The following is a 922,746-nucleotide window of genomic DNA, read 5'->3' as shown; positions in this document are numbered from 1 at the left end:
GTAGGCTACCGCACTCCGGTTACATACAATGGGTGAGGGCTCAGCGCTGCGAGTGCAGTCTGGACAGCCTACATGCCGCCCACATATCAAGCAACGTGGAGCGCGTATCCAAGGAATGGATTCCGCACAATTCTTACAGATACCAGGCAGCTGTGAGGACTGTGGGCTGTGCTTCCCGCAGGTTAGACATTGAGGCACGGAGGGGGTAAGGAGGAAAGACAGGGATTTTCGGAACCTTGTAAGCTTGGTATTCATATAGCCCCACCTTTACGAATATATCCTTGGCGGCGAGCAATGATATTCATAGTACGAATCTGAGCAATCGCTCCACGCTGGGATCGGCTCCACTGAGGGGAGGCAAATACAACATGGCCATCAGGATCATCTTTAGAACGACCAGCACGGCCTGCCATCTGTACCAAAGAGGCTTCGTCAAAAAGACCACTGTCTGCATCCAAAATAAATACGTCACTGCGTGGCACGGTAACTCCCCGTTCCAGGATCGTAGTAGTCACTAACAAAGAGATGATACGGTTGCGAAAAGCAGTTACCTTTTCTGCCCGAAATGAATCCTTGGACGAGGTGCCTTCAATAACCACGCCGGGAAAGCTACGACGAAGTAGTATCAGCAATCCTTCGATATGAGCTATTCGAGACACAAATAGAAAAATTTGTGCTTTTCGCTCCAGTGACTTTTGAAGATTTTGTATAAGCGATCTTGGCAAACTTCCACGCTTTAGACAGGTCAGAACCGAGGGTATACTCAAATGCTGCGGGATAGGCAAGGGATGACCATGGAAGCGGACAGGCACTCTGGCATGTGGAAGCTTGCCTAACCGGACCAAACGCTGCATTTCTTGTGGTGGAGTAGCTGATAAATAGATGAAAGAGCCGTCCACTTTACAGGCTTGTTCAGCGGCATAGGCCAACATAGGATCATTGTGGTAAGGAAACGCATCCAGCTCGTCGATGATTACGAGATCAAAACCTTGATGGAAGCGCAGGAGCTGATGGGTGGTCGAGAGCGTTAAGCGACCGCTCACCCAGCGATCTGCGCTGCCGCCATAGAGTACGGCGATAACCTCCGCCGGAAAAGCCCGGGCGAGCCGCGGCACGAGCTCAAGTACGACGTCGCGTCGCGGCGTCGCTACCAGCGCCCGCCCTCCGGCGGCGAGCACTGCCTCTAGGAGCGGGAAGGTCATCTCCGTCTTCCCCGCTCCCGTTACCGCCCAGAGCAGAAACCGCTCTGGGCATGAAGTGGCGGAGCGCTTGCGCGGCTCCGCCAGAAAACCCAGCGCAGCGCCAGCGGCTCCCGCCTGCGCTGGGCTCAGCCCCCACCGGCCTGCGGCCGCGGCGGGGTCAAGGGCGGCCGTGCATCGCACGGCCGGAAGTGCTGCGCTGCACAGCAGCAGCGCACAAGCCCGGCTGCGCCCAAGCGCGAGGCAGGCCTCGCAATAGGCGCAGCCCATTAGCCCGCACGCGGCGCATGCCGTGCGGCCGGTGGGCACGCTGCCGCAACGCAGGCAGCGCGAAACCGCGCGGCGAGCGACAGCGCCGCGCCACAATAAGTGCGGCAGCCTAGCCGCCGCACGCATCATAACGCCAGCACCCGCAGGGAGCTGGCGGGCCCGCGCCCCGTGCGTAGCCAGGGTCGCACTGCCTACGGCGGCTGTAAGCAACAGCCGCCCCTGCAGATGTGCCAGTTGTGCCGCCTGGCGCCAGCAACCTCCTAGCTCTGGCAATTCTTCTACCAGCAGCGCTTCTACTTCCGGCTCCAATAAAGAGCGCCCGGCCACAGCCCGCAATAATTGTTCTGAATCCGATTCTAGTAATCCAGATTGAAAATCCTCTTTTTCACACCAATCGTATCTTTCATTCTTCTTATTGTCCTGATCTATTCCGAAACTTGATTCATTAGGCTTCCATATGAATATTCCATCATTCAACCACTGAGCCTCCCACAGTCCCCCTGCCTCTTTCTCCTCTCTCAACTCAGCCTCAAGCATACTATTAATATATTGCCCCCACTCCTTAATCCCCCAGGTGCCCATTGCGCTTCTTTGTTTAAAGTTGTCCCGGAGCTTCACAGCCCAACCTAGCGGCAACGCAGAAGAAAGCAGAACCAAACTATTCGCCGCTAAGGAACTCCCAGCTTTCTTCTCCGGTCTAGCTACAGACCACCACCATCTATCCACGCTAAGATCTAATGAAATTTCAACCCTCCAGCTCCCCCTGCATTCCACAGCATATACAGCGACTTGCATAATAATCCCTCCTACCTCTCGCTTGTACTTAGCAACTCCATATTTGATCCCAAATTCACGACTCCGTCTCCCCAAACGCAAAAAGCACACTCCCCCAGTTCTTGGAGAGTGTGCTTCACCCGTTACTTACATATTTACTTAAGATCTGTTGCGCTTTGATTCGCATCCCCTACTTCCTGCCATCCCCATAAAAGGCAGCGATACAGACTGCCCTGACAGCCGCAAGTCTACTACAATTCCTTCATGCTGCAATTCTTCACTCATCTGAAGAGAGTACATAGATGTTGCAAGATCGATAGAGCAGCCGCTAGCGGCCATTTTGGAAACTATCCCAAGTGTTCCATCGCTCGAACCATCATCCATGAACGTTACTCGCAATCGTTTTCCGGTTAGAAGAGCTTGAAATGTCAGTGCCCGAATGTACCATTCCACAACAGATTCATGATTGCGGGTAATAAAAATATAATGAATCCATTTTCCGGACTGCGGTGTTTTACGCACCTTCTGCCGGTTATGCAACATATGAATCATCACTGCAGCGGATACATAAACAACCGCAATCCATATCAACTGGGCTACCATGGAGATGCACCTCCTCTGTATACCAACACTATATGCCGGCATTAAAAGGTCGGTGACTGCCTAGAACACCCATCAGGGAAGCAAGCTGTGTCTACTTAATTTCTTTCCTATATGTAACGTATTACTGTGAAGCTTCTACAAGGTTACCCAGCCATATTTAATCGAATTAATAACAGCTTGAGTCCGATCATCCACTTCCATTTTTTGCAAAATACTGCTAACATGGTTTTTAACTGTTTTTTCACTAATGAATAAATATTCACCAATCATTTTGTTGCTCTTACCTTCAGCCATTAGACGCAGCACTTCTGCTTCACGACGGGTCAGAGGATTGTTGTCGCCAGCAATAAATTTAACACCAGCTTCCTTCACCACTGTATCTGTAGTTACACCAGTCTCGTTAAGGTAAGTCATACGCCGCAATTGATTGATAAGCTTTCCAGTAACCTTTGGATGGATAAAGGCATGTCCTTCACAGACCGAACGAATGGCATTAATAAGGGATTCAGCCTCCATATCCTTCAATAAATAACCATTGGCGCCCTTACGAAGGGTCTCAAATACATAACTCTCATCATCATGAATGGATAAAATAATTACCTTAACCTCCGGGAACATTTCCCGAAGTTTTTGAGTGGCTTCTACGCCGTTCTCAACAGGCATATTGATGTCCATCAATACGATGTCCGGTTTAGTCCCGTTACAAAACTCTAATACCTGAATACCGTCGCCGCACTCCCCTATGACCTCGATATCCTCCTCCATATTCAAAATGCGTTTCAGCCCTTCACGAAAAAGCTGATGATCATCCGCCAAAAGAACCTTAATGGGCGTTTTACTAGAGTTTAAGTTCTCCATCACACTACTCCTTCCCCTTCTCCACATTCGTCGGAATATGGATCACGATTGTTGTCCCCTGATTCTCGGCTGATACAATTTCCATTCTTCCTTCAAGCAGCTCTACACGTTCCCGCATACCTACTAGCCCGAAGCTTTCCCGATTACCTTGCTGATTTTTTAACTTTTGTACATTAAAGCCTAATCCGTTATCTTTAATCACAATCTTAATTAACTGCGCTTGGTATGTAATCTCCACCAATACGAAGCTTGGGTAGGCATGTTTTGCTGCATTAGACAATGCTTCCTGAACAAGACGATATACCGCCGCCTCCATCGCTGAGGATAGTCGGTGTTCCTGTCCCCGGGTTTCCAGAGTCGTCCGCAGTTTCGTCTTCTCTTCAAAATCATGCACATATTTCCGCAAAGTCGGAATCAAGCCCAAATCATCGAGAGCCATCGGTCGTAAATTAAAAATAACCTTACGCATTTCTTCCAGGCTGTTACGAACCTGCCCTTTTAAATCTACTACTTCGTCCTGCACCAGCCCAAATTCCTGCTTTACCAGCATTCTTTCTACAATTTCCGTCCTAAGGACTAGATTTGCCAGCATTTGAGCGGGACCATCATGAATTTCCCGGGCAATCCTCTTCCGTTCTTCTTCTTGAGCCAGGATAATTTTGAGTCCGATCATCTGTCTGTTCTTCGCAGATTCGACAATTCTCGTCACTTGGCCTAGTTCTCCCGACAAATATTCGAGCACTACGCTCATTTGCGAACCAATTGACTCTGCACGCTCTACAGAATTTTCGACACTGCGCACTCGCATTTGTAATTCATCACGTCTACTTCGAAGATAGACCTCTCGCTCACGCGTCATCATGAGTTCGAGCTGAAGCTCCGTAGCCTTCTCATAAGCAATACGGATATCCTTCTCTGAGTAGCGGACAAAGTCCCGGCTGACCTCTGTCAGCCGGATTCTGGAGCGGTGATACTGTAGCTCCAGCTTGTCTACCTTTTTCAACGTTTCATCCGTTTCGTCCATGACCCGCTGCAGTTCCTTGTTGAGTGCAGCAAGTTCATCACGTGCAACCTGCAATATTTCAAAAATCTGATACTTGCTGCTCTCCATCACGTCGATGGTATTTTTAATAACGCGATCAATCGCATCGGCTTGAAATTCCACGGATGCTTGCCCCTTTTCTATCGGATCGTATTAAGGTTTTCCTTATATATTAACATATCACGATTCGATAGTTACGGTCTTCGTTTTCTGTTCCCATTTTACAGTTAATCCTAACTGTTCAGAAACCAGTCTCAGAGGTACTAAAGTCCTACCCTGTAAAATAATAGGTGCTACTTCAGCACTTTGTCGCTTACCATTTAACAGGTATTCCTTTTTATTTACCGTCAGATCCAGTGCCTTGGCTCCGCGCAACACCATGATCTTCTTATTCACCTGATCCCAGGTAGCATTCCCTCCAAAAGCATCCAGCACATAACGGATCGGCACATAAGTACTGCCGTCTTTCACAATTGGAGCTACATCAATAGCCTTCTTATTTCCGTTTACGGTCATTGCTTTGGAGCCGATGCTCATCGAAGCCGTACCCTTTGGTAACCCTGCATCACTGGAAAGTGAAGGCATTGTGAAGGTGATATTATCAAAAGCAACGGTACCTGTCTTCGCCCGTTCATCCTGGCCTTCCTCTACGTTGACTACATAAAGTCTCTTCAGCGTAGCCGGGAATTTAATCCCTGATCCTGACAAGTCGATGTTTATGTTCTTCCAACCGTTCCAATCGATAATCTTCGCAAGATCTACATAGGCTGTAGCTCCACTATTGTCTACAAACTCAGCACGCAGCCAATTTAAGCTCATATCGCCCATCACATCAACTGACATCGAAGTTGCAAGCGCTGGAACGGCTTTTCCACTTGTGCCGTTAAGTTGAGCATAAGCGTACATTTTACCGCTGCCAGCCGTCATATCATAACTGAGTGACAGCACCTTGGAGCCTACTCTTTCAGCCGATCCGTCTACTATTGTTGCAGTCCCCTGTACCGCTGGCACATTGGTAGTAAAGTTGACTGGATAACTTACCTTCTCGAAATCTTCCCATGTTGTAGCTGCTGCTGTCGATAATACAACCGCTGTGCTAAATCCATCATAACGAGCAATAGCGTAACCTGTAGTAACCCCTGCATCCACAGAGTTTACAGTAAGCTTGCCATTTTGCACGACTCCCTTAAAGCCTACAAACTCCCACTTCAGCGCTGAATCTGGAACGCTTATGGTTGCTCCACTCTTCGTAGAGGCCTTTACAGGGACAGATACAGTTGTCCCAGCTGTCAGTGGCGCTGTAGCAGTGCCTACACTCATGCTGGATAGATCATCTCCACCCAAGACTGTAAGGGTTGTAGAAGCGCTTGCTACGCCGCTTTTAGCCGTTAAGGTAACGGTGCCTGGCTTCACTGCCGTTACTTCTCCTGCACTTACAGTTGCGCTTCCTCCGCTTGATGTCCAAGTAGGATTGCCTGCTGCTACATCTATAGGGTTATAGTAAGTGTCATAACCTTTTAACGAATAAGTAGCCTTTTGTCCAACTAATAGCGAAGTGCTTCCGCTAATTTTAATTCCTTTTACTTCACCTTGTGGTGCGTTAGTATAAACACCAAGCGCGTTAACAATGCTGCGCTGCTCTGTGCCATACTCTGTATTAAAGGTTAGTGTGGCTGAGCTTTCACCAAGAGGCCGGTCTACCATCGTTGTAGAGCCGCCTCCGTCTAAGTTAAGACCTTTCCAGACTCCAATATTGGTCATAAAAGATTGCAGCTCGGTCAATGACATTCCTGAGCTGTTGCCATTTTTTTCAGTAGCTATAATATAAACATAACGTCCATCCTGAGAGTATCCTAAAGCCGTACGTGCACGATAACCGCCAATACTGCTAGTCGAGCGAGAGAACGTTGCAGCTTTTCCGTTATTTACAAGAATCGTATGTCCACCAATCATTGTTTGCAGATTAGCAGGATCTAGCGATTGCTGCGTAGTCTTGGATTTCAGGGAGTACACACTTGTTACCGGTTGTCCTACAGTCAGATGGGCAGTAACATACCGTGCGGCTAAGCCATGGGCCCGCAAAATATAAGCTCCCTTTGGAACCGCTGTAGGAAGCGCAGCATTTTCAGATATTTGAGTAACTACGCCGTTCTCAACGAGCACCTCTGTCGGTGTGGTTGAGCTGTTTTTGGGACGATCGAGTGCGGTCCATACATCCGTATAGATGTACATTGCATTAGCATGGCTATAAGTAGAGCTTCCACCTTCAGGACTATAAGCACCTTTATTGATACCGGATATCTCAAACTGTGCGCCGTCAGGTGCGGTTACCATTCCTTCAAAGCTGAACTCATCAATAAGAGGCTTGCGGTCCTTAGTCACTGCAAAGGCATACATTCCATCCAATTGCGAAGGGGTGGATACCAATACTCCACTGGATACTTGTCCACCAATCGGAGCGCCTTCCCCGCCTGTATTAAAATAATCTCCGTTTACTGCAGCCACGGCTCCAGTTTCCTTAGCCATCCCGCCAGTACTTTGACGTGTTGTCAGGTTTCCACCTTTACCTGTCATAACATCTAATGAAACATATGGATTGTTGAGGTCAACGCGAATAACATCCGCCAAGCCAGAAGCACTCGCTCCTGAACGTGTAGCCGTATATTTGTATTTCATCATAATGGCGCCCGAAGTAATTACTTCTTCTCCCAGCTTGCTTACTTTAAAATTAGATGTGGCTGCGGCAGCAATTGGTGTGGAACTATGACCAAACATAGCTAAGCCTTCACTGCCAATTACCGGCATAATCCACAACACACCTGCTAATGAAGCGGCAACCCATTTTTTAGTAGATGATAATTTTATTCCCCGAACAACTTCTCTACTCTTCTTCTCCATGAAAACTTCATTCATTTCGACGTAACTCTCCCATCTCTTTTTTACTCTTCAAGTCCGTTATCAAAAGTCTGGAAACTGGTTCCTATTTTTCTAGTACTCTTTTAATAGACTGAAAATAAGCGAAAAAGTTGCGAAATTGAGAGATTTCAAGCTTTATAGAGTCTCGTAGCACAAACTATTAACATAAAAAAAAGCCCAGCAGAATGCCAGGCTTTACCAATCAATTTATTCTACAAATAATCTGTTTGCTTCAGCATCCGATGCAACATCACAGCAGCTTGTGCACGAGTGGCATTACCCTGAGGTTGGAACTCACTTGTGGTCATTCCCAAAATAATCCCCGATTGCACAGCTTTAGCTACGAATTCTGCACTTTGATTCTGAATTTTGGACTTATCCTTAAAGCGAGCCAGTGTTGAGGCAGAAGTGCCGCTTAATGTAATAGGATGTTTGGTGTATTCCATTGCCCGAATCATCATGATTGCCATCTGCTCACGAGTGATATTATCATTAGGCCGGAAGGAGCCATCTGTGTTCCCTGTAATAATACCAGCCTTAGCTGCTGCACCAATATAGTCTCCAGTTTGTGTAGAAGGCTGCACATCCCGGAAGCGCTGTGCGGTCTCGCGATCGCCTAGCAAACCGAGTCCCCGGCTAAGCATTACTGCAAACTCTGCACGGGTAATCTTTTTTTCTGGACTAAATGTAGTCCCATAACTGCTATCGATAATAGTTTTTGCACTAAGCTCTGCTACGATCGAACTACTCCAATGCTTACTCATATCTGAGAAGGCCCGGGTTGATATAAAAGTTCCTAACACCTGATTACCCTCCGTACGAGCACGAATAATCGTATAGCTACCTACCGTACTTACTTTTGTTGGCAGATAAGCTGCATCGTAATAGGAAAGATCCAGTCTAGCAGCAGATGTCTGCGCATTGTTCAATGAAGAAGTTGTACGCACAGTGTATTCTCCAGGTACCGATAATGCCTTAGCATTAGAATAATTGCTGCTTACTATCGCAGTCACCCGGACATCCATAAGACTAGTAACGCTCTGCATCCCCATAGTTTTTAGCTTTTGCTCAAATGGGGAGAACGTACCTGCCGGAACCTTTTCTAAGCGGAACACCAGCGAGATATTTTTACTGTCTGCAATCAAGCTAGTCGCTAGTCCGTTCATATCGATATCGTCTAGTCCTACGCTATATAAGTGATCGCCATAACGTATCATAAATTTTGTGGTTTTACTACGATTTACAGCATCAAGCAAAGGCTTTAAAGGAACAGTCACATAGGCCGATTGTTCTGTAGCAGGCACCTCAAAAGCTAATGTATCACTACTTGCCTTATACAGATATTCATAACTGGCCGTCAGGCGATCTGTGTTTAAGGTATATCTTTTTACAGATTGATTGTATAACGAACGGTCATCCACGATTTGTGAAGAGTCACTCTTCAGCAGTGCGTATTCTTTTCCAAACTCACTTGTTGCAAGCGTCCCTAGATAGGATGGACGATTTCCCGTTCCGGTGCTCACGCCGGTTAGGTTCTTAACAGAGAGAGAAGAGAATGAGGACAGTATATTACCGTTCAAATCCTTGATCGTACCTGAACCTGACATATAGGACAAATCGATAGTTTGCCCGGTCTTTACTACTGAGGATGTTGTTATTTTCAAAATATCCCCTGACAAAGTGTAGTTTTGTACACCCATACTGCTCCCATCTGCTCTAACTCCGAACTGATTAGCGTAGAGGGAACCAGATGCCTGCATGTTTTTACTGAATGTAACCGTAAGCTCGTCGCCATTGATGGTGGCAGAACTAATCTCAGGTATGCTAGTTCCGCTGTTTTCCGAGATGGACACAGGCTGCAGGTTAATATAAGCTGCACGGTTTCCATTTAAATCGCTTATTCCGGTAGTCCCCGGAACATAGGATACAGTAACATTCTGATTCACCGTCAAAGCACTCTGGAGCGTTAGCGTGACCTGTGAGCCACTGACCGATACATTCGTAACATAGTTAGGAGTGGTGCCAACAAGCACAGAGAACTGGCTGTTCATCGGGAGGTTTGTCGTTGACAAGCCTTCATTGTAATTCAGAAGGATTTTATTGCCACCTCCGGTTGCACTTTGGAACACGGGTGGAATTGTATCATTGCTGTTGCGAATGTAGAAATCTGTGAAATCCGCAATATTTTGTCCAAAAGAATTCTGCAAAGGATAAGAGCCTGCATAATAGGAGACACGAACGGTCTGGCCATTAGAAGCATCGCTATTTAACCCTAAATATACAGTGTTCCCGCTGGAGCTTATGGAGTTGACCCCTAGGGATCCCCCATCTGAAGTCACTAGAAACTGACTATGTGCGTAAGAGGAAACTGCCTTTAAGGAGTCATTGAAATTCAACGCTACCGTTCTACCCGTGATCCGTCCATCTTTGGGTGTAGGCATGGAGGACTCGATAGTGTTAGTAACCTGCTTTGAGCTAAAGGTGCTGGCTGCATTTCCGCTTGGATCTTGAATGGTCCGCAGACCCCCTGTATAGCTAACCTTCACGTTCTGTCCAACCGCTACCCCTGTACTGAGTACCACATAGGCGCTGTCTCCCTGGATATAGACACTTTCAATTGTACGACTCTCATCATTCACCGTAGCACTAAAACTGGAGATCAACAGTGCAATGGAAGAGTTGAGACTCTCATTGTATTTTAAACGAATGGTCCGATTGTTCTCGAGTGATGCAGATGTGAGCTGTGGAGCTGTTTTGTCCTGAGACAAGGTCCGGAAGCTCCATGAATTTTTGCCGCTTAGTCCATCATAGATAACATTAGCATCAATAGCGTCTACAAAAGCTCCTTTAGCAATATCAATATAATAGGTTGAGTCGCTATCTAAAGCTGTTTTAGGCGTAATTACATATTCGTTTGCAGCAGTTGTACTCCGGTTAACAGTAACCGGAACCTGTGCGCCACCACTTTTATAAAGTGCTACGCCATTTTCCACAGCACTGTTATAATTCACATTACGATTGAATGTGACAGAAAATGATCTGTTGTTAGCTATGGATTCACTCCGGTCAGCCGGGTTTAGCGCGCTTACGTTAAGTCCTGTCAAAGAAGCCGTTGTAAATGTCCAGGTATACGCACCCGAAGCCGGAAATACATTTCCGTCTTGATCGTAAAAAGCTCCCTGCGGTATCGTCACCGTATACTGCGTACTGTTTAGCAAGGGTGATGCTGCTGATGCTGGAAGCAATGTTATAGTTCTGCTGCTTCCTCCTGTAACGGCTGGGGAGTTTACATTAAGCCATCTCGTTCTAGCATCGTTAGCTGCACCTGGAGATACTGTTATGGTTCCAGCTGCAGGCATCATAGGACGATCAAATGTAAGCTGTAGGGCTCCAGTGGTAGATACCCCACCTGATCCGTTTGCCGGTGCAGGAGTCACTGGAATCTCTGCCACACCTTTAGTAGAGAAGCTCCACACATCACCGCTTGAAATCCCGGAATACGTTCGATTATCAACATCCTTAAAAGCATAAGAATCTATAAGAACATAATAGTTACTTCCGGAGGCCAATGTTTTATCCAATGTTAGTTTAACTGTAGTAGAGTTAGCATCAGTCTGAACGTTGACTCTAGTATCATCATCCCTAATTTTGAACTCTTGTACGGTTGCATTATCTGCAGACGACAAAATTCGAATGGAACCTCCACCTTTTATCAGGTTTTTATTTAAGGTTAGACTTAGCTCCTTAAGGGCTCCTGCATCCACTCTTGTATTATTAGCAGGTGAAAAGTTGCCTGCCGTAATCGCTGTATTACTCTCAGGCGCAGTAGTAAATGCCCATGAAGTAACACCTGACTCATTACCATCATTATCCTTGAACAACCCCTTAGGGATTGTCACTGTATAAGTCTTGTTTGAAGTAAACTGTTGATTTAGCTTAAGCTCGTAATCTTTTGAACTACCAATTAGACCATAACTACCAATAGGAATCGTTAAAAAAGGTGAGCTATCACCTTGACCCGTAATAGTAATTTCACCTGACTGCGGGTTTACTTGACGATCAAAGCTCAGTCTAAGGGATGATCCTATACTTACATAACTTGCTCCAGGCGCTGGTGAGACTGTTATACCAAACTCTGATGCAGCGTACACTGCTGAATTCCCTATTCCAATAGCAGGATAACCCGAACCAAGTACTAACTCTCCCGCTAGAATAAGTGCCGTCCATATTGAAATTTTTCTTTTCATTCCGTGATAGACTCCTCTCAAGCCATACTATCGTCTTTATGTATATTCTTATATTTCGGCTAAAAGGCTGGCAAAGTTTAGTAGTCTACTTCTCTATGGTTAGATTCACTAGCCTTGCTCGTTTTCGCACGCAAAATAACCCGCAGAGCTGACACCATGGCCAACTTGCGGGTTAACATATTATAAGACCGTATGATGAATTACAACCCTGCTTGATCTCTTAGCAATTCTGCTTTATCTACGCGTTCCCATGGAAGATCAACATCAGTACGTCCGAAATGACCGTAAGCTGCAGTTTGTCTATAAATCGGTTTACGCAAATCAAGCATAGAAATGATGCCCGCGGGGCGAAGATCAAAGTTGTTGCTGATCAGTTGAACCATTTTCTCTTCACTGATTTTACCTGTTCCGTATGTATCCACATTTATCGAGACAGGAGTAGCTACACCGATGGCATAGGCAAGTTGGATCTCACATTTGTCGGCCAAACCAGCAGCTACAAGATTCTTAGCTACATAACGAGCCGCGTAAGCCGCAGAACGGTCCACTTTAGTTGGATCCTTACCTGAGAATGCTCCGCCGCCATGACGAGCATATCCGCCGTATGTATCGACGATAATTTTACGGCCAGTTAGACCAGCATCCCCTTGAGGACCCCCAATAACAAAACGTCCGGTTGGGTTAATAAAGTATTTAGTTTCTGCATCAAGCAGTTCCGCAGGAACAACAGGCAAAATAACATGTTCTTTAATATCCGCCTGAATTTGTTCAAGAGAAATTTCCTCTGCATGTTGTGTAGATACTACGATAGCGTCTACGCGTACAGGTTTTTCATCTTGATACTCAATCGTAACTTGTGTTTTACCGTCTGGACGAAGATAGTCCAAGGTTCCGTTCTTACGAACTTCAGATAAACGACGTGCAATACGATGTGATAAAGCAATCGGCAGTGGCATCAGTTCAGGTGTCTCGTTCGTAGCAAACCCAAACATGAGTCCTTGATCGCCTGCACCAATATTAGCAGTTTCTTCAGCTACTTGAGCAGGATCACGGTGTTCTAAAGCAGAGTTAACACCTTGGGCAATATCAGCCGATTGCTCGTTAAGAGAACTCAACACAGCACAAGTATTATAGTCGAAACCATATTTCGCACGTGTGTATCCAATTTCTTTGATGGTATTGCGTACGATGGCAGGAATATCAACATACTCTGATTTGGTACTGATTTCCCCGATCACCAGTACAAGACCTGTTGCTACTGCTACTTCGCAGGCTACACGTGCATTAGGATCATTAACTAAAAATGCATCCAATACCGCGTCGGAAATCTGGTCACAGATTTTATCCGGATGCCCTTCCGTAACGGACTCAGAAGTAAACAAATGACGCCCTTTAATAGACAAGTAAAACAACCTCCCATATGGTTAGTCTGACACTGTATAAGGGATTCCTTAATGACAACAGGCCAAATAATAAAACTAAATAATATAAATAATTCAGGTTTGCCTGATTTCTTTTTATGAAGGATTTTTGCAAAATTTGATGCCTACATTCACTAAACTCTTCAAAAAATGAACCTTTTCCATATGGAAAAGGTTTAAGGCTTTCCTCAAAAGTCATATTATCTTATTTAGGGGGTGGTGTCAATTAAACACAGAACCCCCCGTGAGAGTATGAATATTGATTTCACGCTATAAAAAAGCAATATCAGATAAGGAATAAGGGCATCCTAACCCCTTATATTATTGAAAAAGAGACTGTTCAGCTTGCTTAATGAGTCTCTTCGTAATTTCTCCTCCAACAGACCCATTATCCCTTGAACTTAGATGCCCAAGGTACTGACTACGGCCAGAACTACTACCTCCGACTGCTCCTAACTCAGAAGCAAACTCCGTGTCTGCCCCGCCTCCATAATGAGCCCCATATAAACCAAATTCAGCTGCAATTTCATATTGCATTTGTTTCAGCATTGTCCGACTTTCAGGTACGACTGTACGATTATTACGTGCCATGTTACAGCACCTCCTGTGAATTTGTAAGATTACAGGAATATTGTGCGTCCATCACTTAATCTTCAATCGCGCCAATGATTTGTAACTTTGGAAAACAGTTTGAAGGTATGATTACGTCTGTTTACGGGCATTATGAATATATATCATTACACATTATTTCAAGGTATATCCACCACGAACCATCACAACAAGACCAAGCGTTTGACCCTCTTGAACAGCTATTCCACGACCATCACGAGGGAAAGACAATAAGTGGTTAGATGGTGCAGCTAGTCCGTTTGTAAGATCTTTACCGTCTGTTAAATCGGCCACTCCATTCGCATCTTGTGAAACGATTACTGCTTTACCGGCGCGAACGATAAATTCAGCGCCTGCAGAAGCAATTAAAGTTTGGCCGGGCTTCACATCAACAATCACAGATTCACTACTGCTATTTTGACCAGGTGTAGCTACTGGCGCTGTGGTTGCACTAGGCGCAGGTGTAGCACTCGCTACCGGAGTCGTCACTGTACCACCCGAAAGTGCTTTCTGAATTTGCTGATCTACGTAGCTTTTCGTAACTACAGGATCATCGGTTGTGCCAGGCTGAGAACCAACACCTGCACCTTCAGCAGTAATATTTAGCAAAGATCCAACCCATACACCACCAGCCAGCAATACAGCGGTGGTTGTTACTTTCCATACCGATTTCAAAGAAGTTCCTCCTCATTATTGGGGATAAAGACCTATAAAAAAAGAATAGCCTCCGAAGAGGCTATTCTGTGCTTCGGTAATCGGAGATTACTTAGCGGAGATTTCTGTTTCGCCTTTGATCTTGTTGCCATCAGCATCGAAGATTGCAGCGTCTTTCTTAACTTTAACAATGATTCTGTTAACACCGTTGGCGTTAAGATCAAGTTCATCTTTAGCACCAGCAGCGGAATCAATGATTTTCTTGGAGAATTTAACAGACCATTTTCCTTTATCAGATCCGTATTTAATCGGAGTGATAGAAAGAATGTTATCTGATGAAATTTTGTTGCTAGAATTAACATCAGTGTTGATGTAGAATTCCAGGTTCGCTTTCAAGTCAGCTTCAGTTGTAGCTTCATTCAGGTCTTTGGAGAATCCGAGAATCAGTTCAGTTGAACCTCCGCTGGATACTACAGCTGAATCAAACGCAGGGCTAATTCTGCTAGTCAGCTTACCTTTTTGTTGTGCAACTGTACCATCGATTACGTTACCAGCAGTATCAGTAACACCATTCACAGCAAAGACATAGTCTTTAGTTTCTGTGATGCTGGAGCTAGGGATATATACATATGCACGAGCACGGGTTGGGTTAGTAGCAGATGATACTTCTTCGCCTTTTTCGTTCAATGTTTTAATTGTAACGTAAGAAGTGCTTGGAAGACCAGCATTGTTCAATGTGTAGCTGTTTTTATCAAGAATTGTGGATGATTTCAAACCGCTAGCATCAAACAGATCAACAGTGATCAAAGCATCACCATAAGTGTCATCACCAACAGATTTGCTATCATAGAACTTGATAGGAGCAGCGCCATTAACAACCAACAACTCTGGAGCTTTATCGTCAGTTGAAGTAGATCCGATTGTTACAGGCAATACTGCAGCAGTCAGTTCATTTGCACTGTAGGATTTATCTACGAACAATCCTGCAGGAATGCGCAATGTGTAGCTACCAGCAGTTGGTACACTTACACCAGTGATAGTGAAAGTACTTCCGCTACCTTTAACAAGACTAGCGTTGTGAAGTACAGTTGTAGCTTCACCAGTAGTATCGTTAATCAGTTGCAGGGTGCCTTTGCCTTTGTATACAACATTTTCAGAGAATTTCAGAACAAGACCTTTATTAACAGCTGTAGTTGTGTAAGTAACACCAGTTACAGTAGGAGCTACAGTGTCTTTAGTAAAGGTAATTGCTTGGCTAGCAGCTGTTCCCAAAATGTTACCCAGAGTATCTTTTACAGAAGCTCCGAATACTACAGAACCAGTGAAAGTTCCAGTAGAAGGGAAGCTAGTCAGTGGACTTTGAAGGGTAAACTTCTTGCCATTGTCAGTTGTCAAAACTTGGAACGTACCTTGGCTTTCACCAACGGAGTTCAACAAGCGAACATTACCAACCAAAGAAGCACGATCAACTGTTTTGTCGAACTCAACTTCAACATACTTGTCGCTTACTGGAGTTACGCTCTTGATTACTGGAGCAGCAACGTCAGAAACTACAGTTACAGTAGTTTTGATTGGGTTAGGATTAGCTACATTACCTGCAAAGTCAGTAACGTTAAGCAATGATACATCGTAAGTTTTGCCGCTATCCAAAGTTCCTGCGGACAATTTGTACTCAGTGTAAGTATCATTTGTTACAGTTACAGTAGCAACTTGACCATTTACGTAAGCAACAATACCAGTAGTTTTAACTGGTTCGCTGAATTTCACGTATACATCTTTAGTAGTTGCTTTTGCAGTAGAGCTAGCAGAAGCAAGTGTTGGAGCAACTGTATCAGCAACAGTGATCAGTTGTGTGTAAGCTGGGATAGCCTCACCAGATGTTGTTGTTACAGCATCGTTAAGAACTACAGTGTAGTTACCTTTAAGGAATTTAACTCCTGGCAGGGTAATAACAGCTTCAGTGTTGTCAGCGTTGAAGGTAACATTAGCATTAGCTACTTCGTTAACATCACTACCCACTTTAGTTACTTTTACTACGCCGTCGATAACTTTGCTGGATTCAGCCAGTGTATCAACATCGATTGAACGGTTAAATTTGATTACTACTTGTTTAGCATTTGGAGCTTCTGCGGAAACAACCTTAGGAGCTGCCAAAGTTACTTTTGTAGTGTAATCATGATCATTGTGTTTGAAGTTGATTGTAGTTTCAACGCCTGCTACAAGAGCAGTTGTCAATTCAACAGTTGTAGTAGTTTTGTCAGAGAAAGTAACAACTACTTTAGTTGGGCTCAATGCTTCAGCAGAAACGATTGTAGCTGCTTGGCTCAATTGATCTACAGCATAAGCTGTTTCAACTACCAAAGAACGGCTAGCGTTAGCTTTGAAGTTAGTGTCTTTAGCAACCAAACCTGCATTGATTACTGCTTGAGCATAACCTTTAGCCCATGCGGATGCAGAGTTATCAGTTGTAGTTGGTTGTTCCAATTTCAAAGCGCGGAACAATACAGCCGCAACTTCTTCAACTGTTACTTTACCGTTGTAATCGAAGATACCTTTAACAGTATCTTTACCTTGCATGTAGTTTACTGCAGTAACAGCTTCGATGTAAGGCACAGCCCAGTTCGATGCGTTGTAACCTTTGTCTTTGTAAGACAATTTGTTACTTACTTCAGTAAGGTCGAACAATTTAGTAACGATCTTCGCGAACTCAGCACGAGTAAGATCTTTTTCAAGGTGAGCTTGACCATCTGGGTATCCGTTGAGAATACCTTTCGCTGCCAAAGCATCAAATTTTTGTTGCGGAGTTGTTGCTGCGTCACCAAACGCTACAGAGGCAAACATCGAGAATGCCATTGCTGTAGATAATGCTACGGATAAAATTTTCTTCATAACCTTTTTTTCTCCTCCTTGGACGTTCATAAACTGAGATTTTTCTTTAGTTGAGTAGCTCATGTCACTCATTAGCCGATGCACCCCCTTTCCCGAGTTGAGCAAATTAAGTATAAATAATGTCTGTGACGGGTATCACAGAAACTGGTAAACGATTTTAGGACATGACAATACTAGATTCCTAATTATACCTAAGTATTATACAATGTGCCTCAAGTCACGTAAAGCTAATTTTTCCATTTTGTTAAATTGGCTTTACCAGCGGTTAATTTCAGCCTCTGTGTAAATGACTCTACACCTTAAACGCAGAAGATTTGAAAAAGTTGCGGTTTCTCAAAAAAAATCTTCTTTTTTATATTTTCCGGTGTGATCCCATTAGAAGATACATATGTATGTTCTACTAACTATTGTTAATCATGGGTGCCTACGGAAAACAGTATATCATAGTCGCTTTCTAAACGTCATTATGCAATATTTACTAAGAATCATTAACACTTGTACTATTAATTTAAACATTCCTACAAAAAACAAAAAAAGCGCCGTTGCCGACGCTTGCTTCTATTACATTGTTTCTAACGAATCTTCATAGATAATTGGATCAATTCCTGACGCTTCTCAGGACTCGAGTTCACATTGTCATACATTGCATCAATAGCTGCGCGGTTCTCGCGGTAGCTCTTCTCATGCTTGATTGTAGTATGAGACCATTCGATCAGAGCATTCTCAGTAACAACAAGCTCGTTGTATGAATCGTGGAATCCTGTTGCTTGCACCAGTTCCTCCATGACCTCTTGAGTGATCTCCTGTAGTGCCCGTTTAGCTGCAATTTCCTTCTCCAACACTTTTGCTCTATTCTCAAACATATTCTTGGCTTTCATGTAATCCAACTGTGCTTTTGATAAAATCGGTTTCATCGATGGCTTTCACCTTTCAGAAAATAATATTTTCTACATTATTGTATCGTAAATCGGTGCAGATTACAAAATTTATGTCGCTGGTAATTGTTATCTTTACATCAAAACTCCGACCTACGAATACTTTTCGCAGGCCGGAGCACTTTTTTATTCTTTAGTTAAAGTTCTTAGGGAAGATGCTTGTACTCTTCTGTAAGAGTGCCACAGTAATCTTACCGGCCTCTGCTCTAGTCAACTTACCCTTCGGGTTAAAGTTATAGACGGGCTTCTTTTGGCCTGTAACGGTCACAGCACTTCCTTCCATAATCTTAGCTTTAGATATAGCTTCAATTGCAGGACGTGAGTAGAAATCCATGTTGCTTGTATCAACAAATGATTTGCTTAAGCTTGCCAACAGTTTACTGTCATTCAACGACATCTTGAGTTTCAACGCCCTAGCTATCATTACTGCGGCTTGTTCACGTGTTAAGGCTTGATCAGGCCCAAAGAAGCCATCACTGAGGCCTGTAACAATACCTGCCCTAGCAGCTGTCTCAATGTGTTTGAAATCCCATGTAGCCGCTACGGCTTCTGGCACAATATCAAAGAAGGTTTGTTTATTAGCATCATAGTTCAAAGGAATACTTAATGATTTCACCAACAATGTAGCGAATTCACCACGAGTGGTCAAATCGTCAGCTCCGAATGCATCTGCTCGAAGATTAGTCATAAATCCTTTGGAATACAATCCATTCATTATATTTCTGCCCCAAGGATGATTCGTAATATCAACAAAACCACGGCGCAGCTTCATAACAGTGTAATAACCAAATTCATCGAATGGAACGGTGATGGTATGTTTTTTCGTATCTACGACGCCGCCCAAATTCTCCCACTTACCTGAATCTGTATATCGGAATACTGTAATAGTCGATCCCACTTCATCCACAATGCTGGAGTTGAAAGTAAGCGTCAATTCACCACGTTGGGAAGGTACGATTTTTCTTGTTTGACTATACTGCGTAAAGTATCCAGTCTTTCCACTGGCATCCACGAAATGCGGGGTAACCCCGTTGGTCTCAAGATTAACGCCATCATTTCCTAGACCACCACTAAGCCAATAGATATCCGATACTCTCGAAAAGTTATTAGTAGAAACGGTTGATGTAAAGCGTAGAGCAAGATCCTGTGGAATCACAAGCTGCCCGCCCCCGCCTTCGGTTCTGTCGTCACTACCCGTTACGTTGATAATGTTCCCGTAATCATTCTTACGTTCAACAACGCCATCAGCGGGATCCGCGATACCAAACAACAGTTTTGTATTAGGATAATATTTTGCAGCACCAGAGCTAGTATATCCCTTCATAATCGTACCTTTAGGGAAGTTCAATTCCAAGGTTTTATTAAAGACACTATACTTCGTAGCTACCTTCTCCGCCATATATTGTGTATCAATCTGCACTGCACTAGCATAATACACATTTATAGTATCGCTTATTGTGGAGTTAGCACGAACCACTTGTATCTTAATGGGATTCGATTTGTCCGCTTTTAAACCCACATAATCATAGGTGAAGCGATCTTGATTTGGCAAATCCGTACGTTTAATTGCTTCTTCTTTGCCAATTATTACTTTTGTGGCACCTTCAGCCTCAATATCAAAACGAACAAAGTTTTTGTTAACAACAATTTGCTCACCTACCGTCGCTACAGGTGACAGAAGACGATATGGAGCAACTTCCCGCACTACTTCAAGACGTTGTGTAGTTCTTGCCCCTGTTTTGTTAATAAGCTCTAGGGTATAAACTTGACTTCCTGGGGCATCAAACTTAATGTCACGTAATCTTAAAATAAAGTTTTTAGCACTGCCAATGTAGTCATAATACAAACCATTTGCAGCCACTTCATCAGGGTAACGTTTAGGACCAATAGGTCCATCGGATTCCGTACCGTCAATTAGCAGCTTATCCTGCCCCGTCGAAGTAAACACCAGAGTAGAGCCCTGATAAAGATTCAGCGTTGTAGCACCACTACCTTGTAGTACCAAGTCGAATTTATCTTTGCTTGTTGTATATTTTTCATCCTTATATACAATCTCAGCTGGCAATGCCAGCATGGCATTACGCTCGACTTCATTAGAAAGGGTTGTAGTTGTAAAAGGTAAACGATTATCCCCTAAAGTAGGATGGAATTGTTTTACCCCAGAAATGTTGGTATCAATGATGTAAATTTTAAGTTCTTTTTTGATAATACGTTGGTTACCAGCATTATCTCTTGAGACTCCAGTAAACACGATTTTATTCTCACCGTATACCAGTGGTCCCGTCTGACTGATTGTCACAGTGAAATTAAAAGTTGTTTTATTTACTGTTGAGTTTTTTTCTACTTCAAGCTTAAAAGGATTGCTAGATAATGAGTTACTGTCTGTACCGTTAATTTGCACTTGTGCATTTTCTATATTTTCGAACCCGATATATTCCCCAGCGACATTAAGTTTTCTTTCTACACTGGAATCGAATTCGTAGGTCTGACCATCTTGCAGATTACTTACATATATATAGTTTTTCGATACATATGAAATATCAGCATTATAGAAGGATTCGGATCCTTTATAACGGAATTGTACCTTTTGTTGACCATTAGAGAACCCTGATATTTTATAAATATATTCATTTGTTCCTGTGCCTGCAGTTACATAATCTATGGATAGTGGTTTATTACTCAAAGGCAAATAGTTTGCAGTTATATCTGCTGGGGTTGTTGATCTATTTGTCTTCGCCATTATATAGAAACTATCCGTCTCTAACTGTTGGCCATTCAAAGGCAATTTAGAGATATTGGTAAGATCACCTGAGCCTGTATATCCAGGAAGGTAGTACATTTCTGTTATAACAGTCTCATTTTTCAAAAATTTATATGAATAAAGATGAGAACTGCTGTGGCTGCCATAATCTACAGACAATTTAAAGTCATTTACACCCGCCAAGATTTCTAAATCAGCTGCAGTCTTAAATTTAACCAATTTATACGTTGGCGTAACGCCATCCGGACCAGGAATTGTTAATTCTTCTGTCACAGCACTAATCGTTACAACTTTTTCGGAACTATTACCTTTATTAAGAGTTAGCACAGCATTTGTTGCAAACGGAGCCACGTTATATGGAACTAAGATCTGTCCAGTAAAACCTGCAACACTTGGAGTCAAATCAGCAGTCAACGTAGGCACATTATCATTTAAGATATTATAGTCCGCATTGTCGTGGTTGATGTTCAAAGAAGCGTACGGTTGATCCTTATCAAAGAAATATACGGATCTGTCTATTGTTATTGAATCCGAAGCATTTTGAATAACAATCTTAAGCGTACTTAATCCCGGACTCAAGTTCAGCGCGGGGGTGAAAAATGTTCCGTCTTCCAATAGGGAAGTTTGTAATGCAGTTCCTCCATTCACGGAGACACTGACTTTAGTGGCATTCGTTACTTTACCTTGAAGAGTAACTGTAGATACTGGTACGACAACTTGTGTTCCTTCATTTAAATTAAGCGCAGAAGGACCACCCAAAACTTTTAATTCTGTTACATAGGGAACTTTATCATAAAGAACATAAAATGATTCTGAACGCTGGAGATTCCCTTGCATACCAGAAAAGGTCACCTTATTAAACCCTGTATACAAAACAAGACCAGATGCTACAAAACGGTTATCCGGGCTATTGGTATCTGTTGTTACCGCTCCCGTAGTCAGGTGAGTAGCATCTGTTACCCATTTATTAGATTGACTATCTTTTGTAAGCTGCTCTACAGTAACCTTCATCGTGGAAGATGTTACCTGAGAGTAGGTTCCTGTAATTGAAAAGGTAGGGCTACTTACTTTGTAAACACTAGAACGGTCAATAAGTCCCTCAGGATTAGGATTAGCTGTTGTTGCTACAACATCCTGTTTCAACAGAACAGTATTACGTAATGTGAGATCATCCGGACTGAAGAAAGTCGTGGAGCTCGTGGTAGCCGCTGCCGCTATGGGCGTGTATTTACCTGGGAACATAGAAACGATCAAAGCCGCCAGCATCAGCCAAACGAACGGTCTCTTAAAGCGTTGCATGTGTTATATCTCTCCTTTGAGTATAAATTCTCGTAAACCTTCACTTTGTTCTTTATCGGTCATAGGAAGCGATATTTTTAGGGAAAACAACAAAAAACTCATCCGAAAAGGGATGAGTTTTGTTAGTTATAGAAAATATTAGAATAATACCATTAATAAATTAAGATTTGGAACCTCTTTCCGGATTAGCCTTCATACGAATTCTTAAAAAGAAATCAATCAGCGGACGTTTAGTCTTACCGATCAAACCTGTAACTTCCGCACCGATCTGCAAGAAGAAGAGCATGATGCAGATGACTACGAAGGTAACCCAGTTCGCCTCGTAAAGAGCGGCAGAGGATTGAATAACAGCTAAAACTCCAAAAAATGCAGCAATACCATAAATAATGAGCACAGTCTGACGATGACTAAAGCCTAGCTCGCGAAGGCAATGATGCAAGTGACCTTTGTCTGGTGCAAAGATTGGTTTCTTCTGCAGCTTACGGCGCACGATCGCAAAGAACGTGTCCGACAACGGTACACCAATAATAAGCAAAGGTGTAATAAACGAAACCACGGCAATCTGTTTAAACCCTAGCAAAGCAAGTAAAGCTAAGCAGAAGCCTAAGAACAGCGATCCCGTATCCCCCATAAAAATCTTGGCGGGATGGAAGTTGAAGAACAAGAATCCGATTATGCTACCCAGAAGCAACAGGCATAACATGGCAACCATCGTGTTACCCATCAAGAAAGCCATTACCGCAATCGTAGCAATCGCAATCCCTGATACACCAGCAGCAAGCCCGTCCAACCCGTCAATCAGGTTAACAGCATTGGTGACACCAACAATCCAGAAAATCGTAAGCGGGATAGCAATCCAGCTTTCCAATGAAGAATACGTATTGTTAAATGGAATATTCACAAAATCTACAGTAATACCAAAACCGAAAACTACAATACATGCTGCAACAATTTGGCCCAGCAGCTTCAACTTTGCTGATAATTCAAATCGGTCATCCAACCCTCCGATAAGTACAATCAGTCCGCCGCCACACAGCAGCGCTTTGATGAAGTTGGCCTCCCGCGGAGTGAACTCATATGGAATAATCGGCAATACGGCAAGCAGGCCTAACACAAACGCCAGAAAAATAGCTAATCCGCCAAGGCGGGGCATAATTTTCGTGTGCACTTTACGAGCATTCGGCACATCTGTCGCACCAATCTTAATGGCGAATTTCTTCACCAAAGGTGTGAGGCCAAGTGCGAGTCCCATGCATACGATAAATCCAGCGATGTATATGATTAACATTTGATCAGTCGACCCCCATTTCTCTACCGCATTGAATTATACGCTGTTACAAAAACAAATTCCAATCCCTTTTTTAGGCTATTCATCTGATTTTCTAGGTGAATATCGGCATTTGACTAGACTTTTGTTACTTTATCTTTCTCACGCACCACTTTTAATGCGAATTTCGGCAACACAAGCATTCTTTTGTACCGCGTAGGCTCTTTTAATAAACGGTACAACCATTCAATTCTCATTTTTTGGAAAACTTTTGGTGCTCTCTTGCTCTTGCCAGAAATTACATCAAAGCTGCCGCCGACCCCCATCATGATCGGAACACCTAACTTGGATTTGTGTTTTGCAATCCATGGTTCCTGACTATCCGCGCCTCTGGCCACAAATAATAAGTCAGGATTGGTTTTAACAATTCCAGCAATAATTTCATCGTCCGATTCCGGACCAAAATAACCGTCATGATATCCTGCAATAATAACACGCGGATATTGCAATTGTAACCTTTCAGCGGTTTCCTGAATCACTTCAGGTGTAGAACCAAGGAGATATACCTTCCAACCATATCTTTCACCCTGTTGCATCAATTCATGTAACAGGTCAAAACCAGCTACCCGTTCGGTTACAGGCTCCTTACAATAATTAGCAGCCCATACCACACCGGTTCCATCTGGGACAACCAATTCAGCTGACTTCATTATCTCCATATAAGCTGGATCTTCCAAAGCAGCCATAACCATAATCGGATTAGCTGTAATCACTTGATGCGGGATACGGGTATGAACCGCCTCTGTCAAATAAGCAACAGTTGCTGCCATATCAACCTTGGAGACTCTAATCCCAAAAATAGGAACTGTAGGTACCGCGCTTTCTGCTTTCACTTTAGATCATCCTTTATGGTGGAAATATTCTACGATTTGCCGTGCTGGAGCCCCTGCTTCTTGAATCAACGAGGAGAGGATCGTCTCCCGCTCATTTCTCCATCCCTCTGCTGTTTCCAAAAGATGGCCTATCTCAGCAGCAACTTGTCCAGCATCTAATGATTGGGTCGTGCCCACAGGCTGACACCGAACTCTGTCTAGAAAATGATCAATTTTCGGATCATAAGAGATACCAATCAGCGGAACTCGCCGCCCTGCGGCATAAATCAGGCTATGAAGACGCATTCCGATCAGCACTTCACATTGCCCTACTTCCCGCAGCATGTGTTGCGGATGACTGGCATCTTCACAAATACTGACCTGCCCCCCATGCTGGCTTATATTTTCTTCCAGCTTCTCCATCACATAACGTGAGGCTTCAATATCAGATGGAAGATGAAACGGAAGGAATCTTAAATGCAATGGTTTTTCAAGATTCGCCTTAATCAAGCCTTGAGCAAGAGCGTCCAGCTCCTTGCGATCTTGTTCCCAATAACGTACCGAAATACCTACTACCGGAAGTGAATCTGAAGACTCTGGTAATTCAACAGCATCAGTCTCTTCAGGTAAAGATAAGCCCATCACCGGGTCAGGAACAACCTCTATGTTCTTCTGTTCTAATCCCATAGAAAGTAAAAGCTCGCGGGATTGTTCATCCCGCACAGAGATATAAGTACATTTGCGAAACACTGATTTGATTAATGGGTGGAAAAGCTTACGATGCACAGGTCCGATACCTTGAGCATAAATAAAGGTCGGTTTACCCATCCACTGCGCAAGCTTAATAATACCTAAATAGTAAGGAATACTCTTGCTTCCTGTTACATCTTGCAGCAAGCTGCCTCCACCGCTGATCAGACCAGAACTCTCATAAATAGCTTGACGGACTTCAACCAGCTTCATCCGGTGCACAGATTTCACTCCATATGTGGCGCTAGTCCACTCAGGATCGATGGACAAGACAATGGGTTCTATCTCTATTCCTGCAGCTTGAGAATGTTGTTGCAGTGCAATCAATATAGATTGCAGTACCGCCTCATCCCCGCTGTTATGGAAACCGTAATAACCGGAAATAACTATCTTTTTAGGAGTGGCGACCATCGTTTCCAACACCCTTCTGCAATTTGCCATACGATTACGGCAATCACACCAATGATCAGTCCTAATCCAAGACCGAGCAAGCCACGAATGAGCGAGATCAGAACTGGCGAGTGAATATGAGCAAAGGTATCTACCATCGAGAGCTGACCGATTACAGCAATAATCATGATAAACGCTGCATTCCGATATCTAAAGGCCAAGAATGCGCCAAGAATTAATAACGGATGCGCTAGCAAAAACTCTTTATTACGCGGTCGAACACCAACCGTATTTTCCAAGAATGTACGTAAAACCATTTCCAGCGGACTCACACTGCCACCGTTACCTGTACGGGTCATGTAATAATAGCCAACAACCGCCAAAACAAAGGCAATGATAATCATCGCAAATGTGATTGGTGTCCGCAGCAGCTTACCTGTCTTGTTAAAGACAAAATCCCCGCGATACAAAAGCACGTAAAGTGCCACAAGACCGATAGGCGCCATATGAAGCAGACTGACACCACGGAACTGGTTGAGAACCAGGCTATAAGTTACATTATTAAGCAGTGCTATCATAAACGGCACAGCGCTCAAAGAGATCAGTGAAGTCTTAAAATAAAGCACTAAGCTATGTGTAAACCGGCGTTGCGGGCTCATAGCCTTATAGGTAAGGGGATTGCTCCGTAGAGGTGGCCCCATTTCATTAACCTTACGAATGGCAAGCACAACGGCAAGCGTTGGTGCACTTATCGCAGCGGCAAGCGCGAGCGCTTGTTCAAACATTTCAGGCTTCACTAGCATCAGGCCTGCACTTCCAATCAGACCTAACACCCAGGCAGCAAGCGTGAGCTGTGGAATGAAGTAAGAGACCAGCAGAGCCACTAAAGACACTGCTCCAACCACCGCAACTAGCTTAAAGTAACGTTGATAAGAGGAATCTACAACCTCAAATGCCGTAGCTTGTCCCAGTTTAAATCCATTGTCTTTAATCTGCTCAACTGCTCCGCCTGGTTCACTTAGGCTGGTAATAAGGTTATCTAATGTATCTGTAACCTGTGCCTTAGCAGTATTTCTTGCAGGAATCGTGTTTAAGTAGATCATGCGGATATTCCGATCCTTTGTTGCCAGAGCGAAACGGTCCGAAATTACTTTTGGATCTAAGGCAGAATCTCCCTCACTAAGGGAATATAAACGTGTCACATTATAATCCAGCAAATAAGCGAGCCTGTTAAAGCCCTTTTGCTGTTTCTTAATATTCTCAATTGCTGCAATCCCCATTCCACGTTCCTTAAGGAGATTAGCAAAGTCAGTGATACTGCCAGTATCGGCATCATCATTAAACCCTTTAACAGACTCACCTTCAAATAGAATCCGTTTAACACCCAATTCCTCATAACGATCCAACAGCTTCTTTACCGTGGCTTCATTATAAGTCAGAGAATCCACAAGACGAGGTACAATACTGAATCCCTTGTTATGCAGCATGTCCAGTGTAAATGGATCGGGCTGGAGCGGCTTCAATGTAGCGTCTTCTAGCGGAGTCTCAATGATAAGCCCCTGCTGTCCGCGGAAACTCCAGTCTCTTGAATTAATCCCAAGATTACTAAATGCTTCTTTAATTACAGGCGCTAAAGTATCGCTGTAATCAGCACTGGTAAAAAGAATATAGGTATAGTTCTCATTTTCAGGAATGATCGTGTCCGTAAGATTAGCTATATCAGCCGCACCCCATATCATTAGACGACGCGCCTTACGGTAATCTTCCAATGTGCTTTCGTAAATCGCCATGCTCTGTACACCAGCGTCTTTAAGGCGATCTAACTGTTCGGAAATATAATCTTGTGGATTTGCACGATAGCTGGCTACATCAACCAGATCACGATAATCAAATACAAATTCTACTGTCTTGGAAGACTTCTCCGTCTGCAGTCGATCATAGACCACAGGCAAGGCTGCTATAACGCCAACCACAACTATGATCCACAGCCACTTTCGGGAAGTAATATTCCAACGTTGCCATTTTTGCCGCACCAAAAGTACCTCCTCTTTCGCTTTAAAAACTCTTTTAACAAAAGTAGAAACGGATCGTCATCCTTTTAGAGACGGTACCCGTTTCTACATAAAATATAATTCACAATATAGAAGGCACTCTATATTTATTATTGTCCCCCGTCAACGCGAGCCATAACCTGTTTCGACAGTGCAGCAACCTTATCCTTAGCATTCTGCAGGGAGTCACCCACTACTGCAAAATAAACCTTAATCTTAGGTTCTGTGCCGGAAGGGCGCAGGCAGAACCAAGATCCGTCAGCCAGCAAATACTTCAGTACATTTTCCTTCGGCAGTCCATTTAAGCCCAGGGAGTAATCCTGAATTTCTGTTACGGCAGATCCAGCAATTTCTTGTGGGGCATTAGAACGCCAATCATTCATGATTCCTTGAATTTGCGCAACGCCATCTTTGCCTTTCAGCGTACGGGACTCCAAGCTTTCCAAGAAGTATCCGAACTGCTTGTACAATTCCTGAAGAACATCATATAATGTTTTGCCTTGAGCTTTATAATAAGCACCTGCTTCAGCGATAAGCATAGCAGCAAGAACAGCATCCTTATCACGAGCATAATTGCCTGCAAGATAACCATAGCTTTCTTCATATCCGAAAAGATATGTGTATTCTCCGGATTGTTCGAACTGGGTCATCTTTTCTCCAATATATTTGAAGCCAGTCAGCGTATTAAATACAGTTGCACCATAATGAGAAGCTACAGCAGCCCCCATTTCACTAGTAACGATAGTCTTTACAACCGCACCATTGCTAGGCAGCTTTCCTTGTTCCTGCAAACGACTCAAATAGTAATGAATCATCAGTGCTCCGGATTGATTACCGGACAGAACAACAAATTTACCTTCATTGTCGCGAACTACCGCACCCATACGGTCTGCATCAGGATCTGTACCAATCAAAAGGTCAGCATTCAACTCTTCGCCCAGCTTCATAGCCAGCGTAAAAGCTTCACGCTCCTCCGGGTTCGGCGATTTCACTGTAGAGAATTCAGAATCCGGCTGTTCTTGCTCAGGTACAACATGTACCTGGGTGAACCCGATTTTCTCAAGTACACGGCGGACTGGCAAATTACCTGTACCATGCAGCGGAGTGTATACGATTTTGAAGTCTTTTCCAAGCGTAGAGGCAATCTCTTCACTCGCAAGACTGACCGCAGCAACAGTATCGGTAAACGCTTCGTCATCCTTCTCTCCTAGCCAGTGCAACAGCCCTTGAGCTTCAGCTTCTTCTTGCGAAATCCGCTTTACACCATCAAAAGTGTCAACCTCTAGTATGTAAGAAATGACCTTTTCGGCTTCGTGTGGTACAAGCTGTCCGCCTTCCGAATTATAGACCTTATAACCATTGTATTCAGGAGGGTTATGGCTCGCGGTGATTACAATACCACCCGTTGCTTTCAAATAACGCACGCTGAATGACAGCTGTGGTGTTGAACGAAGGGAGGTAAACAAATGCGCCTCGATGCCATTAGCAGCCAGTACAAGAGCAGCCTCAAGTGTGAATTCAGGCGAGAAGCGACGAGAGTCATGCGCGATAACAACCGAAGGTCTGCCTTCTCCAGTATGCTTTTCTAGAATATAATTAGCGAAGCCTTGTGTAGCTCTGCCAACAGTATAACGATTGATACGATTGCTGCCCGCACCAATAACCCCACGCAAGCCGCCTGTACCAAACTCTAAGTCTCTGTAAAAACGCTCTTCAAGCTCCTGTGGCTCATTCTCCAGAGCGCGAAGCTCTGCCTTTGTAGCTTCGTCAACAGAAGGGTCCTGCAACCAGCGGGATAATGTGTCTGCCGCTTTCGCACTTAATTGAGTCATATGAATCTCTCCTTTAGATATATTTATAGAAAAATAAAATATTTAGCTCAGAGCAAACATAATTTCTCCAGAGGCTACAACCTTACCTTCAACGGAAGCAGTAGCTTGTCCTTTTCCGATGCTGCCCTTAAGGCGGGTGATCTCTACTTCAAGAGTAAGTGTATCGCCCGGTACCACTTGACCACGAAAACGGAATCCGTCCAGCCCAGCTAAAAAACCGATTCGGCCGCGATTAGCTTCTACTCCCAGGATAGCAACCGCACCCACTTGTGCAAGGGCTTCTGTAATCAGTACACCCGGCATTACCGGATAGCCCGGAAAGTGACCTACAAAGAACGGTTCATTGATCGTTACATTTTTGATTCCTACAGCTTTTTTGCCCATTTCAATCTCGATAATTTTGTCCACCAGCAGAAATGGAGGCCGATGGGGGATGATTTCTTGAATTTGGTTGATATCCAGCATTATGACAAAACTCCTTTCGGATGTTGCACATTTTCTTTTATTCTTTGCCGAAATGCATAAAATTAGGCAGGTTCGGTAAAAACTATATTTATCCTTCACCAACTGCAGAAGTGGAGGTTGAGATAAGGGGCTTTCTCCACCGGATGCGGCAGCATGGCGGAGAGGGCCCTTTTTGCTGCCCGAGGCCCCCCACCATTATACATTTTTCAGCATAAAAAAGAAAACTCCCTTATATAACAAGGGAGTGGTTAAATCATCTTCATTTATGGAGCAAAAACCAAATCATATACATGTCTCCACGTGCTCCACTGCAGAGCATCGCTTAACTCTTTCTTACCCAGGACAACGTAACCGACGGCCAGACCGCCTCCAAGTGCAGCTACGAGAAGCAAGGGAATAAGAACCCATTGTATCATGGTCCATTTGGAGATCCCTCGTGGAGAGGGTTCTTTCTTCTCTTCCGATTTAACTTTTTCCTGTCGATCCATTCCTTCACCTCTACGCGCGCATGTTATTGGCTAGACCAAACATCTGATCACTGGACGAAAGTGCCCGAGCTACGAGTTGATACGTGCGTTGAATCTGCATCATTTCTGTCATTTCTGAGGTCATATCGACATTCGACTGCTCCAGCCATCCTGAGCGCACTCCAATTCCAGATGCCTCGCCTGCCGCTCTTTGTACAAAAGCCTGCTGTGCTGTAACCCCATCTGCAAGCATATAGAAATTCCCGTCGACAGCCTTTAAGGCATTCTGTGTCTTAGGTTCTACTATCATTATAGTACCCGCTACCTGAACAGGTCCATTCTCTGTCTTTTTTGTTAACACACGACCAGATTCATCGATAGCAGCATTCACACCTACAGGAACCGTTAGAGGTTTGCCCTCTGTATTTAAAACGGAGTTTCCTGTGTTATCAACCAATACCATCTTTTTGGCATCAGTCGTGTCAGGAATAAAGTGAAAATCGCCCTGACGTGTATACGCCGTAGTACCATTGACCTGAACACCAAAAAGCCCGTTGCCCTGAATGGCTAAGTCGGTCGGACTCCCTGTTTCTTTAAGGGGTCCCTCTTCCCAATTCGTTGAGATCGAAGGCACATAAGTCCCAAAACCCATATTAAAGCCTAGGGGTGTAGAACGGCCCGGTTGGTCATAATCATCTGATTGCTGTTGTACACGAGTCAGCACGTCCTCAAAAGAGCCCTGCTTGCTCTTATAACCATTGGTATCCATGTTGGCTAGATTATCCGCTATAATATCAAGCCGCTGCTGAAGGCTCGACATGGAGACTGCTGCACTAATCGTTGAGTTGTTCATAGATCAAACCTCCTATAAGCTCTACCTGTAAAGCTCATTCCTAAGCACTGCCTATACCCTGCCAACTTCACTTACAGCCTTCTGCAAGCTGCCATCATAATATTGAACAATCTTCTGGTTCGCTTCATAAGCCCGATAGGCGGCATTCAAATCCACAGTAACCTGAGTAGGATCTACATTGGAGCTTTCCAGGTAACCTTGGCGTACTTGCATGTTATCTGTTCCGTTAGAGAAACGGATATCTGCCGCCTCTACATCATCAGCGTGAAATACACCATTACCGTCACGTACAAGCTCCTGTGGCTTTGTTACTACACTCACACCAAGCTTGGTCCCTGTCGGAAGTCCTGTTACCGGATTAAGCAAATTACCCTGCCCGTCCACTTTAAGGGTGTCCTGATTTCCTGTCAAGACAAGGGGCTTGCCTGTGGAATCAAGAACCTTGAAGCCACCACTGCTCAGTACCTCTCCTGTAGCCGCGTTTATTGAGAAGCTCCCATTTCGCGTATACAGATTATTCCCTTCAGCATCCTGTACAGTAAAGAAGGCCTGTGGACGATAAACAACCTCACCCTCAGGGCTTACATATTTGCCTGAACCATCAAAGGAGATATTTTGACCTGTCACTGGATCAGCTACTTGCAAATCCGTAGATAAAGCAAAATCCATGGTCTTGCCGCTCTCCCTTAAATCACCCTGTAAATATTGGGATATCGATTGTTCTGCAAAAACCCCAGTGTTAAGGCGCCCCACTGGCTTTGTATTGCCATTACTCATAGCAGAGATCAGTACATCCGGAAAAGCATGATTGACACTGTCAACCTGCTTGTACCCCGTTGTATTCAAGTTAGCGATGTTCTGTGTTGCCGTATCATGTCTACGCTGCTGTGTAACCATACCTGCAGCGGCTGTATATAATCCTCTTATCATGAAGGTAGTCCCCTTCCGAATCTTTTGCTACCTTTTATATCGGCTGCTTAGAACTTTTTCTTAACGACCTTGTCCAAATTATCTAGCATTATTCCGGTTCCCTTAACTACACAATGCATCGGGTCTTCCGCTATCCACACCGGAACATGTAATTCTTCTGAGAGGAGCTCGTCCAATCCATTAAGTAAAGCGCCACCACCAGTTAGAACAACACCCCGGTCAATAATATCTGCTGATAGCTCAGGCGGTGTACGTTCCAGAACGGACTTAGCAGCTGCCACAATAGAAGAAACCGGATCCCATAGTGCTTCTTTTACCTCGCCTGAAGTAATAGTGAGCGTCTGAGGGAGTCCACTTACCATATCACGACCACGAATATCCATTTCAGCCTGCATCAGGCCTGGACGCACGGTGCCAATTGTAACCTTAATATCCTCTGCCGTACGTTCACCGATTAACAGCTTATACTTTTGTTTAATATATCTTAAAATGGCCTCATCGAACTTGTCTCCTGCGACTTTAATCGAAGAAGCGGTAACGACGTCGCCCATAGAAAGTACGGCTACATCCGTCGTTCCGCCACCGATATCGACGACCATGTTCCCACTAGGCTGATAAATATCCATTCCCGCTCCGATTGCAGCGGCTTTTGGCTCTTCCTCCATAAAAACTTCCTTAGCCCCGCTCCGCTCTGCCGCTTCCCGTATGGACTTCTGTTCCACAGATGTAATATTTGTAGGGGCGCAAATCAGAATACGGGGCCGTGCGTACCAGGACCGGCCGCCAACGCGGTCGATAAAATACTTGAGCATCATTTCTGTGATTTCAAAATCTGCAATGACACCATCCCGGAGAGGACGGATTGTTATAATATTTCCAGGTGTACGTCCAACCATGCGACGTGCCTGTTCTCCCACCGCAAGGACTCTCTTCGTATCACTTTCAAGTGTGACCACGGAAGGTTCATCCAGAACGACTCCCCTTCCCTTAACATGTATGAGCACATTGGCCGTGCCGAGGTCGATTCCGATATCCTTGCTAAACATAATGAAAGAGCCCCCAAAGTGTTATTTTAATTGAAAAAACAGCAGTTAGTACTAAATTTAAAAATACCATACTTTAGGGGAAGTACACAATGTATTAAAGCTGAATATTTCCTTAAATTTCCGAAAATCTCATGGCTTTGATGCTACAGCAACCTCACGTTTTTTCCCCGTCGATTTTTTATATTTGATTTTTGTGGCTTCTCCCCCCCGAAGATGTCGGATGGACTTGTGATATTCGAGAATGTGCTTCACCTGATCGGCCAGATCAGGGTTGATCTCTGGCAGACGCTCAGTTAAATCTTTATGCACCGTGCTCTTTGAAACGCCAAATTCCTTGGCTATGGTCCGGACCGTATGCCTGGTTTCCACGATGCAGCGTCCGATTTTGATCGTACGTTCCTTGATGTAATCGTGCACGCTCCCGCCTCCCAACTGTGGATAGTTTGGTACATTATATGAGGGGCGGGCTTATATATTCGCGCTTTCAAGACATGACAAGCTATGGAGGGCTCATTTTATTTAATGGACAACCTAATAACCCGTGTTATTAGCATGATGAAAAGCCGTCGTTCTCCCTTTAGGTCAACAACCGTTTCCCGCGTAAACAAAAGGCTCATCACAAACACAACCTTAAAAATCCTTATATACACAAAAAAAATAGGGGGCTTTCGCCCCCTGCTATAGAAATTTTTATCGCTGTGGCAGTAAATCCGATGGATTGACTACTTTGCCATCTTCGTACACTTCAAAGTGTACATGATTTCCAAGGTCCTTTTCGATCTCACTGCGACCAGCTGTGGCAAGAGTATCTCCTTGCTTCACTACATCGCCTTGTTTAACTTTTGTTTCACCAAGACTTTGGTATACAGTCTTCAAATTACCTTGATGGGTAATTTCAATCACTTTACCTAATACCGCAACATCTTCCACTCTGGTCACTTCACCGCTGAGCGCTGCTTTAACATCGAACGTATTGTTGTCTTCACGGGCAATATCGATTCCGACATTAGGAATAAATTTGTCGTTATATTGCACCATAGCGGCAACGTGATTGTCCTCTGTACCATTCTCATCATAATACGGCTTAACTACTTCTACTTCACCTGGATTAGCTACTGGCCAAGTCATACTTTCCGTTGAAGCAACAACTTCAAGTGCATCTGGACCTCCGGTTGTCGTACCAGCTTCGTTAGCGGAAGTTCCTACTTGCTGCGAAGTGGCGGCGGTGTCCTGGTTGAGCGGCTTCTGGCCGGCATCCTGATAGACCCACACCAAGGTTAGTATAATTGCCGCTGCCGCCGTGTAGACTGCTGGGAATACCCAACGTTTAGATACCAGTCTGTTCCATGAAGAAGGTTTTGCACCAGGTAAATCTCCCTGAGTTTTTTTGAGAGATTCATCTTGGTTTGTTTTGTTTTTGTCTTGTTCATTCATATGGTTATCACCTCAGTAACCAGTGTTACCGGGGTTTTCTCTTTTATACGTATCTTTCAAGTTATTTTTTCAGAAGAGTTGAGATTTGTGTAAATGAGATACCACTATAATAGTGTTTGAGAATTTGGGTAGCAGTTCCACCCTCTTTAGCCATCCCATTTGCCCCCCACTGGCTCATCCCTACTCCATGCCCATTTCCGAAGGTCGTGATTAAGATCTTATTCCCCTTACGACTCCAACTGAATTGGCTGGATCGTAGGCCCAGCTTCTCTCTCACTTCACGTCCAGTAAATATAGAGCCTCCAATTGAGACCTCTTTAATCCGATGTCCAGTGGTAAGAGACAATACTTCCATAGGTAATCTTGAAGATGATGAAATCTTCGTTGTAGTTCCTGAATTGGTAGTTTCTTTGGAGGCTGGAATGACTTTATCGTTCAGACCCAATCTAGTAAGTATTTCAGCAACAGTAAAGGTGTTAGTCACTGCATAGTTTGGGGTAATCTCTTTCTCCCAAGGACTCGTCACGCTGCGCAGATAGGGAATCGCTGCATTCCAATACTCTTCTGAGTTCTCAGTATATCCTCCACTGGAGGCGAAAAAGGAGGCCGTTATCGGCTGCCCTTTATATGTCATGATCACTCCGCGCGTCTCAAGGACCGCGCGCTGCAGCTTTGCGAGGTCGGCGCTTCTTCCGCCGAGCTTCCATTGCCGTTCCAGCGTGTCCTTAGATATGTAAGCCTGATGGCTTACCGTATCGGTTACATCCGCCTCCGGAACGGGTACGCCGCTTCTGTCGCCAGCCACCAGGCGGCGCATGATAAAGGTGCGGGCAGCTACGGCCTGCGCTTTGAGCGCTTCAAGCTCAAAGTCGGCCGGCATCTCGGCCGCAAGCACGCCGCGGACGTAGTCCTCCAGCGGCAATGTCTCTATTTGTCCGCTGTGTGACAAATAGACAGAGACGTCCGGCTGCGGCGCTTCCTGCGCAGCCGTCTCCGGCGCCGCCGGAGGGGCCGTGACCGTCGGCACGGCCACAGGCGCCGGTTGTCCCCGGTGTAGTGGGACAACCGCCAGCGGAATCAGCAGCGCCGCCAGGAAAGGCGCTGCGAGCCAGGCGACGGGGATGAGTCGCCTGCGCCGGGGAGCAAGGGGACGCGAGTGCCAGCGCGTTGTCTTGTTTCTTCGCAAGTAGCGGAAATCTTTCATCTCTATGGCTCCTTCCGTGAATCACTGGTGATTCTTATAGATATGAATTTGCAGCAACTGCTAGAACACAATTTGAGAGAAAGAGAGTTCCTGTCCTCAATCTATTACTAGACCACAGGCTATTAAATTGCATACAAAAAAATCCCCATCAAATGAGGATTCCATAAAAAAAGACCAAGCTGCAAACTGCAGCCTGGTCTCTCCTAATGATTGATATTATACCCAAGTTGGTTGAACCTGAAAGCGTGGTTTAACCTCTTCGTTTTTAGTCGATTCACTCTTGGATACTTCCGGTTTAAGAACTTCATCCTTCACGGTTTGCGCTGAAGTATCTTCCATGGAGATGCGCCAAATTTCCGCACCCAATCCGGACAGTTTCTCAGCCAAATGAACATACCCGCGGTCAATATGATGAGTTCCGCTTACTTCAGTAGTGCCCTCAGCAACCAGACCTGCCAAAATAAGCGCAGCTCCCGCACGCAGATCCGTAGCACAAACCTTAGCTCCGACCAATTGTGCATTACCTGTAACGATCGCCGAGCGACCTTCGATCTTAATCTCAGCATTCATGTTGTGGAATTCATCCACATGCATAAACCGGTTCTCAAATACGGTTTCTGTAACGACACTAGTACCTTCAGAACGCAGCAATAATGCCATCATTTGCGACTGCATATCCGTAGGAAAACCTGGATACGGCAAAGTCTTCAAATCAACAGCTTTGAGAGGCTTGTCACTGATTACACGAATACCGTTCTCGTCGGGAATAATGGTTACACCCATTTCTTCCATCTTAGCAATAACAGGACCTAAGTGATCAGCAATTGCGCCTTCCACATATACATCGCCACCGGTAATTGCTGCAGCCGCCATGTACGTACCTGCTTCGATACGGTCAGGGATTACATGATGTTTGACCCCATGCAGACGTTCTACCCCTTCAATACGGATAACGCCTGTTCCCGCACCGCGTACGATTGCGCCCATACCATTCAAGTAATTGGCCAGGTCGACAATCTCAGGCTCCTTAGCCGCATTCTCGATAACGGTCACGCCTTCGGCTAATGTAGCTGCCATCATTATATTTTCGGTCGCACCTACGCTTGCTACATCCAAATACACTTTGGCACCGCGCAGGCGTCCGTTGCTTTTCGCTTCAATGTAGCCCTGGCCGAGACTAATCTCCGCACCCAGTGCTTCAAACCCTTTCAAATGCTGATCAATCGGTCGTGTACCAATGGCACAGCCGCCTGGCAGGGAAATTCTTGTCTGACCAAGTCTAGATAACAGTGGGCCCATGACTAAAAAAGACGCCCGCATTTTTCGAACCCATTCATAAGGTGCTTCACAGGATGTGATATTTGTAGCATCCACCTGGATAATATCGTTCTGATATGTAACCCCTGCACCCAGAGATTCCAGCATTTTTGATATCGTCATCACATCATCAAGCGGAGGTGCGTCTACAATGACGCTTACTCCTTCTTCTGCCAATAGAGAGGCGGCTATGATCGGTAATACGGAATTTTTTGCGCCGCTAACTTTCACGCTCCCGGTCAATCTGTTGCCACCGCGGACGATAAATTTGCTCATTTTCGGTTTCCCTCCGCGTCCATTATTTCTTAAATTATTTTTTTAGATTAAAGTAATTGCAAAAAAGTTCTCTACTCCATCAATACGCCCATTTACTCGGGCATGTTCCTTAAAGTTCAGTGTTGACATAATAAAACCTTATTATTCGACACCTTTTGACCACTGCGACCTAAGACACTTATAACCAAACTACATCCCCTTAAAACATATATCGGATCATCCCACTCCAGCTCAGGTAATCCAGGAAGAACCCCGCTACAAAACGACCAAGTACAATGGCCAACAGCAAGTGCAGCAGCCTTCCCTGAGGACTCTTGGGATATCTTATGACCAAATCGAGCTTAAGGTTCTGCAATGCCCACCAAGATAATACAACACTGAGCAAAGATACAATCATTGAGACCATACTGCTGGTTCCAACTGCGCTAGACAACCCACCCGACAATATATCCTCCATGCTAACCCTCCGTGTTCGTATTACTCGGAAATCGACTCTTATATCATACTTGTGAAGGGCAAAAGAATCCAGTACTTTTACAAATTTTTAAACAATTCAACGCCATTATCCAAAATAATGAAGAAATTTTAACCTTTTTTCAATAGATTACTATAATAAAAAGCAGTCAAACCCTAAGGCTTGACTGCTTTTATCCTACTGTTGTCCTTTTCCAGTGGACACTTTAATCCGTGTAACAGCGCGTTGCAGCGCCAATTCCGCACGGCGGTGATCGATATCATCTTGTTTGCTCCGAGTCTGGAGACGGCGTTGAGCCCGTTCTCTAGCCGCTTCGGCGCGCTCAACATCGATATCTGTTGGCAGCTCGGCACTTTCAGCCAGCACGGTTACTTTGTCCTTATGCACTTCTACGAACCCGCCATGAACAGCGATGGAGATCGTAACACCGTCCGATTTGACGGATAACGGAGCAACCTGAAGTGGAGTCACAAGCGGAATGTGTCCCGGCAAAATACCCAACTCGCCTTCGACCCCTCTTACAATCAAGCTATTCACTTGCTTGGAGTAAACGAGATGCTCCGGCGTGACAATTTCCAACAAAAAGGTATTCACTTCCATTCCTCCTTAAAGCTTTACATTGTAAAGCTCGCTTCGAAAGCATGCACTAAGCTTTACGAAGTAAAGCTTGCATCGAAAGCATTAGCTAAGCTCAGGTTACATCGATTTCGCTTTTTCTACTGCTTCTTCAATCGTACCTACAAATAGGAAAGCTGCTTCTGGAAGATCATCATGCTTACCATCCAGGATTTCCTTAAAGCTGCGTACAGTTTCTTTGATTGGTACATATTTACCCTTAAAGCCAGTGAACTGTTCAGCCACGTGGAATGGCTGCGACAGGAAGCGTTCAACTTTACGAGCACGAGCTACGATAACCTTATCATCCTCACTCAATTCATCCATACCCAAGATGGCAATGATGTCTTGAAGCTCGGTATAACGTTGCAGCAATTGTTTAACACCTTGTGCCACGTTGTAATGTTCTTCACCAACAATTTCTGGAGCGAGCAAACGCGAGCTGGAAGCCAGTGGGTCAACCGCTGGGAAAATCCCCTTCTCGGAAATTTTACGCTCAAGGTTAGTTGTTGCATCCAAGTGAGCAAACGCTGTAGCCGGAGCAGGGTCAGTGTAGTCATCCGCCGGTACGTAGATTGCTTGAATCGATGTAACTGAACCTTTTTTAGTCGATGTGATACGCTCTTGCAGCTGGCCCATTTCAGTAGCCAGAGTCGGCTGATAACCAACCGCAGATGGCATACGGCCGAGAAGAGCGGACACTTCGGAACCCGCTTGGGTAAAGCGGAATATATTATCGATAAAGAGCAGCGTATCGCGGCCTTCCACATCACGGAAATATTCCGCCATGGTCAAACCGGTCAAAGCTACACGAAGACGTGCACCTGGAGGCTCATTCATTTGTCCGAAGACCATTGCTGTCTTCTTAATAACGCCGGAATCCGTCATTTCGTGATAAAGGTCATTACCTTCACGAGTACGTTCACCGACACCTGCGAATACGGAAATACCACCGTGCTCTTGGGCAATGTTATTAATCAATTCTTGGATTGTTACTGTTTTACCTACGCCGGCACCGCCGAAGAGGCCGACTTTACCACCCTTAGCATAAGGTGCGAGCAAGTCGATAACTTTAATACCTGTTTCCAAGATTTCCGCTTGTGTTGACAATTCGTCAAATGTTGGTGCGAGACGGTGAATCGGGTTCTTTTTCTCAGCAAGAACTTCACCAGCGTTATCAATTGGATTGCCAAGTACGTTAAATACACGGCCTAATGTCGCTTCCCCTACAGGAACCGAAATTGGGCCTCCTTGATCGATTGCATCCAGTCCACGAACCAGACCATCAGTAGAAGACATCGCGATACAACGTACCAGATTGTCTCCCAAGTGATTGGAAACCTCAAGTGTTAGGTTAAGCTGACGACCATTGTCCAAGACGGTTTCAATTTTGATAGCGTTGAAAATCTCGGGCAACTGGCCGCGTTCAAATTCAATATCGACAACCGGACCCATAATGCTTACAACGCGTCCTTTGTTCATCTTCTTTTCCCTCCTCGAAAGCTGTTACATCAAGAAGAAACGACGTTGTCGTCATATAAAGATGACAACCGTTTCTCGTAGAAATATAAGCATTTTGTATAGTGTAAAACCATACTTTCTTATATTTTAAGAAGAACTTACAGTGCCGTTCTTAAGGAGCTATGCACCCTAAGCAAGCGACACTGTTTCTCGTAAAACACAAGACAAGTTAAGCACTTAGTTTAACTTTTCTTGTATTTTAAGACTGCGCGTTCGCTCCGGCCACGATCTCGGTAATTTCCTGCGTAATTGCCGCCTGACGGGCACGGTTGTACGTAAGGGTAAGTTCTCCGATCATTTTCGACGCGTTCTTCGTTGCACTGCCCATAGCTGTCATTTTCGCACCCAGCTCACTGGCCTTGCCATCCAGAATAGCGCTATAAATCAAAGTTTCAGCGTACTTTGGAAGCAATACTTCTAGCACGCCTTCCGGTGAAGGTTCATATTCGTAGTTTGCAGAAGCTTCATGATGCTCTTGATTCCCTACTCCATCCATAGGCAACAGTCTCTCAACGGTTGGGATCTGGGTGATAGCATTGACGAATTGATTGTAACAAACATACAACTCATCATACGTACCATCTACAAACTGCTGTACTGCCGAATTCGCGATAGACTTGATGTCAGCAAACTTCGGCGCATCCGACAGCTCAGTAACTTCCTGTACAATCGGATATTCACGGCGACGTAGAAAGTCACGGCCCTTACGACCAATAACAAACAATGCGTACTCATCTTTGGACTTATGCTTCTCCGCGATGAGCATCGTCACCTTACGCAAAATATTAGCGTTGTAACCACCTGCAAGCCCTCTATCAGAGGTAACGATTAGATAACCAGTCTTCTTCACAGGGCGGCTAACCAGCATAGGGTGTTGAACACCTTCTGTGCCAGCCGCAATGCTCGATACAACCTCTTTTAGCTTCTCAGCATAAGGACGGGCGGCAATTGCCTTCTCCTGAGCTTTTCTCAGCTTGGATGCGGCTACCATTTCCATCGCTTTTGTGATCTGTCTTGTGTTTTGAACACTCTTAATTTGACGTTTAATATCACGCATGCTTCTTGCCATGATTTCACCACCTTAGAGCTTTGACGGAGTCAAAGCTAACTTCGTAAGCATCATCTTAGCTTTGACGGAGTCAAAGCTACTTCATAAGCACAGCCTGAGCTTCGGCAGAGCCAAAGCTCACTTAGTAAAATCCGTTAAAGTCTATCTATATTAGCTAGTAGCGAAACCTCTTTTAAAGGTATCAATCGCTGCTTTAAGAGCGGCTTCGTTATCAGCTGTCAAATCTTTTGTATCCCTGATGGATTGAGCTACATCAGCAGCACTGCTATCCATGTAAGCAAGGAATTCCTTTTCAAAACGTTTTACGTCTTTAACTGGAATATCATCCAAATATCCTTTTACAGCTGTGTACAAGCTAAGTACTTGATGCTCAACAGACAACGGCTGATTCACACCTTGTTTCAGAACTTCCATCATACGTGCCCCGCGATTCAGACGGGCAAGTGTAGATTTATCAAGATCTGAGCCGAACTGTGAGAAGGCTTGAAGTTCGCGATATTGGGCAAGATCCAGACGGAGCGAGCCGGCTACCTTCTTCATCGCTTTGATTTGAGCGGAGCCCCCTACACGGGAAACGGAGATACCGACGTTGATCGCCGGACGTTGACCAGAGTAGAACAGATCGGATTCAAGGAAGATTTGACCATCTGTAATCGAGATTACGTTCGTAGGAATGTAAGCTGATACGTCAGATGCCTGTGTTTCGATAAATGGAAGTGCGGTTAATGAACCACCACCGAGCTCATCACTAAGCTTAGCTGCACGCTCCAAAAGACGGGAGTGCAAGTAGAATACGTCACCCGGGAATGCTTCACGACCCGGTGGACGACGAAGCAGCAAGGACAATTCGCGATAAGCCGAAGCTTGTTTCGAAAGGTCATCGTAAATGATCAGTACGTGCTCGCCCTTGTACATGAAGTATTCGCCCATTGCGCAACCTGCGTATGGAGCAATGTACAACAATGGGGACGGCTCGGAAGCCGATGCAGTTACAACGATTGTATATTCCAAAGCGCCATGACGGCGAAGAGTTTCTACAACCTGTGCTACTGTGGATTGCTTTTGACCAATGGCAACATAAATACATTTCATACCGTTGCCTTTTTGGTTGATAATCGCGTCAATTGCGATTGCAGTCTTACCTGTTTGACGGTCACCAATGATAAGTTCGCGTTGTCCACGACCGATTGGTACCATCGCATCAATGGCTTTAAGACCTGTTTGCATCGGTTCATGTACCGATTTACGATCGATAACACCTGGTGCATTATTTTCTACAGGACGGAATTCAGTTGTAGCAATTGGGCCTTTGCCGTCAAGCGGCATACCAAGTGCGTTAACTACACGACCGAGCAGAGCTTCACCAACAGGAACTTGCATAATTTGTCCTGTACGTTTTACTTGATCGCCTTCACGAATTTCCTTGTACTCACCCAGAATAACAACACCGACGTTGCTTTCTTCCAGATTGAGCGCCATGCCCACTACTCCGTTGGAGAACTCTAGCAATTCGCCAGCCATTGCGTTTTCCAGACCGTAGACACGGGCGATACCGTCGCCGACTTGAATGACGGTGCCGACTTCGGCAACTTCGATATCGGCTTTATATTCCTCAATTTGACTTTTGATCAAAGTGCTGATCTCTTCAGGTCTGATGCCCAATATCCTCACCCCTATCTTCTATGCTTATCATTAAAGGATTTCTCGAGACGCTCCAATTTGTTAGACAGACTGCCGTCATACAGCGTATCGCCGATATAAACTTTCAGTCCTCCCAACAGGCTTGGGTCCACCACATTCGTAATCCGGATTTTACGGTTTACGAGTTGGCCGAATTCTGCAGCTACAGCTGCTTTTTCTTCTTCACTTAAAGAATAAACAGAGTATACCTTAGCATCACCAATGCCAAGAGCGTCTCCTTCAATCTTGATATACGTATCCAGCAGATCGGCAAAAATATCGGTTCTGCCTCGCTCTACTAACAATTCTACAATGTTCATCACGATGGGAGAGAGCTTATCTTGAAGCGCTGTGCGCAGCACTTTCAGCTTGTCGGACTCCGAGATGCGCGGTGCAAGAATAAACCGCTTTATCTCTTGGTCGGAATGTAATAATCCAACCACTGCCTTGAGCTCTTCTTCTACTTCAAGGGTAATCCCTTTCTCTACCGCTGCACTGTACAATGCTCTAGCGTAGCGCTTGGCAACTACCGTATCGCGGCTCATGATTGGCCTCCTACCTCTTTGAGGTATTGGTTCACAAGTTGCTCCTGCTCGCCGTTAGCACTAACTTCTTTCTTAAGAAGTTTAGAAGCAATACGAACAGATGCCGTTCCAATTTCGCTGCGCAACTCTTCCACTGCTTTGTTCTTTTCGTTCTCGATATCGCGCACGGCCTCTTCTTTGACACGTGCTGCATCTGCTTTGGCTTGTGCCAAAGTTTGTTCTACCTGTAGATTGCTTGTGATTTGCGATTGTTGAATAATCTGTTGAGCTTCCTGGCGTGCACTGTTCAGCGCTTGCTTCTGCTCTTCCACATACGCGACCGCTTGTTCTCTAGTCTTCGCAGCTTCGTCCATTTGCTGCATTACCAGCTCACGGCGTTTCTCCATAACTGCAAAAAGTTTGCTGAACGCATACTTGCTAAGCAAGAAATATAAAATCCCAAAGGCGACAATTGAAAATACTATGTTTGTCCAAACAATATCCACTGAGGTCACTCCCTTCCGTTACCGCGTCATGCGGACGTATACAAAAGTAAGGCGCGGATGGCATCGGCCGTCCCCGCCAAACCGTAACTACGGTTTATTAAGTAAACATAATCAGGAATGCGATAACTGTTGCTGCCAACGGAATAACTTCGACGATACCTACACCAATAAACATTGTTGTTTGCAAAGCATTTTTCGCTTCTGGTTGACGAGCGATGGACTCAACTGTTCTACTAACGATCATACCGTTACCAAGACCTGCGCCAAGTGCACCCAATCCAACCGCTATTGCTGCTGCTAAAAATTCCATTTGTAAATATCCTCCTTTAATTTCGGTTCATATTTGTGTTTAATGATATAAGATATCTCCCACGAAGGAAAATCAGACGATAGCCGTTCTCTTCGCAGCAGTTCATTAATGTGCTTCTTCTTCGTGAATCGTCATCTGTGCGATATAAACCATCGTCAGAATCGTAAAGATAAACGCTTGTAGTGCCCCGACGAAAATACTGAAGCCCTGCCATACAGCCAGGAACGGAATACTGAGAATCCCCAGCTTCAAAATGACTGTAATCAGTACTTCTCCGGCGAAAATGTTAGCGAATAGACGAATAGCCAACGCTACAGGTTTTGCCAGGTTTTCGATAATGTTCAGTGGCAAAAAGATTGGAAACGGCTCGATGTAGTGTTTGAAATAATGTTTGCCGTTGAGCTTAATGCCCAGAAAGTTCATCAGTACAAATACTATGATTGCCAATCCTGCAGTGACGTTAATGTCAGCAGTTGGCGACTTGTACCATAAAATTTCTGCATGCTCACCATTCGCCAAGTTCTTAGTTGCTTCAATCACGTGGCCAAACACTGTTACAGGTCCATGCGCCTCAGTTACAACGGAGAAAGGCAATCCAAGTAGATTGGAAACAAAGATAAACAGAATCAATGTCAACCCTAAAGATATGTAAGGTTTTCCTTTCTTCAGATCCATGGCACTGCTTATGACACCCTCTACAAATTCCACAACCCATTCCATGAAGTTCTGAAGCTTGGATGGATTTTCAACGGAAAGCTTACGAACCGAAAGCATAACCAGAACAAACACCACTGTACAACTGATCAGAAGCATCAACACGGCGGATAAATCTATCGGTATTCCCCCGACAAATATTTTCGGCATGTCATGCATAGTATCATCCCCCTTTCTCTTTAATCTGGTTAAAGCTTATTCTTCACACTCAGATATATCCCCGCAGGAATGGCGAGAAGCTGAGGAATGAATACGCCCGAAACAGTTGCTACCAGGGAGAAATGCTCAATCTTGACCGAGAACATGGTGACCAAAATTGCGAAGCTAATCCGTGTAACAAAACCGAGGCTGAAGGCATTCCCTTCGTTGCTCGCAATCGACTGCGTAACCCGTCGAACCTTGACGGCCAGATAACGAAAGTTTACCAATCCCGCCACCAGACCCAGAGTCATGCCCAGTGTAATCGCCCGGGTCTCATGATGAAGCACCCAGCCCATTAAGAGTCCTGCCATAAGGACGAGCGTAACTCTAGTGACGGTATTGATCATGGGAGTCATATTATCCATTCTGCTCCCCCAAAAATTTTTTAATTAACAAGGCGACATTCACAATTCCCAGAATCATTCCAGTTATAGTGCCAATGGCGAGCCAATATTTCGGCCCCTCCATCAGGTCTTTCAGCCATCTTGCCGCAAAAAAACCAATAAGAATGTAAGCGGCAAGCAAAGTGCCTGCACTTCCAATGACAAGCGCGGTCTGTAACAAGCTGTCCTTGCTATTTTGTTCTTTCATGGGCTACAATCCCAACTAATTTTACTGAATTTCCTGAGTCTTTGTCAATTCATTGAACATTGCCTAAAAACCCTTGAAAACATGAAAATAATCACAGCAAAACGTTCCAAAACCATATAAACCGTACAGTTTCACTGTATGTTGATTTTAATCAGATCAGATATTAGTTTAATTGAAATTATTTATTTTTTGTGAACATTCTGTGAAACTCTTCAGGACGTTCCTTATTAACACCAAAATGGTGCAAAATCGCATTGACAATCCGTTGGGAAGCCTTGCCATCTCCATACGGGTTGGCGGCCCGACTCATCGACTGATAGAGCTCATTATCAGTCAAAAGAGCATGTGTCCGTTGATACACCTTCTCCTCGTCCGTGCCCACAAGTTCCAGCGTTCCAGCCTCTATCCCTTCGGGACGCTCCGTTGTATCACGAAGCACAAGAACAGGCACTCCATAAGAAGGAGCTTCCTCTTGCAGACCGCCGGAATCGGTCAATATCAAGTGGGTATGCGGATAAAAATTATGCAGGTCCACGACATCCAGCGGATCAATCAGCTTAATTCTCGGATGTCCTCCCAGTATCTCATGCGCAGGTTCCTTAACGGCAGGACTCGGATGCACAGGGTAAACAATGGCGACATCTTCGAATTCATCAGCGATTCTTTTAATAGCTCGGAAGATATTACGATGCGGTTCACCTTGAGATTCTCTGCGGTGAGCGGTCATCAAAATAAGTCTTTTTCCTGAAGCAAAATCCAAAACAGGATGCCGGTAATCCGGCTGTACGGTATATTGAAACACATCAGTTACGGTGTTGCCTGTGATATAAATACTTGATTCTTTTTTGTTCTCGTGTCTCAGATTGTTAGCTGACAAATCGGTTGGAGCGAAATGCAGATCAGCTAACACACCTGTGAGTTGACGGTTCATTTCTTCAGGATACGGAGACAATTTGTTCCATGTCCTAAGTCCTGCTTCTACGTGCCCAACCTGAATTTGCTGCAGGAAGGAAGCGTAACTAGCTAAAAACGTTGTTAAGGTGTCCCCATGCACCAGCACGAGGTCAGGTTTAACTTCTTTCAGTACAGGTTCCAAACCTTCAAGCACACGAATAGTAATCTCATTCAAGGTCTGACGGTCCTTCATCACGTCCAAATCGTAATCAGGGGTGATATTAAACACTTCCAACACTTGATCGAGCAGTTCTCTATGCTGTGCTGTTACACATACTATTGATTCGATATGCTCAGGATGCTTCTTCAGTTCAAGAACCAGAGGAGCCATCTTGATCGCCTCGGGGCGCACTCCGAAAATAGTCATTACTTTGATTTTGGACATAACCCCTACCCTCTCATCAAATATTCTCGCATTACTATACTTAATACTTAATTACTTATTACTTGGTTCCATAAAGACGGTCACCAGCATCACCAAGACCTGGCACGATGTAACCATGTTCATTCAAATGATCATCAAGCGCTGCAACATAAATATCAACATCCGGATGAGCTTCCTGAACTGCAGCAACACCTTCTGGCGCTGCAATCAAGTTCATCATTTTGATCTGTGTACAACCACGATTCTTCAGTGAGGTAATCGCAGCAATTGCGGATCCGCCTGTAGCAAGCATCGGGTCAATTACTATCAACTCACGTTCCTGTACATCCGTTGGAAGCTTGATATAATACTCCACTGGTTGAAGAGTGTCTGGATCACGGAAAAGCCCTACATGTCCTACTTTAGCCGCAGGTAGAAGCTTCAGTACACCTTCAAGCATACCTAAACCCGCACGAAGAATAGGAATAAGCCCCAGCATTCTTCCCGAAATCACTTTGCTTTCCGTCTCAGTGACCGGTGTTTGTACCGTAATGGTCTCTAGTGGAATATCACGTGTAATCTCATAAGCCATCAATGTGGCAACTTCGTCAACATGTTCTCTGAAATCCTTCGTGTTTGTTCTAACGTCGCGAATAAATGTTAGTTTGTGTTGAATTAAAGGATGATCGCAAATCACCAATTTTCCCATTTACTGTCCCTCCGGTAATTGTAAGTCTTGTCTATAGCCATAGAAAGCGCTTTGCTTCTCAGTGGCTAAATCCTGTCTATTATAGCACTCCCGCCGCTGCATTTCACCTCAGAATGGTACTTGAACTCACATTGAACATATTCCTTTGTATTTCCTTGTTTTTAAAGGTAATGATTGGCTTAATTAGGAAACCAATCACTTATAAAACCTAGATTATGTTGTGCAACTTTGGCTTTTTCATACTATTCACATTATTTTCACTAATTTTATTGAAAGTTCCATGAACTTTCATGATTAATTTCATTCAATTCCATCTATTACCTACAGTGATATTTGTGAACAATATGCAACAAAAAAGCCTCCATCAAACCCGGAAGAGGGTATGGATGGAGGCAGAATCATTTCTTATTAGAAGCAAAGATTTAGTATTTCAACTCTGGATAAAGAGGGTATTGGTCAGTCAACTCAGCCACTTGACGCGCAGATTCTGCCAAGTTTGCCTCATCCTTCGGATTCTTTAGAACATTAGCAATGATACGTCCAATAGTGACCATCGCCTGCTCGTCCATACCACGGGATGTGACTGCAGGTGTACCAATACGAATACCACTTGTTACGAAAGGACTTGTAGGATCAAATGGAATTGCGTTTTTATTCACAGTAATCCCGATGGAATCTAGTACTTTTTCCGCATCTTTTCCGGTAATGTTCAGATTACGGGTATCCAGCAGCATCAAGTGGTTATCTGTACCTCCGGATACAATGTTAACCCCTTCGCTGATCAACGTTTCTGCAAGAACATTAGCGTTCTTCACTACATTTTGAGCATAAGTCTTAAAGGATGGCTGCAATGCTTCACCAAATGCGACTGCTTTTGAAGCAATTACATGCATCAGAGGTCCACCTTGGGAACCAGGGAATACCGCTTTATCAATAGCAGCTGCCCAAGGCTGTCTGCACATAATCATACCTCCGCGGGGACCGCGCAAAGTCTTATGCGTAGTAGTTGTAACGAAATGAGCATGAGGAACCGGGCTCGGATGAAGACCAGCAGCAACCAATCCTGCGATATGGGCCATATCTACCATAAATAGCGCACCCACATCATTGGCGATAGCGCCAAGTTTTTCGAAATCAATAATACGCGGATAGGCACTAGCACCAGCTACAATCATTTTTGGACGGTGTTTGAAGGCTGCTTTACGTACTTCATCATAATCAATTAGGAAAGTATCTTCTTGTACTCCATAAGCAACGAAGTTATAAAGCAATCCAGAAGCATTAACTGGGCTACCATGTGTCAAATGACCACCGTGCGCCAAATTCATTCCAAGAACGGTGTCGCCAGGCTTAAGTGCAGCCAGATAAACTGCCATATTTGCTTGAGCGCCGGAATGTGGTTGTACGTTGACATGATCCGCGCCAAACAATTCTTTTGCACGATCACGAGCAAGGTTCTCAACGATATCTACATCTTCACAGCCACCATAATAACGTTTGCCTGGATAACCTTCTGCATATTTGTTCGTAAGCACGGAGCCCATAGCTTCCATTACGGCTTCGCTAACGATATTCTCTGAGGCAATAAGCTCAATGTTGGCACGCTGACGTTTCAGTTCCAGTTCCATCGCTTCCAGTACTGCCGGGTCACTCTTACGCAATTGTTCCATGTTCTTATTTCCTCCCTAGTGTGTGTAGATATGTTGTATTTAAGTAGAAACGATTTGCCCGCCATAAAGAGACTTAGGTCTACGTTTCTGCAAAAAATATAAAAACTAAAGTTCGTTAATCACAAAACTGTGAACCACTTTGTTCTGGAGCACGATATACCGCACGTTCCCCGCCAATTAGTGGGGGTCTGGTCCATGCCGCATTCACTCTGGCTGCTCCAATGTATCGTAGAGTCGGACGGAAAGGAACGGCTACCCGCCGTAAATGCATTCCTATCAGTGTCTCGCCAATATCTAAACCAGCATGAGCTTCTATCGTTTCCGCCAAAACAGGATCTTTCATAGCGTGATAAGCAGCCGTAGCCATCGAACCTCCAGCACCTCGTATAGGTACAGCTGATACTTCCTTCAGACCAAGTGACTCTAGCAGAGAGCGTTCCATGACAAGTGCACGATTTAAATGCTCGCAGCACTGATACACCGGATGAAATCCTTTTTCCGCTGCTACTAAACGAACACCTTCAAGCAGTTGTTCTGCAACTTCAAGTGCACCACCAGTTCCAATCCGGACACCAGCAACCTCACTTGTGCTCACTCCGACGACAACAATTTTGCCTGACCCAAGGTTACCAGCCTCCGCCAACTCCCTTAACACAGTGACGGTGGCTTCAGTTAATGATAGCTCCACAACTTCGTCCATCACTCTACCTCCTCAAACTTCAAACAAGCTTATTTTAAACAAAAAAGAGCAGTCCGCAGGTAGCTGCGGATTTGCTCTTTTGCCCAGGCGACCGGCCGTTTATTCCGATGCTCCATCGTGGTTTGATCCACATTTGTCGCCAGTTACATCGGAACCGATTATTTGTAACTTCATCTTAAAGCAAAGTGAACTGAAAATCAACCATTTACAAATGGCGGAAGGTTTCCAGCTTATCCAGCAAACTGAATAGCGCAGTGCGAATCTCAGCAGCAGTTAGCTCATAGTCCTCACGCGTGCCACCAAATGGATCAGAAATATCGAAGCTCGGAATACGCTGGCGAATCTCAATCATCCGCTGCAGATCCGTTGCATTCGGTTCACCACCAAGGGCTAAGCTCAACTCCGCATCTGCGTAAAGGCTGTCCAATTCCTTGATATCTTCCGTCACCGCATCTTCATCATGCACGTATTCCTTCAATGTATAGGTTTTCGTTACAGCATCTGGAAAATACTGCAGCAAATGCTGCTTATGCCCACCCGTCAAGGTCAGCACAAGGTCGGCCCAAGCGACAGCTTGACCTGTCAATTGTGACGACTCCATTGAATCATGAATTCCTTCTTCCTGCAGTATAGCTGCAGCATGTCTTGATATAGAAGTACCGGAAATGGCGGATACACCTGCAGACCGCACTTCCAGGTCGATTCCACGTTCCTTCGCGAGCTTTCGTAAAAGCCCCTCAGCCATAGGACTTCGGCATGTATTCCCGGTGCAGACGAATAAAATATGCAGCATGTTTTGCACCCCCATGAAATTAAATATTCTAATGCCGTTATTGTATCAAAAGATGAATAGCAAGCCAAACCCCAGAAGTATTGCACCGCCTAGCGCTTCTCCATAATCCCCGAGACCACGACTGACATGCCGTCCAATTAGCAACCCTAGAATCGACATTAGTCCCCCGCAAGCACCGAAGGCTAAGATGGTCAAAAGTACTCCATTCACAAACATCCCCAGTGATACCCCCACGGAGAAAGAGTCAATACTGACACTGAGCGAAAGAAGTATCATCCCCCACAAGGTTCGATGATCCATAGCTCGTGAGCTTCCTGTGTCCGGACGAAAGGAGTTGTACACCATATGCCCGCCCAAAAGAACTAGAAGACCTCCAGCAGCATAAGTCGTTACTTGACCTAACAGGTGTCCGACATAACTTCCTGTCAATAAACCCAGGAGAGGCATCAGCATATGAAAAACAGCAATGAGCAGACTCATTTGCAGAATATGCAGCAGACGAATACCTTTCATCCCGATCCCTACACCGAGCGAAAAAGCATCCATCCCTAATGCAACCGCCATTATAGTAATGGTAACAATCTGCCCCCATTCGGTATATACATCTCCTAAGCCCATGCTTAACCCCCCAAGTCCGAAATATCTTGTACAACAACGATATGCGGACAAGGGGGTAATCATGACTTCATATGGGAGTCATATACGAAAAAGCAATGCCGTGGTCATCCGGCGTCGATGACAGATCCGCCGGCGGCTTTCATAAGCCGGTTCATGATTGCAGCGCCGAGGCCGGTATACGGGCAAGCCTCGGCTAAGATGTAAGTCGCTCCCGCTTCATCGAAGCGCCGCAAGGCGGCATATAGGGAGCGAGCTCCTTCCTCCGGCGAGGATAACGAGCCGAGGGAAAGAACACAGGCGGCAGGGTCGGCGGGATAAAGGGCCTTATGCTCATCGAAGAGGAGCAAGCCCGTGACCTCGCCGTTTAGCTGCGCCGCCTGAAGTTGACTTGCGGCTTCGTCCGCCACGCGCTGCGGGGAAGAGCCGCGCACTACAGCAAGCCAGCCGCGCGGCGCGTAGTGCGTGTACTTCATGCCCGGCGCGCGCGGCGCAGAATTGTCGCTAGCAGCATCCGCACCATGCTGCTCAATAAATGCGGAAGCCTTTTCGAAAGGCTCACGATTGTTAACATTCAGGCAATCCGCTGAAGATTGCGCGGTAGTTGCTTTAGCTGTGATTGGCTCAGCAGTACTGAAATCAACAACAGGGTTTGTCGTCCCCGAATCAGCCAAGACAGTAGCGGCTGCGGTTGCTGAAACAGTTGCCTCAGCTTTACCGGGCTCTGAGCTTACTGCCTCTGCTCCCACCACTGCAGCCAATTGTTCCGAAGTAATCCCGCCGGGGCGCAGCACAGCAACTTTTCCGTCAGGCTGTACCTGCACGACTGTTGACTCTAGTCCAACTCCAGCAGCACCACCATCAAGGACGCCATCAATGTATCCAGCCAAATCTTCCATCACATGCGAAGCTAATGTCGGGCTCGGGCGACCCGAACGATTAGCACTGGGCGCCGCAACTGGACAACCTGCGGCACTTATCAGTGCTAGAGCTACCGGATGATCCGGCATCCGCACACCAACCGTATCCAAACCCGCCGTCACACAGGGCGACAGTACACCTTCACGAACAGGAAGCACAACTGTCAGCGGACCAGGCCAATAAGCTGCCATCAGCGCGGCCGCCTTAGGATGCACCTCTGCAACAAGCTCGTCCAAAGCTGCCGTATCCGCAATATGCACAATTAACGGATTGTCAGAGGGCCGTCCTTTTGCCGCAAAAACAGCCTCAACTGCCGCCGTATTTCGGGCATCCGCCCCTAGCCCGTAGACGGTTTCGGTTGTAAAAGCCACGGTTCCGCCTTCACGAAGCATTGTTGCTGCCTCCGCTATCGCCAGCTTGTCAGCTTCATTCGGCTGAAATACCTCAGAGTTCGTTCCCTCAGCGGAATTCAACTTCCAGTATACAGTCTCATCTCTATTTCCACTCCGCCGCTGAACGGCGAATAAAGGATTATTGTGTTCATTCATTCTCATCACAGGCTTTCTAGAAGATATAATTTAGCTTAGCAAAAAAACGGCCCCAGTAGGGAGCCGTGATAGATCTGCTTATAAAATAGTAACATATCTGGGGTCTTACGACCATAATCCACTGATCCAGTTCCAAAGGTTTTGCAGCAGCTCCCAGACGAAGAACCGTACCTCTGGCTCAGCAGCAGTTTCTCCTGATGAAGCACTTCCTGCCGAGGAATCAGCCTGCACTGTTTTTGCAGCTGCTGATTTCACCTTAGCACTGTTATCCGCACCAGCAGCGGACACTGTTTTTGTACCTTTGTCAGCAGCAGGTGCTGCCGCATCTCCAGAGCCTGCATCGATAAAGCAAAGCGGAGGAAACAGTACACACCACCAATTTTGCCCCTTGCCCGCACCAAGTGTGACCCGAACAGCTTCATACTCCCCAGCAGGATAGACGGTGCCACCGTATAATTTGGTTGGAAAAGGGACTACGCCCAGCTCCACTTTATAGGAATATTCAATGCCCCGTTTCTCCAGCTCTGATCCAACCAACGCGTTAAGCTCCGGCAGATGATTTCTAATCAGAGCACGTGCCTGCTCCAAGCTCTGTGGATCCTCAAGAGCGGATACCCACTGGTTCATTTGCTCCACAATTTTATCGCGAATTTGCCGTTTCACCAGCTGATCTTGCGCTCCGTCAGAATTAGCTAGAATACGTAACCGTATAGATTCTTGGGGAATAGATACTTCAGCTACTGCAGCATCGGTTTTTTGACCTTCCCAAGCCATCATGAGGACCATAAAAAAACAAATTAAAATGGCAGTATACTTAAAAGTCACACGTAAGGAATCTCTTTTATCCATATGATTATCATTCATTTGTTGCAGCCCCTCTCCTCTTAACTCTCATGCTAGTAGTATGCCCGGAGATAAGAGACTGCAAACCTATGAATCTATTAAAATTATAACTTCAATGCCAGCTCCTTATGCAGCTGCAAATCTTCCTCTACATCCTGCCCATAAAGATGCACGCTCATCACGACCCCCATGCTGGCCATATTAATCAGAAGAGACGTGCCTCCATAACTGATAAACGGAAGTGTTATTCCTGTCAACGGCATCAGGCCGATAAAAGCTCCAACATTCTCAAGAATTTGATACAACAGCATAGCCGTAATTCCAATGATTAGAAATGGTCCGCTACGCTCCTTACTCTCGAGAGCAATCAATATCATCCGATGCAGCAAAATAAAAAAGAGCAAGAGCAGCAGCGCAGACCCCACAAATCCAAACTCCTCGGCAATCTGCACGAATATCGCATCCGAATAGGTATATGGGACACGATTATTCTGCACAGAGCTGCCCTGCATATATCCCTCTCCACTCATTCCCCCGGAGGCTATAGCTATTTTGGCATTTTTCGTGTGATAGCTTGCCTTATCTGTCGCTAAATCAGGTACCAGCCAAGGGTCAAACCGCTCCACTAAATGATCCTTACCAATGCCTTCAAAAAAATCGACTGCTTCATCATGATAGTTTATATAGCTCAAAATCCCAGCAAGACCAATCCCACCCACTATAAGCAAACCGATGAGCGCATGCGACAATTTGATATTCCCGATCCATAAAAGTCCAATTAATATTACGATGTAGCTAAGGGCATTCCCCAAATCATTTTGCATAATCACTATACCAAATGGAATGAACGTAAGAATGGTGAGAGGAACAATCCCTTTCCAGAAGGTTAAGGTAGACCCTTGTTTTCGAATTAAGATCGATGATAAAAAAAGAATCAATACCAATTTAAACAGCTCGGCAGGCTGAAACCTAAGTCCACCGATCTCAAGTCCCAATTGAGCACCGTTCTCTACTTTACCAATAAAACTAACCGACACTAACAAGACTAAGCCCAAGAGATAAATATAAAGTGCATGTTTAACAAATATCTTAAAGTCCACAAAAGCGAGCACAATAAAAACTACAAAACCTAAAATATAGTATTTAAGCATTTGTAAATGAAAGCCATCCAATTTCATCGGAGGCGTTATTCTTCCATTGGTTACACTGTATATTGAAAAAATACTAATCACCATCAGCAAAATCAGAACAGTAACAATTACCTTATCAATCCTTTTGAACTTTTGAAGCATCTGCAAGCCCCTTACTCTGTTAAGGTTTCAACTCTCCTCTCTCAGGGAAAGTCGTTCCTTTCTATTGTAGAACATTCGTGAATATAATTCCAAATTTATGTAGCCAATCTATAAAATATCTTTCTATTAAAATTACACTCTGACGTGATTTTACTCTATGATCCAAACCTAACGGACTCCGTAGACTTTATTTATGGATTTATTGCTTCACGGGAACTTTTGCGGACTCCAGAGTCGTTATTACTTGCCATTTTGCAGTAAATCCAGTCTTTTTGATCAAATAACGTCTTTGCGGTCCGATACTATCCAATACGTAGTTAATATTCGAGTATAAGGGCATCTGAGTCCAAGTCAGGATACAAATACGAATACGATACAAATACAAATACGAATTGCTTCCAGCTTGCTTACCTGAAACGGCCCGTATTACGTATTACACCAATCCGACGAAGCCGTCCTCCATCAAAAAGAACCGCCAGCACCCCTATTAAACAATAAGGACCTGACGGTTCTACTTTATTTCGTGGTTACACCTGTTTGGCAGCTGCATAAGGAGTAGGTTTAGGAAAATCCTCTTCCACTTCTTGCCCGTGCAGGCGCACACTCATTACCAGCCCGATGCTGGCCATATTAATGAGCAGTGATGTACCCCCGAAGCTGATGAAAGGTAACGTAATACCAGTCAATGGCATCAAGCCGATAAATGCGCCGATATTCTCAAAAATCTGATACAACATCATCGCGACAACACCGACAATCAGGAAAGGGCCAGCTCTATCCCTAGACTCCAGCGCAATCAGAATCATCCGGTGAATCAAAATAAAGTACAGCAGCAACACAAACGCCGAACCTACAAACCCAAATTCTTCGGCAATCTGCACAAAGATAGAATCTGAATACGTATATGGCACCCGATCCGTCTGAACGGAGCTGCCGTTCATGTAGCCTTCGCCGCTCATTCCACCTGATGCAATCGCCAGCTTGGCGTTTTTAGTATGATAAAGGGCTTTGGCTGTCGCTTTGTCTGGAACAAGCCAAGGATCAAAACGTTCAATCCAGTGAGATCGTCCAATATCCGTAAGAAAGGTTTTAATTTCATCGTGATAGTGGATATAACTCATAATTCCTGCAATCGCAGAACTAGCCACGATGACCAGCCCGATTAATGCATGCGTGTATTTAATATTGCCAATCCACAACAGACCCGCAAGAATCACAACGTAAGACAAGGCATTCCCAAGGTCATTTTGGGTAAGGACAATAAGGAACGGAAACAAGGTCAGAAGGCCGAGCGGCACAACATCCCGCCAGAACAGAAGCTTACTCTTATTCTTGCGGACAAGCATGGCTGCCAGAAAAAGAATCAATATCAGCTTGAACAGCTCAGCAGGCTGCAGACTCAGACCCCCCGGCAGGGTCAACCAGCCTTGCGCGTTATTTTTGGTCTCGCCCAAAAAGCTGACAAGCACCAGCATCCCTATCCCAAACAAATAAATATATATCGCATATTTCACTAATATTCTGTAATCCAAAAAGGTCATTCCAATAAAAGCTACAAAACCAATAGCATAATACATCATCATACGAATATGATGTCCGTCCAGCTTCTCTCTTCCATGAGTAACACTATATATGGCGAAGATGCTGACCACCATGAGTAATAACAGAACGACTACAATAGCACCATCAATCTTTTTAATCTTCTGAAGCACGCTCTGCCTCCCTACTCTATATCTGGGCTTTCTTTATGTTCCCCTAAGAAATCCTGCTAAATTCTATTGTAAAGGAAGTCGGATTGAAAATACAATTTCTCTACCCCGGACAAAATGGACCCTCTGCATAGCAGGCAATATTATCTCGTTATGCCTAGCACATGACGCGGGATTCCAGCCAGATCATTAATGGTGATAATCTCAGTCCAATGGCCCGTTGCCGCAAGGAGTGCAGCGACTTGCTCAGCTTGACCGAAGCCAAGCTCAAAGCCGATCAGGCGCGGCGGTGCCGGGAGCAGCGTCAGCTGCTCCATCATGCGGCGGTACGGGTCCAGCCCGTCCGCTCCGCCATCCAGCGCAGTGCGCGGCTCATGGTCGCGCACCTCACGCTGCAGCCCGGCGATATCCTCGCCGGGGATGTATGGCGGGTTGGAGACGAGAATATCCGTCTCCATCCCCGCGAACGGCTCGAGCAGATCGCCGAGCCGAAAGTCCACAGCTGTGCCATTGCGCAAAGCGTTGCGCTCGGCCACAGCCAGAGCCGCCGGCGAAATATCGCCGGCGCAGACCCGCCACGCCGGCGCTTCCGCCGCCAACGTGACGGAGATCGCACCGCTGCCAGCGCCGATATCGACGGCGGCCAGCGGTCTTGCGGCGCGCACGTCCCCCGCGCCGCCTCCGTTGCGGGCCGCAGCGCCGCCCGCGCTATCCAGCGCCGCTTCGCCCGGCGTTACAACGCCGTCCGGCCAAAGCTCCGCGCCGTAACGTAAAATCGCCTCGACAAGCAGCTCCGTCTCCGGCCGCGGAATAAGCACGTCAGGCGTCACCTCAAAAGGCCGCCCGTAGAATTCTTGCTCACCGATGATATACTGCACCGGCTCACCAGCGCCCCGGCGGGTAACTCCCGCCTCAAATGCTTCCTTAACCGCAGCTGGAAAAGGATCTGCCAGCGCCATGTAATAAGCTGCACCAGACACTCCAAGCACATGCTCCAGCAGCAATTGTGCACTGCGCTGCGGTTCATTGCAGCCGCTCCGGATCAAAAAAGAAGAAGCCTCCGCAAAGGCTTCCCGGATGCTTTTGACTTCCGACATGACATATACGCCATCGTTCAAAGCATTATTCTCCATTATCCATATTATCCATCAAGTCAGCTTGTTCAGCGATTGAAAGGGCTGAGATAATTTCAGTGATTTCTCCGTTCATAACCTGCTCCAAACGGTGCAGTGTCAGGCCAATACGATGGTCTGTAACCCGGCTCTGCGGGAAGTTATACGTCCGAATGCGCTCACTACGGTCACCCGTACCTACTTTACTCTTCCGTTCACCGGCATACTTCGCTTCTTCTTCCTGCCGTTTCATATCAGAGATACGGGCACGAAGCACTTGCAGCGCTTTTTCTTTATTGGAGTTCTGTGATTTACCGTCCTGACAGGTAGCAACGATGCCTGTAGGTACATGGGTTACACGTACTGCAGACTTGGTCGTATTTACAGACTGTCCGCCTGCACCACTTGAACAGAAGGTATCCACGCGAATATCTTTATCATGGATCTCGATCTCAAAAGCCTCAGCTTCCGGCATCACAGACACCGTAGAAGTAGAGGTATGAATACGACCTCCGGATTCGGTCGCTGGGATACGTTGTACGCGATGCGCACCACTTTCGTATTTCAGCTTACTGTATGCACCACGGCCGTTAATAAGAAAGATTACCTCTTTGAATCCACCAAGATCACTCGCGTTAACATCCATTAACTCAACGCGCCATCCTTGTGCATCAGCATAACGAGTGTACATCCGGTAAAGGTCTGAAGCGAACAATGCTGCTTCATCTCCACCCGCTGCACCACGAATTTCAACGATTACGTTCTTATCATCATTCGGGTCTTTAGGCAGCAGCAATACGCGGATTCTCTCTTCCAGCTCCACTTGACGTTTGGAAAGGTCATCAATTTCCATCTTGACCATTTCTTTCATTTCATCATCAAGCTTTTCGCCTTGCATCTGCTTAGCAGCTTCAAGCTCTTCCATTACACTCTTATATTCAGTATACGCCTCAAATGCGGGCTGTAGGTCTGATTGTTCTTTGGAATAGTCCCTCAGTTTCTTACTGTCGTTTGCAACATCCGGATCACAAAGCAGTTCACTGAGCTTCTCATAGCGGTCCGCCAGGGATTGCAATCGGTCCAACAAGGGAATTCACCTCTCCTGATTCAATTTCAAATTCGCAAATATAACATCAAATTTGTACTGTCATAAAAATAGATATACGACTTTATATTATACCAAAGATATTGTGAAATGGCTACAGTTCCGTACGCACAATACCTTAATAAAAAGCTTATATTTTTAAAAAGGATCATCCCAGCAATAGAAACTCCCACTGCTCGAGATGACCCCTTTATCATTCGTACACTTAAAACTTCTTAAACGTTAAAACGGAAATGCATTACGTCGCCGTCTTGCACCAAATATTCTTTACCTTCAAGACGTAGTTGACCACGTTCCTTCGCACCGTTCATGGAACCAGCTGCCACAAGATCCGCGTAAGCCACTACTTCAGCTCGGATAAATCCGCGTTCGAAATCTGTATGAATCACACCGGCAGCTCCAGGTGCTTTGGTGCCGCGGCGAATCGTCCACGCCCGAACTTCCTGAACGCCTGCTGTGAAATACGTATACAAGCCAAGCAGTTTATAAGCCGCTTTAATCAACCGGTTAAGGCCGGATTCTTCCAGTCCCAGCTCTTCCAGGAACATAGCTTTATCTTCGCCTTCAAGCTCAGCAATTTCTGCTTCCACCTTAGCACTGATCGGAACCACTTCTGCACCTTCAGTAGCTGCAAAATCGCGAACTTGCTGTACATAAGGATTGTCCTCAGCACTTGCCACTTCATCTTCACTTACATTCGCCGCATACAGCACTGGCTTCAATGTTAACAGATGAAGATCGCGGATAATAAGCTTCTCGTCATCAGACAATTCTATACTGCGTGCAGGTTTATCTTCGTAGAGCACTTCTTTGACGCGTTCTAGCAGTTCAACTTCTTGAGCGTATTTCTTGTCGCCGCCTTTGATATTCTTACGGGAACGCTCAATCCGCTTCTCAATGCTCTCAATATCAGCAAGAATCAGCTCCAGATTAATGGTCTGGATGTCGCTGATCGGATTTACTTTTCCATCAACGTGGGTAACGTTCTCATCTTCAAAACAACGAACCACATGCACGATAGCATCTACTTCACGGATATGGGCCAGGAACTTGTTGCCTAGTCCTTCTCCTTTACTCGCACCACGCACGAGACCCGCAATATCAACAAATTCAAAAGCAGTAGGTACGGTCTTGTTCGGCTGTACCAGCTCAGTCAGTTTATCAAGACGTTCATCTGGAACTTCAACAACACCAACGTTAGGGTCAATGGTACAAAAAGGGTAGTTAGCGGATTCTGCTCCCGCTTGCGTTATCGCATTAAACAATGTGGATTTTCCTACGTTAGGAAGTCCGACGATTCCAGCTTTCAAAGCCATTTATATGACAACTCCTATTTTCAGCTAAATTGATCATCCGAATAAGCTATACGATCTAAACCATTATATATTAGAACATATTCGCCAGCAACACCGGATGTCAAGCAGATGTGTCCGAACGCGCAAGCTCTAATACCTTTTTTATCGCCGGCTGGTCCAGTAATGGCTTAGATTTATCTGGATCAACCTCCACATCAGGCACAGTCTTTACCTCTTCATTACAACTTCCATCAGAATTCAGACCCATTTCAAAGGAAAACCTGAATACATAACCGCTATTTGGCAATGCAACAACAAGCGGATCTATCCCTAGTCCATCCCCACCTGTCCTGCCGCCTACAACCGTTGCAAACCCGGTGCCTTTTGCAAAGGCTGCAAGACCTTCCGCTGATGAATACACAGAGCTATCTACCAGCAAATAGATTTTCCCTTTAAATCCAACAGATTTATTAGGAGTTACTACATCATTTATTTTTCTATATGTCTTGAACATCTTTAAAGCCTCAGATGGCAGATTAGGCAGTTGCTCATCTTTGATGCCGGAAATAGGTTGTTGCCCGGCTGTGATCTGACGTGCCTGCATAAAAGTCTCCGCATATTTGCCTCTTGTATAAAGGAAGTAAGTATTATATTCGATAGTTTTATTAATCAACAGAGGAACAATATGAATTCTCCAATAATTACTGTTTCCTCCGCCATTTCCGCGGATATCTAATATTAAGGTCTTATAGTCCTTTACCTCTATTAAAAAATCATGGATCTCGGAGCTGTCCATCTCCATGAGACTCCCGTCAAAGCTTTGCATGCCGAGATAAGCGATTCGATCGGGCTCTATAATGACTTTTTTTACATTCCCAGAAGTCTTTTTTGTTACATCTCCTACTCCATCTCCACCATTATGCATATCATTATTGAGTTCATTAGAGCTTTGCTGCTCCGCTAAAGGTTTCTGGTTGTAACGGGCCAATACGTTAGGCTGTTGAACCACGTCGATCCAAGGTTCATAACCAAAACCTGCTTGAACATAGGTATGTAGATACCAAGGATATTCCTCCTTGGATATAAAATTCGTATGCCCATTGTTTAATCTGCTAAGGACAAATCTCATTCGTCTCAAAAACTCATCATCCGATTTCACGGCTGCTATTTTATTGCGGTATTCCTCTTTTTTAGCAAGCCAATCCTCTCCATTGAGACGTTTATTCACCTCTAGGAAAGGATAGTTCTCCTCAATAATCTTCCACATATAATCAAAATCCTCTAGCCTTTTTTCTACTGTCAATGAAGGCAACGCTACTTTCGATTGTTCTTCAACTACAGCTGAAGAGGCTAGCGGTGCAACCGGACTTGCCTGGACTTGCTCAGACTCAGATTTCTTCTTTCCTGGTAAATCGCCACTGTTGCAGCTAACCAGTAATAGTAATACTACTGCGGAAACAACCACCCACGATACAGTCCTTGGCCTCACCTTAATCCCCCCTTTTCTCTCTTTATGACTTAATCCATTTTCAGGAAGTTATTTTTTAATCATATTTTCCTAATCATCCTAAATCAAATATATTTATCACAATTATTTACATAATAATTCAGTAGAACAACAAAAAAAAGACCTCTTTCGAGGTCCTCACACTTATGGACTATAGATCTTTAGACATCGTGATGTCAGTTACGATATACCCCATTTTTTTGTATAGCTCAAATGCGCGATTGTTCTGGCCGAAGACGTGCAACCCGATTTTGGTAACATTCATCTCCCGGGCTTCTTCATCGAGTGCGATCATAGCCTGCTTGCCATAACCCTTACTCTGGAACGGTTCAAAAACATAAAAATCATAAATGAAAGCCTCGCGGCCACCACGACCTTCACTTACGTTAAACCAGATATAACCCACCTGTTCATCACTGCTTATTTCTACTATGGAATATAGATAAGCACCATCTGTGTGCAGCCCTTTTGGCAAAGAGCGTGTTATAGCTTCCTCAGACAGCTTCATCGCGATCTCTGGATCCCAAGCACCGGCGCTGATCTTATCTTCCGCATAATCCCGGGTAGCTTGACCTAAGAAAAATTGAAAGGCCGACTCATCCATATGGATCAGTTTAATCATAATCTTACTCACTTCCTCGCTTCAATATTTACCATCCTATTTACGTATTAAACGGGAAGTTCCACGTAAAGTTGCTAAATCTGGAGCGCCAATACCAAACATTGCTATTTTCAGCTCCAGTTCTACCTGTGCTAATGCAGCATCCAGCGCCTCTTCAGAATCGACAGCCGGCCCTAACAGATTGCGGCCAAAGCCTGCCAGATCAGCTCCAAGTGCCAATGCTTTCGCTGCATCCACGCCATGTTTCAGTCCGCCGCTGCCAATCAAAGCGCCCTGCGGAGAAACTGCACGCACCTCTGTGATACAATCAGCTGTTGGAGTGCCCCAATCCGCGAAAGCCTCCGCAGCTGCCCGCCGTATAGGATCTACACTGCGGAACTTCTCCACCTGACTCCAGGATGTCCCGCCTGCACCCGCAACATCAATAAAAGCCGCTCCTGCATTATAAAGACGTGCAGCTGCATCTCCATCAATGCCCCAGCCTACTTCTTTCACACCTACAGGGACTTCAAGTGCCCGGCATACCTTCTCTATCTGCGATAGCAAAGAGGCAAAACCAGTGTTCCCTTCCGGTTGAAAGACCTCTTGCAGGCCATTCAGATGTAGTACAAGAAAATCAGCACCTGCGATATCCACAGCCCGGCGACATTCCTCAATCCCAAAACCATAGGACAGCTGTACAGCACCAATATTGGCGATAACCGGAATATCAGGCGCTTGATCCCGCACATAAAAGGTTGCCGTAAGCTCAGAACGCTCCACTGCCGCCCGAACCGAACCTACACCCAGCGCCCAACCCCGACGCTGCGCAGCTGCGGCTAACCGGGCATTAATCGCTCCTGTAGCTGCACTGCCACCTGTCATCGAGCTGATGAGCAGCGGCGTACGCAGCTTACGATCCAAAAACGTAGTCTGCAATGATATATCGTCGAAATTCAGCTCTGGCAGAGCATTATGCTGAAATCTGTAATGTTCAAACCCTGTAGTCACACCGACGCCACCTACTTCCTCATTTAGGCAAAGGCGTACATGTTCAATTTTGCGTTCGCCTGTCTTCGATGTAGGCAATAAAGATCTTTTGTCAGAAGCCTCTGCAGCCGGTAGGTCCTTGCCATGATCTGCGCCAGACTGCCTAGTCGCATCATATGGCACGGCCTCTTCTGGCGTATGATTCATGCTGCGTTCCTCCTATTTCCAAACTCGATTTATTATAACATATCCCTACAGATGAATTTACAATATGAGGTTAGCGATTACAATTCTCCGGTTTCGTAATCATTAATTTCATAAACATCGTACTAATTGCTCAAACTCATTATAGCTAGCCGAATGTTATTTCATTACTGTTAAGGATATTTGGGCTGCTTCATTTCGCTCCACTAGGTGTTAATAGGTTGGTAATACACCGGAGCATAACAATCACAAGGAAGTGCTCTGCAATAATTTCAGGAGGAACTTCCATGAATTCAGATCGTCAGCAACCCGTTCACCCCTATAAACCTAAAGAAATAAACTACGCTCCCGGTTTAACTACGAAGAAACGTTCCGGTTCACGCCGCCGTACAATGGTGTTATGGGCTGTCTTCATTCTAATTCTCTGGCTAATCGGCGTAATGACTTACCAGACCCACAAACCTTTACCCCGCGGCATTTCCTATGAAAGCCCTATATACAAAACCAATCATGTATCCTTCTGGCACGACCTGACCTATTCGGACGGTACAGCCACGGGCACTCAAGAGAGTCAGATTCTTTCGAGGATTCTACAAATTATCGAGGAGTCCAAAGAATTTTTGGTGATTGACCTCTTTCTTTTCAATGATTATACCCATAAAGATCAGTCATTTCCTCCGGTCAGCCGAATGTTGACGGACAAGCTTATTTTACAAAAAACAACTTATCCTGAGATGGAGATCGTCTTCATTACAGATGAGGTTAATACCAATTACAACTCTGCACCCAATCATCTTCTGGAAGAATTGAAGGCTGCGGGGATTAAAGTGATTTTGACCGATGTAAATGCTCTACGCGATTCTACGCCTGCTTATTCCGCTGTCTGGCGTACCTTTATTCAATGGTTCGGACAGTCGGGCGAAGGCCGGATTCCCAATCTTATGGCCAGCGGAGGACCGGATATTACCGCACGTTCTTATTTGAAGCTACTTAATGTGAAGGCTAACCACCGTAAGGTAGTTGTTAGTGAGAATACCGCTCTAGTCTCCTCAGGAAATATCCATGATGCCAGCGCCTATCATTCCAATATCGCTCTGGAAGTACAAGGCCCAATTATTGCTGATATTCTCCAGACGGAACAAGCCGCGGCCAATCTTTCGGATGCAGGGCCACTACTCACTTATGAGCCAGACTTCACCAAAGAGAAGGATCAGCACTCTGAAGAATCTATGGAGGTCCGCTATTTAACGGAAGGAAAGGTATATAAATATGCACGGCAAGCCCTCCAATCTGCGCAGAAGGGTGACACCATTTGGATGGGTATGTTCTACCTTGCCGATGATGCCATTCTCGATGAATTGGTAGAGGCTACCGAACGAGGGGCTACGGTAAAATTGATACTGGACCCCAATCAGAACGCCTTCGGCCGTGATAAAATCGGCATTCCTAACCGTCCAGTTGCCATGAACTTGAACAAGCGCACGAACGGAAAGATCTCTATTCGCTGGTACAATACGACCAAAGAGCAATATCATCCAAAGTTGCTCTTCATTGCCAAACAGACTGGAAGTTCCATCATTCTTGGCGGTTCCACCAATTTCACGACACGCAATCTGGATGACTACAACCTGGAGAATAATCTGTGGGTATCTGTAAAACAAGACCAGCCTCTTTATGCCGAGATGGAAGCCTACTTCAATCGACTGTGGAATAACGAGGACCATGAGTATACTCTGCCTCTTGAAGCTTATCAGGGGGAAGTAACTTGGTTCAAGTACATTCTGTTCCGGTTGCAGACCACCTTGGGTTTAACCACTTTTTAAAGCAAAAACCACCGCAGATGAGGGATCACACCCTCTGCGGTGGTTTTTGGGTTATAGTAACGGTGACATAAGCCGAGCAGCAGATTCCAGTATACGGATCACCATACGCTTATTCATAAATTCCTCATGCTCAATTAAGCTGGTAGATAATAAATCCCGTTCAAAATCAGCAACAATACGAGCAACGCTCTCCGTCTGAATCAGTAGTGCATTCACTTCAAAGTTAAGGTGGAAGCTGCGCATATCCATATTGGCCGTGCCAATGGTCGCTATTTCACCATCAACGATAAGCAGCTTCGAGTGGATAAATCCCTTTTCATATTCATAGATCTTCACGCCAGCTTCCAGCAACGCCGGAAAATAAGAGTGTGAAGCCAGAAACGGAATCCATTTATCCGGCTTAGCCGGGAATAACAATCGCACATCTAAACCAGAAACAGCAGCTACACGCAGTGCAGTTAAGATGTCCTCATCAGGAATAAAATATGGACTGGCAATCCACACCGATTTCTCGGCAGAAGTGATCATGGAGAAGAAAATGTTTTTGAGCGCACGACGTTCGTTATCCGGCCCACTAGCAATAATCTGTACGGCACCATCACCTGTCATAAAGCGAAGCTGCGGAGTGAGATAGTCTTGCTCCAGTATTTTTTCACCCGTAGTGTGCATCCAATCTTGCAGAAAAATAATTTGCATCGTCCGTACCGCTTCGCCTCTAACTAACATATGTGTGTCACGCCAAAACCCATAAGTCTTACTGCGGCTTAAATATTCATCGCCTACATTGAGACCCCCCATGAATCCGACATCGCCGTCGATCACAACAATCTTACGGTGATTCCGGTAATTCACACGACTGGAAAAAAAGGATGTTGAATTTCCGTACGAAGCCACCTGAACCCCGGCATCACTCATTTCCTTCAAAAAAGCTTTGGAAAGCTGAAAACTGCCAACGGCATCATACATAAATCTGACTGCAACACCGGCGCGAGCTTTATCGATCAGAATTTGTTTAATGCGTGTTCCAATGTGGTCCGCCCGGAAGATGTAATACTCCATATGAATGTGATGTTTAGCTTGACGGAGCTCCAACAATAACGTACCAAACGTCTCTTCACCATTAGTGAGGATACGTGTTTCTGATGCGAAGGAAATAGGAGTACGTGCTAAAGTTTTGGATAACAGCAGCAGTTTTTGGCGCGAGGGATCAAAGACTGACCAATCTTGGTGCGTACGTAAAGCGTCATTCTCAATTCTTTCGTAGGCCATAAGGTCTCTTTGTGCCTTTTTATCATATTTACGGCGTTTGAACACATTTTGCCCAAATAGAAAATAGAAGACCAGTCCCAGCACCGGGATCAACGCAAGCAATAAGATCCATGACATTGTTGTAGAAGGATTACGGTTCTCCATAAAAATAGCCAAGCTAATCGAAATGACTGTCAGAGTGGAGAAGATACTAATAATCGTTCCCGCAGTACTCCCAAAAATGCCGAAACCAAAATAATAAAATGCTATGAATGCCCCAATGATAATTATAGATTGAAGTCCTCTTCTCATACTCTACCTACCTTCTTATTCATACAAGCAACACGAAATTGACACATTTTATATATTACATGAAGAACACATTTCTTCCTAGCAAATTACTGTTTAAAGTCTATTTACGACAAAACTGTAACCCTTCTGTTCCGATATTTGTAATGCCTGGTTGTATAGAATATAATTATTCTGACCAACTAGTCAATTATAGAACCGGGTAGTCAGAAAGGAGGTTAATCCTTTAATGAATGATAAAACTGTTGATAAGCAGGAGCAGATTATTAAGATTGCTATGCAGTTATTCGCTGTAAAAGGCTCCTCGTCCACATCCATGCAAGAGATAGCTGAATTATGCGGGATTTCGAAGGGCAGTTTATATCTGGTATTTAAATCAAAAGAAGAGCTGGAGCGCAGTATCTTCCTTTATTGTTATCGGATGATTCGGGATCCCTTGTTACGTGAAGAACAGGAAACCCGACGAACACCACGTGAGAAGCTTAGGAATCAGATAGAAATTCTGCTAAGTCATGTGTACGAATTACGCGAGTTCTTGCAGCGTCAAATTCAGGAGGTTGCGGGCAAAGGATTTGATACTGAAGTCCCAGACTGGCTGCGTAGAAACAACGCTTCCTTCTTAAGATGGTTCCAGGTAAAAATGGAGTTGCTCTACGGAAAAGACGTCGTTCCCTATACCGGAGATTTATGTATGATCGGACATGGTCTCATCAAATCTTATATTGCGGTTATTTTTCGTAAGGATACGCAGGTACCTATTGCCGATATGGCAGATCATCTAATGAATTTAATGGATATGATCGTGTCTGGCTTGCTTACTAGTAAACAGGCTCCGCTAATCAACTCTGCTACTTTAGCAAACTGGATGGCGGAGAATGAGGAGAACAAACGAAAAAATCCATTACAGCTCATTAAAGAAATGAAGACTGCGATCAGTAAACTAGATAGTATAGCATCCGAAGAAGCAGCCGATCTGCTGGAATCGCTCAACATTCTGGAAGGTGAAGTGCTTATCCCTCACCCGCGAAAAGCAATCATTCAGGGGATGCTGTCCAACCTCCAATCCTGCTCTGAGCTCACAGCAGAATTGGAAGAGCTGAGGAAGCTAATTGCCTCAATTCCGCACAATTCATGTGTATTTCGTTAATTGACTCTAAGAAGAGTTCGGTAGAGAGAAAGTCATGGATAGTGAGTATTATGATTTTTTATAATGGCGCCCTATTTCGTAAAGAAGAGGGCCGAGAGGAGCAGAAACGAAACTTATGAAAAGCTTAATTAATTTCTCGCTCAGGAACAAATTTGCCATTTGGCTTCTGACGATAATTATTGTGTTTGCCGGTTTATATAGCGGACTGACGATGAAGCAAGAAACCTTGCCTAATATTAGTATACCCTATCTTAGCGTAACAACCATTTATCCGGGGGCCGCACCAGAAGGCGTCGTTAATGATGTCAGCAAACCGTTGGAGCAAAAGCTCCGCAATGTGGATGGTGTAAAGACGATCACCTCCACTTCTTTGGAGAATGCCTCCAGTATCCAAATTGAATTCGATTATGGAACAAATCTGGATAATGCTACAGCAGCAGTGCGCGAATCACTAAATGAAGTCTCATTGCCAGACAATGTGCAGAAGCCTTCCATTTCCCGCTTTAGTCTTAGCTCAATGCCTGTTGTCTCCCTCAGTCTTTCTAACGGGGATACCCAGGATCTTGAGGAACTGACCCGTATTGCTGAGAACGATATTCGCCCGGCCCTGGAGGATGTTGAGGGTGTCGCTTCTATCCAAATCTCTGGTCAATACGTCAAAGAAGTATCACTCAAATTCAATCAAGATAAGCTCAATCAATATGGACTGACCGAAGATACCGTTAAAGGTATCATTCAAGGCTCTTCCCTCCGTGTTCCACTCGGACTATTCGAGATGGACAAGGCTCAAAAGGCAGTTGTCGTGGATGGCAACATCACTACCGTTGAGGATCTTAAAAATGTGACCATTCCGGTAATGCCAACTGGCGCTAACGCTGCTGGTGCTGGAGCTACTGGAGCTGCCGGCGTTGATGCTGGTGCTGCTAACGGAGCTGCTGGTGCTGGAAATGCTGCTACTGGCGGAGCTGCAAGTATGGGACTTCCAACCGTGAAGCTCGGAGAGCTGGCCACGATTGAGGTTGTGGGCAATTCCGAATCCATCTCCCGTACAAATGGTAAAGAATCGATCGGTATTCAGATTGTCAAAGCCAATGATGCCAACACTGTTGATGTTGTAAATGGTGTTAAAGACAAAACTGAAGAATTAAAAGCACAATATAAAGGCATTGACCTTACTGTTCTACTTGACCAAGGTAAGCCCATTGAGGACTCCGTAAATACGATGTTGTCCAAAGCGGTATTTGGTGCCTTATTCGCAGTAATTATCATTTTGGTGTTCCTGCGGAATATTCGTTCGACGATTATTTCTATCATCTCTATTCCATTATCCCTGCTGATCGCAGTACTGTGTCTGCGGCAGATGGACATTACGCTTAATATGATGACACTGGGAGCGATGACGGTCGCGATTGGGCGGGTAGTCGATGACTCGATTGTAGTCATAGAGAACATATATCGACGGCTCTCCTTATCTGGTGAGAAACTGAAGGGCAGAGAATTAATCAGTGCGGCCACACGTGAAATGTTCGTGCCTATCATGTCCTCTACAATTGTAACCATCGCGGTGTTCTTACCACTTGCTTTGGTTAGTGGTATGGTTGGTGAGCTGTTCTTGCCTTTCGCTCTAACCATGGTCTTCGCCCTGCTCGCTTCATTAGTAGTTGCGATTACCCTAGTTCCTGCAATGGCTCACTCGTTGTTCCGTAATGGATTGAAAGGTAAAAAAACTCACAGCGAGAAACCAGACAAACTTTCTGCTGGTTATCAAAAGATTCTGAACTGGTGCCTTTCTCATAAGCTCGTTACGTTTGGAGTTGCCGTTCTTCTCCTTGCAGGCAGCTTGTTCTTAATCAAACCTATTGGTGTAAGCTTTATGCCATCCCAAGAGGATAAAACCGTAATGCTTACTTATTCACCAAAGGCTGGACAACGGATTGAGGAAGTTCAAGAGCAAGGTCTGAAAGCTGAAAAATACATTTTAGCGCAGAAGCATATAGACAAAATGCAATATTCCATTGGCGGCGGAAGCCCGATGGGTATGGGTGGATCCAGCAATTCAGGACTATTTTTCATTGTTTATGATAGTGACACTCCTGATTTTGAAGCTGTTAAAGAGAAGCTTATTGAAGGTTTGACCGCAGAAGTGCCAGATGGTGTATGGGGTGACATGTCCGCTCTGATGAGTGGAGGCATGGGTGGAAGCACTCTGACCGTGAATGTATTCGGAGATGAACTGGATCAGCTGAAGCCAGTCGCGGATGAGATTGCCTCAATCGTACAGGCTGACACCACTAATTTCAAAGACGCAGAAACAAGTCTCAAGGAAGCTTACGATCAATATACGATTGTAGCGGATCAACAGAAGCTTAGCTCCCTTGGACTTACAGCCGGACAAATTGCGATGAAGCTGAGTCCAGCAGGCACACGTCCAGTGCTCACAGAAGTAGAATTGGACGGCAAGAACTACAAAGTCTATATCGAAACAGATAAAGAAACGTACAAGAGTATTAAAGAAATGGAAGAGGCTACTTTGACTTCCCCACTAGGCATCTCCGTGCCAATCGGGCAAGTCGCTAAAATTGAAAATGGCTCCTCCCCTGACTCGATTACTCGTATGGACGGTAAAATGAAGGTAGATGTTACTGCCGAAATTATTTCGAGTGACGTGAATAGCGCTTCGAACAGCGTGAAAGAAAAAATAGACGCTATGGAATTGCCTGATGGTGTAACTGTTACCTTCGGCGGTGTAACCGAGCAGATCAATGATACGTTTGGTCAATTAGGAATTGCTATGGCGGCTGCTATTGCCATCGTATACTTCGTGCTTGTGGTTACATTTGGCGGTGGATTAGCACCATTCGCTATCCTGTTCTCACTTCCTTTCACAGTGATCGGGGTACTCGTTGCCCTTCTGATCGCTGGAGAAACCTTAAACGTGTCCTCGCTCATGGGTGCGCTGATGTTGATTGGTATCGTAGTAACGAATGCGATTGTCCTTATCGACCGCGTTATTCATAAGGAAAAAGAAGGACTCACTACGCGTCAAGCCTTGCTTGAAGCAGGTGGCACACGTTTACGTCCAATCCTGATGACTGCACTTGCAACGATCGGTGCATTGCTGCCATTGGTTACTGGACTTGAAAACAGTGCAGGAATTATCTCCAAGGGCCTCGGCGTGACCGTAATCGGTGGTTTGGTCAGTTCCACGCTTCTGACACTTGTAGTAGTGCCAGTCGTGTATGAATTCCTGATGAAATTCCGCAGCAAAAAGGTAATTGATTAGAACTATGATGTGAACAAGTAAATAGGCTCAAACGAGAGGCTGTCTCCAAAGTAGTGAATTCTACTTATGAGGCAGCTTCTTTTTTTAGTAAAAGGCTGCACAGCGGATTCTTGCTTTAGCCAATAGACTGTGTGCTGCGCCAATGTTCAACGCCATTAGGTTGGGTGGTGAGTAGGGAGAGTTGAGCGGTGAAAAATACGTGATGAGTGATAGCTGATGTACTGTGGGTGCTGTATAATATGCGATATGCAGTGGGCTATGAACGGTGGACGAAGTACCGTGGGCGATGTGCGGAGTGGATCTTAAACTAATTAGGGCGAAAATCCCTGAAAAAAGCCAATATTTGCTCTAAATGAACGAAATTAGGGAATTCCTTCCTGATAATAAGGGGGATTTCTTTAATTACCGCCGAATCAGCTATATTTTAGGGAGGTTTTCCCTAATTATTAGTCTAATGACCAGAAACTCTAGAATTTCAGGGAGAAATTGCCCAATTATTCTATCGGCGCTTGAGTTAGGCAACAATAAGGCGCTTCGGTTGGTACTTCAATTACTACTTCAGTTGGTGCTTCAGCCTCTACTTCTATCGGAGTTTAATTAGATCATCACTAGGATGCTTCCCACGGTACTTCTATTTGTGCTTCTACAGAGCTTCTATTAAAGCTTCATATCTACTTGACCAGCACGCAAAAGCCCGACCTATCAATTAGGCCGGGCTTTCTAATATTAAATGCTTGTAGCTGCACTGCTCTCCAATGAAGCTCTCCAGGAACGAAGCATTTGCAGATCAAGTGGCAGAAATTCCTCAAGCATATGTGAGAGGCCTAGATATAGCGGACTATCCGTTGCTGCATTCAGTTTCTGACAGAACTGCGGTGTCCATTGCAGTAGATGCTTTTCCAAAAAGGACTCCTGAATATCAAGCAGCTCCATAGCACTTCTTATTGAAAAGCTATTGTAAAGCATACGCTCATGCATGACTGCCATAAATTCGAGCTCAATAGCAATATGATCATCGGCTTCACCATTACACTTATTGAATACAATTCCAGCGGAGGTGTACACATCCGCAAGCACGTTACAGAAATCCTCCGAGCGTCCTAAAATCGCTGCTTCGCGCAATTTAAAAGAACTAACGGACTGTTCTTGCATAAGCCGTTTATATTCTTTGCTCTCTTTCTCGCATATCATTGGCAGCTTGTTCGGTTCCTGACTCAAATAGCGCTTCAGCTCCCGACCGCCTTCCGTCATCTCAGCCGCTACACTCATCTGGCGATTGCGGCTCCATTGAGCCACTAGAGAGAGTGATGGTTTTCTACCCAAAAAATCCACTAAAAGCTGATATATTAATCCCCGACTTTCCAACCAACGGCTAAAAGCCTCCGGAACGGTGAGCGATGGAACAGTATGTGTACTCATTTTGCAAATCCTCCTCAATGGTTTCCCGGTCACTCTCCGTCACATTACCGACGTGCGGTTTCCGGTATCCTATCTGTTTTCGCAAAAGTGAACGTTAAAACTAATCCGCACCTAGATTATATCGGATATTAAAAGCGCTTTCCGTGAGCATTCTATGTCTAAAAACTTTATTTGTCGTACTTTTGTCACACTTTCCGTTGTTCAATATGCGTTATCTTCTTATCTAGTTTGTCCAGTTTTATGTAATGAAACCCTGTCGTCCAGAACTTTGCTCATTGACGTGAATCCAAGCGATCTTTAAAATTCTAAACAAGTATAAACAACTTTGCGTTCTGTCCTATTAGGGACGTTATGCGTGTATACGAGAAAGTATAAGAGCAATTTATCAGCCAGATTTAAAGGAAGGGAGCAACGCCATGGAGCCGCTGACGGACCCTTTTGGACGTTTACACGATTACATCCGCATTTCGGTTACCGACCGCTGCAACCTGCGTTGCATCTATTGTATGCCAGCGGAAGGGATGCAATTCCAACCGCAGGACGAGATTCTGAGTTACGAGGAAATTACCGCAGTCGTTAAGTCGCTAGCCCCTCTTGGATTACGTAAAGTACGACTAACTGGTGGAGAACCTCTTGTCCGCAAAGATCTGGAAAAGCTTGTTGCTATGATATCTGCGATCCCAGGTATAGAAGATATTTCGCTGACTACAAATGGTTTAATGCTTCCAGCCAAAGCAGCACAGCTAAAAGAAGCCGGTCTGTCACGGGTAAACATCAGCCTAGACTCCCTACGGCAGGATCGATTTTCTATGATTACTCGTGGCGGCGAAGTCGCCAAGGTATTAAAGGGGATCGAGGCCGCACAAGCCGCCGGACTTCAACCGATAAAGCTTAACGTTGTATTGATGAAAGGAATTAATGACGACGAAATCAAAGACTTCATCTCCCTTACGCTGGAGAGTCCTCTAAATGTACGCTTTATAGAATACATGCCGATTGGCAGTGCTACTGATGCTTGGCGCCAAACTTATCTGCCTCTGGAAAGGGTTGTAGAAGCTTGTACTGAGGCTGGTTGGGAAACGGAAGCGGCAGAAATGCCCTCCGGGAATGGCCCTTCCCAGAATCGGCGGGTTGTCGGAGCCCCTGGTACATTCGGCCTGATTCATCCGGTGAGCGATCACTTCTGCGATAATTGCAACCGCCTGAGACTTACCGCAGATGGGCACATCAAAGCTTGCCTGTATTGGGCAGATGAATACAATGTCCGCCCTTTGATAAGCGATCCTGTTGCTGTGCAGGCCTTATTCCGGAAAGCGCTGGGCAACAAACCCCATAATCATGAAATGGCCTTAGCTCTGGAGAAAAAAGCACAGAGCCACACGCCGACAGCTCGGCGCATGTCTCAAATTGGTGGATAAACGTCCATCCCGGTATTATAGTTCCTCTTTTAATTGCATAAATACAAAAAACGCCGCTTTCCCACTGAACGATCTGGGAAAGCGGCGTTGTGCTTAAAGCTTAGCGATGAGCTATTCAATCACTATTAGAGAGATAGAGCTTCGAGCAGCTTAGAAATAGTCGCCGCCGCCTCGGCTCTTGTAGCCTTTTTCTCAGGACGGAAGGTATTGTCTTCGAATCCACCCAGAATACCGGCTTCAGCTGTTTTTCACATACAGCAAGTTTATTTCATTCGTACTGGCAAGCTCACCTTGAACGCTGTCCCATCCCCCGGGCGACTATTTGCAGTTACCTTACCTTCATGCAGCTCAACGATTTTTTTAACCAATGACAGACCTAGTCCACTGCCGCCACCACTTGCGGTTCTAGCTTTATCTGCCTTATAGAAACGCTCGAAGATCCGAGGCAGATCTTCCTCCGAGATGCCAATCCCACTATCTTGAATCTCCACCTCTACCTGCTCATCCACCATGCGAAGGCTAATATGGATGCAACCGTTCTGCGGAGTAAACTTGATACTGTTATGCAGCAGATTAGTCCAAACCTGACTCATTAAATCTTTTACAGCAGATACATTCACTTCTTCCAGTTCAGCCTCTACCTCTATTTTTTTCTCCAACCACTGTGGTTCAGAAGCCAGAATCGTATCTCTAAGCTGCTTATCCAGGCGGTAAATCTGATTTTCAAACGGAAAATTGCCCGATTCAAGCGCGGACAGCTTCAATAAATTATCACTGAGCCCAGATACGCGGGTACTCTCAGCCACTATAATATTAAGGTAGTGCCTCCTGCTCTTCACACTCAGAGTTTCATCCTGCAGCGCAAGAGCAAACCCCCGAATAGAGGTTAGCGGAGATTGAATTTCATGCGATACATTAGAGATAAAATCCTGACGCATGGTCTCCATCTGGCTCAGTTCGCTGGCCATTACGTTGATACTCTCTACAATCTCACCGAAATCACCGTAGTCCTTTGTATTATCAAGTACCACATTGAAATCACCCTTAGCAATCCGCCCTAAACCTTCGATAATTGATTTATAAAAAACACGTTCCCAGCCCCGGAATAACTTGGAGGTTACCAATGCCATCAAAAACAAAATCACAATTCCGACCATCACGCCGATTAACTGGGTCAAATACTCCGAAGAGGGGCGTCCAACCCTGCCATATATCCAGTTCATCAAGAAATAAGCTGCACTCCAGCTAATCCCAACACCACCGAAGTAAATAAAAGTCATCCCAATCCGCTTAAGAAGCTCCTTAAACCGGTTCATGCCTCTGCCTCCAGCCGATAGCCTAATCCGCGGATGGTACGAATAACAAACCCGTATTTATCAGGAGCGAACCGTTCGCGCAAACGGTTGATATGCACATCGAGCGTCCGCTCATTCCCTTCAAAATCATAACCCCATATCTCTTCGATTAGCCTGTCTCTAGTCAATGTCTGCCCCGGATAGCTGCCCAGCTTAAATAACAGCTCAAATTCCTTAAGTGGCAAGGTGACTTCTCCATACGCTGAGGATACCTCGTAGGTTTTACGATTCATTCGCAGCCGGCCAATCCCCACACTTTGTGCAGCAGAGATTTGGTAACGTTTGAGCAGCGCCTTTACTCGCGCAATAAGCACCACTGGCTCAAAGGGTTTGACGAGATAGTCATCACTTCCCAGCTCAAAGCCCTTCACAATTTGTGAGGTCTCTCCCTTAGCCGTCAGCATCAATATCGGAAAATCATAGGTTTGGCGCATCTTCCGGCACAGCTCCCAGCCATCCAAATTGGGCATCATCACATCAATAATGGCTAAGTCTATGTTATGGCTCTCCAGAATCTGAAGAGCCTCCAGTCCATCAGAAGCTCCATAGATGTCATCCATCCCCTCAGCTCTCAGAAATACTTCTACCAATTCGCGGATGTGCGGATCGTCGTCCGCTACTAGTATTTTTGTCATGTATCACTGGAGCCTCCTCTTTATTGTCTTGAATCTCAAGGTTATTCATCTGCAGCTGCTGGGTGGCAAATTCACGATATAGCTCATGGTTTTCCAGCAGTTCTTCATGTCTTCCCATCCCGGTAATCTGGCCCTTTTCCATAAAAATAATCTGCTCAGCATTTACAACAGTAGCCAAACGGTGCGCAATTACAATCGTAGTCCGGCCCTTCATCAAATTGGACAGTGCCTTCTGCACTACGGCCTCTGATTGGCTATCCAGACTGGAGGTCGCCTCATCAAGCATAAGAATCTTTGGATTCCGCAGCAGCGCTCTAGCAATAGCAATCCGTTGCCGCTGTCCACCCGAGAGCTTCACACCTCTCTCACCGACATCCGTATTATATCCTTCAGGAAGCTCATCGATAAAGCCATTTGCATAAGCCATTGCTGCTGCTGCGCGCACCTCCTCCATGCTAACGTCTCGATCCAATCCATAGGTTAAATTCTCAGCAATCGTACCTGCCAACAATGGGCTTTCCTGTGAGACGTACCCGATCAGTTTCCGCCATGAGCGTAATGAGAAGGTTGACACTGGTTTATCGCCTAGCTTAACCATACCTTTCTGAGGCTCATAGAATCGTTCGAGCAGTGAAAATAATGTAGTCTTGCCTCCCCCGCTCGGTCCAACAATAGCCGTCACCTGACCCGGAAGCATCCGGAAGCTTACATCGGTTAGCACATTCTCACCATTTTTATATCCAAAGCTTAGATCTTCTACCGAGATAGGACCCTCTGCACCGTTCGCCTCTTCCTGGCCCTCATATACCTCCTCTTCTGCTGCCAGGGTTTCAATAATGCGCTCTGATGCCCCTTTAGCTTTCTGAATCTGTGTAAAGAACGTGGTCAATTGAGTAAGCGGCATAATAATCTGAATAAGATACAGGATAAAGGCTACCAGCTCTCCAGCTGTCAAAGCCCCGGAAGATACCTGCATTCCGCCATAACCGATAATGACCACAAGTAACATCATAAAGACAAAAGAGACAAGTGGACTGATCATAGCGCTGATTTTGCCTTCACGAATGCCAAAGGAGAGCAGGTTCATAATTCCGGTTTTGCCTGCTTCGTACTCTTTTTTCTCTGCACCCGAGGATTTCACCAGACGGATCTCTGACAATACACCACTAAGTGTGGCGGTAAAAGAAGCTGTTTCGTCCTGCATGCCTTTGGAGATTTTGTACATCTGCCGTCCAAGCGGCACCAAAATCAACGCAGATAGTGGAAGAACGGTGAACAGAACAAGCGTCATCTTCCAGTTCAAAAATAAAAGCACAGCAATGGAGCCCACAATGGAAATCACTCCGGTAAATAAGCTGGCCAGATGTTCAGAGATCAGCGTTTTGATGATCCCTGTATCATTCGTCATCCGGCTGACGCTTTCTCCTGTCCGATTATCATTGTAATAAGCTACTGGCAACACTAAAAATTTACGCCATAACCGGTCACGAAGACCTGCAACCATCTTCTGGCCTACATAATTCAGCAGATAGATAGAGATTCCCCCGGCGATCGTCTGCGCGATAAAAGCACCCGCTATGCCCACAATTTGCAGCTTGCTGACAGAAGCCAAAGAAAAGCCATCCACCAGATTTTTGGTGAACATTGGGATCACCAGACTAACCAATGTCGAGATCATGCTTAGTGCAATGGCTATTGCCAATAAGCCGTATGAAGGCTTGGTTTCTTTTAATAATGTGAGGAATGGCTTCAGCGCCGTTTTCCCCTTAGCTTCGGATTTTTTCATGCAAAAACTCCCCTTTTCTTGGTGAATCTGCGAGAAGAATGTATCTTCTCTGTTTCGCCTAACCCCATCCTAGCCCTGAATTGTAAACTGAAGTTAAACCCATTGATTCTCTTTTATACAAACATAGATAGGATAATCCTCAGGTATATTCCTAGTAAGGAAGAGCAAACGCCTAACATTTCTGCCACCTGCAAACTTGTTATATGCGTTTTTTGTCACTTAGCGGATCAAATTTAAATAAACGTTAAAAAAATGTAAAAAAGTAAAAAAGGAAGTTTGTATCCCTTTTCAACACGTGTTACAGTGATAGAAGGGCCTAATATTGGTCAGTATATCCATGCAAGACATCTAGTGGGAAAGGAGTGACGCATTTGCGGAAAGGCGTTAACTATCCATCTTCTTTCACGTCTTTAAAATGGTTCAATTTTTTTGTATACGGAACCATGGTCCTCTTCTCCAGCTTCTTTCAACTATACCTGCTGGATGTAGGGATGAACAAATTAGAGATCGGTGCCGTATTTTCTATGGGTGCGCTAGTATCCATCTTTGCAAATCCATTCTGGGCAATCTGGACTGACCGATACCAGAATATCCGGAGAATCGTTTTGCTTATGTTAATCGGAACGTTAGTGTTATCCCAGCTTATGTTTCGGGCAAATACATATGAGATGATCTACATCTCCATTCTTTTGTTCTATTTCTTCCAAGGACCGTTATTTGCTCAGAGCAATACGATGATTCTCAGCTATATTGACGGAACTAACTATCGCTTCCGTTCTTTTCGGCTTTGGGGTTCATTGGGGTGGGCACTAATTGCAATTGCCGCCGGATTGGTCCTTGATTGGGCTGGTGTATCTATCTTGTCCTATCTGTTTGCAGGCTTACTATGTGCATCAATGTTATCCATTCTTGCATTACCGAAACTTAACCATACCATTGGCATGGCTCCTATGCCGTATAGAGGCTTCAGCAAACTAATTTATAATCCCTTTTTCTTGTGTTTCATATTGTTTGGTATCCTAGTTTCCATACCGAACACCATGAACACTACATTCATGTCTTTGTATATTACGGACCTAGGCGGCTCCAAGGGAATGATTGGTCTCGCAGTATTCCTCTCCTCTATTTTGGAAGTGGGTGTATTTGTTCTCTGCGACCGATTCCTTAAACGTAAAATATCTGTTCTGCTCGGCTGGCTTGCGCTGGTTAGCGCTTTATTCGTACTACGATGGTGGTTCATGGCGGACGCGACTACAGCCCTCCAAGTAGTGCTCATTCAAATTTTACACTGCATAACATTTGGTGGTTTCTTCTATGTAGGCACTCAACTGACCATGCTTCTTATTCCAAGACCTTACCGTGCTTCAGGACAAGCGCTCTACACACTGACTTGGAGCGGTATAGCCGGTATTGTTGGAGGAGTTCTCGGCGGGTGGATGTATCAAAATCTAGGGGCACAGAGCATGTATCAAGCGGGTGTCTTCTTGACACTGTTTGGAACGCTAGGCTTTACTTTCATGTGGCTCTTTGTAAACCGTGGAGGCTACCGGCCCCCTACAGAGGATGAGGAAGAACTCTCTCACATCGAAATATTATAAGCGAAAATATAAAAAACAGGCTCAAACGTACCTAAACGGGACGTTTGAGCCTGTTTTTTTATAAAGAACCTGAACGAATCAAGTGTTAGCCTTGTTTTGGAGGCTGAAATGAACTCTTCAGTGAAACGATAAGATTGAATACGAGATGCCCAGGCGCCGAATATTTGCTATCTACATTAAAATAGCCATGACGGAAGAACTGGAATTTATCCTGAGCCACACTGTCCTTAAGCTCGGGTTCCACAAAACCTTGTAAGATTTCAATGGATTTAGGATTAAGCTGATCCAAGAAGCTAGGCTCCGCTTTCTCTACCGTGGAATCCAGACCTTCAACTTCTGCAGCTTCATCTACTTCTTCAGCAGAAATCAGTGGCTCGTATAAACGGAATTCTGCAGGCACAGCTTGACTAGCTTCTACCCAGTGCAGAGTACCTTTTACCTTACGGCCTGTAAATCCACTGCCACTCTTTGTTTCCGGATCATACGTACAATGCAGTTCAACAACCTCGCCATTCTCATCTTTAATGACTTCATTACATTTGATGAAATAAGCATGCTTCAGGCGTACTTCATTGCCGGGGAACAAGCGGAAATATTTATTGGGCGGATTCTCCATAAAGTCGTCGCGCTCAACATAAATCTCACGAGAGAACGGAATTTGGCGTACACCCATTTCTTCATTCTCTGTATTATTCTCCGCTTCAAGCCATTCTGTTTGGCCTTCCGGATAATTGGTGATAACAACCTTAAGCGGACGAAGTATAGCCATGGTGCGAGGCACAGTTAACTTAAGGTCTTCCCGGATAAAGTGCTCCAGCATTTGCAGGTCCACTAGACCCTGACTCTTGGAGATCCCTGCTTCGTACACGAATTTACGAATCGCTTCCGGCGTATATCCTCTGCGGCGCAGGCCGGAGATCGTTGGCATCCGCGGATCGTCCCAGCCATCCACATGTTTTTCGTCTACCAGCAGCTTCAGCTTACGTTTACTAGTCATGGTTTGAGCGAGATTCAGACGGCCGAATTCATATTGATGCGGAACAGAAGGCATCTCACATTCCGCTACGACCCAATCATAAAATGGGCGTTGATCTTCAAACTCAAGCGAACAAAGGGAGTGAGTTACACCTTCAATGGCGTCCTCAAGTGGATGAGCGAACGTGTACATCGGGTAGATGCACCATTTATCCCCTGTATTATGGTGATGCGCATGAGTAATCCGATAGATGACAGGATCACGCAGATTAATATTTGGTGAAGCCATATCGATCTTGGCACGAAGAACCTTCTCACCATCTTTGAATTCCCCTGCCCGCATACGGCGGAACAGATCCAAATTCTCTTCGATGCTGCGCTCACGATGTGGGCTGTTCTGTCCTGGCTCCGTCAGCGTTCCCCGCAATTGGCGAATTTCATCCGCGCTGAGGTCATCTACATAAGCTTTACCTTTAGTAATTAATAATTCGGCACGTTTGTACATTTCCTCAAAATAATCCGATGCAAAACGCAGCTCTTCCCATTCATAGCCCAGCCACTTTACATCTTCCTGAATGGAGTTCACATATTCCGTATCTTCTTTGGCAGGATTCGTGTCGTCAAATCTTAGGTTAGTCTTGCCACCGAACTCGTCCGCCAGTGTAAAGTTAATCCAAATCGCCTTGGCATGTCCGATATGTAAGTAACCGTTCGGCTCCGGCGGAAAGCGTGTGACAACTTCTTTTACTTTACCCGTACGGAGGTCTTCGGTAATAACATTTTTAATAAAATTGGAGGGGGTAGTACGGTTCTCCACAGCTATCAACCTTTCGTTCTGTAGTGTTACACTACTTCTTGTATAAACATGTTTCCTACTAATATACCCGTTAACTGTAGATTGTTCAATAAAAGGGGGCACATGGCCTGGATCAATTTTTAGCATCTTTAGACCTTTTGACTTCTCTGCGGGCGATAGAGTAGCATGATAATCATAAGAAAAAATCCATAATCATACATAAGGCCTTGTGCCGAAAAGGAGGCAACCGCTTGTTTAATTATGTCATCGACGAAGAGCTTATCTTAAAGCCACTCATGCCTGAGCATGCTAGGCACATATTCGCGTTAGTGGAGCGCTCGCGGGAACGACTTAGGCAATGGCTTCCTTGGGTTGATGCCGTTACGGAACAGGATCACACCCTTAATTTCATTAAAAATGCTATAAAACAAGGCACCGACAATGGCGCCTTCACTGCTGGACTTTGGGTCCGCGGCGAGCTCGCTGGCGTCATTGGGTATCACCAGATTGACTGGCATAACCGTTCCGTAGGGATTGGTTATTGGCTTGGTGATGGATATGAAGGCAAAGGTTATATGACCAGTGCCTGCCGAGTTCTAGTAGACTACGCCCTGCTTGAAATGGAGCTGCAGCGGGTAGAAATTCGCTGCGCAACCGCCAACGTAACTAGCCGGGCAATTCCTGAACGGCTTGGTTTTGTGCTCGAAGGTGTGATCAGACAGGCAGAAAAGCTGCCCGATGGCTACGTGAATCACGCCGTATATGGTTTATTACGTAGTGAGTGGCAGCTGCTCGGCTAAGTTACTTAAGCAAAGCAAAGTTAAACAAACACGTAAGCAGAAATAAACCTGGCTGGCATACGCCCCCAGGTTTATTTTATTGTGCAGACCAAGATTAGATCTCTGGCATACCCAGCTGTTTTCGAAACTTGTTCCGTACTACGGCTGAGAGAGCTTCCAGCTCCACAAGCTCTGCCAGAGCAGCTTCCTCTTGCAGCCCAACCTGCATTAAATGCAGTACATGCGCCATGGAAGCAATGCTGTCTCCGTTTTCTTTTTTGACAATTGCATCGCCGGTTGAAATCATTCCTTCACGAAGTACACGTAAGTAAAATCCGCTATACCTTGTATCCAGAACTTGAGCCGGTAGATCTGCGGGTCCATGCTTTTGTGAGATTTTGAAGCAAGGGTATCGTGGTTGGCTAACCTGAAGCAAAGTGGTGCCTATTTCATATACATCGCCAATACACACCTCTGTCTCCAGTAGACCCGTTGTGGTGATATTTTCTCCAAAAGCCGAGTACTCCAGTTTCTTTCCCAGCTGCTGTTCCCAATACGGATAGTGCTCAATGGGATAGGCGCATACCGCCTTGTCAGGACCTCCATGATGTTTAAGATCTGCCTGGCCATCTCCAACAAATCCATTGGTATGTAGCTGAACTGATCCATCTACAGGCGTTTTATAAATTCCGGTCTCCAAAGGTTTTCCCCGATAATCCACCGTCACCGGCCGACCGACATTAAGCGAGACGATCTCCATATCCATTTCCTCCTGTCAGCATGCAGCTCATAAATATCTCATCCACATAACGACCGCCAAGATAAAACTCCTCCCGCAGACGCCCCTCTTCCACAAAACCGCATTCCCGGTAAAAAGAAATCGCTGATTCATTGCAGGATAATACACGCAGACGAAGCTTACGAATAGCATGCGCCGCAGCGTGTTCCTTAATGGCTTCCATGAGCTGCCGGCCGATGCCTAAACGTTGATAGTTCGGATGAACAGCAATATTAACCTCGCACACATGCCGGTTGCTCTCCATTCTACTAGGGCAGCCAAACCCGACATATCCACATAGCTTGTCATCTTGCAGCGCTACGAGCTGAGAGCCCGGGGGAGCATTCAGCAAGAAATCCTCTTGTGAGCGCCACAACATAGGTCCCGGGCTAGTGTCCTCTGTCCAAATCAGATGGTCCAGATCAATCAGTTCTCGCACGTCTTTAATCTCTGAGGGTCTAATAGTTAACCTTGCCTTGTTGATTTGTTTCATAAGATGTACACCCCTTGCCTTGCACCTCTATAGAATTCACAGCAGATGTTGGAATCCACTGTGTATAGTTATCCTGCGGACCGCTCTAACGAATGGCCTTTACGATTGACTAAAGCATGGATGACGAAAAACCCTACAGACAGCAGCGCCATCGCACAAGCCAGCCAGGCTGTTGGTGCCAAACCACCGCTATCATACAGTCTGCCCATGAAGTAAGGGCCAATGACTCTCCCGACTGCACCAATCCCTCCGCTTAGTCCCAAATAAAACGGTGCGCTGCGCCCCGCATGATCCGAGATAAAGGATGGCATCGCTGGAGAAATCAGCATTTCTCCCAGTGTAGCAAGCACCATTCCAAGCACTAATCCAGGATAATTAGGCATCCACAAAAGAAACGCATAGCCACCCAAATAAAACAGGGCACTTGCAGTCATTTGCGCCGTTGAGGTAGACGCGAACCAGCGCTTAATCATTGTTACCAATGGCTGAGCTGCAAAAATCAAAATACCGTTCAGTGTCCAGAGAAAACCATAAGTTTTCTTAGGCCAGCCCTCTGAAATAATGAACGGAGATACCCCTGTATTCCAGATAGAGTTACCGAGAAGCAGGAACAAAGAACCGATCCCCATATAAAGATAAATACGAGTATGCCCCATTAGCTTCCACGTGGATTGTTTCTCTGGTTCATTCTTCTGATGCCCCATTACCTCATGCGCAGGTTCTCCACCGATTTTCTTCAGATATATAAAAAAGAAACCCGCAAATACCGCCGAGGTTACACCATTCATTACAAAGCTTAGCATATAGGAAATATCGGCCAAAAAACCACTTAATGCCGTCCCCAGTGCTACACCAATATTATTGGCGACATAAATAACATTAAACAGCTCACCACGCTGCTTCGTGAAACGAAAGCCGATAAATGCCTGAATGGCAGGTAATGATAAGGAATTAAATAATCCCACTAGTCCCATTGCAACCATAAATAACGTCCAGTTGTTACTAGCTGCCGGCAAGGTGAACAGTGCCAAAGCATTCATGGCGAGCGCTCCGACAATCAGCCGGTTCACGCCTACCTTATGATAGAGTGAGCCCCCGAGTAGTTGACCCACGATCCCACCAACCGATTGAATAAGAATCACCAGTCCAGCATCTGACATGCTGCGTCCAAGCTCATCAAATACATACATCGTAACGAGCGGCCACATCAGCGCACTACCTGTTGCGTTAATTAGGCTGGCAATTAGAAATATTTTCACTTCTTTTGGATATGCCTGTAAAAACTTCATAAGTAGTGTACATCCCCTGTTATATATGTGTCATTAATTCATCCAGTATCATCCCAAAACAGGGCTATGAGCAAGCATACACATTGACGTTTTATCGTGATAAAGTACGCATGAAATCTAGAGGATAAGACGCACATATCGCATGAAATATCCCGTCTCCCTTGGGGTTCACGTCCGCAGTCCTCCCTAGTTCTAATATCTATTCTAATTTTAAAGCCGTGGCTGTCGTCCGTAAAGCAAACTAAACAAGAAGAAACTGATTCGCTTTTAGAAAGACGGGGTAATAGAGCCTAGAAACACTCCCCCTTCAAAATTCGCCGTGATCCGATTTCGTTCCCCCGAGCGCGGATATATCACGGCGGATTTTTTTGTGTCTACATAACAAAAAGCACCCCTAAAACATTAACGCCACCAATAAGGCAGACCTTGAATGTTCTATGGAGTGCTCTATAAGACGAGCTTAAGCGTGTTTTTTGACACTGCTGCCGGACATGCTATCTACGGATTGAATAGCCGTAGGTGCTTTACGCAAGTATGCCATCCAATAGGCAGCTGCGACAAATATTGCTCCACCCGTTAGATTGCCGAGCCAGACGGGAACAAAGTTAGTGAAGTATTGCCCCCATGAATAATAACCTTCAAAAATAGCTGCTGGAATTAGGAACATGTTAGCTACAACGTGCTGGAATCCTATCGCAACAAAGGCCATCGTCGGGAACCAAATACCAAGGATTTTGCCGCTGAAGTTATCTGCTCCATAGGAGAGCCATACGGCCAGCGCAACGAGCCAGTTACAGCCGATACCCGAAACAAATGCCGGAAAGAATTCTGCATCGATTTTATGACCAGCCATATCCACCAATTTTTCTAAATACACACCCTCTGAAGTTAAACCCACCACATGACCGAAGAAATAAGCTACAAATAATGCCCCTGCCAGATTACTAATCGTAATGAGCAAAAGATTCTTCACAACTTCCCAGAAAGAAATCTTCTTAGCCATAAAAGCGAGCGGCACGGCCATCATATTCCCTGTCAGCAGTTCTCCACCTGCAAGGAGTACCATGATCAGCCCAACGGGGAAGACTGCGGCTCCGATAAAGTTAGCAATGGAACCCCATTCCTGTGGTGCGCCAGCAATGACGCGAATATCTAATAAAAACCCGAGCGCAATAAACGCTCCTCCCAAAAAGCCCAGAATAAGTACGGTACTTAGCGGATTATGAGCTTTTTTTATGCCGTTCTCTACAGTTACTTCGGCAATTTGCTGCGGTTTGCTATAAGCCATGGTTCCTATCCCCTTCATCTATTTACTTCAAATTTGTTCCTTTATGACCATTGTAGCGTGTCGTAAAACACATTAACGTGATAATTATCACTTTGAGAAAACTAAGTGAAAGTTTTCACTGACATGTCAAATTTACTGCGACCTGTGCACAAATAGAAGTTTGTGTATGACCGGCTAAGCCAGCATATCTTGTTTCGTTGGATTACATTTGAGCGTACGCAGCAGCTATCGGACACCGTTGACCTTATACGTAGCTAGATCTCACAGTAGCTATACCTCACTGTAGTCATACCTCACTATAGTCATACTTCACTATCGGCATTCTATTGGACTCGGATGACTCTAATCGTAGCTTTTGAGCATATTTGGCCCACACCCGGACATCGGACTCAGATAACCTTATTCGTAACTTTCGAGCACATTTGACTCGCTATCGGACCCCATAGTCGCTATTAGCACCAAAAACACACTAGTTGTACCTCGTTCTATGTAATAGCTGCACTGGAGTCCGAAATCACGCTCAAACGGCGATTAATTGCTAAATAGCGGCTTCTGAGTCCGAAAGCTTCTGCAGGGGGCGATGACTCGGCACGATCGGACTCAGTTGACCCTATTCGTAGCTTTTGAGCACATTTGGCTCGATATCGGACCCCATAGTCGCTATTAGCACGAAAAACACACTTAATGCACCTCATTCTAAGTAATAGCTGCACTGGAGTCCGAAATCACGCTCAAAAGGCGATTAATTGCTAAATACCGGCTTCTGAGTCCGAAAGCTTCTGCGGGGGGCGATGACTCAGTTGACCTTATACAGAGCTTCTGAGTCCGGAAAATTCTGAGGAGGGCGGTGACTTACCACGATCGGACTCAGTTGACCTTATACGTAGCTTTTGAGCACATTTGGCTCGCTATCGGACCCCATAGTCGCTATTAGCACCAAAAACACACTAGTTGTACCTCATTCTATGTAATAGCTGCGTTGGAGTCCGAAACCACGCTCAAACGGCGATTATTTGCTAAATAGCGGCTTCTGAGTCCGAAAGCTTCTGCAGGGGGCGATGACTCGGCACGATCGGACTCAGTTGACCCTATTCGTAGCTTTTGAGCACATTTGGCTCGCTATCGGACCCCATAGTCGCTATTAGCACCAAAAACACACTAGTTGTACCTCATTCTATGTAATAGCTGCACTGGAGTCCGAAATCACACTCAAAAGGCGATTATTTGCTAAATAGCGGCTTCTGAGTCCGAAAAATTCTGCAGAGGGCGATGATTCAGCACGATCGGACTCAGTTGACCCTAATCGCAACTTTCGAGCACATTTGGCTTGCCATCGGACCCCATGGTCGCTATTAGCACGAAAAACACACTAGTTGTAACTCATTCTATGTAATAGCTGCATTGGAGTCCGAAACCACGCTCAAACGGCGATTATTTGCTAATTAGCGGCTTCTGAGTCCGAAAGCTTCTGCGGGGGGCGATGACTCAGCACGATCGGACTCAGATGACCTTATACGTAGCTTTTGAGCACATTTGGCTTGCTACCATCACCGAAGCCATTGGATTGCATCTACCCAAGCAGCTATTCAGCACCTAACAAAAAAAAGCAGTGATCCTCCCGTAACAGGAGGATCACTGCTTCTCTAGCTTTACAAGGCTGTCTTATTCTTCGATAAATCACTCAGGAACAACGTCCCTTTTTAAACCGTTACAGCCTCTTTGCTTGGTACTGTTGTCGGCAGCGCTTGAAGACCTACTGTATTCAGGAAGTTCCAAGGTTTGTTGTAATGCGGTTGGAAGAAGAAATCGATAAAGGCTAGTTGGTCGATTGTCATATGATTTTGAATACATACAGACACTGTGTTGATCGATTGCGTCAGATCCATCTTGGACATAATTTGAGCCCCGAGAATACGGCGTGTGGCGCGATCAAACACTACTTTTAACTGAACCTGCTCAAAGGTGGGCATAAATTCTGGACGGTAGTTATCAATAATCATGGCGGTTTCTACGTCCATTCCTTCAGCCTTAGCTCCTTCTTCAGTAAGCCCTGTTGCAGCGATATTGTCTTCATAAATCTTAATGCCCGAAGTTCCTTGTGTACCCATATAAGGAATGGTCTCTGTTACCAAGTTGCGCGCAACTAAGGTTCCCATCCGCACGGCATTGGTTGCCAGTGGGATATAGGCGTGTTTGCCTGTAGGGTTGTAGTGAATTGCACAGCTGTCGCCAGCGGCATATACATCCGGGCAGCTAGTCTGCATATAGTTATTGACTACAATGGCACCATTAGGCAGCATATCGACTTGACCTTTTAAGAGTTCAGTATTAGGACGGAAACCAATGCAGAGAATGACCAGATCTGTCTCATGCTCACCTTTGCTTGTAATAACCTTTGTTACCTTACCGTCTTTGCCTGCAAAAGAGCTAACCTTCTCATTCAGTGCCAATTTAATCCCATGATCCTGAAAAGATTGTTCGATCGGTGCAGTAAATTCTTGGTCCAGATATTTACTCAGAATGCGATCTTCACCATCAATTAGTGTAACTTGCTTGCCATTCATTTGAAAAGCTTCCACCAGTTCTACGCCGATATATCCAGCGCCAACGACGGTGATTTTATTTGCTTGTTTAGCTTTTTCTATAATAGTGTTGGAATGATCATAGTTCTTGGAAAGTAAAATCCCCTCGAGTTCAAATCCTTCAAGCTTCGGTACAATCGGCCATGAACCTGTAGTCATAATCAGCTTATCGTAGGTATCAGCGAACTCGTGGCCTGTCTCCAGATTGCGTACACGCAATGTTTTGGACTTCGTATCCACTCCAGTTACTTCATGACGCATATTGGTCTTTACGCCAAGCTCTGCAAGCTTTTCTGGTGAAGAATAGAATAGCCCCTCTGGGTCTTTAACCACTCCACCTACATACAAGGCAATCCCACAGGATAAGAAGGAAATATTATCATTACGCTCATATACAGTAATCTCGGCATCCGGGTAAAGTTGAGCAGTATTCACAATTGCGGCGGTTCCGGCATGGGTACATCCAATGACAGCTACTTTCATTATTTCTTCCTCCTTCAAATGGACAATCGGGTTATATATTTGACTTGCATGACCGATCAATGATGGAATCTGATCAACAATGGGTTAGTTGTGATTTATTTCACTTTATAAACTGATTATATTGTGATATTTATCACATTACAAGTCTTTTTTACCTATATCCTCATATTGTTCACAATTTTAAGTTTTTTTCCGCCACTGCTGCCGAATGCGACTCCGTTAGCTTTGCCACGTGGGAGGTACATTATGATCCGTATTTGCAGGAATCCAAAGGAAGCATAAAAAAAGGCCTCCCCTCTAATACCAACAAGGAGAAGCCTTTTATTAAAACACTTTTACACCAAACCGTGAATCTCTCCGTCCTCATCCATCCATAGTCCCTCAGCGGCTGGCTTAGCTGGCAGACCTGGCATCGTAACGATGTTGCCTGTAATAACTACCGCAAAACCTGCACCAAGCGAAAGGGTAATATCTCGGACACCAATCGTAAAGCCTTCCGGTGCTCCGAGGAGTCTAGGCTGGTCGGAGAAGGAATAAGGCGTCTTCGCCAAACATACTTGAAGATCATTTAGCCCAAGCCGCTCGATAACCGCCAGACTCCGCTTAGCCGCCGGAGAAAAGTTCACTTCTGCCCCGCGGTAGATCTCACGGACAATTTTGTTGATTTTGGATGAAATGTCGAGATCCTTCTCATACAGAGGAGCAAACTGGCTCGGGCCACTATTGTCCAAGAGCTTGTTCAGTTCAGAAGCCAATTCCTGTCCACCTGCACTACCTTCCGCCCATACTTTTGAGATCGCGGCTGGCACGTTTAAATTGCGGCAGGCCTCCAATACATCATTAATCTCGCCCTCACTGTCCCCTTCAAAATGATTTATGGCAACTAAAACAGGGACTCCAAATTTACCGAGATTCTCTACATGACGTTCTAAGTTCACCAATCCCGCGCGAAGCGCCGTCCGATTCTCGGTTAGAAGCTCACCTTTAGGCACACCACCGTTATATTTTAAGGACTTAACAGTTACGACAAGAACAGCAGCAGAAGGGGTTAACCCGGCCTGTTGGCATTTGATATCCATGAATTTCTCTGCACCAAGATCCGCTCCGAAGCCTGCTTCGGTGACCACCACATCTCCCAGCTTAAGGGCATAACGAGTGCCAATAACACTGCTGCAGCCATGAGCGATATTCGCAAACGGCCCCCCGTGTACAATAACAGGCGTACCTTCCAGAGTCTGTACCAAGTTTGGCTTAACTGCTTCCTTAAGCAGCGCTGTCATCGCTTCAACGGCCCCGATTTGCTCGGCTGTTACCGGTTGTCCCTCTTGGTCATATCCAATCAGAATACGGTTTAAACGCTTCTTGAGATCAATAAGGTTATCGCATAAGCATAACACAGCCATAATCTCAGAAGCCGTTGTAATCTGAAAGCCACTTTCCCGTACCGCTCCATTTCCGTCCCCGAGCCCAGTCACAATACTGCGCAGGCTGCGGTCGTTCATATCCATGACACGTTTCCAAACGATACGCTGCGGATCCAGTCCCAGCTCATTGCCTTGGAAGATATGATTGTCAATCATTGCGGACAATAAATTATGCGCAGAAGTTACCGCATGAATGTCACCGGTAAAGTGCAAATTAATCTCATCAGCCGGAACAATCTGCGACTTCCCGCCGCCTGTTGCACCGCCCTTCATCCCTAAGCAAGGCCCAAGCGAGGGCTCACGTAAAGCAGCCACAGTCTTCACACCTGCTGCATTCATTGCCTGCGCCAACCCGATGGTTGTTAAGGTCTTACCCTCTCCAGCAGGGGTCGGATTCACCGCAGTGACCAGAACCAGCTTGCCATCTGGCTTGTTTTTCATATCCTCCCATAAGGAAGGTGAGAGTTTGCTTTTATATTTGCCGTATAGTTCCAGATGCTGCTCGTCGATTCCTGCTTGTGCTGCTACCTCTGTAATTAACTTCATGCTTGTATAAAACCCTCCTGCCGTTATTATCCTGCTGTACTCCGCTTTTTTATGCATGTTCGCACAGTTGCTATATTCTCTTCAAAGGATACATCGTCTTTTTAAAGCGTCAAGTATAATTTATCACAATAAAAATTCAAGGCAATCTCCATTAATCCTTTAAAAAAAGAAAATCCCCGCGAGCATCGGTCGAAACCGAGTCGAGGGGATACTTGGAAGATCACTCTGCAACTGACCCCATAATGGATCTACAGTAGTGACTCAATATGTTGTTTCATCGTTTCCGGCGATTCTTTGGGCTCCACACGAGCCACTACATTGCCGCTGCGATCAATTAGAAATTTCGTGAAATTCCAGCTAATGTCACTGCTGTCCCCAGCACCAGGCTGCTGCTCCTTCAAATAATTGAAAAGCGGGCTGGCATCCGGTCCATTAACATCAACTTTGGCGAATACCGGAAAGGTAACTCCATAATTAATCTGACAGAATTCCTCAGCCTCTTCACTCGTACCTGGCTCTTGGCCCGCAAACTGGTTGCAGGGGAATCCTAATACTACAAGTCCTTGATCGCTATACTGTTCGTATAGTTTCTGAAGATCTCCATACTGTGGCGTAAGTCCGCACTTACTAGCCGTATTAGCAATCAGCAGCACCTTACCTTCATACTCCGCAAACGGCACTTCTTTACCCGAAGGTGTAACGCCGGCAAAATTGTAGATCGACATCTTTATTCCCCTTCTTTCCTTTTACTTAGACTACACTACGTATCTTACCCGAACTGTAAGGGAATGCAACTTCTGAACTCTTTTTATAGCCATAGAAAAAGCAGCCCTACAAATTTCATAGGACTGCTCTCTGCGTCTGTGTTATTTCGATACCGGAATTGCGTCATAATATTCTTCCAACGTAATATCCTTCTCATTGATATAGGCAGCAATGTCCTTACCTACATAACGGATATGCCAAGGCTCGTACTTATATCCGGTAATGTCTTGCTTACCTTCAGGATATCTGATGATAAAACCATATTCCCCTACATGCTTGGCCAACCACTCGGCTTCCTTCGTCCCACCAAAACAGCTCTCAGCGGCACACTTGCCGTCACTTCCCGAGACATCAATAGCCAGCCCGGTCTGATGCTCGCTATAGCCAGGGACTGCACTGTAAGTACGGGCTTTTTCTTCCCCATCTCTCTCCACATAACGGTTATACAAAGTCGTCTGGGTTGCCTGTGAGCGGTAGGCAGAAACGCCTGCTAAATAAATTCCGTCTTCCTCTGCACCTGCGAACATCTTCTCCAAGGCTTTAGCGGCTTCGCTGCGCATCATACGCTTTTCGATTTTCTCTTTGAAGGTAAACCGGACATCAGGATAGACAAGATCCGTTGGTTTATAATTATCAGGCAAACCATACTGCTTATTTACCATCACTGTAATACTATCAGGCTCTGCAGATATAGGATCTGGAACACTACCTGCATTATCACCGCCTGATTCAGGCGGACTAGAGGGTTCTGATGGATCTGGTGTATCCGATGGATCAGCTACTGCCGGGTCTGTAATCCCCCCTCCATCACTTTCCCCCGTCTCCCCAGGCTCACCTTGAAGATTATCCCCCACATTTATATTTGAACCGTTACTCTCCGAAGCAGAAGGAGACGTGTACTTTCCTATTCCCCAACCGACAGCAATAACGACAATTAACAAGATTATAATTTTAAATTTTTTTGACATCTGTAAGTTCTTCCTCCTCGAAGCCCAACATTCTATTTATCTATTAGACAGGCTTTCCTTCATAAATGTTTCACTAAGAACCTATTTTTAATATAAAAATCAATATGTTCCACGCTATAAAATAAAGGTTACCATAGGTCATTAGCTTCAGCGCTAACTACCCTATGGTAACAAGTTTCATCTATAAAACTCTACTAACTTTATCTGGAAGTGCCGCGACCGCCGCTTTTAAAGCCACCGGATCCATTGCTACGGCCACCGCGTGAAGATCCGCCGCCGCTGTTGCGGCCGCCTTTGCCAGCAGCGCCACCCTTGGCACCGGCGTATCCGCCTTTGCTGCCTTTACCACCTTTGCCGCCTCTAGACGGGCCTGCACCGTAGCCGCTGCCTAAGCCGCCACGTGGAGTGCCTCCAGTGTAGGCACCGCCGTCCGCACCTCTAGCTACGTTCTCACTGTAGCCAGTGCTTGGTCCGCCCTTCCGGTTCGCACCGCGCGAACCGGCGCTAGGCGTTGCCGCGTTACCGCTGGCAGACGCTTCGCCTCGGGAGGCGAAGGCGCCATAGCCGCCGCCTACTCGCACTACGCCGGCAGCCTTGCCGCCGCCCTTAGGAGCAGCAGCGTCATAGCCGCTGCCGCCACGCTTGCCCGCCGCCGCATCGGAACGACCGCGGCGACCTTCTGCAGGCGCGCCCCAGCCGCCTGCTTCTTTACCGCGGCCACGGCCACCTTGCCGCGCTCCGCCTTCGCCGCGCGGAGCTCCGCCGCGGCCAGAGCCGCCGGTCTTCGGCCCGCGGCCCGTGCGCGCTACCTCAGCGCCGCCGCTTTGGCGACCGCCGTGGCGTCCGCCGCCTTGCACAGGGATGAATTCGCCAACGCCGAATTCATCCTTCTCGTAACGGCGGCGATCCAGCCGCTGCGAGATGCCATGCTCGATCAAATCCAGACCCTCTTGATCACGTGGAGATACGAAAGTTATTGCAAGCCCTTTGCCTCCAGCACGGCCAGTCCGGCCGATCCGGTGAATATAGCTATCCACATCAAGCGGCATATCATAATTAAAGATGTGAGTAATACCTTCAACATCCAGACCCCGAGCTGCTACGTCTGTCGCTACAAGCAGCTGCAGCTTCGCATCACGGAATCTTTTCATCACGCCTTCACGTTTACCTTGGGACAAATCACCGTGCAGCTCGTCACATTCATAACCGGCTGCTTGCAGCGCTTCGTTCAAATTGGATACCCGTCGTTTCGTCCGGCAGAAAATAATAGCCAAGTAAGGACGATCCCGTTCAATGAGGGATTTGAGCGCTTCTTCTTTATTACGGTCCGAGCATTCCACTACTTGCTGTTTGATATTATCCAGCGGAATCGGCGAACCACTCTTAATGATGATATCCAGTGGCTCTTTCATGTAATTAGCAGCGAGACGTTTAATCGGATCAGGCATTGTCGCGGAGAACAACATAGTCTGACGGCGATAAGGCACAGCCGTAATGATAGTCTCAACATCCTCCAAAAAGCCCATGTGCAGCATTTGATCGGCTTCGTCCAGAACGAGCATTTTTACACCGCTAAGATCCAGCGTTTCCCGGCGCATATGATCCAAAAGTCTGCCCGGTGTACCGATGATAAGATGTCTGCCGCCTTCCAGCTTGCGCAGTTGCTTCTCTACATCTTGACCACCGTAAACCGCCAATATTTTGATATCCGTATGACGCGCCAGCTTGCGTGCCTCTTCTGTAATTTGCAAAGCCAGCTCACGTGTTGGAGCCATAATCAGCGCCTGAGGGTAAGCCCGCTCCGTATGGATCTTGTCCATAATTGGCAGCAAAAAGGCCAAGGTCTTCCCTGTACCTGTCTTCGCTCTAGCTATTACGTCCAAGCCCTGCACCAATGGCGGAATTGCTTCCTGTTGCACTGGCGTAGGCTTAACAATGCCTTGACTTTGAAGCAATGTACACAGTAATTCTGAAACTCCTAAATCTTTAAATCCCGGCAAATTCTCCACCTCACTATTTTCTCGGTTTAATTTGATTACATCTCTTTCTTAACTTCCGTCTTCAAAAGCCCTGTATGAGGCAGCCTGCATAGGCTGTCCTGTTCTGGGGCATATGCTTCAGATTCAGCTATATTCAAACAAAAGCGGAAGAACACCGTCACCGGCATCCTTCCGTCCCATGTATCCCTTGACCCGTTAAAAGAGTGCGGTCAAAGTTCGGTTTCTGGGCAGCAGCGATCCACCGGACGTTAAGACGGCACTCCATTTGCGTTCCATTCCACTTTATACAATAGAAGTAAAGTTAAGCTTAGAAAGTTATCTTTTATATTGTACTTGATAGAAAGGCATTTGTGTGAAACTGCTGAAGAATAATTATTCAAATCCCTTAAGCTAGAACCTTCCCGATTTAAAAATCGCATAGATCAGCCACAAGAACATCAGAAGTGCCACTACGCTGCCAACCTCCACTGTAGGGAAATTCCATAACACTGAAGGCTGTCCACGCATCGCAGTACCAATAATGAGTCCTGTCATGATGATGCTAAACGCGAGCATCACAATACTGAATGCTAAACGGTTACCTACCCGGTCCAGCTTACGCTCCAGATTCTGCATCTCAGGTGCCACAATCTCCACCTTTATCTTTCCCTTACTGATCAGCGCGGATAACTGCTTAGCCTGCCCAGGAAGCTCCAGCAGACTCTCTGTTAAGTCGGCTACGCCTCCCAGGAACTTACGCTGCAATCGACTGCCGCTAAAGCGCTGCTTCAGAAGTTCCCGCCCAAAGGGTTCCGCCATCTCCAAAATACTGATGGTTGGATCTAAGTTGCTGATGACTCCCTCCAGCGTGAGCATTGTCTTCCCTAACATCGTCAAATCCGGCGGCAGCACTAGACGGTGTTTTCGCGCTATGCCGAACAGATCATTCAGGGCTTTGCCTATACTCATTTTGCTAAATGGAACATCATAATATTCATCCCGCAGCCGATCCATATCATCATGCAGCGCACTTCGATCAGCATCCTCAGGAATGACTCCAAGACGCAAAATTGCCCGGACCATCGCATCCGTATTTTTGCGCATCAGAGCGATAATAAGTGCAGACAGCTGCTCCTTCATCTCCTCATTCAGCCGACCCATCATGCCAAAATCAATCAAAGCCAGCTTTCCATCACCCATCCGTATAACATTGCCCGGATGAGGATCAGCATGGAAAAAACCATGAATGAAGATTTGTCTAAGCATCATTTCCACAAGTTGCTGAGCAATGGCTTTAAGCTTAACGCCTTTACTCAGCAACTCATCGCGACGACTCAGCGTTGTCCCTACCACATATTCCATCGTCAGCACTCGTGTTGACGTATAGTCCCAATAGATATCCGGGATGTACACTCCCTCATAATCCATCTGCTGATCGATTTTCTCTGCATTACGCCCCTCTTGGCTGTAATCCAGCTCGCCAAGCAGCGATTTCGAGAACTCCTCTACCATACGGCACAGCTGATATTGCCTCGCCCAAGCGAGCCGCTTTTCAGCAAGCGTGCTTAAATCTTTGAGAATTTCCAAATCCCTGCTCATCGTTCGCAGAATACCAGGACGTTGAACTTTAACAGCTACGACTTGTCCACTGTGAAGCACAGCCCTATGCACCTGACCGATGGATGCCGCAGCAAGTGGCGTATCCTCAAAAGAATTAAAGATTTCATCCATATGCTGATCCAGTTCCTGCTCAATGATCGCGCGCACGCGGTCGACAGGAAAAGGAGGCACATTATCTTGTAGTTTTACCAATTCCTGAATAATAGAATCAGGCAGCAGATCTGAACGGGTACTGGCGAGTTGTCCCAGCTTAATAAAGGTTGGACCCAAATCCTCCAGCACCAGCCGAATCCGCTCCCCAAGCGTAAGGCTTGTGTGTGCTTCCTGCGTTACAAGACGACGTGGAAGGGATAGTAAGTGATAGAGCCCCAGCTCTTCCACCATATAGCCAAAACCATGGCGCATAAGCGCCATGGCGATTGCCCGGTAACGTCCGGCATGTCTAATGCGTACTGCCATTTAGTCCGAACGCGTTTCCGCCGATGTTCCCTCTAGATGGGAAATCCCCTCTAGCTCGGCCAACCGGCGCTCCAATACTGCAATTCGCCCTTCCAGCTCGGCAATATCGTTTTGTACAGGCACATTCATTTCCTTCAGCACGCGTTGTACTTGCTCTTGTACAGCAGATTTGAACATGCCTCGTTCTTCCTCACCACGTTCAATTAGCCGATCGACGAGAGCCCTAGATTCCGAAGGAGCAAGCTCCCCGCGTTTCACTAGTTCTTCAACAACCTTCTCTACTTTTTCCTTACTGACAATGGTGAGGCCCACTCCTAAAGAGATCGCTTTTTTAAACAAATCACTCATGGCACTTTCCTCCCAAAGATTCCGTTTCATTACATAACGGAGTTTATGATTAAAGTATACCCCACTGTGTACGTATTTCAAAAAAAACACAACATTGCTTAGTTAGTGACCGGAATACGGGCAGCCCAAGTAGCCGCCTGTAGAATTAGTTTACGTAGTGCCGGATGACGGAAGGAAGGTTCATGATGACCAGGCATAAGGAATACTACTCGTCCTAAACCATAGCTATGGCACCATGCAGCTGGAATCCATTGCCCCTCAGATTCATATTGAAGCAGAATAGTCCGTTCTGTGAACGGGTCAAATTCAAAATGATAGGGCTCCTCATCCAATTGGAAATCTTCCACACCTTCGGTGATGTCATGCTCTAGCACTTTGAAGTTCAGGGGTTCGTAAGCTGTGTGTCCGTTAAATCGACCCCCGATTAGCTGTGCAAGCTCGTTACGTTTCGTCAGCGAAGCTCCCGTATGAAGAACAATGAGTCCGCCTCCTCCACTTACATAGCTGAGCAAACCAGCTGTTTGTTGAGGGGAGACTGTTTCGTTCCACAATTCATTGTAAGCAATACATAGGTCATAACTTGCTAAATGCTCAATGCGCATTAATTTTTTATTTTCTGAACATTGCACGGTTAATAAATCATTTAAGATCTCACTAATTTGTTGGTCCACTCCTTGAAGTGGATGAAACCGGGGATGGGTGTAATCACCAAGTAATAGACATTTTCTCTTGTCCATGGGATCCTCCTCCTTATTCGTTGTTATTATTCGTCACATGTTGCCTATATTCTAAGGAAAACTGCCGCGAATGTCCATGCAGATGGCAGGTATATTGCTCTTTGGGCTTATTTTTTCGGGTAAAAAAGCATCCCCGGCCATGATAACAGGTGGGAATGCTTCTGTGTGATAACGTCATTCGTGTAAAGCTGACGCAACTTGTGACTTAGCGATTCGCCGCCACATATTTGCCTAGCTCTACAATCATGCTTCCCATCCGTTCATGCTCAGGCATAATGATACGCTGTACGCCCTCTTCTTTAAGCGCCTCAGAGGTAATCCGCCCTACAGAAACAGCAAGCACTTTATCCTCAAAAGACTTCAGCATTTCTTCCAGCTTTCCCTGTTCCCGGGCAAATTGACAGAGGAAACGAAACTGTGGTGCACTCGTAAAAGCCACGGCATCAATTTTGCCTGATATGATTTCTAGAAGCAATCTTTCCAGTTCGCCCGGCTCAGGTGGGGTATGGCGATACGGCAGCACTTGGCGGGTAGTAGCCCCAGCCTCCTGCAGCCATGCAAGCATATGAGGAGCTGGATCGCCGTGCAGCTGAAGAACGACTTCTTTCCCCTGCAAATTCAGGGATTGAAGCCCACGAATCAATCCGATTGTACTTCCGTCGTCGTCACGAACCTCCGGCGTAAGTCCTCTTTTTTTCAAAGCATTCACTGTCTTATAACCCCGTGCGGCAATAATAGAACCAGAAAGTACTTCTAAGAAACGTTCTTCGATCCCCATTCGCTCAGCCATATCGAAGAGAGCATCAAGTCCCATCCCTGTAGTCAGGATCGCCAAGTAAGGAGGCTGATTGATCCATGCATTCAAACCTTCCTGCAATGCCTCATCATCTAGAAATACAGTCCCTTGAGCAGGTCGGCATACTGCCGTTCCCCCCATATTCTGAACCAGCTTGGCCATTTCTTCCGATTTGCGTGGACCCGCCAAGGCGACAGTGAACCCTTTTAATTGCTCTGCCATTTCCTATTATCTCTCCTCTCTCCATTGCCTAACCCAACATTATTGCTTATCAGTATACTTGCAAAGGAGTTCAAAAGGGAAGATAAAAAGCACGGTTCTCCTATCAGAAATCATTCTTATTACCAGAAGCGTTTATCTTAAAGCGGCTCGCCAGCTTCTGCAGTTCTTCTGCAAGACGGCTAAGGTCGGTAGACGAGGATGCCATCTCCTCTACAGAAGCAAGCTGCTCTTGTGCGGCAGTTGCGATAGTTTCCGTATTCACAGCCGCCTCTTCCGATATGCCGCGAATTTCCCTAATAGCCTTCTCCATATCATTAGATTCCACCAATAAAGTCTGCACAACCCCACCCATGGCTTCAATCTTCTCCGCGGCACTCTTTACTGCTCTTCGGATACGAGAGAAAGAACGTCCGGAAGTATCCACAGCCTCAATACCTTCGGATACGCGCTGTCTGGTGTCTTCCATCGTATGAGTTACCAGCAGCATTTCACTATTAATAGCGGTAATCTGTTCGGCAATCAAATGTGCGGATCTCTCTGATTCCTCTGCCAGCTTACGCACCTCGGCAGCAACCACCGCAAATCCACGCCCTTGTTCCCCGGCTCTGGCTGCCTCAATGGAAGCATTGAGGGCCAGCAGGTTGGTCTGGCGGGCAATCCCGGTGATGACACCAACAATGCCCTCAATTTGACTGGTTCTTTCATTCAGCTTGTCAATTACACTGCCCAGCTCTCCGACCGTTTCATGGATACCATTGATTTTGTCCACCACGCTGATAACCGAATCATTACCTTCTGATGCTGAGAGTGAAGTCTTGTCCATCATTGTGGATACTTGCTCCATATATGTGGAAATCTGCTCGACCTCACTAGCTGTAGCGGCAGTGCTCTCCATTCCTTTTCGTACACTAACCACCTGTCGCTCCGTCCCTGCCGCTACGTCCTGAATCGCTATGGTCACCTGCTCAATCGTTTGGGCAGTCTGATCCGCACTAGCCGTCAGTTCTTCCGCTGAGGAGGATACATTGCTTGTCATCTCCTGCACGCCAATGATCATCTCGCGCAAGCTGATCACCATTAATTGAAAATTCTCTGCCAGCAGCCCTATTTCATCTTTACGGAAAACACCCATGTCTTCCGACAGATCACCTTTGGCTATCACCGCAGTTGCTTTCCGCAGCCGGAAAAGCGGTCTCAAAATCGATTGAATATTAAAATAGATCACAACCAGCGCAAGCAGAACGGAAACTACAATAACAAGCAGAGCTGTATCGCGAATTCCACTAGTTGCTGAGTTAACCTCATCAATGCTGATCGTACCTCCGATTCTCCAACCCGTCAGTTCATTGACCATAAAGGTCATCTTTTTGGACGTATCCTTGAAGACATAATCGAAGACCCCTTGTTCTTTCTCGAACATTTTCTTTACAAAATCATCTGACGATTCCTGCCCGATAGCCTCTGTAGGATGAACTAGAAACTTCTTGCTGTTATCAACGATTAGGATATAACCTTCCTTGCCTACCTTAATTGAGGTCAGCTCCCCTAAAGTAGACAGGTTGAGATTCATTGTGATCACCCCATCACCGCCCTTAAGAACCGTTGATATCGCAATCGCGGTTTCTTTATTTACGGTTTGAAAAGCCGGAGAAATCACTGCCCCTTTTCCTTGCTTCAGAGAATTAATATAGGCGCTTTCCTGCCTTGGATCATAACCCTCTGGCAGCTTAGCATCTAAAGCATGAATAGCCTTGCCATTGCTTGTACCCACATAAATGTCCAGTACATCCGGATGCAGCGCCACATATTCCTTCAGTCTGGCTTTTACAGCAGAGGAAGTCCCCCCAGATCCCTCACTGTTGATCCCCTCAGATGAAAACTCCGCGGCAAAATAAGAAATCGCATCTATTTTGGATTGAATATTAGAGTTAATGATTTCATTTACGGCCAACACACTTTCGGTAGCATTGTTCACCAGTTGATCTTCCACTTCCTGGCTGGCAGCTTGATAGGTTCGCCAGCCTATTATAATACTGGGCAGCAGCAGTATTATTAGGTATGTAAGAATTAACTTGGTACGGATAGTCATACCCGCATTTTTTTTCATAGACGTCATCATCTCTCTCTCATCTGAGTCTTAGGCAAGGATACATTTACCAGACTTAATATATAATTTAAAATCTGTTTTAGGAACCGATTTTCCTCCTATCTTTCTTTGTTTTTCTCATTTTTTTTGAGAATTGTCATATAAATGCAACAAAAAAGGCCGCCTCAATGAAAGCGGTCTCTCCGGATATACATATTATTACCGCAGCACAGGCTCCGGCACCTCTATCCTAATTATTCTTTTTGTTCTTACAGTTTGGGCAGACGCCCCCGAATACTACATGAGCATGACCAATGGTATAACCGGTATCCTTGGCCACTGTATTCATCCATTCACGCGGAACTTGATTCATAACCTCATCCACTGCTCCACAAACTTCACAAATGATATGCTGGTGATCATCCATACGTGCGTCATATCTGCTGGCAGCTTCACCAAGCTTAAGCTCACGAATCATTTGTTTATCTGAAAGATAACGCAGAGAGTTATATACCGTACCGTATGCTAAGCTATGTCCCTGCTCTACTAGCCGATTCATTACTTCCGCAGCAGTAGGATGGTCATGTGAATTAAGGACGATATCGTAAACGGCTTGACGTTGGGAGGTCAAATTTAGACTTTTCATTCCTATCATCCTCTAACTTATTTTTAGATCAAGTATAAATCTTGTGAATGGGAACGTCAATCCCATTTTTATCCACATGCTACTTTACAAGCTACCTAATCATTCCTGAATATTTAATGTTTACATCAGCCTTCACTTGGAAATCAAGTTTAGAATAGAGCTCCTTCCACACTTTCATTTCCGTATCGTTATTAAAATGCCTTGCTCCATAATGCAGCCCCCAACCCAAGGGATCTAAGCCACTGGCTTGTATTTTGGTCAGCAATGCTAAGATATCCGCTTCCAATTCCTTTTCCCCGGCTTCCTGGATCTTCTTCAACATGTGATGTGTCACCAGATCTGGGCTACTACTCTCTTCGAGAATACCTTTTATCTTAATATGATAACGAATAGTAGCTTTCCCATGCTCTGGTGTTACGATTTTATAGTGCGAGGATGACCTCTCTGTGTAATATTGAAACATAATTCCCTCGGAATGGGCGGGTAAGTTAGTCCGCAGATTCGGGCGTGACAGCAGATTATATAGCCGGGTCTCATTTGGCGTAAGAACCATTTTGATTTTCTCATTATTCAGCAGAGCAATTTTATCAATTAAAAACTCCTTATCCCCTTTGGCCTCAATAATCGGCAGGATTGGATCAATCCCCTCCTCAAAGATATTTCTCATCAGCTGAAAGGAATACACACTAGAAATAAATGGAGACTCTGTGCCTTGTCCACTCATAGCCAGAATAAGAGAATTCGATGGGATCCGCTCCGATTCGGGTCTTACCTTCAGCACTTGAAGTGCTTCCGGACGCCCTATTGCAAAATTGACAATAAGCTGGATATCTCTACGTCGCACAGCCCAATCCATAACATGGAGAATATCTTCACGGGCAACCCCTTCCCCCAAAACAATTGATTTACAATGGGAGTAATCAAGCTCCTTTTCCACTCTGGATTTCATTCTACGGAGGGCTTCCGAAATGCTTGGAGACTCCTCAGTCAAGATTTGCATCTTCTCATCAATCTTAGTAACATCCCCCTGAGGGATGGCAAGCTTCAAACTAATCTTAAAATTCCCTGCTTCTGTACCTTGGTCAACGCCGATCGCTAACACGAAAATCCGCAAATCAATCTCCTTGAAGTCACAACCGGGAAGAAGAAGGAGCAAGGTAATTCCAATTCCAGCAAGTACTCTTCTCATAGCTTCCCCCTCCTAGCTTTGCGATAACAATAAAACAACAGAGCGATGATGAACATCTCACCAAACCAGCGAATTTGCAGAAACCAGGCACCAAACATATTAAGTTGATACTGATCCTGCCCCATTAAGGACAGAACCATCGCGCTAAACAAGCCTAGGATCCCCCACTCTTTCCAGCGCTCTGCTTTTGGGGACTGTTTTTTTGCAGATGAAAGAGCACCTTTAAAAAGCTCTAAACCTCCATGCCAATGAACGATTACACTCACCAGAGATAAACTTAAATAGGCAAAATAAAAAATAAACAGCATCCGTTCAATAATAAAGGATTCCATCCGAATACTGTCGGCCGTCGAGAACCATGTATACACATGTCTATCAATAGCAACGGTTCCGAAATAGCCGATGGGAACTAAAAAAGTCAAGAGTAATACGAAAAGACCCTCCACCCCTAAAATCCAGACATGCTTCAGCTTCAGCCCATGAAATACCCGATTAAATATGGCCAGGTTTAAGTAACCGCTAAACGAAAAGGTAGCCGCCGCAAGGCTCATTAGGTCCGGCTTATGCCAGAAGTATGTAGTGACCTGCAGAACAGAATCCCAATTAAAGTCCGGATTGGTCAATGCTTTTACGAGGCCATAAATAATTAAAGGTAAGGATACGCTGAGAATGATTTCAAGCCCGTACAAGAGTGATAGAGAATCGAAGCGACAGCAGATGCAGACCAAGACTAAAAAACTGATCACAACCGTATAAGGACTCGAATCCGGACTGATAAACCGCAGCGTAATATCTACAAAAGAAAGCAATGTAACTCCCCCGGCCACACACCATAAGCCAGCAAAAAGGACCAGTAAGATTCTGGATAACTTCTTAGGAAGCAAAGAGTCAAATATTTCCGGGAACCCCTTGCCGGGGAATTTAGCAATCAGTACAGTAAATATATAGACAAACAAAGTGCCCAAAATCGTTCCGATTAGTATGGACATCAAAGCGCCACCAAAACGTCTGTCTATTAGTTCCCTTGGAACAAAATTAATGATGTTGATCAGGCTGTTCATCAGAAAAAGACAGTAGAAATAACGGCTTTTGGCCATCAATGCTCTCCACCCTTCTTCTTGCCGAGATTATCGAGAAAAAACAATCTGAAATAAGGTTGTCCGAAGGTACGCTGTTTGCATAAATACATTGCGAATCCCACGACACAGACTACTACCCCAACCAATCCTAAAAAAGCTGCGGCAATTAGAAAAATATACTTCAGCACTCGTATGGACAAGCTCATCATATTCAGCGGAATTAGAAAATTGGATATCGCAACAGCAGAAACCAATATGATCATGATATTTCCTACAAGTCCTGCTGCCGTCGCTGCCTGCCCCAAGATAAGCCCCCCTACCGTCGTGGCCGTTGGACCAATTGCCTTGGGGAGCCGTAAGCTCGCCTCAGTCAGAAACTCCATCATCATGAGCATTAAAAGCACTTCCACAAAAGATGGATAAGGCACAGTCGCACGACTGCCCGCAATAAGCAAGGCAATCTGCACACGAATAATCTCTGGGTTATACGAGGTGAGTGTTACATAGAGCGCAGGCAGCCACAACGTCATGCACACACCGATAATCCGAAGCAGCTTTAGGAATCGCCCCACGATAGGAAATTGTATTTTATCATCCATGGATGTGAAAAAATCATTAAAAATAGAAGGCAGCACTATCGCATAACCGGTTGTATCCAGCACTATCGCTACTTTTCCTTCAGACAAATTAAACACCACTCTATCCGGTCTTTCGGTGATGATGGACTTAGGGAGTATTCTTAATTTGTCACTGCTTATAAACTTCTCAAGCTCTCCTGTAGCCTGCAAAATATCAACCTTTAGCGTTCCCATCTTCTCCCTTAATTCTTTTAAAACGTTATGGTCAACACGACTGTCATCGTATAAAATAGCTATCTTTGTTTTAGAGACATCGCCGATGACCATGGTCTCCATTTTGAGATTAGTGGATTGATAACGCCGCCGAATCATGTTCAAATTAATCGCTATATCCTCTGTCAGTGCATCTGACGGCCCCTGTGAAATACTTTCGGCAGACGTTTCACTAACACCGCTGCTCTCCGTACTCATAGCATCGAAGAAATATATCACATCTTTTATACCCAGAAGCACATAACCACTGAGCAAAAGGTCGATCGCCTTCTCTCTCGTAGTCGCCTCTTCAGTGCCCGGATAAGTCATAATGTAATCCTGATAAGCGCTAATACTCTCCATTTCATAAAACGGCGCAATCACGTGGCGGCTGAGTGTCTGCGCATCTGTAACACTTTTGATATAGAGCAGGTTGATTTGCCCAAAAGGGGCAACGCTTGTTTTATCGATTAAATCCGCGAACCCGTTCAGCTGATCTTTGATCCATTCCAGAGAAATATTGTCCTTATCCTGTTGAACTGACATGGAACATCATCCCTCCTATTTATCCTTTACGTCCCAGTTTCCACCTTATTTTGGCACTGTTTCTCTGAATTCATGCACAGCACGATGGAATGGGAAGTTTCTTTTCACAGGACTGTGGTAATAAATGAGATGAAGATTGTAAAGATGGAGGGATAATAGATGGACCCAAACCGTAAAATAACGCAAAGTCTTCCACAATTTCCGGAATCATTATGGAGAGATACCACGGATTTACCGGCTTTTCCAAAGCTGGCTGAAGATATTTCTACAGATGTGGCAGTGGTAGGCGGTGGAATTACAGGCATTACAACAGCCTATCTCCTCAGCAACGCAGGCTACAAAGTCACGCTCTTAGAAGCCGGAGAAATTCTGAGTGGCACTACGGGTTTTACCAGTGCAAAAATCTCAGCACAGCACGGGTTAATCTATCATCATTTGATAAAGCATTTTGGGCAGGAGCAAGCCCGGCTCTATTATCGCTCGAACAGCGAGGCTATGAATTGGATCCAGAATACGGCTGAGGAACTTGAAGTATCCTGCGGCATGAAACATGAGGCGGCTTTTCTGTACGCGGATGCTGAAGATCATAAAACGCTTAAACAACTGGAGGAAGAGTATAAAGCCTATGAACAATTGGGTCTGCCCGGAGAATGGCTAGATAACGTCTCTATCCCTCTGATGGCCAGTGGTGCCATTAAATTACCAGGACAAGCCCGCTTTCACCCGCTGCAATATCTGAAGGGGCTACTGAAGGTCATTCAGGATAAAGGTGGCGTAATCTATGAGCATACGATGATGGCGGATAAGGTGGAGAAGAACGATAAGCTTACGCTTTTTACTGAAAAGGACGAGCATCGGATCACCTGCCGCTACGCCGTTTCAGCTTCTCATTTCCCATTCTACGATGGAGGAGCACTATATTTCTCGCGGCTGCATGCTGAACGTTCCTACTGTCTGGCGATCCAGCCTGAAACGGATTTTGAGGGTGGAATGTATCTAAGTGCAAGCGAACCCACCCGTTCTCTTCGTGCAGTAGAGTGGGAAGGCAGGAATCTGGTCATTGTCGGGGGAGACAACCATAAGACAGGCCAGGGCATCTGTACGATAGGACATTATGAGAATTTGGAGCTATTCGCAGGAAATCTGCTCGGCATCAAAACAATCCCTTACCGCTGGGCAGCACAGGATTTAATCACCCTAGACAGAGTGCCCTACATCGGCAAGATTTCGGACAACGAAGAGATTTATATCGCCACAGGTTTTGGAAAATGGGGCATGACAAGCGGTACGCTGGCCGCACAGATCATCTCGGATCAGATTCAGCGCAAAGATAATCCGTATACCGAATTGTACGATCCGTCCCGCTTCAAAGCTGGCACCAGTCTAAAAAACTTCATCGTGCAAAATGCCAATGTGGCAAAAGAGCTCGTGGCGGGCAAAGTGGAAATCGTCCATAAAAAGACAACTGATTTGGAAGCTGACGAAGGAGCCGTTGTGTTCCATGATGGCAAACGTGTGGGAGCTTATAAGGATCCAGAAGGTAAACTTCATCTGGTGGATAGAACCTGTACCCATATGGGCTGTGAATGCGAATGGAACAACGGGGATCGTTCTTGGGATTGCCCTTGCCATGGTTCCCGCTTCTCCTACGATGGCGAGGTTTTAGAGGGCCCAGCTTCGGTACCGCTGACGAAACTCCATGAATAATACCTTTCATGAAAAGGCAGTTCGGCTTCATGAAAATTTGCAGGCCATTTTCTAAGGGGCGATTGTAATTGCCCTACAGCATTCAGGTATAATAAGACTTGAATGAAGCAGCTGCTTCAAAAAAGTTTGAAGGAGAGTGACGATAGAGATGGATTTGAGAGGAAAGAGTGTTGTAATTACTGGTGCAGGCAAAGGGATCGGAAAAGCCTTGGCTATGGCACTGGCTAAGGAAGGTGCTAATTTAGGCCTGATCTCCAGAACTTCAGGTGATCTCGAAGCGTTAAAATCAGCCTTAACGGAAGTATATGACGTTAAAGTCAGCATTGCCGTGGCCGATATCGCCGTACGCGAAGAAGCTGAACGTGCTGTTGCTTCCCTGCAAAATGAGCTTGGAGCATTTGATGCATTAATCAACAATGCCGGGATCGCAAAATTCGGCACTTTAGTAGAAATGGATCCTGCAGACTGGGAGCGCCACATCCAAGTTAATCTTTACGGTACTTATTACGTAACTCGTGCTGCACTGCCTGCGATGATTGAGAAAAATGGCGGAAATATCATCAATATTTCATCCACAGCCGGAGAACGCGGCTTCGCGACAGGCTCTGCTTATTGCGCGTCCAAGTTCGCTCTCATGGGCATGACCGAAGCCCTCGCACAAGAAGTGCGCAAACACAATATTCGCGTCGTAGCCTTGACTCCAAGCACCGTCAACACTGGCCTAGCTTCCAATGCTGGACTTAAAATCGGTGACGAAGACCGCATGATGCAACCTGAAGATGTTGCTGAATTGGCACTGACAGCTTTGAAGCTGCCGGATCGCGTCTTCCTAAAAACAGCAGGACTATGGACCACCAATCCGCAATAAAATCGCGCTGGACGCGGGGGGAGCCGGGTGATCTGGGGGATTGCATTTTGTGCAATAGAATCGCTCTAGACGAGGGTGAGGCCTTGGGTGATTGCACGTTGTGCAATCAGTTTAGTGGCTCCCCTCCTTTTTAGGCGATTTGGGCTTGATTCTATTGTACAGAATGCAACAGACTGCCTTATTCAGATAACATTCAGGCTATTCTGTTGCACATTCTGCAATGTAACTTCATTTGGGGGCTTTATTAGGGAACTGGGACTGGAATTAGGTGCTAGCTGTAATGGTGGTTTTGAGTAAACAATATGGAGTTGGGTTGGCACTTTGGCTTAGAGTAACGTTATGGTTGAGGTGGCACTTTACTTGCGGTAGTTACTTTAACGTGCAGTAGTTACTTTAACTTGCTATAGCCACTTTTCTTGCAGTAGACACTTTGATTTTTGGCAGGTACCTGAGTTTGCACAATACTTAACGTTTAAATAGATAATAGTTGCACTTTGTACATCTATTCAGCGCAATTAGAGGAGAAATCATACTTTAGTTGCACTCTATACAGTTAAAAGAAGGCTATTCTCGTCGATTCACCAGATTCGCACAAATTAGTTGCAGAGAATACACTTATTCGATCGTTTCTGGTATGACGGATAATTTAAGTGTACAAAGTGCAATTAAACGCCCGCACTCTTGTGTCTTGTGGGATGGTCTTTTATTTTGTTAGTTGAAAATCACGATGTTACCTTGAGATATTGGCTAATTTTCGAGGTTCCCATGTTATATTATTTCGATTCACAATGTCCTGAAAAATATACTAACTTTCTAATCGGAGGTTTATCTATCATGCTGGTAGTAACTAATACTATTAAAGTAAAAGAAGGCCATGGCGAAGCTATTGCTCAACGTTTCGGAGGAAATAATGGTGTGCAGGATATGCCAGGGTTTGTACGTATGGAGGTTTGGCGTGGAAATGCCAAAGAAGGTGTCGAGGAATTAAAAATCTGCACCGTATGGGAGAATGAGGATGCATTCAAAGGCTGGACCTCCAGCGAGTCCTTCCGTCAGTCGCACCGTGGTGCTGGTGGTAATGACGCAATCCTGGGTGCTTCCATCGATAAATATGAACTAATGATCAGCCGCACGCCCAGTAACTAAGGATTTGGACCACCCAAACAGAGCAGTAGCTAGATTGAACCAGCAGTGTGTACGGAATGGTAGCCCGATAAGTACAGTTAACTAATTGTCTATTACTGCTAGGTAACCGGTGCTACGAGCTAATTGACTATTATTGATGCAGCCACCTAATTGTCTTTTACCACTGGGCTAGCCAATGCAGCACGCTAATTGTCTTCTACCACTGGGCTAAGACAATCAGCCGCTAATTAACACAGTTATCGCTTCTAAATGCTAATTGCTACAGTAAAAACTTAGAGTAATTATCGTCCAGCTGACTGATTGATTAGCCTAATAGATACTGTTCAGTTAGTTGGTACAAGCAGCGCTATTATCCAGCGATGTCCTGTGCCCAAGCCTAAAACAAACAGGGATGTCCGGAGCCAATATGGCTCTGAGACATCCCTGTTTGTTTATAAACTCATTATTTACTTACATCTGGCTGAGGGGTCTCCACCTCTTGATGTTTACCCGGCCAGAACGACCAACGGCCAAAGAGCGTTGTAATAGCTGGTACAAGGAACGGCCGAACCACGAAGGTATCCAGCAGAACACCAAGAGCGGTGATGATACCGAACTGCACAAGCACCTGAATCGGCAAGCTTGCCAATACAGCAAATGTACCTGCCAGAATGAGGCCGGCAGAGGTAATTACCGAGCTGGTCTCATTCACTCCTTCCGCGATAGCCTGCTTAAGCGGCATGGTTTTACGCTTTTTCCAGATATTCGAGATCATGAAGATGTTGTAGTCTTCTCCAAGTGCCACCAAGAAAACAAAGGAATACAGTGGGATCGCTCCCTGAATGGCATCTGCTCCCATCACATAGTGAATGATAATCCAACCTAAGCCAAGCGCTGAGAAAAAGGAGAGAATAACGGTGCCGACCAGATAGATGGTGGCCACTATTGAACGCAGATATATCAACAACAGTACGGTGATCATTCCGATCACCACGGGGATAATCAGATCGGTGTCCCGATCTCCAATCTCTTTAGTGTCATGCTGTGTCGCCGTCTGCCCGCTTACCCACACGTGATCCGCAGGGTTCGCAACGTCTACATCGATTAATGCCTGCTCTGCGGTAGCAAGAAGGGTAGGAATATGACCCATCGCTTCTAGTGAATATGGATTGCTTTTAAATTCAATATCAAAACCAACAATATCTTTGTTTACTGCCCCCTGCTGCGGATCGGAAACCGTGTCCACATAGGTGAGTCCGCCAAGAATGACCTTTAAATCCTCTCCGCTCGCTTTTCCTTGGGTATCAATAATCAGCTTCGCTGGAGCTAATTCTCCGGGAGAGAACTGTTTGCCAATAAGGTCGAAACCTTCGCGGGACTCCATATTTTTAGGAAAAGAGGATAGGATATCATACGTAAATTTGATGCCACTGGAGAATGAAGCCAAAATCCCCAGTCCGATAACGGTCACACCTACGATAGCCCAAGGCCGGGTTACTACCAAACCACCAATTCCTTTTTTACGGGAAACTTTGGGTTCCGGAATAGGTTTGCCTTTAGCCTTAGCCCGTTCTACCTCCATTTGCGGTGTGCGCGGAATGAATGGGAAGAACGAGGTCCGTCCGAAGATTGCCAGCAGTGCTGGTACGAGGGTTAGACTGGCAATTCCCATGATGAAGATAGATACGCTAAATGGAATGGCAAAACGATGATAAGCTCCATACTTAGCCAGCAATAACGCAAACAGCGCGAGCACGACGGTGAAGCCACTCATAGCAATGGCGCCTGAAGATTCGGTAATGGAGCGAAGAAGCGCACGACTCTTACTCTCTTCTACCTTCAACAACTGCCGGAACCGTGAGATCAGGAACAGGCAATAGTCCGTACCAGCTCCGAATAGCAAAACAGTCATAATCGAGACAGCCTGTGAATCCACTGTGATCCAGCCTTCTTGCGCCATTTTTCCAAGAATCGGACTAGTTACACCATAAGCGAATCCAACCGCAATAAGTGGAATAAAAGCCAAGATCGGTGAACGATAAATCACCAATAAGAACACCAGCACAAGCATAACCGTAGCAATTAACAAGGAAACGTCTGCGTTCTGAAACAGGCCTGAAGCATCTATGGAGATGCCCACTGGACCCGTAACACGTAAACTCAGGTCTTTTCCATCCACCTTAGCCGCGGAGGGGTCTCCACCCGTCTCTGTGTTTATGATCTTCTTCATTTCTGTCACAGCTTCGCCAAGCTGATCACTATCTGCTGTTTTATCAAAAAGCACCGGGGTTACCAGCGTACTAAGATCCTCAGATAACGAGGCTTGTAATGCCTGTGGCGGCAGTTGTCCTAATGGGGGAACAAAATTCTGATGGGGCAATGGTTGCTGCTCCAACTTCTTGTACACAGCAGTGATATGTACTAAATCATCTTGTGAAAGCCCACCTTCTCTATGCCATACGAGCAGCGCAGGCACTCCACTTCCACTAGGGAATTCTTGCTCTGCAATAGCTGCTGCCTGTACCGATTGTGAATCATCTGGGAGGTTAGGCGCATTATTAGCAACCTGAGAATTCACTGCAGGCCATAACAGGGTAAGTGCACCTACAAGCACTATCCATACGAGAAGAGTAATCCACTTCGTCTTTTTTCCTGCCACCCATTTTCCGTAGCCTGACATTCCCTTCATCCTCTCCTTTACCTTGCAGCCTTAAAAATGAGCCGCGGGTCATTTTTTATTCTATCATATATATGCTTTAATTTTTAATCAAACTTTTTTTATTTCTCAGAAAAATTAAAACACATCATCACATATAAAATACCCCTCTCTTCACATAAAAAATCAGCAACATGTGAAAAGAGGGGTTTATGGGTTATCTATACTTTTTTCTTCACTTCAATTTAGCCTACGTCCAAATCTCCTTCAGAGAACTGACTGTTATAGAGATCCGCATAGAATCCGCCTTGGGCCAGCAGTTCTTCGTGGTTGCCTTTCTCGATTACACTACCTTGATTCATGACAAGGATGAGATCCGCATCACGAATCGTCGAGAGACGATGGGCAATAACGAAGCTGGTTCTGTTTTGCATCAGCGCATTCATCGCTTTTTGAATCAGCAATTCAGTCCGTGTATCGACACTGCTCGTTGCTTCATCAAGAATAAGGATCGATGGATCGGCCAGAATAGCGCGAGCAATAGTAATCAACTGCTTCTGTCCTTGTGAAATATTAGAAGCTTCTTCATTTAACACCGTATTGTAGCCAAGCGGAAGTGTGCGGATAAAGTGATCGGCATGCGCAGCTTTGGCAGCCCGCACCACATCAGCTTCAGATGCACCTTCACGACCGTAAGCAATGTTGTCACGAATCGTACCGTTGAAGAGCCAGGTATCCTGAAGCACCATACCAAATTTACTGCGTAGGTCACTCCGTTTCATATCGGTAATGTTGACGCCATCAATGATAATTTCCCCATCGTTAAGCTCGTAGAAGCGCATCAACAGGTTAATCAAAGTGGTTTTACCAGCACCAGTAGGACCGACAATCGCTATAGTCTGACCTGGACTAACCTCAATATTCATGTCCTCAATCAGAATAGCATCCTCTTTATAGCCGAATTTCACATGACGGAACTCAACGGAACCTTCCGGAGCACCTTCATCAAGCTTCACCAGTGTAGTATTAACTTCCTTAACTTCCTCTTCTTCATCCAGAAGTTCAAATACACGTTCTGCGGAAGCAATGGTGGATTGAATAATGTTAGCAATATTAGCCGTTTGTGCAATCGGCTGGGTGAACTGACGTGAATATTGAATGAAGGCTTGGATATCCCCGACATCAATCATTTTTTTAGTAACAAAAATACCACCCACAACACAGATAAGCACATAACCCAAGTTACCGATAAACATCATAAGCGGCATAATCATACCTGACATAAATTGAGACCGCCAGCCAGAATCATAAAGCTTATCATTTATTTCATCAAAATCTTTAAGCGACTGCGGTTCGCGGCCGAAAGCTTTAATAATCCGGTGCCCCGTATACATTTCCTCTACATGACCATTCAACTGGCCAAGCGATTTCTGCTGTCTCACAAAATAAGTCTGCGAACGTTTAGAGATCGCCATAATCACAATAAAGCTGAGTGGCAACGTAGTAATCGTGATTAAAGTCAGCCATGGGCTGATGGTAAGCATCATCACAATAACACCAATAATAGTGACGATTGAAGTAATTAGCTGCGTTAAACTTTGCTGCAACGTGGTACTGATGTTATCCACGTCATTCGTAGCACGGCTAAGAATTTCCCCGTGTGTACGGGAGTCAAAATATTTTAAAGGTAAACGCTCCAGCTTGCTGTTGATCTGCTCACGCATGTCATAAACTACCTTCTGCGCTACACCCGCCATTACATATTGCTGAATGTAACTAAACAAAGCACTAAGCAGATACAATCCCGCGAGCAGGATCAGAATATCATTAATATATCCAAAATCAATGGAGGCACCTTCTACACCCATCAGTTTGCCGTAAGCACCTTCGAACAGTTTGGTTGTAGCTTTACCCATAACTTTTGGACTGAAGATACTGAACACCGTACTGGCAATCGCCATAATTAGTACAATAATCAATTGAACCATACGTGGGCGCAAGTATTTGATTAGGCGACGAAGTGTACCTTTAAAATCTTTAGCTTTTTCTGCCGGCATCCTCATTCCAGGACCACCCGGTCCACCCGGGCCTTTATGGCCGCGGGGAGCTGCAGGTTTATGTTCTCTGTTTTGTTCACTCATGCTATTTCCTCCTCTGACAGCTGCGAGGATACGATCTCGCGGTACACATCACTGCTCTCGAGCAGTTCACGGTGAGTGCCCATTCCAGCAATTTCACCCTCATCAATTACAATAATCCGGTCCGCATCCATAACGGTGCTAACCCGTTGAGCTACGATCAATACGGTGGATTCCGTAGTTTCAGATTTGAGAGCCGCGCGAAGTTTGGCATCTGTCTTGAAATCAAGAGCTGAGAAGCTATCGTCAAACAGATAAACCTCAGGTTTTCTCACAAGCGCCCGAGCAATGGACAACCGCTGTTTCTGACCACCTGAGACGTTATTCCCGCCCTGAGCAATTTCTGAGTCAAACCCATCCTTCATCGCGGATACGAAATCGTAGGCTTGAGCCACCTTAGATGCATGAATGATTTCTTCATCCGTAGCATCCTCTTTACCGTAGCGGATGTTCTCATTAATCGTACCCGAGAACAATACTGCTTTTTGTGGGATGTAACCGATTTTGCTCCGCAGCTCTTCCTGTGTCATCTCACGCACATCCACTCCGTCTACGCGTACAGCACCTTCATTAACATCATAGAATCTTGGAATCAGGCTAAGCAGTGTAGATTTACCCGATCCGGTACCCCCGATAATTGCGGTAACTTCACCCGGACGAGCACTAAAGCTAATTTTCGAAAGTGCAGGCTGTTCTGCCCCTGGATAGGAAAAAGATACATTCTCAAACTCAACAAAACCACGCAAAGAATCGCGTCCATCTTTTTTAGTAGCTTGAGCTGTTGTATGCAGTTCACTCTCAGTAGGATCTGTAAATTCAGGCTGCATATCCAGCACCTCATTGATACGCACGGCTGAAGCTGAAGCACGCGGAATTAACACGAACATCATCGATACCATAATCAGAGAGAACATAATTTGCATTGCATATTGGATAAATGCCATCAGGGACCCAACTTGCAAGTCGCCATCACCAATTCGTATTCCACCAAAATAAAGAATAGCAATCATAGAAAAGTTCATTACAATCATCATCAGCGGCATCAGGCCGGCCATGATTTTGTTGACCTTGATAGCTGTATCCGTAAGATCACGGTTAGCTTCGGTGAAACGTCTATTCTCATGATCAATCCGGTTAAAAGAACGAATAACACGAATACCTGTCAGATGCTCACGCAGCACCAGGTTTAATTTATCAAGCTTAATCTGAATGGCTTTAAACAGTGGCAGACCCTTCATCCCAATAAAGAAGATCGCCCCTACAAGTACAGGAATAACGACTACAAAAATCAATGATAATTTAGCATCTTCAGATACTGCCATGATGATACCACCAATCATCATCATCGGTGCTCCGATCATCATGCGCAACATCATAGTAAGTACCGTTTGAACTTGTGTAATATCATTTGTTGTACGTGTAATCAAGGAAGCTGTACCCAGCTTATCGAATTCATGCAGCGTAAAATTTTCTACATGGTTAAATACTCGTGCACGGGTAAGTTTACCAAACCCGGCTGCTACTTTTGCCGATAAGTAACTGGCAATTACCGAACATAAAGCACCGCCACCTGCAACCAGGAGCATGAAACTACCTATTTTCCAAATATAAGCGCGATCTCCTTGAACAATCCCTTTGTCGACGATGTCGGACATCAGAGTAGGAAGGTATAAATCGCCCATGGACTGCAAAAATACAAGGATTAATACAGCACCAATAGCTACCCTAAAAGGCTTCAGTTGTTTAAATAATTTAATCAAGCTTCTCATCTCCGTTCATTTGTAGCCTATCCCAATCAGGTGGTGGATTATCCTCAACGTATTCATGTACCTTAAGCAATAGCTCTGTGAGCTGTTTAGTGTCTTTTTCGCCTAAGTGTTGCACAAGCTTATCAAGCATCACATCACGATAATGTTCTGCTTTTCGTGTGAGTTCTTTTCCACTTTCCGTTAATTTCACGCGTACAACTCTTCGATCCGAAGGATCCGCGCGTCTTTCCACCATCTGTTTCGCTTCAAGACTGTTAATCAGCTGCGTGATGGTAGGAGGAGTGAATCCAAGTAGTCGGCTGATTTCAGACACCTTGAGACCCTCTTCATCAGAATGATTCCATTTTTCAATGCATATCATTAAAGTCATCTCACTTGGCTTGTGGCCCTCAACGCCCTTTTGCCATTGAGCTTTGTGCAGGCGTTTCATCGCCGCAAAAAGCCCGTGTGCGACTGAATTTTCAGTATTTTCTGTATTTCCTCCGTTTATCCCAATTTCCTTCACCTCTATTTTAGTTAGGTCAACTAATTATTAAACACTATATTATTTAGGCTACCTAATTATATTTTCGTCAGATTGCTTTGTCAAATTATGAATACGCTATCAATTATTACGAAAAAGAAAACTCCCCAGCACGAGTGCAAGGGAGTAGTTATCGGTTTATGTATTGCTCTGTATTTTAAGGATTGAATAGATGTTTTCACCCTTAGAACCAAGCTCCGTGCTCATAGGTTGTAATGCCTCCATTACTTCCAGAGCCCACAGGTCCAATGATAATGAAGCTAAACAATGCTAACACGCTTACCATCATCAACAGTGATTTTTTCATTTTTTCTCACCCCCTTTACTAGTTCTCTATATTTATCCTGTTGAGAAGCAGTAGCGTAATCCCTGCTCGTCTCAAATAAGGTTATACAATTAATGAAATCTTTTCCGTTGTTTTGCTTTATAGATAACTCCAAAGATTTCAGAAGATAATCTACACCTGTGCTATAACATTGCTTATTTATTTCATAGATTGCTACTTGATAGTACAAACGAAATACGCGATCTACATTATTAGGCTCCTGGAATCCTTCAAACCTCAACATTTCTCGTGAGAATCGTGTAAGTACACTGTCAGCAGAGAACCCGTAACGATTAGCAGCATCCATTATAGTTATAAGTCCAGCTAAGATTTCACCTGGGTGATCTGCTAAAAAGGCCGCGTAGGAAGATAGAACATCCACATTACCCATCAACAACTCAATTGTGAAACCATTGCCCATTGCGAATAACCGAAATTGTTCTACCGCCTGACGACCTTCTTCGTTCATCATTTCAAACCAGCCAAGATCTGCGTAGCCTGCAGTATACTTTTTGGCTTCTTCATATTTACCTTGCTTGGTCAGCGAAATCGCTTTAAGCAAATACCCATGACCGTAATAAACCACTAATGGACGTTCCGTATGAAGAACTTCCTTACGTTTATCCACATTACTTCGCAGTTGCTCGCGGTAAACAGCATTAGCCAGCGTTCTTAGCTCATCAGCGAAAGACTCCATTTTATTCCATCGACGAAGATCGAAACATAACTGTGTCAAAGTTAAGAGACCATCCAATTGCATATTTTCTGGTAGACGATTCCTGAAAGGTTCAAAAGTAATAACTGCATGTAACTTCTCGTCTGAATCGACGATGGATAAAATGGCTCTAAAAATACGATAATGACTTATTGCGAGCCGCTCCGAGTAACTGTCGGACTCATTCTCAGCTACAACTTTATAAAAAAATATCGATTCATCTATTTTACCTTTTTTAAACAATTTATCAGCTACCGAATAAACGATATCCAGAGACTTCGGATATTCCAGTAATCTGCTTAAAGTGTCCTCAATACAAGGCTGTTTGCCCAATTCAGCACAACGAATCAAAAAAGGCTCCACTCTACGGCGTGAGACCTTCTCATCATTGAAGCATTCATCAACATATAGAGGATATAACCAGCCTTCTGGAAAACCAAAGGCTTTTATAATTGCATCTACTTGTCCCAAGGACATAGGCTTCGGCGGATTTCCATGCAGAATTGCACTGAGGCTGCCTCGATTCAGGCCACAAATTTTTGAAAATGAGGCGAGATTATGGCCGGAGCGGGACAAATTTTTCTCAATTTCTGAGCGTATAGTTGTTAACTTTCCCTCCACTCGGCACCCCCAAAGTTTGACTTGAAAAGATTCTATTAATTGACATTATAGGTGAAAGTTATGGATTGTACAACAAATAGATTGTACGACAAATAGAGGAGCCTAATACGCTCCTCTAGATCAGTAACATCTTCATAGTATTATAATTCTATGTTGTTGGTAGTTTAGCTAACAGTGATGGCGGTTTTGGAACTTCTACTATAGGATGTAATGCCGGCTTTCCGGTTGCGCAAATTTTCCATCATCTTATTTTGTGCCAGCAAAATATAGCTGTCTAATCGCTCACTGAGCTCTAGAACAGCACGGTCACTAAGACTGCGTTGCTCTGCAACCTCCAGCAATTCACATCTAAGACTCTCTATAGTTACAAGTAGCTCATCTTCTTTATAATCTTTTCTATGATTATTCTTGGAGGAATTTGGATTTTGTGTCACATCTCTCTCCTTCTCTCTATCAACATCTTCTCCTATCATAAGTCATGATACCAAAAAACATATTTTCAAAAAAAAGAAAAATTGTAGAGCTTCTAACAAAAACGGAATTACTACTTATTCAGAGTCCTCCGCAAGTTCGTCAGGGAGCTCATTTGGATACTGTTCTCGCAAAAGTCCCTTTGCAAAAGCAATCCATTCGCGTGCCGCAAAAGATAAATAACGGTCTCTACGCCACGCCATAGCAAGCTGCCACGGAATTACCGGATCCGTCAAAGGCACAACGACCAATCGTGAACGATCCATATCCCGGCAAATGGTTTCTGGCAGCAATGCGATTCCCATTCCGGCAGCCACCATACGGCTAATTAAGTCCCATTGGGAGCTCTCATAGATAACCTTAGGCTGAAATCCCGCCTTCACACATTCCGTAATAATCCGATCATGCAGCGTAAAATCCTCCCGGAACAGCACAAACTCCTCTTCGGCTAGTTCACTTAACGGAACAAGGTCTGCCTCGGCCAATCTATGTCCAACAGGTAAAATAAGATTCAGCTTCTCTTCAACAAAGGTGAAGCAATGAAGTTTGGCTGTATTTACAGGCAGCACAACCATTCCGATATCCAACAAGCCCGTTTCTACATCTTCCTCCACTTTTTTCGCGCCATCCTCATGCAGACGAATAGTAACCTGCGGATAACGTTTATGAAATTGACCAATCACCGAAGGAAAAAAGCTCGCTCCTACCATTGGAGGCAGACCGATGCGGATGTGGCCCTGCTCCAAATTTCGTAAGCTATCCAGCTCAGAAGACAAGCTGGCGAACGACTCCACGATATTTTGCGCTTTGGTGAACAGAATTTCCCCCGCATCTGTAAGCCGGACACTTTTCCCTTCACGGTAAAACAAATCAGCCTCCAGCTCGATCTCCATATTCCGGATCATTTTACTGATCGTAGGTTGTGAAATATATAAGGATTCGGCAGCCCGAGTAAAGCTTTTCATTCGTGCTGCTTGGACGAAATATTCTAATTGTCGGATATCCATTTTCCAACCTCCGATCCATAGACAAAAGGAATGTCATTTATTCAATCTATTCATTTTACCTATGAAAACAATTGATGTAAACTTTCATTATCATGAAAGGAGCGAAGCCTTATGAAAAAGATTGTTATAGGCTTGCTGCAGGTAGCGGGACTCACCCTATTCTCATTACTAATCAATGCTGTAACCCCATTTTTGCATATCCCTATTCCCGGAAGCATACTCGGAATGATTATATTGTTTCTTCTGCTTGAGTTTGGTGTCATTCATCTGAATTGGGTTGAAGTTGGTGCTTCTTGGCTACTGGCTGAGCTCTTGCTGTTCTTTATTCCATCTGCTATCGGCGTAATGAAATACGCCAATATTCTGGAAACTGATGGTTTACGAATCCTCGCGGTGGTCATTTTGGGTACGATTGTTGTAATGGCCAGTTCCGGATTACTTACCAGTAGAATTTACAAAGCAAAGGAGCGGAAAGGATCATGTTAAACGCTCTATTATTCTTCGGTCTTACGGTTGCTGTATATCTACTGGCGAAACGCATTTATGCTTCTAGTGGCAAAGTGTACACCTCTCCATTGATCATTACACCCGTGCTTATGATTATCTTCTTACTCATCACAGGCATTACTTATGATTCTTACAATGCGGGAGGCAAATGGCTGACGGATTTGCTGCAACCGGCAACTATGGCCTTTGCAATCCCTCTGCATAAAAACTTCAAGGTGCTCAAAAAGCACGCCGCCGAAATTGCGGCAGGCGTGCTGTCAGGGACGATAACAGCGGTGATCTCTTCCATTCTGCTCGCCAAATGGCTGCATGTCAGCGGCGATCTGGCAGCCAGTCTGGTTCCACGTTCGGTGACTACACCGATCGCTATGAGCATCTCGCAAAGTATCGGCGGTGTACCGAGTATTACTGCAGTCTTCGTCATCATTACCGGGATACTCGGTACAATGATGGGCCCTACAGTACTCCGCATCTTCCGCATTGACAATGAAATCGCGCGTGGTGTATCGCTGGGAACCGCTGCGCATGGTACAGGAACATCCAAGGCCTTCGAGCTTAGTTCACTGACCGGAACCATCTCCAGTATTGCGATGATTCTGTCCGCGCTGTTATCCATAGGTGTGGCGCCAGCTTTACTCGCAATATTCCTCCACTAGGCTAACCCAGCTTGAGCCAAGGACATGTCTCTTTAGCACATCTAAGGCGGCATGTCCTTTTTTTAAGAATCCGAACTTAGAATTTAACCGGAAGTCCACTTTGTGCGGACTCGTAAGCCGCACAAGTTACTTTAAGCGTCTTGAATCCATCCTCATAGTCACTGAGAATACGCGAACGATCTCCTGTCCGTACAGCATACAGAAAAGCTTCACTTTCCACTAAATATGGATTTCCTGTGTTTTCAAATTCGGTGCTATTGCCACTTCGCACTTCCAAGAGACGATCCGGGTTCCAGTCCAGCAATCCCCGATCATTATAGAAACTAAGACCTACACTTCCTACCGGATCAGGCAGCACACATGTATTTGAAATATTAGCTATGATTCCATTCTCAAGCTTCAGAGATACGGTACCTACATCGGCTACACTCACACCTTCATGCTGCTCATGCATAATTCGATTTCCGAACATGCCGTATACTTCTTTTACCTCTCCTGCCAGATAACGCACCAAATCGACGATATGAGTGGTCTGCTCGGTGAACTGTCCTCCGGATTGCTCCTGATCACGCCACCAAGCTACGCCCGGCATGCCGCCCATCCACTGGCCCATGACCATACCGATCTTGTCACCACGTAGTGTTTCCTTGAGCCTATTAACATTCTCTTGATAGCGGAAATGGTAGCCTACCGAGGTCAATAAATTATGTTCTTTAATATCTTGCAGCAAGCTGGCAGGAATTTCAGTAGTCATACTAAGCGGCTTTTCTATAAAAAAGGGAAGATCCCTCTTGATTAATGAACGTTCAATCGCACCATGAGATTGTGGAGGCACACAGATATAAACAGCATCAAGCTTCTCCGCATCCAACATCTCTGTAATATCACCATATCCAGCAGCTCCATATGGACGTGCCATATCTTCGCCTTTGGCTTTACTGCTTCCACAGACTGCCTGCAACTGGACATCAGCCATCCCTGCCAGCAAATCAGCATGTACCTTAGAGAACCAACCTGTACCCACAATACCCACTTTTATTGTCATATTATTTCCTCCTGCCGATTGATTATGAATACCCTTTCGTAGATTATAACCTCTTATGAGCGTATAAGATAATCTCTCCATTCTTCGGGAAGCAAATGCATATATGGACTCTGCAAAAAACGGTCATCCGCCAACACGATAATGCCCGTATCCGTCTCGCTGCGAATCAACCTGCCTCCGGCTTGGAGTACCTTACACATTCCCGGATAGACATAGGCATAATCAAAGCCATTTTTTCCTCTGGCATTAAAATATTGACGCAGCAGATTGCGTTCAAGACCAAGCTGTGGCAGGCCAACGCCAACAACCATAACCCCATTGAGGCGATCCCCTGGCAGATCCACACCTTCTGAAAAAATCCCTCCAAGTACAGCAAATCCCAATAACGTCTCGTCATTATCTGGACTAAATGCGGCTAAAAAACTTTCTCTAGCTTGCTCGCTCATGCCAGTATCCTGCATCAATGTCCGGATTTCAGGGTAATACTCCGTAAAGGCCTGATATACGTTTTGCAAATAGAGGTACGAAGGAAAAAACACCAGATAGTTGCCCTTTTTAGAGACCATTTGGCTCAGTGCTTTAGTCAACGGAACTAGGGAGGCTTCCCGGTCATGATAACGTGTGGAGACAGGTAAGACGGTTACTTCCCACTGCTCTTTCTGAAAAGGGGAAGACACGGTTAAACTGTAATCTTCCTCCGCTGCACCAATCATATCCCGGTAGTAAGATAATGGAGAAAGTGTAGCTGAGAACAGGATCTGACTGCGAAAGCTCTTGGACATCTGCCGTAGCAGATGCGAGGGATCCAAATTGAATAGCTTGAGATAGACATCCCCTCTACGAACCTCCGCATAGGTAATGTAGCGTTCATCATAGGTCTTAAAGGTGCGGAGCATGCCCTGAACTGCAAAATAGGTATCCAAGAGGACATTTTCCCCTTCTCCTTCCCCATTCAGTGAGACAATACTGGAGCTCGGGTGAATAAGCTCCTGTTCCGCCTCCAAAGAAAATATCTCAAGCAAAGCCGGCAGCTCCTCCGGGAACGAGTCCCACTGCCCTTGCCCCTCTTCATTGCAAATTTTGCGAAGGGAGATGAAAAAAGCATTCACCGATTTAGCGGCTGTACTCAAATTCCGGTTCATTTCTTTATATTGGCGCTGGATTTCCAGGAAAGGGGCTTTCAGCAAAGAGGCGGAGAACATCTCCCGTCCCCGGTCTACCAGATTATGTGCTTCATCTACTAGAAGTACCGTTTCTCTCTTTCTTTCCTCTGTTAGCCGTTTCAGACTGATGCGAGGATCATATATATAATTGTAATCGCAGATCACAGCATCACAGGCATAGGCTGCATCCAACGAGAACTCAAATGGGCACACTTTGTGTTTGTGAGCATACAGTGCAAGGGTGTCTCTGCTCATCAGCGTCTCATGCTCTAACAGATCCATTAATGCCTCGTTGATCCGGTCATAATAACCATCCGTATAAGGACAGGAATCCTTACCACATATCCCCTCTTCGCGAAAACAGGCCTTCTCTTTAGCGGTAAGTGTGATGACATGCAGCTGAAGACCCTGCGTTAGCAACAGCGAGATCGCTTCCTGCGCGGCAAAACGGGTAACCGTCTTTGCCGTTAAATAGAACAATCCTTTAGCTTGTCCTTCGCCCATCGCTTTAAGGACAGGGAACAACGTCGACATTGTTTTCCCGATACCTGTGGGGGCTTGAGCGAACAGACTGACCTTTTCCACGACGGACTTGTATACAGCTCCTGCAAAATGACGTTGTCCCTTTCGATAAGAGGAGAACGGAAAGCTCAACTCCCGAAGACTCTGCTCCTTCTTAGCATCATGACGAACCATCATCTCAGCGTATGGAGCATATCTAGCCACTGTGTCATTCACAAATGAAATCAGTTCTTCAAAAGACAACGTTCGGTACAAGCTTTTTTGCTCATCAGTAGCCCGGTGGACATAGGTAAGCTTAACCTGAATAGAAGAAAGCTCTTGCTCCAGAGCCAACATATATGCGTACATCAGCGCCTGTGCCCAATGAACCTCATGTCCTTCATCCAGTAAATCAAGGAGTCCGGAGGTTGATTTGATTTCTTCGACCGTAAAGCTCCCATCCTCCGAGACAAGCAATCCATCACAACGCCCATCTACAACATAAAGCAGGTTTCCATAAGGAATCTCCGTTTTCAAATAAACCTCCTTGCGGTCACCTTCCTTATATTGCTTTTGGATCTTCTGATGAATTCTTGTGCCTTCGACCATAGCGCCCGTTCCATGAAAGCCAGGTTCAATGCTTCCGCTGCGAAAAACATATTCAACGAGAGTTCTAACTGATAAAGCTACTGTAGAGCTCATCCAGCATCACCTCCTTTTATTATCCATATATCCTTTTTGTTCCCAATTGCCATTTTAGTCCTGAATTCGTTGTATAACCCTGCATGAGAGCAGGAGCGTCAGCTTCAACCCTTTGTGTTCAACTTTACGCGCTCCACTAAGCTTATACTTAGGTTCTCGATTTTTGACATTCTATAGCCAGCCCTGCATAATAAATTTAATTACTATGGAATTATTTTGTCTGGGCGCTATTTCTTCCTAGCCGGGAAATGGCGTTTTATCATGTAGAAAGAAGGCGAAGCTGTGTCATCCTTTAACTTTAAACAGTGGATCGTTAAACCTTTTGTGTTTTTCACAATAATTTTTATTCTAAAAGCTTTCTTGGCATGGGGCGTAATCTTTGACGATATATTGCCCTGGAAATCATTATTAACTGAAATCCCCTTTGCTTGGGCGCTCTTCTGTATCATTGAACGTTTTGGTTCCAAGCGCAAGCTCGGATATTACATGACCGTAAATTTATTAGTGACAGCCATTTTCTTCGCAGCCATTATGTATTTTAAATATTACGGTGTTATTGTGACTTACCATGCAGCGGAGCAGGTGAATCAAGTCACTGCCGTCAGCAACAGCGTATTCTCACTAATGGATCCATACTACCTGCTGATTTTTACAGACATCATTATTCTTGGCGTCTATTTCTTCTTTAATAAAAAAGGCCGGGTCTATAAGAAAGAGAATATCAACCACCGCCGTGGCGGAAAACTTAAGTATAGTGTTCTGTTTGCAGTCTCACTTGCTTTATGTTTGTTCAACATCTTGCCTAATAAGGCCAGTATGAACGAAATTAAGAAAGCTCAAGAAATGGGAATTCTTAATTATGAAGCTTATACGATCTTCGCTAAAGAAGAGCCTGAGCTAGTCGATTCAAGTGACATTACACAGGATGCCATCAACAAATTGAAGGGGATTAATACTGCGGCTAGTTCTCCACTTCAAGGCATCGCTAAAGGCAAGAACCTTATTATTCTTCAAATGGAATCTTTCCAGAATTTCTTGCTGGGACTTAAATTAGACGGTCAAGAAATTACACCGAACCTGAACAAGGTAATGAAGGACAGTCTTTACTTCCCTAATTTCTATCAAATGGTTGGCCAAGGGAATACGTCGGATGCAGAGTTCGTAGTTAACACTTCCTTCTACATCCCTCCACGTGGAGCGGCAACGATGTCTTATGTGGATAAGGTACTTCCAAGTCTGCCACGCGTGCTTAAAGAAAATGGATATCAGACAGCAACCTTCCACACCAATGTCGTAGAATTCTGGAACCGCGGCGAGCTGTATGACTCCCTCGGCTTCGATCATTATTATGACCGCAAATTTTTTGGTGAAGATGATGTCTTCTTCTTTGGAGCTTCTGATGATACGCTCTACAGTAAGACAGCCGATAAACTAAAAGAAATGGACCAACAGGAGCAGCCTTTTTACGCTCAAGTCATTTCAATGTCAGCGCATCACCCTTTTACTATTCCGGAAGAAAAATACCGCATGAAGCTGCCGGAGCGTTATGAAGGTACTTTTGTTGGTGACTATATCCGTTCCCAGAACTATGCGGATGATGCTTTTGGACATTTTGTAGAAGAGCTAAAAGCAAATGGTGTCTGGGACAATAGTGTAATCATGATTTATGGAGATCATATGGGATTGCCGATTTATTCCCTCGATCATGATGATAAAGAATTGATGACTGAAATCTATGGTCATGAATACAGTTATGCGGATATGATGAACATCCCTCTGCTTATTCATGCAGGTGCTGGCGTAGCATCGCAGACCATTGACGAAGTAGGCGGAGAAGTAGATATCATGCCAACCGCAGCCAGTCTGCTTGGGATTTCATTAGAGAATAACGTATATTTTGGTCAAGATCTACTCAGTCAGACTTATAATTTGCTGCCAGAACGATATTATTTACCTTCTGGTTCATTCATTGCCAGCTCAGGATTGCTTATTCCTGGTAACAGCTTTGAAGACAACACTCAGTACTCTATTTATAACAATGGAACAACGCCGAGTGCCACTGAAGACGAATATAACCGTGCCTTGAGGCTTTTACAGCTTTCCCACAGCTATATCACTCAGTTGCCTGACAAACAACCTAAACAATAAATTACAGGGCGTAGGCAGCCAACGAACAAAAACAGCAGAGCAGCGATTCTCCAATAAGGAGAACCGCTGCTCTGCTGTTTTTATAAAGATATCCATTCCGAAGCTTAGCTGACTAACGCTCCTGGTCCTCGATCATACGGTAATACTCTGCAAAGTTGCGTAGTTCTTCGGGCTTCAGTATGGATAAATGCTCCGCCAGCAGTTCTTTGGACCGGAAATGTCCTTCTTCGAGCACCTGCTGACCTTTTTCGGTGATCGTCACTACAACCGCTCTCCGATCCTTCCCATCCGGCTCACGTTTGATATAACCCAGCACCTCCAAACGGTCCAGCATCACCGTCACCGCACTGGATTTGACCTCCATACATTCTGCCAGCTGTACCACCCGCGACTTCTTTTCTTTCGCTATCATATTTAACAGACCCATCTGTGGCACCGTAAGTCCGAGTTCTTTGTGCAAAGACATTTGAGACATAATCTTACGCTGTACTCTCCACATGGATAGTCCTAGACGATCTATTAACGGATCTATTTGATGTGGCATATTTGTTCAACCCCAATCCGTTTTTAATAACTCAAGCGTACCATTAGAACTGGTTATGATTCAATGGTTTTGTCTACTAAACCATTGAAAGCATGATGGAAAGCGCAAACTTCCACCATTCTCCAATTTCCGACACAGAAATACTATATTCCATGTAAGGTTATAAGCATATCAATACGATATAATCGTAGAGGTGAGAGCTATTATCACTGAGAACATAATTTGTCAAGGTTGGTGCGAAGAATGAAATTAGCAACTAAATTAACTTGGATGATGTTCGTCGTCTTACTTCTTGTAGGATCATCCATCGGGTTTTTCGGTTACCGTACAGCTTATAAGCAAGTAGACGAAGCCGCAGGTATCGAATTGGTAGGATGCGCTAATATTACAACCGGCCTGATTGACCCCGCAGACATTTCCGCATTGTTGGCAGGCGATCAAAGTAAACTGGAGGCTGTAGAGGATCGAATCGGTTGGATTGTAGCACATAAAGCTATTTTTAAAGAGGCATTCATCTTATCCTTAGACGGAAAAGTACTTGCCGCAGATTCAAGCTTCCAGGCTAGAGGTTATAAAGCAGGCGATACTTTTTATTTTTCAGATGAAGATAAGCAAATGATTACTGAGCATAAGCATTCCTCCTACTCCAAGGTTTATACATACGAAGGTACCTCACTTAAGACAGGGTACGGCCCCATCTATCAGGATCATGATCCGTCTAAACCTATAGTTGCGCTGATGGCTATTAATTTCGATGGCTCCATAATTCAAGAACGAACTCAAGATATCATTGTTCAGCCTTTTATTATCGGTGCTTCCATTCTGGTTATAGCTATTGTGGCAGCTTATCTGTTAATCCGCCGAATGATTAGTCCGTTAACGAAGCTGTCCAAAGGGGTCAATCTTGTTGCACAGGGCGACCTTACTCATAATCCTATTTTATTCAACAGCAAGGATGAGATTGGTACATTAGCCCGTGATTTCAATGACATGACCCAAAGCCTGCGCTTACTTATTACCGAGGTCAATGAGACCTCCATGCAGGTAGCCTCCTCTTCCGAAGAGCTCTCCGCCAGTGCGCAGGAAACCAACCGGGCCGGTGAGTATAGCGTCAATGTTACGATTGAGCTTGCCGATAGCGCGAATTCGCAGCTGCAGAATATGGAGGGTGAATATAAGTCTGTACAAGACCTGTCTCATTTCATCACAGAGATTGCAGGCAATGCAGATAACGCAATGAATAATGCGGTCAGCAACGCTAATAAAGCGCGTACAGGCCGTGAGGCAATGGATTCCACCACACAGCAGATGAGAGTCGTAAGTGACAGTATTACCGACCTAGCACTCATTATTGAAACCTTGGGTGGTTATTCCAAAGAAATTGAAAATATCGTGGGTACTATTGCCAGCATCGCAGAAGAAACCAATCTCCTGTCCCTGAATGCAGCGATTGAAGCCGCAAGAGCTGGAGAAGAGGGAAGAGGGTTTGCGGTCGTTGCCCATTCCGTACGTAAGCTTGCTGAGCGCTCAGCCCATTCCGCTGCGCAAATTGGCCAACTGGTCAACATCATCGTAAACCAGATGGATCAGGCAGGAGAAACTATGAAACGCTCTACAGAAGAGATGGAGCACGGCAGAGAAATGATTGCCACGGCAGGCCAGTCCTTCTCGGAGATTGAAATGTCTGTCTCGGGAATGGCCTCACAAAGCCAGCAGATCTCAGGAACGGTTCGCCAGCTTTCGCTGATCTCCGACCGTCTCGTTACAACCCTTCAGAATATCGTAAATGTCGCTAATCAGACGGCCAGCAGTGCAGAGACATTATCCGCTTCCTCAGAAGAACAGCTTGCCGCAATGGAGGAAGTTGAGTCCGCAGCAGCTTTCCTGTCCTCCCTAGCTGAGAAGCTGCAAATTCTGATTGAACGATTTAAGGTTTCTTAATAGCAAAGGGGCTAGCATCCAAGCAGAGATATTCTGCTTAGACGCTAGCCCCTTATTCTATGTATTGAGATCATCTGCTACGATACTGCTGTATTCGCTATAAACCACTGGCCCAGCTCATGCACCGGCATTGGCCGCCCATAATAATAACCCTGCATCACTCTGCAGCCTAAGGATTGCAGCAGCTCAATCTGCTCTGGCGTCTCCACACCTTCCGCCACGACCTCCATATTAAGATTGGTGGCAATCGCAATGATATTACTGATAATGGCTTTCTTGGAATGCATCTTGCTCTTACGAATAAACACTTGATCAATCTTGAGTGTGTTAACTGGAATCTCATCTAAATTACCAAGGGATGAAAAGCCTGTCCCAAAGTCATCCAGTGATACCCTTACCCCAAGTGCCCGAAGTCTGGAGAGCTGCGCAACCGTCTCTTCCATGTTATTCATCGCAATGGACTCTGTAATCTCCAGTTCAAGGAAATGCGGCTCTAGACCTGAACGTGTGAGTGCTTCTTCTACAACATCGTATAAGCCCCCGCCCTCAAACATCCGTGCTGACATATTAATAGAGACTGCGACATTTGCTATCTCTTCCTTATGCCAAAGCATGTTCTGGCTGCATACATCATGCAGCATCCAATAGGTAATCGGGACAATCAGTCCCGTTTCCTCTGCAATGGGAATGAATTCAGCCGGGGAGATTATCCCATGTTCAGGGTGCCGCCAACGCAGCAGTGCTTCAAGACCCACGGTAACGTTCATATACGAATCCCATTTTGGCTGGTACACAACCATAAACTCGGAGCGTGCCAGCGCTTTACGAAGATCCTTCTCCAGCGACATCCGTCGCAGCTGATGGCGGTTCATCTCCTGATCGAACACACTGAATTTATTCTTACCCGAATCCTTAGAGGTATAAAGAGCTGTATCGGCTGCCTTCATTAACGCTGAGCGGTCAGTTCCATGCATAGGGGTCATACTGATCCCCACGCTTGCAGTAACATATAGCTCATTACCTTGAATGCTGTAGTATTTCTTAAGCTCATATAAAATGTGCTCTGCTTCCTCTTGCGCATCCTCCACAGTACAATCTGGAAGAGCGATCAGGAATTCATCTCCGCCCAAACGAAAGACCTTGCCCTTACTTCCTACAGAGCGTCTTAATCTTATAGCGACCTCTCGCAGTAACAAGTCGCCTATATCATGTCCAAGCGTATCATTAATCGACTTAAACCGATCCAGATCCACAAAAAATACGGCGCCAGATCTACTCCCGAAAAATTCATCTTTAAAATAACGTACCAGGCCATGCCTGTTCGGAAGATCAGTTAGTGGATCATAATAAGCCATCCGTTCCAGCACATGCCGGTCCAGAAATACAGCACCACCAGAAATCGCAAGCATAAATAGCGTTACCAAGGACACTCCCATTAAAAGAATAACATCAGTCTCCATAAAAAAAGTTGTATTGCCTAGCAGACCGTTATATTCAAAATGAGTCGCCCTTACACTCGTATAATGCAATCCAGTCACCGAAAATCCGATAAAGAGAGCAGAGTATAACTTCCAGCGGTTAAAACCCACATAGTCTTTAAACTTGTGAAATAGAAATAATCCGATAAAAGACGAGAGCATAACGAGGATTACAGCACATGTCTGAGTCCATATCTCATAATGAATCTCCGCTGCGATCTTCATGGAGGACATTCCGATATAATGCATAGCCGAAATTCCGCTGCCTAGAAGAACACCACTAACTATTAAACAACTTTTTCTTAAACGTGGCACAAACGTAATCCGGAATGCCGAATAGCAGCACAACACACCAACCAATAACGATAATACAGCCCTGCCTGGATAATAATTCACGCTAAAAGGAAAACGGCTCGCCATAATCCCTACATAATGTATCGACCATATGCCACTGCCGAGTACACATGCCCCCGATATTAACCATAAGCGACGAACTTTCCCAAACGAACGAGGGACTTGCGAGATCAGATTCAGCGCGGAATAAGCTGCAGTCGCCGCTAGCGCAAATGATAGTAAAACAATCCAAACGTTATAGTGGATTCCCATTTTATCCATTAGTTAACCTCTTCACCGGTTTTGAATACCGTAATCGCTGCAGCGTATTTCTCAAGTAAAAAATCAGTACACGAATATCAGATAAATGGAAGAGTGCGTAAAGATTATAGGTTATCCCTGAAAAGCAACTTTAGATGTATTCTACCTTGTATTCAGCCGATTGTCTAAGAAAATACTGGAATTTATACCCTTTTTTTATGTCGGCAAAAAATGTCCATATTTGACGCATTCACTCACCCCGAAAAGTTGGATATGTGACCTGTGGTTGATGGGGTTTTGGGGAAGGTCTTTCGCCATAACCATTGATTCAAAACTACCAGAACTAACAGATAGATGTAAATTCCTCCGGTAAATAAAGTGAAGACATAATGAATACCCGCCATCCCCATCAGCAAAAACATAAGCATGAAGGCGACTCCAGTATAATCCTTTTGTTTGGCTGCCTCATAACGCTCTGAAAAAGGTAAGCTCCGGGGATAAACACGAAAGCAGATGACTGAGAAAATCAGCATGGCGAATAATACCACTACTAAATCAGGTACAATGTGCACACCGAACAACAGAATGAACAATACCGCATCTACAGCAAATAAAGGCAAGACTAGCCGTAGCAATGCCGCCTTAAGCATCCCACGGTAAATAGGCGTGCTATCGGGTAAAGGAATCAGCCTATAAATCCAAGCTCCTTTATAACTTGTAGAGTAGCGTAGCATCTGTATTACAGTCTGCATTAACATCGTGCAGAAATAGATTAACAAGTACACTTTTGAACCTTTAAGGGAACCATCATAACTATTCTGCAATATACCAAATATAAAAATAAACGGGAATGCGATAGAAAAGCCAAGTGCAGGATAGACCTTCAGCTTAAAATCGCGCTCATTCTTCATCATGGACCAAGTAAACCGAAAGAAAATCCCCTCTGCCGGTTCCTTGCATACTCTGCGGGAGAGCCACTCTGCGATCTGGCCCTTGTCTTTTCCACCGGAGCCTTGCTCCGCCAGCTTTTGCAAATTCCGTTCAAACTGCGGCATCAGCTTAATATAGGCTGCGATCAGTACAAGTGGGGTTATCAAAGCCAGCATTGAAAGAATGAAGTAATAGGGTTCTCTAGCTCCACCAAGCAACAGTTCAAACGGAGCCGCGAACCAAACCGGAAAAATAAAGTACTGCCACCAAGCAGGATGATAAGCAGCGCCAAGCTCAGTGAGGTTGAACAACCGGGAGATGAATTGATAGCCCACCATTATTCCGATCGTCAAAAGGATTTGCGTATAATTTATAATATCCTTGAGCTTCTCCCCATCAAAAAACCGCATGATCATCAGGTAGAGCAGTGCAGTTATTACGAGGATAAAACAGTCTAACAAGACAATTGTCACCGCATACATCAGAAAAAAAGCGATCCCCTGCTTAAATAGGCTAAATACCAAAGATGGACCAGTGATCGACAATGTAACTGTCCCTAAGTAGAGGAGAACGTGGATGGTTTTGGCCATATTTAAGGTGGTACGGTTGACGGGTTTGGAAAAAAGAATATTTTTATCACGTAAATCAAGCATTACTGAAGAAAAGTCAGAGATCAGGGTTGTGGAGACAAAAAACATAATGATCCCAAAGGTTAAGCTCATTTGCAGCATATAGTGATCGTTGGATAGCGTTAGCGGAATTAATATTAAACCAAACAGTAAATAAATCCACTGTAATCGCAAGGGTGAACCTTCTTTAGCGTTCTCCTTTTTCTGCATACCTGCAAGCGCTGTAGGCGTTCTTCTTCCGTCCATGGTCAGTTTGATCTGTAAAATACTCCGCATGGTGTCGTAATCGACTCCAAATCTTATAAAGGCACCCCGCAGCTTATCCAACAGCCTCAGCACGAAGAAATCAGTCATAAGAGGATACCTCTTGCTCCTGCATGACCGCAACAAATTCACCAGCGATATCACGGTATTTATCAAATCCGGTTAATTGATTGAAAATATCTTCAAGCGTCCCTTCACGGCCTTTCTCCTTCAGCTCTGCAAAACTTCCGTCCGCCACAATATCCCCGCCATCAATCAAAATGATCCGGCTGCTGATTTTCTCAACCACATCCATGATATGTGAGGAGTAAAAAATGGTCTTCCCCCGTGCCGCCAGCGATGCAAAAATCTCCTTCACTATCATCACGCTATTAGCATCCAAACCACTCAGCGGTTCATCCAGGAATAAAATATCAGGGTCATGCAGCATGCTGGAGATAAGCAGCACCTTTTGCTTCATCCCTTTTGAGAACGAAGAAATCCGCATATCGTAAGACTTCTCCAAACCTAACAGTGTAGTTAATTTTTTGGCCTTGTAGTCCGCCTCCGCACGACCTAACCCATACAGCTCGCCAACAAAGGTTAGATACTCTCTTGCAGTGAGGCTATCATATAATTCGGCTACCTCCGGCACATAACCTATACGTTTCTTGTAAGAAACATCTCCATCGGCAATATCCTTACCGAAAATCTCCACTTTACCGTTATATCCTTCTACCAGACCGAGCATAATCTTCACCGTTGTACTCTTGCCTGCCCCGTTAGGGCCGATATAACCAATAATTTGTCCTCTATATACCTTAAGATCAATTCCCTTTAGCACCATTCGGTCTGTATAGTTCATCCATAAACCTGAAATCGCTATGACCGGATCGTCAGCTAAACCCATATCTCAGTCCCCTTTCTAGTAACTAATCAATAATGTGAAATATTACTACTTTATGTAATTATAATAATTGTATCATTTAGTAGAATTCTCTTCCATGATTTAGTCTGCTAATCTTATGTCTAGTTAAAAAAAGTGTGGCCATTAGGCCACCCACTAGAGATTTATAGCGAAAGGCAGCACCACCGATGCCACGAAATGGCTGTTGGCACCCCCTTTATTTGAGCAAACCGGACTAAGATCAGTGTACGTTTGGTCGGGTAGCATTTATAAGTAAGAGAGCGAGCACGCTATCGGACACAGCTGACCTTATACGCGGCTTTTTACCACATTTGGAGTGCTAAAGGACCCCATAGTCGCTATCAGCATGAAAAACACCCTAAACGCACCTTTTTCTAAGCGATAGCGTCGCTGGAGTCCGAAACTATGCCCCAAAGGCTGGAAAGTGGGAAATAACGTCATCTGGGTCCGAAAGCCGCGTCGATAATGAATGAACTGCTGAATCAAGCGGGCATGAGGGCATGAGGGCAAGCGGACAGGGCAAGGGCAACCAGCCAGCCTGCTAACAAACAAAAAAGCAGAGCAGTGATACTCCAATAAAGGAGGAACCGCTGCTCTGCTGTCTTAGTCAAACCAAGTCGCCGCATTCATAGTTGAACGCTACTTACGTGACGTCCGCTATGTCTTAGTGGCTGATTATTTGGATAGCAAATTGTAAATAACCTGTGCTGCTTCTGCTCTTGTAGTGACTTCTTTTGGATTGAGTTTACCGTTCGCTCCGGTCACTACGCCTCTCTCTACCAGCGCTTGAAGGGCTTCTTGTGCATAACCAGCGATCTGTCCAGCATCACTAAAGCCGGCAAGCGTGGCCGCTGTCTTCTCAGATGGCAGTTCACCTAGCGCTACAAGCGAGCGGTACAAGAGTGTAAATAGCTCCTGCCTAGTGATCTGAATATCTGGCTGGAATTGATTATCTCCCGAACCCGTTGCTACCCCAAGACGTTTAGCTGTAGCAAGATAATTCGTATAATACGTATTGCCTGCATCTGCAAAATTATCAGCAGCAATGGCATCCGGTGTGATGTCATAAGCCTTGAGCAACAAGACGATGAACTGCCCTCTAGTGATTGCAGCATTCGGACTGTAATGTTCAGCATCCGTACCAGATGTGATACTGCGTGCTGCTAAGAAACCTACTGCATGGCTATACCACGATGCATCTGGAACATCTGCAAAGCTCACCTGATTATATCCAATAATATATTGGGAGAAATGTGTGGTTACGAAATCTACAGTTCTCTTGGCGGCATTGTAATTTCCACGTACATTGTCCAAACTTCCAGTGCTGTTAATGTGATACACAATAACCGCATCTGACCGTTCTCCCGCTTGCAGCACATACGGTACGCTGATACGAACACTCCCCCCACCGAAGGTGGAAATCGTACTTTCACCCGCTATAACCGACAAGTCATAAACCGGTCTGTCTCCGAGAACAGCCTTGCCTTCTGCCGTTAATGACACCTTCGCGATTCTAACAATGATGTCTCCGGCATCTGAAGCTGCACTAATGCTCGCCAATGATTTGGCATCAAACGTAATCGTACCCACATTCTCATAATCAATGGTAATCTCCGCCTTCGTTCCGGCGGCTAACTCATTAATTATGCTTCTTGGAAGTATAAGATCAGCTGTTTGAGTATCCGAAGTAGCTGCAACTTTAATTTCAAGAACAGCTTTCTTCCCATCAGCTTCTGCCTTCTTAGCGAGACTCACAAATTCAGCAGCCGTTTCTTTTGTGATCGTAGCAGTAGTAACTCCTGTGGTTTTATCCGTTTTAGTTGCCGCTGTTGCTGACAGGTTCACGGTATTCCCTGCTGTTGCCGTAGCAACCAGTTGCGGGCTTGCTGATGGTGTTGGTGTAGTCGTGCTCGGTGTAGAATTGCCACCCGATCCACTTGTTCCACCTGTTCCAGGATCTGAAATAGGCACATAGGCCGGAACCACAATGTCAGTCGCTGGACTTGCCTTATAACCTTCTTTGGCTGCGTATCTCACTTGATACGTGCCCGGTATTAATCCTGTGATTTCTTTATCTGGTGCATACACATAATTAGTTACACTCGACAGCTTATATTCTAAGGCTGTCGTGGTTCCCGTAATTCTTCCATCGTTGTTCGCTGCTGAGGTAGGAGCAACTCCCTGCAACCCAGTTGGAGCTGCTTGTTCCGCAGTGAATGCTGGAACGATTACATCTGCTGCTCTACCCGCGTTAAATCCCTCTTTAGCTGCGTATCTTACCTGATAGATACCCGGCACCAATCCAACGATCTCTACATCTGATGCGTAGACATAATCGGTAACGGTAGACAGCTTATATTCCAGCGCTTTCGTAGTTCCTATAATTTTACCGTCGTCATTAGCTGCACTGGTTGGTGCTACACCTACTAATCCTGTAGGTGCCGCTTGCTCACCATATGCCGGGACTTCAACTGTAGCGTCTTTACCAACGCTGTATCCCTCTTTTGCCGCATATCGCACATTATAGAAGCCCGGAGTAAGACCAGTGATAGCCGCACCTGTTACAGGCTTATAATCAGCTTCTCCAACGCCTTTATACTCCTGTCCTTCCGCTGAACCCGTAATTTGCCCATCATCATTAGCTTCAGAAGTAGGGGCTACGCCTACCAGTCCTATCGGAGCTGCTTGTTGATGGGTGTAAGCAGGAACTTCCACACTTACGTCTTCGCCAGCATTATAAGGAATGATTGTAGGTCCAGCTGCGGAGGTTGGCCCTTGATAGCCCGATGTTGCGGCATATCTTACCTTGTAAACACCAGGTGCAAGCCCTGTGATGGCTGATCCCGAAACTGGGGTGTAAGCCTCGTCTCCAGCAAGCTTAAATTCCAATGCTGAACTGGTGCCTACAATTTGCCCATCCTTATTGTCGGCCGCAGTTGGTGCTACACCCGTAAGTCCTGCCGGCACAGCTTCGAGTCTGGAGAATATTTTATCCAGCGCTGTTGTAGTGTTATTGTATCTGGCTCCGATTGGGTAATTAGCCTGCACGTAATCCGGTTGGATATTCGTCCAGCTGTACATAAGTTCAACATGCCCTAGAATCGGTGTGTTTTTGCCTCCTGCATCCTTGTTGTCCTTGTTATAAGTGAACAGATATGGAACCTGAAGTCTGTCTCCGCTCACAGTGTTTCCAAGTCCGTCTACATAACTAATTACAGTTGGTTTAGCAGCTGTATTGTTTTCGGTCTTGATATTGGTCAGATAAGTACGAACCAGATCAACATAAAGCTGCGCATACGGATGATTGGTGGTTCTAATCTGAAGCTCATTATTATTATGCGGATTCGCACTGCCCTTAGTGCCGCTGTTGTTATTAGGCTCAGCAACGGTCACACCAGCATCCAGCTTAGTGTCGAAGAAGTAGATCTTATGGATATTATGTTTTTTGGCATATTCGTTGATATATTTAATCACCGCTTGCGTGTTAGGGCACCACGAGCCGCCTAACAAAATCGCATAGTTTCCCTCACTCGCTAAAATTTGCTTCAGCTGATGATAGGTCACATGTTCATAAACAAGCGTGCCATCCGCTTCGTTGAAGATCGTAGGTTTGCCCTCATTTTCCCCTTCATAGTTCTTATTAAATGCAGCCTTGATATAAGCCGACTCGTCGATAGTGTCATATCGGGAAGCGGCACCCAGCACCTCACTTACTGATGTTTTATACGCATTGACCTTCGCCGCATCAAGTGTTCCGTTCGTCAGGAACTCATTCCACGAATAGCTCTTATCCAGATAGGATACGACAGGAGCACTATTTCCCTGTGCATCCTTGTGATCCTTGTTGTATACCAATAAGAATGGAGACTCGAGCTTGTTAGCAGTCACAACTTCCCCGTTTGTATTGGTATAGCTGACATTGCGTTCTGGATCATCTTTGGAAGACAGATTTAAATTCTTCAAATACTTGTTGACCAGATCAACATATTTATAGGCAAATTTATTATTGCTGTCTGCAATCTGAAGGGTGTCCCCGTCCAGCTTAGTATCAAAGTTATAAATCGTAGAGATGCCATATTCCTTAGCTGCCTCGTTGATAAAGCCGATATCGGCCTGTGTATTCTCGCTCCAAGCGCCGCCAACCAGAACAGCGTATGTGCCTTCACTCTCAAAAAGATGAACGATATCTTCATACGTCGCTGTTTTAAATACATGGTTAGCATCATTTAGACGGTCATAGACATGACTGAAATAGTCAAACTGGTTAACGCCGCCTTGGGAAGAGGTTATCGCCTCTGCGGTATCCGGATTAGCATAAGCTCTTCCTGCCTGAGTAGGCAGGATTAGCAGGGAGGCTGCCAGCAGCAGCGTTACAATTTTTTTGAAGGTTAATGGTCGTATCATTATGTGCACCTCGCCTTAAATAGGTTTATGGGAAGAATGGGCTGAAAGGAATCCTGAATGAGCCTGCTGCTCATCAAGGACAAACCTCTTCCTCAGCGGCTGGTGCCGGTGCGGGTGCCTGAACCGTTTCCGCTGGAGCAGGAGCTGGTGCGCTGACCGTGGATGCAGGTGCAGAAGACGATGTTTTCGGTTGAGAAGACTCAACTACCGGAGCCGGGGTCGCCTTAACTACCTCTGTGGTAGAGAAGGTTATAGCCTTTTTGGAAGGTGTCTCCGTTGCTTTTGCTACGGGAGCTGCGGTTTCCTTAGGCTGTTCAGATACAACAGGAGCGGTGGTCGGCTGAACGGCTTTAGCGGTTACGTTTGCTTTTGGAGCAGTCGTAGGCGCAGCAGTTGGCACAGGCGTTGCCGCGCTGGTTTGCGGTTTAACAGATGCAGATACCGTTGTTGCAGCTGTTGCCGTCTTAGCGGTGTCCGTAGCCGGGGATGCAGCTGCTTTAGGCTGAGCTGCACCCGCTTCTGGAGCTGCTGAAGCCACAACCTTCGCCGCAGAATCAACAGCTGCGGCTGGGGCCGTAGTCGCTTTTGCCGTGACTGTCTCAGCTGCTGGAGCCGAAGCTTCCGGCTGGACAGCTTCTGTTACAGGAGCTGCAGTAGCTTCTGCCTGAACAACAACTGCTGCCGCAGAAGTAGCTGCTGGTAAAGCTGCTGCGGTTACTGCTGTATTACTACTCTCTTGAATGGGTGCTGCCTCTGCTGTTTTTTTGTTAGCGGATACCGCGGCATACGTCAATGCGGAGAAGACGATAGCGGCGGCAACCAAAGAGATCGAAAGCTTTTTCATATGTGTACCATCCTTTTCAAATAAAATAAGAAACCCCTTCACTACATTCTTGTACCTTAAATCCGTAACTCTCCCTTCTCTAAAGTAAAAAAAAAGAGACTCAACGGGACGCAATTTACGCGTCTTTCGTTGAATCTCCGGCTGTCCAGTCGATTCCAATTGGCTTGTGATTAAGTTCCATATTATTCATGCCATAGTGCCTTGTCAATCAATTTTTATTTTTCACATGGTTTTTATCGGAATTAATTATTTTTAACATATAATTACATTGACTTTACTATAAATTCTATATAGATTGATCTCAATAGGATTAATCACATTAAAAAACTAGGTTTAAGGGGGTATTGGTAGTGAACATAGATAACAACTTATTATCCGCCATCGAAACGAACTGGTATGGATTTGTCGCTTCCATATTTGTGTTTGCAATTTTGTTTCTACTGGCACGTAAACGAATTGGATTTGGCACCCGGGTACTCATCGGACTTGGCATCGGACTTATTGCCGGTATATTCTTTCAATACTTCGATTTAGAGACCAAAGCTATTAGCACATTCGGCAGCATTTATGTCAGCTTGATCCGCATGCTCGTCATTCCTTTAGTATTCGTACTCGTATTAAACAGCATTTCTTCCTTAACCAATCTGGAGTATCTACGCAAAATCGGGATCAAAACCTTCGCCTGGTTCCTCGGAACAACGGGCATCGCTTCTATTATCGGCCTATCCGTTGCGCTGCTGTTCAATCCCGGCCAAGGTATACAACAAGATGTACCCGCAGATTTTGCAGCCCGGGAAATCCCGACCTTCTCCCAGGTTATCCTCGATCTTGTTCCATCTAACCCTGTTAATGAAGCAGCTACGGGTAAGGTTGTGCCTCTACTCATTTTCGCGATCTTCCTAGCAGTGGCTATAATCAAGATTGGCTCCAAGAAACCGGAAGCCGTCAAGCCTGTACGTGATCTTATTGAATCCCTGACACTGATACTGCATCAGGTTGTGAAATTCATTATTCGCCTGACGCCTTATGGCGTATTCGCACTGATTGCCGGAATCACCGCACGTTATGGCTGGGAGACATTGCAGGAACTAGGCAGTGTAATTATAACCTCGTACGTAGCAATGATTATACATTTTGTACTTATCTTTGGCGGATTGGTTCTATTAGTAGCGAAGGTGAATCCAATTCGTTTCTTCCGCAAAGTGTATCCAACCATTACCGTTGCCTTCACAACCAGAAGCAGCTACGCAACCCTTCCGGTCAATCTCGAAGTGATTACGAAGCGGCTTCATGTCTCCCCGCGGATCGCGAGCTTTATCGCACCGTTAGGGGCATCTGTGAACTTTAATGCGTGCGGTGGGATTTGGCCAGCTATTGTGGCTGTATTTACCGCCCAAGTATTCGGTATTGATCTGAACTGGACCGACTATATTACACTGGTATTAGTAAGTATTATTTCTTCCATTGGTGTAGCTGGCGTACCTGGACCAGCCGTAATCTCCACCACAGTAGTCTTAACTGCTCTCGGCCTGCCGCTTGAAGGAATCGCTATCGTTGCAGGTGTTGAAGCGCTCATCGATATGGGCCGTACCGCTGTAAACGCAACTGGAACAGCTGTAACAGCTCTGTTAGTAGCTAATTCCGAAGGTGAATTTGACCGCGAAGCGTTTAATAGCAATGATGACGATGATATTCTCTTGAGCACCGTTTAAAAGCTGAAACTGTAAAAACCTCCGGAATCTGCGTAAAGCAGAGCGCCCGGAGGTTTTTTTTGCATAGATTCCTATTGGATTCATCTTCTTATAGCATACTAATTCTTTCCCGCTTTTTAGCAGAAGCTAGACAAGTCTCGATCAATTGCATGCCCAGCACTGCATCCTCAGGTGCAAATAATTTTTTTCCTGTAAATACTGCGGCGGCAAAATCATCGACCTCCCGTGTATAGGGATTCGCCCCGGTGGCATCAACCCGTCTTACCCCTTCTCCCGTATGCACAAAAAATTCAGCATCCTCATCTCTAGCATTAAAAGGCATAGGCACTTCAATCATTCCATCGGTCCCCAGAATCTCTAACAGCTGGCGGTTATATGCCCACATCCCGCAATCAAAAATCAGGCTTAGCCCCTTCGGAAACTCTACCAGTCCTGAAGCCATCATATCTACGTTGTCATGCTCCGGAGAGAACATAGCATGAACTGTTACGGCTTCTGGCTCAGCTCCGAACAGCAGTCGTGCTGCACTTAGCGGATAACAGCCGATATCATAAAGCGAGCCGCCGCCCCAAGCGGATTTAAAGCGAATATTAGAGGTGTCTGTAGCGTCATTATAAGTAAAAGTGCCTCGAATGGAGCGTAATTGGCCAATTTCTCCGCTAGCGATAATCTCTTGCAATTCCGCAATCCGAGGATGATGCCGATACATATAAGCTTCTGCCAAATGGACTCCAGCATCATTACAAGCTTTTACCATCTCAGCCGCTTCTTCACTGTTCAGCGCGATCGGTTTCTCACATAAGATATGTTTGCCAGCTTCCGCCGCACGGATTACCCATTCCCGATGGAGGTGATTTGGCAGTGGAATATACACCGCATCAATATCCTTATCCGCCAGTAATTCCTCATAGCTGCCGTAAGCTTTATCTATTCCGAACTCTGCGGCTACAGCGCTGCTTTTTTCTAAACCGCGACTGGCTACCGCTGTAATCATTCCCGTCTCCGAATCCATTATAGCCGGCATCACTGAACCTGTCGCAATCTGCGCGCAGCCCATGATTCCCCAGCGAAGTTTTTGCACCATCGTTGCTAACCTTCTTCCTTATAGATTACTTACTATACTTAAAGCCACCTTATCATAGAATGAAACGTTTCTCTAACAGAAAGAAGCCTGCAAATTGCAAAAAAACAGTGCCAAAAGGAGCTCCAACCCCGATAGACACTGCTTTTTTATAAAATATGAATGTTTATATTAGTGCATTTAACAGCACAGCCGCACCCAGCACAACTATACGCGCAAGGTTCATCAATACGAAGTTTTTGACGGCAAGAATAAAGGTACTCGCCTTCTCCTGTTTCTCTGTGAACAAGGCAATATTTCGGCGAAGCGGGATCAGCGTAAGTAGAATCAACAGAACCAGAATAGGGTTAATCCCTAAGATCAGCAGCACTACAAGATCCAGATAAGAGACATAGTAGAGATATTTAAAAAGCACAAGCGCTTTGCGGCGGCCAATGTACACCGGAAGCGTGTACCTGCGATTCTCCACATCCTCATCAATATCACAAATATTATTAGCGAGCATAATCCCTGCGATCCCCAAAATAGCGGGCACGGAAAACCAGAAAAGGTACAGCACTTCCACGATGTTGATATTCAAGCTGACCCAGCCGTTCTGAAGCAGCAGTGAAACCACATGCTCATCCGTATGGATATAGGCAGAGATAAAAATAATAACAAAGCCCATAAACAAACCCGAAAACAGCTCACCTAACGGCATACGCGAGATGGGAATCGGCCCGAACGAATAAAGTATACCGATCAAGAACGACAGTCCACCCAGCAAAAAGACCAGCAAACCCGTCTGAGTGACAAGCGCAATCCCGCCCCCTGCTGCCAGCGCCAGCAAAATAACAATCGTCGCCACGACGGTGCGCTCTTTTAGCTTAAAATGAACAATCGGATTATGCGTTTCGTAGCCGTAGCCGTGGGTTTTGGAGGCTTTTTTGAAATCGTAATAGTTGTTAATCGCCGTCGTCGCCATATCGAAGCTAAGCAAAGACACGAACATCAATCCAAAACGCAATACGTAAAAATCCTCAAACCGGTACAGGGCATACAACGTTCCCATTAGAAACGGAATAATACTGGCTACCTTCGTCGGCAGCTCCACAAATCTTAGAAAGCTTTTAATATTCACACCATACACCCTTATCTGTCAAATGAGCCTGCAAGGCATTACTGTTCAGTTGTTGTAACCGTCACCGGGGACCATTCTGCAATAACTGTTTGTCCATGTACAGACACACTGCCTTCAGGACTCAGATCCTTCTCTGTCATAATTCCGAGCGCTACAGTGAAGTTATTGAATTTAAGCGGTATATTTTTCTCGCGGCGTACTTCCTTGCCGTTCAAATAGAATACAGCCTCATCATTGCCGCGGTGATAGGTAATACGGTACGTATTGAATTCCCGTGGTTTGAAATCCGTATCTTCTTTAAAGATACAGAAATATTTCGTTCCAGTGCTTTCTGGCACTTGTACACCCGGGAACGGCAAAATACCATATACACTAGCATATTTGTCATTTCCCGCGAAGAAATCGAGCGCAGCGCCTGTCGTGAAATCCAGCAGGTTCAGCGATACATATCCATCATACAGATCTCCAGGTGCAGTTCCTTGTGTACGGCAACGAATTTGCAGCTCAATGCTAATCTCTCCAGCTTCCGGAATCTCCACTGGCTTGGCTGAATAATACATGTGCTTGGCATTGTCCAGAATTTGCACTTGATGGTTCTCACGAGATAACTTCGCACGTACATACAAGGTATCATTACGAACGATAACTACAGCTTCCGGCTCACGGTAAGCCCAAAATGATCCGTCAGGCAGTGTAAATCCACCCGTCTTCCAGACCTTTCCTTCTTCTAAAATGGAGTGGAAATCCCCAAGAACCATGCGATTGCCTTTAACTTGTTGTTCTTCTGCCATCAATTCCTTGTCCTTCTTTTCCATGAAAGCTCACTCCTTCTGTAGTCCATCTATTAGTATCAGATCAAGCCTTGAATTAATAAAGTTATTGCCATTACTACTCCGCAGCGGACGGAGGCTTTTTGTGAAGCACCCATCAGCGGGATATAAGCCGGCGAAGCATTATGTTGCTTCAGACTACTGTAAATGCGCAGCGGCCAGAAAGCTGTAACCAGCGCCAGCAGTGCGTAAACAGGAAGTACACCCAACAGCACACAGACTATCACCGAAGCGTAGCCAGTGAAAAGAAGTACACGTGAGAATACAAGCGCCTTTTGTTCTCCCCATACTACAACAAGCGTAAGCTTACCCGCCTGCTCATCCGCTTTCCAATGAAGGAAATGGTGATTAAACAACAATAATGTAGTTAAAAATCCGACAGGTAGCGAGAGAATTACAGGCTTCATGCTGAACTGACCGGTTTGTACGAAATAGGAGCCTAATACAGGCATAATCCCAAAAGCAATAAAAATGGCCATCTCACTATAACCTTTGCCGCGATAGCCATAACGCAGTGGCGGAGCCACATAGAAATAAGCGATTAAAGCACCAACAAGTACAAACCAAAGGATATTCCAACCGCTATATATACTAAGCATCCCACCACAGATAAGGGCAATCGCCAGCATACTCCAGGTCATCCTTGCATAAAAAGACTCCGAGAGGATTCCACCTGTCAGTAGCCCGGAGTTTGTGCTGATTTCACCAGCGGAATTCTTTGCTTCTGTATCGGTTCCGTTGCGGAAGTCCCACAGATCATTCACCATATTGGAGAACAAATGCGCCGAAATCGCCCCTATTAAGGTAAGAATAAATAAAACCGGATGGAATGTCCCTTCCCATACATATGCCCCAACGGTCCCCAAAACAATCGGGATGAGCATAACAGAAAAACTCCAAAACCGGGTCGCCTTGGTAAATAATGTCCATTTGTTCACTTCAAGCTTACCGCCTTTTTCATATGATTTGATAATAATTATCACTGACTATTATACATCAATTTTCAATAGATTGTGAAGATTATCACTGCATATAATGTCTATTCTTGACATAATACTTCCGTTTGTTTGGTTAAGTATCTTGATAATGGAAGATAAAAATGTAAACAATTCCTTATTTCACGCAGGACCCCTATTTTACGACAAAAAATGAGTGTTGTTTTATAGGCAAGCACATACCGATATGATATGATAGGCAAGCCTATGAACAGCGCCCCTTACGGGCTGTTTTTAAGAGCGTAAAACTATATATAATAATGGAGGCTTTTACTGTCATGTCAGCGCAATCCCCTAACACCCAATCTGTCAAAATCGTCACTGCCGACCCTAGCGCCATCGGGCTATTCGGACTGGCTATTGTCACATTGGTCGCTTCTTCACAGAAGCTTGAATTTACAACAGGACTTAGCTACGTTATTCCTTGGGCTATCTTCCTGGGAGCATTCGCGCAGCTATTCGCCGCCATTCAGGATGCTAAGCACAACAATACCTTTGGTATGACCGCCTTTGGCGCCTACGCTTTCTTTTGGTTCGGCATGGCTAGCAGCTGGCTAATCAAGCTTGGCGTATTTGGTCCAACGCTTGCGGAGGCTGTAGATCCTAAGCAGCTCGGATTTGTATTTCTGGGTTACTTGATCTTCACACTCTTTATGACGATTGGTGCCGTTGAGGCAAATAGAGTTCTGCTTATCATTTTTGTATTGATAGATTTTCTCTTTATCGGACTAACCTTTGATTCCTTTGGGATCGCTCCAGAATTCTTCCATAAGCTAGCTGCTTGTGCTGAGCTTGGTATTGGTATCGTGTCCCTTTACGGATGTGGAGCATCCGTGCTAAACGCTCATTTCGGCCGCAGCTTCTTACCGATTGGAGCTCCGCTGGGCATCTTCAAAAAATAGAAATTGTTCTGATCTGAAACTAATACTTTTGCAAGCCGAAAGGATGCTGAGACTATGCATGTCCTGTCCTCTTCTGAATTAGCGGTAACTGCCATTTTCGCCCTTATTCTCGCAGTTATTGCCTACCTGATCATTCGGAATATCCCGAAGATGGTTGGCGATATTGCGGCTTTTCGCAAAAGAACACTGGTTTGGACCCAAGTTTCACTAGTACTTACGGTGCTTCAGTTGAATTTTAAAGCAGGCGATTGGCGCTTTTCTATCGTCCTTGGACTCATCGTGTTATTTACCGGAGCTATTTGGCTGTCCGCCCGTTATTACGACATCAGTCGCAATGCAGGCCCAGAATCTAAAGATCCTGAAGTACATTAGTAAATCTCAAGCTCCCGAAAGGGGGCTTTTTTTTATAATTTCAGAAAGCTTCTTCGCATAGTTCTCCCCACCACAACCATACTAATGACATTCTAATAAAAGTAACGGGAGGATTATCAGGGTGAGCAAAAAAATCAATCTGCTAATGTTCAGTGGGGAATACGACAAAGCGATGGCTGGACTGATCCTAGCAAATGCCGCAAGAGATATCGATGTCGAGGTTACTATGTTTTTTTCATTCTGGGGTCTATTTTTGGTGCGTGATCCGGAGAAGATGACTCTTGAGGACAAGAGTATCTACGAGAAGCTGATGGATGTTATTACACCGAAGGGCCCTGGGCAGCTGCCGCTCTCTCATCTGAACTTTAGCGGGCTGGGACGAATGATGCTGGAGGAAATGATGGAGGAACAAGGCGCACCGAAGCTGATTCATTTTCTGAAAGGGGCTCGTAAAAAAAACATCAAATTCTATGCCTGTAAGCTTTCTGTGGAGATCATGGGCTTTAAGCCCGAGGAACTGCTGCCAGAGGTCGAAATCATCGATGCTGCGGCATATTTAAAAGATGCTTTAGAAAGTGATGTACAGTTATTTATTTAAAGTCTGACTAGGCTTTAACCCAATCCCCCATGCAGGCATATACTGTTGCCATAGAAACTACTGGCACGCCGAAAATACACCCCATTAACTTAGCACTGACGGCGTACGGGCTGGAGGGAATATCCGTGCTAAACATCATCCACGCCTCTTCTGCAGAGACGCCCGCTTCATTACAAGACCATTTTGATACTTTTCGTGGTCACACCATCGGCATTCGGCATCAAATCAACACCCCTTATGGCAGACAGCCGCTTCTGTATGCCGATTGGACCGCAAGCGGGCGCTTATATGAACCGATCGAACGCAAGTTGCAGGAAGCCTTCGGTCCCTACGTCAGCAATCCACATACAGATTCCAACACCACCGGACTAATCATGACGCAGGCTTATAATGAAGCTCGCCAAATCATTAAGAACCATGTAAATGCTGGCCCTCAGGATGTACTGCTCTTCTGCGGCAATGGAACAACAGGAGCCGTGAACAAGCTGCAGCGTATCATGGGATTAAGGCTCCCGGAATGGCTACAGGAACATAATAACCGTGCACTGGAAGACCGCCCCGTTATCTTCACCAGCCATATGGAGCATCATTCCAATATTCTTCCTTGGCAGGAGGGACTTGGTGACGTCGTTACCATTCCCGCCGGAAAGGACGGAAATATTGACCCTCAACAGCTTGAAGACCAGCTGCGACTGTACCCCAATCGCCGTTTCAAGATTGGTTCATTTACAGCTTGTTCTAATGTGACTGGAATTCAGACGCCTTACGCAAAGCTAGCGGCTACTATGCATCGTCATGGGGGCGTATGCTTTGTGGATTTTGCCGCCAGTGCTCCCTACGAGCCTATCAATATGCACCCACCTTCCCCACTGGAGAAGCTTGATGCGATCTTTTTTTCTCCGCATAAATTTCTGGGTGGGCCGGGCACAAATGGCGTTCTAATCTTTGATGAAGCACTGAGCAATGGACGTATTCCTGACGAACCGGGTGGAGGTACAGTAGCCTGGGTCAACCCTTGGGGAGGACGCCGCTACACTAATGCGATTGAGATGCGGGAAGACGGGGGAACACCGGGGTTTTTACAGGCTTTTCGCACGGCACTTTGCGTGAAGCTGAAGGAGCAGATGAATGGAAACGGTCAATATATGGTGATTAGAGAACACGAGCTGTGTCAGGAATTAATGGCAGGACTCCGCAGCATCCCGGAGTGCGCGCTGCTGGCCGGAGATCATACAGAACGTCATGGAATCGTCTCTTTTACACTTCGTGATATCCATTACAACCTCGCTGTTCAGCTGTTGAATGACCGTTTCGGCATACAAGCTCGAGGCGGCTGCTCTTGTGCAGGTCCATACGGACATTACCTTCTTGGATTAGGGTGGACGCAATCCGCTCAGATCGCCGGAGCGATCATGAGCGGCGACCAATCCTTCAGACCAGGGTGGATTCGCATCTCCCTACATCCCATTATGACTAATCAGGAAGTAGAGAGAATTGTATCCGCTGTAAGGAGTATTGCGACCCATGTCCAGCAATGGAAGCAGGACTACCTTTACGATACTTCCACGAACAGCTGGAATCATATCTACGCGCAGCATTCACCCGAGATGAAGCTCCAAGAACTCTTCACCATGTAACAATCTAACTTATCACACGTTGCCCTTCACCATGTCCAAATCGGCAGCACTGGCATTGGAGATGACCTGTTCTACATTTTTGCAGCCCGGAATTACACTGGTTACTGCGGAATGCTGGAGACACCAAGCCAAAGCCCACTGCGCCATATCCAGACCTGACGGCACTTCAGTAGCAGCAATTTCTGCTACTGCGCGCAGCTGCTTTTGTCTTACATCCTCTTTATGGTTAGCTCGCACATCACCCTGAGCAAAAACCGCATCTGGCTTATACTTGCCGCTCAAATAACCACTGGCTAACGGAACGCGAGCTAACACACCTAATTGATGCTCGATGCACAGCGGAAGAATCTCTTCTTCAGGTTGACGATCCAGCCGATTATATACTACTTGTATGGCCTCTGCTTGCACATCCGCTGCCGCAGAGGTCTGGTGCACCCCCGAGCCCGATGCACTGATCGACACACCCAAATGACGGATTTTGCCGGCTTGCTTCTGTCTGTCGAGCATACTCCACAGCTTATCATTATCGAATTGCTCATCCGTTCCGGAATGGAATTGATAGAGGTCAATATACTCTGTTTGGAGTGCGCGGAGGGAGTCGTCTAGCTGCTTAAGCACATCCTCAGCACGCCATAGCTGTTCCCGCTGCAAATGCCCCTGAAAATGATGGCAAAATTTCGTAGCTACAACCCAGTCCTCGCGTTTGCGGCGCGCCAGATAATCCCCGATGAACTTCTCCGACAAGTGATCTCCGTAACATTCTGCCGTATCAATCAGATTAATACCCAGCTCTCCAGCCTTATCCAGCATGGCATCGACTTCAACCTGAGTGAAATCCTTGCCCCACTCTCCGCCAAACTGCCAAGTCCCTAGGCCAATCACCGAGACATTCATTCCTGTACTGCCAAGCTTACGATATTTCATCATCATTTCCTCCTTTATTCTATTTAAATTTAGGGATTCAAGTTAATTCTGACTCTATGCTAAGCTATCTTGTTCCCATCCTGTGCTGTTCTAGCAAAACGCGCTTCGATGGCTTTGACTCCCCATAACGACAGCCCGATAAACAACAGAACATAGATAATCTCCCACGGCTGGCGAATGAAACGTTCCAGATCGTTGCCAATGTATGAAACTGCGAATACCATAATCGCTTTGCCTACCGTGAGCGCAAGAAGATACGAACGGAACCTCATCCCGGCAAGCCCCGCTGCCATATTAATCACAACAAAAGGTCCTACCGGAAATATACTAAGCAGAAAAACATAGCTAAATCCGCTTTGCCGCACCCACGTCATGCTTTTGGCTACTTTGGGCCGCGCTGCCCATTTTCGTAAATAACGATGGGAGGCTACTTTGCGGATAATCCAAAAGGTAGTCACACAGCCTGCAACCAGACCGATCCAAGAATACAAAAAACCTAACCATAAACCATATACGGCCCCATTTAACCCTACGATCGCAATAGTTGGCAGTGGTGGTATAAATGATTTCATAAACGTTAACGCAATGCCCGGAAAGGGCCCAAACGAACGATATTGTTCAAGCAGATGCCGCAGATTATCCTCTGTCAGCCAAGACATAATATCAAGAAAATACATAACCAGCTGATCTCCTCATCCGATTGGAATTCTTAACACTTGGTCTCAATTATACACGAAGTTACGTTCATTCCTACAGTGCCGCCAATATAGAGTGAGCAACCGGGACTAATTAAATGACAGGGAGAAAATTCTTCGTTATTATAGACAAAAATACATATTAGACGGGGGCATAAGGTTATGATCATTCATTCAGAAACGTTGGATCTGCAAACTACCACTGAGCAGGATTTAGCGTTCGTTCTAGCCATTGAACAAAGTGAGCTTAATCGTGCCTATATCGGACAGTGGAGTAAAGAGGAGCACATTACGGCTATCCATGATCCAGATATCCTGCATCTTACAATTTGGGAGAGGTCCGGGAAAAGAGTCGGCTATATCATCGTAACAGGACTTCAAGATATTCATCTTACCGTTTGTATTAAACGAATCGTCATCCATTCCAAGGGCTTTGGGTATGGCAAACTGTCGCTTCGTCTCGTGAGCGACTGGATCTTCCAGCACACCGAGACGCATCGGCTATGGTTGGATGTTAGAGATCACAACCACAGGGCTCGCCATGTCTATGAAAGCTGTGGCTTTACACTGGAAGGGACTCTACGTGATTGTATGAAGGTTGAGGGACATTTTGAATCTCTGCATATCATGTCCATATTACGGTATGAGTATATAGAGCGTGAGCAGCAGCGACAGAAATAGATTAGGGAAATCCTCCCTGATCTTTGGTCTTTCAGGTGCCTATAACTGCAAATCAGGGAAAACTTCCCTAATATTCAGCGAATTTGAGCAAAATCGGCGTATTTCAGTAATTTTTAGGGAGGTTTTCCCTAAATCGTCTATTTGGGGACCCTAATCAGCCACTTTTTAGGGAGGTTTTCCCCAAAAAGTGTATGCCGCGATGATAATCGGCTATTTTCAGAGAATTTATTTCCTCGCCCCCTTTCAGGAGCACAATAAAAAGCCGAGCAGTAGGCCCCCTATCCTGCGCAGGCTCACTACTCAGCTTTCAATTCCATTTCCCTCAAACCTCTCCACTGTAACAACCCGCCTGCTCACCTTCCGCCCTCAGCCCCGCAACCACAAGGGTTGTCACGTACTTACGGGCATCCGCTGTCAGCAGTAACAGCTCTACCGAGCTTTTAGCCGGCTCCCCTCTGACAAACTTTATTCGGGCACCGTCCAAATCCTCTTGGATGCTGGCAATCATATATCCTTTAAAAAGCAGCCCATCAATCTCCTGCTGTTCTTTGGCATATTCCGCAAAAGCAGACATTAGACTACACCTCCGCTGATTTCTGCCTTAGAAGGAAGAGGAGCCTCCGCTGCAAAACGTTTGCGTTTCAAATATTTTCCCGAACCTGCTTTGCCGACAAATTGTTTGTCGCGAATAACAAATTCGCCTCGACTGAGAACAGAAATAGGCTCTCCCTTCACTTCAAAGCCCTCAAACGCACTATAATCTACGTTCATATGGTGCGTGTCCGCAGAAAGGGTTCTTTCTACAGAAGGATCAAAAATGACCAGGTCAGCGTCACTACCTACTGCGACCGTGCCTTTTTGCGGATATAAGCCAAACAGCTTGGCGCTAGAGGTAGCAATAATGTCTACGAATTTGTTCAATGAGATCCGGCCTTTCTGCACACCTTCCGAATATAGAATCGTAAACCGGTCCTCAATGGTCGGCCCACCGTTCGGGATTTTGGAGAAATCGCCCAGCCCCAGATCCTTTTGTCCTTTGAAATCAAACGAGCACTGGTCAGAGCCAATCGTCTGCAAGCTGCCGTTCCATAACGCATCCCACAAAACATCCTGATTCCACTGCTCACGCAGGGGCGGAGACCACACGTATTTAGCACCTTCGAAATTAGGCTTTTCCAGCGCTGTCTGATCCAGTACTAAATACTGTGGACAAGTCTCGCCGTAAACGCGCAGTCCCTTTTTACGCGCTTCAGCAATCTTCCAAGCGGCTTCCGCACAGGTCACGTGTACAACATACAGCTGAGAATCTGTCAGTTCGGTTAGATAAGCTGCGCGTCCCGTAGCTTCACCCTCCAGCTCCGGCGGGCGGGTCAGCGCATGAAAGATCGGATCAGTGTTGCCTGCGGCCAAGGCCTGCTCAACAAGATATTCAATGACATCTCCATTCTCCGCATGCACCATAACGAGTGCACCTTCTTTTTTCGCAGCTTGAAGAGTCTTAAAAAGTGTGCCGTCATCCGCCTGAAAAGTATTCTTATAAGCCATAAATACTTTGAGCGAGGTAATGCCTTCATTCTCAATTATCTCCGGAAGCTCACCCAGTACTTTATCGTTTAATTCTGAGACCATAAGGTGGAAGCTGTAATCAATCACCGCTTTATCCTGCGACTTATGATGCCATGTATCTACGGCTTGCTGTAGCGGTTGTCCTTTGGTGGTTAAGCAAAAATCAATGACTGTGGTCGTTCCGCCATATGCAGCCGCAATAGTTCCCGTCTCAAAATTATCAGCTGTAACCGTGCCGCCAAAAGGCATATCCAGATGGGTATGAGGATCAATGCCTCCAGGAAAAACATAACACCCCGAGGCATCTATAATTTCCGCACCAGGGACATCCAAATGAAGGCCAATCTCCGTAATAACCCCGTTTTCAATCGCCACATCGCCTGTATAAGTATCTGCTGCGGTAACGATGATGCCATTTTTAATAATCTTTTTCATCCTTAAACCACCTCCACTTCCGAATAGGTGCCATTCAAACTGCCGATCACTTTCTGCCGCTGATTCCAGGTCAGTGGAGCTGCCCCGGTATCCACTGGAACCATATCGATCGCGCCGTCTGCTGGACAGACAATAGAACAAAGATTACAACCTACACAATCTTCCTCGCGGACCTGTAGAATAGCTTTCCCATCTGCATTAGTTAACATATCAATACACTGATGTGAAGCATCTTCGCAGGCAATATGGCATTTATTACAGTTGATGCAGTTGTTCTCATTAATACGGGCAACAACCTTATAGTTGAGATCCAGATCACCCCAGTTCGAGTACCGGGATACCGATTTACCGATTAACTCTGTTACAGAAGCCAAGCCTTTGTCATCCAAATAGTTGTTCAGGCCATCGATCATTTCCTCCACAATCCGGAAGCCATGATGCATGACCGCTGTACATACTTGAATGCCCGTAGCACCCATCAGCATGAATTCAACAACATCCTGCCAGGTGGAAATCCCTCCAATACCGGAGATAGGAATGCCTACTCCCCGGTCACGGGCACACTCGGCCACCATACTAAGCGCAATTGGTTTCACAGCCGGCCCGCAGTAACCGCCATGTGCACCCTGACCCCCAACATTCGGAATTGTGTTCCAGCTATGAATATCTACACCAGCAAGACTGTTGATCGTGTTGATCATACTAATCGCGTCTGCTCCACCCTTAACCGCATGGCGGGCAACGACGGTGATATCCGTAATATTAGGCGTCAGCTTCACAATCACCGGGGTCGTTGCAACTTCTTTTACCCAGGTGGTCTGTGCCTGCACCAGATCAGGCTGCTGCCCCGAAGCAGCGCCCATTCCACGCTCAGCCATCCCGTGCGGACAGCCAAAATTAAGTTCCAGGCCGTCTACACCCACATCCTCTACCCGCTTAACAATCTCATGCCATTTATGCTGCGTTGGTTCTACCATCAGGGAGGCTATAATCGCATGATTAGGGAATCTTTTTTTCGTTTCATAGATTTCCTTCAGATTAACTTCAAGCGGACGGTCGGTGATCAGTTCAATATTGTTAAAGCCCGCAACCCGTTGCCCATTGAAATTTACTGCCGCAAAACGCGATGAGGTATTAATGATCGGATCGCCGAGCGTCTTCCACACCGCACCGCCCCAACCTGCTTCAAAGGCCCGCTGCACTTGATAACCTGTATTCGTAGGCGGCGCGGAGGCCAGCCAGAACGGATTCGGTGATTTGATTCCTGCGAGATTAATACTTAAATCTGCCATGATGTTCCCTCCCTGTCATGTAAAATCCAATTTGATTTCTACGCTCAGCCCGCTGATCTAACAACGACCTCCTGCTGGCCTGAGAATTGTTTAACAATCGCATGGGCTGCATCTTTTCCCTGCTGTGCCGCTGACACAACCATGGCCTCACCCTTACCTGAACCAAAAATAATGTCCCCAGCGGCATAAATCTGCGGATCGGAGGTTTGGCAGGTGACCTCATCCACCTTAACAACCCCACGGTCTTGCATAAGACCTAAGGAATCTATTAGATCCAGACGACGCTTTTGACCAATAGCTATTACAACCGCATCTACAGGAATCAAGAACTCAGAACCCTCGATCGGCATAGGTATTGGACGCCCATCTTTGCCCAGCTCCTCCGTCAGCTTCATCTGCACACATTCCAGTGCGGTTACATTCCCAAGCTCATCACCCACGATACGTTTCGGTAAGGTAAGCCAGCTGAACTCCACACCTTCCTGCTTCGCGAATTCATATTCAAAGTCATATGCCGTCATCTCTTCGCGGGTCCGGCGGTAGACCATTTTCACATTGGTGGCTCCCAGCCGCACTGAGCAAGTCGCTGCATCAATAGCCGTATTCCCTGCCCCAATGACAGCGACCCGCTGACCCATCAGCTCTAGCAGAGGAATGCCCGTCTTAGTAGATTCTACAAGCGCAATAGCGTCATAAACTCCAGCCATTTTTTCACCTTCAATCCCTATTGGAGGCACATATCCCATACCCGCTGCCAAAACGATAGCATCATAATTCGACTTCAGCTCATCTACAGAAACATCCACTCCGACTTTTACACCTGTACGTATTTCCACACCCAGCTTCTCTACCTGCTCTACTTCCCAAAGAGATACAGACTGCGGGAGCCGAAACGATACAATCCCATGTGTATCCAGCCCACCCGCTAACGCCTTTGCTTCGTAGATCACAACAGCAAAACCTTCACGGGCGAGCTCCCTAGCCGCAGACAATCCCGCAGGACCACCACCAATTACAGCTACCTTTTTCCCATTAGGGGTGCCAGCCTTAAATAATTGAACTCCGCTGTTCATCGCCCAATCTGTCGCATAACGCTGCAGCAGTCCGATTTGGATCGGCGCCGAGGCATCATTTAACACACAGGCTCCTTCACACAGCTCATCTGTAGGACAAACACGAGCACAACTGGCACCCACAGGATTGGAATCCATAATCGTCTGTGCCGAGCCTTTCAAATTGTCAGTAGCGATCCGTTTGATAAAGGAGGGAATATTAATGCTGGTCGGACATGCTTTTATACAGGGGGCATCGTAGCAATATAGACAGCGATTGGACTCATCCAGGGCACCCTTATGGGTCAGAGGCGGCTCAGCCTCGGCGAAATTGCGCATGAACATATCAGGTGTAAATGCTGTTAACGGAGATGAATGCTCCATCACTAGTCCCTCCTTATGGGTAATTTTTCATATTTGTGTTATATAATATAACATTATTTCAAGTTTTGTCTGAATATTTTGCTTCCATCTTTAATTTATTGTAGTAATATAAGCATTAACAGAAATTATCTCTCAACGTTCTTCCTAATTAGGTTATATATACTGACATCCGTTAATCAAACTATAGTCATTTCGAATTTTCGTTGCATTAGACACTTTGTCTAATTTCAAAACTGTATTTTTTACGTGTGAGAATAGGCTGAGAATAACAGGGCGTTAGCCGAAGGCCAGAGCGCAGAAGATCGAGGGGGAGTAACTATGGACTGGGAGCTTGTATTAACCATTCGTGACGCTTTAAAAAGACCACTATTCGCAGAAGCCGAGGTGCTCGGCGGGAAAAGCGGCCTAAGCCGTGCCATTCGCTGGGTGCATGTACTGGAAAGTGCCAACTTCGAGACTCTGATTCATGGCGAAGAAATGATTTTGACTACGGGGATTGGTGCAAGTGTCGATCTCCCTTCCTCCTTGGAGTTTATGCAGAACCTGATCGACAAAAATGCAGCTTGCCTATGTATTGAGTTAGGTACGTATTTCAGCACCATCCCGCAAGAGATGATCGACTTAGCCGACAGGCATGACTTTCCGCTAATCATCTTCACCCGCACGGTTCGTTTCGTAGATATCACGTTGGATCTTCACTCGATTATCATTAACCGGCATCACCGGATGCTCCAAGAACTTGAAAAAATCTCACGTGAATTCCACCGCCTGACCTTAACTTCACAAGGAACGCTGAAAGTGCTGCAATTATTGTGCAAAAGTACCCGCACACAAATAGTCTATATGCAGCTGCAAGGCAAACCCTTATTTTTCCCGGCACTTCCGCCGGAAGAGCAGGCTCCATTGCTGAATTTTTTCACCGCCTTCGGCGACGAGCTGGAAGGAATTCAACCTGACGTTGCCCCCTATATCCGGGAATATGGACAGAAGACCATCGCCCTCAAGCCTGTAGGTGCGCTGGATCAGACCTGGGCTTACATTCTGATGGTATGCAATCACAAACCACAGGAGTTCGACTGTCTGCTGCTGGATTCCGCCTCTTTGTCCATTGCACAAGAGCTGCTGCGGACGCGGTATATGGAGGAGCGTAAGCTTTTTTCAGAAAATCTATGGGTCGACGAGCTGATCAATGGCCGCATTGAAGATGATAACCGCTTAAAGGGCCTGATCGGCTCCAATTTCAACGTGGTCAACGAGCTCCCTTACCGTGTATGCCTTATAGAGATCAAGAACCCCAGAGATGTAAAATGGAACAGCTCGGAGAACGAACGGGAGTCCATTACCTTCCACCTTTCGCTCATCCTGCGTTCCATCTTTGAGAAATATTCTTTACGTCCGCTGATCACCCTTAAGAACAATCGCCTCACCGTCATCGCCCTCGATATCCAATCGAAAATGCCTGGAAAAATGCGACTTCAACAAGCACTTGAAGCCCTGCAGAACATCCGCTCCGATGAGAAGCTCAAGGATTTGCAGCTCGTCATTGGAGTCAGCAAATCGCATAAGCGCCTAAAACGAGCCTATTCCGGTTACCAGGAAGCCCTACAGGCATTGTCGTTATACTCCTGTTACCAGAAGTCACTACTCTTCTATGAAGAGCTGGGTGTATTCCAGCTGCTGTTGAGCTTAAATGACGGAAAAACGTTGCAGAACTTCATTCGCAGTTATCTCGGCCCGCTAATCGACCACGACCAAACCAAAGGCAGCGAGCTGCTGCTTACCCTTCGTGTTTATCTGGATCATGATGGTTCCAAACAAATTGCCGCTCGAAACCTATTCATTGTCAGACAGTCCCTTTATTATCGCCTGGACAAAATAACAGAGCTACTGGGTGAAGACTTCATGCAGCCAGAGAATCGGATCTCCATTCAAGTCGCCCTGCGCGCTTACCAATTTCTATATCCAGACAAAATCACTTTACCTAGCCCCCGTTCAGCACAGATTTAAAGGTATCGATAATAAATTCTATATCTTCATCCGTGGAGGATAACGGCGGGGCGAAGGTAAGCACGTTGTTGAACCCAGCTACGGTATCGCCATTTTTACCGATGATAAGCCCCTTGGACTTACATTCGGCAATAATCCCCTTCACAATATTCAGATCAACCGGTTTCTTGCTGACCTTGTCTTCAACCAGCTCAATCCCTGTCACCAAACCAAAGCTGCGGACATCACCTACAAGCTTGTGATCAAGCAGCTCAGTAAATTCTGTATTTATTCTTTTACCTAAAAGATCCGCACGTTCCACCAGCTTCTCCTGCTCGATAATTTCCAGATTACGCAGCGCCAGCGCACAGGAAGCAGGGTTACCACCAAAAGTATTCACATGGCGAAAATGCCCATAGTCATCGCTATTGTCCTTAAATACCTCATAGATATCCTTACGAACAGCAGTGGCAGATAGAGGAAGATAAGCGCTAGTCAGTCCTTTAGCCATCGTTACGATGTCAGGCTTCACATTAAAGTTGTGATGACCAAACTTACGTCCAGAACGTCCGAATCCACAAATCACCTCATCCATAATGAGCAACACACCGTGCTTACGGCAGATTTCCTGCACCCGATCCAAATAAACCTGATGCGGTACAATGACGCCACCACCCGTAATTACAGGCTCCATAATCACCGCAGCTACCGTCTCCACGCCTTCCCAGATGATCATATCCTCTATGGACTGTGCACACTGGAGGTTGAATTCTTCCACAGTCATCCCGACCGGGCGGCGATAGCTGTCCGGGGGAGCTACATGCAGAAAACCACCCGCCAACGGTTCATATTTATATTTGCGCTGGGCCTGGCCCGTTGCAGATAATGCCCCAAGTGAACTGCCATGGTACCCACGATAACGGGCAATGAATTTATGGCGATAATGCTGGCCGATTTGCTGCTGGTACTGGCGGGCCATTTTGAAAGCAGCCTCATTGGCTTCCGATCCACTATTGGAAAAAAAGATCACATAATCGTCTCCGAGCCACTCATTCAGCTTCTCCGCCAGCGCAATCGCCGGGAGATGACTTTGTGTCAGAGGAAAATATGGCAGGGTCAGCAATTGATTGTAAGCAGCTTCCGCCAGCTCCTTGCGCCCGTATCCCACATTTACACACCACAGGCCAGACATCCCGTCCAAAAATCGATTGCCCTGTATATCTGTAATCCACGACCCACTTGCCGAGGCGGCAATCATAGGCGGGTTCTTTTCACTATAAGGCGTAATGTTGTGCCATAAATATTCCTGATCCTTCTTCACCGCAAGCTCACTATCGTTCCCCAGAATCTGCATAACATTTTCTCCTCTCAGCAGTTCATTTTCTCTAATAACGGGCAGTGATCATCTTTTTACGCGTATAGAACTCCACCCCATCACGGCCATTGGCATGCAGGTCTCCATAGAACGATTTCTTATAACCCGAGAAGGGGAAAAATGCCATGGGGGCAGGCACACCCAGATTCACACCCAACATCCCTGCATCAATTTCTTCCCGAAATTCACGGATCGCCTTTGCGCTATCTGTATAAATGCACGCCCCATTCGCGAATGGGGACTGATTCGTTACCGCAATCGCTTCACTCAGACTTTTCACACGAATCACAGACAATACCGGCGCAAAAATTTCATCCTTCCAGATAGTCATTCCCGGCTGTACATGATCAAATATCGTCGGCCCGATAAAATAACCCGTACCACCTGTAGCCGCATCCTTCCGCCCATCTCTCACAAGCTTGGCTGCCTCAGCTTCACCAGTCTCAATGTAATAAAGCGTCTTCTCCTTATTCGACTGGCGAATTACCGGACCCAAAAACACCCCGTCATCGGCGCCATTACCAATCTTAAGCTCATCCGCAGCCGCAGCCAGACGACCCACTAGCTCGTCAGCGATATCCTCATGAACCACCACAACCGAGCACGCCATACAACGCTCACCTGCCGAACCAAAGGAAGCCGCAATGATATTTTTGACCGTATTGTCCAGCTCCGCATCAGGCAGCACAATCGAGTGATTCTTGGCTCCAGCTAGCGCCTGCACCCGTTTTCCCTGCGCCGTCCCTGTCTTATATACATATTCCGCAACCGGCTGCGAACCCACGAACGAAATCGCCTTCACTTCATCATGCTCCAGCATCCCATTCACAACCTCGTGCGCCCCATGTATCACATTCAGTACACCTGGAGGAAAGCCCGCTTCGGCAAATAACTCTGCCAATCGATTAACAAGCAGCGGCGTCCGTTCAGAAGGCTTCAGCACAAAGGTATTTCCACAAGCGATGGCAAGCGGAAACATCCAACAAGGAACCATCATCGGAAAATTAAACGGGGCAATCCCCCCGATAACCCCCAATGGATAACGGTACATCCCGGATTCAATTCCGGTAGCAATGTCCGGAAGCTGGCTGCCCATCATCAACGTGGGGATGCCTGCGGCAAATTCCACACACTCAATTCCACGCTGCACCTCACCTTGCGCCTCTTCCAGACTTTTTCCATTCTCCAGCGTAATCAGCTCGGCCAGCTCATGCCAATGCTTTACCAGCAGCTGTTGATATTGAAAAAAATAGCGGGCACGACGCGGCACAGCGACCCTTTTCCACGCTTGAAATGCCGCCGCAGCCGCTACTACCGCCGCACCCAGCTCTTCCTTACTGGAAATGGGCACATAAGCAATCACTTCACCCGTCGCCGGATTATAAACCTCTTCATCTCGCCCGGACGACGATTCTACCCAAGCTCCATTCACATAATTCTTAACTCTTTCAGCCTGCGTTACTAGGAGAGACATAGCTCGCACCTCTTTCTCTGTTTCAGATGCACTGATGGACTGCTGATTATAATAGATGACCGCCAGATCAGGCGGCCATCCACTATAACATTAAGCTCAATTGGTTATTTTGCCGCCATTTCTACGATTTCGTTCGTATAAGCCTCATCTACCTTAACCGGTTCTTTAATGACACCAAATTTAAGCGAAATATCAGCGGTTTGCTGGAACGCCGCCGCATCGGTATATCCCATCTTGGCACTGTCAAAGCCTTCAGGCAGAATCAGCTTGGCAACCTCAGTCATCATTGTCAGCTGATGTTCCTTCGTCGTACTGCCGTCTTCCGCTTGTTTCATCACACTGTCCACGGCAGCTGCAGGATCAGCAATTGCATCTTTCCAGCCCTTCAGGGAGGCACGTACAAACTTTGCTGCAGTCTCTTTATTCTCCGCAAGCCATTCCTTATTCGCGAACAAGTTATCCTCAAGCATCGCAACGCCTTCTGTATTCATGTCGATGACGTTCAGATCCTCAGCCTTAATACCTGACTCCAACACCACTTGGTACTCGTTATAAGTCATCGCTGAGGCCGCATCGATCTGATCGCCCAAGAACTGATCCATCGTGAACCCTTGCTTCGTAAAGCTTAGATCCTTATTCGGATCGAACTTATATTTATCGAATAACGCTAATAGTTCAAATTCGTTGCCACCCATCCAGTTGCCGACTTTTTTACCCTTAAGATCAGCGGCTGAATTAATGCCAGCAGTTTTTTTGGAGACCAGGACCAATCCGCTCTTTTGATAGATTTGCGCGATCTGCACCAGCGGCATTCCCTCTTCAAGACTCGGCAGCAAGCTGGCTACCCAACCCACACCGATATCTGCGGAGCCACCTGCCACTTGCTGTTCCGGAACGATATCAGGCCCACCCGGCAGAATTTCTACATCCAAGCCTTCTTCCTTGTAATATCCTTTATCCTGCGCCACAAAATACCCAGCGAATTGCGCCTGCGGCACCCATTTCAGCTGTAGCTTCACTGTAACTGGATCAGCAGCCGGTTCAGTAGCAGCACTTGCGTCAGGAGCTGCTGAAGCTTCAGGGGCAGTCGTAGCTTCAGCTGCCGAGTTATTATTGTTGCCACCGCAACCCGCCATTAAAGAAACACTCAACATCATCACGATTGCCAACAAACCACCACGAAATTTGCGTTTTTTCCCGTTCATCAATCGAACTCCCCCTATCGTAATTTAAGTTTGTAACAAGCACAGTATGGACAATCATCGTGGTGCGTTTATGCATACAGCCGTGGGCGGTTTCTCTTTTCCATTCCCACTATGGCCGGATGTAATGAGGGGAAGATTAAGTACGCTGCGAAGGATGCCACTTAATGAATACTTTCTCCAGCCGCTCAACCACTAAATAGAAGAGCACGCCTGCAATTGCAGCCAACACAATACAGGACCAACCCAGTGGCATTTTGGCAACTTTAATGGAATTGGAGAGCAGATATCCAAGCCCTTTTGAGGAGAAAAAGAATTCCCCAACAATGGCGCCAATCATACTGGCAGTAGCATTAATCTTGAGTGCTGTAAATACATAGGGCAGACTGCTCTGAATCCGCAGATAACGGAACACTGCCGGTTTACCTGCCGCATAGGAATGCATCAGATCCAGCGCCAATGGATCAATCGCCGCCATACCTTTATAGGCGTTGATCGCCATCGCTGCCATTGTAGTTGCTGTTACTATGGCAATTCGTGAGCCTATCCCATCTCCAAACCACAAATTCATGATGGGCGCGAGGGCGACGATAGGCACAGCATTTAGGGCGGCAACCAGCGTCAAGCTTCCACTCCCCCAGCGCGGCCAAGCTGTCGCGACTAAAGCGATCAGGAAGCCGATAGCAGAACCAACCAACATTCCCAGCACAGCTTCAGCAAGAGTGTATCCGGTATAGGACAGCAACAAGCTGAAATTATCTCGCATGGTTTCGGCGATGGCTGTAGGCAGCGGGAGTTGATATTTTTTCAGATCAAAGATCTTATGAAAAAATTGAAATTCCCATAGTGCAAGAAATAACAGACCTGCCAGTACAGGCAGCAGCACCCCTGCGCTAAATATCCTCTTCAGCATCCGTGAGCCGCCGCGACTCGCCGTAGCTTCCGCAGGTTTCGGAACGGCTACAGCATTCTTTGGTGTAGCCGTTAGCGCCGGCTGAGCCATTTCTTTACCAGTAGAGCCTATAAACGTGGTCTCCCGAACGGAGTTAGTTTCCATTAGCGGCTGCCTCCTTTCGGACGATATTCAGGCTGCCAAGGCGTTACCAGGCGTTCTATCAGACTGATTAACCAGTAGCTTACGATTCCCAGCAAGGCACCCACAATCACCGTAGACCAGAACATATAGGTGTGAGAGCTTCCATAATAGAGATTGCGCAGCATAATTACACCAATGCCATGCTGGGCACCCATAAGCTCCACCAGAATAGCTCCAGTCACAGCAAGTGGGGCAGCTATCTTAAGCCCACCGAACAAACCCGGCAAAGCCGCCGGGAATCTGAGTTTCCAATAGACCGCCCAAGGTTTCGCCGCGTAAGAATGCATCAATTCGAGCGCTGATGGATCTACACTCCGCAAGCCGCGCAGCATGTTCAGAGCCACGGGGAAAAAGGTGATATATCCCGAAATAATAATCCGCGAGGTCTGCTCATCGCGCACAATCCCGTAGATGATGGGCGCCAACCCCAGAATCGGAATCATCTGCGAGGCAATAGCATAAGGAAAAGTTAATTGCTCTATTGTCTTCGACAAGCTCATCAGCACCGCCAATGAGGCACCAGCTACCGCTCCAATCAGGAAGCCAACACCAGCATTACCGAAGGTCGCAGCCCCCTCCTTCAAGAGCGTGTCTCCATACTGCCATAAGGTAGCTAACACCTCATGAACATATGGCAGCTTGGACTGTGCCAACGGCGTCTCCACCACATGGAGCAGCATCCAGGAAGTCCCTTCCCAGACTAGCAGCAGGCCAAAAATCCAGACGAACAACGGCAGCAGACGGCCTCGCACAAAGATACTGCCCCCTTTCATCACTACACCCCTTCGAAGCTGTCGCGAATACGTGCGATCAGTTCGAAAAACTCTGGGCTATTTCTCATTTCCGCCGTTCGCGGACGTGGCAGAGGAATTTCGACCACAGCGGACAAGCGACCTGGATGCGGGGAAAGGACAAACACCCGGTCAGAGAGGAATATAGATTCAGGAATACTATGAGTTACAAAAACAATTGTGTTCTGCACTTTACTCCAGACAGACAATAACTCTTCATTCAATCGCTCACGCGTAAATTCATCCAGCGCAGAGAACGGCTCATCCATGAGCAGAATTTCCGGCTCCATCGATAGCGCTCTGGCAATCGCTACACGCTGCTGCATCCCGCCGCTGAGCTGCCACGGATATTTATCCGCAAAGCTCTGCAGCCCCACCAGATCAAGAAGCTCCATCGCCTTTTCCTCACGGATTGACTTCTTTACCCCCATCAGCTCCAGTGGCAATGTGATGTTATGCTTCACTTTTCGCCAGTCGTATAACACTGGACTTTGAAAAACAATGCCATATTTTTGCGCCAGCCTGGCTTCTCTGGCACTTTTCCCAGCTACCACAATGTTCCCGCCTGTTGGTGCTATGAGATCGGCCATCAGTCTAAGCAGCGTCGTTTTGCCACATCCGGAAGGTCCGAGCAGGGAGACGAACTCCCCTTTTGCAATATCAAGACTCACCTGATGCAGGGCAAGCACTTCCGCAGCTTCTGTCCGATAACGCATTTCAACATTCTCCAGCTGAATCTCAGGAATATTTGTCGCTAGTGATGACATCCTCAGTCCCCCCTTTTCAAAATAAGCCATGTTTATAATGTTATATAAACTGACGCTATTTAGATAAAATAAAGAAAACTTCTATTGCATGTAGTATTAACTAACATGTTACACGCTGCTCACTGGACTCTCACTAGACAATTAGTAAAATAGCTCCTGTTAAATTGCGTCATTTTGTCTAGGAGACATTTTTTTCACCACAAACCCGAAGTATTTTTTTTATATCCGCAGATATGTGGTAATATTTATCCATATCTTTCCTCGGTAGGTGACAATAGACCCATGGGATCTATAATCTCGAATTATATTGTAATTGTTGCTATATCAGGTGTGCTGAGTGTCTTACTAGCCCTTTTCGCCTATTATAAAAAAACTGATTTCTTAGGAATCAGGGCTTTTGTTATAAGCTCCTTTAACTCTGCTATTTACACCTTCGGTTTCGCATTAGAATTATCGGGGAAAACTCTGGAGGAAATCAGCTTCTGGATTAAGTTAGAATATCTGGGGATGCCCTTTATTGCGCCGGCTAGTCTAATCATGGTGATCCATTTCGTTGGGCTGGAGACGCTGTTTAAAAAAGGCATACGGGCGGCGTTATTTATCATTCCATTCATTACAACGCTGCTGGTCTGGACCAATGATTACCATCATCTCTTCTATAAATCCATTTATTTACGGGAAAATACGCCCACCCCACTCGTTGATGTTGTGATGGGACCTTGGTATATCGTTCACGGCAGCTTTACTTTCGGCTGTCTGCTGGCAGCCATTTGCCTCATGATATGGCAGTGGAACCGGATGAAAAGGGTATACCGCAGGCAGATCATCACAATAATAATCGGGTTAAGCCTTCCAACCCTCGGCGCTTTTTTGTATCTGATAGGCTTGACTCCTTACGGAATGGATCCCGTCCCGATCATTATGAGCCTAACCTCCTCCCTATATATTTGGGCTATTTTATCCCGGGGCATGTTAACGGCTGCACCTATTGCTCGTGAGAATCTGTTCGAGAGCATGCGGGAGGGAGTACTTGTCACCGACCGCTCGGACATGCTCGTCGATTACAATCGTGCAGCCGCGGATATGATAGAGGGGCTCAACTCCTCATCGATTGGCAAACCGCTAGCACAATTGTTTCTTAACGCAGGCAAAGATGCCTTGTCCTATGTGATGGATGCCGAGCCACTGTTGCGCGAAGAACGGGAAGTGGCTTGGAACAAAGCAGAGGAGATCTGCTATTATCAAATCCGCTCCTCTCCGGTACAGAAACAAGAAGGGCACATAGCAGGACAGATGATCATGCTGATTGACGTGACTGAACGAATACTGCTTCAGGAGAAGCTACGTCAATTGGCTACGATGGACAGCCTTACGGGTATCTATAACCGCTCCTATTTTTTGGAGCTTAGTCAAGCATTGCTTGCCCGGGCTGGCAGCCTGCGAAGCTCATTATCTATGATTTTGCTGGATGTGGACTTCTTCAAGAGCATTAATGACCGCTATGGGCATCAATATGGAGATCAAGCTCTACAGCATATTGTCCAAGTGTGCAGCAGACATCTGCGGGAGGGAGATCTCTTTGGCCGTTATGGTGGCGAGGAATTTGTGATCTGTCTGCCAGAGACGTCGCTGAAGCAAGCAGCATTGCTCTGCGAAACTATCCGCGCGGATATTGAACAAAGTACCTTATTTACCGTCATCGGGCCCATTAATGTGACCGCAAGTTTTGGAGTTGTGGAGGCCCTAAATCCAGAGGCCACTCTAGAAGAACTGCTATCTGAAGCCGACCATGCTCTGTATAGCTCTAAACGGAATGGACGCAACGCTGTGCATCTCTCCCAAAGGTCAGAAATCATTCTTTTCAAGCCTGTTTAATGACAATCATGTCCCTTCCTGCGCATTCAACAACTGGCCTTATTTTTCATAGTCTGTTTTTAAGTTTAATAAGAGTTATCTGAAAAACTAATCAGAGTGTTGAGAGTAAAATTTGCTTGATGGGATATGGAGGCGTAAGAAATAATGAGGAACCATACAATGATGCAGTTTTTTGAATGGCATGTTGCTGCGGACGGGAAACACTGGGATCGCTTAAAAGAAACTGCACCCGCGCTAAAAGCCGTAGGCATTGATTCTGTTTGGGTACCTCCTGTGACAAAGGCCGTCTCCGCTGAAGATACAGGCTATGGCGTGTATGATCTATACGATCTGGGCGAATATGACCAAAAAGGTACGGTACGCACCAAATATGGCACCAAACAAGCACTGATCAACGCAATTTCGGAATGTCAAAAGAATGGCATCGCCGTTTACGTTGATTTGGTGATGAATCATAAGGCTGGCGCGGATGAAAAGGAAGTATTCCAAGTCATCGAGGTCGACCCCAATGATCGGATGAAAGAAATTTCGAAACCTTTCGAGATTGAGGGCTGGACAAAATTCACCTTCCCTGGCCGCGGGAATGAACACTCTGCCTTTAAGTGGAATCACAATCATTTTAACGGCACTGACTTTGACGCCAAAGAAGAGCGAACCGGCGTATTCCGTATAGTAGGCGAGAATAAAGCGTGGAATCAGAATGTTGACGACGAGTTCGGAAACTATGATTATCTAATGTTCGCTAATATTGATTACAGCCATCCGGAAGTCAAAAAAGAAATGATCCAATGGGGAAAATGGCTGGTGGACACCCTCCACTGCAGCGGCTTCCGCTTGGACGCCATCAAACATATCAACCATGAGTTTGTTAAAGAATTCGCGGTAGAGATGTTTAATAAATGCGAGAAGGATTTCTATATCGTCGGTGAATTCTGGAATTCCGACTTAGAGTCCTGTCGACAATTTCTGAATACCGTCGATTATAAAATTGACCTCTTCGATGTATCCCTTCACTACAAGCTGCATTCGGCTTCTTTGGAGGGCAGAAACTATGATCTGACCAAAATTCTTGATGACACACTGGTGCAGACCCATCCCACCAATGCTGTAACCTTCGTTGACAATCATGATTCTCAGCCTCACGAAGCCCTGGAATCCTGGGTAGATGATTGGTTCAAGCAAAGTGCTTACGCGCTTATCCTGCTGCGACGGGATGGATATCCTGTGGTCTTTTACGGGGATTATTATGGGATCGAAGGACCAACACCTGTAGCAGGTAAAAAAGATGCGATTGACCCTCTGCTGTATACCCGCTATCACAAAGCTTATGGTGAACAGAAGGATTATTTCGATCATCCTAACACGATTGGCTGGACACGGCTCGGCGTGGAGGATATTGAACACTCCGGTTGTGCGGTTGTGATCAGTAATGGTGAGAATGGCCAGAAGAGAATGTTCGTAGGAGAACATCGCGCCGGTGAAGCATGGGTGGATTTCACCCATAACCATAAAGCCACCATAACCATTGAAAAAGATGGTTGGGCGACCTTCCCGGTCAATGGCGGCAGCGTCTCCGTCTGGGCTTTGCCAGATGCAGAAGCTGACAAGAAGTAAACCTGATTAAAAAGGTGCCCAACGCCGTTTGGCGTTGGGCACCTTTTTTTAGTTATTCGTTTTATGCTCCGGATGGCGGGATACAAGCCTCACCAGATCCAGCGTTAAGACGGGTAATGTTAGGGACGCTGGATAAGCTAAGTAACGCGGCTCCCACTCTGGATTGAACTTTTCCTTGTAACGACGCAATCTGGCAAAACCGTAACCATGCCCATGCCCACCTCTATTAAACACTTGATGAGCCAGCTTCTCCTCCTTCAGAGCTCCGGGGTCCTGACCCCCACTGGATGATAGAGGAGTGTTGCCTAGATTAAATCGCCGATACCCCTTGGACTTCGCCCATTCCAGCATACAAACCAATAAATAATCTACCGTCCCGTTTGGCACATTCTTCCGCTGGCGCAACAAATCTACGGACAGGGTCAATCCTTGATCATACCCTGGGGCAATAGAAGCAAATGCCAGTATTGTACCTTTGGTGTTCCGCAGCACCACAATGGGAGCCCGTTGCAGATACTCGACCTTAAACCACCCTAACGAATAACCCTTTTCCGCTCGGCCATTCAACCACTCGTCCGAAATCGTTCGCAGATCTCTCAGCAAACTATCAGCATGCGGCGCTTCTGTAATTTCAACAATCATGCCTTCCCGTTCAAAACGATCGCTTACCCTTTGCAGATCACCATTCTTCAGATCACTGAGTGCAAAGTTATCAAGGCTTATCACTGCCTCTTCACCCAGCTTAAAAAAGCGATAGCCCTGCTCCTGATAGACCGATAAAAAAGCAGGTGAAGCTTGATAGAAAACTACAACCAGACCATACTGATCTGCAGCTTGTCTAAATTCACTGATGGCTTCACTTATTAAGCTGCTCTCTCCCAGCGGATCACCCAGCACAACGAGTTTATCCCTAACTCTGGCGAAAGCGAGCAGCACTTTATCGTTCTGAGCCCAGAAGAAGCCCTTATCACCCAAAAACAACGTATGAGTTAAGGTATTGCCTCGAACTCCATCTAGAAAATGTTTCAGCTTAGCTACATCCAAGGTCCCGAACAGCTCGTTCTCCTTATGATGGGGCCTGAGGTTTACCCACATTATGAGCAGTACCCAAGACAAGACCAATCCTCCCACTGCCGTAAATGCAACATGACTATATCGCTGCAACCATTCAGGCTGTACACCCGGAGGCAGATGCTTCAGAAATCCACGATGTACATAACAGCCCATCAGATAGTAGCTTAGTGCAATTACTGAAGTGAGGGCAAACCACCGGATCGCGCTCTGTCTGCTGATTGGCGCACTAATCCGATAAAACCGCGATCTGGATATCCAAAGAATAAGCGCTACTATAAGTAGCAAAAGCGCCTCTTCATAATCAAAACCCTTAGTGACTGCAAACAATGATCCAATAAACAGAAGTATGCTAGTCCATACATATGCACTATGGACCCGCAATGTAATGCCCCGCGACAATAAAATCAGCATAAAACCAATAAGGACAGACAGATGATGAGAAAGCTGCATTACCGGAAACGGCAATATTTCCTCCGTAATCTTCAACCTATACAGCAATCCGGGTACTGCTGCAGATAGTAAGAGAATAAGCCCGCTAGCTAGTACCAGCTTACCAAGAGCCCACATCCCAAGATCGCTCAGAAAGGTATACTGACCCGGCCAGCCCCAGATCTTCTGCCATTTGTTAAGAGAGGGTTCGAACCCTGGAACTGAACGATCTTGATCCTTTTTTCCTTGCAGACCAATTTCCAGTGCAGCCAGCACCAATCCAATCAACCAAGGAATGACATAATAAAACAATCGAAAGATGACAAGCACCGCCATCGCCTTATCGGTCTGGTAGCCAAGCTGTGTCAGCCCGAGCAAGGCGATAAGGTCAAATGCACCGATACCGCCGGGTGCCATACTCAAGATTCCGGCAATAGCAGCAATCGTAAATATACCAAAGATAGCTATAAAATGGACCTCATCCAAGAGATGGCTGCTGATGGTCCAAAACGTCACGCCAGCAAAGCTCCATTCCAGAAAGGAAGCACCGACGGAGTTAACGACTGTAAGCCAGGATGTTCTGCCTTTTCCCCGGTTAATCCATTTCGCATAAAGCGATGAGCGCTGCACAAACACAAAAACCGGCAAATAAAGCGCCATACCCCATACTGCAAATACCAGCCAGCGATGTTCTTCCAGCAAAGCCGTTGCCGGGAGTAAACCAAAGATATTCGCCCATGAAAGTAGTGATAACCCGGTAATCATAAGCGGCGAAAGAAATACAATGGCGGGCGTTAGCACGGAGGTCGGCACTCCGCTTTTTTTATACAGCAGCGTCCTTAAACCAACTCCAGCCAGACCTGCAAACCCAATCAAGTTATTAAATGTATTAGCAATCCATGCATACCGAAAGGTACTCCACAGCCCTACTTTTAAACGAAAATGGGCCCGAATCAAATAATCATAAGCACTCATCACAGCTACGGAAAGAAGTGCAAAACCAATCATTTGCAAAATAGCAGACGTAGGTACTCGCCTTAGTTCACGCATTATAAGTCCTAAATGAACCTGCTTCAGCTCATGTTGCCCCTCCCAGTATACGAACGCTATGATAGCCACTGGAAAAAGAGCTCTGACCGCCCGGATCCGATAGATAGATAAGATCAGTCTTACAATTTTGAATCTTTCTAATGTCTGTTGCTTTGAATGCATGAGCCCACCTGCCTTTACCGCTGACACACGTTGTGCTAGACAATTTTTACAACTAGTCCATTATAGCAATTCTTGGAATAGAAGACCCGTGATAATCAACACCTACTCTATTAGACTGCCAGCAAATCCCTAACCCCTGCAACAGTTAAAGATTTTTTGGGAAATGAGGATAAGCATAGTTAATATATTACGAAGCTGGACAGATCAATATGACGGAACTTTATTTTAGGGGTATCTTTCTAGTATTGGCCAACAATGTGATAAAAGAACATTTAAATTGTAGTCTAAACTTAAAAATACATAACAAAAAGGACATCCCTCACGGCAAAGGATGCCCTTTTTGTTATGTAACACGACTTAGTATGGTTTATACACGAATATCAAATCTGCCTTGGCTATTCGTTGTTGCGGTAGCGATTTCTTGCGGGCTTGCCGCAGCAAGCGCGTTGTTTGCAGGTTTGGCAGGTGCTTCTGCACTACTGCTTGCAGCGGAAGCACTGCTCTGCGACTTCTGGGAAATTTGTGCCTCGATTTGCTTGATCTGCTGCTCAATTTGTTTCGTTTTCGTTTCTTTGGTCTTCGCGTCATCCGAGCTGGCATCAATCTTGTCCAATTCGGCTTCCAGCTTCGCTTTTTGTTTCTCGAGCGCGCTGGTATCTGTAGTACTAGACGTCGAGGCAGTATACGATGTAGAACCTGAGACTGCGGATATACTCATAATCATCCCTCCCTTCCTTACCTCCAATATAATCCTTTTGCAGATAAGGAACGTTAAAACCCGCTGAAAGTTTGCTGAAAGTATTGCTCTCTTTCAAGGTTATAAGGATAAGCTGTCAACAATTGGAATTCCCCCGTTTGACCAATAGAAGATAAGACAGAATAGAGAGAACACCCGTACAGGCAATCACAATCGCCATTGGAAGGGCTGAATCTACGCCTCCAAGACCCACAAGCGGTGCTACACAGCTACCAAGCAGCAACGGGATCAGCCCTATCAAAGCCGAAGCGCTGCCTGCGGCTTCTCCTTGGTCCTGCATTGCAAGTGAGAAGCTGGTTGCGCCGACAATCCCCACACTGGAGACAACAGCGAACAGACAGATTAGAATAGGAATCAGCCCTCCCCCTATCAGGATCGTAAGCAGCAGCAAGACGCCCCCCATTGTACAGAGCAGCAACCCGCTAAGCAGTAGCTTCGTCTCACTCACCTTACCAGCAAGTCTGCCGGCAATTTGACCTGTAATAATAATCCCAATCCCGTTCACAGCAAAGATCAAGCTATATACCTGCGGAGTAACCGCAAAAATATTTTGCAAAACAAAAGATGACCCAGAGATATAAGCGAACATAGACGCTGTAACAAAACCTTGGGACAAGGCATAACCCATAAACTTGCGGTTGCCAAGTAACACCTTAAAGGTAAGCAAAGTACCCTTCAACCCACTCTTGGAGCGCCGCTCCTTCGGCAATGTCTCAGGCAAGCGCAGGAGAATCGTCAAGCAAAAAATAATTCCGGCAGCAAATAATACGAGGAATATCCCCTGCCATGTAGTCACTCTTAAGAGCTGGCCTCCAATGACTGGAGCCAAAATCGGACCCAGACCATTAACAATCATCAATAAAGAGAAAAATTTCGTTAGTTCAGAGCCACTGTACAGATCACGCACAGCCGCCCTAGAGACAACTACACCCACTGAACCAGCAAGACCTTGAATAAACCGCAAAACAATTAAAAGTCCAATCGAAGGACTAAAAGCACATAGCACTGAGGAAACGGCATAGATGAACATCCCTATAAGCAGTGGACGGCGACGTCCATATACATCACTCAGTGGTCCAGCTACTAACTGACCCGAGGCCAGTCCCAATAAAAAGAAGGTGAGACTTAGCTGCACCAAAGCAGCTGTCGTACCGAAATCGTCGACAAGTGCAGGCAGTGCTGGCAAATACATGTCAATCGACAACGGCCCAATGGTTGTAATGGAGCCCAGAATAACAGCAAGTTGCAATCTCTGCTTCCTTGAGGGTCCATCTACAGCAAGTTTATTAGCATTTTGCATTCCAATCATGATCCTTACGTCAACCTTTCTAAAGCAACCCGGGGGCCTTTTTTGTATTCTTCATACTAACGTAAAGGAACTCAAATGATCAATCCTTTTATAAGGCCTCATTCGGGGCTAATAACTTAAAAATAACCGCCAAAAGGCGGTTATCCTAATTGTTTTATGCACTTTGAGATGTGCTAAACCCCTGTAGCCAATCTTTGGCGGCTTCGGCTTCCGCCCTACTCAAGCGGTGACCTTGATTGCCCCAATGGGTTGTAACCTCAGCGCCTGCTTTCTGCAGAATCCCCTCTAGCTCCTGAGTTTCCGTAGATGTTATTAGCGGATCATTCGTACCTGCCCCAATAAAGATAGACACCCCTTCTAGAGAAGGAAGCTCCACATTGCGTAATGGCACCATCGGATGCAACAGCACTGCCGCGCGGAAAATGTCCTTATAATGAAACAGAAGGCTACCAGCAATGTTTGCACCGTTAGAGTAACCAACCGCTACCAGATTGTTGGCATCAAACCCGTATTTCTCTGCCGCCTCATCCAGAAACTGCTTAATCTCATGGGTACGGAAAACTAAGTCCGCTTCATCGAACACTCCTTCTGCCAGCCGACGGAAGAATCGTGGCATGCCATTCTCCAGCACATTACCCCGTATACCTAGCACCGATGAATCTGGGGATAACATCTCAGCCAGCGGCAGCAAATCCTGCTCATTACCACCTGTGCCATGAAACAACACTAATGTAGGTTTAGTTATATCTTTACCTTTACGGAATACATGAATCATCCCTGCTTCACCTCAATTTCTCTTACTTGAATAGGCGTTAAGTTTTCTTCGATGGCCGCGCGATGCGGCTCAAACCAGGACGGCAGCATCAACTTTTCACCCAACGCATCTGGGGCTTCATCACGGGCAAAACCTGGAGGATCTGTAGCGATTTCGAACAGGATTCCTCCTCTTTCACGGAAATAGATCGCATTAAAATACTGACGGTCTTGAACGGGTGTAGGTCTATGCCCATGACTCTGTACATGGCGCGACCATTCCAGTTGCTCTGCATCATCCTTTGCCCGCCACGCGATGTGATGAACTGTCCCTGCACCTCCCGCTCCGAGCGGAACGGGTGATGTCTTCAAATCAATAATATTACCTAGCTCCCCATTGGTTCTATAGCGAGTATATCCATCTCCGTCAGCAATATGTTCCATACCCAGCGTATGAACAAGTGTCTCAGCTGTTTGCAACGGATTGCTGCTATACAGCACAGCCCCGCCAAAACCTTTGATCGCGTATTTAGTAGGAATCCCACCAAAGGACCACTTACTGAGCGGGCCTTCCTCACGTTCCACCAGTTCAATCCGCAGACCGTCGTAATCGGCAAAAGATAAATAGGGTTCCGAGATCCGACTTCCTTTTGTAACCGAAATTCCGTATTCAGCAAGGCGTTGTTCCCAGAATTGCAGAGCACCGACCGGCACTGCGTAGATCGTTACGCCAACTTGACCACTGCCTATTCTGCCTCTACGCCCTACAGGTGAAGGGAAAAATGTAATAATCGTTCCCGGCGAACCCTGCTCATTCCCAAAGTATAAATGATAGACCTCTGGAGCATCAAAATTAATCGTTTTTTTCACGAGCCGTAGGCCCAGAATCCCGGCGTAGAAATCAACATTGCGCTGAGCGTCTCCGACAAAAGCTGTAATATGATGTATTCCTGCAGTTTGAAGTGTCATTATTATAAACTCCCTTCTTAGTTAAAAAACAATGCATCTAGAGAAATCGAACCTGGTCCCGTAAGCGCCACACCTACCGCAAATACCAAAACCGTGAGCGGAAACTCAATCCCGTTCGAAGTGGACCAGAAACCATTTGGAGCATGAACCTTAACGATTGCCCCCAGCATCGTGGCAGCGATCAACACCGCTGCAACAGGCGTTAACAGTCCTGCCGCGAACATAAATCCGCCCACCAGCTCCATAATCCCTGCTAAAATCGCCATAGTCACACCCGGTTTGATTCCGATGGACTCCATCCAGCCTCCCGTACCCTTCGGACCGTAACCTCCGAACCATCCAAATAGCTTTTGTGCGCCATGTCCTATAAAAGCAAGCCCAATCACCAATCTCATTAATAACAGTCCTACACTTATCATTTTTTCCTTCCCCTATTCCTTTGATTTAATTATCTTAATGTTAAGATATTGGGTAAAAAAGAGCGCCCGGCGAACCGGAATAACCTATGGGCTGCTCTCCTCTTTCCTCTTCTATCTACAACTCGGAGGCGTTAAACGTATCGCCGCCCTTAATCGTACCCGAGTTAAAACCTTTGTAGAACCAGCGCTTTCTCTGCTCTGAGGTACCGTGAGTGAAACTATCCGGCACTGCATAGCCCTGAGCTTGCTTCTGAATCGTATCATCGCCGACGGCGCTTGCAGCTGCCAGAGCTTCCTCTAAGTCGCCTTCCTCCAGCAGATTCATACCCTGAGCATGATTGGCCCAGACACCGGCCAAATAATCAGCCTGCAGCTCAAAACGAACCTGATATTTGTTGTACTCCTTCTCACTCAACGTCTGGCGAAGGGAATCGAGCTGTTTCGAGGTGCCTAGTAATGTCTGTACATGATGTCCAACCTCATGGGCAATGACATAAGCCATGGCGAAGTCGCCCGGCGCGTGGAAGCGTTGCTGCAACTCATCATAAAAGCTCAGATCAATATATAGTTTGGCGTCACCCGGACAGTAGAAGGGACCAACTGCCGAGGTAGCTGTTCCGCAAGCAGAGTCTACACTCCCACTGTATAGCACTAAGGTGGGGTCCGTATAGGTCATTCCCTGCTGCTGGAAAATTTCACCCCAAACCTCCTCTGTGTCGGCAAGAACTACCGATACAAACTCCGCAAGCTCTTGCTCCTCTGCGGTCTGTTCATAAGGGGCCGTTGAACTGGAGCCTGTGGAAGTCAAACTTCCCAGGATATCCCCGGCATTGCCTCCACTGAGTAACGTGATGACCAGGACAAGGATAATTCCTCCGATCCCCCCACCAATCATCTTGCCGCCGCCGCTCATGCCTCTGCGGTCCTCCACGTTCGAACTCCCTCTTCTTCCCTGCCATTTCATGGCCAAGCCCCCAGTCGAAATATCAGGTAATCTTAAGTAAATGGCTACCTGGCTTCGTTAAGTTAAATATCTTATTAGTGATATACCCAAAAAAGCAGGGTTTCACTTATACTTACTGGAGTTGGGAGAATGAGGATGGAGCCGAACTACTTCCAACCTTATAGAAGCGCCTAGTTATTCGTCATGTTCGCAGCGCCTATACACCTTTGCCAAGCTTTTTCATTAATTCGATAGCCTGGACTTTCTCTTCCTTATCTAATCCACCCATCAAATCATGAATTGAGGCTACATGACGAGGGAAAATCTCATCAAACAGTTCACGGCCTGCATCCGTAATCTCCGCATAAGTAACGCGGCGATCCTCGCTACAGGGTACACGTTTCAGCAGTCCCTTTTTCTCCAACTTGTCGATATTATAGGTAATGCTTCCGCTCGTAACGAGAATTTTCTCCCCAATCTGTTGCAGCGGAATCCGCGTTCTATGGTAAAGTACCTCAAGCACCATGAATTCAGCCGAAGCCAAGCCATAACTCTTCATATCCTTCACCGCATGATCCATTAGGCTTTTATAAGCCTTAGATAAGACTACGAACAATTTCAGTGAGGCGGCTTGTTCTTCGTCAGGTGCACTCTCTGTATTACGCAGATTTATTTGATTATCACTCATCAATTCCACCTCCACTTCAATCAAACTTGTATTCAATCCATTTATTTGTCTTTACGTTAAGTATCTTTAATTTAAGATAACTATACGACTTCCCATCCTCCTTGTCAACCTCATCGCTAAAAAAGTCACTTCCGTCTAGAGACCGGTAAGTTTTCCTTTGACACTTTACAGGGAGTGATAAAAATCACCCCAAGTTTGACCTGACCTATAAAAGGGCGTATTCTTGTCTTTACGAATGACTCTTTAGTAAGCGATTTCAATACCCTAAAGGAGGCGACCTGATGAGTTCGTTCAATCCAACCCCTACCGAAGAAGCTATGGAGGGGCAGGCTGGAGCACGACGCGTGCTGATCGTGACAGCCGTAGACGCGGAGCGTGACGCGGTCCTGCGCGGCCTGCAAGGCAGCGACAGGTTCCATGTTATCGCTGCCGGCGCAGGGCCGGCAGCGGCGGCGGCGGGAACCGCCGCGGCACTCGCAGCCGGTTCTTACGGCTGCGTATTGAGCGTCGGGATCGGCGGCGGATTCCCGGGGCTGGCGCCTTTAGGCTCGCTGGTTGTAGCCAGCGAGATGATTGCCGCCGACCTCGGGGCCGAGACGCCGGAGGGCTTCCGCAGCGCTGCCGAGCTCGGCTTCGGCAGCGTGTCCGTGCCGGCTGACCGCGGCACGGTGCAAGCGGTTTCGGCCGCGCTGGCTGCGGCCGGGTTACCCGTAAGCACGGGCACCGTGCTTACGGTCTCGACGGCGACCGGCACCGCGGAGACGGCCGCCGCCCATCTCGCGCGGCATCCCCATGCCGTCGCGGAAGCGATGGAAGGCCACGGAGTTGCCGTGGCCGCTCAGGCGCTGGGGCTCCCGGTACTGGAGCTCCGCGCCATCTCGAACCCGGTCGGTCCCCGCGACCGGGCCGCTTGGAAGATCGGTGATGCAATGGAAGCATTAACGGCGGCAGCCGCTATATTACTGGAGGTGCTGTAATGACAACTGAGCTTAATATCGCTTTTTCCCCTTGCCCTAACGATACCTTTGTATTTCATGCCTGGGCGCACGGGCTTGTCCCGAATGCACCTAAGCTGAATGTAACCTATGCCGACATTGATATTACCAATACGCTGGCTGCTGACGGAGAAGGACCAGAAGTCCTCAAAATCTCCTACGCTGCTCTGCCTTGGGTTCTGGAGCGGTACAAACTGCTGCCATGCGGCGGTGCTTTAGGACGCGGCTGCGGCCCGCTGCTGCTTACAGCAAGTGGACCCCATGCGGTCAAACGCCCAGAAAAGCTAGCCGGACGCCGGATTGCTGTACCTAGCGAACGCTCTACGGCTTATTTGCTTTTCCGATTATGGGCAGCACAAAATGTAACTGGAGGCATCGGCGAAATAGTCGTAATGCCTTTCGATGAGATTATGCCTGCCGTGCGGGATGGCCATATCGATGCAGGGCTGGTAATTCACGAAGCCCGCTTCACTTACGCCTCTTATGGTCTTAATATGCTGACTGATCTAGGCAGCTGGTGGGAAAGCGATACCGGACTGCCCATTCCTCTCGGCGCTATCATTGCCCGCCGTGATTTAGATGCCGATGCTATCACCGGCTGGATTCGCAGCTCTCTTCAGTATGCGTGGGATCATCCAACGGATTCCAGAGACTATGTGCTTAGCCATGCTCAAGAGTTGGCTCCTGAAGTGGCTAAATCCCACATCGATCTCTACGTGAATGACTTCTCGATGAATCTGGGTGAGGACGGCTATGCCGCAATCTCTGCCCTGCTTAATCGTGCTGCGGCAGAAGGACTTGTGCCTGCAATCGATCCAGCACTGCTTCGTTAGCATTTACCAGATAGTTTAACAATCCCCGGCCACACCTATAAGGTGTTCTCCGGGGATTTTATTTATTCTACGTAGCCTTCCAGCCAGACATTATTTGGCTTATCGAACCAGTGATTATACAATAGACCTATAAACATGATCTATGAGGGAGGATCACATGATACCTGAAAAAAACAGCAAACAAAACATCGACCGCTTTTTGGGCTTTCAAAATGAATATGACCGCTACCGTCCCGAAGCCCCTGAGATGATTATCAAATTGCTAACAGATTACCTAGGTACCACCCCTTCACTCGTCGCAGATATAGGCTGCGGTACGGGTTTGTCTACTTTTCTCTGGAACGATGTCGCAGAACGCGTAATCGGTATCGAACCCAATCCAGATATGTTGGGAAAAGCAATCGATAAACTTAGCAGATTAGAAGCACCCCAATCAATTACTTTTGTGCAAGGCTACTCTAACCAGCTTCCGCTTGCATCAGATAGTGTAGACATAGTTACCTGCTCGCAATCATTCCACTGGATGGATCCTGAAAGTACACTGCAAGAAATCTCCCGGGTCTTAAAAAAAGGCGGAGTCTTTGCCGCCTACGATTGCGATTGGCCTTTATCTCTTCAGCAAAATGTAGAAGAACGATACAACCAGCTGATCTCCAAAACAGAAGAATTGCTGGCTTCGCTTTTACCTAATGAGGAGAGAGCACATAAATGGGACAAAGAAGGTCATTTGTCACGGATCAAAGCTAGTGGAGCCTTCTCTTTTGCCAGAGAAATCGTATTCCACAACCTAGAGTCCTGCGATGCCCAGCGATATATTGGTTTAACCCTAAGTCAAGGGGGAGTGCAAACCGTAATGAAACTAGACGCTACCTTGCTTGAGCAAGACATCGCCGATTACACCGCCGCAGTTGAACAGCATTTTAAAGGCAGAACATTAGAGGTTCTGATCAGCTACCGAATGAGAATCGGCATCAAATAATCTTCGATCACAACCAAAAAAACGCCCCGCCCCCTCATATGAGGAGTTCGGAGCGTTTTCTTCTTTTTATTTAACTTCCTCCATGAATACCCTTAGGTTCTCTACGATTTCTTTGGATTTTGAATGATGTAAGTAATGTCCGCCTTCAAATGTCATTACTTTTCCATGCACTGAATCCTTGACTTGCCCTTCATGTAGAGGAATCCAGTCTTTCACGGTAGTATTATTCGCTTGTATAAAGAAGATAATGGGAAGATTCTTGTCGAATGTTAAGCCTCTGGAGGCAACAAAGTTAGGATAAATATGTTCCATTTCATTTAAGGTAGTGGAATTGTTCATATTTTTAAGCGAAATCAATTTCATTTGTTTTTTGGTTTCATCATCAAATGGCAGTCCATCATAAGGGTCACCGCTTAATTGCAAGCCCAATCTTATAATCCCTGAATCTTTAAGCAGCTTTAATTTTTTAATTGGAAATTTAACATCCATACCGCCTTGTTCCGGAACACTACTATCAATACCCACAAAAGCACTCACTTCGTTTGGATATTTCTTCGCATATTCCAATCCGTAAATACCTCCAATCGAGTGGCCCATTAGAATGTATTGGTCAATGTTAAGATTCTGAACGGCTTCATGAATTTCACTAACGATATTCTCTGTAGTTCGTTCTTTTTTCGTTTCATCACTGAGTCCATACCCAAACGGTTCAACCGCCACCACTTTGTAGAATGGTGATAACTCATCAATCAACGGCTTGAAATCAAGCGCTGGCGCTCCTGTTCCAAAGCCTGGTATGAGCACGATCGTCTGTTTACCTTCTCCTTGAATCAAAACATTCATATTTTTCCCGTCAACAGGGACTAACTGACCATAGTGCTGTATTTTTTTCTGATCTGTTTTGTTGCTGATCACATTAACTGTATAGACAACGGCTAGAAAAAGTACGACCACGATCACTATTGCTCCTAATATTTTGAGCAACAGGTTACGCAGTTTATGTTTTTTCTGTCCATTCCCCGTTTTTTTGTCCTCTTGTTGTGTCACCCTCATCTTCTCCTGTCTTTAATCTGTTTATTAAGTTCCCTTAACGTTTCGCTAATGAGATCATAACTAACAAAGATGTACCCCTCATGACGACAATATGAACTGAAAATGAACAGGTAAAAAAAATGCTACGGCAGCACAAGACAAGAAAACTTGCCTGTACTGCTGTAGCATGAAAAATTCGGGATGCATTCAAGCCCTCGCAAGGCACCGCCTGGAAGCTAATTACTCTGTCGGCGCTATAATTGGGAGGGTGACAACGATGGTCGTTCCTTGGCCGGGTTCGCTTTCCACGCGGATATCCCCTTTATGAAGCGTTACGATCTGTTTAACAATGGCAAGTCCCATCCCGCTGCCACCATATTTACGGCTGTGGGATCGATCAGCCTTAAAGAACCGTTCAAATATACGTTGCTGATCCTCAAGTGAAATCCCGATGCCAGTGTCTGTTACCCGAACGGTCACGTTGTTGATATCTTGTTTGAGGCTGACGTTAATTACACTGTTATCCTTAGAAAACTTGATGCTGTTGCCAAGGAGATTGGTCCATACCTGACTTAACAGGTCATAATCAGCCAGTAGGATAATAGGCTTTAGATCAAGGTCGAAGCTGATGTTACGAGCTGACCATTGCGGCTGAATCGCTACGATTACTCTTCTTATCTGTTCGTCCAGATTGAATGTAGTTAGCCGTAGCTGTTGGGACTGCGATTCTAATAAACTCAGCTTCAGCAGGCTGTCACTCATTTTAGACATCCGTTCTGCTTCAGCGATAATAATATCCAGATAACGATTTCGCTCTTGTTCTGCAAGATCTACTCGCTTGAGCGCAATCGCATACCCAGATATTGAGGTGAGCGGAGACTGGACCTCATGCGACACATTGGATACAAACTCCTTACGCATCTGCTCAAGCTGCTGCAGATCGTGCATCATTTCTTCAAAGCTGCGAGCCAAGGTACCTAGCTCACCGGTTTGCTTAATATTCAGCTCGACGTTAAAATCACCAGCTGCTATTCTTCTGGTCGCTTTGGTTAGCTTCTTGATCGGTCTGACTAAGAACATTGCAGCTACCAGAATCAAGAGGCTTCCAGCTATCAATGAATAGAGCAAGAAATTTAATACCAAGTTCCTTCTGGCAGTGACGGAAGGGGGATTAAGCGTCTCCACAAACATCGCTTTGGTGCCGTCTTCCGTTCTCAGTTGTAAGCCTAGGAGAAGCGCAGAAATATTCCTGTTATGAGGTTGATATACTTCTCCTGCGAGAACTTTTTTTATTTCTTCCATAGTTACAGGGACCGGCTTGTGCCCATTAAGCGTTCCGTAAGATTGGAATTTACCCGCTTCGTCGAAAATTCGGATGTGGTAGGAATCAAGCTGCTTCATTCCACTTACGAAAGAGTTGGCTTCACGAAATGGGAAGGTCTCGTAAACCCTGACAATATCCTGCCCAAAATGCAATAAGGGAATTCGCGAGTTCTCGTTCAGTTTATCTTCGAATACCCAAGTTGCAACAAACAAAGCAATGATTGTGCCCCCGATTACGGAGGCTAAGAAGGTCAGTACAACGCGTGTATATATGGATCTAATCATTCGTACACCTCAAGCCTGTAGCCAAGTCCACGCACCGTCTCAATACGAAAATCAGGGGTAGTCGCAAACCGTTCACGCAGGCGTTTAATATGCACGTCAATCGTCCGATCATCTCCAGTATAATCAATTCCCCAAATTTGATCGATCAACTGCTCGCGCGTATAGACTTGTCCAGGGGTTCCAGCAAGCTTGTACAGCAACTCGAACTCCTTAAGGGGTAAGGCAAATGACTCCGTGCCTTTCATCACCTTATAGGTCTGTCGATCAAGGATGACATTGCCAATTTGGATCATCTGCGTGGAGCCAATCCGATATCGTTTCAGCAATGACCTAACACGAACCGTCAGCTCTAACGGATCGAAAGGTTTAGTTAAATAATCGTCCGTGCCTAATTCGAAGCCCTTCACTTTCTCCCAGGTTTCGCCTCTGGCAGTCACTATAAGTAATGGAAGATCAGGATTAGCTCTGCGGAGCTCCTTACAAAGCATCCAACCATCCATATTTGGCATCATAATATCCAGCACGACAAGATCGACATGTGTTCCAGCATATACGGCGAGCGCTTCCTTGCCATCCACAGCTTCAACTGTTTCGAATCCGTCGTTGCGGAGAAATAAACAGACAAGTTCGCGAATGTTCGCATCGTCGTCAGCAACCAGTATAGTAGGCATTCGTTTCCTCTTTTCCTGTTGTCCATTCTTACTATTATACTATATTATACTTTCGGCTAAACTGTCTGTTGTCTTGAGACTACACGATGATCAAACCGAAAAAGAGCGTCTAACACGGTTACCCGTATAGACGCTCTTAATGTCGTTTCGCTTTAGCTTTAGTCAGCTTACTTCTTATTCATCTTAAACATTAGGAACAGCTCATTATAATGAGCGAGCATCCGTTTGCCAAGGTTATCGTATACTTCAAGCCGGTCCGTAATTTCAGCAGGTGGATAGAACCGGGTATCCTCAGAAGTTTCCTCAGGAAGCAGCTCCAGCGCAGGAATGTTAGGCGTGGAATAACCTACATATTCTGCATTCTTAGCAGCAACGTCTGGGCGGAGCATGAAGTTGATGAACTGATGCGCTCCATCCACATTTTTCGCTGTCCGAGGGATGACCATGTTATCAAACCACTTGTTCGAGCCTTCTTCCGGCACTACATAATCCAGCTTATCATTCTCGTCCATGATCTCGGAAGCATCGCCGGACCAGACAATCCCAACCGCAGCTTCTTCATTTGCCAGCAGCATCTTGATCTCATCACCGACAATCGCCTTCACGTTAGGAGACAACTTGTTGAGCTTAGTCAGTGCTTCTTGCAGATGTGCCTCTTCCTTGTCATTAACGGAATAATGCAGGCTGTTCAAAGCCATGCCCATCACTTCACGGGCTCCGTCCACCAGGAAGATGTTATTATGCAGTCTGCTGTCCCAGAGAGAATCCCAGCTGGTGAAGTCCATGCCTTTAGTCATTTCCGGATTGAAAATAATCCCGACGGTCCCCCAGAAATAAGGCACAGAATATTTGTTACCCGGATCAAACGAAAGGTCCATAAAGCGTGAATCAATATTCTTTAGATTCGAAATCTTGCTATGATCCAGCGGGATGAGCAGATCTTCTTCTTTCATCTTGGCAATGGCATAATCCGAAGGGATTACAACATCAAAGGTAGTTCCGCCCTGCTCAACCTTGGTCAACATAGCTTCATTGGAATCGAAGGTTTGATAAATGACTGTTAAGCCGGTCTCTTTTTCAAATTCCTTCAATAGATCGGGATCAACATAGTCGCCCCAGTTATAGATAGTCAGTGTGTTTCCACCCGAATATCCCTCTCTCGAATTCATCCAAGAGCCCAAGTACATGAGCGCAAATGCCGTGATAAGGATCGCCAGAAAAGCATTTATCAGCTGTTTCATCTAGGCACCCCCGCTTCTGCAACAGGCTCCGCCACAGCTTCTGCTGTGTTATGGCGATTTTTCTTAAGGGTCAGGAAGTAATAACCCACCACGAGCAGAATGGTGAACAGGAAGATCAGCGTCGACAGCGCATTAATCGATAGCGACACCCCTTGCCGGGCTCTAGAGTATATCTCAACCGATAACGTCGAATAACCGTTGCCTGTTACGAAGAACGTAACCGCAAAGTCATCCAGTGAATACGTAAGCGCCATAAAAAATCCGCTGAATATCCCTGGTTTAATAATCGGCAAAATTACTTTAGTCAGCACATCCTTACGGCTTGCCCCAAGATCACGGGCTGCATCCGTTAATGTAGGGCTCATTTCCTGTAGATGCGGTAAAATCATCAATACGGCAATCGGTACGCTGAATGCAACGTGTGAAAGCAGAACAGACGCGAAACCCAGCTTGATGCCAGCTATGGTGAACAGGATAAGGAACGAAGCACCAATAATGACATCTGGACTGACGATCAGCACGTTATTCAGAGACAGCAAGGTGTTCTTGGCGCGGCGATTCTGCACACTTTTAATGGCCAGCGCACCAATAATAGCGATAAGGGTCGCAATAGCCGAGGATAGCAGTGCGATCACAAGCGTATTGATTACGATAATGATCAGGCGCTTATCTTGGACCACCTCACGGTAGTAATCCAGCGTGAAGCCCTCGAACTTATGCATCGTCCCCCCACTGTTGAACGAATAGTACATTAAATAGAAGATAGGTGCATACAGAACAATGAACACCAGAACTAGGTAGAGGTTAGAGAATCCATTTTTATTTCTCATTCCGCGCCCCTTTCCGCGATCCGCCTGTGATAATCATAAACAGCGCCATAATGGCAATCAGAAACACTGCAACTGTAGAACCCATGCCCCAGTCCTGAGTGACCAGGAAATGCTGCTCAATTGCGGTGCCCAGCGTAATGACCCTGTTGCCTGCAATCAGACGGGTGATCATAAACAGGGACAGCGCAGGTATGAATACTGCCATACAGCCTGAGCGTACTCCCGAAATGGTCAGCGGAAAAATAACACGTCTAAACGTGGTCCAGCCCGAAGCCCCCAAATCACGTGCCGCATCCAGCAAGGATAAATTCAAATCCTCCAAAGCGCTGTATATCGGCAGGATCATAAACGGAATAAAAATATAGACAGATACAAATACAAAACTGAAGCCCGTAAACAAAATTTGCTGTTCTCCGATTCCAAGCAGATCAAAGAAATTATTGATCGGACCAAATGTACCGAATATCCCTATAAAAGCGTAGGTTTTTAGCAGCAAATTAATCCATGTCGGCAAAATAATCAGCAATAACCACAGTTGCTTATGTTTGGTTCTCGTCAACAGATAAGCCGCCGGATAGGCAACCAGCAAAGAGAATGCTGTAATCAGAAACGCGTACCAGAACGAGGTCAGCGTCATTTTTAAATATACAGGGGTGAAGAAACTGACGTAATTATCCAGAGTAATATGACCATCCAAATCAAATAACGAATAATAGATGACAAGCACTACCGGTGCAATTACAAACAATGCGATCCAGAGGTAATAAGGGATGAGATAGTACGATTTGCCCTTATTCTTCATGACTCTCCACCTCGCCATAAGCTTCCAGACGTCTGTCGAATTCTTCCTCCGTTTCACCGAAACGCATAACATGAATCGCTTCCGGATCAAAATAAAGGCCAATTTCACTGCCTACCGTCGCCTTACGTGTAGAATGTACAAGCCATTCATGCCCGGATTCATCATAACAGCTGATTTCATAATGCACGCCCCGGAATAGCTGGGAATCAACCCGCACACGTAGTTTACCCTGTTCCAGCGTAGAAATTTCCAAATCCTCAGGACGAATAACAATCTCTACGGATTCATTCGGTTTGAGCCCGGCATCGAAACATTCGAAACGGCGGCCGTTAAACTCCACCAGATAATCCTCGATCATAACTCCCGGCACAATGTTCGATTCGCCAATAAAATCCGCCACAAAACGGTTAATCGGCTCATCATAAATATCGTTAGGGGTGCCGCTTTGCTCGATTTTTCCTTTATTCATGACAAAAATCCAGTCGGACATCGCGAGTGCCTCTTCCTGGTCATGCGTTACAAAAATAAAGGTAATGCCTAACCGCTGCTGCATTTCCCGCAGTATGTACTGCATCTCCGTGCGCAGCTTGAGATCTAGCGCCGATAGAGGCTCGTCCAGCAGTAGAACCTGTGGCTCATTCACAATCGCCCGGGCAATGGCAACCCGCTGGCGCTGACCGCCGGACATTTCATTAATCGCACGCTGCTCATAACCCACAAGGTTAACGAAGCTTAGCGCTTCCTGCACCTTCTTTGTGATAACATCCTTCTTAAGCTTCTTAATGCGCAGTCCGAAAGCCACATTCTCGAATACGTTCAGGTGTGGAAACAATGCGTAATCCTGAAATACCGTATTGACCTGCCGCTCATTGGCGGGAATGTGGTTAATTACTTTTCCATTTAAATAAATAGAACCGCTCGTTGGCTCAGCGAACCCGGCGATCAATCGAAGAATAGTCGTTTTACCACAGCCAGATGGACCAAGTAGTGTATAGAATTTGCCGCGCTCTATCTCAAAGCTGACTCCTTTTAACACCGGATCTTCGTCGTCATATTGCTTAGTAACTTCTTCAAATGAAATGATGGTACCTTCCTGAATAGCTATAGCTAACAACCTCCCTTACCTTAGTAATACAATACTATTTTACCCGCATCTTGCGGAGAACAATCGAAATGAGTATGCTCAGCGCTAATAAGCGACAATTTTCCCTCTTCTTCGACGCCCCAATAGATATAGCATATTAGATTGTACCATTATATGCGATAGCTTACATTGTTAAATGCTAAGCATAAACTTAACAAGTTTGTAAAAAGTCCAGTCTTCCCTGCCCTTTTTGAGGTGCTATAATGAAAACGAACTGAAAAGCCAGTGTGGTTTTCTTATTTTTGCGAAAGAAGATGAATGATAATGAACGAGGGGTTACTAGACCGCCTTGAAAAATATGGATTCTCGCTTTACATGATACGAATTACGCTTGCCGCATCACTATCCTGGGTAGCCGTACACAGTTTATATGGTGACCAATATTTATACTTTGCACCGCTTGCAGCCATTCTAATTACTCAAGCCAGTGTGAAGGCTTCACTTGAAAAAGGAATCTACCGCCTGATCGGCATTATTATCGGCGGAATTGTCAGCCTGATTGTAGGCCAATTCTTCGATGTAGGTGCATTTTCCATTCTGCTAATTCTGCTCATCGGGATTGGAATTGCCACAGCCTGTCGGATGAATATCCAAGCGGTTTCGCAGGTGGGGGTAACCTCGGTTCTGGCCCTTACCTTTTATCACAATGATTACGTGCTGTGGAGAGTCGCCGAAACCTTTATTGGTGTGCTCATTGCCTTGATCATCAATATGATTATCGTTCCACCGAACAGGTTCGTCAAGGTAAAAGCATTGGCACTCGATGGAAGCCTTCTACTTTCGGATGCTTTAAAAGGTCTCGTAGGCATAAGAAGAGATTCATCAAAGGATAATAATATGCTGGAGCAAGCAGGTAAACTGCTGTCTGCCAGCAATCAACAACAGAAGGAAATGTTCTATACCATTGCTCACTATCAGTGTCGTGGTGATCTAAAGGGACTTATACAAGCCACGGCACATCTAAAGACCATTCATTCCTATGTTAAAGAAATTGCCGACGATATTTGCTTGCTGCCAGCACATCATGCCAATTCTGACTGGATGCTGGAAGTGCTGGAGGCAACAGCCGATTGTATAGCTGTTTATGGTACCAAGACCTTATCCAAGGCTGAATGCCAACGTTCACTTACAGATTGTCTGCATCGTGCCCGCGACTTGCAGGCGGCCAGCTTCTCTGAACTGCAAGGACGGTGCTCACTGTCATCAGTTCGTGATCTAGGAGCGCTCTTCAGTCACTTAAACCGGGTACTCGAAGAAGTGGAACGCGCTAGTTCTGCTACTTACGTAGTTGCAGCTCGGCCTTCAACAGCTGAAATCACACGCGCTATACGCTTAATTAAAAAAGGACTCTCCCAGAAGCTCTAAGCTTGGGAGTGTCCTTTTTTTATGTTCAATCCCTATTAGACATAATGCCCTTTAGCACGATTGGTTACTACAACCATCCAACAAATTTAACTGACTGATTGTTTGGCAGCACGCCCTATCTTCACATTTACCAGTACAATACTGCTGACAATCAGCAATAATCCGATCACAAGGTTTATGGTAATCTGCTCTTTCAAAAAAACTACGCTGGTTGCTATCGAGATCAGGGGGATCAAGAAGGTGAATGAACCTACTTTTCCTGCTTCTCCTTCGTTAATCAGCTTGAAATAAATTAGCCAGCCCAGAGCAATAACAAAGATTGCGATAAACAAGGTATCCACAATAAAGGTTCCACTCCAGGTGATATCCGACCATTTCTCCGTAGCTGATCCCGAAAGTAGCAGAATGATGCCACCGATCGTGATTTGCATAGCCGTCATCCACAGCATATCCACACGTACAGCATTCCGTTTCATATATATTGTTCCTAATGCCCAGCTTAAGGCACTGGCTAAAGCCAACACAATTCCCCATATGGAGATACTCCCATTAATTCCGCCGATACTAAGAGAGGCTACCCCGAGAAAGCCAAGCAGCAAACCAGCCATTTTAAGCCCGTACATGCTCTCACCTAACCACAGCCAAGAAAAAATACCTAACAATACAGGCTGCAAAAATACAATCGATGAGAACAATCCCGCCGGAACATACTGCAAGCCAATTGTCTGAAATCCATAATAGAACACAATACTAAGTACCGCCGAGATCAGATAGATCGGCCAGAGCTGCTTGAAGCGAAGCTCCTTCACCTTGGGCAGTGCAATTAGAATCAGAATAATACCGCCTACGACGGTTCGAATACCTGCAAATAATAGAGGTGGAGCATAGTCTAAGGCGATTTTGGATATAGGCCAATTAATGCCCCATACAATCACCAAAAAAATAAGAAGGATCATACTTTTCTTCTGCTGATTCATTTGTTCACTTCCTTGGTGTAGATTCATCACAAATGATACAATAAACAAGAGCATAAATGAAATGAATAATAATCATAAGGGGCATATCATATTTGTTATGAACAATACTCAAATTCGTTTATTCGTCAAAATCGCCGAAAGCGGCAGCTTTACTAAAGCTGGTGTAGAACTGAATATGACACAGCCTGCGGTCAGCCGGGCGATCTCGTCCCTCGAAGCCGAATTAGACGTGAAGCTCTTGCTTCGAGACCGGCGTAATGGCCTGATGCTTACGGATATCGGCAAACGTATTCTTGTTATTTTCCGTGAAATTCTAATGGGCTTTGATAAGGTCAATCAGGAGATTTACGCGGAGAGAGGTCTTGAAAAAGGAAGTATCCGCATTGGAGCTTTCCCTGTGGCAGCGGCTCATTTTCTACCGAAGATTATTAGCTCTATCACTGAAAGATATCCAAATATTACAATTAGCTTACAGGAGGGTTCTATCGCTGAAGTCAGAGAATGGCTGGATTCAAAAGAAATTGATGTTGGCTTATTGCTCGCTCCCAGTGCAGAATTCGAAACCATTCCATTATATAGAGAGAAATTGTTTGCCGTTTTTAGAGATGACCATCCCCTGCAAAAGCGATCCATTGTATGTGTGCAGGAATTAGCGAACGAGCCCATGTTGATTTGCAAAGCAGGATATGAACCGCCTGTTGTAGAGCTATTCCGCAGAAGTAATAGCCATCTGAATGTAAAATATGTGGTTAATAACTTTGCAACAGCTCTTAATATGGTTCAGGAGGGACTGGCGATCGGCGTGATGTCTGAACTGTCCTTGTTATCTCTGCCTCCAAATGTGGTTACCCGTGAGCTGCAACCGGATGCTTATAGAGATATCCAAATTGCGGTCAGCTCGCTTGCCGACACTTCAATTGCTGTAAAGCTCTTCATTGAGACAGCGCTGGATCTTTTCACTCAAAAATAAAATGGATTAATTAATAGATGATAAGGAGTGCTGAAGATGGACTTTAAAAGACTTGGAAATAGCGGATTACAGGTATCCGCATTAGGACTGGGAACGAACGCTTTCGGCAAACGTGCGGATCAAGAGACCTCCATTCAGATTGTACATGCTGCGCTCGATCATGGAATTAATTTCATAGATACTGCTAATATTTACGCTGGCTCAGAATCCGAGCGAATCATCGGTCTGGCCTTGGAAGGTAGGAGACATGAGGCTGTTCTCGCAACTAAAGCAGGTTTAGTCAAAAATGAGGGTCCTAACGGTAGCGGCTCCTCCCGTCGCCATTTGCTGCAGGAGCTTGAAGATAGCCTTCGCCGCCTTAAGACGGACTATATCGATCTATACCAGATTCATACCTTTGATCCCTATACGCCGCTTGAAGAAACCTTACGAACCTTGGACGATATGGTATCCTCGGGGAAAGTCCGTTATATCGGGGCCTCCAACTATACAGCATGGCAATTAATGAAGGCGATTGGGATTAGTGAAGCACGCAACTTCACCAAGTACACTTCAATTCAGTGCAGCTACTCCTTAGCAGACCGGACACCGGAGAATGAGCTCCTTTCGCTCTGCCTGGATCAAGGTGTAGGGATCATTCCATACTTTCCACTAGCTGGCGGGATTCTCACAGGCAAATATAATACAAGCGACTCAGCGCCATCGGGGTCCAGAGCAGATACCGATCCTAATTTCAAAAGATTCCTTGATGCTGACCGGATCAAGCTCGGAAGCCAAGTGAGTCAAATTGCTGAGGAAATGGAAACCTCATCTACCGCGCTCTCCTTAGCTTGGCTTATGAATCGGCCTGCCGTCTCGACGGTTATTGTCGGGGCTACACGTGTGGAACAGCTGGAACAAAATTTGCTTAGTACCTCACTTGTACTTAATGAAGAAACTTCGGCCAAGCTGGATGAAGCCAGTGATTCCTTCCGTTATCGCGAGCCGTTCGCTTTTTACCGGCTCCCATAGTCGTATGCTCTAACTTCTTACAAGGATGGAGGAAAGATTAATGACAACCTATACAGCTGACAGCATTCAAGGAATGCTTGAAGAGCATAAGAATTTTTTTAATAGCGGCGTAACTAAGGAGGTTTCTTTTCGTCTCCAGCAGCTGCTCAAGCTTAAGAATATTATTAAACAATACGAAGGACGTATCATCACCGCACTACAACAGGATTTAGGAAAAGGTGAGTTCGAAGCCTATGCCACAGAAATCGGCTTTACGCTGGACAGTATCGGCTACATGATGAAACATCTTAAGCGTTGGGCGAAGCCTGTAAAGGTTCGATCGCCGCTGCACTTATTTCCTGCAAAAAGTTATATTTTAAGTGAGCCTTACGGCACAACGCTCATTATTGGCCCGTTTAATTATCCATTTCAGTTGCTGATTGAGCCTCTGATCGGCGCCATTGCCGCTGGTAACTGCGCTGTCCTCAAGCCATCTGAGAGCACACCTGCCATCTCGTCCGTGGTTGAACAGCTTATTCAAGAGACCTTCGAGCCGCAGTATATCCGCGTAATTCAAGGGGAAAAAGAGACCACTAATTTGCTGATCCACGCCAAGTTTGATTATATTTTCTTTACGGGCAGTGTGCCTGTCGGCAAAATCGTAATGGAAGCGGCAGCGAAAAATTTAGTGCCTGTAACCTTGGAGCTTGGCGGGAAAAGCCCGGTTATTGTTGATAAGACCGCTAATCTTGATGTTGCAGCGAAACGGATTGTCTGGGGCAAGCTGCTGAACGCGGGCCAAACCTGTATCGCACCGGATTATCTATGGGTCCACAAGGATATTGCCAAAGAATTGATCACCAAACTCAAACATCACATCACTGAGTTCTACGGTCAGGATGCACAGCCTAATACAGATTATGGCCGGATCGTGAATGATCGCCAGCTGCAAAGACTTGCTGACCTCATTGCGCGAGATCAGAGCAAGGTGATTATGGGCGGCACCATCGTGCCAGAAGAACGTTATATTGAGCCTACTTTAATCTATCCTGCCACTTGGACGGATGCTGCTATGGAAGATGAGATCTTCGGTCCGATCCTCCCAATATTGGAATATCATCAATTGGATGAGGCCATTCAGAGTATTAATGAACATCCAAAGCCACTGGCACTATACCTATTTACGGAGGATAAGAGTGTAGAACATGAGGTGCTGTCCCGGGTCTCATTCGGGGGAGGGTGTATCAATGATACGATCTCACATGTGGCGAGCACTTATCTTCCGTTTGGTGGAGTAGGAAACTCAGGAATCGGGGGTTATCACGGGAAGTATAGCTTTGAGGTCTTCTCCCATCGTAAAAGCATCGTCAAGCGAGGCACACGGATCGACCTCGGAATCGTATATCCACCTTATGGCAATAAAGTGAAGCTGGTTCGAAAAGTAATGAAATAAACAAAGCAGCAAACCTCCCATGATCGGGAGGTTTGCTGCTTATCAGGGTAACTACGCAAACAGCTCTAACAATTTCTCAACACTTATCTCTGCGGTGGAAGCCAGACATAGATCCGCGGTCCCGGTTACGAGCGCCACTCCAGCTCCCACTGACCTCATACCAGCAGCATTAATTGCGGCTATTCCTTCCTCGGTATCCTCAATCGCCACACAGCAGTCTGGGGATATGCCCAGCATCTCCGCAACCTGCAAGTGAATCTCTGGATCTGGCTTGCTTCTACGCAAGTTGCCAGGGTCAGCCACCGCCTGAAACCAATGCCCGATCTGCAAGCGTTCGAGAATCAGCAGCGCATTCTCATTCACTGAAGCCAGTCCGATAGCAATCCCTCTTTGCTGCAAATCGGACAACACGCTGTGGATACCCGGATACAGCTCAGCAGGCGTCATTTGCTGAACCAGCTGTCTATACTTCTCGTTCTTTTTGTTGCAGAGCATTCCCTTTACCGGTTGCGGCAAATTCAGTCCACTACTCTCCAGAATGACTTCTAAAGATTCCATTCGACTTAGGCCCTTAAGACTCTTATGCTTCTCTCGATCAAAAGAAAGCGCAAGCTCATCCGCCAGATCCTTCCAAGCCTCATAATGATACTCTCCAGTATCAGTAATTATCCCGTCCAGCTCGAAAATAACAGCTTCAAGCTGCTTCACATTCGAAAGCCTCAGCGGCTTCTGTGCAGACAACTGTATAAGGTTTCCCTTATGCATAATCTCAAGCTCTTCGCCCTCCAGCAGCGTATAGATCACTTCTGTATCACTCACAAAAATATCCAATAGCTGTCCAGCGCATGTTATTTTAAACCGATAGCTCTCCCACTGCGCTGGCACACTAGGATTAAATGATAACATCCCGCCGCATAAGCGCATGCCACCAAAACCATTCACAATCGACAGCCAGGAGCCTGCCATAGCAGCAGTGTGCAGTCCATCCTTTACGTTGCGGTTGATATCATCCAAGTCCATCCGTACCGTGCGGTCAAAATAGGAATAGGCTCCCGTCAAATCACCAATCTCAGCAGAGATTATACTGTGAATACACGGTGACAATGAAGAATCATGCGTCGTCAGCGGCTCATAATAATTATAATTCCGGATCTTATCCGCCAAGCTGAATTGGTCACCCAGTAGAAACATCGCCATTACCAAGTCCGCCTGTTTCAACACCTGATGACGGTAAATTACCAGCGGATGGTAGTTGAGCAGCAGCGGATATTTGTCAGCTGGTGTATGCTCGAAATCCCATTTTTTCTTGGAGAGAAACGTGTCGTCTTGAGCATAAATGCCAAGTCCCTCATCAAAGGGGATAAACATTTTGTCCGCCGCTTCCAGCCACACTAATGTCTCATGCTCAGTCAGACCGATTTTTTGTTTCAGGCGTTCAAAATGCTCAGGATATTGCTTAGACAATATCCCTGCCATCTCGTGTGCATAATAAAGCTGATCCTGTACCATAAAGTTGGTGTATGCATTATTGTTGACGATAGCTGTATATTCATCAGGACCGGTTACTGCATCAATACAAAAGACACCGCCCCTAGCCGGATTAAAGTACCCCAAGTCCAACCAAAAGCGGGAAGTTTCGAATAAAATTTCCGCTCCCTTCGTAACCAAAAAATCATAATCTCCGGTAGCCAGTACATACTGCTTGATGGCATACGCAATATCCGCATTAATATGCATTTGCGCCGTGCCTGCCGGGAAATACGCAGAGTTCTCTGCCCCGTCTATAGTCCGCCAAGGGAACAAGGCTCCCTTCTGCGACATTACCGCTGCACGCTCCCGTGCTTTGTCTAACGTGGCATAACGAAATTCGAGCAGCTTTCGGCTAATCTCCGGCTGTGTGAACGTAAAGAAGGGCAGCATATACATCTCGGTATCCCAGAAATAGTGCCCTTCGTATCCTTCACCCGTTAATCCCTTGGCTCCAATATTCGTAACCCCATCACGGCCTACGGATTGAAGCAGTTGAAAAGCATTAAAGCGAATGCCCTGCTGAAGCGCAAGATCACCATGAATCTCCACATCCGTATGTGCCCAGTATCGATCCAGATAAGCCTGCTGTTCCTGGGCAAGCGCTTCAAACCCGCTATGGTCTGCTAAGTGTAATATTTCAGTACTTCTACTAAGTAGTTCGTCTTCTGGATAATCTTTAGAGGTATGGTAAGAGATATATTTGGTTAGTGAGACGCTTTCCCCACGCTCCACCGGGACGACAAACTGCATGGATAATTTCTGCCCCTCATGCTGTACGGTCCTTTTACCCTCAGATCTTGAATCAAGCTTATGACTTACCCCTGTTAATAGGGCAAACCGGGTATGCCGCGTCCGCTGCTTCATCCATAAGAAGGACTGTCCCGGTTCATGACCGGTATCCTCCAGGAGCAGACTGGGCTCCTTGCCTCCCGAGCCCAATCTGGGATCATCCGTTACCTTAGGTTTTTGGATCTTGCCGTCGATGGATGAAGTGAAGGTAAGCACTCCGCTGAAATTCAGCGCTTTAACCTCATAATCTATCGCCGCCAGATGTTTGTGCTGCAAAGTCACCATCCGCCGGATATGAAGCTGTACCCGGTGACCAGCTGGAGATTCCCATTCTACCTGCCGATGCAGAACCCCGCTTCGCATATCCAGCTTTCGTTCATAATGGTGCACTTGCCCACTGTTTAACTGAAAGGTCTGCCCTTCAATACTCAGTTCAATAATCTTGGCATCTGTTACGTTCAGCATCGCTTGATTGCGGGATGGATATCCGTAGGCTCCTTCTGGATATACAATGGGCTCCGAATCAAAAAAACCATTCAAATAATTGCCGGTTACAGACGAGCCTGAGCTGCCGTGGTAACCTTCTTCGAAATTACCGCGCATGCCAATATATCCATTGCCAAGCGCAAAAATACTCTCGCTTCTTTGATTGTTCTCTTCACTATAAGCTTCCTCATCAAGACTCCACTCCCGGTAAGGATATACCGCCGCCGGATGTACGTATGGTTTCATCTTCATCTCTCTAAGCTCCCCCTGATCACAGTTTCATTCGGGTTCTAAATCATTAACCTTTCACCGACCCACCCATAAGCCCTCTGACGAAATACTTTTGCAGCAGGAAAAAAATAGCGAGCGGCATCAGCATAGAGATAAATGCAGCCGAAGTAAGTAAATGCCAATCGTTGCCTCGTGAGCCTACTAAATCGGCAATTTTCATCGACATGACTTGCACAGACGGTTGATTGCCGATAAAAATCAATGAGACTAAATAGTCATTCCACACCCACAGGAATTGGAAGATCCCGATAGAAGCCAGTGCTGGCACTGATAGAGGCAGAATTAGCCTACTGAATATAGTGAAATGACTTGCCCCATCCATGAAAGCCGATTCGAACAAATCCTTCGGCAATTGACTGATAAAGTTGTACATAAAGTACGTAACCAGCGGTAATCCAAAAGCCGTATGCGCCAGCCAAATTCCCAGATAACTTCCGTTTAGCCCAAGTGCGGTATAATCCTTAAGCACTGGAATAAGCGCAACCTGTATCGGAATGACGAGCATTGCAATAATGATCACAAAAAGGATTCTACGCCCAGGAAACCGCAGCCAGGCAAAAGCATATGCAGCAAAAGAAGCGATCAGCACCGGAATAACTGTTGCTGGAACAGCAATCGTTAGCGTATTCCAGAAGGCCTGTGACAATCCGGAGCCTTTTTGCACCGTTTCACTACCATCAGCCTGTTTCAGCTTGTATTCCTTACCGGAAAGCACATTATTATAGTTATCCAGCGTGAGATCCGGTGTCATCTTCCAACCTTGTATCTGTTCATTTACGGTACGTGCTCTACGATTCTCCCACATAAGCCGGCTGCCATCTGCCTTCACGCCAGCCTTCAGCTCATCATCTGTATAAGTTTTACCGTTCACCTCAATTGGCTCCCGAAGATCCACATCCTTGGATAGCTGAATCGTCTCTCCAGCCTTCCACTCCTGATGAGGAAAAGCTTTCCACCATCCGGTCTGCAGAATGTCAGCAGCCGGACGGAAGGAGGAAATAAATAGCCCAAGAGTCGGAAGCAGCCAAATAAAACAGATCACACCCAACACGATATTTACAACCGTTTTGCTGCCTTTTCTCTTCTTTTTGCCAGCCATTAGAATCCCCCCTGCTTACGGAACTGACGTAGATTGATTATGATTACAGGCAGCACCGCGATCAGTAGAACAATAGCCAGCGTGGAGCCGTAGCCGAAATTACGGTACATAAAGAATTGCCGGTAGAACTGTGTAGCAACAACCTCTGTATCGTATTGACCTCCTGTCATCACCATGACGACGTCAAATATTTTCAACGTAAAGACGATAATGGTCGTTGTCACTGTCAGAATGGTTGATGAAATATATGGAATCATGATTCCAAAGAAAATCTTCACCTCATTTGCTCCATCCACTCGTGCAGCTTCCAAAATGTCGTCAGGAACCCCTTTGATTGCTGCCGAGAAAATCACCATTGCAAATCCCGTCTGCATCCAGATCAAAATGATAATGAGGAAAAAGTTATTCCATGGCTGAAGCATACTCGTCCAGGCTTGGGGTTCTCCCCCAAAATAAGTAACGATTGCGTTCAACAGCCCGATTTGTTCGTCACCCGGTTGATAGTAATATACGAATTTCCAAATGACTCCTGCCGCTACAAAGGAAATAGCCATCGGCATAAAGATGATCGATTTGGCGATTTTCTCATAGCTGCTGCGATCGGCAAGAATAGCAATTAAGAGCCCGAATGCTACACAAGCAAGCGTGCCAACGAATACCCAAAGTAAATTGTTACGCAATGCCGTTGCCATCAGATGATCGCTAAAGATCGCTGCATAATTGCTCAGACCCACAAATTTTTCTGAAGAAGCATTAAAAAAGCTCAAATATAATGTTCGCAGTGCAGGCAGGACCAGTAACCAGCCCAGAATAATCACTGCCGGACCAATAAAGATATAAGGCAGCACCTTTCGCCGGATATGATCAGGGTACTGCTCAACCGCCCAAGTCAGCGTATAGTAAATCAGATAAACACCTAGAACTCCCCAGAGGACAGCCAGAACCGCTGTTAGCAGCGGATTTAATGTGGAATCCCGGAAGAATAAAAAGATTGCGCCGTTAACAACAATATTCGCTAACAACACAACTAGGGACAGCATTACCGCCTTCAGGCTGACGGTTGGCCTAGCTTGTGGTTGTGTTGGCATTTGTGGCTGTGGCTGTGATTGTGCACCCATATTAGCTCCAGCTCCTCCTATAAGTTTTGCGGAGCAAAACTCTTATCATAAGCATCGAACTCACTAGTTAGAAAACAAAAAGAGGGGCAGACAATCCTCTTTTCTCACTGCCCCTCTTTTTACTGTGCGCTTTAAATATTAGGTTAGTTGTTCCAGCCGGACTGGATTTGTTCCAAGGCTTGATCCAGTGTCGCTGTACCGCTCACATAGTCGGTCATCCCTTTCCAGAAGGTGCCTGCACCCACTTTACCTGGCATCAAATCAGAGCCATCAAAACGCAGTGTGGAAGCATCTTGAACCAACTTCGCCATCCGGCGATCGGATTCAGAGGTATACCAATCAAGGGAAGCATCATTCATAGGAGCAATTACGCCGCCAGATTGTACCCAGCTCTTAATCGACTCTCCAGTGGTGAAGAATTCCATGACTGCACGAACCTCTGGACGATCGTTGAACATAGCGTAAATATCACCTGCAACCAGCACTGGTTTACCATATTGTGCATCAATTGGCGGCAAGTAGAACCAATCATAATCCTGATCAACCTTTGCCGTTTCAGGGAAGAAGCTTGTAATAAAGTTACCGAGCATATTAAACCAGGCTTTAGGCGGATCAGTGAACATTGGCGCTGGGGCATCCCCGAAGGATGTTGTCACGATAGACTTAGCACCACCGTAAACATAATCCTTGTTAAGCCAAATTTTAGACATGATTTCAACAGCATTTTTTACTTCTGGTGAAGTAAATGGCAGTTCACCTTTTACCCACTTATCGTAGTTCTCAGGCGTAGTCGTACGAAGCATTATATTTTCGACCCAGTCTGTTGCTGGCCAACCCGTTGCAGCACCGCTCTCAATGCCAATAGCCCAGGCAGGATCGCCATCCTTGGCAATTTGTTCAGTGAGTGCCATCAGCTCATCCCAAGTTTCAGGAACCTTGTAACCTGCATCATCAAATTGTTTCTTTGGATACCATACCAAGCTCTTTACATTACTGCGGTTCCAAATCCCCGCCATGATCTTCCCGTCTTTTCCGTCCATCGTAGACATATCGAGCCAGCTCTTGTTGTAATTAGCCGTCAATTTGTCTTGATCCAGCACACTGGTCAAATCGATAACCTTGCCCGTCTTAGCAATCGATGCCAGCAATCCCGGCTGCGGGAAGTCAGCGATATCAGGAGCATTTCCGCCGTCCACCCGAATATTTATTGTTGCTTCGAACTCCTTGGAGCCCTCGTATTGAATATCGATCCCTGTCTTCTCTTCAAATTCTTTAATGCTGCTCTCAAATTTCACTTGGTCAGCATCTACGAAGGGTCCAAACATGGTTACTTTAGTCCCTTTATATTCACCTTTCATCGCTAAATCTAACGGGGAACCCGAAGGTTCAGCACTAGGTGCATTTGTCGCTTTCTCGGTGTTATCTGCTGTTGGGCTGACTGTTGCCGCCGGTGGATCTGTAGGCGCCGCATTATTGTTGCCTCCGCCGCATGCGCTCAGCGTCATTGTGAAGGATAAACACAGTACTAAAGCCAACGACTTTTTACGTCCTGAGATCTTCTTCATCTTTTGTACATCCCCTTTAATGGTTATAGAGATAACATCTTATTCAATCATCCGGGCACCCTGGCATGTATTAGCAGCTTGTAGCAGATCACCTCCTTGCAAAGCTTTTCAGAAGACAGGTAAATATCCTAAAATCAAACTCCATCACAAATGTAATTTAATAATAGCGCTTACATTTTTTATATTATCATAATTAGTAACCGTTTCCAATCGGAAAATGAGATGTTTTTCATAAGAATTCATACTATTTTCTATCCTAACATTTAAATTTTAATTAAGACCGATACATGGCTCTGAAAAGCTTTTCAGAAGAAGGTCACAAAAATAAAGAGCCTTTATTTTTCCCGCGTGGATTCCCGCACAATCAGCTTATGCTCCATCTTTTCATTCAATACCTGGACACCACCTGTTGTGAGCAATTCATGCAGCATCTCCGCCGCACGATACCCTAACTCATAAATCGGCTGTGCAATCGTGGTCAGCTTTGGAATGAACATACTCGACATCCGCAAATTATCAAATCCAATCACAGATACCTGCCCCGGAACTAGAATATTACGATCCTTCAGATAAGAAATCGTCCCCATTGCAAATTCGTCAGCAACACAGAAAACGGCGGTCAGCTCGGGATAATCAGTAAACAACTCATGCGCAGCTTGATAAGCGTGTTCGAATCTGTGATTGGCATATTTGCTCTTCACAATATTCTGCTGTAGTCCAAACTCTGTTAATGCTCTTACAAAACCCTCATAACGAGGCGGGCCGGATACGGAGTTATCATGGTTAAAACCAATCATGCCAATGTCCTTATGCCCTAAATCAATCAGAAACTTTACCGCATCGTAAGCCGCCTGTTCATCATCCACCTCCACAGATGGAATGTCGTACTCATCAGAATGCGAGGATACCAACACAAAAGGAATTCTACAACCGACTAATTTGTCATGTGTCTCAGGATAAAGGACATCACTGGCGAACACGATCCCATCCACCTGCTTCTCATGGAAGTTATCAATGTAAGACAGCATCCGTTCTTTGTCACGGTCCGTATTGCAGATCATTAAACTGTATCCGAGCTTGATGCATGCATCCTGCATTCCCCGAATAACCCCTGCGAAATACAGGTTCTCAATATCCGGAATCAGCAGGCCCAGTGTAAAAGACTTCTTGTAGATCAGGCCGCGTGCAAACGCATTTGGTTGATATTGCAAACGTTCTACAGCCTCCATCACTCGATTCCGTTTGCTCTCTACGACCGTATTCGGCGCATTCATAACACGCGATACGGTGCTGATCGACACCTCCGCCATTCTGGCAACATCTCTTATGGTTGGCTTCATAACGATAACTTCCTTTTTTTCAGGTAACTTTTCGAAGTGATTATAGCAAGCCCGTTAAGAAATAACAACAGATTTTTTAAAGCGCTTACATTTTATTTTAAAGACATACTTATTCCTTATCTAATCATTACAAAGTGCGTATAACTTACTTAAAGTGTGTATATAGTTTTATTACATGGTATACTAGGCGAGTAGCATTATTCGCAGCTACAAATACTGCTCTAGACTATCTGAGCGTTTATTATAGGAGGGATTACATTGAAGCAACAGCGCGATATTCGATTCTCCGTACTGGACTTAGCCTCTATTGTGGAGGGTGGCACAGCGGCAGACTCTTTTCATAACTCTTTAGCTTTAGCTCAACATGCTGAGGCATGGGGCTATCACCGGTATTGGTTTGCTGAGCATCACAACATGATTGGTGTTGCCAGTTCTGCTACCTCACTCTTAATTGGCCACATTGCTGGCGGCACAAAAAGCATACGCGTAGGCTCTGGAGGCATCATGTTGTCCAACCACGCACCACTTGTCATTGCGGAACAATTCGGGACCCTCGAATCCCTATATCCAGGACGGATTGATTTAGGACTGGGCAGAGCCCCAGGATCCGATCAACCTGCTTCCCGTGCGCTACGCCGTGGTCTCGGAAGCGACGGCAGTGACTTCCCCGAGCAGTTAAGTGAGCTCAGAGCCTACTTCGATCCTGCAGGTGCAGGATCACGACCGGCTGGGGTTCGTGCTGTTCCTGGTGAAGGCTTGAATATCCCCATCTGGCTGCTGGGCTCCAGCGGTTTTAGTGCTCAGCTGGCAGGGAAGCTAGGTTTACCTTTTGCTTTCGCCAGCCATTTCGCACCAGAATATTTACTACAGGCTTTACACATCTATCATAGTAATTTCCGTCCTTCAGCAGCACTCGACAAGCCTTATGTGATGGTCGGAGTTGGTATTACAGCAGCCGATACCGTGAATGAGGCAAGACGACTGGCTACCTCGCAGCAGCAGCAATTCCTTAATATCATCCGCGGACGTACGGGGAAGTTACAACCACCGGTTGATAGTATGGAGGGGCTATGGACGATGCAAGAAAAAGCAGCCATGCTTGAGAAACAGCGTTACTCTTTCGCTGGTGATAAAGCAGCAATTAAAGAACGGCTTCAAGAAATCCTGCAAGAGACACAGGCCGATGAATTGATTGTTTCTGGTGGAATTTATGATCCTAACGCTCGTCTACGCTCTTATGAGATTGTAGCCGACGCTATGAAGGAAATCTAATTTATCATCATAATTAAGGCAAGACGATAGGTCTGGTATCGGGGTTTGAGCCCTATTCCAGATGTATGTCTTGCCTTTTTATTTTGCATTCATAATCGTTCTCAATAAAACACAATAAAAACAATGAATTACATAAAAATAAAGAGTTAAATAGAGAGAACTGGTGTAAAACCATTAATATAATTGATATTTGATCAAATATGATGGATTTCCTTCTAATATCCCATTTTTGTTTAGATATTATTTTGATTATACTTTAGTTATTCGCTATAACGAACGAATTGGCGGTATATCTCTACCCTCTCCTTCCACTTTCACGGAGATTCCTATATACGCACAAGAAAGTGGTTCTGTGAGATACTACTTATTTCGACAATGTTTGATGGAAAATCCGATTAGAAGAGAAGAATTTGCCGGAAGCCCGCAAATGATGTCTACAAAATTTAATATGGGGTTCAGGAGAAAGGAGCGAGTAAAGTGAAGAAGAAATATCGCTCGGCTTTCATAGCTGCTTATATCCTGACTATTCTAGCAGGAGTCATCTGGCATGCTGGCGGAGTTAGTGCGCAAGATACCATTAAGCTTACGGTGAATTCGCATACGACAAGCACAGCCACCATGAACAATATGCAGCCTGGTGATGAAACGAACTCAGAATACACAATTATTAACGCAGGTAGTGAGGGCTTTAATTACTATGTGGACTTCAAATTCATCTCTGGAGACGCAGAATTATACGATATTCTCCAAATGACACTCGAAAAAGAGGGAGTAATCATCTATTCAGGGGTGATGAGTGAGGCTGCCGGAAGAGTTGCCATCGGTTCACTTGCCGGGGGAGAACAAAGTGTAATCCAAATGGATGTAATTTTCCCGTGGGAAGCAGGGAACGAATATCAAGGGAAAACCACCACTGTAGCCTTTGAGTTCTCCGCTTCTGGAGGACCGGAGCCTTCCGCTGAACCTAGTCCTTCACCGACAGCGACGGCCACAGCTCAGCCTACACCTGAGCCATCACCTACTGTAGTGCCAACTACGACACCTACTGCCACGGCTACAGCTACACCTGAAGCTTCGCCGACCGCAACAGCTTCACCAACCACGACACCTACAGATCCGCCGACGACTACCGCTTCACCAACTGCGGCACCTACGAATACACCGACGGCTACTTCGCCAACGGCAACAGCAGCTGCCACACCAGGGCAATCAACGACGCCAACACCATCGCCAATACCTACAGCTTCACCAGTAGTAGATGAAATTAGTGTCACTGAAGCGCCGATCCCACTGGGTGGAGGCGATAATGAGCCGACAGTATCACCAAGTGCTGGCAGCCAAACTACCAGTGCAACACCGCAGCCAAGCAATGAGATCTCCCTGCCTGATGATGAGCTTCCACTGGGAGCACCAGAGGTTGGCAACAAGCTTCCAAATACCGCTGAGCCTTGGTATAACTTGATTCTTGCCAGCTTAGCCATTGCGGTACTCAGCGTGATTATCATGCGCAGATTGAAATCGAAGAAATAACCACATTTTGCAGCATAAGTCTGGAGGTGAGAGAGTATGAAGAAGCGTAATGGTGTCTTGCTAGCCGTGAAGCTAATCTTCATACTCTCTTTAGTTGTGTTGATTTACTCGGTTGTACAAGTGGTCAAAGCACCGCTCGAAGCTAAACAGGCTTTAAATGATTGGGCAAAAAAGAGGGAGGAAGCTGTCGCCCGCCCCCTTTCTGCCGAAGAAATCCCTCTTCCCATGGGAATGATCAGTTCAGCCAAGGAACAGCCGCACCCCGCTCATTCCTATTCAGAAGGTGAAATCATAGGAGAGATTCGTTTCCCCAAATTAAACAAAAAGATCGCAGTGCTAGAAGGCACGGAAAGCCCCGAGCTAAAAAAGGGAGCCGGACATTATAAAGGCAGCGCAGCTATCGGTGCCACCGGCAACAGTGTACTCGCAGGCCACCGCGATACAGTGTTCCGTAATCTGGGAGAACTCGTCGCTGGAGATCTTATCGAGCTGGAAAGTACCGATGGGACTTTTACCTATGAAGTAACAGGCAGCACAATTGTTGACGGGGACGAACGTGGTGCTATAAAGCCAAGTGATAAGGCCATCCTCACATTGATTACCTGTTATCCCTTTTCATATGTGGGATCTGCACCGGACCGTTATTTACTTTCAGCGAAGTTAGTGAAACAAGAAATATTGCCGCATTAAACTTAAATATTACCTCAATCTTCTTCCTCAGGGATGAGACCTTATATGGAAAGTGATACTATATATATACAATAGTAAAGAGGAGATGACCCAAGGTGAAGAAAGAGGTTGTAGAACGGTTTATTTCGTATGCACAAATGGATACCCAATCGAATGAAGATAATGAGACTTGCCCATCCACTCCGGGACAGATGGTTCTGGCCCACAAGCTGGTTGAAGAGCTTAAGGAAATCGGCATGGAGGAAGTCCAGGTGGACGAGCATGGCTATGTTATGGCGACACTCCCTGCGAATACGGACAAGGATGTTCCGACCATTGGTTTTTTAGCCCATTTGGATACAGCGACTGATTTTACCGGAACGAATGTGAAGCCACAGATTATCGAGAACTATGATGGTCAAGATATTCTTTTGAATAAAGAGCTGAATGTTGTATTATCCACAGCGAGCTTTCCGGAGCTGGCGGAATACAAAGGCCACACCTTAATTACAACCGACGGCACGACCCTGCTTGGCGCAGATAATAAAGCCGGTATTGCTGAGATTATGACCGCCATGCATTACCTCATTCAACATCCAGAAATCAAACACGGCAAGATTAGAGTTGCCTTCACACCAGACGAAGAAATCGGCCGCGGGCCTCATAAATTTGACGTAGCCGCTTTTAATGCTTCCTATGCTTACACTGTAGACGGAGGTCCACTCGGAGAATTAGAGTATGAAAGCTTTAATGCTGCGTCTGCCAAAATCTCAGTCTACGGCGTTAATGTTCACCCTGGGACTGCAAAAGGAAAGATGATTCATTCCGCCAAAATCGCCATGGCACTTCATCTCAGACTCCCTGCTGAGGAAGCGCCCGAATATACAGACGGTTATGAAGGCTTTTATCACCTAAGCTCTATAGAAGGCACACCTGAATTCAGCAAGCTGCAATATATCATCCGCGACTTCGACCGTGAGAAATTCGAGGCACGTAAAGCATATCTCTCAGCTGTCGTAGAAGAATTCAAAAACATCCATGGTGAAGAGAACATCGTGCTTGAAATGAAGGACCAATATTACAATATGCGTGAAAAAATCGAGCCAGTGCGTCATATCGTCGATATTGCCCATGAGGCGATGGAGAACCTTAACATCACACCGATCATCCGCCCGATTCGCGGAGGTACAGATGGCTCGCAGCTTTCCTACATGGGCTTGCCGACACCTAATATTTTCACCGGAGGCGAGAATTTCCATGGCAAATTCGAATATGCGTCTGCGGACAATATGGTAAAAGCGGTAAATGTTATCGTGGAGATTGCTAAGCTATTCGAACAGAAAGCCTAAAGCATTATCCGCATCACTCCTTTAAAACACCAAAAAATCCCTGTAGAGGCCGATCCAGACCTCTCAGGGATTATTAATGTTCATAGGCTATTCGATTAGCATCTTTCTTCCGGCGGCGTGTCCTTCCAGATCACGTTTTCTCCGTAATTTTTACCCCAATCATACATCAATCGAAGGACGGGAAGCAGACTTTGGCCATATGATGTCAGGGAATACTCTACTTTTGGCGGAACCTCAGCGTACACTTTTCTTAGAACCAGCTGGTCCTCTTCGAGCTCGCGAAGCTGATTGGTCAACATTTTTTGCGTGATATGAGGAATTAGCTTCTTCAGCTCGCTGAACCGCTTTGTCCCTTCAAGCCCTAGATGCCAGAGGATAATCAGCTTCCATTTCCCTCCGATCACCGCAAGCGTCAATTCCTTCTCACAGTTAATTTCCTTCAAGTTTATGCGATCTTTAATCTCGGTTGCCATACCTAAAGCGCCTCCTCTCTCCTGTTATCATACTAACACAAAAACGAATAACCTCCTCATTGGAAGGTATTCGTTTCTGTACGTTCACTCTAAATTAGCATGCTTGCCGAACATTTGCTGATTCGTCTGCCCCGTCTTCTCCATCATTCGCAGAATAATAGCATCATAAAAGACCAACATCGTCTGTTCGAATAAAGAAGCCATCGGCTGGATCGTGCTGTAGCTTCCACTGGCCGGATCTTTTGGAGATCCCGGCAGCTTCACTGTGTAGCCCGCTAAACGTCCAACCGTCGAATCCGGCGCAATGGTAACGGCAACAACTTCTGCGCCTACCCCTTTGGCTTTCTCAGCCATAGAGATCAACCCTTTTGTCTCACCGGAACCGGAACCGAGGACTAACACATCCCCCTGTTCAATCCCCGGAGTCACCGTTTCGCCTACAACGTAAGCCTCTTTACCAACATGCATTAACCGCATAGCAAAGGCCCGTCCCATCAATCCAGATCTGCCCGCTCCAGCCACGAAGATCTTGTTGGACTGAAGCAGCAGCTCAGCCATTCGCTCAGTCTCTTCTTCATCAAGCTGAGATATGGAGCGCTGGAGCTCCTCTATAATTTGCTGCGCATATTTCATTGTATCCATTGTAATCTTAAGCCTGACTAACTAGACGTTTCATTTCTGCTGCGGCAGCCTTTTGATCCGCTTCACCTGTGATGCCTCCGCCAACGATGACAAGATCAGGGTTCGCGGCGATCACTTCTGGAAGTGTGCTTAGCTTGATCCCTCCAGCGATAGCTGTTTTGGCCTGCTTAACCACACTCTTAATCGCATTTAAATCTGCAAAAGAATTTTTACCTTCCGCTTGATGGTCATATCCAGAGTGTACACAGATATAGTCTACGCCAAGTGCGTCTACTTCAGCCGCTCTTGTTTGGATATCCTTCACATTAATCAGATCAACTAGAATCTCTTTATTGGTTTTCTTCGCTTCCTCCACTGCACCTCTAATGGTAGAATCATCAGAAACACCAAGTACAGTAACGATATCCGCGCCCGCTTCCACAGCCTTCATCACTTCATATCCACCTGCGTCCATGATTTTCAAATCCGCCAACACAGTCAAAGCTGGAAAAGCCTCTTTGATTGCCTTCACTGCATGTAACCCTTCATTTATAACGATAGGTGTTCCAATTTCAACGATATCTATAAATTCGGCAACTTTTGAGACAACCTCTTTCGCTCCCGCAATGTCCACTAAATCCAACGCTAATTGTAATTTCATATTTATTTGCACTCCTTATTAATATATTTTAGTAAGTCATGTACAAATTGTAGTTCCTTACATCCCTTTAGGGAAGTAGGCACTTTATTGTGATGTAGTTACCTGGAGGATACTAATGTGCGGTTAAAGGGCTCTTTTCGACTTAAATTAAAAACGTTTTGTCATTTTTCTGTAAAAATACTGCATTTCCATGAAAGCTGTGCTAATATTACAGTTTGTTTATGAAATTTTAGGAAGTACATCATAATATAAGAAGGTGCACAATGAAGCAAAATAATCACCAGGAATTCAACCTGGTCAAACTGACCTGGCCGATTTTCCTCGAGCTATTCCTCTTTATGCTCATGGGCAGTGTGGATACTTTTATGATCAGTTCAGTGTCGGACGATGCCGTGTCAGGTGTCGGCGCAGCGAATCAGATCATTGCGATAGCAATTTTAGTCCTCAGTGTAATTGGTAACGGCGCAGCTATTGTGGTCTCCCAATATCTCGGTTCCAAAAAACCTCTGGAAGCCGCTCAAGTGACCGGCAATGCCATTACCCTAAACCTGTTAGTCGGCATTCTCCTAAGTACGTTTTTGCTGATATTCGGAGGGTCGCTACTGACTGCGCTGAATGTAAAAGGGGATATCCTCATTTACGCCAAAGCCTATATGAATATTGTTGGGGGCGGTATTTTTCTGCAAGCATTAATTAATGCTCTGGCGACTACTATCCGTACTCACGGTTTCACCAAACAGACGATGGTCGTATCCTTGCTGATGAATATCATTCACGTGGTGGGCAACTACCTGCTCATTTATGGTCATTTCGGACTTCCGGCGTTAGGTGTGGAGGGTGCGGCTATCTCAACAGTGATGAGTCGCTTTATCTGCCTGATCCTATTCTTCCTGCTGCTCTACAGAGTGATGGAGGTACGGGTGAAAGTAACCTATTACATTCATCTTTCTAAAAAATACGTGCTGCAAATTCTCAAAATCGGCATCCCGTCCGCTTTTGAATCCATCACTTATCAGTCGTGCCAGCTTGTATTCACACTGTATATTACTTATTTAGGCGCTGAAGCTATGGCTACCCGCCAGTACGCGCTTAATATTTCCAATTATATTTATTTATTCAGTGTAGCTGTCTCTATGGGAACTTCCATCGTTGTAGGACATCTCGTGGGAGCTAGACGACCTGATGAAGCCTATAAGCGTGTATTCACCAGTGTAAAGTGGGCGTTGCTGGTTACCGTAATAATAGATGCTGTGGTGATTTTCTTCCGGGTACCGCTATTCGGGCTTTTCACAGACAATGAGAACATCATTAGGATGGGGGCGCAGGTCATATTGCTTAGCTTCTTCCTGGAAACCGGGCGCACAACCAATCTGGTTATCATTAACTCTTTACGCGCCTCGGGCGATGCCAAATTCCCTGTATATATGGGACTGATCTCCATGGTCTGCATGAGCTTACCTCTTGGTTATTTCCTGGTGTTCCAACTTGATCTCGGGTTAGCCGGCGTGTGGATTGCTACTGCGGTCGATGAGTGGGTGAGAGCCGTCATTATGTATTTCCGCTGGAAGAGCCGAGCTTGGGAGAAACATGGACTTATCGAACACGAAGCTCCAGAACACTGTACACCTTCCGCTACTCCTGCAGCTGTAAATTAATATGTATATACAGAGGGTTCTTTAAGGTCATATCAGATCTTAAGGGACCTTCTATTTATTTACGCCAACATTACATAAAATTTGAGAATGAATGAACCATTCTACGTTACAATAGATAGAACATAATTCACAAAGCTAAAGGAGAGAACTTCATGCCGGAGGAAACCGGAATCCATGAGTTACTGACGCTCAAAACGATTGCGGAGACTTTAAACAGTTCCAATGAGCTCAGACCCATGCTCGACACAGTCATGGGCAAGCTACTTGAGTTAACCGGAAACACTGCAGGCTGGATCTTCCTGAGCGAAGAATACATGGAATATGAGTGTGCCGCTGATCGAGGCCTGCCACCTGCACTACAGCGCGACAATAAACAACCAATGCAGTGCGGAAGCTGCTGGTGCCTAAGCCGCCTATGGGACGGTCGGCTCGAGCATGCCGTTAACATCCTAAGCTGCAAGCGGCTGAGTAACGCCAGGCAGTATAACTGGGGCGACACGCTGGGCATCACCCACCACGCCACCGTCCCGCTGCATTCAGGTGAGCGTTACTTGGGACTTATGAATGTGGCCGCACCAGGCAAAGCACATTACGCCGACAGCGAGCTGGCTTTGCTGCAATCCGTGGCTTTGCAAATTGGCAGTGCTATAGAACGGATGCAGTTATATAGCACCGAGCAGCGCCGCGCGAATCTGTACGCCAAATTAGGCGAATTCAGCGCAGCTTTAAATCTAACCGCCAACCAATGTATCTCGCCCAGTATTCTGATCGAGAAAAGCGCCGCCCTGATTGGCGACTATTTCGATTGGCCCTTTGCAGCGATTATCGGGCAGCATGAGGGACAATTCGAAGTCCATGCTGCCTATGCGGCTAATATAATGCCGGAAATAGCTCCCTTCGAGCTCTCGGATTCTTTTAAAGTACGTCTAGGAGATATCGCGAAAGGACAACGCTTTGCGACATTAACCCCTGATGAAGAGCAGGAAATTACGAAGTCCTGCTGTTCTGAACAACCTGTCGCGGAGCATGTTGTGATGCTCGCTGTGCCCTTTCGGCAGATTGCCGCACAAGGTGCAGGAATTCTACTGATCACCTCACCTAAAGCACTAGCCTCCGCAACTGCGGATGGAGAGGTGCTTGAGGCTGTCGCTGAGCATATTTCCGCTACATTGGAAAGTGCTCAGCTTGGAGAGAAACGCCGCGAAATTGCGCGTCTTGATGAGCGGAATCGTCTGGCCCGTGACCTGCACGACTCCGTGAACCAGATCCTCTTCTCCCTCTCAATGACCGCCAAAGGCGTGGAAAGTATGCTGAAGCAGGAGCATATCTCCCATCCTGCTACTGAGGCTGTCCGCGATATTCAAGCTTTATCCCAGTCAGCACTCAAAGAAATGCGTGTATTAATTATGCAGCTTCGGCCTGCCGGACTGGAAGCCGGTTTATTGACTGCGCTGCAGGCTCATGGCCAGCAGCTAGGGCTGCTGATACAGACGCAACGGAGCGGTGTTCACGAACTTCCCCGCAACGTGGAGGAAGGGCTGTGGCGCATTGGCCAAGAAGCACTCAATAATGTACGTAAGCATTCCGGAACCTCTAAAGCGGAGGTATCTCTACATCTGAATGCAGCCGAGGTGGTACTGAGCGTTGCCGACCAAGGTAAAGGCGGGGCCAAACGGCGTTCTAACACAGACACTAATGAATCTCTTGGTCTGCATATTATGAAGGAAAGAGCAGAGGCCCTCTTCGGTCGTATTCATATCCACAGTGTGGAAAATCAGGGCACAACGGTTGAGGCAACCATACCTCTGCCCATCCAATCTACATAAAGTCGGGTGATCATAAATGACGATAAACTTATTATTAGTAGACGACCATGCAATGGTACGCCGTGGGCTGCAAGTATTTCTCTCCACACAACCCGATATCAAGGTTATCGGGGAGGCCTCCAACGGCCGCGAGGCACTGGAAAGAACAGCCGAATTGAACCCGGATGTCATATTAATGGATTTGCATATGCCCATTATGGACGGCATTGAGACCGCTCAAGCGCTGAGGATCTCCCACCCGCAGGTCAAGGTCATTGTATTGACCTCCTTTTCGGATCAGGATCATGTACTCCCGGCTATCCGCGTAGGAATCAAAGGCTATTTGCTTAAAGATATAGAACCAGAAGCGCTGGTAGTTGCGATCCGTAAGGTACATAACGGGCAAGTGGAGCTACATTCCGAGGCTGCCAGCCAACTGATGAATCTAATGGCGACTTCTACACTAGAGCAAATGGAACTTAATACTTCCGATCCGAACGGGCCAAACACAACACCTGCTGCAATCACCGGATTAGAGCTTCTTACCCCACGCGAGCAAGAAGTATTAGACCTGATTGCGCTCGGTATGAGCAACAAAGAGATTGCCAGCAAGCTGGTCATCACCGAAAAAACCGTTAAGACCCATGTCAGCCACGTTCTCGGAAAGCTAAACTTAGCGGATCGGACTCAGGCTGCCATTTTCGCATTGAAAGGCGGCTATAACGCCTAGAATCAAAACTCCTCTACAACTTTAGTCTTAGATGCTCAGCACAATGGCTGAGCGTTTTTATTATATATGTTCATTCCATGTGCTGATGTTAACAGAGGCCGATTCAACTATCATTGGTTTATAGCAACTGACCTCACATAGGAGTGGATACAGATGAAAGTGATGATCCTGACAGGCAGTAATCGAAAAGAAGCAACCAGCACGAAGCTGGCAGAACATGCCGCCCATTTCATTAGTCAGCAAGGAGAAAAGGTTAACGTGTTTGATCTCTACAAACGCCCACTTCCCTTTTATTCACCAGACGAGGCTTACACAGAGCATGAACATTTAAACGAGCTTAAACAAGAGATGTTAGCAGCGGATGCAGTAATCTTGGTTACTCCGGAATATCACGGCTCGGTAAGTGGCGTATTAAAAAATGCGATTGATCATCTAGGCCAGGCGCATTTCAATGGTAAAGTTGTGTTATCCGCCAGTTCAGCCGGGGGAGCGGTAGGGATAAGCTCATTACTTCAATTGCAAGCCATCGTACGCAACCTGCACGGCATCAATACACCAGACTGGATCTCCATCGGTGGACTGCAACGCAAGCGGTTCGAGGTCGGGTACGACGGATACGAGGGTGGGCAAGAAATCGAAGATCGCATCCACCTAGTATTAGAAGCATTCCTGAACTTAGCCCGCAAAATCGGCAGACCGGCAGGTGCTATCCAATGATCAAAGGACTATATGAAGCACATTTACCAGTAAGCAATCTTGAAGTATCCATCGAATTTTATGAGAAATTAGGTCTGAAAATGGCTTGGCGGGATGAAGAAACTGTATTCTTCTGGATCGAGGAAGGTCGGAGCTGGATTGGTCTTTGGGAAGGCCAGGAGGTTCAAACCCCATACCATCCGTCCTTGCGGCATATTGCCTTCCGTATCACTTACGAGGATTTGAAGCAATCACTGCAATGGCTGGAATCGATTGGTGTAGAGGCTGTTCCGTTCCGCAACCGGACTTCTGTTGAGCCTTTTATCCGGGCTTATCAAGGAAATGCTTCTGTCTACTTCAACGACCCTGACGGCAACAGCTTGGAATTTATGTGCCACGTAGAGGTTCCTGAACATCTGAAGAATATCTCAGAGAACATAACCTTAACGGAATGGGAGAAATTACTGCACAGTAAATAAAATACTCAAACAAAAAAACAGCTGCTCCCGTCCAAGGGTCCAGCTGTTTGAGTATATTAGCTTCTTCGATTACTTAATCGAAATGCCCTTCTTCATGGCCTTCATGTCTGCATTCGTATTCACAAGCGTTGGCAGTATCTTCATACTTCTAGTCATGGGAGAGTTGCATTGCCAGCAGGTAGGTACATATTGAAAGGCGAAATTATCGCGCATCCAACCTGTGCAACCTTCCTTGGTACAGGACCAAATAGCTGTGTCTTCTTGCGGAAGTTCCTCCAGTGCTTTTTTACGAAAATACATAAGTACCCCTCCTTGGATCGAATCGAGACGATATCGCTACCCTATTAGGGGCAGATTCATACTATGAAAATAAAAAAAGCTGCCCTCAACTTGTGTTAAGGGCAGCCTGATTTTTAAACTACAGTTTTACAACGTTTTCGGCTTGTGGTCCACGAGCGCCTTGAGTTACGTTGAACTCAACGCGTTGGCCTTCGTCCAAAGATTTAAATCCGTCGCCTGTGATTGCGGAGAAGTGTACGAATACGTCGCTTCCACCTTCAACCTCGATAAAACCGAATCCTTTGTCTGCGTTAAACCATTTCACTGTACCTGTTTGCATGATATTACCTCCAATATTTTATTTAACACATGTCCTTTTATTCCTACGTAGTGTACGAACAAATAAAAATTCACACATTGGAAAAGGACTCATACGCACAAATGATAACCTTTTACAATATGTGAATTAAGGGTTAAATTTATGATTGATTTCATTGTACCACACTAAATCACTAAAAGCAATGCGTATGCCTATTTAATTTTCACTCCGGCTCTTATTGCCTATAAACAGCAGCAGCCGAGCCGGACGAACACCCATGTTAGTCGATATAACCTGCCAATCCTTTATCCATCAAGTAATCCATTTCTGCATCAAGAATGGTCTCTACTGTGATTTCATCCAGCTTCACATCACGTTGGGCAGTGACATAGTCGACCAGATCATCGCTGTCGATGTCTACCTCACCCTTGGCGTTCGCCTTGGCCTTATTGATAAAGGTCTGTTCATGCTTCAATACTAAGCGGATGATTTGCGGATCCACTTTGGTTTTGGCAGATAATACATTTACTAGCTCCTGCTCATTTACTTTGTCACTCATTTTTTAAATTTCATCTCCTTACAATTATTACACAATCATTGTAGCATATTTCGCGCTTTAACGCGTCATTACGCGAAGTATACCGCGGTTTATTCACACTTTTCTTATCATCCCAGCGTCTATAACGTTCCACTTGAAGTAAGTTATTTAATAAAAACAGTTGTGAGGAACATTGACTTGTGCCAAAATATAAAAAAAGTGTTGGACCAAATGAATACTAGAAAAGGCGGTTGAATTCATGAGCTCTGTATCTACCCAGCAATTAGACACAAACAGCAACAAGGCACATCGTTATATCGAAGACGTATACGCACAGGTTGTTGCGCGTAATCCTTTTGAGCCCGAATTTCATCAGGCCGTAAAGGAAATCCTTGAATCTTTGCTTCCAATCCTCGCTGCTGAACCTAAGTATCAGGAAAATGCCATTCTGGAAAGATTGGTTGAGCCAGAACGTTTGATTATGTTCCGTGTTCCTTGGACAGACGATCAAGGTAAGGTCAGAGTTAACCGTGGATATCGTGTACAGTTCAGCAGTGCAATTGGACCTTACAAAGGTGGACTTCGTTTTCACCCATCCGTTAATGCTAGTATTATCAAATTCCTTGGTTTCGAGCAAATCTTCAAAAATGCTCTTACCGGCCAACACATCGGCGGAGGTAAAGGCGGCTCCGACTTTGATCCTAAAGGTAAATCCGAAGGCGAAATCATGCGTTTTGCACAAAGCTTCATGACTGAATTGCAAAATTACATCGGTCCTGACCAAGACGTTCCTGCAGGAGATATCGGTGTAGGTGGTCGTGAGATCGGCTACATGTACGGACAATACAAGCGGATCCGCGGAGGATATCCGGCTGGCGTATTGACTGGTAAAGGTATTGGTTACGGCGGAAGTCAGGCTCGGACAGAGGCTACTGGTTACGGTACAGTTTATTTCGTAAACGAGATGCTGAAAGCAAAAGGCCTTTCTTTTGAAGGAAGCCGCGTTGTTGTTTCCGGTTCTGGTAACGTAGCGATCTATGCGATCGAAAAAGCTGTACAGCTAGGCGCTAAAGTCGTAGCTTGTAGTGATTCCGCCGGATATATCTATGACGAAAATGGGATTAACCTCGAAACTGTCCGCCGCCTGAAAGAAGTCGAAAGAAAACGGATTAGTGAATATGTGAATGAACATCCTAACGCTGTGTATACTGAAGATTCCACGCAAATTTGGACCATTCCTTGTGATATCGCCCTTCCGAGTGCTACTCAGAATGAGATTGATGAAGCCATGGCATTGAAACTGATTGAGAATGGTGTAAAAGCAGTAGGCGAAGGTGCCAATATGCCGTCCACCCTTGAAGCTATTCATCAGTTCCAACAAGCTGGCGTACTATTCGCACCTGCTAAAGCTGCTAATGCTGGCGGCGTAGCTGTCTCTGCGCTTGAAATGGCACAAAACAGCATGCGGTTGTCCTGGAGCTTTGAAGAAGTAGATACGAAGCTGCATGAAATCATGGTTTCCATCTACGAACAATCTGTAAATGCATCCGAGCAATATGGACAGTCCGGCAACCTTGTTGCAGGAGCGAACATCGCTGGATTCAAAAAAGTGGCCGACGCTATGCTGGCTGAAGGTGTAATCTAAATAAATTACCGGCGCTCTAGTCACGAACGCCCGACATACAAAAGTCCCCGTAACCGGTCAGCAAGAATCCGGTTACGGGGACTTTTTGTGTGTCTAAACGTTCCATCCGGGGATCTTCCGCAAATCCCCGTCCCAAATCGATTGAGTACTCTCCACAGTCGTATCGTGGGGTGAAGAAGCCGTACGAATGTAACAGGAATCTATTCCTATCGTTAGCGCCCCTGCAATATCGGTACGGGGATCATTCCCGATCATGATGGCCGAACGCAAATTCGCTCCATAATGTTCAACTAAATAACGATAAAATAGCGGATCCGGCTTACTCACTCCTGCTTCGGAGGAAATGGCAATGCCATCGAATAAAGGAAGAATACCCAGCATCATTAATTCTGCTTCTATAAAGGTTTTCTGGCCATTGGAGAGCAAAAACACCTTTTTGCCACGTTCTCTTAATGTTTGCAGAATTTCAACCACACCCTCATAAAGTGAGATATGGATCATCGATAATGTCCGCAGCCATCTAACCGTTTCATGTAACCACGCTTGATCCGGTTGCCCACCCAATTGACGGGCCACAGAACGAAACACATCCTCCATTACGAAATCTGGATACTGACAATTCCGTGCGGCTTCGGCGAGCTGTAAATCCCTCTCCCGCAGAAATTGTGCCTGTAGCTCACTTCCTGTTATGGACATCCCCTGATATCCGAAATGGAGCGATAATCGATCCCATACCTCCTGCTTCTCCTCATCTGTCTGAATATCGATTAATGTGCCATACAGGTCGAAAATATAAGTCTCGTACATCCACCGTCTTCCTTCCTATTATTCTCTCTGTGTCTTAGTACCATTGCCATTGTCGGTGGTTGTCTGGCCCTCCTCCATCCGGTTTGACACCTTTTGATAGAGATAGGAGATGCCGAGCAAGCAGATGCCAAAGCTGGCATAGGCTATGATTTTGCTGCCAGTATTCAGCAGACCCAAATCATAGAGCAGCAGCTTGCCCGTGGCCAGCAGCGTTAATCCAAGGCCGAAGCGCCGGATGTACACATACCTTTTGCGGAAGCCATACATGATAAATAGAACGGCTAACAGTAGATAAATGAGACTAAAAATTAACCCTGCATCACTCAGTTGCAATTGCACTCCTAGGAAAGCGGTGATAATGCCGAGTAGATAAATCGCCATGAAAACAGGATAGATCTCCATACTCTTAAACTGGCGATTCAGCGCTGCAATCAGCAGATCACGTCCGCTAAACCAAACAAAGATATTAAAGATAATCAGTACGGCCAGTGCGATATAATCAGCTGCTGTATTTTGCGCGAGATTATTTTGCAGACTTGGCAGCCCTACTGTAATCACTATACAAATGACGTAGCCAATCCCAAACAGAAGTCTCACAAAATATTTAACAATCGTGTCATACAGCACCTTAACCTTTGGCAGCACGTAAGCCAGAACCAAGGTCCATACCGCGGACAGCAGCAAGTTATAGAAGGTTCTATGCGCAAAATCCTCCGGTACAACCAGATGATACAATCTTCCCGATTCATACAAGCCGTAAATCCAGAAATTTAATAACGCCGCATATTTGAACCACAACGCTAAGGTGATTTCATAAGGTTCGCTGCGCTGAAGAGCATCCTTACGGTTATGCTGAACAGCATACAACACCGCGACAATCAGCATGCCTGCTGTGATAAAGACATATTTTAGCGGGAAGTAGACATCTCTAAAATTCGTCCATTGATAGTCTGCGACCCACTGCGTCGGTACATTTAGACAGAAGAATACTACAAGGCAGAGCATCATAATGCCCCAGCCCGCCCTTTCCATCCCCTTAAAGCGGTTCAGATTGCCATACAGCGTAAGAACGACGCCCTCAATCAGCCAACCGATGGACCACCAAGCCGCTCCAAATTGAAATGGAATCATCAATATGCCGAAGGTCAGTGAAGTGGCATAGAACAGCAGCATGCTTTCTTTTTCCTGTGGCATCAGCTTCTCAAGCCCTCGACCCAGACCGAGATACAGCAGGCAGAAAAGCAACGCCAGTGCACCATTGTAATCCTTCAGTCCTGCATCCATAAATAAAATATACAAGGTGAGACAGCTAATAAACGTATTACATCCTAAGAGAGAGAAATCCCACCAGGACAGCTTGGAACGATATTTGAACGGGTACCACAAGGTAATTCCCAGATACATCGCAAAAGTCAAAACAGCATAACACATATTAATTCCGTTGCTATCCGACAAAGCTATTAATATGAGCATGGAGGGTGTATTAAATAAGTAGCTGATATAATTGACAACGTTCCAGCGTTTGCGGAAAGAAATCAATAAGATGAATAAATTCAATAGAAACAAGTAACCCATAGCCACATAAACCGCGTTGCCCGAAAGGCCAAACGCCCCCAGATAAGAGTATAAGGGCAGATATCCTCCGATTAAGCCCAGCGCACAAATACTCCGTGATTCATACCTTAAAGACAGGAGTACCGCAGTTAAAGTAACGAGTACAGACAAGGATAACCCTACATATATACTAATAATATCAAGCAGAAAATAGCTATAAAAAATAGAGCCATACAGCACCGAAATCCCGCCGCCAAGCAGCCCTAAAGCGAAGGTGCCTTTTCCTTTGCGGTATAACCACTCCCCGCCTCCCAGCATCAATAATCCCAGTAGAAAAAAAGCGCTTCCCTTCATATAACCTGTGAACCAGTTGGAATAGGTATACCGGAAGCCTGCCCCCACCGCCAAAATCAACAGTAGAATACCCAGCTTGTTAATCCAGCTTAGTCCAATCTTCATTTCGATCTGATTTTGTTTTCTTCGGCGCTTAAGCACCTCTTCACTGATCTCTTCCGAAGCAAAATCATGTAATCCATTATCCATGCCCGAGTTGAGGCGAAGTTCCGCTTCCCTCAGCCTCTGCCGCTGTGCCAGCACATGCTCATTTAATTCTGCCGCCAACGCCCCGAGTCGACTGGATATCTCTGCTTGTTCCTCACCCAGCTGCCTGGAGGCTGTGTGGTACAGCTGCTGAATATGGCGTTTCGTCTCCACTTCAAAAGCCGTCAGCCGATCCGTATGAGCGTGGCTTCTAGAGGCAAAATAAGTTTGCAGCTTCTGCCTCGACACTTTAAGAATGCCCAGCTTTTCATCTAAAATTTGTTCCGTTAGCGCAACTCTTAGCTCAGTATTCTCTTCTTGAAGCTTACCTACCTGAATCTTTAGCTCGACCAAAGCGAGCTTATGCTTCTCATATTGCTTCTTCAAGTATTCATTCTCGTTGACCAGATCGTGACTTTCATATTCCGCGATCAGAGCCTCATATTCCTTAATCAGCCCGTCCTGCTGTACCTTCATGAATCTCAGTCGATCTTTGAATGACTCCATAGCGCCTCCTTATGTGAGCGATTGTTAATACTTACATATTACTACATATAGCTGGGGGGTCTTATGCTTTTTTTATATTTGCAGTGAATGAAGATTACAATCGGGATGCAAAAAAACTGCAACATTTTGGAGGGGTGTCCCGTCAGAATAATAACAACACTAACAAAAGATTTTAAAAGGAGCTCACAACCATGAACAACATTTTAAAAACAAGTACAGTTCTTTTAACTTTGTCCCTAGCACTTTCTACAGGAGCAGCTTATGCTGCACCCACCACAACTTCTGCTAAAAATGAGGCTAAACAAACCTCCGCTAGCGTTAATCAAAAGACGTTTGCGATTGAAATCAACGGATCGACTATTAAAGAAACAGGCTTCCAAAGCACAAGCGGTAAAGAGCCGATGGTACCACTACGTTCAATTACTGAAGCCCTTGGATTTGAATTAACCTGGAATGCACAGAATAAATCCGTTGAACTTATCAATGGCGCTGTATTCACTACAGTGAAAGCTGGAGAAGATCGTTATAGTATCAACAAAATGAATACAACACTTGGAACTGCACCACAATTGGTTGACTCCACTTTGTATGTCCCAGCTTCCTTTTTAAGCGAAGTAATTCATCAAAACATGACTGTGAAGGGAGATTCCATTGTGATCAACACAAATGCCGCCGAGCAGCACATGACTAAGACTGGTGTGATTACAGCAGTCTATGATGGTGGTAAATACCAATCCGTTCAAATCCAAGGTGTAGGTACGGATGGAATCGTATTAAATGTAGGGGAAGATACGGCTATTGAGATGGCTGACGGCACTAAAATTGCACTCAAAGATCTCCATATCGGGATGACAGTAAAAGCAGAACACTCCATGGTCATGACTATGAGTCTTCCGCCACAAACACCAACTTACAAAATCACCGTTCTGGATAAGCAAAAACAAGATGATCTTCTAGGTACTGCTGGTACTATTGAAGAAGTTCAAAAAGACGATAAGGGAAATATCAGTATCACCGTTAAAGGTAGTGGCCTGAGCGAATTGTCACAAAAAGAAGTAGTACTGCGCATTAGCGAAGACACAGTGCTCATTAACAAAGACGGCGAAGCTGTTAAAAGCAGCGAGCTTGTTAAAGGCACAAAAGTTATCGGATTCTACAGCCCAGTGCTGACCAGAAGCCTGCCACCCATCGGCACAGCTGTCAAAGTTGTAGTAGATTCTGCACAACAATAAGAGAGAGACTGGAATCTTATTAAAAAGATTCCAAAGAGACATTAAAACAGCGATCCTTCCGTTATGGGAGGATCGCTGTTTTGCGTTATAGACTATAGGTTGGCTGACTCGCTTCAGCCGATTTGTGAGGTAAACGAAAGCCGGCTGAACGCTTGGTCACACTTTTACTTGCCTTGCTGCAGAGTTTGGGATGATCATAATCGCGAGCCTTACGGACCCAGCTGACTTTATTTGCGAATTTTCTGCCTTCAGAGCAGCGTTTCGGACTCCAGCGCCACTATTCATTAAAAAGAGGGGCATATTCGATGTTTTTTATGCCAATAGCGTCAGTGGGGTCCGTTAGAATTACAAATGTGGTAAAAAGCTGCGTTAACGGTCAGCTGTGTCCGATAGCAGAGCAGATTATAGTTACTTCGTTCGCGCAACTTCACTCGAGTTATCCGAAGTTGGAGGTCTAGCTCATGAATCGCTAGCCAGTATCAATTGCATCAACGCTAATAAACGTTCCAGGTTAATCGGCTTGCTAAGATAATCTGTTGCCCCAGCCTGTAGGATTTTAGCCTTATCTTCCTTCATCGCTTTTGCAGTCAGTGCAATGATGGGAATATCCTTCTTTGCGGGCATTTGTCTGATCCGATTGATTGCCTCATACCCGTTCATCACTGGCATCATAATATCCATAAGAACGATATCTATAGAAGCCGCTTGCTCCAGTTCATACAGGCCGCTCTCTCCGTTAGTAGCTGTAGTTACATGCAGCCCGCGCTTTCTTAGGGTATTTGATAAAGCGAACAAATTCCGTTCATCATCATCCACGATAAGTACATGCTTTTGATTCAAAGAAGTGAAGTCAGTACGTGTATCCTCAGCCGTTGTAGCGGCAAGTACCACTCCACTCCCGATCTCTTGAATAACAGTCGCTTGATCAGCCACTTCCTCAAGGCTTGGAGCCTCAAGCTGCAAAGGCAAATACACTGTAAAGACACTGCCCACACCCTCTTGGCTCTCCAGCGTAATTCTACCACCAAGTAATGTTGCCAGCTCTCTGGATATGGATAAACCAAGCCCAGTTCCCCCATATTGACGTTCTGTATTTCCATTCGCCTGTTGAAATGCTTCGAAGATAATTGACTGTTTGTCTTCTGAAATCCCAATTCCAGTATCTTTGATGGCGAAGGCAATAAATTCCCCTGTATACGAACCTGCCAAATCCAGCAACTCGTCCTTAGTTGCTAAACGGATTTCCAGAGTGACTGCGCCTTCCGCTGTAAACTTAAACGCATTGGACAGCAAATTTATAATAATTTGCCGTACTCTTTGAGCATCCGAATAGAACAGGGGGGGTAAGTCCTCTCCGAGCTGTATTTGCAAAGGAATCTCTTTTTTGCGGGAAAGCTGACTGAAGTTCTGAGTCATCGCCTCCGGAATCTCCGATATATTTATCGCTTCAATTTCAATATTCAGCTTCCCCGCCTCAACCTTGGACAAATCCAGAATGTCATTAATCAACGCCAACAGATCTTGTCCCGAAGAATGAATAGCTTTTGAGAATTCAATATCCTCTTCACTTAAGGCTCCCGACTGGTTCTCCATAAGAAATTCCGAGAGCAGCAAAATGCCGTTCAGCGGAGTTCGCAGTTCATGAGACATATTAGCCAGAAACTCAGATTTATATTGTGAGCTTTGCTGCAATAACTCTGTGTATTCACTAAGCTCCATTTGAGCTCTTTCCGCCTCCAATGACTTTTGCTCCGCCAGCAGATTCTTATCCTCCAGCTTTCTATTTGTTGCATGCAGTGACTCCGTTTGGATCTGCAGCTCCTCAGACTGAGTCTGTAGTTCCTCGGTATATACCTGTAGTTCTTCGTTTAGACGCTGAGATTGTGCCAGAAGTTGGTCAATCTTCATACTGTTAATCGTGCTGTTAATTGCAGAGCCAAAGGCATTCGAAATAGACCCTAGGAACTTAACCTGCAATTCCGTAAGTGGAGCAAAGGCGGCGATTTCCACCACAGCAACTACCTCACCCGAAAAAGAAATCGGCATTAACAGAAGCGCCTTCGGCGCAGAAACACCCAGCCCAGACTGTATGCTAATATAATCCTCCGGCAGATCCTGTATTTGCATCAAACGCGCCTCTTTAGCACATTGTCCAACTAGACCTTCTCCGGTCTGGAATGCCCGCTGATCTGGAATGTTACTGCTTCCGCCAAAAATAGAGACTCTCTTAAAGAAATCCCGATCATGATCCTGTGTTCGAACATATAAGGATCCATATGGATAATTGATCACTTCTGCGGTTTTGCCAAGAAAAATATCGCCCAGTTGCGAGATATGTGTGATGCCCTGATACCTCGCCAACAGTTCGTTTGCGTTAGCCTGAATCCATATCCGTTCTTGTTGCGTGTCTATCAGATGATTCGTAGCTACGCTCAGATCCCTGATCTCATCATTCGTGGTGATCTCTATCCTTGTCTTCATATCTTCGTCAGATTTCAATTCTGCAATCGTATGGGTAACTTTACGAACCGTACTAACGATGGAGCGTGAATTGATCCACGAAGCGACCATCGCGGTAACCGCTATAATTGCCCAAGCAATATAAAGAAGCTCTAGCAATAATTTATTCTTGTCTGCTTGTCTAGCTATCAGACTGTTGGTGTTCTCTTTCATCGTCTCGCGGTAAGTGCTGATCTGATTACGAATCCGATCCATTTGATCTTTGCCATCGTCGGAATTAAAGTATCTTAGGAGCTCAACGTCCTGTCCCTCTTTTTTCAACTGGATCACATAATTTCCGGACTGTTCGATCCATTGCTTAATTTTACTTTCAATACCCAACAGACGCTGTAGCTGTAAAGAATCATTAGCAGTCAGCACGTAGAGCTTATCATAATTAGCCTCCCATTCAGCCTTACCCAAATTGTAGGGCTCCAGATACTTGTTATCGCCGGTGATGACATATCCGCGTTGTCCGGTTTCCATATCCAAAATATTCTTCTCAATTAGATTAGCTAAATTAGTAATCTCTCGATCCTGATGAGAGATGAAGCTGGTTTCCCGCTGTAGAGCATTGATTCTTCCATGCATGACAAAAACGAATCCTAATAGACAGATCACGATTAAAACTGTAATTGACAGTATTTTATACTGCAAAGTGAATCGGCGTTTGTTCACAACTAGCCTCCGTCCTGTCTTCTAACTATAAACCCCTTTCTATTCTACATCATTGTAAAAGATTACTTGAATAAGGCTTCATTAATTCTTCTATGTAAATTTTGACTGCTGCTAATTTAAACAATTTCCGCAGGGTTGAAACACTTGTTTTTCCCGGAATAAAAAAAACCCCACAAGTGCCTTTCACCTTGAAGGGTTACCTAAATATCTAACTTAGCAAATACAAGTTTTCTTCTTCACACCAAGCTTCCCAGCTTGTTCAATCTTAGCAATATAATCAACAGCCATAGGAACTTTACAAGCGGTTTGTCCCATGTTCACCTGGACCTTACCTATACCTGCTGCGATCTTTGCTGCCTCCTCATGCAGTTCTGTGATACTGCTGCCCACCATAATTAAGAAAGTATTCATCGTATAACGGACACGATTCCGCTCCCGATGAATAGTAGCGCCTACTTGTTGTAACAACTCCCTAATTTCAGCGATGTCCAGCTTATCATCCGGTGTAATTGAAATGTAATTGGCATAAGTGCTCCAGCCGCAAATGGCTATTAGTTCATCCGAGGAACGAATCCACTCTCTCGCAAGTTCCAATCCATATGGACTCTCTGCGGCGAGAGGGGATACTATATATTCCACTACCGCATGCCAACTGGCCGCCGAAGCCCAGCTTTGAAGCTCTTCCTTCGTCATACTCTTAGGATTGACCGTTAGTCCAGCCAAATACATTGCATCGTAATTGCCTGTCTGATACAAAGCCCTTGCCAGACTCTGATCTTTTTTCACATCCTTAACCAGCTTCTTCATATCCCCTACCTTTACTCCAAATAAAGGTTCCACTGCGCCATGTCGTAAGAAAGTACGTTTCGTCTGCTCTGTACCCATCTCCTCAAGCTTGCTCATCACTTCATCAACAGTCAGATTCATTAGGCCACTCCCTTATCTTCGATGTTCTTATCCCTTTACCGCTTCTCTTATGATCGGTTCACGACCTAACGTAACTCTGTTCTTCCCTGTATTCTTAGAGTGATATAACGCTTCATCCGCTTCCCGATATAAATCTTCGAAAGTCACCTCTCTACGCTCCGTAAAAGAGATTCCGATACTTGCGGTAAGATGAATGCTATCCTGTTCATTCAAGATTATCGTGTAATCACTCATCATTGTACGAAAATCCTCTGCTTCTTTTAAGGCTGCACGTTTATCTTCAGCGAAAAAGCATACAGCAAATTCCTCGCCACCTACTCTTCCAGCAATACCTTTATTCTGGTATACCTGAAGTATTTTATTCGAGAAATCAACTAACGCCTGATCGCCCGCTAAATGACCATAAGTATCATTAATTAATTTAAAATCATCGATGTCAAATAACAGCAGAGCCAACCCTAACCCATCCGGGATCGTTTGATTCTGAACCCTTTGCATGAAATGCCTGCGATTATAAAGCCCTGTCAGATCGTCAACCGTTGCCTGATAGACCAGTTCACGCTCATATCGCTTTTTCTCACTATGATCACTAAACACAATAAGCATACCCTTATTCTCTGTTGTCGCATGTTCCGTAGCAATTAAAGAAACCCCATAACAGAGCTCCCCTGCGCCAGAACAAACTACCTCAAACTGTCCTTCCGTCCTCTGACTGTAATGAGCTGCAATGTCTTTGTGAGACTTCGTAAAAAGATCAATGTTTTTTCCCATCCAATTATCGTTCGCTATTCCGGTAATGTCGTATAAAATAGCAGTCGCCGCATCGTTTATGCCAATGATATTATCATAACGGTCAGTCAGAACTACGCCGTCTTTCATGTGCTCTAGAATTTTGTTTTTGGTTAGAGGGAAGATGGTTAATTTGGAGCTAACAAAAAGTGCAAAATAAGCCGCTATAATCGCAGGCAAATAAGTAAACGCCGTAAAACCTGTAATGGTAATCTTCAAGAGGGGGAGTAAAAAGACGGAAATAACCGGAACCAGCAAACCCGCCAACAGCAGGACATTAGTCCGCAAATAAACTCTCGGGGTATTTAGTAGGGAAACTGCAAGCAAGCAGACTGCATATAGCCCAAAAAGCTGATCATACGCAATAAAAGCCATACTAAGGAGCGTAGGCTTTACAGCAATTCCACTAACACCCGCAACCGTCAGGACGGACACTTCACTGCGCATCAGATGATGATAGCTATCCGTAAAAATAAGAAGTACATCCATAACAATAGGGATAGAGAAGATGGCAAGCTTCACGGGCAGGCGCCCTGTGGAAGGAGATACGTATTCTTTTACCACAGCATAAGTAAAGAGCGCACTAAAAAAAAGCGGAGCCTGCTGTACATTCTTCCACCACAGCTTAGACTGAAAAGAGGGTGACATAATCTCTCCCGCCGTTGCAACAAATATAAGGCTGACTAACAGCATTAAGATCCACAAATAGCGTCTCCCTGCTAACTTACGGTGCCGATAGGAGCTGACGCCCATGTACAGACTTAGAACACTGCCCATTAATAAGTAATACGGATATCCCTGAATCCATGGCATGCCATATTTCTCCTATTTTTCAAGTCGCTCCTATCATTATAGCCTAATCCTTGGTACAAATGAATCAACAATAACAGCACATCTTATGCTTTAAATTTCACCCGATTGGAGAACATATATTTTCTGGCTAAATCCTTAAATGTTATTTTATCTTGTGCCGATTCAAAGAAACGTTTAGGGATAATCAGCGCTCTCTGTGTGGACACAAAAAACACAAACAAGTTCGTAGTTTCACCTATCTTATGTATCTCTTCCCACTTCACTTGCCCAGTGCCCGCTTCGGAAAGATAAGATATGCCTTCATCTGAAATCGTATAATTTTGCGGTTGCTGAATTAGGTTATCTGTTTTGAACGCCTTTTTCGATTTTTTGATCAAGCTTGCCTTGGTCATATACCATAAGACAGCGGCAAGAATTATAGCAGTCACAGCCAGGATTGAGATGCTTTGAGTACTGTAATCCTTAGTAATTAATAACAAAATCATAAAGTAAGCGACTACGCTAAAAGAGTTGAGTATAATCCGGCTATTCAAGCTGAACCATAAGTTAAACTCCTGAACGTCTTCACTCTTTAGGACTGTATCTACTTTTATTACATTTTCCATCACTGATCGCTCCCTCGACGCCATGTATATTTTTAAATTCATCTCATTTTAACATGCCTGAACACAAAAAAGGGACATCCCCGAAGCGATTGCTTCTACATGGGTTGTCCCTCTTCAATCCGTAAGGATTCTTATTTCTTTTGTGCAAGACGTTGTTTGAACTTATCAACACGGCCGCCTTGTTCTGTATCTCTTTGTTTACCAGTGTAAAATGGGTGGGATGCGGAACTTGCGTCCACACGGAGCACTGGGTAAGTGTTGCCGTCTTCCCATTCCATAGTTTCATTGGATGATTTAGTAGATGCACTCAAGAATTTGAAGCCTACGCTTGCATCCAAGAAAATCACTTGGTTGTACTTAGGATGTATGCCTTCTCTCATTCTGATCGTCCTCCTTCTGAATAAATTCGTGGAGCCTTTATGGTAAATTATCCAAATGATCTGTAGGTTTATATATAGAATAACCTAATAAACGTAGGAAAATTCGTAAATCTTACGATTTAGACCACCGCTCCATCATACGCTTATTTAGAGCACAAAGCAACTAATATTCAAATTACTAATTTTTCCATAACCTTTCAAAGCCTACCCATAACGCCGGAGGTTAGAGCGATTTCACCATTCCTCCATCGACTAAAAGAGATTGTCCCGTAACATAAGTATTCGCAAAAGAGCCTAGAAAAACAGCAGCCTTGCCGAATTCTTCGGGCGTGCCCAATCTTCCTAACGGGATTTGCAGCAGCGCTTCCTCTTGAATCTGCTCCATAGGGATCCCCTCTGCTTGCGCACGTTTGCCGTCTAGTTGAAGAATCCGGTCGGTTGCAATACGCCCTGGTGCGATCGTATTAATTAAAATGCGATCCGCAGCCAGCTCAGTAGCCAAGCTCTTGGTCAAGGCATACACGCCAGCGCGAAAAACATTGGAAAGAATTAACCCCTCAATAGGCTGCTTGATAGAAATCGAGCTTATATTAACGATTCGCCCTGCCCCAGAAGAGCGCAGATGCGGCAGTGATTCACGGATCAAACGAATGGTACTCATCAGTGTGAGCTCAAACCCCTGGTTCCAATCCGCGTCTTCCATATCAGCGAAACCTCCGCCATGAGGACCCCCCGCATTGGTCACTACAATATCAAGCCCACCGTTTAGGGCTACAGCCGTTTGAATAGCATGTACGATATCCTCTGGGACAGTCACATCCATCTGAACCATGTTCACCTGCTGTCCTGTGGCTGCCTGAATCTCTTTCTGTGCGTCTACAAGCTGCTCCATACTCCTGCTGGCGATCATTACCTTCGCTCCCTCACGGGCGTACTCCAGCGCAGTTGCGAGTCCTAATCCTTTACTTGCTGCGGCTACAAAAACTGATTTCCCACGAAGTCCCAAGTCCATCATTAATGCCTCCTTCTTAATTAAACTCCCAACAGCTAAGACTTAAATTACCATACTGATAACTTCGGTGCAGCAGCTTCGCTTCTTTCCCTTTATCGCCAGCTCCCATAGCTATTATCAGAGGGATAAAGTGCTCATTAGTCGGCACTGCATCAACGCCATAGGGAGCAAGCTCCTGATAGTTAAATAGCGACTCTGTATCCCAAGCTTCCACCTTGTGCTGCAGCCAGTCATCGAATGTCTCCGCCCATTTCTCGACGTTCTCCATTCCCCACTTCACGCTACGCAAATTATGGACGGTTCCACCGCTGCCAATAATCATAATATCCTGCTCACGCAGCTCAGATAAAGCCTTACCCATTAAATATTGCTGTTCATTGGACAGCTCTCGATTAACTGACAAAGACACGACAGGAATATCTGCATTCGGATAGATTAATTTAAGAATAGCCCAAGCTCCGTGATCTAGTCCACGCTCTGTATTAAATTTGCTGACAATCCCATTCTTGTGGAACAAAGACATAATTAGCTGTGCAACCTCATTGTCCCCTTTGGCAGGATAAGTCATTCGATACATCTCATCTGGGAAGCCATAGAAATCATAGATGGTGTCGAAAGCCTCCATAACTCCAACCGATTGTGTGTGTTCTTCGAAATGTGCAGAAAATACAACTATCGCTTTCGGTTTGACATTCCTCTCAGCGAGCTCCCCAAGAAATTTCGTATATGCATTGTTATCAAGTACCAGAGAAGGAGCACCATGGGCAATAAAGTAAGAAGGTATCATAGTTTATCACTCCCTAAGTTCTGCCGTAACCAAGCGATCAGGTCCTGCTGATTCTGCGGTAATACCCCATGATCCGAAGGATAAGTTTTAAAGGTTAATAATGGGGTTAGACCTTCGAAATAAGCGGCTGTTTCTGTCCCCACTGAAATTGGAAATACAGAATCATATTCACCATGCGAGATGAAGACCGATACCTCCTGCACACTCTTCAGCTCATAATCCGTCTTCACAAACCCCGGAACATAACCGTTCAGCGCTACAATTCCCCGAAGCAAATTCCCCATTGTAAGCGCGAGAGTCATGGACAAAATGGCTCCTTGACTGAAGCCAAGCAGATAACGGTGTTTAGCATCTATAGGGTATTTGTCGGTGGCGTATTCGATAAACTGCTGCAATTGCGATACAGCCTGATCAAACTGCTCGCGGATGGGATGACCTAGACTTTTGAGATCATAATATTGAAATCCTGCCCCTAAAATCATATTTCCCCGAATCCCGATAATAATAAACTCTTCAGACAAGGACTCAACAAGCCCGAACATATTCTTCTCATTGGAACCTTTGCCATGCAAGGTGAAGATAACCGGATAAACCCGATTCTCATCGTAACCGGAAGGTAGACTGACATCATATATATAAGGTGCCTTCATAACTAAACACTCCTTCAAAATATTTGTAATACAAAAATAATATTTGTAAAGATAATATTATAAACCTCTAGCTAGTATGTCAATTAATAATTTGTTAATATAAAAATATATTTGCTATTACTAATATCAAAAGGGGCTTTACTAATGAATATAGGTTCAAACATTCGTACAATCCGTAAAAGAAAACATATTACGATTGCCCAAATCTGTGAAACTACTGGCCTGTCACAAGGTTTTATGAGCCAGGTTGAGACTAATAAGACCTCTCCTTCGATTGCAACCCTTAGCCTGATTGCGGATGCGCTGAACGTTCCATTGGCTTATTTGCTGTTAAAAAAGGAAGAGCGGATGCAGGTGGTACGATCCAAGGAGCGGCAAATCACCAGTAGCGGAAGTGATAAACTGCAAGTTGAGCATTTAAGCTCGGCAGGTGGTGTACGAATGGTGCTTGTCCATTTCCCTCCGGGCACTTCTACGGGTGAAACTCCGCAGGCGCACGAAGGCAAAGAGGTCCATTTAGTAATAAAAGGTGAGGTTTATGCGGAGCAAGGTGAAGATTTCGGGATGTTCCAAGCGGGGGATTCCTTTAGCTGGAATGCCTGTGTGCCACATCTGGTCATAAATAAAGGCGATGAGCCGGCAAGCGTGCTCATCGCCATCCATACAGAGGCTGATAGTGAAACTGTTGATTTTTAAGCTGGTCTACACGTCGTACTCCAGCTGTTTTTTGGCCTGAACAATGAAATCCAGCGGATTCTCAATCGTGCCGGCTTGGTATTCGACCGCCCCAATCTTAAGACCCAGGCTGACCTTATATTTTCTGGAGAAATTATTGTCATTCAACTCCTGAAGCTTGAGCTTAATCCGCTCGATCACAATCTTCGCCCCATCGCTGTCCGTGAACAGCAGCAGGCCCCATGTTGCTTCATCCTTATCTAGCAGATAGAGTGCATCATTGGTACGAATACTCGCCTGACTAAGCTGAGACACGTCATAGATAGCTTCTGCCAGCTGATCTTCAGGAATGATCCGTCTGATCTCTTTCCAATACTTCACCTTCACCACTAGCAGGGTGAGCGGAATCTGATAGCGGGTCGAAATGCTTGTAAATAATGTAGCATCCGTCTGAAAAGAAATACTGTTCCGCAAATTTGTGTTTTCATCTACGATAGCCATATTGGCAGTCTTTTTGCGTAGCTGCTCATTCTCCACCTGCAAATCACGGCTGCTTAAAGTGAATACCCATAGAACGACCGTTAATAGCGGAGTCATAATTAGCCAGAAATAAGTATTCAGGCTAATCGTTTCCCCCAGCGTTATCGTCTGGTACATCGTGTAGAATCCGTAAGCAAAGATAAACACCAGATTCAAGACCAGACCCGCAGTGACCGTCGTAAAATACGTAACAATGGCCAGAATAAAAGCCACCGTTAAAATGATAATATTCTGGAGGTAATCATCCGGTGCACCCGCAATAAAGACGATACAGAGGAACGATAACACCAGGAATGATAAGAGAGCGATGTCCGACACTAAGCTGCGATTACGTCTCACGCTTATCACCACGTTTCTTCATGTGTTTGCGAAGCAGCAGGATCAGCGATAGAACCACCAGCGTCAGCACCAGTAAAATCACGATGATAAAACTGAGTACATCCGACCGTTCCATTATTTTCTGGGCCACAGAGTCCTCGGCTGCTCCAGTGATTGTTTTGAAGCGGTGTGCGCTGACATTACCGTCTTTATCAACGATTGCACCATCGCCAAACACCTTCCACTTGTCCCGTTCTGTAGCGAGCAGTTTAGATCCTAAGTAATACTCTTCCGAGCTGACCCCTGTAACCGCGAGCAATGCACGTCCCGCCTCAAATGGCGAATCAATCAGCTGCAGTGTTCCGATTCGTGCGCCGTATTGCTCTTCAATACTCATTTTCTCATTGGAGCGAATTGTGGTTCCATCTCCGTTATATTGAAAATAAAGCTTAGTATTCTGATCACGGATCACCTTATTATTCTTATAAGCACCAATAGCGATGATATTATTATTTTTCAAATGATCGGCGCTGACAGAATCGGTATAGAACTGGATATTCCCTATATTTCCGCTGGCATATTTACCAAGCAGATTAAAGATATTCGATACACTTAAATAGGCGTAATCATCCATTTGTTCGGGCAGTACAACCGCCACATGATTATAGATCCCATCGCGAATGAACGGATATGGATAGTTATTAAATAAGAGATCCGTGCGATCCTTCGTATTCAGCTGCATTACAGAATCTTTACTGATATAAGCCCACGGCATTTGGTCCCGATCGATAATACATCTGGCTCCTTCGATCTCCAAATCAAAAGCCACTGTCACCGAGAAATTTCCGGAGATATTCAAGTTCTGAGGCACCGAGAGATTAAGAATATCGCCATTCGCCAGTTCCTTGGTCAGCTTCTTACTGCCAATCGGAGTATTGTTGATGCTCACGGTAACCAATGAACGAGTAAAATCCAAATTCTGTGCATAACGGAAATCCAGGCTGATTTTACCGGAATCAGCAATCGAGCGGTTCGCTGGCAATGAAATAAAATACGTCTGCTCCTGATGATGTGCCCCGGTCAGTTTATCACCTGTCTCAGTGAACGTGATGTTAGAGCTAATCGAAAGCGCAGGTGCTGATACTTCTGTAGCATCCGTTACTGTTTTCAGATCACTAGTGATCTGCCCGATCAGCTCTGGATTAGCAATCAAACGACCCGCTTTAATCAGCAAGTTCTCATCCTTCGAGGTTACAACCAAGGTGGGCTGGGTATCCTTATTCACTAGCTGGAGCAGCGCGTGCGTACCCAAATCTTCAGTGGAGCTTAGCTGAGCTTTCAGCCCGCTTGGTACTCTGTCATACATAGCTACCAGTACAACTGCGGCCTTATTCTGCACAGTGTCTGCCCGGTAGGGAAGCAAGGGAATAGTCTTATCATTTAACGTAATCCCCTTAACAAGCCCGGAGAGAGCATAAGTGGCTGCTTCCATTTCTGCCGCTGTGCTTTTGTCCGGTACAGTCAGAATACTCTGATTCTTCGTTAAGGTATCTATCCCGGCGAATCGCTCGCTGAAGTCACTGATCCCTCCACTCAAGGGCTTTGCGGTATAAATCAGGTTAATACTGGACGTATTGAACAGATGCAGCCAATTATCCGACGTTTCATCGACCGAACAAAAGAGGTCATCTTGACGATCTGTCTTTAAATAGCCCTGAATGCCCAGCGTATTCGTCCCTTTTTTCAGAAACCCCTTGGGCGCCACAAGGGTCAACAGCTGTTCGCCGTTGTCTTGTAGTGACGGACGAAACGTATAGAACGGGCTGCCGTTTAGCGTTAAGGTAACACTAGAAATCTGCTCTTCGGTAATTTGTGAAATTTGAAAATGCAGTTTGATCTTTACTTGATCCACATTCCAATAATCCAGAACCTCAAAATATTGCTGCTGGGCACTCGAACCTGTTAAGGACGAGTCCGTTCCCGTAAATGAGGTTGTGTAAGTGGACTTATGATCCTGCGGCAACGTCTCTGCGGCAGCAGGATGGATTGGAATTAACAAAAGGGAGAGGCAGGTTAACAGTATAACCAGCTGTTTTTTTATCTTCATGTTCTGTTTCTCCTGTGATTACATTTTTCTCATATGACTTTTTGGTGCCTCGTTAGTAGCGCTCCGTCTTATACCATTTGGCTTCTCTTTTGAAGATGAGGTCTTTCAGATATAGATATAATCCGTTAGCCGCGACAACCATCCACAGCTGGCAATAAGACACATACATCAACATTACAATCCCTAGATTGGACAAGCTCATCTCGCCCTTTTCTGTCGTTAGCGTGATGAAGGTCCCCACAACGAAAAGAATAATAGCGAGCAGCCATAAGAAATTACTAAGACCTGCAATAGTAGTATGCACATAACCCAAAGCATGCAGGATCAGCAGCACATCCGAGGTGATTAACGACAGCAGCAGTAAGAAGTAAATGGATAGAAAATAAAGAATATCGAACCGCACCTTTGCGGCCGATTTATTGAACAGCAGCGGAATATTTTTGACAATGACATAAATATTGCCCTTCGCCCAGCGGGTTCGCTGCTTGAACCAGACCTTCAGGGTCTGTGGTTCCTGCTCCCACGTGACGGATTTCGGCTGGAACTTGATTTGGTAACCCATCATATAAATCCGGAAGCTGATTTCTGTATCCTCGGCTATCGCTTTAACATCCCAACCACCGATGCTTTCCACAATTGACCTGCGCATAATGAAATTGGTTCCCGGAATAGTGCAAAGCTTGAACAGCTTCCAGCGTCCCGCTTGAGCCATCCATTGAAAGGATAAGGTCTCAATATTAATGAACCGGGTCAGTAAACTTGCATCACGATTACGGGTCCGGAACTTCCCAATCACCGCACCGAGACTGGAATCATGCATGATCTCAGCAACCAGATAACGCAAAGCTGTTTTCTCCGGAGTATTGTCGGCATCATAAATGGCGATTAGCTCCCCTTTACAGCTGGTAAAGCCTATATTCAAGGCATTGGATTTGCCTTTGCCTCCTGTAACTGCATCCGTATTAATGACTACCAGCTGACGTCCCGGATTTCGGGATTGTATGCCCGCAAGCAGCTCGGCACTGTTATCAGAGGAGTTATCATTAATCACAATAATCTCATACCGATCTTGCGGATAATCCAGCGCCAGCAGAGATTCAACCGTCTTACAAATCACTACCCCCTCATTGTGAGCGGGAACCATAATTGAAACAAAAGGATATTCGCCCTCTATCTCTGGTATATCCTCATTTTCGGATTTAATGTAATATAGATAGCCCGCGATAATGAGGGTCACATTCACCAGCAGCAGAGACCAAATACAGATCACCGCAATCACCATCAGCACGTCTGAAATCGTCATAGGGTCCTCCAAATCACGATTAGTTGTCTCATTTCAAAAACTTTCTGCGATATAACCGGTATCCGATCATTAACAATCCGCCAAACAGCAGCAGAGAAATCATGATCACAACAATAAAAAATTGATTCTGAATATTAAAAAGTCGGGTGAAGCTCTTTTGCTGCTCCTCTGTGTAGCGATAATCGCTATCCACTGTTTCCGGTGTATAGTCCAGGCTTAGAGGTTGTCCATTAATAGAAATCATTCCATCTAATGAGGAGATTGTGTTCTGATCAGTAACGACCTGATGCTCTTCTTGCTTATAATCGGCAAAAGAAACCCAATTCCGTTCCAGACTTTGCAGCATTTCTTCAAGCTGACGCTCATCCTCGGGCATGTCGACGGTGATTACAGTATCCATCGGCAATTGCGGTATCACTTTATTGGATGTATGCAAAGCTTGAAGAAATTCCAGCGGAACGCTATATAAAGAGGATGGAAAGGATTTAGAGGTGTCGCTCTGCTCCATATAATCAATCTGTTCATCCGGATACAACACCACGGAATCAAAAAAGCTCATCCCCGCTTCTGAATACTCTTTGTCATACGACCAATGCATTTCTGCTCCGACTCCAAGCGGCCCAAGCCCGTTTTCGGCCAACAGATTGATGAAATCATTCATCTTTCCTTTAAGCGTATGGTCACTGGAGCTTATCGTTGGCATCACCACTGGGGCATTGACCAGAATGCTTCCATTGCTGGATTGCACACTTTTCATAGCCACTAAATAACGCTGCATGGCCGGATAGTCGGTATTGCTGAACACAGGCCGCACACTTGCAAGAAACGGAATCCCCAGTTGATACAGCCGCTCACCCGTTTCTGCCAGCAGTCGCAGATCGGAGAAAGGATAGATTTCTTTGATCGCAAGGTACATTTTAGGAGCAGCAGCAGTGATATGTAGCCAATCCTTCAGAACATACGCCATTCCTAGCGTACTGATATTCCCTTGTTCAAAATATGGGGCATATGTATCATTCCCCTTACTCACAGCGTACGGTGCTTGCAGACCCTCCTCCGCAAAAGAGAGTTTCCCAAAGGATTTGACCGCCTGACTCGCTACAATATAAGGCATATCCTGCACCTTAGCTTGAATTCCGGAGAACTGTCCAATTTCGAGCTCAGCACTCCCGTCATAGATCACATCAGTGGTTAGCTGTAACGCCTTCGTTAGACTAGCGGGTGGGTTGTACCCTATATGCAAATATTGCCCCTGATAATGCTCCCAATCCTCTATATAGGATTTATTCGTGATCGAAATATCCGCTTCGTTACGGACCATGATCACTCTGGAGTAATTTTTCAGCATCCCCTGCTCGTATTGATCTAGGCTTCGAAGTGTAACCTTTGTCGAGTAAGCTGCCAGCAGACGTTGAAGTTCAGTCACATTTCCATCCTTAAAGGTCCCCTTGGCAAGGCTGTCATAGAGTAGTAAGACTTGTTGTGGCGATGCAGCAGATTGAACAGGAGTGGCGGGCAGCAATAGGATGGTTAAGCTCAGCGTCAGCAGCAATATACAGTATAAGATCCCTCTGCGCTTCAAACACTCACATCCTTTTGAGGCTTTGTAAATGGACTAGACATGGTGGGGCTCTCGTTAACCGGCTTTTTGCGATTTTTGGAGAATCTGCGTCCGATCACACTAGATACTGTCAAAAAGGTCACCAAATCAAAAGATAAAGTGAACAAGAATTCATGCTTGGAAATGTCGGCATCACCGGCACCGATAATCGATACAAAAATGCCTGAAAGACCAATGCCTATCGTAGCGACAATCAATACCATCCGCTGCAATCCTCTAAAATTGCGTGCCTTAATGGCTGTTACAAAGGAAGGCATATACAGACCGATGACAAGCACTGTCCAAAGGAAGATAAAACCTATCGTTCGTGGTGCTAAAGCTTTTTTCAGCTGACTATATCCAGTAAAAAAATGACTCTGTGCTCGAAATTCCTTCCCAACGGATTGCTCGTAATTGCCCATCGCCGCTGGTTTGATCGAGAATGCACTTTGAGCAGCTACATTAAGAATCGAGTTAAGCTGATCCGGATTCGATATATAGTATTTAAGGATCGAAACAAATCCGTAACGACTGTAAAAGTTCTCTTGGAGGATCGGTGAATTCACATCAATAGTTCCGTATTTCTCGTAGTAAATGCTATTTTTCAAGATGGCATATTGTTCATCAATATCGAATGACTTCAATGCCTTCTCCGGATCGGAGGAATCCTTCAGCACCCCTCGGGTCATGGCATGGAACTGGTTAATATTCACGAACTCATCCGAGATATTCAAATAAGTGAACACACCTGCGAACAGGATCAAGGCAAGGGAAACCAGGGTCAGAATACGAAAGATCTTATCCCTGCGAATCCAAAGGATTGAACACCCCAGAACCGCAATGATTATACCCACTGGCGCATTTTGCTGTTTGGAAGTAGTCAGGATGATCGTACTGATCAAGAACAGGGCCAGCAGCACATAGTCATTGTATCTTTTTTGATATAACAACAACCAAGCTGCGAACATAGTAATCATCGTGATCATCACGACGCTCTCGCCGTAAAAGGAGTTGAAATAAGCGGTATACCCGGTATCTCCAAATATAAAAATAGCAATACCTGCAGTGACCCATCCCTGCTTGCGGGTCATCCCCCATGTAATAGCCTCTATTAATAAGTAGATCGCCGCAGCATATAAAATCGTGTAAATGACTGCTTGAAACCGGATATCGAAAACCTCGCTGCTAAAAAACAGCTTATTAAGTCCAATGGCCAGCTGAATAAATAGGGACTGTGAAGAAAATAATGTCGCGCCATTCTCATTAAAATAATGAAAGATTCCATATTGCTTTACAAAATAACCAAAGTATTGCTCGTCATAATCCGGCAGATTGAAATAAATTCCGTTACTATAGATGCTGCGAAAAAAATCACCATTATCCGCCATTCCGACATACGGGGCGGTAAATAAGGCGATGATGGTTATAAGCAACACTCCAAAAGCAGTGATAAAAGCCGGGGACAATGGCAACGGTAGGTTAGCGAGTGTCATCCCCTGCCTCAGAGGTGATTTCACCGTGTTGTTTATCATGCAGATTCACCTTCGTTACTATAGGTTTAAATTAATAGACATAGGCCAATGCTGCCATCAGATTGTCAAAGGAATAGGCTTGGCCACTAGCTACATCGCCGAAGCCTCCATACAGTGAGCTGCCGGCATCGGTTATTCTGAACTCGTTCATTCTTTCAATGCTTTTGCGATAGAGTGCATCGTCTCCGATCTCGGCACCAATCATAGCCGTAATGGCGTAAATGGCTGTTGAGCGAATATCGTTAAGCGGCTTTCCCTCACGCGAATATTGTCCATATAATGTGCCAGCCTCGACCTGCTGCTTGATAAAATTAATGCTGGAGGATTTCTGCTGGTCTACCTCTGCCAAAGCCAGAATAGACAGTAGCGATTCTACTGTATTGATATTCTCCGAACTATAGGTTCCACTCTCATAATTAAACCTTGTTTCATAGAAGGGAAACTCATCTGATAAATATCCATCTTTCAGAATAACGCTCATATTATTCAACAAAAAGTCACGAGATTCTCCAGAAACCGACAATTTTCGCATTGTACCTAAATCAATATAACATAAAGTAACGAATGTGTTGGCTTTTTTGTAATTTTCATCATAGAAGTCATACATATATCCATTTTTTACATTATAGTTATAAAACCTCTCACCATACTTAGCCGCTTCTTCTGTATATTGTTTATCTCTAAACGTATCCCCCGCTTCATAAAGCGCACGAATGATACGTAAGTCATCAACTGCAGCATTCACAGGATATAATTTCTGCTGTTTAGGGCTATACCGGTAGCTAAAACCACCCTTCATATCAAAGGTTTGCTTAGCCAGCGCCCATTCTTCTGCAAATCGCTCTTTCTCACCACTCCGTACGGCTGCCAGCATCCTCAGAGAGGCAGACTCACTTAGAATCTCATGGCCGCTTGCTGCTTCCCCGGATTGCTCTGTTTCAATTAAATTCGTATAAACACCGGACGAGCCGGTAAGCTTCGTAACAATAAATTGCTCTAAAGCATCCAATTCCTGTGAAGGGTCCCCCATATCATTATTAGCCGAACCCGTAGGATTCGGTGGCTCTGTTGTATGAACATTCGCGGAGGGCGAGGGTGTTGATGCCGGCATTGCTGTTTGCTCGCATGCTGTTAATGCTGTAAAACCTGTAAGTACCACTATAGCAACAGCTATCTCTTTCCTCAAAAAATCACCTCTCTAAGCATCTGCTTATATTGCCTAGTATTATCTATAACGGTAATATACATCACATCCTTAATCCAAATGTTAAATTTATGAAACCATTAGATGAAAAAAAGGAGGCATCCACACGCCTTCTGACGAGCAGATCCTCCTTTTTCTGTAATTTACTTACTTTATTCCATACGTTCCCAAAAACGATGGGCAGTAATGGCCGCAACGAAGCTAGCCGCAAAAACTTCCCCACCATCGCCTATTATGACTCCCGGACTGCTTCTATGTTCATCTGTTGCAAGCAGCTCAGCAAGTATTGTCGTCATCGCGATAGGTTTAAAATGTGCATAGGCTTGGTTGAGGAATAACGCTGCATCTTTATGGAATTTCTTGCGTTCCGCATTTCCACCCGCCGCATAAATCGCATCGAAGAGCACCGAATCTGTAGTGGACAAGGTATGGATGACTTCAAGCTCTGTGCCGCTTGAGCCTTTAATAAATCCAAGCTTATCACTGATTAGCTCCGGTTGTATCCCAGCTCCCATAAGCGTGTCCAACACAGGCATTACCGCAGCTTCATCAAAACCATCTCCGATAATCACGCCTACTTTCCGCGTGTTGGGATGTTTTTTCGTATTAGCCTGACTTAAGGCAGGGGAAGCTTGAGTAACCTCGGAACCGCCAACTTCTGGAGCCGCTACTCCAATGGCTTCTGCCACAGGTACAGCAAGCTCGGAGGTAATGTTAGCAAGCATATTTACGACCTGCTGTCGGACCGACTTACTCTTAACCTTTCCAAGCTCAAAAGAATAAGCTTCGATAATATGCAATTGTTCCGGAGGGCTCATACTATTCCAGAATAACTTGGCTTGTGAAAAATGATCCTCAAAGCTTTTACTCCGGCTCCGTACCTTACGGCCCTCAACCTTTTCTTGATAATGCACATAACCGCCTTCTGCCTCTGGGACAGGTCTCGGCGTATTTTGGGCCAGAGAATTATTATGATAACTCACAGTGCCCTGATTAATCATCTGCCGCCCATATCCGTCACGCTGGTTGTTGTGGAAAGGACACACCGGTCTATTAATCGGCAGTTCATGAAAGTTAGGACCCCCAAGCCGAATCAGCTGGGTATCCGTATAAGAGAACAATCTGCCCTGAAGTAGCGGGTCATTGGTGAAATCAATCCCTGGCACTACATGTCCAGGGTGGAAAGCCACCTGCTCCGTTTCGGCAAAAACATTATCCACGTTGCGGTTCAAGGTCATTTTCCCAACGATCTGCACGGGCACGTCTTCCTCTGGCCATAGCTTTGTAGGGTCCAGCACATCGAAATCAAACTTGAATTCGTCTTCTTCACTAAGAAGCTGAATGCCCAGCTCGTATTCCGGAAAGTTGCCGGCTTCAATCGATTCCCATAAATCACGGCGGTGAAAGTCAGGGTCCGCTCCGGATATTTTCTGTGCTTCGTCCCACACCAAAGAGTGTACACCAAGCACTGGTTTCCAATGGAATTTAACAAAATGCGCTTTCCCCTGTTCATTGATCAGACGGAAGGTGTGAACTCCAAACCCTTCCATCATCCGGAAGCTGCGCGGAATGGCGCGGTCGGACATCAGCCACATCGCCATATGGGCCGATTCCTGATTATTGGCGATGAAATCCCAGAAGGTATCATGGGCTGATGCTGCCTGAGGCATTTCATTATGCGGCTCCGGCTTAAGCGCATGCACTAGATCAGGGAATTTAATCGCATCCTGTATAAAAAAGACCGGCATATTATTGCCTACCAAATCATAGTTGCCTTCTTCGGTATAAAATTTGGTCGAGAAGCCCCGGGCATCCCGCACAGTTTCGGCTGAACCCCGTGATCCTGCTACCGTTGAGAACCGGACAAACACCGGGGTCTTCACGGACGGATCTTGAAGGAATTTCGCCTTCGTATATTCTTTCAACGATTTATATACTTCAAACTCCCCGTGGGCGGCAAATCCGCGTGCATGCACGATCCGCTCAGGAATCCGCTCGTGATCGAAATGGGTCATTTTTTCCCGAAAATGAAAATCCTCCAGCAAGGTTGGCCCCCGGTCACCGGCTTTTAGGGAGAACTCATCCTCGGACACTTTCAATCCCTGATTGGTTGTTAAAGCGTGACCTTCGTCCTTACTGCGAAACTGTTCCAGTTGCTCATTTTTGCTATTTCCGTTCACTTTTTGCTGTTCACTCATTAACAATGGCTCCTTCCGAAAGGTAGAGTAACGATAATATTCATCTCTTACCCTTAAGGAAGGAACAGCAAACAAAAAGAAGCGGAATTCCGAGAAGCCATTCTCCCGAAAATCCGCTTTACTCGCTTATCACTGACCTAACCTTTAATTCTCCGATACGTCTCTTCATCCGAAACAATATATAATCTAGCCTCTTTAGGAATAGGCTGGTCCAGCTTGCGATTGATGCTAAGGTCACTACGATCCGAGAGTAAAGTTGCACCTTGAAGGAGCAATTCCTGAAACGCCTGCCCATAGGTCTTCCATGCACTATTCACTGGAATCTCATAAATATCATCCCCATACTGGCGGCTCAGCAGCTGCGTAATCACCTCTGAATTCCCCTCTTGCAGAGCGGATCGGACAGCCAATCTAGAAATGGCATCATGCGACAGAACGAATTCATTGACCTGAACATGCCTGAAATTCTGTATATTCTTCTCCTGCATAATTTCTACGGTAGTATGTACTTGTGGCGCTATGCGCTCAATGCTGGAGGCGATAAGCAGAGACTTCCCGTCAATTAGCGATGCTTCATCAATCCGTGTGTCTCCGAACACAATGGCTGCCCTGGCTTCGTGTATGTTAGCTTTAAGGAGAATCTCATCGCTGGAAGCATCACCGCTTACAAAGTGGACCTGTTCCATATGCTCCAGCGGATGCCGTCCTATCTCATCAATGATGACGATATGACATTTAGGTGAATAACATAACACCTCATCTACCGCAGCTTGCGCTTTCTTACTCCAATTGATTAATATCACATGATCCTTTCCCCGGAAGCTCAATGTTCCTGCTCCTCTCCTTCTCTGCACCTCTGCAATAGAGTCAATAACCTTGCCAATAACCAAGCTGAGAAGACCAATCCCAAAAATATATAGAAACATGGTGAATAGCTTACCCACTACCGTCTCGGCAAAATAATCCCCATACCCAACGGTGGCCATCGTTGTCATGACCCAATAGAAGGCATTAAACCAGTTGTGGAATGTACTCGGTTCAAGCAGGTAAGCTATCGATGCGCTAAGAATTATAAAGATCAAAATAATCAGACCGATCGACCGTTTGCGTAAACGCATCATCCTGGTGGATATTCTCAGAAAAAAATGCATCTGCCATCCCTTCCTCACATTAATAAAGCTGCCTCTCGAGGTTATTACTGAGGGCAGCCTTATCCATGTCCATCTGCGATTTTTGAACTAAACAATCAAACTGCTGACTGCAAATGCTGTGCCGATAAACACCAAGCAGAGCATAGTGCCTACTGCCACATTGCCTTTTTCCAGATGTTCTGAAATTTTAAAGCTTGGGGTCGCCAATTCAAAAATCCAGTAAGCAGCGATGAGGCATACATAACCGACAGCAAACCAAATGATCATATGCAGAATAGAGGTATTCGTATACGCCGCTACTCCAATGATAATTGCTGTAGCGAGAAATTTGCCGCCAAGCGCTAGAGCTACAGCCACATTTCCTTTTTTCAGCTCTTCCATATCCTTGAACGGGGTCATCAAGCCAAAGATAACCATACCCAACAATTGCAGAAGAATAATCACAAATATACTGACTATTAAATTAACAACAATCGTCACTTTGCCCACCCCCGAAATTTCGCATATGCCGAGTCATAATCGGCGAAATCATGTACTTCCTCAAGGACTACGGAAGCGGTCTTTTCTTTCTCTAATGCTGCATAACGCTCATCGTCTATCGGCTGCTTGATCCGGTTGCCGGAAGGCAGCTCAAGGACGGCAAAGTTTCTTGTCTTCTCATTATATTTTGTCTTGTATACTCCTACAAGATCAACATCTGTAGTTACCGATACCTTAAGGTTGGTAAGATCCTCGACTGCTGTTTTTTCATCGGGATACGATTTAATGGTCGTCCAGGAAGAGAGGCGGACTTCATTGCGTTGGTCGGCATCTGTGATCAGCTCAGCGTCCATGAACTGCAGTGTCCATATTTTATCGCCAGTAGCATAATTCTCATCATTCGGCAGCAGCTCATTATCCGGCAACACCGTCATATCGCTACCAATTAGATCACCTACAGTACTCTCCACAACCCGGTAATCCCAAGGTACCCGTGCAACACTGTCAGAAGTTTCGGCAGTGCCTGAATCAAACACACTCCCCTGATTACTGGAACATGCACTAAGCAGCAATACCGTTAGAAGCATCATACATAAAGCCCCGATCCGGGCCTTTACTAATCTAGTAGACGACTTGTTTATAGCCTTACTTTTATCCAACTATCTCACTCCCAACGCGATAAAATGACTGGCATTGCCCGTAATCAGTCCGCCAGCCCGGCCGAGCAGCCCACACGGCTTCCCATTAATGACGAACATGCCTGTCAGTAGGTGGAATTCACCTTCGGCGGTGTGTATTCGGGCTAGTTCAGCTCTTTTTTGATATACAGAGGGAAAAAGCTGACTGCTATCATAACCCTCTTCGTCCTCAATTTCTAGAGTTCCACTATCGTCAAAGAGACGTACAGAACCGCCTTCGCGGCCAAATACAGATTTGGACACAAAGCTGCCAGAGAACACAGGCTTATTATAAGTAGGCAAAATATAACGTGAGATCGCCTCACGCTCTTCATTGTCAAATAATAAGCCAAGCTCATACATTCCCCACACAGCTGCAATCAATCCCTTAGACTGCAACAGGATACTGTGTGGTCCATTAAAAAGCTGAAGATTTCCCTGTTCAACAGCATAGGCAAGTGCATCTCCACCCTCATCGACGGCCATCCACTCTTTAGGATATAGGGCGAACATCCGCTTTATCACCCGGTCCTCCCCGTCCTTCAGAATGCCCTCATCGACCCACAGATCGAGACAGTCCACACACTGAATAGTAAGCCCGCTATGTCTGGCCAAGGCTTCAATCGTACCCGAATCTTCAAGATGAGAGCCATAAGCAACACAAGCTGCGGTATCTGGTCGTTCTATCTGCCAGGCTGCGGCAAGTTGTTCCTTCATCGCATGATTTGGACTAGTCACACCCGCCTGTTCACAGATCCAAGGTGTTGCTATGGAAGCCTCCACATAACCTGTAGGTGTATCGGCATTCAGTTCCAGAAGCTTGATGGTTCCATCATTAGCTATCGCAAAATCGAACCTTGCATACCGACTGATTAGACCTTCTTCTGGAATAGGAAACCCGTCAAGCATCTCCCAAAGAACAGGAGGAATGCCCAGCAGCTCATACAAATCGCGTTTTAGATGTATATACCGAACCGCTTTATCGAGGATAGCCCACAGCTTTGCGGAGGCTTCCTCAAGCTCTTTATAAATGTCGCTGCGCATCACAGCTATTGCATCCATCCAGTACTCTTCTTCCTCTAGATCTGCCCAAGTGAACCCAAGCTCATGCAGCGCTTGTACCCGTGGGCCCCGCTCCAGATCAGACAAATCTAGAATCTCAAACACGCTCTGCTGATCACTCATCCGCCGAAACCACTCTTACTGGAACCAGATCTCGATGAAGATTTCGAGCCTGAGCTTGATTTAGAGTTCTTCGAAGAGTTTAAGCCACTGGAAGTGCCACCGATTCCGTTCTTTGAAGAGGAACCTCTTCTCGTGATGGAACCCGTGGATGAGGTTGAGGTTTTAGGTTTCACTACAGAACCGGGCACCTTTTTATTCTGGAACTTTTCGCTGCTATAAGTAGGTGGTTTATAAGTGGTTCTCGTGCCTCCATAATAGGTAGGACGGTCCTTAGCCCATCCTCTGGAGGAGTAATTGGCACCGCTGTTAAACAACATGTGATACAGAAGCAAATCCGTCCAGCCAAAACCTGAATGATAACCGCCATAGTTATTCACTACCGTTGTTCCGTTTGAAGTTACTACGCCTTGGCCTTGCTCCTCTACCTCTTTCGTACCTTCTTCGGGGTAGGGAATATTCCAATCCACATTTTTATCAAAATAAGCTTTAACCTCTTCATTAGACCAAGAGACTAGCTGTGGTTCGCCCGCAGAAGTATTCGCGCTAGCTCCCGCTCCGCCAGGAATAAACATAGCATTCGCTAATAAGGCTATGCCTAGCGATGTTGATAATACACGGATGGGTTTGCCATCTGCGGTAAATAATTTTGATGCAGGCAATTCCTTATCCCTTTCTTCTTTAGCCATCGTAAGGTTCTCCTTCCCTGATGATCTTCTATCCCTCAGTGTGCATCGGAACAAGCAAAAGCTCCAGCTTGCCTTCATCCACATTCAGTCGTCCTTCAACCGCCTCATATTCCTTACTGCCCACCACTATATAATTGACATGTTCAAGTGCAGTTATCATATTCATGCTCCACGTACGCTCTTCAATCACTCGTAGATCACCTTCTGGCATTTTTTCGATTAAAACTACACTCATCCCGTTATCCATTATTACCATTCCTTCCTTATATCTGCTATAGCATCTGATACGTTTTTATCACCTTTTCGTTTCAGTTCTAAGCTTGTATAGATTGCCCAGTATTACTTTTGGAATAAGAACGTCTATATAAAAGGAGAACTCCTAACGAACACAAGCTGACAAGAAGCAACAGTCCGTATACATGCTCATAGGCTTTTGCCGGCGCAAGATCACGCTGAGCATGCAGCAACAGCCCACAGACCGCAACAGATACAGAACCTCCAAAGAACTGAATCAGTTGTAAAAGCCCCATACCTGAACCAATCCAAGTTCGCGGAAGAACCCGAGAAGCTTCATTATTTAAGGATGCCATTGTCGCCGAGAAGGCCGGAGAGAAGCAAAGATAACCAAGCAGAAGAACTACAGGAGATACAGAAAGGTTCAGCGCAAATGCAGCCATAACAGCGGCAAGAATACAATGCCCTATGATTAAGAAGCGCAAGTTGCCATACCGGTCAATAAAACGTCCAACAAAACGGGTAAGAAATGCGGATAATAACGCACCTGGTGCGATAAACAAACCAATCATCAACGCGGATTTACCAAACAGATTAGCGAGCACAAGCGGCATCAGGAACAAATTCCCCAAGTTCAGCACCAGAATACAAAAGCCTATGGTAACTAGCTTCAAGTATCCCGGCATTTTTAGCAGCTGCGGGTTAATAAAGGATTCCTTCGCCTTCTTCAAATACCAAGCGTGCACGATAATAGACACTACGCCCACTGCCAACCATACCAGAGATTGGGTGGTTACGGCTACCAGCAGACTTGCTGCATTTACAACGGTCAGCGCCGCCCCAATAACGTCAAAGCTTGCAGGCTGCGGCTGTTCCTTAGGTAATAACCGCAGTAGTACTGGCAATACAACAAGCACAAGGCAAGTAATTCCGAATAACCCGTTCCAGCCAAAATACTGACTGATGACACCACCAAAAATCGGGCCCAAACCAAAGGCCATTGCACTCCCTGCGGAGATCATGGCGATAGCCGCACCACGTCTTTCAATAGGCACATAACGGCTAGCCAGTACGAGACCCAATCCAGCCATCGCACCCGCGCCAGCAGATTGTACTATTCTCGTTATCAATAATGTATTAAAGTCATGCGCAAATAATCCAAACACTGAGGCCAACCCAAGAGTAATTAAGCCAACGGTCAAAAGTCTCCGAATCGGCACCACGTCTGATAAGCGGCTATAAATAACCGTCGATAAAGCATATCCAATCGAATAGCTCGAAATTACCCATGAACCTAGATCAGCAGAAATTTGGAGATCCTGAATAATGGTTGGAAGTGATACATTAAACATCGTTGTGTTCATCACTACGATAAAAAGGCACACGGTCCATAATGGCATGACTACTTTATCATTCATTACTACTTTCTCATTCATTCCTATCCATCCCTGTCCTAATTTATCTATACAAGCTTATCTAAGTTTATGCCTATAAAATCAGGATGGCAATTGGAATAGGGGGATTTAGACTATTTACGCCACATCAATCCGCACAACAATTCAAACAACTCCATGTAGTTGCGTGGATTTTTGCCCGTCAATGTATGAATGCGATTAAGCCGGTAGTTCAGTGTATTTCGGTGAATATTCAGCTTCTGTACAGTACGATTATGGTCCCCATTCTCAGCAATAAATACTTGCAGCGTTTCAATCAGGCCTGTCTTATCGCCCGACTGATCCAGCAGAGCATAAATCGTTCCAGGCCGTTCCGCCCCGTCATAGGAGAGATGAATTAAGAATTTTAGTTCCTCATAAGTGTACAGTTTCTTGAGCGGGTCGACTCTACTACCAACACTAATCGCCGCCTGGGCCTGTTCAAGTGAATAAGCAGCTAACTCCTCTGCTTCGCCAGAACCTATTCGCCCCACATTCGCACATGAATTTAGTTTTCCTATAAGCTCTTTATAAAGAAAAATATCCGTTATGAAAAAAACCGCCTTATCATTCTCCAAATTCCAGTAATGTGGATAAGACCTAAATACATTTTTGAATTCTTTTCCGTTCACATCGCCTTCCACAAGGATCGCCCAGCATTTTTTCTTAAGATCAAGCCCATAGCTGCCCGCCCGTTCCAGAAACTCAAGATCATATGCTTCTTTACGATAAGACAATTCATGATAAAATTTCACACGTTTTACTCGCTCATCCTGTTCCAGCTTGTTCCTTGCTTCCTGCTCAATAAGTAATATAGTAGTGACTCTGACCAGCTTACTAAACGGCCTAACCTCATCTGGATGTCCCGTAATACCTACCACACCCAAAACTTTATGATCTATAATAATGGGTTCATTCACCCCCGGCTTCATGCCGCTGCCATCCTCGTACACTTCAAAGACATGCCCACTTTGAATGGCTATTCTCGCTCCCTCATGTAAGGTTCCGACCCGTTTGAGATCTCCGCTTCCTACAATAAAGCCGCTCTCATCCATAACATTAATGTTATAAGGAACTACGCTCATCATTTCTTGTGCTATTTGTCCTGCAAGTGATTTCGATATCTTCATGTCTGTACCTCCTGTCCCTTTATATTCTACTCAGAAAGCTTCTACCTTAAAAAAGAAAAAGGGGCTGACTCCGTTCAGTCAGCCCCTCTATCACTTTGTATAATTCAATCAGCTTCCTTGGTTCAGCATGACTAACCTAGCCACATTCTCAGCCGTTCTTTCCAGATTCTCTTGGCCTTTATTCAAGGCATCCTCCAATGAAGCTGCACCTGGCATGATGCCAAAAATAGCATCGATCCCTTTATCATACAACACTTCCGTCTGATCGCCGATCCGTCCCGCAAAAGCCAGCACAGGTTTATTATATTTCTTAGCTACCTCAGCAACGCCAAGCGGAGTCTTGCCATATTGGGTCTGGAAATCGATGCTTCCTTCCCCGGTCCACACCATGTCCGCCTGCTGCACTTTTTCTTCAAGTCCAGTATAGTCGATCACAAGCTCAATGCCTTTTTTTAATATTCCGTTTAAGAACACCACCAGTCCTGCCCCAAGGCCACCCGCTGCACCAGCACCAGGCATATCTATAATATCGAAACCCAATTGCTCTTTGATGACACTCGCATAATGATGCAGATTGCTGTCCAGCTGTTTGATCATATCCGAAGTAGCCCCTTTTTGCGGACCAAATACATTGGAAGCCCCAGTCGGACCACATAATGGATTCGTAACGTCGCAGGCCACTTCAACCTGTACATCCTTAAGGCGAGGGTCAAATCCACTCAGATCAATACGGGCTAATCTGCCGAGCTCACCACCACCAAACAACAGCTCATTGCCTTCGGCATCCAGCAGCCTGCCGCCTAATGCCTGCACCATCCCGGCGCCTCCGTCATTGGTGGCACTGCCACCGATACCGATCAGCAGCTTGCTGACCCCACGATCAAGACATGCTTTGATTAATTGTCCTGTCCCGTAGGTGGTTGTAATCAACGGGTTACGTGTCTCAGGGGATACCAGCTGAATGCCACTCGCACTAGCCATTTCCAGCACCCCTGTCAGCCCGTCTCCTGTGATTCCGTAGGATGCGCTAACCTCATTGCCCAGTGGCCCTTTAACTTTTGTTATATATACTGTACCTTCCGTTGCATCGACCAAGGACTGCATCGTTCCTTCGCCGCCATCTGCCATGGGTACATGAATACAAGTAATATTAGAATTTACTTTGTGAATGCCTTTTTCCATGGCTTCACAAGCTTCTTTGGCTGTCATGCTTTCCTTGAAAGAATCCGGTGCCAATACGATGACAAAGTCTTTATTCATAGAATATCCGTCCCTTCTAGTTGCAAATATAAATTATAGGATGAAGCCGTATAATATAGTGGCGACGATAGCCATCGTCAGACCCACGAGACTTTCATAAGGAATCAGTGACATCCGGTCCTTAATGTTCATCTTAACGGAATCAGCGGTCACGTGGAAGAAGTTACCGTGTGGCAGATGGTCAATAACTGTAGCCCCGGTGTGCACCATAATTGCTGCATTTAGCGGCGCTGTGCCCATCGAAAGAATAGCGGGACCAAATGATCCGGCAGCCACGATAGAAGCCGTAGAGGTTGATGCTGTAGCAGCCGCCATCAGGATCCCTGCAATTGGCGCAAGGAACGTTCCGGAAATCCCCATAGCCGTTATTGCATCTACAACAGTAGCACTCAAATCCGATCTCGAGATAATACCAGCGATAGCACCAGCACCAATCAGGATAATGGCTGTACCTGTCATTTTATTTAACCCTGAGGTTGTAAAAGAAATGATGTTCTTCGTTTGTTTCATAGCAATCAATCCAATAATTCCGGCAAGAGGCAAGATGATCATAGAATCGACTTTAAATGATTTCAGCAATTCAATATTTAGAATATTTCCGATTGGGTTAATGGCTAGAAGTAAAATAGCGACAACTGGAGCGACGATGGCACGGCCAAAGCTAGGTTTAACCTTAGTACTGTCTTCCTCTTTAGTTACAACGTCGCCCTCTGCAATTTTCACACCTTTGTTGACCAGCAGATTAGCAATAATAACAGTGACAATCAGACCCGCAACGGCTGGGATGAATCCATGAATCATGACCTGAGCCAAATCTACATCAAAGCCTTTCGCTACGGCAATGGTGTTCGGGTTCGGTGAAATAATGTTACCGGCTTTACCGCCACCGACCAGTGCGAGCAGCAAAGCGGTTTTGGAAATGCCGATCTTCTTACCTACGGACAAAGCGATTGGAGCGACAATAATGATAGCGACTGTGATGAATACGCCTACCGCTGTAATAATCATAGTTGCCAGCGCTATAGATAATAACGCTTTCTTTTCGCCAAGCTTATCTACTATGGTCTCGGCCATTCGTTCGGCTGCCCCTGATTCAATCAATACCCCGGCCAGCACACCAGCTGCGAGAACACGTACAACTGCACCCATAACACTATTCGTTCCGTCGATGACATATTGTACTGTCTCTGCAATGGATGCCCCGCCTAATATTCCTCCGGCAATCGCGCCTAAAAAAAGTGCGTAGACCGGGTTAACCTTTTTGAAAATCAATACGACGGCCAGAATCAATCCCGCAATCGCGCCCATCCAGTTAATTACTGTGCCTTCCATCTCTAGTTGCCCCCTAGTATAAGAATTTGACACTATACAGTGTGTAATTTGATAACGCTTTCTAAACTGAGTATACTGCGCTTACAAACCCAATAATATTGACGGGACAACCTATTTTTTTGTGCATATGCACAAGCTCTGAGCATGAGAAAAAGACCAAGCTTAGGTTTCAGCACACCAGAGCTTGGTCTTTTAACATGAATTAGACGTATTAAGAAACTTGAGTTTCTTTCGTTAGAACAGGGGCAGCAGGATCTTCTGCCAGAACATTATCCTTTGTCTTGGAGAGGAAGATATTCAGCACAATCGCTGTAAGGGAACCGGATACGATACCGTTTTGCAGCAGCATCCGAGCGAATTCAGGCAATTGATCGAACATTGCAGGTACTGTTGCCGAACCCAATCCAACAGCGATACTACAAGCGGCAATCAGCAGATTACCATCCTTGCGCAGATCTACCTCTGACAGAATCGACATCCCGGAAACAGCAACCGATCCGAACATCACGATCATCGCTCCGCCCAGTACGGCATTGGGAATAACTGTTGTCAGAGCCGCCAATTTAGGCAGTAGTCCAAGCACAACCATAATCCCGCCGGCTGCAAAAATAACATTCCGAGTTTTGACCCGAGTCAGCGAGACCAGACCTACATTTTGCGAAAATGCTGTGTACGGAAATGCATTAAAGATCCCGCCCAGCATAATCGCCAAACCTTCCGAACGCAGCCCGTTTACGATCTGCTTTTGTTCCACTTTCTGATCCGTCACTTTACCAATCGCAAAGTAAACACCTGTGGACTCCACCATACTAACAATATTAACAATGATCATAGTGAAAATAGCCGTAAGATTGAACTGAGGCCATCCGAAGTAGAAAGGCTGTGCAACACTTACCCAAGAGGCTTCACCTACTGTAGAGAAACTAACAATGCCCATTCCATAAGCAATAATTGTACCCACTAAAAGACCTATCAAGACAGAGACCGAGCGAAGAAATCCTGTAGTAAAACGGTTAACCGCTAAAATGACCAGCAGCGTGATCAGTGCAAGCAACAAATTGCGGGGATTCCCAAAATCAGCGCTGCCTTCTCCGCCAGCTACGCTATTCATAGCTACAGGAATAAGAGATAACCCAATAATGGTCACGACTGAGCCCGTTACTATCGTTGGGAAAAACCTCAGTAGCTTCCCATAAAGGGGGGCCGCCAGTACCACGAATAAACCAGATAAAATAATTGCTCCGTACACCGTCGCCAAATTGTTGGCACTGCCGATAGCGATAATCGGCCCTACTGCCGTAAAGGTACATCCAAGAATAACCGGCAGCCTGCTGCCAAAATACTTAGTGCCCATAATCTGCAGCAAAGTAGCTAACCCGCAAGTAAACAAATCAGCTGCGATAAGATAGGCCATTTGGGTGGCATTCAGGTTCAGCGCGTTCCCTACGATCAGCGGAACAACAACTGCTCCGGCATACATCGCCAGTACATGCTGAAATCCTAACGCAAATACTTTTTTCTTGCTTAACATCTCGCACTCTCCTTGATTGGCTCTTTTGAACTTTCATTATCAATGAAGTGAATTTCACCTGGTGACATAGATGTAATCCGGGCTAAAGCATGGACTTCTATCCCTCTATCCTCGAGTAGACTCCGGCCTTCTTGGAAGCATTTTTCAATCACACAACCAACGCCAAGGAGTTCAGCGCCAGCCTCTTGCACGATATCAACCAGTCCAACAAGAGCAGCACCAGTAGCCAAAAAGTCATCTACAATAAGCACCTTATCGCTTGGTCCGATATATTTTTGCGAGACACTAACCATATAATCCTCTTTGCGTGTAAAAGAATGTACCGGCGCGGAATAGACCGCTTCAGATAAGGTCACTGCTTTCTTTTTCTTCGCATATACAAACGGTACGCCTAAGGCGATGGCCGTAGCCATGGCGAATTGAATGCCACTCGCTTCAATAGTGATGATCTTAGTGATAGGCAAATGTCCAAACAACCGCTTGAACTCCTGTCCAATTTGTAAGGCAAGCTCCGTATCCACCTGATGATTCAGAAATGAATCTACCTTTAGTACCGTTTCTGATAAAATAAGACCCTCTTGTCTGATGCGCTCTTGAAGTACCTTCATAGTAAACTTGATCTCTCCTTCTGAATTAAAAACAAAAAAAGGACAAATCCCTTGAGTCGTTTCTCTCAAGTGAATTTGTCCTTCTGGGTTTTTGTCCCTTAGTGGTGTAACACTGCATAGTGTCCGCATCGCTCGGTCCAGTCCTTCCATAGTCAGGAAGCGGAACCCTAGATGCGCTATTTCACTCATAGTCGGATAATTACATTGGTTATCCGGTAGAAACTTATGGGCCATATTCCCAAGATTATATGAGTTAACAAGCAAATATAAGGATAATGTATAATGTGAAACTTATATTTTTATAAATGTTCGATATGAATACCTTGTATATCTTACACGCTCTGTCTGGTGCTTACAAGCAAAATTTTAAGCAATTTGCATGCCATTTTCAGGTTATTTTCACGAAATTCAATTGTTTACATTTAGTAGTTGCTACTCCAATATCTTCTGCGCTGTTTCTTGGGTCGTTACAATTACATTCATATAGCCCCCATTTAGTGCCCCAAGGATCCCCGTTACCTTCTCAAGTGACTCCGCTACACCAATCGAATACCGTGCTTGCTTGATCTGCTCCAGCTCAATAGTCAGCGTTCGATCCGATATTCCGGTATGCACGGGAATCCCGTTGCCATCATAGAATCGTGAACAGATATCACCAGCGACCTTTCCATTCTCCAGCTCAGCAATCACTGCATCACCATAAAAACCGCGCCACGCCTCTTCCCCTTTCATTTCCGGCGATCCGATGCCGAACATAGCGATATCCAGATGGTCCCACGCCTTGGCAATGGTCTGATAATACTGCGAATTCATCAGTTGATCTCTAGTTTCCTTTTGCTCCGTGATCGCTGGAACATCAATCATTAACGAGCGCGCACCCCATTTTAGAGCAGCTTGATAACAGATGTTATTTACATGGTACCCGCTCTCCATCTTTCCTGATGGGCCGCCGACCGTAGGTACACAGGTTACAAATGGTCTCTGGGCTTGTGTTAGGCTTTCTACAACGCTAGCTAAGCTGCTTCCCCAAGAAAACCCAATCGTATCTTTCGGGAGAAGCACTTGCTCGAGCCATCTCGCACAGGCTTGTCCTATAGCTTTGCGTTTAATCGTGCTGGACTGTGCAGGATCTACCTCCACAACAATGGCTTCCCGTAGCCCGAACCGCTCCTTCAACTCCTGCTCCAATGTAAAATGATCGCCAGTATCGTAATTAATAGTTATTGTAACGATCCCTTCTTCACGTACCCTCTTTAGCATCCTGCTGATAGTGGTACGATATATACCAAGTTGGCTGGAGATTTCACTCTGCGTTAAATTCTGTTCATAATACATTTGTGCTATTTTAATAAGCAGCTTCTTATCTTCTTTTCGATCCATGTTACAACGCCCCCGCGTATTCAACAGTTTGACGGATTTAGACCCCCCCGCTATACTGTAGACGATTGTTTTGCACATTTATTATTATATTGCACAAATGTGCTTAATATCAAAACTTTTATGAAGATGAATGGTTCAGATGGAATCAAGGTATCTCTAAATAAAAACAAAAAATCAAACAAGTGAGGTGCTGGAAATGAACCCTTTAAAGTGGGCAATTGTCGGTCCAGGAAGTATAGCTGCCGAATTTGCGGCTGCGCTGAATGAAACGGGAGGAACGTTGTATGCGGTTGGGTCGCGAAGCTTGGAGAAAGCACAACAATTCGCTAATCAATATGGAGCCACGAAAGCTTATGGCAATTACAGTGAAATGCTGCAAGATCCTGCAATTGATGTAGTGTACATCTCTACGCCACATAGCAATCATTATGAATACATCATTGAAAGCTTACAGAATAACAAACATGTTCTCTGCGAAAAAGCAATCACGGTGAACAGCAAACAACTTCAAGAAGTCACCCGACTTGCCGCTGAAAAGGATCTGGTTGTGGCCGAAGCTATGACCATCTACCATATGCCACTGTATAAGAAACTGCGGCAGCTCATTGATGACGGCATCATCGGGCGCCTCAAAATGGTGCAGGTCTCCTTTGGCAGCCATAAAGAATATGATGTGAACAACCGTTTCTTCAGCAAAGATCTGGCGGGCGGAGCACTGCTGGATATTGGGACATATGCGCTGTCCTTCACAAGATTCTTCCTGTCCAAACAGCCCCATGAGATTCTTACTACGGTAAAACAATTCGAGACAGGAGTGGACGAGCAATCCGGTATTATTCTTAACAATGCGGCAGATGAAATGGCGGTAATCTCCCTTACAATGCGCTCCAAAATGCCTAAAAGGGGGGTGGTTGCAGGAGAACTCGGATTTATTACCGTAGACAATTTCCCGCGGGCCAGCAAAGCCACCATTCACTATTTGGATGGCACAGTAGAGACGATTGAAGCTGGAGATACAGCCAAAGCTTTGCAATACGAGATTGAAGATATGCAGCGGTATATTGCAGATAAAAGCCATAAAGAGACCCTCAACCTCTCCTTGGATGTCATGGACATTATGAGCAATGTCCGGGAGCAATGGGGGATCAAATATAGCTTTGAATAAATAAACCGTTTAGTAGGCAGCTAACTTAGGCAAATGATTGTTTTTCGAGATAGATCGCCCGTATTCATCACTTATTCCCCCCATCTGCATTAATGTTAATGAAGTCAAAGTATGGGAGAGTGAATATGGGTGGCCTATAAAAGAGACCGGATCGTTGTCATTATTCAAAAAGGAAAACGGCGCATAATTACAAGGACCCCACTCCACGGAGTGGACAGATTAGTCTTTGTCATCAACAATCAATATACGAACGCCCCCAACACTACACAAATTGCAAGCGGTGCAGGACGCAGCAGCGCAAGCGGCAATAATGCCGCCATTGCTTCTCCCTATACACGCCAACAACAAAGTGTCGGCGCAGGCGGCGATGCGACTAACCTAGGCAGTGGGGGCAACAAACGCGGCAAAGCTAAACCCCTCTTATTATATCCGTATCGCAAAGAAGTTGTGGTCGTTATCAATACCCAGACGGTTAAACTGCCTAAACGGAGCCAGAATGCCTCCGCAACTCAGGTAGCAAGCGGAGGCGGAACGTTCAGCACCGGTGGAACAAACTCCGCTATTGAAAGCCCAGGAACAAGACAGCAGCAGGCGGTTGGTGGAGGATCGGGTGGGCACGCCACTAACAAAGGCACAACTAAACGGCGCCACCTTAAACAACGGTCTCGTTAACCCTATTGGGACTATATAACAAGCATAGCAAAAAAGCATGGGCAAACCTGACGAGATCAGGGTGCCCATGCTTTTTGCGGTTTGGCGAGTTGCGCCATAGGTACTTTTTAGTACCTATAGCACTTTAAAGTACGTACTATACTTAATGGACAGATCTCTTCATAATAGCACTTACCGGCCGGTGATTAACACAGCGTAGGAGTGAAAGAAATGTCCTTAGATAAAAAAAGAAGCACCTTGGCGCTCTTAGCTCTAGCCATTAGTGCCTTTGCGATTGGTACCACTGAGTTTATCAGTGTGGGGCTACTGCCTTTAATCGCCACGGATCTGCATATACCGGTAACCACAGCCGGGTTGACCGTTACTTTATACGCTTTAGGAGTAACTTTTGGCGCACCCATCTTAACGTCGCTAACCACGTCGATATCGCGCAAAACCTTACTGCTAAGCATTATGATCGTCTTTATTATCGGCAATAGTCTTGCGGCGGCTGCGGACGGAATTACATTGCTGTTAATCGCGAGAGTAATTTCCGCTCTGGCCCATGGCTTGTTCATGTCGATTGCTTCGACTATTGCCGCCGATCTCGTGCCTGAGGATCGTAAGGCCAGTGCCATTGCCATCATGTTCACTGGACTTACAGTAGCTACTGTTACGGGCGTTCCACTAGGTACGTTCCTTGGCCAACAACTCGGCTGGCGTGCTGCATTTGTTGCTATTATTGCTATCGGGCTTATAGCACTCATCGGCAATCTGATCCTTGTTCCTTCATCCGGGCTGCGCAAAGGCACCCATACACCCCTTCGTGAGCAAGTTAAGCTGGTCACCAATGGGCGTTTACTGCTTGCCTTCGCAATTACGGCTTTGGGCTATGGGGGCACATTTGTAGTCTTTACTTATTTATCACCCCTTCTGCATGAGATCAGCGGCTTCAAAGAGAATACAGTCGCCGTAATCTTGCTTGTATACGGCATTGCGATTGCCATCGGGAACGTGATTGGAGGTAAAGCCGCCAACCGCAAACCGATGAATGCTCTATTCTATATGTTTGCAGTCCAAGCTGTCGTCTTATTTGTCTTAGCTTTTACCGCACCTTACAAGGTTGCCGCACTGATTACGATCTTCTTTATGGGACTGTTAGCTTTCATGAACGTGCCCGGCTTGCAAGTACATGTCGTTACGCTTGCAGATCGATATGCGCCAAGTGCACGAGATGTAGCTTCTGCATTAAATATTGCTGCTTTTAACGCTGGTATTGCCATTGGTGCGTACCTTGGCGGCATCGTCACAGATCATATGGGACTGATTCATACCACTTGGGTAGGTGCCATCATGGTTCTGTCCGCTGTATTACTAACGGCATGGAGCCGTGCTCTGGAGAAGAAAGATGAGGCTCCTCTCCAGACTAAAGCTGCTTAAAGAGCAGTCCATTAACAACCCAAACAAACTTTTAAATATCTTAGGAGGTTACTTTATTATGGCTCAACATCTACAGGATACAACTACATTACACAACGGTGTAAATATGCCTTGGCTAGGGCTTGGCGTATTTAAAGTGGAAGAAGGCGCAGAACTGATACAAGCGATCAAATCCGCTATTAGACACGGTTACCGCAGCATTGACACTGCCGCAATTTATGAGAATGAAACAGGCGTGGGACAAGCCATCCAAGAGGCTCTGCAAGAGAACAGCTTGTCCAGAGAAGAGCTTTTCGTAACCTCAAAGGTCTGGACCGCAGATATGGGCTACGAAGAAACCATTGCCGCCTACGAGACTAGCTTAGCTAAACTCGGACTTGAATACCTGGATCTGTACCTTATTCACTGGCCTGTAAAAGGAAAATATAAAGAGTCTTGGAGAGCGCTTGAAACGTTGTATAAAGAGGGCCGGGTAAAAGCCATTGGGGTCAGCAACTTCCAGATTCACCATCTTGAAGATGTACTGAAGGATGCTGAGATTAAGCCGATGGTCAATCAAGTTGAATTACATCCTTATTTGAATCAGCAAGAGCTGCTCGACTTCTGCAAAGAGCAAGGAATCCAATTAGAAGCTTGGTCTCCGTTAATGCAAGGTCAATTGTTCGATCAGCCTGTACTGAAACAAATTGCCGTCAAACATGACAAATCCGTCGCTCAGGTTATTGTCCGTTGGGACCTGCAACGGGGGATTATCACCATTCCTAAGTCTACTAAAGAACACCGGATCGTCGAAAATGTAGACGTGTTTGATTTCAAATTATCTGACGAGGATATGACTCTAATTAACTCTCTCAACCAAGATCAGCGGGTAGGTCCAGACCCAGATCATTTTGATTTCTAAGGGATTACGCACCTTGCACTAACACTATAAGCACCGGCAACACGAGAAACGAAGCAAGCGTCGTCCACAAAATACATTTGGATACCAGCTCCGGTGAGGCATTAAAACGCTCGGCTAGCACGACGGCGTTGACGGCAACTGGCATAGAAGCCAAAATCAGCAGCACAGAGAACAAGGTTCCGGTAATTTGCAGGATCGATAATCCGAGGTAAGCCACTAGCGGCGCTAAGATTAATCGAATCGAAAGCCCAGTCCAAAAAGTAGACTGACCCTTGCGTGCGGATGGCATGTTTCTCACTTTAACCATCTGTGCGCCAAGGATCGCCAGTACCACTGGTGAATATCCTCCAGCTACCAAGGCAACCCCTGTAGCCACCTCTGCAGGCAAATGCAGGCCAAAGATACGGAGAAGAAGGGCCAACAGAGCTGCGTAAATGGAAGGAAGTGAAAAGACCGATTTTACTGCATTTTTTACCGAGAACTGAGATCTTGCTGCAAAATAAACGCCTATCGTATTCACGATAATCATCTGTCCGATCACATATACAGAGGCCTTATCGAGACCAAGCTGTCCGAAAGCTAGCAACACCAGCGGAAGTCCATAATTCACGCTATTCGTAAACGTTGAAATCAAGGTCAGACCGGATACTTCGGATGGATCTAGCTTCAATAATTTGCCGACTATATTCGCAATCGCCCATAAGAAGATTAGATTTAGAAGCGAAAAGGCGAGCGTCTTATAAATATCATCCATGGATATCTCTGCAGTAGCCAATGTATTTAAAATAATTGCCGGCGTTAAAAAGTATAGATAAAGCGTCAATAACGGCTTCGTATCCAGATTCTTAAACCGCCCAAGTAGGGCACCCACGATCACAGGAATGGACAAAGGCATGATGACTTGGTATAACGTCGATAACACACTTTGGATCATGAATAGAACTCCTCTGCTGTAGGTTACTTCAAACTATAAGCGTAACAGCGCAGAACGTCTAAGATATGAAATCAATATATCTCATAGCCAAAACCTATCATACCAGCAAAAAAGCTCCCAACCCTTACAAAGGGTTGGGAGCTTTTCGGTATATTGTTACATCATTTTGATCTCAAGCAACTCATATTTAATGATGCCCATCGGTGCATTCACACTAACAATATCGCCGACCTTTTTACCCAGCAATTCCTTGCCTAGCGGGCTTTCATAGGAAATCTTGTTATTAAGAACATCTGCCTCAGCAGCTCCAACAATTCTATATTCGATCTTCTCCGAATATTCGATGTCATTCAGAATAACAATACAACCCATACTAACCTTTGACAGATCCATTTGGCTCTCATCCACGATCTTGGCTTTGGTCAACATTTTCTCCAGAATCATAATACGAGTCTCCATGAACGATTGATCGTCCTTGGCCGAATGGTACTCACTATTTTCCTTCAAGTCTCCATAGCTGATCGCCAATTTAAGCCGTGCGGCCAATTCCTTACGCCCTGCGCCTTTCAATTCCTTCAGCTCTTCCTCTAATTGAGCCAACCCTTCTTTGGTCAAGAACACTTCTTCATTAGACATGTATACAACTCCTATTTTGGATGCTTTATAATATTTTAACCGATATATCCCAAACTTGCGAAAGATCTTACAAGAAGAAACAACATTGTCGTCCTTAAAGGACGACAACCGTTTCTCATAGAAATATAAAGATACTTTAAAGTACAAATCATATAAATGCTTATATTTTAAAAAAATCCCTGCCACAATGGAACATTGGGCAAGGAGGTCAATGCTGCTTAATTATTCTGGCAAATGCTCTTTACAAAAAAGGAGTAACGCTTCTTCCTCGTCCTCTTCCATATCGAAATCGAGCAGTTGACCTGAAGTTGTCTCCTGTAGATCATAACTTACGATGCTGACTTGATCTTCATCCACCTTAATAATCGCTCTAGCGGATACTCCGTTCTCTACATACAGCTCATCATCCTCTGGAACGTCCAGTTGAACGACAAATTCATACCGTTTACCGGTTAGTATACCGAAAGGATCTTTTACATTCTCCACATTGTAGCCCGTAAATGTCAACATAACTCAATCAACCTCTTTTCCTAATACCTGCCACGTCATTGTATCACAAAAAGTAACATATTGTTGTCGAGGTAGTCCGTCAAGCCATGGCTTTGGATTTCTTGATTTGTTTGCTTCGCAGCTGTCCGCAGGCAGCATCAATATCCACACCATGCTCCAGACGAGTGCTTACGCTGACACCCTGCTTCTTCAAGGTATCAAAAAAGGCCCGCACCGTCTCCCGCTCGCTTCTTTGATATTGGCTGTGTTCATCCACCGGGTTATAAGGAATCAAATTCACATTGACGAGTGGGCGTCGATCGCCAATCAGCTCGGCCAGTTCAAGCGCATGCTCTCTGCCGTCGTTTACATCCTTCATCAGAATGTATTCCAGCGTAATTCTCCGCTTGGTTTTCTCCAAATAATAATCTATAGACTCCATTAGCTTCTCTATTGGAATGGCCTTGTTAATCTTCATGATCTGCGTCCGCAGTTCATTATTAGGGGCATGCAAAGAAACCGCCAGGTTCACCTGCGTATTCGCATCCGCAAATTCAACGATTTTGTTAGCCAATCCGCTCGTTGATACGGTAATCCCTCTACCTGCAATTGCTAGTCCCTTGTGATCTTTGACAATCGCCAGGAAATCGAGCAGGTTCTTGAAGTTATCGAATGGCTCGCCAATGCCCATCACTACGACGTGACTGACCTTTTGATCCAGGTTCGCCGCATCCAGATGCTGCTGGACCTTCATAATCTGCTCCACAATCTCTCCGCTGGAGAGATCCCGGCTCTTCGCCAATAGCCCACTTGCACAGAAGCTACAGCCGATATTGCAGCCCACTTGCGTGGTTACACATACAGACAAGCCGTATTTCTGTCTCATAAGCACGGTCTCGATCAGGTTGCCATCCTTTAGGCGGAACAGGAACTTAATCGTCCCATCCGCAGATTCCTGCTTCACATGTTCTTCCAAGGTATGAATGACAAAATTCTGCTCTAATAATTCTACACAATCTTTATTTACATCGAGCATTTCCGAAAAGTCTGTAATCCGCTTCCGATAAAGCCAATCCCAGACCTGCGTAGCCCGAAACTTTTTATGTCCACGTTCTAACAGCCATGCCGCCAGTTGATCAAAAGTTAATCCATAAATGGATTCTATATTCATTCGTTATCCTCTTTTCAAAACGTTAAAGTTCAGACCATCACTACTCATTGTCTCAAATTTTTTTTATTAAAACAAGGGGAGTTATTGGGTTGTGTCGAAGTTTACACCATTAAAGTCTGTTCTATGAACATGTATCTAAGGAGCGATGGAATCATATGGGTTCAACAAGAATAAAAGCAATCAGCCTCACCCTTCTAGCTGCCGTTCTAATCCTTGGCGGTTTTTTAGTGTATATTACTCTCACTGACTATAAACCACAGGAGATTACTACACTTACTGTAAACAATAATCCGCAGCAAGTAATGAAGCAGGGAGAGTCCTTTTCTGTAACCACCTTTAATATTGGCTACGCCGGGTTGGATAAAGGCCAAGATTTCTTTATGGATGGCGGAACAAAGTCACGCTCAAGCAGTAGGGAACAAACGAAGATAAACCTTGAGGCCGTAGCGTCCCTTATGACAGTTACAGACTCGGACCTGTTCATGCTGCAGGAGGTCGACATCGATTCTTCCCGTAGCAACGGTATAGATGAAGTCTCTTACTTGTCGAATAAGTTCGCTGATTACAGCAATGTTTTCGCGACCAACTACAAGGTACCTTGGGTACCGCTTCCTGTTCTTGATCCGATGGGCTCGGTGAACAGCGGTTTATTAACTTTATCCCGTTTTAACAGCACAAGTAATATTAGATATGATCTCCCGGGCAAAGAAACCTGGCCTCGCCAACAATTTGATCTCGACCGTGCTTTTGTGGAGAGCAGGTTCCCCGTTGATAATGGAAAAGAACTGATTCTAGTCAATCTTCATTTATCAGCCTTTGACCAAGGCGGAACGATTCGCAAACAGCAATTGGAGTATTTATCGGCTTATATCAAGAAGGAGAATGACAAAGGGAATTACCTCATCTTAGGGGGAGATTGGAACCATTCCCTTCCGGGTACAGCTCCTGATGCTTTCGAGACAACGCAGGATTGGCCGCAATGGCTGCAGGAATTCCCTGAACATTTTCAACAGGGCTTTCAGTGGGCTGTAGATGCCAAGGTACCCTCCGTCCGGACGCTCGATGTTGCCTATTCAGAAGGTGTGAATTTCCGCGCAGTGATTGATGGCTTCCTAGTCTCACCAAACGTCAGCATAAGCGGCGTACAGGGTCATGAGTTATCCTTCGAACACAGTGATCACAACCCTGTAACAGCCACTTTTATTCTGCAATAACATGGATTCTCTGATTCTATTTAAAAACAACAAATTTCAGGTTTTTCTCTTGGAAATACTTAATGATAGCAGGCAAAGCTTCTACAGTAATCTTCTTTTCGTGAAATAGATAGACTCCGCCGGACGGATCGGCATGATGAACATATTGAAGAATATCCTCTGGGTTCTTGACGTTCCAATCCTCGGGATCACGATTCCACAATAATACCTTCATCTGCTGTTCCGTCACCTTGGCGGTTAACTTGTCATTGATCGCCCCATATGGCGGCCGAAAAATAGTAATCGGTGATTGTGTAATTTCCTCCAGCGCCTGATTAGTCTTCGCCAAGTTAATCCGGTTCTCCTCAACGCCATTAGCAGTCATTTTGCTATGATCCCACGAATGACTCCCAACCGACATCTTATGCTCATTAGCATACCTAACGGCTTCCGCATTATGAGCTACCTTATTCCCAATGAATAAAAAGGTGGCAGCCACCTTATGTTCTACTAGAATATCTACGATCTCTTTCGTATACTTTGACGGTCCATCATCAAATGACAAGGCAACATAACCCTTCGGCAAACTATACAAAAATTCATTCTCAGGTAATTCATACTTTTCGTACGGTAATGTCTGTTCTTGAGGAGGGACTGAAGGTTCTGGTGTAGGCTCGGCTTGCTGGTTATGAACCGATATCGTCTGCGCAAGGGTAACGAACGGTACCGAAAGTAATGGCTCAGAGTCGGCCTCTAATACGGGTTCGTCCAGCGCTTCAGCACTATCTACGAGTTGTCCATCCATTCGCAGAGGTAACACAAATATCAAACAAGCGAACATGAGACACAGCAGTGCAACCAGTCCAATTCGTTTGGTCTTCATTCTGCTTATCCTATGCCCTGGTTCTGTAGAGGGAAGCATGGTCTGAACTACCCTCTCCTCTTCTACTTGAGGATAGTCCTGCTGCTTTAATTGAAGAAGTTGGGTTACATAATTTTCAGAACAGGCAAAATACAATGTTTCGCTGTAAGCTCTGTTCATTATAATCAGCGTGCTGTAGTAACTATTCCGAAACGGATCCCACTTCGGATACAGCGACAATCTCATTCTCCCTCCGGAAAAGGGACCTAGCGCCTTCAATTGTTCGTATGTAAATTCATCTATGGTGAGCTTGCTTCTTGCGTACCCAACATTACGGGTTAGACCTACCTCAATCTGATAACCGGCCTGTTCATGCTCAAGCGACAGTAACTCAATCATTAGAATGGTGTCCGGTTCCTTAGATGCCATGAATCCTATGTATCTCCGTTTCCATCGTTTCGCTCCGTCAGACTACTGCCACTCCCAAAAGGAACCGTCATCCGATTGGTGAAATCGCTGATCATACCCGAGAGATACGCCTTTTCTTGGCGAATCGTATCGTACTTTTGTTTTAGATGTGCATTCTCAATCTCAACCCGTCCGATTTTCTCTTCCAGATCATTCATCTTTTTGAGTTTCTCTGCATGGGCTTCGTTATGTTTTTGAATCAGATTTACATATTTTTGCTGCTCCAGCTCAATGGTACTCTTCAATTCCTCAATCTCAGCTGTGAGCGTAGTTTGAAGCTCCCGGTAATCCTCCAGCACTTGATCGACCTTCAAATTTCTCTCAATCAACTTATGCTCAAGCTCGCGGACATTCTTTTCTCTTTCCTCAATAACCTTATTGAGGTTCTTCATATCCCGGTTTAAGCGCTCCACATGACTGCTGGAATGGGTTAACCGATCCTGAAGCTCATTAATATTGGTCTCCGCATGTTGTCTGGCCTGAATAATCTGCTCCACGGAGAAGATCAAATCGAGTGATTTTTTATCAAGCTGAGCTTTGCCTGTAGTAACCAATCCAGCTAAAGTCTCGTCCGAGGTCTTTTCTTCTATTTCTTCGACCTGTTCATCTAATAATTGTACCTTTTGAACCATATCCGACTTGGATTGCTTATCCACTGAATCTTTCTTTTTAAAAAAGGGGGAAATCATCGATTTTATCACCTCAATTATAAAAAAATGTCAAAAAATGTCGAGTGCCCACGAGTCTATTATAGTTTACTTATCTTGTATGTAAGTGAGCCTTTATATCTAACTTTCTGAAATGCACCTAAAGACCTATTCTCTTCTGCAAAATAAAAAAAGCACCCCTTCGGGTGCTTTGATTTCAATTGAATTTATCGGGAAATTGTTTGATCAATCCCTCGGTTAAGATATCTGCGAACATGATCATATGCTCCAGCCCTTTATCAAATGCGGCAATTTCGGCATCCCAATCCTTTTTAACTCTAGCTGTCACGTCATCAGTAATCAATTCCAGATGTTCATGAAGCATTTCCTTTAATTGTTCATAAGAATATTTGGGGTTCTGGCTACTAAGAAACTTGGCAATGTCATCAGCGTTGGCATACCACTCTTTATTGTATTTTTCCACATCGGCCTGATTTCCAGCCTTTACAGCACCTAGAACTTTTCCGGCAATAAGAATATGCTCCCGCAATAATTGAGCCAGCTTATCTCCAACTGCCTCACCGTAATACGGTTTAAAGACATCCCCTATGTCCTGTTGATTCTGTAACAGCCTTGCCAGTACCTTATCCTTGTCCTCAGAATCTGCAAAGGCGCTAACAATGTAGTTCTTTGTCCATACCACATGATCGATCCATAACTTCCTAAGATTATCCTTAAGCTCAATTACGGAGGGGGTTAAGCATTGCTTGTGGGAGCTCTTTTTCTCTTTAGCTGCTGCAGCATCGGCAATTGTAGGTGTAACACTTACAACCAGAAACATACACAATAAGGTTAGCTTCAACATCAAATACTTATTTTTCAATATGACCTATCTCCTTGTGAACAGTGATGGATTTGAATATCTTGTATATTGTGCACCTTTACTTCCATTTCATTCGCAACTATTCTCAGAACACAAAAAAGCACCATCACGTGGACGGTGCCTGGGTCTTACTTTTATCTAAACATCACTTTATCTACGTTGTATTTAGATTTCAGTTCATTAATGATATAGGTTTCGTAGATCTCTCTATGAACTGGACTTTCGATCAAACACACATCAATTCTGGTGACCTCGTCCCGATGTTGCTTGATGTCAGATACGGTGTCTTCAAAATGTTTTTTAATTCTTGGTCTTAGCTTTCTCGCTTTACCTACAAACAACAACTCATCCTGATCATTGTAGAACATAAAGATACCGCCGTAATCTCTCGGAATCAGGTGAAAGTCCGTAAATCCGTAAATATTGCTTAACTGCGGGTTAATTTGTTTAGTAATACTAACATCCGCTTTTGGAATCGTTATGTTGATCATTAGCTCACGTCCTCTTTCTATATAGGAGTAAATAGTATCATAAATCGCTAAGTAAGACCATTCAATCTGGCGCAGTCAAATAAATACAATAAAAGCAAGTTCGATTGATCTAATGGAAATATTACTAAAAATTATGGCATTATTCAAAACCTTCCTGCCCAAGGGTTGCGGTCTTAGACAGTAGAGGATTATAAATAAAATAGAGGCGTTTGCATCATGATATATAGATATTTGTCATCTAGGAGGATTTGATTCATGGCAGTAACAGACCGGCAAAAAATAGTAGATAGCGTCCCGCAAAAGGGTTTCTTCGGACATCCTAAGGGACTTTTCACCCTTTTTTTCACAGAATTTTGGGAGCGTTTCTCTTATTATGGCATGCGAGCTATCCTTGTCTACTACATGTATTATGAAGTGAGCCAAGGCGGTCTCGGATTACCTGAAGATATGGCACTTTCTATTATGTCTATCTATGGATCGCTTGTATATATGTCAGGGATCATCGGAGGCTGGCTTGCGGATCGGCTTCTCGGGACTTCGAGGGCTGTTTTCTACGGCGGCGTTTTAATCATGTTCGGGCATATACTACTGGCTATTCCAGGCAATACCACATTGTTTTTTGCTTCGATGGTTTTAATCGTACTCGGAACGGGTCTACTGAAACCCAATGTTTCAAGTATTGTCGGCGAAATTTATAGCGAGCAGGATAACCGCCGTGACGCTGCCTTCAGCATTTTTTATATGGGTATTAACCTGGGAGGATTTCTCTCCCCACTAATTGTTGGCGCAGTAGGCATGAATAATTTCCATCTAGGTTTCTCGATTGCCGCAGTCGGAATGTTTGTTGGACTAGTCGTTTATATTATGACTCGCACAAAAAATCTGGGTTTGGCCGGTACGATTGTACACAACCCTATTCCTGCAGATCAGAAGAAAAAGATCTTTACTTGGATTGGTGTAGGATTAGTTGTACTTGCGATTTTGATTACGATCGGCATTCTTACCGGAGTGCTTACCTTTGAAACATTAATAAAAATAGTAGGGGTATTAGGCTTACTTATTCCTACGATGTATTTCATTATGATGTACCGCAGTCCCAAAACAACAGCCGTTGAACGGTCAAGAATTCTCGCATACATTCCTTTATTTATCGCATCGATTATGTTCTGGGCGATTCAAGAGCAGACTTCCACAGTTCTAGCTAGTTTTGCTGATAAACGGACCCAATTGGATTTTGCAGGCTTACACATTTCTCCTGCTTGGTTCCAATCGCTTAACCCGCTGTTTATTATCACTCTTGCACCTATATTTGCCTGGTTGTGGTTAAAGCTCGGTAACCGTCAACCCTCGATTCCGCAAAAGTTCTCGCTTGGTTTATTGTTTGCCGGTTTATCCTTCTTGGTGATTCTAGTACCTGCTTATTTCGGTGGAGCTAATTCACTTGTGAATCCATTATGGCTGGTACTCAGCTATTTTATCATCGTAATCGGGGAGTTATGCTTGTCCCCTGTGGGCTTATCAGCAACGACCAAACTGGCACCGGCGGCTTTTACCGCTCAAATGATGAGTATGTGGTTCTTATCGAATGCCGCTGCTCAAGCAATTAATGCTCAAATTGTGAAGTTCTATACCCCGGATACCGAAATGATGTACTTTGGAGTAATTGGTGGAGTGGCCCTTATCCTTGCGCTTATCCTCTTCCTATTCTCTTCCAAAATTCAGAATTTCATGAAAGGGATACATTAAAGACACCCAAAGGCTGCCCGAGATCTTCTCGGCAGCCTTTTTTTAGTTTCCTATAGTTATCCAACCTCTACACCAGAAACATGGCGACAATCGTCGTGACTACCAGCCCAATCAATACAGGCTTAACATTCCGTCTTGCCAGCTCAAAAGGGCTTACTCCGCAAATAGCAGCCGCCGGAATCAATGCCCACGGAATCAGCGTGCCTCCACCCACCCAAATGGCAGCTACCTGACCCAGCGCAGTTAAAGTCGCCGCATCGGAATGTGTGGCCACCGCAAACAATTTCCCAATAGACCCGGCAAGTGAAATGCCCGAGAACCCTGAACCATCTAGGCCTGTAATGGCTCCGGTTATAGTTGCGGTCACAGCACCCACTGCACCGTTCAGAGGAACGTTATGAGCTAGAGCGACCCCTAGATCATTTACAATCCCCTGAGATGCGGCGGGCAGCACTTTGCCGAATAATTCAGCAAACGCCGAATCCCCCAGATAGAAAAAAGCGGCAATCGGTATCACAGGACCAAATACTTTGAAGCCAAACGTAAGTCCATCAATCAGATAAGTAGTTACTTGCTCCAATCCTTTATTACGATGTGCCAACAAGGTTACTACAACCAGAATGAACACCGCAGTACCACCAACTAAGGCAGTTGCGTCTCCACCCTGCAAATCGAGCAGAAACATGCCTGCTACATCGGCTAAAAACAGGATGGGAATGGCGATGGCCAGCCATTGTTTCAATGCTGGATGAATCACCGCTGGATCTTCTGCCGTATCATTCTCTGCAGATAACGCACTCACGGCACTTTTCCCGGCAATAAGACCGTCTCGCCAAGTTCCCTTCTTCTGATCTCTGCGCATCATCCAATACGCCGTTATCGTAGTCACCACGCCCATAACAATTACAAGCGGAACACTCGCCTCCATGACACTGGTCACCGGAAGTCCGGCCGCATCTGCTGTTAGTTTAGGTGCACCTTGAATAATGTAATCACCTGAGAGCGCAATCCCGTGGCCAAATAAATTCATTGCCATCGCCGCTCCAAGAGCCGGCAGTCCCACTCGAATGGCAACCGGCAGCAGCACAACCCCGATCAAGGCCACTGCGGGTGAAGGCCAGAAGAACCATGAGGTGACCATCATAATCAGACCGATCCCCCAAAAGGCTATGAACGGTGTGCGCAAAAAGCGGGTAAGTGGAGCAACCATGATTTCGTTAATCCCCGTGCGTGTTAATACCCGGCTCATGGCTACTATGATCGAAATAATCATGATCGTACCCATTAGCTCCTTGGTTGCATATACAAAAGAGTTGAATACACCTGTGACCGAACCACTGACAGTTTCTGTGGCTAACCACCCAAGTACAAAGATGCCCGCAATACAGATCATCGTTGTGTCCCGTCTCTTGATCAGAAGTGCCATTATAAATACGATAAATGCCAGATATACATAATGGAGCGCTGTTAACTGGATGCCCATCTCTGCACCACACCCTTCTCCTACTATCCGAGTGCTATATGGTATGCAGGGGTGTAGGCTAATGTTCAGTAGAAATGGGCCTAAAACAGCAAAAGAAGCCGTCCCGCGCGTAGAGAAAATCTACGTATGGGACGGCTTCTTAATGTTTCTTAATTAGAGATTATTATTTAGCTACAACTCCGCCATCAACCGGCAGCTCAACACCTGTAATGTAAGAAGCTTCATCAGAAGCCAAGAACAATACAGCTTCAGCTACTTCAGAAGCACGTCCAACACGTGGCAGCGCAGTCTGAGACATAAAGAAGCTATGCATTTTTTCGTTATTTACAAATTCAGCACTCATTGGGGTTTCGATAAATCCTGGGTGAACAGAGTTCACACGAATGTTATCTTTACCAAAGTCTACAGCTGCTGCTTTACTAAGCATACGAACTGCACCTTTTGAAGCTGTATAAGCACCAGCACCGCTGCTGCCAGTCAAACCTGCGATGGATGAAATATTAACGATGGAACCACCTTTATTGTTCTTCATTTGAGGAACAACATGCTTCATGCCAAGGAATACGCTGCTCACGTTGATGTTCATTACCTTGTTCCATTGATCAACAGTGGATTCGAGCAATTGAACCGGGAATGAGATCCCTGCATTGTTTACCAAAATGTCGATTTTCCCGAACTTGCTAATCACATCTTCTACAACCTTGATCCAGTCTTCTTCGGAAGCCACATTATGTGCATAAGCTGCTGCTTGACCACCATTTGCTTCAATTTCCTTCACAACTGCTTGTACGGCAGCCTCGTTAATATCAGTGGCTACAACTGTAGCACCTTCTTTGGACAATAAAAGGGCTTCTTCACGGCCCATGCCGCTGCCTGCACCTGTAATAATTGCTACTTTATTAGTTAGACGATTCATAATTAGGTCTCCTCTATAATCATATTGTGATATAATATTTGAGTGATGATAGTCACACTATCACTGTGATATACATCATATCATTTTTACAAAAGAACTACAACCACTCCTTGCTTAATCCAATAAACGGTGGATATAATACTAATAATTGAAAATCCCAATCAAAAAATGGAAGGGTCTAGCCCTCATGAATCCTAAAACACGATACGAAAAAGAAAGATCCGATGGTAAGCAGCAACGATTAATTACGATCCTCGAATCCGCAGAACGAGTATTATCACAAAAAGGAATCGAAAAGTCGACGATGCAAGATGTCGCAAGCGAAGCCAATATCGGGATTGCGACGTTATTTCGCTATTTTCCCAGAAAAGAAAAACTCGTAGTGGCTGTAGCCACCCGAATGCTGGAGCCTATGCTCGATCATTTTAAATACGTAGCTGACTTGCCCCTTACTTGTCTTGAACAAATCGAGAAATTATTTGATTTCTTTATTCAGGATCAAAATCATCTAAGTATTATTTTTATGGTCAATTTCGAAAGCTACGCCTCACACTCAAATGAACCTGTTGAGGATGTTCTGAGCTTCAATGCACTCAACCGCAAAATTTGGCATGAATACTCCAGGATCATTCAAAATGGGGTAGAAGACGGCTCTATTCGTGCGGGTCTCCCCGTAAAAGAGACCTTAATTACGCTCATGAATAGCTTTGCCCTCTTTTCCAGAAAACTAACGATGAAAAAAAACATTCTCCTGCTGGAATCGGATCTAGACTCCGACGATCAGCTTGAGCTGCTTAAACAAATTTTTCTGGATCATTTAAAAGCCTAAAAAGCGCCAGTTTCCTTAGGAGGGGAACTTGGCGCTTTTTCTATAGTCAAAACAAAAAGAGACATTTCCAAGGAAATTGCCTCTATCCAGATTCAAGTTGCGACCTATATACTGCCTTCGTTAGCTAGTGAAATGGGCAGGTTGCGACGGGTGATTGTTGATAAAGAAAACGAGGGCTGAAATCATATTCTTTTAACGTACGATCATGCCAAATCGGTGTAGACGAGGGTGACATAGGCGGAATCAACCAGGACCAGCGCCCTGAGACTTGGCGCCCCTGCTCGTTCTCCTGTTGCTGGAATCGAACAAATTGATCTGCTGCTGTATGGTGATCCACGATGCTGACACCTGCTTGCTTGAAGGAATGCAGCACTGCGCGATTCAGCTCAAGAAGCGCCCGATCCTTCCAAAGCGTTGTGTTGCTGGAGCGATCCAGTCCTATCACATCAGCTATAGCTGGCAAAGTGTTGTATCGTCCGGTATCCCCCAAGTTACGCGAGCCGATTTCAGTCTCCATGTACCAACCGTTAAAAGGAGCAGCCGTGTACAGAATACCGCCAATTTCCAACTGCATGTCCGCGATAATGGGTACAGAATACCAACGAAGCTGAAGCTCAGCAAAACGTTCAATTTCAGGATGTGTTAACGGTACCTCCTGAATGAAGTGATCAGGAATAGGGAAAACGTAGGGATGCCCGTTGCCAATACTGATCACTAACGGCAACACATCATAATCGCCACCCGTTCCTTGCCAACCTAGTTGCTGGCACATTTTTGTGAATTCATCCGATGCCGGATCGCCTGCACGTCCGTGTTCTTCATCGCCAGGATAACCGGCATAACGAATCAATTGGTGGTTCCAGATCCGAATCCGCTGATTCGGATCTTCTCCGCTGCGGAAAACCGTGATGAGTGAACGAATACGTCCTCCGTTGTTCGCCTTTTCCAGATGTCGCAGCAACGCTTCAGCAACTTGTTCCTCAGTCTCTGCTTGGCGTTCATCGATTAGCTCAATGGATTGCCAAAAAAGACGCCCAATGCAGCGGCTATTATGGCGCCAGGCCATTCTTGCACCATGCGCTAATTCTTCCGTTGTATGTGTGTAACTGCCTGATTGGTTAATTTCCTCATGTACGGCTAGGATGCGATGATCCGTCTCGGCTTCAGACTTATCTAGTTCAGCGTAACATTGTCGAATGAAAGCTTCCGCCTGCCGGGTTAATTCTTCGATGTGCTTGCCATTCATATCCCTTATCCCCCATCTAAACCCTTGCTTAAACTCCAATCCAGTATAACATCCCTCTTCCTATGCCACATCTTTCAGGGAAAAGCGCATAAGAACAACCCGTGAAGCTTGGAGCTTCACAGGTTGTGGCAGGAACATTTAGCGCTCTGAACGTTTCCCTTGCTTATTCAATGAGGCAAGTCTGCTCTTATCCTCGGTCAACAGTTCTTCAGCCAACTCCACACCTTGAGGACCTAGCCAGTCCTGAGCTTGCTGAATCGCCTGCTCAGTATGTGCCAGGCGGTTCTCAGCCTGTGCCAAAGTCTGTTCTGTTGGATGACTAAGTGCCTGAGAGACAGAGAAATGAAGCTTGCCCAAAGAATTTTTGGCTTGAGTTACATTGTCATTCGCTTGCAGACTGGAATCGGGTTGTTTCATAAATGAAATACGCTCCCTTCTGAAATGCGCCTGTTCTCTTCTAGCATGGTTTGGGTGAAGTCATCTTATGCATTCACTATCTACTGGATAATGGATTGCATAAAGGACGTCATTTCATTACTCGCTTTATTCAGGCGCTCAATGACACCGCTGAATTCAGTGACCAATTCTGCTTGTGAGTGTGAAGAAGCAGAGATCGCTTCAATTTCTTGCTCCATTTGCTTAATGGACTTTTGAACATCACTCAGTGATTTTTCAATATTATGGGTTGCTTCTTTAGTGTTAACGGACAGTTTGCGTACTTCCGTAGCAACCACCCCAAAACCTGCCCCTTGCTCTCCTACACGCGCGGCTTCGATTGCCGCATTCAGCCCAAGCAGGTTCGTCTGCTCAGAAATCTCACGAATGAAGCCGGCAACCTTATTCACTTCTTGTGATTCTGTTACGGCTCTACGCGTATTATCTAATATTTGCTGCGAGGTTGCTGATAATTCCTGAGATTGGGCAGCTACGCTCTGCACCATCTCCATTAGATGACTGCTTATCTCATTAATCTCATCTGTGAATCCTTCAAGCTTATTCTCGTTCTCTAGTGTATAGGCAATGGCAAAAACCCCGATTACATCATCATCCGTTCCGTAGATAGGTACACATGTTGAGATTACAGGAGCTCCATAAATTTCTGCTGGGATTCGGTTAGAGCTTGCTATACCTTTCAGTCCATTTGAAAGCGACAGATCTTCAGGCGGGATAGGGTTACCCTTAACCAATCCGAGATCAATAACTTTACTCGGTGCGTAATAATGGAAGATCTCCCTGTCCGTGATTCCAATCATAATATCCTGCGAGTGAATCTTTTTGAAATAAGGTGCTGCGAGGACTAAGGCATCGATAATACTCATCTCTTCATCTCCCATATAAAAAAAATGTATATGTAGTTTTATCGTCACAATGGGTTATTAAATGAATATTGTCATAGTAGAGTAACAATCCCCGCGTAGGATTTGTTTATGAATACTATTAGCAGACGACAATTTCTACAGAAAAGCGCTCAAGTAACTCTAGGCCTTCTTGGAACAGCTGGTGCATCCGGCATCTATTCACATTGGATCGAACCCTACTGGCTGGAAATCAAATACGTAGATATTACACTCCCTAGACTTTCTCCAGCCTTCGATAAATTTCGTATCGTTCATTTTAGCGATTTACATCAGGGGGTATATTCCAAGCCGCAAGCTTTAACGGAGCTAGCGCAGCAAATTCAACAGGTAAAGCCAGATCTGATCTGCTTCACCGGCGATTTATTAGATCATTCAGCCGATTATATTTCAGAAGCCGTAGCCTTGTGCTCTCAGTTGCGGGCTCCTTTTGGACAATTTGCAGTATTAGGCAATCATGATGCTTTTGGGACCAGAAAGGTTGTAACGAAAGGGCTAACACAATCGGGCTTCCACGTGCTCCATAATGAACATATCGTCTTAACCCAAGGTACGGACAAGCTCTATATTGCCGGAATAGATGATCCTTGGGTCGGAAAAGCAGACATCGCCCAAGCGCTGCTTCATATCCCGGAAGAGGCTTGCACAATTCTCCTTGCCCATGAACCTGATTTCGCCGATGACTTTTGCAAGCTGCCTATAGATCTGCAATTGTCTGGTCATAGTCACGGAGGCCAAGTGCGGTTTCCAATTGTCGGAGCTTTATATACCCCGCCTCACGGAAATAAATATTCAAGTGGATTATATCAACTGCCCAACAGCCAACTTCAGGTCTATACCACTCGCGGGATAGGAGTAACTCGTATGCCTGTTCGTTTTAATTGTCGCCCCGAGCTCACCGTAATTACTTTACATTCTTAATGCTAGTGTCTTAATCGTACAAAATGGTTAAAAAGTATATACCTTTTGCATATCTATGCAACAACACTGTAACCGTCTTTGTAATCAAATCTATTTGGGACCTAGGTATAATTGTAGGAGTGATAGAGGAAAAAATATCATATTGCAACTACATAAGCCCATCCTTGGGAAGGAGAGATTAAGTTATGAATAAAAGTATGAAATGGACCTCAGCCATCTTGGCTGCTGGAGTATTGCTTGGAGGGTCGGGACTAGTAGGAGGAACTTCAGTTCAAGCCGCAACTACCGGAGGAAATACGGTAAAACAAGCCGCACAGCAACCCTCTGTAGTGCTTAAATATAAAGGCCAGACCTTATCGCAGCAAGCGAAAATAGTAAACGGCAACACCATGATCCCTTTAACTGTACTACGGGATGCTTTTGGCCTCTCCATTAACTATAATGCAAGCACCAAAACTTATAGTGTAGGCAGCGATTCCATGAAGCTGGACATGGAGGTCTCAGATTACGGTGTTAGTACAACCCTGAATGGCTATTACATTTATAGCATGACCGGCAGTCATGATGTGAAGGTCATCAACGACCGGATTTATGTTCCGTTCAAACTCTTGTCTGACTATTTAGGAGTGCAAGGCGTTTATAATCCTTCATTGAAATCACTTGATCTAAGTAAAAAAGTAATGAATGACATCAAAATCACCTCTGAAACCTTAGATAAGAGCAATAAAAATGCCAGTATCAAAGTACAGTATCCCAAAATCAGTGGCTTAACGGATGAAGTGCAGACTAAGATTAATGCGATCTTCAAAAAGCAAGCTGAACAATTCGTCGCAGAGAGTGAAGAACAGGCTAGCCGTAGAGATGGTACTATAGAGAATAAATATGACTTCTCTCAAACTTTTGTTGTCTCCTTTAACCGTGAAGGGGTTCTGAGCATCGTGACTGATCAATATGGCTATACTGGTGGAGCTCATGGTGGAGCCCTTCGTGAAGGATTTACCTTCTCGCTGAAAGACAGCAAACCAATTGAACTTAAGGACCTGCTGAAGGCAGAGCCAAACTACAAACAAAAATTAGATAAAATGTTGAAGGAAAGCACCAAGGAGCTAGCTTTTCCAGATACACCTGGCGGACTAACAGAAAAACCAAACTTCTACGTTTCCGAGAGTGGCCTTGCAATCTTCTACCAACAGTACGAAATTGCCCCTTATGCGGCTGGAATTCCTACGTACACCTTTAATTTCAGTTCAATATTACCAAAGGGAACTAACCCATTCGCTGCCTTCAAATAAACTTCTATTGTAAAAAAGAGCGTCACAGTCATTAGGACTGGGACGCTCTTTTGGTTTTACAGCTTAGGCTTCCAAACTTCCAGCCGGGCCGAAGAATTCATAATGAATTCTGTCTTCAGCCACCTTCCATTCCTTAAGAGCCTTATATATCGCCTTCATAAAAGGAGTCGGTCCGCAGAAATAGAATTCAGAGTTTACGTCTGTTACTTCTTGCAACCAAGCTAGATCAATATAACCTGTTTTATGGAACGTATCTCCTTCACTTGGAGTTTCATAACATACATAGGATCGTAGGGTAGGATGGGACTGCTCCAAATCCGCCACCATTTCTTTCATAGCATGCAAGCTTCCATTGATGGCTGCATGAATGTACGTTACCTCTCGTTCTGGCTGCGTAGCAATTAATGTCTCCAGCATACTTACCATAGGGGTTAGTCCAACCCCACCACTGATAAGAACCACTGGACGATCACTATCTTTATTTAGTACGAAATCACCTGCTGGCGAGCTTACTTCCAATATAGCTCCCACTTGTACGACATCATGAAGGAAAGTAGATACGACTCCAGCCGGTTTATCCGGCCCTTCACCTTCCCGTTTAACTGTGATGCGGTAATAATACGTCTGTCCCGGCGCACTGGACAAACTATAGTGGCGAACATGGGTGTATTCCTCGCCCTCAGGCTGAACACGAACCGTGATGTATTGACCCGGCAAGTAAGAAGCTATAGCCCCTCCATCCTCAGGAGAAAGGTAGAAGGAAGTAATAAGTTCACTTTCTTTAACCTTCTTAGTAACCACAAAGTTTCTAAATCCACTCCAACCCCCGGGAATTTCGGCAGCTTCACGATACTTCTCTGCTTCGACACCAATAAAGGCATCTGCGATCACGCCATACGCCTGTGCCCAAGCATCAATAATTTCCGGCGTCGCCGCATCGCCAAGTACTTGCCCAATAGCAGCTAACAAAGTCTCACCTACGATGGGATAATGTTCAGGTAATACGCCCAATGCCCGATGTTTCTCCGCAATCTGTTTTACCACAGGCAAAATATTTCCCAGCTGATCAATATTCATTGCCGCCGCGAGTACGGCGTTAGCAAGTGCAGTCTGCTGTTTACCTTCCCGTTGGTTGGCATGATTAAATATATTTAGTAACTCCGGATGATTTTCAAATAACATGCCATAGAAAGTAGTTGTGATGGTCTTCCCATGAACCTGCAATACGGGCACCGTTGATTTTATGATTTCAATGGTTTGTTGATCTAACATCTAAATACCCTCTTTCCTGCAATAAATTAATTCCTCTATAAAAAGCATATAGAAGCTGAACATCCCATAGTGTGCGTTCAATCACACGGGAAATTGAAAAAATGTGAACGATTCAATAATTGCAATGATATCCATCACAATAACGTACCCGAAATCAAAAAAACTATCCAAGCAGCCATTATAGCTTCCGGGATAGCTTTTTATCTTATTATTTTGACAACTCCACAAAACCTTCTCCGAATACATCTCGTACATCGTGGATGGTAATAAACGCCTCTTTATCAATGGATTTGACGATTTTCTTAAGCATAGTCACTTCCTGCTTGCTAATCACAATATACAGCAGCTCTTTAGGTGTCTTGGTATAGTACCCACGGCCATATATTACTGTGACGCCTCTATCCATAATTCCATTAACCTGTTCAGCAATTTTGTCCTGCTCTTGGGATACAATCGTAACAGCCTTCTTAGGGTTCACTCCCTCAATAATAAAGTCCATTATCTTAGTGGCTACATAGAGCATCACGATCGTAAACATCAGACTTTGTACTCCAATGATGAAATACGAAGCGAACACCACAATTAAATCGACGAGCAGTAGCGCGTAACTAACATTCCAGTCCAAATATTTATGTAGGATTCTGGCGATGATGGTTGACCCTGCAGTCGTTCCACCCACTCGTATAATTAGCCCGATACCCACACCTGAGAAGATACCCCCGAATATTGCATTAATTATCAACTCATCGCTGCCAATATTCCAATTTTTCGTAAGAATCAGGAATAACGAATTGAAAAACACCGCAATAATCGTGTATACCGTCGTAGTTTTGTCTAGAAATTTGTACCCCACAATTAATAATAAAGCGTTAAGAATCAAGCTAACAATACCGGGTGACCACTGATACAAATAGTAAGTAATCATAGTCAGTCCCGTGACCCCGCCTTCACCGAACTCGTTCGGAATCACAAACAAATTAACGGCCAAGGAGAATAACAAAGCTCCTACAATGATGGAAACAATATCCGAAATACGCTTTTTCATACCATGCCCCTTCTACCCTAGATCTATATCCACAAATACTAACACCGCTTTGATATAGATGCAATCCATCCGAAAGAAGTCAACAGTCTATAGATACAGTAACCAGCCACCCCGCCGCCAGTGTTCAAAATAAGATCATCCACATCAAAGGTGCCGATATACAATACTAATTGTGTGAATTCAAAACAGAAGCTCAGCGCCAGCGAGAGGAAGAAAACTCTTCGAAACAGCCTTACTTTTTGCGATAACAGCATGGGCACCAAGATCCCAAACGGAATAAAGGCTAACAAATTCCCTACTAAATTAATCGATGAAAAAGGATCTGAAAGCGACAGCTCGTCCATCCCCCGGGAGATCTCCTTAAAAGGGATATAGTTGCCTCGCCGATTAAAAATCCGGTCTGGATGTTCAAACATACGTCCACCTTGCTCCCAAAGCGATAATAAGTTCACCGGTGCACCTTTAAATAAAATAATTCGGATTAAAAAATACATATAGACGATAAATATCGCTGCCAGCAAAAGGTTTATAGCAGACTTTTTTTTCGGCTCTTTAGTCATTAATATGTAGTAACAATTATGCCATCCATGTTATCGCCTGACGTCATATATTGCCCTTCCTGTGGAATTTTGATCGTAGTGTATTTGGATACCGGAAAATAACTTACTGTATAAGCTTTGCCGTCTACTGTTGTTGAAATCTCTTTGTTCTCTTTCAAGAAATCCAAATATTGTTCTAGCACAAGCCCCTTCTCATGAATAATGGCGCTGTGCGGCAACCCTACATAACGGAAATGCCAGGGTTCATATTTTATCCCCGTAATCTCGGTTTTGTCTTTCGGATAGCGGAGAATAAAGCCGTATTTCCAGGCATTTTTTTGCAGCCATTTTCCTTCAGGCGCTTTACTCATTTCTGATTGGGACGACCCGATATCCAGAGATAATCCTAAATTATGTTCACTATATTGCGCCGGTAAAGCATAGTCCGAACCTTTTTCCTGATATAATTTCTCTTGCTCTTCAAAGTCCCTGTACCCGCTGCTAATTAAAAAATGATTCACACCCTCTTTTTCGGCAGCTTTGACCATCTTATTGAATTTATGCGCTACACTTTCAGACAAACGAATCGAGGTATCCAGCAGCCCATAACCCTGCACCAGATCCGCCTGCTCATATAAGGTCACGATATCAGACTTCACACTATCCTCATGTACCGGGTATTGTTTGTTCACCAGCAACAAATCCCCTTGATACACTTGATCTTGTGTTACTACCTCTAAGCTATTGTTATTTCTAATAGATTCTTTGCGAATCTTATCATCGTATCCTAAATTACCCGTATTCGGTAAATAACGAGCCGCTGCATACCCCAGCAACAACACAACCAACGCCAAAAAGCCCCACTTCTTCATCAGCAATGTCCTCCCATTTCCTTGATAGGAATAGAATAACGAAGACACTTTAAAGAAAAGGCGGGACAAATATAAAGTTTTTCTTAAAATAAATAAATTTCACTGGCTTTACCCATTAAAAGTATATCCAACGCCCCAGATCGTCTTAATGAATTTATTCTTATTGATGTCTTCACCGAGCTTTTTGCGCAAGGTACGGATATGCACCATGACCGTGTTCCCACTCTCATAATAAGCATCGCCCCACACCTGTTGAAAAATGTTCTCCGCACTAAACACCTGCTTAGGATGGCTGACCAATAAGTGCAAAATATCAAACTCTTTTGGAGTTAGCTCAATAACCTCACCATAAAGAGTAACCGTATGCTCATCCGGTGAAATCATCAATCCCCGAACCTCTAGCACCGATTTAGGTATGGCTGCGGGCTGACTGAATTGTATGGAGCGCCGCAACTGGGAATTGACCCGGGCGACCAGCTCCATTGGGTTAAACGGTTTGGTCATATAATCATCTGCGCCCATAACCAGTCCGGTGATTTTATCAAGATCGGAAGTTTTAGCACTCAGAAAAATAATCGGCAGATGATGATGCTCCCGAATATGGCGGGTGACCTCGTAACCATCCAGCCCCGGCATCATTATATCCAGTATCGCCAAATCTATCGTTTGCGACTCAATGGCTTGTACCGCTGCCCTTCCATCGGACACTTTGAGGATATGATACCCCTCTTTTTGCAAATGCAAGGCCACCAAGTCGGCAATTTCCGCCTCATCATCCGCAATTAAAATGGTGATGCGCTTCATCTATTTTTCACTCCTATAGGTTGTGCTGTACACTCTTCATCCATTATACCCTAAACTCAAAAACCACTCCTAGAAAGAAGTGGTTTCCGATTAAATCTATGATTTATATAGTCTATTTCCTTTTATTATAGCTGTCTAACAATAGCTCTAATGAAATCCCATTTACTGTGACGCCTGAAAGATTGCAGTCTCTTATATCTACATTCGAAAGATCACAATCTACAAAGGATGTCCCGTTCAGCTGGCATCGCTCAAACTTATTGCCTTTACCGTACAAATGAATATCGTGGAAATAAGCCTCCCCTAGTTCACTATTACTAACCTCTATTTCCCACAGCCCCACTTCATTAAACTTAACAGAATGCATATTGATGTCATTAAAGGTAGTACTGCTCATATTAATATTATCGAATCCGGTCCCCTCCATATTTACATTGGAGAAGTTTGTTTTATGCATATCAATATCATCAAATTCACTCTGGCCCATAGCCACACGACGAAAATTCGTTTCAGTCATTCTTTCATCCTGAAAGACTCTCTTCTTAAATTCGTCCTGTAATTTGTTTTCACTAAGATTATTATTCACTGTACTCAACATCTCCCTTTTTAAGATCGCTCTTGATCTGCGGAGTCTACTCTCAACAGCTTCGCTGGATAAATCAAGGAAATCGGCGATTTCCCTAACCTTGTAATTGTCGATATAGTAGAGAATTGTGACTATACGGTTAGCTTCTGATAGGGTGTTTAAGGCTTTCCACACATCTTGCTGGAGTTCTTTTCTGAGCAGCTGATCTTCGGTAGATTCTGGCTGCGGAACCTCCATTTTTTGCATGAATTCGTAAGCAGTTTTCTTTTTATTTGACCTAAACCAATCCATGCATTCCCGTGCAGTAACCGCATATAACCAACTGGCGAGTTTCTCAGGCTCCTTTAAGTCAGGTAATTTGCGATAGGTTTTAACAAAAACCTCTTGGGCAATGTCTTGTGCGGTATGAAAATCACCCAATTTACCATAAGCAACCCCGTATACTGCATTGGAATATTTGCCGATAAGTACACTGAATGCATCCATGTCACCTTTACACACCTTATCTACCAGTTCTGCGTCCGTACAAGTCACTATTTTCCTCCTTATCATCAAGCTCATAACATAGACGGAAAAGAGACTAAAAAACCGTCTTTATGCCTGCAAATAAATTTTAATGGAGAGGGGATTTCAACTTTTCTACACCGTGATAATTATAGCCTAATTATTACCTAGCTAAAACAATCTGCGAGCCGTGACCAAACGTTTCTTCCACTTGTCACTTAAGGCTTCATAATGAACGCCAAGCTCCTTGGAGTACGTATGTAGGATCTGATTATTTCCCGCGTAAATCGCTACATGCCCAATATCGAGTCCTCGTGCACTGAAGAATAACAGGTCCCCTTTGCGCAGCTCGTTAATTCCAACCTCTTTGCCCTCTTTGGCCTGATTGTAAGAGACACGTGGCAGGTCAATTGCCAACACATCCTTAAATACATGTCCTACAAAAGAAGAACAGTCAAAGGTAGACGTCTGGTTAGTAGCAGCACCAAATTCATAAGGTGTTCCCAGATATTTTTCTCCGTAAGCAAGCAACTCGCTTCCCTGCCGCTCTACAAGTGCAGCACTCGTATAATTGCTATATTTGGGTTTAGCAGATATATAGCCACTCTTGTTATCCTGTGTTCGTACTTCTAACCATAAAGCATCTACTTCTCTAACCACATGTACCTTATCTCCTGCTGACAACATTTGCTGCACCGTTGATTGGGCTGACGAGTCTGGCAAACTTCGCAGGTTAACCCCATACAGAATTGTCGTATCGTAATCCACTGCCGAGTAGATACGAACGGCGCGAGTAGTGGTATCCCACTTCACAGTGCTGCCCAAAGCTTCGCTGACAAAACGCAGTGGCATCATCGTATAACCGCCGGTAATCTGGCCGGGAACCGTTACACTTAAGGACTGGCCATTTTTATTCGCTGCCTGATCACCAATATGATAGGTCAGCACCAGGTCTCCCTTGGTTGCCTTAACGGTCTTGGTATCATTATTCCAAGTAATCTTTGCCCCCTGAGCTTCAAATAACTTGCGCATAGGGACTAGTACTGTATCGTTTACTAACAAGGGCTGAGCCCCCAATTGTAGCTGTTGATCATCCAGATAAACGGCTGTAACCGGAGTCTGAGGCGTTGTCGCCGCATAGGCCGGAGCAGTATAGAGCATAGATGTAAGTAGTAAAAGTAACATAGCTTTCTTTTGAAATTTCATGATGTCATCACCTCGTTGATTGATATGTACACCTATTGTTACTAAAAAAAGGGTGATTAGTTTTGTTACAAATTTTGGGGTAAGCATCTGCCTTCGGCATAAGCACCTAAAAAAAAGAGGACTACGATCACCTTTCGGTATCATAGTCCTCTTTTTAAATATGCCTCATGGAGCCGGCTAGACAGGTTCCTCAACTTCAAAAATGGAATCAATAATGATCGGAAGATTATCCCTTACAGAAACAGCACCCAATACAGAACGAGCATGAACACCCTTGTCTCCGAACACCTCAAGCATTAAATCTGAACAACCATTAAGCACTTTATGATGTTCTTCAAAAAGGGGATCTGCATTAACGAAGCCTTGAATTTTGACTACTCTTTTCACTTTGTCCAAAGAACCTAAAGCTGTCTTCAGGACGGCAAGGATTTCTATACCCGTTAAACGTGCAAAATGGTAGCCTTCCTTGGTAGTGTAATCTTGTCCCAGCTTCCCTTTGGGATGGCCCGCTGGTCCTTTTCCCGACACAAAACATAAACCATTAACAATTACGTAGTTAGCGTATTTTGCCGCCGGTTCACTAGCCTCGGGCAGGACAACCCCTAATGCTTCGAGTCTGCTCGCTATAGTGTGCTCTGTCATATCCATCTCCTCCTCCATTATCAACAGCTTCAATAATTAAGTAAGATCATAGTTACTACTTAGCTTCAACCTCTGCTTCCCATCTCGATATCTCAGCGCGAACAATGGGTGCTACTTGGGTACCCAATAGCTCAATGGCTCTCATTACATCCTTATGAGGCATTGTGCCAAGCGGCACATGCAGCATAAAACGTGTGATGCCTACTTGCTTGCGCAGGTGAATGATTTTCTCAGCAACGGTCTCTGGGTCACCTACATACAAGGCACCTTCAAATCTACGCGCCGCATCATAGCTTGCACGGGTGTATTGACCCCATCCGCGTTCCCGGCCAATAACATTCATACTAGCTTGTGTAGAAGGGAAGAACATATCGGCAGCCTGCTGATTGTCCTCTGCAATGAAGCCGTGCGAGTGCGAAGCAACGGGCAGCTTCGATACATCATGTCCCGCTTGCGCTGCAGCCTTCTTATAGAGCTTCACGAGCGGAGCAAACTGTAGCGGACTGCCGCCAATGATAGCCAGCACAAGCGGTAACCCTAGTAGACCTGCACGAATTACGGATTCTGTATTTCCTCCGCTGCCAATCCATACTGGCAATGGATTCTGCACGGGACGCGGATAAATCCCCAGATTATTAATGGCAGGACGGTGCACGCCGCTCCAGGTTATTTTTTCGGATTCCCGTATTTTGAGCAGCAAGTCCAGCTTCTCATCGAACAGCTCATCATAATGATTCAAATCATACCCAAACAGCGGGAACGATTCAATAAAAGAACCCCGGCCTGCCATGATCTCTGCGCGTCCATTCGAGATTCCATCCAGGGTAGCGAAATCCTGAAACACACGTACGGGGTCATCAGAGGAAAGTACTGTAACCGCACTGGTTAGCCGAATCTGTGTCGTCTGTGAGGCCGCCGCAGCCAGTAAAACTGCTGGAGAAGACGCCGCATAATCTTTGCGATGATGTTCGCCCACGCCAAATATATCTAAACCCACCTGATCTGCAAGCACAATCTCCTCTACAACCTCGCGCAATCGCTGCGCATGACTTATCACTTCACCCGTCTGAACATCCGGTGTTGTTTCTACGAACGTGCTTATTCCTATTTCCACTTACAAATCCCCCTTAACTATAATTTCCTCTTTAAATTGTTTGTTTGATTATAACACAAGTTAAGGTTAAAAAAGCTAGTCATTCTGTCCAACCCCAGTTTCCCGGGAAACTCATCCTTAAAATTTGCAAAACCACGCTTACAAATAGAGGATTTTGAAGGAATATGTTGAAAGACTCTTAAACAAATAGCGGTTGTCGTAGAACAAATAATCATATGGCAAACGAATAAAATTCAAGGTAACATGAAAGAACTGTTAACCGGGTGGGAGAAGGTGTCACTGAAATGAATATCATGACATGGATTGATTTGTTATTATTTTTTGTTTTGTTCGCTTTGTTCATCTACATATTTGCGTCTGTAACTATCACTAACCTACATAAAGCATACTTAGTTTTTCATTTTACTATGATGTTATGGCCCTTCTGCCAATTCGCTATCAAAACGACCGACGATCCCAAGTTTCAATTGTTTTATGTAAAGCTCGCTTTTATCGACTCGGTTCTGTTAACGATTGGCTGGCTTCTGTTCACGGTACTACTCACCGGGAATTCACATCTTCTTCGAAAAAAGAACACATTGATCCTATACATTCTCGCAGCTTTGATCTTAGTAGGGGTGATCGCCAATCCAAACGGAAGTTTTGTTCTCCCTATGAACGGCGGATATATCGAAAGATATTATGGTCCGATTTTTTGGCTGCTTATTATCTTCTTAACCACCAGCGTAATGATTTCTCTGTATATCATCTATTCAGCGCTAGTCTCAAACACTACACAGCGGATCAAAAAACAAGTTGCTCATGTGCTCAAAGGGGTGCTGGTGCTAACGGTATTTATTTTATTGGATGTTTTTCTTAATGTGGTATTGCTTAAATCTGATCCAGTTATTCCAGGGCTGACCTCTCTGGGGATCTTAATCTCGGCAATCTTTTTCGTAATTGCTATCCATCGGGATAAAATATTTGATCTCGTAACCATCGCCCATCAGGATATCATTGACACCATTACAGAAGGAATTCTTGTACTGGATGATAGTGAGACTGTAGTAGAAATCAATCGCTCGCTTTTTCCAAAAATCCATCTGCAAATCGGTGCTCACTTTGACGTGTCGACCATCGCACCCATAGAGCAAACTTCCGGAGCTTTCGATTTATTCCTTCATACATACTTGAACCAGCCCATGGAGAGGACTGAGGTTGAACTATTCTACACCTCACTCGATGCATACATTAACATTACTGCGGCGCCGATTGTGGTAGGTGGAATCAGGGTTGGACGCATTCTCACTTTTCAGGACAGAAGCGAGCTGCATCGCCTCATAGCCGAGACCAATCACCAGAACGAGACCCTGCAAGAGCGTAATGCTACATTAACTGAAATCCAGGATGAATTATCGCAGACTAACCAAAAACTTAAGCAGATGGCCATAACGGATAGCCTAACCGGTTGTTATAATCGTCATTACTTAACGTTGCACTTAGAGCATGAGATCATAGAAAATATGAAACTCAAGCAGCCTTTTGCTATCATCCTTCTGGATATCGACTTTTTCAAAACAGTGAATGATAATTACGGCCATTTAATCGGTGATGTCGTCATTTGCAGCACGGTAGAGGTAATTAAGAAAACGTTGAGGGAGACGGATGTTCTGGCGCGTTATGGCGGAGAAGAATTTATCATTTACTTACCAAATACAGATCAAACACAAGCAAACCACTTAGCAAAACATATCAAATCTATAATAGAAGCTAATAAAGTACATGTAGAGGATGTTGCTCATTCCCTCTCGATTACTGTTAGTATGGGACTGCTGTCCATTAGTAATTTTGCAGCACAATATACAGAAAGCCTGACCAATCAACTAAATGATTTATTCGAATCAGTGGACAAAGCCTTATATCAAGCAAAAAATGCCGGACGAAATCAGATTGTTGAGATTAATAGATAACGTTTAAAATAAAGAATCAGCCTACTTCTGTTGAAGTTAAGCTGATTCTTATTTTTTAGATCTTTTTAACAAACTCGGACTTTAATTTCATAGCTCCAAAACCATCGATTTTGCAATCAATATCATGATCTCCGTCCACTAAACGGATGTTTTTCACCTTTGTTCCTATCTTCAGAACGGATGAGCTTCCTTTTACTTTAAGGTCTTTAATAATAGTTATAGCATCTCCATCATTTAAAATATTTCCGTTGGCATCTCTGACAACCTTGTTCTCTTCACTGCTTTCAGCCTCTGTGTCGAGGCTCCACTCATGCGCACATTCCGGGCAGACGAGCAAACTACCATCTTCATAAGTGTATTCTGAATTACATTTCGGGCAATTTGGCAAAGTTGACATCAAAGTGTCCTCCATTCGTTAATGTAAATCTAGTTGTGGTTCCAGTGCATAGCCTCAAAAGTATATTTCATATTTGGTAAGGTTTCCACTAGATATCAGCAGTAAGTTTGTCTAGATTTCGACAGCGGACAGTAATTCTCAAATATTGTCTTGTATATTTTTCCCTAATTCAATAAGATGGAAATGTCGAATTTTTATGTAAATACATAGGAGAGTGAGTAATGATAAGTCGCAGAAGTGTTGCATTCGCCATTATTTTGTCATTAATTACATGTGGGCTCTATACAATATATTGGTTTATTGTTCTAACCAATGAGGTAGGCGAACTGAGTGGAGACTATACATTTACAGGAGGAAAACATTTTCTTTTAACGTTGGTTACGTGTGGGATCTGGAGCTTCATTTGGGCCTATCAGGTAGGTAAACATATTGCTGAAGCTCAAAGACAGCGCGGCCAATACCCGTCAGATAATTCAGTGCTTTATGTGATCCTGACACTCTTTGGTCTGGGTATTGTCACGTATGCCTTGGTACAATCCGATGTTAATAAACTGGTATAAGTTTACGATTTATAAAAGGACACATCCTAAACTATTTTGGGGTGTGTCCTTAAGTCTCGTCGGCGTAGTATATCTCAAAGCATGGATACCCTTAACCAATATTAGTATCCCTTGTCCATTTCATGAATGGACTGGATTGTATTGCCCCGGATGTGGAGTCACAAGAGTTATTCTTTCCTTGCTGAAGTTCGACGTTATTCAAGCGTTTAGATTTAACCCATTGCTGTTTATTTTAGCACCTCTGTATATGTTGTATTGGATTAATAATAAGAAGCAAATCCGGCCTCTTAGCCAGGCAATTATGGCTATAATGTTGATTCTGACCGTTACATTTGGAATACTGAGGAATCTCCCGCTGTTTGAATATTTGGCCCCGACAGTAATTCGTTAACAGCAACAACTATTACAAAATAGCTTGCAGTCGCACAATCGCTTGGGCCCGATCAACCACTTCTAATTTGCTGTAAAGATTGCTAATATAATTACGCGCCGTACCTTCGGCAATATGTAATGTATCGGCGATTTCACGGTTATTCAGTCCCCGGATAATGAGCTGTGCCAGCTCCTCTTCCCGTTCTGTCAGACTGATACGATCCAGACCCGATCTTTGCCAGTGTTCATAGTCCTCTGTTAACCTGTTCATCCTCGATGCCAGTTTGGCTGCTACCAGAGCTGGCAGAATAAATTGCCCGGATAACGTATCATGAATCGAAGCGATCATTTTATCTGCGTCCATGTCCTTCAGCATATAACCGCTTGCTCCGTAGGCCATCCCCTCTACAATATAATCAGTCTCTATAAAAGTAGTCAGAATCAGAATGAAGATGTTCGGGCGAATCTGCTTTATTCGTTTCAAGGCGCTAAGGCCATCCATAACTGGCATTTGAATATCAAGCAGCACCAGATCAGGCTGGAGTGCCTCAACCATCTCGCAAGCTTCTTCTCCATTCTTGGCAGCACCAACCACTTCCATATCATCTTCCAGATCCAAAATGGTGCGAAGTCCTTCCCGCGTCAACAATTGATCATCGGCAATTACAATTTTTATTTTACTCATGTTCTATCCACAACCCTTCGCATGGGCAGATCAATTTCCAGTAAACAGCCTTCATCCATTTCTGAATCGATGGATAAGCTGCCTCCCAGCTGCTCAACCCGTTCCTTCATCGTCCTAAGTCCAAATCCCATCACGATTGGACCCATCCCTAGCCCACAATCCTTGAGTCTAAACTGCAAGTTCGCTCCAACAGACTCCAGACTAAAATGGAACTCCACACTCTTCCCATGTCTGATCCCATTAGTTAAGCCCTCCTGCAAAGCATGATAGATTGCCTTTTTATAGGCTGTTGACATGGCTTCCGGCAGATCGTAAATAACTGCATGAACAACAACGCCTGCATTGCGTTCTGTATCTCGAATCAACTGCTTCAGCATCACGGTTAGATCAGAATACCTGTCCTCTTTCAGCATATGGACAGAGCCGCGGATTTCATTCAAGCTATGCCGCACAAGATCCTGGGCCTCAGCCAGACGCTGAAAGCCGCTGTCTATCTCCTTCTTCTGAAGCAGCCGCTTGCCAGCTTCAATCTGCAGAATCGTCGATGTAAGGGTATGCCCGACAATATCATGAATCTCTTGGGCAATACGATTGCGTTCCTCAAAAACAGTAGCTTCGGCCAAAGCCGCAGATGTTTCACGCATCGAACGCTCCAGGCTACGAGTTCTTTCTACCACCTGATCCTCCAGATTTTTTTTGAGATATTGGATTCCCGAATACAGCTTGGCATTAGCGATTGAGATTGCGCATTGTGAACCAAGCAGCTTGAGCACATCGAGTCTGCTTGGAGTAAATACACCCGGCGATAGATTATTCTCCAAATAGAGCAGGCAAACCAATTTATTCTGATTCATGATGGGGAGACATAGAACCGATTTCAGTCTATTATTCCTAACGTAAGTATTACGTGTAAATATTCCTTCACTGAGTGCATCATGTAATACAACCTGTTCTTGTGTTCTTGCCGCGTAAGCTATAATCGCTGCCGGGACCAACCCCGATTCTTCCCCAAGTGGAACAGATTCGATATGCTGGGCTTCTGAGGTCCCATAAGCTTCCACCATCCATTTGCCGTCATGATCAAAAATAACAGCCCCATATTCTGCCCCAGCATTGTGGAGCATGATTCGCATCAGCGTGGCCAATAATCGGCTCATCTCCATCTCGCCCGATAATGCTTGGGCAGACATTACCACAGAAAGGGAATCCACACGATCGAGCCCGGGCTCTCGTTTAATATGCAGCAAATGGCGGTGCTGCTGCTCCAGGTCAGCCGCTTTAGCCTTTGCGCCCCATTGCAGATAAGCCTCATAGGCCTCAGTCATATAGATTCTTGCCAGATGCATTTTGCCATGACGAAGCCCATATTTACCGTAACATTCCGCTGCCATCGCTAAATCGTGAATATGACCGTGGATCCGAGCGTTCTCAATGGATTGCTCATACAATGCTTCAGCTTGGCGGGGATCTCGCGATAGACGAGTTAACTCAGCCTTCATTAACAGATATTTATGCTGATAATTCCCCGGACAACGCCTGGCAAGCTTTTTCATTTTCTTCAAGCATTTACGCATTTTTGCCCGATATGTACGTTGCTCTTCAGCGTTATATTCCTCATGCAACTGAGCCCAGACTAAACATTCATACATGATCTGCATGGGACTGTCTAGGCCATCTTCGCGTGATTTTATAATGGCCGCTGATTTGGCTAATGCCTCACTGGCTTCTCGGTATTCCCCAAATAGATAGCCCGTCAAATATTGATAGATCCAGACCATTTCTTGTATAAAATCAAAGGTGTCCCCATGAACCGACTGTGCAAAAGCAGGCTCGCTAATCTCCGCGATGGGAAAGGGATCATCTATAGAGCGATAACCTGTCAGTCGAACAAGAATGGCCGCCGCTACAATAGCCTGCTTACAATGGAGACTGTTGTTATGGCGCAGCAAATCTCCGGAATGAGTAATTAATCGCTCATAGATATCGCCGAGAGGATAACCAAATTGCAAAAGGGAGGCACAGTTGATCAGCACATTCTGGTTGCCCTTCCATAAGTCACCTGATTCCAGTCCCACTTTACCAGCCTTCTCGGTAAATGTATGGAGCATAGCAGGATCATAATGCCGCCAGCTATCGTAGCACATGGCGAACGCGGCTAAGGTTGTCATGTGCTGTTTCGGATAGGGTTCGGATAAGCTGAACGCCAGCATGGCCCATTTGAATGTCTCTTCATCATTACGGAAGTAATAATATTGAAACATTGCATAACCTATGAATCCAATGGAAGCCTCCGGAGTCATCCCATAATCAAGCGTTAATTCAATCATGGTGAAGGAAGAAGCAAGCCACCCTTCTCGATTGACGTAGAAGCAAGCATTGCTTGAATGATCTAAAGTAGACATTGCGATTCTACGTGCTTCATCAGTCATTGGAGGTAAAAGAGTAAGCGATTCGAGTGAGACCTTCTTGAGTCTATGCCGCAATCGTAACCATTGAAGCGTCAATTGAGCATAACCAGGATCAAATTGATGCTTCACTTTCAGTAACGATAAGGTATGCTGGCCTAAGGAGATCACCTCTTCATGGTTATCATTACTTGCTTCCAACTGCACCTTCATTACGTAGACGTAAGCCTTATCCATATTTGTCGTAGCTTTATCAATCAACAGATGGAATAATTCATTAGCCGTATCAAAATGGGAACATAAATATTCGAGCTCCGCCCTCTCACGGAATACCCGGAAGGTCAGCCCATAATGCGCCTCCCAGCTCTGCTCCTCTAATAATGACGTTGCCTGAAGCATATATTGCAAGGCTGTCTCATGTGCGGTTGTTTGCTTCGCTTTTATCCCTGCCTGTAAGTTCAGCTCTACTAGTTGAAGCCTCTCTTCAGGGCGGTCTAACCATGTAAGTGCCTGATTCAAATGATGGACAGCTTCAAATAGGGTCGTTCCTTCACTTAGCGGGTTGCGGCCTAGCAATAAAAGACCAATCCTCCAATGCAGCTCGGAACGCTCCTCTTCGGAAATAAAAGTATATGCTGCCTGATGAATGCGGTTGTGCTGGAACTTATAATGCGGATATTCCTCCCCGTTAACGGGCTGCAACAAGCGCCCATGTACAGCAACCGCCAACGCATCGTTCAATGTCTCTATCGGTGTCTCCGTAATATCAGCAAGTGTACGTAAATCAAATAGGCTGCCTACAAATGCGGCTCTGCTAAGTGCATATACCGTCTGTTCAGGAAATTGCTGCAATTTACTTGAAAGGTATGAAGCTACGTTATCGGGTACATTCAATTCAGTAATACGCTGGAGATCCCATTTCCAGCTTCGAATATTCTCATCAAATTCCACTCGCTGATCATCTATCAAATCTTGAAGGAATTGCTTAATAAATAACGGGTTTCCATCTGTCTTATGAATCAGCACGCGCGCCAGCTCGTCCAAGTCAGCTGCCTCGTAACGCATAACATCAAGTAGCAGTTGTTTTAAATCGGTGAGTTCAAGCGCTTGTAAAGAAATTCTGCTCATCGCTACGTTGCGGTCAATCAGATGTTTTTCCAGCCTACTGAGCGGGTGCAGCCTTGTAATCTCCCGATTGCGATAGGAAAGCACGATTAGCAGATGAGTCGTTGCTGTATCCTCTATAAGCGAAGTGAGATATTGCAGCGACGTATCATCAGCCCATTGCAAATTATCCAATACCAAGATCAAAGGATGATCCTCATGAGGAAAGAGTTGAATAAATCGGCTCATGATTAATTGAAAGCGATGCTGAGCTTCCAGCGGTGGCAGTGGAGGCACGGAGGGTTGAAGGCCAATCAAGAGTTCAAGCTTAGGAACAAAATCGATCAGCAACTGACCGTAATTGTCCACTGCTTGTAGAATACGCAGCCTCCAAACCTCCACCTGCAACTTTGTTTCCATCAGCAGCTGACTAACCAACTCTTCTATGACTTGATGCCAGATGCCATAAGGGAGTGAGGTATGTCGGGATTCGAATTTGCCTCTGGCGAAGAAACCATCCAAAGAGACTGTATTTGTAAGGGTCTCCTTCAGAAAGGTTGTTTTGCCGATACCACTCTCCCCGCTAATCCAAACCGTCTCTACGGCACCTTGTGATGCTCGTTGCAGTGCTTCTCTTAAGCTTTGTTGCTCAAGATGTCTTCCATAGAAGCGTCCTGATACCATCCAGCGCTCTGGGATATCCCAGCTTCCTAGTGGAAAAGGCTCAATATGTCCGGATTCTTCTAGACGGGATAGACATTCCTCAAGATCCGATTTAATACCAAACGCGCTGGCATACCTCGCTTCAGGCATTTTCTCCATGCATTTACCAACAATATCAGAGACCGATAGAGGGATAGTGGGGAACCTGCGGTGCAGAGGCTCAGGTGTATCTGCAAGATGACGATATACAATATCAACAACATCATGCAGCTCAAAGGGGCGGCTGCCCGAGAGACATTCATACAGGATGATCCCCAGCGAATAAAAGTCAGAACGGTAATCCGGTTTGACTCCGGTTCGTCCCGTTTGTTCTGGAGCTATATAAGGAAGCAGAACATCGGGCCGGCCGCCTAACGGTGACAAAGGACTCGTGGTGTTTTCGGTAGAACACATTCTTATATCAATAAATTTCACTTCAAAAGTAATGGGATTGACGATTAGATGAGCGGGGGTTAGTTCATTTAGTGTTATTTTTTCACGATGAATTTGCATAAGACAATCAGCAATAGCTGTAGCGATTCGAATTAGCGCTGGAAGACCCAGTGAATTAACAGGCATACGCAGGATCTGCCCAAGGGTACTCCCCTCTATATCTTTTAAGAGAAGGACTGGTCGGTCCGCCATAATTTCCAAACTGTACGGCTCTATTGCACCACGACCGCAAAGTCGCTTAAGCATGTCATACTCATGACGAAAAGCATCGACCATGGCAGCTCCCGGATATTCTCCTATTGTTGTCTTAGCGATAACTCTTAGGCCGTCCTCTTGACGTAGGAGTCTGTATAACCTGATATCTGCGGTATTATCTATCAGATCTAAGGTTTGGTATCCTGGCAATTCAAACATCAACAGCACTCCCTAATTACAATTAGACAGAATACTCAATCTCACAAAGTAGTTAAAGCCATTATAACATCTGATCTTGCCGTTCTACTCATAAGACATTTCATATTTCGTTAATCCTATCGCGTTTGCGCACAATGCCGCCTGTGTCCGGTCAGTAACCTGCAGCTTCGCTAAAATCTGACTGACATGCTTCTTCACCGTAAATTCACTGATAAAAAGACGTGTGGCAATCACTCTATTGCAAGCACCTTGTCCAAGCTGAATCAGGACTTCCTTCTCTTTTGGTGTCAATTCATCTGTTGGACTGCTGGCGCTCATTCGCATCTTTTCTTCCATTAGACCAGGATCATAGTATTTTCTCCCTTTGTACACCAACTGGATAGCAAACAGTAATTCCTCCGGCAGTGCCTCTTTCAGAACATATCCGTCTACCAATACTTCTTCAGCCCTCAAAAAATCCTCTCTGCTCGCAGAGGAAGTCAACAGTATGAATTTACTAACAATGCCGCGGGTACGTGCTATCTTAATGACATCCAGTCCTGATTCATCAGCAAGTTTAAGATCAATGAGGACAATGTCTGGCTTTGTCTCTTCAATCACATCAAGTGCTTCCGGACCATTCGTAGCTTCACCGGCAAATTGCATATCCGATTGCATTGCAATGACAGATGCCAGCCCTCTTCTAACTAAAGGATGATCATCTACAATGATGATTTTCACAGAAACACCTCCCTCTAAACCGCATACATTATTTACTTCTTTGTATAAAAAGCTTCAATTGGAGTATTCATTTAAATTTGGCGCATTTCTGATTAAGTATAGTTAAAAGACTACACCGCTTATAGTGAGCGTTGTCATTTCTTTTGTCATATGACAAAATGGATAATTTTACATAAAAACCCCTCATTTAAAAACTGGCGAACCATGGTTATAGAGACCACAATCCGCCTGCTTTCTTGGGAATTTAATTATTATCAATAAAAGAAATGATTTGCACGAGATTACCTGCGACTTGGTAAGTTAACCCCAGCATGTAAGTTCCTTTCTCCTCGTTTGATAGGTCAATAGTGAACACATCCGGATTAGCAGCCCATTCCTTCATATCAAACACAATTTCTTTAGATGTTCTAGTGTTTCTTACTCCAGCCGAATTAGGGATCACTTTGCTGCCATCGAGCCCTTTCACCAGATTGGCCACTTCAACTACAGGTCCCTTAAATTCTCCTACCTCTACCATTTGTGGGTCGGCCAATAAGCTCGTTAGTTTAGTTAATCCTTGTAATGGGGAGAAATCTGTAATTTCATTTCCAGTAATATCAAGTGTCTCTAGGTTCTTCGCGTACTGCAAACCTTCCAAGGATCTGGCTCTTCTGGTTTCGCTAGTTAACGTTGTAAGGTTATACATATCACCTAATGTTAATTCTCCAGTTACGCCCAATGTAGTCTTGATCGAAGCACTTAAATACGGGTCCGCCACAGTAATTACTTGCGTAAGATCTATTTGGACCAAACCTTCGGTTGCTTGTTGCAACGCTGCTACAGCTTCGTCTACTTCACTTTGCGTAACAGAAGAGTTAGCCAACACTGTCTCTGCTATCGAGAGGCTGGACGTAAATGCCGCGATGCTCTCAGGTGTGAAGCCTTCTAGAGAAATTGCTTTAGCCGCTGCAATCGCCTGTTCGAGATCTCTAGTGAATAAGTGATCTCCATTCGCGAAATGTAGTTTGGCTCCACCCCATGCAGCATGGTCAGATCCGTTGCCATTTCCCCCGTCTGTGACGACTAATTTCAGTTCTTTTGCTTCATTAATATCCAATTCGATGAATTTCTGCGGATCTCTCGAACCCATGACCCCACTATCGAATTTCTTCTCTCCATCGACAAACACCTCAAAGCTCACCGAACCAACAGAACCGTACATTTGTCTATCTACACCTACATAGGAAGTGAAATAGTCCGCGTTTTTGTCGCTTAGATTGTATACAATCGTCGAGTTAGAGTGCGCTCCAATTCCTCTTTCATAGGACACTACCTGATTGTTCTCATCTGTTAATCTCAGCGTATTTGCACTAATAGATTTATCCTTCAAAGGTGCAGTATAGCTGTTCTGAGTAGAATTCCAGTCGTAATCCGTCAGGTACGTAAAGTCCGTCATGTCTACTACGGCTATAGTTCTAATCTTCGTGGTCTTATTTCCATCACTATCTGTTACTGTGTAAGTGATTGGATACTTTCCGGCCCGGTTGAATTTAACTTGCGCTTGGCCTGTGACCTTCACTTGAGCCGTCAAGTCACCGTCTTCCGAATCCATTGCCGAATAGCTTTCACTGATATCAATCGCTTGGCCCACTTTGGTTGAGACAGATTTAGGTATGGTAAGCTCTGGTGTATTGTTCAAGATCATAAACTTCGCATCAGCAAAATCACCGTGATCTGAAGCATTTCCGTTACCTGCATTATCTAACACCAGCTTCAATTCACTTACATCCTTAACAGGTAACCGCGCAAGCTTGGCCTCTGTACCAAATTTCATCAGTCCGCTGTTATAAACCTCTGCCCCATCGGCAAAAATTTTGAAAATTACACTGGAGTTGCTTTGCTCAGGGATATTTCTATCAACCCCTACATACGTTTCAAAATATTCATAGTTTGCACCCGCCAGATTATACACGATTTCAGAGCTGGCATGGGTTCCTAAGCCCTTAGCGAACTCTTTGACCTCGCCATTTACCAGCAGCTTAATCGGATTGTTAGAGCTAGCCTTATCTTTTCGAACCACATTATAATCCGTTTTTGCCGATTGCCAATCTATATCACTCAGGTATTTACTAGCGCTGTATACAACAATCTTTCTGGCCTGCACAGCGGAGTTCCCATCTGAGTCTGTAACTGAAAACTCGACGTTGTAAGTCCCTGTTTTGCTTGATGTGAATCCATTTGAATGCACTTCAACGGCTCCAATTAAGTTACCATCTTCCGTATCAAAAGCTGTTACATCGCTCAACACATCAAATTCGCTGTTCAGCTTAACGAAGGTTGTCTCTTCCGGTACTGTAATGGTAGGTTTGCTTGAATTATTTGAGAACTTCGCATCCGCCCATACCGTATGGTCTGAAGCATTGCCATCCTTAGCATCTGTTGTAACCAGCTTCACCTCTCTTGCGCCAGTCACAGGGATTTTCACAAATTGATGTTCTGTTCCTGCCCGGAAAACATCACTCTCAAATTTCTGTTCTCCATCCACATACACTGCAAAAGTAGCCGAGGAAGGTTTCCCTTTCATGGCTTGATCGATCCCAATGTAGCTTTCAAAGAAGTCGTAACCCTTACCTTCAATATCGTAAACTACCTCAGAGTTGGCATGAACACCAATCCCTTTCGCGTACGTCGCAGCCAATCCTTGGCGAACAAGGGTTATGATTCCCCCGGAAACGGCTTTATCTTTCTTTAATTCACCCCAGCCTACAACGACTGACTTGGCATTGAGATCGGAAATATAGGCGTAGTCGCTCGTTACCGTAACCTGTGTGGTTTTCGTTTCCGTAACCCCTTCGCTTTTCACTTCATATACAATTTCGTAGTTGCCTTTTTGCGTTACATCAACGTTATTGGCTTTCAGAGAGACATCTGCAGTAATATCGTTTCCTAGATAGTTAGCCGCTTTTACATAGCTCATCGGATCAAAGGTTTGATTAAGCTTTAAAGTGAGCTGATCTTCAACAGACAAGGCTGGCTTAAAGGCTTTAACCTGTACGGGCTGCAGTGGGTTCAGCTTTTTATCATAACCGACGATCTTGTACGTATAGTTGATACTCGCATCTACATTCTGATCCACAAATTGGTCAGTTCCTGTAAAACCAACTAACACATCATTTCTATACACTTCATATCCTAAAAAGTCTTGCTTAAGCTCTTTATCTATACTGAAACTTAACGTGTTCGTTCTAGCCGTGGTGTTAGGTGTGATATTAACCTTAATGGCCAGATTTTTATCCGCTATTCCAGTTCCCTCATAATTAATCACCGAGTTATTTAAATACCATAACTTTTGCGGTACCGGATACTTGGCTACTTTCGCTTTTGTCTCAGGATTCACAGTGAAGCCATGTCTGGCAAAATAGCTGCTTAAGTCTAATCCCAGTACTTCGGAGGAGAACTCCACCAAATACTGCTGCTTGGAATTGTCACCGTTGGTAAGGGTGACCTTCCGCTCCCGATATAGCTTGGTCAGCTCTGTCCAGTATCCCGGATGTGCCAGCTCCAGCTGCCAATAGGCTCCGAGTTGTGCAAATAAGCCCTGCTGATTCATAACCACTTTGTTTTCTTCGAGGACATATTTATAGATATCTGATTCATACGGTATACGATTATCTATCGAATTCGCTGCGACAGACATAAACATAGACACCATATTATTAGTTACTTCGCCATATTCCCGTTCACCCATAGCCAAGCGATGCCCAATTTCGTGATTCAGTCCCCAGCCCGGATAGGCTTTATTAAAATCACCTAACATGGTTCCTACTGTTCCAAGTTGGATCCCTGTATGATCTCCCGCTGCATACATCGCACCATAAGGCTGCATCAAGCGAATATTCTCACGAATTAGCTTGGCATCATGAATCTCGCTACTGCCATCCAAGCCATAGAAGGCAAAAATGCTCTTCATCCAGGTGTCATACCCAGTTACGGTGTCCAGCGGGTTATTTCCTTGCGTAATATATTTGTTGTACGCCTCCGTCGCCGTTCCTGTGAATATAACATGATCGCTGGCCATTTCTACCACATCTATGAGTTTACGATCTTGAACATTTGGATGAGCCGCTTTATCTTCGTCCAGTCTTTGTTTGTATGTGATTAAGAAGGTTTTGAATTGTTCTGGATCCGTGGTCTTGGTCATAAAAGGAATCTTTTCTAAACCTTCGAAGCGGATCAATGGCGCTTTCCCTTGTTCCTCAGCTGTATATGGATTGACGATATACACTGTTCCGCCCTTAGTCACTTCATGTACATAATAACTATTCGTAGCAAATTCAGGAACGGTTATAATGTTCTTACCTGGACGCAATTGCACACCTCTAGCCCAAACATTCCAAGCGGCCTCTTGTTGAGAAAAGACTAAAGAAGGTAGCTTATCGTTAGAAGCTGCGTCCACATAAACGTTGATCGTATCTCCAGGCATTGCAACGAGACCTGTAGGCTGGTTGTTCGTACCAAAACCAATTCTCAGGTTTTCCTGCGCATGCTTTTTCATATCTCCACGTTGTTCCGCCTCAATGATGGTGCCTTCGGTTTGAACTTCACCATTCACTAGCTTCTTAGCTAAATCCAAAGAATCTTTCAGGATTGGATAGAGCGGATGTACCTTTGCCGCTTCCTCTAGTGCATTGATTTTTGCAACGTTATTATAAGCAGGCACAACCGCACTCATCGTTCCATCTGTGAAAATACCATTTACAGCTTCGCTTACTTTATCTTCTGTATAAAATCTAAATTCAGCCGCAAAAGGTCTGTTGATATTAGCTTTTGTGAACTTAAATTTTAATCTTTTAAACTTCTTCGGTTCGAATTTAAATTCCAGAAAGTCATTGGTACTAATCGCGGTTCCGCTAGATACAAGTTGGAAGGTCTCTCCTTTACTCGTCTCTGATGCATAGATTTCAAAAGCCTCTGGGAATCCTTTGCGGTTATCTCTAGCCAAAAAAGCTACTCTGTCCAGCACTTCCGCTTGCGCTAGTTCAAACACAACTTCATTCGTGAAGCTTGCATCATTGTTTTTGTTCGTTTCCCAATGCGTAGTGGGCTGGTCATCCAGCATATATTCAGGCTTCGTACCTGAGTAGCTTCCACCGTTCACCGTTACTTTTGATACGTTTGCATTCGGCATTCTATAAGCTTGGCTATAGGCATTTTCATAGGCTGTTCCATACCCTTTTAGCTTCGAAACCTTGGCTGCCGTTGCCTCTACCTGATGGTTCTCCAAAAGGATCTTTGCATTCTCTATCTCTTCTTTAAACTGCGCATACAGTGGATGTGCCTGCACTTCATTCTCTAAAGCTGTTAATTTCTCTGCCGTATCAAAGGCAGCACTAACTTGGCTCAAGGTATCATCTGTAAATAAATTTTTCATTTTAGCAGAAACACTATCCTCTTTATAAAAAGAAAACTCAGCAGCACTCGCCCAATCTTGGTTCGCTTTTTTGAAGACAAATTTAAGTCTCTTAAAAGCCGTAGGTGCGAACTGAATCTCCACTACATCACCGGTTGAGCCTGTATATTCTCCAGAAGACACGAGCGTAAAATCACCCGCATCGGTAGTGGAGCCGTAGATATCAAATTCTTGAGCAAAACCTTTACCTTTAGCACCGGATTGCCTAGCCGCGTATACCATTCTATTTAATTCAGTGGACTCATTGAAAACAAACACAACCTCATTCGTAAACGTTGAACTATTCGGTTTGCCAGTCTCCCAATGCGTGCTCATATCCCCATCCATAGCCTTAGCTATAGGCGAGCCTGAGTAGTTGCCACCGTTATTTGTGATGGATTTAATATTTGCTGGATTCATTCTAAAAACCTCATTATAGGCATTTAGAGCATCCTTGCCGTACAGCTCAAACGGAATAACCGAGGCGTTGCTTAATAAGTTAACCTTACTTTGCGCCACTGTTTTTGTTACATTTACCTTGCTTGCCTCACTTGCTAAAGCATAACCTGCCTCACTCGAAAAACTGGCCAACATGGCCGCCGATGTAGCGATCGCAATCATTTTCTTCATCTCTTCTTACCCCCAGATGTCATATGAATCTCTCCAGTGCCCAAAAATGGGCACAAAAAAAACTACCCCAAAAGAGTAGCTTGATTGCGTATAAAGTCGCCTAAAAATTAAGACTTAATTTTTATTAAACCTTAACAAGCATAAACGCCTTCGGCGTCCTTATAAGGACGGTAAGCGTTTAAGCGAGAAATATAAGATATTAAGTATAGTTTTATAACTTATACTTTCTTATATTTTAACAAAAAGCGTTACACACTCTTTGGCAGCTGGCTGACAATAGTTATGATAACCTTAGTCCCTATAGCTTTGCGTCCCTACATTTCCATAGGTTTGCCTATGAAGTTTCGAATACATTCAAAGAGTAACATAAGCCTAGATCTGATCGCATGATTAATTGGTATGAAATGAGTATAGGTAATTGCAATTAGTTTTTCTTATGTGATAGATATTATTTATCGACTATCCCGGAAGAGAAGGGCATCCTTTAGGACTGTAGGTCTACTTAACTCCCCGATCCAAACAAACGCCGGAACCAATTCCACACATCGCCCGTGACGGGAATTAATCCGAAACCATGTTCGCCAACTGCGATTACACCATATGCCCATTGTCCGATAGCTATGGCACCCCCAGCGATCCTGCCTATCGCTATCGCACCAAATGCCGTATCCCCTATGGCGATGGCCCCCAACGCTTTTTCCGCGATTGCGATCGCTCCTACAGCCACGCCTGCAATCGCAATCGCTCCCACTGCGAAGCCAAGCCAGCTAAGTGCTATTGCTCCGATCGCTAACCACATTCCCAGTGATATTGCTCCTAAGGATAATACGCCCACGCTTATCGCACCTATGGAAATCAAGCCAACAGCTACATCTCCAATAGCGATTAATCCAACGGCTGTCTTCACACGGGGTTTACCTCCACGGCCATACGCCTGACCTGAGTATCGCCCTAGATTACTGCGAATACTGATGACCGGAAATGAGGGAGAAGGCCATTGATAATCAATCTCTCGTCCATCAAAGCCCCTAGAATCCGCCCAGCGCGTTACAAATTGATGCCATTTCATATCTATCCCGTCCCCCTTTTCAAATTACCTAAATTATACAACCCCGGGGGTTGGCTGTACTCAGACTCTGACCTGAAATTCATCTCATCCTCTGGACGGATATATACTCATTAGGATTACTGTTTGGGAATAGGATCAGGCTTTCCAAATAAATAGCCCTGAAACAACTGATAACCACTCTGCTTAAGCCATTCAAAGTCCTCTCTAAACTCCACACCTTCTGCTAAAGGAACGGATTGGATTTCTAAAGCTTTTTCTAAAAATTGCTTTGCTATTTTCTGTTTGTTCAGATCGCTGGACACACCCTGAACATATTTCATATCCAGCTTCATGTAATGGGGTTTAAGCTCCAATAACATCTCGATCGTGCTGAAGCCCTCACCAACATCATCTAAAGCGTATTCAAATCCCCGGTCCTTGTAATATGTCAAAATAGCTTTCAAATGAGCGAGATCATCCACTTTCTCCGTCTCAACAACTTCAAAGACAAAAAGAGAAGGATCGACGCCTAATTGATTGGCCAGTTCAACGGTTGATCTTAAGCAGAACTCTGGAGCGTAGATCGACGTTGGGATAAAATTAATAAACGTTTTTTTATTTAAGGGTGCAGCATATTTTACAGCCGTCATTCTACATAACCGGTCTAAAGCATATAAACGCCCACGATTCCGTGCCGCCGCAAAAATCTCATTAGGATAGATAAGAGATCCGTCTTCTTTTTTAAATCTGGATAGGAGCTCGTATGCAAAAATCTCTTCCCTTACGTTCACAATCGGTTGGAAGTAGCAAGTAACAAGACCCTTAGTGATAACCTCATCAATCCACTCCATATCAAGTACAGTGGGTAATTCGGATAGAGGTCTCCATGTTTGGTCATCTATACGGAATTCAAGCTGCTCCGACTCCATATGGTCAATACAGAAATCCAGAAAATCCCGCACCCCAGCCTCCTTAATTGTAATCACATTTTCTTCCACCTTATGTATCGTATTACTTCTACTCAAGTGATGAATAACCTCAGGTAAAACCCTAAGATTAAGCTCACCATGAGCCTTGATTTGAAAATTCAGCTCTCTTACTACACAATGATTACAAGCCACATTCATAACCCCTTTAATAATCGATTCTCTGAAAAAGATCCCGGAACGGCTCTTCTCAATCGAAATCCGTATACTCCAGTAAATACGCCGGGTCTAACACGGTGATCTGCTGATGTTGAATCTCAATAATCTTTTGCTCTTGCAGATCTTTAAGCACAAGGGTAGCCGTCTCCCTTAACGTTCCGATCATATCACGCGCTCTCGCATCATGAAATTTCATTTCATATAATAACCGATTCGATAAAAATAAACGGTCCATTTGCAGCAGCATCAATTGCTCCTTAATCAACGGGTAATCGGCAAGCATCTGCTTAAAAGGCTCATGTTTAATCTCAAATAATACAGTATCATTCATAGCCACCGCAGACAGCACTCTTATATTGGAGGGATGGATCACTTCCAGATCGCCATAATCCCCGAATAGATAATGTAGGCATGATCCACATTCCATAGTTTTGTATGCCAACATACTGATAATAAATCATCATCCTGTTATATTCTATCGTAACGTTGTCACATAGGCTTGATGCCAATACGATTTACAAAGGAGATCCATTCATGAAATTCCGAATTCCCTTTTACAGCTTGGACGATTAGAGAAACTGGATTTAAGATGGAATCACAGCATGAAGGGAACAGACATTTTAGAGCAATTAGAGCAAAGAGGATGTATCGTTTATAAATAACAAAAAAAGCCTCCAATTAAAGAAGCTTTTCACTCAAATCCATAATATGCGTAACGCGATTTCTCCCCTGTTCTTTAGAAACGTAAAGCGCTTGATCAGCTTTTTCCAGAAGAGTGATGTCTGTATCAGTTGCTTCAAAGGTAGCTATGCCAATGCTTACCGTAATGCTGCCAATCTCCCAAGTGGAGCTGGCTATGAATTGTCGTAGACTCTCAGCTATAGCCGTGGCATCCGATGAATCTGTATTAGGCAGCAGAAGGATAAACTCCTCACCACCATACCTAGCTACGATATCTTCTTTACGAGATTGGGACTTCAGGATACTCGCCAATTTCTCCAGGACATAATCACCCATCTGATGACCGTAGGTGTCATTCACCTTTTTAAAGTGATCAATATCTAGAATACATAATGAAAAAGGCGCCTGATCACGGTGATACGCTGCAATCTGTTCTTCCAGCTTTTCTTGCAGGAACCTTCTATTCTTTAATCCAGTAAGCTTGTCTGTAGTAGATAGCTCTACTAAAACGGCATTCATCTCCAGTAATTCAGCTTGCTTTTGCTCGATTTCCAGGTGGATTTGTTTGAGCTTTGCCAGCGCCTGATCTTTTTCCCAATATGCCTCTTCTATTTGCTTCTTCGCAGATCGTAACTCTAGCTCATAATCAATACGTTTGCCCATCTGTACGAGAATACAATCAATGACCTCTACACCTTCACACTCAAGGCGTCTGCCATTTAACAAGTAAGGCACGGCTTGCCCCTTGCTGTCCTTCAAATTGATAAATAGCTCTTCTACATGTCCATTCAGATTGATAAAAGGATAGAAGTATGAATGAAAAATAAGCTTGTTGGCTGTAGACATGATAGATTCAAAGTGTTTATTTACCAAATCAACCTGCTGATATCCCATCCCATCCAAAAAGGTTTGATTCACATCGAGGATCATTCCTTCATGGGTAATGGAAACATATCCGCATGGCGCATATTTTAACCGGTCATCCATTGTCTAAATATCCTTTCAACACCATAATCTTCTCCATCTCACCCAAGGTACTCATTAATCAAAGTAATGGTCTCCTGGGGATGGCTAATATGTGGATAATGGCCCTTGGCCTCCATTAACCGGAGCGTACTATTATTCATATGTCTATGTAAATATTCTCCTACTTCTATAGGAACGATACTATCATCCGAGCATTGCAATATGAGTGTAGGCACTGTCGCTTTAGGCAGATCTTCTCGATGATCCGAAAAAAATGTAACTTCCGCAAATTCTCTAGCGATAATAGGGTCGGCCGAAATAAAGCTTCGTTCCAGCTGTTTAGTCAACATCGGGTCAGGGTTATTCATCGCAAGTGGAGCCATAAAGCTAGCCCAGCCCGCGAAATTCATCTCCATCATATCCAGAAGCTCAGTAATATCACTTTTTTCAAAGCCCCCGAAATAAGCATCTCCCTCATTTAAATAACGTGGGGAAGGTCCGATCATAATCATTTTATCAAAATAATCCGGCCGCTCGATTGAAGCAAGCAAACCGATCATAGAGCTAATAGAATGACCTATAAAAATAAGATCCTTGAGTTCAAATGTTTCGATAACATCTAGTACATCCTGTACATAACCATGGAGAGTATGATATTTATCCGATGTATATGCGCTTAAATCTGAATGGCCTGAGCCTACATAATCAAATAGAACGATTCGATACTTTTTCTCAAATGATGGCGTGATAAACTGCCACATGCTTTGATCACACCCAAATCCATGCGCAAAAAGGATAGTTTTTTCTCCTGCTCCAATGACTTTTACATGATTCCGCACCATAACATCGTTCATTTCATATAACTCCTCTATAGTTAGCATTCTCTCTATTTTGCAGGGTTCCCCTGGAAATATCAAGCGTAGAAAAAACTCCGCTAGATTAATCTCTAGCGGAGTTTTATGTAGCCTCCCGTTTGGGTCATCATTTGGCAAAATGGTAGCGTGCTGGGGCACCCCTGCGTTCAATCCGATAACATTTTGCCCCAAAAAATTGGTTAGCGGACCCAGAAGACCTTAAATGCGCCATTATTCCACATTTGAATTGCTATCGGACTCCACTGCAGCTATTGGCGCGAAAACACAAAATATGGGCCGATTTATATGAAATAGCGTCTCTGGAGTCCGAATTCCTTCTCAAAAGGCTGAAAATTTGCGAATAACATCATCTGGGTCCGTAAGACTCCGTGGATAAACTGTTGAGGCAGAGGTAGACAACCAACATTTAGAATGCAGAAGTCCAACCCGCATCAGCAGCGATGATAGCTCCGTTTACAAAACTGGAATCATCCGAAGCCAGGAATAACGCAACTTGTGCGATTTCTTCAGGTGTACCTACACGAGGGATCACAGCCTGTGTTAATTGCGTACGGCTCACGCCGAATTCATTTATATTTTTCATTGAAGCACTGATGTTTGTGGCAGTAGCTCCTGGTGCGATAGCATTACAACGAATCCCTTTGTTGGCATACATAAAAGCTGTGTTTTTCGTCAAGCCTACTACAGCATGTTTAGAGGCAGTATAAGTTGCTCCCGCATGGGCACCACTTACCCCACCTGTAGAAGCAGTATTAACGATAACCCCTTTTCCTTTTTCCAAAAAAATAGGCAGTGCTTTACGAGTGGACCGCATTACACTTTTGGTATTGATATCAAAGATAAGATCCCATCGTTCATCTGTAATATCACCAACTGGCTCAAAGCCATCCATAATCCCTGCGTTATTCACTAAAATATCTAACGTGCCATATTCTTTTACAGCGGTATCAATCATGCTATCAATATCTCCAACCAGGGCAACATTTACTTTCAGTGCCTTAGCTACTCCACCGTTACTATTGATCCCTGCGGCTACTTGTTCAGCACCTTCTAGGTTCAGATCGGCTACAATCACTTTTGCCCCTTCTTTAGCGTACAACTCTGCGATAGATTTCCCCATACCCGATGCCGCCCCAGTAACCACTGCAACTCTGTCTTGAAGTTTCATGTTGGAAGTCTCCTTTACGTTTATCTATAATGTAAATATCAATATATAAAATCTCTTTAACGCTTAAAATTTATACTACTCAAGTTTAATCCTCTAAAATTTAACTATCAATATACAAATGGGACACCAAATGTTCATAAATATATATAACGTGGGATTCTGTTCAAATAGGATTAGAAAATAGACAGTTAGGTGGTCTTCTGTTGCTTAAAAATAATCGGAGAACTAGCAAATCGCGTAAAGAGCTTAAAAACGCATTGATATTACTCATGGAAAAAAAGAATTTCCGCACCATTACGATAACCGATATCGTTACTCTTGCCGATTTAAACCGCGGAACCTTCTATAAACATTATCAAACCAAAGAAGAACTTCTAAATGAGCTAATTGATGATGTGTTGGAGGATTTAATTAAGGCTTATAAAGAACCCTATCTTCATACCGATAAATTTATAGTTAGTGAGCTGACCACCTCGAGCATCAAGATTTTTGAACATGTGGTCTCTTACTCTAATTTTTATACCATCATTATAAATTCCAATGTTCTGCCAGGGTTCCAAAATAGGATTTGCGACCTCTTAAAGGAGCTCACCAAGCGGGACTTAGTCGCAGTTAATAACACTAATACCAATGTAAATATCGAATTGTTTTCCAGTTATACCGCCTATGCTCTATTTGGATTAATCATAGAGTGGGTAAAAGGCGGATTTAAATATACAGCTAACCATATGGCAGAGCAGCTGATTGAAATTCTGTCTTTTAATTCACATAATGTGATCATCAACACTTCAAATCAACCGATTAAACAGAATTCCATCCCTGTTAACGGCGACTAATTTATCTCAAACTAAAAAAAGCCACTCCAAAATGCTGGAGTGGCTTTTGAATGCAATTTATAACCTAAGGTCTTCTGTTTCCACCGCCACCTGGACCTTGATTAGTGTTTGCGGTTGTTACTCCGGATTCATTTAGCCAAGTTACGCTGCTTGTAATTTCGAACGCTACTACTTTTGTTCCTCCTGTATATTCACCATCCGTATACAGTCCGTTCGCTTCACTACCAGTCGAGGTACCTCCCGAGTAGAGGGTGTAAGAACCGCCGTCCTTCAGATCCGGTGAACTAATCACCACCGTTTGATAGCTCTTCGAAGGAGCAAAGGTCAGGATCGAGTTACCTTCGCTGTCCTCTAGATGAACCAATGTTCCAGCCTCCTGGGTCTGAGGGAAAGTCATGCTGACTGCATGTTGGCTAGAGGTGTCAGACGGTGCTTGTGCCATGCCCGAACTTCCCGCAGCCACCAAAGTTCCTCCACTCTGTTCAAAGCTACCGTCGAAATCAAGTGCACCGTTACCGCTATTGGTAGGTCCATTAACAATAACCGTGCCACCCGACATTGTGATGGAGCCGTTCGAATCCAGCCCGTCACCTGAAGCATCGACCGTTAGTGTTCCTCCACTAATCGTTAGCATATTGCTAGCAGAATCGCTGAATTGATCCTGCTCCTGAGGGCCGCCGCCTACAGTCGCCTCATCGTTACCTCCTGCTACATTCACTCCATCATCAGAAGCAACCACATGAGCTTCGCCACCGGAAATCTCGATGTTTGCTCCTTCAATCCCTTCGTAGCTCTTCGTAATATCAATTTTACCACCAGATATCGCCACCAAGGCATCCGCATGAATTCCATCGTCGCCAGTTTTGATGTTGAATTCTCCATCAGCTATAGCAATGTTACTGTTGCTGTGCACTGCATCATCAGCAGAATCGATGGTAAAGGTTCCGTTATTTAAGCTAATATCTCCTCCAGCCTTCAAGCCTTTAGTACTTGGTGTTTCCGATTCTGTAGTTGTTGCCGTTGTTGCCGTTGTTGATGCTTCCGTTGTTGGTATCTCCGGTTTTGTTTCTGGCATCGTCTCTGGTTTGGTTTCAGATGTTGAGGTTCCTGTTGTTCCTGTTGTTCCTGTTGTTCCTGTTGTTCCTGGTGTTCCTGTTGTTCCTGGTGCTTGATCCCCTGTTCCCTGACCTCGGCCACCTCTCATGCCCATACCTTGCCCTTGATCACCTGTTTTCACTTCACCCTTCTCGTTGCCCCCACCCGTAACTAAGGTGTATGTTCCGCCCTCTATTACAAGTGAAGTCTCAGCTTGAATTCCATCATTACCAGCCGTAATATCAAATGTTCCTGCTGCTATTGCTATGAAGCCTTTGTCCGTCTCAGTATCGTTGGTTGATTTCATTCCATCGCCTTCTGCCGTTATGCTGATATTTCCGTCTTGTACAGCGACAAGATCTTTACCTACAATCCCGTCATCGGCAGCCTTAATTTCAATAGTGCCACCCATAATTTTCAGATCGTCCTTGCTCGTAATTCCGTCATTATAGTTAGCGGAAACAGACAGCTTCCCGGTCCCATTAATCGTTAAATCCGCTTTACTGAAGATAGCCGCACTCGGTTCATCTGTAGTTTCATCGGCATACACGTAAGTTGCTCCATCAGATACGGAGTTCTCCGTCCCGTCTTCCAAGGTAATGATCACTTTCCCCGCTTCTTTAATATCAATTGCAGCACTATCGCTGTTCGTGATGTTCACACCGTTCAGTACCAAGTGCACAGTACCTTCATCCTGATTATTAACTACAATCTGTCCATCACTCAGTTTACCAGACAGCACATAAGTTCCTGCTGCAGTAATTGTCACTGAGCCATCCTTAGACTCAGCCCCGGTGCCGTCAACAAGCGCACTTGTTCCAGCCAAAGCAATTTCCGTCGATTGGTCAGCCGTCCAAGTTGTATTAGAATCCTCTTCATCGAACGTCACCAGATCGGATAGTTTGGCGCTTGCCAGTTGCACTCCCGTGACAGCCCCGTTCTGAGTTATCGTTGTTGCCGAGGCTGCTGCTGTACCCGCCGCTTCAGACTGTGTTGTTGTGGAATTGGTGCTGCAAGCCGACATAAGTAATGCACACAATAGCAAGATTCCTACTTTACTTCCGGTTATATATTTATCCATTTTTCATCCATCCTTTCGTTATCTTAATAGTCATTAGCAGTTGGAGTCATGGTCAGAGACAGGTCTAAATTACCGTTCCGGGTACGAATCGCATCCAAAAATTCCTTCTGGTTCACAGCCTCACCCAGCGTTACAGCGTAGACCAGTTCATATAAACTGCCAAGCTCAGTCGTTCTAATCTTTTTAAGCTCATACCCAACGTTATATTTATTGAACACTTCAGCGAAGGCTTCCTCATATCCCAGACTCTCCGGGATGGTTACCTTTAATGTTTTTTGCGACGTTGTTCTTACGCCAAAGTTAGTCCGGTTAAGGATAAACATAAGAGCGCATAGGATAAGGGTGAAAAAGACTGCATATCCAAAGGAACCCACTCCACAGGCAAGTCCAGAAGCCATGGTGAACAGAACAAATGTGATATCCTTCGGATCGCCCGGCGCACTTCTAAACCGAATGATGGAGAACGCCCCGGCAAGACTGAAAGCTCTGGCAACATTACTTCCGATAAGCAAAATGATGATGGCCACAATTACGGGCAGCAGTACCATTGTTAGTGTGAAGCTTTGCGAATAGCCGCTGGCATTGGTCTTCATATAGGTGTAGCTAATGATCCCGCCAAGAGCAATAGCTATAAAAATAGTAAGCAGTGCGTTGGTAAACGTTAACTCTGTACTAGTTGCTACGGTAAATAATGAATCAAGCATAGAGGGCACTCTCCCGTTCTGTTTTACTGTTCTTCAGCATTTTTTTATATTCGTTGCCGTACTTGGAGAAGCTTGTACGGTACATTTGATGCTCTGAGAGCATTTTGGCCAGCCAGACCGGAATCGTGTTCTCAGCCTTTACTTCCATAAGCCACTGCCCCGGCTCCAGCAAGGGTTCGCCATGAACACCGTGCTCCATCTTCAGATCGTACCGGCGGCTGCGAATATTTGTATCGAATGTAATTCTTAGATCGCGATTGTTTTTACAGAACAACGCTTTTCGGTCATAAGACAGATACACCTTGGGCTGCAAATCATAGCGTGTCAGAAAATATTTGATCTCTTCAATCACCTGTTTATTCATGTAATCCTTGAATTCCGGTTCCATACCGGTGGCGACAAAATCATAAGCCTCGTTTAATTTGAGCGACGTTCTTCTTTTATTAACAAGACCAAATACCTTCTTTTTGATTTCCAGATACACCTTCGTATCTTGATTTGGAACACCGTATGCTCTTAAACGAAGCTTCTCTTTGTACTTGGGCTTCGCAAGACTGTTACGAATCAGGGTGTTGTGCTCCGTGTCATAATATAAGTTGGTTATGGAGTAAAACTCATGTTGCTTGTTGAAATCGTCTAGTTCCATGTATTCAAGCAATTGGTTATAAAATTTATAGTAGGCTTCGTTGTCCAACAAATATTTGTTCTCATAACGGTTGAATACCTCAATCGCCATATGTGATCAATCCTTTCTGTTTATCGTTGTCTCGTGTGCTTATGAATGTATCTTAGATCCCAAACCTTTAATGAATCTTAAATGGTTTTACAAATTATTGATTATCTTTTACATTCCCTTAACACAGGTGTAAATCGTAACTGCGGTGAATGTTGTTCTTCCGGCCGCTGTTGTCTGCAGATTTCTTGATTTCAAACTGCTGTTCGCAGTCACTTCTATCTCAACCTTCATTAAGGTTCAATAAAGGTAATCCTGATATAATGACCTCAATAACAAATACTGGTTCTATGTAGGGGATGGCAAAACCATGAGAATATTAATAGTAGAAGACGAGCTTCATCTCGCTGAAGCCTTAACTCAAATATTAAAAAAACATAATTATTCGGTGGATGCAGTCCATGACGGCAGGTCGGGTCTGGATTACGCACTGAGTGGAATCTATGATTTGCTGCTGCTCGACATCATGCTGCCTGAGATGGATGGGGTCAGCGTCCTCAAGACGCTGCGGAAAAAGGGGATACCCACTCCCGTTATCCTGCTTACCGCAAAGGGTGAAATTACAGATATGGTCACTGGGCTGGACTATGGAGCTGACGATTATATCGCCAAACCTTTTTCCTCGGAGATCTTATTGGCAAGAATAAGGGCTGTACTAAGACGTAAAGGCGAGGTGATACCAGATGATGCTTTAAAGTTCGGGGATATTGAACTGAATACATCCAATCTGAAACTTACCGTGGGTGGCAAAGAGATCAAGCTCAATCTAAAGGAATGCGAGCTATTGGAGCTTCTGATCTTGAGGAAACAAGCTGTAACCTCCAAAGAACAAATTATTGAGAAGCTGTGGGGCTTTGATTCAGATGCTGAGCACAATAATGTAGAGGTGTATATTTCTTTTTTGAGAAAAAAACTGACCTTCTTAAATTCGACCGTACGCATTAGTACGATCAGAAACGTAGGGTATGTATTAGAGGTGACGACCTGATGTTCACAAAGCTCAGAAATCGGTTTCTTATTGTTAACTTAGTCACCATCTCGGTGATCATGCTTGTGGCCTTCATCTCCATATATGTAATTACGTACCGGGATGTCCAAAACGATATTCAGATGGATCTTCACAGAATCATGGAAAACTACAAGTCTCCCGGTGGTGACACAGGACGATTAGGCAATACCAAAGGGGGAGCCACGTTACCACGTGTGGATAATAAACGTACGGATAACGGAACACCTCCTCCAGAACGCTCAATCTCATTTATGCTGAAAATAGATACAGCGTCCAACCTTACGGGGAAAGATTCCAAATTTACTATGGACGATGAATTTTATAATACGGCTCTGCAAGAAGCACTAAGCGCCGGTAAAGATACCGGAAGGTTCACCTTGGATAGCAGCAAATGGATCTTCAACATCCAGCATACGAATGATGGGGCGATGCTTGTATTTCTGGACATCACTGCAGAGCAAAAAATCCTCACCAATCTAATCTATACCTTCTCTGTAGTTGGCTCAGTGATGCTGATTATCTTGTACTTCGCTAGCCGCTTTTTTGCTAATCGTTCAATTGCGCCGGTAAAGGAGGCTTTTGAGAAACAGAAACAATTTATTGCGGATGCTTCCCATGAGTTAAAGACGCCGTTGACTATTATTAACACCAATGCGGATGTTCTCCTGTCCAACAGTGATGACACCATTCACAATCAGTCCAAGTGGCTGCACTATATCAAGTCGGAAACAGAAAGAATGACCAGCCTGACCAATGATCTGTTGTACCTGACCGAGATGGACGATTCCAGATCGAGAATGATTTATTCGAAATTCAATCTGAGCGACGTGGTTGAAAATATCATTTTAACGATGGAAGCTGTAATCTTTGAGAAGCATATCTCCCTTGAATATGACATCGAGCCTGATCTGACAGTGCTAGGCAATAGTGAACAGATCAAACAAGTGATTATGATCCTCTTGGACAATGCTGTAAAATATTCGAACCCTAAAGGTTCAGTCACCTTATCCCTTAAAAAACAACATAATGACATGGTGTTAGCGGTCACCAATACGGGGGAGGGCATTGCGCCGGAGCACTTAGCGAGCATCTTTGACCGATTCTATCGTACAAATGCTTCCCGGGCGCGTAAACAAGGGGGATATGGCCTAGGGCTGGCGATTGCCAAATCGATTATTGAACAGCATAAGGGAAAAATTTATGCCAAAAGTTTTGTCGGCGAGTCCACCACGTTTTACGTACATCTTTCATAACTACAAGTAAAAAAGACTCAAACCCTGTTATCTCTAAGGTTTGAGTCTTTTTATTTACTTTACACTTCGCCCCAATAAATTTCGGTCTTATAATCAAAAAACACTTGCCCACCCTGGTTATTTCGTTCAAAAATATTCCGCAGCTCGGCCATCATATTCTCATAGCTTGGATCTCCGGGGACCGGAGTGTAGGAAGACGATCGAAGCCGCCCGCTTAAGCCCTCCAAATCAAATACCTGCTGATTGCTAAAATGCGCTACTTGCATCTGTCCTTTCTTGAAAAAGGAACTAAGGATCTCAGGGGTAATGTTCTTATGATTAACTTGAGTGTAGTTCGTCCCGAAGGTCTGCAGCAGCTGCTCATATTCCTCCAGAAATGGGGTACCGTAAGTAAGCCGGGAGTTCCATATCAGAATAACTTTTCCACCCGGTTTTAGAATCCGCTTGAATTCCAATTGCGTTGCGTCCCTATCAAACCAATGAAACGCTTGGGCGCATACGATAAAGTCCATGGACTGATCGGATAATTCTGTATGTTCAGCAGACCCCGGCGATACAGAGAAATGGTTATCCTTTGCGAAATTCTCTTCCGCAGCTCTACGCATTTCCGGATTGGGTTCAACGGCAGTCACACGACTCCCGCGCTCCAGAAGTAATGCTGAGAAGATTCCTGTTCCTGCACCAATATCAGCAATATCACAATTGGGTTGGAGCCCAATAGTATTGTACAAATAATCAATGGCTTCTCCAGGATAGCTCGGCCGATATTTTACATACGAATCCACCCGATTAGAAAATATTTCTTTGCTATTCATCCTTCGTCTCCTCCTAAGCGCTCAGGTTCATAATCACTTAATTTACCTTGGTAAACCAAACGCAGCCGATCACTTTGGCGAAAATCATCCGGAGTAACGAGTGCGGGCAGCTTATCCCATAACTTAATGCCCGACCGCTCTAGAATTTCCGCTACAAATTGCGAACAAAAATAAGAGTTGCTGAATTCGACAGGCTCCTTCAGGGCAATGCCAATTACGCCGAGAATATTATAGAGATACTTTTGACGGCTTCGGATAAAGACTTGCAAGACCCGCTCCATTTTCTCCACTTCGCGGGCTGTAACTTGAAGTTCATATAGGACACATGTTGTATTAGGGTATTTGCTGAACGTACCTGTCTTAATATCCTCCTTCACAAACCCTCCATTCAGGGGGTTGCTCGGATGCTTTCTGCCAAAGCTATACAGCTCGGAAAGCTCCCGATTAAAGGAGATCGAGGCATGATTATAGGGTGCTTTTGTATAGCCTTGAATGAGCTTCGTAAAAAGCGTCCCGGTATTCGTCAGTAATATAAAGACCGATGGATCTGCTGCCATTTACAATTTTCCCCTTATCAAGTTTGAGCGTTACCTTCATAATAACATATGAACCCATTAATGGAATCTACTCTAGGACAAGTTGGTGATCAATTATCGACCGCTCTTTATTAACTATAATTCTTATCTTTGCGGCCTTATCGGCCATTCACTTGATGTATGTAGTTATAGGGAAGCTACAGCCAAATAAGGATTATACGGGCATTGGCTTTCGTATCAAGACGTGGTGGGGAATGCTTTTTATCTTTTGCCTAGCTACCCTATTTAATCCCGTCGTCTCTCTGCTGTCTCTCATGGTGCTCTGCTTCTTTGCACTGAAAGAGTATTTCTCTATGATGAAATCACGAAAATCCGACCGCAGGCTATTTCTGTGGGCGTACTTATCCATTCCGTTGCAGTTCTACTGGATTTATATCGAGTGGTACGGAATGTTTATTGTCTTCATCCCGGTATATGTATTCTTGCTCCTACCGCTGCCCAGAATGATTAATAAAGGCACGGTTGGTTTTATGCGTAGTGTCAGCTCCACCCAATGGGGGCTTATGCTGATGGTATTCGGACTTAGTCACTTGGCCTACTTTCAATTTGCTACACCGGAGTATGGAGCGGGGCTTGTACTTTTTCTAGTAGTGCTAACGCAGCTCAATGATGTGGTCCACTATCTGGCGTCACTTTATGTAGGAAAGCGGAAAATAGTTCCCACCGCCAATCCGTATTTAACTTGGGAGGGTTTCGCTTTCGCATTTGTCATCACGACAGGAGTTTCCTATCTAATCTATCCCTACCTGACGCCGCTCAACCCAATCTTCGGGTTACTGTCAGGCATGTTGATCAGCTTGAGCGGCTTCTTTGGCAGTTTAACGGTTTCCGTGTTAAAGCGGGATCTGCTAATCGGCGATGGCGATAAATTCGTGGCATTGAAGCAAAGCCATTTAAGCCGGATCGATAGCTTGACCTACACTTCACCGGTCTTTTTTCATGTCATTCGTTATTTTTTCGACTTCATGTAGATCATCTGATGGGAAGCTTGAATCAGCCCCTCCATGAATGATTATGCAGTATCTTCACCATTTGTTCTTGCTGGTTGGCGAACTGCTTATATCGATGTCCGTTGGCGCCCGAGGGGTGGGGAAATCCCCATAAGCAGCGTTGTTTATCAAGCTCACCTGCGGACACAAGGAGTTGAAGTATACTTTCCACTGTTTTTCCTAAGGGAATAATTAAGGCCCGGCTCAGTATGTTCAGCTCCTCACGCAAGGAAGATAATGCCTGCGCCCTGAGGAATGAATTTGAAAGTAGCTTGGGCTGGGCCCCACTATAATTTTTCTTATCCACGAACACGGGAAAATGTAATAAAGAGCTGGTGTGCAGGATCGTCTGCTGCTGCTGAAATAGTTCTTCACAAGAGGTTAGGTTCAAGTGTTGATGCAGTTTAAGTGTATCTAACATATGAATTAACGTGTTCCGCATGGAGCCTGCGAATCTCGCCGCTTCCTTCGCTGTCCTACATACCTCTTCATCTGACAAACCAGCCTCCAGACCTATGATCGCTTCTTGTATCGCTACGCCCATTTGTGTGAACCCGGGCGTTAACCCTATAATGATCACCTTAGCAGAAGGATTAATGTACTCATTATGGGGGGCATAATACATTTCCACCTTGCCATTACGCTCCATTAGAAGCTTATCCACCTGCAGATCCTGTTTAGTTAGCACTGTACCCTTCGGGAGTGAGAGGATCGCCGATTTATACTGTTGCAGATAGGTAGAGAGGAGCATATCATCTGCCTCACAGGTCTCTATTTGTTATCGAACCACTCACCAGTCGGCCTTCGTACCAGACGGCTTGGCGCTGCGCTCTTCGGGCTACTGCTTCAGCCGAACAACTGGCATGCAGCAGCACAAAGCTAGCAGTGTCGCCAACCTTTGGCCATACCTGCTCGCCTTTTGGATCAAGGGGTGTTACTCCTCCTGTTATAAATCTGAGAGATTGAGATAATGCCAATTCATCATTGCAGCCGTACAACTCCGCGTAACGCCCTGCCTTCTCCAGTTGATCTCCATTTCCAAAAGGGGACCAGTGATCGGTAAGGCTATCTGTTGCCAGCTTCACTTTTACCCCTTGGCTGTGCAGCATCGGAAGTGGCATCATCATTCTTCCAATAGGCACTGTGGATGCAATAGTCATACCCAGTGATGCCATCCGTTTAGCTACCTCTTCTGCCTCTTGCTGCTGAGCTCCTGCGAACCAGAACGCATGACTGACCGTGACCTTTCCTTGCAAGCCAGCTTCTTCCGTCAGATCAGCTAACCGCGTCAGTGTTTTCTTTCCCGCTTCTTTTCCATCATGTAAATGAATATCAATGCCGGCATTACTCATCACTGCTAATTCCACCATCGTCTGAAGTGACTTCTCGATATCTCCATCCACCGTATAAGGATCTACTCCGCCTACAAAGGTTGCTCCCTCTGCGAGAGACTGTTTTACCAGCTGTACAGAATCCGAGCGCAGCAGGCCATGTTGCGGAAACGCCACAATTTCAGATGAAATTTTACCCGCGAATGCATTTAATGCTTGTACAGTCGCTTCTAATCGTTGCAAGCCGCTGACAGGCTCAATATTGCAATGGCTGCGCACATGTGTGGCACCAAACCCCTGAATAAGCGTCAGGATGCTCTCTGCTTGTTGTCTCGCCATGGGCAGCAGCTTAGGCAATAATACCTTCTCTTCCTCAATCCGTTCGAAAACACTGGACGCAGGCTTTACCGCTCTCCAAGGTCCATCGAAATATGTTTTATCTAAATGGATATGTGCTTCTTCGAAAGAAGGCAGCATCAACAACTCTTTACAGTCGTATTTCGGGAGCTGGCTCTGAAGCTCGATGTCTGCTCCAACAACTTCTGAAATCTTATCCCCGTCAATGCGGAGATGACAAACCTTCGTATTCGTACCCGCTACTTGCCCATCCTCAATAACATAACCTTGTTCTAATCTTATATTGGTTAACCAATAAGAAGCATTCAACATGCTACCCCATCCTTTTCTCAACAATTTATATAGGTACGGACCGCTTTACTCTAAATGTTACCATAGCCCTTGCCATATAAAAAATGATTGAGAAATTTCAATAGCTACAGATCAATCTGACCCCTATGTTTGACTCTGGATCTAGCTTCTCTACTATAACTAACTTCCTTGTTCAGCAGTTCATCCATCCGCAGACACTTCAGACCCTTTTTATCCATTTCTTTTAAGACTTCTTCTAATCCAGTGATCATATTCAAGGGCGCTTCTTCATCTGCCCACGGTGTATCTCCGCTGTCGTGTAGAACAATGATTGAGCCTGGTTTTATTTTTTTTATTAAGGCATCCTTTAATTGTTCTGCACTCAGTGACGCTTTCCAATCTCCGACCATGACAGACCACAATACGATTCGATAAGATTCTCTTAGCAAAAAGAAATCCCCTAGATTGAGAAGCCCCCAAGGTGGGCGGTAAAAGATAGGCCGCTCTCCTGTAATTCGCTCAACAATGTCTGCTGTGCGATCTACTTGCTTCCGTCTATTGGTCCAGGGTAACTGGATCCAGTTGGGTGTATGAGTATAATTATGAATGCCGATTTGGTGCCCTTCTCTGTGCATACGCTCGATCAGTTCCGGATATTTCTGCGCTTTTTTGCCCAATACGAAGAAGGTCGCCTTTATGCCATGCTCTTTTAATAGATCTAGAAGTTCAGGTGTATAACAAGGATCCGGACCGTCATCGAACGTAAACGCAATTTCTTTCTCTGCACCTACCTCCGAGTGAACCCCCCATCCCAATATTCGGGTAAGCGCAAAAGGAACGATCATATAAAGAACAATCACATCCACTGCTAAAATTATGAAGGCCCACATTAGGAAGCCGCCTCTGTCTTACGCGGGGCAAACCGCGCTTTCAAGGACTGCTTGCTAAGCACAAGCATCATGGGAGATAACTTCTCTGTGCTGTCCTCTACACGATGTTTCCCTTCCGGATGTAGCATGCGAAGTAAAAAACGAAGGTATATCCCGAACCAGTGCCGCTGCCATTTGGACTTGATGGGGCGCTGCTCAAAACCTATTCCATGAATAATCCCCCGGTGAAGCAGTGTAATCCCGGTTAGCGCGTTTACTTTGCTTAGTTCCGGATTGCTGTCTAGATCACGACTGATCTCCTTCATAGCCTCGCGAAGCATGCGTGCCGTACGAATTCCGGCCCGATCTGCGCCAAGCGTACGTGTCAGCTGCACAATCTGGCGATTGTCCAAATGAAGCTCACCCACCCAATCTCCCGGAAGTATCCGTTGCCCATCTTGGCAGACCAAACTTTCTCCGTGATATTTCAACACTACCAACTTACATATCCCATATCTACGCACGGACTGACTACGAAATTTGGTGATGACAGCAAATATGTTCTCCCACATCATCCAAAGGGATTGTGAGAATAATTTTATAAATGGAACTGAGGTTACCATCATTTTTCCTTCTTCCTGTTTAAGTTTATCTTCTAGCAAAATCCTTCACTAAACGCCGCGTATACCTGCCGATCATCTTTACCAGACTGTTTCCGAGATAAGCACCTATCCATAGAGACACTGCACCTAACAACATGAAGAAAAGTGAGATGTTGAATGTTTTATTTTCAATCCCAAATAGCGATATAGAGGACACATCTAATAAATACAGGACAGGTGACAACAAGAGAATAATAGGGGTCAAGTAAAAAAGAGTGGCACAAATGAGACTGACCATGCCGATTCCAAACTGCAACATCAACCCTAAAATCGCTCTCCAGTTATGTTCATCCAGAAACTCTGCCTTAACCCTTTCCCACAAGCTGCCTTCTTCTTGAGATCGGGTTGGGAGCGTGCGAACCGAGATATCCGTATAGACTTTAGTTCGAATTCGCTCATGCTGTAAAAAAGTCTCGGTAGAACGCAAAACATAATAAAGGATCGGGATCCCCACTAAGGTGAAGGACATCGAAACTCCAAAGGTAATGCCCACCAAATAAAAACAAAAGTAAAATAGCCCTGTGGCAAAAGTAATTAATAAGAAACAAAAATTTCTCACATGTTTCCGGATTATTTGATTCATGTTTTTCTCTCCCTCTCTGCAATAAAAAATTGTTCATAACTAAGTAACTCCTATGCTAGTGCTTTTGGTGTAAAATCGACCAGTGCCATAATGTCATATGACAAAAAAAACACCCTACTGCCTACTCCCACAAGGGAAAGCAAACAATAAGGTGCTTATCAATTTCAAATACTTCGGTCAGGATTAATCCGAAATGCTAAAAGCCTTCTCGACTGCCTCCTCACGGTTTCGTACCCCGAGCTTGGCATAGATGGTGGACGCGTAATTTCTCACCGTTCCATCGGACAGATATAGTTTAGCGGCAATAGATTTATAACGCATTCCCTTCGAGAGGCATTCTAGAATCTCCAGCTCACGCGGGGTCAGTCCATATTCATTACTCTTCTCTGTCGGTGGTGCCTCTGAAGCTGGATGCATCTCATAGTGATCAATTAATACATTCGTAATATCGGGTGTAATCATCTTTACGCCCCGATGTACAAGACGTATTCCTTCGAACAGCTCCTGCGGCTCGGTAGACTTTAGCAAGTAGCCATCTGCCCCGTTTTGCAGTGCTTCGACTGCCATATCTGCTTCTTGAAAAGTAGTCAGGATCAACACTCGTACCCCTGGCCACTTTTGCTTAATAAGCTTGGTCGCTTCCGCACCGTCCATGCCCGGCATATTTAAGTCCATCAGCACCACGTGAGGTTGTTCCTGCTCGCAGAAGCTTATCGCTTGTTCACCATTCTCAGCTAACCCATTGATCACAAAATCCGGCTCCTGCTCTAGAATAATTCGCAGACTATCCCGGATATAGGGTTGATCATCTACCAGCAATAAACGAATCGTTTCCTCCTGTATCTCTTCAAGCCTTGGTAAACTGCAGGTCACTAAGGTCCCTTCCCCTGGCTTAGAGTAGAAATACACTTGTCCTTGCAAGTTGGAGGCACGCTCCTTCATCGCATTCACACCAAATCCTGCTTTTAAATCTTCAGTGCCTAATCCATTATCCTGCACATCCAGCCGAATCAGCTTCTCTTCATAATGTAAGCTGATGACAATTTCACTGGCTTGACCATGACGTACAGCGTTGGTTATCGACTCCTGCAAACATCTGTATAATGTCATTTGGGCCTGCTTAGATACTGTATACGGCTCTCCGAATGTTCTTAAGCGAATCTTAACCTTGGAGAAGGTCTGGAAATCATCCACTAATTTCTGCAGGGACTGCATTAGCGTCAATGAATCCTCCGAAGCACCCACATGGTGCAAATATCGCCGAACATCATCCAAGCCATTGCGGGTTAACTTTAACAAGGCATCTATTTTGTGCTCCCCTTCAGAAGTATTCACCTCCGAACGTAAAGTCTCTAGCCCCATAATAATTGAAGTATAAGAATGCCCCACCGTATCATGCAGATCTTTGGATAAACGATCTCGTTCTTCCAGAAGTGTCATACGTTCAACTTGCGAGATGTACTGCTCTAAAACAGCATTTTGCTCCTTAATAATTCTGCCCTGCTTGTGATTCACCACCAGTAAATGAAAAGCGAACCCAAGCGTATACACCAAACCCATGTTAACAATCATCGATACAGCATCCATTTGTTGTGACAATCTAGATAACATAATTGGAATCAAAATGACCGTGATCGGAGCTGTCCAACGATAGGACTTCTGTGCACTATTGCTGGCGATCATAAAAGCGATAGGCAGAAAAGTTACGTACGATTCAGGAAACAAAGCAGCCAAATATAAACAAAGCCCACCCGAAAAAAGGATCTCCGCTATCAGATAATACTTGTAATGCAGCTGCAAACAAAACCAAGGCACAGAAAAAGAGACCACGCCCCAAACAAACGCGATCCAGAAAGGAATCGTAAAATCCTCCGAAAGATAACACATGGTGACCAAAAAAGAAGTAGAAAAACAAATCCGAAACAGGAGGACGAGCCAATCGTACCAGAACCACTGTTTGACCAGATTAAACAAGGCATTTCCCCCTATATACTCTGCTGACTTAATCTTTATTATAGTGTAACCCCTTAAGGGCTCACTAGTTACAAAAAGTCATGAGTTGAGATGACATTTTTACTAATGGTGTAATTAGTGAATAGGTACCCTTGTATACTTAGCATTAACGTAAAAAAGATGCCAACCCATTTAGGGAGGCATCCTTGATCAATCATATTCTTTAATACCAAGACTTAAAACTTAATTCTTGAAAATCCTTTGTCTGTCTTTACATATCCCACGCTATTCCCCACATAATTGAAATTAAAATCATCCTTCAGCCTGAAAGTATAATCTACTGCGAGCGTTTTAGGATTTAAAATATATGTTGCAGAACCAGGAAAGCTAAGCTCAATATTACCATCCTGTAATTGATACAACGAAACAAAAAATTCCGTCTCATCTTGTAGGGCTACTGACTTAACCAATCCTTTTACATTATATAAGGACAGCTTCCCATTGGCATAAATCCCATATACCTCTCCCAGGGATGATATGACAGCATTACCTGCGACATCTCTACCCCACAGCAATTTACCTTTAGAGTCAAAACCAAATAGTCGGTTCCCTGTTTTGGGAAGATTAGCCCGAATTAGTACGGTTCCATCGGTGAGCACCTCGTTGTAATCGACTTCTGTATACGAATCCGCAGGCAACTGGTATGTAAATACTGAATTTAGCGAAGAATCAAGAGCCTGGATTCGCGAGCCTTTCCCACTTCCGTAATTTGTTTGAATGAGGATACGATTCCCTTTCCCTGCTACCGTCCCTTTGTAAGTTACGTTTTTTATTTTAGTTCCATTTTTATTAATTAAGGTTAGGGACCCAGAATAATTACCGGAACCATCAAACTGTCCTCGGGATGCAAAGACTAAATTGCCGTTATCAAGTCTATACAAGTATCCCTCTGCTTGAGATAAATTCACCTTCCATTTCCGTTTCCCGTCAGCTCCCACCGCGTAGATTTGAGTTGCGTCAGGAGAAAGATTATCTGTAAAAGTTATGTATACCGTTCCATCTGGTGACACTAAATATTCTTTGGATTCACGAAACATCGATGTACCAGGGTCTGCAAAATTAACCGACCACTTCAGCTTTCCAGTCTGTGTGTCATATGATTTCAGCGTATCCACTAACCATATCTTAGTTTGAGTAGCATGCTCTTCTTTGGTGTGTAGATACACTGTGTTTAATTTAGTAACCTCCATAGGATTGCCTTCCACACTCTCCAGCTCTCCCACAACATTCAGCTGACTCCATTGGGCACTCGGTAATTTGGTTACTGCTGCTGCAGCTTCTACAGTGCCAGAGGTCACCGTACTTGTAGTCATCAACAAGAGAGCAACCAACCCTGTAAATATTCCTTTTTTCAAAAATATCAACCTTTCTTTCCATATATAGTATGCATTCTGTTACTTTACTACCTTTTCTAAGGGACAACAAGATTATATTAAGCAGCTTTTTAAATCAAAACACAGACTGTATGATAGTACATATTATTTGTCCATAAAATTGTAGTAGACCAATTAAACCAATAGGACAGCAAATTCTATAAAGTATGAACACTATCGGAGGAATAATAAACTATGTTAGCCGCACTACTTCATGGCATTGCACTGGCCTTTGGATTAATTCTTCCACTTGGCGCACAAAATGTCTTTGTATTTAACCAAGGGGCCTCGCAGCCACATTTTAAAAAAGCCATTCCCGTTATTGTTACAGCCGCTTTATGCGATACCCTGCTTATTCTATTAGCCGTATTAGGTGTTTCAGTCCTTGTGTTTGCCATCCCCGTTCTGCAGACCGCTTTATTTGCTGTAGGACTTTTATTTCTTTTGTATATGGGATGGTCTATCTGGAAAAGTACACCTACATCGTCAGCGCAAGACGCAACCCCTCTATCCTCTAAAAAACAAATCCTGTTCGCGCTGTCCGTTTCTTTATTAAATCCACATGCGATTTTGGATACTATTGGCGTCATCGGCACTAGCTCACTTAGTTACACAGGCGTAGACAAAGTTGTATTTGCTGGCGCGACTATCCTAGTGTCATGGATTTGGTTCTTTGGGCTGGCTGTAGCCGGAAAAACCGTAGGACAAATCGACTCCAGCGGCAAAATCATGCGGATCATTAATAAGATTTCGGCGATCATTATTTGGATCGTTGCTGCTTATATTGCCTTCAAGCTTTTTTAAATGGAGGAAAAAGAATGCTGTACACCAATTTGCCGTATAATTATGTCCAATTCACACCATAATGTACTAGAATTTTGACTTACGGCGCAGAATGAGGTACATTACAATTTGGACGAACAATTAACAAACCAAAATACTATAATGTTCGCATTTAGAGGTGTAAATTATGAAAGAAGTATTCGATTATGAAGATATTCAATTAATTCCTGCAAAATGTATCGTAAACAGCCGTTCGGAGTGTGATACATCAGTCACCCTCGGTGGGCATAAATTTAGATTGCCGGTGGTACCTGCCAACATGCAAACCATCATTGATGAGAAGATCGCTATCTCCTTGGCGCAAAATGGCTATTTCTACATTATGCATCGTTTTGAACCGGAGAAACGTACGTCTTTCATCAAAGACATGCACTCCCGTGAATTAATCGCATCCATCAGCGTCGGAGTTAAAGAAGAAGAGTATGATTTCGTCGAACAATTATCCAAAGAACAGCTGGTTCCGGAATTCATTACAATTGATATTGCACACGGCCACTCCGAAGCAGTTATTCGGATGATCAAACATATTAAACAATACCTGCCTGCCAGTTTTGTTATTGCAGGAAATGTAGGAACACCTGAAGGCGTTAGAGAATTAGAAAACGCTGGAGCTGATGCTACTAAAGTTGGGATTGGACCAGGGAAAGTATGTATCACTAAGATCAAAACTGGATTCGGTACAGGCGGCTGGCAGTTAGCTGCACTACGCTTGTGTGCCAAAGCTGCAAGCAAACCAATTATTGCCGATGGAGGTATTCGCACACACGGTGATATTGCTAAATCCGTACGATTTGGCGCTTCAATGGTCATGATTGGTTCACTATTTGCCGGTCATGAAGAATCTCCGGGTGAAACCATCGAAATCGCTGGGAAGCTCTATAAAGAATACTTTGGCTCCGCTTCAGAATACCAAAAAGGTGAAAAGAAGAACGTCGAAGGTAAAAAAATTGCGGTTGAGCATAAAGGGGCTTTAGCAGAAACCCTAAGAGAAATGGAGCAGGATCTTCAATCCTCCATCTCTTATGCAGGTGGCAATAAGTTAGAGGCTATCCGTAATGTGGATTACGTTATCGTTAAGAACTCCATTTTTAATGGAGATAAAGTCTATTAATTGAACAAACAGGTGAGCAGGATGACTTAGGTCAATCTTGCTCATCTTTTTTTATGAGAACGAGTTCTGCCGGTCTACTTTGGGGTAATGGTAAGAATAAACTCCTACTAGATCACAATAGAGAGGATTATCCTTATGCGGCAAGCTATGATTATTATTAACCCCTCCTCCGGCAAAGAAGAAGCCAGCCAATATGTCAGATATGCAACAAGAGTTCTAAGTGATAAAGACTACTCCGTTACGATCAAGGAGACGGCAAAAGAAGTAGACGCTACTCGTTATTCCATCGCAGCTTGTGAGGAAGGTTATGATCTGGTGATCTCCATCGGCGGGGATGGCACGCTTCACGAGACCATTAATGGTCTTATCGATCAGGAACACCACCCAAAGTTAGGTGTGGTTCCTTTAGGAACGGCTAATGATTTCGCCCGTGCATTACAAATCCCACTGAATCCCGAAATAGCCATTCAAACCCTTGCCTCCTCAAATTTAAAAACAGTAGATATCGGTCGCTTAAATGACCGCCTATTCGGCAACGTGGTTGCTGTAGGTTCAATTGCCGGAGCATTATCCTCTGTATCCTCCGAAGATAAAACCAAACTCGGCTCATTGGCATACTTAAAAGAAGGTCTTAAACAACTTACAAGCCCTACAGCCCACCCCCTTGTCATTCACCATGATGGACAAATGTGGAAAGGAGACTCCTTACTCTTTCTCGCCGTATTAACCAACTCAGTCGGCGGGTTCGAGAATCTAATACCGGATGCTGCGGTTGACGACGGTCTGCTTCATTGTTTTATTATTTTGGACCTCAGTATATTCAATACCATTACAGCCAGTATATCTTTACTGCTGGGTACCCTCAAGGATCATAAAGATGTTGTCTATTTCACAGCCCACAATGTAAGTGTAAGCTCTCCAGAAACCGTAAGAACCAATGTAGATGGCGAAGAAGGTCCAACTTTGCCTATTACGCTGAGTGTTCTCCCTCGTCATATCCAAGTCATTGTGCCAGAAGTGGACTAACAAACAAAAAGCAGTCCGGAACTCAAAAAGTTCCAGACTGCCCTTAATATGGATGCCCCGATCCATATCTTCCTACTAATCCAATGACTAAGAAGTTATTTCTATTCCACTACAATAAATTTTTTGCCTAATAACCACATTCCGCCGCTAATCCCTAAGAAATAAATAGGCATCGTCAGTAATGAACCATTATGGAGAGCGCTCATTCCCCACGTCGCCAAGCTAACAAGCAAATAATAGCCCAAGCTGAATATCGCACCTGCTGTTCCTACAACATCCTGAAATTGAACAAGAGCAAGACTTAGACAATTAGGTAAAGCAATCCCTGCACCCATTAATAGGACAAACAGCGTTATTAGAATACATACGATCACTATCATATCCGGCAGCGAGTCAAGACTGCTTGCGATTGTTAATAGCAAGGCTCCGCTCGCCATTACAAGGCAGCCGATATGGATTATTTTTTCTGGGGCATAGAGGGTTAATAATCTTTTGGAGATCATTGCGCCTACAATCGACGCCAAAGCCACAATAATGCCGAGAAAACCATAGACTCCTGGCGAAATCTGAAAGTGTTCAATAAATATAAAAGGAGCTTCAGCATAATAGCTGAACAAGATTCCGTTAATGCCTCCAATTAGTAATCCAAACACCAATACACGTGGCAATGCGAGCATTTTTTTGACTATAGGCAGAATAGCCACCTTTTTTCTCATGGAAACATCAGTGGTTTCTGGCAGCTTCCAAAAAGCATACATAAATAACAACACACTCATCATTACTAATGTAAAGAAAACCGCTCGAAAACCAAAAGCTTGATCCACCCATCCGCCAATTAACGGACCTACTGCGGGAGTAAAAGCAATGACCGCCGAGATTTGGGCAAACATAACATGCCGTTTATTCCCGGAGACACTCTCACGAAGAATGGTTTGGGTAATAATCGAACCTGTTGCTGCTCCAAACGCTTGTATAAACCTGCTGACTAACAGCAAATGAATGGATTCTGAGTAAAAACACATCAAGCTTCCCATACCGTATACAAGAAGTCCAGCCAGCATGGAAGATCTCCGCCCGATGAAGTCAGACAACCAACCCCAGCTAAAAACTCCTAAAGCAAATCCAATAAAATATATACTTAACGTTAACTGTACAGAACTATTGGTGGCCCCAAGTGCTACTGCGATATCCGGTAACGATGGAGTGTAAATCGTCTCACTAATTTGCGGAAAAGCCACAAGAACAATCATTAAAAGTAACGATGGTGCTGCATATTTTTTCATCTTATTTTCGCCCTCCTACAAGCTTATATCCTCGAACAACTACAAGAATATGAGCCTAGCTAGGGAAATGGGGGCATCATTATAGCAAGACGACTATAGATCATCATGTTAGAAAATCACCTTTCATTGTTATGCTTTCATGGTTTTATAGGAGGGCTTACCCGAAAGATATCGGGCAAAGATTTGAGTTTCAATTATTCAACCAAAACATCATTATACACGGTAATAGAAAAGCTCTCAAACGAATCGCTTCGCCTGAGAGCTTATTTAGGTTAGGAATTTTGTTCTGATAATCCATGTATAGTTACGCCAACAGCGCTGGATTTCTTTTTGTCCTGAGAAGCATGTAGCTTTACCATCACAAATCTTGCAAACGGCTGTATCAATATACTTTCAGCGAACAGTGCAATCAGGAAATTTCTTGGCCAATTGGCTAAGAAGTGATTAAACGTTTGAGAACTCAACCCATTTCCGATAATGTCTCCAATAAACGTCATACAAAATGACATTCCTAGTACGGTGAACAAGATACGGAATAGGATTTTGGCGTTGAAGCTATCTGTTGGTTGTGTGAATGTAGCTGTCAGCTTTTCGGCAATACGGCCAATAACAACAGGCTCAATAATCATGACAATTACCCAAATGATCGGAAACACTTTAAGAATCGTTAAGGCAACCTCACCATTAAATTCTCCAACCCCTAAAATGATATTTATTGAGGACATAAACAGTACCGTCAGTGTACAAATGATTGCACCATATAATGCCCCCTCCTTGCCGTTTCTTGGTAATCTTGCTTCTTGATTCATGATGTACTTCCTTTCAAAATTGTCGGTAATAGTTTGGCGATAGTTTTTAAGGGAGTTGTGGATTTTTGCGTTAGGCACAACATCATCGCGCCTTCGATCGAAGCCGTCATCCACAATGCCATCTCGGAGGCTGATTCCTGCGAATAACCTTCAGTTACAAGCTTATCGCAGTAAATTCGTTCCATGTTCTCATAGAGCAAGCTACATGCCTGGCGGACAGGTTCACTCACCGTAGCCATTTCACTGACAATACTGCTAAAGGTATATCCGGTAATCGTGCCCTCGGTTTCTAAGTTGTGAATCAACTTGTCGATCATGGATTGTATAGCTTCTAACGTCGATGGATGCTTTTTAAAAATATCCTCAATATCTATCGTAATTGCTTCATTTAAGCCCTTTAAACAAGCAATTAATAGTTCTTCTTTTCCATTTGGAAAATGATGATAAAGCGCTCCTTTGGTCACATTACAGGCTTTTAAAATTTCATTCACGCCTACATTTTTATATCCTTTTTGCTGAAAAAGAAGTGTCGCCGTCTCAATCATTAGCGATTTTGTATCCACAATAACGTACTCCCCCTAACATACCAACCGGTCTGTTTGTTATTATAACAATATAAAAATCATTAATGTAAGTCTTTTTTGCTTTTTTCAAAAAATATTTCATTATTTTCATTTATAACAGCAAAAAAAACTTAGAAAATTGTGTAGAAAGTGGAATTGTTGCAGTATCACTTGGATTAATGATATCATTCTGAGGAAACTTATCTTACTTTAAATATGAAGGAGGAATACCCGGTGAAAAAGAGATCGCTAAAATATTTATCTTTTGGTATTGGGTATTCTACTGCTGTTTTTTTCTAGAATTAATTATTGATAGGATAGGTCTGTCAAAAATTAAAAGAAACTAAAAAACAGCGGAGATATATAACTTAGATATCGTTATGTATCTTCTATTTAAAGGAGAATTCACAAAATGAACTTAAATAATAATGTTATTACAAGATATAATCCAGAAAATATTGCTAAACCGGTTGGTAACTATAGTCATGTAACAAAAATAAGTAGAAATGCTGAGATGTATGTATTTTCTGGCCAAATTGGAATCGATCAAAACAATCATATCCCTACAGATTTTAACCAACAGGTAACAAATACGATGAGTAATATTGTTGAAGTCCTGGCTTCTCAAAGGCTAACACCTGATAATGTAATCAAAATCAACATTTGGGCTACGGAAGAAATCGATTGGAACCATTTCTATGAAATTTGGAATAAAGTATTCGGTATGACACCTCCTTCAATGACAATTGCTTATATTAAAGGATTAGGGTTACCTGAATTAAAAATTGAGCTAGATGTATGGGCTGCTGGTTAAACCCTAAATCAAGAGGGACTAATTTAATATTCTGTACACCAAACGAGCCTAAGAAGAAATTCTAAAGGCTCGTTTTTCTAACCCCCCTCTATAACAGCAAAAAGGGCTCAGTTTCCTGAGCCCGCAAATACTTACCCTACTATGTTTTTATGTCTGAAGAATTGTCCCAACACTCCACGTTTTCCAGACCCTCTATGCTATCTTTATAAAAGACAGGGTCCTTCCCTGCCCGCTTCTGGCGCTTATAATCCTGCAGGGCGGCAAAGGCCACTTTAGATAACAAAAGGATAGCGATCAAATTCACGATGACCATGAAGCCCATAAATAAATCAGCCAAGTCCCATACCAATTGAACCTTAGCTACGGAGCCAAAAATAATCATCGCCAAGACGCTGTATCTATAGAATAGTAATACTTTTTTATTGGAGTTCAAGAATTCTATATTGGTCTCACCATAATAATAATTTCCGATTAACGTACTGAAAGCAAACAACAAAATCATGATCGCTAGGGATCCAGAAGCCCACGAACCAATATGTTCGCTTAATGCCGCTTGTGTCAGCTTAATTCCATCCAGCCCTGGCTGTTTATACGCATCGGATAACAAGATAATAAAAGCAGTACTCGAACAAATAAGTAACGTGTCTGTAAGTACACCCAGCGCTTGCATCAGCCCTTGTTTCACCGGATGACTAGTTGTTGCAGTTGCCGCAGCATTCGGAGCACTACCCATTCCCGCTTCATTGGAGAATAGTCCCCGTTTCACCCCTTGCAGAATAACTGCCCCAAAAGATCCCCCCGCGATTTGTTCAAATCCGAAAGCACTTTTCACAATAAGCGCCAGAATCGCTGGTATTTCCGTAATATTAATTAACATAATAATAACAGCAGCCCCAATATAGATCCCTGCCATAACCACTACAATATACTCGGACATTCTAGCAATACGTTTAACCCCACCAAAGATAACAGCCGCAAAAGCAGCAGCGACTAGAAGTCCAAGAATCACCCGATTAGTGCCAAATGAATTCTCAAAGGCCACTGTAATCGTATTGGATTGAACTGCATTAAATACAAGACCAAAGGATAACGTGATCAAAACCGCAAATACCGCGCCCATCCAGCGTTTTTTCAGGCCTTGCTCCATATAATAGGCGGGACCCCCACGAAATCCAGTCTTGTCCTTCACTTTATACACCTGTGCCAGAGTACTTTCAATAAATCCGGACGCTGATCCAATAATAGCTATGACCCACATCCAAAAAACAGCCCCTGGTCCACCTATTGCGATAGCAATTGCGATCCCTGTAATATTCCCTGTCCCAACCCTTGCTGCCATACTGATACAGAAAGCCTGAAACGACGAAATGGAATCTTTTGACCTTTCATTGGACTCTTTAAGGACCCTAAACATTTCTTTAAACATGCCAAACTGAACAAACTTCGATCGAATGGTGAAATAAATTCCACAAACAATAAGCAGAACCACCAAAATTTTCGACCAAAGAAAGTCATTTGTTGTACTAATCATACTGTCTAACATTTGTTGCATGTAAATCCGCCTCTCCATTGTGTCGATACCCAGTTGCTGAACCTTAAGTTACATAGTATTTTCAAATATAACAGCCCTTATTTCAAAAGCCAACAAAAAAAATTAGCCAGCAACACCATACCTTACACCGGTGTGAGAGCTATTTCCCCATCTTCATCTGAGCTCACAAGCTCCTTTAGATTAATCTAGGTATTATAAAAAAATGAAAAAGCATCCGGTGGAAGAAATGTATGACAACAATGTATGCGCGTATTTATATCGTGGAGAACATTTGGTTTGATTTGATTTCAGGACGAACGAGGAACGAAGCTATAACATCAGCAGCACAACTAGTGCCCTTATTAGCCGCAAAAGATATTGAAGAAATGGCTGTCCTCTATCATGAGCTAGCCAGCAAAAATAAAATCGTTCTGGCTAGTCAAAAAGATAAGGATCCCACCGTTGTTTTGGACCATCCAACTATGGGATCGCTTGAGACATCCATTTCCGGGGTTATCTCGAATAATCATAGAGCAGATATTTTCGAGGTATTAATTAGCCACAGCTTTAAAATATTGGTACACCTGATTTAACTTCTTATCATGTTTCCCTTTTGGACTCTCCATATTCCCAAATTCGAAAAACTTCACTTTCTTGATGCCACAATATTGAAATAGTGCTTTTCTCATCAGCACTTTATGGGAATTATTCAGCCAATATAAAGGATAAAGGGTCGGCCCCTTCATGCTGGAAATGCAAACCACAGACTTTCCTTTCAGCAGCCCTTCGGGGATGAGACCACCCTTTTCTCTGTAAGCGAAATTAGAAGCAAACATTTGGTCAATATAACCGAGCAACATCGCGGGAGGACGTCCCCACCAGATTGGATACACAAACACAATTTTATCGGCCTGACGAATCTGCTCCCGATACTTCTCGAGCTTGGGATCGATATGCATGTCTCTTCTACGTTTATTTTCATTAAAGACCAGCACAGGATCAAATTGCTCTTCGTAAAGATCAAGGACCTCTATCTTCGTGATCTTTTGATTCTCATTACTTCCCTGAATGACTTTATTGAAAAAAGCATAACTTAAACTTTTATGATTCGGATGTGTATAGATGACTAAAACGTTCATTGCTCCACCTCTTTAATTATCATTTGATAACAAAATGGTATCACAACCCTCATTTAGTTGTCAAATGATAATTGTATTATGATAATTATTTTGTTAAGGTTTACAATAAGAGGTGATCCTTATGGACAAACAAGCGTTTTTTCAGAAAATTGTTACCTTTACGACAGCAGTCCATGAAGTAACATTTGACTTTACCAAAGATGTTAGACCGGAAGGCATTACGCCCGTTCAATATAGTATTCTGGAATATATTGCGGTTAGCCAGCCTGTTACCCTCAGCCAAATCAGCGATTGTAAGAATATCTCTATGCCGAATACCAGCCGTGAGCTCAAGAAATTAACAGAAAAAAACCTGTGTGAGAAGCTTGATGTCGCCGAGGACCGTCGTAAGCAAATGATTCGGTTGTCTGATGCTGGACAAGCGATGATGAACGAGGCTTTTGAACGGATCGGTGAACGTTTTCTGAACCGGATTAAAGAGGTTCCCCCAGAGGAATTAGCCGAGATTAACCATGCCCTCGATATCCTGCAATCTAAGGTGTTTAATACCCAGCAATGATCCGAGAAAAAGACAGCAGAGCAGCAGCGGTTCCCCCATTAATGGGAGCACCGCTGCTCTGTGTTTTGGGTCGTTGGTTAGCTGACTCAAGACCGATTATTGGCTAGTTAAAACCTAACGAAATCGAATCAGCCTCACCTTCAGCTAAATCGCCGAATCGTATTCGTCCACTGAGGCTTTCGGACCCAGATGACGTTATTGGCATGTTTTTAGCCTTTTGTGCGTAGTTTCGGACTCCAGCGGCGCTATTCCTATGAATCGGGTTCATATTGGGTGTTTTTTATGCCAATAGCTGCTATGCGGTCCGTTGGCATTCCAAATATGCGAAAAAGCTGCATTTAAGGTCAGCTGAGTCCGAAAGACGCTTCCCTAATAATCACCTAATAGAAATAGGCACTCCTCTTAAGGAATGCCTTGATTGGATTATAAGTATTCTTAGCCAGCGAAATAGACTATTTCACCAGTCCGCTGATAAAGGTCTCAAAATTGTCAGCCAAACGTGTGATTTTGTATTTGTTATCCCGATCTACATGAATAACCTCAGGTTCGCCATCATTCCCGAATTCACGGTAATCCAGCATCACCACTTCATTCTCAGAAGGACAATCACAAATCACCACACCAACTTCAGGATAACGTCCATTTTCAATCACAGTCCGGCTGCCTGAAGCCCCACACAGCGACTTATTCTTATCTCGTCCAATTCCGAGGATACCAGAAATCGTAATAAATTCTCCTGTTCCCGGAATCGGATAACGATTGTTATGAGGAATTCCCCCATTATGTAACTTCATCATATCCACATAGGAAGCAGGCAGCTTGAAGACCAGCTCTTCTTGTACAGAAGTAATCAATGCATCTGAAGGCGGGTCAGAAATATATTCTGAGAACGCATACTCGCTGTCATCCCAGAAATTAGTGGTATCCAACGCTATTACAGGCTTCTTAGCAGGTTTGTTTACAGGCTTTTTCGCAGCTTTTTTAGCCAATTTACGTTTGATCCAGCCCAGAAACTCCAATGTGTCTTCATCATCAGGTTCCAGCTGATCGGCAATCGTAAACGCTTTTAAAGCTTCGTCATATCTTTTCAGATAATAATAAGAAACCCCGATACGGTAATGCCAGAGCGGGTCACCTTCACCCTCATCTTCAATGCTCAAATACTGCTCTAAAGCCTCTTCATATTGCCCGAGATTATTAAGCGCCCTGCCCAAATGACTAGTTAGAACATAATCTCTTTCCTCTTCAGGAATTTCCGTGATTGCATCCACGATTTCTTGAAATTCATCTTCCTCATGCCATTCATCCAATTTTGCCAATAACTCATCACTCATCATTAATACCTCCTATTAACGATCACTCAAAATACCTATTAGAAATTATACCATTTCTAACCTATGCCCAGCCAATAACACATGTCCTAGCCCTATCAATCAAAAAGCAACTTCCCTTTTTGCTGTGAAAAACAGACCGCAGCATTTATCTGCGGTCTGTTTTTCGTATACAGAAAACCATTTTAATTATGGTAACTATAATTGCTGCTTTCTATCCTGCCTTTACGACTGCATCCCGTTTTCGATCCTCTGCAGGAACTCTTCAGCGGCACTATAGCCAAGCTGCTTAAGGTACCAATTGTTCGCAGCCGCTTCGATCAGGCCAGCCACGTCGCGGCCAGGCTGAAGCTGAACTTCAATATGCGGAATTTGCACGCCAAGATAGTCTGTGAACTGGGGTTCGATTTCGAGCTCATTATTCAAGGAATTCTCCCGCCATGGTGACAACTCGATGTCGAGTACAATTCGTGTCTCTTCCTGAAAAGCTCTACGCCCGTACTGCCGTACAACATTGATCAGACCAATACTGCGCAGTGCTAGGAATTCACGGGTCGTTTCATTATGCGTGCCGAGAAGCGTCGCCGGTCCCAGCTTCTTAAGCACAACTATATCATCGGCCACAAACCGATGGCCTCTTCTAATGAGCGTGTGAGCGGTTTCGCTTTTTCCGATCCCGGACTTGCCTCTCAATAGGACACCTATGCCAGACACGTTCACACACACTCCATGAATTGAAAGTTCTGGCGCCAGCGCCTTCACCAGATAAGTATCAATCTTTGCGATGAACTCTGACGTCGTCTCTTCCGTCCGAAGTAGTGGTATACCTTCTTGGTCGCAGAATAAAGTCAAATAGGGAATCTCCTGCTGACCCGTCGTCACAATAAAGCATGGGGGATGATACTTAACGATATTGCCAATATGTAACTTGCGTTGCTCAACGCTTAGCTTTAGCAGATAATTGATTTCTTTACGACCCAACACTTGTACTCGCTTCATGGGGAAAAAGTCGAAGTAACCCACGAACTCCAGGCCAGGTCTATGTGTCTTAGAGCGAGTGATCTCGCGGTCCATGCAGCTAGCACCCGCAAGCACTTCCAGCTTAAACGTTTCCGTAAGGCTTTGAACGGTAATCGATTTCAATGTTGTTCTCCTCCTGTGGCTACGTATTTTGAATACGTAATACGGTTACCGGGATATATTCAACGACGAATAGAATGATTCCTGCAAAAGAAATAGACAGATCATGAGATATTAACAACTATGTTCCTTCAAGAAAATTAATGAGGTATATCTCCGGTTGCGTGAGAAAATCTGCAAAACTACATAAATCCGCGTACGTCTGATGTTCCACGTCGTAACAGCCTATCAGGCCTTTTTTCTTCGGATTCCACATAAGCAGCAGATCAGAGTAATTATCTATATCGGCTGACAGACGGAGCAGCTTTTGCCGGCCGATTTTTATTTCAATGGTATCAGTTAATGTGAAAAAGTCGATATATCTAATTTCATATTCATTTTGTGTTAGCTCAAGACGCAGTTTTGTTCCAGTAAGAAAGCTAACCAATTCATCAGACAATTTATATTTTCTCAGCTCAAACTTCTTATTCTCGATATCATGAAATTCAGCCGGCTCTAACGATTTCAAAAAGTCAGCCAAAGCTGTATTCTTATTGCTCACAGCAATGGTGTAAGGGCGATCGCCATCTTTTTCCGCCAAGGTAACGTCTGCGCCACGTTCAATCAAATATTGTACCATCGCTTGATTACCCATTCTTGTGGCAACTGTTAACGGAGTGGCTTGATAAGGATAGACCATATCGGAATTGTTGTAATTAATGTCCACCCCATGATCCAGTAAATAAGCAACGGTCTTAAGGTCGTGATCTGACACCGCTTTGCGTAATACAGCCCCACCATGCTGCTTAATATCTAATCCTAGCTCATGTATGAGCGGGATATTGTTTTTGTTGCCATAGTAGGCCTGCGAATATGCACCTGACTTGACCTGATTAAGCTTGTCCAGTTTGGCCCCTTGTGCTGCAATATAGCGGACGATATCTTCTTTGCAATAGCGAACCGCGAACAAAAAAGCCGGATTATTCTTCACATTCAGATTTACACCGTGCTGTACCAGCAGCTTTATGACATCCATTCTCTCTGATATAAGCACCAAAGCTAACGGGGTTAACGTAGTATATTGGCTAAGGACGATTCCCTCTTCAATATCCCAGCCTGCTCTAATGGCAGCCTCTAATTGCGGAATATTTCCATTGTAAATATGCATGGCCATTTGCGGCAGTTCCTCGAACTTCCCTATATCCTTCAGACGGATCATCCATTATCCACTCCTACTTCAAGTATTATGAAGAGTATAGAGAACCGTATAGTAAAAAACAATCCAAACTAAGGATGTTGTTCTAACAAATAGTCCTCATAATGTTCAGATCCGCAAGATTATTGCTGCTATTTCAAAAAATAAAAAGAAGCTCCGTGAATTCACGAAGCTCCTGTTTACAATTTATGATGGTAAGTAAAGTTGAAGCAGCCTGCTGTTGCCAGCGAGAAAGCTGGATATATCCCTCTTTACCCTTGGATGTCCCGTCTCGCCTCTTGCTCGGCAAGAATCTCGTTATCTTCCGCGTTATCCCGTGTCACTTTCTGAACGCCAATAGCGCTATAAGAAATCAAGAGAATAACAGCTATGTAATACCCCTTTACATTTAATTCAAATGGAGCATTGTAAAGGCCAATAAAAAACATCGCATACCCGATAATCAAACCCACAAAAGCCATAATTGTGAAGGCCCCTGTGTTTCTCATCCTGTGTTTAGGGTTATCCAAACGAAATTCTTTATCCTCTGTATTGTCCCTGACCACCTTTTGCACAACGATACAGGAAATCGTAATTAACACCATACAGAGCAAATAATACCCTTTTACGTTTAGCTCCCAAGTGTCGTTGTACACTCCCAAACAGAATAGAAAAAGTCCTGCCCCCAATGCAAAATACGATGCCCCCGTAAAAGCAGCCGTGTTGCGTTTGCGATATCTCTGATTCATCTGATAATTCCTCTCCCACTACAGACTTGAATGATGATATATCCTTCTCCACTATACCGTGGAACATCGGTAAAATTCTACCATGAATCAGGTTGTTTTAGGGAATTTCAGGAATTTTTTTACTATACAAATATAAAATAACGCAAACACCGAAAGGACGGCCTCAGTCCCATACAATATAGGACGAAAACCGCCTCCAGCGATCTCTGCAACATAAATTAGAAAAATGCTACTGCCTTTCCTGATCCACTAATTGTTGCTTTGCGAGACGAATCATTTCGCGGACCATCGATCCACCAATTTTACCGCCGATCTGGCCCACCGATTCTGTGCTCAAATGACCATTTTGACCGCGCTCCAAAGGGACACCCAGTTCTTTTGCAACTTCGTATTTCACATCATCAGGCCGCTCCGGATCTACATCATACCCCTCGCGCCGCATCACTTCCGCTTTAAAAATTTGCATTCCGCGGCTGGCTCCCGGCACTGCATATTTCCTGTTTCTTCTAGACATCCTTATCCCCTCCCAAACCTGTTTTAAATAACATGCCCGGAAAACGGAACCTCCACCCTTATGGACTTGCCCCGATTATTTCCAAGCAGGGCGCCGTTGCAACGCGGCATTCGTAGCACGCAAGGTTAAAGCCCAAAATAAAAAAGCCACAGCACTAACAGAAGCTCCAAGCCAACATACCCCGTTCCAGCCATAGTGAGAATAGATTTGAGTGGAAGCAATCGATCCGGTAGCACTTCCAATGGAGTAAAAAACCATATACCCTGCGGTGAGCCGACTACGTGCCTCCATGCGCAAGGTAAGTATTATACTTTGATTGGTGACATGCACCGCCTGCACCGCCAAATCAAGCAGAACAATACCAATGACCAATGCCAACAGCGACTGCTCGGTAAAACTGATAAACCACCATGAAATCAACAATAGAAGTAAGGCTATGCCTGTCGTTCTCTGTCCATGACCCTGATCCGCTAGCTTTCCCGCCCGTGCAGCAGCTAATGCTCCCACAATTCCCGCCAGACCAAATGCCCCAATTGCAGTATGTGAAAGTGATAACGGCGGAGCACTAAGAGGCAAGACCACAGAAGTCCACAGAATACTGAAAGCAGTAAAAATCAACAAAGCCAGAATAGCGCGGATACGCAATACTCTCTCTTGTACAAACAACATAAACACTGAGCTAAGCAGCTGAGCGTATGACAGTGTTTTTACCTCACGTTCCACATTTGGCAACACCCTAAATAATGTACACACCATACAAAGCATTAAAGCAGCAGAAAAAAGGTATACGGAACGCCAACCTGCAAGATCTGTAAGTATTCCTGAAATGGATCGCGCAAGAAGTATTCCAATCACAATTCCACTTGTGACCATGCCTACGACTCGCCCGCGTTCGGCAGGGGCAGCCATTGTCGCCGCGAACGCAACAAGCGTCTGCGTTACAACAGCGAGTAGTCCCACTGAGGCCATACCTACGAATAGTACCGTGCTGGAAGAGGCAGTACCCACGATAATCAAAGCTACCACAGATAATAACATCTGGCCGATAATCAGGCGGCGCTGATTCAGTAAATCTCCTAGTGGCACGAGCAGTAACAGCCCTACTGCATAAAAAATCTGCGTGATAGTAATAAGAATACCAATGGTTGAATAATCAATACCAAATTCTTTCGACAAATGATCAAGCAACGGTTGAGCAAAGTAGATGTTTGCAACCGACATCCCGCAGACAACGGCAAACAAAAGTGTCATATACCGAGGCATCGAGGAAGCATGAATAGAATCAGATGGCGTATGCGTCTCTTGTGACGAAAGCTTTTCTTTAGTCCCCTGCATTTTGGATACACCCTTTCTCTGTTAAATTTAAATCGCAAACATATTTCATACTGATCAGTATGTTATTGTGCTCAGTAAATTTATCTTACAAAATGGTGTGTGTCAACATAAATATTTGATTCTACCGATTTTGATTTGACAATATAGACGACTAGTTCTAGTATTATAAAATACTGTTCGGTAATAAATTATTGAAATCAAATATAACGAGGGGTGTTAATAATGGCTCGAACCCGCGAATTTGACGAGGAAAAAGTATTAGAATCAGCTATGGAGTTATTTTGGGAGAAGGGATATGAGGCTACTTCATTAAGCGATTTAACTTCCAGAATGGGCATTCAACGCCCCAGTATATACTCAGCTTTTGGAGACAAAAAAGAATTATTCGAAGCTGCGCTACGTAAATACACGATGTCCCATGCTTCCCGTGTCCGAGCCCAACTTCAAAGCAATCCATCCGCGAAAAAAGCCTTTCGTAGTTTTTTTGAAGATGTGGTGGCGGAGGAGTATGCAGGCAGTGTGAACCGAGGATGTTTTTGCATCAATACAATGGTCGAGCTGGCACCTCATGATGAGAAGTTCGAGATTCTTACAAGAGAACACCAAATGTATCTATCGGTTATATTTCAAGAAACTATTGAACGCGGTATACAATCAGGTGAGCTTAAGGGTGGTGTAAATGCGAAGGCCTTGGCACAAGCACTAATCGTATCGCTAATAGGGCTTACTGTACTCTTGAAATCCCGCCCGGAGCGATCCTTTGTTGATAACGCAATAACAGTGATACTTACTTCGCTTGATTAAATTCAGAGTCTTGATTTAAGTCAATGCCCGCCATAGTACTCCTAATTACAATGAAATAAAAGTCCTTTAGGAGGCTATCTTATGGCTATCTCAGAAAAAGACCTATCGAACCAGCGTAAGTCCGCTTTAACAGCTGGAATATCACTGATCATCATGACCCTCGCCTCATTTTTTTCATATGGCTTTGTCCATGGGACTCTTGTTGTGCAAGGCGATGCCAGTGCCACATTTATTAACATCGTATCTTCCAACAATCTTTTCAAAGGGGAAATCTTGGGCTGGATCATCATTATGATTACTGACATTCTGGTCGCCTGGGCGTTTTATGTGTTTCTAGAACCCGTCAACCAAAATCTTTCATTACTTGGCGCATGGCTCCGTCTAACCTATTCCGCTATATTGGCAATCTCTATATTAACTTTGATATTTGTGCTGCTGCTCACGGGAAACACAAATGGCTTTTCCTCATTAACAATCGAACAAACTCAAGCATTTATGATGTTATTTCTGGATGCATTTCAATTCATTTGGTCTATGGGGCTGGTCGTTTTTGGCGGGCATTTGTTAATAGTGGGCTATGTGGCTTTAAAATCCGATGTCATTCCTAAAGTAATCAGCATCTTGCTGCTGCTTGCTTCAATAGGCTATATTATCATTCATCTAAGCAAAATGTTTCTCCCACAATATGAGGCAGTCATTACAACACTTAATTTTATTTTTACTATTCCTATGATTGTAGGAGAACTAGGCTTTGGGATATGGCTACTGCTTAGAGGTGGAAAAATCCCCAAAAGTGTATAACGATTTTGCTATTCATCACCGGAATGAACCCGCTTCTTAATTCTACTTAATGACTCTGGCGTAATCCCCAAATAACTGGCTAATTGATGTTGGGGGACACGGGTAAGTAAATGAGGTCTTTTTTGTAACAAGGCTTTGTAACGTTCTTCAGGATTGGAAGCAATAAAGGAAGTCAACTCATCCTGAACCTCACCCAAGTTCTCCTCTACCATTTTGCGTATCATGGTTTCCAGCTGAGCGTGTTTATGGAGCATATCCTGTTCCGCATTAAGATCACCAACCACCAATATGCTGTCTTCTAGGCAGGTTAAGGTGTACGCTGAGGGTCTACTCTCCTGATGCCGATTAAAAATCGAAACCGCTTGCTCTTCCGTATAAAAATTAGATGTGACTTCTTTGCCCGATTCATCTACCGAGGACTGCCTCACACATCCCTTTAACACAAAAAAACATTTTGAGGGAACGTCTCCTTGTCTAAGGAGTACCGTTCCCTTCTTGTATTCCTCAATAGGAATACCTTCAACAATATCCTGCTGTTCCACTTCGTTAAGAGATGTAAATTTACTCATATACTTATACAATATGCTTTTCATTTATCTCTCCAATCTCATTGCACTACCTCATATAAAGATCCCTCTAACGGCTGAATAAAGTGTGACCAATCACCTGTTGTGTACAGCAGAAGCCGATGCATCGCACGCGTACAGGCTGTATAAAAAAGCTTGCGTTCGCTTTCCCGATCATACGTCTGTGTGGAAGCATCATAAATCAGTACGGCGTCGAATTCAACCCCTTTTGCGAGATAAGCGGGAATTACTAAAATGCCTTTCTCAAAAGTGAGCGTCTCCTTCGTAATGAGCCGCAGAGCTTCGCATCCTTGTGACTTTAATTCTTCATAGGCCGCACGGCTTTCAGCTGCAGTCTTGGTAATCACGGCAATAGAGTCAAGCCCTTCAGCCATCAGCGCCGCGAGATCTTCTTTAATTCTTTTCGCCCGCTCTACATCGCTACTAGCGTTCACTAGGAACGGCTTCTTACCCTCTCTTTCAAAAGGTACGATCTCCTCATTAGGCAGTAATGCCTTCGTAAACTCCACAATCTGACGAGTTGAACGATAACTTCGAATTAGACGGATCAGGCTCGTTTCATCTTCACCATAAAGCCGGATCAAAGGTGAATCCACCTCGTGCAAATTCGTTGCTTGAGGGAAAATCGCTTGGCCGAAATCGCCGAGCACAGTCATGCGCGCGCGGGGAAACAGCTGTTTGAGAAACGCGTATTGGAACGGCGAATAATCCTGGCCTTCATCGATAAACAGATGCCGCACCTCAGTGTTCACACGAGTACCCTCGACAAGTTCTTTTAAATACAGGAATGGAGTGGCATCCTCGCAAAAGAGTTCATCGCGGCTCAGCTTTTCCTTTGTTTGCTTACAAATTTCCTGCCACTGAGCAGGCACCTCAGTCTCGTTCGTCATTTGCCGATAACTGGCGTCGGCACTAAACAACTGATCGTATAACCCAATCGTATCTATGAACTTGAACCGTTTGACATCGCGTCTCAGCGGTTTAAAGTGCTCCTTCACAATCATGCGGCGCAGCAGTTCTTCTTCCTGCAGACCAAAGTCAAAAACATTCTCTTCCCCTTGATCCTGATTAGGAAAATCCCCATAGTTCTCAAGATACTGAGTCGTAAAATCAAAGACGGCTTCCTCCCGCCGATACTTCTTAAGTATCTCACTGTAGGCTTCGGCATACTGATCGGTATCGAGGTAATCGAGTTCATCTTGAACCCAGAATGCCTCCTGTTCCTGACGCTCCAGCGAAGCCAACTGACGCAGTAGCCATTCACGCAATAAAACGATGCGGTTAGCCAAACGGATGGAGCTATCATAGCTGTAAAATTGCGATTTCATCTGCTCCGCAGTAATCAACTCGCGGTCCCGAAAACGGATACTATGAAACAACATCCCTTCCTGCCCTAACCACAACGCATAGTTTTGCAAAGCATGCAGAAAAGCTTCTGAAGCTTTATACTGCATTCCAGTTAGCCGTGCTTCATACTCTGGAGAAGCTTTGGACGTCAGTACATATTCAATCTGCTCGAACGGGTCCTCTAGACGAAGCGTAGATCCAAGCCAATAATCAATATACTCCTGAAAGGTTGTTTGCTGCATATTCTCCTCGCCAAGCTCGGGAAGCACCGTAGATACATAACTGTTAAACATCGGATTAGGCGAAAAAAGAACAATCTGATCCGCTTTGAGCCTATCGCGGTGTTTATATAGCAAATAGGCTACCCGTTGCAGCGCTGCGGATGTTTTTCCGCTGCCCGCCGCTCCCTGCACAATGAGCATACGGCTACTATCGTTGCGGATAATAGCGTTCTGTTCCTTCTGAATAGTCGCCACGATGCTCTTCATTTGTGAATCCGCACCCTTACCAAGCACCTGCTGAAGTAATTCATCACCGATCGTTAAGCTCGTATCGAACACGTTCTGAAGCTGACCCTGACGGATCTGGTATTGCCGCTTCAGCATCATCGTTCCTGAGATTTGTCCTCCCGGTGTATCGTAAGTGGCGGGGCCTAGCGAATGGTCATAATACATACTTGCAATAGGTGTCCGCCAGTCATATACCAGAAAGTTTACACCTTCTGCATCGATGAAAGACGCCACCCCGATATAGATTTGCTCACTGGAGTTCAACCCATCTTCTTGAAAGTCCATTCGTCCAAAATAGGGTGACGGCAGCAGCCGTTTCATGTTTTTATAACGCAGCAGCCGTTGGCGGTGGCTACGTTCCCGTTCAGACAACAACGCTTCTTGCTGTTTTATACTGTAAAAGGTCTCCTCGAAATCCTCATGTGTGCTCGTATTAACCGTAACTTCCTCCCAAAACCGCTTGCGGATGTCCGTCACCTGTTCACGTAATCCTGTCACTTCCGGTTCCAGCTCGCCAATCTTTGATTGCAATTCTTCCGTGACCGAATCTAGCCGTTTCTGTTCTCCCTGCCAATCTTTTTCGTTTAACATTTTTACTAACACGCTCCTTTTCAAGGTTGTTATCAAGAAGCAAAAATACAAATTTGACAAACTGCCAATCCGCGTGGTATCATTAATGTATAAATAAGATGTAATAAATCTGTCTAAAATACGCAGATTAACAGTGGTCTTCTCATAATATCACGTTATTTCATTGCGCGCAAATTATATATTAAGAAGAACCGGCAGCTCATGCCGGTTCTTCTTTTTTATTCCTTTTCACAAAGAGTAGCCGTTCTCCCTAAGTATCCATTTCCCTAGCAAAAGGGTTGCTGCCTTTTGTTTCTGGTCTGCCTAACGGACCGAGGTGACTTTATTTACTTATTTTCAGCCTTTAAAGCAGACTTTCGGACTCCAGTGCAGCTATTCTTTATCTTGGGCTTCATTCTAGGCATGTTTTAGGCTAATAGCGACTATGAGGTCCGTTAGTATTCCAAAAGTGCGATAATGCTGCTATTAGGGTCAACTGTGTCCGATAGCGGCTTCACCCGCGGATGAGCCCAATTAAACAGGGAGACCTAACAGCCATTTGATGACTGTTAGGTCTCCCTTATTCTGTAGCTTATTTGTTTGCCAAGAAAGCATCGATTTGAGTTTGTAGTTCGGTTTGGATTTTATCAATGCCCGCGGATTTCAGTTGCTTGTTCAGATCTTCAAGACCTTTGTCGATATCTTTGATTACGCCGTATTCGAGCGGAATCGCATAACGGAGCATTACGTTACCAACGTTGGCAATTTCCGTTTTCACTTTGCTGTTATCGAATACGAAGGTTTCAAGCGCGTAGTGATAGACATTTGCTTCCCAGCCTTTAGCCAGATCGTTTGCTTCTTGCGGGAATGCTTCATTGTCACGGTTAAGTGGCGAGTTGAAGTTCCAGTTAGAGAAGCCAGTATAGTTCGGATTCTTTTCAAGGGCTTTATATTTGTCATCGCCAACCGCTTCGTAATGTACACCGCTAAGGCCGTACATCATCAGGTCGTGCAGTTCTTTATCATTTTGCATCAGATCGAGGAACATCAAGGAACGTTCCACATTTCTGGAAGTAGCGTGGATCGAAGTACCGTTTTGGGTGGAAATCGCCACTGATTTCTTCTTGCCTTGGTTGATGTCAGCCAATGCTACTTCATAAGGGGAATTCTCTTGGCGCATCAAAGCCATAAGTGCTCCAAGTGTTCCGTTGTTGTGCGTAATCGATGCTGTTTTGCCTGCTTTAAAATCGGCCTGATGATCATTTTTACTGTTTAGAACGTTTTTCGACCATGCATTGTTATCAGCGAGATCTTTGTAATATACGAGTAGATCTTTAAACTCTTGCGTTTCATATACGTTAAATACTTGCCCTTTTTCATCCGTCAATTTGAAAGCAAACGGAAGGTCGAGATCAAACATATTCCATTCGTTTTGTTGCTTCAGCAATACACGGTCCAAATTATGATATTTCCAGTCTCCTGTTTCCGGGGTGAACGGTGTAATTCCTTTTTCGTTTTGTGCTATAGTTTTCAAGTAAGTGGCATACGCTTCTGGGCTGTTGATCTCCGGAAGATTGTATTTCTTACGCAAATCCTCGCGGTACAAAATCAGTTTTTCAACGGATTCCCCTCTGTTTTGCGGAACCATATACAGTTTGCCGTTTACCTTAGCTTGATCCCAGCTCACATCAGACATAGCTGCTAAAGTCTGCGGCATATATTGGGTAAGCAGCTCATCGGTCAATTCCAGGAATCCGCCTTTCAGCGCCTGGTCATTGTAACCAGCCCAGTTTGCCGAATAGATGAGGTCAAAATCCTCATTAGCTGCCAGCTTCAGCGGATATTTTTGTGCCCAGTCCGACCAATCCAGAAACTCGCCCTCTACAGTAGCATTGATTTTTTCTTTCAGCTTTTTATTAATCTCAGCAAAAACGCTATCATAGTCTATCGGTTTAGGGCCAACAAAAATCATTTTCAGCTTCACTTCTTTAGAGGTATCAAGGGTGTCTGAGGTAGTTGCAGGTTCTGAGGTGTTCGTAGTGTCGCTTCCTCCCTCTGACGCATTATTTGTAGCCTGTGCAGACGTATTAGCATTGTTATTGCCACCACCACATGCACTTAGAATCATTACGAAGGTTAAAACGAGCGCTAGCATCATCAATCTATTTCTCTTCAGCATCTCAAGCCTTCCCCCTTGTGTTTAATTATATTGATAAACCGAGTTTCCCCGGGTTCATCCTTTCACAGCACCAATCGTCAAACCTTGGACAAAATACCTCTGCACGAATGGATAAGCCAGCAAAATCGGGCCAGTGGCCACAACTGTCATCGCCATTTTCAAGCTCTCGGTTGGGATCGATGTCGTTACGACTGCCCCTGCACCCATCATCGCTTTGCGCATGCCATCCATATTGCCTAGCATTTTATACAAATAATATTGGAGCGGCATCAAGTTTTCATTCGATACAAACAGCAATGCATTGTACCAGTCATTCCAGTAGGCCAGCGCTAGAAACAAGCCAATGGTAGCTAACGCCGGCTTGGACAGCGGCAGGATTAGACGAGCATAGATCTTAAAGTCGCCTGCGCCGTCAATTTTTGCTGATTCTACAATCGCTTCCGGAATGCTGCCCATAAAAGACTTCATAACAATGATATAAAAGACATTGAGCATCATTGGAACCACTAAGGCCATCAGCGTATCCTTCATATGAAGGTAGTTGACCATAAGCAGATACCACGGAACCAAACCGCCGCTAAACAAAGTTGTAAAGAAAAAGAAGAATGAAAATTTATTGCGCCACTTAAAATCTTTTCGGGATAGCGCATAAGCAGTCATCGAAGTCAGAAACAAGCCAAGCACCGTGCCGAGTATAGTAACTCCTATTGTCACTATATAGGCTTGAATCATCTGTTCGGGATACTTAAACAAAATGCTGTAGGCCTCAGTTGAGAAGGCAGTCGGTATAAATTGATAACCATCCGTTAGGATTTTGGATTCTTCCGTAAAGGATGAAGATACGACAAGTATAAAAGGAAAAATACATAAAACTGAGAGAAAAATCAGGGATACATAACCAATACCTGAAAATATTTTACGATCAAGTTGCTTCATATCGTTACCTCCATTATGAAAGACTTAACTCCTGATACGATTAGAACAGAGCGCGGTCTTTGTCGTATTTACGGACAGCATAGTTCACTGACATGATCGTCGCGAAGCCAAGAACGGACTGGAAAACACCAGCTGCAGCTGACATGCCGATATCATTCGAAGTAATCAGTGACCTAAATACGAAAGTGTCGATAACGTCTGTCGAGGAGAACAACAAGCCGTTGTTGCCGATCATGTTATAGAACATCCCGAAATCACCACGGAAAATGTTCCCGACTGCCAGCAGCACCAGAATAATAATCGTTGGATACAAATTCGGAATGGTTACTTTCATAATTCGCTGAAAAATATTAGCCCCATCGATTTCGGCTGCTTCATACATTTCTGTATCTATCCCCGTAATCGCGGCCAAGTACATCACCGTTCCGTATCCGAGACTTTTCCAGGCAGAAACTATAACCAGAATATACGGCCAATAGGAAGGTGTATTATAAATATCGACAGGCTGGAGTCCGATACCTCTGAGCAAAGCATTCACGGTGCCAATATCATAATTGAGCAGGTTATAAGCAATCGCTCCGACAACGACCCATGAGATAAAGTAAGGCAGGAACAACGCCGATTGTGTGATTTTGCGGAACCATTTACCACCGACCTCAAACAACATAATCGCTGCAAAAATTTGCAAACTGTTATTGACGACGATAAACGCAATGTTATATAGTGCTGTATTTCGTGTTACCCGCCAAGCATCACCTGATTCAAAGAAAAAGCGGAAGTTGTCGAGCCCGTTCCAGGCACTTCCAAAAATACCGCCCGCATAATCGTAATGCTTGAAGGCAATAATAATGCCCGCCATCGGGACATAGGCAAACAGAAGGAAAAAAGCAACCGCCGGAGCAAGCATCAGCAAGAGAACCCTATAATTCTTTAAATCGCTCCAAAATGTATGCCCTTTCATCTTTGCACCCCTCTCTTCTCTATATCTCTTATTATAAAAGGGCGAAGGCGCCTAGATAATTCAGCGAAACAACTAAACATAATACTAATTCAACGATTCGACAAAAAAAGGTTAGCCGGCAGACCAAAAACACCCGGCAGCGATTCTCCAATAACCGAAAAATCATCGCCGGGTTTTCATTTTCACCGCTTTTTTGTTAGATTTTATTTTTCTTCCGGTACTCTCCGGGCGACATGCCCATGCATTGCTTGAACTGTCTGTTGAAATAAATAATATTTTTATATCCGGCTTGTTCCGCAATCTCATACACTTTCTTAGTCGGATCTTCGAGCAGCTCACATACCCGTTTCATCCGTAATTCACTTAAAAAATCGCTGAATAAACTGTTGGTTTCAACCTTGAATAAATGACCGAGATAGTTAGGCGTAAAATCGAAATGGGCGGCCACTTCGTTCAGCGTTATTTTTTGATCTAATCTTTCTTTCACATATTCCGTGATTTCATCAATTAACTTCCGCTTTTGTCTTTGCCGTTTCAAATAAAGCAGCTCCGACAACTCAAAAAATCTTCTTCTCAGCCAAGAGAGAATATCATGCACCGTTTCAAACTGAAACAGCACAAAGGGATGATGTGAATCCCAATTCAAAATCTCGTATAGATGCTCGTTCATTTGCTGCAGATCGGCATGAAGCTTGGAGGTAATTCGAATAATGATATCGTAGATGTCATTTTTCTGGGAGAGCGGACTGTCCCCGGCAAACAGCTGCAGCAAACAATCATCAATGGTGGTAAGGTCGTAATCAAGCATCGCTTTAAGCATCCGGTCCACAATAACCTCTAAATCTGAGGCGATTTTTTCCTTCGGGCTCCATTCCGAGGCATCTTGGATGATTCTATTTTTCCCAACAATCCATTTAATACTTAAAGCAGCCTGAGCCTGCCGATAGGAATCATGCAGCTTACCCAGTTCTGTTGTGTACATCCCTCTTCCAATCGTAATTGAACAGGAAAACTCCTGATAGAATGACCGAATGAGCTCTTCCATCAAAGTGGTAAAATATTGTTCCTGAACCGCAGCAAGGATCACAAAATGATAGTCATAGGTTGTGATGACCATGCCTAAATTTTGATCTTGCGCGAACTTCCGGATAAACTGATTAGCTGTGCTGCTCCATAAACTCCGCTCTTCTTCCGTCCAAGTTTGGATTTTCCGTGCCATATCGTCGATCTCGACGATGGCAACCGCCGACGCGCCTTGTAAGTAAGACGTAAGAACGTTGTGAATATGCGTCTCTACCTGCCCCGGGGCAGTCTCATTAAACCAGCGCAGCAGCAGCTCCTGATTCACAAGCGTCAGTGTTTCCGATAAGGAAATATGCTGCTTCCTCTCCTTCTCAATCTTGGCGCAGAGTTCAGTCAGCGTCTTATTTAACTCGTCATCATCGACGGGTTTAAGCAAATAACCGGAGGCATTTAATTGAATGGCCTCTTTGGCATAGTTGAAATCCTGATGTCCGCTAATAAAAAGCAGATGGACCTCAGGGTTAATCTCCTTCGCTTTCCGGGCAAATTCCACGCCCGACATAATCGGCATGCGGATATCGGAGAGAATGATGTCAATGCGGTGCTGCTCCATCATTTTTAAAGCGGAAAAACCGCTAGTTGCCGTTCTCACGCTATGCAAAGGCAAATGATCACTGCCCGCCACCCGCCGTCTAAGCCATTCCAAATCGATCACTTCATCATCCACCAGCAGAACGTTGATCTCCATCGCCATACTATTTACTCCCCCATAACTTCCCGGATTTCCGCATTATCCACCGGTAAGATAATTTGAACGGTCGTTCCTGCCCCAAAGTAACTGCCGATATGAATGCCGAAATCATGGCCGTATCTCAGCTTGATTCGTTCCTCCACGTTTCTCAGTCCATAGCTGCTCGAATGGAATGAGCTCGAACGCATATTTCGCAGTGTATCCGCCCGCATACCAATTCCGTTATCGATGACCTTGAGCTCAATGCGTTCACCCAGCCGTTTTCCGGTAATCCGGATCGCAATCGTCTCCCCAAACCAAGCATGCTTGAATATATTTTCTACAAATGGCTGCAAAATCAGCTTGATGATGGGAACCTGTAAAATATCAGGATCAATATCATAATAAACCTCAAACGCATCGGCATACTTTACCCTCTGAATTTCAAGGTACATCCTTACCTGCTCCAGCTCTTTTTCAAGAGAGATATAGACATGTCCTTCATTCAAGGTGAGGCGATAGAATTTAGAAAGACCTTGTACCATCTGTGTAACCTTCTCAACTTCGCCCAAATTGGCTAAGCTGCCAATGGTCGACAATGTATTGTATAAAAAATGCGGACTGATCTGAGCTTGAAGCACATCCAGTTCTGCTTGCTTTTTCTGAATCCCTTGCTCATAGACGTTCTGGATCAGGTCCTGGATACTAGTCGCCATCTGATTAAAACTATTAGCAATGTAGACAAATTCATCATTCCCGGCAAACCCAATTCTTTTATAAAAATTCCCTTCCTGAAACGACCGGACCAAATATACGATCCGTTTAATTTTTTTGCCTGATATGCGGGCAACGAGGAAGCCGATCACCGCCATGACTAAAAAGCTGATCAAACAAACCGTGGTGATCACCTTCTGCATTCGGCTAGCATCTTTATTCAAGTAGGCATGCGGCACCCGTACCTCGATAGCATAGTCAGACAACGGAATATCTTCACTAATGATCAGATAAGCATCTTGCTTCGCATGTTCATCGACAATACCTTGTTCATAAAGCGTTAATCCACTAACCCGATCCACTAGACGAAGGTCTATACCCTGTTCAATCGGAAAGGTATCGAAATTGCCAAAAAGCTCGTCAATTCTCGCCGTGACGCGAATATAACCAATAATCGATGGGCCTCCCTTAGAAGAAACCAGCTTGCGGAAATACGAAATATTGCTTAGTTTACTGTCGCTGTCCGCCTGAAGCCACAAGCTGTCTTTGTTATTGGCAACAATCGACTTGAACCATTCCTTATCTTCAATAACCTGATCAGAAAGAATATAATAATCGCTTCTACCGATAGGTACAGACATATCATCACCGGGGATTTCAAGCATCGTCTCATTTGCGGTATAGAGCACAAGTCTCAGATTGTTCCCATACAATTGCAGAGGAGCTTTCATATAAGGAACGATATCATCCCTCATTTTGAGCATGTTTTCCAATGCATCTCCCCTAAACTGCAGAGCATTCTGAAAATTCGTATTGAGAAACAGCGAGTTAGTCATTCGTTTGATTTCATCTGTCTGATATTCGATATTGTTCCTCGTCTGCTTCAAAGCTGTCCGGACATTCGTTTCCGCCATTTCCGTTCTGGACTCTACGAGCATCGTATAAGCTATATAACCCACCAATACATCTGTCAGCAATACTAGAATGAGGTACGGTATCATCATCTTATAGGTGAACGGAATATACTTTTTACTGAATAAAAACCTCTCCATACCCATGCTCCCTTGTATCCGAGTTAATGCTAACGTTGTTTTCATCCATTCTACAATGGAATGAAAGCGGTTACCAGATATTGTGTTTGGAAAATGGGCTTTAGAGCAACACCCTGTTTTCCAATATATTTTTCAGACTGATATGAGATTTTGAAGGTCCAAACTTTATAAGGTTGTCTTGGAATTCAGCTAACTCCTCAATCGACGCGGTTTGCACCTTTATGAGGTAATTATATTCTCCACTAATCCGATATAAATCGGTAACTTCCTTAGCATTTTTGCAAAAATCCGTAATCTCTTGGCAATGTTCTGTTTTTAATAGAATAAACGTAGTTGTGCCCCGATCCAGATCTCGTAAATTAAAAGCTGTATGATACCCAGAAATGATATTCCTTTCCTCCAGCTTGATCATTCGTTCTTTAACAGAGGGTTGTGACATCGAAACCTCTTTACTGATTTGTGAAATGGACATTCGGGCATTGTACTGAAGTAATTGCATAATCTTTTTATCAATCTCATCCACAAGTTGTTCCATAGCAAGCGCCTCCTAAACTCATTTTATAAAATAAACTTATTCCACTAAAATACCTTAAATTTAATAACCATATTACTACAAAACACTTATCTTATATATATATCTCATATTTTAATACAACTATAATAAGTATATATTAAAGTTGGGAGCGATTATAAATGAGTGTAAAAGGCCTTGCACATGTAGCGATTCAAGCTAAAGACTATAAAGCAACTATTTCTTTCTATATTGACGTTTTAGGATTCAAGCTAGGTCATCATTGGAGTCTGCCATCTTTTCAGATCAAAGAAGCCTCCATGCTGATTTCGCCTGACCGCAGAACCTGTATTGAGATTTTTGATAATGATGCAGTCATCGCCGCTCAAGGAAAAAAAGCCTTGTCTGATGAAGATATAGCACACGGAGCGTTATTACACCTTGCCTTCTATGTAGATAATGTAGAGGAGATGTATCAAAAAGCCCTTGCACATGGGGCCAAGGCTTTTATAGCACCGGACTCTCTGTCTCTGGGCGAACCGCCTCTTCTAATAAAAAACGCGATCATTCATAGTCCCAATGGAGAAGTTATCGAATTTCTTGAAGAGGTTGATTTTGATATGTCCAGCAAAGTTCATGTAGAATAAACGCTAGGGAGGGTTATGAATTATAAAACATACCATTCTCAGTAAAAGGTCGCTTTTCCTCTTAATTTTTTTGATATTTCTTATAGGAACCTACTTTTTATTCTTTGGACTTCCGTGGAAGTCTCTGGCTTTAAAAAAGCAATTTGAAGTCTATTTAGAAGATAAATATCAAATCGATTTCCAGCTGGGTAAGATGGACTTTGATTTTATACATCGCACTTATCTTTCTTATGCCCATCCAGCAAATGATCCCACTCTGATTTTTTATGTAGGTCAAGATATTGAAAGCAAGGAAATTCAGGATCTTTATCCATATGAAGTTAATAAACGAAATGCTGGGAGAAAGTAAGAGAATTGAATCCTGCTTCTAGCAGATGAAGAAGGAATGATAGTATTGATCGTGATTCAAGTCATCGCTTGGCTCATCGCCTTCGCAGCCTTGTTATCCATGGTGTCGATTGTGCTGGTGAGCTGGAGGAACGGGATATCGCCGATGCCTACGTCAAAATCTGTACGCTCGGCTGTTGCCGTTGAGGTGAATCGGATTCCGGGATATAGCAGCATTGTGGAGGCGGGATCGGGTTGGGGAACACTTGGCATGGATGTTATTCGCCAATGTCCAGGCAAAAGGCTGACAGGCATTGAAAATTCCAGTATTCCCTTGTGGACATCCCAGCTGCTTGCTAGGTTCGGCACACGTATGCTGCGAGCAGACGAAGGCCAGAATCTGCTCCACGGAAGGCTTCGTTATGTACGTGGGGATATCTATAGCAGCTCTTACGAGCATGCGGATATAGTTCTTTGTTACTTATTTCCCGGAGCGATGAAACGGCTGGGGGACAAGTTCAAGCGTGAGCTACTGCCGGGCGCAGTGGTCATTAGCATTTGTTTTGCCCTTCCAGGCATGCAGCCTGTCCGTACCATAACATGCACGGACACACTGCGTACCAAGGTATATGTATACACTTTTTAATTCAGGATTACCCCACTACTTCTCTTCTGATAAGGTGGTAATTCCTGAATTTATTTCAGTTTATCCACTTGAAGTCCCCCCCTTTCTATTAACCTCTCCATCTTTGCCAAAAACAATGAATTGCATGGATTTTATACTACTACCGAGGTAAGTGATTTGTGTAGGAGAATGAATTTTATCCTAAATATAACTTTTTGGATGTCTTCTCCATCTAATTATACAGAGGGCCCTCAAGGAGGAAAAATCATTTGCTGGAAAACGAACTGGATATCAAAAAAGCGCAGAAAGGCGACCACGAGGCGTTTACCCGTCTTTTCAGGCAACTGGAATCCCAGTTGTACAGATTAGCCAAAACCATTCTGCTAAAAGATGAAGATTGCGCGGATGCTCTTCAGGAAACAACACTGAAGGTGTATAAAGGGTTGGCCAACCTTAAACAGCCTAAGTTTTTTAAAACCTGGGTTATACGCATCCTGATTAATGAATGCAATCAGTTACTTCGTATGCGAGAACGAACTATAGCTGTGGCGGAAATTCCCGAGGAACCGGTCGTTTCCTATGTGCATTTTGAAGATTCAGGCAACGTAGACCTGCAAAGCTTCATTAATCAGTTGGACGAATCCCTGCGGCTTGCTATCGTGCTTTTTTATTATGACGATTTATCCATTAAGCAGATTGCAGATGTGCTCGACATCTCCGAGGGAGCGGTCAGGGCACGACTTCATCGCGCACGGAGATTGTTGTCCAAACAGATACATCCTGTGCGGGAGGAGGGTCTTGCTAATGAATAATAACAATTTAGAAAAGCAGATCAGGGAGCTAGGGAAAGCTAATATACAGGAGCTTCCTCCTTTACTACGATCACGGCAGGATTCGATTTATGCATCGCTGGCCACCATTGTCCAGGATCCTGTGGAAAAGGAAAAGAAAAAGCGGATATATCCAAAAATCACAGCTGCTGTGACTGCGGCGATATTGTTAAGTGTTATGCTAACGGCTATCTATCCGCCTACGTTGGCCAATGCGCTCAAGCAGCTTCCCTTGATAGGCGGTATTTTTGAACGGGCAGATGATATAGGGTTACAAGCGGCCCAGCGTCTGGGACTGACTTCCCGTCTAAACAGCAGTGATACCCATGAAGGGATCACCTTGTCTGCCGAAGAGGCTGTATTTGATGGCAGCCGGTTGGCATTCTCGGTGAAGCGTGAGGGAGAAAAACTGGAAGGTAAGCTAGCCGGAGTAACGATTGGAGCGGATGGGAAGCCTTTTTTAGCGAAAGGTGCAATAACCTCTGCAGAAGTATTGATCGACGGCGCTTCCCTGGAGCAATTTTCTGATGGTCTCTGGAAAGCTATGCCGTTTCTAAGCTGGATAGAAGGTGCGGAAAGCAACACAGCTATTTTTAGACTAGTGGATTCCTCGAATTCCGGAATCTCCAACAAACCTTTTCCTGATCGATTTGTATTGACCGTAACTCTTGGCTTAAACGGTATGGATGAACCGTTTGTTCTCCAAATTCCTGCGCGGAAGGCTACGATTAATAAAATTTCCACACCTGACATACGCGCACAAGTTGGAGGATGGAGTTTGATCCTGAAAAAGCTGGAATATAGTCCATTAACGACACGCCTGTCGCTCATGCTGGAACAGGATACAGACGAAGATCATACAGCATTGAGTTTAGTGGGCTTTGAAGTAAAGGATCAACAAGGACAGGTGCTGAAAGATATTTCACAGAAAGTCCTCTCGACTTCCAATAGGTCACTTAATGTCGATTTGCTTACTGAGCCATTTGAGAAACACCCTAATATGCTCACAATCCGTGGCTATCTTTATGAGTTTGAGAACCCACAAAGTAAGAATGGAGCATTTAAAACAGACAGTTCTGGAAACCCAGTGAAGCATTATATTGACGGTCTAGAGATAAACGTGCTAGTTAAATAAAAATTAAGGAGCTTGATAATATCATGAAAAAAATGACTAAGAAGATGTCTGTAATTTTAAGTGCTGCTGTATGCCTAGGAGCGTTGGGAATGCCAGCTTTAACCCAAGCATCCAGTGCCCAACCCGCTGTTGAAGCTTCCCTGAATACAACAAAAGTGGCCGATTCACACGATCAGCTTACTTTAAAGGGCAATGCGCAGTTTGATGGTAACTATATTAAGATCGACCTGAGCCGTGAGGGATCGCTATTTTCAGGAATGCTCGCAGGAGTAACTTTAAATGATAAAGGTGAGCCCTATCTTGCAGAAGGTACTATTGTGGGAATAGACGCTAAGCTCACTCAACCAGGAGGCATTGATTTAAAAACACCACGCTGGATCAGTGACGGTGATGCCAACAAGGCGGTTGTTGTATTGCAGACCGGATGGTTAACTGAGCAACAAAAGGCAAACCTGGCTTCCTCTGAATTGAGTATCCATGTGAAGCTTAACGGAATCGATGAACCGTATGTACTTAAATTTTCTCTCAAGCAAGCAGGATTAGTGCATAACATTCAGCTGCCTGCTATAAAGAAAGACAACCAATTTGAAATCAAAACCACCCGTGTTGCTGCGGGAGAGACTTCTGTGCGTATCGCTTTAGCGGTTAAAGGGGTTGCCACCCAAGCACAGGCTTTAGGATATGACATTTATGATAATCTGGGAAATGAATTAGAATTTATTGCAAGGGATTCTGTTGCAGCAACTCAAAATACGGTTTCTGAAGATTTATTGTTCGAAGCACCTAGCTCAGCGGCAGAATATCTGATTATCAGACCGTATCAAGCCGTATTTGAAAAAGGCAACACCGGGGCTTATAAAGTAGATGCCAAAGGCAATGTAGTTAAAAATTACAACAAGCAATTGGAGATCAAAATCCCTCTAAAATAATCGTTAGCGCAGCAAACATAAACATATTTATCTAGGAAAAGGGGATTACCTCTCCGGCCGAAGGCTTGAGGTAATCCCCTTCTTTCAACGGAAAGAATGTTCCGTTTTACTGGTCATTTATAGCTAAAAAGCGGATAGTAGCTGTTGTCCCCTTACCTACAGAACTACTATAATAAATTTCGCCGCCGTACTTTTCTACGATATTAAAGCAAATCATTAATCCTAGACCTGTTCCATTACTTTTTAATGAATAAAAAGGAGTCCCTAGCGACTTAACCTCAGCTTCCGACATCCCGCTTCCTTCATCGATGATTGTTATCTCAATAAAATTATTGTTCCTATTCGCCATAATAGAGACAGATTTACCAACATCCGAAGCCTCTAAAGCATTTTTTATTATATTAATAAGCAGCTGCTTAAATTCAATTTTATTAATAGAGATCTTGCAGTCTTCTTCTACATAGGTAACAATTTGATTATCAGATAACATTGCGTAGGAATGGAGCAATCCTGTGACACTCTCAATAACATCCTTCACATCTACTTTTTCTAGTTTTTGTTCTCCATTTGGCTTTGAAAGGGTTAGAAATTGCGAGATAATCTGTTCTACTGTGTTCAATTCATCAATCATTAATTTAAATTTTCTTTTCATAGGATCATCAAATGAAGGATCCTCATCAAAAAACTGTAAAAAACCTCTAACCACTGTCACTGGATTTCTAATTTCATGCGCAACGGCAGCTGTCAATTGTCCAACCATCTTTAAGCGCTCAGATTGCTGTAATTGTTCATAATAAAGCTGCTGTTTTTTCATCCGTTTAAATGATATTTGAAAAATGAAAAATAATAACACTTGAACCGCTATTATATTAATGAAATTCCCTAGAATATCATAATGTAAATATGTATATAGATCCCCTCTATCAATCAAGAGGATATAGCCAAATGTAATTACCATCAGTATTCCATTTATAATGAAGGAAAAATAGAACAATTTTAAATCAAAAAATAGAATAGAGAGTGCAGGAATAAGACAAATGAGGATATAGGTAGTCCAAGTTTGAGGATATAAAAAGAATAGCGTATAAAAATACGCAAATCCAAATAGAATGATAATCTTTCTAAAAGTATGTGTCTCATGCTTAGGGTAAATCCATAAACAAACCGTTAGAAACGTCACACATAAAAAATGAATGATATAACCAAAATCAATTCCATCTAACTCTAGAGTAGATAGTATTAATCCAGACATCATAAGAACGATGATCATTAACATTAATATGTAATAGGTTTTTCGATTCACCCGACTGTAGAACTCTCTCATGAATTCACCACTTTTAAATTGATTGTCGAAATAAGAATTATATCAGCTGAAATAGTAATAAACAATAACTGAAAAAACCAGTAAACTCAATACCCCATTTAATTTCTGAAACTAGTAATTATTGCTATAATCATTGTATTCACTTTAGTTCTGATATCTAAAGCATTAGGATGGTGTTCCCTATGGTATTTGCATTTTTATTTATATTCGCTATGTACGCGGCAACTAACTATTACATTGCGAGAAAGATTTTTAAATGGTTACAACATATATTTTCACATATAAACGGGATCATATATGGAGTCATCTACAGCTTATGTGCGTTATCAATCATTATTAATTTACTATTGTCTTCTTCAGCTATGACGACCGATTCAAATATTGTTAATTTTATTGGTCAATTCGGGGACTATTGGATGGGTATCTACTTCTATTTGTTCTTGCTTTTGATCCTTTCAGATGTAATCTTACTAATTAGTAAATGGATCAAGGTCCTCCCTTCTCCTATACCAGCACGTGTTATTTTTCATACAAGGTCCATAGTATTAATTCTAGTCATAGGATTGGTGTCCTATGGGATTTATAATGCAAATCATTTAAAAGAAGTCACCTATCCGCTCCAAATACATAAAAACACTTCATTAGATCAGTTAAATATCGTCCTGATCAGCGACTTACATTTAGGCTACGTAAATGATGTAAAGTTTATTGAAGACGTTGTTGATCGTATTAATGGACTACAGCCGGATATAGTGTTGATGACAGGAGATATATTTAATGGTAACTACTATGCGCTCTCTAACCCTTCCAAAGGAATAGAGTTATTAAGTACTATTCAGTCAACCTATGGAGTTTATGCTTGTTTAGGTAACCATGATGCAGGACGCTCATACGATGAGATCGTGAACTTTATAGATAAGAGTAATATCAAACTTCTAAATGATGAGCATGTCGTTATTGATAATCAATTCGTTGTTGTTGGCAGAAGGGATTCATCACCGATTGGTAATCAAGGGAACCCTCGAGCAATTACTTCAGAAGTGATGAGTGACATTGATACAAATATGCCCGTTATCGTAATGGATCATCAACCAACCAATAGGATTGAATACGCAGATGACGTTGATTTGATACTTAGCGGACATACGCATCAAGGACAAGTATTCCCTGCAAATCTGATCACCAATGCTATGTTTACAGTAGATTATGGCCACTATCAGAAGAATTCTAACAGCCCTCACGTCATCGTTACATCTGGTGCAGGGACTTGGGGACCGCCATTACGAATTGGCACGAATAGTGAGATAGCACAAATCAAAGTTGATTTTAAATAGAGGATAATTTTAGACTGATTAAAAAACATGGAAGAATATCCCGATAGCATACATAAGTTCGAAAAAGAGCATCGACCACATTAATGAGAAAATCCACCACCGTATGCGGTGGTGGATTTCTATGTCTGCCTATCCAACTGTAATATCAGCAAGCACCCTCATCGACTAATCATGCCGGATCTCCGTGTTAGTCCGAATACCTTCGAGACGTGCTCTTGGATCAGGCGTTATTCTTTCCCTCTTTCTTCTATTTATCGAATACAAAACGAATAATAATATAAACCATAAAGGCGTCAACAATAAGGCCGGACGAGTTTCATCAGCAAATAGCATAATTATGAGTATGATTGCAAACAAAGCTAGAACAACATAATTCACAAAGGGTGTAAACGGTGCTTTGAATTTTGATTTGGCCTGCAATTCCGGCTTCGTCTTTTTATATCGCAAATGGCAAATTAGAACGACGCCCCAAACCCAGATGAAACAAATGGCACTAATTGTTGTCACGATGCCAAAAGCCGTCTCCGGAATCAGCTTACTCAACAAAGCGCCTACAGATAAGACAAGCGTGGATATGAATAAAGCATTACTTGGTACATGATTTTTATTAAGCTTTGCAAAGTTGGCTGGAGCCTGGTCATTTCTGCTTAGATTGTATAGAATCCGGCTTGTTGAGAACATCCCGCTATTACAAGCGGACGCAGCTGAAGTTAATACAACGAAGTTAATAACCCCCGCGGCAATCGGAATCCCCACTAAACTAAATGTTTTAACAAAAGGACTTTCTGCCGGGTTTAGTTCTGTCCACGCGTTGATGCATAATAAGGCAATAATAGCACCCACGTAGAAAAATAGAATTCGTAAAGGTATTTTATTAATCGCCGATGGGATAGTTTTTTCTGGATTGGAGGTCTCTGCTGCCGATACGCCAACCAATTCCACACCCACAAAAGCAAACACAACCATTTGAAATGAAAGTAGGAACCCTGAAATGCCGTTTGGAAATACTCCCCCATGTGCCCAAATATTACTGAGCGCAACGGTTCCGGTAGTTGTTTTGAATCCAATCACCAGTAAGACTACCCCGATAGCAATCAATGCGAGAATAGTGATTACCTTAATTAAAGCAAACCAAAATTCCAATTCGCCAAAGCTTTTTACCGTTAATAAATTGAGTCCTAATAAAATAATTAAACAAATGACTGCGGGTATCCATTGCGGGATATCAAACCAATATTGTACATAGACCCCAACAGCTATAATATCGGCCATAGCCGTCATGATCCAACAAAACCAATAGGTCCATCCAGTTACAAACGCCGCCCGCGGTCCAAGATAGTCTTCGGCAATGTCTGTAAAAGATTGATAACCTGCTTTAGACAACAGAAGTTCTCCTAATGCCCTCATCACAAAAAAAATAGCGATACCCACGATTAAATAAGCAAAAATGATGGATGGTCCTGCCAGCTGTATAGCTTTACCTGATCCTAAAAATAATCCGGTACCGATGGTTCCACCAATCGCAATGAGCTGAACATGCCGATTCTCTAAATCTCTCTTTAATTCTTGTGCTGCCATTTCAAACTCCCCCTTATGTGAAAAAATGTACAAGTAAAAATGATAACAAAAAAGAGATTGGATACGCTCCAATCTCTTAGGTCTAAGAATAATAAATAAAATACATCCTTTATTCTGACGATGATCAGAATAACAAATGAATTATCTAGTACTCTTCTGTCCTTTTGCCTGAGATTGTGAACCCTTCGGCGCCGGGGGAATCCCCCACAGTCTCTCCAGAAGCTGCTCCTGCTATAGTGTGATCCATAGCAATCATAGCTTGCGAATTATTTAATTGTTATGCCGCTAACTTCATTTTTAATATTTTTCAATACTAATCATTGTCAAATATTTTGTCAATAACATTAATTACCGCTGGATTTAAACACATAATACGGATTTTTAATAAAAATGCGAGAAATTAATAGCCTAAACGAGGGTAAAATGCTCGTTTTTAAAAGCTTCTCCTCTAATTGCGATTTACTTTAAGACCCAAAAGATTACTATTTGGAGTACGTATTTCATTTAGCTTTTGAAAGCGTTTTATTAGAGGAGTACAGGCAGCTTGTTATGCATGGCAACTAAGTGAGGGGGAATTTATTTGAGACAAAAAACAAGCAATAGGTTTATGAGCGCACTCAAAAAAGACGGGCTTCTTTATATGATGGCACTGCCCGGCATATTAGCGCTGTTGGCCTTTTCCTACTTGCCAATGGCAGGGTCGATTTTAGTGTTTAAGGAATATCGCTTTGACGGAGGTATTTTTAACAGCCCATGGGCAGATCCCATCTTTAAAAACTTTCAATTTTTCTTTAACAATTTTGATACTGCAATGCGGGCGACATTTAATACGATAATGTTCAATATTTTATTTTTTGTATTTGGCACCATCTTCGCGGTAGCGATTGCTATTATGCTCAATGAAATTTCTAGTCGCCGATTCGTCAAAGTTAATCAAAGCATTATGTTTTTTCCGTTTTTTATGTCTTGGATGGTTATTGGCTCCATTCTAAATGCAATTTTGAATAATGAAACAGGCTTTCTAAATCAGATTATTAAAAGCATCACCGGTTCAACTTATGATTTTTATGCTACGCCGTGGATTTGGATTCCGATTCTGGTCATTGTGGTGATTTGGCAAAGTACAGGTTATAACTCCATTATTTATTTTGGTGTGTTGACTGGCTTTGATTCCTCCATGTATGAAGCCGCCGAGGTAGATGGCGCCAGTAAACTTCAGCAAATTTTTAAAATTACAATTCCTATGCTTAAACCGACCATCATTATTTTGTTTCTATTATCGGTCGGCAATATGCTGCGCGGTAACCTAAATATGATTATCGGCTTGACGAATATGAACCCGATTTTGTTACCCTTCACGGATCTGATCGATGTATTTGTTTATCGCAGCGGCGTAAGAAATGGTGAGATGGCGTTTGCGTCGGCGATTTCGTTATATCAATCTGTTTTTGGCTTCTTCCTTGTTATTATCGCTAACAAGATTACAAGCTGGTACGACAAAGATTCCACATTATTTTAAGGGGGTGTCTATTTGAAACGATCAAATGCTGATAAGTTAACTAATATAGCCTTTTATGTCTGCTCAGCAATATTTGCACTATTCTGCTTGTTCCCGATTGTTTTAGCGATTTCCGGTTCACTGTCTGATGAAATGGCGATCACTATGCAAGGTTTTTCGATTATTCCACGTCATTTCTCATTGGATACTTACCGTTATGTATTTTCCAATCTTGATTTTATGATCTTAAAAGCCTACAAGATAACATTGTTTACGACAATATTTGGCACACTACTATCGGTGTCGATAACAGCATGCTTTGCCTACGTCATTTCCGTAAAAGATTTTAAGCACCGTAATAAACTGGCGTTCTTCGCTTACTTTACTCTGCTGTTTAACAGCGGTATGTTGCCGTGGTATTTAGTGACCACACAATTTTTCGGCCTGAAGGATTCGTTGGCAGCATTGATTTTGCCTTATTCAATAAATGTATTCAATATGTATCTGCTACGTAATTTCTTCAAGTCCATCCCACATGAATTGCTGGAAAGTGCACAAATTGACGGCGCTGGTCATGGGCGGATTTTTATGCAAATGATGCTGCCGTTAGCCAAACCGGGGCTTGTTACGATCTCATTATTTTATGCACTGCAATATTGGAATGACTTCTATTTACCATTAATGCTCAATAATAATCCCGAGCTATATACGATGCAATACATCTTGTACAAAATGATGGCCAATATTCAATACCTTGCAGCCAATCCAAGTGGCACCATGGCAGGCCATGTTATTCTGCCCTCGCAAACGATTAAGATGGCAATTACCTGTATTGCGATTGGTCCGATTATCTTGCTGTATCCCTTTGTACAAAAGTACTTTGTTAAGGGCGTTACTGTTGGCGCTGTAAAAGGATAATAAGAAAAAACAATAGTAGTTAGGCCTATTTGAATTTTAGTAGGCTAAATATAAATTTGGGAGAGTGTTCTTATGGGCAAATCGAGAAAAGGGTTCACCTTACTGCTTGCATCTTTACTGCTGGCGGGACTTTTAAGCGGATGCGGCGGCAAGTCGCAAGGGGACGAAGCTGGTAGCAACAATAGCAATAATGGCAGTGGCGATCAGCCGACCAAAGCAACGTTAGTGCTTTACGGGGAGCAGTCAAAACGTATGGCTGATTTTGCGAAAAATGAGTTTCATGACAAGGTTCTGCAAGCGATTAACGTCGATGTAAGTATTCAATATTTACCGTGGACCGAGTATGCAACTGGTAAAACCGAGCTAATGCTATCATCCGGCGAAAAATTCGCCACATATACCGATACTGCATTTATGGCAAAATCCGTTGCCAAGGGCTATTATGCTGATTTGACTGAAGCTGCTGAAAAATATGCTGGCGATTTAAAAAAGAATACGGGCGGCGATGAAGCGTTTGACATCTGGAAGGTCAACGGAAAGCAATATGCATTACCTTTCGGCAATAAACCAAATGCTGGAGAAAATTATGTGATTATTGCACGAGAGGATCTGCTGCAAGAAGTCGGTATGACCGATTTGAAAACCGTTGAGGATGTTGAGCAATTTTACAAATTGGCAAAGCAAAAATATCCTGATATGATTGGCTCAGGACGCGGCTGGAGCTTGAATATCTTCAATGGCTCGATTAATTCAAACATTAATATTTATCAGCCGTATAGCTTTATTATGACCGATGGCAACAAGCCGGAAGATCCGACTGTCTACAGCTTTTATGAATCGGACGAATACAAACAAATGGCGGATATCGCCCGCAGATGGAATAAAGAAGGTCTTATCCCAAGCTACGCCTTGTCAAATCCTGCACAAGCAGATTCATCGTTTTTTGCAGGCAAAGCATTATTCGGCATGGGTGCAAGCTATCGCGTATTTGAGTATATGGATGCCATACGCAAAGCTAACCCTAATGCGGTGTTCAAAAACTACTATTTAGGTGATCCTGCGAAAAAACCACTAATGTCACGCGGCACATATTCTACAGCGTTTGCAGTTGGGGCTAATGTAAAGGGTGCTGACCTCGAGGGTTACGTGAAGTTAATTAACTTACTGCAAAGCAGTCAAGAATGGACAGACTTTATTCTGTATGGCGTTGAAGGCAAAGATTATAACCTAACTGCTGATGGACAGATTGAGTTTATTAATCAAGATACATTGTTCGACACTTGGTTGCCTGATAACATTCATTTTACAAGATTTAGAGATTATATTACTGAAGAACAAATCAGTACGTATCAAAATTGGAACGAAGGCTCGATACTACAAAAAGATATTGGCTTCTCCTTCAACATGGAGCCCGTAAAAACGGAATACGCTCAAATGCAAGCCGTAGAACAAGAATATATACAACCCATATCACAAGGTTTTAAAGACTATGACTCCAATATTGACACTGCCTTGAAAAAGCTGCGTGATGCCGGTTTAGAAAAATTTATTGCTGAATATCAAAAACAATTTAGTGAGTTCATTTCCAGCAAAAAAGCAACTAATTAAGCTTATATGACTATCGGAATAGCCTGATTCATCAACTCACAATTAGGCTATTCCTTCATAATTTCATATAAGGAGGGAATGAAGCTATTGAAGCTGTTGAATCCAGGCAAACAATTTGTAAGTAAATATGCCAATAGATGGCGCAAAAGCTTTAAGTCCAAAGTCTATATGAACTTTTTATCCATTTCTATTATTACTGTAATTATTATCAATGTTGCGGCCTTCCAATATTTTAATGTTTATATGAAAAATCAAATTAATGACATGTTGCGAAATAAGCTGGAAAATATCAGTACCGTATACAACAGCAAACTAGATCAATACCGTCGCCTGACAGAGCTTATTAATAAAATGCCCAAATCTATTTCTTACATTTATGACTATGAAAACACCAGCGTATTGGACGCGATAGAGATAAGCAATAACTTACACCCGATTTTGAATGCGAACGAATCCGTCAACTCCATTTTCTTTTTTAATCAGGATGACATCATTTATGAACTGGATGACTACTATCTTAATCGAAATGAAAAACAAAATATTTTAAAGCAAGTACTGCAATCTAAGACGGATCGTTATCCTATTCCGATTACATTAGCAGATGGCAGCCAGCGACTCGTATTTTTTCAAACCTCGCGCACAGCCTTATACGGCACTAGTCAAAGTGGTATTATCATAGTCTCCAATACGGAAACATTACGTAAGAGCATTCTTTCCAGCTATGAAGATCAGTCTGACAGTATATTAATCGTAGATAATCAAACAAGCCAAATTATAACTGAACAAAACAATAATTATCCCATAGCACCAACTACACTAAATGAAATAGCGCATGCCACAGATGGCTATAACAGCTATTCATCGAAAAATAAGGGTAAAGATGAAGATATAGTAATTTCCTATGTAAATAATGGGCATGAAGGATACAGTATCGTTTCCGTCATGGACTATCAAAGCAGTATTGAACAATTACTTAAGGCTAGAAATGCGATTATTATCTTCTCCATCTTCATTATTTTCATTGCGCTATTATTAAGTTATGTGTTCACTAATAAAGTTTACAAACCAGTTAATCATATGCTGCTCAATATTTACACAGCCTTCAGAAACTCGGAGCAGGATGATGAAGAGGAGCAAGAACATGGAAATCATTATGATGAGATACAAACAGCATCACTGACAATCTCGAAAGCGCTTTCTAAAATGAGTGCCTTGGAATCACGGCACAGCAGCAATGAATTTATAGATTTTCTTCAAAAGCGTAACTATAGTCAACAAAATGCAGACCCGCAACTGCCGCGAGAACTGAAAAGCCTGCAAGAAAAGCTAGGAGATCAAGGACATTATCGCGTTATCAGTGTAGAAGTTACTGCACCTTCTGCTCTAGATCTCGATTATAATCTCTTACTTCTTTTGCAAAATGTCGGGCAACAAATATGGAGCCGGGAAATAGATTATAAAGCCTATCCGATAAGCAGCAATCAGTTCATTCTAATTGTCAGCGAAGGACGGTCGGGTATTTTACTAAACGATCTGCAAGTTATGGCGCAATACGCTGAACAAATGATTCATAAGCTTGCCGAGAACTATAAAGTTCATATCACTATAGGCATTTCACAAATAGCATATAACTTGCAGCAATTACCGGATTCCTATGAACAAGTCCAACATTTGATAAGAAATAAATTGTTTTGCTACAAGCAGTCGTACTTTATCTTTGACACCTTTACACCAAGTAGTCTATCCAAAGGGCAAGCGAATGAGTTGACACAGAAGATTTTGGAGCTAATTAAAAGCAACCAATTGCAAACAATCCCTCTTGAAAATATAGAAGCTTTACTTGAGCTTGTGAAGAATATTGAGTATGAAGCAGGTTTAAGTTATTTAGCCAATTTGCTTGCTGATGCTGCTATGCTAGCGCATAACTCCATAGTAGAAAATAAGGAATACCGTAGCATCTATCTGGATGTCTATGTGAAGCTGCAAAGCTGCAATAATATTGATGAGCTTAGTACCCTGCTAAAAACAATGCTCGACAGTGCTTGTTTAGAGTTAAAAACTTCCCGTTCATTAACGGTGCAAAACAACATTATGAAGGCGATCGAGTATATCCATGAGCATATTAACGATAATACGCTATCCATTGATGCCCTTGCTGAAAAATACAATATGAGCTCATCGTACTTTAGCAAACTGTTCAACAGCTATACGCAGAAGACCTTTCCAGATTATATAAATCAATTAAGACTGCAAAGAGCCGCAGCTCTACTGGTGGAAAAGAAAGATTTCAATATTAACGACATTGCCAGCGAAGTTGGCTTTAATAGTAGTTCTTATTTTGCTGCTGCCTTTAAGAAGAAATATGGGCTGTCACCGTCGCAATACAGGATCAATTATCTTGATGTTACTGCAGAATCAGCTGGAGAATGACACATAGAACATGGCGGCGAACCATCTCCAAAAAAACCTAAAAAGGCACCCGAAGGGGGCCTTTTAGGTTTGGAATACACGTTGTATTAGTGGCTTGTCAGCCAAGCCGCCAACTCTTCTGTCTGACTCAGAATAGCTATTGGGTCCCAGTAGCCGGAGCGATCGCTTGTCCAAAGAAATACGTGATCATTTTTGACTGCTGGCAGTGCGCCCCAGATCGGGTCGGCTTTAAGTTCATCCAGCTTTTTCGAGTCGGAGGTAAGAATAATATAGTCACCGGCATACTTTGGTAAGACCTCAGCAGAGAATGAAGCCCAGCCCGGATCGGCCATTTCGGCGGCGATATCCGCAGGAGGCTTAAATCCCAATCCATTATAGATTGATTGTCCACCTTTGCCGAAGTCTGTTCCGACGGCCATCAAGCTGTTTTCAGACCATTCAATAATGGAAAATGTGCTATCTGCAGGCACAACCTTCAATACGCTCTCCTTGGCATTGGCCATACGGCTGTCATAGTCTGCAAGCCAGGTTTTGGCCTTATCTTCTTCACTAAGCAGCTCACCGAAATAACCCACTTCCTCATGTACCGTTTTTAAGGAAGCGTATGGAATAACGACCGTAGGTGCGATTTTTGACATCTGCTCATTTAGCTCAGGATAGAAATCATCCATAATAATCAAATCGGGATTAAGCGACAGAATTTTCTCAACATTTCCATTTCCGTCCCCTATATTCTCAACGTCTTTCAAATACTCCTGAAAATATGGATTTTTAATATGATGTTCGGAGGTTCCGATAGGTGTAATGCCAAGCGCAATTAAGCTGCCGAGATATTCACCTGCAACAATTCTTTTGGGATGAAGGGGGATCTCCACCTCACCGTTAACCGTTTTAACGATTTTGGTCTTCGGCTGCTGTGAGGCAGCATTCTCCGTAGCACCGTTTGTACCACATGCGCTCAGTACCAAAATGAAACTTAACAGCAATACCGATGCCAGCGTAGGCCTTGAATGTTTAAACATGAATGAATCTCCCTCTTGATCAAAATGATACTGATAATCGTTATCAATATAATCAGTATAGTCAAATGATTCAAGGGCAACAATGGAGGATTCTATGCTTGTGGCAGGACTATCTTCTAGTTTGTTCTTTCTGGAATGCAATTCTCTATAGCTAATCGGGGAAACACCCTTATACTTTTTGAACAGCCTGCCCAAATAACTAGGATCTTGATAACCGACACCCACTGCAATTTCCTTCAGCGTAGCATCTGTTTCCAGCAGAAGTGCCACCGCTTTTTCGATGCGCACCTTAATTAAGTAATCAATCGGGCTAAGTCCAGTACGGATTTTGAAGTAGGAAGATAAATGGGTTACGCTATAGTTCAGGCTTTCCGATAATGATTCCAGCGTAATGTTATCCGTATAATGTTCATGGATAATGTCGGCAATCCGGGCGGCCAGATCACGCTTAGTCGTATTAACCCCTTGCACCGACATTTGATGAAATAGCTCATACACAAACTGATGGAGTAAAGTGCGAACATGCAACCGCGCAAGCGGCTGCGGCTTCTCCCACTCCTTAAACATCTCGCTCACTATGCGATACAGCGCTACCGAATTGTCAGGCGTCATGCTGTACGAATGATCAAAGGATTTAGCGCCCTCGTATAGCGTAGCAATCTCTAAGGGTAGTGAGGGATGCATACTCACTTTATAATAAATGCTATAGTAATCCAGCCCCTCGCTGCCTGCGTCAATGTTGAGCACAGTTCCTTTGCCTACATGAAGCACTGTAAAGCGCTGTAAACGGTGAACTTGGCTTCCCAGGTTAACTGTAGCATTACCGTGAATCGACATAAGAAACAGCCTTGAGGGGACGTAATAGGAAGGTATAGATTCGCCAGGTCTAAGGGTCATCCGACGAATATCAACTACTTTGCAATTCGCGTGATTCCATACAGCAATAAGGTCATTGATGTCCATGATTGACTAACACCTTACATGTTTTCGTTTGAAGCCGAGCTGCGATTTATCAACTGCCTTTTGAATATTAATTGAAGCATTCAAAATCTTGCTTTTTGCACTACCGGTATGGACTTCCACCGGGCCAACTTCCTTTGCAATCTCAACCGCTTTATCATGAAGCGGCAGATAGGATACGCCCACAGTGTAGATGAAATTGTTCATTGCGTATTTCGTTCGCTCAGGAGCATCATGAATCGTATTTTTAGCAAGCTCCAACATAGCGGCCAATTTTTCTGCGGAAAATTCACTGTCCGGGCGATTTCCGAGCAGCCAGCAGTAACAGTTCCAGCCCGCCGACATTTTCAGCTCTATCTCACTGGCAATCCATTTATCAGAAACCTCTTGCGCAATATCCGTCTCCGCCAACGTTACTGCCACCACAAAGTCCGATAGCATATAGAAATAAGCGCCAGCAATCCACCGCTCAAAATCCGACTCGGTCATTGCTTTAGGCTCCGCGATCACCCCGGCAAAATACATAGCGTCGTAATTTCCCGTAGCATAAAGCTGCTCGGCCAAGGGTTGATTATGTTTTATTTTTCTAAAGATAGGCTTCATCTGGCCTGTGGCCACACCAAAAAGCGGTTCGTGCGCGCCATTGGATAGATATATTTTCTTGGTGCGTTCCTTGCCGAGAGCTTCAAGCTCTTGCATGACCGTTTCTAAATCCATTGTTCGCACTTCCTTTTTAGATTATTGGCTAGGGACTCAAACTTTACTTGAATATATCATAAAAGCTCTTATAAATACCTTCTTTTATACATCAAGGTAATTTGCCCCGCTATGTATTCAGCGCTATATTGGTTGCCATCCTTAATCCACCACATAATAATCCCCAGTAGTGAGGCTGCAATAATATCAACGGAGACTACCTCCTTAGTAAGGTCAATGTTCCTCGCGTTTCTTCGTTTTTCGACAGTACTTTTTAACAGGTTGGTCAAGTGTTTTTTGAAGCCTTTATGCTCAATCAATACAGCAAAAACTTTCCGGTATTCAAAAAAATAATTTAAAAAGGTGACCAGCTGCTCCTGTTCGTTGTTGCTCTTCATTTGTAATAGCGGTTCAACCTTCATGGACAGGTCATCGAAGATTTCATGTACGATCTGGCGCAATAAATCGTTAATATCCTCATAATGCAAATAAAACGTTGCACGATTTAGTTCCGCGCGGTTGGCGATTTTTTGGACGGTCAATTGCGAAATCTCCACATTGTCGGCCAATAATGAAAAAACGGCGTTCTTAAGCATCTTTTTTGAGCGAATAGCTCGTGGGTCAACTCTTTTATGTTCAGTCATTTCATCCCTCTATTATCGTTTAAATGGCCTTTCATCAACTAATTTGCCTATTCTGTCGATTAGTCGACATTTTCAATAAAATTGCAAATAGGAATACTATTTAAATCCTGATATGATTTATTTTATTGACACTATGTCGAAAAAGCAATGAAGAGAGGACTGCAACATGCAAGAAGACATTAAGAAAATAAATAAAGGGATCTTACTAACCATCTTAATCTTTGGTTGTTTCTTATCCACACTCAATCAGACGCTTTTAAATGTCGCCTTAAGTAGTCTGATGGATGTATTTGATGTCACGGCAACAACCGTACAATGGATTTCAACAGGATTTATGCTGATCAACGGGATTTTGATTCCGATTACGGCCTATTTAATGAAACGTTTTACAACACGGCAATTATTTATAAGTGCCATGTCATTTTTATTAATCGGTTCTATAATTTGTGCAGCAGCGCCGAGCTTTAGTCTACTCTTAATCGGACGAATGATCCAAGCTGCCGGTGCTGGCATTATAATGCCGCTCATGATGAGTGTTGTGCTGGCGATCTTCCCCGTTGAAAAACGTGGCAGCGCTATGGGACTGCTTGGACTGGCGATGATATTCGCTCCTGCTATTGGGCCAACGCTCGCGGGTTTTGTTGTCGAATACCACTCTTGGCGCTGGTTATTTATCGGGCTTATTCCACTTGTCCTCATTGTTATAGCGTTGGCACTCAAGTATTTAGTGAATGTATCTGAGACGTCTAAGTCGAAGCTTGATGTCATAAGTGTTCTTTTATCAACCGTCGGATTTGGCTTAATTTTATACGGCTTCAGTAGTGCAGGCAGTAAAGGCTGGGATGATGTAATCGTGATCCTGACCTTAGGGATTGGGGTCGTGGTAACAGCCGTATTCTGTCTTCGACAAATCAAATCGGATGATCCGCTGCTAAACCTGTCGGTCTTCAAAAATAAGGTTTTTACGATGACATCTCTTATTAACGTATTAATCACGATGATGATGTACGCAGATATGATCTTATTGCCTATTTATCTGCAGAATGGCCGCGGGTTTACAGCATTTGATGCAGGACTACTATTGTTGCCGGGCGCACTCGTAAATGCGTTCATGTCACCCGTCACCGGTAAATTATACGACCGTTTCGGTGCGAAACCGCTGTTCATCATTGGTCTATTGTTTATTATTCCATCTATGTGGGCGGTAACAGATTTATCTGAATCAACTACGTATACGTATCTAATGATTCGTACTATTGGCCTGCGAATTGGATTAAGCTTCATTACTATGCCACTCAATACAGCCGGACTAAATGCGTTGCCCAAACAACTTGGCACTCATGGTACAGCTGTGAACAATACCGTTCGCCAAATTGCCGGGGCCATTGGTACTGCTGTCGTAATTACAATTTATACAGTGCAGGCAACAAGTCATGCAACTACAGTGATGCTGAACAATCCCTCCACTACTCCTGAGATTCTTAAATCCCTTACATCAATTCTTGGGGCAAGTGACGCCTACTACTTCATGATGATTTTATCCATTGCCGCATTTGTTATAACCTTATTTATGCCCACGAAAAACAAGCTCATGATTGAAAAGAAAGCAAACCTAGTTAGCAAGGAAGAACCTCAGTTGTAACTAGTAATTGCAGAGTAAATGAAGAAAAGCCATTCCTTAGCGGAGTGGCTTTTGTTATGAATGGCTTGCTTTGGATCATTGGAGCACGTATTCCTACGAGCATCAATATTTCCTTATCCATATCAGTATCCCCCTCTCCATATCAAATGTGTAGACTGTATTATAAAAACGAAAAAATATGTAAACTTTACACATAAGTTAATATACGGTATTTTAATAGTGTTATTAAAAGGAATATTAATCCATAATAAGGAGCTGATTCCATTCATGAAATTATCTTTAAAAAAGAGATTGATGCTTGTTGGAACCTTTGTTTCAGTCTTTCTTTTTTCTTTTGTTTCCCAAGCATATGCGACTAATTTAATTGGCTACCCTACAGCTACACAAGCTAAGAATAATTGGTGCTGGGCTGCGACTAGCGTTACCATACTTCAATATTACGGAATCTCTGTAAGCCAATGTTCTTTTTATAATCATGTGAAGGGAACCTCCGGCTGTACAACAGACGAGAGTGAATCTTATGGAACTGTTCAAGAAGGCATTCATGATTATGGTGTCTCCAGTTGGAATCATACAGGAGCACTATCTTACAGCGATGTAAAAAACCAGATTGATAATGTTGGCAGTCCTATATATGTAAGCTGGAAATGGAATAGTGCTACCGGTGGCGGGCACGCAGTAGTTATCTATGGGTACGACACATATAGTGGAAATGATTGGATTCAACACATGAACCCGAGTGGGGGCACAAAAACCTCCATGTTATACACCAACGTTAAAGGTGGCTCCAGCTACGATAGAACCTGGAGATGGGGACTTCATGGCTTCAACAAATATATTTAAGGAGGGCTTCCCATTAAGAAAACGCTGCTGTTAACTGTAACTTCATTCGTTTTATTTCTGACTTTTTTCTCACCTGTATGGGCTCAGACCGTAACTGAAGATGTTGTTTCTTTTGCAAATACAGAAGGATTAACATTGATTAAAGAAGGGCTATCTAAAGATCCTGAAGGGTATGGTTACAACAATGAAGCAGAGATTAGTGAAATTACCGTAGGTCAAGGAATGCAGATTCATTTTATTGATGGCGCTAAGCTTAGGGCGGCTTCCGATAGTCTGATTGAAACGGTCACACCCCAAGACAACTGGGAGTTTCTTATTTTATCGGGCGGAATACCCAAATCTAAAATGATCATTCAAAAGGATTCAAACGGGTCCTATCAAGTTACTGAGTTTGGAGGAAATCCTAATACTTTGGCCTATGCTATTCATTCACTAGAAGCTGAGGGTGAAGTGAGTGAGCCTACACTTATCCGTGAGCGGGACGAATATATAGCTGCCTTCAAGAAAGACAATCAGGAACTAATCATCGCCCCACAACAAGCCTCATCAGCAGAAACAAAAGGACTAAGCAATATTTCGGAGCCTCAAGCACCCGGGCATTTAATTGATGTGTTACAAACGATGCAGAACGATTCTTCCGATGACGAGCAGGATGGGTCGGGAACCATTGCTTCCGCATATTATGCGGACGATAATAATCATCTGACAAGGTCTATCACCATTAGCGCCATTATTGCTCTATTAGCGGTATTTGTGTTCTGGGCCTATCTCAGAAGACGTAAACAACCTAAATAAATGTAAAAATAAGTAGGCCGCCCTCCTTCATTGGATTGCGGCCTACTTTGATAGATAGTACCTCTAAAAAGCCTCCCTCTCCCCATATGATTAGGACATAAAGGCTGCCAAAGACCTCGTTAGCATAACACCATTTGTAATGGTATCTTGCGGCTAAACATCTCGTCCAGTACCCATGCCCCTTTTATACATTTTTTCTGCTTCAATAGGACTTTCTTTTGCCGTGATATGATACGGAATTACCCGATAAACTTGAACCGGACCGCCAAATACAGCCGATCTATACTTTTCCACATGCTGCTTGGACAAGGGGCGATTATAATAACCGGGTACGTATTTATTGATCAATTCCTGAAGTACGTGTGTGGCTTCATCCAAATCTGAAATCGGTTCTGCTTGTCCAAAAATCATTACGCTCATATAAGCTGTATCCGTTTTGGCTGGTACCGGATCTGTAATAGTTCCGTATTCCTCACATACCGTAAAACACACCTCCGGATTATCACGCATGACCTGATTACGTCTTCCATCTCCAGCCCCATGAATATACAGTTTCCCTTCAGTCCATACATAATTAAGTGGCACAACATAAGGGAGGTTCCCATCAACCAACCCCAGATAACCTAATCTCGTTTGGTGAAGGAACCTTTCAATCTTCTCTTGATCTAGGCATTCCCTGGTCTTGTAACGAACCGAATTCATATCGAATCTCTCCTTTTATTTAAATTGCGGATACCTGCGTTGTTACGGTAGTATATCAATGAATGGATTGCATTAAAATATCCATAATTCGCTGTTTAGAGCAATCCATAACCAGCTTTTTATGATTGGAGTTTCTATTTGGAGGTATGTACGATGATGAAAGTAATTCGTAATGATAAGAGACCGATCTGGCAGCAATTGCTTGATCAAGCGATCCATAATATTACTAGCGGAGTCTGGGCACCAGGAGAACTACTGATTCCTACCCGCGAACTTGCGCACATCGTAGGTGTCTCCCGCTCAACTATACAGATCGTCTATGAGGAATTGTTAAGTCGGGGTTATACAGTTACCTCCCGCCGGGGAGGGACGCGAGTTAGTACATGGAAGCAAGTCGCTATATCAACGAAGGAAATAGAAACAGAGGGCCCCACACCTCCTTCACTCTCCTTGCTAGACTCAGCTGTTGATCAATTACATGACTGGTTCAGAGGTAAAGAGCCGCTAGAAGTGGATATTGATTTCAGTCCCCATGAACCCTATTTGGACGAACAATTCCAAAAAAACTGGCGGCAATCGCTGCTCCAGGCATCCGCTGAAATGGATTTATCAAGCTGGGCTTACGGTAACTGCTACGGGTACACACCATTACGTGAGCAAATACAGCGTTATTTATCACTTGAACGGGGCATACATGTCCAAACCAATCAGATTCTGTTGACCTCAGGAGCTCAGCATAGTATTGACTTAATCGCACAGTCACTTTTAGCTGATGGGGACACTGTCTCAGTAGAAGATCCAGGTTTCCCAGCTGCTTGGATGGCAATGAAATACCGCCGTATGAATGTGGTACCCGTTCCTGTTGATGAGTATGGTCTAGTGGTTGAGCATATTCACCCGCAATCCAAACTGGTCTTTGCCACCCCTTCCCACCAGTGCGCAGTAGGGGTCGTTATGTCGGAGCCCCGCCGGCAACAATTGCTGCATAAGGCCGTTCAAGAACGATTTTGGATCATTGAAGACGATTATGATAGTGAATTTCGATATCGCGGGGAGCCGCTGCCAACGCTGTTTAGTCAGGCATCTAATAATACTTTGTATCTCATGAGTTTCTCTAAAATGATTGCACCAGGCATTCGTATTTCGGCTATTGTTGGATCAGTCGAGGCAATTGCTCAGCTAGCGAAGGTGCAGGAGCTGACTTACCGTCATCTTCCGATTATGGATCAGCTAACACTAACCCACTTCATTAAAAATGGTCATTTTATGCGCCATATGCGAAGAGTCAGAAATGTGTACCGGCGAAGACACGAGGTCATGGCAAAAGCTATTATGGCTAGCGGTTTAGGGGAGCACTTCACGCTCAGTGGAGTAGAAACTGGATTACATATGTTATTAGAAGCTGAGGAAACATTCGACGAAGAAGCTGTGACAAAGTTAGCCCTACAACATGGAATACGTGTGTACCCTCTTGGACCCTATTGTTTGGATAGCAAAAGAAAAGGATGGGTATTGGGGTTTGCAAAAGTAAATGAGGCAGCGATTGAGCAGGGCATTCATCGTCTTGCGGAGCTGATCCTATAAAATCATCTCCGCAGCACTCACAAAATTTGTTGAACAGTCCATAGACTATTTTAGATCTATGAAACCCTTGCTTCCGCGTATTATCCGGACGATAATAATCACCTAACAAGGTCTATTACCATTAGCGCCATTATTGCTCTAGCAGCGGTATTTATGATCTGGGCCTATCTCAGAAGACGTAAGCAACCTAAGTAAATGTAAAAAGAAATAGGCCGCTCTTTTCATGGAGTGCGGCCTATTTTTCTCTCATCTACGGCTCCCGAGAAATATTCAAACACTGCACTCTAATACTATTAAAAACTTACCAAGAAACTACTAAAAGGCATGTTGATTACTACTTCCGGAGACTATTTTTTATATGAAGGAATCAATCCTGGATTGGCTCAAACAGGCAATGTAGTATTTGAAATCCCAGAAGATATGACTGGCTTTCTTTTAAATGTCCAAACTGGGTTCTGGGGAACCGAACAAGGACAGATTGAATTGAAATAATACTATATGGATCGTAAACCACCAATGTAAGTTGGTGGTTTTTTGTTACTTCTTCGAAGTAAAAATTCTACTTTATGATCAAAATAACCGTCAACGAAGTAACTGGTGCTTTAAAACGTAGTGGTTAAGATACTTGGCAGTTAACAACTGAATATTTAAAAATCAATGAAAAAGGCACTACCTTGAGGCAGTACCTTTTTCATTGTTAAGTGAAGAGATCTCCAATTTAGGGGGGGTTAATACTCCACATCGACCCAATCAGGTCGTACATTACATAGCTTTTTCAGCCAGATCACTAACTAAATTTCTCATCCACTTACGGGAGTAAATCCGGGCGTAGCCGAAGCCAAAGCGGACAACCTCCTCCAGCGAGATGACGAGATACACAAGGTAGACAGGTTGCTTCCAAATGTATGACAGCAACAGCCCGGATGGAACACCTATCAGCCACGTTGCGGTAGACTCCATGCCGAATACGAACTTGCTGTCTCCTCCGCTGTTTAGAATACCGCCGGCTATAATCATATTGGATACTTTGACCCAAAGAAATCCAGCAAACACGATAACGATATACATGCTCATTTGTTTAGCGTCCTCGGAGATATTGAACGCAGAGACATACAGCTTCGAGCCTGCCGCAATGATAACCCCGACGATCAGAGAGATAATGATGCCTAGACGAATGAACCTTTTCGCATGATCGAGTGCGATATCAGATTCATTCGCACCCAAACGGTTGCCAACCATTACCCCTGCTGCACTAGCCAGACCCGATAATAAACCAATGCAAAGACCCTGAAGTGGGAAGGTAATGGTCATTGCAGTCATTTCCATCGTCCCCATACGGCTATAAATGACCGCATATGCCGTTTCACCCAATACCCAAATCAATTCAGTCAGTAGCAGCGGATAGGTCGTTCCAAAAAACTTGCGAATGAGCGGTTTAGGAACGCTGAATAAGTTCTTTAACCCGACAGCTCCCGGTAAACGATACCGGTACACGGCACCAATGATCAACAAGCATTCGAAGACCCTAGAGATAAGAGTAGCAATGGCAGCGCCCTTCAGACCAAGCGCAGGAGCACCGAAATGACCGTAAATAAGTACGTAATTCAGTATAATATTCAAGCCAACTGCAATTAGACTTACATACATCGGCCATTTGGCATGGCCAGTACTGCGTAAAATCGCGGAATACATCATCGTGAGCATGACAGGCACAAAACCGATCGACATTATCTGGAGAAAGATATAACCCTCATCTATTACATTCACGTCTGTAGTGAATAGGCTCAGAAAGAGCGGCGAGTCGATAAAGACAGCCGCAGAGAACAGGAACGAGAACGCAAAGCCGGTGATCAGTCCGAGACCCAGTACTTGAGAGACGCTTTTGGAATCTTTATTTCCCCAAAACTGGGCTGCATATATGGATACACCCGTCGATAAACCGGCCAAGACAACCGCGATGATCCCGTATATTTTGGTCGACATCCCCACCGAGGCAATTGCCACATCTCCCAGCTGCCCAACCATCAATTGATCCGTCAAATTAAGCAACGCCATCAGCAAGCTTTGAAGCGTAACGGGCACAGCGATTTTATACACACTTTTGTAGAAATCTTCTTTCTCTGCCATGTATCGTTCACAACCCCCATATTCTCGATTTTTCCAGAACTCATTGCCATTCGCAGTCTATGACTTAGTGTGAGGTTAGATCACCTTTTTGTAGCGCATGAGCGTGTAGTTATCTTTTGGTTGAATTTCTACAACCTTGAACTTTTTCGCAAAGTTCAATTGCTGATAACCGTCTCCATCCACTAAAGTAATGTTTGTGGAGCCGCCTATGATGATTGGAAGCTGCATTAGAATAATCTCATCGACGATATCCTGATTGAAAATATGCCAGTTTAAGAATCCGCCGCCTTCGACCAGCAGACTGGTAATCCCATAGTTCTCCTCCAACTGACGTTCAAGCTCCACAAAATCTACTTTATCCTCGCCGCAGATAAGGCACTCCTTCCCTCTTTGCCGGATCTGTTTGATTTTTTCTTCATCCCGTCCTTTCTCGGTCGTGACAATAATCGTCTTCCCTTGGTCCGAGAGTACATTGCAATCTAGCGGAATATCCAAGGTAGTTGTCGGAATGATACGAATTGGATTTTTATTTTCCTCATACCGATTAGTAAGGAAGGGATTGTCCGTCAAAATTGTATTTTTGCCGACCATAATTCCCTGCACCTTCCCCCGGAACAGATGAATAAATTCCATATCCTCACTGGAAAACAAAGAAAAAAGCTCTTTACTCGAATTACCAGCGCCCATAGTGAGCTTTCCATCAATAGAAATTTGGCTGAATATCGTTGTTTTCATTTGGCTCTCCCCATCTCTAATTAGCTTTTAAATGCGCCCCAAGAGGCTTGAATAGTCTGTTCTATTTTGTTCAATGCTTGTTCAGGATTGCTCAAGGGCAGCTCGATAAGACCCGCATTTAACGCCTCCCATACATGGATCATGAAGGGATAAGTCGGCATCGGCCGTGAGTGATCTAGAAGCGATAAAATCATCTTTTTGTTAGGCGCAGCAGAGGCAGCTAGACGGTTCAGTACCTCTTCATGAGCCGGAATCCGCTGTACACCCAGCGTCCACATCGTTTGGCATTCGTCACTCAGCATAAAGCGCGTGAATGATAAAATATCTTCCCGCTCCTCGGACGTTAATGAATGATTAGGGTAGATCAGGCCAATAGAAGAAGACATGGATAACGATTGCCGCCCTTCGATGCTCGGAAGCTGGCAAACCGCAAGCCTATTGTTCATATGCTTATCTAGATGGTTATAAATCCACTCGCCACAAATAATGGCGCCGATCTTACCGTCAATGAACTGCTCAAGCAGTCCTGTCGAGCCGTCGAGACTAACGAGCACGCCTTGATCCATCTTGTCGCTAATAAACTGAAGTGCCTGCTTCATTTCAGAGGTGACGATATTCGGCTTTCCATTCTGTACAGGCCAGCCGCCGAAAGCTGTAAGGAACGGAATAAACCAATAGCCTTGCTGTAAGTCTGCTCCAATCGGTACGATACCTTGGGCGGATAACCTTTCTGCTGCCTCTTCGAACACGTCCCATGTCGTCGGCGCACTAGGGTAAATCGACGGGTTGTAATACACAACCAGATGATTGCCCCGCAATACCGGGATACCATACTGAACACCATTCATTTGCATCGTTGAAAGAGCACCCTCAGTCAGCGTATCGCCAAATAGCCCGCCCGGCACTTCGGAGTAAAGACCGTTCTCAACATAGGAGGACATGTCGGCAGGAACCATCGCCAGATGTGGACCTTGCTGGGTGTCCTTAATTTGGTTCAGGCGCGCAGTCAGCTCCGTAATATTCATGACTTGTGGCGTAATTTGTACCCCAAAGCGCTCAGTATACAGCTTACAAATTCCCTCCAGCACCTCAATCGAGGTATCTCCCGGACCATCAAACTCATGCCATATCACGACTTCCTTATTGTTCTTTTCCATTGCAGCCTCTCTCCCTTACCTAAATTGTCTATGATTGTTTACGAGCACTAAAGCCTGATTAGGCGCAAGCAGCAAGCAGTCTAACGCCTGACCTACGCTGCTACCCGTTAAGGAACTATCCAGTGTTACCGTCATTGGGCATCGGCCAGGTACGGCTACCTTCAAATCAACTTGGCAGAAAGCATCAGCACTCAAGTTAAAGCAGCACAGCAGCGTTTCATCCCCTTGCATATACCCATACAGAACAATACCTTCCGGGGATTGAGCCACGAAAAAGTTTTCCGGCTTCACTAGGTGGCGCCAATCTCTCTTGAGTTCACTTAGCTCCGCCAACAGCGGCAGCATCGGTGTAGGATTGGTCCAATTAATTTGCATGACGTTAAAAAAAGCTCGGGAAATCTCCTCTCCGTTCGTGTTGTCTCCAAGACCACAGTTGAGCGGCTGCTCCTCATTCATTTCATAACCCGTCGTCACGTATGGAATTGCGTTCGGAAGAAATTGATTAAATACCGCAATCATCCGAGCAACCTCAACACCGCCACGGCTGGTGATCCGAGGAGTATCTGCTGTTTCTGCACAAGCAAATACATGAATATTCAACTCAGGCAGCTCTTCTAAGAATGAAACGAGATTGTCTTTAGTAATTTGTGTCATGACGTTCCACCCACTGCCAAGCATAATGTTATAGCCGGTGTTTGCCGCCTTCTTGTGGTTGCGATTGAACAAATCTTCGCTGATTAAGATCGCATTTGGATTCATCTCTTTAATCGTGTCAAAAATACGAGTCAACAACGGAATAGGAAGCACGTGTCCGATGTCGATGCGGAAGCCGTCAATCCCATATTTTTCGAGATTAACCCGTACTGCCTCCTCCAGAACATCCCACAGCTCCAGATTCGGCTCCTCTCCCGGGTAGTCATTACATTTAATCGTATCAAAAAGGACATATGGCGCCTGATCCGGACTTATAAGATGTCTCACTTGCGGAGAGAAATCCTCGTAGAGGCGTAAGAACGTAATGTCTGTCCAAATCGGCTGCACATCATTTATCCAATCCGAATGCGCTGGAGCAGTCGTTATCCCCATCTCTTGCTCCACCAAAGTTAATAGCTCATCTCCAGTTTTAGCAGCTTTCTCCTTTAAGTGCTGCCAAAGAATTGGATGGAGTTCATTGGGCGGTGGCGTGAACTTCCGCAGAAATACTGCTGTCTCCTGGCTGCGGTAGACCGTCTCCAATTTGTCCGGCGTACACTCCTCAAAAAATCCAAGCTGGGGAATCGCGGGCGGCGCAAAGCCTTCTAATTCGTCCATTTTGATCCAATATACCCATTCAGGATGCTCAGTAATGAACACACTGTTTTTCGCCGTCACACGGGGAATGAAATCAACAACAGTCTTAATATCAAGTAAATGACAAGCCTCTACCAGAGCGCTGAGCTCATCGTGGATCGTAAACTCCTCCATATCATCCAATAGGCTATCGTGCAGGTTCTCGTCCAAATGGAATAACGATTGCACTGCGTAAGGGGACCCAATATCCCCCTTCAGATTCAACTTGCTGTACTGGTTAACTGGAAGCATGTACAGAATATTGATGCCCATTTTCTTTAGCAGAGGCAGAAGAATAAAGAATCTTAAAAAAGTACCCGATTCAATTTTTCCGTCATGGTTGTAATCCCAAGCCGTAGAATAGCGAATAAGCGAAGAATAGATCGCGCTATCGTCCAGATTTATGCGTTCCTTAAGCAGATATCTCCACGAAAGCCTGTCCACATAATTCAAATGATCAGTCAAAAAATCATACGGGTGTACACAAATTTCACCCTCTTTTTCTAAGAGAACACGTTCATATTGGCACTCATTCCACACTGCGGGTATCCAAATTGGCTCTACCTCTTTGGCCTTTTGTGTAGACAAGTAATCTTGAATTAATCTGAATTTGCTATCATTGCTCATCAACAGTGCCACCTCTCATTGATTGTAGTCTTACGTTTAGGGAACAAAAACCGTCTTTACGGTTTCACTCCCAACCACCTTCAAAGAGTTCAATTCATAGCCGATTAACTCATCTATCGCTGCTTCATGCTGACTGAGCTTAACTTTTCTAGTTACTAGTTTCTCCATTTCAGGAGTTTCAGCGGCAAACCGCAAAGCTTCCTCGAACATGTAGCGGTATTCACCTGCTGCTATAATTTTTATTGCATGCTGCACGAATTTGGTAGGGGAAAAGGTGTAGCGATACTTCGCATTAATACCAAAAGGAACGATGCGGCCTCCACGTTCAATCCACTTCTCCGCCATTTCGAGTTGAGTGCCTACCGTATCGATAATCACATCAAACTTATGTCCCGCACAGATTTTGTCTACGGTAGCTTGATTTAATTGGGCAGGGGTTAGAGCAAAATCTGAGATCTCTCTGGCAAAAGCTAGCCGATAGGGATTGACTTCAGTCGCTACCGTGAGCGCAGATTTCGACTTGCTCACAATTTGGCTTAACAGTCCCATTGGACCCGATCCAAGAATAAGTACCTTGTCGTCTGCTGTGACATTGGCTTCTTTGAAATTGTGCAGTACACAGGCAAGCGGCTCAATCAAAACCCCCGTCTCCCAGCTCATATGATCGGGAAGACGGTGTGCAAACGTTTGTGCAGTTGAGTAAAAAAAAGTGAAAGTCCCATTTCGATTCAAACCCGCAATAGGCATCCCATTTCCATGGATGCCCGTACAGAGGTGCGGCTGTTTCTTCAGGCAAAAATAGCATTCATCACAGCTTTGATTCGGATCGATAACTACTCGGTCGCCTACCTTAACACGGTCAACGTTGCTGCCGATTTGGATTACAGTCCCTACTGCCTCATGACCCCGAATGACCCCTGGAACCCCCTCCTCTTTCCCAGTTATGACTGCTAAATCTGTTCCACATACACCTGTCATCTCAATCCGGATCTTGACTTCATCCGGTGCTGCAATCTGCGGCTCTTCCCATTCGCAGAGCTCCAGCTTATGATTGGATGTCCACACCAACGCTTCCATACTCATTCCCCTTTCTCTTTTTTGTTATCCATATTCGCCCAGAATATATCATAACTACCATGTAAAAGTAAGGTGAATGTTGTCGAAAAATGTTAATAATTACATTTTTATATAAACACTTCACGAGTAAGCGCTTTAATTTTCTTTCGCTTATTATGCGGATTGCACTGTCTGAAACGGCAAGTTTAAGGGCCATCCCTTGTGGGATGACCCTTGAATACTATCGTGATCAATCGAGCTCCGCACGGGAATAAATCCCGCATCAACGTCTCCTATTTTGCAGCTTCCGCTTCCAGCCGTGCAATGACCTCTGAGCGGGCTTGATCTGTGAAGCTAAGCACCCCGTTTTCCTGAACGATCAGTCCTTCCCGTATTCGGCCATCCAGCCAATCGCTGATCCAGCCGGGAGCATACCCGCCTTGGCCGAACTCGCCGCCAAAAGCAATCATTTCTTCATATACATCCAGATATTGTTGACGGCTCGTATTTGGATAAGAGCTTGTGTATAGCCAGAACTGCACATCATACATCAGAGTAGAAAGCTCATCCGCATGAAAGGAGAAGTGTCCCTTCTCTTCAACGATTCGGGTACATACTTTACGGATCTTCTGCTCAAGCTGATCTACTTCAGACACATGGCTGCACAGCTTCGCAAGCAATGGTGAGAATTGGCCTACGGCTACTTTGCGCAAATCCTCCTCTTTATCTTCTTCAGAGGTGTCGTATTCTTCATCACTCACCAGGCCGCGTATAAACGTCTCGAAGTCTGGGGCCAGAAATGTAATCTCATAATTATCTTCCTGATCCACATGAATCACCTCGGGTTCACCGTCCTTCCCGCAATTCCGGTAATCCAGCATCACGACATCATGACCTGCCGAAGGGCAATCGCAAATTACCACGCCAATGTCAGGGTATCCCCACTCCTCAATCATAAACGGACTGCCGAGATCGCCGCAGAGTGAATAGCTTTTCTCACGTCCGATGCCCATAATGCCCGTAATCGCAATATGATCCTCAGCCCATGAGGTCGCATCCTCCGTAGGAAAACAGGTATTATAAGGCACTCCCCCATTGTGCTGCTTCATCAGACTGATATAAGAGGCAGGAAGCTTGTAACCCAGTTCTTCTTCTACAGAAGCAATCAGCTCATCCGTAGGCGGGGCCGAAACATATTCTTTTAGCGCATAATCACTATCTTTCCAAAATTCGGAGAGGTCCATCCCTTCAAAAGGAGTTGCAGTCGTCCCCGAATCATTATATTGCTCTCTGATTGCCTGTCTGGCTGCGGCGTGTTGTTCTTTGCGTAGCTTACGCTGGCTGAATTTCAGAAACATGGCCGTATTCTCATCATCCGGATCGAGGTCATGGGCAATACCCAGCACTCTCACCGCTTCCTCATATCGATTCAAATAATAGTAGGAATATCCCACACGAAAATGCCACAGATAATCATTCTGCCCTTGTTCCGCAATCTTCGCGAAGTGTTCAAGGGCTTCTTCATAACGTTCCAAATTGTTATACGCTCTTGCCAGACTGCTGACCATCTCGTAATCTCTGTCCGCTGGAGGAATCTCCATCAGAGTGTCTACAATCTTCTGGTGTTCATCATCTTCATGCCACTGTGTCAGCTGTGCGATTAGTTCTTTGTCCATGGTCTACCTCCCAAGCTTATAATCAAGTTACTAGAATATAGAGAAATATGGTTTTCCCTATTCTACCAGATGGGATGTAGGTATTGAAAATCGATAATAGAGCCTCACAAAGATTCTTAATTATGGGTACAGCCATATCCCTGAAACCGTCATCACCGCTGGCAGTGCAGCCTCGTCAACCGCTACATTGTCATACCAGCCGCCCACTGCAAGGTTCAGCACCAGATAAAATGACTCGTTAAAGGGCATAACCCCTGGCTCCAAGCAGCGCTCGGCAAAGCAATGTCCGTCTACCACCCATCGAATCGAACTGGCGGTCCATTCCAGTGCATAATCATGAAATTCATTAATGGTTCCGCTTTCAAAATGGTGTGAGAACTCCTCGACGATTTGATGTTCCCAATCCTTTCCGTAGTGCAGTGTTCCGGATATTTGCTGAGGCAAGCGGCCTTTGGCTTCCATGATATCAATCTCGCCGGAAGCTGGCCAAGGTCCGTAAGCCTGTTCCTGCGGAAGCAACCAGATGGCAGGCCAAACCCCTTGCCCCACCGGCAGCTTTGCACGCACAACTAACTTCCCATAGCAAAAGGAAAAATGGTCCTTTGTATCCAAACGAGCCGAGGTATATGCAAAATTGCGCCCATCCTTTCCAATGGATTCACTGCGTGCGCACAGATTTAAGCCAAATTCATCGATATACAGATTGCTGGAATGATCCGTGTAATACTGCTGCTCTCCGTTGCCCCAACCTGGGTCTATGGGATTACCTTCATTATCTAATAAGTCGTTGCCAAGGCGGATATTCCATAGCTTCAAATCGGCATTTCTATCTAAGAAATTCTGTTCCCATATAGGTTTATTCATCCTTTGCACACTCCCTTCATTTAATCACAGCATACTTAATTTTTGCGGCTGGTCAAACAAATCTAAAAAAATGGGATAGGGTCGATAATCATGGGCTTTTTTTCCTATACGCTTTTTCATACGATGAAATAGAAAGGGGGCACGGAAAATGTTCCAATACAGAACGGAACAAATGAAAGCGCTTTTTAAGCAGTGGCAATTGCAAAGCATGGTTATCCCGGGAATCATCTGGATGTTTATCTTTTGTTATATCCCTATGTTTTGGCTCATTATTGCATTTATGGACTACAGCATCGCCAAACCCTTACTAGAATCACCGTTTGTCGGGCTGAAGCATTTTCAGGATTTTTTGACGGATGAGCGTTTTTGGCGTTCGATTCGCAATACTCTGGGGATGAGCAGCATCAAGCTGGTCCTGGGTTTTCCCATTCCTATCTTGTTTGCCTTGCTGCTGAATGAAATACGGAGCCTTCGATTTAAGCGAACGGTACAAACCATTTCGTACCTGCCGCACTTTATTGCCTGGACGATTTTTGGCGGCATTGCGCTCAATTGGCTGGGCGAGGGCGGTGTGATCAATCAGTTGATGATGGCGATCGGGCTCCAGGAACGCGAAATCCTGTTTAACAGCGACCCTAAGTACTTTTGGTGGATCACCTTTTTCACCGATACGTTAAAAGAAACCGGCTGGAGCGCCATTATCTACATAGCGGCAATATCCGGCATTGATCCGGGGCTGTACGAAGCGGCTGAGCTGGATGGCGCAAACCGGCGGCAGCGGATGTGGCATATCACCATTCAGAGCATACGCCCCACCATCGCTATTTTGTTCATCCTCGCTGTCAGCGGGATACTTGGCAGTAACTTTGAGCAGATCTTTATGTTGAAGAACAATATGAACATGAGGATGGCGGAAAGCCTAGACTTGTATATCTACAACATGGGGTTGGTCTCCGGGCGCCATTCCTTCTCAACAGCCGTCCTGTTCGCCCGCTCTATTGTGGCGCTAGGTTTGTTGTTTTTGGCCAATCACACATCCAAAAAACTAACCGGCGACAGCATTTTTTAGAAAGGAGAGGACAGAGGTATGGAAAGACGCAAAAGATTTCGGCAAATTGGAGTATTTGAGGTCTGCAACACCCTGCTGATGCTGGCGGTTTGCTTTTTAACACTGTACCCGATGTGGTTTGTATTCATTAACTCGCTTAACGCGCCGCAGCAGGCATCCCTGGGCACCGTCAACTGGTTTCCCAAAGAATTATCGCTGGCCAGCTATAGCGTTGTGTTCAATGATAAGACAATGATGAACGGTTTTTACATTACCACTCTGCGCACAGTGATCGGGACAGCAACGCATGTGTTGTTTACCGCCATTATTGCTTACGGAATGAGCAAGTCTAATCTAATCGGACGCAAGCTGTATCTTAAAATCGCATTGGTTACGATGCTGTTCTCAGGCGGGCTGATCCCTACATTTATTCTGATGACGAAGCTGGGATTATATGATAATTTTTGGATATTCATCATTCCCTCCATGTACACTTTTTTTAATATGGTCATTTTCATGAGCTTCTTCCGCACCATACCTGACAGCCTGGAGGAATCTGCGAAAGTAGACGGTGCTTCAGACTATGGTGTCCTGTTCAGAATCGTATTGCCCAATAGCATGGCTGTCATTGCGACTATATCGCTTTTTTCAGCCGTTTATCATTGGAATGATTATTACCAGGGGGTCATCTACATCCGTTCGCAGGAATTACTGCCACTGCAGACCATGCTGTACAAAATCATTGCGGAGAACTCTATGTCCTTCATGCAGCAGCAAGCTATGGCGCAATTCGGCGCAAGACTTCCCGGCAACTCTATTAAATTTGCATCCATGATGGTGGCCACACTGCCTATTCTGATAGTCTATCCTTTCATTCAACGCTATCTGGTCAAAGGCGTGATGATTGGCGCCATTAAGGGATAAGAGTGTGAGTGTCTAGAAACTGGTATACAAAATTCAGAAGCAGCAAAGAAAGGATGATAATGTCATGAAACGCAATCTGATTAAGCCGGGGTTGACCCTCGTTCTGGCCGCAAGCCTGATGCTAGGCATAGCCGCGTGTTCCAATTCAGCGAATAGTGAAAATAAGCCAATACCACAGCCTACAGATAGTACACAGCCGCCGCAGAGTGAAGCAAAGCTCAATTCCGATGATCCGGCATGGAAGCTGGATACCAGCCCTGTTGATTTGACCTGGTTCGTAGGTGCTAACTGGTATGCCCACACTTGGGGAGACAGCTTGACCTCCAAGTACGTAACGGAAAAAACAGGCGTAAACATCAAGCTTGAGGTACCTTCCGGTGAAGCGAATGAGCATATTACCCTAATGATGACCTCGGGCAAGCTGCCAGACTTGATATCAATGGGTTCGTGGGAAACCGCTGTCAAAAAGCTGTGGGAAGGCGATCATGTCTACGCCTTAAATGAATTAGCTGACAAGTATGACCCTTACTTCTTCAAGGTGGCCGGGGACGGTACACTGAAGTGGTATCGTCAAGAAAATGGCAATACCTATGGCGTTCCGAATGATTCATATAGCCCCAACCTGATGCATGAAACTGGCATGACGGCCGCCAACCAGACTTTCCTGGTGCGAAAAGATTTGTATGAAGAGATGGGCAGCCCGGACCTTAGCACTCCAGAGGGCTTTCTGAACGCACTGCAACTGGTAAAGGATAAGTACTCCCAATATAAAGGCCAGCCCATCAGTCCCTTTTTTGCACAAGGGAACGTCCCTTACGGGATGACCGAATATCTGCAGAACCTACTGGCCGTACCGCATGAGAAAGACGGAAAAGTATACGACCGCATTACCGATCCCGATTATATTGCCTGGCTAAAAACCTTCCGTACGGCTTACGAGCGCGGGTTGATTAATGTGGATTTCCTGGTGGATTCCGATACTCAGGTCGAGGAAAAAACAAACAACGCCCGCTATTTCATGATGGTCCGTGAGTGGACCGGTATGTCGGCTGTCAATCCTATGCTGGCTGCTAGCGGCAACCCGGACTCTTACTACATCGCAGTCGATGGGCCAAAGAACAGCAAGGGCGATAACCCTAAGTTATTCCCTGGCAACATGGACGGCTGGATGGTGACGATGATTAGCAAATCAACCGAAAACCCTGAACGAGCCATCCGCTTTTTGACCTATCTGGCCAGCGAAGAAGGCCAGCGAGATTTGTTCCTTGGCAAGGAAGGCGAAACATGGGAGATGGTAGATGGCAAGCCGCAACTGAAGCCTGAAATGGTAAAATTACTCGACACTGATATTGAGAAGCTGGAGAAAGAATACGGCATCATGGATACCTATTGGATGATGCGAAACCCTGTAATCGTCAACCAGTGGAGACCGGAGAAATCTCCTGTCATTAAGCAAATGGAAGACTTCGCCAATAAGCAGGCCGATATTGATAGCGGTATCTATAAGGGCTTAGATCCACAGGGCGATTCTGATGTGTCGGTAGCCTGGTCCCGTATTTCGCAAAATTGGGAGGAAGTACTCCCTGAGCTAATTACGGCCAAGAATGAGGCTGAATTTGATAAAATCTTCGACAATTTCCTTGACCGCCGCGAGAATTACAGCTTTGGCAAGGTGATGGAATACCGCCAGGCTGAACTGGATGTGCGAAAATCCAAAATGGCAGAGTAATAATGCCCGTATAAAGATTACTGCCGGCCACCGAAAGGTTGGCCGGTATTCCCTTTTTCGCTTCTTTTAACCATTTAACAAAACAGCCTAGTTACCTACCGGGCAGTTTGTAATATATGGTATATTACAAGGGTAGGAGGCTGCTTAAATGAAGTATCTGCTGACTAAAATGAAGAAGCTGTACCGTAATTCCCGCATCTCCCAAAAATTGTTTTTGGCCTTTAGCATGATGATTGCCATCCCTGCGATTGTGGTATCCTTTTTATTTATCCGCACACAGGAAAGTCAGCTGTACAAGGACGCTATGGCTACCGGCAGCAGCCATGTCTCAAGAATTAACGAACAGCTGCGCAGCAAAATGGGCATTATTGAGAACGCTTCCTCTACTGCGCTGAATCAAAAGGCATTTGTAGATTTTATTCACTCCAATATGCGCGGGGATGGCCTGCGTCTCGTAAAATTTAGACAAAATCAATTTGAGCAAATGCATAATATCATTCAAAGCTACGAGATGATCAGCGAGCTCAGTTTCTATGTCGATAATCCAAACCTATTTGAGATTTGGCCTGAAATCTACCATTATGAAAAGTTCTGGCCGAAGGACTACTGGGTGACACTTCGGGAGGAAGGCGGTGCGGCATACCGCTTATTTGCTTTTAAAGATGGAGAGCATACGCTATCCTATTACCGGTTGGTACGTCTTCAGGGGCAACAGCAGAAACTCCCTACCATTATGGAAATCCGCGCCCAGCATAGCGTCTTTTTCAGTGACTTGCTTGAGGATAGCGGGGGGGATTTCTTTTCTGTAGTGATGGATGGAGCCGACTCTTCCCGATCGGTATACAATCCTGAGCATATTTTTTCTCAAAATGCCGGTGAAGAATTGGATAAAATTCTAGGCAGCATTCACCAGCGGTTGGATGTGCTGCAGCAGAGTAGCCCCATTAAGGTAAAGGTAGGCGACCATACTTACTACGCGTTGTATCGCTACATCGCCCCACTGAACGCCTATGTAGTGGATATTGCCTCTCATCAAGCGCTGATGAAAGGCCCACGAAGCTGGTATTTGCTCGTAGTAGCGATCACATTGTGTATATTGCTGCTGATGTTACTGCTCGTTTCACATACCACTCGGCGCATTTTCCGCCGGCTCGACAGGGTGCTGGTTTCTATGCGCAAGGTGCGGCAAGGCCAACTGGATGCGAAAATTGATACCGGCCTGGATAAAAACGAAACCGGTGACGAAATCGACGAGGTGGCCGTCAGCTACAATAATATGTTGGACGAAATCAAACATCTGATGACCCAAGTGGTAGATAAACAGCTGATCGCCAAAAATGCACAACTGCACTCGCTGCATTCGCAGATCAATTCACACTTTTTATATAACGCGCTGGAATCCATCCGTATGCTCGCGGAGGTTCAGCGACAGCCGGCTATCGCTGAAGCGTTGGTGTCTTTAGGCTCACAACTGCGATACAGTATGCAATGGCGCAGCGATACGGTTGCGCTTACCGAAGAACTTGCCAACATACACAGCTATGTCCGATTCATAAACTTTATGGAGGGTGGCAGCATTGAGTTGACGGCGGATCTCCCGCAGGAGGTACTGCGTTATACAATCCCTAAAATGTGCATGCAGCCCATCGTCGAAAATGCCGTTCATCATGCAGCGCCCTCGGGCGGCAGCGTAAGTATCCAAATTACCGTATCGGTAGAAAATGACAGCCTTCTGCTAATTGAGATACGAGATGATGGCGCAGGTATTGACCCGGAAATGCTGTCCAGTCTGCAGGCTGTGCTGCGGGGCGACTCAGATTCACCGATTGTTACCAGCAAAAACGGACTGGGCTTGGAGAACGTGCATAAGCGCATACAGCTTCATTATGGTAAGGACTGCGGTCTTTGGATTGACAGTGTGCAGGGCGCCTATACTTGTGTAACCATACGTTTGCCTTGGGAAAATGTGAATCTTGGAGGATGGTAGGGCATGATCAATATTCTAATTGTGGACGATCAAAAGCACATTCGTGATGGGCTGCAGGCTATGCTGCGCCAATTTGCGCTCCAGCTGGACAATATTTACTGTGCCGTAAACGGAATTGAGGCCTTGGATATATTGAGTCAGCACAACATCCAACTGGTGATTACTGATATCAGGATGCCCGATATGGATGGACTGACGCTGATGGCGCAGAGTAAACAGAAGCACATCGAGGTAGATTATCTGATTATTAGCGGCTATAGTGATTTTGCCTATGCTCAAAAGGCCATCGAACTTGGAGCAAAGGGCTACCTGCTCAAACCTGTGAAACGTGAAGATCTGCAAACCGCAGTAGAACATGTAGCGAATGAGATAAAAACACGGCAGACGCTCTCGCGTAATATGGAGCATATCTCGCGCCGCGCCCGGGAGACAGACCGCAAGGAACTGAGTATGTTCATGCAGGGTGCAATGATTGATGAGGCGTGGGTTATCCAGACCCAGCAACAGAATCCAGAGTTGTGGAGTAATTACCGCCTGTGTCTGCTGCGGGAGGAATTATGGATTAACCAACCGGGGGCCGACAGTAGCCACAGCATGGAATCCCTTGCCTACCGTGTGTATGGCAGACGAGGGTGTATATGCCTGCAACACCGCCCGTACCTGATTCTCGCGGTTGATGCGGCCGTAGAAACGGGAGCCTTCCCGGCCGCCCTCAAAGCAGGACAGATAGATGCCATTACTGCCATGACCAGCCCGCAGCAAGGATTGAAGGAGTTGCCCCGTAGCTATACACAAGCGTTGGAGCTCTATCGCCACAGTTACCTGTTTCCAGAGAAGAGCTGCATCTTGCCAACACATATTGAGCGACTGGAGCAGCAGTGGGAGCTTCCCTATGAAGAGTTATATGCCCTGTTCCAGTTAATCGGCACCAAAAACAGCGGTACAATCACCCAAGGCATTTCTATGATATTTCACAAAGATACATTGCAACGCTATCACATCCAATACACACAGCAGCTATGCCGTGCCATTGTACAGATGCTGGAGGAATCTGTACGTGTGATCCGCCCGTACATGGGGGAAGAAGCGCTGGACATCGAATGTTTACGAAATCTATTCGATTATCCGGGTATTCGCGATTATATTCAGGCGCTGCAACAACAGCTGCTTCGGCTGAACCAATTTTATTATGAATATAAGTGCAGCTATCGCAACTCGCAAGATTTGAATGAAGCCATACGCTTTATACACGAAAGCTATCATAAACCCCTGGATCTCGCGATGGTATCGAACCACGTGTCGCTTAATTATGCCTATTTTTCTAACCTGTTCAAAAAAAATATCGGCAAAGGCTTTGCAGAATACTTGCGCGATGTGCGCCTGGATAAAGCCCGGCGGCTGCTGGCCGAAACCGATCATAAAATTGTAGAGGTAGCCACCATGGTAGGGTATGAAAGCTACAAAAGTTTTACACGATCCTTTCGGGATGTCATGGATATGCAGCCCACAGAATATCGGCAAATGATGCGCCGGAAGCACGACAGCGGGGAAAAGTACCGTGACACAGCGCTATAAATAATCAAAAGCCAAAAAATTGGGTTAGAACAAAAATAATTGTACCTTTTAGCTGATTATTATATTCGATAGAATAGAGATGTCCCTAAATGTAAGCGGTTTCGTTTCTTCATTATTTTATTAAAGGAGGGCAAGTATGAAACGACTTTACAATACGGAGAGTGGTTTTAAGCAGAAGGTATTTAGTTTGTTCTTAGCAGTAGTACTGTTAGCTGGGGTTGGCCTATTGCCGACTTCAAAGGTGCAGGCAGCAGGAACCACAGTTACCTCTATGTCTTACTTTTCAGCAGCAGACGGTCCTGTCATCTCAAAATCAGGGGTTGGGCCAGCTAGCTATGGTTTCGTCATGCCTACATTTAATGGGGGCTCTGCCACCTGGAATGATGTTTCCGATGACGTCGGTGTAAAAGTAAAAGTTGCTGGAAACTGGGTGGATATTGACAATGCAGGCGGCTATACCTACAACCAAAACTGGGGACACTGGAGCGACGGTGGCTTGAATGGCTATTGGTTCACTCTCTCCGCAACAACGGAGATTCAGCTATTCTCCAAGGCTAATGGAGTTACACTTGATTACACCCTGGTATTTCAAAACATAAACAAAACGACCATTACTGCTATGGCCCCTACACAAGGGCCGCAGATTACAGCAGGATTTACAGGAAGTGCAGGCTTTACTTATCCTACCTTCAACAATGATCCGGCTGTTACCTATGAAGCCGTAGCTGAAGATCTGAAGGTATATGTAAAACCTGTAAGCAGCAGTACATGGATTGATATTGACAATAATGCAGCCAGCGGCTGGATCTACGATAACAACTTCGGACAATTCACCGAAGGCGGCGGTGGCTACTGGTTCACCGTAACAGAGTCTATCAACGTCAAGTTAGAATCGAAAACCTCAACGGCTAACGTCGTTTATACCCTCACCTTTAATAAACCGGTAAGAAATTCATACGTCTTAACTCCTTATGAGGGAACGACCTTTACCGCAGATGCAAAAGGTGTAATAGGTGTCCCGCTACCCAAAATTGATGGGGGCGCTCCAATAGGCACTGAGCTAGGAAATTACGTTTACCAAATTAACATCAACGGACAATGGGTTGCTATGAGTGATTCCAGCCAAAGCGGATTTGTATACGCCGGCAATGGCTATAACAACATGTCCGATGCCAACCAGTGGGGCTATTGGGCTGACTATATCTATGGGCTTTGGTTCCAGCCCGTCCAAGAGGATGTGCAAATCCGTATTGGCTATCCATTAAATGGACAGGCGGGCGGAAGTGTCGGCAACAATTACGTCAACTATACCTTTATCGGTAATCCAGATGCCCCACGTCCGGATGTATCCGATCATGATGACATTGCCATCGGAACACCAAACGACACCACGATAGAGGGTATGAATCTCATTTGGCAGGATGAATTTAACGGAACAGCGCTCGATACGAGCAAATGGAGCTACGAACAAGGTTATTATATTACTGACGATCCGAATAGCTGGGGCTGGGGCAACGCGGAACTGCAGCACTATACAGACAGTACACAAAATGTATTTGTACAGGACGGAAAGCTGAATATCAGAGCTTTGAACGATTCAAAATCCTTTCCACAGGACCCAAGCCGGTATGCCCAGTACTCATCCGGCAAGATTAACACCAAAGATCACTTGTCCTTCCAGTACGGCAGAGTAGATATTCGTGCTAAGCTGCCTACAGGTAACGGCGTTTGGCCAGCACTTTGGATGCTTCCGGAAGATGCCGCTTATGGAGCGTGGGCCGCATCCGGAGAAATTGATATTATGGAAGCCAAAGGACGCTTGCCCGGCACGACCAGCGGGGCCATACACTTTGGCGGACAATGGCCTGTAAACAGATATATTGCTGGTGAATATCACTTCCCTGAAGGCCAGACCTTCGCCAATGATTATCATGTGTACTCCATGATCTGGGAAGAAGATAATATGAAATGGTATGTGGACGGCAAGTTCTTCTTTAAAGTCAGTAGAGATCAATGGTATTCCGTAGCTGCACCTAACAATCCGAACGCCCCATTCGATCAACCCTTCTACATCATTATGAATCTGGCGATCGGCGGGCACTTCGACAGCGGCCATACCCCAGATCCGTCCGATATTCCTGCAGCAATGCAAGTGGATTATGTTCGTGTCTATAAAGAAGGCAACAGCGAGAATCCGGTAAACGTACCGGTTACCGGTATTTCTCTGAATCAAACTACTGCGCAGGTGGAAGTCGGACAGACTGTGCAGTTGAACGCCAATATTGCCCCGTCTAATGCAACCAATAAGCAGGTCACTTGGAACGTATCAGGTACCAGCGTCGCTTCCGTGAATCCGAACGGTCTCGTGACGGGACTCACTCCAGGCACAACAACCGTAACGGCTACAACAGCCGACGGCAATAAAACAGCCCTCTCCACCATCACTGTTGTACCGGCATCATCATCCGGTGTTATCATCGTCGGCGATGAGGTGCGGGGTCTGAAGAAAATAGGCGACGACCTGCTGTTCTATGTGAACGGCGCAACCTTTGCCGACTTACACTATAAGCTAAATAACGGTGGGCAGCTAAACGTAGCCATGACCCCGGCAGGGAACGGTAACTATACCTACCCTGTAAATCACCTGCAACACGGGGATACCATCGAGTACTCCTTCACCTATAATCCGGGACAAGGGGCTGTCGATTCCCCAACGCTCTCGTATATCCATGGGGTAACCCAAGGAACACCAGAATAAAGTAGTTGAACCCTAAGCAACTGCATGAACACGAGTAGGCGAGGAGGAAGTGTTGAAGCTTCCCTCTCGCCTATTTTGTTGTTTCTACCGTGTTGCTGGTCTCCTCGGTGGAAGCTCAGCTAGCCTCATGATTATGGGCCGTCAGTTCATCACCTGACGCTTTCCGCACCTTAGCTCGCTTGCCTAAATTAACGCGTCGAAATGACCCTCCGCGTCCACCGTCGCCGTCCGGGGATCAGTCAGGCCGATGCCCTTGAGGCCTCCCTTTCCTTCAATTCCCCAAAGGGGGAGGTGATCCTGAAGCGGAGAAGCAGGCACAAAATTTACGGAGGTGCTGCTCCCGCTTTTCTGTACCAGTTGGGACTCCAGCAGCCGGATTTGCCGCTGCAGCTGCTCCCGGCGATAAGGCGTCTGCATCTCACTTCCTTGTGCCGCATTCACTTTATCCAGTTCCATCATCAGCCGGTTTCGCTGTTTCTCCAGAGAACTGACATCACTCTGTGTACCGCCGTAGGCCGCAATGGTCTGTACGGAGCTGATGCCTGATACTGTCTGTGCCGCCATGATCTTTCCCCCCGTTTCCTTGGCTCCTAATCCAAAATCAGCCAAATTTGAAAGTTCTAATCATCTTTATTACCCGGCAGGCCCCGTCATGACAACATCACAGCCTCAATTGGAAAATAATCGTCGTATAGTCTCAGTCGGCCGCTTGTTTCAACCCTACCAAAGACCCACCGAAGGCTGGCTAAAGTCCCTTCAGAGCTCCCTTACTCGTCCTTCAACCGCCGCTGATACAAAATGACAGACACTACTGTTAGCACAACCGTCCATACCAAATTAATGAGGAGTGGTTTCAATACATCGCCCGTCGTATAACCTGTATTGCTTAGACCCAGCAGATGCACAAGCTGACTGCTTGGCATGTAATCCAGCACTTTGAAGACCGGATAATCCTTCGCTAGTACTTCTCCCCACGGTGCCCCCATAAATATGAACGCCACAGGGAGTATAGATAATGAGGCTTCAAGCAACGTCTTGGAGAATAAGCCGCAGATCGTCCCGGCTGCAGTGTACAGAATAATCGAAAGAATGATTACTGCCACAAACGCCCATATATTAGCTGGCTCATAGCCAAATAATAATGTGGAAATAGCGAGAACAACAACAGACATGACAAAGACCAAACTGCTTTTACCGATTAGTACATCCATGGTCGTAGCCGGTGTCATCATTAATGACCGTAAAGTGTTACGCTCCTTCTCTTCCGCAATCAAGCAGGCTTGTGCGAAACATGTTAGCAATACAAACGAACTATTAAAAAGAAAACCGCTGGCTCCAGGTAAAGACGCACCTGCCCTCTTGAAAATCAGAGCGATAATAATAGGAAAAATCAGCATAATGGACAGCGCGTAGTTACGTGAAAACTCTTTGTAATCCTTCACAAATATCGCCCGGGCACGTTTGTATGAGATACTCATAGTAGCTCACTTCCTGTCATTTTAATAAAGATATCACCTAGACTTGGTTCTTTCGTCTCTAACCGGTCAATTAGCCCCCGCTTCATCCAATCCGCGATTTGATCAGCCGTCCCCTCATCGATCGGGAGCTCGTAGGTTTCCCCATTGATTAAATCCACACAAATTACGTTCTCCCGGTGCTGCCGCTTAAGTTCCTTTGGTGAGCCTATGGTTTGGATTTGTCCCTGATACAGAATCGCTACCCGGTTGCATATCAATTCTGCTTCAGACATATCATGCGTAGTCAGAAAAATCGTTGTTCCTTTCTCATTTAAGTAGCGTAAGCCTTTATAAATATGTGCTGTGTTTACCGGATCTAAAGCCGAAGTTGGTTCATCCAGAAATAATAATTCCGGCTCATGGATAATCGCGCATGCCAGCATGACACGCTGACGCATCCCTTTGGATAAGAGGTTGGCTTTCTTTTTGCGCTCTCCGCTTAAGTTTACAAACTGCAGCACCTTGTCGACCGCAGATTTGGGAAGATCATATAGCTTACGATACAGCTCCAGATTTTCCTCAATACTTAACCTCTCATATAGACCACTGTTATCCGTCAAAATGCCAAAACGCATCTTCTGAGCAGACTGCTGCATCATTTCCGCCGGCTGGTCAAATACACTTGCCTGTCCACTTGTCGGATTTAACTGTGCCGTTAGAATCTTGATTAATGTTGTTTTGCCTGAGCCACTCGGGCCAAGGAAACCAAAAATTTCACCCTTAGGAATTGAAAAAGAAACATCTGCTAACGCATCTTTTTCTCCAAATCTCTTACGGATACGTTCTACCCGGATAACATTCATTAACTCCACATCCTTAGTGTTGATGGCTTAAACATATACAGATTACATGCTTCCTGCCATCAAAACGCGCCGAAATGTAGCTGTAAGCGCCTGAATGGTACCCTTTAAATGTTAAGAAGAGCTTTTAATTCAGACAATTTTGAACGGGATAACGGAACCACGGCATCTTGACCTGTATTTAATCGCAAGCTGTAGCTATTTTTCGTCCATGTAATAATCTCTCTTACTTTTTGCAGATTAACAATATAGGATCGGTGACACCTAAAAAAACCGAAATTTAATAATCTCTGCTCGAGCTCGGTCAGCGTCAGCGCACAGTCATAATTTTCACCGCCCACATGAACAAGGATTGACCCCTCTACACTTTCTATAAAATCAATTTCAGGCGGATTAAATAAAATCACTTTGTCATTTCTTTTGGTAGAGATCTTCTGCAAGGTTATATTGGCCTCGTCTTGTTTCTGTACTTCCTGCTTATCCTCGTCGAAGTCCCGAATATCCAATGGATGAAATCCCGATTCGTTCAACCGATAAATGGCATCACAGGAAATAAGGGCATCCTCTAAATTCGAAGTTAAAATTAAAATCTGCTTTTCTTGTGAAAGATCATCAAGAATCCGTTTGAGTTGACGACAATCTTGCTCTTCCAAATAAAAATAGGGTTCCTCCAGTACAAGTGTAGGCTGATGCGCAAAAAATACACGCAGCAATGTCACATACATTCTTTTCGATGAGCTTAGATCCTTGATCTTTACCTTCCGTTCTTCCTTTAAAGCAAAATAATCTATCAACGAAGCGGCACGCTCATTCCTCTCCGTTATTCTGATTAGAAAAGTGATTAGTTCCTCCACCGATAAACGCATATACTCGTTTTGCCCAGCCCGAAATAAATAATATTGGGAATGATCACCTAATTGATTCATTAAAAGCTGCTTTCGCTTCAAGTCCGTTATGATGCCAACCGATTGATTCGGTGTCATATTTAATTCGATCTTCGGTAGAAATAATTCCCCATTATAATAAATTGGTTGAAATTGCATGCCATCCTCCCGGTCATTTAATGCAAATATTAGTCAAGGCATCTTCTAGTCATTTCTGCACATAAAAAAAGCCCAAGCAGCTTCTCCGCTCGGTGCAAGAGTACATTAATTAGTAATACGGTTCAGCGCAATTTCTGTAACAGCAAGTTTTGAATAAAGACCATCCCGATAAAAGGATAGTCTTTAGGGTCACTAATTTATTTTAATTGCCTCAATACAAAGCTCGATCCTCACTTCATTTCCGACTATAATTCCACCCGTTTCCAGAGGCGAGTTGAATTTCAATCCAAATTCATTACGATCAATACTGGCTGTTGAATGAAATCCTACACGTTCCCGTCCGCGGGGGTCCTTGTTTAGTCCTTCAAAAACAGTATGAAAAGTAACAGATTGGGTTACTCCATGCAGAGTTAGATTGCCTGTAAGTTCATATTGCCGCTCACCAGCAAAGACACAGTTGGTGCTTTGAAATGCAATGGTTGGATACTTGGCAGCATGAAGGAAATCGTCGCCCCTCAAATGTTCATCTCGTTGCGCTTGGCGAGTTGTGATGCTATTTGCGTCTATGGAAGCCTGAATACCCATGGTCGTTAACTCGTTGGGATCAAAACTTAAAATCGCCTGGAAACGCTCAAAGACTCCTTTGATTTTATTAATCATTAAATGCGTCACCGAAAACTCAACGGAGCTGTGGTCCGGATCCACTTCCCATTTGATATTACTCATGAATAAATTCCACCTCTATAATAAGATTATGAGCAAGGTCACCTATCTCCAAAACAATGCGCTACTCGCTATACACCTAATATACAAAAACGCTACTGACAACGTTGTGTCAGTAGCGTTTTAGCATTTTTGCGGCTTCCTCGTAAATCCGATTTCAGAATGGTTCCCCATTGAATCCGTAATTCCTTTTACCCGAATATCCACCATGGCAATAAACATCGAACTGTGTGTGAACAGTCATAATCTGCAACTAGTCGAATCTTTGCAGCGATTCAAATAAACGCCTTAAGTTATTCAATAAGCTGTTTTTTTCCTCCAGAGTCCAGTCATCCAAAGCTTCATGCAAAATTCGTTCACGGGTGAGGCTAATCATTGCATTGATTTTCTCCCCGCTTTTCGTCAATTCAGACACACGAATGCGGGAATCTGCACTTGATGGATACGTATGAACCAACCCCGCGTTTTCTAACTTATCGATTTGCCGGCTAACACTCGAATAGTTTTTTCCCATCATGGCGGCCAAATCACCAACACTAGTCGGTTGGAGATGCACGATGCCCACAAAGACACGAAAGGTTGCTGCCTCCAAATTTACGCCAGCATTAGCAATCATCTTCTTATCGCGGTCTGGCCTATTGATAATGGAAACTAAATCGATCAGCGCTTTAAAAATATCGTTTTCCATTTTATTTCACCCTTACAACAGGACGAGGCATTAGCGGGGCATTCCAGGCCTCTTCAATATCTTCTAGAGCGAACTCTTTTGTGGTAATTTTTATCTTCCCCTCGGCGGCCATTTCAAAGACACCTCTAACAGCGGATAGCATATCAGCTTTGGAAACACTCTTATCTCCGCTACCTACGAGTTCGATTGTTGATGAGCGTAAAAGAGATGAAGGTAAATGAATGCTTTCTTGGCCAGATGAAGTTCCAATGCTTACAAAACGGGTTGAACGATCCGTTTTTGCCTTAGCAAGAGCTGACATGATGGCGAGTGCGCTGTCGCCCCAAAGATAATCCAATATAACATCAACACCTTCAGCAATAACTGGCATTAGGGCGTTTTCAAACATTTTTTGACCGTTGTCGGCTGTCATATCAAATGCAATGGCCTCATCAGCTTCAAGTGCTTGCAACTTTGATTCGTTGCGTCCTGTTACAATGACCTTCTTGGCCCCCAGACCCTTAGCAATCTGAACTGCTAAACTACCGGATGCACCAGTAGCGCCATTAATCAATACAGTTTGACCGGATTTAAAACCAGCTCGAAATACCAATGCAGCCCATGACGACATAGCAGGGTTGGCGATAGCGGCAGCAGTGAGATCATCAATACCATCTGGTAAACGGACAGTCAGCTTTTCGTTGACGATTGTTTGCTCAGCGAAACTACCATATGGTGCAGTAGGCAGCGCAAAGTAAACACGAGACCCATCTTTTAAAGTTCCTACACCGTCGATACCGGCTACAATTGGAAAGTTATCTTCAGAAGAATAGTGCATACCCATTGAACGGAACTTGCTAACTCGACTCAAGGCTGTGGCCGTAACGTTAATTATAACTAGCCCCTCTGTCCCAACGGGGGAATCAAAATGACCCATTACGGGAATCGTCCCCTTAACCTTTACGATTGCTGCCTTCATATTTACACCCTTCTTCCACCCCATATTATGTGCATATTGCACATAATAAAGTATACCACGAATTATGTGCAATATGCACACTTTATTTGGAATCCATATCCAAACGCACGCCCATTAGCTTATTTCCAAAAGAAACGGCTGGTCAGGTTCCCCTGATCCAGCCGTTTTTTGATTACTTTAATATTACATTATCGATTAGTATTGCCGTATCGTAGATACTGTCTCCTTGATCCCAAACATGGAACCGAAGGACAATGGAGCCCTTGCCGGCAAATTGGCTTACATCAAATTGTACATGCTTCCAATTCGTCATGTATGTTGTATGATCCCCGCCGTAGAAATCAATCGCTACTTTGTTCTCTTCAATCCAATAGGCCGTGGATTCATTAATCGATTCAGCCCCGATAATAACAGAATCATTACCATAGACACTGGACGTCACTGTATTGCCGCCATTTATGTGAGAAGTAATGAGGGAAGCCGTATTAATGTATACACTGGAAGTTACCGTTGCGCGGAACGTGTCATTGAATTTGCTTCCAACGAATTCCTTAGGCTCCTCAGAAATGAAATTGTAATCGAACGATAGGGTTGTTGCACCCGCCGGAACAATGAAACTTTGCTCGATATAACTGTCTGAATTGTAGTCATATCCTCCTTGATCATTGTTTTCATACCCAAGGCCAGTGCTGATAATAGCCATGTAGTTCCCCTCTGTCGGTTTAAGCGGTCCCAGCTTGGAGATCACCCGAACATCGCCGTTTCCATTCCAGCCGGTCCAAGTTCCGTTTTCAAAGGTTCCGTTGATGACCCCTTCGGTCTTAGTGCCAATGCTGCTTCCTTTCATGAAGAATGCTGCCAACCCATCGTTTGCTCCATGGGCAGCCACTGCTGCTTGAAAGGCTTTTTCGGTTGTCATGTTGTCATCGTTTAAAGCGGTAAATACGGATTTAGCAATAGCTTGATCATATGCAAGCTTTACATAATCGGTATATCCATAATAAGTGCCAGCACCATTGTTGATGAAGGCATCTGCCATGGAATCGTTGTACGCGCTGCGGCAGCTGCCATTATATACGATGGTATCAGGTAGCATATCGTTGTACCGTGTAATAAAAGACGGTGTAATAGCATAATAACCGGATATAATAGCCAGTCGTCCCTTTTTCAAGTCCAACTCATAGGTCTTTTTGCTCTCTGTCGTTGCCTTTTCTCCTGTCAGGAACATAACTTGCGGTCCAGCGTATTTGAAATCAATGCCGTACTTATTATGGAGCTTTTGAAGCACTTTTTCATCATAGTAAGTATCTCCGTGGGTATCCAAGACCACGACGCCATACTGATTCAGCCCTTTAAAGAAATTAACGCCCGCTGAGGTGTCCTTTACTCTTTCTACAAGGAAAGGGTAACTCGACTGGTCAAAGCTGTGATATACAGCGTCATAAACAGTCGAAGATGGAAGTGTGCCGGAGAACGGAGAAATCACAGCAACCCGCTGGCTTCCTATGGTGGCCACGGTTTGTTCCACATTTTGCGTTAGCGCCTCAGCCGCCAATGTAGTACTGGACGCAGCCTCTTCTACGGTGCTGCTTAACCCTTTTGTATTCTCAGGAGCTGCGGATATCCCCCCTAGAATCCCGTTGTCCAGCAAATACCAGATGCTTCCTCCTTCACCCGAAATCCCAGCATGCTCTACTTCTGCTTGGGTTTGGAGCCAAGCCACAGTTTCTTCCTTTGCTTTTTGCAAATTACCATATGAAGTAGCCAGTTGATCAAGCTTACTCTGTGTATTATTTTCAATGATTTCCGTTTGTGCAAGCTGTTCATCCGTAAGATGCTTCATTACAGATAATTTAAAAACTGTGCTGCTTGGCACATCTCCCACAAACGCCTGCAGATTTATGTAACCCTCCGTACTTTCAGTCAATACTGCTTTGCCACTGTACAGTCCGTCTGCCTCAAGACTGTCTCCATGGGCTTCCAAACCGTCATCGTACAACGAAATGATTTGCGAAATGACTTTGCCGCTGTCATCTACTTGATAGACACTAGCGATTACCGTTCCTGGCGCATTAATCGATGAGCGGAATATAACTTCTGTTGGCTCTTCCACATAAATAGCATCTGAACTCTCCCCCTTCACCACAACCTGGAGAGCATTTGCCGGTGCCGGGGTTGCCGGTGTCGGTGTCGGTGTCGGTGTCGGTGCCGATGTTGGTGTTGGTGTCACTGGTGCTGGGGTTGCCGGTGCTGGGGTTGCCGATGCTGGCGTTCCCGGACCTGAAGCTCCCGGCGCCGGTGCTGTCACAGATGTCCCGCGGTCAGTTGTTGCCGGGGTGGCAGTCGGTGTTGCCTCAGGACTCTTGCCCTTATTAAGCTCTTCAGCAAGAAGCTGTTTGGATTTCTCGACATATACTGATTTATTGGTTTTGAACTCATAAGCCAGACGAGCCAGAGCCTGGCGCTCCGCATGCTCTTTCGGTTTGAATTTCAGAGTGCCGTCACTGCCTTGGACCCCGTTGATGAAACCATTTTTGAAGGCAAGGGATACTTGCGCTTTTGCCCATTCGGACACCTCTGAGATATCCGACAGCTTGCTATCAACCGGAAGCTTCTTCGCTGTTTCATCCAATTCGAAAGCTCGGATGAAAAACACAACCAGCTCCTCACGGGTGACATTTGCATTAGGACTGAAGGTGGTGGCCGATGTCCCCTCCGTAATGCCTGCCTTTACCAATGCACCTACATAACCGCGATACCAACTGTTCGCGGCAACGTCTTTAAACGGTGCGGCTTGATCAGCATTTGCTTCTAGCCCCAACGACAGGACTATGATTTTCGCCAGTTCGGCACGTGACATAGCCTTTTTCGGTTTAAAAGAGTTATCTTCATAACCTGAGATTATTCCTGTTTCAGTTAATGATTGAATCTCCTTTTGCGCATAAGAGCCTGTGATGTCTTTGAACTGCGCGGCCTCACCAAACACCATATGTGGCGTAAGAGTGCTTAATAATAGGGCAAACACAATCATCAGACTGAGTTTACGGCGTGCTGCTTGGAATAACATTGTTTCTTCCCCCTTCTTACTCTAAAAATATCAATGAGTCTGTCGTCCTAGTGAGTTCCAAGGATGGCATTTTACACCATTATTCGACAACTTCTTGATTCTACAATAGGACCAGGGTAATTTACAATGTCTATTACATAAAAAAAATAGATATATTTGTAGACTGGAGATTAAATGGCATAAAAAAAAGACCATCGAGTATAAGCTTGGATTGATGGCGATTTAATATTTTATCGTATTATTCTTCACATGCACTAAGATTTTACAATGATAAGCTTAATCATGTATGCCTTATGACACTTTAGGAGGTAATATAATGAGCAAGTACGACGAAGCCATGAAGCTGCTGGAAGAACAAGCGGGTAACAAGGACGGCCTGATCTCACTATCCACCATCGCACTGGAACCGGGGGCTAATGGCAAAAGCCGTCCCTCCGCCCGCATTGTAGACGCCTATTATGAGGACGGTGCGTTCTACACCGTTACTTACGCGACCTCAGGTAAGATGCAGCAGATCGCCCAAAACCCCGAAGTCGCTGTTTGTATCATCGTCGAAAACTTTACGGCCGATGGTATCGGTGAAAACCTGGGCTGGGTATGTGACGAGAAAAACGCGGAGATGATGACAAAGCTGCGCACAATATTCGCCGGGTGGTATAACGAAGCCAATAACGACGAAGATCCTAACACATGCCTGCTGCGCATTCGCCTGACAAAGGGCCTGTGGAATGACGCCCATAAAGGGATCAGAAATGAGATTGATTTTATCAATAAGACGGCAAATTAAGTGGTCTGTGTGATAGAACAGTCAGCAAAAAAGGTTCATCGCAGCAGTCAGCCGCGATGAACCTTTTCATAAGAACCAACTAAATGATAACAGCTACATTAGAACTTTATAAAACCCGTAAGGCCTGGGAATTGACTTCCCTGAAATCCCGGATTTTCACCTTCTCCACCTTCTCCACCTTCTCCACCTTCTCCACCTTCTCCGCTTCCTTCGTCAGGCAAGATAAGCTCATAAGTCACATTTTGTGCCGGCACTAAGTTCATAGCATACTCATCAATTTCCGGTGCCCCGTCTAACGCCTTCCATCCAATTCCAGTCACTCCTAATCCCCAGACAGATTTACTTGGAATCATGAATTGTACGCCGAAACGATAGGTTTCCTCATTGATTAGCTTTTCTTCTTGTGTAAATGGATCAATGTAGATAAATTTCACTTTATACACATTTCTATCATAATATAGCTGGAGCGTCCTACTGCCATCTTCACCCCGGCTAATCTTCTCTTTCTCAAAATACTCGGTAAGCTGCGCGCCAATTCGCGAAGTGAATCTGAGTACGACCTGTATGTCCCGCTGCGAATAGCTTTGCTTAATAACCTCGGCGATTTGGTCTTCCGGCAGCTCTCTTTTTGCAAAAGGCGGCCCCTGTCTCAGTTACCTAATCCGCACGAGCTTGAATCTGCGGTAGTCCTCTCTGACCCGGCAAAAGCCTATCACATACCAATGGCCGTGGCGAAAGTCAATCCAGCTTGGCTCTACCGTTCGCTCCAGCTTTTCCATATCCCTATTGATATAGTCGAACACCAGCAGCCTGTTATCCGTGATGGCCTTGCTTATGATCCCAATGTATTCTTTATTTTCCTGCTCCATGCTGAAATGGGACATATCCAGAGTCAGCTTGTGCTTATCGGACTCCCGCTTATAGGTATGCTCAACCTTTAACATGATGTCATTAAAAGCTTCGTTCCTGCCAAACAAGCCGTGAAAATTCTTCATTCGCAAGGATACCTCGAAATGCTCGGCAAGCTCCTTGCCCGTTACCGTACCTTTACCGGAGATGATCAGCAGCATGGAGAGCAATCGGTCGACTCGCATGATTGTGTGTGACGTCGGGTAACGTCTCCTCCTCTGGGTGAAGTAAGTGAATCATATATTCTCTTGCTTTAATGCATCAATAATATTCTCCTTTTTTACTTTAGCTCCGGAATAAACAACCGCAGAGCTGACAATGACAAATACACACACAATGACAGACAGAATGCTCATCCAGGGCAGGGTGAACCCATAGCTGAATTTGTTCGCAAATGCTTTATAGATCAGAAACATCACGGCGAAACTGACAGGAAGCCCATACAAGAGCGACTTGACCCCATAAAAAACACTCTCATAGTTCAGCATTTTTGCAAACCCCTTTGGCGTCGCGCCTACGGATTTCAGCATCGCGAATTCCCGTTTGCGAAGAGCCAGCCCTGTTGAGATCGTATTAAAGATGTTCGCAACAGAAATCGCAGAGATTAATACGATAAAACCGTAAGAAAAGACGTTCATCAGCAGAATCTGTTGTTCTTCTCTTATTCTGAATTGATATACATTGTAGACATTCAGATTGGTCTCATTCATCGCTTCAATTTCCTGCTGCGTTTTCACCGGTTCCGTGCTTTTCAAATGGAGGTACATCGAAGCGTTAGCCAGCTCCTCGCCGTCTGCCAGCCGATTCATGACGCGTTCCGACACGATCATATTTAACCCGCCTACGCCTACCGGGCTCATCCCCATCGGTGCCTTATCCGTCAATGCGGCAAATATCACTTTATTTGCCTTCGTTTCTTCCCCGCTCGCTTTAATAAAACTCGTTAGCTCGATATGTTGTCCGATATTCGCATATATGGACTTCGTCTGAATATATTTCCCCGTATCTATATCTTTGTAATGAATCGTATCCATCACGATTGCGGCGGGATGATCCAGATCCGTAAGCTGTTCGTAATCTGCGCCAACCGCTCTGGCATAGGCTTGCAGGCTCGAATCATTCATTGCATAGAGCTTAATTTCGTAAGGGTATTTCCCGTCTTGCAGCATACTCTTATCCTGCTTAACCTTCTCTTGCAACTCGTCGGCGATGCTTGCTGCATCGACCCAAGCGTTCCCGACTAACTCATGACTCACGTTGTATTCCGTGACGCCATCCAGAGATACAAGCGATTGCATCAACCGGTCATCTAGTCTTTCGCCATTACTGGACGACACTTCAATATCGTAATTGATGCCTTCCAGCGACAATGCCAGAGATTGTGTCAGGCCAGTCGTGAAAAACGATATAGTCAAAAACAAAACGATGCTGATGACAAGCGAAAAAAGAATAACATGATGTCTTCGTTTGTTCCTTTTTAAGTTTTTCAGCCCGATTTCTGCTTCGATTCCGAAGAGCTTACGAATGATCTTCGACGTCTTCACTGCTTTGGCCGTAAGCTTTACGTCAGTGGTTTGGCGAATCGCGTCCACGGGAGATACCCTAGATGCTTTAACCGCCGGGAGATACGCCGAAACGAAAATCGTCAGCATCGAAACAAGACAAGTAATCAAGAGCAATAACGGCGTGACGATAAGCCTCAGCTTTTCACTAGTCCATAATGCCCCTTCAATCATTGTGTTCATGAACGAAAAGGCGATTCCGATTCCGGCAAGACCGCATAAGATGCCAATGGGAATGCTGATCAAACCAATGACGATACCTTCAAAAAATACGGAATTTCGCTTCTGCCTTTTCGTCGCCCCCACGCTCGCGAGCATCCCTAAATGGCGGGAACGTTCCGAGACGGATATCGCAAAAGCGTTATAGATGAGTCCAACCGAGCCAATTATAATAGTCCCTATAATGATTGCCGATAATGAGAACATCATGCTGGATGAGGCCCCGCTGCTGGACAAGCCATAATAACGAAGCAAATCGTTATTATATTGGACAGTGTCAATTTGGTTTTTCTCAGCCAGCTTCTCCGCATGTGCGAACAAGAACGGATTGACCCGCTGCAAGACCACCGACGCATCGACCCGATCATCCCCCCCGATGATATGATCATCGACATAGCTAATGATCGTATAAGCCGGGGCCCAAGCCGTTTCCGACACCGGACGTTTAATGAAGCCTACCACCGTATAATCCCTAATTATGCTATGCTGTAATGTCTCGGTCAATGTGCCGTCTTTCCTGCGCAGCGGTTCCGTCTGATCCAGGGGATGATCGCCCCCTTGTTCGAATCGGTCGCCGACGCGAAGCGTTAGACGGTCGCCGATTTCGTACTTCACTTTGCCATTTGTTGCAACAGACTCGGAGATCACAACCTCCTTGTCCGTGTGCGGAAGACGTCCCTTGCTTATTTCAATCTGAAATTGTGTGAACCCTTGCACATCATATTCCTTAATGAACAAGTACGGCTTATTGGAATTTTGTCCCCCTTCTAATGGGGCATACCCAAGGTCTCTTGTGATTGCAACCGTTTTGGTTGAATCATCGCCCTGTATCGCCGCAAGCTGTTTCTTGGTTATATCTTGATACTGAATATGCCACTCCCCTGTATCTGTGATAGTTTGTCTGATCATTAAATCCGCAAAGGAAAAAACAAGCGTAATGACAGCGGTCATCATGGATACCGAAATAATTACGCCAAAAATAGTCACAAGTGTTCGTCTCTTGTTCTGCTTCAGATGCCGGATGGTTAATGTATTGACAATATTCATCGCCTTATCACCTCGTTTTTGGCAATCCTCCCATCTTCAATCGAAATGATTCTGTCGGCTTGCAGGGCGATCCGTTCTTCATGCGTGATTACGATCAGTGTCTGATGATAGGTCTTATTCAGTATTTTCAATAAAACGACGATCTCGCTGCTATTCCTGCTGTCCAGATTCCCGGTGGGTTCGTCGGCCAGCATGATCGCAGGATTGCCGATGATCGCCCTGCCAATCGAGACACGCTGCTGCTGTCCACCGGATAGCTGATTCGGCAGATGGTTTAATCGATGCTGCAAATTCAACGTATTCACAAGATCAGCCCGATTTGCCTGCGTCTGAAGATGGCCAGCTGCGTTTCGTCCAAGGTATACATATCCGTATCCTGAACATACACTTTCCCGCCAGTCGGTCGATCCACACCGCCCAGCATATGAAGGAGTGTCGATTTCCCCGATCCGGAAGGTCCGATAATTGCGACGAATTCACCTTTTTGGACCGAAAAGGAAACATCATCAAGCGCCTTCACCGCCGATTCGCCTGTGCCGTATATTTCGGACAAATTTTCAATTGTTAAAATCTCCATTGCCATCCCTCCTTCCCTAGATGCTCAATTCCAGGTATATACCATCTCTCTATATCCAACATCCCAAAGGGTTTCATTCCCCTCAATGGTTATCTTAAGCTCCTTAGCCCCGGTGAGATAAAGGATCCTCATATCCGGCTCATGGAGCTGATCTTCTGCAGATACAGACAGGAGCTCATGCCCGTCAACGGTAACCTTAATGCTGCCCTGAAAATCCTTATGATCAGGAATTCCATAATTCAAGCTAAGATACAGATCTCCCTTATTGCCTAATGAATACGTATATGTTTCCTTCTTTTTACCTTCGATGCCATACACATTATATTGGGGTGTCACGTCTTGACCGCCAATCTTAAGACTGTCCTGTTTGGTTCCCGTTAATCCATTTCCGGTACTATCTTCCCATTCGTTTATCGCTACAAAAGGGGCCAACTCTTTGGTGAACACTTGATCAACTACTCCTAAGACCCCCCACACGCCGAGCATTAAGACAGCACTGGCAATTCCCGTAGCAGTGATATTTCTCCAGTAGTTTTTTGTACGGAAGCCAATCTTGTAGGCCCCGAATCCAATAGCAGCGCCCAATGAGTTCTTTATGACGTCGTTCGTGTCAAAGCTGCCGAGGAATGTTAGTGCCTGGATGGTCTCCACCACAAGAATGGACAGGATAAACCCTGTCATGAAGCGAACAAAGCTGGTGCGGTATAACAACGGAAACAGTATGCCAAAAGGTATGAAGGCTGCAATGTTTCCAATACCCACCAAGTCCATCAGTGTCGGATGTAGAAGATCGGAAAGACCCGGCACCCTAAAAAAATCGTCCGGCAAAAAAATAAAGGTGTACTGACTGGTTAGATCTACCTTATCCGCTCTGCCGAAAGCAAAAAACATAAAATAAAGAATAATCAGGGTGTAGCCTATCGTGATAAAAAAAGTAATCTTGCGATGCTGCTTCATTTGCATGGTTGTACCTCCATCGTTCATCTGATGAATATCATTTTATCTGTCCAAAATGACTTTACAGTGACATTGGAGGTGACAGTTTAGTCACTTATGGAGTGCTGTTAAATCACATGCTTATAAAATTTGATCCGAAACTCTGTACCAGTCCCGCTGTCGCTCGTTACATCAATCACGCCGTTCTGGCTTGCAATGATGCTGTGAGCCATCGCAAGCCCTATACCGATGGTTCCTTCATTAGCATTCTTTCCTTTATAAAAACGTTTGAATATATAAGGCAAATCCTCTTTCGGAATGCCCTCTCCGTTGTCAGCAATAACGATTTCCGTAAATAGCACGTTGTCGGAAAATGTGATGGTAATCGCACCGCCCTCAGGTGTATGCTCCACTCCAATCTTCAAAATATTGATAACCGCTTCAGCAGTCCAATGGAAATCGCCGTCAAAAGAGACGTTGTCATCCCCTGTGATGGAAACGGTCTGTCCCTTAATATCCATCGGAATCATAACCGGCTCCAGTGCATTTAGGATTAGGGTTTTCATGTGTATTCGATCTTTTTTGAACGGGATAGTCCCCCATCCATTTTCGCTAGCTTTAATAAAGATGAAACAAGCCAATCGATCCGTTCAAGTTGAATGTGAATATGATGAGTGAACTCCGTTCTTTTGAGTGGAGGCAGATCAGGGGCGCTTAACAGATCTGCCATGACTGTCATAGAGGTGATCGGTGTTTTGAGTTGATGTGAAATATCGGAGATGGCATCGGTCAGTTGAAGCTTATCCTGCTGCAATAGAGAACGATGCTCGGAGAGCATGCGTGTCACCTTGTAAATATCATTCTTTAAGATGCTAAGCTCACCTTCTTGATTATCGCGAGGGTCAAGGGAGGCCTGGCCGCTGCTAATCTCCCGTAAATAGATGGACAGCTTCTCTAGCTCGTAATAGTGAACTGATCGATGTCTTCGGCGAGCACCTTTCGGGCTGAAGCGGCATTATGGCAGAGAACAGTCCAATAACCCTCTTGCTGCAGCGAATATTCCAGTCCCGACGCGATCGTCTTATCATCTTCAACTAATAATATTTTCATCTGAAGTTCATCCTTATGATTGGATTGAATTGCACCTGTCTCGGATTTACTTATAGTATTCCCCAAGATTTTAGAACATTTAATGAATTCCACGACTACACAATCTCTTTATTAAAATGTCCTCTTGTGTCTGTTTCCTGATTAAAGACAGCATTATTCATAGAGCCATTTAATTTGCCTGACGCCATATTAATGACTTTCACAACCTGCTCTTTTGATTCAACTGTGAAGTTTAATCTGAGCGCCTCGATTCCTTTGATGTTTTGTAGCTCATCTAAAAGATTAAGCGTCTTCCCATTAAGGAGAGTCGTTGTACAATCATTATGGGAAATGATAGGGAACGTTCCGTGCTCATCTTTTAACTCATAGCTCTTCGTTTTGCAAATTCTGCATTGATTCATTTTTTTCATCGGGCAATATTTTGTAAACATCAAAGGAACCTTGCCATATACAATCATTTCCAGTGCAGGATAGCCGTCATTTTCTTCATAATAGGCATTCCTTAAATCTTCAATTTGGCTCTTATTCAATTCATAAGATAAAGTGACTCGTTTTGCACCTAATTTATATAATTCATAGCAACTAGTAGCATTAACAACATTTAGAGAATAGTCCGTAACAAACGGATTCGTTTCTCTGTAGTGATAAATTCCGCCATATCCTCCGATTAGTAGCTGCCCTTCTTTTTCCTTATAACGATTCTGATTTCTTCTAACAACATTTTCATAATAGATTTCCTTAATTCCACAGCTCACGCAAGCATCATACTGCTCCTTAGTCGTTACAGAGGCCGTAAAGTATGGTTTTTCAGGGGCAAAGCTTATTTTTTCTTTTGCTTCCAAAGCCTTGGTTCTTTTCTTCTGGCTGTTAAGCTTTAAGTCATATAAGCCCAGTACAATATCTCTTCTTGCTGAATTTAACAGTTTAGCTGGAATAAAAGCATTGCATTCCTCAAAATCCACATGATTAAGTTCGAATATCGTATCATTTAATCTTGAAAATTGCTTGATTACCTGGTCTTTTGTTGTTGGATTATTAATGGCTTCGCCTAGTATTTCCTCGCTTTCATATGAATAATGACAGCCTAAGCCCTCCGCATCTATGACAAGCTTTGAATCTGGACGTGCATATACTCTAATATCGAGGTTAAACCGCTTAAATTCTTTTTCCAGTGATGATTCTAATTCTTTGTTATAGAAATAATCCTTCGTTTTATATACTAAATCTCCCGTAGACATCTTTTCTTTGATTTTGATATAGCAGACATCCTCTGCTTTGTTGATTAATTCGCCCTCTTTATCGTACAGTTTTGCAACCGTTAAATTAACATCTTCATTGTTGTGACTGATTCGAATGGTATCGTTCTGATTTAAAGGACGTGTAAGTGTTATTTCATACCTATCTTTAACAATCTTGCTGATTGTTCCAATTTCATAACCAAAGTGATTAGGTCTTAAAATGTTTGTAATATTTCTCCTATCTTCGTGAAACAAATATCCTTTAGTAAATGTTCGATTGAATGTTTTTTTCAGATTTTCTTTATCTTCTTCGGTTATTTTATGATCTAAGGCCATGCGATATTTGGATACAACATTAGCAACATACGTAGGCACTTTCATTCGGCCTTCTATTTTTAAAGAATCGATTTCTTTTAAATCCTCGATATAGTCGATTGTGTTTAAGTCCTTGGTAGATAGAATATGGTTTTTCCCTAAAGATGTACCTGTTGTCTTATCCATGAGTTCATACTCCTTACGGCATGAACCCACACATCTTCCGCGATTTGCGCTTCGATTACCCATTAATCCTGACATTAGACAGTTTCCCGAGTAAGATACACATAAAGCACCGTGAACGAAAATTTCTAAAGGTATCTCAGCTTTTCTTTTGATCTCTTTTACTTTTTCAATCTCAACCTCACGGGACAGAACAACTCTTTTGGCACCAAGTTCTTTTAATAATAAAGTTCCGTCTAAATCGTCTATTCCCATTTGAGTTGAACAATGTGCTTCCATATCAAGAAAGTTTTTAACGATATAATCGAACGCAGTCAGATCCTGGACGATAATGCCATCCACACCGATTTCATTTAATTCGTGGATCTGCTCTTTCATCTCTTCAACTTCATTTTCAAAAACGATGGTATTCATGGCAACATAGATTTTAACGTTCCTCAGGTGCGCATACGTAACAGCCTCTTTTAACGTTTCTAAATCAAAATTAGATGAGTATGCACGTGCACCAAATTTTTGCATTCCTAAGTATATGGCATCACAACCATTGGATATTGCAGCTTTCAAAGCTTCCATATTTCCTGCTGGAGCTAGTAATTCAGTCATTTTTTCCTCCTTATGATCCATAAATAACGGCAATGCTAGTTTGTCCAAAGGTGTTCTTAAAAGTACATCGTCAGGACTGCATGGTATTGAAGAACGGTTAAAGGTCGTTTTCACGCTTTTGTTATTGCTTTTCTTAACAGCAGGTTTCCGCTTGCCGTACTGCGTCCTCTCGTCTTCTTAGTCCCCTGCTTCATCCCAGTTAAGATGGATAATACGATAATAACTACTATAAATCCGATAAATGACGACATGGCCGCTCCCGTTTAAATTAATAAGATTATTAGAAAATCAAATTTCAGACTATTACCATTAATCATAAAATAAGAACTATACTTAAGCTGCAGCAAAACGCACAAGCCAATGGCTTGTGCGCTTGTTTTAAATGACCTCATTTGCTCTGAGGGACGTATCTCATAATAATTCTTTAAGTACATTTTTTGCCACGCGCATCTTCTCATCATTAGCGTCACGAAGCATACCTACAATATCCTGAATATCGCTCTCAGCTGAGGTAACCATAAACTCTTCACTCCTCATGTATAGAGAATTATTTGGCTCCTGGAGCCAAAATTGAGCAGGAATTATGGGTGCCTAGCATTGCCAAGTAGCAAACATTTAATTTTACATAAGTATGAGCGAGCATCTGGCGCATTGATTAGCAGCCTTAAAAGAGCCTCCACTAAAATCGAAGTGGAGGCTCTTTTTACATTTTTGTTATTTCAATTGTATTGGCTTTCAACCGTTATGCCGTGCAGTTCAAGTCATTTAAACTAATATTGAGTTCTGTTCTCCGCTTTACCATCATTTGTGATAAGGTTCCCCCCGATTGATCTTCACCGCGCGATACACCTGCTCCACCAGCACCAGGCGCATGAGCTGATGTGGCAGCGTCATGCGCCCGAAGCTCATGCGCTGCTGCGCGCGGCGCATGACCTCGTCGGAGAGCCCGTGGCTCCCTCCGATGACGAACACGACATGGCTCGTCCCGTAGGTGCCGAGCCGGTCAATTTCTGCGGCAAGCTCTTCCGAGCTCCACAGCTTGCCGTCGATCGCGAGCGCAATGACATGCGCCTCGCTCTTAATCTGCGCGAGGATGCGTTCGCCCTCGCGTCCCTTCACCTGCACGACCTCTGCTTCGCTTAGAGAATCCGGTGCTTTTTCATCTGCCACCTCAATGACCTGAAACTTCAGGTATGGTGTCAGCCGTTTTGCATACTCCGCGATGCCATCGATCAAGTACTTTTCCTTCAACTTTCCTACGCCAATAATTTGAATAAGCATAAGTGCCTCCTGTCATAATCCTCTATAGAAATAGCAAAAGGACGCGCACTGGGCGTCCCTTGTAGTTTTAGTAAGTACCTTCTGTTCTATCACATATTCGGTGGAAAAGAAACGACAATTAAAACGGCCTACTCTTACGCATTCTCTAAATGTCCTATTTTTTATGCAATCCCTGGATCTCCTGATCCCCGTATTCCTAGATTTCCTGAATCTACGATTTCCTATATTGCCTGTCCTCAGCAGGTTCAATCCATCCCTACTTACTTTCTTCCTGCTCCTCCATCACAAAATCCGGTTTCCCCCCAGCTTCATAAGCGCTCAATATAGAGTCCAGCAAGCCTGGGAAACGTGCATTAAGATCCTCAGTCCGCAGGGACAACATGCGCTGTGTTCCTTGAACTCGTGTAAAAACAACCCCTGACTCGCGCAAAGTACGGGCATGGTGAGACATGGTGGATTTTGCGATCGGGACGTTGAAGCAGTTGCAAGCCTGTTCTCCATTTAAGTGAATATCCGATACGATATGTAAGCGAATCGGATCGCTGAGTGCATACAATACGGAGGCAAGCTGAATGTCCTTGCGGTCCGGATGAAATAGTATTTTCACGGATGATTATCCCCTTTTGTCGTACGATGAATGCGAAAAAAATATTGGTGTTCCTAATTGCATTTTATATCAACGCATGCTATATTTCAAATGTTCGTAAGTAATCGAACTATTAAACAATAATAAAAGGAGTGCTTCGCACATGACTTCTGTAAATAACCTCTCCGCGAATGCGGATCATGAAGCCTCCGTTCCGGAAGCGCCTCTTCCACGAGAAGGCCTGCTGACCCTGCTGTTCAGTGTCGCTGTGGTTCTCGTCATCATGAATACGGCTATGTTCAATCTGGCGCTGCCTGATGTGACCGAAGCCTTCGGGATTACGGCTGCGTCTGCTTCTTGGATTGTCACTGGGTATTCCATTATGTTCTCGATTGCCTCAATCACGTACAGCCGGCTTTCTGATTTTCTGCCGATTCGCCGTCTGTTGGTTATAGGCTTGTTGACGCTGGGCCTCGCGGCTGTTGCCGGCTTTTTCAGCACCAACTTTATCTTCCTGCTTATCGTTCGTATTCTCCAGGCCTCAGGTGCGGGCGCAGTAATGTCCTTGTCGCTTGTCCTATTTACCCGCTATATCCCGCAAGCCCGCCGCGGCAAAGCAATGGCGACAATTATGTCAGCCGTCTCGCTGGGTCTAGGGCTTGGGCCGGTCGCGGGCGGAGCCATCGTCGAATATCTCGGTTGGATTTGGTTATTCTCTGTAACGGCAGCTATTCTGCTTCTAGTGCCGCTGTTCCTTATTCTGCTGCCCAAAGAAGTACCCACCCGTGGCTCCTTTGATGTGCTTGGCGGGCTGTTCTTGGGCGTCGGCACGACCGGGCTGCTGCTGTTCCTGACCAGCGGGCTGTGGATTGCCTTGATCGCCGGAATTGTCGCCATTGCTTTATTTGTTGGCCGTATCCGCAGCACACCTGATCCGTTCGTGATGCCGGAGCTTTTCCGTAACCGCTCATATCTCGTGTTGGCTCTGATCGGAGTTGCCTCCTACCTGTGCAGTTTTGCCACGTTATTCCTGCTGCCGCAGATTCTGACTCACCGTTTCGGCTTCAGCGCAAGCCATGCCGGGCTTGTGATCTTTCCGGGTTCGCTGCTCGCCATCTTTGTCTCCCGCTCTGTGGGGCGAATCATTGACCGTTATGGCAATGCGGGGATTTTACGTTTTGCACCATTGCTCGTATTGACCGCTACCATCCTATTCGCTTTCTTTGCTGGGCGGTCATGGATTGCCGTCATGTTCATCTATATGATTATGAGTCTGGCCTTCACGACACTGTCCAGTAGTGTATCCAATGAAATCTCTCGGATTCTGCCTTCTTCGCAAATCGGCTCTGGGATGGGCCTGTTCCAGCTGCTGCAATTCTTTAGCGGCGCCTTCAGCGTGGCTATGGCCGCAAGCGCTCTGGAATGGCAGCGCGGACTGCCGCTTTCTGCAGCCTACTCCAATATCTACTGGGGACTCTCTATTGCAGCATTGATCGCCATCATCTCAGCTATTCTCTATCGCCGAGGCAACCGAAGTAGCTCGCTGACCGACATAGTAGATGCAGCAGATGCATAAGACCTAATCGGCTAACACATATATTATTTCATGCAAAAAAACACCCTGCGGCCCATTTCCGGAACTGCAAGGTGTTTTTAATAAATTTTAACAGTCCTTTAGACCACTAAATATTCCGCATTCTTCTCACATTCCGCACATTTGGCCGGCGGGTCCCAGTCCGAGAACTCGGTCTCCTTCAAGTCCACAATATCAGGTGCATCCTCATACTCGTCCACAAATTTGTCGATGGCTAACTCTACATGTTCTTTACATACTACATACATTCAACCAAGCATCCCTTTCTGTGCCGCTGCGGCCTAATACTCCTTCTATTGTTCTACCATACTTCCCACGAAAATGGAACTCCTATCTATCCATTCCAGCAATCTGTTCATCCATTGTCTATATTCTTGCCCTACCGAAAAAAAAGATTCCTCCCACCCCAAACGGGCAAAAGGAATCTCTTCACTTATATCTCTCTAATTTCTATAAATGTTATCTGCAAACTCTCCATCCTACCCTAGAAACTCCACTGGACGATCCAGCTCATACAATCTGCGGTAACGTGGTTCTTTTTCCATCAGCTCCGCATGGGTTCCACGCATTTCTACCGAGCCATTTTCCATAAAAATCACTTCATCCATCTGCTCCGCACCAACCAAATGATGCGTTACCCAGATCAGAGATTTACCGTCCATAGCTTCAAACATCGTCTGCAAAAGATCACGCTCCGTGCTTGGGTCCAACCCTACGGTCGGTTCGTCAAGAATGACGACAGGTGTATTTTGCAGCAAAATACGAGCTAACGCTATCCGCTGGCGCTCTCCACCGGAGAAACGTTGCCCCGCTTCACGGACAAAGGTATTGTATCCATCTGGTAACGAGGAGATCAGCGTATCCATTTTGGCTAATGCTCCAGCTTCTTTAATCGCTTGTTCGGAAGCCTTCGGATCACCCATGCGAATATTGTTCGCTACCGTAGTATCAAATAAGTGTGGGCTTTGATTTAGCACCGCTATAATAGACGGAATGTTATCGCCATAGGCAGCAGCCGCGATTCCATTAATCATAGCCGAACCTGCAGAAGGTTGGATAACCCCTTGAATAGCCTTTAACAACGTCGATTTCCCTGCCCCGCTACGGCCGATGATGGCAATTTTTTTGCCTTGTGGGATGTCGAGGCTGAGATCACGAACCGACCAATTATCCTCTGATCCATAGCGGTAACCCACATTTTCGAGCTTGATATGAGCACTTTTTATGGCCTGAGGTAGAACATCGACTATAGATGCCTGTTCGGAAACTATATTCTGCTCTTCTCCGACCACTCCAGACAACCGCTCCAGCGAGTTACGGTACTGCGGGATTTTCTCCACTGCTTCGGATACTGGCAAAAAAGCATCTGCTACAGGAAAAACAACCAAGACAAACGCCGCAATCAAAGTACCTGCAATAGCACCATCCGCATACTCTCCGGCGGCCCAATATAACATCGAAAGTACACCAACCCCAACGACTGCTTGCCCGATAAACGCACGTAGACGCGCCCAGCTGCGCAGCGCTGCATCAGTTTTGGCCACTTTTTTCTCATCTGCTTCGTAGGTCTCCACGAACTGGCTTTGCCGTCCACTAATGACCCAATCGCCCATACCGAGAACGGCGTCCGTCAGCTTTTGATAGAGGTGATTACGCTCTACCTTCACTTCACGTTGACGTTTCTGGGTGAACAACAAAGATATAAGCGGCAATACCACGACCAACACCAAAATATACAAAGCCATTAATAACGCAAAACCGATATCAAAGGTGCCCAACGCAATCACTGCAACCCCGTAGATCAATAAAGCAATAACACTTGGAAATACGGTTCTCAGATATACATTTTGCAAATATTCGATGTCATCAGCTAACATCCCGAGAATATCCCCAGTACGAAAACGCGACGACAGGAACAAGGCCTGTGGCTCCAAAATATTGTACAGGCGCACACGCATTTTAGAAAGAATCCGTAAAATGGTGTCATGCCCAATCAGCCGTTCCACGTAGTGAATGACTGCCCGGCTTGTTCCAAACGTACGTACACCAACAATCGGCACGTAGATCATCAGGATATTTTCGACCGGTGTAGACGCTTTTGAGATCAGAAATCCTGAAGTATACATCAATGAAGAGGCAGTAAAAATCGTCAACGCCCCAAGCACAATAATTAGCACAAAACGCCAAAAATACGACGATACATAGGGAGCAAACCATCCTTCACGTTTCAATGGATTCCCTCCAATTGCGACCCAATCAACTCATAATACGCACCCTTGCGGGCAAGTAACTCCTGATGGGTACCGATTTCTGCCACTTGGCCTTGCTTCATTACTACAATAATGTCCATATCGAGCATCCAGTGCAGGCGATGGGTAGCCAGAAAGACCAGCTTTCCTTCAAAAAGGGGCACCATCGTCTCCTTCAGCTCATATTCCGTTTCAATATCCAGATGCGCCGTTGGCTCGTCTAGAAGCATAATCGGACGGCTGCTAAGCAGTGCCCGGGCTAATGCCACCCGTTGCTCCTGGCCACCGCTGAACGAACGGCCACCGCCACCAATCATCTCATCTAAGCCATGCGGAAGAGTATCCACCAAACCCGATAAACCAGTAGCTTTCACTGCCTCGGCAACAGCCTCCATAGAAGCCTCAGGGTAATAAAAACGTATATTATCAGCTAACGTACCGCTAAAAATATACGGACGCTGCGGGATATACGAGGTCTGTTTTCGCCAAGCCTCATCCGTTAATGCACTAACCGTAGTACCGTTAACCGTGATACTTCCTGAAGTAGGGTGTAAGAAACCCCCTAATATATCCACTAAAGTAGATTTACCGGCCCCGCTCTCTCCGATAATCCCAATTTTGCTAGCTCCTTTAAATTGCAGGTTCAGCGCTTCCAGCGAAGAAAGCCCTGCTTCCTCATACTTCACGCTAACGTCATTTAATGTGAGCACGCTATTCTCATGCCAAGTGAATATTTGTTCCGATGTTTTTGCTGCAGAACCGACAGATAGATCACCGTTAGGGACGATTACTTCAGCCTTCACCTCATCTTGATCTATAATGCTCTTCATTGCTTCAGCGGCTTCTTTCCCATCCAAAGTAGCATGGAAATCTGAACCTACCAATCTGACAGGCAGGAAATATTCCGGAGCCAAGATTAGAATCGTTAAGCCCGTAACCAATGTCATTTGTTCATTTACAAGCCGCAAACCAAGACTTACCGCTACAGAAGCTACAGACAGCATAGTGAAGAAATCCAGGGCGAACGATGACAAAAAGGCCACTCGCAGCGTACGCATGGTCGCCGAGCGATAACGATCGCTGACAGTAGCAATGCTGTCGCTATGACTACGACTGCGTCCTAGAAATTTTAATGTTTCTAGCCCACGTAATGAGTCTACGAAATGATTAGATAATGTACGATACGATTTCAATTGCCGATCCATTTGCTTACGGGCCGTCATCCCAATCAAAATCATAAAAACAATAATAATCGGCATAGTTACCGTAAGAATAATCCCGCTCGTAGTGTCCATCGTAAAGACGTAAATAAGCACCAAGATCGGTGTAACAGACATCCCTACCATTCTAGGAATGATCGCTTCAAGATACGTGCGGAATTTAGTTACGCCTTCCAGCACCAGTGTAACAAGATCCCCGGTTCCACGCCCGCCCACCATTCTAGGGCCAAGCTGGAAGAGCTTGTCCATCATTTCCCTCCGCATAGTGCTGCCCGTTGCTTCCGCGAAGCGGTAAGAGACACGGCTCATCAGCATAGCACAAGCATGGCGCACAAGAAATGCAAGAAGGAACAATAGCGCAGTGCCCCATTGTTCCTTCAGAGGTTCTCCCGCAAATAGCGCAGAGATGACTTCTGCCAGCGATTTAGCCAGCAGAAGTATGGACAAGCTTTGCACCAGGGTAAGGAAGCCTACAATCAGAAAGACTGGCTTAACTCCTTTATACCCAAGCAAGTTTTTATCCATTAGTATTCAAGATGCTCCTTCTCGTGAACCCGTTTATGAAAGACAAAGTAACTCCAAATTTGATATCCCAATACGAACGGAAGGATAGTCAGTGCCACAATCGTCATTACCTTCAAAGAGTAATGGCCCGAAGCCGCATTAGTGATCGTCAAATTAAAAGCTTGATCAATTGAACTAATCATAACACGCGGGAACAATCCTACAAAGATAGAAGTTACCGAAAGCGCCATTACCGCTCCTGTCATTCCAAAAGCGTAGCCATCCTTCTTCTTCGTCATGAAGTAACCGGACAGTACAAAGGCGATAACTCCCAGGGCGACAATAATCATAAGAATCGTTCCACGTTGCTCGAAAATATCCGTCATATTATAAGTCATAATCACAAAAGCAGTAAATAAAGCTGCGAGTGGGATTAGCAATCTTTGAGCCAACTTGCGAGCACGAGCCTGTAGATCACCCACTGTACGCAGCGTTGTGAACATGAGACCATGCACCAGGCACAGAAGGACAACAGTAAGCCCTGCTACTACAGTGTACACATTCACGATATCTGTGAACCCTGCATACATTTGCATATCCCCATCAATAGGCAACCCTTTGATAAAGCTTGCAAATACTACTGCCAAGAGGAATGGTGGAAGGAAGCTGCCGATAAAGATACAAGCATCCCAAGTTCTTTTCCAAGCCAATGAATCACGTTTACCTCTGAATTCAAAAGCGACACCACGCGCTATCAGAGCTAATAAGGCAAATACAAAAGGAATATAGAATCCACTAAACAGCGTTGCATACCACTCCGGGAAAGCCGCAAACATTGCACCCGCAGCTGTGATAAGCCATACCTCATTCCCATCCCAGAAGGGTCCGATCGAGTTAATCAGAACACGGCGCTCTGTATCATTTTTAGCGAGAATTTGTGTTTCCATCCCTACGCCGAAATCGAAACCCTCCAGGAAGAAGAACCCTATAAACAGAACTGCAATCAGCACAAACCACAATTCATTAAGAGATATCATGGGAACCCTCCTCGTTATATGGATCATTCGAATCGCCGTGATCGTTATCCATTGCATAAGGACCTTTTTTAATCACTTTAATAAACAATCCGACCAACACTAATCCTAGAATTAAATAAATCGTTGTAAAAGAAATCACGGAGAACAGAACTTGACCACATGTAATATTAGGCGACACACTGTCTTCCGTTGTCATCAGTCCGAATACCGTCCATGGCTGACGCCCGAATTCGGTCATAACCCAACCGGCTGTATTCGCAATCGGAGGAAGCAACAAGCCCCATAACATAAACCGCATAAACCAAGTGTTCGGACGGTCCATTTTTTTGCGCCACATTAAGTACATAGCGTACATTCCCAATACAATCATTAACGTTCCTGCTAGAACCATGATCCGGAAACTCCAGAATGTCGTACGTACAGGTGGAATATAGTCACCGGGGCCATAGGTTTGCTCATACTCCGCTTGCAGCTCAAGCATACCTTTAACTTCACCGGAAAATTTACTGTATGAAAGGAAACTCAGCATATAAGGAATTTGAAATTCTCCACTACTAATTTGATTCTTTGGATCAATGTTTGCCCATACGGTCCAAGGTGCCGGGTCACCACTCTTACCCCACAGTCCTTCGGAAGCTGCCATTTTCATTGGTTGAGTTTCAACCAAATATTGCGCTTGGGCGTGACCAGCAACAGCTACACCAATAGAAGAAATAATCCCTACGATGGCTGCAATCTGAAAAGACTTCTTAAAGAAAGAAACCTCTTGTTTCTTCAATATTTTATAAGCACTAATACCTGTTACAAGAAAAGCACCTGTTGCATAAGCAGCCAGTACGGTGTGTGGGAATTCAACCAGCAATTGTCCGTTCGTAATAAGCGCGAAGAAATCATTCATTTCTGCACGTCCATTATTTATCTCAAAACCCACAGGATGCTGCATAAAAGAGTTAGCCGCTAGAATCCAGAATGCAGATAACATCGTACCGAATGCTACCAGCCAGATGGACAGTAAATGTACTCGCTTGGACACCTTATCCCAGCCGAATATCCATATCCCAATAAAAGTAGACTCCAGAAAAAAGGCTGCCAATGCCTCAACTGCAAGCGGAGCCCCGAATACATCACCAACAAAACGTGAATAATCGGACCAGTTCATCCCGAACTGAAATTCCTGCAAGATTCCTGTAACTACCCCTACTGCAAAATTGATGAGGAATAGCTTTCCCCAGAACTGCGCCATTTTTTTGTACTCTTCATTACCTTTTCTAACGTACATTGTCTCCATGATTGCAATCAAGAGCGCTAGTCCGATTGATACCGGTACAAAGAAATAGTGGAATATTGTCGTCGACGCAAATTGTATACGCGACAGCATTACTGTATCCATATTTGTCCCTTCCTTCTCCCCTTTTCGTTAATTATATTCTGTCAAAAATTTAAACTTCTTTTTGTGATAAATGTCACATAAAGATAGTCATTTAACGGTGAAATTCAAATGATTTGTGACAAAGATCACAATTTAGCATAAAGAAAGCAAAAAAAATAAGACGGTTTACCCGTCTTGAGTGGTTCGTCGTTCTATTAAATGCTTGACTCATTTAGGTATTGGTTAGATGGAAATACCCTTCTTCAGCGATTTGAGATCGCCATTCGAATTAAGCAATTGGGGTAGCATCTTCGTGCTGCGAACCATTGGAGAGTCACATAGACGGCAAGAAGGCGCATGTTCAAATGCGAAATTATCCCTCATCCATCCGTTGCATCCCTCATTGGTACATGCCCAAATTGCGGTATTTTCTTCCGGTATTTCTTCCAAAGGTTTCTTCCGGTAGTTCATTGCCGTTCCTCCCATCCTGTAAGTCAAATAGTGAGTAACTAGATATAAAAAGACCGTCCCAACTTTCACAAGCTGGGACGGTTTCTTCTATTATTACAGTTTCACAACGTTTTCGGCTTGTGGTCCACGGTTGCCTTGAACAACGTTGAATTCAACGCGTTGGCCTTCGTCCAAAGTTTTGAAGCCGTCGCCAGTGATTGCGCTGAAGTGAACGAATACGTCGCTTCCGCCTTCAACTTCGATAAATCCGAATCCTTTTTCTGCGTTGAACCATTTAACTGTACCTGTTTGCATGTGTGTTACCTCCACAAATTTAAATTAATATGTTCTTTTTATCTTCAAACAAAGAAAAAATTCACACATTGAAAAAGGTTGTATTACCAAATATGACAGCCCTTTTCAATGCGAGAATTAGGGACTAAATGTATGATTGATATCATATTACCACACCTGATTAGCAAAGGCAAGCAAGCATCCGAATATATCCGTTTTTGCCCTAATAAGTATTACCTTCCAATGTAAGGGCTGCCACTTAGTGTTTATTCCCTAAATAGATCCTTTTTTTGGCATAATTATCATGGTTTTAGAAAAATAGCTTTCCCAAAAACGTTACTTTTATCCGCTTTTTCAAGAAGGTACCCCCTCGGAATCGAAGGGGTAGTCCGCTCTACTTGTCGTAACTGCTATATCATTATATACCGACTTCCAGCATATTATTCCTGTGGTTTTTCTAGAAGTTTAACTGTTGCCTGTTTGGCCTCGCCGTTTCGATAGTAAGTAATTTTCAGATCATCACCGATCTTCGTATGATTATATAAGTACTTGCGAAGAGAAAGGGTAGATATGATTGATTGATCATTAAATTTGGTAATGACATCATTGAATTGCAGTCCAGCTTCCTTCGCAGGGCCAACGGCTTCTAGAACAACTACTCCATCCTTAACACTGTTCGGCAGGTTCAATTCATTGCGTTGATCTTCTGCTAGTGGAACGTACGGATTGTTCAAATCAACTGAATATACACCCAAGTACGAACGGGCAATATGTCCTTTTTCAGCCAGCTCATTAGCGATATCTATCACATGATTCGCAGGAATTGCAAAACCCAGACCCTCTACACCCGTATCTGAAATCTTCATTGTGTTAATTCCAATGACCTTGCCATCCAGATCCACTAATGCGCCGCCACTGTTTCCTTCATTAATCGCCGCATCGGTCTGTATCACTTCTTGTTCCCAGTCATATACTCCATCCTGATTAAGGGATACGGGAACCATCCGTTCAGTATAGCTAACAATCCCCGAGGTCAATGTATCACCAAGTCCTAGCGGATTACCGATAGCAATGACCGTTTCACCTAGACGAAGCTTAGAGGAATCACCGAGCTGCGCGATGGTATCGATTCCTTTGGCATCAATAGAGAGTACCGCAATGTCGCTTACTTTATCCGTTCCAACGAGTGTTGCCTTACGAGTCTCTCCGTTCACTGTAACTACTTCGAGATTACCGGAGTCTTCGATGACATGATTATTGGTAATGATAAATGCTTTATTCCCTGTCTTTTTATAGATCACTCCTGAGCCTAGTGCAGACTCATCCAGAATGTTTAATTCTTCATTATCTTCTTTATGATTGATAATACTTACTACTGCAGGGCGAACCGTGGCAGCAGCTTGAATAATCCGGTCAAATGGATCACTACTGCTTGGGGCAACATTTCCAGTTGCTACAACCGGCTTCTGAGCAGTCTCATGACTCATCTGGCCTGTAAACATACTGAATAACAAAACTGCCACCACAGCGCTGACTAAGGAGCAAACGGCGGATATTTGCCAAGTAGATAAACCCTTACGCGATCTGCGTACAGAATGTCTACGATTAGCAAACGATCCCTTTGATGCTTCATCCCCTCTGGACCGCGAAACTTTAGTTGAATAGAAATCATCATCAAACAATCCCACCGAAAATCTCCCCCTTCTATTGCCAAGCGTTCACTGTTGGTAAGACCTGAACCTATAGCAACCACGTCCGAACCAAACCTCTGTAACCATTAGACTCCAAATATCACTAAAAAGTTTCACTTTATCCATTAACCCCACAAGAGTTTCGGTCAATCGTTAGATTATGATAATCTTTTAATATATCTTCTCTATTAGGAATATTTTGCAACTTAAAAGACTACAATAAAATAGAAGTGTCCCTAAAATTTTAGCATTGCTCATCACGCTTTTAATTGTATCACAGGCAACCTGCAATTCGGGATTTTCCTCAGCTAAAACACCTGCGAATTTTTTACAGTTTTCAGTTCTAATTACACTATATATTCACACTATTAAAGGAGGATTAATTATGAGTTCTTTTTCAACAAGTATGGATTTAGTCGAGTTTATCGGTAAGCTTGGTGACTTAAAGGATGAACACTACCACATGACCCTTGCCTTTAGCGCAATGATCGAATTGATGATTGAAAAAGGCCTAATCTCCCGTCAAGAATTAGATCGCAAGACCGCTGAACTTGATCAGCTTATGACTGGCTCAGCTTATCCCATGGCGTAGGTTGATCATAATACGTATCACACAGTCTGAACTCACTATCTTTGAAAAAACAGCCCCGATCCTCCATTGCGCCGCGTACTGACATTTTTGCCAAATCCATCATATTGTGATCCCGGCTTAAATGCGCCAAATAGGTCCGTTTAGTCCGCCCTGTAAGAATTTCGCTAAGCGCAGCTCCAGCTGCCTCATTGGAAAGGTGACCCATGTCGCCTAGGATGCGCCGTTTCGTATTCCACGGATAACGTCCCATTCTCAGCAATTCGATATCATGATTCGCCTCCAGCACCAATACATCTGCATCTGAAATTGCATCTCTTACCTTATCACTAACATAGCCCAGGTCTGTAGCTACACATAACTTCTCTTTTCCATCATAAAAATTGTAACCCACTGGCTCCGCTGCATCATGAGAAATCGCAAAGGATTCTACTCGCATACTGCCGAAATCCTTGTGCTGGCCAGACTCCATGATCATACGGTTATACTCCGGTATTTTACCAATTCCCTTCTCGATAGCTCCCCAGGTATTGGTGTTCGCATAAATCGGAAGATCGTATTTACGGGCCATGGCCCCGAGTCCCTTGATATGATCGGAATGTTCGTGTGTAACTAGAATCCCGTCTATATCATTACCCGTTAGTTCACGCATGGCCAACAGCTCATCGATCCGCTTGGCACTAAAACCTGCGTCAATCATAAGTGTTGTCTCCCCGTTTCGTACCACCGTTACATTGCCGGTAGAACCACTGGACAGTACTGTAAATGAAATCCCCATTTTCCTTACTCCTTCTACTCTGTTGTCTTAGGACTGATGATGTCCGCACTAATAGCATCCACATAATAGGCATTGCCGTTCTCCAGCATAAACCGCCACATCGGCGAAGCTACCTGACTTTCCGAGTTGAACAGCTCACCGTAATATCCCAGCTCAATCTCCTTCACTACGGAATCTGCCGGGAAATACTTCTCTATCAAACTACTAAGTGCTTGCGATGCTGGAAGCACCTTCTGTTCTTTATCGCTGCTGCTTGTCCCTATTTCAATCTTCGGCCAGCGGTAAGCTACGATTTTTTGATCACTGTTAATCAACTCTAGCCTAACACGGAACAACGACCACTGATTTTGAACCAGCGGATGAAGAACGAACTTCCCAACCTCACTTTCCTGTGAATCAAAGCGATAATTGGAAATGTCAGGAACCTTATCCTCAAGCGCCTTGCTAAGCTCTGAGAAGGAAGAATAGATCAGCTTGCTGTCTATAGGTACATCTAATTTAATTGGTGGTTCAGTCTGTTCTTCAGCAGAATAACGATAAGTAATGTTAGGAAGCTGCGGGGTAGAAGCCGGAATGGGACACAATACACGAATCCCTTTCTGCTCCATTACGGCTTGGGTCTCAGCAGACAGGGAAGTAAAATCAAGATTAGCACTAACCTGATCGCGTAAATCGACCCACAGCTGGTAACATAGCAGCAGATTCAGACCTAAAAAGGCGCAAATCAGTACATTTTTAGCTCTTCCCCAATCCATACCCGAACCTCCTAAATGTTATATGAACCACTTGCCCATTAATTCAAAGTAAGCACGCTGCCATCACTAAGTGTAACTTTCCAGACAGGTATCAGCTCCAGATGATCTTCCTTCACCTCAGGCACATAAGCAGGCGTTAAATCCTTCACTGCCGAAGTTTTACTGACCAGAGACAACCTATACTCCAGATCCGCACCTCCAGATAGCTCCACTACCTTTTTTACGGCCTTACTTTCATCTATATAGATTAGAGAACGTTCATAAGAGGATACTGTTCCCTGCTGCAGTTCCAGATTTATTACACCATACTGTAATGATGAATGGCTCATTATCGGATAGGAGCCGTACGGGTAGGAGCCATAATATTGTTGAAAAGAGACCTTTCTCTCCTGTCTGCCTTCCTCTGTAGCCTCCAAACGGTAAGTCCCATTCCATCCGCCATGCTGGTTCACAAATTCTACAGCTTCCAAAGCATCCTTGGCAGGGGTACTTTCTCCAGCTGGAAGAGCCGCAGGGTCGCTATAGCTCATCCAGTTCTTACCCTGGTCCACCTGAAGGCTTCGTTTGCTGTCCGTATAAATCTCCGAGCCGTTTTTCTCCCGGATATATCTAGTACTTCCAACATCGAAGAAAAGATTACTCTGCATTTGCTCTATGGTGTACATCCCGGAAGGCATGTCTACCTGAACCAGAGAAATCTTACTGTCTGGCACATAATAATCCCCGCTTACGGTCTTGTAAGGCGTCCAATTCTTACCGAAATCAACATGCTGCTGCACATCCTGAACCGTTAAATCCGCTTTTGCCGCTTCGTATATGATGTCGCCTCTCGTACTGAAGAAAATAGCATGGGCCTTGGAATCGTTCTTAATGTTATAGATCCAAATGCGATCGATGCTTTCTCCTTCAAAAAGGGAATCTGGCGATAACTGCATCACCCGCTGCAATAACGTTACCGGAATGCCCGCTCCGAACGAAAGCTCAATCCCAGGATTCTCATTGCGGATCTTATCCCAATCATAATCCTGTACCGAGTGCCGCTGAAAGCTTTCGAAGCCACGACCTTTTAAGCGATTCATGATCAAGCTATAGAACGTAGAGTCCGGATAAAAAAGCGTATGCTTGCCTTCCCCCATATGGATGATCATTTTGTCAGGGTATAACAGGTTCTCTACCTTCTCTTCCGGACCCATATTATCTGTCTTCACATACAGGTTCTCAGAAAGCACCGCAGAATCAGCACCAGGCAAGCGGTAGATCAAATAATAGCTTTCAACCAGGCTTCCGAGCACGAGCAAGGCTAGAATGCATGATTTGATTCGTTCCTTCACGCCTCACTCCCCCTTTGCTCGTTCAAAGGCAGGGTAAAGGTTACCTTTGAACCTTCATTTAGCTCGGATTGCAGGGAAATGGAGCCTCCATGTGCCTTCACAATTTCCCGGGCAATGGAAAGGCCAAGTCCAGTGCCTCCCATGTTCCGCGAACGTGCCTTATCCACGCGATAAAATCGTTCGAAGATCCGCTCGATATCTTTTTTCGGAATCCCTATCCCCGAATCACGTACAGAAATGGAGAGCATTCCATCCTCATTCTTCAACGCTTCCAATTCAATTGTACCGCCTTCTGGCGTATATTTCAGCGCATTGGAGACCAAATTCCCCAAGACCTGGTCAATTTGATCACGATCAAGCCACGCCGTAGTAACATCTTTGCGGACCCTTGTACTGATATCGATACGCTTTTGCCGAATTTGAAAAGAAAAACGATCCGCCACATCCTCCAGCATCTCGGTAATATCCGTCTGCTGAATTCGAAGAAGAGCTTCCTTGGAATCCAGACGGGAAAGATGCAGCAAATCCGTAACCAGACGAATCATCCGTTCCGTTTCGTTGCGAATCACCCCAACAAACCGAACCGCCAGCTGCGGATCTTCAAGTGCTCCATCATCCAGTGCTTCAACATAGCTTTTAATAGTGGTAAGTGGTGTTCTTAGCTCATGCGAAACGTTCGCCACGAACTCCCGGCGTGATTCCTCCAGATTCTCCTGTTCGGTGACATCCTGCAACACAGCAATTGTGCCGGCAATGCCCCCCTCACGACGATGAATGGGAGTAAACGTCACTCTTACGATATTAGAATCTTCTCCACCCATATGGGTCAGATGAAGCATTGCAGATTGGGCATTGCCTTTAGCCAGAGATCCGCTTTGTTCGTAATCTAAGCCCAACAGTTTATCTAGAGGAGCGCCTTCCGGCAACGGACCTTCATTTCCGAGCATCAACGCTGCCCGCCGATTCATCAGAATCACTACTCCGTTCTCATCTGTAGCCACAACACCATCACTCATGTTCGTCAGAATAGAGGTAAGCTTCTCCTTCTCCTCTTCATTCTGCGAGAGTGCTTCCCGCAATCTACCGGTCATATAATTGAACGCCTGACTGAGTTGTCCAATTTCATCATTGCCCAATACGGGCATTTTACGATTGAATCGGCCTTCAGCGACCGCCGTAGCATGCCTCGTCATTTCCTTAATAGGCTGCGTGATAGTGTGCGCCAGAATGACGCATAAAACAACCGTTAACGCTAGAGCTAACAGCAAACCTGAGATAAATACACTATTGATCCGGCCCATCGTGGCGTATAGATCCTTCATGTCAGCAGCAATATAGATTGCGCCCACTACCTTGTCCCCCGAGAGCACAGGCTTAGCCACAACCTTTTTCCGCACATTATCATCCGCAATAATATATTCCTCGTTATCACTGATGCCCTGCAAGGCCCGATTCACAACTGTCTGGGTGTTACGCTGCCCGACATAGTCATTCTGCGAGGGAACAGAAGTGGTGATGATTTTGCCGCTGGCATCCAGTACCTGAATTTCAGCCCCGTTAATGTACAGATTATTGACCATCCCGCGCAGACTTTCCACAGCCGTTTCCTCATCAGCCGTTCCAGCCTCACTACCAAATTTATCAGCAGTCAGGATAGACAACATCTCAGCACGTGCTTTAAGGTCCTTGGTGAAATTATCTGTTAACGAGTTCTTCATCGAGCTCACAAAATAAACCCCGATCAACTGCATAGCTATCAGAATCAGCAATACGTAAATAATAATAAGTTTTGCCTGAATTGTCCGGATAAAGGACCGCCACTTCATCACAGTCCTCCATTTTTAGGGCTATGCATCAAATAGCCAAGTCCACGCCGAGTATAAATATATTCGGGCTTGCTGGGGTTCTCCTCAATTTTCTCTCTTAGACGACGGATCGTCACATCAACGGTCCGCACATCACCGAAATACTCAAATCCCCACACTGCCTGCAGCAAATGCTCCCGAGTCATCACCTTACCGGCATGTTTGATCATATAGTAGAGCAGCTCATATTCACGATGGGTCAAGTCAAGCGGCTCCCCGCCCTTATAGACCATATACATATCTGTATCTATAAACAGATCAAAATGATAAATGCCCTGCTTATTCTCTGCTGGTTCACTCGCCATCCCCTGTGGTGACGGTTTATGCTGTCTCCGCATCTGGGCTTTAACTCTGGCCAGCAATTCACGTGTACTAAAAGGTTTGGTCACATAGTCATCAGCACCAAGCTCCAGGCCAAGTACCTTATCAATCTCTCCGTCCTTGGCTGTAAGCATAATGATAGGAATGTCCAAGTGCGCAGAACGCACCTCGCGGCAGACGTCCATGCCATCTTTGCCGGGCAGCATAAGATCAAGCAGCATAAGATCGGGCCTTTTGGACAATGCCAGCTCCACTGCGCTGTTACCATCAAAAGCACAAATAACCTCGTAGCCTTCTTTTTCTAAATTAAATTTCAATATATCAGCAATAGGCTGTTCATCATCTACTACCAGAATCGTTCCCATCTGCATGTCCCAGCTTCACCTTCCTATCCTTACTTAATGATCATTCCTTTATTTTAACATACCTGTCTAACCGTCACATCCTACGAAATAAGCAATCCCCCTGCCCAGCAAAAAGAAACGGCTTTGCCGTCACTCGTAGATTAAAAAAATAAAAACCGCCCGATTAAAATCGAGCAGTTAAAGGATTAAGTATGAATTATTGCAAATACTTCATTGGATTTACAGCAGTGCCATTCTTCCGAATCTCAAAATGCAGATGTGTACCCGTCGAACGTCCGGTGCTGCCCATTACGCCAATCTTGCCACCCTGCTCCAAGCGTTGGCCTGTAGAAACCGAGATGCTTTTTAAATGACCATAATAGGTCTGGTATCCGTTGCGATGATCCACAATAACTACATTCCCGTATCCATTCTGCACCCCTGCAAAGATTACGGTCCCGGCATCAGAAGCTTTTATATTTCGATTGCTAGATACCATATCAATACCCTTATGGGCACGGCTCCAACGCTCACCGAAGCTACTTGTCAGGGTTGCCCCGCTTACCGGCCAACTGAACATGCCTGTTCCTTCACCAACAACCTTCGTTCCCCGATAAACAACTTCTGGCAGCGAGGCTTTTATAACGGTCTGGCCTAACCATTCTTCTTGAACAACCATGCCATTTTCCTTTGTTACCCGATACTCCATTTCTTTAAGTCCAGTTTGTCCTGGACGAACCACTTTGCTTTTGCCTGCCGCTAGCTGATCGCTCGAACGCACAACCACTTCCGGCTCAGTCACTATCTGCTCAGTCACTTTTTCCACAGTTACTACTGTAACATCTGGTTGGGGTACCTTCAGCTTCAGTGTATCTCCAATCTTCAACGTCAGCTCTTTCACGTTAGGGTTGTTACTATAAATCTCTTTTTGGGTGATTTCAAACCGTTTGGCAATCCCCGAAATCGTATCACCCTCTTGAACGGTATAAAGAAGAGGCGCCTCTTTACCTTCAGTAAGTGTCTGGACCGCTGCCTCCACATCCAACACTTTATTAGGATCTGCTTTGATAGGAACGATAGAAATATCTTCACTAATCTCTACCGACTCTACTTGCTCTGGAGCCTTCGCTTTTGCAGCAGATGAGCTGGAAGCAGCCGTTCTTGTTAGCTTACTAGCCGTCGTTGCTACTTCTGCTTGTGGGACATAATGATTTTTTACCCCTTCGAGCACAGCATTAGCAGTTTCCTGATCCTTAACTATGCCAACGGCCTTGCCATCTACCATCAATTGGACGCCTACCGCATAAGCTTTCAGCATTCCATCTAGTTTAGTAAGTGTCGCCTCACTATCAACTTCTGGCTTGTATGCCTTCTGCTCTTCTATTGTTATGCCCTCTGTTTGCAGCACCATGGTTGAATTCGGATATTTCTCCTGATATTCTCGTTGTTTCTTATCGTATAGCTGGTTAAGCTGCGTCTGATCGGTAAGTCTTCCGACTTCTTCGCCCTTCACCAACACTTGATAATAGGTAACCGTGTTAGCGGCTACATACTTTTTCTCTGCTCCAACCAACACCGTAGCTAGAAGCACAAGGCCGACAGATCCCAAAATCCAAGCACGCCGAAATCTGCGAGTACCTTTCTCTTGTTGAAAGTGTTTGGAGTCGTGATCGAAATTGTGGCTCTGTTGAACATTCGCCTCGGATTCTGCTGGATGTCCATCCTGCAGCTTGCTCATCCGACGCATGAACTTAAATCCCTTCATGAAACTCTCCCTTTCAGTCCGCTTTTACTTCCGACAAAAGCGGCCAAGCTAATTGTACGACCTCGATTATATAGATTACGTCCATGTAAATTTCTGCGTATACTAGTGCTTAATTCCTGCTTCTAATGAACCTATAAAAAGGCTGTTAAGGAGGTTACAAAAATTTAACCTCTTGAGGTCCTTGTTTACTGTACCATAGCTTAGAGAAAAATTTCAACTTTAGACATGACAAAAAACCCGCCAAATACGCGGGTTTTTTGCGCAAATATGAAATTTTAACCTTTTTCTTGTGTCTATAAAGTGACAATTATAAAAGCTATTGCGTAGATTCTGTAGTTGGTGTAAGCATTTTCATTATGCTCTCATATTCGTCTGCATCAACATATTTTGCAATTACCTGTTGCAGCTCTTTAACCTCATCTTCTGTTAATCCATCCTCCATCGCTGTTGAAATTTTTGCCATCTCATCCTGGGGTAGTTTGGACATCAAAATATTGAATATATTTACCTTCTCTTCCGATGGAAGATTATCTTTGAAGTCACTGAGTGCCTCAGGTGTCATTACTAATTGTTGGTCACCAACACTTCCACTTCCGTTATCAGTTGAACTTTCGGTTGTAACTTGCCCCATAACTGGTAAGGCATCAGTCGGAGTATTATCATCTACGGGCTCGCCCTTGCCTTTAGCTGGCGAATCCGTGCTTTTGTCGGTCTCCTTGCTAACTGTACTCCCTGTGGTTACTTCTTTATTGGCTGTATCCGAGTCAGATTTGTTATCCATGCCAATGATGCTCCGAATCATTCCTCCAAATCCCGGACCGGGAGTATTCACTTTAATATCGAAGCTAGCCAGTACCGACTGAATATAAGCATTTACAACCACGCCCGTTGTTAGAATTGAAAGAGTGCTGGCAAGTACCACAATCAGACATACGCTAAGTGCACGCTTCACGATCTTCATCTTCATTTCTCCTCTCACCTATGTTCAAGTCTATCTGGTAGATCATGTACATGTTCTTCTATACATCCAGTATTGACTAGAACCGGCCTTGGGAAACGTCTAGGTATAAATCTAGGCCCCAAAAGAGAGAGAGAGATAGTCCTCAGAACAAAAAAAAGAGCCTCTAACGAGGCTCCTTAGTATAACTAGGTTTTAGATATAAATTGGCAATACTTGATTCGTCTGCTCACGGTTACGACCCACTGAGAAGATAGCAATCGGAATACCTGTAAGCTCAGATACACGTTCAACATATCTGCGTGTATTTGCTGGAAGATCATCCAACGTTTTTGCAGAAGTAATATCTTCGCTCCAGCCTGGAAGTTCCTCATATACCGCTTCACATTCTGCCAGCATTTTGAGGCTAGCAGGGTAATGAGTAATTACCTCACCACGGTATTTGTAGCCTGTGCAGATCTTCACAGTCTCAAGTCCGCTAAGTACATCCAGCGAGTTAAGAGATAGCCCTGTGATTCCACTTACCCGACGAGCGTGACTCACAACTACACTGTCGAACCAGCCTACACGGCGTGCACGTCCGGTAACTGTGCCATATTCATGACCTGTTTCACGGATATAATCACCTGTTGCATCATTCAGCTCTGTAGGGAACGGGCCATCTCCAACACGAGTGGTATAGGCCTTTGCAACCCCAATAACCTGTTTGATTTTGGACGGTCCAACACCAGAACCTATGCACACCCCACCAGCAGATGGGTTGGATGAAGTAACAAACGGATACGTGCCTTGATCGATATCAAGCATTACTCCTTGCGCACCTTCAAACAACACTTTGCGATCCGCATCAATGGCATCATTAAGAATAACAGAGGTGTCTGTTACATAATTACGCAGCACTTCTGCATATTCCAGGTATTGAGTCAGAATCTCTTCTACATTAAGAGCTTCAGCACCATAGACCTGCGTAATCACTTGGTTCTTCTCTTGCATCAAGGGGCGGAGTCTCAGTTCGAATTCCTCAGCGTCCATCAAGTCAGCAATACGGATACCGTTGCGTGCTGCCTTATCCATATAACAAGGACCGATACCTTTACGTGTAGTACCAATCTTGTTCGGACCCTTACGGTCTTCTTCGAGAGCATCCAGCACCATATGGTATGGCATAATGACATGAGCACGATCACTGATCACTAAGTTCTTAGTATCAAAACCGTTCTCATGAATATAATTAATTTCTTGGATCAAGGCAGCCGGATTAATAACCATTCCGTTACCAATTACACAAGTTTTCTCTTTATAAAATACACCCGAAGGGATCAAGCTGAGCTTAAACTTCTCACCGTCAATCAGAATCGTGTGACCGGCATTATTGCCCCCTTGATAACGGGCGACCACATCTGCACTTTCCGCTAGAAAGTCAGTGATTTTCCCTTTACCTTCGTCTCCCCATTGTGTTCCCACGACGACTACCGTTGACATGTTCATTCCTCCGTAGGTGCTACTTAGCACCATTATTTTTCATAATATGGACCCTATACGTCATTCTTATGTACGTGGCCCTCCGGACGCCAAGCAGATTTAACCCGCTAAAGGACAATTCTCAGTGTAACAGCGGTTTTTTTCAAAGTCAAATAAAACGAACGATTACACAAAGAAATGTGCAATCGTTCGGGAATTATACATGTCAGGTTTAACCAGCAAATGGTTCCGCATGTGCTCGCTCGTAGTTAACGAACTTGTTGAAATTTTTAAGAAAGACCAGTTCTACCGTGCCTACGGGACCATTACGCTGTTTAGCTATAATGATCTCAATAATATTCTTCTTCTCCGTATCCGCATTGTAATAATCATCACGATACAGAAACGCAACAATATCGGCATCCTGCTCGATAGAACCCGATTCACGCAAGTCACTCATCATTGGACGTTTATCCTGGCGCTGCTCTACACCCCGGCTTAACTGCGACAGGGCAATAACCGGCACATCCAGCTCACGGGCAATCTGCTTCAGTGTACGAGATATATCCGATACTTCCTGCTGACGGTTCTCTCCGCCTTTACCGCGGCCCTGAATGAGCTGCAAGTAGTCGATGACGATCATGCCAAGTCCTTTTTCCTTCTTCAGTCTCCGGCACTTTGCACGAATATCGGTTACCGTGATACCTGGTGTATCGTCGATATAAATCTCCGCTTCAGATAGAGACTGAATACCCATCGTCAGCTTGGACCAATCATCATCACTCTTGAAGTCACCGGTACGCATAATATTGGCATCTAAGTTGGCTTCAGCACAAATCATCCGCTGTACCAGCTGTGGCGCTGACATTTCCAGACTGAATATCGCAACAGTTTCTTTAGCGCGTACTGCCACGTTCTGTGCAATATTCAGGGCGAATGCAGTCTTACCAACAGATGGACGAGCCGCAACAATGATCAGATCGTTACGTTGGAATCCGTTAGTCATATGATCTAAATCCACAAATCCGGTTGGGATACCTGAGGTACCCCCCTTATTTTGATGAAGCAACTCAACCTTGTCGAACACTTCCATCAAGACATCGCGGATCGCAATAAATCCACTGCCGCTCCGCCGGTTGGAGATTTCAAGAATGCGCCGCTCTGCATCACTCAGCATATCGGCTACATCTTCACCGCCAGTATAACCTTCGCTCACAATTTGCGTGGCTGTGCGAATCAAACGGCGCAGCATGGCTTTCTCTTCGATAATCTGGGCGTAGTATTCTACGTTAGCAGCAGTAGGCACGGCATGCGCCAGCTTAGCTAAGTAGCTAACCCCACCAATATCTTCAAGCTCTCCTTTGTCCTGCAGTCTGGACGTAAGTGTAACAAGATCAATCGGCTGGCTCTCTTCTCCGAGCTGCACCATCGCCTCAAAAATCATTTGATGCGCTTTATCGTAGAAGTCTTCGGTATTCACCCGTTCCATTGCAGTAATGAGCGCTTCATCCTGCAACAGAACCGCACCAATTACCGCCTGCTCGGCTTCAAGATTCTGCGGGGGAACCCGATCGAAAAAGAGATCTCCACCCATGTTACTCCTCCGTTACCTCAACCTTAAGTGTGGCCTTTACTTCAGTATGCAATTTTACGCTTACTTGAAATACTCCTATATGGCGAATTGGCTCACCTAATTCAATCTTGCGCTTATCAATAGTAATTCCTTTGGTGGAAGCCAGTGTCTCAGCAATCTGTTTGCTTGTAATAGCACCGAATAAACGTCCGCCTTCACCTGATTTTGCTTTCATTGTCAGTGTTAGCTCGTCAAGCTTCTTACCCAATTGCTGTGCTTCTTCTTTTTCGTTATCTTTACGGCGTTGTTCAGCAGCCGCTTGATTCTCCAGCGTCTTCACGTTACCTTCCGTTGCCGGACGAACCAATCCACGTGGCAATAAGAAGTTAGAAGCATAACCTTCGGATACCTCTTTAACCTGACCTTTTTTACCTTGACCCTTAACATCTTTTATGAATATGACCTTCATTCGAATAACCCCTCTTTCGATTCGATTTCAGCCAGCACCTGCAGTAATCTGGCTTCTGCTTCTTTACATGTTCCTTCAAGCTGTACCGCGGCATTGGACAGATGCCCTCCGCCGCCTAATTTCTCCATCACGACCTGTACATTCATACGTCCTAGTGATCGGGCACTAATGCCAATCAGGCCGTCAGGCCGCTCGCTGATGACGAATGAAGCAACTACGTTGGTCATCCCAAGCAGCGTGTCCGCAGTCTGAGCAATAAGAAGCTGCGGAATTTTCATGCCTGGTGCCGTAACTACAAGCGCGATTTGGTCATACACCATCCGCGCATGTTTGATAATTTCGGCTTTGGAAATATACTCCTGTAAATCCTCCTTGAGCATGCGCTGAATAAGTACGGTATCGGCACCATTCCGGCGCAGGAAGCCTGCGGCCTCAAAGGTACGCGACCCCGTATGAAGCGCAAAATGCTTCGTATCCACCGTGATCCCCGCTAACAACATTGTAGCATCCAGCGGACTGATCTTTACCTTCTCATGAATATACTGAAGCAGCTCTGTCACCAGCTCACAAGTCGATGAAGCGTAAGGCTCCAAATACACCAATACAGCATCGTTAATGAACTCTTCACCTCTTCGGTGATGATCCACCACTACAATTCTGCTAGCATATTGCACTAACCGCGGCTCCATCGTCATAGACGCCTTATGTGTATCCACAACAATTAGCAGGGTATGCTCTGTCATGATCTGTAGGGATTGCTCCGTTGTGATGAATGACTTATACAATTCATCGTCCTTACGAATCTGCTCCATCATGTTAGTTATCGATGGATTAGGAGTCTCCATCACAATGCTAGCCTCTACATTATACATCTGCGCAGCCCTTAACAGGCCGATTGCAGCACCCACAGCGTCGATATCCGGTGTCCGATGACCGAGGATCAGCACACGATCGCTCTCCTGCATCAGATCCCGCAAAGCATGCGCAATGACCCGCGCCCGCACTCGGGTACGCTTCTCAGCAGCATTACTCTTGCCACCGTAGAAGGATAACCGTTGGCCTGCTTTTACAGCCGCCTGATCACCACCTCGGCCAAGCGCCATATCTAGACTGGATTGGGCCAATGCCCCTAATTCACTTGCAGAGTCTGCGCCAAAGGCCAGACCAATACTCAGTGTCATGGGTACCTTAAGATCAGCAGTCATTTCTCTGACTTCATCTAGAATCACGAAGCGGCTCTCTTCCAACGCTTGCAGGCTACGATGATTAAGCAGCATTAGATAACGTTCCGAGGACAACCGCCGCAGATAAACCTCAAACTGCTTACTCCATTCAGTGATTTCACTCGTCACCTTAGCAATCAGCGAGGTTCGCTGTTGATCATCCATCCCTTGAGCAGATTCATCCAGGTTATCCATCATCACTATGCCGATCGCCAGCTTCTCATCCTCATACCGCTCACGTAACACCACAAGCTCAGTGATATCATACAAGTAAAGAATACGCTCACTCGGAATAATGACAGCTTGATAAAATCGTTCATCCACGATGATCTCAAGACGGGTGTCATGGAGCACACCTTCTTTGGCGACCTCCCGCTTACCCGCTGCAGCACCTGTGAAAAAAGACTGCATATCAGGCAATAATTCTTGCAGTGATTCCCCGACTAAAGACTTGCGTGCGAAAATATCGCCGGCATAGCGGTTATTCCATTCCACCGTTCGATCCTCGCTAAACAGAATGATTCCAAGCGGCAGCATGCTGACTGCTTCGCCCTCTACCCGCTTAATGCGGAAAGATAGCCCATTAATATATTCCACCAGATTACGGCGGAACGAGATCTCCGCTTTCAACATATAGAAGCATAAAGTACCTGAGAGAAACAGGCCGGCGACCCCAAGCGCCCAGTTATAAACACTGACAATTATAATAAGGACCAACAGCAGCATGAACGCCCATACGGTATGATAGCCGTGCCAGCGTCTTTGCAGAAATTTAGGCATGAACTCTCACCCTATCGTTTCGATTTGGTCACATACTCCCGCAGTGGGAACGCAAGATCAATAATACCAATAATGCGCAGCGGCGGCAGTAAAATAACCGGTATCGCTAACAAAACGGCAGACATCTTGTTCCATTTGCGTTCATGCGCCAGGAAGAAGAAAAATCCGATGGCCTGAATCATAAAGCCAATTCGCAGCAGTGGCAGAAGATTGGCAGAAATCATGAGGATGAAATTGTTCTCCGACCCTGAGAAGAAGAGCTGTAGAACAACACCAATCAGATAGTACCAAATAAACGATCTTGAAAGTCTCCATTCACGTGCAGGCTTCATCTTAGGTACTGCATAATTCATACTGTTCAGAATCGGGCGGGCAATAGAATGCGTAATCACAGCAATCATGAAGGAGCTTACGATTAGAGTCATAGGGATCATTTGAACCGTCATATGACTTATCTTGTTTACATCCTCAGTTGAAAATCCAATATCAGTGAGCAGAGGATTGGTAGTTCCGAGCTCAGACAGAGGTGAATTAACCATTTGCAATACATCGTTCACATAGGTAGACAGGTCAAAATTAAATAATGCCGTACCCAGCAGCAAAAGCAGCAGGAACTGTGCAAGAATCGTAACCGTACCTGCGATCACGGTAGACATGGCCGGGGCATGTCTTTTATACCAGCGCCCCATAACCAGAGCCGGTATTAAGAAATACGCAGCTATCAACAGATAAATTGGTGTAATCAAGCCTACAATCAGCAACACCGGCAATACATGCAGCACAAATTGTCTCGTGTTCAGGGTAGTAAACAACACTACTGCCGGAACAATCATAAACAGGGTAGTGATGATGAGGAGTGGAGTCGTTAAACTAAGCAGCAAAAGTAAGTATGCTACGCTCCAAGCCACAGATGACCAGCGAAATTTCAACAGTATTCACCTCTTACGCATATGTTCTTCTAAAGCAGATATATCTTGGTACCAATCTTCCAGTTGATGCCCTTCCTGCTTGTGCTTTCTAAGCTTCTCCAGTAGCAAGTCATCTAAAGAACGATAAGGAATCCCTAGTCTGCGGCCCAAAATATAAGAGCTCATAATCAAGCTAGCCAGACTGTCACCGACACGGGTAGTACTGCCTTCCCATAACGCTTTAAATAACCTTGAAACTTGATCAATCACTTCGGTTTTCAGCCATTCAATTACCTTGGCGCGCTTGGCTACATCCAGATCCTTCGGCACATTGGACACGTCTCTCTACCTCCGGCAAAAAGCTTTATTCTCCATTATAGCATAAAAAATTCGGTGTCACACTGGACGCCCCGCGCCCCTTAAGTATGCTTCAATCCATGCTGTCTATGCCTCTTTTTGGAGAGGAGCTTTCTTTAAAAAAGACCCGCATTCCGTTATCGCCGGAAATACAGGCCTTGTTCCGATAGCTTCTATAACCGCGAATACACTGGGACTATAATGATTCCTGTGATTGTCTTGTTACAAATTTCTCGCAATATTCTATGACTTGACTCCGGCGAACAATTCCAATAAACCGGTTCATATCATCGACCACAGGTACAAAGTTCTGCACCTTAGCCAAATTAATTAGATCTTCCATATCCGCATCAATTGAGACCGGCTTGTTATTCATACGTAATGGAACGTCCTTCAGCAAAAATTTTGAAGCGTTCTCAAACGAAACCTTACCCTCCGACTCTTTCATGTACCAGAGCAGATCACCTTCCGTTACCGTGCCGGCATACTCTCCATTACGGTTAAGAATCGGGACTGCTGTATAGCGGTGAAACTCCATCCTCTCAAGCGTTTGGCGCAGCGTAGAATCGAGCGTTACGCAGGCCACCTCCTGTTTCGGAAGTAAAAAAAATGCAATATTCATCTCTTGATCCTCCTCAAAGAGTTCCGAAGGAATTACGGTTCTTTAACTTCCTTTTACTGCCATGCCAATGTGATTATACGTAGCAGCTAAATAATAGTTCCAACTCATTATAACATGAAGACAGTAAGCAGCAGCCATGAGAATGTTTATGGCTGCTGCAATTTATTTATATGAGTTTAGCTTTCCAATTAGAATTACTGTGTAACTGCTGTTGCTTTGGGCTCGAGTGCATTACTTGCTTTTCCCGGCTCAATCAGTTGATCTACAGGTGTTCCTGCATTCATCCAATTATCAATCAGCGCCTTAGCTTCGCGCAAGTCCTCTTCATCAACGATATCATAATAAAGTCCGTCAATACGTTTTCCTTCGCCCATTACCGTAAAGCTTGAGATATCCATATCTTTGCCGCCCATAAATTTCTTGGCCAGACTAATAATCATTGAAGGCTCAATATCGGTCTTAAAATTATCGCCCATAATATCCAGCAGCTTAGGAATATTGCCGATTTGGCTGATCGATAACATTTTATTAGCTACGACATCAATAAAAACCTGTTGGCGTTTGGTCCGGTTAAAGTCACTATCTTCACGGTAGCGTGTATAGTTGAGTGCTTCTTGACCGTTATAATTCGACTTTCCACCCTCGATCGTAAACTTTTCATGGTCCTTACCCTTGTTTACAATGTCCTTCTTGATTGGCAACGGAACGCCTCCAATAGCATCAACGGCATCCTTGAGCCCTTGAAAGTTAATGGTGGCATAATACTGAATATCATGCTCCAGCAGTGCTTCCAGAGTATCCTTAGCCATTTGCTGCCCACCAAAAGCATAAGCATGGGTAATCTTATCTTTTTTATTATCGTTATGCCCAATAATCTCGGTATACGTATCACGTGGAATAGAAATAAGCAGAATTTTGTAATCCTCAGGGCGAACAACAGCATACATCATAGTGTCTGAACGTGCGGTTTCATTGTCGCGTTGATCAGTCCCGAGCAGCATCAGCGAGAATGGATCGCTTTTGTATACAACCGGCTCTGGCTTAACCTTATTCTCATCCTTAAGTGGCTGGTAAGATTCTTCTTTCAGCTTGCTTTCTACCCGATCGGACAAAAAGAGGTCAAAGGCTAATACGGCCAAAGAATTCCGAAACAGAAAGCCTCCCGCTATAACAACGACGAGAACAATTAGCGCAATGTATCTTTTCTTTATTTTTTTCATCTTTGATTCCTTCTTTATTGTAGAATAATTACAAATACCATATATTTACAATGCCTCCTGATCGTTCTCAGGCAGTCATGGTTTTATTTCTCTCGGCGGCGAATTTACTGTCCCTTATTCCATTATCTTATTGTCCCCCCTTTCAGGAAATTCGGGTCATTCTAAATTATAGAAAAAAGTTTTTTTGCGTTTCTAAAATAATATGGGATAAAACAATATTTCTATTGTAATCACTAAATGGATAAAAAGAAACAACAAATACCGACATGAATAGGGAAAAAGCACCATACCAAGTAATAATTACTGGTATGATGCTCCAAATTTAACTTCGAATTCCAAGGGCATGTATAATATGTTTTACCCGTTCTCCATAATGTAAACCGCGGAAAAACCCATAATCGAACAATTTAGCAGCACCCTCAAATCGGCTGCCATAGGTCTCTGCCCCCATAACGACCGCAATAAGCCGGTGCCCCTCTCGCTGGGCTGATCCCGCAATACAATATCCCGTCTGGCTATCATATCCAGTCTTCAACCCATCTGCCCCATCGTATGCGTAAGCGCCGCCCATACCTGGAAGCATAAGGTTGCTATTACTAACATATAACCCTTTATCCTTTAATTGCATCTGAGTACGACCGGAAATATTCAGTACATCAGGATGATTATGGATTAGCGCAGCTGCCAATTTGGCTGTATCCCTCGCTGTCATCATCGTCTGGCCACCGATATGCGTAGGCTGACGAATGATACCAAGATCCTTGCTCGACAATCCAGAGGCGTTGGTAAATACCGTATTAGGAGATAAACCTAAACTACGTGCTCTATCATTCATCATAAGTACAAAAGAATCCTCTGATCCTGCCATATATTCTGCCAATGCAACTGCAGCATCATTAGCAGAATAGATGGTAATGCCTTCGAATAGCTCCCTTACTGTATAGAAATCTCCTCGTTTTAATGAGAGACTCATACCTCCCATTTGACTGGCGTAAGCACTAATAGGGACTCTATCCTCCCACCTAAGGGTTCCAGAGGTTATGTGATCCAGCACAATCATTTCAGTCATTAATTTAGACACACTGGCCGGTGGCATAGGCACATCGCCGTTTATATTGACCCATATGTCTCCACTATCCATATCTAGCAGCACTGCTGAACCCGCGTCAATATCCGGTTTAAAGCCCAGCTCGATAGGCCTCCACACCGTAATTAAGACAACGACTATCAAAGCTGCACCAGCCCATATCAATATCCGTCTCTTCATCGTTGTCATCCTCCATAATATATATGACGAATGAAACAGCAATTTGATTTCACTTTTTGCGTAATTTTTTTTATTTTTTTTAATTTAGTCCTTTATCCACCATTTATTAGGCTCAATTATGGAGCCCAAAGAATCAACACGCACACCTTGTAGACGTTTATTAACAGCAGTAATGCTTTCTCTTTCCGCAAAAAAGATCATTGGAACCTCTTCATTCACTAGCTTCTGCCATTCATAATAGATTTGTTGTCGATAATCTCTATCATATGCCTTCATACTTGTGCCATCGCGAATCAATTCTTCATTCCGCTCCGAGGACCAACGTGGGTAGTTCCACAAATCATTCTCCCTCCAGAGACCTGAAGGATCAGGATCATTAGCTAATCCCCATACCCCGTTAAACAACTCAATGGACGGATCATCAGCCTCTACTGCTTCATAGAAGGTGTTGAGCTCTTTTAACGCCCCACCATTAAGCTGCACATCGAGTCCCACATTTCGCCAATCCTCCAGAATAGCAGCAGTTCGTAACTCCGCTGAATGACTGCCTAGCATAGAATCATAATGAATAACTAACTTTTCTCCTTTTTGATCCTCACGCAGCCCATCTCCATCAACATCTACAAAACCAGCCTCATCAAGCAGCTGCTTCGCTTTTTCCGGATCATAGGGATACGTATTAATCTGACTGTCAGGGATCTTCGCCCAGCTTGCACTGGAAACCGGAGTTTCTATAGGCTTGCCTAACCCATGAGAAAATGATTGAATGATCCCCTCCCGATCAAGTGCATAATACATCGCCTGACGTAATCTTTTATCCGCAAATTTAGGGTTATCCATTACGATTTTTTCAGCTTCACTATCCCAATACCCAAATTTAAACCCTATATACTCATAAGCAAGCTCATTTGATTGTAAAATATTAATATTATCGAGTTCGCTCAGCTTTTCATAAGTATCTCGTGGGGCATTCTCTATATCAATTACGCCTTGTTCAAACAGGCTGATGATTTCCTTGTCATCAAATACCTTATACAACACACCATCCAATAAAGCCTTACCTTTATAGTATTGATCAAAGCGCTTCATCTCGACCCGCTGGCCAGGTTCAATAAGGCTCACCTCAAAGGGGCCAATCCCAATCGGATTTTTTCGCATCTGATCACTCTCAGGCATATCCTTAACAGCGACTCCAGTATAATATTTTTTATTCATCGGATACGGCCATAGATTATCAATCGTATTTACGCGGGCAGCTGTCATTGTTATTTTCAAAGTATAAGGATCTATAACCTTAAGACCTGTTATATTCTTCGCCTCACCTTTATGATAGGCTTCTGCACCTTGAATCATTTCCACACTATAATAACGCGATCCGGTGTAGTCTGGACTAGCAATAGTCTCCATCGCAAATTTCCAGTCCTCTACGGTCAGTTCATCTCCATTATGCCAACGGATTCCCGGTTTAATTTTAAAGGTAAATATTCTATGATCCTCGGACTCCTGCCAAGTGGCGATATTAGGAACCGTTGATAAATCATCATCTATCGTAAACATGGCCTCAGTAATAAACTCCAGCACATGAAAGTCATCTTCACCTTCATAAAAAGCAGGCTCAAAGAAGCCCATAAACGGCGATGAGTATCCATAAGTAACTACTCCGCCAGTCTGTGGCTTTTCGACCACCTCATTGTGATGTAAAGATAATGAATTACTGCTGGTACCTGCTCTGCTGCATGCTGACAATACAGTAGTCATCACGAGCATTGTTAACAAGAACCCGCATATCTTCTTATTCTTCATGTGTTCCTTCCCTTCTCTAGTTGAACGTATATCTACATATAAGCTATGGAATAAATATTTACTGTAACAAAGTTTTAGAATGGTTACAATAACTTCTAAGCTTTAGGCCTATACTCCTGCTTGAATTTACGCATATTTCATAGTATTTATAAAAAAAGAGGGACCTACCTCATAGGCAGATCCTTTTATTACATTATTCTTCATCCTTATGCGTAATTCTCAGGCCTTCGACATGCTTACGCTGCATCAATTTCCTCTTTTTACGGGTATCCTTGCTCTCAAAAATTATATCAAAGTCATATTCCTCAGGATACAGCTCATCTTTGGATAGATATGGTTTTAAACGTTTATGATTAATCCGCATTTTTTGCTTCTGGATCATCACTCCGACCATTCCTAAGTGATCTCTTTTCTCATAAACAATGCCTATCCGCCCCAGTGAAGTTACAAGAACAGCATCACCAATTTCATATTGGGTCTGCTTCTCCTTATCGCTCAGTGATTCCGCAGACTTTTCTTCTTTTTCAAAATCCTCTATAACAGGTGCAGTCTTCCCTTTCTCCCCCTCTTTGCTAAAAAGACTTGCCCATGCCGACCCATCACCTTTCTGCAGCCTTTGCTGCTGCGCCTCAACGATCTCCCACGATCGCTTGATAACGTTATCCTGGATACCCAGCTTTTTGGCAATTTGCAGAGCGTAACTCTCCCCCGCTTCTCCGATAGTCAGACGATACAACGGCTGCAGCGTTTCTTTATCGAATTCCATTCGTGCATTTTGAAAACCGGCTGTCGCAGCGGCAAAGGCTTTTAGCTCATTAAAATGGGTTGTGACGATAATATTGGCCCCTTTACGGCTCAGCTCTTCCAGAATGGCGATTGAGAGGGCGATTCCTTCACCAGGGTCTGTACCTGCCGCCAGCTCGTCAATGAGCAGCAGCACCCCTTTAGAGGCATCTCTCAGCATTCCCTCAATACTCTTCATTTGTGCCGAAAATGTACTCAGTGATTGGGCCAAACTTTGTCCGTCTCCAATTACACTGATCACATCCGTAAAGACCGTAAACTCACTCCCCTCCTCGACCGGAATCAACAACCCGGATTGAGCCATGAGGGTCAGCAGCCCGAGGGTCTTGAGCACCACCGTTTTCCCGCCTGTATTTGGACCTGTAATGATTAGGGATTTATATCCCTTCCCTATCTCCAGGCTAATTGGAATCATGCCCTGCAGCATGGGATGTCTGCCTCCGTTCATCCTTAGAAAACCCCTATCATTTAGAGTAACCTCAGATGCTCCCAGCGTTCGTGCATATTTTGCTTTGGCAAAAATAAAATCATAGGTGCCTGTAACCTCGATATTTAGGCGCAGTGCAGTTTGTTCCTGTTCTACCATGCTGGTCAGCATACTGAGGATCACAGCTTCTTCACGCGCCTCTTCTCCTAATAACAGATCCAGCTCAATCTGCATGGAGGCGATCTCCTCTGGTTCAATGAACACCGTCTGTCCACTTGTGGATTGATCAAGTACCGATCCCTTTATTTGCTTATGATACTCCCGCTTTACGGGGATAACATATCGTCCACCACGCTGGCTATAAATATTCTCTTGCAAAATCGATTGATGGCGCGTCATGATCCCGTCAATTTTTTTATGAAGACGTTCTTTAGCTACGCCAATCCGTTTACGAACCCGCTCTAACCCCTTACTAGCTCCATCATCAATCGCCCCAAAGCGGATACAACGATCAATTGCTTCCCGCACATGATTTAATTCCAGCAGCGAGGAAGCATAAGCAGCAATCCGGGGAGCACTTTGCTCTTTAGAAGCCATATATTTGCGCAATTGACTACAGCTCTTTAGAAATGTAGCCACTGCAGTGAAGTCTTGCTCACTGTACAAATATCCAGTCCCCATTAGTGACATGATCCACTCAATCCCCTCCAATGAAGGAATCGGTATACTGGACCCCCGCTCGAGCAGCTCTTTAGCTTCAGACGTTTCCTCCATCGCTCTTTGAATCGAAGGCAAATAGGTCATAGGCATAAGCTCTTCTACAGTTTTCTTTCCTACATAAGATACCGCATGACGGCTAAGCTCGGTTTTAATAATTTCGTATTCCAACGTGTTTAGACTTTGTAAATTCACAGCAAATCCTCCTTATTGATCTAACTTTTTTTGGAACTAAATCTCCCTAACGCAAAAAGGACAAAGAATGCCACTATGGCAGTCCTTGCCCTTCTTTTTATGCTATTGTTCTCTGGCGTCTTAAGGTCCCCATAAAAGCCAGGGTGGCCGAAAAACAAAAAAACCGTGCTCTAAGAGCACGGTTAATTACAAAGAGAACAACAGCCGTAAAGAGGCCATATGACGCTTCGTGTGTTCTTAACTAAATCATCCACCGTTAGGAACAACAGACCTCTGCGCGAAACGAACTCAAATAGAGCACGTAAACGCCAAAAGACGAGCCTGCTAAAGCCTTCCTAATCCAGTGTTATGAAATTGCTAGTTAAGAACGGTCACCAACATCAATATTTCCCCTTTTGTTATAGGATAGCTGTAATTTAACACATTCCAGATGGAACGTCAACGTAATCCACACGCTGGTTTTTCACAACAAAAAAGCAGCCGGTTTCCCGACTGCTTCTATAAAACGTCCTATTCCGTTGTGTAAGGAAGCAACGCGATTTGACGCGAGCGTTTTACAGCAATGGTAAGGGCGCGTTGGTATTTTGCACTTGTACCCGTTACACGACGTGGCAAAATCTTTCCACGTTCGCTGATGAACTTCTTAAGAAGTTCAGTATCTTTATAATCAATGTGAGTAATCTTGTTCACAGTGAAAAAGCAAACTTTTTTACGCTTGTTGCGTCCACCACGACGTGCTGGTCTTTTGTCGTTGTCAGCGCCTTCTCTTGGTTTAAAAGCCATATTCTTTTCAGTCCTTCCTAATTAAAATGGCAAATCATCATCCGATATATCAATCGGTTTACCATCGCCCGAAAAAGGATCTTGAGTATTGTTGTTACGCGAGAAATTATTGTTGTTATTTCCGCGTCCAGCGTTACCACCGCCACCATATGCTGGCTCTTCAGGCATACTACTTGCACCACTTGAAGTATTTCCACCTTCACGGCTTTGTGAAGATTCCAGGAAACGAACATTATCAGCAATAACTTCAGTTACGTATACACGTTTACCTTCGTTATTCTCATAGTTCCGCACTTGGATGCGTCCTTCCACTGCTGTCAGACGACCTTTGCGCAAATAATTGGCACAGGTTTCTGCTAGCTGTCTCCAGGTAACAACCGGGATGAAGTCTGCCTCACGTTCACCGTTCTGGCCCGTAAAGTTACGATCTACGGCAAGCGTAAATTGAGTTACGGCAACACCAGCGGGAGTATAACGAAGTTCCGGGTCACGGGTCAACCGTCCGATCAAAATGATACGGTTCAACAATTCTGGTCCCCTCCTTTAGAGCGATTCATTACAAAGCTTGTCAAGATCTTAAGCAACGTCGTTCGTAATGAGATAACGAATAACTTCGTCAGAAATCTTCATAAGACGTTCTAATTCAGTAACTACTGCAGGTTCTGCATTGAAGTTAACCAAAACATAAACGCCATCACGGAATTTCTTGATCTCATACGCAAGACGGCGTTTACCTTGCACTTCGTGCTTTGTAATTTCCCCGCCATTGGAGATGATGCCTTGGAATTTATCGACTGCTGCTTGAACAGCTTCTTGTTCAATGTCAGGACGAATAATGTACATCACTTCATATTTGCGCATAATTTTCACCTCCTTATGGTCTGAGGCCCCTAATCACGTCAGGAGCAAGGAACGAGCACAAACATAGACTCGCACCTGATTAATATACCAAAACGAGCAGCAGAGTGCAAGCAATATTAATACCGGACAACCTTCCACCCTCTTTTTACATGAAAAAAACCCTACCTGCGCACAATAATCGGTGAATTCATCTGCACTTAAGGAAGGAGCGATAATGATGGGCGAAAAGACAGAATATGAAAAAGGCGACAAGGCCCCCAATCCAGGCATGTATACAGAGGTAGGTGAAGCGCGAAGCTTCCATACCGAAATTCAGAATCCACAGCATATTAAAATGGAAAAAGGAGACACCTTCCCCGAGACCAGTAACAAAAATCGGAAGTGGAAAAAGGTTGAAAAAGCACGTGTACATTAAATAAAAATAAATGTGTATAAAAAAAACGACATTACACATACTATACTCAGGCAGTACAAAAGAGAGGTGTGGTTCCGTTGGCCGTCGTAGACGAACACAATCACAGGATATCTGATTCAGCATCTATTGTTAGCTGGGAATAGTAGTGGGTTATTGTCTAAAAAGCAGTAACCTCAGCAACGCCTAAATCACTTTAGTCGCTATATACAGAGAAATTCCAACATCATTGATGTACTGCCTCTTGAAGAAGGACCCGAAAGGGCCCTTCTTTTTGCATGTTATGATCTTTTGCAAACAGCTCAGTGGACACAAAAAAACCTCCGTTACAGGAACGAAGGATTCATTAAAATGTTATATTATGCTGAAGTGGCGGAGAGGGTGGGATTCGAACCCACGCACGCTGTGACACGCCTAACTGATTTCGAGTCAGCCCCCTTGGGCCTCTTGGGTACCTCTCCGCAGCAAAAATAATTGTATCATGCAGACATGCCATTTGCAAGCTTAATTATTGTCTGTATTTCCCTCTGCAGAACGCAGTACCTTCTTCATATTCTTCTCGAATTTCGCCCGGGGAATCAGAACACTATGCTGACATCCTGTACACTTAATGCGGATATCCATCCCCATACGAATGATCTCCATCTCATTAGAACCGCAAGGGTGCTGTTTCTTCATCTGTACAATATCTCCAAGCTGAAAAACTTTACGTTCCACTACCCTTCCCCCTTTTTCCCCTCTTGTGTAGCTGCGATTTGGCGTCTTGATCCAGTGTCAGGCGTATCCGATACTTCCTGCTCATTTTCTGTTTTTTCCAGTTCAATTTCAGCCTTTGCTTCTTCTTCTTCTGCCTTCAAACGCGCTTCCTCTTCGGCTTGAGCAGCTTGGGCCTGCTCTAGACTGCTTAGTTTCTCTAGTGCCTGCTTAATATCATTCTGAATCTGTCTCTCCGCAACCTCTTTTGCATTAGGTAAACAACTAGCCGCTATACGAATTACATATTCCGAAGTACTCATGGACTGTATACCGAGCACATTAGGATAAGCAAGAACATTAGAGTTACGCTCTTCTATTCCTTTTAGCGCTTCTCCAATCAAACCTAGCGTGGCCTCCAAGCTCCGCTCCATTTTTACAGGAACATCAACTACAGCCAATGCATTCGAGAGAGAATAATTGGTTACGTTCGTGATTAATCCATTCGGGATAATAAATACTTCTCCCGTTGTGCTTAACAGTCTGGTTGTTCGCAGTCCGATTAATTCTACCGTTCCTTTATAGGTCCCCGTTTGAATTACATCACCCACTGCAAATTGATCCTCTAAAATAATAAAGAAACCTGTAATAACATCCTTCACCAAACTTTGTGCCCCAAAACCCACTGCTAGACCAAGCACACCCGCTCCAGCCAACAATGGTGCCAAATCGAAGTGGAACTCAGAAAGCACGAGCATGATCATCACAAAATTACAGATAACTGTCACTACATTTTTCATCAATTCCCCAACCGTAGTAAACCTTCGTGTGTTGGACAGAAGTCTGCCACCGGTTTTACGCTCAAGCGAACGATCAATAATATTAGAAACAATTTTAATAATAACCCGGGTTAAGAGAAAAATAACAAGAATCCGTAGACCCGCAAATAATACATCCGCCCACATATCAGCATCGGTAAACCAATTCCACACCTTATCTTTAAAGCGAATGGCATCTTTTAATGTATCCGCACCGGGTGTATCAGCCTCCAGTATCCACATATTCATCGCATGTACTCCTCCCTACCCCTAAATCAGTATGTAGTTCTCGTTGTGTTTTCCGTAGATGCCGCGTATTTCTATTTCTTGCTCAACTATAATTCTTTTTACCTCTTCCAGCGCATTTTGAAAAAACTGAATTGAAATTGCACAGCCTGCGGTGATCTCCTTCGGAGTTGGAAATATATCAATTTCTATTTCAGCATACTCAAGCAGCATTTCAGCACGAAGCGCCTGCTGGGTGGAGTCAAACGCTATTAACATCTCATCCTGCATATACGTCAAGCCTCTCCATAGGTTTATCGTCCTATCTCTTGCTGCTGGAGTATAAAACCCCTCTTCTATCCATATACTAGATACCAACAAATAGAATCACCCTTAGAAAGGAAGATGGTATGAACTCCTCATCCAAGGCTACAGCAGCGCAAGAAACGTCCTGTTTAAAAATATCACATACAGATCCCGATATCTATTCCGCAATTACTCATCGGCTACTTTTTCACTTTTCACGCACGCGTCCAGAGACTCAAATTATCGTCATCTGTGTAGGCACTGATCGCTCCACCGGAGATTCTCTCGGTCCTCTTGTTGGTACTGCATTATCCCGTTTTCATAGTCCATTGTTTCATTTATACGGTACCCTTGAAGAACCGGTTCATGCCGTCAATCTTGAAGAGACTTTGTCTCTAATTAATGAAAAATATAATAACCCGTTTGTCATCGGAATAGATGCCTGCTTAGGTCACTCTACTAGTGTTGGCTGCATCCAAGTCGTTGAAGGTCCCCTCAGACCAGGGGCTGGCGTAAATAAACAATTGCCGCCGGTTGGAGATATCCATTTGACTGGAATCGTTAATGTCGGCGGCTTTATGGAGTATTTCGTATTGCAGAATACACGGCTAAGTCTAGTCATGCGATTATCTGATATTATCGCTACAAGTCTATATTCTGCTCTAAAACAATGGAACCTGCATGCTACTTCTGCTGCAACGCGAGAGTTATAACTTCTTTTTCTTCAGGCGATAAGGCATATTGTGATTCCCCATTTTGCATAGGCTTGGAGTAAATATATGAGTTCTCACGATTATGAAGGCTGGTTAATACAATGCCACTGCTATTGTCATCCAGAATAGCCACCGAGAAGCTCAAATCATTACCACGTTCACCGAAGGCATTATAACGCTTCAGAGCGATATTTGACTTCATGCCGCGGATTTTGACTTGGGTAGCTTCTATCAACGCTTTTTGCTCACGTTGTTCTTCTTCCAGCATGTCGCTTTGGTTCTTCAGATCAACCAGAAGGCCTTCCAGATCCTCCACACCGCTTCCTGCCATCATGGCCTCATATTTGCGCCGTATAGTCCGCAGCTTAGCTCCCTGGGCGATTACAGTCACTATCAATACTAGCATAATTACTACGAAACCAAACACAAACCACTGCAACTGTTCATTAATTAATTGATTCATTTCAGACATGAATGGACCATCCTTTTTATTTATCTGCTGCGGGCATCAGCCATATAACTCATCCATAGCAGCTAGCATTCTGCTTATATTATGCTCTGTTGTATCTACGCCTACACTCGCCCGAACAGCACCACTTTCTAGTGTATCAACAGCCTTATGTGCCAGTGGGGTACAATGCATACCCGCTCTGACAGCTATTTTATACTCACGATCTAGACGGTGGGCTATATTCGCCGATTCTTCCCCATCCACTACAAACGACACAATTCCAGTTCTCGGAGCCCCTAATGTGGGCCCTAACAGTTTAATGTTTGGAATATGGGACAAGCCCTCCATCAGTAGTTGAATCAGCTTCCACTCTCTTCCGTGGATAACGTTTGTCCCTATCGATTTTACCTTTTGAACACCGGCTAGTAAACCAGCAATTCCTACCGCATTTTGCGTTCCCGCTTCATACCGATCTGGGCGAACAGAGGGTTGTTCACTATTCTCAGATTGACTGCCTGTCCCTCCATGCACTAAGGGCTCGAGATCCAATTCAGGTGATATATATAGCCCACCAGTCCCTTGTGGTCCAAGCAATCCTTTATGCCCAGGAAAAGCTAATAAGTCAATATTCATCTTTTTCACATCAATATCAAGCGAGCCTGCACTTTGAGCAGCATCCACTAGAAATATAGCACCCTTTGCTTTAGCTAGATCCCCGATTTCACCAATGGGAAGTATACTACCTAATAAGTTGGAGCTATGATTACAAATTACCATTTTAGTGTTTGGTCGAAACGTTTTGCCCAATTCGTTCAAATCCAATTGACCCGCTCGATCCACCTTCAGATAATCAACACTTATCCCTAGTGACTTACGTAAATATTCCAAAGGTCTCCGCACAGAATTGTGTTCAGTCATTGTAGAGATTACATGATCCCCTGCTTTGAGCGTACCTCTAATCGCCATATTTAATGCCATCGTAGTGTTTTGGGTAAACGCTATGTCTTGTGCATTAGAAACCCCAAACAACTCCGCCAGCAAACTCCGGGCTCTCACCAACACCCGTCCGCTTCCCATGGCCAACGAATAATTTCCTCTGCCAGCATTTGCTCCCGACTGCAAAGCATTCATCATCGCAGCTGCCACCTCTGGAGGTTTAGGCCAGGACGTAGCCGCATGATCCAAATATACGAAGTCTTCCATAACCCCGCTCCTCGTCTCATACTCTTTTTCATTAAGAAGAAACAACGTTGTCGCCCTTTATTGATAATAACCTTATCTGTAGAAAATATAAGGATAATATTCAGCTGCACTTTATACATCCTTATATTTTGAAAAAACATACCCCTACTCATCCGATTACGGATAGCTCAGGATATGTTCTTGGCATAGATACCCATTTAGTTACCCAATAATTCTAACAATCTTTCTAAGTCCTGCGCACTGTAGTAATTCAGTTCAATCTTCCCTTTTTCCTTACCTTGTTTTATCTTAACCGTTGTTTTAAACCGTTCACGTAATACTTCCTCTACATTATCAATATAGGGATCACGTTTAACAACTTTAATCTTTGTACCGTTCGTTGGCTTTCGATCCAGATTTTTCACTGTTTCTTCAAGCTCTCTTACGCTCCATTGCTGTTCCACGCATTGTTCAGCCAATTGTTTAATAACTTCCGGATCTTTCAGGGCAACAATAGCTCGTGCATGTCCCATAGACATTGTTCCACGTGAAACATATTCTTTTACTTCTTCCGGTAAAGTAAGCAATCTTAGGAAGTTAGCGATGTGTGATCTGGACTTTCCAACTTTAAGTGATAGCTCTTCTTGTGTGAGTGAAAATTGATCCATCAAACCTTGATAAGCAACTGCGATTTCCATTGCATTTAAATTTTCACGTTGCAAGTTCTCAATCAGGGCGATCTCCATGACCTGTTGATCACTTAGATTTCTTACGACTGCTGGAATCGTAGGTTTACCACAATATTGCGATGCCCGGAATCTGCGTTCACCGGCAATGATTTCATACCCCTTCAAAACACTCCGTACAATGATCGGTTGAATCACGCCATGTTGTCTGATGGACTCAGCCAATTCCTGGATTGCTTCTTCATTGAAATCCTTGCGTGGTTGATAAGGGTTAGCCCGTAATTGAGCTAATGGGATTTCTACTACCTTATCATCTTCATTAATAGATAAAGAAGGAATCAGAGCATCCAGACCTTTTCCTAAACGTTTACTCATAAGAAATCACTTCCTTTGCCAACTCTAAATACACTTCTGCTCCCTTTGAGCGAGGATCATAAGTAATAATGGATTGTCCATGAGACGGTGCCTCACTTAAGCGGACATTCCGAGGAATGATAGTTCTGTAAACTTTTTCCTGAAAATACTTTTTAACCTCTTCGATGACTTGGATCCCTAGATTCGTACGGGCATCCAACATGGTTAATAGTACTCCCTCTATTTTTAAATGCGGATTAAGATTTTTTTGTACTAGACGCACGGTGTTTAAAAGCTGACTCAACCCTTCGAGCGCATAATATTCACATTGAATCGGAATGATTACCGAATCAGCAGCTGTAAGGGAATTGATCGTCAAAATCCCAAGGGATGGAGGACAATCAATGATGATGTAGTCATAATTATTTTTAACCGCATTTAGGGCTTTTTTCAATTTCAACTCTCTGGAAATCGTTGATACTAATTCGATCTCCGCCCCTGCTAATTGAATGGTCGCCGGGATGATGTGCAGTCCTTCATTTTGAGTTTCAAGTATCGTTTCTAGAGGATTTACTTCATTAATGAGAATGTCATATATACAATTCGCTACGTCCGCCTTGTTGATGCCAACGCCGCTGGTAGTGTTACCTTGAGGATCGATATCAACTAGAAGCACTCTTTTTCCTAATGTAGCCATACCGGCACCTAGGTTCACAGAGGATGTTGTTTTACCGACACCGCCTTTTTGATTTGCTATGGCAATAATCTTGGACACTAATTTCACCTCGAATAGTTAGGAAGAATCTTCTCGTAGATCGCAAGTACAAACGGCCAAACTATGTTACTTTATATGAGCTAAAACTCTAAAATGCAGGACTGAGCAATACATCCTGGTTTAAGTCACACAAAAGGCGGCCAATCACTTTAAGGCCGCCTTCAGCTTTTGAAACAATTTATCTTTTGGGGATCTGGATCACAATCTCGTAATGGTCACCACGGTCATTTTCTGACGTTTTGATTTCCATACCTGAGCCTGACACCATATCAATAGATTGACGAATTGTATTAAGAGCTAGACGAACATCCTTGGTATAGGAGACCCGTTTTGACTTTTTAGTTTGCGAAACTTGTTTATAGAAAGCAATACGAGCTTCCGTCTGTTTAACATTTAATCCTTTTGCAATAATCTCTGCCAAAACTTTTAATTGCATTTCCACACTATCCAGTGATAAGAGTGAACGCGCATGTCTTTCGGAAATCTGACGTTCCATCAACGCTGTCTTAACCTCTTCAGGTAAGTGGAGTAAACGAATCTTATTCGCAATAGTCGACTGACTCTTGCCTAAGCGTTGTGCTAAGCTTTCTTGTGTTAATTGATGAAGATCAATTAACTTCTGATAAGCGACAGCTTCTTCTATGGAGGTCAAACCTTCACGCTGTAGATTTTCTATGAGCGCAATAGATGCAGCCTGAGAATCATTGAACTCACGGACAATAGCAGGGATCGTCTCTAAACCAAGCTTTTTAACTGCCCGCCAGCGCCGTTCACCTGCGATGATCTCATATATGGAATCTCGCATACGTACAACAATAGGCTGAATGACACCATGAGTTTTAATTGTCTGACATAACTCATCAATTTTGTCATCATCGAATATAGTCCGTGGTTGGTAAGGACTGCTAACGACCTCATGAACTGGTATTTGTTTAATTTCTTCTCCGCTGCTCCGCTCGTTAAACCCAAATAGCTTGGTAAATTGTTCTTTCATTCCGTTCATAACCACCTAATTTCGTTATAGTACGATCTTCTTGACCTTCTTCACGGAAAGCATATCGTACAGCAATCTAAAACATTCTGATATTATGGAATTACCTGTAATGAACAGGCATCATAATCTCTCCTTCTTTCGAACAAGAGTACAGAGAAGGAGTTATATACAAAATTAAAGTCTACTATGCTATTCTATCACTTTTCTCCACATAATCATATTCTCCGTAAAGACCTATTTTTCCTGCATTTTTACAGGTGCAACAACCAAATCAGCTTATAAATCTAATTTTTATCTAATTTGATATTTATCGATTTTTGTTATCATCATCTTCATAAAAAAAGAGCATTCCCTTTGTTCAAAGAGAATGCTCCTAAAGGAACTTTGAGTATCGGCAATGTTTCACGTGAAACATTATTTTATCAATGGCATTTTGGCAGGAATTCCCGCTTTTCTTGGGTATTTAGCTGGTGTTGCTCCTGTCTTCCGGATCATAACAATATGTCGATCCGACTCCTCCACTGGTAAGCTGAACGACTCCACTTTGCTGAGTTCAGCACGAAGCTCTTTTAAGCTGTACTTAGCTTCGCTTAATTCCTCTGAGGGATCGCTGCCCTTCATTGCAGCGAACACCCCATCTTTGCGTGTGAAGGGAAGACAAAATTCATTCAATAAAGACAGTCTTGCTACCGCACGTGCTGTAACCAAATCATAGGCATCACGATGAGTGAACTTGCGCGCGACATCCTCTGCCCGCCCATGGATCAATTGTACATCAGTTAATCCCAATGTCGTACTTACATGCTGCAGAAATGAAATTCGTTTATTGAGCGAATCAACAATCGTTAGCTTCAAATGAGGAAAACATATTTTAAGTGGGATTCCTGGAAACCCAGCTCCTGAACCGATATCTGCGAGATTGGTGATCTCGTTAATATCAAGGAAAAAAGCTAATGAAATAGAATCATAGAAATGCTTCGTATATACCTGCTCTCGCTCAGTTATACCCGTGAGATTCATTTTTTCATTCCAGGTTACGAGTTCCTTATAATACAGATCAAATTGTGCTAACTGTTCTGCTGTAAGGGATATGCCTCGTTCCTGTAATAGTTGTGTGAATTGAACTTCCGTATTATCCATAGCTTATCCTTTCGCCGCGGTTACCCGGTTGTAATGCTCAAGATATACAAGAAGAATGGAAATATCAGCAGGTGTAACTCCCGCAATCCGAGAAGCCTGCCCGATAGAGATCGGGTGAATCTTAGTCAGCTTCTGCCGCGCTTCCATCGCTAATCCATGGATTTCATTATAATTAATGTCATCTGGAATTTTTTTCTTCTCCATCTTTTGCAGGCGCTCCACATGTTGAAGTTGTTTTTCTATATATCCGGCATATTTAATTTGGATTTCTACTTGCTCCTTCATTTCTGCATCCAGCATCTCTGGTGATGGTGATACTTGATCAACAAAACTATATACAAGCTCTGGGCGCCGCATCAGAACAAGCAAATTACTGCCATCTACAATAGGTGCCGATTCATATTGCGCTAGTACTTGGTTTACATCAACAGGTTTAACCTTTGTTTCTTGCAGACGAACAATTTCACGCTCCACCCGTTCTTTCTTATCTGTGAAGTTATCGAAACGCTCCTGTGTGATCAAACCAATGTCATAACCGATAGGTGTAAGTCTTAGATCTGCATTGTCATGGCGAAGCAACAAACGATATTCTGCACGTGAAGTAAGCAGACGGTAAGGTTCATTCGTTCCCTTAGTCACGAGATCATCAATGAGTACACCAATGTATCCCTGTGAACGATCTAGGATTACGGGTTCTTTGTCTTGCACTTTGCGTGCTGCATTAATTCCAGCCATAACCCCTTGGCCTGCTGCTTCCTCATAACCGGAAGTGCCATTGATTTGTCCAGCAGTGAACAGACCTGGAAGACGTTTGGTTTCAAGAGATGGCCATAGCTGTGTAGGAACCATTGCATCATATTCAATAGCATAGCCGTTACGCATCATCTCTACCTTTTCCATACCAGGAATGGAACGTAAGATAGCTAGCTGTACATCCTCAGGAAGACTAGTGGACAGACCTTGTACATAGTATTCCGATGTATTTTTTCCCTCTGGCTCTAAAAAGATCTGATGCTTAGATTTATCACTGAATCTTACGACCTTATCTTCTATAGAAGGGCAATAACGTGGGCCAGTTCCTTCGATAATACCTGTGAACATCGGCGCACGATGAAGGTTATCATTAATAATCTGATGAGTAACCTCAGAGGTATACGTTAACCAACAAGGAAGCTGTTCGTTATCGGATGATTTCGTTTCGAACGAAAAGAATTTCGGTTCATCGTCCCCTGGTTGAATTTCTGTCTTAGAGAAATCGATCGTATCACGATGTACACGTGGTGGAGTACCTGTTTTAAAACGAACCAATTCAAACCCAAGCTCCCGTAAGTTCTCAGAAAGCTTCACGGATGGCTGTTGATTGTTAGGTCCACTTTCATATGTTAGCTCACCCATAATCACTTTACCACGCAGGTAAGTACCTGTTGTCAGGATAACAGTCTTACTATGGTATTCGGTTCCGGTCTTCGTAACTACACCTACACAACGTCCATCCTCAACGATTAAACGCTCAACCATCCCTTGACGAAGTGTCAAATTAGGCGTTTTCTCCATAGTTTCCTTCATTGTATGTTGATAAAGGAATTTATCAGCTTGTGCACGTAAAGCATGTACAGCTGGTCCTTTACCTGTATTCAGCATACGCAGTTGAATGAATGTCTTATCTATATTGCGGCCCATTTCTCCGCCAAGCGCATCAATTTCACGCACTACATGTCCTTTGGCAGGTCCGCCTATGGACGGATTGCAGGGCATGAATGCAACCATATCCAGGTTAATTGTGATCATTAACGTACTGCAACCCATCCGGGCTGCAGCCAGTGCTGCTTCACAGCCAGCATGACCAGCGCCAATGACGATAACGTCATAGTTGCCTCCATCATAACTCATGTCCTGTTTCCCCCTTGAAATTATATTAAATCGTGAATCTTATTTTCCTAAACAAAATTGTGAGAATATTTGGTCTAACAAAGAGTCAGCTGCAGTATCGCCAATTATTTCCCCAAGCTGTTCCCATGCGAGCCGTACATCGATTTGAATCATATCAATCGGTATATACTGTTCTGCAGCATCGTATGCATCTTGAAGTGATTTATAGGCTTTTTTGAGCAGGGCTATATGTCTCACATTACTCACATATGTCAAGTCACCCGATTCCAGCTTTCCACCAAAAAAGAGTGTCGAAATGGCATCTTCAAGTTTGTCTAGACCTTCCTCTTCCAGAACGGACATCGGTACAATGTTAGACTCTTCAAAAAATGAGAGCAACTTATCCTTATCCAGTTTGGGCGGTAAGTCCATTTTATTCATGATTACTAGGCACTGTCTACCGTGGATTTGTTCCATCAATGCCAATTCATCCTCATGCAGCTCTTCATTAGCATTCAGCACAAGTAGAATCAGGTCGGCGTCACTAACTGCCGCTTTGGAGCGCTCCACCCCAATTTTCTCAACAACATCCATCGTTTCACGAATTCCCGCTGTATCGAGCAGCTTAAGCGGTATATTATTTATCGTTATAAATTCTTCTATTACATCACGTGTTGTTCCTGGAATATCTGTTACAATCGCTTTGTTATCACGCGCTAATGCGTTTAGCAATGATGATTTACCAACGTTCGGACGTCCGACAATAGCTGTCGTAATCCCTTCACGAAGTATTTTTCCTTCATTAGATGTCTTAAGCAGCTTTGTTATTCCCTCCATAACCTCACTGCTTTTATCTTTAATAAATTCAGCTGTCATGGATTCTACATCATGTTCTGGATAATCTATATTCACTTCAATATGAGCCAGCATCTCAATAAGTGTATGGCGTAAAGCATGAATTCGATCCGATAAGGATCCGCTAACCTGTTTTAAAGCTACAGAAAAAGCCCGGTCAGACTTAGAGCGAATCAGATCAATAACAGCCTCAGCCTGCGATAAATCGATACGTCCGCCCAAGAAAGCACGCTTGGTGAACTCCCCCGGCTCGGCTAACCTTATCTCCTGCTGCAGAAGTAAATCCATCACTCTTCTTACAGAAATTACACCGCCATGAGCACTGATCTCTACTACATCCTCTGTCGTAAAAGAACGTGGTCCTTTCATAACGGTTACCAACACTTCTTCCATCTTCTCTCCGTTATCAGGACTGACGATATGTCCGTAATGAACGGTATGCGATTCCGCTTCAGTTAATGGAACTCGGCTACGAAATAATGGTGCCACTTGGGAAATAGCCTGTGGGCCACTTACCCGAATAATAGCAATTCCTCCCTCGCCTAATGCCGTCGATACGGCAGCAATGGTGTCACTAAGCATGCTGTTTTTCACCCCAAAACTTATATTTTTTGAATAGAAACGTTCTTTTATTTTTAAAAAAACAATGACCCCTTACATTGGTCAAGGAGTCATTGCATCCATATAGTCTTTACTTCAAGGTTATAACGACGCGGCGATTTGGCTCTTCGCCTTTACTGAGGGTACTCACTTGCCGGTGATCCTGTAACCTGGAGTGGATAATCTTGCGCTCCTGAGGAGACATTGGCTCCAATACAACCTCTTTACGAGTGCGAATTACACGTCCGGCTAAACGATCAGCCAGCTCTTCAAGCGTTTTTTTACGGCGCTCACGGAAGTTCTCTGCATCTAACACAAGCCGTATAAAACTGTCGGAATAACGGTTAGCTACAATATTAGCCAAATACTGTAGAGCATCGAGAGTTTGTCCTCTTCTGCCAATTAACAGTCCCAAATCTGGACCGGAAATTTGCAGAATCGTGGATTCCTTGGTGTGGACGATTTCTACCTCCACTTCGAGCCCCATGCTCTTAGCGACATCCACAATGAAATGAACGGCTTCTTGGTAAGCTTCCTCCACCGGTTGTCCGGAATCTTGGCGTGGCACACCGCCGATGGCCTCCTGTTTGCTCTCTCTTGCTGACTGTTGAGGCAGTGACGGAGCACTCGCCGCTGATGCCGGTGCGGCTTCGGCTATCAAGGTTAGTTCAACCTTGGCACCTTTCGCACCGATCAATCCCAGGAATCCTCTTGATGGCTGCTCAAGTACGTTGACCGTTACCCGGTCCTTTTGAACTCCAAGCTGGGTTAGTCCCCGTTCTACAGCTTCTTCAATGGTTTTCCCTGTTGCGACGACTTTGCTCATTTTGACTTTTTGGCTCCCTTCGATGACTTGTTGCCGCCTTTGCTCTTCGGAGCAGGACTGGAGTCATCTGTACTTTTTACAGCACTTGCGATTGCCAATTTGTGTTTATCGTTGTTGCGGTATAAGAAGTAGTTCTGAATAATAGTGTAAAGGTTACTGTACACCCAGTATAGTGGCAAGGCTGCAGGGAAATTGTACGACATCACGAAGATCAGAACTGGATAGATCATCATCATGAACTGCATTGGCCCTTGTTGTTGCACTGGGTTCATTTTGGTCATCATTCTAGTTTGAATAAATGTTGTTAATGCTGCTAGCACTGGCAAGATAAACAGATGATCCGGTTTACCTAGCTCCAGCCACAAGAAGGTATGCTCCCGTAGATGTGGATTATAGTAGATCGAGTTGTAGAGAGCGATAAAGATAGGCATTTGTACGATCAGCGGTAAACAACCCGCCATTGGGTTAACCTTATTTTCTTGGAACAAACGCATTGTTTCTTGCTGCACCTTTTCAGGTGTGTCTTTATATTTTTTCTGGATCTTTTGGAGTTCCGGTTGAATGGCTTGCATTGCACGCGAGCTCTTCACCTGTTTAATAGTAAGCGGAAGAATCAACGTGCGGACAATAATAACCATCACAAGTACGGCTAAACCATATTCTCCGTTAAACCAATCTGCAAACTTGTCCAAGGCAATGGCGAAATAATACACTACATTACTTTGCCAGAAGCCTCCATTCTTCAAATCCTCCGTAGTGTGCGTGACAGCAGTCGACGGAGCGCATCCCGACAGAACAGCTAACGACAACACCATTACCGTGATGAGGAGAAACCATTTTCCTCGTCTAGTCTTCATTAGAGACACTTCAAAACCCCTCTCTTAAACATTCCATTCCACCGTAAATCATACCATAATTATGAATACAAATAAACAAGCCTCTTAAGCACCCTTTATTTGCGGGAAGCCTTGAGTAGCTTGGCTTTACGAAGCACATGCAGCACACTTTTTTCGAGCTCTGCATACTCCATGGAAAGCGCTCCTTTTCTTACGATAAACACCATGTCTAAGCCACCTGCAATCTCAGGTTCATGGTGACGGACGATTTCCTTAACTAATCTTCTCATACGGTTACGGACAACCGCGTTTCCGACCTTTTTGCTAACAGACACACCTACTCTAAATCGCTCTACCTCTTTTTTGCCAAACCAATACACTACAAATTGATGATTCGCAAATGACTTCCCATGGCGGTATACACGACTGAAGTCGGCACGGTTTCGTAAACGTAACTTTTTGTGCACGGGAATCTCCTTCATAAAAATCCGGTTTAAGTGTCCCTCCGAATTTTTTCTTCTAATAGTATAGGCATTTGCAAGCAGCCATAAACGACTACATTTGCTGTGCTGAAATTAAGCTTCTATATATAGTAGGAAAAATAATTTCAACTTCTCACAAAATATTTCTCAATATACGTTAAATAGCCCCGCAAAGTGTAGCTAGCGCATTAAGCGAGATCCTAGACTTTTGCAGAGCAATAATAATAAAAAGCAGTAAAAAAAGACCACCGCAGTGGTCCCTTAGTGGCCTAACTTACGCACTCAAAACTTTTCTGCCTTTCAAGCGGCGAGCTGCCAGCACTTTACGGCCGTTTTTCGTGCTCATTCTTTTACGGAAACCGTGAACCTTACTACGTTTGCTCACATTTGGTCTAAATGTCGGTCTCATAATTGCACCTCCCTTACAGGAACTTAATTACTGTCATATAAGCAGAAACGGACTAAGCCGTCCTTATAGTAGGGACAGTATCTACAAGAATTATCATTTTTATATATCGAGACATATCCTTACAGAAAACACCTTTATATATTTAAACATATTTTATGAGCAAAAGTCAACCTAGTAACCGGCTTGTTCCTCCCCCTCAAGCTCAGGTGTTTATCCACAACTCTCCCCAGGAAAAAAGTAATCCACAAGATATGACAGTTATCCACCTGTGATCAAAAAATAAAGTCGACTACTCACAGTTGAGCACAACCTGTGTATAAAATTATCGAACCTTTGGCGTAAAGTGTCGAACCGTAAACAAATTATCAACAATATGTAGTGGTGTTCCTAATAATTGTACACAAGTGCTTGAATTTGTGGATAAAATAGCCCTGCTCATTGAAAAACAAGGGACGTTTTGCTATGATGGTATTACTTTTGAATGTGAATAGATTTGTTTGTTCTCTTAATTATCAACAAGCTGTGGATAAAGTTGTGAACAAATCAAATTTATCCATATTTTTTTGTCTCTTCATATTGCCTACTGGGGATAAATATCAGCACCAACCTATTTTCTTCGACATTTCCACTTCATGGCTGATGCCACATTTGGAAGATTTAAAGGAGTGACAGTCTGTGGACAGCCATACTTCCGAATTATGGCAGCAAATTTTATCGATTATTCAAACCAAATTAAGCAAGCCGAGCTTTGATACCTGGTTTAAGGCTACTAAAGCGATAACCTTCAACTCCCAGGTTCTCATTATCTCGGCACCTACAACGTTTGCAGTAGAATGGCTGGAAAGTCGTTACACCAAACTGGTAGGAGCAACCGTCTACGAAGTCACAGGGAAACAAGTGGATGTAAAATTCGTGATTGAAGAAAGCAAGCCGCCTGAGCTTGTGGTTCAACAATCCGCTCCGACTCCCGTAGTATCAAGAGAAGAAGCACAAACGCATCTGCTCAATCCAAAGTACACTTTTGACACCTTTGTAATCGGCTCTGGGAACCGCTTTGCGCATGCAGCCTCACTGGCAGTGGCCGAAGCACCAGCCAAAGCATACAATCCCTTGTTTTTATACGGTGGTGTAGGTCTGGGCAAAACCCATTTGATGCACGCAATTGGGCACTATGTCCTGGAACATAACCCAAATAACAAGGTAATTTACATCTCGTCTGAGAAATTCACGAATGAATTTATCAATTCGATCCGTGATAACCGCGGTGAAAGCTTCCGTAACAAGTATCGTAATGTTGACATTTTGCTTATCGACGACATTCAATTCCTCGCTGGAAAAGAGTCTACACAGGAGGAGTTTTTCCATACTTTCAATGCGCTCCACGAAGAACGCAAGCAAATTATCATCTCCAGCGACCGACCACCAAAGGAAATTCCCACACTGGAAGAACGGCTGCGTTCCCGGTTCGAATGGGGCTTGATTACGGATATTCAACCACCAGATCTGGAGACCCGGATTGCGATTTTACGCAAAAAGGCTAAGGCAGAGAACCTTGATATCCCTAATGAGGCCATGATGTATATTGCCAACCAGATTGACACCAATATTCGTGAGCTTGAGGGTGCATTAATCCGGGTAGTTGCTTATTCTTCGCTTACCAACCAGGATGTAACCACTCATTTGGCAGCTGAAGCGCTCAAGGATATTATTCCTTCCAGTCGTCCCAAGATGATCACCATCGCTGATATTCAGCAAAAAGTCGGAGAATACTACAATTTGCGCCTTGAAGACTTCAAAGCACGCAAAAGAACCAAAGCCGTAGCGTTTCCACGTCAAATCGCAATGTATCTATCCCGTGAACTAACGGATTATTCGCTGCCTAAGATTGGTGAGGCTTTCGGAGGACGTGACCATACGACCGTAATTCATGCGCACGATAAAATTACACAGGCATTAAAGGTCGATCAGGAGTTGTACAAAGTGGTAAATAATCTTGCGGAGAAAATTAAAAATCCTTCCTAAGAGGAACAAAGAGCCTATACACAATCTATACACATGTGGGTAGGCTTAATTTTATGCTGTTTGGTGGGGTTATCCACATATTCGTCGCCCCTACTACTAATACTATTAAATAACTATAATAATTCATCATGTAAAGACGCGTAATTAACAAACTCAAATCCATCGAAATTCCCAATTTTTCAGCTAGGAGTGAAATCATGAAAATAAGCATTCTTAAAAATGAGCTTAACGAATCCATTCAACACGTATCCAAAGCTATATCCAGCAGAACAACAATCCCTATTTTGACCGGTATTAAACTGGAAGTTAGCCATCAAGGCGTCACATTAACTGCAAGTGATACCGATATTTCTATTCAATCGTTTATTCCAGCAGAGAATGACAGCCACACCATCGTGAAGATAGATCAGCCAGGAAGTGTTGTCCTTCCCGCTAAATTTTTCGTCGAGATTATTAAGAAGCTGCCCTCCAAAGAAATCCACATGGAAGTAAAAGAAGGATTCCAAACGTACATTTCTTCCGGATCCACTGAGATTCAGATGGTAGGTTTAGACCCTGAAGAATTCCCAGTGTTACCGAGCATTGAAGAGAATGACACGATCTCTCTACCAGGTGATTTGCTGAAAAATATGATTAAACAAACAGCCTTTTCTATTTCTACCCAAGAGACAACTCCGATATTAACGGGTATACTATGGAATCTGAGCGACAATGAGTTTAAGTTTACAGCGACTGACCGTCACCGCTTGGCAACAAGAGCTGCTAAACTTGAAGGCACGGAAAATGTCAATTTCGGAAATATTGTTATTGCCGGTAAAACCCTTAATGAGCTCAGCAAAATTATCCCTGACCAAAATATGCTGGTTGATATTGTCGTTGCGGATAATCAAGTTCTCTTCAAAATCGACAAAGTACTGTTTTATTCACGGATCCTAGATGGGATTTATCCTGATACTTCTAGAATTATTCCAACAACCTACAAAACAGAACTAACTTTAGATACAAAAAAATTAAGCGAATCGATTGATCGTGCTTATTTGCTGTCCCGGGAAGAAAAAACAAATATTGTTCGTATGCAGACGCTTGATCAAGGCGGTATTGAAATTTCTTCAAGCTCATCAGAGCTGGGTAAGGTTCGCGAGGAACTTGAAGTCATTGATTTCAAAGGTGAACCTCTCAAAATATCTTTCAACTCGAAATATATGCTTGATGTATTAAAGGTCATAGAGAGTGAGCAGCTCGTTATTGCATTTACAGGGATGATGAGTCCGATCATTTTGAAACCACTTGACCAAACCAATAGCTTGTATATCATTTTGCCTTACCGTACAACAAATTAATGCCAACATTCATGAACATGTGGATAAGTGGCTGAAAGGATAAAAACCATGAAAAAAATACTTATCCACAGTGGATACATTAAGCTGGACCAATTTCTGAAACTCGCAGATTGTGTATCCACAGGTGGAATGGCCAAAGCTTTATTGCAGGAAGGTCACGTATTGGTCAACGGAGAGGTAGAGGAACGGCGCGGCAGAAAACTTTATCCGGGTGACAAAATCGAAGTGCAGGATAACGGTACCTTTGAGGTTGAAGGCGGAGGAGTAAAAGAGTAGTACGCTAGGGGAGGAACCATTTCGTGTTTGTTAAAAATATCGGTCTGCAGCATTATCGGAATTACGGGCTGCTGCGTCTGGAGAGCCTGGGCGATGTGAATCTGATTCTGGGTCAGAACGCCCAAGGCAAAACAAACCTCATGGAGGCATTGTTCGTCCTGGCGATGACCAAAAGCCACCGCACCTCTAAGGACCGCGAACTTATCTCCTTCGATGCCCCCGGAGATGCAGCTCAGATCGTTGCCGAGGTGGAACGCAAGTATGGCGATCTCAAGCTGGAGCTCACCCTATCTGCCAAAGGTAAAAAAGCCAAGATCAATGGTTTGGAGCAGCGGCGCCTTAGTGAGTTTGTTGGATCTCTGAATGTGGTCATGTTTGCACCGGAAGATTTAGAGATTGTAAAAGGGACCCCTGGTATCAGACGGCGTTTTCTTGATATGGAGATCGGCCAAGTCCAGCCTAGTTATCTATTTCACCTACAGCAGTATCAAAAAATTCTCTTGCAAAGAGGTAATCTCTTAAAGCAATTATGGGGAAAAGAGGCTGCAGGGAAAGAGCTTCTGGAAATCTGGGATGCTCAACTTGTAGAGCATGGTGTTAAAATCGTCAAAAAAAGGAAACAATTCATAAAGAAGCTGCAAATATGGGCTGAAAGCATTCACCGGGGGATTACGAACGGCGGAGAAGAACTGAAATTGCTCTATGTCCCCTCTTTCGGCGATCGGGATGAGGAAGATGAAGCTGTCTTATTAGACAATTTTATGTTAAAGTTATCACAAACGAGAGAACAAGAAATCAGGCGCGGCATGACGCTGACGGGTCCCCATCGGGATGACCTGTCCTTTTTTATCAACGGAAGGGAAGCTCAGGTCTACGGTTCTCAAGGACAGCAGCGTACCACGGCTTTATCGCTTAAGCTGGCGGAAATCGAGCTGATCCATGAGGAAATCGGAGAATATCCTGTGCTGCTTCTTGATGATGTTTTATCCGAGCTTGATCCTTACCGCCAGACCCAGCTTATTGAAACCTTTCAAAGCAAGGTACAGACATTCATTACCGCTACCGGAATTGAGGGTCTGAATGCCGATAAATTAAAGGGCGCCAGCCTATTTCATGTTCATGATGGAAAAGTTGAGTTATAAAAGAGCGGAGGACGATCATGTATATTCATTTGGGCGGGGAGAAGATCATTAGGTCTTCGGAGTTAATTGCTATATTTGATATTTCGATTGAGAAATCTTCCAAGGTATCTAAGCAATTCGTTATTCACTCTGAGCAGGATAAGAAGCTTGAGCGGATTGGCGAAGAGGAAGCAAAATCTATTGTCGTAACTAAAAATATCGTGTATTACTCCCCCATCTCCTCCTCCACTCTTAAAAAAAGAGCCAAAATTTTGCTCGAAATATAACTTGCATTGGGTAACAAAGAGATAATCAGAAAGAAGTAGGTGAAGGCATGTCAATGAATCAACCGACATATGATGAGAGCCAGATTCAGGTACTGGAAGGGCTGGAAGCGGTTCGGAAACGTCCGGGCATGTATATTGGTTCGACTAGTTCTAAAGGTCTCCATCACTTGGTATGGGAGGTCGTCGATAATAGTATCGATGAGGCACTCGCAGGTTATTGTGACCGGATTCAAGTGATTATACATGAGGATAACGCGATCACTGTTATCGATAATGGACGTGGCATACCTGTAGGTGAGAATGTAAAGCTTAAGAAGTCGACGCTTGAAGTCGTAATGACCGTGCTGCATGCAGGCGGTAAATTCGGCGGTGGCGGATATAAAGTTTCCGGTGGTTTGCATGGTGTGGGTATCTCTGTAGTGAATGCCTTGTCTGAAAAGGTCCTTGTTAAGGTCAAACGTGACGGTCATATCTACCAACAGGAATATAGACGTGGTGCACCGCAGTATGATATCAAAATCGTTGGCGATTCAGATGAGACAGGAACGACTACAACCTTTCATCCGGATCCTGAAATATTTACGGAAACCACAGTTTTTGAATATTCGACACTGCTTACTCGTATTCGGGAGCTGGCTTTTCTTAACAAAGGAATCGAGCTTTCACTTCATGATGAGCGGACGGATGTCACCAACGTGTTCAAATACGAGGGTGGTATCGTTGAATATGTGAAATATTTGAATGAGAAAAAAGAAGCACTACATGAGGATCCGATCTACGTGGAAGGCTCACGCGATATGATCCAAGTTGAAGTGGCTCTCCAATATAACGATTCGTATACTGAGAACATCTACTCTTTTGCGAATAATATTAATACGCATGAGGGCGGAACGCATGAATCCGGCTTTAAAAGTGCGCTGACCCGTATCATCAACGATTATGCTCGTAAAGCGGGAGTACTGAAGGATAGCAATTCGAATCTGACTGGTGATGACGTACGTGAAGGATTGACAGCCATTATTTCTGTCAAAATTCCAGATCCACAATTCGAAGGTCAAACGAAAACTAAGCTCGGAAATAGTGAAGTGCGGGGTATCGTAGAATCACTGTTCGGAGAGAAATTACAAGAGTTCCTGGAAGAAAACCCAGCAGTGTCACGTCGCGTTCTTGAGAAATCACTTTCCGCTTCACGCGCGCGAGAAGCTGCTCGTAAGGCACGTGAGTTAACCCGTCGGAAGAGTGCGCTTGAAGTCAGTGCTCTGCCTGGTAAACTCGCCGACTGTTCATCCAAGGATGCCTCGATCAGCGAACTATACATCGTCGAAGGTGACTCAGCGGGTGGATCGGCTAAGCAAGGACGGGATCGCCATTTCCAAGCGATTCTACCGTTGCGTGGTAAGATCCTAAACGTTGAAAAAGCTCGCCTTGACCGTATTTTATCTAACGCGGAGATCCGCGCCATCATTACGGCTTTGGGCACAGGGATCAGCGATGACTTTGACTTATCGAAGGCTCGCTACCATAAAGTCGTTATTATGACCGATGCCGACGTCGATGGAGCCCATATTAGAACGCTATTATTAACGTTCTTCTATCGTTACATGCGGAAGCTAGTAGACGCGGGTTATATCTATATTGCACAGCCTCCTCTCTTTAAGATTGAGCGCAATAAGGTTATCCGCTACGCAGGCAGCGAGAAGGAACGCGATGATATTATCGCTTCTTTTGGAGAAAATGCTAAGGTTAACGTCCAACGTTACAAAGGTTTGGGAGAGATGAATGCAACCCAACTTTGGGACACAACGATGGACCCTGAGACCCGTATGATGCTCCAGGTTACGATTGAAGATGCGATGCTGGCAGATAGTATTTTTGATACACTTATGGGTGACAATGTTGAACCAAGACGTGACTTTATCCATGAGCATGCCAAGAACGTTAGATACCTTGATGTGTAAAAACAATATTTAATACAACCTCCGGCTTCTATTCCTAACGGAATGAGAACGCTGGAGGTTCTTTGATTTCAAGCTTCTTTTTAGGCTCTTGTAGATTGTTTATTGCGTGTCGAATAAGGGGATTTTCTTGCTTTTACACGTCCATAGGCTACGGCATAGCGATGTATTTTACGATAGATTGATTTATCAGGAAATAATTTGAATACAGCAATGGACGGAAGAGTGTTGACTTCCAGCAGCCACATATCCAGATGTTGATCCATGGCAATATCCAGACCAATCTCTTTGATTCCTGGATAGGCAGATTGAAGCTGTGTCGCGATTTGTATACCCAAAGCTTTTAAGTGATTGGTCGTAACTAGGACTTCAGAGGGCGGCATATAATTTTTTAGCAGAGTACTTACGGAAAGGATACTGCCTCCACTGTGATAATTGGTGACGATTTTTTGAGGGGCAGCTACTCTTCCAAGCATTCCTGTTGTTTCCCATACTCCTGATGGAGTCTTTTGGGTAAGAACCCGAAGATCAAAAGGGCGGTCTTGATGACGCAGAAGGTCAATCCCTTTTTGAATCAAATAGGTTCGATTCTGAATTCGTTTCTGTAAGTTCTCATACAGCTCTTCTGGTGAGAAAAACACTTCCGCAGTCTTCCCATATCTTAAAATATACAAGATCTGTTCTTCAGGCTCTTCTTTATTAACGTTATCGAGGTCGGTACCGTGTTCAGCTTTCTGTTTGCTAGTGCTAAGAGTTACAGTACGCTGCTCAGCTCTCATTACACCGATACCATAACTTCCTCGATCTGGCTTAATATAGACCATTGTATATAACGCAAGCATCTCCTTAAGAGCATTGACATCGAATTTACGGGTATCAGGCACATATTGCAATAGAGAGTGATTTTGAAGGATGACTTTCGTTTTAGCCCATTTGCTTGGGACGCGTTGAATCTTCATTATCTTCCTCCTTATGAGTTTTGTGCAGGAATAGGTCCTTTGGGTTCCTTGTTGTAAAAAATGCAGTGGCAGCATAATCTTTGACAGCTGAAAATCAGGACAAGCTACCTAAACAATGGTATAATATAAGGATATGGGGTTATGCCTTATCGAACGATATTAGGATAATAAAACCGTGTTTCTTGTCTTTACAGTCTATGTAGTAAAGATATTTGCGGAAAGGGCAAATACCCTGATAAGCGCAAAAAGAAATCAATATTAGAAGATAAAAGGCTATCATGTTTAATTGTGCTACTTTTGTGAAAGTAATATAATTAAGGGTAGCGGTTTTTTAACTGAAGGAGGTCCAGCAACTCATGGCTGAACAAAATAACCCACAAGTCAAAGATCGGGACATTGGCGTGGAAATGCGTGAATCCTTTATGGATTACGCAATGAGCATCATTGTTAGCCGGGCTTTGCCAGATGTGCGGGACGGACTCAAGCCGGTTCACCGACGCATTTTGTTTGCGATGTCGGAGCTTGGAATGTCTGCGGATAAGCCTCATAAGAAATCTGCAAGAATCGTCGGTGAGGTTATCGGTAAGTACCACCCTCACGGTGACTCAGCTGTCTATGAAACAATGGTACGGATGGCTCAGGATTTCTCGATGCGCTATATGCTTGTAGACGGTCACGGGAACTTTGGTTCGATTGATGGTGATATGGCCGCGGCGATGCGGTACACAGAAGCCCGTCTCTCCAAGATTGCAGGCGAAATGCTTCGTGATTTGAACAAAGAGACAGTTGACTTCGCACCCAACTATGATGGTGAAGAGAATGAGCCGGTTGTATTGCCAGCCCGTTATCCGAATCTGCTCGTAAATGGGGTATCTGGTATTGCTGTAGGTATGGCTACTAATATTCCACCGCATAACCTTGGTGAAGTTATCGATGGTGTGCAGGCGATGATTAAGAATCCTGATATCACGCCAATGGAATTGATGGAGTTTATCCAAGGTCCGGATTTCCCTACGGCTGGATATATTTTGGGTCGTGAGGGCATTCGTCAGGCTTATCGTACGGGGCGTGGTTCAGTAACCATGCGTGCGAAGGCAACGATCGAAGAGAACAACGGCAAGGCTCGCATCATTGTGCATGAGCTTCCATACCAGGTTAACAAAGCAAGATTGGTTGAAAAAATCGCAGAATTAGTACGTGAGAAACGGATCGAAGGTATAACGGATCTTCGAGATGAGTCTGACCGTAACGGTATGCGTGTAGTTGTTGAGATGAGACGCGATGTTAATCCAAATGTAGTATTAAACAATCTATATAAACATACTTCTATGCAATCCACATTTGGGATCAACATGCTTGCCATCGTAAATAACGAGCCGAAAATTCTTAATCTGCGTGATGTACTTTATCATTATTTGCAGCACCAGATTGAAGTTATTCGTCGTCGTACTATATTTGATCTTAAAAAAGCTGAAGCACGCGCTCATATTTTAGAAGGTCTGCGCATTGCGCTTGATCATCTGGACGAAGTGATTGCGTTAATCCGTGCTTCACGGACAACTGATATAGCCCGCGAAGGATTAATGAGCACCTTTAGCCTCAGTTTAGAGCAGGCTCAGGCTATCCTCGATATGCGGATGCAACGTCTGACCGGTCTGGAACGGGAAAAGATCGAGAATGAATATAACGAATTGATCGTTAAAATTGCAGAGTACCGTGAAATTCTGGCTAACGAGCATCTTGTACTGGAAATCATCAGCAACGAGCTGCAGGATATCCGCGATAGATATTCTGATGAACGCCGGACAGAGATTACGGTTGGTGAAGAAAGTATCCTGGATGAAGACCTTATTCCACGTGAAGAGGTTGTTATCACTATTACACATACAGGATATATCAAACGTCTACCTGTCAGCACCTACCGCAGTCAGAAGCGCGGAGGTCGCGGAGTCATGGGGATGGACACCAAGGACCAGGATTTCGTGGAGCATCTCTTCGTGAGTAACTCTCATAACTATCTGATGTTCTTTACCGATAAGGGTAAAGTTTACCGGATTAAAGCTTATGAGATCCCAGAATTGGGCCGTACAGCCCGGGGGACGCCAATCATCAACCTGATTCAAATCGAACAAGGTGAGAAGATTAGTGCGGTAATCCAAGTGGAAGATGGCGATAGCGACAAATATTTATTCTTTGCTACCCGCGAGGGTATCGTGAAGAAGACGCCTCTTGGGGATTATAACAACATCCGTAAAGGCGGTCTTATTGCTATTAATCTTCGTGAAGAAGATTCCCTAATCGAGGTTAAGCTGACTGATGGACAGCAAAATCTCATTATCGGTACAGCTCGCGGAATGTCGATCACGTTCTCAGAGAATGATGTGCGTTCTATGGGACGTAGCGCGACTGGCGTTAAGGGCATTACGCTTGACGGAAATGACCATGTCATTGGTATGGACTGTGTCGATAAGGAGCTTGAGGTTCTGATTGTTACTACCAAGGGCTATGGTAAACGGACACCAGCCGGTGATTATCGTTCCCAGACTCGTGGCGGTAAAGGGATCAAGACCATTAATCTCACCGATAAGAATGGTCCTGTAGTGGGTCTTAAGGTCGTTAAGAAGGATGAAGACTTAATGATTATTACGACTAGCGGTACCCTGATTCGTACCAGCATGGATGGAATTTCTACTATGGGCCGTTATGCTCAAGGGGTTAAGCTGATTAACATCCGTGAGGATGACGCAGTAGCTACCCTGTGTAGAGCTGACAAGAACGAAGAGGATGAATCTGAGGAAGTGGAAGGTCTGGAAGGCTTGGAAGGGCAAGAAGGCCTGGATGGGCAAGATACAGTCGAGGAATCTGGCGATATTGATCAGCCTGAGATCCTGACTGAGGACGAAGACACTGACTTAGAATAGGTTGAATTCAAAAAAGAGCAAGGGCTTCTATTACAGAAGTTCTTGCTCTTTTTGTTGCTTTTAGAATGACCGATGCTTCAAAAAATAAAATAAATATTTTGAAAGAATAGTTTTCACTGCACTAGTGTCTTCCATTTATCCGTACTATAATTAGCCAATAGAATCCTATAAAGTACTAATTTCTCAGAAATTATCTGTCTTATCAATGTGAGGTAATGCTGGGTGTACGGCTTATAGAAATTAAGGGGCTGAGTATATGCCAAATATATTGGTTGGAGAAGTTAAAGCAGGCTCAAAGATAATAAAGGATGTAATTACACCTTTAGGGGGGACTTTATTCACTAAGGGAAAAATATTGCTCCCTCGTGATCTAGATATTTTACAGGCTTTTTTGATTGGGCAAGTGGAAATCGAAGGTGACCAAGGTGAGGCGAGTTCGGATGGAGCCAAGACAACAGCTAAGCAAGCTTCCCCTAAAGCTGGAGCCATTATCAACGAATCGATGTTGGCCAAGACTAATTCTCCTCTACATGATGAATACGATAAAATGCTCACTCTTATTAAGAACAGCTATCGATCGGTAACGGCAGCTTCACTTCCTATTTTTGAGCTTCGCAGTCAGTTAGAGACACTAATAGGTTATTTGAAGGATTATCATGTCTTGAAGTTTACACCGCGCACTTTAAAGTATGAGGATTACAACTATCACAATGCTGTGTTGTCCGCGTTGACCTCCTATAAAATCGCTCAGTGGTGTGGGTACCCACAAAAGGATTGGATGCAGATTGCTTTTGCAGGATTATTACATGATATCGGCAATGCAAAAGTAGACAGCTCACTTTTACAGAAACCGGAGTCACTTAACAATAGTGAAATAGAAGAGGTTCGCCGACACACTACATATGGTTATCAATTATTACGCAATGTTACAGCGATTAATGAAGGGGTAAGACTTGCCGCCTTGCAGCATCATGAGAAGATTGATGGCTCTGGTTATCCATTGAAGCTGGACGGCAGTCAGATTCATTTCTACGCTAAAGTAGTCGCAGTAGCAGATATATTCCATGCTATGACCTTAGAAAGAGCCTACAGAAGAGCACAGTCTCCTTATTTGGTACTAGAGCAGATTCTGACAGAAAGCTTCGGTAAGCTTGACCCAGTGATTGTGCAGACGTTTATACAGAAGAGTACTGATCTCTTTAATGGCACTAGAATCAAATTAAGTGATGGCCGTCATGGGGAGATTATCTTCACAGATCGCGCAAACCCTACACGTCCGATGGTTAAGATAGAGGAAACAATAGTTAATTTGATGTTGGAACGTGAATTGTATATTCAAGAAATCATTGCTTAGGGCGTAGGTACAAAGGAATAAGGCTGTGCTAGCCATTATATATTGCAGTATTGAGGCTTTTGGCAGCACAGTCTCTCATTTATCTAGTATATTTCAAAAAAACTCTTGCAATGCAACTCCATACATGATATATTCTAAGTCCGGCCAAGAAGTACACATGCCGAGCTCGAAAAAGAAGTTAAAAAAAGAGCTTGACATTAAATGGCCGAACATGATATAGTATAAGAGTTGCTGCTGAGACATTAAACGGCGCCAACGAGAACTTGATCTTTGAAAACTGAACAACGAGTGAGTAGGAAATCACGCAAGTGAAATCCAAATTAGAGAATTAATTTTCTCGTCAGATGTTTCAAAATGAGCATATCGCTCTTTTCAATACTAATTGGAGAGTTTGATCCTGGCTCAGGACGAACGCTGGCGGCGTGCCTAATACATGCAAGTCGAGCGGAGTTATTTTGAAAGCTTGCTTTCAAAATAACTTAGCGGCGGACGGGTGAGTAACACGTAGGCAACCTGCCCTTCAGACTGGGATAACTACCGGAAACGGTAGCTAATACCGGATAATTTCTTTTTTCTCCTGAGAGAAGAATGAAAGACGGAGCAATCTGTCACTGAGGGATGGGCCTGCGGCGCATTAGCTAGTTGGTGGGGTAACGGCCCACCAAGGCGACGATGCGTAGCCGACCTGAGAGGGTGAACGGCCACACTGGGACTGAGACACGGCCCAGACTCCTACGGGAGGCAGCAGTAGGGAATCTTCCGCAATGGGCGAAAGCCTGACGGAGCAACGCCGCGTGAGTGATGAAGGTTTTCGGATCGTAAAGCTCTGTTGCCAGGGAAGAACGTCCGGTAGAGTAACTGCTACCGGAGTGACGGTACCTGAGAAGAAAGCCCCGGCTAACTACGTGCCAGCAGCCGCGGTAATACGTAGGGGGCAAGCGTTGTCCGGAATTATTGGGCGTAAAGCGCGCGCAGGCGGCTATTTAAGTCTGGTGTTTAAACCTTGGGCTCAACCTGAGGTCGCACTGGAAACTGGGTGGCTTGAGTACAGAAGAGGAAAGTGGAATTCCACGTGTAGCGGTGAAATGCGTAGATATGTGGAGGAACACCAGTGGCGAAGGCGACTTTCTGGGCTGTAACTGACGCTGAGGCGCGAAAGCGTGGGGAGCAAACAGGATTAGATACCCTGGTAGTCCACGCCGTAAACGATGAGTGCTAGGTGTTAGGGGTTTCGATACCCTTGGTGCCGAAGTTAACACAGTAAGCACTCCGCCTGGGGAGTACGGTCGCAAGACTGAAACTCAAAGGAATTGACGGGGACCCGCACAAGCAGTGGAGTATGTGGTTTAATTCGAAGCAACGCGAAGAACCTTACCAGGTCTTGACATCCCTCTGAATCCACTAGAGATAGTGGCGGCCTTCGGGACAGAGGAGACAGGTGGTGCATGGTTGTCGTCAGCTCGTGTCGTGAGATGTTGGGTTAAGTCCCGCAACGAGCGCAACCCTTAACTTTAGTTGCCAGCAGGTAATGCTGGGCACTCTAGAGTGACTGCCGGTGACAAACCGGAGGAAGGTGGGGATGACGTCAAATCATCATGCCCCTTATGACCTGGGCTACACACGTACTACAATGGCCGGTACAACGGGAAGCGAAGCCGCGAGGTGGAGCCAATCCCATCAAAGCCGGTCTCAGTTCGGATTGCAGGCTGCAACTCGCCTGCATGAAGTCGGAATTGCTAGTAATCGCGGATCAGCATGCCGCGGTGAATACGTTCCCGGGTCTTGTACACACCGCCCGTCACACCACGAGAGTTTACAACACCCGAAGTCGGTGGGGTAACCCGCAAGGGAGCCAGCCGCCGAAGGTGGGGTAGATGATTGGGGTGAAGTCGTAACAAGGTAGCCGTATCGGAAGGTGCGGCTGGATCACCTCCTTTCTATGGAGAATCGTTCTCTGCAATGAGAACATTCAAATCGGAAGCTCAGCTTCCAAAACTCAGGTTTAGGCCTGTTACTCACTCGTTGCTCAGTTTTGAGAGTTTAAGCTCTCAAGTAAGACTTGATCCTTGAAAACTGGATACCGAAACGAATTTGCGTTTTAGAACATCTTTTAGCAACTTGTGTAAACAAGTAAATGTTATTAGTGAGATTTTTCTTCGGAAGAATCAAGGTTAAGCTAATAAGAGCACACGGAGGATGCCTAGGCGCCAGGAGCCGACGAAGGACGTGGCGAACAACGAAACTGCCTCGGGGAGCTGTAAGCAAGCTTTGATCCGGGGGTGTCCGAATGGGGAAACCCAGCTGTGGTAATTCGCAGTTACTCATTTCTGAATACATAGGAAATGTAGAGGCAGACCAGGGGAACTGAAACATCTAAGTACCCTGAGGAAGAGAAAACAATAGTGATTCCGTCAGTAGCGGCGAGCGAACGCGGAACAGCCTAAACCTAAGAGCTTGCTCTTAGGGGTTGTGGGACGTCTCACATGGAGTTACAAAGGAATATGGTAGGTGAAGAGGTCTGGAAAGGCCCGCGATAGAGGTAAAAGCCCTGTAACCTAAACTGTATTCTCTCCGAGACGGATCCCGAGTAGTGCGGGGCACGTGAAACCCCGTATGAATCCAGCAGGACCATCTGCTAAGGCTAAATACTACCTGGCGACCGATAGTGAAACAGTACCGTGAGGGAAAGGTGAAAAGCACCCCGGAAGGGGAGTGAAATAGAACCTGAAACCGTGTGCTTACAAAAAGTCAGAGCCCTATTAATGGGTGATGGCGTGCCTTTTGTAGAATGAACCGGCGAGTTACGTTTAACATGCAAGGTTAAGCCGAGAAGGTGGAGCCGCAGCGAAAGCGAGTCTGAATAGGGCGAATTAGTATGTGGACGTAGACCCGAAACCGTGTGATCTACCCCTGTCCAGGGTGAAGGTGCGGTAACACGCACTGGAGGCCCGAACCCACGTACGTTGAAAAGTGCGGGGATGAGGTGGGGGTAGCGGAGAAATTCCAATCGAACTCGGAGATAGCTGGTTCTCCCCGAAATAGCTTTAGGGCTAGCCTCGGTATAAGAGTAGTGGAGGTAGAGCACTGATTGGGTGCGGGGTCCGCAAGGATTACCAAGCTCAGTCAAACTCCGAATGCCATATACTTATTGCCGGGAGTCAGACAGTGAGTGCTAAGATCCATTGTCAAAAGGGAAACAGCCCAGACCATCAGCTAAGGTCCCCAAGTGTGTGTTAAGTGGGAAAGGATGTGGAGTTGCACAGACAACCAGGATGTTGGCTTAGAAGCAGCCACCATTGAAAGAGTGCGTAATAGCTCACTGGTCGAGTGACTCTGCGCCGAAAATGTAACGGGGCTAAACACACCACCGAAGCTATGGCTAGATACGTATGTATCTGGGGTAGGGGAGCGTTGTGTAGGGGTTGAAGGTGTACTGAAAAGAGCGCTGGACACTACACAAGTGAGAATGCCGGTATGAGTAACGAAAAGATCAGTGAGAATCTGATCCGCCGAAAGCCCAAGGTTTCCTGAGGAAGGCTCGTCCGCTCAGGGTAAGTCGGGACCTAAGGCGAGGCCGAAAGGCGTAGTCGAAGGACAACAGTTTGAAATTACTGTACCACCGTAATCCGCTATGAGCGATGGGGTGACGCAGGAGGGTAGTGACGCGGACTGATGGATGTCCGTCTAAGCAGTGAGGCTGATGTGTAGGCAAATCCGCACATCATTAAGGCTGGGCTGTGATGGGGAGCGAAAATTATAGTAGCGAAGGTCATGATCTCACACTGCCAAGAAAAGCCTCTAGCCAGGAGAAGGTGCCCGTACCGCAAACCGACACAGGTAGGCGAGAAGAGAATTCTAAGGCGCGCGGAAGAACTCTCGTTAAGGAACTCGGCAAAATGACCCCGTAACTTCGGGAGAAGGGGTGCCCCGGTAGTGTGAATAGCACGAGGGGGCCGCAGTGAAAAGGCCCAAGCGACTGTTTAGCAAAAACACAGGTCTGTGCGAAGCCGCAAGGCGAAGTATACGGGCTGACGCCTGCCCGGTGCTGGAAGGTTAAGGGGAGTGGTTAGGGGTAACCCGAAGCTATGAACCGAAGCCCCAGTAAACGGCGGCCGTAACTATAACGGTCCTAAGGTAGCGAAATTCCTTGTCAGGTAAATTCTGACCCGCACGAATGGCGTAACGACTTGGGCGCTGTCTCAACGAGAGATCCGGTGAAATTTTAATACCTGTGAAGATGCAGGTTACCCGCGACAAGACGGAAAGACCCCATGGAGCTTTACTGCAGCTTGATATTGAATTTGGGTACGATCTGTACAGGATAGGTGGGAGCCGTAGAAATCGGAGCGCAAGCTTCGGTGGAGGCGCCGTTGGGATACCACCCTGATCGTATCTAGGTTCTAACCTAGTACCCTTACCGGGTACGGGGACCGTGTCAGGCGGGCAGTTTGACTGGGGCGGTCGCCTCCTAAAGAGTAACGGAGGCGTTCCAAGGTTCCCTCAGAATGGTTGGAAATCATTCGCAGAGTGCAAAGGCATAAGGGAGCTTGACTGCGAGACCTACAAGTCGAGCAGGGACGAAAGTCGGACTTAGTGATCCGGTGGTACCGCATGGAAGGGCCATCGCTCAACGGATAAAAGCTACCCTGGGGATAACAGGCTTATCTCCCCCAAGAGTCCACATCGACGGGGAGGTTTGGCACCTCGATGTCGGCTCATCGCATCCTGGGGCTGAAGTAGGTCCCAAGGGTTGGGCTGTTCGCCCATTAAAGCGGTACGCGAGCTGGGTTCAGAACGTCGTGAGACAGTTCGGTCCCTATCTGTCGTGGGCGCAGGAAATTTGAGAGGAGCTGTCCTTAGTACGAGAGGACCGGGATGGACGTACCGCTGGTGCACCAGTTGTTCCGCCAGGAGCATGGCTGGGTAGCTACGTACGGACGGGATAAGCGCTGAAAGCATCTAAGCGTGAAGCCCCCCTCAAGATGAGATTTCCCAATTAGTAAGACCCCTTGAAGACGACGAGGTAGATAGGTTGGAGGTGGAAGTGCAGCAATGCATGGAGCTGACCAATACTAATCGGTCGAGGGCTTATCCTATACGTAGAATGCAGATTCGTTTCGGATTCAGTTTTCAGGCGATCAAGCCTGTAACACGCTTAGAAATTCATTGTCACTTCTGTGATGAACCGAATTTCACGCGGCAGCGTCTGTTTCATAGACGCATGTTTGGTGGCGATAGCGGAGGGGTTCCACGCGTACCCATCCCGAACACGACCGTTAAGCCCTCCAGCGCCGATGGTACTTGGACCGAAGGGTCCTGGGAGAGTAGGACGTTGCCAAGCACGCAAGACCACTGTTGAGTAATCGACAGTGGTCTTTTTGTTATGTAAATAAAGAATTCATTAGGCTATATTTTGAGATACTAAGATGGAGATAAGCGTGGCTTAAAAGGTGAACAGAGATGCATTGTGAATTTTTTACACACTAAATTGTCCGCCCAGCACGGACTAACGTCCAATAATTCGCTTACTCGGCGGCCGTTTTTTGAATACCTACTCTGATGATGTAATGTTCTTGACAGTCCAAATGCCCTTTGCTAAGATGGCAATAATATATTTTTGGATAAGCATCTCAAACCTTAATTGAAGATCTACACTTGTTCAGCCCCCAGATGTACAGAATTGTCTGTCGTGAATGGACTGGAGTCAAAGGTTCTTCTTTCATAAAGTTTGTAGGCGGGTATAATTTAAAACAACCGAGGAGGAATGACCCAGGTGTGGAAAGATAAGTTTGGTAAAGAAGGTCTAACTTTTGATGATGTGCTGCTGGTTCCGCGTAAATCTGAGGTACTGCCTAAAGAAGTGGATTTGACCACAGTTCTAAGTAAGAATGTGAAGTTGAATATTCCACTTATGAGTGCAGGTATGGACACAGTCACAGAAGCAGCCATGGCCATTGCAATTGCTCGTGAGGGTGGCATCGGGATTATACACAAGAATATGCCTGTAGAGCAGCAAGCGGAAGAAGTAGATCGTGTGAAGCGTTCCGAGAGCGGAGTTATTACGAATCCATTCTCACTTACGGCAGAACACATGGTATCTGATGCAGAGCTTTTAATGGGTAAATATCGCATTTCCGGAGTGCCGATTGTAGACAGTGACAATAAACTTGTCGGTATTCTGACTAATAGAGACTTACGCTTTATTCATGATTTCAATATTCAAATTAAAGAAGTTATGACACATGAGAATCTTGTAACAGCTGCTGTGGGTACAACCCTTCAGGAAGCAGAAGGTATCCTGCAACGTCATAAGATCGAGAAGCTTCCCCTTGTGGACGAGAATAATATTCTTAAGGGTCTCATCACCATTAAGGATATTGAAAAAGCTATTCAATTCCCTAACGGAGCCAAAGATGCACATGGCCGTCTACTTGTTGGAGCAGCTGTTGGTATCTCTAAAGACACCTTCGAACGTACTGCAGCATTAGTAAAAGCTGGTGTGGATCTGATTGTAGTCGATTCTGCACATGGTCACCACATTAATATTATTGAAGCGGTTCGCCAAATTCGTGAGTTGTATCCTGATCTTACGATTGTTGCTGGTAACGTAGCTACAGGCGAAGCAACCCGTGAACTTATTGAAGCTGGTGCATCTGTAGTTAAAGTAGGTATTGGACCAGGATCGATCTGTACAACACGCGTTATCGCTGGTATCGGCGTACCACAGGTTACAGCCATTTATGATTGTGCGACAGTTGCTCGCGAGTACGGAATTCCTATTATCGCTGATGGCGGTATTAAGTATTCTGGGGAGATCACTAAGGCTATCGCAGCTGGTGCTCATGCTGTAATGATGGGAAGTATGTTTGCGGGTACAGAAGAAAGCCCAGGGGAATCTGAGCTTTATCAAGGCCGTAAATTTAAAGTATATCGTGGTATGGGCAGCATGAGTGCCATGAAACAAGGCAGTAAAGACCGTTATTTCCAAGATGATGATAAAAAGCTCGTTCCTGAAGGAATTGAGGGACGTATTGCTTTTAAAGGGCCTCTTTCTGACACTGTTCATCAATTGATCGGCGGATTGCGCTCAGGTATGGGCTATTGCGGTACGAAGTCATTGGAAGAACTGCGTAACGATACTTCTTTCATTCGCATCACAAGTGCTGGACTTCGTGAAAGCCACCCGCATGATGTGCAAATTACAAAAGAAGCACCAAACTATTCCGTATAATGGACTAACCGTATTATTTTTTGGACAGACAGGACTATTTCGTCCTGTCTGTCTTTTTTTGCGGGTACCCCTGTGTTAGAATAGAACAAGCTATTGATATGAGATTTAAAGGAGAGTCGTAATCATTGAAGCACAAACGAAAATTTAATGGTAAGCAAATTGTAATTAAGACAGCGACTGTAGGTCTGCTTTTAAATATGTTAATGAACCCTGTAATTCCAGCATTGGCTGAAGCGGGCAAAACTCCGGTTACAACCGAAGGTGCCGCAACTGCTACTGAAACTGCACCCAAGACCAACGCAGTTAAGATCCCTTCTGTGGAATCTCTTAACTTGGAATTGAGTTCTGCTATTCTAATAGAACCAACTACAGGCCAAGTACTTATGGCTCTAAATCCAGATACACCACTCCCACCTGCGAGTATGACCAAGATGATGACTGAATATCTTGTATCTGATGCCGTGAAAAAAGGAGACATCTCTTGGGATCAGAAAGTTATCATTCAAGAGAATGCTTCCAAACAGGTCGGATCACGAATTTTTCTGGCAGCTGGAGATGAACATACGGTTAAAGAGCTATACATAGCGATGGCCGTTGGATCGGCGAATGATGCCACAGTTGCTTTGGCAGAATTGGTATCGGGTTCAGAAGAACAATTTGTAGAACTAATGAATCAGACTGCACAGAAGATGGGCATGAAAAATACCTATTTTATTAACTCAACTGGACTTGATCGGGCAGACATGCCGAAGAAATTCCGTCCTGATCTTGATAAAGAGACTGTAATGTCAGCTAGAGATGCAGCTACTCTTGCTAAATTTATAGTTACTGACCACCCGGACTTCACTGAATTTACAACGATTCAGTCTTATAAATTCCGTGATCGGGATACAGCGCCGATCATTAACTACAACTGGATGCTGGAAGCTAACAAAAGTATTCCCAACTTTAAGGCATATGCTTATCCAGGTCTAGATGGACTGAAGACTGGCCATACCACAAATGCAGGTAACTGCTTTACCGGTACTGCTGTGCGTGATGGAATGCGTCTAATCAGTGTTGTTATGGGTGCTAATTCAGAGGCACATCGATTCACAGAAACAAAAAAAGTGCTCGACTACGGGTTTAACAACTTTGAAATCAAACAGGTTGTAGCTCCGAAGGCTGTTATTGCTGGCACGGAAACAGTTCCGGTACTGAAAGGCAAGAATAAAGATGTTTCTATAGTTACTGATGAAGGAGTTTCTTTCATTGTTCCTAAGGGAACGGTTTCTCCTGAAGTTACTACAACTGTTGTAACAAATGACCCTGCAACTTTGGTTGCTCCTATAGCTCAATCCTCTAAAGTAGGTAAAGTTACCTATTCCTACAAGGCTGAAGGCATGCAAGCAGCACAGGAGAAAACAGTTAATCTGATCACAGTAGAGGAAGCTGAGAAGGCTGGCTGGTTCAAGTTGTTCCTTAGAGCGATTGGCGATTTCTTCGGTGATTTATTTTCAGGGATCAAGAACTTGTTCTAATGCAGTTTGGTGTCGAAATCAGCAGTAAATCCGAGTAAATGGGTTGTAGATTTCCCTTCATTGGGGTAAAATTACAAGTTAGATTAAGATAGATCATTCGGGGGGTTAGGACATGGAAACAGGTACATCGCGAGTTAAAAGAGGCATGGCAGAAATGCAAAAAGGCGGCGTCATTATGGACGTCATGAATGCAGAGCAAGCAAAAATTGCTGAGGCTGCTGGTGCAGTTGCTGTTATGGCTCTGGAACGCGTACCTTCTGACATTCGTGCAGCTGGCGGTGTAGCACGGATGGCCGATCCTACAATTGTAGAAGAGGTTCTCAAGGTGGTAAGTATCCCTGTTATGGCTAAGGCTCGTATCGGCCATTATGTAGAAGCGAAAGTTCTAGAATCTTTGGGTGTTGATTACTTGGATGAGAGTGAAGTTCTTACTCCTGCTGATGAAGTATTCCATATTGATAAACATGAATTTACCGTTCCTTTTGTATGTGGAGCGAAGGATCTGGGAGAAGCACTGAGACGTATTAACGAAGGTGCCTCCATGATTCGTACAAAAGGTGAACCAGGAACAGGCAACATTGTTGAGGCCGTGCGTCACATGCGCTTTATCAACAGTCAAATCCGTAAAGTAACGAATTTGTCCAAGGACGAGCTATATAATGAAGCAAAGAACCTGGGAGTTTCCTACGAGCTGTTGCTCGAAGTACATGAGCTTGGCAAACTGCCGGTTGTTAACTTTGCCGCTGGGGGTGTAGCTACTCCTGCAGATGCTGCTCTTATGATGCATTTGGGTGCTGATGGTGTATTCGTAGGCTCGGGTATTTTTAAATCGGACAATCCTGAGAAATTTGCGCGTGCGATTGTTGAAGCCACTACACACTATACTGATTACAAACTGATTGCTGAAGTATCCAAGAACCTTGGTGCACCAATGAAGGGGATTGATATTGCAACTCTCACCCCGGCTGAACGTATGTCGGAGCGTGGCCGTTAATAGAGAGAAGGTTGTAGGATGAAGATAGGAGTATTGGCGCTGCAAGGCGCTGTTACGGAGCATATTGTTAGTATAGAGAAGACCGGTGCAGAAGGCGTGCCTATCAAGCGTGTGGAGCAGCTAGAAGAGGTTGAAGGCCTGATTATCCCCGGCGGAGAAAGTACAACGATTGGAAAGCTAATGCGGAAATATGGCTTCATAGAAGCCATCCGTGATTTTTCTGATCAGGGTAAGCCTATTTTTGGCACATGTGCGGGTATGATCGTGCTGGCCAAAAAAATTGCCGGTGGTGAACCGGGGCATTTGGAGCTAATGGATATTACCGTAGCCCGGAATGCATTCGGCCGCCAACGGGAAAGCTTTGAATGTGATCTGGAGGTTAAAGGCATTGATGAGCCGGTTCGTGCTGTGTTTATACGTGCACCGCTTATCAACGAGGTAGGACCGGGAGTTGATGTGCTTACAGTCTATAATGATGAGATTGTAACCGCGCGCGAAGGCAACTTGCTGGTGTCTTCTTTTCATCCAGAACTGACCGATGATTTCAGACTGCACCAATATTTTGCCGATATGGTAGAGGCGAATAGGGAAGTCCAACAACAAAATCGCATATAAAGAACATCCTGACTCTTTCAAAGCTGTAATCAGCATTTTGAAAGAGTTTAGGCTGTTTTCAGGAGGGAAACTTTGTGTTAGATGTGAAAATACTACGTAGTGATTACGCAAGAGTGGAAGAGGCTTTAGAAAAACGGGGCAAATCACTGGATTTAATTGCTGATTTTCCACAACTTGATTTGCGTCGACGTGAATTACTGCAAGAAACCGAAGGTCTTAAGAACCGTCGTAATACAGTTTCAGGTGAAGTAGCGAAAAAGAAAAAGAACGGCGAGCCAGCAGATGATCTAATTACAGAAATGCGTACAGTATCTGACCGAATTAAAGAGCTTGATGATGAAGTACGTGAACTGGAAGCTCAGATTGCTGATCTTACTATGAATATCCCTAATATTCCTCATGATTCAGTTCCAGTAGGGAAATCCGAGGATGATAACGTTGAATTACGCCGCTGGTCGGAGCCCAAAGAGTTCGGATTCACTCCGAAATCACATTGGGAGCTTGCGCAGCAGCTTGATATTATTGATTTTGAAGCTGCAGCAAAGGTTACAGGATCCCGGTTTGTTTTCTATAAAGGACTTGGAGCACGTCTAGAACGGGCGCTGATTAACTTTATGATGGATCTTCACAGTGGTGAGCATAACTATGAGGAAATGCTGCCGCCTTACATTGTAAACAAAGACAGCTTGTATGGTACAGGACAACTGCCTAAATTCGAAGAGGATCTGTTCAAGCTGCGGGATACCGAATACTATTTGATTCCTACAGCTGAAGTACCGGTAACGAACTACTATCGCGAAGAGATTTTGACGGCAGCTGACCTGCCTAAATACCATGTAGCTTACAGCTCTTGTTTCCGTTCTGAGGCGGGCTCGGCGGGCCGTGATACTCGCGGTTTGATTCGCCAGCATCAATTCAACAAGGTAGAGTTGGTGAAGCTCACCACCCCTGAATCCTCTTATGAGGAATTAGAAAAAATGACAGCAGACGCTGAAAGTGTGCTGCAGCTGTTAGGACTGCCTTATCGTGTACTTGGGTTATGTACGGCTGATATGGGCTTTACATCGGCTAAGACGTACGATTTGGAAGTGTGGTTGCCTGAGAGTGGGATGTACCGTGAGATCTCCTCTTGCTCAAATACAGAAGACTTCCAAGCACGCCGGGCAAATATTCGTTTCCGTAAGGATCCAAAATCGAAGCCTGAATTTGTTCATACGCTGAACGGCTCTGCTTTGGCTGTTGGACGTACGGTTGCTGCAATTCTTGAGAATTATCAGCAAGAGGATGGCAGTGTTCTGATTCCAGAATGCCTACAACCTTATATGCGCAATGTAAAATCGATACAACCAAAAACTATTTAAAGATATAGTTGCTTTTTCTTTGCATTGTATGGTACAATCCTAATGCATGTGAAATTTAAATGCATTTGGAGAGGTACCGAAGCGGTCATAACGGGGCGGTCTTGAAAACCGTTAGGGTGCAAGCCCACATGGGTTCGAATCCCATCCTCTCCGCCATTCCTTTATGAACTTAAAGAATAATTAGATAGAAACCGTTCCCTCTGGGGGACGGTTTTTTTGTTTTGTTTGGTAGACCCAGTTCTATTGAGAATAAAAAGCTTCATTTCTCCGCAATGTATTAGAGAAGGAGGATGATCATAATCATGGATAGATCATTAGAAGTTGATCAGCATAAGCTTGTCTCAGCCTGGCAGGAGCGTTTGCCGGCGTTGATGGATGATGGGGATAGTTTCAGTGTGCTGGCGGATAATGGGGATCCGAATAGCTTGCTGATTCATTTTAATGCGGCAGGTCATCAAGGCTATTCACTGGATTTTCGCTGCAAGTATGTAGATAGCAGAGAAGTGGCAGTGGATCTGCTGGATGTGGAACAGAGCGGTCTCCATATTGATGAGCGTAGCGATGCCGTACAGCAGCTGGCACAGCAATACTCACGGCAAATTCATGAATGTGCTCAGGCTCTTCAGAACTTGACCAATCCTTAGGAGGAATGAAAATGTCGAAACCAAAAAGTATCCCTGTTCCTGGGGCAGAGCCAACAAGTGGTGAGCGGAGAAAAGACCATGCTCCTTCAGGTCCAGAACCGCTTTCAGGTTCTAAAAAGGTGAAACAAGCGAACCATGTTGACCACCATAATCCACAAGGTTAACAAATAAAAACGTTAAGAATTTTAAAGAAGTGTTTCTTGATTTTTACAAATGGTTTATCATAGGAGGGGGAGAGATTTCTTTTACAATGGGAGAGGAGAACAATAATGAACAAAAAGTGGGGTTTGTCGGCCGCTGCATTGCTGCTTACAGCAGCAGTAATTCTGCCGGGATGTGCAAGTAAACAGGAGGCGCCAAAAGAGGCCTTAAAATCAGCCGCTACTAAAGCGACTACAATGTCATCTTATGAGATGAAGAGTAAATTCACGATCAACGATCTTACGATCGAGACCTCTGACGCTGAATCTGCTGCAATGACTACACAGGTACTTAGTATGCTTAAGAATGCTGATATTACCATTGATGGGGTATATCAAGCAGAGCCAATGCAGACAGAACTAACTATGGTTCTGAATCTGAAAGGCGATATGAGCATGAGCTTTAATGTTCCTATGGTAATGACTGCCGAGAAGTTGTATGTTAAGATTCCATCTATTCCTTTCGTACCGATTCCTGAGACGATCCTCAATAAGTTTGTAGAGGTTGATCTGAAGGCGTTGGCAGAGCAGGAGGGTGCAGAATTTAACCCAAGTACGATGGATACTCAAAAAATGCAGAAGCTGTCTAATGAAGTGGTGGACACTGTCCTAGCTGAATATGACGAAGAAAAATATTTTAACGAGATTGATCCCAAAGATGCTAATTTACCAGAAGGTGTGGAAGCTGAACAAGTCGTTCAGTTCCAAGTGACTAACGATAATGTTAAAGAAGCAATCACTATCTTGGTGAATAATGCCCTGCCTAAAATTATTGATATCGTAAGCAAGGAAGAATACAAGGATATGCTGCAGATTAAAGATGCAGATCTAGCTAAGGCTAAAGAAGAACTGACATCAGGTGAAGCTAGAACTGAATTGGATAAGGGCTTAGCTGATCTTGATAAGTACCTTACCATCAACCAGTTCCACTATAATACTGCGATCAATAAGGACGGATACGCTGTGTATCAGGATTTATTGATGGATGTTAAAGTAAATGATCCGGAAGATGGCACAAAAGTGGCCTTCTCAGTAAATGGAACGGGCCAATACAGCAAGATCAACGAAAAGCCGGTATTCAAGATTGGTATCCCTCAAGGTGATGATGTAATTACAATGGATCAACTTGGAGAAGAATTCGGTGGTTTGGGAACTTATTAATCCCAGTTCGCAAGATAAAGACCCGCATGAGGCGTATATTATACGCCCATGCGGGTCTTTTTTTAGGAAAAAAAGTAGCACTGATTCCTGCGACAATGCAGAATCCTATTTCTGTTCCTCTGTCAGCACATCTTCAGTTAAGATTGCGTAGGTTTGGTGATCCTGCCACTGTCCATTTATTTTAAGATACTGACGGGCAACCCCTTCAGGTTTAAACCCACTCTTCTCCAGGACTCTTCGTGAAGCTTCATTATGCAATAAAATAGCTGCCTGAACTCTATGTAGACCTAAGGCTCGGAAAGCATAGCCAAGGACTAATCCGACCGCTGCTGTCATATAACCTTGTCCTTGCATCCGATGATCCATTAAATATCCTAAATCAGCATATTGTGCTACACCTCGTGAGACGTTGGACAATGTGATCTGACCGATTAGCTGTCCATCCAGCAGATAAATGCCGAACATATAAGCTCTGTCCTGTAGGGCGTCCTCAATACGCTGATTGATGATCTGTTGCTGACTCTCCAGGGTAAAGAAGTGCTCATCACGTTTTGGCTCAAACGGTTCGTGGGTTACCCGGTTATTTAAACGAAGTTCTAGCAGGCTCTGTGCATCCTTAAGCTCAAGTGGAGAAATATAGATCCCTTGAGAGGTATGATATAGAGTAAGGGTCATTTAGGAGTCCTCCTTTTGTTTAATTGGCTTTTTACGTAAACGGCGAAAGAAGGAGGTGAGTAGATCTGCACATTCTTCTTGTAAAACATCCTGTATTACCTCAGTTCTATGATTAAATCGCGGCTCTTCAAGCAAGTTCATGAGGGTCCCAGCACATCCAGCTTTAGGGTCAGGCGTTCCATATACCGTGAGAGGCACTCTGGACTGCACTATTGCTCCTGCACACATCGGACAAGGTTCTAGGGTGACGTACAGCTGGCAATCCAGCAGACGCCAAGAATTCATGACATTGCTGGCCTCGCGAATGGCTACCATCTCTGCATGGGCTGTCGAATCCATTGTCGTTTCTCGTAAATTGTATCCACGTCCTATAATTTCACCATGTCGAACAATGACAGCGCCAATAGGAACCTCACCTAATGCCTCAGCTTTACGTGCTTCTGCGATCGCCTGCCTCATCCAATATTCATGAACCACTTGTATATCTTCTGGCGATTCATTGGCTTTAATATTCAAGATCATCTTCCCTTCTTCTGTAACCATTGTACAACGAACAAATATTCGTTCTTAACAAAATGTGCATAACTCTGTGGATAACAGCCTACTTATACACATTTTTGTACACATCGGACTTTAATAATTTGTTTATATGTGCATAAGATGTGGATGGTTTCTTATATATTGTAGAGAAACACCTTTTGAATTTCAATATTTCGTGAATTAATAGGCTTGTTTTAAATGTCCTTTTCAAATGAGGGGGCAAAAGGTATGATGTTTATTATAGGCTCCGCAAGGATTTACCAGTGGATAAGAGGTGAATAACAGTTTGTCCATAAAGACAAAACTATCTGCTATTATTTTTGGAGCGGTACTGCTAATTTTAGCATTGAACCTGACATTTAACCTTTATGCCGCTCAGAATAATCTAAGAAATGAAAACGTAAATAATATGCAGATCACCGCTATGCAAATGGCTGTTTCTGTAGAACAAAGTAACTATAGCTCTAACTATGTAGAATATCAAATTGCGCATAACTTAAGAATGGCTGCCATTTTTGCCTCTAAGGAATTGGGTCCGGATTATAAGAATATAACCAACGCTCAACTAAAGGCTCTAACTTCCAAGTTGGGCGTGTCTAATATTTCAATTCTGGTAAAGACTGATAATGATATCGTGGTGACAAGGGCATCAAATCCTATTGATATTGGAATGTCCACTCAAGGTTGGGGGTACTGGTACCTTGCCCTTTTGGAGTTATTTGATAATCAGGAAGTCACTGTGGGGCAAGGTCAGGCATTGGATCATTTTTGGTCAGGCCCATTTGAATATTCAACCTACAATCCCGATTTCATTGAGAAGTGGGGTTATTATCATGATGAAGCAAGCAACTACATCATTAATCCTGTTATTCTCAATACTGCGGCTAGTGAATATGTCAAAATCACCAATCCCGATCAAATTGTAGAGCGAACCAAAGAAGTTAATCCTGGGATTTTAGAGCTTACAGGATTTAATCCAACAACATTTGGTTTAGCGAGTATGGCGGGCGATGGAAGCGATGCATTTAAAAAGAAACTTGGCAACCGCCCAATTAAGTTCGGTACCTATACTTATGGTAATGTGGAGCAAGATAAAGCGGCCATTCTATTAGCTCAGCAGAAGCAGAAGCCAGTTACACTGGAGACGAGAGTACATGGGAAAAGAGTACTCAAAAGCTTCATTCCTATCCAGACTGCTAAAATGGAACCTTATGTAATCGGTGTAGTTTTGGATTATTCTGTGATTTCATCCGTAGTTCATGAACAATTAACCAATTATTTGACTACGTCTCTGTTGTTGCTGGCATTATTTTTGCTATGTAGTTACATACTTTCAGGTTTTGTTACCCGTCCAATTCAGGCTATACTTGCTAAAGTCAATGATGTAGCGCGAGGTAAGTTCGAACCTCCATTAAGCGTAACCTCTCGTGATGAGCTAGGTCAATTAGCCTTGCGGATTAACGCTATGACTTCTCATCTTATGCAACGCACCAATCGTCTTAAGCAGACGCTGGAAGAGAACCGGGCGGTTAAGGAGCATTTGGAATCCGTAATTAACGGTACGTCGGATGCGATTCATACGTTGGATATGGAGGGACGAATCACTAGCACTAACAGAGCCTTTGAGGAGCTGTACGGATGGAGTGCAACAGAAGTGATAGGCAATATGCCATATCTTGTACCCGCGACAGCGCTTAAGCAAGAGGAAGAGCGGCTTGACGCGTTAAGAAATGGTGCAGTTCTGCCGCCGATCGAGACAGTGAGACTTAAACGGGACGGATCATTAGTTGAAGTTAGCGTTAGTACCTCGATAATTCGAGATGAAGAGGGTTATCCCCATTCCTTTATTCACGTTTCTCGTGATATGACGGAACGCAATCGAATGGAGGAGCTGCTTAGACGCTCTGAGAAACTAACTACAGTCGGCCAATTGGCCGCAGGAGTAGCTCATGAGATTCGTAATCCTCTTACCACATTAAAAGGATTTCTACAGCTTCAACAGGAGAAGGAGCTCTTGGTTCCGCTTCATATAGAGCTGATGTTATCCGAGCTGGAGCGGATTAATCTTATCGTCAGTGAATTTTTAATTCTGGCTAAGCCACAAGCCGTTCATTTTCAGGAGAAAGATCTTCGCTACATATTAGGTGATGTAGTTTCTCTATTGGATAGTCTGGCTCATCTACATGATATTCAATTTAGTACGAAATTCTCTGAACAACCTGCTACTGTACATTGTGAAGAGAACCAGCTGAAGCAGGTATTTATTAATATTGTTAAAAATGCAATTGAGGCTATGCCCGAGGGTGGCGTCATTTCGATGGAACTTTGGAACTCTGTGGATTGCGTCTTTATTGTAATTAAAGATCAGGGTGAAGGGATTCCAGAGGACGTGCTGCCTAAGCTGGGTGAACCGTTCTTCACGAATAAGGAATCGGGGACTGGTCTTGGGTTAATGATTAGCCAGCGTATTATTCAGGCTCATAAGGGTCATTTGGAAATACAAAGTGAAGTTGGCCGGGGGACAACCGTTATGATTAAGCTGCCTGCAGCTGGAGGGGTTACACCTTGGCTCAACATTAAGGATGAACGGAGTGAAGAACAACGTGAGAATTAATAAATTCATCAGTGAGACAGGGTACTGTTCACGCCGAGAAGCAGACAAGCTTGTGGATGCCGGCAGAGTTACGATCAACGGAGAGCCTGCTGTGCTGGGCAGTCAGGCTGTTCCGGGCGATGATGTGCGAATAGATGGTATAGCGCTTGAAACCTCGAGCCAGACGGTCTACATTGCTCTAAACAAGCCGGTTGGGATTACATCAACCACAGAACAGCATATCAAGGGGAATATTGTCGATTTTGTAGGTCATCATGAGCGTATATTCCCGATTGGTCGTCTCGATAAGGATTCGGAAGGATTAATCTTGCTTACTAATGATGGTGATATCGTTAATAAAATTTTGCGGGCGGAAGGCCGGCATGAAAAAGAATATGTGGTTACCGTGGACAGACCCATTACGCCTTCATTTATTACCGGCATGTCGAGCGGTGTGAAAATATTAGGTGAGAAGACGCTGCCCTGTGAGGTCACGCGTATTACGGAGCGTGTCTTCCGTATTATTTTGACAGAGGGCAAAAATCGCCAGATTCGTCGTATGTGCAGCGCTTTTGGCTATGAGGTTCGAAAGCTGCAACGCATTCGGATTATGAATATTCGCCTGGGGGCATTGCAAACGGGAGAATGGCGGGAGCTGTCTGCTGATGAGAAGAAAGAGCTTGGAGCTACGCTGAACTACGAATTACTGTAGGAATGTTATTACAATGTTACAGGTCCATATAGAATGTAGTACTCGCAACAAAAAAGAGCTGTCCGGGGTCTAAGACCTTTGGACAGCTCTTTTTATTACCTTACGACATCACTTATTCAGCAGAGGGAACAATCCCTGTAAACTCTTTGGATTCTTGATATTTGCGAATAATGGAAACCTCTACCCGGCGATTCTTGCTTCGACCGGTAGCTGTGTCATTATCCGAAATAGGATGATACTCGCCGTATCCAATCGCACTAAATTTGCGCGGATTTAGATTCGTGTTCTGCAGCAAAATCTTCATAAACTGAAGTGCCCGATCCGCACTCAGATCCCAGTTGGATGAATAGTTGCTATTAGAAATTGGAATATCGTCGGTGTGCCCTTGCACTACTACATCATAATCCGGGAATTGCTGCAGCATCGTTGAGATGGATTTAGCTAATTGCCGCGAATCATCCTTAACAATGGCTTGGCCAGAGGCGAACAATGCGTTATCACTGATCGTAATCATTAGCTGAGATTGATTAAGCTTCGTACTGAGCAGATCAGTTAGACCGTTGCTCTTAATATATTGATCGAATTGTTTCTTAAGCTTCTCTAAATCCTCTTGTTCCTTTTGTCGTAGCTTTGCCATTTCTGCTTCTTCAGCTTTCTTGGAAGTAGAGCTACCCATCTTATCATTTTTCCCTAGATCTTCTTGAGTTTTACTAGGCATTGCTGCCCGCTCTTCAAGAATACCTGTACCGCCATTAAGTGCGGAACTGAAGGCTTGACTCATCTCTTCAAATTTCTTGGCATCCGTTGCGCTCATAGAATACATAACGATGAACAGAGCCACCAGAAGAGTCATGAGGTCGGAATAAGGTAACAGCCACGATTCATCGGCATGTTCTTCATGCTCTTCGTGTCTAGTCTTTTTGCTCACCTGATCCACCGTCCTTCTCATTTAACTTAACGCGTTGCGAAGGTGTTAGGAATACAGCAAGCTTCTGATTGATGGCAATAGTAGATACACCGGACTGTATGGACAAAAGACCTTCGACCATCATCATTCGAACTTCGATTTCTTGTTTGGAGAGACGTTTCAGTTTATTAGCAATAGGATGCCATAATACGTAACCTGTAAAGATACCAAGCAAAGTGGCGATGAAGGCAGCCCCGATTGCCGCAGCCAATTTGTTCATATCACTCATATCAGCCAGAGCGGCGATGAGGCCGATAACCGCCCCGAGCACCCCAAGGGTAGGAGCATACATACCTGCCTGTGAGAAAATGAGCGCTCCTGCTTTATGTCTATCCTCTGTGGCGTGGATATCCTCCATGAGGACATCGCGGACAAAATCCTGATCATTTCCATCAATGATCATCCGCATGCCATTCCTGAGGAAGTTATCTTCTATTTCATCGACCTTTGATTCTAGAGCCAACAGACCTTCACGCCGTGTGATAGAAGCCCATTCCATGAACATAGTGATTAATTCGGGTTTACTGATTAATTTCTTTTTGATAAAAATCATTTTGAACAGACTTGGAATCTTTTTGACCTCGTTGAAAGGAAAGGCCATGAAAATAGACGCTGCCGTACCCACCAAGATAATAACGTAAGCAGCAGGTGTGGCCAAAGCATGAAGTGGAGCGTGCTTGAGGATCATGCCCCAGATTACAGCAACCAAACCAAAAATTAAACCAATTATTGTTGAAATTTCCATTTTGCACCTCGTCCGTGAGATTTAAGATGTGTTCCGACAATGCCGCGTATATCATCCTTGAAACAGCGGCAGGGCACTCTGTGCGAAACCGAATTAACGTATATTCTTATTTATCGACATCATTCGGTTTTTTGTGAAGTCATTTTTTCGGCTATAATGGATAAGGTAAGTAATTATTCATCTGTGAAGAAAACGGAGTGATATACGTGGGTGTAAAGCATGGTAGAGATTACGGTGAAATTCTAACAGATTTGACCGAAGCCGTCGGACGAATTTCCGATGGATATTTATTTTTTGAGATGGATCCGGACGAGTGGCAGGAACTACCCCAAGAATCAAAGCTGGAGGTATGGGAAGCATTGGCTGAGGATCTTTTCTTCGCGCTGGGTAATGAACCTATGATTGAAGTGGGGAGCGGCGTAATTATTTACGATAAGGACACGCATCGCATTAATATTTTAGTTGGCGAAGAGGATTTGGCTTCAGTGGTTTTGATTTAGGCAGAGGAGACGTCTGGACGTAATTTGCCCGTAGTTAGTAGCCCGTGTTAAAATTGATAAAGCCGAGTTATAATCGCTGGGATTTGTGAATACATTAAATCGAAAATATCGCCTTTATCCTGGCACATCCCTTGGACCTCAGAAGCTAAGGGATGTTTTGTTTAACGCCTATGTCAAGTAAAGGGAACTGCGCACTTTACTGCAATTTTTTGTAAGGGAGGAAACGAATTGTTATTTACGGAAGAGGAACTGCGTGAGGAGATCACCAAGCTGGAGGGGTGGAAGCTGGATAATAATGTTATGGTGCGAAAATATATGTTCAGCCAATATATGAAGGGCATTGCGTTCGTTGATGAAGTAGCCACGATTTCAGAAGCCTTCGATCATCATCCACATATTACGATTGATTATAAAACAGTTACCCTGCGACTTGAATCTAATGAAGAAGATGGGATTACGGCTCTAGATCTTCGAGCGGCGCATGAATTTAATGAAGCCTTTGAAAAAAATCATTAGTTTAGCCAAAATCATAAAATAAACGCCCGTGCATAGATAGTCACCTATCTCATACACGGGCGTTTTTAGTTGCTTGATGGGTTACTTTTTCTCTGAGAGCCAGAGTGCGACGTTGGCGATCTCTTCAGGGGCTAGCTTCTCCTTAAAGGAAGGCATTTGACCACGTCCTTTGGTGACGATGCTGTAGATTTCCTCAGCGTCATGCTGGCCGCCTTCATTCTGAAGACTTGGTCCAACTCCACCTTGAAGCTGATCGCCGTGACAGGTGATACAGCTGGCTTTCACGGTTGCTTCTGCCTTTGCTGCGTCCAGTTGAACTACCGGCATCGTGGGCTTATTTTCTTCCGCTACCTCTTCTTTACCCGGAAGTGTAAACATGAGTACTACCGCAAAGGCACAGGCGGCAAAAAACAAACCGCTCATGATCCATTTCTGCATCCCAATTCGTCCCTTCTATGTAAGCTGCTCCCTACATTATAGCTTATGGTGAAGCGTTATCATAGGGTTTGTGACAAAAAAATGAACGAGAATACAATCATTCTTATGAAATATCTGGTATTTAATATCATTTATCATAGACCATGCAATAAAAAGGTTTGTCTCCTGTAGGTGTGCGGCGTTCATACGTATCTGTAATCGTAAATCCACATTTTTGATAAGTTCGAATGGCGCGTTGGTTCCAGGTCAGGACTTCTAGATCTATCTCTCGATCAGGATAACGACTCAAGGCTGTCTGGACGATGGCATCTACGAATAGTTTGCCTAAACCATGGCCGCATAGATCGGGGCGCATCCCAACTCCTAAACGGACGACTCCTTCCATCGGGAACAACTGTGCGAATCCGCACAAAACCTCTTGTTCATTTAATATGGAGATATATTGTTCCTCCCGGAGCTGCGGATCGCCAAACTCGATGCCAAGAGCCTGCATCTGCTCCCACGGCATCCAGCCATAAATATTATATGGGGGCGTATAGCTCCACTTACAAATAGCTTCTCCGTGAATTGCCTCCATAGGAACAACATGAAAAGTTACCGAGGGATTTATCATAAAGTCAACGATCTCCTTTCACGAGGACATTGCTATATTACTAATTATATACAAAATGGGGGAGGTTCGACTCAGAAACTTTATATGAGAGGAATGTTTTACAAATTATGAGAGGGGTAAATAAGTAATAAGACAAAAAAACAAGCTCTCCTCCAAGAGTTACCTTGGAAAAGAGCCTATGTACGTTACTTATTGAACATCATCATTGTCTTCCGATTCAGCAGCAACCGATTGGTAAGCGTCTGTGCTCATAATGCGCTTAGCACCAACGTAGCGTTTCACGTAGTAGCTATCACTCAGAGAGCTAATCGTAACACCGCGTGAGGTAGAAGCGTGTGCGAACTTACCTTCACCGACATAAATGCCGACATGGGAGACACCTTTGCCACTTGTATTGAAGAATACAAGATCTCCGGCTCTTATATCATCACGGGAGATTGCTGTGCCCATTTGATATTGGGAACCTGATTGGTGTGGAAGGTTAATGCCAATCTTATCAAACACATACATTGTAAATCCGGAGCAATCAAATCCGTTAGTGGATATACCGCCGGATACGTATTTAGTACCGATGGCCTTGTCAATCACTTTATCCATTTTGGAATCTGCGAAAGCGCTTCCTGCTCCGATGGTGAGGATGATGGAAAAGCTTAGTACTGCTGCTGCTAACTTCTTCTTCAAAAGTGTATACCCCTTCCAAATGCCTACGAGGTTAGCTTAAGGGTTCGGTTGAAGGTCCCCTATGACCCCTCTATATAATGGAGGTCAATTCACCCAAAGTTGGTTCCCCCGTTTTCCTAATAGTTAGGAAACTCGGCTCATACTGTTGATTAGGATTAGCTTGTAATCAATACATGACAAAACCTTTGTAAATAACAACTTAATGATTACAAAAATGTTACTAAAATCTCACTGCGCTAATTGTAACAAACAGAAAGCCGCTTGGCAATCGTTTTTAACATATTAATGCAGAAAAATTGGCATTTTTACGGTAGAAAGGCATATGTAAGCGTTAATAATGACCTAATTTTTAATATAATTGCAATTTTTATCAAATAAACGTGTTTCAATTGGGCTCTATTAGTGTAAAAATATATTATGGAAAAAAGAAAAACCCGAATTTGATTACGGGAATAATCAGATTCAGGTTCATATAGTTGTAATTATGAGGTTATAGTTGTGAGGAAGGTTTCAATCGAAGGCTACAGCTTGATAAGCTGAAGTACTCATTACTCTTTTAGCGCCAACATAACGATTGGCCCAGTAGGCCTGACTGAGTGAAGTGATGGTCACTCCACGCGAAGAGGACGATTGTGCGAATTTTCCGTTTCCAACATAAATGCCGACATGGGATACTCCATTGCCAAGTGTGTTAAAGAACACTAGATCACCAGAACGCAGATTGCTTTTGGATACAGCAGTTCCAACGCTATATTGAGCTTTTGATGTACGAGGTAAAGTAAGACCCACATTCTTGAATACATATTTTGTAAATCCAGAGCAATCAAATCCGGCAGTGCTTGTACCTCCGGTTTTATAGGCAACTCCAATAGTCTTTGAGATTACAGTGTCCATCTTAGAGTCGGCAAAGGCGCTTCCTCCACCAATAGATAATGCCATTACAAGTCCTAGCGCCGCAGCGACGCATTTTTTTCTTAAATTATGTCTTTTCAAAAGATGTACTCCTTCCAAGGCCTGCGAGGTTAGCTTAAGGGTTCGGTAGAAGATTCCCTATGATCCCTGTAAAGCGAGATCAATTCACCCAAAATATGGTTCCCCCACTTCCCGGTGCAAAGGAATTAGGCGTGTTAAGCACCAAGAGAATGACGTTTCGACAGTTACACTTACGATAAATACATTTAGTTATGTAGGAATCGTTTCAATTGATTACAAAATTGTTACTAATAGCACAGGACTTATTGTAACAGAGCTTTTATGATTTTGCAAATACTCTTAAGTTATCCGTAATGAGAAAAAGTCCCAGCTCCTGAATACAGGAATTGGGACCTTTTTATTATGTCAAATAAGGTTAATTTATTGTGGAAATGCTTTGCTACACCATAGATGATATTGTGCAGAGATTCCCCACATTTTTAAGAGCGTAGAAGGTAGTGGTGAGATTTGCCGTATTATAAGTGCCGGCAGGCCGGGACAGAACAGACCCGTCAGTCCGCACACTAGCAGTAAGAGCAAGCCTCCCGCACCAAGTACAATGGAAACACCTATAGCAGGAATCAGTGACCGCAAGCAGATGAACAGTGAGGAGAACATTCCTGTACCGCCGGTGTAACCAAACTGCATATATAGAAGAAACAGGCGCACGATAAAAATATATATAAGCCATGCCAATACGTATGGTACTAAATGAAGTAACAAAGTGTAGTTAAACAAAGAGGATAAGAACAGCCCGTACATTTTTGGAGCAAGCCAGTAAAGCGGCAGCAGGGTCAGCACCCATTCGATTAGGCTAAAGACTAAGACAGGTAGTCCATAGATCTTCATGCCGGGGAAAAAGAACAGCCCGCGCTCGCCCTTTCGCTCCTGGTGCAGCTCATGCAGCAATCCTGCCCTTATGAAAGGAGAAAGCAGAAGTCGCAAGACAACAAGTCCTAGAAGCATCCATAACCAAGTGCGTATCGTAGGGTCAGTATTCAAGCTGAACTGTCCCTCGATATAATACAACAGTCTGCCCATACCGCTGCCGCCGGCGTCTTTATCTGGATAGCGCAGTAGAATTGGAATAATGGCAGATCGGATGAAACCATACATAAAGTAGCCCCAGAGCAGTCGGTAGATGAAGAGCAGAATTAAAATATAAAATTGCTCCTTCATGCTTTGCCAGCCGCGGGTTATCGATGTTCTCACAATCATTCACCTCACCAGACAAGAGTTCCGAGCACGGTTTCAAGTAGTTTAGTTACACTTAACGTCCAGCGAGAGAGCGTCTTGGGCTCTATTTCCGCCAGCCTAAAGTTGTTTAAATGTTTGCTCTCCAATAAGATGGAATGCTCAGGGTCAATCTCAGCAGAGAGAAGAGGCTTATCGCTTAACAATTGAAACGTAGTCTCTGCTCCTTCACCGTTCCAGACCCGCTGCACCGAAGAGCTGTCGGCGAATGTGAATTTCACGGGAACATCAACGTAATGGCTCCCTTTATTTGAAATCTTCACTAATGATTCGTAGCTTTGAGCATCGCCGCTGTTATTTTTTTTAAAAGTAATCGTATCTACTGAGAAGTCAGGCGCACCATCACCATAAATGTAATCATCGAAATAGGCCTGCCATGATTTTTTGGTTACCTTCTCAACGACTTTCTGAAAATCTGACGTAGCGGGATGCTGGAAACGGAACTTACGAGCGTAGGAGGACATGATGTTGTTCATTGCTTTGGTACCTACCTGGCGTTCGATATCTTTAAGTACAAGCTTGCCGCGGATATAAACATTTCGGCTATAGGAATCCGCCCCTGCATATTTCCACGTTTCCAGATTTAACGGCTCAGGTATAGTTACCAGGCTGGCCTGTAAAGGCAAATTAGACTTGATACCGTATTCTTGTTCCATAAGTCTGTCTTCGGCATAGGAAGTAAAGCTTTCATCCAGCCAGGCCTCCTCGAATTCATTGCTGGCTACCATACCGTAGAAGTATTGATGGCCGATCTCATGAATGACGGTTCTTTCAAGTGAGGTATCTGGAGAAGAATCCGCGGCCCCAAAGGCTGTAATAAGGGTAGGATATTCCATTCCTCCCGCGCCGTTTCCCTCCTTAGGTGGGACGATAATAGACAGCGTAGAGTAGGGATAAGGGCCATACCATTTGCTGAAGTAGGTCAGGGCAGCCTTGGCAGCTTGAAGGTAACGCTCTTGTAAGTCTTTGTGCAGTGGGTCGAGATACACCTTAATTCGTACTCCAGGCACTTCCGGCGTAGAGAAAGCTTCCTCTGCTACTGTAAAATCAGGGGATGCAGCCCAAGCGAAGTCGTGGACATCATCGGCGTAGAACTGATATATTTTTTGATCTTGTTTGAGCTTGGCATTTTTTACAGGAAATCCGGTCGCAGCCACCGTATAGTTGGAAGGAACGGCAATCGTTACATTAAAGATGCCAAAATCACTGTAAAACTCAGAGGTCCCGTGATACTGATGCAGGTCCCAGCCTTCTTCTTTAACTCCGCGTGTGCCCTTAGGCTCGTATACACTAAGCTTAGGGAACCATTGCCCAGCCATAACGAAGTTACCTGAAGCACCCATGCGAGCAAAGATTTTGGGCAGCTGGACTTCATACTGAAGCTTAAGTGTTACACTTTCCCCACCATTAACAGGCTGAGGAAGATGTACCTTTAGAAGCGTCTTATCGTTGATATTGCCGTCATCAGGTTGAACATATTGCACTCTTTGCATTAGCGAAGTTCCCTCTGTCGTGCGCAGATCGGTCAGCGTCATATTTCCGAAGCCGTTCTCAGGCATGCTGTCGCCTCTGAGCGTCCCCCCGGATTCCTTCATAAAGGTGGTATCTGATGAGGCAAATGCATTTGGATACATGTGAAAATATAAATCACTTACTGGCTTTACTCCGGGGTGTGTCCAGGTTACTGTCTCAGAAGCTTTTAAGGTTTCTGTGTCAGGAACAAGCTGGACATCAATGTGATACTCGACTACCCGCTGGCTTAAAGCCTCCTCTGCCGGGACAGGCGCGCTCTCAGGCAATACCTGCTGTGGTACGGCTGCAGGCGCTGTGCCGCTGGAGGACTTGGCCTCTTTTGAAGCAAAGCTAGTAACAGAAGCTGTTGAGCTATCCCCTGAAAAGGCCCATATTCCTCCTCCCAGCAGCGCGAGGATGGCCAGGGTCGCAAAGATGATGTACTTTAATGACAGTGACTTCATAGTGTGATTCCTCCCGTGACAAGCATCTACGGGATGTATATGTTTGCAATCGCCGCATTATTAGCTAAAATTAAATTATTCGTAAGAGGAAGGGTGTGCACTCGTGGACAACATACAACCGGAGGGCAAGAAACAGATTGCCTTAAATATTGTGAACGCTAAAAGTAAACATAAAGGCTTTGGAGCAGGCTCTATAGATCTCAACAACGTTTCACCTGTCATTATTGATGGTGATGTGGCGGTTATTGATATCGGTGCCATGCATGCCAAGAGCAAGGTGGAAAAAGGAATTAAATTTTCCATGAATCGTGAAGATGTACCGAATGGAAGACAGGTTTGGGTGGTATGGGTAGCGGTAGACCGTACATTGGAAGCTCAATTTTATGGTGGAATCACAGCCTGTGAAATGTGGATTGATACAGAAGCGCGCCGCGGATGGAAAATTCTTGCCGAGCATGTCAATAAGCTGGATGCAGCTCTTAAACGCAAGATCGATGTGGCAGGGCTTGGAGCCATTGAGAAGTCGGCTCTCAAATCCCTTCTGATCTCTCATAATGAAGCATGGTGGAATGCATCCTCAGATGAGCTTAAAGCTGCACTGACTGAATAGTATAGGAGCCTCCAGAAGGGTTATCCGATATAAAAAAAGCTTCGACCTCCGGAAATAGGAGCGTCGAAGCTTTTTTAATTTATGATTTGCTTGTACTGCTAAGCTTGCGTTTGAGCTGACTCACTCTGGCTTGGCTAATCCCGAGGATTTCTGCAAGTTCTTTTTGGTTGGCATAGGGATGATCTTCAATAGCTTGTTCCAGACGTTGGCACATTTCCTCTGTCTTCGACTTTCGGATGCTGGTGTTGTGCTCTGGTGCCTCAACAACAAAATCCTCACGTGACTCTGGCAATTGAGACATGCGTTCAGGATCGACAATTTCTTTTAGACAGCTGCTACAAATAAACTGCTCTTTATAGTAGGTGACATGGTCGTGGCTTCTGCAAAATGTACACTCTGTCGAGGTGTACTTCCTAAGGACGATGATTTTTTCGTCTAAAACAAAAAATTCGATAGGATCACCAATGTCGATATTACGCGTCATACGGATTTCTGCGGGAACCACAATTCTCCCAAGACTGTCTAAACTCCGGATCATGCCTGTATCCTTCATCCCATGTCCCTCATTTACATCATTATATTTTGGTTTCTAATAACTATTATAGCAGTAATTGTGAGTTAAGAGAATGGGGTAAGCATAATAAATAAAACGGTTACATCCCTTATGCGACAAGTGATATTTGAATTTAGAAATCCTGTTGTTACTACAATATATGACTTATAAAAAAAGAAAAACCCCTTCAATATAAATGAAGAGGCTAATTCAACCACCAGCGTTTAATGTTCTTCCATAGGGAACGATTCTCTTCAGCAGGATCTACCTTGCTTTGTGTGTCATCGACAGCAGGAGCGGCGCCAGTTCCATGCAATTCGCAGTATTCGGTGGGCTCAGTTCCACTAATAAAGGTTTCCAGTTCTTTGTCGGGACATGCTGCTGTAGCAAGTTTACCGGATTGCGGATTGACGTATACGCTGACCACTCCATCTGGAATGGGGAAAATTTTTGGAGGGACATTTTCCAGCGCTTTTTCAGTAAATTGGGCGAAAATAGGAGCCGCACGCCGTCCGTCGGTAGTTGCGATGTCGCGCCCCTTGTCGTATCCAACCCAGACTGCCGTGGATAGCTCCGGGGTGAATCCTACCATCCAGCCATCTGTATCCGTAGTGCCGGTCTTGCCGGCTACCGGACGTTTGATTATGGAAGCCACACGATTGCCCGTCCCCCCAGTCTCGAATACCCCCTCCATTAAACGAGTCAGGACATAGGCAGCTGAAGGTTCTACGACGGTTACTCCTTTGGGTTGAGGTGCTTCATACAGGACCATGCCATTTGAATCGGTTATTTTTAGAATGGCTGTGGTCGGCATTTTCTGACCGCTGTTTCCAATTACAGCAAAAGCCGCAGCCATTTCAAGCGGACTGATCGGTGAAGTGCCTAGTGCCAGCGAAGGTACGCTTTGAAGTGGACTGTCAATGCCCATCTTCGCAGCCATTTCGCTCACTTTATCCGCGCCGATCTTCATAATTGTATTAACAGCATAGATATTGTCCGATGCTGCGATAGCTTGCCGCATATTAATTTCACCCAGATACTTATCCCCAAAGTTTCGGGGCTGATACGTTTTGCGGTTGTTATCATAATGAAACATCGTTGGCTGACTATTGAAGACCGAAAGTCCTGTCATCTCTTTGGAAGAGAGTGCGGCCAAATACATAATCGGCTTAAAGGAAGAACCCGGCTGGCGTGTGGTGGCCAAAGCATGATTGTACTGGTTGGTACGATAATTTTTTCCGCCGACCATTGCTTTGATGTAACCGGTGCGAGGATCGATGGATACAAGCGCAGTCTCCAGATCACTAGTTTGATCCATCTCTGTGTCAACAGCATTTTCTGCGGCATGCTGCATGTCAGGGTCAAGGGTGGTATAGACATTTAGTCCGCCTTGCTCCAGCTCATCATTACTGATGTGGAGCGATTCTGTAGCCAAATTGCGGATATAATCCCGGAAATAAGGCGCAGCTACAAGCGTATCCTTTTGCCCTTGCGGCTTGAAGTTTAAGTTCTCTTGGACAGCTTGTCCGGCTTCTTCCTGAGTGATATTACCTAAATTCGCCATGACGGTCAGGATGATTCTCTGGCGGTTTTTAGCATTGTCCATGTGGTTGTATGGTGAATAATAGGTAGGTCCCTTTGGAATTCCAGCCAGCATGGTACTCTCTGCCAGGTCTAAATCAGCTGCAGATTTACCAAAATACATCCGTGAGGCTGCTTCAATGCCGTAAGCACCGTGGCCATAATAGATATTATTTAAATACATGTTCAGGATTTCATCTTTGCTGTATTTCATCTCCAGCTGCATCGTATAGACAGCTTCTTTAGCCTTGCGCGTCCACGTTTTTTCATGGGATAGGTAGAGGTTACGTGCGAGCTGTTGAGTTAGCGTACTAGCACCCTGCGACCGGTTCCCCTCTTCCAGATTGACAAGAACAGCTCGTGCCATCCCTTTCAGATCAAATCCGGAATGCTCATAAAATTTACGATCCTCGACTGCTAGTGTAGCTTCAATGAGCAGGGGAGAAATTTGACTTAATTTGACGGGTTCACGGCTGCGGCCGTCTGAGGTAAAGGTGGCAAGAACATTGCCCCGGGAGTCAAACAGCTTGGAGCGCACATCATCGCTAATCGGTGGAAGATCTTTTTGATATAGATAACCGAGCAGAGCTCCGGTGGTTAATACAAATAATATGATCAAGGCTGCCAGCAGCCGAAATAAACGCCGGAAGCGGCTTTTTCGTTTCGGTGGATTCGTTGATTCGCGTGTCATGGCACCAGACTCCTTTCTTTCATATTATGGGGAAGGATCTGGAAGGATATTCATTAGGGATATGGAGGGTAACAAATTGTTTCTATTTTGTGATTGTTTAAGGTAGATAGGGTATCCTCTCTGGCGGTATAACAGAGTAGGGATTGTGAGTAAGGGTATATACATATTAGGAGGTGTCATCATGAAATGGACGAAAAGGATTCATAAGACGACAATAACCGCCCTCTCGGCGACGCTTATTATGGTTTCAGGCTGGAGTGCACCTGTAACTTCTGTACATGCTGCACCAGCACCAGCGACTTGCGGCACGGCAGATCACGGCTTGCTACAGGCCCTGCAAAACAAGCATTCAGGCGATGTATCCACACCGCTTAGCTTTTCTGATGTTCAGTTTTTGAATGGGAATATTGGACGGGCAGCAGGTAATGGATTTATGATTGGTACCTCTGACGGAGGTTGCCATTTTCAAGAGATCTATCAAGGCCAATGGAGCTTCAAACAATTCGATTTTCCCGATAATGTACATGGCTTTGCTCTTGCTTCTGTAGAGGAGGGGCAGGCTCAATATTTAATTGGTACCTCTAACGGTGGCTCGGAGTGGAAGAGACTTTCGAACAATGCCGTCAGCTTTGAAAGAATAAATTTTATCGATAGTAAGAAAGGTTTTGCTTATGAGAGAGCCGCCACGTTTTACACCAAAGACGGGGGGCTGAGCTGGAGTAAAATTTCCACCCCACCCAATACACGAGGCGCTTATTTTAGTGACCGGAATACCGGCTGGGCGGTTGTAATCGTGCCGGGAAGCGGATATCGGGTAATGAAGACCACAGATGGAGGGGGAACTTGGAGCCTTTCACTGAAGGCGGCTTTTGCCGAGCCCGAGTTTGGACAAATCTCCGCTAAGGGAGATCAGGTCGCTGTAGTGCTCTATGGCGGTACGGGGATGAGTCAGACCTCCTACTCGCTGTATGAAAGTGCGAACAGGGGGAAAAGTTGGAATCGTGTGATCGCTCAGGAAACTGCCGGCGGCGGGCCTGCGCCAGGCAGTGGCAAGGCTGAATTCAATAAAGGGCCAGCCGCTGGCAAACCCGGGAACCTGCAGCTTGTGGGAAACAGCACATCTTTTTTAGTGGGATTTTCTCCAGCAGCAGAGAAAGTGGCAGTTGGACGCTCTTATAACGGCGGTAAGCAATGGACTAATCTTCCGGAGCTCGCTGGTTATGACGGGGTAATCTCCTTCACTAGTAATAAAGAGGGCTGGCTCGCCATCCGTGAGCTTGATTACTCTTCCTTGTATGTGACCAAAGACGGCGGAGCTTCATGGGAAAGCAGGTTTTCTTTAAAAGTGACGACCCAATAATTCTCTTCAATAAAAAAATATAAGGGTCCGAAGTATTGTAAACATCGCAAATAGACAGCAGAGCAGCGATTCTCCGGATACTTGGAGAATCGCTGCTCTGTATTTTTTATCCTTGGTTGCTTGCTTGAATAGTACCCTTATCAGTGGCCTTATCAGATCCCTCATCCTCGGAGGGGTACGGACCCAGTTGACGTTATTTGCAAATTTTCGGCCTTTGGGATAGGGTTTCGGACTCCAGTAACACTATTGCCTAGAAAGAGGTTCAAATGGGTTGCTTTTTATGCCAATAGCGACTAAGGGGTCCGTTATCACACCGAATATGGAATCATACTGCGTTTAAGGTCATCTATGTCCGATAGGTGCTTGGTAGGTGCAAATATAATCGAAGTAAATGATATACATAGAGAATGGACGTTCAAAGTGTGCTTTTAATCATCAATATGGTAATATTTTATGTGCTTATGAAGATATGCTTGATTCTGTATTGAAATGCTTCTTTGAACTGGATTATAGTGTACAATGGGAAAGCGAAATAGGCCTTTGATTAATATAAAAATGTTTAAGCTTTGCCATTAGACGTTTTTCTTATGCAGAATGCAGAGGCTTGCAGAATGGAGGAACGTGTGATGCCTGAAATACAGTCTGACAAATATGATGTCTCTATTACGCTCGTGAGCCTTCAAGATGGTCAGCGAAATGTTATGGAAGCGAATGGAGAAGTAACATCCAAGGGACCGCATCTATATATTCAATATGAAGAATTAGAGCAGGGTCCTCGCGGAGAGGAAGTTTCTGTTCGTACAACGATAAAGATTGCAGGCAATCAACTGAAGCTAATCCGCCATGGCGGGATTCAGTCGGAGCAGAGCTTTGAAGCTGGACGGCGTCTGCCAGGATTCTACCGCTCGCCATATACGCAGTTCAATCTTTCTACGGAAACGAACAAGCTGGAAGTTGTGCGCGAAGGGCGTTCTTTAACGGTTGCCTGGGAATATGATTTGTACGTTTACGAGGAATTGACAGGAAAGTTCGCTATTAGTTTGCATATACAGGAGGAACCGAAATTATGACACATAGTAAGAATCCGTTAGAGCTTGTAAATGAACGGGTAAAAGAAGCCATCGCCGATGCGATTGTGAATGCTGGGCTGGTTGCACCGGAAGAGGTTCCGGATATTGTACTTGAAGTGCCAAGAGATAAGGCGCATGGTGATTTGGCTACGAACGCTGCCATGCAGTTGACCAAAATTGCTAAACGTAATCCACGCCAGATTGCTGAAGCTATTATTGAGCATTTGGATACGAGCCGAGCTTCTATTGAGAAAGCGGAGATTGCAGGACCAGGCTTTATTAACTTTACCCTGTCTAAGAATTACTTGTACCCAATCATCAGCCTTGTTGCTGAGCAGGGGGATGACTATGGCCGTATTAATCTGGGTCAAGGTCAGAAGGTTGAAATGGAGTTCGTCAGTGCCAATCCAACGGGTAGCCTACATTTAGGGCATGCCCGTGGTGCTGCTGTCGGTGATGCGCTGTGTAATGTGCTTGATTATGCAGGTTATGAGGTGACCCGGGAATATTATATTAATGATGCCGGTAACCAAGTGGCTAATCTGTGTAAATCGATTGAAACCAGATACCTGCAGGAGCTGGGTCAAGAGGCAGAAATGCCGGAAGATGGTTACCATGGTGAGGATATTAAAGGTTTTGCGAAGGAGCTTGTGGCAGAAAAGGGCGATACCTTGCTCGAGATGAGCCCTAGTGAGCGCGCTGCTTTTTTCCGGACCTATGGACTTAATAAAGAGTTGGATAAAATCAAACGTGATCTAGGTCTTTTCCGTGTAAACTTCGATATCTGGTTCAGTGAAACCTCGCTGTATGAGAACGGAGAAGTACTGCGCTCGCTGGACGAGCTCCGTGATCGTGGAGAAGTGTACGAGCAAGATGGGGCAACCTGGCTGCAAACTACAAAATACGGGGATGATAAAGACCGTGTCTTGATCAAAAATGATGGCACATATACCTACCTTACCCCGGATATTGCTTATCACAGCGATAAGTATGGCCGTGGTTACGATAAAATGATTAACATTTGGGGCGCTGATCACCATGGTTATATTCCGCGGATGAAGGCGGCAATGTCAGCCCTTGGCAATGATCCTGAGAAGCTAGTGGTTCTGATTGCTCAGATGGTCAGCCTGTTCCAGAATGGTGAAAAGGTCAAAATGTCCAAACGTACCGGCAAAGCGGTTACGATGGAAGATTTGATGGAGGAAGTAGGAATCGATGCGATTCGTTATTTCTTCACCATGCGCAGCATGGATTCTCATCTTGATTTCGATATGGATTTGGCGATCTCTACTTCTAATGAAAATCCTGTATTCTATGTTCAATATGCGCATGCGCGTATTTGCAGTATTTTCCGTCAGGCAGAGGAGCAAGGGATTTCTATCCCTGATTACGCGGAAATTGACTTCTCCAAGCTGACAGCAGTGCATGAATATGACCTGCTGCGCAAAATTGGTGAGCTCCCGGCAGAAATCGCTGTTGCGGCTGAAGGTTATGCTCCACATCGCCTCATCCGTTATGTATATGAGCTGGCTGCGATGTTCCACAGTTATTACAAAGCTGAACGTGTAATTACTGAGGATGCTGCTCAAACCGTGGCGCGTCTTGCACTGCTGGGCGCAACACGTACTACTATTGCCAATGTACTGCGTCTTGTCGGAGTTTCTGCACCGGATCGCATGTAAATCAACAGCAAACGACAAAAAATCCGCCTTCCGGTTTCCTGGGGGGCGGATTTTTCTTTGCTGCCGTTCTTCGCACCGGCATCAGCTGCGCTAACGTCAGAGTGACCCACCCGGTGCCCGGGCGGGGTCTACACGTTCGCGGAGACCGAACGCTTCGCCCTTACTCCTGCTCTCAGCAGGCGTAGGGCATCGGCAGAGCCGCCGCCTAGGGATGCGCGGCGCTGCCCCTTACGCAGCCGCACCGGGGACGCGGTGCGGCGCAAGAGCAGCTTCAGCTCCCTTGGCGTGAGGCCCGGTCGCAGTGCGAGCAGCAGTGCTGCGGCTCCCGTGACATGCGAGGTCGCCATGGAGGTGCCGCTCATTTCTTTGTAGCCCTCCTTCAGCCAGCAGGAGGGCACGCCTTCGCCGGGCGCGTATACATCGATATATGAACCGCGATTGCTGAAGCCGGCAACCCGGTGTCTTTTATCGATGGCGCCCACGGCTATCGTCTCGGGATAACGTGCGGGATAGTCCCCGCCACGTTTGCCGTCATTCCCAGAGGAGGCAATGACGGCGATTCCGGCCCGATACGCTTTTATAACCACATTGTGGAGCGCCTTGCTTCTAGTCTTCATTCCAAAGCTCATATTAATGACGTCGATTCGGTTCTGCACACACCAATCAATACCTAGCACAATATCGGATACATAGGCTGATCCACTATGATCAAAAGCCTTGACTGGATATAGCAGCGCTCGCGGCGCCACTCCCATCATTCCGCGATTCCCCCCTGCTGCCGCTAAGGTTCCGGCGATATGAGTTCCGTGCCCATTATCATCCAGCGGCAGCATTCCGCGGTGTAGTAGGTTGACTCCAGTGGCTAATGAATGCTTCAGATCGGGATGACGGTAATCCGCGCCGGTGTCAATGACGCCGATTTTGACGTGAACTCCGGTTGATTTAGACCATGCCTGAGGAGCATGAATCGCTTTCACCCCCCATGGGAGCGCTGCGATTCCGTTTTTTTCGTTAGCTATGGAATGGATTTGGATTTGCAGATCGTCTTCGACATTTAGAAGGTCTGCAAATCGGTTCATCAGCTTTCCGGCGGCAGCGGGCACGAAGAAGGCCCGAATCAGCGGAGATACCTGTACTTGCCGCAGCTCGGGCTGCTTTGCTTTTAGAGCCTTCCATTGGGAGAAAGCTCCGGCATACTGGCGGGGATCGTTGAAGGTAAGAATACGCCGCTCACCATTTTTGGGGGCAACCGATATTTCTTCAAGAAGCATGTTCCAAAATTTGTAATAGTCCATAGGTTTCGCTGTCCCTCCTCGGTGCCCTGCTGCCATATTGTATGAGCGGAGGGAGGGGTCCGAATGGGAACTTGCCCTTTTTTAAGGAAATGGGCTGCCCAGCGTGTCAAAAGACGGCGCTTTACATAAAATAAACAGAAGAGATTAAAACTCTCTTTGTAACATCCCGTAAGGAGCCGATCCTTGGCGTGGATACAGTCATGCGCGGAGGTCTTCCTCCGCCTTTTTAAATCCCATTTCTAAAAACTTTGGGTGCGGCGAACCTTGCTACAATTACATATCAACTCTTCTTGATGAAGACAGGTTTCCTGTATGGATAATAAGCAGGAGGCTTTTTCTGTTGGGCGGTTCTTGCATTTGACTTGCATTTTGTTGTTAAATAGGTTTTACTTAGTTTTGTTAATGGATATTATTGAAATAAACCGTAATGTGAACAATGCGTGAGAGGAAGTGTCCTTTAGTGAGTACGCCACTCAATTTAAAGCTAGACCCTGAGAAAGTTAAAGAAATGCCAATGGTGGATCTTGCCTTTCTGGTGCTTAAAGCAGCCAATACACCGTATTATTACCGTGATCTGATGGTCGAGGTAGCCAAGTTACGCGGCATGACCGATCAAGAAAGCCAAGATACTATTGCCCAGTTATATACCGAGATTAACATTGACGGGCGTTTTGCCTGTGTCGGAACCAACCTTTGGGGACTGAAACGCTGGTATCCTCTTGAGCGCTCCGATGATCCGGTTGGTAACACTAAACGGGTGCGCATCATCAACGATGAAGACGACGATTTGGAAGATGACGATTTTGCTGATGAAGAAGAAAACTACACAGCTGAAGAAGAGGATTTCGACGCTATCGATGAAGATCGCGACGACCTCTATTCTGACGACGACAGCGAAGAAGAAGTCGACGAAGATGTCGTGATCGATGAAGATGACATAGACGAAGACGATACGGACGAAGACGATGCAGAAGATGGCGACGATGAAGATTCCGAGGATGACAAGTAAGATCAATAATCAGAAGAGTCTTGTCTGTGGCATAATTCCTCCCTTGACAGTGGGGGATCGTCAGAGTAAACTATTGCATGGGCTTATCATGTAAGTTAATAAACGTGTTTTCTAAAATAAAAAGTGCCCCGGTTCTACGGGTGTCACTTTTTTGTTTTTTTAGATGCAAAGTAGCTGTAGATTAATGGAATTTGAGGGATGACGGTTTATGTTTTCCCCGGTGAATTAAACTTTTGATTTCCCCTGTTTTGATGATAGTAAAACGGGTTACGATAAACACCATGTGCCGCTTTTATGTTTGGACTTTATTTAGGAGGGTTTTACAGTGACAAAGTATATTTTTGTAACGGGTGGCGTTGTGTCTTCCCTGGGTAAAGGCATTACCGCCGCTTCGCTGGGCAGGCTGCTCAAGAACAGAGGTCTAAAGGTAACGATTCAGAAATTTGATCCGTATCTTAACGTAGACCCTGGAACAATGAGCCCTTACCAGCACGGAGAAGTCTTCGTAACGGATGACGGTGCAGAGACTGACCTTGACCTTGGGCACTATGAACGGTTTATTGATATCAATCTGTCGAAGAACAGCAATGTGACGACAGGTAAGATCTATTCATCCGTAATCAGCAAGGAACGTCGTGGAGAGTACTTGGGTGGAACTGTACAAGTTATCCCGCATATTACGAATGAGATCAAAGAACGCGTGTTCCGCGCGGGCCGCGAGACCAACTCTGATGTTGTTATCACAGAGATCGGCGGTACTGTAGGGGATATTGAAAGTCTTCCGTTCCTGGAAGCGATTCGTCAAATCAAGAGTGATATTGGCCGGGAAAATGTGATGTATATCCACGTAACCTTGATTCCTTATATCAAGGCTGCTGGAGAAGTGAAGACGAAGCCGACACAGCATAGCGTTAAAGAGCTGCGCAGTATCGGTATTCAACCGAATGTCATCGTGTGCCGTACGGAATATGAGCTTTCCGCAGATATGAAAGCCAAAATCGCACTCTTTTGCGATATTGATGCTAATGCTGTTGTGGAATGCCGCGATGCTTCGACGTTATATGAAGTTCCATTGAACCTTCGTGATGAAGGATTGGACGAGATTGTTGTTAATCATTTGAAGCTTACAACACCTGCGCCAGATATGCGCGAATGGGAAAGTATGCTTAGCCGGATTCAGAAATTAGAGAAGACAGTAGAAATCGCAATTGTAGGTAAGTACGTAGCACTGCATGACGCCTATTTGAGCGTTGTTGAATCACTTTCACACGCAGGTTTTGCTGCGAATGCAGAGGTTAAGATCCGCTGGGTGAATGCAGAGGAAATTACGGATGAGAACGTGGACGAAATGCTGCGTGGTATTGGCGGTATTCTTGTTCCTGGTGGTTTCGGTGATCGGGGAATCGAAGGTAAAATCTCCGCTATTCGTTATGCCCGTGAGCAATTGATACCTTTCTTTGGCATTTGCCTTGGAATGCAGGTTTCTGTAATTGAATATGGCCGTTCTGTTCTTGGACTACAAGGTGCAAACAGCTCCGAAATCGATCCAAATACACAATATCCATTGATTGATTTGCTTCCTGAGCAAAAAGATATTGAAGATATGGGCGGCACTATGCGTCTTGGGTTGTATCCTTGTAAGATTATTCCGGACTCTCTGGCAATGTCTTGCTATGATGATGAACTGGTATATGAGCGTCACCGTCACCGGTATGAGTTCAACAATGCTTACCGTGACGAAATTGAAAAAGCAGGACTGGTTATCTCCGGAACTTCTCCGGATGGCCGTCTAGTTGAGATCGTAGAGCTTCCAGAGCATCCGTGGTTCCTCTCGGTTCAATTCCACCCGGAATTCACTTCACGTCCGAACCGCCCGCAACCGCTATTCCGTGAATTTGTCAAAGCCTCTTTGACGCATTCCGAGCAGCAATAATTTATACACAGACAGAAAGAACCCTCGGTTCTTAAATAGTCGAAGAGAGCCTTCATCCGAAGGCTCTCTTTTTGTATTACCCTTTAATAGAAATATTGTAACTGACATTTATTTCATTTTAGACTCTTTATTTACCCATTTTATCCAATTAGCAGGATTTGGACAGTAAAGCACGAATAATAGGTTTCGTATGGAGTAGTTTCTAAAGGGGCCGGTCGCTGTGGAGAGCGCGGTATAGTCAATCTGCCTTAATTTCTGGGAGGGTATCGTATGGAAAAGAAGAAAGTATTAATTGTCGATGATCAGAATGGGATCCGGATTCTTCTTATGGAAGTGTTCAATAGTGAGGGATATACAACATTTCAAGCGGCTAACGGAAAATTGGCATTAGACATTGTTCGCAGCGAGTCACCCGATTTGGTCTTACTCGATATGAAAATACCGGGAATGGATGGACTCGAGATTCTGAAGCATCTAAAGGAGATCAATCCGTCCATTAAGGTCATTATGATGACGGCATATGGTGAACTGGACATGATTAAGGAGGCGACCAAGCTAGGGGCGTTAATGCATTTTACAAAGCCGTTCGACATAGACGAAATGCGCGTAGCGGTAAACATGCATCTTCATAACAAGTCTGTGGATCAATGCAGTTAGAACGGTGATTTCTGTATCGGTCCTATTTCGCGTGGTGACTCCGAAGAGGATGAGTGTAATTGTTATATGGGCTGGATAAAAATCGTCCCACCGGGACATTTTTTTGTTTACCCTATTTAGTATTTGACACAGGATGTGCTATAATAAGCCTGTATGTGATGTCGGTTTAAAAACATAGCCAACCAACATTCTTAGGAGGATGAAACCATGCCATTAGTATCTATGACAGACATGTTGAACAAAGCACTTGAAGGAAAATATGCAGTAGGTCAGTACAACATTAACAACTTGGAGTGGACTCAAGCTATTCTTGGTGCCGCTGAACAAGAAAAATCACCAGTAATCCTTGGTGTATCTGAAGGCGCAGCACGCCACATGGGCGGCTTCACTACTGTTGTTAAAATGGTTGAAGGTCTAATTATTGACATGAATATCACTGTTCCTGTAGCTATCCACCTTGACCATGGATCTAGCTTTGATAAATGTAAAGCAGCAATTGATGCTGGATTTACATCCGTAATGATCGACGGTTCCCATCACCCAATCGATGAGAACATCGATATGACTAAAAAAGTCGTTGAATATGCTCACGCTAAAGGCGTTTCTGTAGAAGCTGAAGTAGGTACTGTTGGTGGACAAGAAGACGACGTTATCGGCGGCATCATGTATGCTAAGCTTGATGAGTGCGTACGTATTGTGAAAGAAACAGGTATCGACACCCTGGCTCCTGCACTTGGTTCCGTTCATGGACCTTACCATGGCGAGCCTAACCTCGGATTCAAAGAAATGGAAGAAATCCGTGACGCTACTAACATCCCAATGGTTCTTCATGGTGGTACAGGTATTCCTGAACATGACATCAAGAAAGCCATCTCCCTGGGTACTTCCAAAATCAACGTGAACACTGAGAACCAAATCGTGTTCGCAAAAGTGGTTCGCGAAGTTCTAGCTGCTAAACCTGATGCTTACGATCCACGTACATTCATCGCACCAGGCCGTGATGCAATCAAAGAAACCGTTATTGGTAAAATTCGCGAATTTGGATCCAACAACAAAGCCTAATCATTGTAGCTTCCGCCTCAGGTGGACAAGCAATTTGTTAAAGGATAGGGCTATTACTCTGTCCAGTTGAATAGTTTGATGAGGAAAGCACACCGCTTAGCCGGTGTCTTTCCATTTTCATCACTAAAAGTCCACAGCACGTATTGCCCACCCAGCTGCAATACACGTAGGGGGAAATTGATAAATCTATGGAAAAATTAATGATTGGCGGTGGACGTCCGCTAGAGGGCGTTGTAACCATCAGTGGAGCAAAGAATAGTGCCATCGCGCTTATTCCTGCGGCAATTTTGGCCGAATCTGAAGTTGTTCTGGATAATTTACCGTCCCTTAGTGATGTAGCCGTTTACTCCGAAATCTTGCAAGAGCTTGGCGCTAATGTATCCTGGTCAGGCAATCAGATGAGAATTGACCCTTCACGTATTGTATCTATTCCAATGCCCAATGGGCCGGTTAAGAAACTTAGAGCTTCGTATTATATGATGGGAGCTCTGCTTGGAAGATTCAAAGAAGCGACAATAGGTCTTCCTGGTGGCTGTAATTTTGAACCTCGTCCAATTGATCAACATATCAAGGGATTCGAGGCTTTGGGAGCAACAGTTACCAACGAACATGGTTCTATCCACTTATATGCAAAAGAGCTACGCGGTGCGAAGATTTATCTGGACGTATCAAGCGTAGGTGCCACTATAAACATCATGCTGGCGGCTTCACGAGCCAAAGGCTCTACAATTATTGAAAATGCGGCTAAAGAGCCTGAGATTATAGATGTAGCTACCCTATTGAACTCTATGGGCGCTGTTATTAAAGGCGCTGGTACAGAAACCATCCGGATCGAAGGGGTCTCGGAAATGCACGGTTGCCGTCATTCCATTATTCCCGATCGGATTCAAGCAGGAACTTATATGATTGCCGCTGCGGCTACGCGCGGTAATGTGTTGATAGATAATGTTATTCCTAAGCACTTGGAAGCCTTAACAGCCAAGCTTTTAGAGATGGGCGTGGATATTGAAGAACTTGATGAAAGTATCCGAGTTATAGGTAGAGCTAATTATGAACATGCAGATGTTAAAGCACTGACCTATCCTGGATTTCCTACAGATTTACAATCTCCTATGACAAGTATGCTGACACAGGCAGAAGGGGTTAGTGTGCTTAGCGATTTCGTCTACAGCAACCGCTTCAAGCATGTGCCAGAGTTGGTAAGAATGGGCGCAAAGATTCGTGTTGAAGGCCGATCTGCAATTATTGAGGGCAGTAAACTTAATGCTGCTAAAGTAAAGGCAGCTGATCTGCGTGCGGGTGCAGCCCTTGTCATTGCCGGGTTAACAGTAGAAGATGGTATTACTGAAGTGACCGGCGTAGAGTATATTGATCGTGGTTATGATAATTTAGTGAGCAACCTTCGGCAACTTGGTGCTCATGTTTGGCGTGAGAATGAATAATATTAGGATATCCCGCTTGGAAGGAGTATTAATTTGCGGCCAAACCGCATATTTCCTTCCATTTGGGGTAATACTAACCTAATGAGCATTTTAATAGAATCATATTTTTGCCTAGTAGATAGACTAGGAAGAACTCATTTAAAAATTGAATAGGTGGTTATTACATGGATCTTCAAATTTCCGATCTGGAAGAAATGAAGCTGACCGAGTTATATAAGCTGGCCAAGAAATACCAGATTCCTTATTACGGACAGCTGAAGAAACGGGAACTGATCTTTGCGATCCTTCGGGCACAGGCAGAGCAGAGCGGTCTCATGTTTATGGAAGGCGTACTAGAAATTTTGCCTGAGGGCTATGGATTTCTTAGGCCGATTAACTATTTGCCCAGTGCTGAAGATATTTACATCTCAGCTTCACAAATTCGTAAGTTTGATCTCAGAAGCGGAGATCTTGTGTCTGGTAAATGTCGGACACCAAAAGAAAATGAACGATATTTTGGCCTGCTTCAAGTCAATGCCGTTAATGGCGAGAACCCTGCTAGTGCAGCGGAGCGTCTTCATTTTCCAGCATTAACACCACTTTATCCGCAAGACAAGCTACCGCTTGAAACATCCCCTACTCATTTGTCTACCCGAATAATGGATTTGCTCGCTCCTGTAGGTTTGGGGCAGCGGGGTTTGATTGTAGCACCTCCAAAAGCAGGAAAAACGCTCCTCTTAAAAGAAATTGCCAATAGTATTTCCACTAATAATCCTGAGATTGAGCTCTTTGTATTGCTGATTGATGAACGTCCTGAAGAAGTAACCGATATGCAGCGTTCTGTAAAAGGCGAAGTGGTTGCATCGACGTTTGATGAGCTTCCAGAGAATCATATTAAAGTGGCTGAGCTTGTGTTACAAAGGGCACTCCGTTTAGTTGAGCACAAGAAGGATGTAGTTATTCTTTTGGATAGCATTACGCGTCTGGCGCGTGCTTATAATCTGGTGGTTCCACCATCTGGACGTACACTTAGCGGGGGGATTGACCCGGCGGCTTTTCACCGGCCGAAGCGGTTTTTTGGTTCTGCACGGAATGTGGAAGAAGGCGGCTCATTAACTATTTTGGCAACAGCATTAATAGATACTGGCTCGCGTATGGATGATATTATATATGAAGAATTTAAGGGTACCGGTAATATGGAGCTTCATTTGGACCGCAAATTGGCGGAACGCCGGATATTCCCAGCTATCGATATTCGTCGTTCAGGTACACGTCGCGAAGAAGTGCTCTTGAGCAAAGAAGAACTGGATACGATTTGGGCGATTCGCAAAAATATGAACGAGTCCTACGATTTTGTGGAGGGATTCATCAAAAAGCTGCGTGATACGAAGACTAATGCTGAGTTCTTGGCATCCTTTGACGTTGCTGGGGCAAAAACAACACCAAACGGGACTGCAAGTAACGGAGGCACCTCCAACAGCGGTACAGCTGCTCGTCGTACCACACGGGCGAAGACACCTTCAGTACCTACAACTTGAGAATTGATAATAAGAGGAGACTAACATGTATTTGGTATATGCCGACGGGCAAGGAAACGTATATGATCATCCTGAACTGTACGGGCTAGCCCGTAGTGGGGATATGATTGTTGAAATGCTGGAGGAAGAATTAATTCGATTACCAGAAGGTGCTACGCTCGTGGGCTTGCCTAGTACACGTGCTGTGGGTATGAATCCTGAGACGGGTGAAATGATGTCTTTGCCGGAAGGTTCGCAGGCTGTCGGAGCGCTGCTGCCGCAAGGCTACACTCGTCTATGTCTTCCTGGTTATGTGAAGACAGATAAGTCTTATAAGCTTCCTCTGTTTGGGTATTCGGCTGTAGTGTGGAAGGATGGCGGGTTCTATGTTGCGGCAGACCCTACCGATAATCCAGAGAAATGGAATCCACTTAATTGTGACAAAGAAGATCTTGAAGTCAGTGTTGGTGAGATGACAGCCAAATATCCTGATAACCGCCTCTATGAGCATCTTTCTAACTGTGCGCTTGGCTATGAATGCCTGACTTCCTCCAATACCTTTTTAGGGCGTTGGGAGGGCGGTGTACCCGTCTCTTATTCATGTAATGCTGGATGTTTTGGTTGTATTTCTGAGCAACCTGATGATAGCGGCTTTGTATCTCCGCAGACTCGGATGAATTTCCGGCCTACGGTCAACGAAATTTCACAAGTTATGTTGGAGCATTTAAAGACGCCTGAATCGATTATCAGCTTTGGACAAGGCTGTGAAGGGGAACCTTCCACGCAGGCAAAACTTATTATAGAAGCTATTCGTGAAGTGCGCTCGATTACTGATATGGGCTATATCAATATCAACACCAATGCGGGATTAAGCGATCATATGCGAGGAATCGTTGATGCTGGGCTCGATTTGATGCGTGTCAGCACAATCAGTGCCCTTGATGACCATTATAATGCTTATTACAAACCACGCGGTTATACATTGGCCAATGTAGAAAAATCTTTGAAATACGCTGCTTCGCAGGGGGTTTACACATCGATCAATTATCTGATCTTCCCTGGAGTGACTGATCGCGAAGAAGAGATTGAAGCGATGCTGGAGTTTGTAAGACGTACTGATCTTAAGCTTATTCAGATGCGCAATCTAAACATTGACCCGGAGAGTTATTTAGAGTTGATTCCTCCTGCCCAGGGTGAAATCCTTGGGATGAAGACGATGCTTGATATTTTCCGCGATGAACTGCCGGATGTAGTTATAGGCTCTTATACACATGTGCCACCAGCAGATATGGCGCGGGCTAAGCGGCGGGGAATCAATATTTAAGCAGCTAAAATGTAAAAATGAAACATATTGCCCAATTTGATATTTCGTGCTAAAATACCACAGTGTAATCATATAACTCTGGGTCCGCATGAGGCTTAGGGCATGAGAGGTGAAATTCAAAATGCAAGAAGCAATTCAACCAAAGTATAATGTAACTAAGGTAACCTGCGCATGTGGCAACACTTTCGAAGCTGGCTCTGTTAAACAAGAGCTTCGTGTCGAAATTTGCTCCAACTGCCATCCGTTCTTCACTGGCAAGCAGAAGTTCTTGGATGCCGGCGGTCGCGTTGATAAATTTAAGAAGAAATATGGTATCTAATTTGAACAGTCGCTTTGCGGCTTAACGGTTAGATTGAGCCCCCAGTTGTATAGCTGAGGGGCTCATTTTATGTCTTGGAGTTGATTTTTGTCCGAGCGTGAGCTATACTTATCTTCGCCGTGCTAGACGGGGAGGTAGCGGTGCCCTGTAACTCGCAATCCGCTGTAGCGAGGTTGAATTCCTGTTAGAGGTGCTATCGATGTGAGGCCTTGGTTCCTACGGGCTGTGTTGACAGTTGGGTCCTCCGCAATGAGTGCTTATGAACCTGGTCAGGTCCGGAAGGAAGCAGCCATAAGTAAGATTACTCTTGTGCCGGAGGGTGGCCTAACTCGAGCAGTCATGTAGGGTTGCCGCTTGGATCGTAGCCATCAATAACAGGTGCACGGTTTATAATTCTGTTTATCATAGCATCTTTGCCACAAGCAAAGATGCTTTTTGTTTTTGGTCAATAGCCGATGAATATAGTATAATAAATTTGCGACAAATGCCGGGAAAGCGGCAGCTTAAGAGAGGGTAATGCATAGTGGAACATATCGCGCTGTACCGTGCTTGGCGGCCGCAGTCGTTTCAAGACATGGTTGGACAACAGCACATTATCCAAACGCTGCAGAACGCAATTCGTGAACAGCGGGTTTCGCATGCCTATCTGTTCAGCGGTCCGCGGGGAACTGGTAAGACAAGTGCTGCTAAAGTCTTAGCTAAAGCGGTTAACTGTGAACGTGGGCCAGGTCCGGAACCTTGTAACGAATGTCCATCCTGCCTGCGAATCGCTGCGGGTAATGTAATGGATGTGCAGGAAATAGATGCGGCATCAAACCGGGGCGTAGAGGAGATTCGTGATCTGCGTGAGAAGGTGAAGTATGCACCTACCGAGGTGCGCCGTAAAGTGTATATCATTGATGAAGTGCATATGCTGACGACAGAAGCTTTTAATGCTCTATTAAAGACTTTGGAGGAACCGCCGTCACATGCGATGTTTATTCTTGCGACAACGGAACCTCACAAATTGCCGGCGACAATAATTTCCCGTTGTCAGCGTTTTGACTTCCGTAGAGTGGCGTTAGAAGAACAGACCGCCCATCTGACTGCTATTTGTGAGAAGGAAGGGATTACAGCGGATAACAACGCATTGCAGTATATTGCCCGTCTATCTGATGGTGGTATGCGTGATGCATTGAGCTTGCTGGATCAGATTTCATCCTTTACAGATGGTAATGTTACGTACGAGCAAGTGTTAGGAATGACAGGAGGAATTCCCTCCGAGCAATTTGCACGTCTTGCCACTGCCATATTAGAAGGTGATATGGGTCTTCTTCTGGAGCTCGTTGAGCAGCTTATGCATGAAGGTAAAAGTGCAGATAAATGCCTAGAGAATCTCATGTATTATTTCCGTGATTTATTGATGATTAAGATGGTACCCGAGGCCGATCAATTAACAGAGCGGGTGCTGAATCCTGCTGAATTTAAAGATATGGCCACCGCATTTTCTCGGGAGCGTCTATTTCAGATTGTAGATACAATCAATAAATACCTAGGTGAAATGAAATACGCAACACATCCTCAGACACTGTTTGAAGTGGCGCTGATGAAGCTTTGCAGCTTGCAGCAAGAGGTAAGTCAGAGCGCCGCATTTGCTCCGTTAGGTGAAACAAATGCCGGAGTAAGCACGAATAATTCGAGCGTTGACTCTGGTGAACTGGATCTTCTCAAAAGACAGATCGCAGCACTGGAGAAGAAGCTGGAACAGGCAATGCAATCCGGTGGTATTTCCGGAGGAGGGCGTGATGGTGCTCCTGCACCGAAATCGCACGCGGTTCCAACACCACGGGTTTCCTCAGCCTCGAAAATGCCTCCTAACGTAGATAAGTTTATTGCTGGTAAGGATAGTCCCGATTTTGCAGCTATCTATAAACAGTGGAGCCTTGTCCTGCAGGGAGTAAAAGAGGAAAAGGTAACGGTTCATGCATGGTTTGTAGACGGTGAGCCAGTATCGATTATGGAGGATGCGGTACTTGTTGCATTCAAGAACACGATTCACCGCGATACTACTGAGAAGCCGGCAAACAGACAGGTTATTGAGAGTGTGCTTGCAGCGCGTCTAGGCAAACCTTATAGACTTGTAACCATGATGCTTCGTGACTGGAATGAAGCTGCCCAGAAGTCTGTGGGACAGACTGGCAAAGAAGAACTGCAATTGGAGCATGAACACGATACTGCAGAAGCTAAACCTGAACCTTGGATTGATGAGGCTATCCAGCTTTTTGGAGAAGACCTTGTTGTCATAAAAGAGTAATATAAACATACTAGCGCTAATTGCGCATTCCAAAGGAGAGACGATGTATGAATAATATGAACCAAATGATGAAGCAAGTTAAGAAAATGCAGGAGCAAATGCTTAAAGCTCAAGAGGAACTCGGAGGCAAGGTTATTGAGGGTTCATCAGGTGGCGGCGTAGTTACTGTTCAAGTAAACGGCCACAAAAAATTGCTGTCTATTCAAATTAAACCGGAAGCCGTTGATCCGGAAGATGTTGAAATGCTGCAAGATCTTGTAATCACTGCTGTAAATGATGCATTGACTCAAGCTGAAGAGCTTGCTAACAATGACATGGGTAAATTCACTGGTGGAATGAAGATCCCAGGCTTGTTCTAATAGCCCACTCCACTTCAGTCTAAAGGAGAATTATTAATTTGTATTATCCCGAACCGCTAGCTAAGCTGATCGATGCTTTTACGCGTTTGCCCGGGATTGGACCGAAGACAGCCGCCCGGTTAGCTTTTCATGTGCTTAACATGAAAGAGGATGAAGTCATTGATTTTGCAAAAGCGCTAGTAAGCGTCAAACGCAATCTTCACTATTGCTCGGTCTGCTGTAATATTACGGATACGGACCCATGTAAGATATGTCAGGACAAAACTAGAGATCCTTCAGTGATATGTGTGATTCAAGACTCTAAGGATTTGGTGGCTATAGAACGAACCAAGGAGTTTAATGGATATTACCATGTTCTTCAGGGTGCTATTTCACCTATGGAAGGTATCGGCCCTGATGATATTCGCCTGAAAGAATTATTGACCCGTCTGAGTGATGAGAGAGTAAGTGAGCTTATAATGGCGACTAACCCCAACATTGAGGGAGAAGCAACGGCGATGTACATTTCTCGTCTTGTTCGTCCGTTTGAGATTAAAATCACCAGGATAGCTCATGGCTTGCCTGTAGGTGGCGATCTTGAATACGCTGATGAAGTTACTTTGTCCAAAGCGTTGGAAGGCCGTCGCGAGCTATTCTAGCAGCTCTATAGTGGTATTTTTCAAAAAGGAAGCCCTCGGGTTTCCTTTTTTTTTTGTTCTAAGTTTGTCCCTATCCCGATATGAATGAGAATAACGAGATGTGTATTTTGCATCAGAATTATTCTGAGGAGGAATTGAAATGGGATGGTGGAGAGAGCTGTGGTGGGGAGTGGATAAGGAACAAGGCGCAAAGGAAAGTGAGGGATGGGAAACCCTCTTAGAGGTCCGTAAGGCGCATTCAGAGTGGGAGAGGGCGTACCTGATGTTCGACGAGGCGTTGGGACAGGATCAGATAGATTACGCGATATATATTTTGGAGGCTGCAGAACGTAAATATCAGATACATCTCAAACATGCAAAAAGCTTGGGGTTGAACAGCAGTCAAATATAAGGGCTTATAAATAAATGTATAAGGGGGATCTACATGCTTAGAATGATAGCTATGGGCGTATTGATATTATCCGTTATCTTATTAGGTTTAGTTGTATTTAGAAAAAAGCTGGGTTTTGGGTGGCTAAGTTTATTTGGGGTTCATTTGGTATTGGCTGCACTCGGGATATATGTAGTGAACTTCTCAGGTTTGCTCACGCAGGTGTATATCCCTTTGAACCCTGCAACTATAGGCGCAGTAACGGTTCTTGGGCTTCCTGGCGTGGTTATGTTACTCGGATTAAGAATAATTTTATTTTAATGCTTGACGTGGCTTTGAAAAATATGATACATTAAGTCTCGCCCGTTTGGACAAGCTGTTGATTAACAACTTGCTGAAATGGTCAAGCAAAAAAAGAAATTAAAAAAATGCTTGACGAAAACAAAGGCGCTGTGATATATTATAAAGGTCGCTGCTGACAAGCAACGACGACGAAAGATGAGACATTGATCTTTGAAAACTGAACAACGAGTGAGTGGGAAATCACGCAAGTGAAATCCAAATTAGAGAATTAATTTTCTCGTCAGATGTTTCAAAATGAGCATATCGCTCTTTTCAATACTAATTGGAGAGTTTGATCCTGGCTCAGGACGAACGCTGGCGGCGTGCCTAATACATGCAAGTCGAGCGGAGTTATTTTGAAAGCTTGCTTTCAAAATAACTTAGCGGCGGACGGGTGAGTAACACGTAGGCAACCTGCCCTTCAGACTGGGATAACTACCGGAAACGGTAGCTAATACCGGATAATTTCTTTTTTCTCCTGAGAGAAGAATGAAAGACGGAGCAATCTGTCACTGAGGGATGGGCCTGCGGCGCATTAGCTAGTTGGTGGGGTAACGGCCCACCAAGGCGACGATGCGTAGCCGACCTGAGAGGGTGAACGGCCACACTGGGACTGAGACACGGCCCAGACTCCTACGGGAGGCAGCAGTAGGGAATCTTCCGCAATGGGCGAAAGCCTGACGGAGCAACGCCGCGTGAGTGATGAAGGTTTTCGGATCGTAAAGCTCTGTTGCCAGGGAAGAACGTCCGGTAGAGTAACTGCTATCGGAGTGACGGTACCTGAGAAGAAAGCCCCGGCTAACTACGTGCCAGCAGCCGCGGTAATACGTAGGGGGCAAGCGTTGTCCGGAATTATTGGGCGTAAAGCGCGCGCAGGCGGCTATTTAAGTCTGGTGTTTAAACCTTGGGCTCAACCTGAGGTCGCACTGGAAACTGGGTGGCTTGAGTACAGAAGAGGAAAGTGGAATTCCACGTGTAGCGGTGAAATGCGTAGATATGTGGAGGAACACCAGTGGCGAAGGCGACTTTCTGGGCTGTAACTGACGCTGAGGCGCGAAAGCGTGGGGAGCAAACAGGATTAGATACCCTGGTAGTCCACGCCGTAAACGATGAGTGCTAGGTGTTAGGGGTTTCGATACCCTTGGTGCCGAAGTTAACACAGTAAGCACTCCGCCTGGGGAGTACGGTCGCAAGACTGAAACTCAAAGGAATTGACGGGGACCCGCACAAGCAGTGGAGTATGTGGTTTAATTCGAAGCAACGCGAAGAACCTTACCAGGTCTTGACATCCCTCTGAATCTGCTAGAGATAGCAGCGGCCTTCGGGACAGAGGAGACAGGTGGTGCATGGTTGTCGTCAGCTCGTGTCGTGAGATGTTGGGTTAAGTCCCGCAACGAGCGCAACCCTTAACTTTAGTTGCCAGCAGGTAATGCTGGGCACTCTAGAGTGACTGCCGGTGACAAACCGGAGGAAGGTGGGGATGACGTCAAATCATCATGCCCCTTATGACCTGGGCTACACACGTACTACAATGGCCGGTACAACGGGAAGCGAAGCCGCGAGGTGGAGCCAATCCCATCAAAGCCGGTCTCAGTTCGGATTGCAGGCTGCAACTCGCCTGCATGAAGTCGGAATTGCTAGTAATCGCGGATCAGCATGCCGCGGTGAATACGTTCCCGGGTCTTGTACACACCGCCCGTCACACCACGAGAGTTTACAACACCCGAAGTCGGTGGGGTAACCCGCAAGGGAGCCAGCCGCCGAAGGTGGGGTAGATGATTGGGGTGAAGTCGTAACAAGGTAGCCGTATCGGAAGGTGCGGCTGGATCACCTCCTTTCTATGGAGAATCGTTCTCTGCAATGAGAACATTCAAATCGGAAGCTCAGCTTCCAAAACTCAGGTTTAGGCCTGTTACTCACTCGTTGCTCAGTTTTGAGAGTTTAAGCTCTCAAGTAAGACTTGATCCTTGAAAACTGGATACCGAAACGAATTTGCGTTTTAGAACATCTTTTAGCAACTTGTGTAAACAAGTAAATGTTATTAGTGAGATTTTTCTTCGGAAGAATCAAGGTTAAGCTAATAAGAGCACACGGAGGATGCCTAGGCGCCAGGAGCCGACGAAGGACGTGGCGAACAACGAAACTGCCTCGGGGAGCTGTAAGCAAGCTTTGATCCGGGGGTGTCCGAATGGGGAAACCCAGCTGTGGTAATTCGCAGTTACTCATTTCTGAATACATAGGAAATGTAGAGGCAGACCAGGGGAACTGAAACATCTAAGTACCCTGAGGAAGAGAAAACAATAGTGATTCCGTCAGTAGCGGCGAGCGAACGCGGAACAGCCTAAACCTAAGAGCTTGCTCTTAGGGGTTGTGGGACGTCTCACATGGAGTTACAAAGGAATATGGTAGGTGAAGAGGTCTGGAAAGGCCCGCGATAGAGGTAAAAGCCCTGTAACCTAAACTGTATTCTCTCCGAGACGGATCCCGAGTAGTGCGGGGCACGTGAAACCCCGTATGAATCCAGCAGGACCATCTGCTAAGGCTAAATACTACCTGGCGACCGATAGTGAAACAGTACCGTGAGGGAAAGGTGAAAAGCACCCCGGAAGGGGAGTGAAATAGAACCTGAAACCGTGTGCTTACAAAAAGTCAGAGCCCTATTAATGGGTGATGGCGTGCCTTTTGTAGAATGAACCGGCGAGTTACGTTTAACATGCAAGGTTAAGCCGAGAAGGTGGAGCCGCAGCGAAAGCGAGTCTGAATAGGGCGAATTAGTATGTGGACGTAGACCCGAAACCGTGTGATCTACCCCTGTCCAGGGTGAAGGTGCGGTAACACGCACTGGAGGCCCGAACCCACGTACGTTGAAAAGTGCGGGGATGAGGTGGGGGTAGCGGAGAAATTCCAATCGAACTCGGAGATAGCTGGTTCTCCCCGAAATAGCTTTAGGGCTAGCCTCGGTATAAGAGTAGTGGAGGTAGAGCACTGATTGGGTGCGGGGTCCGCAAGGATTACCAAGCTCAGTCAAACTCCGAATGCCATATACTTATTGCCGGGAGTCAGACAGTGAGTGCTAAGATCCATTGTCAAAAGGGAAACAGCCCAGACCATCAGCTAAGGTCCCCAAGTGTGTGTTAAGTGGGAAAGGATGTGGAGTTGCACAGACAACCAGGATGTTGGCTTAGAAGCAGCCACCATTGAAAGAGTGCGTAATAGCTCACTGGTCGAGTGACTCTGCGCCGAAAATGTAACGGGGCTAAACACACCACCGAAGCTATGGCTAGATACGTATGTATCTGGGGTAGGGGAGCGTTGTGTAGGGGTTGAAGGTGTACTGAAAAGAGCGCTGGACACTACACAAGTGAGAATGCCGGTATGAGTAACGAAAAGATCAGTGAGAATCTGATCCGCCGAAAGCCCAAGGTTTCCTGAGGAAGGCTCGTCCGCTCAGGGTAAGTCGGGACCTAAGGCGAGGCCGAAAGGCGTAGTCGAAGGACAACAGTTTGAAATTACTGTACCACCGTAATCCGCTATGAGCGATGGGGTGACGCAGGAGGGTAGTGACGCGGACTGATGGATGTCCGTCTAAGCAGTGAGGCTGATGTGTAGGCAAATCCGCACATCGTTAAGGCTGGGCTGTGATGGGGAGCGAAAATTGTAGTAGCGAAGGTCATGATCTCACACTGCCAAGAAAAGCCTCTAGCCAGGAGAAGGTGCCCGTACCGCAAACCGACACAGGTAGGCGAGAAGAGAATTCTAAGGCGCGCGGAAGAACTCTCGTTAAGGAACTCGGCAAAATGACCCCGTAACTTCGGGAGAAGGGGTGCCCCGGTAGTGTGAATAGCACGAGGGGGCCGCAGTGAAAAGGCCCAAGCGACTGTTTAGCAAAAACACAGGTCTGTGCGAAGCCGCAAGGCGAAGTATACGGGCTGACGCCTGCCCGGTGCTGGAAGGTTAAGGGGAGTGGTTAGGGGTAACCCGAAGCTATGAACCGAAGCCCCAGTAAACGGCGGCCGTAACTATAACGGTCCTAAGGTAGCGAAATTCCTTGTCAGGTAAATTCTGACCCGCACGAATGGCGTAACGACTTGGGCGCTGTCTCAACGAGAGATCCGGTGAAATTTTAATACCTGTGAAGATGCAGGTTACCCGCGACAAGACGGAAAGACCCCATGGAGCTTTACTGCAGCTTGATATTGAATTTGGGTACGATCTGTACAGGATAGGTGGGAGCCGTAGAAATCGGAGCGCAAGCTTCGGTGGAGGCGCCGTTGGGATACCACCCTGATCGTATCTAGGTTCTAACCTAGTACCCTTACCGGGTACGGGGACCGTGTCAGGCGGGCAGTTTGACTGGGGCGGTCGCCTCCTAAAGAGTAACGGAGGCGTTCCAAGGTTCCCTCAGAATGGTTGGAAATCATTCGCAGAGTGCAAAGGCATAAGGGAGCTTGACTGCGAGACCTACAAGTCGAGCAGGGACGAAAGTCGGACTTAGTGATCCGGTGGTACCGCATGGAAGGGCCATCGCTCAACGGATAAAAGCTACCCTGGGGATAACAGGCTTATCTCCCCCAAGAGTCCACATCGACGGGGAGGTTTGGCACCTCGATGTCGGCTCATCGCATCCTGGGGCTGAAGTAGGTCCCAAGGGTTGGGCTGTTCGCCCATTAAAGCGGTACGCGAGCTGGGTTCAGAACGTCGTGAGACAGTTCGGTCCCTATCTGTCGTGGGCGCAGGAAATTTGAGAGGAGCTGTCCTTAGTACGAGAGGACCGGGATGGACGTACCGCTGGTGCACCAGTTGTTCCGCCAGGAGCATGGCTGGGTAGCTACGTACGGACGGGATAAGCGCTGAAAGCATCTAAGCGTGAAGCCCCCCTCAAGATGAGATTTCCCAATTAGTAAGACCCCTTGAAGACGACGAGGTAGATAGGTTGGAGGTGGAAGTGCAGCAATGCATGGAGCTGACCAATACTAATCGGTCGAGGGCTTATCCTATACTTAGAATGCAAATTCGTTTCGGATTCAGTTTTCAGGGAGTCAAATTCCTGTTTGGATTGCTGTGGTACTGATATCGTTTGGAGAGATACCCAAGTGGCTATAAGGGGACCCTCTGCTAAGGGGTTAGACTGCGTAAGCGGTGCGTGGGTTCGAATCCCACTCTCTCCGCCATTTTCAATCCATAGCAATACTAATTATTGTGGCGGTGTAGCTCAGCTGGCTAGAGCGTACGGTTCATACCCGTGAGGTCGGGGGTTCGATCCCCTTCGCCGCTACCATAATACCTGGAGGCTTAGCTCAGCTGGGAGAGCATCTGCCTTACAAGCAGAGGGTCGGGGGTTCGATCCCCTCAGCCTCCACCATTTTCATCTTTTAGAATTGCTTTTACACCGTGCCGGTGTAGCTCAACTGGTAGAGCAACTGACTTGTAATCAGTAGGTTGGGGGTTCAAGTCCTCTCGCCGGCACCATTTTTAATTAATGCGGAACCGTGGTGTAGTTGGCCTAACATGCCTGCCTGTCACGCAGGAGACCGCGGGTTCGAATCCCGTCGGTTCCGCCATTTTTTCCACAAAATGAGTGGGAAGTGTAAGACTTTTCCGCTTAATTGTCATGTAATCTTATGGCTCGGTAGCTCAGTCGGTAGAGCAGAGGACTGAAAATCCTCGTGTCGGCGGTTCGATTCCGTCCCGAGCCACCTTTTTTGGGGGATTAGCGAAGTGGCCAAACGCATCAGACTGTAAATCTGCTCACGTACGTGTTCGGTGGTTCGAATCCATCATCCCCCACCATTTATGAGCCATTAGCTCAGTTGGTAGAGCACCTGACTTTTAATCAGGGTGTCGAAGGTTCGAGTCCTTCATGGCTCATCCCAAACAGAAAGTCATCACCTTAGGGTGGTGGCTTTTTTTGTGTTTTTATGTCGTATTATAGTAGCGCGCTGCTGTAGTGATTAACATAATATTAGAGAATATGCTAAAATAGGCGAAAAGAGCAAAAGTGGTGGAGTATGGTGACTATGGATAGCGAAACATTGCGAAAAAAGTTAGAGCAGCTCACCGGAAAGAAAACCGGAATCAAGCAGTTAGGGAGGCAACATTCAGCTTCTCTTTTTAGCCTGGGATTGGAAGCACAAGAACAGCCGGTAATCCATGAAGGTCATCTTTGGGCACCATTATATGAGACTGATGGACGTGTAACCGCTGTCTGGGTGGAATTGGATGGACTTAACTCTTTGGAAATACAATTAGTGAATTATGCAGTTCGAAACTTTGCAATTGCACTAAAAGCTACTGGGGTTAGAGAAGAAGGGGAAGCGGAGGCTCGGCAGCTGGGTACCTGGTTGAACACCGAACTGGAGCAAGAGAAAAATGACTCTGAGATACCCGATGAGATGGCTCTAAAGGGACGTTTATTCGGAGATATGGTTCCATTCCTACTTAGCAGTGAGAATGCACATAGCCCGCAGATCACTTATCGTTCCTTAATGAAGCTGCTGCGCAGCTATTTTGAGAATGAAATTCTGCTTATACCTCTTCAAGAAAAAGAATGGTTAATATTGGCCCGGAAGGAACTACTCACGGGCGGAGATGATAAGGATGAGGAAGAAGAGAGTGTAGATGAAATTCTGGCTCAGACCAGTATGGGCTTGCACGAACTGATAGCTAGCGAATGGGTAGGTGTATTCCATTTGGCTGTAGCTCCGGCTATCGTTCCTGTTAAGGGATTGACGGGATCCGTGGCCTTGCTGAGGGAGACTATTGTACTCGGACGTATTTTCCAAGTGGGTGAATATATTCATTTACCTTGGGAGCTGCATTTGGAACGTTTGGTTAACAGCATTCCTGATGCACGGCGTAAACAGTTACTTGGACAGATTGGCGACTATTCTTCCGTATTATCGGATAAAGAGATGCTGATGACCCTGGAGACGTTTTTTGAGATGGATTGTAATGTAAGTGAAACAGCCAAGAAGTTATATATTCATCGCAACACGCTTTTATACCGTCTGGACAAGATAAAACAGGAGACGGGTGCCGATGTGCGTAGCTTTGGGGACGCTGCTATTGTGAAGCTTACTATGCTTTTGTATAAAGTGACGAAAAGGAAATAGGTTTTTTGTGAACGTTGCAAATAGCCACCGTGTCCCGTCTAGGGTAATATAAATGTACAAGGAAAAAAGAATTTTTCAATTAATCAATAATTAACTCGAGGGGGAAATACAATGGCAGGCGTACGTTTAGAGCATATTTTCAAAAAATACCCGGGTTCAGATAAAGCAACAGTAATGGATATCAATCTTGATATTAAAGATAAGGAATTTCTAGTATTGGTTGGACCATCCGGTTGCGGTAAATCCACAACTTTGCGTATGATCGCTGGTCTGGAAGAAATCTCCGAAGGTAAAATGTACATTGGCGATCGTGTAGTCAACGACGTTGCACCTAAAGACCGCGATATCGCGATGGTATTCCAATCCTACGCCCTGTATCCGCATATGAGCGTATACCAAAACATGGCTTTCGGTTTGAAACTTCGTAAAGTGAAAAAAGATGAAATCGACAAGAAAGTACGTGAAGCTGCTAGAATTCTCGATATCGAGCATTTGCTAGATCGTAAACCAAAAGCACTTTCCGGTGGTCAACGCCAACGTGTCGCTTTGGGACGCGCTATCGTACGTGATCCACAAGTCTTCTTGATGGATGAGCCTCTTTCCAACTTGGATGCTAAACTTCGTGGTCAAATGCGCGCTGAAATCACTAAACTGGTTAAACGCCTTGAAACCACTTGTATCTACGTAACGCATGACCAAACAGAAGCTATGACAATGGGTGACCGTATCGTAGTTATGTATGATGGTATCATTCAACAAGCTGCTTCCCCTGAAGAGTTGTACAATGAACCAACTAACCTGTTCGTAGCTGGATTTATCGGATCCCCTACAATGAACTTTATCAATGGTACTTTGTCCGAAGCAAACGGTTCTATCCGTTTCCGCGCTGAGAACCTTGATGTTGAAGTACCAGGCGGAAAAGCTCAAATCATCCGCAGCAAAGGCTACATTGGCAAAGAAGTAATTATGGGCGTTCGTCCAGAAGATATCCATGAAGAGCCAGTATTCTTGGAAGCTTCCCCGAACACAATCTTTACTTCATTGGTTGATGTAACTGAAAACCTTGGTCACGAAATGCTCCTTTACTTGAGCGGCCTTGGTAAATCTACTGTAATCGCTCGTGTAGATGGACGTTCCACTACTCGCGAAGGCAGCAAGCCAAAATTGGCTATCGATATGAACAAAGTTCACTTCTTCGATAAAGAATCCGAAGTTAACATTCTGTTGGGATAAGATCGCAGGATCTTTTCTCTCTTGATAAAGCCACCCGAAAGGGTGGCTTTATTGTTTAATTAGGGTCGTAATGGATAGGCGTTAAGATTGCATTCACAAGCGTTATCAATTAAGATAGCAGGAGAATTACCTCCGGAATTGTAATGAGATCGCTGTCAACCGGACGCAGTAAGCGGACATATACCGCAGGTGACGAAAGGACGAATTTACATGGCTAAGAAAGTAAAAGTATCTGAATTGGTACAACATTTTCAATTAGAGGTTATTTCCGGCCAGGAAGGTCTAAAACGACCTATTACGGTCGATGACCTGAATCGCCCTGGACTAGAGATTGCTGGTTATTTCGAATATTATCCGGAAGAACGTGTTCAATTATTAGGTAAGACAGAACTCGCATTCTTCTCCATGCTGCCTGAAGCTGAACGTAAAAGTAGGCTTCGTGGAATCTGTAATGACAATACCCCTTGTATCGTAATTACCCGTAGTTTGGATGTGCCACAGGAGTTAATTGATATAAGTAATGAAAAGGGACTTCCTGTGCTTCGTAGCTCGATGGCTACGACTATTTTCTCCAGCCGTTTGACGAGCTTCTTAGAAGGGAGATTAGCCCCTACAGCAACGATTCATGGTGTACTCTGTGATGTATATGGTGTAGGTATGCTGATTACTGGTAGTAGTGGTATTGGTAAGAGTGAGACAGCCCTTGAACTTGTAAAACGTGGACATAGACTGATCGCTGATGATGCCGTGGAAATCCGCCAGACTTCAGATAACCAGCTGCATGGTACAGCCCCTGAGTTGATCCGTCACTTGTTGGAAATTCGCGGAGTAGGTATCATTAACGTAATGACACTTTTTGGTGCGGGTGCTATCCGTAATCATAAACGGATTACACTTGTCGTTAGATTAGAGGCTTGGCAGCAAGACAAGCAGTATGACCGGCTTGGACTTGATGAGGAAACAACGCGGATTATTGATACCGATGTTCCACTTGTAACCATTCCTGTACGTCCAGGACGTAACCTTGCCGTTATTATTGAGGTTGCTGCGATGAACTATCGCCTGAAGCAAATGGGCTTTAATGCAGCCCTGCAGTTTACGAATAAGTTAACTGCGACCATATCTGAGGATATGGACGATCTCGATTAGGAGTGTGAGACAATGTTCCCATTAGCAATAGATCCTATTGTATTCTCAATTGGATCACTGCCTGTACACTGGTACGGGTTAATACTAGGGGTCGGTGCACTCGCGGGATTATTTCTTGCGATCCGCGAGGGCAAACGGTTCGGAATCCCGCAAGAATTCTTTATGGATATGCTGCTACTGGGTGTACCCTCGGCAATTATAGGGGCACGGATTTATTTTGTAGCTTTTAAATGGGACGATTATAAGCATAATCTGATAGACGTCTTTAAGATCTGGAATGGCGGCATCGCCATTTACGGCGCATTAATAGGAGCGATTATTTGCGGAATTATTTATTTCCGTTATAAGGGTTACCCTTTCTGGCGTATTGTTGATATTTGTGCACCTGGACTACTGGCGGGTCAAATGATTGGCCGCTGGGGAAACTTTGTCAACCAAGAGGCATACGGCAGCGTAGTTGAGGAATCTTTTTTACGGGATAAACTGCATTTACCTGACTTCATCGTTAATCAAATGTACATAGGAGATGCTTTTCATCATCCGACCTTCCTGTATGAATCTCTTTGGAGCTTACTAGGGATTGCGTTATTGATGGTTCTCCGTCGTCAGAAGTTTGTACGTGCTGGAGAAATCTTCATGTCTTACTTTATATGGTATTCCATCGGTCGGTTCTTCATCGAGGCTGTGCGTACTGACAGTTTAGCTTTTAACGGAAGTGCAGGACTGGCTTCGTTTATAAACGGCTTATGGAGTCCGATGGAATGGTTAGGTTTTGAACAAGGATATCTGGATCCTGCCTATGGTAATATTCGTATTTCTCAGCTGCTTTCTCTACTTATTATTGTGGCAGCTATATTGCTGATCGTTATTCGCAGAGTAACCGGAGAGCCTAAAGCACATTATTCTGACCCTATCGTATGTACTAAACCGATCCAAGCAGATACTGTAGTGCCAGAAAGCGCAGTAAATACACCGCAGAAAACTCGTCAAGGAACACAACCTGAGCAAGGACAGCCAGCGGATGGAGATAAGAAGGAGCAGTAAAACTTATGATAGAATGCGTTCTTTTTGATCTGGATGGAACGATTGTCGATACGAATGAGCTAATCATTAGTTCATTTATGTACGCGCTGAAGGACAATGGTCTGGCTCCACTGACCAGAGAAGAGATAATTCCGCATATGGGAACAACCCTTCAGCAACAGATGAGAGTATTCTCTGGACTAGAGGATGTAAATGGTACGTTAGAAAAGTCCTATCGTTCTTATAATAATGAGCATCATGATGAGTTAGTGCGTTCCTTTCCGCTTGTAAAGGAGACCATTGAGGAGCTCTCGCGTCGTGGGATCAAACTTGGGATTGTAACTACTAAGATCCGTCCAACAACGATCAAGACCCTGGAAAGGTTCGATTTACTTAAGTACATGGATACGATTGTGACTGTGAACGATGTTACTGAACCAAAGCCACATCCGGAGCCCGTACTGACAGCGGTCCACAACCTTGGTGTTGATCCTCGCAAAACCTTAATGATAGGTGACAGTGCAGTTGATATTCAATCAGCCAAAGCTGCCGGTGTATACGCTGCTGGAGTATCTTGGTCTTTGAAGGGCGAGGATACGCTCCGCAAGTATGATCCGGACTTTATCATCCATAACATGAAGGATATTATAGAAATTATGGAGCGAGGAACGAATGAATCGTGAGAAACGTAACCCGTTATCCAGTAGAAGGTCATAACTCACTTTGGTATATTTACCGTACGGTCAGCCCTTGGAAGGGTGTCCGCAACTTTATTTTTATTCAGATTGCCCGCTATTGTCCGATTCTACCGTTAAAGAATTGGATCTATCGACGGATGCTGGGGATGAAGGTTGGTAAACACACAGCTTTTGGTCTTATGGCAATGGTGGATGTGTTTTTTCCGGAGAAAATAACGGTAGGTGAGAATTCTATTATTGGTTATAACACGACGATTCTGGCGCATGAGTATCTGATCAAGGAATATCGTCTGGGCGAAGTGGTGATCGGTGAAAATGTATTGATCGGCGCGAATACAACGATTCTTCCCGGTGTAACCATTGGAGATTGGGCAGTTATAGCTGCTGGCTCCGTGGTGCACAAAAATGTGGCGGCTGGCTCTTTTGTCGGAGGCAATCCTCTGCGAGAGCTGCGCCCCTCTTCAACGGAAGAACATGCGGAACAAGTGTAAACGATGCTTTTTTAACCCTGCAGTTACATATTGCGTTTTTTTAGCGCAGGTTCTGCAGGGTTTCTTGCGTCTTAGAGAAGATTATTAAGGAAACTTTAAGTTCTTCTTAAGTTTTTAGAACAGATACATTCGATATAATTAGCGTTAGTGATAAGGATAAGGCGAATCCCACGCTAGGCATTCAGCTTCAAATATCAGAATGTAAAATCAGCAGGTGCAGGCTTCCTGGTATTTTCAGTTTCCACATTCCGCTTAGCGTCTCTATGAACAACCATCATAGTAGAGAAGAGGAATATAATATGAACACTGCGAGACAGGAAAGGCTGCCCCAGCTGGATATTTTCAGAGCATTAGCGATCTTAGGCGTATTGCATGTGCATTCCTCATCTTTTGCCGCTGGAGAGCAGGCACTGCATTCCCCTTATTATTACTGGCTGAATTGGATCAACATTTTCTTTAAATTCGGTACGCCCTCATTTATTTTTCTGAGCAGCTTTGTATTGTTTTATAATTATTATGGGCGTCCTGTGACACGCAGCTTGATTATTAATTTCTACCGTCGTCGATTAAAGTATATTTTATTACCTTATCTGCTAGCCTCTATGGGCTATTACGCACTAACCTTATATTGTGAACGGACGATTGACCCAGAACCTCGGTGGCAACCTGTACAGCTTTATTAGAGCGTTATTCTCAGGTTCCGCATATGCGCATTTGTATTTTGTATTTATCAGCATTCAGTTTTATTTGCTTTTTCCAGTACTGCTTAAGCTACTCCAGAGTTCCCGCTTTTTAATTAAATGGGCGGTTCCGCTCGGATTGGCACTTCAGTGGGGGTTTATTTTCTGGAATAAATACGAACTGCACATTGTTGAAAAAGGGAGCCTGGCGATCTCTTATCTGGCTTATTATATGATGGGTGCTTATATCGCAATTCACTTTGAGAAGGTGAAGACTTGGCTGATGAAGCCATGGAGGGAGCTAACTGCCAGGCAAAAAGGATGGACTGCCCTGTTAGTGAGCGGGTGGTTAATTGCAGCCTTTATCCATGTGCAGCTATGGTATGTGGCCCGCCATTTTGGGGTGTGGACGGATTCGCTGTGGTACGAGCTATTATGGAATGTCCATACGATGTTATCAGCATTGGTTCTGTTGTATGCTACATTCCTGATCTATCGTAAGGCCTCTCGCGGGATTGTTGCTTTTTTAACACGTTTGGGTGAACTCTCATTTGCGATATATTTGATTCATCCGCTATTGCTGGCGGTATATCGCAGGTTCCGATATCAGATTCCCCTAGAGTCGCTAACATATGTTTTGTTCATCTACGGAGGGCTTGTGGTCGCACTGGGAGGGAGCTGGCTTATTGTGCAGTTTGCTTTCCGGCGAGTTCTGGGTTCATGGATTATTTTTGGAAGCGTGCCTCGCTCTTTGGAATCCAGTCCGCAGGAAAAGTCAGGTTATATCCCTGAGGAACGGGCAAAGGGGTTCGTGCAGCAGGAGAAATAGCGTTAGAAGAAGGTCTGATACACGCACACGCTTAAACGTGGGGAAGTAGCCTTCATAATATTTGATTAAAAAGGCATCACTTCGATGCGGAGCTTAACAGGAGGAAAGATTATGAGACAAAAAGAAAGAATTCCGCAGCTGGATATTTTTCGGGCGATTGCTATTTTTGCAGTGCTGGCTATTCATGCTACTTCACGAACGTTGGCGGAGACACTAGGTACAAACATGTTTCATCCGTTCTTATTTATTAATAAATTCAGCCAGTTCGCCGTACCTTCATTCATATTTTTGAGTGGGTTCGTGCTCTTCTATAACTATATTGACCGTCCGCTGGGTGGCAAAACGCTAGGAAAGTTCTACACTAGAAGGCTGCTTTATATTATTGTGCCTTATGTAGTATTTTCACTGCTGTATTTTGCGTTAAAAATGAATGCCGGGAATACTTGGGGCTTACCTCCGGGGGAGATGGCTTCTAAGCTATGGAAGTATTTATGGACAGGAACGGCATATACGCATCTGTATTATATTATTATCATTATTCAGTTTTACGTGTTATTTCCGCTCATTTTGTGGTGTTTGCAAAAGGTTCGTCATCTGGCGGCTTGGGCGCCGCTGATCGGGTTATTACTACAGTGGGGTTTTGTGTTGCTGAATAAATACATGACCAATCACGGGTATTGGCAGTTATCCAAGGGGAGTCTGGCGATCACTTATTTCTCGTATTTCCTGCTGGGTGCTGGGATTGCAGTGTATTACTCTTCTTTGAAAAAATGGTTAGTGCCTTCACGTGAAGGCTGGCGCGCCGGTAAAGGTCCGGTTTGGATTACGTTGTGGTTGTTATGGATTGTAGCAGGGGTTGTTCATGTTGACCTATGGTTTAATAATTACACGAAAAAAACTGTCATCAACAGCTTATGGTATGAGGGTTTCTCTAATCTACATGCGCTGCTCTCTTGTGTGGTGCTGTTGCAAATCTCCTTCTTGCTCTATGGAGTGGGTCGTAGCTTGCTGACAAGACTTTTGGTATCCGTAGGAGCATGCTCCTTCGGGATTTATTTATTGCACCCTATGCTGCTGTATTTCTATAGAAAATTACCGTTTCACGGGGGTTCTCTTGCGTACATCGCAGCGATTGTAGGAGGATGGCTTGTTGCGCTGCTGGTTTCATGGCTGGCAGTGGCTCTCGTCTTCCGGTATGTGCCTGCGTCTTGGATTATTTTCGGATCAGGCGCACAAAAGAAAGCAAAAACAGGCTCCATAAGCGCATAGTCTACTGCTAGGTAATATAAAAGCGCCGGTCTCCCGTATATGCGGGTTGACCGGCGCTTTTATTTTTTGTCTATTCTCCAGCTTGTTCCCGCTGAAACTCCGCAATAGCTTGATACTGGCTTTCCAGACTACGGTAGACGGAAATATAAATCGGCAGCAGCTGCTTGTACACTTTGGTATGTTCATCAATCGGATCATGCTGGTAAGTTGAACCGATCATGTCGAATACAACATCGAAGGAGTCCACGCGGCCCGTTGCGTAAAGACCAAGCACTACTGCTCCGAGGCAGGAGCTTTCAATACTCTCCGGAATGATGACCTCTTGATCAAAAATATCAGACATCATCTGCCGCCAGACTGAGGAACGGGCGAAGCCGCCTGTAGCCAGAATTTTGCTAGGACGCCCGATTTGCTCTTCCATAGCCAGCAGAACCATATACATATTGAAGATTACGCCTTCTAGTACCGAGCGAATCATATGCTCCTTATGGTGATTCATCGAAAGGCCGAAGAAGGAGCCACGAGCATCAGGATTCCACAGCGGTGCCCGTTCACCAGTTAAGTAAGGATGGAATAGAAGACCACCGCTACCTGCCGGAACTTGTTCCGCGATGCGCGTTAGAACCTCGTAAGGGTCAATGCCAAGACGTTTGGCGGTTTCGACTTCAGAAGCAGCGAACTCATCCCGTACCCAGCGGAACAGCATACCGCCGTTATTAACGGGCCCTCCGATCACCCAATGTTTTGGGGTTAAGTTATAACAGAAGGTCCGTCCTTTAGGGTCGGTAAGCGGGTGATCCACTACGGTGCGAATCGCTCCGCTTGTTCCAATCGTTGCGGCCACTACACCGGGTTTAATCGCGCCTACGCCAAGGTTGGACAAGACGCCATCACTGGCTCCTACGACAAAAGGTGTAGTCGGGAGCAGTAACAGCTCCTCTGCTAGACCGGGAAGCAGGCCTTGCATGATCTCTGTGGTGGGAACAAGCCGTGAGAGTTGATCTGGTGAAATATGGGCTATCTCCAGGGCCTCTTTATCCCACTCCAAAAGTTCAAGGTTGAGCATGCCTGTAGAAGAGGCAATGGAATGATCGATGATGTATTCGCCGAACAGCCGAGCGAATATGTATTCTTTTATAGAAATGAATTTATAGGTTTGTTGAAACAACTGAGGCTGCTCTTCCCGAAGCCACATTAGCTTGGTAATCGGTGACATAGGATGAATAGGCGTTCCTGTGCGCAAATACAACTCATGTCCGTTGAACTCGTTCTTCAGGCGAAGTGCAGATCCGGCACTACGGTTGTCAGCCCAAGTGATGCAGGCAGTAAGTGGTTTACCCAGCTGATCAATTGCAATGACACTGTGCATGGCTGAACTGAAGGAGACGAATAGGATCTTATCTGGAGTTACGGCGCTTTGCCGCATGACATTAGAGAGGGTATGAAAGACTGCACGTAGGATTTGCTCTGGGTCCTGCTCCGCTATAGAAGGGGAGGGTTGATGCAAGGGATAACCCATATTCGCTTGTGCAACTATGGCTCCATTCTCCTCGAAGAGAACTGCCTTTGTACTTGTAGTACCAATATCAACGCCAATCATATAGGATTTAGTCAAGCGTTAGCCCTTCTTTCTAGGTGAAAGTATATTTTTAGAACACCAATTACAAAATTATGAAGTACAATCGTATTAGCTCATTATAGTATTCGATAAGCGGGGAGGCAAAAATAAAGAAAATGCCAAACGCTCGACTAAGGGTTTGATTGACGAAAAAGCAGTGAACATGATACGATATTGAAAATACTTTAATTTGCTACCACTTTACCATAGTAAAGTAAACATAAACAGTATCTAATGATAACTGACGAGGTGAACAATGAAGATGTCCAAACCAAAGGGATTTGAGAAGCCGTCTGGCGTTCGGGACTATCTGCCCCGGGCCGTAACGAAATTGCGCAAAATTGAGAATGATGTACTGCATTGCATGAGTCGCTGGGGATATCAGCAAATGATGACTCCAACGTTGGAATATTACGATACAGTTGGCGTGGCTAGCTCTACGTCGGACCAGAAGCTCTATAAATTACTTAACAATCGTGGTCAGGCTTTGGTGCTTCGATCAGAAATGACTGCCCCGGTTGCCCGTGTTGTTGCCTCTCTATTGAAGGATGAGCCACTGCCATTGCGTCTGTCATATCACGCGAATGTATTCCGTGCCATTGAGGAAGAAGCGGGGCGGGAAGCGGAGTTCTTCCAGACAGGTGTAGAGCTGGTAGGTGATGATTCACCTGAGGCCGATGCGGAGGTAGTGGCGCTTGCTATTTCTTCGCTGCAAGCCGCGGGTGTGAAGTCTTTTAAGATCGCTATGGGGCATGTAGGCTTTCTGAATGGGTTATTTCAAGAGGTACTTCCTGAACTGCCCGAGGCTCAAGAGGAGCTGAAAAGTCATTTGCTGGGCCGTGACTATGTTTCTTTCCGGGAGACTTTACAGCGGCTGGATCTTACAGAAGCGCAGAAGAACGAACTGGATGGGCTGCTGCGTCTGCGCGGAGGCAAGGAGATTTGTGGACAGGCGCTAGAGCTGAGCAATCATCCGCTCGCGCGTCATTCGATTGATCATTTGTGCAAGGTGTGGGAGGTGCTGGTCTCTTACGGCGTATCACAGCATGTACTGATTGATCTGACGATGATCGGGGACTTTTCCTATTATACAGGCATGACTTTTGAAGGTTATGCAGCGGAGTTAGGATTTCCGGTATGCAGTGGTGGTAGATACGACAATCTGCTGCAACAGTTTGGGCGTCCGATCCCATCCACAGGATTTTCCTTAAAAACGAATCGCATCCTGGATGGTGTAACTGGAGTGGTCGAAGAGGAAGAGCTGCCTATTTTGATCCAATATGATGCGATTCGCAGAAAAGAAGGCTTGGAAGAGGCAACACGCCTGCGGTCAGAGGGTCATGCAGTCGTTACTAGACTTGCTGCAGGTCCAGAAGAGCTTGAAACGGTGAAGCGTTTGGATACGGACACGGTTGAAGCAGAGGGTGTACGGTACGGTGAGATCTATACATTCGTATCTTTTGTAAGTGAGCATGGCTGAGGATATCGTTAGTACAAAAAGCGATTAACATAAATTTTGCATGGAGATGGAAAAGGAGGCAACTTAACAATGGCACAGATATTGAAGGTGGCTATGCCAAAAGGCCGGATTTACGAAAAGGCTGCTGAGCTGTTCCGCCAGGCAGGTCTTCCGATTCCACCGGACGGTGAGGCATCACGCAAGCTTGTTATTCCGCTGCCTGAGGCAGGGATGGAGTTTATATTGGCGAAACCAGTAGATGTACCTACATATGTAGAATATGGCGTGGCGGATATTGGGATCGTGGGCAAGGATGTTTTGCTGGAGGAAGATCGTGATGTATACGAGCTGCTTGATCTTGGCATTGCCCGCTGCCGGATGTCGATCATCGGATTGCCGAACTGGCAGCCGGGAATTCAGCAGCGTGTAGCGACGAAATATCCGAATGTAGCTTCAAGGTATTTTAGGGAGCAGGGCCAACAGGTCGAGGTAGTGAAGCTAAATGGATCCATCGAGCTTGCACCACTGATTGGTCTGGCCGATCGTATTGTGGATATGGTAGAGACCGGGCAAACGCTGCGGGACAACGGATTAATCGAAATGAAGAGTATATTCGAAATTACAAGCCGCCTGGTGGCAAATCGTGTGAGCTATCGGATGAAAAATGAAGAGATACAGCAACTGTGTGACCGACTACAGGCAGTTATAGGGCAACCTAATTTGCGGTAGGTGGCAACAGATGTTAGGGGTAAAGGGAGGAACCAGCGATGAAGGTTGTGTCGAGCAAGGACTTTAAGCTAGAGCGGGAAGTGGAGTATGGTACGCCAGAGCAAAATCAGGCGGTAAAGGAAATTGTGGCCGCCATTAAAAAAGAAGGAGACACAGCGCTTCTTCGCTATACGGAGCAATTTGACCGGGTTGCACTTACGCCGAATCAACTGCGGGTAACGCCGGAAGAGCTTCAGGCAGCGTATGGCCGAGTAGAGCAATCTTTCGTATCTGCTATTCAAGCAGCTGCAGCCAATATCCGGGCGTTCCATGCCAGACAGAAACGGAATTCATGGATGGATTTGCAGCCGGATGGCACGATTCTGGGGCAGATTATTCGTCCGCTGAAGCGGGTAGGGGTATATGTACCTGGTGGCAAAGCAGCTTATCCCTCCTCGGTGCTGATGAACGTGATCCCAGCACAGATCGCGGGTGTGCCGGAGATCGTCATGGTGACTCCGCCATCCACCGGCGGCAAGGAAGGGATTGACCCTTATATCCTGGTTGCTGCCGCAGAAGCAGGTGTGAATGAAATCTACCGTGTGGGCGGAGCACAGGCGGTAGCTGCTTTGGCTTTTGGTACGGAGAGCATAGCGCCGGTAGATAAAATATGTGGGCCCGGCAACATATACGTTGCGCTGGCTAAACGCGAGGTATATGGCGCCGTGGATATCGACAGTATCGCGGGTCCAAGCGAAATTGTCGTGCTGGCAGATGAGACCGCTGAGCCGGCTTATGTCGCAGCGGATCTGCTCTCGCAGGCCGAGCATGACGAGATGGCCTCGGCGATTCTGGTCACGCCATCGCAGAGCCTGGCGGATAACGTGGCGGCCGAAGTGGAGCGTCAGCTGCAAGAGCTGCCGCGTCAGGCGATCGCCCGTTCTTCGGTAGAGAATTACGGCGCGATCATTGTTGTGGAATCTATGGAGGAAGGGATCTCCGTAGTGAATAGACTGGCACCAGAGCATCTGGAGATTGTTGTCGAAGATCCTATGGGCCTCGTAGGCAGCATTGAGAATGCTGGAGCCATCTTCCTGGGAGCGTATAGCTCCGAGCCCGTGGGTGATTATTTTGCCGGGCCAAATCATATTATCCCAACCAATGGGACCGCACGTTTCTCGTCACCAGTGGATGTGGATGATTTTATTAAAAAATCAAGTCTGATCTATTACAGTAAGGAAGCACTCTTGCGTGATGGGAAGACCATTATAGAGCTGGCACGTCGCGAAGGCTTAGAAGGCCACGCACGAGCCATTGAGATTCGACTCAAGAACGAAGGAAAAGGTGGAGACGGATATGGAGAACAATAACGAACAGGCCCTGCGCCAAGCTGGATTAAGCCGTAAAACAAACGAGACGGATATAAAGTTGTCTCTTAACGTAGATGGAAGTGGAGTTTCAGAGCTGGAGACGGATGTTCCTTTTCTGAATCATATGTTGGATCTGTTCACGAAGCACGGACAATTTGACCTGTCTGTACAGGCGCGTGGAGACATCGAGATTGATGACCACCACACGGTTGAAGACATTGGGATCTGCCTAGGGCAGGCACTGCACGAAGCACTGGGTGATAAAAAAGGAATCAAACGTTATGCGAGTGTTTTTGTACCGATGGATGAGGCGTTGGCGCAGGTTGTGATCGATATCAGCAATCGCCCGCACTTTGAATATCGTGCAACCTATCCTTCACAGCAGGTGGGCAGCTTTTCGACGGAGCTTGTTCAGGAGTTCCTGTGGAAGTTCGCGCTCGAAGCACGGATTACGTTACATGTTATCGTACACTACGGTTCTAACACACACCACATGATTGAGGCTGTATTCAAAGCGCTTGGACGGGCGCTGGATGAGGCAACATTGATTGATCCCCGTGTGAAGGGTGTGCCTTCTACGAAGGGAGTGCTGTAGGATGACTGTTGCAATCGTCGATTATGGCATGGGCAACCTGCACAGTGTGAGTAAGGCGGTAGAACGTCTCGGTTATGAGTGTGTAGTGACGGGTGATGCCGAGCAAATTCTCGCTGCTGATAGTGTCATTCTGCCAGGTGTCGGTGCATTTGGCGATGCGATGGGGCATCTGCGGGAGAATGGTTTGGATCTTGTCGTCAAACAGGTAGCCGCTGGAGAGCAGCCTCTGCTTGGGATCTGTCTTGGTATGCAGCTGTTGTTTAGCACCGGTGAAGAGCATGGCAGCCATGAGGGGTTAGATATTCTCTCGGGTTCAGTGGTGCGGTTCGCTCCTAGAGATGGCTATAAGGTGCCGCATATGGGGTGGAACAAGCTTAGCTTTAGACAGCCGGAGAATCCGCTTTTTGTTGGCCTTGAGGAGGGGCATGTGTATTTTGTCCACTCTTATCACGCGCTTGTAGCAAAAGAGAGTGATCTGCTGGCTGTCACGGATTATGGTTACCCAGTCACGGCTATTGTCGGGCAAGATAATGTGTTCGGTATGCAGTTCCATCCGGAAAAAAGCGGAGAGCTGGGAATCAAGCTGTTGGGTAATTTTTTGAAGATTAAGAGAGAGCGGGCGTAAGTCACGCTATAAATATAATGGAACGAAAGTGGGGAGCGCCAAATGTCTTCTTTTATTGTATATCCGGCGATTGATATCCGGGATGGAAAATGCGTCAGGCTGCAGCAGGGGGATTACAATCAGGAAACGATATACAATGATAGTCCACTAAAGGTGGCAAAATCATGGGAAGAGCAAGGTGGAAAGTTCATTCATTTGGTGGACTTAGATGGTGCGAAAGCGGGTCATCCTGTGAACGATGCGATTATCGGTGCTATTGCTGCTAATGCTAACGTTCCTGTGCAGGTGGGTGGCGGTCTTCGCAATCTTGCGGACGTAGAGAAATTGCTCGGACTTGGCGTTAGCCGCGTTATTATCGGTACTGCTGCGATTAATGATCATGCTTTTACCGAAGAGGTATTGGCAAAATACGGCGATAAAGTCGCGATCGGCATTGATGCGCGCAACGGTTATGTTGCGACACACGGCTGGCTGAACACCTCTGAAGTACGTGCTGAAGCTCTTGCCAAGGAATTGGCGGCAAAAGGAGCCGAGACATTCATTTACACCGACATCTCCCGCGACGGGATGATGCAGGGACCGAACGTGGACGGTATCCTGTCCATGGCGCAGGCCAGCGGTAAAACTGTGATCGCGTCCGGCGGAGTCACCAGTCTTGATGATCTGTTGCGTCTGAACGTGCACAGCGGCAGCGGTGTAGGCGGAGCTATTGTTGGCAAGGCGTTATATACGGGCAATATTGATCTTTCTGGAGCTTTGCGAGCGCTTGGGCAGAAATAGCGTTGGGCGAGCGCGCTAATTGATGAGCGGATGAACAAAAAGACGACATGAGCTAGCCAAGGAATAGTGGATTAATGAAACAGAAAGAACCAACAGTGGGTTAAAGAAATAGACTTAACAGTAACGTAGTGAACACAAATCACTACATCACCAAACTAATTAATAAACGAGCGAATGAACAAAAAGACAATAGATGAACTAGTAAATGAGCAGTGGGTTAAAGAAATAGACGTAACAGTAAATGAGTAACTAATGATAATTAAATGAACGCCCAGAGAAGCAAACTAGCAAAAGTTAAACGAACAAACCAGCAAACCAGCAAACCAGCAAACCAGCAAACCAGCAAAAGGGCTTAATAACAAAGCAACAAAAGAGCTAAAACAAACCAGCGGACCAATAAAGCAACAAACCCAACTAGCTAATGTGTTTGCACTTTGTAAAAATCTCATTACGAATGGCGTAACGAATTGGGCGCTGTTTCAACGAGGGATCCGGTGAAATTTTAATACCTGTGAAGATGGAGGTTACCCGCTAGCTAAAACCCGCTGCACAATCTGCTACAATAGGCGTAATGAGGCGGCGGGAAGGGTATTTTTCCTCGGATGATGATTTAAGTGTACTTTATACAGCTATTTTTCACATTTAGAGCTGATTAGCTAATTTAGTTGTATTTCGTGCAGCTATAACTCAGAGATGAGTTGATTTATAAGCTCATCCCCAGATTTAGTTGTACGAAATGCAGTTAAAAGAGTAGCTTGCAAAAAGGCTGATAAAATAACTGCACGTTGTGCAATTAAATACTCGTGGGCTTGCAGGTGGCGTGAGCCCTTCCGACCACATAAGGGCCAAAACCGCGGAACATGAGGGTGTTATGGATCTAGAAAGCGGCCACGAAGGGGTTAGCGATCATAGCACATGTTCAGTAGTGTGGGCTATGGTTCAGCCGGATGGGCTATGATCCGCCATGCCAACAATCAAGGTTTCCAGAGGGGGCAGGGGCCCTTGGGCTCCCCCTGGGCTAAAAGGGCTTTAGGGGTACCGACACACTTTAGGTGCTTGAAACGCTTTTTAAAGAAAGGGGGATTTCATAATGTTAGCAAAACGTATCATCCCCTGTCTTGACGTTAAGGATGGACGGGTAGTCAAAGGCGTTAACTTTGTGAATCTGCGTGATGCTGGAGATCCGGTAGAGCTAGCGGCGCTGTATGACCGTGAGGGCGCAGACGAGCTTGTGTTTCTCGATATATCGGCTTCCGTAGAAGGTAGAGCAACGATGATCGAGGTTGTGCGGCAGACCGCTGGTGAGATTGCCATTCCTTTTACAGTGGGTGGAGGGATCTCTACAACTGATGATATGAAAAGGATTCTTCGTGCAGGCGCAGATAAAATCGGCATTAATACGGCAGCCATCACTAATCCTCAGTTAATTTTGGACGGTGCTCGCCGATTTGGCTCCCAGTGTATTGTAGTAGCGATAGATGCTAAATATAATGAGGCTTTTGGGGAATGGGAAGTGTACACTCATGGTGGGCGTAAGCCCACCGGCATCCGTGCTCTGGCTTGGGCTAAAGAAGCTGAGAAGCTGGGCGCAGGCGAGATTTTGCTCACTAGCATGGATGCAGATGGCACAAAAGACGGCTTCGACCTGAAGCTAACCTCGGCAGTATGCGATTTGCTCAGTATTCCTGTGATTGCTTCTGGCGGCGCTGGGAAGAAGGAGCATTTTTACGATGTATTTACGGAAGGGAAAGCCGATGCGGGACTTGCGGCGACCATTTTTCACTATAAAGAGATTGCAATTAATGATTTAAAGGCAGATTTGAAGCAAAAAGGGGTAGAAATCCGATGAGCGAAACACAAAACAATACCACATTAAGCCAAAAAGAAGCTCTGGCAGGCATTCGCTGGAATGAAGCGGGTCTGGTGCCTGCCGTTGTTCAGGATGCTAGCAGTTTAGAGGTACTGATGGTTGCTTATATGAACTCCGAATCGTTACAGCTCTCACTGGAGAGTGGCCAGACTTGGTTTTGGAGCCGCTCGCGCAGCGAACTTTGGCATAAAGGCGGAACCTCAGGCAACACACAAGCTATTACCTCCATATCCTATGATTGTGATAGCGACACACTACTCGTGAAGGTTGTGCCTGAAGGACCAGCTTGCCATACTGGAGCTACGTCATGCTTTTTCCGTGAGATTCCTTTGAATAACCCAACAACGGATGCTTCGAAATCAGTGTCTAGTCTGACGGATGGTGAGCGTTTTGCTGTTCTTGGTGAGCTGGAGCGTGTGATTGCTGAACGGGAAGTGGAACGCCCGGAAGGCGCGTATACCACTTATCTGTTTGATAAAGGCGTGGATAAGATCCTCAAAAAGGTAGGCGAGGAAGCTTCCGAGACCATAATTGCCGCCAAAAATAAAGATAACGCCGAGCTGCGTCTTGAGGTTAGTGATCTGATCTATCATCTGTTGGTATTGCTGCAAGAGCGCAAGCTTCCACTGGATGAGATTATGGAAGAGTTGAGTACCCGTCACGAACGCCCACGCCGGGATCAGTACTAAGGGAGGACTGAGTGATGCATATTGATTACCACACGCATCATGAACGCTGTGGCCATGCCGTGGGTAAGCTTGAGGAGTATGTACAGCGCGGGATAGAGCTTGGACTTCAGCAGCTGGGATTATCCGACCACTTGCCGCTCATCCACGTAGATCCCGCCAGCTATTATCCTGAAATGGCTATGCCAATGGCTGAGCTGCCTCGTTATGTGGAGGAATGTCTAACCCTAAAGGAGCGTTACCGTGGAGTCATAGATCTGCGGGTGGGGCTGGAAGCCGATTATATCGAAGGCTATGAAGAGCAAATTCGCGAGATTTTGTCGCCGTATCCATGGGATTATCTTATAGGTTCTGTACATTTTCTTGGGGAGTGGGATATTACGGATCACCGCCAGGTTCATGGTTGGGAAGGCAAAGATGCGCTACAGGTATATCGTCTTTATTACGATGCGGTAAAGAAGTCGGCGTTATCGGGATTATATGATATTATAGGACATATGGATGTTATTAAACGGTTCGGTTATGGCCCACAAACACCGGAGGGCACGGCTGAGGTAAGGGCGCTGGAGCTAGAGACCTTAAAGGTTATAGCGGATAGCGGAATCGCCATGGAGCTGAATGCATCCGGACTTACGAAGCCTTGCGCTGAGATGTTCCCGGCCGAGCATCTGCTACAGGAGGCCCTAAAGCTCGGCATACCGCTGACATTAGGCTCCGATGCACATGATCCTGCCAAGCTGGGGGACGGGCTGCAAGAGGCGCGTAGTATGCTTTGGCAGACTGGTTTTCGTGAGCTGGCTGTATTTGAGGGACGCCGCCGTACCACTGTTCAGTTCAAACTATAATAATTTATAATCCGCAGGAGGGTATTATGCATCATCAACAATTACGTATTTTTTCCGGTTCGTCGAATCCAAAGTTAGCGGCTGATATTGCGGAGCGACTTGGTGTTGAATTGGGGCAGATAAAGCTGACCCGCTTCATGAGCGGCGAGATTTACGTGCATTACGAAGAAAGCATCCGGAACTGCGACGTATTTTTGGTGCAATCCCTTTCGCATCCCATTAATGAGATGTTCGTGGAGCTGCTGGTGATGATAGATGCTGCCAAACGGGCTTCAGCTCGTACAGTGAACATTATTGTGCCGTATTATGGATATGCTCGGCAGGAGCGGAAGTCCGCACCTCGTGAGCCGATCTCGGCTAAGATGGTGGCTGATGTGCTGACGACCGCTGGAGCAACCCGCGTAATCACCATCGATTTGCACGCAGCGGCGATTCAAGGCTTTTTCAACATTCCGGTCGATCATCTGACTGCACTCGATTTGATCAGCAGCCATTTGAAAGCCAAGGCAATGTCTGATCTGGTCATTGTTTCCCCGGATGCAGGGCGTGCGTCTATGGCCGAGAAGCTGGCGAATAAGCTGGATTCACCTTTTGCCATTATGATCAAGAAGCGCCCAGCCCATAATGAATCGGTAATCACTCATGTCATTGGTGATGTCGAGGGACGGACACCTATCATTATTGAGGATCTGATCGATACTGGGACGACCATTGTGAATGTGGTAGAAGGCCTAAAGGAGAGAGGTGCGAAGGACAGTATTGTCTGCGCGACGCACGGATTATTCTCAGGGCCCGCGCTACAGCGGCTTGACCATCCTTCTATTCAGGAAGTGGTTACGACAGATTCTATTGCACTACCTGATGACCATTCAAGTCGGTTTACAGTATTATCTGTTGCACCGATGCTTGCCCAGGCTACGCACATCATCCTTGAGGGTGGTTCAATCGATAAGCTATTTAGAGACGCGGGAATTTAATTCCCCGTCTTTTTTATTTTTTGTCAAAAAAGATGTTGTAAGCAGAGTGGTAGAGTCTTTCTCAACTTGAGATTCTCGCAGTCACATGTGGTATACTGTGTGGAGATACCCGCGCCCAATAAGGGAACGGAATAGCGATTAAGGATGGAGCTCCGGCATACCCCATAGGGCGCCGCCCTCCTATTTTTCGTTAGTATAAGGAAGCTTCTTATAAGGGAGGTGCCTTGCTTCCATGATTGAGAGAACTTCAGAGTATGAACTGGGGAATGATAATGTGATTCCTGTAACTCTGAATGCCAATTTTTTCTTTGAAAGAGCCGTTCGGTCCTTGGATCGCTTTCAATATGATAAGGCATTAAAGAATTTTCGCAAAGCTGTAGAGTACGAGCCGGAGAATCCGGTCAATCATTGCAACGTGGCTGGCGTATTATCAGAAATGGGTAATTATGAAGCGTCCAACGACATTTTAACCCATGTACTGGAGAATATTGATCCGGCAATGACGGAATGTTATTTCTATATGGCTAACAACTTCGCCAATATGGAAAGCTATGAGGAGGCAGAACGCTCACTCGTCACTTATCTCGAAGAAGATGTGAACGGTGAATTTCTGGCCGAATCGGAAGAATTGATGGAGCTGCTGCAATATGAGCTGGACCGTCCTGCTCCACTTATCCGGATTAGAAGCCGGGAAGGTGTAATAGAGCATGAGCGAGCCCGAGCACTGTTGGAGGAGGGCAAGTTTACACAAGCCGTCACTTTGCTTGAAGAGATTGTGAGCAATACGCCTGACTTCCTGGCGGCACATAACAACCTAGCCCTAGCGTATTTTTACATGGGTCGTTTTACCAAAGCTAAGGAATGTATTATGCGGGTGCTGGAGCTGGATTCCGGGAATTTGCATGCACTCTGTAACTTAGCGATCTTCCTTCAGTATGAAGGTGACCGCGGGCAACTGGATGGATTGTTACGCCTTCTGGAGACCACCATTCCGTTTCATCAGGAGCATTTGTTCAAAATGGCCACCACCATGGGGATTCTGGGACGCCATAAAACCGCCTATGGCCATTTTAGACGTCTGTTGAAGGATGAAGAGGTCGGTGGCGACGCCAGTCTCTATCATTATTGTGCGGCAGCTGCCAGCAATAGTGGCCTGTATACAGAAGCCCAGCGCTGCTGGCAGAAGGCGGCTAAGCTCGATCCGGAATCAGCTGTGCCGAGATTTTTTCTGGCTCAGCTGCAGCAGGCACAAGGGGAAGGCAAAACGCTGTCGCTGGTCAGCTACAACTATCAGCTTCCTTTTCAGGAGCAGCTGAAGCTGTGGAAGGACAACAAGGGCAGCTTTACCGAAGAGGTACGGAACAATCCGCTGCTTCGCTCTTCCTTCTTCTGGGCGCTCCGCTACGGGGATGCCAATACGAAGCTTCAGGTTACAGAAGCTCTGCGGTGGATCGAAGATGAAGAGATGTCCGAAATTCTGCAAGGACTTCTGAAGCAGCAGCCCTTGCAAGAAGAAAAGCTGCAAGAAGCGGCACTTCTTAGTCTGCAGCGGCTGATTGGAAGTGTTCCTGAAGAGAATGTGCTTCAGGAAGTCAAAGAAACCTCTTCCCCGCGTCTGAAGGGACTGCCGGAATGGAGAGAGGATTGGCAGAAAGTTATCGACCAGACCCTTAGTATGATGGATCGAAGATATGATGCAATCCACAAAAAAGATGCTGAATTACTGTGGAAGCAATTTCTGAGCAGCCTTTATCCGGATGTTCCGTTTATCCGTCATGCGAATGGCTGGTGTGCTGCCTTAGAATATCTAATCGCTAAAACGCATAACCTGCCGGTCACCTACCGTGAAGTAGCCCAGCGTTACAATGTTTCCGTTTCTATGGTCAGTCGTTATGCTCGGCGCATAGATGAGGAATGTAGTTTCGAGGGAAGTGTGAGCGACAGCCTTCCGCCATTTACCGAGAATATCTAAATCGATCATGTAGTATTTCGTAGAAACGGAGCCCTTTATATATGTCTTGCGTAACGCTAATGTTCCTTATAGGGACACCGAAGGCGTCTATGCTTGCCAAAAAAGGGCCCGTTTCTTCTAAATAAACCCTATTGTGAGGAGGCCACTGTTATGTACAAAACGATTGTGATCGGAACAGGCCCAGCCGGGCTTACTGCTGCAATTTATTTGGCACGTGCTAACCTAAACCCACTTGTGATTGAAGGTATGCAACCAGGTGGACAACTGACAACGACAACAGAAGTCGAGAACTTCCCAGGCTTTCCTGAAGGAATTCTAGGCCCGGATTTAATGGACAACATGCGCAAGCAGGCTGAACGTTTTGGGGCTGAATTTAAGAATGGTTGGGTGGATTCAGTTGATTTTTCACAGCGTCCATTTAAAGTGACTGTAGATGGATTGGGAGTATTAGAGGCGGAGTCAGTGATCATCTCAACCGGCGCATCTGCCAGATATTTAGGAATCCCCGGGGAGCAGGAGAATGTGGGCCGTGGGGTCAGCACTTGTGCTACTTGTGACGGATTCTTTTTCCGTGGCAAAAAGATTATTGTCGTCGGTGGTGGAGATTCAGCGATGGAGGAAGCCAGCTTTTTAACCCGGTTCGCTTCCAATGTAACATTGGTTCACCGTCGTGATGAGCTTAGGGCTTCGAAGATTATGCAGGCTCGCGCACGGGATAACAGTAAGGTATCGTGGGCTCTTAACCGTACACCGCTTGAGGTTACAACCGACGAGTCTGGCGTTAAGGGGCTGACGGTTCGCAACAATGAGACGGGAATTGATGAACTCATCGAAGCGGACGGAGTGTTTGTCGCGATCGGGCACACGCCGAACACCGGATTTTTAGGGGGGCAAATTACGACCGATACCAACGGCTACATTGTGGTCAACCCTGGAACGACAGAAACGAACATCCCGGGCGTATTCGCTTGTGGCGACGTGCAGGATACCCGTTATCGTCAGGCAATTTCCGCAGCGGGATCTGGCTGTATGGCAGCAATGGATGCTGAGAAGTACCTAGAGGGCACGATGGTGCATGACTGGAGCGAAACACTGGATAGTTAATTTTGCGAGAAATCGTAGTCGATGACATATAAGCAGGTTATCCTTTTTCTAAAGGGTTGCCTGCTTTTTTCAATATTGGCGGGGCCGTGTCCAGATATTAAATATGTTGTTTATTTATTACCGCTCGGAAGTTAAAATAACTGTAACAATGTCTTTATAAAAAGACTTGCGCATTTTAAAAATACGTTTACAATGAAGATATAATGTTAACGTGAACAATTTATACAAACCCTATTATAATCAATAATTTTAAGTTTAAAATATTTATTAAGAAATTGACCGATTGAATAAATGTTCACGTTAAACTTTGTGTAACTCCCATTCGAACTTAAAGGAGAGCAGCAAACCTCATGAGTAAAAAATTCATGGATGAGAACTTCCTATTGTCGAGCGAGACCGCAATTAAGCTGTTTCATCATCATGCGAAAGACATGCCCATTATCGATTATCATTGCCACCTCAGTCCAAAAGAAATTTATGAGAACAAAACGTTCAACAATATCACCGAAGCTTGGCTGTATGGCGACCATTATAAATGGAGAGTGATGCGCGCTAACGGTATAGAAGAGAAATTCATTACTGGCGATGCCAGTGATTATGATAAATTTTTAGCTTGGGCTAGAACGGTTCCGATGATTATCGGGAATCCGCTATACCATTGGACGCATCTGGAGCTGCAACGTTTCTTCGGTGTATATGAGTTGCTGAATGAAGCTAACGCACCAAAAATTTGGGATGAAGTGAATAGACAGTTACAGGGTGAAGGATACGGAGCAAGAGATTTGATCATTAAATCGAAGGTGACTACGGTTTGTACTACCGATGATCCTGTAGATAATCTGGAATATCATGAGAAAATCAGTAATCTGAGTGGATTCAATGCTAGCGTTGTGCCGGGATTCCGGCCAGATAAAGCGCTTGAAATCAACCGTCCTACCTTCCAGCCTTGGGTAGCTCAGCTAAGCGAAGTTTCGGGAATGGCTGTTAAGAATTACGGACAGTTTCTTGCAGCATTGGAGAGCAGAGTGAGATTCTTCCACGCCAGAGCCGGCCGTGTATCTGACCATGCTTTGGATGCGGTAATGTTTGAGCCTACTACCTTGGAGGAAGCTACAGCTATATTCGCTAAAGCACTTTATGAAGGCACTGTAAGTGAGAGTGAAGAAAAGAAATATAAAGGATTCACGCTAGTATTCCTCGGCAAATTGTATAACGAGCTGGATTGGGCGATGCAATTCCATATTCATGCGCTACGGAATAACAACAGCGTAATGTTCGGACGTCTCGGACCTGACACGGGTTATGATTCTATCAATGACGGCGTGATTGCTAAGCCTTTGGCGGGTCTGCTCGATGCGCTGGATCGTGAGAATGCGTTGCCTAAGACCATTTTGTACTCATTGAACCCTAATGATAATCATGTTATTGCCAGTCTAATGGGCAGCTTCCAGGGCGGCGGTATTCCAGGGAAGATTCAATTCGGAACCGCATGGTGGTACAACGATAATAAAGACGGCATGCTGGAACAGATGAAGACACTTGCTAATCTAGGCGTACTTAGCCAATTTGTTGGGATGTTAACAGACTCCAGAAGCTTTTTATCGTATACCAGACATGAGTACTTTAGAAGAATCTTGTGTGATCTAGTAGGCTCTTGGGTAGAAGCTGGAGAAGCCCCGGATGATATGGAGTTACTGGGCAGTATGATTGAGAACATCTGTTACAATAACGCTGATCATTATTTTAATTTCTCGAAACAGGCATTGGTGACTAGGTAATCGTTATGATATCCTTACATGGAAGAGCCAAACCCGTTTAATAAGGAAGGTTGACCCATGGCACCTACAATCAAGGATATCGCCAAATTGGCGAATGTATCGCATACAACTGTATCGAGAGCACTTAACAATAGTCCTCTAATTAAAGAGGTCACACGTAAAAAAATTGCCGAGATCGCTGCGCAAGTGGGTTACGTCCCTAATTACAATGCCAAAAGCCTTGTGATGCAGCGATCCTATACCATTGGTCTGTTCTTCACGAGTATTGCCAACGGCACAACTTCTGGTTTCTTCTCTGATACGATTCGTGGTGTAAATAGGGTCATAGATGTAGAGTACAATCTGTTCATCCGTGGGATCGACGATTATGCGGATTACTCCTCTATTCATCGCAAACGTTTTGATGGAATTATTCTAATGAGCCAGAGTGAAGCAGATAATAAATTCATTTACCATGTTGTCCAGCAAGGCATTCCAATCGTTGTGCTGAACCGGGAAATTGATGACCGTTCCATTATCAACATCATCTCGAACGACCGGGAAGGTGCTTATAATGCAGGCAAATACCTGATCGAAAACGGGCATCAAGACATTGCAATTATTGAAGGTGTCGAGGGCTTTAAATCCACACAGGAACGCAGAGATGGCTTTATAAAAGCTTTGATTGACCATAATATCCCTGTTCGTAATGACTACATGATAAGCGGTAGTTATGATATGCAAAGTGGATATGAGGCGATGGGCAAGCTGCTGGATCTCGAGAAGCCACCGACTGCTGTATTTTGCTCCAATGATGATATGGCGATCGGGGCTATGAAAGGCGTGTTTGAGCGAGGGCTGCAGGTGCCAAATGATATCTCTGTTGTTGGTTTTGACGACATTGGGTTTTCACTTTTTGCCAATCCTTCACTCACCACGGTCAAACGTCCTATTGAGAAGATTAGTGAGCAAGGCGCTCGCCAGCTGTTAAGCTTGGTCAAGGAACCCTCAGAAAAAGACGGGCGGATCTCGATCGAAACAGAGCTTATTGCCAGAGAATCAGTCAGGAAGTTGCAGAAGTAGAGGCTGCGCATAGCAGCCTGATCCTTTACCTTCGTAAAGGGTTGCGATCTATAATTTTCACGTGTGCATATATTTAATTAATCAGTAATATAAATATGATTTTATATAGTTTATTTAATAAGTTTATCGTGTGCATTTACTATTAGGAGGCGTTAATATGAAAAGATTAAATAGTGATAATTGGACAGCTTACAAGCAGTATCCTGAGAAGGTTCTACAATTTGGCGAAGGCAATTTCATGCGCGCCTTTGTAGATTGGCAGATTCATACCATGAATCAAAAAACGGATTTCAATGGTGGAGTGGTTGTTGTACAGCCATTGGCTAACGGACTGGCAGAAATGCTGAATGATCAGGATGGGCTGTATACCCTTTATCTGCAAGGCATTAAAGACGGAGCGGCTGTAAAAGAACACGAGGTAATTAATTGTATTACGCGGACGCTTAATCCCTATTCACAGCATGAGGAGTATATGAAGCTGGCTGAGAACCCAGAGCTGCGCTTTATCGTGTCTAATACTACTGAAGCGGGAATTGCTTTTGAAGCTGGCGACAAGTTAACCGATACGCCGCAGAGTAGTTTCCCAGGCAAGCTGACGGCCTTATTGTACAAACGTTATCAAACTTTTAATGAGGATGCTTCTAAAGGTTTTATCATCATTCCATGCGAGCTGATTGACCGGAATGGTGATGAGCTCAAAAAGGTTATTTTGAAATATGCTGAGCTGTGGAATCTTGGAGAAGGTTTTGTGAACTGGTTGAATGAAGCTAATACCTTCTGCTGCAGTCTGGTGGACCGCATTGTTCCCGGTTATCCAAGAGACAGCATTGCCGAGATTACAGAAGAGCTGGGTTATGAGGATAAGCTGGTCGTTGTCGGCGAGCAATTCCATCTTTGGGTGATTGAAGGGCCACAGTGGATTAAAAAGGAGTTCCCGGCTGAACTAGCAGGTCTTAATGTGCTGGTGGTGGATGATATGGCCCCTTATCGCACTCGTAAAGTGAGAATTTTAAACGGAGCTCATACAGCTATGACACCCGTAGCGTATTTGTACGGTATTGATACGGTTGCTGAAGCCATTGAGCACGAAGAGGTTGGGGCGTACGTGAAGTCCTTAATCTATGATGAGATTATTCCAACGCTGGATCTGCCGGCAGAGGAATTGAATTCTTTTGCAGACGCGGTATTAGAAAGATTCCTGAACCCTTATGTGCAGCATTACTTGATGAGCATTTCCCTTAATTCTATATCGAAGTTTAAGACAAGAGATCTGCCTTCTTTACTGCAATATGTAGAGGCCAAAGGACAATTGCCTGAAAAGCTTGTCTTCTCATTGAGCGCATTAATTGCCTTCTATAGAGGACGCAGAGGGGAAGAAAACATTCAACTGGCTGATGATGCGGATATTTTGGAATGGTTCGCCTCCTTATGGGGAGGATGGGATGGCACAGACACCGGGCTGCGCGCACTGGCCGTCGAAGTACTTGCCGCAACCAATCGCTGGGGCTGTGATCTGAATGAAGTGGCTGGACTTACTGACAAGGTGACAGAAGGACTGATTGCGATTGAGAAAAATGGCATGAAGCAAGCCTTAAAAGCGTTCGTGAAGAGACCGGCACACAACTAATACCCTGGAGGTGACAATGATATGATCAAGACGATGAAAGAAGTATTGCAGATTAATGAGGCTGATAATGTCGCTGTTGCACTAAAAGACTATAAAGCAGGCGACACCATTGTGATTGGTTCAAAAGAGATTAAAATTACTGAAGATATCGCTAGAGGCCATAAAATTGCACTGTCCAGCATTAGCGAAGGTGAAAACGTATTGAAATATGGTTACCCCATTGGTCATGCTATAGCGTCTATCGCGCCGGGGCAGTGGGTGCATACCCATAACACTAAGACAAACCTAACAGGGGTAGAGGAATATACCTTTGAGCAGAAGCTGACGCCGAATCCTTTTGCAGCGGAGAATTTGACCTTTAAGGGGTATCGCCGCTTTGATGGATCTGTAGGTATCCGCAATGAGCTCTGGATCGTCCCTACTGTTGGTTGTGTGAATGGAGTGGCGGAGCAGATCATCAATATTTTCAAAGCAGAGGTTGGAGATATCGCACCTTTCGATAACGTGCTCGTGCTTAAGCATAACTACGGTTGCTCCCAGCTGGGCGATGATCATGACAATACACGTACGATTCTGGCTAACGCGGTTAAACACCCGAATGCGGGCGGCGTGCTTGTGCTCGGATTGGGCTGTGAGAATAACAATTTGCATATTTTTAAAGACATGCTGGGCAGCTATGATGAGGATCGTGTGCGTTTCCTTGTCTCCCAAGAGGTTGGGAATGAGATTGAAGAAGGCGTGAAGCTGCTGAAGGAAATCTATAATAATGTCCAAGGCGATCAACGGGAAGAGGTATCACTCTCTGAGCTGAAAATCGGTCTGAAATGTGGAGGCTCCGACGGGTTATCCGGTATTACTGCGAATCCGCTCCTTGGACGTCTGTCTGATTATATGGCTGCTCAAGGCGGGACCACTGTACTGACAGAAGTACCTGAAATGTTTGGTGCCGAAAAAATTCTAATGGAACGTGCTGCGGACGAAAATATTTTCAACAAAATTGTCGATCTCATTAATGACTTTAAGCAGTATTTTATGGACTATAAACAGCCGGTATATGAAAATCCTTCTCCAGGGAATAAAGCCGGAGGAATTACTACGCTTGAGGATAAATCATTGGGTTGTACTCAAAAATCCGGGAACGCTACAGTTATGGATGTCCTCAAGTACGGGGAGCTTATCACTAATAAAGGCTTAAATCTCCTTAACGCACCTGGCAATGATCTTGTGGCTTCCTCTGCACTGGCTGCTGCTGGCTGCCAATTGGTGATCTTTACGACCGGGCGGGGAACACCATTTGGTACATTCGTGCCTACGATGAAAGTATCTACCAATACCCCATTGTATGAAGGCAAACGTCATTGGATCGATTTTAATGCAGGTGTGTTGGTGGAAGATGGTTCTCCAGATGAGGTCCTGCGCAGCTTCATAAACTATATTATTGCGGTGGCCAGCGGTGAATGGGTTAATAATGAAAAGAATAATTTCCGTGAGATCTCCATATTCAAAACAGGAGTAACGCTATAATAAATCATTAATTAATGACAAATCAGGCTGTCTCTTATGCTTTTTAAGCGTAGGGGGCAGTTTTTTTAGGTTCACAGCATACATAATCCGTCTTAAAAAGAACGATAATTGCTTTCTTTTGAATTAGTGATTGCAATCACAATGGTCCTGTACGGCCTGTGCTAATCTTTTATTGAGAATAGTTCTCACATAAAGGAGAAGAGTCAGATGGAAAAAGTGCTGAGTTTGGATGAATCTATATTCGAGATGGTATCACGGCATCCGGAGGTCATCGAGATTATGGTAGAGCTGGGCTTTAAGGATATTGCCAAGCCTGGCATGCTGCAGACTGCTGGCCGTTTCATGACCTTATCCAAAGGAATTAAGCTGAAAAAAATGGATCTCGAGCACGTGAAGCAAACTTTTGAACGTCATGGTTTCGAGATTATTTAATAAAGGAGTGTTAATATGAGCGAACTGATTAACAACCGTGAAGTTGATGTGCCGGAACAGACTCGTCGCCAGGCTATGCTTAAGGAGATTATTAAAGAGCTGCATGCAGGGAAAAGTGTAGAAGAGGTTAAGGCGCGATTCGCCGAAGCTGTGGGTGATGTTACCGTAGCGGAGATTTCCGCGATGGAGCATTCATTAATGACCGAAGAAGGAATTCCGGTATCCGAGGTCCAACGTCTTTGTTCGGTGCATACAGCCATTTTTAAAGGCTCTATTGAGCAAATTCACCGCTCGTCCCAGCCCGAGGAGCAGCCAGGCCATCCAGTACACACCTTCAAATTGGAGAATCGTGAGATCGAAAAACTTGTTAACTTCCGCATGGATCTGCACGCAACAAAGTTTCAAAAGAATGATAGTGAGGAACTGATCTTCAAATTGTTGGAGGATCTTAGCTTGCTGCTGGATCTTGATAAACACTATAGCCGAAAAGAAAATCTGCTGTTCCCATACCTCGAAAAATACGGCATTTATGGCCCAACCAAGGTAATGTGGGGAGTGGATGATAATATCCGCCGTATGATTAAAGAGGCAAAAGCTGCGCTCAGCACTTATAGCGGAAACGCAGCAGAAATAGGCATTCAGCTTGAGGAGATCATCAAGGAAGTTAATGAAATGATCTTTAAGGAAGAAAATATTCTATTGCCCATGGCCCTGGACAAACTGACGGAAGATGAATGGGTCAAAATCGCCCGGGAGAGTGATGAGATCGGGTTCTGCCTAACCGCACCGGAGCAGGAGTGGATCCCTGAGCGGGCCGCTGAGCCGGACGGCACAGTGCTGGAAGAAACAGAAGGAGCTACGCCGCAAGGCGGGTTCATCCGTTTTGAGACAGGGTTGTTGTCACTGCATCAGCTGGAGACCGTACTCAACCATCTTCCTGTAGATCTAACCTTCATTGATGAGAATGATGTTGTCCGATATTTTTCACACGGGAAGGAACGTATCTTTGCCCGAACTAAAGCGGTTATCGGCCGTACAGTACAGAACTGTCATCCCCCGCAAAGTGTTCATGTGGTAGAGAAGCTTTTGGAAGACTTTAAGGCAGGCCGTAAGGATGCTGAAGACTTCTGGATCAATATCAAGGATAAGTTTATCTACATCCGTTACTTCGCTGTACGAGACGAGTCAGGCCAATATATGGGCACGCTAGAGTTCACACAGAATATCGCTCCAATCCGAGCATTAGAGGGCCAAAAGCGCATTTTATCAGAATAAATCGGTGCGGTGGGTTATTTTCCAAATAATAATATAGGTACAAGACTCTCTTACTTAGGCGTAAGGGGGTCTTTTTAGAATATAATAGAGTATACTCTTAAAATAAGGAATTCCCGGGTGTGTTGTCTTTCCTTGACCACAGAGAGGGCTTCTATTATAGTTGGTACTTAGGATTAACTATTTTAGTATAAAAAAAGGTGGCTTGTTACATGTCTGAGAATATCTACGTTGGCGTGGATTTGGGTGGAACTGCAATTAAGGTTGGAATCTGTAATGCTGAAGGTACCCTGCTACATACTTATGAGGGACCTACAGGAACTGCAGAGGGTGTCGATACTGTTATCGATAATATCGAGAAGTATGTACGCCAAATTGTGGAGGATTCCCCGTACTCTTGGGATCAGCTTGCAGGTGTAGGAGCGGGTGTAGCCGGGTTCACAAATATTCGTGAAGGAATCATCATCCTTGCGCCTAACATAGGATTTAGAGATGTGCCGATCCGTTCCATTTTGGAAGATCGTTGGAACAAGCCTGTCAAAATAGACAATGATGCGAATGTGGCTGCACTGGGCGAAGCTTGGAGTGGTGCGGGACGTGGCGTTGATAACTGTGTCTGCTATACGCTTGGAACAGGTGTCGGTGGCGGAATCATTATTAATGGAAAGATTTATCAAGGCTTTGCGGGATTAGCTGGTGAGCTTGGTCATATCACAGTAGTGCCGGATCTGGAAGCTATTCAATGCGGCTGTGGCAACATGGGCTGTCTGGAAACCGTTTCCTCCGCTACAGGTATTATCCGCATGGCTAATGATGCAGTAGCTCGTGGCGATCGTACTTCCCTCTCTATGGTAGAGAAGATTGCTGCGAAAGAAGTCTTTGATGCGGCTAAGGCTGGCGATGAAGTAGCTATCCGTATAGTGAATCGTGCAGCGTACTATCTGGGTAAATCCATGGCTTCTGTTGCGGCTGTGCTTAACCCTGAAGTATTTATCGTTGGCGGCGGTGTGTCTAAGGCTGGAGATATTCTATTTGACGAGGTTCGTCGTGTGTTTGCGAAATTGACACCGGCTCCGCTTCAAACTGGTGTTTCGATTATTCCAGCTGAGCTTGGCAATGACGCAGGTATTGTTGGGGCTGCCGGCCTTTTGCTGCGTTCTTAAAAGACGGGAAGTATTCATATACTAAATCTAGGGAGGGGACGCTTTTATGACCGAATTGGACAATACCCCAACGGCTGGAGCCACCCTGATTATTATTACGGGAATGTCAGGTGCGGGGAAGACAATTGCTGTACAGAGTCTGGAAGACCTAGGGTTCTTCTGTGTCGATAATTTACCACCGGTGCTGATTCCCAAGTTCGCAGAGCTAATTGAACAGTCGAAGGGTAAGATTGCCAAGGTAGCCCTTGTAATTGACCTGCGTGGTCGAGAATTCTTCACTGCTTTGTCTGAGTCTCTTGCCTATATCAAGGATGAGTCAACCATTGGCTGTGAGATCTTGTTTTTGGATGCTACAGATTCAGTACTTGTTCAGCGTTACAAGGAAAGTCGACGTCATCATCCATTAGCACCTAAGGGGCTGCCGCTTGATGGTATCAAGCTAGAACGTAAGATGCTTGAAGAATTGAAAAATTCAGCTACGTTATGTTTAGATACCAGCAGTATGAAGCCCGTACAGCTTAAGGAGAAGATCGTTTCACGGTTTTCGCATCTAGGAAAAAGTACGCTTTCCGTCAATATTACATCCTTCGGATTTAAGTACGGTATTCCTATTGATGCAGATCTTGTCTTCGATGTCCGCTTCTTGCCTAACCCACATTATGTGGACCATCTGCGGCCTAAAACCGGCCAGGACAGTGAAGTCTACGATTATGTAATGAAGTGGCCTGAAACACAGGTGTTCCTGACCAAACTGCTCGATATGCTTCATTTTCTAATTCCGCAATATCGTAAGGAAGGTAAGTCCCAGATTATCATTGGCATTGGCTGTACGGGAGGTAAACACCGTTCCGTAGCCATTTCCGAGTATTTGGGTAAAATGCTGGGCGTTAGCGAGACGGAATCCGTAACCGTTAGTCATCGGGATTCCGAGCGTGATCGGCACTAGAGAGAAGGGGTCATAGTGGCTGAAGAACAAAGACAGCGTCCACGTATCGTCGTTATGGGCGGTGGCACGGGGTTATCTGTTATGCTTCGTGGTTTAAAAGAGAAGCCATTAGATATTACTGCTATTGTTACCGTTGCCGATGATGGGGGAAGCTCTGGTATTTTACGCAGTGAACTGCAAATGCCTCCTCCTGGGGACATCCGCAACGTATTGACAGCTATGGCTGATGTTGAGCCGCTCATGGCAGAGATTATGAGATACCGTTTCAACACGGGTGAGGGACTAGCTGGTCATAGTCTCGGCAACTTGATTCTTGCTGCGCTCACGGATATATCCGGCGATTTCGTTACGGCTGTACGGGAGCTTAGTCGATTATTCGCTGTTCGCGGCCGGGTATTGCCTGCGGCCGGTGAAGCTGTAATCCTGCATGCAGAAATGTCGGACGGCACGATTATCACGGGGGAGTCTAAAATCCCTGAAGCTGGCGGGATCATCAGACGAGTGTCCTTGGAGCCGCCAGATGTAGAACCGTTGCCCGAAGCGCTTGAGGCGATTCGGAATGCAGATGCGATCCTGCTGGGTCCTGGCAGTCTGTATACGAGCATTCTTCCCAACCTGCTTGTTCCGAAACTGGCAGAAGCGGTTGTATCTTCGAATGCTATCAAAATTTTCGTCTGCAACGTAATGACTCAGCCGGGTGAAACGGATAACTATACCGTCAGCGACCATCTTCAAGCTGTATATGATCATATCGGGATCGATTTATTCGATTATGTTATTGTTAATGACGGTGAGATTCCGGAACAGGTCCAGACGAAGTACGCCGAGAAGGGCGCGCGCCCGGTGCAGCTTGATAAAGAAGCGCTGGATGGCAATGGATACAAGGTTATAGCCGATAAACTGGTTTTATTCCGAACTTATTTGAGACATGATACCGATAAGCTTAGTCATCACATTTATCAGCTTGTGCAGGATTGGATAAACAGAAACCCTAGGGTATAACTTATAGATGAGAACGAAGTACTTATCAAGAAAGAGGTGAGACCCTTGTCTTTTGCGGCCCTTACCAAAAAAGAGCTGACGATGGTGGAGAGTGAACCCTGCTGCGAGAAGGCGGAAATGTCAGCGCTTATCCGTATGAATGGATCTGTGCAGCTTTCAAGCAAAAAGGTTATTCTCGACATTTCGACGGAGAACGCCGCGATTGCAAGGCGGGTATATTCTTTACTTAAGAAATATTACCAGGTCCATATTGAGCTACTCGTGCGTAAAAAAATGCGTTTGAAGAAAAATAACGTCTATATCGTCAGAATCCCAAACCGTGTACAAGAGATCCTAAAGGATCTTAGAATTGTGTCGGAAGGATTTATTTTTACCGATGGTATTGATGATGAGATTGTTGGGAATAACTGCTGCAAGCGTGCTTATTTGCGCGGTGCCTTTCTGGCTGGCGGATCGGTTAATAATCCGGAAGGCTCCTCCTACCATTTGGAGATTTCCTCGATGTATGAGGAACATTGTAAAGCATTAGTGGATCTGGCTGGGGAATTCCACCTAAACGCACGCTGTATTGAACGTAAAAAAGGGTTCATTCTTTACATTAAAGAAGGCGAGAAGATTATTGAATTCTTAAGTTTGATTGGAGCGCATCAGGCGCTGTTCAAATTTGAGGATGTAAGAATTATGCGCGATATGCGTAATTCCGTGAATCGGATCGTGAACTGCGAGACCGCAAATCTCAACAAAACAATAAGTGCTGCGGTGCGGCAGATTGAGAATATCAAGCTGTTGCAGCGAGAAGTGGGACTGGAGAATTTGCCGGATAAACTGCGTGAAGTAGCAGAAATTCGAATGGCGCATCCAGATATCAACCTCAAGGAGGTTGGTGAAATGCTCAAAGGTACAGTCAGTAAGTCGGGAGTAAATCATCGGCTTCGTAAGATTGATGAGCTGGCGGACAAGGTTCGAGGCGGCTAATTACTTTTTTTCTAGTGTGGTTTACGTTATAATGATATAATAATATAAAATTAATGTGAAACTTTTGGGGAGAACTCAATTAGGGGGTAAGCGTTTCATGACAAAGCACCCGGTAGTTGTTCGGTTGAAGACAGGGCTTCATGCCCGACCGGCAGCATTGTTTGTGCAAGAAGCTAACAAGTTTTCGTCGGAGATTTTCGTGGAAAAAGATGATAAAAAAGTAAATGCTAAAAGTATTATGGGGATTATGAGCCTCGCTATCAGTTCCGGCACGGAGATTTACATTAGCGCGGACGGTGCGGATGCCGATCAAGCTGTAAACGCTTTGACAAGTCTGGTCAGCAAAGAAGAGCTTGAGAACCAATAATAGGAAGACAACATCGTTTCTGCTAGGAAGACTTTATTTATCGCATGACCAAAAGCCCTTCGGGGCTTTTTTTAATACCAAAAAATAGATGGAGAACGTGCAACATTTACCAAAATGACTCGTCTAGAGGATAATAACAAATCACAAGAAATGAAAGGGGCTGGCAAATATGAAAGGTTTATTGAAGAAAATTGGTTCAGTGATGATCGTAGGGAGTTTGTTAATTGGAGGGATCAGCATGAGTGGTGTTTTCCAAGGTCCTGCAAAGGCTTACGCAGATGAAGTGCAGAAAAATGTCGTTAGTGTAGTAGGTAAAGGCGAATTGTCCCTCAAGCCGGATATCGTATACTTGTCCATCGGTGTGGATACTACAGCCACAACTGCGCAAGAAGCGCAGAAGACCAATGCCGCTAAAATTCAGAAGATTATGACTTTACTGAAGAATACTTGGAAAATTGCAGATAAAGATATTCAAAGCACGCAGTTTTATGTGCAACCCAATTATAGTTACAGCGAAAAAGAAGGACAGCAAGTGAAGGGGTACAACGCCAATCATACGCTGTTAGTGTCTTATAGAGATCTGACCAAGGTTGGTGAATTGCTGGACGCTGCATCTGCGGCAGGGGCGAATAATATCGGAAATGCACGTTTTTCTGTGGAAGATACTTCTGCATTTGAAGCTCAGGTGATTGAAAAAGCGATGGCGAATGCAGATGTTAAAGCAGGGGCTATTGCTAAGGCAGCTAAACGCAGCTTGGGTCAAGTGATCACGGTCAGCCAAAATGATGGCGATATCACTCCGGTTTATTTTGAACAGAATCTAAAAATGAATATGGCTGCAGCAGATGCTGGTGCAAGCACATCCGTGCAACCCGGAGTAGTTAAAGTTACAACTCAGCTGAGCGTGATGTATGAATTGAAATAGTATCAGAACAAGGTGAATGCAGAGAGGAGAGGTGTCTTCCACTAGTAATAGTGGGGGGGCGCCTCTTTTTTTGTGTAAGTTCTCTACGATTCTGTTTAATAAATTGGAAAGGAGAGGAAAAATAAGATGATGAATATTATTTCAAAAGAATCAGCGCGCAAATGGGGCATAGGTCTGATGTCAGCAGGTTTATTGTTTGTTGGAGGCCTACTGCCCAGCGAAACGGGTTATGCAGCAGCTAGTAAAACGGAGAATAAAGCTATTGATTCGCGTATCGTTTTAAAGGCAAACGGGATAAATTCGTTGCAGGAAGGTATTTTGAAGGAAGGACTGGCCTGGATTCCCCTAACTTTTATGCGAGATGTGTTGGGATTACCGCTTGTGTATGATAAGAAGGAAAATGCGTACATGATTGGAAAAGGATCGACCAAGGCCAAGTTGATGTTATCCAGCTACGGTACTTCTGTGTGGGTGAACAACTATTTCATTCGAGAGTATGAAGGGAAGTTAATTAATAATCGCCTCTATGTTCCATCAGGATTGTTAAATGATTATATGGGTTATAAGGTAGATTGGAGTCGGGCCGCCAGTAGGCTGAATGTGGTGAACAGACCGCAGAACGCGCTAACGGTAACCACGGAAACTTATGCTAAAGATCGGGCAGAAGCTTTTATTCAGCTTGATTATCCGAAGATCAGTGGATTGGGCAACTCCAGTGCGCAACAAGCTATTAATAATACTTTGAAGGAAAGTGTTATGAAATTCGCGGCGGGTGCAGAACAGGATATCTCCGATCGAGATGGAGCAGAGCCCAAATACACCTATGATTCAGGTTATGTAGTGACCTACAATCAGAATGGTGTGATCAGCATAGTGATGCATCAGTATAGTGATACGGGCGGCGCCCATGGAATGACTAACCGTGAAGCCTTCACCTTCTCGCTTAAGGATGGTAAACGTCTACTGTTGGGCGACCTGTTTGGAGCTAATCCAAACTACAAAAAACAGCTGAATGCAAAGCTGAGCAAGCTGCTGAAGGCAGAGGATAGTTATTTGGGAGGATTCAACGGATTGAATACGGAGAAATATTTCTATCTGAAGGACGACAAGGTTGTTCTGTTCTTCCAATTATATGAGTACACAGCGTATGCTGCAGGCTTCCCTGAGTATACTTTTAGTTTCAAAGAGCTTTTGCCGGATGGCAGTAGCCCGTTTGCTGGCATAAAATAAATGGAAATGCTTCGTCTCCGCTAATGTCGGCACAAGACATCTCCCCCTTACCAGAGTTGTCTCTTGTTCATATGCTAAAGGGAGTAACTAGTTTATGAACGGGGGAGAGCTATGGGCTACCAATATACTGCAATTGGCGATTCCTTGACGACTGGATTTGGTGCTCTGCCAGGTAACGGTTTTGTACCGGTGTACCGTAGAATGGCAGAAGGGAGACTGCGGACTACTGTAGCCTCTACGAATTTAGGCGTGAACGGAATGACTACTTCAGAGCTGGAGCAGCGGCTGCGCGGAAATTCCATGATGCGTGAGGCCGTTCGAGTAGCCGATATCATCACTGTGTCTATCGGTGGTAATGATTTGATTCACGCGGCCAAATCAGCAGCAAGACAGCAAGGCAACTTATCCGCAGAACTGCGCAGATCGCTTCAGGAATGCAAACAAAATTTCTCTGCAATTATGAATATCCTTATACAATTGAAGGCGAGGACGCGTAGACCTTTTATCATTAGAATTGTGGGATTATATAACCCCTATCCTCAGGTGGTTGGTGCGACAGAGTGGGTCAGGCAGTTTAATCAATACGCAGCACAGTACAGCAGCCGAGTATGTGGATTTGCTTCGATTTACAGTGAGTTCGCAGGAAATGAGAGAGGGCTGTTATCCATTGATCATTTGCATCCGAATGGCCGGGGTTATCGCGTAATTGCCGAGAAGCTGGATGCGCTAGGTTATGGCGGGCTGGCTTAATTGGATTTAGGTCTTCTATAAAATATAAAGAGGCTGTGCTCTAACCATAACGGATAGAGCACAGCCTCTTTATATTTTTACTTTATAGCTTACACACCGCTAGGCAATGTCTTCTCGATTACTTTATCTACGATACCGTATTCAGCCGCGTCTGCAGCAGTCATGAAGTAGTCGCGATCTGTATCCTTCTCAATACGTTCTAGAGGTTGACCCGTACGTTCTGCTAGAATACGGTTCAGCTTATCGCGCAATTTAAGGATGCGGCGGGCACGGATTTCAATGTCCGTTGCTTGACCTTGAGCACCACCCAAAGGCTGGTGGATCATGATCTCGCTGTTAGGCAGTGCGAAGCGTTTGCCTTTGGCGCCAGCGTTTAGCAGGAAAGCTCCCATGGAAGCTGCCATACCCACACAGATGGTGGAAACGTCTGGTTTAATGTACTGCATTGTATCAAAAATAGCCATACCTGCAGTAATGGAACCGCCTGGGCTATTCACGTAAAGGTGAATGTCCTTGTCAGGATCTTCGGCAGCCAAGAACAGCATTTGTGCGATGATAGAATTGGCTACCACGTCATTAACCTCCGTTCCAAGGAAAATGATGCGGTCCTTCAGCAGGCGGGAATAGATGTCATAAGCGCGCTCGCCGCGGTTGCTCTGTTCTACTACCATAGGAATATAACTCACGTGGAAAACCTCCTTGATATTGGTTCTTCAAATGTATTCATTTTTACTCTTGCCGTATTACCCACATGATAAACAAATTCAAACAAAAAGTCAAAGAAAGTCAAACTTATATTCAAAAAAAAGAGCCGACAAGCGGCTCTTTGGTTAAGTAGTAGTATAGGCACTACTAAATTATGTGCAAAAATGAAATTAATGGCGCGCCCGCCAAGAATCGAACTTGGATCTCAGGCTTCGGAGGCCTACGTCATATCCATTGGACCACGGGCGCAACAAAAATGATTATAATACAATTTTTACACAATTGCAATGTAATATTAATACTGGACAAGCGCTCTAGGGACAGGCATCGGGCGCTATATCTTTTTCTGACCTTATTAATGTATAAGAAGACAAGCGCTTGAGAATTCTACTCTCGGAAGACTTGCGCTTCGAGCAATATTTGGTTAGAATATGGGTGGGACTTAAAAAGTTTACCCGGGACGTTTTGAGACCATGAACAAGGGAATAGAGGAAGACGAAGTTGCAGGAGTGAAAGTATGCGTAATTTATTAGATATCCAAAAGCAGCTTCTGCCTGATCTCATGGAAACCCTTAAGAGACGGTACACGATTCTTCATCAGATCATGCTGTCCGATATTATTGGGCGCAGAACGCTAGCCGCTTCGCTAGATATGACTGAGCGGGTACTGCGTGCCGAGACGGATCTTCTGAAATCGCAAGGGCTTATTGAGATCGAGAGTGTTGGCATGCGCATTAGCGCTGCTGGACGTAGACTGCTTGATTTGCTAGAGCCGGTTGTTAAGAGCCTATTTGGTCTGGATGAGCTGGAAGAGAAAATTCGAGCAACGTATGGTCTGGATAAAGTTATTGTAGTACCGGGTGATTGTGAGTCATCGCCGTTCACCAAACGAGAGCTTGGCCGAGCGGGTGCGAAAGCGCTGCTGAGTATACTTCGCGCAGATGATACAGTTGCCGTCACAGGTGGATCGACGCTTGCCGATATGGCTGATCAACTGGCACCGCCGTTGTCCCTTTCCTATAAGAACGCTTGGTTTGTTCCGGCGCGTGGAGGATTAGGAGAGAGTATGGAGATTCAAGCCAACACGATTGCCTCAACAATGGCAAAGCGGGTTGGAGCCAACTACCGGTTGTTGCATGTCCCTGATTTGCTTAGCGGGGATGCATACCAATCGCTGGCACTTGACTCTAATATTGGAGAGATTGTACAAACCATCCGTAGTTCGCGTATTATTGTACATGGGATTGGGGATGCCATTGAAATGACCCGCCGCCGCAAACTGGACGAGGCTACAGTCTCGGAAATACAGGGTGAAGGGGCAGTGGCCGAATCTTTTGGCTATTATTTCAATGAAGAGGGTCAGGTTGTCCATACCATGCTTACGATGGGTCTACGTCTAGAAGATATTATCCGGACAGAGAAAGTCATCGGTATTGCAGGAGGCAAACCCAAGGCCAAAGCCATTCATGCCATGCTGCGTTTCGGGCAGGAGAATATTCTCGTCACGGACGAGGCTGCTGCAGTAGAAATAGGCAAGGAAATTGACAATCAACTACAGCTATCTTCGTAGTTTTTAGATTGCAGGCAATAACATACTTCTTGCATCATACTTAACATTGTTGTCATGACAGACCTCACCGTCTGTTTTGAATAAATAAAACGAATTCTAGGAGGAACTATTCAATGAGTGTAAAAGTTGGAATTAACGGTTTTGGACGTATTGGACGCCTTGCTTTCCGCCGTATTCAAAATGTAGAAGGTATCGAAGTGGTAGCAATCAACGACTTGACTGACGCTAAGATGCTTGCTCATTTGCTTAAATATGATACAACTCAAGGTAAATTCCAAGGTGATGTTGAAGTGCATGATGGCTTCTTCAAAGTCAATGGTAAAGAAGTTAAGGTTCTTGCTAACCGCAACCCTGAAGAATTGCCATGGGGCGACCTAGGCGTTGATATCGTACTTGAGTGCACAGGTTTCTTCACAACTAAAGAAGCAGCTGAAAAACACTTGAAAGGTGGAGCTAAGAAAGTAGTTATCTCCGCTCCAGCTACTGGCGACATGAAAACTGTCGTTTACAACGTTAACGATGACATTCTTGATGGTACTGAAACTGTTATTTCCGGCGCATCTTGCACAACTAACTGCCTAGCTCCAATGGCAAAAGTACTGAACGACAAGTTCGGTATCGTTGAAGGCTTGATGACTACAATTCATGCTTACACTGGCGACCAAAACACTTTGGATGCTCCACATGCTAAAGGTGACTTCAGACGCGCTCGTGCAGCAGCTGAGAACATCATTCCTAACACTACTGGTGCTGCTAAAGCAATCGGTCTGGTTATTCCAGAACTTAAAGGTAAATTGGATGGTGCAGCTCAACGTGTTCCAGTTGCAACTGGTTCCCTGACTGAACTTGTAACTGTTCTTGATAAGAGCGTTACTGTTGAAGAAATCAACGCAGCAATGAAAGCAGCTTCCGATCCAGACACTTATGGTTACACTGAAGATGAAATCGTATCTTCCGACATCAAAGGTATGACTTTCGGATCCCTGTTCGATGCTACACAAACTAAAGTATTGACTGTTGGCGACAAACAACTGGTTAAAACTGTTGCTTGGTATGACAATGAAATGTCCTACACTGCACAATTGGTTCGTACTTTGGAGAAATTCGCTAAAATCGCTAAGTAATTGACTTGATATAAGCAACATCTATAGAGCGGAAACAGAAATTCCTTGTTTCCGCTCTTTCTAAATGTATTTCTTGTTTCCTGCTAGAAACAATTTTGGGTGTGGAGGAATTAATCATGAACAAAAAAAGCGTCCGTGATGTAGAAGTAAAGGGTAAGCGCGTATTTGTACGCGTGGATTTCAACGTACCTGTAGAAGACGGTAAAATTACTGATGATACTCGTATTCGCGAAACACTTCCAACCATTAAATATTTGATCGAGAACGGTGCAAAGATCATTCTTGCGAGTCATATGGGTCGTCCTAAAGGCGAATTCGTAGATTCCATGCGTTTGACTACTGCTGCTGAACGTCTGTCCGAGCTCCTTGGCAAACCCGTAGCTAAAGCTGACGAAGCAATTGGCGAAGCTGTAAAAGCAAAAATCGCTGAGCTAGGCGAAGGCGACGTACTTGTACTTGAGAATGTTCGCTTCTACCCAGGTGAAGAGAAAAACGATCCTGAACTGGCTAAACAATTCGCTGAATTGGCTGATTTGTTTGTTAATGATGCGTTTGGTGCGGCTCACCGTGCACATGCATCGACAGAAGGTATCGCTCATTTCTTACCAGCTGTATCCGGTCTTTTGATGGAGAAAGAATTGTCCGTTCTTGGTAAAGCTCTTTCTAACCCAGAACGTCCTTTCACTGCGATCATCGGTGGTTCGAAAGTTAAAGACAAGATTGATGTTATTGATAACTTGTTGTCTTTGGCTGATAACGTCCTGATCGGCGGTGGATTGTCTTATACATTCACTAAAGCACAAGGCTTTGAAATCGGTAAATCACTAGTAGACAACGACAAACTTGACGTTGCTCTTGGATTCATCGAAAAAGCAAAAGCACTTGGTAAAAACTTCATGCTTCCTGTTGATGTTGTTGTTGCTGATAAATTTGGTGCTGACGCTAACACTAAGATCGTTGATTACAATGAAATCCCAGAAGGTTGGGAAGGACTTGATATCGGACCTAAGACTCGTGAACTTTATGCCGATATTATCAAGAACTCCAAGCTGGTTGTCTGGAATGGACCTATGGGCGTATTCGAAATCGATAAATTCGCTGAAGGTACACTTGCAGTAGCAAAAGCTTGTGCAACTACTGAAGGTTACACTGTTATTGGTGGCGGAGATTCCGCAGCAGCAGCAGAGAAATTCCACCTGGCTGATCAAATGGATCATATCTCCACTGGTGGCGGTGCATCCCTTGAGTTCATGGAAGGCAAGGCGCTTCCTGGCGTAGAAGCACTGAACGATAAGTAAGACCTAAGAAGGAGGCAACATAAGTCATGAGAACACCTATTATTGCAGGTAACTGGAAAATGTTCAAAACAGTTCCTGAAGCAGAAAGCTTTATTGCTGAAATTAAAGGCAAAGCAGAAGTAGAAGGCGTTGAGACTGTAATCTGCGCTCCATTTACTAACCTGCCTGCACTTGTAGCAGCTGCAAAAGGTACTAACATCAAGATTGGTGCACAAAACCTACACTTTGAAGATAACGGTGCTTACACAGGCGAGATCAGTGGTGTAATGCTAAGTGATCTTGGTGTGGACTATGTTATCATTGGCCACTCTGAGCGTCGTGCTTATTTTGGCGAAACGGATGAAATCGTGAATAAGAAAATGCATGCTGCATTCCGTCACGGAATTACTCCTATCGTATGTGTTGGCGAAAAGCTCGAAGAGCGTGAAGCTGATCAAACTAAAGCAGTATGTAAAGTACAAACTGAAGCTGCATTCCAAGGTCTTAGTGCCGAGCAAGCAGCAAAAGTTGTTATTGCATACGAACCTATCTGGGCTATTGGCACAGGTAAATCTTCCACTTCCCAAGATGCTAATGAAGTTATTGCTTACATCCGCAGTCTTGTAAAAGATCTGTATGATGCAGCAACAGCTGAAGCTGTTCGTATTCAATACGGCGGCAGCGTGAAGCCTGAGAATGTAACTGAGTACATGGGCCAAAGCGACATCGATGGTGCGCTTGTTGGCGGTGCCAGCTTACAACCGGATTCCTTCGTTCAATTGGTTGAGGGGGCGAAGTAAGATGTCAGCTCCAAAACCCGTAGCTTTGATCATCATGGATGGTTTTGGTTTGCGTGGAACGACAGAAGGTAATGCCGTTGCTCAAGCCAACAAACCTAACTATGACCGTTACCTGAAACAATATCCTAACACTACACTCACTGCTTGCGGTGAAGCTGTAGGCCTTCCGGAAGGGCAAATGGGCAACTCCGAAGTAGGGCATTTGAATATTGGTGCAGGCCGGATCGTTTATCAGGATTTGACTCGTATCGATAAATCGATTCGCGAGGGTGAGTTCTTCGATAACGAAACCCTGGTTAGCGCAGTTAGAAATGCTAAGAACACTGGCAAAAAGCTTCACCTTTATGCGCTTGTATCCGACGGAGGGGTACATAGCCATATTAACCACCTGTTTGCTATGCTTGACCTGGCTAAAAAAGAAGATATGCATGAAGTGTATATCCATGCTTTTATGGACGGTCGTGACGTAGCTCCTGATAGTGGGAAGAAGTTTGTCCAAGATCTAGTAGCTAAAATCGAAGAGGTTGGCGTGGGTACAATTGCAACGGTGTCCGGACGTTATTACGCAATGGATCGTGATAAACGTTGGGAACGTGTAGAGAAAGCCTACCGTGCTATGGTTTATGGTGAAGGCCCTAAATACACGGATGCTGTGCAAGCCATCACTTCATCTTATGAAAACTCGGTATTTGATGAATTCGTTGAACCTAGTGTAATTGTAAACAGTGAAGGCAAACCTGTAACGGCAGTAGAGAGCGGCGATTCCGTCGTATTCCTCAACTTCCGTCCTGACCGTGCTATTCAATTGTCACAAGTGTTCACGAATCAAGATTTCCGCGGTTTCGATCGTGGTCCTTTGTTCCCGCAAAACCTGCACTTCGTATGCCTAACTACTTTCAGCGAAACGGTACAAGGTTATGTAGCCTATTCACCGAAGAACCTGGATAACACATTGGGTGAAGTGCTTGTTCAACAAAACAAGAAGCAACTGCGCATCGCGGAAACTGAGAAATATCCGCATGTAACCTTCTTCTTTAGCGGTGGACGTGACGAGGAGCTTCCTGGTGAAACTCGGATCTTAATCAACTCTCCTAAAGTGGCAACCTATGATCTTCAACCTGAGATGAGCGCATACGAAGTGGCTGCAGCCTGCGTAGCGGAAATCGAAGCGGAAAGACAGGATGCTATCATTCTTAACTTTGCCAATCCTGATATGGTTGGACACTCCGGCATGCTGGAACCAACAATCAAGGCTGTAGAAGTGACGGATGAGTGTGTAGGTAAAGTAGTGGATGCGGTTGTTGCCAAAGGTGGCGTTGCCATTATTATCGCTGACCATGGTAATGCAGATATGGTATTTGACGAGAACGGTCGCCCGTTCACAGCTCATACAACCAATCCTGTTCCGTTCATCGTGACTACTGAGAATGTTGTATTGCGTGAATCCGGTATTCTTGCAGACGTAGCACCAACAATCCTAGATTTGATGGGACTTCCGCAACCTGCGGAAATGACCGGACAATCCATGATTGCTAGCCGTAAGTAAGGTAAGGTATAACGCCTTTGATTTTAAGCTATACAAGTAAGACCAAAACAATGTTAAAAGGAGATTAACTTACATGACTATTATTTCTGATGTATATGCTCGCGAAGTCCTTGACTCCCGTGGTAACCCTACTGTAGAGGTTGACGTTTATCTGGAATCCGGTGCTAAAGGCCGCGCTATCGTTCCTTCCGGCGCTTCCACTGGTGCTCACGAAGCTGTAGAACTTCGTGATGGCGACAAATCCCGTTACATGGGTAAAGGCGTTCTGAAAGCTGTTGAGAACGTAAATGAAATCATCGCTCCAGAAGTTATCGGTATGGACGCTCTTGACCAAGTGGGCATCGACAAATTGATGATTACTTTGGACGGAACTCCTAACAAAGGTAAATTGGGCGCTAACGCAATCCTAGCTGTATCCATGGCAGTAGCTCGTGCAGCTGCAGCAGCTTTGGATATTCCTTTGTACGTATACCTGGGCGGATTCAACGCTAAAACTCTACCAGTACCAATGATGAACATCATCAATGGTGGTGAGCATGCGGACAACAACATCGACGTTCAAGAGTTCATGGTTCTTCCTGTAGGAGCTCCAAGCTTCAAAGAAGCTCTTCGCACAGGTGCTGAAATCTTCCACAACTTGAAATCCGTACTTCAATCCAAAGGCCTGAACACAGCTGTAGGTGACGAAGGTGGTTTCGCACCGAACCTTGGTTCGAATGAAGAAGCAATCACTACAATCATCGAAGCTATTGAAAAAGCTGGTTACAAACCAGGTGTTGACGTATTCTTGGGTATGGACGTTGCTTCCACTGAGTTCTACAAAGACGGTAAATACACCCTTGCTGGCGAAGGTAAATCTTACACTTCCGCTGAGTATGTTGACCTTCTTGCTTCATGGGTTGAAAAATATCCTATCATCACAATCGAAGACGGTATGTCCGAAGACGACTGGGATGGCTGGAAATTGCTTACTGAAAAATTGGGCGACAAAGTCCAATTGGTTGGTGACGACTTGTTCGTAACTAACACTGAGCGTCTTGCAACAGGTATCGAAAAAGGTATCGGTAACTCCATCTTGGTTAAGGTTAACCAAATTGGTACATTGACTGAAACTTTTGATGCTATCGAAATGGCTAAACGTGCTGGTTACACAGCAGTTATCTCCCACCGTTCCGGTGAATCCGAAGATAGCACAATCGCTGATATCGCTGTTGCGACTAATGCTGGTCAAATCAAAACAGGTGCTCCTTCCCGTACAGACCGTGTTGCTAAATACAACCAATTGCTTCGCATCGAAGATGAGTTGGGTGAATTGGCTCAATACAACGGCCTGAAATCCTTCTACAACCTTAAAAGATAATCTGCTTTTATAGCAGACTTCGAAGACCCGCCGTTATGGCGGGTCTTTTTTATGATTTGAAGAAGATAGACTTTAATAGGTTTATCCTTATCTTGCAAGAAAAGCTACGACTTAACAGTCTAAGCTGTTGTATTACCGACAGCGCTATGATAAAATAAGAATACTGTTTATGTATCGTGATAACCTAAATTACCATAGATAGTGATGCTTAGGCGTAGGAGGTGGAAGTGAATGGATATCTTTTTGAAAGTTGTGCTCCTGATTTTTTCCGTCGGTCTTATTGCGGTCGTTCTTCTGCAAAAGGGGAAAAGCGCGGGTCTTTCCGGTGCCATCTCTGGCGGTGCTGAGCATCTCTTTGGTAAAACAAAAGCTCGTGGTATGGAGCTTGTACTACAACGTGTAACTGTTGGACTTGCTGCTGGTTTCTTCATCATGGCGATTCTAGCTGCTATTCTAATCGACTAAAAGATCTACCGTAAGCCCTCGCTCTGTTCTAAATGGAATAGAGCGGAGGCTTTTTTGTTATATTAAAAGGAGTTAAAAAGCACCTAAGGGTGCTTTTCTTTTCATATTCGCAAAGAAAAAGGCTGGATCGATAGGAAGTAAATCTGAAATTGGCATGGATGTATTTCAGCAGTTAAAGGAAATTTTGTACTGTGTTAACCTTTGGATGACAGTAACAGGGATGCGCAGGATTGATTTCGTGTATACTAGGGTATGAAGTAGTAAAGGTAAAATTTACTTGGCATTACTGCAGGGCAGGACAAGATATACATATTTGCCAGCGGCTTGAAGCCGCGGAGGGCTGGGGTGACGAACATGATAACACAAGAAATATTACTCGATTTCATGCGGGAAACTGCATATAAACCAATGACTTATGAAGAGCTGGTGAGTCATTTTGCTCTAGAGGATAGTGAAGGGTTTAAAAAGTTCGAGGAGCTGCTGATTGAATTAGAGCAGGATGGAAGAATTGTATTAACCCGTACTGCACGTTATGGCGTGCCAGAACGGATGGATTTGCTGCGTGGACGTTTACAAGCACATGCGAAGGGTTTTGCTTTTTTAATCCCGGATGATCGTGATCATCCTGACGTATATATCCATGCAAATGATCTTAAGGGAGCTATGAATGGCGATATCGTTCTGATTCGTATTACCTCTAAAAGTCCGTCCGGCGGACGTATGGAAGGCGAAGTAGTACGTATTGTAAAACGTGGCGTGTTGCAGACGGTAGGTGTTTTCCAAAACCTGGAGACCTATGGCTTTGTGCTGCCTGATGACAAGCGGATTAATCGTGATATTTTTATTCCGAAGCAATCCTTTAAAGGTGCTGTAGATGGTCAAAAGGTCGTTGTGCGTATTGTGAGTTATCCGGAAGGCCGAGCAGCGGCAGAGGGTGAAATTATTGAAATTCTCGGACATAAGGATGATCCGGGTGTTGATATTCTTTCCATTATCCGCAAACATCAATTGCCTGAAGCATTTCCAGCTGAAGTGATGGATGAAGCCGATAGTGCTCCTGATTCAATTACAGAAGAGGAGATTGCGGAGCAAGGAAGACGCGACCTGCGCGGGCTGAACATTGTTACGATTGATGGCGAAGATGCTAAGGATTTGGATGATGCGGTAAACGTACAGCGCTTGGAGAATGGACATTACAAGCTGGGCGTCCATATAGCAGACGTAGGTTATTATGTGCGTGAAGGCTCTGAGCTGGATAAAGAAGCCTATGACCGCGGTTGTAGTGTGTATTTGGTAGACCGGGTTATTCCGATGTTGCCGCACCGTCTATCGAACGGGATTTGCAGCTTGAATCCACAGGTAGACCGGTTAACAATGTCCTGTGAAATGGAATTTAACGAGCAAATGAAGGTTGTGAAGCACGATGTCTTTACGAGCGTGATTCGCACCAAAGAGAGAATGACTTACTCCAATGTTCGTAAAATTCTCGAAGATGAAGATCCAGAGCTGCTGGAACGTTATAGTCCACTAATTGATGATTTCCGCCTCATGAAAGAATTGGCGATGAAGCTGCGCGATGCGCGGATGCGCCGGGGTGCGGTTGATTTTGATTTTGAAGAGAGCAAAATCATCGTCGACGAGAACGGCAAGGCTGTAGATATCGTGAAGCGTGAACGTTCTGTAGCGGAGCAGATTATCGAGGAGTTTATGCTGGCGGCAAATGAAACGGTTGCTGAGCATTTCCACTGGTTGAAGGTTCCGTTCCTTTACCGGATTCACGAAGATCCAGATCCAGAGAAGCTGCAGAATTTCATGGCTTTTGCGGCCAATTTCGGATATCACGTCAAGGGCCGTGGCAATTCGGTTCATCCACGTGCTTTGCAGGATCTGTTGGAGCAAATCCAAGGCACAAAGGAACAGACGGTCATCAGTACGATGATGCTGCGTTCCATGAAGCAGGCAAAGTATGATGCGGAGAGCACGGGCCATTTCGGACTGGCTGCGGAATACTATTCTCACTTTACTTCTCCAATTCGCCGGTACCCCGATCTGGTCATTCACCGCGTAATGCGTGAAGTGATTGAGAATGGAGGGGCACTGACCCAGAAACGGCATGATTATTTGTCTAGCCGGATGCCTGACATTGCTCAGCAGTCCTCGGAACGCGAGCGTGTGGCGGTAGAAGCTGAACGCGATACGGAGCAACTGAAGAAAGCAGAATACATGCAGGATAAAGTAGGCGAGGAATTCGAGGCTATGGTCAGCAGTGTGACCAGCTTCGGAATGTTCATCGAGCTGGATAATACCGTCGAAGGTCTTATTCGTCTCAGTGCAATGAGCGACGATTATTATCACTTCGACGAAGGTCATATGGCGCTCATTGGCGAGCGCACATCGCGTGTGTTCCGCATTGGTGACGAGGTGAAGATCCGAGTCGCCAAAGTAAATATGGATGACCACACGATCGATTTCGAGTTGGTCGACATGAAGCCACGCGCGCCAGGCGAGCACCGCGGCGGTGGTTTTGCAGGCGGCCGCGGAGGCAAGGGCGGCCGTTCGGGCGGCGGCTTCATTAAGCCGGCCGGGGGCAAAGGCGCCGCGGGCAAGGGACGCGGCGGTAAAGGCAAGCCCGGCGGCGCTGCTGCAGGCGCGGGCAAGGGCAAGCCGGGCGCAGCTGTGCGCGCCGGTGAAGGGCCGCGCGAAGCGGCCGGTGTTGGCGCAGCGGGCGGACGCGGTAAGCGGAAGCGCGGGCGCGAGGCCGGCGAGGATGCGAGCCGGGTAGTTGCTGCGCCGGGCGCAGAGCGCGGAGGCGAAGCCGGCGGCAACGCAGGCGCGCCGCGTGAGCGCAGCGGCGGGCGAGGCCGCGGCGGAGACACCGGCGGTGCCGGTGGTGGACGCGGCATCAGCTTCGGCTTTGGCTCCGGCAAAGGCGGATACGGCGCTCCTGCGTCCGACTCCTCCGGCGGCGAAGCGCGGGGCGTGGACGGCAGCACGAAGTTCCGCAGCCGCGAGGATCGCGGGGGTAACTTTGGCGGTGGAGAAGGCCGTAACGGCGCTCCTACAGGCAAAGGCCGCCGCAAAAAGAAAACCAAAGGCGGCGTGTTCATCGGCCAGTCCGTGACACCAGGCAACGTAGAGACTTCTGAGCAAGTCACTTCTAAACGGAGTGACAATAATGGCGGCGCTCCAGAAGGAGCACCACGTAAGCGTAAAAAGAAATAAATGACGGTTATGCGTTGCGTAACTCTATAACGATACTAAGCACCGTCCCTCTTGGGGCGGTGCTTTTTAACTAATCATCAACTTGGTTAATTGCACTATGTGCAGTTAAATTTGGGTTATGTAGTAAAAGTGGTAGTTAGTTGCATTTTGTACATCTAAATCTGATGAGTTACCTCTAATTGGTCTGATTTCGCTTTTTTAGCTGCAGAAAGTGCAACTAATTAGTTTTTTGGCGGTGATAAGGCTTAAATAGTTGCACGAAATACATTTATATATAGAAAAACGTAGGTGATAGCAAGTGAATAGGTAGAGGATAGGATAGGCACAGTATAGGTAAAAGCGGCACTATTTGAATAGGCGTCGAATAGATGTATATCCAAGTAGGGGGAAGCGGATAATTGAGAACAAATATGTAATAAGTAATTAGGGTAGATGGATATAGATATGTGGAAATTAGTGGATAACTATCTGTTAATTAAGGCGCACAAGTAAAAGGGTAACCTCGCTATTTTCCAAAAAAGTCCAGATCAACTCAAATTAATGTTTTTTGTAACAAATGCTAGATATTGGGTAATGTTACTGACAACTATATGACAAATTAGGTGAGGTATATTTGGTTGAAGGTTCCTTGCGCTCACTTGATTCCATTTGTTACAATATAGATCAGACGTTCGATGGCTGTGTCGTTTAAGATTAGACAGACATGGTTACTTTAACTTATGAATATGATTCAAGGAGTGATTCTCATGGGTAAAAAAGCAGACGGGAAAGTACTCGCCCAGAACAAGAAAGCTTCCCATGATTATTTTATCGAGGATACTTATGAAGCTGGCTTGGTGCTGACGGGTACAGAGATCAAGTCGCTGCGTAATGGCCGCGCTAATATTGGAGATGCTTTTGCTACGATCCGCAATGGTGAGATTCAGATTCACAACATGCATATCAGCCCTTTTGAACAAGGTAACCGTGCCAATCCTACCGATCCCACACGCACACGTAAATTGTTAATGCATAAGGAGCAAATTCATAAACTGCTGGGCTTGTCCAAGCGAGATGGATTTACGATTGTGCCACTCAAGATTTATGTGCGGAATGGCTATGCGAAGCTGTTGATTGGTCTTGGTAAAGGTAAAAAGGAGTATGACAAACGTGACTCGGCTGCCAAGCGAGATGCTCAACGTGATATCCAGCGTGTACTGCGTGATAAGCAAAAGATCGCCAGATAATCTGGGAGAACTAGACGATTCAAAGGAGTTCCAGTTTCAACCTTCAATTCCTTTAACCCACGTGTTAAAGTGTTGATAAATGTGCTATACTGAGTAAGTAAGTTAGTTATTGCTTCGTTACAGTTTTCTTGAATAAGAAGCTGTAGATTGGATCTCTCTTGCTTGGAAGATCCGCTTGATCCGAAGCGCCCTTTTTAATGAGGGGCCGTTCTTGGATTCGACGGGGATAGTTCGAGCATGAGTAGCGAGTAGTGGGGACGCGTCCGCTTCATCAACGCTAAAGCCTATTAAACGGCAAACAACAAAACAACTACGCTTTCGCAGCCTAAGAAACTGTGTGCGTGCTTCTACTCTGCATCGCCCATGTGACAGGGATAGGGGCTAACAAATAGTGGGATACGCTGTCTCATCTCCGCCTGCGGTGAGCTGAAGAAGACAATCAGGCTGACCCAACGTATAGCCGGTTACGGGGCGATACTCGGGTGACATCAAATCCGTGACTACACTCGTAGAAGCTTATGTGCCGTTATCTTCGGACAGGGGTTCGACTCCCCTCGGCTCCATATGGAGTTTTAGAAAAAGCGACCTTTAGGGGTCGCTTTTTTGTATCCTCATAATTAAAGTTAGGCAATGCTTTTTAATGATTTCAGCCAATTCCTCAAACGTGTATTTGTGGTTTATCATGTCTACTATGAGGTCTTCGGAATGTTTGATATGCATTTTAAACTGCAAAAAGATTTCTCTTCCACCACGAATACCGTCCGCATGAGGATGGTTCCCATACTATTGTTAACGATACCCTTTTGCAAAGTTTCTTTGTTATAATTATTATAATAATCTCTTCATTGGCTGGTGATTATGAATGAGTGAAAAATTTTGGTTAGTAGTACAGTATCCTCTAAAAAGTGAAAAAGGAAGCCAACGTGATAACTGGTTAAGAGATAAAGTAATGGAATACCTGGACATATCTCTAATAGATGCTAACTTAGGTTGTGTTGATGGCTTTGATATGGGCAAATGCATTTCCGACCCAAAAAAATATGCTCTTAATATATTTTGTATCATTACGGAAGAAGAACGTAGTATAGCCTTGGTAAAGAGAGTTTTAAGAGATAGCAGGCTTGATTATACTCGTATAAAAATTGCTACAATGCCCTATGGAAAAGAAGAAACATATAGTCTTAAATTTTCCTATAAAAAGGGTGTTACCGATTTTTCGCTATAGCACAGTTTTGAGTTTAGAATTACAACTACACCGTAAAACAATTTTCTGGCGGGAGTCATGAATTTTGTGACATCAAAGCTCTGACTACACTCGTAGAAGCTTATGTGCCGTTATCTTCGGACAGGGGTTTGACTTCCCTCGGCTCCATAAGAGGAACCCGCTGAGATAGCGGTTTTTTTGCTGTTTAGTGATTGAATTGTAGACCGAATGCAGACAAGGAATTATGGGGAACTAAAAGTATTTATTCTTGTAGACATGTTGTCTACATCTAAAATTAGATCATTCACTTTGAAGTTAATATTTAGTGGCACATTTTCCGAAACTACATCTATAAGAGCTCGAACTGATATAAGATTAGATTATGGCATTAAGCACTCAAAAGCAAAAATATTCGGGGGAATTACTATTATGAGTTTCACTATTGATTATGTTAAAAATAAAAACAGAATTATTGTAACATCGGACGGTATGGAAGTTGAGGATGCCTTTGCGTACGCAGAACAATTTCCGAAGATACTGAAGAAAACTAAGCGAGGGTTTACAGGTATGACTGTAATCACTGGTGGTCTGGTATTTAAGCAAGAGGTGATGGCAATTCTTGCTCCAACTGGTGAAGATGCTGTGAAAGCTGGAATGTCCACAAAACACAAATGGGTGTATGTTGCGCCTACGGCGTTCTACAAAACGCAAATGAATCGTATGTTTAAAGATATTGCAAACTTGTACGAATCGATAGAAGAAGCTGAAGCGTATCTTGATTCCGCAGGGAATTAGCAACTTCTAAAAATTAAAAGGATCCAGCCATCATCTGTAGCGCCAAAGGTACTTTCTGCGTATTGAAGAAGCACTGTGAAAAACCGATATATTCAGGATTAACTTATATAAATGGATCACTATACTAAGGAGTTATTCCTATGACCAGTCTCCTTAATCAGAATGACTTATCAAATATTGGTTAGAATGCTTCTAGGATGACATCAAAACTGTAAGTAGACTCGTAGAAGCTTATGTGTCATTATCTTCGAACAGGGGTTCGACTCCCCTCGGCTCCATTTGAAAGACCCGCTGATTGATATTATCCCCTTCAAGTAGACACTCAAAAAAACCTTCATGTTATCATGTAGGCTTGAGTGCCACTTGGAGGGGATATTTTTTATGGCTAAAAAAGGTCAAACATTTCAGAAGTATACAGAGGAATTCAAATTAAAGGCGGTCAGAGCGTATTAAGAGGGTTCATCGAGCTATAAGGAGGTAGCTGAACGAGAAGGGATACGTAACTGTTCTCAACTGATTGAACACACATGAGGCCAGTTTTTTCGTTCTCTAAAGTATACCTAAATAGGATGAATAATAACTGGTTAAATTTACAAATTTGTCATGTGACAATAGTGATGACAGCAGTAACTATTCTCTCAAATGCTGGAATTATATAATGGATAGATTACATAGACAAGATAGGCTTCGTAAGGCTATTGTCTATAAATTTTTATTTTGTATTATTTATTTATAATGTAATTATATTACATAAAGTATTATATTGATATTTATATGAAATGGGGAGAAACATTGAGAGAAAGAATTCTAACTCTATTCATGACGATTGCTATTCTATTCACGACAATCACACCCGGGTTGGTACCGAGTGCTGAAGCAGCAGGAGGCACAGTTACAAAGACCTATACAGCAACTGCTGATACGATGCAATTAAATGGTCAAGCGGAATATAACGGAATCTATGATAATGACGGAGATGGTTATCTATATGTCGGCATGAGCAATAATGACGGCTTCGTCAATGTGCGCAATAGAATGGCCGCATCTTTCAATTTAGGTGCTCCAGAAGGGACCATTGTATCAGCAGAGCTGGTTGTGACGGTTGCTACTGTATTAAGAGTCCCGAATCACACGCTGTACATGGAGGCAAGGGGCTCTGCTGCGAATAGTTTGGACCATAATTTTAATGGTACCTTCCCCTTCGTAGATGTGAATAGCCCTTTTTCAGATAAATTTACGGCGAAAAGCACTGCGGAAGTGCCGATGGGCACTTATCTTCAGGATCAATCGATTACTTTCAATGTTAAGAGTGCTGTCGATGCCTTTACGGGTGGTTCTGATCGCACAGTAACTTTTACACTTAACGGCAATGAAGCAGATGCAGACAGCGGGAGATTTTTATTGTATTCCTTAGAAGCTTCGAATGCTGCATTTCGCCCGAAGCTAGTCGTTACTTATGAGACCGGACCGACGAATACCCCGCCTACGGGCTCTTTCAAAATTGCGGAGGGAACAGCGACAAGCGCCAGCACAGTCAATCTATCCGTAACAGGTTCAGATCCTGATGCAGGTGATAGTGTTACCCATATGAGATTTGCGAATAGCGTTGCTAATTTATCGGCGGCATCTTGGTTGCCTTTCAGCAATACAGCAACATTCAGTCTAAGTGGAGGGGATGGGGCGAAGAACATCTATATGCAGGTGAGAGATTCCAACAATGCGATATCTGCCAGTTCTTCTCAGATCATTCTATTGGATCAGACAGCACCAACAGGTGCACTGATTATTAATGATGGTGCTGCATGGACGAAATCAGAGATGGTCACTTTAAAAGGAACCTATACGGATGGAAGCGGCTCAGGAGTTGAGCAGGTGCGTCTCTCCAATGTTAATGGGACTTGGCAGACCAGCTGGTTCAGTATCGCTGATCTGAACGGGAGGTCATGGGTCCTTCCGGCTGGACAGGGAGTCAAAAACGTATATGTACAATATAAAGATAGAGTTGGTAATTCGAGCAACTCAACTATTAGTAGTACAATTACAGTAGATACAATAGCTCCTGTTATTACAAATGTAGTGAATAACATAGTATATAATAGCAAAGTTAATCCTCTATTTTATGAAGGCAGCGGATTGCTTAATGGGAGTCCCTATACCAGTGGTACAGACATCACCCAGGATGGAACGTATACACTGATCGTCACCGATCAAGCAGGCAATAGTGCGACGGTGGTTTTCAAGGTTGATACGATAGCACCTACCGTAACGGGAATAGCGAATGGTGTAATATACAACACAATCAAAACGATTACCTTTAACAAAGGAACCGCGACTTTAAACGGAGCTGCTTTTGTTAGTGGTGCACAGGTTTCACAAGATGGTGTGTATACCCTGATTGTAACGGATACAGCAGGCAATGTAACAACGATTAACTTTGAGATAGACACAACAGCACCTAAAATTAAAGGGGTAAGCGAGGGCGGGGTTTATAAGTCGGTAACTCCCAGTTTTAATGAAGGAACAGCGCAGCTGAATGGAACTGCTTATATGAGCGGTACAAGGATTGATCAGGATGGTGTGTATACGCTGGTTGTAACCGATACAGTAGGTAATGTAACAACGGTTAACTTTGAGATCGAAAATGTGGCGCCAATTGTTACGGGAGTAATGGAGGGCGGAATTTATATATCGGTAGTTCCTAGTTTTAATGAAGGGACAGCGCAATTGAATGGAACTGCTTATACAAGCGGTACAAAGATTGATCAGGATGGTGTGTATACGCTGGTTGTAACCGATGCAGCAGGCAACGTCACGATGGTGAAATTCATCATTGACAGAACCGCTCCAACCGTCACCGGCGTTGTTTACGGGGTGAGCTACAACACCGACAGAACGATCACTTTTAACGAAGGTACGGCAACGTTGAACGGAGATCCATTCGCAAGTGGCGAGACCGTTTCCGCTGAAGGCGACTATACACTCATTGTGACCGATGCGGTGGGCAACGTTACGACAGTCAGCTTTACGATCCACAAAACCGGCCCAACCGTTACTGGGGTTGTTTACGGATCGAGTTATAATACCGACAGAATGATCACGTTTAACACGGGAATCGCAACCTTGAACGGAGATCCCTTTGCTAGCGGATCTGAAGTCAGTGCCGAGGGCGACTACACACTCATCGTAACGGACGCGATGGGCAACGTTACAACCATTGCATTCACGATCGATAAAACGGTCCCGATCATTAGCGGTGTGACCGACGGCTCTATCTATAACACGAATCAATCGATTACGTTCAATGAAGGTACGGCGACCTTGAACGGAGATCCATTCGCAAGTGGCGCAACGGTTTTTGCCGAAGGTGACTATACGCTTGTGGTGACGGATGAGGCGGGTAACGTCACAATGATTTCTTTCACAATTGATCGAACAAACCCGATTATAACCGGTCTAACTGTAGGAATAAGCAACTACACCAGTCCGTTGACGATTGGATTTAATGAAGGTACCGCTACATTAAACGGTCAGCCCTTCACAACCGGAACGAGAGTTATATCTTCTGGCAACTACACGCTAGTCGTCATCGATGAAGCAGGAAATCAGACGATTGCCACGTTTACGCTGAACATCTCGACTCCTGAATCCGGTTCAGGTTCAAGCTCAGACCCAAGTACAAGCTCAAGTACAAGCCCAATTCCAAGCTTAGGGCTAGAGATCGAGATCAATGGAGTTAAACAGAAGGATTTAGCCAAAGAAACAACTGCTGTTATGAACGGAAAGAAAGTGACAACGGTAACCATCGACGAGAAGAAATTATCGCGTTACCTCGATTCCTTACCCGATAAGCCAGTCATTAACATACCGGTCCATAATGATTCAGATCGTGTTCTTCTGCTCTTAAACGGTCAGCTTATCACAACACTGAATGACCGAAACGCAGTTATTCTAATTCAAACGGAGCTTGGTTCCTATCTTCTAGCTGCCAACCGGATCGATTGGAGTCTTGTCACGAAGCGTTTCGGTTCGGAGGATGCACTGCGAAACATGGTGATTCAAGTCGAGATTACCAATGTACCAGAAAGCGATATCGTGCAACTTGCTAATAGTATAGGGAAGGCAAGACTCTTGTCGCCGCCGATTGATTTCAACATCACAGCAGCACATGGCGGTAAGACGATTGAGCTCAACAAGTTTCTTAGCTATGTCGAGCGGACGATTGTCATTCCCAATTCAGCAGATGATCACAATAAAAATATAACGGGGATTACGATGACGAAGGATGGAAACATCGTGCCGGTACCTACCCGAATGATGAGGGAGAACGGCAAGACCTTTGCTGTCATTTATAGCCTGACAAATAGCGTCTATGCCGTTATAGAGAATGACAAAACCTTTGCGGATATTCAGAATCATTGGGCGAAGTATGATATCGAACAAGTAGCGTCCAAGCTGATCGTCCAAGGTGTCACTGAATCGAGCTTTCAACCGAACAAGCAAATTACCCGAGCTGAGTTCACGGCGATGTTGGTCCGGGCTCTCGGATTACACACGGTTGATCAGCCTACTAGCTTTACTGACGTCAACAGCGGGCAATGGTATTACGAAACGGTCTCCATTGCGGAAGGCTACGGGTTAGTTACGGCAAGTAACAACAGCCAGTACACTCCCAACGAGAAGCTAAGCCGAGAAGAAGCAATGGTGTTGCTGGGGAAAGCCATGAAGCTTGCTGGGATGGATACAGCGATTTCCGATAGCGAAGCCGCTCAACAGCTTAGCACATTCAAAGACCATCATTTGCTCGACTTGTCTGCAAGAGCGGCAGCTGCACTTAACGTTAAATACGGAATTATCATAGGCAATCAAGGACAGCTTACGCCGAACAATGTCATTACACGTGCCGAAGCTACCGTCATTTTACAACGCTTGCTCGAAGCGGCCAAACTGAGTTCGTAACAGCAAGAACCTTCAACCACAAGCTAAGTGGTTGAAGGTTCTTTTTTGTGTATATTTAGAGGAACTCGTCATGCATTACCTCGTGATCACCCATTACAAACTCCTGCTCAGCCGTTATTTGCCCCTTCTAGATTTGATCGTACTTGCGAAGTTTGTAATTAACCGCTTCGAACGCTTCGTCTAGGTCTTGTTGTCGTTGCAACTCTTTTTTATGCTACTCAAGGATCGCCTTTCTTTATAGGAGAGTTTGTTTTCCTTGAATGGCTAAATCAGTGTAATAAAGATGCTTCCAAAGGCAAAGTTACGGATATGTCTACCGCAAGCTCTTATGCAGTGAATCTAATTAAAGATGAAGCAGAAGCTAGTATTATCAATGGGAAGAAGAATGGCGTATTTGATCCGCTGGGCAATGCCACACGCGCATCGATACGCTGACCAAGGAATGATCTTAAACTATGCTACCTCGCCAAACATCCGAATCATCACACGGCGGCGAATTGTGGATTTGTACAGCCATGGCTCGGCTCCATATGGAGTACTATTGAAGACACCATGAAAGGTGTCTTTTTTCATATTTTCAGAATATGATCTGGACTATGCGTGGCGGTTCAAAAAAATGAGTATCTTGCTAGATCCAGTATCTTTCGTATGTGGAATTAAAGATTGCAGTGAAGAAGGTGTGAAGGAAAATTTAAGGTTCTATATAGGGATAAAAAAGGCAAACCTAGGATAGGAAGAGTTAATAGGGAGATATAAATGAAAACCAGTATACTTATGCTATAATTTAATAAAGTGACTCTGTGTTTTAGAAAAATTGGATAAAGGATGCATTGACCAACCATGTATGAGAATCAGACTTCTATGCACCACAAGCTGTTTATTATCGGCGCAGGTGCTGCCGGACTAATGGCCGCCGTTACTGCGCGTGATATGGGTATCGATACTGCCATTCTGGAGGGTAACGACCGGATTGGAAAGAAGATATTAATGACAGGTGATGGCCGCTGTAACATTACGAATGAATCCACTGCGACGGGTACGGATGAAGCAATTGCTTTATCGCACAAGTATCACAGTAATCAGGCCGGATTTCCACTTGCGGTATTGCAGCAATTTGGCATCCGTCAGACTATAGATTTTTTCTCCTTTCTCGGGCTTCCACTTACAAGATTGAAGGAGGGCTTGATGTATCCAATGTCGCTGCAGGCAGCAGCGGTGCTGGATATTTTCCAGCTTGCGCTGGAGGATCGGAATGTTCCGGTATACCTCAATAACAAAGTGTTGGATGTTACTGTTTCGAAGAATCATCCGCGCTTCAAGATAAAATGCCAAACGGAGACAGAGGAGGAGGTTGTTTATACTAGCGACTATCTACTTCTATCTGCGGGTGGCCTTGCCGGTCCAAATGCGGGAAAAGAACCTCCTGGGTATACACTTGCCGAACGTCTGGGGCACACCCTGATTGAGCCTTTGCCGGCCATTGTGCAATTGAAGCTGCAATATCCGAATATGAGGGCACTGTCCACTATCAAATCTCAGGGACAAGCCCATATCATTGTGAACGGTAAAGTCATCTGCAGTGAACAGGGTGAAATTGCCTTCACGGATTATGGTATTACCGGCCCGCCAATTCTTCAGCTAAGCAGGAAGGCTGCGTATCATCTTGCAAGAGGAGAACAGGTAACATTGTCGGTTGATCTGATGCCGGGCCGCACGGAGGAAGAGTTAGTTGAGTTTTTAGAAAGGCTCTGGGAGACCTTTGGACACCGGACGGTTGCGGATTCTCTCGTTGGCATCTTTAACAAGAAGCTTGTTACGGTCCTACTCAAGGAGACCGGCTTAGATCAGCAACCACAGCTGCTTTGCCAGGCTCTGTCGTTGAAAACTAAGGGGAAATTTTATCAAATCTTGAAGCGTTGGGAATTTAAAGTGACGGATACCAATGGCTTTACGAATGCGCAAGTGACAGCCGGCGGCATTGATACGTCGGAACTCATCGAAGGAACGCTGGAATCCAAGCTGGTGCCTGGGCTGTATTTGGCTGGCGAAGTGATGGATGTCGACGGAGATTTCGGCGGCTATAACCTGCAATGGGCCTGGAGTTCCGGATATGTGGCCGCCATGGCGCTAGCTAAGTCAATTCAATAAATTTATTAGGAAAAGGGATGCATCAATTAACATGTATAAGGATCAGACTTCTAAGCACCACGAGCTGTTCATTATCGGTGGGGGTGCTGCAGGTCTAATGGCTGCAGTTACAGCGAGGGATCAAGGTATTGATACAGCAATTATTGAAAGCAATGACCGGCTTGGGAAGAAAATAATAACGACGGGTAACGGGCGTTGCAACATTACGAACCAATCCACCGCCACCGGTACGGATGAAGCGGCCGCTTTATCACGCAAGTATCACAGTAATCAGGAAGGATTCCCAATACATGTATTGCGGCAATTCGGTGTCCGCCAAACGATCGAATTTTTCTCCTCACTCGGGCTTCCTTTTGTAAGCTTGGAGAATGGCCGGATGTATCCGATGTCGCTGCAGGCGGCTTCGGTGCCGGGTGTATTTAAGCTGGCGCTGGAGGATCGGAATGTTCCCGTATATTATAAACATAAAGTGTTGGATGTTACCGTTTCGGCGGGACATCCGCGGTTCGCGATAACCTGCCAGACGGAGACAGAGGAACAGGTTGTGTATACCAGCGACTATCTTTTTCTATGTGCAGGCGGCCTTACCGCTCCCAAAACGGGAACGGACGGATCCGGTTATACGCTTGTCCAACGCCTGGGGCACACCCTGATCAACCCGGTGCCAGGCATTGTACAATTGAAGCTGGATTATCCGTATTTGAAGGAACTATCGGGCATCAAATTTGAGGGAGAGGCCCATGTTATCGTAAACAATGAAGTCATCCGCACTGAGTCTGGTGAGATTCTTTTTACGGACTATGGTATCTCGGGCCCGCCTATACTTCAGCTCAGCAGAAAGGCTGCGTATAATCTCGGAATAGGAGAATCGGTGACATTGTCGGTTGATTTAATGCCGGAGCGGACGGAGGAAGAGTTAATTGATTTTCTGGAGATCCACTGGGGGATCTTCGGACACCGGACGGTTGCCGATTCTTTTGTGGGCATCGTCAGCAAGAAACTGATTCCAGTTCTGCTGAAGGAGGCTGGAATTGATCAACAGCCGCACTTGCTTTGTATGGATTTATCATGGAAAACCAAGAAAATATTTTATCGAATCTTGAAGCATTGGGAATTTAAAGTGACCGATACCAATAGCTTCACGAATGCACAAACAACAGCCGGTGGCATCGATACGACGGAGCTAACCGAAGGAACGTTAGAATCTAAGTTAGTCCCTGGGCTGTATTTGGCAGGTGAAGTGATGGATGTGGATGGAGATTGCGGCGGCTATAACCTGCAATGGGCTTGGAGCTCCGGCTACGCCGCTGCTATGGCGCTTGCTAATCGACGTGCCAGCACCACGTAAGGGGGCAGAGGGTTGCTGACTCTTAAACGATCATCTATTACTATGGCAGAGGTTTGCTGTAACAAGTCTGGTTTTAGTAATGTGAAAGCGATGAGGATTGTTTCTCATCGCTTTTTTTGTGATTTTTTAAAGTTTTGTGCTCATTTTATTCGTTGCTTAACTCTGATGTCTTTATTTTACCTCAACTTTATTGTCGTCCCTTTATTAATCCTTAAGTTTATCAATTAGAGTTAGTATTCGTCTATTTTTTGTATCTTCCTTTTTAGCAAGCTCAATATAATTAATCTGCTCTCGTTTAATGTAATCAGGCTGGTTTAGAAATGTATTCAGCATGTGGTACTCTTCAAGGTTTGTAGTAATGTAATCAGGCACAATCAGTTTACGATTTTCCTCACATTTCTTAAGTATTATATGTAATGTATCACCGAGCTCTTTTTGTACTGCTCTTCGAATAAATTCGTTATAAACAAAATAATGCCCATTCTTTGACGGCAATAAAGTATGGTCAAATTCGTGCCCGTCAACAGAGATTTGAATAGGTACTTTACCATTAGTATTGAATATCTCCCTTACTGAATAGGGGAAATAGACTACTTTCCATTTCATTTTACATTCCAGCAGCCTTATCTCACTATCAAATTCATAAACCATACTAAATAACACTCCTCGGGTAAAGAAGCTGATTTCGGTCACTCATTTTATCATAGCCACTTTGCTGTTTGTAGGTGATTCGAATTCAATATGCTGTTGCAATAACCTATATGATGTTGAACATGCCTTATCTGCATGAGGATAACATCAGTTTTAGTTATTTCTTCGTATAGTACACATGGTTCCAATAATCTGCCGTCAGTAAGTTCAGCAAAAAAATTACGAGCCACACTCAATATCTCCTCTAGGTACGTCGTCATTTCCTCCTTAGTAGGGTAGTCAGAGCACTCCTTATCTAAGTCTTCTGTTATATCTTTACCGAAGTCAGGTATCGTGAATTCTTCATCCTTCTGCTGCCTAAACCAAAATTTCATGCTGGTTGTAGCGTGGAATATATGCTTCCAGTATTTATGCTTGGCATTCTTCCAAAAATGATCAGGACATACTTCGATAAGATTCTTCAACATTTCTACGGTTGGATCAAACTGTCTTCTTAAAACAGCCACCATCTTATCACTCATGTTCATCAACTCACTTCTTGAATTTTAGAATCTTAACTTTATTCTTGTTCTCAGCAACCAAAACCTTCCATCTTACGATGGTGCATTTGGAAAATTTGTGAAACATACTCAATCACAAACCCAACTGTTACGGGATTTTCCGTTCTTTGAACATCTTGATGATGAATAATTAGCTGAAATTGCTAAGGTATGTGGCGAGCGTACTTATATAAAAGGAGAGTCCATCTTTTTTGAGGGTGAAGAGGGAGAGGAGCACTATCTGGTTCTATCTGGAGTTGCTCACGTGTTGTTGCGTCTAACAGAACAGCACGGAGTGCCCTCTGATAAAGGTGTTCTAATCGATTTGAAATTAACGCATCAACACCTGGCGGATATGACAGGAACGGCGCGTGAGACCGTGACAAAATCATTGCTTGGATTACAGGATGAGCAGTTGATACGTATTGATCAGAGGAAAATACATTATGATGCGGCTCCATAGGTAGTAAAAGAAAAGACACCTTGAAGGGTGTCTTTTTACGTTATTGCAGCTTGAAAAGAAGATGCCAACATTATCCCCGACTTTAATGAAAGTTCCCGGTTTCATTTTCCGTGAATTTTCCGTCGCTGTCATGCTGAGATTGCTTGCGGCGATCATTACGGGCTTGTTGTTGCTGTTGGGCTTCCAGGCTGTTTACGGGCGTGGCTTCCAAATCTTTTACAGTGTTGATCAGATTCTTGTCTGGTTTATTTGCGCTCAATTGAAAATTCCTCCTTGTTTACCTAATGGTTGTGAATTTTATTATGTGCTGGCTACTGTGTGGCTATTCGTGTTGTATGATCACAATCCATTCGCTGTCCTATAATCATTAGCTCAGAACACGGTTAGATAGGGGAGATATGAGTAAATGATTGTTTCGGAACCTTTTTTAGTTTTGATATGTTGAACGTGTTCTGGTTCCAGAATTTGTATTATTTTCGAAGGGATACAGGGGCTAGATGCAGGATCTCTTTCTAAATATTTAGGAGGTGAAAAGAGAAACTTCATTTTTTTGCAAGCGGTTACAAGGATATCTGCAACAAATTTAAAATCGGGAGGAAATAAAATGAAAAAAAGAGTTGCAAAGGTAACCAGTATTGTTGTGTTGTTTTCTCTTGCTCTTTCTTTAATAGTAGGTGGATGGACAAATACGGTGGTGCATGCTGCTGGTCTTGCGGTAACAGGCAGTGGAGGCTGGAATGAAACGGCATATGTGGAATGGTCACCTGTAAGCAATGCGACAGGGTATAACGTTTATGTTAAATTGGCAAGTGCAGCGGATTCTGGGTATCAACAAATTAATAATGAGTTAATCCGCAAATATCCTTCCTACTGGAGAGCCGATGCTGTAGGGCTTGCAGCCGGAAATTATGTGATGAAAGTTGAAGCTACCTTGTCAGGGGGGGGGACGGTAAGTGCGGTTTCAAATCCACTATCCGTAACGTCATATGACCGCTCAGGATTTGCTTTTTCGACTAGCTCGCAATATGGTACGGGATCAGGGGCTTATAATGAGAATGGAACCCTCAAGAATGGTGCTCAAGTGCTGTATATAACATCTCAGACTGCGCAAACCGTAACCCTTGGTGTGAAAATCAACAGCTCCGGCGCTGTACAAACAGGGGTTGGCCTGGGCGGTATTCTGGCACTGAGACAAAAAGGCTATGATACAACTCCACTTGCGATTCGAATTATCGGAAAAGTTACAGCTGCTGATCTGAGTGGACAGCTTAACAGCAGTGGGTATCTTGAAGTCAAAGGTAAAAACAATTATTCGGAAATGAATATTACTATTGAAGGTATCGGAAATGATGCTTACGCATACGGATGGGGAATGCTTCTAAGATATGTAGGTAATGTGGAAGTAAGAAACCTGGGTGTAATGTTATTCCCCGACGATGGCATTTCAATGGATTCTGGCAATATGAATGTCTGGGTGCATAATAATGATATTTTTTATGGAGCTGCTGGAGGCGATGCAGACCAAGCCAAGGGCGACGGTTCCACAGACCTTAAAAATGGATCCAACTATATTACAATCTCTTACAACCATTACTGGGATTCCGGAAAATCTTCGTTAGTTGGTTTGAGTGAGCCGGCTGAATTTTTTGTTACCTTCCACCACAACTGGTTTGACCATTCGGACTCCCGTCATCCGCGGATTAGAGTGGCATCCGTCCATATCTATAACAACTTTTTCGATGGTATCTCCAAATACGGTGTGGGTGTTACTACAGGTGCTTCAGCTTTTGTAGAATCTAATTATTTTAGACATGCTAAGTTTCCAATGATGATCTCCTTACAAGGTACAGATGCTTTAGGGGAGGGCACGTTCTCAGGCGAAAATGGAGGTGTGATTAAAGCCTATAACAATCTTATTGTAGAGGCTTCAAGTCTCATCTATGCGAATTCAAACACAGGGACAGCTCCTGCTAATGTTACCTCATTTGATGCTTACTTAGCTTCGTCAAGAAATGAAACCGTCCCAAGCTCATACAAAGCATTAAAAGGCGGAACAGCCTATAACAACTTCGACACGAGCGTAAATACAGGAGTGAACGTATCTAATATTGATAACGTAAGCAATGTTGAACAGATTGTTATGGCAAAAGCCGGCCGTCTGAATGGCGGAGACTTCACATGGGAATTTAATGATTCAGTGGATGACGTTTCGTATGCGCTTAATACAGCGCTGATGTCTGCAATCAGAAGCTACACAACGGGACTTGTCTCTGTAGGGGGGAATTCAAACCCAACGAATCCGACTCCGACTCCATCAGTAACACCTACGCCAACAGTAACTCCTGTGCCAACAGCGACCCCAGCTCCAACAGCAACTCCTGTACCAACGGCGACTCCAGCACCGACAACAACGCCAGTGCCGACAGCGGGAGCAACCGTTCACAACTTTACTACGGATGGAACAACAAGCAGCTTCTTCAATATTCAAGGCAATCTCTCAACAAGTAAGGGAACTGTGGCCTATCAGGGTTTAACCCTAACCCAATGTCTAAAAATCGAGAGTGCAACCAGCATTCAATTCACTGCTGCTAAAGCTTCAACGTTAACCCTAGTGTTCAACACAGAGGGAACGAAAATCAAAGTGGATGGAACAAGTTATCCTATAACCAATGGCATTGCCACTGTCTCTCTAGCCGCAGGTGCACATACCATTACAAAAGATAGTACGGCGAATCTATACTATATGAAGCTGGAATAGGGGAATGGCTGCCTCTACTTTAATATGGAGTATCAGAAAAGCAGAAAAGCGACCTGTAGGGGGCGCTTTTCTTTGCTTTTTCTTATGATCTTATTACTTGAGTTATTGTCGATTCAAAAACTATTAATTTTGTGTTGATTTGATTAATCTTTATCATCAACCAAATCAATAATCTCACGAATATCCTCAATATTTAAAGCTTCTGCAATTTTGCCTATATGACTAAAGTTAATATTCTCCCTTTTTCCATTAGCTAACTCACTTAATGCGGCATGTCGGACATCGGATATTCTGGATAATTCTCGTAGGGAAATCTTATGTTTTTTGGTCAATTCTGAAATTTTCACTATAACTCTCTTTCCCACTTCTAATCCCCTCACTAACTCTGAGTTTTTAAGAAAGCTGCTGTAAGTAAGTAAAAGACACCTTAACCGTGTCCTTTACTTTACTATATAAGCACGTTTCAGCACTTCAGGATAGTTGACCAGCTTATACTAATTCTCGGTTATTCCCCATACCGGTCAATCGCCATAGCTGCGGATTTCAGCATGCGCCGCTTAAGATGCTCACCCTCGACGATTTTTACGCGGAGGCCAAGAAAACGGATTTTGGACAATAGGAATTCGCTATCGTCTCTCATGTAGATGACTTTGATTCGATAGATACCCGAATTTTCATCAAAGGACACGGATTTATCAAAACAGGAAAAGGCGTACAGAATTCGTGATAGCTCAGCATTAAAGGTGGGGATGACTTGAATACATGCACATTCCTTCTGATCCTCTAATAATCGCATTATCCTTGCTTTTAAATCATTAATCCGTTTGGCAGGGAAGGGAGCTACTTCAACAGAAATAATGTTTTTTAGTTTAGTGGACATAAGAGAACGTTGCCGGGTGCTGTACCATTGCAGATACCACTCCCGCTTATACATGTTGTATTCCAGCTTGTGAGGGAACCCGGCTTGGTCAGTTCGTTGGCCTCCATGCTTAATATGGAAAGTAATAAGGATCGCTTGATTCTGCATGATTATACGGCGGAGTGTACGAAGCATTGGATGATAGACCTGCCGCTCTTTGCTTTTAGCTTTCTCCATAATAATTTGCCGCACTTCTGTGGACGCTTCTGCCTCCAATATGGCGTTCAATTTACTTAAGGTATCCAGTGTAAAAGCTGCTTCTGAGGCCGGGTGCATTAACATGGTTTTCAGCCAGGAACGTTCCTGGGAGGTCAGCGCTAATGAACCCACTTCGTCGAGGCGTGAAATGATTTGGAAGTTAAATATTTTCTCAAATGGATTCATAATAGCTGTGAATCTCCTTCCACTCCGCGATAAATTGCTTACGCAGCCAAGGGGGTTCTAATACCTCGCAGCTCGAGCCAAAGCTTCGTAACCACGGCTTAATTTCATAAATACCATTCACTATGATCTCATAAAGGAATGTAGAATCGGACTCTTCCGTAATTTCTCCCCACTGTCCCTGCGCTTCAACCCGCTCCCGAATAAAATTAACACCTGGGCGATTGGGGTTATAAAATCTCGCCACCACTTTAATTGCACGGGTGGTATCTATAACCCAGCTGGTTGTCATCTGTTCTTCCAGATTGCTGAGTTTCTGAGCAAACTCTGCTTCTTCCACAGTGTTGCCCTCCTCAATTTGAGTGAGGCCCTCCATTCGGAATTTCATGATGCCCATACGTGAATTATGTCCGATTAAATACCAGCGCCCATATTGATGGTCATAGATGACGCGGAGCGGAAGAACAGTTTCTGTGACGCCCCTTGTTTCCCGCTCAAAGAGAGGATTGGTATTCTGAGAGGCGTAGTTTTTGCCCTTTTTAGGGGATAGATATAGAAACTTGATTTTTTTTCGCTGCTGAATGGCTGCAAATATCGTATATAGGTGTGCCTCATCAAGAATACGTGAATGATAATTATATTTGTATCTATGGGTTTCCGTAGCTTCGAGGGTATAACCCCGCTTCCGCAGGACCTTTTTTAAGGTGTCGCGCAGCAGGTAACCTTGCACAGACGGAGTCTGCGTGTTGGCGATGACATCAACATAGTCGTAAAGATCCAAGAGCTGATCGCCGGATAATTGATCAATCAGATCGTTAGCAGCCTTGTATCGATAAGGCCGACCTTCGTTTACACGAAGAATAACGCCAACTTCCTCAAGGTATTTCAGATCTCCACGGATGGTTTTCTCATCGGGCATTGGATAATCGGTTGGCATTTGCTCACTGCACACATCCTGTAGATCTTTAGCCGTTAGCTCCTGAGTCTGGAGCGCAGTTAATAGTAGTGTAAGCCGGATGCTCTCCGTTTCCTTAAGCGACTTCGCCCGGAACAAGAACAGGAGCAGCGGGTCGGCAGATTCATAGTAGTTATAGCGGAGCCACTCAGAGAGTTCTGTTCCTTGTTCTGTAGGCAGATCCTGTTGTAAGACGGTTACCATGCCCTTCAGGTTGCGCAGCGTTTTGTCATAGGTATGTACAGAAATGCCGAGACGATCGGCGAATTGTTGTCTGCTGTAAGCTCCCCCCGCTAAAGAGAGCATGCGAAGAAATTGAATCTCCTTGTCAAAACTTTCCCGGGCCATTTGTATCCCTCCAGCCTGTAGCGAATCCATAAGAAATAGTAGTACTCATTATATTAAGCACCAGAGTTGAATAAAATGGAAGTGTTTTTGGCCGCCGCCATACTTCCGCCCTGTTCGTTACAGGGAAGATGAGCGAAGATAGATCCATGAAGCCAAAGCAATTCTGATGAGGCGTTCGAATAGTAACAAGGGTAGAGAATAGGGAAGTAACCGATCTGGAGGGATGAAGATGGATCCTATAAACAAGCTTATCCGTGAGCAGCTGGAACAGATTGAACAGGAGGAGCAAGTTACAATATTGTATGCCTGCGAATCAGGCAGCCGGGCGTGGGGATTCCCATCGCAGGACAGCGATTATGATGTGAGATTTATTTATCTACATAAACCGGAATGGTATCTATCTATTTTTGATAAGCGGGATGTGATCGAGCGTCCTATTAACAATATGCTTGATATCAATGGCTGGGATTTGCGGAAAGCACTGAATTTATTTCGGAAGTCTAATCCACCGCTGCTGGAGTGGCTGCAATCACCCATTCAATATGCAGAAAAGTACAGTACAGCAGAGAAGCTTAGAAGCATTTCCCCGTACACATTTTCGCCGAAGTCTTGTATGTACCATTACTTAAACATGGCAAGAGGGAACTACCGTGATTATTTGCAAGGCGAACAGGTCAAGATCAAAAAGTACTTTTATGTACTTCGTCCCGTTCTAGCCTGTGAATGGACTCAACGATATGGAGAGATGCCGCCGATGGAGTTCGATGTACTGGTAGATCGGCTTATTCCGCAGGATGAAGAGCTGTGGCAGGTGATTCAGCAATTGCTGGCACGAAAAAAATCCGGTGAGGAACTAGACTACGAGCCGCAGCTAACCGCGATTAACGATTATTTAGAAGAACAGTTCCAAGTGTTGGATAAGGTGGCGGCGTCCTTGAATGCTAAGGAGAACAACAGAGATCATCAGCTGGATGCTCTATTTCGAGAAGCTTTACAGGAAGTATGGGGACGGGCCCTATAGAAAGATTGATAGGAGGAAGATGGTAGTGGCTATTGTACAACTGAAATCTACGAATCCAAAATTCACTTTTTTAATTAAAAAAAATCCAGTGACAGGTATGCAGCTTCGTCCGGTTCGTCAGGGATTGGCTTATGGATGGTATTCTGATGAGGCAACTTATAACGTTTATTTTAAGGACGCAGATAACGATATATCCTACAAGCAGAATGGAAGCGAGAGCTTTGAGTATTTAAATGTATCCCGGTTTAATACACCTCTATTTCCGCTTAATGCGGTCAATGAGTTTTTCTCTACACCCTTCAAAGCCCAGGATGAACGGGATGCGGAAGGATATGAGCATTCTTTTTTCATCAATATGGTTCAGGTTGAGCGGATACACTATGTTGAATTTTTCCAAAAGCATTTAAAGGGATATACCTTCTCCTTGCAGCATCAGGCACATAAGAGCTATTCCCTGACGATTACCACACATAAAAGCTTGTATCACCTCTTACATGTTGTTGGTGTGCTGTCCTTGTTCTTATCCATATTTGGGGATGAGTACATAGATATTTCGGATGCTATTTTGGATAAATATATCCGCAGCCTTAACGTCATTGATGCACCTTTTTATATAAGAAGTCTATTTGCAAGGAATTTCCTTACCTCTAAGGAACGGTTCAAGCGATATAAAGCCTCCATCGAACAAACAGACCAGTATTCTATTGGGCTGGAGTATGGCGGTACTGCGATGCAGCGGCGTAATTTTATTTCGAGTGTGCTTCCATTCAATAAGCCGATTCTGGACATCGGCTGCGGAGAAGGTTTCTATGCAATTCCGTTTGCCGGAAAAATAGAGAGCACCTATTATGCGGTAGATATAGCCGAGGCGTTGCTGGAGGTTGTGAATCGGAAAGCGAAAGCTAAGGACATTGATAACATTGCAACCTTTGGCTCACTGGACCATTTTCTGGAGTCGTACAATGGGGAGCAGGTTGATGTGATTCTAACAGAAGTTGTAGAGCACATGAGTGAGGGTGAAGCGGCAGAGCTTATTCAGCAAATAATCGGTAATGTGAATTTTCAACAGCTTATTGTGACGACACCGAATGCTGATTTCAATCGTTACTATGAGCTGGAAGGATTCCGGCATGAAGATCACAAGTGGGAAATGGGACAGGAAGCGTTCGGGCAATGGGTTTTGGATACGGTTCAAGGTTTAGCAGTCGAGGTTGAATATTTGATGGTTGGTGACCGGGTTGGCGAGATCCGTACGACGCAATGCGCTATTGTGCGAAGAAAGGAGGAATAGGCAATGGAAATTCAAACACGTGTACACACCATATTTCTGCTTGTAGGAGCAACGGAATGCGGGAAGTCAACTTTTGCTAAAGAAGTTCTGATCCCGCAGTTAAAACTAGAGGATGCTTCTAAAGGGTTACGTACGAATGTGCAGTACTTATCCTCGGATAGTATCCGCCAGGAGATATTGGGCTACGACTATGATAAGTATGATCAGGTTATGCTGGAGGCCAGTTCGCATACCTTTCAATTATTGTTTGAGAGATTGAAGCTAGTCACTTCTTTTCCAATTAATGCGGAGTTTGTGGTGATGGATACCATTGGGCTATCCGAAGATTACCGTAGTAAAGTCCGTGAGATCGCCGGGCAAAATAATTACAATCTGGAGGTTATTCTGTTTGATTACCGTAAACGGGAGGATTACTACGTCTCGGAGCGCTCGAAGAAGCTGATCTCCAATCATTTAAACCGGCTGAGAAAAGAAGTCCTGCCTGTTCTGTCACGGGAAGGTTACAACAAGATTCATAAAGTGCGTGCTAAAGATTTTATTCTCGAGGGTGAAGGGATACCTAACCCGGACTACCGGGTGATTATACAGGATTGGGATACTTACGCATCTACGGTACTTCTACAAGCACAAGAGTATATTGTGGTTGGGGATGTTCATGAGTGCGTCGAAGAGCTTCAGGGACTATTACGTAATTACGGCTACAGGGTGCACGAAGGTAAGTTAAGTGCAACAGATAAGCTCAGTAACACACGAGTCATTCTTGCTGGTGACTGGATTGATAAGGGCAAAAAGACACGGGAGACGATTGAGTTCTTATTTGATAACCGCGAGCATTTCCTATTTGTTATGGGCAATCACGAGAACTTTGTATACAAGTACGTAAAGGGTGAGATTCAAGGAACCGATCCGGAACTGCTAAGAACGTACTTTGATTCCACCCAAGTGCTTAAGGAGGATACCGCGCTTTTTAGTAAATTTTCGGCTTTAGTGGAGCAATCTCAGCCCTTTTACCGCTATATAGGTATGCAAGGTCCTTCTTTTTATGTTACTCATGCTCCTTGCCGTAATAAGTACATTGGTAAGCTGGATACGAATTCACTACGCCATCAGCGTAACTTTCGGCTGGATCGTGAGGTTTCCTTTGAGGAACAGCTTGATTTCCTAAAGCAAGAGGCTGTGAGTAATCACCCCTTTCATCTCTTCGGACATATTGCAGCCAAGCAGACTTTTCGGATCAAAAACAAACTCCACCTCGACACAGGGAGTGCGCAGGGTAATGAACTAACTTCTGTTCGCATGTCGTTTAAACCTTTCTATAAAAGTCAAAAATCGCATGTGACTACGGTGCACGAAGAGCTACCTATCCTGTTCCGGGAAAAGCAAACCGTATCCTTGTTAGAGCTTGATTACGAGTCTGTGCGCAGACTGCAGTATTCCTCGCAGAACCGGGTCAACTTCATCTCCGGGACGATGTCACCTGCGGATAAGGATATGGCTGCCGGTGAGCTTGAGTCTCTGCGAAAAGGGTTGGATTATTTTTCCGAGCGTCGTATATCTGAAGTCGTCCTGCAACCTAAATATATGGGATCACGCTGTAGTGTGTACCTTTACCGGGATATAGAGCAGTGTTACGCAATTAGCCGGAACGGCTACAAGGTTAAGGCGGTCGATCTGACGCCTATCTACGAACAACTGCTGCATAGATTCGGAACCTATATGGCTGAGCAGGGGATCCGTGTGCTTTTACTGGATGGCGAGCTGCTGCCTTGGAAAGCGCTGGGGGATGGGTTAATTGAGCGTCAGTTCCGGCCGATTAGCAAGGCGCTGGAGACAGAGCTGGATTTCTTAAGACAATATGGATTTGAGGAGTCACTGGGTAAACTGATACAGGATTTTGAAGCAAGCGGGTTTGAACAAGACCAGCACCATATGTCGAAAGAGGCGCTTAACAACAACTATGGGCCTCATGTTTACCAGACTTTTAAGTATGTCCGTGACATAAGAGAATCGTATGCAGATCTTGACCAGCGTAAGGAAGCTTACAGAGTATACAAGCAGCAACTGGAGTTGTATGCGGGTGCTGCAGAATTAGCGTACAAACCTTTTGCAATCCTGAAGGAAGTACTGGAGAATGGTGCTGAACGGGTACCTGACGGTAAAACCTCCGAATTATACAGGTTCTTAAATGATGATGAATCTCTGGTTTTGGACTTGAAAGAGCCTGATGCCTACATCAGAGCAGAGGAGTATTTCGCAAAGATAACGGTAGAGAAACATATGGAGGGAATTGTAATCAAACCGGAGCAAGAACAGCAGGGGGTAGTCCCATACATGAAGGTCCGCAATCCGGGCTACCTGTCGATCATCTACGGGTACGACTACAAGTTTCCACATAAGTATGCCAAGCTGATGAAACAGAAGAATATCGCTCCTAAGCTTCGGACGTCCTTAATCGAACACCGGCTGGGCAGACAAATGCTAGAAGTGAAGCTGGATGAGATCTCGTCTGACAACGAGGACTACAAGCAAATTGCAGCAAACCTGTTATTCGAGGTAACGAAAGAGAAAGAGATCGACCCGAGGTTGTAGAGGATTGTTACAGGCGAAGAAACTTGGTTTGCCAATTATGAGAATGAGTTCAGGCTGTCGGGAAGGTCCCGGCAGTCTTTTTTTCGTCAATTGTATCCAGCTCAATCGCGGTCATAGAGCCGGAAGGCAAGTGTACAAGCCTCGTTCTAATTGTAAAAACAGGAGGACGCACCTTATCGGTCCGTCCTCCTATCTATTCCTCATAAATACGCCTTAACCCATAATAACGAGCACGTTGTTTTCTGACGCCATTTTGGCCACCGGGATCAGGTTGCCTTGAATTTCTTCACCGTTAATAACGATATGGGTAACCCCTTTTTGTACACCCTTCTTGTTCTCCACCTGGATGTTCAGCTTCTTCCCACGGAATTCCCGGACCATGGAAAAGTCTGTCCAGCCGGAAGGAACACACGGGTTGAGGCGAAGGCCATCAAATTGCGGTTGAACCCCCATAATGCCTTCCACCAAGGAGACCATCACGGTTGAAGCGGTGCCGGTCAGCCAGTGGACATGCGCCCGGCCTTGATATGGGCTGTCCTTGGACTCGACAAACTGGCCATGTACATAAGGCTCGAGTTTACGGATTTCAGCCTTATCGTTCATGCTGGCCGGACTGCAATTCAGGAAGTATTCGAACGCGCGCCCACCGTTGCCGATCATGGTTTCCGCCAGAATGAGCCATCCCTGCGGCTGGCTGAAGATGCCGCCGTTTTCCTTAGTTGAGGCGTTGAAAAGAGCCATCAACGCTACTGGCAAACCGTATTCACGGAACGGAGGGTAGAATAACATAGTGCCGTAATCGGTCCGCAGATTCTCATACACTTTGTCCATGGCGAGCTTCGCCTGATCCGGGCGGGCTGCACCGCTTAATACGGCCCAGCTTTGCGGATTGAGCCAGATCTTGGCTTCATCATTTTCCCAGGAGCCGATGGTATAGTTGTCTTCGGTAAATCCGCGGACGAATTGATCGTTCTCCCAAGCGTGTTTTTGAATGTTATCGTCCAGCTCATCAAGCAGGCCCTGCGCCCATTGAATATCTTCAGGCTTGTTCTTATTTTGTGCGATTTCCATGAATACCTTGAATGCCATATACAGCTGGAATGCGACGAACAACGACTCACCCTTGGCTCCAAGCCGTAGGCAATCGTTCCAGTCGGCATGAAGCCCAACCGGCATGCCGTGTGCGCCCATACGATCCAGACTGAACTGAAGTGCCTGGCGCAAATGCTCGTACACTGTGCCCTCGCCTTTATCCGAATAAGGGATTATTTCATCTGTGAAATCCCAGTTGCCACTTTCATTCAAGTATTTAATGACGGTGGGGAACAGCCATAAAGCGTCATCAGCCCGATAATGGGGGTGACCGGTTTCCCGCACGTATTCTGGATCATCCGGTGTGCCCTCATGCCCAGGATTGTGGTCAAATTTCACCAACGGAAGTCCACCGCCGTTGGAAACCTGGGCGGATATCATCAGTCTTAGACGTTCAAGGGCCATCTCATGATCCAGATGAATGATGCCTTGAATATCCTGCACGGTATCCCGATATCCGAGTCCATTACGAAGACCGGAGTATTGGAAGGAGGCTGCACGTGACCAGATGAAAGTGATAAAGCATTGATATGCATTCCAAGTGTTGATCATGTTGTTCAGGTTATCGCTTGGTGTCTGAACCTGGAAGCGGTTAAGTTTGCTGTGCCAGAATGCTTTTAACTCTTCGAGTTCTTTATCTACCACGGACAAGTCCTTATAATGGCTGAGAATTTCGGAAGCGCCTTTCTCATCATACTGTCCCAGTAGAAATACGATTTCTTTCTCTTCTCCCGGCTGCAAATCTACGTTAATCTGCAGGGCCCCGCAGGAGTTAGTATTGTAGTTTAATGAATTGGAGCATTGGCCGTTCTCAACAGAGGCCGGATTGCCATAACTGCGGTAATCGCCTAGGAACGTATCCCGGTCACCGTCATAAGCGGTAACTTCTGCACCTGCAGCCCCGAAGAATCTCCAGGTTTGTTCTTCGGGGGTGTTTTCATTGATGACTTGAAGGATCATATTATTTTTATAGTAGGTCCGTGAAATAAACAGAGTGTACTGAAGGTTGACGGTATCCTGCTCATAGTTGTTATTGTTGGTTAATTCAACAAATCCGAAGAGAGCCAGCTTGCGTGCTTTGGAGCCATCATTGCGCACCTTCATGCGCCACACCTCATAGGTTTTGTTCAGTGGTACATAATATAATGATTCTGTATGGATGTTATCGTAGTCCGAGACAATGTTCGTGTATCCGGTTCCATGATGGCATACCGACTTATATTGCTCCAGATCTTTACCCACTGGCTGCCAAGAGCCGGACCAATAATCCCCGTTCTCCAAATCTCTCACGTAAATATAGCGTCCGGGCTCGTCCTTAGAGTTGAAGTGGTAGCGGATATGCCGCCCATTTGCGCCAGACTTTACAAAGCTATAGCCGCCTGCGTTACCTGAGATGATTGCACCGTATTCCGGCGAGCCGAGGTAATTCGCCCAAGGGGCAGGCGTATTCGGCTTGGTAATGAGGTATTCCTTGTTTTTTTCATCAAAATAACCATATTGCATGACCATTCCTCCTATTAAGTGGTTAATGGGCCGATCTATAAACGCGCGTTCACAAAGAGGTGAAATATCCATGTGTAATTTTATTATAAGATACTTTTAGTAAATCGATAACCCTATATTTTAGCGAAAAAACGAACAAAAATGCTAACTTTTTTAGTAGGGTGTAAAGCGAAAGACACCTTAAAAGGTGTCTTTTTTTATTTTAGCGGCAATGTCTACTCCACTAAAACACCATTAACAAACGTCATAGTTTTATCTTTGAATTCAAGAATAAACTTGTTTGGAAAATCTAGATCGGTATGAATCTCCGTCCCCAACATAACTTTTTTGCCTACATCATCAAAGGGATTATGAAGTAAACCTCTAGGCGTATACCTAGTTTCAGAACCGATTACATTATTATTCTCATCGCGGATAAATTTGGTTTTTCCTGAGAACACGAGGTCCTTGCCATTTTCCAAAGTTAGATGAACTTCCAAACGATCCTTTGTCTTCTGATAATCTATGACTACATCTTTAGAGGATACAGGGAAACCGATAACAAAAAGTCCAATAAGGGCTGTAGCCAGTATGAGTACCGATAAGACGGAAAAAATGAGAGTTTTTATATTCTTTTTTTTCACTTTTTTAAAATAATTGAGTTTGTTAACTTCCTCTTTATCAATAATAGGCACACTTAGATTTGCTGTGGCGGTCATTTCATTATAGGATTGAAGGCAGCTTTCACAGGATTGCAGGTGTTTTTCGATTTCTTCGTTACTATGTACAGAGGTTAGCTTTTCAATATAGGAAGGTAATAAATCCTGAATGATCTCGCATTTCATGAAGATCTTCCTTTCATTAATTTTTGTTTTCCACGGTAAAAGGTAACTCTTGCCCAGGTCTCATCTCTGCCAAGAATTTCGCCAATTTCCCGAAAACTGAATTCTCCGGTCAAACGCAGATATAATACTTCTTTGGTGTTTGGATCAAGTAAATGAAGTTGTTTAAATAAATCCATTTTGTCCTGAGCAAAAATGAACTGGGATTCTGTTGAATTTGCGTTAGCCAAAGGAGCGTCTTCTAATTCCTCAGACTTCCGCTTGCGCTGCTTGTCCAGCTCCTGATACCACACATGTTTAGCAATTTGACAAAGCCAAACGTATACTTTGCAGGTTCCATCGTATTTATCTATCGATTTTATAGCTCTATAAAAAGTTTCTTGGGTGATTTCTTCTGCCAGCAAGTGATTATGACAAAAGCTAAATACGAATTTATATACTTGGGTTGAATATTCCCTGTATAATTGCTCGTTGTCCTGCATCCATTCACCTCCTCAAGTTATATATCCGTAAAAAGCTATAAACGTTACAAGTTTTTTTAAATAAATTTGATTTATAATAATCGCTTTCAACCCCGGTATGTGAGGGAATTAAGGAGGTTTAGCGTTAAGGCTAGTTTCACAGTTGGTTTACCCTTTATAATTACATGAGATCTTATTGTACAAGTTACAAGGGGGTTCATATATGATAACAAAGGTAAACCGGCAGTTAAATGAGGGTCCTAAAATTCTAAAAGAACAAGAGCTTGTTACCAAAATGATTCGTATATATTGTAAGAAAAAACATCATCATAAAGGCTTTTGTGAGGAATGTCAGGAATTAAACGAGTATGCGCTGAAGAGGTTAGCCTATTGTAAGTTTGGTGAAGAGAAAACAGCTTGTGCCAAATGTCCTGTTCATTGTTACAAACCGGATTATCGCCAAAGAATTAAAGGGGTTATGCGTTTTTCTGGTCCGTGGATGCTGCTCTATCACCCCATTGAGTCGATTAGGCATATTCCGCTACCTAATAAATTGAGAAAATAAGTAAAAACCGGACATCATTTGATGCCCGGTTTAATGTATTTTTAGGTATTATTCTCCCAGCTTTTCAGCCTTCACCAAAATCTCTCGCAAAACACGGGCAACCCGGCTTTTTCTTCTCTTTACTTTTACACTTATCCGTCTTAACGACTCTTGGTATACGGCGGTATCATTGGGTTCATAGAGCTGTTTGGCGGCAATCCGTAACGTCCTTCTCATTAATATTGCTGATGAACGTGTTGACTTCGTTCGGTATCCTCTGCGCAAGACCCGTATAGTATGTTTGTATTTCTCCAGGTCTTCGTTTGGAGGAACAAGGGCGAACAGATTTAGGGAGGAGTCATTGAACCCGTAGCTTTTGAACATGATTTTTAGATTCTCAATATTTATGAGATTTCCTCTGAAGTGGGTTGGATGTTCTTGGTGAACGCCGACAACTTCTTTGATGCTGTGAAAAGGGATTTTTAATCGATGCAGTCGATACCCAAGATCCCAATCTTCGAGTCCATAGAGGATAAACTGTTCATTAAAACCTCCAGCCCGAGTTAATTGGCTGCGTCTTATGGACACACAACGTGTGACGAGTAACATCCAAGGGGCTACATCTGTGCTGGCAAATTGCTTTTTAGTATTTGGAGGAACTCTTGAGGCAAAGGTGACTTTTGATAACGTCTCCGTCTGCTGAAGGATATCATTGGGTGTGATTATTGGGATGATTTCAGTCGCTGATTCGAAGTCAGGATTCCATAAGTTAGAAGGCGAAAGTGTATTACGGCAATGTTCTTTTTCTTCAGGAGAAAAGTCTGGGTAGTAGTGGGTATAAGCGTCATCCCATGAGTGTGGAATACCTGAAATTATCGACTTAGGATATTTACGGTGATACTGGTTTACGATCCTAATGAATTCAGGGAATACCAGAAAATCAGCATCGCAGAAGATGACGTATTTCCCTTTTGCCTGACTCAGCCCCAAATTTCTTACGGCAGAACGGCCGCGTTGTTCCTGCTGAGCGACATAAATAAGCGGATAAGAAGTTTGAAAGCTTTCGACCATTTCCTTAGTACCATCTGTAGAACCGTCATCTGCGATGATTACCTCGAACCGATCCTTCGGATAGGTCTGTGTCTCGAATGAAGTGAGTGTAAGTAGCAGCTGCTGAAGTCGGTTATAGGTTGGAATTATGATGCTGTAACGGATAGCCAGAATGATCACCCCCACCATTTAATAAAAGCCCTTGAATAGGATAAATAATAACAATATATTCAGGGACTTTAGCCTGGTCTAGTCAAACGCCTTTAAGGGTGGAAATAGGCAGGGGACAGGGTTTAGCACGAATCAAAGATTTTATCTTTTTGTGAACTTACCTAGCTCCGTCTCATCTCTATTGTAAAGAACCCGCTATATTAGCGGGTTCTTTACTGTCTGTGCGCTTAATTGTAGTAGACAGAATGCTCGGTATATGTGAAGTGCTATTAGTGAGATATAAGAACCCCATATTGTTTAAAAAAGTTGGTGATTTCAGAGATGTCCATCCGTTCATCAGGTAGATCTTCTGGATAATAAATGCCTGGGACCAATGGTTCTTCCTTTGATATCCGCAATAGCTTTTCTGCTTGGACAGCAGCTCCCAAAGCGGTAAGATGAGTCTGACCAAGCGGGTCAGAAATCGCTATTGTCCGTTCAACCCAGTGCCCATTATGATCCAGGCCCTTTAGATGAATAAGGATATGATGTGCGCTGCCAGTACCAGGATTGTAGAGCAGTCTTCGTCTAAGCGAACGGAATCGGTCCCCGCTGATCATCTTCCATATTCCGCTGTTAACTAGTCCGACAAGGATGGAGGTGGAGGCTTTGCTGTCGAAGGAGATGCGGAAGCTGGCGGAGTCGATATGCTCAGCTGTTGGCAAGGTGACATGATCTGGGGTGTCAAGCCGATAGCATTTTGCTGTATATCCATCTGGAAATTGGACTTTGATGGGGTCAGTCATTGGAAATACAAGACGTTTTCCCCCCCGTTCTGTAATATGGAATGGAATGGTCATACGATCCATGTACGCCGCGGAGTCGGGTCCTGCTTTGTCACGTAGAGAGTACAACGCGTGAATATCAACGGCGACGTTTTGAAACGTGGCCGAGTGCAGCATGGCGAACAGCGAAGCAGTTCCCGCCATCCATCCCGAAGAAAGCACGATAGGAGCATAGAGGTCTGCTTTTTCTAACTTTGTGATTGATTGTTGGAATATCTCTGTCCAGCGAGTAAGATCGATCAGTGGGATTTTTCTTCTAACTGCAGACATAAGTAGCCGATCCTGCAGATCGTTGACGGAATTGATGATTAGCGATACATTATCGCCTGCATAAAGCAGTGGATCATCCGCATTATTATCAACTACGACTGTTTGTACCCGTGTGGACTCAAAAGGTGCTGCTTTTTGCGGTGACCTTCCTCCCAATATAATCTCGAGATCGGGATGTCGATCGTGTAATATTTGAGCAATTTGTCTGCCGACGGCACCGTATCCTCCTACAATAAGTACCTTTTTCCTATGCATATCTGCAACCTCCATTTAAATGTTTATATGTTTAAGTTATTTAACGTATTGCTTAAAAAAATAGGAATGACAAGTGCTAGTCAGGTTAATGGCATTAATTAGCACTGGCATTCCTCTTCAACGAAATGGACAAGTTGTTTCATAAGCGCTATCGCTTCGTCAAACTCAAGTCTGTAGAACATTTCCGTGCCCTTCTTCTGAACCTTAAGCAGCCCTGCTTGCCGTAATATTTTCAGATGATGAGAGACTGTAGGCCGGGACATGGGGATATGCTCTGCAATTTGGCTCACATTCATACTCTCTTTGTCGATCAGCAATGCAATGATTTGCTGACGAATAGGATCCCCCAAGCCTTGGAAATAGGGGCTTAAATTCTCGAAAATATGAATCGCCTTCTGATTACTACTAGATTCGTTCATAACTCCCTCCGTTATAATGTTTAATTGTTTAAACGTATCATAATATATTTCAGGGAATAATTCAATGCGTTGATAGTCTCCGTTATTTTGGAGGAATCCTAGTTTATTAAATATAATCAAGGGACATATGGATATTTGTATTAAAATTGTGAGGTCATATGGTAAGGCGGTTTTATGGATGAACTCAAGTAAAAAATAATCATGTCCTTAAACAAAAGACACCTCGATGGGTGTCTTTTGTTTAAGGAATTCCAGAAGGTAGCATACAAAGCTCGGCTTATTCGCGGGGATAAAAAAGGATCAATAAGAGGCTGCTCCTTTTTATGTTCTATTTTCCACTAGGTAATAATTTATTCAATAAGATTGCTGCCAATGAAGCAGCTAGGATAGGTGAGCCTAATAAATACTGTACGAATGTAGGCAAAGAGTTCAAGTAGTCACCAGGAATGAGTACCAAAGCCAAGGTGATGATCATTGGTAAGGCAATAATGTACATTTCTTTTTCGCCGATGGTTACATTTTTCATTACTTGCACACCATTAATTGCGATGATGCCGCAGATGATGGCGAAGACGCCGCCGATTACAGCGGATGGAATGGAAGAGATCAAAGCGGCGAGTTTACCGGAACAACCAAAGAGGACAAACCATCCTCCTACAGCGAGAAAAACCCGGCGGCTGGCAACACCTGTAATGGAGATGATCCCTGCATTAGTTGAATAACCTGTAACAGGAGTCGAACCGAGCACAGAAGCAATAAGACAGCCAATTCCTTCTCCAATTACGCCGCGGTTAATATTTTTGTCTGTCAAAGGTTTATTGATTACATTGCTGACCGCAAACCAGGTGCCTGTTGTTTCAGCCAGCAGCACGATATAAATAATAACCATGGTGATAATAGCTGAAAAATTGAAGGAAAAGCCGAAATCAACAAAAGCGATTCGCGGCATGCTAAACCACTTGGCACTACTTATCGCTGAGAAATCTAAAACGCCCATAATATTAGCCGAAATACATCCAACTACTAACGCCATCATTACGGAAAGAATTCGGAAGACAGATCCTTTATTACGGAACAAAGTACCGAGAACCACAAAAATAAGCAGTGTAGCACCTGAAATAAGGGCTAATAATACATTTTGATTAATTGAAGCCCCGGAGGCTCCGTAGATATTATCTCTGATCGCAACAGGCAATAAAGATAGACCTACAATGAAAATGATTGTGCCACCTACGATAGGCGGGATAAAGTTTTTAACGATTTTATTAAAAATCCCCGCATAACCCAAAATAATAACCAGGATGGCCCCGATTAAGCTGGCACCTAACACGGAGCTCCAACCGAGCTCCCCGCCACCACTAGCTGCATAAATACTGACGATCGCACCCAGTGGAACATAAGAAGGACCTTGAGCGATAGGCAGCTTCATACAGAAATAGGTTTGCACAATCGTTGCAAGTCCTGCGGCAATAAAGGTGGATTGGATTAACGCGCTGGACTGATTGGGCTGTAAGCCGATTAACATCGCAATAAGGAATGGCACTACATAGACATCCATAGCCAATACATGTTGAAAGCCGAGAATGACGGATTTACTAAATGAAACTTTTTCATCGGGTAGGACAGTTAGTAGCTGTGATTCCAAATGTGCTTGCTCTTGTACGTTTACTTGTGTTTTCACTCCGATGCCCACCTTAAGTTTTCTAGTTTAATTAATCTTTAACGCGAATGAACTTTTTCACCCTGTACCCAGACTTCACGGATATTTTCAGGTCTAGCCAGATACATTATCTTTTGAAAAATATCTTGCAAATCTTCATTCTCATCAAAGACGGGCAATTTCGCCGAGGGTACTTTCGTATCGATTATTTGAACATCCCATGCATAACCTTCTAGTAACCGGCCGATAGGTAAGCTTAAGCTTTCTCCGCCGCCAGCGGTAGCAAGATAAAAGGATTCATGGATCGTAATTCGTGATCCCGGTACTCCGCGGTTTTGTGCAGAAAGTGAGGGATTCACACCATCCTCCAGCATTCTTGAAGACATTACGGCTTGTCTAATGTTATCGAAGAGACTAGGTGAAAAACCTCCGGAAATATCAGAGCCTAAACCAATCTCAACGCCTTTGGCATGGAAGTCAGCGATCGGAATGACACTATTGGCAAAATACGCATTGGATATCGGACAATGCGCAATAGCTGTTCCTGTCTCTGCAAACAAATTCACATCATTTTCATCTAAAAAATTACAATGAGCCATGACAGATTTATCACTGAGCAGACCAAAATCATGCAAGGCAAAAGCATCGTTCTTTTGGAATCGTTCTTGCACATAACCGTGCGCCCAATCACTTTCACTACAGTGCGATTGCACATACGTATCATATTTAGCGGCAAGTTCTCCCAAGCCTTGTAAAGCCTCATTAGTGCAGCTTGGAATGAACCTTGGTGTCACTACTGGATAAACGCCTTGTTTAGTAGATTTAGCGAGTTCTTGTACAGCTAGTATAAATTCTTCCGTATCCACTAGTGCGGTGTGGGTGTCGGAGTCGCGGTAATTCTCAGGATTTCCCTGCGGATCGTCCATAACCACTTTTCCAACGAGTCCACGTTGTCCTTTTTCCGCACATATTTTAGCCAATAATAGACTGGCCTCTTTATGCACCGTTGCAAAATAAAGTGCTGTAGTGGTTCCGTTTGCGAGCAAAGTACCAACCACGTCATCGTAGACTTTTTTTGCAAAAGCCAGGTCCGAAAATTTAGACTCCAGTGGGAAGGTATAAGTATTTAGCCAATCATAGAGCGGGATATCTAATGCAGTTCCAGATTGAGCCCATTGTGGCGCGTGGACATGCAGATCGATAAAGCCGGGCAAAAAATACTGGCCCTCGGCTAATACATGAAAATTGTCCTGACCTTGATAAGCATCAAGCAAGGGTTGATAGTCGGCGTGCTCCGGTGCAACGATCATTTCTATCATCCCATCCGAATTGATACAGAAGAGATGATCCTTTAAAATTTGAATTTCTTTTGGAGATAGGCTAGAAAATGAAGTGCCTAGGAATATTTGCATATAATTTCTCATGAATTCCGCCTTAATGTTCGTCTTTTGGTGTGCATTCGTTATTATAATCCGTGAAAAAGGATAAGTCCAGACCAAAAGTCGAATAAAGGCGTAATTGACGGATAGGAGAAGCTGAGGAATTGAAAGCGAATATGACGCATAGACGTCACGTTCGCTAGGCTAGAATACAGAAAAAGATAGAGGGAAGTAAAAAATGCTGATCGGCTTCGATTTCTTTACGGTTATAGGAAATGAATGCGGTTACTATCTTGTGATATAATAGATGAAATCGATCAATAGTTTGAGAAAATTGGATTAGGAGTGTTGCCTGGATGAGAAGATACAACATTTGGCGCCCGTTGATGTTAATTATTGTTGCTGTACTTACAAAAAGCTTGGTCACTAACCTGTGCATTTTGTTTGGTATGCAGGCTGAATCAGCAAGTAGTATGGGGACGCTGGGCATGGTCATTGCCGGTTTAGTGATGTACAATCGCATGACAAATCGCCGACGTAAATAAGCTGGCCGGATAGATTATAAACGTCTGGTTATTATGTTATAGTAAAGATTGAAATAAAACTTGTATCGACCTGAAAAGGAGTACTTCATGACACAGTTTGTCTACAAACAAATTATTGATGACTTAAAAATGAAAATTTTTGCTGGGCAGTTTCCCGATATGAAATTACCGGATGAACGAACGCTTAGTGAAACTTATCAAGTGAGTCGTAGTTCTATTAAAAGTGCTCTGACTAAAATGGCAAATGCCGGCATTATTTTTAAAAAGCGTGGCTCAGGGACATTTATAAATCCTTTATACATAAAAAATGAATCTATTTTTAACTACGAAGGCTCTAATTTAGGTGTCACCGACAATTTTCAAATGAATGGGAAGAAGCCAAAGATTAAAGTTTTGAAATTTGAGGTCATTCCACCAACGGAAGAACTACAGCGGGATCTGTTTTTAGGCCCTCATGATTTTGTTTACAAAATCATTCGCTTACGTCTTTTTGATGATGAACCCTTTATGATTGAAACGGGTTATATCCCAATCAAAATCGTGCAGAATTTAAATCAGACCATTATTGAAGGATCTATCTTTAATTATTTGGAGGATTCACGAAATCTGGCGGTAACCAAATCCTTTTTATCGATATCCGCAGAACCCTCTGAGGCTACGGATCAAGAGCTGCTGCATTTGCAGGCAAATGAGCCAGTAAGCATTATGGAAGGGATTTTCTTTTTAGATAATGGCACGCCATTTGAATTCTCCCATATGCGCTTCCACTATAAATACTTAAAATTTAATACCTTTGTGTCCGTTCATTAAAAGTAAGACTGGGGAATTTTTCTCGGTCTTATTTTTTTTGTTTTGCGCAAAATAGATGAAGGATAAGGAGCAAATACCCCCGCAAACTTCAGTCCATATTTTTACATATATATTAATATTGACGTATTTTTACAGACAATTGACACTGTATTTCATACTATGTTCATATTTTCACAAAATTGGACCGTATCATTTGTTGAAAAGGTTGAATTAATTTTTCGCGGCGGTATGATGTACTTGTGGAAGAAATTACGGCAATGTAGACACAGAAAAAATTTTGGGGAGTGGAAGAAATGGTATTATCCATGGATGTTGATTACTCATCAAAAACTTATTTAGAGAAGCTTGATGCATACTGGCGCGCAACTAACTACATCTCTGTAGGTCAACTGTATTTGAAAGATAATCCGTTGTTAAGAGAACCGCTGAAAGAAGCAGACGTAAAGATTAAGCCCATTGGACACTGGGGAACTATTCCAGGCCAGAACTTTATTTATGCCCATTTGAATCGGGTCATTACTAAATATGATTTGAATATGTTCTACATCGAGGGCCCTGGTCATGGCGGTCAGGTTATGGTTTCGAACTCCTATCTCGATGGTAGCTATACTGAAATTTATCCGGAAATCACACAAGATATCCCAGGCCTGAAGAAATTGTTCAAACAATTCTCTTTCCCAGGTGGAGTTGCTTCCCATGCTGCCCCTGAAACACCTGGATCGATCCACGAAGGTGGCGAATTAGGTTATTCTCTATCCCATGGTGTAGGTGCAATTCTGGATAATCCAGATTTGATCTCCGCGGTTGTTATTGGTGATGGAGAGGCTGAAACTGGCCCATTAGCGGCTTCATGGTTCTCCAACCGGTTCATCAATCCAGTTACTGATGGTGCAGTTCTGCCGATCTTGCACTTAAATGGTTTCAAAATCAGTAACCCAACGATTCTGTCTCGTCAATCCAAAGAAGAAATTACTGCATACTTTAAAGGTATGGGTTGGGAACCGTTCTTCGTTGAAGGCGAAAATCCTGATCTAATGCATCCGGAAATGGCTAAGGTGCTTGATACCATCGTTGAAAGAATTGAAGCGATTCAAAAGAATGCACGTGACAACAATGACCTGACGCGTCCGGTTTGGCCAATGTTGGTCTTCCGTTCTCCTAAGGGCTGGACGGGTCCAAAGCAATGGGATGGTGTTCCGAATGAGAACTCTTTCCGTGCCCATCAGGTGCCGATTCCAGTGGATCAAAAAAATATGAAGCATGCTCCAGCGTTATTGGAATGGATGAACAGCTATAGACCAGAAGAATTATTTGATGACAATGGTCGTCTGAACGCTGAACTTGCTGAGATTCTGCCAACTGGCGACAGACGTATGGGAATGAACCCAGTTACTAATGCTGGCAACCAAATTAAAGATCTAAACTTACCGAATTTCCGTAAGTTCGCACTTGATAATTCCAAACCAGGTGAAGTAATAGCACAAGATATGGCCGTTCTGGGTAAATACATGAAAGATGTTATCTCTCTGAACGAAGAGAACCGCAATTTCAGAATTTTCGGACCGGATGAAACAATGTCCAACCGTCTGGGACCTGTCTTTGAAGTAACGAAACGTCAATGGTTGGATCAAGTGATTGAGCCGAATGACGAATTCCTAGCTTCTTATGGCCGTGTTATCGATTCCCAATTGTCTGAACATCAGGCAGAAGGTTTGCTTGAAGGTTACGTATTGACAGGTCGCCATGGTTTCTTTGCAAGCTATGAAGCTTTCTTGCGTGTCGTGGATTCGATGATTACTCAGCATTTCAAATGGCTGCGTAAAGCAACAGATCAAAGCTGGCGTGCGGATATTCCATCATTGAATGTGGTAGCAACTTCAACTGTATTCCAGCAAGACCACAATGGTTATACTCACCAAGATCCAGGTTTGCTAGGTCACTTGGCTGATAAAAAACCAGAATTTATCCGTGAGTATTTGCCGGCTGATGCCAACTCCTTGCTGGCTGTCTTTGACACCGTCTTAAATGACCGTCAAAAAATTAACTTGATTGTTTCTTCCAAACATCCTCGTCCACAATGGTTCAGTGCGGATGAAGCACAAGAGCTGGTGGATAAAGGACTGAAGATTATTGACTGGGCAAGCACCGATCAAGGTGGAGAGCCTGATGTTGTCTTTGCTTCTGCAGGTACAGAACCAACTATCGAAAGCTTGGCTGCCATCTCTATCCTGCATGAAAAACTGCCGAACCTTAAAATTAGATATATCAACGTGGTAGACTTGTTGAAACTGAGAAGTCAAAAATTAGATCCGCGTGGCTTATCTGACGAAGAGTTTGATCAATTTTTCACAAAAGATAAACCAGTTATCTTCGCTTTCCATGGATATGAAGGTCTGATTAAAGACTTGTTCTTTGATCGTCATAACCATAATCTGCACGTACACGGATACCGCGAGAATGGCGATATCACAACACCATTCGATATGCGCGTATTGAATCAAATGGACCGCTTTGACTTGGCGAAGGAAGCTGTTCTGAGCTTGCCTAATGCTAACGACTATAAAGCGATCGCAGATGAAATGGATGCTATCGTTAAGAAACATCACCAATTCATTCGTGAAGAGGGTATTGATTTGCCAGAAGTAGAGAACTGGGTATGGAAAGCTTTGAAATAAGCGTATAGCCGGTACCATAGGAAGTAATACAAAAAGACACCTTTAGAGGTGTCTTTTTATTTGTTTAAATAACCATACAAAACAATTATAATCATTTTTTCATCTTTACCACTGTAAATATATGTGAGTAAATAGGTGGGTAAAGAAAGGGGAGAAATGTATGACATCTATTGATAAACTTCCCAAGTCTATAGAAATACAGCTTACAGAACAACCTTTATTTCACTCTGTATCTGATTTAATGAAAGATGGGCAATTCGGTGAGCAGTGGCTTGTATTGACTGAGAAGGAGATTTCCGTTTGGGGAACGGACGGGAAACTGGTCTCAAAGCTTCTAGTCTCGAATATTACTGATGCCCGGGTAGTAGGCGGGGTAGGCGGCGGATCGTTGCTTGTGGATACCCAAGAGGGGCCTATTATACTTATACGTTATACAGCATCACTTACCTCTATATTTGGTTTTGCTTCTAAATTAATTGGCGCTGTAGCTAAAGGCGAGGAACGGCCAACCGCTTCTGAAAAAGAGTTTCCAAGAAATTGTCCAAAATGCCGCAATCCACTGCCGGAAGATTCGCAAGCTTGTCCGGTGTGCAAGAGTAACGGCAAGGTTCTATTTCGGATGCTGAGCTATGCCAAGCCTTATAAGATCCAAATGATCGCTGCGGCGATTATGTTGATTTTTACTACATTGGTAGAGCTTGTTCCACCTTTTTTGACGAAGATGATCGTTGATAATGTGTTGACAGAAAAGGATATGGGCTCAACGCTTCTATGGATTGTGATCGGGCTAGCAGCCACGTCCTTAGTAATTACTTTAATGCAGACTGTACGTGGACTTATAGGGGTATGGATTGGTTCCAAAATCATGGGTGATCTTCGTCATGATGTGTATCATTCCTTGATGAAATTATCTTTATCTTTTTTCGACCGAAGACAATCTTCGCAATTTATTGGACGGGTGAATAATGATTCAGAGGCGATGCGGCAATTTATGACTGACGGTGTAATCTGGGTCTCGGGTGAATCGCTGCGGGTAATCGCTATTTTCACTATTATGTTCAGTATGGATTGGAAGCTAACGCTGCTTGCTATGCTGCCTATGCCGCTTATGGTGGTGCTGTCGACCGTGTTATGGCCGATGATTGGCAGACGTTGGTACCAGCAGTGGAGATCTATTTTTAGATTAAACGCTTTGGTTGGCGATTCTTTGCAGGGGATTCGTGTAGTCAAAGCATTCGGTCAGGAAACAACAGAGATGTCACGTTATACAGTCGCCAATAAGGAGCTGGTTCGGCATAATATTCGGATCGAAGGCTTATGGCAGGGGATGTTTCCTGCTTTTGCGTTGGTTGCTGGTGTGGGTACGTTATTAATTTGGTTTTATGGCGGGAAAACGGTGCTACAGGGCCAATTATCCATCGGTACGCTAATCGCTTTGGTGACCTACCTTGGGATGCTTCTTGGACCTTTGCAGTGGGTGAGCCAAATGATCAACTGGGCCAGCCATGCGATTTCAGCAGCAGATCGGGTCTTTGAAATTATGGATACTCCGTCAGATGTGCCTGATACTGTGAATCCAGCAGCCATCGGCCGCGTAAACGGTGAGGTTGAGTTTAAGCGGGTTACTTATGGATACGAAAAACATCATCCTGTGCTCAAGAACGTGGATTTAAAAGTGGGTGCGGGCGAGATGATTGGTCTGGTCGGACATTCAGGTGCCGGTAAGTCGACTTTCATTAATATGATCTGTCGCTTCTATGACACAGATGAGGGAACCATTACCATCGATGGTGTGGACATCCGAAATATCAGCCAGTCAGATCTGCGTAGTCAGATCGGTGTAGTGCTGCAGGAGACGTTTCTATTCGACGGAACGATTGCTGAGAATATTGCCTATTCTAAACCGGACGCTACGGAATTAGAAATCATGCGCGCTGCAAAAATTGCCAACGCCCATGATTTTATCGTTCAATTGCCGGATGGCTATGATACAAGAGTTGGGGAACGTGGCCATAAATTGTCCGGTGGAGAGAAGCAGCGAGTGTCTATTGCCCGAGCAATAATTCACGATCCGCGAATTCTAATCCTAGATGAAGCAACAGCTTCTGTAGATACAGTGACCGAGCGACAAATTCAAGAAGCGATCTCGCGACTGGTAAAAGGCAGAACGACATTCGCGATTGCCCATCGATTATCCACGCTAAGAAATGCGAACCGTCTTGTAGTGCTTGAACGCGGGAAGATCATTGAAGTGGGTACACATGAGGAATTGCTTGCTGCAGAAGGTGCTTACTTCAAGCTAGTTGAGGCACAGAAGGAAATGTCGCAGATTAAGGGGGTTGAGATGCATGAGTGATTCGAATCTTGTTAACGGGGAATTGAATCCTAAAGATCCCTATGAGATTAACATTCTTGAACCGGGTGCAATCTCTTTTAGCCGCAGTCAAGGTGGCGTGTTTCAAGGAGTAGTGGAGGGTCAAGTCTATGAGGAATTAATTCTTTTTCGTATATTTCCATTCCAATATACCACGGAGTATATTTCAGTTCGTAACTCCAAGAGTGAGGAGATCGGAGTCATTCGTGACATTGATCAGCTCGATGAAGAAAGTCGGGTGGAAGTGGACACAGAGCTCCGGCTGCGGTATTTTCTTCCGGTTGTAACCCGCATTGATTCTATTAAGCAAAAAGCGGATATGTGGATTTGGGAGCTGCAAACGAATCTGGGCCAGACCCGGATCGTTATGCGGAACCTGCACGAGCATATGCAGTATCCAAGTCATAAACGAATCATTCTTACGGATATCAATGGAAAAAGATGCGAAATCCGTGATTATCTAGCCCTGGATGTTCAGAGCCGAAGCAAGCTGAAGGATGTTTTATAGTCTAGTTATGAAAAAGCTCCGCAGCCATTTGTTGATGGCCTGCGGGGCCTCTTTTTTTATCCGTAGTTTCTGCTAAGGAAAAATTTGATGGCGTTCTCTCTTCGGTATGGTAATATATTACAACCGGATCTTTACCATAGGGGAGGTATGTGAGTGAAGCATAAATGGATCAATTCGCCGTACACCTTTGCTTTAGGGATGTTTGCGATGATGGTTCCCAGTCAGGCATTTAGTTCATTTTACAGTTACTTTTATGTTGAAAAATTAGGATTGGGCATTGGACTTGCTACATTAGCCAGAACCATCTTTCTGATCTGGGATGCGGTAAACAATCCGTTATTCGGCTATTGGTCAGATCGCACAGATACTCGTTTGGGTCGACGCAGACCATGGGTGTTTGGCTCAATTCCGTTATTCATGCTGGCATTTGTACTGGTTTTCTCCCCTCCCGGCGGATTATCTGAAAATGGATTGTTCACTTGGTTTCTAGTCACACTTATTTTCTATGAGGCTGTCGCCACTGTGTTATGGGTGAATTATGGAGCGTTACTCCCGGAGCTCTTCCGTGGAGACCGTATTCGGGCAAAAGCCTCTGCGATTCAGCAAGGCTATCAAGTTGTAGCTTTGTTAATCGGTACTGCCTTAACCCCAATTATTTTTGCAGCTATTGGTTTCTCTAATATGGCTATAGTGTATGCCTGTCTCTTTGGAGTGTTTATGTTTTTATGTATGATGAATGTCCAAGAAAAGAAGGAGCCCACAGAGCAGGAACCCTTGAAGTTGATTCCGGCTTTTCGGGAGACCATTCGGAATAAAAAGTTTTGGGTGTTTAATATTTCGAACTCTTTTGCCCAAACGGTGAATGGACTTGTAAGCTCGATGATTCCTTTTTATGCAAAATATGTACTTCATATCTCAGAGGCTCAGGTATCGATTTTACTTGCAGCTGTTTTTGTTTCGGTCATTCCATTAGTATTCGTGTGGTACTGGATGATTCGTAAGATGGACGGGGTTAAGGCGTGGCGGTTATCACTGATCTTATATGCGTTATCGGTAATTCCGTTATGGTTTGGTTATGATCTCTTAAGTGGTGTGGCTGCTGGCGTAGTTGTCGGTTTCGGATTAGCCGGATTTCTAGTGACCCCAGCAATAGTAGGTGGCAAGATTATTGATGAGGATGCGGAAAAAACAGGTCTGAGAAGAGAAGGAATCTACACGGCTGTAAGCGGATTCATTACTCGTTCAAGCGGGTTAATCTCTGCGTTAGCTTTTTTCATTGTAGGTATGATTTTTGGCTATCAAGGCGGCGATGATCCAGGGTCCAATCCTGAAGCGACATTTAGGTATTTAATAAGTGTGGTGCCATTATGTCTGTTGGCCATAGCTGTTGTCATATCCTTCACAATGAAATTTACATTTATGGACTCTTTGAGAGGTGAGGCTGACTATGAACAAAAAATTAATCATCAATTGTGATGATTTTGGGCAAAGTCCCCCCATGAATCAGGCGATAAAACATCTGCTGGAAGAGGAAAAGGTATCCTCAGCAACGATTATGGCGGTGGCCCCTGGCTTTGAGGAGGCGGCTACATGGTGTAGTCGCAGGCAACAACGGAATGTGGGACTTCACTTGACGATGACTAGTGAATTTGAGGCTTTGCGCTGGGCGAGCCTGACGGGGGAGGCTTCTCTTCACGACGAGAGCGGACATCAATATAGGACGGTAAAAGAGTTCGAACAGGGGGCGCAGACAAAAGCCGTACTAAAGGAGATAGATGCGCAGTACGAGCGAGTGAAACAGTCGGGAATAGTGATTAGCCATGTAGACAACCACATGGGTAGTTTATACGGAATGGAAACAGGACGCAGCTTGCTTCCGCAGACGTTGTGGAAAATTTCGCGCTGGGGATTGCCCTCACGATTCTTCAGATACATCCATGCTGAGGATCCGCTTTTGGCATCGCTGAAAAATATTGAACGACCAGTTGCCCTTGGAGCAGGGCTGGCGGATACGTTTGGGGTGCCGATTCCCGACTATTTGCTATCGCATCCTTTTGGTGTAGAGGAAGGCGAGACGTATGAAAGGTTTAAAAGATCTATTATTGCTAAGCTGTATTCGCTGCCGGATGGCGTTAGTGAGACCTATATTCATCCCGGGATAGACGATCCATGGATGCAAGCAAATATTCCGCACTGGAGTAAGCGAGTTTGGGAGTATAAGTTGCCCTTTGATGATGATTTTACCTATGCCCTCAGTGATGCTAAGGTTGAATTGACCAATTATCGTTATGTACAGGAGCATCTAAAACATCCACGGTTAAGATCTGCAGGCAGATTGTTAAAGAACCTGATAAGATTATGAGCAAAAATAAAAGACACCTTGAGGGGTGTCTTTTGATTATCCCATTAATCCTTTTAGCCCGTTAAGGAAGGGGGAAATAGATTTAATCATATTGTAGCCCATCTTCATAACCGGCATAGTTTTTTGTACCATTCCAATAAAGTTGCCGATTCCCCCGAACCCGCCAAATCCGCCAAAACCACCGCCTCCAGAACTGGCAGCCCCTGCTCCTGCGGAGCCTAGAGCGCCTCCACCCATTCCGAAAAGTGAGCCGAATAAGGGCATTAATCCTGATACGTTTGCTTTCCGGGAGCGGGAAGAAGAGTGTTTTTTTGATTTTCTGTGTTTGTTTTTACGTGGTTTGGAAAGGGTCAGTCCATTCTTATCGAGGCCGGTTATCCATCCTATATACGTACGTCCATCATGTAACGTAATGCACACGGGTCTACCTTTCAGCTGTTCAGCACGTTTGCGAATCTTCGTTGTATTTGCCATTTGTGGATCACCTCATTGGTCTATTTACTTCTATATTACTCAGATATTTTTGTGTTGCTTGTGCTAGTTCATCATAAAAAAATATTTGGGTGAAAGAGCTACCACTTGTGTTGATGCCCATAATAATTCATTACACTCATATAATTTAATGTGCGATAAATAAATTATGGAGGGGTGAAAACTTGATATCAGCATGGATTGGGAGTATTACTTTTTTGGGAGCAGTGATTCTTTATATACTGCTGTCTCTGGGATTGCCTTATGGGGAATTTGCAATGGGAGGAAGGCATAGAATTATGCCTCCACAAATGAGAGTCGCGTGTGGAGTTTCAGTAGTGATACAGCTAATTGCCATCCTGTACTTATTGCAGGCAGGGAATGTGATCTCTATTGGATTACCTTTTGATAGAAGGGTATGTTATTTTTTTGCCGTCTATTTAATGCTTAATACTATAATGAACTTATTGTCGAGGAGCATGAAAGAAAAACTTGTAATGACACCCTTATCTCTAATAACTGCAATTTGTTTTGGGATTACTGCTATGAATGGGTAAAAAGTAGTGCCAGATATAGATTCGACTTTTCTAGACTTTATATAGGATTGTTTTTAGGACACATCTGGTGAAGATGTGTTCTTTTTGCATCTATTGACTCTTGACCTATAAAAACGGATTCATAAGTCTAGGTCTTTCTTCTTATGTTATTATATTTAACATTGTTTTATATTATTTTTACAATTATATGATAATTGGTTATGTTTGTGTGATATAATATCACAGAAATTATGTGAAAATGATAGGGAGGACTAATATTATTATGGGATGGAAGACACGATGGAATAAGCCGATTGCTTCTGTATTAGCAACTGCAGTGCTTTCTTTGCAGGTGTTTGGAGGTATTGGTTTGGGTGCAGCTTGGGGTACAGATAAAGCTGAAGCAGCATCCGCAGCCACAGCCAAACTCCGGCTGATGAGCACGACGGACGTGCACACCAATGTCTACGGCTGGGACTATTTTAAGAATGCGGCTTCTACAACTGTAGGACTCGATCGGACAGCTACGTTGGTTACTTATGCTAGGAGCGAATATCCTGATAATAATCTTCTGCTCGACAATGGGGACTTGATTCAAGGTACGCCATTGGGTACTTACATCGCGAATGAAAGTAATTTAGTAGAATCAGAGACTAAGCTACACCCTATGATTGCGGCTATGAATATTATGGAATATGATGTTGCGACTTTTGGTAATCATGAATTCAATTATGGGCTGGAATTCTTAAATCGGACTATTAAGGGCAGTGCTAATAACCCATTGAGTGGTGCGGACTTCCCCTATGTAAATGCCAATATATATATTGATGATAAAGATGGTAATCCAGATAATGACGTAAATGCTTTTGAACCTTATGTCATTCTTAATAAAAAAATAGTGGACAGCGATAACCAGCTCCGGGATATTAAAGTCGGTGTGCTTGGTCTTGTGACCCCGCAGATTATGGAATGGGACAAGGTTAATCTGGAAGGCAAAGTCATTGCTAAGGACATTGCTGAAACAGCAGAAAAATATGTTCCTATCATGAAGAGTGAGGGTGTCGATGTAATCGTAGCAATGGCACATACCGGCTTCGATGCAACTGCAGTTGCAGGTACTGGTGCAGAGAATGCTATCAATCTTTTAAGTAAGGTTGACGGCATTGATGCGATTACTTTCTCACACACTCACAAGGTGTTCCCAACAGTTGATAATAAATCCCTTGACACTTCTTTCAAGGATCCATTAACAGGGCAGGCGTATAATAACGCTCAATCTGTTGTTGATAATGTTTACGGCCACATTAACGGGACTCCAGCCGTGCAAGCGGGTTATGGTGGGGGTTACTTGGGCCTGATTGATCTCAAATTGGTGGAAGTAGGCGGAAAATGGGAAGTGGATAAAGATAAATCCATTGCCTCAACCCGCTCCATAGCCAATGCTATACCGGATGCTGCTGTTGATGCTGCTGTTGCAGCAGATCACCAAGCTACTATTGACTATACAGGTCAAGAGCTAGGTGTTACTACCGCTCCGATGAACAGCTATTTTGCAATGGTTCAGGACGACCCTACCGTGCAGATTGTTACCAATGCCCAGAAGTGGTATGTGGAGAAGTATATTGATACCAATCTTCCACAGTATAAAAATCTTCCGATTCTCAGTGTAGGTGCTCCTTTCAAGGCTGGGCGTAACGGTCCTTCAGAGTACACGAGTATTGAGAAAGGTCCACTGACTATTCGTAGTGCAAGTGACTTGTATTTGTATGACAACACGCTGAAAGCTATTAAAGTTAAAGGTTCTGTTGTTAAGGAATGGGTTGAAATGAGTGCGGGTGCGTTTAATACCATCAAAGAAGACATCACAGCTCCACAAAGCTTGCTGAATGGGGAGTTTGCTGTTTATAACTTCGATGTTATTGATGGCATTAAGTACACAATTGATGTAACCAAACCTGCAAAATATAGTCCTACCGGTGTGATTAACGATGCTTCATCGAGTCGTGTGAAGCAAATTACGTATAAAGGAAAAACGTTGGATCCTAACCAAGACTTTATTGTTGTAACTAACAACTACCGTGCAAGTGGCGGAGGGAATTTCCCAGGTGTGAAGGGTTCGGAGATTCTAGTCGATTCCCAAGATGAGAATCGCCAGATCCTTATGGACTACATCAAAGAAGTAGGTACAATAGATCCTTCTGCGGATGGCAACTGGTCTTTGGCTCCACTTTCGGATGACGTAAATCTCACGTTTACTTCGTCACCAGAAGCGGCGAAAGTTATGCCGGCCAACATTAAGGACACTGGTGAAAAAGATATTAAGGGATTTAGTATTTATGAATTGGCTCTACCAGCTAAGGACGTAGAAGTTCACCTTCTTGGAATTAATGATTTCCACGGTCAACTGGATACGGTGTCTGTCGTAAACAATAAGAACGTGGGAACAGCCGCTATTCTTGCGACTTATCTGAAAGAAGCACAGGCTAAATACGATAATTCTCTACTCTTCCATAACGGAGATTCCGTAGGTGCATCTGCTCCAGTATCTTCACTTGAGCGCGATGAGCCGACGATTGAGTGGATGAACTTGATGAGATTTGATGTGGGCTCCCTAGGAAACCATGAATTTGACCAAGGTGTCGATGCACTGATGACACAATTGAACGGCGGAGTGGACCCTAAGGATAGCAACGTTACCCACAAGGGTACAAACTTTGATTATGTTAATGCGAATGCAGTGGATGCCAAAACTGGCGAGCCAATTATTAATCCTTATGTAATCAAAGAAGTAGGCGGTGTGAAGATCGGCTTTATTGGTCTTGTAACGAAATCCACACCAAGTAAGGTGGCACCTTCCGGTACGGCTGGCGTGCATTTCCTCACGCCTGAAGAGGAAGTGGCGGCTGTTGAGAAATACGCTAAGGAGCTTCAATCTAAAGGTGTTGAGACGATTATCGTGCTTGCACATGATCCTGCAACAACCAAAGATGGTGTGACTACAGGTGAAGCGGCTGATCTAGCCAATGCGCTTCCTGCGGAATCCCCTGTTGATGTTATCGTTGCTGGTGATAACCATGCACTTGCAAATGGAACAGTAAACGGCAAGCTGATTGTACAAGCTTATTCTTACGGTACAGCATTTGAGGATATCAAGTTGATCATTGATCCTAAAACAGGTGATGTGAAGGACAAGTCTGCTGTGGTAACTTCCACCTTCCATGATGGGGTAACACCAGATCCGGAAAGTGTGGCACTGGTTAATGCTTACCTTGAGAAGCATCCTGAGCTCACTCAACCAGTGGGTACAACGGACGGAACTATCACTCGTACCGATGCTTACAATAATGAGGCTGCACTTGGTAATCTGATTGCTGACTCTATGCGTAATGCTGACTTCGGCGATGGTGCAAAAGCTGCCGATTTCGCCTTTATGAATCCAGGCGGTATCCGTGCGGACCTTCCGAAAGGTCCTGTAACCTTCGGCGATCTGGCTAAAATTCAGCCATTCGGCAACACGCTTGTGAAGCTGACACTAACCGGAGCGCAAATCAAAACATTGCTGCAACAGCAATGGAATGTAAAAGCTGATGGAACACCAGATATCAAAACGCTGCAAATTTCCGGACTGAAATATACAGCGAATATGTATCTGCCAGTAGCCGATCGTATTGCGAGCCTCACACTAACTGATGGAACACCAATTAATCCTACGCAGAAATATACAGCAGTAGTAAATAACTTTATGGCTGCGGGTGGAGATAACTACAAGGTTCTGACTCAAGCTAGTGATTCATTGGCTGGACCTATTGATTTGGACGTGTTCTACGACTACATTGTAAAAACGTTTAATGGCAAAGAGATTAAAGCAGCCATTGAAGGTCGTATTATTAATAAATTAAAGGCTGATTCGGGATCAGGCAGTGGCAGCGGAGGCGGTTCTACCGGTGTAACTCCAACGCCTACTCCAACCGCGAAACCAACAGCAACACCAGCACCATCAACAGCACCAACGGCAACACCTGCACCAACTACTGCGCCAGCAGCAAACTTCAAGGATCTGGGCAAGGTAGCTTGGGCGCAAGAAGCTATTGAAGCATTGGCTGCTAAGGGCATTCTGAAAGGTCTGGATGCAAATACTTTTGCGCCAACCAAAACAGTGACTAGAGCAGAGTTCGTTACGATGCTGGTACGCGCACTGAATCTTACGGGTTCAGCAACAACCAGTTCGTTCAACGATGTTAAACAAGGAGTTTGGTACACGGATTCTATCGCCCTTGCGGTGAAGGCTGGACTTGTACAAGGCTCTGGAAATGGCAAATTTGAACCGGGTCGTGAAGTGACTCGTGAAGAGATGGCCATTATGGTTGCTAACGCACTGAAAGACAAACTACAGCCGATTGATAAAAATGCAGCATTGGGTAAGTTTGCAGACAAATCCAGTATTGCTCCTTATGCACAAGAGGCTATCGCACAGCTAACTCAATTGGGAATCGTCAACGGTGTTGATGGTGGGAAATTTGCACCTAAGGGTATAGCTAATCGCGCTCAAGCAGCGGTTATCATCTATCGCATGCTTGGACAAGCATCATAATTCTATTGTTCTAACTAAAAGTGTATCGATGATCCTCTTGAGGGCATCGATACACTTTTTTTAAATATAAGAAAGTATAAGTGACACCAATACTCTTATAGTCTTCCCTTAAACGCTTACTGCCCTTACAAAGACACCGAAGGCGCTTTTACTTGTTAAATTTGTTGTTGCTCTTTCTGTGAAATCATGTTAACTTATATTCTGCACTGTATTTTTTTATATCTTGTGCGGTCGTGGCGGAATTGGCAGACGCGCACGGTTCAGGTCCGTGTGGGCTAACCCCCGTGGAGGTTCGAGTCCTCTCGACCGCATACCTAAGTGCATATAAACAGGCAATACTTTTGAATCGCTCTTCAACCTGAAGAGCCTTTTTCTATTTATACGCATAATTCAATTTGACAAACTCTATGTAAAAGAAGTGAAGCAAAGATGGAGCCTAATGTAGGTGTAAATACGAAGCAAAGTGTGCGGTTTCTAGAAAAGTATTTCTCTGGTGAATCGATAGATTATCGTCAGATGATTGCTTTATTCATCCCTATCCTAGTGGATCAGGCCTTTGTGGTGGGTCTTAATCTAGTGAATACAGCTATGATAAGCTCGTCTGGTGTGGCAGCTATCAGTGCGGTCAATATGATAGATTCTCTTAATATTTTTCTCATTAGTGTGTTTATTGCCGTCTCAACAGGTGGGACGGTTGTTGTTGCGCAGTATAAAGGGAGCGGCAATGACCTCATGGTGTCAAAAGCTACGGCAGGTGCTACGTCATCTGTTTCGCTGATGGCATTTGCTATTGGGATGTTCGGAATTCTTTTTCACAATCCGCTGTTGAATTTACTATTTGGAGCGGCCTCACCGGAGGTTATGGAGAACGCCCGAATATATTTAATCGGGAGCTGTATCTCTTATCTTGGTATAGCTGTTGTGGAAGCGGTATGTGGTGCTCTTCGTGGAATTGGTAGAACGAGGGCCTCGCTTGTACTTTCGCTAATTATGAATTTAACTTATGTCTTATTGAATCTCGTCTTTATTAACCTGTTGCATATGGGTGTTCTGGGGATGACCATTTCTATAAATATAGCTAGATACCTGGGGGCGTTCTGCGCACTTTATTATCTATTCCGATTGGACAACGATCTGCATATCCGTATTCGCGATCTTGTAGCGGTTAAGCTGTCTATGCTGAAAAAAATAATGTTCATCGGGATGCCGTTTGCGGCAGAGCAGATGTTTTTTAATGGTGGTAAAATTCTGACTCAGATCTTCATCGTTAGTCTGGGTACGTATGCACTTGCGACTAATGCGATTGCCTCCTCCTTTGCAGGGATTATGCAAATCCCGGGGAATGCGTTGTCCTTGACGATTATTACAGTGGTGGGACAATGTATGGGAAGCAATAATGTTAAGGATGCTCGAAAATTTATTAAATCATTCCTTGTCGCCTCTTCTCTTTCCCTGGTGGTGATGGGGTTGCTGATTATGCCTTTTTTCAATCCATTAGTGTCTATGTTCCATCCTCCTGCTGAGATTGTGGGTGATATCTTCCTGATTGTGCTCATCAATACGATTGCGCAAATTCCGTTATGGTCTATAAGCTTTATTACGCCTTCGGCGCTTAGAGCGGCAGGGGATTCCAAATTCACCTCTATGGTTTCGATGCTTACGATGTGGCTGTTCCGTGTAGTGCTCGGATACATCTTAGGTATTGTTCTGAACTTTGGTATACTCGGCGTTTGGCTGGCGATGAATTGTGAGTGGGGGATCAGAGGTTTGATTTTCCTGCGGCGATTTATGGGCAAGAAATGGGTTCAGCATCGTGTTATATAATAGATATAAAAAAATCAAAGGACGCCCTGAGGGGTGTCTTTTTTTGCATGCTCTGATGAGTGCCTTTGGAGAATGCAGCTTGAGTATTTCTTGGGAAGCGGGGTAATAATATGTAGGAATTGCGTCTTTATGCTTACTAAAACACACAACAAGGAGTCTTGCACAATGTCACATTTCGTTAGATCCGTTACTTCACCAAAGAAATTTATCTCCGGCCATAACTTACTGTCAGATCTGAATGAGTATATTAAGGCGTTTGGCGATCATGCCTATGTGATCTGTGATGAGTTCATTTTGGAACGTGCTAAGAAAGAGGCGGGAAGTTCCATCGAAGGTGCGGGGAATAAGGCTACTTTTGAAAAATTCAATTATGAATGTACTCAGGAAGAGATTGATCGTAATCGGGAACTTGCCCGTAAAGCTGGGGCGAATATCATCGTCGGTATCGGTGGAGGTAAAACACTGGACACCGCCAAAGCTACTGCGTATTATGAGAAGCTGCCTGTAGTTATTTTTCCGACGATTGCATCTACTGATGCACCATGTACAGCGCTGGCTGTCATTTATAATAAAGATGGTTCATTTGATCAATACTTATTCCTCCCAAGTAATCCGGATGTGGTCTTGGCGGATACAGCGATTTTAGCTTCAGCGCCTTCCCGTTTTTTCGCAGCTGGAATTGGCGACGCACTGGCTACTTATTTTGAAGCCCGTGCTTGTTATGCCTCTAATGGCGACAATCTCGTACTTATGAAACCTTCTACAACGGGTCTAGGTATATCAAGACTTTGTTATGAAGCTCTACTTAAGAATGCGGTAAAAGCAAAACGTGCGGTTGATCAGAAGCTCTATACACGCGCGGTGGAGGAGACCATTGAAGCGACAATTTATCTAAGTGGTGTGGGTGCTGAATCTGGTGGTCTGGCTGCCGCGCATGCTATTCATAATGGGATGACAGCCGTTCCTTCACTACACAAAGCTCAGCATGGTGAAAAGGTTACGTTTGGTCTTTTAGCCCAGTTAGTACTGGAAAATGCCTCAAATGAGGAGCTGGAAACTGTCATTAAGCTTATCAAGGATGTAGATCTTCCGCTAACCCTCGCCGATCTGGGGTGCACGGAATTTATCGAATCCGAATGGCGCCAAGTTGCTGAAGCTGCTTGTGCAGAAGGAGACACAATGGGCAATATGCCGTTCCCGGTTACTCCGGAAGATGTGTACAATGCGATAGTGGTGGCGAACTCGCTGGCAGAGTCTTATAAATAACTAGCACAACTAATATGTAGTGATAATGAAGGCGCCCTTGGGGGTGCCTTTTGTTTTTATATAGGTTAAGCTGTTGAAGTAGAGTAGGGGTAAAATTATGCTTATAGGTATCGGCTTCGGCATACTTAATCACGGGATAGGGTGCCTACGGAAACGAGATTATTGCTAATCGCCCCGTTGCTGTGCCAATATCACTCTATGTAATAAGGAGGAAAGATGAGAAAAAAACATTTAGGTTATCTATTCCTTATTATCATAATTATTGGAGCGGTAATAATAGCAGTAATTCACGGAAATTCGGAGCGTCAGAACAAGCAGTCGGCAGGAAGCCTTGGAATGGATTATGTGCGCAAAGAGTACACGGAAAGTGCGTCGCTGAGAGTTGCAACGATTTGCAAACCCTTATTTGGAGGGTCGGGTTATCAGGTAGTGCTCGAGGATTCAAGTGGGCAATCGTATTATGTCATTATCGTTCTCGGAACTACACGTAATCTTGTCACTATGGACGATCTGACGAAAGAGGTGCGGGAAGGTACATCTGTGTTTCCGCGCCACCAATAAAACATGATAAATGAATCGGATCTCATCTATATGATTATTGGGAGGCACTCCTGCGGGGTGTCTGTTTTTGTTATATTAAATTTAATTTTGTTATATATTTTCGGAATTACTAACATTAATACTAACGTAAACAATAAAATGATTATAACAAAAGGGAATATTTAGATTGTTTTATGCCAATGTAACCGCTATAATCTTGCATATACCGAAATATCTAACGAAATAAGAATATTTTGTTAGTGTTTGTTATTAATAACGAAGCTGAATATGTGGAGGTGAATAGTTAGCGAGTAGGTCTGTAATTGTCTTCTATAAGGACAGATAGTTATTGGGTTCATAACAGCTGGTTGGCTATTCTTATTATCAAATCCATTCATTTTCGAAGGAGAATTAGGAATGAAAAAAGCGAAAAAGTGGCTGGGGAGTATACTTGCCTGTGCAATGATAATGTCTCCTTTCCCCTCTGTAATTTCTGCAGCAGCAGCGCCATCGACTGTGGGATTCGGTGATACACAGGGTCACTGGGCACAACAAAATATTGCGAAGTGGGTAGAAAATGGCGTATTAAACGGGTATCAGGATGGTTCTTTTCATCCCAATGAAGGAATTACAAGAGCTGAGTTTGCTACGATCTTGAATAAGGTATTTGGTTTCTATATGAAGTCAGATCAATCTTTTTCCGATGTAAAAGCGACCGATTGGTATGCAGATCAGCTTTCGTTGGCACGATATGCTGGGTATTATGAAGGATACTCAGAGAATAAAGCACAAGCTACTGATTATATAACGCGTCAGGATGCGGTGACGATGTTGGCTCGGATATTTACTCTTCAAGCTACTGAAAGCGCTTCATCGATGAGTGGATTTAGTGATTCCGCTCAGATTCAGGCTTATGCTAAGGATGCAGTTCATGCGCTCTCAGGTTTGATTACAGGGTATGAGGATGGAACCTTTAAGCCGCTTGGAAGGATCACCCGTGCCGAAGTTATAACGTTAATTAATAAAATAGTGAAGAGTTATTACTCGCAATCTGGAAGCTTTGAAGGAGGAATAGTTTCTGGGAATGTAGTCGTTAATCAGGATGGTGTTGTGTTAAAAAATGCAACGATAAACGGAAACCTGTATCTAACTGCTGGGATCGGTAACGGCGAAGTGACCCTTGAGGGTATTAAGGTTACGGGCACCACATTTATTGCAGGTGGCGGGATAAACTCCATTCTTATTAAGAATAGCTCATTAGGCAAAGTAAATATAAATCGTAAAGAGGGTGAGGTTCGTGTCCTCACGAGTGGTACAACCCAAATTTCTCAGCTAACGGTAGATAGTCTAGCAAGACTGGAGTTTGGAACTGGGACGATGATCACCACGGGAATTCTAAATAGCACTGTGGGGCTGATCCTAGGTGAAGGCGCATCGATTGCTAATCTAAACGTAGCTGTCAAAGCGACTGGAACCACTCTTTCCGGTCAGGGCGACATTGCAAAAGCGGACGTTAAAGCAACAGGAGTAACGTTGAACGGTAAGCCCATTGCTTCTGGCACAATTGTCATTATCAAAGGCAATCAAGGTCCTGTAGCAACGACTACCCCAGCGCCTACCTCGGCATCAGGCTCATCAACAACGCCGGTAGGTCCGACTAATCCAACCGCGGCACCTACAGCGACACCAATACCAACGGAAACACCGACACCGACAGACCCGACGGGTCCTGTGGGACGTATCGAGAATTTAGCGGATGTTGATGCAAGTAGTGAGACTAGATCGCTATTCGCCTATTTACAGGATATCCGCGGCAGTGAGATCTTGTTTGGACATCAGCATGCTACTACAGAAGGACTTTCTATTGCTGAAAAGGACGGAACGCAGTCTGAGGTCGAGAATGCAGTAGGCGACCTTCCGGGGCTGTTCGGCTGGGATACGCTTAGTCTTGAAGGTTTTGAGAAACCAGGCGATCTAGGCGCAACCCAGCTGGAGAATCGTGATAAATTAATCGGCGTGATGAAATCTGCTTATGAAAAAGGCGGCGTGCTTACTTTAAGCTCGCATATGCCGAACTTCGTCACAGGAAAGGACTTTTATGACACCAAAGGGAATGTGCTTACGCATATATTACCCGGCGGTGACAAACATGCAGAGTTTAATGCATTCCTGGATATGATTGCGGACTTTGCGAATAACTTAAAAGATGATGATGGTAAAGCTATTCCAGTCATTTTCCGTCCATTCCACGAGCAAAATGGTGGCTGGTTCTGGTGGGGTGCGCCTTACCGTACGAAGGAGCAGTATGCTGAAATTTATCGTTATACCGTTGAATACTTAAGGGACAAAAAAGATGTGCATAACTTCTTATATGCGTTCTCACCGGGAAGTCCATTTAACGGCACAGATGCGACATTCCTTGAGACGTATCCGGGAGATGACTATGTCGATATCCTTGGCTTCGATAATTATTATGACGGAACCACTGAGGGTTGGTTTGATTCAGTCGTGAAGGATGCTAAGCTGATCTCGAAGCTGGCGGATGATAAGGGGAAAATCGCAGCATTTACTGAGTTCGGTTATTCGGGTGTGAAGCCAACTGGAACGAAGGACCTGAAATTCTTTACCAAGCTAATCGCTGCACTGCAGTCTGATCCGGATGCTAAACGGATGGCGTACATGCAGACTTGGGCGAATTTCAATACAGATTCTATCTTTGTCCCTTATAGAAATGCTCCAAACGGGCTAGGGGATCATGAACTGCTCCCTGATTTTGTAGACTATTATAATGATCCGTATACAAGCTTCAGCCATGAAGTGGCTATTGCGGATGCGTATTCGAAACAGGTAACTACAGAAACCGAGCAACCTTTTTTACACATTGCCTCACCAACGGCAAACCAAACAGTGCCCACGACAAAAGCATCGACCCTTCGTGTTCGTGTGTTGAATCAGGACGTAGATAAAGTAACCTACCTGATTGGGGATGACACAACAGAGTACAGCATGGCAGCTGACGCAGAAGGTTTCTATTACTTGGCAGATTGGACACCAGGTGTAGCCTTCGACGAAACTGGCGTGATGCTTACTGTTAAGTCCTATGCAAAGGATGGTTCTGTACTTTCACAAACGATCCAAATCTTTGTAAGTGACGTAGAGGGCAATGGGGACCCATTGATTGTAGATACTTTTGAGAATTACAAAGGGAATGATGAATTACTTCGTGCGGCATTAAGTCCTGCGGGTGATCTAAATACGATCTCACTTGATGCGGACCATAAAAATGATGGCAAGTATGGCCTGAGATTCGATTATAATGTGGATGGCCAAGGTTATACAGGTCGTACCAAAAACATGAATAATGCCGACTGGTCGGACGCCAACAAATTGAAGCTCTGGATTGCACCTGATGGCAGCGACCACAAGCTTGTTATTCAGGTCAATGCAAGCGGCATTTCTTTTGAAGCTTATCCTTCACTGGCAGGTACGACACCTGGCTTGGTGGAAATTCCATTCAGCCAGTTCGCTCCAGCGCCATGGGATACAGGAAATGCCGGTAAAGTAATCACTAAAGAGAACCTTAAGGACATTCGGGCAGTGTCTATCTACGTAAATAAAAAGGACATAGTAGCAAGTACGTCTGGTACGCTGTACTTCGACGATATTGCAGCGTTTAATGATGGAACGGGTGGCGTTCCTAATGGGGGCGAAGGCCCTGGCAGCACGCCAGAACAGGCGAAGCTGTTGTATGGTTTCGAAAAAGATACTCAGGACTGGACAGTAGAGCAAAATAATGCGAGTGCAAGCGCGGCGGTAATCTCGACTGATGAGGCTGCTGAGGGAACTCATTCGTTAAGCACTTTGTTCTCACTCGATTCAGATGGAGCTTTTGAGCTCACCAAAAATGGCAGTCTGGATCTGAGCGCGGTTGATAAATTAAGCGCACAAATTAAACTGTCGAACGGAACAGCGGATGCACGTTTGTATATTAAGACGGGATCAACCTGGTCTTGGGCTGACAGTGGAGCTGTGAAAGTAGATTCGAGCGGATTTACTACGGTTTCGCTCAACTTGGCAGGTATTGCAGATCTTAATAGTGTAAAAGCCATAGGTATCAAGCTCGAGGGATTCAGCGGTACGGGAACTTCTACGCTGTATCTGGATGATGTTCGGACCCTGAAGAATGGTACCGCACCTGAAGCTGTCGTCTATGGCTTCGAGGACAATACACTGCAAGGCTTCAGCATCAATGTGGATGAAAATAATAAATATAATACAGCGCTGGCTCAGAATCTATCGGTGAGCAATGCTGTGTATGCTGAGGGAACTCATTCGATGCAAGCGGACTTAACATTGAATGGAGGGCAATTCCAGCTGCGTCGTATGGTGGTTACCAACTTAGCGAATGCATCAACAATTACGCTTAAAATCAAGGTTGTACCTATTGATGCAAGCGATGTTAGCGGTGTAATGGCTCAGCTGTTTACCCAAAGTGGCTCAAGCTGGGGAACATGGACTGCTTCTACGGCTACACCAGTAGATGCCAATGGATTTACTACAATAACACTGGATATCAGCAAGGTAGCGGATCGTAATTTGACCCAAGCGATTGGCGTTCAAGTCATGACCACAGCAACTGATCCAGTAGGTAGTGCTACCGTATATGTGGACGAAATCACGATTAAATAGAAAGTAGTAAAGCCGGAAGCGAACATTTTACGATGTTCACTTCCGGCTTATTTATTTAGCATCAAATTTATTCATTTTAAGTCGAGTATCTGCTTGAAATTAACGAAGCTTAATAGACCCGCCATCTACCATGATAGTCTGGCCCGTAATATAATCGGAATCTTCACTCGCTAGGAATACCGCAACACGACCAATATCACTTTCCAGTTCACCCAATCTTCTCAAAGGTATTTTTGAAATCATGTTTTGGTAATACTCAGGGTTTGCTTCTGCCCATTCAATCATGCCAGGGGAATTAGCAATTGGAGCAATGATGTTTACGTTGATACCAAATGGACCAAATTCATTAGCGGCTACCCGGGTAATTCCACGGATGGCTTCTTTTGCAGCAGCATATGTTCCTTGATTGGTATCCCCGTTAAGGCCAGCGCCCGATGCAAAATTAATAATTTTACCTTGTGTTTCTTTTAAATACGGTAGTGCTGCTTGCATGAAATAGAAGGTTGGATAGAAGCCTGTATCAAAAGATAAATCGAAATCAGCCTGTGTAGTTTCTTCAATAGATTTCATTCTGGATGCGTGGGCATTGTTTACTAAAATATCTATTTTTCCAAATTTATCAGCTACTTGTTTAGCAAGGTGAGCTATTTTATCGTGTTCCTTGAGGTTCGCTTGAATAAAGATAGATTCAGGTTGATATTCTTGTAATTCTTTAATTGTTTCTTTGCCGGTTTCTTCATTGAGGTCAATAATAGCTACCTTAGCGCCTTCTTTAACAAAAGCCAGGGCCATCCCTTTACCAATACCGCCTGCTCCACCAGTAATAATAGCTACTTTTCCTGCAAGTCTGCTCATGTTGGTATCTCCTTTTTGTGAAAAAATGTAGTATCTAACTCTTATCAGAGGTAAGGTGTAATTGTTACTTCGACTATATATTACCCAAAATAGTAGCTATATTTACCATGAAGTAGAAACGGCATCATTTACCAGTAAAAATATAGATGGTGACCGACGATGAATGTTCAAGTAGCTGATGAGGCCTGTTCCAGCTCTTATGTACATGTTGAGCGATTGAATTAAGCGGCGCACCAAGTGATGAGCAATTGATGATTCATGTGTCGCACCAAGTGATGCTGCAAGTGATGCAATAAGTGAAGTATTTATAGAGTAATTAGGGAAAACTTACCTGATTTTCGGCCGATTTAGTAACTAATTAAGAAATCCCCCTAATTATTAGGGAGGAATTCCCTGATTTCGTGCATTTAGAGTGAATATCGGCTATTTTCAGGGAGTTTTTCCCTAATTAGTTTAAACCCTACCGCAAGCCGTATGAAAAACTCACCTAATATATCGTTCACCGCTCACCGCCCAACTGCCCACCATCCAACCGTCCAACCCAATATCAGAGAACACTACGCGTGGTATATAGTCATATGGCACAGTAAAATCCATTACTTTTCTATTCCATAAAAAAGAAGCTGCCCCCAAGTAGAATTCACTACTTTTGAGACAGCCTCTTATGGATATTTATAAAGGAAACCCCATCGAGATTACCGCACCGCCATTTCTTCGGTTGCCTGCGCTGATCTGACCTCCGCAACGCTCGATGATTGCGCGGGAAATAGCCAGTCCAAGTCCGGATTCTCCGTCTTTTCCTTTTACAAACCGATGGAAGAGATAGGGAAGCAGATCGTCCGAAATTCCAGGACCATCGTCACTTACGGATAACAGGGCCCGGCCCTCCTTGACCGAAACATGGATATAGATATGTTGGTTAGCATAACGTGTTGCATTGGATACTACATTAAGAAGCGCCTGTAGCAGCTTATCCCTATCCGCACGGATCGTAAGAGAATCTTGATGATCGTGGGAGATATGGAGGGTTAATTCTTTTTTCATTAATAGAGGGTTCATTCGTTCGATGGTTTCTGTCAGTAGATCTTTTAAACAAATAACCGTAGGCTTGAATATATCTTCCTCGCTGTCTAGCTTCGCAAGTAAAGTCATTTCGGACACGAGCTTCTTCAAGCGGCTGCTTTCGCTCATGATAATGTCTAGCCCTTTTACTACATTCTCACCTTCAAAAACACCATCCTTAATCCCTTCAGCGTAGCCGGAAATGGACATTAAGGGAGTTTTTAATTCATGAGACGCATTCTGGAAAAATTGTTTCTGCACATGGTTGAAACGATTTAATTCATCTGCCATGTCATATACCGATTGAGCGACAGATCCAAGCTCTCCACCAGCTTTAATTAATTTAACATCTGAGAAGCGCCGTTCTTTGACTTTGCGGAGTTCTTGTTGCAGCCTCATTAGAGGTTGAATCAACTTCTTGGTGATAAATAGGCCAAATAGGAACATAAATGCTCCCGCTGCGCTGAAAACGATCAGCAGTCTTTTGAGCAAAGCTTGTTCAATAGCAGTGACTGCGCTCATAGGGGTTAGTAGAGTTAGCGTGCCTATAGGTGTAGCCTTCACTTCAGTAATATACCGTGTATCTGTTCCATTCCAAATGTTCTGGAGCTCAGTGGCTTGGCCTGTGACACTCTTGGCATCATAGTTTATTGCAATTGAACTCATCTCTGATGATGTGGACAAGACTTTTCCTGTCTCATCGCTAAGAATGGCTTCGACGCCTGCAGTGCTTAGAGAAGGTAAGGTCACCGGCAGAGCTTCCAGCTGAGTGCCAATCTCCCCGATGTATTTACTTTCTTCAGTCAATGTAACTGACATCGCCGCACCAATGGTTCTTAAATCCTCTTTTTGTGTTCCGACAAAATGGTTGAGTAGTACAAAATGGATCACGACTGCAGTAATAGATAGTAGCAATACCAATGCAATACTAAAGGCTAAATTAATCTGATGTGCTAGTTTCATTCGTATGCTCACCCCCATCTGTTCTCATGCGGTATCCGTGTCCCCATACAGCCTCAATGGGCAAATGCTCCAGTTTTTTGCGCATCCGTTTAATGAGATGATCCACGGCGCGATCACTTCCAAAATAGTCGTCTCCCCACACATAGCTCAGCAGCTCATCTCTTGTAAATGCCCGGTTAGGGGCATCAGCGAATACTTTTAGCATGGTGAATTCCTTGCTGGTCAAGTCTACCTCTTCACCACACCAGAATACACGTCTTTCTTCCGGCAATAGTAGAAGCTGGTCGATTTCAAGACGGGTGGAAGTGGTCTGACTATTCAATTTTTCGGCCTGATTACTCATTTTGTACCAGCGTTGAAGCTGCCGTTTGATCCGGGCGACTAATTCACGAGGGCTGAACGGCTTGACTAGATAATCGTCACTGCCAAGCTCCAATCCTAATATTTTATCCACTTCATTATCTCTTGCGGAGATCATAATGATCGGTACTTCGGCTTCGTTACGAATCCTTTTACAGAACTCATAACCATCCATGCCGGGGAGCATAACGTCGAGTACCCACATATCCGGGGGGCTAGTCTGCCACAAGGTCCATGCTTCCTCAGCGCTGCCAAGGCCGATGGTGTGGTAGTTTTCTTTTTGTAAATAAGCTTCAACAAGATTGCGTATATGTTCATCATCGTCGACTACGGCAATGAGATATGGATTATTCATTTCGGGTTACCTCCAGATTATTCTCCTACAAGTATATCAATCCAGAGGTGGGTAGGGGCGGCTGCCATTGTTTTTCCACAAATTAACCAATGTTCTGCCACACCCATTATGTAAGCTTGGTCTTGTAAGATCATTCGAATCGACGAGGAGTGTTGTATTTATGAATCAACAGATGTTATTTAAAAAGTTAGCGCTGTCCGCCCTGCTAGTGTCCGCCGTTGCTGCACCGTCTGCAACGAACGCAGCAAGTGGAGCGCAAGACGGAAACACGAAAACAACGGCTGCAGCCGTGGTTACTGCTGCCTCTAAAGGAACAATTGCCACTAAAGTAACCACTATTGATTGGGTAAATCCCCTAGAGTTGGCTAAGACCTACGCACCTAATACCCAAGAAGATTGGAAGAACACCTTGGATCAGTATTATAAGGTTGCTGGATTTAGTATAACCGCACTTGCCGAGCTTGTGCCTGCGGAACTGGTGGAGGGAGTTCAATTATCTAAAGAAATACTATCCACCGAAGCTCTACCTGCAGGATATATTGAAGCTGGTCGTAACCTTGAAGTAATACCTGTAGTCGATGATATGCAGGTAGATAGCAATATCACTACTTCAATTAAAGCTGTAGACGCGACTTCAATTGCTATTTCCATTCCAGATCTTAGCGACGCGGATAAAGCTTTTTTCAAAGCCCAAGATGATCTGAATAGTGCCGCTAAATCCAAAGATGCGACTGTGATCAAGGAAGCTTTAGCTAATCTGCTGGATCAATATAAAGAGAAAATCAAGGAGCTTGAAACAGCCAAATAACAGCGATTAGCGAGGCTTGCTACAGAATAGAGATACTGAAAAGGGTAAAGATAAAAGACACCTCGCGGGGTGTCTTTTTAATATGCATATCAATCTTCACGCTTTGCCTGTGGCCCTTACTTGCTTCCGCCAGTTCACACCGATCACCCCGGCGATGATCATCACTGTACCGGTCCAATGGTACCATTCCAGTTGCTCATTCAGCAGAAGTACACCACCGAGAATAGAGACAACTGTTGAAAGACTGCCGAAAATGCTCACGCGTGAAGCTTCCATCCGTGATAAAGCATAGTTGGAGAGGAAGGAGGTTACGAGGGAGGAGAGTACGCCGAGATAAAGCATGGAGAATATAAATTTTGGCTCTTGAAAAGGTGTGAAATACTGACTCAAGGTTCCTGCCGAACCATGCTTAATGATCGACAGTCCATTAAAAAATATAAATCCGAACAAAGTAATCATATAGGTAAGTTCTTTGGGACTCCAGGTACGTGTCAGCTTTCGAGCTGCAACATTATAACCGGCAAGGGATAAAGCTGAGATTAGGATAAGTAAGACGCCCCAAAGACTAGAAGAAGAGATACTCAAACCTGGAATGGCAAAGATAAGAATAATGCCTGCAACTGAGATTAATGTAGAGATCTTTTGGAAGCTGCTCGTGGTTTCCTTCAAGAACATCGCCGCCAAAAGGATGGTGAAGATGGGCATTGTCGCCTGAATAATACCCGCTACAGCGGAAGTTGTATACAAAAGTCCATACGCCTGAAGGGTGAAATATAACGCTGGATACATTAAAGCCAGTGGGATTATCACTGCGGCCTTGGATATTCCAAACTTCACCCGCCCCCACCCTGGAAAAGTAAATAAAGAAGCGGCAAGGAAAGATAACGTGAAGCGATGAGCTAGCGTATCAAAAGGATCCGAGACGGTTAGGGCCATTTTTACAAATATAAAGGAAAACCCGACGATAATAGCATTCATGACAGCTGCTGCTATCGCTTTTTGAGTAGAAGATGTATTCATTAGTAAAGACCTCCAAAGTGTTGCGCGCATTTAGGTACCGGTCCTGTTCTGCTCTTTATTCTAAGGCTAGAGTAGCTGTGCTACAATGTAATTATTATTCATCTGTACCGGTACAGAATAAGCTTGGAGGAAGGTGAAAGGGATGTATAAGTATTCGGAGTTAATCAACGAGCTGGAAGCGCAAATTGCCGAGGATACGTATCGTGAGGGAGATAAATTACCGTCTATCCGGGAGTTGTCCTTACGTTATGGATGTAGTAAAAGTACGGTTATTCGCGCGTTGCAGGATCTTCAGGACAAACATTTAATCTATGCCGCCTCAAAAAGTGGTTATTATGTCATGAAACGAAGCGGACAGCGAAAAGACGAAGGTGCACATTGGATCGATTTTACGGTGTCTGCACCCGACCCGGATATTTTTCCGTATCTGGATTTCCAACATTGTATTAATAAAGCGATTGATATGTACCGCAATGACTTGTTCATCTATGGAACGCCGCAGGGGCTTCCTTCTCTTATTCGTGAAATGCAGCGGCATCTGGCTTCTTATCAGGTATTTGCCAATCCGGAACAGATTTTTATTACCTCAGGTGTGCAGCAGGCGCTTGGCGTATTGACCCGAATTCCTTTTCCGAATGGCAGGCAGCGAGTGCTGATTGAGCAGCCGGGTTATCCGCTTTTTATGGAATATCTGAAGACGTATGGCATTGAGACAGAGGGAATAAAGCGTTCGGATGCTGGGGTTGACTTGAATGAATTAGAACGGTTATTTAAGACAGGCCAGTTCAAGTTCTTTTATACCGTCCCGCGATTTCATAATCCGCTTGGCGTCTCCTATACCCGTCCCCAGAAGAAGGCGATTGCTCAGCTAGCAGCTAAATACGATGTATACATCGTTGAGGATGACTACATGGCGGACTTGGAGCAGGATGCAAAAGAGGATCCGATCTACGCTTATGACGATGCTTCCCATGTGATCTATTTGAAAAGCTTTTCCAAAATTATATTTCCGGGTCTACGTGTCGGTGTCGCTGTACTGCCAGCGGTCCTGTGTGACTCTTTTAACCGATTCAAAAGACTGATGGATATAGATAGCTCTATGCTGTCTCAGGCTGCCCTGGAGTTGTATCTGAAAAGCGGAATGTTCGAGCGCCACCGAAAAAAGATGCGTTCCTGCTACGAAAAAAGATCCACGCTGCTCCATGAATCGATTATGAGAGAGTTAGATACAGCGACAGCACAGCATTATTCCTACCATCCAACCGGCCAGCTTGGTGTGCATACGTATCTGAAGCTTAGTGACAGCATAAAGACAGAACAGATGATCAAACGTCTGCAAAAAAAGTTCATTCGCATCGAAATGGCGGACAGCGGGTATCTGCCCTCTTTTAATAAAGAGAAGATTCTAAAGCTCAATGTATCCAGTGTAAAAGAGCCGGATATTCGCTTTGGCATTGAACAGGTAATGCAAGAAATACGCTGAGAGCGCAGCAATAAATGAGTGGATAATAATGGTGGAAATGCTGGAAGTCCATTGGAGTAGAAATAAAAAAGCGTTCCTCCAGTAACAGGGATCGTTTTTTGGCGTTGTGGGTCGTTGGCAAATCTGGCAGCAGTGAATTGATGGACAGCAGATCTCATTATCGGTACAACTCGCAGTAATCTCTGGTTCTTCTATAAATATCCGAACACATTTTCTGTGCAATCTTCGGCCGAGTCATGCGGACCCAGATAACGTTATTTGCTAGTTTTTAGCCTTTGAAGCAGGTTTTCGGACACCAGCGCCGCTATTCAATTCGAAAGGGGTTATATTGGGTGGTTTTCATGCTAATAACGGCTATGGGGTCCGCTAGCACTCTAAAAATGTGAAAAAGCCGCTTTTAAGGTCAGCTGTGTCCGATAGCGAATTCGCTAAGTGCAAATTACCAAGATGCTTTATTCATTTTTGCTTCGGTAGCGAGTATCAGCAACAAGCGCAAAAAAAGAGACCGGGTTCGGTCTCTTTTAGTTATTTCTCGATAGGAGGTATGAATTAATTCGCAAAAAAGTTCGGCAGGAACTCTTTATTAGCTTCCAGCATTTCGTCCAGCATCCGAATCGCTACGTCCACGGACGGAACAAGCGGGTGATGTGCGAGCGCCTGAAGGGCAAGGGCGCGGTCTCCGGTTACAGCGGCGTCAATCGCCAGCTGTTCATAGGTTTTGACAGCATGAATGAGTCCTTTAGCCATGGTTGGAATTTTGGTCAGTGGCAGAGGTAGCGGGCCGTTTTTGGTGACCACGCAGTTCACCTCAATGCTGGCGTCATCTGGCAGGAAGTCCAATATGCCATGGTTAGCGACATTTAGGGTCTGAATGTCGTTTGATCCGTTATGGAGCGATCTCATGAGATTAACAGCTGCTTCTGAGTAAAAAGCACCGCCGCGCTGTTCCAGCTGCTTCGGCTTCTCGCTTAGCTCTAGATTGCCATAAAGCTCGAAGAGCTCTTCTTCTACACGTTTGACGACTTCAGCACGGTTAATGCCTTGCTTATGGGAGTCCATTTGCTCTTCGAGCATGGCATCGGTCATATAGAAATATTTTAAATAGTATGAGGGCAGTGCATGAAGGGATTGCAGGAATTCCGGGTTCCATTCTCTTGCCGGTACGTTCTTAGCGCTGTAGCTGGTTGTATCTGCAAGCATATCATCCAGCTTGTCTTCACCTTCAACATCGATACGAGTAATCCAGTGCAAGTGGTTGAGGCCCACAAATTCGGCATATACGCGGTCTGCTGCTACATTATATTTGGCAGAGACTTGCTTGATCAGGCCGATAGGTGCGTTGCACAGACCAATACTTTTTACCTTAGAATATTTCAGAACGGCTTCGGTGACCATCCCAGCAGGGTTAGTGAAATTGAGCAGCCATGCGTTGGGAGCCAGTTCCTCGATATCACGGCATACATCCAGAATAACAGGGATGGTGCGCAGTGCTTTCATCATTCCCCCAGGACCTGTTGTTTCTTGGCCAATAACGCCATATTTGAGCGGAATCGACTCATCACGAGCACGGGCATCAAGCATGCCGACACGCATCTGAGTGCTGACGAAGTCGGCGCCTTCGATCGCTTTACGGCGGTCTGTTGTTAGATGAACCTCAATCGGAAGGCCGGATTTCTCCACCATACGTTTTGCCAAGTTACCTACAATATTCAGCTTGCGAAGACCAGGCTCAATATCTACAAGCCATAATTCGCGCACGGGAAGTTCTTTATAGTGAAGAATGAATCCCTCTACTAATTCTGGGGTATACGAAGAACCTCCACCGATAACTGCAATCTTTAATCCTTGGTTAGCTGCCAAGATTAATCACTCCTGTCTTGTAGTTTGTTTGATCGATTCATAATCCTGAAATTTCCACATTTTCTCATATACTTCACTACTAAGGGTCAACCCATCTTGATCCATAGCTGACCATACTGCACCGACTACAGGCTCTGTGGCAAGGGTAACCACGGTTGCCTGAGGGGCTGCAGCGTGTACAGCTTTCTCGATAGGCTGGCGAATCCAACCGCGGTCCCCTCGGGTTAGCAGACTTCCTGCCAGCACCACATCGAAGGTCTCCTGCTCCATGCCTAGCTTGTGAATGATAGCTGCCGCAGACTTCCCTAGTTCAACCCCTTGCCGATGTAAAATCTCCAATGCTACGGCATCTCCTTCAGCTGCTGCTTCAAAGAGCAGGCGGGCAACATTTACAGGTACTTTTTTCCAATGATCGAGGAAATCGTGAAACATATGCCCAACTTCCTCATAACCTAACATTTTTAGCAGTAAGCCTGTTAATAGGGTGGGCTGTTCCCGGCCGTCCCAAGCTCGGATAACGGAACGAAACACCTCAATATTGAGTGCGCCACCCCCGCCAAAATCACCGTACATATAGTCAAAGCCGCCGCATTGATAATGCTCTCCCTGCAGGTTTCTGCCTGCTGAATTGGTGCCGGTGCCGCAGATGAGCGCGACACCATAAGGGCGATTCGTTCCGGCGCGTAGACCGATCATAGTGTCACAGTTAATGGTGTATTTGGTGAATCCTATCTGGCGTATCATCGGATGGAGAATAGCATAGTCGGCCTCGCGATCAGCACCGGCAAGTCCGAGATAGGTATGCTGGATGTCTTCCAACCGGAGTCCGGCTTCAGCCAGCGCCCCGAATGTGGCCTCTTGAATACTGTTGGCGGCCTCAAGGGCGCCTGTCTGGTGGTTGCCGTTACCACTCTTGCCTTTGCCAAGAACATTGCCATGTTCATCGCTTAGCAGAGCATAGGTTTTCGTGCCTCCCCCATCGATCCCCAAGTAGTAAGTCAATGGTCGTCACTCCTAGTGTATAAATTTAATCTACTCAGCTCCGGTAGATTCACGTACGATAAGTTCAGGATCAATCCGCATCCCGGCTCCACGTTTCATCTTTCCGGAGATGCGTTTGAGTAGCATATCCGCGGCTGCCAGCCCGATTTTGTCTGCAGGCTGACGTATTGTTGTCAGATGTGGATGAAGCTGTGAAGCAATATAATGATCGTCATAGCCGACCACTGCCACCTCTTCGGGTACCTGAGTGCCCGCTTCCATCAGGGCATTGATGACTCCAAGCGCGATATTGTCATCCCCGGCGAAGACGGCGGTGGGCAGCTTTCCTTCCTTCAGCCAACGTTTGCAGGTATCGTATCCCATCCCAATATCGAAATCACCAGGCACGATCTCAAAGGGGGCCAGTCCTTGTTCCTGAAGCGCCTGTAGAAATCCACTGCGCCGCTCCCGCGTACTCCGGAACATTTCCTGACCGCAGAGATGGGCGATTGAAGTGTGTCCCAGCTCCAGCAGATGACGCGTAGCTGCGTATCCCCCCTTGAAGTTGTCGATCGTGATGGAGTAGGTATCATTTTCGGGCTTCTGATTATCTATCAGCACATAAGGAATACCCCGCCGTTTTAACTCCACAATATAATTGTCCTCTTCCATCGGAGAGAGCAGAATTAAACCGTCTACACGATCCTCCTGAATTAAATAATGGCTATCATCCGATTCGATGCCTGTTGAGATGGATATGGCTAAAAAATAACCATGCATCGCTAATATTTCATTCAGCTCTTTGACCACTGCGTCAAAAAAGGAATCTTGCAGGGTAGTGACAATAATGCCGATAATTCCCGTCTTACCGCTTGCCAGACTGCGTGCCGCAGCGTTAGGGCGGTAATCCAGCTCTTTAATTGCCTCCAGCACCTTTTGGCGATTATTCTCGCGCACCGATTCGGCCCCATTTAACACCCGGGATACGGTTACAACGGATAATCCGGATTTTTTGGCTACATCAAAAATACTCACTTTCATCTTTAATTCTCCTCACGGCAGATTTTCCGATCCTGTTTTCTACTTTCAGTATACAGGGTTGGCAGACTGTCCGCTAAACGTATGATTTCACGCAGGTATACCGTCCCTAAAGGGGGCGGTATACCTGCCAAACAGTTATCGCTGAATGATCTCTGTAACCTTCTTCTGAATCGTCGCCATCACCTCTTCAACCGTCTTATGTCCGGTTTCTACTGGCTGCAATTCATTAATGAACATGTCATTAATTTGCGAGTAGTTGGTGATTAAGTGGTTATAGGATTCGAAGCCGTAGTTAACAGCACCCTCGTAGACATTTTTGATATCCTGTGGATCGATACCTTCAAAATGTTTATAGTAAGCTTCTGCAGCTTCGGTGTTGACTGGTGGGTTACCGCCACTAAGCTCAATGGATTTCTCTTGCACTTCGCTTGTGATCAGGTATTTGATCCATTCAAAAGCTTCCTTCGGATGTTTGGAGTCCTTCAAGATCAGCAGCGGATCGACATAAAGGGTGCTGCGTACCTTTTCGTTTCCTCCCCATGGTACAGCGGCTACGCCAATTTTGAAGGGGAAGTCATTTGCACCTGCAAGGTTCCATGAGCCTCCGATAGACATGCCGATTTTACCAGCAACAAAGGGATCGCCGTTCTGTCCAGCTACACTTTTGCTCCATTCGGAAGAAGGAGAGACTTTATCCTTAAAGACAAGATCAAAAAGCTTGTTGTAGGCAGCGATCACTTCAGGGGAGTCAAAATAAGTCTCGGAAGGCACGCCGCCATTAGTCCATGTATCTTCTGAGTAAGGCTCCGCTCCAAAATATAACGGCCGCATATCGCGTTCGGACCAAGTGAAGTCTACGCCATATTGAGTTTTGGCGATATCATCGGATACAAGCGTCATTTGTTTAGCTTCGTCGACCATTTTTTCAAACGTCCAGCTCTTATCTTCATAATCGCTTGTTGGATAAGTCAGTTTGGCCGCATCAAACATGTCTTTGTTATAGAGCATTAAGGTGACATACATATTGACCGGAATGCCGTAAGTGTGATCTTTAACCTTGTAGATACCCATTAGATTCTCTGGGATACTATAATCCTCTGCCTTGAAACCATCCTCTTTCATAAGGTCGGTCATATCGAACAACATACCCTTATTGTAGTATTCTGCGAAACCTCCATACCCCCAGTGACTTGTCACGTCGGGCGATTTGCCGCCGGCAATTAGCGTTTGCAGCTTGCTGTCGAACTGCTCATAAGGCGCTTTTTCCACTTTCACTTTAATATTCGGATGCAGCTTCTCGAAATCAGGGATTAATTTTTCGACAAATGTGCGGTCTTCTGAATCTATTGTGTAATGGGTAATCGTTACCGTTTCTGCTTTGCCTCCAGAATTAGTAGAGTCAACGTTTCCTCCAGATAGGGCGTTACCCGCCGATTTGCCGCCGCTACAGCCTGATAAGGCTAGAACAACGAGCATGGTTGCTGCAAGTAAAAGCGCAATACTTTTCCTGTTCTTGTTCATTAGCTAAACCCTCCATGATTTCAAGTATATTTGGCCGCCGGATGGCGGATTATTACTTAATCCCTGTAAGTACAATCCCTTCGACGAACTGTTTCTGGGCTACAGCAAACAGCGTAACGATTGGGACCATAGCTAGAACTGAAGCAACCATTAGCAGATGCCAAGGTGGAATGCGGAACCTCGATGAGGTAAGAGAAGCCATCCCGACGGGTAGCGTGAACTTATCTGATGAGCTTAAGTAAAGCACTGGCGTAAGCAGATCATTCCAGTTGTAGATAAAAGCAAAGATAGCTACGGTTGCAAGTGCAGGTTTGGAGAGTGGGATTGCTATGGTAGCCCACATCCGTATTTCACCACAGCCATCAATGCGTCCGGCATCAAACAGCTCTTCAGGCAATGTGGAGAAGAATTGGCGCAGCAGAAAAATATTATAGGCTGAGCCGAAGAAAGCAGGCACGATCAGGGGTAAAAAGGTATCTATCCAGTTCATTTGCGAAAAGAGTACAAATTGCGGAATCATAATGGCCGGATAGGGTAACATCATGGTGCTCAGCAGCAGGATGAACCACACCTGATTACCTGTACCTCTGAATCTGGCGAATCCATAGGCAACCAGCGCCGAAGAAATCAAGGTTCCCACAACACTAAAGCCGGCGATAATCAGACTGTTTTTATAAAGAGTACCGAACTGCAGGGTATCAAATATTTCTGTGTAATTGCTCCACTGCCAGCTCTCCGGAAGAAAGGTGGGTGGGAACTTCAGCATCTCGCGTTTGGACTTAAGTGAAGTGGAGACCATGAAGAACAAAGGAAGCAGCATCAGAAATGTTGTAACTACTAGAGTAATAAAGCTGAAAATCTTAACAGGCTCCGCTTTCCGGCGGCGGTTTGTTCCTTTAGTCCGGGGGCTTAGCGCTCTGACTGTACTCATTTGCGTCCGCCTCCTTCATAGTGAACATAACGGTTAGACAATTTCATAATAAGTGCGGTGCACAGCATAACTACGATAAGGAGCACCCATGCCAAGGCTGAGGAATAACCGGCACGATATTCTTTGAAAGCGCTGGTGTAGAGATTATAGACATAGAACCAGGTAGAGTAATTCGGCCCCCCTTGAGTCATGACAAAAGCTTGGGTAAAGACTTGGAAGGAATCAATCAGTCCCATAATCAGTTGGAAGAGCAGCACGGGAGAGATCATCGGTAAGGTAATGTTCAGGAAGATTCTGAAGCGCCCGGCACCGTCAAGGTTAGCGGCTTCGATCAAGCTAGCCGGTACGCCTTGCAGACCTGCGAGGAATAAAATCATTCCTGAGCCTGCTGTCCAGAAGGTCATGATGATTAAGGCATATAGAGCAGTGTCTGGGTTCATCAGCCAAGCTGGTCCATGAATGCCGAACCAGGAAAGGATGTAATTGAAGAGCCCGATCTGCGGGTTGAAGATCCAGTACCACAGCAGGGACATGGCCACGCCGGATACCATGCTTGGGAAATACATTGCTGTTCTGAAAAAGCCGCGCAAAGGAATGGTCTGGTGGAGCAATAGCGCAAAGCCAAGACCGAGTGCAAGCTGGATAGGTACACCGATGAAGGTATATCTCAGCGTGACAACCACCGATTTCCAGAACAGGTCATTGTGAAACATCTCTGTGTAGTTAGCGAGCCCGATAAATTTAGGTGGGTGTATGATGTCATAATCAGTAAAGCTGAAGTAAAGCGATGATAAGATAGGATAAAGGGCGAATACTAGGAAGCCGATAATCCAAGGAGAAATGAACAGATACATATAGAACGTCTGCCGCCTGTTCTCGCGATTGATCATGACACACCAACCTCTCGTTTTAAAAGTATAAGCGCTTTAACTTTTGATCATGCTAACACTATTAATTAGCAATAATACTAGGTACCTATAGATTAAAGTTTAACCGCTTTAACTTTTTGTTTCGCTTTAATAAGCTTATCATAGAGGATGATCTCTAAATAATCAACACTTATTTTAACTATAAAAGCGCTGTCAGTCATTAAACGTAACATACAGTCTGTCATTTTTGTGAAAAAGGGACCTGAAATAAGATTCGGGAGATTATTGTGTTAACTATTATAACGTAATATTATTATTTTTTATTAATATTTCTCATGCTATGATTAGGTTTGGTCATATTTTGTTAGAAATGAGGAAACTGAATGACGACTAGACCTTACTTAAAAATGATCCAGCATTCTGTTACAGCCTCAGGGATTAGCTTTGAGGAAATTACACCGAATTTCGTATATAGAGCGACAGATGGAGTGAAATCATTTGTGATGGTAGACGCTGAGATCGGACTAAACAACAGTGCTTCTACGATCATTGCCATGAGTAAATCTCTAACTTATGATGTTTTGCATAAGGCGAATATCCCAGCCGTAGAACATATTTATTTGCCGCATCCAGACTCCAAATTTAGCAATTTGAATCCTTATCGATTGGCTGAGCGTTATTTCCAAGCGTGCAATGGGGAGGTAGTTATGAAGCAGGATAACGGGGCGCAGGGCAATCATGTGTACAAAATCAATGAGATAGCCGATCTGCATGAAAAGCTGGATTTATTATTTTCTTTACAGCTTAATGGGGCAATAGGTCCTTATTATGAAGCGGAGATTGAGTATAGAATTGTAACTTTTAATCATCAGGCGCGTGTATTCCTTGGCAAAAAAAGAGTTCGTTCGTGGAAGCACAATTTGATTAACGGAGCTGTTACGATTGAGGTGAAAGATCAGGCCAAACAAGAGGCGCTGGCGGAGCTTGCCTCCCGGACCTCTAAAGCGCTGGGCCTTGATTTCTGCTCAGTAGATATCTTAGAGACAAATCAAGGCTTGTTGGTGATCGAAGTCAATCATAAGGTAATGTTAGATGAATATTGCAAGCAAAATCCAAGTGAAGTACCTGGCCTCTCAGACCTTTACAGGGAAGTTATTCTTCAGCGTATGAATCAGTTATAAGCCGATATTCAGCAGCGATTGCCCGAATAATCTTTTGGCATTTCCGATTAGAGTTTGCGTACCCACGATTACAATAATCTCGGAAGGTGATTGTTCTTTAACATACGTGAGAGCGTCCTCTAAATAAGGGAATTCGGAACTTTTTTCGAGAAAACTTTTAGCGATAAGCGGAGCATCCGTTGGGAAAATTAGATGGCTTATATCGGGTTTGGTTACGATTAGTTGATCCGAGACTGTACTCATGACTTCGATGACCCCTGTGTAATCTTTATCCTTAGGGACACCGATGATGGATGTGACGGTACGGCTGCGCTCAGGATTCACTAATTGAATAAGTTCAGCCAGATAGCTTGCAGAATCTCTATGAATAGCTCCGTCAATAATCGTCAGTGGGTCATGACAGATAACTTCACAACGTCCCGGCCATTGTAATTGTTCAAAACAGTGATGTACGATCTCCTGATCAAGGGGTCCCCCTGTAATCTCTTCACAAAGTGCGACTGCGCTGGCAGCATTGACCGCTTGAAACTGTCCCAATAGCGGAAGGGTCAAGGCTGGATAAACGGCTGGCTTCGTCCGGACATCAAAAGTAGTTCCGACAGAAGTGGTTGTGATAGATTCAGCTAAAAACTGTTCTTCATAATATTGCACAGGGTTGGAGGAGAGGTTGTCCTTCATGATCGCAAGAACGTCGGATTTCTGTTTGCTAACATAGACGGTTGTTGTGTTGTTTTTGACAATCCCCAGCTTGTGCAGTGTAATGCTGTTCAGATCAGGTCCCAAATGGGCTACATGCTCTTCCATAATCGGGGTAATGACAGCCCAGTCATTGCTCAGGACATTGGTGTCATCAAACCTTCCTCCTCTACCGCATTCAATCACATTGATATCTGTACCCTTCTCCTTAAAGTACAAAGCCGCAATAGCCAAAGCAACCCCAACCGGACCTTGATATTCATCAGCAGCAAGCTGCTCTTCGATCTGGTGGAAGCCCCCGCGAATTACATTACCTAATCGTACAAAATCTTCTGTGGCTATTGCCTGCCCATTGATCCGGATTCTTTCGTTGAAATCTACCAGGTGAGGGGAGGTGAATAACCCCACTTTATATCCCAAGTGACTTAACAGAGAGGAAATAAATCTAGAGGTGGAGCCCTTACCTTTACTGCCTGTGACCAGTATGTATTTTTGATTGCGATCCGGACTTCCGACTGCATCCAGTAATGCTCTGGTTAACTCCGGTTTTCTAACTTCTTCATCCAAAGTCTCTGTAATGTTGTTAATGGCCCTTAGGTAAGAGCTGTAGATCATATCTTCTACTTGGGATTGTGAAGTGAATTCCACGGAAATCCCTCCATTTAATTAATTTTGGCGCGTTCCTCAGATAGTGTTGTGTAGATGATAATCGGAAGTAACACAAGAGAAATGATGATGGTCAGAGCGATGCTCCAGTTCAAATCCTTATATAGCTGTACTATGGTGAACAACAAAGCGATAACAGGTAAGACCAGTTTGTTTAAGTGCTTTAGGAATAAGGAGTACATACTTCTTTTTACGGTAACTGATGTGCCGATGCTTGGGATTTCTAACTCGTTACGCGATAAGGCGGTGATCCCGATAAATAAGTGGCCGTCGATAAATTTAAGCTGCTCATTATCCGCATGAAGCTTGACTGACTGGGCAATATGCTCCGTATCGATGTCTAAGATGGGGATGGTGATTTGTTTGGAATTATAGGAGATCACGATCTGATCTGTTTCTTCCATGCCTAGCAGTTTTCTAACATTCGGATGAATTCTGCATAAATTCTGGTGCTCATCAAAAGGGTAAGGATGACCCACTCTGAGGGTGAGCTCTCTTTTGCCAATAAAAAAGTTCCCTAATGCACTTAAGGGCCGTTGGATCAGTTGATTTATAAGTTTATGTATGCCTGGCTTGGGTTGAGAACGCGTCCTAGCGCGAGTAATGATTAATGGGTCATGCCCCTCGGAATGGGTTTCAAGCAATAACATAATGTATCTGTTGAAGTAAAGGGTATTCGGTTTGGCTGTGCTATCTTCTCGTAAAGTTAGGTTTACCCGGAAGCCATTTTTGGGATTGATAAGTTCTACTTGATTCGTATATTTACGGACGAGTGCTGGACAGGCTTTTACATAGGGTTTGGCAATCTCGTCCACTTTAGGAATTCCCCGAAGAACTGTGTCGTATTCTGGCTTCGTTATTGTTAATCCTGTAGTCAGGCAGTCCCCGAGCTTGTCCTTTGCCCGCTTGGATAATTGGATTGTACCTCTTGGCACCTCATCTGCCGATAAAATTAAACAGCTGACTTTGACACCATTCTCTGCTGTAAGATCAACGAAGATATGCTGGACTAAACCTAATTCCTTTAACTCTTCGGAGTTCATTGTGATTTCTTCACGAGGTTGAAGGCTTTGTTTGTCTAGAATAGTAAAGGTTTGCTCGATAATAATGTCAGACACCGCCCAATAGTTTAATGATTTGTTCAAGGGAATGAATGGTTTTTTGGAATAAATCAAACGCATTCGGGTTACGATAATTTCGATTAATTTCAATTTGAATACTTTGAACTAACAATTCCTTAGCGCAATATGAAGTAATCGTTCCAGGATGGGATGCAGAAAATGTATGATTTTGTCGAACATTGGTAATACCATTATTGTTAAAGATGCCTATGACGTCATTTAAATTATTCTCTCGTATAGAGGTTCCGTACAGTGTCCCTAGGTCAATATCAAACTCTCGAAGTTTGGAAGCTCCGTGCAGATCGATCACAAACTGAATGCGATGTTCTTTGACAAGCGCTCGTAGCGCAGCCTTATATTCTCCACCTAAGATGTAATTTGGGTCTTCTTTGGAAAAGCTATTCGAATAAATACAGTAGCAATTGGTGAGCTTTTGTAACAAGAGGGCAAGGGAGCCTGTATACATGTCAGCTGGTTTTACAGCATGTTCTCGAAAATGATTAATGGCATGTGGAGCTGAGACAAGTACAGGAAGGGAGCCTTCTACAATCGAGTAGGAGGGATCTACCCCGATATCGCCAAAATAATTATTATTGGAGAATTGTAGCTCATACTGTTCGATCAGAGATAAAATATGCAATCACCTATTCATAGTTATTTAATGGGTCGTTAACCATTAGTATGTCCTAAGCATTCACCATTCATGAATAAGGATGAATCTATTATAACGCTTGCAAGGTTTGCCGTGGGCAGTTTTTCCATAAAATGATTCTAAAAGATTGGCTATTGAAAAGTTCAAAATGGTGTGCTAATATTTCAATTGAAAACGTTACCGATAAGGATACCGAGAAGGATACCAAAAAGTAGGCTGGGGATTACTTAAGCAAATGAAAACGCTGACATAATTTTCACTAACAGCATCGGAACGTCTTCATGCGAAGTAATCTAATAAAAAGTACGAGGGGGAAGAAGAATGAAGAATATCAAAAAATATTTAGGGCTCATGTTAGTAATGTCTATGGTTGTTGTCTTAGCGGCAGGATGTGGGAATAAAGAAAATAATTCTGCATCCAATGATGGAAACGCTACATCTGGTAAAAAAGGGTCAGTTTATTTCTTGAACTTCAAACCTGAGATTGCAGAAATATATGAAAAGATCGCTAAGGATTACGAAGCAGAAACAGGAGTTAAGGTAAAAGTCGTAACGGCTGCTGCGGGTACTTACGAAACTAAATTGAAATCCGAAATCTCCAAGTCTGAAGCGCCAACTATTTTCCAAATTAACGGACCTGTTGGTTTTCAATCCTGGAAAGATTACACCTTGGATTTGAAAGATACTAAGCTTTACAGCTATCTGTCCGACAAAAGCTTGGCTGTAACTGAAGGTGAAGGCGTGTATGGTATCCCTTACGTAGTTGAAGGATACGGCATCATCTACAACGACGCAATTATGAAGAAATACTTCGCTTTGGCTGATAAAGCGGTATCGATCTCCTCCACAACTGAGATCAATAACTTCGACACTTTGAAAGCAGTAGTAGAAGATATGACGGCTAAAAAAGACCAACTGGGCATTAAAGGTGTATTCGCCTCCACTTCCCTCGCTGCTGGTGAGCAATGGAGATGGCAGACTCACCTTGCAAACTTGCCGCTGTACTATGAATTCAAAGACAATACTGAGTTTGACAACACCGTTCTTGCGGGTCTAGCTTCTAAAGAAGTTGAATTCAAATACAACGATAAATATAAAAACATCTTCGATCTGTACATCAAGAACTCTGTAACTAAAGAATCCTTGCTGGGTAGTAAATCCGTAGCTGACTCCATGGCTGAATTTGCACTTGGTAACGCAGCTATGGTTCAAAATGGTAACTGGGCTTGGTCACAAATCAACGATGTTGACGGTAACGTAGTTAAAGCTGAAGAAATCAAATTCTTGCCTATCTACACAGGTATGGAAGGCGAAGAAAAACAAGGTTTGGCTGTAGGTACAGAAAACTATTTCGCAATCAACAGCAAAGTATCTGCTGAGAACCAACAAGCTTCTATCGCTTTCCTGGAATGGTTGTTCTCCAGTGAAAAAGGTAAAGCTTATGTAACTAACGATCTAGGCTTCATCGCACCATTCAATACCTTTGAAGACAGCGAAAAACCAGCAGATCCACTTGCTAAAGAAGTATCTGCTTGGATGGAAAAAGATCTTACTTCTGTAGCTTGGACATTCGCAGCATTCCCAAGTGAAGAATTCAAAAACGTCTTTGGTGATGCGCTCTTGCAATACGCTCAAGGAAACAAAACTTGGGATGAAGTTGTAACCATCTTCAAGGACACTTGGAAGGCTGAAAAAGCAAAATAATAAATGCATGGAAAGATGCTTGAATAACTCTCAGTTGTCATACAGATAAAAGCTTAGTGCCACTGGGCTCCCTCGGGATTCAGTGGCACTAAGCAACAATTGGAGTGGATCTTGCTACATCTGTTTCATCATTTTCCATACTGAGATAGGAGAAGACTCCATGGAAAAATCGATAAAAAAATATTTTGCTCTTTTTGCATTACCGACCATAATAGCCTTTGGAATTGCCTTTGTGATCCCTTTTCTTTTGGGTATATATTTGTCTTTTACAGAGTTTACTACAGTCAATGATGCAACATGGATAGGGTTTGGCAATTACGCTAAAGCTTTTTCGAATCAAGAGTTTCTAAATGCATTAGGTTTCACCGTTAAATTCACAGTTTTATCTGTTCTTACTATTAATGTGTTCGCCTTCATCTTGGCGATGTTATTAACTAGAAAGCTAAAAGGTACCAACGTATTTAGAACGATCTTCTTTATGCCTAACTTGATAGGCGGTATCGTATTAGGATACATCTGGCAGTTGATTTTTAATGGGATTTTGTACAAATTTGGTGTCACTTTGACCTCTGATGCAACGTATGGATTTTGGGGACTAATCGTTCTTATGAATTGGCAATTGATAGGGTACATGATGATTATCTATGTTGCAGGTATTCAGAATGTTCCTAAAGATATAGTAGAAGCCGCAAGAATTGATGGAGCTTCACGTTCTAAGATTTTGCGTAATGTGACTATTCCACTCGTAATGCCGTCCATTACTATTTGTTTATTCTTAACCTTATCCAATTCATTTAAATTGTTTGACCAGAACTTAGCGTTGACCGCTGGTGCTCCTTCTAAGCAGACCTCCATGTTAGCACTGGACATCTACAATACATTCTACGGAAAATCAGGATGGGAAGGTGTCGGTCAAGCGAAAGCCGTCGTATTCTTTGCTTTAGTAGCCTTAATCGCCTTAATACAACTTGTCATTACTAGAAGAAAGGAGGTTGAGAACTAATGCAAAAGACTAGAGCAAAAGATTACTCTATATTCACCATTTTGTTGGTCTTGGCCATTGCGTTCTTATCTCCTATTTTTATTGTTCTGATGAACTCCTTCAAGGGTAAGTTCTACATTAGTGATACGCCGTTCTTATTCCCTAATGAGACTACGTTTGTTGGTTTAAAGAACTATACTAGTGGTGTAGCAAAGATTGATTTCTTCAGTGCCTTCGGAATGTCCTTGTTTATTACGGTATGCTCGGTGGCTGTGATCGTGTTATTTACTTCCATGACTGCATGGTACATTACCCGGGTGAAGTCCAAATTCACAGGCATGATGTATTATGCGTTTGTATTCTCGATGATCGTGCCTTTCCAAATGGTTATGTTCACAATGACTAAGACTGCAAACGTGCTGCATCTCGACAATCCGATTGGGATTATCTTAATCTATTTAGGGTTTGGATCAGGGCTATCTGTGTTTATGTTTAGCGGATTTGTGAAGTCTATCCCGCTTGAGGTTGAAGAAGCGGTAATGATTGATGGCTGTAATCCACCTCAGGCCTTCTTTAAAGTGGTATTGCCCATCCTGAAACCTATTGCTGTAACTGTAGCTATCCTTAATGTAATGTGGGTATGGAACGACTTCCTATTGCCAGACCTGCTGATAGGTACAGAGTATAAAACGATTCCTATTGCGATCCAGTACCTAAAAGGTGGATACGGATCGATTGACATGGGAGCTATGATGGCGATGCTGGTCTTAGCTATTGTGCCAATCATCATTTTCTACCTGACTTGTCAAAAGTACATCATCGAAGGTGTCGTTGCAGGTGCGGTTAAGGGTTAAGCTTGATCTACCTCGTTAAATAAATTAATATTCATGTAAGAAGCGAGTAGGGTGTTTTTCTTGGTGGGTGACCATCAGGAATCCCCTGCTTTCTTATTTTGACTATGAAGTTGAATAAGGATTAAGGAGTTTGATAGATACTAACAAGTAAAGGATAGATAGAAATGGAGAGACTGACTATTATAGACATCGCCAAATTATGCGGTGTTGGCGTGACTACTGTATCAAGGGCTATTAACAATCATCCGGATATTAATGAAGAAACAAAAGCGATGGTTATGAGGGTTATCAAAGAAAATCATTATGTCCCGAACAACAGTGCAAGAAATTTAAAACGTTCTGATTCGAAAACGATTGCAGTATTGATTAAAGGGATATCCAATCCATTTTTTAGCCCGATGATCAAAGTGTTCGAAAAAGAGATTCAACGCAAGAAATACTCCTTCATCCTACAGCGAGTTGATGAGAATCAAGATGAGATCGAAGTGGCGATTGAGCTGGAGAAAGAAAAAAGGCTAAAGGGAATTGTCTTTTTAGGAGGGCTATTCTCACACTCTCAAGAGAAATTACAGCAATTAACGGTTCCATTTGTCCTTAGTACGATCGGAATGACGGAAGAGTTTGATTTGAGCGACTATTCTTCTGTATCTGTCGATGACTTTAATGAGAGCTATAAGATTGTGGACTATTTATGTAATCTGGGGCATGAGAAAATCGCAGTCATTACTGCACCAGAAGAAGATGTAAGTATCGGTAAGTTAAGATATGAAGGTTATAAAAGGGCTTTAGCTGATCATGGAATCGCTTATAATGAGCGGCTAGTGCGGCGGATGAAAGAGGATATCGACAGTTACAGTATGGAAAATGGGTATGCGGTTACAAAAGAATTGCTAGAGTTAGGTGAAGAGTTCACCGCTATTTTTACCTTATCAGATAGTATGGCTATCGGCGCCTGTAAGGCAATATTTGAAGCGGGCAAGCAAGTCCCGGAAGATTACTCTGTGGCTGGTTATGACGGATTGGATATTTCCTTCTATTATAATCCTTCTATTACTACCATCAAACAGCCGGTAGTGGAGATTGCGGAAGCTACGATTAAGATTCTTTTTGATCTCATCAATAAGAAGGTTAAGCATGCGCATCAGATTTTCCCGGCAGAATTAATAGTTAGAGAATCTACAAGGTCTTTATTGTAGTTTCAACAAGTGAGTATGTTTAAGTTTATTTACGAATCGGGGTGGGGAGATAGAACCGCAAGAGATTAAACCTAACGATATCAACAGCATCACACGGTTTCTCACCGCATTTGGTGATCCTACTCGGATTCGGATTGTTACGTTATTAGGGAATAAAGGTCGGCTGAATGTTGGGGAAATTGCAGGTGAATTCGAAATAAGCAGGCCAGCGATTTCACATCATCTCAAAATCCTACGGGATGCCCGCATTGTTGACCATAAAAAGAGAGGCCAGGAAGTCTATTACTGGCTGGCGCGTGAACGGCTAGCAACAAACTTTAGGGCGCTTGCTGATTTGGCAATGTCGTTTAATCATGGGGACTAAGCCATCTCAAGGGAATGGTTCAGTCCCATTTTAGGATAACCAGGCATTTACCATATCGGAGACGGGTTTATAGATAAATATCATCCATCCCAATGGGTTAGAGACCGAAATATGTAACGCATTAATAAGACTGAAGAAAGTTCCCAGCAACAGAAGAAATGAGAAAACCCACATCTCCTTGATTAATTTTTTCCTCCACATCAGGGGAACTTCAATGGCTGCTATAACGGCTACAACTATGAGAATCACTACTATACCCAATATTCACAACCTCCCAAACCATCTAGTTTCGAGATATTAAGTCTTTGCTCAGTGCTCTTCTGAACATTACTACGCTTAACAAAACCAGGGGTAGAAATAACCCAAAGGTTATAACATAATACACCCAATAATTATCAAAAATTTCGCCGTAATAAGTGTAATTTGGGGCTATAAGAGGTGCTAGTGCGACCAAAATCAACCCTGTCGGTAAGGATAACACTCGATACTCCTTCAATTTTAATAATTGGGACAACCCCAGAATAAAAGCATAGAAATACAAAGTTACTTTTATAAAGAAAGTTAACATCCACTGTAGAGCTATCATGGCTTCCACCCGCTCAAAGATTCCACCAACAGATATGCGCCTTGCGATGTTATAGCTGGGATATATATCTCTGGCCGTCAGATCCGGACCTAAGACCAGTATGGAGACGATGAGCGTTATGAAAATTACAGTCCCCCCTAGGAGGGTGCCTTGTAAAAAACTCCTTGTTATCTTTTGTTGTTTATCTACATAAGGAAGTATCATTAGAAAGACGACTGGTTCTAAAAAAGTGTAGGCCGTAATGGGAATAGTCCCTCTCAGTACTGGCTTTATTCCATCTTCCAGGATGGGGAATATTCTGATAATTTCCATCTGAGGAACAATTGCGACCGTCAGGATCAGAAATAGGATAACGACCATTGGAGTGAAGATCTCTCCCGCTCGTCCGATAACCTCAATACCGAGCCGCGTTGCCATAATTACGATAAGTATAAATAAGAGCAGGATGGCCGGGATAGGAGTTCCAGGCAACATTTCTGAAATCACAAAATCACTGATCTCCCTCATACTTCCAGCGATAACTATAAGAAAAAACAATAAAGTCATAAGCGATAGAATAGTCCCAAGCCATTTTCCGAAGACCTTTTGAATTGCCTCAATAAGCGTTAATTTGGGATATAACTTTGCGAACTTGCTGTACATATAGTTGGCCAGCAAACCTAATGCCATTCCAATTAAAGCTGAAATCCAGGCGTTTTGTGTGGCGTAGTGTGTGGATGAAGAAGGGATTATAAGGATGGAATCCCCAATAGTAAGGAGCATAACCAGTAAGGTTAGCTGGCGAGTACTTATTTTTCCCTTTTCCAACATGGTTTTGTTCACTCCAATTCATCACTTCGCCTCTTCTAGGAAAGAGTTAGTCACTTTCCCTAACAGGCGAATCTTAATATCCATCTTTACGCTTACTGGAAGGTTAACAAAGGTCTCATCCCAATTGTTTCGCAGTTTCTTCCACGCCTGCGGGTTAGAACGATGGATGATTTCGCCGAATCCAAAAATATCACTTTTGTATTCAGTTTGTACCTTTTTAATTGTAGCTTCGAATAGATTTATTACTTTTTTATTGGCGATTTGTTCTAATTGAGTGATGGTCTTTGGGTCCCTTAGATCAAGATTTCTGCATTGTACCTCTCCTAAATCTGATTCTAAATGCTGCTCAATAGTGATTTCTGGTTTGCCACTATGGATGCTGCCTTTCATTTTGGAACGGGCTTCAAATACATCAAGTGAAACCTTTTTACCTTCGGGACATTGGATATAGAAAACAGTGCTCCTTACTTTATTGGTTAAATAGTTATACACTTTTGATTCCTCTGGATTTAGCCAACCAATCAATTTGTCCTCCTTGAATATGGCCAATCCGGAGTATTTCAATTCCGTTGGAGAGTCTACCGTTTCAACATTCTTCGGAGTTTCTCCTTCATCTACACTTCCATCGATGACAACACCTGTTAAGACTGGATTTTTACCTTTACTCACAAGTTCTGTAATTAGGGTTCCTAATGTCACAGTAGATGTAGGTGCCCAATTTTTCTCAGAGGTTTCCAGACTGGAAAACAATCGCACGGCAGGAATCTTTTCAAGACTGGTTAATATTTTCAACGCATCTTCTGCCCTCGCATCCTTTGCTACCACTATAAAATAATCATTTCGCGTATCGTTGTCTCTTGACATGAAATCAAGAACATCGCTGATTCCCTCTTTAGCCAAATCCTCGCCAAGGACTAGGATTCGTAAATGAGAGATATAAATTTTACGTGGACTAACGGTTGTGATTTTTCTAAGGGCTTCATATACGGTATTTCCCGTCGCTTTATAAAGGTTGACTGGTGCCTGAGGAGAGCCCCCCTTTGAGCCAGCGATTTGACTGGGTAAGACCACTTGCGCAGAAACTTGATATTGATCTCCGATTTTATCGATACCTATTCCTACAGCAATCGCAAGATCATTTAATTCTCGGCGGCTCCAGCAACCTGTTACAAATATTTGCATGAGAATAAGAACACAAATCAGAAGCGATCTTCGTTTCATGAATTATTCCTCCGTGAGATCTCCGGGTTTCTCCGGTGGTGAACTCTTTTCCCGAACGATATTTTTTTTATTGATAAGTCTAGGGCGGGTAAACATAGCCCAATGCGGCATTCGGAAAAAGGTGTCCTTTTGATCGGCGAGATTATAGGGAGCAAACGGGCTCAAATAAGGAATTCCAAAGGAACGTAAGCTGCACATGTGAAGAACTATCGCAATAACGCCGATAATGATCCCAAACAATCCAAAGGATGCAGCAAGGAACATCATTGGGAAACGGAGCATTCTGATGGTCAGGGCAAGATCGAAGGATGGCAGCACAAAGCTGGAGATAGCAGTAATAGCGACGACAATAAGCATGGCAGCAGAAACAATGCCGGCATCAACTGCCGCAGTCCCAATCACTAGGGTGCCTACAATGGATACAGATTGGGCTATGGTTTGAGGCATTCGTACACTCGCTTCTCGTATAATCTCAAAGGCAAGCTCCATTAAGAGTGCTTCAATAAATGCTGGAAGCGGCACGCCCTCCCGTTGTGCGGCTAGACTGATCAGCAGGGTTGTGGGCAGCATCTCCTGATGAAAGGTAGTAATAGCTACATACAAAGATGGGGCAAGTAGTGAAATGAAAATACTGAAGTATCGAAGCATTCGTACTAAGGTGCTAACATCGGCACGTTGATAATAATCTTCCGCCGTCTGCATGAAGGAAACAAATAAGGTAGGCACCGTCATTACTATAGGAGTCCCATCTACTAATATGGCTACTTTTCCTTCCATAAGAGCAGCTGCTATAACGTCAGGGCGTTCCGTATGATGGATCGTTGGAAATGGGGTATAGGTTTCATCCTCGATTAATTCTTCGATATAGCCACTTTCCAGGATCCCGTCAATGTCGATCCGATCTAAACGTGAGTGTACTTCTTGCAGAATCTCATCACTAACAATGCCATTGATATACATGAGGGCTACGTCTGTCTGTGTTACACGTCCAATTTGCTGTGTTTCTAACCAAAGATTGGGGTCTTTTATTTTCCGCCGGATTAATGCGGTATTCGTGCGTAAGCTTTCTGTGAAGGCTTCCTTAGGTCCACGAATCACCGTTTCAGTGGCACTTTCCGTTACGCCACGGTCTTTCCAGTCACGCATGCCTATGGTGAACCCTTTGGTATATCCATTAAGTAAGAGGATCACATCTCCGGATAATAGAGAGGTGAATAAAGAATTGAACTCCGTCGCATCTTTAATATCCCCTACAGTGAGCATGTGATCTTTTAATAATTGATAGTTGGCTGTTTGTGTATCAAGACTTGGATCTGGAAGTTCTAAGATTAGTGATTCCAGAATGAAATCCTGAATAGCTTTACTATCCGCCAATCCATCTGTATAGAAAATAGCTGCTTTAATCTGGTGTTTGGAACCAATAAAGAATTCTCTAATCACGAGATCTGTACTATTGCCGAGTGTTGTTTTTATATATTGAATATTATCTTGAAGTTTTTCTTTAATGGGTTCCTTGGGTAATTCTTTAGTGGGGTTAGGGTGCCCTAATGAAGGGTTCTTAAAAACTTTTGTTATTGTTCTGTTCAGAAATCCCATAGTTGTTATCCCTCTTCCGCTGGTGCTGTAAATATAGCTATTACCAGAATGAGGTGGGATTATTCTGAACCATGGATGGGTCAACGCATATCAAAAAAGCCGCAGAGAGATTCTCTGCAGCTAGCTAGAAGCGCTTAATTAAGACTTTAAGACGTCCAATCGTTATATAGATGCTTCTCCGTTAGGATGGACAACAACTGAATACCAACCTCATTATGGCCACCTTCAGGGATGATCAGGTCAGCGTATTTTTTGGATGGCTCGATAAAAGCTTCATGCATGGGTTTAACTGTACTCAAATATTGATGATGGATCGACTGGATGCTCCGTCCACGTTCTTCAATATCTCTAAGGACCCGGCGGAGAATGCGTACATCAGGATCGGCATCCACGAATACCTTGATGTCGAGCATTTCACGGAGATTCTCGTCAGAAAGGACGTGGAGTCCCTCGATGATTACAATATTGTTTGGCTTCAGTTCTACCGTCTCTGTAGTGGAGCGGGCATGGACTGTAAAGTCATACACGGGAGCGAATGCGGTCTGTTCTTCGCGCAGAGATTTAAGATGCTCAATGAGCAGCTCGTTATCGAAAGCGAAAGGATGATCGTAATTAATGGATTCACGTTCAGCAAAGCTGAGATGTGAGTGATCCTTATAGTAGTTATCTTGAGATATGAAAGTTACCTTTCCCGTTCCAAGACGGTCAATGACGGAGCGGGCTACGGTTGTTTTTCCCGAGCCGGTGCCGCCGGCGATACCAATAATGAGCATGTGATTCAATAACCCTCCCTAAGATTGCCGTTGCAATTCCAATATTGTAGCACAGCGCTCATGTTTTTTCACCTTAGATCGGGTAAAATTAAGATGGGATTTTTGGAAATTCGTCTATATTAGGGACAAGGCAAATCCGGAAGGGGTTATCCAACGAATGAACGGAAAAAAAACCGTACAAGAGGCTTTTAATGAAACGGCCTATCGAATCGCAGGGAATGGGAATAGAGATGTGCAAGTGTTGAAGGAAGCCTTGGCAGCCGTAGAGAACAGTACGGCATCTGATATTTATGGAACGGGCGAAGTGATTGAAGATTTCCAGACGAAAATGGCGAATATCCTGGGCAAAGAAACCGCGGTTTTCTTTCCGAGCGGAACGATGGCGCAGCAAATCGCTTTAAGAATTTGGTGCGATGAAAAAGAGGTGAAAAAAGTAGCCTATCATCCCTTATGTCACTTGGAGATCCATGAGCAGGATGGCCTGAAGGAATTACATCATATTGAGCCTATCTTGCTTGCGGACAAGAACCGATTAATCACTTTGGAGGATGTGGCGAACCTAAAGGAGGATATCGCCTGTCTGTTGCTGGAATTACCCCAGCGCGAGATTGGTGGTCAGCTGCCAGAGTATACGGAGCTTGAAGCTATTTCTGCTCATTGCCGTGCACGCGGCATTAAATTGCATTTGGATGGGGCAAGATTATTTGAGATCCTCCCGTATTACGGGAAGTCAGCAGCTGAAATCTCTGCACTCTTTGATAGTGTGTATATATCCTTTTATAAAGGAATTGGAGGAATCGCCGGGGCAATTCTTGCAGGCAGTGAAGATTTTACGAAGCAATCAAAGATATGGAAACGGCGGCATGGTGGAGACTTAATCAGCTTATATCCGTACATCATTTCTTCTGATTATTATTACCAGCAAAGAGAAGGCAACATGCAGCAGTATTATGAAGGTGCAAAGGAGCTTGCTGCCTGGGTTAATCAATGTCACGACGTAACCACTCTGCCCGCTCAACCTGTCTCCAATATGTTTCACATGCATTTTCAAATGTCTAAGGAACAAATTGAACCGATTCTGTCAGCGGTGTATGAGGCGACAGGAATCGGTTTAAGCGCGGGTATAAGAGCTACCGGGGAACATACTTCTTATTGTGAGATCAGCATTGGAGACAAGTATGCCGACATCCCAAAAGAAAAGCTTAGAGAGTTTTTTATGCTGCTCGATAAGCTAATGAGCGAATCATCTGCCGAGTAGCGTACGGAGTAAGGAGATTCGTAATAATTGTTTTTTAATAAGCTTCATGCGAAACTCATTTTTTAATTGATTGTAGATCAGCGGGCAATGGTTAAGCGCCCAATGGTACATGAATTTAAAGTCTGTAGCGTCTTTTGCAGAATTTAATAAATAGTATGAGATCGTATCGTAAGCATTATGGTTGAACCATTCCGTCATTTCCTGTGCGTTATATCCATATTTCTGCACGGCCATATTCTTAATGAGTTTCTTTTCTTCCAGATTCTCAATTAAGAATCCCTGGCTCAGATTAAAGGTGATATTGTTCCCGTGTATTCTGTACACGCCGGCAATCACATCAATGAAGCCCGCATCACCTACCAGCAGGGAACGCAAATAGATGGAAGCATCGTTGACCATATTCATATCTAGGATATCCATAGCCATTAAGGCCTCTCGTTTAAAGACAGTAGTTAAAGTAGAGGCGGGTTTTGGATATCCTTTTTTCTCGAAATTCATGAAATAATCGCGTTTCTTAATAATGCTGCTAAGCTGCAGATTGGAGATTTTTAGTTGTTTGGCTTTGGAATACTCAAGGAACACATTCGCAGCTACAAATGAAATTTCGGGATGAAGGAGATGGAAGCGGACTGCTTTACTGAAATAATTCATGTCGATCAGATAATCATCATCATCGAGAAAAAGAACATATTCCCCATCACCATGTGCAGCAAAAGCTTTTCGACGATTATTTCCAGGTCCGCTATTGGTAGCATTGCGCATGTAAATGACCCGTGGCTCCGCCCCAAAGTGTTGCTGCATTAACTCTTTCGTGCCATCTGTAGAACAATCATCAATCACTGTAATCTCTTTATTGGGATAGTCCTGCATTAAGATACTTTGGATCGCTTGATATAGGAATTCTTTTCTATTATAGGTGGTGATAATGACACTGATCTTGGGAGAATCGGATAAGGATTGGACTGCTGGGTAGGAAATTTTCGTATCCGAAATGCGGCTTTCCATTTTAACCAACCCCTGAATTAAACCTGCGATATCACTGGCAACAATGTTGAATTGTTCAGACAGATAGAATTTCAAAGTATCCTCTGAAGCCCTCCCAGTCAGAAAGGCATGAATAACCTCAGATAAGGTTTCCAGATAAGGTTTGATTTGTACATTTTGTTCTTGATCTATGATCTGGCGGCATCTTTGCAATAGTTCTGTATCCTCTATTTGGATGGTGGGTGAATGGTTTATTTCATCATTTAGGTCGTTTAGAAAGACGTAACAGGCTTGCTGCAAAACCTCGCTATGATCCATTTCCAGTCCTCCTGTTGTGTTATTTGGATAAACCACTTACCTCAGGCTGAGCGTTAATTTTATTTTTGAGTTTGTATCGATACTTTTTGAGATGTTCCCATGTATAGAGGAAGACTTCCCGTTCCATTAAAGAGCCGATTACAAAATATACAGGCAAGATCACTAGTCCTAGAAGTACACCCCAGATCATAAGCCCCAGATAGGAATGGATCGGGATGTCGATGGCAGTTGTGATGAGAATAATGCCTACAAAAACTACTGCATTCGTAAGCCATCTTCTAAAAGTGACCCATGGACTGCGGTCCAGCAAATGTTTGCTGGCATAAATCACAATATCTATGGAGCGGTATAGGAGGGCAACTATCGTTCCCATCAGTACACCGTAAATTCCCATGAAGATTACGAAGACAACAGAAGCCACCAGATTAATGGCGGATTCCAGAATGGAACGGTTTTGTGTTTTTTTGAAATGTCCAGCGATGGTAATCACATTATTGGAAGACGTTCTGGCATTGGTTAATAATTTGATGACTACGAACAAGACCGGCAGCCACATATCAATGTAATTTACGTCGTTTACCCCAGCGGTATACAATTTCATAAAGGGTAAAATCAAAATGTAAGCCACCGTTAAAATCGAGAAGATAAGCCCCATAAAATACACTTCGTAAGCATCATAAAATTTAATAAATGCTTCTTTACTCTCATGGTAGCTTTGCCCGAGGGCAGCCTTCACACTTCCGTTTATGGTCTGGACGATATTATCCACGATCGTAAAAATCATATTGTACATAACATAGATACTGACGATTTTTAGATTCGTAAAGATGGTTAATATAAGTACGTCAGTATTTCTAAACACCAAATAGGAGATTTCATGGACTAATACGGAATTCTTTTGACCAATGGCTTCATAGTCTGGTTTAAGATTCAGGTTGATCCACTTGTAATTCTTATTCATATAAATATAAAAAGCGATGATTTGAAGTAAAGTTAAGATAAAATAGGAAGCTTGAACCGCAATAATGTCCACACCTTGCAGTAATAACAGAATCCGGATCAGGCTGTTCATAATATTAGCCACAGTGACAATGGAAGTCTCTACATAGCTTTTTCCCTCCGCAGCGAGCAGGACCTTGAATTTCCCCTGAAAATAATAATTGATTGCTCCGCCCATCCCCGTAAGCAAAATAATGACCATAATCGATAATTTATCGATCTCAGACGAGATCACTAGCGGGTACACGATGGCGAGTAGCAGTACGGCGAAGAAATAGTAAATACCTGTTTTTTTATAATAGCTGGAGGTGGCAGCCAGAATAGAGTTGATATTGTTTTTATTATCCGAAGCTACCGGCTTGTAAAGTGCTTGGATCGAGGCCGCCCCAACACCTGCTTCCAGCAGCGCCAAATAACTAATAATCTGCACAATCGAAGCGATCAACCCATTGGCCTCAGAGCCATAGTTGACCATTATCAGTCTGGGTATAAAAAAACCGAGGATAATCGTGATGAGTTGACTTCCCAGTCCAAAGGATAAGTTAAGAATGCTCCGCTTGGCTTTCATAACGAATCCCCCTTTCGTAAAGCGGTAAATACGTATCTAGATGCTCGAAATGTCTTTCGGCTTGTTTTGCTTGCAGTGTGACATCCATAGAGCAGGTGATCATACTTTCAAAAATCTGTGCAGGCTGGACCTGTTCCAGCGTGTTGAAATCGGCATACAGACCTGTGAATCCAACATCTTCCATTACATTGACCATTTTTTTGCTGTAGGCTACAGGGAATACCGGTTTATTAAATACCCAGCCCAGAATCATTGCATGGAATCTTGAAGCCACAATAGAACTGGCATTAGCTAACACGGACAACACTTCTTCCATGTTCGTTTTATATAAATGCACTTGAATAGCATCCTTGTAGGAGGGGCCGATAAGGCGCTGAATCTCTTCAATCGCCAGTTGATCGCCTTCGTGTTCGCAAAATGACATGAAATGAACCGCGTAACCTTTTTCAATGAAATAAATTGCGAGTTCTTTCATTTTTTCATAATAGAGGTTGTCAAAACCGTTCAGACCTTTCGCAGAAGGTTTAATAACGGATAAGACGATGTAATCCTCCGGTTCGTTTGGAATATCTGGCGGGTCTAGCTGAAAAATAATATCTGGGGCTAAGCGGACATTATCCAGATCCTTAAATAAATCATAAGAGTACTGTTCTCTGAAACATATATCTGTATAATCCTTGAAAATCCGCTTGTGCTCATCATAGTATTCTTGATTTGTAAAAGGGCCAAAATTAGATCCTAACAGATAGTAAGGCTTATTTTGATTACGAATGACTTCTGCATTCTTGAAATGCTCTGCCCAGTGGTCTGCTTCCATGAAAATTGAGCCGCCGATATGAACGACGCCATCTGAGTGATCTGCCAGATATTTGTGAGCCACATTATGTATCTTTAGCTTCCTGCAAATATAGCCAATGCCTCTTAGAAGAAGGGAATCGGAAGGATACACTTTGAGGTTAGGGAGCTCTTTGAAACATTGTTTATAGAGGCGTGGTGCGCAAATTCTGAATTTGGTATCCGGATATCTTTCGCACAGCACCTTAATGAATAGATCATCGCCCAGATTAAATTCGGTATAGGCGTATATCAGCATCTTTTTCATATTCTAGATTCCTTTCGGGTTCCGTTCCCTTTAAGTAGGTTGCGCTTGAACCGGGATAAGCCTCTCTCCACAGAGATGAATCTGTGATATAGAAGCGGGGAGATTAAAAATGTTCTGATATAAAGGGTTAATCTGCGATTATCTCCTCTATAACGTCTTATGAGTTCATCCATTTCTTGATTGAGCTTGGGATAGGTATGGTTGATGTCACGAAGTAATTCCTGAATGCTTACCCCTTCCGTACCATTTAGACAGGTTTTGAGGTTGAAAAAGTAGTTCTCAATCAGCTCACGGTTCATTAACAAAGGGGAGATCGTGTCTAGTTCAGCAAAGGGATAGGTTTTGAAATATTCATCCACCCTTTTGAAAGCATCCACTACATCGAATTTATTCACGTTATAGCTGTTGGAGATGGAGGAGTTTCTCTGTAAATAAAATGATAGTATATCCGGGATTGAGATGACTCTGGCCGCTCTGGACAAGGCTTTGTAGATGAACTCTTGATCCTCTCCATTCACACAGCGTTCTGTATAACCTAACCCGTGGAGAAGTAAGAATTCTCGCTTATAAGCGATACTCCCTGTCCATATTCGCAAGCTTTTGTTCACGAAAATCCGCGCCAGTGCTTCACTTCCCGTCACGTCGCTGAAATCAGAGGTACAGCTTAATAGAGTTTCTCTGCCTTCTGAGACATGATTATAACCCCAGCAAATAATCTCGGGTTGTTCATCTTGAGTATAAGAATGAATGGTTGAGACCAAGTCTGCGGAGACATAATCATCTCCATCGACAAAAAGAACATAATTACCTGTGGCTTCAGCTAAACCCCTATTTCTAGCCGCGCTTACTCCATGATTCTCCGTTCGAATGACTTTACAGAAAAGGGCGGGATTACGCGAAAGAATCTTTTCTATAACGTTGTAAGTGTTATCCGTAGAACCATCATCTACGATGATGACTTCGAAATGCGGATCGCTTTGGTCAAGCAGTGAATTAAACATAGGGGTTATATACTGCTCTATATTGTATACCGGGATCACAAGGCTTAGATTCATGGGCTCGCTCCTTTCCTGTGGAAAACTGGATGATAAGCTATCTTAAGCTTACCCCTCGTATGAAAAGATTGTATATACTACTTTAGTTTACTTATTGCTGGCTCTACTCGTTGTAGCATCATGTGAATAATAGTTATTACAATATGTAAAATGAAAATATTATGGTTTGGTTTAACATAGATAGAAAGCCAACAAAATGCTCGAAGCGGAGGGATCTGGGATGCAGCTGCAAAAAATATTCGTGAACGGTGAGAGACTGAAGAATACAATCGAGGCATTTGCCGATTATGGGCGTACAGATAAAAATGGCGTGACCCGATTATCGCTGACGGAAGAGGATCTTAAAGTTCGGGATTATTTTCGTGCCTGTTGTGAAGAGCTCGGAATGTCTGTGAAGATGGATGATATGGGGACGATGTATGCCACACTGGCAGGCGAAACTTCCGGGCCTCCGATTGTGATTGGCTCGCATATGGATACTGTGAAAAAAGGGGGCAGATTCGATGGCGTCCTGGGGGTTATCGCGGGTCTAGAGGTGGTGCGGACGCTTGTAGATTACGGGATTAAGCCGAAGTTTCCGGTGACGATTATGAATTTTACGAATGAAGAGGGGGCACGTTTTGAGCCATCGATGATGGCCTCTGGTGTGTTGTCCGGAAAGTTTGATAAAAGTGTTATGTTGAACAAAAAAGATCCAGCAGGCATCACCTTTGGTGAAGCGCTGGAGATGAGTGGATATAAGGGAGAAATGAGCAATCGTATCACCGAAGCCACCGCTTATTTGGAGCTTCATATCGAGCAAGGGCCTGTTCTTGAAAAAGAGGAGCTGACGATTGGACTGGTTGACTGTGTAGTTGGTATGGCCTGTTACGAGATTGAGGTGACGGGAGAATCCGATCATGCGGGCACAACCCCTATGGCGATGCGCAAAGATGCTTTGTTTGCTGCTACAGATCTGATTATTGAGCTGCGGAGCAAGCTGGGGGCGCTCGATTCCGAGCTTGTGTATACCATGGGCAGAATGAATGTGCTTCCTAATATCCATACCGTCATTCCCAATAAAGTGATTTTCACCATTGAAGCCAGACATAAAGAGATGGAGATTGTGCGTGAAGTGGAAGCCATTATCAACGGTTTGCCAGAGCAACTGCTGGATTGTGAAGTAAGCAAGACTAAGCTTTGGGGCCGAGATACGGTGTGGTTTGATCAGAATGTGTGTGATTTGGTGGAGCAAGCGGCTCAAACCTTGGGTTATTCCAGTCGAAAGATCGCAAGTGGTGCAGGGCATGACGCACAATTCGTAGCCAGCTTTCTGCCATCCGCAATGGTGTTCGTGCCTAGCGTGAAGGGTAAAAGCCATTGTGAAGAGGAACTAACCTCTTATGAAGACTGCGAAAAAGGGGTAAATGTAGTGTTAGAAACAGTGATGTTGTTATTATCAAGATAGGTAATGTCACTTAATATAACATCATACGATAAGGTAGTCGCTTTAATTTCATACAAAATCGTCAAAAAGGCACTCTATAGGGTGTCTTTTTTTATGAGATAATAAAGATGGTTGTGTTGAGTACCAAAATGGTTAAAGATTAATGGGCAGTTAAGTCTGATCCTTTGTGTAAAAACACAATCATGGTAGATAATATTTTAATTTTTTAACAAAATGGGAATGCTAATCATATGTTATCATTCTTTACATAAGGGATCTACATTAGATGGGAGAGATGAATGATGATTATCGGAGTACCTAAAGAAATTAAAAACAATGAAAATCGTGTTGCCATAACCCCTGCGGGTGTAGTTAGTTTAATTACTGAAGGTCATCAAGTGCTCGTAGAAGCTGGAGCCGGTGTGGGCAGCGGATTTCCTAACGAAGAGTATGTCTCTGCCGGAGCACAGTTGATTGAGGATGCAGCAAAGGTCTGGAGCTCTGCTGAAATGGTGATGAAGGTAAAAGAACCATTAGCAACTGAGTACCCCTATTTCCGTCCAGGCCTTATTCTATTTACGTATCTTCATCTTGCTCCAGAGCCTGCCTTGGCTGCTGCGCTAAAAGACAAAGGCGTCTTTGCGATCGGATATGAGACGGTTGTTCATGGACGCACCTTGCCGCTGTTAACACCGATGAGCGAAGTAGCTGGCCGGATGTCCGTCCAATTGGGTGCGCAGTTCCTGCAAAAGAACTATGGCGGACAAGGTATTCTTCTTTCCGGAGTTCCTGGCGTTAGTCGAGGTAAAGTGAGTATCATTGGCGGCGGTGTAGTAGGTACTAATGCAGCTAAGATGGCTATTGGCTTAGGCGCAGATGTTACGATAGTTGACCTCAGCGCGGAGAGACTACGTCAATTAGATGATATTTTTGGAGCACAGATTAATACGTTGATCTCTAACCCTTATAATATTGCCAAAGCAGTGGCTGAAGCGGATCTGCTGGTAGGTGCCGTGTTAATTCCGGGTGCTAAAGCACCGAAGCTGGTTACTGAAGAAATGGTCAAGACTATGAAGCCGGGATCAGTGATCGTTGACGTGGCCATTGACCAAGGTGGCATTGTAGAAACCATCGACAGAGTGACGACACATGATAATCCCGTGTTTGTGAAACACGGTGTGCTGCATTATTCCGTGGCTAATATGCCAGGCGCTGTTCCTAAGACCTCAACTATTGCCTTAACAAATGTTACAGTTCCATATGCCCTGCAAATTGCCAATAAAGGTGTGATCAAGGCGATTCAGGATAATGACGGCTTAAGAAGCGGCGTGAATGTAGCCAATGGCAGAATCACCTGCCAAGCTGTTGCCGAAGCGTTGGGTGAGACACCTTATTCGGTTGAGCAAGCCATGGAGCAGACATTCACATTGATCTAAAATAGACACGTTCCATAATGGAATGAGCCAAACAGCAAGCTCTCTGCGGGGAGCTTGCTGTTTGGCGTTTCTTGCGGTGGAGACCGGGTGGAAGTTGGTCAGTACGGCGTTAAAGTAAATAGATTGCGTTTCAGTGTAATTAGATGCAGTAGATGTTTGCTCGTGCGGTGCTATGGTGGATAGATTACGTAGTGAAGTTGGATGGATAGGGTGAAAGCTTTGATGGAGAGATGTTTTAGGGAAATTCTCCCTAAAAAAACGCGGAAATAGGTTAAAAATGCTGTTATTAGGGAATTCCTCCCTAAAAAACGAGGAATACGCCTGTTTATACGCAAAACAGAAGAAAATCAGGGAGTATTTCCCCAATTATGATCATGTGATGCTTAAAGTGCAGAATATTAGGGAGGATTTCCCCTAAAAACCATCTATAATATTCGTAAACACCAACAACTATTAAACCTTACCAAATACCCCGACAAAACTCCCCACACCCCCCAACAAAACCCCCACCAATCATCCCCGTCCCAAACACCTTCCTCAACAAGCCGATCTCGCCCCTCACCTAAACCAGCTATTTATCTTATAGTCAGCTAGGGGGATGCATACTATAATGAAATCACTCTAGAGTACAGGATTTGGTTATTCTTCAGGTGGGAGTGAAGCTAGTGACAGATAAGGATCCATTATTTGATCGTTTCTTCGACAGTATGGAATCATTGGCGGATACGATAAGTGAATCGCTACAGTCTCAAGTTACCATCGAGGACAGCAATCATCATGTGATTGGCTACAGCTCGCATGAATTTGAGAGTGACTCCGCGCGGATTTCAACGATTATCGGGAAGCGTGTACCTAACGCTGTGATTATTGGCTTGCGCAAAAAAGGGATTATGCAGCAGCTGGAGAGCGCGGCACATCCCATTCGAATTCCTGCAGTGCTGGAGGTGGGACTTGGTCCCCGGTTGGCCATTTGTATTAAACATCAAAAGGAAATTCTCGGGTACATATGGGTAGTAGATACAGGCAACCTGGTAGAAGGGCATGCCGAAAATATCGTTGAGAAGGCGGCAGGTATCGTAGGCCGTTATTTACTTAAGCAGCGAGGTTGGAAAACGAAGCAGGACAAAACGCATGAGGACTTTTTCTGGAAGCTGATTACCTCCCACTACGACAACGAAGCAAATATTAAAAAGGATGCGGAATTTTGGTCCATTCTTTTGCCGGAAAAATATTATATTAGCGTGTTTGAAAGTGACAAGGTAATCGATGATCATTTAATACTCCGGTTTCGGCAGGTTATGGCATCTTATTCCGGACTGCAATTACTATTTCTGACGGCTGAGCATAATCGGCTGATTATTTTGTTTTCCTTCAGCTTTGTAATCGAAGGGGCGGGTGGATTATCTTCATTCCTGCATAAAACAATGGAGGATATGTATAAGAGTGAAGGCTGCACACTGGCTGCTGGCTGTAGTCTCGATTACACTGAATATATGTCCGCGGCTATTGCCTATTGGGAAGCGGTATCCATTGTGGAGATCAAAAAGCTGCTGCCTTTTCATGGGCGGGAGCTGCTATTGTACGAGGAGATTGGATTTTGGGCATATATACCGGCTATTATGGAGCAAAAGCGCAGTCGAATTCGTAAAAGCCCGTTGCTATATCCGCTAAAAGAACATGATCGCGAGCATAAAAGTGATTTTCTCAAAACCATCGCTGTCTATTTATCATTAAGCGGCAATTTAAAGGAATCCGCGGCTTTTTTACATATACACACTAATACATTGCTTTATAGATTAAACCGAATTGCAGAGATTACGGGCAAAAGCTTGAAGGATACGGGTTATCGCACTTCTATTTTCCTGGATATTTTGACGGAAGAGACACGGCAGCTTAACCAGTGGTTCGTGGATGCCAGGGAATCATGAGAATTAAGCACCAACCCGGTGACGAACACGTACAATAACCTATATTTAGAACCTATAACATTGGAGGGACTAAGCATGGTGAAGGAAGTTCGTTCACCCGATGCCCTTGACTTTGAGCGCAAAATGAGAGAAAGCATCGTGGAATCGGCTGAAGCTTTAAATGAAAGTGGAGTGGATTTTGCAACATTTGATGATTCCCGCTGCAATCCGCAGTTTTGGACACGTACAGAGATTGGTGGACTTCAGCTGAACACTGGCGTAGAGCCCACAGTGGGAATTAAAGATATTTTTCGGAATGGTCATTTATATGCCTTTGAATGCGCGACAGCCATGGTCATTGTTATGTATCGGGCGACGATTGAAGCTATAGGTGAGGAAGCGTTTAATCAGTATTTCAAGGATTTGTTCTTATGGGACTGGAATTACGATGAGAATCTACGCTTAATTACAAACTACAACAAGGAACTAACGCAGCGGGGAGACGTTGTATATTTCAAGAATCCCGATCATGCTCCGAGCAAGCCAGAATGGCAGGGCGAGAATGCAATTAAACTCGAAAATGATCTGTTCTACGGCCATGGCATAGGGATTACTACTGGAGAGATCATCATAGACTCTCTGAATCAGGAAAGAGTATATGGGAGTGATATCTCGGCCTATTTAACGGATGAATCGGTGCATCCAGACTTTAATTACTTACAGCGGTTATCTGCAGGAACGGTTTTACCGGCAGCCAACAATAGAAGCTTCCGATACACTGTATGTTCAAGAATAGGGTCTAGAAACTATATTTATAAGATCTAGCGTCTGCCTATTTTATACTTACTGAGCAATGCAAAGAGAGGGCTCTTTTGTATTGTTCATTTTTTTATTCACAAAAGAAAGGGATAGAGCTTCAGATAACTCTGAAAACTCTATCCCTCTTTTTTAATTAAGGATTACCACGTCGTTTCTAATTTGTTATAGCTCAATAAAATCGTTGCGGAATTTATCAAAATCAGATTTTCTGCATTCCAGCTCAAGGCGTGTGCCTGTTTCTTCATAGCTAGTAGATTGAACATGGGCGTGTTCATTGAAATAAGAGACTACATTACCCCGATCAAATGGAACCAGAATCTCACACTGGACATAGTCCGTAAAAACATGGCTGCGGATCAGAGCGGTAAGTTCAGCCATTCCACTATTTTTCTTGGCGGAAAGGTAGACATTGTCACCTTCAATTTGCGGGTAAGGCAAATCAGTCAGATCAGCTTTATTATAGGCATAGATCGTTGGAATCTGGTCAGCGCCGAGTGCTTTGAGCGTCTCATCTGTAACCGCCATATGCTGTTGATGCTGCGGATCGGAAATATCGACTACGTGAATCAATAAGTCCGCTTCGGTAACCTCTTCAAGAGTGGAGCGGAACGCTTTGACCAGATGATGGGGAAGCTGGCTGACGAATCCGACAGTATCTGTTAATAAAAAGGTTTTGTGATCAGGCAGCTCAATGCTGCGAACCGATGTCTCTAGTGTAGCGAACAGCATATCCTTGGCGAATACTTGTTTATGGGAACCCGGATGGTAAGTCTCTACCATGACATTCATTAAGCTGGATTTTCCGGTGTTCGTATAGCCTACCAGACAGACGACGGGAACTTCATTTTTATGCCGTTGTTTCCGCTGGATTTGACGTCTTGCTACTTGTTGTTGCAGTTCAACCTGTAAAGCAGTAATCCGCTCTTCAATTCTTCTGCGGTCCAGCTCTAGCTTGGTTTCACCAGCACCTCTGTTTTTAAGTCCAGCTCCGCCACCTTGTCTGCCCAGCGACTCACGAAGACCTGTGAGGCGCGGCAGCATATATTGCAGCTTGGCTACTTCAACTTGCAGCTGGGCTTCCTTGGTCTTCGCTCTTTCCGCAAAAATATTCAAGATCAGAATGGTCCGGTCAATGACCTGACGATCCAGTGCGGACTCCAAATTGCGGATCTGTGAAGGTGACAGTTCGTCGTTAAAAATAACAATAGGAGCATCGTGTGCTTCTAAAAGTGCCGATAATTCCTCGATTTTACCTGTCCCGATATAATGGGAGGGGTTAATTCGACTTGCCTTTTGACTAAGCTCTCCTACGACTTCAAGGTCACAGGCAGCTGCCAGATTGCTCAGCTCTTCCATCGAATAGGCGAAATTCGTTTCGTTCTGAAGCTGGACACCGACTATAATTGCTCTTTCTCGTATTTGTTCCATATATTTATTCATCCTCCAATAGTAAATAATAAACGCAAAAAAACACAGGCAATCTGCCTGTGCTTACGGTTCGTTAGAGGACGTCAGAGTTAGGGCCTTCCATAGGTAGAATGAATTAAACAACAGTCCAGTCGCAGGGAAGAGGCACTTTGATCCCTTGCGAGCAGCAGTTGGCTAATCGGCTTCTATGGATGTTCAATTCTTAAAGGAATGGAGGTGAAGAGAATCCTCCCTACACGCTGTTGTTAAATCATCGGGTTACCTTTAAAAATGGGTAGACCAATCCTGAGTCCTCTGCACATGGGCAGAGCTTTAGCGCTATTCAATTAGCCGCGCAAAGTTCTAACTCGGATAAAGTCTATCACACGTAACCCTCCGTTCATAAAAAGTTAAGTCGAGTTTACCACATTCGTTATTTAGTGGCAAATCTCTATTTATGCTCTGGAACATCTCTTGTATTTTAATTACACCCAATAATTCTAAACAATGTTTACATATCATATATGAATTGATATATAGGAGGTGTGATGACATTGCCTGTTCTGTCCACAAACACCATTATTAATTTACCAGTCGACGGTACTCGGCCAATAGATCAAGTAGTGATCAAAGTTGTCAACAATGGATCGGCTGGCGCGTTTTGTTATATTACGGGCTTATCCAATAGTGTCAGTCCCCAGGCCATTTTTGTTGAAGAGTTATTTGAGCTGCAATATCAGGAGACCTTAAGCAAGACCTATGTCATGGTAGAGGATTTATTCCAATTTAATTTTGTATATTCACAGGAGCAGATGAAGATTCAGGTTTTCCTTGTTGATGCGGACGGTGTATGGACGGCCGTTGATCTTGAAGTGTTTCAAGTGAGCCGAATAACTTCGGAAATACGTGATAACGTGACCGTTACATCGACTGACTTTGCAGCAATCAGCTTCATGAGGCGTCCTGGCTTTGCTATTCCACAAGGTCTTGCGGCTGAGATTCGACCGGCAGCTTTAGATGTTATGTCCAAAAGACCTGTGCGATATATGGTCGTTGCAGGCGGGACCCTTGATGGGGCCTTCGAGAATTATCCTACACCGACTACAAATATTCCTGTCACGGACACGGCGCTGCTAGTGAACTATACCTGCACTACGGTCACGGGTGGAAAAGTTATTATGCAAGGTACAGGATCAGGGATTTCTGGGGCGTATGCGAATCTGGCGGTCAATTTACTTAATGAGCGACTCTCATACGAGTTCCATGATGAACCTGTCACATTGGTGGTAAACTCCCTCTCGGGCGGGGACGATCTCGCAGTTACCTTTAAAATGTCCGAGCAATGGTAATTATTCTTGTGAAAAAGGAACATTCGCATTTACGCGAATGTTCCTTTTTGCTAGTCATTTAAGTCACGACGCAAGGTGAAGAGATCTTTCAGAGCCTCTGTGGACAGCTCGGTAATCCAGCCTTCCGAGCTGGAGATCACATTATCGCTGAGCTGCTGTTTATTCTCCAGCATCTCATCAATCCGTTCTTCGAGTGTGCCCAGGGCGATGAATTTATGCACCTGCACATCACGAGTCTGGCCCATGCGGTAAGCGCGGTCAGTTGCTTGATTCTCCACCGCTGGATTCCACCAGCGGTCGAAGTGGAATACGTGATTGGCTGCAGTTAAGTTCAGGCCAACTCCCCCAGCTTTGAGTGAAAGGATGAATACATTCGGCTGATCAGACGGCGATGTGTCTGGGCGTGTAGACCCATCTTCCGCCGAAGGGGCTGGTGTCTGAAACCGCTCGATCATGCGGTCGCGCGCCTGTTTGGAGGTACTTCCGTTCAAATAAAGGACGGGTTCGCCCAGCTCCTGCTGGAGAACCGCCTGAAGCATTTTTCCCATACCCACATATTGAGTAAAAATCAGGCAGCGCTCGTCTTCCGCGCGCAGCTCCTTAACCATGTCCAGCAGTCTTTCGAGTTTGGAGGAGCGGTTAATAAGAAAGCTGGTATCCAGTTTATTGTCCGTATCAAGTTCAGGGATAGCTTCTTTTGTCACAAGCATCGGGTGATCGCATAGCTGCTTAAGCCCGGTCAGAGCTCCGAGAATTGCCCCTTTGCGCTCAATGCCTTCCAGCTTCTTCATCCGTTCCAACAGTCCGTTTACGGTTTGATCGTAAAGCGCCGCTTGTTCGGCTGTCAGATGAACATAGGTTTTCATTTCATTTTTATCAGGTAGATCGAGCTGTATATTAGGGTCTTTTTTCTTGCGGCGCAGCATGAAGGGTTTTACTAGATTTTGTAGGTCCGCTGTACGTTTCGCGTCGCGTTCCTTTTCAATAGCATTCGTGAATCGGTCATTAAAAGACTTGGCGCTGCCCAGATAACCTGGGGTTATAAAATCATAAATGGACCACAGCTCGGATAATCTGTTCTCTATCGGCGTCCCTGTTAAGGCGACCCGGTGTAGAGCTGGAAAACTACGTACAGCTGCGGATTGTTTGGTTTGGGCATTTTTGATATTTTGAGCTTCATCCAGGCAGATCGTCGCCCAAGTGAATTCCTTTAGCAGCTCTTGGTCAAGCGCAGCAGTCGCATAAGAGGTCAGTACCACATCGGCTTGCGAAGCTGCGCCATAGAAGAATCCTGCGTCCAGACGGCGGCTTCCGTAATGAAGCATAACATTCAACGAAGGCGCGAAGCGTTGCAGCTCCTTCTGCCAATTGCCTAACACAGAGGTCGGGCAGATGATCAATGAAGGCCAGCCTGGTGGGTCGGTCTGCCGCCGGGCTGAGCTTGCATCCGTGTTTTCTTGGATGTGTAGCAGATAGGCGATGAGCTGTACTGTTTTGCCTAGTCCCATATCATCGGCTAGACAGGCCCCCAGCCCAAAGCGGCGCAGAAAGGTCAGCCAAGCGAATCCTTCATGCTGATAGGTGCGCAGCTCCGCTTTAAGGCCTGCGGGTACGGGCGGCTTAGGCCATTCTGAGCGCTGGCCCAGCTGACCGATAAGGCTGATCAAATGCTCGTTCAGCTCTACCTCCAGACGCAGACGCGCGGCATCCTCTTGCAGCTGCTCTTCCGTAGCTTCAGCGTCTGCCTCTTCACCAGCTCCTAGCAAGTGGAGCTGAAGCACGTCTTGGAAGGACAAGCCTTGCGACTTGTCCATTCCCGCCATGGCTCTTTGGATTTGCGCCAGCAGAGCCGGATCGAGTGAGACCCATTTGCCCTTGAAGCGGACGAGCCGTTCCCCTCTTGCGACCAGCTCGGCAAATTCGGCTTCAGTGAGATCCGCATCGCCGATGGAGATTCGCCAATCGAAATCGATGATCGAATCGAGACCAAACAGCGACTCGCCACCGCTGCGTTTGTCTTCGCCGGAGCTGATCTTTGCGCGCAGGCGCGGCTTTTTCCGGCTGGCGGCTTCCCACCACGCCGGCAGCAGCACTTGCCAGCCAGCTTCCAGCAGCCGCTGGCTCTCGGCCGTCAAGAACCGCCAGGCGATGGCATCGCTCAGCGGTTCGGCCAGCACATCGCCGCCCGCCGCGAAGCGCTCGGGCGGCAGACTGCCGCGGAGGCGCTCCAGCCATCCCGCGGCCCGTTCATGCACGTGAGCCGACCACGCGGCCGGCCACAAGCCGTACGGCTCGCCGTTATCGGCGAGCCTGATGGGAACAAGCGCGGATTCATCGCGCTTGTCCTGAAGGATCAGCTGCAGCCGCCAATAGGATTCATCCTCATCGGGCTCCAGCAGCTGTAGAGCGGGCCGGAAAGGCGCGGTGTCCGCCTTCCAGCCAATGGCGATAAGCCACGCAGCGGTATCCATGCCCGCTGCAAGTGCTCCGCTTCTATCGAAGAGAAGCGGAAATTCGCTGCGGAGGTCGCCGGCCTCGGCCTCCGTGCTGTAATAGCGCTGCGATACGGCGGCAGAGAACGCCGCACGTAATCCACGGCTAAATTCGCTGCCGCCATTTAGCGCCTCAAGGGCTCCCTTAGCAGTGTCACTGTCCACTGCCACCTGCGCAAGAGCCCCCTCGTCCCAAGTCCATTGCAGCCTCCCGGCGCGGTAGGCGGAGATGTCGGGAATATACTGTTTGTGCTCCAGACATATAGCCATAAGTGGTGCCAGTTCTGTGAGGTGGGCGGCATCGCCCTCCCAGCTCCATTCGATATGCGCCAAAAGCTTCTGCTCGGCAAAGAAGGGGATGACCTGCTCAGCAGGAAGAATCACTAGCTCCACGCCTTCGCCAGCGGGCTGCACGGTTAACTCCGTACCATAAAAAGACGCCTCATGCCAGGCGAAAAGCCGCTGCTTAAGCTGCAAGCCCGGCACGAGATCTTCGCGCTCATTCATTCCAAATATTAAAGCATCGCCATACTGGCTTAATGCAAGCCGGATGGTTAGCGTGCGTAAATGCATGTTCATGGTATTAGCTTTCCTTTCCGAAGCTCCTCTTGCAGCGCACGGAGCCTGCTATGCCTAATGGCGAAGGCAGTGAGGAACTCTTCCCAGCGTTCTTCTTGTTTCAGCTTTTTATACAGCTTGGATAATCGTTTCAATAATTTCACAGCCGCTTTGTAGCTATGTCTGTTCTTATCCAGCACGAATCTTTCGGCGGCCTGATGGTAAAAGGGCAGCAGAACCTCAGGCGCATTCTTTTCCACCGGTTGGAGGTCTTTGACACGAAATTCGGAGGGCTGTTTACCGATGGACAGCTGATAATCCATCCAGGTCTGCCATTTCTCATAGGTGATTAGCTTCTCTTCATAGACTTCGCCAGAGATAGGTAACATGGTGGCTAGTGTATCCCACATTTGTGGCTCAGCTTCAGGCAGGTGGCGAACAGCTTCTTCCCAACTGGTTGAATAGCTATTGAGATTATAGAGTCTGCTGCTCAGCAGTGGACCGATCTGAACAAGCCAACCCACCAACCGGAACCAGTCCCCTGCATCCAGCAGCGGAGAGGTGAAGCTCATGAGCTCATCGGGATGGAGACCCGGGCGTTCGGCAGCCTTATTCAGTAAGTCCCAAGCCTTCTGGTCATCCATCAGATAGTAATACATGTGGCTCTGAGCTAACAGCCAAGCATGTTGTGACAGGGAAGCGCCTAATTCACCTTCTGCTTGCTGCAGCTGTTCGATTTCATTCAGGTAAAGCTTAGTTCCACCTGTATTCGGATAAATCCAATTTCTCCACAGCAGATCATAGCTAAGAGAAAAAGAGGGTTGATCCCGTGAGCGATCCCGTGACTCCGTCAACATCTCGCGCCGCAGATAAGATAGAGTATCGATGACGTATGGCCATAGATCCTGCTCTTGCTCGGGGGACAGCGGAAGTGTCTTTTTTAAAAGACCTGTGATTACTTCCTGTAGCTCTGAGACTGCTACCTGTGTGTAATAACCAAGAGAAGGGGCGTAAGCGGCCTGACCGACGGATTGCGTGGAAGGCTTAGCGAGCTTTTCCAACAGATAAAGATGAGCATGCAGAGTGAACAGCTTCTCCGTTTCCGGAAGCATTTTTGGTTTGAATTTATTAATTGCAGACAAGGCCCGACTCACATATTCAGGATTTCGGGTGGTATGGGCTAGAGGGGAGACACAGAATTCAAAATACTCCCGCCACTCCGTTATTTTCCCGCTAGCGATGTGGTTGGCCATCTCTTTCATTTGCTGCTGACGAGTTGCATCGGCTCCAATAGAAGTACTTGTTGCTGTACTTGATATTTTAGGCAAAAAGGATGCAGCTTTAGCGTTAGCCAAAACCTGTACAGATCTATTTTGTTGTTCGGCATAATTCAACAGCACGGCAGCCATATGCTTGCAATGACCTGATACTGGACAATTACAATGACAATTGGTGAAGCCGTCGAGATCAATGGTGACGCGGTAATCCTCTCTACCTTCAACTAGAGCGTTAATCTTACGAGGCTCCGTCATGGTAAACGGCTGCACTCGATTTTGTTTATAATATTGGAACCCCCGCTTGAGGGTAAGATCATCGAAATAATAGGCGACATTTTGGATGAGCTTACTCCACTGCGTATCATCCATAGGATAGGTTGGTTGCATACAATTGGTCTCCTGTAACGAAAATGGTCTTTAGTTGTCTTTCATTATATCACTTCTGCTGGCTTCATCTTTAAATCGTTAAATTTTGATAGATCGTAAGGAAACTCTGTTTAAAAGCTGGCGTGAAGATGATTAGAAGCTAATGGCTTGTATTGAACGGAAGGTCTGAACATATAATATTCGTACTGCAAGTTGGGTCTTGATTATATAGGTGTCATTTACGAAAGATCAAACAAAGGTCAAAATTGGTCAAATAAATAAAAAAAACTAATTTTCTTGTGTGAATTCAGTTAATTCGCCTGAATTTGAGCGATAATCGGCTTAAATCGGTTTTGTTATTCCTCAGTTAGGGGACTATAATAAGGTCATAGGTCAAATAAAGTCAAAGTCAATGAGAGGAGAATGGATAATGTTTGATATGGTTCCTTTTGGTAAACGTAGAGATGATGCTTTTGGTATGCTGGCTAAGTCTTTGAATGATGTTTTTAATGATGATTTTTTTGCACCGATTAAGAGCTCCACGATGTCCTTCAGAACAGATATTCGTGAGAGTGAGCAGGCTTACCTGATTGAAGCTGAACTTCCTGGTTTGAAAAAAGAAGAAATCGACATTGATTATGCCAGTCCTTATTTGACGATTAAAGCGGTACGTAAGGAAGAAAATGCCGAGGAGAACAAGGAACATCAGATTGTACGCAGAGAACGCCGATATGGTGAATATGTGCGCAGATTCTATGTTCAAGATATTGCCGAGGAAGAAATTCGCGCGTCTTTGAAAGATGGAGTGCTGAAGCTGGAAGTTCCCAAACGGCAAAAAATGCAAGGTAAACGCATCGAGATTCAAGACGGAGATTCTAATTCTACGGGTTCGCAGTCTGAATAAGCATAAATTAAGCGGAATGAACTTCCGCTCAGTCTTTTAGAGATGGCAGCGGGCTTTTAATATAGTGTTATGAATAGAAGGCGCATTGTAGTGGAGGATTCCGGCTATGGTGCGTCTTTTCTCGGAGTGCAATGGTGGTCAATATGAGAATAGGGATGGAAAGGAGGAAGCGCGAGTGGCTAGTAAAAGCTATTATGATGCTTTGGGTGTGAGCAAAAAAGCTACTAAACAGGAAATTAAAAAGGCTTATCAGAAGCTTGCCAAGAAGTGGCATCCCGATGTTAACAAAGCCCCTGAGGCAGAGGCGAAATTCAAAGAAGCAGCTGAAGCCTATGAAGTGCTTGGTAATGAGGATAAACGGAAACTCTATGATGAAGAGCTGCTTTATGGAGCTCAACGTGGCAGAGCTAGTGGAGGGGCGGCGAGTGGAGCCTCCTCTTGGGATTCAAACTTTGGTGGAAGTGGGAGCTGGAACGGTGGAACTTATTCAACAGGAGGTTCTGGTATTTCGGAGGAAGATTTATTCGGGATGTTTTTTGGAAATCGGGGCTCGGCGGATCGGGCTGGCTTTGATTTTTTCTCGGGAAGTGGAACGGGGCGTGCGAATGGCAATCCGTGGGGCGAGGCCCGCAGTACCATGCAGGCGCAGCTGGATATTACCTTGGAGCAGGCTTATAAAGGCGCTACTGTAAGAGTACAGGTCAGTGACAAAACGGTGGATGTGAACATTCCGCCTAGATCCTATGAGGGTACAATTATTAAAACCGCGGGAAACACTCCGGGTGGCGACGTGTTGCTGGCACTTCATATTCTTCCTCATGATATTTATGAGATTCGCGATGGCGACTTATATGGCATGGTTGAAATCGCTCCTTGGCAAGCGGTATTGGGTGGAGAAGTGAAGGTTCCATTACCGGGGGGCGGCGCCGTGAAATTGAAGATTCCAGCAGGAATTCAGAGCGGCAAAACGCTACGTATCCCCGGCAAGGGCTTAAAACGTGAGAATGGTGCGAACGGCGATATTTTATTTGGAATTGAGATTGTTATCCCTGAACCTATCAGCGAAGCGGAGAAAAATCTCTACCGAAAGCTGGCAGACTCCAGCCCTTTCGAAGCCAGAGCTAAACGTCAAAGCACTGGCACCCAGCGGCAGAAGGCGAAAGTGGGTAATTAATAGATAGGTAGAAGAGGTAGAGGTGAGGTGATTTCACTCGTTTGTGATCAACTCTGGTTGGTGAATAAGGTGATTTGAATGCTAGTTGCAGAACAGTAACTTATTTAGCCACTAACTATAAATGAACGTTTCGCTCAAACGGTGAAAGTCGGAACTATGGTGGGAAAAGAGTGCCAAAAGTGCTTTCGAAAGTGCCTTCGAGAGTGCCAAACTGGGATCGATGGTCGAAAAGAAAGGCAAAAGTGCCTTAGAAAGCGCTGAATGGGGCTCGTTGGGCGAAAAGAAAGGCAAAAGTGCCTTCGAAAGTGCCGAAATAGGCTCGATGTGCGAAAAAAGAAGCAAAAGTGCCTTAGAAAGCGCCGAATGGGGCTCGTTGGGCGAAAAGAAAGGCAAAAATACCTTAGAAAGCGCTGAATGAGGCTCGATGTGCGAAAAGAGAAGCAAAAGTGCCTTAGAAAGTGCCGGATGGAGATCGTTGGTCGAAAAGAGAAGCAAAAGTGCCTTAGAAAGCGCTGAATGGAGATCGTTGGTCGAAAAGAGAAGCAAAAGTGCCTTAGAAAGCGCTGAATGAGGCTCGATGTGCGTAAAGAGAAGCAAAAGTGCCTTAGAAAGCGCTGAATTAAGCTCGATGTGCGAAAAGAGAAGCAAAAGTGTCTTCGAAAGTGCCGAATGGGGCTCGTAGGTCGAAAAGAACGGTAAAAATCCCGCAGAATGAGTGCAAACCAGCTAGTTACTCGAAAAGAGGGCAAAAATCCCGTAGAATGAGCGCAAACCAGCTAGTTACTCGAAAAGAACGGTAAAAATCCCGTAGAATGAGCGCAAACCAGTTAGTTACTCGAAAAGAACGGTAAAAATCCCGCAGAATGAGTGCAAACCAACTAGTTACTCGAAATAAGCGGGATAAATCCCACTAAATTAACCTATCCCCGGCCCAAAAGGCCGATTTAATATAATCACTCTTAAATAGAAAGGTGAGAGCTATGGATTTCAATAAATTAACTCAAAAGCTGCAGGAAGCAGTAGCTGCGGCGCAGTCGCTGGCATCAGACAGCGGTCATCAGGAGATCGATAATCTCCATCTGTTAAAAGCGTTGCTTCAGCAGCAAGAAGGATTGCTGCCAAGATTGCTGCAAAAGATGAATATCCCTGTGGCTGAGCTGATGCGCAGCACAGATGAACTGCTTCAACGCAAGCCGAGCATCAGCGGGTCAGGAGCAAGCACGGTACGGCGTTACGCCTCGCAATCGCTGATTCATCTGCTGGAGCAGGCGGAGAAGGAAGCGGCGAAGATGCAGGATGAGTTTGTTTCTGTGGAGCATGCGGTGCTGGCCATGGTGTCGGATTCGAGCGGGGAGAATCGTGAGCTAAGGGATCTTTTTGTCCGCCGTGGGCTGACCCGTGAGAAGCTGATGTCGGTGCTTGCTGAGATTCGTGGACATCAGCGGGTAACCAGCCGGGAGCCAGAAGCTACTTATGAGGTGCTGGAGAAATACGGCCGTGATCTTGTAGCAGAGGTTCGCGCGGGCAAGATTGATCCAGTCATTGGTCGTGATGGCGAGATCCGCCGGGTAATCCGGATTTTGTCCCGTAAAACGAAAAATAACCCTGTGCTGATCGGTGAACCAGGTGTAGGGAAAACAGCCATTGTGGAAGGCTTGGCCCACCGGATCGTGCGCAAAGACGTGCCAGAGGGGCTGAAGGATAAGACGATTTTTTCACTGGATATGAGTTCACTTGTGGCAGGCGCCAAGTTCCGTGGTGAATTCGAAGAACGCCTGCAGGCGGTATTGAGGGAGGTTCGCGAAAGTAACGGCCGCATTATTCTTTTTATTGATGAGCTGCATACGATTGTGGGCGCAGGTAAAACCGAAGGCTCGATGGATGCGGGCAATATGCTGAAGCCGATGTTGGCCCGGGGTGAGCTGCACTGTATCGGTGCCACAACGCTCGATGAATATCGCAAATATATAGAGAAGGACCCTGCGCTGGAGCGCCGTTTCCAACAGGTGCTCGTGAGCGAACCCGATGTAGAGGATACGATCTCCATTTTGCGTGGTCTGAAGGAGCGGTTTGAAGTCCACCACGGGGTCAAAATCCATGACAGCGCCCTAGTAGCCGCAGGGGTATTGTCCAATCGTTATATTACGGATCGATTTTTACCGGATAAGGCGATTGACCTAGTGGACGAGGCTTGCGCCATGATCCGCACAGAGATAGACTCCATGCCGGGTGAGATGGATGAAGTGACCCGCCGCCTGATGCAGATGGAGATTGAAGAAGCAGCGCTTAAAAAAGAAACCGATGACGCCAGCAAACGCCGTCTCGAAATATTGCAGCGCGAGCTCGCTGACCTGAAGGAGAAGCAGCTAGGAATGACGGCGCGCTGGGAGAAAGAGAAGTCGGCCATCCAAGGGATTCGCGACCTCAAAAAACGGCTGGAGCAAGCACGTAAGGATCTGGTCGATGCACAGGAGGAATATGATCTTAATAAGTCAGCCGAACTGAGCTACGGCATTATTCCTGATCTGGAGCGTCAGCTGAAAACAGCGGAAGAAGCGGCACAGCAAGACCAGGATACAAGATTGCTACGTGAGGCTGTTACTGAAGAGGAAATTGCAGATATTGTCTCCCGCTGGACCGGCGTTCCGGTTAGCCGACTGGTAGAAGGTGAGCGGGATAAGCTCCTGCGTCTGGAGGATACGCTGCATGAACGGGTAGTGGGCCAAGACGAAGCTGTCAGCTTGGTGGCCGATGCAGTGCTTCGGGCAAGAGCGGGAATCAAAGATCCGAATCGCCCGATTGGCTCATTCCTGTTCCTTGGCCCGACGGGTGTAGGGAAGACTGAGCTCGCTAAGTCGCTTGCGGTATCTCTTTTTGACCGCGAAGATGGGATGATCCGTATAGATATGTCGGAGTATATGGAAAAGCATAGTGTCTCCCGTCTCGTCGGCGCACCTCCAGGATATGTTGGATATGAGGAAGGCGGGCAGCTCACGGAAGCTGTGCGGCGTCGGCCTTATACTGTAGTGCTGCTCGATGAAGTGGAGAAGGCGCATCCCGATGTGTTTAACATTCTGTTGCAGCTGCTTGATGATGGACGGCTGACTGATTCACAGGGCCGAATGGTTGACTTCAAGAATACAATCATCATTATGACTTCCAATATCGGTTCACCTCATCTGATTCAAGGCACCGATGAAAACGGTCAGCTCACGGAAGCTGCCAAGGATAGAGTGATGAAGGAACTGAGTGGTCATTTCCGTCCAGAGTTCCTGAATCGGGTGGATGACATTGTAATGTTCAAGCCGCTGACACTGGGTGAGATCGAGAAAATTGTGGACAAACTGGTGGATGGATTGCGTCTACGTCTGGCAGAACGGGAGATCGGGCTGGCATTAACTGAATCGGCGGTGCGTTTTATCGCTAAGGAAGGTTTTGATCCTGTGTATGGGGCAAGACCGTTGAAAAGATTTATCCAGCGCAGCTTGGAGACACGTGTGGCGCGTGCGATTATTGCTGGTGAAGCCGCAGAGGGATCAGTTATTCAGGTGGATGAATCCGGCAACGAGCTGACAGTAACCATTCTGAAGCCAGAAGTCGATGGACCAGAGAGTTCTGAATTGAGTTCTGAATAAAAAAAGGGCGTTCACAAAACCCTAATGGTTTTGTGAACGCCCTTTTTATTGTAAGCCTCATTCCACCCAAGGGATTAGATGAGGCTGTTCATCCAAGATGGACATGTACTGCTCTTTCCAGCCGTATTTGCCGTCGGGGTCGAGGAGCATATAACGCAGATATTTTTCCAGCCGGAACTCGGCTTTGGACCAACCGAGATGCTTGAGCCGCAGGTTGCTTAGCTGATGAGACAGCTCGAAGATATTTTCCGGGAACCGCCCACAGTGCTGTGGGGATTCATTCCATACATAGTTGAAGTCTTCTTTATAGCGAAGCAAAAAAGGGCGGTAGTTCAGATGAGAGCGCCAGTAGGTATCCTCCCTGTAATGGTTCGCGTTCCATAAATCGTAAAGGCGGAAGCAGAACAGATCGACCCCATCTGCATACAGCAAGGAATCTATATTTTCTGCAAAGCTGGCTTCAAAGATCTCATCCGCGTCCAGACTCAGAATCCACTCGGGATTTGTCTTTAGGACTTCCTCCCACTGCTGTTTTCGCAGCTCAATTTCATTGCTGAACTTGGATTCGGTATTATGCACGAGATGAACGGGAATGCCTTCAAGTGCTTCCAGACAGACAGCTGCCGTATTGTCGGTGCTGCCGTCATCAATAATGACAGCCTCATCGATATATTTGCGGTGTTCCTCCAGAACCTGTCGCAGGAAGCGCCCGCTTTCATTTTTTACAACCATGGTAAGGGTTAGCTTGGGACGCTTTTTTGTTATAGGAGCAGCTGCAACCTCATTGGAATTTTCCTCGATGGGTGTGGGTGCCGATTCAGCTTTTACCCCTGTTGTTTCTCTGATGAAATCTTCAACCTTGTTCAAATCACTATCTCTGTACAAATGAAGGGCAGGATAATGGGTGTCAACAAATAGCGGAATGCCAAGGGCCGCGGCACGAATGCAGAAATGGCGATCCTCGCCCCAGTATGATATGTTCCGGATCTGATTGTAGCTCACCCCGGCTTTTATCGCATGCTGGCTAATCAATGTACAAGCGCCGAGACCCCCCACTTCATAGATTCCAGGATTGCGGAGTTTGGCTATGAATTCATGAAATCTGCGGTTGATCTCCTCGGGTTGCAGTTTTTCGCCGGGAAGTATCTCCCACTGATTATATTCGTCATGCATCCAGACCTGCGGCTGAAACATGGTATCTGGCTGCCACTGTGTCCAAAATACCTCTGAAATAATATCTTTGTTCGTCCCTATTAGATGACTTAGCGTATCGGGGTGGAGGATGAGGTCTGAGTCGATCAGGAACAGGTAGTCGTAGTTCAGGGTTTGCGCTCGGTTTATCATGAGGTTTTTGAAGTTGGCGACTTTCCAGACTAAATCAGAATTCCAATAGTGAGTCGTATCATTGCGAATGTACGCATCGTTAAAGCCGGAGCTTTGAATAAAAATATGCTCGCCCTTGCTTTTAAATTCCTGGAGCAGCCGGCTGGATTCCTCATCATCATTGTCATCAATCAGATGGAAATCCAGTTCGATTTGCTCGATATTCAAGCGCAGCAGGGAATTCAGAAATTCCCGTAATACATTGGGCTTTTGATGGATCGGGCTGCCGATTAATACGCGTGTCTTATTCATTGCGGCCTCCTTGGGGGACTCTCCCTTTCTTCCGAGAGGTATAGGTATGTTCTCAATATATTTACAGTGAGAGAGTAATAATCCTTATTTCGCAAAGTTCTTATAGTAAATGAGAAATGAGAGTTGGATAAATTGAACTTTTTAGATATATTAATTTTGATGAATCTGCTGTACAATTACCGGATAATTAGATAAGAATGCAGCCAGATGAGCACAGGAATGAGACTATGGATAAATCACCACTAAAAGTTCAGTAGTTAATCAATCTGTTACTGGCCATGAATCCTCGTGCGGATGTGTTCTGGGATGATGGAAAGGGTGAATACCGACCTCTGCTGAATGAGGATGCTGAGGAAATTGATTGCACCGGAAGAGAAAGCGAAGACTGAAGCTCATATTGGTGGCTGAACAGAGTTTGATTATTGCGACCCTTGGCATACTGTATTCGGAAGAGTCATTTCAGGTATGGACCCTGTGGATACTTTAAGGCGTGGGGATGTCATGAAAAAGGTCGAAACTATCAGTTCCCTCAATATTACATTAATGTGAAATGCTATCCATTGTAATTCCTAGTATCCCGATATACAATATAAAAACAAACAAAGACAATATAGACACGGGGGAGAAACTTATGCGTAGAGGATTATCTGGAGTTATTACTTTGGTTTTGTTAACATTTTTGATTAGCGCGTGCTCCGGGGGAAATAACGCCGCTTCCACAAATACAAATCAGACGCCTACGGCTACTGAAGGATCGACAGCAAGCACTGAACCAAAAGATGGCGGCAACTTAATTATTGGGGTCGCTGCAGATCCTGTCATTCTAAATCCGAACTATGCAGGTGATCGTGTCAGTCTGACGATTGACCAAGCGCTCTACGCGCCATTGTTCCAAGTGAATAACGGAGAGAAGACCTTCTACTTGGCAGACAGCCTGACACTTTCCGAAGATAACCTGACTTATACATTGAAACTGAAAAGTGGACTAACTTGGCATGACGGAGAAAAGCTTACAGCTGACGATGTCGTGTTCACGATTGATAGCATCCTCGATGAGAAGCAAAACAGCATGCTGAGAGCGAACTTATTCATCGGTGATAAACCCGTTAAGGCAGTTAAGGTGGATGATCTGACTGTAGAGTTCAAGCTTCCGCAGGTCAGCCCAGCTTTTGAAGCTACACTAGTGCAAGTGTTTCCGATTCCAAAGCATATTTTCGAGAATGAGACGGATCTAGAGAAAAGCACCAAGAATGCTGCTCCGGTTGGATCTGGCCCATTTAAATTTAAAGAATACAAAGCAGGCGAATATGTTACACTCGAGAGATTTGATAACTACTTTGGCGGCAAACCACATCTTGATTCTATAACGTACCGGATTGCTAAAGATACGAATGCTGCGAATCTCGCACTTCAGAATGGTGAGATCAACATTAAGTATCTAGATCCACAGGATGTTGGAACGATTGAGGCTTCGAACAATTTCGAAATCCTGCCTTATAGTGAAGGCCGATTGTCCTACCTGTTGTTCAATGCAAACAGTGATAGAGGTGCTCTTGCTAAAAAAGAAGTTCGTCAAGCCTTGTCTTTAGCCCTAAATCGTGATGAAATCATTCAGGCTGCTTATACTTCTAACGAGTATGCAGACCCGGCGAAGTCCTTTTTGACTCCGGATGCATTGTTCTATACTAATGACGTACCTTCTTTTGATAATGATGTAGAAAAAGCCAAAGAGCTTCTGCAATCGGCAGGGGTTAGCGATCTGAAATTGAGATTGATTGTATCGAGCGGTAATAAAGCTCAGGAAGCCATTTCACTATACGTGCAGCAAAAGCTAAAGGCCATTGGCGCTGAAGTTGAACTGCAAAATATGGATGCCTCGGCATATGGCCAGAAGTTCAGTGATATGAATTCAACAGATTTTGAACTTGCGATTGCAGGTTATATTATGGGTTACGATCCTGATGCTTACAGAATTTTGTATACTTCTACTGCAGACTCTAACTACTCGCATTATAATAATGCTGAAGTCGATAAGTTGTTCAATGATGGTGCAGGAGAAGCAGATGCAACTAAACGTGGTGAGATCTATAAGAAGATCCAAGAGATCATTGCTGACGATGCACCGATTTATCCAATTGCTAATACTAAGACTATTGTAGCTGTCTCCAAGAACTACGGCGGTCTAGAAGAAGCAGTCTTGAAGCCTGTCGTTATTTTTGAAGATTTATCGAAAATCTACCTTAAATAAGAACGGGAAAAAATAAGCTGGTCAATCCAGCTTATTTTTTTACCGATATAGAACTGGGAGAATATACGTATGAGACAACTTATCGTCCGAAGATTACTGCAAACCCTGCCGATGCTGTTTTTTGTCTCGGTTGTGTGCTTTGCGATGATTAAGCTGGCTCCGGGGGATCCGGTACTATCCTTCGTTACGCCGAATATGCACGCGGATGATATTGAGCGCATCCGGCATAACCTTGGGCTGGATAAGCCAGCCTACATTCAATATTTTATATGGATCAAAGAAGTACTGCAGGGCAATTTCGGTTATTCCCTTGTGAATCATCAGCCTGTATTGGAGCAAATTCTAGAACGTTTACCTGCAACAGCAGGTTTGATGGGCAGTGCAATCGGCTTAGCCGTTCTGTTGGCGATCCCGATGGGTCTGCTTGCTGGAGCTAACCGGAACCGCTGGGTGGATAAAGTAATTAATTTTTTATCCTATATCGGAATTTCAGTGCCTTTATTTTGGCTGGCCATCTTACTTATGTACTTATTCGCAATTAAGCTGCACCTGCTGCCTATTATGGGGATGCGAACCATTGGTGTGGAATCAGCGGTTGATGTATTGAAGCATGGTATTTTGCCTTGCGCCGTATTGGCGTTTGGATTTCTGGCCGGTTACGTACGATACATCCGCTCTAGTACGATTGGACAGCTAAAAGAAGAATATGTGCAGATTCAATATGCTTTTGGATCCAGCAAGACAACGATTCTGTTCCGTCACGTGCTTAAGCATGTACTGTTGCCAGTAATTACATTGCTCGGAATGTCGATGGGTGATCTGGTGGCGGGTGCAATTGTAACGGAGACGGTATTTTCATGGCCGGGTATTGGCTCTTTAGGGATGACTGCGGTTAAAGGGATGGATTATCCCGTAATTATGGGAATAACTTTGTTCTCTTCTTTAATGCTGATCATCGGCAATCTGGTCGCGGATATTCTATATAGCTTCGTGGACCCACGAATTAAATTAACGAGGTGACCTCATGAATCGCAGTAAATGGAAAAGTGTTGGAGATGAGCTATTTACGAATAAATTGGGTGTCGCAGCCCTCATTACTTTAATCGTCTTCACACTAGGCTCTATATTTGCTTTTTTATCCGGACATGATCCGAATGCAATGGATGTTTTGGCACGTTTGAAAGCACCCGGGGCGGATCATTGGTTTGGTACGGATGATTACGGCCGGGATTATTTTGCCCGAGCTTTGTATGGTGGCCGGGTATCTTTGCTAGTTGGTTTTGCTTCAATGATCATTGCCACGGGTATAGGTGTGACGGTGGGCGTAATCAGTGGATATTTTGGCGGATGGATTGATAATCTATTGATGCGGATGCTTGATGTAGTGATGTCCATTCCATCTTTCCTTGTGCTGCTGCTGCTCAGCGTATTTTTGAAGCCGAGTGTAGGAAACATCATTTTAATCATTGCTCTATTAATGTGGATGAACATTGCCCGTGTGATTCGTGCGGAGACGATGACGATTAAAGAACGGGAATATGTACTATATGCAAAAGCTTCCGGCCAGAGCAACTTTGGAATTATCTGGCGTCATATTCTTCCGGGGCTAGTACCTGTTGTGATTGTAGGTGCGACGAATAATATCGCTTCCGCGATTATGATGGAGTCGTCCCTAAGCTTCCTTGGGTTCGGGGTACAACCTCCGAATGCCACTTGGGGCAGTATGCTTAACAATGCGCAGGGATATATCGCTCAGGCACCTTATTTGGCATTGTTCCCGGGGTTATTGATACTATTAACGGTTCTGAGCTTTAATGTTCTGGGCGATATTTTGCGGGTTGGCTTTGAACCGAAGCTGATCCGAAGATAGGAGTGTGAAGACATCATGACGGAACGGCTATTGTCTGTTGAGAATTTGAAGGTTTCCTTCCAAACTCGGGATGGAGAGAATCAGGCAGTTCGTGGCGTTAGCTTTCATATAGATGCTGGAGAAACGGTAGGGATTGTTGGTGAATCCGGAAGCGGGAAAAGTGTAACTGCGAAGGCGATTATGTCGTTGATTACACCTCCGGGTAAAATTATCGCTGGAAATATTAATTTTCGTGGTGACAATTTATCTAACCTTTCGGAAAAAGAGTGGAGAAAACTGCGCGGTAACCGTATAGCGATGGTGTTTCAGGACCCCATGACTTCTCTTAATCCTGTGAAAAAAATCGGCCAGCAGCTTACGGAGGTCATCCGGCGGCATCGCGGCTTAAATAAGGAAGCAGCGTTTAAAGAGGCAGCAAGTATCCTGCGGCAGGTGGGCATTAATAATCCTGAGCAGCGGCTGCAGCAGTATCCGCATGAATTCAGCGGCGGGATGCGGCAGCGGGTCATGATCGCTATGGCTCTTTCCTGCCAGCCAGAGCTATTGATTGCGGATGAGCCGACAACTGCGCTTGATGTAACAATACAGGCCCAAATTCTTGATCTTTTTAAAGAGCTAAAAAATAATACCAGTACAGCTATAGCGCTGATCACTCATGATTTGGGTGTGGTGGCTCAGGTATGTACACGGGTTATCGTAATGTATGGTGGACTAGTGATGGAGGAAGGTACGGTGGAGGATATTTTTTATCGCCCACAGCATCCTTACACGAAAGGTCTGCTTCGCTCGATTCCGAAACGTGACGGCAAATCGCGTGAACGTCTAATTCCAATCGAAGGCACACCTCCGGATTTGTTGAATCCTCCTTCTGGCTGTCCCTTTATGGAACGTTGCCCTAATGCTTTTGCCCGTTGCAGCGAACGTCCTCCGGTAATCGAATTATCGCCCGGTCACCGTTCGATGTGCTGGTTAGCAGATGGTGTGCAGGAGACTCCAGCTGTAGCTGGCGTTGAAGGGAGCGGTTCGGTTGAGTGACAATAAGATTCTAGTGGACGTAAATAATCTCAAAAAACATTTCTCCAAAGGCAAGGATATGTGGGGACGCGATACATCGGTGCTTAAGGCAGTAGATGGCGTAAGCTTTCAGATACGACAGGGAGAGACCTTTGGGCTGGTTGGAGAGTCGGGAAGCGGTAAGTCCACGGTTGGACGCTGCTTGCTGCGCTTATATGACTACACAGACGGTGAAGTGTCTTTTGACGGGCAGCCGCTGAGCAAGCTTGGAGAGAAGCAGCTAAAACCTTTTCGCAGACGCATTCAGTCGATCTTCCAAGATCCCTATTCATCACTTAATCCAAGCTTAAGTGTGCTTGATCTGATCAGTGAGCCGATGAAAATCCACGGTATCCACGAAGGTGAAGAACGCAAAGAAGCTGTTGCGGCATTGCTGGAAAAGGTAGGTTTAAAAAGAGAACATCTCTACCGCTTCCCGCATGAATTCAGCGGTGGCCAACGCCAGCGGATTTCGATTGCCAGAGCATTGTCCGTAAGACCTGAATTTGTTGTGTGTGATGAACCGATCTCAGCGCTGGACGTGTCTGTCCAGGCTCAGGTAGTGAACATGCTGGAGGATTTGCAGTCCGAATTCGGCTTGACCTATCTCTTTGTCGCACATGATCTGTCGATGGTACGGCATATTTCTGACCGGATCGGCGTGATGTATGGCGGTCGTCTAGTGGAGGTAGCCGAAAGTGATGAGCTGTACGAGAATCCTATTCATCCTTATACAAAGGCGCTGCTGTCTTCCATCTTGGAGACGGATCCCCGGCGGGCCAATCAGAGAATTATTTTAGACGGATATTCGCAAGAGTATGGCAGAGCTGAGACTTCCACACTACAGGAAGTAAGTCCGGGCCATTATGTTGCTTATGATTTTACGGTATGATTAGACTCTATATATAGATTGGGAGGGATCAGAATGTCAGAGAACTTAAACCGGGTAAAGTTATCCCAGTGGGATGCGTTATTGGTGGAATCACTCCGCTCCTTGGGGTGGTCTGATGAGGATATTCTTCGTAAAGTGGCAGAGGGCGATTTGCCCGTTGACGAGAGCGAATACCAATTTGATTATAAGCAGCTGACCACATTGCAGTCAGAGCAGCCGGAGTTGTTCGGGCAAGCGGTGAAGACAGGCTATCAGATTAAATACAACACGATTCGTGGGATTCGCAGCTGGATATGGGTAGCTCTGGGCAAAGAAGCGGCTCTGGAGCTTGAGGAAGGTAAGGAAGCCGCTGAGGTGGCTTTAACCTTGGCCGAGAAGGAACGTTTGGCTTCTGTGTTATCCTTCGGTTGGCAGATCGAGAGCGATACGAAGGCAGCGTTTGGAGATACAGCTGTCTACCGGATTGCACCGATTGGACGTTAAGCTGAATAGCTACAGTAAAAAACGATTGTTGCGGGGAAGGACTCCCTGTGCACAATCGTTTTTTTGTTATATTTCTCGCTTAAATGCTTATCTTTAATATACGCTTACCGCTGGGTAAAATACCTCATAGTGTGCAGCCTCAATCCAGCTTCCTGTCTTAAAATCTCTGCCCCGGACAAGCACATTATCGCTATACACTTCTACATAGAAGCCTTGGCTGCCCTCTTTATGTTTATCTTCATTAGTCCAAAGATAGGCGACAGAAGCAGCATTAAACATCGTTGCGATCTCTCCATCGCCAGGGAACATAGTGTTGTCTACCTCCAGCTCCCAATGGGTATGTCCAGTGAATAACAAGGTCTGAGGGTATCTCGACAGGATTTCTTTTAATTCCGTATCTTGTGTGACACCATACCAATCCTGCGATTCCAGCGATCCGGCTACGGTGTCTTTAAGCGGTTGATGCAGGAAGAGAAAGATAGGCTGATCTGGTGAAGCTTGTTCTCCAAGCTTATGCTCCAGCCAATCAAGCTGTTCAGAAGAAAGATCACAGAATTTGGGCAATCCTTGTTCTGTCCCTAGCATAATAAAATGATAGCCATTGACCCAGTGATCATGATAGGGTCCGGACATTCCGGTCTGTGACGTATACATTCCTAAACGTGATTCCCAATTTCCGAGGCCCACATCATGATTGCCTAAGGTAAAGGTAATCCCGGGCAGTTCGGTTTTGTATTGTTTGAGGATACGAAGCATTTCTTCGTATTCAGCAGGGAAGCCGTGGTCTGTGACATCACCGATATGCATAATCCCGCTGCTGCCTTCCCCATGCGCTGCTATATCACGGAGAGCCAGCTCGAAGTTAAGATTGTACTCATGATTGCGGTCAGCAGTGACATGGGTATCCGTAATGATCTGAAAGGTGATAACTGGTTTATCTTCAGGTGATGTGTTCGTACTCATGTTTGGGCATCCTCCTTCATCTATGAACCTATCCAATACTGTTGCTGTTCGCTAATGCGTCTTGCCGCTAATATTCAGTCCTATGATCCCGACAATGATGACGGCTATCCAAAGTAGTGAGGATAGGGTTAGCTTTTCTTCAAAGAACAGGGTTCCTATGAAGGAAATCAGGATGATTCCCGCTCCTGACCATATCGCATAAGCTACGCCTACCTTAATAGAGGTGAGAGCATAATTCAGGGAGGTGAAGCTGGCTCCATAGAACAGGAACATAAGCACGGAAGGCCAGAGCTGGGTGAACCCTTGAGATATTTTCATTGAGAGGGTCCCTGAGAGTTCGAACACAATAGCCAGCGCCAGAAACATCCATGCCCATATTCCTTCTATTCTCACAGGGAAGTAACCTCAATTCTGAGCTCAGCGTAAGATTGTACAATGAGATCTGCATCCGGGAGAATATGTGTTGAAGCACTAGTACCGTCGCTTTCTGCTAGGCCGATAGCTACCTGTACACCCGCTGCTTTAGCCATTCGCATATCCCCATTAGTATCACCGATAACTGCTGTGTGCGCGGGTTCCACGGCTAACCTTTTGCAGGCAAGCTGCACCATGTCGGGGAAAGGTTTACCCTGATCCACAAGATCTGTTCCAATTACCTCGGAGAAATAATGCCGTATGCCAAGCCATTGGAGATGTTTGTCTGCGGCCTCTGTTTCATCTGCGGTCACCACGGCGAGAGGAATGCCTGCACTCACACACTCATCAAGAAAACGATGAAGTCCCGGAAGGGAGTGAACGGGGCGTTTCTCTTCTAACCTAACATCCGCTTCGAGACGGCATTGATGGACAAGCTCCATGGACTCCGCCCAACATAAACCTTGCAGATAACCCTGCCATGACAGAATGGCATAAAGATCACTCATAGTCCCCATAGCCAGCGGTCCGTTGCGATCATAATCGATAATGCTCCCCTGGGCATTGTGTACAGTTCCCATTAATGCAGGGAGCTGCTCTTCTGCAATCTGTAGTCCTTTTTCCTTCATATACTTCGTGAATCTCTCTAAAAAACATTCGCCCCAGCTGCCCCAGAGGGATACGAACTGGAGCAGCGTACCATCCTTATCGAATAGAATAGCTGCTACAGCATATCTGCCTTGTGGAGTGATGAGCTCAGACATGAAGTCCACCGCCCTTTATTTTAATTTATCAAGCGCTGCTTGTGCCGTTTCTTGTGCTTCCTTAAGTGCTTGTGCTGCTGGGATATTCTCAATCTGCACCTTATCTGCGGCGATTGTCAACGCATCGTTAATTTTGCCGCCAGTTGGGTCTTGGAAAGGTGCAGAACCATGAGAAGCTTGCATCAATGGGACCCTAATCTGTGGATTACTTTCGCTGAATGACACAAATGCCGGGTCTTGCAATGCGGATTGGCGCACCGAAATATATCCCGTATTAATGGACCAGGACGCAGTATTCTCAGCATTTGTGAAGTAGGTTAGCCATTTCATAGCTGCTTCCTTTTCACTGTCGTTAGCTTTGGATAGAATGCCGGCCATAAGTGCTTGGGCTACGGGTTTGCCCTCACCGATCCCAGCCCAGCCTGGCTGCTCCATAGCCGAAACAATGCTGAAGTCCAAGTCGCCCTGATCGCCGCTGGAGCCGGTGTAGCCTGCGGCTTGACCCTTCATTACATCGTCAATCGTCTTGTACCAATACTCCCAGCCTTGACCGCCGGAATGAATCCGCATGATCTTATCCTCGTGAATCCACTTGCGGAACAAATCCCAGGTTTCAATCCACTCTTTAGAGTCGACCATAACTTGTTTTCCATCCTCACTAAGGATAGTGCCTCCTTTGCTGAGTACGGCATCAATCATGTTCCCTGAACCCCACATAGGCTCCCAACCATAAAGGGTGGTTTTGCCGCCGTCCTTCACTGTCATTTTCGCAGCTGCGGCAGCCAGATCTTCCCAAGTCTTTAGTGTGCTCGCATCAATTCCATTCTTCTCAAAAACATCTTTGCGATAGTACATGACCTGCGTTGTTCCATACATCGGCAGGAAGTATTGCTTACCATCAACCTGGCCCTGATTTAGAAAGGTTTGGACAAAATCCTCTTTATTGAAATCTGGCTCCAGTGCCATAAGCTCGTCTATCGGAGCGAAATATCCTTTACGGGCCCAATCTACATTGGAGGAGAGAGCAGCCGCAGGCACTTTCCCTGTAGCGATAGCTGCTTGCAGCTTCTGTTCGGTTTCCGTGTAGTCTGCCTGCGCGATACCTTTGACAATGACCTCTTGCTGAGAGGTATTAAATTTCTGAATCAGTGCCTCCATATTCTCACCAAGCTTGCCGCCGAGACCATACCAGAATTCAATTGTTACCGGTGCATTTTGTGTGGGTGCAGCCTCTGTGGAGGGGGAGGAAGAAGCTCCATTCGCCGCTGTAACATTGCCTGTATTCGCATTTCCTCCGCAAGCTGTTAACATTGTAAATCCGGCAACCAAAGACAGGGTGGACAGTCTCTTCAATACGTTCATCATCATTCTCCTCTTATTAAAATAGAATTGTTAGCTTATCCTTTGCTGGAACCAGCGGTCATATTGACACTTTGCATGATCGTTTTCTGAGCTAGTAGAAATACTAGCAGCAACGGGGCGATGGTGAATGCGCTAGCGGCCATGATCAGCGGCCATTTTAATCCGTAAGCACCTCCTTGAGTAAAGAAACTACGCAGACCCGCCGAGACTAGCTGGAGATTAGGGTCTTTGGTGATCAGCATCGGCCAGAAATAGTTATTGTACTGATCAATGAAGGTGATCAGGGCTAGCACAGCAAAGGAAGAACGTGTAATGGGGACAAGAATGGTCCACAGAATCCGCATATGTGAGGAACCGTCCACTTCTCCAGCCTCCACCAGCTCATGGGGAACCTGAAGGAAGGCTTGGCGAATTAGAAAGATGGAGAAGACACTTACACAGTTGGATAGAATTAATCCGGCATATGAATCCAGTAGATGGAGCTGGGACAATACCAAATATCCGGGAAGATAAACAGCGGTGGCTGGAACCATATAGCCGAAAAGAATAACGCCTGAGAACAGCCCTCTGAAGCGGAATTTCATATGCGTAAGCGCATAGGCCATCATCCCGGAATTTATGACCTGCAGAATAACAATCGACACAGCGACAAATATGCTATTGCCCATATATCTGAAGAAAGGGGCTTCGTGCCAGGCGGCTGAAAAATTACTCCACAGCGGATCCTTAGGCCAAATTGTGGGCGGAGACTGCCAGATTTCATCATTGGTTTTTAAGGCGCTGGTGACCATCCAATAGAAGGGGAAGGCCATGATCAGTGCAATAGCTGTAAAAAATAGATGGCGGGTCAGCTTGCCCGCGCGTACGATCGTTGCATTCATCAGTCGTTCTCCTTTACAGCAGTTGTTATTGATAATGGGTTGTCCGTTTACTAACCTCTAGCGAGACTACGGATAGCAGCATACATATAAATACCAGAACCATTGCGACACTAGAGGCTTCTCCAATCTGAAAGGCTTCAAAGGCAGACTGATAATACATATAGAGCAAGGTACGTGTTGATCCCGACGGTCCACCTTGTGTAAGTACGTTAATCTGGTCGTAAGCCTGTAACGCCCCGATGATCTGTACGATGAACAGAAACAGTGTCGTTGGCGAGATTAGCGGTAAAGTAATACGGCTGAATTTTTGAACAGCATTTGCTCCATCCAGTTGAGCTGCTTCCAGCAGATCTGTAGGGACATTGCGTAGTGCCACCAAATAAAAAATCATCGCCCAGCCTACCGATTTCCATATTGTCACGAGCAGAACGCCAAGCAGCGCCCATTTAGGGTCTTGAAGCCAACCGATTTTTTCTAGACCTAAGAGGTCAAGTACAGTATTGGCAAGGCCGATTTCGGGTTCATAGATCCAGGACCAGACAATGGATACAGCCACGGTCGGCGTGACCCAAGGGGAGAACAGCAATACCTGATATAGGGTGGAGCCTTTCAGCTTCCCGTTCATCAGGAGTGCTAGTCCAAGTCCGATCAGAATAACGGGCAGCACACTTCCGGCACAGAATAACAGAGTCACTCTAAGTGCTTTATAGAAGGCAGGATTGCTGAAAAGATCCAGATAGTTGGTTAGTCCGACAAAGGTTTTCTCAGGGCTCATGAAGTCCCATTCGGTAAAGCTGAGATAAAATACATAAAGTAATGGCGCTAGCCAAAATACAACGAATGGAATCATTGCCGGCAAGGTGAAGAGCACCGGTTTCAACTCCCCTATAAATCTCGAACGTTTCATTATTCTGTCGATACCCCATTCCATCTTCTGTTTTTTGCGGTATAATTCTGAGGCAAGCTCTTCCGTTCAAAAAAAATTGTACACTCATCGAGCGGCTGCGTGGTCAAGTGGACGTAAAGATCGATGCGAGATTATGTAAAAATTTAAGAGATTAGCGCAGGTAGTTGCTATTTTGTGTAAAATAGAAGGGTAGATTCTAAGTGGAATGAAGGTGCAGCTATGAAACAGGTAGCCTTTGGTGAAGAGAATAAAGACTTATCTCCACGCGAGCAGCTGCTGCGTCCGATGATCGATGCGATTGCTCAGACGATGGACCTATATGGTGCGAATTATTCATTCGGGCAGCTGTATGGAATTATGTTCTTTGAAGACCGTCCGATGACGCTTGAAGAGATGAAGAATGTGATGAATATGAGCAAGAGTAATATGAGCTATGGAGTCCGTTCTTTGATGGCCTCCAAGATGGTCACTAAGCTGGAGGAGAAGCGGGACCGAAAGGATCTGTATGCAGTGGAAACAGATTTCTTTCAGACCTTTAAGAACTTTTTTGGGATGAAGCTACAGCGGGAGATTGATGTTATGAAGCACGCTTTAGACGTTGTCATTCCTGAGCTGGAGGGATTGGTTCAAGCCGTGGATACGTCTGAGGAGGAGCGGCAATTCTGCCTGAAGGATCTGGAGAAGCTGGAGCATGCCGTTCAATATTATCATTGGCTGCAGCAGTTCGTGGACGAGCTTGGGGAAGAGAATTACTTCGCAGATAAGAGAAGGTCCTAGACCGTCTACAATCACATATAGATGTACATAATTGTATATAGATCTCCATTTTTGCGGGGTGTTCCTTAAGCCGGTTCAGGCTTGAGGTTCGCCCTCTTTTTTATGATAAAGAAACAAAAATAAGAAGAAAATGTAACCAATAGCAGGTGGAACTTCCATAAAATATATAGTTACATAGGGACAAGAAATGTTGTTAAGGAGATTCTGAGATTGAAAACAAAAAAATATATGCTGCTTGTTGTCATAGTTCTACTGCTGAGCCTTGCTGCTATTTTGAATACACAACGTGAACCTTCAACAATAACTATTAACGTAAATGGTCAAATGATAAAGACGATAGCTGCCAATCCAGCCTCGCCTGATGATCTTATGATCCCGAAGGCAGTAGCTGAACAGGCACTAAATACACAAATCGGGTGGCAGAAATCTGGCCCTCTTCCAAAAGGTATTTACTACAGAGATCAGGTGGCTGTGCTGATGTATCATCATCTTTCTGAGAAGCCCATGCCACAGTTTCCTTGGGTGTTATCGGTTGATCGGTTTGATGATCAAATGAATCTGCTGAAGCAGGAAGGTTTTCATGTGATCACCATGGCGGAATACCGCGAATTTATGCTGAATAACGGCGCAGTTCCGGACAATGCAGTGCTGCTGACCTTTGATGATGGATATGAGAGTTTCTATAAATTGGCGTTCCCCGTTTTGCAAAAATACGGATATACAGCCGTTAATTTTGTTATCGTATCTACAATAGATCACCCAGATCCGAATAGCGTACCGAAGCTCACTTGGGAGCAAATGCGGGAAATGAAGCATGCTGGGATGGGATTTTATAGTCATACCTATGATTTGCACCATTATGGGATTGTCGATGCCGAGGGCGGGCAGCGGCCAGCTGCAAGTGCCTTGTTATATGTTGATGATGAGAACAGGAATGAGATGAATGTCGAATACTACAGCAGAGTTACACGTGATCTGGCTAAGGCGGAGCAAAGGCTGAAGGAAGAATTGGGCAATACGGATTCGGCGATTGCTTTTCCTTATGGGTCCTACAATGACAGATTGCTGGCTGTTTGTGATTCGCTAGGGATTTCGCTGACCTTCAAAATTGAGGATGGGATTAACACCAGAGCGGATCGGAATGCCGCACGAATTAACGGGGGAAGTGAGACACTTACCGCTGCGTTGACGCTTGATCAGATGAAGCATATCGATTTGCCTATGGAATTGACCTTGAACAACCAAAAGGTGAATATGGTAAGGAATTCTCCTGAAATGAGGAAGGGAACCTTGATGGTTCCATTTCATCAATTATGCAAAGATCTGCATATAGATATGAAATATGATCCGAAACGCCGAATCGTTGAATTGACTCATATGGATGCAGGAGCATGAAAAGTGTCACTTTTATTGATGATGAGATTACAAAAAGTGAGTAAATTCGTCATTTTAGGCGAATCACTAGTTGCTATAAGTGAATTCCTTACTGTAGACTATAAACAGAGTACTAATTGGTAGGCGAATGGAGAGAACTGATGGAATTGTTTAAGCGTTATTACGCAAATTTAACGGTCCGGCGTTTTTTGATTTTAGGATTGGTTGCTCTACTGCTATTCAGTATTAGAGATATGCTTAATTTGGTACTGTTGACGTTTTTGATTGCGTATGTAATGAATAGCTTTCAAGTGCTGCTCACGAAGCGCATTAACAAATATGTAGCAGTTAACAGCAAAGTGATTATTGTTATTCTATACCTTGCCTTAATCGCTGTAATTGTCATAACCCTCGTTAATTATCTGCCTAAGGTTTTCATACAGATTAAACAGTTAACGAATTTTTTGACCAATTTGACCCCTGAGAACATCCCGCAGAATGATATTGTGCAGTATATATTCGCCCAGCTTAAGGATTTGAACTATCAGTCGTACATGAAAGACGGTATTGAATATGTCTTGAAAATAAGCAATTGGGGCACCAGCTTTGTTTTATCAACCATTTTGAGCTTTGTATTTATACTTGAGAAGAACAGGATCGTTAGTTTCACTTCCCGCCTTAAAGAGAGCAAAATCTCTTGGTTCTATGTAGAGCTTGAGTATTTTGGCAGAAAATTTATCTCCTCTTTCGGAAAAGTGATCGAAGCACAAATTCTGATCGCGTTGTTTAATACATGCTTTACGGTGATCGGACTCTGGATTTTAGGTTTTCCTTACCTTTTCGCATTATCCATTATGATCTTCTTGCTCAGTTTAATTCCGGTAGTAGGTTTTGTTATCTCGCTAATCCCACTTTGTATTATTGGTTACAATATTGGTGGCCTAGTCATGACGATATACGTACTGGCAATGATTGCCGTACTGCATTTTGTAGAAGGCTACTTCCTAAATCCTAAACTGATGTCATCCAAAATGAATTTGCCTATGTTCTATACGTTTATCGTGTTGTTATTCTCTGAGCATTATCTCGGGGTATGGGGTCTGATTCTGGGGATTCCGATCTTTGTATTCTTCCTTGATATTCTGGAGATTAACAGAGAGAACAAGATAGGAACTTAGGGATTCTGTTATAAAATAAGTGTTAAATATACAAAAACCGGCTAAATGGAAGATCCATTTAGCCGGTTTTTTTGTGTGTATGTTACAGCGTCGCTGTATGTATTCCCTTAACCGAAGGAAGTATGGACACTATCTGAAACGATGTCCCTCAGCTCCGCTTTATATGCCGCATACTGCTCGGTTGTTATGCTTCCAGCGGCTAACCGTGAATCCAATTGATCCGTTAGCTGGGCAACCTGCAGATCGATTACAGCTTCAATATCTTGGCCTTGTTCTGATGCAATATCTTGAAGTGACTTACCGTCATATATGGCCTCGTATAGATCCTCGTCCGTTGGCTGGTTAAGTACCTCCAATAATTCGTCTTGATCCGCGACCTCTGCCGTGGACCATTTTACAGGCGAACTTGCATTAGCGGTAAGACTAGTCCAAGCATTTCCGAAAGACATCACTACAACTACCGTTCCGACTATGATCACTCTTTTTATATCCATTAGAGTCCTCTTTTCTTGTTCTGCAATAACTTATCTTGCTTAAGCATCCGTCTAAAGTATCGTTTAAAATGGGTTCTAACTAGTTATATTGTAACCCGCGAAGCTGAACTGAAGCTTAAGCAATATTAAAAATAACCTAAAGATTTAACACGGCTATGATATAGCGATAATACACCGCAGGTATACTTTCCAGATGAGCTTCATTGCATATTTATGCATTGAATCACAATCAAACAAATGGGGAGTGTTCGGAGTTTTGAGAATAACAGCAAAAGCTAAACGTTTATTTTCCAGCATAATTGCCAGCAGTTTGATGTTGGGAATCATGGCTCCAGCAGGATATGCCGAAGAGCAGCAGCTGGAGACGGAGCAGACATCTTCCGAATTAGAGGCGCATTTTGATGAACAGGTTGAGCTCGACACGCTTTTAAGTCAACCGACTGTAATGGCAGAGGTGTACGCGGTACCTAATAATCCAGGAGCGCTACTGATTACAGAAGTTGTTCCGGATACTAAAAATGTAAAAGGGACAGATGGAACCTCTGTAGATGGTTACGAGTTTGTTGAGGTCTACAATAATACGGACAAGCCGGTTAATTTTAAGGATTATTATTTCTTTTATAATGACAAAGATACATGGGCACCTAATGGTGATGCTGTAATACCGGCGCATGGAAATATTGTTTTCTGGATTATGAACGGCAATAATCTGAATGTTCCTACGGAGGATTTCATCAAAAACTTTAATCCTTCTGCAGCTTTGCAGGAAGGAGTGAATCTGTTCCGGATCAACGGTGGCGGGGGGATGGCTAACACTTCTGCGCGTAATTTACAAATTAAAAGCAAAGCAGGAGATACGCTAATTGTTTCTGCTTCCTATGGAAAAGAACAGGTGAAGGAGAATAACGGGATCTTCTATCAATACTTGCAAGCAGATAGCTCCGTTATGAACCTCATGGTGAATTCGGGAACGGTTGTGGCTACGCCTGGAACCGTAGAGGCAGAACAAGTGCCTGAGCTAGTTCCTGGGAACAAGCAGCCAGTGATTGAACATATTGCACAGAGTAGTGTCGATCCAGCCGATCTCCCTATCAGTGCGAAGATTACTAATCTGGAAAGCGGGGCAGATGGATCACTGCCTGTAGTGAAGCTACAGTATGGCTCTCCTTCTCAGGCGAAAGATACGGTAATCACCATGACTTCAAAAGGTGGGGGTGAATATGCGGCAATGATTCCTGCAGCTGCGCTGGAAGAGCCGGAGCTGCATTACAGCATCCGCGTTAATAATGTGACAGAGAGTTATTCTGTTCATGTGAACCTGCCGGCGTTCGATTCGAATAATGTGCCGCCGTTGTTAATCACAGAGCTGCTGCCGAATTCGACGAATGTAAAAGGAACGAGCAGCGACGCTTTTGAATTCATTGAGATCTATAACAATACTGATGCACCTGTTAATTTCAAGGACTACAAGGTCTATTATCGTTATCCTGATAAAGGTAACGCTTCCGATGTGAAGTGGCCTTCGACGCCAGAGAACTTTCTGATTCCTGCACAGCAGTCCGTGGTGTTCTGGGTTATTAATAGTGCCAATAGTACTTACACTGCTAATGATTTCAATACAGAATTCAACACAAACTTAATTGAAGGCACCAATCTCTTTTTGATCAAAAGCGATGGTATGGCGAACTCTGGCCGCCGGGCAGTCGTAATCAAGAGCAATACGGAGAAGGAGATTTCCTCTGCGTATTATGATGCTGACCTCACCTACGATGGTGGAGCTAAAGGTGATGACACCAAAGAGAATAAAGCCCTTCTATATAAGTATCCTGTGAATGGGCTGAGCAAAATGCTCAAGATCAGTACGGGGTCAGCCGTTCCGTCACCAGGCCAGACGGATGTAACACAACTTCCAAACACACCGATCCATGTGGAGCCGGATACAGAGAAACCAACAGTAGAAGATCTGACCGGCGTAACGGAGATTGATCAGTCGCTGGGTCTCGATTTGAAGGCTTTTGCTGATGACAATAAAGCTGTTACTTCTGTGGAAGTTAGAGTGTCTTCGGACAAGCAGCCGGAGGCTGTTAGCCACAATCTATCCCAAGACTTCAACGACAGCTTGTATCACTTTAAATTGACCTCTGCGGATTTGATTGGCAGAAATGAGATCCAGTATTACTTTGTTGTTTCTGATGGAACGAATGAAACACAATCTCCAGTAATGAAAGTAAAAGTTACAGGAGGACAGGATCAATCACCCCTTCGTTTGAATGTGAAGGAAGGGCAGTTGATCAATGGCTCCGTGACCGTAAAGGGAACCTCTGCCACCGCTAAGGCTGATGTCTTAGGCTTGAGCATTGACAGTAAGTTACTGGGCAATAACGAGGCATATAATGCACTGGAGAATGATGCCTACTTTGTATTTGAAGCTAAAAATGTGGACTATTATTTTAAAAATGCGATCACGATGGGACCGGAAGAACTAGGAGATGCCAGTATTCTGTATACCTTTATGGACCCGATTACTACGTATACTACATTGACTTTTCCTATTTCTTCTGCCGCTTTAAAAAAGGGTACGGATAATGTGATTTACATTCGGGCGGGCTCTAAATCATCTCCATTTGATCCTCGTCCTGAGGAGAATAAGGATGATTTTGAAGTGAAAAATGTTCGTCTCCTGCTGGCAGATGGTACCGAAATTTGGGATCCGGCTTATGCAGAACGTGATAAGGAAATCAAGATGGGGGACAGCGCAGGTAAGCATGAATCCCTCGGCTTCCAGTTTGATCTAAAAGCGGATTTGTTCCGTTCAAAGGCGTACAACTGGAATACTAAGGAAGCAACTGACGGAGAACATAAAGTAACGCTTACCGAAGGTGGAACGAAAGTATCATCAAACGTAATTGTTGACAACACGCCACCATCCATCAAAGCATCAATAGAAGAAGGACAAACTTACCGTGGCAATTTTGAAATTGCTGCTGAAGTTAAGGATACTTATGCGGGTGTAGATAAGGTCAGCGTGAAGCTGGATGGTAATGTTATTGAACTGCCCTATGCTACTTCATCCGGGAAGTTATCGGCTGGGGAGCATACGCTTTCTATCACAGCCTTAGATAGGATTGGCAATCAGGCAGAAAAGGTCATTACATTCCATGTACCGAATGAGAATCCATTTGCGCCACTGCTTATTTCTCCTACAAACTGGGAGACCGCTGTAGGTACTAATCCGACTTTAAAGGTTAAGGTTGAAGATCCTAATCAGGATAAGATAAACGTTACCTTCTTTAGAGGATTTAAGTACGATGCTAACCATCCGGAGCAAGGCTTTGCTGGATTTATAAACGCATCCGATACAGAGCCGCCGAAACAATCCGTACCTGCGGGCGAACAAGCGCTTAGCAGTGATGACTACAGTAAAATAAGTGCGGTAGACGGACAATATTTAATTAATGATGCTGTCGATCAATTCCCTTATCAGCGTTATGAAATTAAGCTGGATGAGTCGGTTAAGGCGTCAGATCGTGTAGATATTGAATGGAAAGGGAATTCGTTGCCGGGACGTAAAGTAAGTCTCTACGCATGGAGTCCAACTCAACAAAAATGGGTACAGCTGGATCATTTAATCGCTGGAACAGAGGATTTTGAGCTGAAATCCACGGTTACAGCTGGAGAATATGCTAATGGAAATAGCATTGCAGTAATGGTTCAGGACGAAATTGCTTCGGTGGCTAAGACAGCACCAACAGTAACACAAGATACGTATGACTTTTCTTTTGTATGGATGTCTGATACACAATATTATTCACAGAGCTACCCTTACATTTACCGTAAAAATGTAGAATGGATAGCTGACAACAAAGAGAGCTTGAACCTGAAGTATGTTATTCATACAGGAGATATCGTGGATAAATCCTATCAGGAGTATGAGTGGAAGGAAGCTGACCGGGACATGAAGGTTCTGGAGGAAGCTAACATTCCTTATGGTGTTCTTGCGGGTAATCATGACGTAGGTCATCAAACCGGGGATTACACGAAATTCTGGGAGTATTTTGGAGAGTGGAGATTCAAGAATATGCCGACCTTCGGTGGCTCTTATGACAACAACAGGGGCCATTACGATTTAGTGTCTGCGAACGGAAATGATTTTGTTATTGTATACATGGGCTGGGGATTGGCTGAGGAAGAAATCGAATGGATGAATGAGATCGTTGCCCGTTATCCAGAGCGTAAAGCGATTCTTTGTCTCCATGAATACTTGCTGGTTTCTAATAACCGTGCACCTATTGCAGATAAGATTTTTGAGATGGTTGTGAAACCTAACAAAAACGTAATCGCAGCACTGTCCGGCCATTATCATGATGCTGAGCTTAAGGTAGACGAGCTGGATGATAACGGTGACGGTATTCCAGACCGCAGTGTCTATCAAATGCTGGCAGATTACCAAGGCGCTGAAGAAGGGGGACTCGGCTATATCCGTCTGCTTCAGTTCGATGTTGCTAATAACAAACTTCGCGTGAAGACTTATTCGCCTTATTTGGATGATTATAACTACTATGATGAAGACGAATATCCAGGCAAAGATGAGTTCGTTCTGGATCTGGATTTACAGCCTGTGACTAAACGTGTGGCTACCGACTATATCGGAGTCAAGGTTTACAGCGACCAGGAAATTGCGGCCAATCCACAAGTAGAGAGTGGCGCGGAGACTCAGGTCACTTGGAGTAAGCTGAATCCGGATAGCTACTACCAATGGTATACAAAGGTTGAGGATGATCACTCCGGTAGTGTGCTTTCAGATATCTGGGGCTTTTACACTGGAAAAGAGGATGTGATGCCGACACCAGAGGTGACACCAACACCAACACCGACACCAGAGGTAACGCCGACACCAGAGGTATCGCCATCGCCAGAAGTGACGCCGACACCAGCACCAGAGGTGACAACGGCACCTCCGGTAGTTTCACCAGTGCCAACAGTGACTCCAACGCCTACAGCCACACCTGGAGCGGGAAAGGGAAACATTGAACTGGCATTAGGAAGTAATGGGACGTATACAGCTGATCCGTCAGCCTTGAAGAAACTGATAGAGGAAGCTGCTACAGGGGGAAGCCTAAAGATTAGCGCAGGCGGAGCAACCCCGGCTCAAGATCAGATTAGAATTGCTCTTGATGCAGCCGCTGTTCAACAGGCTGTCGAAAAGAAGTTGAATTTGAATATTGTTTCATCTAACGTTACCTTGAGCATACCAACAAGCTCCTTACCAGCCATTCCGGCAGGCAGTGATATGCTGCTACTAAGCATTGATACGAGTATGATATCTGTACAGGCCAATGACGCTGGAATGAGTCCATTCAGAGCTAACGTTACGCTGAACCTCAGTACATCTGCAGGAGGCAAAGAAACGGCTATCCACCAGCTTAAAGGTGCTGTTACGATTACCTTGACGCTGACTAAGGAACAGCTTGCTAAGCTTGATACAGATTTTGCGGGTGTCTATTATGTAAATGGCAGCACGTTGGAATATTTGGGTGGAGTGTTTAAGGATAATACCGTTACCTTCACAACAAATCACTTTTCCTCCTTTGCGGTACTGGAATACCATAAGCAATTTAGGGATACTGCTGGTCACTGGGCAGAGTCGTATATTTCCAAGCTGACGGCTAAGCATGTGATTAAAGGGATCGACGATACGCATTATGGACCACAGGCGAATGTAACCCGTGCAGATTTTGTTACACTGGCCGTTCGTTCTCTCGGATTGGATGAAGCAAATGGGGCTATCGTACAGAGTGCTTTTGCAGATGTATCTAAAGATGCTTATTATGCACAGTCGATAGAGAAAGCTGTCCAGCTTGGATTGATCCAAGGCAGTGATGGCAAGTTCCGACCTAAAGATGCGATTACTCGTGAGGAGGCGGCAGTTGTCCTGCAGAAACTGATGCAGTATAAAGCAGGATTGCAAGCTTCCGTTGCTGCTGCTGCAAGCTTTAAGGATATGAATAGTGTATCTGAGTGGGCGAAGCAAGCGGTAATTGATTTGCAAGCAAAGGGAATCCTTGACGGCAAGGGCGACAATAACTTTGACCCTCGTGGCAAAGTGACCCGTGCTGAAATCGCAAAACTGTTATATGGAATAATCAAATTATAAGATAGGTTGGCAAAGGCAGGCAGAGGTGACTCTGGCCTGCTTTTTGTCTTTTTTGCGTGTAGTCTCCTTTTTCTTCTACGTAAAAAGGAAATTTCCACTATTCATATGATTTTTCATATATAATATTTTTGAATTAATTTTAAATTTTCAGAATCTTTCAAAATAAAAGTAAATTGCAAGGAGTGCAAGTGAAATTAAATATCTCCAATCTGCCACTTCAGGAGTCGGGTAAAATATATTTACCAGTTAGAGCGTTATTTACCGGCCGTATCATCTTTTATGCAGGTTTATGATGAAGACAGCCATGCGCTTGTACTGGAAAGTGGTCTATAAGCTTCCGAGTTGGAGGACACCTTTGAAGGTGTTCTTTTTTTGAATATATAAAATACTTACTTGACAGGTAGGAATAAAGGGGTATATGATATCACCAATACTTAAACAGTAATTAAATGAACAGTGAAATAATTCAACTGAGCTGATTGGACCACCAAAGGCTCCCGTACTTTTCCCTTGTCAGGGGTAGGTGCTGGGAGTCTTTTTTTATGGGCTGATTGGGAGAAAGCAGAGGTTAGTAAGCCATGAATGAACAATATTGGAGACAGCTGGAGGAGACAGATTGGGCATTTCGCAAGGCGGTTCGCAGATTCGTGAAAGAGCGGGATAAAGTCGCCGTAGCAGGTATCTCCTTACCAGGCATGCTGATTCTGCACAAAATCATTCGCGATGGTGAACAAAGGCTAGGAGATTTAGCGGATGAACTAGACTTCACCTCAGGTGCGATTACCGCATTGAGCGATAAGCTTGAGGCGGGTGGATATACCGTACGCAGACGTAAAGAAGGCGATCGTAGAACGGTAATGCTGGATATTACGGGTAAAGGCCGCAAGATGGCGGAGCAGAACAGCAACATCGGAGAACGATGTATTTCGCTTTTGTTTGAGGGGTTTACGGAGGAGGAATTGGCGCAGCAAAATGACTTTTATCAGCGGATCATTAGCAATTTGGAAGGATTCTCGGATATCCTGCTGAAGCTCGCCAAGGAGAATGCAGAGACCTCTCCAACCCTTGAACAGAAGCCACGAACAACCACCAAAAAAAGTAATTATCTTAGCTACTAAAAAAATTGAACGTAGGAGAGATGAACGATGGGACATTCAACCATTTATCCAACTGGAGCAACCGTATATAACCCTAACAAAGCCTGGAGTGGCTATACCGTATTTCAAGCTGGTGAAGAAGGTGTTGTACTGATTGATATGAACGGTAAAGAGGTGCATTTGTGGAAGGGGCTGCTTGGATTTCCGGCTAAAATCTTCCCGGGTGGTTATGTGCTAGGCAGCACAGGAAGAAGAGATCCTAAATTCGGAATACAGGATAATGTAGATCTGGTACAGGTGGACTGGGATGGGAACATCGTGTGGAAATATAACAGCTATGAACATATAGAAGATCCGGGTTATGAACCCCTCTGGTATGCCCGCCAGCATCATGACTATCAGCGCGAAGGCAATCCGGTCGGATATTTTGCACCGGGGCTTGAACCCAAGGTAGACAGTGGAAAAACGCTAATTCTTGCTCATAAAAACATCTACAATCCTCAAATCTCCGACAAACAATTGCTTGATGACACGATCCTTGAGGTGGACTGGGAGGGGAATATCGTCTGGGAGTGGGCTCCAAATGAACATTTTGATGAGCTAGGCTTTGATGAAGCGGCCAAAAATGTACTATTTCGTGATCCTAACTCACGCTCTTTCGGAAATCTAGGTGGTGGTGTTGGAGACTGGCTGCATATCAATTCGGCTTCTTATGTAGGACCCAATAAGTTTTACGATGCAGGGGATGAGCGTTTCCATCCGGATAACGTGATCTGGGATGCGCGTGAAGCAAATATTATTGCGATCACGGATAAGCGTACCGGAGCCATCGTTTGGAGAATCGGTCCGGATTACTCGCTGCCAGAAGTGAAGCATATCGACTGGATCATTGGCCAGCATCATGCGCACATCATTCCGAAAGGTTTGCCGGGAGAAGGCAACTTACTTGTATTCGATAACGGGGGCTGGGGCGGTTATGGTCTTCCAAATCCATCTTCTCCTTTTGGGCAAAAAAATGCACTCCGCGACCACTCGCGAATTCTGGAGATTAATCCCGTGACTTTTGAGATAGAGTGGCAATATACAGCGGCAGAAGCAGGTTTCTCTGTCCCAACCGATTCTTATAAATTCTACAGTCCATATATCAGCTCCGCTCAACGGCTTCCGAATGGCAACACCTTAATTACAGAAGGTTCTAACGGCAGACTCTTTGAAGTTACGCCAGAACATGAACTGGTATGGGAATATATTTCGCCATTTACGGACTCCAGAAATACCAATATGGTCTATCGTTCCTACCGTGTGCCTTATGCATGGGTACCACAGCTGGAAACGCCAGTTGAACAAGCGATTGAGCCAATAGACGTAACGCAGTTCAGAGTCCCGGGGTCTGCACCTAAAGGATCGGATTCTGTGGTAAGTGTGGCGACAACCCTGCCATTTGTTGAAGGAGCTGCTTGTGTAGCGACGACGGATGAAGGCAGCAGCCGCAAGGTAAATTAACAAATTTGAGGAGATGGGTCGGTTGAAAAAATCATGGATCAGCTCAAGCTTTCTGCTCTTATCTTTATCAGTGGTTATCCTTTTATCGGGCTGCAGCTCCAAGGGCGACGCGGCTACCTCTAATGCCGCTAAAGAGGGAGCGGCGAATAGCAAAGCAGAGACATTAAAGATAAAAATTGCTGACATCAATACGAATCCCACTTTTCGGGTGGCACTAGATAAAGGCATCTTTGCCAAACACGGGATTGACGCTGAACTGGTCAACTTTGGCTCCCCTGCGGAAGGTGTAAATGCCCTTTTTATTAAACAGGTGGATGTGGCTTTCGGGGCAGACTTCCCCTTGCTGAACGCAGTGGCGAAGGGCGATTATGCTATTATCGCCTCGGCGGGATTAGCGACTGATGAAGCGTCCACTGAATGGAAATTGTTCGTACAGGATGATATTCAGAAGGCTGAAGATTTGAAAGGGAAAAAGCTGAGTTTCATACGCGGCACCTTCATTCCGTACCTTTGGGATGAATATTTGAAAGAGCATAATGCTGCTCTCGGTGATGTGGAGTTAATAGGACAGGGTGCCTTTGATGAAGCTTATATCGCTTTGAAGCAAGGTGCTGTGGATGGAGCATGGTTTTATGGTTCGGTTCTGAATGATAAGCTCTATGCACTTAAAGGTGTTCATGAACTGACGGATATGTCTAAAACCACGGTTCGATTGGGGATGGGGATTGTAACGGGAAATGATTTTGCGACTAAGAATCCGCAAGGTATAGCGAATTTCCTAGCAGCGGTGGATGAAGCCGGAGCCTATGCTCAGGCTCACCCAGATGAGGTTGCTGATCTGATGTATAAGGAAGTGAAGCAGCCTAAGGAATCAACGATAAAAGATCTGCCGAATAATCCGTGGGCACTAGGATTTACTCAAGCAGCGTATGACAGTTTGACCAAGCAGAAGAAATATATGGTCGACAACGGAATCATTGAGAAGGATTTCGATCTGGATAGTAAACTGAATCTCGAGCCGCTGGCGAAGGCATTGCCAGAAGAGGTTACGTACAAGAAATAGGGGGGTTCAGCATGTCATTACCTGCTAAGCAGCATACCATTCATATTGAGCAGCTCCGTAAAAGCTACAGCGAACCGACTGCTGGGGACGTTCACTACATTATAAAAGATGTAGATCTCGTAATTAAAGGTGGGCAATTCTTCGTTCTGCTCGGGCCGAGTGGTTGCGGGAAATCAACACTGCTGAATATGATCGCCGGGTTTGTCTCCAAATCCGGTGGGCATCTACGGGTGGATAATGTAGAGGTGAATAAGCCTGGCAGAGATCGGGCGGTTGTGTTCCAGCAGGCGGATTCCTCCTTATTCCCTTGGTTAACCGTTCGTCAGAATGTGGAGTTCGGATTGCGGATGAAGAAAATCGCAAAGGCGGAACGGCACACAATATCGGATAGGTTCATCGGGCTTGTTGGGCTGAACGGGCATGAGGAGAAGTTCCCGAAGGAGCTGTCTGGGGGGATGAAGCAGCGTGTTCAGCTGGCTCGGGTGCTGGCGAATGATCCAGCGATTCTGCTGATGGATGAGCCATTTGGTGCGCTGGATGCGATGACGCGCCGAACGATGCAGAAGGAATTGGTCAACATTTGGCGCCAGACACATAAGACGGTGATTTTTGTAACTCATGATATTCAGGAGGCGTTATTGCTGGGGGAACGAATTGGCATTATGTCCGTAGGACCGTCTTCTAATATTACGGATATTTATGATAATACACTGCCGTATCCGCGGGACGTAACCTCACCGGAATTCTACTCGTTATACAATCAAATTCAAGGTCATTTCGAAGAATAGGATAGGGTGAGACAGATGAGAAAATGGGTGGAGAAGAAGTGGGTTTCCGTAACCCTTCTATGGATTACCGCGTTCTGCGTCTGGCAGCTTGGAGCTGTAATCTATGGCCCCGATGTGATCCCCGGACCATGGAGTACACTTAAGGGCGGACGGGAGCTGCTGGAAGACGGAACCTTGCTGCAATATATCGGGATTAGCTTTTACCGGGTGCTCATTGGTTGGGTACTCGGCAGTTTACTGGCGATTCCCGTAGGGCTAATCATTGGGAAGGTGAACTTGATCCGTATTTTTGCGGAGCCTTTCCTGAACTTTATCCGTTTTATCCCGCCGATTGCATTCATTACATTGTTCTTAGTATGGTTTGGTATTGGGGAGCAGTCGAAGATTGCGTTAATTATGTACGCTACCTTTTTTATCGTGGTGCTGAATACTTTAACCGGTGTGATGTCCGTGGAAGAAGACAAAATCCGCTCAGCCCGCAGTATGGGCGCCAGTGAGTGGCAAATTCTGATTCATGTGGTCGTTCCGGCGACGATCCCTTATATTTTTACGGGTATCCGGTTAGCGATGGGCACCTCATATATGGCGATTATCGGCGCGGAAATGATTGCTTCGAACGAAGGTGTAGGTTATCTGATCTGGAATTCCCGGTTGTTTTTCCGTACGGATTGGATCTTTGTCGGGTTATTCTGCCTTGGCTTTATGGGCTTCTTTACGGATCGGCTTTTTGGCTGGTTCGGTAAGAAGGTGCTTTACAGATACGGTGTTGTCAGTGTGGCAGCGCGTAGACGGTAGTTATATTCATACATGTAAAACTGCCTGGAAATGTCGGGCAGTTTTTTACTTGGATTGAAGTTTATACGAATATTTTTTGTTATTGTAAGTAAATTGGATGGAATCCAGTGATGAGGGATTAAGAGAATAATCATTTATTTTTTCTTTGTTGCCAGTCAGAAGATTATAAATATAAACTTCGTAACTATAGCTACCATCTGCATTTCCAGGAAGTATGGAAACCGATAGATAAAGTTTTTCTTTTTCATCAACTGCATAACTATAAAATTTACCTCCAGATGAATGGAATTGAGCAATTTCTTTATTAGATGTTGGATCGTCTACTTTCATCACCCAAGCTTGTTCTCGTATCGGCTGAGCTCCATCAGTGAAAATGGAAAAGGTATGATAGAGGATATAATCATCTAATCCAAAAACGCCGCTAACCACCAGAACAGCATCGCCATCATTTAAAGGTAACGTCAATAGCTTTTTGGACTTTTCTACAGCTAGTGTTTTTTCATTAGGAGAACTTAAATAGAAAGTGAATGGCTCTGTTGGAAAATAAAATGGATTTGCTTCTGTTCCAGGGGCAATGTTCATTTTTGGGGCTGGCAACCATACGATACCGGCAGAGGTATTGACAGCGTAGTTGTATTGTTCTGTATTCTGATCACGTAATGGGAGGGTGTAAAGATCACTGTTTATTTGAATGATTTTATTACTTGTATCTGGCGTGTTATTTTTAGGAGGAGTAGCTGCATTGTTGCAAGCTGAGATAAGCAAAGTACATAGAAATAAACCTGTTACCATCTGAATTTTTGTAAACGGCATTTTTCAAGCTCCTCTGAGGGTCATTTCTTATTATGAATAAATACTACTATACATCAGTAAAGTTCTATTTTAGTGTAATTAATGTAATTATTTTCATAAAAACATTTCTAAGGGAAACGGCGGTCATCTAAAAAGACGACAGGTCGTTTCTTTTTATTTACAAATATTCCTATTCTCCTTAATGCCGCGAAAATAGTACACGCCTATACTGCAATTGGGTGCCTAACAGTTGGACATAAAGAAGCCCGCAAATAAGAAATAGGAGTGAAGGGGAAATCATGAAAAAAGGGATCAAAAATCAATTATCGATGGGTCTAATGTTATCCTTGCTCGTCCTGTTGCTTGCTGCTTGTGGAAATTCAGCCAAGGCTGAAGAAACAACGAATGGAAAGGCTGGCACCAAAGAATTAAGTCTGACTGAGATCGAGAGTAAAGCTAAAGAAGAGGGCAGTATCGTCAGTGTGGGGATGCCGGATTCTTGGGCGAACTGGAAAGATACATGGAGTGATATGAACAGTAAGTATGGTCTTACACATTCGGATACCGATATGTCGAGCGCGGAGGAAATTGCCAAGTTTGATGCGGAAAAAGACAAACCAACGGCCGACATCGGAGATGTGGGGATTGCGTTTGGCTCGGTTGCCGTGGATAAAGGGGTAACCCAGCCTTATAAAACATCCTACTGGGATGAAATCCCCGATTGGGCTAAGGATAAGGACGGGAATTGGATCGTCGGCTATCAAGGCACCATTTCTTTTCTGACTAACACTAAGCTCGTGGCGAATCCACCGAAGAGCTGGGAAGATCTGAAGAACGGTAACTACAAAATCATCGTTGGTGATGTAACCAAGGCTGCTCAAGCACAGATGGCTGTATTGGCCGCAGCGATTGCCTTTGGTGGCGACGAGTCGAACATTGAACCGGGGATTGCTTTTTTCGAGGATTTAGCTAAAAACGGACGTCTCTCCAATGCAGAAGCTTCCCTTGCCAACATTGAAAAAGGGGAAGTAGAAGTTACCCTGCTGTGGGATTTCAACGCTTTGAACTATAGAGATCAGATCAACAAAGATGGCTTCGCAGTAGCCATTCCCCAGGAAGGCAGTGTCGTGAGCGGGTATGCCACGATCATCAACAAATATGCGCCGCATCCTAACGCGGCGAAGCTTACACGTCAATACATCCTTAGCGATGAAGGACAGATTAATCTTGCCAAAGGTTATGCTCGTCCGATCCGTGACAGTGTAACGTTGCCGGATGATGTTGCAGCTAAGCTGTTGCCAAAAGAAGAATACGTCAACGCTAAGCCTGTTGATGATTACAAGGTATGGGAAGAGACGGCAAAAACCATTCCTCAATTGTGGCAGGAACGTGTGCTTGTGCATTTGAATTAGTATTCATTTCTCCCTAAAAAAGAAGCAGGGCGCCTTCGTCATGATGCCGTAAGGCGCCTTTGTTCTATTCCTGCGACAAGGAGCGAGTAAGATGAAACAAAGAAGCCGCGGTGTGATCCTGGCACTTATTCCATTTGCACTAATGGTGTTAGCCTTTCAACTGGTACCTATACTATCCATGTTGACGGGAAGCTTACGCACAGCGGACGGAACGGGATTTACGTTAGGCAATTATCTGCATGCGTTGCAAAGTGCCTATTACATGCAGGCGATTAAGAACAGTCTGCTAATCTCCATAACCTCAAGTCTGATAGGGATCATTGTCGGACTTTTTTGTGCTTATTGCATTACCCGGTTTACCCCGAGAGTACGCGATAGACTTCTGATGCTGTCGAATATGACCTCTAACTTCGCAGGTGTTCCGCTGGCTTTTGCTTATATCATTTTGCTCGGAAATAATGGGGTGTTTACACTCTTATTTAAACAGTGGGGCTGGAGTGTTTTTGCCGATTTTGATCTATATAGCTGGTCAGGTCTAATACTGGTGTATGTATACTTTCAGGTTCCGTTAGCCTTACTGCTTTTGTACCCGTCCTTTTACGGAATTCGTGAGCAGTGGAGAGAGGCAGCTTCCTTACTGGGGGCTGGGCCTTGGCAGTTCTGGAAGACGATAGGCCTGCCTATTCTAACTCCGGCGATCTTCGGCACACTTGGAATTCTTTTTGCTAATGCAATGGGGGCTTATGCCACGGCTTACGCATTGGTTGGCGGAAATTACAATCTGTTGGCGGTACGTATCGGTTCACTGGTTGCCGGAGATGTGGTTACACAGCCACAAATGGGGAGTACGCTTGCTGTTCTGCTTGGTCTGACTACGATTTTGGCGGTTTATCTGAACCATTTAATGGTGCGGCGTGCGGAGAGGTTCGGAACGAAAGCACTCAGTAAACCGGATGTGAAAATCAAAGCTTCCCGGCGTTTATGGACAGCTCGTGAGGAGGCAGGGCAATGAATATACGTAAAGCAGGCTTTGCTCCACGCACCTTCATGCTGCTGCTCATGGTGTATTTGCTGCTTCCTCTTTTGGCAACGGGCATTTATGCTTTTGCACAAGATTGGCAGAATACCTTGCTGCCCCGGGCTTGGACGCTGAATTGGTTCGGGGAAATGTTTGAGGATATTCGCTTTCTGGAGGCGCTTTGGACCTCGCTTTATTTATGCCTGATCAGCGTGGTGCTGAGTCTGGCCGTGATGCTGCCAGCTGTTTTTGTCATCACCCTCTATTTTCCGCGTTGGGAGAGCTTTATGAAAGGTATTGTTGTTTTGCCTTATGCGGTGCCTGGTGTTGTGGCTGCGGTAGGTCTTATTCGTACCTATTCCTCTGGTCCCTTTGATATCGCTGGAACAGCGTATTTATTAGTGGGGGCATATTTTGTGGTCATCCTTCCCTATATGTATCAGGGCATTCGCAATAGTCTGTTAACGGTTAATGCCGTTGAACTGCTGCATGCTGCGGAGCTGCTTGGTGCCCGCCGAAGAACGGCCTTCGTGAATGTGATTTTGCCTAATATATGGCCTGGGGTTATCGTCTCTACACTGTTATCATTTTCAGTTCTATTCGGCGAATTTGTCCTTACGAACATGTTAGTTGGCGGACATATTCAGACGATTCAGGTATATCTATATCAAAGGGTTGGTGAAAGTGGACATTTAGCCAGCGCGATTGCGATCTCTTATTTTCTGTTTATTCTAATTCTTTCGATGGTACTCATGAAGCTCGGTAAAAAGATGGGAGGGGGCGTTAAGGGATGAATGATTATCTAAAGCTGCAGGGTGTATGCAAAATGTTTGGGAATACCTGTGTGTTAGACAATGTTGATTTGGAGATCCGTGAAGGTGAACTTGTGACACTGCTAGGCCCCTCCGGTTGTGGAAAAAGCACATTGCTACGCTGCATAGCCGGTCTTTCAGAGCTGGATGGCGGCAGAATTCTTTTGGAAAATAAAGATCTGGGAAGTTTGCCGCCCCGTAAGCGCGAGGTAGGAATGGTGTTTCAGTCTTATGCCTTGTTCCCCAATCTGACGGTGAGCCAAAATATCGAGTATGGAATGAAAATGCGGGGATTATCGAAATCAGCCCGCCATCATCGCTGCGCGGAATTGCTGGCATTGGTCGATCTGGAAGATAAACGGGATGTATATCCGCAGTCCCTCTCCGGTGGACAGCAGCAGCGGGTAGCGCTGGCTCGTTCTCTAGCGGTGCAGCCCAAAGTATTGCTGCTGGATGAACCCTTAAGCGCACTAGATGCTAAGATACGCAAGAATTTACGTGCAGAAATTCGTGATATCCAAAAAAGGTTTAACATGACGACACTATTCGTGACACATGATCAGGAGGAAGCGCTGATTCTTTCTGACCGCATCTGTATTATGAACGGTGGCCGGATTGTGCAGGATGGCACACCTGAGGGGTTGTACTCCGCACCACGAACAGAGTTCGTTGCCCGGTTTATGGGCAGTTACAATGTATTGACCCGATCAGAAGTGATGACGTTGTTCCGGGGGATAGATAGCACGCAGGACCGCTTTGCTATTCGGCCTGAGGCGGTTACGCTGCTGCATGAGGGCGCGGGACTTCACGAGGTTGCTGCCGGAGTGCAACTGGTGGATGGCATCATTAAATCTGTCTCCGTGTTGGGCAATATTATTAGGTGTACGGTAGAGGTAGAAGACATTTGCTTAACGGTTGATCTTTTAAATGACGGACGCTGGCTGAGGCTGGTGGAAGGGGCTAACGTCACCTTGGCTCTGAACCCTTCTGAGCTGCTGCATCTGGAACGAGAGGGAGCGTAATAAGATGACTGAAATGAACAATAAACTTATTGTGGTAGTGTTGGACGGACTTAGATATGAGGCCGCACGTGAATATATGGGGTATATGGAGCATTTGGTGGAGCAGGGGAAAATATCATGTCACCGAGTGAAGTCGGAATTGCCTAGTCTGTCACGCCCGCTTTATGAAGTACTCTTGACGGGGACACCTGTGACAAAAAATGGAATTACGGCTAACCATATTGTGAGACCAAGCCATGAAGAGAGCGTATTCCATCTGGCAGTGGCCGCTAATTTGCGCACAGCTGCTGTCGCCTATCATTGGGTCAGTGAGCTTTATAATTCGGCCCCTTTTGATCCGCTGGCTGATCGCCATCAGCACAATGTGATGAAGCCCATTCAGCATGGCAGCTTTTATTTCGAGGATCACTATCCCGACAGTCATGTGTTTGCCGACGCGGTGTATTTACGGAGTGCCTATGATCCGCATTTCCTATACATTCACTCCATGAATATAGATGACGCCGGGCATCGTTATGGCGGCGAGAGTAAAGAATATGAGCTTTCAGTGCGTAATGCCGACGGTCTGCTGGCCACTGTTTTGCCTATTTGGATGGAACAGGGCTATAAGATTATGATTACGGCAGATCACGGAATGAACGCAAATGGGTACCACGGCGGGATAACCCCTTCCGAGCGAGATGTGCCATTATATACGTTTGGGGTAGATGTATTATCTTCAGAAAAAGAGGAAGAAATGCTGCCACAGCTGCGAATGGCTCCTTTAATGTGCCACTGTTTGGGGCTGGCCCCTTCGGCAGCAATGAGTAAGGAGGGCTTGCCTCCACTTGTGCAGAAGCAATCTCATGACAAAGTGGAAGAACCTTTGCCGTTGGTATGAAATAAAATAATTAGCACTAGAAAAATCATATATTTTACCCAATTAGGAGGTTGTCTATTGAGCGCTTCTAAAGCTATGAAATGGATTACGGGTTCCTGTGAAATTATTTTGGCAATTCCAATTCTGGGTGCTGCTATTGTTATTGGCACGGGGTATTCCGTTCTGGGGTTGATGTTTATTCTACATGTGATTACATTGATTTTATCTTCAAGAGACCGTGAGTCTATCTACGGTTCAGTGCTAGGAATTATAACTTCTTTATTGGCATGGATTCCTTTTGTAGGCTGGTTCTTGCACTTAATTACTGGGATTCTGTTGATGGTGAGTGGAGGACAGAAGTCCCGTTATCCGTCGAACCATATCTATCCACAGTGATGTAAATTGACTTCAATACAGCCCAATTCGGACGTTTGTCCGGTTGGGCTGTATTCATGTTATAATGAGGGCACATTTTAGCAGTAAGCACAGAGAGGAGGCGCATCCATATGGAAATAACCGCACAAGAAGTAGCAGAATGGATGGTGAAGGAGATTCGTTTTACGGGTACCTTGCATCAGACGGCGGCGATTGAATATGTGAAAGAGAATTTTGGAGAAGAATTTGTATTTGTGAATGAGAACGGCAATGCCTCACTCTCCAAAGAAGTGAAGAAAGCTTTCCGGAAACTCCATGGCGGGAGAATTGCTTGGGATCGAGACGGGTTCTTGTGGGCTTGGACCTAGGTTTCGCGCTTAAAAAAAATTTATAAACTGTTCAACTTATATAATGAGATGAAAAACGGACCATGCATGTACTGCAATGGCCCGTCTTTTTGCATTCCTTTTTGTTAGATATATTCTGTCATTCCCTGTTCCTTTAGAAGCTCCACGATATCTTTGACTGACTGCGCTTTGTCCTTGGGACAGATTAATAGTGCATCCCCAGTATCCGCAATGATGAACCCGTCTACACCAATGGTCGTGATCAGTCTGCCATTTCCATAGATGATTGAATTATGGGTATCTATCCCCACATGATTTGCTTTTATAATGTTGCCTGCATCATCCGGAGGGAAGATTGAACCCAGTGCATCCCAGCTGCCAATATCATTCCAGCCAAACTGCCCGGAAAGCACGACAACTTCATCAGAGCGTTCTAAAATGCCGTAATCAATCGAAATATTCTGAAGCGTTGGATAGATGGCGTTAATAACTTCCTCTTCCTGATCTGTACCCAAATAATCACTGATGGGCAGCATGGTTTTGTAGAGTCGAGGTAGATAACGTTTGAAATTATCAATAATGACAGAGGTCTGCCAAATAAAAATCCCACTATTCCATAGATAATTACCGGATGCCAGATAACTCTGTGCATTCTGAAAGTTTGGTTTCTCTACAAATTCATCTACATCATATACAGCCACTGGGCTTGTCGCAATCGGCGTCTTATCAAAGGCAATATAGCCGTAGCCAGTAGATGGGAAAGTAGGCTTGATTCCGATGGTTACTATTTTGTCTGACTCCATGGCAACAGTACAGGCTTCGTCTAGTGTAAGACGGAATTGTTCCTCATCCGTTATATAGTGATCGGAAGGCAGGACGACCATTAAGGAATTGCCATGAGATTTCTCTATAGATAATGCTGCAAAAAGAATGCTAGCGGCTGTATTTCGCGCCACAGGTTCAATTAGAATATTAGCTTTGAGAACGCTGCTGTGCATAATACTCTCCAACAATACTGCTTGGGTACGATTAGTAACGATAACTGTATTCTCCTGAGGAATAATCCCTTTGAAGCGTTCAATCGTATCGTTTAGCATAATGTCGTTGCCACTAATATTCAGCAGCTGCTTTGGGATTTCTTGTCTGGACAGGGGCCAAAACCGTGTTCCGCCCCCGCCGGCTAGGATCGTAGCATATTTATTCATGATGCATCACCAACCGGGCAATTGTGAAGGATATAATGCTCTCCGAGCCTTGGTTCAGGTTGAGCCCCGCGGCATGGATGCCGTCATAACAAGCACCAGTCTGCGGATCGATCAGAGGGATTCCCAAGGAATTATGCCCTAGATACCAGTTGTAGCATAATTCTGCTTGCGTAAGATAGGCGGGGTCCTCAAGAACAACAGCTGCTTCCCGGCAGGCCAGCAGCATCTCGCAGGCTTCAATGGGCTGTTCATCATAGGGTGCAGCCAGCCCATCACGCAGCAGCCAGCCATGGCTGCCGATCGGTTTATAGTAACCTTTGCTGGAGAAGGTGGTGGAAGCTAGGAAATCCAGGCTTTCCTTGGCAGTCTCCCGCAGGTCTTTATTCCCGGAGATCAGGAAGGCCCGAAGCAGAGCCCAGGGCAGCATGGAATTGCCATAAGTGATGCTGTCCTCGAACCAATTCCAGCCGTGTCCCTTATAGCGGGTATATTGATTATGCAGCCGAACCGCAATATTTTCGATCAGACTCTCAATGGTTGCCCTTGGCAGAAAGGCGGCTTCTTCGGTCGTGTTTTCAGTATGCGGGTATGGAAAAGCATAACCTAATGAGCCCGGTGCTTCGGTAAGATAACTTAGGCCGATGATGGCATAGGCTCCAGCCCGAGGTGAGCCCAAGGCTTCCAGATGCGGCAGTGCCTGATTGATCAAATACCGGCAGGTATTCATCAGGTTATCGGGCAGGGAAGCAGCATGCGACAAGGCGAACCCGAGTGCCCACAAGGTACGTCCCTGGCAATCTTCAGAACCTTTATCCTCTATAAAGGAGCGGTTATAATCCATGAAATTGCGAAAATTGCCGTCCGCTGTCTGGGAATGATAGATAAAAGAGATATACGTATGAATGAGATCGAGTGCCACGGCATCCCGGGAATTCTCGTACATTAAGACCGCAGCAATCAGGGCGCGGGCGTTATCATCGGTAGTGTAGCCCTTGGAACGGTCCGGAACCCCAAACTTGGTATGCTGAAAGATTCCTGTATCGTCCGTGATTCTGCGCAGATAGCCTGGTTTAGCCTGTACTGTGGTGGAGGTTTCCATTAAATCACGCTCCGATCAGCTGACGCCGAGCTCTGGATATGGCTGTGGAACAAGGCGGCATAGATTTTGGCGATTTCGTTCCAGCGCATAGTGAGCCCGAGCTTCAACGTACGGTCTTCCATCGTTTGCACCAGGGCGGGGCTATTCAGCAAGCGCAAAATGCAGGCTTCCAAGGAAGCAGAATCATGAAAATCAGCCAGTAGACCGCGGCCTTCTGCCAGCATTTCCTGGGCGTAGCGGTAAGGGGTAGACACGATAACCCGGCCATAACCGACTCCGTAGGCCAGGGTGCCGCTGACGGCCTGATCCTTACCCAGATAAGGAGTCACATAGATATCTGACATGACCAAGGACTCTATTACTTCTTCTTGGGTCAGCAACTTATCGACGAATTGGACATTGTCCTGCAGGTCAAACATTTCTACGAGGTCCGTCAGTTTCTGGCGGTAAACTTCCCCGGATTCCAGCTTGACGACCGGATGGGTCTTGCCCCAGACAATGTACAGTGCTTCGGGATGGCGCTTGACCACGCCGCGCATGGCTTCGATGCTGTATTCAATCCCTTTGCCGGGACTGAGGAAGCCGAAGGTGGAGAGGATTTTGCGGTCTGGATAACCGTATTGTGCTTTAAGGCTGGTGCGTGAGGCTGTGCTAACTTGAGGGACGCCGTGATGGATGAATGTGATTTTGGAAACTGGGATCTCATAAATAGTAGATAAATCGGTAAGGGTTGATTCCGCCATCGTCACGACCTGCACGCTACGCTCGGCCAGACATCGGATGATCTGATGCTGCTTAGGGGAGGGCTTGGTCAACACTGTGTGAAAAACAACAACATACGGAATGTTCAAACGTTCGACAAAGGGCAGCAGGTATTCACCGCTTTCTCCGCCGTAGATGCCAAATTCATGTTGGATGACCAACAAATCGGTATCGGAATTGTTGAGGAAATCGGCCGTATCTATATAATCTGCGTAATTATGCTGGTCGATCTGCCGTATTACCTGCTGATCGTAAGCGTAGGTTTCATTGTTGTTTATGGCAATAATCCGGGGCGGGTTGAAGCCGGGAAGGTGGATAAGTTCATCTAGCAGATCCTGTGTGAACGTGGCGATACCGCACTCTCGCGGCAGACTGGTTCCCAGGAACACGATGTTGTGATTACGGACTGTATTTTTCATTCAAAGAGCCTCCCTAATGGTCTTGCGATTGGTCTGGATACAAAAAAAGAAAATAAAGAAGACTCTATTTTCTGAATAGGGAAAGGTATTTGGTTTTCTGAAATTAGAAATGTTGCAAATTATTTCCTAATCCCACTGTAACATGACCGTTTTATCTTGTCAATTCGATTGACGCCTTGGGGTTAGTGCGGATATATTATTGGAGGAGGTGTAGGAATGCCAGTCATACGCAGTAAACTGAGTGAGGTCATGGAGAGGCATGATCCGAAATTATCGATCCGCAAGCTTGCTAAAGAGATCAATTACCATTTTGATTCGGTACGCCGAATGTATAAGAATGAGATGGTGCAGTATCCAAGGGATCTGTTGCTAAAATTATGTGTATACTTTAATGTCCAGCCCGGCGAGCTGATTGCCATGGATGCGGAAGACAACGATTGGGTGATCGATCGTTCAAATGATTACGAGGAGGACGGCGATGACAAGGAACCCGGCACGGACAGCCACCTGTAAGCAGCTTCTGGATACATATCATGCCGGACGCGGTACAACCACTGTAAATAAAATGACGTTCACGGGTGTTGGGCACCGGGATGTCTATAATATAACCGCCCCGTTTATGTATAACGGGGAAGAGGTACTAATGGGAAGAGTTGAGGAACGGGACAGTGAGTTCTCTCAAGTCTTCTTTTTTACATGCCATGATGGGGTTTGGAGACCTCGTGCGCATACGCATACGTACAATTTACAGGACCCGTGCTGGACCCGGATCAGGGGGGAACTTATTGTGGGCGGGGTGGAAGTGATTACGGCAGCGGATGATCCGCACCGGATTGTCTCCTGGGTGACCCAGTTCTACCGGGGATATCACATCGATTCTTTGACCCACTTTTCTTCAGGTCCCGGCACGATGAAGGATATCCGACTTATCGAGCTTGATAATGGCAGTGTAGGCGTATTTACCCGGCCGCAGGGCGAGCGGGGTGGGCGGGGGCAGATTGGGTTCACAGTGATTCCTTCGCTGGACGAACTAAATGAGCAGACCTTCATTGATGCCGAGGTTTTACAGGATCAATTCGTGCCCGAAGAGTGGGGGGGAGCCAATGAAGCTCATCTGCTGCGGGGTGGAATGGTGGGCGTATTGGGCCACATTGCTTGCTTCGATAGTGCCGGAAACAAACACTATTATGCCATGGCTTTTTCGCTGAATCCTGAGACTTATAAGGCAACTCCGGTCAAAATAATAGCAGTCCGCAGTGATTTTCCGGCGGGCCCGGGCAAGCGCAAAGAACTGGAGGATGTCATCTTCAGTGGTGGCTTGAAACGTCTTGGAGGAGGCCGGGCGGTATTGTCTGTAGGGGTGAGTGACGCAGAAGCATATCAGATTGAAATCGCAGACCCATTTGACGAATATGAATCCTAGCGTTCTTCCAGTAAGTTTGACTAGATTATATGGTCATGTTACACTTGGTGTGACAAGAATTTATGGTCAAAGAGAGCGGGAAACCCAATGAATAAGTTTATTCAATTCAACACACGTAAGACTGACACCAAGTCCAACATCAATCAGGCGCGTAAGCAAGGACGTATTCCGGCTGTATTATATGGTATTGGTAAAGAGACTCTGACGTTGGAAGTGAATGAAAAAGAACTTCTGGACATTCTCAAAAAGAATCCGCGCGCAATTCTGCAAGGTAAGGTATCGGAAGAGCTAGAGGTTCCGGTCGTGGTTCAGAACATTCAGAAGGATACCCTGTCCGGCAAAATTCTGCATATTGATTTTCAACATGTAAATATGAAAAAGAGCATGGACAGCAAGGTGACTATTCATTTTGCAGGTGAAGCCGTAGGGATTAAAGCAGGCGGCACACTTCAGGTAGAAATCTATGAAGTGGAAGTTCGTTGTATGCCTGAGGATCTGCCTACCTCCATGGAAGTCGATATCAGCGGACTGGATATTGGCGACCAGTTGCTCGTCTCTGATCTGATCTTCAAGGACGGTATTGAAGTGTTGACCGAACCGTCAACCGTAATGATCCAGATCAAGACCGTGCATGAAGAAGAGGAAGAAGAAGCGGTAGTAACTCCAGCTTAAACATATATTTTTATAAAAAAGGCAAGTTTCCAGGGAAGAGGAAACTTGCTTTTTTTGCGTTGAATCATACAGGAACTTCTCGTTGGTCCTTTGCCATAGGGGAACTACATAACGGGCAGGGCTTTGAGGTTAAATGATCCTCAGCTCCGCCCGCTTTCATGCGTGTCCAGCCAGGACAGGTACTGCTGGTACAATTCCATACCGCAACGACATGGGTTCTTGTCGCAGTTGTCCGGCTGGTAGGTAAGGATCTTGTTGTCACTGTTCTGCTCACCGTAGTCGTTGCTGTGGAAGAAACGGCAGAGCGGAAGGCTGATAACATGAAGCGGGAGACCTCTGCTTTTTTGCCTCGATGCCTCGCAGGTGAACTGATAAATAGCTCTTCCCGGGCTCTAGTAACAGCTACGTAAGCCAGTCTTCGCTCCTCTTCCAGGGCAGCCAAGCTTGAACTTCCACTATTTGCAGCGGCCAGCTTGCGGTCCTTGAGCCGGTCGCCCTCCAGGGCGGAGCTATGCGGGAGAATTCCTTCAGAGGCTCCAATCAAAAAGACCACAGGAAACTCTAATCCCTTGGATTTGTGAATGGTCATAAGCGCGATCCGATTCCCTTGTTCTTTGGTGCTTGGCTGACGATTATGTTCATTACGTTCAGTAACATTATCTATGAAATCCAGAAAGGCAGGGATACTATCAAATCGCTCTGCAGACGATTCTAGTTCATCTAGCATTTCTTTTAACGTCTCGCGATGTAAGGTTGCTTGATGCCGCTCATTCGCTTCGATGAAATAATCATAGAATTGCGTGCGGATCTGGCGGATCGCTTGGACTGGGGTTAACTCGCGCATATTGCGAATTAGATCCAGCCGCTCTCTAAGCTTAGTGCCCTTGAAATCCTCCATGCCGGGCATGGACAACAGATGGATTAGTGGGCCTTGCTTTGGTTGTCTGGCTTCCATCTGCCGGATGTGATTCATACCTTTTTCACGGTTCATATATAGAGTAGGCAGGATGTTCTCCATAGCCGCGAAATTCCGCCGATTCACGGAAAGACGCATATGATCCACGACCGGGGAAATTAGCCAGTGTTCGTACAGTAATTGGCCTTCTCCATAATCAATATAGGGAATATCGCGTAAAAGAAGTAATTCCAGAACGGCCCGGTTGCTGCTGGACGCTCTATATAACATGGCGAAGTCGCTATATTCTCTTTTGCCGCTCGAAACCTCGTTTAAAATATGCTCAACCATCTGCTCAGCTTCCTCGTCTGCTGTCTGCGGACGCATATACCGGGGCTGACTCCCGCTGCCTTTGGCAGCTTGCAGGGTTTTGGAACGCCGGCGCGTATTGTGCCGGATAATACCGTTACCGAGTCCGACTATAGCTGGACCAGAACGGTAATTAATATCAAGTGTAATAACCCTTGCTCCCGGGTACAGCTTCTCGAATTCCAGAATGAATTCACTGCGTGCCCCGTTGAAGGAATAAATCGTCTGGTCATCGTCGCCAACCACCATTAGATTATGCTGCGGGTGAGCAATCATTTTGACTAACTCGTACTGCAGGGCATTGGTATCCTGAAACTCATCCACCATCACGTATAGATATCTCATCTGCAATTCCTGCAAAAGCGTAGGACGCTCCTTCAGCATCCGATAGGCGATTAAGAGGACATCGTCGAAGTCGATTTTGAAATTGTCTAGTTTCCATTGTTCGTAGATTTCCAGAATGGATTTCATTTCTTTTTCAGCGGTGGTTCCTTCAGGCAAGCCTTCTACGGTACCCATGTTCATCTTGCAGGAAGAGAGCAGGGAGAGTAGCGTTTCCGGTGGATAGGCATCCTTAGGTAGCCCGAGCTCACGCATGATTTGTTTTAGCAGGATGTGCTGGCGCCGCGTCTCACTGAAAATCTCTTGCTGCAATCCTTGTCTGCGCAAGAAAAATAAGAAAAAGGAATGAAACGTGCGGGCCTGCAGCCGCGCGACGTCCGCTGGGCCTACTCCCGGTAAAAGGGCGATCCGTTCGCGCATTTCAGCCGCAGCTTTACTCGAAAAAGTCAGCAATAGCAGCTGACTTGGCGAGACACCGCGCACGGACAACAAATAGCCGGTTCGGCAGATCAGAACCGAGGTTTTGCCGGAGCCTGCGCCGGCCAGTGTTAGAAGCGGCCCTTTATGATGCCGTACCGCGGAAATCTGCGGACGGTTGAGCAGGATGCCACCTTCTTCCAGCCTGCGAAAATAAGCGGAGTCCTCATCCTCCCGCTTCACCAGCTCTTGGCTTGTCTGCGCTGAGGCCACAGCCGCTTGCGGGATCCGCTCACCAGTAGCTCCCAGCGGGATATTATGAAATAAAAGCTTATTCAATAGATTCACCTTCATTATTTCTGTATAGAGTGATCTCAACAAATCTAGTTCTATGATGTTTGAGTTCATCTTAAAATGTGCCGAAAATTTAGCCAATCTACAATATACCATCCCAGGCTTTTTACTGCACAGGAAAAGTGTTGGATATTGAGCCAGTAAAAATCTGGGGATTGGTGTGGGAGTGGGACACAACGGTGGTATAAATCCCGTAGATTAGGTGGGATGTGGCTGACGTGGGCGGAATGTACGGTATAAATCCCGTAGATTAGCTGGAATGCGGCTGCGTAGACGGAATGTACGGTATAAATCCCGTAGATTGGGTGGAATGTGGCTGCGTGAGCGGAATGTGCGGTATAAATCCCGTAGATTGGATGGAAAGTGGCTGCGTGGGCGGGATGTACGGTATAAATCCCGTAGATAAGCTGGGATGTGGCTGCGTGGGCGAAATGTACGGTATAAATCCCGTAGATTAGCTGGAATGTGGCTGCGTGAGCGGAATGTACGGTAAAAATCCCGTAGATTGGCTGGAATGCGGCTGCCTGAGCGAAATGTGAGGCATAAATTCCGTAGATTAGCTGGATTGTGGCTGCCTGAGCGAAATGTGAGGCATAAATCCCGTAGATTAGCTGGAATGCGGCTGCGTAGACGGAATGTACGGTATAAATCCCGTAGATTGGGTGGAATGTGGCTGCGTGAGCGGAATGTACGGTATAAATCCCGTAGATTAGCTGGATTGTGGCTGCGTGGGCGGAATGAGGGGCAAAAACGCCCTAGAAAAGGGCAAAACCGCCTCCATAAGCAAAAAGAGAAGCATATATGCCCTAGAAATGAGCAGAAGAGGAGCAGCGACGTGGAAGAGAGGCAAAAATGCCCTAGAAAAGGGCAAAGCCGCCTCCATAAGCAAAAAGAGAGGCATATATGCCCTAGAAATGAGCAGAAGAGGAGCAGCGACGTGGAAGAGAGGCAAAAATGCCCTAGAAAAGGGCAAAGCCGCCACCGTAAGCGAAAAGAGAGGCATATATGCCCTAGAAATGAGCAGAAGAGGAGCAGCGACGTAGAAGAGGGGCAAACCCACCTCCATAAGCGAAAAAATGGGCATATTTGCCCCAGTAAAGGGCGCCGGGTGCAGGTCTGCTTCTATTTTTATAATATAAAAATTTCTGCCCGCGCATCGCAGGCTTGTCCAGCGCACATTTGCCACTCTCCTGAACAATTCTGTGATGCCCATTCCCTTTTCCTATCATGCTCATATCCTAAAGCAAAAACATGATATGGAGATGACCCTATGCCCTCGCCCAGTAAGGCCCGCATCAGACATGCCGTTACTATAGATGTACTGATTCCCGCGATTGAAAAAGATTTACAGACCCTTCCCCATGTGATTGACGCTGTTAGAAAGCAGGTTAAGCATCCCATCGGCCGGATATTAATTGTTGCTCCCAAAAAGAAACGGATGATTGAGTTCTGCCGCACAAAAGGCTGTACCTTTATTGACGAGAATACGGTGCTGCCGATTACGAAAAAAGACATTCATTACCGCTCACGCACCTGGGAACGTTCCGGCTGGCTATTCCAACAGCTGCTGAAGCTGAATGGCGACAAGCTCTGCACGGCGGATTATTTTTTGGTCATTGATGCCGATACCGTTCTGATCACCCCCCACCATTTTCGGGCGAATGGCAAGACACTCTTTTACAGCCGGAACTGGAGCCAACCACAGTATTTTGTAACCTATAGGAAACTCATGGGCCGCAAGGTGACCGCAAAATCATCATTTGTGACCCATTATATGCTGTTTGAACGCAGTCAATTGGCTCAAATGAAAAGAGAGATAGAAGCAAAACACCAAATGCCCTGGTATCGAGCTATTTTACACAGTATGAACCGCTCCAAGCAATTTGCCTTTTCCGAATTCGAAACCTATGCCAATTACCTGTATTCGAAGAATCGCGAGGGAATGAAGATTCAAAAAGCGCGTAATAAAGGTCTCCATATGAATGCAGGACAGCTATCCAAGCAGAAAGTGAATCAGCTGGCTGAGAAGTATAGATCATTGTCTTTTCATAAACGAAAGGGGTATGTGAGAACACCGGGGGCTAAATCTAGCGCAGGGGGGCGATAGGGTTGCAGATCGTACTCCTTTCAGGGGGATCGGGGAAGCGGTTGTGGCCGCTATCAAATGAGATCAGGTCAAAAGCTTTTTTAAGGCTGCTTCCAACAGAAGCTGGCGGTGTGGAGTCGATGATCGAACGGGTATGCAGAGGGCTGGAAGAAGTAGGTTTGTTGGATTCAAGCTGCATTGTGACTCATCGCAGTCAGGTGGAGATTACTCGCAAATCCGTTAGTGCTCAAGTCCCTTTATTAGCAGAGCCGCAGAAACGGGGGACTTTTACTGCAGTAGCTCTGGCGGCGAGTTATCTGCATTCTGTGAAGGGTATGGACTCAAAAGAGATCGTAGTGGTCATTCCGGTGGATTCGTATGTGGAGGCTTCTTTTTTTAAGCAGCTTCATCAATTTCCGAGTGTGCTTGCCGAATCACAAGCGGACATTGCTTTGATTGGTGTTTTACCTGAATTTCCTTCTACACAGTTCGGTTATATTCTGCCGGGTGAAGGGTCTGGGGTAGGGGGGACGTCTTTTTTAAATGTTAAGCAGTTTGCAGAGAAACCGAACGAATCGACAGCCGTCGAGTTCATTTCTCAGGGAGGACTGTGGAATTGCGGCGTGTTTTCCTGCTCATTAGGGTACTTGCTCTCAAGTATGGTCGAACGGGATCTTCCAGTAGATTACATGGAGTTTATGGAGCATTATGATCAATTGCCAGAACGAAGCTTTGACTATGAGGTGCTAGAACACACGCGGCGAGCGGTAGTCATCCCCTATATTGGGGTGTGGGCGGATATTGGCAGCTGGGATGCACTTGTTCCCCATTTGCAAGGAAGAGTAATTGGCAGTGGGAGTATTTCTGAGGATTCAAAAGGTACCCATTTGATCAACGAACTCTCTTGTCCTGTGCATATCATCGGCGCTCCTGGTTTAATCGTGGCGTCGGGGCCAGATGGTATTTTGGTTGCTGGGATAGAGCAGGCAAAACGAATTAAGCAAAAACTGGAGGGCCATGCGGCGAAGCCGATGATTGAAGAAAAACGCTGGGGTACCTCACGCATTTTGGACTTCTCTCGCACGGCGGCAGGTATTGAGGTTACGACCTCTAAAATAACCATTTTGGCAGGCGAGCACACCAGCTACCATTTTCATCGGCATACTAAAGAAGTTTGGTCTTTTCTTTCTGGAAATGGAGAATACCGGATGAATGGCCATCTTCATGCGGTTGCCGCCGGGGACACGGTCACGATTCCTGCTGGTACGAAGCATGGACTGCGGGCCATTACAGCGCTCGAATTGATTATTATTGAACTGTTGGAATTTCCTGAGGTGGATGACTACGTACGAGTGTCTGTCGAATGGGAGGGGGAGGACAGCTTCCTTGATGATTTGGGATGAATGGAAAGGTAGTTCGCTTTAACCCGGAGGCAGTTGTAGACATGGGGAGATTGACCGGCTGAAGTGAAATAGATGTATTCAGTGCAACTATTTCGTGGAGTAGCGAATCCCTTGCGATTTAGATGTAGTTTGTACAGTTAAAAATCGCGAATTTTTGCGTTTTGAATAGATTTGCTGAATATAAGTGTACAGAGTGCAATTAAATCCGAATTATCGCCTAAAAGAGGGCATTTAACTGTACGAAGTACAACTAATTCTTGAGAGGGACGGGGGATGCTATAGGCAAGCCACAGTAAGCTACAGGAAAGCGATAAGTAAGCAATAGGTAAGCCACAGTAAGCCACAGTAAGCTATAGGCAAGCCACAGTAAGCTACAGGAAAGCGATAAGTAAGCTATAGGTAAGCCACAAGTAAGCTATAGGCACGCCATAACCTAAACCTAAAGTGTGATGGAAGACCCCTACCCAGCAAAAATAAACCCACAAATAGCACCGTGAGCAGAACTGCCCACGGTGCTATTTGTGCATCCGCTGCTTTATGCAGAAATTATTCTTTAGAATTTCTTTTCAAAAGATGCTCAATTCCTGCCGCGACTCCGTCTTCCTCATTACTGGTGGTGATGAATTCCGCCATTTCCTTAAGAATTGGCGCTGCGTTAGCCATAGCAATCCGGTAGCCGGCCTTCTCGAACATCGGCTGATCGTTATAACTGTCGCCCATGACAGCTACATCCGCTAGCGGGATACCATAATGGTCAGCAAGCATGGTTACACCGGAGCCTTTGTTGGCCTCCTCATGGTTAATCTCGATATTATTTACATGGGAGGCGGTAATAATTAAGCCCGGAATAGCTGCGAAGCGGGTGGAAGCTTCCTTGAGCAGCTCTCGGTTTAGAGAAAAAGCCAATGTTTTATAAATAACATTTTCCTCCTTGCTCCACACCTCTTCCATACTCTCCACATAGGTAACCGCTGCTTGTTGAAACTGTTGATCGATCATTGCTTTCAGCAGCCAGCTGACTTCTTCAGGAACTTCTTCATCGCTTAGTGCAGATAATTTCTCTAACCGTACACGTTTGTTCAGCTCTACATAAACGTTATCCTCAGTGTATACCTCGTAATACAAGTCCGGAATTTCGTTCATCCAGCGCAGAGCGGGAATGATGTCTGCTTTATTCAGCGGCGTGCTTGCCGCGAGGGTGCGATCAGATAATGTGACGACTGCGCCATTTAGACTGACTACAGGACATTCCAGATCCGCTAGCCGAAGCTGACGTTCTGCATCCATAAAAGAGCGGCCTGTGGCAATGATAACAATGTGACCTAGTTTCTGAGCTTTTATAATAGCTTCGCGGTTTTTTGGACTGATGTTTCCTTCTTCGTTCAGTAATGTTCCATCCATATCTAAAGCAATCAGCATATTGTATGAGCTCCTTTTCCAGGTAAAGTGGTACTTTTTAAGGGGTATTGAAACGTTACTTGTATCTTATCATTAATATTCTGAAAACCAAAAACCATTTTCATGCAACTGTACAATAATGAACGTCCAACAAGAGATAAGAGGTTTTTACAGTATATTTTTAGATAATAGTTCAGTCGTGGTACAATAGTTATCAAACTAACCGACTAGCCGAATCTATCGTCAGCTTATGTTCGTGGAACGTGACCCGACGGTATTTTTCCTGTGTAAGGACATCGGCAGCTGCTTATGTAAAGGGGACTATTTATGAGATCCAAAAACTTAGCCACCATGTCACTCGCCTTTATGGCATGTGGGTTTCTGATTACACTGTTTCTACCTGAAAACCTAGCCGTGATTCTACTGAGAGGTGGTTTCGAGGCCGGTTTGGTGGGGGGGATTGCCGACTGGTTCGCGGTAACGGCGCTGTTCCGCCATCCGATGGGGCTACGTATTCCACATACCTCACTACTGCTCAAGAATCGTGATAAGATCATCCAATCACTAATCACCGCGATGGAGACTGAGCTTCTTAACAAGGAAAGCATTGAGAACAAGCTGCGTAAGTTTGGCTTTATATCAATGGGCTCCAAGCTGCTGACAAAGTTTTTTAGTAAAAAGAAGGCAAGAGTACAAATATTGGAGCAGCTTGGCGAATTCGTGTCTCGTCTTCCGGTAGAGAAGGCCGTACCGTTTCTGCAAAAGGCAGCCTCCGAATATGTTCGTGAAGCTGAGCTTGGCGTTGCGGCTGATAAAATAGTTACTAAGTTAATGAATGACGGTAAAGATGTAGCTGCTCTAGACTATGCGCTGGAAGGGGTATCTACTTGGAGTGGACGTCCTGAAACGAAGGCTATGCTGGGCAAGATTGCCAGCGAGAAATTGGCTGAAGTGAAGCTTGGCGGACTTAAAGGTATGGCTTTTCAGGCTTTTGTCGGGTTTATGGATGCAGATATGCTTGGTGAAATGCTGCAAGGTATGTTGCAGTCCGGTATCCGCGATTTTCGGGAAGAGGATAGCCCATACCGTGAAGAGATTATCCGCGAGATTCGAGTGGCCCTGTTCCAGATTGTTAATGATGAGGCTAGACTGGCTTCATTAAAAGAATGGGCACTGAATGAGCTTGAAGGCGAAGCAGCAACCGAATTCCTGCATGCGCAATTGGAGAACATTCGCAGCAAAGCAATTTCCCTGTTGGAGGAAGATCGGGCGGCTGGCGGACGCAAGCTGTTCACGTTATATACCCTGCTTGTACGTCGTATTGGCAAGGAACAAGAATGGATCAGTAGCTGGGAAGAGCGGATTCGCGCTTCGCTAATTGCCTTTGTAGAGGCTAACCACTACAGAATAGGTCTTTTGGTAAAAGAGAATCTGGACAGCATGGATGACGCTAGTCTAGTGAATATGCTGGAAGATAAAGTGGGTAAAGACCTGCAATGGATTCGTGTGAACGGAGCTTTATGCGGGTTTGTCGTAGGGCTTGTGCTTACAGTTATTCAATTGATTTGAATGAAACTTACTATTTATTGTAAAATAAGGAAAAAAGAAAAGCAGCGATTCTCCCGTGAGGGAGGATCGCTGCTTTTTGTTGTTGCTCATGGCCTGTCTGCATCGTGGAGTAATAATCCTCCTCTGAGGCTTATGGACCGATATGACGTTATTTGTTAGTTCTTGGCTCTTGGAACATGCTTGCGGACTCCACTGGCGTTATTCCTATGGATGACGTTCATATGGGGCATTTTTCATGCCAATAGGGGTTATAGGGTCCTTAGCATTGCAAATGAGGGATAAAGCTGCGTTTGGGGTCAGCTGTGTCCGATAGCTACCTTGTATGCGCATATGTTACCTAATTCATTCGGAGATTGGTGTTTAGCTCAAGCAAGCTCCAAAAAGAAAGGGACCCAGCAGCCAGTTGATGGCTTAGGAGGCCCCTACTTTGGGTGAGTCTACAATTGCATTCCATCTGCAAGAGTTCTGTACCCTTGCTGTGGTGTTGCAGAAGCTTGATACAGCTGTTCTAAATGGTTTGCGGTTCGCTGCCAATTGAAGGCTTCAAGCGCATCTGCTCTCCCTTGTGATCCGATGGTAACTGCCAATTGTGGATGGCGGGCTATCCGCAGCAAATGCCGGGCAAAGGGTAAAGCCTCGCGATATCGTTCTACCAGATAACCGTTATGGCCAGAGGCGACAATCTCTCGGATGCCCCCATTATTAGAAGCGATAACAGGTAGACCGGAGGCCATAGCTTCTACATTAACAAGGCCGAAGGATTCATGATTCTGGGAAGGGCATACAAAGCAGTCTGCCGCCTGATAAAGGGTGTGTATATTCTCATGAGCCACATTTCCTAGAAAAGTAACAGACACTCTCAGCCGCCGTGCAAGGAGCTTCAACTGCCGTATGTACGACGGTTTGCCTTTGCCGGCGATGACCAGATGAGCGGGGAGGTGTTTGTTTAAATGCGACATAGCACGTATTAATATAGGCACCCCTTTGCGGGGGATAACCCGACCCACGAACAAAACTGTGAAGGTCTGTGGGAGTTTGTAGAAACTACGAAGCTGTTGTTTTTCAGATATCTGCACAGGCGTAAACCGGTCAAGATCAGCTCCCAATAAGACAATATGAATCCCTGTGGTCAGTTGCGGGAAGCGGCGATCCAATCTTCGCTGTAAGGAGTGGCTGTTGGCAATGATCAGATCTGCTTTTGCTAAGGCATTGGCCACTTTATCTGTACCCGGTGTGAAGGTAAGCGAGTGCAGGAACAGAAATACCGGGATATGAGGAAGCTGCTTCTTTACAGCAGACATAAGATGGGGGCGATTATCAACCTGAATGATGTCAAAGGATTCTTTCTGAATGTATTCTAATACCGAAGTAAGATAATGGGCTGGGGTGCTTGCAGGCAATCGGATAATTCTGACCTGCTCCAATATAATGGCAGCAGGTAGTCCAGGTACCTTCCGACTAACAATGGTTACCTTATGTCTCTCCGCCAGTCTTCTGGCAATGGCCCAAATGCAGATTTCTACAGAACCGTCTCCCGGAACTGGGAACTGCTCCGGTGCAATGATACAAATGTGCATGGTTCACGCCTCCTTTTATCCGCTAATGGATATCCTCTTCCACCATATGCAACACAGTAAACAGTAGATACATCCGAAAGCGGAGAGGGCGTTTCACTCATGCCATTTGTACAGTTGCAGCATAAAATACTAAGGCTTACTAAGGCCGTGATTATTTTTTGAGGGACAGGGGAGAGGACAGTTGGGAAAGAAGTTAAAGTCTGCATTGACCAGCAAATGGATTAAAACCAAGGTGCTCATGCGAAGCGCTGAAATTTCACCGTTGATTCCCGAAACGATAAAATTCAGTAAAGTCAATCTGAAAGCTATGCTGCTGAAATATGGAATGGTTTATGTTAAACCGGAATACGGTACCTATGGCAATGGTGTGATGAAGGTTGAGCAGAGTAGAGAGGCTCATGGAACAGAATATAAGTACCAAAGTGGAACAAGACTCAAAACCTTTAGAACCTTCGACGCCTTCCATTTATCTTTAAAGAAAGCAACGCGTGGACGTAGTTACCTGATCCAGAGAGGAATAGTTTTGCTAAAGCACGGGAAACACCGCTTTGATATCCGTGTGATGGTCCAGCTCAGCCCGCAGGGCAAATGGGAAACTACCGGTCTGATCGGTCGGGTAGCTGAGAAAGGTAAGATTGTTACCAACTATCATAGCGGCGGCAAACTAACTGCTATGGAAAAGCTGCTGTCTCCTTATCTGAACGAAGCTCAGCAAGCGCAAATGCTTAAGATCCTGAGAAAGCTAGGAGAAGATACCGGACGTTTCTACCATAAGAAATATCCTGGGTTTAGACAGATTGGTGTCGATGTAGGATTGGATAGATCCATGACGCCTTGGATTATTGAAGTGAATACTAGTCCGGACCCGTATATTTTTAAACATCTTTCTGATAAAAGCATGTACCGCAAAGTAATGGCTTACCGCAGAGCGAATGAGAAGAAAAAGTCTGTTAAATGATCTGTTTCCTCGTATTTGCAATGACAGCAGAAATCTTTTGTTCTAATTCTATGACTTTTTGCTTGTGTGTTGCGATTTGGCGGTAACCGGAGACGAGTGAGGACAGAGACTGAGTGGTTAATGTAAGGTTTTGCTTGCGAATCGCTGCTTTGAAGTCACTCCAATCTGCGGAAATCCGTTTATTCAATGAGGTGACTACGCTTTTGTTTGATTTAATTGAGACCTGTGGACTATCAATGCCAGACAAGGTTTTGCGGGCATAGGTTATCTTTCGGGTACGTGTCTGTTTCGCTGCATTCAACTGATTCTGTCTGTCGCTAATTTCTTTGCGTGCCAACTGAACCAGGATCTTCATAGCATCACCTTGGGCTTGTAATACGGTATTCAACGTCTTGTTTTTAAGACCCTTGGCGATCTTGATACGCTTATTAAGCGCATTGTACTGGTCGAATAAGGGCTGATAGTGCTGTTTGCAGCTCTTAACGGTAGCCTCCAGTTGAGCTACGGTTTCTAAATCAATCTCTTTAATTTGCTTACGTACTGCAATCAGTGTTTGCTCATTATTATAGTGAAGGGTTCGGATCTGCTCCTCACGATTATTGTATTGCATCTTTAAAGTAGATAAATCATTGTACAGATTAGTCATCTTTATCCTTGTAGGACCGTCGGCAGTCGCAGCTGTTAGATCAAAAGCCGCTTGAATAGAGGGTGTTAATTCAGTCGTTGCTGCAGCAAAAGCTTCCGTTGATGTGCTTAACGATAGCAGGATCACCAGTAGTAGTAAGGGGAATGACTTTAGTGCGTTCATTAATTTGCTCCTCCTTTTGTCCGTATCCCTGAAGACAACAAAAAAGCACCCGTAGCAAAGGCAAAAGCCTTTATTACGGGTGCTTCCATCGTAATAGGTCACGAACGATATATTTATTCTTAAATATAAGTTGTTTATTTGCTAGCGTCAATAATTTAAATTTAAATATTTCCAATTTAAAATAATGCGCTAGACATTTCTTTCCCCAGTTCTCTTATCGTATACTGACATAAGAAGGTATGGGAGCTTTAGCACTAGCAACAAAGGAGGTCTGGCTTAAATGGGCAGCTCGGTAGAATTTAACGCAATTCTGGATCATGCATTTATGAGGTCTCCAGAAGGAATGGCCGTACTGTTTTCAAATAACGGCGATTTCAACTGGATAAAAGTCAATCCGGCTTTTTGCAATCTACTTGGCTTTACGGAGGCCGAGTTTCTTGCCGGGGCTCTTTTTACAGAATCGGAAAATAGAGAGGCACATTCAAAAGAGCTCTCCTATAGATTAGTAATGGACGAGCTTCAGAAATCGCCAGCGGGCAGCTGGAAGAAGGAACATTGTTTTTTAAACAAAGAAGGTCAACCCGTTTGCCTGTCTCTCATGTTCTCTGGATTAGGAGCAGAAGAAGGACAAGTCCCTTCGTATATTATAGTATACGCCGAGGATATTACGGAACTAAAGATCGCAGCTCAGGAAACGGTGGATCATCGGGATCAGCAGCAGCAAATGGAAGAACAAATTCGTCAAAGTGAACGCAATTATAGATTGATGTCCGAGAATTCGCTGGATTTAATCTCGCGTCATGCGGTCAAAGACAGTGTTTTCTTATATTGTTCTTCAGCTAGCCGTACCTTGCTTGGTTATGAACCTGAAGAGATGGTTGGGACAAGCGCCTATAATTATCTTCACCCCGATGATCTAGTTATGATGCAAGGTTTAATGGAGCAGAGCCGCAGCTCTGGCGTTATTCCGGCTGTAGCTTACCGCTACCGCCATAAGAATGGCACCTATGTCTGGTTCGAGTCGAGCAGTCGTTATACCTATGATGATGAGGGAAATGTCATGGAGATTATAGCGATTGGGCGGGAAATTACGGAGCGCAAGCAGTTCGAGTTCAAGCTTAAGGAGAGCGAGCAACGGTATAAATCATTGTTTGAATACAATCCATCTGCTGTGTACTCTATGAATTTGCATGGAGACTATTTGACTGCCAATGCGAATTTGGAGAAGTTGACCGGGTATTCGCTGGAGGAACTGATCGGAATGTACTTTGGCCCCATTGTGCATGAGAAGGACATAGAGAAGACGTTGTATCATTTTAACTTAGCCGCCCAGGGTTATCCTCAAAGCTATGATCTAACGCTTATTCATAAAGACGGACACTTTGTAGAAATTAATACTACCAATATTCCGATCATTGTAGATGACCAAGTAGTGGGTGTGTATGGGATTTCCCGTGATATTACAGAGCGCATCCGTTATACAGAACAAATTGAGAAGCTTAGCAATGAGTATACCCTTATTTTAAATGCGGTTTCAGAAGGCATCTTTGGACTCGATATGGAGGAGAAGGTGACGTTCATTAACCCTGCAGGTTTGCAAATGCTGGACTATGAACATGATGAAATTATGGGCCATCCTTATTTGGATCATATTCAGCAAATAGCGCTTGATGGGAGCCATTATCGGCCGCAGGAATCTCCACTGATGAAGGCTATTAAGTCAGGTGTATCTTATCAGAGTAAAGATGCGGTCTTGTGGCGTAAGGACGGTTCTAGCTTTCTTGCGGAATACCAGGTAACCCCTCTGTTTGATAAAGGGGAGCCGAAGGGTGTTGTTGTAGTGTTTCGGGACATCACGGATGAGAAGGAAATCATTCGGGCGAAGGAATCCGCAGAAAAAGCAGACCAGGCTAAGTCTGAGTTCTTAGCTATTATGAGCCATGAAATCCGTACGCCGATGAACGGAATTGTAGGGATGACGGATCTCCTGGCGGAGACGGAGCTTGATGAAGAACAGCTTGGATATACTGACATTATTAAGGAGAGCAGCAGCTCGCTCCTATCTATTTTGAATGAAATACTGGATTACAGCAAAATTGAAGCCGGAAAAATGATGATTGTAAATGAGCCCGTGCAGCTTCAAGCCGTATTGGACAGCGTAATCGATCTATTTACAGCTAAGGCTTTGGAGAAAAATATTCAGTTATCATGCAGCATGGCACCTGGAGTCCCGCCACTGATTATGGGCGATGCCGGGCGGTTGCGTCAGATATTGGTCAATCTGGTCAGCAATGCAATCAAGTTTACAGATCGGGGCAGTATCAGTATTTACGTAGAGCAGAAGCTGTCCGCAGATCAAAAGAAATTAACTTTGAAATTTAATGTTAGGGATACGGGGATCGGCATTCCTCTAGAGAAGCAGCATCGGCTGTTTCAGTCCTTTTATCAGCTGCATTCCTCGTTTAATCGCAAATATGGCGGGACCGGATTGGGGCTGGCAATTTGTAAAAAGCTCGTTGAGCTGATGGGCGGAGCTATCGCTGTAGAGAGCAGTGAAGGAGAGGGCTCTAATTTCTATTTCACGCTGCAGATTAATCCTGATAGTAGTAAATCTGAGATAAATGTGGAAGATACAGTGCAAACAGAAGAACGGGAGACAACAATGGAAGGGGCAGCAGCTGCAGAAGAAGAATTGGATGCCGGTGCAAATGTAATTCTACTTCCGGAGGCAACTCCACATTGTGCTCCTAAGTCTAGCCCTTTAAGAGGGGATCTATCCGAATGAAGCATGGACAGCCTCGGATTAGCAAGAAACTGCCTGCGGAGCCATATACACAGTGGGAGGTTGGGGTCGAATCCCCGTCCTCTGCATGTGGCCCAGCTACGATGGCCGCGTTAGCGGAGTATTGGAACACCCATTTAGGAGCGGACTTTATTCGGGGCAAAGGTCATTTTCCTTCCAAAGCCGCTCATATTAATTACATATACAGCCATCACGGTGGAAGACCTTGGGGGATGAGTGTGCGCCGTTTTACCAAAGGACTGAAGAACTATATCCATTCAGTGATTTTACCTAAGGATCAGCAAAAGTTACTTATTACTACGTTTAATGATTTTGAAGTATATAAAACAGAAATTGATGCCGGCCGGCCTGTGGCTGTTAAATTTGATAAGTGGTTTCGTCTGCGGTGGAGAGGTGAGTTTACTTACGACTACCATTGGGTACTAGGTATAGGATATGAGGGATTTGAGGACGGAGAGCGTGCTAACCTGATTGTTCACGATAATGGTGTGCGGTACAAGGACGGTAGAGTCACTCTAGGGAAAGAACGGCGTATTCCGTATTTTGCGAATAAAGACATTATTACGATGGTTGGGCTAGATATTGACGATGCATCGAGGTAGAGGGATTGTCCTGACAAAATAGCTTGAAAAATTTGAGTCCAAACGTTTGCACTACTTAGACGATCATACTATAATCCAGTTAATAACTGGAAAAGGGGATAGGTGCTTTGTCCGTACAAAGGGAAATGAAGGAACCCATTTATTATGGGGATCCTGCGGCTACTAGAGGGATTTCCGTGTTTGCTCAGGAGTTTGATCAGTTATTCAGCTATGATGGGGACGATCTTGGCCTAACGTACTCACCGGGGAGTTCAGCTTTTTGTTTATGGGCGCCCACCGCTCAAGAAGCGGAGCTGGTACTCTATAATTCATGGCAGGGAGCAGCAGAGTGTAAGTATTCTATGATCCGTGATGTCCGGGGAACGTGGAGAATTACAGTTGACGGTGATTTAAATGGCAAGTTCTATACCTACCGAGTACGTCTTGGAGAACAGTGGAATGAGGCGGTTGATCCTTATGCACGTGCTGTAGGAGTGAACGGTGATAGGGGAGCTATTTTAGATTTACGTAAAACAGATCCGGAACGGTGGACGGAAGATAAGCCACCCTTGGATGATCCTGTGGATGCCATCATTTATGAGCTTCATTTGCGAGACTTATCCATTCATCCAGCAAGCGGTATGACCCATAAAGGACAATATCTTGCTTTGGCGGAAGAAGGAACCCGCGGACCGGAGGGTATTCTCACTGGACTCGATCATATCGCGAACCTCGGTGTAACCCATGTGCAGCTATTGCCTGTCTATGATTATTCTACAGAGAGTGTAGATGAGACGAGGCTGGATGAACCGCATTATAACTGGGGTTATGATCCGAAGAATTATAATGTGCCAGAAGGCTCCTATGCTACAGATCCATATGTGCCTGGACTGCGTATCCGGGAACTAAAAAAAATGATTCAAGCACTTCATGATCGCGGTCTCCGCGTCATTATGGATGTGGTTTACAACCATGTGTACGATGGCTATCGTGTGAATTTCACCAAGCTGGTTCCCGGCTATTATTTGCGTTACAAGCAAGACGGAAGCCTGTCGGATGGCTCTGGCTGCGGGAATGACGTGGCTTCAGAACGCTTGATGATGTCCAGCTTCATCGTGGAATCCGTAGTTTATTGGGCCAAAGAATACCATATCGATGGTTTTCGTTTTGACCTGATGGGCTTGATTGATCTCGACACGATGGAGGAAATCCGGCGTCGTCTGGATGGGATTGACCCGTCCATCATGACGATTGGTGAAGGTTGGATGATGGGGACAGAGTTGCCGATGGAGCGGCTCGCTCATCAGAAGAATGCTGCGCTTCTGCCGGGAATCGGACATTTTAATGATGATTTCCGGGATGCCATTAAAGGGAATATTTTTCTGCATGATCAACCGGGCTTCATCAGCGGAATGATGGGATTGGAGCTTGCGATAAAGGCAGGGGTCGCGGGAGGCATTGCTTATGCCCCAGGCATTGGACAATTTGCCGTGGAGCCTCAGCAAACCGTCAATTATGTGGAATGTCATGATAATCATACGTTATGGGATAAAATATTACTGTCCACACAAGGGCAGACGGACAAACAGCGCCAATCTATGCATAGGTTAGCTTCTGCGATAGTGTTCATGAGTCAGGGAATCCCCTTTGTCCATGCGGGTCAGGAATTTATGCGCACGAAAAACGGGGTAGAGAACAGCTATAAATCCTCGGTGAAGATCAACCAATTGGATTGGGAACTGTGCGCTGCTCATCAAGATGATGTGGTTTATCTGAAGCAGCTAATTGCCTTGCGTAAAGCACATCCGGCTTTCCGTATGCGAACGGCAGATGACATTCGGAATCATCTAGTATTTGAAAAAGCACCGGTAAGTTCGGTAGCGTATACATTGCGTGGCCATGCTGGAGGCGATGCGGCGAAGCATATCTATGTGCTTTTTAATGCTAATGTAGAACAGACGGCTTTGCTTCTGCCACAGCTTGGTGCATGGAAAACAGTTTTTGGAGCCGATCTTGCGCAGAATCTGACGGGTAATAAGCTAACTGTAAGCGGGATTGGAATGGTAGTGCTGACGGTGGACTAGATGTTTTTTTACAGATAATTCTTCAAAAGCATGCGGAGTATTGTGCTCAATGAGTGCAGTACTCCGCGTGCTTTTTTGTGTGGAACTTTCTTTTGAATGGATGCTCTTATTTTACATAAAAAGGTGACATTACTCATTTTCGTTAAAGATCTAGGATGCTAATATTAAGGCATTTACTTTGGCGCTTTAGAGTGGCATAACAGCAGAAAGTGACAGAGAGTACTTTTCTTTGGTGAGAGGATGAAAGAGATGGGGAAAGCAACCGGATTTTTAGAGTTTGAACGACAGACACCCTCCGAGTGTGAGGCATTGGAGCGAATTAAGAATTGGAATGAATTCTCGATACCTATGGATGAAGAAAAGCTGCGCGAGCAAGGGGCGCGTTGTATGGATTGCGGTACGCCATTTTGTCATGTAGGACGTCTGTTGTCTGGTATGGCTTCCGGCTGCCCTTTGCACAACTTGATTCCTGAATGGAACGATATGGTCTATCGTGGAAATTGGGAGATAGCGCTGAAACGTCTGCATAAGACTAACAACTTTCCTGAATTTACAGGCCGTGTCTGTCCCGCTCCTTGCGAAGGCTCTTGTACGGTAGGGATGAATGGCAAACCTGTCACCATTAAATCTATTGAGAAGTCGATTGTAGATAGAGGTTTTGCAGAAGGCTGGATTGTGCCTGAGCCGCCGCTTCATCGCACGGGTAAAAAGGTAGCTGTAGTGGGTTCAGGTCCGGCAGGGCTTGCCTGTGCGGCACAGCTTAATAAGGCTGGACATACGGTGACTGTGTATGAACGGGCGGACCGGATTGGTGGTCTGCTTACCTATGGTATTCCCAACATGAAGCTGGATAAAAAGACTGTACAGCGCCGGGTGGATCTGCTTGCAGCTGAGGGCATTACCTTCGTAACTCGAACAGAGATCGGCCGAGATCTCCCTGCATCACAGCTCAAGGCAGAGCATGACGCTGTAGTACTGTGTGGTGGATCTACACAGGCACGTGATCTGCCGATAGAAGGACGCGATTTGCGTGGGATTCATCAAGCTATGGAGTTTTTAACGCTGAATACAAAGAGCCTACTGGATTCAGGGCTTGCCGATGGGGAATATTTATCAGCAGCAGGTAAGGATGTAGTTGTAATCGGCGGTGGGGATACTGGAACAGACTGTGTAGCCACTTCGATCCGTCACGGCTGCCGCAGTGTGACTCAGCTTGAAATTATGCCACAGGCGCCGCTGACACGTCAGTCTAACAATCCTTGGCCGGAATGGCCAAAGGTGCTTAAAGTGGACTATGGTCAGCAGGAGGCCGCTTCACTGTATCAAGAAGATCCGCGCCGTTATCTGGTTTCGACGAAACGGTTTGTCGGCGATGAGGGCGGGCAAGTGCAGGAGCTGCGTACAGTGCGCATTGAATGGACTCATAATGAACAGGGACGAATGGTACCGGTCGAAGTGCCGGGCAGTGAGGAGACCCTGCAAGCGCAGCTGGTATTACTGGCTTTGGGATTCACAGGGCCTGAAGAAGCTGTACTGGGCGAGCTTGGGGTGGAACGCGATGAGCGGGGGAACGCCAAAGCAGAGTTCGGAGCACAAGCAACCAATGTAGAAGGTGTGTTCACAGCAGGCGATATGCGGCGCGGGCAAAGCCTTGTAGTCTGGGCTATTGACGAAGGGCGTCAGACTGCGCGCGAAGTAGACCGCTTTTTGATGGGATCCTCGAATTTGCCGTGAGTGTTAAGATATAGCGGGCAGGGCGTTCCTTTGGGAACGTCCGCTTTGCGTTGTGGTATGTTCAAGGTTAAGATTATTGTCTAAGCGCATATTTACTTAAGTTAAGTTGAAAAGGAGAATACATGATGAAGTTAATGTTTATTTCCGACATTCACGGATCTTTATTTTGGCTGGAACGGGCTTTGGAAAAGGTAGAAGAAGAGCAGCCGGACAGTCTTATTATTCTAGGAGACTTTTTATATCATGGTCCAAGAAATCCGCTGCCGAAGGAATATAACCCACAAGAGGTTGCTAATAAGCTTAATGCATATAACAAAAACAAGCCTATAACCGCAGTACGTGGAAACTGTGACGCCGAGGTAGACCAAATGCTGCTGGAATTCCCGATGATGGGCGATTATATAATGCTTTTGCACGAAGGCAGACGGATTTACGCTACACATGGTCATGGCTTTAGCATTGAGCATTTGCCGGCGCTTTCCGAGAAGGATATTTTTATTCAGGGACATACCCATATACCAGTTGCCGATGTAAAAGAGGGAGTGTATGTGCTGAATCCCGGCTCCATATCGCTGCCTAAAGAGAATAATCCGAATTCCTATGCTGTTCTAGAGGGCGGGGAATTTATCGTTAAGGATTTTGAAGGCAATGTGGTAAAAAAGATTACCGTATAGTGAGAGGGATCGTTTAAAGGAACTCCTGAAGATTGAGAGATTGAATAAGGGAGACAATGCCAAAGGACAACATTACCAATCCGGATAGTTTGTTGAACATGAGCTGTTTCGACCGTCCTAACATTATGTTGGTTCTGAACAAAGCAGTGCTCCCTGTCAAACCCATCCACCATAATGCGGAACCCAGAAAGACGCCACTAACTAGAAACGGCATATTGGAGCTGCTATGAGACAGAAGGACGCCAGATGCGCTGAATATGCCAAGGAAAAAAATAATCGTCATGGGATTGGACAGCGTCAGCAACAGCGTTACTATGTATGAATTCAGTGAGCTTTTTGGGGAATTGGGTGCTGTGCTGTCTGTGTCTGGGAGTTCTAACAGCGACTTCATGCCAAGATAACAAATAAACAACCCGCCCAAGGCTTGCAGTACCGTTTTATAATCAACCAAAAAAGCGGTGAGGGCGGATAAGCCGAATCCGGCGATACTACCATAAACTGCGTCAGCTGTGGCCGCTCCCAAGCCGCAGCATAGGCCAGTTTTGAAACCTGAGCTTAAGGTTTTCTTGATGCATAAGATGCTGATAGGACCTAAAGGAGCCGCAATAGAAAGCCCCAGCAGCATTCCTTTTGCCATCCACTCCCAAGGCATAAGGCTTCACTCCTTTTATCTATTCTTCTTTTAACGTGGACAAAATAAATACGGTATTTGATCTTACAATGTCATGATTGGCCTTGAGTGTATGCGTTATAAAACCCTCCAATTCGGATAAGTCCGGTAGACCCACCTTCAAGAGATAGTCGTATTCCCCCGAGATATGATGACATTCCAGTACTAGCGGCGATTGAATAATGGTTGTGCGGAAGTGTTGGGTTTCAACTGAGCCGTGCAGCTGCACGAAAATATATACCAATAGGGTTTGTCCTATTGCCTTACGGTTTAACTTGACCGTGAATTGATCAATCACTCCGTTATTCTCCAGTTTACGAATTCTTTCAGTGATGGAAGGCACGGATAAATGAACGATTTTACTAATTTCGGAACTGGTCATGCGGCCGTTGCTTTTCAGTAATTCCAAGATTTGAAGATCGATGTCATCCATTGCAACTCACTCCTTTAAGCTAATTATATAAAATCCATTAGAAATGAAAATAGAATCACTAAAATAAGTAAAATTATTAAATGATATCCTGATTTATATTAAAATAATTAAATTTAGCTTCGTTGTAACGGATGAAACTTAAATTTTTTAACTGCAAAATGGGGGCTGCGCACAAAAAAAATTCCTTCCAACATTATTAATGTCCCAGGGAATTGAGCACTAGAACATATTATTGTATGATGAGGAAGGAGTTTTAGGGGTAGAACTGGCTCCAAATATATTAGTAAAGGTAGTTAACACATGAATCCTAAAGATTTGAACTATACAATGCCACCGGAATGGGGCAAGCATGAACGTACTTTTATCTCCTGGCCGGTGCAGGAATCTATGTGTTTCCCGGACAACCACGAGTCAGTGTGCCAAGGTTATGCTGACATTATCACAGCCATCGCCGAGTTTGAACCGATCACGGTTATTGTGAACCCGGAGGATGTGGAGCGGGTAGAACATTTGGTCGGCGGACCGAATGTAACGCTGCTGCCTATTGCGCATAGCGATGCTTGGCTGCGTGATAACGGACCTACCTTTATTGTTAATAAAGAAGGACAAATGGCAGGTGTGAACTGGAAGTTTAATGCTTGGGGCGGTAAATATTCACCTTGGGATTTGGATGACAAAGTGGCTCCGCAGATTCTGGAGCATGCGCAGATCACCCGTTTTGATGCACCGCTTGTGATGGAGGGTGGCTCGATTCATACGGATGGAGAAGGCACTTTGCTTACTACAGAAGAGTGTCTGCTTAACCTAAACCGCAACCCGGAGTTGAAGCGCGAAGAGATCGAAGAGTACGTGCGGAACTATACAGGTACAGAAGCTATTATCTGGCTGAGACGTGGCCTTAGTGGCGATGAAACCGATGGTCATGTCGATAATATTGCTTGTTTTGCTGCACCAGGCAAAGTTATTATCCAGGTCTGTGAGGACCCGCAGGATGAGAACTATGAGATTACGCAAGAGAATCTGCGTATTCTGGAGAACACTACAGATGCCAAAGGGCGTAAGTTGGAGATTATCAAGATTCAGCAGCCACCACGGGTCGATCATGACGGCAGTCGTCTGACGCTCAGTTATTTGAACTTTTATTTCGTGAACGGCGGAATTATCTTGCCTGTGTTTGGCGGCACCGCGACAGAAACGGATACACTTGCTGAGAAAGTGCTGGCTGGTTTGTTCCCGGATCGCAAGATTCGTACAGTTAACGGAATGGCCGTTATCACCGAAGGCGGAAATGTCCACTGCACTACGCAGCAAATGCCTGCACAGCTATAATTGAAGGAAACTAGACGTCCAAAGGGACATTTATATACAAGGAGGACAGATACTTGAGAAATGTAAAAGTAGCTGCGACACAAATGAGTTGTTCCAGCAATATTGAGGAGAATATCAGCAAAGCCGAGATATTGGTCAGAGAAGCGGCAGCACAGGGTGCGCAAATTATTTTGCTCCAGGAGCTGTTTGAGACTCCGTATTTCTGTCAAAAAGAGAAAGCTGATTATTACGCATACGCAACAGAGCTTGAGCATAACAAGGCGATTAATCATTTCAAAGCAGTAGCCAAGGAGCTGCAAGTGGTACTGCCGATTAGTTTTTATGAGAAAAAGAATTACGCGCGTTACAACTCACTTGCTGTAATTGATGCTGATGGAACGGTGCTGGGCAAATACCGCAAGAGTCATATTCCAGATGGCCCAGGTTATGAAGAGAAGTTCTACTTTAATCCGGGAGATACTGGCTTTAAGGTATGGAACACTCGTTATGCCAAGATTGGTGTAGGCATCTGCTGGGATCAATGGTATCCAGAAGCGGCTAGAGTAATGAGCCTGATGGGAGCAGAAATTCTGTTCTATCCAACGGCTATTGGGTCTGAACCGCAGGATGGATCGATCGATTCCAAGGATCATTGGCAGACCTGTATGCTTGGACATGCAGCTGCTAATCTTATTCCAGTCGTGGCTTCCAACCGTATTGGTGAGGAAATTGATGAGGATTCGAGCATTAATTTCTACGGTTCATCGTTCATTGCAGGTCCTCAGGGCAATAAAATCGTTGAGGCTGGACGTGATGAGCAAACCGTGCTGGTAAGCGAATTCGATCTGGATGCTTTGGAAGTTGGCCGGATCGAGTGGGGAATCTTCCGTGACCGCCGGCCGGATCTGTATAAATTGATCGGTTCTTATGATGGAGATATCACACTTTAATAGGTTTAAAGTTAAATATGCTAAAGGCATTGCTAGAGAGAATACAATCTCTGGCAGTGCCTTTTTGTGTTTGATGAATTTTTTTGAGAGTGATGTACGCATAAAACGTATAAAATAATAATATTGTGTTATATAACCTTACATAATTTAGAAAAGTTAATTGTCATGAATCCTTTAATCTGTTAAAATATCTTTAAGTTATTTCCGAAAATAGGGGGAATGGGGATATGAAAATAAAAAGTCGTGTTTTAATGTCAGTTTTTATATCATTTGTGGTGGTTGCATTGGTAGGTTGTGGAGCAAATAACAGTAAAGCTGGTAACGAATCCTCAGCGGAGAAAATTAAGTTTGCCAGTGATGCCAGCTACGCTCCTATGGAGTATATGGACACGGATAAAATCAAAGGATTCGACATCGATTTCATTAAGGCAGTTATGGAAGAAGCGGGAATAGACTATGACGTAACGAACACAGGCTGGGAAACGATGCTGCAAAGTGTGAAGCAGGGAACGGAGTATCAAGCAGGGCTATCTTCAGTATCGATTACGGATGAACGTAAAGAAACCTATGACTATTCCATCCCTTATTTCGAATCTACCAATATGATTATGGTTAAAGAAGGCAGCGACATCAAAAACGCACTTGATCTTAAAGATAAAGTAGTTGCAATACAAGGGGCCACAACTGCAGATGACCTGATGAGCGGAATAATGGGTGTCGACAACCCTAACTTGAAACGTTTTGACAGCAATGCGGTGGCATTGATGGAGCTGAATGGCGGCGGAGCCGATGCGGTCGTAGCAGATATTGCCATTGTACGTGAGTACATGAAAAACAATCCTAAGCAGAAGCTGGTGGGGATTGTAGACACGGAGAATTTCGGAGCGGAATATTACGGCATTCTTTACCCTAAGGGCAGTGAGTTAAAAGCGAAACTGGATCCGGCTATTAAGAAGGTATTGGAAAACGGAAAGTACGCGGAAATCTACAAAACTTGGTTCGGCGAAGAACCTAACCTGGATAGCTTATTGAAGGCAAAATAAGGAAAAAACCTAATAAGCATGCGTAATGATAGCTTAGCTATTGCGCATGCTTATTTTTTTAAAGAGAGATGACATAAAGAAGAGAAGGGGAGAGTCCTATGGATTTTAGAATGGACATTATCATTCATTATTTGCCCGTCCTTTTAAAAGGGACACTGCTGACTATCGGTATTTCTGTAGTTTCTATTTTATTTGGCTCTATTTTGGGACTGGGGATCGGATTTGGCAAAATGGCCCCAAAATGGTATTTGCGCTGGCCTTTTCATTCATATATCAATTTTTTTCGAGGAACACCACTGTATGTGCAGATTCTGATTGTTCACTTTGGAGTGATTCCCCCGCTTTACGGCAAAACCAATGCTCTAATTACTGCGTTTGTTGCTCTGTCGCTTAATTCGGCTGCTTATTCGGCTGAGATTTTTCGGGCAGGCATTCAGTCGGTTGATCGTGGACAACGGGAAGCGGCTATTTCACTGGGGATGACTAGTCGGCAAGCGATGAGATTTATTATTTTACCGCAAGCGATCAAACGGATGGTTCCGGCTTTTGGTAACGAGTTTATTGTGCTTGTGAAAGACTCCTCTCTTCTGGCTTTGGTGGCTGCACCGGAAATAATGTACTGGACCAACACGATGAAAGGGCAATATTTGCGGATATGGGAGCCTTATTTGACAGCGGCACTTATTTATTTCATTCTTACCTATTCTCTTAGCAAGCTGCTGAATTACGTTGAACGGAGGCTGAAATAGGATGGAGCCTATGATTTCAGTACGGAACTTACATAAATCATTTGGAACAAATACGGTGCTGGCCGACATAAGTATCGATATTTTCAGTCAGGAGGTAGTGGTGGTTATTGGACCGTCCGGATCGGGTAAATCCACCTTTTTGCGTTGCCTTAATTTACTGGAGCAGCCGCAGGCCGGCGAGATTGTAATTGAAGGCACTTCTTTGATGGCGGCGAGTACGAAGATTAACGATATCCGTACAGAGCTTGGGATGGTGTTTCAGCAGTTTAATCTATTTCCTCATATGAGGGTTATAGAAAACATTATGCTGGCGCCGGTTCAGGTGCGTAAATGGTCTCCGGATAAAGCGCGGCAAAAAGCGCTGGAGCTGCTGCGAAAAGTAGGTCTAAGTGAAAAAGCAGAGATGTATCCAGCCTCATTGTCTGGGGGTCAGGCTCAGCGGGTAGCGATTGCAAGGGCGCTGGCTATGGAGCCCCAAATTATGCTCTTTGACGAACCAACCTCAGCGCTTGACCCGGAGATGGTGGGGGAAGTGCTGGCGGTGATGAAGGAACTGGCCCGTGAGGGGATGACGATGGTCGTGGTGACACATGAAATGGGCTTTGCGCGTGAGGTGGGGGATCGGGTGCTGTTCATGGAACAAGGTGAGATTGTGGAAGAAGGAAGTCCGGAGCAGCTGTTCGGAAATCCTATGCAAGAACGGACACGATCCTTTCTATCAAAGGTGCTGTAATTTTGTGGAAAGTAGAATCTTGTTATTTTATCAGGTATATTAGAAGAGTAACGGTTATTTCAGGGATTTATATGCAAAATCTGTCGGAACGTGGAGAGGAGGCTCTTGGGATATCTTTTGTTATCATAATCTAGCAGTGATAGAGGGAGAATACGATGAGCACATTTAAAAACTGGTTGAATACAGCCAAAAGCGGACTTACAGATCAAGTGAAGAAATTCAAAAATAAAGATTTCATGAATGCGGTAGTTGCAGGCTGCGCTTTGGTCGCTGCGGCGGACGGTAAAATAGAAGAAGCAGAGAAAAACAAAATGGCCGGCTATATGAATATGAGTAATGAATTGAAGGTATTTGACATGAGAGATGTCATTGCTCAATTCAACTATTACGTAAGTAACTTCGAATTTTCACCAGAAATAGGAAAACAAGAAGCTTTGAAAGCGATCGCTAAGTTTAGCGGCAAACCAGAAGCGGGCCGTCTGATCGTGGGTGTATGCTCGGCAATTGGATCAGCTGATGGTGATTTTGATGATTACGAAAAAGCAGTTGTGCGGAATATTTGTGGCGTCTTAGGATTAAACCCTAGCGAATTCAGTTTATAAATTAGGTGAAGTCATAGATAAAAGTTCGTTGAAACGTAATTTATTCTTTATCGTATCACTGATATAACACCTAAAAGCTAGACTAACAGATAATGATTTTTATCGGAAACGGAGGTACGTTGATTTGGCTGGAATTAATCTGGTAAAAGGTCAAAAGATTGATTTGACTAAAGGTAATGCGGGCTTGTCCAATGTAATTGTGGGCTTAGGCTGGGATCCAATTGAAGCCTCGCGGGGATTCTTTGGAGTCAAGAAACAGGCGAATGTCGACTGTGATGCCTCAGCACTGCTATTAAATGAGGATGGTAAGCTAACTAAGAAGGGTAACCTGATCTGCTTCCACAACAAGCAAAGTCCTTGCAACTCGGTCATTCATTCCGGAGATAATCTGACGGGTGAAGGCGACGGAGATGACGAGCAAATCATGGTTAATTTGAAAGCCATTCCTGCCGATGTTCACAAGGTTCTGGTTGTCGTTAACATTTACGATGCGGTGAATCGCAAACAGGATTTTGGAATGATCAAATCAGCGTATATTCGGGTAATAAATGCTGCCGGGAATAGTGAATTGATTAAATTCAACTTGTCAGACAACTACACAGGTTTTACGGCACTTATTTGTGGAGAGCTTTACCGCCAAGGTGGAGAATGGAAGTTCGCTGCAATTGGTGAAGGCAGCCACGCCGCTCATATCAATCAACTTGCAGAACGCTACGTATAATCCAAATATAAGAAAAGAGGTATGTAATCATGGCAATTAATCTATCCAAAGGTCAAAAAATCGATTTAACGAAAACAAACCCAGGTCTATCCAAAATCACAGTAGGTCTTGGTTGGGACACTAATAAATATGACGGCGGAAAAGATTTCGATTTGGACGTATCCGTCTTTTTGACCAATGCTAGTGGTAAAGTTGATAAAGAAACCAACTTCATTTTCTTCAATAACAAGCAAAATGAGAATGCTTCTGTTGTTCATACCGGAGATAACCGTACAGGTGAAGGCGATGGTGATGATGAGCAGGTTCAAGTGGATCTTCAGAACATCCCTGCTGATGTAGACAAAGTAGCTTTTACTATTACAATTTATGATGCTGAAGCAAGAAGCCAAAACTTTGGACAAGTCTCCCGTTCCTACGTTCGTATCGTAAACGATCTGAACAATGAAGAATTGATTCGTTTCGACCTCGGTGAGGATTTCTCTATTGAAACTGGTGTCGTTGTAGGCGAATTGTATCGTAACGGTGCAGAATGGAAGTTCAATGCTATCGGCAGTGGCTACAAAGACGGCTTGAGCGGTTTGACTCGCGACTACGGCCTGCAATAAATTTCATTCTGCATGCTAAGATGAATTGAATTCATAAATGAAAGAAGGTTTTGTCAGTGACGATCAGTCTCTCTAAAGGACAACGGATTGATCTTACCAAGACTAATCCGGGTTTGACGAAGGTAGTAGTAGGCTTGGGCTGGGATACTAATAAGTATAGCGGCGGCCAAGATTTTGACCTTGATGCCTCAGCCTTTTTACTGCATGAAGATGGTAAGGCCAAGGGCTCCGATGATTTTGTATTCTACAACAATCCTTCGGGTGGCGCAGGTTCCTTGACTCATACGGGGGATAACCGTACAGGTGAGGGTGACGGAGATGACGAGCAGATTGTTGTTGATTTCAGCAAAATCCCTGCTCATATTCAGCGCATCGGAATAACGGTAACGATCTATGATTATGAAACTCGGGCACAAAACTTTGGACAGGTTTCCAATGCTTTTGTACGTGTAGTAGATGCTTCTAATGATCGTGAAGTGCTTCGCTTCGACTTAGGTGAAGACTTTTCAACTGAAACAGCTGTTGTATTCTGTGAGTTCTACCGCAATGGTGCGGATTGGAAGTTCCAGGCGATTGGAAGTGGCTTTGCCGGCGGTCTAAGCGCTTTATGCAGAAACTATGGACTGGACGCGCAATAACATCCAAGTGGGCGGGGTCATTACCGATCCTGCCCTTTTTATAAATATTTAGAGCAGTACAGACTCCACTTTGTGGGGTTCTTTTTTACAAAATTATTAGTTGGTTTACTCCATTTATAAAGGTGGCGTAAGAATGAGTGTTAACGTAGTCAAAGGGCAAAAAGCTGATCTGACCAAAGGCAATGCTGGACTTCATTCTATAATCGTAGAGATCGGCTGGAATGCTCCGGCTGCTCTGGAGATTGATAGCTCTGCTTTCCTGCTTGGATCAGAGGGTAAAGTAAGTAAAGACGAGGATTTAATATTTTATAATAATCCAGCCACATCTTATATTAGGTATAAGGATGTGCCAGGATTCAATGACCGCAAGCAATTCGAAGTTCAATTGGATAAGATTCCTTCCGATGTGATGAAGATTGCCTTTACGCTTACCATTTATGATGGGGAGAAAAGGGGTCAAAGTTTTGGGCAAGTTAGTCAGGCCTATTTTCGGATTCTCAATCAAGTGACAGGTGCGGAACTGCTCCGATGTGATCTCGACAATCTTTTCTCCGTGGAAACGGCCATTGTGGTAGGGGAATTATATAGATATAACAGTGAATGGAAGTTCAGTGCCATTGCAGCGGGGTTTGCCGGAGGTTTGAAAGAGATATGCAGCAACTTCGGTATTGAAGCGAATGAGGAGCCTGCTCCTGCTGCTCCACAGCCGGAGGTTAAGCCGCAGATTCCACCACAAATCTTCGCAACGCCGCCTGCGCAGCCAGTGAAACGTGAAGAAAGCTCTCCACCCACACCTCCGCCTTCGCCAATGAATCTCAACTTGAAGAAAATCGAGCTGAAGAAAAAAGGCGATTCCATCAATTTGAAAAAATCAGCCAGTGGTGATTTAGGGGAAGTGTTGATTAATCTCAACTGGAACCAGAAACAGGGCGGACTCTTTAGTCGTAAAAATGGCGTAGATCTAGATCTTGCTTGTCTGTATGAACTGAAGAATGGCAGTAAAGGAGTGGTACAAGCGTTGGGCAATGCCTTTGGCTCATTGAATCAACCTCCTTATGTCATGCTTGATGGGGATGATCGGACAGGCTCCGTAACTACTGGTGAGAATTTGCGTATAAATGGTATCAAAATTTCCGAGATTGAACGCATTCTAGTGTTTTCCTTTATTTATAAAGGGGTAACCAACTGGTCGGAGGCCGATGGGGTTGTCACCATCAAACAAGGCGGAGGACCTGATATCATTGTAAATTTGGACGAGCATAACAACCGTAAAGGGATGTGTGCCATTGCGTTATTCCGGAATGTAAGCAATGAAACATTTAGTGTTGAACGGCTGGTGCAATATTACAGTGGTCATCGTGAGATGGATGAAGCCTATGGCTGGGGACTGCGCTGGGTTGCGGGCAGCAAATAATCGATTTTACCGGAGGCGCAAAGTGTAATGGATTGGTTCGCAGATTTTTTTAGAAATATTAGTGAGAATTACGGGCATTTTTTCTCATGGAGTGATGTAGTAGGTACACTCTCTGATCCTGTGAGCTGGGGGATTATCGGGAGCTTAATTCTACTAGAAGGTTTGCTCTCTGCAGATAATGCGCTTGTGCTTGCCGTTATGGTTAAGCATCTACCTAAGGAGCAGCAGAAAAAGGCGCTTTTCTACGGTATCTTAGGGGCTTATTTGTTCAGATTCCTGGCCATTGGACTAGGAACATTTCTTATTAAGTTTACTTTGGTTAAGGTTCTTGGTGCACTGTATCTCTTTTATATCGCATATAAAGGTTTATTTAAAGGTAGTGGCGAAGAGCATACGGAGAATAAAGGCACTTCTTTTTGGAAGACGGTTCTCCTTGTTGAATTAATGGATATTGCTTTCAGTATTGACAGTGTTATTGCAGCATTTGGACTTAGCGATCAGGTTTGGGTTCTCTTTATGGGTGGTATCTTAGGGGTTCTGATGATGCGCGGAGTGGCGCAGGTATTCTTGAAGCTTATTGATAAATTCCCTGAATTGGAACAGGCAGCGTTCCTGCTTATCGCCATTATTGCGGGTAAGATGCTAGCGGGTGCTTTTGGTTTTGAATTGCCGCATGTCGTATTCTTTACAATCCTTATAGCGGTATTCGTGGGTACGATCCTCTATAGTGCTAGACGTAAGAAAAAAGATGCCCATAAAAGTGCATGATTAAAAAAGTAATTGCATCATAGAGAAGTCGGAGCCGATCATGCAAGAATAGAAACGCCTGCTTCTTTCAGGTAATCGTATATGTTATAGCGTAGGCCTTCACTTATATTTGAGAGAGCCAAGATGCCATCCCCAAGGGAGAGTATTGCCGGTTCTGACACTCTCTATGAGGAGAGGTCTACGCTTGTTTTGCTTGGCTTCGCAAAACTATAAGGGGGAACCGATTTGAGATACTTCGATTACCTGACGAAAGAACAAGAAATCTCTTTGTTTTACACTCCGCCTATCTCATTTGATCATACCACGAACAAGGAACTGCTAGCCTACGCTGTCGGCGCTGCCCTCTATATGCCGGCTACCCGTGCAAGTGTTGCAGAAGACATCATTAAGCTCAAGAATGCAGGTCTAGTGACGGTTATTATAGATCTGGAGGACGCAATCGGAGATGACCAGGTTGACAATGCAGAGGAGTCTATTATCCAGCATCTTATTTACCTAGCTGCTTACGCAGAAAATGAGCTGGATTCATCGAACAGCCTCCCGCTTCTTTTTATACGAGTACGTAACCCGGACCAACTCCGGCAAATGATTTTCCGCTTGGGATCCTTGGTAACGATGTTAACAGGGTTTGTATTTCCTAAGTTCTCTGTGGACAATGGAATTCAATATTTTGAAACGTTAGCTGAGTACAACAATACGCGTGGTTATAATGATCCTGTGCTTTACGGGATGCCAATCTTGGAAACTGCACCTATTATTTATCGGGAAAGTCGAGTGGACAGTCTGCTATCTATCCGTGATTTACTCCGTAATTACCGTGAACTTGTCCTAAACGTCAGAATTGGGGCAACGGATTTCTCCAGCCTGTTCGGACTGCGTCGCAGTCCTGATGTTAGTATTTATGATCTTACTCCTATCCGTGACTGTATCTCGGACATTATCAATGTGTTTGGGCGGGTTGAAGAGGGATATGTGATCTCAGGACCTGTCTGGGAGTATTTTGCGAATAAAGGTCATCGAGTTCTCCGGCCGCAGCTACGGCAGACGCCATTTGAGGATACTTACGGCAAAAACGGCCGTGATATGCGGAATAGCTATATCTCGAGCAGTGTGGACGGGCTAATTCGCGAGGTTATTTTGGATAAAGAGAATGGAATTGTGGGTAAGACGATTATTCATCCTTCTCACCTCAGACCTGTTCAGGCGATGTATACGGTGATGCATGAGGAATACGTCGACGCTTTAAGCATTGTAGAAAGTAATGATGGCAGTCTGGGCGTGTTTAAGAGTCAATATTTTAATAAAATGAACGAAATTAAGCCCCATCTGAACTGGGCAAGACGAATTTTACTACGATCTCAAATATACGGGGTGTTACATGAACAACAGCATTTTGTCGGATTATTACCCGAAAACGAATTTACGCACGTATAACATAGTCGAGAACCTGCAAGTGAATGTAACCGAAACCTTTAACCCCTTTCATATGCCTCTGGATTCTTTATTTTCTATGGCGGCGCGAATTAATAAAAAACGAACTTTTCTGTTTGTCAGTAAGGTGCTTGGCAAGCATATCCCCGTCGATCCGTATACTTCACTTCTAAGCGGAGCAGCGTTGGCGCTGCTGTTATATCAGGAGATGAACGGCGATTCCGTGGATAGTGATCGTATGACAAAGCTATTGGATATGGCGGTTCATGGGCTGATTCATCCTGAATTTGCTAAGGAAGCCTATCAACATTTACTAGCGGCCCGGCTGGTTTTGCCCAAGCCTGTGGTTTTTATTGGATTCGCAGAAACGGCAACTGCACTGGGTCACAGTGTGTACAACATCTTTGCTGAGCAGGCATCCTATATTCATACTACGCGTGAGCATATTCCTGATTTGGAGTCTGTTGTAAGTTTTGTAGAAGAGCATTCCCATGCAGTTGATCATCTATGTTATGCCTTGGATACCGAACTCTTATCTGGGACAGAGCCCATTATATTGGTAGATGACGAGATTACGACCGGGAAAACCGCGATCAATACAATTCGAGATATTCAGTCAAAATTCCCGCGGGAGGAATATGTGGTAGTCTCTCTTCTGGATTGGAGAAGCGGCAGCAATCTTCAACACTATAGTGAGCTTGAGCAGGAGCTGGGGATTCGCATTAAGTCGTTATGTCTGCTGCAAGGGAATATTGAAGTGATAGGTTCACCGGTGTTTAATAAGGATACTGAGCAGCTGGATAGAGAGGCCATTTTTGAGTGTGAGGTTGTAACTACTTATGCTCAAGATGGAATGGAACGACTGGAGGTATCCTCTATCGATTCCTATGGTGAGATCAACACAGCGCCGTATATGAAATATAGTGGACGGTTCGGAATGGAGTCACAGGATAATCTGGAGCTTGATCAGGGTGTGAAACGAATAGCTGAGCAGCTGCGGCAATTGCGTAGAGGACCGAAAGCCTTGGTAATGGGTGTAGGAGAATTTATGTATCTTCCGATGAGAGTGGCGGCGGAAATGGGGGAAGGGATTGCTTACCAGTCTTCCACTAGAAGTCCAATCCACCCTGAGCGTCGGTCGGATTATGGGGTACATAGTGCTGCTGCGTATCCTTCAGCTGGTGATCCGGAAATCACAAACTTTATTTATAATATAGCTCCTGGTCAATACGATGATATATTTGTGCTGATTGAGCGTGATGTACCGCATGAGCGTATGAAACCTATGCTTGATATACTGAAGAAACTGGCCCGCCATAAAGTGCATCTTATTGTACTGACCTCGGAAAGAAGAAGTGGAGGCCCTACCTATGAAGGGAACAGTAACTGAAAAAATTCTAAACAGAAGTATAGCCGAACCGGTTCCGCTAGGCAGCTATTCTCCGTCAGATGTTATATTTTTGCTTAAGGATCTGAGCGATGTTTCACTGGAGCGGGCGACTGACGAAAGAGAGGCCGCCATTCAATCAGGTGTACACTACTCTGAGATGCTGCCCGTGGAATATCAGCCTACTGAGCAGTATATTGAGTTATTTCACGAGACGCTGGAGCAATCTGCGGAGAAGGTCGCTCTAGCAGTAGCGGTAGTCTCTGAGATGATTGTCGCTCAAAGGGGACTTGATACGGTGTTAGTCTCTTTGGCAAGAGCGGGAACGCCAATTGGTGTACTGATTAAGCGTTATATCCAAGAGCGATATGGTGCTGATCTGCCGCATTATAGTATCTCTATCATTCGGGGCAAGGGGATTGATGAGAACGCAATCCTTTATATTCTGCAAAAGCACGGGCTTGACGCTGATTTGCAGTTTGTCGACGGATGGACGGGGAAAGGGGCTATTCGCCAGGTATTGATTGAAGCGTGCAACAGCCTGTATGAGAAATATGGCATTCGGCTAAATGATGACCTGGCCGTATTGGCTGATCCCGGGAACTGTTCAGGCACGTTCGGGACTAGAGAGGATTATCTTATTCCTAGTGCATGCCTCAATTCTACGGTGTCAGGACTGATGAGCCGGACAGTGCTGCGCGATGATTTAATCGGTCCGGAAGAATTCCATGGGGCTAAATTCTACAAGGAATGGCTCGATACGGATGTATCCAATGTATTCATTGCGGCGATCTGCCCGTATTTCTCCTCCGTTGCGGAAAAAGCACAAGCGATTGCTGAACAGATGCAGCAATCGCCGCCAGAAATTACATGGCAGGGTCTGCGTGATATTCAGAGTATTCAAGAAGTGTTCGGCATAGATAACATCAATTTGGTCAAGCCCGGAGTCGGAGAAACTACCCGAGTGCTGCTGCGCAGAGTACCGTGGAAGATTCTTGTCGATACTATGGATAATCCAAATCTTCGTCATATTATTCTCTTAGCAGAGGATAGAGGGGTTCCAGTAGAAGTATTCCCTGGACTCACCTACTCCTGTTGCGGGATTATTAAGCCGCTGAGAGGTGAGACGGAATGATCTATGCCAGTGATTTGGACCGAACGTTAATCTATTCCTTAAATGCAATCGGTGTCCCGGAGAATACTCCGGGCCTGGTCCCTGCGGAGGCTGTGGATGGTAAGACGGTTTCATACATTTCGCAAAAAGCATTGGCTGATCTGATGGAGCTTACTTCCCGTATTATCTTTATGCCCGTTACAACACGTACAATAGCGCAGTATAAGCGTATTAATCTGTTTCAAGACACGATTATTCCAGACTACGCGATTACTAGTAATGGCGGGAATATTCTGATTGGTGGCGAAGTAGATAAAAGCTGGAGAGCTTCTGTGGGCAGACTTGTTCAAAATGAATCGGCTGCGGCAGAAGAAGTTAGAATGCACGTTAGGTCTGTAGTGCACGAGGAATGGATCATTAGTGAGCGGTATTGTGATGATTTATTCTATACTTTTGTAGTAGTTCGTGATTTATTACCTATGGATGAGATCACGAATCTGGCAGAGCGATTATATGATTTGGGCTGGCGGGTATCCTTACAAGGGCGCAAGCTATATGTCGTTCCTGCCGCTGTGAATAAAAGTGATGCGATTGTTCATGTGCGCCGGACGGTTCGTTCAGAACCGATGGTAGCATCGGGAGATTCCTTGTTGGATAAGAGTTTACTAGAAAGTGCGGACTATGCGATTGCTCCTTGTCATGGAGAAATATTTGCAGAGCAGCAGAGTGGTCTTGTAAAATCAAGGTATCCCTTTACGAAGCAAGCGGGTGTTTTTGCTGGTGATGAAATTCTACAGTATGTAAACATGATCTATAATAACTTAACCGTATTGGGAGTTGGGCCACTATGAAAAAGGTAAACATTTATTTCAATCGCTGGTTTTCCGTCGCTTACCATTATATGAATCTCATCCGCAATAATGAGGATGGCGTTCCTGTAAAAATCTTCGCCACGCATCCTGATATTCACCATATGTCCCTTCAAGGTGCTGATGTTGCTGGGACTGAACCAGCACTGACTGGAATAGAATATGTTCAATTCTGCGTGGATTTCTGTCGCCGCAATGAGATCGATATCTTCATTCCACGGTTACATATGCTGGATATAGCTTTGCATGCTGCTATGTTTGATGCGATTGGCACCAAGGTTCTAGTCTGTAGAGATTTGGACTTATTGGAGACCATCATGGATAAGGGGAAGTTCTACGAAAGTGTTAAGGAAACAGGGATTATGACAATTCCTGATTATCATGTGGTGAGTACAGCAGAGCAGTTCAAAGAGGCTTATCATGATCTTGTAGCCAAAGGACACCACGTATGCTTTAAACCCACGGAGACAGAGGGAGGCCTTGGCTTCCGTATCATTGATAACACACGTAGTCCTTTACAGGAGCTGTTTGGTCATGTAACTCCGCTGATATCCTTCGATGAGGCCTATCGTATTCTGGGAAGTGAACCTACATTCCCTGAACTTATGGTGATGGAATTGCTGGAAGGTTATGAATACAGTATAGATTGCTTGTCAGATGAGAATGGCAGGCTGTTAGCGGCTGTACCCCGTCGTAAAGCTGGCGGTCGTCTGCGGCTGATGGAGCATATTCCGGAGCTGGAGGAGATCGCTTCCCGGGTAGCAGAGGTATATAAAATACCTTTCAATTTCAATATTCAAATGAAGTATAGTGGTGGAATTCCTAAACTGCTGGAGATTAACCCCCGGATGTCTGGAGGTCTTCATATTTCTTGTCTGTCTGGAATTAACTTTCCATACCTGGCTGTCAAAAGTGCACTCGGCGGAGAGGTCCAGCCTGCGGAGTTCGGCGATAATGTGCTTGCCAGCCATGTAGAGCAGCCGCTAATTATGAAAATAAACGGCGAATCCGTAATTCCGGATCCCGTGAATTGAGCGTTCGCAATCTCGCTCACAAGAGGTGAGAAAAATTAAATTTAAATCGAAAATATTGCTGTATGCCGGTATTGGCTATGTTGTCGCTGTATTAACGAGTTCTTTTTTGCCTGAGTTACTCTCCTTGCTGTTGCCTGTAGCGGGTGCAGCGGTAGGGGTTCTTGCAACGAGAAGTCCAAGAACCAACCTTCCGGCTGAGGTGCTGCCAGCAGGTCCAGAGACGGTGCCTGTTGCTCCAGCTCCCTCTGCAAATGCTCCGCAATTACCTAGTGTGGCAAATAATGCTGCACCAGGTAATCCGGGCAATAGTGGTAGAACTGAGGCCGAACCAACGAAGATTGGACCGGAATTTGCTCCAGTAGTTGAGTACCTTAGCATTCTGGAAGATATGATTATCTCCGAGGGGCAGAAGGATACACTGGACAATGAAATTGTCGAGAAATCACTGGCGCTTTTTGCGAGACTTCAACGTGTAATTCCGCTGCTGCAGGAGCTCAATAATGGCGATATTAATCATACGGTCCGCAGATTGATTCTGAAGGATTTAAATGGTGTGATTAACCCATTTTTGCGCCTAAGTGGTGAAGCGAAGACGAAGAATCGGAGAACGCTGCTGAACGGTCTAAGAGATGTTGATTCCAAAATATCGGATATTGCTTCGACGATCGAACATAAAGACCTGATGGAACTTCAGACGAAGGCGGAACTGATTCATCAGCGGTATAGCAGTTCCGAATTATAGGAGGGAAACCCATGTCCACGCAGTTGATCCAATTAAAAAAAGAAGATGAACAAAAGGTAGTCGAAGAAGCCGCACAATTGATCGAGAAGGTATCCCAGACAGATACAGTCACGTTGGATTCTTTGATGGATGATATCGGGAAGCTTGGGGTGAAGACGCAGGAAAAAGCAGGCCAAACGCTCAAGCTGCTGGATCGTCCGGTAAATGACCTGATGTCCGGTAAGCGTGTTGAAGTGCCTAACATGATTATGAAGCTGCGGAATGAGTGTGAAAATCTGCAACAGAGTAAGAATGTTAGCTTTTTCGGCAAAATGCTGCGGAAGAGTCCGATGAAGAACTATGTGTACAAATATCAGTCTGTCCGCACAAATATTGATGCGATTGTTACTGGTCTACGCGACGGCAGAGATACCCTCGAAGAGAGTATTGTAAATATGCGCCAGCTGAAACGTACCTCTATGGAGGAGATCTATAACCTTCAAACCAAAATTGCCTTCGGCAATAAGCTAAAAGAGCTGTTCGAGGTGGAGATTGCGAAGCCTGAGAATGAGTTCCGTAAAGCTTATCTGGAGCGTGGTCTGCGTAAAGTGATGGTTCGTATTCAGTCCATGACAGAGATGATTCTGCTCTACAATCAAGCGATTGCTGCTACAGATATCATCAATGACAATAATGATAAACTGATCGATTCCGTAAATAATGCGATTGATAAAACTTCTAATCTGATTACAGTGTCGGCAATGATTGCGATGTCGCTGGCCGATCAGGAGAATGTTATCAACGCTGTAGAAGCAACAAATAAGACGATTGAAGATCAGTTTAAAGAAAATGCACGCTTGCTGCGTACGACTACAGAAAAAACGACCGAGCTTCTATCCAAACCTTCCATGTCTATGGAAGCCGTGAATCAAGCGATCGGGGATTTGCTTAGCGCATTGGATACTTCGGAACAGTCAAACCGTCGCATTATCGAAAGCTGCCAGGATTATACATCCAAAATGACGACGATCAATACCCAACTGGGCAATCGTCTAGGACTCAATGAAGCGGACAAGCCTGAGGCGCTGAAACAAGGTGAAGCAGAGAGCCAACTGAGCAGCTTCTTGAACTAATTGTTTTTAAAAAAAGTTCATAAAAATATAGCAGAGCAGTGAGTCTTCATTTCTGGGGGGTTCGCTGCTCTGCTTTTTTTTGGATATGAAGTAGCTTACTTCAACTACATAGGCGTAAACGTGATCTAATCAAATGAAGTTTACTGTAGCCAAACATAAAGCCCTATTCAAATACATAAGTTGTCACAAGACTACATGTGGAGGAAGTGGGGATAGGCTATGGTTTTAGGCTGTTTGATACTCGTGCTTATCATCGTCGCCAGCAGTGAAAAAGCAGAAGCCATTGCTAAAATGAATGAAGACAATTAGCAAGAGGTAGCTTCGCTTCCCCGTAAGTATTCAGGGATTTTTTGCCGCGAGTTGGTTCAAGTAATTTCCAGCGGGTTATTGGGTATAATAACGCAAGGCTGTCGATTAGCCCATAATCAGCTGGAAATACCAAAATCCCTAAGGAGGTCACATGGAGAACGAGGCACTGCTTCAGGTTGAACAATTAGCACTTAAGAAACAGAAGATATTCCGGCAAAGCGTAATGCGCTATATTGCCAGAGCCATGCTGGCCAGTATGTTTATCGGATTCGGTGTAATTGTAGCATTTAAGACAGGCAACTATTTCTTTATGGAGCAATCCCCCTTTGCATATCCAATGGCTGCGATTACTTTCGGAGCGGCTATTATTCTAATTTCTTTTGGTGGTGGGGATTTATTCACCGGGGATACTTTTTATTACACATACACGGCACTAAGACGGAAAATGAAATGGTCTGAGGTTGTCCGCATGTGGATCATGAGTTATATCGGTAATATTCTTGGGGCTGCCGTTTTTGCCTTGCTGATTTTTTTGACAGGACTGTTCTATAGCTCAGATGTAAACGGTTTTTTGCTATATGTAGTGGAGCATAAGATGGAAGCCCCGGCAGGTCAGCTTTTCTTTCGGGCTATTCTTTGTAACTGGCTCGTTTGTATGGCTTTTTTTATACCGATGAATATGAAAGGCGATGGGGCCAAAATGTTCGCAATGGTCTTATTCGTATTCTGTTTTTTCATCTCCGGCTATGAACATAGTATTGCCAATATGTGTACCTTTGCGATTGCGCTAGTACTTGATCATCCCGGAACGGTATCGTGGTATGGCGTGGTGCATAACCTTGTCCCCGTTACGATCGGCAATTTAATTGGCGGTGGCGTACTGATGGGGGTAATGTATTATTATGTGAATAAACCTTTTTTGGATGACACTAAGCATTAACTGAAAAATAGAAAATAATAATTCTCCAAAACTTCGCTCTTGTATAGGGGTGGAGTTTTTTTGTGCAGAAAGTTTTTTTTTAACATTGGGATTATTTGATTTTTAAGGATTGAAAAGGATTAGAGGGAGAGAGGTAGAATACATAATTATGCAATGCAAAATTGAAGATTCATACAGAATGGGGTAAGGGCTTTGGATGAGACAACAGGGATACTGACGGATGAGACCATTATTAAGGCTTCCAATCAGCATTGTATTGACCAAGGAATTGATCCTGAGCAACCGCCTGTCTTTGCAAAGGGATATTCTACTGATGAATTGGGGGCACAGCTTAGCGTATATAGTGAAGTGATTGAGGTTATCGAATTTTTTGTCAAAAAATTTCTTTCCTCAGTCAAAGGGAACCCGATCCTAGTTACGATTTCGGATGATGCAGGTTATCTATTGGCGTTCCAAGGAGATGCGACGATTATTGATCTCGTAGGACAGGTAGGCATCAAAGAAGGCGTGCAGATGAACAAAGAGGTGGGTACCAATTCAATCGCTTTAGCCCTTGAATATCAGAGGCCATTCCAGCTGACAGGACGAGACCATTTCCATCATATTTTGCATCATTTAGTATGCTGTACAGCTCCATTTTATAAAGAAAATGGGCAAGAGATTTTAGGTACAATTTCATTTATGGCAGATATAGATGTAGCCCATCCCCATTTGCTGCCTCTGCTCTGTACGATGGCTGACTCGATTGAACGTGAGATTTTGTTGCGGAGAGGGAATTCTCAGCTGCAATTATTAAATCGGATTTTGCTAGAGACCAATTACTTAGGGGTAATCATAACAGATCAATTCGGAACAGTCGTGAATATAAATGAGAACGGTTTAGCTATGCTTCATTTGGGTGGTGAGCATCAAGAGTCTGTTGTTGGAACTAGTGTCTTTGAAATTAGGAATGTGGGCGCATACTTTCAACATGTCATCATACATCATGTCGCATGTGCCGGGTTAGAAGTGATTCAGGAGAAAAACGGGTTGTTCGAGCATTATATGTTAGATGTACTACCCGTTTACGATGGGAATGGTTACTTAGCGCGTGTGATTGGAAGTTTGCGCAACATCACGGAGATGAAAAGAACGGAAGAAGTGCTGCGCAATACAGAAAAGCTAGTGGTCGCAGGACAACTGGCTATGAGCATTGCACATGAGATCCGTAATCCCCTGACTACGGTGAAAGGGATGCTTCAACTGGCTAATAAAGATTCACGTCTGTTGCATTATGATCTCATTATGTCAGAAGTGGAAAGAATGAATCTTATTGTGAGCGAGTTTCTTATTCTGGGTAAACCGCAGGCTGCGCATTATATGACTGAACAATGTAGCACGATCCTGCTGGAAGTATTGAATATCTTCGCGATTCAGGTGGAAATGAATAATATAGTGTTAAATACAAAGATCCATTATGATGCTGAGATCGAATGTGACCGCAATCAGATTAAGCAGATTTTCCTCAATATCCTAAGAAATTCAATGGAAGCTTTGCCTTTTGGCGGGAGCATTACAGTGACTCTTGATGTGAAGGATGAATTTCAGGTGATTACCTTCACCGATAATGGAGAGGGTATGAACAAGGAAGTTCTGGAGAAATTAGGAGAGCCTTTTCACACGACCAGAGGCGATGGGAATGGACTTGGCTTCATGATTGTCAAAAAAATCGTGACTGCCCACAGAGGATATGTGGCAATAGCTAGTGAAGAGGGAGTGGGCACGGCCGTTACAATTTATCTTCCGATGGCACATTCATACCACAAATAAAACAGCAATAATTCATAATTAAAAAGACTCTTCCGCCCATATAAGCGAAAGAGTCTTTTTGTATATCCATTTGCATCTAATGGTGAGGAATTACCACTTAGAGCCACCCGATGATTTTCCACCGGATTTGCCGCCGCCACCGCCCCAAGAAGAGCCGCCGGAGGATTTGCCGCCACTGCCGCCACCCCAGGAAGAGCCGCCGGAGGAACGTCCCCCACCGAATCCGCCTGAAGAAGGAGGACCGGAGGACATCCGTTTACGGGCTTGCGCACGCCGCTGTTGCTCTCTCATCATGGCTAGCTGGGCAAGCCGTTCTTCCTCTTCCTTTTGGCGAACGATTCGGTTCGCTTCATTCACAAAGGAAGTGATCTGAGCGTCATAAGCGTGGCCAATCGATTCCAGTTCCTCCAGGTTGTAAGGCCGGGAGGACAACCGTTGCTCCAACTGGCTATATTCCGGCAGTAAGGATAACTCAAAGCGGATTCTGGAAGACAAGCCTCTGCTGTGCAGCATTCGCTGGGTCGTCTCTACCCGACTTTGTCCTTCGGAGAAGAGACGTTGTACTTTATCCAGTCTTTCATTTAATGCATTTAGACTTTCAGAGACGCCGTCATATTGCCGGCCAGCTTCATCCTGCAAGGACAGCAAGCGCTCCAGCGCATCGTGGGCCTTGTCATATTCGCCCCGTTCATCACTGGTCCAGTTCTCAATTTGCGCCACTTCACCTGCGCCTTCCCGAAGACGTGTGCTCCACTCCGTCAGAATGTTCTCTACGCTAACTATATGCTGTTCTTCGAAATGTACACGTGCTTCTGTAATTCGGGCCTGCAGCTCGTCTCGCCGCTGCTTCAAATGGCTCCATGTGGTGCGGAATGTTTCTAGATCTCTGCGGTTATTCTGCCGCAGCAGTGCTTGCTGCTCTGTCATAGCAACAGCTTCATCCAGAAGCAGATCTAGACTGGCGCCGATTCTGCGCACCTCATCCATATCTCCTATACGCAGCGGTGCTTCAAGAGTCAACGATTCTACGCGGGCCTGCTCCAGGTGGTCATATGGCTTAACCTTCATATTGTGCAGTGAATTCTGTTCAATGATCCCGGTGATTTTGGCACGTGCCGCAGCTAATACCGTAGGAAATTTGTTTAGCTTATCATCATAGAGATCAACATCCTTCAGATCCTGTTCGATTTTTTCCTGACGTTCTTGTGCATCCTCGGTAACCTCTTGTGCAGCAATGGGATCAAAAAGCTCCAATTGGTCTGCCTTAGCAGTTTCCTCCGCAAGCTCCTTAAGTTCCTCTACAATTTCTTGAAGCTCATATCCGGTTTCTTTAACTGCACCTTGCAGCTGTTCTTCAAGCTCTGGCGTATCCTCTTTCAGCTCTGTAATACGCTGTTTGACATTGCGGTCAGCTTCGCTAATGACAGCAATGTGTTTCTCTTCCTCTTCAAGCGCTGTGCGGAAGGCAGCTTCGGTCTGCTGCAATTGTTTCACGGCTGTCTTGAGGGCAGCCAAACGATAAAATGCTGGCTGAACGCCTTGACCTTCGCTTTGTAGTGCGGAGATTTCAACGAGCTTGGCGGACAGCCGCTTGGAAATACCTTCGACTAGCTCTCCCGTCTTCCCTTGAACGATCCCTTGAAAAGGGTTTAGCGATTCCAGTGCCCGATTTGCCTGGACCATTAAATTAGATAACTGTTTCTGTTGCTCGCTAAGCTGCTTGCGTCGACGCAGACCTGTAACCATTACAAAGAGTAGAAGGAGGATTAGAAGGGCTCCGATAAGAATCGCTGCAATCATAAACATGGAGCTGCTGGAGCGGTTTACATCATTCCCGACGCCGGCTGCGCTCCCGCTTCCTGCGGTTCCTCCAGTATTGCCGGCACGATCTCCGATGGAATGGATGGCATTAATCAAAGCCTTTGTCCCGCCAGCGAAGTCCCCTTTTTGGGCATAAGGAATGAAATAGGTGTCGAGCAGTTTTTGGATGGCTGAACTTCCCGAGGACCCTCCCTGATTCTTAGACCAAGTATTTAACGAGCTTTGAAAGCCTGGATTTAAGAAATTTAGCTCAATGGACTGGTCACCAGCGGAGATCAGCAGTAGAAGATCCCGCGTGGACAGTTTCCACGAGTCGTAAACCTTGTCTGCATACTTATCAGCTGGAGTACCGTCTGTGGAATCTACAGTGAGTACATGGATGGTCATGAGTTCTCCAGTAGCGGTAGCAGAAATAGACGCGGCTTCTGCGGAACTGAACATTTCAGCGTTATCGGTAACAAATCCCTGCTGTGCAGGAATTCCAGCGGCGTATGCACCAGGTACCCATAACAGGCTGAGCATTAAGAATAAAGCTATATACTTTTTCAAGCTGACACGCTCCGATCTGAAGGACTTTTTATTCAATATATTATGCTGATAATTATACTATATCATTAACCATCAGGTGACCTGGAGATACTCCAATTATTATATAGTTATGTCTGCATACCAACAAAAAAAGCCATGCCCCTAAATAAGGGAACATGGCGTATAATCGGAAGCATTATCTTGTCGGCAGACAGAGAATGTATTGCAATCTGGATTTAATTTCTTTTTGCCATTTCAAATCTCCAACTTTAACGGCAAGATTGAGCAGATCCAGATAATCGTCAACCTGTAATGTTGTTCGGGTAGAGGTAACGTTCATGGGTGATCAGTCTCCTTTTAACTTAAATATAGTAAATTGAAATTATTAACGCTTATAATAATGATAATCATTATCAACGTTTATCGTTATTGCTATTATCCACATTTTCTATGTAAAAAGCAATATAAAAATCAAGACTTCGTAACTTTTATCATTTACAAATAAAAGAGTCCATCGAAAGATGGGGATTTGCGTATAATGTGTGGTTTTAGGAAAGAATTAGCAGGAATCTTACCATATTTTGTCGAATACTTTTTAGAATAATGCTTTAAATTCTAAATTTTAGCAAAAAGGGGAATTGGGCAATGAAGCGGTGCACAATGTTGCTTCTGATTATTTTTCTGCTTTTGCTCGTACCTCCTACAGCCGCTCACGCCGAAAGAGAGGATATAAGGTACCAAGTAGAACTGGAATATCCACCTTATAAATATGTAGAAAACGGGTATTTGACCGGGTTTGATATTAATTTGAGCACGATGATTTTTGAGAAGCAGGATTACCTTATTCACTACAGTACTGGGCAATGGGATGAAGTTTACAGTCGGCTGATTCAAGGAGATATTGAGATAGCAGGTCTTATGGCAATTACGGAGTCGCGTAACCAAGAGGTGTTATTTTCAGATCCAGTTATTAAGAATTATATTTCCATCTATGCAAGGCGAGAGCTTGAGGATGAGATCGATTTAAAGACGTTGGGAAGTTATAAGATTGGGTTAGGGAATGGACAGTATTCTGCAACCGTGCTGAACAGCAAGGTGGGGATTACAAATTACATAGAATATGCAACGACTCCTGAAGCTTTGAAGGCTTTAGAAAAGGGGGAAATCGACCTTCTATTTGAGAATCAGGAAGTGATTGATTATCTGATTGCAGAGCAGAAATTGAAGGGGAGTATTATCAAAAAAATGAGCAATCTCTACCCTAGGGATGTCGCTTTTGCAATAAGTAAATCCTCTCCGGAGCTAGTGACTTATGTTAACGAGAGATTGGATCGCCTGCATCGTTCAGGTGCTTTTGAAGAGCTGTATCAGCACTATTTCTTCGTTCATTCGGATTATTATAAAGTTATGATGCGCAATAGATTTATTGTGGGAGCCATTATTCTGCTCGGCCTTCTGATCATTAGTGCGGTTTTGCTAAAAATGTATATTAATCACTTACGGCGGGCGGTTTATTCGGAACAGCAATTTTTTGAAGATGTAATAGAGCATAGCGGTATGGTGGTTTGGGCTGTGCAGGCGGATAAAAAGGTAGTTCGGTTTAACAATTACGCTGAGCGAATGACGGGCCTATGCGAGAATGAAGTAGTGGGCAAAAACATTGAGGATATAGAGGGGCTGACAGGCAGTACGGCGGCTATTCGGAATCTGCTGGAAAGGGCCGTACAGCTTGAATATGTTGATAATATCGAGCATAAACTTCCAGACAATTCGCCAGCAGCGCGGTATTTTTCATTTCGGACCACCTTGTTGAAAGGATTGGATAAGCAGGCAGCTGATATTTTTGTGCTTGTAGGAGTGGATATCGATGAGCGCAAACAAAATGAGCTAAGGCTTCAGCAAAGTTATGAGGAACTGGAAGCTACTTACGAAGAGCTGTCAGCGACAGAGGTCGAGCTACAGGAGCAATTTGCTAAGCTGCAAGTAGGTGAACGACGGTTCAGTCTCGCGACAGAGGGTTCTGGTGCATACATGTGGGAGCTTGATTGGGAGACAGGACTGTATAATCTATCGGATCGCTGGTACAAGCTCATGGGCTATACGGAGGATGAAATCAATTCCTTCGAAAATGGGGTGCTTAGTATTATTCATCCCGATGACCAGCCATCATCCCAAAAGGCAAGACATGATCATCTGGCAGGTTTAACACCTATCTACGAGACGGAATACCGCATGCGGACCAAAGATAATCAGTTCGTCTGGTTTGAGGTAAGTGGTAAAGCTATCGTTGATCCAAAGAATGAAGTTGTGTTATTTATCGGTTCGCTGATTGATATTAGTAAGCGGAAGCAGGTAGAGCTAAAGCTGAGCAACAGTTATCAGGAGCTTGAGGCAACCTATGAACAGCTTACAGCCACACAGCAGGAGCTTGTAGAGCAATACGATATGCTGGTGGAGAATCAAAAACACATGCATCGTCTAGCTTATGTGGATGAGCTTAGTAATCTACCCAACCGTGTATGTCTACTGGAATCTATGGAGAAATATCTGCAATGCTCAGGAGGCAAGGCGGCGCTGTTGTTCGTAGATACCGATAATTTTAAATACATCAATGATACCTTAGGGCATAAATCCGGTGATGTTCTTATTCAGAAGGCTAGCAAAAGGCTGCAGTCGGTGGTGCGGGAAGGAGATATGCTCTCTCGGCTCGGCGGGGATGAATTCGTGATTTTTATTAAGGATATAGAAAACCACGAGGATGTGTTAGACCTGGCGGAGCGGATCATGAGAGCGTTCAGGCAGTCCTTTTTAATCGGAGAGAGTTATTTGTACGTTTCCGTAAGCATCGGAATTTCCTTTTATCCGGAAGATGGGGAGACCACCGAGCAAATCTTAAAAAATGCGGATGTCGCTATGTACCGGGCAAAAGAGGATGGTAAGGGGACTTATGTGGTATATGACAAATCTATGCATACTGCGTTTAATGAACGGATGAATATAGAGAAACATTTGCGCAGTGCCATGAATAATAATGAGTTTGAGTTATATTATCAACCGCAGGTGGATATCCAGTCTGGATTAATCTCTGGTTTTGAGGCTTTAATTCGCTGGAATAGTCCAACGCTGGGCTTTGTATCTCCACTTTCCTTTATCAAAATCGCCGAGGATTCCAGGCTGATTATTTATATTGGAGAATGGGTGCTTAGGGAATCGTGCATCTTTATGAAGGGCATTCAAGATCGTATGGGCATTCCTTACAAGATATCAGTTAACATTTCCATTATTCAACTATTGCAGGATGATTTCGTCGAGATGGTGCAGGAAAGTCTGGCTGAAAGTGGGCTAAAGCCTAGTTGTCTTGAACTGGAAATCACCGAGTCTATTTTTATGGAATCGTTTGAGAGTATCGTGAATAAGCTTCAATTCCTCAAATCCCAAGGCATTCGTATTGCGCTGGATGATTTCGGAACGGGATACTCATCTCTTAGTTATTTGCAGCAATTGCCGATTTCTACGCTTAAAATGGATAAAACCTTTATCGATTCGCTTTCGGAAAAAGCTTACAGCCAGTCTTTTGTGCAGACCATTATACAGCTGGGCCACAATATGGGGCTGGAGGTCGTTGCGGAGGGAGTGGAAGAGATCAGCCAGCTGGATTTCCTCAGAAAATCGGGCTGCGATAAGGTACAGGGATATCTGGTTAGCAGACCTGTTCCGAAGCAGGAAGTGGTGGAGCTTTTGGAACCGCAGAAGCGTTACGGAATATAGCAGTGGATACACAGCCCTCATCACAAGGTGGGGGTTTTTGGTATGAAATGCTTCTGAAATTAAGGCTTTGCAAAAGAAAACAAGCTCCGACAGATAAACAGTGTCTGTGGAGCTTGTCACTAGCTGATGACAATTTTGTTCTTCCCGGTGTTTTTAGCTTCGTAAAGTGCATCATCAGCCTGCTGAAAAGTAGAATTTTTGGAGTCTGCACCTGTGTAATCATGCATCCCGATACTGACGGTTATGCTTTTCCCTTCCATTTCGGCAAAAGGGGTATCGGCGACTTTGGCTAGAATTTGTTGCATGATTTCATAGGATTGTTCAAAGGTTTTGGTTGTCAGAATGACAATGAATTCCTCGCCCCCGTACCGCGCGGCGAAATCATCAGGACCGATATACTCGAGCAGGATCGCTGCGACTTTTTGTAATACGATATCTCCAACGGAGTGTCCATAGCAATCATTTACTTTTTTGAAATTATCGATATCCATAACGGCAAGCTGCATGGAGAATGGATTACTCTGCTGATGCTCGATTAGCCAACCCAAATATTCGTGAAAAGTCTTGTGATTATACAGATCAGTCAGGGGATCTATCTTAGATAGACGATCCATGATTATATTCTGAATGCGTAATTCCTGTTCTGACTTGACGGAGTTCTGCAGGGATTGCATCAAATCACGTCCACGAACGATTACTGCAAAACCTGCCAAAGCAGTGCCTGCAAAAATAAGAGCGATAATGATTGTTTGGGTGATCGGGAAGTACTCGTGAATGGATGTCTTGGTGAATAAAATGATCGTGTACAGTAGAGAAATAGCAGAAGTGGCTATCATATAACTGCTCTTCAGATAGATCATCGAGACTAGTAGCGGGAACAGCATAATTAATGATTTAACATGCAACTCATCGCTGAGATTGACGATAATCAAAACCGCAAATAGATGGCTTGCAACCGTAATGGCGAGTTGGGCCCACAGAGGCCTCCATCTATAGATTACTTCTAGAATAATGATCAAACTCACTATGATGGAATCAGAAATCAACGAGTGCTCAATATAATCGTTCCTGGTTGGGGTTTCCGGACGCTGGCTCCATAAGGATAGAGAAACAATGAACTGAATACTTAAATACACAATCAGGATGATCCAGAATGAATTGAGAAGCACACGATTCCAATAGGTCTGACGAGGAGTTTGAGGTGTGGCGCGCATAATGTGATCCTCTTTTCCAGTGGCAATATGCTTATATATTCGACAATAAGCTCAGGTTTCCTCTTGATGGCTTTCTTGGAAGCGGGAGATCAACAAGCATCTTTATAAGGGGAGATTGCCTGGCCCGGGGAATGATTGATCGAAAAGGAATACTATAGAAAGTATTTCCTTTAATTAACTCTGCTGATATAATGTTAGAATACATAACATCAATCGAGTGGAGTGGAAGTAAAGATGCAGATCCGTCGAAACCAGATTTTCGTAGTCGTCCTGTTGCTTCTTGTCAGTGTGTACAGCTTATTGATTGATATGCTCTGGATGCATAAGCTGGTGATTATTCTGCTTATGGGTTCTCTAGGATGGTTCTCGCTGAATACATCCCGCTACGGTTATCGCAAAGAAGCGCTGCTGAAGGATTCACAGAACAAAGTGGAGCTTCTTGGCAATGAGATTGTAGTTACCTCGGATCGGCTGCATGGTGCGCTTGAAGAAATCAGCCGCCATACAGAGCAGCTGCAGCAGACAGCAGATTATTCACACGCGTATGAAACGGATTTAAGGATTCGCAGCAACGAAGCTAAAGCCAATATTGAAGGGGCCTATCAGACGATGGGCGGTGTAGCCTCAGTTACAGCACATATCGAAGAATTGACGGAAAAACTAGGCTCGAATATGCAATATGCTCGGCAAGGAATGACAGCAATGGTAGATTCCCTGAGCATTGCAGATGTGGTGATGAAGGATCTGCAAACACAGAGTGGGGACATGTTAGCTAAGTTTACTGCCCTGAGTAATCATATTGCGATGGTAGAGGAGATCAATACATTGATTAACTCCATTGTGAATGAGACCTCGTTGCTCGCGCTGAATGCTTCTATTGAAGCGGCCCGGGCCGGTGAACAGGGCCGCGGATTTGCAGTAGTGGCCAGCCGGATTCGGCAGCTGGCTGATCAAAGTAAGAGCTCGGTAGACCGCTCCTCAGGCATCTTGCTTGACATTAATAATGGAGTACAGCAGGTGCTGGAATCCGTTACGAAAGAGCAAGTCTCAGTGGAGCGTGGGGTGAACGAGGTCGGCACGGTTAAGCTTCGACTCGATGATATCGCGTCGAGAGTAGATGAAGTAGGCAGCGCCGTGACGGAAACAATCGATGCTGCCGCGAAGCAGGGCAAGCTGATTGTAGAAGTGACAACGGAGCTGAGCGGTGCGGTGGCTATCGTGAATGAGACGATTGCCAATGTAGACCTTACGCTGGAGCAGGTGACACGGCAGCGGGATCAAATTGGGCAGCTGAACGAAGTCAGCGCCAATCTGTTAGCGGAGTCGCAATCCTTGCAGCAATCGGTTACTAGCATTGCGGGCAGAGCGGAAATTGAGATGAGCCAATATGCAGCCCGGCTTCAGGAAATGCAGAGTCTCTTGGAGACAATTTCCGCCAAGGAAGAACTTTACGCTCCAGATACTGAAGTTCATCAAGGTGTTTTGAACGCTTACATTAAGAAAATTCCAGATGTACAAGCCATTTGGTCCAATCGGACGGATGGAACCTTTATCTACTCCGAGCCAGCGGCTGGCCTGTTGAATGCTAAGCGGCGTGATTGGTGGAATGGGGCCATGAATGAGGGTGAATATGTCTCTAAACCTTATGTATCCGCGATTACGAAACGTTCTTGTATTACATTATCTAGAGCAATCCGGAATCGTCAGGGAGATGTAGTAGGCGTGGTTGGTATTGATTTAGCGGTGTAATAAAACAACAGCAGCAAGCCCTTCTGTAGCAGAGGCTTGCTGTCTTTTTTATTCCGATGCTAACACAACTTAGCTTTAGGTAGCGCTGACCTGCAATTGCTTCCACGTTGCCTGCCAGTTTTTTTGTGCAATTCGTTTTTCATAAATAGGGAGTAAGTTCGGATTATTGTTGAAATGAGGGGTAGCCCGTAACACTACATTAATAACATCTGCAATCCCATGCGGAGCGGTTAGGATAACCTTACCGTATTCATCTAAGGAAAGCCCAAGCGCTGTAGCTGTTTCCGGAAACTTGGAGATGGCATCTACAGATGACGTATAGGGCGCAAGGTTGTTAATGGTATGCATTCTTGCTTCATTCTTAACGGACCATGGCACATGGGGATTTAAATTTCTTAGTTTTGCCTCCCATTGCTTTTCCACTTCCTCATGAAGATTGCTGCCGTCATAATAAATAACATCAATATCTGGCAAAGGGGTCCGCTCTTCAAAGCCATGTAAGGTATCCCAGATTTTTGAACGTACAAACCCAGCACAAACCCACCAGTCAGGTAACTGTAGCGATCTGGCATTTTCTAAAATATCCATCATCCAGGGGTCATTATGTACAAGCTGAATGATATCTGCCTCGTGTTCTATCTTGTGCAAACTGCCACCTCCGAATATTCATGCTTCCAATCTGTTAATATCATACAACAAGAGTTTCAATAGAGGTATAAAGGGACAGGCTGAATGGACAGAGGCATGAACTATCTTTATAATGAATCGACATCGAGACCTTTGGAGGCGGTGACCGTGCAATATACGTTTACTATATTACTGCAATTGTTGGAAAGAGCTGCGTTATTGCTGATGTGTCTGTTTGTATTGACTCGTCTGCCGCGGTTTAAAGAGGTTTTTCAAAAAGGGAGTTACGCTCCGCAAGAGCTTGCTATTGCGACGATGATCTTCAGCTTATTTGCCATTTTCGGCACTTATAGCGGGATTAATGTGGAAGGTTCGCTTGTGAATGTACGAATTATCGCCATCGTATCTGGCGGGATTTTGTTCGGGCCATGGGTTGGACTTATAACAGGCATCATCTCAGGGGTTCACCGTTTTCTGATTGATATCGGAGGGGTAACCTCTCTTCCTTGTCTGATTACGAGTATCACCGCGGGCATAGTGTCTGGGATAATCTATCGCCGCACCTCTGGTGAACGTCGCTGGATAGCAGGGATTTTGGCGGGAATGGCCTGTGAGGCACTGACGATGCTGCTCATTCTAGCGATGGCTCAGCCGATGTCGCTGGGTGTGGATATCGTGTCCAAGATCGCTTTTCCGATGATTATGAGCCAGATTAGTGTTGGCCTGATTGTTGTGCTAGTGCAGAGCGTGGAAGGTGAGAAGGAACGGATCGCGGCTAAGCAGTCCAAGCTGGCGCTTGATATTGCCAATAAGACCTTGCCGTATTTTCGCAATATTAATCAGGAGTCGCTGCACACCATCTGCCAGATCATCAAAGAGGATATCGGTGCAGACGCTGTAGCGATTACGGATACTCGGTTTATTCGTGCCTATGTTGGCGTGGGTGAGGAGGATTATGAGACAACTAACGATATTATCAGTGAGGAAACTAAAGTAACGTTGTCCAGTGGTGAAATTACCATCCGTAACGATGATAGTGATTACGTGAATCCGCAGATCAAGTCGCTGATCATTATTCCTTTGAAGGAAAAGGGTGAGGTGACGGGAGCGCTCAAAATCTATTACACCAAAGCCCACAAGATTACCTATTCGCTTCAAGCTATGGCCGTGGGTCTGTCACAAATGATCTCTACCTTGATGGAAGTGTCGCGGGTGGAAGGCATTAAGGAAATGGCGAACAAAGCGGAGCTGAAGGCACTGCAGACCAGCATTAACCCGCATTTTTTGTTCAATGCACTGAATGCGATTGCGTCCTCGATTCGAATTAACCCGGATAAGGCGCGCGAGCTGATTGTGAATCTGTCCGGTTATATGAGATACAATCTGGAGCTTACCGATGAATTCATTGATATCAAACGAGAGCTACAGCAGGTCCAGCAATACGTAGAGATCGAAAAGGCGCGTTTTGGAAGCCGGCTTAACGTGCTTTATGATATTGATGAGGTTCAGGTTCGGATTCCGAGTCTGATCATTCAGCCGCTTGTAGAAAATGCGATTATACATGGCATACTGAAGGTAAGAGGGACAGGAACAGTAACGATTTCTGTAAAAGACCACGGGGATACCGTACGGGTGGGCATTCGCGATACCGGAGCTGGCATCAGCGAGGAAACGATAGAGAAGGTCTATACTGGCGATATGCCGGAGAATAAAATCGGGCTGTTTAATGTACACCAACGGGTAAAGCTGATCTATGGGACTGGACTTACCATTCAGAGATTGGATAAAGGGACGAACATCTTTTTTGATGTTAAAAAGGAGGACCAATGAGAGCGATCATCGTAGAGGATGAAGAGCTGGCAAGACAGGAGCTGGCTTATTTAATAGAGACGCACAGCGGGATCGATATAACGGCACAGTTTGAAGATGGGTTGGACGCGCTTAAATTTTTGCAGAGTGATACGATAGATGTGATTTTTCTGGATATTAATATTCCCTCCATCGACGGAGTGCTGTTGGCACAAAATATCAGTAGATTCTCGGTAAAACCCTACATAGTGTTCATCACTGCGTATAAGGAGCATGCCGCTGAGGCGTTTGAGATTGAAGCTTTTGACTATATTCTTAAGCCTTATAGCGAGGTACGCATCAAAGCCATGCTGCACAAGCTGGAGAATGCGTTTGCCAGCCGTGGACGACAGGGGGAAGAAGAGCGTAATCCGGTCAGTGACAAGGTTAATCTGTGGAAAAATGAAAAGATTATCGTAGTGAATGCCGACGATATTTATTACGCCTCCGCGCAGGAAAAAAGTACAAGTGTGATGACTAAAGGTGAGGAATACAGCATGGCACTTAGTATTAGCGATTTCTTTCAGCGGCTGCCGCAGGATCGTTTTTTTCGCTGCCATCGTTCCTATATTGTTAACCTGTCCAAGATCAAGGAAATCATCCCGTGGTTCAACAATACGTATTTGCTGCGCCTGCATGATTTAGGTTTTGAAGTGCCGGTAAGTCGTAGTAAGGTAAAGGAATTCAGGCAGATTATGCGCTTATAAATGCAATTCATTCTTCATTTCCGTCATCTCATGCCGGATTTCTCTCAACATCGGCTGGTTTAGCTACAATAAAGAGGCGATAGAAGCTCTTGTAGCAGACAACGAGAGAGAAAGAAGGAAAAGACCATGACTACGACAATGGACAGCAAAAGCACCAAACGGTGGCTAATCGTATTAGGTACAGTAATTATGCAAATGGGCCTAGGTACCATCTATACATGGAGTTTATTTAATGCGCATCTGGTAACAAAATTTGGCTGGGAGCTTAACTCCGTTTCGATTACTTTTTCTATAACGAGCTTTGCACTCGCTTTCGCGACTTTGTTCGCAGGGAAGCTGCAGGATCGTTTCGGGCTTCGCCGTTTGACTGCTACTGCTGGGATTGTGCTCGGACTAGGATTGATTCTTAGCTCTCAAGCCAATTCACTCTTCATGTTCTATTTATTGGTTGGGGTGATCGTTGGTTTTGCGGATGGGACAGCTTATATCACTTCATTATCTAATTTAATTAAATGGTTTCCGAATAATAAAGGTTTAATCTCCGGCGTGTCCGTTGGTGCTTATGGAACGGGGAGTTTGATCTTTAAATATATTAACGGCGGGTTGATTGACTCAGTGGGTGTGTCTAATACATTTATGTATTGGGGTTTGATTGTTATGGGCATGATTGTAATCGGTTCCTTGCTCGTAAGAGAAGCTCCGGTTCAAGCGGCCCCAGCACCAGCGGGTTCAACGACAGCTACAGTAATGAGTTCACCGAAAGACTATACGGTCAAAGAAATGCTGCGGACAAAAGAAGCTTATCTGCTATTTATCATTTTTTTCACCGCTTGTATGTGTGGTCTGTATTTGATCGGTATTGTAAAAGATATCGGCGTGCAGCTGGCTGGACTTGATGTACAGACAGCAGCTAGTGCGGTGGCTATGATTGCGATCTTTAATACAGCGGGACGTTTAATTCTGGGTGCTTTATCTGACAAAATGAGTCGCTTGAAGCTGGTAGGCGCATCGCTTGCTGTAACTGCGGCGGCTATGCTGACCCTCAGCTACGCGACCCTGAATTTCGGACTTTTCTTCACTTGTGTAGCAGCCATTGCGTTCTGCTTTGGCGGGAATATCACGGTGTTCCCCGCCATTGTCAGCGACTTCTTCGGACTGAAAAATCACAGTAAGAACTACGGAATTGTTTACCAAGGTTTTGGTATTGGTGCCCTTTCCGGTTCGTTTATCGCCGTCTTCCTAGGCGGATTTAAACCAACCTTTGTTATCTTTGGCCTCTTGTGCCTGCTGGCCTGCATCATCGCGATTTCTCTGAAACCGCCAGTGGCGAAGTCGAAAGAGAAAAAAGCGCTGCGTCTCAAAGCAACGGAACGTACGGCTTAAGATGTAATTGAAGCTAGAACCAGGCAGTGATTCTCCCGTTAGTGGAGAATCGCTGCCTGGTTCTTTTGATTTGTGGTGGCTTGCTGAGCTGTGACTTGTTTGGGCGGATTATCTTCAATTGGGAGAAGGAGTTTTGCTGGGATCTGAGAAGTAACTGCATTCTGTGCAACTATTCCGTATGAAATAGTGAATCTTCGGATTTTAGTTGTATTCTGTACAACTAAAATCTCGAGATGTTGCTTAGAGGCGAAAAAACCAAGGAAATAGTTGCACCAAATACAGCTATATCTAATGGTGGCGTGATGCGTGAAAAAATAGTTGTATGAAATACAGTTAAACGTGACTACCCCAGCCCCAGCCCCAGCCCCAGCCCCTACATCACTACGAGCACCTACACCAGTACCTGCATCTATCCCAACATGTGTGTGCCTGCACCATCGCTTTTGCTATCCCTTTCCCTTCGTCTCTCTTTTGCGTCTAAACATTGCCTCTGTTACTGCTCAATATAGTTACTTAGAGGGTGGATAGCTTTGTCGGACGCACAGCGGATTTTTTGTAACTAGGTAAGCAAGTACATCAATAGGAAAATGTGGTCGAAGCAGTGTTGGATATGACCTGATTCTTGCGGAACTCGGATGGGGACATCCCGCTAAGTTTATTGAATATGCGGTTGAACTGGGAGAAGCTGTTGAATCCGGATTGCCCGGCGATCTCGGAAATCTTCAGGCGGGTGTAGATCAGCAATTGCTGGGCATTACGGACCCGGGTCATCTGAATATATTCTGTCAGCGTGGAGCCGGTAATTAACTTAAATTGGTGTGATAAGTAATAGGAGCTGATAAAGAACTCTTTAGCGAGGAAATCAAGGGACAACTCGCTGTTGTAATGGCTATGGATGTATGCGGTGATCGAGTAGATTTTTTGCATAATGGCATTTCCGATCTCCTCTGGGACATAGCTGTTCTGGTCTCTACGCTGGTATAAAGCACAGAGGAACTGTTGGAAAAGGCTGTGAATCAGTACTGGATTTAACGGTGAAGTGCTGTGTGATAAGGTGAAGATAGCGTTAAGAGGATCAAACACGGCTTTGCGCAACTCTTTTGGCAAACGGTAGATCGGTATTTCTTCCCAAAATGAGAGAAACATACTTTTGTAAGCGTTCTCTAAACCGGGTATATCCTTGGGCATGGCGAAGTTTATGATCAGCCGCTTAAACGGCGGCCCTTCCGGATATTGTGTCTTATGCATCCGATAAGGACGCAGGAGCACGATGTCATACTGCTGGAGGGCGCAGACATTCCCATCGATAATATGAGTGGCTCGGGAATCCATCAAGATATGAATCTCGTAAAAATCATGAAAATGCTGAAACTCCATATTGATATCGTGAGAACGCTGGTCATAATCAAAATAATAAAAAAGGGGATCTACGGGCGTGTTGATACGTACGCTATACCCTTGTTCGTACAGTAAGTCGCTTTCAAGCAAATGCTCTCACCGCCTTATTCTGTAATATGCACTTATTATAGGTTCAGAAAAGCAAGATTTGCAATATATGAGGGTTATTACAGCAAATATAAAGTAGTTTTTGTATGGAATGGTTTGATATATTACGGGTGAATGGAACTATCCAACATGAGGGAAGACCCAAAATAGCAGGCGAAGGGGCGGGAAACAGATGAACAACAGCCGGATTAGTAAAGTTGAGATCATTGAAAAGCTGAACCGCGTGACGGATAAGCTGCTGAAGCTGGAGCGGCCGGAAAACGAAGCCGAACTGCAAAATTTAGGGGAGGATGCGGGACGACGGGGGTATTTTGCCCGTGATTTTGGCATGGAGGAATGGGATTGGCCGCAGGGAGTGGGGCTTTACGGACTTCAAAAGCTTGAGCAGCATTTCAAGGATGAGCGTTATCAAGAATATGCCAAGCTTTGGATGAGCAAGCAACTGGGCAAGGGACTGCCGAGCCGGAATATCAATACAACAGCGCCGTTGCTGTCATTAATGGAACTGAAGGAAGCGGAGGAATTAAGCCTGGAATGGGTGCAGTGGTTGATGCATGGCCTGCCGCGGACGGAGGAGTCTGGTTATCAGCATGTCACAACAGGAGCGAGCAAGGATGAAGTTACGCTCAATGATAATGAAATCTGGATTGATACGTTATTTATGGCTATTTTGTTCACGGCAAAAATGGGTGTGAAATACGATAATTCCGCATGGCGGCAAGCGTCGCTTTACCAACTGTTGCTGCATATCAAATACCTTTATGATAAAAAGACGGGGTTGTTTTTTCATGGCTGGCATTTTGGCGGCCGGCATAATTTCAGTGAAGCCTTCTGGTGCCGGGGCAATAGCTGGTTTACACTCGGCCTGCCTGAATACCTGGAGTTGATGGGGTCGTATCTGGACAGTGGAGTGTTTGAATATCTTCAACAGATCCTGAACGCACAGGCAACAGCTTTATTAGCCTGCCAGAGCGGAGACGGATTATGGCATACGCTGCTGGACGACTCTAGCAGTTATACTGAAACGTCAGGCTCAGCAGCTATCGCAGCGGGTATTTTGCATAGCGTACGCAGGGGGTTGTTGCCGGAATCGTATGCAGATCATGCCCTGAAAGCGATCCGGGCGGTGATGGACAGAATTGACGATGAAGGCACGGTGCTTGGTGTATCCGGCGGCACTCCGATTGGTGCTGCAAAAGAAGATTATAAGGAAATCATTATTGCCCCTATGGCCTACGGGCAGGCCATGGTTTTAGTCGCACTAGGTGAAGCGTTACATTACTGTTGAGGAGGAGTAGATAGCTAAGGAGAGAGTTAAAAAAGCTGGAGAAATATTTGCTTGTAACTTCACTTGAGCTTGGAGTATACTATTTTCGGGATGGTTAAGCGCTTACCTCGAAGGAGGATAAGCAAACATGGTAAATCCGATCGTAGTTGGCATTATTGGGGCAGGCAGAATTGGCCGGCTTCATGCAGATAATCTGCGTGTGATGCCGTCGTTTAAGTTGAAATCCATTGCGGAGGCTGTGGTAAGTGAGGAATTGCTGGTCTGGGCAGAGAGCCGGAATCTTGGCTCTGCATTTGTGAATGGGCAAGACATTCTGAATGACCCTGAGATCGAGGCTGTGTTTATCTGCACACCTACGGATACCCACGCCTCTTGGATTGAGCTAGCGGCCCGGGCTGGAAAACATATTTTCTGTGAAAAGCCGATCAGCCTGTCGTCAGAGTTTACCCACCAGGCACTGAAGATAGTGGAGGATGAGGGTGTATTGCTACAGGTCGGATTCAACCGGCGAATGGACCCTAGCTTCCGCAAACTTAAGCAACTGGTTCAATCAGGAGAGCTAGGCAGTCCACATATTGTGAAGATCACATCACGTGATCCGCAGCCTCCGGGTGAGGCTTATGTGCGGTCTTCCGGCGGGATGTTTATGGATATGACGATTCACGATTTTGATATGGCCCGTTATCTGATGGGTGAGGAAGTAAAAGAAGTTTATACCCGAGGTGCCAATCTCGTTGATCCGATGTTTGGGCGCTGCGATGATGTGGATACAGCTGTCATCACGCTGACCTTTGCCAGTGGCGCAATCTGCGTCATTGATAACAGCCGTAAGGCTGTATATGGTTATGATCAACGCGTGGAGGTGTTCGGTTCCTGCGGCTCAGCCACCGCCGATAACTGCCGTCCAACAACTGTAGAAGTTTCAACCGCTGCTTCGGTCACACGCGATCAACCGCTTCATTTCTTTCTCGAGCGGTATAACCAGGCTTTCGTGGAAGAGGTTGCCGCATTTGCCCGGGCAATCCGCCTGCAGGAGCCTATCATTTGCAGCGGGCTTGATGGGCAACAGGCGGAACGGATTGCCGAAGCCGCTAAGGAATCCTATCTTACCGGGCTTCCGGTCAAGTTGTCTTCTTGTGCCGGAGAGGGAATATCGGCGACACAAGCTTTGTAAGCGGATGCAGATGCTGAAGATGGGGGAGGTCTGTGAAGATGTCCAATCTAATCATAAAAGCCGGAGCACCCGGCAAAGATGGACTTGTAGCGGCAGTGAGCAAGGAGAGCGCTGGATGGGAATATGTCGGTTTTGAAGTGTACCAGCTGCAGGTTGGGGATACGCTGAGCCGCAGCGCGGAAGGGAATGAAATCTGTTTGGTGCTGCTGGCGGGCAAGGCGGATGTGAGAGCAGGCGCCCAGTTGTTCGCCGGGATCGGTGAACGTATGTCTGTATTTGAGGATTTGCCGCCGTATGCGGTGTATATTCCGGCGGGAGGGCATTATGAAGTTACGGCCTTGACGGAGCTGGAACTTGCGGTTTGCCTTGCACCAGGAACGGGTAAATATGCGCCGCGTTTGATCGCTCCGTGCGATACTGTGGCCGAAGCACGCGGTTCTGGCAGTATGTCACGGCGAGTGGTCAACATTTTGCCTGAGCAGAGTGAAGCCGAGAGCCTGCTGGTCGTGGAAGTACGTACGGGTGGCGGCAATTGGTCCAGCTATCCTCCGCACAAGCATGACTGTGACAATCTACCTGCTGAGTCTTACCTGGAAGAGACATACTACCACCGGGTTAACCCGGCTAATGGTTTTGTAGTGCAGCGGGTGTATAATGACGATCGCAGCCTTGATGAGACGATGGCCGTGTCTGACCGTAGTATTGTATTGGTTCCGGAGGGCTATCATCCTGTATCGGCACCGCCGGGTTATGATTCTTATTATCTCAATGTGATGGCAGGTCCGGTCCGCACATGGGTTTTTCATAATGATCCGGAACATGAATGGCTGTTCGAGATGCAGCAACACCAGAAGGATAAGAAGAAATAGTGTAGCAGCACGCACGAAAGGGGGGCTTCCGCAAGGCGGAGGCTCCTTCTTTGTGTCGATGTATTGACCAAATGATCGCCACAGTAAGAGAGTCTCTTGCGCCGCTGAATAGACACTGTCAGAAGAGTTCCTTATAATCTAGGTATAGGATTGTACGAACGTAAAGGCGGGCTCACTAACGATGAAACCTACGATATATGATGTGGCACGGGAAGCGGGAGTCTCCATCGCTACGGTGTCCAAGGTGTTGAACAAGAACGGGAGAATTAGCGATAAGACACGGGAGAAGGTTCATCGGATCATGGAGGAGCTGAATTACCAGCCGAGTCTGGTGGCCTCTGCGCTGACGAGTCGCCGAACGGGAACGATTGGGCTGATGATTCCCGATATTTCCAACCCTTTTTTTGCTGAGGCGGCCCGAGGTATTGAGGATTATGCTCAGGAGCAGGGAAGCGACTTGATTGTATGCAGTACTGACCGGGATGATGAGAAGGCGGCCCGGTATATCTCACTGCTCCTGCGTAAACGGGTGGACGGTATAATCATTGCTTCTCATACAGGGAATCCAGATATGGTCCGCCGCCTGCTGGCTGATCACGTACCGCTTGTGTTATTTTCGGCTGATATCCGGATGATGGAGAGCAACAGCGTCACGGTGGATGACTATAAGGGAGGCTATCAGGCGACAGAATATCTGTTGTCGTTGGGCCATCGCAGGCTCGGCATTATCTCTGACAATTTACCGGGGAGTAAGCTGCGCGTGGAAGGCTTTATGGATGCGCTCAAGGCAGCGGGTGTTGGCTTTGACAATCCGGCTAATCTCACGCATACTTCAGCCACGCTGGAGAACGGCCGCAAAGCGGCTGCCGCGATGCTGGCTCAGGCGCAGGAAGACCGGCCGACCGCCATATTCGCCTGCAACGATCTGCTCGCGATTGGGATATTGAAGGAGGCGCGCAGCGCAGGCTTGTCAATACCCCGTGATCTGTCCGTGGTGGGTTTTGACAATACAATGCTGGCTGAAATTTGCCATCCCACCTTGACCAGCATTGCTCAGCCTCTGCGTGAGATGACGGAACAGGCGATGATTCTGCTGAACGAATCTATCGACAATCCCGATAGTCCTAAGCGCAAGATCATGCTGATGCCGGAACTGATCGTCCGCCATTCCACCGGACCGGCACCGAATTAGGAAGACACAAACTCTACAAACGGAGTAAGAACGCCGACTCCTATCTGAAGACCTGTACCTCGCTTAGCGGCGAGGTACAGGTCTTTTCTTTGTTTTTTTCTGATACATGGGTTCAGATCCAAATTCGTTTAAGTTCAGGATTGCCAAACTCCAATTTCTAAACTATACTAATGGAAATTAGGTTAAGCGCTTAACCCATCCCCCGATGATTGTTGTATCTCATTAATCTATTTTACTGAAGTTTTCTCAAGGAGGCGTCATAATGAACGGTTTACAGTTCGATCCTGCACGACCGCTGGATTTAATCGCTGTCGGTCGGCTCTGTATTGACTTGAACGCTAATGAAACCGGAAGACCAATGGAAGAGACACTGACGTTTACCAAATATGTCGGCGGCTCTCCCGCCAATATCGTAATTGGAGCAGCACGGCTAGGGATGCGCACTGGCTTTATCGGTAAGATATCCGATGATCAGATGGGCCGTTTTATCCGAACTTATCTGCAACGGAATGGCATTGACGATAGCCAGGTGCGCGTTGACCAGACTGGTGCAGTGACTGGGCTTGCTTTTACTGAAATAAAGAGTCCTCAGGAGTGCAGCATTCTGATGTACCGGGATCATGTGGCTGATTTGCTGCTGAGTACGGAGGAGATCTCGGAAGAGTATATTCGGAAGTCCAAGGCACTGCTGATCTCAGGTACTGCACTGGCACAAAGTCCGTCCCGTGAGGCTGTGTTTGTCGCTTTGGAGTTCGCCCGCAAGCACAATGTTACTGTATTTTTTGATCTGGATTATCGCCCCTATACTTGGAAGTCAGCCGCAGAAACAGCGGTCTATTATAATCTGGCAGCTGAGAAATGCGATTGTATCATTGGTACCCGTGAGGAATTTAATATGATGGAGAGCCTGTACAATGTGACAGATGCAGATGACGAAGCAACAGTTAACCGCTGGTTCTCGCACCAAGCAAAGCTGGTCGTTATCAAGCGTGGCGGGAGTGGTTCAATCTCCTACACGGCGGATGGGCAGAAGCATCGGAGTGGTATTTTTCCCGCTAAAGTATTGAAGACATTTGGAGCCGGAGATTCTTACGCCTCAGCCTTCATTCACAGTCTAATGCGGGGAGAAAGCGTCGGTGAGGCCATGCGCCGCGGCAGCGCGTCGGCATCCATTGTCATCTCCCGCCACAGCTGTTCGGATGCCATGCCAACCTTGGATGAATTGGAAGCGTTTTTATTGTCTAACGAGGAAATCACTTCAGGTGCAGAGTAAGTAGGCGGAGGTTGGAGAGATCACAACTCAAACAACTCCAGATCGAATAGCTATGCAAGATTAGATTAGATTAGATTAGATTACATTCGCGGGATCGCATTAATAGAGATGAAGGAGTGAGTAGAATGGCACAGCAAACCGTGCAAGTGCTGAACAACTATATTGACGGGCAGTGGGTTGAGGCGGCTGTGGAGAAGACAGAAACGGTATACAATCCAGCGTCTGGTGAGGAGATGGCAAGGGTTCCGCTGTCCAGCAGAGTCGATGTTGATCGGGCAGTGGCGGCGGCAAAGGCGGCTTTTGCAGGCTGGTCCAAGACACCGGTGCCGCGCAGAGCGCGGATCTTGTTCAAATATCAGCAGCTGCTGGTGGACCATTGGGATGAACTGGCGAAGACGATCACGCTGGAGAATGGAAAAAGCTTCAAAGAGGCCTACGGAGAGGTGCAGCGCGGCATTGAGTGTGTGGAATTTGCGGCAGGTGCGCCGACGCTGATGATGGGCCGGCAGTTGCCCGACATCGCGACAGGCATCGAGTCTGGGATGTATCGCTATCCCATCGGTGTAGTCGGCGGGATTACACCGTTTAATTTTCCGATGATGGTGCCTTGCTGGATGTTCCCGTTGGCCATCGCCTGTGGGAATACCTTTGTGCTGAAGCCCTCCGAACGCACACCGCTGCTGGCAGCGCGTTTGGTCGAATTGCTAGAGGAAGCCGGGCTTCCGAAAGGTGTGCTCAATCTGGTTAACGGTGCGCATGAGGTGGTAAACGGCCTGCTGGAGCATCCTGATGTGAAGGCGATTTCCTTCGTTGGCTCACAGCCAGTGGCCGAATATGTCTACAAGAAGGGAACGGCGTGTTTGAAGCGGGTTCAGGCGTTGGCAGGGGCGAAAAACCATTCTATTGTGTTGGCAGACGCGAACCTTGAGGCTTCAGCAACACAGATTGTCAACGCAGCCTTCGGCTCGGCGGGAGAGCGCTGTATGGCTTGCTCCGTGGTAACGGTGCAGGAAGAGGTTGCTGATGAGCTGATCTCCATCCTCCTGCGTGAATGTGAGCAGATGACCATCGGCAATGGTTTGGACGACGACACGTTTCTTGGGCCGGTTATCCGCCAAAGTCATAAAGACAAAACGGTCGCTTATATTGAACAAGGCATGGCCGAGGGCGCTAAGTTGCTAAGAGACGGCCGGGCGGATGCTGCGGTGCAGGGACAGGGTTATTTTATCGGCCCAACGTTGTTTGATGGAGTGACCCGGGAAATGAAAATCTGGCAGGAGGAAATTTTCGCGCCTGTCCTGGCAGTGATCCGTGTCAAGGATGTAGAAGAGGCGATTGAAATTGCCAATACCTCTCGTTTTGCCAACGGGGCTTGTATTTTTACGAATGACGGCGGGAAAGTGCGCTATTTCCGGGAAAATATCGAGTCAGGCATGTTGGGTGTCAATGTTGGAGTGCCAGCCCCGATGGCCTTTTTCCCTTTCTCCGGCTGGAAGGATTCCTTCTATGGCGATCTGCATGCGAATGGAAGCGACGGGGTTGAATTTTATACACGCAAAAAAGTCGTCACTGCCCGCTGGCAGTAACAAAAACGGCGAAAGGGAGGTTTCACGTGGATACGATTAGATTAACGACGGCGCAGGCGCTGGTGAAATTTCTGAACCAGCAATATGTGGACTTTGGCAATGGACCCGAGCGTTTTGTACACGGTATATTCACCGTTTTCGGCCATGGCAATGTACTTGGACTGGGGCAGGCACTTCAGGAAGCGCCGGGTGAGATGACGGTCTATCAGGGGAGGAATGAGCAAGGAATGGTGCATGCGGCGACTGCCTTTGCCAAGCAGAGCCGCAGACGGCGAATCATGGCCTGCACCGCTTCGGTAGGACCGGGTTCAGCTAATATGCTGACAGCCGCTGCCACTGCGACGGCGAATCAGATTCCCGTGCTGCTGCTCCCCGGCGATACCTTTGCCACCCGTCAACCGGATCCGGTACTTCAGCAAATGGAGCATACCTACAATCTGTCGATAACGGTCAACGATGCCTTCAAAGCGGTGAGCAAATATTGGGACCGGATTTATCGGCCAGAGCAGCTGATGACGGCATTGCTGAACGCGATGCGTGTGCTGACTGATCAGGCAGATACCGGAGCAGTTACGATTGCGCTGCCGCAGGATGTGCAAGGGGAGGCCTGGGACTATCCACTTGAGTTCTTCCGCAAGCGCATCCACCGGATCGTTTCCCGTACTCCGCATCCGGATGAGCTTGCTGCGGCAGCTGATCTTATTGCCAGCAAACAGCGACCTCTGCTGGTCTGTGGGGGTGGAGTCCGGTATGCGGATGCAGGAATGGAATTACGTGCGTTTGCGGAGAAATTCGCCATCCCATTCGGTGAGACGCAAGCTGGAAAAAGCGCCGTGGCAAGCGACTGTGCCTACAATCTCGGTGGCATAGGAGTTACCGGGAATGGCTGTGCCAATGCGCTGGCCACAGAAGCGGATCTGGTGATCGGTGTGGGTACCCGGTTTACGGACTTCACGACAGGTTCGAAGAGTTTGTTCGCCCATCCCGAGGTGGAGTTCCTGACAATTAACGCTTCCCTTTACCATGCCTCCAAGCTGGATGCGCTGGCTGTGGTCTGTGATGCTGCCGAAGGTCTTAGGGCGCTGTCTGCTACGTTGGAGAAGCGCGGTTACCGCACCGCTTATACAGATGAAATTGTAGTGGCAAAAAAGGCATGGGAAGTGGAAAGAAAGCGTCTATCTGACGTGGAGTATACGGTGAATCAGGAGGCAGATCGTCCAGATCGTTCTTCAGTTTCCTTCGTGCCGGAAGTTGCCGGACATCTTGACGAGAAGCTATCTGAATATGCGGCGAAGTTGAACACTTCGCTGGCGCAAACACAGGTACTCGGGATCCTCAATGAATATCTTCCGAAAGACGCCATTGTGATAGGAGCCGCAGGCAGCTTACCGGGCGACATGCAGCGGATGTGGAATTCCACTGTGCCGGATACTTACCATATGGAATATGGCTTTTCGTGTATGGGGTATGAAATCTCCGGTGCACTCGGTGTGAAATTGGCGGAGCCGGACCGGGAGGTATATGCATTGGTGGGCGATGGCAGCTATCAAATGCTGCATTCGGAACTAGTGACGAGCCTTCAGGAGAACAAGAAGATCAACGTCATTCTGTTGGATAACATGGGGTTCGGCTGTATCAACAACCTGCAGATGGAGCAAGGACTGGATAGCATGGCGACTGAATTCCGCTACCGGGGCCCGGAAGGTCAGCTGAGCGGCGAACTGATAGGCATAGATTATGCAGCAAGTGCCGCGGGATATGGAGTGAAGACCTTTCGTGCGTCAACGGCTGAGCAGCTGCGTGACGCTTTGAGGGAGGCTCAGCTGCAGGATCGTTCCACCCTAATTGACATTAAGGTGCTGCCCAAGACAATGACACATGGTTACGGAGCCTGGTGGAATGTTGGTGTTCCAGAAGTGTCCGGCAGTGAAGCCGTTCGGGCTGCCCACGAGCAGAAGCTTGAACAGCTTGGAAAGGCCCGCAGTTATTAGTATTAGTAATACTGTGAAACGGAAGGGGTAGAATCGAGGATGTTCAAAGAACATGCGGTCAAGCTGGCGATTGCTCCTATCGCTTGGACTAATGATGATATGCCTGAACTGGGAAAAGACAATACCTTTGAACAGTGCATTAGCGAAATGGCGCTTGCCGGGTTTCAGGGAAGCGAGGTGGGCAACAAGTATCCACGCTCTCCGGAACGGCTGCACCGGGCACTGGAGCTTCGTGGACTTGAGATTGCCAGCGCTTGGTTCAGCGCATATCTGACTGTGCGGCCATATGAGGAGACAGTGGAGGCTTTTTGCGCGCATCGTGATTTTTTATATGAGATGGGTGCGAAGGTGATTGTCGTCTCAGAGCAAGGGCGGAGTATTCAGGGACAAATGGATACGCCGCTATTTGCTAATAAACCTGTATTCACAGAAGCGGAGTGGGCCGCACTTGCCGATGGACTGGGTGGGCTTGGCCGGCTGGCTGCTGAAAAAGGTATGGCGCTTGTATACCATCATCATATGGGGACAGGGGTGCAGACTGGGGCCGAAATTGCTAAGCTAATGGAGCTCACGGAACCGGAAGAGGTGTCTCTGCTGTTCGATACCGGTCATCTAGCTTTTGCGGGTGAGAATCCCTTAGAGGTACTGCGCATCCATTTACCTCGGATTAAACATGTCCATTTGAAGGATATACGTCCGGAGGTTGTTCAGCGTGTGCTGCGGGATCAGCTCAGTTTTCTCCAGGCTGTAAAAACGGGCGCATTCACCGTACCTGGCGATGGATGTATATCCTTTGCGGAGATTTTCAGCGAATTGGCAAGTTACTCTTATACGGGATGGTTTGTAGTGGAAGCGGAGCAGGATCCGGCACTTGCCGATCCGCTGGAATATGCGATCAAGGCGCGCCGTTATATCAGAGATCTGAGTGGTTTATAGGCCGAGGAGGGCTACCACTTGGTGCTTGGCGGCTGCTCGGACAGATTTATATGCGGGGGTTCACGGCTATGGCTGTGCGCACCTCGCCTTTTTAATGAGCAGGTATAAAATACGAATGGCTTCGTTGGTCGGGTTCATGTTGTATGTGTTATAATGGCAGCAAATTAGGCGGAAGAGTTTCCATTTCCATGATGGTGCAGCCAAATATCTATGAATTACTCGTGCATTAACGGCTGAACCGTGGCCGGGTATCCTAACGGTTGTACAGAGGGGGTTATCTATTGTTCCGTTCCTGGTATCGCCGATTGCTGCTGTCCTACTTTCCTATTTTTTTGCTTACTGTGACGATACTGATATTTGCCTCTTTTGTATTTATTAATGATATTTCACGAATGGAAACTAAAAAAGCGGACCGTATCACCGCCAGTTATCTTATGGATAATGTGGACCGAACGATCAAGGAAGCTGAACTGTCAGTGCTGGAGGCTGCTGAACGCAGCGATGCTTATAAACGTTATTTTAACAATCAAGGCCAGATTGATATGGCGACCGTCTACGCTGTTGCCCAGAATCTACGCAACCTGACGCGTGAATCGCCCTACATTCAGTCCATCTATCTTTATGACAAGAGAAATGAAAGCGTTTTAACAGAAACTGGATTAAAGGACCTTTCAGGATTTGTAGACGAGGATTGGATTGGCCGCATCACCTCCGGCTCTTTATCGGAAGGCTGGCAGCCTGTTAGGGAATACAAAGATGAATTTCAGCGTACGTCTATACGTGTGCTTACCATAAATAAAGGTATGCCGCTGCCCTTCGGTTCGGAGGGAGTGCTCGTAATCAATCTCAAAATGAGCGGAATGGAACAGATCGTTGACGGTATGGTCAATGAACAGTTGTCCTTTCTGACCATCTTTGGCGCAGATGGACAGGTGGTCTATCAGGCGCATTCGGACAGTGAAGGTGCCAAGAATGGGAAGCAGTTGAACACTTTATATATGGAAAGGCTTGGCTGGACGTTTTCCAGCGGGATCAAAACGGGCAGTCTATTCAGCTGGGTGTCAGTGATTTCTTACCTTTGGGTAGCTATTGCCTTAGGTACGGTTGTGTGCGCGATTTTTTACCTGATCTATGTTACGCGGCGGAACTATAAGCCAATTCAGGTGATTATGAACCGGATTGAAGGTCATCAAATTCGCAAGCTGGACCAATCCAGCGACAGACCGGACGAAATGATGCTCATTGACGGGGTGCTGGAAGATCTAATCAACCATATGACGGATTATGATAAGAAAAGCAGAGAGAATTTGCTGTTACAGCGCAGCAAGCTTCTCAACGATCTCTTGCAAAGCGAGCGGTTGGACAATGTCGTTCAGCGGATGGAAGAGCTGTCGCCGCTCTCCGGAGCTCATTCCACAACCCGCTTTATGGTTGTGCTAAGCGAAATCAACCGCTACGACAAGGTTTTTCAAGATCGGTATACAAGGGGAGATCAGAACACGCTTAAATTTGCCCTGATGAATGTCTTTCAAGAATTGGCGCGGAGTGCGGAATTGCAAGCTTGGGCGGAGTGGATAGGGACTGACCGGGCGGCAATTCTCTTCCTGACCACAGGAAGTGATGAAGAGATGGCAGAGGAAATCCGTGTGTTCGCTGAGGACTGCCGCACCTGGGTGGAGCAGAATTTGCGCCTCTCCTTAAGTTTCGCTATCGGGCCAGTGGCGGCTGGGCCAGGGGAGATCCGGGATTCCTATGCGGCAGCGGAGAATGTGATGCAGCACAAGCTTTTAATGCACGAAGACATCGCTTTAACGGAATTTGGAGAAACGCGCCAGCCGCTTCTTGAGACATTCAAGTATCTACAAATGATTGCCGAGTTTGTTAAGCAGTTCCGGATGTCGAGCGGCCAATGGCGGGAACTGCTGGAAGGTGTTTTTGATGGTTTTAAACAGGATTATTTACAAGATGATGATATTCGCTCTCTAATTCAGGCCATGTTACAGATGCTGAGCCGGGAAGTGGCTGTCATGTCTGAGCAGCTGCAGGATGAGCTGTCAGCAGAAAATGCGGAGAAGCAGCTGAAGCGGCTGGAAGAGGCAGAATCCATAGATGAAATGAAGGGGATTTTGTTTGAGTATTTGACTGATTTATTCCGCACTTATGTTTCTGTCAGTGAAACTAAAAGCTACCGGGCGATGGTAACCGAGATGAAGAATTATATTGAAGAGAATTTTACAAATCCCGATCTTTCCCTAAAGCATTTGAGCGACCGGTTTCAGGTATCCGGCAAATATGCCAGCTATCTATTTAAAACAGAATTTAAAATGAAATTTGTTGATTTTCTTACAGAGCTACGCATGAAGGAAGCCGAAAAGCTTTTAGTGGAAACGGAATGTTCGCTGCAGGATATCGCACTTCAGGTGGGGTATGCGAATGCAATTACATTCGGCAGGGTATTCAAACGAGTATTAGGAATCACGCCGGGTGACTACCGTTCTTTAAAGCGCGGGCGCGGGACCTCCAGACTATAGGCTGCCGACTTTATTAATCCAATAGCACGTGAACAATAGTTTTTATAACCGCATCTGTGCACGCCAACCTCTATGATGAGGGCGCGAACACCGATGCGGTCTTTATTTTCACACTTTTGAAAGCGGTTTATTCTACGAAAATGGTTGTATGGATAAACCGGAAGTCCGATTTTGCTGGGATATGAGCATCCGAAAGAGGTTTATTGTCAGACTGCCGGAATTCATGAAATACTGTGGGCATCCAGAACAACAAGCGACCCAGTAGCACGGCAGTAAAAAGCATCACGTGATATGGATTCCGCTGGGGATGGATAGAGTTAAGGCTAGGGGATCATAAATACACCATTAAAGCCTGCAAGGGCGAAGGGGATGGAAAAATGACAGTGAACGTACATCAAGGAGTTCTGAAGAAAGCAATCGGGATCGGATTAACCGCAATAATGGGCGTTTCTCTGCTAGCAGGCTGTTCCAATGATTCTAAAAACAACACAGCATCCGAGGGTGCCCCAGCCGGCGAAAGTGCCAAGCGCGTTACATTAAAGGTGGAAGTGTTTGACCGCGGCAACAGCCCAGCCCCTCATACCATTACCAATAACTACTTAACTAAACTAGTGCAGGAAAAGTTCGGAGATCCGAATAACATTGATGTAGAATTTGTACCTATCCAGCGTTCTGAGGAAGTTACCAAGCTGAATGTTTTGATGGCGAGCAATACGGATGTGCCCGATATCGTATTTACGTATGATTCCAGTGTGTTTTATCGGTATGCCCAGCAAGGTGGCTTGACTGATGTCGGAGAAATTCTCGACGAATATGGCCCGAATCTGAAAAAGTTTATTGGCGAGGATACGCTGGCGTTCGGCCAGCTTGAAGGCCAGCAGTATGCGATCCCTGGTAAACGGGCGATCACAGGCCGTTATAGCTCCTACATCCGTCAGGATTGGTTAGATAAATTAGGATTGCCTGTGCCAACGACGACCGATGAGCTGTACACTACTTTGAAAGCGTTTAAAGAAAAGGATCCGGGCAATCTCGGCAGCAAAAACATCCCGATGGGCATGGCACTGGCACCAGCCCAATTCGAGACGTTGATTTTCTCTTTCATGAAGCCGATCAGCGGCGATCTGACCTACAGCCAACGTTATGAACTGCCGCTGCATGAGGGCTTTAAGGATGCCCTGCAATTTCTTAATAAGCTCTACAATGAAGGGATGATCAGTAAGGACTTCAGTCTGGACGAGGATAAAACACAGTTGGCCAAGGATATCCAGAACGGCAATGTAGGCTACTGGTCGGAGGATGTGGATGTCTTGTTCTATGCCGATGGTACCCTGGATAATCTCTACAAAAATGTAGAGGGAAGCAAGGTGCTGCCGGTAGACGTCTTAACCAACGCCAACGTTGATAACAAGCACATTAAATCCCGGTATGCCTCCAACGGCATGTACATCATGATTCCGAAGAGTAGTAAACGCGCCGTGGAAGCCGTTAAGTATCTTGATTGGATGGCTTCGGATAATAATCTGATTGATATCCAAAATGGCGTTGAAGGTGAAAACTACGACCTGGTAGACGGTATTCCAGTGGCCAAAACAGATGTTTCCCAGGAGTTCGCCGATCGTCTATTTAATGCTGGCGACATGGCCATTATCTCCAACGGCAAAAACATCGGTGATCAGGCCACTAATGAAAAAGCATGGGCGCTGGGCTTTCCGGAACGTAACCGGGAGATGCTGACTCAATCTATCGCTATCGCCAACGCTGACACGGTGGGGCCGCTCGTCTTCGGCAAGCCGATAGAAGCGGAATCGCAATATGGCACAACGCTCAAAGATAAGCTCAACGTAATTATTGTAAAGACGGCAATGGCCAAACCAGAGCAGTTTGAAGCGGTTTACGAGCAGGAAATGAAAGATTACATGACTTTGGGCGGAACCAAGCTGAAAGAGGAACTGGAGAAGTCGTTTAAGGAACTTTCGGCTCAATAAACAAATATATAGTGAAAACCGGGGGGAGATGGTGCTGCGCTCCACCCGGTTTTTCTCCTTAGGAGGAAAACGACTTGAGCAAAGCGACATACTTTAGACGGTATTGGCAATTGTACGCGCTGCTTTCGCTGCCTATTATTTATTTCCTGATCTTCCGCTATGGTCCGATGTATGGTGTGCAGATTGCTTTTAAGGATTTCAATTTGTTTCAGGGGATTGGAGGCAGCGAGTGGATTGGCTTTGATGCGTTCCGCGAGGTTTTTGGAATGAGAGAGTTCTACACCACCTTGCGCAATACCTTTATGCTGAATTTTCTGGATTTACTTGTCTCTTTTCCGGCTCCGATTATCCTGGCGATTATGCTGTTCGAAATTCGTTCGGTGTGGTTCAAGAAAATATCGCAGACGATTTTGTATATCCCCCACTTTATTTCCTGGGTGATCATCGGGGGGATCGTATATCAATTGTTCGGCAACCAGTCCGGTATGGTGAACGGTGTGCTGGAGAGCTTAGGCCTTACTCCCATCCCGTTTCTGACTGAAAAAAATCCGTGGCTGATCACTTATTTATTCACAGGCGTCTGGCAAAGTGCCGGTTGGGGGACTATCCTTTATCTGGCGGCGTTAACCGGTGTCAACCGAGAGCTGTTTGAAGCTGCTGAAGTGGATGGAGCGACAAGGCTGAAGAAAATCCGCTACATTACGCTTCCTAGCATAAAACCAACCATCGTGACGCTGCTTATCCTCAATCTGGGAAAGATGGTCAGCATCGGCTTTGACCGCCCTTACATTATCGGTAACACTGCTGTGCGTGAGTATTCTGATGTGCTCAGTACCTTTGTGTACCGGGTGGGTCTAGAATCCGGACAATATACGTTGGCTACTGTAGTCGGATTGTTCCAGGCCGTGGTGGGACTGGTGTTTATTTTTGGCTCCAACTATATTTCGAAAAAAGTGACCGGAGACGGTATTTTATGATAAAGAAAGAAGGAGGCGGAGTGCTATGAGTGAACGTACCTCAAACCGGATATTCGATATCGTCAATATAACGTTTGTTGCCTTGTTCGTTTTGTTCTGCTTGGCTCCGTTTTTGCATGTGATTGCCGTGTCGCTTAGTTCCAACCGGGCAATTACTTCTGGAGAAGTAACGATTTTCCCCATTGAATTGAACTGGAATGCATACATTAATGTTTTTTCCAATAATGCGATGATCCGCTCTCTTGTCTTTACGGTTATTCTGACGTTTGCCACAACGGTGCTGTGTATGCTTTTCACTGTCGCAGCAGCTTATCCGCTGACCAAAAGAAAATTGAAGGGCCGTAAATTTTTTATGTATCTGATCGTTATCACTATGTTTTTCAGCGGCGGTATTATTCCTGAATATTTGTTGATCCGTGATTTGCATTTGATTAATTCGGTCTGGTCGCTTATCCTGCCAGGTCTGGTCAGCCCCTTTAACCTGATTATCCTGATCTCCTTTTTCAATAACATCCCTGCCAGCCTGGAGGAATCGGCCGAAATCGATGGCAGTTCCCATCTTCGTACCCTGATGAGTATTATATTGCCGCTATCCATGCCGGTTATGGCCACATTGGCGCTTTTCTACGCAGTGGGAAGGTGGAACGGCTTTCAGGATTCTTTGATGTATATCAATAATCCGGATTTGTATCCGCTCCAGCTCAAGCTGTTCCAGATGGTGCAGAACAACATGGTATCCGAACTGACACAAATGGAAGGTGCCAACCGGACCCCACTGACACCAGAGAGCCTAAAAGCGGCCACCGTTATCTTTGCAACAGTACCGATCCTTGCCGTATATCCATGGCTGCAGAAATATTTTGTCAGCGGTGTAATGCTTGGTGCCGTAAAAGGTTGAACCGTAAGCTGTAACAAGGGAGGAGAACATAATTATGGAGGACAAAGGCATATTTTCGTTCTCAACTTGCTGGAACATTAAGCGTCATTCCATCGGCAGTGAAATGCTGCGGGAAATCCGCGATCTGGGCTTTCAGCGAGTGGAGCTGAACTATAATGTGACTAAGGAAATGCTGGAAACGATCGAGCCGATGCTTGAGCGGGGGGAGATGGGGATCTCCAGTGTCCACAACACCTTCCCGCATATGCAGGACTCCGATTATGGCACAGATTCCGTGCTGCTAGGTTTTGAGGATGAGGAGAAGCGGCAGCGGGCGATTGAGCTGCTGATTGGCTCGGCTAAGTACGCTCAGCGTTACGGAGGAGAGGCTGTTGTTGTGCATCCCGGTGAGGTACCCTTTCCAAATGATATCAGCAAAGAGCTGGAGCAGATTTATAACGGAGAGGGTAGAGATTCTAACGCTTATCGCAGCAAATGGGCGGAACTGATGGAGCGGCGGGAAGCCTATAGCGCCGGCTATGTGCAGAAAATTATTGAAAGCCTAGATGAAGTATGTAACCGGGCAGTTTCTGAGGGGCTAAACGTACGCTTTGGTATCGAAACACGTTCCAAACCGCAGCAGATTCCGACGCTTGCGGAAGCCAAAACGATTATTAAGGCGCTAAAAGGAGCGCCTGTGGGCATATGGTATGACACCGGGCATGCCATTATGATGGACCGTTTGGGTTTGTACGACAGTGTGGGGGAAATGGAAGGTCTGATGGATGATATTGTAGGTGTTCACATTCATGAGACCATCGGTCTGTCTGATCACTGGTGCCCTTATGTAAACAGCGGGAATATGGAATTCTATGATGCTTATCTGCCGATGATTGAACGGGCGCGGGTCAAGGTGTATGAGCTGAAGGCAGCTTGCCAGCCGGAAGAAATTGCTGAAAGTCATCGGCTGCTTATGGCCAAGTTGGCGCGTAGAGGGCAGGTCTGATGTTGAACGATGAAGACCGTAGGTTAGCTATGAAGTATGCTCCGCGCTTATTATTCGATCAGAACGAGCCATTTTTTCCGGTACGTCTCGGTATAACGGTGTTGCGGCAGGAGGGGGAGTCTCCTTCCTTCCGGCGCCGTCTAGCTGTGAACCATCCGGATGTGTTGACCGTTGTAGAATACGCGATTTATTACGATTATGATATTCAGCATTTATATGATCTGGAGCATGTGTGGGTTTATATCGGTAGAGACGGGGAAGTGGTGGATGCCGAAGCGAGCTTTCACGGGAAATTCCTTAAAGCGCTGCTGCGCGGGGGCAGCAATCTAAGCGGGACACGGGTAGATCTATATGTCCAACCCGGCAAGCATGCTCTTGCCCCGTTCCCTGAAGTCTTTGAGCTGTTACCGGGATTCGCATCCAGTACACAGGATAGAGCAGGTGCGGAGGGTCTGATTTATGGCGACTTTTTTCACGGCATTCTGGCGTCCGATGGAGAAACTGACCGTCTTGTCCACCGTTATCTGCAAACCTGCGGGTTCACGCCTTCCCTGTCCTATTCGTGCTGGGAATATGCGGACCGGGAGGAATTGTTCGTTTCTTGGAATCAACTGATCACGGAAATTCCTGACCGTATCCGACAAGAGCTGGCGCGGCTTCAGCTCCTGTTACCACCCAGACATTGAGCAGATTGTTAACAAGGAGGGAAGTATAATGTATAAGCAACTGGTAGCCAGTAATGATAGAGCGGCAGTGGAGGGATTATCCCGGCAGGTGCTTGATCCGACGAGCCGCTATTATGGAGGGACAATAGATCCGGGTACTGGCGTTGCCTGGGTTAATCATACGACCGGCACACCAACCGATATGTGTTATTGGGGAGCGGCTCTGGTTAACCCGGATTCCGCATTCTACCGTGATGAGCTGCTGCTGGCCCGCCTGCTGCTGGCGACGGAGTTCGTGCTGCGTGCACAACATGAGGATGGCTCGATCTCTCCGGGCTGGACGAACTATCATTCTCCCCCGGATACAGCCTTTGTCATCGTCGGCTATGCTCAGCTATACCAACTGTTGGCGTCGCAGGATTGGGCGCCACTGCAACAGGTGCTTGATAATATGCTCTTGTTTCTTAAGCGAACTATTCCCGTCATGCTTACAGGGGGCTGTCACACGCCGAACCACCGTTGGGTATTGTGTGCAGCACTGGGATTTCTGCATGAACTGTTCGGACTGGAGGAGGCTGTCCATCGGGCGGAACAGTGGTTGGCGGAAGGGATGGATATTACACCTGATGGAGAATGGACGGAGCGCAGCAACGGTATTTATAGTGCGGTCAGCGACATCATGCTGATTCATGCCGCTCGTCTGCTGGATCGGCCGCAGTTGCTGGAGCCAGTTCGTCTGAATTTACACATGATGGTCTATTTGGTGCATCCTAAGGGCGAAGTTGTGACCGATTATTCTGGGCGCCAGGATCTGGGGAGCTTTCACGACCTGTCTCCATATTATTTACCGTACGCTATTCTGGCCCGTTCCGATAAGGAGCCATTGTTTGCGGGGATGGCCGAATGGGCAGGCAGAGCACTGGAAAATCCGGGGGTCTGCTCTGTCAACGTACTTGTACGTATGCTGCTGGAGCCGGAGCTTCAGCAACCTTTTGAAGATTCGGCAGCTCTGCCTGTAAAATATGAGAAAATACTGAACGGCGATTTTCCGCGACACGGCTATCTGCAGGATATGGAGAAGTCCGGCCATCAAGGGCGAATTTACCACAGCCGGCTGCATACTGATTTCGGAGCACCGGTTGCGCGTTACAGGGACGGGAACACTAGCGTGACCTTAATCACAGAGACGCCGTCTTTTTTTGCACTCCGTCACGGTGCTGTCAGGCTGCTTGCAGTGCAGCTGGCTTCTTACTTTAATCCGGGATATGTCCCGATGCAGAAAATGATCAAACTACCTGACGGATACCACCTGTCAGGAGAACAAAAGAAGGGTTATTACGGTCCTGTAGAAGGTGAACTGCTTCCGCAAACATCTGGGGAGCCGGTAAGCCCTTGGTATCTGCTACCGCATCAGAGCCGCGCACTTACGCATGAACAGACATTCCGTGTGGAGACGGAGGTTCAACGCACGGACAGAGGGTGGACCCTCCGGTTGCATGCTGAGGAACCTACAGAGGTTATGACTCAGCTGTCTTTTATTTTTGGACGGGAAGGATGTTTCACATCGGGTGAATTGCAGGCTGTCGGAGAGGACCATTATCTCTGGAACGGCGGTAACCTCCGCTATAGTTGTGAAGAGGACTGGATTGAACTGACAGGGGGCGAGCTTGGCCATCTGGCGGCTACGGTGCGTGAGGCGAAGCTGCAGGATAACTGCAAGGCGGTGTTGGTCAATTTTATGACCCCGTTCGATAAGACGATTACGATCACTCTATCTCCTTCCATGATAAGAGAGTAACCTTTGCAACAATTTACAATTTAGCAGACGTTGACGTTACACCTCAGTCTTAGAATAATAAGCCTTATTAAAAAACCTTCCATTAGAAGCAAACCTGGAGTTATCAGGTCTAATGGGAGGTTTTGTTATGCATTTGCTAAGCATAGACTCACCAGATTTTAACCGTGCATAATGGTATAAGTAAGAAATCCGGGGACACCAGCAGTCAGTGATTCAGACATTCTCCGAAGCCGTGACTGTCAGCTTTTATAAAATTTCCTTTAGTTTGGTTTACATAGGCACTTTTTTCGGTGGTCAAGTGTTATAGAGATATAAAGGTTAAGGAGGTGCTTACATCGCCACAGGATTCGCTAGACTCGACAGAGTTGGAAGAGCTAATCGTTAGGATTCAAAAGGGAGATTCCGAGCAGTATGCTTTAATTGTCAGGTCATTCCAAAAGCCGATCTATCGATATTGCTATCGTTTGTTAGAAAACAAGCAGGATGCGGAGGACGCGGTTCAGGATATTTTGGTAAAGGGTTATCAATCTATCCGGCAATACAAATCGCAAATGCATTTCTCGGCATGGCTCTATCGTATCGCATATCATCATTGCTTAAATCTGCTGCGCAGGCGTCGTCTGCATAAGCAAGTCATGCGTATTTTTCGTCCGGAAGTACTGTCTGCAAGTCCTGAACAGGAGCTGGATGCTCGGTTGTACAGTCCTTCATTGTCTGCAGCTTTAGCGCGATTGTCGCTTGAGGAGAGAAACATGCTTATTCTGCGGGTATTTGAGGAACAAACTTATGCTGAGATAAGTGAGATTCTAGGGGTCAGTCCCAATGCGCTAACTAAAAGAATGAATCGGATCAAGCTAAAGGTTCAGGAAGCTATGAAGTCAGAGGAGGAGATCATATGGAAAGAAACAAAATCAGCAATGAATACCAAGATATAATTTATGCCTCGGCGGGCAATGAACTTTTGGATGAGGTAGATGTAGAAGAGAAGGTCATGGGGCGTATTACTGGCATAACAGGTCGAAAGCGATCGTTCTCGCTGAGGGTGATGAATAAAACAACAGCAGTGGCCAGTATGTTAACGCTGTTTCTGCTGATTTCTGTGACTGCGTATGCTGCGTCTGAATATATCCAAATCCGCAATAGTGAAGGAGTAGTGAAGGTCCAACATGTTGCGCCGACTGAATCTGCAGAAAATGCTTCTTATGATAAATATGCGCAGCAAGCAGAAGAGTTCGCTAAACCGGGTGAATTGATCGCTTATCTTGTGAAAAATAAAGCAGGTGCAGCAGGCTTGGCGACAGAATTGCAGTTTAAGTATAAAGAGCAGCGGATAGATGCGTATTCTGATTTTTTAAAAGAAATCAAAAGAACAGGGGCGCCAATGCTTCCCAAAACGGCAGCGGGGTACGCTTTTAAATATGGTGTAATCCATCCTAATTCTCCGACTACGGATACAGCTAAGCCAGGTTCTCTGTATAAGGAAACATTAAATGATCTTACCGCTCAGGCAAATAAGGACAAGGGGACCCGCAATTTGTTTATGAAGGCTATACCGTGGTCCGAGCCAGGGGCGCTAAGTGTAACTTATTCGAAGAACAATGCTTTTATAGGGATCTCAGCAACGCTCATGCATGGCGGCAAGGTTTTCGTGGAACAAACGCCTGAGAATCAAGTTAATAAGCTCACAGTTGCAGGGACAGAAGTTATCTATAACAAGGTAGTAAGGGAAGAAGTCAGCTATGATTATCTGAACTGGTATAACGAGAAGCAGGATGCGTATTATACACTCACCAGCTATGGAGATAAGATTTTGACCCAGGAGCAATTTTTACAGCTGGCTGAGGAGCTATTGAAGTAGAGTTTTGAAGTTTGAGGTTTGAAGTTAGTAGTTAGTAGGTGCATGCGCTAAGTTAGTTGTATTATGTGCAATTAAAGTTCACCAATAGCTGTATATAGGCCCTTTAGTTGTACTTGATGCAGCTATTACTGGTTAGATTAGTGGAAATAGACGTTTTTACGGATTTTAGTTGTAGAGAATGCAATTAGAGAAGAGGCTATGAGCGGATCAGAAATAAATAAGTGTATAAAATACAGTTAAATCGTATGCAGGGAAGGCAGCAATTGGATTCAGATATAAAAGAAGGTATCCCCAAAGCGAGAGCTGTAGGGATACCTTCTTAATATTCTTATATCTTCGAAAATTCGAAGAGCGTTAGCCTTCTAGCAGTAGTGCTTCCGGATCTTCCAGCAATTCCTTCACTTTGACCAGGAAGCTTACCGCTTCAGAGCCGTCAACGATCCGGTGATCATAGGAAAGGGCGATGTACATCATTGGACGGTTTACGGTTCTTTCTTCGTCCAGCGCGATCGGACGCAGTTGGATCTTATGCATCCCTAGAATACCCACCTGTGGTGTATTCAGAATCGGTGTCGATAACAAGGAGCCGAATACGCCACCGTTGGTGATGGTGAATGTTCCGCCTTGCAGCTCGGAGAGGCTGAGCGTATTGGCACGTGCTTTGGAAGCGAGCTCGCCAATCTGGCGCTCGATTTCCGGGAAGCTGAGCCGATCCGCATCACGGACTACGGGAACTACAAGTCCTTCTTTCGCTGCAACAGCAATACCGATGTCGTAGAATTTCTTAACGACCAGATCTTCACCGTCGATTTCGGCGTTTAGCAGTGGATAGGTTTTAAGCGCACCGATCACGGCTTTGGTGAAGAAGGACATGAAGCCTAGTCCAACTTCATGTTTCTCTTTAAATGCATCCTTGCGGCGCTTGCGGATGTCGAGGATCGCTGTCATGTCCACCTCGTTGAAGGTGGTAAGCATAGCCGCGGTCTGCTGCGCTTCGACCAAGCGGCTGGCAATCGTGAGCCGTCTGCGCGACATGCGCTTGCGCTCCACGTTTTTGCCCTCGTCCGGCGTGGCTTTGCCCGCTGCCGGCTTCGCTGGTTCCGGCTTGCCTTGCGGCGCCGGAGCTACCGGTGCAGCGGCCTGCGGCGCTGCTGCACCATGACCGGACACATCGGCCTGACCAATCCGGCCGATAGGATCACGGGCGCTAACCTCGCCGAGGTCGATGCCGCGCTCCCGTGCCAGCTTGCGTGCGCCCGGCGATGCCAATGCAGCATGGCTGTCGCCACCTGCTGCAGGCACTTCGGGCGCAGCTACAGGCGCGGCGGCTTCTACTGCGTTGCCGCCTGCCGGAGCCGCTTTAGGCGCTTCGGCTTCGCTTTCAGCACCCCGCGGCGTACTGCCGCTTGCGGCTCCAATGATGCCGATGGCTTCGCCAACGGCTACGTTCTCGCCCGCTTGACGCAGGATGGTGGAGATGACACCCTCCACCTCTGCACTAATTTCCAGATTGACTTTATCCGTTTCCAGCTCAGCAAGCACGTCGCCTTGACCTACCGTGTCGCCTTCTTTAACCAGCCATTTGTAGATGGTTCCTTCGGATATGGATTCTCCCAGATCGGGTACTAAGATTTCTGACACAGGCCGTTTCCTCCCCAAACATAATGGTTTACGCTATTGTGATACCGCCCTCTTAAGAGGACGGTACAGCCGCTTGTACGTTCGAATTTGATTTTAGGGCTTCTGTTACAATTCTACGCTGTTCGAAGCTATGAACATCTGCATAACCACTGGCCGGGCTGGAACGTTCCGGACGGCCGATATATCTTACGCCGGCATTTTTCGGTGCGATGGCGCGTAACCGAGGCTCACTATAGCTCCAGCCGCCCATATTTTTCGGCTCTTCTTGCACCCAGACAATTTCCTGAAGGGAGCTGAAGGAGTTTAAATGTTCGCTTAGCTCCTGTTCCGGGAACGGATAAAGCTGCTCTAGGCGAAGAACATGCAGCCATGACCAATCCTTATCCGGTGCTGCTTCCAGTTCTGTTTGGATGTCGATAGCGACTTTACCGCTGCAGACTACGAGCCGTTTAACTTCATTTGGTTTCTGGCCAAGCAAAGATTCAGCTAATACAGGCTTGAATTGTCCTGAAGCCAGCTCGGTTCCGGCAGAAGTGCTGCGCGTATTCCGAATGAGACTTTTCGGCGTCATAATGACTAGCGGTCTAGCATCTTCCTGCCCGCATAACGCTGCTTGGCGCCGCAGCAGATGGAAATATTGCGAAGCGGTAGTCAGGTTAGCGACCGTCCAGTTCTCCTCAGCGGATAGCTGTAAGAACCGTTCCAGCCTACCGCTGGAGTGCTCAGGTCCCTGTCCTTCGTAGCCATGCGGCAGCATGATGACGAGATTGCTGCGCTGTGTCCATTTGGCGCGTCCAGCGGCAATGAACTGGTCAAAAATAACCTGACCCGCATTGGCGAAATCACCATACTGTGCTTCCCAGATTACGAAGGTTTCCGGTGCAAACACATTATAACCATATTCAAAGCCTAATACTGATGCCTCTGACAATGGACTGTTGTATACGCCAAAGGAGGCACGGGAATCGCTTAGCTGATGCAGCGGAGAGAATAAATCTCCTGTTTTACTGTCGTGCAGCACCAGATGGCGATGTGCGAAGGTTCCGCGCTGGGCATCTTGACCGCTCAGTCGGATGGGCGTTCCATTTTTCAGAATGGTAGCGAAGGCTAATGTTTCAGCTAGTGCCCAGTCGACCTTTTCACCCTCATTCAGTGCATCTTTACGACGTTGTAAAATGCGCTCCAGCTTCGGATAAACCTGGAATCCAGCAGGAACCGTCAACAGTTCACGATTGATCTCCTGCAGGCTGGAGATGGATACCGCTGTAGTGTTTGCCGCTGCGCGGTCCGTTTGTAGAGGAATGAAGGCTTTGGGTTCTTTTTTCTTATGATTGCCTTCCTTCATAGTATCGTACGCACGCTGCAATACGCTTTCTGCTTCAGCATTCATCTTTTGTACGTCTTCGGCGGTAAGAACCTTTTCGTTTTTCAGTCTCTCTGCATAAACCTTGTAGACGGTTGGATGATTGCGAACCTTACCGTAGACAATAGGTTGTGTGGTTTCAGGATCATCCATTTCGTTGTGACCATGACGGCGGTAGCCGATGAGATCAATTACGAAATCTTTTTTGAATTGATGGCGGTATGCGCTAGCTAAACGTACAGCTGCTACGCAGGCCTCTGGGTCATCAGCGTTGACATGGACTATTGGGATTTCATACCCTTTGGCGATGTCACTCGCATAATGCGTAGAACGGGAATCTTCACTTTCAGTCGTAAAACCAATTCGGTTATTAACAATGATATGGATCGTCCCACCATTTTGATAACCTTGAAGTTTGCCGATATTAAGCGTTTCTGCAACAATTCCTTCACCTGGAAAAGCAGCATCGCCATGCATCAGCACCGCCATAGCTTTACTGGTATCAATCTTCGGCAGTCCTGCAGTGCTCCGATCTTCTTGTGCGGCACGAGTGAAACCTTCCACGACAGGATTGACGAATTCCAAGTGACTTGGGTTATTCGCTAGTGTTATTCTTGTGCGTACGGTTTCTCCTTCACGGACAGCACGGTCTGCACCGAGATGGTATTTCACATCACCTGTCCAACCATAGTTAATGCCTGTGGAGCCTTCGGAAGGGAAAAGCTCCTTGTTCGGAGAATGATGAAACTCTGAAAATATGATATCATAAGGTTTGCCCAAAATATGTGCAAGAACGTTGAGGCGGCCGCGATGCGCCATGCCCATCAAAATATGCTCCGCACCGTCATGTGCAGCAGCACGTACGATTTCATCTAACATCGGCACAAGAGCATCATTGCCTTCAAGACTGAAACGCTTCTGACCTACAAAAGTCTTGTGGAGGAAGGTTTCAAATTGCTCTACCTGAATCAGGCGGTTCAGGAGCTCTTTGCGTTCTGTATTATTTAGGGGTGCTGGTGAGCTGGTGGATTCTGCCTGTCTATTTAGCCATTGCAGTTCTTTTTCTTCATGCACATGCCCGAATTCATAGGCGATAGTCTTGGTGTATGCCTGACGCATACGTTGCACGGCATCCCATCCGGTATGCACATCATTCGGCGCATTTTCCCATATAAGCGTGGCAGGCAGTGCGATCAGGTCTTCGCGGGTCAGCCCATAGGTTTCAAGCTCAAGATATTTTGCCATGGGATTCTGATCGCGTACCAGCGGATCAATTTCAGCGGCCATATGGCCATATATACGAATATTGGCGATTAGCTTGGAAGCTCTTACTGCTTTTCTAAGCCATTCGGTGTCTCCCGAGATGCGCGGCTGAGGAGCCGGTTCGCTATCCGGAGTTAGGGGAGGAGGTCCCGAATTTGTAAAAAGCTCGCGATAATTATTTTCTACGGTGGAGGGATCTTTCACAAACTGTTCATATCTTTCTTGAATGTAGCCTAAATTGGGTCCGTAATACTTACTCCAAATGGATTCGTTATAGGGCTCTTTGGCTGCCATGAATACATCCTCCTTAACGGATGAACTCCATACGTGACATTTTGTGTCAACGCTTACTGGAGCTGTGATGATTGCGGTTTCATTTCTCATCTTATTGTGCTACTTTCGGCCACTGTAATCAATTCATTCTTTCGTCCAATACGTTCGCAAAATGGTATGGGTTAGCTTGTTCTAATGAAAAGAAGGGTGTTTCTTCTCATTACCCATTCTAAAGGCCTATTAAAATGATTCTATTATCCTTATTTTTAACTATTAGGTCAGTAAATATTTATTTTGCTAGTACAATTTATTTTATGTAACGGACGAGTATCGTGATAATCGGACAAGATCTTTGAAAAAAAATCTTTTATTTTTCGTTTTTAAAATAGAAAGTAACCAGGAATCGACACACTTTTCCGCTTTCTTTTTGTATAATGTTATTGCAGATAGTAATTTTATAGTTTTTTAAGTAGATCCTTTCGTGAAAAGGGTCCAGTAAAAGGTAAACTTGCCGAAAGGCAGGGGCACAAAGTCGCGGGTCTAAGGTAGAGATACTATGACAGCCGGATTGCCTGGGGACGTAAAATCTTAGGGGGAGATTTTTTGGAAAAGTCCAACCAGGGTAGCAACAGAGAACAGCAGTTTATTGATCTGGATCAAGAGTGGGTACATTTATTATTAGCAGCTAAGAAGGCTGGCATTAAGGCAGATGAAATCCGCCAGTTCTTTCATGAGAAAACTGTGCAGATCGTGCAGTAATACATTAGAGGGGTTACATATCGAAAAAGGGCACAGCGGTTCTTCGCTGTGTCCTTTTTCGATATGATTTAGTAGAAGAGAGGATCGTACCAGATTAGTAGGAAGTATTAATCCTTTTGATCGAGCTTCCATTTCTGATAGTCCAGAAATTCTTTGAATTCGCGTTTGCTAATGCCTGAGTCCATAGCTTCCTGCACCAATCGGAACCATTCCGAATCTAAATGTGATTCCTCTGCATCATTGGGTTCTCCATAGAGTAGGGCATGAATGGATACCTGAAGCGCGTCAGCGATTTTTTCGATAAACTGGATGGATGGATTGGATTGGATGTTTCTCTCCACGTTGCTAAGATACGACTTAGCCACATCTGCTCTGTCCGCAAGCTCAGATAGGGAGAAACCCTTGTCTAGGCGGAGCTGCTGGATACGTTGGCCCATATTCTGTGGCACTATGCTGACGCCCCTCCGTAATTTTTGTTATTAGTATAGCAAATATCAATAAATCGGACAAAGTTTATTGTAAAGAGAAGAGCAGCAATCTGCTTATCCGTGGCCGGATTCAGGATCTGCTGCTCTTCGAGTATTTTATTAAATTACTTTATTGATCTTAGTAGTCTTTTTTCGCACCTTGTTTAGCTACGAAATCCCAAGTCAGTGTTAAGCTATCGCCTTGGAAAATATTTTGATCTTGGTTATTTTCCACAAATTCGAATTGGACGGAGAAGCTGTCGTTGGTACCGGCTTTAATACCGGATGCTTCGGTAAAGAGTTGATCCCAACCTGTATTTTTTACGAGATCCGGATGCTGACTTTTTAAAGCAGCAAGTGTAGTCTCATAAACTACATTTTCAGGAGAGACGATAGGTACTCCTTTATCATTATTTCTAAGGAATTTAACTTTAATGAACTCGGCTAAATCCAGGTAGTTATCTCCTTTAGCATCCGTGATTTGAGTCGATGTATTCAGAATAATAGATCCGATATCGAGCGAACCATCGTTTTTCAATTTGAAGGATTTAGTTACAGTATCACCTGGTTTCAGGTTAGGAATATTAACGATGACAGAAGGGTCGGAGTTCAGATCGAGCGTGCCCGCTGCGAATGTAGCTGTGCTTTGCGCAGTGTCGCTAAAGTATGCGAAGGTTCCTCCGCCGATTAATGATAAACCCAGTGCTGCAGATGCTACGCCAAGACCCAATGTTTTCTTGATACCCATAATAAAATTCCTCCTCAAATTTGTGTTTGAATTTTTTATAAAATTTATATATTGTATCTTCCGGTTCGTAAGCGGAAGTGGACAATCAACTTAGGGCTGTGTTTCTGTTGGGGGCGGTGAGGCTGGCAGTAGGGCAGCATTTTTCTTTTCTAATGCAGCTACAGCCTTCCAAGAGGTATACAGAGCATAGAGCAGAAGCATCAAGCCAGGCACGATCATGAGGACTACACTTCCAGCTTTGGAAACCGCGAAATTCATAGCGTAACCGACATAGGGTACAGTGACCCCGGTATACTGAGCTACAACATTCACAGAACTGGTAGGGTTCATGTCGGGCGCGTCGTTGTTATCGCCTTTAGTGCGATAAACAGCTTCACCAGTAGCGTTATTGACGGTCGCTTCTACAATTCGGTGAGTAATGAGCAGATTATCTTCATTCCTAAAGGTGATGACATCGCCTGGTTTGAAACGATTCATATCCCCTCCGGGTTTTAATGCGACAATTGAGCCTGTCTGAATTCCTGGTTCCATCGATCCTGAGAGTACGGTTTTGATCTCATATCCGAAGAAAGCAGGTTCACCGCCGGAGGCCTTGGATAACACTACGGCTGCCACCAGCAGAATAAAGATCACAAGCATTAAGCTCGATAGGGTATTATTGATAATTTTTTTAATTCGCATCTTATTCTCCACCTTTCTCAGGTTGAGGGTCCGAAGGAGCTTGGGTTGCTACCGGCGGGGTAGTCGTACTGTCTTCCGCCTTTGGCGTCTCTTGTGGAGCCTCTTGCTGAGGGACATCTTTTGGAATTGTGAGCTCTTCGTCAATTTCCGGCTTTACCGGATCAGTGGCTGGGGCTTCAGGTTGTTCTTTATTTGGGGCTTCCGGAGCAGTTTCGCCTGATGTTGGAGGGGTTGCCTCAGCTTTCGCTTTATCCTCGGCTTCTTGTTGCTTTTTCTCCTCAGCCAAACGTTCTTCTTCTTTTTTCGCTTCTTCTTCTTTCTTTGCTTGCTCTTCTTCTAGCCGAGCTTTTTCAAGCTCTTCTAGTTTTTGCTCGCGAGTCTGACTGATCAATTGGAGTTTATCTTGAAGGGTAGTGATACCTGAGGTTGCCGATTCTTTATGGTTAGTCAATTCGGTATTTAGAGCTTCATAAGATGAGGTGAGGTCGCTAGAGATCACGCCGTCTGGTTGAGTGAAGGTAATCAGGAATGGCAGTGGCTGTGGGAACTCTCCTTCGCGTAATTCAAGTTGTCCATAAACATCACTGGTAACTACCGAAGCGAATGGAAGACCGACATCGTGTATGGAGGTTAGGTAACTAATAACTCCATTTAAGGAAGCATTCAAGGATTCCGAGATCACACCGCTTTGATTTAGGCTGCTTTGTAAATCTCTGAAAAATTGCTCGTCCTTGATTTCTAGACAGTTGGAATCTAGAGAAGTCATATATCCTCCTATCTGGAAGAGTAAGGCTGCTGCTGCACTTAGCTCATTGTGGATTTGATTCCAAATTTGGCTGTTAGCCGCCAGTTGCTCGTTAACGCTATCTATTTGGGATTGAAGCGCCGCTATTTGCGAAGAAATCTCTTCTGCAGCGACATCAAGCTCTTCCAGCGACATCCCTTCTATTCCCGAAACGTCCGAGTAGTTAGCTGATGAGGAAAAGGGCTGTAGTGATTCTTTTAAAGTGAGCGCTCGATTAACATGCTCTTTGAACTCTGTAAGCAGTGCCTTGATCGAATTCGGAAATACTTCGCAAAAGCTAATCGTGCTAGTGGTTTGCGTAGCGGCTCCAAAGCCTCCATAGGTACCACCAACTTGCTGCGAGGTATATAGAAATAAGACGGAGACAGCCATTCCTGATTGCAGTATACGTAATCCGATTTTCCTGTTTCTTCTAGGTCTTCTCCTTGCTGATCTGGGTCTCAGAGGAATACCTCCCCTCAATGTCTGTTTCTTTGGTTCGTTATTATCGTTCTTTATTAAGAACAACTTCTGTAATGAATCATACATGGAATAAATCAAAAAGAAAACTGCCAATAACGCGCATTTGTACTCTATAAAGAACGAAAATGATAATTTATCTCTAAATAACTCCATATATCGCTCGATTACTAAATATATTCGCAATAAAGAACGATAAGTTAGAGTGATTCGCAAAAAAATACCCGGCTCGCAGTAGTAACGCGAGCCGGGCATAAGCGGAGTAATGAAGTTGAGAATATAAATGTATATGTTACGGAAGTTTTGAACCGCGTGAACTAACATACAGGTCATACCATTCTTTACGGCTAAGCTCCAGCTTGTCCGCATCGGCACAGGCAGTAATACGCTTCGGATTCACAGTTCCAATAACAGGCTGAATGGCAGCTGGATGTGTCATTAGCCAAGCCAGTACAATGGCTTCGGGTGTTGTTCCTTTTTCATCTGCGAGCTGTTGGACCATAGCTGCTGTTTGGACGATATTCTCCGGTTGATCCTCTAATGAACGCCCGCTAAATAGACCTTGGGCGAGTGGCCCCCAAGCTTGAAGCTGAATGTTCTCCATTCGACAATGTTCAAGGGTTCCCTCAGGGAAGATAATATCCTTCCAGGGTTCACGATTTACACTGATTCCAGCATCCACCCAGCTGATCTTAGCCAAGCTCATATGCAGCTGGTTTACGATAAAAGGTTCATCGCAATAAGTCTGCAGCAGCTTGATCTGAGCGGCGCTCATATTGGAAACCCCGAAATGACGAACCTTACCAGCGGCCTTCAGTTGATGTAATGCGGAGGCTACTTCCTCGGGATCCATTAAGGGATCAGGTCTATGCAGTAGAAGAATATCAATGTATTCGGTCCCAAGTCGTGACAATATTCCATCTACACTGTTCAGAATATGTTGGCCAGAGAAATCAAACGTATTAGTGCTGTCTCCAGGCTCCATTAGCTTAATTCCACATTTAGATTGAATTATGATTTCTTCACGTAGTCTTGGACGATCCTTAAAAATCTGACCGAATACCTTCTCCGCCTTCCCACGAGTATAGATATCTGCATGATCAAACATGTTGATGCCGATGGAAAGGGCGGCATCAACCGCTTCATGTCCCTGTTTAACATTCTCCGCAGTAATCGGCTCATGGTCCCAGTCACCGCCTAGCCCCATGCAGCCTAAAGCAATGCGGCTTGCGGGAATCCCGCGCTTGTTTAAAGGTAACGCTTTCAACAATGTGATTCCTCCTTGGAAATTATGATTGCGTACTTGTAGATATTGTACACTCTCAGAAGCCCGTATGGTATTTTTTGTCGCTGGAAGAGCGGTGTTTGGTCTCTTCTTTATTCTTTTCTTCGTGCTTTTCCAGCGTCAAATCTTCCATCGGAATCGGGTCTACATTCTGCTCACTTTCATGAAGATCGAATAGACTTTCTTTTTCTGTTGGATATTGTTCCGGGTGATCCCGTTTGTCACTATTCAGCTGATGTTTTTCTTGAGTCATTTTTACCGCCTCGCCTTTCTTTGAGATTTAATGGCTATTGTGCTCGTTAATAAACGTATTTTGCCTCCCTTAAACAGAAAAAAGAGGCCATTAGGCCTCTAAATTCAACGGTGTCCCTATGTCTTTTAGCTTGCGCGCTACAACATCATCGTATAGGCGCTGCAGCCATTTCAGCTCAGTCAGGGTGTGCTCATATGTACCGTACATTAGATGCAGGGCAGAACGAGGCACGATGGAGATATGCTCCTCGTATACCTGATAAGCCAGATTAACCTGATGTTCTGTTTCCCGGAGGCGTTCCTCGAGCAGCCTCTCGACCTTGCTCTGATCGATATGACGGGACATTGCTAGGGCCATATACATCGGATGATAGAAGGGTTCGTTTTTCTTAATCTGTTGCAGGATAAGCTGTTCGAATAAAGCTTTACCTTGCTCCGTTATGGCATAGATTGTTTTGTCCGGCCGATCACTGCTGCGGATGACCTCTAAAGCTTCTATATAACCATCTTGTGCAAGCTTATCCACAGCATAATAGAGTGATCCCATCTGCAGCTTCGTGATCCGGTCCATGGAACGTTCCTTCATCACTAATGTGATTTCATAGGGATGCATGTTCCGCTCCAGCAGTAAACCTAGAATGGCTAATTTCATGGACATAATGGTTACCTTTTGCCCTCGGACGCCTGAACAGCTTTAGCAGGAATGGTAAGACGGTCTTTTGGCATGAGCAGTACAAAGACTAGACCGAGCACTGCAGGAATCAAGGCCCACATAAAGGTTTGTGCAATAGAGGTGGATAACGCACTTGATATTTTCTCTAATATTTCAGCAGGGATCTTCGCTCTTGCTTCAGGTGTTAACGCAGCGCGTGGATCTCCGAAAGCTGCTGACTGTTCACTACCGCCAAAAGCATCGCTTAGACTGTTAGTAAAGCTATTCCGCTGAATAATCCCGAAGATCGTAATTCCCAGCGTCATTCCAAGGGAGCGCATGAAGGTACTGGTCGATGTTGCCGACCCCCGTTGGCGCATATCGAAATTATGGATAGCTGCCATACTCAGCACGGAGAAGGAAAAGCCTACGCCGAACCCAGTCAGAGCCATAAATACATTAAGCATGAGGCGGGAGGTATCTGGTGATAAAGTGCTTAGGCTGTAGACCCCTGCGACAAAGCAGACTGCGGATAGGATCATAATGTTGCGGAAGCTGGTTTTTGTTGTAAGCAGCCCCCCGGTCTGACTGCCAACGACCGTACCGATCATCATCGGCATAAGGATCAGCCCTGAGTTCGTAGCTGAGCCGCCAAATACACCCTGCACAAAGATAGGAATGTAAATAGTAGCTACGATAAAAGCAGAGCCATAAAATAGGCTGGTCACACTGCTTGTTGCAAACAACCGTTTGCGGAACATAGCGAACGAGATCACAGGTTCAGCAGCTACTCTCTCAATAAGGATAAACGCCAGCAAGAGAACAGCAAAACCTACGAATAAGCCAAGGATGGCACTGGAATCCCAAGCATATTGATTACCACCAAGTTCCAGAGCGAACATTAGGCAGATAATCGCGCCAACCAGAGTGAAGGCTCCACCCCAGTCAATGCGCTGTTTAGCGTGGGAGATCGACTCCTTATAAGAAGTTGCAATCAGGAACAGGGCAATAATTCCTAGCGGCAGGTTAATGTAGAATACCCACTGCCAACCAACATAGTCGGTAATATAGGCACCGAGTAAAGGTCCAAGTACACTGGAGATTCCGAAGACGGCTCCAAAGAGACCGGTCAATTTTCCTCTTTTTTCAGGCGGGTAAATGTCGAAAACGATGGTGAAGGCGATTGGCATTAGTGCACCGCCGCCGATCCCTTGAATGGCACGGTAAATACTGAGCTGTGTGATACTGGTGGCAGTACCGCACAAAGCCGAGCCAATCAGGAATACAATCAATCCGAAAATGAAGAAACGTTTACGTCCATACATATCAGAGAGCTTGCCGAAGATAGGGGTTCCGGCCATTACCATTACCATGTAAGCGGAGGTGACCCATACGATTTTATCCAGACCGCCAAGATCTGAGACTATCGTTCCCATAGCTGAAGCTACAATGGTATTGTCCATTGCGGACATAAGAATACCAAGCAGCAGGCCAACCACTACGAGTTTAAGATTACTTTCTTTAGTATGCATGCTTCGCAGCTCCTTTTTCTTAATAGTGATAGTGATAGTTCTGTTCGAAAAATGTTCATAATTAGAAGCAAAATTTATTATATTCAAATTTGAATAGGGAGGCAATAGTTTTTTTTAAAAAATAGAGATGTATAGCCAACCGTAGAAGAATACGGCGGTAATATAGGGACAAACTATCCGTGGAGATCATCTGTGGATGAATTAGGAATGCCTCTTGACATACCCTACGGGGGTATATTATATTATAACCAAGGAGGCTGATTCTTATGTCTACTGCCAAGAAAGAGCAAGCTGCAGAATCCTGCGACATAAATTGTCATTCTTCATCATCAGGAGAACGAAAAAGTCATCATTCGGCAGAATTCAAGAATAACTTGAATACGCGCCTCAACCGGATTGAAGGCCAGATCCGCGGGGTAAAGGGTATGATTGAACGGGATACCTATTGTGATGATGTGCTCAACCAGCTCGCAGCGGTACAGGCAGCGTTAAATGGTGTCGGTAAGATGCTGTTAGAAGGACATATGAAAAGTTGCATTGTTGAGCGAATCGAAGCTGGCGAACATGAGGTTATCGACGAGCTCCTAATTACGGTTAACAAATTAATGAAATAATAAGCTAATGCTTCTAGAGCATAGCTTCACAACATTTATTGGAGGTTATATTAATGTCAAACGCTACATTAAACGTTGAAGGAATGTCTTGTGGTCACTGTGTTAACTCTGTAGAGAAAGCCGTAGGCAATCTTGGAGCCACAGCTAAAGTTGATCTTGCTGCTAAGAAAGTTTCTGTCGAGTATGATGAGAACAAAGTAAGCCTTGGTGCGATTAAAGAAGCAATTGTAGATCAAGGGTATGACGTAGTTTAATTTGAAGCACAGTAATAAGGCTTGGAGTGATATGGGGAAGCTACCCAAAGCTCCAATGCCTTTTCTTTTAGAAATTATCATACCCTATAGGGGTATGTGGAGGCGTGGAAATCATGGATAAAACCAAAACAACAGCTTCACCAACCGAACAGCAGGCAACTGTACAGATTACAGGCATGACCTGTTCCGCTTGTGCAACCCGAATTGAGAAGGGTTTGTCCCGGATGGACGGCGTATCTCGTGCGAATGTGAATCTAGCCTTGGAACAGGCTACTGTTGGATTTGATCCGACAGTATCAGGGTTGCCACAAATTGAAGATAAAATCCGTTCTCTTGGTTATGACACTATTAAAGAATCTGCGGATTTTGATATATCGGGGATGACCTGTGCTGCTTGTTCCTCACGGATTGAAAAAGTGTTGAGCCGTACACCGGGTATAGCAGCAGTTAATGTGAATTTAGCGCTGGAAACAGCACATGTAGAATATACACCCGGTAATATCAGTCCAAGGGAGATCATGGAGAAGGTAAGCAGTATCGGCTATAAAGCTTCTCTTAAAGAAGACCGCAAGGATCATGTGGATCGTCGTGGAAAAGAAATTCAGCATAAAAAGTGGAAATGGATCATTTCTGCAATTCTTTCGTTCCCACTGTTATGGGCGATGGCGGGTCATTTCTCCTTCACCGGCTGGATTCCAACACCGGATATATTTATGAATCCTTGGTTCCAGCTTGTGCTGGCTACCCCTGTGCAATTTATCATCGGTTGGCAGTTCTACGTCGGTGCTTATAAAGCCCTTCGTAACCGGAGTGCCAATATGGATGTGTTGGTCGTATTAGGGACGTCGGCAGCTTATTTCTACAGTCTTTATCTGACTATTGATTCCTTAAGTATGAAGGGAATGAATCATACTGTAGAAATGTATTATGAGACGAGTGCTGTACTCATTACACTTATCCTTGTCGGTAAATGGTTTGAGGCGCTGGCGAAAGGCCGTTCCTCTGACGCAATCAAAAGCTTAATGGGTCTTCAGGCAAAAACCGCCCTCGTAATTCGGGATGGGCAAGAAATGAATATCCCGACAGATGAAGTTATTCCTGGTGATATTGTATTGGTGAAGCCCGGAACAAAGGTACCTGTGGATGGCGAAGTTGTCGAGGGGTCTTCTTCTGTGGATGAGTCGATGTTGACCGGAGAAAGTATTCCTGTGGAGAAAAAACCAGGGGATACCGTGATCGGTGCCACTATGAATAAGAACGGTATCTTGAGAATCAAAGCCAATAAAGTGGGTCGCGACACTGCGCTGGCTCAAATTATCCGAGTAGTGGAGGAAGCTCAAGGCTCCAAAGCTCCGATTCAGCGGATTGCCGATGTAATCTCAGGGATTTTTGTGCCGATTGTTGTGGGTATTGCCGTAATAACTTTTCTGATCTGGTATTTCTGGGCAGCCCCTGGCCAGTTCGCTGATGCCCTCGAAAAAGCCATTGCAGTGCTCGTAATCGCTTGTCCATGTGCGCTAGGTCTGGCAACGCCAACCTCCATTATGGCAGGATCGGGCCGGGCAGCAGAGCTTGGAATTCTCTTCAAGGGCGGGGAGCATTTAGAGGGAGCGCAAGGGATTCAGACCGTTGTACTAGATAAAACAGGTACAGTGACGAATGGTAAACCCGTGCTTACCGATGTTGTGACTACTACTGGAATTGCAGCTTATGGAAAAGAAAACGCAGAAAACCGATTGTTAGCTTTAACTGCAGCTGCTGAAAAGCTATCTGAGCATCCACTTGCGGAAGCTATTGTTGCTGGCGCTGCTGATAGAGGTTTGGCTTTGCCTACTGCTGAGCAGTTTGATAATGTGCCCGGACGTGGAATTATGGCCGTTGTCTCCGATCAGCAGGTTATGGTAGGCACGCGGCGGATGATGGAAGATCATCAGCTTGATATCACAGAATGGACTCCAATTATGAAGAAGCTGGAGGAGTCGGGAAAGACAGCTATGCTAGTAGCGGTAGAGAGTGAAATCGCTGGGATTGTGGCCGTTGCTGATACGATTAAACCGACCTCAAAAGCGGCTGTAGCCGCGCTCCATGATATGGGTATTGAAGTCGTAATGATCACTGGTGACAATAAAATTACAGCTGAGGCTATTGCGAAGCAGGCAGGGATCGAAAAAGTGTTAGCAGAGGTTCTGCCAGAGGGCAAAGCCGAAGAGGTTCGCAAGCTACAGCAAAATGGGACTAAGGTTGCCATGGTTGGGGATGGGATCAACGATGCTCCGGCACTGGCTACTGCCGATACGGGTATGGCGATTGGGACAGGAACGGATATAGCTATGGAAGCAGCTGATATTACGCTGATGCGCGGGGATCTGAAGAGTATTCCTGATGCGATCATGATGAGCCGCAAAACGATGAGAAATATTAAACAAAATTTGTTCTGGGCGCTTGCTTACAATACAATAGGAATACCGATTGCTGCACTTGGGTTTCTAGCCCCATGGCTGGCAGGAGCTGCGATGGCATTTAGCTCCGTGTCTGTTGTCTTGAATGCACTTCGGCTACAGCGGGTAAAGCTGTAATATCACTATCACTATTTAGGGAGTGGCCACAGTGCAAGTAAATAACGATACAATTTCTCTGTTAATGAAACATGCATCTGTCCGCAAGTTTCAGGATAAGCCAGTAAGTGAAGATCAGCTTAGCGCTATTATTGGAGCAGCTCAGATGGCTTCAACCTCAAGCAATGTTCAGGCTTATAGTGTTATTGCAGTTACTGACCCGGCACTAAAGACGGAGCTTGCGGGACTAGCGGGCAATCAGGCTTATATAGAACAATGCCCAGTATTTTTGGTCTGGTGCGCTGATCTGTATCGGCTGCGCGAGGTGACGAAACCTCATTTGCAGGGAGAGACTTCTTATGAAGATTCTGCTGAGAACCTGATTGTAGCTACCGTTGATGTTGCGCTTGCTGCACAGAATGCTGCAGTGGCTGCGGAATCACTAGGACTTGGAATTGTATATATCGGTGGAATCCGTAACGGGATCGCGGAGGTATCGGAATTGCTGGGACTGCCTGAATTGGTCTATCCGCTATTCGGGATGTGTGTAGGTTATCCTGACGGAGCTTCGGGCCTGCGTCCGCGGCTTCCACTAGAGGCTGTTCTGCATCGTAATCGCTACAATGCGGAAACCACTGTGGAGCATGTCAAAACTTACGATAAAGTCTCCTCAGACTATATGCGTGAGCGGACCCACGGCGCCAAAGACACCCCTTGGTCGGCCATTATGGCGGAGCGATTGGCACAGCCAGCACGGCTGCATATGAAGGAGTTCCTGCTGGAAAAAGGATTCCTCCGGAGATAACTAAACTCTCTTCACCTAAAGAGGCTGCCTTATTAGTAGTTCATTCTACTGATAGGGCAGCCTCTTTTTTTTTATTCGAAGCCAGGAAGGTGACAGTTGTCATCTTAAAGAAATGACAGTCCATACTAATGTCATGTCTTCTTTTTCCATATGATTGAAATAGATCAAACGCATTCGGAAGCGGAGGGATTACGTTATGGATAATATTATAGAAATGCACGGGGTCAGCAAAATATATAAGGATAAAAAGGCCGTAGATAATATCAGCTTTAACATTGCTAAAGGTTCGATTACAGCTATTCTGGGACCGAACGGAGCGGGTAAAACAACGGCATTAGGCATGCTGCTGGGGCTAATAGAGCCTACCGAGGGTACAGTGGAGTTGTTCGGTCATCATCCGAAGGATAAAGCAGTACGTGAAAAGACTGGAGCGATGCTGCAGGAGGTAAGTGTAATGGATCGGCTAAAGGTGCGGGAGATCATTGATCTGATCCGCAGCTATTATCCAAAGCCTATGGATATGGAGTTTCTAATTAAGGCTACTGGACTTGCGCCAGCCGATTTGAATAGATACGCCGAGAAGCTCTCGGGCGGTCAAAAGCGTAGTTTGGGCTTTGCGCTAGCCCTCGCGGGTAATCCGGAGCTGATCTTTTTCGATGAACCTACAGTCGGACTTGATATTACTTCCCGGCGGCGGTTCTGGGAAACGGTTCGTGGACTTGCGGAGCAAGGAAAAACGATTGTGTTCACGACCCATTATTTGCAGGAAGCAGAAGATATTGCGGATCGTATTCTATTATTCAGTAAAGGCCACTTAGTTGCGGACGGAAGTCCAGATGAGATTAAATCGCGGATTGTGAAGCGTTCCGTGTCCTTCCTGCCTGTGGGTGATCGCTCGCAATTGCGCAGAAACCTGCTAGATTTAGCTGCTATAGAGGATTGTTATGAAAAAGATGGCCGCATTCACGTGACCACAGAGGATACAGATGAGGCGCTTAAAGCGATTTTTGTGGCTGGACTTCCTGTGAAGGATGTTCGAATTGATCAGGGACGTTTGGATGAGGCTTTTGAACAATTGACCATGAACCAAGAGGAGGCTGTCTAACCATGAGACTAATAACTGTACAGTGTAAAGCGGAAATGCTGCGGATCATCCGTAATCCCTATTATGTGTTCTGGTCTTTGCTCATGCCCATCATGTTCTATTTCATCTTCACCCGGGTGGTCAATACAGGTAGCGATGACCTAACGTGGCGTGCTCATTATTTAATGTCTATGGCGACCTTCAGTGTAATGGGCTCAGCCATTATGACGCTTGGTATCCGGTTGGTGCAAGAACGAACACAAGGCTGGACCACCTTTATTCGGATTACACCGCTGCCGGGATCGATCTATTTTTTCGGAAAAATGTTCGGACAGACGATGATGCATCTGTTTTCGGTCATTTGTATTTTTATCGCAGGCTATTTAATCAATGGCGTCTCTTTATCCGCAGGTCAATGGGTGCTTAGCGGGCTGTGGATCCTGATCGGTTCTCTACCATTTTTAGCGATTGGTACGCTTGTAGGTGCTATGAAACGGGTGGATACAGCCAGTGGAGTCAGCAACGTGATTTATATGGCTCTTGCTGTAGCAGGAGGCATGTGGATGCCGATTGAGATACTGCCACGATTAATGCAGCGGATTGGTCATTGGTTGCCTTCCTATAACTATGGGAATGGAGCCTGGGAAATCGTTCGTGGCTCAGCTCCGACATGGAGTAATGTCTTGATTTTACTCGGATATTTGGTAGTTTTTATGTTACTATCGGTCTATATTCGAAAAAAACAGGAAGCGGTGTGAATGAATGTCTGAGCGTGCGAAGTTCCGGTTATTTCCACAAAAACAGGGTTTTTTCCCTTTTGTATGGGCTGTTTATCTGGTTTTGCCCATCCTGAATTTGCGCGGGGAGACTGGAATGAAGCTCATCCTGGGCGGGATTATGATAGCGGTGTTTGCCATCAGCTATCGCCAGCTGTATTGGGTGCGGGGTGGAGTGTTTAATGTTTGGTTATTTATTCAAATGTTAATCATCGTGGTGCTTAGTTTGTTCTATACCCCCTATAATCTGTACATGGGCTTTTTCACCGCAAATTTTATCGCATATTATACGGAGAATAAAGGGTTCAAAATTGCATTTGCTTCTTTTGTCATCATGATCCTTTCGGTGCTGGTCTTAGTGGGTCGTGAGATGGAGTGGGGAAGCGTGATGTTTTTAGCTCCGTTTATTATTATTATGTTGATTAGTCCGTTCGGAGTGAGGTCCATGAATCGGAATCAGAAGCTGGAGAAAGAGCTGGATCAAGCCAATGAGGTGATTAAAGAGCTGGTGAAGCGTGAGGAACGAATGCGAATCGCCCGTGACCTGCATGATACCCTTGGCCATACCTTGTCCTTGATTACGTTAAAGAGCCAACTCGTAGAGAAGCTGGTGACGAAAAATACGGAGCGAGCCCAAGAGGAGGCGCGAGAAATTCAGCGCACTTCACGGGCTGCGCTCCGTCAAGTGCGTGAGCTAGTGTCGGAAATGCGTGCGGTCTCAGTGGCAGAGGAACTGGCTGAAGCTGGAGAGATGCTGCGAACGGCAGAGATCGCCTTAGAAGTGGAAGGGGATATCTCTCTGGAGGGGGTATCCGACCTGACGCAAAATATCCTTAGCCTCTGTATCAAAGAAGCAGTGACTAATATCGTAAAGCATAGTAGAGCGGACAAATGCTTCATAGGAGTGGCAAAGCTGGCTGGAGAAGTGCGAATTACCGTTAAGGATAACGGCATTGGTCTACAGCATGGGGAGAGAGGGAATGGTGGGCTTAGCGATGGAAATGGCATGAAGGGAATGGCAGAGCGTCTATCCCTGATTGATGGCTCCCTGTCGCTAAGCTCAGCTGAGGGTCAGGGAGCTACGCTGATCGTTACCATCCCGCTAATCGTAAAAGATGCACAAGGGGGTGAGACTGCATGATAAGCATTGTTATAGCGGAGGACCAACGTCTGCTTCGGGGAGCGATGGCTTCTTTGCTGGATCTTGAAGACGATATCGAAGTAGTCGGAGAAGCTTGTGATGGGGCGGAGGCGTTAGCTTTAATCGACAAGCTTCAGCCAGATGTCTGTCTCATGGACATTGAAATGCCGTTCAAGAGCGGGCTGGAGGTTGCAGAAATATTGCGGAGTAAGGGTTGTCCGACCCGAATTATTATTTTGACCACCTTTGCCCGTCCAGGGTATTTTGAGCGTGGAGTAAAGGCTGGTATTCAAGGGTATTTGTTGAAGGACGAGCCTGTAGATAAGCTAGCTGAATCTATTCGTCGTGTCATGGCTGGACATCGGGAGGTATCTCCTGAGTTAGTCTTCGGCAGTCTGCGGGAGGAGAATCCATTAACAGCACGGGAGGGCGAGATTTTAAAACTGGCTGGAGAAGGGCAAACCGCGAGCCAGATAGCCTTTTCGCTGCATCTGTCTTATGGCACTGTCCGCAATTACATCTCTGAAATACTCAATAAGCTGGAAGTGAAAAGCCGGATTGAGGCGGTACGGCTGGCGGAAGAAAAAGGCTGGATTTGAGGGGAGGAGGGCATTGTTATGCAAATATTTCTGATTCGTCATGGTGATCCGGACTATTCCATAGATGATCTAACGGAATTCGGGCATCAGGAAGCAGCGGCATTGGGAAAACGCATGGGATCTATCGGACTGGATGAATTATATGCTTCACCATTGGGTAGAGCACAGACAACAGCAAGTTATGTGGCCAAAGAGACGGGACTTGTAATTCAGACAGAACCTTGGACTTGTGAATTGAATTGGACAGGGGTTATGTTGGATGGACAAATGGCGCCTATATGGGATAGTCCCGGAGAACATATTAGTGAACTATCGAGTGGAAAAAGAGAATGGTCTGATCAAACAGATCATTGGTTAAAACAAGAGGAATACAGATTGCGGTTTAGCGAACTACAAGCGGCTTCAGATCAATTCTTGCTTAGCCACCACTATAAAAGAGAAGATGGCCTATATCGTATCCTCGAGCCTTCTACCAAGAAGATTGGAGTTGTGTGTCACGGTGGCTTTGGCCTTGCATGGCTAGCCCATTTATTGCAGATTCCTTTAGCCTTGGCTTGGTCCGTATTTTGGCTTGCTCCAAGCTCGGTAACGACGATCTTGTTTGAAGAGCGCAGCGAGCACTATGCAGTTCCCAGATGTATTGGATTGGGAGATGTCTCCCACCTCTATGCTGGGGGTATGAACTATCGCCCAAGGGGATTAATGGGTAATCATGTTTAAGGTGACTGATTAAGAGCGAGCAAGAACATTGTCTATGAAGTGAAAGACCATCCCGCAGAGGATGGTCTTTTTTAATAATACAAGAAAGTATAAGTTTGGCACGAGACATTATCCTTCTATTTCTCGCATAAGCGCTTACCGTTCTTTAGGGACACCGAAGGCGCTTTTGCTTGCATATAAGAATCATGCCCCTTGCCCAGTTCCTGATTTCCACTTGCTATTGTGCTAACGGACTTAGATGCAGCTATTTGTACATTTTAAGCCTTTTGGAGGAAGTTGCGGACTCGAGAGATCTTATTTTCCATAAATGGAGGGAATATCGTGCTATTTTAGTGATATAAAGTCTCTGAAGTCCGTTAGCATCCCAGAACAGCGAAATAGTTACGAATAAGGGCTGTGGTGTCCGAACGCAATTCTGAATTCTGCTCGCAATAAAGCTACATTTGCAGATAGCAGCAGCTTTTTCATGAAATGGTCCACTAATTTTGGTTTTGAGCCTAAATTATCTGAAATTCCACTCTTCACCGTGGATTTAATTTCACCTGTGAACCTTTGCCGCCTGTCTGGATGCCGGTATCTTTGACTCCGACTTCCTTGAGGTCAGCTATGAGGCGTTCTAGTACCGTCTTTGCGGCAGCAGCTTCCTTCGCACCGGATGCTTTGACAACTAATTGCACCGGCTTGCCGGAGCGTAGATGCTTCTCGGCCTGACGGAGCTTCGTATCGTAGTCATGCTCTTCAATATGAGCAGTGAAGCGGAGCTCTTTGACCTTCTCCTTGCTGCCGCCCTTTGCAGCTGAGCCACCACTGGCCTTGCGTGCTGAGGCTGCTTCTTTCTGCGCGGCCGCTTTTGCTTTGCCCTTTGCAGTTAGGCTGCAGGGCGGTGGGCTGCTCATTAGCGAGGTGCATACCAGATCAGCTCCCGCTGATCTGGCCATGGCCAGCGCCTCTTCCCGTGAGACGATACCCAGCTTCTCACCCCTAAGTCCTGTAAGAACTACTTCGGATGCTCTGATTTGTTCATTGATTAATACTGCCACTTCTATGAATCCTCCCCTGATAACGATGATAAAGCTATCATATATGGAACTAGCTTGAGGTTCAAATGTGGAGCGTAGGATTAGCATTACTAATCCTCTCAATTTCTTCTTTTATGATTTGTAGGATTAGTTCTTTAGATGATGTTGCTAGATATTCTCGGTTGCGCCGCTGCAATATACCCACTTGAATGAACGGCTCGCTTAGTTCAACATCTATTTTTACGATATCTGTCATTAAAGCTGTCGAATCAAGCACTACCCCCACCCCAGGGTTCTTTCTTACAAAATGAGGAATAGCAGAAATTTGGCTTATGGTGGATAAAGTGGGCTTTGATTCGAATCTCGAAAATTGCTTAGCTAACCGAAGGTAATATAAGCAAGTGCGTCCTCCAGCTATAATTGGATATTCAAGAATTTCTCGAAATGAAATATCGTCTCGTCCGTTTAAAGGATGATTTTCATCTACTATAAAAGCGATTTTCTCGTGATAAAGCGGTTCGAAATAAAAGAAAGACAGGTCGGACGGCTCACCGCAGATGGCGAAATCCAGTTCTCTTTGTAGAACAAGTTGTGAGAGGGAATCAGTGTTACCCTGAATGAAGTTACATGCCATCTTTGGTTTTTGCTCCTGAAACTTTCGCAAGGCGTTCGGTAGGACGGATTCCATCATGGATTCAATGCTTCCGATATGAAGTGTACCAATTTCGTCATGCTGTAAAGCTTTGGTGAGTTCTGTTACATAGTTCCAATGTTGAATAAGGTTATCGATTTCCCCTGCAAAAACTTGCCCGGCACTTGTCAGTTCTACTTCCCAGCCTCTGTGAAAGAGTTGTATGCCCAGTTCTTTTTCAAGTCGTTGAATTTGGTTGGTAATAGTAGACTGTGCATAATTCAACTTCTCTGCAGCGCGTGAGAAAGTGCCTTCTTGAAGAATGGTCTTAAAAGCCATCAGTTCTTTTAGATCCATCGATTGTCACCTCTATCGGTATAATTGATTAAGATTATTATCTTATTCAATTATATAAATCAAAATACTGAGAGTACAATAAAAGAATTCCAAAGAAGGAGTGAATTATAATGCCATTCATTAGAGTCAGTTATCTGGAGCAACAATACGACACTCATCAGCTAGAAGGAATATGCAGAGCGATTATGAGCGCGTTAATTCAGCATTTCCATGTACCGGAGGATGATATGTTTCAGGTTTTTCATGCGCATAAAGCGGGGGAATTTTTTTATAGTAAAGATTATTTAAATATTGAACGAAGCGACGGACTGATATATATCCAAGTTACGCTAAAATCCGGAAGATCAACGGAACAGAAGAAAAGCTTTTACGCGAGGCTAGCCGAGGAATTATCGATGACGCTAAACATCAGAAAAGAAGATATATTCATTGTGCTCGTCGATACGGAATTCGAAGATTGGTCGTTTGGTAACGGTGTTGCTCAAATGCTACAACCTCCGGTTAGGGAGGTGTAATATGGCGCATCAGAAAATCGTCACAAATGTACGGGAATCGTTAGGGGAGTTCGCTCCGGCATTCGTCGACTACTCGGAAAATGTGTTATTTGGGGACTTATGGAGACGTGAGCAATTATCACTTCGGGATCGTAGCATGATTACGATTTCTGCCTTGGTGATGGGGGGCATGACGGAACAACTCCCCTATCATCTGCACTTGGCTTTAGAGAACGGCTTACAACTTGAAGAAATCGTGGAGGCCATCACCCACCTTTCTTTTTATGTAGGTTGGCCGCGAGCCTCTTCAGCTCTAGAAGTTGCAAAGGATGTAATAGGAAAAAATAAATAACGTCTGACTTTTCAATCCCATCCGTAACCTTTAGGAACTTCATTGGCACTTGTATATAATACGGAAGAAGGGAGCGGAGGACAGATGCTTCAGTATATCGAAGAGGCTAAACAAGGAGACCGACAAGCTTTTGAACAGATTGTTAAGCACTTTACACCGATGGCCAATGCAGTTGCGTTCGAAAAGCTGCGTGACTATCAATTAGCGGAAGATGCTGTGCAGGAAGCTTTCACAGAAGCCTTTTTGCATTTGAATAAATTACGAGCAGTAGAGGCATTCCCGGGCTGGTTTAAAGCTATTGTGGTGCGGCAATGTTATCGCATCTTGCGAAGAAAGCAGCATCCTGCATTACCCTACGAGGAAGCTGCGCAAGCGACAGAATCTCCATTTTCTATAGCAGATATTATTGAGAAAAAGGAAACCCAACGGCTGGTTCACGAGTCTATAGCTGCATTAACGTCCAATATGCGGATTGCCGTTCAATTATATTATTTTCAAGGCTACTCACTACAAGAGATTGCTGACTTTCTGGGGACTTCGGTTTCGGTATTGAAGAAGCGACTTTTTGATGCCCGCCGCAAGCTGAAAGGTGCATTGCCTGTGGCAGATGTTCTTTCCGTATTCAACCATTTGTACGAAGGGGGAAAAGCTGTGCTTCACATTGTAAATGGAGATGTAGTGGGAGAGAAGCTGCGGCAAGGAATCGTGAAAGGTGATGTACTAGTGTGGAGAGAGGTATATTCGCATGGGCCGGTATTCTTGGATCCTGCCGATGGAGATAACCGCGCTGTTCGAGCGCAATATTTGGAACAAACGATGGGGATTCCGCAGAGGGAATTTATCGCCAATAGTGAGAGGCAAGAGAAGATTTTAGCTGATTTCCATAAATATGAAGAAGTGGTGTTATGGTTCGAGCATGACCTTTTCGATCAGACGATGCTCAGTTATTTACTCCATTGGTTCTCGAAGCAGAAAATGTTAACCACCAAGCTAAGCTTACTATGCATTGGAGAGTATCCGGGAATAAAGTTATTTCGAGGACTTGGACAACTTTCTATAGAGCAGATGGAAACATTATCAGGCACATGGAAGCTAATCGGAGCCAAAGAATTAGAAGCAGGTCAAGCACTCTGGGAAGCCTATGTATCACCGAATCCAGAATTGCTGTCACAACGATTAACTATAGATACGTCGGCTTTACCCTTTGCACATGACGCCTTCCGGGCGCATTTATCGCGCTTTCCTTCTACTACAAACGGACTTGGCATCGTAGAACAAATCACGCTGGAGATGATCCATGAGGGAATAAAATCACCCTATGAGCTGTTCAAAAATGTGAGTGATAAGCTTCATATCTTGGGAATGGGCGACTTGCAATATTGGCATATCCTAAGAAAGATGGTACAAGGCACGTACCCTTTGCTACAAACTCATGGATGCAATGAGTTCCCTGTTTATAACGATTCAGTAATGCAATTTAAAGACTGTGGGCTTGTATTAACAGAGCTAGGTAAGAGTGTAATAGCTGGAAACGAAGACTGGGTGCAGAAGAATGGCAGCGATGAGTGGTTTGGAGGTGTACATCTGCAAGGATTGACTCCGCGCTGGCGGTGGAATCCGTTGGTCGGTGCGCTTCAGGAGAGAAGTGCCGAGGCGTAATTTATTAATCTAAATGTTTGCTACACAAGGCATATTGAGCATAAAAAGACTTCCGCTAATTTGGAGATACTCAAACGCTCCAGAGGGGGAAGTCTTTTTTGTTGTATCCATATATTATATGAATAGTAAATATAGTATATATCATCTATTTAAAGGGTGATTGATCTTTGTTGGAGAATATTATCTATAGAATAAATAGTGAAAGTATTCACTTGATGATGCAAAGGGAGGAATATTCGTTATACGATAGGAGGATGATGTATCAATGTCCATACAGAATAAAACAGCAATGATAAGAATTGCAAAAGCAAATTTAAAAGCGGAAAAAACCAAAAATTACTTTGTAGGCAGTGTGATAGCTTTAGCTGCGTTTTTATTAACTGTTGTAATGACCTTTGGTTATAATTCTTTTACTAACCTACAACATGAGTCGAATTTCCAGGCTTTATTCTATAATCTCAATAATAATGAAATCTCACGATTGAAAGAAATAGAGGGAATTAATAAAATCGGACTCTATAAGGAAATAGGCAGAGAGAAAAAAGAGGAACGCCTATTGTCCATTCTCTACACGGATCAAGCCATGATGGATTTATCAAATGCCAATATCGTTCTGGGGAAGTTCCCTACAAAAGAAAATGAAATTGCAATAGAAAAAGACTTTCAGTTATCCGATGATCGAAGCCTGGGGCTTGGCGATTCTATTTCTTTGCAATTTAGAAACAATGCCAGCAAAGAATTTCAAACCAGCCAATTTGTGATTTCTGGAATTCTGCAAACAACCGCATCAGGTAACGAGAATCGAATCGGCTACAATGCTCTGGTATCAAGCGCGTTCGTTGAGGCAGATCCATTTCTTTCCAAAGAGGATTTCTCCGCGGCAATTAGCATCAACAACAGCAGCAGTTATTCCAACGAGGAACTGAAGTCAAAAATCAAAGAAATAGGGCAGCGAATGGGTATCTCTGAGAGAAATATTCAGATCAATAATGTAAATGTGGACAGTAATAATCTGTCAGGAAGCACTGTGATATCCATCCTGTCTATCATGCTGATCATCGCACTGGCTTGTTGGCTAGTTATCTACAATATCTTTTATATTTCAATTACTAAGCGAATTAAACAATACGGACAACTTAGAGCAATCGGTGCAACAAAAAAGCAGATAAAACAGCTAGTTCTATATGAAGGGAAAAATCTTTCAAGAAAATATATCCCTATTGGAGTTATCTTAGGATGTTTAATGAGCTGGATTTTAAGTGGCTTTCACTGGAATGCAGTTCCAAGTTTTTCACTTGCCTTTTTAGCCGGTTTTCTCACCAAAGTAACAGTTAGAGCTTCATTAAACGCACCATCTAAATTCGCATCAAGAATCTCTCCTATAACAGCGATTAGACATGTAGATGCCGATGTTAATACAAAAAAGGAGAAAAGAAACTCGAAAAGACTCACACCATTTTCTTTAGCTGCATTGAACTTATCAAGAAGCAGGAAAAAGACGGTGTTAACTTTGCTGTCTCTTTTTTTAAGCGGAACGCTATTTGTTTCCTTGGGGACATTATTAAACTCGGTCGATCCAATCTCAAAAGCAGAGAAATATTTTCCGAATCATGGTCGGTTTGATATTCAAATTAATAATGAGTTGTATTCTGAAACAACCTCATTAAGTGATCTTCAGACGGAAGGGCAACTATCTACTTCTTTAAAAAATAAAATCCTAGCTATAAATGAAGTTGAGGACGTAATCGAACATCAGTATATTGAAGCTGCTATCGAAGGAATAAAAACGGATGATGGGGCCGCGATAGTCAGTATTGAGAATATCCCTACGTTAAACAACGAAAGATGGAGTAGTCATTTGGCTGAGGGGAAGATCCCAGATGTTGATTCGTCGGATGCATCCTACATTCTCCTTAACAGCGCCAGTAGTGACTTAGATTATTACGGGGCTCATTACGCTGTCGGTGATCATATTTCATTCATAATTGCTAATGATCAGGAGAAGGTTAAACATGATTTTGAGATCATTGGAGATATTACGGATAAGAATTCAGGAACTTCATTTTATCTTCCGCCCAAAGTAATGAAAACTGTAGCCCCTTTTAATAGCAATAAGAGCTACGAAGTTATTACTATGGATAAATCGAATGAAGAGTCAATAAAGAGTGAGTTAGAGGGTGTGATTCTCAATGAGGATACACTCAAATTATTGTCTTTTTCCGAAGTTGTGGAATCCAATAGAATTGCTTTTAGAACTATTACTATTTCAGTGTATAGTTTTATGGTTTTTATAGCAGTATTCAGTATGATCAATCTCTTGAACACCATAATCACCACTATTTCTGCAAGAAAAGGGGAGCTAGGCCTTATGCAAGCCATAGGAATGAGCCGAAAACAATTAATGGCTATGTTAACCTATGAAACAGGATTTTTAGTGGTTGGAAGCTTTACGATGGCTCTTTTTACGGGCAATCTAATGGGATACATGATAAGTAAGAGTGCAGGGAATATGGGGGGGCTTTCCTACATTCAATACCAATTCCCTTGGAGTGCTATTTTCCTGTATTTCTTGGTTATTTTACTTGTCCAGACTGGTATGGTTCAGTTTGTTAGACGATCAATATCGAAGCAGAGCATTATAGAGCAATTAAATTAACGATGCGGAAAGTTTAGCTATATTTAATAAATCCCTCGCCTTTATACGGGCCAAACGTGAAAATAAATAGTGAGTAGCAATTAACGTTGAAGGGTGATTTATATGCTGAAACTGCCGGTGTATCATTCCGTAATTTCTTCCCATGCCATAGTACCCGTAATTAATGATCTTTATGAAATCGGGGATGTTTTGGAGTGTAGTTTTTATGAGAACGGACTTAATGATACCTATTTACTAAAGACCTCTATTGATAAATACATTCTTAGGATCTATAAAGCTCATTGGCGAAATAAACATGAGATTGATTTTGAACTGGAGTTATTGAATCACTTAAATAAGAAGAATATCCCTGTATCGGCTCCGGTAATCAGCAGGGAGGGTGGTTACCTAATTGAGCTGGAGGCTCCTGAAGGAATACGTTACGCAGTTCTGTTTACTTTTGCAAAAGGCAATTATTCCGATGAAAAAGCTAGCTGTGAATTATACGGTGAACAAGTGGCTAAGATGCATCTGGCTATGGATGATTTCGAATGTGGGCAGCAAAGATTTACGCTTAATCTAGATCATCTGCTTCAAGAACCGCTTCAATCGATTCGCAAGCCTTTATCCCACAGGCAAGAGGATATCGATTATCTAGAATCTTTGTCGGAAGTATTGGCAAATAGCATAGCTGAAATCTCATCAGAGCTGGATTGGGGGGCATGTCATGGTGATCTTCATGGAGCGAACGTACATTTCTACGAGGATACCCTGACTCATTTCGACTTTGATTGCGGAGGTTTTGGCTGGAGGGCCTATGATGTTTCCGTGTTTCTGTGGTCAAGGGTTAGAGGGAAAGAACGAGAGCATTTTGACAATGAACAATGGACTGTTTTCCTGGATTCATACCAAAAGCATAAAGTATTATCTGAGAACGATTTAAAGGCAATCCCTATATTTGTTGCTATCCGGGAGATATGGTTGATGGGTCTGCACACAGGGAACGCACAGGTTTGGAGTTGTGGGTGGCAAAACGATCATTACTTCAATACTAATCTGCAATTCCTACGTAATTGGTGTGAAGTTCATTCTATCCAATAGACAATACCCAAACAAGAAGCCACTCCATATTTAGGGGTGGCTTTACTTCAGTCATTATTCATAAACGTCTTATGATAAGCGTTACGATATTGGGTGGGCGTCATGTTTTCGTATTTTCGGAAGAGGCGCATGAAATATTTATCGTCGGTGAATCCCGTCTCTGTCGCGATGTCCCTCACGCTTAATGCGGTTCTGGTTAGTAGCTCCTTCGCTTTAGTCACACGTACTGAATGGATATATTCCAATGGCCCCATGGAGGTATGCTGTTTAAATAGCCGAGCTAAATAGTCCTTGTTGTAATTGAATTTATCCGCGATGATGGCCACGGTAAGCGGTTCGCTTGCATGTATCCTTGTCCACTCAGCTATTTTGACGAAGGTGACATCTTGCTGTGCGCGGATCAGCTTACTGGCGAACGGCTGAAGTGCATGCTCAGACAGCTCAATTAAAAGCGAGGTCAGCAAATAATTAACGCTGGAATAGGTTAAATACCCCGAGTTGGCCACATGAAGGATTTGATTCGCCAGAATATGAATCCGGTCACTATGTTCGATTTTTATGATTTGGGGCAGATATAGATCATGTACGGACCATAAGCGCTGTGTGCGCGAAAAGATTTCTTCTGCCTCAGGCTTCATTTCCTCCTCACTCAGTAATAACCCCTCGGTTGTCAGTTCGAAATGAAACCAATAAAACTTAACCCCGGGTCGTGACTCTCTATAGCCGACATGTGTGCGATTAGGCATGAGCAGAAAAGCTTCGTCAGGGCCTACTTCAAATTGTTTGTTCTCCTCACTCAAATATACCGTTTCGTTCACCCCAATGATTAGTTCGTAGTTCCCCATAACACGCTCCACATGCTTCCATGGTGTTTCTGAGATAAATTCACCTGCCGCTGTAAAATGAACAGGTGCATCTGCATTTATTTTTAAATAGCTCATGCGGTCCTCCTAGCAATCAATAAGTCGGGTTTGTCCACTATTTGTACGACTGATCTACCGACAAATCAACGTTCCGGTGTTATCTTATGGATACAAATATACACTTGTCATCTAACCCTGACAAGATTGCGAGGGAGCGATTTCATTGAAGACGCAAGCTTTTGATCTACAGAACGTACGAATTGATTCAGGTCCACTTCTCCATGCGATGGAGTTAAATACTGATTATTTACTCAAGCTTGAGGCAGATCGGCTTCTGTCGCGTTTTCGCGAATATGCTGGCTTAGAGCCTAAGGCTGCTCACTACGAGGGCTGGGAATCTCAGGGCATTAGCGGCCATACGTTAGGCCATTATATTTCTGGATGTGCGTTAATGTATGCCTCTACGGGAAATGAAGAGCTGCTACAACGCGTGAATTATGTAGTAGATGAATTAGAGCTATGTCAGGATGCGCATGGCAATGGCTTTATTTCCGGCATTCCTCGTGGCAAGGAGTTATTTGAGGAAGTGAAGGCAGGCGACATTCGCTCACAGGGCTTTGACCTCAACGGAGGTTGGGTGCCGCTTTACACGATGCATAAGCTGTTTGCAGGTCTTCGCGATGCTTATCGATTGGCCGGCAATCAGAAGGCGCTCGTTATTGAAACGAAGCTGGGGCTGTGGCTTGAGGATATTTTTGCAGGGCTGAGTAAAGATCAGATCCAAGAGGTGCTGCGTTGTGAGTTTGGCGGCATGAATGAAGCGCTGACGGATTTGGCAGAGGATTCCGGAGAAGATCGTTTCCTCGCGTTAGCGGAAAGCTTTTATCATGGGGAAGTGCTTAATGATCTGGCCGTAGAAAAAGATACCCTAACTGGAAGACATGCTAATACACAGATTCCAAAAATCATCGGAGCTGCTAGACAATATGAGGTAACTGGGCAGGAGCATTATGCAGGTATTTCCCGCTTCTTCTGGGATCGGGTCGTGAATCATCATTCTTATGTGATCGGTGGCAACAGCTATAATGAGCATTTTGGTGAACCGGATAAGTTAAATGATCGATTGGGTGAAGGTTCCTGTGAGACATGCAACACGTACAACATGCTGAAGCTGACTAAGCATATGTTCCAATGGGATGCGTATGCAGCGTATGCAGATTACTACGAACGTGCGATGTATAATCACATCTTAGCCTCTCAGGAGCCGGTAGATGGCCGGGTATGTTACTTCGTATCTCTCGAGATGGGTGGACATAAATCGTTTAATTCGCAGTTCGAAAGCTTTACGTGTTGTGTAGGTTCGGGAATGGAAAGCCATTCTATGTATGGCTCGGCGATATACTTCCATAGTGCAGATGAGCTTTATGTCAATCAGTACGTACCTTCTACAGTGGCTTGGAAAGAGCAAGGCATTAGCTTGCAGCAAGAGACCAAGTTCCCGGCAGAGGGACAAGGTGTACTGCGGATCAGTGCAGCACAGCCAACGAAATTCACATTAAAGCTAAGATATCCTTACTGGGCTGAGCAAGGGATGAGTGTTAGCGTAAATGGTGAAGATGTTCAAGTAAATGTAGGCAAATCTAACTACTTTACTTTGGATAGAGAGTGGCAGGATGGAGACGTTGTCGAATACGATATTCCGATGTCGGTGAGAATCGAGACGATGCCGGATAATCCGAACCGAGTTGCATTCCTTTACGGGCCACTTGTGCTCGCAGGTGATTTTGGGCCTATAAATGCAGAGGCCAATAGCGATCGCGCCCTTGCTTCCGTATTAATCGGAGATCGGGACACACTGACGGACAACCTCATCCAATCTAATGTGAGCAAAAATGTGTTCCGGATGAAAGGTTTAGGGTATACAGGGGATCATGAGCTTCGTCCGTTCTACCCTATGCATGATCATCGTTATTCCGTGTATTGGGATTTATTTACACCGGAAGAGTGGAAGCTGGCAGAGGCTGAATATCGCGAAGCCGTGGAGAATAACTTGCTGCTTGAGCAGTTAACTGTCGATTCGGTACAACCTGCTGAAATGCAGCCTGAACGCGATCATAATTTCACAGGTGAATTTGTAGGCTTAGGTAAAATCCACAATCGCAAGTATCGGGACAGCTGGATCAATGGCTGGTTCTCCTTCACGATGGAAGTTTTGCCGGATGAGCAAGTGGATCTGGTGGTCACGTATCTGAAGTCGAACGATACTTCGCTGGCATTTGATATTTTGGCGGATGGGGAGCAACTTGGTGTAGGCACTCTTGAGTCTGAGGAGATGAATAAGCTGGAGACGATTCGCTATGAACTCCCGCAGCCGATCACGAGCGGCAAATCAGCAGTTACGATCAAGTTTGCTTCTCATGAAGGACATAAGGTTGGCCAAGTGGCCGGACTACGTATCGTTAAACGGAACTCTTGAATAAAAAGGCTTACAGAATTATAATAGGAACAATTCTTTTAATTGAGGTGAAATGGATGTCTTTCCGTACCGTTACAAGGAACTAGTTATCGGGCTGGGTGAAACGCGTACCAGCTATCAAGGGGGGAATCTACCCTTTTGGTTACAACTAACTAGAGCTTTGAACGGTGCCATAGGCAGCTATTTTTGTAGAGCCAGGCACTTAACCTATTTAACTTAGAGAACCGTTTATTTGTGGATGGTTTTTTACAGTGGGATAGGGGCGCCTGGCTTTTTTGCATTCAATTAAAAGAGGGGATAAATGATATGTTAAAAAAGAGTCTAGCTCATCTAAAGTGGTGGGTATGTGGTTATATTTTATTGGGTTTTGCCATTCAGCTGTTAAGTAGTTTAGGGGTTGTTGTCTTTCAAAAAATATTAGATAAGGCCACGGTAATCAACAGTTTTGGTGAAATATCCACATTAATTATGGTGTATGGGTTTCTGCTAGCTGGGGTGGCGATCCTGAATTATATAGACGAATACCCGAGTGTGTTTTTATCGAACAGCATCACGGAGCGGTTAAAGATTCTTGCACTGTCCAAAATATCAAAAATGGATTATCAAGCGTATCAGGATATGGGAACAGGGCAGATGATTAAGGTGATCGAGAACGGGGCAGCGGCTGGAAACAGCATTATTTTTTCTTTTTTTCTCAAAACATTACATGAGTTGTTACCTACTCTTCTATTCAGTCTAGTCTTTATCAGCTTCTATGATCTAAGGATCATGTTAGTGATTGCAGCTGGCTACGTGGTTGTCTTTCTGATAACAAATCTGTTGTTGAAATTTCTGTATGCCATGAAGGCTGCCATTCTCCAAGAGCAAGAAAAGATGTCCAGATTCTCTATCCGCGGGTTTATGGAATTGGTCGTCTTTAGAACCAACAAGAGATATGAGAAAGAGATCGATAAATTAAGCCAGACTGCACGCACTATCATTCATAAAAATGCTCAGCTAAAAATGATCCATGAAGCTTTTTTTGCTATATTCGAGTTATTTGTCACGATCATTAAAGTTGTTGTCCTGATTTATGGTGTGAAAAGCATTGTCGCAGGCGAGACCTCCCTTGGTATTGTGGTCGCATTGTTTATGTTCATCGATAAAATTTATACCCCAGTTGCCATCTTTAATGTTTTATTTGTAGATTACAGACTGAATAAAGTGACCTACAGAAGATTCGAGGAATTTATTGCTGCCCCAGAAGATAAGAACTTGGAATCCGGAGAAGCCATCACTGAGCTCCAAGGCAATATTGAGTTTAGGGAGGTGTCCTTTACTTATGGGAATGTGCAGATACTGAACAACCTGTCTTTTTCGCTTACGCGAGGAACTTCTGTTGCTATTGTCGGATTAAGTGGAGGCGGGAAATCTACGCTGATTAAATTGATTGTGGGGTTATTAAAAAAGGGCGAAGGTGAACTCTTACTGGACGGTAAGGATATCGATGAGATTCGTTTGAATAGCTACTATGATCATATTTCCTATCTATCCCAAGATACGCCGATTTTTGATGCTACGATAAGGGATAATATTGTATTTGATGAGGATACTCTGTCGGATGAAGAGCTATATGAGATTCTGGGAAAAGTTCATTTGCAGGAAAAAGTAAGCCATTTACCGGATCGCTTAGATACTTTGGTAGGCGAAAAAGGTCTCAAATTATCAGGAGGCGAAAGACAGCGATTAGCGTTTGCCAGAGTCATTGCCCAAAAAAGAAATATTCTAATTCTGGATGAGCCCGTGTCAGCGCTTGATAATATCACTGAGCAAAGTCTTATGGAGACGATTTTGAATGAATTTAAGGACAAAACTATCATCATTGTGGCCCACAGGCTTAATTTTATAAAAGACGTTGATAAGATATTGGTAGTGGATCAAGGGTCAATTGTTGGGGAAGGGAAGTTTGATGATTTAATAGAACAGTGCGAAGCTTTTAAAGCGTTATGGAATAGAAAAATATCGTTTACAGATTATCGATAAATTGCTAGACTCTTCTAAAAAAAGAGGTGCTATCTATGGCTTGGCCAACACATATTGTAGCGGTGGGTGGAATTGCAATAAATGAAGAGGGAGATATTCTTTTAGTAAAAACACATCATGGTGGGTGGGTATTTCCTGGAGGACAAGTGGAAGTTGGAGAAAACCTAATGGATGCACTAATTCGCGAGATTAAAGAGGAAAGTGGAATAGATGTCGTTGTTTCTCAATTGATTGGCGTGTATTCGAATACAGGTATGCATAAATGGTATGACGGTGAGACGGATGTTCCTACCAAGGTCATGTTAGACTTTATCTGCAAGCCCGTGGGTGGAGAATTAAGTACTTCGGAGGAAACATCTGAAGTGATGTGGGTAGCCAAGGAGAAGGTGCTGGATCTGATTTCTGCAGCGGCTATTCGTACCCGCTATCAAGCTTATTTGGATTTCGACGGAAATACTAGGTACATGGATTATGTAACTGGAGGTGCGTTTGAAGTTAAATTGGATCGGACGGTGTAAAAAAAGAAGCTTTGAGGCTTTCCCGAAAGGGAAGGCCTCTTTTGTTGGGAATGAGCAATCATTCCGCTATATCGTATAAGGATTGTATCGAATCATCTCAATTAAATTCACTGCGGCTGCTGATAAGGGCTCATTTTTACGTGTACAGATTGCAATGGTATTTTTCAGATGGACTCCTTCTACATATACTCGGCACAATTCTCCACGCTCTACATATTTGCGTACGACTAATGAAGAAACGAAGTTTGCACCATATCCGGCGATAACGGCTTTGATGGCTTCATGTAGTCCATTAAATTGCAGAGAGATGATAGGAGCGGGTGTGTTGTATGTGCGGCATAAAGATAATAATCGCTCCCGCGTTGAACTCCCTTCTTCACGCATAACGAAGGGTTCCTTCATCATTTCGGATAGAGAAACTTGCTGATTGGCATAACGATGATCGGGTGCGACTACAAACCATAACTCGTCCTGAAATAACTCCTCTGTCTGGATTGTATCTGGATAAGCCTCGGCGATTCCTCCATAAATAGCTATATCCACATCTACATTTAACAGCTGCTTGAGGGCATCACTTGAGTTGGTAGTGGTGATCATCATCTCCACTTGTTCATATTGCTGCTTAAATTTTGCAATCCAGGTAGGAATGAGAAAGTGAGCAGGCAAATACGTTGCGGCTAGACGGATACTTCCGTTACTGCCGTTAACATAATCTTGAGCGAATTGCTCAATTTGTTGTTCTACGGCGAACAGTCGCTTGGCGAGTAGAGTAAGCTCTTCCCCTGCATCTGTTAAAGCAATTCCTCTGCCTTGAGGTTTAAATAGGGCAAAGGACAGTTCCTTTTCGAACTTCTTAATCTGCGCAGTGATGGCAGGCTGACTTATATTTAAAATTTCTGAAGCGCGTGTCACACTGCCTGCCGATGCGATTACATGGAATAAGCGTAAGGCATGTAGGTTCATGGTTAAACTCCCATTCTTCGATTCATATATTAAATATATAAATTAAATATAAAGATATATTATATTTATGATTATAACTGATTTACAATACAGATATAAAGATGAACTTGGAAAGATGAGATTAGGGAAAGGAGTAATGGAGAGGAGGTTTGGAACTGTAGGAGCGTAGCGATCGCCTTTGTCTCCGGATTTCAACCATGAACAGTGTTTAAATTGAAGAAATCTGGAGACAACAGCGACCGGAAGTCCAAACACTCCTCATAGTTACGAACGATCCCTAAATGTGGAATTTATAAGTTCATCTAAACCAAAATCAATACTAAAGGAGAAGTGATAAATATGAATCAAACGACTACTTGGGATAAAGTCGATCAGTATATTACAGAGCGCCTGATTCCACAGGACGCTGTATTGGAAGAAGTGTTGGTCACCAATCAACAGGCAGGGTTGCCGCCCTTTGATGTTTCGCCTAGTCAGGGGAAATTCCTCAATCTACTGGTGCAAATGAAAGGTGCACGCCGGATTTTGGAGATTGGCACCTTGGGCGGGTACAGTACGATTTGGATGGCAAGAGCCCTGCCGTCTGACGGACAGATAGTTACCTTGGAGCTGGATCCTATTCATGCGCAGGTAGCTAAAGCTAATCTTTCGCTTGCCGAGGTGGATCATCTGGTAGAGCTTCGTGTAGGGGATGCATTAGAGCAACTGTCTCAGATGAAACAAGAGGGCGTTGAACCCTTCGACTTTATTTTTATAGATGCCGATAAACCGAATAATCCTAACTATTTAAAGTGGGCGCTGCAATTCTCCCAGCCAGGAACGGTGATCCTTGGAGATAATGTGATTCGTGAAGGGGAGGTCATTAATGAGAATAGCGAAGACGCTCGTGTAGTAGGCGTACGGGAATTCTATGATCTGTTGGCTGAAGAGCCTAGAATTTCGGCTACTGCCATTCAGACGGTGGGAAGCAAAGGTTATGATGGATTTGTATTGGGGATTGTGAATAGCTGAGGGATTCGACAGATCCTCTGAGCGTTACGGACCCCGTTGGCGTTATTTGCGAATTTTTAGCCTATAGAGCAGGGTTTCGGACTCCAGTGACGCTATTACTTAGAAAGAGGTTCATCTGTGTCCGATAGATGCCGGTGCCTCCTACCTGTAAATGATATCAAATCAAACAAAGGTGTCCCTAAGCCATGATGGCTTTAGGAACACCTTCGTTATTTTAAAGCGCCTCTTTAATCACCTTTTTGTAATAGAAGACGGACAATATTGCAAAGATCGAATACAAAGCAGTGTATAACAGCATCACCAGAATCATCGGTGTCCAAAGCTCTGTGCCGAATAAGAACCAGCCGGATTTAACGGCGAAGTAGCTGTGAAGCAGACCTATGACTAATGGAATACCGAAGTTGAACAATTGTTTCATCTGTATACCTCTGAGCAGATCGCCTTGCGTGAATCCAAGCTTTCTCAGAATAGTGTAGTTAGGTTTTTCATTTTCACTTTCATCCATTTGTTTAAAGTATAGAATACATCCGGAGGTAATCAAGAAGGTTAACCCCAGAAAAGCAACGATAAACATAATGAGTCCCATATTTTGTTTTTGACCTTTTATCGACTCTAATTGAGAGTCTTGTTTGTTTTTCTCATCAAATTTCAAGGTCTTGAAAAGTTCATTTGCCTGTTCAACGCTGGCCCGGACTTTCATATCAATCCCGATATTAAGGGAGGATCCTCTTTGAAGGGCAGGATCTAAATCCTTCTTTAAGCGTTTAAAGATCGATTCGTCTACAACCGCAACCGGTAAGCCACCTCCTGTGTAATACCCTGAAATGGGACTTTCGATATCTAATCTTTTATAATCCTGTGGAAAAACCTCATGTAACCCTTTGAGTTCAATCGCACCTTTATCTTTCATAGTAACAAAATTATCCAGTGCACTGCTTGATTTCGTAAAATAAGCTTTATCTGGAGTTAGATCAACGTCTTCAAGTGCATTTTCACTTATGACCGCCAGGGTCATAATATTTGAAAACATATTGTCTCCGTCCGGTTTTTTAACAAGAATCTCTTCAACATCTACATCGACCTGAAGGACTTGGGTCCTTCTTTCTGTAAATACTAAATCATTTGCCGTTAGGATCTTTGTAAATTGTTCAGCCTCTTGGGCATTCGTGAATACAAAATCCGTTGGGACATATTGCTTGGAAGTTTTCTCAGCAGAGTAAAAGGAAATGTAGCTAAGGGATAATAAACCCAGGGCTAGTGCCGATACCGTTGTAATGATGGTTAATAATACGGCATTGGATTTCATGCGAAACATAATGGAGGAAAGAGATAGAACCTCTCTAATGTTCAGATAGCCGTTTTTCCGCTTACGAATGATATGAAAAATAAAACTTACCGAGCCTTTATAAAATAGATAGGTCCCAATAATGACGGATCCCAAAATAGTAATCATGGATATAGCCAATTGATTCATTGAGGTTACGTCTTCGGTAAGTAATTTAGAGGAGAGCACATAGCCCAGTAGGATTAGGCCAATTCCGACAATCCCTATGATCATTTCAAAGAAGGATAACTTTTTCACTGTACCTTCTGTTGTTGAGGTTACCCGGAACAAGGATAAGATACTTTGTCGTTTAATAAATCCATAATTCATCAGCATGATCAAAAGATAAATCACACAAAATACGATCAACGTCTGAATCAAAGCTTCGATAGAGAAATGAAGGGAGGCTATAGCATCGACCCCCATTATTTTAAATAAGATCATGAGGATCAATTTTGAGATAGAAAAGCCTACTAATATCCCTAGGATCAGGGAACCGAAATATAGGATAAAGTTTTCTGCCGAAAGAATGCGGAAAATTTTATTTTTGGTCATTCCAATTAACTGAAATAAGCCAATTTCTTTGCCGCGTCGTTTGATAAAGATCGTATTAGCATACAACAGGAAAATAGAGACAATTACGACTAGTAAAACCGAGGCAGCTGTGATGGCTGCGCCCCCTTTGATAGAGCTTTCCAGCTCATCCATCGAGGGATCGTATTGCAAGGTGACAAAGGCGAAATATAAGGCCACACTAAAAACTAGCGCAAACACGTATAGGTAGTAATTTCGGATGTTTTTTCGCAGATTTCGAATCATTAATACATTAATGCTCATTCTGCACACCGCCTAATACACCCTGTGTTTTTATAATGTCGTTGAAGAAAACTTGTCTTGATTGTTCTCCTTTATTTAGTTGCGTATAGATTTTTCCATCTTTTATAAAAATAACTCTACTGCAATAACTGGCAGCCACTGGATCATGTGTAACCATAACGATGGTTGCTCTTCGTTTTTGATTGAGTTCACTTAGCTTATTTAATAAATCAGAAGCGGATTTAGAATCCAGCGCCCCGGTAGGCTCATCAGCAAAAATAATACTTGGATCATGAATGAAGGCACGAGCTGCTGAGGTACGTTGTTTTTGACCGCCAGAGATTTCATTGGGGTACTTATTTTTTAATTCCAAAATCCCCAATTCCTTTGCGAGACTTTCGAATTTCTGATTGGCGGCTTTCTTGGGTGTATTGGTAATGGATAGTGGCAGCAGGATGTTCTCCTTTACCGTCAGCGTGTCCAAGAGATTATATTCTTGAAAAATAAAACCTAAATGATTCTTGCGAAATTCAGCGAGCTGCTTCTCTTTCATATTGGAGATTTCATTGCCCTCGATGGTAATAGATCCGTTACTGATTTTGTCGATCGACGAGAGTACGTTGAGCAGGGTGGTTTTACCTGAACCGGAAGGCCCCATGATGCCAACGAATTCGCCTTCTTCTATACGAATATCGAGTCCGCTTAACACGGATTGTTTGTTTAATTTATTGCCATAGCTTTTATGAATTTTAGTAGCTTCTAGAATTGCCATAATGATTCACTCCTTCGTTTCTTCTTGTATAGCTTTATTATAAAAAAGTTTATTGTTCTTATCCTGCGATTGCCCGAACAAAATATAAAAGCATGTGACATTGTTGTCACATGCTTGAGATTTTAACGAATTCATTTTTGAGTGGGAAGGTTAGCGTAAATGTTGATCCCGCTCCGAGCTTGGATTGAACCCCGATGATGATGAGTAAGGATTGAGCTGCTTTCTGAGCTAAATATAAGCCCATGCCTGTGGCGGCATTGTCGCGATGTACAGTAGTGGAAGTAAACCCTCTGTCGAAGATGCGCGGCAGGTCCTTCGGATCTATCCCGCGCCCGCAATCCTTCACCTTAAGAACGATATGTTCAGCTTGCTGGTAGCTATTCACTGTAATATCAGAAGCCTCACTATATTTTACGGCGTTGGTTAGGAGTTGTCTGAGGATAAAAGCCAGCCATTTAGCATCACTAAGCACTTCAGCAGCTTCTAAGTTCAACTCAAAGCCGATTCCCTTCTGAATACACCAAGATTGTAATGTCTTAATCTCACTAAAAATAAGCGTTTCTATATCGATTTGCTCCATGTACAGGTCGTTTTCAATAAATGGTATCCGTCTTTGATGGAGCTGCTGATCCAGCAGCAGGTGAATACGCAGCCACTCATAGGTCAAGTGCCCCTTCATAACATCATCTTCTATACGCTCAATCATTAGATGCATTGCGGTCAGTGGAGTCTTTACTTCATGAATCCAGGATAACAGCTCATCCTTCTCTTGCTCCAAATTCATTAAATTGTCTGAAGCAGTCCGCTTTAACAATTTCACTTGGTTGGTGATGCTCTCTTCGATGATTTTCTCAAAAGGACTTTCGGCAAGAGCGATGCTTGTCAGATCGAGATCATCGTCCCGCTCATTTAAGCTTTTATAAAATCTGGTTTCCTTAGGATAGCGAATGACTAGAAAAATTACGAAAAAAATCATCGATAAAGAGACCAGATAGAGCACTGAAGACAGGGGGATGGTCGGGTCCATAAAGGTGATAAAGAGCATAAATAGATGTACAAAGAGAAAAAGCAAAATCCAACCGAGTCTTTCGAGCAGGTACTTTTTAATCATAGAGAATCCTCTTCAATGGCTACGTACCCTTGTCCAACCTTCGTCTCAATAAACGCCCCTAATTCAAGCTCGTCGAGCTTTTTGCGCAGCCGATTTACGTTGACGGTAAGGGTGTTGTCGCTAATAAAGCGCTTATCGTCCCATAAGCTATTAATTAATTCCTCGCGGGTGACAATTTTATTCTTTTTCTCAATGAGCAATTTCAATATGAAAATCTCATTTTTGGTAAGCTCAATCGTTCCCGTGTCGTTGGTCACTGAATTCCGCTCATAATCGACGGTAGCTCCGCACCACGTTTTGAGTTCAATGTTATCCGTATTGTAATTGTACACACGCCGGAGAATGGCTTGCACCTTGGCAATGAGTACATCGAAATGGAAGGGCTTTTGGATATAATCATCGGCTCCCAGCTGCATGGACATCACCATATCTGTCGGATGATCCCGAGAGGATAAGAAGATAATCGGCAGATTAGAGTGAGAGCGAATCATTCTGCACCAATGAAATCCATCGAATTTGGGTAATTGGATATCAATTATCACTAAATCAGGTTTGATTTCCGTGAATTCCTGCGTAACATTGTTGAAATCTTGAATGCCATATACATCATAAGACCACTGCGTAAGCCGCTCTTTGATCTCATTAAACAGCGTTGTATCATCTTCGATTAATAAAAGCCTGAACAAATCGGTCACCACACTTTTAGTTTCGTGCCTTGCGTTTAGAATACGCTTAAATGATTGAAGCCATACTTTGATTGTGCTTAGAGCATTGCAGATAACACTGTCTGATAATGTGCAAATTCCTTCGTTTCATTAAACTGAGGGCACATTTTCAAGGAGAGCAGGGCGCTTTCGATTAAGAACTCTCTTGGTTCCTTATTGTTCATGATCTCTTCTTGGATAAAATATAACAGCTTCAGTGCATTGGACAGGCTGGGATCATCGGCGGCGAATGATTTATCAATGATTTTTTTTAAGCTTACGGTCGCAAACGATAAATCATTATTAAAAAAATCAGTGTATTCAGCAACAGGCAATAGTTTCCCTACATGATCGGGGGAGATAAGCTGCATTCCTTTTTCACTTAAGTCCTCAACAATCGTCTGGATAAGAGTAGTGCAATAATTAATGATTTGTTGAGAGGTAATGACTTCATTCATGGCACTGTTAATTTGCAGCATATGTTGCAAGATGCCTGTGAAAATGATGGCTCCATCCAGTAGATAGGGTTTTTTATCTTCAGAAAATATATGCAGGAAACGTTCATGCACCCAGGTTAATAAGGTGAATTTAGTTTTTTTGATGAACGTAATTAAATCCGGATCATTGGAGACCAGGGCATCTTCAACCAGCTGCAACAATTTATTTTTTTTATTGATTTTCATAACCAGTTGAACTTGTTTAGCGAATATATCAATGTCAGAGGGGTCCTGGCCAATGAGCAGGCCATTTCTGCCTTCTTCCAGCTGGTCATGAATAGAGGTGAATACAGCTTTAAAGAGATCCCCCTTGGAAGGGAAATAATTATAAAAAGATCCTTTGGAGATCCGGCTGTGATTCAGAATGTCCTGTATGGATGTGGCGTGGTAGCCTTTTTCAATAAATAATTCATGTGCTTTTTGAATCACTTGCTCTTTCCGTTTATTTATCATCTTAGGTGCCCCTTTAAGCTGGACTCTTTTGTGCAAAAAAAACACTTCACGTAGAATAGACTAGCTTATATTTCCACTTAATACAATTTAGTTTTTAAATGAATTCTGACTTGCCAAGCAGTAAATATAAGAGTAATATATTCTACGTTGTAACATAAGTTCAAAATTGAACCGACGGTATGATTATAGAATGGAGGATTCCAAAATGAAAACGAAAGAAAGTAAAGCGTCCTATGGGATTTTGGCAATCCTTATGATTGGTGCATTTGTTGCTTTACTGAGTAATACCTTGCTCAATATAGCTTTACCATCGATTATGAAGGATTTTGATGTCAGTGCCTCAACGGTACAGTGGTTATCGACGGGTTATATGTTAGTGAACGGGATCATGATTCCTTCAACGGCCTTTTTAATTCAAAAGTATACAGCCAGACGATTATTCCTAATCGCCATTGGATTATTTGCAATAGGGACCTTCATTGGAGGCTTTGCTCCAAGTTTCCCTGTATTATTGATTGCGAGAATGGTCCAAGCCTCAGGGGCCGCGATTATGATGCCATTATTAATGAATGTATTGTTCACCACATTTCCACCTGAAAAACGTGGCTCGGCCATGGGGATGTTTGGTTTGGTTATGATTTTTGCACCAGCCATTGGTCCTACACTCTCAGGATGGATTATTCAGCATTATGAATGGCCTGTGCTGTTCTTTATGATTGCACCGATCGCCGTATTGGTGTTCATTCTTGCCTTCTTCAAACTGCATGATCCTAAAAAAGATGTGGCTATTAAAATTGATATTCTATCCGTAGTTCTATCAGCGATTGGGTTCGGGGGTCTTCTATACGGCTTCAGTTCCGCTGGGAATAAAGGATGGGATGATCCAATGGTCTACTCCACCCTTATTATCGGGGTTATTGGTTTAGTGATATTCATTATGCGCCAGATGAAGATGAAGGAGCCTATGCTTAACTTCAGAGTGTACAAATATCCGATGTTCGCTTTATCCTCAGCGATTTCGATTACACTGAATATGGCGATGTTCTCAGCCATGATGTTAATGCCGATTTACCTGCAAAATATTAGAGGCATTTCACCTCTGGATTCGGGACTCCTAATGTTGCCTGGTGCGTTGATTATGGGGGTTATGTCTCCAATCACAGGTAAATTGTTCGATAAATTCGGCGGCAAAGTCTTAGCGTTAATCGGTCTGGCTATCGTAGTGATCAGTACGTATTTCTTTAGTGATCTAACTGAGACAACGAAATATTCGACACTTATGATTTTGTATTCTGTGAGAATGTTCGGGATTTCAATGGTTATGATGCCTGTGATGACCAATGGTCTGAACTCCATTCCGGCTAAATATACACCGCATGGTACAGCCATGAACAGTACGATTCAGCAAGTCTCCGGGGCGATTGGCGGGGCGCTGCTTGTAACGATTATGTCTAACAGTACCACATCACATGTCAAAGATATGGTAGCTGAAGCTGTGAGTAAATTAACGGCTAAGCCTTCTGCAGAGCAATTGCTTGGCATTCAAAACCAAGTCATCGCAAAAGCAACGATCGAAGGAATTAACGATGCATTCTTAGTGTCAGTAGGCGTAGCCATCATTGCCTTTATCCTAGCTTTCTTCATAAAAAGAGGGATACAGCCTAAGGATACAGAAACAATCGAGGAAAAAGTGGCTGTTAAACAAGTTTCATCCGCTAGATCGATGTAATTTGATATGTAGAAAGACGCTCACCTATGGTGGGCGTCTTTTTGTCTTAATTAAAAATAGAACTCTGAGTGAGTCTTGGTCCATCCTGAATGACCGTTATGGAGTCGTTTCCACCTACATAAATTCTATTTGTGAGCGGGTTTAGCACAGTGCTGCCTGATACGGAGGAGAATCTTGCGAGCCGTTTAAACGTGGTGGCGTTATAAACGGACATATGATTCTTATCAAAATTACCAACAAATAAATGATTTGTATTCGGGTTGATAATCGTGTTGGAGGAGGTAGGCAACACCTTTGTGGTTATAATTTTGTTGTTGCGCCCATCTATGACAAACAGCCTGCCCTTACCCTCCACTTGTGCACTTGAGACATAAATACGATTCGTCAGCGGATTTATAACGACCTCACTTTGCAAACGTCCCAGCTGTACATTACGCAACAATTTATTGGTTCGGCCATTGATCACAGAAAGAAACCGGCTCAAGTTATTAGCGACATAAATACGATTGGTAATTTTATTAAGTGCTGGCGCTATCACGGGGTTACTTCCGACTTTTATTGTCGCAATGATCGCCTGTGTAGTTCCGTTAATGACGGTGACGCTATCATTTACTGTATTGGTCACATAGACACGGTTGGTAAGCTCATTGATAACAATTCTGGAGGGGCGTCCACCGATTTCAATCTTTTTACGGACCTGATTTGTTTTCCCGTCTATGACGAATAGGGTTCCGAATGCGCTAGTTACATAAATCAGATTGGTTCGAACATTTACTCCGATATTGTCTGGGAATCGGCCTACTTTGACAGTTTTGATTACCTGGTTTGTCCGCCCGTTTATGACAGATACGTTTTCGTCACGGAAGTTAGGTACATAAATCCGGTTGGTTTGGGGGTTGATTCCGAGCTGAGACGGCAGTCTTCCTACAGGGATCCGAGCGATAATGCGATTAGTTCTGCCCTCCAATACCCCGATAGTTCCAGCCTCGGTGTCTGGGTTTACAAAGTATACTCGATTCGTGACGACATTTACTTTTATATCTCCGATCGGTCCGGCAGAGCGGACTGTAGCAATCACTTTTGGCTGCGCCATGCTTTTACCCCTTTCCAAGTAAATAGATACTTCATTATATTTAGGCTTAGGCAAAAGGGTACTTCATTTATCCTTGCAAGATATATATTAGGAGTGTAGAATGGTACTCCATTATCCAAATATTAGGTTAGGTGTAAGCGTTTTATTTTTTGAGAAATTGAGATTGATTGGAGGTTGGGGTTGAGATGGTGAAATCAGTGTTGTCGGATATTTTATTAACACCTGATAAGACGCAGGTTCATAGCGAATTATTAGAGGAAATTGGGCAGTATATCACACAAGAAATTCTAAATCATCCGTTAATGAAAGAGGAGAGTCAGCGGGTAAGTATTCTCCTTGATGGATCGACCGCACTTGGTGTGGTGGATGAGCAGTCGGATGTGGATGTAATCATTATTTGTCAGGACGAGTATTATAGCAGCATTAATCATCGGTTCGAGCAAGCGGGGCTGATCCCGGAGCAAAGTAGTTTTTTTATGGATTTACGACTTCCCAGCGGCAAGTCCGGACATTACACACTGCATAAAATATCAGAAATCAAAGCGGCGTTAATGAGCGGAAATATGGAATGGCTGTGGAATGCTTCTATTTCTTATATCTACTATGACCGATTGGATGTAAAGTCGCTTTTTGATGCCTATGTGCCCCTCCAACCTGAAGTCCTAATGAGATTTCGTAAGAATTCATACATACAGTTAAGAAGTTATGCCAAAAGCTTAGATAATCCGGTAGTGCGTGGCGACGCCTTTCCTATTTTATTTTTAGCGGTTTCTCTTTATAAAGAAGCATTACGCTGTGCCATTACTATTGAAGGTCACCCCTACCCCTATGACAAATGGCTGGTACCTGTAGCCAAACAAACGACTGTCGGCCGAAAGATTATGGAGTGTGCGGGCGATTTTTGGAGTTTTATTAGAGATGATGAATCCTTTGCTCCTATGTACCAAGAGGATAATAACTTTGTCAAAATGGAAAAACGATTCCGGAAGATACTTGTAGAGGAATTCCGCATGCGGGGGATCGATGAACCTTGGTTAGTAGAGTGGTGGAAGTTTATGGAGGAGTGAGTGGAGCTATAGGGTGTTTGGTGAGTAGAGTAGCTGTGGTGGCGGGGGTGCTGGGGATGGCTGTAGTGGCTGGGATGGTCGGAGTGGTGGAATGGTCGGATGGTTGAAGTGGCTATAAGTATTTGGGTGAGTGGCTAGCTGGCTGTAGTGATTAAGTAACTTAAATGACTCCCCTTCCTCCTCTTGATTATGGTAAGGTATATTGAAGTGGAATTTTAGTGAGAGGTGATTATATGGACGGGACAGTTTCAATATTAGGAGTTCCCTTTTCAAAACTAACACTACATGAGACAACACTTCATCTAACAAAGCATATTCAATCTGGGGAATCGAAACTTTTCCATTTGATCACGGCTAACCCGGAAATTACGATAACAAGTCAATCGGACGAGCTGCTACGAACCATACTTCAAGAAGCGGATCTAATCACTCCTGACGGGATTGGCATTGTGATGGCATCAAAAAGAAAAGGCGATCCTATTGCTGAGAGGGTAACTGGATATGAGCTGCTTCTTGAGCTTTTGGAGCAAGGAAATAGCTTGGGATGGAGTTTTTATTTCTTGGGAACAGATGAGCTTACCAGCTGTAAAGCGGTCGAAAAGATCACGGAGTTATATCCGAATGTGAAGATTGCAGGAAGACATAATGGTTTTCTTACCAAGGAAGAGGAGCCTGCCATTGTAGCAGAAATACAGCGCGCACAGCCAGATTTCCTGATCGTTGCGATGGGTGCGCCATACTCTGACAAATGGGTATATAAGCACAAACAGGAGCTTACGCAGGTAAAAGTTGTTTTTGGCGTGGGGGGCAGCTTAGATGTAATAGCGGGAAAAGTTACTCCTGCACCAGCGCTATGGAAAAAACTCAATCTGGAGTGGTTGCATCGACTTTTGTTCGCTCCCGTTGCGAAGGGACAAAAGTCGCGATGGCGCAGACAGGCAGTGCTGCCCAAATTCGTGTTCCGAGCTATGATTAGGAAATGAAGAAAAGGCCTCGTTTATGGGGGCCTTTTTTTGGTTCGGTTGGTGGGAGAGGAGGAGGGGGCAGATGTGAGAGTAGGAAGTAAGGAGTAGGGGGAAGAGTAAGAGAGATTAGTGGGAGTAAGGTGAGGAGTATGAGCAAGAGTGAGTAGTGAGTAGTGAGTAGTGAGATTGAGGTAAGGAGTAGAGTAGAGTAAGTAGTGGGATTGAGGTAAGGAGTAGGAGTAAAAGTGAGTAGTGGGAGTATGTGTAAGAGTAGTGAGTAGAATGTAAGTGCGACTATAGCTGTGACCTTTAAACAAATTAATAATAATAAACAACACCGATTCTGGTTGATGCCATAGTCTCGTATTTAATTCAAACTAAAAGCTAAAGAGGAACAATAAGGGCAAAAATGCCCCTGAGTCACTGGAATTCCGCCGAAGTGGGAAATAGAAGGCAAAAATGCCCTAGATCGGGTGCAATACAGCCCGACGAATCAAATCAACGGTATAAATCCCGTAGAATGAGCCAAATCCGGCCCGACGAAGTGAATCAACGGTATAAATCCCGTAGACTGAGCCGAATCCGGCCCGACGAAGCAAATCAACGGTATAAATCCCGCAGAATGAGCCGAATCCGGCCTGAAGCAGCAAATCAACGGTATAAATCCCGCAGAATGAGCCGAGTCCGGCCCGAAGCAGCAAATCAACGGTATAAATCCCGTAGACTGAGCCGAATCCGGCCCAAAGCAGCAAATCACCGGTATAAATCCCGTAGACTGAGCCGAATCCGGCCCAAAGCAGCAAATCACCGGTATAAATCCCGTAGAATGTCCCCAACCCGCCCGGTTACTATCCATTACCAACAGGGAGTCGGTTTTCGCCACACATTTAATGTGATCCCTACTATGATGAGTGAAATTTGTTTAATTGAGCAGATACATCCGCGTCAATTATAAATAGGGCAGGAGTTTATCGCTGCAAAATAAAAAACTGACACCGCTATACCAGCGATATCAGTTTACAGTTTTTAGCGATTAAGCTAGCGGCTGCCTATTTTTAGCTTGTTCCTCTCGCATCCACTGTGACAACTGGCGTTTGAGCTTAAGGAATTCGGGAGAGTCCGTAATCTCATCACGGCGTGGCCGCGGAAACGGCACATCGACTGTATGCAGAATGGAGCCGGGGCGGCCGGAAAATACATAGATACGATTAGAGAGCAACAACGCTTCTTCGATGTTGTGAGTAATGAACAGCACAGAGCGGCGATTCTCTTCCCACAGCTCAAGCAGCCAGCGCTGCATTTCACTGCGAGTTAGTGCATCGAGTGCGCTGAAAGGTTCATCCAGCAACATTAGCTCCTGGGGAGCGAGCAATGCTCTGAGAAAAGCTGCACGCTGCTGCATCCCGCCAGACAGCATATGCGGATAAGCATGTTCGAACCCGCTTAACCCAACCTTGGTAAGCCACTGGCGCGCTTCCTCGCGGGCTCCATCCCGCAGTGCACCTTTGATCTCCCCAGCAAGCAGCACATTATCCTCAATTGTACGCCAAGGAAAAAGCGCAGGCTGCTGCGGCATATAACTAATTTCACCGCGTTGACCTGTAACGACCTTACCGTTCATGCGGATCGTGCCTGCATCGGGTTTCACAAGGCCGCCAATCATATGGAATAAGGTGCTTTTTCCGCAGCCGGAAGGACCAACGATCGAAACGAACTCTTGTTGCTCTACCTTGAGAGAGACATTATTCAGAACTTTCGTCTCACGGCGACGATGGGAAAAAGATTTGGAGATGCCGCTCACTTCAAGGGCGGGTGCCACGGTATGAGCTTCAGGAGAGCTTATGACTTCTGTTGTTCTGTGTTGCATTTGCGTCGCTTGAGACATACAGGCATCTTCCTTTCTATGAGTTACGGCGCGGCTTCCAGCGAACCAGCCATTTTTCCAGCAATGCAATAATAGCAAAGAGTACAAGACTTAAAAGTACAATAATAACAATAGCAACAAACATCCGATCCGTACGATATGCGGATTTCTGCAGAAGCATATAATAGCCAATACCTTTATCCGCGCCAATCCATTCAGCGACCACGGCGCCCATAACCGCATAAGTAGCAGATATTTTTACGCCGGAAAATAGTGCCGGGATAGAAGAGGGCAGCTCCAGCTTGGTGAAGATTTGCCACTTGCTTGCGCCAGCCATTTTCATATAATTCATCATGACCTGATCACTTTGGGCCAGACCGCCCATCGCAGCGACAGCTACCGGGAAGAAACATACTAGTGTAATCAGCACGATTTTGGGCAAAAGACCAAAGCCGAACCAGATAATGAGCAGGGGTCCGAGCGCGATGGAGGGAACATTTTGACTCAGAATAATAAGTGGATAAAAAGCCCGTCTAGCCCAAGGCAAAAGATGCAAAAGCAAAGCAACGATCAGGCCTACCCCCGTACCAATGGGAAAACCAATTAAAGTGAGCCGCAGCGTAGCCATCGTATGAGCCCAAAGACCAGAAGCGTTACTGGTGGATTCACGGGCAATATCAGCAGGACTCGGCAGAATCCAGGATTCAATATGAAATACAGATACAGATAGCTGCCATACGGTTAAAAAGAAGACGACCGCCACAAGGGGCGGCCATATTAGCTTCCAGGTCGATCTCACGGCCGATATTTCTCCGTCAATTTATCCATGCTGATTCCGTTAGGATTATGAGCGATTTTGATCTGCGAAATTACGCTTGGACTGCCTGCTTCGATCAACGCCTCCTGCATCTGACGCACAACCTCCAGCAGCTCGCTAAGCTCACCTTCCATTGTGGTTTCCAGTGGATTCACTTGATGTTTAACGCCGGATTTCTGAATGACCTCAATCGCTTTATCTACGTATGGGATGGAATCCTCATTGTTCGGAGTTTTTGGAATTACTTGAATGCTTAGTAGGGTGTTAGCCACAATAATCAATCCTCTCATTTTATAAGGTAAGTTCAAAAAGCCAACTTTGATAACGAAGTAATTCATTACAATTGTTGTTTACTCCGCCGGTAAAAAATCATTACTGAATGCACTAGCAGCATCCAGCGGTTTATCCAGCAACTTCAGATCATACATCCAGTCGCCGTAATTTTGCCAGACCTCGGTTTTTTGCTCGCCCCAGCGGGCAGCATCGTCCTTGTATTTTGGGCTAAGCCATTTTTGGCTAGCTAGGACAAGGTCGGCGTCCAGGTCAGGAACGGCCTTCGATAACATACCGGCAGCCTCTTCCGGATGATCTATGGCATATTGATAACCTTTTGATGTGGCTTTCATGAAGGCCTTCACCAGATCAGGATGATCTGCAATTTGCTTCTCACTCGTCGTCAGCACAGGCGTGTAATAATCGAGCTGCGGCGCATAATCCTTTAAGTACAGCATATCCAATGGCTCGCCACGCAACTCAGCCTCAACACCAGTCCAAGCGTAGAAAATCCAGGCGAAATCAATGTCACGTTTGACGGCGGTAAAATAATCAGCTTCACCGATACTGATCAGCTTCACCTTTTTCACATCGCCACCTTCAGGATCCATGATAGCTTTCATGGCTGCTTCTTCGGCCGGTGAGCCCCAGCCTCCGTAGGTTTTACCTTCAAAATCCTTTGGTGATTTAATATTGCGATCTACTGGAGCAGCGAATCCCGACGTATTATGCTGAATAATAGCTGCTATCGAGACAAGGGGCACGCCTTGTAGACGGGCTAGCGTTAATCCTTCTTGGGCGCTGATGCCAAATGCGGCTTCGCCAGAAGTAACCATAGTATCAGAACCCGCTGCGCCTGGCTGAACGATCTCGACGTCCAGACCTTCTTCAGCGTAGTAACCAAGATCCTTAGCTACGTATAGACCGGTATGATTTGTGTTCGGTGTCCAGTCGAGTGCGACTTTAACTTTGGTGAGCTCTTTTGGAGCATCCGTCCCAGCCGAAGCAGTTGGATCAGTAGCATTTGCTTTGTTTCCGGCTGTATTCCCATTGTTGCTGCCGCATCCGGCAATGGCAAGAATGAGTACACAGGTGAGGCACAACGTAAGTGCTTTTTTAAGGTGCATGTCTTCTTCTCTCCTTTAAGGTTACAAGAATCCCGTCTTCACAACATGAACCGTAAGTTGTAGTATGTACGTTTTTCTACATCTTTTAGTGATCTTACAAAAAAAGCGCCCCGAGTGATCGGGACGCTGGCTTGGCGCAAGGTTAGTTAAGGTCACAGGGACCAGAACCAATTGGCGATTCCTACGCTGGCATTATCCAGATCAGGTATAAGGGTCAGTATCTTGTGGGATACAATCTCAGCCGGCCAATTCCAGCACCCCTGGTTCTATGAAGTTAACGGGTATTTCTATGTGCAATATAAGTAAGCATAAGTTTTGTACCCATACTTTATATCTTATATTTCTCGCATACGGTGTATTATAGACGGCTGTACTCGGAATGTCTAGTAGTGCACTCCTGAATTTTTCCAATCCAGTAGTTTCTTTTTTGCTAGTCTAGATCTTTATATTTCTTGCGGTGACGCCGTTTAAGCTCACTAACCAGCGCCCCTAGCGTGAGGACAACGCTGATCAGAATCCCGCTCATGATCACGAAGAGGGCAAGAAATTCAAAGGGAGAATAACCAATCATTTTACTCCATTGAATCTTTCCATCCAGATCGTCAATGACCTGATTCATGCCGTAAATCCCGCTTACTACCGTAAATACAGTAAGAATCATCAGCAGATTATCCCGTCGCTTGGATTGAAACTTATCCTGATACTGAAACAGGTCATTTAAGGTTTCTTTCACTTCCTCGAACAAAGCATCGTTTCCGTATACTTTACGCAGCTGAAGAAATATCTCCCGGCCCTGCGACTGGGAAATCAACTCCAAGAAGTAGAACTTTGCCGAGAACTTATTAATGGAGTAGATTAGATTGTCTATTTCCTCATAATCATGATTAATCCGAAGTCGGGAGTGCATATTGGCTAGCTTTAGCAGAACGATTTTGTGGAAAATATTGAGTAAAAATCCGTAATAATATTGCCCGTACATCTGGTTGGCTAGACTAACAGCAATCTCCTGTTCAGCGCGGGTCATGCAGCAAAAGGTCTGCTCATTCATCATATAATACGTGTCTGGACCCCAGCGATTATAGGAGTGTTCATGACAATAGTTCGCAATATATGCTGGATCGCTGGCACTGGCATAGGGCTTTCCGTTCAGATCAATTCCATCAAGCTGTGAGGCACGATAGCGCAGATTTACACTAATCTCATCAGAGCTTTCTTCATTCTGAAAGCCATAAAAAGCTTGCACCTGCATTCTTTCATCTACGAAAAAAGGAAGGGTCTCGAAATAAGCCCCATTGATATCCGATTGATCCAGATATGGCTCCAGTCCATCCACCAAATTTCGGAAGACAAAATCCTCTACCATCTCATAGGTCTGTTCCCCGCAATGAATATAAGTGTAATCATCCTGTATGAAGGTATTCTCTAGCGCACGGAAACGATCTGCGAATTCTAGGGCAATACTAAAGGGAATTGAATCCCCCTCCAGCTGGACACGTATCGTCACGAATCCAAGCTGAAAAGGGCATATGAATATATCCGTCGAGAGAATTTTGAAAAATATAGATTGCTGCGGAATCTCCAGAATGCAGTCGAGATTATTTACTCTGGAAAAACGGCGAAACGAGTCGGCATCCTTCCTGCGTGGAAAAAGGACATGTGCAGCAAACGGTAAATAGGTGCGCTCCATTCGTTCATGGGAAACACAGTAGCCATCTCCGTAATAGGCAGCTTCAAGCTCTTTATTATCCAGAAAAAAACGTGTGAAGCCGTCGTTCTGTAATTGCTGGATAAGCTGCTTAGAATCGCCCTTTTTTATAGAAAAGGGAAATATAAACTGCATGAGCGCAGTATGTAACAAAGGCTCAGTTGAAGACTCATTCATTCATCGTCCATCCTTGTGCTCAGAATATGCTTATAGATCACATTACCCTAAAAGGATAACGTTGATACTGTTCTAAATACGGGAACTCTTTCCTTTCACCGCTTGCATGGACTGGAACCTCCATGCGGCAATGCTTAGCAGAAACAAGAAGGCGGCAAAAGCGGCGAGTAATCCGGCTGTTTGTGCCACTTCTAAATGGTCCATAGACCAGCCCATAAACAGAGGTAGCAAAGCACCGCCAACACCTCCGGAAGCAATCATAATGCTGGGTGTTGACTCTTCGGTGCCAGGCAGCATTTTGCTGGAGAAGACTAAAGCAATGGAGAAAATACCGGACATAAACAGCCCCAGCAGCAGAATTACAATGAAAGCAGCCATTCGATTGTCAGTGAACGGAAAGAGTGTCAGCAGTAACAAGGTTAGTAAACAGCTGCTGAGAATGTACACGCGGTAAGATATTTTTTCGGCAATTACACCCGCAAACAATCTTCCTGTAGACATCGCCAGCCAAAAGAAAGTGACTGTCAGTGCTGCGGCAGACTCCGTCATCCCTAGCTTGGCAATAAAGATAGCCGGCATAAAGTTGACTAAACTCATCTCTGTGCCTACATAAAGAAAAAAGAAAACGATGAAGATCCCTAACAGAATCCATTGCTTACCTTTATACGGAAATTTTTTGTTAGAACGTGAGCTTGAGGATTGCGAATTGTCTGCTCCTTGGACAGAGGCACGTTCATCCAGCATTCGTTGTAGATTACCGAAGTGCCCTCTTGTCCAGAGGATAAGAGAAATTAAGGAGAAGGCAGCGACGATTAGAAAGGCCAATCTCCACGCTCCGGCAGCAATGAGTGGACTGGCGATAAGCGGCATCACGAGTGCGCCTATCCCGAATAGCACTTCAAGCCGGCTCATTGCAATAGCAGTTCCTTCGGTTACAGCACCAATAATAATGGTGCCGATAACCGCTTCGATCATCCCGAAACCAAAACCTGCGGCAACAGCGATAACATACATCCAGCCCCAAGGCGGTAGAAAGGCGTAGGCAATTTCTGCAACTAGTAGAAGACTGGTGGCAATGAGGATGCCTCCACGTTTACCGAAGCGGCGATTAAGCAGGGGAGAGACCAACACGCCTGCTAAAAAACCAGCGAATTGACTAAAGATTAATTCACCGCCAGCACTATAATTTTGATCATAATGTTGCAGTAGAACGGGCAGAATAGATCCCAGCACAACATGTGCCAGACCGATAACGAAGTAGGAAAGACAGCCGATCCAAATCAGTTTTTTCACGAAGTAAGCTCCTTATCTTGAAGTAGTTTATGAAGTAAGGTCGGATTCAATGTGAACCTGAAGGGTACATTATAATAAGCACCATTGTTATGATAAATCCAAACGGTGAGCTTGGATATATAAACTTTTGTTTACATGCTTGAAGGGAGAGATTTACGTAATGGATAACAAACAACTGGAGCAACTCATTATTAAAGCATTGGATGACAACAAGTTCGGTTCCTTTGGTACGATCGAAGAAGGAAATAAGCCGAAAGTACGTTATATGGCCATTTTCCATGAGGGTTTGAAGATTTATTTGGCTACAAATCGCAAAACTCATAAAGTGGAGGAGTTATCCGATAATCCGAATGCTTTTGTACTGCTTGGCTATGAGGCAGGCGGAAGCAAAGATGTGCTGGAGATTGAAGCAACTGCTACCGTCTCTAAGGATGAAGGCTTGCGCTCCAAGGTATGGAATAAAGAGCTGGAGCCATGGTTTACAGGACCTGATGATCCTAATTATGTAATTCTGGAGCTTACTCCAACACGTATTGAGTATGTAGGCAGCAATAAAGAGCATGGAGTATGGCAGCCGTAAGCTTTAGCGTTGAATTGATCAAACAGCCCTCCTATCCCATATGGGGTAGGAGGGCTGTTTGATGTGTTATAATGACTTCAACTTTTTAGGTATTCATATCGGGGAGGAGCTAAAGCTACATGAGCGTTACTCTGTTATATATTGAAGATGATCGTGAAATTGGCAGTGTAGTGTCTGCTGATTTAAGCGAAAGAGGATATAGTGTCCGCTGGTTACGGAGCGGCGAAGGAGCGATGGAAGAAGCCGGCGCCTGCCAACTGGCTATTCTCGATGTTATGCTACCAGGTCTGGACGGGTTTACGATCGGGCAACGTTTGAAACGTTCTTACCCTAAGCTGCCCATTTTGATGCTCTCCGCCCGGACCTCGATTGATGATAAGCTGCAAGGTTTGGAGTTCGCAGATGATTATTTGACCAAGCCCTTTCATCCGGATGAATTGGCCGCTCGAATCGAAGTGCTGCTCCGAAGGAATGGGGCATCGGTTCAGGATTCACTCACACTTAAACATCTAGTCGTATATGAAGGGGATAACCGCGTGATGAATGCTCAGACTCAGGAAGAAATCATGCTTACAGGTAAGCAATTTCAGATTTTTTCCTATTTGCTGCGTCATCTTAACCAAATTATGACGAAGGAGCAGATCTACGAGGCCGTGTGGGGTGAGGCTTATATCGAAGGAGATAAAACTCTAATGGTACATATTCGTTATTTGCGTGAAAAGCTGGAGCTTGATCCGGGTAATCCGGAAATTATCGAAACTGTCCGTGGGATCGGCTACCGGGTAAGAGCATGAGAGGATTAGAGCGCATTCGCAAGAAACGTAATTCCTCTTTGTTATCAGGGTATTTGCTAATTATCGTATCTGCACTGCTATTTATCCCTGTGGTCCTTCCGTTGTCTTTTGTTGGCTACAATATCCTTAACGAAGTGACCAAAGGTGCCTCGCCTGTAGATACATCCCTGTATTCGAATATTGCACCGCTGGAGACTATGTGGCATAAAGAGGCACTTCACTTAGAAAGTGCCTCTTCGGAAGCCATAAATCAGCGGCTGCATGAATTGAGTCGAAAATACACTGAGGCTACTATGTTTTGGGTAGACGGGCAGGGAAAAACCCAGTTGATTCTCACGCCTGAAGAAGGGGATAAGGATAAGATTTACCCTGAAGTTCCTGATCAGTGGACTGCGGCTGAGGCTATTTCATTTATGAAAGAAAGTACGAATCGTGATCCTTTAGCCATCGTTGCTTTCGTGGGGGACAAAGTGGAGGCAGACAAGGGATTTATGGTGATGCAAATTCCAAGCAAGCTGCTGAACAAAGGGGCTTATGGGGGATTAGGGGCTTGGGCTTGGTATAACTTTGTGTTATTTACCCTTTTTGGAGGGTTCGCTCTGGTTTCATGGATGTTCTTTAGAAAAATTCGCAAACGGCTGCTGCAACTGCAAACCGCGATGACGATCACAGGCCCGGATAGAATGCCTAAGTCTATAGTGACAGGAAAACTGGACGAGATCGGTCGCTTGGAGGAAGCTTTTAATACGATGGTAACTAAACTGGATGAAAGCCGACGCAGGGAAATAGAAGAGGAAGAGTTGCGTAAGCGTCTAGTCTCGAATTTATCTCACGATTTACGCACACCCCTAACCGTCATTCGCAGCCATATCCATGTTATGACCAAAGAGGATCTGACCTCAAAAGGTAAGCAGTCCTTACAGCTTATGGATGAGCGTATTGCGGATCTTAGCGTCCTGATCGAGAATCTTTTATCTTACAATCTGCTCAATAGTGGACGGGTAACCTTAAAGCTGGAACGTAAAGATGTTTTACGCTTGTTACGGGAAAGTGCGGCTGCTTGGTACCCCGTATGGGAAAAAGAGGGCTTCGATATTGATATTAACCTGGAAGCCGAACCGCTATTCTGGAGGGTGGATGAGGTCTGGTTCCGCCGTATTCTCGATAATTTGTATCAAAACATTGTACGACATGCCAGCAGCGGGCATTATGTCGGGATCTCAACGGAGCAACGTAATGAACAACGTGCCATAATTATTGCGGATCATGGTCGAGGCATTCAGAGTCCATCCGATTACAAGGGGGCAGGTTTGGGATTGTCTATCGTCGATCTTTTGATGAAGCATATGGAGCTGGAATGGGTTGTGGAGAGCACAGGCAAAGGCACTTCTATTGTAATCTTTGATCCGCGTCGTGAAATTTAAACAAAACTTAAACTTGGCACTTCCTTGTTCTTAACCTTGGGACGTTATGCTGTATACCGAGGTGAAGAACATGGAAGAAACAGTGATTAAAACTAAGGATTTATTGAAAAAATATCGTGGCCGGGCTGCGGTAGAAAATTTGAATTTAAATATCCGTAAGGGAGAGATTTATGGTTTTCTGGGTCCTAACGGAGCTGGGAAAACTACAACAATCCGTATGCTGCTTGGCCTAATTACACCGACATCTGGAAAAATTGAAGTGTTCGGCCAGGATCTTCGGAAGAATAAGATGCAAATTTTACGGAAGGTAGGGTCGCTTGTCGAATCCCCCTCGTATTATGGGCATCTGAGTGCTGTGGACAATCTCGAAGCGATCCGCCGCATTCTGGATGTTCCGAAGTCACGAATCGCTGAAGTGCTAGATATTGTTTCTCTAACCGGGGAAGAGAGACGTCCGGTCAAAGGGTTCTCCCTCGGGATGAAGCAGAGACTCGGTATCGCAGCTGCCTTGCTAGGGAATCCAGAGCTGCTTATTCTGGACGAGCCAACGAACGGACTCGACCCGTCAGGGATTCAGGAAATTCGTGGGCTTATCAAACGTTTGCCACAGGAACAAGGAATTACGGTTGTAGTATCCAGTCACCTGCTTAGTGAAATTGAACAAATGGCAGATACCGTGGGTATTATTCGCCAAGGGCAAATGGTATACCAAGATACAATAGCTAATCTGCAACAACAGGCTGCTGGCGAGATACGCCTTGCGGTTTCGGAACCAGAGTCTGCGTTACGTCTCGCTGGAGGCCGGGGGTATGAAGGGACACTACAAGAGCAAAAACTGATTTTTTCAAGAATGAACGATGCAAGAGTAGCGCTGCTAGTCAAGGCTTTGGTAGAGAATGGGCACGCTGTCTATCGTGTAGAGGAGCGGAGACAATCGCTTGAGGACTTCTTCCTACAGGTTGTGGGAGGCGGGGAATCATGATGTGGCGGGCGTTGTCAGCGGATTGGCTTAAAATTCGCGGCAAAGGAATTTGGTTTCTAGTGTTTCTAGGACCGATTGGTCTAGTAGCCATGCAGGGCCTTAACTTTGGCCTTCGTTATGATTATCTGCGTCAGCAGTATAGCGCGGATTTATGGGGAGGACTTCTGGATAATGTGTCCGGGTTTGTGCCCACAGCTCTTTTTCTGGGAGGCACTTTAGTATGCTCGTTGATTGCAAATGTCGAACATCAGATGAGTTCATGGAAGCAGCTCTTGGCACTGCCTATCTCTCGTACCTCAGTGTTTATGGCTAAGTTAATGCTCTGTCTGCTGCTAGTGGCAGTTTCCTGCTTGTTGCTCTCAGTGGGGATAGTTGTTTTAGGGCTTATTTTGGGCTTCAAAGCGGATCTTATTCCTTATGTGGATGTAGTGCGGATTGGCTTTATGTCCTATATTGCGGCTCTGCCGGTCATCGCGCTACAGCTGTGGCTTTCCATGGCTAATCGTAATCAGACACTGCCAGTTGCCCTGGGGATCACATTATCTTTGACGTCATTTTTCTCCATGTTCCTTTCGGAGTGGGTGCCTTTAACATGGCCATATTTGGCGTGGGACTCTTCTAATCGCCTTTTGTTCAGCGGTGCGGGTCTGCTGCTGGGAATGCTGGTGTTTTTGCCGGGTGCAGTGCATTTCGCTCGAAAGGATGTGGATTAAGATGATGTCATTTTGGAGAGTATTGTCCTCAGAGCGATTAAAAATGTCTAAATCATATGTTTGGCTTTTAGTCATAGGAAGTCCGGTTTTATCACTGGTTCCCGGATTGTTATCGGATAATCAAGGTGAGAAGATGTCTTGGGAGCTGCTGTTAAGTGTGATGTCAATGATGCATGCTTTGCTGTTTCTGCCTGTGCTTTCAGGCATTTTTGCGGCCCTGATCTGTCGTTATGAGCATCATGACGGTGGTTGGAAGCTATTGTTGTCTCTGCCTGTAACCCGGTTGTCGGTGTATCTCTCAAAATATGTGATGATCATCGGATTGCTGGCAGCTGTGCAAATAACGTTCCTCGTTATGGTGCTGGGAATGGGCTTGTTCCAAGGGGCTCCAGATCCAATCCCTTGGGCGCAACTGCTAAAATCAGTATTTGGCGGCTTTGTAGCCTGTCTACCTCTCGCCGCATTGCAGCTGGCGATCTCGCAAAGCTGGAGCAGTTTTGGCGCACCGCTGGCGCTGAATGTGAGTCTGACCATTCCCAATATACTGATCGCTAATTCTTCAACCTACGGCCCCTATTATCCTTGGGTACAGCCGTTGTTGGCCATGAGTCATTATGGTGATGACGGATTTGGTGCCTTTAATCTGCCTTTAGAGACACTGATGATGATAGTGGGAGGAAGCTTGATTGTCTTTTTTGCCGCAGGACTAATCTCCTTTTATCGTAAAGCAGTCTAATTCACAATCAGAGGCTATAAACTCCTCCTCAATGGACATCCCGTGCTGTTTTTCTTATAATTAAAGAATATAATTAGCTAAGATGGAGGAGGGCGAGAGCATGGAGCCAACGGCATTAGAGGACTGCGACAATACATGCAAGGGTTCAGAGCTTGAACCGGAATCCATTGCATTGATCCTGCCAGACCGTGGGATTACTGATAAAATGGCAGAAATGTTCAAAGCGTTGGGTGATCCAACACGAGTGCGGCTCATTTACGCTTTGTCACAGCAAGAATTATGTGTACATGATTTGTCCGTGATCCTTGATATGGGCCAATCTGCGATATCCCATCAGCTCCGTTATTTACGGAATCTACGGATCGTGAAGCGGCGTAAAGAGGGGAAAACGGTATTCTATTCGCTGAACGATGCGCATGTGGAGCAGATCTTTTTGCAGACCCACGAGCATGTCCGACACGAATAGCTAGTTGCAAAAAAAGAGGGACTCCAGCAGCCATTGAATGGCTTTTGGGAGTCCCTCTTTTTATTATGCCGACGAGTCCCAACCATCCACTACGGCTTACGGACCCAGCTGACGTTATTTGCACAATAATCGCTTTTTGAGCAGAGTTGCGGACCTCAGTGCAGTTATTCTTTAGAAAGAGGTCTTATTTTGCTCTTTTTCATGCCAATAGCGCCTATGGGGTCCGATAATATGCTAAACCGGGGATAATACTGCTTTTAGTGTCAATTGGGTCCGTTAGCTGTGTGGTTTGCGACTAATATTGCTCTAATGAAGCTAAGTGGCATCTCAGCTTAACTAAGTAACATCTCAACTAAACTAAGTAGCATCCCAATTAAACCAGGCTGCGTCGGGGTTAACCAATGCGTTTAAATCCACTGAAGCCTTGTATTTCGAAGTAAGGATTTAGCTTATTAGCTGGCTTGATTTAGGTTCTTCGTTAGGTTTGGTTTTCTAAAGGACAACACTAGCCAGACACATTGCACAGCAAGCACTAGCAGGATAAATAGATCGATTCCCATGTATTCACTCGTATTATCGTTGCCCACAAACTGAATTAAATTATGTATAAAGTGAAAGGATATCAGCGGAAGAATATTATTATTTTTTAGCATCAACAAGGCTAGCGCAAAACCGATCAGAAGCGCATATACGAGTTGTAGAAGAATTTGTGTGATATCTGTGCTGGATAATGCATTAAGTAAGTGGGTAATAGAGAAAAGAATACTTGAAGTGATCACTGCTGTTTTAGCCCCTTTAGGAAGCAAGGTCTTAAAAATCAAACCGCGATAGATACTTTCCTCCACAAAAGCGACCAGCAGGGTGAAGAAGATAAAGAACAGTACCTCAGATGCACTGATCTCACGAAATCCCTTAAAGGATATGGTAATCAGGACCACTACTAGCGGGGCATAATAGATCCAGTTGCCCGAGGATATGGTGTTTAGAGGTCGGAAGCCAAGCGTGCTCCATTTGCGCTTAACTGTAAAGTAGATGATGAGTACAAGCGCGATTGGGATGAAGGAGATAAGTACAGGGGCGGTGTACGCAAGTTCCTTAATTGTTGCGTAAGCCCCGGCGGCAGTTACGGCTACAAGTAATAACACCTCGATAATAACTACGCTCCAAATAGGGTGTTTCTGTGAAAAAGAAGACGTTTTGGCTAGCTTTGACATGTTCTAAATTCATCCCTTCTGTGTAAATCATTTGCCCATCGAGCTTCATTGATAATGGGGTCATTCGTATGTAAGAAACTTACTTTGGGTCATACATGATTTTACATATTTTCACGTAAAGGTCAATTGATTTAATTTTTAAGATAATGTAGAAAAATGGTGTATATCGCGTATTGACCTTGAAATATAAAGGGAATATAATAGGGCTAAGATAACATATGAACAAGTGCTCATATATGGTTTTTATTTGAGGAGATGTGCCGTATGGATACAATGCAAGGAAAATTAAAACGTCAGTGGGAATTAGAAGGCTTGGATTGCGCCAATTGCGCGATGAAAATTGAAGATAAGGTGAAGAAGATTGAAGGTGTATCGTCTTGTTCCGTTAATTTTGTAACAAAAACAATGACGTTGGAAACTGCCGCAGGGTATGAGGAGTCAGCGATTGTAGAAGCGAAGAAGACGGTGAAGGCACTTGAGCCCCACGTAAATGTGAAAGAGAAGGTTGGGGGCAATCACAAGGCGCGCAATAGTGGCGCTCATGAACATACGCATGATCACGAGCATGGTCATGAGCACGGCCATCAAGCTGCTGGACATCATCATGTTCATGAGGATGCTGAAGGTCATGGTCATACTCACGAGCACGGGGAAGGTGATACACGCAAAATATTGCTGCGGTTAGGCGCTGGTGGAATTCTTGCTCTAGCTGGGATATTCCTGCCCGTGAATGGAGTAGTTGAATTGCTGATCTTTTTGGCAGCCTATCTTATCGTGGGTGGTGAAGTTGTCTGGCAGGCGGTTAAGAACATCATCCGTGGCCAGGTGTTTGATGAGAATTTCCTGATGGCTCTGGCAACTATCGGTGCATTTGCGATTGGTGAGTATCCAGAGGGCGTGGCAGTAATGCTGTTTTACCAGATTGGAGAACTGTTCCAAGGTCTGGCTGTGAATCGTTCACGCCGATCTATTACGGCACTTATGGATATTCGCCCCGAGTTTGCCTATCTCAAGCTTGGAAATGATCTGAAGAAGGTCTCACCTGAGGAAGTAGCCATCGGAGATTTGATTGTTGTTAAACCCGGTGAGAAGGTACCCCTTGACGGAACAATACTTGAAGGTAACGCCATGATGGACACATCTGCACTTACTGGAGAGTCGGTACCACGATCAGCTGGTCCAGGAAGTGCGGTGTTAAGTGGTTTTATTAACCGGAACGGCGTAATTACTGTGCAAGTTACTCAGACCTTTGGAGAATCGGCAATATCCAAAATACTGGAGCTAGTGCAGAATGCGTCAAGCAACAAAGCTAAAACGGAGAACTTTATTACTAAATTTGCACGTGCCTACACGCCTGTAGTAGTGATCACAGCAGTCCTGCTGGCCGTCGTTCCTCCACTGCTGATCAGTGGTGCAACTTTTTCGGATTGGATTTACCGTGCACTTGTATTCCTCGTAATCTCTTGTCCTTGTGCGCTTGTGGTCTCGATTCCACTGGGATTCTTCGGAGGGATTGGTGCAGCTTCACGCAGCGGTATTCTGATTAAGGGAAGTAACTACCTGGAAGCCCTAAATGATGTGAAGGTAGTTGTCTTTGATAAAACGGGAACGTTGACCAAGGGACAGTTTAAGGTGACAGGAATTTATCCGTCGGGTGGCAAATCTAAGGATGAATTACTGCGGACAGCCGCTTATGCGGAGAGCCATTCCAATCACCCGATCGCTGAGTCGATTCGGACGGCTTATGGTGAACAGATTTCTAAGGAAGCTATCTCGAATTACAATGAAATCTCTGGTCATGGTATCGAAGTAACTATCGAAGGCAAGACCGTATTTGCAGGTAACGCACGTCTGATGGAGCGTGAGGGAATTGCTTATGAGGTCCCAGAGCAGAGCGGTACAGTTGTTCACATAGCGGTAGATCATCAATATGAAGGTTATCTGGTGATCGCTGATGAAGTGAAGGAGGACTCACTGCAGGCCATTCAGCGCCTCAAAAAGCTGGGAATACGCAAGACGGTGATGCTGACAGGTGATGCTTCCGCCGTAGCTGAAGATGTAGGGAAGCAGTTAGGGGTAGATGAGGTACACGCAGAGCTTTTACCACAGCATAAGGTAGAGGCCATCGAGAAGCTGGATCGTGATAAGTCTCCACGCGAGAAGATTATTTTTGTCGGAGACGGAATTAATGATACTCCTGTACTGGCTAGAGCCGATGTCGGCATCGCTATGGGAGGACTTGGTTCCGACGCTGCCATTGAAGCAGCAGATATTGTAATTATGACCGATGAGCCTTCGAAGATTGCTGTAGCTATCGGAATTGCCAAGCGTACTCGAGCCATCGTATGGCAAAATATTATTTTTGCTTTAGGTGTAAAAGCTATATTCCTTCTGCTCGGTGCATTTGGGATTGCCACGATGTGGGAGGCTGTATTCTCAGATGTAGGGGTAACCGTACTTGCCGTACTGAACAGTATTCGAGCTTTAAAAGTGCAAGACGAGGGTTAAGAATCTTTGGTGTATTAAATAAATGATTTCAACAAAAGTAAGCTTTAGGATTCCGGTTTTAGGGGTCTTAGGGCTTATTTTTTTTATTCTCCAGCAAAGAATTTGTCTATTTTTGCCGATATAGAAGATATATCCACATCAGGAGATATTATAACAAATGGAGTGAGGAGGCTATTTCATCGTGAATGAAAATGAAATGAAAGGAAACAAGATGAAAAAAATGAGAAAAAATGTAACGAAGAGAAAAGCGACGTCAATTCAACTTAAGTGGTCATCTGTTATATTAGCTATTGCAATCGTGCCGCTCATGGTGGCGACCATATTTTTACTTGATTATTTCGGCAATGTCACACGCACAGACAGTGAGCAAATGGCGCAGGACACCATTAATACGAACACATTCCGGATGGATGAGTGGCTATCCAACAAAACCTCGTCCGTAAAGGATCTGGTGTCCCAGCATCCTGAGTTCGATTTTACAAATCCGGCAAGTATCTTCCCTGTGATAGAAGTGCTGGAGGAAAGTGACAGTGAGACAGAAGGTTACAGTGTCATTAGTAAAGACGGCCAGTTAACCAATATGATGAACATGACCGCAAATGTAGCAGATGCGAGCTATTTCTTGAAAGCGAAAGAAACACATGCGCCTGTGTTGGGGGAAATGTCCTATCTGGAGCAGCTTGATAAATATATCATTCCAATCGTAGTTCCTGTCATGGATAAGGATAAGCAATTTATGGGAGGTATTGTCTTCTCAATTACTCCTGAAGTTCTTGCCCAAATGAGTAATGAAATTACTATGGCGGATACCGGATTTGGATATGTAATCTCAAATGATGGCATGTATTATACTTATCCAGACGTCAGTCGTATGGGCAAAAAAATTACCGATTACGCTAAAGAGCCGGCTCTTCAGAAGGTCGTTGACAAGATTTTGAGCAACAAAGAGGGGTCCGAAACTTATAAGGGTGAAGATGGTAAGAAAGTCATTACATACTTTAAGACAATTCCAGATACTGATCTGAAGCTTCTTGTAACAGTGCCGGAGAAAGAGGTTTTTGCTAAAGTGACCTCTGCACAAAGAACAGCAATGTTCATCTTACTGGCAGTTATACTTGTCATAATTTTTGTTTCACTGTACCTTACTCGTCTTATCGTTAGACCCATTAAAGCAATTTCCTCGACTATGAAAAAGGTGGCAGAGGGTCATCTGAATGAGAGGGTTAAAGTGCAGTCCGGAGATGAGATCGGCGAGATGAGTCAAAATATCAATGATATGATTGAGACACTCTCCGGTATTGTCAACAAGATTGATACAACAGTAGTGGAGGTTACTTATTCCTCAGAAGGAATGCTGAAATCGGCTCAACGTTCGTCCTATACTTCAGCAGAGGTTGCCACAGTTATCCAAGAAGTAGCTCAAGGAATGGAAGAGCAATTTAGAGGGTCCGAGCAATCCGCAAGAGCAACGGAAGAGATGGCCGTAGGTTTGCAACGTATTGCTGAGTCCTCTGCAGCGGTATCAGATCAGGCTGAGACAGTCAACTCAGAAGTAGAGAGTGGTTATTTGGAAATTCAATCTACACTGCAACAGATGGCTGTTATCAGTTCCACAGCTAATCAGACTGCCGAGATGATTGGGAAATTAAGTGAGCAATCGGAACAAATCGGACAAATTGTGGATGTAATTTCTGAGATATCCAATCAGACAAGCTTATTATCTTTGAATGCTTCTATTGAGGCTGCCAGAGCTGGAGAACATGGTCGTGGCTTCGGTGTAGTTGCGAATGAGGTGAAAAAGTTAGCAGAGCGGACAAACAGCTCCATCATTAGTATAGTGGAGCTAATCGGCGGCATTCAGTCTTCAACAACAAGTGCAGCGGATTCCATGAAGAAGAGTATTGAGGAAATTGGCGATGGAATGGGGAAAATGCAAAACGTCGGTGTTTCCTTTGATCATATCCGTTCTTCGATCCGTGAAGTATCGTCGCAAATACAGGATGTGTCAGCAATTAATGAAGAGATGTCAGCCGGCACGGAAGAAATAACGGCTTCTATATCCGATATGCTCGGAATAGCTAAAGAATCTGCTGAGAATGCTCAGGCGGTGTCCTTAGCTTCAGCGGAGCAGACAGAGATTATGAAGGATGTCGTGTCCTCCGCGGAATCACTTAATGAAGTGATGTCTGTGCTGAAAGAAGAAATCGAAAAGTTTAAAAAGTAGGAGATAAACTGAGATTCATCTCCTAATAATACAAAAAATCGCTCTCTGGGAGCTGGCGGGTGATCTCACCAATTCCCAAAGTAGCGATTTTTTTACGAATTAAACGCTGTCTTCCAGCTGTAGGCTCTCGATGCCTGCACGTACAATGTTGCAGGAGTGGTTCAATTTCTGGGTTTCCTCTGTATTTAAATTAAGCTCCAGCAGCTCTTGAATCCCAGTGTTGCCTATGATGGCGGGCACGCCCGTGCATACACCGCTATGTCCGTACTCTCCATCCAGAATGGCCGATACGGCGATAATTTTGTGCTCATCATTCAGGATCGAACGGGTAATGTAGGCAAGTGCGCTGCCAATCCCGAAATGTGTGGAGCCTTTACGGGTGAAAATTTCCCAGCCGGCATCTTTTGTCTTGCGGGAGATATCCTCCAGATCCAAATGCGGGAACCGCTCGCGATGCTGATCTAAAATTTGCAGAATAGGCTTGCCGCCAATTGTTACATGGGACCAAGCTACAAATTGGGATTCGCCATGTTCACCTAAGGCGTAGCCATTAACACTACGCGGGTCAATGGAGAACACATCGGAGAGCAGGGTTTTTAGGCGCGACGAGTCAATGGAGGTCCCGGTACCAATAATTCTGTGGCGAGGCAGACCTGATATTTTCCAGACCATATAAGTGACAATATCGACCGGATTAGCGGCGACTACGAATATTCCATCAAATCCCCCAGCCATGATGTTGGTAATGATTTCTCGAGTAATAACCGCAGAGGCTTCCAATACGTCAAGTCGGGTCTGCCCGGCTGTTGGATTAGCGCCAGCGGTTAAGATAACTACATCCATTTTTGCACAATCGCTATAGGTTCCGGCATACACCTTTGTGCGTGTGCTTGTGAAATCCATACAGTGCGAGAGATCAAGTGCTTGTGCCATAGCCCGATCATAGGTGCGGTCGATCATCATAATTTCGTCGCAAATGGCCTGATTAACCATGGAGTAAGCACAGCTTGAACCCACCATTCCGGCCCCGACGATGGCTACTTTTCTCGATTTACTTTTCAATTGCCTTGTCCTCACTCTCTAAAAGTTATACGCAGTATAGGCTTCCAAATGATATTTATTTCAGCATTAAGGTCTTTTGGAAGCTTATCGTTAGGTATGCTTATAGTTTAACGTATCCCTTCGCAAGTTACCTGACATCGGACTTGCAAAGATTATATTTTTTCTGTTTAATGCTGAATAGGTGACATGATGAGTTAGTTATTTCAGGAGATCTATCCATATAGTGTATGTAAAGTGCTTAAAGAGGATGTAATAAGAGGATGGCTAATTGATGTCAGAAAAGGGTGGAAAGTAGAAAAAAGCAGAGGAGAACATAAGCTTGAGTTACAAGAGGTAAGAAGTCATCTCAAGGATATCGGGTAAGAACCCTGAGATGGCTTCTTAGGATTATTATTGATAATCATGGCTGCGGCAGCAGACTCCCCGAGGAGGTCATAGCCTTATAACGCTTGAACATAAAAAATCTCCAATGAACAATCATGCCGAAGGCTAAAATAAAGAACAAACCACCGGACTGTGGAATAGACACATAACGGTTAATAAATTCATGGAGTAAAGTGCGGACTAGAAGAAGTCCGAGCAGGATAAACGCAAAGCTCTTGGAGCGTTGAGCGTAAATTTGTCCATCACGTTGTTCAAAGTGGGTGCTGCGTATAAGAGGATACGCGAAGATGAACCAGCCAATCAAAAAGGCGACTGCCGCCCACCATAATGGGAATCTGACCGCAGGTGCCACAAACATGGCAAAACCCGTCGACATACCGAGAGGTGGAATCCATATTTTTCGAATAGTAACCGGACGTGCGCTTGCTTTTAGACGAATGAAAATAACCATCAGCGCCATGAACAAAGCCCCTAATGTGGAGCCAATATGTAGAAGCGAGGGGTTTATGTTACCCATGATACACGACCTCTCTATGATTTCAGTCACTTGTATCTTCATTATAACAGAAAAACGATGGCAAAACATTGAAGTGTATTGGCTCCATCCCCGCAACAATTCCAGCAGAGGAATTTTTTCTTAAAGGAACGATACATACAAAAATCCCCGCCAGAGCATACTCTGACGAGGATTTATTGATGTGAATATTATTATCTCAGCCCAGACTTACGAACGGCTGCGTCCACTTGTCGAGCGAAGAATAAGGCTCACGATAAAGATCAGCACAACGGCACCGATCAAAGAAGGGAAGAAGTAGAAATCACTTACTTTAGGTCCCCAGCTTCCCAGAAGCACGCCACCCAGCCATGAACCGATAATACCAGCGATGATATTACCGATAACACCACCAGGAATATCTCTGCCCATAATCAGACCAGCCAACCAACCAATAACCCCACCAACGATTAACATCCATAGAAAACTCATGTTACTTCAACTCCTTCGTTTTGTTGTTTGCGATGTCTACTATTAACCTTTGTGACCATCTTTAAACCACATGGAAAAACTTACTTCTTCCGGAATGGTTAGGAAGTAGGCTCTAAATGCAGTTTCGATAATGTATTACAACTATAAACATGCTATAGTGAAAAAATATTATAAAATTATGAGTAAACCCCTATTAGTAAAGGGTAAGTAAGAAGTAATACAATACATAAAAGATAAAGGAGCCACTATTATGGAACGGGCTAATGAGGCATTGTTTTATGTAGGAACGTATAACTCTGAGAACGAGAAGGCGATTCAGTTATGTGCGCTTAGTCTTTTGTCGGGGGAAATGAGAATTCTTGAGGGTACCGAGGGAATTGAGAATCCATCGTTTTTAGCTGTGAATAAAGCAGGCAGCGTGTTGTATGCAGTTAGTGAGAAGGATCAAGGTGAGGTTTACGCATATGCAATTGATCCTGCAACTAAAGCGTTGAAATCACTTGGAAGTCGTCCTACGGAAGGTGGCGCTCCTTGTTATGTCTCCATTAGTCCTAAGGAAGATTACATATTCGTCTCCAATTACTCGGGAGGCAATGTTAATGCTTTTCCTGTAAATGAAGATGGTTCGCTTCAAGAGATGTCCGACCAAGTAAAACATGTGGGTTCAGGCATTCGTGAAGACCGTCAGGAGGCTCCGCATCCGCACTCTGTCATTCCGGACGCAAGTGGTAGACATGTGCTGGTGTGCGATTTGGGACTGGATCAAATTGTGATCTATCGCCCTGAAGAGGGCAAACTGGTAAAACATCGTGAGCTTAATCTGCCACCTGGTTCAGGTCCACGTCATCTGGCGGTGCATCCCTCTGGACAATGGATCTACCTGGCGAATGAACTGAATTGTACAGTAACGGCATTTGCTAATGATGAACAGGATGCAAATCTAAATGTTTTACAGCATCTTAGCACGCTTCCTGATAATTATACTGCCGGTAGTGACGATACAGCTTCCGATATTCATATCTCCCCTTGTGGCAGATTCCTGTATGTCTCCAATCGGGGACAAGACAGTATCGCCCTGTTCCATATCGATGAATTAACGGGTCTGCTTGAAGCAGTGGATTGGCAGGGTACCGGCGGGCGTACTCCGCGTAACTTTGCAATTATTGGGGATAAGCTGCTTGCTGCTAATCAGAATAGTGATAATATTACCTCGTTCTCTATCGATAGTGAGAGTGGCAGATTAATCCCTACAGGAAATGAATTGGAAATGAAGTCACCTGTTTGTGTGCAAGCGTTGTAGGCTGAGACTAGGTTATTGTATGTCGTAAAAATAAGGGCTATTCCCGTAAACCATTCATTTTTTCGTGAGTGGAGGTTGGGAATAGCCCTATTTTGCAAATGAAGACCTAAGGATAATAGCAAGTGATTTTTAAAATGTATTTCGAATACCTAAATCGTAAAAACCGATGTCATCCAGCATGATCCGGTCGCCTTCTTCATCAAGATAGAAGGTGATTTCCGTCAGATTGTCAGGATCCAGCTCTGGTTCTTCCTCTTGAAATTGTTCGAACGGCATCTCGTAGGTTTGAAATACAGCTTCGGAAAGGTCACCGTATTTGCCATCGTTTATCCGCTCTTCAAGCCATGGGAATAACGTGAACTGAGTTTGTGGAAGCGGCAGTATGTCCATTACTTCATCCAGCGTCAAGCGGGCTGAGGTATCATTATGGTCAGTTAACTCCACCTCAACCTTTGGAGGTAGTGGAACATCCATTTCTTCACTAATGTCACCATTCAGATTTGCCATAGAGAACGTAAGGCCATCTGCCCCTAAAAGAGCAGTTTCAGTACGGACACTGTCGTTAAGCTTAATGTTGTAATAAGCTTCTTCGTTTTTGCTGGCTGTGCGTTCAAGGACAACACCATAGGTGGCTTTGCTTTTTGACTCCCGGTCTTTAGCCAGCTCTTCTGACCAAGAAACACCCGATGCTTCTGCTGTTCCTAGTTCTACTGTGTTTTTGTTACGGTCATCGTCGAATGTGGCTACAGGACGATATCCCCCGCTTTGGAATCGATTGTAGTAGGCGGTATCTGGTAACCACTTCAGCCCGCTGCGATAATCCCGGAACAAGCTTTGGTATTCCTCTTTTTCATGCAAGGTGGTCTCCAAGAAAGCTGATACATAGACCTTAGCGATTTGCTGTTGTTTGTCTGCATCCATGATTTGTGCCCGATTTAAAAAGAGTCCAGCTGGCAAGGTCTGATCATACCCGCCCCAATCGCTGTTGAATTGACTGTGATTGGCGTCCGCAATATACAGCGAGCTTTTGAAAGCAGACGATCCTTGGGAATAGGAGGTACGTATATACTGCCGATCACCATAGAAATCATGTACATCTCCATCGCGGGCTCCCTGCAGGGTCAAATAATTGATGTCTTTGAGACGGGCTTGCTGGTCATCTATCGTTTTGTCCGTTGGTGCAAGCGCGATTACAGAGGTTATATTAAAGCGATTAACTGCCGCCATCACCGGATCATCCTTGAACCAACGAGTGGCATCCGCGGCCATAGCTACGGCTTGTCCTCCGCGGCTATGGCCGAGCAGGGCGGTTTTTGTGAAATCTATTTTCTGATAAAAAGGACTGCCCGGATCATCTGAAAAATCTGCTAGCTGCTCTAAATGTTTCAGTAGGATCCAAGTCCGTACTTTAAAATCATTGTCCGGAATACCGGACCAAGCAGAATAATTCAGAAAATTCTCATCGAGCGAGATCGCGATAAATCCCCGGCTTGCCAATAGTTCGCCAAGATAAGCGTACCCGCCATCAGAGTAATCTTCCATCATATGATTGCCGTGCACCATCAGTACTACTGGATATGGGCCTTCGCCTTCTGGCATCCATACGCGACCATTCAAGGGAAGTGCCTTATAATCGAAACCCCAGAATAAAGTGCGCAGCTTTGACCAATCCTTAATATAAGCAGAAGCATCGGCCGTAGAGGATATCAAGCTTGTATCCTTACCGTATTCGGCACGATGTAGATCGGTACCACTGGCATAGGTGAAGGTCTGATAAGCTAGATTACCTGGTTTTCCCGGATCGGAGGCTGTAAGTGGAACAACTTCCGTATCGTTGATGTCGACCGACTCTGAAATAGGCAGTTCTTGCACTCCGCTTGCCAGCGCAAGTGGGGAAAAAGTCACTGCCACTGTTAGCAGAAGTCCTAATGTTATTCTTTTGCTGCGGAGCAGGCCAATGGCTAATCCGCCTAGTGCTCCTAGCAGTGCAAGCACGACCGCAATGACAACCGCAGCCTCAATTTCAAAATCTGCATAATATAAGATTAGTAGAATAGCTCCAAAATCACTCAATACACAGCCTGCGAATAATCTTGGGATACGCAGTCCGGTCAACGCTAGCAGAACAGCCAAGATATTGCCGGAAATCGCCAGCAGGACAGTGCCTGCACCTGCAGCAAGAGCGATATCGGTAGGTTTACCTAATCCAGTAGGAATGCCTAACACGGCAGTACTAAAGGCTAAAAAGCATACTATCCACAGACCGGCTATAGCTGTTCTCCAAACTGCTGTATCGTAACGGTAGGTTCCCCTAATTCTTCGTCCAATTTCTTGAGCCATACGTCTGTGGAGCCGCGGTTTCAACGGCGCAGGGACGTACTCTAAATCCATACCCATGACTCTCTCCCCTGACATAAAGCGGTAATTTCTCTTAACCCATAAGCTGTAGCAATAATATTACTTTATAGCATCAATAACAAGTGGATCTTACAGGAACCGACCCCATAGCTTGTATGGTGTGGTGTGTGTGAGTTTTCTTTGACATAGGCTGGAAAAAAAGGTTTGACACAGTTAAAGGGTTTCAGTATTATATCCATATAAACCAACTAAGTAGATAGGAATAATTGAAGAAAGTTCTTACCGTACGAACGGAGGAACGCCTGCATTAGGCTCGCAGACACGGTCTTAGGACCGGTTTGACCTGCCATACGTAGGCTTTCCTCCGTTCTTTTTGTGTTACCCAAGGGTTTGTCTGGTACGAAAAAACATGGGGGAGTGGAAAAGATGAAGAAAAAGATGAATAAAGGGCTTCTTGTAGGGTTTAGCTTGTTGCTGACGGCAGGGCTTACTGCTGCTTGCGGCAGCAATAACAATAACGGCAATAGTGCTAGTCCGGCAACAGACGCACCAGCAACAACCAATTCAGCGGAGGCCACAAATGCGGCTGAAGCCACCAAAACTCCATCTAAAGATCCAGTAGAACTACTGAACGTATCTTATGACCCTACTCGCGAATTGTACGAGAATTATAATAAAGCTTTTGCTGCCTATTGGGAGAAAGAAACAGGACAGAAGGTCACCATTAAACAATCCCACGGTGGATCGGGGAAACAAAGCCGTGCTGTGCTTGATGGCCTGGAAGCGGATGTTGTGACATTAGCACTTGGTTATGATATTGATGCCTTGCAGGAAAAGGGACTGATCAACGAGGGCTGGCAAAGTAAATTCGATCATAACAGCTCGCCTTACACCTCGACTATCGTGTTCCTTGTACGCAAAGGGAATCCGAAAGGAATCAAGGATTGGCCAGATCTGCTCAAAGAGGGCGTAGAGGTTATTACACCAAACCCGAAAACATCAGGTGGAGCACGCTGGAACTACTTGGCGGCTTGGGGTTATGCACTAGACCAGAACAATAACGATGAGGCTAAGGCTGAGGAATTTGTAAAAGAACTGTTCAAGCATGTGCCAGTGCTGGATACCGGCGCGCGTGGATCTACGACAACGTTTGTGGAACGTGGAATTGGTGATGTGCTGATCGCATGGGAGAATGAAGCCTATTTATCCGTGGAAGAGCTGGGACCAGACAAATTTGATATCGTGAATCCTTCGGAGAGCATTCTGGCTGAACCGCCAGTAGCTATAGTAGATAAGGTTGTGGACAAAAGAGACACGCGTGAGGTATCCGAGGCGTACCTGAAGTATCTCTATAGTGAAGAGGGACAAAAAATCGCGGCTGAGAACTATTACCGTCCTACATTAGATAGTGTGAAAGAAGAATACAAAGATAAGTTCCCGGAAATCAAGCTGTTTACATTGGCTGACAAATTCGGAACCTGGAAAGAAACGCAAGAGAAGCATTTTAATGATGGCGGGATCTTTGACAAGATTTATGTGCCGGGTGCCAAATAACAGATGAATGAAATGCAGGATATGATCATTGAGATTTGTCCCGGTAGGGGCTGATCGGCTAAAAGGCCGAAGGCGAGAAAGGATGAATAGGGGATGAATGTCACCACTACGGCTGCACCAGCAGCAACGCGGCGCAAAATACTGCCCGGCTTCGGGCTGACGATGGGCTACAGTGTTTTATACCTGAGTCTAGTGGTTCTACTGCCACTTTCGGCGCTACTGTTCAATTCTACAGGTCTGAGCTGGGCGAAATTCTGGGATGTAGCTACGGACCCGCGGGTATTAGCTTCGTATCGTGTGAGCCTGTCGACAGCTGCTGCGGCTGCTTTTGTAGATGCAATTCTAGGTCTTTTGCTGGCGTGGGTACTGGTACGTTATGAATTTCCGGGCAAAAGAATATTTGATGCGCTGATCGATCTCCCGTTTGCCTTGCCGACAGCTGTAGCTGGTGTCTCCTTGACGGCGCTCTATGCAGGCAATGGCTGGATTGGGTCTTGGCTTGAGCCGCTGGGATTAAAGGTGGCATTCACTCCGCTCGGGATTACCTTGGCTTTGATGTTCATCGGCATACCGTTCGTTGTCCGGACGGTGCAGCCGGTGCTGGAGGATTTGGACAGAGATATGGAGGAGGCTTCGGCAACCCTTGGCGCAGGCCGCTGGAGAACCTTTCGTTCAGTAGTTCTGCCTGAGCTGTTTCCGCCACTGCTAACAGGTTTTGCTCTAGCTTTTGCTCGGGGCATCGGTGAATTCGGCTCCGTCGTGTTCATCTCCGGTAACATGCCGATGAGGACGGAGATTGCTCCGCTGCTTATTATGTCTAAACTGGAGCAATATGATTATGCCGGAGCTACCGCCGTAGCCCTGCTATTGCTCCTCATCTCTTTCTTAATGTTACTTGTTATTAACACACTTCAGCGCTGGGTTCGTAAGACTTCTCGTTGAGGTAATTGCCATGACAGCAGACGTCCGAACATGTTCAAACTTACTCGGAGACACTCGATATCTGCCGTTGATATTGAATATTTCAAGCTATCTTGTCTTCGTAAAACCCTTTAAAGGAGGAATAATTTTGGCCGGTACCGTCCCTCTCCATACCCCCCGGCTACAAAAGAATGCGTCCTCGTCCGCGACAACGGAAACCCCAATTGTAAAATGGGTGTTGATCGGAGCGGCTGGGCTAGTCCTTTTTTGGCTGATTGCTCTGCCATTAGTTGTTGTGTTAACCGAGGCACTTAAGAAGGGCTGGGACGTATATATTGCTGCCCTGACTGATCCGGATGCCCGCTCAGCGCTGCGATTGACGCTGCTTGTTGCGGCGATAACTGTGCCTCTGAATACCTTTTTTGGTGTAACAGCGGCGTGGGCTGTAACCAAGTTCCGTTTCCGCGGCAAAGGGTTTCTGATCACCTTGATTGATCTCCCTTTTGCAGTCTCGCCAGTCATCGGCGGCCTAATCTTTGTACTCGTCTTCGGAGCAAACGGATGGTTTGGCCCTTGGCTGAGCGCCCATGATATTAAGATCGTATTTGCGCTTCCGGGTATCGTGCTAGCCACGTTGTTTGTGACGTTTCCTTTTGTAGCGCGTGAGTTAATCCCGCTGATGGAGGATCAGGGTACACAGGAGGAAGAAGCGGCAATTACACTCGGCGCACATGGGTGGCAAATCTTTTTCAGAGTCACGCTGCCTAATATTAAATGGGGGTTACTATACGGCATTATTTTGTGTAATGCGCGGGCCATGGGTGAGTTTGGTGCGGTTTCTGTGGTGTCCGGGCATATCCGTGGGGAGACGAATACGCTGCCGCTGCATGTTGAGATTTTGTACAACGAATATCAATTTTCAGCATCTTTTGCAGTAGCTTCTTTGCTCCTGTTATTGGCTTTGGTAACGATGATTATTAAAAGCTGGTTGTCGCGAAAAAATGCCCATTGACATGACTTTTAGTTCCATGCTAAGTTAATTCATAGTATACTGGTTGGTAATAACGGAATTGAGGAAAAAAGGAATTTAGGCGGATATAATCCTTTGGTGAGAAAGGGAGGCTAGAGAATGGCTAAACCGCTGAAAGTGGACGATTTATGGCTTACGCGGATTGCAGGACTTCTGGATGATATGGAATTTGGCTCATTGCATATTGTGGTTCATGAAGGTCAGATTGTTCAGATGGAGCGTACGGAACGCAAACGGTTTGAGAATAGCAGTGGCAACGCAAATGGACGTTATATTGGTGAAAGCGGCAGCCGGCGGGCCGATTCTCAATCGGCGGGACGTTGATTCAATCTCTGGGCAATCATAAAGGTATATATCATCTTTTTGGATAAAAGATTATGGAGTTGTCACATAAGCCACGAAATGGCTGCTGGGGCAACTCCTTTTTCTTCGTATGCTTGATATTTGGCACGTATGACGCACCATATGTCGCACCCCATCGGACTCAGTTGACGCTAAACGCAGTATTATGCCACATTTGCCCCGATAACGGACCGCATAGCCGCTATTGGCATAAAAAACGCCACATATGGACCTGATTCTAAGCAATAATGTCCCTGGAGTCCGAAACCACGCTCCAAAAGCTGAAAAGGTGCAAATAACGTCATCTGGGTCCCTAGGTCGCAGGAATGATGATTGTTGAAGCAGACCGCTCATGAGTAAAAACACAGCAATATGTCATCTGGGTCCGCAGGTCGCCGGGAATGATGATTGTTGAAGCAGACCGCTCATGAGTAAAAACACAGCAATATGTCATCTGGGTCCGTAAGCGCAGGGAATGATGATGATTGTTGAAGCAGACCGCTCATGAGTAAGAACACAGCAATATGTCATCTGGGTCCGCAGGTCGCCGGGAATGATGATGATTGTTGAAGCAGACCGCTCATGAGTAAAAACACAGCAATATGTCATCTGGGTCCGTAGGTAGGTCGCAGAGGATGATCTGTCTTTTTACGACTTTTACAAATGATTCGGCCCGTGGGATAGCTACATATTTTGATGACGCAGTACGTTTGTTAATAACGAGGGGCTTGGCGTGAGGCGGATACGCCCTCCATCAACAGGATGAACGCAGTAATGGCGTGCATAATCCAACCAACGATCGGAACAAAAGCTAAAATCGAGGTGATAATGCCCAGAACGTTACCCATGAATGGTTTATGTTCTCTTTGCAGCACAACAACGGCTACAGCATGAAGCAAAAAGGCAATGGCCAAAGGGACCCAACCATTAGCAATGATAAAGAGTCCGCCAATCAACGGCAGAGCCAGAAAAGCTTCATAAAGGCATGTTCCCCATTTAAACAGCTTGGCTACAGGAGACATAATGCTTCACCCACCCTTTTAAAAATATTGTTACAGATACTATTCCACACAGTCAGTAAAGGAATTCAAGAATATAATGCTTATCCCTCAGTTTCAAAAACATCCCTAGCAGTGAGCCTTGCCTGTGAACCATGCAGTCGTATATAGTGGGAACAGCAATGCTGAACGGAGGAGTGCGGATGGAAACAACTAGTAAGCTTGATATACGCCATGAACAGCCTTCAGTGGAACAGTATTTGGCGCTGAGAAAAGAAGCTGGGCTGAGTGAAATGAGTGTGGAAGGTGCAGCGATCGGTTTGCCTCGTTCTATTTTTGCGGTAACTTTGTATGAGGAGAATAACCTAATCGGGATGGGGCGGGTGATTGGCGATGGGGGATGCTTTTTTCAGGTCACAGATATTGCGGTCAAGCCTTCACATCAAGGACGAGGTTTGGGAAAGCTGATCATGCGGGAAATTAGAGAGTTCCTTAATACTGTACCGGACAAGGCTTATGTAAGTCTGATTGCAGATGGAGAAGCCTCGAAGCTCTATGCACAATATGGTTTTGAATCGGTTATGCCACGTTCTCAGGGAATGTTTTTGCGTTGCTAAGCTAAGGCAAATTCATGCTGCTTTTTTAGTAGAGAGTGCCCCTTGTATTGGTTAAGGGGTTTTTGGTCTGGAAGTGGAGTAGTAGGCGCCGTCTGGTTTCGATCGGATTTGAGCGGATAAATAATGTTTAAAGGCTGTAAGGGAAAGCTATTCAGATGAGCATCAAAAAAATAATTGAGCAGGAAGGCTGCACGATAATGGCCTTGCTCGTAGAATGTGAGGAACAACAAGATGGATGTTGTAATATTGGGCGCTTCAGGAACGATTGGAAAGGCAATTGTACAGGAGGCATTAAAAAGAAAACACGAAGTAACAGCTGCGGTACGCAATCCAGAGTCAGTAACTCTCGAACACGAGCGTTTACATGTCACAACGGTGGATATTCTTGATCCGGCTTCAGTAGCAGCTGCGGTCCGTGGCCATGAAGAGGTAATCAGTGCTTATGGACCAGGAGCGGGCCACGAGCAGGATCTGATTACGGCGGCAAAAGCGTTGGTGGAGGGTATGCAGACGGCAGGGTTAAATCGGCTGTTGGTTATTGGAGGTGCAGGTAGCTTAAAGACTGAAACTGGAGAGCTGCTGATGAATACACCGGATTTTCCGGAAGAGTTTAAACCAGTTGCAGAGGCGCATGCGCAGGCTTATGAGATTTACAAAAATACAGAATTGGATTATACGTATCTCAGTCCTGCTGCGGTAGTTCATCCAGGTCGTCGTACAGGTCATTTCCGCATCGGATTGGACCGTCTTATTCTAGATGAGAATGGTGAAAGCAAGATTAGTGTGGAGGATTTCGCTGTAGCTATGGTGGACGAGCTGGAGGAAGGGAATTTTAGTCGGGCCAGATTTACTGTCGCTTACTGATATCAGACTTGCGCCGGACTTGCGCTCGGGATTGTACTTGGAATTGCGTGTGAAGCTTTGGAACGGTAGATAGCGGAAAGGGGCTAAATCATGTATCTGGTAACTGCTGAGCAAATGAGGCAGCTGGACAGCGAAACGATCCAGCAGCTGGGGATTCCAGCGATTGCGCTGATGGAGAATGCGGGAAGAGTTATCGCAGAGGAGATCATCGCGCTTTGCCGGGAGAGAGGCGTGGCAGGCTGCAGAGATGCAGCCGAAGGGAACGATGCCGGGCTAAAGCAGGCCGCGCTGGGTGACCCAGGCAAGGCATTTAAGGTCAGCGCAGATCATGCGCTGACGCTTGCCTCTGCCGCCGCCGAGCGATGGTTTATCCTCGTCGGCAAAGGCAACAACGGCGGCGATGGCCTCGCCGCCGCACGGTACCTTCGCGAGACCGGCATCGCCGTCACGCTCGTCTATGCGGTGCCGCCGGAGTTGCTCTCCGGCGAGGCCGCCCTGCAGCGCGATGCGGCTGCAGCCATGGGCCTGCCTGCCGTAGTATACGGCAGGGATCGGCTGGACCTTGCCGAGTGCAGCGGCATCCTGGATGCGCTGCTCGGCACCGGCGGCGCGGGAGCCCCGCGCGGCGCCTATGCGGAGCTGATTGCCGCAGCGAACAGCAGCGGCAAGGTCATTGTGTCCGCGGACATCCCCAGTGGTCTGAACGCGGACACAGGAGAGACGCATGAGCCTTGCATTCATGCGTCAGTGACGGTATGCCTCGCGTTTCTCAAGCGAGGCCTCCTGCAATACCCCGGTGCAGGCGCAGCGGGGCATGTCAAGGTACGGGCCATCGGTATTCCGACTGCTCTGGCTCTTAACAGCGGTGTGCAGGTTCACCTGCTGACACCGGAAGTGCTGCATGCCCATCTGGGGGTCGATCTGGCCCGGCGGCGGTCGCCAGAAGGCCATAAGGGAACTTATGGGCATGTACTCCTTGCTGCCGGCAGCTTACGGATGAGCGGCGCCGGACTACTGGCAGCCCGTGCTGCGCTGCGCACGGGCTGCGGATTGATGACGTGGGCGCTTCCTAAGAAGCTGTTACCTTCCGTCATCGGTGTTGTTCCTGAACTCATGCTGGCTGATGTAGGTGGCAGTGAAGAGGGAAACTGGGAGGCTGAGACCGCGCCCGAGCTACTGAAGTTAAGCGAAGAGCGAGATGTAATCGCTGTGGGACCAGGTCTTGGACGGTTCCCGGGTGATACAGATTGGCTTCGCAGTCTTTGGGAAGGCAGTGATTGCCCGCTGGTTATCGATGCGGATGCTTTAAATATTCTGGCTGACTCCGATTATAAGAGTTGGGCGCGGCGCCGTCATTCTGTAATTCTGACACCTCACCCAGGCGAAATGGCTCGCCTGGCTAACCTAACTACGGCTGAGGTCCAACGTGACCGAATCGGTCTGGCTATGGACTATGCCAAGGAGCATGGGGTTACACTTGTGTTAAAAGGAGCACATACCGTGATAGCAACTCCTGAAGGGCAAGCTTATGTAAATACCACAGGCCATCCCGGCATGGGCACTGGTGGAGCTGGTGATGTGCTAACGGGCATGATTTCCAGCCTGCTGGCTCAGGGACTTCATGCTACGCAGGCAGCAGCTTTTGGGGTATACCTGCACGGATTAGCAGGAGAGGGAGCAGCCCGTCAGCGGAATAATCCGGCGGCTATTATTGCCGGAGATATCATTGAAGCGCTTTGAGTATCCCTAATAAGGCTTATGACAGCAGTAAGCAGAGCAGTGGCAGAAATAGGGCGAATACTGGCAGCAACAGAGGAAACCTTTCTACACCAAGCTGGGTCACTCTGAGAAGGAGTAGTCCAAGGACTCCACCCAGACCCCATAGCAGATACTCTGCACCTTGTTCCGCTGCCAGCCATAGACCTGCACCAAAACCTGTGACGACATATACAGCAAGGGGCAGGATAGGGGATTTGGAGCGCAGAATACGCAGCAGTACATCTGCTACTAACGCCGCAGGCAATCCATAAGCATAAATGGCATAAGGAATCGATAGTGGCCAGCCTTCAGGAATTCCATCGGATTGTGGAAATCCAAGCATAAGTAAGGTAATAAGGACGTAAGTTAGCCCTGCGCAGGCTAATTTGGTTAATGCGTACATGCCACTGCTTAGGCGGACAGAAGAGATATCATAATCATTTATCTTATTCATTTGATATACATTCCTCTCGTGGTGTAATGCATCAGCTGGTGACCATGTCTCCACCATTGACATGAATACATGTCCCGGTAACATACGAAGAATCCGGTCCCGCTAAATAAAGATAGGCTCCTGCTAACTCATATGGCTGTGCGGCACGTTTAAAGGGTGTATCCGTCCCAAATACACTAACCTCATCTGCAGAGTAGCTGGAGGGAATTAGTGGTGTCCATACAGGTCCGGGAGCTACGCTATTGACACGAATGCCAGAGTCTACGAGTGATAAGGCTAAAGAGCGGGTAAAGGAGACGATCGCACCTTTAGTTGAGGAATAATCTATAAGCTCTTTATTTCCTTGATAGGCAGTAATGGAAGCAGTGTTGATGATGGCTGCGCCTTTTTTTAGATGTGGAAGTGCGGCTTGTGTCAGGTAAAAGAATGGAAATATATTCGTCTGAAACGTTTGGTAGAGCTGTGCTTCCGTGATATCCAGAATACTTTTTTGCGGGTACTGGACGCCATGATTGTTGACGAGGATGTCCAGCTTGCCAAAAGTGCGAAGGGTATGCTCCACAGCCTTGAAGCAGTTTTCCTTATGGCGTAAATCAACTTCGATCCGCAAACAACGTTGCCCTAATTCTTCAATTCGCCGCTGAGTGACCTCTGCATCTGAAGCTTCGTATAAATAAGCTATAGCGACATCTGCGCCTTCCTTTGCAAAAGCAATGGCCGCCGCTTTACCAATTCCGCTGTCGCCTCCGGTGATGAGCGCAATTTTTCCTTTTAGCTTTCCGCTGCCGGTGATCTCCGGATTTTCACTGATGGGGCGAGGATTCATTAGACTCTCTAGACCAGGCTGACGGTCTTGGTGCTGTGGGGGAAAAGCAATAGGCTGTTCCTTACATATCGTTTGTTCCCCATAATAGGGGTAGGTGGGGTTCATTTTTACATACACTCCTCCTTGCCTTCTATCTTCCGTATATTTCTATGCATGCGCCTAGAAAAGCGTGCGCTGTTATCCGGTCCTGCCTGTGTTTATAACCTAGTTCGAGGGAGCGTTTGTCAGAGATGAATGATTGGCGAAACATAGAGTATCTGAATCGTGGAACTCCAGTGCAAAAAGAGGTCTATACCCTGTTAAGAAAATTAAATATTATGAGTTTGCTGGCCGACTATAACCCGGTGCTGGTTGGCACAGTGCCGCTTGGTATTCAGGTGAAGGGCAGCGATCTGGATATTATTTGTGAGGTGCATGATTCCGTAAAGTTTACGGACATTGTTAGTCGATATTTCGGAACCATGGATGAGTTTACTAGTGTATCGCGTGTGGTTGATGGGGTCCCACGAACGAAAATTAACTTTATGGCCGGGGGCTGGCCTATAGAACTGTTTGGGCAGCCGCGACCCACAGCTCTGCAGAATGGTTACTTACATATGATCATTGAAGCGGAAATTCTAGCTCAGCTGGATAATGATTTTCGCCAGCAGATCATTACAATGAAAACAAACGGGTGGAAGACCGAACCTGCCTTCGCGCAAGTGCTGGGCTTGGAAGGCGACCCTTATGAAGCGCTGCTGATGCTGGAAAAGCTTCCGCGGAGTGCTCTTTATGCTTTTTGTCATTCTATACAAGCGAGGGGATAGACATGAATTATCGAGAGATGATTGCGGATGATTATGAAGCTGCCCACCAGCTATGGGAAAATACAGAGGGAATGGGACTTAGTGAAGCGGATTCGAGACTGGAGATTACGCGTTATCTGGAGCGTAATGCTGGCTTCAGCCAGATCTGCGAGAATGAAGACGGCCGGATTGTAGGAACTGCATTGTGTGGACATGATGGGCGAAGAGGTTATATGTATCATGTTGCAGTTAGTAATGACTGCCGAGGCATGGGCATCGGGCGTGAGCTTGTAAAGCGTTGCCTCGGTAATTTACATGCAGCTGGTATCGCAAAATGTCATCTGATGGTGATTGGAACCAATGAACAAGGAAGAGGATTCTGGGAAGGGATAGGCTGGCAGTATAGAGGTGGAATTATGTTATACTCCCAGGATATCTTGTGATACATAAGATGCGAAATGAAAATACTATCTAAGTAAAATATCATTAGATTAGAAGTGGATATATCACAGCAAATGTAACGGTGAACTCCGACTGCCAGTGCAGTATACTATATATGAGTTTGATAATTGCCTATTTGCAGGCAGGAGGTCTTTTATGCGTTTCAAAGATGTGTTTTCAATTATTGGTCCGGCCATGGTCGGGCCTTCAAGCTCGCATACAGCCGGTGCGGCACGGATCGGAAGGGCTGCAAGGCAGGTGCTGGGTGAAGTGCCGCGTGTGGCAGAAGTGACGTTTTTTGGTTCTTTTGCAGCTACTTATCAGGGCCATGGCACAGACAGGGCTATTGTCGGAGGACTTTTGGATTACGCTACCGATGATCATCGGTTACCCGACTCTCTGGAGTTAGCGGCTGAAGCTGGGATGGACGTATCTTTTGAGCAAGGAACGGGATTGTTTCCTCATCCTAACACAGTTAAACTGCATCTTATCGGACAAGAGACAGGAAGTGAGCTGACTTTAACGGGGACATCCATCGGTGGTGGAAACATTGAGATCGTCGATGTGGATGGTTTTGGAGTAAAGCTTACGGGAATGTATCCGACGGTATTGATTCATCATATGGATTATTTAGGTGTTCTGGCGAGTGTTACAGAAGTGATGCGTAACGGACAATTTAATATAGGGCATATGTCTCTGGATCGGAAGAATCGCAGCGGTGCAGCCTTAACGGTACTGGAGCTGGATGAAGCTGCTACTCCAGAGCTTATTGAAGCGCTTAAAGCGCTCACTGCAGTGAAATCGGTGAAATTGGTTAATTTAAACGAAGGTAAGCAAGATGAGAAGGGGAAGGAAAGCTTAACATGAATTTTCAAACACTTAGCCAACTGGCTGTATTATGTGAGGAACGTGGCCTCACCATTGGAGCCCTTATGCTTGAAGAGCAAAGCGCGGAATCTGGACGTTCCAGTGAACAGGAATTTGCCACTATGCGTGAATATTATGGGGTGATGAAAGAGGCTGTTCATCGTGGGATGCATGAAGATACCACTTCGCGCAGCGGCCTTACGGGAATGGATGCCCAACGTGTAGGAGCCTATAACGCAGCAGATGAACCATGCCTAGGTGGACCCGCTGGTCAAGCAATGGCCTATGCCTTGGCTGTGTCCGAGGTTAATGCCTCAATGGGCCGCATAATTGCTACACCTACCGCAGGTTCATGCGGAATTATTCCGGGTGTATTTCTCAGCTGCCAGGAACGGTTTGGCTGGGATGATGACTATATGGTTTCCGGTTTGTTCGCTGCAGGAGCGATCGGTTATGTCATTGCCAACAATTCGTTTGTATCTGGTGCAGAGGGTGGCTGTCAGGCGGAGGTCGGGTCGGCCATCGGGATGGCGGCAGGAGCTTTAACCGAACTGCGTGGAGGAACGCCTGCACAAGCAGTGCATGCTGTTGGACTGGCGCTTAAGAACACCTTAGGACTGATTTGTGATCCGGTGGGAGGACTTGTAGAGATTCCTTGTATCGTTAGAAACGGATTCGGTGCAGTGACCGCGCTCGCCGCCGCCGATATGGCACTGGCTGGCGTACGTAGCGTGATTCCTTCAGATGAAGTAATCAAGGTCATGCTTGAGGTAGGCTCAGCTATGCCAGAAAAACACCGCGAGACCGCAGGTGGCGGATTAGCACAGACACCTACCGGCCGCAAGATCATGCAGGATTTACGTAAAAAGAAGTGATTTTAGAGCATTTTGAAACGTTCCAACTGTTCCCATAATCCTTCCTTCCGAAGGATTTCTGCTTGTTTGGGTCCCAAAAGGTCAAAGTGGGGGAATGGCGAACGATTATGAATATATTTAGCCGGCAGTCCATTTTCCTCACACCAATATGTTAGTCTGGTCAGGTCACTACAGCCGACCTTGGTGACAGTAGTCATGCCGGGAAAACGCGGGTCTAGCCAGTAATGGGTTAAGAAAGCGATCTCTCCTGCGGAGACAGCCTTTTTCCAGCGGGTTAATTCTTCTCTGTTGATGCCGAAGGCCATTACGTCTCCTCCTTATGTAGTATAGTTGACAACATTATAACCCATTGAAAGGGGATTACATCATGAACGGACAGGTAAGAGCCGATATTCGTCCTGGGCTTGAAGTGGATATTGTGCTTAAGCAGGATCAGCCGACGGGTAAGCTAACACATGGAACGGTAAAGGATATTCTCACGAACTCACCTCGACATCCGCATGGCATCAAGGTGCGTTTAACCAGTGGACAGGTAGGACGAGTTAAGAATATTGTTGCTAACTAACAACAATAAACTTTACCTTTGATTTTTATAAAAAAGCGCCCCTAATCAACAGAAATTGGGGCGCTTTTCTTTTTTATCTGCTCATAAAATCCTCAACGGACTGATCGGCTTTGGTCTGATTACATAACGTACAAGCGCAAACGCAATTATCCGGAGTAGTATGGCCGCCTTTAGCACGGGGGAGCAAATGATCTATAGTGTCTCCATAGGAGCCACAGAAGTAGCAAGTATAGTTGTCTCTGGTCAATATATAAGCACGGAAATCCTTATTGCTGTAAATCCGGCGGATGGTTCGGCGATTCACTACGATAGCGGCATGTTCTCTGACTAGAGTAACTGCAAGCTCGTAGTCAATTTCCTGATGCCAGCGCCGTCCTTTATCACTGTGGCCACGCATTAGAATTTTCCCTTTGGCAGAGGGAATCAATTGCGTTGGATCTTCGGGACTCAGTTTCGCGCCTTGAGAATGAGAATGTTTCCTTCGTTGTTCCAAGCCCCGTATGCGCTGATTTGGGTTGGATTGCGGTGAAGAAGCAACCGTGGAAGAAGGCTTTCCTTGTTTGGAGCGTTCCTTGACAGCCAAAGAAGGGGATTGAATGGTATCAGGTTGTACTGGAATGGGACCTGCTGCAAGAGTGAGATCTATGTTTTGTCGTTGTTTGCGGCACTCCCGACAAGCGCCACGGCGAGACTGACCTTTGGAACGTTTGCCGGTACGTTTACGAAATTCAGAGAGCGGCTTCTGTTGCTGGCAATAGGTACATTGTTTGGTGGATAAAAGATGGGTATCGTTCATAGATATGTTAGGTTCAGCGCAACTTAGCGCCCGTCCTGTCTCCTTGTTTTTTAGGATCCAATGTATTTTATTTATTAGATTCAGTCGGCAGGGTTAACATTTCGTTCTAATCTTAGTATAGCGTAAAATACAATCGTTCACATCGCACTCAAAAAAAGCTTAAATACGGCTTTTTGTGTGATATCTGTCTTGGTGACATTCAGGAAAAACATGTAAAATCGAAAAGAGCTGTAAGGAATGCTCTACTTTTTAAACATGGGAAGGGGTACTGAAATGAAGCCAACCAAAAGAAGGCCGTTTACGGTAACATTGCTTTATATTTTTCATATATTTTTGGGGGTTGGAGCGTTAGCAGGAGGCGGGTCAATGGTCATAGATCCTAGTGGTGATCTGATACACATACCCACATCTATGCTGGAAAGATCGCCATTTTCAGATTTTTTAATTCCGGGTATTTTGCTATTCATCGTATTTGGTATCCTGCCCATGCTCGTGTTATATGGGTTGATCAAGAGACCAGAATGGCATTGGGTGAATACGTTGAATCCCTTTAAGAAATTATATAGCTTCTGGGCATTGTCCCTATATATCGGCTTTGGTCTAATTATTTGGATTATGGTACAGACGTATATGCTCGACAGTGTGGTAATCATACATCTGGTCTATATGAGTCTAGGGCTTTTGATCCAAGCTGTTACGCTGCTTCCTTCCGTACAAAGTTACTTTTTGCTGGACGGCGGTACCGAAAGACGTTAAAATTGCAGTGAACAGAAGGTATTTCATTAGTCTGGGCAAGGAGTGAACCGGATTGACAACTATATACGATATTGCCAAAAGAACCGGTTACTCTCCTACAACGGTATCCAAGGCGTTTAATAATTATTCCGATGTACGGGAGAAGACTCGCCAGGAAATTTTCCGGGTTGCCCAAGAAATGGGATATTTGCCGAATTCCCATGCCCGTACACTGACTACTAAGAAATCATGGACCATCGGTGTATTATTTGTAGAGAATACGGGATTTGGTATTCGCCATCCCTTTTTTAGCGCTGTGATCGAGAGCTTTAAGAAGGTTGCTGTGGATAAGGGGTATGCCCTCATGTTTATTTCCAAGGATGTTGGGGGTAAACAAAGCGGGTATTTGGAGAATTGCCGAATCCGTGGTGTAGATGGTGTTGTCGTTTTCTTGTCTGATTACGAGGACCCCTATTTCCGTGAGCTGCTAGAGAGTGATATTCCTACTGTGATTCTGGATTTTGAGACTACGCAGTCGCATACGGTATGTTCGGATAATACGGCTGGAGCTCAGCTTGCGATAGAGTATTTAGTTTCTTTGGGTCATCGCAAGATTGCTCATATTTCCGGGGGGATGAACACTTTTCCCGGTAAAACTCGGGAGTTAGGGTATAAGAACGCTATGAAGCAGCAGGGGCTTGAAGTGCCGGAGTCCTATGTTGTGAATGGAGCTTTTTATTCTCGTGAAAGTGGTTATAACGCGATGCTGGAGCTTCTTAAGCTGCCTGATCGGCCAACCGCTGTTTTTGCTTCGGGTGACATGTTAGCTTTAGGGGCTATTATGGCAGCAAAAGATAGTGGACTTTCCGTCCCGCTGGACCTTTCAGTTGTGGGATACGATGATATTGATCTAGCTGAGTATGTTACACCTGCATTGACAACCATTCGTCAGGATACGGCACTTTTAGGAAGCCGGGCAGCGGACATTCTTTTAGCATCGATTGAAGGGAAACAGTTGGATAAGGAAGCGGTTTTAGTTCCGGTAGAAGTGATCGAACGGGAATCCTGTGCGCCTCCGGCTAGCAGGAATTAGAGCTGTATCAAATTCCATAACTACAGAGAGCGGGCTGCTATCCACAGGATAAATCTTGACGTAGAGAAAAGAGTCCTGATAAAGTAGAGGACATCATAGCTCGAATTTTTCCTATGTGGTATTTGCTACAGCGTATTCAGAGGAATAGGGCTATAATGGGCATATTGTTATGCCGCTTTTTTCCTGCTCTCGTTAGATCATTTTTTTTCGTTATTATCGAAACCGGTTTCGATTATAGGTTTCGAATTGAGAATGAAATCAAAGTTTACCGAGGGTTTCCTTGAATTTTCTCAAACGTTTCAGTGGCCCATCGCTCCGAACCCTAACATCGGATGGTGATCCAGTAAAGGCAGTGCTTGTTGTTAGTAACAAAACAATTAGAGGAGATGGATGAAATGGCAAAAGTTCAAACTGTAGTAACTGCAAAAGATACAGGGGAACGCTTAACTCCGAAAGAGGCAATTGTTTTTAGCACAAGAGTAGATTCTGGATCTGCCGATGTAGAGCTTAGGCCAGAGCAGGAGTTCCAAAAGATGATCGGATTTGGCGGCGCTTTCACAGAAGCTGCGGCCTATACGTTGTCACGGCTCAGTCCTGAGAAACGGGCAGAGGTTATTCACCGCTATTTTCATCCGGTAGAGGGATTAGGCTATAACATGGGTCGTGTTCATATCCATAGCTGTGACTTTGCTCTTGGAAATTATACTTATGTCGCTGATCATGATACGGAGCTGGCTACCTTTGATATCTCTCATGATCATAAGTGGGTGCTTCCGCTGATTAAGGATGCAATGCAGGTAAAAGGCGGACCGTTCACGATGTTGGCGTCTCCTTGGAGCCCTCCGGCATGGATGAAAACAAATGGTGAAATGAATAATGGAGGATCACTCAAGCCAGAATACGCTGAAGTTTGGGCACGCTATTATACCAAATTTATCGAAGCTTATGGGAAGGAAGGCGTACCTATTTGGGCGGTTTCCGTGCAAAATGAGCCGGCTGCTGTTCAAGTCTGGGATTCTTGCATTTATAGTGCGGAAGAGGAACGCGATTTTGTTAAAAATCATCTCGGTCCAGTGATGCAGCAGGCAGGCCATTCCGATGTGAACATTGTCATCTGGGATCATAACCGCGATATTATGGTCGAACGTGCTTCGGTCGTGTTGTCTGATCCTGAAGCTGCACAATATGTGTGGGGTACAGGCATCCACTGGTATGGTGGTGAGGAGTTCGACAAGGTAGAGAAGGTACATGATCTATTTTCTGACAAACATCTATTGTTCACTGAGGGCTGTCAAGAGGGCGGCGTCAAGCTTGGCGAATGGTTTACAGGTGAACGTTACGGCAGAAATATGATTGGGGATCTCAATGCATGGACAGAAGGGTACCTGGACTGGAACCTGGTACTGGATGAGACCGGCGGGCCCAATCATGTAGGGAATCTCTGTGATGCCCCAATTATTGCAGATACAACAACAGACGAATTGCACTATAACAGCTCTTATTATTATATCGGGCATTTCAGTAAATTTATCGCGCCAGGTGCGGTACGGATTGGCTTTACTTCTGAAGCGGAAGGAATCCTATCCACAGCATTCCGTAATCCGGACGGCAGCATTGCTGTCATATTGATGAATGAGAGCGAAGAAGTTCGCACAGTAACCCTGGGGCTTGGCGATGAGATTGCCAACTGCGAGCTATCCCCTCATTCTATCGTAACGCATCTGATTTCATAAATAAGTAACAGTTTAGGAGGACATTAACGTGAGTAATTATTATTTCCAATCAGGTAACTTTGTAATGGAGCAGTTTGATACAGGAAAGCCTTTCTCTAGTTTCCTGCCAGGTCTTGCAGGTCTTAAGGGAATTCCAATGTGGACTTTTTATGTAAACCGGGGGCAAGCGATTTGCAGCTTTGGGGTACGCGACAAGAACTCGCCAATCATGGAATTCTCTCCAGCAAATATCTCTTATAAAGACGTAGGAACCACCGGATTCCGAACCTTTATTAAAATAAAAGGCGAGCAAGAGATTTATGAGCCATTTCAATCGGCACGTCCAGATTCTGCCGCCAAGCGGATCATGACCATTTTGCCTAACGGACTGACCCTTGAAGAAAGCCATGCCGGGCATGGGCTGAAGACGACTGTACACTATTTCAATCTGCCTAATGATGATTATGCCGCGTTGGTACGTCGGGTGGAGATTGAGAATATCGGTGGCAAAGAGATTGAGCTGGAGCTGATGGATGGTCTGCCTGAGATTTTGCCTTACGGAGTAGAAAACAGCGGCTACAAGGAGATTGGTAACCTGCTGCGCAGCTGGATGGACGTATACAATCTGGAGAACGGTATTCCGTTCTATAAGCTGCGTTCCAGCACCAATGATAGTGCACAGGTTAGCGAAATCACAAATGGACATTTCTATCTGTCGTTTACTGGAGAAGGAGAAAAAGTCGCGCCAATCGTTGATTTCGAACTTATTTTCGGCGGCAATACCTCTCTTACTTACCCAGACCGTTTTGCGGAATTAACGCTTTCGGAGCTGAGTGAGCTTCCACAATATCCAGTCAATAAGGTTCCTTGCGGCTTCAGTGGTGTGGCTAGACGTTTGGCACCCGGCAGCAGCTTGACCCTGAATACTTTGGTTGGGCATGTAAATGACATCGACAAAATCAATAAAAAGGCGGAGCAGTTATGCCGGGATGAATATATCCTGTCCAAATCCAAGGAAGCCGCAGGTCTGACAGAGCAATTAACAGAAGACATTGCCACGCACACTTCATCGGCTGTGTTTGATGCTTATTGCCGTCAGTCCTATCTCGATAACTTCCTGCGCGGAGGCTATCCTTTTATTTTTGACAATGGCGGAGATGGCTTTGTAGTTCATTTATATTCCCGCAAGCATGGCGATTTGGAGCGCGACTATAACTTCTTCTCACTTGCCCCAGAATATTATTCACAGGGGAACGGTAACTTCCGCGACATGAATCAGAACCGCCGGAACGATGTGTTTTTTAATCCGAAGGTGGGCAGCTTCAACATCAAAATGTTCTATAGCTTGATTCAAGCAGATGGCTACAATCCACTAAGTGTTCAAGGAACAACCTTTGAAGTGAAGCCAGACAGCAAAGCGAAGGCTGCGGAATGGATCGGAGAAGCGGCTGCGGATCATCAAGCTGAGCTTGTTAAGCTATGCAACAGCCGGTTCACCCCAGGCAGCCTGATCAATTACATTGCGGATCAAAACGTTACGCTGAAGGTTAGTGAGCAGGAGTTTCTGTCGGGTCTGCTGGCTCTTTCACAGCAAAACATTGAGGCTGCTTTTGGCGAAGGCTTCTGGTCTGATCACTGGACATATAATTTGGATCTCGTAGTAGGTTATTTGGACATTTTCCCTGACAAGAAGCAGGAGCTTTTATTTGGGGATAGTACTTATGCGTTCTATGACAGCCCAGCATATGTGCTGCCCCGTAGTGAGAAGTATGTAATTAGTGACGGAAAAGCCCGGCAATATGGCGCCCTCCTTGAGGATGAGGAGAAGCTGCATAAGCTGAAATGGAAAGCTGGAGATACCCATTGGCTGCGTACCAAAGGTGGGCAAGGTGCAATTTACCACACCAATCTGTTCGTGAAGATGTTGTCTCTTGCTTTGAATAAATTTGCTACGCTTGACCCTTACGGCATGGGTGTGGAGATGGAAGGCAACAAACCGGGCTGGAACGATGCTATGAACGGTCTGCCGGGATTGTTTGGCTCCGGAATGAGTGAGACTTTTGAGCTGAAGCGTACTGTAGTCTTTTTGCTGGATGTGCTGAACGGTGCTGAGAATGTACAGGGAGCTGTAAAGCTGCCAGAAGAAATCGCGGAGCTGCTTGAAGCGGTATATCACGCGGTAACTGCTGTCCTAGCAGGAGAAGTGGAACAATTTAACTATTGGGATACAGTAGCTTCAGCCCGTGAAGCTTATAGAGCAAATATCCGGTTTGGAATTACTGGTGCTGAAACTGAAGTAACCTTGGAACACATCCGCGAAGCCCTTTCCAAGTTCCTGGTTAAAATTGATGAGGGGATCAACAAGGCGGTAGAAATGGGCAATGGACTTACCCCAACCTATTTCCGTTTTGAAGCGGAGAAATTCCATCAGGTAACAGATGCTGAGGGTCAGCCAGTCATTAGCGGATACGGATTGCCAAAGGCTGTGGTAGAGGAGTTTAAGGCTTATGCCTTGCCTTATTTCCTTGAAGGACCTACCCGCTGGTTGAAGACGATGAAGAACCCGGTGCAGGCAAAAAAAATCTATAATCTGATTAAGCAAACAGAGCTGTATGATCAGGCAACATCTATGTATCAGACCTCTGTTAGTCTAGAAGGTGAATCGCATGAAATCGGACGGATGAGAGCCTTCACACCAGGCTGGCTAGAACGGGAGTCTAACTTCCTGCACATGTCCTATAAGTATTTGCTTGAGCTGCTGAAGGGCGGGCTGTATGAGGAATTCTACGGCGAGCTGAAGACGTCGCTGGTGCCATTCCTTGATCCTGCTGTTTATGGACGCAGTACACTGGAGAATTCATCATTTATCGCAACTGGAGGCAATCCTGATCCCAATAACCATGGTAGAGGGTTCGTAGCGAGACTTAGTGGATCGACCGCGGAATTCTTAAGCATGTGGAGAACAATGATGGCTGGAAGCCATGTTTTCAGAATGGAGGATGGAGCGCTTACGCTGTCTCTCGATCCGGTATTGCCAGGATGGCTGTTTGATGAAGAGGGCAAACTGTCTTTCACTTTCCTAGGGAATACGGAGGTAATCTATTCTAACCCAAAACGTGAAAATACCTTTGGCGAGAAGAAGGTCAGCATTCAATCTTTGATGCTTGTATACCGTAATGGAACTGTGACTAAAATATCTGGAGCGTTCGTGCGCGGTGAAGAGGCAGAGGCTCTGCGGCGTGGAGAAATTGCACAAATTCAAGCAGTATTAGCATAAAAATAGAGGGGCGAGCTGCGGCTCGCCCTTAAATTTTCACTCAATCCGAAAAATGGTACCTATAATCCGAAATTCAAAGCCTTACGGAGACAGGCAAAAGCAAATACAATGGATACATAAACATTGTAAGCGCTTTAGATTAAATACAGATATAGAGCCTGGAGGTCCAAAGGATGGAGAACAAAAAAAGCATGGAAGTAAGCTCAGCGATGAAGCCGTTAATTCCTGGCAATTTCGAAACCGGTAAAGTAAATCGGAGCCCGCTTTGGAAGAGGTTCATTGCCCAGCGTCATTTGCAGACAATGGCTCTACTCGGCATTGCGTGGATGATAATCTTTAACTACATTCCCATGTATGGAATTATCATTGCTTTTAAAGATTACAACATCGTTAAAACGATTGCAGAAGCCCCATGGGTGGGACTTACACATTTCAAAGAGTTCATGGATGATGACAATCTCTCGAATGTAATTAAAAATACGCTCGGCATCAGCTTGTTTAAGCTAATTATCGGATTTCCATTGCCAATAATATTTGCTCTATTTCTGAATGAAGTTCGTTCAATGAAATTCAAGAAGACCATACAGACGATTTCGTATTTGCCCCACTTTCTCTCATGGGTGGTACTCGGAGGGATTTTGGCTACATGGCTTGCTGATGTAGGAATTATCAATAACATTTTGCTAGCGCTTCATCTGATTGATCAGCCAATTACATACTTGGCTGAGCCTGGTTACTTCTGGACAATTATTATCTCCTCTGATATCTGGAAAGAACTTGGATGGTCAGCGATTATCTATTTAGCAGCAATTTCCGGTGTATCTCCTGAAATGTACGAGGCGGCGACAATCGACGGCGCGGGCAGATTTCAGAAGATGTGGTATGTTACCTTGCCGGCGATTAAATCGACAATCAGCATTCTCTTCATTCTCGCGGTCAGCGGAGTGCTGAACTCCAACTTTGATCAGATTCTGGTCCTGCGCAACTCACTGAATGATAGTGCAAGTAATGTAATTGATTACTATGTGTACTATACAGGGATTCTCTCAGGCCGCTTCTCTTACTCAACTGCAGTTGGATTGTTAAAATCGGTTATCGCTCTAATATTGCTGCTGATTGCCAACCAAGTATCTAAAAAAATCAACGATACATCGTTGTTCTAGGATAAGGAGGACCATATATGTTTGCACTTAAGCGTAAAACCAAGGGCGAGGCCCTGTTCGATATCATAAATAACCTCATCATGTTATGTATCTGCTTCATAACGCTTTACCCGATCTGGTACGTATTGGTTAACGCCTTCAATAACGGTAATGACGCCATGCGGGGAGGAATCTACTGGTGGCCGCGGATGTTCAGCTTTGAGAATTTCGAGGCCGTGTTTGCCAGCCCCGGCATCATGCAGGCGATGTGGGTTACTGTCGCCAAAACACTTTTGGGTACTGTACTGCATGTATTTTTCACAGCGATGGTAGCTTATGCATTCTCCAGAAAAAACCTCATTGGCGGTAAGTTCTACATGCTGATGGGTACAGTGACTCTCTTTTTTGGCGGGGGACTCATTCCTACCTTCCTGCTGATGAAGGACCTTCACCTATTGGAGAATTTCCTAGTCTATATTATTCCGGTTATGTTTAGCTTCTTTGATCTTATTATCTTCATGACCTTCTTCCGGGAGATTCCCGATGGGCTGGAAGAAGCGGCACGGATTGACGGTGCTAATGATTGGTCCATCTTTCTAAGAATCGTACTTCCAGTATCCATGCCTGTAATTGCTACCATTGCTCTGTTCCATGGCGTGTATCAGTGGAATGATTACTTCACGGGTATGATCTATATCAATAATACTGATCTACAGCCGATTCAGACGTATTTGTTCCGGGTCGTCGCACAATCGAGCTCTAGTCAAATGATGGTCGCTGTACAAGGCAGCAGCGTTACGAGAAGCGTAACGTCACAGTCCATTAAGCTGGCGACGATGGTAGTGACCACACTGCCGATAGTATTCGTGTATCCGTTCCTGCAGCGTTATTTCGTTAAAGGGATGATGATCGGCTCCATTAAGGGCTGATGTCTAGCAGTGATAACTCCTCCGGTTGCCTACAGCTGTAGGCACTGGGGTTGAGCTTATAATTAACATTCATAGAAAAGGGGTAAACAAGCATGGGCATGAAACGTAAGCCAAAAGCAATGGGAGTTCTGCTTCTCGCAATAATGATGTCATTGTCAGCCGCAGGCTGCTCCAGCGGGAATAATGCTGGCAAGAATGCCGAAGGTAATGCTAACAGCGCTAAAGCTACTAATACGGAGGCAAGTGCTGAACCGACTGCTGCTGCATTATCAGCAGATGAACCGGGATGGAAGATTGATACTTCACCCATTACATTTGACTGGTACCTGAACTTCTCATGGTTCCCTAATAAATGGGGCGTGGACCCAACCTCCCAATATGTAACTAAGAAGACCGGAGTTGATATTAATTTCATCGTTCCGGCTGGTAACGAGAATGAGAAGCTTAACACGCTGATTGCATCCGGTAAATTGCCTGATTTCATCACTTTGGGCTTCTGGGAAGATGCGATTAAGAAAATGGTCGAAGGTGAACTTGTTCTTCCATTGAACAAACTTGCTGATGAATATGATCCGTACTTCTTTAAAGTATCCGATGCTGATAAGCTGGGCTGGTATACACAAGAAGACGGCAATGTGTATGGCTATCCTAACTCTTCTTCCTCTCCTGCCGACTATGAGAAATATGGAGAAAATTACGTATCCAACCAAGTATTCGCTGTCCGCAAGGATATGTATGAAGCTATTGGAAGTCCAGATATGCGCACACCAGAAGGTTTCTTGAATGCGCTTAAATTAGCGAAAGAGAAATTCCCTGACGTAAATGGACAGCCGCTTATTCCACTTGGTTTGCATGAATTTACCGAGAACGGTAACGATTCTTTGGAAGGTTACCTGCAGAACTTCTTGGCAATCCCAAGAGAAAAAGATGGCAAGGTATATGCTCGTGAAACCGATCCTGAATATATCCGCTGGATGAAGGCACTTCGTCAAGCGAATCAAGACGGTCTGCTGGCTAAAGATATCTTTATCGACAAACGCCCACAAATGGAAGAAAAAATTGCCCAAGGCCGTTATTTCGCAATGCTGTATCAACGTACAGACTTTGCAGCACAACTAGGAACGATTTACCAACAGGATCCAACTAAAACGTATATCGCTGTTGACGGACCTTCCAATACGAACTTGGATAAACCAACCCTTGATGGCCCTGGTATCTCCGGTTGGACGGTAACACTGATCTCCAAAGATGTTAAGGATAAAGCACGTGCTATCCGCTTCCTCAGCTACTTGAACAGTGAAGAAGGCAACAAAGACTTGTTCTTAGGCGAAAAAGGTGTCAGCTACGATACGATTGATGGAAAAGATCAATTTAAACCAGAAGTGTTTGATTTGATGAATAAAGACCGTTCGACGTTTGATAAGCAAATCGGATCTTCCTTTACATTCTGGATGCTGCAAAATACGAATATCACAGACCAATGGGCTCCTAAATCGGTAGAACCATTTAAGCAATTGGAAGATTGGACTAGAGGTAAATCCATAGGCTCCTCGGAGTTCCAACAAATCGAACCAACAGGAAACTCTCCTGAAGGTATCATCGCTTCGAAGCTGAAACAGCTGCGCGGTAAAACTATGCCGAAATTGCTCATGGCTTCCTCCGATGCGGAATTCGATAAGATTTGGAATGAGTATTTAGAGAAGAGAAAGAAGGAAGGCGAAGATGTATTTGATGCCTACCAACAAAAGAAATATGAAGAGAATAAAGTGAAGCTGTCCATAAAATAAAAAGTATGACCCAAAATGCCCGCTAACTGCGGGCTTTTGGGTTATTTTCGAATTATAATAAGGAATAGATATTAAGTATTTGAATATTCACTATTTTAGCGAGGTGGACAGGACAGAAGTGTATAAAGTGAATAGGCGAGATCGAACCAGAGCATTATGGCATTCTTTTAGTTATTGGTGGGGGCGAAGATCACTTCAGAGCCGTTTAATTGCAGCTTATGTTTTTATTGTTTTAGGCCCGTGTTTGCTGGTTTCTGTCTACTCCTATAAAGCCATTAATAATACCTATCTCCGCGATGCCGTCGAGAAAAATGATTATTTGTCGCAAATGGAGAAGCTGCATATTCATAATCAGATCGAAGCGATGGAACGGGCGGCGCAAATGGCTTATTCTGATGCCGAAGTAGAAAAATTCTTAGCGAATGAAACCGAACCGCAGCTAGTAGATTTGGTTGATTTTAATACAAATGCTTATGTGAATATGACTCGTATTCAATTTAATAATCCGAATATTGAGCATTTACGGCTGTATTCGAGAAGTAATAAGGTGCATGAAATTTGGCCGATTATCTTTCGCGAAGAGCGGGTTTCTTCCACCCCATGGTTTCAGAAAGCGCTTCAATTGAAGGGGCAGGAATACTGGTCTTTTCAGAAAAATGATCCGGATTTGATGCAGAGATACTTGGGAGCACCGACGGAGAGTCTGCCAAAGGTTTCTTTGCTGCGTGAGAAGAGTCGGCCAGCAGACAATCATATCGGCATGGTGCAGGTGGATATGCTGCTTAGTCGATTTACACCCAAGACGTATACAGATGTACGGGATAATCAGACCCAGATGTTTCTTGTGGATAGTGAGCTGCAGCTTTTCACCAGGCCGGACAATTCTTTTTTGCAGGATAATCTAGAGATGGCTGATATGATTGCAGAACGGTATAAGCAGTTCCGGGAAACTGGCGAATGGGACAGTAATTACTCGGAGAATGGTAAATCGTTTTTGTTAATTAACACTCCGCTAGAACGAATTGATGCTTATTTGTTAAATGTAGTGTCAATGGAAGGAGTGATGAAGGATATCTCCCGCACGCGCAACTTAATCATTGGAGCCAATGTTGGTTTTATTACTTTACTAACGCTGATCGCTTATGTGACAAATGCCTTTATTCTAAAAAATCTGCGTAGATTGACCGAAACGATGAAAAAAGTGCGTAGAGGTGAAGCGTACACTGGAATAATGATTCGTGGTGGAGGGGAAGTCGGGGAGCTTGCCCATCATTTCTCCAAGCTGATGAACACCATCAATACGTTGGTGGCTCAGGCAGTGAGCAAGCAGGCGTTGTCTAAAGAGGCTGAGCTGCGTACGCTGCATAACCAGATTGACGCACATTTTTTGTATAATACGCTGGAAAATATAAAAATGCTGGCTGAAATTGAGAACCAGCGAACGATCTCGGACGCACTGACCTCGCTGGGTGGGATGATGCGCTATAATTTTAAATGGTCCGGAGAGTATGTGAAGCTGCGGGATGAAGTCCGCCACATTGAAAATTACATTGAAGTGATGAATATTCGTTTTGAATATCCGGTTAAGTTAGTGCTTCATATTGAACCTCGATATTTGGAGCTGGAGGTGCTGAAAATGTCACTGCAGCCTATTGTAGAGAACAGTGTTAAGCATGCTTGGTGCGACGAGAAAGAGAATTTACAGGACCCGAACATTCATATTCATATTTCGGAAACGGAAGGTGATATTTGCATAGAGCTTCGTGATAATGGCATCGGCTTAACTCCAGAGCGTTTGGTTGCTTTGAACGAGGCGATTTATGCGAAAGATGAGCGCTGTGAGAGTGCTTCAGAACAGAGGGATGTTGACCGCCGAACAGGTGGTATTGGACTGAGAAATGTACATCAGCGACTGCAAATCTTTTATGGTGATGAATATGGGCTTGTAGTACAGAGTGAAGCAGGGAGTTGGACGATGGTACGTCTGACCTTGCCGAAAGTTCTTTTGACAGGAGAAAAACAACTATGAAGAAGCTACTGATCATTGATGATGAAAAGAATATCCGTTACGGTCTCAAGACTATGATAGAAAGAGAATTTCCGTCCGTGTATACCATCACAATGGCGAGTAATGGCGCAGAGGGTTTCGAGATATTTAAGACCGAAGGTGCAGATATTATTATTACAGATATACGTATGCCAGTGATGGATGGAATTACACTGTTGGAGCAGATATCTAAGCTAACAAGTGGTGAGAAAAGCCCAGCAGTGCTCATCTTAAGCGGTTATGATGATTTCGAATATGCCAAAAGCGCGATTCGTTATCGCGTGAAGGATTACTTGCTGAAGCCGATTCGCCGAGATGAGTTGTTCGAAATTTTGAAGAATATCGATAAGGAACAGGAAGAACAGGATCTCAGCGCAAGGCAGCTGGAACAGGAAACGGAACACTTCCGCAGGGAACTGCGGTCCAGTCGTTTACGGGGACTGCTAATGCAGCAGGAGGTTCCGCTGGAGCGTGAGCAGCAAGAGTGGCTAAGTGATCTGCAAGCACCTTTTACAGTTGGTGTGTTGAATTACTATTACAATGACGGAACAAGAATGAAGTCGGGGGATGTTCAGGGACTGGCGGAACGATTGATCGGACCGCTTGAAAAGTTTTTCTCGGAAATCACAACGGATTGGGATGGCAAATTAGTCTTAATCGGGAGCAGAAAACAGGATTTTATAGAGCTGTCCAGACAAGCTGAAGCTAAGGAAATAAAGGGATTATCGATTGGGATTAGCAGCGAAGGAGGAAGTCTTGAGGACCTTCGTTCCTGTTATAAGGAAGCATGCCGGGCACTGCAATATACTTTTTTATATCCGCAAGTGAGTTTGTTGGATTATGGGGATGTTGGTCAGGGACGGTCTAACTTTCCGTTACCTAAGGAAGAGCTTCGCAAGCTGCTCAATATGCTGGGAACAGAACGCGAGAAGGAGATGAAGCATCTTCTATCTGTGATTTTTCAAACTGAGCATTTGAAGGAACTGGACCTAGCTTATCTGGAGTCCGTGGGACAGAATGTAAACGAACTGGTGTTGGATGAAGTGTTTCGGGTACATGGCGAAGCCTCGGTAGAGGTATTGAAGCTGTATCGTACGGTAGGCAATATGTACAACTATCGTCATTTCCACGAATATTATCGTGCGCTGGAGAACTTACTCTTGAGTGTGAATGAATACATTGTAGGCGTAAGGTCTGCGCATACCGAGCATGCGGATATGGAAGAGGCACTGAGCTATATTGAAGCCAACTATGCCCGTCCACTGAATATGGCTATGGTCAGCAATCATGTGTCCCTGAATTATTCTTATTTTAGCGAAGCCTTTAAGGCATATACCGGTGAGAATTTTGTTATTTATTTAAAAAAGGTCCGTATCCGTCACGCTAAAGAGCTATTGGCAAAAGGCTGCAGTAAACTCGCAACAGTCTCAGAAGAGGTAGGCTTCGAGAACAGTAAACAATTTGCCCGTGTTTTTAAAGAGCTGGAAGGGATTTCCCCAGGTGATTATAGAGCGAAAATAGTATCCGAAGAGTGTTGAGGCTATTGAAGATGCATTTAGAAGCGGCCCTCCTATATAATGGATTTGAGAAGATTCATTGGAGGAATGAAGGGTGGAAGAAATACAAGGCAATTTGATTACGGTTCAGACATTAGCAGCGGATTTTCGTCGACTGGGCGTTAAGGCGGGCATGACGATTTTATTGCATTCTTCTTTTAAATCGTTAGGCCAATGGGTAGCCGGGGGCCCGGTCGCTGTTATTTTGGCATTGGAGGAGGTCCTCGGAGAATCTGGCACGCTAGTAATGCCCACACATTCCAGTGACCTGACTGATCCCGCAGGCTGGAGCAACCCACCGGTGCCGGAGGCGTGGTGGCAGAGTATCCGCGAGCAGATGCCGGCTTATGATCCAGACCTGACCCAGCTTAGAGGAATGGGGGTTATTCCGGACTGCTTCCGTAAACAAAAAGGAGTAAAACGCAGTGACCATCCGATTCATTCGTTTGCCGCTTGGGGCAAGCATAGAGACGAAATTATGTATGGTCATTCGCTTGAAATGGGTCTGGGGGAAGATTCTCCGTTGGCTCGGATTTACGATTTGGGCGGACATGTACTGTTGCTGGGTGTTGGCAATCTTAATAATACTTCTCTGCATCTTGCCGAATGCCGCGCATCTTATGCTGGCAAGAAGGAAACCCTTGGCGGGGCGCCCATTATGGTGGATGGAGTTAGGCAGTGGGTGGAATTTAAGGAGCTGGATTGGGATTCTGACGATTTCGTTCAGCTGGCAGATCAGTTTGGACAAGAGACGGGACTTATTACATATGGACAGGTTGCTTCCGCAACCGCTCAATTGATTCCGCAACGGGAAATCGTAGATTATGCATTGAACTGGATGGAACAGAACAGGAAGTAGAACCTCATTGGATAGGGAAACGGAAGGAGAAGCTGGCATGAGTACAACAACGATATTTTTAACCCGGCATGGTCAGACGGAATGGAACGTGCAGCATCGGATGCAGGGACATATGGATTCTGAACTAACAGCGCTTGGTGTACAACAGGCTGAATGGCTGAGCCGGGGGATGCACACTGAACAGCTGGATGTCATCTATGCAAGCCCCAGCCCAAGGGCGCTGCGCACAGCTGAAATTATTCGAGGAGAGCGGAGTACTCCGCTTATGACCTCTGAGGCGTTCAAAGAGATTGGCATGGGTGTGTGGGAAGGCCGTGATTCTACTGAGCTGGAGAGCGAGTATTCGGAGCAGCATCGCAATTTCTGGCAAGACCCTGAGCAGTTTAAAGTGGAGGGTAGTGAGACCTTCGCAGAGGTGCAGGCACGGGCGCTGGGTAAGCTTCAGGAAATTCTCGTTGAGCATCAAGGTGAGACCATTCTTATTGTCACACATACAGTAGTGATTAAGCTGTTAATGGCCTATTTTGAGGGCAGAGCACTGCCTAAGCTCTGGGATCTGCCTTACATTTATCCGACCTGCTTATGCAGGGTTGATTTTACGGATGGTGTGCCCGAAATCCTGCTGCATGGGGATACGAGCCATTACGAAGAGAGTGAAGCTGGGATGGAATCATAACACTTCCTGCAAGATCAGATTGGGTTTATAAAAAAGGCGGTTCCTCGGGTGCATTACGCACTCGAAGAACCGCCTTTTTGACTTCAGAGCTGGAAATCAGCTTTTGCTAGTTGATAAACTGGAGAGATTTCAATGTCTTCTCCAGCATCGTAACCGCTTCGGCACGAGTTGCCAGCTTCTGTGGAGCAAAGGATCCATCTGTTGCTCCTTGGATAATTCCCTCAGCAGCGATTTCTGCTACTGCTGCTTGGGACCAAGCTGGAATGCTTGCTGCGTCACTGAATTTAGCCAGTGCTGCAGGATCGGCATTTAAGGTTTTCCCTGTGTACTTGATGGCTTTCGCTAATACCGAGGCCATTTCCTGACGAGTGATTGGGCTACCCGGCTTAAAGCTGCCATCGGTATAACCGGAAATCAATCCGGCTTCTGCTGCGGTGCGAATAGCATCAGCATACCAAGCACTTGGGTTTACATCTTTAAATGTGGTCTCACCATTAGCTGTCGCAAGTCCCAGAGAACGCGTAATTAATGCCGCGAACTCAGCACGTGTGATCGACTGTGAAGGAGAGAACGTATCGTTGCTTGTTCCGCTGACGATCAGCTTGGAAGCTAACAGATCAATAGATGATTTAGCCCAGTGTCCGTTAATATCTGCGAACGTTTTGGAAGACTTAACAACGGTGTAGTAGCTGTTGCTGTTCCGTTTAATCGTAACGTCCGTTGTTCCATCTGCTTTAGGAACAAAGATAGCAGGCACGAAGGAGATCTTACCTGAAGCAGGATCGAAGACCACTGCCGTTGCGTTATTTGAATTTAAGACGGCAGGTACATTGATCGTGCGCTTCACGTAAGTGCTGCCGAAATTGTTCAACTGCACACTCTTAGTTCCGGCTTGCGCTGAAACGCTGAATTCGATTACTGGAGCAGCTAAAGTAGCATTACCCAGCTGTGAGGCGATAGCTTGGTTTGTGCTGTTTAGTGTTCCCGAATTCGCTACTAGAATGGATACCGTAATTGTAAAGTCGCTGGTGCCTAATTGAGCGGCAAGTGCTGCGCTGTTTACAACACGGAGTGGCAAGGAATAAGAAGCACCATCCGTAGTAAAGGTAAGAACTGTGTTAGGTTGTGCTGCTGCTTGTTTTACAAGCACACTGCCTGGAAGCACTACTTGAGCGCCGCCTGTAGTGGCTTTAACCGGAATAACCAGCTCTTGGCTACCCGTTGGCAGTTCAGCAAGTTGTTTGGTTAGATCAGCAGCATCAATTGTTGTTACTTGTGCTGAAGCAATTGGAGCAACAGTTGGAGCAACAGTTGGTGATGGTGTAGCTGTTGGTACTGTTGGAGCCGATGTTGGTACTGAAGTTGGTACTGAAGTTGGTACTGAAGTTGGATCTGGTGTTGGTACTGGTGTTGGGTCTGGTGTCGGAGTTGGATTTGTCTCCGGTAGTGGTGCACCTTTTAGATCAACAATCCGGCCTTCAACGGCGGAAGTGTTGGCAGTGACCGTTCCAACCTTCTGCAGATACTTCGTAAATACATCAAAGTCCGGTAGGTACAGCAGATTCACGCGGCCTTCTTTATAGGCCTTTTCAAGTGAAGTATAGAAATCTCCACCCTTAGCTGTGAAAGCATTAGTAGCTACTTCATAAGATGCTTTTAGATCTAGAGGAACGTATTTCTCCCCGTTTTTCACTTCAATACGCAATACACGTTCGTTCACAGGTTTCGTAGAGTCGTAATAGAATTTCAACCCTGCAACGTGTGGGAAACGTCCGTCTGCTGCCGGCGTTTTGGAAACCCCGTTCTCCATAGCATCCTTAATTTCTTGTCCAGTCAAAGTGATCGTAACCAGATCGTTGTTGAATGGAAGTACACCGAGTACTTCGCCTTGTGTGATCGGTCCTTCGTTGATGGATTCGCGAATACCGCCGCCGTTTTGCAAGGCGATTACGGCATTAGTGCCCGCTTTTTGAGCTGCATAAAGCATGCCATCGGCAATCAGGTTACCAAGATTAGTTTCCTTTGTGCGCACATTATCACGAACTCCGTTTAGAACAACCTCTGAATTTCCTACTACCTCATTGGTTAGTTCTTGAATACCCGGCTTATACTCGGTATCCAGGATCTTTTTAGCTTCAGGATCCTCTGCGATAACGTAGTTAGTACCGTTTTTAGCATCGATGGAGATTAATTGGTCTTTCCAATCGGTCAGTACGCCATCTTTGTTAAATTTAACTTCAAGTTGGCCAAGGAAAAGACCTTTTTCACCAGTTTGTACAATTAGCTTCGGTGCTTTTGGATCGGTGTTATCAACAACGGCTTGATTCAGTTGCGTGTGGCTGTGACCCCCAACGATAATATCAATGCCGTTAACGGCTTTGGCTAGCTTGAGATCTTCTTCATAGCCAAGGTGAGAGAGAACAATGATCTTGTTAACTTTCTCTTTTTCAAGCATAGCGACCGTTGCTTCCGCTTTAGCGAAGGCATTCTCAAAGGTCACTTTACCTGGTGAAGCAATGTTCGCCGTATCTTCTGTCGTCAGACCCATGATACCGACCTGTTGGCCGTCTACTTCTTTGATCAGCGCAGGGTAGATGGTTCCAGCATTACCTGACCGGCCGATTTCATTGGTGAACATTTTGCTAAGAATATCATCCGCTGAGAAGTTCACATTGGAGGAGACAAATGGGAACTTTGCGTTGCCAATGAATTTGGACAGTACATCTGAGTCTTTATCAAACTCATGATTACCGAAAGTCATAGCATCATATTTAACCAGATTCATAAAGGCCAGATCTGCTTGACCCAGATACTTATTGAAGTAAAGCGTTCCGGAGAACACATCACCTGCGTCTACAAGAATAGGATTCTCTGTAGTCGCCTTGGCATCTTTGATTGCTGTTACACGGCGCAAGATGTTGTTTGGCGAGCTGACAGTATCTAATCCTGCATGTGTATCATTGGTGTGCAGAATGGTTAGTGGGAAGTCTTCAGCAGTATTAAAATCAATCTGTGCCAAAACCGCATCATGATCGGATACCCGACCGTTCGATGGTGAGAAGTCGGCATTTAGATGAACGACATCTACTTTAGAAGAAGCCGTTAGATTTTTACTGACAAGAATATGATCTAGCACTTGAGAGTTTCCATCATAGGTGTACGTATACTGCTCATTTAAAGGTAATGTATCGATCAAATTGTCTAGTTCTGTACCTTTTAAGAGGGTTGCAGTTTTAGTAAATTGGAAATCATTCAAATCGCCAAGAGCTACGATGTTGGCTTTAGGATTTGCAGTCAGAACCTCTTTGACAAATCCGTTTACGACCGCCGCGATTTTATGGCGTTGTGTTTCACTGGACAATACAGGGGGCTGAATGTTTCCGAAAGGACCGGTATCGCCGCCTTTTGAATTGAAATGGTTAGCGATCACAATTACTGTTTCGCCACCGAATACGAACTGTGCAGCAAGGGGTTTACGTGAACTTGCAAAGGCAGAGTTTGTTGGATCAATTCGTCCTGGATTGTAGGTCAATTGATCTGCCGCTGCGTTATATCCAACGGATTGTGTAGCTGTACCTTTTTGTCCGCTCACACTGTCCGCAAGCTGTACTCTTGCTGGATTGTACAGGAATCCTACGCGAATGTTTCCGCCTGGGGCACCGCCATCCATATTGTTCTCCGGAGCGATATCTGTGTATTTATATACAGGACCGCCAGCGGTTTCAATAGCCTTAATCAATTCGGCTGCACTTGCTTCAGTGATACCATTATTGGCTTCACCATTGCTGTCCTGCATTTCGACAACGCCGATAATGTCAGGTTTTTTCATATTGTTTGTGATGGAGTCGGCTAGTTTCTGGATTTTTGTTGCTCCGACACCCGGGTAGAAGTTTTCAATGTTGTACGATGCGATCAACAACTTACTATCATTGACTTCAAGAGTAGTTGTTTCTTGCTTAAAGGTACTTGGAGTGATGGCTGGAAGCTTACCGTTTTCCGGAATCACTTTGAAGTTACCGTTGTTGTATCCGATGACGCCAGTTACATCTCCCGCGAACTTATCTCCGGTGATGACTTCTTGACCCGGATTTCCGTAAGCAATGATGAGGCGCTGAGGATTGTATTGGTTGTATTCTTTGAGAACTAATCCACCAGCTGGTGTGATGACATCAGGTGTTTCATTTTCTACTCTTGTAGGGATGTTATACAGCATGGAATTTCCGCTACCACTTGTCCAGTAAGGACTGATAATCGTAGGGGTAGGGAGCTTGACGAGCATACCTTCTAACGATTCGTAGAAATCAATTGCATCTTCATTAGGCTCAAAATCAGCCATGCCGTCATTGTCAATTATGGAAGACGGAATGGCTCTCCCGCCTTTACCAAGTACGACAGGCTCTGGCACAGTATAACTTGAAGAGGAGTCTACTTTTATTGAAGTCATAGTAATTTGAGTAGAGGTTAAATTACTTGCGTTACCTTCGTTGTATTCGGAAACAGCTCCACTAACTTGGACTAAATCTCCAATTTGAGGCTTAAGGGATGAATTAGTGCTGTATACAAAAATACCTTCCGAAGTGTTTACATTATCGTCTGGCTGAGGGTCTTGCATAAAGAAACCTCTATAAGCACCAGTGGCGAAGGTGTACCCATATTGGGTAACGATGCCTTCTACATCGGAAACGTTCTGACCTGCATACTCAGAAGTATGAGATTCTCCTTGAATATCATGTATACGAGGGAGTTCAGATGCTTTATATGCAAAGGTATAAACCTTACTTGTCTTGCCATCTGCTACGACAATTGCATGGATGGTAAGATCTTGATTAACTGTAATCGGATCTGAATAAAGCTTACTTGCTGTTGTTGGTTCAGTTCCGTTGGTCGTGTAGTAAATCTGTGCTCCAAGAGTAGGGCTGGATAGGGTCACAGAACTTCCTTTGATGATGCGACCTGCGCCAGGGCTGGCCATAACGGAAAAAGTTTCTTCCACCAAAGCATTTTCATTAAGTGGAATGAATTGATAAGTCGTACTATATTGCTCGATAACCCCAGTGATATTGTCAAAGGTTTTACCCTTAACTAGTTTAGGCAGGGTTGAAAAAATTGTGAATTGTTGTCCACCTTGGCTAGCAGTCACCGTGCTGCCATTTACATTGTCTATGGTCACATTATTCATAGTTACCAGCTGAGCTTCGTGGCTTTCGCCGTTCGCGGCAGACAAGTCGGTTGCTGTAATCAATTTTGGTGCAGGCACCCCAACATTTTGTGCAGCTACATTGTATTGAAGTCCACTTTGGAATTTGATTTCTTGCAGGTTGCTGTAGATATCCATTGTGCCGCTTACTTTAACACGATCTCCAACGTTTGCGAACTCTGGGAAACCATAAAGTACGATCCCGCCGGATTCATCCTGAATATACATTTTTGCTGCATTAATGTGAGTTACGATACCTTCTGTTAAAATATTCTGACCTTTACTAGCAAGGCGTGCTGTTGCAACATCTGTTTTGGCCAGAATAGTGTAATCAAAAGTCGATATAGGGCTGTCTGGCATATTTGGTTCTGAAGCATACGCTTTAATCGTAGTGTCCTCAGTTAAGGTAATAGGCCCTGTGTAAGGTTGGAAATTAGTTGAACCACCTGATCCATAAACAGCTGCATAGACGGATGCTCCAACCGTTGGAGAATTCAAAGATATTTCTGTACCAGCCGGCCAGGCATTAGGGGCTGGTAAAGCTACTGCGGAACTAGCAGTTTCCGGTAATTCAGGGAACGTACCGTAGGTGCTGTTCCGTGGACTTGGTGCTTGGACAACAAAATCCGTAGAGTTGTTATCCGTATCTAGACCGCGGCTGTCAGCCGGTGCACCAGCCGCAGCTTTACGGATAGCGGCTGTCGTATTGGAGAGAGCAGCGGTCGCACTTCCCTCGACATTTGTAGCTGTTCCGTAGCCAACTAAATCAATTGTTGTACCTGATTTATCAACGAGGTCGACTTTGCCGTTTGTACCACTCATAGCAAGGATTCCCTTGCTAACATCAGGAGTAGGCAAGTCGGTAGTTCCTCCCGTTCCAGCGGCCTCCTCAATAAGGAAGTATCCATTTGCCGGGATGGTTCCATTTAAGTCTGTTCCGCTACTAAAGGTTCCGGCAGCTGAGGTATAGCGAACTTTCCATCCAGTCAAATCTACTGGATGATTTGTAGGATTGTATAATTCAATAAAATCATTTTTAAGTTCCGCTCCGCCGTTTCCACCACCACCATAGACCTGCGAGATAACAATATTGCTATTATCCGGTGCTGCCTCGGCAGTCTGGACAGCTGGTAACACACTGCCGGCAACCATTAACATTGCCAGTCCAGTAGCGAACCATTTCCTTACTCTTGAAGAAATAATCATTTGGATAAGTCATTCTCCCCTCGAATCTTTTATTTACAACCTATTAAATCTTAGCATTCAAATGTAAAATGAAAGGTTGTCTTTCATGAATATAAATTAAAGTTTGCATCATTTAAATCTAAAAATTGAAATGTTGTGATTTTAGTATAAAAACAGTGCATAAATACAATATTAATTATAAATTTAGTATTTTTATGGTTAATAGATCACCGATATTTTAATTTTATGTTATATATATTGTTGAATTTATTATGGATTGCGACAAATTTATTCTAGAGTTTTGTTAATTTTTACATAGGGAAAACAATAGTGATTAGAATTATATAGAATGTATCGGAACAAAAATAATGCCCCTCCAGCTTCTTATCGAGAAGTGGAAGGGCATTATTAATTTTAAATCTACTTGGACAACACATCACTGCTGGTGCGGAAGCTCAAGCCGTTCAATTCCATCCATATATTTACGCAGTGCCTGCGGAATGTAAATGGATCCATCCTCCAGTTGATGATTCTCCAGCAGCGGAATTAGGATCCTTGGTGTAGCCACTGCGGTGTTGTTTAGGGTGTGGCAGTATTGCAGCTTACCGTCGGCATCCCGGTAACGAATGCCCGAACGACGAGCTTGGAAATCGAGCAGGTTGGAAGCCGAGTGTGTCTCTCCGTATGCCTCTCTGCTTGGCATCCAAGTCTCGATGTCATACTGCTTATGTGTCTTCAGGGACATATCTCCTGTGCAGACAGACATGATCCGATAGGGAAGTTCCAAGAGCTGTAGAATATGCTCTGCATTCGCAAGAATCTCCTGCAGCATGCCCTCTGATACGCCCTCATCATTCCGACATAAGATAACTTGTTCAATTTTTGAGAATTGATGAACACGGTACAGGCCACGCACGTCTCGTCCCGCCGATCCTACCTCACGTCGGAAGCAGGCCGACATTCCGGCGAGTCGCATTGGCGATTCCAGTTCGACAATCTCATCGCTATACAGCGAGACAAGCGACACCTCCGATGTGCCTACCAGCCAGCGATTGTCTCCGTTTAGCTCATAGGTCTGATCCATCCCGCCGGGGAAGAAGCCCGTACGTTCCAGCGCTTCCGGACGGACAATCACGGGAACATCCATCACCGTGAACCCGCGGGCAGTTAGTACATCAATGGCCAGCCGCTGTACAGCGAGATGTAACAACAACCCTGCACCCTTCAGCACATAGCTGCGTGGGCCGCCTGCTTTGACGCCACGGGGGATATCGATGATATTGTGGAGCTCGCCTAGCTCTACATGATCACGCGGTTTAAAGCCGAATTCCGGCAACGTTCCGGTTCGTCGCAGTTCTACATTATCTTTATCATCATGGCCAATCGGTGTATCCTGAGATACAGGGTTTGGTGCGAGCAGCATGAGTTCTCCACAGCGCCGGTCTGCCTCAGTTAGTTCTGCCTCATAGAGATTCAGGCGGTTGTTCAGTTCTCTTACTTGTTCTTTAACTGCTTCTCCTGCCACGCTGTCACCCTGTCGTAAAAGTCGTTCAACCTCTTTGGTCAGCCCGTTACGCTGGGCTCTCAACTGTTCCGTATCTTGGCGCAATTCGCGCCGTTTCTCATCCCATTCCAGCAGTTCATCCAGTGGGAAGTCGACTCTTTTCCAAGCCGTAATGTTTCTTACAAGTTCCTGATTGTCTTTGATCCAGTTCATATCCAGCATACCGTTTCGCTCCTTTTTGGTTAAAAAAACGCAAAAAACGCCCTCATCCATGGGACGAGGAGCGTCAGCTCGCGGTGCCACCCAGGTTGATCGAATCTCCTTAACTGCAGGAACAATCCGACCCTCTTTGGTCTTCGCGGTAACGGGCGAAACCCGGTGAACTTAGGGAGTTGTTGTAGACTCCGGTCGCAGACGCCTCACGGTTGGATGCCGATCATTGGCCTGATTGTTGGATTTAATATTGTTGCTTAGTATAACGTAAGAGCGGAGGGAGCGCAAGTGGTTATGGTTTGACAAAAATATCAATTCTACGTTAGGATTAGTATTAATTTAAAGTAATTTTGTCGGGATAATAAATAAAGCAGTGTGAGCTGCTTAAGTGGGATGGAAGAGGTGGAGAAGTGGCTAAAATTGTTGTGATTAATGGAACGCCTTCCCTGGTATCGCGTATCAATGCAGCTATAGAATATGCGGAGGCCAGCTTAACCAATCAGGGCTTCGAGGTTGAGCGTATTAACGTAGCAGAGCTACCAGCGGAGGATTTGATTCACACTAAGTTTGAAAGTGAGTCTATCGTCAAAGCCAATGGCCTTGTAGCGGAAGCTGATGCGGTAATTGTGGTTAGCCCGGTTTATAAAGCTTCTTATACAGGCGTGTTGAAGACCTTTTTAGATCTGGTTCCACAAAAGGGATTGGCCGGAAAAGTTGTACTCCCGCTGTTCATGGGCGGCAGTCTTGCACATCTGCTCACAATTGATTACGCATTGAAACCTGTGTTGTCTGTACTGGGCGCGCGTTACATTCTTGGCGGCGTCTATGCCGTGGATTCTCAAGTGGTTCGTAATGATCACGGAGTGGTAGAGCTTGCTGAGGAGCTGAAGCTGCGCCTGAACGATGCATTAGATGAGCTTGCAGAAGAAACTACACATCGTGTGGAACGCAAGGCATAAGACTAAGTAGCATGCCTTCTGTGCTTAGTGCTAATAACAAACGTATAAGCGTCTCTTTCATCCCTGATACCAGGGGAGAGGGGCGCTTTTTGCATTATATAAGCTATAGCAAAAAGGCCATCTCACTAAGAAAGTAGAAAATGGCCTCTTTTTTATATAGGGATCGTTATATATCCGGTCTTACAAATCGTCGAATCCGTTATCGTCGCCAACCTTACCATAGTTGCGGGACTTAGCTTCGAAGAAGTCAGTTTTGGTAGCATTAAGCGCATCATCGGAGAAGGGTTTGATCCAAGGCATACAGTTAACGTCAACACCTTGATAAGCTTTTTCCATACCCATCAAAGTCAGACGCTTGTTCGCTGTATATTTGATGTAGTCGCTAAGCTCGTTAAGATCAATACCACGCACGTTAGTAAGTGTGTAATAAGCCCAGTTGGTTTCGAGCTCTACCGCGCGGTCGATGGTACGGTATACGTAATCCATGTTTTCTTTGGTGTTCAGCTCAGGGAAGTCTACAAGCAGCTGCTTAAATACTTCTGCGAAGAAGTAGCAGTGCTGATTCTCGTCACGTTGAATATAAGAGATCATTTGGCTAGTTGCCATCATCTTCTGGTCACGGGCCAGATTGTAGAAGAAGGCGAAAGTACTGTAGAAGAAAATCCCTTCCAAGATGAGATCTGCTACCAGCGCATGGAAAAAGGTCTGTCTCGTAGGGTTATCACGGAACTCTTGATAAATATCAGAGATAAACTGATTACGTTCCAGCAGGACAGGGTCTTTTTTCCAATATTCAAAAATTTCCTTCTGCTCACTCTCCGACACGATAGAGGAAAGAACATAGGAATAGGATTGGTTATGCACCACTTCTTGCTGCCCGATAATAGCGGAGATAGCTTCCAAAGAGGAATCGGTGAAATAACGCTTCACGTCGCTCACGAACATCGTCTGCATCGAATCCAGCACAGCGAGAAGGGAGATATTAATCTTA

The 922,746-nt window shown here is 45.0% G+C and carries 770 protein-coding genes, 12 tRNA genes, 5 rRNA genes, 2 other RNA genes, 5 pseudogenes and 8 riboswitches (2 of these 802 only partly in view); of the genes and pseudogenes, 364 read left to right on the top strand and 430 right to left on the bottom strand.

What is annotated here, in order from left to right:
• The 54 genes from MKY14_RS29000 to fni form a co-directional block, all read right to left on the bottom strand.
• Window positions 1-255, bottom strand: partial view of a ComF family protein gene (locus MKY14_RS29000; protein ID WP_256716465.1) — the 5' end (the start) only. The gene continues 600 nt to the left of window position 1, outside the view; 255 of the gene's 855 nt are visible here — the first part of the coding sequence; it begins with the start codon at window positions 253-255; its stop codon lies off the left edge, out of view.
• The gene (locus MKY14_RS28995; protein WP_340977912.1) at window positions 252-2,264 is read right to left on the bottom strand and encodes a helicase-related protein; all 2,013 of its coding nucleotides are present in this window, start codon (window positions 2,262-2,264) and stop codon (window positions 252-254) included. Before MKY14_RS28995 ends, MKY14_RS29000 begins: the two co-directional genes overlap by 4 nt.
• A 138-nt stretch (window positions 2,265-2,402) precedes the next feature.
• Window positions 2,403-2,846: a glycosyltransferase family A protein gene (locus tag MKY14_RS28990; protein ID WP_076123908.1), complete on the bottom strand. Its 444-nt coding sequence runs from the start codon at window positions 2,844-2,846 to the stop codon at window positions 2,403-2,405.
• A gap of 135 nt (window positions 2,847-2,981) precedes the next feature.
• Window positions 2,982-3,704 (bottom strand): response regulator transcription factor, encoded by a 723-nt coding sequence (locus MKY14_RS28985; RefSeq protein WP_036681509.1) that lies wholly within the window; start codon window positions 3,702-3,704, stop codon window positions 2,982-2,984.
• 4 nt (window positions 3,705-3,708) lie between these two features.
• Window positions 3,709-4,869: a sensor histidine kinase gene (locus MKY14_RS28980; protein ID WP_036681511.1), complete on the bottom strand. Its 1,161-nt coding sequence runs from the start codon at window positions 4,867-4,869 to the stop codon at window positions 3,709-3,711.
• Between the two features lie 57 nt (window positions 4,870-4,926).
• Window positions 4,927-7,659 carry a stalk domain-containing protein gene (locus MKY14_RS28975; RefSeq protein ID WP_081383173.1) on the bottom strand — a complete coding sequence of 911 codons (2,733 nt, stop codon included), beginning with the start codon at window positions 7,657-7,659 and terminating at the stop codon, window positions 4,927-4,929.
• Window positions 7,660-7,874: 215 nt separating this feature from the next.
• Complete coding sequence (locus MKY14_RS28970; protein ID WP_340977910.1) at window positions 7,875-11,909, bottom strand: Ig-like domain-containing protein; 4,035 nt, start codon at window positions 11,907-11,909, stop codon at window positions 7,875-7,877.
• A 200-nt stretch (window positions 11,910-12,109) separates the two neighbouring features.
• Window positions 12,110-13,312, bottom strand: coding sequence for a methionine adenosyltransferase (metK, locus tag MKY14_RS28965; RefSeq protein ID WP_036681514.1), 1,203 nt, complete (start codon window positions 13,310-13,312; stop codon window positions 12,110-12,112).
• A 339-nt stretch (window positions 13,313-13,651) separates the two neighbouring features.
• Window positions 13,652-13,921: an alpha/beta-type small acid-soluble spore protein gene (locus MKY14_RS28960; protein WP_076192376.1), complete on the bottom strand. Its 270-nt coding sequence runs from the start codon at window positions 13,919-13,921 to the stop codon at window positions 13,652-13,654.
• 153 nt (window positions 13,922-14,074) lie between these two features.
• A complete protein-coding gene (locus MKY14_RS28955; protein WP_340977907.1) occupies window positions 14,075-14,614 on the bottom strand; it encodes a hypothetical protein in 540 nt (179 codons plus the stop codon).
• Between the two features lie 87 nt (window positions 14,615-14,701).
• Window positions 14,702-17,446, bottom strand: a complete 2,745-nt coding sequence (locus MKY14_RS28950; RefSeq protein WP_340977906.1) for an Ig-like domain-containing protein — start codon at window positions 17,444-17,446, stop codon at window positions 14,702-14,704.
• A 608-nt stretch (window positions 17,447-18,054) separates the two neighbouring features.
• Window positions 18,055-18,396 (bottom strand): hypothetical protein, encoded by a 342-nt coding sequence (locus MKY14_RS28945; RefSeq protein WP_036681520.1) that lies wholly within the window; start codon window positions 18,394-18,396, stop codon window positions 18,055-18,057.
• Window positions 18,397-18,550: 154 nt separating this feature from the next.
• Window positions 18,551-22,477 carry an S-layer homology domain-containing protein gene (locus MKY14_RS28940; protein WP_340977903.1) on the bottom strand — a complete coding sequence of 1,309 codons (3,927 nt, stop codon included), beginning with the start codon at window positions 22,475-22,477 and terminating at the stop codon, window positions 18,551-18,553.
• A 160-nt stretch (window positions 22,478-22,637) separates the two neighbouring features.
• On the bottom strand, window positions 22,638-23,765 hold the full coding sequence (locus tag MKY14_RS28935) for a glycosyltransferase family 4 protein (RefSeq protein ID WP_036681523.1): 1,128 nt from the start codon (window positions 23,763-23,765) through the stop codon (window positions 22,638-22,640).
• A gap of 116 nt (window positions 23,766-23,881) precedes the next feature.
• On the bottom strand, window positions 23,882-24,637 hold the full coding sequence (locus MKY14_RS28930; RefSeq protein ID WP_340977901.1) for a WecB/TagA/CpsF family glycosyltransferase: 756 nt from the start codon (window positions 24,635-24,637) through the stop codon (window positions 23,882-23,884).
• A gap of 6 nt (window positions 24,638-24,643) precedes the next feature.
• Window positions 24,644-25,777, bottom strand: coding sequence for a polysaccharide pyruvyl transferase CsaB (gene csaB, locus MKY14_RS28925; RefSeq protein ID WP_339170216.1), 1,134 nt, complete (start codon window positions 25,775-25,777; stop codon window positions 24,644-24,646).
• Complete coding sequence (locus MKY14_RS28920) at window positions 25,753-27,789, bottom strand: DUF5693 family protein (RefSeq protein WP_076219972.1); 2,037 nt, start codon at window positions 27,787-27,789, stop codon at window positions 25,753-25,755. Before MKY14_RS28920 ends, csaB begins: the two co-directional genes overlap by 25 nt.
• Window positions 27,790-27,917: 128 nt before the next feature.
• Window positions 27,918-29,639 carry a phospho-sugar mutase gene (locus MKY14_RS28915; RefSeq protein WP_076219973.1) on the bottom strand — a complete coding sequence of 574 codons (1,722 nt, stop codon included), beginning with the start codon at window positions 29,637-29,639 and terminating at the stop codon, window positions 27,918-27,920.
• Window positions 29,640-29,681: 42 nt separating this feature from the next.
• Window positions 29,682-30,104, bottom strand: coding sequence for a 3-hydroxyacyl-ACP dehydratase FabZ (fabZ, locus tag MKY14_RS28910; RefSeq protein WP_036681536.1), 423 nt, complete (start codon window positions 30,102-30,104; stop codon window positions 29,682-29,684).
• A 263-nt stretch (window positions 30,105-30,367) separates the two neighbouring features.
• Window positions 30,368-30,592, bottom strand: coding sequence for a DNA-directed RNA polymerase subunit beta (locus MKY14_RS28905; protein WP_036681538.1), 225 nt, complete (start codon window positions 30,590-30,592; stop codon window positions 30,368-30,370).
• Window positions 30,593-30,602: 10 nt separating this feature from the next.
• Window positions 30,603-31,424, bottom strand: coding sequence for a flagellar hook-basal body protein (locus MKY14_RS28900; protein ID WP_076099680.1), 822 nt, complete (start codon window positions 31,422-31,424; stop codon window positions 30,603-30,605).
• Window positions 31,425-31,475: 51 nt separating this feature from the next.
• Complete coding sequence (locus tag MKY14_RS28895) at window positions 31,476-32,354, bottom strand: flagellar hook-basal body protein (protein WP_038573634.1); 879 nt, start codon at window positions 32,352-32,354, stop codon at window positions 31,476-31,478.
• A gap of 47 nt (window positions 32,355-32,401) precedes the next feature.
• Window positions 32,402-33,400, bottom strand: coding sequence for a rod shape-determining protein (locus tag MKY14_RS28890; protein WP_036681546.1), 999 nt, complete (start codon window positions 33,398-33,400; stop codon window positions 32,402-32,404).
• Window positions 33,401-33,529: 129 nt separating this feature from the next.
• Window positions 33,530-33,817, bottom strand: a complete 288-nt coding sequence (gene spoIIID, locus MKY14_RS28885) for a sporulation transcriptional regulator SpoIIID (protein WP_036681548.1) — start codon at window positions 33,815-33,817, stop codon at window positions 33,530-33,532.
• Window positions 33,818-34,090: 273 nt separating this feature from the next.
• Complete coding sequence (locus MKY14_RS28880; RefSeq protein ID WP_076123922.1) at window positions 34,091-34,834, bottom strand: M23 family metallopeptidase; 744 nt, start codon at window positions 34,832-34,834, stop codon at window positions 34,091-34,093.
• Window positions 34,835-34,895: 61 nt separating this feature from the next.
• The gene (gene spoIID / locus MKY14_RS28875; protein WP_076179796.1) at window positions 34,896-36,038 is read right to left on the bottom strand and encodes a stage II sporulation protein D; all 1,143 of its coding nucleotides are present in this window, start codon (window positions 36,036-36,038) and stop codon (window positions 34,896-34,898) included.
• A 216-nt stretch (window positions 36,039-36,254) separates the two neighbouring features.
• Entirely contained in the window at window positions 36,255-37,631 is a 1,377-nt protein-coding gene (gene murA, locus MKY14_RS28870) for a UDP-N-acetylglucosamine 1-carboxyvinyltransferase (protein ID WP_076123926.1), read from the bottom strand.
• Window positions 37,632-37,830: 199 nt separating this feature from the next.
• Complete coding sequence (locus MKY14_RS28865) at window positions 37,831-38,088, bottom strand: DUF1146 family protein (protein WP_036681556.1); 258 nt, start codon at window positions 38,086-38,088, stop codon at window positions 37,831-37,833.
• A 195-nt stretch (window positions 38,089-38,283) separates the two neighbouring features.
• Window positions 38,284-38,700 carry a F0F1 ATP synthase subunit epsilon gene (locus MKY14_RS28860; protein WP_036681559.1) on the bottom strand — a complete coding sequence of 139 codons (417 nt, stop codon included), beginning with the start codon at window positions 38,698-38,700 and terminating at the stop codon, window positions 38,284-38,286.
• A gap of 102 nt (window positions 38,701-38,802) precedes the next feature.
• The gene (gene atpD, locus MKY14_RS28855) at window positions 38,803-40,203 is read right to left on the bottom strand and encodes a F0F1 ATP synthase subunit beta (RefSeq protein WP_036681562.1); all 1,401 of its coding nucleotides are present in this window, start codon (window positions 40,201-40,203) and stop codon (window positions 38,803-38,805) included.
• Window positions 40,204-40,441: 238 nt separating this feature from the next.
• Window positions 40,442-41,311: an ATP synthase F1 subunit gamma gene (atpG, locus tag MKY14_RS28850; RefSeq protein ID WP_036681564.1), complete on the bottom strand. Its 870-nt coding sequence runs from the start codon at window positions 41,309-41,311 to the stop codon at window positions 40,442-40,444.
• 150 nt (window positions 41,312-41,461) lie between these two features.
• Entirely contained in the window at window positions 41,462-42,973 is a 1,512-nt protein-coding gene (atpA, locus tag MKY14_RS28845; RefSeq protein ID WP_036681566.1) for a F0F1 ATP synthase subunit alpha, read from the bottom strand.
• Window positions 42,974-42,984: 11 nt separating this feature from the next.
• Window positions 42,985-43,536: a F0F1 ATP synthase subunit delta gene (locus MKY14_RS28840; RefSeq protein WP_076123928.1), complete on the bottom strand. Its 552-nt coding sequence runs from the start codon at window positions 43,534-43,536 to the stop codon at window positions 42,985-42,987.
• Window positions 43,533-44,021 (bottom strand): F0F1 ATP synthase subunit B, encoded by a 489-nt coding sequence (atpF, locus tag MKY14_RS28835; RefSeq protein WP_076123930.1) that lies wholly within the window; start codon window positions 44,019-44,021, stop codon window positions 43,533-43,535. Before atpF ends, MKY14_RS28840 begins: the two co-directional genes overlap by 4 nt.
• A 97-nt stretch (window positions 44,022-44,118) precedes the next feature.
• Window positions 44,119-44,331, bottom strand: a complete 213-nt coding sequence (gene atpE, locus MKY14_RS28830; RefSeq protein ID WP_036681574.1) for a F0F1 ATP synthase subunit C — start codon at window positions 44,329-44,331, stop codon at window positions 44,119-44,121.
• Window positions 44,332-44,436: 105 nt separating this feature from the next.
• Window positions 44,437-45,204, bottom strand: a complete 768-nt coding sequence (gene atpB / locus MKY14_RS28825) for a F0F1 ATP synthase subunit A (protein ID WP_036681575.1) — start codon at window positions 45,202-45,204, stop codon at window positions 44,437-44,439.
• 29 nt (window positions 45,205-45,233) lie between these two features.
• The gene (locus tag MKY14_RS28820; RefSeq protein ID WP_036681578.1) at window positions 45,234-45,611 is read right to left on the bottom strand and encodes an ATP synthase subunit I; all 378 of its coding nucleotides are present in this window, start codon (window positions 45,609-45,611) and stop codon (window positions 45,234-45,236) included.
• Window positions 45,604-45,837, bottom strand: a complete 234-nt coding sequence (locus MKY14_RS28815; protein ID WP_036681579.1) for an AtpZ/AtpI family protein — start codon at window positions 45,835-45,837, stop codon at window positions 45,604-45,606. Before MKY14_RS28815 ends, MKY14_RS28820 begins: the two co-directional genes overlap by 8 nt.
• 178 nt (window positions 45,838-46,015) lie before the next feature.
• Window positions 46,016-47,176, bottom strand: coding sequence for a non-hydrolyzing UDP-N-acetylglucosamine 2-epimerase (gene wecB / locus MKY14_RS28810; RefSeq protein WP_076123932.1), 1,161 nt, complete (start codon window positions 47,174-47,176; stop codon window positions 46,016-46,018).
• Window positions 47,177-47,234: 58 nt separating this feature from the next.
• On the bottom strand, window positions 47,235-47,864 hold the full coding sequence (gene upp / locus MKY14_RS28805) for a uracil phosphoribosyltransferase (protein ID WP_036681583.1): 630 nt from the start codon (window positions 47,862-47,864) through the stop codon (window positions 47,235-47,237).
• A 422-nt stretch (window positions 47,865-48,286) separates the two neighbouring features.
• Complete coding sequence (gene glyA / locus MKY14_RS28800; RefSeq protein WP_038573642.1) at window positions 48,287-49,534, bottom strand: serine hydroxymethyltransferase; 1,248 nt, start codon at window positions 49,532-49,534, stop codon at window positions 48,287-48,289.
• 115 nt (window positions 49,535-49,649) lie between these two features.
• The gene (locus MKY14_RS28795) at window positions 49,650-50,234 is read right to left on the bottom strand and encodes a TIGR01440 family protein (protein ID WP_076099682.1); all 585 of its coding nucleotides are present in this window, start codon (window positions 50,232-50,234) and stop codon (window positions 49,650-49,652) included.
• Window positions 50,235-50,308: 74 nt separating this feature from the next.
• Window positions 50,309-50,391, bottom strand: a riboswitch (ZMP/ZTP riboswitch).
• Window positions 50,392-50,439: 48 nt separating this feature from the next.
• Window positions 50,440-51,027, bottom strand: a complete 588-nt coding sequence (locus MKY14_RS28790; protein WP_036681588.1) for a low molecular weight protein arginine phosphatase — start codon at window positions 51,025-51,027, stop codon at window positions 50,440-50,442.
• Between the two features lie 45 nt (window positions 51,028-51,072).
• Window positions 51,073-51,645: a manganese efflux pump MntP gene (locus tag MKY14_RS28785; protein WP_076182070.1), complete on the bottom strand. Its 573-nt coding sequence runs from the start codon at window positions 51,643-51,645 to the stop codon at window positions 51,073-51,075.
• Window positions 51,646-51,749: 104 nt separating this feature from the next.
• Window positions 51,750-53,111, bottom strand: coding sequence for an L-threonylcarbamoyladenylate synthase (locus MKY14_RS28780; RefSeq protein ID WP_340978074.1), 1,362 nt, complete (start codon window positions 53,109-53,111; stop codon window positions 51,750-51,752).
• A gap of 105 nt (window positions 53,112-53,216) precedes the next feature.
• The gene (spoIIR, locus tag MKY14_RS28775) at window positions 53,217-53,960 is read right to left on the bottom strand and encodes a stage II sporulation protein R (RefSeq protein ID WP_076099806.1); all 744 of its coding nucleotides are present in this window, start codon (window positions 53,958-53,960) and stop codon (window positions 53,217-53,219) included.
• A gap of 98 nt (window positions 53,961-54,058) precedes the next feature.
• Entirely contained in the window at window positions 54,059-55,246 is a 1,188-nt protein-coding gene (locus tag MKY14_RS28770) for an FtsW/RodA/SpoVE family cell cycle protein (protein WP_340977898.1), read from the bottom strand.
• A 527-nt stretch (window positions 55,247-55,773) separates the two neighbouring features.
• Window positions 55,774-56,958, bottom strand: coding sequence for an FtsW/RodA/SpoVE family cell cycle protein (locus MKY14_RS28765; protein ID WP_076123938.1), 1,185 nt, complete (start codon window positions 56,956-56,958; stop codon window positions 55,774-55,776).
• Between the two features lie 140 nt (window positions 56,959-57,098).
• The gene (gene prmC, locus MKY14_RS28760) at window positions 57,099-58,088 is read right to left on the bottom strand and encodes a peptide chain release factor N(5)-glutamine methyltransferase (protein ID WP_340977897.1); all 990 of its coding nucleotides are present in this window, start codon (window positions 58,086-58,088) and stop codon (window positions 57,099-57,101) included.
• The gene (gene prfA, locus MKY14_RS28755) at window positions 58,078-59,154 is read right to left on the bottom strand and encodes a peptide chain release factor 1 (protein ID WP_036681601.1); all 1,077 of its coding nucleotides are present in this window, start codon (window positions 59,152-59,154) and stop codon (window positions 58,078-58,080) included. The genes prmC and prfA overlap by 11 nt, the downstream gene beginning before the upstream one ends.
• A gap of 233 nt (window positions 59,155-59,387) precedes the next feature.
• Window positions 59,388-60,488, bottom strand: coding sequence for a redox-regulated ATPase YchF (gene ychF, locus MKY14_RS28750; RefSeq protein ID WP_036681604.1), 1,101 nt, complete (start codon window positions 60,486-60,488; stop codon window positions 59,388-59,390).
• 100 nt (window positions 60,489-60,588) lie between these two features.
• Complete coding sequence (locus tag MKY14_RS28745; protein ID WP_340011515.1) at window positions 60,589-61,956, bottom strand: S41 family peptidase; 1,368 nt, start codon at window positions 61,954-61,956, stop codon at window positions 60,589-60,591.
• 169 nt (window positions 61,957-62,125) lie between these two features.
• Window positions 62,126-62,596, bottom strand: a complete 471-nt coding sequence (locus MKY14_RS28740; RefSeq protein ID WP_232061473.1) for a GNAT family N-acetyltransferase — start codon at window positions 62,594-62,596, stop codon at window positions 62,126-62,128.
• 36 nt (window positions 62,597-62,632) lie between these two features.
• Window positions 62,633-63,772, bottom strand: a complete 1,140-nt coding sequence (gene fni / locus MKY14_RS28735; RefSeq protein WP_081383175.1) for a type 2 isopentenyl-diphosphate Delta-isomerase — start codon at window positions 63,770-63,772, stop codon at window positions 62,633-62,635.
• Between the two features lie 389 nt (window positions 63,773-64,161).
• Between fni and MKY14_RS28730 the strand changes: the two genes are divergently transcribed.
• Complete coding sequence (locus tag MKY14_RS28730) at window positions 64,162-65,592, top strand: phospholipase D family protein (RefSeq protein WP_445669888.1); 1,431 nt, start codon at window positions 64,162-64,164, stop codon at window positions 65,590-65,592.
• 51 nt (window positions 65,593-65,643) lie between these two features.
• Here the strand turns inward: MKY14_RS28730 and cls are convergent, their stop codons facing one another.
• A complete protein-coding gene (gene cls / locus MKY14_RS28725; RefSeq protein ID WP_076123942.1) occupies window positions 65,644-67,152 on the bottom strand; it encodes a cardiolipin synthase in 1,509 nt (502 codons plus the stop codon).
• Between the two features lie 226 nt (window positions 67,153-67,378).
• Between cls and MKY14_RS28720 the strand changes: the two genes are divergently transcribed.
• Both MKY14_RS28720 and MKY14_RS28715 read left to right on the top strand, forming a co-directional pair.
• Complete coding sequence (locus MKY14_RS28720; protein WP_076276923.1) at window positions 67,379-68,296, top strand: TetR/AcrR family transcriptional regulator; 918 nt, start codon at window positions 67,379-67,381, stop codon at window positions 68,294-68,296.
• 115 nt (window positions 68,297-68,411) lie between these two features.
• Complete coding sequence (locus MKY14_RS28715; RefSeq protein WP_076192349.1) at window positions 68,412-71,579, top strand: efflux RND transporter permease subunit; 3,168 nt, start codon at window positions 68,412-68,414, stop codon at window positions 71,577-71,579.
• 726 nt (window positions 71,580-72,305) lie between these two features.
• Here MKY14_RS28715 and MKY14_RS28710 read toward each other — a convergent pair.
• Window positions 72,306-72,998, bottom strand: coding sequence for a TorD/DmsD family molecular chaperone (locus tag MKY14_RS28710; RefSeq protein WP_076123947.1), 693 nt, complete (start codon window positions 72,996-72,998; stop codon window positions 72,306-72,308).
• A gap of 416 nt (window positions 72,999-73,414) precedes the next feature.
• On the opposite strand from MKY14_RS28710, the gene moaA reads away from it, so the two are divergent.
• Window positions 73,415-74,416, top strand: a complete 1,002-nt coding sequence (gene moaA, locus MKY14_RS28705) for a GTP 3',8-cyclase MoaA (RefSeq protein ID WP_340977894.1) — start codon at window positions 73,415-73,417, stop codon at window positions 74,414-74,416.
• Between the two features lie 125 nt (window positions 74,417-74,541).
• Here the strand turns inward: moaA and MKY14_RS30900 are convergent, their stop codons facing one another.
• Genes MKY14_RS30900 through MKY14_RS28690 form a run of 4 tightly spaced genes read right to left on the bottom strand, consistent with a single transcriptional unit; the run spans window position 74,542 to window position 78,192 of the window.
• Complete coding sequence (locus MKY14_RS30900; RefSeq protein WP_081383200.1) at window positions 74,542-74,646, bottom strand: S-layer homology domain-containing protein; 105 nt, start codon at window positions 74,644-74,646, stop codon at window positions 74,542-74,544.
• 33 nt (window positions 74,647-74,679) lie between these two features.
• Entirely contained in the window at window positions 74,680-75,732 is a 1,053-nt protein-coding gene (locus MKY14_RS28700) for a HAMP domain-containing sensor histidine kinase (protein WP_076192343.1), read from the bottom strand.
• Window positions 75,729-76,406 carry a response regulator transcription factor gene (locus tag MKY14_RS28695; RefSeq protein ID WP_076123953.1) on the bottom strand — a complete coding sequence of 226 codons (678 nt, stop codon included), beginning with the start codon at window positions 76,404-76,406 and terminating at the stop codon, window positions 75,729-75,731. Before MKY14_RS28695 ends, MKY14_RS28700 begins: the two co-directional genes overlap by 4 nt.
• On the bottom strand, window positions 76,336-78,192 hold the full coding sequence (locus MKY14_RS28690) for an ABC transporter ATP-binding protein (protein ID WP_340977893.1): 1,857 nt from the start codon (window positions 78,190-78,192) through the stop codon (window positions 76,336-76,338). The genes MKY14_RS28695 and MKY14_RS28690 overlap by 71 nt, the downstream gene beginning before the upstream one ends.
• 362 nt (window positions 78,193-78,554) lie before the next feature.
• Here MKY14_RS28690 and MKY14_RS28685 point away from each other — a divergent pair, with 362 nt between their 5' ends.
• On the top strand, window positions 78,555-79,790 hold the full coding sequence (locus tag MKY14_RS28685; protein WP_305953522.1) for an MFS transporter: 1,236 nt from the start codon (window positions 78,555-78,557) through the stop codon (window positions 79,788-79,790).
• A gap of 85 nt (window positions 79,791-79,875) precedes the next feature.
• Here MKY14_RS28685 and MKY14_RS28680 read toward each other — a convergent pair whose 3' ends face one another.
• Window positions 79,876-81,582, bottom strand: coding sequence for a glutamine--tRNA ligase/YqeY domain fusion protein (locus MKY14_RS28680; RefSeq protein WP_076276935.1), 1,707 nt, complete (start codon window positions 81,580-81,582; stop codon window positions 79,876-79,878).
• Window positions 81,583-81,812: 230 nt separating this feature from the next.
• On the opposite strand from MKY14_RS28680, the gene MKY14_RS28675 reads away from it, so the two are divergent.
• Window positions 81,813-82,361, top strand: a complete 549-nt coding sequence (locus MKY14_RS28675; RefSeq protein WP_036681941.1) for a GNAT family N-acetyltransferase — start codon at window positions 81,813-81,815, stop codon at window positions 82,359-82,361.
• A gap of 94 nt (window positions 82,362-82,455) precedes the next feature.
• Here MKY14_RS28675 and MKY14_RS28670 read toward each other — a convergent pair whose 3' ends face one another.
• The 18 genes from MKY14_RS28670 to MKY14_RS28585 form a co-directional block, all read right to left on the bottom strand.
• Window positions 82,456-83,100: an MOSC domain-containing protein gene (locus MKY14_RS28670; protein ID WP_340033771.1), complete on the bottom strand. Its 645-nt coding sequence runs from the start codon at window positions 83,098-83,100 to the stop codon at window positions 82,456-82,458.
• Window positions 83,081-83,611 carry a GNAT family N-acetyltransferase gene (locus MKY14_RS28665; RefSeq protein WP_076123959.1) on the bottom strand — a complete coding sequence of 177 codons (531 nt, stop codon included), beginning with the start codon at window positions 83,609-83,611 and terminating at the stop codon, window positions 83,081-83,083. Before MKY14_RS28665 ends, MKY14_RS28670 begins: the two co-directional genes overlap by 20 nt.
• A 68-nt stretch (window positions 83,612-83,679) precedes the next feature.
• Entirely contained in the window at window positions 83,680-84,900 is a 1,221-nt protein-coding gene (locus tag MKY14_RS28660) for an MFS transporter (protein ID WP_340977891.1), read from the bottom strand.
• A gap of 460 nt (window positions 84,901-85,360) precedes the next feature.
• Window positions 85,361-86,188 carry a formate/nitrite transporter family protein gene (locus MKY14_RS28655; RefSeq protein WP_036681949.1) on the bottom strand — a complete coding sequence of 276 codons (828 nt, stop codon included), beginning with the start codon at window positions 86,186-86,188 and terminating at the stop codon, window positions 85,361-85,363.
• Window positions 86,189-87,888: 1,700 nt separating this feature from the next.
• On the bottom strand, window positions 87,889-89,253 hold the full coding sequence (locus MKY14_RS28650; RefSeq protein ID WP_248548959.1) for an FAD-dependent oxidoreductase: 1,365 nt from the start codon (window positions 89,251-89,253) through the stop codon (window positions 87,889-87,891).
• Between the two features lie 335 nt (window positions 89,254-89,588).
• Window positions 89,589-91,223, bottom strand: coding sequence for a formate--tetrahydrofolate ligase (locus tag MKY14_RS28645; RefSeq protein ID WP_076123967.1), 1,635 nt, complete (start codon window positions 91,221-91,223; stop codon window positions 89,589-89,591).
• A 248-nt stretch (window positions 91,224-91,471) separates the two neighbouring features.
• Window positions 91,472-91,948 carry a glutathione peroxidase gene (locus tag MKY14_RS28640; RefSeq protein ID WP_036681956.1) on the bottom strand — a complete coding sequence of 159 codons (477 nt, stop codon included), beginning with the start codon at window positions 91,946-91,948 and terminating at the stop codon, window positions 91,472-91,474.
• Between the two features lie 141 nt (window positions 91,949-92,089).
• Window positions 92,090-92,956 (bottom strand): M15 family metallopeptidase, encoded by an 867-nt coding sequence (locus tag MKY14_RS28635; RefSeq protein WP_076179201.1) that lies wholly within the window; start codon window positions 92,954-92,956, stop codon window positions 92,090-92,092.
• 200 nt (window positions 92,957-93,156) lie between these two features.
• Window positions 93,157-94,956, bottom strand: coding sequence for a DEAD/DEAH box helicase (locus MKY14_RS28630; RefSeq protein WP_340977888.1), 1,800 nt, complete (start codon window positions 94,954-94,956; stop codon window positions 93,157-93,159).
• Window positions 94,957-95,346: 390 nt separating this feature from the next.
• A complete protein-coding gene (locus tag MKY14_RS28625) occupies window positions 95,347-97,014 on the bottom strand; it encodes an ABC1 kinase family protein (protein ID WP_340977886.1) in 1,668 nt (555 codons plus the stop codon).
• Window positions 97,015-97,362: a phasin family protein gene (locus MKY14_RS28620; RefSeq protein WP_036681962.1), complete on the bottom strand. Its 348-nt coding sequence runs from the start codon at window positions 97,360-97,362 to the stop codon at window positions 97,015-97,017.
• A 98-nt stretch (window positions 97,363-97,460) separates the two neighbouring features.
• The gene (locus tag MKY14_RS28615; protein ID WP_076123974.1) at window positions 97,461-98,099 is read right to left on the bottom strand and encodes a ThuA domain-containing protein; all 639 of its coding nucleotides are present in this window, start codon (window positions 98,097-98,099) and stop codon (window positions 97,461-97,463) included.
• A 205-nt stretch (window positions 98,100-98,304) separates the two neighbouring features.
• Entirely contained in the window at window positions 98,305-99,117 is an 813-nt protein-coding gene (locus MKY14_RS28610; RefSeq protein ID WP_339170288.1) for a uroporphyrinogen-III synthase, read from the bottom strand.
• 103 nt (window positions 99,118-99,220) lie between these two features.
• Entirely contained in the window at window positions 99,221-101,224 is a 2,004-nt protein-coding gene (locus MKY14_RS28605; RefSeq protein WP_280753191.1) for a methyl-accepting chemotaxis protein, read from the bottom strand.
• 229 nt (window positions 101,225-101,453) lie between these two features.
• Window positions 101,454-101,849: a Fur family transcriptional regulator gene (locus MKY14_RS28600; RefSeq protein ID WP_076123979.1), complete on the bottom strand. Its 396-nt coding sequence runs from the start codon at window positions 101,847-101,849 to the stop codon at window positions 101,454-101,456.
• 91 nt (window positions 101,850-101,940) lie between these two features.
• Entirely contained in the window at window positions 101,941-103,038 is a 1,098-nt protein-coding gene (locus MKY14_RS28595) for a Ger(x)C family spore germination protein (protein ID WP_076191747.1), read from the bottom strand.
• Window positions 103,035-104,135, bottom strand: coding sequence for a GerAB/ArcD/ProY family transporter (locus MKY14_RS28590; RefSeq protein WP_076123983.1), 1,101 nt, complete (start codon window positions 104,133-104,135; stop codon window positions 103,035-103,037). The genes MKY14_RS28595 and MKY14_RS28590 overlap by 4 nt, the downstream gene beginning before the upstream one ends.
• Window positions 104,135-105,493 carry a spore germination protein gene (locus MKY14_RS28585; protein WP_076123985.1) on the bottom strand — a complete coding sequence of 453 codons (1,359 nt, stop codon included), beginning with the start codon at window positions 105,491-105,493 and terminating at the stop codon, window positions 104,135-104,137. Before MKY14_RS28585 ends, MKY14_RS28590 begins: the two co-directional genes overlap by 1 nt.
• 159 nt (window positions 105,494-105,652) lie before the next feature.
• Between MKY14_RS28585 and MKY14_RS28580 the strand changes: the two genes are divergently transcribed.
• From MKY14_RS28580 to MKY14_RS28570, 3 genes are all read left to right on the top strand, one after another.
• Window positions 105,653-107,200 carry an FAD-dependent oxidoreductase gene (locus MKY14_RS28580; protein ID WP_076182015.1) on the top strand — a complete coding sequence of 516 codons (1,548 nt, stop codon included), beginning with the start codon at window positions 105,653-105,655 and terminating at the stop codon, window positions 107,198-107,200.
• A gap of 148 nt (window positions 107,201-107,348) precedes the next feature.
• Window positions 107,349-108,068 (top strand): 3-ketoacyl-ACP reductase, encoded by a 720-nt coding sequence (locus MKY14_RS28575; protein ID WP_036681981.1) that lies wholly within the window; start codon window positions 107,349-107,351, stop codon window positions 108,066-108,068.
• A gap of 834 nt (window positions 108,069-108,902) precedes the next feature.
• Window positions 108,903-109,214 (top strand): antibiotic biosynthesis monooxygenase, encoded by a 312-nt coding sequence (locus MKY14_RS28570; RefSeq protein ID WP_076179209.1) that lies wholly within the window; start codon window positions 108,903-108,905, stop codon window positions 109,212-109,214.
• 442 nt (window positions 109,215-109,656) lie between these two features.
• Here MKY14_RS28570 and MKY14_RS28565 read toward each other — a convergent pair whose 3' ends face one another.
• The 7 genes from MKY14_RS28565 to cidR all read right to left on the bottom strand — a co-directional run bounded on the left by MKY14_RS28565 (window position 109,657) and on the right by cidR (window position 119,418).
• Window positions 109,657-111,882, bottom strand: a complete 2,226-nt coding sequence (locus tag MKY14_RS28565; RefSeq protein ID WP_076182011.1) for an MMPL family transporter — start codon at window positions 111,880-111,882, stop codon at window positions 109,657-109,659.
• A 212-nt stretch (window positions 111,883-112,094) separates the two neighbouring features.
• The gene (locus tag MKY14_RS28560) at window positions 112,095-113,990 is read right to left on the bottom strand and encodes an ABC transporter ATP-binding protein (RefSeq protein ID WP_076123991.1); all 1,896 of its coding nucleotides are present in this window, start codon (window positions 113,988-113,990) and stop codon (window positions 112,095-112,097) included.
• Window positions 113,987-115,747, bottom strand: a complete 1,761-nt coding sequence (locus MKY14_RS28555) for an ABC transporter ATP-binding protein (RefSeq protein WP_076123992.1) — start codon at window positions 115,745-115,747, stop codon at window positions 113,987-113,989. The genes MKY14_RS28560 and MKY14_RS28555 overlap by 4 nt, the downstream gene beginning before the upstream one ends.
• Window positions 115,740-116,126: a MarR family winged helix-turn-helix transcriptional regulator gene (locus MKY14_RS28550; protein WP_172628867.1), complete on the bottom strand. Its 387-nt coding sequence runs from the start codon at window positions 116,124-116,126 to the stop codon at window positions 115,740-115,742. Before MKY14_RS28550 ends, MKY14_RS28555 begins: the two co-directional genes overlap by 8 nt.
• Before the next feature lie 413 nt (window positions 116,127-116,539).
• Complete coding sequence (locus MKY14_RS28545; RefSeq protein WP_076123994.1) at window positions 116,540-117,940, bottom strand: DNA-binding protein; 1,401 nt, start codon at window positions 117,938-117,940, stop codon at window positions 116,540-116,542.
• Between the two features lie 164 nt (window positions 117,941-118,104).
• Entirely contained in the window at window positions 118,105-118,374 is a 270-nt protein-coding gene (locus tag MKY14_RS28540; RefSeq protein WP_076099698.1) for an aspartyl-phosphate phosphatase Spo0E family protein, read from the bottom strand.
• Between the two features lie 114 nt (window positions 118,375-118,488).
• Window positions 118,489-119,418 (bottom strand): cidABC operon transcriptional activator CidR, encoded by a 930-nt coding sequence (gene cidR / locus MKY14_RS28535; RefSeq protein WP_076278300.1) that lies wholly within the window; start codon window positions 119,416-119,418, stop codon window positions 118,489-118,491.
• Window positions 119,419-119,529: 111 nt separating this feature from the next.
• Here cidR and MKY14_RS28530 point away from each other — a divergent pair, with 111 nt between their 5' ends.
• A complete protein-coding gene (locus tag MKY14_RS28530; protein WP_076123997.1) occupies window positions 119,530-119,904 on the top strand; it encodes a CidA/LrgA family protein in 375 nt (124 codons plus the stop codon).
• On the top strand, window positions 119,898-120,581 hold the full coding sequence (locus MKY14_RS28525; RefSeq protein ID WP_076123999.1) for a CidB/LrgB family autolysis modulator: 684 nt from the start codon (window positions 119,898-119,900) through the stop codon (window positions 120,579-120,581). Before MKY14_RS28530 ends, MKY14_RS28525 begins: the two co-directional genes overlap by 7 nt.
• A 76-nt stretch (window positions 120,582-120,657) precedes the next feature.
• Here MKY14_RS28525 and MKY14_RS28520 read toward each other — a convergent pair whose 3' ends face one another.
• Window positions 120,658-121,626 (bottom strand): Gfo/Idh/MocA family protein, encoded by a 969-nt coding sequence (locus MKY14_RS28520; protein ID WP_340977885.1) that lies wholly within the window; start codon window positions 121,624-121,626, stop codon window positions 120,658-120,660.
• 53 nt (window positions 121,627-121,679) lie between these two features.
• Window positions 121,680-123,992 (bottom strand): helicase C-terminal domain-containing protein, encoded by a 2,313-nt coding sequence (locus MKY14_RS28515; protein WP_340921149.1) that lies wholly within the window; start codon window positions 123,990-123,992, stop codon window positions 121,680-121,682.
• Between the two features lie 282 nt (window positions 123,993-124,274).
• Between MKY14_RS28515 and MKY14_RS28510 the strand changes: the two genes are divergently transcribed.
• The gene (locus MKY14_RS28510; RefSeq protein ID WP_076124004.1) at window positions 124,275-126,140 is read left to right on the top strand and encodes an LTA synthase family protein; all 1,866 of its coding nucleotides are present in this window, start codon (window positions 124,275-124,277) and stop codon (window positions 126,138-126,140) included.
• Between the two features lie 112 nt (window positions 126,141-126,252).
• Here MKY14_RS28510 and MKY14_RS28505 read toward each other — a convergent pair whose 3' ends face one another.
• Window positions 126,253-126,684 (bottom strand): MarR family winged helix-turn-helix transcriptional regulator, encoded by a 432-nt coding sequence (locus MKY14_RS28505; protein ID WP_081383619.1) that lies wholly within the window; start codon window positions 126,682-126,684, stop codon window positions 126,253-126,255.
• A gap of 243 nt (window positions 126,685-126,927) precedes the next feature.
• Here MKY14_RS28505 and MKY14_RS28500 point away from each other — a divergent pair, with 243 nt between their 5' ends.
• Window positions 126,928-128,625: a methyl-accepting chemotaxis protein gene (locus MKY14_RS28500; RefSeq protein WP_076179211.1), complete on the top strand. Its 1,698-nt coding sequence runs from the start codon at window positions 126,928-126,930 to the stop codon at window positions 128,623-128,625.
• A 77-nt stretch (window positions 128,626-128,702) separates the two neighbouring features.
• On the opposite strand, the gene MKY14_RS28495 is transcribed toward MKY14_RS28500, so the two are convergent.
• The 5 genes from MKY14_RS28495 to MKY14_RS28475 all read right to left on the bottom strand — a co-directional run bounded on the left by MKY14_RS28495 (window position 128,703) and on the right by MKY14_RS28475 (window position 138,675).
• Window positions 128,703-130,718, bottom strand: a complete 2,016-nt coding sequence (locus MKY14_RS28495) for a bifunctional diguanylate cyclase/phosphodiesterase (RefSeq protein WP_038573706.1) — start codon at window positions 130,716-130,718, stop codon at window positions 128,703-128,705.
• A gap of 233 nt (window positions 130,719-130,951) precedes the next feature.
• Complete coding sequence (locus tag MKY14_RS28490; protein ID WP_076124007.1) at window positions 130,952-132,610, bottom strand: hypothetical protein; 1,659 nt, start codon at window positions 132,608-132,610, stop codon at window positions 130,952-130,954.
• A complete protein-coding gene (locus tag MKY14_RS28485; protein WP_036682032.1) occupies window positions 132,603-133,409 on the bottom strand; it encodes an ABC transporter ATP-binding protein in 807 nt (268 codons plus the stop codon). Before MKY14_RS28485 ends, MKY14_RS28490 begins: the two co-directional genes overlap by 8 nt.
• Window positions 133,410-134,102: 693 nt before the next feature.
• Entirely contained in the window at window positions 134,103-137,831 is a 3,729-nt protein-coding gene (locus MKY14_RS28480) for an S-layer homology domain-containing protein (RefSeq protein ID WP_340977883.1), read from the bottom strand.
• A gap of 73 nt (window positions 137,832-137,904) precedes the next feature.
• On the bottom strand, window positions 137,905-138,675 hold the full coding sequence (locus tag MKY14_RS28475) for a hypothetical protein (protein WP_340977881.1): 771 nt from the start codon (window positions 138,673-138,675) through the stop codon (window positions 137,905-137,907).
• A gap of 356 nt (window positions 138,676-139,031) precedes the next feature.
• On the opposite strand from MKY14_RS28475, the gene MKY14_RS28470 reads away from it, so the two are divergent.
• Entirely contained in the window at window positions 139,032-140,387 is a 1,356-nt protein-coding gene (locus MKY14_RS28470) for a dicarboxylate/amino acid:cation symporter (RefSeq protein ID WP_036682429.1), read from the top strand.
• Between the two features lie 88 nt (window positions 140,388-140,475).
• Here MKY14_RS28470 and MKY14_RS28465 read toward each other — a convergent pair whose 3' ends face one another.
• The 4 genes from MKY14_RS28465 to MKY14_RS28450 form a co-directional block, all read right to left on the bottom strand.
• The gene (locus tag MKY14_RS28465) at window positions 140,476-141,471 is read right to left on the bottom strand and encodes a Gfo/Idh/MocA family protein (protein WP_280753195.1); all 996 of its coding nucleotides are present in this window, start codon (window positions 141,469-141,471) and stop codon (window positions 140,476-140,478) included.
• Window positions 141,472-141,634: 163 nt separating this feature from the next.
• A complete protein-coding gene (gene menA / locus MKY14_RS28460) occupies window positions 141,635-142,588 on the bottom strand; it encodes a 1,4-dihydroxy-2-naphthoate polyprenyltransferase (protein ID WP_076124015.1) in 954 nt (317 codons plus the stop codon).
• 38 nt (window positions 142,589-142,626) lie between these two features.
• Window positions 142,627-143,403, bottom strand: a complete 777-nt coding sequence (locus MKY14_RS28455) for a DUF6081 family protein (RefSeq protein WP_248548951.1) — start codon at window positions 143,401-143,403, stop codon at window positions 142,627-142,629.
• 35 nt (window positions 143,404-143,438) lie between these two features.
• On the bottom strand, window positions 143,439-144,356 hold the full coding sequence (locus MKY14_RS28450; protein ID WP_340977879.1) for a prenyltransferase: 918 nt from the start codon (window positions 144,354-144,356) through the stop codon (window positions 143,439-143,441).
• A 335-nt stretch (window positions 144,357-144,691) separates the two neighbouring features.
• Here MKY14_RS28450 and MKY14_RS28445 point away from each other — a divergent pair, with 335 nt between their 5' ends.
• The 4 genes from MKY14_RS28445 to MKY14_RS28430 all read left to right on the top strand — a co-directional run bounded on the left by MKY14_RS28445 (window position 144,692) and on the right by MKY14_RS28430 (window position 147,922).
• A complete protein-coding gene (locus tag MKY14_RS28445) occupies window positions 144,692-145,315 on the top strand; it encodes an acetate uptake transporter (RefSeq protein ID WP_036682044.1) in 624 nt (207 codons plus the stop codon).
• Between the two features lie 54 nt (window positions 145,316-145,369).
• Complete coding sequence (locus tag MKY14_RS28440; RefSeq protein ID WP_076124017.1) at window positions 145,370-145,687, top strand: hypothetical protein; 318 nt, start codon at window positions 145,370-145,372, stop codon at window positions 145,685-145,687.
• Window positions 145,688-145,808: 121 nt separating this feature from the next.
• A complete protein-coding gene (locus MKY14_RS28435) occupies window positions 145,809-146,285 on the top strand; it encodes a DsrE/DsrF/DrsH-like family protein (protein WP_036682046.1) in 477 nt (158 codons plus the stop codon).
• Between the two features lie 125 nt (window positions 146,286-146,410).
• Window positions 146,411-147,922, top strand: coding sequence for an aminotransferase class V-fold PLP-dependent enzyme (locus tag MKY14_RS28430; RefSeq protein WP_076124020.1), 1,512 nt, complete (start codon window positions 146,411-146,413; stop codon window positions 147,920-147,922).
• 12 nt (window positions 147,923-147,934) lie between these two features.
• Here MKY14_RS28430 and MKY14_RS28425 read toward each other — a convergent pair whose 3' ends face one another.
• Together MKY14_RS28425 and MKY14_RS28420 are read right to left on the bottom strand one after the other, a co-directional pair.
• Window positions 147,935-148,846 (bottom strand): aldo/keto reductase, encoded by a 912-nt coding sequence (locus MKY14_RS28425; RefSeq protein ID WP_340977877.1) that lies wholly within the window; start codon window positions 148,844-148,846, stop codon window positions 147,935-147,937.
• 59 nt (window positions 148,847-148,905) lie between these two features.
• Window positions 148,906-149,523, bottom strand: a complete 618-nt coding sequence (locus tag MKY14_RS28420; protein ID WP_036682051.1) for a TVP38/TMEM64 family protein — start codon at window positions 149,521-149,523, stop codon at window positions 148,906-148,908.
• A 180-nt stretch (window positions 149,524-149,703) separates the two neighbouring features.
• Between MKY14_RS28420 and MKY14_RS28415 the strand changes: the two genes are divergently transcribed.
• A complete protein-coding gene (locus MKY14_RS28415; RefSeq protein ID WP_076124023.1) occupies window positions 149,704-150,222 on the top strand; it encodes a GNAT family N-acetyltransferase in 519 nt (172 codons plus the stop codon).
• Window positions 150,223-150,544: 322 nt separating this feature from the next.
• Here MKY14_RS28415 and MKY14_RS28410 read toward each other — a convergent pair whose 3' ends face one another.
• The 4 genes from MKY14_RS28410 to MKY14_RS28395 are packed head-to-tail and all read right to left on the bottom strand — an operon-like array spanning window position 150,545 to window position 154,951.
• Window positions 150,545-150,796, bottom strand: coding sequence for a hypothetical protein (locus MKY14_RS28410; protein ID WP_076305801.1), 252 nt, complete (start codon window positions 150,794-150,796; stop codon window positions 150,545-150,547).
• Window positions 150,796-152,223, bottom strand: coding sequence for a dihydropyrimidinase (gene hydA / locus MKY14_RS28405; protein WP_340977873.1), 1,428 nt, complete (start codon window positions 152,221-152,223; stop codon window positions 150,796-150,798). The genes MKY14_RS28410 and hydA overlap by 1 nt, the downstream gene beginning before the upstream one ends.
• Window positions 152,224-152,225: 2 nt before the next feature.
• On the bottom strand, window positions 152,226-153,515 hold the full coding sequence (gene preA, locus MKY14_RS28400) for an NAD-dependent dihydropyrimidine dehydrogenase subunit PreA (RefSeq protein WP_076099706.1): 1,290 nt from the start codon (window positions 153,513-153,515) through the stop codon (window positions 152,226-152,228).
• 44 nt (window positions 153,516-153,559) lie between these two features.
• Window positions 153,560-154,951 carry an NAD(P)-dependent oxidoreductase gene (locus tag MKY14_RS28395; protein WP_340977871.1) on the bottom strand — a complete coding sequence of 464 codons (1,392 nt, stop codon included), beginning with the start codon at window positions 154,949-154,951 and terminating at the stop codon, window positions 153,560-153,562.
• A 318-nt stretch (window positions 154,952-155,269) separates the two neighbouring features.
• On the opposite strand from MKY14_RS28395, the gene MKY14_RS28390 reads away from it, so the two are divergent.
• The gene (locus MKY14_RS28390) at window positions 155,270-156,958 is read left to right on the top strand and encodes a PucR family transcriptional regulator (RefSeq protein ID WP_076278287.1); all 1,689 of its coding nucleotides are present in this window, start codon (window positions 155,270-155,272) and stop codon (window positions 156,956-156,958) included.
• On the opposite strand, the gene MKY14_RS28385 is transcribed toward MKY14_RS28390, so the two are convergent.
• The 6 genes from MKY14_RS28385 to MKY14_RS28360 all read right to left on the bottom strand — a co-directional run bounded on the left by MKY14_RS28385 (window position 156,933) and on the right by MKY14_RS28360 (window position 163,642).
• Window positions 156,933-158,291, bottom strand: a complete 1,359-nt coding sequence (locus MKY14_RS28385) for an aspartate aminotransferase family protein (protein WP_312149343.1) — start codon at window positions 158,289-158,291, stop codon at window positions 156,933-156,935. The two genes, MKY14_RS28390 and MKY14_RS28385, sit on opposite strands and share 26 nt — an antisense overlap.
• A gap of 31 nt (window positions 158,292-158,322) precedes the next feature.
• Entirely contained in the window at window positions 158,323-159,786 is a 1,464-nt protein-coding gene (locus MKY14_RS28380) for a CoA-acylating methylmalonate-semialdehyde dehydrogenase (protein ID WP_340977868.1), read from the bottom strand.
• A 104-nt stretch (window positions 159,787-159,890) separates the two neighbouring features.
• Complete coding sequence (locus MKY14_RS28375) at window positions 159,891-160,991, bottom strand: ABC transporter substrate-binding protein (RefSeq protein WP_076278284.1); 1,101 nt, start codon at window positions 160,989-160,991, stop codon at window positions 159,891-159,893.
• A 136-nt stretch (window positions 160,992-161,127) separates the two neighbouring features.
• Window positions 161,128-162,045: an ABC transporter permease gene (locus tag MKY14_RS28370; RefSeq protein WP_081390534.1), complete on the bottom strand. Its 918-nt coding sequence runs from the start codon at window positions 162,043-162,045 to the stop codon at window positions 161,128-161,130.
• Window positions 162,045-162,857, bottom strand: coding sequence for an ABC transporter permease (locus tag MKY14_RS28365; protein WP_076191718.1), 813 nt, complete (start codon window positions 162,855-162,857; stop codon window positions 162,045-162,047). Before MKY14_RS28365 ends, MKY14_RS28370 begins: the two co-directional genes overlap by 1 nt.
• 2 nt (window positions 162,858-162,859) lie before the next feature.
• Window positions 162,860-163,642: an ABC transporter ATP-binding protein gene (locus MKY14_RS28360; protein WP_036682061.1), complete on the bottom strand. Its 783-nt coding sequence runs from the start codon at window positions 163,640-163,642 to the stop codon at window positions 162,860-162,862.
• A gap of 282 nt (window positions 163,643-163,924) precedes the next feature.
• Here MKY14_RS28360 and MKY14_RS28355 point away from each other — a divergent pair, with 282 nt between their 5' ends.
• Window positions 163,925-165,517 carry a histidine kinase N-terminal 7TM domain-containing diguanylate cyclase gene (locus tag MKY14_RS28355; RefSeq protein WP_340977867.1) on the top strand — a complete coding sequence of 531 codons (1,593 nt, stop codon included), beginning with the start codon at window positions 163,925-163,927 and terminating at the stop codon, window positions 165,515-165,517.
• A 141-nt stretch (window positions 165,518-165,658) separates the two neighbouring features.
• Entirely contained in the window at window positions 165,659-167,131 is a 1,473-nt protein-coding gene (locus MKY14_RS28350) for an alpha-amylase (RefSeq protein WP_036682065.1), read from the top strand.
• 48 nt (window positions 167,132-167,179) lie between these two features.
• On the opposite strand, the gene mprF is transcribed toward MKY14_RS28350, so the two are convergent.
• The 8 genes from mprF to MKY14_RS28310 all read right to left on the bottom strand — a co-directional run bounded on the left by mprF (window position 167,180) and on the right by MKY14_RS28310 (window position 175,684).
• Window positions 167,180-169,846, bottom strand: a complete 2,667-nt coding sequence (mprF, locus tag MKY14_RS28345) for a bifunctional lysylphosphatidylglycerol flippase/synthetase MprF (RefSeq protein ID WP_312149350.1) — start codon at window positions 169,844-169,846, stop codon at window positions 167,180-167,182.
• A 367-nt stretch (window positions 169,847-170,213) separates the two neighbouring features.
• Window positions 170,214-170,564 (bottom strand): FlxA-like family protein, encoded by a 351-nt coding sequence (locus MKY14_RS28340; RefSeq protein ID WP_076303563.1) that lies wholly within the window; start codon window positions 170,562-170,564, stop codon window positions 170,214-170,216.
• Window positions 170,565-170,679: 115 nt separating this feature from the next.
• Window positions 170,680-171,903, bottom strand: coding sequence for a multidrug effflux MFS transporter (locus MKY14_RS28335; RefSeq protein ID WP_076282224.1), 1,224 nt, complete (start codon window positions 171,901-171,903; stop codon window positions 170,680-170,682).
• A gap of 163 nt (window positions 171,904-172,066) precedes the next feature.
• Window positions 172,067-172,687 (bottom strand): alpha/beta hydrolase, encoded by a 621-nt coding sequence (locus MKY14_RS28330; protein ID WP_340977866.1) that lies wholly within the window; start codon window positions 172,685-172,687, stop codon window positions 172,067-172,069.
• Window positions 172,684-173,634 (bottom strand): ring-cleaving dioxygenase, encoded by a 951-nt coding sequence (locus MKY14_RS28325; protein WP_076218925.1) that lies wholly within the window; start codon window positions 173,632-173,634, stop codon window positions 172,684-172,686. The genes MKY14_RS28330 and MKY14_RS28325 overlap by 4 nt, the downstream gene beginning before the upstream one ends.
• 17 nt (window positions 173,635-173,651) lie before the next feature.
• The gene (locus MKY14_RS28320) at window positions 173,652-174,053 is read right to left on the bottom strand and encodes a DoxX family protein (RefSeq protein WP_036682076.1); all 402 of its coding nucleotides are present in this window, start codon (window positions 174,051-174,053) and stop codon (window positions 173,652-173,654) included.
• Between the two features lie 115 nt (window positions 174,054-174,168).
• Window positions 174,169-175,017 (bottom strand): KPN_02809 family neutral zinc metallopeptidase, encoded by an 849-nt coding sequence (gene ypfJ / locus MKY14_RS28315; RefSeq protein WP_076191707.1) that lies wholly within the window; start codon window positions 175,015-175,017, stop codon window positions 174,169-174,171.
• 196 nt (window positions 175,018-175,213) lie between these two features.
• Window positions 175,214-175,684, bottom strand: coding sequence for a MarR family winged helix-turn-helix transcriptional regulator (locus MKY14_RS28310; RefSeq protein WP_312149354.1), 471 nt, complete (start codon window positions 175,682-175,684; stop codon window positions 175,214-175,216).
• Window positions 175,685-175,965: 281 nt separating this feature from the next.
• Here MKY14_RS28310 and MKY14_RS28305 point away from each other — a divergent pair, with 281 nt between their 5' ends.
• The 3 genes from MKY14_RS28305 to MKY14_RS28295 all read left to right on the top strand — a co-directional run bounded on the left by MKY14_RS28305 (window position 175,966) and on the right by MKY14_RS28295 (window position 178,491).
• Entirely contained in the window at window positions 175,966-176,661 is a 696-nt protein-coding gene (locus MKY14_RS28305) for a futalosine hydrolase (RefSeq protein ID WP_081383981.1), read from the top strand.
• Window positions 176,661-177,512 carry a 1,4-dihydroxy-6-naphthoate synthase gene (locus MKY14_RS28300; protein WP_076124051.1) on the top strand — a complete coding sequence of 284 codons (852 nt, stop codon included), beginning with the start codon at window positions 176,661-176,663 and terminating at the stop codon, window positions 177,510-177,512. The genes MKY14_RS28305 and MKY14_RS28300 overlap by 1 nt, the downstream gene beginning before the upstream one ends.
• 157 nt (window positions 177,513-177,669) lie before the next feature.
• Entirely contained in the window at window positions 177,670-178,491 is an 822-nt protein-coding gene (locus tag MKY14_RS28295; protein ID WP_076124053.1) for a class I SAM-dependent methyltransferase, read from the top strand.
• A 66-nt stretch (window positions 178,492-178,557) separates the two neighbouring features.
• Here MKY14_RS28295 and MKY14_RS28290 read toward each other — a convergent pair whose 3' ends face one another.
• The 7 genes from MKY14_RS28290 to MKY14_RS28260 form a co-directional block, all read right to left on the bottom strand.
• Window positions 178,558-179,538: an alpha/beta hydrolase gene (locus tag MKY14_RS28290; RefSeq protein ID WP_076191702.1), complete on the bottom strand. Its 981-nt coding sequence runs from the start codon at window positions 179,536-179,538 to the stop codon at window positions 178,558-178,560.
• A 225-nt stretch (window positions 179,539-179,763) separates the two neighbouring features.
• Window positions 179,764-181,131 carry a sensor histidine kinase gene (locus MKY14_RS28285; RefSeq protein WP_076278281.1) on the bottom strand — a complete coding sequence of 456 codons (1,368 nt, stop codon included), beginning with the start codon at window positions 181,129-181,131 and terminating at the stop codon, window positions 179,764-179,766.
• A complete protein-coding gene (locus MKY14_RS28280) occupies window positions 181,128-181,802 on the bottom strand; it encodes a response regulator transcription factor (RefSeq protein WP_076191697.1) in 675 nt (224 codons plus the stop codon). Before MKY14_RS28280 ends, MKY14_RS28285 begins: the two co-directional genes overlap by 4 nt.
• A gap of 167 nt (window positions 181,803-181,969) precedes the next feature.
• Entirely contained in the window at window positions 181,970-183,043 is a 1,074-nt protein-coding gene (locus tag MKY14_RS28275) for an ABC transporter substrate-binding protein (protein ID WP_038573734.1), read from the bottom strand.
• Window positions 183,040-183,873 (bottom strand): ABC transporter permease, encoded by an 834-nt coding sequence (locus MKY14_RS28270; protein WP_036682094.1) that lies wholly within the window; start codon window positions 183,871-183,873, stop codon window positions 183,040-183,042. The genes MKY14_RS28275 and MKY14_RS28270 overlap by 4 nt, the downstream gene beginning before the upstream one ends.
• A complete protein-coding gene (locus MKY14_RS28265) occupies window positions 183,863-184,675 on the bottom strand; it encodes an ABC transporter permease (protein ID WP_036682096.1) in 813 nt (270 codons plus the stop codon). Before MKY14_RS28265 ends, MKY14_RS28270 begins: the two co-directional genes overlap by 11 nt.
• Window positions 184,665-185,774 carry an ABC transporter ATP-binding protein gene (locus MKY14_RS28260; protein WP_036682445.1) on the bottom strand — a complete coding sequence of 370 codons (1,110 nt, stop codon included), beginning with the start codon at window positions 185,772-185,774 and terminating at the stop codon, window positions 184,665-184,667. Before MKY14_RS28260 ends, MKY14_RS28265 begins: the two co-directional genes overlap by 11 nt.
• 309 nt (window positions 185,775-186,083) lie before the next feature.
• Between MKY14_RS28260 and MKY14_RS28255 the strand changes: the two genes are divergently transcribed.
• The gene (locus MKY14_RS28255) at window positions 186,084-187,184 is read left to right on the top strand and encodes an FUSC family protein (protein WP_052097383.1); all 1,101 of its coding nucleotides are present in this window, start codon (window positions 186,084-186,086) and stop codon (window positions 187,182-187,184) included.
• 86 nt (window positions 187,185-187,270) lie between these two features.
• On the opposite strand, the gene MKY14_RS28250 is transcribed toward MKY14_RS28255, so the two are convergent.
• Window positions 187,271-188,161, bottom strand: a complete 891-nt coding sequence (locus tag MKY14_RS28250) for a DMT family transporter (RefSeq protein WP_036682097.1) — start codon at window positions 188,159-188,161, stop codon at window positions 187,271-187,273.
• Between the two features lie 61 nt (window positions 188,162-188,222).
• On the opposite strand from MKY14_RS28250, the gene MKY14_RS28245 reads away from it, so the two are divergent.
• From MKY14_RS28245 to MKY14_RS28235, 3 genes are read left to right on the top strand one after another with little or no spacing between them, the layout of a single operon-like run.
• Window positions 188,223-189,131, top strand: coding sequence for a LysR family transcriptional regulator (locus MKY14_RS28245; protein WP_340977860.1), 909 nt, complete (start codon window positions 188,223-188,225; stop codon window positions 189,129-189,131).
• A 36-nt stretch (window positions 189,132-189,167) separates the two neighbouring features.
• Window positions 189,168-190,142, top strand: coding sequence for an aldo/keto reductase (locus tag MKY14_RS28240; protein ID WP_076278279.1), 975 nt, complete (start codon window positions 189,168-189,170; stop codon window positions 190,140-190,142).
• A gap of 40 nt (window positions 190,143-190,182) precedes the next feature.
• Window positions 190,183-191,574: an aldehyde dehydrogenase gene (locus MKY14_RS28235; protein WP_076124060.1), complete on the top strand. Its 1,392-nt coding sequence runs from the start codon at window positions 190,183-190,185 to the stop codon at window positions 191,572-191,574.
• A gap of 51 nt (window positions 191,575-191,625) precedes the next feature.
• On the opposite strand, the gene pgmB is transcribed toward MKY14_RS28235, so the two are convergent.
• The 5 genes from pgmB to MKY14_RS28210 form a co-directional block, all read right to left on the bottom strand.
• Entirely contained in the window at window positions 191,626-194,631 is a 3,006-nt protein-coding gene (pgmB, locus tag MKY14_RS28230; RefSeq protein ID WP_081393514.1) for a beta-phosphoglucomutase, read from the bottom strand.
• 46 nt (window positions 194,632-194,677) lie between these two features.
• Entirely contained in the window at window positions 194,678-195,769 is a 1,092-nt protein-coding gene (locus MKY14_RS28225) for a carbohydrate ABC transporter permease (protein WP_076124061.1), read from the bottom strand.
• A complete protein-coding gene (locus tag MKY14_RS28220; protein ID WP_232061475.1) occupies window positions 195,769-196,887 on the bottom strand; it encodes a carbohydrate ABC transporter permease in 1,119 nt (372 codons plus the stop codon). The genes MKY14_RS28225 and MKY14_RS28220 overlap by 1 nt, the downstream gene beginning before the upstream one ends.
• Before the next feature lie 143 nt (window positions 196,888-197,030).
• Window positions 197,031-198,452 (bottom strand): ABC transporter substrate-binding protein, encoded by a 1,422-nt coding sequence (locus MKY14_RS28215; RefSeq protein WP_038574978.1) that lies wholly within the window; start codon window positions 198,450-198,452, stop codon window positions 197,031-197,033.
• Window positions 198,453-198,787: 335 nt separating this feature from the next.
• Window positions 198,788-199,792: a LacI family DNA-binding transcriptional regulator gene (locus MKY14_RS28210; RefSeq protein WP_036682112.1), complete on the bottom strand. Its 1,005-nt coding sequence runs from the start codon at window positions 199,790-199,792 to the stop codon at window positions 198,788-198,790.
• A gap of 258 nt (window positions 199,793-200,050) precedes the next feature.
• Here MKY14_RS28210 and MKY14_RS28205 point away from each other — a divergent pair, with 258 nt between their 5' ends.
• The 4 genes from MKY14_RS28205 to pepT all read left to right on the top strand — a co-directional run bounded on the left by MKY14_RS28205 (window position 200,051) and on the right by pepT (window position 204,612).
• Window positions 200,051-201,064 carry an LLM class flavin-dependent oxidoreductase gene (locus tag MKY14_RS28205; RefSeq protein WP_081383185.1) on the top strand — a complete coding sequence of 338 codons (1,014 nt, stop codon included), beginning with the start codon at window positions 200,051-200,053 and terminating at the stop codon, window positions 201,062-201,064.
• A gap of 477 nt (window positions 201,065-201,541) precedes the next feature.
• Complete coding sequence (locus MKY14_RS28200) at window positions 201,542-202,594, top strand: hypothetical protein (protein ID WP_076301483.1); 1,053 nt, start codon at window positions 201,542-201,544, stop codon at window positions 202,592-202,594.
• 36 nt (window positions 202,595-202,630) lie between these two features.
• Complete coding sequence (locus MKY14_RS28195; protein WP_076124065.1) at window positions 202,631-203,284, top strand: sortase; 654 nt, start codon at window positions 202,631-202,633, stop codon at window positions 203,282-203,284.
• A 95-nt stretch (window positions 203,285-203,379) separates the two neighbouring features.
• Window positions 203,380-204,612 carry a peptidase T gene (gene pepT / locus MKY14_RS28190; RefSeq protein ID WP_076220750.1) on the top strand — a complete coding sequence of 411 codons (1,233 nt, stop codon included), beginning with the start codon at window positions 203,380-203,382 and terminating at the stop codon, window positions 204,610-204,612.
• Between the two features lie 95 nt (window positions 204,613-204,707).
• Here the strand turns inward: pepT and MKY14_RS28185 are convergent, their stop codons facing one another.
• The 3 genes from MKY14_RS28185 to hxlA all read right to left on the bottom strand — a co-directional run bounded on the left by MKY14_RS28185 (window position 204,708) and on the right by hxlA (window position 206,367).
• Window positions 204,708-205,085 (bottom strand): winged helix-turn-helix transcriptional regulator, encoded by a 378-nt coding sequence (locus MKY14_RS28185; protein ID WP_036682121.1) that lies wholly within the window; start codon window positions 205,083-205,085, stop codon window positions 204,708-204,710.
• A gap of 84 nt (window positions 205,086-205,169) precedes the next feature.
• On the bottom strand, window positions 205,170-205,727 hold the full coding sequence (gene hxlB, locus MKY14_RS28180) for a 6-phospho-3-hexuloisomerase (RefSeq protein ID WP_036682124.1): 558 nt from the start codon (window positions 205,725-205,727) through the stop codon (window positions 205,170-205,172).
• A 7-nt stretch (window positions 205,728-205,734) separates the two neighbouring features.
• Window positions 205,735-206,367 (bottom strand): 3-hexulose-6-phosphate synthase, encoded by a 633-nt coding sequence (gene hxlA / locus MKY14_RS28175; protein ID WP_036682127.1) that lies wholly within the window; start codon window positions 206,365-206,367, stop codon window positions 205,735-205,737.
• A 263-nt stretch (window positions 206,368-206,630) separates the two neighbouring features.
• Here hxlA and MKY14_RS28170 point away from each other — a divergent pair, with 263 nt between their 5' ends.
• From MKY14_RS28170 to MKY14_RS28150, 5 genes are all read left to right on the top strand, one after another.
• A complete protein-coding gene (locus MKY14_RS28170) occupies window positions 206,631-208,022 on the top strand; it encodes an MATE family efflux transporter (RefSeq protein WP_076124068.1) in 1,392 nt (463 codons plus the stop codon).
• 152 nt (window positions 208,023-208,174) lie between these two features.
• The gene (locus tag MKY14_RS28165) at window positions 208,175-209,848 is read left to right on the top strand and encodes a GAF domain-containing sensor histidine kinase (protein ID WP_340011577.1); all 1,674 of its coding nucleotides are present in this window, start codon (window positions 208,175-208,177) and stop codon (window positions 209,846-209,848) included.
• Window positions 209,849-209,864: 16 nt separating this feature from the next.
• Window positions 209,865-210,557, top strand: a complete 693-nt coding sequence (locus tag MKY14_RS28160; protein ID WP_076124072.1) for a response regulator — start codon at window positions 209,865-209,867, stop codon at window positions 210,555-210,557.
• Window positions 210,558-210,710: 153 nt separating this feature from the next.
• Window positions 210,711-211,274 (top strand): NADPH-dependent FMN reductase, encoded by a 564-nt coding sequence (locus MKY14_RS28155; RefSeq protein ID WP_339188880.1) that lies wholly within the window; start codon window positions 210,711-210,713, stop codon window positions 211,272-211,274.
• The gene (locus MKY14_RS28150; RefSeq protein WP_340977852.1) at window positions 211,271-211,732 is read left to right on the top strand and encodes a VOC family protein; all 462 of its coding nucleotides are present in this window, start codon (window positions 211,271-211,273) and stop codon (window positions 211,730-211,732) included. Before MKY14_RS28155 ends, MKY14_RS28150 begins: the two co-directional genes overlap by 4 nt.
• Before the next feature lie 69 nt (window positions 211,733-211,801).
• Here the strand turns inward: MKY14_RS28150 and MKY14_RS28145 are convergent, their stop codons facing one another.
• From MKY14_RS28145 to MKY14_RS28135, 3 genes are all read right to left on the bottom strand, one after another.
• A complete protein-coding gene (locus MKY14_RS28145) occupies window positions 211,802-212,032 on the bottom strand; it encodes a cold-shock protein (RefSeq protein WP_036682139.1) in 231 nt (76 codons plus the stop codon).
• Window positions 212,033-212,150: 118 nt separating this feature from the next.
• Window positions 212,151-212,351 carry a cold-shock protein gene (locus MKY14_RS28140; protein ID WP_019914790.1) on the bottom strand — a complete coding sequence of 67 codons (201 nt, stop codon included), beginning with the start codon at window positions 212,349-212,351 and terminating at the stop codon, window positions 212,151-212,153.
• A 259-nt stretch (window positions 212,352-212,610) separates the two neighbouring features.
• Window positions 212,611-212,889 (bottom strand): hypothetical protein, encoded by a 279-nt coding sequence (locus MKY14_RS28135; RefSeq protein WP_038573758.1) that lies wholly within the window; start codon window positions 212,887-212,889, stop codon window positions 212,611-212,613.
• A 238-nt stretch (window positions 212,890-213,127) separates the two neighbouring features.
• Here MKY14_RS28135 and gdhA point away from each other — a divergent pair, with 238 nt between their 5' ends.
• Window positions 213,128-214,513, top strand: coding sequence for an NADP-specific glutamate dehydrogenase (gene gdhA, locus MKY14_RS28130; protein ID WP_036682144.1), 1,386 nt, complete (start codon window positions 213,128-213,130; stop codon window positions 214,511-214,513).
• Window positions 214,514-214,606: 93 nt separating this feature from the next.
• Here gdhA and MKY14_RS28125 read toward each other — a convergent pair whose 3' ends face one another.
• Together MKY14_RS28125 and MKY14_RS28120 are read right to left on the bottom strand one after the other, a co-directional pair.
• A complete protein-coding gene (locus MKY14_RS28125; protein WP_340977851.1) occupies window positions 214,607-215,320 on the bottom strand; it encodes an HAD family hydrolase in 714 nt (237 codons plus the stop codon).
• Window positions 215,321-215,338: 18 nt separating this feature from the next.
• Window positions 215,339-217,921 (bottom strand): DUF2339 domain-containing protein, encoded by a 2,583-nt coding sequence (locus MKY14_RS28120; RefSeq protein ID WP_340977850.1) that lies wholly within the window; start codon window positions 217,919-217,921, stop codon window positions 215,339-215,341.
• 191 nt (window positions 217,922-218,112) lie between these two features.
• Between MKY14_RS28120 and MKY14_RS28115 the strand changes: the two genes are divergently transcribed.
• On the top strand, window positions 218,113-219,153 hold the full coding sequence (locus MKY14_RS28115; RefSeq protein WP_076181920.1) for a copper amine oxidase N-terminal domain-containing protein: 1,041 nt from the start codon (window positions 218,113-218,115) through the stop codon (window positions 219,151-219,153).
• Window positions 219,154-219,612: 459 nt separating this feature from the next.
• Here the strand turns inward: MKY14_RS28115 and MKY14_RS28110 are convergent, their stop codons facing one another.
• The 8 genes from MKY14_RS28110 to MKY14_RS28075 form a co-directional block, all read right to left on the bottom strand.
• Window positions 219,613-222,330: a CHASE3 domain-containing protein gene (locus tag MKY14_RS28110; protein ID WP_340977842.1), complete on the bottom strand. Its 2,718-nt coding sequence runs from the start codon at window positions 222,328-222,330 to the stop codon at window positions 219,613-219,615.
• A gap of 213 nt (window positions 222,331-222,543) precedes the next feature.
• Window positions 222,544-223,251, bottom strand: a complete 708-nt coding sequence (locus tag MKY14_RS28105; RefSeq protein WP_076182261.1) for a DNA alkylation repair protein — start codon at window positions 223,249-223,251, stop codon at window positions 222,544-222,546.
• A gap of 33 nt (window positions 223,252-223,284) precedes the next feature.
• Window positions 223,285-224,859, bottom strand: coding sequence for a histidine kinase N-terminal 7TM domain-containing diguanylate cyclase (locus tag MKY14_RS28100; RefSeq protein ID WP_076191661.1), 1,575 nt, complete (start codon window positions 224,857-224,859; stop codon window positions 223,285-223,287).
• Between the two features lie 83 nt (window positions 224,860-224,942).
• Window positions 224,943-225,464 (bottom strand): YcxB family protein, encoded by a 522-nt coding sequence (locus MKY14_RS28095; RefSeq protein WP_076124082.1) that lies wholly within the window; start codon window positions 225,462-225,464, stop codon window positions 224,943-224,945.
• A gap of 131 nt (window positions 225,465-225,595) precedes the next feature.
• A complete protein-coding gene (locus tag MKY14_RS28090; protein WP_036682161.1) occupies window positions 225,596-225,844 on the bottom strand; it encodes a type B 50S ribosomal protein L31 in 249 nt (82 codons plus the stop codon).
• 223 nt (window positions 225,845-226,067) lie between these two features.
• Window positions 226,068-226,856: an SDR family oxidoreductase gene (locus tag MKY14_RS28085; RefSeq protein ID WP_076181913.1), complete on the bottom strand. Its 789-nt coding sequence runs from the start codon at window positions 226,854-226,856 to the stop codon at window positions 226,068-226,070.
• Between the two features lie 16 nt (window positions 226,857-226,872).
• The gene (locus MKY14_RS28080; protein WP_076282165.1) at window positions 226,873-227,643 is read right to left on the bottom strand and encodes a DODA-type extradiol aromatic ring-opening family dioxygenase; all 771 of its coding nucleotides are present in this window, start codon (window positions 227,641-227,643) and stop codon (window positions 226,873-226,875) included.
• The gene (locus tag MKY14_RS28075) at window positions 227,640-228,293 is read right to left on the bottom strand and encodes an alpha/beta hydrolase (protein WP_340977838.1); all 654 of its coding nucleotides are present in this window, start codon (window positions 228,291-228,293) and stop codon (window positions 227,640-227,642) included. Before MKY14_RS28075 ends, MKY14_RS28080 begins: the two co-directional genes overlap by 4 nt.
• 144 nt (window positions 228,294-228,437) lie before the next feature.
• Between MKY14_RS28075 and MKY14_RS28070 the strand changes: the two genes are divergently transcribed.
• Entirely contained in the window at window positions 228,438-228,989 is a 552-nt protein-coding gene (locus MKY14_RS28070; protein ID WP_076191653.1) for a helix-turn-helix domain-containing protein, read from the top strand.
• A 6-nt stretch (window positions 228,990-228,995) separates the two neighbouring features.
• Here the strand turns inward: MKY14_RS28070 and MKY14_RS28065 are convergent, their stop codons facing one another.
• The 20 genes from MKY14_RS28065 to MKY14_RS27970 form a co-directional block, all read right to left on the bottom strand.
• A complete protein-coding gene (locus MKY14_RS28065; RefSeq protein WP_036682174.1) occupies window positions 228,996-229,847 on the bottom strand; it encodes a diguanylate cyclase domain-containing protein in 852 nt (283 codons plus the stop codon).
• Complete coding sequence (locus tag MKY14_RS28060) at window positions 229,837-231,933, bottom strand: cellulose biosynthesis cyclic di-GMP-binding regulatory protein BcsB (RefSeq protein ID WP_340977837.1); 2,097 nt, start codon at window positions 231,931-231,933, stop codon at window positions 229,837-229,839. Before MKY14_RS28060 ends, MKY14_RS28065 begins: the two co-directional genes overlap by 11 nt.
• A 52-nt stretch (window positions 231,934-231,985) precedes the next feature.
• Window positions 231,986-233,236, bottom strand: coding sequence for a glycosyltransferase family 2 protein (locus MKY14_RS28055; RefSeq protein ID WP_036682179.1), 1,251 nt, complete (start codon window positions 233,234-233,236; stop codon window positions 231,986-231,988).
• Window positions 233,237-233,264: 28 nt separating this feature from the next.
• On the bottom strand, window positions 233,265-234,818 hold the full coding sequence (locus MKY14_RS28050) for a hypothetical protein (RefSeq protein WP_340977836.1): 1,554 nt from the start codon (window positions 234,816-234,818) through the stop codon (window positions 233,265-233,267).
• On the bottom strand, window positions 234,815-236,368 hold the full coding sequence (wsfD, locus tag MKY14_RS28045; RefSeq protein ID WP_340977834.1) for a glycan biosynthesis hexose transferase WsfD: 1,554 nt from the start codon (window positions 236,366-236,368) through the stop codon (window positions 234,815-234,817). Before wsfD ends, MKY14_RS28050 begins: the two co-directional genes overlap by 4 nt.
• 31 nt (window positions 236,369-236,399) lie before the next feature.
• The gene (locus tag MKY14_RS28040) at window positions 236,400-237,554 is read right to left on the bottom strand and encodes a glycosyl hydrolase family 8 (RefSeq protein WP_340977832.1); all 1,155 of its coding nucleotides are present in this window, start codon (window positions 237,552-237,554) and stop codon (window positions 236,400-236,402) included.
• A gap of 170 nt (window positions 237,555-237,724) precedes the next feature.
• Window positions 237,725-239,770, bottom strand: a complete 2,046-nt coding sequence (locus MKY14_RS28035; RefSeq protein WP_340977830.1) for a catalase — start codon at window positions 239,768-239,770, stop codon at window positions 237,725-237,727.
• A gap of 137 nt (window positions 239,771-239,907) precedes the next feature.
• Complete coding sequence (locus MKY14_RS28030; RefSeq protein WP_076181897.1) at window positions 239,908-240,921, bottom strand: potassium channel protein; 1,014 nt, start codon at window positions 240,919-240,921, stop codon at window positions 239,908-239,910.
• Between the two features lie 87 nt (window positions 240,922-241,008).
• Window positions 241,009-241,401, bottom strand: a complete 393-nt coding sequence (locus MKY14_RS28025) for a DUF350 domain-containing protein (protein ID WP_038573772.1) — start codon at window positions 241,399-241,401, stop codon at window positions 241,009-241,011.
• Window positions 241,398-241,991: a hypothetical protein gene (locus MKY14_RS28020; RefSeq protein ID WP_232061559.1), complete on the bottom strand. Its 594-nt coding sequence runs from the start codon at window positions 241,989-241,991 to the stop codon at window positions 241,398-241,400. The genes MKY14_RS28025 and MKY14_RS28020 overlap by 4 nt, the downstream gene beginning before the upstream one ends.
• 69 nt (window positions 241,992-242,060) lie before the next feature.
• Window positions 242,061-243,263 carry a glutathionylspermidine synthase family protein gene (locus tag MKY14_RS28015; protein ID WP_076181895.1) on the bottom strand — a complete coding sequence of 401 codons (1,203 nt, stop codon included), beginning with the start codon at window positions 243,261-243,263 and terminating at the stop codon, window positions 242,061-242,063.
• On the bottom strand, window positions 243,260-243,949 hold the full coding sequence (locus tag MKY14_RS28010) for a hypothetical protein (RefSeq protein WP_076124098.1): 690 nt from the start codon (window positions 243,947-243,949) through the stop codon (window positions 243,260-243,262). Before MKY14_RS28010 ends, MKY14_RS28015 begins: the two co-directional genes overlap by 4 nt.
• A gap of 28 nt (window positions 243,950-243,977) precedes the next feature.
• Window positions 243,978-244,196, bottom strand: coding sequence for a hypothetical protein (locus MKY14_RS28005; protein WP_036682196.1), 219 nt, complete (start codon window positions 244,194-244,196; stop codon window positions 243,978-243,980).
• Between the two features lie 67 nt (window positions 244,197-244,263).
• The gene (locus tag MKY14_RS28000; RefSeq protein WP_256720958.1) at window positions 244,264-245,619 is read right to left on the bottom strand and encodes an MFS transporter; all 1,356 of its coding nucleotides are present in this window, start codon (window positions 245,617-245,619) and stop codon (window positions 244,264-244,266) included.
• Between the two features lie 92 nt (window positions 245,620-245,711).
• Complete coding sequence (locus MKY14_RS27995) at window positions 245,712-246,746, bottom strand: CdaR family transcriptional regulator (protein ID WP_076301496.1); 1,035 nt, start codon at window positions 246,744-246,746, stop codon at window positions 245,712-245,714.
• A 108-nt stretch (window positions 246,747-246,854) separates the two neighbouring features.
• A complete protein-coding gene (locus MKY14_RS27990) occupies window positions 246,855-248,006 on the bottom strand; it encodes a glycerate kinase family protein (RefSeq protein WP_076132736.1) in 1,152 nt (383 codons plus the stop codon).
• 33 nt (window positions 248,007-248,039) lie between these two features.
• Window positions 248,040-249,338 (bottom strand): GntP family permease, encoded by a 1,299-nt coding sequence (locus MKY14_RS27985; RefSeq protein WP_076301497.1) that lies wholly within the window; start codon window positions 249,336-249,338, stop codon window positions 248,040-248,042.
• Window positions 249,339-249,549: 211 nt separating this feature from the next.
• On the bottom strand, window positions 249,550-250,869 hold the full coding sequence (locus tag MKY14_RS27980) for a nucleobase:cation symporter-2 family protein (RefSeq protein ID WP_036682206.1): 1,320 nt from the start codon (window positions 250,867-250,869) through the stop codon (window positions 249,550-249,552).
• Window positions 250,863-251,477, bottom strand: a complete 615-nt coding sequence (locus MKY14_RS27975; protein ID WP_076301573.1) for a xanthine phosphoribosyltransferase — start codon at window positions 251,475-251,477, stop codon at window positions 250,863-250,865. The genes MKY14_RS27980 and MKY14_RS27975 overlap by 7 nt, the downstream gene beginning before the upstream one ends.
• Before the next feature lie 168 nt (window positions 251,478-251,645).
• Window positions 251,646-251,749: riboswitch (purine riboswitch) on the bottom strand.
• A 160-nt stretch (window positions 251,750-251,909) separates the two neighbouring features.
• Window positions 251,910-252,857 (bottom strand): sugar-binding transcriptional regulator, encoded by a 948-nt coding sequence (locus tag MKY14_RS27970; protein ID WP_076301498.1) that lies wholly within the window; start codon window positions 252,855-252,857, stop codon window positions 251,910-251,912.
• Between the two features lie 196 nt (window positions 252,858-253,053).
• Here MKY14_RS27970 and MKY14_RS27965 point away from each other — a divergent pair, with 196 nt between their 5' ends.
• From MKY14_RS27965 to MKY14_RS27950, 4 genes are all read left to right on the top strand, one after another.
• Complete coding sequence (locus MKY14_RS27965; protein ID WP_340977827.1) at window positions 253,054-254,022, top strand: Gfo/Idh/MocA family protein; 969 nt, start codon at window positions 253,054-253,056, stop codon at window positions 254,020-254,022.
• Window positions 254,023-254,151: 129 nt separating this feature from the next.
• Window positions 254,152-254,694 (top strand): hypothetical protein, encoded by a 543-nt coding sequence (locus MKY14_RS27960; RefSeq protein WP_081388203.1) that lies wholly within the window; start codon window positions 254,152-254,154, stop codon window positions 254,692-254,694.
• 210 nt (window positions 254,695-254,904) lie between these two features.
• A complete protein-coding gene (locus tag MKY14_RS27955; RefSeq protein WP_076105088.1) occupies window positions 254,905-256,113 on the top strand; it encodes an MFS transporter in 1,209 nt (402 codons plus the stop codon).
• A 58-nt stretch (window positions 256,114-256,171) separates the two neighbouring features.
• A complete protein-coding gene (locus tag MKY14_RS27950; protein ID WP_076124112.1) occupies window positions 256,172-257,014 on the top strand; it encodes an aldo/keto reductase in 843 nt (280 codons plus the stop codon).
• A gap of 4 nt (window positions 257,015-257,018) precedes the next feature.
• Here the strand turns inward: MKY14_RS27950 and MKY14_RS27945 are convergent, their stop codons facing one another.
• From MKY14_RS27945 to rlmN, 4 genes are all read right to left on the bottom strand, one after another.
• The gene (locus MKY14_RS27945) at window positions 257,019-257,948 is read right to left on the bottom strand and encodes an AEC family transporter (RefSeq protein ID WP_339245439.1); all 930 of its coding nucleotides are present in this window, start codon (window positions 257,946-257,948) and stop codon (window positions 257,019-257,021) included.
• Window positions 257,949-258,104: 156 nt separating this feature from the next.
• A complete protein-coding gene (gene greA, locus MKY14_RS27940; protein WP_036682220.1) occupies window positions 258,105-258,584 on the bottom strand; it encodes a transcription elongation factor GreA in 480 nt (159 codons plus the stop codon).
• 222 nt (window positions 258,585-258,806) lie between these two features.
• Window positions 258,807-259,094 carry a DUF6509 family protein gene (locus tag MKY14_RS27935; protein ID WP_036682221.1) on the bottom strand — a complete coding sequence of 96 codons (288 nt, stop codon included), beginning with the start codon at window positions 259,092-259,094 and terminating at the stop codon, window positions 258,807-258,809.
• Window positions 259,095-259,173: 79 nt separating this feature from the next.
• The gene (rlmN, locus tag MKY14_RS27930) at window positions 259,174-260,244 is read right to left on the bottom strand and encodes a 23S rRNA (adenine(2503)-C(2))-methyltransferase RlmN (RefSeq protein ID WP_036682223.1); all 1,071 of its coding nucleotides are present in this window, start codon (window positions 260,242-260,244) and stop codon (window positions 259,174-259,176) included.
• 155 nt (window positions 260,245-260,399) lie between these two features.
• On the opposite strand from rlmN, the gene MKY14_RS27925 reads away from it, so the two are divergent.
• Window positions 260,400-261,458 (top strand): endonuclease/exonuclease/phosphatase family protein, encoded by a 1,059-nt coding sequence (locus tag MKY14_RS27925; protein WP_076191625.1) that lies wholly within the window; start codon window positions 260,400-260,402, stop codon window positions 261,456-261,458.
• A 16-nt stretch (window positions 261,459-261,474) separates the two neighbouring features.
• On the opposite strand, the gene MKY14_RS27920 is transcribed toward MKY14_RS27925, so the two are convergent.
• The 4 genes from MKY14_RS27920 to MKY14_RS27905 all read right to left on the bottom strand — a co-directional run bounded on the left by MKY14_RS27920 (window position 261,475) and on the right by MKY14_RS27905 (window position 264,788).
• The gene (locus MKY14_RS27920) at window positions 261,475-262,728 is read right to left on the bottom strand and encodes a polysaccharide deacetylase family protein (RefSeq protein WP_339245442.1); all 1,254 of its coding nucleotides are present in this window, start codon (window positions 262,726-262,728) and stop codon (window positions 261,475-261,477) included.
• 5 nt (window positions 262,729-262,733) lie between these two features.
• Window positions 262,734-263,456, bottom strand: coding sequence for a hypothetical protein (locus MKY14_RS27915; protein ID WP_339245445.1), 723 nt, complete (start codon window positions 263,454-263,456; stop codon window positions 262,734-262,736).
• Between the two features lie 175 nt (window positions 263,457-263,631).
• The gene (locus MKY14_RS27910) at window positions 263,632-264,297 is read right to left on the bottom strand and encodes a glycosyltransferase (protein ID WP_175617270.1); all 666 of its coding nucleotides are present in this window, start codon (window positions 264,295-264,297) and stop codon (window positions 263,632-263,634) included.
• 134 nt (window positions 264,298-264,431) lie between these two features.
• Window positions 264,432-264,788: a nucleotide excision repair endonuclease gene (locus MKY14_RS27905; protein ID WP_036682230.1), complete on the bottom strand. Its 357-nt coding sequence runs from the start codon at window positions 264,786-264,788 to the stop codon at window positions 264,432-264,434.
• 255 nt (window positions 264,789-265,043) lie between these two features.
• Here MKY14_RS27905 and MKY14_RS27900 point away from each other — a divergent pair, with 255 nt between their 5' ends.
• The gene (locus tag MKY14_RS27900; RefSeq protein WP_076124120.1) at window positions 265,044-266,534 is read left to right on the top strand and encodes a peptide MFS transporter; all 1,491 of its coding nucleotides are present in this window, start codon (window positions 265,044-265,046) and stop codon (window positions 266,532-266,534) included.
• A 67-nt stretch (window positions 266,535-266,601) separates the two neighbouring features.
• Here MKY14_RS27900 and MKY14_RS27895 read toward each other — a convergent pair whose 3' ends face one another.
• Window positions 266,602-268,017 (bottom strand): hypothetical protein, encoded by a 1,416-nt coding sequence (locus MKY14_RS27895; protein WP_076278256.1) that lies wholly within the window; start codon window positions 268,015-268,017, stop codon window positions 266,602-266,604.
• Window positions 268,018-268,180: 163 nt separating this feature from the next.
• Complete coding sequence (locus MKY14_RS27890; RefSeq protein ID WP_038573803.1) at window positions 268,181-268,933, bottom strand: SDR family NAD(P)-dependent oxidoreductase; 753 nt, start codon at window positions 268,931-268,933, stop codon at window positions 268,181-268,183.
• A gap of 187 nt (window positions 268,934-269,120) precedes the next feature.
• Between MKY14_RS27890 and MKY14_RS27885 the strand changes: the two genes are divergently transcribed.
• Window positions 269,121-269,762, top strand: coding sequence for a TetR/AcrR family transcriptional regulator (locus tag MKY14_RS27885; RefSeq protein WP_076124124.1), 642 nt, complete (start codon window positions 269,121-269,123; stop codon window positions 269,760-269,762).
• Between the two features lie 124 nt (window positions 269,763-269,886).
• Here MKY14_RS27885 and MKY14_RS27880 read toward each other — a convergent pair whose 3' ends face one another.
• From MKY14_RS27880 to MKY14_RS27870, 3 genes are all read right to left on the bottom strand, one after another.
• The gene (locus tag MKY14_RS27880) at window positions 269,887-271,008 is read right to left on the bottom strand and encodes a nitric oxide synthase oxygenase (protein WP_339245449.1); all 1,122 of its coding nucleotides are present in this window, start codon (window positions 271,006-271,008) and stop codon (window positions 269,887-269,889) included.
• 138 nt (window positions 271,009-271,146) lie between these two features.
• Window positions 271,147-271,425 (bottom strand): hypothetical protein, encoded by a 279-nt coding sequence (locus MKY14_RS27875; protein ID WP_038573810.1) that lies wholly within the window; start codon window positions 271,423-271,425, stop codon window positions 271,147-271,149.
• 80 nt (window positions 271,426-271,505) lie between these two features.
• The gene (locus tag MKY14_RS27870) at window positions 271,506-272,327 is read right to left on the bottom strand and encodes a methyl-accepting chemotaxis protein (RefSeq protein ID WP_036682244.1); all 822 of its coding nucleotides are present in this window, start codon (window positions 272,325-272,327) and stop codon (window positions 271,506-271,508) included.
• A 108-nt stretch (window positions 272,328-272,435) separates the two neighbouring features.
• Between MKY14_RS27870 and MKY14_RS27865 the strand changes: the two genes are divergently transcribed.
• Window positions 272,436-273,284 (top strand): metallophosphoesterase, encoded by an 849-nt coding sequence (locus MKY14_RS27865; RefSeq protein ID WP_076124127.1) that lies wholly within the window; start codon window positions 272,436-272,438, stop codon window positions 273,282-273,284.
• Window positions 273,285-273,469: 185 nt separating this feature from the next.
• Window positions 273,470-274,576: a PdaC/SigV domain-containing protein gene (locus MKY14_RS27860; protein ID WP_340977822.1), complete on the top strand. Its 1,107-nt coding sequence runs from the start codon at window positions 273,470-273,472 to the stop codon at window positions 274,574-274,576.
• A gap of 63 nt (window positions 274,577-274,639) precedes the next feature.
• Here MKY14_RS27860 and hmpA read toward each other — a convergent pair whose 3' ends face one another.
• The 9 genes from hmpA to MKY14_RS27815 form a co-directional block, all read right to left on the bottom strand.
• Window positions 274,640-275,848: an NO-inducible flavohemoprotein gene (hmpA, locus tag MKY14_RS27855; RefSeq protein ID WP_340977820.1), complete on the bottom strand. Its 1,209-nt coding sequence runs from the start codon at window positions 275,846-275,848 to the stop codon at window positions 274,640-274,642.
• 208 nt (window positions 275,849-276,056) lie between these two features.
• Window positions 276,057-276,893 (bottom strand): YitT family protein, encoded by an 837-nt coding sequence (locus MKY14_RS27850; RefSeq protein WP_036682251.1) that lies wholly within the window; start codon window positions 276,891-276,893, stop codon window positions 276,057-276,059.
• 38 nt (window positions 276,894-276,931) lie between these two features.
• Entirely contained in the window at window positions 276,932-277,387 is a 456-nt protein-coding gene (locus MKY14_RS27845) for a VanZ family protein (RefSeq protein WP_340978070.1), read from the bottom strand.
• Between the two features lie 65 nt (window positions 277,388-277,452).
• Window positions 277,453-278,304, bottom strand: a complete 852-nt coding sequence (locus tag MKY14_RS27840) for a M15 family metallopeptidase (protein ID WP_076124134.1) — start codon at window positions 278,302-278,304, stop codon at window positions 277,453-277,455.
• A 108-nt stretch (window positions 278,305-278,412) separates the two neighbouring features.
• The gene (locus MKY14_RS27835) at window positions 278,413-279,108 is read right to left on the bottom strand and encodes a response regulator transcription factor (RefSeq protein ID WP_076124136.1); all 696 of its coding nucleotides are present in this window, start codon (window positions 279,106-279,108) and stop codon (window positions 278,413-278,415) included.
• Between the two features lie 112 nt (window positions 279,109-279,220).
• A complete protein-coding gene (locus MKY14_RS27830; protein WP_340977819.1) occupies window positions 279,221-280,228 on the bottom strand; it encodes a sigma-70 family RNA polymerase sigma factor in 1,008 nt (335 codons plus the stop codon).
• 141 nt (window positions 280,229-280,369) lie between these two features.
• Entirely contained in the window at window positions 280,370-281,404 is a 1,035-nt protein-coding gene (locus MKY14_RS27825) for a C40 family peptidase (RefSeq protein ID WP_076181856.1), read from the bottom strand.
• A 177-nt stretch (window positions 281,405-281,581) separates the two neighbouring features.
• Complete coding sequence (locus MKY14_RS27820) at window positions 281,582-282,046, bottom strand: RidA family protein (RefSeq protein WP_076191597.1); 465 nt, start codon at window positions 282,044-282,046, stop codon at window positions 281,582-281,584.
• A 55-nt stretch (window positions 282,047-282,101) separates the two neighbouring features.
• Window positions 282,102-283,160, bottom strand: coding sequence for an LLM class flavin-dependent oxidoreductase (locus tag MKY14_RS27815; protein ID WP_076191595.1), 1,059 nt, complete (start codon window positions 283,158-283,160; stop codon window positions 282,102-282,104).
• 284 nt (window positions 283,161-283,444) lie between these two features.
• Between MKY14_RS27815 and MKY14_RS27810 the strand changes: the two genes are divergently transcribed.
• Entirely contained in the window at window positions 283,445-285,109 is a 1,665-nt protein-coding gene (locus MKY14_RS27810; protein ID WP_340977814.1) for a histidine kinase N-terminal 7TM domain-containing diguanylate cyclase, read from the top strand.
• A 55-nt stretch (window positions 285,110-285,164) separates the two neighbouring features.
• On the opposite strand, the gene MKY14_RS27805 is transcribed toward MKY14_RS27810, so the two are convergent.
• On the bottom strand, window positions 285,165-285,506 hold the full coding sequence (locus tag MKY14_RS27805; protein ID WP_036682263.1) for a zinc ribbon domain-containing protein YjdM: 342 nt from the start codon (window positions 285,504-285,506) through the stop codon (window positions 285,165-285,167).
• Window positions 285,507-285,727: 221 nt separating this feature from the next.
• Between MKY14_RS27805 and MKY14_RS27800 the strand changes: the two genes are divergently transcribed.
• A complete protein-coding gene (locus tag MKY14_RS27800; RefSeq protein ID WP_051491231.1) occupies window positions 285,728-286,066 on the top strand; it encodes a DUF4234 domain-containing protein in 339 nt (112 codons plus the stop codon).
• Entirely contained in the window at window positions 286,029-286,457 is a 429-nt protein-coding gene (locus MKY14_RS27795; RefSeq protein ID WP_340977811.1) for a DUF2752 domain-containing protein, read from the top strand. The genes MKY14_RS27800 and MKY14_RS27795 overlap by 38 nt, the downstream gene beginning before the upstream one ends.
• Before the next feature lie 12 nt (window positions 286,458-286,469).
• On the opposite strand, the gene MKY14_RS27790 is transcribed toward MKY14_RS27795, so the two are convergent.
• The 10 genes from MKY14_RS27790 to MKY14_RS27745 form a co-directional block, all read right to left on the bottom strand.
• The gene (locus MKY14_RS27790) at window positions 286,470-287,123 is read right to left on the bottom strand and encodes a response regulator transcription factor (protein ID WP_076282182.1); all 654 of its coding nucleotides are present in this window, start codon (window positions 287,121-287,123) and stop codon (window positions 286,470-286,472) included.
• On the bottom strand, window positions 287,120-292,201 hold the full coding sequence (locus tag MKY14_RS27785) for an AAA family ATPase (RefSeq protein WP_340977807.1): 5,082 nt from the start codon (window positions 292,199-292,201) through the stop codon (window positions 287,120-287,122). The genes MKY14_RS27790 and MKY14_RS27785 overlap by 4 nt, the downstream gene beginning before the upstream one ends.
• Before the next feature lie 84 nt (window positions 292,202-292,285).
• Entirely contained in the window at window positions 292,286-292,921 is a 636-nt protein-coding gene (locus tag MKY14_RS27780) for a response regulator (RefSeq protein WP_076124152.1), read from the bottom strand.
• A 244-nt stretch (window positions 292,922-293,165) separates the two neighbouring features.
• Window positions 293,166-298,979 carry an NPCBM/NEW2 domain-containing protein gene (locus MKY14_RS27775; RefSeq protein ID WP_340977805.1) on the bottom strand — a complete coding sequence of 1,938 codons (5,814 nt, stop codon included), beginning with the start codon at window positions 298,977-298,979 and terminating at the stop codon, window positions 293,166-293,168.
• 258 nt (window positions 298,980-299,237) lie between these two features.
• A riboswitch (cyclic di-GMP riboswitch) is annotated at window positions 299,238-299,324 on the bottom strand.
• Between the two features lie 157 nt (window positions 299,325-299,481).
• A complete protein-coding gene (locus MKY14_RS27770) occupies window positions 299,482-300,048 on the bottom strand; it encodes a hypothetical protein (RefSeq protein WP_076276340.1) in 567 nt (188 codons plus the stop codon).
• A 116-nt stretch (window positions 300,049-300,164) separates the two neighbouring features.
• Window positions 300,165-301,013 (bottom strand): EAL domain-containing protein, encoded by an 849-nt coding sequence (locus MKY14_RS27765; RefSeq protein WP_340977804.1) that lies wholly within the window; start codon window positions 301,011-301,013, stop codon window positions 300,165-300,167.
• A gap of 190 nt (window positions 301,014-301,203) precedes the next feature.
• Complete coding sequence (locus MKY14_RS27760; RefSeq protein WP_340977803.1) at window positions 301,204-301,617, bottom strand: Crp/Fnr family transcriptional regulator; 414 nt, start codon at window positions 301,615-301,617, stop codon at window positions 301,204-301,206.
• A gap of 233 nt (window positions 301,618-301,850) precedes the next feature.
• Window positions 301,851-302,840 (bottom strand): sensor domain-containing diguanylate cyclase, encoded by a 990-nt coding sequence (locus MKY14_RS27755; RefSeq protein ID WP_340977801.1) that lies wholly within the window; start codon window positions 302,838-302,840, stop codon window positions 301,851-301,853.
• 38 nt (window positions 302,841-302,878) lie between these two features.
• A complete protein-coding gene (locus tag MKY14_RS27750; protein ID WP_076124162.1) occupies window positions 302,879-303,673 on the bottom strand; it encodes an alpha/beta fold hydrolase in 795 nt (264 codons plus the stop codon).
• 427 nt (window positions 303,674-304,100) lie between these two features.
• Window positions 304,101-304,862, bottom strand: coding sequence for an SDR family oxidoreductase (locus MKY14_RS27745; protein ID WP_076124164.1), 762 nt, complete (start codon window positions 304,860-304,862; stop codon window positions 304,101-304,103).
• Between the two features lie 203 nt (window positions 304,863-305,065).
• Between MKY14_RS27745 and MKY14_RS27740 the strand changes: the two genes are divergently transcribed.
• Window positions 305,066-305,698: a TetR/AcrR family transcriptional regulator gene (locus tag MKY14_RS27740; protein WP_254847725.1), complete on the top strand. Its 633-nt coding sequence runs from the start codon at window positions 305,066-305,068 to the stop codon at window positions 305,696-305,698.
• 64 nt (window positions 305,699-305,762) lie between these two features.
• On the opposite strand, the gene MKY14_RS27735 is transcribed toward MKY14_RS27740, so the two are convergent.
• Genes MKY14_RS27735 through MKY14_RS27725 form a run of 3 tightly spaced genes read right to left on the bottom strand, consistent with a single transcriptional unit; the run spans window position 305,763 to window position 309,314 of the window.
• Window positions 305,763-307,874 (bottom strand): carbohydrate-binding domain-containing protein, encoded by a 2,112-nt coding sequence (locus tag MKY14_RS27735; protein WP_340977799.1) that lies wholly within the window; start codon window positions 307,872-307,874, stop codon window positions 305,763-305,765.
• Window positions 307,875-307,897: 23 nt separating this feature from the next.
• Window positions 307,898-308,578, bottom strand: a complete 681-nt coding sequence (locus MKY14_RS27730) for a DUF4956 domain-containing protein (protein ID WP_076124168.1) — start codon at window positions 308,576-308,578, stop codon at window positions 307,898-307,900.
• Window positions 308,571-309,314, bottom strand: coding sequence for a polyphosphate polymerase domain-containing protein (locus tag MKY14_RS27725; RefSeq protein WP_076105108.1), 744 nt, complete (start codon window positions 309,312-309,314; stop codon window positions 308,571-308,573). Before MKY14_RS27725 ends, MKY14_RS27730 begins: the two co-directional genes overlap by 8 nt.
• 307 nt (window positions 309,315-309,621) lie before the next feature.
• Between MKY14_RS27725 and MKY14_RS27720 the strand changes: the two genes are divergently transcribed.
• Window positions 309,622-310,299, top strand: coding sequence for a response regulator transcription factor (locus tag MKY14_RS27720; RefSeq protein WP_076099753.1), 678 nt, complete (start codon window positions 309,622-309,624; stop codon window positions 310,297-310,299).
• Window positions 310,299-311,573: a sensor histidine kinase gene (locus MKY14_RS27715; RefSeq protein WP_076124170.1), complete on the top strand. Its 1,275-nt coding sequence runs from the start codon at window positions 310,299-310,301 to the stop codon at window positions 311,571-311,573. The genes MKY14_RS27720 and MKY14_RS27715 overlap by 1 nt, the downstream gene beginning before the upstream one ends.
• A 59-nt stretch (window positions 311,574-311,632) precedes the next feature.
• Here MKY14_RS27715 and MKY14_RS27710 read toward each other — a convergent pair whose 3' ends face one another.
• Window positions 311,633-312,388, bottom strand: a complete 756-nt coding sequence (locus tag MKY14_RS27710) for a class I SAM-dependent methyltransferase (protein WP_339188947.1) — start codon at window positions 312,386-312,388, stop codon at window positions 311,633-311,635.
• Window positions 312,385-312,945: a hypothetical protein gene (locus tag MKY14_RS27705; protein WP_076124175.1), complete on the bottom strand. Its 561-nt coding sequence runs from the start codon at window positions 312,943-312,945 to the stop codon at window positions 312,385-312,387. Before MKY14_RS27705 ends, MKY14_RS27710 begins: the two co-directional genes overlap by 4 nt.
• Window positions 312,946-313,040: 95 nt before the next feature.
• Here MKY14_RS27705 and MKY14_RS27700 point away from each other — a divergent pair, with 95 nt between their 5' ends.
• Complete coding sequence (locus MKY14_RS27700; protein WP_076132799.1) at window positions 313,041-313,955, top strand: phosphatidate cytidylyltransferase; 915 nt, start codon at window positions 313,041-313,043, stop codon at window positions 313,953-313,955.
• A 22-nt stretch (window positions 313,956-313,977) separates the two neighbouring features.
• On the opposite strand, the gene MKY14_RS27695 is transcribed toward MKY14_RS27700, so the two are convergent.
• The 7 genes from MKY14_RS27695 to MKY14_RS27665 form a co-directional block, all read right to left on the bottom strand.
• Complete coding sequence (locus MKY14_RS27695; RefSeq protein WP_076301513.1) at window positions 313,978-314,724, bottom strand: uracil-DNA glycosylase family protein; 747 nt, start codon at window positions 314,722-314,724, stop codon at window positions 313,978-313,980.
• A gap of 10 nt (window positions 314,725-314,734) precedes the next feature.
• On the bottom strand, window positions 314,735-315,973 hold the full coding sequence (locus MKY14_RS27690) for an amidohydrolase (RefSeq protein ID WP_340977794.1): 1,239 nt from the start codon (window positions 315,971-315,973) through the stop codon (window positions 314,735-314,737).
• 104 nt (window positions 315,974-316,077) lie between these two features.
• Entirely contained in the window at window positions 316,078-316,842 is a 765-nt protein-coding gene (locus tag MKY14_RS27685) for a polysaccharide deacetylase family protein (RefSeq protein ID WP_076301514.1), read from the bottom strand.
• On the bottom strand, window positions 316,842-317,447 hold the full coding sequence (locus tag MKY14_RS27680) for a YkoP family protein (protein ID WP_254847726.1): 606 nt from the start codon (window positions 317,445-317,447) through the stop codon (window positions 316,842-316,844). The genes MKY14_RS27685 and MKY14_RS27680 overlap by 1 nt, the downstream gene beginning before the upstream one ends.
• A gap of 22 nt (window positions 317,448-317,469) precedes the next feature.
• Window positions 317,470-318,066 carry a sensor domain-containing protein gene (locus MKY14_RS27675; RefSeq protein WP_076124185.1) on the bottom strand — a complete coding sequence of 199 codons (597 nt, stop codon included), beginning with the start codon at window positions 318,064-318,066 and terminating at the stop codon, window positions 317,470-317,472.
• A 183-nt stretch (window positions 318,067-318,249) separates the two neighbouring features.
• Window positions 318,250-320,040, bottom strand: a complete 1,791-nt coding sequence (locus tag MKY14_RS27670) for a helix-turn-helix transcriptional regulator (RefSeq protein ID WP_076301515.1) — start codon at window positions 320,038-320,040, stop codon at window positions 318,250-318,252.
• Window positions 320,041-320,255: 215 nt separating this feature from the next.
• Window positions 320,256-321,434 (bottom strand): hypothetical protein, encoded by a 1,179-nt coding sequence (locus MKY14_RS27665; RefSeq protein ID WP_340977791.1) that lies wholly within the window; start codon window positions 321,432-321,434, stop codon window positions 320,256-320,258.
• 213 nt (window positions 321,435-321,647) lie between these two features.
• On the opposite strand from MKY14_RS27665, the gene MKY14_RS27660 reads away from it, so the two are divergent.
• The 3 genes from MKY14_RS27660 (at window position 321,648) to MKY14_RS27650 (ending at window position 324,432) form a co-directional block, all read left to right on the top strand.
• Entirely contained in the window at window positions 321,648-322,256 is a 609-nt protein-coding gene (locus MKY14_RS27660) for a LysE/ArgO family amino acid transporter (protein WP_076124191.1), read from the top strand.
• Between the two features lie 166 nt (window positions 322,257-322,422).
• On the top strand, window positions 322,423-323,406 hold the full coding sequence (gene guaC, locus MKY14_RS27655; protein WP_036682307.1) for a GMP reductase: 984 nt from the start codon (window positions 322,423-322,425) through the stop codon (window positions 323,404-323,406).
• A 135-nt stretch (window positions 323,407-323,541) separates the two neighbouring features.
• A complete protein-coding gene (locus MKY14_RS27650) occupies window positions 323,542-324,432 on the top strand; it encodes a diacylglycerol/lipid kinase family protein (protein ID WP_340977790.1) in 891 nt (296 codons plus the stop codon).
• Window positions 324,433-324,533: 101 nt separating this feature from the next.
• On the opposite strand, the gene MKY14_RS27645 is transcribed toward MKY14_RS27650, so the two are convergent.
• The 3 genes from MKY14_RS27645 to MKY14_RS27635 form a co-directional block, all read right to left on the bottom strand.
• Window positions 324,534-325,715 carry a multidrug effflux MFS transporter gene (locus tag MKY14_RS27645; RefSeq protein ID WP_076124195.1) on the bottom strand — a complete coding sequence of 394 codons (1,182 nt, stop codon included), beginning with the start codon at window positions 325,713-325,715 and terminating at the stop codon, window positions 324,534-324,536.
• 272 nt (window positions 325,716-325,987) lie between these two features.
• A complete protein-coding gene (locus MKY14_RS27640) occupies window positions 325,988-326,524 on the bottom strand; it encodes a DUF2798 domain-containing protein (RefSeq protein ID WP_036682312.1) in 537 nt (178 codons plus the stop codon).
• The gene (locus MKY14_RS27635) at window positions 326,521-327,087 is read right to left on the bottom strand and encodes a TetR/AcrR family transcriptional regulator (protein WP_076301519.1); all 567 of its coding nucleotides are present in this window, start codon (window positions 327,085-327,087) and stop codon (window positions 326,521-326,523) included. Before MKY14_RS27635 ends, MKY14_RS27640 begins: the two co-directional genes overlap by 4 nt.
• A gap of 412 nt (window positions 327,088-327,499) precedes the next feature.
• Between MKY14_RS27635 and MKY14_RS27630 the strand changes: the two genes are divergently transcribed.
• On the top strand, window positions 327,500-327,901 hold the full coding sequence (locus MKY14_RS27630; RefSeq protein WP_248548904.1) for a RidA family protein: 402 nt from the start codon (window positions 327,500-327,502) through the stop codon (window positions 327,899-327,901).
• Between the two features lie 139 nt (window positions 327,902-328,040).
• Here MKY14_RS27630 and MKY14_RS27625 read toward each other — a convergent pair whose 3' ends face one another.
• On the bottom strand, window positions 328,041-329,453 hold the full coding sequence (locus MKY14_RS27625) for an alanine/glycine:cation symporter family protein (RefSeq protein ID WP_248548903.1): 1,413 nt from the start codon (window positions 329,451-329,453) through the stop codon (window positions 328,041-328,043).
• A gap of 230 nt (window positions 329,454-329,683) precedes the next feature.
• On the opposite strand from MKY14_RS27625, the gene MKY14_RS27620 reads away from it, so the two are divergent.
• Window positions 329,684-330,025, top strand: a complete 342-nt coding sequence (locus MKY14_RS27620; RefSeq protein ID WP_339170520.1) for a hypothetical protein — start codon at window positions 329,684-329,686, stop codon at window positions 330,023-330,025.
• On the opposite strand, the gene MKY14_RS27615 is transcribed toward MKY14_RS27620, so the two are convergent.
• On the bottom strand, window positions 329,984-330,571 hold the full coding sequence (locus tag MKY14_RS27615) for an NAD(P)H-dependent oxidoreductase (RefSeq protein ID WP_036682318.1): 588 nt from the start codon (window positions 330,569-330,571) through the stop codon (window positions 329,984-329,986). The two genes, MKY14_RS27620 and MKY14_RS27615, sit on opposite strands and share 42 nt — an antisense overlap.
• Window positions 330,572-330,692: 121 nt before the next feature.
• Between MKY14_RS27615 and MKY14_RS27610 the strand changes: the two genes are divergently transcribed.
• Window positions 330,693-331,130: a MarR family winged helix-turn-helix transcriptional regulator gene (locus MKY14_RS27610; protein ID WP_076124207.1), complete on the top strand. Its 438-nt coding sequence runs from the start codon at window positions 330,693-330,695 to the stop codon at window positions 331,128-331,130.
• A 452-nt stretch (window positions 331,131-331,582) separates the two neighbouring features.
• On the opposite strand, the gene MKY14_RS27605 is transcribed toward MKY14_RS27610, so the two are convergent.
• The 7 genes and pseudogenes from MKY14_RS27605 to MKY14_RS27575 form a co-directional block, all read right to left on the bottom strand.
• Entirely contained in the window at window positions 331,583-332,464 is an 882-nt protein-coding gene (locus tag MKY14_RS27605; protein ID WP_076124209.1) for an SMI1/KNR4 family protein, read from the bottom strand.
• Window positions 332,465-332,686: 222 nt separating this feature from the next.
• Window positions 332,687-333,604: an HPr(Ser) kinase/phosphatase gene (gene hprK, locus MKY14_RS27600; protein ID WP_340977786.1), complete on the bottom strand. Its 918-nt coding sequence runs from the start codon at window positions 333,602-333,604 to the stop codon at window positions 332,687-332,689.
• A 118-nt stretch (window positions 333,605-333,722) separates the two neighbouring features.
• Entirely contained in the window at window positions 333,723-334,799 is a 1,077-nt protein-coding gene (locus tag MKY14_RS27595) for an ankyrin repeat domain-containing protein (protein WP_340977783.1), read from the bottom strand.
• 248 nt (window positions 334,800-335,047) lie between these two features.
• Window positions 335,048-335,284, bottom strand: coding sequence for a YiaA/YiaB family inner membrane protein (locus tag MKY14_RS27590; RefSeq protein ID WP_305953524.1), 237 nt, complete (start codon window positions 335,282-335,284; stop codon window positions 335,048-335,050).
• A gap of 57 nt (window positions 335,285-335,341) precedes the next feature.
• Window positions 335,342-335,524: pseudogene (locus MKY14_RS27585) on the bottom strand (YiaA/YiaB family inner membrane protein); the annotation flags it as partial.
• A 229-nt stretch (window positions 335,525-335,753) separates the two neighbouring features.
• Complete coding sequence (locus MKY14_RS27580; RefSeq protein ID WP_340977781.1) at window positions 335,754-336,038, bottom strand: alpha/beta-type small acid-soluble spore protein; 285 nt, start codon at window positions 336,036-336,038, stop codon at window positions 335,754-335,756.
• Window positions 336,039-336,113: 75 nt separating this feature from the next.
• Window positions 336,114-337,301: an MFS transporter gene (locus tag MKY14_RS27575; protein WP_076301575.1), complete on the bottom strand. Its 1,188-nt coding sequence runs from the start codon at window positions 337,299-337,301 to the stop codon at window positions 336,114-336,116.
• A gap of 294 nt (window positions 337,302-337,595) precedes the next feature.
• Between MKY14_RS27575 and MKY14_RS27570 the strand changes: the two genes are divergently transcribed.
• Complete coding sequence (locus MKY14_RS27570) at window positions 337,596-338,177, top strand: TetR/AcrR family transcriptional regulator (protein ID WP_076179252.1); 582 nt, start codon at window positions 337,596-337,598, stop codon at window positions 338,175-338,177.
• A gap of 81 nt (window positions 338,178-338,258) precedes the next feature.
• Window positions 338,259-338,978, top strand: a complete 720-nt coding sequence (locus MKY14_RS27565) for a DUF4386 domain-containing protein (RefSeq protein ID WP_076301524.1) — start codon at window positions 338,259-338,261, stop codon at window positions 338,976-338,978.
• An 8-nt stretch (window positions 338,979-338,986) separates the two neighbouring features.
• Here MKY14_RS27565 and MKY14_RS27560 read toward each other — a convergent pair whose 3' ends face one another.
• The 8 genes from MKY14_RS27560 to MKY14_RS27525 form a co-directional block, all read right to left on the bottom strand.
• Window positions 338,987-339,571: a Crp/Fnr family transcriptional regulator gene (locus MKY14_RS27560; RefSeq protein WP_076301525.1), complete on the bottom strand. Its 585-nt coding sequence runs from the start codon at window positions 339,569-339,571 to the stop codon at window positions 338,987-338,989.
• 14 nt (window positions 339,572-339,585) lie between these two features.
• The gene (gene helD / locus MKY14_RS27555) at window positions 339,586-342,012 is read right to left on the bottom strand and encodes an RNA polymerase recycling motor HelD (protein WP_340977779.1); all 2,427 of its coding nucleotides are present in this window, start codon (window positions 342,010-342,012) and stop codon (window positions 339,586-339,588) included.
• Between the two features lie 571 nt (window positions 342,013-342,583).
• Entirely contained in the window at window positions 342,584-344,170 is a 1,587-nt protein-coding gene (locus MKY14_RS27550) for an ABC transporter substrate-binding protein (protein WP_076276301.1), read from the bottom strand.
• 54 nt (window positions 344,171-344,224) lie between these two features.
• A complete protein-coding gene (locus MKY14_RS27545; RefSeq protein ID WP_076124225.1) occupies window positions 344,225-345,106 on the bottom strand; it encodes a carbohydrate ABC transporter permease in 882 nt (293 codons plus the stop codon).
• Window positions 345,107-345,146: 40 nt separating this feature from the next.
• On the bottom strand, window positions 345,147-346,067 hold the full coding sequence (locus MKY14_RS27540) for an ABC transporter permease (protein WP_036682339.1): 921 nt from the start codon (window positions 346,065-346,067) through the stop codon (window positions 345,147-345,149).
• Between the two features lie 196 nt (window positions 346,068-346,263).
• The gene (locus MKY14_RS27535) at window positions 346,264-347,844 is read right to left on the bottom strand and encodes a response regulator (protein WP_305953987.1); all 1,581 of its coding nucleotides are present in this window, start codon (window positions 347,842-347,844) and stop codon (window positions 346,264-346,266) included.
• Window positions 347,845-347,849: 5 nt separating this feature from the next.
• A complete protein-coding gene (locus tag MKY14_RS27530; protein ID WP_340977778.1) occupies window positions 347,850-349,586 on the bottom strand; it encodes a sensor histidine kinase in 1,737 nt (578 codons plus the stop codon).
• Between the two features lie 100 nt (window positions 349,587-349,686).
• Window positions 349,687-350,121, bottom strand: a complete 435-nt coding sequence (locus MKY14_RS27525) for an Lrp/AsnC family transcriptional regulator (protein ID WP_076218859.1) — start codon at window positions 350,119-350,121, stop codon at window positions 349,687-349,689.
• A gap of 158 nt (window positions 350,122-350,279) precedes the next feature.
• On the opposite strand from MKY14_RS27525, the gene MKY14_RS27520 reads away from it, so the two are divergent.
• The 5 genes from MKY14_RS27520 to MKY14_RS27500 all read left to right on the top strand — a co-directional run bounded on the left by MKY14_RS27520 (window position 350,280) and on the right by MKY14_RS27500 (window position 354,590).
• Complete coding sequence (locus MKY14_RS27520) at window positions 350,280-350,744, top strand: VOC family protein (RefSeq protein ID WP_036682343.1); 465 nt, start codon at window positions 350,280-350,282, stop codon at window positions 350,742-350,744.
• Window positions 350,745-351,129: 385 nt separating this feature from the next.
• Entirely contained in the window at window positions 351,130-351,717 is a 588-nt protein-coding gene (locus MKY14_RS27515) for a class I SAM-dependent methyltransferase (protein WP_076191549.1), read from the top strand.
• A gap of 248 nt (window positions 351,718-351,965) precedes the next feature.
• Window positions 351,966-352,508, top strand: a complete 543-nt coding sequence (locus MKY14_RS27510) for a sigma-70 family RNA polymerase sigma factor (RefSeq protein WP_232061486.1) — start codon at window positions 351,966-351,968, stop codon at window positions 352,506-352,508.
• Window positions 352,501-353,661, top strand: a complete 1,161-nt coding sequence (locus tag MKY14_RS27505; protein WP_076124235.1) for a DUF4179 domain-containing protein — start codon at window positions 352,501-352,503, stop codon at window positions 353,659-353,661. The genes MKY14_RS27510 and MKY14_RS27505 overlap by 8 nt, the downstream gene beginning before the upstream one ends.
• A 23-nt stretch (window positions 353,662-353,684) precedes the next feature.
• On the top strand, window positions 353,685-354,590 hold the full coding sequence (locus tag MKY14_RS27500) for a DUF5643 domain-containing protein (RefSeq protein WP_076278231.1): 906 nt from the start codon (window positions 353,685-353,687) through the stop codon (window positions 354,588-354,590).
• A 106-nt stretch (window positions 354,591-354,696) separates the two neighbouring features.
• Here the strand turns inward: MKY14_RS27500 and MKY14_RS27495 are convergent, their stop codons facing one another.
• A complete protein-coding gene (locus MKY14_RS27495; protein ID WP_339245511.1) occupies window positions 354,697-355,914 on the bottom strand; it encodes a HAMP domain-containing sensor histidine kinase in 1,218 nt (405 codons plus the stop codon).
• A gap of 182 nt (window positions 355,915-356,096) precedes the next feature.
• On the opposite strand from MKY14_RS27495, the gene MKY14_RS27490 reads away from it, so the two are divergent.
• On the top strand, window positions 356,097-357,248 hold the full coding sequence (locus tag MKY14_RS27490) for a metallophosphoesterase (RefSeq protein WP_340977777.1): 1,152 nt from the start codon (window positions 356,097-356,099) through the stop codon (window positions 357,246-357,248).
• 165 nt (window positions 357,249-357,413) lie between these two features.
• Here MKY14_RS27490 and MKY14_RS27485 read toward each other — a convergent pair whose 3' ends face one another.
• Entirely contained in the window at window positions 357,414-358,826 is a 1,413-nt protein-coding gene (locus MKY14_RS27485; RefSeq protein WP_076191542.1) for an amino acid permease, read from the bottom strand.
• A gap of 146 nt (window positions 358,827-358,972) precedes the next feature.
• A riboswitch (glycine riboswitch) is annotated at window positions 358,973-359,055 on the bottom strand.
• Window positions 359,056-359,406: 351 nt separating this feature from the next.
• Between MKY14_RS27485 and MKY14_RS27480 the strand changes: the two genes are divergently transcribed.
• The 4 genes from MKY14_RS27480 to MKY14_RS27465 all read left to right on the top strand — a co-directional run bounded on the left by MKY14_RS27480 (window position 359,407) and on the right by MKY14_RS27465 (window position 365,280).
• Window positions 359,407-360,345, top strand: coding sequence for an ABC transporter permease subunit (locus MKY14_RS27480; RefSeq protein ID WP_139331004.1), 939 nt, complete (start codon window positions 359,407-359,409; stop codon window positions 360,343-360,345).
• Between the two features lie 12 nt (window positions 360,346-360,357).
• The gene (locus tag MKY14_RS27475) at window positions 360,358-361,242 is read left to right on the top strand and encodes a carbohydrate ABC transporter permease (protein ID WP_076278228.1); all 885 of its coding nucleotides are present in this window, start codon (window positions 360,358-360,360) and stop codon (window positions 361,240-361,242) included.
• Window positions 361,243-361,314: 72 nt separating this feature from the next.
• Entirely contained in the window at window positions 361,315-362,850 is a 1,536-nt protein-coding gene (locus MKY14_RS27470) for a DUF3502 domain-containing protein (RefSeq protein ID WP_340977776.1), read from the top strand.
• Window positions 362,851-362,928: 78 nt separating this feature from the next.
• Window positions 362,929-365,280, top strand: coding sequence for an AraC family transcriptional regulator (locus MKY14_RS27465; RefSeq protein ID WP_340977774.1), 2,352 nt, complete (start codon window positions 362,929-362,931; stop codon window positions 365,278-365,280).
• A gap of 86 nt (window positions 365,281-365,366) precedes the next feature.
• On the opposite strand, the gene MKY14_RS27460 is transcribed toward MKY14_RS27465, so the two are convergent.
• The 3 genes from MKY14_RS27460 to MKY14_RS27450 form a co-directional block, all read right to left on the bottom strand.
• Window positions 365,367-367,265, bottom strand: a complete 1,899-nt coding sequence (locus MKY14_RS27460; protein ID WP_340977772.1) for an AraC family transcriptional regulator — start codon at window positions 367,263-367,265, stop codon at window positions 365,367-365,369.
• A gap of 6 nt (window positions 367,266-367,271) precedes the next feature.
• Entirely contained in the window at window positions 367,272-367,979 is a 708-nt protein-coding gene (locus tag MKY14_RS27455) for a DNA alkylation repair protein (protein WP_038573880.1), read from the bottom strand.
• A 68-nt stretch (window positions 367,980-368,047) separates the two neighbouring features.
• Window positions 368,048-368,602, bottom strand: coding sequence for a TetR/AcrR family transcriptional regulator (locus MKY14_RS27450; RefSeq protein ID WP_076124245.1), 555 nt, complete (start codon window positions 368,600-368,602; stop codon window positions 368,048-368,050).
• 166 nt (window positions 368,603-368,768) lie between these two features.
• Here MKY14_RS27450 and MKY14_RS27445 point away from each other — a divergent pair, with 166 nt between their 5' ends.
• The 3 genes from MKY14_RS27445 (at window position 368,769) to MKY14_RS27435 (ending at window position 371,882) form a co-directional block, all read left to right on the top strand.
• Window positions 368,769-370,244, top strand: coding sequence for a DHA2 family efflux MFS transporter permease subunit (locus MKY14_RS27445; protein WP_076276312.1), 1,476 nt, complete (start codon window positions 368,769-368,771; stop codon window positions 370,242-370,244).
• A gap of 267 nt (window positions 370,245-370,511) precedes the next feature.
• Window positions 370,512-371,087 carry a C39 family peptidase gene (locus MKY14_RS27440; protein WP_340977770.1) on the top strand — a complete coding sequence of 192 codons (576 nt, stop codon included), beginning with the start codon at window positions 370,512-370,514 and terminating at the stop codon, window positions 371,085-371,087.
• Between the two features lie 135 nt (window positions 371,088-371,222).
• Window positions 371,223-371,882 carry a hypothetical protein gene (locus MKY14_RS27435; protein WP_340977769.1) on the top strand — a complete coding sequence of 220 codons (660 nt, stop codon included), beginning with the start codon at window positions 371,223-371,225 and terminating at the stop codon, window positions 371,880-371,882.
• A gap of 153 nt (window positions 371,883-372,035) precedes the next feature.
• Here the strand turns inward: MKY14_RS27435 and MKY14_RS27430 are convergent, their stop codons facing one another.
• Window positions 372,036-372,584, bottom strand: a complete 549-nt coding sequence (locus MKY14_RS27430) for a pyridoxamine 5'-phosphate oxidase family protein (RefSeq protein WP_036682364.1) — start codon at window positions 372,582-372,584, stop codon at window positions 372,036-372,038.
• A 153-nt stretch (window positions 372,585-372,737) separates the two neighbouring features.
• Between MKY14_RS27430 and pdxR the strand changes: the two genes are divergently transcribed.
• Together pdxR and MKY14_RS30895 are read left to right on the top strand one after the other, a co-directional pair.
• Window positions 372,738-374,168, top strand: a complete 1,431-nt coding sequence (pdxR, locus tag MKY14_RS27425) for a MocR-like pyridoxine biosynthesis transcription factor PdxR (RefSeq protein WP_340977767.1) — start codon at window positions 372,738-372,740, stop codon at window positions 374,166-374,168.
• A gap of 324 nt (window positions 374,169-374,492) precedes the next feature.
• Window positions 374,493-374,660 (top strand): DUF4352 domain-containing protein, encoded by a 168-nt coding sequence (locus MKY14_RS30895; RefSeq protein ID WP_081387811.1) that lies wholly within the window; start codon window positions 374,493-374,495, stop codon window positions 374,658-374,660.
• A 270-nt stretch (window positions 374,661-374,930) separates the two neighbouring features.
• On the opposite strand, the gene MKY14_RS27420 is transcribed toward MKY14_RS30895, so the two are convergent.
• From MKY14_RS27420 to MKY14_RS27390, 7 genes are all read right to left on the bottom strand, one after another.
• On the bottom strand, window positions 374,931-376,295 hold the full coding sequence (locus MKY14_RS27420) for an MATE family efflux transporter (protein ID WP_340977766.1): 1,365 nt from the start codon (window positions 376,293-376,295) through the stop codon (window positions 374,931-374,933).
• Window positions 376,296-376,370: 75 nt separating this feature from the next.
• On the bottom strand, window positions 376,371-377,030 hold the full coding sequence (locus MKY14_RS27415; protein ID WP_076191531.1) for a RibD family protein: 660 nt from the start codon (window positions 377,028-377,030) through the stop codon (window positions 376,371-376,373).
• Between the two features lie 20 nt (window positions 377,031-377,050).
• Window positions 377,051-378,187 carry a sugar ABC transporter substrate-binding protein gene (locus MKY14_RS27410; protein ID WP_076191528.1) on the bottom strand — a complete coding sequence of 379 codons (1,137 nt, stop codon included), beginning with the start codon at window positions 378,185-378,187 and terminating at the stop codon, window positions 377,051-377,053.
• A 15-nt stretch (window positions 378,188-378,202) separates the two neighbouring features.
• Window positions 378,203-380,143, bottom strand: coding sequence for an alpha-amylase (locus tag MKY14_RS27405; protein ID WP_081387810.1), 1,941 nt, complete (start codon window positions 380,141-380,143; stop codon window positions 378,203-378,205).
• Window positions 380,144-380,179: 36 nt separating this feature from the next.
• Window positions 380,180-381,226 carry a zinc-dependent alcohol dehydrogenase gene (locus MKY14_RS27400; RefSeq protein WP_340977763.1) on the bottom strand — a complete coding sequence of 349 codons (1,047 nt, stop codon included), beginning with the start codon at window positions 381,224-381,226 and terminating at the stop codon, window positions 380,180-380,182.
• Window positions 381,227-381,492: 266 nt separating this feature from the next.
• Window positions 381,493-382,875, bottom strand: a complete 1,383-nt coding sequence (locus MKY14_RS27395; RefSeq protein ID WP_076278218.1) for an SMI1/KNR4 family protein — start codon at window positions 382,873-382,875, stop codon at window positions 381,493-381,495.
• Between the two features lie 120 nt (window positions 382,876-382,995).
• Window positions 382,996-383,739: a glycoside hydrolase family 16 protein gene (locus MKY14_RS27390; protein ID WP_076220285.1), complete on the bottom strand. Its 744-nt coding sequence runs from the start codon at window positions 383,737-383,739 to the stop codon at window positions 382,996-382,998.
• A 148-nt stretch (window positions 383,740-383,887) separates the two neighbouring features.
• On the opposite strand from MKY14_RS27390, the gene MKY14_RS27385 reads away from it, so the two are divergent.
• The 6 genes from MKY14_RS27385 (at window position 383,888) to MKY14_RS27360 (ending at window position 393,760) form a co-directional block, all read left to right on the top strand.
• The gene (locus MKY14_RS27385; protein ID WP_076124267.1) at window positions 383,888-384,808 is read left to right on the top strand and encodes an ABC transporter permease; all 921 of its coding nucleotides are present in this window, start codon (window positions 383,888-383,890) and stop codon (window positions 384,806-384,808) included.
• 18 nt (window positions 384,809-384,826) lie between these two features.
• Window positions 384,827-385,711, top strand: coding sequence for a carbohydrate ABC transporter permease (locus MKY14_RS27380; protein ID WP_038573901.1), 885 nt, complete (start codon window positions 384,827-384,829; stop codon window positions 385,709-385,711).
• Between the two features lie 64 nt (window positions 385,712-385,775).
• Entirely contained in the window at window positions 385,776-387,440 is a 1,665-nt protein-coding gene (locus MKY14_RS27375; protein ID WP_340977762.1) for an extracellular solute-binding protein, read from the top strand.
• Window positions 387,441-387,588: 148 nt separating this feature from the next.
• A complete protein-coding gene (locus MKY14_RS27370; RefSeq protein ID WP_340977761.1) occupies window positions 387,589-389,427 on the top strand; it encodes a sensor histidine kinase in 1,839 nt (612 codons plus the stop codon).
• A gap of 3 nt (window positions 389,428-389,430) precedes the next feature.
• Window positions 389,431-391,002: a response regulator transcription factor gene (locus tag MKY14_RS27365; protein WP_076124273.1), complete on the top strand. Its 1,572-nt coding sequence runs from the start codon at window positions 389,431-389,433 to the stop codon at window positions 391,000-391,002.
• 136 nt (window positions 391,003-391,138) lie between these two features.
• Window positions 391,139-393,760, top strand: coding sequence for a family 16 glycosylhydrolase (locus MKY14_RS27360; protein ID WP_340977759.1), 2,622 nt, complete (start codon window positions 391,139-391,141; stop codon window positions 393,758-393,760).
• 183 nt (window positions 393,761-393,943) lie between these two features.
• Here MKY14_RS27360 and MKY14_RS27355 read toward each other — a convergent pair whose 3' ends face one another.
• The 8 genes from MKY14_RS27355 to MKY14_RS27320 all read right to left on the bottom strand — a co-directional run bounded on the left by MKY14_RS27355 (window position 393,944) and on the right by MKY14_RS27320 (window position 402,556).
• Window positions 393,944-394,324: a FlxA-like family protein gene (locus tag MKY14_RS27355; RefSeq protein WP_076124277.1), complete on the bottom strand. Its 381-nt coding sequence runs from the start codon at window positions 394,322-394,324 to the stop codon at window positions 393,944-393,946.
• Between the two features lie 203 nt (window positions 394,325-394,527).
• Entirely contained in the window at window positions 394,528-395,238 is a 711-nt protein-coding gene (locus MKY14_RS27350) for an ABC transporter permease (protein WP_076124278.1), read from the bottom strand.
• A complete protein-coding gene (locus MKY14_RS27345; protein WP_076274868.1) occupies window positions 395,235-396,080 on the bottom strand; it encodes an ABC transporter ATP-binding protein in 846 nt (281 codons plus the stop codon). Before MKY14_RS27345 ends, MKY14_RS27350 begins: the two co-directional genes overlap by 4 nt.
• Before the next feature lie 104 nt (window positions 396,081-396,184).
• Complete coding sequence (locus MKY14_RS27340) at window positions 396,185-397,120, bottom strand: LytTR family transcriptional regulator DNA-binding domain-containing protein (protein WP_076181756.1); 936 nt, start codon at window positions 397,118-397,120, stop codon at window positions 396,185-396,187.
• A gap of 192 nt (window positions 397,121-397,312) precedes the next feature.
• Window positions 397,313-397,846, bottom strand: coding sequence for a YceI family protein (locus MKY14_RS27335; protein WP_076278212.1), 534 nt, complete (start codon window positions 397,844-397,846; stop codon window positions 397,313-397,315).
• 250 nt (window positions 397,847-398,096) lie between these two features.
• Window positions 398,097-398,531, bottom strand: coding sequence for a MarR family winged helix-turn-helix transcriptional regulator (locus MKY14_RS27330; protein WP_076124286.1), 435 nt, complete (start codon window positions 398,529-398,531; stop codon window positions 398,097-398,099).
• Between the two features lies 1 nt (window position 398,532).
• The gene (locus MKY14_RS27325) at window positions 398,533-399,489 is read right to left on the bottom strand and encodes a quinone oxidoreductase family protein (RefSeq protein ID WP_076307593.1); all 957 of its coding nucleotides are present in this window, start codon (window positions 399,487-399,489) and stop codon (window positions 398,533-398,535) included.
• 172 nt (window positions 399,490-399,661) lie between these two features.
• Window positions 399,662-402,556 carry an S-layer homology domain-containing protein gene (locus tag MKY14_RS27320; RefSeq protein WP_340977757.1) on the bottom strand — a complete coding sequence of 965 codons (2,895 nt, stop codon included), beginning with the start codon at window positions 402,554-402,556 and terminating at the stop codon, window positions 399,662-399,664.
• 316 nt (window positions 402,557-402,872) lie between these two features.
• On the opposite strand from MKY14_RS27320, the gene MKY14_RS27315 reads away from it, so the two are divergent.
• Window positions 402,873-403,343 carry a pyridoxamine 5'-phosphate oxidase family protein gene (locus tag MKY14_RS27315; RefSeq protein WP_076191502.1) on the top strand — a complete coding sequence of 157 codons (471 nt, stop codon included), beginning with the start codon at window positions 402,873-402,875 and terminating at the stop codon, window positions 403,341-403,343.
• A 98-nt stretch (window positions 403,344-403,441) separates the two neighbouring features.
• Here the strand turns inward: MKY14_RS27315 and MKY14_RS27310 are convergent, their stop codons facing one another.
• The 11 genes and pseudogenes from MKY14_RS27310 to MKY14_RS27260 all read right to left on the bottom strand — a co-directional run bounded on the left by MKY14_RS27310 (window position 403,442) and on the right by MKY14_RS27260 (window position 413,930).
• A complete protein-coding gene (locus tag MKY14_RS27310) occupies window positions 403,442-403,777 on the bottom strand; it encodes a hypothetical protein (RefSeq protein ID WP_340011665.1) in 336 nt (111 codons plus the stop codon).
• A gap of 219 nt (window positions 403,778-403,996) precedes the next feature.
• Entirely contained in the window at window positions 403,997-404,437 is a 441-nt protein-coding gene (locus MKY14_RS27305; protein WP_340011666.1) for a helix-turn-helix transcriptional regulator, read from the bottom strand.
• A 51-nt stretch (window positions 404,438-404,488) separates the two neighbouring features.
• Window positions 404,489-407,080, bottom strand: a complete 2,592-nt coding sequence (locus tag MKY14_RS27300) for an FtsX-like permease family protein (protein ID WP_076218797.1) — start codon at window positions 407,078-407,080, stop codon at window positions 404,489-404,491.
• Window positions 407,077-407,657 (bottom strand): annotated as a pseudogene (locus tag MKY14_RS27295) (ABC transporter ATP-binding protein). Before MKY14_RS27295 ends, MKY14_RS27300 begins: the two are co-directional and overlap by 4 nt.
• A 24-nt stretch (window positions 407,658-407,681) precedes the next feature.
• Entirely contained in the window at window positions 407,682-408,620 is a 939-nt protein-coding gene (locus tag MKY14_RS27290) for a VanZ family protein (protein WP_076218798.1), read from the bottom strand.
• Between the two features lie 101 nt (window positions 408,621-408,721).
• Window positions 408,722-409,560 (bottom strand): annotated as a pseudogene (locus tag MKY14_RS27285) (sensor histidine kinase); the annotation flags it as partial.
• A pseudogene (locus MKY14_RS27280) lies at window positions 409,557-409,703 on the bottom strand (DNA-binding response regulator); the annotation flags it as partial. The pseudogenes MKY14_RS27280 and MKY14_RS27285, both read right to left, overlap by 4 nt.
• Window positions 409,704-409,798: 95 nt before the next feature.
• Window positions 409,799-412,042, bottom strand: coding sequence for a U32 family peptidase (locus MKY14_RS27275; RefSeq protein ID WP_340977755.1), 2,244 nt, complete (start codon window positions 412,040-412,042; stop codon window positions 409,799-409,801).
• 110 nt (window positions 412,043-412,152) lie between these two features.
• Complete coding sequence (locus tag MKY14_RS27270; protein WP_175618906.1) at window positions 412,153-412,293, bottom strand: hypothetical protein; 141 nt, start codon at window positions 412,291-412,293, stop codon at window positions 412,153-412,155.
• Between the two features lie 550 nt (window positions 412,294-412,843).
• Window positions 412,844-413,323, bottom strand: a complete 480-nt coding sequence (gene rlmH, locus MKY14_RS27265) for a 23S rRNA (pseudouridine(1915)-N(3))-methyltransferase RlmH (protein WP_036677839.1) — start codon at window positions 413,321-413,323, stop codon at window positions 412,844-412,846.
• Between the two features lie 256 nt (window positions 413,324-413,579).
• The gene (locus tag MKY14_RS27260) at window positions 413,580-413,930 is read right to left on the bottom strand and encodes an ArsR/SmtB family transcription factor (RefSeq protein WP_076124295.1); all 351 of its coding nucleotides are present in this window, start codon (window positions 413,928-413,930) and stop codon (window positions 413,580-413,582) included.
• A 142-nt stretch (window positions 413,931-414,072) separates the two neighbouring features.
• Here MKY14_RS27260 and MKY14_RS27255 point away from each other — a divergent pair, with 142 nt between their 5' ends.
• Window positions 414,073-415,485 (top strand): MFS transporter, encoded by a 1,413-nt coding sequence (locus MKY14_RS27255; protein WP_038573941.1) that lies wholly within the window; start codon window positions 414,073-414,075, stop codon window positions 415,483-415,485.
• Window positions 415,486-415,583: 98 nt separating this feature from the next.
• Here the strand turns inward: MKY14_RS27255 and MKY14_RS27250 are convergent, their stop codons facing one another.
• From MKY14_RS27250 to MKY14_RS27215, 8 genes are all read right to left on the bottom strand, one after another.
• The gene (locus MKY14_RS27250; RefSeq protein ID WP_063829780.1) at window positions 415,584-415,751 is read right to left on the bottom strand and encodes a CxxH/CxxC protein; all 168 of its coding nucleotides are present in this window, start codon (window positions 415,749-415,751) and stop codon (window positions 415,584-415,586) included.
• A gap of 231 nt (window positions 415,752-415,982) precedes the next feature.
• Window positions 415,983-417,734, bottom strand: coding sequence for a thiol reductant ABC exporter subunit CydC (gene cydC / locus MKY14_RS27245; protein WP_340977754.1), 1,752 nt, complete (start codon window positions 417,732-417,734; stop codon window positions 415,983-415,985).
• Entirely contained in the window at window positions 417,731-419,497 is a 1,767-nt protein-coding gene (cydD, locus tag MKY14_RS27240; RefSeq protein ID WP_340977752.1) for a thiol reductant ABC exporter subunit CydD, read from the bottom strand. The genes cydC and cydD overlap by 4 nt, the downstream gene beginning before the upstream one ends.
• Entirely contained in the window at window positions 419,497-420,513 is a 1,017-nt protein-coding gene (gene cydB / locus MKY14_RS27235) for a cytochrome d ubiquinol oxidase subunit II (protein ID WP_340977750.1), read from the bottom strand. Before cydB ends, cydD begins: the two co-directional genes overlap by 1 nt.
• The gene (locus tag MKY14_RS27230; RefSeq protein ID WP_340977748.1) at window positions 420,500-421,903 is read right to left on the bottom strand and encodes a cytochrome ubiquinol oxidase subunit I; all 1,404 of its coding nucleotides are present in this window, start codon (window positions 421,901-421,903) and stop codon (window positions 420,500-420,502) included. The genes cydB and MKY14_RS27230 overlap by 14 nt, the downstream gene beginning before the upstream one ends.
• A gap of 222 nt (window positions 421,904-422,125) precedes the next feature.
• On the bottom strand, window positions 422,126-422,353 hold the full coding sequence (locus MKY14_RS27225) for a cold-shock protein (RefSeq protein ID WP_036677829.1): 228 nt from the start codon (window positions 422,351-422,353) through the stop codon (window positions 422,126-422,128).
• Between the two features lie 93 nt (window positions 422,354-422,446).
• The gene (locus MKY14_RS27220) at window positions 422,447-422,647 is read right to left on the bottom strand and encodes a cold-shock protein (protein WP_019914582.1); all 201 of its coding nucleotides are present in this window, start codon (window positions 422,645-422,647) and stop codon (window positions 422,447-422,449) included.
• Between the two features lie 419 nt (window positions 422,648-423,066).
• Entirely contained in the window at window positions 423,067-424,314 is a 1,248-nt protein-coding gene (locus MKY14_RS27215; RefSeq protein WP_076124305.1) for a S1C family serine protease, read from the bottom strand.
• A gap of 388 nt (window positions 424,315-424,702) precedes the next feature.
• On the opposite strand from MKY14_RS27215, the gene MKY14_RS27210 reads away from it, so the two are divergent.
• Complete coding sequence (locus tag MKY14_RS27210) at window positions 424,703-424,909, top strand: hypothetical protein (protein ID WP_036677826.1); 207 nt, start codon at window positions 424,703-424,705, stop codon at window positions 424,907-424,909.
• On the opposite strand, the gene MKY14_RS27205 is transcribed toward MKY14_RS27210, so the two are convergent.
• The 21 genes from MKY14_RS27205 to rpsF all read right to left on the bottom strand — a co-directional run bounded on the left by MKY14_RS27205 (window position 424,878) and on the right by rpsF (window position 448,493).
• Entirely contained in the window at window positions 424,878-425,684 is an 807-nt protein-coding gene (locus MKY14_RS27205) for an MBL fold metallo-hydrolase (RefSeq protein ID WP_036677825.1), read from the bottom strand. The two genes, MKY14_RS27210 and MKY14_RS27205, sit on opposite strands and share 32 nt — an antisense overlap.
• A 14-nt stretch (window positions 425,685-425,698) precedes the next feature.
• Window positions 425,699-426,439 (bottom strand): two-component system regulatory protein YycI, encoded by a 741-nt coding sequence (gene yycI / locus MKY14_RS27200; RefSeq protein ID WP_340977747.1) that lies wholly within the window; start codon window positions 426,437-426,439, stop codon window positions 425,699-425,701.
• Window positions 426,440-426,477: 38 nt separating this feature from the next.
• Window positions 426,478-427,770 carry a YycH family regulatory protein gene (locus tag MKY14_RS27195; protein ID WP_076124306.1) on the bottom strand — a complete coding sequence of 431 codons (1,293 nt, stop codon included), beginning with the start codon at window positions 427,768-427,770 and terminating at the stop codon, window positions 426,478-426,480.
• The gene (walK, locus tag MKY14_RS27190; protein ID WP_036677817.1) at window positions 427,767-429,596 is read right to left on the bottom strand and encodes a cell wall metabolism sensor histidine kinase WalK; all 1,830 of its coding nucleotides are present in this window, start codon (window positions 429,594-429,596) and stop codon (window positions 427,767-427,769) included. Before walK ends, MKY14_RS27195 begins: the two co-directional genes overlap by 4 nt.
• Complete coding sequence (yycF, locus tag MKY14_RS27185; RefSeq protein WP_076124308.1) at window positions 429,596-430,327, bottom strand: response regulator YycF; 732 nt, start codon at window positions 430,325-430,327, stop codon at window positions 429,596-429,598. The genes walK and yycF overlap by 1 nt, the downstream gene beginning before the upstream one ends.
• Window positions 430,328-430,517: 190 nt before the next feature.
• Window positions 430,518-432,065: a M23 family metallopeptidase gene (locus MKY14_RS27180; RefSeq protein WP_076307602.1), complete on the bottom strand. Its 1,548-nt coding sequence runs from the start codon at window positions 432,063-432,065 to the stop codon at window positions 430,518-430,520.
• Window positions 432,066-432,381: 316 nt separating this feature from the next.
• Window positions 432,382-433,026 (bottom strand): hypothetical protein, encoded by a 645-nt coding sequence (locus MKY14_RS27175; protein WP_339189048.1) that lies wholly within the window; start codon window positions 433,024-433,026, stop codon window positions 432,382-432,384.
• A gap of 192 nt (window positions 433,027-433,218) precedes the next feature.
• On the bottom strand, window positions 433,219-434,505 hold the full coding sequence (locus MKY14_RS27170) for an adenylosuccinate synthase (RefSeq protein ID WP_076105178.1): 1,287 nt from the start codon (window positions 434,503-434,505) through the stop codon (window positions 433,219-433,221).
• Window positions 434,506-434,716: 211 nt separating this feature from the next.
• A complete protein-coding gene (dnaB, locus tag MKY14_RS27165) occupies window positions 434,717-436,078 on the bottom strand; it encodes a replicative DNA helicase (protein ID WP_036677807.1) in 1,362 nt (453 codons plus the stop codon).
• A gap of 1 nt (window position 436,079) precedes the next feature.
• Window positions 436,080-436,526: a 50S ribosomal protein L9 gene (rplI, locus tag MKY14_RS27160; protein ID WP_036677804.1), complete on the bottom strand. Its 447-nt coding sequence runs from the start codon at window positions 436,524-436,526 to the stop codon at window positions 436,080-436,082.
• Window positions 436,523-438,529 carry a DHH family phosphoesterase gene (locus MKY14_RS27155; RefSeq protein ID WP_340977746.1) on the bottom strand — a complete coding sequence of 669 codons (2,007 nt, stop codon included), beginning with the start codon at window positions 438,527-438,529 and terminating at the stop codon, window positions 436,523-436,525. The genes rplI and MKY14_RS27155 overlap by 4 nt, the downstream gene beginning before the upstream one ends.
• An 11-nt stretch (window positions 438,530-438,540) precedes the next feature.
• Window positions 438,541-439,458, bottom strand: a complete 918-nt coding sequence (locus MKY14_RS27150; RefSeq protein ID WP_076124314.1) for a DUF2232 domain-containing protein — start codon at window positions 439,456-439,458, stop codon at window positions 438,541-438,543.
• A gap of 6 nt (window positions 439,459-439,464) precedes the next feature.
• The gene (locus MKY14_RS27145; RefSeq protein WP_170914153.1) at window positions 439,465-439,767 is read right to left on the bottom strand and encodes a MazG-like family protein; all 303 of its coding nucleotides are present in this window, start codon (window positions 439,765-439,767) and stop codon (window positions 439,465-439,467) included.
• A 223-nt stretch (window positions 439,768-439,990) separates the two neighbouring features.
• Entirely contained in the window at window positions 439,991-440,416 is a 426-nt protein-coding gene (locus MKY14_RS27140) for a CBS domain-containing protein (RefSeq protein WP_036677795.1), read from the bottom strand.
• Between the two features lie 194 nt (window positions 440,417-440,610).
• Entirely contained in the window at window positions 440,611-441,636 is a 1,026-nt protein-coding gene (locus MKY14_RS27135; protein WP_076099795.1) for an LCP family protein, read from the bottom strand.
• 322 nt (window positions 441,637-441,958) lie between these two features.
• Entirely contained in the window at window positions 441,959-442,903 is a 945-nt protein-coding gene (locus MKY14_RS27130) for a D-alanyl-D-alanine carboxypeptidase family protein (protein WP_036677789.1), read from the bottom strand.
• Window positions 442,904-442,987: 84 nt separating this feature from the next.
• A complete protein-coding gene (gene opp4A / locus MKY14_RS27125) occupies window positions 442,988-444,706 on the bottom strand; it encodes an oligopeptide ABC transporter substrate-binding protein (protein WP_076191470.1) in 1,719 nt (572 codons plus the stop codon).
• A gap of 193 nt (window positions 444,707-444,899) precedes the next feature.
• Window positions 444,900-446,849 carry an endonuclease MutS2 gene (locus MKY14_RS27120; RefSeq protein WP_076218357.1) on the bottom strand — a complete coding sequence of 650 codons (1,950 nt, stop codon included), beginning with the start codon at window positions 446,847-446,849 and terminating at the stop codon, window positions 444,900-444,902.
• Between the two features lie 510 nt (window positions 446,850-447,359).
• Window positions 447,360-447,632 carry a 30S ribosomal protein S18 gene (gene rpsR, locus MKY14_RS27115; RefSeq protein ID WP_036651767.1) on the bottom strand — a complete coding sequence of 91 codons (273 nt, stop codon included), beginning with the start codon at window positions 447,630-447,632 and terminating at the stop codon, window positions 447,360-447,362.
• Window positions 447,633-447,653: 21 nt separating this feature from the next.
• A complete protein-coding gene (ssb, locus tag MKY14_RS27110) occupies window positions 447,654-448,160 on the bottom strand; it encodes a single-stranded DNA-binding protein (RefSeq protein ID WP_036677780.1) in 507 nt (168 codons plus the stop codon).
• A gap of 48 nt (window positions 448,161-448,208) precedes the next feature.
• A complete protein-coding gene (rpsF, locus tag MKY14_RS27105; RefSeq protein ID WP_036677776.1) occupies window positions 448,209-448,493 on the bottom strand; it encodes a 30S ribosomal protein S6 in 285 nt (94 codons plus the stop codon).
• A gap of 217 nt (window positions 448,494-448,710) precedes the next feature.
• Between rpsF and MKY14_RS27100 the strand changes: the two genes are divergently transcribed.
• Window positions 448,711-448,908 (top strand): YjzC family protein, encoded by a 198-nt coding sequence (locus MKY14_RS27100; protein ID WP_036677774.1) that lies wholly within the window; start codon window positions 448,711-448,713, stop codon window positions 448,906-448,908.
• A 367-nt stretch (window positions 448,909-449,275) separates the two neighbouring features.
• Here MKY14_RS27100 and MKY14_RS27095 read toward each other — a convergent pair.
• The 4 genes from MKY14_RS27095 to MKY14_RS27080 form a co-directional block, all read right to left on the bottom strand.
• Window positions 449,276-449,366, bottom strand: a tRNA-Ser gene (locus MKY14_RS27095).
• A 43-nt stretch (window positions 449,367-449,409) separates the two neighbouring features.
• Complete coding sequence (locus MKY14_RS27090; protein ID WP_036677772.1) at window positions 449,410-449,622, bottom strand: DUF951 domain-containing protein; 213 nt, start codon at window positions 449,620-449,622, stop codon at window positions 449,410-449,412.
• Entirely contained in the window at window positions 449,622-450,665 is a 1,044-nt protein-coding gene (locus MKY14_RS27085; protein WP_076282220.1) for a mechanosensitive ion channel family protein, read from the bottom strand. The genes MKY14_RS27090 and MKY14_RS27085 overlap by 1 nt, the downstream gene beginning before the upstream one ends.
• Before the next feature lie 21 nt (window positions 450,666-450,686).
• Window positions 450,687-450,932: a DUF3343 domain-containing protein gene (locus tag MKY14_RS27080; protein ID WP_076124321.1), complete on the bottom strand. Its 246-nt coding sequence runs from the start codon at window positions 450,930-450,932 to the stop codon at window positions 450,687-450,689.
• A gap of 119 nt (window positions 450,933-451,051) precedes the next feature.
• Between MKY14_RS27080 and yyaC the strand changes: the two genes are divergently transcribed.
• Window positions 451,052-451,660: a spore protease YyaC gene (gene yyaC / locus MKY14_RS27075; protein WP_036677770.1), complete on the top strand. Its 609-nt coding sequence runs from the start codon at window positions 451,052-451,054 to the stop codon at window positions 451,658-451,660.
• On the opposite strand, the gene MKY14_RS27070 is transcribed toward yyaC, so the two are convergent.
• The 12 genes from MKY14_RS27070 to rpmH form a co-directional block, all read right to left on the bottom strand.
• Window positions 451,632-452,132: a DUF4446 family protein gene (locus MKY14_RS27070; RefSeq protein WP_036677768.1), complete on the bottom strand. Its 501-nt coding sequence runs from the start codon at window positions 452,130-452,132 to the stop codon at window positions 451,632-451,634. The two genes, yyaC and MKY14_RS27070, sit on opposite strands and share 29 nt — an antisense overlap.
• A 36-nt stretch (window positions 452,133-452,168) precedes the next feature.
• Window positions 452,169-453,314 (bottom strand): aminotransferase class V-fold PLP-dependent enzyme, encoded by a 1,146-nt coding sequence (locus MKY14_RS27065; RefSeq protein WP_340977745.1) that lies wholly within the window; start codon window positions 453,312-453,314, stop codon window positions 452,169-452,171.
• Between the two features lie 197 nt (window positions 453,315-453,511).
• Entirely contained in the window at window positions 453,512-454,354 is an 843-nt protein-coding gene (locus MKY14_RS27060) for a ParB/RepB/Spo0J family partition protein (RefSeq protein ID WP_036677764.1), read from the bottom strand.
• Window positions 454,347-455,108: a ParA family protein gene (locus MKY14_RS27055; protein ID WP_036677762.1), complete on the bottom strand. Its 762-nt coding sequence runs from the start codon at window positions 455,106-455,108 to the stop codon at window positions 454,347-454,349. Before MKY14_RS27055 ends, MKY14_RS27060 begins: the two co-directional genes overlap by 8 nt.
• 178 nt (window positions 455,109-455,286) lie before the next feature.
• Window positions 455,287-456,102: a nucleoid occlusion protein gene (gene noc, locus MKY14_RS27050; protein ID WP_036677760.1), complete on the bottom strand. Its 816-nt coding sequence runs from the start codon at window positions 456,100-456,102 to the stop codon at window positions 455,287-455,289.
• A gap of 414 nt (window positions 456,103-456,516) precedes the next feature.
• Window positions 456,517-457,242 (bottom strand): 16S rRNA (guanine(527)-N(7))-methyltransferase RsmG, encoded by a 726-nt coding sequence (gene rsmG / locus MKY14_RS27045; RefSeq protein WP_076218353.1) that lies wholly within the window; start codon window positions 457,240-457,242, stop codon window positions 456,517-456,519.
• Between the two features lie 3 nt (window positions 457,243-457,245).
• Window positions 457,246-459,132, bottom strand: a complete 1,887-nt coding sequence (mnmG, locus tag MKY14_RS27040; protein WP_036677754.1) for a tRNA uridine-5-carboxymethylaminomethyl(34) synthesis enzyme MnmG — start codon at window positions 459,130-459,132, stop codon at window positions 457,246-457,248.
• A gap of 39 nt (window positions 459,133-459,171) precedes the next feature.
• The gene (gene mnmE, locus MKY14_RS27035) at window positions 459,172-460,548 is read right to left on the bottom strand and encodes a tRNA uridine-5-carboxymethylaminomethyl(34) synthesis GTPase MnmE (RefSeq protein ID WP_076124328.1); all 1,377 of its coding nucleotides are present in this window, start codon (window positions 460,546-460,548) and stop codon (window positions 459,172-459,174) included.
• A gap of 109 nt (window positions 460,549-460,657) precedes the next feature.
• The gene (gene jag, locus MKY14_RS27030; RefSeq protein ID WP_036677749.1) at window positions 460,658-461,392 is read right to left on the bottom strand and encodes an RNA-binding cell elongation regulator Jag/EloR; all 735 of its coding nucleotides are present in this window, start codon (window positions 461,390-461,392) and stop codon (window positions 460,658-460,660) included.
• Window positions 461,389-462,258, bottom strand: a complete 870-nt coding sequence (locus tag MKY14_RS27025) for a YidC/Oxa1 family membrane protein insertase (protein WP_036677747.1) — start codon at window positions 462,256-462,258, stop codon at window positions 461,389-461,391. Before MKY14_RS27025 ends, jag begins: the two co-directional genes overlap by 4 nt.
• Window positions 462,259-462,344: 86 nt before the next feature.
• Window positions 462,345-462,695: a ribonuclease P protein component gene (rnpA, locus tag MKY14_RS27020; protein WP_036677842.1), complete on the bottom strand. Its 351-nt coding sequence runs from the start codon at window positions 462,693-462,695 to the stop codon at window positions 462,345-462,347.
• Window positions 462,696-462,984: 289 nt separating this feature from the next.
• A complete protein-coding gene (rpmH, locus tag MKY14_RS27015) occupies window positions 462,985-463,119 on the bottom strand; it encodes a 50S ribosomal protein L34 (protein ID WP_036677745.1) in 135 nt (44 codons plus the stop codon).
• 675 nt (window positions 463,120-463,794) lie between these two features.
• On the opposite strand from rpmH, the gene dnaA reads away from it, so the two are divergent.
• The 6 genes from dnaA (at window position 463,795) to gyrB (ending at window position 470,123) form a co-directional block, all read left to right on the top strand.
• Complete coding sequence (gene dnaA, locus MKY14_RS27010) at window positions 463,795-465,141, top strand: chromosomal replication initiator protein DnaA (RefSeq protein ID WP_036677741.1); 1,347 nt, start codon at window positions 463,795-463,797, stop codon at window positions 465,139-465,141.
• A 197-nt stretch (window positions 465,142-465,338) separates the two neighbouring features.
• Complete coding sequence (gene dnaN / locus MKY14_RS27005; protein ID WP_036677739.1) at window positions 465,339-466,481, top strand: DNA polymerase III subunit beta; 1,143 nt, start codon at window positions 465,339-465,341, stop codon at window positions 466,479-466,481.
• A 48-nt stretch (window positions 466,482-466,529) separates the two neighbouring features.
• The gene (gene yaaA / locus MKY14_RS27000) at window positions 466,530-466,757 is read left to right on the top strand and encodes a S4 domain-containing protein YaaA (protein ID WP_036677736.1); all 228 of its coding nucleotides are present in this window, start codon (window positions 466,530-466,532) and stop codon (window positions 466,755-466,757) included.
• Window positions 466,758-466,780: 23 nt separating this feature from the next.
• Window positions 466,781-467,899: a DNA replication/repair protein RecF gene (gene recF / locus MKY14_RS26995; protein WP_036677733.1), complete on the top strand. Its 1,119-nt coding sequence runs from the start codon at window positions 466,781-466,783 to the stop codon at window positions 467,897-467,899.
• A gap of 17 nt (window positions 467,900-467,916) precedes the next feature.
• Complete coding sequence (remB, locus tag MKY14_RS26990; protein WP_036677731.1) at window positions 467,917-468,165, top strand: extracellular matrix regulator RemB; 249 nt, start codon at window positions 467,917-467,919, stop codon at window positions 468,163-468,165.
• Between the two features lie 47 nt (window positions 468,166-468,212).
• The gene (gyrB, locus tag MKY14_RS26985) at window positions 468,213-470,123 is read left to right on the top strand and encodes a DNA topoisomerase (ATP-hydrolyzing) subunit B (RefSeq protein WP_036677726.1); all 1,911 of its coding nucleotides are present in this window, start codon (window positions 468,213-468,215) and stop codon (window positions 470,121-470,123) included.
• A gap of 80 nt (window positions 470,124-470,203) precedes the next feature.
• Here the strand turns inward: gyrB and MKY14_RS26980 are convergent, their stop codons facing one another.
• Window positions 470,204-471,079 carry a YheC/YheD family protein gene (locus MKY14_RS26980; protein WP_076124332.1) on the bottom strand — a complete coding sequence of 292 codons (876 nt, stop codon included), beginning with the start codon at window positions 471,077-471,079 and terminating at the stop codon, window positions 470,204-470,206.
• A gap of 356 nt (window positions 471,080-471,435) precedes the next feature.
• Here MKY14_RS26980 and gyrA point away from each other — a divergent pair, with 356 nt between their 5' ends.
• From gyrA to MKY14_RS26910, 14 genes are all read left to right on the top strand, one after another.
• Complete coding sequence (gene gyrA / locus MKY14_RS26975) at window positions 471,436-474,000, top strand: DNA gyrase subunit A (protein ID WP_036677722.1); 2,565 nt, start codon at window positions 471,436-471,438, stop codon at window positions 473,998-474,000.
• Window positions 474,001-474,256: 256 nt separating this feature from the next.
• Window positions 474,257-475,354: an HD-GYP domain-containing protein gene (locus MKY14_RS26970; protein ID WP_076124333.1), complete on the top strand. Its 1,098-nt coding sequence runs from the start codon at window positions 474,257-474,259 to the stop codon at window positions 475,352-475,354.
• A 379-nt stretch (window positions 475,355-475,733) separates the two neighbouring features.
• Window positions 475,734-477,291 (top strand): 16S ribosomal RNA (locus tag MKY14_RS26965).
• A 232-nt stretch (window positions 477,292-477,523) separates the two neighbouring features.
• Window positions 477,524-480,450: ribosomal RNA gene (locus MKY14_RS26960) — 23S ribosomal RNA — on the top strand.
• Between the two features lie 128 nt (window positions 480,451-480,578).
• A 5S ribosomal RNA gene (gene rrf, locus MKY14_RS26955) occupies window positions 480,579-480,695 on the top strand.
• Together the 16S, 23S and 5S rRNA genes form the textbook arrangement of a ribosomal RNA operon.
• A 432-nt stretch (window positions 480,696-481,127) precedes the next feature.
• Complete coding sequence (gene guaB, locus MKY14_RS26950; protein ID WP_036679982.1) at window positions 481,128-482,585, top strand: IMP dehydrogenase; 1,458 nt, start codon at window positions 481,128-481,130, stop codon at window positions 482,583-482,585.
• 125 nt (window positions 482,586-482,710) lie between these two features.
• Window positions 482,711-484,105: a D-alanyl-D-alanine carboxypeptidase family protein gene (locus tag MKY14_RS26945; protein WP_076187220.1), complete on the top strand. Its 1,395-nt coding sequence runs from the start codon at window positions 482,711-482,713 to the stop codon at window positions 484,103-484,105.
• 112 nt (window positions 484,106-484,217) lie between these two features.
• Window positions 484,218-485,099, top strand: coding sequence for a pyridoxal 5'-phosphate synthase lyase subunit PdxS (pdxS, locus tag MKY14_RS26940; protein WP_036679980.1), 882 nt, complete (start codon window positions 484,218-484,220; stop codon window positions 485,097-485,099).
• An 18-nt stretch (window positions 485,100-485,117) separates the two neighbouring features.
• Window positions 485,118-485,714 carry a pyridoxal 5'-phosphate synthase glutaminase subunit PdxT gene (gene pdxT / locus MKY14_RS26935; protein ID WP_076130391.1) on the top strand — a complete coding sequence of 199 codons (597 nt, stop codon included), beginning with the start codon at window positions 485,118-485,120 and terminating at the stop codon, window positions 485,712-485,714.
• 74 nt (window positions 485,715-485,788) lie between these two features.
• Window positions 485,789-487,075 (top strand): serine--tRNA ligase, encoded by a 1,287-nt coding sequence (serS, locus tag MKY14_RS26930; RefSeq protein WP_038568043.1) that lies wholly within the window; start codon window positions 485,789-485,791, stop codon window positions 487,073-487,075.
• A 67-nt stretch (window positions 487,076-487,142) separates the two neighbouring features.
• Window positions 487,143-487,231: transfer RNA gene (locus tag MKY14_RS26925), tRNA-Ser, on the top strand.
• Window positions 487,232-487,377: 146 nt separating this feature from the next.
• Window positions 487,378-487,719: a hypothetical protein gene (locus MKY14_RS26920; RefSeq protein ID WP_036679977.1), complete on the top strand. Its 342-nt coding sequence runs from the start codon at window positions 487,378-487,380 to the stop codon at window positions 487,717-487,719.
• A gap of 11 nt (window positions 487,720-487,730) precedes the next feature.
• Window positions 487,731-487,883: a small acid-soluble spore protein P gene (locus MKY14_RS26915; protein WP_036679976.1), complete on the top strand. Its 153-nt coding sequence runs from the start codon at window positions 487,731-487,733 to the stop codon at window positions 487,881-487,883.
• Window positions 487,884-487,988: 105 nt separating this feature from the next.
• Window positions 487,989-489,080 carry a hypothetical protein gene (locus MKY14_RS26910; RefSeq protein WP_340977743.1) on the top strand — a complete coding sequence of 364 codons (1,092 nt, stop codon included), beginning with the start codon at window positions 487,989-487,991 and terminating at the stop codon, window positions 489,078-489,080.
• 105 nt (window positions 489,081-489,185) lie between these two features.
• On the opposite strand, the gene MKY14_RS26905 is transcribed toward MKY14_RS26910, so the two are convergent.
• On the bottom strand, window positions 489,186-489,755 hold the full coding sequence (locus MKY14_RS26905; protein ID WP_076187218.1) for a GNAT family N-acetyltransferase: 570 nt from the start codon (window positions 489,753-489,755) through the stop codon (window positions 489,186-489,188).
• Window positions 489,756-490,277, bottom strand: a complete 522-nt coding sequence (tadA, locus tag MKY14_RS26900) for a tRNA adenosine(34) deaminase TadA (RefSeq protein ID WP_248549734.1) — start codon at window positions 490,275-490,277, stop codon at window positions 489,756-489,758.
• A 304-nt stretch (window positions 490,278-490,581) separates the two neighbouring features.
• Between tadA and MKY14_RS26895 the strand changes: the two genes are divergently transcribed.
• The gene (locus tag MKY14_RS26895; RefSeq protein WP_248549731.1) at window positions 490,582-492,909 is read left to right on the top strand and encodes a sensor histidine kinase; all 2,328 of its coding nucleotides are present in this window, start codon (window positions 490,582-490,584) and stop codon (window positions 492,907-492,909) included.
• Window positions 492,899-493,600: a 23S rRNA pseudouridine(2604) synthase RluF gene (gene rluF / locus MKY14_RS26890; RefSeq protein ID WP_036679985.1), complete on the top strand. Its 702-nt coding sequence runs from the start codon at window positions 492,899-492,901 to the stop codon at window positions 493,598-493,600. Before MKY14_RS26895 ends, rluF begins: the two co-directional genes overlap by 11 nt.
• 112 nt (window positions 493,601-493,712) lie before the next feature.
• Here rluF and motB read toward each other — a convergent pair whose 3' ends face one another.
• Both motB and motA read right to left on the bottom strand, forming a co-directional pair.
• Window positions 493,713-494,528: a flagellar motor protein MotB gene (gene motB / locus MKY14_RS26885; protein WP_076130384.1), complete on the bottom strand. Its 816-nt coding sequence runs from the start codon at window positions 494,526-494,528 to the stop codon at window positions 493,713-493,715.
• Window positions 494,512-495,312, bottom strand: a complete 801-nt coding sequence (gene motA, locus MKY14_RS26880; protein ID WP_036679967.1) for a flagellar motor stator protein MotA — start codon at window positions 495,310-495,312, stop codon at window positions 494,512-494,514. The genes motB and motA overlap by 17 nt, the downstream gene beginning before the upstream one ends.
• 206 nt (window positions 495,313-495,518) lie before the next feature.
• Between motA and MKY14_RS26875 the strand changes: the two genes are divergently transcribed.
• Together MKY14_RS26875 and MKY14_RS26870 are read left to right on the top strand one after the other, a co-directional pair.
• Complete coding sequence (locus tag MKY14_RS26875; RefSeq protein WP_036679966.1) at window positions 495,519-495,812, top strand: hypothetical protein; 294 nt, start codon at window positions 495,519-495,521, stop codon at window positions 495,810-495,812.
• 228 nt (window positions 495,813-496,040) lie between these two features.
• A complete protein-coding gene (locus MKY14_RS26870; protein WP_076130383.1) occupies window positions 496,041-496,328 on the top strand; it encodes a 4a-hydroxytetrahydrobiopterin dehydratase in 288 nt (95 codons plus the stop codon).
• An 81-nt stretch (window positions 496,329-496,409) separates the two neighbouring features.
• Here MKY14_RS26870 and MKY14_RS26865 read toward each other — a convergent pair whose 3' ends face one another.
• The 6 genes from MKY14_RS26865 to MKY14_RS26840 all read right to left on the bottom strand — a co-directional run bounded on the left by MKY14_RS26865 (window position 496,410) and on the right by MKY14_RS26840 (window position 502,262).
• Window positions 496,410-496,766, bottom strand: coding sequence for a c-type cytochrome (locus tag MKY14_RS26865; RefSeq protein WP_036679962.1), 357 nt, complete (start codon window positions 496,764-496,766; stop codon window positions 496,410-496,412).
• Window positions 496,767-496,893: 127 nt separating this feature from the next.
• Entirely contained in the window at window positions 496,894-497,379 is a 486-nt protein-coding gene (locus tag MKY14_RS26860; protein WP_076280416.1) for a GNAT family N-acetyltransferase, read from the bottom strand.
• 189 nt (window positions 497,380-497,568) lie between these two features.
• The gene (locus MKY14_RS26855; protein ID WP_036679958.1) at window positions 497,569-498,060 is read right to left on the bottom strand and encodes a C40 family peptidase; all 492 of its coding nucleotides are present in this window, start codon (window positions 498,058-498,060) and stop codon (window positions 497,569-497,571) included.
• Window positions 498,061-498,065: 5 nt separating this feature from the next.
• A riboswitch (cyclic di-AMP (ydaO/yuaA leader) is annotated at window positions 498,066-498,208 on the bottom strand.
• A gap of 362 nt (window positions 498,209-498,570) precedes the next feature.
• Window positions 498,571-498,999 (bottom strand): C40 family peptidase, encoded by a 429-nt coding sequence (locus MKY14_RS26850; protein ID WP_076130394.1) that lies wholly within the window; start codon window positions 498,997-498,999, stop codon window positions 498,571-498,573.
• Window positions 499,000-499,056: 57 nt separating this feature from the next.
• Window positions 499,057-499,195, bottom strand: a riboswitch (cyclic di-AMP (ydaO/yuaA leader).
• Between the two features lie 218 nt (window positions 499,196-499,413).
• Window positions 499,414-500,244 (bottom strand): hypothetical protein, encoded by an 831-nt coding sequence (locus MKY14_RS26845; RefSeq protein WP_340033837.1) that lies wholly within the window; start codon window positions 500,242-500,244, stop codon window positions 499,414-499,416.
• 11 nt (window positions 500,245-500,255) lie between these two features.
• On the bottom strand, window positions 500,256-502,262 hold the full coding sequence (locus MKY14_RS26840; RefSeq protein ID WP_076187210.1) for a M1 family metallopeptidase: 2,007 nt from the start codon (window positions 502,260-502,262) through the stop codon (window positions 500,256-500,258).
• 103 nt (window positions 502,263-502,365) lie between these two features.
• Here MKY14_RS26840 and MKY14_RS26835 point away from each other — a divergent pair, with 103 nt between their 5' ends.
• Window positions 502,366-502,872 carry a YwhD family protein gene (locus tag MKY14_RS26835; RefSeq protein WP_036679953.1) on the top strand — a complete coding sequence of 169 codons (507 nt, stop codon included), beginning with the start codon at window positions 502,366-502,368 and terminating at the stop codon, window positions 502,870-502,872.
• 79 nt (window positions 502,873-502,951) lie between these two features.
• Here the strand turns inward: MKY14_RS26835 and MKY14_RS26830 are convergent, their stop codons facing one another.
• Both MKY14_RS26830 and MKY14_RS26825 read right to left on the bottom strand, forming a co-directional pair.
• Window positions 502,952-503,425, bottom strand: a complete 474-nt coding sequence (locus tag MKY14_RS26830; RefSeq protein ID WP_038568063.1) for an AbrB/MazE/SpoVT family DNA-binding domain-containing protein — start codon at window positions 503,423-503,425, stop codon at window positions 502,952-502,954.
• Between the two features lie 205 nt (window positions 503,426-503,630).
• Window positions 503,631-505,697 carry a transglycosylase domain-containing protein gene (locus MKY14_RS26825; protein ID WP_340977738.1) on the bottom strand — a complete coding sequence of 689 codons (2,067 nt, stop codon included), beginning with the start codon at window positions 505,695-505,697 and terminating at the stop codon, window positions 503,631-503,633.
• A gap of 181 nt (window positions 505,698-505,878) precedes the next feature.
• Here MKY14_RS26825 and MKY14_RS26820 point away from each other — a divergent pair, with 181 nt between their 5' ends.
• From MKY14_RS26820 to argS, 3 genes are all read left to right on the top strand, one after another.
• A complete protein-coding gene (locus tag MKY14_RS26820) occupies window positions 505,879-507,057 on the top strand; it encodes a hypothetical protein (protein ID WP_340977737.1) in 1,179 nt (392 codons plus the stop codon).
• Window positions 507,058-507,683: 626 nt separating this feature from the next.
• Window positions 507,684-508,127 carry a DUF1934 domain-containing protein gene (locus MKY14_RS26815; RefSeq protein WP_036679946.1) on the top strand — a complete coding sequence of 148 codons (444 nt, stop codon included), beginning with the start codon at window positions 507,684-507,686 and terminating at the stop codon, window positions 508,125-508,127.
• Window positions 508,124-509,809 carry an arginine--tRNA ligase gene (argS, locus tag MKY14_RS26810; protein ID WP_036679944.1) on the top strand — a complete coding sequence of 562 codons (1,686 nt, stop codon included), beginning with the start codon at window positions 508,124-508,126 and terminating at the stop codon, window positions 509,807-509,809. Before MKY14_RS26815 ends, argS begins: the two co-directional genes overlap by 4 nt.
• A gap of 128 nt (window positions 509,810-509,937) precedes the next feature.
• Here the strand turns inward: argS and MKY14_RS26805 are convergent, their stop codons facing one another.
• Entirely contained in the window at window positions 509,938-511,104 is a 1,167-nt protein-coding gene (locus tag MKY14_RS26805) for a S8 family peptidase (RefSeq protein WP_340977736.1), read from the bottom strand.
• Between the two features lie 460 nt (window positions 511,105-511,564).
• Between MKY14_RS26805 and rpoE the strand changes: the two genes are divergently transcribed.
• From rpoE to MKY14_RS26640, 33 genes are all read left to right on the top strand, one after another.
• A complete protein-coding gene (gene rpoE, locus MKY14_RS26800; RefSeq protein WP_036679939.1) occupies window positions 511,565-512,113 on the top strand; it encodes a DNA-directed RNA polymerase subunit delta in 549 nt (182 codons plus the stop codon).
• Window positions 512,114-512,438: 325 nt separating this feature from the next.
• On the top strand, window positions 512,439-514,046 hold the full coding sequence (locus MKY14_RS26795) for a CTP synthase (RefSeq protein ID WP_076130377.1): 1,608 nt from the start codon (window positions 512,439-512,441) through the stop codon (window positions 514,044-514,046).
• Window positions 514,047-514,316: 270 nt separating this feature from the next.
• Window positions 514,317-514,703, top strand: a complete 387-nt coding sequence (locus MKY14_RS26790) for a response regulator (RefSeq protein WP_036679935.1) — start codon at window positions 514,317-514,319, stop codon at window positions 514,701-514,703.
• 207 nt (window positions 514,704-514,910) lie between these two features.
• Window positions 514,911-515,765 (top strand): class II fructose-1,6-bisphosphate aldolase, encoded by an 855-nt coding sequence (gene fba / locus MKY14_RS26785; RefSeq protein WP_036679934.1) that lies wholly within the window; start codon window positions 514,911-514,913, stop codon window positions 515,763-515,765.
• A gap of 188 nt (window positions 515,766-515,953) precedes the next feature.
• Entirely contained in the window at window positions 515,954-517,207 is a 1,254-nt protein-coding gene (locus tag MKY14_RS26780) for a UDP-N-acetylglucosamine 1-carboxyvinyltransferase (RefSeq protein ID WP_036679932.1), read from the top strand.
• 164 nt (window positions 517,208-517,371) lie between these two features.
• Window positions 517,372-518,724 carry a transcription termination factor Rho gene (gene rho, locus MKY14_RS26775; RefSeq protein WP_036679930.1) on the top strand — a complete coding sequence of 451 codons (1,353 nt, stop codon included), beginning with the start codon at window positions 517,372-517,374 and terminating at the stop codon, window positions 518,722-518,724.
• A 25-nt stretch (window positions 518,725-518,749) separates the two neighbouring features.
• Window positions 518,750-520,027: a radical SAM protein gene (locus MKY14_RS26770; protein ID WP_340977734.1), complete on the top strand. Its 1,278-nt coding sequence runs from the start codon at window positions 518,750-518,752 to the stop codon at window positions 520,025-520,027.
• 121 nt (window positions 520,028-520,148) lie between these two features.
• Complete coding sequence (gene rpmE / locus MKY14_RS26765) at window positions 520,149-520,346, top strand: 50S ribosomal protein L31 (RefSeq protein ID WP_036679927.1); 198 nt, start codon at window positions 520,149-520,151, stop codon at window positions 520,344-520,346.
• A 117-nt stretch (window positions 520,347-520,463) separates the two neighbouring features.
• Window positions 520,464-520,732: signal recognition particle sRNA large type (gene ffs / locus MKY14_RS26760), an RNA gene on the top strand.
• A gap of 137 nt (window positions 520,733-520,869) precedes the next feature.
• Window positions 520,870-522,639 (top strand): DNA polymerase III subunit gamma/tau, encoded by a 1,770-nt coding sequence (dnaX, locus tag MKY14_RS26755; protein WP_076187199.1) that lies wholly within the window; start codon window positions 520,870-520,872, stop codon window positions 522,637-522,639.
• A gap of 47 nt (window positions 522,640-522,686) precedes the next feature.
• Window positions 522,687-522,998, top strand: coding sequence for a YbaB/EbfC family nucleoid-associated protein (locus MKY14_RS26750; RefSeq protein WP_036679924.1), 312 nt, complete (start codon window positions 522,687-522,689; stop codon window positions 522,996-522,998).
• Window positions 522,999-523,036: 38 nt separating this feature from the next.
• Complete coding sequence (recR, locus tag MKY14_RS26745) at window positions 523,037-523,636, top strand: recombination mediator RecR (RefSeq protein ID WP_036679922.1); 600 nt, start codon at window positions 523,037-523,039, stop codon at window positions 523,634-523,636.
• A gap of 139 nt (window positions 523,637-523,775) precedes the next feature.
• Window positions 523,776-524,027 (top strand): DUF2508 family protein, encoded by a 252-nt coding sequence (locus MKY14_RS26740; protein WP_076130375.1) that lies wholly within the window; start codon window positions 523,776-523,778, stop codon window positions 524,025-524,027.
• A 42-nt stretch (window positions 524,028-524,069) separates the two neighbouring features.
• Entirely contained in the window at window positions 524,070-524,327 is a 258-nt protein-coding gene (locus MKY14_RS26735; RefSeq protein ID WP_370510561.1) for a pro-sigmaK processing inhibitor BofA family protein, read from the top strand.
• Between the two features lie 301 nt (window positions 524,328-524,628).
• A 16S ribosomal RNA gene (locus MKY14_RS26730) occupies window positions 524,629-526,186 on the top strand.
• A 232-nt stretch (window positions 526,187-526,418) separates the two neighbouring features.
• Window positions 526,419-529,345: ribosomal RNA gene (locus MKY14_RS26725) — 23S ribosomal RNA — on the top strand.
• Window positions 529,346-529,427: 82 nt separating this feature from the next.
• Window positions 529,428-529,519 (top strand) — tRNA-Ser (locus MKY14_RS26720).
• 30 nt (window positions 529,520-529,549) lie between these two features.
• A tRNA-Met gene (locus tag MKY14_RS26715) sits at window positions 529,550-529,626 on the top strand.
• A gap of 8 nt (window positions 529,627-529,634) precedes the next feature.
• A tRNA-Val gene (locus tag MKY14_RS26710) sits at window positions 529,635-529,710 on the top strand.
• A 31-nt stretch (window positions 529,711-529,741) separates the two neighbouring features.
• A tRNA-Thr gene (locus MKY14_RS26705) sits at window positions 529,742-529,817 on the top strand.
• 14 nt (window positions 529,818-529,831) lie between these two features.
• A tRNA-Asp gene (locus tag MKY14_RS26700) sits at window positions 529,832-529,909 on the top strand.
• A gap of 62 nt (window positions 529,910-529,971) precedes the next feature.
• A tRNA-Phe gene (locus tag MKY14_RS26695) sits at window positions 529,972-530,044 on the top strand.
• 8 nt (window positions 530,045-530,052) lie between these two features.
• Window positions 530,053-530,138: transfer RNA gene (locus tag MKY14_RS26690), tRNA-Tyr, on the top strand.
• Window positions 530,139-530,143: 5 nt separating this feature from the next.
• Window positions 530,144-530,216: transfer RNA gene (locus tag MKY14_RS26685), tRNA-Lys, on the top strand.
• A 149-nt stretch (window positions 530,217-530,365) separates the two neighbouring features.
• The gene (locus tag MKY14_RS26680) at window positions 530,366-531,460 is read left to right on the top strand and encodes a PucR family transcriptional regulator (protein WP_036687042.1); all 1,095 of its coding nucleotides are present in this window, start codon (window positions 530,366-530,368) and stop codon (window positions 531,458-531,460) included.
• Between the two features lie 111 nt (window positions 531,461-531,571).
• Window positions 531,572-532,693 (top strand): ABC transporter ATP-binding protein, encoded by a 1,122-nt coding sequence (locus tag MKY14_RS26675; protein ID WP_076126826.1) that lies wholly within the window; start codon window positions 531,572-531,574, stop codon window positions 532,691-532,693.
• A gap of 210 nt (window positions 532,694-532,903) precedes the next feature.
• On the top strand, window positions 532,904-533,842 hold the full coding sequence (hprK, locus tag MKY14_RS26670; protein ID WP_036687047.1) for an HPr(Ser) kinase/phosphatase: 939 nt from the start codon (window positions 532,904-532,906) through the stop codon (window positions 533,840-533,842).
• Between the two features lie 12 nt (window positions 533,843-533,854).
• Window positions 533,855-534,886, top strand: a complete 1,032-nt coding sequence (lgt, locus tag MKY14_RS26665) for a prolipoprotein diacylglyceryl transferase (RefSeq protein ID WP_076126827.1) — start codon at window positions 533,855-533,857, stop codon at window positions 534,884-534,886.
• Window positions 534,887-534,891: 5 nt separating this feature from the next.
• Entirely contained in the window at window positions 534,892-535,548 is a 657-nt protein-coding gene (gene ppaX, locus MKY14_RS26660) for a pyrophosphatase PpaX (protein ID WP_076126829.1), read from the top strand.
• Window positions 535,545-536,054 carry an acyltransferase gene (locus tag MKY14_RS26655; RefSeq protein ID WP_170914218.1) on the top strand — a complete coding sequence of 170 codons (510 nt, stop codon included), beginning with the start codon at window positions 535,545-535,547 and terminating at the stop codon, window positions 536,052-536,054. The genes ppaX and MKY14_RS26655 overlap by 4 nt, the downstream gene beginning before the upstream one ends.
• 299 nt (window positions 536,055-536,353) lie before the next feature.
• Window positions 536,354-536,737 carry an acyltransferase family protein gene (locus MKY14_RS26650; protein ID WP_340977732.1) on the top strand — a complete coding sequence of 128 codons (384 nt, stop codon included), beginning with the start codon at window positions 536,354-536,356 and terminating at the stop codon, window positions 536,735-536,737.
• Window positions 536,685-537,563 carry an acyltransferase family protein gene (locus MKY14_RS26645; protein WP_340977730.1) on the top strand — a complete coding sequence of 293 codons (879 nt, stop codon included), beginning with the start codon at window positions 536,685-536,687 and terminating at the stop codon, window positions 537,561-537,563. Before MKY14_RS26650 ends, MKY14_RS26645 begins: the two co-directional genes overlap by 53 nt.
• Before the next feature lie 111 nt (window positions 537,564-537,674).
• Entirely contained in the window at window positions 537,675-538,832 is a 1,158-nt protein-coding gene (locus MKY14_RS26640) for an acyltransferase (protein ID WP_340977729.1), read from the top strand.
• 70 nt (window positions 538,833-538,902) lie between these two features.
• Here MKY14_RS26640 and gntK read toward each other — a convergent pair whose 3' ends face one another.
• Entirely contained in the window at window positions 538,903-540,432 is a 1,530-nt protein-coding gene (gene gntK / locus MKY14_RS26635) for a gluconokinase (RefSeq protein WP_076186889.1), read from the bottom strand.
• Window positions 540,433-540,712: 280 nt separating this feature from the next.
• Between gntK and MKY14_RS26630 the strand changes: the two genes are divergently transcribed.
• The 26 genes from MKY14_RS26630 to MKY14_RS26505 all read left to right on the top strand — a co-directional run bounded on the left by MKY14_RS26630 (window position 540,713) and on the right by MKY14_RS26505 (window position 568,494).
• Window positions 540,713-541,930 carry an ATP phosphoribosyltransferase regulatory subunit gene (locus tag MKY14_RS26630; protein ID WP_076282658.1) on the top strand — a complete coding sequence of 406 codons (1,218 nt, stop codon included), beginning with the start codon at window positions 540,713-540,715 and terminating at the stop codon, window positions 541,928-541,930.
• A gap of 69 nt (window positions 541,931-541,999) precedes the next feature.
• Window positions 542,000-542,638: an ATP phosphoribosyltransferase gene (hisG, locus tag MKY14_RS26625; protein WP_036687062.1), complete on the top strand. Its 639-nt coding sequence runs from the start codon at window positions 542,000-542,002 to the stop codon at window positions 542,636-542,638.
• A 38-nt stretch (window positions 542,639-542,676) separates the two neighbouring features.
• Entirely contained in the window at window positions 542,677-543,987 is a 1,311-nt protein-coding gene (hisD, locus tag MKY14_RS26620) for a histidinol dehydrogenase (protein ID WP_076126836.1), read from the top strand.
• A complete protein-coding gene (hisB, locus tag MKY14_RS26615) occupies window positions 543,974-544,582 on the top strand; it encodes an imidazoleglycerol-phosphate dehydratase HisB (RefSeq protein ID WP_036687073.1) in 609 nt (202 codons plus the stop codon). Before hisD ends, hisB begins: the two co-directional genes overlap by 14 nt.
• Window position 544,583: 1 nt before the next feature.
• On the top strand, window positions 544,584-545,207 hold the full coding sequence (gene hisH / locus MKY14_RS26610) for an imidazole glycerol phosphate synthase subunit HisH (protein ID WP_076126837.1): 624 nt from the start codon (window positions 544,584-544,586) through the stop codon (window positions 545,205-545,207).
• Between the two features lie 42 nt (window positions 545,208-545,249).
• On the top strand, window positions 545,250-545,987 hold the full coding sequence (hisA, locus tag MKY14_RS26605; RefSeq protein ID WP_076126839.1) for a 1-(5-phosphoribosyl)-5-[(5-phosphoribosylamino)methylideneamino]imidazole-4-carboxamide isomerase: 738 nt from the start codon (window positions 545,250-545,252) through the stop codon (window positions 545,985-545,987).
• A 1,090-nt stretch (window positions 545,988-547,077) separates the two neighbouring features.
• Window positions 547,078-547,836 carry an imidazole glycerol phosphate synthase subunit HisF gene (gene hisF, locus MKY14_RS26600; protein ID WP_036687077.1) on the top strand — a complete coding sequence of 253 codons (759 nt, stop codon included), beginning with the start codon at window positions 547,078-547,080 and terminating at the stop codon, window positions 547,834-547,836.
• Window positions 547,833-548,546: a bifunctional phosphoribosyl-AMP cyclohydrolase/phosphoribosyl-ATP diphosphatase HisIE gene (gene hisIE / locus MKY14_RS26595; RefSeq protein ID WP_076220888.1), complete on the top strand. Its 714-nt coding sequence runs from the start codon at window positions 547,833-547,835 to the stop codon at window positions 548,544-548,546. Before hisF ends, hisIE begins: the two co-directional genes overlap by 4 nt.
• Window positions 548,547-548,560: 14 nt before the next feature.
• Window positions 548,561-549,388: a histidinol-phosphatase HisJ gene (gene hisJ, locus MKY14_RS26590; RefSeq protein ID WP_248549206.1), complete on the top strand. Its 828-nt coding sequence runs from the start codon at window positions 548,561-548,563 to the stop codon at window positions 549,386-549,388.
• A gap of 26 nt (window positions 549,389-549,414) precedes the next feature.
• A complete protein-coding gene (locus tag MKY14_RS26585; RefSeq protein ID WP_036687083.1) occupies window positions 549,415-550,365 on the top strand; it encodes a ribose-phosphate diphosphokinase in 951 nt (316 codons plus the stop codon).
• A 232-nt stretch (window positions 550,366-550,597) separates the two neighbouring features.
• Window positions 550,598-552,337 carry a tetratricopeptide repeat protein gene (locus MKY14_RS26580; RefSeq protein WP_340977726.1) on the top strand — a complete coding sequence of 580 codons (1,740 nt, stop codon included), beginning with the start codon at window positions 550,598-550,600 and terminating at the stop codon, window positions 552,335-552,337.
• A gap of 150 nt (window positions 552,338-552,487) precedes the next feature.
• Window positions 552,488-553,441, top strand: coding sequence for a thioredoxin-disulfide reductase (gene trxB, locus MKY14_RS26575; RefSeq protein ID WP_036687084.1), 954 nt, complete (start codon window positions 552,488-552,490; stop codon window positions 553,439-553,441).
• Window positions 553,442-553,791: 350 nt separating this feature from the next.
• Window positions 553,792-555,219, top strand: coding sequence for a glucuronate isomerase (uxaC, locus tag MKY14_RS26570; protein ID WP_076192647.1), 1,428 nt, complete (start codon window positions 553,792-553,794; stop codon window positions 555,217-555,219).
• 57 nt (window positions 555,220-555,276) lie between these two features.
• Window positions 555,277-556,281 carry a LacI family DNA-binding transcriptional regulator gene (locus MKY14_RS26565; RefSeq protein WP_076105201.1) on the top strand — a complete coding sequence of 335 codons (1,005 nt, stop codon included), beginning with the start codon at window positions 555,277-555,279 and terminating at the stop codon, window positions 556,279-556,281.
• A gap of 157 nt (window positions 556,282-556,438) precedes the next feature.
• Window positions 556,439-557,908, top strand: coding sequence for a tagaturonate reductase (locus MKY14_RS26560; protein WP_340977724.1), 1,470 nt, complete (start codon window positions 556,439-556,441; stop codon window positions 557,906-557,908).
• Window positions 557,909-557,941: 33 nt separating this feature from the next.
• Window positions 557,942-559,432 carry a UxaA family hydrolase gene (locus MKY14_RS26555; protein ID WP_076192672.1) on the top strand — a complete coding sequence of 497 codons (1,491 nt, stop codon included), beginning with the start codon at window positions 557,942-557,944 and terminating at the stop codon, window positions 559,430-559,432.
• Between the two features lie 207 nt (window positions 559,433-559,639).
• Entirely contained in the window at window positions 559,640-559,864 is a 225-nt protein-coding gene (locus MKY14_RS26550) for a DUF1858 domain-containing protein (RefSeq protein ID WP_076280344.1), read from the top strand.
• Window positions 559,865-559,879: 15 nt separating this feature from the next.
• Window positions 559,880-561,139 carry a DUF438 domain-containing protein gene (locus MKY14_RS26545; RefSeq protein ID WP_339245657.1) on the top strand — a complete coding sequence of 420 codons (1,260 nt, stop codon included), beginning with the start codon at window positions 559,880-559,882 and terminating at the stop codon, window positions 561,137-561,139.
• Between the two features lie 209 nt (window positions 561,140-561,348).
• Window positions 561,349-562,299: an ROK family glucokinase gene (locus MKY14_RS26540; protein ID WP_036687097.1), complete on the top strand. Its 951-nt coding sequence runs from the start codon at window positions 561,349-561,351 to the stop codon at window positions 562,297-562,299.
• 46 nt (window positions 562,300-562,345) lie between these two features.
• Window positions 562,346-563,245, top strand: coding sequence for an RNase adapter RapZ (gene rapZ / locus MKY14_RS26535; protein ID WP_076126855.1), 900 nt, complete (start codon window positions 562,346-562,348; stop codon window positions 563,243-563,245).
• Between the two features lie 54 nt (window positions 563,246-563,299).
• On the top strand, window positions 563,300-564,247 hold the full coding sequence (locus tag MKY14_RS26530) for a gluconeogenesis factor YvcK family protein (RefSeq protein WP_169744815.1): 948 nt from the start codon (window positions 563,300-563,302) through the stop codon (window positions 564,245-564,247).
• Window positions 564,248-564,292: 45 nt separating this feature from the next.
• Entirely contained in the window at window positions 564,293-565,222 is a 930-nt protein-coding gene (gene whiA / locus MKY14_RS26525; protein ID WP_340011724.1) for a DNA-binding protein WhiA, read from the top strand.
• A 97-nt stretch (window positions 565,223-565,319) separates the two neighbouring features.
• Window positions 565,320-565,589, top strand: coding sequence for an HPr family phosphocarrier protein (locus MKY14_RS26520; protein ID WP_036687106.1), 270 nt, complete (start codon window positions 565,320-565,322; stop codon window positions 565,587-565,589).
• Window positions 565,590-565,758: 169 nt separating this feature from the next.
• On the top strand, window positions 565,759-566,514 hold the full coding sequence (locus MKY14_RS26515; protein WP_076126857.1) for an SIMPL domain-containing protein: 756 nt from the start codon (window positions 565,759-565,761) through the stop codon (window positions 566,512-566,514).
• 126 nt (window positions 566,515-566,640) lie between these two features.
• Entirely contained in the window at window positions 566,641-567,744 is a 1,104-nt protein-coding gene (locus tag MKY14_RS26510) for a PdaC/SigV domain-containing protein (protein ID WP_076310089.1), read from the top strand.
• A 111-nt stretch (window positions 567,745-567,855) separates the two neighbouring features.
• On the top strand, window positions 567,856-568,494 hold the full coding sequence (locus tag MKY14_RS26505) for a GDSL-type esterase/lipase family protein (protein WP_076186860.1): 639 nt from the start codon (window positions 567,856-567,858) through the stop codon (window positions 568,492-568,494).
• An 89-nt stretch (window positions 568,495-568,583) separates the two neighbouring features.
• On the opposite strand, the gene clpP is transcribed toward MKY14_RS26505, so the two are convergent.
• A complete protein-coding gene (gene clpP / locus MKY14_RS26500) occupies window positions 568,584-569,180 on the bottom strand; it encodes an ATP-dependent Clp endopeptidase proteolytic subunit ClpP (protein WP_036687113.1) in 597 nt (198 codons plus the stop codon).
• A gap of 193 nt (window positions 569,181-569,373) precedes the next feature.
• Window positions 569,374-569,448: transfer RNA gene (locus MKY14_RS26495), tRNA-Arg, on the bottom strand.
• Window positions 569,449-569,716: 268 nt separating this feature from the next.
• On the opposite strand from MKY14_RS26495, the gene MKY14_RS26490 reads away from it, so the two are divergent.
• From MKY14_RS26490 to MKY14_RS26415, 16 genes are all read left to right on the top strand, one after another.
• On the top strand, window positions 569,717-570,769 hold the full coding sequence (locus MKY14_RS26490; RefSeq protein WP_076126862.1) for a sugar-binding transcriptional regulator: 1,053 nt from the start codon (window positions 569,717-569,719) through the stop codon (window positions 570,767-570,769).
• Between the two features lie 113 nt (window positions 570,770-570,882).
• Window positions 570,883-571,893 carry a type I glyceraldehyde-3-phosphate dehydrogenase gene (gene gap / locus MKY14_RS26485; RefSeq protein WP_036687120.1) on the top strand — a complete coding sequence of 337 codons (1,011 nt, stop codon included), beginning with the start codon at window positions 570,883-570,885 and terminating at the stop codon, window positions 571,891-571,893.
• Between the two features lie 116 nt (window positions 571,894-572,009).
• Window positions 572,010-573,191, top strand: coding sequence for a phosphoglycerate kinase (locus MKY14_RS26480; RefSeq protein ID WP_036687122.1), 1,182 nt, complete (start codon window positions 572,010-572,012; stop codon window positions 573,189-573,191).
• A gap of 26 nt (window positions 573,192-573,217) precedes the next feature.
• Window positions 573,218-573,970, top strand: a complete 753-nt coding sequence (tpiA, locus tag MKY14_RS26475; RefSeq protein WP_036687124.1) for a triose-phosphate isomerase — start codon at window positions 573,218-573,220, stop codon at window positions 573,968-573,970.
• Between the two features lies 1 nt (window position 573,971).
• Complete coding sequence (gene gpmI / locus MKY14_RS26470) at window positions 573,972-575,516, top strand: 2,3-bisphosphoglycerate-independent phosphoglycerate mutase (RefSeq protein WP_076305439.1); 1,545 nt, start codon at window positions 573,972-573,974, stop codon at window positions 575,514-575,516.
• A gap of 73 nt (window positions 575,517-575,589) precedes the next feature.
• Window positions 575,590-576,876 carry a phosphopyruvate hydratase gene (gene eno / locus MKY14_RS26465; RefSeq protein WP_036687130.1) on the top strand — a complete coding sequence of 429 codons (1,287 nt, stop codon included), beginning with the start codon at window positions 575,590-575,592 and terminating at the stop codon, window positions 576,874-576,876.
• A gap of 231 nt (window positions 576,877-577,107) precedes the next feature.
• Window positions 577,108-577,341: a preprotein translocase subunit SecG gene (gene secG, locus MKY14_RS26460; RefSeq protein ID WP_076126868.1), complete on the top strand. Its 234-nt coding sequence runs from the start codon at window positions 577,108-577,110 to the stop codon at window positions 577,339-577,341.
• 354 nt (window positions 577,342-577,695) lie between these two features.
• On the top strand, window positions 577,696-580,563 hold the full coding sequence (gene rnr / locus MKY14_RS26455; RefSeq protein ID WP_076280352.1) for a ribonuclease R: 2,868 nt from the start codon (window positions 577,696-577,698) through the stop codon (window positions 580,561-580,563).
• 746 nt (window positions 580,564-581,309) lie between these two features.
• The gene (gene smpB / locus MKY14_RS26450; RefSeq protein ID WP_036687155.1) at window positions 581,310-581,789 is read left to right on the top strand and encodes an SsrA-binding protein SmpB; all 480 of its coding nucleotides are present in this window, start codon (window positions 581,310-581,312) and stop codon (window positions 581,787-581,789) included.
• Between the two features lie 201 nt (window positions 581,790-581,990).
• Window positions 581,991-582,355: a transfer-messenger RNA gene (ssrA, locus tag MKY14_RS26445) on the top strand.
• A gap of 296 nt (window positions 582,356-582,651) precedes the next feature.
• Complete coding sequence (locus MKY14_RS26440) at window positions 582,652-583,014, top strand: hypothetical protein (RefSeq protein ID WP_076126889.1); 363 nt, start codon at window positions 582,652-582,654, stop codon at window positions 583,012-583,014.
• A 408-nt stretch (window positions 583,015-583,422) separates the two neighbouring features.
• Window positions 583,423-583,788 (top strand): hypothetical protein, encoded by a 366-nt coding sequence (locus MKY14_RS26435; RefSeq protein ID WP_076126891.1) that lies wholly within the window; start codon window positions 583,423-583,425, stop codon window positions 583,786-583,788.
• 792 nt (window positions 583,789-584,580) lie between these two features.
• Entirely contained in the window at window positions 584,581-588,744 is a 4,164-nt protein-coding gene (locus MKY14_RS26430; protein ID WP_340977721.1) for an S-layer homology domain-containing protein, read from the top strand.
• A 373-nt stretch (window positions 588,745-589,117) separates the two neighbouring features.
• Window positions 589,118-589,300, top strand: a complete 183-nt coding sequence (locus tag MKY14_RS26425; RefSeq protein WP_139329976.1) for a hypothetical protein — start codon at window positions 589,118-589,120, stop codon at window positions 589,298-589,300.
• 284 nt (window positions 589,301-589,584) lie between these two features.
• Window positions 589,585-590,892: an aminoacetone oxidase family FAD-binding enzyme gene (locus tag MKY14_RS26420; RefSeq protein ID WP_081388342.1), complete on the top strand. Its 1,308-nt coding sequence runs from the start codon at window positions 589,585-589,587 to the stop codon at window positions 590,890-590,892.
• Window positions 590,893-590,923: 31 nt separating this feature from the next.
• A complete protein-coding gene (locus MKY14_RS26415) occupies window positions 590,924-592,240 on the top strand; it encodes a BaiN/RdsA family NAD(P)/FAD-dependent oxidoreductase (RefSeq protein WP_076279924.1) in 1,317 nt (438 codons plus the stop codon).
• A gap of 204 nt (window positions 592,241-592,444) precedes the next feature.
• On the opposite strand, the gene MKY14_RS26410 is transcribed toward MKY14_RS26415, so the two are convergent.
• Together MKY14_RS26410 and MKY14_RS26405 are read right to left on the bottom strand one after the other, a co-directional pair.
• Window positions 592,445-592,891, bottom strand: coding sequence for a YdeI/OmpD-associated family protein (locus MKY14_RS26410; RefSeq protein ID WP_340977717.1), 447 nt, complete (start codon window positions 592,889-592,891; stop codon window positions 592,445-592,447).
• A 50-nt stretch (window positions 592,892-592,941) separates the two neighbouring features.
• The gene (locus tag MKY14_RS26405) at window positions 592,942-593,412 is read right to left on the bottom strand and encodes a DinB family protein (RefSeq protein WP_340394816.1); all 471 of its coding nucleotides are present in this window, start codon (window positions 593,410-593,412) and stop codon (window positions 592,942-592,944) included.
• A gap of 283 nt (window positions 593,413-593,695) precedes the next feature.
• On the opposite strand from MKY14_RS26405, the gene MKY14_RS26400 reads away from it, so the two are divergent.
• Entirely contained in the window at window positions 593,696-593,893 is a 198-nt protein-coding gene (locus tag MKY14_RS26400) for a helix-turn-helix domain-containing protein (RefSeq protein WP_076126901.1), read from the top strand.
• A gap of 82 nt (window positions 593,894-593,975) precedes the next feature.
• On the opposite strand, the gene MKY14_RS26395 is transcribed toward MKY14_RS26400, so the two are convergent.
• A complete protein-coding gene (locus MKY14_RS26395) occupies window positions 593,976-594,152 on the bottom strand; it encodes a hypothetical protein (protein WP_169744731.1) in 177 nt (58 codons plus the stop codon).
• Window positions 594,153-594,497: 345 nt separating this feature from the next.
• Here MKY14_RS26395 and MKY14_RS26390 point away from each other — a divergent pair, with 345 nt between their 5' ends.
• On the top strand, window positions 594,498-596,651 hold the full coding sequence (locus MKY14_RS26390; protein ID WP_340977716.1) for a pectate lyase family protein: 2,154 nt from the start codon (window positions 594,498-594,500) through the stop codon (window positions 596,649-596,651).
• 143 nt (window positions 596,652-596,794) lie between these two features.
• On the opposite strand, the gene MKY14_RS26385 is transcribed toward MKY14_RS26390, so the two are convergent.
• The 3 genes from MKY14_RS26385 to MKY14_RS26375 form a co-directional block, all read right to left on the bottom strand.
• Complete coding sequence (locus MKY14_RS26385; RefSeq protein WP_076126905.1) at window positions 596,795-597,016, bottom strand: helix-turn-helix domain-containing protein; 222 nt, start codon at window positions 597,014-597,016, stop codon at window positions 596,795-596,797.
• 140 nt (window positions 597,017-597,156) lie between these two features.
• Complete coding sequence (locus tag MKY14_RS26380) at window positions 597,157-597,954, bottom strand: WYL domain-containing protein (RefSeq protein ID WP_076192619.1); 798 nt, start codon at window positions 597,952-597,954, stop codon at window positions 597,157-597,159.
• The gene (locus tag MKY14_RS26375; protein ID WP_340977714.1) at window positions 597,941-599,254 is read right to left on the bottom strand and encodes a helix-turn-helix transcriptional regulator; all 1,314 of its coding nucleotides are present in this window, start codon (window positions 599,252-599,254) and stop codon (window positions 597,941-597,943) included. The genes MKY14_RS26380 and MKY14_RS26375 overlap by 14 nt, the downstream gene beginning before the upstream one ends.
• Window positions 599,255-599,483: 229 nt before the next feature.
• On the opposite strand from MKY14_RS26375, the gene MKY14_RS26370 reads away from it, so the two are divergent.
• From MKY14_RS26370 to MKY14_RS26360, 3 genes are read left to right on the top strand one after another with little or no spacing between them, the layout of a single operon-like run.
• Window positions 599,484-600,275 (top strand): nucleotidyltransferase domain-containing protein, encoded by a 792-nt coding sequence (locus MKY14_RS26370; protein WP_076305136.1) that lies wholly within the window; start codon window positions 599,484-599,486, stop codon window positions 600,273-600,275.
• A gap of 25 nt (window positions 600,276-600,300) precedes the next feature.
• Complete coding sequence (locus tag MKY14_RS26365; RefSeq protein WP_340977713.1) at window positions 600,301-601,566, top strand: class I SAM-dependent methyltransferase; 1,266 nt, start codon at window positions 600,301-600,303, stop codon at window positions 601,564-601,566.
• 3 nt (window positions 601,567-601,569) lie between these two features.
• The gene (locus MKY14_RS26360; RefSeq protein ID WP_340977712.1) at window positions 601,570-604,155 is read left to right on the top strand and encodes a metallophosphoesterase; all 2,586 of its coding nucleotides are present in this window, start codon (window positions 601,570-601,572) and stop codon (window positions 604,153-604,155) included.
• 213 nt (window positions 604,156-604,368) lie between these two features.
• On the opposite strand, the gene MKY14_RS26355 is transcribed toward MKY14_RS26360, so the two are convergent.
• The 3 genes from MKY14_RS26355 to MKY14_RS26345 form a co-directional block, all read right to left on the bottom strand.
• Complete coding sequence (locus MKY14_RS26355; protein WP_340977711.1) at window positions 604,369-606,750, bottom strand: GH36-type glycosyl hydrolase domain-containing protein; 2,382 nt, start codon at window positions 606,748-606,750, stop codon at window positions 604,369-604,371.
• A 215-nt stretch (window positions 606,751-606,965) separates the two neighbouring features.
• On the bottom strand, window positions 606,966-607,574 hold the full coding sequence (locus tag MKY14_RS26350) for a zf-HC2 domain-containing protein (protein ID WP_076126916.1): 609 nt from the start codon (window positions 607,572-607,574) through the stop codon (window positions 606,966-606,968).
• Window positions 607,571-608,053, bottom strand: a complete 483-nt coding sequence (locus MKY14_RS26345; protein ID WP_036687188.1) for an RNA polymerase sigma factor — start codon at window positions 608,051-608,053, stop codon at window positions 607,571-607,573. Before MKY14_RS26345 ends, MKY14_RS26350 begins: the two co-directional genes overlap by 4 nt.
• Before the next feature lie 202 nt (window positions 608,054-608,255).
• Here MKY14_RS26345 and MKY14_RS26340 point away from each other — a divergent pair, with 202 nt between their 5' ends.
• Entirely contained in the window at window positions 608,256-608,597 is a 342-nt protein-coding gene (locus MKY14_RS26340; protein WP_076126918.1) for a nitrous oxide-stimulated promoter family protein, read from the top strand.
• 48 nt (window positions 608,598-608,645) lie between these two features.
• Here the strand turns inward: MKY14_RS26340 and MKY14_RS26335 are convergent, their stop codons facing one another.
• The 5 genes from MKY14_RS26335 to guaD all read right to left on the bottom strand — a co-directional run bounded on the left by MKY14_RS26335 (window position 608,646) and on the right by guaD (window position 614,649).
• On the bottom strand, window positions 608,646-609,797 hold the full coding sequence (locus MKY14_RS26335) for a glycosyltransferase (RefSeq protein WP_340978063.1): 1,152 nt from the start codon (window positions 609,795-609,797) through the stop codon (window positions 608,646-608,648).
• 269 nt (window positions 609,798-610,066) lie between these two features.
• A complete protein-coding gene (locus MKY14_RS26330; protein ID WP_340977710.1) occupies window positions 610,067-611,146 on the bottom strand; it encodes a saccharopine dehydrogenase in 1,080 nt (359 codons plus the stop codon).
• 98 nt (window positions 611,147-611,244) lie between these two features.
• Window positions 611,245-611,565: an ArsR/SmtB family transcription factor gene (locus MKY14_RS26325; RefSeq protein WP_076279933.1), complete on the bottom strand. Its 321-nt coding sequence runs from the start codon at window positions 611,563-611,565 to the stop codon at window positions 611,245-611,247.
• 328 nt (window positions 611,566-611,893) lie between these two features.
• Window positions 611,894-613,246, bottom strand: a complete 1,353-nt coding sequence (locus MKY14_RS26320; protein WP_076126923.1) for a uracil-xanthine permease family protein — start codon at window positions 613,244-613,246, stop codon at window positions 611,894-611,896.
• 38 nt (window positions 613,247-613,284) lie between these two features.
• The gene (gene guaD / locus MKY14_RS26315; RefSeq protein ID WP_076279934.1) at window positions 613,285-614,649 is read right to left on the bottom strand and encodes a guanine deaminase; all 1,365 of its coding nucleotides are present in this window, start codon (window positions 614,647-614,649) and stop codon (window positions 613,285-613,287) included.
• Window positions 614,650-614,960: 311 nt separating this feature from the next.
• On the opposite strand from guaD, the gene MKY14_RS26310 reads away from it, so the two are divergent.
• The 7 genes from MKY14_RS26310 to MKY14_RS26280 all read left to right on the top strand — a co-directional run bounded on the left by MKY14_RS26310 (window position 614,961) and on the right by MKY14_RS26280 (window position 623,878).
• Entirely contained in the window at window positions 614,961-615,149 is a 189-nt protein-coding gene (locus MKY14_RS26310; protein WP_036687195.1) for a hypothetical protein, read from the top strand.
• A gap of 87 nt (window positions 615,150-615,236) precedes the next feature.
• A complete protein-coding gene (locus MKY14_RS26305) occupies window positions 615,237-615,959 on the top strand; it encodes a GntR family transcriptional regulator (protein ID WP_076126926.1) in 723 nt (240 codons plus the stop codon).
• A 293-nt stretch (window positions 615,960-616,252) separates the two neighbouring features.
• Window positions 616,253-618,634, top strand: coding sequence for a phosphoketolase family protein (locus MKY14_RS26300; protein WP_175618986.1), 2,382 nt, complete (start codon window positions 616,253-616,255; stop codon window positions 618,632-618,634).
• 160 nt (window positions 618,635-618,794) lie between these two features.
• A complete protein-coding gene (locus MKY14_RS26295) occupies window positions 618,795-620,990 on the top strand; it encodes an ABC transporter ATP-binding protein (protein WP_076218284.1) in 2,196 nt (731 codons plus the stop codon).
• Complete coding sequence (locus MKY14_RS26290) at window positions 620,983-621,516, top strand: DUF1854 domain-containing protein (RefSeq protein ID WP_076126929.1); 534 nt, start codon at window positions 620,983-620,985, stop codon at window positions 621,514-621,516. The genes MKY14_RS26295 and MKY14_RS26290 overlap by 8 nt, the downstream gene beginning before the upstream one ends.
• A 153-nt stretch (window positions 621,517-621,669) precedes the next feature.
• Window positions 621,670-622,992: an MFS transporter gene (locus tag MKY14_RS26285; RefSeq protein WP_076126931.1), complete on the top strand. Its 1,323-nt coding sequence runs from the start codon at window positions 621,670-621,672 to the stop codon at window positions 622,990-622,992.
• Window positions 622,964-623,878 carry a polysaccharide deacetylase family protein gene (locus MKY14_RS26280; RefSeq protein WP_340977707.1) on the top strand — a complete coding sequence of 305 codons (915 nt, stop codon included), beginning with the start codon at window positions 622,964-622,966 and terminating at the stop codon, window positions 623,876-623,878. Before MKY14_RS26285 ends, MKY14_RS26280 begins: the two co-directional genes overlap by 29 nt.
• A gap of 36 nt (window positions 623,879-623,914) precedes the next feature.
• Here the strand turns inward: MKY14_RS26280 and MKY14_RS26275 are convergent, their stop codons facing one another.
• A complete protein-coding gene (locus MKY14_RS26275) occupies window positions 623,915-624,352 on the bottom strand; it encodes a hypothetical protein (RefSeq protein ID WP_076126935.1) in 438 nt (145 codons plus the stop codon).
• Window positions 624,353-625,168: 816 nt separating this feature from the next.
• On the opposite strand from MKY14_RS26275, the gene MKY14_RS26270 reads away from it, so the two are divergent.
• From MKY14_RS26270 to MKY14_RS26245, 6 genes are all read left to right on the top strand, one after another.
• Complete coding sequence (locus tag MKY14_RS26270) at window positions 625,169-629,476, top strand: bifunctional 2',3'-cyclic-nucleotide 2'-phosphodiesterase/3'-nucleotidase (RefSeq protein ID WP_340977706.1); 4,308 nt, start codon at window positions 625,169-625,171, stop codon at window positions 629,474-629,476.
• 227 nt (window positions 629,477-629,703) lie between these two features.
• A tRNA-Leu gene (locus MKY14_RS26265) sits at window positions 629,704-629,787 on the top strand.
• A 118-nt stretch (window positions 629,788-629,905) separates the two neighbouring features.
• Entirely contained in the window at window positions 629,906-631,300 is a 1,395-nt protein-coding gene (locus MKY14_RS26260; protein ID WP_076218289.1) for an MATE family efflux transporter, read from the top strand.
• Window positions 631,301-631,465: 165 nt separating this feature from the next.
• The gene (locus tag MKY14_RS26255) at window positions 631,466-632,566 is read left to right on the top strand and encodes a glycerol dehydrogenase (RefSeq protein WP_076279938.1); all 1,101 of its coding nucleotides are present in this window, start codon (window positions 631,466-631,468) and stop codon (window positions 632,564-632,566) included.
• Window positions 632,567-632,782: 216 nt separating this feature from the next.
• The gene (locus MKY14_RS26250) at window positions 632,783-633,127 is read left to right on the top strand and encodes a hypothetical protein (protein WP_340977705.1); all 345 of its coding nucleotides are present in this window, start codon (window positions 632,783-632,785) and stop codon (window positions 633,125-633,127) included.
• Window positions 633,128-633,523: 396 nt separating this feature from the next.
• Complete coding sequence (locus tag MKY14_RS26245) at window positions 633,524-637,795, top strand: glycosyl hydrolase (RefSeq protein ID WP_340977704.1); 4,272 nt, start codon at window positions 633,524-633,526, stop codon at window positions 637,793-637,795.
• A gap of 99 nt (window positions 637,796-637,894) precedes the next feature.
• On the opposite strand, the gene MKY14_RS26240 is transcribed toward MKY14_RS26245, so the two are convergent.
• The 3 genes from MKY14_RS26240 to MKY14_RS26230 form a co-directional block, all read right to left on the bottom strand.
• Window positions 637,895-638,650, bottom strand: coding sequence for an SDR family NAD(P)-dependent oxidoreductase (locus tag MKY14_RS26240; RefSeq protein WP_340977703.1), 756 nt, complete (start codon window positions 638,648-638,650; stop codon window positions 637,895-637,897).
• A gap of 672 nt (window positions 638,651-639,322) precedes the next feature.
• Window positions 639,323-640,675, bottom strand: coding sequence for a sensor histidine kinase (locus tag MKY14_RS26235; protein WP_340916186.1), 1,353 nt, complete (start codon window positions 640,673-640,675; stop codon window positions 639,323-639,325).
• Window positions 640,653-641,390 carry a response regulator transcription factor gene (locus MKY14_RS26230; RefSeq protein WP_076126944.1) on the bottom strand — a complete coding sequence of 246 codons (738 nt, stop codon included), beginning with the start codon at window positions 641,388-641,390 and terminating at the stop codon, window positions 640,653-640,655. Before MKY14_RS26230 ends, MKY14_RS26235 begins: the two co-directional genes overlap by 23 nt.
• A 160-nt stretch (window positions 641,391-641,550) precedes the next feature.
• On the opposite strand from MKY14_RS26230, the gene MKY14_RS26225 reads away from it, so the two are divergent.
• Window positions 641,551-642,198 (top strand): hypothetical protein, encoded by a 648-nt coding sequence (locus MKY14_RS26225; RefSeq protein ID WP_312150771.1) that lies wholly within the window; start codon window positions 641,551-641,553, stop codon window positions 642,196-642,198.
• Between the two features lie 96 nt (window positions 642,199-642,294).
• Here MKY14_RS26225 and MKY14_RS26220 read toward each other — a convergent pair whose 3' ends face one another.
• Window positions 642,295-643,218: a DMT family transporter gene (locus MKY14_RS26220; RefSeq protein ID WP_076303201.1), complete on the bottom strand. Its 924-nt coding sequence runs from the start codon at window positions 643,216-643,218 to the stop codon at window positions 642,295-642,297.
• Between the two features lie 142 nt (window positions 643,219-643,360).
• On the opposite strand from MKY14_RS26220, the gene MKY14_RS26215 reads away from it, so the two are divergent.
• Complete coding sequence (locus MKY14_RS26215) at window positions 643,361-644,701, top strand: aminotransferase-like domain-containing protein (protein ID WP_340977702.1); 1,341 nt, start codon at window positions 643,361-643,363, stop codon at window positions 644,699-644,701.
• Window positions 644,702-645,250: 549 nt separating this feature from the next.
• Here MKY14_RS26215 and MKY14_RS26210 read toward each other — a convergent pair.
• The 6 genes from MKY14_RS26210 to MKY14_RS26185 form a co-directional block, all read right to left on the bottom strand.
• A complete protein-coding gene (locus tag MKY14_RS26210) occupies window positions 645,251-646,561 on the bottom strand; it encodes a 6-phospho-beta-glucosidase (protein ID WP_076186244.1) in 1,311 nt (436 codons plus the stop codon).
• Window positions 646,562-646,567: 6 nt separating this feature from the next.
• Complete coding sequence (locus tag MKY14_RS26205) at window positions 646,568-647,563, bottom strand: N-acetylglucosamine kinase (RefSeq protein ID WP_340977701.1); 996 nt, start codon at window positions 647,561-647,563, stop codon at window positions 646,568-646,570.
• A 30-nt stretch (window positions 647,564-647,593) separates the two neighbouring features.
• Window positions 647,594-648,583, bottom strand: coding sequence for a LacI family DNA-binding transcriptional regulator (locus MKY14_RS26200; protein WP_340977699.1), 990 nt, complete (start codon window positions 648,581-648,583; stop codon window positions 647,594-647,596).
• A 135-nt stretch (window positions 648,584-648,718) separates the two neighbouring features.
• Complete coding sequence (locus tag MKY14_RS26195; protein ID WP_340011744.1) at window positions 648,719-650,104, bottom strand: ABC transporter substrate-binding protein; 1,386 nt, start codon at window positions 650,102-650,104, stop codon at window positions 648,719-648,721.
• A 52-nt stretch (window positions 650,105-650,156) separates the two neighbouring features.
• Entirely contained in the window at window positions 650,157-651,035 is an 879-nt protein-coding gene (locus MKY14_RS26190; protein ID WP_076305124.1) for a carbohydrate ABC transporter permease, read from the bottom strand.
• Window positions 651,032-651,925: a carbohydrate ABC transporter permease gene (locus MKY14_RS26185; RefSeq protein ID WP_036687229.1), complete on the bottom strand. Its 894-nt coding sequence runs from the start codon at window positions 651,923-651,925 to the stop codon at window positions 651,032-651,034. The genes MKY14_RS26190 and MKY14_RS26185 overlap by 4 nt, the downstream gene beginning before the upstream one ends.
• Before the next feature lie 362 nt (window positions 651,926-652,287).
• Between MKY14_RS26185 and MKY14_RS26180 the strand changes: the two genes are divergently transcribed.
• Window positions 652,288-653,085, top strand: coding sequence for an ATP-grasp domain-containing protein (locus MKY14_RS26180; protein WP_340977698.1), 798 nt, complete (start codon window positions 652,288-652,290; stop codon window positions 653,083-653,085).
• On the opposite strand, the gene MKY14_RS26175 is transcribed toward MKY14_RS26180, so the two are convergent.
• The 3 genes from MKY14_RS26175 to MKY14_RS26165 form a co-directional block, all read right to left on the bottom strand.
• Window positions 653,080-654,429: a bifunctional folylpolyglutamate synthase/dihydrofolate synthase gene (locus tag MKY14_RS26175; protein ID WP_340977697.1), complete on the bottom strand. Its 1,350-nt coding sequence runs from the start codon at window positions 654,427-654,429 to the stop codon at window positions 653,080-653,082. The two genes, MKY14_RS26180 and MKY14_RS26175, sit on opposite strands and share 6 nt — an antisense overlap.
• A gap of 14 nt (window positions 654,430-654,443) precedes the next feature.
• Window positions 654,444-655,490, bottom strand: a complete 1,047-nt coding sequence (locus MKY14_RS26170) for a hypothetical protein (RefSeq protein WP_340977696.1) — start codon at window positions 655,488-655,490, stop codon at window positions 654,444-654,446.
• A 67-nt stretch (window positions 655,491-655,557) separates the two neighbouring features.
• Window positions 655,558-656,208, bottom strand: a complete 651-nt coding sequence (locus MKY14_RS26165; protein WP_076192573.1) for an N-formylglutamate amidohydrolase — start codon at window positions 656,206-656,208, stop codon at window positions 655,558-655,560.
• Between the two features lie 333 nt (window positions 656,209-656,541).
• Between MKY14_RS26165 and MKY14_RS26160 the strand changes: the two genes are divergently transcribed.
• The 5 genes from MKY14_RS26160 (at window position 656,542) to MKY14_RS30890 (ending at window position 661,320) form a co-directional block, all read left to right on the top strand.
• Window positions 656,542-657,924 carry an ABC transporter substrate-binding protein gene (locus MKY14_RS26160; protein ID WP_340977695.1) on the top strand — a complete coding sequence of 461 codons (1,383 nt, stop codon included), beginning with the start codon at window positions 656,542-656,544 and terminating at the stop codon, window positions 657,922-657,924.
• A 160-nt stretch (window positions 657,925-658,084) separates the two neighbouring features.
• Complete coding sequence (locus MKY14_RS26155; protein WP_036687240.1) at window positions 658,085-658,927, top strand: carbohydrate ABC transporter permease; 843 nt, start codon at window positions 658,085-658,087, stop codon at window positions 658,925-658,927.
• The gene (locus MKY14_RS26150; protein ID WP_036687243.1) at window positions 658,927-659,760 is read left to right on the top strand and encodes a carbohydrate ABC transporter permease; all 834 of its coding nucleotides are present in this window, start codon (window positions 658,927-658,929) and stop codon (window positions 659,758-659,760) included. The genes MKY14_RS26155 and MKY14_RS26150 overlap by 1 nt, the downstream gene beginning before the upstream one ends.
• A gap of 164 nt (window positions 659,761-659,924) precedes the next feature.
• Window positions 659,925-660,956, top strand: a complete 1,032-nt coding sequence (locus MKY14_RS26145) for a LacI family DNA-binding transcriptional regulator (RefSeq protein ID WP_076126967.1) — start codon at window positions 659,925-659,927, stop codon at window positions 660,954-660,956.
• 49 nt (window positions 660,957-661,005) lie between these two features.
• The gene (locus MKY14_RS30890) at window positions 661,006-661,320 is read left to right on the top strand and encodes an ArsR/SmtB family transcription factor (protein ID WP_081386378.1); all 315 of its coding nucleotides are present in this window, start codon (window positions 661,006-661,008) and stop codon (window positions 661,318-661,320) included.
• A 30-nt stretch (window positions 661,321-661,350) separates the two neighbouring features.
• On the opposite strand, the gene MKY14_RS26140 is transcribed toward MKY14_RS30890, so the two are convergent.
• The 5 genes from MKY14_RS26140 to udk form a co-directional block, all read right to left on the bottom strand.
• Window positions 661,351-661,581, bottom strand: coding sequence for a hypothetical protein (locus MKY14_RS26140; RefSeq protein WP_254847760.1), 231 nt, complete (start codon window positions 661,579-661,581; stop codon window positions 661,351-661,353).
• A 22-nt stretch (window positions 661,582-661,603) separates the two neighbouring features.
• Window positions 661,604-662,716 carry a GerAB/ArcD/ProY family transporter gene (locus MKY14_RS26135; RefSeq protein WP_076219030.1) on the bottom strand — a complete coding sequence of 371 codons (1,113 nt, stop codon included), beginning with the start codon at window positions 662,714-662,716 and terminating at the stop codon, window positions 661,604-661,606.
• Window positions 662,717-662,737: 21 nt separating this feature from the next.
• Window positions 662,738-663,937 (bottom strand): Ger(x)C family spore germination protein, encoded by a 1,200-nt coding sequence (locus MKY14_RS26130; RefSeq protein WP_076126972.1) that lies wholly within the window; start codon window positions 663,935-663,937, stop codon window positions 662,738-662,740.
• 3 nt (window positions 663,938-663,940) lie between these two features.
• Window positions 663,941-665,533 carry a spore germination protein gene (locus MKY14_RS26125; RefSeq protein WP_076126974.1) on the bottom strand — a complete coding sequence of 531 codons (1,593 nt, stop codon included), beginning with the start codon at window positions 665,531-665,533 and terminating at the stop codon, window positions 663,941-663,943.
• Window positions 665,534-665,679: 146 nt separating this feature from the next.
• Entirely contained in the window at window positions 665,680-666,306 is a 627-nt protein-coding gene (gene udk, locus MKY14_RS26120; protein ID WP_036687251.1) for a uridine kinase, read from the bottom strand.
• Between the two features lie 157 nt (window positions 666,307-666,463).
• On the opposite strand from udk, the gene MKY14_RS26115 reads away from it, so the two are divergent.
• Entirely contained in the window at window positions 666,464-667,564 is a 1,101-nt protein-coding gene (locus tag MKY14_RS26115; RefSeq protein ID WP_340977693.1) for a threonine aldolase family protein, read from the top strand.
• Here MKY14_RS26115 and MKY14_RS26110 read toward each other — a convergent pair.
• From MKY14_RS26110 to MKY14_RS26095, 4 genes are read right to left on the bottom strand one after another with little or no spacing between them, the layout of a single operon-like run.
• Window positions 667,550-668,866 carry a glycosyltransferase family 2 protein gene (locus MKY14_RS26110; RefSeq protein ID WP_340977691.1) on the bottom strand — a complete coding sequence of 439 codons (1,317 nt, stop codon included), beginning with the start codon at window positions 668,864-668,866 and terminating at the stop codon, window positions 667,550-667,552. The genes MKY14_RS26115 and MKY14_RS26110 overlap by 15 nt on opposite strands.
• Window positions 668,867-668,885: 19 nt before the next feature.
• Window positions 668,886-670,433 carry a sugar isomerase gene (locus MKY14_RS26105; protein ID WP_076126979.1) on the bottom strand — a complete coding sequence of 516 codons (1,548 nt, stop codon included), beginning with the start codon at window positions 670,431-670,433 and terminating at the stop codon, window positions 668,886-668,888.
• Entirely contained in the window at window positions 670,408-671,535 is a 1,128-nt protein-coding gene (locus tag MKY14_RS26100; protein ID WP_076126981.1) for a polysaccharide pyruvyl transferase family protein, read from the bottom strand. The genes MKY14_RS26105 and MKY14_RS26100 overlap by 26 nt, the downstream gene beginning before the upstream one ends.
• Window positions 671,532-672,590: a glycosyltransferase family 2 protein gene (locus tag MKY14_RS26095; protein ID WP_076126983.1), complete on the bottom strand. Its 1,059-nt coding sequence runs from the start codon at window positions 672,588-672,590 to the stop codon at window positions 671,532-671,534. The genes MKY14_RS26100 and MKY14_RS26095 overlap by 4 nt, the downstream gene beginning before the upstream one ends.
• 220 nt (window positions 672,591-672,810) lie before the next feature.
• Here MKY14_RS26095 and MKY14_RS26090 point away from each other — a divergent pair, with 220 nt between their 5' ends.
• The 4 genes from MKY14_RS26090 (at window position 672,811) to MKY14_RS26075 (ending at window position 678,184) form a co-directional block, all read left to right on the top strand.
• Window positions 672,811-674,037, top strand: a complete 1,227-nt coding sequence (locus MKY14_RS26090; protein ID WP_076306812.1) for a Zn-dependent hydrolase — start codon at window positions 672,811-672,813, stop codon at window positions 674,035-674,037.
• 281 nt (window positions 674,038-674,318) lie between these two features.
• A complete protein-coding gene (gene ald, locus MKY14_RS26085; protein WP_038568222.1) occupies window positions 674,319-675,452 on the top strand; it encodes an alanine dehydrogenase in 1,134 nt (377 codons plus the stop codon).
• Between the two features lie 665 nt (window positions 675,453-676,117).
• Entirely contained in the window at window positions 676,118-677,380 is a 1,263-nt protein-coding gene (locus tag MKY14_RS26080) for a PucR family transcriptional regulator (protein WP_076275928.1), read from the top strand.
• Window positions 677,381-677,455: 75 nt separating this feature from the next.
• Window positions 677,456-678,184, top strand: a complete 729-nt coding sequence (locus MKY14_RS26075) for a hypothetical protein (RefSeq protein WP_076139027.1) — start codon at window positions 677,456-677,458, stop codon at window positions 678,182-678,184.
• A 156-nt stretch (window positions 678,185-678,340) separates the two neighbouring features.
• Here the strand turns inward: MKY14_RS26075 and hflX are convergent, their stop codons facing one another.
• Entirely contained in the window at window positions 678,341-679,606 is a 1,266-nt protein-coding gene (gene hflX, locus MKY14_RS26070) for a GTPase HflX (RefSeq protein WP_340977690.1), read from the bottom strand.
• Between the two features lie 527 nt (window positions 679,607-680,133).
• Here hflX and MKY14_RS26065 point away from each other — a divergent pair.
• A complete protein-coding gene (locus MKY14_RS26065; RefSeq protein ID WP_076126993.1) occupies window positions 680,134-680,934 on the top strand; it encodes a hypothetical protein in 801 nt (266 codons plus the stop codon).
• Between the two features lie 50 nt (window positions 680,935-680,984).
• Here MKY14_RS26065 and MKY14_RS26060 read toward each other — a convergent pair whose 3' ends face one another.
• Together MKY14_RS26060 and MKY14_RS26055 are read right to left on the bottom strand one after the other, a co-directional pair.
• The gene (locus MKY14_RS26060) at window positions 680,985-684,005 is read right to left on the bottom strand and encodes a DEAD/DEAH box helicase (protein ID WP_340977688.1); all 3,021 of its coding nucleotides are present in this window, start codon (window positions 684,003-684,005) and stop codon (window positions 680,985-680,987) included.
• A complete protein-coding gene (locus tag MKY14_RS26055) occupies window positions 684,002-685,648 on the bottom strand; it encodes an SWIM zinc finger family protein (protein ID WP_340977686.1) in 1,647 nt (548 codons plus the stop codon). Before MKY14_RS26055 ends, MKY14_RS26060 begins: the two co-directional genes overlap by 4 nt.
• 409 nt (window positions 685,649-686,057) lie before the next feature.
• On the opposite strand from MKY14_RS26055, the gene MKY14_RS26050 reads away from it, so the two are divergent.
• A complete protein-coding gene (locus tag MKY14_RS26050; protein WP_076126998.1) occupies window positions 686,058-686,531 on the top strand; it encodes an Hsp20/alpha crystallin family protein in 474 nt (157 codons plus the stop codon).
• A 175-nt stretch (window positions 686,532-686,706) separates the two neighbouring features.
• A complete protein-coding gene (locus MKY14_RS26045; RefSeq protein ID WP_175617381.1) occupies window positions 686,707-687,705 on the top strand; it encodes a DnaJ C-terminal domain-containing protein in 999 nt (332 codons plus the stop codon).
• Window positions 687,706-687,816: 111 nt separating this feature from the next.
• Here MKY14_RS26045 and MKY14_RS26040 read toward each other — a convergent pair whose 3' ends face one another.
• Window positions 687,817-688,353, bottom strand: a complete 537-nt coding sequence (locus MKY14_RS26040; RefSeq protein ID WP_340977680.1) for a hypothetical protein — start codon at window positions 688,351-688,353, stop codon at window positions 687,817-687,819.
• Window positions 688,354-688,685: 332 nt separating this feature from the next.
• On the opposite strand from MKY14_RS26040, the gene clpB reads away from it, so the two are divergent.
• Window positions 688,686-691,340, top strand: a complete 2,655-nt coding sequence (gene clpB, locus MKY14_RS26035) for an ATP-dependent chaperone ClpB (RefSeq protein ID WP_076306808.1) — start codon at window positions 688,686-688,688, stop codon at window positions 691,338-691,340.
• 57 nt (window positions 691,341-691,397) lie between these two features.
• On the opposite strand, the gene MKY14_RS26030 is transcribed toward clpB, so the two are convergent.
• Window positions 691,398-692,975 carry a glycosyltransferase family 2 protein gene (locus MKY14_RS26030; RefSeq protein WP_340977678.1) on the bottom strand — a complete coding sequence of 526 codons (1,578 nt, stop codon included), beginning with the start codon at window positions 692,973-692,975 and terminating at the stop codon, window positions 691,398-691,400.
• A 435-nt stretch (window positions 692,976-693,410) separates the two neighbouring features.
• On the opposite strand from MKY14_RS26030, the pseudogene MKY14_RS26025 reads away from it, so the two are divergent.
• From MKY14_RS26025 to MKY14_RS25995, 7 genes and pseudogenes are all read left to right on the top strand, one after another.
• Window positions 693,411-693,524: pseudogene (locus tag MKY14_RS26025) on the top strand (peptidylprolyl isomerase); the annotation flags it as partial.
• Window positions 693,525-693,606: 82 nt separating this feature from the next.
• A complete protein-coding gene (locus MKY14_RS26020) occupies window positions 693,607-695,223 on the top strand; it encodes an ABC transporter substrate-binding protein (protein WP_076282388.1) in 1,617 nt (538 codons plus the stop codon).
• Between the two features lie 69 nt (window positions 695,224-695,292).
• The gene (locus MKY14_RS26015) at window positions 695,293-696,243 is read left to right on the top strand and encodes an ABC transporter permease (RefSeq protein ID WP_076127007.1); all 951 of its coding nucleotides are present in this window, start codon (window positions 695,293-695,295) and stop codon (window positions 696,241-696,243) included.
• 4 nt (window positions 696,244-696,247) lie between these two features.
• Entirely contained in the window at window positions 696,248-697,093 is an 846-nt protein-coding gene (locus MKY14_RS26010; protein WP_036687295.1) for an ABC transporter permease, read from the top strand.
• Window positions 697,094-697,108: 15 nt separating this feature from the next.
• A complete protein-coding gene (locus MKY14_RS26005; RefSeq protein ID WP_076127008.1) occupies window positions 697,109-698,128 on the top strand; it encodes an ABC transporter ATP-binding protein in 1,020 nt (339 codons plus the stop codon).
• Window positions 698,121-699,038 carry an ABC transporter ATP-binding protein gene (locus MKY14_RS26000; protein ID WP_280753353.1) on the top strand — a complete coding sequence of 306 codons (918 nt, stop codon included), beginning with the start codon at window positions 698,121-698,123 and terminating at the stop codon, window positions 699,036-699,038. The genes MKY14_RS26005 and MKY14_RS26000 overlap by 8 nt, the downstream gene beginning before the upstream one ends.
• A 33-nt stretch (window positions 699,039-699,071) precedes the next feature.
• The gene (locus MKY14_RS25995) at window positions 699,072-699,521 is read left to right on the top strand and encodes a hypothetical protein (RefSeq protein WP_339189166.1); all 450 of its coding nucleotides are present in this window, start codon (window positions 699,072-699,074) and stop codon (window positions 699,519-699,521) included.
• Between the two features lie 93 nt (window positions 699,522-699,614).
• On the opposite strand, the gene MKY14_RS25990 is transcribed toward MKY14_RS25995, so the two are convergent.
• From MKY14_RS25990 to MKY14_RS25965, 6 genes are read right to left on the bottom strand one after another with little or no spacing between them, the layout of a single operon-like run.
• Window positions 699,615-700,484: a metallophosphoesterase family protein gene (locus tag MKY14_RS25990; protein WP_340977677.1), complete on the bottom strand. Its 870-nt coding sequence runs from the start codon at window positions 700,482-700,484 to the stop codon at window positions 699,615-699,617.
• Window positions 700,485-700,535: 51 nt separating this feature from the next.
• The gene (locus MKY14_RS25985) at window positions 700,536-700,877 is read right to left on the bottom strand and encodes a DMT family transporter (protein WP_248549163.1); all 342 of its coding nucleotides are present in this window, start codon (window positions 700,875-700,877) and stop codon (window positions 700,536-700,538) included.
• Complete coding sequence (locus MKY14_RS25980; protein ID WP_340977676.1) at window positions 700,874-701,662, bottom strand: HAD family hydrolase; 789 nt, start codon at window positions 701,660-701,662, stop codon at window positions 700,874-700,876. The genes MKY14_RS25985 and MKY14_RS25980 overlap by 4 nt, the downstream gene beginning before the upstream one ends.
• 15 nt (window positions 701,663-701,677) lie before the next feature.
• Window positions 701,678-703,024 (bottom strand): ABC transporter substrate-binding protein, encoded by a 1,347-nt coding sequence (locus MKY14_RS25975; protein ID WP_340977674.1) that lies wholly within the window; start codon window positions 703,022-703,024, stop codon window positions 701,678-701,680.
• 35 nt (window positions 703,025-703,059) lie between these two features.
• Window positions 703,060-703,905, bottom strand: a complete 846-nt coding sequence (locus tag MKY14_RS25970; RefSeq protein ID WP_339189174.1) for a carbohydrate ABC transporter permease — start codon at window positions 703,903-703,905, stop codon at window positions 703,060-703,062.
• Between the two features lie 25 nt (window positions 703,906-703,930).
• A complete protein-coding gene (locus tag MKY14_RS25965) occupies window positions 703,931-704,812 on the bottom strand; it encodes a carbohydrate ABC transporter permease (protein WP_076127023.1) in 882 nt (293 codons plus the stop codon).
• A gap of 219 nt (window positions 704,813-705,031) precedes the next feature.
• Between MKY14_RS25965 and MKY14_RS25960 the strand changes: the two genes are divergently transcribed.
• From MKY14_RS25960 to MKY14_RS25950, 3 genes are all read left to right on the top strand, one after another.
• A complete protein-coding gene (locus MKY14_RS25960) occupies window positions 705,032-705,589 on the top strand; it encodes a GbsR/MarR family transcriptional regulator (RefSeq protein ID WP_076101159.1) in 558 nt (185 codons plus the stop codon).
• A gap of 210 nt (window positions 705,590-705,799) precedes the next feature.
• Complete coding sequence (locus MKY14_RS25955) at window positions 705,800-706,984, top strand: polysaccharide deacetylase family protein (protein ID WP_248549159.1); 1,185 nt, start codon at window positions 705,800-705,802, stop codon at window positions 706,982-706,984.
• A 140-nt stretch (window positions 706,985-707,124) separates the two neighbouring features.
• Window positions 707,125-708,141: an AI-2E family transporter gene (locus MKY14_RS25950; protein ID WP_036687315.1), complete on the top strand. Its 1,017-nt coding sequence runs from the start codon at window positions 707,125-707,127 to the stop codon at window positions 708,139-708,141.
• 107 nt (window positions 708,142-708,248) lie between these two features.
• Here MKY14_RS25950 and MKY14_RS25945 read toward each other — a convergent pair whose 3' ends face one another.
• Window positions 708,249-708,635 (bottom strand): hypothetical protein, encoded by a 387-nt coding sequence (locus tag MKY14_RS25945; protein ID WP_038568262.1) that lies wholly within the window; start codon window positions 708,633-708,635, stop codon window positions 708,249-708,251.
• Between the two features lie 256 nt (window positions 708,636-708,891).
• Between MKY14_RS25945 and MKY14_RS25940 the strand changes: the two genes are divergently transcribed.
• The 6 genes from MKY14_RS25940 to MKY14_RS25915 all read left to right on the top strand — a co-directional run bounded on the left by MKY14_RS25940 (window position 708,892) and on the right by MKY14_RS25915 (window position 720,035).
• On the top strand, window positions 708,892-714,789 hold the full coding sequence (locus MKY14_RS25940; RefSeq protein WP_340977672.1) for an S-layer homology domain-containing protein: 5,898 nt from the start codon (window positions 708,892-708,894) through the stop codon (window positions 714,787-714,789).
• A 578-nt stretch (window positions 714,790-715,367) separates the two neighbouring features.
• The gene (locus MKY14_RS25935) at window positions 715,368-715,907 is read left to right on the top strand and encodes a MarR family winged helix-turn-helix transcriptional regulator (RefSeq protein ID WP_076275944.1); all 540 of its coding nucleotides are present in this window, start codon (window positions 715,368-715,370) and stop codon (window positions 715,905-715,907) included.
• 27 nt (window positions 715,908-715,934) lie between these two features.
• A complete protein-coding gene (locus MKY14_RS25930) occupies window positions 715,935-717,389 on the top strand; it encodes an aryl-sulfate sulfotransferase (protein WP_076127030.1) in 1,455 nt (484 codons plus the stop codon).
• Window positions 717,390-717,402: 13 nt separating this feature from the next.
• Complete coding sequence (locus MKY14_RS25925; protein ID WP_445669881.1) at window positions 717,403-718,452, top strand: ABC transporter substrate-binding protein; 1,050 nt, start codon at window positions 717,403-717,405, stop codon at window positions 718,450-718,452.
• An 11-nt stretch (window positions 718,453-718,463) separates the two neighbouring features.
• Complete coding sequence (locus tag MKY14_RS25920; protein ID WP_076220059.1) at window positions 718,464-719,240, top strand: ABC transporter ATP-binding protein; 777 nt, start codon at window positions 718,464-718,466, stop codon at window positions 719,238-719,240.
• 15 nt (window positions 719,241-719,255) lie between these two features.
• Window positions 719,256-720,035 (top strand): ABC transporter permease, encoded by a 780-nt coding sequence (locus tag MKY14_RS25915; RefSeq protein WP_076307970.1) that lies wholly within the window; start codon window positions 719,256-719,258, stop codon window positions 720,033-720,035.
• A gap of 45 nt (window positions 720,036-720,080) precedes the next feature.
• On the opposite strand, the gene MKY14_RS25910 is transcribed toward MKY14_RS25915, so the two are convergent.
• The gene (locus MKY14_RS25910; protein WP_076310058.1) at window positions 720,081-720,848 is read right to left on the bottom strand and encodes a hypothetical protein; all 768 of its coding nucleotides are present in this window, start codon (window positions 720,846-720,848) and stop codon (window positions 720,081-720,083) included.
• Between the two features lie 278 nt (window positions 720,849-721,126).
• On the opposite strand from MKY14_RS25910, the gene MKY14_RS25905 reads away from it, so the two are divergent.
• The 7 genes from MKY14_RS25905 (at window position 721,127) to MKY14_RS25875 (ending at window position 726,693) form a co-directional block, all read left to right on the top strand.
• A complete protein-coding gene (locus MKY14_RS25905) occupies window positions 721,127-722,239 on the top strand; it encodes an ABC transporter substrate-binding protein (protein WP_340977664.1) in 1,113 nt (370 codons plus the stop codon).
• 91 nt (window positions 722,240-722,330) lie between these two features.
• Window positions 722,331-723,251 (top strand): ABC transporter permease, encoded by a 921-nt coding sequence (locus tag MKY14_RS25900; protein WP_076278952.1) that lies wholly within the window; start codon window positions 722,331-722,333, stop codon window positions 723,249-723,251.
• On the top strand, window positions 723,248-724,051 hold the full coding sequence (locus tag MKY14_RS25895) for an ABC transporter permease (protein WP_076186152.1): 804 nt from the start codon (window positions 723,248-723,250) through the stop codon (window positions 724,049-724,051). Before MKY14_RS25900 ends, MKY14_RS25895 begins: the two co-directional genes overlap by 4 nt.
• On the top strand, window positions 724,048-725,091 hold the full coding sequence (locus MKY14_RS25890) for an ABC transporter ATP-binding protein (protein ID WP_076307967.1): 1,044 nt from the start codon (window positions 724,048-724,050) through the stop codon (window positions 725,089-725,091). The genes MKY14_RS25895 and MKY14_RS25890 overlap by 4 nt, the downstream gene beginning before the upstream one ends.
• Window positions 725,092-725,095: 4 nt before the next feature.
• The gene (locus MKY14_RS25885) at window positions 725,096-725,971 is read left to right on the top strand and encodes an alkaline phosphatase family protein (protein ID WP_340033878.1); all 876 of its coding nucleotides are present in this window, start codon (window positions 725,096-725,098) and stop codon (window positions 725,969-725,971) included.
• A 57-nt stretch (window positions 725,972-726,028) separates the two neighbouring features.
• Complete coding sequence (locus MKY14_RS25880) at window positions 726,029-726,346, top strand: hypothetical protein (RefSeq protein ID WP_036687337.1); 318 nt, start codon at window positions 726,029-726,031, stop codon at window positions 726,344-726,346.
• 110 nt (window positions 726,347-726,456) lie between these two features.
• The gene (locus MKY14_RS25875) at window positions 726,457-726,693 is read left to right on the top strand and encodes a DUF6953 family protein (protein ID WP_076219710.1); all 237 of its coding nucleotides are present in this window, start codon (window positions 726,457-726,459) and stop codon (window positions 726,691-726,693) included.
• A gap of 104 nt (window positions 726,694-726,797) precedes the next feature.
• On the opposite strand, the gene MKY14_RS25870 is transcribed toward MKY14_RS25875, so the two are convergent.
• From MKY14_RS25870 to MKY14_RS25860, 3 genes are read right to left on the bottom strand one after another with little or no spacing between them, the layout of a single operon-like run.
• Window positions 726,798-727,877, bottom strand: coding sequence for a mannose-1-phosphate guanylyltransferase (locus MKY14_RS25870; protein WP_076127047.1), 1,080 nt, complete (start codon window positions 727,875-727,877; stop codon window positions 726,798-726,800).
• Window positions 727,870-728,976 (bottom strand): glycosyltransferase, encoded by a 1,107-nt coding sequence (locus tag MKY14_RS25865; RefSeq protein ID WP_076219709.1) that lies wholly within the window; start codon window positions 728,974-728,976, stop codon window positions 727,870-727,872. Before MKY14_RS25865 ends, MKY14_RS25870 begins: the two co-directional genes overlap by 8 nt.
• Complete coding sequence (locus MKY14_RS25860) at window positions 728,976-730,157, bottom strand: glycosyltransferase family 4 protein (protein ID WP_036687342.1); 1,182 nt, start codon at window positions 730,155-730,157, stop codon at window positions 728,976-728,978. The genes MKY14_RS25865 and MKY14_RS25860 overlap by 1 nt, the downstream gene beginning before the upstream one ends.
• Window positions 730,158-730,373: 216 nt before the next feature.
• On the opposite strand from MKY14_RS25860, the gene MKY14_RS25855 reads away from it, so the two are divergent.
• From MKY14_RS25855 to MKY14_RS25845, 3 genes are all read left to right on the top strand, one after another.
• Complete coding sequence (locus tag MKY14_RS25855) at window positions 730,374-730,670, top strand: helix-turn-helix domain-containing protein (protein WP_051491502.1); 297 nt, start codon at window positions 730,374-730,376, stop codon at window positions 730,668-730,670.
• Window positions 730,636-731,580, top strand: a complete 945-nt coding sequence (locus MKY14_RS25850) for a DUF1861 family protein (protein ID WP_076186146.1) — start codon at window positions 730,636-730,638, stop codon at window positions 731,578-731,580. The genes MKY14_RS25855 and MKY14_RS25850 overlap by 35 nt, the downstream gene beginning before the upstream one ends.
• 87 nt (window positions 731,581-731,667) lie before the next feature.
• Entirely contained in the window at window positions 731,668-732,252 is a 585-nt protein-coding gene (locus MKY14_RS25845; RefSeq protein ID WP_076101172.1) for a 50S ribosomal protein L25, read from the top strand.
• 64 nt (window positions 732,253-732,316) lie between these two features.
• Here MKY14_RS25845 and MKY14_RS25840 read toward each other — a convergent pair whose 3' ends face one another.
• A complete protein-coding gene (locus MKY14_RS25840) occupies window positions 732,317-734,614 on the bottom strand; it encodes a UvrD-helicase domain-containing protein (RefSeq protein WP_340977662.1) in 2,298 nt (765 codons plus the stop codon).
• Window positions 734,615-735,357: 743 nt separating this feature from the next.
• On the opposite strand from MKY14_RS25840, the gene MKY14_RS25835 reads away from it, so the two are divergent.
• The 3 genes from MKY14_RS25835 (at window position 735,358) to MKY14_RS25825 (ending at window position 738,118) form a co-directional block, all read left to right on the top strand.
• A complete protein-coding gene (locus tag MKY14_RS25835; protein ID WP_340394851.1) occupies window positions 735,358-735,672 on the top strand; it encodes a hypothetical protein in 315 nt (104 codons plus the stop codon).
• Window positions 735,673-735,899: 227 nt separating this feature from the next.
• The gene (locus MKY14_RS25830) at window positions 735,900-736,736 is read left to right on the top strand and encodes a DUF6492 family protein (RefSeq protein ID WP_076185557.1); all 837 of its coding nucleotides are present in this window, start codon (window positions 735,900-735,902) and stop codon (window positions 736,734-736,736) included.
• A 2-nt stretch (window positions 736,737-736,738) separates the two neighbouring features.
• Complete coding sequence (locus tag MKY14_RS25825) at window positions 736,739-738,118, top strand: sugar phosphate nucleotidyltransferase (protein ID WP_340977661.1); 1,380 nt, start codon at window positions 736,739-736,741, stop codon at window positions 738,116-738,118.
• A 546-nt stretch (window positions 738,119-738,664) separates the two neighbouring features.
• Here the strand turns inward: MKY14_RS25825 and MKY14_RS25820 are convergent.
• On the bottom strand, window positions 738,665-739,537 hold the full coding sequence (locus MKY14_RS25820) for a Cof-type HAD-IIB family hydrolase (RefSeq protein WP_076124725.1): 873 nt from the start codon (window positions 739,535-739,537) through the stop codon (window positions 738,665-738,667).
• A gap of 306 nt (window positions 739,538-739,843) precedes the next feature.
• Here MKY14_RS25820 and MKY14_RS25815 point away from each other — a divergent pair, with 306 nt between their 5' ends.
• Window positions 739,844-741,085: a DUF445 domain-containing protein gene (locus MKY14_RS25815; RefSeq protein WP_076220722.1), complete on the top strand. Its 1,242-nt coding sequence runs from the start codon at window positions 739,844-739,846 to the stop codon at window positions 741,083-741,085.
• A 437-nt stretch (window positions 741,086-741,522) separates the two neighbouring features.
• On the opposite strand, the gene MKY14_RS25810 is transcribed toward MKY14_RS25815, so the two are convergent.
• Window positions 741,523-742,662 carry a glycosyltransferase family 4 protein gene (locus MKY14_RS25810; protein WP_076275954.1) on the bottom strand — a complete coding sequence of 380 codons (1,140 nt, stop codon included), beginning with the start codon at window positions 742,660-742,662 and terminating at the stop codon, window positions 741,523-741,525.
• Window positions 742,663-742,843: 181 nt separating this feature from the next.
• Between MKY14_RS25810 and MKY14_RS25805 the strand changes: the two genes are divergently transcribed.
• Complete coding sequence (locus MKY14_RS25805; RefSeq protein WP_232061115.1) at window positions 742,844-743,620, top strand: YheC/YheD family protein; 777 nt, start codon at window positions 742,844-742,846, stop codon at window positions 743,618-743,620.
• Here MKY14_RS25805 and MKY14_RS25800 read toward each other — a convergent pair.
• Window positions 743,613-744,428, bottom strand: a complete 816-nt coding sequence (locus MKY14_RS25800) for a hypothetical protein (protein ID WP_340977660.1) — start codon at window positions 744,426-744,428, stop codon at window positions 743,613-743,615. The genes MKY14_RS25805 and MKY14_RS25800 overlap by 8 nt on opposite strands.
• 280 nt (window positions 744,429-744,708) lie before the next feature.
• Between MKY14_RS25800 and MKY14_RS25795 the strand changes: the two genes are divergently transcribed.
• From MKY14_RS25795 to yfcE, 5 genes are all read left to right on the top strand, one after another.
• On the top strand, window positions 744,709-747,213 hold the full coding sequence (locus MKY14_RS25795) for a PAS domain S-box protein (RefSeq protein ID WP_340977658.1): 2,505 nt from the start codon (window positions 744,709-744,711) through the stop codon (window positions 747,211-747,213).
• Window positions 747,210-747,833, top strand: coding sequence for a C39 family peptidase (locus MKY14_RS25790; protein ID WP_076185575.1), 624 nt, complete (start codon window positions 747,210-747,212; stop codon window positions 747,831-747,833). The genes MKY14_RS25795 and MKY14_RS25790 overlap by 4 nt, the downstream gene beginning before the upstream one ends.
• Window positions 747,834-747,940: 107 nt before the next feature.
• Window positions 747,941-749,896, top strand: a complete 1,956-nt coding sequence (gene pulA / locus MKY14_RS25785; protein WP_340977656.1) for a type I pullulanase — start codon at window positions 747,941-747,943, stop codon at window positions 749,894-749,896.
• A 249-nt stretch (window positions 749,897-750,145) separates the two neighbouring features.
• Window positions 750,146-751,630: a glutamate synthase subunit beta gene (locus MKY14_RS25780; RefSeq protein ID WP_076185581.1), complete on the top strand. Its 1,485-nt coding sequence runs from the start codon at window positions 750,146-750,148 to the stop codon at window positions 751,628-751,630.
• A gap of 125 nt (window positions 751,631-751,755) precedes the next feature.
• Window positions 751,756-752,304 carry a phosphodiesterase gene (yfcE, locus tag MKY14_RS25775; protein WP_076185584.1) on the top strand — a complete coding sequence of 183 codons (549 nt, stop codon included), beginning with the start codon at window positions 751,756-751,758 and terminating at the stop codon, window positions 752,302-752,304.
• Between the two features lie 13 nt (window positions 752,305-752,317).
• Here the strand turns inward: yfcE and MKY14_RS25770 are convergent, their stop codons facing one another.
• Together MKY14_RS25770 and MKY14_RS25765 are read right to left on the bottom strand one after the other, a co-directional pair.
• Window positions 752,318-752,956 carry a LysE family translocator gene (locus MKY14_RS25770; RefSeq protein WP_340977655.1) on the bottom strand — a complete coding sequence of 213 codons (639 nt, stop codon included), beginning with the start codon at window positions 752,954-752,956 and terminating at the stop codon, window positions 752,318-752,320.
• A 19-nt stretch (window positions 752,957-752,975) separates the two neighbouring features.
• Window positions 752,976-753,407: an Lrp/AsnC family transcriptional regulator gene (locus MKY14_RS25765; RefSeq protein ID WP_076124705.1), complete on the bottom strand. Its 432-nt coding sequence runs from the start codon at window positions 753,405-753,407 to the stop codon at window positions 752,976-752,978.
• A 300-nt stretch (window positions 753,408-753,707) separates the two neighbouring features.
• Between MKY14_RS25765 and MKY14_RS25760 the strand changes: the two genes are divergently transcribed.
• The 20 genes from MKY14_RS25760 (at window position 753,708) to MKY14_RS25665 (ending at window position 773,685) form a co-directional block, all read left to right on the top strand.
• A complete protein-coding gene (locus MKY14_RS25760; RefSeq protein WP_076302297.1) occupies window positions 753,708-754,736 on the top strand; it encodes an agmatine deiminase family protein in 1,029 nt (342 codons plus the stop codon).
• A gap of 53 nt (window positions 754,737-754,789) precedes the next feature.
• Window positions 754,790-755,665: an N-carbamoylputrescine amidase gene (aguB, locus tag MKY14_RS25755; RefSeq protein ID WP_340977654.1), complete on the top strand. Its 876-nt coding sequence runs from the start codon at window positions 754,790-754,792 to the stop codon at window positions 755,663-755,665.
• A 227-nt stretch (window positions 755,666-755,892) separates the two neighbouring features.
• On the top strand, window positions 755,893-756,708 hold the full coding sequence (locus MKY14_RS25750) for a transporter substrate-binding domain-containing protein (RefSeq protein ID WP_076185591.1): 816 nt from the start codon (window positions 755,893-755,895) through the stop codon (window positions 756,706-756,708).
• A 98-nt stretch (window positions 756,709-756,806) separates the two neighbouring features.
• Window positions 756,807-757,457, top strand: a complete 651-nt coding sequence (locus MKY14_RS25745; RefSeq protein ID WP_076124698.1) for an amino acid ABC transporter permease — start codon at window positions 756,807-756,809, stop codon at window positions 757,455-757,457.
• 10 nt (window positions 757,458-757,467) lie between these two features.
• Window positions 757,468-758,190, top strand: coding sequence for an amino acid ABC transporter ATP-binding protein (locus tag MKY14_RS25740; RefSeq protein ID WP_076220274.1), 723 nt, complete (start codon window positions 757,468-757,470; stop codon window positions 758,188-758,190).
• A gap of 155 nt (window positions 758,191-758,345) precedes the next feature.
• Complete coding sequence (locus MKY14_RS25735; RefSeq protein WP_076124697.1) at window positions 758,346-758,792, top strand: tellurite resistance TerB family protein; 447 nt, start codon at window positions 758,346-758,348, stop codon at window positions 758,790-758,792.
• A 124-nt stretch (window positions 758,793-758,916) separates the two neighbouring features.
• A complete protein-coding gene (locus MKY14_RS25730; protein WP_076124695.1) occupies window positions 758,917-759,513 on the top strand; it encodes a TerD family protein in 597 nt (198 codons plus the stop codon).
• A gap of 29 nt (window positions 759,514-759,542) precedes the next feature.
• Entirely contained in the window at window positions 759,543-760,118 is a 576-nt protein-coding gene (locus MKY14_RS25725) for a TerD family protein (protein WP_036687420.1), read from the top strand.
• 56 nt (window positions 760,119-760,174) lie between these two features.
• The gene (locus MKY14_RS25720; RefSeq protein WP_036687422.1) at window positions 760,175-760,756 is read left to right on the top strand and encodes a TerD family protein; all 582 of its coding nucleotides are present in this window, start codon (window positions 760,175-760,177) and stop codon (window positions 760,754-760,756) included.
• Window positions 760,757-760,889: 133 nt separating this feature from the next.
• Complete coding sequence (locus tag MKY14_RS25715) at window positions 760,890-762,170, top strand: TerD family protein (protein WP_076219209.1); 1,281 nt, start codon at window positions 760,890-760,892, stop codon at window positions 762,168-762,170.
• A 27-nt stretch (window positions 762,171-762,197) separates the two neighbouring features.
• Complete coding sequence (locus MKY14_RS25710) at window positions 762,198-762,938, top strand: TerC family protein (RefSeq protein ID WP_036687425.1); 741 nt, start codon at window positions 762,198-762,200, stop codon at window positions 762,936-762,938.
• Between the two features lie 225 nt (window positions 762,939-763,163).
• Window positions 763,164-764,372, top strand: coding sequence for an HpcH/HpaI aldolase/citrate lyase family protein (locus MKY14_RS25705; RefSeq protein ID WP_232061116.1), 1,209 nt, complete (start codon window positions 763,164-763,166; stop codon window positions 764,370-764,372).
• Window positions 764,317-765,759, top strand: coding sequence for a phosphoribosyltransferase family protein (locus tag MKY14_RS25700; protein ID WP_081391898.1), 1,443 nt, complete (start codon window positions 764,317-764,319; stop codon window positions 765,757-765,759). The genes MKY14_RS25705 and MKY14_RS25700 overlap by 56 nt, the downstream gene beginning before the upstream one ends.
• The gene (locus tag MKY14_RS25695) at window positions 765,740-766,891 is read left to right on the top strand and encodes a cysteine protease StiP family protein (RefSeq protein ID WP_076304760.1); all 1,152 of its coding nucleotides are present in this window, start codon (window positions 765,740-765,742) and stop codon (window positions 766,889-766,891) included. Before MKY14_RS25700 ends, MKY14_RS25695 begins: the two co-directional genes overlap by 20 nt.
• Window positions 766,888-767,721, top strand: coding sequence for an HAD family hydrolase (locus MKY14_RS25690; RefSeq protein WP_340977653.1), 834 nt, complete (start codon window positions 766,888-766,890; stop codon window positions 767,719-767,721). Before MKY14_RS25695 ends, MKY14_RS25690 begins: the two co-directional genes overlap by 4 nt.
• Window positions 767,718-768,773 (top strand): ATP-grasp domain-containing protein, encoded by a 1,056-nt coding sequence (locus MKY14_RS25685; RefSeq protein ID WP_340977652.1) that lies wholly within the window; start codon window positions 767,718-767,720, stop codon window positions 768,771-768,773. Before MKY14_RS25690 ends, MKY14_RS25685 begins: the two co-directional genes overlap by 4 nt.
• A gap of 34 nt (window positions 768,774-768,807) precedes the next feature.
• The gene (locus MKY14_RS25680) at window positions 768,808-769,515 is read left to right on the top strand and encodes a hypothetical protein (RefSeq protein ID WP_076278972.1); all 708 of its coding nucleotides are present in this window, start codon (window positions 768,808-768,810) and stop codon (window positions 769,513-769,515) included.
• An 11-nt stretch (window positions 769,516-769,526) separates the two neighbouring features.
• Window positions 769,527-770,627 (top strand): toxic anion resistance protein, encoded by a 1,101-nt coding sequence (locus MKY14_RS25675; RefSeq protein WP_036687432.1) that lies wholly within the window; start codon window positions 769,527-769,529, stop codon window positions 770,625-770,627.
• 460 nt (window positions 770,628-771,087) lie between these two features.
• Entirely contained in the window at window positions 771,088-771,876 is a 789-nt protein-coding gene (locus tag MKY14_RS25670; RefSeq protein WP_076124688.1) for a formate/nitrite transporter family protein, read from the top strand.
• Between the two features lie 192 nt (window positions 771,877-772,068).
• Window positions 772,069-773,685 carry an ATP-binding protein gene (locus MKY14_RS25665; protein ID WP_340977651.1) on the top strand — a complete coding sequence of 539 codons (1,617 nt, stop codon included), beginning with the start codon at window positions 772,069-772,071 and terminating at the stop codon, window positions 773,683-773,685.
• Window positions 773,686-773,775: 90 nt separating this feature from the next.
• Here MKY14_RS25665 and MKY14_RS25660 read toward each other — a convergent pair whose 3' ends face one another.
• Window positions 773,776-776,055, bottom strand: a complete 2,280-nt coding sequence (locus tag MKY14_RS25660; protein WP_340977650.1) for a TPM domain-containing protein — start codon at window positions 776,053-776,055, stop codon at window positions 773,776-773,778.
• A 175-nt stretch (window positions 776,056-776,230) separates the two neighbouring features.
• Window positions 776,231-776,374, bottom strand: a complete 144-nt coding sequence (locus MKY14_RS25655) for a hypothetical protein (RefSeq protein ID WP_167348483.1) — start codon at window positions 776,372-776,374, stop codon at window positions 776,231-776,233.
• A gap of 305 nt (window positions 776,375-776,679) precedes the next feature.
• On the opposite strand from MKY14_RS25655, the gene MKY14_RS25650 reads away from it, so the two are divergent.
• Entirely contained in the window at window positions 776,680-779,802 is a 3,123-nt protein-coding gene (locus MKY14_RS25650; protein WP_076282361.1) for an EAL domain-containing protein, read from the top strand.
• A gap of 119 nt (window positions 779,803-779,921) precedes the next feature.
• Here the strand turns inward: MKY14_RS25650 and MKY14_RS25645 are convergent, their stop codons facing one another.
• Window positions 779,922-781,016, bottom strand: a complete 1,095-nt coding sequence (locus MKY14_RS25645) for a GGDEF domain-containing protein (protein ID WP_076124680.1) — start codon at window positions 781,014-781,016, stop codon at window positions 779,922-779,924.
• Between the two features lie 234 nt (window positions 781,017-781,250).
• Here MKY14_RS25645 and MKY14_RS25640 point away from each other — a divergent pair, with 234 nt between their 5' ends.
• Window positions 781,251-782,765, top strand: a complete 1,515-nt coding sequence (locus MKY14_RS25640) for a methyl-accepting chemotaxis protein (RefSeq protein ID WP_076307959.1) — start codon at window positions 781,251-781,253, stop codon at window positions 782,763-782,765.
• 75 nt (window positions 782,766-782,840) lie between these two features.
• Here MKY14_RS25640 and MKY14_RS25635 read toward each other — a convergent pair whose 3' ends face one another.
• Entirely contained in the window at window positions 782,841-783,356 is a 516-nt protein-coding gene (locus MKY14_RS25635) for a nucleotidyltransferase family protein (protein WP_076124758.1), read from the bottom strand.
• 261 nt (window positions 783,357-783,617) lie between these two features.
• Here MKY14_RS25635 and MKY14_RS25630 point away from each other — a divergent pair, with 261 nt between their 5' ends.
• The 3 genes from MKY14_RS25630 to MKY14_RS25620 all read left to right on the top strand — a co-directional run bounded on the left by MKY14_RS25630 (window position 783,618) and on the right by MKY14_RS25620 (window position 787,330).
• Complete coding sequence (locus MKY14_RS25630; protein ID WP_280513476.1) at window positions 783,618-785,222, top strand: sensor histidine kinase; 1,605 nt, start codon at window positions 783,618-783,620, stop codon at window positions 785,220-785,222.
• On the top strand, window positions 785,219-785,947 hold the full coding sequence (locus tag MKY14_RS25625) for a LytR/AlgR family response regulator transcription factor (RefSeq protein ID WP_076134814.1): 729 nt from the start codon (window positions 785,219-785,221) through the stop codon (window positions 785,945-785,947). Before MKY14_RS25630 ends, MKY14_RS25625 begins: the two co-directional genes overlap by 4 nt.
• Window positions 785,948-786,085: 138 nt before the next feature.
• Entirely contained in the window at window positions 786,086-787,330 is a 1,245-nt protein-coding gene (locus MKY14_RS25620; RefSeq protein WP_076124755.1) for an L-lactate MFS transporter, read from the top strand.
• Between the two features lie 576 nt (window positions 787,331-787,906).
• Here the strand turns inward: MKY14_RS25620 and MKY14_RS25615 are convergent.
• Window positions 787,907-788,818 (bottom strand): helix-turn-helix transcriptional regulator, encoded by a 912-nt coding sequence (locus MKY14_RS25615; RefSeq protein WP_076185614.1) that lies wholly within the window; start codon window positions 788,816-788,818, stop codon window positions 787,907-787,909.
• A gap of 190 nt (window positions 788,819-789,008) precedes the next feature.
• Between MKY14_RS25615 and MKY14_RS25610 the strand changes: the two genes are divergently transcribed.
• From MKY14_RS25610 to MKY14_RS25530, 17 genes are all read left to right on the top strand, one after another.
• On the top strand, window positions 789,009-790,124 hold the full coding sequence (locus MKY14_RS25610) for a glycoside hydrolase family 88/105 protein (protein ID WP_340977646.1): 1,116 nt from the start codon (window positions 789,009-789,011) through the stop codon (window positions 790,122-790,124).
• Between the two features lie 127 nt (window positions 790,125-790,251).
• The gene (iolG, locus tag MKY14_RS25605; protein WP_340977644.1) at window positions 790,252-791,298 is read left to right on the top strand and encodes an inositol 2-dehydrogenase; all 1,047 of its coding nucleotides are present in this window, start codon (window positions 790,252-790,254) and stop codon (window positions 791,296-791,298) included.
• Between the two features lie 38 nt (window positions 791,299-791,336).
• Window positions 791,337-792,167 carry a 5-deoxy-glucuronate isomerase gene (gene iolB, locus MKY14_RS25600; RefSeq protein ID WP_340977642.1) on the top strand — a complete coding sequence of 277 codons (831 nt, stop codon included), beginning with the start codon at window positions 791,337-791,339 and terminating at the stop codon, window positions 792,165-792,167.
• A gap of 181 nt (window positions 792,168-792,348) precedes the next feature.
• Window positions 792,349-793,359: a LacI family DNA-binding transcriptional regulator gene (locus tag MKY14_RS25595; RefSeq protein ID WP_340977641.1), complete on the top strand. Its 1,011-nt coding sequence runs from the start codon at window positions 792,349-792,351 to the stop codon at window positions 793,357-793,359.
• Between the two features lie 262 nt (window positions 793,360-793,621).
• Complete coding sequence (gene iolC / locus MKY14_RS25590) at window positions 793,622-794,632, top strand: 5-dehydro-2-deoxygluconokinase (protein WP_248549135.1); 1,011 nt, start codon at window positions 793,622-793,624, stop codon at window positions 794,630-794,632.
• A gap of 125 nt (window positions 794,633-794,757) precedes the next feature.
• Window positions 794,758-796,218: a CoA-acylating methylmalonate-semialdehyde dehydrogenase gene (locus MKY14_RS25585; protein ID WP_076306530.1), complete on the top strand. Its 1,461-nt coding sequence runs from the start codon at window positions 794,758-794,760 to the stop codon at window positions 796,216-796,218.
• Between the two features lie 26 nt (window positions 796,219-796,244).
• Window positions 796,245-798,209, top strand: a complete 1,965-nt coding sequence (gene iolD, locus MKY14_RS25580; RefSeq protein ID WP_340977640.1) for a 3D-(3,5/4)-trihydroxycyclohexane-1,2-dione acylhydrolase (decyclizing) — start codon at window positions 796,245-796,247, stop codon at window positions 798,207-798,209.
• A gap of 39 nt (window positions 798,210-798,248) precedes the next feature.
• Complete coding sequence (iolE, locus tag MKY14_RS25575) at window positions 798,249-799,145, top strand: myo-inosose-2 dehydratase (RefSeq protein WP_076307985.1); 897 nt, start codon at window positions 798,249-798,251, stop codon at window positions 799,143-799,145.
• 281 nt (window positions 799,146-799,426) lie between these two features.
• Window positions 799,427-801,676 carry a helix-turn-helix domain-containing protein gene (locus tag MKY14_RS25570; RefSeq protein ID WP_076306527.1) on the top strand — a complete coding sequence of 750 codons (2,250 nt, stop codon included), beginning with the start codon at window positions 799,427-799,429 and terminating at the stop codon, window positions 801,674-801,676.
• Window positions 801,677-802,053: 377 nt separating this feature from the next.
• Window positions 802,054-803,664 carry an extracellular solute-binding protein gene (locus tag MKY14_RS25565; RefSeq protein ID WP_076124659.1) on the top strand — a complete coding sequence of 537 codons (1,611 nt, stop codon included), beginning with the start codon at window positions 802,054-802,056 and terminating at the stop codon, window positions 803,662-803,664.
• Between the two features lie 74 nt (window positions 803,665-803,738).
• Complete coding sequence (locus MKY14_RS25560) at window positions 803,739-804,641, top strand: ABC transporter permease (protein ID WP_038568353.1); 903 nt, start codon at window positions 803,739-803,741, stop codon at window positions 804,639-804,641.
• A 25-nt stretch (window positions 804,642-804,666) separates the two neighbouring features.
• On the top strand, window positions 804,667-805,539 hold the full coding sequence (locus MKY14_RS25555) for a carbohydrate ABC transporter permease (protein ID WP_038568356.1): 873 nt from the start codon (window positions 804,667-804,669) through the stop codon (window positions 805,537-805,539).
• A gap of 34 nt (window positions 805,540-805,573) precedes the next feature.
• Complete coding sequence (locus tag MKY14_RS25550) at window positions 805,574-806,524, top strand: sugar phosphate isomerase/epimerase family protein (protein WP_340977638.1); 951 nt, start codon at window positions 805,574-805,576, stop codon at window positions 806,522-806,524.
• Window positions 806,524-807,210 (top strand): hypothetical protein, encoded by a 687-nt coding sequence (locus tag MKY14_RS25545; RefSeq protein WP_340977637.1) that lies wholly within the window; start codon window positions 806,524-806,526, stop codon window positions 807,208-807,210. Before MKY14_RS25550 ends, MKY14_RS25545 begins: the two co-directional genes overlap by 1 nt.
• A gap of 28 nt (window positions 807,211-807,238) precedes the next feature.
• A complete protein-coding gene (locus tag MKY14_RS25540; RefSeq protein WP_340977636.1) occupies window positions 807,239-808,987 on the top strand; it encodes a hypothetical protein in 1,749 nt (582 codons plus the stop codon).
• Window positions 808,988-809,313: 326 nt separating this feature from the next.
• The gene (locus MKY14_RS25535; protein WP_340977635.1) at window positions 809,314-809,922 is read left to right on the top strand and encodes an RNA polymerase sigma factor; all 609 of its coding nucleotides are present in this window, start codon (window positions 809,314-809,316) and stop codon (window positions 809,920-809,922) included.
• On the top strand, window positions 809,883-810,845 hold the full coding sequence (locus MKY14_RS25530; RefSeq protein WP_340977634.1) for a hypothetical protein: 963 nt from the start codon (window positions 809,883-809,885) through the stop codon (window positions 810,843-810,845). The genes MKY14_RS25535 and MKY14_RS25530 overlap by 40 nt, the downstream gene beginning before the upstream one ends.
• A 354-nt stretch (window positions 810,846-811,199) precedes the next feature.
• Here MKY14_RS25530 and odhB read toward each other — a convergent pair whose 3' ends face one another.
• Both odhB and MKY14_RS25520 read right to left on the bottom strand, forming a co-directional pair.
• Entirely contained in the window at window positions 811,200-812,486 is a 1,287-nt protein-coding gene (odhB, locus tag MKY14_RS25525) for a 2-oxoglutarate dehydrogenase complex dihydrolipoyllysine-residue succinyltransferase (protein ID WP_340977633.1), read from the bottom strand.
• Between the two features lie 52 nt (window positions 812,487-812,538).
• Complete coding sequence (locus tag MKY14_RS25520) at window positions 812,539-815,406, bottom strand: 2-oxoglutarate dehydrogenase E1 component (protein ID WP_076302313.1); 2,868 nt, start codon at window positions 815,404-815,406, stop codon at window positions 812,539-812,541.
• 470 nt (window positions 815,407-815,876) lie between these two features.
• Window positions 815,877-815,961, top strand: a riboswitch (cyclic di-GMP riboswitch).
• Window positions 815,962-815,988: 27 nt separating this feature from the next.
• Here MKY14_RS25520 and MKY14_RS25515 point away from each other — a divergent pair.
• Window positions 815,989-816,144, top strand: a complete 156-nt coding sequence (locus MKY14_RS25515; RefSeq protein WP_232061118.1) for an anti-repressor SinI family protein — start codon at window positions 815,989-815,991, stop codon at window positions 816,142-816,144.
• A 107-nt stretch (window positions 816,145-816,251) separates the two neighbouring features.
• On the opposite strand, the gene MKY14_RS25510 is transcribed toward MKY14_RS25515, so the two are convergent.
• The 8 genes from MKY14_RS25510 to MKY14_RS25475 form a co-directional block, all read right to left on the bottom strand.
• On the bottom strand, window positions 816,252-816,581 hold the full coding sequence (locus MKY14_RS25510; RefSeq protein ID WP_036682795.1) for a helix-turn-helix domain-containing protein: 330 nt from the start codon (window positions 816,579-816,581) through the stop codon (window positions 816,252-816,254).
• Window positions 816,582-816,750: 169 nt separating this feature from the next.
• Window positions 816,751-817,359, bottom strand: a complete 609-nt coding sequence (locus tag MKY14_RS25505) for a TasA family protein (RefSeq protein ID WP_036682781.1) — start codon at window positions 817,357-817,359, stop codon at window positions 816,751-816,753.
• Between the two features lie 90 nt (window positions 817,360-817,449).
• A complete protein-coding gene (sipW, locus tag MKY14_RS25500) occupies window positions 817,450-818,040 on the bottom strand; it encodes a signal peptidase I SipW (RefSeq protein WP_076124645.1) in 591 nt (196 codons plus the stop codon).
• A gap of 1 nt (window position 818,041) precedes the next feature.
• Entirely contained in the window at window positions 818,042-819,217 is a 1,176-nt protein-coding gene (locus MKY14_RS25495; RefSeq protein WP_076219723.1) for a hypothetical protein, read from the bottom strand.
• A 379-nt stretch (window positions 819,218-819,596) separates the two neighbouring features.
• Window positions 819,597-820,574, bottom strand: coding sequence for an aldo/keto reductase (locus tag MKY14_RS25490; RefSeq protein WP_076124641.1), 978 nt, complete (start codon window positions 820,572-820,574; stop codon window positions 819,597-819,599).
• 52 nt (window positions 820,575-820,626) lie between these two features.
• Window positions 820,627-820,842: a hypothetical protein gene (locus MKY14_RS25485; RefSeq protein WP_076307951.1), complete on the bottom strand. Its 216-nt coding sequence runs from the start codon at window positions 820,840-820,842 to the stop codon at window positions 820,627-820,629.
• Window positions 820,843-820,932: 90 nt separating this feature from the next.
• Complete coding sequence (locus tag MKY14_RS25480) at window positions 820,933-821,499, bottom strand: PadR family transcriptional regulator (RefSeq protein WP_076307950.1); 567 nt, start codon at window positions 821,497-821,499, stop codon at window positions 820,933-820,935.
• A gap of 5 nt (window positions 821,500-821,504) precedes the next feature.
• The gene (locus MKY14_RS25475) at window positions 821,505-823,025 is read right to left on the bottom strand and encodes an MDR family MFS transporter (RefSeq protein WP_036682771.1); all 1,521 of its coding nucleotides are present in this window, start codon (window positions 823,023-823,025) and stop codon (window positions 821,505-821,507) included.
• Between the two features lie 266 nt (window positions 823,026-823,291).
• Here MKY14_RS25475 and MKY14_RS25470 point away from each other — a divergent pair, with 266 nt between their 5' ends.
• From MKY14_RS25470 to MKY14_RS25430, 9 genes are all read left to right on the top strand, one after another.
• The gene (locus MKY14_RS25470) at window positions 823,292-823,639 is read left to right on the top strand and encodes a metal-sensitive transcriptional regulator (RefSeq protein WP_076124636.1); all 348 of its coding nucleotides are present in this window, start codon (window positions 823,292-823,294) and stop codon (window positions 823,637-823,639) included.
• 53 nt (window positions 823,640-823,692) lie between these two features.
• A complete protein-coding gene (locus tag MKY14_RS25465; protein ID WP_076124634.1) occupies window positions 823,693-823,893 on the top strand; it encodes a copper ion binding protein in 201 nt (66 codons plus the stop codon).
• A gap of 113 nt (window positions 823,894-824,006) precedes the next feature.
• Window positions 824,007-826,469 (top strand): heavy metal translocating P-type ATPase, encoded by a 2,463-nt coding sequence (locus MKY14_RS25460; RefSeq protein ID WP_076282344.1) that lies wholly within the window; start codon window positions 824,007-824,009, stop codon window positions 826,467-826,469.
• Between the two features lie 31 nt (window positions 826,470-826,500).
• The gene (gene nfsA / locus MKY14_RS25455) at window positions 826,501-827,253 is read left to right on the top strand and encodes an oxygen-insensitive NADPH nitroreductase (RefSeq protein ID WP_340977631.1); all 753 of its coding nucleotides are present in this window, start codon (window positions 826,501-826,503) and stop codon (window positions 827,251-827,253) included.
• A gap of 196 nt (window positions 827,254-827,449) precedes the next feature.
• Entirely contained in the window at window positions 827,450-828,358 is a 909-nt protein-coding gene (locus tag MKY14_RS25450) for an ABC transporter ATP-binding protein (protein ID WP_076124631.1), read from the top strand.
• A gap of 2 nt (window positions 828,359-828,360) precedes the next feature.
• Window positions 828,361-829,095 carry an ABC transporter permease gene (locus MKY14_RS25445; protein ID WP_036682760.1) on the top strand — a complete coding sequence of 245 codons (735 nt, stop codon included), beginning with the start codon at window positions 828,361-828,363 and terminating at the stop codon, window positions 829,093-829,095.
• 4 nt (window positions 829,096-829,099) lie between these two features.
• Window positions 829,100-830,254, top strand: coding sequence for a sensor histidine kinase (locus MKY14_RS25440; RefSeq protein WP_076282343.1), 1,155 nt, complete (start codon window positions 829,100-829,102; stop codon window positions 830,252-830,254).
• Window positions 830,251-830,853: a response regulator transcription factor gene (locus tag MKY14_RS25435; protein ID WP_340977630.1), complete on the top strand. Its 603-nt coding sequence runs from the start codon at window positions 830,251-830,253 to the stop codon at window positions 830,851-830,853. Before MKY14_RS25440 ends, MKY14_RS25435 begins: the two co-directional genes overlap by 4 nt.
• Before the next feature lie 18 nt (window positions 830,854-830,871).
• Window positions 830,872-831,573 (top strand): histidine phosphatase family protein, encoded by a 702-nt coding sequence (locus MKY14_RS25430; RefSeq protein WP_076282342.1) that lies wholly within the window; start codon window positions 830,872-830,874, stop codon window positions 831,571-831,573.
• 521 nt (window positions 831,574-832,094) lie between these two features.
• Here the strand turns inward: MKY14_RS25430 and infC are convergent.
• Entirely contained in the window at window positions 832,095-832,613 is a 519-nt protein-coding gene (infC, locus tag MKY14_RS25425; RefSeq protein ID WP_340977627.1) for a translation initiation factor IF-3, read from the bottom strand.
• A 61-nt stretch (window positions 832,614-832,674) separates the two neighbouring features.
• Window positions 832,675-833,580, bottom strand: coding sequence for a LysR family transcriptional regulator (locus tag MKY14_RS25420; RefSeq protein ID WP_076124625.1), 906 nt, complete (start codon window positions 833,578-833,580; stop codon window positions 832,675-832,677).
• 110 nt (window positions 833,581-833,690) lie between these two features.
• Between MKY14_RS25420 and MKY14_RS25415 the strand changes: the two genes are divergently transcribed.
• The 5 genes from MKY14_RS25415 (at window position 833,691) to MKY14_RS25395 (ending at window position 839,821) form a co-directional block, all read left to right on the top strand.
• Window positions 833,691-834,095, top strand: a complete 405-nt coding sequence (locus MKY14_RS25415) for a tautomerase family protein (protein ID WP_076124624.1) — start codon at window positions 833,691-833,693, stop codon at window positions 834,093-834,095.
• A gap of 1 nt (window position 834,096) precedes the next feature.
• A complete protein-coding gene (locus MKY14_RS25410) occupies window positions 834,097-834,426 on the top strand; it encodes a carboxymuconolactone decarboxylase family protein (RefSeq protein WP_076124622.1) in 330 nt (109 codons plus the stop codon).
• Between the two features lie 84 nt (window positions 834,427-834,510).
• The gene (locus MKY14_RS25405; protein WP_340977625.1) at window positions 834,511-836,085 is read left to right on the top strand and encodes a sigma-70 family RNA polymerase sigma factor; all 1,575 of its coding nucleotides are present in this window, start codon (window positions 834,511-834,513) and stop codon (window positions 836,083-836,085) included.
• Between the two features lie 265 nt (window positions 836,086-836,350).
• Window positions 836,351-838,741 carry an ABC transporter permease gene (locus MKY14_RS25400; RefSeq protein WP_340977623.1) on the top strand — a complete coding sequence of 797 codons (2,391 nt, stop codon included), beginning with the start codon at window positions 836,351-836,353 and terminating at the stop codon, window positions 838,739-838,741.
• 102 nt (window positions 838,742-838,843) lie between these two features.
• On the top strand, window positions 838,844-839,821 hold the full coding sequence (locus tag MKY14_RS25395; protein WP_076282338.1) for a phosphotransferase: 978 nt from the start codon (window positions 838,844-838,846) through the stop codon (window positions 839,819-839,821).
• A 47-nt stretch (window positions 839,822-839,868) separates the two neighbouring features.
• Here MKY14_RS25395 and MKY14_RS25390 read toward each other — a convergent pair whose 3' ends face one another.
• Window positions 839,869-840,762 carry an AraC family transcriptional regulator gene (locus MKY14_RS25390; RefSeq protein WP_340977622.1) on the bottom strand — a complete coding sequence of 298 codons (894 nt, stop codon included), beginning with the start codon at window positions 840,760-840,762 and terminating at the stop codon, window positions 839,869-839,871.
• A 145-nt stretch (window positions 840,763-840,907) separates the two neighbouring features.
• Here MKY14_RS25390 and MKY14_RS25385 point away from each other — a divergent pair, with 145 nt between their 5' ends.
• From MKY14_RS25385 to MKY14_RS25375, 3 genes are all read left to right on the top strand, one after another.
• Window positions 840,908-843,160, top strand: coding sequence for a beta-L-arabinofuranosidase domain-containing protein (locus tag MKY14_RS25385; protein ID WP_340977620.1), 2,253 nt, complete (start codon window positions 840,908-840,910; stop codon window positions 843,158-843,160).
• Window positions 843,161-843,466: 306 nt separating this feature from the next.
• Window positions 843,467-845,182: an ABC transporter ATP-binding protein gene (locus tag MKY14_RS25380; protein WP_076275994.1), complete on the top strand. Its 1,716-nt coding sequence runs from the start codon at window positions 843,467-843,469 to the stop codon at window positions 845,180-845,182.
• 35 nt (window positions 845,183-845,217) lie between these two features.
• Entirely contained in the window at window positions 845,218-845,700 is a 483-nt protein-coding gene (locus MKY14_RS25375; RefSeq protein WP_076101239.1) for an NUDIX hydrolase, read from the top strand.
• Window positions 845,701-845,766: 66 nt separating this feature from the next.
• Here MKY14_RS25375 and MKY14_RS25370 read toward each other — a convergent pair whose 3' ends face one another.
• On the bottom strand, window positions 845,767-846,663 hold the full coding sequence (locus MKY14_RS25370) for a LysR family transcriptional regulator (RefSeq protein ID WP_076302321.1): 897 nt from the start codon (window positions 846,661-846,663) through the stop codon (window positions 845,767-845,769).
• Between the two features lie 339 nt (window positions 846,664-847,002).
• Here MKY14_RS25370 and MKY14_RS25365 point away from each other — a divergent pair, with 339 nt between their 5' ends.
• Entirely contained in the window at window positions 847,003-847,674 is a 672-nt protein-coding gene (locus tag MKY14_RS25365) for an O-methyltransferase (RefSeq protein WP_076192727.1), read from the top strand.
• 214 nt (window positions 847,675-847,888) lie between these two features.
• On the opposite strand, the gene MKY14_RS25360 is transcribed toward MKY14_RS25365, so the two are convergent.
• The 5 genes from MKY14_RS25360 to MKY14_RS25340 all read right to left on the bottom strand — a co-directional run bounded on the left by MKY14_RS25360 (window position 847,889) and on the right by MKY14_RS25340 (window position 853,351).
• Entirely contained in the window at window positions 847,889-849,835 is a 1,947-nt protein-coding gene (locus tag MKY14_RS25360) for an FtsX-like permease family protein (protein WP_076302323.1), read from the bottom strand.
• Window positions 849,825-850,586 carry an ABC transporter ATP-binding protein gene (locus tag MKY14_RS25355; protein ID WP_076192732.1) on the bottom strand — a complete coding sequence of 254 codons (762 nt, stop codon included), beginning with the start codon at window positions 850,584-850,586 and terminating at the stop codon, window positions 849,825-849,827. Before MKY14_RS25355 ends, MKY14_RS25360 begins: the two co-directional genes overlap by 11 nt.
• Window positions 850,587-850,692: 106 nt before the next feature.
• Window positions 850,693-851,697 carry a sensor histidine kinase gene (locus MKY14_RS25350; RefSeq protein ID WP_340977618.1) on the bottom strand — a complete coding sequence of 335 codons (1,005 nt, stop codon included), beginning with the start codon at window positions 851,695-851,697 and terminating at the stop codon, window positions 850,693-850,695.
• Window positions 851,694-852,383, bottom strand: coding sequence for a response regulator transcription factor (locus MKY14_RS25345; protein WP_340977616.1), 690 nt, complete (start codon window positions 852,381-852,383; stop codon window positions 851,694-851,696). The genes MKY14_RS25350 and MKY14_RS25345 overlap by 4 nt, the downstream gene beginning before the upstream one ends.
• 77 nt (window positions 852,384-852,460) lie before the next feature.
• Complete coding sequence (locus tag MKY14_RS25340; protein ID WP_248549116.1) at window positions 852,461-853,351, bottom strand: TetR/AcrR family transcriptional regulator; 891 nt, start codon at window positions 853,349-853,351, stop codon at window positions 852,461-852,463.
• 205 nt (window positions 853,352-853,556) lie between these two features.
• On the opposite strand from MKY14_RS25340, the gene MKY14_RS25335 reads away from it, so the two are divergent.
• Window positions 853,557-855,080, top strand: a complete 1,524-nt coding sequence (locus MKY14_RS25335; RefSeq protein ID WP_076185676.1) for a DHA2 family efflux MFS transporter permease subunit — start codon at window positions 853,557-853,559, stop codon at window positions 855,078-855,080.
• 46 nt (window positions 855,081-855,126) lie between these two features.
• Here the strand turns inward: MKY14_RS25335 and MKY14_RS25330 are convergent, their stop codons facing one another.
• Window positions 855,127-856,173: a YncE family protein gene (locus MKY14_RS25330; RefSeq protein WP_076278911.1), complete on the bottom strand. Its 1,047-nt coding sequence runs from the start codon at window positions 856,171-856,173 to the stop codon at window positions 855,127-855,129.
• 185 nt (window positions 856,174-856,358) lie between these two features.
• Between MKY14_RS25330 and MKY14_RS25325 the strand changes: the two genes are divergently transcribed.
• Together MKY14_RS25325 and MKY14_RS25320 are read left to right on the top strand one after the other, a co-directional pair.
• Window positions 856,359-857,240 (top strand): nucleotidyltransferase domain-containing protein, encoded by an 882-nt coding sequence (locus tag MKY14_RS25325; RefSeq protein ID WP_340977613.1) that lies wholly within the window; start codon window positions 856,359-856,361, stop codon window positions 857,238-857,240.
• A 233-nt stretch (window positions 857,241-857,473) separates the two neighbouring features.
• Window positions 857,474-858,223: a WecB/TagA/CpsF family glycosyltransferase gene (locus MKY14_RS25320; protein WP_076192743.1), complete on the top strand. Its 750-nt coding sequence runs from the start codon at window positions 857,474-857,476 to the stop codon at window positions 858,221-858,223.
• Between the two features lie 446 nt (window positions 858,224-858,669).
• On the opposite strand, the gene MKY14_RS25315 is transcribed toward MKY14_RS25320, so the two are convergent.
• From MKY14_RS25315 to MKY14_RS25285, 7 genes are all read right to left on the bottom strand, one after another.
• Window positions 858,670-859,041, bottom strand: coding sequence for a hypothetical protein (locus MKY14_RS25315; protein WP_340393252.1), 372 nt, complete (start codon window positions 859,039-859,041; stop codon window positions 858,670-858,672).
• Window positions 859,042-859,238: 197 nt separating this feature from the next.
• The gene (locus MKY14_RS25310; RefSeq protein WP_248549110.1) at window positions 859,239-860,072 is read right to left on the bottom strand and encodes an ABC transporter ATP-binding protein; all 834 of its coding nucleotides are present in this window, start codon (window positions 860,070-860,072) and stop codon (window positions 859,239-859,241) included.
• 34 nt (window positions 860,073-860,106) lie between these two features.
• The gene (locus MKY14_RS25305; protein ID WP_036682669.1) at window positions 860,107-860,868 is read right to left on the bottom strand and encodes an ABC transporter permease; all 762 of its coding nucleotides are present in this window, start codon (window positions 860,866-860,868) and stop codon (window positions 860,107-860,109) included.
• Window positions 860,865-861,158, bottom strand: a complete 294-nt coding sequence (locus tag MKY14_RS25300) for a thiamine-binding protein (RefSeq protein WP_036682688.1) — start codon at window positions 861,156-861,158, stop codon at window positions 860,865-860,867. Before MKY14_RS25300 ends, MKY14_RS25305 begins: the two co-directional genes overlap by 4 nt.
• Window positions 861,159-861,236: 78 nt before the next feature.
• Complete coding sequence (locus MKY14_RS25295; protein WP_076278907.1) at window positions 861,237-862,286, bottom strand: ABC transporter substrate-binding protein; 1,050 nt, start codon at window positions 862,284-862,286, stop codon at window positions 861,237-861,239.
• A gap of 161 nt (window positions 862,287-862,447) precedes the next feature.
• A riboswitch (TPP riboswitch) is annotated at window positions 862,448-862,558 on the bottom strand.
• Window positions 862,559-862,716: 158 nt separating this feature from the next.
• Complete coding sequence (locus MKY14_RS25290; RefSeq protein ID WP_076124594.1) at window positions 862,717-864,168, bottom strand: hypothetical protein; 1,452 nt, start codon at window positions 864,166-864,168, stop codon at window positions 862,717-862,719.
• Between the two features lie 72 nt (window positions 864,169-864,240).
• Window positions 864,241-865,461, bottom strand: coding sequence for an MFS transporter (locus MKY14_RS25285; RefSeq protein ID WP_076192749.1), 1,221 nt, complete (start codon window positions 865,459-865,461; stop codon window positions 864,241-864,243).
• A gap of 160 nt (window positions 865,462-865,621) precedes the next feature.
• Here MKY14_RS25285 and MKY14_RS25280 point away from each other — a divergent pair, with 160 nt between their 5' ends.
• The 7 genes from MKY14_RS25280 (at window position 865,622) to MKY14_RS25250 (ending at window position 871,156) form a co-directional block, all read left to right on the top strand.
• Complete coding sequence (locus MKY14_RS25280; RefSeq protein WP_036682665.1) at window positions 865,622-866,041, top strand: pyridoxamine 5'-phosphate oxidase family protein; 420 nt, start codon at window positions 865,622-865,624, stop codon at window positions 866,039-866,041.
• A 119-nt stretch (window positions 866,042-866,160) separates the two neighbouring features.
• A complete protein-coding gene (locus tag MKY14_RS25275; protein WP_038568445.1) occupies window positions 866,161-866,835 on the top strand; it encodes a response regulator transcription factor in 675 nt (224 codons plus the stop codon).
• Complete coding sequence (locus MKY14_RS25270) at window positions 866,832-868,259, top strand: HAMP domain-containing sensor histidine kinase (protein WP_076304327.1); 1,428 nt, start codon at window positions 866,832-866,834, stop codon at window positions 868,257-868,259. The genes MKY14_RS25275 and MKY14_RS25270 overlap by 4 nt, the downstream gene beginning before the upstream one ends.
• Before the next feature lie 70 nt (window positions 868,260-868,329).
• Entirely contained in the window at window positions 868,330-869,241 is a 912-nt protein-coding gene (locus MKY14_RS25265; protein ID WP_076307938.1) for an ABC transporter ATP-binding protein, read from the top strand.
• Window positions 869,238-869,954, top strand: a complete 717-nt coding sequence (locus tag MKY14_RS25260) for an ABC transporter permease (RefSeq protein ID WP_076142064.1) — start codon at window positions 869,238-869,240, stop codon at window positions 869,952-869,954. Before MKY14_RS25265 ends, MKY14_RS25260 begins: the two co-directional genes overlap by 4 nt.
• Before the next feature lies 1 nt (window position 869,955).
• A complete protein-coding gene (locus tag MKY14_RS25255) occupies window positions 869,956-870,690 on the top strand; it encodes an ABC transporter permease (protein WP_076124586.1) in 735 nt (244 codons plus the stop codon).
• 100 nt (window positions 870,691-870,790) lie between these two features.
• The gene (locus tag MKY14_RS25250; protein ID WP_036682656.1) at window positions 870,791-871,156 is read left to right on the top strand and encodes an ArsR/SmtB family transcription factor; all 366 of its coding nucleotides are present in this window, start codon (window positions 870,791-870,793) and stop codon (window positions 871,154-871,156) included.
• A gap of 452 nt (window positions 871,157-871,608) precedes the next feature.
• Here MKY14_RS25250 and MKY14_RS25245 read toward each other — a convergent pair whose 3' ends face one another.
• Window positions 871,609-872,370 (bottom strand): CPBP family intramembrane glutamic endopeptidase, encoded by a 762-nt coding sequence (locus MKY14_RS25245; protein ID WP_076124584.1) that lies wholly within the window; start codon window positions 872,368-872,370, stop codon window positions 871,609-871,611.
• Window positions 872,371-872,634: 264 nt separating this feature from the next.
• Between MKY14_RS25245 and MKY14_RS25240 the strand changes: the two genes are divergently transcribed.
• Both MKY14_RS25240 and MKY14_RS25235 read left to right on the top strand, forming a co-directional pair.
• Complete coding sequence (locus tag MKY14_RS25240; protein WP_076124582.1) at window positions 872,635-874,878, top strand: heavy metal translocating P-type ATPase; 2,244 nt, start codon at window positions 872,635-872,637, stop codon at window positions 874,876-874,878.
• A gap of 181 nt (window positions 874,879-875,059) precedes the next feature.
• Window positions 875,060-877,102: a methyl-accepting chemotaxis protein gene (locus MKY14_RS25235; protein WP_254848740.1), complete on the top strand. Its 2,043-nt coding sequence runs from the start codon at window positions 875,060-875,062 to the stop codon at window positions 877,100-877,102.
• A gap of 99 nt (window positions 877,103-877,201) precedes the next feature.
• On the opposite strand, the gene MKY14_RS25230 is transcribed toward MKY14_RS25235, so the two are convergent.
• The 3 genes from MKY14_RS25230 to MKY14_RS25220 all read right to left on the bottom strand — a co-directional run bounded on the left by MKY14_RS25230 (window position 877,202) and on the right by MKY14_RS25220 (window position 879,533).
• Window positions 877,202-878,164, bottom strand: coding sequence for an L-lactate dehydrogenase (locus tag MKY14_RS25230; RefSeq protein ID WP_076124580.1), 963 nt, complete (start codon window positions 878,162-878,164; stop codon window positions 877,202-877,204).
• Window positions 878,165-878,564: 400 nt separating this feature from the next.
• Window positions 878,565-879,065, bottom strand: a complete 501-nt coding sequence (locus MKY14_RS25225; protein WP_036682651.1) for a CcdC family protein — start codon at window positions 879,063-879,065, stop codon at window positions 878,565-878,567.
• Between the two features lie 207 nt (window positions 879,066-879,272).
• Complete coding sequence (locus tag MKY14_RS25220; RefSeq protein ID WP_036682650.1) at window positions 879,273-879,533, bottom strand: GlsB/YeaQ/YmgE family stress response membrane protein; 261 nt, start codon at window positions 879,531-879,533, stop codon at window positions 879,273-879,275.
• Window positions 879,534-879,783: 250 nt separating this feature from the next.
• Here MKY14_RS25220 and MKY14_RS25215 point away from each other — a divergent pair, with 250 nt between their 5' ends.
• The gene (locus tag MKY14_RS25215; RefSeq protein WP_076278903.1) at window positions 879,784-880,833 is read left to right on the top strand and encodes a lactonase family protein; all 1,050 of its coding nucleotides are present in this window, start codon (window positions 879,784-879,786) and stop codon (window positions 880,831-880,833) included.
• Between the two features lie 129 nt (window positions 880,834-880,962).
• Here the strand turns inward: MKY14_RS25215 and MKY14_RS25210 are convergent, their stop codons facing one another.
• Complete coding sequence (locus MKY14_RS25210; protein WP_076310033.1) at window positions 880,963-883,230, bottom strand: alpha/beta hydrolase family protein; 2,268 nt, start codon at window positions 883,228-883,230, stop codon at window positions 880,963-880,965.
• Window positions 883,231-883,617: 387 nt separating this feature from the next.
• Between MKY14_RS25210 and MKY14_RS25205 the strand changes: the two genes are divergently transcribed.
• From MKY14_RS25205 to MKY14_RS25190, 4 genes are all read left to right on the top strand, one after another.
• Window positions 883,618-884,745 (top strand): sulfate ABC transporter substrate-binding protein, encoded by a 1,128-nt coding sequence (locus MKY14_RS25205; protein ID WP_036682645.1) that lies wholly within the window; start codon window positions 883,618-883,620, stop codon window positions 884,743-884,745.
• Window positions 884,746-884,838: 93 nt separating this feature from the next.
• Window positions 884,839-885,687 (top strand): sulfate ABC transporter permease subunit CysT, encoded by an 849-nt coding sequence (gene cysT, locus MKY14_RS25200; RefSeq protein ID WP_076124574.1) that lies wholly within the window; start codon window positions 884,839-884,841, stop codon window positions 885,685-885,687.
• A 127-nt stretch (window positions 885,688-885,814) separates the two neighbouring features.
• A complete protein-coding gene (cysW, locus tag MKY14_RS25195) occupies window positions 885,815-886,678 on the top strand; it encodes a sulfate ABC transporter permease subunit CysW (protein WP_076101318.1) in 864 nt (287 codons plus the stop codon).
• Between the two features lie 117 nt (window positions 886,679-886,795).
• Window positions 886,796-887,020, top strand: a complete 225-nt coding sequence (locus MKY14_RS25190) for a YezD family protein (RefSeq protein WP_076101319.1) — start codon at window positions 886,796-886,798, stop codon at window positions 887,018-887,020.
• 731 nt (window positions 887,021-887,751) lie between these two features.
• Here MKY14_RS25190 and MKY14_RS25185 read toward each other — a convergent pair.
• Window positions 887,752-888,060, bottom strand: a complete 309-nt coding sequence (locus MKY14_RS25185; protein ID WP_076134873.1) for a hypothetical protein — start codon at window positions 888,058-888,060, stop codon at window positions 887,752-887,754.
• A 179-nt stretch (window positions 888,061-888,239) separates the two neighbouring features.
• On the opposite strand from MKY14_RS25185, the gene MKY14_RS25180 reads away from it, so the two are divergent.
• From MKY14_RS25180 to MKY14_RS25170, 3 genes are all read left to right on the top strand, one after another.
• On the top strand, window positions 888,240-888,653 hold the full coding sequence (locus tag MKY14_RS25180; RefSeq protein ID WP_081386322.1) for a GNAT family N-acetyltransferase: 414 nt from the start codon (window positions 888,240-888,242) through the stop codon (window positions 888,651-888,653).
• A gap of 231 nt (window positions 888,654-888,884) precedes the next feature.
• Window positions 888,885-889,517, top strand: coding sequence for an NAD(P)-dependent oxidoreductase (locus MKY14_RS25175; RefSeq protein ID WP_076306498.1), 633 nt, complete (start codon window positions 888,885-888,887; stop codon window positions 889,515-889,517).
• 90 nt (window positions 889,518-889,607) lie between these two features.
• The gene (locus tag MKY14_RS25170) at window positions 889,608-891,257 is read left to right on the top strand and encodes an NAD(P)H-hydrate dehydratase (RefSeq protein ID WP_340977606.1); all 1,650 of its coding nucleotides are present in this window, start codon (window positions 889,608-889,610) and stop codon (window positions 891,255-891,257) included.
• A gap of 16 nt (window positions 891,258-891,273) precedes the next feature.
• On the opposite strand, the gene MKY14_RS25165 is transcribed toward MKY14_RS25170, so the two are convergent.
• On the bottom strand, window positions 891,274-891,729 hold the full coding sequence (locus tag MKY14_RS25165) for a hypothetical protein (RefSeq protein ID WP_076142073.1): 456 nt from the start codon (window positions 891,727-891,729) through the stop codon (window positions 891,274-891,276).
• Between the two features lie 31 nt (window positions 891,730-891,760).
• Window positions 891,761-892,660 (bottom strand): SDR family oxidoreductase, encoded by a 900-nt coding sequence (locus MKY14_RS25160; RefSeq protein WP_076142074.1) that lies wholly within the window; start codon window positions 892,658-892,660, stop codon window positions 891,761-891,763.
• 125 nt (window positions 892,661-892,785) lie between these two features.
• Between MKY14_RS25160 and MKY14_RS25155 the strand changes: the two genes are divergently transcribed.
• The 4 genes from MKY14_RS25155 to sdaAA all read left to right on the top strand — a co-directional run bounded on the left by MKY14_RS25155 (window position 892,786) and on the right by sdaAA (window position 895,523).
• The gene (locus MKY14_RS25155; protein WP_076124562.1) at window positions 892,786-893,361 is read left to right on the top strand and encodes a DUF4269 domain-containing protein; all 576 of its coding nucleotides are present in this window, start codon (window positions 892,786-892,788) and stop codon (window positions 893,359-893,361) included.
• Window positions 893,362-893,363: 2 nt separating this feature from the next.
• Entirely contained in the window at window positions 893,364-893,783 is a 420-nt protein-coding gene (locus MKY14_RS25150) for a GNAT family N-acetyltransferase (protein ID WP_076142075.1), read from the top strand.
• Between the two features lie 154 nt (window positions 893,784-893,937).
• A complete protein-coding gene (gene sdaAB / locus MKY14_RS25145; protein WP_076124558.1) occupies window positions 893,938-894,648 on the top strand; it encodes an L-serine ammonia-lyase, iron-sulfur-dependent subunit beta in 711 nt (236 codons plus the stop codon).
• Window positions 894,645-895,523, top strand: a complete 879-nt coding sequence (gene sdaAA, locus MKY14_RS25140) for an L-serine ammonia-lyase, iron-sulfur-dependent, subunit alpha (RefSeq protein WP_036682621.1) — start codon at window positions 894,645-894,647, stop codon at window positions 895,521-895,523. Before sdaAB ends, sdaAA begins: the two co-directional genes overlap by 4 nt.
• 2 nt (window positions 895,524-895,525) lie before the next feature.
• Here the strand turns inward: sdaAA and MKY14_RS25135 are convergent, their stop codons facing one another.
• A complete protein-coding gene (locus MKY14_RS25135) occupies window positions 895,526-895,828 on the bottom strand; it encodes a hypothetical protein (protein ID WP_076124555.1) in 303 nt (100 codons plus the stop codon).
• 62 nt (window positions 895,829-895,890) lie between these two features.
• Here MKY14_RS25135 and MKY14_RS25130 point away from each other — a divergent pair, with 62 nt between their 5' ends.
• Complete coding sequence (locus MKY14_RS25130) at window positions 895,891-896,088, top strand: YwbE family protein (protein WP_036682616.1); 198 nt, start codon at window positions 895,891-895,893, stop codon at window positions 896,086-896,088.
• Window positions 896,089-896,161: 73 nt separating this feature from the next.
• Here MKY14_RS25130 and MKY14_RS25125 read toward each other — a convergent pair whose 3' ends face one another.
• Window positions 896,162-896,884 carry an HNH endonuclease gene (locus MKY14_RS25125; RefSeq protein ID WP_076185211.1) on the bottom strand — a complete coding sequence of 241 codons (723 nt, stop codon included), beginning with the start codon at window positions 896,882-896,884 and terminating at the stop codon, window positions 896,162-896,164.
• Window positions 896,885-897,250: 366 nt separating this feature from the next.
• Between MKY14_RS25125 and MKY14_RS25120 the strand changes: the two genes are divergently transcribed.
• The 11 genes from MKY14_RS25120 to MKY14_RS25070 all read left to right on the top strand — a co-directional run bounded on the left by MKY14_RS25120 (window position 897,251) and on the right by MKY14_RS25070 (window position 912,697).
• Window positions 897,251-897,640: a hypothetical protein gene (locus tag MKY14_RS25120; RefSeq protein ID WP_249267764.1), complete on the top strand. Its 390-nt coding sequence runs from the start codon at window positions 897,251-897,253 to the stop codon at window positions 897,638-897,640.
• Between the two features lie 52 nt (window positions 897,641-897,692).
• Window positions 897,693-898,712, top strand: coding sequence for a LacI family DNA-binding transcriptional regulator (locus MKY14_RS25115; protein WP_340977603.1), 1,020 nt, complete (start codon window positions 897,693-897,695; stop codon window positions 898,710-898,712).
• Between the two features lie 395 nt (window positions 898,713-899,107).
• Window positions 899,108-900,445, top strand: coding sequence for a glycoside hydrolase family 30 protein (locus MKY14_RS25110; protein WP_340977601.1), 1,338 nt, complete (start codon window positions 899,108-899,110; stop codon window positions 900,443-900,445).
• A 28-nt stretch (window positions 900,446-900,473) separates the two neighbouring features.
• On the top strand, window positions 900,474-903,701 hold the full coding sequence (locus MKY14_RS25105; RefSeq protein WP_340977599.1) for a cellobiose phosphorylase: 3,228 nt from the start codon (window positions 900,474-900,476) through the stop codon (window positions 903,699-903,701).
• A 173-nt stretch (window positions 903,702-903,874) separates the two neighbouring features.
• Window positions 903,875-904,864 (top strand): ABC transporter permease, encoded by a 990-nt coding sequence (locus MKY14_RS25100; protein ID WP_036682605.1) that lies wholly within the window; start codon window positions 903,875-903,877, stop codon window positions 904,862-904,864.
• A gap of 17 nt (window positions 904,865-904,881) precedes the next feature.
• Window positions 904,882-905,772 carry a carbohydrate ABC transporter permease gene (locus MKY14_RS25095; RefSeq protein WP_036682603.1) on the top strand — a complete coding sequence of 297 codons (891 nt, stop codon included), beginning with the start codon at window positions 904,882-904,884 and terminating at the stop codon, window positions 905,770-905,772.
• A gap of 92 nt (window positions 905,773-905,864) precedes the next feature.
• Window positions 905,865-907,559, top strand: a complete 1,695-nt coding sequence (locus MKY14_RS25090; RefSeq protein ID WP_036682600.1) for an extracellular solute-binding protein — start codon at window positions 905,865-905,867, stop codon at window positions 907,557-907,559.
• A gap of 118 nt (window positions 907,560-907,677) precedes the next feature.
• Entirely contained in the window at window positions 907,678-909,588 is a 1,911-nt protein-coding gene (locus tag MKY14_RS25085; protein WP_340977597.1) for a cache domain-containing sensor histidine kinase, read from the top strand.
• A complete protein-coding gene (locus tag MKY14_RS25080) occupies window positions 909,585-911,144 on the top strand; it encodes a response regulator (RefSeq protein ID WP_076310028.1) in 1,560 nt (519 codons plus the stop codon). The genes MKY14_RS25085 and MKY14_RS25080 overlap by 4 nt, the downstream gene beginning before the upstream one ends.
• A gap of 73 nt (window positions 911,145-911,217) precedes the next feature.
• Entirely contained in the window at window positions 911,218-912,021 is an 804-nt protein-coding gene (locus tag MKY14_RS25075) for an aminoglycoside N(3)-acetyltransferase (protein ID WP_340977595.1), read from the top strand.
• A 37-nt stretch (window positions 912,022-912,058) separates the two neighbouring features.
• Window positions 912,059-912,697 carry a histidine phosphatase family protein gene (locus tag MKY14_RS25070; protein WP_340977593.1) on the top strand — a complete coding sequence of 213 codons (639 nt, stop codon included), beginning with the start codon at window positions 912,059-912,061 and terminating at the stop codon, window positions 912,695-912,697.
• Window positions 912,698-912,803: 106 nt separating this feature from the next.
• Here MKY14_RS25070 and MKY14_RS25065 read toward each other — a convergent pair whose 3' ends face one another.
• Both MKY14_RS25065 and serS (MKY14_RS25060) read right to left on the bottom strand, forming a co-directional pair.
• A complete protein-coding gene (locus tag MKY14_RS25065) occupies window positions 912,804-919,100 on the bottom strand; it encodes a 5'-nucleotidase C-terminal domain-containing protein (protein WP_340977591.1) in 6,297 nt (2,098 codons plus the stop codon).
• Window positions 919,101-919,515: 415 nt separating this feature from the next.
• Window positions 919,516-920,805: a serine--tRNA ligase gene (gene serS, locus MKY14_RS25060; RefSeq protein ID WP_340916301.1), complete on the bottom strand. Its 1,290-nt coding sequence runs from the start codon at window positions 920,803-920,805 to the stop codon at window positions 919,516-919,518.
• A 401-nt stretch (window positions 920,806-921,206) separates the two neighbouring features.
• Between serS (MKY14_RS25060) and ssuE the strand changes: the two genes are divergently transcribed.
• Window positions 921,207-921,755, top strand: coding sequence for an NADPH-dependent FMN reductase (gene ssuE, locus MKY14_RS25055; protein WP_036682586.1), 549 nt, complete (start codon window positions 921,207-921,209; stop codon window positions 921,753-921,755).
• Window positions 921,756-921,935: 180 nt separating this feature from the next.
• On the opposite strand, the gene MKY14_RS25050 is transcribed toward ssuE, so the two are convergent.
• Window positions 921,936-922,746, bottom strand: partial view of a ribonucleotide-diphosphate reductase subunit beta gene (locus tag MKY14_RS25050; protein WP_036682584.1) — the 3' portion only. 221 nt of this gene lie beyond the right edge of the window; 811 of the gene's 1,032 nt are visible here — the last part of the coding sequence; the start codon falls outside the window, past its right edge — the gene reads right to left on this strand; the stop codon is at window positions 921,936-921,938.

This window comes from Paenibacillus sp. FSL R5-0887 (assembly GCF_038002305.1).
Lineage (GTDB): Bacteria > Bacillota > Bacilli > Paenibacillales > Paenibacillaceae > Paenibacillus_AQ > Paenibacillus_AQ odorifer.
This window is presented reverse-complemented; position numbering and strand designations above follow the sequence as displayed.

Bases quoted from the DNA above. Each gene is read 5' to 3' on its own strand.
- MKY14_RS27775 (WP_340977805.1), bottom strand. From the start codon at position 298,979: ATGAAGAAAATGATTGCGATCGCTACATCGGCGGCCATGTTGGCCAGT.
- MKY14_RS25430 (WP_076282342.1), top strand. From the start codon at position 830,872: ATGCAAATATTTCTGATTCGTCATGGTGATCCGGACTATTCCATAGAT.
- MKY14_RS25100 (WP_036682605.1), top strand. From the start codon at position 903,875: ATGGAGAACAAAAAAAGCATGGAAGTAAGCTCAGCGATGAAGCCGTTA.
- MKY14_RS25130 (WP_036682616.1), top strand. From the start codon at position 895,891: ATGAACGGACAGGTAAGAGCCGATATTCGTCCTGGGCTTGAAGTGGAT.
- dnaB (WP_036677807.1), bottom strand. From the start codon at position 436,078: ATGGGTGGAGATCTCTTTTTCGATCGGGTTCCCCCGCAGAATCTTGAA.
- MKY14_RS25065 (WP_340977591.1), bottom strand. From the start codon at position 919,100: ATGATTATTTCTTCAAGAGTAAGGAAATGGTTCGCTACTGGACTGGCA.
- MKY14_RS27730 (WP_076124168.1), bottom strand. From the start codon at position 308,578: ATGCTTGATTCATTATTTACCGTAGCAACTAGTACAGAGTTAACGTTT.
- MKY14_RS26630 (WP_076282658.1), top strand. From the start codon at position 540,713: ATGTCCAAACCAAAGGGATTTGAGAAGCCGTCTGGCGTTCGGGACTAT.
- MKY14_RS27760 (WP_340977803.1), bottom strand. From the start codon at position 301,617: ATGTTGGCATACAAAACTATGGAATGTGGATCATGCCTACATTATCTA.
- MKY14_RS27535 (WP_305953987.1), bottom strand. From the start codon at position 347,844: ATGGCGATGGAGATCAACGTTCTGCTGGTGGATGATGAAGTGATCGAT.
- MKY14_RS27550 (WP_076276301.1), bottom strand. From the start codon at position 344,170: ATGCTGAAGAGAAATAGATTGATGATGCTAGCGCTCGTTTTAACCTTC.
- MKY14_RS25640 (WP_076307959.1), top strand. From the start codon at position 781,251: ATGCAGATCCGTCGAAACCAGATTTTCGTAGTCGTCCTGTTGCTTCTT.
- MKY14_RS28890 (WP_036681546.1), bottom strand. From the start codon at position 33,400: ATGTTTAGCAAGGATATCGGAATCGACCTCGGCACGGCCAATGTGCTC.
- MKY14_RS28575 (WP_036681981.1), top strand. From the start codon at position 107,349: ATGGATTTGAGAGGAAAGAGTGTTGTAATTACTGGTGCAGGCAAAGGG.
- MKY14_RS28620 (WP_036681962.1), bottom strand. From the start codon at position 97,362: ATGAGTGATTTGTTTAAAAAAGCGATCTCTTTAGGAGTGGGCCTCACC.
- MKY14_RS27530 (WP_340977778.1), bottom strand. From the start codon at position 349,586: ATGGAGAGGTTTTTATTCAGTAAAAAGTATATTCCGTTCACCTATAAG.
- MKY14_RS25740 (WP_076220274.1), top strand. From the start codon at position 757,468: ATGATTTCAGTACGGAACTTACATAAATCATTTGGAACAAATACGGTG.
- MKY14_RS28645 (WP_076123967.1), bottom strand. From the start codon at position 91,223: ATGAAGTTAATTACAGAGGTAGCAGCACAAGCAGGAATCGACGAGCAG.
- MKY14_RS28280 (WP_076191697.1), bottom strand. From the start codon at position 181,802: ATGCCTACTATACTGGTTGCTGACGACGATGCGAACATTCGCGAACTT.
- MKY14_RS25265 (WP_076307938.1), top strand. From the start codon at position 868,330: ATGGAAGAAACAGTGATTAAAACTAAGGATTTATTGAAAAAATATCGT.
- MKY14_RS26245 (WP_340977704.1), top strand. From the start codon at position 633,524: ATGAAAAAAGCGAAAAAGTGGCTGGGGAGTATACTTGCCTGTGCAATG.
- MKY14_RS28145 (WP_036682139.1), bottom strand. From the start codon at position 212,032: ATGTATTTTCGTAAAAAAGCACTGGAGGAACTTCCGCAAGAAGACACA.
- MKY14_RS26160 (WP_340977695.1), top strand. From the start codon at position 656,542: ATGAAGAATATCAAAAAATATTTAGGGCTCATGTTAGTAATGTCTATG.
- MKY14_RS27390 (WP_076220285.1), bottom strand. From the start codon at position 383,739: ATGAATAAACCTATATGGGAACAGAATTTCTTAGATAGAAATGCCGAT.
- MKY14_RS28960 (WP_076192376.1), bottom strand. From the start codon at position 13,921: ATGGCACGTAATAATCGTACAGTCGTACCTGAAAGTCGGACAATGCTG.
- iolC (WP_248549135.1), top strand. From the start codon at position 793,622: ATGAACGGTTTACAGTTCGATCCTGCACGACCGCTGGATTTAATCGCT.
- MKY14_RS25325 (WP_340977613.1), top strand. From the start codon at position 856,359: ATGGTGAAATCAGTGTTGTCGGATATTTTATTAACACCTGATAAGACG.
- MKY14_RS28985 (WP_036681509.1), bottom strand. From the start codon at position 3,704: ATGGAGAACTTAAACTCTAGTAAAACGCCCATTAAGGTTCTTTTGGCG.
- MKY14_RS27410 (WP_076191528.1), bottom strand. From the start codon at position 378,187: ATGGAAAAGAACAATAAGGAAGTCGTGATATGGCATGAGTTTGATGGT.
- MKY14_RS26055 (WP_340977686.1), bottom strand. From the start codon at position 685,648: ATGCAACCAACCTATCCTATGGATGATACGCAGTGGAGTAAGCTCATC.
- MKY14_RS28035 (WP_340977830.1), bottom strand. From the start codon at position 239,770: ATGAGTGAACAGCAAAAAGTGAACGGAAATAGCAAAAATGAGCAACTG.
- hisA (WP_076126839.1), top strand. From the start codon at position 545,250: ATGTCTTCTTTTATTGTATATCCGGCGATTGATATCCGGGATGGAAAA.
- MKY14_RS25770 (WP_340977655.1), bottom strand. From the start codon at position 752,956: ATGCCTTGGGAGTGGATGGCAAAAGGAATGCTGCTGGGGCTTTCTATT.
- MKY14_RS28335 (WP_076282224.1), bottom strand. From the start codon at position 171,903: ATGCAAAATGCTAATAAACTTGCTGTAGATGGACCCTCAAGGAAGCAG.
- MKY14_RS25070 (WP_340977593.1), top strand. From the start codon at position 912,059: ATGAGTACAACAACGATATTTTTAACCCGGCATGGTCAGACGGAATGG.
- MKY14_RS27995 (WP_076301496.1), bottom strand. From the start codon at position 246,746: ATGAAGATATCGAAATCACTTGCAGGACAAATAGCACAAGAAATGATG.
- MKY14_RS27180 (WP_076307602.1), bottom strand. From the start codon at position 432,065: ATGAAGGGATTTAAGTTCATGCGTCGGATGAGCAAGCTGCAGGATGGA.
- trxB (WP_036687084.1), top strand. From the start codon at position 552,488: ATGTACAAAACGATTGTGATCGGAACAGGCCCAGCCGGGCTTACTGCT.
- MKY14_RS25555 (WP_038568356.1), top strand. From the start codon at position 804,667: ATGAGTGAACGTACCTCAAACCGGATATTCGATATCGTCAATATAACG.
- MKY14_RS27370 (WP_340977761.1), top strand. From the start codon at position 387,589: ATGAAGTATCTGCTGACTAAAATGAAGAAGCTGTACCGTAATTCCCGC.
- MKY14_RS28670 (WP_340033771.1), bottom strand. From the start codon at position 83,100: ATGGAGATCGTCTCGCTTAATGTCGGTCGGCCGGTGACGGTGGATTAT.
- MKY14_RS28285 (WP_076278281.1), bottom strand. From the start codon at position 181,131: ATGATTAGATCCATATATACACGCGTTGTACTGACCTTCTTAGCCTCC.
- MKY14_RS28005 (WP_036682196.1), bottom strand. From the start codon at position 244,196: ATGGATAACGGGATGAGTGTAGTTTTAATCGAAAAAATGCCAGAAGGT.
- MKY14_RS28940 (WP_340977903.1), bottom strand. From the start codon at position 22,477: ATGCAACGCTTTAAGAGACCGTTCGTTTGGCTGATGCTGGCGGCTTTG.
- MKY14_RS26580 (WP_340977726.1), top strand. From the start codon at position 550,598: ATGATTGAGAGAACTTCAGAGTATGAACTGGGGAATGATAATGTGATT.
- hisH (WP_076126837.1), top strand. From the start codon at position 544,584: ATGACTGTTGCAATCGTCGATTATGGCATGGGCAACCTGCACAGTGTG.
- atpE (WP_036681574.1), bottom strand. From the start codon at position 44,331: ATGGAATTTTTAGCAGCAGCAATAGCGGTTGGATTGGGTGCACTTGGC.
- MKY14_RS28165 (WP_340011577.1), top strand. From the start codon at position 208,175: ATGCCGGAGGAAACCGGAATCCATGAGTTACTGACGCTCAAAACGATT.
- MKY14_RS27175 (WP_339189048.1), bottom strand. From the start codon at position 433,026: ATGAAGATCGTGAAGCGTGCACTTAGCGTATGTCTGATTGTGGTACTT.
- MKY14_RS25110 (WP_340977601.1), top strand. From the start codon at position 899,108: ATGGCAAAAGTTCAAACTGTAGTAACTGCAAAAGATACAGGGGAACGC.
- MKY14_RS28500 (WP_076179211.1), top strand. From the start codon at position 126,928: ATGAAATTAGCAACTAAATTAACTTGGATGATGTTCGTCGTCTTACTT.
- MKY14_RS25155 (WP_076124562.1), top strand. From the start codon at position 892,786: ATGAATGATTGGCGAAACATAGAGTATCTGAATCGTGGAACTCCAGTG.
- MKY14_RS27985 (WP_076301497.1), bottom strand. From the start codon at position 249,338: ATGGAAGGCACAGTAATTAACTGGATGGGCGCGATTGCGGGATTGATT.
- MKY14_RS28610 (WP_339170288.1), bottom strand. From the start codon at position 99,117: ATGGCAGAGCAATTAAAAGGGTTCACTGTCGCCTTGGCGGGTCCACGC.
- MKY14_RS28380 (WP_340977868.1), bottom strand. From the start codon at position 159,786: ATGTCTCTCCTAGTAACGCAGGCTGAAAGAGTTAAGAATTATGTGAAT.
- MKY14_RS27890 (WP_038573803.1), bottom strand. From the start codon at position 268,933: ATGAATCGTCTAACTAATAAAGTAGCAATTATTACAGGTGCAGGCAGC.
- MKY14_RS28085 (WP_076181913.1), bottom strand. From the start codon at position 226,856: ATGGACTTGGGACTTCGTGGGAAATCAGTTTTTGTAGCCGCAGCAAGT.
- MKY14_RS28480 (WP_340977883.1), bottom strand. From the start codon at position 137,831: ATGATACGACCATTAACCTTCAAAAAAATTGTAACGCTGCTGCTGGCA.
- MKY14_RS25245 (WP_076124584.1), bottom strand. From the start codon at position 872,370: ATGTCAAAGCTAGCCAAAACGTCTTCTTTTTCACAGAAACACCCTATT.
- MKY14_RS25165 (WP_076142073.1), bottom strand. From the start codon at position 891,729: ATGAATAAGATAAATGATTATGATATCTCTTCTGTCCGCCTAAGCAGT.
- MKY14_RS25135 (WP_076124555.1), bottom strand. From the start codon at position 895,828: ATGGCCTTCGGCATCAACAGAGAAGAATTAACCCGCTGGAAAAAGGCT.
- MKY14_RS27380 (WP_038573901.1), top strand. From the start codon at position 384,827: ATGGAAAGACGCAAAAGATTTCGGCAAATTGGAGTATTTGAGGTCTGC.
- MKY14_RS28305 (WP_081383981.1), top strand. From the start codon at position 175,966: ATGAGTTCGTTCAATCCAACCCCTACCGAAGAAGCTATGGAGGGGCAG.
- MKY14_RS25810 (WP_076275954.1), bottom strand. From the start codon at position 742,662: ATGCACATTTGTATCATTGCACCGGAGCAGTTCCCAGTTCCGGGAGAC.
- MKY14_RS28235 (WP_076124060.1), top strand. From the start codon at position 190,183: ATGACAACCTATACAGCTGACAGCATTCAAGGAATGCTTGAAGAGCAT.
- MKY14_RS27660 (WP_076124191.1), top strand. From the start codon at position 321,648: ATGTTAGCCGCACTACTTCATGGCATTGCACTGGCCTTTGGATTAATT.
- MKY14_RS26415 (WP_076279924.1), top strand. From the start codon at position 590,924: ATGTATAAGGATCAGACTTCTAAGCACCACGAGCTGTTCATTATCGGT.
- MKY14_RS26275 (WP_076126935.1), bottom strand. From the start codon at position 624,352: ATGGCAAATACAACGAAGATTCGCAAACGTGCTGAACAGCTGAAAGGT.
- MKY14_RS28000 (WP_256720958.1), bottom strand. From the start codon at position 245,619: ATGAATGAGAAAGTAGTAATGAATGATAAAGTAGTCATGCCATTATGG.
- MKY14_RS28330 (WP_340977866.1), bottom strand. From the start codon at position 172,687: ATGATTCATGTATTCCGTAAAGGTAAAGATATAACTAAACCTACATTA.
- MKY14_RS26295 (WP_076218284.1), top strand. From the start codon at position 618,795: ATGACATCTATTGATAAACTTCCCAAGTCTATAGAAATACAGCTTACA.
- MKY14_RS28915 (WP_076219973.1), bottom strand. From the start codon at position 29,639: ATGACTCAATTAAGTGCGAAAGCGGCAGACACATTATCCCGCTGGTTG.
- MKY14_RS28455 (WP_248548951.1), bottom strand. From the start codon at position 143,403: ATGGAAAAGAAGGACAAGGAATTGATGGCAGAAGAACAACAAGTTAAA.
- atpG (WP_036681564.1), bottom strand. From the start codon at position 41,311: ATGGCAAGAAGCATGCGTGATATTAAACGTCAAATTAAGAGTGTTCAA.
- MKY14_RS26075 (WP_076139027.1), top strand. From the start codon at position 677,456: ATGGTGAAGGAAGTTCGTTCACCCGATGCCCTTGACTTTGAGCGCAAA.
- cysT (WP_076124574.1), top strand. From the start codon at position 884,839: ATGAATGTCACCACTACGGCTGCACCAGCAGCAACGCGGCGCAAAATA.
- MKY14_RS26830 (WP_038568063.1), bottom strand. From the start codon at position 503,425: ATGAAGGATACAGGCATGATCCGGAGTTTAGACAGTCTTGGGAGAATT.
- MKY14_RS26100 (WP_076126981.1), bottom strand. From the start codon at position 671,535: ATGAAAAAGATGCTGATATACGCCTATACCGAATTTAATCTGGGCGAT.
- rlmN (WP_036682223.1), bottom strand. From the start codon at position 260,244: ATGAATATAGAATCCATTTATGGATTAACTTTTGATCAACTGGCGGCA.
- MKY14_RS25310 (WP_248549110.1), bottom strand. From the start codon at position 860,072: ATGCAACACAGAACAACAGAAGTCATAAGCTCTCCTGAAGCTCATACC.
- MKY14_RS25700 (WP_081391898.1), top strand. From the start codon at position 764,317: ATGAACAACAGCATTTTGTCGGATTATTACCCGAAAACGAATTTACGC.
- MKY14_RS25610 (WP_340977646.1), top strand. From the start codon at position 789,009: ATGAACAACAGCCGGATTAGTAAAGTTGAGATCATTGAAAAGCTGAAC.
- MKY14_RS25445 (WP_036682760.1), top strand. From the start codon at position 828,361: ATGAGACTAATAACTGTACAGTGTAAAGCGGAAATGCTGCGGATCATC.
- rnr (WP_076280352.1), top strand. From the start codon at position 577,696: ATGATAACACAAGAAATATTACTCGATTTCATGCGGGAAACTGCATAT.
- MKY14_RS27300 (WP_076218797.1), bottom strand. From the start codon at position 407,080: ATGAATATTGTCAATACATTAACCATCCGGCATCTGAAGCAGAACAAG.
- MKY14_RS25470 (WP_076124636.1), top strand. From the start codon at position 823,292: ATGTCTACTGCCAAGAAAGAGCAAGCTGCAGAATCCTGCGACATAAAT.
- MKY14_RS27565 (WP_076301524.1), top strand. From the start codon at position 338,259: ATGGCTATCTCAGAAAAAGACCTATCGAACCAGCGTAAGTCCGCTTTA.
- MKY14_RS25270 (WP_076304327.1), top strand. From the start codon at position 866,832: ATGAGAGGATTAGAGCGCATTCGCAAGAAACGTAATTCCTCTTTGTTA.
- tadA (WP_248549734.1), bottom strand. From the start codon at position 490,277: ATGATCTTGAATATTAAAGCCAATGAATCGCCAGAAGATATACAAGTG.
- MKY14_RS28020 (WP_232061559.1), bottom strand. From the start codon at position 241,991: ATGATGCTTCTAACGGTATTGCTGCTTAGTGCATGTTCCAGTAATCAG.
- MKY14_RS28530 (WP_076123997.1), top strand. From the start codon at position 119,530: ATGAAAAAGATTGTTATAGGCTTGCTGCAGGTAGCGGGACTCACCCTA.
- MKY14_RS26375 (WP_340977714.1), bottom strand. From the start codon at position 599,254: ATGGCCCGGGAAAGTTTTGACAAGGAGATTCAATTTCTTCGCATGCTC.
- lgt (WP_076126827.1), top strand. From the start codon at position 533,855: ATGTTCCCATTAGCAATAGATCCTATTGTATTCTCAATTGGATCACTG.
- MKY14_RS26010 (WP_036687295.1), top strand. From the start codon at position 696,248: ATGAATCGCAGTAAATGGAAAAGTGTTGGAGATGAGCTATTTACGAAT.
- MKY14_RS25650 (WP_076282361.1), top strand. From the start codon at position 776,680: ATGAAGCGGTGCACAATGTTGCTTCTGATTATTTTTCTGCTTTTGCTC.
- MKY14_RS26305 (WP_076126926.1), top strand. From the start codon at position 615,237: ATGACACAGTTTGTCTACAAACAAATTATTGATGACTTAAAAATGAAA.
- MKY14_RS28650 (WP_248548959.1), bottom strand. From the start codon at position 89,253: ATGAAAGTAGCTGTCATTGGATGTACCCATGCCGGAACCGCCGCAATT.
- MKY14_RS26325 (WP_076279933.1), bottom strand. From the start codon at position 611,565: ATGAACGAATCTAGTAGTAATCAGAAGGCGATTCATATTTTCGAGAAT.
- fni (WP_081383175.1), bottom strand. From the start codon at position 63,772: ATGAATCATACGCCAGAAGAGGCCGTGCCATATGATGCGACTAGGCAG.
- MKY14_RS28245 (WP_340977860.1), top strand. From the start codon at position 188,223: ATGAATAATAATCATAAGGGGCATATCATATTTGTTATGAACAATACT.
- MKY14_RS27980 (WP_036682206.1), bottom strand. From the start codon at position 250,869: ATGTTAAGCAAGAAAAAAGTATTTGCGTTAGGATTTCAGCATGTACTG.
- MKY14_RS26015 (WP_076127007.1), top strand. From the start codon at position 695,293: ATGAGACAACTTATCGTCCGAAGATTACTGCAAACCCTGCCGATGCTG.
- MKY14_RS27445 (WP_076276312.1), top strand. From the start codon at position 368,769: ATGCAAGAAGACATTAAGAAAATAAATAAAGGGATCTTACTAACCATC.
- MKY14_RS26750 (WP_036679924.1), top strand. From the start codon at position 522,687: ATGAATAATATGAACCAAATGATGAAGCAAGTTAAGAAAATGCAGGAG.
- motA (WP_036679967.1), bottom strand. From the start codon at position 495,312: ATGGAAATTTCAACAATAATTGGTTTAATTTTTGGTTTGGTTGCTGTA.
- MKY14_RS25465 (WP_076124634.1), top strand. From the start codon at position 823,693: ATGTCAAACGCTACATTAAACGTTGAAGGAATGTCTTGTGGTCACTGT.
- MKY14_RS26770 (WP_340977734.1), top strand. From the start codon at position 518,750: ATGTATTTGGTATATGCCGACGGGCAAGGAAACGTATATGATCATCCT.
- MKY14_RS26545 (WP_339245657.1), top strand. From the start codon at position 559,880: ATGAGCGAACTGATTAACAACCGTGAAGTTGATGTGCCGGAACAGACT.
- MKY14_RS27785 (WP_340977807.1), bottom strand. From the start codon at position 292,201: ATGTTTGAATTGCCAGGATACCAAACCTTAGATCTGATAGATAATACC.
- murA (WP_076123926.1), bottom strand. From the start codon at position 37,631: ATGAGCAAATTTATCGTCCGCGGTGGCAACAGATTGACCGGGAGCGTG.
- csaB (WP_339170216.1), bottom strand. From the start codon at position 25,777: ATGGTCGCCACTCCTAAAAAGATAGTTATTTCCGGTTATTACGGTTTC.
- MKY14_RS26105 (WP_076126979.1), bottom strand. From the start codon at position 670,433: ATGAAAGCCAAGCGGAGCATTCTTAACTTATCCTTTGGACTGGGAAGT.
- MKY14_RS26190 (WP_076305124.1), bottom strand. From the start codon at position 651,035: ATGAGTACAGTCAGAGCGCTAAGCCCCCGGACTAAAGGAACAAACCGC.
- MKY14_RS25510 (WP_036682795.1), bottom strand. From the start codon at position 816,581: ATGGGCCAACGTATCCAGCAGCTCCGCCTAGACAAGGGTTTCTCCCTA.
- MKY14_RS26095 (WP_076126983.1), bottom strand. From the start codon at position 672,590: ATGAATCTAAGCCTTGTGATCCCGGTATACAATATAGAGCAGTATATA.
- MKY14_RS27755 (WP_340977801.1), bottom strand. From the start codon at position 302,840: ATGGATGACCGGTTAAAATATGCGCCATGCGGATATGTTTCCATTACC.
- MKY14_RS25975 (WP_340977674.1), bottom strand. From the start codon at position 703,024: ATGAACGTATTGAAGAGACTGTCCACCCTGTCTTTGGTTGCCGGATTT.
- MKY14_RS25855 (WP_051491502.1), top strand. From the start codon at position 730,374: ATGCCAGTCATACGCAGTAAACTGAGTGAGGTCATGGAGAGGCATGAT.
- MKY14_RS26340 (WP_076126918.1), top strand. From the start codon at position 608,256: ATGATAACAAAGGTAAACCGGCAGTTAAATGAGGGTCCTAAAATTCTA.
- tpiA (WP_036687124.1), top strand. From the start codon at position 573,218: ATGAGAACACCTATTATTGCAGGTAACTGGAAAATGTTCAAAACAGTT.
- MKY14_RS25630 (WP_280513476.1), top strand. From the start codon at position 783,618: ATGTGTCTGTTTGTATTGACTCGTCTGCCGCGGTTTAAAGAGGTTTTT.
- MKY14_RS28935 (WP_036681523.1), bottom strand. From the start codon at position 23,765: ATGTTAATCATATACATCGCTGGATTTATCGTATGCATGGGACTCGCA.
- MKY14_RS27315 (WP_076191502.1), top strand. From the start codon at position 402,873: ATGAGCAAGTACGACGAAGCCATGAAGCTGCTGGAAGAACAAGCGGGT.
- rpmE (WP_036679927.1), top strand. From the start codon at position 520,149: ATGCAAGAAGCAATTCAACCAAAGTATAATGTAACTAAGGTAACCTGC.
- MKY14_RS28945 (WP_036681520.1), bottom strand. From the start codon at position 18,396: ATGAAACCGATTTTATCAAAAGCACAGTTGGATTACATGAAAGCCAAG.
- MKY14_RS28360 (WP_036682061.1), bottom strand. From the start codon at position 163,642: ATGTCATCACTAGCGACAAATATTCCTGAGATTCAGCTGGAGAATGTT.
- MKY14_RS27155 (WP_340977746.1), bottom strand. From the start codon at position 438,529: ATGCCTAAATTTCTGCAAAGACGCTGGCACGGCTATCATACCGTATGG.
- MKY14_RS27545 (WP_076124225.1), bottom strand. From the start codon at position 345,106: ATGAAGCAACTTGATCGTAAAATATTTTCAGGTATTGGTTATGTATCC.
- wsfD (WP_340977834.1), bottom strand. From the start codon at position 236,368: ATGATAAACAACACGGTGAAATCACCTCTGAGGCAGGGGATGACACTC.
- MKY14_RS28635 (WP_076179201.1), bottom strand. From the start codon at position 92,956: ATGTCAAAAAAATTTAAAATTATAATCTTGTTAATTGTCGTTATTGCT.
- glyA (WP_038573642.1), bottom strand. From the start codon at position 49,534: ATGGAACAATTGCGTAAGAGTGACCCGGCAGTACTGGAAGCGATGGAA.
- MKY14_RS27085 (WP_076282220.1), bottom strand. From the start codon at position 450,665: ATGAATATGTGGATACTGGAGGCTGATACACCCGGTGCGGATACATTA.
- MKY14_RS28310 (WP_312149354.1), bottom strand. From the start codon at position 175,684: ATGAGTGATAATCAAATAAATCTGCGTAATACAGAGAGTGCACCTGAC.
- MKY14_RS25995 (WP_339189166.1), top strand. From the start codon at position 699,072: ATGTCAGAGAACTTAAACCGGGTAAAGTTATCCCAGTGGGATGCGTTA.
- MKY14_RS25670 (WP_076124688.1), top strand. From the start codon at position 771,088: ATGGAGAACGAGGCACTGCTTCAGGTTGAACAATTAGCACTTAAGAAA.
- MKY14_RS25290 (WP_076124594.1), bottom strand. From the start codon at position 864,168: ATGAATGAGTCTTCAACTGAGCCTTTGTTACATACTGCGCTCATGCAG.
- MKY14_RS25760 (WP_076302297.1), top strand. From the start codon at position 753,708: ATGAATCCTAAAGATTTGAACTATACAATGCCACCGGAATGGGGCAAG.
- rpsF (WP_036677776.1), bottom strand. From the start codon at position 448,493: ATGCGCAAATATGAAGTGATGTACATTATTCGTCCTGACATTGAACAA.
- MKY14_RS28080 (WP_076282165.1), bottom strand. From the start codon at position 227,643: ATGATACCTTCTTACTTTATTGCCCATGGTGCTCCTTCTCTGGTACTT.
- MKY14_RS26280 (WP_340977707.1), top strand. From the start codon at position 622,964: ATGAACAAAAAATTAATCATCAATTGTGATGATTTTGGGCAAAGTCCC.
- MKY14_RS28195 (WP_076124065.1), top strand. From the start codon at position 202,631: ATGAAGAAGCGTAATGGTGTCTTGCTAGCCGTGAAGCTAATCTTCATA.
- MKY14_RS27950 (WP_076124112.1), top strand. From the start codon at position 256,172: ATGGCTCAACATCTACAGGATACAACTACATTACACAACGGTGTAAAT.
- hydA (WP_340977873.1), bottom strand. From the start codon at position 152,223: ATGAAAAAGATTATTAAAAATGGCATCATCGTTACCGCAGCAGATACT.
- MKY14_RS27360 (WP_340977759.1), top strand. From the start codon at position 391,139: ATGAAACGACTTTACAATACGGAGAGTGGTTTTAAGCAGAAGGTATTT.
- MKY14_RS28780 (WP_340978074.1), bottom strand. From the start codon at position 53,111: ATGAATGAACACAATAATCCTTTATTCGCCGTTCAGCGGCGGAGTGGA.
- MKY14_RS27570 (WP_076179252.1), top strand. From the start codon at position 337,596: ATGGCTCGAACCCGCGAATTTGACGAGGAAAAAGTATTAGAATCAGCT.
- MKY14_RS26860 (WP_076280416.1), bottom strand. From the start codon at position 497,379: ATGATAAATCCCTCGGTAACTTTTCATGTTGTTCCTATGGAGGCAATT.
- hisIE (WP_076220888.1), top strand. From the start codon at position 547,833: ATGAGCGAAACACAAAACAATACCACATTAAGCCAAAAAGAAGCTCTG.
- MKY14_RS27895 (WP_076278256.1), bottom strand. From the start codon at position 268,017: ATGGGCATCCAGTTAACAGCGCTCCATTATGTATATCTGGCATTTATC.
- MKY14_RS25900 (WP_076278952.1), top strand. From the start codon at position 722,331: ATGAAACAAAGAAGCCGCGGTGTGATCCTGGCACTTATTCCATTTGCA.
- MKY14_RS27495 (WP_339245511.1), bottom strand. From the start codon at position 355,914: ATGAGAGAGTTCTACAGTCGGGTGAATCGAAAAACCTATTACATATTA.
- MKY14_RS27515 (WP_076191549.1), top strand. From the start codon at position 351,130: ATGATAGTATTGATCGTGATTCAAGTCATCGCTTGGCTCATCGCCTTC.
- mnmG (WP_036677754.1), bottom strand. From the start codon at position 459,132: ATGAGTTATGATGGAGGCAACTATGACGTTATCGTCATTGGCGCTGGT.
- MKY14_RS28390 (WP_076278287.1), top strand. From the start codon at position 155,270: ATGGACTGGGAGCTTGTATTAACCATTCGTGACGCTTTAAAAAGACCA.
- MKY14_RS26380 (WP_076192619.1), bottom strand. From the start codon at position 597,954: ATGAATCCATTTGAGAAAATATTTAACTTCCAAATCATTTCACGCCTC.
- MKY14_RS27520 (WP_036682343.1), top strand. From the start codon at position 350,280: ATGAGTGTAAAAGGCCTTGCACATGTAGCGATTCAAGCTAAAGACTAT.
- MKY14_RS25460 (WP_076282344.1), top strand. From the start codon at position 824,007: ATGGATAAAACCAAAACAACAGCTTCACCAACCGAACAGCAGGCAACT.
- MKY14_RS27330 (WP_076124286.1), bottom strand. From the start codon at position 398,531: ATGGAAAACGATATTTTTAAAGCGCTGATCGATTTAGTTTCCATTATC.
- MKY14_RS25780 (WP_076185581.1), top strand. From the start codon at position 750,146: ATGGGGAAAGCAACCGGATTTTTAGAGTTTGAACGACAGACACCCTCC.
- gdhA (WP_036682144.1), top strand. From the start codon at position 213,128: ATGAGCTCTGTATCTACCCAGCAATTAGACACAAACAGCAACAAGGCA.
- MKY14_RS25715 (WP_076219209.1), top strand. From the start codon at position 760,890: ATGAGTGTTAACGTAGTCAAAGGGCAAAAAGCTGATCTGACCAAAGGC.
- MKY14_RS26270 (WP_340977706.1), top strand. From the start codon at position 625,169: ATGGGATGGAAGACACGATGGAATAAGCCGATTGCTTCTGTATTAGCA.
- secG (WP_076126868.1), top strand. From the start codon at position 577,108: ATGGATATCTTTTTGAAAGTTGTGCTCCTGATTTTTTCCGTCGGTCTT.
- MKY14_RS25225 (WP_036682651.1), bottom strand. From the start codon at position 879,065: ATGGGTAACATAAACCCCTCGCTTCTACATATTGGCTCCACATTAGGG.
- hprK (WP_036687047.1), top strand. From the start codon at position 532,904: ATGGCTAAGAAAGTAAAAGTATCTGAATTGGTACAACATTTTCAATTA.
- ypfJ (WP_076191707.1), bottom strand. From the start codon at position 175,017: ATGAAATGGCAGGGAAGAAGAGGGAGTTCGAACGTGGAGGACCGCAGA.
- MKY14_RS28445 (WP_036682044.1), top strand. From the start codon at position 144,692: ATGTCAGCGCAATCCCCTAACACCCAATCTGTCAAAATCGTCACTGCC.
- MKY14_RS26865 (WP_036679962.1), bottom strand. From the start codon at position 496,766: ATGCAGAAATGGATCATGAGCGGTTTGTTTTTTGCCGCCTGTGCCTTT.
- MKY14_RS25625 (WP_076134814.1), top strand. From the start codon at position 785,219: ATGAGAGCGATCATCGTAGAGGATGAAGAGCTGGCAAGACAGGAGCTG.
- hxlB (WP_036682124.1), bottom strand. From the start codon at position 205,727: ATGGATACAATGAAATATGCGCAGCAAATTATAGAGGAGCTCCAGCGC.
- MKY14_RS28715 (WP_076192349.1), top strand. From the start codon at position 68,412: ATGAAAAGCTTAATTAATTTCTCGCTCAGGAACAAATTTGCCATTTGG.
- MKY14_RS27465 (WP_340977774.1), top strand. From the start codon at position 362,929: ATGAAGCTATTGAAGCTGTTGAATCCAGGCAAACAATTTGTAAGTAAA.
- MKY14_RS25205 (WP_036682645.1), top strand. From the start codon at position 883,618: ATGAAGAAAAAGATGAATAAAGGGCTTCTTGTAGGGTTTAGCTTGTTG.
- MKY14_RS27640 (WP_036682312.1), bottom strand. From the start codon at position 326,524: ATGAATCAAGAAGCAAGATTACCAAGAAACGGCAAGGAGGGGGCATTA.
- MKY14_RS25910 (WP_076310058.1), bottom strand. From the start codon at position 720,848: ATGCCGTTTACAAAAATTCAGATGGTAACAGGTTTATTTCTATGTACT.
- MKY14_RS27610 (WP_076124207.1), top strand. From the start codon at position 330,693: ATGGACAAACAAGCGTTTTTTCAGAAAATTGTTACCTTTACGACAGCA.
- MKY14_RS26480 (WP_036687122.1), top strand. From the start codon at position 572,010: ATGAACAAAAAAAGCGTCCGTGATGTAGAAGTAAAGGGTAAGCGCGTA.
- MKY14_RS28320 (WP_036682076.1), bottom strand. From the start codon at position 174,053: ATGATAAGTGTAGGACTGTTATTAATGAGATTGGTGATTGGGCTTGCT.
- MKY14_RS27770 (WP_076276340.1), bottom strand. From the start codon at position 300,048: ATGAAATGGCATCAATTTGTAACGCGCTGGGCGGATTCTAGGGGCTTT.
- MKY14_RS25360 (WP_076302323.1), bottom strand. From the start codon at position 849,835: ATGAGCATTAATGTATTAATGATTCGAAATCTGCGAAAAAACATCCGA.
- MKY14_RS28865 (WP_036681556.1), bottom strand. From the start codon at position 38,088: ATGGAGGATATATTGTCGGGTGGGTTGTCTAGCGCAGTTGGAACCAGC.
- MKY14_RS26225 (WP_312150771.1), top strand. From the start codon at position 641,551: ATGAATCAACAGATGTTATTTAAAAAGTTAGCGCTGTCCGCCCTGCTA.
- jag (WP_036677749.1), bottom strand. From the start codon at position 461,392: ATGAGCAAAGTCGTCGCAACAGGGAAAACCATTGAAGAAGCTGTAGAA.
- MKY14_RS25865 (WP_076219709.1), bottom strand. From the start codon at position 728,976: ATGGAAACCTCCACCACAGTACAGGCTAAACCAGGCTATCTGCGCAGA.
- MKY14_RS26650 (WP_340977732.1), top strand. From the start codon at position 536,354: ATGAACACTGCGAGACAGGAAAGGCTGCCCCAGCTGGATATTTTCAGA.
- MKY14_RS28395 (WP_340977871.1), bottom strand. From the start codon at position 154,951: ATGGAGCATTCATCTCCGTTAACAGCATTTACACCTGATATGTTCATG.
- pdxR (WP_340977767.1), top strand. From the start codon at position 372,738: ATGATGAAAGTAATTCGTAATGATAAGAGACCGATCTGGCAGCAATTG.
- MKY14_RS28185 (WP_036682121.1), bottom strand. From the start codon at position 205,085: ATGGCAACCGAGATTAAAGATCGCATAAACTTGAAGGAAATTAACTGT.
- ppaX (WP_076126829.1), top strand. From the start codon at position 534,892: ATGATAGAATGCGTTCTTTTTGATCTGGATGGAACGATTGTCGATACG.
- MKY14_RS26805 (WP_340977736.1), bottom strand. From the start codon at position 511,104: ATGGACTATTACAAATTTTGGAACATGCTTCTTGAAGAAATATCGGTT.
- MKY14_RS28520 (WP_340977885.1), bottom strand. From the start codon at position 121,626: ATGACAATAAAAGTGGGTATTGTGGGTACAGGTTGGTTCTCTAAGGTA.
- serS (WP_340916301.1), bottom strand. From the start codon at position 920,805: ATGCTGGATATGAACTGGATCAAAGACAATCAGGAACTTGTAAGAAAC.
- ald (WP_038568222.1), top strand. From the start codon at position 674,319: ATGATTATCGGAGTACCTAAAGAAATTAAAAACAATGAAAATCGTGTT.
- MKY14_RS26155 (WP_036687240.1), top strand. From the start codon at position 658,085: ATGGAAAAATCGATAAAAAAATATTTTGCTCTTTTTGCATTACCGACC.
- MKY14_RS26820 (WP_340977737.1), top strand. From the start codon at position 505,879: ATGAAATGGACGAAAAGGATTCATAAGACGACAATAACCGCCCTCTCG.
- MKY14_RS26220 (WP_076303201.1), bottom strand. From the start codon at position 643,218: ATGAATACATCTTCTACTCAAAAAGCGATAGCAGCAGCTGTCATGAAT.
- noc (WP_036677760.1), bottom strand. From the start codon at position 456,102: ATGAAAGAACAATTTACCAAGCTATTTGGGTTTAACGAGCGGAGCAGC.
- MKY14_RS28095 (WP_076124082.1), bottom strand. From the start codon at position 225,464: ATGGAAAATGTAATAAAAGTAGATACAGTCCTAAAGAGTGAAGACGTT.
- hisB (WP_036687073.1), top strand. From the start codon at position 543,974: ATGGAGAACAATAACGAACAGGCCCTGCGCCAAGCTGGATTAAGCCGT.
- MKY14_RS25395 (WP_076282338.1), top strand. From the start codon at position 838,844: ATGCTGAAACTGCCGGTGTATCATTCCGTAATTTCTTCCCATGCCATA.
- MKY14_RS25950 (WP_036687315.1), top strand. From the start codon at position 707,125: ATGGAATTGTTTAAGCGTTATTACGCAAATTTAACGGTCCGGCGTTTT.
- MKY14_RS25280 (WP_036682665.1), top strand. From the start codon at position 865,622: ATGGATAACAAACAACTGGAGCAACTCATTATTAAAGCATTGGATGAC.
- MKY14_RS25915 (WP_076307970.1), top strand. From the start codon at position 719,256: ATGAGAAAATGGGTGGAGAAGAAGTGGGTTTCCGTAACCCTTCTATGG.
- iolE (WP_076307985.1), top strand. From the start codon at position 798,249: ATGTTCAAAGAACATGCGGTCAAGCTGGCGATTGCTCCTATCGCTTGG.
- MKY14_RS27455 (WP_038573880.1), bottom strand. From the start codon at position 367,979: ATGGATTTAGAAACGGTCATGCAAGAGCTTGAAGCTCTCGGCAAGGAA.
- MKY14_RS25905 (WP_340977664.1), top strand. From the start codon at position 721,127: ATGAAAAAAGGGATCAAAAATCAATTATCGATGGGTCTAATGTTATCC.
- MKY14_RS27210 (WP_036677826.1), top strand. From the start codon at position 424,703: ATGAGTTCTTTTTCAACAAGTATGGATTTAGTCGAGTTTATCGGTAAG.
- MKY14_RS25185 (WP_076134873.1), bottom strand. From the start codon at position 888,060: ATGTCTCCTGTAGCCAAGCTGTTTAAATGGGGAACATGCCTTTATGAA.
- MKY14_RS27735 (WP_340977799.1), bottom strand. From the start codon at position 307,874: ATGGATAAATATATAACCGGAAGTAAAGTAGGAATCTTGCTATTGTGT.
- MKY14_RS27350 (WP_076124278.1), bottom strand. From the start codon at position 395,238: ATGAGTATCTCATACAAACGTGCCCGGGCGATATTTGTGAAGGATTAC.
- MKY14_RS26560 (WP_340977724.1), top strand. From the start codon at position 556,439: ATGAAAAGATTAAATAGTGATAATTGGACAGCTTACAAGCAGTATCCT.
- cidR (WP_076278300.1), bottom strand. From the start codon at position 119,418: ATGGATATCCGACAATTAGAATATTTCGTCCAAGCAGCACGAATGAAA.
- MKY14_RS28120 (WP_340977850.1), bottom strand. From the start codon at position 217,921: ATGGAGTCATTCAAAGATCGACTGAGATTCATGAAGGTACAGCAGGAC.
- MKY14_RS28660 (WP_340977891.1), bottom strand. From the start codon at position 84,900: ATGAAGTTTTTACAGGCATATCCAAAAGAAGTGAAAATATTTCTAATT.
- MKY14_RS25645 (WP_076124680.1), bottom strand. From the start codon at position 781,016: ATGCGCGCCACACCTCAAACTCCTCGTCAGACCTATTGGAATCGTGTG.
- MKY14_RS25710 (WP_036687425.1), top strand. From the start codon at position 762,198: ATGGATTGGTTCGCAGATTTTTTTAGAAATATTAGTGAGAATTACGGG.
- MKY14_RS25895 (WP_076186152.1), top strand. From the start codon at position 723,248: ATGAATATACGTAAAGCAGGCTTTGCTCCACGCACCTTCATGCTGCTG.
- MKY14_RS26915 (WP_036679976.1), top strand. From the start codon at position 487,731: ATGTCGAAACCAAAAAGTATCCCTGTTCCTGGGGCAGAGCCAACAAGT.
- MKY14_RS27790 (WP_076282182.1), bottom strand. From the start codon at position 287,123: ATGAGTAAAATAAAAATTGTAATTGCCGATGATCAATTGTTGACGCGG.
- MKY14_RS25210 (WP_076310033.1), bottom strand. From the start codon at position 883,230: ATGGGTATGGATTTAGAGTACGTCCCTGCGCCGTTGAAACCGCGGCTC.
- MKY14_RS27925 (WP_076191625.1), top strand. From the start codon at position 260,400: ATGGGTTCAACAAGAATAAAAGCAATCAGCCTCACCCTTCTAGCTGCC.
- MKY14_RS28355 (WP_340977867.1), top strand. From the start codon at position 163,925: ATGGGATCTATAATCTCGAATTATATTGTAATTGTTGCTATATCAGGT.
- MKY14_RS26020 (WP_076282388.1), top strand. From the start codon at position 693,607: ATGCGTAGAGGATTATCTGGAGTTATTACTTTGGTTTTGTTAACATTT.
- MKY14_RS28265 (WP_036682096.1), bottom strand. From the start codon at position 184,675: ATGAAGAATAAGGGCAAATCGTACTATCTCATCCCTTATTACCTCTGG.
- MKY14_RS28370 (WP_081390534.1), bottom strand. From the start codon at position 162,045: ATGGAAACTAACTCCGTTCGGGAGACCACGTTTATAGGCTCTACTGGT.
- MKY14_RS27355 (WP_076124277.1), bottom strand. From the start codon at position 394,324: ATGGCGGCACAGACAGTATCAGGCATCAGCTCCGTACAGACCATTGCG.
- MKY14_RS26115 (WP_340977693.1), top strand. From the start codon at position 666,464: ATGAACGGAAAAAAAACCGTACAAGAGGCTTTTAATGAAACGGCCTAT.
- MKY14_RS25845 (WP_076101172.1), top strand. From the start codon at position 731,668: ATGAATAAGTTTATTCAATTCAACACACGTAAGACTGACACCAAGTCC.
- yaaA (WP_036677736.1), top strand. From the start codon at position 466,530: ATGAAAAAAATACTTATCCACAGTGGATACATTAAGCTGGACCAATTT.
- MKY14_RS25815 (WP_076220722.1), top strand. From the start codon at position 739,844: ATGAGATCCAAAAACTTAGCCACCATGTCACTCGCCTTTATGGCATGT.
- pdxT (WP_076130391.1), top strand. From the start codon at position 485,118: ATGAAGATAGGAGTATTGGCGCTGCAAGGCGCTGTTACGGAGCATATT.
- MKY14_RS26675 (WP_076126826.1), top strand. From the start codon at position 531,572: ATGGCAGGCGTACGTTTAGAGCATATTTTCAAAAAATACCCGGGTTCA.
- MKY14_RS28385 (WP_312149343.1), bottom strand. From the start codon at position 158,291: ATGCAGATTCTGGGGAACGATAGTGAGCTTGCGGTGAAGAAGGATCAG.
- MKY14_RS25370 (WP_076302321.1), bottom strand. From the start codon at position 846,663: ATGAACCTACATGCCTTACGCTTATTCCATGTAATCGCATCGGCAGGC.
- MKY14_RS25405 (WP_340977625.1), top strand. From the start codon at position 834,511: ATGCTTCAGTATATCGAAGAGGCTAAACAAGGAGACCGACAAGCTTTT.
- gap (WP_036687120.1), top strand. From the start codon at position 570,883: ATGAGTGTAAAAGTTGGAATTAACGGTTTTGGACGTATTGGACGCCTT.
- MKY14_RS27685 (WP_076301514.1), bottom strand. From the start codon at position 316,842: ATGTGGGCCTTCATAATTTTAGCAGTGGATGTGATTGTTCTTTATATG.
- MKY14_RS26550 (WP_076280344.1), top strand. From the start codon at position 559,640: ATGGAAAAAGTGCTGAGTTTGGATGAATCTATATTCGAGATGGTATCA.
- MKY14_RS26840 (WP_076187210.1), bottom strand. From the start codon at position 502,262: ATGAAGTCACTGTCATTAAAGTACATCATCTTTGCGACCCTGGCCATC.
- udk (WP_036687251.1), bottom strand. From the start codon at position 666,306: ATGCTCATTATTGGTATCGCCGGCGGCACCGGCTCGGGAAAAACAACC.
- MKY14_RS26740 (WP_076130375.1), top strand. From the start codon at position 523,776: ATGGGATGGTGGAGAGAGCTGTGGTGGGGAGTGGATAAGGAACAAGGC.
- MKY14_RS27070 (WP_036677768.1), bottom strand. From the start codon at position 452,132: ATGTCTGAAATGAATCAATTAATTAATGAACAGTTGCAGTGGTTTGTG.
- MKY14_RS26330 (WP_340977710.1), bottom strand. From the start codon at position 611,146: ATGCATAGGAAAAAGGTACTTATTGTAGGAGGATACGGTGCCGTCGGC.
- MKY14_RS25965 (WP_076127023.1), bottom strand. From the start codon at position 704,812: ATGAAACGTTCGAGATTTATAGGGGAGTTGAAACCGGTGCTCTTCACC.
- MKY14_RS26850 (WP_076130394.1), bottom strand. From the start codon at position 498,999: ATGGCATTATCTATTGGTGGAGGAAGCGCCTTTGCCGACTCTAAGATG.
- MKY14_RS26515 (WP_076126857.1), top strand. From the start codon at position 565,759: ATGAAAGGTTTATTGAAGAAAATTGGTTCAGTGATGATCGTAGGGAGT.
- MKY14_RS25095 (WP_036682603.1), top strand. From the start codon at position 904,882: ATGTTTGCACTTAAGCGTAAAACCAAGGGCGAGGCCCTGTTCGATATC.
- MKY14_RS25545 (WP_340977637.1), top strand. From the start codon at position 806,524: ATGTTGAACGATGAAGACCGTAGGTTAGCTATGAAGTATGCTCCGCGC.
- MKY14_RS28570 (WP_076179209.1), top strand. From the start codon at position 108,903: ATGCTGGTAGTAACTAATACTATTAAAGTAAAAGAAGGCCATGGCGAA.
- MKY14_RS28585 (WP_076123985.1), bottom strand. From the start codon at position 105,493: ATGTCAGTTCAACAGGATAAGGACAATATTTCTCTGGAATGGATCAAA.
- yycF (WP_076124308.1), bottom strand. From the start codon at position 430,327: ATGCAGATGGGAACGATTCTGGTAGTAGATGATGAACAGCCTATTGCT.
- MKY14_RS25790 (WP_076185575.1), top strand. From the start codon at position 747,210: ATGAAGCATGGACAGCCTCGGATTAGCAAGAAACTGCCTGCGGAGCCA.
- gyrB (WP_036677726.1), top strand. From the start codon at position 468,213: ATGTCAATGAATCAACCGACATATGATGAGAGCCAGATTCAGGTACTG.
- gpmI (WP_076305439.1), top strand. From the start codon at position 573,972: ATGTCAGCTCCAAAACCCGTAGCTTTGATCATCATGGATGGTTTTGGT.
- MKY14_RS28270 (WP_036682094.1), bottom strand. From the start codon at position 183,873: ATGAGAAATAAAAATGGATTCTCTAACCTCTACCTAGTTCTGGTGTTC.
- MKY14_RS27255 (WP_038573941.1), top strand. From the start codon at position 414,073: ATGACTTCTGTAAATAACCTCTCCGCGAATGCGGATCATGAAGCCTCC.
- gntK (WP_076186889.1), bottom strand. From the start codon at position 540,432: ATGATTGGCGTTGATATTGGTACTACAAGTACAAAGGCAGTTCTCTTC.
- MKY14_RS25860 (WP_036687342.1), bottom strand. From the start codon at position 730,157: ATGAAAAATACAGTCCGTAATCACAACATCGTGTTCCTGGGAACCAGT.
- MKY14_RS28325 (WP_076218925.1), bottom strand. From the start codon at position 173,634: ATGACACTTCAAACTGCAGGAATACATCATATTACAGCTTTTGTCGGA.
- upp (WP_036681583.1), bottom strand. From the start codon at position 47,864: ATGGGAAAATTGGTGATTTGCGATCATCCTTTAATTCAACACAAACTA.
- MKY14_RS28115 (WP_076181920.1), top strand. From the start codon at position 218,113: ATGAACAACATTTTAAAAACAAGTACAGTTCTTTTAACTTTGTCCCTA.
- MKY14_RS28425 (WP_340977877.1), bottom strand. From the start codon at position 148,846: ATGAAATATCGTAAGCTTGGCAGTACAGGAATGAATGTCTCGGTGATT.
- MKY14_RS26250 (WP_340977705.1), top strand. From the start codon at position 632,783: ATGAGAAAAAAACATTTAGGTTATCTATTCCTTATTATCATAATTATT.
- MKY14_RS25275 (WP_038568445.1), top strand. From the start codon at position 866,161: ATGAGCGTTACTCTGTTATATATTGAAGATGATCGTGAAATTGGCAGT.
- walK (WP_036677817.1), bottom strand. From the start codon at position 429,596: ATGAAGTGGCGGTCCTTTATCCGGACAATTCAGGCAAAACTTATTATT.
- MKY14_RS27525 (WP_076218859.1), bottom strand. From the start codon at position 350,121: ATGGAACAACTTGTGGATGAGATTGATAAAAAGATTATGCAATTACTT.
- MKY14_RS25450 (WP_076124631.1), top strand. From the start codon at position 827,450: ATGGATAATATTATAGAAATGCACGGGGTCAGCAAAATATATAAGGAT.
- hisJ (WP_248549206.1), top strand. From the start codon at position 548,561: ATGCATATTGATTACCACACGCATCATGAACGCTGTGGCCATGCCGTG.
- rpsR (WP_036651767.1), bottom strand. From the start codon at position 447,632: ATGGCTTTTAAACCAAGAGAAGGCGCTGACAACGACAAAAGACCAGCA.
- MKY14_RS25595 (WP_340977641.1), top strand. From the start codon at position 792,349: ATGAAACCTACGATATATGATGTGGCACGGGAAGCGGGAGTCTCCATC.
- MKY14_RS25585 (WP_076306530.1), top strand. From the start codon at position 794,758: ATGGCACAGCAAACCGTGCAAGTGCTGAACAACTATATTGACGGGCAG.
- yfcE (WP_076185584.1), top strand. From the start codon at position 751,756: ATGAAGTTAATGTTTATTTCCGACATTCACGGATCTTTATTTTGGCTG.
- MKY14_RS28420 (WP_036682051.1), bottom strand. From the start codon at position 149,523: ATGTATTTTCTTGATATTATGTCTTGGCTGACAGAGGATAATCTGCGG.
- MKY14_RS27800 (WP_051491231.1), top strand. From the start codon at position 285,728: ATGATAAGTCGCAGAAGTGTTGCATTCGCCATTATTTTGTCATTAATT.
- MKY14_RS25725 (WP_036687420.1), top strand. From the start codon at position 759,543: ATGGCAATTAATCTATCCAAAGGTCAAAAAATCGATTTAACGAAAACA.
- MKY14_RS27860 (WP_340977822.1), top strand. From the start codon at position 273,470: ATGAATAAAAGTATGAAATGGACCTCAGCCATCTTGGCTGCTGGAGTA.
- MKY14_RS28365 (WP_076191718.1), bottom strand. From the start codon at position 162,857: ATGAAAGGGGGCAGTATCTTTGTGCGAGGCCGTCTGCTGCCGTTGTTC.
- MKY14_RS27135 (WP_076099795.1), bottom strand. From the start codon at position 441,636: ATGAAAAAAATAAAGAAAAGATACATTGCGCTAATTGTTCTCGTCGTT.
- MKY14_RS27490 (WP_340977777.1), top strand. From the start codon at position 356,097: ATGGTATTTGCATTTTTATTTATATTCGCTATGTACGCGGCAACTAAC.
- MKY14_RS26005 (WP_076127008.1), top strand. From the start codon at position 697,109: ATGACGGAACGGCTATTGTCTGTTGAGAATTTGAAGGTTTCCTTCCAA.
- MKY14_RS25735 (WP_076124697.1), top strand. From the start codon at position 758,346: ATGAGCACATTTAAAAACTGGTTGAATACAGCCAAAAGCGGACTTACA.
- MKY14_RS27375 (WP_340977762.1), top strand. From the start codon at position 385,776: ATGAAACGCAATCTGATTAAGCCGGGGTTGACCCTCGTTCTGGCCGCA.
- MKY14_RS26300 (WP_175618986.1), top strand. From the start codon at position 616,253: ATGGTATTATCCATGGATGTTGATTACTCATCAAAAACTTATTTAGAG.
- MKY14_RS25675 (WP_036687432.1), top strand. From the start codon at position 769,527: ATGTCCACGCAGTTGATCCAATTAAAAAAAGAAGATGAACAAAAGGTA.
- MKY14_RS28275 (WP_038573734.1), bottom strand. From the start codon at position 183,043: ATGAAACAGCTGATAAATGCTTTTCTGGCGATCCTTATCACGGCATTT.
- MKY14_RS26565 (WP_076105201.1), top strand. From the start codon at position 555,277: ATGGCACCTACAATCAAGGATATCGCCAAATTGGCGAATGTATCGCAT.
- MKY14_RS28815 (WP_036681579.1), bottom strand. From the start codon at position 45,837: ATGAAAGAACAAAATAGCAAGGACAGCTTGTTACAGACCGCGCTTGTC.
- MKY14_RS28030 (WP_076181897.1), bottom strand. From the start codon at position 240,921: ATGCATTTTTTTCTGAGAATATCCACCAGGATGATGCGTTTACGCAAA.
- MKY14_RS26790 (WP_036679935.1), top strand. From the start codon at position 514,317: ATGGAAAAGAAGAAAGTATTAATTGTCGATGATCAGAATGGGATCCGG.
- MKY14_RS25160 (WP_076142074.1), bottom strand. From the start codon at position 892,660: ATGAACCCCACCTACCCCTATTATGGGGAACAAACGATATGTAAGGAA.
- MKY14_RS27750 (WP_076124162.1), bottom strand. From the start codon at position 303,673: ATGAACGATGTTATGGTGCGGAATCATGTAAAAGTCATTGGAGCAGGA.
- MKY14_RS28700 (WP_076192343.1), bottom strand. From the start codon at position 75,732: ATGAACCGGTTTAAGGAGCTTCTTAAGCGGATTGGGATGACTTTTATT.
- MKY14_RS25320 (WP_076192743.1), top strand. From the start codon at position 857,474: ATGGACGGGACAGTTTCAATATTAGGAGTTCCCTTTTCAAAACTAACA.
- helD (WP_340977779.1), bottom strand. From the start codon at position 342,012: ATGTTAAACGAAAAAGATTGGCAGGGAGAACAGAAACGGCTAGATTCG.
- MKY14_RS27615 (WP_036682318.1), bottom strand. From the start codon at position 330,571: ATGAACGTTTTAGTCATCTATACACATCCGAATCATAAAAGTTTAAGT.
- MKY14_RS26640 (WP_340977729.1), top strand. From the start codon at position 537,675: ATGAGACAAAAAGAAAGAATTCCGCAGCTGGATATTTTTCGGGCGATT.
- MKY14_RS27920 (WP_339245442.1), bottom strand. From the start codon at position 262,728: ATGGCATCTAAGGAACCGGACACCATTCTAATGATTGAGTTACTGTCG.
- MKY14_RS28490 (WP_076124007.1), bottom strand. From the start codon at position 132,610: ATGACTGATTTCTTCGTGCTGAGGCTGTTGGATAAGCTGCGGGGTGCC.
- prmC (WP_340977897.1), bottom strand. From the start codon at position 58,088: ATGGAGAATAATGCTTTGAACGATGGCGTATATGTCATGTCGGAAGTC.
- MKY14_RS26145 (WP_076126967.1), top strand. From the start codon at position 659,925: ATGGAGAGACTGACTATTATAGACATCGCCAAATTATGCGGTGTTGGC.
- MKY14_RS28605 (WP_280753191.1), bottom strand. From the start codon at position 101,224: ATGAAAAAAAATGCGGGTATGACTATCCGTACCAAGTTAATTCTTACA.
- MKY14_RS26905 (WP_076187218.1), bottom strand. From the start codon at position 489,755: ATGACCCTTACTCTATATCATACCTCTCAAGGGATCTATATTTCTCCA.
- MKY14_RS26585 (WP_036687083.1), top strand. From the start codon at position 549,415: ATGCATCATCAACAATTACGTATTTTTTCCGGTTCGTCGAATCCAAAG.
- MKY14_RS25380 (WP_076275994.1), top strand. From the start codon at position 843,467: ATGTTAAAAAAGAGTCTAGCTCATCTAAAGTGGTGGGTATGTGGTTAT.
- MKY14_RS27810 (WP_340977814.1), top strand. From the start codon at position 283,445: ATGAATATCATGACATGGATTGATTTGTTATTATTTTTTGTTTTGTTC.
- MKY14_RS25090 (WP_036682600.1), top strand. From the start codon at position 905,865: ATGGGCATGAAACGTAAGCCAAAAGCAATGGGAGTTCTGCTTCTCGCA.
- MKY14_RS27875 (WP_038573810.1), bottom strand. From the start codon at position 271,425: ATGAAACAACCCGATTCCAGTCTGCAAGCGAATGACAATGTAACTCAA.
- MKY14_RS25295 (WP_076278907.1), bottom strand. From the start codon at position 862,286: ATGCACCTTAAAAAAGCACTTACGTTGTGCCTCACCTGTGTACTCATT.
- MKY14_RS27205 (WP_036677825.1), bottom strand. From the start codon at position 425,684: ATGGGGATTTCATTTACAGTACTGTCCAGTGGTTCTACCGGCAATGTA.
- uxaC (WP_076192647.1), top strand. From the start codon at position 553,792: ATGAGTAAAAAATTCATGGATGAGAACTTCCTATTGTCGAGCGAGACC.
- MKY14_RS25410 (WP_076124622.1), top strand. From the start codon at position 834,097: ATGGCGCATCAGAAAATCGTCACAAATGTACGGGAATCGTTAGGGGAG.
- MKY14_RS26520 (WP_036687106.1), top strand. From the start codon at position 565,320: ATGACAAAGCACCCGGTAGTTGTTCGGTTGAAGACAGGGCTTCATGCC.
- MKY14_RS28150 (WP_340977852.1), top strand. From the start codon at position 211,271: ATGATCAAAGGACTATATGAAGCACATTTACCAGTAAGCAATCTTGAA.
- MKY14_RS28495 (WP_038573706.1), bottom strand. From the start codon at position 130,718: ATGGATAAAATGGGAATCCACTATAACGTTTGGATTGTTTTACTATCA.
- MKY14_RS26920 (WP_036679977.1), top strand. From the start codon at position 487,378: ATGGATAGATCATTAGAAGTTGATCAGCATAAGCTTGTCTCAGCCTGG.
- MKY14_RS26260 (WP_076218289.1), top strand. From the start codon at position 629,906: ATGGAGCCTAATGTAGGTGTAAATACGAAGCAAAGTGTGCGGTTTCTA.
- hxlA (WP_036682127.1), bottom strand. From the start codon at position 206,367: ATGAAATTACAATTAGCGTTGGATTTAGTGGACATTGCGGGAGCGAAA.
- MKY14_RS28580 (WP_076182015.1), top strand. From the start codon at position 105,653: ATGGACCCAAACCGTAAAATAACGCAAAGTCTTCCACAATTTCCGGAA.
- MKY14_RS25150 (WP_076142075.1), top strand. From the start codon at position 893,364: ATGAATTATCGAGAGATGATTGCGGATGATTATGAAGCTGCCCACCAG.
- MKY14_RS27270 (WP_175618906.1), bottom strand. From the start codon at position 412,293: ATGTCGTCATTTATCGGATTTATAGTAGTTATTATCGTATTATCCATC.
- MKY14_RS25495 (WP_076219723.1), bottom strand. From the start codon at position 819,217: ATGGCTGTCTCCGTCTTATTTCTATATACCTCGCAGCAAGTTGGTGGT.
- MKY14_RS25930 (WP_076127030.1), top strand. From the start codon at position 715,935: ATGGGACATTCAACCATTTATCCAACTGGAGCAACCGTATATAACCCT.
- MKY14_RS26825 (WP_340977738.1), bottom strand. From the start codon at position 505,697: ATGACACGCGAATCAACGAATCCACCGAAACGAAAAAGCCGCTTCCGG.
- rsmG (WP_076218353.1), bottom strand. From the start codon at position 457,242: ATGGATAATACGGAAGTTCAATTCACACAACTATTACAGGAACGAGGC.
- MKY14_RS25240 (WP_076124582.1), top strand. From the start codon at position 872,635: ATGGATACAATGCAAGGAAAATTAAAACGTCAGTGGGAATTAGAAGGC.
- MKY14_RS26425 (WP_139329976.1), top strand. From the start codon at position 589,118: ATGGGAAGAAGAATGGCGTATTTGATCCGCTGGGCAATGCCACACGCG.
- MKY14_RS26505 (WP_076186860.1), top strand. From the start codon at position 567,856: ATGGGCTACCAATATACTGCAATTGGCGATTCCTTGACGACTGGATTT.
- sdaAB (WP_076124558.1), top strand. From the start codon at position 893,938: ATGCGTTTCAAAGATGTGTTTTCAATTATTGGTCCGGCCATGGTCGGG.
- MKY14_RS25925 (WP_445669881.1), top strand. From the start codon at position 717,403: ATGGGTCGGTTGAAAAAATCATGGATCAGCTCAAGCTTTCTGCTCTTA.
- MKY14_RS28595 (WP_076191747.1), bottom strand. From the start codon at position 103,038: ATGAGAAGAGTACTTGCTGGAATTGGAATTACCTTGCTCCTTCTTCTT.
- MKY14_RS25550 (WP_340977638.1), top strand. From the start codon at position 805,574: ATGGAGGACAAAGGCATATTTTCGTTCTCAACTTGCTGGAACATTAAG.
- MKY14_RS27460 (WP_340977772.1), bottom strand. From the start codon at position 367,265: ATGGACATCAATGACCTTATTGCTGTATGGAATCACGCGAATTGCAAA.
- MKY14_RS28770 (WP_340977898.1), bottom strand. From the start codon at position 55,246: ATGCTTCAAAAGTTCAAAAGGATTGATAAGGTAATTGTTACTGTTCTG.
- MKY14_RS27710 (WP_339188947.1), bottom strand. From the start codon at position 312,388: ATGAATAGCAAAGAAATATTTTCTAATCGGGTGGATTCGTATGTAAAA.
- mprF (WP_312149350.1), bottom strand. From the start codon at position 169,846: ATGCATTCAAAGCAACAGACATTAGAAAGATTCAAAATTGTAAGACTG.
- MKY14_RS27325 (WP_076307593.1), bottom strand. From the start codon at position 399,489: ATGAAGGCAGCAATCGTAAAGGTTAAGGGGACGATTCCCGTAATGGGT.
- MKY14_RS25330 (WP_076278911.1), bottom strand. From the start codon at position 856,173: ATGGCGCAGCCAAAAGTGATTGCTACAGTCCGCTCTGCCGGACCGATC.
- MKY14_RS26405 (WP_340394816.1), bottom strand. From the start codon at position 593,412: ATGAGTGATAAGATGGTGGCTGTTTTAAGAAGACAGTTTGATCCAACC.
- hisF (WP_036687077.1), top strand. From the start codon at position 547,078: ATGTTAGCAAAACGTATCATCCCCTGTCTTGACGTTAAGGATGGACGG.
- MKY14_RS28720 (WP_076276923.1), top strand. From the start codon at position 67,379: ATGAATGATAAAACTGTTGATAAGCAGGAGCAGATTATTAAGATTGCT.
- MKY14_RS27225 (WP_036677829.1), bottom strand. From the start codon at position 422,353: ATGAACTACCGGAAGAAACCTTTGGAAGAAATACCGGAAGAAAATACC.
- MKY14_RS26110 (WP_340977691.1), bottom strand. From the start codon at position 668,866: ATGGATCATAGCGAGGTTTTGCAGCAAGCCTGTTACGTCTTTCTAAAC.
- MKY14_RS25885 (WP_340033878.1), top strand. From the start codon at position 725,096: ATGACTGAAATGAACAATAAACTTATTGTGGTAGTGTTGGACGGACTT.
- MKY14_RS26490 (WP_076126862.1), top strand. From the start codon at position 569,717: ATGCGTAATTTATTAGATATCCAAAAGCAGCTTCTGCCTGATCTCATG.
- MKY14_RS27905 (WP_036682230.1), bottom strand. From the start codon at position 264,788: ATGATCAACATAACGATTCCAAAAGCGGATGTTAGTATTACTAAACAA.
- MKY14_RS28615 (WP_076123974.1), bottom strand. From the start codon at position 98,099: ATGGACAAGAGAAAATGTCTATTACTTGGTGATTACACCCATCCCCGG.
- yycI (WP_340977747.1), bottom strand. From the start codon at position 426,439: ATGGATTGGGGAAGAGCTAAAAATGTACTGATTTGCGCCTTTTTAGGT.
- rho (WP_036679930.1), top strand. From the start codon at position 517,372: ATGGATCTTCAAATTTCCGATCTGGAAGAAATGAAGCTGACCGAGTTA.
- MKY14_RS27335 (WP_076278212.1), bottom strand. From the start codon at position 397,846: ATGAGTAATATCAAATGGGAAGTGGATCCGGACCACAGCTCCGTTGAG.
- MKY14_RS27695 (WP_076301513.1), bottom strand. From the start codon at position 314,724: ATGCTCCTCTCTACCTATCTGCAACAGTATAAATCGGCGATCCTCTCA.
- rplI (WP_036677804.1), bottom strand. From the start codon at position 436,526: ATGAAGGTCATATTCATAAAAGATGTTAAGGGTCAAGGTAAAAAAGGT.
- MKY14_RS25335 (WP_076185676.1), top strand. From the start codon at position 853,557: ATGAAAACGAAAGAAAGTAAAGCGTCCTATGGGATTTTGGCAATCCTT.
- MKY14_RS28075 (WP_340977838.1), bottom strand. From the start codon at position 228,293: ATGAAGGCACCTTATATATATGATGTCAGTCTACCTTCCGGTTACGAT.
- MKY14_RS26030 (WP_340977678.1), bottom strand. From the start codon at position 692,975: ATGAATAAGACACGCGTATTAATCGGCAGCCCGATCCATCAAAAGCCC.
- MKY14_RS28015 (WP_076181895.1), bottom strand. From the start codon at position 243,263: ATGAGTGATCAGCAGAGCGTGTTTGAGATTCTAGATTTGTCTGATCTG.
- argS (WP_036679944.1), top strand. From the start codon at position 508,124: ATGACACATAGTAAGAATCCGTTAGAGCTTGTAAATGAACGGGTAAAA.
- MKY14_RS26180 (WP_340977698.1), top strand. From the start codon at position 652,288: ATGACGACTAGACCTTACTTAAAAATGATCCAGCATTCTGTTACAGCC.
- MKY14_RS25220 (WP_036682650.1), bottom strand. From the start codon at position 879,533: ATGAGTTTTCTATGGATGTTAATCGTTGGTGGGGTTATTGGTTGGTTG.
- MKY14_RS28135 (WP_038573758.1), bottom strand. From the start codon at position 212,889: ATGAGTGACAAAGTAAATGAGCAGGAGCTAGTAAATGTATTATCTGCC.
- MKY14_RS26370 (WP_076305136.1), top strand. From the start codon at position 599,484: ATGGATCCTATAAACAAGCTTATCCGTGAGCAGCTGGAACAGATTGAA.
- MKY14_RS25820 (WP_076124725.1), bottom strand. From the start codon at position 739,537: ATGCTGATTGCTTTAGATATGGATGGAACATTACTGAACGAAGAAGGA.
- sipW (WP_076124645.1), bottom strand. From the start codon at position 818,040: ATGCGAATTAAAAAAATTATCAATAATACCCTATCGAGCTTAATGCTT.
- ychF (WP_036681604.1), bottom strand. From the start codon at position 60,488: ATGGCTTTGAAAGCTGGAATCGTCGGACTTCCTAACGTAGGAAAATCC.
- MKY14_RS27560 (WP_076301525.1), bottom strand. From the start codon at position 339,571: ATGAAAAGCATATTGTATAAGTATATGAGTAAATTTACATCTCTTAAC.
- hmpA (WP_340977820.1), bottom strand. From the start codon at position 275,848: ATGTTAGATCAACAAACCATTGAAATCATAAAATCAACGGTGCCCGTA.
- MKY14_RS27945 (WP_339245439.1), bottom strand. From the start codon at position 257,948: ATGATCCAAAGTGTGTTATCGACGTTATACCAAGTCATCATGCCTTTG.
- MKY14_RS25765 (WP_076124705.1), bottom strand. From the start codon at position 753,407: ATGGATGACATCGATCTTCAAATCTTGGAATTACTGAAAAGCAACGGC.
- MKY14_RS25520 (WP_076302313.1), bottom strand. From the start codon at position 815,406: ATGGCAGCCAAAGAGCCCTATAACGAATCCATTTGGAGTAAGTATTAC.
- MKY14_RS28010 (WP_076124098.1), bottom strand. From the start codon at position 243,949: ATGGCTAAAGAAGAAAGGGATAAGGAATTGCCTGCATCAAAATTATTT.
- MKY14_RS28060 (WP_340977837.1), bottom strand. From the start codon at position 231,933: ATGAAGATAAAAAAACAGCTGGTTATACTGTTAACCTGCCTCTCCCTT.
- guaC (WP_036682307.1), top strand. From the start codon at position 322,423: ATGAAAGAAGTATTCGATTATGAAGATATTCAATTAATTCCTGCAAAA.
- MKY14_RS28880 (WP_076123922.1), bottom strand. From the start codon at position 34,834: ATGAATGAACAAGACAAAAACAAAACAAACCAAGATGAATCTCTCAAA.
- MKY14_RS28415 (WP_076124023.1), top strand. From the start codon at position 149,704: ATGATCATTCATTCAGAAACGTTGGATCTGCAAACTACCACTGAGCAG.
- MKY14_RS25695 (WP_076304760.1), top strand. From the start codon at position 765,740: ATGAAGGGAACAGTAACTGAAAAAATTCTAAACAGAAGTATAGCCGAA.
- MKY14_RS28690 (WP_340977893.1), bottom strand. From the start codon at position 78,192: ATGAAAAAATCCGAAGCTAAGGGGAAAACGGCGCTGAAGCCATTCCTC.
- MKY14_RS28340 (WP_076303563.1), bottom strand. From the start codon at position 170,564: ATGAGTATATCCGCAGTCTCAGGTTCTACATCGTATACTGCCTCGACG.
- MKY14_RS27705 (WP_076124175.1), bottom strand. From the start codon at position 312,945: ATGGCAGCAGATCCATCGGTCTTTATATTACTGACGAATACCGGGACG.
- MKY14_RS26170 (WP_340977696.1), bottom strand. From the start codon at position 655,490: ATGAACTCCGAAGAGTTAAAGGAATTAGGTTTAGTCCAGCATATCTTC.
- MKY14_RS25080 (WP_076310028.1), top strand. From the start codon at position 909,585: ATGAAGAAGCTACTGATCATTGATGATGAAAAGAATATCCGTTACGGT.
- MKY14_RS26555 (WP_076192672.1), top strand. From the start codon at position 557,942: ATGAAAGAAGTATTGCAGATTAATGAGGCTGATAATGTCGCTGTTGCA.
- MKY14_RS25180 (WP_081386322.1), top strand. From the start codon at position 888,240: ATGGAAACAACTAGTAAGCTTGATATACGCCATGAACAGCCTTCAGTG.
- MKY14_RS27620 (WP_339170520.1), top strand. From the start codon at position 329,684: ATGACAACAATGTATGCGCGTATTTATATCGTGGAGAACATTTGGTTT.
- MKY14_RS27805 (WP_036682263.1), bottom strand. From the start codon at position 285,506: ATGTCAACTTTGCCAAATTGCCCGAAATGTAATTCAGAATACACTTAT.
- MKY14_RS27540 (WP_036682339.1), bottom strand. From the start codon at position 346,067: ATGAAAGGGCATACATTTTGGAGCGATTTAAAGAATTATAGGGTTCTC.
- MKY14_RS26510 (WP_076310089.1), top strand. From the start codon at position 566,641: ATGATGAATATTATTTCAAAAGAATCAGCGCGCAAATGGGGCATAGGT.
- MKY14_RS28255 (WP_052097383.1), top strand. From the start codon at position 186,084: ATGAACGAGGGGTTACTAGACCGCCTTGAAAAATATGGATTCTCGCTT.
- MKY14_RS25870 (WP_076127047.1), bottom strand. From the start codon at position 727,877: ATGAATAAATATGCTACGATCCTAGCCGGCGGGGGCGGAACACGGTTT.
- MKY14_RS25945 (WP_038568262.1), bottom strand. From the start codon at position 708,635: ATGGATATAAAAAGAGTGATCATAGTCGGAACGGTAGTTGTAGTGATG.
- MKY14_RS27100 (WP_036677774.1), top strand. From the start codon at position 448,711: ATGGGCGAAAAGACAGAATATGAAAAAGGCGACAAGGCCCCCAATCCA.
- MKY14_RS26970 (WP_076124333.1), top strand. From the start codon at position 474,257: ATGCCAAATATATTGGTTGGAGAAGTTAAAGCAGGCTCAAAGATAATA.
- sdaAA (WP_036682621.1), top strand. From the start codon at position 894,645: ATGAATTTTCAAACACTTAGCCAACTGGCTGTATTATGTGAGGAACGT.
- MKY14_RS27915 (WP_339245445.1), bottom strand. From the start codon at position 263,456: ATGATTTCCCCCTTTTTTAAAAAGAAAGATTCAGTGGATAAGCAATCC.
- MKY14_RS27365 (WP_076124273.1), top strand. From the start codon at position 389,431: ATGATCAATATTCTAATTGTGGACGATCAAAAGCACATTCGTGATGGG.
- MKY14_RS26130 (WP_076126972.1), bottom strand. From the start codon at position 663,937: ATGAAACGAAGATCGCTTCTGATTTGTGTTCTTATTCTCATGCAAATA.
- MKY14_RS25685 (WP_340977652.1), top strand. From the start codon at position 767,718: ATGAAAAAGGTAAACATTTATTTCAATCGCTGGTTTTCCGTCGCTTAC.
- dnaN (WP_036677739.1), top strand. From the start codon at position 465,339: ATGAAAATAAGCATTCTTAAAAATGAGCTTAACGAATCCATTCAACAC.
- MKY14_RS26420 (WP_081388342.1), top strand. From the start codon at position 589,585: ATGTATGAGAATCAGACTTCTATGCACCACAAGCTGTTTATTATCGGC.
- MKY14_RS25250 (WP_036682656.1), top strand. From the start codon at position 870,791: ATGGAGCCAACGGCATTAGAGGACTGCGACAATACATGCAAGGGTTCA.
- MKY14_RS27505 (WP_076124235.1), top strand. From the start codon at position 352,501: ATGAATAATAACAATTTAGAAAAGCAGATCAGGGAGCTAGGGAAAGCT.
- MKY14_RS27275 (WP_340977755.1), bottom strand. From the start codon at position 412,042: ATGACTGAATTACTAGCTCCAGCAGGAAATATGGAAGCTTTGAAAGCT.
- MKY14_RS27870 (WP_036682244.1), bottom strand. From the start codon at position 272,327: ATGAGTATTATCGATGCCTTAGTCCTCGCAGCACCTTATTTCAAAAAG.
- MKY14_RS26310 (WP_036687195.1), top strand. From the start codon at position 614,961: ATGAGAAGATACAACATTTGGCGCCCGTTGATGTTAATTATTGTTGCT.
- MKY14_RS25415 (WP_076124624.1), top strand. From the start codon at position 833,691: ATGCCATTCATTAGAGTCAGTTATCTGGAGCAACAATACGACACTCAT.
- hisG (WP_036687062.1), top strand. From the start codon at position 542,000: ATGGCACAGATATTGAAGGTGGCTATGCCAAAAGGCCGGATTTACGAA.
- MKY14_RS25890 (WP_076307967.1), top strand. From the start codon at position 724,048: ATGAATGATTATCTAAAGCTGCAGGGTGTATGCAAAATGTTTGGGAAT.
- MKY14_RS26390 (WP_340977716.1), top strand. From the start codon at position 594,498: ATGAAAAAAAGAGTTGCAAAGGTAACCAGTATTGTTGTGTTGTTTTCT.
- MKY14_RS25795 (WP_340977658.1), top strand. From the start codon at position 744,709: ATGGGCAGCTCGGTAGAATTTAACGCAATTCTGGATCATGCATTTATG.
- cls (WP_076123942.1), bottom strand. From the start codon at position 67,152: ATGAGAAGAGGACTTCAATCTATAATTATCATTGGGGCATTCATAGCA.
- MKY14_RS27590 (WP_305953524.1), bottom strand. From the start codon at position 335,284: ATGAGAAACACAGGGGCCTTCACAATTATGGCTTTTGTGGGTTTGATT.
- MKY14_RS28170 (WP_076124068.1), top strand. From the start codon at position 206,631: ATGAAGCAAAATAATCACCAGGAATTCAACCTGGTCAAACTGACCTGG.
- MKY14_RS26530 (WP_169744815.1), top strand. From the start codon at position 563,300: ATGGGCGGTGGCACGGGGTTATCTGTTATGCTTCGTGGTTTAAAAGAG.
- MKY14_RS28785 (WP_076182070.1), bottom strand. From the start codon at position 51,645: ATGGGCTTAGGAGATGTATATACCGAATGGGGGCAGATTGTTACCATT.
- MKY14_RS26540 (WP_036687097.1), top strand. From the start codon at position 561,349: ATGTCTGAGAATATCTACGTTGGCGTGGATTTGGGTGGAACTGCAATT.
- MKY14_RS25960 (WP_076101159.1), top strand. From the start codon at position 705,032: ATGAAACAGGTAGCCTTTGGTGAAGAGAATAAAGACTTATCTCCACGC.
- MKY14_RS27170 (WP_076105178.1), bottom strand. From the start codon at position 434,505: ATGTCAACGGTAGTCGTCGTGGGAACACAATGGGGAGACGAAGGTAAA.
- MKY14_RS27250 (WP_063829780.1), bottom strand. From the start codon at position 415,751: ATGTATGTAGTATGTAAAGAACATGTAGAGTTAGCCATCGACAAATTT.
- MKY14_RS28210 (WP_036682112.1), bottom strand. From the start codon at position 199,792: ATGAAGCCAACCATAAGAGATGTTGCCAGAATGGCGGAGGTGTCGATC.
- spoIIR (WP_076099806.1), bottom strand. From the start codon at position 53,960: ATGGATAAAAGAGATTCCTTACGTGTGACTTTTAAGTATACTGCCATT.
- MKY14_RS28055 (WP_036682179.1), bottom strand. From the start codon at position 233,236: ATGACGATTTCAGACGTGCTGATGGTGATTGCGGTGATCTGTATTTGG.
- MKY14_RS28125 (WP_340977851.1), bottom strand. From the start codon at position 215,320: ATGTACGAGACTTATATTTTCGACCTGTATGGCACATTAATCGATATT.
- atpB (WP_036681575.1), bottom strand. From the start codon at position 45,204: ATGCATGACATGCCGAAAATATTTGTCGGGGGAATACCGATAGATTTA.
- spoIID (WP_076179796.1), bottom strand. From the start codon at position 36,038: ATGAAAGATTTCCGCTACTTGCGAAGAAACAAGACAACGCGCTGGCAC.
- MKY14_RS26735 (WP_370510561.1), top strand. From the start codon at position 524,070: ATGATAGCTATGGGCGTATTGATATTATCCGTTATCTTATTAGGTTTA.
- pdxS (WP_036679980.1), top strand. From the start codon at position 484,218: ATGGAAACAGGTACATCGCGAGTTAAAAGAGGCATGGCAGAAATGCAA.
- MKY14_RS27680 (WP_254847726.1), bottom strand. From the start codon at position 317,447: ATGATGGTAACCTCAGTTCCATTTATAAAATTATTCTCACAATCCCTT.
- guaD (WP_076279934.1), bottom strand. From the start codon at position 614,649: ATGAGAAATTATATGCAAATATTCCTAGGCACTTCATTTTCTAGCCTA.
- MKY14_RS28795 (WP_076099682.1), bottom strand. From the start codon at position 50,234: ATGGACGAAGTTGTGGAGCTATCATTAACTGAAGCCACCGTCACTGTG.
- MKY14_RS27845 (WP_340978070.1), bottom strand. From the start codon at position 277,387: ATGTATTTTTTAATCCGAATTATTTTATTTAAAGGTGCACCGGTGAAC.
- MKY14_RS27990 (WP_076132736.1), bottom strand. From the start codon at position 248,006: ATGAATAAAGACTTTGTCATCGTATTGGCACCGGATTCTTTCAAGGAA.
- MKY14_RS26135 (WP_076219030.1), bottom strand. From the start codon at position 662,716: ATGTTGGAAAAGGGAAAAATAAGTACTCGCCAGCTAACCTTACTGGTT.
- MKY14_RS27305 (WP_340011666.1), bottom strand. From the start codon at position 404,437: ATGCGAGTCGACCGATTGCTCTCCATGCTGCTGATCATCTCCGGTAAA.
- MKY14_RS25830 (WP_076185557.1), top strand. From the start codon at position 735,900: ATGCCCTCGCCCAGTAAGGCCCGCATCAGACATGCCGTTACTATAGAT.
- MKY14_RS27395 (WP_076278218.1), bottom strand. From the start codon at position 382,875: ATGGACAAAGAACTAATCGCACAGCTGACACAGTGGCATGAAGATGAT.
- moaA (WP_340977894.1), top strand. From the start codon at position 73,415: ATGGAGCCGCTGACGGACCCTTTTGGACGTTTACACGATTACATCCGC.
- MKY14_RS27220 (WP_019914582.1), bottom strand. From the start codon at position 422,647: ATGCAAACAGGTACAGTTAAATGGTTCAACGCAGAAAAAGGATTCGGA.
- MKY14_RS28465 (WP_280753195.1), bottom strand. From the start codon at position 141,471: ATGGTGCAAAAACTTCGCTGGGGAATCATGGGCTGCGCGCAGATTGCG.
- MKY14_RS27440 (WP_340977770.1), top strand. From the start codon at position 370,512: ATGAAATTATCTTTAAAAAAGAGATTGATGCTTGTTGGAACCTTTGTT.
- MKY14_RS27405 (WP_081387810.1), bottom strand. From the start codon at position 380,143: ATGAGCAATGATAGCAAATTCAGATTAATTCAAGATTACTTGTCTACA.
- MKY14_RS25375 (WP_076101239.1), top strand. From the start codon at position 845,218: ATGGCTTGGCCAACACATATTGTAGCGGTGGGTGGAATTGCAATAAAT.
- MKY14_RS27820 (WP_076191597.1), bottom strand. From the start codon at position 282,046: ATGACAGAGCACACTATAGCGAGCAGACTCGAAGCATTAGGGGTTGTC.
- MKY14_RS28160 (WP_076124072.1), top strand. From the start codon at position 209,865: ATGACGATAAACTTATTATTAGTAGACGACCATGCAATGGTACGCCGT.
- MKY14_RS27500 (WP_076278231.1), top strand. From the start codon at position 353,685: ATGAAAAAAATGACTAAGAAGATGTCTGTAATTTTAAGTGCTGCTGTA.
- MKY14_RS27400 (WP_340977763.1), bottom strand. From the start codon at position 381,226: ATGAGTATGGAAGCGTTGGTGTGGACATCCAATCATAAGCTGGAGCTC.
- MKY14_RS25170 (WP_340977606.1), top strand. From the start codon at position 889,608: ATGTATCTGGTAACTGCTGAGCAAATGAGGCAGCTGGACAGCGAAACG.
- MKY14_RS28740 (WP_232061473.1), bottom strand. From the start codon at position 62,596: ATGATTAAACTGATCCATATGGATGAGTCGGCCTTTCAATTTTTCTTA.
- MKY14_RS25475 (WP_036682771.1), bottom strand. From the start codon at position 823,025: ATGCATACTAAAGAAAGTAATCTTAAACTCGTAGTGGTTGGCCTGCTG.
- remB (WP_036677731.1), top strand. From the start codon at position 467,917: ATGTATATTCATTTGGGCGGGGAGAAGATCATTAGGTCTTCGGAGTTA.
- rpmH (WP_036677745.1), bottom strand. From the start codon at position 463,119: ATGAGACCGACATTTAGACCAAATGTGAGCAAACGTAGTAAGGTTCAC.
- MKY14_RS26090 (WP_076306812.1), top strand. From the start codon at position 672,811: ATGCAGCTGCAAAAAATATTCGTGAACGGTGAGAGACTGAAGAATACA.
- MKY14_RS27080 (WP_076124321.1), bottom strand. From the start codon at position 450,932: ATGCAGGATGAGATGTTAATAGCGTTTGACTCCACCCAGCAGGCGCTT.
- MKY14_RS28550 (WP_172628867.1), bottom strand. From the start codon at position 116,126: ATGACTTTAATGATATGCATTGAAAAATGGAATCATTCTGATGAAGAG.
- MKY14_RS28665 (WP_076123959.1), bottom strand. From the start codon at position 83,611: ATGAAACAAATCAACAAGGCAAGGTTAACTATTAGACCCTCAGAGATT.
- hisD (WP_076126836.1), top strand. From the start codon at position 542,677: ATGAAGGTTGTGTCGAGCAAGGACTTTAAGCTAGAGCGGGAAGTGGAG.
- yyaC (WP_036677770.1), top strand. From the start codon at position 451,052: ATGAACTCCTCATCCAAGGCTACAGCAGCGCAAGAAACGTCCTGTTTA.
- MKY14_RS27725 (WP_076105108.1), bottom strand. From the start codon at position 309,314: ATGGCGATTGAGGTATTCAACCGTTATGAGAACAAATATTTGTTGGAC.
- MKY14_RS27955 (WP_076105088.1), top strand. From the start codon at position 254,905: ATGTCCTTAGATAAAAAAAGAAGCACCTTGGCGCTCTTAGCTCTAGCC.
- MKY14_RS28730 (WP_445669888.1), top strand. From the start codon at position 64,162: ATGGTGTTATGGGCTGTCTTCATTCTAATTCTCTGGCTAATCGGCGTA.
- MKY14_RS25480 (WP_076307950.1), bottom strand. From the start codon at position 821,499: ATGTCCATGAAATTAGCCATTCTAGGTTTACTGCTGGAGCGGAACATG.
- MKY14_RS27745 (WP_076124164.1), bottom strand. From the start codon at position 304,862: ATGAAACTTCAAGACAGAGTTGCAGTGGTTACTGGGGCGGCATCGGGT.
- MKY14_RS27625 (WP_248548903.1), bottom strand. From the start codon at position 329,453: ATGCAACAAATGTTAGACAGTATGATTAGTACAACAAATGACTTTCTT.
- MKY14_RS25435 (WP_340977630.1), top strand. From the start codon at position 830,251: ATGATAAGCATTGTTATAGCGGAGGACCAACGTCTGCTTCGGGGAGCG.
- MKY14_RS27935 (WP_036682221.1), bottom strand. From the start codon at position 259,094: ATGTTGACATTTACGGGCTACAATGTGGAGAATGTAAAAGATCCTTTC.
- MKY14_RS27840 (WP_076124134.1), bottom strand. From the start codon at position 278,304: ATGAAGAAGTGGGGCTTTTTGGCGTTGGTTGTGTTGTTGCTGGGGTAT.
- rapZ (WP_076126855.1), top strand. From the start codon at position 562,346: ATGACCGAATTGGACAATACCCCAACGGCTGGAGCCACCCTGATTATT.
- MKY14_RS28900 (WP_076099680.1), bottom strand. From the start codon at position 31,424: ATGAACAACTCAACGATTAGTGCAGCAGTCTCCATGTCGAGCCTTCAG.
- MKY14_RS28240 (WP_076278279.1), top strand. From the start codon at position 189,168: ATGGACTTTAAAAGACTTGGAAATAGCGGATTACAGGTATCCGCATTA.
- MKY14_RS27835 (WP_076124136.1), bottom strand. From the start codon at position 279,108: ATGAAGCGCATCACCATTTTAATTGCGGATGATGAGGCGGAAATTGCC.
- MKY14_RS26980 (WP_076124332.1), bottom strand. From the start codon at position 471,079: ATGAAGATTCAACGCGTCCCAAGCAAATGGGCTAAAACGAAAGTCATC.
- MKY14_RS25800 (WP_340977660.1), bottom strand. From the start codon at position 744,428: ATGAACGCACTAAAGTCATTCCCCTTACTACTACTGGTGATCCTGCTA.
- MKY14_RS28525 (WP_076123999.1), top strand. From the start codon at position 119,898: ATGTTAAACGCTCTATTATTCTTCGGTCTTACGGTTGCTGTATATCTA.
- MKY14_RS25485 (WP_076307951.1), bottom strand. From the start codon at position 820,842: ATGACTCAAGAAAAACATCAGCTGAATAGTGACAAACGGGATCACCCG.
- MKY14_RS30895 (WP_081387811.1), top strand. From the start codon at position 374,493: ATGTTGATTACTACTTCCGGAGACTATTTTTTATATGAAGGAATCAAT.
- MKY14_RS27420 (WP_340977766.1), bottom strand. From the start codon at position 376,295: ATGGCAGAGAAAGAAGATTTCTACAAAAGTGTGTATAAAATCGCTGTG.
- MKY14_RS28990 (WP_076123908.1), bottom strand. From the start codon at position 2,846: ATGGTAGCCCAGTTGATATGGATTGCGGTTGTTTATGTATCCGCTGCA.
- rlmH (WP_036677839.1), bottom strand. From the start codon at position 413,323: ATGCTTATTCAAATTATTGGCGTAGGAAAGTTGAAGGAAAAGTACTTG.
- MKY14_RS25620 (WP_076124755.1), top strand. From the start codon at position 786,086: ATGGACAGCAAAAGCACCAAACGGTGGCTAATCGTATTAGGTACAGTA.
- MKY14_RS27720 (WP_076099753.1), top strand. From the start codon at position 309,622: ATGAGAATATTAATAGTAGAAGACGAGCTTCATCTCGCTGAAGCCTTA.
- opp4A (WP_076191470.1), bottom strand. From the start codon at position 444,706: ATGAAGAATAAGAAGATATGCGGGTTCTTGTTAACAATGCTCGTGATG.
- MKY14_RS27130 (WP_036677789.1), bottom strand. From the start codon at position 442,903: ATGAAGAGACGGATATTGATATGGGCTGGTGCAGCTTTGATAGTCGTT.
- MKY14_RS28840 (WP_076123928.1), bottom strand. From the start codon at position 43,536: ATGAGCCGCGATACGGTAGTTGCCAAGCGCTACGCTAGAGCATTGTAC.
- MKY14_RS28950 (WP_340977906.1), bottom strand. From the start codon at position 17,446: ATGGCATTCTCGATGTTTGCCTCTGTAGCGTTTGGTGACGCAGCAACA.
- MKY14_RS28090 (WP_036682161.1), bottom strand. From the start codon at position 225,844: ATGAGAGAAGGCATACATCCTAAGTACAACCAAGTGATTTTCTTGGAT.
- MKY14_RS28375 (WP_076278284.1), bottom strand. From the start codon at position 160,991: ATGAACGGGAAAAAACGCAAATTTCGTGGTGGTTTGTTGGCAATCGTG.
- MKY14_RS25175 (WP_076306498.1), top strand. From the start codon at position 888,885: ATGGATGTTGTAATATTGGGCGCTTCAGGAACGATTGGAAAGGCAATT.
- MKY14_RS25400 (WP_340977623.1), top strand. From the start codon at position 836,351: ATGTCCATACAGAATAAAACAGCAATGATAAGAATTGCAAAAGCAAAT.
- MKY14_RS27630 (WP_248548904.1), top strand. From the start codon at position 327,500: ATGAACTTAAATAATAATGTTATTACAAGATATAATCCAGAAAATATT.
- MKY14_RS26410 (WP_340977717.1), bottom strand. From the start codon at position 592,891: ATGGTTTATGAATTTGATAGTGAGATAAGGCTGCTGGAATGTAAAATG.
- MKY14_RS26255 (WP_076279938.1), top strand. From the start codon at position 631,466: ATGTCACATTTCGTTAGATCCGTTACTTCACCAAAGAAATTTATCTCC.
- MKY14_RS27975 (WP_076301573.1), bottom strand. From the start codon at position 251,477: ATGAAGGTACTTCAAGAGCGCATCAGACAAGAGGGTCTTATTTTATCA.
- MKY14_RS28070 (WP_076191653.1), top strand. From the start codon at position 228,438: ATGAATATAGGTTCAAACATTCGTACAATCCGTAAAAGAAAACATATT.
- MKY14_RS25655 (WP_167348483.1), bottom strand. From the start codon at position 776,374: ATGAACGTTACCTCTACCCGAACAACATTACAGGTTGACGATTATCTG.
- MKY14_RS25350 (WP_340977618.1), bottom strand. From the start codon at position 851,697: ATGATTAAAAAGTACCTGCTCGAAAGACTCGGTTGGATTTTGCTTTTT.
- MKY14_RS28100 (WP_076191661.1), bottom strand. From the start codon at position 224,859: ATGCCATGGATTCAGGGATATCCGTATTACTTATTAATGGGCAGTGTT.
- MKY14_RS27850 (WP_036682251.1), bottom strand. From the start codon at position 276,893: ATGAAAAAGCGTATTTCGGATATTGTTTCCATCATTGTAGGAGCTTTG.
- MKY14_RS27430 (WP_036682364.1), bottom strand. From the start codon at position 372,584: ATGAATTCGGTTCGTTACAAGACCAGGGAATGCCTAGATCAAGAGAAG.
- MKY14_RS27825 (WP_076181856.1), bottom strand. From the start codon at position 281,404: ATGAAATTTCAAAAGAAAGCTATGTTACTTTTACTACTTACATCTATG.
- fba (WP_036679934.1), top strand. From the start codon at position 514,911: ATGCCATTAGTATCTATGACAGACATGTTGAACAAAGCACTTGAAGGA.
- MKY14_RS26065 (WP_076126993.1), top strand. From the start codon at position 680,134: ATGACATTGCCTGTTCTGTCCACAAACACCATTATTAATTTACCAGTC.
- MKY14_RS28220 (WP_232061475.1), bottom strand. From the start codon at position 196,887: ATGGGTGCACAATCACAGCCACAGCCACAAATGCCAACACAACCACAA.
- MKY14_RS25420 (WP_076124625.1), bottom strand. From the start codon at position 833,580: ATGGATCTAAAAGAACTGATGGCTTTTAAGACCATTCTTCAAGAAGGC.
- MKY14_RS27970 (WP_076301498.1), bottom strand. From the start codon at position 252,857: ATGGATCGAAAAGAAGATAAGAAGCTGCTTATTAAAATAGCACAAATG.
- MKY14_RS27345 (WP_076274868.1), bottom strand. From the start codon at position 396,080: ATGAATGTTATCCGGGTAGAACGTATCCGTAAGAGATTTGGAGAAAAA.
- MKY14_RS27880 (WP_339245449.1), bottom strand. From the start codon at position 271,008: ATGAATGGCAAGCACATCGAAGAATTAACCCGGCAGGCGGAAGCTTTC.
- MKY14_RS28440 (WP_076124017.1), top strand. From the start codon at position 145,370: ATGCATGTCCTGTCCTCTTCTGAATTAGCGGTAACTGCCATTTTCGCC.
- MKY14_RS27865 (WP_076124127.1), top strand. From the start codon at position 272,436: ATGAATACTATTAGCAGACGACAATTTCTACAGAAAAGCGCTCAAGTA.
- MKY14_RS26060 (WP_340977688.1), bottom strand. From the start codon at position 684,005: ATGAACATGCATTTACGCACGCTAACCATCCGGCTTGCATTAAGCCAG.
- MKY14_RS28600 (WP_076123979.1), bottom strand. From the start codon at position 101,849: ATGAAAAGTCTAAATTTGACCTCCCAACGTCAAGCCGTTTACGATATC.
- eno (WP_036687130.1), top strand. From the start codon at position 575,590: ATGACTATTATTTCTGATGTATATGCTCGCGAAGTCCTTGACTCCCGT.
- MKY14_RS27485 (WP_076191542.1), bottom strand. From the start codon at position 358,826: ATGGCAGCACAAGAATTAAAGAGAGATTTAGAGAATCGGCATGTTCAG.
- MKY14_RS27965 (WP_340977827.1), top strand. From the start codon at position 253,054: ATGAACCCTTTAAAGTGGGCAATTGTCGGTCCAGGAAGTATAGCTGCC.
- MKY14_RS28300 (WP_076124051.1), top strand. From the start codon at position 176,661: ATGACAACTGAGCTTAATATCGCTTTTTCCCCTTGCCCTAACGATACC.
- MKY14_RS27140 (WP_036677795.1), bottom strand. From the start codon at position 440,416: ATGAATATTGCATTTTTTTTACTTCCGAAACAGGAGGTGGCCTGCGTA.
- MKY14_RS25365 (WP_076192727.1), top strand. From the start codon at position 847,003: ATGAATCAAACGACTACTTGGGATAAAGTCGATCAGTATATTACAGAG.
- MKY14_RS27580 (WP_340977781.1), bottom strand. From the start codon at position 336,038: ATGTCTAGAAGAAACAGGAAATATGCAGTGCCGGGAGCCAGCCGCGGA.
- MKY14_RS26235 (WP_340916186.1), bottom strand. From the start codon at position 640,675: ATGAAACTAGCACATCAGATTAATTTAGCCTTTAGTATTGCATTGGTA.
- MKY14_RS26230 (WP_076126944.1), bottom strand. From the start codon at position 641,390: ATGAATAATCCATATCTCATTGCCGTAGTCGACGATGATGAACATATA.
- MKY14_RS26345 (WP_036687188.1), bottom strand. From the start codon at position 608,053: ATGCAGGACAACGAGCAATTATACAGGGAATATTCAACCCAAGTATAT.
- MKY14_RS25875 (WP_076219710.1), top strand. From the start codon at position 726,457: ATGGAAATAACCGCACAAGAAGTAGCAGAATGGATGGTGAAGGAGATT.
- MKY14_RS26360 (WP_340977712.1), top strand. From the start codon at position 601,570: ATGGAAATTCAAACACGTGTACACACCATATTTCTGCTTGTAGGAGCA.
- MKY14_RS27385 (WP_076124267.1), top strand. From the start codon at position 383,888: ATGTTCCAATACAGAACGGAACAAATGAAAGCGCTTTTTAAGCAGTGG.
- MKY14_RS28140 (WP_019914790.1), bottom strand. From the start codon at position 212,351: ATGCAAACAGGTACAGTGAAATGGTTTAACGCAGACAAAGGATTCGGT.
- MKY14_RS26355 (WP_340977711.1), bottom strand. From the start codon at position 606,750: ATGCAATATGGTTATTTTGATGAAAAAAACAAGGAATACCTCATTACC.
- MKY14_RS27230 (WP_340977748.1), bottom strand. From the start codon at position 421,903: ATGGATACAGTAATGCTGTCGCGTATACAATTTGCGTCGACGACAATA.
- MKY14_RS26815 (WP_036679946.1), top strand. From the start codon at position 507,684: ATGCCTGAAATACAGTCTGACAAATATGATGTCTCTATTACGCTCGTG.
- MKY14_RS26240 (WP_340977703.1), bottom strand. From the start codon at position 638,650: ATGAGCAGACTTGCAGGAAAAGTAGCTATTATTACTGGTGGAGCAGGC.
- MKY14_RS27675 (WP_076124185.1), bottom strand. From the start codon at position 318,066: ATGAATCAAATAATCCGGAAACATGTGAGAAATTTTTGTTTCTTATTA.
- MKY14_RS28155 (WP_339188880.1), top strand. From the start codon at position 210,711: ATGAAAGTGATGATCCTGACAGGCAGTAATCGAAAAGAAGCAACCAGC.
- MKY14_RS25355 (WP_076192732.1), bottom strand. From the start codon at position 850,586: ATGGCAATTCTAGAAGCTACTAAAATTCATAAAAGCTATGGCAATAAA.
- MKY14_RS28485 (WP_036682032.1), bottom strand. From the start codon at position 133,409: ATGGGTTTAGCTGACGATCCGGTCATAGCGATTTCAGGTTTATGGATG.
- MKY14_RS26125 (WP_076126974.1), bottom strand. From the start codon at position 665,533: ATGGGATTTCTGAACAGAACAATAACAAAAGTTTTTAAGAACCCTTCA.
- smpB (WP_036687155.1), top strand. From the start codon at position 581,310: ATGGGTAAAAAAGCAGACGGGAAAGTACTCGCCCAGAACAAGAAAGCT.
- MKY14_RS28820 (WP_036681578.1), bottom strand. From the start codon at position 45,611: ATGGATAATATGACTCCCATGATCAATACCGTCACTAGAGTTACGCTC.
- cydB (WP_340977750.1), bottom strand. From the start codon at position 420,513: ATGATATCTCTTAATGAATTGTGGTTTGTGCTGATTGCAGTTCTGTTT.
- MKY14_RS25255 (WP_076124586.1), top strand. From the start codon at position 869,956: ATGATGTCATTTTGGAGAGTATTGTCCTCAGAGCGATTAAAAATGTCT.
- MKY14_RS25635 (WP_076124758.1), bottom strand. From the start codon at position 783,356: ATGATGGATATTTTAGAAAATGCCAGATCGCTACAGTTACCTGACTGG.
- MKY14_RS25540 (WP_340977636.1), top strand. From the start codon at position 807,239: ATGTATAAGCAACTGGTAGCCAGTAATGATAGAGCGGCAGTGGAGGGA.
- MKY14_RS26350 (WP_076126916.1), bottom strand. From the start codon at position 607,574: ATGAAATGCGAGATCATTCAGGATTTATTACCTTCCTATATTGAAAAG.
- MKY14_RS28640 (WP_036681956.1), bottom strand. From the start codon at position 91,948: ATGTCGATCTACAATTTTGCCGGCGTTACACCTTCGGGTAAAGAAGTG.
- fabZ (WP_036681536.1), bottom strand. From the start codon at position 30,104: ATGCTGGATATCAACCAAATTCAAGAAATCATCCCCCATCGGCCTCCA.
- MKY14_RS25850 (WP_076186146.1), top strand. From the start codon at position 730,636: ATGACAAGGAACCCGGCACGGACAGCCACCTGTAAGCAGCTTCTGGAT.
- MKY14_RS28560 (WP_076123991.1), bottom strand. From the start codon at position 113,990: ATGAGTGAACAAAACAGAGAACATAAACCTGCAGCTCCCCGCGGCCAT.
- MKY14_RS26290 (WP_076126929.1), top strand. From the start codon at position 620,983: ATGAGTGATTCGAATCTTGTTAACGGGGAATTGAATCCTAAAGATCCC.
- MKY14_RS27650 (WP_340977790.1), top strand. From the start codon at position 323,542: ATGCGGCAAGCTATGATTATTATTAACCCCTCCTCCGGCAAAGAAGAA.
- greA (WP_036682220.1), bottom strand. From the start codon at position 258,584: ATGTCTAATGAAGAAGTGTTCTTGACCAAAGAAGGGTTGGCTCAATTA.
- MKY14_RS26910 (WP_340977743.1), top strand. From the start codon at position 487,989: ATGAACAAAAAGTGGGGTTTGTCGGCCGCTGCATTGCTGCTTACAGCA.
- MKY14_RS27795 (WP_340977811.1), top strand. From the start codon at position 286,029: ATGCCTTGGTACAATCCGATGTTAATAAACTGGTATAAGTTTACGATT.
- mnmE (WP_076124328.1), bottom strand. From the start codon at position 460,548: ATGCTTAGTGACACCATTGCTGCCGTATCGACGGCATTAGGCGAGGGA.
- iolG (WP_340977644.1), top strand. From the start codon at position 790,252: ATGGTAAATCCGATCGTAGTTGGCATTATTGGGGCAGGCAGAATTGGC.
- MKY14_RS27060 (WP_036677764.1), bottom strand. From the start codon at position 454,354: ATGAGTAAACGTTTAGGAAAAGGTCTGGATGCTCTGATTCCTTCTTTA.
- MKY14_RS28970 (WP_340977910.1), bottom strand. From the start codon at position 11,909: ATGAAAAGAAAAATTTCAATATGGACGGCACTTATTCTAGCGGGAGAG.
- MKY14_RS25990 (WP_340977677.1), bottom strand. From the start codon at position 700,484: ATGAGTACGAACACATCACCTGAAGATAAACCAGTTATCACCTTTCAG.
- MKY14_RS25120 (WP_249267764.1), top strand. From the start codon at position 897,251: ATGGTCATAGATCCTAGTGGTGATCTGATACACATACCCACATCTATG.
- MKY14_RS26440 (WP_076126889.1), top strand. From the start codon at position 582,652: ATGAGTGAAAAATTTTGGTTAGTAGTACAGTATCCTCTAAAAAGTGAA.
- MKY14_RS25440 (WP_076282343.1), top strand. From the start codon at position 829,100: ATGTCTGAGCGTGCGAAGTTCCGGTTATTTCCACAAAAACAGGGTTTT.
- hflX (WP_340977690.1), bottom strand. From the start codon at position 679,606: ATGGAACAAATACGAGAAAGAGCAATTATAGTCGGTGTCCAGCTTCAG.
- MKY14_RS28250 (WP_036682097.1), bottom strand. From the start codon at position 188,161: ATGAATCAGCAGAAGAAAAGTATGATCCTTCTTATTTTTTTGGTGATT.
- MKY14_RS25530 (WP_340977634.1), top strand. From the start codon at position 809,883: ATGGAAAGAAACAAAATCAGCAATGAATACCAAGATATAATTTATGCC.
- MKY14_RS28410 (WP_076305801.1), bottom strand. From the start codon at position 150,796: ATGTCTGCTTTTGCGGAATATGCCAAAGAACAGCAGGAGATTGATGGG.
- MKY14_RS25935 (WP_076275944.1), top strand. From the start codon at position 715,368: ATGAATGAACAATATTGGAGACAGCTGGAGGAGACAGATTGGGCATTT.
- cydD (WP_340977752.1), bottom strand. From the start codon at position 419,497: ATGGATAAAAACTTGCTTGGGTATAAAGGAGTTAAGCCAGTCTTTCTG.
- MKY14_RS25750 (WP_076185591.1), top strand. From the start codon at position 755,893: ATGAAAATAAAAAGTCGTGTTTTAATGTCAGTTTTTATATCATTTGTG.
- wecB (WP_076123932.1), bottom strand. From the start codon at position 47,176: ATGTCCAAAATCAAAGTAATGACTATTTTCGGAGTGCGCCCCGAGGCG.
- MKY14_RS28215 (WP_038574978.1), bottom strand. From the start codon at position 198,452: ATGAAGAAGATCTCAGGACGTAAAAAGTCGTTGGCTTTAGTACTGTGT.
- MKY14_RS28895 (WP_038573634.1), bottom strand. From the start codon at position 32,354: ATGATAAGAGGATTATATACAGCCGCTGCAGGTATGGTTACACAGCAG.
- MKY14_RS27340 (WP_076181756.1), bottom strand. From the start codon at position 397,120: ATGCAATTTCAACCAATTTATTATAATGGGGAATTATTTCTACCGAAG.
- MKY14_RS27470 (WP_340977776.1), top strand. From the start codon at position 361,315: ATGGGCAAATCGAGAAAAGGGTTCACCTTACTGCTTGCATCTTTACTG.
- MKY14_RS28710 (WP_076123947.1), bottom strand. From the start codon at position 72,998: ATGAGTACACATACTGTTCCATCGCTCACCGTTCCGGAGGCTTTTAGC.
- MKY14_RS28475 (WP_340977881.1), bottom strand. From the start codon at position 138,675: ATGAAAAAGCTTTCGATCTCTTTGGTTGCCGCCGCTATCGTCTTCTCC.
- MKY14_RS25690 (WP_340977653.1), top strand. From the start codon at position 766,888: ATGATCTATGCCAGTGATTTGGACCGAACGTTAATCTATTCCTTAAAT.
- MKY14_RS27575 (WP_076301575.1), bottom strand. From the start codon at position 337,301: ATGCCTCGGTATATGACACTTTTGTTTGCCGTTGTCTGCGGGATGTCG.
- MKY14_RS27715 (WP_076124170.1), top strand. From the start codon at position 310,299: ATGTTCACAAAGCTCAGAAATCGGTTTCTTATTGTTAACTTAGTCACC.
- MKY14_RS27450 (WP_076124245.1), bottom strand. From the start codon at position 368,602: ATGACTGAACATAAAAGAGTTGACCCACGAGCTATTCGCTCAAAAAAG.
- MKY14_RS28995 (WP_340977912.1), bottom strand. From the start codon at position 2,264: ATGCAAGTCGCTGTATATGCTGTGGAATGCAGGGGGAGCTGGAGGGTT.
- MKY14_RS25980 (WP_340977676.1), bottom strand. From the start codon at position 701,662: ATGTCTGAGCTCATCACTCCACAAGGCAGATATGCTGTAGCAGCTATT.
- MKY14_RS25215 (WP_076278903.1), top strand. From the start codon at position 879,784: ATGGAACGGGCTAATGAGGCATTGTTTTATGTAGGAACGTATAACTCT.
- MKY14_RS27690 (WP_340977794.1), bottom strand. From the start codon at position 315,973: ATGTTGAATGCTTCTTATTGGTTAACCAATATAAGATTAGAACAAGGT.
- MKY14_RS26195 (WP_340011744.1), bottom strand. From the start codon at position 650,104: ATGAACAAGAACAGGAAAAGTATTGCGCTTTTACTTGCAGCAACCATG.
- MKY14_RS25565 (WP_076124659.1), top strand. From the start codon at position 802,054: ATGACAGTGAACGTACATCAAGGAGTTCTGAAGAAAGCAATCGGGATC.
- MKY14_RS28975 (WP_081383173.1), bottom strand. From the start codon at position 7,659: ATGAATGAAGTTTTCATGGAGAAGAAGAGTAGAGAAGTTGTTCGGGGA.
- MKY14_RS25745 (WP_076124698.1), top strand. From the start codon at position 756,807: ATGGATTTTAGAATGGACATTATCATTCATTATTTGCCCGTCCTTTTA.
- MKY14_RS27065 (WP_340977745.1), bottom strand. From the start codon at position 453,314: ATGGAAGACTTCGTATATTTGGATCATGCGGCTACGTCCTGGCCTAAA.
- MKY14_RS25920 (WP_076220059.1), top strand. From the start codon at position 718,464: ATGTCATTACCTGCTAAGCAGCATACCATTCATATTGAGCAGCTCCGT.
- MKY14_RS28695 (WP_076123953.1), bottom strand. From the start codon at position 76,406: ATGACAAAAATACTAGTAGCGGACGACGATCCGCACATCCGCGAATTG.
- MKY14_RS26215 (WP_340977702.1), top strand. From the start codon at position 643,361: ATGTATAAGTATTCGGAGTTAATCAACGAGCTGGAAGCGCAAATTGCC.
- MKY14_RS28295 (WP_076124053.1), top strand. From the start codon at position 177,670: ATGATACCTGAAAAAAACAGCAAACAAAACATCGACCGCTTTTTGGGC.
- MKY14_RS28655 (WP_036681949.1), bottom strand. From the start codon at position 86,188: ATGGCTTATAGCAAACCGCAGCAAATTGCCGAAGTAACTGTAGAGAAC.
- MKY14_RS26435 (WP_076126891.1), top strand. From the start codon at position 583,423: ATGAGTTTCACTATTGATTATGTTAAAAATAAAAACAGAATTATTGTA.
- clpB (WP_076306808.1), top strand. From the start codon at position 688,686: ATGGATTTCAATAAATTAACTCAAAAGCTGCAGGAAGCAGTAGCTGCG.
- MKY14_RS28225 (WP_076124061.1), bottom strand. From the start codon at position 195,769: ATGGCTGGCAAAAAGAAGAGAAAAGGCAGCAAAACGGTTGTAAATATC.
- MKY14_RS25390 (WP_340977622.1), bottom strand. From the start codon at position 840,762: ATGAGCTATTTAAAAATAAATGCAGATGCACCTGTTCATTTTACAGCG.
- gyrA (WP_036677722.1), top strand. From the start codon at position 471,436: ATGGCTGAACAAAATAACCCACAAGTCAAAGATCGGGACATTGGCGTG.
- MKY14_RS27415 (WP_076191531.1), bottom strand. From the start codon at position 377,030: ATGAAAACAACGATATTCAGCCAAATTTCTATTGATGGAAAGCTCACT.
- preA (WP_076099706.1), bottom strand. From the start codon at position 153,515: ATGGCAGATTTAAGTATTAATCTCGCAGGAATCAAATCACCGAATCCG.
- MKY14_RS28625 (WP_340977886.1), bottom strand. From the start codon at position 97,014: ATGGCAGTACGCATTAGACATGCCGGACGTTACCGGGCAATCGCCATG.
- MKY14_RS25340 (WP_248549116.1), bottom strand. From the start codon at position 853,351: ATGATAAATAAACGGAAAGAGCAAGTGATTCAAAAAGCACATGAATTA.
- MKY14_RS27645 (WP_076124195.1), bottom strand. From the start codon at position 325,715: ATGAAAAAATATGCAGCACCATCGTTACTTTTAATGATTGTTCTTGTG.
- MKY14_RS28505 (WP_081383619.1), bottom strand. From the start codon at position 126,684: ATGCCACATCAAATAGATCCGTTAATAGATCGTCTAGGACTATCCATG.
- MKY14_RS25190 (WP_076101319.1), top strand. From the start codon at position 886,796: ATGGCTAAACCGCTGAAAGTGGACGATTTATGGCTTACGCGGATTGCA.
- MKY14_RS26150 (WP_036687243.1), top strand. From the start codon at position 658,927: ATGCAAAAGACTAGAGCAAAAGATTACTCTATATTCACCATTTTGTTG.
- MKY14_RS28790 (WP_036681588.1), bottom strand. From the start codon at position 51,027: ATGCTGCATATTTTATTCGTCTGCACCGGGAATACATGCCGAAGTCCT.
- atpD (WP_036681562.1), bottom strand. From the start codon at position 40,203: ATGAACAAAGGACGCGTTGTAAGCATTATGGGTCCGGTTGTCGATATT.
- MKY14_RS26050 (WP_076126998.1), top strand. From the start codon at position 686,058: ATGTTTGATATGGTTCCTTTTGGTAAACGTAGAGATGATGCTTTTGGT.
- MKY14_RS25970 (WP_339189174.1), bottom strand. From the start codon at position 703,905: ATGAATGCAACGATCGTACGCGCGGGCAAGCTGACCCGCCATCTATTT.
- MKY14_RS25260 (WP_076142064.1), top strand. From the start codon at position 869,238: ATGATGTGGCGGGCGTTGTCAGCGGATTGGCTTAAAATTCGCGGCAAA.
- MKY14_RS26185 (WP_036687229.1), bottom strand. From the start codon at position 651,925: ATGATCAATCGCGAGAACAGGCGGCAGACGTTCTATATGTATCTGTTC.
- MKY14_RS27900 (WP_076124120.1), top strand. From the start codon at position 265,044: ATGGCAGTAACAGACCGGCAAAAAATAGTAGATAGCGTCCCGCAAAAG.
- MKY14_RS25505 (WP_036682781.1), bottom strand. From the start codon at position 817,359: ATGGGTATCAAGAAAACATTGGGTCTTGGCGTAGCATCTGCAGCACTG.
- MKY14_RS28590 (WP_076123983.1), bottom strand. From the start codon at position 104,135: ATGGCCAAAAGCCGTTATTTCTACTGTCTTTTTCTGATGAACAGCCTG.
- MKY14_RS28565 (WP_076182011.1), bottom strand. From the start codon at position 111,882: ATGAAGGGAATGTCAGGCTACGGAAAATGGGTGGCAGGAAAAAAGACG.
- MKY14_RS27290 (WP_076218798.1), bottom strand. From the start codon at position 408,620: ATGCAAATGAAGCAGCATCGCAAGATTACTTTTTTTATCACGATAGGC.
- MKY14_RS28905 (WP_036681538.1), bottom strand. From the start codon at position 30,592: ATGGATCGACAGGAAAAAGTTAAATCGGAAGAGAAGAAAGAACCCTCT.
- iolB (WP_340977642.1), top strand. From the start codon at position 791,337: ATGTCCAATCTAATCATAAAAGCCGGAGCACCCGGCAAAGATGGACTT.
- pgmB (WP_081393514.1), bottom strand. From the start codon at position 194,631: ATGAAGATGAAACCATACGTACATCCGGCGGCGGTATATCCTTACCGG.
- MKY14_RS26200 (WP_340977699.1), bottom strand. From the start codon at position 648,583: ATGAAAGTGAGTATTTTTGATGTAGCCAAAAAATCCGGATTATCCGTT.
- MKY14_RS27605 (WP_076124209.1), bottom strand. From the start codon at position 332,464: ATGAGTGATGAGTTATTGGCAAAATTGGATGAATGGCATGAGGAAGAT.
- MKY14_RS25125 (WP_076185211.1), bottom strand. From the start codon at position 896,884: ATGAACGATACCCATCTTTTATCCACCAAACAATGTACCTATTGCCAG.
- MKY14_RS27320 (WP_340977757.1), bottom strand. From the start codon at position 402,556: ATGTTATTCCAAGCAGCACGCCGTAAACTCAGTCTGATGATTGTGTTT.
- MKY14_RS27595 (WP_340977783.1), bottom strand. From the start codon at position 334,799: ATGATCCGTCTGAAGGATATAGGGAAGTTCGAGGAACTGCCGCAAATG.
- MKY14_RS26680 (WP_036687042.1), top strand. From the start codon at position 530,366: ATGGATAGCGAAACATTGCGAAAAAAGTTAGAGCAGCTCACCGGAAAG.
- MKY14_RS28515 (WP_340921149.1), bottom strand. From the start codon at position 123,992: ATGAGCTCTACAGTAGCTTTATCAGTTAGAACTCTCGTTGAATATGTT.
- MKY14_RS27885 (WP_076124124.1), top strand. From the start codon at position 269,121: ATGAATCCTAAAACACGATACGAAAAAGAAAGATCCGATGGTAAGCAG.
- MKY14_RS26780 (WP_036679932.1), top strand. From the start codon at position 515,954: ATGGAAAAATTAATGATTGGCGGTGGACGTCCGCTAGAGGGCGTTGTA.